The 918,020-nt window shown below is 60.6% G+C and carries 901 protein-coding genes, 11 tRNA genes and 22 pseudogenes (2 of these 934 running past the window's edge); 549 read left to right on the top strand and 385 right to left on the bottom strand.

Going from position 1 to position 918,020, the window contains the following annotated elements:
* Window positions 1-477 carry the 5' portion of a DNA-3-methyladenine glycosylase family protein gene (locus ON14_RS09220; RefSeq protein ID WP_010204679.1) on the bottom strand. It extends 459 nt beyond the left edge of the window, so 477 of the gene's 936 nt are visible here — the first part of the coding sequence; its start codon is at window positions 475-477; its stop codon lies beyond the left edge, outside the window.
* Window positions 478-519: 42 nt separating this feature from the next.
* On the opposite strand from ON14_RS09220, the gene ON14_RS09215 reads away from it, so the two are divergent.
* The 7 genes from ON14_RS09215 (at window position 520) to ON14_RS09185 (ending at window position 6,175) form a co-directional block, all read left to right on the top strand.
* The gene (locus ON14_RS09215) at window positions 520-864 is read left to right on the top strand and encodes a hypothetical protein (protein ID WP_010204677.1); all 345 of its coding nucleotides are present in this window, start codon (window positions 520-522) and stop codon (window positions 862-864) included.
* The gene (locus ON14_RS09210; RefSeq protein ID WP_010204676.1) at window positions 861-1,274 is read left to right on the top strand and encodes a hypothetical protein; all 414 of its coding nucleotides are present in this window, start codon (window positions 861-863) and stop codon (window positions 1,272-1,274) included. The genes ON14_RS09215 and ON14_RS09210 overlap by 4 nt, the downstream gene beginning before the upstream one ends.
* Window positions 1,275-1,310: 36 nt before the next feature.
* Window positions 1,311-2,198, top strand: coding sequence for an oxygen-dependent tRNA uridine(34) hydroxylase TrhO (gene trhO, locus ON14_RS09205; RefSeq protein WP_010204675.1), 888 nt, complete (start codon window positions 1,311-1,313; stop codon window positions 2,196-2,198).
* A gap of 67 nt (window positions 2,199-2,265) precedes the next feature.
* A complete protein-coding gene (locus ON14_RS09200) occupies window positions 2,266-3,291 on the top strand; it encodes a 6-phosphofructokinase (protein ID WP_010204674.1) in 1,026 nt (341 codons plus the stop codon).
* Between the two features lie 59 nt (window positions 3,292-3,350).
* On the top strand, window positions 3,351-4,679 hold the full coding sequence (locus ON14_RS09195) for a hypothetical protein (protein WP_010204673.1): 1,329 nt from the start codon (window positions 3,351-3,353) through the stop codon (window positions 4,677-4,679).
* A 67-nt stretch (window positions 4,680-4,746) separates the two neighbouring features.
* Window positions 4,747-5,736 (top strand): MDR family oxidoreductase, encoded by a 990-nt coding sequence (locus ON14_RS09190; RefSeq protein ID WP_010204671.1) that lies wholly within the window; start codon window positions 4,747-4,749, stop codon window positions 5,734-5,736.
* 31 nt (window positions 5,737-5,767) lie between these two features.
* Window positions 5,768-6,175: a DUF1304 domain-containing protein gene (locus ON14_RS09185; protein ID WP_010204670.1), complete on the top strand. Its 408-nt coding sequence runs from the start codon at window positions 5,768-5,770 to the stop codon at window positions 6,173-6,175.
* Between the two features lie 114 nt (window positions 6,176-6,289).
* On the opposite strand, the gene ON14_RS09180 is transcribed toward ON14_RS09185, so the two are convergent.
* The 11 genes from ON14_RS09180 to hemE all read right to left on the bottom strand — a co-directional run bounded on the left by ON14_RS09180 (window position 6,290) and on the right by hemE (window position 15,846).
* Window positions 6,290-7,042, bottom strand: coding sequence for a uroporphyrinogen-III synthase (locus ON14_RS09180; RefSeq protein WP_010204669.1), 753 nt, complete (start codon window positions 7,040-7,042; stop codon window positions 6,290-6,292).
* A gap of 42 nt (window positions 7,043-7,084) precedes the next feature.
* Window positions 7,085-7,312 (bottom strand): DUF3618 domain-containing protein, encoded by a 228-nt coding sequence (locus ON14_RS09175; RefSeq protein ID WP_010204668.1) that lies wholly within the window; start codon window positions 7,310-7,312, stop codon window positions 7,085-7,087.
* Window positions 7,312-7,740, bottom strand: a complete 429-nt coding sequence (locus ON14_RS09170; RefSeq protein ID WP_010204667.1) for a phage holin family protein — start codon at window positions 7,738-7,740, stop codon at window positions 7,312-7,314. Before ON14_RS09170 ends, ON14_RS09175 begins: the two co-directional genes overlap by 1 nt.
* Window positions 7,741-7,747: 7 nt before the next feature.
* Window positions 7,748-8,101: a hypothetical protein gene (locus ON14_RS09165; RefSeq protein ID WP_026037636.1), complete on the bottom strand. Its 354-nt coding sequence runs from the start codon at window positions 8,099-8,101 to the stop codon at window positions 7,748-7,750.
* A gap of 173 nt (window positions 8,102-8,274) precedes the next feature.
* Complete coding sequence (hemL, locus tag ON14_RS09160; RefSeq protein WP_010204665.1) at window positions 8,275-9,654, bottom strand: glutamate-1-semialdehyde 2,1-aminomutase; 1,380 nt, start codon at window positions 9,652-9,654, stop codon at window positions 8,275-8,277.
* A complete protein-coding gene (gene hemB / locus ON14_RS09155) occupies window positions 9,651-10,607 on the bottom strand; it encodes a porphobilinogen synthase (protein ID WP_237719724.1) in 957 nt (318 codons plus the stop codon). The genes hemL and hemB overlap by 4 nt, the downstream gene beginning before the upstream one ends.
* A gap of 35 nt (window positions 10,608-10,642) precedes the next feature.
* The gene (hemC, locus tag ON14_RS09150; RefSeq protein WP_010204662.1) at window positions 10,643-11,557 is read right to left on the bottom strand and encodes a hydroxymethylbilane synthase; all 915 of its coding nucleotides are present in this window, start codon (window positions 11,555-11,557) and stop codon (window positions 10,643-10,645) included.
* On the bottom strand, window positions 11,554-12,723 hold the full coding sequence (locus tag ON14_RS09145; RefSeq protein ID WP_010204661.1) for a ferrochelatase: 1,170 nt from the start codon (window positions 12,721-12,723) through the stop codon (window positions 11,554-11,556). Before ON14_RS09145 ends, hemC begins: the two co-directional genes overlap by 4 nt.
* The gene (gene hemQ / locus ON14_RS09140) at window positions 12,720-13,400 is read right to left on the bottom strand and encodes a hydrogen peroxide-dependent heme synthase (RefSeq protein WP_010204660.1); all 681 of its coding nucleotides are present in this window, start codon (window positions 13,398-13,400) and stop codon (window positions 12,720-12,722) included. Before hemQ ends, ON14_RS09145 begins: the two co-directional genes overlap by 4 nt.
* Window positions 13,401-13,457: 57 nt before the next feature.
* Window positions 13,458-14,783, bottom strand: a complete 1,326-nt coding sequence (locus ON14_RS09135) for a protoporphyrinogen/coproporphyrinogen oxidase (RefSeq protein WP_010204657.1) — start codon at window positions 14,781-14,783, stop codon at window positions 13,458-13,460.
* 4 nt (window positions 14,784-14,787) lie between these two features.
* A complete protein-coding gene (gene hemE / locus ON14_RS09130) occupies window positions 14,788-15,846 on the bottom strand; it encodes a uroporphyrinogen decarboxylase (RefSeq protein WP_010204656.1) in 1,059 nt (352 codons plus the stop codon).
* A 17-nt stretch (window positions 15,847-15,863) separates the two neighbouring features.
* Between hemE and ON14_RS09125 the strand changes: the two genes are divergently transcribed.
* From ON14_RS09125 to ON14_RS09100, 6 genes are all read left to right on the top strand, one after another.
* Entirely contained in the window at window positions 15,864-17,099 is a 1,236-nt protein-coding gene (locus ON14_RS09125) for a glutamyl-tRNA reductase (protein ID WP_010204654.1), read from the top strand.
* 69 nt (window positions 17,100-17,168) lie between these two features.
* A complete protein-coding gene (locus tag ON14_RS09120; protein WP_010204653.1) occupies window positions 17,169-17,780 on the top strand; it encodes a GNAT family N-acetyltransferase in 612 nt (203 codons plus the stop codon).
* A 237-nt stretch (window positions 17,781-18,017) separates the two neighbouring features.
* On the top strand, window positions 18,018-18,581 hold the full coding sequence (locus ON14_RS09115) for a GTP-binding protein (protein ID WP_010204652.1): 564 nt from the start codon (window positions 18,018-18,020) through the stop codon (window positions 18,579-18,581).
* Entirely contained in the window at window positions 18,581-19,006 is a 426-nt protein-coding gene (locus tag ON14_RS09110; RefSeq protein ID WP_010204645.1) for a roadblock/LC7 domain-containing protein, read from the top strand. The genes ON14_RS09115 and ON14_RS09110 overlap by 1 nt, the downstream gene beginning before the upstream one ends.
* A gap of 41 nt (window positions 19,007-19,047) precedes the next feature.
* Window positions 19,048-19,407 carry a hypothetical protein gene (locus ON14_RS09105; protein WP_010204643.1) on the top strand — a complete coding sequence of 120 codons (360 nt, stop codon included), beginning with the start codon at window positions 19,048-19,050 and terminating at the stop codon, window positions 19,405-19,407.
* Between the two features lie 69 nt (window positions 19,408-19,476).
* Window positions 19,477-20,442: a DUF2510 domain-containing protein gene (locus ON14_RS09100; RefSeq protein ID WP_010204641.1), complete on the top strand. Its 966-nt coding sequence runs from the start codon at window positions 19,477-19,479 to the stop codon at window positions 20,440-20,442.
* A 13-nt stretch (window positions 20,443-20,455) separates the two neighbouring features.
* Here ON14_RS09100 and ON14_RS09095 read toward each other — a convergent pair whose 3' ends face one another.
* Both ON14_RS09095 and ON14_RS09090 read right to left on the bottom strand, forming a co-directional pair.
* On the bottom strand, window positions 20,456-21,370 hold the full coding sequence (locus tag ON14_RS09095; protein WP_010204639.1) for a serine hydrolase: 915 nt from the start codon (window positions 21,368-21,370) through the stop codon (window positions 20,456-20,458).
* Window positions 21,364-23,330, bottom strand: a pseudogene (locus ON14_RS09090) (M13 family metallopeptidase). Before ON14_RS09090 ends, ON14_RS09095 begins: the two are co-directional and overlap by 7 nt.
* 145 nt (window positions 23,331-23,475) lie before the next feature.
* Here ON14_RS09090 and ON14_RS09085 point away from each other — a divergent pair.
* Window positions 23,476-24,822 carry an MFS transporter gene (locus tag ON14_RS09085; protein WP_010204637.1) on the top strand — a complete coding sequence of 449 codons (1,347 nt, stop codon included), beginning with the start codon at window positions 23,476-23,478 and terminating at the stop codon, window positions 24,820-24,822.
* Window positions 24,823-24,855: 33 nt separating this feature from the next.
* On the opposite strand, the gene ON14_RS09080 is transcribed toward ON14_RS09085, so the two are convergent.
* From ON14_RS09080 to ON14_RS09070, 3 genes are all read right to left on the bottom strand, one after another.
* Complete coding sequence (locus ON14_RS09080; protein WP_010204636.1) at window positions 24,856-25,173, bottom strand: hypothetical protein; 318 nt, start codon at window positions 25,171-25,173, stop codon at window positions 24,856-24,858.
* A 17-nt stretch (window positions 25,174-25,190) separates the two neighbouring features.
* Window positions 25,191-25,667 carry a hypothetical protein gene (locus ON14_RS09075; RefSeq protein WP_010204634.1) on the bottom strand — a complete coding sequence of 159 codons (477 nt, stop codon included), beginning with the start codon at window positions 25,665-25,667 and terminating at the stop codon, window positions 25,191-25,193.
* A 160-nt stretch (window positions 25,668-25,827) separates the two neighbouring features.
* A complete protein-coding gene (locus tag ON14_RS09070; protein ID WP_010204632.1) occupies window positions 25,828-26,556 on the bottom strand; it encodes an alpha/beta fold hydrolase in 729 nt (242 codons plus the stop codon).
* A gap of 111 nt (window positions 26,557-26,667) precedes the next feature.
* Here ON14_RS09070 and nucS point away from each other — a divergent pair, with 111 nt between their 5' ends.
* Window positions 26,668-27,363, top strand: a complete 696-nt coding sequence (gene nucS / locus ON14_RS09065; protein WP_010204631.1) for an endonuclease NucS — start codon at window positions 26,668-26,670, stop codon at window positions 27,361-27,363.
* A gap of 31 nt (window positions 27,364-27,394) precedes the next feature.
* The gene (locus ON14_RS09060) at window positions 27,395-28,057 is read left to right on the top strand and encodes an HAD hydrolase-like protein (RefSeq protein ID WP_010204630.1); all 663 of its coding nucleotides are present in this window, start codon (window positions 27,395-27,397) and stop codon (window positions 28,055-28,057) included.
* A 36-nt stretch (window positions 28,058-28,093) separates the two neighbouring features.
* Here the strand turns inward: ON14_RS09060 and ON14_RS09055 are convergent, their stop codons facing one another.
* The 9 genes from ON14_RS09055 to ON14_RS09015 all read right to left on the bottom strand — a co-directional run bounded on the left by ON14_RS09055 (window position 28,094) and on the right by ON14_RS09015 (window position 35,647).
* A complete protein-coding gene (locus tag ON14_RS09055; RefSeq protein ID WP_010204629.1) occupies window positions 28,094-28,594 on the bottom strand; it encodes a hypothetical protein in 501 nt (166 codons plus the stop codon).
* On the bottom strand, window positions 28,591-28,998 hold the full coding sequence (locus ON14_RS09050; RefSeq protein WP_141629982.1) for a hypothetical protein: 408 nt from the start codon (window positions 28,996-28,998) through the stop codon (window positions 28,591-28,593). The genes ON14_RS09055 and ON14_RS09050 overlap by 4 nt, the downstream gene beginning before the upstream one ends.
* Window positions 28,999-29,283: 285 nt before the next feature.
* Entirely contained in the window at window positions 29,284-30,498 is a 1,215-nt protein-coding gene (locus ON14_RS09045; RefSeq protein ID WP_010204625.1) for an NAD(P)/FAD-dependent oxidoreductase, read from the bottom strand.
* The gene (locus ON14_RS09040; RefSeq protein WP_010204623.1) at window positions 30,495-31,025 is read right to left on the bottom strand and encodes an isoprenylcysteine carboxyl methyltransferase family protein; all 531 of its coding nucleotides are present in this window, start codon (window positions 31,023-31,025) and stop codon (window positions 30,495-30,497) included. Before ON14_RS09040 ends, ON14_RS09045 begins: the two co-directional genes overlap by 4 nt.
* Before the next feature lie 67 nt (window positions 31,026-31,092).
* Window positions 31,093-32,151 carry a type III polyketide synthase gene (locus ON14_RS09035; RefSeq protein ID WP_010204622.1) on the bottom strand — a complete coding sequence of 353 codons (1,059 nt, stop codon included), beginning with the start codon at window positions 32,149-32,151 and terminating at the stop codon, window positions 31,093-31,095.
* A 29-nt stretch (window positions 32,152-32,180) separates the two neighbouring features.
* On the bottom strand, window positions 32,181-33,551 hold the full coding sequence (locus ON14_RS09030; RefSeq protein ID WP_010204620.1) for a type II toxin-antitoxin system HipA family toxin: 1,371 nt from the start codon (window positions 33,549-33,551) through the stop codon (window positions 32,181-32,183).
* The gene (locus ON14_RS09025) at window positions 33,551-33,871 is read right to left on the bottom strand and encodes a helix-turn-helix domain-containing protein (RefSeq protein ID WP_010204619.1); all 321 of its coding nucleotides are present in this window, start codon (window positions 33,869-33,871) and stop codon (window positions 33,551-33,553) included. The genes ON14_RS09030 and ON14_RS09025 overlap by 1 nt, the downstream gene beginning before the upstream one ends.
* 78 nt (window positions 33,872-33,949) lie before the next feature.
* Window positions 33,950-34,507 carry a DoxX family membrane protein gene (locus tag ON14_RS09020; protein ID WP_010204616.1) on the bottom strand — a complete coding sequence of 186 codons (558 nt, stop codon included), beginning with the start codon at window positions 34,505-34,507 and terminating at the stop codon, window positions 33,950-33,952.
* Window positions 34,508-34,609: 102 nt separating this feature from the next.
* Window positions 34,610-35,647, bottom strand: coding sequence for an NAD(P)-dependent alcohol dehydrogenase (locus tag ON14_RS09015; protein WP_010204614.1), 1,038 nt, complete (start codon window positions 35,645-35,647; stop codon window positions 34,610-34,612).
* Window positions 35,648-35,755: 108 nt separating this feature from the next.
* On the opposite strand from ON14_RS09015, the gene ON14_RS15215 reads away from it, so the two are divergent.
* Window positions 35,756-36,409 (top strand): TetR/AcrR family transcriptional regulator, encoded by a 654-nt coding sequence (locus tag ON14_RS15215; protein WP_010204613.1) that lies wholly within the window; start codon window positions 35,756-35,758, stop codon window positions 36,407-36,409.
* A 50-nt stretch (window positions 36,410-36,459) separates the two neighbouring features.
* Here the strand turns inward: ON14_RS15215 and ON14_RS09005 are convergent, their stop codons facing one another.
* The 9 genes from ON14_RS09005 to ON14_RS08965 form a co-directional block, all read right to left on the bottom strand.
* On the bottom strand, window positions 36,460-36,639 hold the full coding sequence (locus ON14_RS09005) for a hypothetical protein (protein ID WP_026037631.1): 180 nt from the start codon (window positions 36,637-36,639) through the stop codon (window positions 36,460-36,462).
* A 73-nt stretch (window positions 36,640-36,712) separates the two neighbouring features.
* Entirely contained in the window at window positions 36,713-37,912 is a 1,200-nt protein-coding gene (locus ON14_RS09000) for an MFS transporter (protein ID WP_010204612.1), read from the bottom strand.
* A gap of 4 nt (window positions 37,913-37,916) precedes the next feature.
* Window positions 37,917-38,561 carry a DUF624 domain-containing protein gene (locus ON14_RS15210; protein WP_026037630.1) on the bottom strand — a complete coding sequence of 215 codons (645 nt, stop codon included), beginning with the start codon at window positions 38,559-38,561 and terminating at the stop codon, window positions 37,917-37,919.
* On the bottom strand, window positions 38,558-40,621 hold the full coding sequence (locus tag ON14_RS08990) for a DUF4962 domain-containing protein (RefSeq protein ID WP_010204610.1): 2,064 nt from the start codon (window positions 40,619-40,621) through the stop codon (window positions 38,558-38,560). Before ON14_RS08990 ends, ON14_RS15210 begins: the two co-directional genes overlap by 4 nt.
* Complete coding sequence (locus ON14_RS08985) at window positions 40,618-42,402, bottom strand: heparinase II/III domain-containing protein (protein ID WP_010204608.1); 1,785 nt, start codon at window positions 42,400-42,402, stop codon at window positions 40,618-40,620. The genes ON14_RS08990 and ON14_RS08985 overlap by 4 nt, the downstream gene beginning before the upstream one ends.
* Window positions 42,399-43,163 carry an SDR family oxidoreductase gene (locus tag ON14_RS08980; protein WP_010204607.1) on the bottom strand — a complete coding sequence of 255 codons (765 nt, stop codon included), beginning with the start codon at window positions 43,161-43,163 and terminating at the stop codon, window positions 42,399-42,401. Before ON14_RS08980 ends, ON14_RS08985 begins: the two co-directional genes overlap by 4 nt.
* Window positions 43,164-43,258: 95 nt before the next feature.
* A complete protein-coding gene (locus tag ON14_RS08975; RefSeq protein WP_141629981.1) occupies window positions 43,259-44,194 on the bottom strand; it encodes a carbohydrate ABC transporter permease in 936 nt (311 codons plus the stop codon).
* A 2-nt stretch (window positions 44,195-44,196) separates the two neighbouring features.
* Window positions 44,197-45,162 (bottom strand): carbohydrate ABC transporter permease, encoded by a 966-nt coding sequence (locus ON14_RS08970; protein WP_010204603.1) that lies wholly within the window; start codon window positions 45,160-45,162, stop codon window positions 44,197-44,199.
* Window positions 45,163-45,236: 74 nt separating this feature from the next.
* Window positions 45,237-46,535: an ABC transporter substrate-binding protein gene (locus tag ON14_RS08965; protein WP_010204602.1), complete on the bottom strand. Its 1,299-nt coding sequence runs from the start codon at window positions 46,533-46,535 to the stop codon at window positions 45,237-45,239.
* A gap of 280 nt (window positions 46,536-46,815) precedes the next feature.
* On the opposite strand from ON14_RS08965, the gene ON14_RS08960 reads away from it, so the two are divergent.
* Both ON14_RS08960 and ON14_RS08955 read left to right on the top strand, forming a co-directional pair.
* Window positions 46,816-47,913, top strand: coding sequence for a LacI family DNA-binding transcriptional regulator (locus ON14_RS08960; protein ID WP_010204601.1), 1,098 nt, complete (start codon window positions 46,816-46,818; stop codon window positions 47,911-47,913).
* 109 nt (window positions 47,914-48,022) lie between these two features.
* Window positions 48,023-48,379 (top strand): DUF2834 domain-containing protein, encoded by a 357-nt coding sequence (locus ON14_RS08955; RefSeq protein WP_039742389.1) that lies wholly within the window; start codon window positions 48,023-48,025, stop codon window positions 48,377-48,379.
* A gap of 37 nt (window positions 48,380-48,416) precedes the next feature.
* Here the strand turns inward: ON14_RS08955 and ON14_RS08950 are convergent, their stop codons facing one another.
* Window positions 48,417-48,995, bottom strand: coding sequence for a hypothetical protein (locus tag ON14_RS08950; RefSeq protein WP_141629979.1), 579 nt, complete (start codon window positions 48,993-48,995; stop codon window positions 48,417-48,419).
* Window positions 48,996-49,158: 163 nt separating this feature from the next.
* Here ON14_RS08950 and pdxY point away from each other — a divergent pair, with 163 nt between their 5' ends.
* Complete coding sequence (gene pdxY / locus ON14_RS08945; RefSeq protein WP_010204598.1) at window positions 49,159-50,010, top strand: pyridoxal kinase PdxY; 852 nt, start codon at window positions 49,159-49,161, stop codon at window positions 50,008-50,010.
* Window positions 50,011-50,106: 96 nt separating this feature from the next.
* On the opposite strand, the gene ON14_RS08940 is transcribed toward pdxY, so the two are convergent.
* Window positions 50,107-50,190, bottom strand: a tRNA-Leu gene (locus ON14_RS08940).
* A gap of 211 nt (window positions 50,191-50,401) precedes the next feature.
* On the opposite strand from ON14_RS08940, the gene ON14_RS08935 reads away from it, so the two are divergent.
* The 8 genes from ON14_RS08935 (at window position 50,402) to pknB (ending at window position 60,015) form a co-directional block, all read left to right on the top strand.
* Window positions 50,402-51,118 carry a M23 family metallopeptidase gene (locus tag ON14_RS08935; protein WP_237719697.1) on the top strand — a complete coding sequence of 239 codons (717 nt, stop codon included), beginning with the start codon at window positions 50,402-50,404 and terminating at the stop codon, window positions 51,116-51,118.
* A 79-nt stretch (window positions 51,119-51,197) separates the two neighbouring features.
* A complete protein-coding gene (locus ON14_RS08930) occupies window positions 51,198-51,914 on the top strand; it encodes an FhaA domain-containing protein (protein ID WP_010204595.1) in 717 nt (238 codons plus the stop codon).
* Window positions 51,911-52,429, top strand: coding sequence for an FHA domain-containing protein FhaB/FipA (locus ON14_RS08925; RefSeq protein ID WP_010204592.1), 519 nt, complete (start codon window positions 51,911-51,913; stop codon window positions 52,427-52,429). The genes ON14_RS08930 and ON14_RS08925 overlap by 4 nt, the downstream gene beginning before the upstream one ends.
* Window positions 52,430-52,433: 4 nt before the next feature.
* The gene (locus ON14_RS08920; protein WP_010204591.1) at window positions 52,434-53,678 is read left to right on the top strand and encodes a Stp1/IreP family PP2C-type Ser/Thr phosphatase; all 1,245 of its coding nucleotides are present in this window, start codon (window positions 52,434-52,436) and stop codon (window positions 53,676-53,678) included.
* Window positions 53,662-55,107: an FtsW/RodA/SpoVE family cell cycle protein gene (locus tag ON14_RS08915; RefSeq protein WP_010204590.1), complete on the top strand. Its 1,446-nt coding sequence runs from the start codon at window positions 53,662-53,664 to the stop codon at window positions 55,105-55,107. Before ON14_RS08920 ends, ON14_RS08915 begins: the two co-directional genes overlap by 17 nt.
* On the top strand, window positions 55,104-56,558 hold the full coding sequence (locus ON14_RS08910) for a peptidoglycan D,D-transpeptidase FtsI family protein (RefSeq protein ID WP_010204589.1): 1,455 nt from the start codon (window positions 55,104-55,106) through the stop codon (window positions 56,556-56,558). Before ON14_RS08915 ends, ON14_RS08910 begins: the two co-directional genes overlap by 4 nt.
* The gene (locus tag ON14_RS08905; RefSeq protein ID WP_039741966.1) at window positions 56,555-58,222 is read left to right on the top strand and encodes a protein kinase domain-containing protein; all 1,668 of its coding nucleotides are present in this window, start codon (window positions 56,555-56,557) and stop codon (window positions 58,220-58,222) included. The genes ON14_RS08910 and ON14_RS08905 overlap by 4 nt, the downstream gene beginning before the upstream one ends.
* 68 nt (window positions 58,223-58,290) lie before the next feature.
* Complete coding sequence (pknB, locus tag ON14_RS08900; RefSeq protein ID WP_010204587.1) at window positions 58,291-60,015, top strand: Stk1 family PASTA domain-containing Ser/Thr kinase; 1,725 nt, start codon at window positions 58,291-58,293, stop codon at window positions 60,013-60,015.
* A gap of 22 nt (window positions 60,016-60,037) precedes the next feature.
* Here pknB and ON14_RS08895 read toward each other — a convergent pair whose 3' ends face one another.
* Genes ON14_RS08895 through ON14_RS16175 form a run of 4 tightly spaced genes read right to left on the bottom strand, consistent with a single transcriptional unit; the run spans window position 60,038 to window position 61,600 of the window.
* Window positions 60,038-60,673 (bottom strand): anthranilate synthase component II, encoded by a 636-nt coding sequence (locus ON14_RS08895; protein WP_010204586.1) that lies wholly within the window; start codon window positions 60,671-60,673, stop codon window positions 60,038-60,040.
* A complete protein-coding gene (locus ON14_RS15935; protein ID WP_010204584.1) occupies window positions 60,670-60,828 on the bottom strand; it encodes a hypothetical protein in 159 nt (52 codons plus the stop codon). Before ON14_RS15935 ends, ON14_RS08895 begins: the two co-directional genes overlap by 4 nt.
* The gene (locus ON14_RS16180) at window positions 60,828-61,301 is read right to left on the bottom strand and encodes a class E sortase (protein ID WP_237719722.1); all 474 of its coding nucleotides are present in this window, start codon (window positions 61,299-61,301) and stop codon (window positions 60,828-60,830) included. Before ON14_RS16180 ends, ON14_RS15935 begins: the two co-directional genes overlap by 1 nt.
* Window positions 61,250-61,600, bottom strand: a complete 351-nt coding sequence (locus ON14_RS16175) for a hypothetical protein (RefSeq protein ID WP_050993019.1) — start codon at window positions 61,598-61,600, stop codon at window positions 61,250-61,252. Before ON14_RS16175 ends, ON14_RS16180 begins: the two co-directional genes overlap by 52 nt.
* Before the next feature lie 81 nt (window positions 61,601-61,681).
* Here ON14_RS16175 and ON14_RS08880 point away from each other — a divergent pair, with 81 nt between their 5' ends.
* The gene (locus ON14_RS08880) at window positions 61,682-61,912 is read left to right on the top strand and encodes a cell division protein CrgA (protein ID WP_010204583.1); all 231 of its coding nucleotides are present in this window, start codon (window positions 61,682-61,684) and stop codon (window positions 61,910-61,912) included.
* A 59-nt stretch (window positions 61,913-61,971) separates the two neighbouring features.
* Here ON14_RS08880 and ON14_RS08875 read toward each other — a convergent pair whose 3' ends face one another.
* Window positions 61,972-62,622 carry a rhomboid family intramembrane serine protease gene (locus ON14_RS08875; protein ID WP_010204580.1) on the bottom strand — a complete coding sequence of 217 codons (651 nt, stop codon included), beginning with the start codon at window positions 62,620-62,622 and terminating at the stop codon, window positions 61,972-61,974.
* Between the two features lie 188 nt (window positions 62,623-62,810).
* On the bottom strand, window positions 62,811-63,350 hold the full coding sequence (locus ON14_RS08870) for a peptidylprolyl isomerase (RefSeq protein ID WP_010204577.1): 540 nt from the start codon (window positions 63,348-63,350) through the stop codon (window positions 62,811-62,813).
* A 133-nt stretch (window positions 63,351-63,483) separates the two neighbouring features.
* Between ON14_RS08870 and ON14_RS08865 the strand changes: the two genes are divergently transcribed.
* Entirely contained in the window at window positions 63,484-64,029 is a 546-nt protein-coding gene (locus ON14_RS08865; RefSeq protein ID WP_026037627.1) for a hypothetical protein, read from the top strand.
* Window positions 64,030-64,325: 296 nt separating this feature from the next.
* Here ON14_RS08865 and ON14_RS15845 read toward each other — a convergent pair whose 3' ends face one another.
* The 11 genes and pseudogenes from ON14_RS15845 to dnaA form a co-directional block, all read right to left on the bottom strand.
* A complete protein-coding gene (locus ON14_RS15845; protein ID WP_158000084.1) occupies window positions 64,326-64,490 on the bottom strand; it encodes a hypothetical protein in 165 nt (54 codons plus the stop codon).
* A gap of 192 nt (window positions 64,491-64,682) precedes the next feature.
* Window positions 64,683-64,755: transfer RNA gene (locus ON14_RS08855), tRNA-Ala, on the bottom strand.
* A gap of 30 nt (window positions 64,756-64,785) precedes the next feature.
* Window positions 64,786-64,859, bottom strand: a tRNA-Ile gene (locus tag ON14_RS08850).
* A 48-nt stretch (window positions 64,860-64,907) separates the two neighbouring features.
* Window positions 64,908-65,315, bottom strand: a complete 408-nt coding sequence (locus tag ON14_RS08845) for a DUF3566 domain-containing protein (protein WP_010204575.1) — start codon at window positions 65,313-65,315, stop codon at window positions 64,908-64,910.
* Window positions 65,308-67,884 (bottom strand): DNA gyrase subunit A, encoded by a 2,577-nt coding sequence (gyrA, locus tag ON14_RS08840; protein ID WP_010204574.1) that lies wholly within the window; start codon window positions 67,882-67,884, stop codon window positions 65,308-65,310. The genes ON14_RS08845 and gyrA overlap by 8 nt, the downstream gene beginning before the upstream one ends.
* A gap of 59 nt (window positions 67,885-67,943) precedes the next feature.
* Window positions 67,944-69,938 carry a DNA topoisomerase (ATP-hydrolyzing) subunit B gene (gene gyrB, locus ON14_RS08835; RefSeq protein ID WP_010204573.1) on the bottom strand — a complete coding sequence of 665 codons (1,995 nt, stop codon included), beginning with the start codon at window positions 69,936-69,938 and terminating at the stop codon, window positions 67,944-67,946.
* 165 nt (window positions 69,939-70,103) lie between these two features.
* Window positions 70,104-70,604 (bottom strand): DUF721 domain-containing protein, encoded by a 501-nt coding sequence (locus ON14_RS08830; protein ID WP_010204572.1) that lies wholly within the window; start codon window positions 70,602-70,604, stop codon window positions 70,104-70,106.
* Window positions 70,597-71,760, bottom strand: coding sequence for a DNA replication/repair protein RecF (gene recF / locus ON14_RS08825; RefSeq protein WP_010204571.1), 1,164 nt, complete (start codon window positions 71,758-71,760; stop codon window positions 70,597-70,599). The genes ON14_RS08830 and recF overlap by 8 nt, the downstream gene beginning before the upstream one ends.
* A 12-nt stretch (window positions 71,761-71,772) precedes the next feature.
* Window positions 71,773-72,657, bottom strand: coding sequence for a phosphogluconate dehydrogenase (NAD(+)-dependent, decarboxylating) (gene gnd / locus ON14_RS08820; protein ID WP_010204569.1), 885 nt, complete (start codon window positions 72,655-72,657; stop codon window positions 71,773-71,775).
* 14 nt (window positions 72,658-72,671) lie between these two features.
* Window positions 72,672-73,817 carry a DNA polymerase III subunit beta gene (gene dnaN, locus ON14_RS08815; RefSeq protein WP_010204567.1) on the bottom strand — a complete coding sequence of 382 codons (1,146 nt, stop codon included), beginning with the start codon at window positions 73,815-73,817 and terminating at the stop codon, window positions 72,672-72,674.
* Window positions 73,818-74,143: 326 nt separating this feature from the next.
* Window positions 74,144-75,558: pseudogene (gene dnaA, locus ON14_RS08810) on the bottom strand (chromosomal replication initiator protein DnaA).
* A 287-nt stretch (window positions 75,559-75,845) separates the two neighbouring features.
* Here dnaA and rpmH point away from each other — a divergent pair.
* The 8 genes and pseudogenes from rpmH (at window position 75,846) to ON14_RS08775 (ending at window position 80,743) form a co-directional block, all read left to right on the top strand.
* On the top strand, window positions 75,846-75,983 hold the full coding sequence (gene rpmH, locus ON14_RS08805) for a 50S ribosomal protein L34 (protein ID WP_010204566.1): 138 nt from the start codon (window positions 75,846-75,848) through the stop codon (window positions 75,981-75,983).
* A gap of 9 nt (window positions 75,984-75,992) precedes the next feature.
* Window positions 75,993-76,334 (top strand): ribonuclease P protein component, encoded by a 342-nt coding sequence (rnpA, locus tag ON14_RS08800; protein ID WP_010204565.1) that lies wholly within the window; start codon window positions 75,993-75,995, stop codon window positions 76,332-76,334.
* On the top strand, window positions 76,331-76,642 hold the full coding sequence (yidD, locus tag ON14_RS15460) for a membrane protein insertion efficiency factor YidD (protein WP_081503533.1): 312 nt from the start codon (window positions 76,331-76,333) through the stop codon (window positions 76,640-76,642). The genes rnpA and yidD overlap by 4 nt, the downstream gene beginning before the upstream one ends.
* A gap of 7 nt (window positions 76,643-76,649) precedes the next feature.
* Window positions 76,650-77,632, top strand: a pseudogene (yidC, locus tag ON14_RS08795) (membrane protein insertase YidC).
* Window positions 77,629-78,159 carry a Jag family protein gene (locus ON14_RS08790; protein WP_010204563.1) on the top strand — a complete coding sequence of 177 codons (531 nt, stop codon included), beginning with the start codon at window positions 77,629-77,631 and terminating at the stop codon, window positions 78,157-78,159. Before yidC ends, ON14_RS08790 begins: the two are co-directional and overlap by 4 nt.
* A 14-nt stretch (window positions 78,160-78,173) precedes the next feature.
* On the top strand, window positions 78,174-78,809 hold the full coding sequence (rsmG, locus tag ON14_RS08785) for a 16S rRNA (guanine(527)-N(7))-methyltransferase RsmG (RefSeq protein ID WP_010204562.1): 636 nt from the start codon (window positions 78,174-78,176) through the stop codon (window positions 78,807-78,809).
* Window positions 78,810-78,875: 66 nt separating this feature from the next.
* Complete coding sequence (locus tag ON14_RS08780; protein ID WP_010204561.1) at window positions 78,876-79,793, top strand: ParA family protein; 918 nt, start codon at window positions 78,876-78,878, stop codon at window positions 79,791-79,793.
* Entirely contained in the window at window positions 79,793-80,743 is a 951-nt protein-coding gene (locus tag ON14_RS08775; protein ID WP_010204560.1) for a ParB/RepB/Spo0J family partition protein, read from the top strand. Before ON14_RS08780 ends, ON14_RS08775 begins: the two co-directional genes overlap by 1 nt.
* Before the next feature lie 1,196 nt (window positions 80,744-81,939).
* Here ON14_RS08775 and ON14_RS08770 read toward each other — a convergent pair.
* Together ON14_RS08770 and ON14_RS08765 are read right to left on the bottom strand one after the other, a co-directional pair.
* Complete coding sequence (locus tag ON14_RS08770) at window positions 81,940-82,893, bottom strand: D-alanine--D-alanine ligase family protein (protein WP_010204559.1); 954 nt, start codon at window positions 82,891-82,893, stop codon at window positions 81,940-81,942.
* Window positions 82,894-82,899: 6 nt separating this feature from the next.
* Entirely contained in the window at window positions 82,900-84,204 is a 1,305-nt protein-coding gene (locus ON14_RS08765) for an aminotransferase-like domain-containing protein (protein ID WP_026037626.1), read from the bottom strand.
* A 261-nt stretch (window positions 84,205-84,465) separates the two neighbouring features.
* On the opposite strand from ON14_RS08765, the gene ON14_RS08760 reads away from it, so the two are divergent.
* A complete protein-coding gene (locus tag ON14_RS08760) occupies window positions 84,466-85,410 on the top strand; it encodes an oxidoreductase (protein ID WP_010204557.1) in 945 nt (314 codons plus the stop codon).
* A 33-nt stretch (window positions 85,411-85,443) separates the two neighbouring features.
* Here ON14_RS08760 and trxA (ON14_RS08755) read toward each other — a convergent pair whose 3' ends face one another.
* The 3 genes from trxA (ON14_RS08755) to ON14_RS16170 all read right to left on the bottom strand — a co-directional run bounded on the left by trxA (ON14_RS08755) (window position 85,444) and on the right by ON14_RS16170 (window position 90,305).
* Window positions 85,444-85,770 carry a thioredoxin gene (trxA, locus tag ON14_RS08755; protein ID WP_010204555.1) on the bottom strand — a complete coding sequence of 109 codons (327 nt, stop codon included), beginning with the start codon at window positions 85,768-85,770 and terminating at the stop codon, window positions 85,444-85,446.
* 33 nt (window positions 85,771-85,803) lie between these two features.
* Window positions 85,804-86,802, bottom strand: a complete 999-nt coding sequence (trxB, locus tag ON14_RS08750; RefSeq protein ID WP_010204554.1) for a thioredoxin-disulfide reductase — start codon at window positions 86,800-86,802, stop codon at window positions 85,804-85,806.
* A gap of 158 nt (window positions 86,803-86,960) precedes the next feature.
* Window positions 86,961-90,305, bottom strand: coding sequence for a DUF6049 family protein (locus tag ON14_RS16170; RefSeq protein ID WP_010204553.1), 3,345 nt, complete (start codon window positions 90,303-90,305; stop codon window positions 86,961-86,963).
* A 123-nt stretch (window positions 90,306-90,428) separates the two neighbouring features.
* Here ON14_RS16170 and ON14_RS08740 point away from each other — a divergent pair, with 123 nt between their 5' ends.
* The 12 genes and pseudogenes from ON14_RS08740 (at window position 90,429) to ON14_RS08685 (ending at window position 100,853) form a co-directional block, all read left to right on the top strand.
* Entirely contained in the window at window positions 90,429-91,868 is a 1,440-nt protein-coding gene (locus tag ON14_RS08740; RefSeq protein ID WP_010204551.1) for a CCA tRNA nucleotidyltransferase, read from the top strand.
* 157 nt (window positions 91,869-92,025) lie between these two features.
* Window positions 92,026-92,367: pseudogene (gene rpsF, locus ON14_RS08735) on the top strand (30S ribosomal protein S6); the annotation flags it as partial.
* A gap of 125 nt (window positions 92,368-92,492) precedes the next feature.
* On the top strand, window positions 92,493-93,011 hold the full coding sequence (locus tag ON14_RS08730) for a single-stranded DNA-binding protein (protein ID WP_010204548.1): 519 nt from the start codon (window positions 92,493-92,495) through the stop codon (window positions 93,009-93,011).
* 42 nt (window positions 93,012-93,053) lie between these two features.
* Window positions 93,054-93,317, top strand: coding sequence for a 30S ribosomal protein S18 (gene rpsR, locus ON14_RS08725; protein ID WP_009773575.1), 264 nt, complete (start codon window positions 93,054-93,056; stop codon window positions 93,315-93,317).
* Window positions 93,318-93,329: 12 nt separating this feature from the next.
* Window positions 93,330-93,782 carry a 50S ribosomal protein L9 gene (gene rplI / locus ON14_RS08720; protein ID WP_010204547.1) on the top strand — a complete coding sequence of 151 codons (453 nt, stop codon included), beginning with the start codon at window positions 93,330-93,332 and terminating at the stop codon, window positions 93,780-93,782.
* Window positions 93,783-94,179: 397 nt separating this feature from the next.
* Window positions 94,180-95,565, top strand: a complete 1,386-nt coding sequence (dnaB, locus tag ON14_RS08715; RefSeq protein WP_010204545.1) for a replicative DNA helicase — start codon at window positions 94,180-94,182, stop codon at window positions 95,563-95,565.
* Between the two features lie 140 nt (window positions 95,566-95,705).
* Window positions 95,706-96,350: a hypothetical protein gene (locus ON14_RS08710; protein WP_010204544.1), complete on the top strand. Its 645-nt coding sequence runs from the start codon at window positions 95,706-95,708 to the stop codon at window positions 96,348-96,350.
* Window positions 96,351-96,596 carry a hypothetical protein gene (locus tag ON14_RS08705; RefSeq protein ID WP_010204543.1) on the top strand — a complete coding sequence of 82 codons (246 nt, stop codon included), beginning with the start codon at window positions 96,351-96,353 and terminating at the stop codon, window positions 96,594-96,596.
* Between the two features lie 268 nt (window positions 96,597-96,864).
* Window positions 96,865-97,854, top strand: coding sequence for a siderophore ABC transporter substrate-binding protein (locus ON14_RS08700; RefSeq protein ID WP_039741953.1), 990 nt, complete (start codon window positions 96,865-96,867; stop codon window positions 97,852-97,854).
* 92 nt (window positions 97,855-97,946) lie between these two features.
* The gene (locus tag ON14_RS08695) at window positions 97,947-98,933 is read left to right on the top strand and encodes an ABC transporter permease (RefSeq protein ID WP_010204541.1); all 987 of its coding nucleotides are present in this window, start codon (window positions 97,947-97,949) and stop codon (window positions 98,931-98,933) included.
* 172 nt (window positions 98,934-99,105) lie between these two features.
* The gene (locus tag ON14_RS08690) at window positions 99,106-100,101 is read left to right on the top strand and encodes an iron chelate uptake ABC transporter family permease subunit (RefSeq protein WP_237719720.1); all 996 of its coding nucleotides are present in this window, start codon (window positions 99,106-99,108) and stop codon (window positions 100,099-100,101) included.
* Complete coding sequence (locus ON14_RS08685) at window positions 100,098-100,853, top strand: iron ABC transporter ATP-binding protein (RefSeq protein WP_010204539.1); 756 nt, start codon at window positions 100,098-100,100, stop codon at window positions 100,851-100,853. The genes ON14_RS08690 and ON14_RS08685 overlap by 4 nt, the downstream gene beginning before the upstream one ends.
* A 262-nt stretch (window positions 100,854-101,115) precedes the next feature.
* Here ON14_RS08685 and purB read toward each other — a convergent pair whose 3' ends face one another.
* Both purB and ON14_RS08675 read right to left on the bottom strand, forming a co-directional pair.
* Complete coding sequence (gene purB, locus ON14_RS08680) at window positions 101,116-102,507, bottom strand: adenylosuccinate lyase (RefSeq protein WP_010204538.1); 1,392 nt, start codon at window positions 102,505-102,507, stop codon at window positions 101,116-101,118.
* 8 nt (window positions 102,508-102,515) lie between these two features.
* On the bottom strand, window positions 102,516-103,046 hold the full coding sequence (locus tag ON14_RS08675; protein WP_010204537.1) for a low molecular weight protein-tyrosine-phosphatase: 531 nt from the start codon (window positions 103,044-103,046) through the stop codon (window positions 102,516-102,518).
* Between the two features lie 125 nt (window positions 103,047-103,171).
* Between ON14_RS08675 and ON14_RS08670 the strand changes: the two genes are divergently transcribed.
* Complete coding sequence (locus ON14_RS08670; RefSeq protein ID WP_010204536.1) at window positions 103,172-103,432, top strand: hypothetical protein; 261 nt, start codon at window positions 103,172-103,174, stop codon at window positions 103,430-103,432.
* Window positions 103,422-104,852 (top strand): hypothetical protein, encoded by a 1,431-nt coding sequence (locus tag ON14_RS08665; RefSeq protein WP_010204534.1) that lies wholly within the window; start codon window positions 103,422-103,424, stop codon window positions 104,850-104,852. The genes ON14_RS08670 and ON14_RS08665 overlap by 11 nt, the downstream gene beginning before the upstream one ends.
* Window positions 104,853-104,880: 28 nt before the next feature.
* On the opposite strand, the gene ON14_RS08660 is transcribed toward ON14_RS08665, so the two are convergent.
* Window positions 104,881-105,276, bottom strand: a complete 396-nt coding sequence (locus ON14_RS08660; RefSeq protein ID WP_010204533.1) for a phage holin family protein — start codon at window positions 105,274-105,276, stop codon at window positions 104,881-104,883.
* 137 nt (window positions 105,277-105,413) lie between these two features.
* Here ON14_RS08660 and ON14_RS08655 point away from each other — a divergent pair, with 137 nt between their 5' ends.
* The 5 genes from ON14_RS08655 to ON14_RS08635 all read left to right on the top strand — a co-directional run bounded on the left by ON14_RS08655 (window position 105,414) and on the right by ON14_RS08635 (window position 112,102).
* Entirely contained in the window at window positions 105,414-106,484 is a 1,071-nt protein-coding gene (locus ON14_RS08655; protein WP_010204531.1) for a histidinol-phosphate transaminase, read from the top strand.
* A gap of 24 nt (window positions 106,485-106,508) precedes the next feature.
* A complete protein-coding gene (locus ON14_RS08650) occupies window positions 106,509-107,624 on the top strand; it encodes a thiamine pyrophosphate-dependent dehydrogenase E1 component subunit alpha (RefSeq protein WP_010204530.1) in 1,116 nt (371 codons plus the stop codon).
* Window positions 107,624-108,601, top strand: coding sequence for an alpha-ketoacid dehydrogenase subunit beta (locus tag ON14_RS08645; protein WP_010204529.1), 978 nt, complete (start codon window positions 107,624-107,626; stop codon window positions 108,599-108,601). The genes ON14_RS08650 and ON14_RS08645 overlap by 1 nt, the downstream gene beginning before the upstream one ends.
* Before the next feature lie 14 nt (window positions 108,602-108,615).
* Window positions 108,616-110,007, top strand: coding sequence for a dihydrolipoamide acetyltransferase family protein (locus ON14_RS08640; protein WP_010204528.1), 1,392 nt, complete (start codon window positions 108,616-108,618; stop codon window positions 110,005-110,007).
* Between the two features lie 448 nt (window positions 110,008-110,455).
* The gene (locus ON14_RS08635) at window positions 110,456-112,102 is read left to right on the top strand and encodes a thiamine pyrophosphate-binding protein (protein WP_010204527.1); all 1,647 of its coding nucleotides are present in this window, start codon (window positions 110,456-110,458) and stop codon (window positions 112,100-112,102) included.
* Between the two features lie 18 nt (window positions 112,103-112,120).
* Here the strand turns inward: ON14_RS08635 and ON14_RS08630 are convergent, their stop codons facing one another.
* On the bottom strand, window positions 112,121-114,016 hold the full coding sequence (locus tag ON14_RS08630) for an FAD-dependent monooxygenase (protein WP_010204525.1): 1,896 nt from the start codon (window positions 114,014-114,016) through the stop codon (window positions 112,121-112,123).
* A gap of 218 nt (window positions 114,017-114,234) precedes the next feature.
* Window positions 114,235-114,900: a GntR family transcriptional regulator gene (locus ON14_RS15195; RefSeq protein WP_010204524.1), complete on the bottom strand. Its 666-nt coding sequence runs from the start codon at window positions 114,898-114,900 to the stop codon at window positions 114,235-114,237.
* 532 nt (window positions 114,901-115,432) lie between these two features.
* On the opposite strand from ON14_RS15195, the gene ON14_RS08615 reads away from it, so the two are divergent.
* The 18 genes and pseudogenes from ON14_RS08615 (at window position 115,433) to ON14_RS08540 (ending at window position 129,741) form a co-directional block, all read left to right on the top strand.
* Window positions 115,433-115,684 carry a hypothetical protein gene (locus ON14_RS08615; protein ID WP_141629978.1) on the top strand — a complete coding sequence of 84 codons (252 nt, stop codon included), beginning with the start codon at window positions 115,433-115,435 and terminating at the stop codon, window positions 115,682-115,684.
* The gene (locus ON14_RS08610; RefSeq protein WP_010204521.1) at window positions 115,684-116,529 is read left to right on the top strand and encodes an extradiol ring-cleavage dioxygenase class III protein subunit B; all 846 of its coding nucleotides are present in this window, start codon (window positions 115,684-115,686) and stop codon (window positions 116,527-116,529) included. The genes ON14_RS08615 and ON14_RS08610 overlap by 1 nt, the downstream gene beginning before the upstream one ends.
* A gap of 67 nt (window positions 116,530-116,596) precedes the next feature.
* Complete coding sequence (locus ON14_RS08605) at window positions 116,597-117,622, top strand: dihydrodipicolinate synthase family protein (protein ID WP_010204520.1); 1,026 nt, start codon at window positions 116,597-116,599, stop codon at window positions 117,620-117,622.
* A 32-nt stretch (window positions 117,623-117,654) separates the two neighbouring features.
* A pseudogene (locus ON14_RS16520) lies at window positions 117,655-117,990 on the top strand (Rieske 2Fe-2S domain-containing protein); the annotation flags it as partial.
* Window positions 117,991-118,121: 131 nt separating this feature from the next.
* Complete coding sequence (locus ON14_RS15185; RefSeq protein ID WP_010204518.1) at window positions 118,122-118,892, top strand: SRPBCC family protein; 771 nt, start codon at window positions 118,122-118,124, stop codon at window positions 118,890-118,892.
* Between the two features lie 79 nt (window positions 118,893-118,971).
* Window positions 118,972-119,490, top strand: a complete 519-nt coding sequence (locus ON14_RS08595; protein WP_010204516.1) for an aromatic-ring-hydroxylating dioxygenase subunit beta — start codon at window positions 118,972-118,974, stop codon at window positions 119,488-119,490.
* Window positions 119,491-119,502: 12 nt separating this feature from the next.
* Window positions 119,503-119,781, top strand: a complete 279-nt coding sequence (locus ON14_RS08590) for a hypothetical protein (protein WP_010204515.1) — start codon at window positions 119,503-119,505, stop codon at window positions 119,779-119,781.
* Window positions 119,778-120,560 (top strand): SDR family NAD(P)-dependent oxidoreductase, encoded by a 783-nt coding sequence (locus ON14_RS08585; protein WP_010204513.1) that lies wholly within the window; start codon window positions 119,778-119,780, stop codon window positions 120,558-120,560. Before ON14_RS08590 ends, ON14_RS08585 begins: the two co-directional genes overlap by 4 nt.
* A gap of 86 nt (window positions 120,561-120,646) precedes the next feature.
* Entirely contained in the window at window positions 120,647-121,231 is a 585-nt protein-coding gene (locus ON14_RS08580) for an amino acid synthesis family protein (protein ID WP_010204512.1), read from the top strand.
* The gene (locus ON14_RS08575; protein ID WP_010204511.1) at window positions 121,228-122,430 is read left to right on the top strand and encodes an amidohydrolase family protein; all 1,203 of its coding nucleotides are present in this window, start codon (window positions 121,228-121,230) and stop codon (window positions 122,428-122,430) included. Before ON14_RS08580 ends, ON14_RS08575 begins: the two co-directional genes overlap by 4 nt.
* 33 nt (window positions 122,431-122,463) lie before the next feature.
* On the top strand, window positions 122,464-122,670 hold the full coding sequence (locus tag ON14_RS08570) for a ferredoxin (protein WP_010204510.1): 207 nt from the start codon (window positions 122,464-122,466) through the stop codon (window positions 122,668-122,670).
* The gene (locus ON14_RS08565) at window positions 122,670-123,863 is read left to right on the top strand and encodes an NAD(P)/FAD-dependent oxidoreductase (RefSeq protein WP_010204509.1); all 1,194 of its coding nucleotides are present in this window, start codon (window positions 122,670-122,672) and stop codon (window positions 123,861-123,863) included. Before ON14_RS08570 ends, ON14_RS08565 begins: the two co-directional genes overlap by 1 nt.
* 40 nt (window positions 123,864-123,903) lie before the next feature.
* A complete protein-coding gene (locus tag ON14_RS08560; RefSeq protein WP_010204507.1) occupies window positions 123,904-125,040 on the top strand; it encodes an alpha/beta hydrolase family protein in 1,137 nt (378 codons plus the stop codon).
* Window positions 125,041-125,184: 144 nt separating this feature from the next.
* Window positions 125,185-126,639: an aldehyde dehydrogenase family protein gene (locus ON14_RS08555; protein WP_010204506.1), complete on the top strand. Its 1,455-nt coding sequence runs from the start codon at window positions 125,185-125,187 to the stop codon at window positions 126,637-126,639.
* A gap of 268 nt (window positions 126,640-126,907) precedes the next feature.
* On the top strand, window positions 126,908-127,684 hold the full coding sequence (gene dctP, locus ON14_RS08550) for a TRAP transporter substrate-binding protein DctP (RefSeq protein WP_050993017.1): 777 nt from the start codon (window positions 126,908-126,910) through the stop codon (window positions 127,682-127,684).
* Window positions 127,645-127,950 carry a hypothetical protein gene (locus ON14_RS15180; RefSeq protein ID WP_141629976.1) on the top strand — a complete coding sequence of 102 codons (306 nt, stop codon included), beginning with the start codon at window positions 127,645-127,647 and terminating at the stop codon, window positions 127,948-127,950. The genes dctP and ON14_RS15180 overlap by 40 nt, the downstream gene beginning before the upstream one ends.
* Window positions 127,947-128,456, top strand: coding sequence for a TRAP transporter small permease (locus tag ON14_RS08545; RefSeq protein ID WP_010204505.1), 510 nt, complete (start codon window positions 127,947-127,949; stop codon window positions 128,454-128,456). Before ON14_RS15180 ends, ON14_RS08545 begins: the two co-directional genes overlap by 4 nt.
* Window positions 128,453-129,741, top strand: a pseudogene (locus tag ON14_RS08540) (TRAP transporter large permease). Before ON14_RS08545 ends, ON14_RS08540 begins: the two are co-directional and overlap by 4 nt.
* Window positions 129,742-129,811: 70 nt before the next feature.
* Here ON14_RS08540 and ON14_RS08535 read toward each other — a convergent pair.
* On the bottom strand, window positions 129,812-130,888 hold the full coding sequence (locus ON14_RS08535; protein WP_010204501.1) for a LuxR C-terminal-related transcriptional regulator: 1,077 nt from the start codon (window positions 130,886-130,888) through the stop codon (window positions 129,812-129,814).
* A gap of 186 nt (window positions 130,889-131,074) precedes the next feature.
* On the opposite strand from ON14_RS08535, the gene ON14_RS08530 reads away from it, so the two are divergent.
* Complete coding sequence (locus tag ON14_RS08530; protein WP_010204499.1) at window positions 131,075-132,250, top strand: AI-2E family transporter; 1,176 nt, start codon at window positions 131,075-131,077, stop codon at window positions 132,248-132,250.
* A 34-nt stretch (window positions 132,251-132,284) separates the two neighbouring features.
* On the opposite strand, the gene ON14_RS08525 is transcribed toward ON14_RS08530, so the two are convergent.
* Window positions 132,285-133,535: an FAD-binding protein gene (locus ON14_RS08525; protein WP_010204497.1), complete on the bottom strand. Its 1,251-nt coding sequence runs from the start codon at window positions 133,533-133,535 to the stop codon at window positions 132,285-132,287.
* A gap of 163 nt (window positions 133,536-133,698) precedes the next feature.
* On the opposite strand from ON14_RS08525, the gene ON14_RS08520 reads away from it, so the two are divergent.
* From ON14_RS08520 to ON14_RS08470, 11 genes and pseudogenes are all read left to right on the top strand, one after another.
* Complete coding sequence (locus ON14_RS08520; protein WP_010204496.1) at window positions 133,699-134,175, top strand: hypothetical protein; 477 nt, start codon at window positions 133,699-133,701, stop codon at window positions 134,173-134,175.
* Window positions 134,176-134,373: 198 nt separating this feature from the next.
* Window positions 134,374-135,351 carry a metal ABC transporter solute-binding protein, Zn/Mn family gene (locus ON14_RS08515; RefSeq protein ID WP_010204494.1) on the top strand — a complete coding sequence of 326 codons (978 nt, stop codon included), beginning with the start codon at window positions 134,374-134,376 and terminating at the stop codon, window positions 135,349-135,351.
* A complete protein-coding gene (locus tag ON14_RS08510; protein ID WP_010204493.1) occupies window positions 135,323-136,165 on the top strand; it encodes an ATP-binding cassette domain-containing protein in 843 nt (280 codons plus the stop codon). The genes ON14_RS08515 and ON14_RS08510 overlap by 29 nt, the downstream gene beginning before the upstream one ends.
* A complete protein-coding gene (locus ON14_RS08505) occupies window positions 136,162-137,067 on the top strand; it encodes a metal ABC transporter permease (RefSeq protein ID WP_010204492.1) in 906 nt (301 codons plus the stop codon). The genes ON14_RS08510 and ON14_RS08505 overlap by 4 nt, the downstream gene beginning before the upstream one ends.
* A gap of 10 nt (window positions 137,068-137,077) precedes the next feature.
* Window positions 137,078-137,461: a Fur family transcriptional regulator gene (locus ON14_RS08500; RefSeq protein ID WP_010204491.1), complete on the top strand. Its 384-nt coding sequence runs from the start codon at window positions 137,078-137,080 to the stop codon at window positions 137,459-137,461.
* A gap of 165 nt (window positions 137,462-137,626) precedes the next feature.
* Window positions 137,627-137,863 carry a 50S ribosomal protein L28 gene (gene rpmB, locus ON14_RS08495; protein WP_010204490.1) on the top strand — a complete coding sequence of 79 codons (237 nt, stop codon included), beginning with the start codon at window positions 137,627-137,629 and terminating at the stop codon, window positions 137,861-137,863.
* Window positions 137,863-138,030 carry a 50S ribosomal protein L33 gene (gene rpmG / locus ON14_RS08490; RefSeq protein WP_009773536.1) on the top strand — a complete coding sequence of 56 codons (168 nt, stop codon included), beginning with the start codon at window positions 137,863-137,865 and terminating at the stop codon, window positions 138,028-138,030. The genes rpmB and rpmG overlap by 1 nt, the downstream gene beginning before the upstream one ends.
* Before the next feature lie 2 nt (window positions 138,031-138,032).
* Window positions 138,033-138,338, top strand: a complete 306-nt coding sequence (gene rpsN, locus ON14_RS08485) for a 30S ribosomal protein S14 (RefSeq protein ID WP_010204489.1) — start codon at window positions 138,033-138,035, stop codon at window positions 138,336-138,338.
* A 71-nt stretch (window positions 138,339-138,409) separates the two neighbouring features.
* Window positions 138,410-138,699 (top strand): annotated as a pseudogene (locus ON14_RS08480) (HU family DNA-binding protein).
* A 302-nt stretch (window positions 138,700-139,001) separates the two neighbouring features.
* Window positions 139,002-139,694 (top strand): hypothetical protein, encoded by a 693-nt coding sequence (locus ON14_RS08475; RefSeq protein WP_141629975.1) that lies wholly within the window; start codon window positions 139,002-139,004, stop codon window positions 139,692-139,694.
* A 61-nt stretch (window positions 139,695-139,755) separates the two neighbouring features.
* Window positions 139,756-141,720: a cytochrome c oxidase assembly protein gene (locus tag ON14_RS08470; RefSeq protein ID WP_010204486.1), complete on the top strand. Its 1,965-nt coding sequence runs from the start codon at window positions 139,756-139,758 to the stop codon at window positions 141,718-141,720.
* Window positions 141,721-141,737: 17 nt separating this feature from the next.
* On the opposite strand, the gene ON14_RS08465 is transcribed toward ON14_RS08470, so the two are convergent.
* Complete coding sequence (locus ON14_RS08465; RefSeq protein WP_010204485.1) at window positions 141,738-142,784, bottom strand: hypothetical protein; 1,047 nt, start codon at window positions 142,782-142,784, stop codon at window positions 141,738-141,740.
* A 95-nt stretch (window positions 142,785-142,879) separates the two neighbouring features.
* Between ON14_RS08465 and ON14_RS08460 the strand changes: the two genes are divergently transcribed.
* On the top strand, window positions 142,880-144,178 hold the full coding sequence (locus ON14_RS08460) for an ATP-dependent DNA helicase (RefSeq protein ID WP_010204484.1): 1,299 nt from the start codon (window positions 142,880-142,882) through the stop codon (window positions 144,176-144,178).
* 33 nt (window positions 144,179-144,211) lie between these two features.
* Here ON14_RS08460 and ON14_RS08455 read toward each other — a convergent pair whose 3' ends face one another.
* From ON14_RS08455 to ON14_RS08425, 7 genes are all read right to left on the bottom strand, one after another.
* Window positions 144,212-145,060, bottom strand: coding sequence for a carbohydrate ABC transporter permease (locus tag ON14_RS08455; protein ID WP_010204482.1), 849 nt, complete (start codon window positions 145,058-145,060; stop codon window positions 144,212-144,214).
* The gene (locus tag ON14_RS08450) at window positions 145,057-145,938 is read right to left on the bottom strand and encodes a carbohydrate ABC transporter permease (protein WP_010204481.1); all 882 of its coding nucleotides are present in this window, start codon (window positions 145,936-145,938) and stop codon (window positions 145,057-145,059) included. The genes ON14_RS08455 and ON14_RS08450 overlap by 4 nt, the downstream gene beginning before the upstream one ends.
* Window positions 145,939-146,027: 89 nt before the next feature.
* A complete protein-coding gene (locus tag ON14_RS08445) occupies window positions 146,028-147,296 on the bottom strand; it encodes an ABC transporter substrate-binding protein (RefSeq protein ID WP_010204479.1) in 1,269 nt (422 codons plus the stop codon).
* Between the two features lie 2 nt (window positions 147,297-147,298).
* Window positions 147,299-148,705: a protein O-GlcNAcase gene (locus ON14_RS08440; protein ID WP_010204478.1), complete on the bottom strand. Its 1,407-nt coding sequence runs from the start codon at window positions 148,703-148,705 to the stop codon at window positions 147,299-147,301.
* The gene (locus tag ON14_RS08435) at window positions 148,702-149,457 is read right to left on the bottom strand and encodes an SIS domain-containing protein (RefSeq protein WP_010204477.1); all 756 of its coding nucleotides are present in this window, start codon (window positions 149,455-149,457) and stop codon (window positions 148,702-148,704) included. The genes ON14_RS08440 and ON14_RS08435 overlap by 4 nt, the downstream gene beginning before the upstream one ends.
* Complete coding sequence (locus ON14_RS08430) at window positions 149,454-150,377, bottom strand: N-acetylglucosamine kinase (protein ID WP_010204476.1); 924 nt, start codon at window positions 150,375-150,377, stop codon at window positions 149,454-149,456. The genes ON14_RS08435 and ON14_RS08430 overlap by 4 nt, the downstream gene beginning before the upstream one ends.
* Complete coding sequence (locus ON14_RS08425) at window positions 150,377-151,135, bottom strand: GntR family transcriptional regulator (protein ID WP_141629974.1); 759 nt, start codon at window positions 151,133-151,135, stop codon at window positions 150,377-150,379. Before ON14_RS08425 ends, ON14_RS08430 begins: the two co-directional genes overlap by 1 nt.
* A gap of 192 nt (window positions 151,136-151,327) precedes the next feature.
* Here ON14_RS08425 and ON14_RS08420 point away from each other — a divergent pair, with 192 nt between their 5' ends.
* Together ON14_RS08420 and ON14_RS08415 are read left to right on the top strand one after the other, a co-directional pair.
* Entirely contained in the window at window positions 151,328-151,921 is a 594-nt protein-coding gene (locus ON14_RS08420) for a GNAT family N-acetyltransferase (RefSeq protein WP_010204474.1), read from the top strand.
* Window positions 151,918-152,931, top strand: a complete 1,014-nt coding sequence (locus tag ON14_RS08415) for a Gfo/Idh/MocA family protein (protein ID WP_010204473.1) — start codon at window positions 151,918-151,920, stop codon at window positions 152,929-152,931. The genes ON14_RS08420 and ON14_RS08415 overlap by 4 nt, the downstream gene beginning before the upstream one ends.
* Here ON14_RS08415 and ON14_RS08410 read toward each other — a convergent pair.
* Entirely contained in the window at window positions 152,928-153,575 is a 648-nt protein-coding gene (locus ON14_RS08410; RefSeq protein WP_010204472.1) for a biliverdin-producing heme oxygenase, read from the bottom strand. The genes ON14_RS08415 and ON14_RS08410 overlap by 4 nt on opposite strands.
* Window positions 153,576-153,682: 107 nt before the next feature.
* Between ON14_RS08410 and ON14_RS08405 the strand changes: the two genes are divergently transcribed.
* Window positions 153,683-155,197 (top strand): MFS transporter, encoded by a 1,515-nt coding sequence (locus ON14_RS08405; RefSeq protein WP_026037619.1) that lies wholly within the window; start codon window positions 153,683-153,685, stop codon window positions 155,195-155,197.
* An 18-nt stretch (window positions 155,198-155,215) separates the two neighbouring features.
* Here the strand turns inward: ON14_RS08405 and ON14_RS08400 are convergent, their stop codons facing one another.
* The 3 genes from ON14_RS08400 to ON14_RS08390 all read right to left on the bottom strand — a co-directional run bounded on the left by ON14_RS08400 (window position 155,216) and on the right by ON14_RS08390 (window position 156,747).
* On the bottom strand, window positions 155,216-155,803 hold the full coding sequence (locus ON14_RS08400; protein ID WP_010204469.1) for a hypothetical protein: 588 nt from the start codon (window positions 155,801-155,803) through the stop codon (window positions 155,216-155,218).
* Between the two features lie 112 nt (window positions 155,804-155,915).
* Window positions 155,916-156,323: a DUF4383 domain-containing protein gene (locus ON14_RS08395; RefSeq protein WP_010204468.1), complete on the bottom strand. Its 408-nt coding sequence runs from the start codon at window positions 156,321-156,323 to the stop codon at window positions 155,916-155,918.
* A gap of 121 nt (window positions 156,324-156,444) precedes the next feature.
* Entirely contained in the window at window positions 156,445-156,747 is a 303-nt protein-coding gene (locus tag ON14_RS08390) for a DUF2470 domain-containing protein (RefSeq protein WP_010204467.1), read from the bottom strand.
* Between the two features lie 71 nt (window positions 156,748-156,818).
* On the opposite strand from ON14_RS08390, the gene ON14_RS08385 reads away from it, so the two are divergent.
* Window positions 156,819-158,855 (top strand): heavy metal translocating P-type ATPase, encoded by a 2,037-nt coding sequence (locus ON14_RS08385; RefSeq protein WP_081503529.1) that lies wholly within the window; start codon window positions 156,819-156,821, stop codon window positions 158,853-158,855.
* Window positions 158,856-158,954: 99 nt separating this feature from the next.
* On the opposite strand, the gene ON14_RS08380 is transcribed toward ON14_RS08385, so the two are convergent.
* Window positions 158,955-159,443, bottom strand: a complete 489-nt coding sequence (locus ON14_RS08380) for a MarR family winged helix-turn-helix transcriptional regulator (protein WP_010204465.1) — start codon at window positions 159,441-159,443, stop codon at window positions 158,955-158,957.
* Window positions 159,444-159,540: 97 nt separating this feature from the next.
* Between ON14_RS08380 and ON14_RS08375 the strand changes: the two genes are divergently transcribed.
* From ON14_RS08375 to ON14_RS08365, 3 genes are all read left to right on the top strand, one after another.
* Complete coding sequence (locus ON14_RS08375) at window positions 159,541-160,374, top strand: SDR family NAD(P)-dependent oxidoreductase (RefSeq protein ID WP_010204464.1); 834 nt, start codon at window positions 159,541-159,543, stop codon at window positions 160,372-160,374.
* Between the two features lie 55 nt (window positions 160,375-160,429).
* Window positions 160,430-160,858, top strand: a complete 429-nt coding sequence (locus ON14_RS08370; RefSeq protein ID WP_010204463.1) for a nuclear transport factor 2 family protein — start codon at window positions 160,430-160,432, stop codon at window positions 160,856-160,858.
* Between the two features lie 101 nt (window positions 160,859-160,959).
* Entirely contained in the window at window positions 160,960-163,197 is a 2,238-nt protein-coding gene (locus tag ON14_RS08365; protein ID WP_010204462.1) for an LLM class flavin-dependent oxidoreductase, read from the top strand.
* 127 nt (window positions 163,198-163,324) lie between these two features.
* On the opposite strand, the gene ON14_RS08360 is transcribed toward ON14_RS08365, so the two are convergent.
* Window positions 163,325-164,116 carry an SDR family NAD(P)-dependent oxidoreductase gene (locus tag ON14_RS08360; protein ID WP_010204461.1) on the bottom strand — a complete coding sequence of 264 codons (792 nt, stop codon included), beginning with the start codon at window positions 164,114-164,116 and terminating at the stop codon, window positions 163,325-163,327.
* Between the two features lie 131 nt (window positions 164,117-164,247).
* On the opposite strand from ON14_RS08360, the gene ON14_RS08355 reads away from it, so the two are divergent.
* A complete protein-coding gene (locus ON14_RS08355) occupies window positions 164,248-164,730 on the top strand; it encodes a MarR family winged helix-turn-helix transcriptional regulator (RefSeq protein WP_010204460.1) in 483 nt (160 codons plus the stop codon).
* 90 nt (window positions 164,731-164,820) lie between these two features.
* On the opposite strand, the gene ON14_RS08350 is transcribed toward ON14_RS08355, so the two are convergent.
* Window positions 164,821-165,096: a hypothetical protein gene (locus ON14_RS08350; protein ID WP_010204459.1), complete on the bottom strand. Its 276-nt coding sequence runs from the start codon at window positions 165,094-165,096 to the stop codon at window positions 164,821-164,823.
* 142 nt (window positions 165,097-165,238) lie between these two features.
* On the opposite strand from ON14_RS08350, the gene relB reads away from it, so the two are divergent.
* On the top strand, window positions 165,239-165,457 hold the full coding sequence (gene relB, locus ON14_RS08345) for a type II toxin-antitoxin system RelB family antitoxin (protein ID WP_010204458.1): 219 nt from the start codon (window positions 165,239-165,241) through the stop codon (window positions 165,455-165,457).
* Entirely contained in the window at window positions 165,454-165,720 is a 267-nt protein-coding gene (locus ON14_RS08340) for a type II toxin-antitoxin system RelE family toxin (RefSeq protein WP_010204457.1), read from the top strand. Before relB ends, ON14_RS08340 begins: the two co-directional genes overlap by 4 nt.
* A 141-nt stretch (window positions 165,721-165,861) precedes the next feature.
* Here the strand turns inward: ON14_RS08340 and ON14_RS15450 are convergent.
* The 6 genes and pseudogenes from ON14_RS15450 to ON14_RS08315 all read right to left on the bottom strand — a co-directional run.
* A pseudogene (locus tag ON14_RS15450) lies at window positions 165,862-166,060 on the bottom strand (SDR family oxidoreductase); the annotation flags it as partial.
* Window positions 166,061-166,262: 202 nt separating this feature from the next.
* Window positions 166,263-167,078 (bottom strand): hypothetical protein, encoded by an 816-nt coding sequence (locus ON14_RS08335; RefSeq protein ID WP_010204455.1) that lies wholly within the window; start codon window positions 167,076-167,078, stop codon window positions 166,263-166,265.
* A gap of 161 nt (window positions 167,079-167,239) precedes the next feature.
* Window positions 167,240-167,572, bottom strand: a complete 333-nt coding sequence (locus ON14_RS08330; protein ID WP_141629973.1) for a hypothetical protein — start codon at window positions 167,570-167,572, stop codon at window positions 167,240-167,242.
* 715 nt (window positions 167,573-168,287) lie between these two features.
* Entirely contained in the window at window positions 168,288-169,172 is an 885-nt protein-coding gene (locus ON14_RS08325) for an Abi family protein (RefSeq protein WP_010204453.1), read from the bottom strand.
* Between the two features lie 402 nt (window positions 169,173-169,574).
* Complete coding sequence (locus ON14_RS08320; protein ID WP_010204452.1) at window positions 169,575-170,324, bottom strand: SDR family oxidoreductase; 750 nt, start codon at window positions 170,322-170,324, stop codon at window positions 169,575-169,577.
* 32 nt (window positions 170,325-170,356) lie between these two features.
* A complete protein-coding gene (locus ON14_RS08315) occupies window positions 170,357-171,379 on the bottom strand; it encodes a zinc-dependent alcohol dehydrogenase (RefSeq protein ID WP_010204451.1) in 1,023 nt (340 codons plus the stop codon).
* A 159-nt stretch (window positions 171,380-171,538) separates the two neighbouring features.
* On the opposite strand from ON14_RS08315, the gene ON14_RS08310 reads away from it, so the two are divergent.
* The 17 genes from ON14_RS08310 to ON14_RS08230 all read left to right on the top strand — a co-directional run bounded on the left by ON14_RS08310 (window position 171,539) and on the right by ON14_RS08230 (window position 188,656).
* Complete coding sequence (locus ON14_RS08310; RefSeq protein ID WP_010204449.1) at window positions 171,539-172,795, top strand: CaiB/BaiF CoA transferase family protein; 1,257 nt, start codon at window positions 171,539-171,541, stop codon at window positions 172,793-172,795.
* A complete protein-coding gene (locus ON14_RS08305) occupies window positions 172,792-173,925 on the top strand; it encodes an extracellular solute-binding protein (protein WP_010204448.1) in 1,134 nt (377 codons plus the stop codon). The genes ON14_RS08310 and ON14_RS08305 overlap by 4 nt, the downstream gene beginning before the upstream one ends.
* Complete coding sequence (locus ON14_RS08300; RefSeq protein ID WP_010204447.1) at window positions 173,910-174,380, top strand: MaoC family dehydratase; 471 nt, start codon at window positions 173,910-173,912, stop codon at window positions 174,378-174,380. The genes ON14_RS08305 and ON14_RS08300 overlap by 16 nt, the downstream gene beginning before the upstream one ends.
* Window positions 174,381-174,402: 22 nt before the next feature.
* Window positions 174,403-175,416, top strand: coding sequence for a LacI family DNA-binding transcriptional regulator (locus ON14_RS08295; protein ID WP_010204446.1), 1,014 nt, complete (start codon window positions 174,403-174,405; stop codon window positions 175,414-175,416).
* Between the two features lie 21 nt (window positions 175,417-175,437).
* Window positions 175,438-176,418: an aldo/keto reductase gene (locus tag ON14_RS08290; RefSeq protein WP_010204445.1), complete on the top strand. Its 981-nt coding sequence runs from the start codon at window positions 175,438-175,440 to the stop codon at window positions 176,416-176,418.
* Between the two features lie 101 nt (window positions 176,419-176,519).
* Complete coding sequence (locus ON14_RS08285; protein ID WP_010204444.1) at window positions 176,520-177,689, top strand: mandelate racemase/muconate lactonizing enzyme family protein; 1,170 nt, start codon at window positions 176,520-176,522, stop codon at window positions 177,687-177,689.
* A complete protein-coding gene (locus tag ON14_RS08280; RefSeq protein ID WP_010204442.1) occupies window positions 177,676-178,368 on the top strand; it encodes an RraA family protein in 693 nt (230 codons plus the stop codon). Before ON14_RS08285 ends, ON14_RS08280 begins: the two co-directional genes overlap by 14 nt.
* Before the next feature lie 27 nt (window positions 178,369-178,395).
* Window positions 178,396-179,262, top strand: a complete 867-nt coding sequence (locus ON14_RS08275; protein WP_010204441.1) for an amidohydrolase family protein — start codon at window positions 178,396-178,398, stop codon at window positions 179,260-179,262.
* Between the two features lie 173 nt (window positions 179,263-179,435).
* Entirely contained in the window at window positions 179,436-180,761 is a 1,326-nt protein-coding gene (locus ON14_RS08270) for an ABC transporter substrate-binding protein (RefSeq protein ID WP_010204440.1), read from the top strand.
* Window positions 180,762-180,853: 92 nt separating this feature from the next.
* On the top strand, window positions 180,854-181,834 hold the full coding sequence (locus tag ON14_RS08265) for a carbohydrate ABC transporter permease (RefSeq protein ID WP_010204439.1): 981 nt from the start codon (window positions 180,854-180,856) through the stop codon (window positions 181,832-181,834).
* Window positions 181,831-182,760: a carbohydrate ABC transporter permease gene (locus ON14_RS08260; RefSeq protein ID WP_010204438.1), complete on the top strand. Its 930-nt coding sequence runs from the start codon at window positions 181,831-181,833 to the stop codon at window positions 182,758-182,760. The genes ON14_RS08265 and ON14_RS08260 overlap by 4 nt, the downstream gene beginning before the upstream one ends.
* A gap of 2 nt (window positions 182,761-182,762) precedes the next feature.
* Window positions 182,763-183,086, top strand: a complete 324-nt coding sequence (locus ON14_RS08255; RefSeq protein ID WP_010204437.1) for an L-rhamnose mutarotase — start codon at window positions 182,763-182,765, stop codon at window positions 183,084-183,086.
* A 76-nt stretch (window positions 183,087-183,162) separates the two neighbouring features.
* Window positions 183,163-184,479 carry an L-fuconate dehydratase gene (locus ON14_RS08250; protein WP_010204436.1) on the top strand — a complete coding sequence of 439 codons (1,317 nt, stop codon included), beginning with the start codon at window positions 183,163-183,165 and terminating at the stop codon, window positions 184,477-184,479.
* A gap of 513 nt (window positions 184,480-184,992) precedes the next feature.
* Window positions 184,993-186,531 carry a sugar transferase gene (locus tag ON14_RS08245; protein WP_010204435.1) on the top strand — a complete coding sequence of 513 codons (1,539 nt, stop codon included), beginning with the start codon at window positions 184,993-184,995 and terminating at the stop codon, window positions 186,529-186,531.
* A gap of 412 nt (window positions 186,532-186,943) precedes the next feature.
* On the top strand, window positions 186,944-187,588 hold the full coding sequence (locus ON14_RS08240; RefSeq protein ID WP_010204434.1) for a peroxiredoxin-like family protein: 645 nt from the start codon (window positions 186,944-186,946) through the stop codon (window positions 187,586-187,588).
* Between the two features lie 107 nt (window positions 187,589-187,695).
* Window positions 187,696-187,884 (top strand): hypothetical protein, encoded by a 189-nt coding sequence (locus ON14_RS08235; RefSeq protein WP_010204433.1) that lies wholly within the window; start codon window positions 187,696-187,698, stop codon window positions 187,882-187,884.
* 7 nt (window positions 187,885-187,891) lie between these two features.
* Complete coding sequence (locus tag ON14_RS08230; RefSeq protein ID WP_010204431.1) at window positions 187,892-188,656, top strand: SGNH/GDSL hydrolase family protein; 765 nt, start codon at window positions 187,892-187,894, stop codon at window positions 188,654-188,656.
* A 50-nt stretch (window positions 188,657-188,706) separates the two neighbouring features.
* On the opposite strand, the gene ON14_RS08225 is transcribed toward ON14_RS08230, so the two are convergent.
* Both ON14_RS08225 and ON14_RS08220 read right to left on the bottom strand, forming a co-directional pair.
* Window positions 188,707-189,324 carry a bifunctional 4-hydroxy-2-oxoglutarate aldolase/2-dehydro-3-deoxy-phosphogluconate aldolase gene (locus ON14_RS08225; protein WP_010204430.1) on the bottom strand — a complete coding sequence of 206 codons (618 nt, stop codon included), beginning with the start codon at window positions 189,322-189,324 and terminating at the stop codon, window positions 188,707-188,709.
* 46 nt (window positions 189,325-189,370) lie between these two features.
* The gene (locus ON14_RS08220) at window positions 189,371-190,279 is read right to left on the bottom strand and encodes a sugar kinase (RefSeq protein WP_010204429.1); all 909 of its coding nucleotides are present in this window, start codon (window positions 190,277-190,279) and stop codon (window positions 189,371-189,373) included.
* A 51-nt stretch (window positions 190,280-190,330) separates the two neighbouring features.
* Between ON14_RS08220 and ON14_RS08215 the strand changes: the two genes are divergently transcribed.
* Window positions 190,331-191,068 carry an IclR family transcriptional regulator gene (locus ON14_RS08215; RefSeq protein WP_010204428.1) on the top strand — a complete coding sequence of 246 codons (738 nt, stop codon included), beginning with the start codon at window positions 190,331-190,333 and terminating at the stop codon, window positions 191,066-191,068.
* Here ON14_RS08215 and ON14_RS08210 read toward each other — a convergent pair.
* A complete protein-coding gene (locus ON14_RS08210; protein WP_010204426.1) occupies window positions 191,065-191,649 on the bottom strand; it encodes a helix-turn-helix domain-containing protein in 585 nt (194 codons plus the stop codon). The genes ON14_RS08215 and ON14_RS08210 overlap by 4 nt on opposite strands.
* A gap of 145 nt (window positions 191,650-191,794) precedes the next feature.
* On the opposite strand from ON14_RS08210, the gene speB (ON14_RS08205) reads away from it, so the two are divergent.
* The gene (gene speB, locus ON14_RS08205) at window positions 191,795-192,751 is read left to right on the top strand and encodes an agmatinase (RefSeq protein WP_010204425.1); all 957 of its coding nucleotides are present in this window, start codon (window positions 191,795-191,797) and stop codon (window positions 192,749-192,751) included.
* Window positions 192,752-192,834: 83 nt separating this feature from the next.
* Window positions 192,835-192,996, top strand: a complete 162-nt coding sequence (locus ON14_RS15840) for a hypothetical protein (protein WP_158000081.1) — start codon at window positions 192,835-192,837, stop codon at window positions 192,994-192,996.
* Window positions 192,997-193,030: 34 nt separating this feature from the next.
* Here ON14_RS15840 and ON14_RS08200 read toward each other — a convergent pair whose 3' ends face one another.
* Window positions 193,031-194,056, bottom strand: coding sequence for a DUF3179 domain-containing protein (locus tag ON14_RS08200; RefSeq protein ID WP_010204424.1), 1,026 nt, complete (start codon window positions 194,054-194,056; stop codon window positions 193,031-193,033).
* Between the two features lie 100 nt (window positions 194,057-194,156).
* The gene (mgrA, locus tag ON14_RS08195; protein WP_010204423.1) at window positions 194,157-195,185 is read right to left on the bottom strand and encodes an L-glyceraldehyde 3-phosphate reductase; all 1,029 of its coding nucleotides are present in this window, start codon (window positions 195,183-195,185) and stop codon (window positions 194,157-194,159) included.
* 57 nt (window positions 195,186-195,242) lie between these two features.
* Here mgrA and ON14_RS08190 point away from each other — a divergent pair, with 57 nt between their 5' ends.
* On the top strand, window positions 195,243-195,959 hold the full coding sequence (locus tag ON14_RS08190) for a TVP38/TMEM64 family protein (protein WP_010204421.1): 717 nt from the start codon (window positions 195,243-195,245) through the stop codon (window positions 195,957-195,959).
* A 109-nt stretch (window positions 195,960-196,068) separates the two neighbouring features.
* Here ON14_RS08190 and ON14_RS08185 read toward each other — a convergent pair whose 3' ends face one another.
* From ON14_RS08185 to ON14_RS16515, 5 genes and pseudogenes are all read right to left on the bottom strand, one after another.
* On the bottom strand, window positions 196,069-197,235 hold the full coding sequence (locus ON14_RS08185) for an ABC transporter ATP-binding protein (protein ID WP_010204420.1): 1,167 nt from the start codon (window positions 197,233-197,235) through the stop codon (window positions 196,069-196,071).
* Window positions 197,232-198,119: an ABC transporter permease gene (locus tag ON14_RS08180; RefSeq protein ID WP_202800920.1), complete on the bottom strand. Its 888-nt coding sequence runs from the start codon at window positions 198,117-198,119 to the stop codon at window positions 197,232-197,234. The genes ON14_RS08185 and ON14_RS08180 overlap by 4 nt, the downstream gene beginning before the upstream one ends.
* On the bottom strand, window positions 198,116-198,922 hold the full coding sequence (locus ON14_RS08175) for an ABC transporter permease (protein ID WP_010204418.1): 807 nt from the start codon (window positions 198,920-198,922) through the stop codon (window positions 198,116-198,118). Before ON14_RS08175 ends, ON14_RS08180 begins: the two co-directional genes overlap by 4 nt.
* Before the next feature lie 116 nt (window positions 198,923-199,038).
* The gene (locus ON14_RS15985; protein WP_010204417.1) at window positions 199,039-199,293 is read right to left on the bottom strand and encodes a hypothetical protein; all 255 of its coding nucleotides are present in this window, start codon (window positions 199,291-199,293) and stop codon (window positions 199,039-199,041) included.
* Between the two features lie 65 nt (window positions 199,294-199,358).
* Window positions 199,359-200,420 (bottom strand): annotated as a pseudogene (locus ON14_RS16515) (ABC transporter substrate-binding protein); the annotation flags it as partial.
* 39 nt (window positions 200,421-200,459) lie between these two features.
* On the opposite strand from ON14_RS16515, the gene ON14_RS08165 reads away from it, so the two are divergent.
* Complete coding sequence (locus ON14_RS08165) at window positions 200,460-201,185, top strand: TVP38/TMEM64 family protein (protein ID WP_010204415.1); 726 nt, start codon at window positions 200,460-200,462, stop codon at window positions 201,183-201,185.
* Window positions 201,186-201,187: 2 nt separating this feature from the next.
* Complete coding sequence (locus ON14_RS08160) at window positions 201,188-201,832, top strand: CDP-alcohol phosphatidyltransferase family protein (RefSeq protein WP_010204414.1); 645 nt, start codon at window positions 201,188-201,190, stop codon at window positions 201,830-201,832.
* A gap of 32 nt (window positions 201,833-201,864) precedes the next feature.
* On the opposite strand, the gene ON14_RS08155 is transcribed toward ON14_RS08160, so the two are convergent.
* Window positions 201,865-203,304 (bottom strand): dihydrolipoyl dehydrogenase family protein, encoded by a 1,440-nt coding sequence (locus ON14_RS08155; RefSeq protein ID WP_010204413.1) that lies wholly within the window; start codon window positions 203,302-203,304, stop codon window positions 201,865-201,867.
* 113 nt (window positions 203,305-203,417) lie between these two features.
* Here ON14_RS08155 and ON14_RS08150 point away from each other — a divergent pair, with 113 nt between their 5' ends.
* From ON14_RS08150 to ON14_RS08130, 4 genes are all read left to right on the top strand, one after another.
* Window positions 203,418-204,167, top strand: a complete 750-nt coding sequence (locus tag ON14_RS08150) for a flavodoxin family protein (protein WP_010204412.1) — start codon at window positions 203,418-203,420, stop codon at window positions 204,165-204,167.
* A gap of 9 nt (window positions 204,168-204,176) precedes the next feature.
* Entirely contained in the window at window positions 204,177-204,809 is a 633-nt protein-coding gene (locus ON14_RS08145) for a class I SAM-dependent methyltransferase (RefSeq protein WP_010204411.1), read from the top strand.
* A 7-nt stretch (window positions 204,810-204,816) separates the two neighbouring features.
* The gene (locus ON14_RS08140) at window positions 204,817-205,602 is read left to right on the top strand and encodes a Crp/Fnr family transcriptional regulator (RefSeq protein ID WP_026037612.1); all 786 of its coding nucleotides are present in this window, start codon (window positions 204,817-204,819) and stop codon (window positions 205,600-205,602) included.
* A 112-nt stretch (window positions 205,603-205,714) separates the two neighbouring features.
* Complete coding sequence (locus tag ON14_RS08130) at window positions 205,715-206,383, top strand: hypothetical protein (protein WP_141629972.1); 669 nt, start codon at window positions 205,715-205,717, stop codon at window positions 206,381-206,383.
* Between the two features lie 86 nt (window positions 206,384-206,469).
* Here the strand turns inward: ON14_RS08130 and ON14_RS16160 are convergent, their stop codons facing one another.
* Window positions 206,470-206,796 (bottom strand): hypothetical protein, encoded by a 327-nt coding sequence (locus ON14_RS16160; RefSeq protein WP_237719695.1) that lies wholly within the window; start codon window positions 206,794-206,796, stop codon window positions 206,470-206,472.
* On the opposite strand from ON14_RS16160, the gene ON14_RS08125 reads away from it, so the two are divergent.
* The 3 genes from ON14_RS08125 to ON14_RS08115 all read left to right on the top strand — a co-directional run bounded on the left by ON14_RS08125 (window position 206,731) and on the right by ON14_RS08115 (window position 209,264).
* A complete protein-coding gene (locus ON14_RS08125) occupies window positions 206,731-207,576 on the top strand; it encodes an ABC transporter substrate-binding protein (protein WP_337459757.1) in 846 nt (281 codons plus the stop codon). The genes ON14_RS16160 and ON14_RS08125 overlap by 66 nt on opposite strands.
* Window positions 207,577-207,679: 103 nt before the next feature.
* Complete coding sequence (locus ON14_RS08120) at window positions 207,680-208,480, top strand: ABC transporter ATP-binding protein (RefSeq protein WP_010204404.1); 801 nt, start codon at window positions 207,680-207,682, stop codon at window positions 208,478-208,480.
* Window positions 208,473-209,264 carry an ABC transporter permease gene (locus ON14_RS08115; RefSeq protein WP_010204402.1) on the top strand — a complete coding sequence of 264 codons (792 nt, stop codon included), beginning with the start codon at window positions 208,473-208,475 and terminating at the stop codon, window positions 209,262-209,264. The genes ON14_RS08120 and ON14_RS08115 overlap by 8 nt, the downstream gene beginning before the upstream one ends.
* On the opposite strand, the gene ON14_RS08110 is transcribed toward ON14_RS08115, so the two are convergent.
* Window positions 209,254-209,853 carry a PadR family transcriptional regulator gene (locus ON14_RS08110; RefSeq protein WP_010204400.1) on the bottom strand — a complete coding sequence of 200 codons (600 nt, stop codon included), beginning with the start codon at window positions 209,851-209,853 and terminating at the stop codon, window positions 209,254-209,256. The genes ON14_RS08115 and ON14_RS08110 overlap by 11 nt on opposite strands.
* A gap of 54 nt (window positions 209,854-209,907) precedes the next feature.
* Here ON14_RS08110 and dcd point away from each other — a divergent pair, with 54 nt between their 5' ends.
* A complete protein-coding gene (gene dcd, locus ON14_RS08105) occupies window positions 209,908-210,513 on the top strand; it encodes a dCTP deaminase (protein WP_010204399.1) in 606 nt (201 codons plus the stop codon).
* 11 nt (window positions 210,514-210,524) lie between these two features.
* On the opposite strand, the gene idi is transcribed toward dcd, so the two are convergent.
* Entirely contained in the window at window positions 210,525-211,061 is a 537-nt protein-coding gene (gene idi, locus ON14_RS08100; protein WP_010204397.1) for an isopentenyl-diphosphate Delta-isomerase, read from the bottom strand.
* A 106-nt stretch (window positions 211,062-211,167) separates the two neighbouring features.
* Here idi and ON14_RS08095 point away from each other — a divergent pair, with 106 nt between their 5' ends.
* The 5 genes from ON14_RS08095 to ON14_RS08075 are packed head-to-tail and all read left to right on the top strand — an operon-like array spanning window position 211,168 to window position 215,200.
* On the top strand, window positions 211,168-212,034 hold the full coding sequence (locus tag ON14_RS08095) for a phytoene/squalene synthase family protein (RefSeq protein ID WP_010204396.1): 867 nt from the start codon (window positions 211,168-211,170) through the stop codon (window positions 212,032-212,034).
* A complete protein-coding gene (gene crtI, locus ON14_RS08090) occupies window positions 212,031-213,614 on the top strand; it encodes a phytoene desaturase family protein (protein ID WP_010204395.1) in 1,584 nt (527 codons plus the stop codon). Before ON14_RS08095 ends, crtI begins: the two co-directional genes overlap by 4 nt.
* Entirely contained in the window at window positions 213,611-214,012 is a 402-nt protein-coding gene (locus ON14_RS08085; protein WP_010204394.1) for a lycopene cyclase domain-containing protein, read from the top strand. The genes crtI and ON14_RS08085 overlap by 4 nt, the downstream gene beginning before the upstream one ends.
* Window positions 214,009-214,350 carry a lycopene cyclase domain-containing protein gene (locus tag ON14_RS08080; protein ID WP_010204393.1) on the top strand — a complete coding sequence of 114 codons (342 nt, stop codon included), beginning with the start codon at window positions 214,009-214,011 and terminating at the stop codon, window positions 214,348-214,350. Before ON14_RS08085 ends, ON14_RS08080 begins: the two co-directional genes overlap by 4 nt.
* Window positions 214,343-215,200, top strand: a complete 858-nt coding sequence (locus ON14_RS08075; protein WP_010204392.1) for a prenyltransferase — start codon at window positions 214,343-214,345, stop codon at window positions 215,198-215,200. Before ON14_RS08080 ends, ON14_RS08075 begins: the two co-directional genes overlap by 8 nt.
* 77 nt (window positions 215,201-215,277) lie before the next feature.
* Here ON14_RS08075 and ON14_RS08070 read toward each other — a convergent pair whose 3' ends face one another.
* The 3 genes from ON14_RS08070 to ON14_RS08060 all read right to left on the bottom strand — a co-directional run bounded on the left by ON14_RS08070 (window position 215,278) and on the right by ON14_RS08060 (window position 218,157).
* Window positions 215,278-215,742 carry a hypothetical protein gene (locus ON14_RS08070; protein ID WP_010204390.1) on the bottom strand — a complete coding sequence of 155 codons (465 nt, stop codon included), beginning with the start codon at window positions 215,740-215,742 and terminating at the stop codon, window positions 215,278-215,280.
* Window positions 215,743-215,775: 33 nt separating this feature from the next.
* Window positions 215,776-216,579 carry an isocitrate lyase/PEP mutase family protein gene (locus ON14_RS08065; protein WP_039742331.1) on the bottom strand — a complete coding sequence of 268 codons (804 nt, stop codon included), beginning with the start codon at window positions 216,577-216,579 and terminating at the stop codon, window positions 215,776-215,778.
* A gap of 120 nt (window positions 216,580-216,699) precedes the next feature.
* A complete protein-coding gene (locus ON14_RS08060) occupies window positions 216,700-218,157 on the bottom strand; it encodes an MFS transporter (RefSeq protein WP_141629970.1) in 1,458 nt (485 codons plus the stop codon).
* 166 nt (window positions 218,158-218,323) lie between these two features.
* Between ON14_RS08060 and dnaK the strand changes: the two genes are divergently transcribed.
* The 18 genes from dnaK (at window position 218,324) to ON14_RS07975 (ending at window position 235,440) form a co-directional block, all read left to right on the top strand.
* Window positions 218,324-220,192: a molecular chaperone DnaK gene (dnaK, locus tag ON14_RS08055; RefSeq protein WP_010204386.1), complete on the top strand. Its 1,869-nt coding sequence runs from the start codon at window positions 218,324-218,326 to the stop codon at window positions 220,190-220,192.
* Complete coding sequence (locus ON14_RS15835; RefSeq protein WP_158000080.1) at window positions 220,193-220,348, top strand: hypothetical protein; 156 nt, start codon at window positions 220,193-220,195, stop codon at window positions 220,346-220,348.
* Between the two features lie 38 nt (window positions 220,349-220,386).
* Complete coding sequence (locus tag ON14_RS08050) at window positions 220,387-220,848, top strand: nucleotide exchange factor GrpE (RefSeq protein ID WP_010204385.1); 462 nt, start codon at window positions 220,387-220,389, stop codon at window positions 220,846-220,848.
* A 17-nt stretch (window positions 220,849-220,865) separates the two neighbouring features.
* Window positions 220,866-221,861, top strand: coding sequence for a DnaJ C-terminal domain-containing protein (locus ON14_RS08045; protein WP_010204384.1), 996 nt, complete (start codon window positions 220,866-220,868; stop codon window positions 221,859-221,861).
* Between the two features lie 5 nt (window positions 221,862-221,866).
* Window positions 221,867-222,301 carry a heat shock protein transcriptional repressor HspR gene (locus ON14_RS08040; protein WP_010204383.1) on the top strand — a complete coding sequence of 145 codons (435 nt, stop codon included), beginning with the start codon at window positions 221,867-221,869 and terminating at the stop codon, window positions 222,299-222,301.
* A 13-nt stretch (window positions 222,302-222,314) separates the two neighbouring features.
* Window positions 222,315-223,100 (top strand): YqjF family protein, encoded by a 786-nt coding sequence (locus ON14_RS08035; protein WP_010204382.1) that lies wholly within the window; start codon window positions 222,315-222,317, stop codon window positions 223,098-223,100.
* A 240-nt stretch (window positions 223,101-223,340) separates the two neighbouring features.
* The gene (locus tag ON14_RS08030) at window positions 223,341-224,186 is read left to right on the top strand and encodes a nitrilase-related carbon-nitrogen hydrolase (RefSeq protein WP_010204381.1); all 846 of its coding nucleotides are present in this window, start codon (window positions 223,341-223,343) and stop codon (window positions 224,184-224,186) included.
* 73 nt (window positions 224,187-224,259) lie between these two features.
* Window positions 224,260-225,723 (top strand): dihydropyrimidinase, encoded by a 1,464-nt coding sequence (gene hydA, locus ON14_RS08025; protein ID WP_010204380.1) that lies wholly within the window; start codon window positions 224,260-224,262, stop codon window positions 225,721-225,723.
* Between the two features lie 81 nt (window positions 225,724-225,804).
* Window positions 225,805-226,821: a TIGR03842 family LLM class F420-dependent oxidoreductase gene (locus ON14_RS08020; RefSeq protein WP_010204378.1), complete on the top strand. Its 1,017-nt coding sequence runs from the start codon at window positions 225,805-225,807 to the stop codon at window positions 226,819-226,821.
* 4 nt (window positions 226,822-226,825) lie between these two features.
* A complete protein-coding gene (locus ON14_RS08015; protein WP_010204377.1) occupies window positions 226,826-227,779 on the top strand; it encodes an ABC transporter permease in 954 nt (317 codons plus the stop codon).
* A complete protein-coding gene (locus ON14_RS08010) occupies window positions 227,776-228,672 on the top strand; it encodes an ABC transporter ATP-binding protein (protein ID WP_010204375.1) in 897 nt (298 codons plus the stop codon). Before ON14_RS08015 ends, ON14_RS08010 begins: the two co-directional genes overlap by 4 nt.
* A complete protein-coding gene (locus ON14_RS08005; protein ID WP_010204373.1) occupies window positions 228,669-229,517 on the top strand; it encodes an ABC transporter permease in 849 nt (282 codons plus the stop codon). The genes ON14_RS08010 and ON14_RS08005 overlap by 4 nt, the downstream gene beginning before the upstream one ends.
* A gap of 211 nt (window positions 229,518-229,728) precedes the next feature.
* A complete protein-coding gene (locus ON14_RS08000; protein ID WP_010204372.1) occupies window positions 229,729-230,730 on the top strand; it encodes an ABC transporter substrate-binding protein in 1,002 nt (333 codons plus the stop codon).
* A gap of 186 nt (window positions 230,731-230,916) precedes the next feature.
* Entirely contained in the window at window positions 230,917-232,242 is a 1,326-nt protein-coding gene (locus ON14_RS07995; protein WP_010204371.1) for an aspartate aminotransferase family protein, read from the top strand.
* 19 nt (window positions 232,243-232,261) lie between these two features.
* A complete protein-coding gene (locus ON14_RS07990; RefSeq protein ID WP_010204369.1) occupies window positions 232,262-232,810 on the top strand; it encodes a pyridoxine/pyridoxamine 5'-phosphate oxidase in 549 nt (182 codons plus the stop codon).
* Window positions 232,811-232,908: 98 nt separating this feature from the next.
* A complete protein-coding gene (locus ON14_RS07985) occupies window positions 232,909-233,394 on the top strand; it encodes a DUF6153 family protein (protein ID WP_010204368.1) in 486 nt (161 codons plus the stop codon).
* 89 nt (window positions 233,395-233,483) lie between these two features.
* A complete protein-coding gene (locus tag ON14_RS07980; protein WP_010204367.1) occupies window positions 233,484-234,074 on the top strand; it encodes a DUF305 domain-containing protein in 591 nt (196 codons plus the stop codon).
* Between the two features lie 82 nt (window positions 234,075-234,156).
* Complete coding sequence (locus ON14_RS07975; RefSeq protein ID WP_010204366.1) at window positions 234,157-235,440, top strand: APC family permease; 1,284 nt, start codon at window positions 234,157-234,159, stop codon at window positions 235,438-235,440.
* Between the two features lie 45 nt (window positions 235,441-235,485).
* Here the strand turns inward: ON14_RS07975 and ON14_RS07970 are convergent, their stop codons facing one another.
* From ON14_RS07970 to ON14_RS07955, 4 genes are all read right to left on the bottom strand, one after another.
* Window positions 235,486-236,298 (bottom strand): ABC transporter permease, encoded by an 813-nt coding sequence (locus ON14_RS07970; protein ID WP_010204365.1) that lies wholly within the window; start codon window positions 236,296-236,298, stop codon window positions 235,486-235,488.
* Window positions 236,299-236,305: 7 nt separating this feature from the next.
* Complete coding sequence (locus ON14_RS07965; protein WP_050993039.1) at window positions 236,306-237,133, bottom strand: ABC transporter permease; 828 nt, start codon at window positions 237,131-237,133, stop codon at window positions 236,306-236,308.
* Between the two features lie 73 nt (window positions 237,134-237,206).
* On the bottom strand, window positions 237,207-238,385 hold the full coding sequence (locus ON14_RS07960) for an extracellular solute-binding protein (RefSeq protein WP_026037608.1): 1,179 nt from the start codon (window positions 238,383-238,385) through the stop codon (window positions 237,207-237,209).
* Between the two features lie 124 nt (window positions 238,386-238,509).
* The gene (locus ON14_RS07955; protein WP_010204361.1) at window positions 238,510-239,568 is read right to left on the bottom strand and encodes an ABC transporter ATP-binding protein; all 1,059 of its coding nucleotides are present in this window, start codon (window positions 239,566-239,568) and stop codon (window positions 238,510-238,512) included.
* 131 nt (window positions 239,569-239,699) lie between these two features.
* On the opposite strand from ON14_RS07955, the gene ON14_RS07950 reads away from it, so the two are divergent.
* The 3 genes from ON14_RS07950 (at window position 239,700) to ON14_RS07940 (ending at window position 242,023) form a co-directional block, all read left to right on the top strand.
* Window positions 239,700-240,503, top strand: coding sequence for a FadR/GntR family transcriptional regulator (locus ON14_RS07950; RefSeq protein ID WP_010204359.1), 804 nt, complete (start codon window positions 239,700-239,702; stop codon window positions 240,501-240,503).
* Between the two features lie 97 nt (window positions 240,504-240,600).
* A complete protein-coding gene (locus ON14_RS07945) occupies window positions 240,601-241,305 on the top strand; it encodes a cache domain-containing protein (protein WP_010204358.1) in 705 nt (234 codons plus the stop codon).
* A gap of 70 nt (window positions 241,306-241,375) precedes the next feature.
* Window positions 241,376-242,023, top strand: coding sequence for a GNAT family N-acetyltransferase (locus ON14_RS07940; RefSeq protein ID WP_010204356.1), 648 nt, complete (start codon window positions 241,376-241,378; stop codon window positions 242,021-242,023).
* A gap of 69 nt (window positions 242,024-242,092) precedes the next feature.
* Here the strand turns inward: ON14_RS07940 and ON14_RS07935 are convergent, their stop codons facing one another.
* Window positions 242,093-242,674 (bottom strand): NADPH-dependent FMN reductase, encoded by a 582-nt coding sequence (locus ON14_RS07935; protein WP_010204355.1) that lies wholly within the window; start codon window positions 242,672-242,674, stop codon window positions 242,093-242,095.
* Between the two features lie 105 nt (window positions 242,675-242,779).
* On the opposite strand from ON14_RS07935, the gene ON14_RS07930 reads away from it, so the two are divergent.
* A complete protein-coding gene (locus ON14_RS07930; RefSeq protein WP_010204354.1) occupies window positions 242,780-243,271 on the top strand; it encodes a MarR family winged helix-turn-helix transcriptional regulator in 492 nt (163 codons plus the stop codon).
* A gap of 57 nt (window positions 243,272-243,328) precedes the next feature.
* Here ON14_RS07930 and ON14_RS07925 read toward each other — a convergent pair whose 3' ends face one another.
* From ON14_RS07925 to ON14_RS07915, 3 genes are read right to left on the bottom strand one after another with little or no spacing between them, the layout of a single operon-like run.
* Window positions 243,329-243,874 (bottom strand): GNAT family N-acetyltransferase, encoded by a 546-nt coding sequence (locus ON14_RS07925; protein WP_010204352.1) that lies wholly within the window; start codon window positions 243,872-243,874, stop codon window positions 243,329-243,331.
* Between the two features lie 51 nt (window positions 243,875-243,925).
* The gene (locus ON14_RS07920) at window positions 243,926-244,258 is read right to left on the bottom strand and encodes a hypothetical protein (protein WP_026037607.1); all 333 of its coding nucleotides are present in this window, start codon (window positions 244,256-244,258) and stop codon (window positions 243,926-243,928) included.
* Window positions 244,255-244,953: a hypothetical protein gene (locus ON14_RS07915; protein WP_026037606.1), complete on the bottom strand. Its 699-nt coding sequence runs from the start codon at window positions 244,951-244,953 to the stop codon at window positions 244,255-244,257. The genes ON14_RS07920 and ON14_RS07915 overlap by 4 nt, the downstream gene beginning before the upstream one ends.
* Window positions 244,954-245,048: 95 nt before the next feature.
* Between ON14_RS07915 and ON14_RS07910 the strand changes: the two genes are divergently transcribed.
* Window positions 245,049-245,381, top strand: coding sequence for a PadR family transcriptional regulator (locus tag ON14_RS07910; protein WP_010204350.1), 333 nt, complete (start codon window positions 245,049-245,051; stop codon window positions 245,379-245,381).
* Entirely contained in the window at window positions 245,378-245,995 is a 618-nt protein-coding gene (locus ON14_RS07905; RefSeq protein WP_010204349.1) for an HAAS signaling domain-containing protein, read from the top strand. The genes ON14_RS07910 and ON14_RS07905 overlap by 4 nt, the downstream gene beginning before the upstream one ends.
* A 14-nt stretch (window positions 245,996-246,009) precedes the next feature.
* Here ON14_RS07905 and ON14_RS15170 read toward each other — a convergent pair whose 3' ends face one another.
* The 5 genes from ON14_RS15170 to ON14_RS07880 all read right to left on the bottom strand — a co-directional run bounded on the left by ON14_RS15170 (window position 246,010) and on the right by ON14_RS07880 (window position 249,439).
* Window positions 246,010-247,110 (bottom strand): CU044_5270 family protein, encoded by a 1,101-nt coding sequence (locus ON14_RS15170; protein WP_010204348.1) that lies wholly within the window; start codon window positions 247,108-247,110, stop codon window positions 246,010-246,012.
* On the bottom strand, window positions 247,076-247,657 hold the full coding sequence (locus ON14_RS07895) for an RNA polymerase sigma factor (RefSeq protein ID WP_237719694.1): 582 nt from the start codon (window positions 247,655-247,657) through the stop codon (window positions 247,076-247,078). The genes ON14_RS15170 and ON14_RS07895 overlap by 35 nt, the downstream gene beginning before the upstream one ends.
* Before the next feature lie 523 nt (window positions 247,658-248,180).
* Window positions 248,181-248,765 (bottom strand): hypothetical protein, encoded by a 585-nt coding sequence (locus tag ON14_RS07890; protein ID WP_010204346.1) that lies wholly within the window; start codon window positions 248,763-248,765, stop codon window positions 248,181-248,183.
* Window positions 248,766-248,834: 69 nt separating this feature from the next.
* Window positions 248,835-249,017 (bottom strand): hypothetical protein, encoded by a 183-nt coding sequence (locus tag ON14_RS07885; RefSeq protein WP_010204345.1) that lies wholly within the window; start codon window positions 249,015-249,017, stop codon window positions 248,835-248,837.
* Between the two features lie 92 nt (window positions 249,018-249,109).
* Window positions 249,110-249,439 (bottom strand): YciI family protein, encoded by a 330-nt coding sequence (locus ON14_RS07880; RefSeq protein WP_026037605.1) that lies wholly within the window; start codon window positions 249,437-249,439, stop codon window positions 249,110-249,112.
* 90 nt (window positions 249,440-249,529) lie between these two features.
* Between ON14_RS07880 and ON14_RS07875 the strand changes: the two genes are divergently transcribed.
* Complete coding sequence (locus ON14_RS07875; RefSeq protein WP_010204343.1) at window positions 249,530-249,958, top strand: SRPBCC family protein; 429 nt, start codon at window positions 249,530-249,532, stop codon at window positions 249,956-249,958.
* A gap of 258 nt (window positions 249,959-250,216) precedes the next feature.
* Here ON14_RS07875 and ON14_RS07870 read toward each other — a convergent pair whose 3' ends face one another.
* The 3 genes from ON14_RS07870 to ON14_RS07860 form a co-directional block, all read right to left on the bottom strand.
* Window positions 250,217-250,702 (bottom strand): SRPBCC domain-containing protein, encoded by a 486-nt coding sequence (locus ON14_RS07870; RefSeq protein ID WP_010204341.1) that lies wholly within the window; start codon window positions 250,700-250,702, stop codon window positions 250,217-250,219.
* Entirely contained in the window at window positions 250,699-251,052 is a 354-nt protein-coding gene (locus ON14_RS07865) for an ArsR/SmtB family transcription factor (RefSeq protein ID WP_010204339.1), read from the bottom strand. Before ON14_RS07865 ends, ON14_RS07870 begins: the two co-directional genes overlap by 4 nt.
* 141 nt (window positions 251,053-251,193) lie before the next feature.
* Window positions 251,194-251,817: a TetR/AcrR family transcriptional regulator gene (locus ON14_RS07860; RefSeq protein ID WP_010204338.1), complete on the bottom strand. Its 624-nt coding sequence runs from the start codon at window positions 251,815-251,817 to the stop codon at window positions 251,194-251,196.
* A gap of 100 nt (window positions 251,818-251,917) precedes the next feature.
* Between ON14_RS07860 and ON14_RS07855 the strand changes: the two genes are divergently transcribed.
* Together ON14_RS07855 and ON14_RS07850 are read left to right on the top strand one after the other, a co-directional pair.
* Window positions 251,918-252,712: an alpha/beta fold hydrolase gene (locus ON14_RS07855; protein ID WP_010204337.1), complete on the top strand. Its 795-nt coding sequence runs from the start codon at window positions 251,918-251,920 to the stop codon at window positions 252,710-252,712.
* The gene (locus ON14_RS07850; protein WP_010204335.1) at window positions 252,709-252,990 is read left to right on the top strand and encodes a DUF1905 domain-containing protein; all 282 of its coding nucleotides are present in this window, start codon (window positions 252,709-252,711) and stop codon (window positions 252,988-252,990) included. The genes ON14_RS07855 and ON14_RS07850 overlap by 4 nt, the downstream gene beginning before the upstream one ends.
* Before the next feature lie 114 nt (window positions 252,991-253,104).
* Here the strand turns inward: ON14_RS07850 and ON14_RS07845 are convergent, their stop codons facing one another.
* From ON14_RS07845 to ON14_RS07835, 3 genes are read right to left on the bottom strand one after another with little or no spacing between them, the layout of a single operon-like run.
* Window positions 253,105-253,554, bottom strand: coding sequence for a MarR family winged helix-turn-helix transcriptional regulator (locus ON14_RS07845; protein WP_010204334.1), 450 nt, complete (start codon window positions 253,552-253,554; stop codon window positions 253,105-253,107).
* Window positions 253,551-253,958: an EVE domain-containing protein gene (locus ON14_RS07840; RefSeq protein WP_010204333.1), complete on the bottom strand. Its 408-nt coding sequence runs from the start codon at window positions 253,956-253,958 to the stop codon at window positions 253,551-253,553. The genes ON14_RS07845 and ON14_RS07840 overlap by 4 nt, the downstream gene beginning before the upstream one ends.
* Entirely contained in the window at window positions 253,955-254,377 is a 423-nt protein-coding gene (locus tag ON14_RS07835) for an SRPBCC family protein (RefSeq protein WP_081503527.1), read from the bottom strand. Before ON14_RS07835 ends, ON14_RS07840 begins: the two co-directional genes overlap by 4 nt.
* A 105-nt stretch (window positions 254,378-254,482) precedes the next feature.
* Here ON14_RS07835 and ON14_RS07830 point away from each other — a divergent pair, with 105 nt between their 5' ends.
* Window positions 254,483-255,295 carry a shikimate 5-dehydrogenase gene (locus ON14_RS07830; RefSeq protein WP_010204331.1) on the top strand — a complete coding sequence of 271 codons (813 nt, stop codon included), beginning with the start codon at window positions 254,483-254,485 and terminating at the stop codon, window positions 255,293-255,295.
* A 46-nt stretch (window positions 255,296-255,341) separates the two neighbouring features.
* On the opposite strand, the gene ON14_RS07825 is transcribed toward ON14_RS07830, so the two are convergent.
* Window positions 255,342-255,908 (bottom strand): GrpB family protein, encoded by a 567-nt coding sequence (locus ON14_RS07825; protein WP_026037604.1) that lies wholly within the window; start codon window positions 255,906-255,908, stop codon window positions 255,342-255,344.
* A gap of 259 nt (window positions 255,909-256,167) precedes the next feature.
* Here ON14_RS07825 and ON14_RS07820 point away from each other — a divergent pair, with 259 nt between their 5' ends.
* The 5 genes and pseudogenes from ON14_RS07820 (at window position 256,168) to ON14_RS07800 (ending at window position 262,871) form a co-directional block, all read left to right on the top strand.
* Window positions 256,168-257,151 (top strand): ABC transporter permease, encoded by a 984-nt coding sequence (locus tag ON14_RS07820; protein WP_010204329.1) that lies wholly within the window; start codon window positions 256,168-256,170, stop codon window positions 257,149-257,151.
* A gap of 1 nt (window position 257,152) precedes the next feature.
* Window positions 257,153-258,073, top strand: a complete 921-nt coding sequence (locus ON14_RS07815; RefSeq protein WP_026037603.1) for an ABC transporter permease — start codon at window positions 257,153-257,155, stop codon at window positions 258,071-258,073.
* Window positions 258,070-260,129 (top strand): annotated as a pseudogene (locus ON14_RS07810) (ABC transporter ATP-binding protein). Before ON14_RS07815 ends, ON14_RS07810 begins: the two are co-directional and overlap by 4 nt.
* Before the next feature lie 54 nt (window positions 260,130-260,183).
* The gene (locus ON14_RS07805; RefSeq protein WP_010204322.1) at window positions 260,184-261,887 is read left to right on the top strand and encodes an ABC transporter family substrate-binding protein; all 1,704 of its coding nucleotides are present in this window, start codon (window positions 260,184-260,186) and stop codon (window positions 261,885-261,887) included.
* 147 nt (window positions 261,888-262,034) lie between these two features.
* Entirely contained in the window at window positions 262,035-262,871 is an 837-nt protein-coding gene (locus ON14_RS07800) for an alpha/beta fold hydrolase (RefSeq protein WP_010204320.1), read from the top strand.
* Between the two features lie 51 nt (window positions 262,872-262,922).
* Here ON14_RS07800 and ON14_RS07795 read toward each other — a convergent pair whose 3' ends face one another.
* Together ON14_RS07795 and ON14_RS07790 are read right to left on the bottom strand one after the other, a co-directional pair.
* A complete protein-coding gene (locus tag ON14_RS07795; RefSeq protein ID WP_050993013.1) occupies window positions 262,923-264,143 on the bottom strand; it encodes a Fic family protein in 1,221 nt (406 codons plus the stop codon).
* A 132-nt stretch (window positions 264,144-264,275) separates the two neighbouring features.
* Window positions 264,276-265,127 carry a hypothetical protein gene (locus ON14_RS07790; protein ID WP_010204317.1) on the bottom strand — a complete coding sequence of 284 codons (852 nt, stop codon included), beginning with the start codon at window positions 265,125-265,127 and terminating at the stop codon, window positions 264,276-264,278.
* Between the two features lie 124 nt (window positions 265,128-265,251).
* Between ON14_RS07790 and ON14_RS07785 the strand changes: the two genes are divergently transcribed.
* Entirely contained in the window at window positions 265,252-265,614 is a 363-nt protein-coding gene (locus ON14_RS07785; protein ID WP_010204316.1) for a hypothetical protein, read from the top strand.
* A 530-nt stretch (window positions 265,615-266,144) separates the two neighbouring features.
* Here ON14_RS07785 and ON14_RS07775 read toward each other — a convergent pair.
* On the bottom strand, window positions 266,145-266,480 hold the full coding sequence (locus ON14_RS07775; RefSeq protein ID WP_010204313.1) for a CPBP family intramembrane glutamic endopeptidase: 336 nt from the start codon (window positions 266,478-266,480) through the stop codon (window positions 266,145-266,147).
* The gene (locus tag ON14_RS07770) at window positions 266,477-266,935 is read right to left on the bottom strand and encodes a hypothetical protein (RefSeq protein WP_010204311.1); all 459 of its coding nucleotides are present in this window, start codon (window positions 266,933-266,935) and stop codon (window positions 266,477-266,479) included. Before ON14_RS07770 ends, ON14_RS07775 begins: the two co-directional genes overlap by 4 nt.
* A gap of 91 nt (window positions 266,936-267,026) precedes the next feature.
* Here ON14_RS07770 and ON14_RS07765 point away from each other — a divergent pair, with 91 nt between their 5' ends.
* Window positions 267,027-267,776, top strand: coding sequence for a hypothetical protein (locus ON14_RS07765; RefSeq protein ID WP_010204310.1), 750 nt, complete (start codon window positions 267,027-267,029; stop codon window positions 267,774-267,776).
* A gap of 59 nt (window positions 267,777-267,835) precedes the next feature.
* On the opposite strand, the gene ON14_RS07760 is transcribed toward ON14_RS07765, so the two are convergent.
* Both ON14_RS07760 and ON14_RS07755 read right to left on the bottom strand, forming a co-directional pair.
* Window positions 267,836-268,447, bottom strand: a complete 612-nt coding sequence (locus ON14_RS07760) for a class I SAM-dependent methyltransferase (protein ID WP_010204309.1) — start codon at window positions 268,445-268,447, stop codon at window positions 267,836-267,838.
* A gap of 57 nt (window positions 268,448-268,504) precedes the next feature.
* Complete coding sequence (locus tag ON14_RS07755) at window positions 268,505-268,792, bottom strand: nuclear transport factor 2 family protein (RefSeq protein WP_010204307.1); 288 nt, start codon at window positions 268,790-268,792, stop codon at window positions 268,505-268,507.
* Window positions 268,793-269,341: 549 nt separating this feature from the next.
* Between ON14_RS07755 and ON14_RS07745 the strand changes: the two genes are divergently transcribed.
* Both ON14_RS07745 and ON14_RS07740 read left to right on the top strand, forming a co-directional pair.
* Window positions 269,342-269,923, top strand: coding sequence for a hypothetical protein (locus ON14_RS07745; protein ID WP_141629969.1), 582 nt, complete (start codon window positions 269,342-269,344; stop codon window positions 269,921-269,923).
* Window positions 269,920-270,273, top strand: coding sequence for a GntR family transcriptional regulator (locus tag ON14_RS07740; protein WP_010204303.1), 354 nt, complete (start codon window positions 269,920-269,922; stop codon window positions 270,271-270,273). Before ON14_RS07745 ends, ON14_RS07740 begins: the two co-directional genes overlap by 4 nt.
* A gap of 13 nt (window positions 270,274-270,286) precedes the next feature.
* On the opposite strand, the gene ON14_RS07735 is transcribed toward ON14_RS07740, so the two are convergent.
* From ON14_RS07735 to gabT, 3 genes are all read right to left on the bottom strand, one after another.
* Window positions 270,287-271,423, bottom strand: a complete 1,137-nt coding sequence (locus ON14_RS07735) for a class I SAM-dependent methyltransferase (RefSeq protein ID WP_010204301.1) — start codon at window positions 271,421-271,423, stop codon at window positions 270,287-270,289.
* A gap of 220 nt (window positions 271,424-271,643) precedes the next feature.
* Window positions 271,644-273,110, bottom strand: a complete 1,467-nt coding sequence (locus ON14_RS07730) for an NAD-dependent succinate-semialdehyde dehydrogenase (RefSeq protein WP_010204300.1) — start codon at window positions 273,108-273,110, stop codon at window positions 271,644-271,646.
* Between the two features lie 128 nt (window positions 273,111-273,238).
* Window positions 273,239-274,600, bottom strand: coding sequence for a 4-aminobutyrate--2-oxoglutarate transaminase (gabT, locus tag ON14_RS07725; RefSeq protein ID WP_010204299.1), 1,362 nt, complete (start codon window positions 274,598-274,600; stop codon window positions 273,239-273,241).
* A gap of 125 nt (window positions 274,601-274,725) precedes the next feature.
* Between gabT and ON14_RS07720 the strand changes: the two genes are divergently transcribed.
* Together ON14_RS07720 and ON14_RS07715 are read left to right on the top strand one after the other, a co-directional pair.
* A complete protein-coding gene (locus ON14_RS07720) occupies window positions 274,726-276,234 on the top strand; it encodes a helix-turn-helix domain-containing protein (protein WP_010204298.1) in 1,509 nt (502 codons plus the stop codon).
* Window positions 276,235-276,354: 120 nt separating this feature from the next.
* Window positions 276,355-277,719, top strand: coding sequence for an NAD-dependent succinate-semialdehyde dehydrogenase (locus ON14_RS07715; RefSeq protein ID WP_010204297.1), 1,365 nt, complete (start codon window positions 276,355-276,357; stop codon window positions 277,717-277,719).
* A gap of 74 nt (window positions 277,720-277,793) precedes the next feature.
* On the opposite strand, the gene ON14_RS07710 is transcribed toward ON14_RS07715, so the two are convergent.
* The 5 genes from ON14_RS07710 to ON14_RS07690 form a co-directional block, all read right to left on the bottom strand.
* Window positions 277,794-279,455 carry a hypothetical protein gene (locus tag ON14_RS07710; RefSeq protein WP_010204296.1) on the bottom strand — a complete coding sequence of 554 codons (1,662 nt, stop codon included), beginning with the start codon at window positions 279,453-279,455 and terminating at the stop codon, window positions 277,794-277,796.
* 120 nt (window positions 279,456-279,575) lie between these two features.
* Entirely contained in the window at window positions 279,576-282,389 is a 2,814-nt protein-coding gene (locus ON14_RS07705) for a hypothetical protein (protein ID WP_010204295.1), read from the bottom strand.
* On the bottom strand, window positions 282,386-284,260 hold the full coding sequence (locus ON14_RS07700) for an HSP90 family protein (protein WP_081503526.1): 1,875 nt from the start codon (window positions 284,258-284,260) through the stop codon (window positions 282,386-282,388). Before ON14_RS07700 ends, ON14_RS07705 begins: the two co-directional genes overlap by 4 nt.
* Complete coding sequence (locus tag ON14_RS07695; protein WP_010204293.1) at window positions 284,257-284,586, bottom strand: transcriptional regulator; 330 nt, start codon at window positions 284,584-284,586, stop codon at window positions 284,257-284,259. The genes ON14_RS07700 and ON14_RS07695 overlap by 4 nt, the downstream gene beginning before the upstream one ends.
* Window positions 284,576-285,043: a hypothetical protein gene (locus ON14_RS07690; protein ID WP_010204291.1), complete on the bottom strand. Its 468-nt coding sequence runs from the start codon at window positions 285,041-285,043 to the stop codon at window positions 284,576-284,578. Before ON14_RS07690 ends, ON14_RS07695 begins: the two co-directional genes overlap by 11 nt.
* A 147-nt stretch (window positions 285,044-285,190) precedes the next feature.
* Here ON14_RS07690 and ON14_RS07685 point away from each other — a divergent pair, with 147 nt between their 5' ends.
* Entirely contained in the window at window positions 285,191-287,353 is a 2,163-nt protein-coding gene (locus ON14_RS07685) for an ATP-dependent Clp protease ATP-binding subunit (RefSeq protein WP_010204290.1), read from the top strand.
* Between the two features lie 85 nt (window positions 287,354-287,438).
* Here ON14_RS07685 and ON14_RS07680 read toward each other — a convergent pair whose 3' ends face one another.
* On the bottom strand, window positions 287,439-288,275 hold the full coding sequence (locus ON14_RS07680) for an exodeoxyribonuclease III (protein ID WP_010204288.1): 837 nt from the start codon (window positions 288,273-288,275) through the stop codon (window positions 287,439-287,441).
* 73 nt (window positions 288,276-288,348) lie between these two features.
* Here ON14_RS07680 and ON14_RS15830 point away from each other — a divergent pair, with 73 nt between their 5' ends.
* The 3 genes from ON14_RS15830 to ON14_RS07670 are packed head-to-tail and all read left to right on the top strand — an operon-like array spanning window position 288,349 to window position 290,378.
* The gene (locus tag ON14_RS15830; protein WP_158000079.1) at window positions 288,349-288,504 is read left to right on the top strand and encodes a hypothetical protein; all 156 of its coding nucleotides are present in this window, start codon (window positions 288,349-288,351) and stop codon (window positions 288,502-288,504) included.
* Between the two features lie 30 nt (window positions 288,505-288,534).
* Window positions 288,535-289,086, top strand: coding sequence for an orotate phosphoribosyltransferase (gene pyrE / locus ON14_RS07675; protein ID WP_010204286.1), 552 nt, complete (start codon window positions 288,535-288,537; stop codon window positions 289,084-289,086).
* Window positions 289,083-290,378: a septum formation family protein gene (locus tag ON14_RS07670; protein ID WP_010204284.1), complete on the top strand. Its 1,296-nt coding sequence runs from the start codon at window positions 289,083-289,085 to the stop codon at window positions 290,376-290,378. The genes pyrE and ON14_RS07670 overlap by 4 nt, the downstream gene beginning before the upstream one ends.
* A gap of 44 nt (window positions 290,379-290,422) precedes the next feature.
* On the opposite strand, the gene ON14_RS07665 is transcribed toward ON14_RS07670, so the two are convergent.
* Both ON14_RS07665 and ON14_RS07660 read right to left on the bottom strand, forming a co-directional pair.
* A complete protein-coding gene (locus ON14_RS07665) occupies window positions 290,423-291,199 on the bottom strand; it encodes an HAD-IIA family hydrolase (RefSeq protein ID WP_010204283.1) in 777 nt (258 codons plus the stop codon).
* A complete protein-coding gene (locus tag ON14_RS07660; RefSeq protein WP_010204281.1) occupies window positions 291,196-292,056 on the bottom strand; it encodes a DNA-methyltransferase in 861 nt (286 codons plus the stop codon). The genes ON14_RS07665 and ON14_RS07660 overlap by 4 nt, the downstream gene beginning before the upstream one ends.
* A gap of 231 nt (window positions 292,057-292,287) precedes the next feature.
* On the opposite strand from ON14_RS07660, the gene ON14_RS07655 reads away from it, so the two are divergent.
* The 4 genes from ON14_RS07655 (at window position 292,288) to ON14_RS07640 (ending at window position 311,706) form a co-directional block, all read left to right on the top strand.
* Window positions 292,288-295,506 carry a beta strand repeat-containing protein gene (locus ON14_RS07655; RefSeq protein WP_010204280.1) on the top strand — a complete coding sequence of 1,073 codons (3,219 nt, stop codon included), beginning with the start codon at window positions 292,288-292,290 and terminating at the stop codon, window positions 295,504-295,506.
* Between the two features lie 32 nt (window positions 295,507-295,538).
* The gene (locus ON14_RS07650; RefSeq protein ID WP_010204279.1) at window positions 295,539-310,514 is read left to right on the top strand and encodes a beta strand repeat-containing protein; all 14,976 of its coding nucleotides are present in this window, start codon (window positions 295,539-295,541) and stop codon (window positions 310,512-310,514) included.
* Window positions 310,511-310,963 (top strand): hypothetical protein, encoded by a 453-nt coding sequence (locus tag ON14_RS07645; RefSeq protein ID WP_010204278.1) that lies wholly within the window; start codon window positions 310,511-310,513, stop codon window positions 310,961-310,963. The genes ON14_RS07650 and ON14_RS07645 overlap by 4 nt, the downstream gene beginning before the upstream one ends.
* 107 nt (window positions 310,964-311,070) lie before the next feature.
* A complete protein-coding gene (locus ON14_RS07640; protein WP_010204277.1) occupies window positions 311,071-311,706 on the top strand; it encodes a TrmH family RNA methyltransferase in 636 nt (211 codons plus the stop codon).
* An 81-nt stretch (window positions 311,707-311,787) separates the two neighbouring features.
* Here ON14_RS07640 and ON14_RS07635 read toward each other — a convergent pair whose 3' ends face one another.
* Window positions 311,788-314,121, bottom strand: a complete 2,334-nt coding sequence (locus tag ON14_RS07635; RefSeq protein ID WP_010204275.1) for a beta-glucosidase family protein — start codon at window positions 314,119-314,121, stop codon at window positions 311,788-311,790.
* Window positions 314,118-315,152, bottom strand: a complete 1,035-nt coding sequence (locus tag ON14_RS07630) for a LacI family DNA-binding transcriptional regulator (protein WP_010204274.1) — start codon at window positions 315,150-315,152, stop codon at window positions 314,118-314,120. The genes ON14_RS07635 and ON14_RS07630 overlap by 4 nt, the downstream gene beginning before the upstream one ends.
* 222 nt (window positions 315,153-315,374) lie before the next feature.
* On the opposite strand from ON14_RS07630, the gene ON14_RS07625 reads away from it, so the two are divergent.
* The 12 genes and pseudogenes from ON14_RS07625 to ON14_RS07570 all read left to right on the top strand — a co-directional run bounded on the left by ON14_RS07625 (window position 315,375) and on the right by ON14_RS07570 (window position 327,284).
* Complete coding sequence (locus ON14_RS07625) at window positions 315,375-316,643, top strand: extracellular solute-binding protein (protein WP_010204273.1); 1,269 nt, start codon at window positions 315,375-315,377, stop codon at window positions 316,641-316,643.
* Entirely contained in the window at window positions 316,640-317,581 is a 942-nt protein-coding gene (locus ON14_RS07620; RefSeq protein ID WP_010204272.1) for an ABC transporter permease subunit, read from the top strand. Before ON14_RS07625 ends, ON14_RS07620 begins: the two co-directional genes overlap by 4 nt.
* Window positions 317,581-318,498 (top strand): carbohydrate ABC transporter permease, encoded by a 918-nt coding sequence (locus ON14_RS07615; RefSeq protein ID WP_010204271.1) that lies wholly within the window; start codon window positions 317,581-317,583, stop codon window positions 318,496-318,498. The genes ON14_RS07620 and ON14_RS07615 overlap by 1 nt, the downstream gene beginning before the upstream one ends.
* A complete protein-coding gene (locus ON14_RS07610) occupies window positions 318,495-319,463 on the top strand; it encodes a sugar phosphate isomerase/epimerase family protein (protein WP_010204270.1) in 969 nt (322 codons plus the stop codon). The genes ON14_RS07615 and ON14_RS07610 overlap by 4 nt, the downstream gene beginning before the upstream one ends.
* Before the next feature lie 2 nt (window positions 319,464-319,465).
* Complete coding sequence (locus ON14_RS07605) at window positions 319,466-320,350, top strand: NAD(P)-dependent oxidoreductase (protein WP_010204268.1); 885 nt, start codon at window positions 319,466-319,468, stop codon at window positions 320,348-320,350.
* Window positions 320,347-322,062 (top strand): dihydroxyacetone kinase family protein, encoded by a 1,716-nt coding sequence (locus ON14_RS07600; protein ID WP_010204267.1) that lies wholly within the window; start codon window positions 320,347-320,349, stop codon window positions 322,060-322,062. The genes ON14_RS07605 and ON14_RS07600 overlap by 4 nt, the downstream gene beginning before the upstream one ends.
* Window positions 322,059-322,537 (top strand): annotated as a pseudogene (locus ON14_RS07595) (ribose-5-phosphate isomerase). Before ON14_RS07600 ends, ON14_RS07595 begins: the two are co-directional and overlap by 4 nt.
* Before the next feature lie 128 nt (window positions 322,538-322,665).
* On the top strand, window positions 322,666-323,691 hold the full coding sequence (locus ON14_RS07590) for a D-2-hydroxyacid dehydrogenase (RefSeq protein WP_010204265.1): 1,026 nt from the start codon (window positions 322,666-322,668) through the stop codon (window positions 323,689-323,691).
* 89 nt (window positions 323,692-323,780) lie between these two features.
* On the top strand, window positions 323,781-325,028 hold the full coding sequence (locus ON14_RS07585) for an NAD(P)/FAD-dependent oxidoreductase (protein WP_010204263.1): 1,248 nt from the start codon (window positions 323,781-323,783) through the stop codon (window positions 325,026-325,028).
* A gap of 173 nt (window positions 325,029-325,201) precedes the next feature.
* Window positions 325,202-325,780: a hypothetical protein gene (locus ON14_RS07580; RefSeq protein WP_010204261.1), complete on the top strand. Its 579-nt coding sequence runs from the start codon at window positions 325,202-325,204 to the stop codon at window positions 325,778-325,780.
* Window positions 325,780-326,388 (top strand): signal peptidase I, encoded by a 609-nt coding sequence (locus ON14_RS07575; protein ID WP_010204260.1) that lies wholly within the window; start codon window positions 325,780-325,782, stop codon window positions 326,386-326,388. Before ON14_RS07580 ends, ON14_RS07575 begins: the two co-directional genes overlap by 1 nt.
* Complete coding sequence (locus ON14_RS07570) at window positions 326,388-327,284, top strand: hypothetical protein (protein ID WP_010204259.1); 897 nt, start codon at window positions 326,388-326,390, stop codon at window positions 327,282-327,284. Before ON14_RS07575 ends, ON14_RS07570 begins: the two co-directional genes overlap by 1 nt.
* A gap of 30 nt (window positions 327,285-327,314) precedes the next feature.
* Here the strand turns inward: ON14_RS07570 and ON14_RS07565 are convergent, their stop codons facing one another.
* Complete coding sequence (locus tag ON14_RS07565; RefSeq protein ID WP_010204257.1) at window positions 327,315-328,013, bottom strand: helix-turn-helix transcriptional regulator; 699 nt, start codon at window positions 328,011-328,013, stop codon at window positions 327,315-327,317.
* Window positions 328,014-328,086: 73 nt separating this feature from the next.
* Here ON14_RS07565 and ON14_RS07560 point away from each other — a divergent pair, with 73 nt between their 5' ends.
* Entirely contained in the window at window positions 328,087-328,818 is a 732-nt protein-coding gene (locus ON14_RS07560) for an alpha/beta fold hydrolase (protein ID WP_010204256.1), read from the top strand.
* 45 nt (window positions 328,819-328,863) lie between these two features.
* Here ON14_RS07560 and ON14_RS07555 read toward each other — a convergent pair whose 3' ends face one another.
* Window positions 328,864-329,247, bottom strand: coding sequence for a protealysin inhibitor emfourin (locus tag ON14_RS07555; protein WP_192812263.1), 384 nt, complete (start codon window positions 329,245-329,247; stop codon window positions 328,864-328,866).
* A gap of 83 nt (window positions 329,248-329,330) precedes the next feature.
* Entirely contained in the window at window positions 329,331-330,437 is a 1,107-nt protein-coding gene (locus ON14_RS07550; protein ID WP_010204253.1) for a M4 family metallopeptidase, read from the bottom strand.
* Between the two features lie 183 nt (window positions 330,438-330,620).
* On the opposite strand from ON14_RS07550, the gene ON14_RS07545 reads away from it, so the two are divergent.
* The 5 genes from ON14_RS07545 (at window position 330,621) to ON14_RS07525 (ending at window position 335,235) form a co-directional block, all read left to right on the top strand.
* The gene (locus ON14_RS07545; RefSeq protein WP_010204252.1) at window positions 330,621-331,907 is read left to right on the top strand and encodes an adenylosuccinate synthase; all 1,287 of its coding nucleotides are present in this window, start codon (window positions 330,621-330,623) and stop codon (window positions 331,905-331,907) included.
* Window positions 331,908-332,104: 197 nt separating this feature from the next.
* Window positions 332,105-332,485 (top strand): hypothetical protein, encoded by a 381-nt coding sequence (locus ON14_RS07540; RefSeq protein WP_010204250.1) that lies wholly within the window; start codon window positions 332,105-332,107, stop codon window positions 332,483-332,485.
* A 95-nt stretch (window positions 332,486-332,580) separates the two neighbouring features.
* Window positions 332,581-333,297 (top strand): GNAT family N-acetyltransferase, encoded by a 717-nt coding sequence (locus ON14_RS07535; RefSeq protein WP_010204249.1) that lies wholly within the window; start codon window positions 332,581-332,583, stop codon window positions 333,295-333,297.
* Window positions 333,294-334,259, top strand: coding sequence for a DMT family transporter (locus ON14_RS07530; RefSeq protein WP_010204248.1), 966 nt, complete (start codon window positions 333,294-333,296; stop codon window positions 334,257-334,259). The genes ON14_RS07535 and ON14_RS07530 overlap by 4 nt, the downstream gene beginning before the upstream one ends.
* 73 nt (window positions 334,260-334,332) lie before the next feature.
* Complete coding sequence (locus ON14_RS07525; RefSeq protein WP_010204247.1) at window positions 334,333-335,235, top strand: amidase domain-containing protein; 903 nt, start codon at window positions 334,333-334,335, stop codon at window positions 335,233-335,235.
* A 78-nt stretch (window positions 335,236-335,313) separates the two neighbouring features.
* On the opposite strand, the gene pgm is transcribed toward ON14_RS07525, so the two are convergent.
* A complete protein-coding gene (gene pgm, locus ON14_RS07520) occupies window positions 335,314-336,948 on the bottom strand; it encodes a phosphoglucomutase (alpha-D-glucose-1,6-bisphosphate-dependent) (protein WP_010204246.1) in 1,635 nt (544 codons plus the stop codon).
* Between the two features lie 82 nt (window positions 336,949-337,030).
* On the opposite strand from pgm, the gene ON14_RS07515 reads away from it, so the two are divergent.
* Window positions 337,031-337,375, top strand: a complete 345-nt coding sequence (locus ON14_RS07515) for a chorismate mutase (protein WP_010204245.1) — start codon at window positions 337,031-337,033, stop codon at window positions 337,373-337,375.
* Window positions 337,376-337,389: 14 nt separating this feature from the next.
* On the opposite strand, the gene ON14_RS07510 is transcribed toward ON14_RS07515, so the two are convergent.
* From ON14_RS07510 to ON14_RS07485, 6 genes are read right to left on the bottom strand one after another with little or no spacing between them, the layout of a single operon-like run.
* The gene (locus ON14_RS07510) at window positions 337,390-338,250 is read right to left on the bottom strand and encodes a MurR/RpiR family transcriptional regulator (RefSeq protein ID WP_010204244.1); all 861 of its coding nucleotides are present in this window, start codon (window positions 338,248-338,250) and stop codon (window positions 337,390-337,392) included.
* A complete protein-coding gene (phnE, locus tag ON14_RS07505; protein ID WP_010204242.1) occupies window positions 338,247-339,044 on the bottom strand; it encodes a phosphonate ABC transporter, permease protein PhnE in 798 nt (265 codons plus the stop codon). Before phnE (ON14_RS07505) ends, ON14_RS07510 begins: the two co-directional genes overlap by 4 nt.
* Window positions 339,041-339,889, bottom strand: coding sequence for a phosphonate ABC transporter, permease protein PhnE (gene phnE / locus ON14_RS07500; protein ID WP_010204241.1), 849 nt, complete (start codon window positions 339,887-339,889; stop codon window positions 339,041-339,043). Before phnE (ON14_RS07500) ends, phnE (ON14_RS07505) begins: the two co-directional genes overlap by 4 nt.
* Window positions 339,886-340,710, bottom strand: a complete 825-nt coding sequence (gene phnC / locus ON14_RS07495) for a phosphonate ABC transporter ATP-binding protein (protein ID WP_010204240.1) — start codon at window positions 340,708-340,710, stop codon at window positions 339,886-339,888. The genes phnE (ON14_RS07500) and phnC overlap by 4 nt, the downstream gene beginning before the upstream one ends.
* Window positions 340,711-341,700, bottom strand: a complete 990-nt coding sequence (locus ON14_RS07490) for a phosphate/phosphite/phosphonate ABC transporter substrate-binding protein (RefSeq protein ID WP_010204238.1) — start codon at window positions 341,698-341,700, stop codon at window positions 340,711-340,713.
* A 55-nt stretch (window positions 341,701-341,755) separates the two neighbouring features.
* Window positions 341,756-342,466: an HAD family hydrolase gene (locus ON14_RS07485; protein WP_010204237.1), complete on the bottom strand. Its 711-nt coding sequence runs from the start codon at window positions 342,464-342,466 to the stop codon at window positions 341,756-341,758.
* Between the two features lie 101 nt (window positions 342,467-342,567).
* Here ON14_RS07485 and ON14_RS07480 point away from each other — a divergent pair, with 101 nt between their 5' ends.
* Window positions 342,568-343,347, top strand: a complete 780-nt coding sequence (locus ON14_RS07480) for a hypothetical protein (RefSeq protein ID WP_010204236.1) — start codon at window positions 342,568-342,570, stop codon at window positions 343,345-343,347.
* 18 nt (window positions 343,348-343,365) lie between these two features.
* Here ON14_RS07480 and ON14_RS07475 read toward each other — a convergent pair whose 3' ends face one another.
* The 3 genes from ON14_RS07475 to ON14_RS07465 are packed head-to-tail and all read right to left on the bottom strand — an operon-like array spanning window position 343,366 to window position 346,159.
* A complete protein-coding gene (locus ON14_RS07475; RefSeq protein WP_010204235.1) occupies window positions 343,366-344,151 on the bottom strand; it encodes a glucosamine-6-phosphate deaminase in 786 nt (261 codons plus the stop codon).
* 54 nt (window positions 344,152-344,205) lie between these two features.
* Entirely contained in the window at window positions 344,206-345,021 is an 816-nt protein-coding gene (locus ON14_RS07470; protein ID WP_010204234.1) for an SDR family NAD(P)-dependent oxidoreductase, read from the bottom strand.
* Entirely contained in the window at window positions 344,972-346,159 is a 1,188-nt protein-coding gene (locus tag ON14_RS07465) for an ROK family transcriptional regulator (protein ID WP_010204233.1), read from the bottom strand. The genes ON14_RS07470 and ON14_RS07465 overlap by 50 nt, the downstream gene beginning before the upstream one ends.
* 176 nt (window positions 346,160-346,335) lie before the next feature.
* On the opposite strand from ON14_RS07465, the gene ON14_RS07460 reads away from it, so the two are divergent.
* The 8 genes from ON14_RS07460 to ON14_RS07425 are packed head-to-tail and all read left to right on the top strand — an operon-like array spanning window position 346,336 to window position 353,446.
* Window positions 346,336-347,109 carry an amino acid ABC transporter ATP-binding protein gene (locus tag ON14_RS07460; RefSeq protein WP_026037596.1) on the top strand — a complete coding sequence of 258 codons (774 nt, stop codon included), beginning with the start codon at window positions 346,336-346,338 and terminating at the stop codon, window positions 347,107-347,109.
* 58 nt (window positions 347,110-347,167) lie between these two features.
* Complete coding sequence (locus ON14_RS07455) at window positions 347,168-348,121, top strand: glutamate ABC transporter substrate-binding protein (RefSeq protein ID WP_010204230.1); 954 nt, start codon at window positions 347,168-347,170, stop codon at window positions 348,119-348,121.
* Window positions 348,122-348,151: 30 nt separating this feature from the next.
* Window positions 348,152-348,796: an amino acid ABC transporter permease gene (locus tag ON14_RS07450; protein ID WP_010204229.1), complete on the top strand. Its 645-nt coding sequence runs from the start codon at window positions 348,152-348,154 to the stop codon at window positions 348,794-348,796.
* Window positions 348,793-349,689, top strand: coding sequence for an amino acid ABC transporter permease (locus ON14_RS07445; RefSeq protein WP_010204228.1), 897 nt, complete (start codon window positions 348,793-348,795; stop codon window positions 349,687-349,689). Before ON14_RS07450 ends, ON14_RS07445 begins: the two co-directional genes overlap by 4 nt.
* A complete protein-coding gene (locus ON14_RS07440; RefSeq protein ID WP_010204227.1) occupies window positions 349,682-350,674 on the top strand; it encodes an asparaginase in 993 nt (330 codons plus the stop codon). Before ON14_RS07445 ends, ON14_RS07440 begins: the two co-directional genes overlap by 8 nt.
* Before the next feature lies 1 nt (window position 350,675).
* Window positions 350,676-351,419: a copper homeostasis protein CutC gene (locus tag ON14_RS07435; RefSeq protein WP_010204225.1), complete on the top strand. Its 744-nt coding sequence runs from the start codon at window positions 350,676-350,678 to the stop codon at window positions 351,417-351,419.
* On the top strand, window positions 351,416-352,387 hold the full coding sequence (locus ON14_RS07430; protein ID WP_010204224.1) for an ROK family protein: 972 nt from the start codon (window positions 351,416-351,418) through the stop codon (window positions 352,385-352,387). Before ON14_RS07435 ends, ON14_RS07430 begins: the two co-directional genes overlap by 4 nt.
* 21 nt (window positions 352,388-352,408) lie before the next feature.
* Window positions 352,409-353,446: a Gfo/Idh/MocA family protein gene (locus tag ON14_RS07425; RefSeq protein WP_010204223.1), complete on the top strand. Its 1,038-nt coding sequence runs from the start codon at window positions 352,409-352,411 to the stop codon at window positions 353,444-353,446.
* Between the two features lie 55 nt (window positions 353,447-353,501).
* Here ON14_RS07425 and ON14_RS07420 read toward each other — a convergent pair whose 3' ends face one another.
* The 5 genes from ON14_RS07420 to ON14_RS07395 all read right to left on the bottom strand — a co-directional run bounded on the left by ON14_RS07420 (window position 353,502) and on the right by ON14_RS07395 (window position 358,357).
* Window positions 353,502-354,215, bottom strand: coding sequence for an alpha/beta hydrolase (locus tag ON14_RS07420; protein WP_010204222.1), 714 nt, complete (start codon window positions 354,213-354,215; stop codon window positions 353,502-353,504).
* Between the two features lie 802 nt (window positions 354,216-355,017).
* Window positions 355,018-355,854, bottom strand: a complete 837-nt coding sequence (locus tag ON14_RS07410; RefSeq protein WP_010204216.1) for a redoxin domain-containing protein — start codon at window positions 355,852-355,854, stop codon at window positions 355,018-355,020.
* 49 nt (window positions 355,855-355,903) lie between these two features.
* The gene (locus tag ON14_RS07405; RefSeq protein ID WP_010204215.1) at window positions 355,904-356,371 is read right to left on the bottom strand and encodes a DUF3237 domain-containing protein; all 468 of its coding nucleotides are present in this window, start codon (window positions 356,369-356,371) and stop codon (window positions 355,904-355,906) included.
* 49 nt (window positions 356,372-356,420) lie between these two features.
* Window positions 356,421-357,674, bottom strand: a complete 1,254-nt coding sequence (locus ON14_RS07400) for a flavin-dependent oxidoreductase (RefSeq protein ID WP_010204214.1) — start codon at window positions 357,672-357,674, stop codon at window positions 356,421-356,423.
* Window positions 357,671-358,357 carry a TetR/AcrR family transcriptional regulator gene (locus ON14_RS07395; protein ID WP_010204213.1) on the bottom strand — a complete coding sequence of 229 codons (687 nt, stop codon included), beginning with the start codon at window positions 358,355-358,357 and terminating at the stop codon, window positions 357,671-357,673. Before ON14_RS07395 ends, ON14_RS07400 begins: the two co-directional genes overlap by 4 nt.
* Before the next feature lie 96 nt (window positions 358,358-358,453).
* On the opposite strand from ON14_RS07395, the gene ON14_RS07390 reads away from it, so the two are divergent.
* From ON14_RS07390 to ON14_RS07370, 6 genes are read left to right on the top strand one after another with little or no spacing between them, the layout of a single operon-like run.
* Window positions 358,454-360,115 (top strand): amidohydrolase, encoded by a 1,662-nt coding sequence (locus tag ON14_RS07390; RefSeq protein WP_026037595.1) that lies wholly within the window; start codon window positions 358,454-358,456, stop codon window positions 360,113-360,115.
* A 28-nt stretch (window positions 360,116-360,143) separates the two neighbouring features.
* Window positions 360,144-361,781, top strand: a complete 1,638-nt coding sequence (locus ON14_RS07385; RefSeq protein WP_010204211.1) for an ABC transporter substrate-binding protein — start codon at window positions 360,144-360,146, stop codon at window positions 361,779-361,781.
* Window position 361,782: 1 nt separating this feature from the next.
* Window positions 361,783-362,736: an ABC transporter permease gene (locus tag ON14_RS07380; RefSeq protein ID WP_010204210.1), complete on the top strand. Its 954-nt coding sequence runs from the start codon at window positions 361,783-361,785 to the stop codon at window positions 362,734-362,736.
* Window positions 362,733-363,197, top strand: a complete 465-nt coding sequence (locus tag ON14_RS16155) for an ABC transporter permease (protein WP_237719693.1) — start codon at window positions 362,733-362,735, stop codon at window positions 363,195-363,197. Before ON14_RS07380 ends, ON14_RS16155 begins: the two co-directional genes overlap by 4 nt.
* Complete coding sequence (locus ON14_RS16150) at window positions 363,194-363,598, top strand: ABC transporter permease subunit (protein WP_237719692.1); 405 nt, start codon at window positions 363,194-363,196, stop codon at window positions 363,596-363,598. The genes ON14_RS16155 and ON14_RS16150 overlap by 4 nt, the downstream gene beginning before the upstream one ends.
* Complete coding sequence (locus ON14_RS07370; protein ID WP_010204209.1) at window positions 363,595-365,205, top strand: dipeptide ABC transporter ATP-binding protein; 1,611 nt, start codon at window positions 363,595-363,597, stop codon at window positions 365,203-365,205. The genes ON14_RS16150 and ON14_RS07370 overlap by 4 nt, the downstream gene beginning before the upstream one ends.
* A 21-nt stretch (window positions 365,206-365,226) precedes the next feature.
* On the opposite strand, the pseudogene purL reads toward ON14_RS07370, so the two are convergent.
* A pseudogene (purL, locus tag ON14_RS07365) lies at window positions 365,227-367,535 on the bottom strand (phosphoribosylformylglycinamidine synthase subunit PurL).
* Between the two features lie 267 nt (window positions 367,536-367,802).
* Here purL and ON14_RS07360 point away from each other — a divergent pair.
* Window positions 367,803-368,564 carry a MerR family transcriptional regulator gene (locus tag ON14_RS07360; protein WP_010204205.1) on the top strand — a complete coding sequence of 254 codons (762 nt, stop codon included), beginning with the start codon at window positions 367,803-367,805 and terminating at the stop codon, window positions 368,562-368,564.
* A 180-nt stretch (window positions 368,565-368,744) separates the two neighbouring features.
* Here the strand turns inward: ON14_RS07360 and ON14_RS07355 are convergent, their stop codons facing one another.
* The 7 genes from ON14_RS07355 to ON14_RS07325 form a co-directional block, all read right to left on the bottom strand.
* Entirely contained in the window at window positions 368,745-369,050 is a 306-nt protein-coding gene (locus tag ON14_RS07355) for a hypothetical protein (RefSeq protein ID WP_010204204.1), read from the bottom strand.
* A 179-nt stretch (window positions 369,051-369,229) separates the two neighbouring features.
* On the bottom strand, window positions 369,230-370,120 hold the full coding sequence (locus ON14_RS07350; protein ID WP_010204203.1) for an NAD(+)/NADH kinase: 891 nt from the start codon (window positions 370,118-370,120) through the stop codon (window positions 369,230-369,232).
* 2 nt (window positions 370,121-370,122) lie between these two features.
* Window positions 370,123-371,094: an SPFH domain-containing protein gene (locus tag ON14_RS07345; RefSeq protein WP_010204201.1), complete on the bottom strand. Its 972-nt coding sequence runs from the start codon at window positions 371,092-371,094 to the stop codon at window positions 370,123-370,125.
* 69 nt (window positions 371,095-371,163) lie between these two features.
* On the bottom strand, window positions 371,164-371,835 hold the full coding sequence (locus ON14_RS07340) for a DUF6226 family protein (RefSeq protein ID WP_010204200.1): 672 nt from the start codon (window positions 371,833-371,835) through the stop codon (window positions 371,164-371,166).
* A gap of 142 nt (window positions 371,836-371,977) precedes the next feature.
* On the bottom strand, window positions 371,978-372,499 hold the full coding sequence (locus ON14_RS07335) for a GNAT family N-acetyltransferase (RefSeq protein ID WP_010204199.1): 522 nt from the start codon (window positions 372,497-372,499) through the stop codon (window positions 371,978-371,980).
* A gap of 120 nt (window positions 372,500-372,619) precedes the next feature.
* On the bottom strand, window positions 372,620-373,234 hold the full coding sequence (locus ON14_RS07330) for a LysE family translocator (protein ID WP_010204198.1): 615 nt from the start codon (window positions 373,232-373,234) through the stop codon (window positions 372,620-372,622).
* Window positions 373,231-374,013 (bottom strand): metallophosphoesterase family protein, encoded by a 783-nt coding sequence (locus tag ON14_RS07325; RefSeq protein WP_010204197.1) that lies wholly within the window; start codon window positions 374,011-374,013, stop codon window positions 373,231-373,233. Before ON14_RS07325 ends, ON14_RS07330 begins: the two co-directional genes overlap by 4 nt.
* Before the next feature lie 120 nt (window positions 374,014-374,133).
* Between ON14_RS07325 and ON14_RS07320 the strand changes: the two genes are divergently transcribed.
* The 4 genes from ON14_RS07320 (at window position 374,134) to ON14_RS07305 (ending at window position 377,739) form a co-directional block, all read left to right on the top strand.
* Window positions 374,134-374,490: a GntR family transcriptional regulator gene (locus ON14_RS07320; RefSeq protein ID WP_010204196.1), complete on the top strand. Its 357-nt coding sequence runs from the start codon at window positions 374,134-374,136 to the stop codon at window positions 374,488-374,490.
* Window positions 374,487-375,497 carry a hypothetical protein gene (locus ON14_RS07315; RefSeq protein ID WP_010204195.1) on the top strand — a complete coding sequence of 337 codons (1,011 nt, stop codon included), beginning with the start codon at window positions 374,487-374,489 and terminating at the stop codon, window positions 375,495-375,497. Before ON14_RS07320 ends, ON14_RS07315 begins: the two co-directional genes overlap by 4 nt.
* A gap of 1 nt (window position 375,498) precedes the next feature.
* Window positions 375,499-376,332 (top strand): phosphotransferase family protein, encoded by an 834-nt coding sequence (locus tag ON14_RS07310; RefSeq protein WP_010204193.1) that lies wholly within the window; start codon window positions 375,499-375,501, stop codon window positions 376,330-376,332.
* Between the two features lie 213 nt (window positions 376,333-376,545).
* Window positions 376,546-377,739 (top strand): Fic family protein, encoded by a 1,194-nt coding sequence (locus ON14_RS07305; protein WP_010204191.1) that lies wholly within the window; start codon window positions 376,546-376,548, stop codon window positions 377,737-377,739.
* Between the two features lie 29 nt (window positions 377,740-377,768).
* Here the strand turns inward: ON14_RS07305 and ON14_RS07300 are convergent, their stop codons facing one another.
* The 6 genes from ON14_RS07300 to ON14_RS07275 all read right to left on the bottom strand — a co-directional run bounded on the left by ON14_RS07300 (window position 377,769) and on the right by ON14_RS07275 (window position 380,862).
* Window positions 377,769-378,074, bottom strand: coding sequence for a transcriptional regulator (locus tag ON14_RS07300; protein WP_010204190.1), 306 nt, complete (start codon window positions 378,072-378,074; stop codon window positions 377,769-377,771).
* Window positions 378,064-378,531 (bottom strand): hypothetical protein, encoded by a 468-nt coding sequence (locus ON14_RS07295; protein ID WP_010204189.1) that lies wholly within the window; start codon window positions 378,529-378,531, stop codon window positions 378,064-378,066. Before ON14_RS07295 ends, ON14_RS07300 begins: the two co-directional genes overlap by 11 nt.
* A 99-nt stretch (window positions 378,532-378,630) precedes the next feature.
* On the bottom strand, window positions 378,631-379,521 hold the full coding sequence (locus ON14_RS07290; RefSeq protein ID WP_010204188.1) for an ABC transporter ATP-binding protein: 891 nt from the start codon (window positions 379,519-379,521) through the stop codon (window positions 378,631-378,633).
* The gene (locus ON14_RS07285; protein WP_010204187.1) at window positions 379,518-380,189 is read right to left on the bottom strand and encodes a FadR/GntR family transcriptional regulator; all 672 of its coding nucleotides are present in this window, start codon (window positions 380,187-380,189) and stop codon (window positions 379,518-379,520) included. The genes ON14_RS07290 and ON14_RS07285 overlap by 4 nt, the downstream gene beginning before the upstream one ends.
* A 110-nt stretch (window positions 380,190-380,299) precedes the next feature.
* Window positions 380,300-380,620, bottom strand: a complete 321-nt coding sequence (locus ON14_RS07280; protein ID WP_026037593.1) for a type II toxin-antitoxin system RelE/ParE family toxin — start codon at window positions 380,618-380,620, stop codon at window positions 380,300-380,302.
* On the bottom strand, window positions 380,617-380,862 hold the full coding sequence (locus ON14_RS07275; RefSeq protein WP_026037592.1) for a type II toxin-antitoxin system ParD family antitoxin: 246 nt from the start codon (window positions 380,860-380,862) through the stop codon (window positions 380,617-380,619). The genes ON14_RS07280 and ON14_RS07275 overlap by 4 nt, the downstream gene beginning before the upstream one ends.
* Window positions 380,863-381,511: 649 nt before the next feature.
* Here ON14_RS07275 and ON14_RS15165 point away from each other — a divergent pair.
* From ON14_RS15165 to ON14_RS07250, 5 genes are all read left to right on the top strand, one after another.
* Window positions 381,512-382,552: a hypothetical protein gene (locus ON14_RS15165; protein ID WP_010204181.1), complete on the top strand. Its 1,041-nt coding sequence runs from the start codon at window positions 381,512-381,514 to the stop codon at window positions 382,550-382,552.
* A 68-nt stretch (window positions 382,553-382,620) separates the two neighbouring features.
* A complete protein-coding gene (locus tag ON14_RS07265) occupies window positions 382,621-383,154 on the top strand; it encodes a hypothetical protein (RefSeq protein ID WP_039741893.1) in 534 nt (177 codons plus the stop codon).
* A 9-nt stretch (window positions 383,155-383,163) separates the two neighbouring features.
* Window positions 383,164-385,239: a DNA repair protein RecN gene (locus ON14_RS07260; protein WP_010204179.1), complete on the top strand. Its 2,076-nt coding sequence runs from the start codon at window positions 383,164-383,166 to the stop codon at window positions 385,237-385,239.
* 447 nt (window positions 385,240-385,686) lie between these two features.
* Complete coding sequence (locus ON14_RS07255; protein WP_026037591.1) at window positions 385,687-386,136, top strand: Fur family transcriptional regulator; 450 nt, start codon at window positions 385,687-385,689, stop codon at window positions 386,134-386,136.
* Window positions 386,137-386,213: 77 nt separating this feature from the next.
* Window positions 386,214-387,713, top strand: a complete 1,500-nt coding sequence (locus ON14_RS07250; RefSeq protein ID WP_010204175.1) for a catalase — start codon at window positions 386,214-386,216, stop codon at window positions 387,711-387,713.
* A 144-nt stretch (window positions 387,714-387,857) separates the two neighbouring features.
* On the opposite strand, the gene ON14_RS07245 is transcribed toward ON14_RS07250, so the two are convergent.
* The 3 genes from ON14_RS07245 to ON14_RS16320 all read right to left on the bottom strand — a co-directional run bounded on the left by ON14_RS07245 (window position 387,858) and on the right by ON14_RS16320 (window position 390,161).
* A complete protein-coding gene (locus ON14_RS07245; RefSeq protein WP_010204173.1) occupies window positions 387,858-388,598 on the bottom strand; it encodes a sulfite exporter TauE/SafE family protein in 741 nt (246 codons plus the stop codon).
* A 74-nt stretch (window positions 388,599-388,672) separates the two neighbouring features.
* Complete coding sequence (locus ON14_RS07240; RefSeq protein ID WP_010204172.1) at window positions 388,673-389,137, bottom strand: GNAT family N-acetyltransferase; 465 nt, start codon at window positions 389,135-389,137, stop codon at window positions 388,673-388,675.
* 64 nt (window positions 389,138-389,201) lie between these two features.
* A complete protein-coding gene (locus tag ON14_RS16320; protein ID WP_081503524.1) occupies window positions 389,202-390,161 on the bottom strand; it encodes a tail fiber protein in 960 nt (319 codons plus the stop codon).
* Between the two features lie 115 nt (window positions 390,162-390,276).
* Between ON14_RS16320 and ON14_RS07230 the strand changes: the two genes are divergently transcribed.
* A complete protein-coding gene (locus tag ON14_RS07230) occupies window positions 390,277-392,505 on the top strand; it encodes a beta-glucosidase family protein (RefSeq protein ID WP_010204170.1) in 2,229 nt (742 codons plus the stop codon).
* A gap of 55 nt (window positions 392,506-392,560) precedes the next feature.
* On the opposite strand, the gene ON14_RS07225 is transcribed toward ON14_RS07230, so the two are convergent.
* Both ON14_RS07225 and ON14_RS07220 read right to left on the bottom strand, forming a co-directional pair.
* Window positions 392,561-394,003: an MGDG synthase family glycosyltransferase gene (locus tag ON14_RS07225; protein WP_010204169.1), complete on the bottom strand. Its 1,443-nt coding sequence runs from the start codon at window positions 394,001-394,003 to the stop codon at window positions 392,561-392,563.
* Window positions 394,004-394,071: 68 nt separating this feature from the next.
* Complete coding sequence (locus ON14_RS07220) at window positions 394,072-395,454, bottom strand: DUF2254 domain-containing protein (protein ID WP_010204168.1); 1,383 nt, start codon at window positions 395,452-395,454, stop codon at window positions 394,072-394,074.
* Window positions 395,455-395,550: 96 nt separating this feature from the next.
* Here ON14_RS07220 and ON14_RS07215 point away from each other — a divergent pair, with 96 nt between their 5' ends.
* Window positions 395,551-396,786 (top strand): mechanosensitive ion channel family protein, encoded by a 1,236-nt coding sequence (locus ON14_RS07215; RefSeq protein ID WP_010204167.1) that lies wholly within the window; start codon window positions 395,551-395,553, stop codon window positions 396,784-396,786.
* Window positions 396,787-396,797: 11 nt separating this feature from the next.
* Window positions 396,798-397,640 (top strand): CPBP family glutamic-type intramembrane protease, encoded by an 843-nt coding sequence (locus ON14_RS07210; RefSeq protein ID WP_010204166.1) that lies wholly within the window; start codon window positions 396,798-396,800, stop codon window positions 397,638-397,640.
* A 45-nt stretch (window positions 397,641-397,685) separates the two neighbouring features.
* On the opposite strand, the gene ON14_RS07205 is transcribed toward ON14_RS07210, so the two are convergent.
* From ON14_RS07205 to purS, 3 genes are read right to left on the bottom strand one after another with little or no spacing between them, the layout of a single operon-like run.
* A complete protein-coding gene (locus ON14_RS07205) occupies window positions 397,686-398,150 on the bottom strand; it encodes a DUF3817 domain-containing protein (RefSeq protein ID WP_010204165.1) in 465 nt (154 codons plus the stop codon).
* A gap of 18 nt (window positions 398,151-398,168) precedes the next feature.
* Window positions 398,169-398,867 (bottom strand): phosphoribosylformylglycinamidine synthase subunit PurQ, encoded by a 699-nt coding sequence (gene purQ / locus ON14_RS07200; RefSeq protein ID WP_010204163.1) that lies wholly within the window; start codon window positions 398,865-398,867, stop codon window positions 398,169-398,171.
* Complete coding sequence (gene purS / locus ON14_RS07195) at window positions 398,867-399,139, bottom strand: phosphoribosylformylglycinamidine synthase subunit PurS (protein ID WP_010204162.1); 273 nt, start codon at window positions 399,137-399,139, stop codon at window positions 398,867-398,869. Before purS ends, purQ begins: the two co-directional genes overlap by 1 nt.
* Window positions 399,140-399,214: 75 nt before the next feature.
* Between purS and ON14_RS07190 the strand changes: the two genes are divergently transcribed.
* On the top strand, window positions 399,215-400,465 hold the full coding sequence (locus ON14_RS07190; RefSeq protein WP_202800918.1) for an MFS transporter: 1,251 nt from the start codon (window positions 399,215-399,217) through the stop codon (window positions 400,463-400,465).
* Between the two features lie 58 nt (window positions 400,466-400,523).
* Here the strand turns inward: ON14_RS07190 and ON14_RS07185 are convergent, their stop codons facing one another.
* Window positions 400,524-401,081 carry a YceI family protein gene (locus ON14_RS07185; RefSeq protein ID WP_026037590.1) on the bottom strand — a complete coding sequence of 186 codons (558 nt, stop codon included), beginning with the start codon at window positions 401,079-401,081 and terminating at the stop codon, window positions 400,524-400,526.
* Between the two features lie 137 nt (window positions 401,082-401,218).
* Here ON14_RS07185 and ON14_RS07180 point away from each other — a divergent pair, with 137 nt between their 5' ends.
* Entirely contained in the window at window positions 401,219-402,229 is a 1,011-nt protein-coding gene (locus tag ON14_RS07180; protein ID WP_010204157.1) for a serine hydrolase domain-containing protein, read from the top strand.
* On the opposite strand, the gene ON14_RS07175 is transcribed toward ON14_RS07180, so the two are convergent.
* The 5 genes from ON14_RS07175 to ON14_RS07155 all read right to left on the bottom strand — a co-directional run bounded on the left by ON14_RS07175 (window position 402,226) and on the right by ON14_RS07155 (window position 407,045).
* Window positions 402,226-402,576, bottom strand: coding sequence for a hypothetical protein (locus ON14_RS07175; protein WP_010204156.1), 351 nt, complete (start codon window positions 402,574-402,576; stop codon window positions 402,226-402,228). The two genes, ON14_RS07180 and ON14_RS07175, sit on opposite strands and share 4 nt — an antisense overlap.
* A 63-nt stretch (window positions 402,577-402,639) precedes the next feature.
* Window positions 402,640-403,503, bottom strand: coding sequence for a VOC family protein (locus ON14_RS07170; protein ID WP_010204155.1), 864 nt, complete (start codon window positions 403,501-403,503; stop codon window positions 402,640-402,642).
* A 61-nt stretch (window positions 403,504-403,564) separates the two neighbouring features.
* Window positions 403,565-404,533, bottom strand: a complete 969-nt coding sequence (locus tag ON14_RS07165; protein ID WP_010204154.1) for a PDR/VanB family oxidoreductase — start codon at window positions 404,531-404,533, stop codon at window positions 403,565-403,567.
* Entirely contained in the window at window positions 404,530-406,284 is a 1,755-nt protein-coding gene (locus ON14_RS07160) for an HAL/PAL/TAL family ammonia-lyase (protein WP_010204153.1), read from the bottom strand. The genes ON14_RS07165 and ON14_RS07160 overlap by 4 nt, the downstream gene beginning before the upstream one ends.
* Window positions 406,281-407,045 carry an IclR family transcriptional regulator gene (locus ON14_RS07155; RefSeq protein ID WP_010204152.1) on the bottom strand — a complete coding sequence of 255 codons (765 nt, stop codon included), beginning with the start codon at window positions 407,043-407,045 and terminating at the stop codon, window positions 406,281-406,283. The genes ON14_RS07160 and ON14_RS07155 overlap by 4 nt, the downstream gene beginning before the upstream one ends.
* A 150-nt stretch (window positions 407,046-407,195) precedes the next feature.
* Between ON14_RS07155 and ON14_RS07150 the strand changes: the two genes are divergently transcribed.
* On the top strand, window positions 407,196-408,386 hold the full coding sequence (locus tag ON14_RS07150) for a cytochrome P450 (protein ID WP_010204149.1): 1,191 nt from the start codon (window positions 407,196-407,198) through the stop codon (window positions 408,384-408,386).
* Between the two features lie 105 nt (window positions 408,387-408,491).
* Window positions 408,492-409,475, top strand: a complete 984-nt coding sequence (locus ON14_RS07145) for an oxidoreductase (RefSeq protein ID WP_010204147.1) — start codon at window positions 408,492-408,494, stop codon at window positions 409,473-409,475.
* Between the two features lie 9 nt (window positions 409,476-409,484).
* On the opposite strand, the gene ON14_RS07140 is transcribed toward ON14_RS07145, so the two are convergent.
* The 3 genes from ON14_RS07140 to ON14_RS07130 form a co-directional block, all read right to left on the bottom strand.
* A complete protein-coding gene (locus ON14_RS07140; RefSeq protein WP_141629966.1) occupies window positions 409,485-409,850 on the bottom strand; it encodes a GntR family transcriptional regulator in 366 nt (121 codons plus the stop codon).
* The gene (locus tag ON14_RS07135; RefSeq protein ID WP_010204144.1) at window positions 409,847-410,773 is read right to left on the bottom strand and encodes a hypothetical protein; all 927 of its coding nucleotides are present in this window, start codon (window positions 410,771-410,773) and stop codon (window positions 409,847-409,849) included. Before ON14_RS07135 ends, ON14_RS07140 begins: the two co-directional genes overlap by 4 nt.
* A 135-nt stretch (window positions 410,774-410,908) precedes the next feature.
* On the bottom strand, window positions 410,909-411,985 hold the full coding sequence (locus ON14_RS07130) for an alkene reductase (protein ID WP_026037588.1): 1,077 nt from the start codon (window positions 411,983-411,985) through the stop codon (window positions 410,909-410,911).
* A gap of 155 nt (window positions 411,986-412,140) precedes the next feature.
* Here ON14_RS07130 and ON14_RS07125 point away from each other — a divergent pair, with 155 nt between their 5' ends.
* A complete protein-coding gene (locus ON14_RS07125; protein ID WP_010204139.1) occupies window positions 412,141-413,136 on the top strand; it encodes a hypothetical protein in 996 nt (331 codons plus the stop codon).
* 41 nt (window positions 413,137-413,177) lie between these two features.
* Here the strand turns inward: ON14_RS07125 and ON14_RS16145 are convergent, their stop codons facing one another.
* From ON14_RS16145 to ON14_RS07100, 4 genes are read right to left on the bottom strand one after another with little or no spacing between them, the layout of a single operon-like run.
* Window positions 413,178-414,224: a tetratricopeptide repeat protein gene (locus ON14_RS16145; protein WP_010204138.1), complete on the bottom strand. Its 1,047-nt coding sequence runs from the start codon at window positions 414,222-414,224 to the stop codon at window positions 413,178-413,180.
* Window positions 414,221-414,664 (bottom strand): cytidine deaminase family protein, encoded by a 444-nt coding sequence (locus ON14_RS07110; protein WP_010204136.1) that lies wholly within the window; start codon window positions 414,662-414,664, stop codon window positions 414,221-414,223. The genes ON14_RS16145 and ON14_RS07110 overlap by 4 nt, the downstream gene beginning before the upstream one ends.
* Window positions 414,665-414,684: 20 nt before the next feature.
* Entirely contained in the window at window positions 414,685-415,146 is a 462-nt protein-coding gene (locus tag ON14_RS07105; protein WP_010204135.1) for a Clp protease N-terminal domain-containing protein, read from the bottom strand.
* Complete coding sequence (locus ON14_RS07100; RefSeq protein WP_010204134.1) at window positions 415,139-415,357, bottom strand: helix-turn-helix domain-containing protein; 219 nt, start codon at window positions 415,355-415,357, stop codon at window positions 415,139-415,141. The genes ON14_RS07105 and ON14_RS07100 overlap by 8 nt, the downstream gene beginning before the upstream one ends.
* 215 nt (window positions 415,358-415,572) lie before the next feature.
* Between ON14_RS07100 and ON14_RS07095 the strand changes: the two genes are divergently transcribed.
* Entirely contained in the window at window positions 415,573-417,225 is a 1,653-nt protein-coding gene (locus ON14_RS07095) for a molybdopterin-dependent oxidoreductase (protein WP_010204132.1), read from the top strand.
* Between the two features lie 109 nt (window positions 417,226-417,334).
* Here the strand turns inward: ON14_RS07095 and ON14_RS07090 are convergent, their stop codons facing one another.
* From ON14_RS07090 to ON14_RS07080, 3 genes are all read right to left on the bottom strand, one after another.
* Window positions 417,335-417,550 (bottom strand): hypothetical protein, encoded by a 216-nt coding sequence (locus tag ON14_RS07090; protein ID WP_010204129.1) that lies wholly within the window; start codon window positions 417,548-417,550, stop codon window positions 417,335-417,337.
* Window positions 417,547-417,846: a hypothetical protein gene (locus tag ON14_RS07085; protein ID WP_010204127.1), complete on the bottom strand. Its 300-nt coding sequence runs from the start codon at window positions 417,844-417,846 to the stop codon at window positions 417,547-417,549. Before ON14_RS07085 ends, ON14_RS07090 begins: the two co-directional genes overlap by 4 nt.
* Before the next feature lie 120 nt (window positions 417,847-417,966).
* Window positions 417,967-418,335 (bottom strand): VOC family protein, encoded by a 369-nt coding sequence (locus tag ON14_RS07080; protein WP_010204126.1) that lies wholly within the window; start codon window positions 418,333-418,335, stop codon window positions 417,967-417,969.
* A gap of 60 nt (window positions 418,336-418,395) precedes the next feature.
* On the opposite strand from ON14_RS07080, the gene ON14_RS07075 reads away from it, so the two are divergent.
* The 3 genes from ON14_RS07075 (at window position 418,396) to ON14_RS07065 (ending at window position 419,876) form a co-directional block, all read left to right on the top strand.
* Complete coding sequence (locus ON14_RS07075; protein WP_010204125.1) at window positions 418,396-418,884, top strand: MarR family winged helix-turn-helix transcriptional regulator; 489 nt, start codon at window positions 418,396-418,398, stop codon at window positions 418,882-418,884.
* A complete protein-coding gene (locus ON14_RS07070) occupies window positions 418,815-419,462 on the top strand; it encodes a DUF4166 domain-containing protein (RefSeq protein WP_202800917.1) in 648 nt (215 codons plus the stop codon). The genes ON14_RS07075 and ON14_RS07070 overlap by 70 nt, the downstream gene beginning before the upstream one ends.
* A gap of 66 nt (window positions 419,463-419,528) precedes the next feature.
* Window positions 419,529-419,876, top strand: coding sequence for a hypothetical protein (locus ON14_RS07065; RefSeq protein ID WP_141629965.1), 348 nt, complete (start codon window positions 419,529-419,531; stop codon window positions 419,874-419,876).
* Here ON14_RS07065 and ON14_RS07060 read toward each other — a convergent pair.
* Together ON14_RS07060 and ON14_RS07055 are read right to left on the bottom strand one after the other, a co-directional pair.
* Entirely contained in the window at window positions 419,873-420,532 is a 660-nt protein-coding gene (locus ON14_RS07060) for a response regulator transcription factor (RefSeq protein ID WP_010204120.1), read from the bottom strand. The genes ON14_RS07065 and ON14_RS07060 overlap by 4 nt on opposite strands.
* On the bottom strand, window positions 420,529-421,734 hold the full coding sequence (locus ON14_RS07055; RefSeq protein ID WP_010204114.1) for a sensor histidine kinase: 1,206 nt from the start codon (window positions 421,732-421,734) through the stop codon (window positions 420,529-420,531). Before ON14_RS07055 ends, ON14_RS07060 begins: the two co-directional genes overlap by 4 nt.
* 177 nt (window positions 421,735-421,911) lie before the next feature.
* On the opposite strand from ON14_RS07055, the gene ON14_RS07050 reads away from it, so the two are divergent.
* Entirely contained in the window at window positions 421,912-422,385 is a 474-nt protein-coding gene (locus ON14_RS07050; protein WP_010204113.1) for a small multi-drug export protein, read from the top strand.
* Between the two features lie 45 nt (window positions 422,386-422,430).
* On the opposite strand, the gene ON14_RS07045 is transcribed toward ON14_RS07050, so the two are convergent.
* Entirely contained in the window at window positions 422,431-422,901 is a 471-nt protein-coding gene (locus tag ON14_RS07045; RefSeq protein WP_010204112.1) for a GNAT family N-acetyltransferase, read from the bottom strand.
* Between the two features lie 149 nt (window positions 422,902-423,050).
* Between ON14_RS07045 and ON14_RS07040 the strand changes: the two genes are divergently transcribed.
* Window positions 423,051-423,533: a GNAT family N-acetyltransferase gene (locus ON14_RS07040; RefSeq protein WP_026037582.1), complete on the top strand. Its 483-nt coding sequence runs from the start codon at window positions 423,051-423,053 to the stop codon at window positions 423,531-423,533.
* A gap of 228 nt (window positions 423,534-423,761) precedes the next feature.
* Here ON14_RS07040 and ON14_RS07035 read toward each other — a convergent pair whose 3' ends face one another.
* From ON14_RS07035 to purD, 3 genes are all read right to left on the bottom strand, one after another.
* On the bottom strand, window positions 423,762-424,307 hold the full coding sequence (locus ON14_RS07035; RefSeq protein ID WP_010204110.1) for a pyridoxamine 5'-phosphate oxidase family protein: 546 nt from the start codon (window positions 424,305-424,307) through the stop codon (window positions 423,762-423,764).
* A gap of 29 nt (window positions 424,308-424,336) precedes the next feature.
* Complete coding sequence (locus ON14_RS07030; RefSeq protein WP_026037581.1) at window positions 424,337-425,212, bottom strand: phosphoribosylaminoimidazolesuccinocarboxamide synthase; 876 nt, start codon at window positions 425,210-425,212, stop codon at window positions 424,337-424,339.
* 62 nt (window positions 425,213-425,274) lie between these two features.
* Window positions 425,275-426,525 carry a phosphoribosylamine--glycine ligase gene (purD, locus tag ON14_RS07025; RefSeq protein WP_026037580.1) on the bottom strand — a complete coding sequence of 417 codons (1,251 nt, stop codon included), beginning with the start codon at window positions 426,523-426,525 and terminating at the stop codon, window positions 425,275-425,277.
* A gap of 47 nt (window positions 426,526-426,572) precedes the next feature.
* Here purD and ON14_RS07020 point away from each other — a divergent pair, with 47 nt between their 5' ends.
* Together ON14_RS07020 and ON14_RS07015 are read left to right on the top strand one after the other, a co-directional pair.
* Window positions 426,573-426,944: a sterol carrier family protein gene (locus ON14_RS07020; RefSeq protein WP_010204107.1), complete on the top strand. Its 372-nt coding sequence runs from the start codon at window positions 426,573-426,575 to the stop codon at window positions 426,942-426,944.
* On the top strand, window positions 426,941-427,378 hold the full coding sequence (locus ON14_RS07015) for a hypothetical protein (protein ID WP_010204106.1): 438 nt from the start codon (window positions 426,941-426,943) through the stop codon (window positions 427,376-427,378). Before ON14_RS07020 ends, ON14_RS07015 begins: the two co-directional genes overlap by 4 nt.
* Before the next feature lie 43 nt (window positions 427,379-427,421).
* Here ON14_RS07015 and purF read toward each other — a convergent pair whose 3' ends face one another.
* A complete protein-coding gene (gene purF, locus ON14_RS07010; RefSeq protein ID WP_010204105.1) occupies window positions 427,422-428,879 on the bottom strand; it encodes an amidophosphoribosyltransferase in 1,458 nt (485 codons plus the stop codon).
* 119 nt (window positions 428,880-428,998) lie between these two features.
* On the opposite strand from purF, the gene purM reads away from it, so the two are divergent.
* The 4 genes from purM (at window position 428,999) to ON14_RS15155 (ending at window position 432,584) form a co-directional block, all read left to right on the top strand.
* A complete protein-coding gene (gene purM / locus ON14_RS07005; RefSeq protein ID WP_010204103.1) occupies window positions 428,999-430,105 on the top strand; it encodes a phosphoribosylformylglycinamidine cyclo-ligase in 1,107 nt (368 codons plus the stop codon).
* Between the two features lie 70 nt (window positions 430,106-430,175).
* Window positions 430,176-431,123, top strand: coding sequence for an EamA family transporter (locus ON14_RS07000; RefSeq protein ID WP_010204102.1), 948 nt, complete (start codon window positions 430,176-430,178; stop codon window positions 431,121-431,123).
* A gap of 70 nt (window positions 431,124-431,193) precedes the next feature.
* Window positions 431,194-432,213 carry an aminotransferase class V-fold PLP-dependent enzyme gene (locus tag ON14_RS06995; RefSeq protein WP_050993009.1) on the top strand — a complete coding sequence of 340 codons (1,020 nt, stop codon included), beginning with the start codon at window positions 431,194-431,196 and terminating at the stop codon, window positions 432,211-432,213.
* Entirely contained in the window at window positions 432,201-432,584 is a 384-nt protein-coding gene (locus tag ON14_RS15155; RefSeq protein ID WP_050993008.1) for a hypothetical protein, read from the top strand. The genes ON14_RS06995 and ON14_RS15155 overlap by 13 nt, the downstream gene beginning before the upstream one ends.
* A gap of 146 nt (window positions 432,585-432,730) precedes the next feature.
* Here ON14_RS15155 and ON14_RS06990 read toward each other — a convergent pair whose 3' ends face one another.
* Window positions 432,731-432,964 (bottom strand): DUF3073 domain-containing protein, encoded by a 234-nt coding sequence (locus ON14_RS06990; protein ID WP_010204101.1) that lies wholly within the window; start codon window positions 432,962-432,964, stop codon window positions 432,731-432,733.
* 155 nt (window positions 432,965-433,119) lie between these two features.
* Between ON14_RS06990 and ON14_RS06985 the strand changes: the two genes are divergently transcribed.
* The gene (locus ON14_RS06985) at window positions 433,120-434,241 is read left to right on the top strand and encodes an NAD(P)-binding domain-containing protein (RefSeq protein WP_010204100.1); all 1,122 of its coding nucleotides are present in this window, start codon (window positions 433,120-433,122) and stop codon (window positions 434,239-434,241) included.
* A 37-nt stretch (window positions 434,242-434,278) separates the two neighbouring features.
* Complete coding sequence (locus ON14_RS06980) at window positions 434,279-434,896, top strand: phosphoribosylanthranilate isomerase (protein WP_010204099.1); 618 nt, start codon at window positions 434,279-434,281, stop codon at window positions 434,894-434,896.
* 71 nt (window positions 434,897-434,967) lie between these two features.
* On the opposite strand, the gene ON14_RS06975 is transcribed toward ON14_RS06980, so the two are convergent.
* Window positions 434,968-435,345 (bottom strand): fluoride efflux transporter FluC, encoded by a 378-nt coding sequence (locus ON14_RS06975; protein WP_010204097.1) that lies wholly within the window; start codon window positions 435,343-435,345, stop codon window positions 434,968-434,970.
* Window positions 435,342-435,737: a fluoride efflux transporter FluC gene (locus ON14_RS06970; protein ID WP_010204095.1), complete on the bottom strand. Its 396-nt coding sequence runs from the start codon at window positions 435,735-435,737 to the stop codon at window positions 435,342-435,344. Before ON14_RS06970 ends, ON14_RS06975 begins: the two co-directional genes overlap by 4 nt.
* 110 nt (window positions 435,738-435,847) lie before the next feature.
* Here ON14_RS06970 and ON14_RS06965 point away from each other — a divergent pair, with 110 nt between their 5' ends.
* Window positions 435,848-436,489, top strand: coding sequence for a hypothetical protein (locus tag ON14_RS06965; protein ID WP_010204094.1), 642 nt, complete (start codon window positions 435,848-435,850; stop codon window positions 436,487-436,489).
* Between the two features lie 2 nt (window positions 436,490-436,491).
* Here ON14_RS06965 and yczE read toward each other — a convergent pair whose 3' ends face one another.
* Window positions 436,492-437,127: a membrane protein YczE gene (yczE, locus tag ON14_RS06960; RefSeq protein ID WP_010204092.1), complete on the bottom strand. Its 636-nt coding sequence runs from the start codon at window positions 437,125-437,127 to the stop codon at window positions 436,492-436,494.
* 61 nt (window positions 437,128-437,188) lie between these two features.
* Between yczE and yczR the strand changes: the two genes are divergently transcribed.
* Both yczR and ON14_RS06950 read left to right on the top strand, forming a co-directional pair.
* Entirely contained in the window at window positions 437,189-438,610 is a 1,422-nt protein-coding gene (gene yczR / locus ON14_RS06955) for a MocR-like transcription factor YczR (protein ID WP_010204091.1), read from the top strand.
* 114 nt (window positions 438,611-438,724) lie between these two features.
* Window positions 438,725-441,880 carry an efflux RND transporter permease subunit gene (locus tag ON14_RS06950; protein ID WP_010204090.1) on the top strand — a complete coding sequence of 1,052 codons (3,156 nt, stop codon included), beginning with the start codon at window positions 438,725-438,727 and terminating at the stop codon, window positions 441,878-441,880.
* Window positions 441,881-441,922: 42 nt separating this feature from the next.
* On the opposite strand, the gene ON14_RS06945 is transcribed toward ON14_RS06950, so the two are convergent.
* Window positions 441,923-442,396 (bottom strand): ASCH domain-containing protein, encoded by a 474-nt coding sequence (locus tag ON14_RS06945; protein WP_010204089.1) that lies wholly within the window; start codon window positions 442,394-442,396, stop codon window positions 441,923-441,925.
* An 84-nt stretch (window positions 442,397-442,480) separates the two neighbouring features.
* Between ON14_RS06945 and ON14_RS06940 the strand changes: the two genes are divergently transcribed.
* The 5 genes from ON14_RS06940 to ON14_RS06920 all read left to right on the top strand — a co-directional run bounded on the left by ON14_RS06940 (window position 442,481) and on the right by ON14_RS06920 (window position 447,469).
* Window positions 442,481-443,629: a hypothetical protein gene (locus ON14_RS06940; RefSeq protein WP_010204088.1), complete on the top strand. Its 1,149-nt coding sequence runs from the start codon at window positions 442,481-442,483 to the stop codon at window positions 443,627-443,629.
* Between the two features lie 13 nt (window positions 443,630-443,642).
* Window positions 443,643-443,852, top strand: coding sequence for a hypothetical protein (locus ON14_RS06935; RefSeq protein WP_010204087.1), 210 nt, complete (start codon window positions 443,643-443,645; stop codon window positions 443,850-443,852).
* A 343-nt stretch (window positions 443,853-444,195) separates the two neighbouring features.
* Window positions 444,196-446,547, top strand: a complete 2,352-nt coding sequence (locus tag ON14_RS06930) for a DEAD/DEAH box helicase (protein WP_010204086.1) — start codon at window positions 444,196-444,198, stop codon at window positions 446,545-446,547.
* Window positions 446,548-446,713: 166 nt separating this feature from the next.
* Window positions 446,714-447,046: a type II toxin-antitoxin system HicB family antitoxin gene (locus ON14_RS06925; RefSeq protein WP_010204084.1), complete on the top strand. Its 333-nt coding sequence runs from the start codon at window positions 446,714-446,716 to the stop codon at window positions 447,044-447,046.
* Between the two features lie 27 nt (window positions 447,047-447,073).
* Entirely contained in the window at window positions 447,074-447,469 is a 396-nt protein-coding gene (locus ON14_RS06920) for a PGPGW domain-containing protein (RefSeq protein ID WP_010204082.1), read from the top strand.
* On the opposite strand, the gene ON14_RS15440 is transcribed toward ON14_RS06920, so the two are convergent.
* Both ON14_RS15440 and ON14_RS06905 read right to left on the bottom strand, forming a co-directional pair.
* The gene (locus tag ON14_RS15440; RefSeq protein ID WP_010204081.1) at window positions 447,441-448,133 is read right to left on the bottom strand and encodes a M24 family metallopeptidase; all 693 of its coding nucleotides are present in this window, start codon (window positions 448,131-448,133) and stop codon (window positions 447,441-447,443) included. The two genes, ON14_RS06920 and ON14_RS15440, sit on opposite strands and share 29 nt — an antisense overlap.
* Window positions 448,126-448,719 carry an NUDIX hydrolase gene (locus ON14_RS06905; protein WP_010204079.1) on the bottom strand — a complete coding sequence of 198 codons (594 nt, stop codon included), beginning with the start codon at window positions 448,717-448,719 and terminating at the stop codon, window positions 448,126-448,128. Before ON14_RS06905 ends, ON14_RS15440 begins: the two co-directional genes overlap by 8 nt.
* Before the next feature lie 121 nt (window positions 448,720-448,840).
* On the opposite strand from ON14_RS06905, the gene ON14_RS06900 reads away from it, so the two are divergent.
* The 10 genes from ON14_RS06900 (at window position 448,841) to cysE (ending at window position 460,566) form a co-directional block, all read left to right on the top strand.
* Window positions 448,841-449,065: a hypothetical protein gene (locus ON14_RS06900; protein ID WP_010204078.1), complete on the top strand. Its 225-nt coding sequence runs from the start codon at window positions 448,841-448,843 to the stop codon at window positions 449,063-449,065.
* Between the two features lie 136 nt (window positions 449,066-449,201).
* A complete protein-coding gene (gene kynA / locus ON14_RS06895; RefSeq protein WP_010204077.1) occupies window positions 449,202-450,059 on the top strand; it encodes a tryptophan 2,3-dioxygenase in 858 nt (285 codons plus the stop codon).
* Entirely contained in the window at window positions 450,056-451,225 is a 1,170-nt protein-coding gene (locus tag ON14_RS06890) for an amidohydrolase family protein (RefSeq protein WP_010204076.1), read from the top strand. The genes kynA and ON14_RS06890 overlap by 4 nt, the downstream gene beginning before the upstream one ends.
* Window positions 451,222-452,439 (top strand): kynureninase, encoded by a 1,218-nt coding sequence (locus tag ON14_RS06885; protein ID WP_010204074.1) that lies wholly within the window; start codon window positions 451,222-451,224, stop codon window positions 452,437-452,439. The genes ON14_RS06890 and ON14_RS06885 overlap by 4 nt, the downstream gene beginning before the upstream one ends.
* A gap of 6 nt (window positions 452,440-452,445) precedes the next feature.
* On the top strand, window positions 452,446-453,264 hold the full coding sequence (locus ON14_RS06880; RefSeq protein WP_010204073.1) for a PaaX family transcriptional regulator: 819 nt from the start codon (window positions 452,446-452,448) through the stop codon (window positions 453,262-453,264).
* A 165-nt stretch (window positions 453,265-453,429) separates the two neighbouring features.
* Entirely contained in the window at window positions 453,430-455,676 is a 2,247-nt protein-coding gene (locus ON14_RS16140) for an ExeM/NucH family extracellular endonuclease (RefSeq protein ID WP_010204072.1), read from the top strand.
* On the top strand, window positions 455,673-457,697 hold the full coding sequence (locus tag ON14_RS16135) for a 5'-nucleotidase C-terminal domain-containing protein (protein WP_010204071.1): 2,025 nt from the start codon (window positions 455,673-455,675) through the stop codon (window positions 457,695-457,697). The genes ON14_RS16140 and ON14_RS16135 overlap by 4 nt, the downstream gene beginning before the upstream one ends.
* A 234-nt stretch (window positions 457,698-457,931) precedes the next feature.
* Window positions 457,932-458,795, top strand: coding sequence for an oxygenase MpaB family protein (locus tag ON14_RS06870; protein WP_026037578.1), 864 nt, complete (start codon window positions 457,932-457,934; stop codon window positions 458,793-458,795).
* A gap of 172 nt (window positions 458,796-458,967) precedes the next feature.
* Window positions 458,968-459,906 carry a cysteine synthase A gene (cysK, locus tag ON14_RS06865; protein ID WP_010204069.1) on the top strand — a complete coding sequence of 313 codons (939 nt, stop codon included), beginning with the start codon at window positions 458,968-458,970 and terminating at the stop codon, window positions 459,904-459,906.
* Window positions 459,907-459,996: 90 nt separating this feature from the next.
* Complete coding sequence (cysE, locus tag ON14_RS06860) at window positions 459,997-460,566, top strand: serine O-acetyltransferase (RefSeq protein WP_010204068.1); 570 nt, start codon at window positions 459,997-459,999, stop codon at window positions 460,564-460,566.
* An 11-nt stretch (window positions 460,567-460,577) separates the two neighbouring features.
* Here cysE and ON14_RS06855 read toward each other — a convergent pair whose 3' ends face one another.
* Entirely contained in the window at window positions 460,578-461,291 is a 714-nt protein-coding gene (locus tag ON14_RS06855) for a DUF981 domain-containing protein (protein ID WP_039741883.1), read from the bottom strand.
* A gap of 264 nt (window positions 461,292-461,555) precedes the next feature.
* On the opposite strand from ON14_RS06855, the gene ON14_RS06850 reads away from it, so the two are divergent.
* The 10 genes from ON14_RS06850 (at window position 461,556) to ON14_RS06805 (ending at window position 473,063) form a co-directional block, all read left to right on the top strand.
* A complete protein-coding gene (locus ON14_RS06850) occupies window positions 461,556-462,884 on the top strand; it encodes an ABC transporter substrate-binding protein (RefSeq protein ID WP_010204064.1) in 1,329 nt (442 codons plus the stop codon).
* A gap of 147 nt (window positions 462,885-463,031) precedes the next feature.
* Window positions 463,032-464,165 (top strand): carbohydrate ABC transporter permease, encoded by a 1,134-nt coding sequence (locus ON14_RS06845; protein WP_010204063.1) that lies wholly within the window; start codon window positions 463,032-463,034, stop codon window positions 464,163-464,165.
* Entirely contained in the window at window positions 464,162-465,130 is a 969-nt protein-coding gene (locus tag ON14_RS06840; protein WP_010204062.1) for a carbohydrate ABC transporter permease, read from the top strand. Before ON14_RS06845 ends, ON14_RS06840 begins: the two co-directional genes overlap by 4 nt.
* A gap of 71 nt (window positions 465,131-465,201) precedes the next feature.
* On the top strand, window positions 465,202-467,277 hold the full coding sequence (recQ, locus tag ON14_RS06835; RefSeq protein WP_010204061.1) for a DNA helicase RecQ: 2,076 nt from the start codon (window positions 465,202-465,204) through the stop codon (window positions 467,275-467,277).
* Window positions 467,278-467,419: 142 nt separating this feature from the next.
* Entirely contained in the window at window positions 467,420-467,959 is a 540-nt protein-coding gene (locus ON14_RS06830; protein WP_010204060.1) for a helix-turn-helix domain-containing protein, read from the top strand.
* 64 nt (window positions 467,960-468,023) lie between these two features.
* Entirely contained in the window at window positions 468,024-468,977 is a 954-nt protein-coding gene (locus tag ON14_RS06825; protein WP_010204059.1) for a siderophore-interacting protein, read from the top strand.
* Window positions 468,978-468,998: 21 nt separating this feature from the next.
* Window positions 468,999-470,036 carry a FecCD family ABC transporter permease gene (locus ON14_RS06820; protein ID WP_010204058.1) on the top strand — a complete coding sequence of 346 codons (1,038 nt, stop codon included), beginning with the start codon at window positions 468,999-469,001 and terminating at the stop codon, window positions 470,034-470,036.
* Window positions 470,033-471,094 (top strand): FecCD family ABC transporter permease, encoded by a 1,062-nt coding sequence (locus ON14_RS06815; RefSeq protein WP_010204057.1) that lies wholly within the window; start codon window positions 470,033-470,035, stop codon window positions 471,092-471,094. Before ON14_RS06820 ends, ON14_RS06815 begins: the two co-directional genes overlap by 4 nt.
* Complete coding sequence (locus ON14_RS06810) at window positions 471,091-471,921, top strand: ABC transporter ATP-binding protein (protein ID WP_010204056.1); 831 nt, start codon at window positions 471,091-471,093, stop codon at window positions 471,919-471,921. The genes ON14_RS06815 and ON14_RS06810 overlap by 4 nt, the downstream gene beginning before the upstream one ends.
* Before the next feature lie 131 nt (window positions 471,922-472,052).
* The gene (locus ON14_RS06805) at window positions 472,053-473,063 is read left to right on the top strand and encodes an iron-siderophore ABC transporter substrate-binding protein (protein WP_010204055.1); all 1,011 of its coding nucleotides are present in this window, start codon (window positions 472,053-472,055) and stop codon (window positions 473,061-473,063) included.
* A gap of 112 nt (window positions 473,064-473,175) precedes the next feature.
* On the opposite strand, the gene trxA (ON14_RS06800) is transcribed toward ON14_RS06805, so the two are convergent.
* Window positions 473,176-473,577: a thioredoxin gene (gene trxA / locus ON14_RS06800; protein ID WP_010204054.1), complete on the bottom strand. Its 402-nt coding sequence runs from the start codon at window positions 473,575-473,577 to the stop codon at window positions 473,176-473,178.
* A 230-nt stretch (window positions 473,578-473,807) separates the two neighbouring features.
* Here trxA (ON14_RS06800) and ON14_RS06795 point away from each other — a divergent pair, with 230 nt between their 5' ends.
* Window positions 473,808-475,934: an acyl-CoA dehydrogenase family protein gene (locus tag ON14_RS06795; RefSeq protein ID WP_010204053.1), complete on the top strand. Its 2,127-nt coding sequence runs from the start codon at window positions 473,808-473,810 to the stop codon at window positions 475,932-475,934.
* Between the two features lie 126 nt (window positions 475,935-476,060).
* On the opposite strand, the gene ON14_RS06790 is transcribed toward ON14_RS06795, so the two are convergent.
* The 3 genes from ON14_RS06790 to ON14_RS16315 all read right to left on the bottom strand — a co-directional run bounded on the left by ON14_RS06790 (window position 476,061) and on the right by ON14_RS16315 (window position 478,729).
* On the bottom strand, window positions 476,061-477,689 hold the full coding sequence (locus ON14_RS06790; protein ID WP_010204052.1) for an MFS transporter: 1,629 nt from the start codon (window positions 477,687-477,689) through the stop codon (window positions 476,061-476,063).
* Window positions 477,689-478,483, bottom strand: a complete 795-nt coding sequence (locus tag ON14_RS06785; RefSeq protein WP_010204051.1) for a tryptophan-rich sensory protein — start codon at window positions 478,481-478,483, stop codon at window positions 477,689-477,691. Before ON14_RS06785 ends, ON14_RS06790 begins: the two co-directional genes overlap by 1 nt.
* Window positions 478,484-478,594: 111 nt before the next feature.
* Window positions 478,595-478,729, bottom strand: a complete 135-nt coding sequence (locus tag ON14_RS16315; protein WP_272943379.1) for a hypothetical protein — start codon at window positions 478,727-478,729, stop codon at window positions 478,595-478,597.
* 62 nt (window positions 478,730-478,791) lie between these two features.
* Between ON14_RS16315 and ypfJ the strand changes: the two genes are divergently transcribed.
* On the top strand, window positions 478,792-479,673 hold the full coding sequence (ypfJ, locus tag ON14_RS06780) for a KPN_02809 family neutral zinc metallopeptidase (RefSeq protein ID WP_010204050.1): 882 nt from the start codon (window positions 478,792-478,794) through the stop codon (window positions 479,671-479,673).
* Window positions 479,674-480,013: 340 nt separating this feature from the next.
* On the opposite strand, the gene ON14_RS06775 is transcribed toward ypfJ, so the two are convergent.
* The 3 genes from ON14_RS06775 to ON14_RS06765 form a co-directional block, all read right to left on the bottom strand.
* Window positions 480,014-480,086, bottom strand: a tRNA-Phe gene (locus tag ON14_RS06775).
* A gap of 78 nt (window positions 480,087-480,164) precedes the next feature.
* Window positions 480,165-480,238 (bottom strand) — tRNA-Asp (locus ON14_RS06770).
* A gap of 25 nt (window positions 480,239-480,263) precedes the next feature.
* A tRNA-Glu gene (locus ON14_RS06765) sits at window positions 480,264-480,339 on the bottom strand.
* A gap of 189 nt (window positions 480,340-480,528) precedes the next feature.
* Between ON14_RS06765 and ON14_RS06760 the strand changes: the two genes are divergently transcribed.
* Entirely contained in the window at window positions 480,529-481,803 is a 1,275-nt protein-coding gene (locus ON14_RS06760; RefSeq protein WP_010204049.1) for a M23 family metallopeptidase, read from the top strand.
* A gap of 264 nt (window positions 481,804-482,067) precedes the next feature.
* Window positions 482,068-483,438, top strand: a complete 1,371-nt coding sequence (locus tag ON14_RS06755) for a peptidoglycan DD-metalloendopeptidase family protein (protein ID WP_010204047.1) — start codon at window positions 482,068-482,070, stop codon at window positions 483,436-483,438.
* 118 nt (window positions 483,439-483,556) lie between these two features.
* Here the strand turns inward: ON14_RS06755 and ON14_RS06750 are convergent, their stop codons facing one another.
* On the bottom strand, window positions 483,557-484,048 hold the full coding sequence (locus ON14_RS06750) for an inorganic diphosphatase (protein ID WP_010204044.1): 492 nt from the start codon (window positions 484,046-484,048) through the stop codon (window positions 483,557-483,559).
* A 48-nt stretch (window positions 484,049-484,096) separates the two neighbouring features.
* On the opposite strand from ON14_RS06750, the gene tilS reads away from it, so the two are divergent.
* From tilS to panC, 13 genes are all read left to right on the top strand, one after another.
* The gene (gene tilS, locus ON14_RS06745) at window positions 484,097-485,164 is read left to right on the top strand and encodes a tRNA lysidine(34) synthetase TilS (protein ID WP_026037574.1); all 1,068 of its coding nucleotides are present in this window, start codon (window positions 484,097-484,099) and stop codon (window positions 485,162-485,164) included.
* Entirely contained in the window at window positions 485,154-485,705 is a 552-nt protein-coding gene (hpt, locus tag ON14_RS06740; protein ID WP_010204041.1) for a hypoxanthine phosphoribosyltransferase, read from the top strand. The genes tilS and hpt overlap by 11 nt, the downstream gene beginning before the upstream one ends.
* Window positions 485,706-485,716: 11 nt before the next feature.
* Window positions 485,717-487,150 (top strand): serine hydrolase domain-containing protein, encoded by a 1,434-nt coding sequence (locus ON14_RS06735; protein ID WP_010204038.1) that lies wholly within the window; start codon window positions 485,717-485,719, stop codon window positions 487,148-487,150.
* 173 nt (window positions 487,151-487,323) lie between these two features.
* Window positions 487,324-489,324 (top strand): ATP-dependent zinc metalloprotease FtsH, encoded by a 2,001-nt coding sequence (gene ftsH / locus ON14_RS06730; RefSeq protein ID WP_010204036.1) that lies wholly within the window; start codon window positions 487,324-487,326, stop codon window positions 489,322-489,324.
* 8 nt (window positions 489,325-489,332) lie between these two features.
* Window positions 489,333-489,917: a GTP cyclohydrolase I FolE gene (gene folE / locus ON14_RS06725; protein WP_010204035.1), complete on the top strand. Its 585-nt coding sequence runs from the start codon at window positions 489,333-489,335 to the stop codon at window positions 489,915-489,917.
* A complete protein-coding gene (gene folP / locus ON14_RS06720) occupies window positions 489,910-490,737 on the top strand; it encodes a dihydropteroate synthase (RefSeq protein WP_050993007.1) in 828 nt (275 codons plus the stop codon). The genes folE and folP overlap by 8 nt, the downstream gene beginning before the upstream one ends.
* Window positions 490,734-491,153 (top strand): dihydroneopterin aldolase, encoded by a 420-nt coding sequence (folB, locus tag ON14_RS06715; RefSeq protein WP_010204033.1) that lies wholly within the window; start codon window positions 490,734-490,736, stop codon window positions 491,151-491,153. Before folP ends, folB begins: the two co-directional genes overlap by 4 nt.
* The gene (gene folK / locus ON14_RS06710; RefSeq protein ID WP_010204032.1) at window positions 491,150-491,680 is read left to right on the top strand and encodes a 2-amino-4-hydroxy-6-hydroxymethyldihydropteridine diphosphokinase; all 531 of its coding nucleotides are present in this window, start codon (window positions 491,150-491,152) and stop codon (window positions 491,678-491,680) included. Before folB ends, folK begins: the two co-directional genes overlap by 4 nt.
* A complete protein-coding gene (locus ON14_RS06705; RefSeq protein WP_010204031.1) occupies window positions 491,674-492,162 on the top strand; it encodes a DUF3180 domain-containing protein in 489 nt (162 codons plus the stop codon). Before folK ends, ON14_RS06705 begins: the two co-directional genes overlap by 7 nt.
* Window positions 492,159-492,644, top strand: coding sequence for a PH domain-containing protein (locus tag ON14_RS06700; RefSeq protein WP_010204030.1), 486 nt, complete (start codon window positions 492,159-492,161; stop codon window positions 492,642-492,644). The genes ON14_RS06705 and ON14_RS06700 overlap by 4 nt, the downstream gene beginning before the upstream one ends.
* Entirely contained in the window at window positions 492,641-494,416 is a 1,776-nt protein-coding gene (locus ON14_RS06695) for a PH domain-containing protein (RefSeq protein ID WP_010204025.1), read from the top strand. Before ON14_RS06700 ends, ON14_RS06695 begins: the two co-directional genes overlap by 4 nt.
* A complete protein-coding gene (locus tag ON14_RS06690; protein ID WP_010204024.1) occupies window positions 494,416-495,165 on the top strand; it encodes a Rossmann-like and DUF2520 domain-containing protein in 750 nt (249 codons plus the stop codon). The genes ON14_RS06695 and ON14_RS06690 overlap by 1 nt, the downstream gene beginning before the upstream one ends.
* Window positions 495,162-496,025, top strand: a complete 864-nt coding sequence (gene panC, locus ON14_RS06685; protein ID WP_010204023.1) for a pantoate--beta-alanine ligase — start codon at window positions 495,162-495,164, stop codon at window positions 496,023-496,025. Before ON14_RS06690 ends, panC begins: the two co-directional genes overlap by 4 nt.
* An 80-nt stretch (window positions 496,026-496,105) precedes the next feature.
* Here panC and ON14_RS15825 read toward each other — a convergent pair whose 3' ends face one another.
* Window positions 496,106-496,339, bottom strand: coding sequence for a hypothetical protein (locus ON14_RS15825; protein WP_050993006.1), 234 nt, complete (start codon window positions 496,337-496,339; stop codon window positions 496,106-496,108).
* A 110-nt stretch (window positions 496,340-496,449) separates the two neighbouring features.
* Here ON14_RS15825 and lysS point away from each other — a divergent pair, with 110 nt between their 5' ends.
* The 3 genes from lysS to ON14_RS06665 all read left to right on the top strand — a co-directional run bounded on the left by lysS (window position 496,450) and on the right by ON14_RS06665 (window position 498,427).
* Window positions 496,450-497,949: a lysine--tRNA ligase gene (gene lysS / locus ON14_RS06675; protein ID WP_026037573.1), complete on the top strand. Its 1,500-nt coding sequence runs from the start codon at window positions 496,450-496,452 to the stop codon at window positions 497,947-497,949.
* A 5-nt stretch (window positions 497,950-497,954) separates the two neighbouring features.
* Window positions 497,955-498,140 (top strand): hypothetical protein, encoded by a 186-nt coding sequence (locus tag ON14_RS06670; protein WP_010204020.1) that lies wholly within the window; start codon window positions 497,955-497,957, stop codon window positions 498,138-498,140.
* 98 nt (window positions 498,141-498,238) lie between these two features.
* Window positions 498,239-498,427: a hypothetical protein gene (locus tag ON14_RS06665; RefSeq protein WP_010204019.1), complete on the top strand. Its 189-nt coding sequence runs from the start codon at window positions 498,239-498,241 to the stop codon at window positions 498,425-498,427.
* Here ON14_RS06665 and ON14_RS06660 read toward each other — a convergent pair.
* The gene (locus tag ON14_RS06660) at window positions 498,424-499,446 is read right to left on the bottom strand and encodes a LacI family DNA-binding transcriptional regulator (RefSeq protein WP_010204018.1); all 1,023 of its coding nucleotides are present in this window, start codon (window positions 499,444-499,446) and stop codon (window positions 498,424-498,426) included. The genes ON14_RS06665 and ON14_RS06660 overlap by 4 nt on opposite strands.
* 235 nt (window positions 499,447-499,681) lie before the next feature.
* On the opposite strand from ON14_RS06660, the gene ON14_RS06655 reads away from it, so the two are divergent.
* From ON14_RS06655 to ON14_RS06635, 5 genes and pseudogenes are all read left to right on the top strand, one after another.
* Window positions 499,682-501,721, top strand: coding sequence for a beta-galactosidase (locus ON14_RS06655; protein ID WP_010204017.1), 2,040 nt, complete (start codon window positions 499,682-499,684; stop codon window positions 501,719-501,721).
* Window positions 501,718-502,650 (top strand): carbohydrate ABC transporter permease, encoded by a 933-nt coding sequence (locus ON14_RS06650; RefSeq protein ID WP_010204016.1) that lies wholly within the window; start codon window positions 501,718-501,720, stop codon window positions 502,648-502,650. The genes ON14_RS06655 and ON14_RS06650 overlap by 4 nt, the downstream gene beginning before the upstream one ends.
* Window positions 502,650-503,530, top strand: a pseudogene (locus ON14_RS06645) (carbohydrate ABC transporter permease). The gene ON14_RS06650 and the pseudogene ON14_RS06645 overlap by 1 nt, the downstream one beginning before the upstream one ends.
* A gap of 98 nt (window positions 503,531-503,628) precedes the next feature.
* On the top strand, window positions 503,629-504,960 hold the full coding sequence (locus ON14_RS06640; protein ID WP_026037572.1) for an ABC transporter substrate-binding protein: 1,332 nt from the start codon (window positions 503,629-503,631) through the stop codon (window positions 504,958-504,960).
* A complete protein-coding gene (locus tag ON14_RS06635) occupies window positions 504,944-507,184 on the top strand; it encodes an alpha-galactosidase (RefSeq protein ID WP_010204012.1) in 2,241 nt (746 codons plus the stop codon). Before ON14_RS06640 ends, ON14_RS06635 begins: the two co-directional genes overlap by 17 nt.
* Before the next feature lie 19 nt (window positions 507,185-507,203).
* On the opposite strand, the gene ON14_RS06630 is transcribed toward ON14_RS06635, so the two are convergent.
* Genes ON14_RS06630 through ON14_RS06595 form a run of 8 tightly spaced genes read right to left on the bottom strand, consistent with a single transcriptional unit; the run spans window position 507,204 to window position 516,459 of the window.
* Window positions 507,204-508,160 carry a pirin family protein gene (locus tag ON14_RS06630; RefSeq protein ID WP_010204011.1) on the bottom strand — a complete coding sequence of 319 codons (957 nt, stop codon included), beginning with the start codon at window positions 508,158-508,160 and terminating at the stop codon, window positions 507,204-507,206.
* Between the two features lie 24 nt (window positions 508,161-508,184).
* On the bottom strand, window positions 508,185-509,306 hold the full coding sequence (locus ON14_RS06625) for a peptidase C39 family protein (protein ID WP_010204009.1): 1,122 nt from the start codon (window positions 509,304-509,306) through the stop codon (window positions 508,185-508,187).
* 41 nt (window positions 509,307-509,347) lie between these two features.
* Complete coding sequence (locus ON14_RS06620) at window positions 509,348-510,973, bottom strand: ATP-binding cassette domain-containing protein (protein WP_010204008.1); 1,626 nt, start codon at window positions 510,971-510,973, stop codon at window positions 509,348-509,350.
* Window positions 510,970-511,827: an ABC transporter permease gene (locus ON14_RS06615; protein ID WP_010204007.1), complete on the bottom strand. Its 858-nt coding sequence runs from the start codon at window positions 511,825-511,827 to the stop codon at window positions 510,970-510,972. The genes ON14_RS06620 and ON14_RS06615 overlap by 4 nt, the downstream gene beginning before the upstream one ends.
* Complete coding sequence (locus ON14_RS06610) at window positions 511,824-512,813, bottom strand: ABC transporter permease (RefSeq protein ID WP_010204005.1); 990 nt, start codon at window positions 512,811-512,813, stop codon at window positions 511,824-511,826. Before ON14_RS06610 ends, ON14_RS06615 begins: the two co-directional genes overlap by 4 nt.
* Before the next feature lie 3 nt (window positions 512,814-512,816).
* Window positions 512,817-515,489, bottom strand: a complete 2,673-nt coding sequence (locus ON14_RS06605) for an ABC transporter substrate-binding protein (RefSeq protein WP_010204003.1) — start codon at window positions 515,487-515,489, stop codon at window positions 512,817-512,819.
* A 47-nt stretch (window positions 515,490-515,536) separates the two neighbouring features.
* Window positions 515,537-515,800: a helix-turn-helix domain-containing protein gene (locus ON14_RS06600; RefSeq protein ID WP_010204002.1), complete on the bottom strand. Its 264-nt coding sequence runs from the start codon at window positions 515,798-515,800 to the stop codon at window positions 515,537-515,539.
* Window positions 515,800-516,459, bottom strand: coding sequence for a hypothetical protein (locus tag ON14_RS06595; protein ID WP_010204001.1), 660 nt, complete (start codon window positions 516,457-516,459; stop codon window positions 515,800-515,802). The genes ON14_RS06600 and ON14_RS06595 overlap by 1 nt, the downstream gene beginning before the upstream one ends.
* A 148-nt stretch (window positions 516,460-516,607) precedes the next feature.
* Here ON14_RS06595 and ON14_RS06590 point away from each other — a divergent pair, with 148 nt between their 5' ends.
* From ON14_RS06590 to ON14_RS06580, 3 genes are all read left to right on the top strand, one after another.
* Window positions 516,608-517,690, top strand: coding sequence for a hypothetical protein (locus ON14_RS06590; protein ID WP_010204000.1), 1,083 nt, complete (start codon window positions 516,608-516,610; stop codon window positions 517,688-517,690).
* Between the two features lie 63 nt (window positions 517,691-517,753).
* A complete protein-coding gene (locus ON14_RS06585; protein WP_010203999.1) occupies window positions 517,754-518,830 on the top strand; it encodes a hypothetical protein in 1,077 nt (358 codons plus the stop codon).
* A gap of 106 nt (window positions 518,831-518,936) precedes the next feature.
* Window positions 518,937-521,414: an ATP-dependent Clp protease ATP-binding subunit gene (locus tag ON14_RS06580; RefSeq protein ID WP_010203998.1), complete on the top strand. Its 2,478-nt coding sequence runs from the start codon at window positions 518,937-518,939 to the stop codon at window positions 521,412-521,414.
* A 74-nt stretch (window positions 521,415-521,488) separates the two neighbouring features.
* Here ON14_RS06580 and ON14_RS06575 read toward each other — a convergent pair whose 3' ends face one another.
* A complete protein-coding gene (locus tag ON14_RS06575; RefSeq protein WP_010203997.1) occupies window positions 521,489-522,526 on the bottom strand; it encodes a LacI family DNA-binding transcriptional regulator in 1,038 nt (345 codons plus the stop codon).
* Between the two features lie 302 nt (window positions 522,527-522,828).
* On the opposite strand from ON14_RS06575, the gene ON14_RS06570 reads away from it, so the two are divergent.
* The 10 genes from ON14_RS06570 (at window position 522,829) to ON14_RS06525 (ending at window position 532,494) form a co-directional block, all read left to right on the top strand.
* Window positions 522,829-524,088: an ABC transporter substrate-binding protein gene (locus tag ON14_RS06570; RefSeq protein ID WP_158000078.1), complete on the top strand. Its 1,260-nt coding sequence runs from the start codon at window positions 522,829-522,831 to the stop codon at window positions 524,086-524,088.
* 4 nt (window positions 524,089-524,092) lie between these two features.
* The gene (locus tag ON14_RS06565; RefSeq protein WP_010203995.1) at window positions 524,093-525,073 is read left to right on the top strand and encodes a carbohydrate ABC transporter permease; all 981 of its coding nucleotides are present in this window, start codon (window positions 524,093-524,095) and stop codon (window positions 525,071-525,073) included.
* On the top strand, window positions 525,070-525,921 hold the full coding sequence (locus ON14_RS06560; protein ID WP_010203994.1) for a carbohydrate ABC transporter permease: 852 nt from the start codon (window positions 525,070-525,072) through the stop codon (window positions 525,919-525,921). The genes ON14_RS06565 and ON14_RS06560 overlap by 4 nt, the downstream gene beginning before the upstream one ends.
* Window positions 525,922-525,923: 2 nt before the next feature.
* Window positions 525,924-527,813 (top strand): hypothetical protein, encoded by a 1,890-nt coding sequence (locus ON14_RS06555; protein WP_010203993.1) that lies wholly within the window; start codon window positions 525,924-525,926, stop codon window positions 527,811-527,813.
* Window positions 527,810-528,817 (top strand): hydroxyacid dehydrogenase, encoded by a 1,008-nt coding sequence (locus ON14_RS06550; RefSeq protein ID WP_010203992.1) that lies wholly within the window; start codon window positions 527,810-527,812, stop codon window positions 528,815-528,817. Before ON14_RS06555 ends, ON14_RS06550 begins: the two co-directional genes overlap by 4 nt.
* A 41-nt stretch (window positions 528,818-528,858) precedes the next feature.
* Complete coding sequence (locus tag ON14_RS06545; protein ID WP_010203990.1) at window positions 528,859-529,581, top strand: sugar phosphate isomerase/epimerase family protein; 723 nt, start codon at window positions 528,859-528,861, stop codon at window positions 529,579-529,581.
* A 9-nt stretch (window positions 529,582-529,590) separates the two neighbouring features.
* A complete protein-coding gene (locus tag ON14_RS06540; protein ID WP_010203989.1) occupies window positions 529,591-530,094 on the top strand; it encodes an amino-acid N-acetyltransferase in 504 nt (167 codons plus the stop codon).
* Between the two features lie 26 nt (window positions 530,095-530,120).
* The gene (locus ON14_RS06535) at window positions 530,121-530,735 is read left to right on the top strand and encodes a hypothetical protein (RefSeq protein ID WP_026037567.1); all 615 of its coding nucleotides are present in this window, start codon (window positions 530,121-530,123) and stop codon (window positions 530,733-530,735) included.
* Window positions 530,736-530,747: 12 nt separating this feature from the next.
* Window positions 530,748-531,185, top strand: a complete 438-nt coding sequence (locus ON14_RS06530; RefSeq protein ID WP_010203987.1) for an SseB family protein — start codon at window positions 530,748-530,750, stop codon at window positions 531,183-531,185.
* 208 nt (window positions 531,186-531,393) lie between these two features.
* A complete protein-coding gene (locus tag ON14_RS06525) occupies window positions 531,394-532,494 on the top strand; it encodes a DUF2510 domain-containing protein (protein WP_010203986.1) in 1,101 nt (366 codons plus the stop codon).
* A 131-nt stretch (window positions 532,495-532,625) separates the two neighbouring features.
* Here ON14_RS06525 and radA read toward each other — a convergent pair whose 3' ends face one another.
* From radA to ON14_RS06500, 5 genes are all read right to left on the bottom strand, one after another.
* Window positions 532,626-533,975: a DNA repair protein RadA gene (gene radA, locus ON14_RS06520; RefSeq protein ID WP_010203984.1), complete on the bottom strand. Its 1,350-nt coding sequence runs from the start codon at window positions 533,973-533,975 to the stop codon at window positions 532,626-532,628.
* Window positions 533,976-534,071: 96 nt separating this feature from the next.
* Window positions 534,072-534,425, bottom strand: coding sequence for a metal-sensing transcriptional repressor (locus ON14_RS06515; RefSeq protein ID WP_010203983.1), 354 nt, complete (start codon window positions 534,423-534,425; stop codon window positions 534,072-534,074).
* Window positions 534,422-534,739: a rhodanese-like domain-containing protein gene (locus ON14_RS06510; protein WP_010203982.1), complete on the bottom strand. Its 318-nt coding sequence runs from the start codon at window positions 534,737-534,739 to the stop codon at window positions 534,422-534,424. The genes ON14_RS06515 and ON14_RS06510 overlap by 4 nt, the downstream gene beginning before the upstream one ends.
* A 2-nt stretch (window positions 534,740-534,741) precedes the next feature.
* The gene (locus ON14_RS06505) at window positions 534,742-535,044 is read right to left on the bottom strand and encodes a rhodanese-like domain-containing protein (protein ID WP_010203981.1); all 303 of its coding nucleotides are present in this window, start codon (window positions 535,042-535,044) and stop codon (window positions 534,742-534,744) included.
* Between the two features lie 55 nt (window positions 535,045-535,099).
* Window positions 535,100-536,755 carry an FAD-dependent oxidoreductase gene (locus ON14_RS06500; protein WP_010203980.1) on the bottom strand — a complete coding sequence of 552 codons (1,656 nt, stop codon included), beginning with the start codon at window positions 536,753-536,755 and terminating at the stop codon, window positions 535,100-535,102.
* A 185-nt stretch (window positions 536,756-536,940) separates the two neighbouring features.
* Here ON14_RS06500 and ON14_RS06495 point away from each other — a divergent pair, with 185 nt between their 5' ends.
* Together ON14_RS06495 and ON14_RS06490 are read left to right on the top strand one after the other, a co-directional pair.
* Window positions 536,941-537,606, top strand: coding sequence for a hypothetical protein (locus ON14_RS06495; RefSeq protein ID WP_010203979.1), 666 nt, complete (start codon window positions 536,941-536,943; stop codon window positions 537,604-537,606).
* Between the two features lie 36 nt (window positions 537,607-537,642).
* Window positions 537,643-537,732 (top strand) — tRNA-Ser (locus ON14_RS06490).
* A 35-nt stretch (window positions 537,733-537,767) separates the two neighbouring features.
* Here the strand turns inward: ON14_RS06490 and ON14_RS06485 are convergent.
* Both ON14_RS06485 and ON14_RS06480 read right to left on the bottom strand, forming a co-directional pair.
* Window positions 537,768-538,958, bottom strand: a complete 1,191-nt coding sequence (locus ON14_RS06485; protein ID WP_010202060.1) for an IS481 family transposase — start codon at window positions 538,956-538,958, stop codon at window positions 537,768-537,770.
* Window positions 538,959-539,190: 232 nt separating this feature from the next.
* Window positions 539,191-540,669 (bottom strand): four-carbon acid sugar kinase family protein, encoded by a 1,479-nt coding sequence (locus tag ON14_RS06480; RefSeq protein ID WP_010203978.1) that lies wholly within the window; start codon window positions 540,667-540,669, stop codon window positions 539,191-539,193.
* Between the two features lie 476 nt (window positions 540,670-541,145).
* Between ON14_RS06480 and ON14_RS06475 the strand changes: the two genes are divergently transcribed.
* From ON14_RS06475 to ON14_RS06455, 5 genes are all read left to right on the top strand, one after another.
* Window positions 541,146-542,150, top strand: a complete 1,005-nt coding sequence (locus ON14_RS06475; protein WP_010203977.1) for a 4-hydroxythreonine-4-phosphate dehydrogenase PdxA — start codon at window positions 541,146-541,148, stop codon at window positions 542,148-542,150.
* Between the two features lie 72 nt (window positions 542,151-542,222).
* Window positions 542,223-543,197, top strand: coding sequence for a tripartite tricarboxylate transporter substrate binding protein (locus ON14_RS06470; RefSeq protein WP_010203976.1), 975 nt, complete (start codon window positions 542,223-542,225; stop codon window positions 543,195-543,197).
* A 1-nt stretch (window position 543,198) separates the two neighbouring features.
* A complete protein-coding gene (locus tag ON14_RS06465; protein ID WP_010203975.1) occupies window positions 543,199-543,723 on the top strand; it encodes a tripartite tricarboxylate transporter TctB family protein in 525 nt (174 codons plus the stop codon).
* Complete coding sequence (locus tag ON14_RS06460; RefSeq protein ID WP_010203974.1) at window positions 543,723-545,291, top strand: tripartite tricarboxylate transporter permease; 1,569 nt, start codon at window positions 543,723-543,725, stop codon at window positions 545,289-545,291. Before ON14_RS06465 ends, ON14_RS06460 begins: the two co-directional genes overlap by 1 nt.
* A gap of 50 nt (window positions 545,292-545,341) precedes the next feature.
* Window positions 545,342-546,031, top strand: a complete 690-nt coding sequence (locus tag ON14_RS06455; RefSeq protein WP_010203972.1) for a GntR family transcriptional regulator — start codon at window positions 545,342-545,344, stop codon at window positions 546,029-546,031.
* Window positions 546,032-546,294: 263 nt separating this feature from the next.
* On the opposite strand, the gene ON14_RS06445 is transcribed toward ON14_RS06455, so the two are convergent.
* Both ON14_RS06445 and ON14_RS06440 read right to left on the bottom strand, forming a co-directional pair.
* On the bottom strand, window positions 546,295-547,722 hold the full coding sequence (locus ON14_RS06445) for a sodium:solute symporter family protein (protein ID WP_010203971.1): 1,428 nt from the start codon (window positions 547,720-547,722) through the stop codon (window positions 546,295-546,297).
* 118 nt (window positions 547,723-547,840) lie between these two features.
* The gene (locus ON14_RS06440) at window positions 547,841-548,689 is read right to left on the bottom strand and encodes a MurR/RpiR family transcriptional regulator (RefSeq protein ID WP_010203970.1); all 849 of its coding nucleotides are present in this window, start codon (window positions 548,687-548,689) and stop codon (window positions 547,841-547,843) included.
* 105 nt (window positions 548,690-548,794) lie between these two features.
* On the opposite strand from ON14_RS06440, the gene ON14_RS06435 reads away from it, so the two are divergent.
* The 5 genes from ON14_RS06435 to ON14_RS06420 all read left to right on the top strand — a co-directional run bounded on the left by ON14_RS06435 (window position 548,795) and on the right by ON14_RS06420 (window position 554,119).
* Window positions 548,795-550,033: a metal-dependent hydrolase family protein gene (locus ON14_RS06435; protein WP_010203968.1), complete on the top strand. Its 1,239-nt coding sequence runs from the start codon at window positions 548,795-548,797 to the stop codon at window positions 550,031-550,033.
* Between the two features lie 345 nt (window positions 550,034-550,378).
* The gene (locus ON14_RS15820; RefSeq protein WP_158000077.1) at window positions 550,379-550,549 is read left to right on the top strand and encodes a hypothetical protein; all 171 of its coding nucleotides are present in this window, start codon (window positions 550,379-550,381) and stop codon (window positions 550,547-550,549) included.
* Complete coding sequence (locus ON14_RS06430; RefSeq protein ID WP_010203967.1) at window positions 550,546-552,027, top strand: purine-cytosine permease family protein; 1,482 nt, start codon at window positions 550,546-550,548, stop codon at window positions 552,025-552,027. Before ON14_RS15820 ends, ON14_RS06430 begins: the two co-directional genes overlap by 4 nt.
* Window positions 552,024-553,145, top strand: coding sequence for an alcohol dehydrogenase catalytic domain-containing protein (locus tag ON14_RS06425; RefSeq protein ID WP_010203966.1), 1,122 nt, complete (start codon window positions 552,024-552,026; stop codon window positions 553,143-553,145). The genes ON14_RS06430 and ON14_RS06425 overlap by 4 nt, the downstream gene beginning before the upstream one ends.
* A 116-nt stretch (window positions 553,146-553,261) precedes the next feature.
* Entirely contained in the window at window positions 553,262-554,119 is an 858-nt protein-coding gene (locus ON14_RS06420) for a nitrilase-related carbon-nitrogen hydrolase (protein ID WP_026037563.1), read from the top strand.
* A gap of 54 nt (window positions 554,120-554,173) precedes the next feature.
* Here the strand turns inward: ON14_RS06420 and ON14_RS06415 are convergent, their stop codons facing one another.
* Complete coding sequence (locus tag ON14_RS06415; protein ID WP_010203964.1) at window positions 554,174-554,824, bottom strand: TetR/AcrR family transcriptional regulator; 651 nt, start codon at window positions 554,822-554,824, stop codon at window positions 554,174-554,176.
* Window positions 554,825-554,878: 54 nt separating this feature from the next.
* On the opposite strand from ON14_RS06415, the gene ON14_RS06410 reads away from it, so the two are divergent.
* Genes ON14_RS06410 through ON14_RS06400 form a run of 3 tightly spaced genes read left to right on the top strand, consistent with a single transcriptional unit; the run spans window position 554,879 to window position 559,073 of the window.
* Window positions 554,879-556,240 carry a flavin monoamine oxidase family protein gene (locus ON14_RS06410; RefSeq protein WP_010203963.1) on the top strand — a complete coding sequence of 454 codons (1,362 nt, stop codon included), beginning with the start codon at window positions 554,879-554,881 and terminating at the stop codon, window positions 556,238-556,240.
* A 2-nt stretch (window positions 556,241-556,242) separates the two neighbouring features.
* Window positions 556,243-557,322: an agmatine deiminase family protein gene (locus ON14_RS06405; RefSeq protein WP_026037562.1), complete on the top strand. Its 1,080-nt coding sequence runs from the start codon at window positions 556,243-556,245 to the stop codon at window positions 557,320-557,322.
* Window positions 557,319-559,073, top strand: a complete 1,755-nt coding sequence (locus tag ON14_RS06400; RefSeq protein ID WP_010203955.1) for an amidase — start codon at window positions 557,319-557,321, stop codon at window positions 559,071-559,073. The genes ON14_RS06405 and ON14_RS06400 overlap by 4 nt, the downstream gene beginning before the upstream one ends.
* Window positions 559,074-559,156: 83 nt before the next feature.
* Here ON14_RS06400 and ON14_RS06395 read toward each other — a convergent pair whose 3' ends face one another.
* The 3 genes from ON14_RS06395 to ON14_RS06385 are packed head-to-tail and all read right to left on the bottom strand — an operon-like array spanning window position 559,157 to window position 561,765.
* The gene (locus tag ON14_RS06395; protein WP_010203954.1) at window positions 559,157-559,666 is read right to left on the bottom strand and encodes a GNAT family N-acetyltransferase; all 510 of its coding nucleotides are present in this window, start codon (window positions 559,664-559,666) and stop codon (window positions 559,157-559,159) included.
* A gap of 53 nt (window positions 559,667-559,719) precedes the next feature.
* Window positions 559,720-560,772: a 1-aminocyclopropane-1-carboxylate deaminase/D-cysteine desulfhydrase gene (locus ON14_RS06390; protein WP_010203953.1), complete on the bottom strand. Its 1,053-nt coding sequence runs from the start codon at window positions 560,770-560,772 to the stop codon at window positions 559,720-559,722.
* 21 nt (window positions 560,773-560,793) lie between these two features.
* Complete coding sequence (locus ON14_RS06385; protein ID WP_010203952.1) at window positions 560,794-561,765, bottom strand: ornithine cyclodeaminase family protein; 972 nt, start codon at window positions 561,763-561,765, stop codon at window positions 560,794-560,796.
* Window positions 561,766-561,843: 78 nt separating this feature from the next.
* Between ON14_RS06385 and ON14_RS06380 the strand changes: the two genes are divergently transcribed.
* Together ON14_RS06380 and ON14_RS06375 are read left to right on the top strand one after the other, a co-directional pair.
* Entirely contained in the window at window positions 561,844-562,437 is a 594-nt protein-coding gene (locus ON14_RS06380; RefSeq protein ID WP_010203951.1) for a helix-turn-helix domain-containing protein, read from the top strand.
* 48 nt (window positions 562,438-562,485) lie between these two features.
* Window positions 562,486-562,968 (top strand): MogA/MoaB family molybdenum cofactor biosynthesis protein, encoded by a 483-nt coding sequence (locus ON14_RS06375; RefSeq protein WP_010203950.1) that lies wholly within the window; start codon window positions 562,486-562,488, stop codon window positions 562,966-562,968.
* Between the two features lie 68 nt (window positions 562,969-563,036).
* Here ON14_RS06375 and moaC read toward each other — a convergent pair whose 3' ends face one another.
* Together moaC and ON14_RS06365 are read right to left on the bottom strand one after the other, a co-directional pair.
* Window positions 563,037-563,516, bottom strand: a complete 480-nt coding sequence (gene moaC / locus ON14_RS06370) for a cyclic pyranopterin monophosphate synthase MoaC (RefSeq protein ID WP_010203948.1) — start codon at window positions 563,514-563,516, stop codon at window positions 563,037-563,039.
* Window positions 563,513-564,832, bottom strand: a complete 1,320-nt coding sequence (locus ON14_RS06365; protein WP_010203947.1) for a molybdopterin molybdotransferase MoeA — start codon at window positions 564,830-564,832, stop codon at window positions 563,513-563,515. Before ON14_RS06365 ends, moaC begins: the two co-directional genes overlap by 4 nt.
* 95 nt (window positions 564,833-564,927) lie before the next feature.
* On the opposite strand from ON14_RS06365, the gene ON14_RS06360 reads away from it, so the two are divergent.
* Genes ON14_RS06360 through ON14_RS06330 form a run of 7 tightly spaced genes read left to right on the top strand, consistent with a single transcriptional unit; the run spans window position 564,928 to window position 570,332 of the window.
* A complete protein-coding gene (locus ON14_RS06360) occupies window positions 564,928-565,341 on the top strand; it encodes a TOBE domain-containing protein (protein ID WP_010203945.1) in 414 nt (137 codons plus the stop codon).
* 38 nt (window positions 565,342-565,379) lie between these two features.
* Window positions 565,380-566,204 carry a molybdate ABC transporter substrate-binding protein gene (gene modA, locus ON14_RS06355; RefSeq protein WP_237719691.1) on the top strand — a complete coding sequence of 275 codons (825 nt, stop codon included), beginning with the start codon at window positions 565,380-565,382 and terminating at the stop codon, window positions 566,202-566,204.
* Window positions 566,201-567,025 carry an ABC transporter permease gene (locus ON14_RS06350; protein ID WP_010203940.1) on the top strand — a complete coding sequence of 275 codons (825 nt, stop codon included), beginning with the start codon at window positions 566,201-566,203 and terminating at the stop codon, window positions 567,023-567,025. Before modA ends, ON14_RS06350 begins: the two co-directional genes overlap by 4 nt.
* 3 nt (window positions 567,026-567,028) lie before the next feature.
* Window positions 567,029-568,156, top strand: coding sequence for an ABC transporter ATP-binding protein (locus tag ON14_RS06345; RefSeq protein WP_010203939.1), 1,128 nt, complete (start codon window positions 567,029-567,031; stop codon window positions 568,154-568,156).
* Window positions 568,157-568,183: 27 nt separating this feature from the next.
* The gene (locus ON14_RS15665) at window positions 568,184-569,011 is read left to right on the top strand and encodes an MOSC domain-containing protein (RefSeq protein WP_010203938.1); all 828 of its coding nucleotides are present in this window, start codon (window positions 568,184-568,186) and stop codon (window positions 569,009-569,011) included.
* Window positions 569,012-569,020: 9 nt separating this feature from the next.
* The gene (moaA, locus tag ON14_RS15660; RefSeq protein ID WP_010203937.1) at window positions 569,021-570,085 is read left to right on the top strand and encodes a GTP 3',8-cyclase MoaA; all 1,065 of its coding nucleotides are present in this window, start codon (window positions 569,021-569,023) and stop codon (window positions 570,083-570,085) included.
* A gap of 1 nt (window position 570,086) precedes the next feature.
* Entirely contained in the window at window positions 570,087-570,332 is a 246-nt protein-coding gene (locus tag ON14_RS06330; RefSeq protein ID WP_237719689.1) for a MoaD/ThiS family protein, read from the top strand.
* Between the two features lie 35 nt (window positions 570,333-570,367).
* On the opposite strand, the gene ON14_RS06325 is transcribed toward ON14_RS06330, so the two are convergent.
* From ON14_RS06325 to mobA, 4 genes are read right to left on the bottom strand one after another with little or no spacing between them, the layout of a single operon-like run.
* Complete coding sequence (locus ON14_RS06325; protein WP_010203935.1) at window positions 570,368-570,793, bottom strand: molybdenum cofactor biosynthesis protein MoaE; 426 nt, start codon at window positions 570,791-570,793, stop codon at window positions 570,368-570,370.
* Window positions 570,794-570,795: 2 nt separating this feature from the next.
* Window positions 570,796-571,998, bottom strand: coding sequence for a ThiF family adenylyltransferase (locus ON14_RS06320; protein WP_010203933.1), 1,203 nt, complete (start codon window positions 571,996-571,998; stop codon window positions 570,796-570,798).
* A gap of 34 nt (window positions 571,999-572,032) precedes the next feature.
* Window positions 572,033-572,392 carry a DUF6457 domain-containing protein gene (locus tag ON14_RS15925; RefSeq protein WP_010203932.1) on the bottom strand — a complete coding sequence of 120 codons (360 nt, stop codon included), beginning with the start codon at window positions 572,390-572,392 and terminating at the stop codon, window positions 572,033-572,035.
* Window positions 572,389-573,108: a molybdenum cofactor guanylyltransferase gene (gene mobA / locus ON14_RS06310; protein WP_010203931.1), complete on the bottom strand. Its 720-nt coding sequence runs from the start codon at window positions 573,106-573,108 to the stop codon at window positions 572,389-572,391. Before mobA ends, ON14_RS15925 begins: the two co-directional genes overlap by 4 nt.
* A 150-nt stretch (window positions 573,109-573,258) precedes the next feature.
* On the opposite strand from mobA, the gene ON14_RS06305 reads away from it, so the two are divergent.
* Window positions 573,259-573,870 carry a GyrI-like domain-containing protein gene (locus ON14_RS06305; RefSeq protein ID WP_010203930.1) on the top strand — a complete coding sequence of 204 codons (612 nt, stop codon included), beginning with the start codon at window positions 573,259-573,261 and terminating at the stop codon, window positions 573,868-573,870.
* A 23-nt stretch (window positions 573,871-573,893) separates the two neighbouring features.
* On the opposite strand, the gene ON14_RS06300 is transcribed toward ON14_RS06305, so the two are convergent.
* A complete protein-coding gene (locus tag ON14_RS06300; protein WP_237719688.1) occupies window positions 573,894-574,859 on the bottom strand; it encodes a VOC family protein in 966 nt (321 codons plus the stop codon).
* A 160-nt stretch (window positions 574,860-575,019) separates the two neighbouring features.
* On the opposite strand from ON14_RS06300, the gene ON14_RS06295 reads away from it, so the two are divergent.
* From ON14_RS06295 to ON14_RS06285, 3 genes are read left to right on the top strand one after another with little or no spacing between them, the layout of a single operon-like run.
* On the top strand, window positions 575,020-576,192 hold the full coding sequence (locus ON14_RS06295; RefSeq protein ID WP_010203928.1) for a CaiB/BaiF CoA transferase family protein: 1,173 nt from the start codon (window positions 575,020-575,022) through the stop codon (window positions 576,190-576,192).
* The gene (locus ON14_RS06290; protein ID WP_010203927.1) at window positions 576,189-577,358 is read left to right on the top strand and encodes an acyl-CoA dehydrogenase family protein; all 1,170 of its coding nucleotides are present in this window, start codon (window positions 576,189-576,191) and stop codon (window positions 577,356-577,358) included. Before ON14_RS06295 ends, ON14_RS06290 begins: the two co-directional genes overlap by 4 nt.
* A gap of 39 nt (window positions 577,359-577,397) precedes the next feature.
* A complete protein-coding gene (locus tag ON14_RS06285; RefSeq protein WP_010203926.1) occupies window positions 577,398-578,414 on the top strand; it encodes a YihY/virulence factor BrkB family protein in 1,017 nt (338 codons plus the stop codon).
* Between the two features lie 77 nt (window positions 578,415-578,491).
* Here the strand turns inward: ON14_RS06285 and ON14_RS06280 are convergent, their stop codons facing one another.
* From ON14_RS06280 to ON14_RS06250, 7 genes are all read right to left on the bottom strand, one after another.
* Entirely contained in the window at window positions 578,492-580,780 is a 2,289-nt protein-coding gene (locus tag ON14_RS06280; RefSeq protein WP_010203925.1) for a heavy metal translocating P-type ATPase, read from the bottom strand.
* Window positions 580,780-581,004, bottom strand: a complete 225-nt coding sequence (locus tag ON14_RS06275; protein WP_010203923.1) for a heavy-metal-associated domain-containing protein — start codon at window positions 581,002-581,004, stop codon at window positions 580,780-580,782. The genes ON14_RS06280 and ON14_RS06275 overlap by 1 nt, the downstream gene beginning before the upstream one ends.
* Window positions 581,005-581,079: 75 nt before the next feature.
* Entirely contained in the window at window positions 581,080-581,361 is a 282-nt protein-coding gene (locus tag ON14_RS06270; protein ID WP_010203922.1) for a metal-sensitive transcriptional regulator, read from the bottom strand.
* Window positions 581,362-581,528: 167 nt separating this feature from the next.
* Window positions 581,529-582,233: a hypothetical protein gene (locus ON14_RS06265; RefSeq protein ID WP_010203921.1), complete on the bottom strand. Its 705-nt coding sequence runs from the start codon at window positions 582,231-582,233 to the stop codon at window positions 581,529-581,531.
* Between the two features lie 51 nt (window positions 582,234-582,284).
* Window positions 582,285-582,851 (bottom strand): hypothetical protein, encoded by a 567-nt coding sequence (locus ON14_RS06260; protein WP_010203920.1) that lies wholly within the window; start codon window positions 582,849-582,851, stop codon window positions 582,285-582,287.
* 188 nt (window positions 582,852-583,039) lie between these two features.
* Window positions 583,040-583,750, bottom strand: coding sequence for a hypothetical protein (locus ON14_RS06255; RefSeq protein ID WP_010203919.1), 711 nt, complete (start codon window positions 583,748-583,750; stop codon window positions 583,040-583,042).
* Window positions 583,751-583,866: 116 nt separating this feature from the next.
* Window positions 583,867-586,080 (bottom strand): RecQ family ATP-dependent DNA helicase, encoded by a 2,214-nt coding sequence (locus tag ON14_RS06250; protein ID WP_010203917.1) that lies wholly within the window; start codon window positions 586,078-586,080, stop codon window positions 583,867-583,869.
* Between the two features lie 240 nt (window positions 586,081-586,320).
* Here ON14_RS06250 and ON14_RS06245 point away from each other — a divergent pair, with 240 nt between their 5' ends.
* The 3 genes from ON14_RS06245 to ON14_RS15650 all read left to right on the top strand — a co-directional run bounded on the left by ON14_RS06245 (window position 586,321) and on the right by ON14_RS15650 (window position 591,292).
* Window positions 586,321-587,697, top strand: a complete 1,377-nt coding sequence (locus ON14_RS06245) for a DNA cytosine methyltransferase (RefSeq protein WP_010203915.1) — start codon at window positions 586,321-586,323, stop codon at window positions 587,695-587,697.
* A 483-nt stretch (window positions 587,698-588,180) separates the two neighbouring features.
* Entirely contained in the window at window positions 588,181-588,954 is a 774-nt protein-coding gene (locus ON14_RS06240; protein WP_141629959.1) for an MvaI/BcnI family restriction endonuclease, read from the top strand.
* A 1,063-nt stretch (window positions 588,955-590,017) separates the two neighbouring features.
* Entirely contained in the window at window positions 590,018-591,292 is a 1,275-nt protein-coding gene (locus ON14_RS15650; RefSeq protein WP_141629958.1) for a hypothetical protein, read from the top strand.
* Between the two features lie 593 nt (window positions 591,293-591,885).
* Here the strand turns inward: ON14_RS15650 and ON14_RS06230 are convergent.
* The 6 genes from ON14_RS06230 to ON14_RS06205 all read right to left on the bottom strand — a co-directional run bounded on the left by ON14_RS06230 (window position 591,886) and on the right by ON14_RS06205 (window position 600,329).
* Entirely contained in the window at window positions 591,886-592,284 is a 399-nt protein-coding gene (locus ON14_RS06230; protein ID WP_010203911.1) for a (deoxy)nucleoside triphosphate pyrophosphohydrolase, read from the bottom strand.
* The gene (locus ON14_RS06225; protein ID WP_010203910.1) at window positions 592,281-592,946 is read right to left on the bottom strand and encodes a hypothetical protein; all 666 of its coding nucleotides are present in this window, start codon (window positions 592,944-592,946) and stop codon (window positions 592,281-592,283) included. Before ON14_RS06225 ends, ON14_RS06230 begins: the two co-directional genes overlap by 4 nt.
* Window positions 592,947-593,078: 132 nt before the next feature.
* A complete protein-coding gene (locus ON14_RS06220; protein ID WP_010203909.1) occupies window positions 593,079-593,921 on the bottom strand; it encodes a DNA-formamidopyrimidine glycosylase family protein in 843 nt (280 codons plus the stop codon).
* A complete protein-coding gene (locus tag ON14_RS06215; protein WP_010203907.1) occupies window positions 593,914-598,689 on the bottom strand; it encodes an ATP-dependent helicase in 4,776 nt (1,591 codons plus the stop codon). Before ON14_RS06215 ends, ON14_RS06220 begins: the two co-directional genes overlap by 8 nt.
* A 107-nt stretch (window positions 598,690-598,796) precedes the next feature.
* Window positions 598,797-599,420, bottom strand: coding sequence for an alpha/beta hydrolase (locus tag ON14_RS06210; protein WP_010203906.1), 624 nt, complete (start codon window positions 599,418-599,420; stop codon window positions 598,797-598,799).
* Window positions 599,421-599,444: 24 nt separating this feature from the next.
* Window positions 599,445-600,329 (bottom strand): hypothetical protein, encoded by an 885-nt coding sequence (locus tag ON14_RS06205; protein ID WP_010203905.1) that lies wholly within the window; start codon window positions 600,327-600,329, stop codon window positions 599,445-599,447.
* A gap of 205 nt (window positions 600,330-600,534) precedes the next feature.
* Here ON14_RS06205 and ON14_RS06200 point away from each other — a divergent pair, with 205 nt between their 5' ends.
* Window positions 600,535-601,074 (top strand): NUDIX hydrolase family protein, encoded by a 540-nt coding sequence (locus ON14_RS06200; RefSeq protein WP_010203901.1) that lies wholly within the window; start codon window positions 600,535-600,537, stop codon window positions 601,072-601,074.
* A gap of 708 nt (window positions 601,075-601,782) precedes the next feature.
* Here ON14_RS06200 and ON14_RS06195 read toward each other — a convergent pair.
* From ON14_RS06195 to ON14_RS06180, 4 genes are all read right to left on the bottom strand, one after another.
* Window positions 601,783-603,450 (bottom strand): DEAD/DEAH box helicase, encoded by a 1,668-nt coding sequence (locus ON14_RS06195; RefSeq protein WP_010203898.1) that lies wholly within the window; start codon window positions 603,448-603,450, stop codon window positions 601,783-601,785.
* 283 nt (window positions 603,451-603,733) lie between these two features.
* Window positions 603,734-604,351, bottom strand: coding sequence for a DUF1684 domain-containing protein (locus tag ON14_RS06190; protein ID WP_010203897.1), 618 nt, complete (start codon window positions 604,349-604,351; stop codon window positions 603,734-603,736).
* A gap of 164 nt (window positions 604,352-604,515) precedes the next feature.
* Window positions 604,516-605,490 carry a DNA topoisomerase IB gene (locus tag ON14_RS06185; protein ID WP_010203896.1) on the bottom strand — a complete coding sequence of 325 codons (975 nt, stop codon included), beginning with the start codon at window positions 605,488-605,490 and terminating at the stop codon, window positions 604,516-604,518.
* A gap of 62 nt (window positions 605,491-605,552) precedes the next feature.
* Complete coding sequence (locus tag ON14_RS06180; RefSeq protein ID WP_010203895.1) at window positions 605,553-606,053, bottom strand: hypothetical protein; 501 nt, start codon at window positions 606,051-606,053, stop codon at window positions 605,553-605,555.
* A 122-nt stretch (window positions 606,054-606,175) separates the two neighbouring features.
* On the opposite strand from ON14_RS06180, the gene ON14_RS06175 reads away from it, so the two are divergent.
* The 3 genes from ON14_RS06175 (at window position 606,176) to ON14_RS06165 (ending at window position 608,248) form a co-directional block, all read left to right on the top strand.
* Window positions 606,176-607,255: an NAD(P)-dependent alcohol dehydrogenase gene (locus tag ON14_RS06175; protein WP_010203894.1), complete on the top strand. Its 1,080-nt coding sequence runs from the start codon at window positions 606,176-606,178 to the stop codon at window positions 607,253-607,255.
* Between the two features lie 102 nt (window positions 607,256-607,357).
* Window positions 607,358-607,879 carry a 2-phosphosulfolactate phosphatase gene (locus tag ON14_RS06170; protein WP_010203892.1) on the top strand — a complete coding sequence of 174 codons (522 nt, stop codon included), beginning with the start codon at window positions 607,358-607,360 and terminating at the stop codon, window positions 607,877-607,879.
* A gap of 66 nt (window positions 607,880-607,945) precedes the next feature.
* Window positions 607,946-608,248, top strand: coding sequence for a DUF427 domain-containing protein (locus ON14_RS06165; protein WP_010203891.1), 303 nt, complete (start codon window positions 607,946-607,948; stop codon window positions 608,246-608,248).
* Between the two features lie 21 nt (window positions 608,249-608,269).
* Here the strand turns inward: ON14_RS06165 and ON14_RS06160 are convergent, their stop codons facing one another.
* The 8 genes from ON14_RS06160 to ON14_RS06125 all read right to left on the bottom strand — a co-directional run bounded on the left by ON14_RS06160 (window position 608,270) and on the right by ON14_RS06125 (window position 614,481).
* Complete coding sequence (locus ON14_RS06160) at window positions 608,270-608,944, bottom strand: CGNR zinc finger domain-containing protein (protein ID WP_010203890.1); 675 nt, start codon at window positions 608,942-608,944, stop codon at window positions 608,270-608,272.
* A gap of 98 nt (window positions 608,945-609,042) precedes the next feature.
* Window positions 609,043-609,510 (bottom strand): SprT-like domain-containing protein, encoded by a 468-nt coding sequence (locus tag ON14_RS06155; protein ID WP_010203889.1) that lies wholly within the window; start codon window positions 609,508-609,510, stop codon window positions 609,043-609,045.
* Window positions 609,511-609,534: 24 nt separating this feature from the next.
* On the bottom strand, window positions 609,535-610,227 hold the full coding sequence (locus tag ON14_RS06150; protein WP_010203888.1) for a signal peptidase I: 693 nt from the start codon (window positions 610,225-610,227) through the stop codon (window positions 609,535-609,537).
* Window positions 610,220-611,071, bottom strand: a complete 852-nt coding sequence (locus ON14_RS06145) for a hypothetical protein (RefSeq protein ID WP_010203887.1) — start codon at window positions 611,069-611,071, stop codon at window positions 610,220-610,222. The genes ON14_RS06150 and ON14_RS06145 overlap by 8 nt, the downstream gene beginning before the upstream one ends.
* Window positions 611,071-611,976, bottom strand: coding sequence for a fibronectin type III domain-containing protein (locus tag ON14_RS06140; RefSeq protein WP_141629957.1), 906 nt, complete (start codon window positions 611,974-611,976; stop codon window positions 611,071-611,073). Before ON14_RS06140 ends, ON14_RS06145 begins: the two co-directional genes overlap by 1 nt.
* 41 nt (window positions 611,977-612,017) lie before the next feature.
* Complete coding sequence (locus tag ON14_RS06135) at window positions 612,018-612,596, bottom strand: TasA family protein (protein WP_010203884.1); 579 nt, start codon at window positions 612,594-612,596, stop codon at window positions 612,018-612,020.
* Window positions 612,597-612,682: 86 nt separating this feature from the next.
* Window positions 612,683-613,261 carry an alternate-type signal peptide domain-containing protein gene (locus ON14_RS06130; RefSeq protein WP_010203883.1) on the bottom strand — a complete coding sequence of 193 codons (579 nt, stop codon included), beginning with the start codon at window positions 613,259-613,261 and terminating at the stop codon, window positions 612,683-612,685.
* Between the two features lie 353 nt (window positions 613,262-613,614).
* Window positions 613,615-614,481, bottom strand: coding sequence for a spermidine synthase (locus ON14_RS06125; protein ID WP_010203882.1), 867 nt, complete (start codon window positions 614,479-614,481; stop codon window positions 613,615-613,617).
* Window positions 614,482-614,559: 78 nt separating this feature from the next.
* On the opposite strand from ON14_RS06125, the gene speB (ON14_RS06120) reads away from it, so the two are divergent.
* From speB (ON14_RS06120) to ON14_RS06110, 3 genes are all read left to right on the top strand, one after another.
* Window positions 614,560-615,573 (top strand): agmatinase, encoded by a 1,014-nt coding sequence (gene speB / locus ON14_RS06120; protein ID WP_010203881.1) that lies wholly within the window; start codon window positions 614,560-614,562, stop codon window positions 615,571-615,573.
* Between the two features lie 211 nt (window positions 615,574-615,784).
* Window positions 615,785-619,309, top strand: a complete 3,525-nt coding sequence (gene rpoB, locus ON14_RS06115) for a DNA-directed RNA polymerase subunit beta (RefSeq protein WP_010203879.1) — start codon at window positions 615,785-615,787, stop codon at window positions 619,307-619,309.
* Between the two features lie 44 nt (window positions 619,310-619,353).
* Window positions 619,354-623,235 (top strand): DNA-directed RNA polymerase subunit beta', encoded by a 3,882-nt coding sequence (locus tag ON14_RS06110; RefSeq protein ID WP_010203878.1) that lies wholly within the window; start codon window positions 619,354-619,356, stop codon window positions 623,233-623,235.
* 46 nt (window positions 623,236-623,281) lie between these two features.
* Here the strand turns inward: ON14_RS06110 and ON14_RS06105 are convergent, their stop codons facing one another.
* The 4 genes from ON14_RS06105 to ON14_RS15815 all read right to left on the bottom strand — a co-directional run bounded on the left by ON14_RS06105 (window position 623,282) and on the right by ON14_RS15815 (window position 626,580).
* On the bottom strand, window positions 623,282-624,301 hold the full coding sequence (locus ON14_RS06105) for a hypothetical protein (RefSeq protein WP_010203875.1): 1,020 nt from the start codon (window positions 624,299-624,301) through the stop codon (window positions 623,282-623,284).
* Window positions 624,298-625,476 (bottom strand): sensor histidine kinase, encoded by a 1,179-nt coding sequence (locus ON14_RS06100; protein ID WP_010203872.1) that lies wholly within the window; start codon window positions 625,474-625,476, stop codon window positions 624,298-624,300. Before ON14_RS06100 ends, ON14_RS06105 begins: the two co-directional genes overlap by 4 nt.
* Before the next feature lie 17 nt (window positions 625,477-625,493).
* The gene (locus tag ON14_RS06095; RefSeq protein WP_010203871.1) at window positions 625,494-626,156 is read right to left on the bottom strand and encodes a response regulator transcription factor; all 663 of its coding nucleotides are present in this window, start codon (window positions 626,154-626,156) and stop codon (window positions 625,494-625,496) included.
* A 247-nt stretch (window positions 626,157-626,403) separates the two neighbouring features.
* Complete coding sequence (locus tag ON14_RS15815) at window positions 626,404-626,580, bottom strand: hypothetical protein (protein WP_158000076.1); 177 nt, start codon at window positions 626,578-626,580, stop codon at window positions 626,404-626,406.
* A gap of 299 nt (window positions 626,581-626,879) precedes the next feature.
* Here ON14_RS15815 and ON14_RS06085 point away from each other — a divergent pair, with 299 nt between their 5' ends.
* From ON14_RS06085 to tuf, 17 genes and pseudogenes are all read left to right on the top strand, one after another.
* The gene (locus ON14_RS06085) at window positions 626,880-628,550 is read left to right on the top strand and encodes a GspE/PulE family protein (RefSeq protein ID WP_010203869.1); all 1,671 of its coding nucleotides are present in this window, start codon (window positions 626,880-626,882) and stop codon (window positions 628,548-628,550) included.
* Between the two features lie 19 nt (window positions 628,551-628,569).
* Window positions 628,570-630,624: a type IV pilus twitching motility protein PilT gene (locus tag ON14_RS16310; RefSeq protein WP_272943378.1), complete on the top strand. Its 2,055-nt coding sequence runs from the start codon at window positions 628,570-628,572 to the stop codon at window positions 630,622-630,624.
* Entirely contained in the window at window positions 630,624-631,865 is a 1,242-nt protein-coding gene (locus ON14_RS06075; RefSeq protein WP_010203866.1) for a type II secretion system F family protein, read from the top strand. Before ON14_RS16310 ends, ON14_RS06075 begins: the two co-directional genes overlap by 1 nt.
* 276 nt (window positions 631,866-632,141) lie before the next feature.
* Window positions 632,142-632,396, top strand: a complete 255-nt coding sequence (locus ON14_RS16305) for a prepilin-type N-terminal cleavage/methylation domain-containing protein (protein ID WP_010203865.1) — start codon at window positions 632,142-632,144, stop codon at window positions 632,394-632,396.
* A 312-nt stretch (window positions 632,397-632,708) separates the two neighbouring features.
* Window positions 632,709-634,088 (top strand): type IV pilus modification PilV family protein, encoded by a 1,380-nt coding sequence (locus ON14_RS06065; protein WP_010203864.1) that lies wholly within the window; start codon window positions 632,709-632,711, stop codon window positions 634,086-634,088.
* Window positions 634,088-634,801, top strand: a complete 714-nt coding sequence (locus ON14_RS06060; RefSeq protein ID WP_010203863.1) for a pilus assembly FimT family protein — start codon at window positions 634,088-634,090, stop codon at window positions 634,799-634,801. The genes ON14_RS06065 and ON14_RS06060 overlap by 1 nt, the downstream gene beginning before the upstream one ends.
* Entirely contained in the window at window positions 634,798-636,564 is a 1,767-nt protein-coding gene (locus ON14_RS06055) for a hypothetical protein (RefSeq protein WP_010203858.1), read from the top strand. The genes ON14_RS06060 and ON14_RS06055 overlap by 4 nt, the downstream gene beginning before the upstream one ends.
* Complete coding sequence (locus ON14_RS06050; protein WP_010203856.1) at window positions 636,561-637,364, top strand: prepilin peptidase; 804 nt, start codon at window positions 636,561-636,563, stop codon at window positions 637,362-637,364. Before ON14_RS06055 ends, ON14_RS06050 begins: the two co-directional genes overlap by 4 nt.
* Window positions 637,365-637,385: 21 nt before the next feature.
* Window positions 637,386-638,426 carry a type IV pilus assembly protein PilM gene (gene pilM / locus ON14_RS06045; protein WP_039741847.1) on the top strand — a complete coding sequence of 347 codons (1,041 nt, stop codon included), beginning with the start codon at window positions 637,386-637,388 and terminating at the stop codon, window positions 638,424-638,426.
* Complete coding sequence (locus ON14_RS15810; RefSeq protein ID WP_158000075.1) at window positions 638,423-638,563, top strand: hypothetical protein; 141 nt, start codon at window positions 638,423-638,425, stop codon at window positions 638,561-638,563. The genes pilM and ON14_RS15810 overlap by 4 nt, the downstream gene beginning before the upstream one ends.
* 5 nt (window positions 638,564-638,568) lie before the next feature.
* Window positions 638,569-639,177 carry a hypothetical protein gene (locus ON14_RS06040; protein ID WP_010203854.1) on the top strand — a complete coding sequence of 203 codons (609 nt, stop codon included), beginning with the start codon at window positions 638,569-638,571 and terminating at the stop codon, window positions 639,175-639,177.
* A complete protein-coding gene (locus ON14_RS06035; protein WP_010203853.1) occupies window positions 639,174-639,878 on the top strand; it encodes a hypothetical protein in 705 nt (234 codons plus the stop codon). The genes ON14_RS06040 and ON14_RS06035 overlap by 4 nt, the downstream gene beginning before the upstream one ends.
* Before the next feature lie 128 nt (window positions 639,879-640,006).
* Entirely contained in the window at window positions 640,007-640,888 is an 882-nt protein-coding gene (locus ON14_RS06030) for a hypothetical protein (protein WP_010203850.1), read from the top strand.
* 331 nt (window positions 640,889-641,219) lie between these two features.
* Window positions 641,220-641,593 (top strand): annotated as a pseudogene (gene rpsL, locus ON14_RS06020) (30S ribosomal protein S12).
* A complete protein-coding gene (gene rpsG, locus ON14_RS06015) occupies window positions 641,593-642,063 on the top strand; it encodes a 30S ribosomal protein S7 (protein ID WP_010203848.1) in 471 nt (156 codons plus the stop codon). Before rpsL ends, rpsG begins: the two are co-directional and overlap by 1 nt.
* Before the next feature lie 89 nt (window positions 642,064-642,152).
* Window positions 642,153-644,267, top strand: coding sequence for an elongation factor G (gene fusA / locus ON14_RS06010; protein WP_010203847.1), 2,115 nt, complete (start codon window positions 642,153-642,155; stop codon window positions 644,265-644,267).
* Between the two features lie 109 nt (window positions 644,268-644,376).
* Complete coding sequence (gene tuf / locus ON14_RS06005) at window positions 644,377-645,570, top strand: elongation factor Tu (protein ID WP_010203846.1); 1,194 nt, start codon at window positions 644,377-644,379, stop codon at window positions 645,568-645,570.
* A 93-nt stretch (window positions 645,571-645,663) separates the two neighbouring features.
* On the opposite strand, the gene ON14_RS06000 is transcribed toward tuf, so the two are convergent.
* Window positions 645,664-646,431 carry an IclR family transcriptional regulator gene (locus tag ON14_RS06000; RefSeq protein ID WP_010203845.1) on the bottom strand — a complete coding sequence of 256 codons (768 nt, stop codon included), beginning with the start codon at window positions 646,429-646,431 and terminating at the stop codon, window positions 645,664-645,666.
* A gap of 79 nt (window positions 646,432-646,510) precedes the next feature.
* On the opposite strand from ON14_RS06000, the gene hutH reads away from it, so the two are divergent.
* The 26 genes and pseudogenes from hutH to ON14_RS05870 all read left to right on the top strand — a co-directional run bounded on the left by hutH (window position 646,511) and on the right by ON14_RS05870 (window position 664,020).
* Window positions 646,511-648,055, top strand: coding sequence for a histidine ammonia-lyase (hutH, locus tag ON14_RS05995; RefSeq protein WP_010203844.1), 1,545 nt, complete (start codon window positions 646,511-646,513; stop codon window positions 648,053-648,055).
* Between the two features lie 59 nt (window positions 648,056-648,114).
* Complete coding sequence (gene hutU / locus ON14_RS05990) at window positions 648,115-649,764, top strand: urocanate hydratase (protein WP_010203843.1); 1,650 nt, start codon at window positions 648,115-648,117, stop codon at window positions 649,762-649,764.
* The gene (locus ON14_RS05985) at window positions 649,751-650,608 is read left to right on the top strand and encodes an arginase family protein (RefSeq protein ID WP_010203841.1); all 858 of its coding nucleotides are present in this window, start codon (window positions 649,751-649,753) and stop codon (window positions 650,606-650,608) included. Before hutU ends, ON14_RS05985 begins: the two co-directional genes overlap by 14 nt.
* Window positions 650,605-651,789, top strand: a complete 1,185-nt coding sequence (gene hutI, locus ON14_RS05980; protein WP_010203838.1) for an imidazolonepropionase — start codon at window positions 650,605-650,607, stop codon at window positions 651,787-651,789. The genes ON14_RS05985 and hutI overlap by 4 nt, the downstream gene beginning before the upstream one ends.
* A gap of 450 nt (window positions 651,790-652,239) precedes the next feature.
* On the top strand, window positions 652,240-652,548 hold the full coding sequence (rpsJ, locus tag ON14_RS05975) for a 30S ribosomal protein S10 (protein ID WP_009773132.1): 309 nt from the start codon (window positions 652,240-652,242) through the stop codon (window positions 652,546-652,548).
* Between the two features lie 40 nt (window positions 652,549-652,588).
* The gene (gene rplC, locus ON14_RS05970) at window positions 652,589-653,239 is read left to right on the top strand and encodes a 50S ribosomal protein L3 (RefSeq protein WP_010203835.1); all 651 of its coding nucleotides are present in this window, start codon (window positions 652,589-652,591) and stop codon (window positions 653,237-653,239) included.
* Window positions 653,240-653,244: 5 nt separating this feature from the next.
* Window positions 653,245-653,904, top strand: coding sequence for a 50S ribosomal protein L4 (rplD, locus tag ON14_RS05965; RefSeq protein WP_010203834.1), 660 nt, complete (start codon window positions 653,245-653,247; stop codon window positions 653,902-653,904).
* Window positions 653,901-654,200, top strand: a complete 300-nt coding sequence (gene rplW / locus ON14_RS05960; protein WP_010203832.1) for a 50S ribosomal protein L23 — start codon at window positions 653,901-653,903, stop codon at window positions 654,198-654,200. The genes rplD and rplW overlap by 4 nt, the downstream gene beginning before the upstream one ends.
* A gap of 17 nt (window positions 654,201-654,217) precedes the next feature.
* A complete protein-coding gene (gene rplB / locus ON14_RS05955; protein ID WP_009773128.1) occupies window positions 654,218-655,057 on the top strand; it encodes a 50S ribosomal protein L2 in 840 nt (279 codons plus the stop codon).
* A 15-nt stretch (window positions 655,058-655,072) separates the two neighbouring features.
* Window positions 655,073-655,354 (top strand): 30S ribosomal protein S19, encoded by a 282-nt coding sequence (rpsS, locus tag ON14_RS05950; protein ID WP_009773127.1) that lies wholly within the window; start codon window positions 655,073-655,075, stop codon window positions 655,352-655,354.
* A 24-nt stretch (window positions 655,355-655,378) separates the two neighbouring features.
* Window positions 655,379-655,771, top strand: a complete 393-nt coding sequence (rplV, locus tag ON14_RS05945) for a 50S ribosomal protein L22 (protein WP_010203830.1) — start codon at window positions 655,379-655,381, stop codon at window positions 655,769-655,771.
* Window positions 655,771-656,616, top strand: a complete 846-nt coding sequence (gene rpsC, locus ON14_RS05940; RefSeq protein WP_010203829.1) for a 30S ribosomal protein S3 — start codon at window positions 655,771-655,773, stop codon at window positions 656,614-656,616. The genes rplV and rpsC overlap by 1 nt, the downstream gene beginning before the upstream one ends.
* A gap of 2 nt (window positions 656,617-656,618) precedes the next feature.
* Window positions 656,619-657,038 (top strand): 50S ribosomal protein L16, encoded by a 420-nt coding sequence (gene rplP / locus ON14_RS05935; protein WP_010203827.1) that lies wholly within the window; start codon window positions 656,619-656,621, stop codon window positions 657,036-657,038.
* Window positions 657,038-657,370 (top strand): 50S ribosomal protein L29, encoded by a 333-nt coding sequence (rpmC, locus tag ON14_RS16300; RefSeq protein WP_010203826.1) that lies wholly within the window; start codon window positions 657,038-657,040, stop codon window positions 657,368-657,370. The genes rplP and rpmC overlap by 1 nt, the downstream gene beginning before the upstream one ends.
* Window positions 657,371-657,372: 2 nt before the next feature.
* A complete protein-coding gene (rpsQ, locus tag ON14_RS05925; protein ID WP_010203825.1) occupies window positions 657,373-657,669 on the top strand; it encodes a 30S ribosomal protein S17 in 297 nt (98 codons plus the stop codon).
* The gene (gene rplN / locus ON14_RS05920; RefSeq protein WP_010203824.1) at window positions 657,669-658,040 is read left to right on the top strand and encodes a 50S ribosomal protein L14; all 372 of its coding nucleotides are present in this window, start codon (window positions 657,669-657,671) and stop codon (window positions 658,038-658,040) included. The genes rpsQ and rplN overlap by 1 nt, the downstream gene beginning before the upstream one ends.
* 2 nt (window positions 658,041-658,042) lie before the next feature.
* Window positions 658,043-658,378: pseudogene (gene rplX, locus ON14_RS05915) on the top strand (50S ribosomal protein L24); the annotation flags it as partial.
* 95 nt (window positions 658,379-658,473) lie between these two features.
* Window positions 658,474-659,064 (top strand): 50S ribosomal protein L5, encoded by a 591-nt coding sequence (gene rplE / locus ON14_RS05910; protein ID WP_010203818.1) that lies wholly within the window; start codon window positions 658,474-658,476, stop codon window positions 659,062-659,064.
* A gap of 73 nt (window positions 659,065-659,137) precedes the next feature.
* Complete coding sequence (gene rpsH / locus ON14_RS05905) at window positions 659,138-659,536, top strand: 30S ribosomal protein S8 (protein ID WP_010203816.1); 399 nt, start codon at window positions 659,138-659,140, stop codon at window positions 659,534-659,536.
* A gap of 6 nt (window positions 659,537-659,542) precedes the next feature.
* Window positions 659,543-660,079, top strand: a complete 537-nt coding sequence (gene rplF, locus ON14_RS05900) for a 50S ribosomal protein L6 (RefSeq protein ID WP_010203814.1) — start codon at window positions 659,543-659,545, stop codon at window positions 660,077-660,079.
* A 2-nt stretch (window positions 660,080-660,081) separates the two neighbouring features.
* The gene (rplR, locus tag ON14_RS05895) at window positions 660,082-660,453 is read left to right on the top strand and encodes a 50S ribosomal protein L18 (protein WP_010203813.1); all 372 of its coding nucleotides are present in this window, start codon (window positions 660,082-660,084) and stop codon (window positions 660,451-660,453) included.
* Entirely contained in the window at window positions 660,450-661,175 is a 726-nt protein-coding gene (gene rpsE / locus ON14_RS05890; protein ID WP_010203812.1) for a 30S ribosomal protein S5, read from the top strand. Before rplR ends, rpsE begins: the two co-directional genes overlap by 4 nt.
* Window positions 661,175-661,366 carry a 50S ribosomal protein L30 gene (gene rpmD / locus ON14_RS05885; protein WP_010203811.1) on the top strand — a complete coding sequence of 64 codons (192 nt, stop codon included), beginning with the start codon at window positions 661,175-661,177 and terminating at the stop codon, window positions 661,364-661,366. Before rpsE ends, rpmD begins: the two co-directional genes overlap by 1 nt.
* Window positions 661,359-661,976, top strand: a complete 618-nt coding sequence (gene rplO, locus ON14_RS05880; protein ID WP_010203810.1) for a 50S ribosomal protein L15 — start codon at window positions 661,359-661,361, stop codon at window positions 661,974-661,976. The genes rpmD and rplO overlap by 8 nt, the downstream gene beginning before the upstream one ends.
* Before the next feature lie 125 nt (window positions 661,977-662,101).
* Window positions 662,102-663,424, top strand: a complete 1,323-nt coding sequence (secY, locus tag ON14_RS05875) for a preprotein translocase subunit SecY (RefSeq protein WP_010203805.1) — start codon at window positions 662,102-662,104, stop codon at window positions 663,422-663,424.
* The gene (locus ON14_RS05870) at window positions 663,421-664,020 is read left to right on the top strand and encodes an adenylate kinase (protein WP_010203803.1); all 600 of its coding nucleotides are present in this window, start codon (window positions 663,421-663,423) and stop codon (window positions 664,018-664,020) included. The genes secY and ON14_RS05870 overlap by 4 nt, the downstream gene beginning before the upstream one ends.
* Here ON14_RS05870 and ON14_RS05865 read toward each other — a convergent pair.
* Window positions 664,017-665,924: a BglG family transcription antiterminator gene (locus tag ON14_RS05865; RefSeq protein ID WP_141629954.1), complete on the bottom strand. Its 1,908-nt coding sequence runs from the start codon at window positions 665,922-665,924 to the stop codon at window positions 664,017-664,019. The two genes, ON14_RS05870 and ON14_RS05865, sit on opposite strands and share 4 nt — an antisense overlap.
* Window positions 665,925-666,031: 107 nt before the next feature.
* Between ON14_RS05865 and ON14_RS05860 the strand changes: the two genes are divergently transcribed.
* The 15 genes from ON14_RS05860 (at window position 666,032) to glmM (ending at window position 676,669) form a co-directional block, all read left to right on the top strand.
* The gene (locus tag ON14_RS05860; RefSeq protein WP_010203801.1) at window positions 666,032-666,364 is read left to right on the top strand and encodes a PTS sugar transporter subunit IIB; all 333 of its coding nucleotides are present in this window, start codon (window positions 666,032-666,034) and stop codon (window positions 666,362-666,364) included.
* Window positions 666,357-666,623, top strand: a complete 267-nt coding sequence (locus ON14_RS05855) for an HPr family phosphocarrier protein (protein ID WP_010203800.1) — start codon at window positions 666,357-666,359, stop codon at window positions 666,621-666,623. Before ON14_RS05860 ends, ON14_RS05855 begins: the two co-directional genes overlap by 8 nt.
* A gap of 57 nt (window positions 666,624-666,680) precedes the next feature.
* Window positions 666,681-668,228, top strand: a complete 1,548-nt coding sequence (locus ON14_RS05850; protein WP_010203798.1) for a PTS mannitol transporter subunit IICB — start codon at window positions 666,681-666,683, stop codon at window positions 668,226-668,228.
* Between the two features lie 11 nt (window positions 668,229-668,239).
* Window positions 668,240-668,677, top strand: a complete 438-nt coding sequence (locus tag ON14_RS05845) for a PTS sugar transporter subunit IIA (protein WP_010203797.1) — start codon at window positions 668,240-668,242, stop codon at window positions 668,675-668,677.
* Entirely contained in the window at window positions 668,674-669,807 is a 1,134-nt protein-coding gene (locus ON14_RS05840) for a mannitol-1-phosphate 5-dehydrogenase (protein ID WP_010203796.1), read from the top strand. The genes ON14_RS05845 and ON14_RS05840 overlap by 4 nt, the downstream gene beginning before the upstream one ends.
* Window positions 669,808-669,951: 144 nt before the next feature.
* On the top strand, window positions 669,952-670,173 hold the full coding sequence (gene infA, locus ON14_RS05835) for a translation initiation factor IF-1 (RefSeq protein ID WP_010203795.1): 222 nt from the start codon (window positions 669,952-669,954) through the stop codon (window positions 670,171-670,173).
* A 76-nt stretch (window positions 670,174-670,249) separates the two neighbouring features.
* Window positions 670,250-670,366: a 50S ribosomal protein L36 gene (rpmJ, locus tag ON14_RS15420; RefSeq protein ID WP_010203794.1), complete on the top strand. Its 117-nt coding sequence runs from the start codon at window positions 670,250-670,252 to the stop codon at window positions 670,364-670,366.
* Between the two features lie 196 nt (window positions 670,367-670,562).
* Window positions 670,563-670,937 carry a 30S ribosomal protein S13 gene (rpsM, locus tag ON14_RS05830; RefSeq protein ID WP_009773101.1) on the top strand — a complete coding sequence of 125 codons (375 nt, stop codon included), beginning with the start codon at window positions 670,563-670,565 and terminating at the stop codon, window positions 670,935-670,937.
* Between the two features lie 51 nt (window positions 670,938-670,988).
* On the top strand, window positions 670,989-671,387 hold the full coding sequence (gene rpsK, locus ON14_RS05825; RefSeq protein WP_009773100.1) for a 30S ribosomal protein S11: 399 nt from the start codon (window positions 670,989-670,991) through the stop codon (window positions 671,385-671,387).
* Window positions 671,388-671,551: 164 nt separating this feature from the next.
* Complete coding sequence (locus ON14_RS05820) at window positions 671,552-672,547, top strand: DNA-directed RNA polymerase subunit alpha (RefSeq protein ID WP_010203789.1); 996 nt, start codon at window positions 671,552-671,554, stop codon at window positions 672,545-672,547.
* A 38-nt stretch (window positions 672,548-672,585) separates the two neighbouring features.
* Window positions 672,586-673,110 carry a 50S ribosomal protein L17 gene (rplQ, locus tag ON14_RS05815; RefSeq protein WP_026037551.1) on the top strand — a complete coding sequence of 175 codons (525 nt, stop codon included), beginning with the start codon at window positions 672,586-672,588 and terminating at the stop codon, window positions 673,108-673,110.
* 72 nt (window positions 673,111-673,182) lie between these two features.
* Window positions 673,183-674,130, top strand: a complete 948-nt coding sequence (locus ON14_RS05810) for a tRNA pseudouridine synthase A (RefSeq protein ID WP_010203786.1) — start codon at window positions 673,183-673,185, stop codon at window positions 674,128-674,130.
* A gap of 174 nt (window positions 674,131-674,304) precedes the next feature.
* Entirely contained in the window at window positions 674,305-674,751 is a 447-nt protein-coding gene (gene rplM, locus ON14_RS05805; protein WP_010203785.1) for a 50S ribosomal protein L13, read from the top strand.
* Between the two features lie 41 nt (window positions 674,752-674,792).
* Entirely contained in the window at window positions 674,793-675,281 is a 489-nt protein-coding gene (rpsI, locus tag ON14_RS05800; protein WP_010203784.1) for a 30S ribosomal protein S9, read from the top strand.
* A 26-nt stretch (window positions 675,282-675,307) separates the two neighbouring features.
* Complete coding sequence (glmM, locus tag ON14_RS05795; RefSeq protein WP_010203783.1) at window positions 675,308-676,669, top strand: phosphoglucosamine mutase; 1,362 nt, start codon at window positions 675,308-675,310, stop codon at window positions 676,667-676,669.
* Here glmM and coaA read toward each other — a convergent pair.
* Window positions 676,666-677,625, bottom strand: coding sequence for a type I pantothenate kinase (coaA, locus tag ON14_RS05790; RefSeq protein ID WP_010203782.1), 960 nt, complete (start codon window positions 677,623-677,625; stop codon window positions 676,666-676,668). The genes glmM and coaA overlap by 4 nt on opposite strands.
* Window positions 677,626-677,669: 44 nt before the next feature.
* Between coaA and glmS the strand changes: the two genes are divergently transcribed.
* The 8 genes from glmS (at window position 677,670) to ON14_RS05750 (ending at window position 684,190) form a co-directional block, all read left to right on the top strand.
* A complete protein-coding gene (gene glmS / locus ON14_RS05785) occupies window positions 677,670-679,520 on the top strand; it encodes a glutamine--fructose-6-phosphate transaminase (isomerizing) (RefSeq protein WP_010203781.1) in 1,851 nt (616 codons plus the stop codon).
* A gap of 8 nt (window positions 679,521-679,528) precedes the next feature.
* Window positions 679,529-679,903, top strand: coding sequence for a holo-ACP synthase (locus tag ON14_RS05780; protein ID WP_010203780.1), 375 nt, complete (start codon window positions 679,529-679,531; stop codon window positions 679,901-679,903).
* On the top strand, window positions 679,896-681,023 hold the full coding sequence (alr, locus tag ON14_RS05775) for an alanine racemase (protein ID WP_010203779.1): 1,128 nt from the start codon (window positions 679,896-679,898) through the stop codon (window positions 681,021-681,023). The genes ON14_RS05780 and alr overlap by 8 nt, the downstream gene beginning before the upstream one ends.
* Window positions 681,020-681,625: a tRNA (adenosine(37)-N6)-threonylcarbamoyltransferase complex ATPase subunit type 1 TsaE gene (gene tsaE, locus ON14_RS05770; protein ID WP_010203778.1), complete on the top strand. Its 606-nt coding sequence runs from the start codon at window positions 681,020-681,022 to the stop codon at window positions 681,623-681,625. The genes alr and tsaE overlap by 4 nt, the downstream gene beginning before the upstream one ends.
* The gene (gene tsaB / locus ON14_RS05765) at window positions 681,609-682,229 is read left to right on the top strand and encodes a tRNA (adenosine(37)-N6)-threonylcarbamoyltransferase complex dimerization subunit type 1 TsaB (protein ID WP_010203776.1); all 621 of its coding nucleotides are present in this window, start codon (window positions 681,609-681,611) and stop codon (window positions 682,227-682,229) included. The genes tsaE and tsaB overlap by 17 nt, the downstream gene beginning before the upstream one ends.
* Window positions 682,226-682,717 carry a ribosomal protein S18-alanine N-acetyltransferase gene (rimI, locus tag ON14_RS05760; RefSeq protein WP_010203774.1) on the top strand — a complete coding sequence of 164 codons (492 nt, stop codon included), beginning with the start codon at window positions 682,226-682,228 and terminating at the stop codon, window positions 682,715-682,717. The genes tsaB and rimI overlap by 4 nt, the downstream gene beginning before the upstream one ends.
* A gap of 55 nt (window positions 682,718-682,772) precedes the next feature.
* Window positions 682,773-683,804, top strand: a complete 1,032-nt coding sequence (tsaD, locus tag ON14_RS05755; RefSeq protein WP_010203773.1) for a tRNA (adenosine(37)-N6)-threonylcarbamoyltransferase complex transferase subunit TsaD — start codon at window positions 682,773-682,775, stop codon at window positions 683,802-683,804.
* 101 nt (window positions 683,805-683,905) lie between these two features.
* On the top strand, window positions 683,906-684,190 hold the full coding sequence (locus ON14_RS05750) for a DUF4190 domain-containing protein (RefSeq protein ID WP_010203772.1): 285 nt from the start codon (window positions 683,906-683,908) through the stop codon (window positions 684,188-684,190).
* A gap of 138 nt (window positions 684,191-684,328) precedes the next feature.
* Here the strand turns inward: ON14_RS05750 and ON14_RS05745 are convergent, their stop codons facing one another.
* The gene (locus tag ON14_RS05745; RefSeq protein WP_010203771.1) at window positions 684,329-684,718 is read right to left on the bottom strand and encodes a hypothetical protein; all 390 of its coding nucleotides are present in this window, start codon (window positions 684,716-684,718) and stop codon (window positions 684,329-684,331) included.
* A gap of 13 nt (window positions 684,719-684,731) precedes the next feature.
* Here ON14_RS05745 and ON14_RS05740 point away from each other — a divergent pair, with 13 nt between their 5' ends.
* Window positions 684,732-685,136, top strand: a complete 405-nt coding sequence (locus ON14_RS05740) for a DUF4190 domain-containing protein (RefSeq protein WP_010203770.1) — start codon at window positions 684,732-684,734, stop codon at window positions 685,134-685,136.
* Here ON14_RS05740 and ON14_RS05735 read toward each other — a convergent pair.
* The gene (locus tag ON14_RS05735) at window positions 685,133-686,335 is read right to left on the bottom strand and encodes a class I SAM-dependent methyltransferase (RefSeq protein WP_010203769.1); all 1,203 of its coding nucleotides are present in this window, start codon (window positions 686,333-686,335) and stop codon (window positions 685,133-685,135) included. The genes ON14_RS05740 and ON14_RS05735 overlap by 4 nt on opposite strands.
* Before the next feature lie 135 nt (window positions 686,336-686,470).
* On the opposite strand from ON14_RS05735, the gene groES reads away from it, so the two are divergent.
* The 5 genes from groES (at window position 686,471) to ON14_RS05710 (ending at window position 692,010) form a co-directional block, all read left to right on the top strand.
* On the top strand, window positions 686,471-686,767 hold the full coding sequence (gene groES, locus ON14_RS05730; protein ID WP_021809375.1) for a co-chaperone GroES: 297 nt from the start codon (window positions 686,471-686,473) through the stop codon (window positions 686,765-686,767).
* A 118-nt stretch (window positions 686,768-686,885) separates the two neighbouring features.
* Window positions 686,886-687,833: an EamA family transporter RarD gene (rarD, locus tag ON14_RS05725; protein WP_010203768.1), complete on the top strand. Its 948-nt coding sequence runs from the start codon at window positions 686,886-686,888 to the stop codon at window positions 687,831-687,833.
* A gap of 57 nt (window positions 687,834-687,890) precedes the next feature.
* Window positions 687,891-689,174 (top strand): ABC transporter substrate-binding protein, encoded by a 1,284-nt coding sequence (locus ON14_RS05720; RefSeq protein ID WP_010203766.1) that lies wholly within the window; start codon window positions 687,891-687,893, stop codon window positions 689,172-689,174.
* 130 nt (window positions 689,175-689,304) lie between these two features.
* Window positions 689,305-690,561 (top strand): ABC transporter substrate-binding protein, encoded by a 1,257-nt coding sequence (locus tag ON14_RS05715; RefSeq protein ID WP_010203765.1) that lies wholly within the window; start codon window positions 689,305-689,307, stop codon window positions 690,559-690,561.
* Between the two features lie 171 nt (window positions 690,562-690,732).
* Complete coding sequence (locus tag ON14_RS05710) at window positions 690,733-692,010, top strand: ABC transporter substrate-binding protein (RefSeq protein ID WP_010203764.1); 1,278 nt, start codon at window positions 690,733-690,735, stop codon at window positions 692,008-692,010.
* A 413-nt stretch (window positions 692,011-692,423) separates the two neighbouring features.
* Here the strand turns inward: ON14_RS05710 and ON14_RS05705 are convergent, their stop codons facing one another.
* Genes ON14_RS05705 through ON14_RS05690 form a run of 4 tightly spaced genes read right to left on the bottom strand, consistent with a single transcriptional unit; the run spans window position 692,424 to window position 696,392 of the window.
* Entirely contained in the window at window positions 692,424-693,161 is a 738-nt protein-coding gene (locus tag ON14_RS05705; RefSeq protein ID WP_010203762.1) for an ABC transporter ATP-binding protein, read from the bottom strand.
* On the bottom strand, window positions 693,158-694,132 hold the full coding sequence (locus tag ON14_RS05700; protein WP_010203761.1) for an ATP-binding cassette domain-containing protein: 975 nt from the start codon (window positions 694,130-694,132) through the stop codon (window positions 693,158-693,160). Before ON14_RS05700 ends, ON14_RS05705 begins: the two co-directional genes overlap by 4 nt.
* Window positions 694,122-695,102, bottom strand: a complete 981-nt coding sequence (locus tag ON14_RS05695) for a branched-chain amino acid ABC transporter permease (protein WP_010203760.1) — start codon at window positions 695,100-695,102, stop codon at window positions 694,122-694,124. The genes ON14_RS05700 and ON14_RS05695 overlap by 11 nt, the downstream gene beginning before the upstream one ends.
* A gap of 9 nt (window positions 695,103-695,111) precedes the next feature.
* Entirely contained in the window at window positions 695,112-696,392 is a 1,281-nt protein-coding gene (locus ON14_RS05690; RefSeq protein ID WP_010203759.1) for a branched-chain amino acid ABC transporter permease, read from the bottom strand.
* A 279-nt stretch (window positions 696,393-696,671) separates the two neighbouring features.
* Between ON14_RS05690 and guaB the strand changes: the two genes are divergently transcribed.
* Window positions 696,672-698,174: an IMP dehydrogenase gene (gene guaB / locus ON14_RS05685; protein WP_010203758.1), complete on the top strand. Its 1,503-nt coding sequence runs from the start codon at window positions 696,672-696,674 to the stop codon at window positions 698,172-698,174.
* 91 nt (window positions 698,175-698,265) lie between these two features.
* On the opposite strand, the gene ON14_RS05680 is transcribed toward guaB, so the two are convergent.
* From ON14_RS05680 to ON14_RS15135, 3 genes are read right to left on the bottom strand one after another with little or no spacing between them, the layout of a single operon-like run.
* Window positions 698,266-699,084: an ABC transporter permease subunit gene (locus ON14_RS05680; protein WP_010203757.1), complete on the bottom strand. Its 819-nt coding sequence runs from the start codon at window positions 699,082-699,084 to the stop codon at window positions 698,266-698,268.
* Window positions 699,081-699,995: an ABC transporter ATP-binding protein gene (locus tag ON14_RS05675; RefSeq protein WP_010203756.1), complete on the bottom strand. Its 915-nt coding sequence runs from the start codon at window positions 699,993-699,995 to the stop codon at window positions 699,081-699,083. Before ON14_RS05675 ends, ON14_RS05680 begins: the two co-directional genes overlap by 4 nt.
* On the bottom strand, window positions 699,979-700,623 hold the full coding sequence (locus tag ON14_RS15135; RefSeq protein WP_010203755.1) for a TetR family transcriptional regulator: 645 nt from the start codon (window positions 700,621-700,623) through the stop codon (window positions 699,979-699,981). Before ON14_RS15135 ends, ON14_RS05675 begins: the two co-directional genes overlap by 17 nt.
* Before the next feature lie 123 nt (window positions 700,624-700,746).
* Between ON14_RS15135 and ON14_RS05665 the strand changes: the two genes are divergently transcribed.
* The 5 genes from ON14_RS05665 (at window position 700,747) to guaA (ending at window position 706,550) form a co-directional block, all read left to right on the top strand.
* Window positions 700,747-701,868: a GuaB3 family IMP dehydrogenase-related protein gene (locus ON14_RS05665; protein WP_010203754.1), complete on the top strand. Its 1,122-nt coding sequence runs from the start codon at window positions 700,747-700,749 to the stop codon at window positions 701,866-701,868.
* A gap of 72 nt (window positions 701,869-701,940) precedes the next feature.
* Entirely contained in the window at window positions 701,941-703,686 is a 1,746-nt protein-coding gene (locus ON14_RS05660; RefSeq protein ID WP_010203753.1) for a glycerol-3-phosphate dehydrogenase/oxidase, read from the top strand.
* Window positions 703,683-704,495: an SURF1 family protein gene (locus tag ON14_RS05655; RefSeq protein ID WP_202800915.1), complete on the top strand. Its 813-nt coding sequence runs from the start codon at window positions 703,683-703,685 to the stop codon at window positions 704,493-704,495. The genes ON14_RS05660 and ON14_RS05655 overlap by 4 nt, the downstream gene beginning before the upstream one ends.
* A gap of 4 nt (window positions 704,496-704,499) precedes the next feature.
* Window positions 704,500-704,958, top strand: coding sequence for a DUF3817 domain-containing protein (locus ON14_RS05650; RefSeq protein WP_010203749.1), 459 nt, complete (start codon window positions 704,500-704,502; stop codon window positions 704,956-704,958).
* Window positions 704,955-706,550 carry a glutamine-hydrolyzing GMP synthase gene (gene guaA / locus ON14_RS05645; RefSeq protein WP_010203747.1) on the top strand — a complete coding sequence of 532 codons (1,596 nt, stop codon included), beginning with the start codon at window positions 704,955-704,957 and terminating at the stop codon, window positions 706,548-706,550. Before ON14_RS05650 ends, guaA begins: the two co-directional genes overlap by 4 nt.
* A gap of 78 nt (window positions 706,551-706,628) precedes the next feature.
* Here guaA and ON14_RS05640 read toward each other — a convergent pair.
* The 3 genes and pseudogenes from ON14_RS05640 to ON14_RS05630 all read right to left on the bottom strand — a co-directional run bounded on the left by ON14_RS05640 (window position 706,629) and on the right by ON14_RS05630 (window position 708,224).
* Window positions 706,629-707,431: pseudogene (locus tag ON14_RS05640) on the bottom strand (Bax inhibitor-1/YccA family protein).
* A gap of 48 nt (window positions 707,432-707,479) precedes the next feature.
* A complete protein-coding gene (locus ON14_RS05635; protein ID WP_010203745.1) occupies window positions 707,480-708,019 on the bottom strand; it encodes a hypothetical protein in 540 nt (179 codons plus the stop codon).
* The gene (locus ON14_RS05630) at window positions 708,009-708,224 is read right to left on the bottom strand and encodes a DUF4190 domain-containing protein (RefSeq protein WP_010203744.1); all 216 of its coding nucleotides are present in this window, start codon (window positions 708,222-708,224) and stop codon (window positions 708,009-708,011) included. Before ON14_RS05630 ends, ON14_RS05635 begins: the two co-directional genes overlap by 11 nt.
* 150 nt (window positions 708,225-708,374) lie before the next feature.
* On the opposite strand from ON14_RS05630, the gene ON14_RS05625 reads away from it, so the two are divergent.
* Genes ON14_RS05625 through ON14_RS05615 form a run of 3 tightly spaced genes read left to right on the top strand, consistent with a single transcriptional unit; the run spans window position 708,375 to window position 713,256 of the window.
* Window positions 708,375-709,376, top strand: a complete 1,002-nt coding sequence (locus ON14_RS05625) for a glycerophosphodiester phosphodiesterase family protein (RefSeq protein WP_010203743.1) — start codon at window positions 708,375-708,377, stop codon at window positions 709,374-709,376.
* A 12-nt stretch (window positions 709,377-709,388) separates the two neighbouring features.
* Window positions 709,389-711,791, top strand: a complete 2,403-nt coding sequence (locus tag ON14_RS05620; protein ID WP_010203742.1) for an ATP-dependent helicase — start codon at window positions 709,389-709,391, stop codon at window positions 711,789-711,791.
* A 28-nt stretch (window positions 711,792-711,819) separates the two neighbouring features.
* On the top strand, window positions 711,820-713,256 hold the full coding sequence (locus ON14_RS05615) for an RNB domain-containing ribonuclease (protein ID WP_010203741.1): 1,437 nt from the start codon (window positions 711,820-711,822) through the stop codon (window positions 713,254-713,256).
* Between the two features lie 6 nt (window positions 713,257-713,262).
* On the opposite strand, the gene ON14_RS05610 is transcribed toward ON14_RS05615, so the two are convergent.
* The 7 genes from ON14_RS05610 to ON14_RS05580 form a co-directional block, all read right to left on the bottom strand.
* The gene (locus tag ON14_RS05610) at window positions 713,263-714,027 is read right to left on the bottom strand and encodes a nuclear transport factor 2 family protein (protein WP_010203740.1); all 765 of its coding nucleotides are present in this window, start codon (window positions 714,025-714,027) and stop codon (window positions 713,263-713,265) included.
* A gap of 201 nt (window positions 714,028-714,228) precedes the next feature.
* Window positions 714,229-715,095 carry a helix-turn-helix domain-containing protein gene (locus ON14_RS05605; RefSeq protein WP_010203738.1) on the bottom strand — a complete coding sequence of 289 codons (867 nt, stop codon included), beginning with the start codon at window positions 715,093-715,095 and terminating at the stop codon, window positions 714,229-714,231.
* Between the two features lie 42 nt (window positions 715,096-715,137).
* Window positions 715,138-715,932 (bottom strand): oxygenase MpaB family protein, encoded by a 795-nt coding sequence (locus tag ON14_RS05600; protein ID WP_010203736.1) that lies wholly within the window; start codon window positions 715,930-715,932, stop codon window positions 715,138-715,140.
* Between the two features lie 58 nt (window positions 715,933-715,990).
* A complete protein-coding gene (locus ON14_RS05595; RefSeq protein WP_010203735.1) occupies window positions 715,991-717,001 on the bottom strand; it encodes a LacI family DNA-binding transcriptional regulator in 1,011 nt (336 codons plus the stop codon).
* Window positions 716,998-720,171, bottom strand: a complete 3,174-nt coding sequence (locus ON14_RS05590; RefSeq protein WP_010203734.1) for a glycoside hydrolase family 38 C-terminal domain-containing protein — start codon at window positions 720,169-720,171, stop codon at window positions 716,998-717,000. The genes ON14_RS05595 and ON14_RS05590 overlap by 4 nt, the downstream gene beginning before the upstream one ends.
* 6 nt (window positions 720,172-720,177) lie before the next feature.
* Window positions 720,178-721,221 carry a class I mannose-6-phosphate isomerase gene (locus tag ON14_RS05585; RefSeq protein WP_010203733.1) on the bottom strand — a complete coding sequence of 348 codons (1,044 nt, stop codon included), beginning with the start codon at window positions 721,219-721,221 and terminating at the stop codon, window positions 720,178-720,180.
* 1 nt (window position 721,222) lies between these two features.
* Complete coding sequence (locus ON14_RS05580; RefSeq protein WP_010203731.1) at window positions 721,223-722,284, bottom strand: carbohydrate kinase family protein; 1,062 nt, start codon at window positions 722,282-722,284, stop codon at window positions 721,223-721,225.
* Window positions 722,285-722,434: 150 nt separating this feature from the next.
* Here ON14_RS05580 and ON14_RS05575 point away from each other — a divergent pair, with 150 nt between their 5' ends.
* The 9 genes and pseudogenes from ON14_RS05575 to sucD all read left to right on the top strand — a co-directional run bounded on the left by ON14_RS05575 (window position 722,435) and on the right by sucD (window position 734,591).
* Window positions 722,435-723,277, top strand: coding sequence for a class I fructose-bisphosphate aldolase (locus ON14_RS05575; RefSeq protein WP_010203730.1), 843 nt, complete (start codon window positions 722,435-722,437; stop codon window positions 723,275-723,277).
* Entirely contained in the window at window positions 723,274-724,425 is a 1,152-nt protein-coding gene (locus tag ON14_RS05570) for a Gfo/Idh/MocA family protein (RefSeq protein WP_010203729.1), read from the top strand. Before ON14_RS05575 ends, ON14_RS05570 begins: the two co-directional genes overlap by 4 nt.
* 92 nt (window positions 724,426-724,517) lie before the next feature.
* Window positions 724,518-725,771 carry an ROK family transcriptional regulator gene (locus ON14_RS05565; RefSeq protein WP_026037546.1) on the top strand — a complete coding sequence of 418 codons (1,254 nt, stop codon included), beginning with the start codon at window positions 724,518-724,520 and terminating at the stop codon, window positions 725,769-725,771.
* A 186-nt stretch (window positions 725,772-725,957) separates the two neighbouring features.
* Window positions 725,958-727,322 carry an extracellular solute-binding protein gene (locus ON14_RS05560; RefSeq protein WP_010203727.1) on the top strand — a complete coding sequence of 455 codons (1,365 nt, stop codon included), beginning with the start codon at window positions 725,958-725,960 and terminating at the stop codon, window positions 727,320-727,322.
* 55 nt (window positions 727,323-727,377) lie between these two features.
* Window positions 727,378-728,334, top strand: coding sequence for a carbohydrate ABC transporter permease (locus ON14_RS05555; protein WP_010203726.1), 957 nt, complete (start codon window positions 727,378-727,380; stop codon window positions 728,332-728,334).
* A gap of 4 nt (window positions 728,335-728,338) precedes the next feature.
* Entirely contained in the window at window positions 728,339-729,223 is an 885-nt protein-coding gene (locus ON14_RS05550) for an ABC transporter permease subunit (RefSeq protein ID WP_010203725.1), read from the top strand.
* A gap of 60 nt (window positions 729,224-729,283) precedes the next feature.
* Window positions 729,284-732,294 (top strand): annotated as a pseudogene (locus ON14_RS05545) (alpha-mannosidase).
* Between the two features lie 229 nt (window positions 732,295-732,523).
* Complete coding sequence (gene sucC / locus ON14_RS05540; protein WP_010203723.1) at window positions 732,524-733,693, top strand: ADP-forming succinate--CoA ligase subunit beta; 1,170 nt, start codon at window positions 732,524-732,526, stop codon at window positions 733,691-733,693.
* 10 nt (window positions 733,694-733,703) lie between these two features.
* Window positions 733,704-734,591 (top strand): succinate--CoA ligase subunit alpha, encoded by an 888-nt coding sequence (gene sucD, locus ON14_RS05535; protein WP_010203722.1) that lies wholly within the window; start codon window positions 733,704-733,706, stop codon window positions 734,589-734,591.
* 105 nt (window positions 734,592-734,696) lie between these two features.
* Here sucD and ON14_RS05530 read toward each other — a convergent pair whose 3' ends face one another.
* The 5 genes from ON14_RS05530 to ON14_RS05515 all read right to left on the bottom strand — a co-directional run bounded on the left by ON14_RS05530 (window position 734,697) and on the right by ON14_RS05515 (window position 737,524).
* On the bottom strand, window positions 734,697-735,584 hold the full coding sequence (locus tag ON14_RS05530; protein ID WP_010203721.1) for an EamA family transporter: 888 nt from the start codon (window positions 735,582-735,584) through the stop codon (window positions 734,697-734,699).
* On the bottom strand, window positions 735,577-735,828 hold the full coding sequence (locus ON14_RS16395) for a cupin domain-containing protein (RefSeq protein ID WP_010203720.1): 252 nt from the start codon (window positions 735,826-735,828) through the stop codon (window positions 735,577-735,579). Before ON14_RS16395 ends, ON14_RS05530 begins: the two co-directional genes overlap by 8 nt.
* Before the next feature lie 20 nt (window positions 735,829-735,848).
* Complete coding sequence (locus ON14_RS16390; RefSeq protein WP_337459753.1) at window positions 735,849-736,181, bottom strand: helix-turn-helix domain-containing protein; 333 nt, start codon at window positions 736,179-736,181, stop codon at window positions 735,849-735,851.
* A 78-nt stretch (window positions 736,182-736,259) separates the two neighbouring features.
* On the bottom strand, window positions 736,260-736,934 hold the full coding sequence (locus tag ON14_RS05520) for a DUF4166 domain-containing protein (protein ID WP_010203717.1): 675 nt from the start codon (window positions 736,932-736,934) through the stop codon (window positions 736,260-736,262).
* On the bottom strand, window positions 736,931-737,524 hold the full coding sequence (locus ON14_RS05515) for an SRPBCC family protein (RefSeq protein ID WP_039742165.1): 594 nt from the start codon (window positions 737,522-737,524) through the stop codon (window positions 736,931-736,933). The genes ON14_RS05520 and ON14_RS05515 overlap by 4 nt, the downstream gene beginning before the upstream one ends.
* Window positions 737,525-737,806: 282 nt before the next feature.
* Between ON14_RS05515 and ON14_RS05510 the strand changes: the two genes are divergently transcribed.
* The 13 genes and pseudogenes from ON14_RS05510 (at window position 737,807) to ON14_RS05450 (ending at window position 756,577) form a co-directional block, all read left to right on the top strand.
* The gene (locus ON14_RS05510; protein WP_237719687.1) at window positions 737,807-741,406 is read left to right on the top strand and encodes a S8 family serine peptidase; all 3,600 of its coding nucleotides are present in this window, start codon (window positions 737,807-737,809) and stop codon (window positions 741,404-741,406) included.
* Between the two features lie 246 nt (window positions 741,407-741,652).
* The gene (locus ON14_RS05505; protein WP_010203713.1) at window positions 741,653-742,867 is read left to right on the top strand and encodes a cell division protein PerM; all 1,215 of its coding nucleotides are present in this window, start codon (window positions 741,653-741,655) and stop codon (window positions 742,865-742,867) included.
* Window positions 742,868-742,876: 9 nt separating this feature from the next.
* On the top strand, window positions 742,877-743,461 hold the full coding sequence (gene purN, locus ON14_RS05500) for a phosphoribosylglycinamide formyltransferase (RefSeq protein WP_010203712.1): 585 nt from the start codon (window positions 742,877-742,879) through the stop codon (window positions 743,459-743,461).
* Window positions 743,462-743,466: 5 nt separating this feature from the next.
* Window positions 743,467-745,068 carry a bifunctional phosphoribosylaminoimidazolecarboxamide formyltransferase/IMP cyclohydrolase gene (purH, locus tag ON14_RS05495; protein WP_010203711.1) on the top strand — a complete coding sequence of 534 codons (1,602 nt, stop codon included), beginning with the start codon at window positions 743,467-743,469 and terminating at the stop codon, window positions 745,066-745,068.
* Window positions 745,069-745,131: 63 nt separating this feature from the next.
* A complete protein-coding gene (ddaH, locus tag ON14_RS05490) occupies window positions 745,132-746,331 on the top strand; it encodes a dimethylargininase (protein ID WP_010203710.1) in 1,200 nt (399 codons plus the stop codon).
* A 270-nt stretch (window positions 746,332-746,601) separates the two neighbouring features.
* Window positions 746,602-748,307: pseudogene (locus tag ON14_RS05485) on the top strand (ABC transporter ATP-binding protein).
* Window positions 748,304-750,109 carry an ABC transporter ATP-binding protein gene (locus ON14_RS05480; RefSeq protein WP_010203706.1) on the top strand — a complete coding sequence of 602 codons (1,806 nt, stop codon included), beginning with the start codon at window positions 748,304-748,306 and terminating at the stop codon, window positions 750,107-750,109. Before ON14_RS05485 ends, ON14_RS05480 begins: the two are co-directional and overlap by 4 nt.
* 181 nt (window positions 750,110-750,290) lie before the next feature.
* The gene (locus ON14_RS05475; protein ID WP_202800913.1) at window positions 750,291-750,953 is read left to right on the top strand and encodes a GntR family transcriptional regulator; all 663 of its coding nucleotides are present in this window, start codon (window positions 750,291-750,293) and stop codon (window positions 750,951-750,953) included.
* A gap of 42 nt (window positions 750,954-750,995) precedes the next feature.
* Window positions 750,996-751,958 carry a tripartite tricarboxylate transporter substrate binding protein gene (locus ON14_RS05470; protein ID WP_010203703.1) on the top strand — a complete coding sequence of 321 codons (963 nt, stop codon included), beginning with the start codon at window positions 750,996-750,998 and terminating at the stop codon, window positions 751,956-751,958.
* Between the two features lie 4 nt (window positions 751,959-751,962).
* Window positions 751,963-752,463 (top strand): tripartite tricarboxylate transporter TctB family protein, encoded by a 501-nt coding sequence (locus tag ON14_RS05465; protein WP_010203702.1) that lies wholly within the window; start codon window positions 751,963-751,965, stop codon window positions 752,461-752,463.
* Window positions 752,460-753,995: a tripartite tricarboxylate transporter permease gene (locus ON14_RS05460; protein WP_010203701.1), complete on the top strand. Its 1,536-nt coding sequence runs from the start codon at window positions 752,460-752,462 to the stop codon at window positions 753,993-753,995. Before ON14_RS05465 ends, ON14_RS05460 begins: the two co-directional genes overlap by 4 nt.
* 8 nt (window positions 753,996-754,003) lie before the next feature.
* Window positions 754,004-754,885 (top strand): dihydrodipicolinate synthase family protein, encoded by an 882-nt coding sequence (locus tag ON14_RS05455; RefSeq protein ID WP_010203700.1) that lies wholly within the window; start codon window positions 754,004-754,006, stop codon window positions 754,883-754,885.
* Window positions 754,886-754,888: 3 nt separating this feature from the next.
* Window positions 754,889-756,577 (top strand): dihydroxyacetone kinase family protein, encoded by a 1,689-nt coding sequence (locus ON14_RS05450; protein ID WP_010203698.1) that lies wholly within the window; start codon window positions 754,889-754,891, stop codon window positions 756,575-756,577.
* Window positions 756,578-756,589: 12 nt separating this feature from the next.
* Here ON14_RS05450 and ON14_RS05445 read toward each other — a convergent pair whose 3' ends face one another.
* Window positions 756,590-756,907, bottom strand: coding sequence for an MGMT family protein (locus ON14_RS05445; protein WP_010203697.1), 318 nt, complete (start codon window positions 756,905-756,907; stop codon window positions 756,590-756,592).
* 69 nt (window positions 756,908-756,976) lie between these two features.
* The gene (locus ON14_RS05440) at window positions 756,977-757,429 is read right to left on the bottom strand and encodes a GNAT family N-acetyltransferase (protein WP_010203696.1); all 453 of its coding nucleotides are present in this window, start codon (window positions 757,427-757,429) and stop codon (window positions 756,977-756,979) included.
* A 105-nt stretch (window positions 757,430-757,534) separates the two neighbouring features.
* On the opposite strand from ON14_RS05440, the gene ON14_RS05435 reads away from it, so the two are divergent.
* The 6 genes from ON14_RS05435 to ON14_RS05410 all read left to right on the top strand — a co-directional run bounded on the left by ON14_RS05435 (window position 757,535) and on the right by ON14_RS05410 (window position 763,198).
* Window positions 757,535-758,749, top strand: a complete 1,215-nt coding sequence (locus tag ON14_RS05435) for an NADP-dependent isocitrate dehydrogenase (RefSeq protein ID WP_010203695.1) — start codon at window positions 757,535-757,537, stop codon at window positions 758,747-758,749.
* Window positions 758,750-758,956: 207 nt separating this feature from the next.
* Window positions 758,957-759,808, top strand: coding sequence for an NAD-dependent epimerase/dehydratase family protein (locus ON14_RS05430; protein WP_010203694.1), 852 nt, complete (start codon window positions 758,957-758,959; stop codon window positions 759,806-759,808).
* A 92-nt stretch (window positions 759,809-759,900) separates the two neighbouring features.
* Complete coding sequence (locus ON14_RS05425) at window positions 759,901-761,178, top strand: serine/threonine-protein kinase (protein WP_010203693.1); 1,278 nt, start codon at window positions 759,901-759,903, stop codon at window positions 761,176-761,178.
* A complete protein-coding gene (locus ON14_RS05420) occupies window positions 761,175-761,624 on the top strand; it encodes a hypothetical protein (protein ID WP_010203692.1) in 450 nt (149 codons plus the stop codon). The genes ON14_RS05425 and ON14_RS05420 overlap by 4 nt, the downstream gene beginning before the upstream one ends.
* A 149-nt stretch (window positions 761,625-761,773) precedes the next feature.
* A complete protein-coding gene (locus ON14_RS05415) occupies window positions 761,774-762,268 on the top strand; it encodes a pyridoxamine 5'-phosphate oxidase family protein (protein ID WP_010203691.1) in 495 nt (164 codons plus the stop codon).
* A 51-nt stretch (window positions 762,269-762,319) separates the two neighbouring features.
* Window positions 762,320-763,198 carry a Rieske 2Fe-2S domain-containing protein gene (locus ON14_RS05410; protein ID WP_010203690.1) on the top strand — a complete coding sequence of 293 codons (879 nt, stop codon included), beginning with the start codon at window positions 762,320-762,322 and terminating at the stop codon, window positions 763,196-763,198.
* 24 nt (window positions 763,199-763,222) lie between these two features.
* Here the strand turns inward: ON14_RS05410 and ON14_RS05405 are convergent, their stop codons facing one another.
* The 6 genes from ON14_RS05405 to ON14_RS05380 form a co-directional block, all read right to left on the bottom strand.
* Entirely contained in the window at window positions 763,223-764,026 is an 804-nt protein-coding gene (locus ON14_RS05405) for a potassium channel family protein (RefSeq protein ID WP_010203689.1), read from the bottom strand.
* A gap of 129 nt (window positions 764,027-764,155) precedes the next feature.
* Window positions 764,156-765,502, bottom strand: a complete 1,347-nt coding sequence (locus ON14_RS05400; protein ID WP_010203688.1) for an ABC transporter permease — start codon at window positions 765,500-765,502, stop codon at window positions 764,156-764,158.
* Window positions 765,499-766,215 (bottom strand): ABC transporter ATP-binding protein, encoded by a 717-nt coding sequence (locus ON14_RS05395; RefSeq protein WP_010203687.1) that lies wholly within the window; start codon window positions 766,213-766,215, stop codon window positions 765,499-765,501. The genes ON14_RS05400 and ON14_RS05395 overlap by 4 nt, the downstream gene beginning before the upstream one ends.
* Window positions 766,212-767,756 (bottom strand): hypothetical protein, encoded by a 1,545-nt coding sequence (locus tag ON14_RS05390; RefSeq protein WP_010203686.1) that lies wholly within the window; start codon window positions 767,754-767,756, stop codon window positions 766,212-766,214. Before ON14_RS05390 ends, ON14_RS05395 begins: the two co-directional genes overlap by 4 nt.
* Window positions 767,757-768,080 (bottom strand): hypothetical protein, encoded by a 324-nt coding sequence (locus tag ON14_RS05385; RefSeq protein WP_141629952.1) that lies wholly within the window; start codon window positions 768,078-768,080, stop codon window positions 767,757-767,759.
* 35 nt (window positions 768,081-768,115) lie between these two features.
* Complete coding sequence (locus ON14_RS05380) at window positions 768,116-768,715, bottom strand: hypothetical protein (RefSeq protein WP_026037540.1); 600 nt, start codon at window positions 768,713-768,715, stop codon at window positions 768,116-768,118.
* A 170-nt stretch (window positions 768,716-768,885) separates the two neighbouring features.
* On the opposite strand from ON14_RS05380, the gene ON14_RS05375 reads away from it, so the two are divergent.
* On the top strand, window positions 768,886-770,727 hold the full coding sequence (locus tag ON14_RS05375; protein ID WP_010203684.1) for a heavy metal translocating P-type ATPase: 1,842 nt from the start codon (window positions 768,886-768,888) through the stop codon (window positions 770,725-770,727).
* Window positions 770,728-770,737: 10 nt separating this feature from the next.
* On the opposite strand, the gene ON14_RS05370 is transcribed toward ON14_RS05375, so the two are convergent.
* From ON14_RS05370 to ON14_RS05360, 3 genes are read right to left on the bottom strand one after another with little or no spacing between them, the layout of a single operon-like run.
* On the bottom strand, window positions 770,738-772,246 hold the full coding sequence (locus ON14_RS05370) for an FAD-dependent oxidoreductase (protein ID WP_010203683.1): 1,509 nt from the start codon (window positions 772,244-772,246) through the stop codon (window positions 770,738-770,740).
* 13 nt (window positions 772,247-772,259) lie between these two features.
* The gene (locus ON14_RS05365) at window positions 772,260-773,057 is read right to left on the bottom strand and encodes an FAD:protein FMN transferase (RefSeq protein ID WP_237719711.1); all 798 of its coding nucleotides are present in this window, start codon (window positions 773,055-773,057) and stop codon (window positions 772,260-772,262) included.
* Between the two features lie 43 nt (window positions 773,058-773,100).
* Window positions 773,101-773,550 (bottom strand): FMN-binding protein, encoded by a 450-nt coding sequence (locus ON14_RS05360; protein ID WP_010203681.1) that lies wholly within the window; start codon window positions 773,548-773,550, stop codon window positions 773,101-773,103.
* Window positions 773,551-773,714: 164 nt separating this feature from the next.
* Here ON14_RS05360 and ON14_RS05355 point away from each other — a divergent pair, with 164 nt between their 5' ends.
* The 8 genes and pseudogenes from ON14_RS05355 to ON14_RS05325 all read left to right on the top strand — a co-directional run bounded on the left by ON14_RS05355 (window position 773,715) and on the right by ON14_RS05325 (window position 780,426).
* Window positions 773,715-774,848 carry an ROK family transcriptional regulator gene (locus ON14_RS05355; RefSeq protein WP_010203680.1) on the top strand — a complete coding sequence of 378 codons (1,134 nt, stop codon included), beginning with the start codon at window positions 773,715-773,717 and terminating at the stop codon, window positions 774,846-774,848.
* Window positions 774,849-774,915: 67 nt separating this feature from the next.
* Window positions 774,916-775,170 (top strand): annotated as a pseudogene (locus ON14_RS16385) (extracellular solute-binding protein); the annotation flags it as partial.
* Window positions 775,171-775,265: 95 nt separating this feature from the next.
* Window positions 775,266-776,180: an extracellular solute-binding protein gene (locus tag ON14_RS05350; RefSeq protein ID WP_237719710.1), complete on the top strand. Its 915-nt coding sequence runs from the start codon at window positions 775,266-775,268 to the stop codon at window positions 776,178-776,180.
* Between the two features lie 139 nt (window positions 776,181-776,319).
* Entirely contained in the window at window positions 776,320-777,306 is a 987-nt protein-coding gene (locus ON14_RS05345) for a carbohydrate ABC transporter permease (RefSeq protein WP_010203679.1), read from the top strand.
* Window positions 777,303-778,130, top strand: coding sequence for a carbohydrate ABC transporter permease (locus tag ON14_RS05340; RefSeq protein WP_010203678.1), 828 nt, complete (start codon window positions 777,303-777,305; stop codon window positions 778,128-778,130). Before ON14_RS05345 ends, ON14_RS05340 begins: the two co-directional genes overlap by 4 nt.
* The gene (locus ON14_RS05335) at window positions 778,127-779,044 is read left to right on the top strand and encodes an ROK family protein (RefSeq protein ID WP_010203677.1); all 918 of its coding nucleotides are present in this window, start codon (window positions 778,127-778,129) and stop codon (window positions 779,042-779,044) included. Before ON14_RS05340 ends, ON14_RS05335 begins: the two co-directional genes overlap by 4 nt.
* A 1-nt stretch (window position 779,045) precedes the next feature.
* Window positions 779,046-779,819, top strand: coding sequence for a glucosamine-6-phosphate deaminase (locus ON14_RS05330; protein ID WP_010203675.1), 774 nt, complete (start codon window positions 779,046-779,048; stop codon window positions 779,817-779,819).
* A gap of 61 nt (window positions 779,820-779,880) precedes the next feature.
* On the top strand, window positions 779,881-780,426 hold the full coding sequence (locus tag ON14_RS05325) for a DUF1697 domain-containing protein (protein ID WP_010203674.1): 546 nt from the start codon (window positions 779,881-779,883) through the stop codon (window positions 780,424-780,426).
* Window positions 780,427-780,972: 546 nt separating this feature from the next.
* On the opposite strand, the gene purU is transcribed toward ON14_RS05325, so the two are convergent.
* Window positions 780,973-781,827, bottom strand: coding sequence for a formyltetrahydrofolate deformylase (purU, locus tag ON14_RS05320; protein ID WP_010203673.1), 855 nt, complete (start codon window positions 781,825-781,827; stop codon window positions 780,973-780,975).
* A gap of 40 nt (window positions 781,828-781,867) precedes the next feature.
* Here purU and ON14_RS05315 point away from each other — a divergent pair, with 40 nt between their 5' ends.
* On the top strand, window positions 781,868-783,124 hold the full coding sequence (locus ON14_RS05315) for an MFS transporter (protein WP_010203672.1): 1,257 nt from the start codon (window positions 781,868-781,870) through the stop codon (window positions 783,122-783,124).
* Here ON14_RS05315 and nagA read toward each other — a convergent pair.
* Window positions 783,060-784,232: an N-acetylglucosamine-6-phosphate deacetylase gene (gene nagA, locus ON14_RS05310; RefSeq protein WP_010203671.1), complete on the bottom strand. Its 1,173-nt coding sequence runs from the start codon at window positions 784,230-784,232 to the stop codon at window positions 783,060-783,062. The two genes, ON14_RS05315 and nagA, sit on opposite strands and share 65 nt — an antisense overlap.
* Entirely contained in the window at window positions 784,229-785,755 is a 1,527-nt protein-coding gene (locus tag ON14_RS05305) for a beta-N-acetylhexosaminidase (RefSeq protein ID WP_010203670.1), read from the bottom strand. Before ON14_RS05305 ends, nagA begins: the two co-directional genes overlap by 4 nt.
* A 128-nt stretch (window positions 785,756-785,883) precedes the next feature.
* Here ON14_RS05305 and glyA point away from each other — a divergent pair, with 128 nt between their 5' ends.
* Window positions 785,884-787,167 (top strand): serine hydroxymethyltransferase, encoded by a 1,284-nt coding sequence (glyA, locus tag ON14_RS05300; RefSeq protein WP_010203669.1) that lies wholly within the window; start codon window positions 785,884-785,886, stop codon window positions 787,165-787,167.
* Window positions 787,168-787,245: 78 nt separating this feature from the next.
* Here the strand turns inward: glyA and ON14_RS05295 are convergent, their stop codons facing one another.
* Window positions 787,246-788,052 carry a DeoR/GlpR family DNA-binding transcription regulator gene (locus tag ON14_RS05295; protein ID WP_010203667.1) on the bottom strand — a complete coding sequence of 269 codons (807 nt, stop codon included), beginning with the start codon at window positions 788,050-788,052 and terminating at the stop codon, window positions 787,246-787,248.
* 101 nt (window positions 788,053-788,153) lie between these two features.
* On the opposite strand from ON14_RS05295, the gene ON14_RS05290 reads away from it, so the two are divergent.
* From ON14_RS05290 to ON14_RS05285, 3 genes are read left to right on the top strand one after another with little or no spacing between them, the layout of a single operon-like run.
* Window positions 788,154-789,101, top strand: coding sequence for a family 4 glycosyl hydrolase (locus tag ON14_RS05290; RefSeq protein WP_010203666.1), 948 nt, complete (start codon window positions 788,154-788,156; stop codon window positions 789,099-789,101).
* Entirely contained in the window at window positions 789,098-789,469 is a 372-nt protein-coding gene (locus ON14_RS16295; protein WP_010203665.1) for an alpha-galactosidase, read from the top strand. The genes ON14_RS05290 and ON14_RS16295 overlap by 4 nt, the downstream gene beginning before the upstream one ends.
* A complete protein-coding gene (locus ON14_RS05285; protein WP_010203664.1) occupies window positions 789,466-790,305 on the top strand; it encodes a class II fructose-bisphosphate aldolase in 840 nt (279 codons plus the stop codon). Before ON14_RS16295 ends, ON14_RS05285 begins: the two co-directional genes overlap by 4 nt.
* Before the next feature lie 101 nt (window positions 790,306-790,406).
* Here the strand turns inward: ON14_RS05285 and ON14_RS05280 are convergent, their stop codons facing one another.
* Window positions 790,407-791,474 (bottom strand): amidohydrolase family protein, encoded by a 1,068-nt coding sequence (locus tag ON14_RS05280; protein ID WP_010203663.1) that lies wholly within the window; start codon window positions 791,472-791,474, stop codon window positions 790,407-790,409.
* A 142-nt stretch (window positions 791,475-791,616) separates the two neighbouring features.
* On the opposite strand from ON14_RS05280, the gene ON14_RS05275 reads away from it, so the two are divergent.
* The 8 genes from ON14_RS05275 (at window position 791,617) to ON14_RS15805 (ending at window position 798,686) form a co-directional block, all read left to right on the top strand.
* The gene (locus ON14_RS05275; RefSeq protein ID WP_010203662.1) at window positions 791,617-792,495 is read left to right on the top strand and encodes an SIS domain-containing protein; all 879 of its coding nucleotides are present in this window, start codon (window positions 791,617-791,619) and stop codon (window positions 792,493-792,495) included.
* Window positions 792,496-792,556: 61 nt separating this feature from the next.
* Window positions 792,557-793,867 (top strand): ABC transporter substrate-binding protein, encoded by a 1,311-nt coding sequence (locus ON14_RS05270; RefSeq protein WP_010203660.1) that lies wholly within the window; start codon window positions 792,557-792,559, stop codon window positions 793,865-793,867.
* Window positions 793,868-793,888: 21 nt separating this feature from the next.
* Window positions 793,889-794,830 (top strand): carbohydrate ABC transporter permease, encoded by a 942-nt coding sequence (locus tag ON14_RS05265; RefSeq protein ID WP_010203659.1) that lies wholly within the window; start codon window positions 793,889-793,891, stop codon window positions 794,828-794,830.
* Window positions 794,830-795,726: a carbohydrate ABC transporter permease gene (locus ON14_RS05260; RefSeq protein WP_010203658.1), complete on the top strand. Its 897-nt coding sequence runs from the start codon at window positions 794,830-794,832 to the stop codon at window positions 795,724-795,726. Before ON14_RS05265 ends, ON14_RS05260 begins: the two co-directional genes overlap by 1 nt.
* Complete coding sequence (locus ON14_RS05255) at window positions 795,723-796,625, top strand: carbohydrate kinase family protein (protein ID WP_010203656.1); 903 nt, start codon at window positions 795,723-795,725, stop codon at window positions 796,623-796,625. The genes ON14_RS05260 and ON14_RS05255 overlap by 4 nt, the downstream gene beginning before the upstream one ends.
* Window positions 796,622-797,533 carry a 1-phosphofructokinase family hexose kinase gene (locus ON14_RS15130; RefSeq protein ID WP_010203653.1) on the top strand — a complete coding sequence of 304 codons (912 nt, stop codon included), beginning with the start codon at window positions 796,622-796,624 and terminating at the stop codon, window positions 797,531-797,533. The genes ON14_RS05255 and ON14_RS15130 overlap by 4 nt, the downstream gene beginning before the upstream one ends.
* A 116-nt stretch (window positions 797,534-797,649) precedes the next feature.
* A complete protein-coding gene (locus ON14_RS05245; RefSeq protein WP_010203651.1) occupies window positions 797,650-798,525 on the top strand; it encodes a bifunctional methylenetetrahydrofolate dehydrogenase/methenyltetrahydrofolate cyclohydrolase in 876 nt (291 codons plus the stop codon).
* Window positions 798,526-798,527: 2 nt separating this feature from the next.
* Window positions 798,528-798,686: a hypothetical protein gene (locus tag ON14_RS15805; RefSeq protein ID WP_158000074.1), complete on the top strand. Its 159-nt coding sequence runs from the start codon at window positions 798,528-798,530 to the stop codon at window positions 798,684-798,686.
* A 20-nt stretch (window positions 798,687-798,706) separates the two neighbouring features.
* Here ON14_RS15805 and ON14_RS05240 read toward each other — a convergent pair whose 3' ends face one another.
* Window positions 798,707-799,726 carry a galactokinase gene (locus ON14_RS05240; RefSeq protein WP_026037537.1) on the bottom strand — a complete coding sequence of 340 codons (1,020 nt, stop codon included), beginning with the start codon at window positions 799,724-799,726 and terminating at the stop codon, window positions 798,707-798,709.
* A gap of 163 nt (window positions 799,727-799,889) precedes the next feature.
* A complete protein-coding gene (locus ON14_RS16380) occupies window positions 799,890-800,045 on the bottom strand; it encodes a hypothetical protein (protein ID WP_337459752.1) in 156 nt (51 codons plus the stop codon).
* Between the two features lie 29 nt (window positions 800,046-800,074).
* On the opposite strand from ON14_RS16380, the gene ON14_RS05235 reads away from it, so the two are divergent.
* The 3 genes from ON14_RS05235 to ON14_RS05225 are packed head-to-tail and all read left to right on the top strand — an operon-like array spanning window position 800,075 to window position 802,344.
* Complete coding sequence (locus ON14_RS05235) at window positions 800,075-800,689, top strand: aldose epimerase family protein (RefSeq protein ID WP_237719709.1); 615 nt, start codon at window positions 800,075-800,077, stop codon at window positions 800,687-800,689.
* Complete coding sequence (locus ON14_RS05230; protein ID WP_010203646.1) at window positions 800,686-801,744, top strand: VIT1/CCC1 transporter family protein; 1,059 nt, start codon at window positions 800,686-800,688, stop codon at window positions 801,742-801,744. Before ON14_RS05235 ends, ON14_RS05230 begins: the two co-directional genes overlap by 4 nt.
* A gap of 33 nt (window positions 801,745-801,777) precedes the next feature.
* On the top strand, window positions 801,778-802,344 hold the full coding sequence (locus ON14_RS05225; RefSeq protein ID WP_010203644.1) for a cysteine hydrolase family protein: 567 nt from the start codon (window positions 801,778-801,780) through the stop codon (window positions 802,342-802,344).
* 54 nt (window positions 802,345-802,398) lie between these two features.
* Here ON14_RS05225 and ON14_RS05220 read toward each other — a convergent pair whose 3' ends face one another.
* Window positions 802,399-802,599, bottom strand: coding sequence for a PLDc N-terminal domain-containing protein (locus ON14_RS05220; RefSeq protein WP_010203642.1), 201 nt, complete (start codon window positions 802,597-802,599; stop codon window positions 802,399-802,401).
* Window positions 802,600-802,840: 241 nt separating this feature from the next.
* Here ON14_RS05220 and ON14_RS05215 point away from each other — a divergent pair, with 241 nt between their 5' ends.
* Window positions 802,841-804,403: a stealth family protein gene (locus ON14_RS05215; RefSeq protein ID WP_010203641.1), complete on the top strand. Its 1,563-nt coding sequence runs from the start codon at window positions 802,841-802,843 to the stop codon at window positions 804,401-804,403.
* Window positions 804,404-804,442: 39 nt separating this feature from the next.
* On the opposite strand, the gene ON14_RS05210 is transcribed toward ON14_RS05215, so the two are convergent.
* On the bottom strand, window positions 804,443-805,420 hold the full coding sequence (locus ON14_RS05210; protein ID WP_010203640.1) for a phosphodiesterase: 978 nt from the start codon (window positions 805,418-805,420) through the stop codon (window positions 804,443-804,445).
* Window positions 805,421-805,618: 198 nt separating this feature from the next.
* On the opposite strand from ON14_RS05210, the gene ON14_RS05205 reads away from it, so the two are divergent.
* Window positions 805,619-806,503: a nuclease-related domain-containing protein gene (locus ON14_RS05205; protein ID WP_202800911.1), complete on the top strand. Its 885-nt coding sequence runs from the start codon at window positions 805,619-805,621 to the stop codon at window positions 806,501-806,503.
* On the opposite strand, the gene ON14_RS05200 is transcribed toward ON14_RS05205, so the two are convergent.
* The 4 genes from ON14_RS05200 to ON14_RS05185 form a co-directional block, all read right to left on the bottom strand.
* Window positions 806,500-807,354: an NAD-dependent epimerase/dehydratase family protein gene (locus ON14_RS05200; protein ID WP_010203633.1), complete on the bottom strand. Its 855-nt coding sequence runs from the start codon at window positions 807,352-807,354 to the stop codon at window positions 806,500-806,502. The two genes, ON14_RS05205 and ON14_RS05200, sit on opposite strands and share 4 nt — an antisense overlap.
* Before the next feature lie 80 nt (window positions 807,355-807,434).
* Entirely contained in the window at window positions 807,435-811,001 is a 3,567-nt protein-coding gene (locus tag ON14_RS05195) for a DUF4132 domain-containing protein (protein ID WP_010203631.1), read from the bottom strand.
* Between the two features lie 143 nt (window positions 811,002-811,144).
* Window positions 811,145-811,621: a WapI family immunity protein gene (locus tag ON14_RS15125; RefSeq protein ID WP_010203630.1), complete on the bottom strand. Its 477-nt coding sequence runs from the start codon at window positions 811,619-811,621 to the stop codon at window positions 811,145-811,147.
* Between the two features lie 78 nt (window positions 811,622-811,699).
* Window positions 811,700-811,772, bottom strand: a tRNA-Lys gene (locus ON14_RS05185).
* Between the two features lie 25 nt (window positions 811,773-811,797).
* On the opposite strand from ON14_RS05185, the gene ON14_RS05180 reads away from it, so the two are divergent.
* On the top strand, window positions 811,798-812,427 hold the full coding sequence (locus ON14_RS05180) for a hypothetical protein (RefSeq protein WP_010203628.1): 630 nt from the start codon (window positions 811,798-811,800) through the stop codon (window positions 812,425-812,427).
* A gap of 7 nt (window positions 812,428-812,434) precedes the next feature.
* Here ON14_RS05180 and ON14_RS05175 read toward each other — a convergent pair whose 3' ends face one another.
* Genes ON14_RS05175 through ON14_RS05160 form a run of 4 tightly spaced genes read right to left on the bottom strand, consistent with a single transcriptional unit; the run spans window position 812,435 to window position 816,550 of the window.
* A complete protein-coding gene (locus ON14_RS05175; RefSeq protein ID WP_010203626.1) occupies window positions 812,435-813,241 on the bottom strand; it encodes an ABC transporter permease in 807 nt (268 codons plus the stop codon).
* A complete protein-coding gene (locus ON14_RS05170; RefSeq protein ID WP_010203625.1) occupies window positions 813,238-814,155 on the bottom strand; it encodes an ABC transporter permease in 918 nt (305 codons plus the stop codon). The genes ON14_RS05175 and ON14_RS05170 overlap by 4 nt, the downstream gene beginning before the upstream one ends.
* 2 nt (window positions 814,156-814,157) lie before the next feature.
* A complete protein-coding gene (locus ON14_RS05165) occupies window positions 814,158-815,339 on the bottom strand; it encodes an ABC transporter ATP-binding protein (protein WP_010203624.1) in 1,182 nt (393 codons plus the stop codon).
* Window positions 815,339-816,550, bottom strand: coding sequence for an ABC transporter substrate-binding protein (locus ON14_RS05160; protein WP_010203623.1), 1,212 nt, complete (start codon window positions 816,548-816,550; stop codon window positions 815,339-815,341). The genes ON14_RS05165 and ON14_RS05160 overlap by 1 nt, the downstream gene beginning before the upstream one ends.
* A gap of 622 nt (window positions 816,551-817,172) precedes the next feature.
* Between ON14_RS05160 and ON14_RS05155 the strand changes: the two genes are divergently transcribed.
* Window positions 817,173-817,781 (top strand): sigma-70 family RNA polymerase sigma factor, encoded by a 609-nt coding sequence (locus ON14_RS05155; protein ID WP_010203622.1) that lies wholly within the window; start codon window positions 817,173-817,175, stop codon window positions 817,779-817,781.
* Window positions 817,778-818,686, top strand: a complete 909-nt coding sequence (locus tag ON14_RS05150; protein ID WP_010203621.1) for an anti-sigma factor — start codon at window positions 817,778-817,780, stop codon at window positions 818,684-818,686. The genes ON14_RS05155 and ON14_RS05150 overlap by 4 nt, the downstream gene beginning before the upstream one ends.
* 155 nt (window positions 818,687-818,841) lie before the next feature.
* On the opposite strand, the gene pstB is transcribed toward ON14_RS05150, so the two are convergent.
* The 9 genes from pstB to ON14_RS05105 all read right to left on the bottom strand — a co-directional run bounded on the left by pstB (window position 818,842) and on the right by ON14_RS05105 (window position 829,319).
* On the bottom strand, window positions 818,842-819,621 hold the full coding sequence (gene pstB / locus ON14_RS05145) for a phosphate ABC transporter ATP-binding protein PstB (protein WP_010203619.1): 780 nt from the start codon (window positions 819,619-819,621) through the stop codon (window positions 818,842-818,844).
* 17 nt (window positions 819,622-819,638) lie between these two features.
* Window positions 819,639-820,721, bottom strand: a complete 1,083-nt coding sequence (gene pstA / locus ON14_RS05140; RefSeq protein ID WP_010203618.1) for a phosphate ABC transporter permease PstA — start codon at window positions 820,719-820,721, stop codon at window positions 819,639-819,641.
* Window positions 820,721-821,665, bottom strand: a complete 945-nt coding sequence (gene pstC / locus ON14_RS05135; protein ID WP_010203617.1) for a phosphate ABC transporter permease subunit PstC — start codon at window positions 821,663-821,665, stop codon at window positions 820,721-820,723. The genes pstA and pstC overlap by 1 nt, the downstream gene beginning before the upstream one ends.
* Window positions 821,666-821,821: 156 nt before the next feature.
* On the bottom strand, window positions 821,822-822,919 hold the full coding sequence (locus tag ON14_RS05130; RefSeq protein WP_010203615.1) for a phosphate ABC transporter substrate-binding protein PstS: 1,098 nt from the start codon (window positions 822,917-822,919) through the stop codon (window positions 821,822-821,824).
* A gap of 174 nt (window positions 822,920-823,093) precedes the next feature.
* Window positions 823,094-824,173, bottom strand: a complete 1,080-nt coding sequence (locus tag ON14_RS05125; RefSeq protein WP_010203614.1) for a phosphate ABC transporter substrate-binding protein PstS — start codon at window positions 824,171-824,173, stop codon at window positions 823,094-823,096.
* 55 nt (window positions 824,174-824,228) lie between these two features.
* Complete coding sequence (locus tag ON14_RS05120; RefSeq protein ID WP_010203613.1) at window positions 824,229-825,254, bottom strand: NAD-dependent epimerase/dehydratase family protein; 1,026 nt, start codon at window positions 825,252-825,254, stop codon at window positions 824,229-824,231.
* Between the two features lie 44 nt (window positions 825,255-825,298).
* Window positions 825,299-826,237 (bottom strand): NUDIX hydrolase, encoded by a 939-nt coding sequence (locus ON14_RS16290; RefSeq protein WP_010203612.1) that lies wholly within the window; start codon window positions 826,235-826,237, stop codon window positions 825,299-825,301.
* Entirely contained in the window at window positions 826,234-828,414 is a 2,181-nt protein-coding gene (locus ON14_RS05110; RefSeq protein ID WP_010203611.1) for an RNA degradosome polyphosphate kinase, read from the bottom strand. The genes ON14_RS16290 and ON14_RS05110 overlap by 4 nt, the downstream gene beginning before the upstream one ends.
* 98 nt (window positions 828,415-828,512) lie before the next feature.
* On the bottom strand, window positions 828,513-829,319 hold the full coding sequence (locus tag ON14_RS05105) for a winged helix-turn-helix domain-containing protein (protein ID WP_010203609.1): 807 nt from the start codon (window positions 829,317-829,319) through the stop codon (window positions 828,513-828,515).
* Between the two features lie 92 nt (window positions 829,320-829,411).
* Between ON14_RS05105 and ON14_RS05100 the strand changes: the two genes are divergently transcribed.
* From ON14_RS05100 to ON14_RS05080, 4 genes are all read left to right on the top strand, one after another.
* Entirely contained in the window at window positions 829,412-829,666 is a 255-nt protein-coding gene (locus ON14_RS05100; RefSeq protein WP_010203606.1) for a hypothetical protein, read from the top strand.
* A 155-nt stretch (window positions 829,667-829,821) separates the two neighbouring features.
* Window positions 829,822-830,418, top strand: a complete 597-nt coding sequence (locus ON14_RS05090; RefSeq protein ID WP_010203604.1) for an FABP family protein — start codon at window positions 829,822-829,824, stop codon at window positions 830,416-830,418.
* Window positions 830,387-831,475, top strand: a complete 1,089-nt coding sequence (ygfZ, locus tag ON14_RS05085; protein ID WP_010203603.1) for a CAF17-like 4Fe-4S cluster assembly/insertion protein YgfZ — start codon at window positions 830,387-830,389, stop codon at window positions 831,473-831,475. The genes ON14_RS05090 and ygfZ overlap by 32 nt, the downstream gene beginning before the upstream one ends.
* Window positions 831,476-831,520: 45 nt before the next feature.
* The gene (locus tag ON14_RS05080; RefSeq protein ID WP_010203601.1) at window positions 831,521-832,264 is read left to right on the top strand and encodes a phosphoglyceromutase; all 744 of its coding nucleotides are present in this window, start codon (window positions 831,521-831,523) and stop codon (window positions 832,262-832,264) included.
* 130 nt (window positions 832,265-832,394) lie between these two features.
* Here ON14_RS05080 and phoU read toward each other — a convergent pair whose 3' ends face one another.
* Window positions 832,395-833,048: a phosphate signaling complex protein PhoU gene (gene phoU, locus ON14_RS05075; protein WP_010203600.1), complete on the bottom strand. Its 654-nt coding sequence runs from the start codon at window positions 833,046-833,048 to the stop codon at window positions 832,395-832,397.
* A gap of 167 nt (window positions 833,049-833,215) precedes the next feature.
* Here phoU and ON14_RS05070 point away from each other — a divergent pair, with 167 nt between their 5' ends.
* Both ON14_RS05070 and ON14_RS05065 read left to right on the top strand, forming a co-directional pair.
* Window positions 833,216-834,367, top strand: a complete 1,152-nt coding sequence (locus ON14_RS05070; RefSeq protein ID WP_010203599.1) for a sensor histidine kinase — start codon at window positions 833,216-833,218, stop codon at window positions 834,365-834,367.
* Window positions 834,367-835,046: pseudogene (locus ON14_RS05065) on the top strand (response regulator). Before ON14_RS05070 ends, ON14_RS05065 begins: the two are co-directional and overlap by 1 nt.
* A gap of 56 nt (window positions 835,047-835,102) precedes the next feature.
* On the opposite strand, the gene ON14_RS15800 reads toward ON14_RS05065, so the two are convergent.
* Together ON14_RS15800 and ON14_RS05060 are read right to left on the bottom strand one after the other, a co-directional pair.
* On the bottom strand, window positions 835,103-835,255 hold the full coding sequence (locus tag ON14_RS15800) for a hypothetical protein (RefSeq protein WP_158000073.1): 153 nt from the start codon (window positions 835,253-835,255) through the stop codon (window positions 835,103-835,105).
* A 68-nt stretch (window positions 835,256-835,323) separates the two neighbouring features.
* Complete coding sequence (locus tag ON14_RS05060) at window positions 835,324-835,611, bottom strand: hypothetical protein (protein WP_010203597.1); 288 nt, start codon at window positions 835,609-835,611, stop codon at window positions 835,324-835,326.
* 101 nt (window positions 835,612-835,712) lie between these two features.
* Between ON14_RS05060 and ON14_RS05055 the strand changes: the two are divergent.
* Together ON14_RS05055 and ispD are read left to right on the top strand one after the other, a co-directional pair.
* Window positions 835,713-836,194 (top strand): annotated as a pseudogene (locus ON14_RS05055) (CarD family transcriptional regulator).
* 95 nt (window positions 836,195-836,289) lie between these two features.
* Complete coding sequence (gene ispD, locus ON14_RS05050; RefSeq protein ID WP_010203596.1) at window positions 836,290-837,474, top strand: 2-C-methyl-D-erythritol 4-phosphate cytidylyltransferase; 1,185 nt, start codon at window positions 836,290-836,292, stop codon at window positions 837,472-837,474.
* A gap of 47 nt (window positions 837,475-837,521) precedes the next feature.
* Here ispD and ON14_RS05045 read toward each other — a convergent pair whose 3' ends face one another.
* From ON14_RS05045 to ON14_RS05035, 3 genes are read right to left on the bottom strand one after another with little or no spacing between them, the layout of a single operon-like run.
* Entirely contained in the window at window positions 837,522-838,430 is a 909-nt protein-coding gene (locus ON14_RS05045; protein ID WP_010203595.1) for a carbohydrate ABC transporter permease, read from the bottom strand.
* On the bottom strand, window positions 838,427-839,332 hold the full coding sequence (locus ON14_RS05040) for a carbohydrate ABC transporter permease (RefSeq protein WP_010203594.1): 906 nt from the start codon (window positions 839,330-839,332) through the stop codon (window positions 838,427-838,429). Before ON14_RS05040 ends, ON14_RS05045 begins: the two co-directional genes overlap by 4 nt.
* Window positions 839,333-839,363: 31 nt before the next feature.
* On the bottom strand, window positions 839,364-840,650 hold the full coding sequence (locus ON14_RS05035; protein WP_010203593.1) for an ABC transporter substrate-binding protein: 1,287 nt from the start codon (window positions 840,648-840,650) through the stop codon (window positions 839,364-839,366).
* Window positions 840,651-840,875: 225 nt separating this feature from the next.
* Between ON14_RS05035 and ON14_RS05030 the strand changes: the two genes are divergently transcribed.
* The 6 genes from ON14_RS05030 to rlmB all read left to right on the top strand — a co-directional run bounded on the left by ON14_RS05030 (window position 840,876) and on the right by rlmB (window position 846,590).
* Window positions 840,876-841,637, top strand: a complete 762-nt coding sequence (locus tag ON14_RS05030) for an SDR family NAD(P)-dependent oxidoreductase (RefSeq protein ID WP_010203592.1) — start codon at window positions 840,876-840,878, stop codon at window positions 841,635-841,637.
* Between the two features lie 3 nt (window positions 841,638-841,640).
* The gene (locus ON14_RS05025; protein ID WP_026037535.1) at window positions 841,641-842,072 is read left to right on the top strand and encodes an RbsD/FucU domain-containing protein; all 432 of its coding nucleotides are present in this window, start codon (window positions 841,641-841,643) and stop codon (window positions 842,070-842,072) included.
* A gap of 54 nt (window positions 842,073-842,126) precedes the next feature.
* Window positions 842,127-842,903 (top strand): IclR family transcriptional regulator, encoded by a 777-nt coding sequence (locus tag ON14_RS05020; RefSeq protein ID WP_010203590.1) that lies wholly within the window; start codon window positions 842,127-842,129, stop codon window positions 842,901-842,903.
* Between the two features lie 190 nt (window positions 842,904-843,093).
* A complete protein-coding gene (locus ON14_RS05015; protein WP_010203589.1) occupies window positions 843,094-843,954 on the top strand; it encodes a 3-hydroxyacyl-CoA dehydrogenase in 861 nt (286 codons plus the stop codon).
* 139 nt (window positions 843,955-844,093) lie between these two features.
* Window positions 844,094-845,524, top strand: a complete 1,431-nt coding sequence (gene cysS, locus ON14_RS05010; protein ID WP_010203588.1) for a cysteine--tRNA ligase — start codon at window positions 844,094-844,096, stop codon at window positions 845,522-845,524.
* A gap of 31 nt (window positions 845,525-845,555) precedes the next feature.
* Complete coding sequence (gene rlmB, locus ON14_RS05005) at window positions 845,556-846,590, top strand: 23S rRNA (guanosine(2251)-2'-O)-methyltransferase RlmB (protein ID WP_010203585.1); 1,035 nt, start codon at window positions 845,556-845,558, stop codon at window positions 846,588-846,590.
* Window positions 846,591-846,686: 96 nt separating this feature from the next.
* Here the strand turns inward: rlmB and ON14_RS05000 are convergent, their stop codons facing one another.
* Window positions 846,687-847,871: a trans-sulfuration enzyme family protein gene (locus ON14_RS05000; RefSeq protein ID WP_010203584.1), complete on the bottom strand. Its 1,185-nt coding sequence runs from the start codon at window positions 847,869-847,871 to the stop codon at window positions 846,687-846,689.
* 98 nt (window positions 847,872-847,969) lie between these two features.
* On the opposite strand from ON14_RS05000, the gene ON14_RS04995 reads away from it, so the two are divergent.
* Window positions 847,970-848,452: an Lrp/AsnC family transcriptional regulator gene (locus ON14_RS04995; RefSeq protein ID WP_010203583.1), complete on the top strand. Its 483-nt coding sequence runs from the start codon at window positions 847,970-847,972 to the stop codon at window positions 848,450-848,452.
* Between the two features lie 56 nt (window positions 848,453-848,508).
* Here the strand turns inward: ON14_RS04995 and ON14_RS04990 are convergent, their stop codons facing one another.
* Window positions 848,509-849,771 (bottom strand): DUF4032 domain-containing protein, encoded by a 1,263-nt coding sequence (locus ON14_RS04990; RefSeq protein ID WP_010203582.1) that lies wholly within the window; start codon window positions 849,769-849,771, stop codon window positions 848,509-848,511.
* 82 nt (window positions 849,772-849,853) lie between these two features.
* Window positions 849,854-850,954 carry an ABC transporter ATP-binding protein gene (locus tag ON14_RS04985; RefSeq protein ID WP_010203581.1) on the bottom strand — a complete coding sequence of 367 codons (1,101 nt, stop codon included), beginning with the start codon at window positions 850,952-850,954 and terminating at the stop codon, window positions 849,854-849,856.
* Window positions 850,955-851,160: 206 nt separating this feature from the next.
* Between ON14_RS04985 and ON14_RS04980 the strand changes: the two genes are divergently transcribed.
* The 4 genes from ON14_RS04980 (at window position 851,161) to ON14_RS04960 (ending at window position 854,744) form a co-directional block, all read left to right on the top strand.
* Window positions 851,161-852,120, top strand: coding sequence for a DsbA family protein (locus ON14_RS04980; protein ID WP_010203580.1), 960 nt, complete (start codon window positions 851,161-851,163; stop codon window positions 852,118-852,120).
* Between the two features lie 750 nt (window positions 852,121-852,870).
* Window positions 852,871-853,125, top strand: a complete 255-nt coding sequence (locus ON14_RS04970) for a DUF1761 domain-containing protein (protein WP_010203578.1) — start codon at window positions 852,871-852,873, stop codon at window positions 853,123-853,125.
* A 10-nt stretch (window positions 853,126-853,135) separates the two neighbouring features.
* Window positions 853,136-853,483: a YciI family protein gene (locus tag ON14_RS04965; protein WP_010203577.1), complete on the top strand. Its 348-nt coding sequence runs from the start codon at window positions 853,136-853,138 to the stop codon at window positions 853,481-853,483.
* 1 nt (window position 853,484) lies between these two features.
* Complete coding sequence (locus ON14_RS04960) at window positions 853,485-854,744, top strand: sigma-70 family RNA polymerase sigma factor (protein WP_010203576.1); 1,260 nt, start codon at window positions 853,485-853,487, stop codon at window positions 854,742-854,744.
* A gap of 28 nt (window positions 854,745-854,772) precedes the next feature.
* On the opposite strand, the gene ON14_RS04955 is transcribed toward ON14_RS04960, so the two are convergent.
* Window positions 854,773-855,372 (bottom strand): YdeI/OmpD-associated family protein, encoded by a 600-nt coding sequence (locus ON14_RS04955; protein WP_010203575.1) that lies wholly within the window; start codon window positions 855,370-855,372, stop codon window positions 854,773-854,775.
* 158 nt (window positions 855,373-855,530) lie between these two features.
* On the opposite strand from ON14_RS04955, the gene ON14_RS04950 reads away from it, so the two are divergent.
* The 8 genes from ON14_RS04950 to ON14_RS04915 all read left to right on the top strand — a co-directional run bounded on the left by ON14_RS04950 (window position 855,531) and on the right by ON14_RS04915 (window position 863,706).
* On the top strand, window positions 855,531-855,965 hold the full coding sequence (locus ON14_RS04950) for a DUF1761 domain-containing protein (RefSeq protein ID WP_010203574.1): 435 nt from the start codon (window positions 855,531-855,533) through the stop codon (window positions 855,963-855,965).
* Between the two features lie 81 nt (window positions 855,966-856,046).
* Entirely contained in the window at window positions 856,047-856,475 is a 429-nt protein-coding gene (locus tag ON14_RS04945) for a MarR family winged helix-turn-helix transcriptional regulator (protein ID WP_010203573.1), read from the top strand.
* Between the two features lie 210 nt (window positions 856,476-856,685).
* Window positions 856,686-857,675, top strand: a complete 990-nt coding sequence (locus tag ON14_RS04940; protein ID WP_010203571.1) for a LacI family DNA-binding transcriptional regulator — start codon at window positions 856,686-856,688, stop codon at window positions 857,673-857,675.
* Window positions 857,672-859,024: an ABC transporter substrate-binding protein gene (locus ON14_RS04935; RefSeq protein ID WP_237719684.1), complete on the top strand. Its 1,353-nt coding sequence runs from the start codon at window positions 857,672-857,674 to the stop codon at window positions 859,022-859,024. The genes ON14_RS04940 and ON14_RS04935 overlap by 4 nt, the downstream gene beginning before the upstream one ends.
* Before the next feature lie 63 nt (window positions 859,025-859,087).
* A complete protein-coding gene (locus tag ON14_RS04930) occupies window positions 859,088-860,113 on the top strand; it encodes a carbohydrate ABC transporter permease (protein ID WP_010203568.1) in 1,026 nt (341 codons plus the stop codon).
* The gene (locus tag ON14_RS04925) at window positions 860,097-860,999 is read left to right on the top strand and encodes a carbohydrate ABC transporter permease (RefSeq protein ID WP_010203566.1); all 903 of its coding nucleotides are present in this window, start codon (window positions 860,097-860,099) and stop codon (window positions 860,997-860,999) included. The genes ON14_RS04930 and ON14_RS04925 overlap by 17 nt, the downstream gene beginning before the upstream one ends.
* Window positions 860,996-862,573 (top strand): alpha-amylase family glycosyl hydrolase, encoded by a 1,578-nt coding sequence (locus tag ON14_RS04920; protein ID WP_010203565.1) that lies wholly within the window; start codon window positions 860,996-860,998, stop codon window positions 862,571-862,573. The genes ON14_RS04925 and ON14_RS04920 overlap by 4 nt, the downstream gene beginning before the upstream one ends.
* A 92-nt stretch (window positions 862,574-862,665) precedes the next feature.
* Window positions 862,666-863,706: a zinc-binding dehydrogenase gene (locus tag ON14_RS04915; protein ID WP_010203564.1), complete on the top strand. Its 1,041-nt coding sequence runs from the start codon at window positions 862,666-862,668 to the stop codon at window positions 863,704-863,706.
* Between the two features lie 84 nt (window positions 863,707-863,790).
* Here the strand turns inward: ON14_RS04915 and ON14_RS04910 are convergent.
* Window positions 863,791-863,864: transfer RNA gene (locus ON14_RS04910), tRNA-Thr, on the bottom strand.
* 36 nt (window positions 863,865-863,900) lie between these two features.
* On the opposite strand from ON14_RS04910, the gene ON14_RS04905 reads away from it, so the two are divergent.
* Entirely contained in the window at window positions 863,901-864,872 is a 972-nt protein-coding gene (locus ON14_RS04905) for a DMT family transporter (protein ID WP_010203563.1), read from the top strand.
* Here ON14_RS04905 and msrB read toward each other — a convergent pair.
* Window positions 864,869-865,267 carry a peptide-methionine (R)-S-oxide reductase MsrB gene (msrB, locus tag ON14_RS04900; RefSeq protein ID WP_010203562.1) on the bottom strand — a complete coding sequence of 133 codons (399 nt, stop codon included), beginning with the start codon at window positions 865,265-865,267 and terminating at the stop codon, window positions 864,869-864,871. The genes ON14_RS04905 and msrB overlap by 4 nt on opposite strands.
* 54 nt (window positions 865,268-865,321) lie before the next feature.
* On the opposite strand from msrB, the gene ON14_RS04895 reads away from it, so the two are divergent.
* Complete coding sequence (locus tag ON14_RS04895; RefSeq protein WP_202800909.1) at window positions 865,322-865,780, top strand: GNAT family N-acetyltransferase; 459 nt, start codon at window positions 865,322-865,324, stop codon at window positions 865,778-865,780.
* Window positions 865,780-866,580 carry an HtaA domain-containing protein gene (locus ON14_RS04890; protein WP_010203559.1) on the top strand — a complete coding sequence of 267 codons (801 nt, stop codon included), beginning with the start codon at window positions 865,780-865,782 and terminating at the stop codon, window positions 866,578-866,580. The genes ON14_RS04895 and ON14_RS04890 overlap by 1 nt, the downstream gene beginning before the upstream one ends.
* On the opposite strand, the gene ON14_RS04885 is transcribed toward ON14_RS04890, so the two are convergent.
* Complete coding sequence (locus tag ON14_RS04885; RefSeq protein WP_010203554.1) at window positions 866,577-867,683, bottom strand: heme/hemin ABC transporter substrate-binding protein; 1,107 nt, start codon at window positions 867,681-867,683, stop codon at window positions 866,577-866,579. The genes ON14_RS04890 and ON14_RS04885 overlap by 4 nt on opposite strands.
* Window positions 867,684-867,817: 134 nt before the next feature.
* Between ON14_RS04885 and ON14_RS04880 the strand changes: the two genes are divergently transcribed.
* The 3 genes from ON14_RS04880 (at window position 867,818) to groL (ending at window position 870,581) form a co-directional block, all read left to right on the top strand.
* Window positions 867,818-868,120, top strand: coding sequence for a DUF3263 domain-containing protein (locus ON14_RS04880; RefSeq protein WP_010203553.1), 303 nt, complete (start codon window positions 867,818-867,820; stop codon window positions 868,118-868,120).
* A gap of 3 nt (window positions 868,121-868,123) precedes the next feature.
* Window positions 868,124-868,696, top strand: a complete 573-nt coding sequence (locus ON14_RS04875; protein ID WP_010203552.1) for a LytR C-terminal domain-containing protein — start codon at window positions 868,124-868,126, stop codon at window positions 868,694-868,696.
* 256 nt (window positions 868,697-868,952) lie between these two features.
* Entirely contained in the window at window positions 868,953-870,581 is a 1,629-nt protein-coding gene (gene groL / locus ON14_RS04870) for a chaperonin GroEL (RefSeq protein WP_010203551.1), read from the top strand.
* Window positions 870,582-870,678: 97 nt separating this feature from the next.
* Here the strand turns inward: groL and ON14_RS04865 are convergent, their stop codons facing one another.
* From ON14_RS04865 to ON14_RS04855, 3 genes are all read right to left on the bottom strand, one after another.
* Window positions 870,679-870,969, bottom strand: a complete 291-nt coding sequence (locus ON14_RS04865; RefSeq protein ID WP_010203550.1) for a WXG100 family type VII secretion target — start codon at window positions 870,967-870,969, stop codon at window positions 870,679-870,681.
* A gap of 39 nt (window positions 870,970-871,008) precedes the next feature.
* Window positions 871,009-872,718, bottom strand: coding sequence for a sensor histidine kinase (locus ON14_RS04860; RefSeq protein WP_010203549.1), 1,710 nt, complete (start codon window positions 872,716-872,718; stop codon window positions 871,009-871,011).
* Between the two features lie 92 nt (window positions 872,719-872,810).
* Window positions 872,811-873,413, bottom strand: a complete 603-nt coding sequence (locus ON14_RS04855; protein WP_010203548.1) for a response regulator transcription factor — start codon at window positions 873,411-873,413, stop codon at window positions 872,811-872,813.
* A 233-nt stretch (window positions 873,414-873,646) separates the two neighbouring features.
* Here ON14_RS04855 and ON14_RS04850 point away from each other — a divergent pair, with 233 nt between their 5' ends.
* A complete protein-coding gene (locus tag ON14_RS04850; RefSeq protein WP_010203546.1) occupies window positions 873,647-873,901 on the top strand; it encodes a hypothetical protein in 255 nt (84 codons plus the stop codon).
* Between the two features lie 35 nt (window positions 873,902-873,936).
* Here ON14_RS04850 and ON14_RS04845 read toward each other — a convergent pair whose 3' ends face one another.
* The 9 genes from ON14_RS04845 to ON14_RS04800 form a co-directional block, all read right to left on the bottom strand.
* Window positions 873,937-874,362, bottom strand: coding sequence for a hypothetical protein (locus tag ON14_RS04845; RefSeq protein WP_010203544.1), 426 nt, complete (start codon window positions 874,360-874,362; stop codon window positions 873,937-873,939).
* A gap of 604 nt (window positions 874,363-874,966) precedes the next feature.
* Window positions 874,967-875,902 carry an NAD-dependent epimerase/dehydratase family protein gene (locus ON14_RS04835; protein WP_010203543.1) on the bottom strand — a complete coding sequence of 312 codons (936 nt, stop codon included), beginning with the start codon at window positions 875,900-875,902 and terminating at the stop codon, window positions 874,967-874,969.
* On the bottom strand, window positions 875,899-877,518 hold the full coding sequence (locus tag ON14_RS04830; RefSeq protein ID WP_010203540.1) for a class I adenylate-forming enzyme family protein: 1,620 nt from the start codon (window positions 877,516-877,518) through the stop codon (window positions 875,899-875,901). The genes ON14_RS04835 and ON14_RS04830 overlap by 4 nt, the downstream gene beginning before the upstream one ends.
* Window positions 877,515-878,726, bottom strand: coding sequence for a cytochrome P450 (locus tag ON14_RS04825; RefSeq protein WP_010203539.1), 1,212 nt, complete (start codon window positions 878,724-878,726; stop codon window positions 877,515-877,517). Before ON14_RS04825 ends, ON14_RS04830 begins: the two co-directional genes overlap by 4 nt.
* Complete coding sequence (locus ON14_RS04820; RefSeq protein ID WP_010203538.1) at window positions 878,723-879,505, bottom strand: glycosyltransferase family A protein; 783 nt, start codon at window positions 879,503-879,505, stop codon at window positions 878,723-878,725. Before ON14_RS04820 ends, ON14_RS04825 begins: the two co-directional genes overlap by 4 nt.
* On the bottom strand, window positions 879,502-880,524 hold the full coding sequence (locus ON14_RS04815; RefSeq protein WP_010203537.1) for a 3-oxoacyl-ACP synthase III family protein: 1,023 nt from the start codon (window positions 880,522-880,524) through the stop codon (window positions 879,502-879,504). The genes ON14_RS04820 and ON14_RS04815 overlap by 4 nt, the downstream gene beginning before the upstream one ends.
* Before the next feature lie 88 nt (window positions 880,525-880,612).
* Window positions 880,613-882,259, bottom strand: a complete 1,647-nt coding sequence (locus ON14_RS04810; protein WP_010203535.1) for a DNA repair helicase XPB — start codon at window positions 882,257-882,259, stop codon at window positions 880,613-880,615.
* Window positions 882,260-882,283: 24 nt separating this feature from the next.
* The gene (locus tag ON14_RS04805) at window positions 882,284-884,140 is read right to left on the bottom strand and encodes a helicase-associated domain-containing protein (protein ID WP_010203534.1); all 1,857 of its coding nucleotides are present in this window, start codon (window positions 884,138-884,140) and stop codon (window positions 882,284-882,286) included.
* Window positions 884,127-884,393, bottom strand: a complete 267-nt coding sequence (locus ON14_RS04800) for a hypothetical protein (RefSeq protein ID WP_237719683.1) — start codon at window positions 884,391-884,393, stop codon at window positions 884,127-884,129. Before ON14_RS04800 ends, ON14_RS04805 begins: the two co-directional genes overlap by 14 nt.
* Before the next feature lie 64 nt (window positions 884,394-884,457).
* Here ON14_RS04800 and ON14_RS04795 point away from each other — a divergent pair, with 64 nt between their 5' ends.
* Window positions 884,458-884,841, top strand: a complete 384-nt coding sequence (locus tag ON14_RS04795; RefSeq protein ID WP_010203532.1) for a cold-shock protein — start codon at window positions 884,458-884,460, stop codon at window positions 884,839-884,841.
* The gene (locus ON14_RS04790) at window positions 884,834-885,469 is read left to right on the top strand and encodes a DUF3027 domain-containing protein (RefSeq protein WP_010203530.1); all 636 of its coding nucleotides are present in this window, start codon (window positions 884,834-884,836) and stop codon (window positions 885,467-885,469) included. The genes ON14_RS04795 and ON14_RS04790 overlap by 8 nt, the downstream gene beginning before the upstream one ends.
* Window positions 885,470-885,601: 132 nt before the next feature.
* Here the strand turns inward: ON14_RS04790 and ON14_RS04785 are convergent, their stop codons facing one another.
* On the bottom strand, window positions 885,602-885,847 hold the full coding sequence (locus ON14_RS04785) for a DUF2530 domain-containing protein (protein ID WP_010203529.1): 246 nt from the start codon (window positions 885,845-885,847) through the stop codon (window positions 885,602-885,604).
* A 9-nt stretch (window positions 885,848-885,856) separates the two neighbouring features.
* Complete coding sequence (gene serC / locus ON14_RS04780; protein ID WP_010203527.1) at window positions 885,857-886,969, bottom strand: phosphoserine transaminase; 1,113 nt, start codon at window positions 886,967-886,969, stop codon at window positions 885,857-885,859.
* A 40-nt stretch (window positions 886,970-887,009) separates the two neighbouring features.
* On the opposite strand from serC, the gene ON14_RS04775 reads away from it, so the two are divergent.
* The 8 genes from ON14_RS04775 to ON14_RS04740 all read left to right on the top strand — a co-directional run bounded on the left by ON14_RS04775 (window position 887,010) and on the right by ON14_RS04740 (window position 894,102).
* Window positions 887,010-887,711: a metal-dependent transcriptional regulator gene (locus ON14_RS04775; protein WP_010203526.1), complete on the top strand. Its 702-nt coding sequence runs from the start codon at window positions 887,010-887,012 to the stop codon at window positions 887,709-887,711.
* Between the two features lie 335 nt (window positions 887,712-888,046).
* The gene (locus tag ON14_RS04770) at window positions 888,047-888,544 is read left to right on the top strand and encodes an HNH endonuclease (RefSeq protein ID WP_010203525.1); all 498 of its coding nucleotides are present in this window, start codon (window positions 888,047-888,049) and stop codon (window positions 888,542-888,544) included.
* 82 nt (window positions 888,545-888,626) lie between these two features.
* Complete coding sequence (locus ON14_RS04765; protein ID WP_010203524.1) at window positions 888,627-889,700, top strand: CHAP domain-containing protein; 1,074 nt, start codon at window positions 888,627-888,629, stop codon at window positions 889,698-889,700.
* Between the two features lie 133 nt (window positions 889,701-889,833).
* A tRNA-Arg gene (locus tag ON14_RS04760) sits at window positions 889,834-889,905 on the top strand.
* A gap of 727 nt (window positions 889,906-890,632) precedes the next feature.
* Window positions 890,633-892,069 carry an excalibur calcium-binding domain-containing protein gene (locus ON14_RS15635; RefSeq protein WP_141629948.1) on the top strand — a complete coding sequence of 479 codons (1,437 nt, stop codon included), beginning with the start codon at window positions 890,633-890,635 and terminating at the stop codon, window positions 892,067-892,069.
* 314 nt (window positions 892,070-892,383) lie between these two features.
* Entirely contained in the window at window positions 892,384-892,851 is a 468-nt protein-coding gene (locus ON14_RS04750; protein ID WP_010203520.1) for a cupredoxin domain-containing protein, read from the top strand.
* Between the two features lie 66 nt (window positions 892,852-892,917).
* On the top strand, window positions 892,918-893,589 hold the full coding sequence (locus ON14_RS04745) for a hypothetical protein (protein WP_010203519.1): 672 nt from the start codon (window positions 892,918-892,920) through the stop codon (window positions 893,587-893,589).
* A 93-nt stretch (window positions 893,590-893,682) separates the two neighbouring features.
* Window positions 893,683-894,102, top strand: a complete 420-nt coding sequence (locus ON14_RS04740; RefSeq protein WP_010203518.1) for a hypothetical protein — start codon at window positions 893,683-893,685, stop codon at window positions 894,100-894,102.
* On the opposite strand, the gene ON14_RS16100 is transcribed toward ON14_RS04740, so the two are convergent.
* The 3 genes and pseudogenes from ON14_RS16100 to ON14_RS04730 all read right to left on the bottom strand — a co-directional run bounded on the left by ON14_RS16100 (window position 894,065) and on the right by ON14_RS04730 (window position 896,068).
* Entirely contained in the window at window positions 894,065-894,499 is a 435-nt protein-coding gene (locus tag ON14_RS16100) for an ABC transporter permease (RefSeq protein WP_237719682.1), read from the bottom strand. The two genes, ON14_RS04740 and ON14_RS16100, sit on opposite strands and share 38 nt — an antisense overlap.
* On the bottom strand, window positions 894,496-895,374 hold the full coding sequence (locus ON14_RS04735; RefSeq protein WP_237719681.1) for an ABC transporter permease: 879 nt from the start codon (window positions 895,372-895,374) through the stop codon (window positions 894,496-894,498). Before ON14_RS04735 ends, ON14_RS16100 begins: the two co-directional genes overlap by 4 nt.
* Window positions 895,371-896,068, bottom strand: a pseudogene (locus ON14_RS04730) (ABC transporter ATP-binding protein). The gene ON14_RS04735 and the pseudogene ON14_RS04730 overlap by 4 nt, the downstream one beginning before the upstream one ends.
* A gap of 132 nt (window positions 896,069-896,200) precedes the next feature.
* Between ON14_RS04730 and ON14_RS04725 the strand changes: the two are divergent.
* Both ON14_RS04725 and ON14_RS04720 read left to right on the top strand, forming a co-directional pair.
* A complete protein-coding gene (locus tag ON14_RS04725) occupies window positions 896,201-897,439 on the top strand; it encodes a histidine kinase (protein ID WP_010203517.1) in 1,239 nt (412 codons plus the stop codon).
* Entirely contained in the window at window positions 897,436-898,113 is a 678-nt protein-coding gene (locus ON14_RS04720; protein ID WP_010203516.1) for a response regulator transcription factor, read from the top strand. The genes ON14_RS04725 and ON14_RS04720 overlap by 4 nt, the downstream gene beginning before the upstream one ends.
* Window positions 898,114-898,191: 78 nt before the next feature.
* Here ON14_RS04720 and ON14_RS04715 read toward each other — a convergent pair whose 3' ends face one another.
* Window positions 898,192-898,494, bottom strand: a complete 303-nt coding sequence (locus ON14_RS04715; protein WP_010203515.1) for a hypothetical protein — start codon at window positions 898,492-898,494, stop codon at window positions 898,192-898,194.
* Between the two features lie 134 nt (window positions 898,495-898,628).
* Here ON14_RS04715 and ON14_RS04710 point away from each other — a divergent pair, with 134 nt between their 5' ends.
* Window positions 898,629-899,525, top strand: a complete 897-nt coding sequence (locus tag ON14_RS04710) for an SDR family oxidoreductase (RefSeq protein ID WP_010203514.1) — start codon at window positions 898,629-898,631, stop codon at window positions 899,523-899,525.
* Window positions 899,526-899,750: 225 nt separating this feature from the next.
* Window positions 899,751-900,968 carry an ammonium transporter gene (locus ON14_RS04705; protein WP_010203513.1) on the top strand — a complete coding sequence of 406 codons (1,218 nt, stop codon included), beginning with the start codon at window positions 899,751-899,753 and terminating at the stop codon, window positions 900,966-900,968.
* 118 nt (window positions 900,969-901,086) lie between these two features.
* Here the strand turns inward: ON14_RS04705 and pdxH are convergent, their stop codons facing one another.
* Window positions 901,087-901,728: a pyridoxamine 5'-phosphate oxidase gene (pdxH, locus tag ON14_RS04700; RefSeq protein WP_010203512.1), complete on the bottom strand. Its 642-nt coding sequence runs from the start codon at window positions 901,726-901,728 to the stop codon at window positions 901,087-901,089.
* Window positions 901,729-901,764: 36 nt separating this feature from the next.
* Window positions 901,765-903,099: a Na+/H+ antiporter NhaA gene (gene nhaA / locus ON14_RS04695; protein WP_010203510.1), complete on the bottom strand. Its 1,335-nt coding sequence runs from the start codon at window positions 903,097-903,099 to the stop codon at window positions 901,765-901,767.
* A 187-nt stretch (window positions 903,100-903,286) separates the two neighbouring features.
* On the opposite strand from nhaA, the gene ON14_RS04690 reads away from it, so the two are divergent.
* Window positions 903,287-903,568 (top strand): (Fe-S)-cluster assembly protein, encoded by a 282-nt coding sequence (locus tag ON14_RS04690; RefSeq protein ID WP_010203508.1) that lies wholly within the window; start codon window positions 903,287-903,289, stop codon window positions 903,566-903,568.
* 65 nt (window positions 903,569-903,633) lie between these two features.
* Here the strand turns inward: ON14_RS04690 and ON14_RS04685 are convergent, their stop codons facing one another.
* Complete coding sequence (locus ON14_RS04685) at window positions 903,634-904,932, bottom strand: hypothetical protein (RefSeq protein ID WP_010203507.1); 1,299 nt, start codon at window positions 904,930-904,932, stop codon at window positions 903,634-903,636.
* A 115-nt stretch (window positions 904,933-905,047) separates the two neighbouring features.
* On the opposite strand from ON14_RS04685, the gene ON14_RS04680 reads away from it, so the two are divergent.
* Window positions 905,048-908,845, top strand: a complete 3,798-nt coding sequence (locus ON14_RS04680; RefSeq protein ID WP_010203506.1) for a DEAD/DEAH box helicase — start codon at window positions 905,048-905,050, stop codon at window positions 908,843-908,845.
* Window positions 908,846-909,121: 276 nt separating this feature from the next.
* Here ON14_RS04680 and mscL read toward each other — a convergent pair whose 3' ends face one another.
* From mscL to ON14_RS04670, 3 genes are read right to left on the bottom strand one after another with little or no spacing between them, the layout of a single operon-like run.
* On the bottom strand, window positions 909,122-909,532 hold the full coding sequence (mscL, locus tag ON14_RS04675; RefSeq protein WP_010203503.1) for a large conductance mechanosensitive channel protein MscL: 411 nt from the start codon (window positions 909,530-909,532) through the stop codon (window positions 909,122-909,124).
* 31 nt (window positions 909,533-909,563) lie between these two features.
* On the bottom strand, window positions 909,564-909,977 hold the full coding sequence (locus ON14_RS15410) for an FmdB family zinc ribbon protein (protein WP_010203502.1): 414 nt from the start codon (window positions 909,975-909,977) through the stop codon (window positions 909,564-909,566).
* A gap of 7 nt (window positions 909,978-909,984) precedes the next feature.
* On the bottom strand, window positions 909,985-910,575 hold the full coding sequence (locus ON14_RS04670; RefSeq protein ID WP_010203501.1) for a 5-formyltetrahydrofolate cyclo-ligase: 591 nt from the start codon (window positions 910,573-910,575) through the stop codon (window positions 909,985-909,987).
* A gap of 39 nt (window positions 910,576-910,614) precedes the next feature.
* Here ON14_RS04670 and galU point away from each other — a divergent pair, with 39 nt between their 5' ends.
* The 5 genes from galU (at window position 910,615) to ON14_RS04650 (ending at window position 913,368) form a co-directional block, all read left to right on the top strand.
* Window positions 910,615-911,505 (top strand): UTP--glucose-1-phosphate uridylyltransferase GalU, encoded by an 891-nt coding sequence (gene galU, locus ON14_RS04665; RefSeq protein ID WP_026037531.1) that lies wholly within the window; start codon window positions 910,615-910,617, stop codon window positions 911,503-911,505.
* Between the two features lie 3 nt (window positions 911,506-911,508).
* The gene (locus tag ON14_RS04660; protein WP_010203499.1) at window positions 911,509-912,168 is read left to right on the top strand and encodes a GNAT family N-acetyltransferase; all 660 of its coding nucleotides are present in this window, start codon (window positions 911,509-911,511) and stop codon (window positions 912,166-912,168) included.
* Between the two features lie 110 nt (window positions 912,169-912,278).
* Window positions 912,279-912,833, top strand: a complete 555-nt coding sequence (locus tag ON14_RS15120; protein ID WP_050993001.1) for a hypothetical protein — start codon at window positions 912,279-912,281, stop codon at window positions 912,831-912,833.
* Entirely contained in the window at window positions 912,833-913,216 is a 384-nt protein-coding gene (locus ON14_RS15115) for a hypothetical protein (RefSeq protein WP_050993000.1), read from the top strand. Before ON14_RS15120 ends, ON14_RS15115 begins: the two co-directional genes overlap by 1 nt.
* 77 nt (window positions 913,217-913,293) lie before the next feature.
* Window positions 913,294-913,368 (top strand) — tRNA-Ala (locus ON14_RS04650).
* A gap of 75 nt (window positions 913,369-913,443) precedes the next feature.
* Here the strand turns inward: ON14_RS04650 and ON14_RS04645 are convergent.
* Both ON14_RS04645 and ON14_RS04640 read right to left on the bottom strand, forming a co-directional pair.
* The gene (locus ON14_RS04645) at window positions 913,444-915,198 is read right to left on the bottom strand and encodes an acetyl/propionyl/methylcrotonyl-CoA carboxylase subunit alpha (protein WP_010203498.1); all 1,755 of its coding nucleotides are present in this window, start codon (window positions 915,196-915,198) and stop codon (window positions 913,444-913,446) included.
* 78 nt (window positions 915,199-915,276) lie between these two features.
* Window positions 915,277-915,921 (bottom strand): Maf family protein, encoded by a 645-nt coding sequence (locus tag ON14_RS04640; RefSeq protein ID WP_010203496.1) that lies wholly within the window; start codon window positions 915,919-915,921, stop codon window positions 915,277-915,279.
* 20 nt (window positions 915,922-915,941) lie between these two features.
* Between ON14_RS04640 and ON14_RS04635 the strand changes: the two genes are divergently transcribed.
* From ON14_RS04635 to ON14_RS04625, 3 genes are all read left to right on the top strand, one after another.
* On the top strand, window positions 915,942-917,174 hold the full coding sequence (locus ON14_RS04635; RefSeq protein ID WP_010203494.1) for a class I SAM-dependent RNA methyltransferase: 1,233 nt from the start codon (window positions 915,942-915,944) through the stop codon (window positions 917,172-917,174).
* An 80-nt stretch (window positions 917,175-917,254) separates the two neighbouring features.
* Window positions 917,255-917,965: a response regulator transcription factor gene (locus tag ON14_RS04630; protein ID WP_010203493.1), complete on the top strand. Its 711-nt coding sequence runs from the start codon at window positions 917,255-917,257 to the stop codon at window positions 917,963-917,965.
* Window positions 917,955-918,020 carry the beginning of a sensor histidine kinase gene (locus ON14_RS04625; protein ID WP_010203491.1) on the top strand. It continues 1,206 nt past the right edge of the window, so 66 of the gene's 1,272 nt are visible here — the first part of the coding sequence; it begins with the start codon at window positions 917,955-917,957; its stop codon lies beyond the right edge, outside the window. Before ON14_RS04630 ends, ON14_RS04625 begins: the two co-directional genes overlap by 11 nt.

The following is a 918,020-nucleotide window of genomic DNA, read 5'->3' as shown; positions in this document are numbered from 1 at the left end:
TGGCCCGGGTGCTGGCGAACCAAACTTGGTGACGAGGATGCGCCACCCCCGCTTCGCCTCGATGCCGGTGACTTTCTGCTCCAGAATCGCCATCACGAGTGCCTCGAAAACGAGTCGAGTGCGAGTCAACCGCAGACCGGGGTTCTGCCGCTGCGCCTCAGCGGCAAACGGAAGCGCTGAAACATCGAAGTCGCTCCAGTCGTCGCCCTCCCCCAGCAACTCGGGAACGCTGTCAATCGCCCACTCGGCTCCGGCGCCCCACGCGGTGCACTCCACATGCGACTGGTGCTGAACGAGAAGCAAAGTGGCGGGGCCCGCAGGCGTGAGCATCGTGCGCCAGGTGCCCGTGGCATCCACCTGCATGGTCGGATCACCGGCACCACGCTTCAACGGCTGCAGGGTGGCGCGCACATCGACCGGGCGCCCGGGCGCGAAACGCAGGCGCACAGGCTCGGCGGCGGCGAGCGCGAAAGTCATACAGGGTAGATTACGCGGCACCCCTGACGTAGAGTTTGTCTCATGATGTGGTTGGTTATTGCGGCGGTGATCGGATTGATCACGGGGGTGCTGTCGTGCGAAGCACGCACTCCGACCTACAAACCGCTTCCCAACGTCGTCATTCTCATGGTGGGCATGGGCGCGGTAATCGTCATCATCGCAACAACAGGAGGCCACGGGATGATGGGCTACGCCTTTCTCGGCGGCCTGATCATTACCCAAGTTGCTTACGCCCCGCGGATCTGGTTGCGGATCTTCCCCGAAGCCGGCTTCAGCTACTGGCAGCTCGTCGCGCAACAATTCACCAATCCCCGCGACCTGCGCAAGGAGTACGCGGCGATGCTCGGCGAGCGCAGCAACGCATGATGTGGATCGTGACGATGGCGCTGAGCGGCGCTGGCCTAGGCCTTTACCAAGCACTCGCAACCGTTCCGCGGATTCGAGCGCTTCCGACGATTGGCGGCGCAGTAGTGCTCGTCTTTCTCGTAGTGTGGCCCAGCTTTCAGCTCAGCCCAGATGTTACGCCGTGGTGGCTCAGCACCGTGGCTTCGTTCACATTCCTCCTGACCTTTATCGCCGCTAGCAGCCTGTACTCCGCTTCGTTGTGGTTAGAACGATTTCCTGAAGCAGAACTCACGTATAGAGAGATGCTTTCCCGAGAACTCGTAAACCCCAAATACCTGCGTCAGCAGTACGCGGCGATGCTTGTGGATCGCGAAAAACAGCGTGCGTTCTGGAACAGCGACTCCGGCACCACCTCCGACGCCGTGGACTAGCGAGCCACCCCCAGCCAACAGCCGTAAACTTGCCCTGTGGCTGTTCCTAAGATCCTTCTCTTCTACGTGTTCACGCCGCTGGCCGATCCGGAGGCTGTGCGGTTGTGGCAGCGCGACCTCTGCGAGTTCCTCGGGCTCGGCGGTCGCATCATCCTCTCCAAAGACGGCATGAATGGCACCGTCGGCGGCGAGCTCAAAGACATTAAGCGGTATGTGCGCAAAACGCGCGAGTATCCGGCGTTCAAGCACATCGACTTCAAGTGGAGCGAAGGCCAGGGCAACGACTTCCCGAAGCTCAGCGTGAAGGTGCGCGACGAGATCGTCAGCTTCGGCGCTCCCGGTGAGCTTCAGGTTGACGAAAACGGTGTGGTCGGCGGCGGCACAAAGCTGAGCCCCGAAGAGCTGCATGAACTCGTGGCCCGCAAAGACGTGACCTTCTTTGACGGCCGCAACCCCATCGAGGCTGCGATCGGCAAGTTCACCGATGCGATTGTTCCGGATGTCGACACCACTCGTGACTTCGTCGCCGAACTCGACAGCGGCAAGTACGACCACCTCAAGAACATTCCCGTCGTCACCTACTGCACGGGCGGCATCCGCTGCGAAGTGCTCTCCTCTCTTATGCGCAGCCGCGGATTCGGCGAGGTCTACCAACTCGACGGCGGCATCGTTCGCTACGGCGAAAAGTACGGCGACTCCGGCCTGTGGAACGGTTCGCTCTACGTCTTCGACAAGCGCATGGCCATCGACTTCACGGCAGACACGAAAGCGATCGGCGAGTGCTACCAGTGCGGCGCGGCAACCAAGCGCATCGAGAACTGCCACAACCCGGCCTGCCGCGAACAGTTCGTCGTGTGCGATGAGCACGCAGCCACCACGGCCTGCTCCGCGCATCCGATCGCTACCCTCTCGGCTATTAAATAACGGCCGAAGTTAACATTTTCTGGTTTTCATGGCTTTCGGGCCTAAAGCTATGCACCATGATGGATTCATGAAGATCGGAATCCTGACCAGCGGTGGCGACTGCCCCGGGCTGAACGCAGTTATTCGCGGCATCGTGCTCAAAGGCACCCAGGTTTACAACAAAGAGTTTGTCGGCTTCCGTGATGGTTGGCGTGGAGTCGTTGAAGGCGACGCCATGCCCCTCGAGCGCAAAGACATCCAGGGCATCTCCAAGCAGGGTGGCACCATTCTGGGCACCTCGCGCACCAACCCCTTCGAGGGAACCGACGGCGCAGACACCGTGCGCGAAAACATGGAACGCCTAGGCGTCGACTCCCTCATCGCCATCGGTGGCGAGGGAACCCTTGCTGCTGCCAAGCGGCTGACGGATGCCGGTATCAAGATCGTCGGAGTCCCCAAGACGGTAGACAACGACCTTTCGGCCACCGACTACACGTTCGGCTTCGACACCGCCACGCAGATCGCCACCGACGCCATGGACCGCCTGCGTACCACCGGCGACTCGCACGGCCGCTGCATGGTCGCCGAAGTCATGGGCCGCCACGTGGGCTGGATTGCCCTCCACTCGGGCATGGCTGCTGGCGCCCACGCCATCCTCATCCCCGAGCAGAAGACGTCAATGGCGCAGATCGTGGAGTGGGTAAATTCTGCTCGCGACCGCGGCCGTGCGCCCCTCGTTGTTGTTGCCGAAGGCTTCACCCTCGACACCATGGATGACGCCCACTCCGAGCGCGGCCTCGATGCTTTCGGCCGCCCCCGCCTCGGCGGAATTGGCGACATGCTTGCCCCCGAGATTGAGGCCCTCACCGGTCTCGAAACTCGCTCGACCACGCTCGGTCACATCCAGCGCGGGGGAACGCCAAGCGCCTACGACCGCGTACTCGCCACTCGCTACGGCCTCGCCGCCGTCGACGCCGTCATTCACGGTCGCTGGGGTCGCATGGTGTCGCTGCAGGGAACCGAGATCACCAACGTTGCTTTCGAGGATGCTCTCGGTAAGCTCAACACGGTGCCGCAGTCACGCTACGACGAAGCCGCTATTCTCTTCGGCTAGCCGCAGCATCCCGCACCACCTGTAACCCACTGACCGCAGCGCTGCAGCAGAGAGAAACTATGGCCGAGGCACCGGATGAACGCGGCGAGCAGCTCGAACCGCCCAAGCTAAGCGAACGCGTCGAACACCTCGCTCCGCCAGCGTCGCCGCAGCCGCAGCCGCAGCCGCAGCCGCCAACTTTTGGCGAGCGCATCGAGCACTACGCACCGCCCGCGTACGGTCAACCGTTCGCACCGGTCCCGCCGCCAACCTTCACACCAGCACCTGCCAAGAGGAGCCATGCCAAGCTGTTCCTCGGGGCAGGAGCGTTGTTGGCAGTGATCTTGGTTGGCGCGCTCGTGCACGCTACCGCCAGCACTTCCTACGACGTCGCGCTCGAGGACTTTCAGGTGGCCACCCAGATCTCGGCCGAAGCCCACGATGTGCTGCGGATCACCGCGGCTACCGCCACAGACGCTGGGCTGAACGCCGACTCGATCGCTGCTGCGTCCACCCCTGAACTTGTGGATCCTGTTGCGCTCACCGAGTTCACGAGTGCCGCAGACGAGCTCGCCGAGTTGGTCGTTGTCGCAGACAAGATCGACAGTGATCGTTCTACTTTCGAGGTTGCGCGCAAGCCGACATTCGCTTGGGATGTGTGGCGAGAAGCCTCCGATCTGCGAGCACACATCCTCACGCATACCTCCGAAACCGCCGACGCCGATGCTGCGCAGACACTCGTGCAGCAGTCCCAGGGCGTGCTCACCGAGAAAGCTGTCGTGCTGTTCAAGTCGGCTGTCGCGGCCGGACCCGCCTTCGAGGCCGCGCACCTTTCTGCTCGCAATGACCAAGTGATTGCGTTCCGGGTCGCTCGTGAAGATCTGGACGTTTTCGCGAACGGCGTTGATTCCGCGTCGGTCGACAAGATGGAGATCCTGGCCGCTGCAGCAATTGCCGTCACCGTGTCAGAGCAGGCAGAGCTCGCCGAAAAAGCCGGGCCTCTTGAGGCTCAGCGATTCGCCGCCGAAGCTTTCGCACGATCTCTCGCCGGAGGAGTGCTCCTCGAGTTCGATTGGTCGCCCATCGTGAACGGCTACGGGCAAGGCGACTCTCTCGGTGGGCTCACCACGTGGTGGTCGCAAGGCGACAATAGGGCCGTGATCGAACTTTCGGATTCAACTGCGCGCCTCTGGCCGTCGGATCGATCCCAAGCACTCGTGGCTCACGAGGTGGGGCACGCCATCAGCAGCAAATGCCCCACGATGCTCGATATCTCTAGCCAAGATTCCATCGAGCAGTTTGCCACGGCGTGGGCACTCAGCCACGGCCATACCGCGGGCGGCAACGGAGTATCGATTTACGGTTATCCACCGCAGTCGGTCATCGACCTTGCCGCAACCTGCCGCTAAACCTCCGCGATGGGCACGACTCACCCGGCGACGGCGACAACTCAGCCTCGCACCCTAGGCTTGCCCCATGTGGCGTGGAATTGAAGTAACCAAGAACGAGACTGACCCCAAAGCTCCGGCACACGTCGAGCTTTCTGAGCAACTGGATGACAGCATCCTGATGCCGGGAGATGTCACCATCGATGTCGAGTTCTCAAGCCTGAACTACAAAGATGGCATCGCACTCACAGGCAGGCCGGGCATCGTTCGCGAGCCGCACCTGATCGCTGGGATCGACCTTGTCGGGGTCGTAGCGGCATCCGATGATTCACGTTTTAGTGCCGGTCAGCGGGTTCTGGTGAATGGGTGCGGCCTTAGTGAAACCCACCATGGTGGTTTCGCCGAGCGTGCGAGAGTTCCCGGCGACTGGGTCGTGCCAGTGCCCGCCGGAATCACCAACAAGCAGGCCGCCGCCATTGGCACGGCAGGCTTCACGGCAATGCTTTCCGTGCTCGCGCTCGAACGCGGTGGCGTCACGGGCGACGTTCTCGTCACCGGTGCGGCGGGTGGTGTTGGATCGATCGCGATCGCACTGCTCAGTCGGCTCGGTTTCACGGTCTCCGCCTCCACGGGGCGCGAAAGCGAACACGATTACCTGCGCGAGCTCGGTGCGACAACGATTATCGATCGCGCTGAATTGAGCGCAGAACCTCGCGCCCTCATGAAGCAGCGGTGGAACGGGGCCATCGATGCCGTCGGCGGCACCACCCTCGCGTCAGCAATTGCCTCAACCCAGTACGGCGGAACCGTCACCGCCTGCGGCAACGCCCAATCCAGTGATCTCCACACCAGTGTGATGCCGTTCATCTTGCGCGGCGTGAGCCTAGTGGGCATCAACTCTGTCTTCACGCCCCGAGAACGGCGAGTGGAGGCGTGGGATCGTCTCGAACGCGATCTCGACCTCAGCATCCTGGAGGGCACAACCTCCATGATCGGGCTCAGCGAGACCATCGCTGCCGGCGAAGACATCATCGCCGGCAGAACTCGTGGTCGCACCGTGGTTGACGTGCACGCCTAACCACCGCCAACGCTGTGCCAGACTTTCGAGTATGAACAGTCTCTTTGCCGTCCTCGGATCGGCGTTCGTTTTTCTCGCCGCCCTCATCCACATCATGATCTTCTTCATGGAGAGTGTTCTCTGGAACAAAGCCCGCGTGCAGAAAACTTTTGGCGTGAGAACTGCTGAAGAAGCGGCGATCGTCAAGCCGTGGGCCTACAACCAGGGTTTCTACAACGCTTTTCTCGCTCTCGGCGCTGGCACCGGACTCGTCATGATGGGGTCACTTAACCTGTGGCCGGCGGGCGTCGCCTTGGCAATGTTCGCGGCACTCAGCATGCTCCTCGCCGCCATCGTTCTTATTACCTCGCAGCCGAAGATGGCACGCGCTGCCATTATTCAGGGAGCTCCCCCGCTGCTGGGCATCATCTTCTTGGTACTTGCCCTCAACGTGGGCTAGATCGCAGAACAGCACACCCCGGGTTACAGGTCCTGCCCCGGGAGTGCCAGACAGCTATCCCCGCCCGAAGGTCAAGAGCGTAAGGCAGGTAGGCCCGGGCGGGTAAGACGAGTGCTAGCGGCTGAGGTACTCGCCGAGCGTTTCGACAAGCGAGACGCTTGAGCGATCTTCGGCAATGACGTGCACGGTGAGCCCGGCAGCGCGTGCATCGAATGCAGTGCGTGGACCGATGCAGGCAACGATCGTGGTTTCGGGAAGAGGTGCGAGTTGCTCGGCTACTTGCCGCGCGACCGATCCTGAGCTCACAAGAACAGCGCCGATACGACCGGATGCAACGTCGTCGCGCACTCCGTCGGCCACCGGCATTCCGATGGTTGTGTAAGCAGAAACGCTAACAACCTCGATACCGAGCTCCCCAAGACCATCGGGCAGTGTGGTGTCGGCAAGATTGGATTGCGGCGTCAGCACGCGAAGCCCGGGCGTGCGATCGGGCCATTCTTTGACCAGACCGCGGCCGGAGTTGTCGAACTCGGGCACAAAATCAACGCGATGACCCGCGAGAGTGAGGGCAGCGGCCGTAGTCTCGCCGACGGCGGCAATCTTGGTATTTTCGGGGATGATGACCCCGCTTGCCGTGAGCACGTCGACCGTTGTCGCACTCGTCACAGCAAGCCAATCGAATTGGCCATCATTGAGTTCATGGAACGCGTTAGCGAGTGCCGGAACGTTTTCCGAGGGTGCGAAATTGATAAGTGGTGCGATTACCGGCACTGCGGAATAACTTCTCAAAAGTGCTGCGACGCCGTCGCCCCAATTGCCTCCGCGTGGTACCAGCACGCGCAAACCATCGAGTGCTTTTCTAACCATGTTCCTATACTCCCCCTGTTGGGGAGTCAGACGCTAATCGAGCTAGTCGTCGTCGCTAAGAATTGCCCACGCAACGACGGCAACAACCGACACTGCTGCTGCCGCTGCACCAATAATCCAGGGCAGCGGGTTGCTCTCATAGGAGCTGCGCACCCGGGTCGCTACTTCGTCGACGCGCTTGCCGACGTTGAACCTATCTTCGATCGCGTCGAGGGTGCGCTCAAGTTCTGCGCGAGCCTGCTCGATCTTGTCTTCGTTGTTGTCAGACATTATGACCTCCGCTTTCGGGTGCCTTTGATGGCACGAACATCACTCTTAATACTTTCGATCGTTTCGGTGGGAGCCGGTGGTGTTCCCTTTTTGACCAGACTCACGCCGATCAGCACAAGGATGGCCGTGATTACCAGCAGGATGCCGGCCACAATTAGGGCGGCGGCCCACGCAGGCACAACCTCAGCGAAGCCAAGCACGGCGGCAGCGATGAGCACCATGAGGGCAAAGAGCGCGAAGAACGCTGCTCCCACAAAAAGGCCTACGCCGATTCCGGCATGCTTGAGCTTCGCCACCATCTCGCTCTTGAGCGATTCGATTTCTCCGCGAACGAGCTCGCCAAGAAGGCGAGGCACGTCGGCGATGAGTGCAGCTAGCGAACGTTTCGGTTCGCGTTGGGGGTCTGTCTTCGGTGATTCACCGTACATGGCAGCCCTACTTTGCGTTGGTGGACTTCGTCGAGGATGCCGTTGACGAAGACTTCTTGGCGGCAGGCTTCTTTTTGGCGGCAGTAGTCGTGGTCGCCGAATCGCTCGACGATGACTTGTTGCCCTTGCTGCTGGCTACCTGCTTGACGACCTTCTTGGCGCCGTCGGCGAGGAATTCCGCGACATCCGGAGCCTTGTCTTTCACAAAATCTTCAGCGTTGTGACGCTGTTCCGCAATGCGGGGATCGTTCCACAGCTTGCCTGCTGTGGCTTTGATCTTCTCGTACTTTTCGCGGCCAGCGCGGGTTCCGAGCACGTAGCCGATGCCGAGTCCTACTACTAGGAGGATCTTGCCCTTCATGGTGAACTCCATTTCGTTGCCGGTTGGTTCTTCCAACATACTCGCGTTAGCTGCAGCCCGTGGTCAGGGTTTTCTGGTAACGCAGATAGCCATTCTGGAGCATATTCTCAGATTGGCATAGGGCAGCCCAGCGAACTCACACAGAGTTTTCAGTTGGGTGGCTCTTCGCTGACCTACTGCGGGGCGGATGCCGCGGCGGCAGCCTTCGCGGCGGCCGGCAGTGCTTCGACAATCTTCGAGACCACGCCATCGTCGTGGGCTGCCGAAACGAACCACGCCTCAAACACACTCGGAGGCAGCGAAACCCCCGACTCCAACATGGAGTGGAAGAAGGGCGCGTAGCGGTAGCCCTGCTGGGCCTTCACGTCGGCAAAGTTCATGGGTTCGGTCGGGGTGAACGCGAACGAGAACAGGTTGCCCGCGTGCTGCACAACGTGCTCAACACCCTCAGCGGAGAGCGCGGCCGACGTCTCTGTCGAGAGCGTTTCGGCAACCTGGTTGAGCCGCGAATACACGGCGTCGGCGGCGAGCCGAAGCGTCGCGAGGCCCGCCGCGACGGCGACCGGGTTTCCGCTCAGGGTGCCTGCTTGGTAGACCGGGCCGAGGGGCGCCAGCAACTCCATGATGCGAGCCGAACCACCCAAAGCGGCCAACGGCATCCCGCCACCGATGACCTTGCCGAAGGTGAAGAGGTCGGGAACCCAGCGTGCGTCGGGAGTCTCGGGGGTGGCGGCCGCGGCGGCACGCGCATCCAAGCCCCAGTAGCCAGCGGGATCAACGCGGAAGCCCGTGAGAACTTCGTCGCTGATCGCGAGGGCGCCGTGTTCGTGGGCGATGCGCACGATGGCTTCGTTGAAGCCGGGCTGCGGGGCGAGAACACCCATGTTCGCGGCGGCGGCCTCGAAAATGACACCGGCGATGTCGTGACCGTGCTCCGCGAAGACCTGCTCGAGGGCGGCAACGTTGTTGTACTCGATCACGAGAGTCTGCGCGGCAGTCTCGGCGGTGACGCCAGCGGAACCGGGCATCGACAGCGTGGCGAGACCAGAGCCAGCTTCAGCCAACAGCCCGTCGGAGTGGCCGTGGTAGTGACCGGCGAACTTCACGAGCAGGCGGCGACCGGTGGCACCGCGAGCAAGGCGGATGGCCGTCATGGTGGCTTCGGTTCCAGTGGAGACGAGGCGCAAGCGTTCGATCGGGCTGACTCCCCCGACGCTAATGCGCGCACGCACGAGTTCGGCGAGCTCGGTCTCGGCGGGAGTGGACGCTCCAAAGCCGAGGCCGCGCGACGCAGCCTGCTGTACGGCGTCGATCACTTCGGGATGAGCGTGGCCGAGGATGGCGGGGCCCCAGGAGTTGACGAGGTCGATGTACGACCGGCCCTCGACATCCGTCACGTACGAGCCGGAGGCCTTCACGTAAAAGCGGGGCGTTCCGCCGACGGAACCGAAGGCGCGCACGGGCGAGTTGACACCGCCCGGCAGCACGCCGCGAGCGCGGTCGAACGACTCTTGGTTGGTAGCGGGGGCGGTGGTCGGGGTGCTGTTGCTCATCGGCGTAGCCATTCTGCAAGTTCGGTTGCGTAGTAGGTGAGCACCGCTTCGGCACCGGCCCTCTGGATGCTGAGTACTGATTCTTCGATCGCCCGGCGGCGGTCGATCCAGCCGTGGGCTGCGGCGGCCTCGATCATCGCGTATTCGCCGGAGACTTGGTACGCCCACACGGGCACGCTACTGATGGCACTGGCGTCGGCCAGCACGTCGAGGAAGCTCATGGCGGGCTTGACCATCACCACGTCTGCACCTTCGTCGATGTCGAGTTCGACTTCACGGATGCCTTCGCGGCGGTTGGCGGGATTCTGTTGGTAGGCACGGCGGTCGCCCTCGAGCGAGGACTGCACTGCTTCGCGGAACGGGCCGTAGAACGCCGACGCGTACTTGGCGGCGTAACCGAGCAAGGGGGTGTCAGCGTGGCCGGCGGTGTCGAGGGCGTCGCGCACGGCGGCAACCTGGCCGTCCATCATGCCGCTGAGGCCGAGCAGTTGCGAGCCAGCCTCGGCCTGGGCGACGCCCATCTCGCGGTAGCGCTCGAGCGAGGCGTCGTTGTCGACGACAAGTTCGATCATGCCGGTCACGGGATGCGTGCGCTCGCGCAGCACCCCACAATGTCCGTGGTCGGTGAATTCGTCGAGGCAGAGATCGGTTTGCACCACGAGGGCGTCACCGGCCTCGGCGACAGCGGCGCGCGTAGCGACGTTGAGGATTCCGTTGGGGTCGATCGCTCCCGAGCCTTCGGCATCCTTGTTCTCCGGAACGCCGAACAGCATGACACCACCGATGCCCAGCTCGGCGGCTCTGGCGATCGCCCGACGCATCGAGTCGAGCGAATGCTGCTGCACGCCCGGCATCGAACTAATCGGCACCGGTTCGCTCAGGCCTTCGCGCACGAACATGGGCAAAATCAGCTGGTTGGGGTGAGTGCGGTTTTCGGCGACGAGGCGACGCATCGCCGGGCTTGACCGCAAACGGCGGGGGCGGATGATCACGCCTGAGCCCCCGTGAGTTGCCCAGCGCCCTTCGACAACAGCTCGTCGGCGACCCGCTGTGCAGCCTCGCGCGCCGGATCTTCAAGGTCGTTGACGTAGAGCGCGTGAGAGCTGGTGAGGAACCGCGAACCGTCGAGGGCATAGACCCGGGCATCCAAGAAGAGGAGACCGTCGTCGATGACGGCGTGCGCTCCGAGAGGAGCCGAGCATCCGGCATCAAGGAAGGCGAGAACGTGGCGCTCGGCATCCGTCTTGGTGCGGGTGGGTTTGTGGTCGAGCATCGAGGCGAGCTTCTCTTCGCCGGTGCGAGTTTCAATCGCTAGGGCACCCTGACCCGGTGCGGTCGGCCAGCCTGCGATTCCGAGATATTCGGTGATGGCAGCGGCACGGCCAGCACGCGCCAGGCCCGCAGCAGCAAGAACGACGGCATCGAGGTGTCCGTCGGCGACTTTGTCGAGTCGCGAGTCGATATTGCCGCGCAGATCGACAACCTCAAGATCGGGGTAGAGCGACCGTAGCTGAGCTTGACGACGCGGCGAACCGGTGCCGACGCGCGAACCAGCAGGAAGAGTCGCGAGAGTGAGCTCATCGCGGGCACACAGCACGTCGCGCTCGTCGGCACGCTTGGGCACGGCCGCGATCGTGAGACCGGGTACCGCGCCCGTCGGGAGATCTTTCAGCGAGTGAACGACAACATCGCATTCACCAGCAAGCAGGGCGTCACGAAGAGCGTTCGCGAAAACCCCCTGACCGCCAATGGTGGAGAGCGACTCGGTTGAGCGGTCCCCCTGAGTCGAAATCGGAATGATCTCCGTCTCGACGCCGGTTTTACTTTCGAGCGCGCGAGCCACCGTGGTGGTTTGCGCCATCGCGAGCGTGCTGCCGCGCGTGCCGATACGAATTACGGTCATGGTGTTACCCCCGCGGCTGCCGGCTTAAAGCCCAACCGCACATTTTCACAACACCCGGGACGACACACGTCATACCAGGGGCCGAGTTTGGTTAGTGCGGGGCGGTCTGCCACCGGCACTCCGTCGCGGCGCTCCAACACAAGGTCAACGAGACCTGTGACGAACGCCGGATGTACGCCAGGCGTAGGAACGCGAACGGCAACCATGTTGTGGCCTCCCGCAGTTTCCAGCGCCTCGGTGTCAAGATCCCACTTCACTTCCATGTGGTCAGAAATGAATCCGACCGGCACGATGACCACTGCTTCGATACCGTCAGCGGCGAGCGCATCAATCGCATCGTTGATGTCTGGCTCGAGCCACGGCATCGAGGGCGGGCCACTGCGCGACTGGTAAACGAGGCTGTGGGCGGGTTGCGGTGCGTCGGGCGCATCGACGGCCTGCGCGGCCATCACCACTTCTGCCACGGCGAGGTGCTGCGCCGCGTAGGCGCCACCCTCACCAAAACCGCGCGATTCTGGGCCACTCTTGGCCGCATCCGTCGACGGAATCGAGTGGGTCGTGAAGAGCACGTGCGTTTTCTCGGGCGCAATGCCCTTGGCCGCGATCTGAGCGAGACCGTCACGAACGCCGTCGATAAACGGCTGCACGAAGCCGGGGTGGTCGAAGAACTGACGCACTTTGTCGATCTGAATCGTGCCGAGCAGGCCCGTTTCTTCGAGCGCAATTGCGTAATCTTCGCGGTACTGGCGGCAGCTCGAATACGAACTGTACGCGCTCGTGCCCACGGCGATCAGTTTCGTATAGCCGCGCTCGTTAGCTTCGTTCAGAGCATCGCGCAGGTAGGGATTCCAGTTGCGGTTTCCCCACAGCACGGGCAGGTCGATGCCGCGGCGGGCAAGCTCAGCTTCGAGGGCTGCCTTCAGCTCGCGGTTCTGGTCGTTGATCGGACTAATGCCGCCGAACGCCCGATAGTGGTGCGCAACCTCTTCGAGGCGTTCTTCGGGGATACCGCGACCACGCGTGACATTCCGCAGGAACGGGATGACATCGTCTTGGCCCTCCGGTCCGCCAAAACTGGCGAGCAGAATGGCGTCGTAGGCCACAGCCTCTTCGACATGTTCGGGGCCGGATGCCGCGGCATCCGTTGCTGCAAGAATGCGGGTCATGCCAGCACCTCAGCAATCTCCTCAAGCGAAATACGACGGCCCGTGTAGAAAGGAACCTCTTCGCGCACGTGCAGGCGGGCATCCGTCTGGCGCAGGTGACGCATGAGGTCAACCAGGTCAACGAGTTCGGGAGCTTCGAGCGCGAGCATCCACTCGTAGTCTCCGAGCGCGAAACTGGCGACAGTGTTGGCAAGAACCTGGGGCATCTCGGAGCCCTTCATGCCGTGGTCGCGCAACATCTTGCTGCGTTCAGCGTCGGGCAACAGGTACCACTCGTAGCTGCGCACAAACGGGTAGACGGTGAGCCACGCTTCGGGCTCCTTGCCACGCATGAACGCCGGCATGTGGCTCTTGGAGAACTCCGCATCGCGGTGAACACCCATCGCGTTCCACGTGGGCAAAAGGGTCGCGAGCGGTTCGCTGCGACGAAGTTCACGAAGGGCCCACTGAATGTCTTCGGGGTTGCTGCCGTGCAGCCAGATCATGATGTCGGCATCGGCCCGCATGCCCGAGACATCATAGAAACCACGGATGGTGACACCGCGGGACTCAACAGCGGCAACCGCGGGTGAAAGATCGCCAGCGGTTGCAGGACGGTGCGGGTCGCGACGGAGAACCGCCCACAATGTGTAACCCAAAACTTCGGTGGCGTTGTCGACGTCAGTCATGTTTTCCATTCTCTCCCCTGCCTTCTGGGCACGCGGGGAAACTACCTGTGAGTTAGGTGAACCTAACTATTCTAGCTTCGTGGGCGCTGGGGATTCGGTGGATGCCGGGGCGGCATTGTCGGCGTCAGCAGCCGAGACAGCGTCGGCGGCGGTCGCGGCAAGCACCAGCATTCGATCGACCATCGCGTTGGCGTGCGTGATGATGCCGGCCAGCCCGGTGCCGCCGACGGTCTCGCCAACAACGACCACGCCATCCGTGCGTTCTGCTGGTGCGAGCGCTGCGGGGCGAATCCACTGTTGGCGGGCAAAGTCCACGACTGATTCTGGCGCGAGCGTTACGCCCAGCAAAACTTCAGCATCGTGGCGAGCAACCTCGGCCAGGTCGTCGGGTTCGTCGTTGTACGACAGGCGCACAATGTGACGACCCTCAGCTTGTTCTTTCAGCCACTGCCATTTTGCCGTGGCATGCGTCAGCGCGCGAGCGGAAACCTTGGTGCAGCCGGGGGCGACGAGCACCCCTGAACCGCGAGGTTCGGCGTCCAATTCTGGCGCGTCAAGCACGAGAGTGGCGAGCGTCACGGTTCGACCACGAACCGGCGCGAGGATGCCGGGGGCGGCCACGATCACGGTGCCGTCGAGGTCGGCGAGCGCCTCAGCACCCCCAATGCGGCGCTCGAATTCGACAATGACGCCATAGGTCGTGAGGTCAGCCGCTAGTTCGGTAACGAGGCGATTGACGCCGCCCCGGATGCCCTGAACCGCAGTTCCGGCGGGCATCGCGTGGCGCATCGAGCGCACCGCTGCCGCCAGCGAACCATGCAGCGCGAGACGCTCGGTAAGGGTTGCGACCCGGTCGAGCGGGAGGTCGTTGGGGTGCAGCGAGTACACGCCGTGCACGACGGGCGCAACAAGTTTCTCGACGACAGCCTTGCCCATGCGGCGACGCACGAGTGCACCCAGCGAAACATCGGTGCGTTTGCCGAACCACGGAATCAGCGAATCGAGTTGAGCCCGAAGGGCACCGCCCAGGCCAAGAACCGCAATCGTCTGCGCATCGAGCGGCGTTGCCGGTATGCCCAAAATTCCTGTGCTGGGCAGCGGAAGGGCCGCGCCATCCACGGGCTGCAGCCAGGCGCCCTCGTCGCCGGGCGAAACAATTTCGGCGCCGAGGCCGAGTTCGCGAGCGAGATCGGCAACAGTATTGCCGCGGGTGGCGAAACTTTCGGCTCCGGCATCCAAATTGATGCCGCCGACGCGGTGGGATGCCACGGTGCCGCCCAGATGATCGCTTGCCTCGATGAGGCGCACTGTTCGGCCAGCCATCGCGAGCCTGCGCGCCGTGACAAGTCCGGCGATGCCGCCACCGACAACGGTGAATTCTGTCGTGCTCACAGCATTAGCCTTCCTGGTGAACGAGCTCCACAATTTTGGTGAGCACATCCGGGTCGGTCTCTGGGCCGACGCCGTGACCGAGGTTCACGACGTGGGCTGGGGCTACGCGGCCACGGTTCAGGACATCGCGCACGTGTGCTTCGAGAACGTGCCAGGGAGCACCGAGCAGAGCAGGATCAATGTTGCCTTGCAGCGGAATGCCACCGCCGAGGCGACGGTCAGCCTCATCGAGCGGGATGCGCCAGTCAACGCCCATCACGTCGGCGCCGATGCCGTGCATGGCCTGAAGCACTTCGCCACTGCCGACACCGAAGTGAACCTTCGGAACGTCATAACCGCGCAAGTGCGAAAGAACACGCTTGGAGTGCGGAGCAACCCGGCGAACGTACTGCTGCTCCGAGAGCGAACCGACCCAGGAGTCAAAGAGTTGAACGGCAGACGCACCAGCCTCGACCTGAGCGATCAAGAATTCGCCGGCAACATCGGCGCACCAGTTGAGCAGGTTTGCCCAGGTCTGGGGATCCGAATACATGAGTGTGCGGGCACGCTGCTGGTCTTTGCTCGGGCCACCCTCGACCATGTACGACGCGAGAGTGAATGGTGCTCCCGCGAAACCGATCAGCGGGGTGGTTCCCAACTGAGCAACGGTTTGCGCGACAGCCTCGCGGATCGGCGCAAACGCAGCCGGGTCGATGGGGGTCAGCTTGGCGACATCCGCTGCCGTACGAATCGGGTTCGCAAACACCGGGCCACGACCGGGAACGATTTCGACCTCAACACCGGCAAGCTTGGCGGGAATAACAATGTCGCTAAAGAAAATGGCGGCGTCGACGTTGTGGCGACGCACGGGCTGCATCGTGATTTCGCTCGCGAGGTCGGGTGTGAGGCACGCCTCCAACATTTCGTTGCCTTCGCGCAGCTTGCGGTACTCCGGAAGGGAGCGGCCGGCCTGGCGCATAAACCAGACGGGAGTGGTTTCGGGGCGATCACCGCGATAGGCCCGGATGATAGGCGAGTTAGCTGTACGGCCGTCGAGAAGAGGATGGTCAGAATTCAAGGTCACAGGGTTAACATTAGGTTGTGCTCCTGTGTCTTAGCTCGAATCATCGCAACGCGAGCTTAGACGTACTCGAAAGTCTGTCTGAGGTCGCCCCCGCCGCCACTCTCGACCTTGTTTCGACCAACGATTTCGTTGCCGGCGCCGTTCTGGTCGCCACCTGCAATCGTTTCGAGGCGTACCTCGACGTTGAAGAGCCGCTCACTGCGGGTTCGGCCATCACAGTCTGTTCCCTGCTCGAATCGCTGAGCGAACGCACCGGCCTGAGTGTTGACACTTTGCGCGCCTCCATTGCCGTTCATGAGGGGGCGGATGCCGCAGCTCATCTCTTCGCGGTGACCTCGGGTCTTGAATCCGTCGTTGTGGGTGAAGCCGAAATCTCGGGGCAGGTCAGCCGCGCTCTCGATAAGGCACGAGCAGACGGCACAACCACCCGCGACTTGGAGCGCCTCTTTCAGCGCGCAACTCACACGAGCCGCGGCATCAAGAACAACACCGCAATCGGCGGATCAGGCAAGTCGCTCGTGCGGCTCTCCCTTGAGCTTGCGTCGAGCCGCATCGCCGACTGGTCGACCACCCGCGTTCTTGTCGTGGGCACCGGCCGTTACGCCGTCACTACCGTCAACGCTCTGCGCGACAAGGGTGCTCTCGACCTACGCGTCTTCTCCCCGTCGGGCCGCGACGCCGCTTTCGCTCTCAAGCACGGTCTCACCCAGAGCGAAGACTTCGATGTCGACGTCATCGTCACGTGTACCGTAAGCGCGCTCCTCGGCCCCGAACGTTTCTCGGCGACCAGCAAGTGCCTCGTGCTCGACCTCGGGCTGCCCCGCAACGTTGACCCCGCGGTTGGCCAACTCGACGGCATCGATCTGCTCGACCTCGAGACCATCAGCCTGCACGCTCCCCTCGAAGAACTTAACGCGCATGCGGATGCTCGCGACCTAGTTCGCACGGCCGCCCACGAGTTTGCTGCCGAAAGCCAGGCCGAGCCCGCCATCGTTGCCCTCCGCAAGCACCACTTCGCTCTGCTGGATGCCGAAATCGCTCGCGCCAAGGCCCGCGGAGCCGGCGAAGAAACAATTTCCGCGCTGCGTCATCTCGGCGGCGTCTTGCTGCATGGGCCATCAGTGCGAGCCCGCGAGTTTGCGGCTGACGGTCGCGTCGCAGAATTTGATGCGGCCCTCACCGCGCTCTACAACATCCCCGTCGAACGTTCATCTCGGGCCACCGACGCGAGCGCCCGCCCGCACACCGCCTAGCACCGCAGAGCCACCCGCACTACAGAACTATCCGCAACGCAACATCGCCCACAAAGAAGAGGGTCACAGATGAAACCGTTTGAGTTCAGCGCCCCTATTGTGACGGAGCGCCTTGTGCTTCGCCGTCTCACTCTCAGCGATAACGACGTCGACGATCTTCATGCCCAACAGTCGAATGCCGCGCTGACGGCCTACATGCTCTATGAGCCTCGCGATCGCGCAGCGGTGATGGAGAAGATCGCTGAATGGACAGCAGAGGAAGTGCTCGCAGAGAGTGGCGACTACCTCCAGTTGGCCATCGAGTTGGCGGATGCTGTTCCTCCGTTAGCCGAAAATACCGATCGTCGCCCTGTCGTCATCGGCACCCTCTATTTCAAGCTCGAGAGTGCTGATGATTCTCATGCGGAGATTGGCTGGGCTCTCCACCCCAACTTTCAGCGCAAAGGCTACGCCCGCGAGGCGGCATCCGCGATGCTTGACCTTGCTTTTGACGAGCTGAAGCTGCACCGAGTATTCGCTAACCTTGATCCTCGCAACGATGACTCGGTGCGCCTATGCCTCGCCCTCGGGATGCGCCACGAAGCACATCATGTCGAAGATATGTGGTTCAAGGGTGCTTGGGCCGACACCGGAATCTACGCGATTCTTGATCGCGAGTGGGCAGAACACCGCACCAAATAGGGCGCTTTACCGCGAAATTGCGAGCAATAATTATACCCACTTACGGGGACAGACAGAACGTTCTGGTGCAGTATTCCGCGGATTTCTGTGACCTGTCCCCCGAGTGGGGACTCGTGAATTTTTACCGATCCCCGGAGTCTATTAATACCGCTCCCGATGCTCGTTCGCGTGGCGGCTTTTTTGCGCCCATCTGAAAGCGCGCTGGCTCCGAATAACCACCTGAGACGAAAGAGAACTATGGCTGAGCACGTCGTATTATTTGCCGGGCCCATGGGCTCTGGCAAGACGACTGCCATTCGTAGTCTGAGTGAGATCGAAGTTGTCTCGACCGAGGCCGCAAACACCGATCGTGCAACCGCTGATAAAGAGACCACAACGGTGGCCCTCGACTATGGCGAGATCACCATCGACGATGTCACCAAAGTTCGCCTCTATGGCGTTCCTGGTCAAAAGCGTTTCGACTTCATGTGGTCGATTTTGGCCGGCCGTGCCCGTGGGCTGCTTCTGCTCATCAACAATGACGCCCCGGAATCCATCGCCCTGCTCCTGCAGTACCTCGCCGACTTTCACGAGCTTCATGCCAGAGGCGCCGTCGTTATCGGCGTAACCAAATCTGATGTGCGCGAATCACCCACTGTGGCCGACTACTCGGCCGCCCTCACAGCCAAATTTCCCGAACAGCTCATTCCCGTTTTTACCGTCGACCCCCGCAATGCCGAAGAGATGCGCACGCTATTGCTCACCCTGGTCGCCAGCGTCGAAATGCGTGAATTACTTGCTCCCGCACCAGAAAAGATCTGATGAACCTGCTTCCCGGGCCAGCAGCGCCTGCCACTCTTCCCTCTCACCTCAACCCGGCCCACATCGACGCCGGCAATCGCACGTTGGCCGAAATGCAGGAGCTCGCGACCTCGCTCACCTTCGCCGCGATGCTCACCGATGACGGATTCGAGATCGTTCACCTCAACGGTGCGACGACGGATGGCGGACGATTCGCCAGCATGTCGAGCTCGGTGCAAGCACTCAGCGATGCTGTCGCTCACGAACTGAAAATTGGCACGAACGAATACGTGATCATCGCGTCTGAGCTCGGCCACGTAATCCAGTTGCGCGTTCAGGGGCACCCCATCGTGCTCGCCGCACTGTTCGACACTCATGAAACTTTGGGCAAGGGCCTGTCGATTGCGCGGATCGCCGCACGTCGCATGGCCCAGCTCATGGCATAACCCCCACACATCATAAAAACCCATTCAACGAAAGAAGCACAATGTCTAACATCACTGAAACCCTCGCAACTCTGCTCGAGACCGATGGCGCTATGGCTGCCGCCGTTGTCGACAGCGGCTCGGGAATGCTCCTCGGCAGCGCCGGAACCGGCATCGACCTCGACGCAGCAGCAGCCGGCAACACCGAGGTTGTGCGCGCCAAGCTCAAGACCATGAAGGCTCTCGGCCTCAAGGACTCCATCGACGACATCCTCATCACGCTCACGAGCCAGTACCACATCATTCGCCCGCTGGCTTCGAACCCCGAGGTCTTCATCTACCTCGTACTCGACAAAGCGAAGTCGAACCTGGCCCTTGCTCGCATCAACGTAAAGTCCGCTGACTCAAGCCTCGGACTCTAACGAGAACAGTCGCTGTGGCGGTCGAATTTTGACCGTCACAGCGAGCTTCATCACTCAGAGAGAATCATCATGACCCACGGCACCGAAGTTCCCGCAGGGTGGTACCGTGACCCGCTTGGCGCCCCACAGTTGCGCTGGTGGAATGCCGCCGCCTGGACAGAACACGTCGCAGAACTCGACAGCGCGCCACGGCAACCCGGTTTTATGGCAGCCCAGACTGAGTACGAAACGCTCGCTCCTCTCATCATGGATGAGCAAGATCCGCTCATCATCCACTCGGCCACGCGCGTACGAGCAACCAGCCATGCCGCGGCCACCACCCGTTCGCGGTCAGGAACCACCCTCGTGCCCGACGCCGAGCCGGATTCGGAACCTCAGTTGAAGCGGGCAGCGATGTCTACTCCTGAGGTCCGCGCCGCTCCCCAGGCTGAAGTATCACTCACCGTCACTACGTGGAATGCCCTCAACCGCGCGATCACCGAGGCTGTACATTCGTCGTCAGAACCACTCGTTGAACTTCGATTCGCCAACGCTCCCACCCTCGTGATTGATCCTCGCGGTCGTCTCTATTGGTGGGCAGATTCGATCGAAAACTTGCCGGCAGCGTCGTCTAATGGCGAGGTGGAGACTGTGCCGCGCCCGCTGGGGATCCACCACAATGAGGCGGGCCGTGACTGGGAGCCTCTCGTATGGCTCGTCGGAACTCAAGCCGAACCGGCATCGTTCGATCCTTTGAGCCTCACCGGAGCACGCTTCAAACTGCGTCGTTGGCCCAACCTAACGACGCTCAAGCACACGACCGACCAGATGAGCATGACGGCCATGCTTGGCGCCGCCTATCTCACCGTCACAGAACTAGCCACTCTGGCCCAGGTTGACCCCGACGACGCTCGACGTCTCGTTTCTACCTTCGAACTCATGGGATTGCTCACGCACACGGTTGATTCGACGGCAGACGTCATCCACATTCCTGAGACAACTGAACGCGCCAGAGAAGGCATCTTCTCGCGATTGAAAGCCCGCTTCAGTCGCTAACGAGACAGCACTGTTAGTGCACGTATTCCAGTAGGTCGTAGCCGAAGACGCGCAGCGCTTCAATGACGCGCATGCGAGCCTGCAAGCTGCTGTCATCAAATTGGATGGATGCCGCATAGGCAACAGCACGCTTGTTGCCTCTCAGTGCGCCTGCTTCCGCTCGCACGCCCCGATCGATGCCGGTCTTGTTGACCAGCAGGGTGTTGTGGTCGGCCCCCCGGTGAGCCAGGGGGTCGAGCCCGAACGCGCTGGCCACTAGGGACAGGTCGGTGTTGAGCGAGAGCCAGCCGAGCACTCGTTGGCTCGCAATTGAGCTGACGATTTCGCCGCGCGCGAGGGCACCGAACAGCCAACTGAGCTCGATCGTGGATCCGACCGAAACTTGCGGTGCATCATCGGGCCCTCGAGTATCTCGTACGAGGTCGAGGAGGGCTGTTTTCGTGAGGCCGAGGGATTCGGTGCGGGCTCGCACGGCATCCAAACCGATGAGTCGTAGCAGGATGTTGGTGGCGAGGTTGTCGCTCGTGGCGCCGACCAGTGCGGCGAGGTCAGCGACGGGCAGCGACGGTGCTTGCAGGTGTTGCCACAGTCCGGCCGCCCCTACGGAGGCTCCTGGCGCTTTGTCGAGAATTCCGTAGGGCGCAAATTCGCGCTGGTCGAAGCGTGCAGACACTTCGATGAGCAACAGAATCTTGCCGATGCTGGCGGTGGGCAGCTCGACTCTGTCGTCGATACTGAGCACCGTTTTGCCGGTGTTGATGTCGACGGCACTGGCCGAAACACGAATGCCAGAGTCACCGAGCCTCAACTTTCCGAGCGCGGCAAAGGTACTAGTGAAGTTGGGTTCTTCACCAGTTCCGGCATGCTTCGCTACGCGGGGCGCGCGAATACGATTCCGGCGTTCTCGGGTTTTCTCAATCTCTACCAAATAGTGACGCGATCTTTCGGGGATAGCCACAGCGAATCGGATTCAGTGACGTTAAATGTCTCATAGAACGCATCGATGTTGCGAACAATTTGATTACATCTGAATTCATTCGGTGAATGAGGGTCAATCGCCAGCAAACGAATCACCTCTTCGTCCCGGCCTTTTTGCTGCCAGGCCTGCGCCCACGACATGAAGAATCGTTGGGCACCAGTGAGACCGTCAATGATGCGCGGTTCTGCTCCACCCAGGGAGATCAGGTAGGCCTTCCACGCGATGGCGAGCCCGCCGAGGTCACCAATGTTCTCGCCGATCGTGAGAGAACCATTCACGTGATGTTCGGGCACCTGCGCCGGAGCGAGAGCGTTGTACTGATCGATGAGCGACTTCGTGCGCTCCTCGAACGCGGCCTTATCTTCGGCCGTCCACCAGTCAATGAGTCGACCATCGCCATCGTATTTGGCGCCCTGATCGTCGAAGCCGTGACCAATTTCGTGCCCGATAACGGCACCGATTGCGGCATAGTTGGCGGCGTCATCCCGGCCCTCGTCAAAGAACGGGTACTGCAAGATAGCGGCAGGGAACACAATTTCGTTGAAGCCAGGGTTGTAATACGCGTTGATGGTTTGCGGGGTCATGAACCACTCGTCGCGGTCGAGGGGCTTGCCGATCTTGCCGAGCTCACGCTGAAATTCGAACTCGTGGCGGCACGCATGTTGCCGGCAAGGTCATCCACGCTGATCTCGAGGGTCGAATAGTCACGCCACTTTTCGGGAAAACCGATCTTGGGGGTGAACTTGTCGAGCTTGTTGAGAGCACGCTCGCGGGTGGCGGCGCTCATCCATTCAAGGTGGGTTATCGACTGACGGTAGGCCTCAACGAGGTTGGCGACGAGCACATCCATGGCCGTCTTTGCCGTCGGAGGAAAGTGACGCTCGACATAAATCTTTCCGACAGCCTCGCCGAGCACACCCTCAACGAGCGAAACCCCACGCTTCCAGCGGGCACGAAGTTGCGGTGTTCCCGAAAGGGTGCGGCCATAGAAATCGAAGTTGGCTTCAACGAAGTCGCCCGAAAGGTACGCCGCGTTGTTGCGGATGACCTGCCACGACAACCAGTCCCGCCAGGCCTGCAAGTGGTCGTCGCTCAGTACCGCCTCGAGCCCTTCCACGAAGCTCGGTTGGCGCACAACGACCTCGTCGAGAGCGTGGGCCGGAACATCAATGGCGTCGAGCCACACGGTCAAGTCGACGGCACCGGTGAGATCGTTGGCTGCCTGCCAGGTCATCGGGTTGTACGTCTTTTCACTGTCGCGGTTGGCGACGTTATCCCAGTGCTTTGACGCGATCTGAGTTTCGAGGGCCACGATGCGGGCGGCACGCTCGGCGGGAGCGTCGAGGCCGGCGAGCGTCAGCATCCGCTCAATGAAGGTTTCGTACTTCGCGAGAATCTCGGCGAACTTCTCTTCGCGGTAGTACGACTCGTCGGGAAGGCCAAGCCCACCCTGCTCGATGAAGACGAGGTAGCGCTCGGGGTTGCCAGGGTCGTTGTCGACGAAGAGCTGGAAGAAGCCACTGGTGCCGCCACGTTCGAGGCGGCCTAGGGTGCTGAGAAGGGTGGGGATGGAGTCGACAGCCGCAACCTCGGCAAGCTGTGGGGCGATAGGGTCGGCCCCTAACTCATCGGCACGGGCCTCGTCGAGAAAGCTGGCGTAGAGGTCGCCAACCTTGCGGGCTTCGGTACCAGGCTCGGCGGACTGTGACTCGATGATGATGTCGCGAACGGCCACTTCAGACTCTTCCGCCAACACCATGAAAGAGCCATAGCGAGCCTTGTCTGCCGGAATCTCGGTGCGGTCAATCCACGCACCATTCACATGACGAAAGAGATCGTCTTGAGGGCGAACTTTCGGATCGAGATCGTGAACAGCAATTCCAGAAGGCAAGGTCGATTCGGCAGTCATGCACACAGCCTAGGGCCTACTCCTTATGCACACACTGCGAATCCGACACCGATGGTGAGCCTTACAATTGACTGATGACAGCCTCTGACTCGGCCGCCACACCACCATCTCTTCCCCACGGCCTCACCACCCGCCAAGTGCTCTCGTGGCGCAATGCGATCGCGACGCTTTTCGCACTCGCTGGCTTTTCGTTTGCCAGTTGGTCGGCCGCATCCCGACGGTGCGTGACACGTTTGATGCCAGCCACTCCGAGATCGGCATCCTGCTGTTTGGGCTCGCCATCGGGTCTCTTCTTGGGCTGCTCGTTGCCGGCAAACTTGTCGAACGGTTCGGCGCTCGAATCGTGGTGCGGGTGTGCGTGCTGCTGTTCGTGGGTTCGCTCGCAGCCACCGCGATCATCATTGGTGTGCTCGGCAGCTTCCTCGGTGCCGTGATCTCCCTCGCCGTATTCGGCTTGGCTTTCAGTACTTACGATGTCGCGATCAACCTGTCGGGCACCGCCAACGAACGACTGCTCGGTCGCTCAAGCATGCCGACCCTGCACGGTTTCTACAGCCTCGGAACGATGGCGGGGGCTGGATTCGGGGCGGCGGCAGAAGCACTCCACGTTCCTCTCGCTACTCACCTGATCGTGGTTTCGGCGATCGTGCTGATCACCGCGCTGCTCGTTTCGGCGTTCATCCTTCCGGAGAGACTCGCCGATCCCCCGCCGAACACTGTCGAGATGAAGATCGCCGCGGGAGAGCTGACCGCGCCCAAGCTGAGGAGCGTCTGGCTCGAACCCCGCACCATCCTGATCGGCATCATTGTGCTGGGGATGGCCTTCGCTGAAGGCTCGGCGATCGATTGGCTCGCTCTCGCCATGGTCGACGGCTATGAGATCTCCAACGCCTTCGGCACGCTGATCTTTGGCGTCTTCGTGACCGCCATGACCGCTACCCGCTTCTTCGGGGTTCGCGCCCTCGACCGCTTCGGTCGTGTACCCGTACTGCGAGCATCCGCTGGTCTCGCAGCCGCCGGCTTGTTGCTCGTCATCTTCTCGCCAGTCGTTCTGCTTGCCGTCATCGGCACCGCCCTTTGGGGTGCAGGCGCTGCGCTCGGCTTCCCCGTCGGCATCTCGGCCGCCGCCGACGACCCCAAGCGTGCCACCGCCAGAGTCACCGCGGTAGCGACCATCGCCTACGCCTCAACGCTCATCGGACCACCCATGATCGGGGTACTCAGCGACCAGGTCGGCGTGCTGCACGCACTGCTGCTGATCGTCGTTCTCGCCATCATTTCCGGGCTACTTTCGCCCTACGCCCGCGAGTTGGCAGGCCGCCACGCTTTCCCGTACGTCGACTTCTCGTCGCCGGGTACGACATCCATTGCCATCACAATGGCGACCACCGAAATGCACTTCGTCATCACCCCCGAGCAGATCGAAGAAGCTCAGCGCGAGAACGAGCGTCGCGGCTTGGGCAAGTTCAAGCGCAAGCGCCCCGGCAAGTAGCACCGCGCAGCTTCCTCGATGATTCTCGGGTGTCTACTTCGTTTGATTCGGGTGCGCCGTGTGAACAGCGACTAGGTTCACAGTTTTGCCCTCAACATAAAACCAAATGCGCGCGCCATTTTTGAGTTCGTACTGCCATTGGTCGTGGCTTTTACCTTCACGCACCACTACCGCAAGGTCGCCCTTGAGCGGATGACAAGTGCCGTCGATGCTCTGCGGATCGCGCGTCAGGCGGTCCCACGCGTCGACAACCGCATTGAGTTGGGTCGCCCGAACATCACGCCAGCCCTTTTCGGCGGAGGTGGTCGCACAAACGATCGCGAACTCAGCTCTCTTGATCGGTCGCGGCACCGATGGATTCTTGGGGCTCAAGACGCGCGCGGGTCGGCGACTTCAGCCGCGACATCGAGCCAGTCGTTGGTCGTGTTTCGCAGCCCAGCCGCGTAGGCCTCGGCAGTGCCACGCCAGCCGTTCAGCGTGCCGAGGAAAAGGTTGTGCTGTTTGAGCGAGAAACACGCTCGCGCCGATGCAACAAGCTCGTCCGCGAAGAGTGAACGCTCGTTCTCTGAAAGCGCTGCTGCCCACGGAAAAGCGTCAGTCAGCCGTTGAGCAAAAACCTCGGGATCGACCATGACGGCTACCCCAATAAGTGAAGCAGCGGCCGACAGAACCTGATCGGTCTCGTCCGCCGCGGCTTTAGAGGTGAGGACCAAAGGTTCAGCGTCACGCCGCGTCACCAAGACGGGGCCGCGCTCGGCAGCGTGAAAGACCTCGGCGGAGTTGCGCGACAGCTCTGAGGACTTCACTTGAGAGGTGACCGCAGGACGCGGTGTGGCGATTGACATAACTCCATTATTCCGAACACGTTCTGAATTGGCAACAGCGTGGCTCGCATTCTCAGGATGAGAACACAAGCCAGACACAGAGAAACGGCTTCGCGCCCGTCAGTCACGACGGGCCCCGATCGATGGAATACGCTGCGGCCGCGCTCTTGAGACTCGTCAGTCAGGCCTGAGCGAGCCACTCCCGCACGCGGTCGCTGAACCAGTCCGGGCGTTGCAGCGGGATGCCGTGCCCGCAGTCTTCGACGAGCGTGAGGGTGCTGGCTGGTTGAGCTTCGTGAATCGCGGCGGCCGACTCATGCATCACCCGACGTTCTTTCGTTCCCGCCATCACCAATACGCGACCGTCGAAGGTCGACCACTCCGCCGGGAGTTCGAATCTCATGTTTTCACCGACGGCCGCCAGCAAGCTTTCTTTCGTGACGCCGGCACTTGTCGCGATGTAGTCCTCTATCTGGTGAGGAGGAACGAACAATTCGCGAGCTTGAAGCTTGGCGAACCAGCGCTGGCGGGCGAGAGGCGCGCTGACCCCTAGAGCGGCAAGCGTGAGACCCGTGAAGGGCATAGCTTTTGCTTGCGCGCTCACGATCACGGCATTCGTGACGAGTTGGGGGTGGTGCGACGCGAGCAGAATCGAAAGCTGCGCGCCCAGCGAGAACCCGATCACGGTGACCGGGGTCGTGATGAGACTCGCCAGCGCTGCGACCGTCGCGGCGTGCGAAACATAGGGTTCGTCGGCAGAGCGCCCGTGGCCGGGGAGGTCGGGAACAATCACCCGGTAATCGGTCTCCAACCGCTCTCGCAGTGAATCCCACATCCAGCCCGCAACACCGCCACCGTGGAGAAGCAGTACGGGCGGCGCATCGTCTGGTCCGGAGGTGGCGACATACATGGTCACCATCCTGACAGGTGCTCGAACGCGGACGGCCGCCGTCGTCGCGGCCAGACGATGAATCTCGCCCAGGATGATTCACCACGGACCTTCTCCGAGTACCGTAGGACGGTGCGACTTGTCATAGCCAAATGCTCCGTTGATTACGCCGGACGCCTCAGTGCCCACCTGCCCCTCGCCACACGACTGCTGTTGCTGAAGTCGGATGGCTCGGTGCTCGTGCACTCCGATGCGCTCTCCTACAAGCCTCTCAACTGGATGAGCCCACCCTGCGTGCTCTCCACGATCGAGCCCGAAACTGAGCAGTCGGATGCCGGAGTCACCGAGATCTGGAAAGTCGCCCACACCAAGTCGGCCGACATGCTCATCGTCTCGATTCACGAAATCCTGCACGACTCGAACCACGAACTAGGCGTCGACCCCGGACTGCAAAAGGATGGCGTCGAGGCTCACCTGCAGAAGCTGCTGGCCGAGCACATCGACATTCTCGGCGAGGGCTACCGTCTCGTGCGCCGCGAATACATGACCGCCATCGGGCCGGTCGACATTCTGGCGACCGACGAGAAGGGTGCGAGCGTTGCCGTAGAACTCAAGCGTCGCGGCGACATTGACGGCGTCGAGCAGCTGACGCGCTACCTCGAACTGATGAACCGCGACCCGCTGCTAGCTCCGGTGACGGGTATTTTTGCCGCCCAGGAAATCAAGCCACAGGCACGCACTCTGGCGAAGGACCGCGGCATCCGCTGTGTGCTGTTGGACTATGACGAGATGCGCGGACTCGACGACCCCAACATGCGGTTGTTCTAGTATTCAGGCTTGCCGCTTAGGCTTGATGCAAATGGCTAATAACTGGACCTGCATTCTTGTCGACCTCGATGGCACAATCGCTGACTCGGCGCCCGGAATCACGACATCCCTCGCATTCATGTTTGAGGAGATGGGCTACCCCGTTCCGTCACAGGAAGAACTGCGGGCCTACGTTGGTCCGCCGATTCTCGACTCATTCCGCGACCGCGCCGGATTCACCGCCGTCGAATCTGCACAGGCACTGGCCGTGTACCGCCGCCACTACATGGAGGGCAACAACGCCCACGGCAGCGACATCTTTCCTGGCATGGCCAAGGTCCTGAAGAAGCTGCACAAGAGCGGAATTCCGCTATCGCTGGCAACCTCGAAACCCGAGTTTCCGGCATCCGTCATTCTGGATCACGCGAACCTCACGCAGTACTTCCGGGTGATGGCTGGGGCCTCAATCGATGAGATTCGCAGCGCGAAAAAGGACGTCATCGCCGAAGCCCTCACGCGCCTCAAGATGATCGGTGCTGACGTGAGCAACCCGGTCATGATCGGTGATCGCGACTATGACATCGAAGGCGCCCACGAACACGGCATCCCCACCATCTATGTCGAGTGGGGTTACGGCAACGCCGGCGAATCCGAAGGGTCGCTCGCTGTCGTGTCAAAAGCAGAAGAACTGCTGCCGCTGCTGCTTCCGAGCTAGCGCTTGCCGCAGTTCTACTAGCAGCGCCCGAGAGCGCTAACGCACTCTCGGGTCGAGCGGAAACATTCTCTGACAGGTGTAATTTGCTATGTCATATTTTTCGTCTGGCTCCTGGTCGAAGATGACGATCTGTACCTCACGATCAAGAAGGTCAACGAGCTCCTCGTGCGTGACTTCGACCCCCTCGTGCAGCGACACCGCGCCTCCGTCTTCGAACGTTACTGACATCGAGGAATCATTTGCGTCCTCGACACCCTGACTCGCGAGACATTTGGCCATGAAGTGCGGCAACTCGACAGCGGTGACAAACCGAATCACCGGCACCTCAGGCAACTCCACCTGCGGATACAAGGCTTCTAAATAGAGGCGGGCAGTCTGATCATCCTGCCGCGCGAGGGCAGCAGATTCTGCCGGAGACACCGTTAACAGAGCCGTCGTATTTGCACCAGAAAAGGTGCACCCCGTCAGTAGACCAACGGCAATCGTGACGATACTGACTGCTGCTCCGTGATGCAAAAATCGGCTTGTAACGGTCATTGCTGGTTCTCACCCGCAGGCTTCAGTTCGACCGTTTTCGGGAACTCATCGTTGAAGGTTTGTTCGATCACGAGCGGATCCCGGTCAACGCCGTCAGGGATCTCGAGCACGTGGAGCGTGTACTCAATGTTGTTCATGCTCGGCAGTAGCGATGGTGGTTGACGAAACTCAACGTGCATCACGCCGTCGTCAGCCGCATACGCTTTCGTTGGCGTCCACTGCCGACCGCTACTTCCTCCCGTGCGGATGCCCACCTTATCGTCGTCAATGAGGCATGCGATGAGGTCACCAGAATCATCATTTGTTATGACGTCGGCACCATCGCAGTCGCCGTCATCCTTGAACGCGATGCTCGGACCAACGCACGCGGTGAGCGAGAACCCGCATACGAGAAGGAGAGCCACGAGCCCACTCTTGCGAGAAATTGCGTGGGAATGATGTTCAGCGTCAATTCTCATCGACTTCACCCTTCGTGCCGAACGTGAGGCCGGTGTGGCCTGCGCGGTCTGCGCTGTCTGTGCTGTCTGCGCTGTCTACTGAAAACCTAAGTGAAACTCACCCTAATCTGAGAGTTGCCTCCTGAGAGAAACGTTGATCGAATCGATATCTAGCCTCACAGCAGTCGACGAGCACGTTCGACGAAAGTCGAAGTTCATCAAGGGGGAAGTGTTCATCGTGCACGTACTGCGTCAGCGCGCCAGGCTCTCGACGATGCGACCGTAAAGTCGCGGCAGCCGCACGGCGAGCGGCACGATTGCTCGGCGCAGCGGTGAGTTCGCGGCAGCAACAAGCCCGGTCGTGAGCATCCGAAAGTCGCGGGTCACTCGCCGCCACTCGCGTTCGTAGCGTTCGGGTGCGCCGGCGACGATGCACTCGATCGCGGCGCGCGCTTCTGCCAGCCCTAAGCGGATGCCCTCCCCCGTGATCGCATCAACGTAGCCAGCAGCGTCGCCCACGAGCAGCACTCGGCCCGCACGCTGCCCGGTCGTGTTCTGCAATAGCGGGCCAGCACCCCGCACTGTCGACGTCGGCGTCGCTCCGCGCAGCCGTTCGGCGAGCGCTGGCACACTCGCCAACGCGTCCTCGAATGACGTTCCGCGCGGGCCGAGCACCGCGACACCCACCTCGGTATCGCTCACCGGCGTGACATACAACTCCGCGGTCGGCGCCCAATGCACCTCCACGAGATCAGTCCACGGAGCAACCTCAAAGTGCTGCCGGATGCCGAACCGCCGAGAATCACGTCGCCTCACGCGGCGAGGGTGCGCGGCCAGGCCAACCAGCTCACGCACCGTGGAGTGCAGGCCATCGCAGCCGAGCATCCACCGCCCCTCGATGGTGCGACCGTCGGCGAGGTGCGCGGATACCGCGCCGCCGTGCTCCTGCGCCTGCGCGTTTGTGTCGCCACGCCCGTTTAACTCATTGCGTGAGCCGCCGCCTCGGCGACTAGTCGACGCGCCGTCGTTATGCTGCTCAATCGCCTCGACCTTGCCGGTCTCGAACGTGACGCCGAGTTCGAACGCACGCTCGGCGAGCGCCCGGTGCAGCTCGGTGCGCCGAACGCCGAGCGCGGCATCCGAGGCGAAGCGGTGGTCGGCCGTGCGGGTCCCGTCTTGATAGCTGATGCCGACGATCCTCCGCCCGTGCGGGTGAACCCCGAGGGCGGCGAGTTCGGTGACGGCGCCGGGCATGACTCCTTCGCCGCAAGCTTTGTCGATCGCGCCGGTGCGGGGCTCGATCACGAGGGCGGTGAGACCGTGCATCCGTGCATTGATAGCAGTGGCGAGACCGATCGGTCCGCCACCGACGACAATCACGTCAATGACGCGGGATGCGTTCGAGCCCGCCCCGCTTGCAGCAGCAGCCGCGTCGTCCGCACCTACACCCGCACCGACGCCACTCATGGCGTCAGTTCGCGCAGGGCCCGGTTTTCGGTCGGGATGCGGAACGCCAGCAGCAGCACCGCATTCAGCGCGGTGAAGACAATCGCGGTGACCCAGGCGGTGTGCACGAGCGGCAACGCGATGCCCTCGATCGCGACAACCAAGTAGTTGGGATGCGGTAGCCACGTCAGGCGGTACGGCCCACGGTTCTGCACGCGTCCGGCTCCGGGCACCACGATGACGCGGGTGTTCCACTGGGCGCCGAGCGAGTTGATGATCCAGTAGCGTGCCGCTTGGCTCAGGAGCGTGATCACGAGCATGGGAATTCCGAGCCACAACAGGAAGGGGCGATCGGCCACGATCACTTCCACGACGCAGGCGATCAGTAGCCCGGTATGCAGGGCCACCATCCACGGAAAATGCTTCTGCCCATACTCACGGCCGCCGCGCTCGAACGCTGCCGCGGCATTGCGCTTCGAGATGCGCAGCTCATAGAGGCGTTCCATGCCGGTGCCGAGCACGAGCGCGATGTAGGCAATGACGGTCATGCGCGGGGCGCCTTCAGCTCGATCACGCTGGCGGCGCGACGGTCACAAAGCTCGTCAGCCTCACGCATCACGACCACTCCAACAGAACGAATTCGGCGCTCACGCCAGGCCCGAGAGCGAAGGCGAGGGCGTGACTGCCGGGATTGGGCGCCGGGTCGGCGTGCAGAGCATCCGCCAATACATGCAGCACTGCGGCCGATGACAGGTTGCCGACGCGGGCGAGGCAATCCCAACTGCTCTGCAGGTCGCTTCGCTCAAGCCCAAGCGAACTCTCGAACGCTTCAAGAACACGAGGGCCACCTGGATGCGCGAGCCACGTGTCGATATTCGCAATCGTCAGACCATTGCGGCCCAGAAACTCGCTGACCTCGGCCGGGAAGCTGTTCTGAATCACATCGGCAACGCCGGCCGTGAGCACGATCTCGAAGCCGGTTCCTCCCACGTTCCAGCCGATCACATCGTGGCTGTCGACGATGAACGTACTGCGGGTGTCGACAATGCGCGGCCCAGACTCGCTGCGATTCTCCCCCACCATGACGACGGCCGCAGCCCCGTCACCGAAGAGACCGGTGGCCACAAAATTGCCCATGGTTTGATCGTCACGCTGCAGGGTGAGCGAACACAGTTCGACGCTCAACAGAACGCCGACCTCATCCGGATGCCCGACTAAATAGTCATGCACGCGGGCCAAGCCCGCGGCTCCCGCGACACAACCCAAGCCGAACGAGGGAACCCGTTTTACGTCGGGCCGCAGCCCCAGCCGCGGAACGAGCAGCGCATCAACCGAGGGTGCCGACACCCCCGTGACGGAGGTGAAGAAGACGAAGTCGACATCGCTCGGCGTGAGCCCGGCATCCGCGAGCGCGGTCGTCAGCGCACGCTCGAGGAGGTCGGTGGCGACGCGAATGAACTCGTTGTTGCTCTCGCGAAAGCTGCCAAGGGCGCGGTAGCGCTCGAGCGGAAGGGCAGTGTGCCGACGCTGGATGCCGCTGGCTCCGTGCATCCGCTCAATGACGGCTTGATGCGACGGTGTGGCCGACAGTAGCGGCCCCAGCTCGGCAGTGATCTCGGCCTGTGTATAGCTGTAGTCCGGCACGACCGGAGCGACTGCCGCAACTCTGCTCATTCAGCGACTCCGCTCATTCAGTGAAACTATCACGCGTCGAGGTCATTGGCGTCGGTGTTATTTTTCGTTCGTGCCCACTGCCCAGAGTTACCGGGAATGCCAAGTTCTCCCCGTCGTTTCTGCGCGGAGCCTTGTGTTTTCGCAAGCCCAATCGCGGCAGGCGGGTTCGCGGTCATTGCCAACGCCCTGTCACGGTTCGGCCCATCTATCGCACGTCTCGATGCCTCTGCAGCTTCGAGTGAGATTCCGTAGCCTAGGGCGATCTGTATCCAGTCGCTCGTGCGCTCCGCAACATCCCGCACGATCGCTGATGCCTCGTCGCGACTGAGCCGGAACGCATCGTGGGCGTCACGCAATTCGCGGATATCTCGGCCATACCGTTCACCGCCGTCCACGATGGGCGTTGCTTCGACCTGCTCTGGGCGGCGGTTGGGCTCGAGGTCGAATACTGGCGACAACTTCCAGCCGTTGTAGTCGCGGAGAAACCCATGGTTGCGAAAATGATCGTCGACATTGCCGATGAGCAGACTCAGCGCGATCCGACGGAATAGTTCCGCTTGGTCGTCCCGTGGTGCTGGACTGTATTGGGCAAGCGTGTCAGAAATGTCACTGTAGGACAGCGTCTGATTGTCGCCCTTAGTTGTCAACGAATGTGCACTGATGTAGCCGATTCGTCGACCGTTGTCGCGATCAAACCGGCGACTGAGCAGTATCGACTGCGATTCCGAAAGCCGCACAAGATCGAACTCTGGGGTGTCGATACCGGCCGCTTTGGCGAAAGCGAGCGCCGTAGCCTCCCCTGCCATTGGATCGAAAAACTCGGTCTCTCGAGCGAACTTCGCCATCCACAAGTCGCCGCCATTCTTTACGGTTGCTTTGGGGCGCGCACCGCCAGCGCTGGTGCCGGCTTCGACAAGGATCTGAAGTTCGGCGTCCGTTTCTGCGCCTTCTTCAAAGGCACGGGCGGCAGCAACAATCCTGTCTAGGTCGTGCACGTCGGCAACAGGATGATTACGAGCTCCCAGGTACGCGCCACGCGCATCACGCAATCGGAGCGCCCCCTGCCGGGTAGCGTCGTTGACGTGTGTGAGAAAGTCGAAAGTCGTGCGGGCGGGCGTTCCCGCACGGATGATTCGTTTGCCCCACGCGTCTGGCATGGAATCGCCAAGTGCGCCGAGAGTTTCGCGGCCGGACCACGTTCGAATAGGTCCACCCGTGCGCGGCATATCTGGGGAGAGATCGTAACCACGCGAATCGGTTAGGTAGCCGTCGGCGTACCGAAAAACGAGCGAGGTAGCAGCAGAGCCAATTGCTCCTTCGCTGGAGACAGTGCCCGCGAGAACCTCATCGCCGTCGGGGAGAACAACATGAACCTCAGCAGCGGTGAGCTGGTCAGTCATTACTCCTCGATCCGCTTGGATGAGCGGGGAATCCGCACGCGTTCTACGCTGGCGCGCGCAAGGTTGCGGGAGCCGAAGTCGCTGGCAATCGGGTCAGAGGCATCAACCACTGCGGCAAGGATGCCGACAGCACGCATGACAGCAAGCAAATTCTCGGATGATGTAGAGCGGCCGGTTTCGATCGCGCGGAGAGTGTCCCGGGATACACCAGCACGTTCCGCTGTGATGTGCGCTGTGAGGCCAGAGATTTTGCGCCACGACCTAATGTTGCGGCCGAGACGTTCCATCTCCCGCGCAAGAGTCGCGCTCTGTGACGCCATTTCATCTCCCTATTTAGTGCCGCAATATTCAGCCATTATAGCCTTTTATGGCTGATTTGTGCGGCACTAAACCGTTCCTCACTGTCGATCGAATGCATTCTCGTTGCGGCGGTAGGCACGCCACGCGCGCCAGGCCCCCGTCGACCAGAGTGCCCAAAGCACGAGCACCGGCTGGAACGGCATTCGAATCCAGCGCTTAAGGTCAGTGTCGAGGCCAAGTGAATCGACCTGATTCACGAGCTGGGAGATGTTGCCGGGGTAGATCGCGATAAAGAACGCGGCGGCAACCCAGCCAACCGCCGGGCGGTACTTTTTGGCGAAGATGAGCGCACTACCGAGGGCAATCTCTACGACACCGGATGCAACGACCACAAAGTCTTGGTCGAACGGTTGCCAGTCGGGCACCTGCGCTTGAAAGTCTTGGCGCGCGAAAGTGAGGTGGCTGATGCCGGCGAAGACAAGGGAGGCACCGAGGGCGATGCGCCCGACTCGGCGGCCGATCCGGCTGGCGCGGGAGACTTCGTCGGGAGCCGTTGAGCCCCTGACTGAGGCAACCTCGATGCGCTCGTTCGGTGTGCCGGTCTCGTTCGGCGTGCTGGCCTCGTTCGAATCGTTAGCCGCAGGTGTCTTGTGCATTTCACCATTCTGCGGGGGCGGGCTTAGCGTCAGCCGAGTAACGAACCGCGGCCCCCACCGGGTGTGGTGAGGGCCGCGGGTCGTCGCAGTGCGCGTTAGCCGTTACGGAATGAGTACCGCGCGGCCGGTAATGCGCCCAGCTTCGAGGTCATCGAATGCTGTCTGGAAGTCAGCCAGCGGGTATTGCGTCACCTCAACGCCGAGCTTGCCCTGCTGGGCGAGTGCGATCACCTGGAGTTGATCGGCACGCGTTCCGCCATACGAAAGCTGAACGTCGGTTCCCCACGGGAGGGCCTGGCCGACACCAACGAGGTAGTCGAACTGTCCGCCACCGAGGCCCACAAAGCGGAGCATTCCGCCGGGAGCGATGACCGCTGTCGCGAGGTCGACGGTGGGCTGGACGCCGACGAAGTCGAAGACGGCATCCGCACCGTACTGGTTGGTTTCGTCGAGGATGCGCTGGGCTGCAGCGCCGTCGCTCTTGAGCACGAGATCTGCGCCGAGCTTGCGGGCAAGCTCGAGACGTTCGTTATCGGTGTCGAGGGCGATGATGCGGGCGCCAGTCGTGGCCTTCAGAATCTGGAGTCCAAGGTGACCGAGGCCGCCAATACCGATCACGACGACGGTCGAGCCGGGAGTGAGGCGCGAACGTGCACTGTTGATGGCGTGCATGGGGGTGACGCCGGCATCCGCGAGCGGTGCTGCCTGGATCGGGTCGAGGTCACCAATCTTGTCGAGGTGGCGGGCCTTCACGACCATGTACTCGGCCATGGCGCCGTCTGGGCCGAGGCCCGGGGTGGTGGGGAATTGCATGCGGCTGCCGTTGACTTCACACTCGTTGTCGCGACCTTCAATGCACGCGCGGCAGTGGCCGCAGGCCCACACCACGCTCACGAGAACGGCGTCGCCCTTGGTGTACCCCTCCAGTGCGGAGCCCACTTTTTCGACCCAGCCGGCACCTTCGTGGCCGACGGTTCCGCCGAAGAAGGGCCACTCTTCGCCCATGTGCAGAACGTGGAGGTCGGAGTGGCACAGTCCTGCGCCCGCAACCTTGACCAAAATCTCATCGGGGCCGATCTCTGGCACCGGAATGTCTTGAAGTTCCATCTTGCCTGGACTTACGAGCTTCACTGCTTGCATATTCTGAATCCTCTCTAGGGGCGAGGCTGAGGTTTGTAGCCTCACCTCCACCCTATCGGTGTTATCTGACAGGTGTCAGATAGTGGTCTATTCCGCTACAGTTCGGTTATGGATGTTCGCACTCGCCGCTCTCGCGACGCCCTCGTCGCGGCGGCCTACTCTCTAGCGGAGCAGCGCGACATTGCCACCATCTCCGTCACTGACATCACGAACGCCTCCGGCATCAGCCGCGACACTTTCTACCGCCACGCCTGCGACCCCGTTGACCTCATCGCTACTGCTCTGCACGCCGAGCTGGCTGACGCCATCGAGCAATTCGGGGATCTACTCGACGCGGCGGATGCTGCTGCGTTCTCCCACGCCGCCAAGCCTGCCCCAGACGCGAACGCATCAGCCACGACCTTCTCGACGACGAACCATGTTTTCGCCGGCCCCACTCGCGTCTTCCTTAGCCACGTACGCACCCACGCAACGCTCTATCGGATGGCGGCCAGCGGCAGCCTAAGCGGCCGGCTGCGATCGGTGCTCATCGAGCCTGCGCGACAGATTCTCGCGGATCATCTGCGGCGGCATCCAGAAATCGTGCCTGCCGCACTCGCCCCGCTTTCCGAAACGACGTTCGCGATGGCTGTCGCCTACGCCGCCGGCGGCACGGTTGCTGCGGCCGAAGCGTGGCTCCTCACCGGCGACCTCGACGACCTCGACGGAGCCGTGCATGCGGTGCTCGCCGCGAGCCCGCAGTGGTGGGGCGACCGGCGCTAGTCGCGGCCTAATGCCGGCCGAATCGCTTCCTGCCGACCCACGGGCGGGAGCTATTTTTTCTTGCCATTGCCAATACCGCTGCCGTTGTCGATGTCGATGACACGTGGCGGACCCTCGGGGTTAGGGGCTCCGCCTTCATTCACCCAGTCGTCGATCTCGTCAGCGTCTTCTCTAGGGATCGGTCGTGAACGCCCAAACATCGACCGAACCTTGTCTGTGAACTTACCCATGTACCGCATTGTAGCCATCGGAACCTAAAACTGCCGGTGAGAGTAGGTTTCAGCGTGAAGTCGTCTTTCTCTTTTAGACGGCCCGACCTCTCGAATCTGACGCCCGCCGCGGCCCAAACGCCACAAACATCACCGCAACGACGATCGCCCACGCGGGGTACGTCAGCCAGACCCAGGATGCTCCGGGTTCGCCCGAGCCGGCGAGCGCATAGATCACACCCGCCGAGCTGCTTCCCACGACGCCACCGATCGCGTTGGCGAGGCCCTGCACTCCGAAGTAGCTAGCGACGGAGCCTTCGGGGGCGAAGCGTGAAACGGTGGCATTGAGCACGGGCTGCGCGAGCATTTGGCCGACGATGAACACGGCAACGCCCACGAGCATCCCGAGCAGATTCGTGGAGAGACCCATGATGCCGACGCCGACACCCAGACACGTTGTCGCGCCGGCGAGGGTGACGCGGTCGGGCAGAAAACGGTTGGCGGCACCCGTAAGCGGCAGCATCGTGAGCACCATCACGATCGCGGCGCCCGAGTAAATGAAGCCGAGATCGGACGGGCCCGACGTGAACTCGGCGGCCCGAAACGGGATGACGAGATAGAACTGAGCGATGAGCACCGCGGTGCCCGCCACGAGCGCGCAGTACCGCAGGAATGCGGCATCCGCGAAGGCCACCCTCAAGCGCGGTGGGGTGCGGGCCCGTTCTTCATCGCTCGGGTGCGGCAAACCGAATGCGCTGATGATGAACGCGATCACGAACATCCCGGCCGCCGACAAACTCACGAACGCAAAGTCGGCGCCGGCAAGGAACCCGCCGATGATGGGACCCACGATGAAACCGACATTGCTCACGACTTCGCGAGTCGAATACACCCGCACCCGGTCGGCGCCGGTCGTGAGGGCGGCATAGGCCGAATAGCTAGCGGGGTGAAACAGCGCACCGCCCAGGCCGGTAAAGATCGACGCGACCACGAGCAGCGGAATCGACTCGACGGTGCCGAGCATCGCAAAGCCCAGCGCCCGAACCAATACCCCGATCAGGATGGCGCGGCGAAAGTTGATGCGATCAGCGACCCACCCGGCGATCGGCATCATCCCGTTTTGGGCTGCCGTGCGCAGCGCCGTTAGGGCAGCGACAACCGCAATCGTGAGGGCCAGATCTTGCAAGAAGTGATACGCCAGCAACGGCACGAGCATGTAAAAACCGACGGCCATCGTGAAGGTATCGCCATAGAGAACCTTCAGCGCAAACGAGATCGGCGGGCGTTTGGCCACTCCCCTAATCCTGTTCGTCGTTGACGGGAGGCTTCGGGCCCCAGGCCCGCACGCCCACGTAGACCGGCAGGGCGATTGAAGCGAAGGGCGCGATGGTCGGCAGCAGAATCGACACCACGAGAGTCACTGCAACCGTGAACGAGACGAAGAGCGCGCGACGCGGATGCTGCAACATCAATACAAATCCCTCACGAACCCAGGTGCGAGCATCCGCTTCAGTGCTGAGGGTCGCGGCAGCGGTCGTGGCGATGAAGAGCACGCACACGCCGGCGGCCACCGGGATGACGGCCGCGCTCAACATCAGCGCAATCGAACCGCCGCCCTGAGCAAGCTGATAAGCCAAGAAAACTCCGTCGCCGACTATGACGGCGAGGACCACGGTCGCGATGACGCCGAGGCCGAGGGTTCTGCGCCAGGTGTCGCGAAACTCTCGAAAGGTGTTGGTGAATACCCTGTCGTCGTTCTCGACAATCCAGCGCGCGAAGGCTCGAGCGAGAGCGATCGCGGCCGGGAGCACCGTGATGACGCCGAGCGAGAGAACCAGCACTGCAAGCGAACCCAGAAAAATGTTGCCCGGGTAGGTGAGCGCGGTCAGCATGCTGCGCTCCCACCGCGGCGTGCGGCGCTTGGTTCTCTTCGGTGATGTCATCGTTGCGTACTCGTGCTCCCCTGGAATCCTTCGCCCACGACGGCCGTTGCGCCCAGCGTGGGAGCGTCGCCATCGAAGCCCAACGATACGGTTTCGGTCACGCCGTCGCGCTCGATCTCCACACGAACTCCGCCGGCAGCGACGTCGTAACGGATGCTCGCCGGGGCAGTGTCATCCCAGCGACGCGACTCGAGCACCGTCACGAAGCGTGCACTCGTCGTCGGCTCACTCACGCGCTTGAGCGTGTGCTGCTTCTTGCTAATCGCCAGGCTGGGCGTGGATGACGTGGGGTTAGCGTGCACGGCCGTTTCGACAATCTGACTGGCGGCATTGTCGTCGAGCGCAGCGATCGGCATGACACCGTGACCGGCATCCGCTCGCCACCGCTTGTCGCCGAGGGCAACGGGCGCGTTGTCGGTTTGCAGCAGCCACGTCCAGGTGCGGGGCTGATCGGCGGCGAGGTCGTCGGCGATCACGAGGGTTCCGCCGGGCGTAAGCACGAGGTGACGGCGAACCCGCGTGACGCCAAGGTCGCGGTCGTACATCGCGGAAGACTCGCTGACCGCATGCGTCCAGCCATCCTTGATCGTTGTCGTCAGAATCTCGGCCGTGAACTCCTCGGCCAGTTCTTCGAACACGTGGTACCGGTCTTCATTCACGAAGCCGTTGCCGTCGATCAGAATCGAGTTGTGGTGCTCAGTGAGTTTGCGCGACGAATAGCCTTCGTCGATCGCCAAATACGAGCCGTTCCCAAGGAACACGAACGCGCCCGAGTCGGGGTGGTGGTGTCCCGCGTTGAGCGTGACCCAGCCGTTCTCCTTGCGCTGGCGGTGCGACTGATCCCACGCTTTGTGGCCGCCACCCGGTGATGCTTTGAACGAGACGAGGCTCGCTTGTTCATCCCACGAGCTGCGCCCGACGACGAGTCCGAGATCTTCGAAGTACTTGCTCGGCGGGAGAGTTTCCGGGCCGGCCGGCTCAACCGTCGGGTCGAGCCAGAGCAGTTCTTGGTACGCCTCGGGGCGAACGCCGGGGCGCACTCCACTCTCGTACGCTTCGCGCCAGTAGAACTCGGTCGATACCTTGTTGGCCAACCACTGCGCCTGCGGAATGCGGTATTCGGCGGCGAGCTTGTAATAGAGGGCGAGCGGATGCCCGCTGCGGCGGTCGTGGCAGTCGCCATGGTCAACGATGCGTTCCAGATCGGGAGCCGCTTGGTAGAGGCGGTACCAGAAGGTTTCCTTCAAATAGGTGCCGCGGTTGAACCAGTCGATGCCTTCTTGGTCCCGCAGCACGTCAAGGTAGCTCGCGATCCACGGCACCCCGTAGCGCCAGTAGACGACACCCTCGTTGTTGGAACCGTCGTCGGGAAGCGAGTCGAGAACGAGGGCAAAGTTCTCTTTAGCGCGCTCAGTCCAAGCCTTCGCTTCGGGGTACTTCTCTTGCAGGGCGTAGCCGGCGGTCGCGAGGCCCGCGTAGCAAATCCAGTTGTGGTTCTGCCAGTACGACGACGACCACCATCCGCCCTCTTTCTCCACAGCGAACTCGTACATGCGCTGGCCCTGCAGCAAAAGCTTGTCTTCGAGGGCCTGCTTCTCTTCGGGGTGCAGCGCGTCGCCAGCCCACGAATACGCGAGCGACAGCCCGTGCAGAATCCAGCCGGCATCGAGGTCGTGGTCGGGCAGATTCGCCTTGCCCCAGTGCGGGAACGACAGCGGCGGCGCCAACCACCGACGCAACTCTTCGAGGTACGCCTCCTGACCGGTCAGACGATACGCGAGGGCGAGGTTTGCCGAGCCCGGCCCGAAATAGGTGATGGATGCCAGCGGGTGTTCCTGCGGAAGTTCCATCCCCTTCGCGCGCTCACACTCCTCGAGCAGCCGCCGAAACTGCGCGCTCCTGCTGCTATCAAGTTCGCCGCGCAACTGCTGCTCGCGATCGCCGATGAGCATCGCGCGGCCCGTCGCTGACGAGGCTGGCGTCCAGGCTGATGCTGTCGTGGGCATTGGCGTCGCCGCGTGTTCCGCGGTGGGGGTCGTGGTGTCAGTGGTGTTGGTCACAGTCCTACCTCTATTAGTGATGGGTCGGGGGCTGCAGTGGGGATCGTGATCCGCACTGCGGCGTCAGAGAAGTCGGCTTCGACAGTGTCGAGGCTGAGCTCGGGGTCGAAGGAGTACACGCTCACGAAGGTGGCGGTGCTGGCCGTGCTCGACCAGTTGCCGACGTGCTGCAGTCGACTCGGGTCATCCGAGGGTCCGCGGCCCGCGGCCAGTTCGAGTGTGGCGTCGCCGGATGCGCGATGCCAGCCGGTCAGCGCAGCGCCCCAGGTCGAACGCCACGAGTCACCCGCCACCACAACGCTGAAGTCGAGCGCCGGGCGGAGGCCGAGGGAAATGTCGTGCGGTTCGCCGTCGTCGCAGCGAACGGTCACGACATCCACAAGGAAGCCATCGCCGAGCTGCACCGTGCGTCGCAGTTGCACGCCGCGGATCGCAGTGGTCGTCAACGCCGAAACCCGGGAGGCCGCAGCATCCCACTCGGTGATGTCGGCACTTGCTTCGACTTGATCAACACCATCAACGCGAACGGTCGGATGCGCGATCGTGCGCGCGTAGTACGCATGACGAAGCGCGTGCCCATACGGTGGCACGGCCGGAGCCGGCTGCCACTTCGGGCCATCGCCATAAAGGTAGAGCGCGAGCTTGTCGAAGTGACCGTGGGCTCCGCCGTGCGGTCCAGCATCGAGGATGCCGACCATGCGGTTGCGTGAATCACGCAACACGACATACCCGGCATCCTCGAATGCTCGCGAACCGACCACCACCGGTGCGCGGTCAAGCGGTGCTCCCACAAACCAGCCATCGAGCATCCACTCGAGACCATCGTGGTCAGCACCAAGTCGTTCAACGACCCACGACTGCACCGTCGCCAGGCCGGTATCGCTGAAGAGCTGCGCTCCCAGCGTGCAAATTTCGAGCACTTCGCGGTGCATCGCGACCCGGTCGTAGGGGCCGTCGTGCAGCGCGGGCAAGAAACCGTCGGGCGCCGCGATCGAGACCAGCACGTCGACCATGCGACGCAGCGTGTCGACGGCGTCGGCCGGCAGCTCCGCGAGCTCGATTCCGCGCAGACCCAGAAGATAGGCGCGCAGAACGAACACGTGATAGTAAGTGGATGCCTCCCACTCCCAGCCATCGGAACGTACCGCGAGCTGCATATGGTCGAAGACCACCGCCGCACACTGCGGTGCGACCGCCGGCCCGCCCAGCGTGTGCAAGGCCAGCGCTACCAACCGGGCTGCGGCATCCAGCCACGCGGTGTAGTTGCTGCGCTGATCGTCGCGATCTTCCACGAGGATGCGGCGAGACTCGGCGAGCGTTTCGGCCAGCCCGTTGAGCGTGCGGTTGAGGTCGGTCGACCCGCGAAGTTCGGGAAGCGGCCCCAGCGTGATGATCGCATCCGCGAACCCGACGGCCCACTGTGCCTCGGAGAGAGCCTGAGCAAAAAGCTTGCCCTGCAGCATCCATGATTCGCTCTTGTCGCTCCAGCCGCCGGCTGAGATCTGCACGTAGAGAGCGGAGTAGTCGAGAACGAGTTCGACGGCCCGTTCACGATCGGCGGCCTCGCCGTGCAGCGCGTACCTTCGCGCAGCAACCCGGGCGGCCCGAGCCAGGGCTTGATGTTCAAGCGCGAGCCAGGCCGCTTCGACCTTGCCACCCGTGAGGCGACAGCCGTAGCTGCACAGAAACTCGTTACCCTCACGGGCACCCAACTCGATGCCGTGGGTGGGGCAGACATAGTCATGCCACCACCCGCCCGGCTGCTGCGGAACAGAATTCATCGGAAGTTGAGGCCTCCGTTGATGTCGACGACCTGGCCCGTGACATACGACGAGAGGTCGGATGCCAAGAACAGAGCAACGTCAGCAACGTCGCCAGCGGTGCCAGCACGACCGAGCGGAATGCCCGCCACAATGTTCTTCTGAGCCTCGCCGGGGGTGAAGGTTTCGTGGAAGGCAGTCTCGCCAATGAAGCCAGGAGCTACCGCGTTCACCGTGATTTTCTTCGACGCGACTTCCTTGGCCAACGCGCGAGTGAAACCAACAACGGCCGCCTTCGAGGTGGCGTAGACAACCGATCCAGCACCGCCACCGTTCTCGGCAGCGAGCGAAGCCATCGTGATGATGCGGCCGTGCTCCGACTCCGCGAGCGCGGGGAGAGCCTGGCGAGTCGTGAAGAAGGTGCTCGCGATGTTCACATCCATGACCTCGTTCCAGCGCTCATCCGTGGTCTCGGTGATCGTGGCGCGGCCCACCAAGTGCCCGGCATTGTTGACGAGGATGTCGAGGCCACCAAGAAACTCGACAGCGGCATCCACCAACTTCGTTGCCTGCGCCGAGTCGGTGAGGTCGGCCTGCACGGCGAGCGCACGATGCCCGCCCGCTTCGATCTCTTCCTTTACCGCGGTGGCTCCCGCTTCACTGTGGGCGTAGTGCACCACAACGTCAGCGCCCGCCGCCGCCAGTGCTTTCGCGATGGCCGCGCCGATTCCTGCTCCTGCGCCTGTTACGAGTGCGCGTCGTCCGGTGAGGTCAATGCTCATGTCTATCTACCGTGCCTATCTATTGGTTGGGTGTTGGTTTGTCGAAGGTTCGTGCGGTGCCGCCAGTTGTTCGGGGTGGCTACCGTGCGTTGCCGTTACTTGATGCCGGCGTTGGTGAAACCCTGAATGAAGTACTTCTGGGCAAAGATGAACAGAATCACCATGGGCACTGTCGCCATCGTGGTTCCGGCCATCAGGTACTGCCACTGCGTGTTGTCGAGCTGCTGGAAGACCGCAAGCCCCACTTGAATCACGCGCAGGTCGCTACTGGTCGTAACGAGCAGTGGCCAGAGGAAGTTGTTCCAGCTCTCTTGGAACGTCAGCAGCCCAACGGTCGCGATCGCCGGCTTGATGAGCGGCGTATAAATCTGCGAGAAGATCCTGAACTCGCCCAGGCCGTCAATCCGTGCCGCCTCTTCCAGGTCCTTCGGCAGCGACAAATAGAACTGACGGAACAGGAAGATGGCGGATGCGCTCAGCCCACCAGGAATGATGAGTGCCCACCACGTGTCCAACCAACCGCTGCCGCCCTGGCCGAGGATATCGTTGCCACCGAACAGGGGCATGAACTTCACGAGCAAGAACTGCGGAACGATCTTCGTGTAGGTGGGGATCATCAGCATCGCGATGAAAGCGAGGAAGATCGCCTCCCGCCCCTTGAAGTAAATACGGGCCAGCGCATACCCCGCCATCGAACCCAACACGACAGTGATGAGGGTGTGAGTGGTGGCGATGACAAAGCTGTTGCGAAAGTAGAGGCCGAATGGCGCAGCATCCAGAGTCGCCGCGTAGTTGCTGAACATCCACTCTTGCGGAAAGAACGTCGGCGGAAACTGGGCCAGCTCGGCCGGTGATTTGAGACTCGTGAGCACCATCCACAGAAACGGCACCAGCATGGTGATCGAGCCGAGAGTGAGCGCCACATTGATGAGTGCCGCTTGGCGACCCTTCGCGTGGTGAAACCAGCGCTTGCGCGGCACGACGGTGACTTGTTCGCTGATCGCGAGGGCCTTAATAGTAGGGAGAGTCATCACTAGTCCTCTTCTTTAGTAACGCGACGGCTAATGAGAGTGACGAAAAGAAGGAAAGCGAAGAGCACTACCGACTGAGCGGATGCCATTCCCATCCGGAATTCTTGGAATGCCGAGCGGTAGACCTCGTAGGTCATCATCGTCGTGGCGTTTGCCGGGCCACCGTCAGTGAGCACGTAAATCTGGTCGAACACTTGGAAGGCGCCGATGATCGAGATGATGAAGACGAAGAACGTGGCCGGCTTGAGCATCGGAACGGTGATGCTGAAAAACTTGCGAATCGAGGATGCTCCGTCGAGCGATGCCGCCTCATAGAGCGATTCGTCAATGTTCTGCAGGGCCGCGATGTAGATGAGCATCTTGATACCGATGCCCTGCCACGCACCGACCAAAATCACTGCCGGCAGCGCCCACTTGGGGTCAACGAGCCACGCCTGGCCGGGGAGCCCGATCGTTTCGAGCATCGCGTTGAGGAGGCCGTACTGCGGGTTGAAAATCCACAGCCACACCATCGCGATTGCGACGGTGGCGGTGACCTGCGGAAGGAAGAACGCTGTGCGGTAGAACTTTTGCAGCTTGAGGCCCTGGTTCAGCAGCACTGCCACGACGACAGCTACTGCCATCGATACCGGCACTGTCCAGAACGTGTACCAAATAGTGTTGCCGATGGACTGCATGAAGACGGCATCGTTGAACATTTCGACGTAGTTGTCGAACCAGATCCACTTCGGAGCCGCGAAGATTCCGTAGTCAGTGAACGAAAGATAGAAGGTCGCAATGACCGGGATAAGCGTCCACAACCCTACATGAATGACGGATGGCGTAATCATCAGCCAGCCCGCGCGACGCCGCTTTTTCTCGGCAGCACTGATCCGCTTGCGTTTCTTCGGTGCGGTGGATGGGGAAGCCTGCTTCGCTGCCGCTGCCGCTTCCGCGCCGCGAATGGGGTGTCGCTCTGTAGTGGTCATCACGCCCTCGTGTGGTTGAAGTCTGGGGAGGTAGTGCCCGGGCGGGTTGGACGCCCGGGCACTCAGGGGAGGAACTAGCGGTCTATTGCTGTCTGCACGAGAGCAGCAAGATCGTCGAGCGCCTCTTGGGGAGTTTTCTGGCCGAGAAGCGCGCCCTGAACTGCCGGGGCGAAGTCGCCGCGCACCTCAAGCCACTGCGACGGGCCACCTTCACGCTGCGCGACATCCAAGTTCTCCATGGCGAACTGCACGAAACGGTTCGACTGCACGTAGTCAGAGTCGAGCAGTTCGGTCAGGGCCGGCACGTTACCGCGCTGTTCGTTGGCGGCAAGCGCCGCATCCGGGCTGGAAAGGAACTCGAGGAGTGCACGCGCCGCCTGCGGGTTCTTGGAGTTGTTGGCAACGGTCGCCAACGTTCCCCCGAAGAACATTCCGGATGCCTCACCCTCGATCACAAACGGTTCAAGGTTGTCGAGAACGGTGGAGTCGGCTTCCATCGCCTGAGTCCACAGGTTGTTGTGAGCGATTCCCATTGCGGCTCGGCCGTTAATGAGCGGATTCACGATGTCGTCCGTCGACGTGAAGCCAATGTCTTCGACCTTGTACTTGTTCACCATGTCAGCCATGAGGCCAAGCGCGGCAACGCCTTCGTCGCTATTGAACGCGGGTGCGGTGGCATCCTCATTGAAGAGTTCACCGCCGGCGGAGAAGAGAATCGTCTCGAAGGCTTGACGGGCATCCAGCGACATCATGTCGAAGCCAGCGCGTTCAAGCGAGCCGTTGCCAGACCGCACCGTTGTTGCTTCGGCGATTTCGATGAGCTCATCCCACGATGACGGCGGGCTGTCGTAGCCAGCTTCTTTGAGGATGTCCATGCGAGCGACTCCGAAGCGGGTGTCGAGCATGATCGGCACAGCGTAGACGTTGCCGTCCCACATGCCGGCTTCAACGATCTCGTCGGTGTAGCTCTCCTTGAGGTCAGCTTCGCTGAGGCCGAGTTCGCCGAGATCGGCGAGCACGCCTTTGTCGGCGAAGGCTTCAATCCAGCCGACGCCCATGAGCATTACGTCAGGAACGAGTCCCGAGACCACGGCCGTGGTGAGCTTCTCGTTGAGGTTGCCGTACGTCGTGTAGTCGACGTTGACCTTCACGTTCGGATACTCCTCGTAGAACTGCGGGAGCAGCTCGTCTTCGAGGAGGTCTTGCCCGGGGCTTCCTTCAAAAATGGGGGTGAGCAAGCTGATCTCGCCCGAAACCTCGTCGGGGTTAAGATCAGCGTCCGCTTCTCCGGCTGAACAGGCGACGAGACCGAAACCCAACAGGGCAACCATCGCGACCGATGCTGTGCGGCGCATTCGTGACTTCACTTCCATGTGCATGTCCTCTCACTGTGAGATTGAGCGACGGCTCCAGTGCCTTCGTTCCGCGACGTCGTCGTCGGCTCATTTGATTGCTGACCGATTTCCTAGGGGGGTGGGTGAAATCGGTGTAACGATGCACTGACCATAGACGAGTCTGTCTCGTGGAGTCAATAGATTTTATTTGAATAGGTCAGACTTGCTTCGGGTGGTTCAGTAAACATTTGCCGAAAGCTAATAAATCGTTACACTGAAACAGCGATCATCAGGATCGTCAACTACCGAAGGAGGTCACGTGGCTCGAGTAACCATCCAGCATGTGGCTCAGGCCGCAGGGGTGTCCCCCAGCACCGTCTCCAACTTCCTCAACGACCGACAGGGTCGAATGGTCGCTGCAACGCGAGTGCGTATCGAGTCGGCGATTTCAGAACTTGGCTACCGCCCCAACCGTGCGGCGCGCCAGCTACGCAACGGCAAGACACAAACCGTTGGCCTCGTTGTGCCCTCGGTCGGTAACCCGTTTTGGGGAGCATTCGCTCACGAAGTAGAGATCGCCGCACTGGCATTGGGGTGCAGCGTTTTGCTCTGCAACAGCGAGCGCGATCCCGAGCGCGAGCGTCGCTATGTCGAAGAGTTGTGGGAAGACGGCGTGCGCAGCATCATCCTGTGCACCTCACTGCCCTCTCTCCAGCACGTCAGTCACGTCATCGCTGAAGGCTTGCGTCTAGTGACCTTCGACCGACCAGCGCAACCGAACGACCCCGATTCAGTCGTGAGCATCAGCATCGACAACAATGTGGGCGGTCAAGTTGCCACAGCGCACCTGCTCGAACTCGGCCACACGCGAATCGCTTTTGTTTCGGGGTCGATTCGCTCGGTCAACCGCTCCGCACGCTATCGGGGGTACTGCGACGCCATTGAAGCTGCCGGCTTGTCCGTCGCCGACATGCCGCACTGGACCGGCCTCGACGCCGACCTCTTCGGTGATGTTGAAGCGGCCGAGGTAGGACGTGCCGCCGCAAAGGATCTGTTCGCCGACCCCGCAACAGCCCCTACGGCTGTGGTTGCGATCAACGACATGACCGCGCTCGGATTCTGTCGCGGTCTTCGTGACCTCGGACTCAAAGTTGGGCAGGATGTTTCCGTGATCGGCTTCGACGACATCATCCTCGCTGACCTGTACGACCCTCCGCTCACCAGCGTTCGCCAGCCCATTACGCGGATGGCGCAGCTTGCCGTCGCTGAGGCAGTCGAGCGGGGCTCCAACGAGTCAACCGACCCCGGTAGCTCGGTGCTACTGCGTGCAGAGCTCATTGTGCGAGAGTCGACGGCTCGGCTCGCCGGAAGCGACGCGACCTCTGCCACTACCGCGGGAGCTGCAGCCTCGCGCTAGTTCGCCTTTCACCATGCCGGTTTGTGCCGGTTTGTGCCGGTTTGTGCTGTTTGTGCTGGTTCATGCTGTCGCTGCGCGTTCCAGCGGTGCGCGGGTGCACACTGGTGTCATGAAGCAGCCACCTGCTCGAATCCTTCGCCACTGGAATTCACGCGCGATCACATTCGCGATCCTCTCGCTGATCGGCCTAGTCGGCACGTGGATCTTCAACGCTCTAGCAATCGTGCAGATGCGCGATTATCTTGGCGATTGGTTCGGTAGCGGCCCGGCCGTCAACTCTCTCGGCGTCGACCTTCTCGTGGTGGCTGTCGCGGGCAGCATCCTAATCATCATCGAAGCGCGCCGCCTCGGGATGAAGCGCGCTTGGCTCTATATCGTGCTCTCCGGCATCACGGCCTTCGCGTTCACCTTCCCGCTGTTCTTGGCAATGCGCGAACGCAAGCTCGTGGAGCTCGGGCGCCGCTAGCTCGCCTGCCCGTTCCAGCATCCGCCAGCGACGAGGTTTACTCCAAAGCGTCGGGGAGCACGTACGTGTCGAACTCTTCTCCTGAAGCTGAATCGATGTAGGTCACGACGACACGTCGATCATCTATAGAAACGCCATCGAACAACTGGTAAAACATCGCCCGGGTTCCCAAGGTGATCGGAACGAACCCAGCGGAAAACGACTCCTCGAATGCCGCGCGGTTAACGGTCATGGCGAACGCGGAATACTCGCCGTCGTGCGTAATCTCTTCGATAGGCGCTTCCCTGATCAGCGTGTCGGCGATACTCTCGTCTATGCCACTGGCCATCTCAGCAATCAGTTCCGCGTGCACCGATTTGGGGATGGTGTACTCGACCGAACCGTCGTCGTTGACGACCGCTTTGTAGCCGGATCCTTCCGCGCGGGCGTGGATTTCCTCTTCAGATGTGTCCTCGAAGAGGTTTGCGGGCAGCGTTACCACCACATTGAGGATCTTCTCCTCGACTCCAATCCCGCCCTCGGCCGACGATGAGGATTCCGGATCGCTGCTCGCTCCAGAAGACGCGCAGCCAGTCATCAATGTGCACGCCACAATCGCGGTTGCGATAACGCTCACGGTCTTAGTTCTTGCAATCACAATATCCCCAAAATCTTTTCAATAAGCTAAATTCGAGGTTATCTTACGTTCCTCACCAAGCGCTCCCCCACGTTGTGGTGACGCCCCGGGGTTCGCCTCCAAGAGAACACCATCCGCCAGTAGAAAGTGGGAGAATCGAGGGATGAAAATCCTCTCGATTCAGTCCGCAGTCGCGTTCGGCCATGTCGGCAACTCTGCCGCGGTGTTCCCGCTGCAGCGCATCGGCGTTGAAGTTGTGCCGGTGTATACGGTCAACTTCTCGAATCACACCGGCTATGGCGCGTGGCGCGGACCAATGATCGACCCCAGCGACGTTTCAGAGGTCATTGCGGGCGTCGAGGACCGTGGAATCTTCCCTCAGCTCGATGTCATCCTCTCGGGCTACCAGGGCGGCGACGGCATCGGCGATGTCATCATCGACACCGTTGCCCGCGTGAAGGCAGCGAACCCGAACGCGATCTACGCGTGCGACCCCGTGATGGGCAATGCGAAATCCGGATGCTTCGTGGCTCCCGCCATTCCGATCCTGCTGCGCGAGCGCGTGGTTCCGGTCGCCGACATCATCACGCCCAACCAGTTCGAGCTCGGCTTCCTCACCGAGACCGAGCCTGACACGATCGAATCGACGCTGTCATCCGCAGATCTCGCCCGGGCGATGGGCCCGAGCACGGTTCTCGTGACGAGCGTCGAGCGCCCCGACCGCGAGCCCGACACCATCGAAATGATGGTCGTGACGGATGCCGGAGCCTGGATCGTACAGACCCCACAGCTGCCAATGAAGGCCAACGGTTCCGGTGACGTCACCGCAGCCCTCTTCACCGCCCACTTCGCACGCACCGGCGATGCCGCGGATGCCTTGGCTCGCACCGCATCCAGCGTCTTCGACCTGCTCACCAGAACCCTCGAGTCTGGCGAGCGTGAATTGCAGCTCGTGGAGTCACAAGAGTTCTACGCGCACCCGCAGATGCAGTTCACTGCGCGCCAGGTTCGGTGAACTAAACCAACAAACACCGATCAAAAAACCGACCAACAAGAAAAGACCCACCATCTGGTGGGTCTTTTCTTCTACCTCTGCTGTGCACCTGCACTGTGCGCGAGGGGGGACTTGAACCCCCACGTCCTTTCGAACACACGGACCTGAACCGTGCGCGTCTACCAATTCCGCCACTCACGCGTGGGTTGAGTTAAACACTCAACTGAGTGAGATTATCACAGCGCTAAGACTGTCCGCGACTCGGGCTCACGCATCAATTCACTAACGATTCACAGTTTTCTCCTATAGGGTCGATAGCTGCCCGTGTATCTAAAATGCTGGGTTCAACCAGACATGATCCAAAACTGCTGATATTGGGCAGTGCAAAGACCACACCCCTGGGGGTTACCGCGTGAAACGATTGCTGACACTCAGCGCAATCATGGCAGTTGTCGTGAGCGTGACTGTTCCAGCCGCAGCACACTTGGAGCCGTCTTCTCGCGACCTTCCGTCCACTGCTTCCGCAGCTTCGGCATCCGTAGTCATGCAGCAAGCTTCGTCCATTGCTGCCACCGAAGCCACGCCTTCGGTTCCCAGCCAAACGTTCGCGTCGTCGGTCGATACCGAGATCAGCGCCGCAACTCGCGACGCCATTCAGGTCGAGAAGCTCGTTGTAGAGCCCGTCGTTCCCGTCTACGTTCCGTCCGCCCCTTCTGGCTCATTCGCTGGGTCGTATGGCGGCCAGTTCGCTGGATTCCTTGCCATGTGGCCAGCAAGCGCCCCCGTCAATGACGGATTCGGTTACCGCGGCGCCGGAGAATTCCACGGCGGCATCGACATCATGACGGGCAGCGGAGCAACTATCGTTTCGGCATCCCCCGGTGTAGTCACCCAGGTTACGTATGGCGGAGGTTGGGGCCAGTACGTAAAGATCGATCATGGCAGCGGCGTTTCAACCCTCTACTCGCACATGATTCAGGGCTCGCAGATGGTAGCTCCCGGCCAAACAGTGGCTGCAGGAACCCCCATCGGCTTGAGCGGAAGCACCGGCTATGTCACCGTCGCCCACCTCCACTTTGAGACCTACGTCAACGGAACTCGCGTTGACCCGATGGGCCTACTGCCCTAACAGCTCGACGTCGGTAACGGGTTAGTCTCCCTTAACAGCTAACATCGACGTACCACAACGAGCGATCACGAGGAGAGCTTTGGGTCTTCTGGACAACTTTGAGCGAGGTCTCGAGCGTGCCGTCAACGGCGCATTCGCTAAGACCTTCAAAAGTGGTCTGCAACCCGTCGAGATTACGAGCGCTTTGCGCCGCGAACTCGACACGCAGGCTGCCGTTGTGTCGCGCGACCGCATTCTCGTGCCCAACAATTTCACCGTGCGCCTCAGCCAAACCGACTATCAGCGGATGGCCGGCCTCGGGTCAACACTCATTTCAGAGCTCACCGAGCTTGTACAACGTCACGCCACCGCCCAGCATTACTCGTTTTCGGGGGGCATCGGCATCACTCTTGCTCCCGATGATTCCCTCAGCCAGGGAATGATTGAAGTAGATTCCGTGAGCGTCAAAGGCACCGTCGCTTGGACACCGGTGCTCGAAATAAATGGTGTCCGGCATCCCCTGGTGCATTCGCGAACCATCATCGGCCGGGGTAGCGAAGCTGACATTACTGTCGATGACAACGGTATTTCTCGCAAGCATGTCGAAATTTTGTGGGATGGCACGCGGGCCGAAGTTAACGATCTCAGCTCCACAAATGGCTCGAAATTGAACGGATCGCCAGTTTCTCGCGCGCCACTCGCGCCGGAATCCGTGATTGATATCGGTCGAACCCGTATCGTGTTCCGTGTGCTTGCCCAATCCTCCGATGTTGACCAGAACGCTGATCGACGCAATGACCGGGGGTTCACCCTATGAGTGAACTCACCCTCCTCTTGTTGCGCATCGCGTTCCTCGCCATCATGTGGGGTTTCATTTTTGCGATCGTCTACGCTCTGCGCTCTGATCTCTTCGGAGAAAAGGTGCGCCGGATGCCCGTGCAGAGTGCCGCTCAGACGCAAGCGCCCTCAACCCCTTCTGCCCCACCCGCCGCGCAGCCCACTCGACCAGTTGCTCCGGTGCCGGCCACGGGCGGCTCGCTCGATGCGACGCGACTGGTTATCGTCTCTGGTTCCAAAGAGGGTCTCGAGATTTCGTTGCCGGATGAGCAGCTCACGATTGGTCGGTCTAGCGAGTCTGGTTTGGTGATTCGTGACGACTACACGTCAACTCATCACGCCCGTTTGTTGCGTTGGGCTGATAGCTGGGTTGTTCAGGATCTTGATTCGACTAATGGCACGTTCCTTGCTGGCCAACGTGTGAGTGTTCCGACGCCAATTCCGTTGAATACGCCGATCAAAATCGGCACGACCAGCTTCGAACTGCGACGGTAATTGAATGGCGACTTCGGGCAACAGTGCTGCCGCATCCCATGTGGGTCGGGTCCGCGCCAACAACCAGGACTCTGCTTACGCTGGCACACATCTCTTTATTGTCGCGGATGGCATGGGCGGTCACGCTGGTGGCGATGTCGCTTCGGCGATCACTATCAAGCATGTCGTAGAGGCGGATCATCCGTTTGAGTCCGCTGAGGAAGCGGCTCAGGTTCTGCACGACACTCTAATCTCGGCCAATCACATCCTGTCTGACACGGTTATTGAGCACAATGAGCTCACCGGTATGGGCACGACGGTGAGCGGCATGGTTCGTGTCGGTAACAAAATGGCGATGGCCCATATCGGTGACTCTCGCATCTACTTGTTGCGCGATGGCAAGATGTCGCAGATCACTCACGATCACACGTTCGTGCAGCGTTTGGTGGAGAGCGGTCGCATCACACTTGAGGAAGCAGCCGTGCATCCGCGTCGTTCGGTGTTGATGCGTGTGTTGGGTGATGTTGATGCTTCTCCCGAGATCGATACTGAAGTTCTTGATACTCAGCCGGGTGATCGTTGGTTGCTCTGCTCCGATGGTTTGAGCAGTTTTGTTACGGATGACAAGATCGCTGCAACTCTGCGTCGCGTTACCGATGCCGCTGCTGCGACTGAACGTCTTGTTCAGGCCAGCCTCGATCAGGGCGCTCCCGACAATGTGACAGTGGTACTGGTCGATATCGGCGATGACGATACGTCTGCCAGCACACCCCCGATTACGGTGGGTTCAGCCGCGTCGCCGTTGTCATTCGAGCCGACGATCGCCAAGAAGCCGGTTCGACTGCCGAACCTTCTCCTTCACCCGCTTAAGGCCAACCAACCAGACGATAGTCACTTTGAGCCTGAGTCTGATGAGTACTATCAGGCGATTATTCGGGAGGATCGCCGCCGAGTTCGCCGACGTCGCATCTCGTGGATCGCCTTCATTACGGTCACGATCGCTGCCATTACTGGCGGTCTCGTCGTCGGTTACCAGTACACCCAGCAGCAGTTCTATGTCGGTGCTGATGATGGCCAGGTGGCGATTTATCAGGGTGTGCAGCAAGACATTGGGCCGATTTCTTTGTCTCACGTGTACCAAATCACGGATGTCCGTGTTGTCGACCTGCCGCTGTATCGCCGTGCGAGCGTGGAGAGCACGATCAATGCGCACGACCTTGAGGATGCCCGCCGAATCGTAGGACTGTTGTCTGATGCCCGGATACCTTAACGATGCCGCTCGCGCCTCGGCTGCTGCCGGCCCGCGAGCGATTACGGAGAACATCCGGTTGAAGCTTCGGGTGCCCGCTCGGCTGCGCAATCTTGAACTGCTGCTGGTAATCATCGCGGTCGCCATCAATCTGGGATCGATCGCGTTGGTTCAGTTGGGCGCTATTGGGCACCTGGGCTTCACCGTCTTGGGGCTTTCGGGCATTCTCGGTGTGCTCGTGTTCGCGATGCACATCACGTTGCGGGTTACAGCTCGGGATGCCGATCCGCTGATTTTGCCGATCATCACTGTGCTCAATGGGCTCGGCATCGCCATGATCTACCGCCTCGATTTGGCTGATGAATTGAACGGTTGGAGTAGCGGCGGCATCCGTCAGATTGTCTGGACGGCGATCGCGATCATCATCGCTATGGCGGTTCTTCTCATCATCAAAAATCACCGTGTACTCCAGCGTTACCGCTACATTGCGATGTTTAGCGGTATTGCTTTGCTCTTACTCCCTCTCGCGCCCATCATTGGTGACACCCGCTTCGGTGCCCGTCTTTGGGTTCAGATCGGCGCTTTCTCATTCCAGCCAGGTGAGCTCGCCAAAATTGCGTTGGCAATTTTCTTTGCCGGTTACCTAGTCTCGGCGCGTGATTCGCTCTCGATGGTTGGTCGCAAAGTGTTGGGTTTGACGTTCCCGCGCGCCCGCGATCTCGGCCCGATCATTGTGGTCTTCGTTGCCTCGATGCTGGTCTTGATCTTCCAGCGCGATATGGGAACGGCGCTGCTCTACTTCGGCCTCTTCCTCGTGATGATCTATGTCGCTACCGGCCGATCGAGTTGGATTCTGCTGGGTATGGCGATGTTCCTGGGCGGCGCTTTCGTCGCTAGCCGCTACCTCACCTACATCTCGGGTCGCATTGACGCCTGGCTCGATCCTTTCAACCCGGATGTTTACGAGGCGACCGGAGGCAGCTATCAGCTTGTGCAGGGCTTGTTTGGCCTCGCGGACGGCGGGCTCATCGGCACGGGCCTTGGACGCGGTAGCCCTAATATCACCCCGCTGGCGGAGAGCGACTACATCATTTCTGCGCTCGGCGAAGAGTTGGGCCTTATCGGCATCTTCGCAATCTTGGCGCTGTACCTTCTGTTTGTGTCTCGTGGATTCCGCATCGGCTTTGCCGGTCAAGATGATTTCGGCCGCCTCCTCGGCGTCGGTCTCGCTTTCGTGATCGCGCTGCAAGTCTTTGTGGTTATCGGCGGCGTCACGCGCGTGATCCCGTTGACCGGGCTCACGACTCCATTCATGGCTGCTGGTGGTTCGTCGCTCGTTGCTAACTGGATCATTGCGGCACTGCTATTGCGGCTGTCAGATACCGTGCGTCACCAACCGCAACTGGTTATTGAGCCGTCCATCGAAAACCGATTGGTGGTGGGGCAGTGAACCGCGAACTCAAACGGGTAAGCACCGTTGTATTGCTGATGTTCGTGAGCTTGTTCATCTCGAGCTCAGTAATTCAGGTCGTGACCGCCGACAGCCTGCAGGCGGATGGTCGCAACGTGCGCACTCTGTACGCGAGCTACTCGGCTGAGCGGGGTCCAATTCTCGTCGACGGCGAGCCGATCGCTCTTTCCGAGGCCGTTGACGACGAATTCAAATTTTTGCGCGTCTACCCGCAGGGTGAGTTGTACGCGCCCATTACCGGTTACCTCACCCTGAATCAGGGCAACACTGGCCTGGAGAGTTCACTCAACGACTACTTGAGTGGGTCATCTAACGATCAGTTCTTCGATCAGGTGAATGCAGTCTTGACGGGCCAAAACCCCACCGGTGCCGCTGTTGAGCTCACGATCGACCCGGTCGTCCAACAGGCTGCTTGGGATGCTCTCGGCGACTACAAGGGTGCGGTCATCGCGATCAACCCCAAGACTGGCGAAATCCTGGCGATGGTGTCGAAGCCGACTTTCGATCCGAACGAACTTGCCGTCCACAACACCACACAGGTCATTGACGCTTACAACCGACTGCTCGATGACCCTGACGACCCCTTCTACAACCGCACTCTGGCGGGCCCTTTGAACCCTCCGGGGTCGACCTTCAAACTTGTGGTCGCCGCTGCCGCGCTCGAATCCGGTGATTACACGGCCGCTAGCGACTTCCCTAACCCGGCTGAATTGCAGTTGCCAGAGTCCACGTTCAAAATCAGCAACGCCGACAGTGGCACGTGCGGCTCCGGCAGCACGGCAACTATTGCTACCGCAATCCAGTTGTCGTGCAACATTCCGTTCGCGCAGCTCGGCGATGCTCTTGGCGCAACCGCCATTCGTGATCAAGCTAATAAATTCGGATTCAACGAAAGCGTTTCGGTTCCCTTGGACTCAACCGAGAGTGTTTATCCTCGTGCTCTCGACCGCCCACAGACGATGTTGTCGGCGTTTGGGCAGTCAAGTGTTCGGGCCTCGCCACTGCAGATGGCGATGGTCTCGATGGCAATCGCTAATAGCGGCACCTTGATGCAACCCAATCTTGTTGAGAGCATCATGGCGTCAGACCTCACAACTATTCAGGCTTTCGAACCAACGTTGTTTGGGCAGGCAATCAGCCCGCAAACCGCGGCCGCGCTCACCCAAATGATGGTGGCTGGGGTCGACAACGGTGCGGCGCGCAGTGCCAAAATTGACGGTGTCGAAGTTGCCGGAAAAACCGGCACAGCAGAGAACGGGGCAGGTGAACCCTACACACTGTGGTTCACTGGATTCGCGCCGGCAAATGATCCAGAAGTCGTAGTCGCGGTAGTAGTCGAAGATGGTGGTGGGCTTGGACAGTCCGGCACCTCCAGCGGCATCTCCGCACCAATTGGGCGTCAAGTACTAGAGGCGGTGCTAAACAGATGAGACCGACCAGTGGACTCACTTTCGGAGGCAGATATCAGCTAACCAGTCGCGTTGCGATTGGTGGCATGGGCGAGGTGTGGGAAGCCACAGATCTCGTTATCGGTCGAACGGTTGCGATCAAGATCCTCAAAGATGAATACCTGGGCGACCCGGGCTTCTTAGAGCGATTCCGTGCTGAAGCGCGTCACGCGGCGCTCGTCAACCACGAAGGCATCGCTAACGTTTTCGACTACGGCGAGGAAGAGGGCAGCGCCTACCTCGTAATGGAACTCGTTCCCGGTGAAGCACTGAGTGCGATCATCGAACGCGAGCGTGTACTCGACCCCGACCGGGTTCTCGACATGGTGGCCCAAACCGCTGCCGCACTCCAGGCCGCTCACGCCGCCGGCCTCGTGCACCGTGACATCAAGCCTGGAAACCTCCTCATTACTCCCGAGGGCCGAGTAAAGATCACCGACTTCGGTATCGCTCGCATTGCCGACCAGGTGCCACTCACGGCGACCGGCCAGGTCATGGGAACAGTGCAATACCTGTCTCCTGAGCAAGCCAGTGGTCACCCCGCATCCCCAACAACAGACATTTACTCGCTCGGAATTGTCGCGTACGAAGCGCTTGCCGGTCGTCGTCCTTTCACGGGAGAATCGCAAGTTGCCATCGCGATGGCGCAGATCAATGAGACTCCACCTGAGCTGCCCATGACTGTGCCCGAACCGGTACGCAACCTCGTTTACGCTTGCTTGGCGAAATCACCCGGCGACCGCCCGGCATCCGCCTCGCACCTCTCTCGCGCCGCACAGTCTTTGCGTCGCGGGGATGTCGCGGCCGCTGCTGCCGCGGTTCCCGGAATTCTCGGGGACAACTCTCACGCCGCAACCGTCGGCCTCAACTACGGCAACGCCACCCAGGCAACCCGCATCCTCAACACCGCAGATGCTACCGGGGTAACGCCAACCCCAACGTACGAAGAGCCCCAGAAACGCAACCCGTGGACGTGGCCGATCATCGCGCTCATTTCATTGCTTGCTGTCGTGCTGATCGGTGCAATCATCGCGTTGCTGGCGAACCCTCAAGAGTCCACTCCGGTAGTGACCCCGACCGAAACACAGACCTCGAGTGCCCCAACGCCGTCGGCAACTCCGACAAGCACCAAGGTAGAGCTCACGGAAGACGAGTTGCTCGGACGCAAACAAGACGCGGTCCAGTCAGTGCTCGACGCGAAGGGATTAGTACTCGACGCTCAGATTGGCAGCGCTGCAGATTCTCTTGAGCAGGTTGGTCTTTCGTATTCGGCCACTCCGCTGGGCAACGTCGAAAAGGGCGAAACCATCTTGGTCTACTTCTACGGTGAAGTCCCGGTCACTCCGGCTCCAACACAACCCTCTGCGGTAACGCTCGATCCGCTGAATGCAGTCGCTGGCTCAGAGGTGACCGTCAAGTGGACTGACTACCAAGGATGCCCCACAGGACACCCTCGATCGGGTTTCAACTTCAGCGTTGAAGGCGCGACGATCAAGGAAGGAAACGCAGTCCGCGGCCCGAACGAGACCTCCTTCAAAATCACGGTCCCCGCTACCGCTGGCGATGAGTACAAGATCTCTTACACGGTCTTATGCACTGACCTAGAATCACCGCAGGCTGATCAGGTCACCGCAGCAGCTCAGTAGCCCGAGGTCCCGACTAGCAGCACATAGACTAGACCGGTACTTTCCCGGATTAACCAAGGAGTGAACTAGTGAGTGAAGGCGTTGCACAAGGCGTACGTCAGCTCGCTGGCCGGTACCAGATTGGCGAGCTTCTCGGCCATGGCGGTATGGCCGATGTTCACCTCGGGTTAGATTCGCGGTTGGGGCGTCGGGTTGCGATCAAGCTACTCAAACCATCGCTTGCTAATGACCCTGCGTTCCGCACCCGTTTTCGGCGCGAAGCGCACGACGCCGCAAAGATGGCTCACCCCACCATTGTGCGTATTTTTGATGCGGGAGAAGAGTCGGTCATCGACCCGTCTGGGCACGAGACGCTCATCCCGTTCATCATCATGGAATACGTCGATGGTCGCCTCCTGAAAGATATTGTTGCCGAGGGACCACTGGCCCCGGCCGAAGCGACACGCATTGTCGCTCAGGTGCTCACCGCGCTCGAATATTCTCACCGTGCCGGCGTTGTGCACCGCGATATCAAGCCGGGCAACATTATGGTCACTACCGGTGGCCAGGTGAAGGTCATGGATTTTGGCATCGCCCGCGCGGTTTCTGACTCGGCCGCAACGATTGCCGAGTCAAGTGCAATCGTAGGCACCGCACAATACTTCTCACCGGAGCAAGCTCGCGGTGAAGGTGTGGATGCCCGATCCGACCTGTACTCCACTGGCGTCGTCCTTTTTGAGCTCCTCACCGGGCAACCGCCCTTCACCGGAGATAACCCGGTTGCGGTGGCGTACCAGCACGTCAACTCAGAGGCGATTCCGCCGAGCACCTCGATCGCTGCGGTATCGCCCGCGCTCGATGCGGTGGTGTTGCGTTCCCTCGCCAAAGACCGTTTCGATCGTTACCAGAGTGCGGCCGAGTTCCGCACTGATGTTGAGTCAGCCGCGGCCGGCGCAGTTCCTGAGCGCAAACAGTTAGCATCGACTGATTTCAACGCAACACTTTTTGGGGTGAACCCGCACGCCACCGCCGGCAGTGACGCTACTTTCCGTCAACTTGCCGTCGATGAGAACGATCGCACCCCCCGCACGCAGAACCGCCCTCCCGTGGCCTGGATCTGGGGTGGAATCGCTCTCATGGCTGTCGTAATCATTGCCGTCGTGGTGTGGGCATTCAGCCTGACGCCCACCCAGCTCGGTGGTACTACGGCCGTCAAAGTTCCTGATATTGCCTCGATGACTTACGACCAGGGTGAAGCCCTTCTTCTTGAGGCAGAACTCGTGCCGAAACGCGTCGATCAACCCAGTGAAACCATCGAAGAGGGTGTCATCATTCGCACCGATCCCGGGCCGGGACAGTCGGTGCCCCCCGGGCTCCAAGTTGAAGTTGTTGTATCGCTCGGGCGCGCTCCAGTGACGGTGCCCAACGTGAGCAACATGCTGGAACCGGCTGCGATTTCTTTGCTTGAATCTGCCGGCCTGGTTTATGGCACGAGCTCTCAGACGTATTCACCCAACCTCGCTAAGGGAACTGTCATTAGTTCTGACCCGCGCGGAGACGCCGAGCGCACCTCCGACGGCACCGTGATCCGTGAAGGTGAAACGGTCAATCTCGTAGTCTCGAATGGTTTGGTGCAGGTTCCCGACATCACCGGCAAAGACATCGGTGAAGCTAATACTGCACTTACGGATCTTCAGTTGAGCGTCAAGCTGAAAGCAGACTTCGGATGCTCGGGCAACACTGTGAGCTATCAGTCGATTATCGGCGATCAACCACAAAAGTCTGCGATTACGTTGCAGTACTGCGCCGGATAAACAGCGTCGACTGCATGCTCGCTCAGTTGTGAACGAGAGGCGTCAGTGTTTTAGCCAAGGCTGGAGCATTGGTCATCCCGACCCGCGACAGCCAGTTGCCGAGCATGAGGTAGCCGCCCTCGGTAAGAACCGACTCGGGGTGGAATTGCACACCGTAGATCGGCTGGCTTTCATGCTGAACGCCCATGATCACGCCACCAGGGGTGCGTGCTGTGACCTGAAGCTCGTCAGGAACGGTTCCGTCAACGATGGCCAATGAGTGATAGCGAGTGGCTGTAAACGGTTGCGGCATATCTCGGAAAACGAGACTGTTATCGTGCTCAATCTGCGAAGTCTTGCCGTGCATCAACTCGTCAGCATGGGTGACAGTTGCGCCGAGGGCCTCGGCAATCGCTTGGTGGCCTAGACACACTCCGAAGAGTGGTTGCCCCGAGGCGAGAGCCGCGTGCACGATCGGAATGCTCACGCCGGCGTTGGCCGGGGTTCCGGGGCCCGGCGAGAGCAGCACTGCGTCGTACTCTGCGATGGCAGCGGCTGCATCATCCGCGGCAAACGCGTCGTTGCGCATTACTTCGGTAGTGGCGCCCAGTTCGAGCAGATAGCCGTTGAGAGTGTAAACGAAACTATCGTAGTTGTCGATGACAAGGATGCGGGTCACTGTTGCACCGTCGCATCCAGTGGAGTCACTAGCGGCAGCGCCCACGGGAACACCCATACGAAGAGGGCAGCGACGATCGCCGCGGCCACCACGAGGAGAATAAAGACCCGCACAATTGCCGGTCCAGGAATTACACGCCAGAGTGCTGCATACATTAGCCAGCTCCTTCACTGCTTTGGGCGATCGCCGCAATTTCACTTGGCGCACCTTCAGCACGCGGGTACCAGGTGTCGTACACGGCGTAAGCGATGATGCGTTCGTTTGCGGTGTGGATGGGGTTGCAACTGGTGAGGGTCATGAGACGGTCGCTTGCTACTGCACCGTCGAATTGCGGCACCGGATTGAGCACTCCGACTCCGGATGCCTCCACGTATTCGAGCGAGCGGAACACGTAGCGGTACCAGCCGGCTTCGGTTTCGACGTAAACGCTGTCACCCAGCTGAAGTTTGTTGATGTCGAAGAAGGGATCGCCCCACCCGGTGCGATGGGCGGCCACGGCAAAGTTTCCGACCTCGCCAGGCATCTGCGTACCGACGTAGTGCCCGACACCTTGAGTGTTGAGCACGTCGCGCAGGTTCACGCTCTCGGCAATCGGGCGCGCATAGTCAACGCCGAATCGGGGAACGATAAGCGTTCCGACGCGACCGCGTGAGCCGGCGCATCCGCAACGACAGGAACACCGGGGTCGGCGCGTTCGTCTGGCGCGAGCCGCACAGCCTCGCCCTTGTTCCACTCTTGACTCAGCTCGGTAGCATCGTCGCGCTGCGCGCTGCTCACAAAGATGTTGTTGACCCAGGTCTGCCACACGAGAAACAGGAGCACGATTATGCCGGCAGTGATGAACAATTCGCCGAGGATTCCAATGAAGGAGACAGGTCGAGGCGCCGCAGTACTGCGGCGAGCTCGCCGACTGTCTTTTCGAACCATGGCCACAATTCTACGTGCAGACGTTGACTGGTTTCCGCGCGCTTGTTCAGCACTCAGGGCGTTCGCGCTAGAATTTCACGTATGGCCCGTAATTCTGCAGAAAAATCACCCTCGCGTCCCGCTGAAGATGCACCCAATGCGGTCTGGTTCAAGCCCGTTATGTTCGGCTTCATGCTGATCGGACTCGCTTGGATCATCATGTTCTACGTCAGCAACCAGCAGCTTCCGATTGCATCTCTCGGCAGTTGGAACATTTTGGTCGGTTTCGGCATCCTCTTTGTCGGATTCCTGATGACTACGCGGTGGCGCTAGAAATTACACGCGTGTAGTTATACCCAGTGTTAATAAACCTGTGGATAACTTTTCGTCACTTATAGAACGAAGATTCGAATCAGAGTCAGGCTGATAAGTGCAGCCACAGTAAGCGCCACTAAGGCGATCTCAGAATTAGCCGATTTTGTGCTGCGCTGACGCAGGAAGATGAGCGCAAGCAACGCTCCAGTTACCAGACCACCGACGTGGGCTTCCCAAGAGATGTTGAACCCGGGGATGAAGCCGACGACGAGGTTTATGCCCAGAACTATGAGCAGTACGCGGTTATTGATGCCCATTCGGCGCTGAATAACGAAGAACGCCGCAACTATGCCGAAGATCGCTCCGGATGCTCCGAGCACAACGGCGCCGGGCGAGATTAGTAGTACGGCAACCGAACCACCAAGGGCACTGATCAGGTAGAGAGAGATGAATCGCGCTCGACCTAGTGGGATTTCTAGTAGCCGCCCAAAGATAAAGAGCGTGAACATGTTGAAACCAACATGGAAAAGCGAACTGGGCGAGTGCAAAAACGCCGAGGTGATCATTCGCCACGGCTCGGATGCCGTGAGCGGAGGGTAATAGACCAGTGCCTGGGTAACCGGGCTGCCTGGAATTAACTGAAGCAAGAAGATGGCGACTGTCAACGCGATCAGCGTATAAGTGACGACCGGCTTGCCGTGCGACGCTCGTGCCGCACGAATCAGCACAGGTTTGCGCTTGGGCCCGTTAGCGCGAGCCTCTTTGATACATTCGGGGCAATGTACGCCCACAGCTGCCTGCGTTTGGCAGCTGGGGCATACGGTGCGCCCGCATCGCTGGCAGAGAGTAAAACTCTGCCGGTCAGGATGCCGATAGCAATAGTTGCCGCTAGCATCCGGCGATGAGGTCACGAAGGTTAGACCTCGTCGATCGTGACGCTCTCGATGACAACATCGGTAAGCGGCTTGTCGCTGCCGTCAGTGTCAACGGCTTCAATTGCGTCAACGACCTTCTTCGACTCGTCGTCGGCAACTTCACCGAAAACGGTGTGCTTGCCCTGCAGCCAAGGAGTAGCAACGGTCGTGATGAAAAACTGTGAACCGTTTGTGCCCTTGCCGGCACGCGTTCCTGCGTTCGCCATCGCAAGGATGTACGGTGCGGAGAACCCGAGCTCGGGGTGGATTTCGTCATCAAAGTTGTAACCGGGGCCGCCGATTCCCTTGCCTAGGGGGTCGCCACCCTGAAGCATGAACTGCTTGATGATGCGGTGGAAGATGACGCCATCGTAAAGAGGCGCGGTGGTCTTCTGGCCGGTGGCCGGATGAGTCCACTCGATCTCGCCCTTAGCGAGACCTACGAAGTTGGCAACAGTCTTCGGCGCGTGGTTGCCGAAAAGGTTGAGACGGATTTCTCCGAGATTTGTCTTGATAGTGGCAACTGCGGTGTGTTGAGACATAAGGTCAATTCTTACATAGCCAACCTGTGCCTCGGGTCCGGGTTACTCAGGGTGCTCACAGCCAAAGCAGTGCGCACTCGGAACCCACCGTGGCAGTATGGAAGAACTGTTCGACCATCTTTGGAGGTTTCCCGTGGCACTAACTCGCAAACGCCGGAAAGAACTCAAGCGCTTGAAAGGTCAAGCTGAAGACCTGTGGACCGATCAGCGGGAGTTGCTTGAGCACGCTTCCGCTGTCGTACGTGAGGCGAGCCATCAGGCCGCCAACTACGCGCGCGAAGAAGTCAGCCCTAAGATTCACAACACCATCGACTCTCGGGTAAAGCCCGTGGTGTCGTCATCAGTCGCTGGTGCTCGCTCAGTGGCCGAAACCACTCGCAGCAAGGTGAAGGGCGACATCATGCCCGCCGTGACCTCTGCGCTTGGCACAGCCCTTGCCGCGATTGAAGTGGCCAAGAATCAGCAAGTCCGGGATGCGTTCGCTCGCGTTTCAGGATTAGCGGCCACCGCTGGCGAGAAAACAGGCCTCGTGAAGCCTCAGCCCAAATCGGCAGGCTTCGGTCGTTACGTGCTGATCGGCATCGGCGTAGTCGCCGCTGTCGGAGTTGCTTATGCCGCCTGGCAGACGCTGCGCGCCGACGATGACCTCTGGATTGATGACGAAGCAGAGGCTGCTTAGCTTCTCGTTGACTGTCGGCATAGCCTGCTAATGCCGGCTACCGCACACGGTCTAGCCCCACCTCTTTATCAGTTCAGGCCCGGTTCTTATCGAACCGGGCCTGAACTCGTTAATCATGACGTTCGCGGCCATGACGTTCGCATCTGATGAGCGCACCGCCGACCACCACGAGCAGAGGCCACGCTCACGTCCGCGAGGATCGTCGAGATCGCGCTCTCCCACATGAGTGCAGACGCTGAGTGGTCGGGGTTGTGTTCCGGCCTCAGAACGAGCGCAAGAGCTACTCCGGTGTTCGTTCACATCACGAGCTGGTCAGCAACCAGTGGGACGATGCGTAATCGTCCGTCTGCTGCCAAACGATCGAGAACATCACGCGACAAACGCAGAGCCTCGGCTGTAGACGTCGCAGCGCCAACCGCAGTCGAGCCGAAAGGTAGCCGATAGGCGCTCTGATTCGCCACCCCAAAGTCAGTATGGCTATCCACCCCTGCCGCAGGTCTGGCAGAGGGACGGTGGATATCACGGTCGCACGCTTCACCGCGAGGTAAAGATCCCTATCGTGGTTGAGAGCATCGACCACGATAGACGCACGAAAAAACCCCGGCCAGATAACTGACCGGGGTTTTCGTTCCCACTGTGGGGAGTTCTTGCTGTGGAGCCTAGGGGAATCGAACCCCTGACCTCCTGCTTGCAAAGCAGGCGCTCTACCAATTGAGCTAAGGCCCCAATTTAAGGAATCTCTTGTGAAGATTCCAGTGGGGGTACGTGGACTTGAACCACGGACCTCTTCGTTATCAGCGAAGCGCTCTAACCGCCTGAGCTATACCCCCGTTGGGCAGATACGAGAGTATCGCATTCTGACCGTTTGGCGTAATCGACTAGTTGTTAGTGAAACCCACGAGGATTCCACCGGTCAGTCGCACGCTGAAGTTATAAAGCATACTCGCAATTGCACCGAGCGCTGTACCGACCAAAACATTGAGAATTGCGACAACAATCGAGAATCCAGCAACCTGCGCCAGCGAGAAACTGGTCGCAACGCTGAAGGTCTCATCGCTGAGGATGTCACGGAAGATTTCATCAACCTTGCCGAAGATTCCGGTCGAGTTCAAAACGATCCAGATCAGCAAAGATGCGACCACAAGAACAATTCCCAGCGAGATCGCTACTAGGAACGAGAACTTTACCGCCGACCAAAAGTCGATGTACACCAGCTTGAGGCGAACCTGTTTTACCGATGTTTGGCGCTGCGACTTGCGCTGCAGCTTCTCCGCGACACTACTCATCTACCGACTCGTCCTTCCCAGCAGGGGCATCTTCGCTCACAACGCTATCGTCTTGAGCTTCAAGTTCTTTGTTTTCTAGATTTCGTTCGCTGTTTCGTGCGATTGCAAGGATCTTGTCGTCCGCTGCAAATCGAGCGAAAACGACGCCCATAGTGTCACGGCCCTTCGCCGGAACCTCAGCGACAGAAGAGCGTACCACCTTGCCACTGGCAAGAACCACAAGAACTTCGTCGTGATCGCCGACCATCAGGGCACCAGCGAGATCGCCTCGCGCACCATCAAGTTTGGCAACCTTAATGCCCAAACCACCACGGCCCTGAACTCGGTACTGGTCTGCAGCAGTCCGTTTAGCGAATCCGCCCTCGGTAACCACAAAGACGAATCCGCTCTCAGGAACGACGCTCGCACTCAGCAGGCGGTCATCCTCACGGAAGCTCATCCCCATCACACCCGAAGTTGATCGGCCCATCGGGCGCAGGGCCTCATCGGATGCGGTGAAGCGAATCGACATTCCTTTACGAGATACCAACAACACATCGTCGCTGCTCTCAACGAGCATCGCCGAGACGAGCTCATCGCCCTCGCGCAGGTTCACGGCGATAATTCCGCCGCTACGGTTGGTGTCATATTCGGCCAGCGCGGTTTTCTTGACCAGACCATTATGCGTAGCCAGAACAAGGTAGGTGGCTGCTTGATAGTCACGAATATCGAGAATCTGGGCGATCTCTTCGCCAGGTTGCAGCGCTAAGAAGTTTGCGACGTGCTGACCCTTGGCGTCACGTCCGCCCTCCTGCAACTCGTAGGCCTTAGCTCGATAGACGCGACCAGTGTTCGTGAAGAACAACAACCAGTGGTGCGTTGTCGTGACAAACAGGTGATCGACGATGTCATCCGCCCGAAGCTGGGCACCCTTGACGCCCTTACCGCCGCGGTGCTGGCTGCGGTAGTTGTCACTACGAGTTCGCTTCACGTAACCACCGCGAGTAACAGTAACCACCATCTCCTCTTCGGGGATGAGGTCTTCCATGCTCATGTCGCCGTCGAAACCCATCATGATCTCGGTGCGGCGATCGTCACCATATTTCGCGAGCAGATCAGTGAGTTCTTCACTAACGATGTTGCGCTGGCGCTGTTCGCTGCCAATGATTGCCTTGAACTCGACAATTTCGAGTTCAAGAGCATCATGCTCATCGGTAATCTTTTGACGCTCAAGCGCGGCTAGGCGACGCAGCTGCATGTCAAGAATCGCGCGAGCCTGAATCTCGTCAATCTCAAGCAACTTGATGAGTCCCTCGCGGGCATCTTCCACCGTTGCAGAGCGACGGATGAGAGCGATGACCTCATCTAGTGCATCCAGAGCCTTCAAATAGCCACGCAAGATGTGCGCACGCTCTTCAGCCTTGCGGAGGCGGAACGCGGTGCGGCGAACAATCACTTCGATCTGGTGAGTAGCCCACGCAGTGATGAAGCCATCGATCGAGAGGGTGCGCGGAATACCATCCACGATCGCCAGCATGTTCGCGCCAAAGTTTTCCTGAAGCTGCGTGTGCTTGTAGAGGTTGTTCAGAACAACCTTCGCGACGGCGTCACGCTTGAGAACGATTACCAGACGCTGGCCTGTGCGACCCGAGGTCTCATCGCGGATGTCGGCGATGCCGGCGAGCTTGCCGTCTTTGACCAGGTCAGCAATCTTGAGTGCCAAGTTGTCGGGGTTTACTTGGTACGGAAGTTCAGTGACAACGAGGCAAGTGCGACCCTGCAGCTCTTCGACATTCACCACAGCACGCATCGTGACCGAGCCACGCCCCGTGCGGTATGCATCCTGAATCCCCTTGATTCCAAGGATCTGCGCTCCGGTGGGGAAGTCAGGGCCCTTGATTCGTTGAATCAGCGCCTCAATGAGTTCTTCCTTAGAGGCATCCGGATTGGCCAGGTGCCAAAGCGCACCCTCGCCGACCTCGCGGAGGTTGTGGGGCGGAATATTCGTGGCCATACCGACAGCGATACCCACGGAACCATTAACGAGCAGGTTCGGGAAGCGGCTCGGGAGCACGGTGGGCTCCTGAGTGCGCCCGTCGTAGTTGGGTTGGAAGTCGACAGTGTCTTCTTCAATGTCCCGCACCATTTCCATAGCGAGCGGGGCCATTTTGGTCTCGGTGTAACGGTGGGCAGCAGCACCATCGTTACCGGGAGATCCGAAGTTTCCTTGGCCGAGAGCCAACGGGTAGCGAAGGCTCCATGGCTGGACCAAACGAACAAGGGCGTCGTAAACCGACGAGTCACCGTGCGGGTGGAATTGCCCCATGACATCGCCGATGACGCGGGTGCACTTAGAGAAACCCTTGTCTGGCCGGTAACCACCGTCGTACATCGCGTAGATGACGCGACGGTGCACGGGCTTCAAACCATCGCGCACTTCAGGAAGCGCACGACCCACGATGACGCTCATCGCGTAGTCGAGGTAGGAGCGCTGCATCTCTACTTGCAAATCGACCTGACTAATTTTGTCGTGACGGTCGTCTACGGGTGCATCGTCGAAGGTCTTCTTCGGAGTTTCTTCGTCAGCCATTAAATTTCAATTCCAGTCTTGATCAGTCGCGAGTGCGGGCGCCGGGTGCTCTGTTCGAGCTAGATATCTAAGAAACGGACGTCTGCGGCGTTGCGCTGGATGAAGTTTCGGCGAGACTCAACGTCTTCGCCCATGAGGGTTGAGAATGTTTCGTCAGCTGCTGCTGCGTCATCCAAGGTGACTTGAAGCAGAGTGCGAGTAGCGGGGTCCATCGTGGTTTCCCACAGTTCCTTGTAGTCCATCTCACCAAGACCCTTGTAGCGCTGGATGCCGTTGTCCTTGGGCATGCGCTTACCTTCTGAGAGCCCCAGTTCGGTTAGCGCATCGCGCTCAGCGTCACTGTAGACGTACTGGTGCTGCGCGTTGCTCCACTTCAGGCGGTACAGCGGCGGCTGTGCAAGATACACATAACCCAGATCGATGAGCGGACGCATGTAACGGAACAGCAATGTCAACAGCAGCGTCGTAATGTGCTGACCGTCGACGTCAGCATCGGCCATCAAAACAATCTTGTGGTACCGAGCCTTAGTGGGATCGAAGTCTTCACCAACGCCTGCACCGAAGGCGGTAATCATTGCTTGGACTTCAGCGTTGCCGAGGGCACGATCGAGCCGCGCCTTCTCAACGTTGAGAATCTTGCCTCGCAGAGGGAGGATCGCCTGGAATTCGGGGTTACGGCCTTGAACGGCGGAGCCGCCGGCCGAGTCACCCTCGACCATAAAGATTTCAGAGAGCGACGGATCTTTACTCGAGCAGTCGCGCAGCTTTCCGGGCATACCGCTCGACTCGAGGAGTCCCTTACGACGGGTCTGCTCGCGAGCTTTGCGGGCAGCAAGTCGTGCTTGCGACGCCTGAATCGCCTTGCGAATAACATCGCGAGCCTGCGTGGGGTTGCGATCGAACCAGTCACCGAGCTGCTGGCCGGCGATGCGTTGAACGAATGCCTTTGCTTCCGTGTTACCCAGCTTGGTTTTGGTCTGGCCTTCGAACTGTGGCTCGCCCAGCTTGATCGAGATGACCGCAGTCAATCCCTCGCGCACGTCATCGCCGGAAAGGTTTTCATCCTTTTCTTTGATGATGTTCTTCTCGCGGGCATACCGGTTGACAAGGGTGGTCAGAGCAGCGCGGAAACCCTCTTCGTGAGTTCCACCCTCATGAGTGTTGATCGTGTTGGCATAGGTGTGAACGCTTTCGGAATAGCCAGCGGTCCACTGCATTGCGACCTCGAGTGAGATCTTCTTCTCGGTATCTTCCGACTCAAAGGCGATGACATCCGGATGAATGAGTTCGTTCTTCTTTGCTTTATTCAAGTACTCGACATAGTCGACGAGACCACGCTCGTACATGTAACTTTCGACAACTTCTTCTTCGGGACGCTCATCCGTGATGGTGATACGCAATCCCTTGTTAAGGAAGGCCATCTGCTGAAAACGCGCACGAAGAGTTTCGAAGTCGAACTCTACGGTCTCAAAAGTCTCTTTGCTCGGCCAGAACGTTTGCTGCGTTCCTGTCTCGTCAGTGGTCTCACCCTGAGCTAGTGGAGCCACGGGAACACCGTTGGCAAAACTCATTCGCCAGACATAACCCTGACGGCGAATTTCAGTGTCAATCTCAGCCGACAGCGCGTTGACTACAGAAATACCCACACCGTGAAGTCCACCGGATACGGCATAACCACCGCCGCCGAACTTGCCACCAGCGTGCAGCATCGTCATCACGACCTCTACGGTCGACTTTTGTTCTTGCTGATTGAGATCGACGGGAATCCCACGACCGTTATCGCGCACACGAATGGAGCCATCTTTGCGAATCCAGATGTTGATGGTGTCGCAGTAGCCAGCGAGGGCCTCGTCAACAGAGTTATCCACAACTTCATACACAAGGTGGTGTAGCCCCCGCGGGCCAGTGGAGCCGATGTACATTCCGGGGCGCTTGCGAACAGCTTCGAGACCCTCAAGGATCTGGATTTGATCGGCACCGTAGCTATCGGCGGCAACATGACCGTTGGAAATTATCTGGCTCTCGGGCACGTCGTTATCGGGCGTCGATGTCATCTGAAGTTAGGCTCCTGCCGCTAGTTCACACTCGCCATTCAGAGCTGGTACTCCACAAGGAGGTGCGTCTGACGGCTCCCGATATTCTACCAAATTCCGCGAGCCCACGACGGCTAAATTGCGTTCTACGGGAGTTTCTTTGGTCGCGTGACCTAATTTGCCTCGCTAACCGTAAGTATCGCGCGGGCCCCGGCCTGGAATTGATCTGGGGCCTCTTTTCCATGATGGGGCGTTGGGGCCCTCAAAGCGGACCGAATCGACACCGGCGTCTGGATATTGCTGAGCGATCGTCGTCGAGATGCGCGATCGCATCAACCTCAACTGTGTCGCCCATGCTGTGGAATCACATCGAACCGTCAGAACACCTTCCTCGATACCGATCGGTTCAGAATGTTCCGCTGTCTCATCGCCGACAATCTCCGGCCATCCGAGTAACAATTCCGAGCGAGCAAGAGGTGAACTCCACCCCATGCTGTTGGTGAGGCTGTCCATCACATCGCCCAGCCCATGCGGATCGCGGCCGGGAGCAAAGGGGACGCTTGTTCCTGGCTGCTTGCGGTCGCGCTTTCGCGCCATGTACGAACGCTTTGTTGCGTCCCCGAATACCTCGCGGAATCTCAAATAGACAGCAACGTGTTCATCGACGGCCGGATCGCGATCATTCATCAGTGACGACCAATCCTGCACGGATCTGAACAACATTCGCTGCTAGCTGTTCCGGAACATCCCCAAAAACCGCAGCGGTAATGAGAACTTGCTCGAACCCCGAAATTGAATCAGCCAATCTTTCCCGGCGAGATTTGTCGAGCTCGGCGAAAACATCATCCAGAATAAGCACCGGATCACCTGCCGAGGAATCACGCCGCAATAACTCTGCCGAAGCCAACTTGAGAGCTAGTGCAAAAGACCAGGATTCTCCGTGGCTCGCATATCCCCGCGCCGGCAGCCCGTTGAGGCCGAAAATAAGATCGTCTCGATGGGGCCCAACCAGCGTAATCGCCCGATCTCGCTCAGCTCGTCGAACTGATTCGAGGGCTGCAACGAATGCCGTGGTCGCGTCAGCGACCGAAATTATCTCGCCAACCGCGTTTGTTGCCACCGAATTATCCGGATCATCCTGGCGAGAAATTACGCTGAGCGAATTAGCCAACGAAGCACCATGATCAGCGCCAACGATTCGCTCGTACGCGCTAGATACTTCTGGGCTGAGATCAGCAAGAAGGGCACTTCGCGCGTTAATAATCTGTGCTCCAAATTCCACTAAACGCTCGTCCCACACATCAAGAGTGCTCAAGTGGGTGTCGCGCACACCAGAAGCCCGGGCTGATTTCAGGAGAGAATTTCGCTGTTTGACCACGCGCTCGTAATCAGAAATAACACCGCTGAACCGTGGCGAGCGCAGCACAAGCAGGTCGTCAATAAATCTTCGACGACCTGAAGGTTCGCCGCGAACGAGAGCAAGGTCTTCGGGGGCAAAGAGCACACTTGAAAAATAACGCGGCAACTCTCGAGTCCGAATTGCCGAGCGATTGATCTGGGCCCGGTTAGCACCGCTGCGATTGATCTGTACTTCAGCTAAAAATTTTCGATCATTGTGTTCGAGTCGCACCCGGATGATGGCCGCATCCGTATTTTGGCGAACCATCGCGTGATCTGTCGAAACACGATGAGAACCGAGTGTGCTGAGAAATCCTAATGCTTCAACAAGGTTTGTCTTGCCCTGCCCGTTTGAACCAACAATTAACGTCGGGCCGCTACCGAGCTCTAGCGCAAGAGACTCGTAATTACGAAAATCTTTGAGCTCAACATGAGTAACAAGCATCGCGGTGAAGGCTTAGCTCTTGCGGACGCTATGCCCGCCGAACTGGTTACGGAGAGCTGCGACCGCCTTCATCGAGGGCGAATCTTCTTGGCGAGACACAAAGCGAGCAAAAATTGCGGCACTGATTGTTGGCACGGCGACAGCTTGGTTGAGTGCTTCATGAACAGTCCAACGGCCCTCCCCCGAATCTTCGACATAACCGGCGATATCCGCGAAATCAGGGTCTTCTTCAAGGGCTTTAACGAGGAGCTCAAGCAACCAAGAGCGCACTACTGTTCCGCGCTGCCACGCCTTGAATGACCCAGGAACATCCTTCACAAGATCTTTTCGGCTGTCGAGAAGCTCAAATCCCTCGGCCCACGCTTGCATCAGCGCGTATTCGATTCCGTTGTGGACCATCTTCACGTAGTGGCCAGCGCCGACCGGACCAGCATGAACAAATCCCTCATCACGCGGACCTTCTGGACGAAGGGCGTCGAAAATCGGCATAGCCCGTTGGATGTCGGATGATTCTCCGCCGGCCATTAGTCCATAACCGTTCTCGAGACCCCAAATTCCTCCAGAGACGCCGACGTCTACGAAAGCAATGTCACGTCCTGCAAGCTGCTGGCGGTGAAGCTCATCATCCGTGAATCGTGTGTTACCGCCATCAATGACCAAGTCGCCAGGCTCGAGCAAAACTTCAATTTCGGTAATTACAGAATCCGTCACCGAACCGGAAGGCACCATGACCCAAATAATGCGCGGCGTTGGCAGAGCATCTACAAGATCAGACAGCGTGGCAACGTCGCTGACCTCGGCATTTGGGTCATAACCAGTGACGGTGAGTCCCTTGGCACGCATGCGCTCACGCATGTTTCCGCCCATTTTTCCCAGGCCAATGAGTCCTACCTGCATGGTGTCGACCATGATTACCTCAACAACAGGTTGGGCTGCAGCAAGTACTTGTAGTTGTCACTACCAGGTTGGTCCTTGGACGACTGGCTCGTGATCAACACGGGACCTGGCTTGTTGGGATTCTCCGTCTTTGTGAAAGAAATTCGCACGAATTCAGAATGAACTGAGCTCAGCCCATCGATCAGGAACTGAGGCTTGAGCGAAACAACAGTGTCATCCCCGGTCAAGAAAGCATCGATAGTTTCGGATGCTTGGGCTTGCTCGGATCCGATGGCCTCGAGCGTGACACCTTCGGTGGTGAAAGTGAACCGAAGTGCAGCTTCTCGCTCGAGCACGAGGGATACGCGTCGCACCGCTTCAATGAGCTCAGCGGTATTCATAACCGCAAAGTTATCCACAGTCTCGGGGAAAAGTCGTCGTACCGGGGGAAAATTGCCCTTAATGAGCAACGAGGTCACAGTTTTTCTATCTGCCTGAAAAGCGATGAGCTCACGTTCATCGGTGCTCGTGATTGCAATCGAAATTTCGCCACTGTTACCGAAGGTCTTACCGACCTCGACCAAAGTCTTCGCTGGCACCAGGGCGGTGGCAGATTCGACACCGGAATCCCCGGCGTCCCATTCGATGTCGCGGACTGCAACTCGATAGCGATCGGTAGCCACGAGCGAAATATTGTTCTGCGAAACCTCGAGCTGTACTCCGGTGATAACGGGAGTCACGTCGTCCCGTGACGCAGCAACAGCGACTTGGGCAATTGCGGCAGAAAAAAGATCTGCTTTTAGCGTGCCCACACGGTCAGAAATCTGAGGAAGGGTCGGATATTCTTCGACTGGCATGCTCGACAGCGTGAAATGACCAGTGCCACAAGCGACCGTAATTTTATTATCTTCGGTGCTAAATCTCACGGGAGCATTGGGAAGTCGGCTCGCAATCTCAGCTAAAAGCTTTCCCGAAACGAGTACGCGACCAGGTTCTTCAACTTCGGCGATGATCTGCGTTCGAGCGGATACTTCGTAGTCAAACGATGACAGCGTGAGCCCCTCTTCGGTGGCTTCGATCAGCACACCGCTCAAAATGGGCAGCGTTGTGCGCTGCGGCAGCAGTTTGACTGCAAACGAAACTGCCTCGCTGAAGACATCACGATTAACCTGAAACTTCATGAACCACCCCTAACCGGATCAAGCTCTGGCCGTTAATACTGGCACAGCCAATCCCGTTGCGAACCACAGGTTATTTGGGATTCAAATTTCATTCTTTAAAGGTCACACTCTTAACCGTTGTGGAAACTGTGAATAACCCGGCTGATTTCTTGTAACTACGGGAAACTACAACCGTGTGAGTTGTTGACGAGCGGTGGAGAAATGTTCACTCTCGACGGGAAACTCGAATGACAAGAATTTGTAATTCCACAGAATGATTCTGGTGATCAACAATCTTTCCGGCGAGTTGGGAAGGTTATCCCCAAGTTATCCCCAAGTGGGAAAACCTATTTTTGGCTGAATCGTTGGTTCTGTTTAATCCGACTCGTGAGCTCTGTGACTTGGTTATAGATCGAGCGACGTTCTTTCATGAGCTCGGTGATCTTCTTATTCGCGTACATCACCGTGGTGTGATCGCGGTTACCAAAGAGCTGGCCGATTTTCGGCAGCGACAGGTTTGTCAGTTCCCGGCAGAGATACATAGCAATCTGGCGTGCTGTAGCTATGGCCTGGGATCGAGACGAGCCATAGAGGTCGTCGACCGTGAGCTTGAAGTAGTCAGCGGTGTGATTGATGATGTCGACCGGTGCGATGACGTTGTCTTCGTCAAGAGTGATGAGGTCCTTCAGCACCGTTTGGACCAATGCCATATCGACCTCGGTGCGATTGAGACTCGCGAAGGCAGTCACTCGGATGAGGGTTCCTTCGAGCTCGCGGATATTCGACGAGACCTTCGAAGCCATGAATTCGAGGATGTCGTTACCGACCTGCATTTTCTCGCTCTGAGCCTTCTTGCGCAAAATAGCGATGCGCGTTTCGAGATCTGGCGCCTGCACGTCGGTAATCAGGCCCCATTCGAAGCGCGAGCGCATCCGATCCTCAAACCCGGTGAGGTGTTTTGGAGGCAAATCCTGGTGATCACAACCTGCTTGTTGTGATCGTGCAGGGTGTTGAAGGTGTGGAAGAACGCTTCTTGTGTGGAATCTTTGCCCTGAAGGAATTGGATATCGTCGATGAGCAGAATGTCTATTTCGCGGTATCGCGACTGGAAGACTGAGGCGCGGTTGTTCGCGATCGAGTTGATGAAGTCGTTCGTGAATTCTTCCGAGCTAACGTAACGAACCCGGATTCCGGGGTAGAGGCTCTCGGCGTAGTGGCCGATCGCGTGCAAAAGGTGAGTCTTGCCGAGACCGGATCCACCGTAAATAAAGAGTGGGTTGTAGGCCTTCGCCGGCGCTTCGGCGACGGCGACCGCTGCAGCGTGAGCGAATCTGTTGGATCCACCAATAACGAAATTATCGAAACTGTATTTCGGATTGAGCCGTGAATCACTGCGTCGCGAGGGCGACTGGTCTGCTGCCTTGGGTGGAGTCGGCTCAATATATGGCTGCTCGGTTCGAGGAACTTCTTGAGAAAGTGCATCTTGCTGGATATCGGGGTTCACGACCGTGGCGAAGTTATTGATCCCGTGGTCACTGCTCAATTGGCCGATGGCATCGAGGAGTGGCTGGCGGAGTCGCTGTTCCAGCATTCCGCGCGTTAATTCGTTAGGCACCTCAAGATAGAGCGTGCCAGCCATGACTCCTTTTGGCTCAACCAGGCTCATAAAACCTTGGAGTTGCGGCGTAATGCGCTCGTCTCCAGTGAGATGTGCCAGAACCTCGTGCCACAGTTCGTTAGTCGGGTCGGGTGTTTCCGACATTCTTTTACCATCCCTTGACGCTATTTACTCACAGGCTTATCCACTGTTGAGAACAGCTATTCTCGCTGATTTACTGGACTTCTGACGCCGTTATGCACTGACTCTCACCTTAGTTGTCCACAGCATGTCGTTACCAATAACGATGTACTCTTTGTGGATAATGCGCCGTTGCAGAAAGTGCGGTTTGACCGCACCCGTTTAACGCCGTAGTTTTAATCAGTTGACTTCTGGCCCTTGGGCCTACCAATTCTTCCCGGCCGCCAGAGCTGGGCCTTGGAGATATAGCTATGAGCAAGAGAACTTTTCAGCCAAACAACCGTCGCCGCGCGAAGGTTCATGGTTTCCGTTTGCGTATGCGCACCCGTGCAGGCCGCGCGATCCTCGGCGCTCGTCGTCGCAAGGGACGCACCGAACTCTCCGCGTAATCTCGTCCGGTGCTGTCTAAGGCGAACCGCGTAACTCATCCGAGCGACTTTCGTTTGGCTGTTCGTCGGGGACGTCGTTATTCAGCACCGCACTGCGTTGTTCACATTGTGAGCAACGAGCGATCGAGTGGCGTACGTTTTGGATTCATTGTTTCTAAAGCGGTGGGCAACGCAGTAGTACGTAACAAGGTTCGTCGTCGGCTTCGCGCCGTTGCCGCGCAACTTCTTCCCAATGTTTCCGTTAATTCGGACATTGTGATTCGTGCGCTGGCAGGTTCGGCGCAGGCTGAATCGACTACGCTACTCGCGGAGATCGCTGAAGGGATTGATCGCATCGTGGTGAAGGTATGAAACCTCTCGTTACGTTCGTGATGCTTCTTCCACGCAATCTTTGTGTATTGATCCTTCGTGTTTATCGCGCAGTGATGTCACCGCTCTACGGTGACGTCTGTCGGTATTACCCATCGTGTTCTTACTACACGCTTCAAGCTATTCAGCAGCACGGAGTAATTCGTGGTGTGTGGCTTGGATCTCGACGTCTAGTTCGCTGCCACCCGTGGGCAGAGGGCGGCATCGATGACATTCCGGCTCGCCGGCACGACCGCTACCAGATCACCAGGTTTGGCTTTGTTATAGCCGCAAGCCACGAAAGGGGCTAACCACCACATGGATCTTTTTGCTTTCTTTGGCACGCTGTTGTGGCCAATCAAGTGGGTGATCGAAGCAATTCTCGTTGCGTTCCATTCGCTGCTGAGTTTTGTTGGCATGGACGGTGATGCTGGTCTCACTTGGGTGCTGTCGATCGTGGGCCTTGTCCTCGTGGTTCGTGCAGCACTAATCCCCGTCTTTGTTCGTCAGATCAAGAGCCAGCGACGCATGATGGAAGTCGCTCCGCAGCTCAAGAAGATTCAAGACAAGTACAAAGGCAAGAAGGACCAGTTCTCTCGTGAGGCCATGTCTCGCGAGACAATGGCGATGTATAAGAACGCGGGAACTAATCCGTTTAGTTCTTGTCTCCCCCTCCTTCTTCAGATGCCGATTTTCTTCGGCCTGTTTTCAGTACTTCGCGAAGCACAGCTCGAGGATCATGCAGCGGGAGTAGGACTGCTCAGTGCAGATTTATCCGAGTCCTTCGGCACCTCGTCGCTCTTCGATATCGCTCCCCTGCACTTAGCTATCAGCACCGCAGACGGCAATGTTCCCGTGATCGTAACAGCGGTCATCATGGTCATTCTTATGACCGGGTCAAGTTCATCACTCAACTTCAGATCATGTCGAAGAACCAGTCGGCTGAGATGAAGGCAAGCCCGATGTATCGCCAACAGCGGATCATGCTTTATATGCTCCCGCTTGTGTTCGCTTTCTCGGGGTTCACCTTCCCCCTGGGCGTGATGTTCTATTGGCTCGTATCGAACTTCTGGACCATGGGTCAGCAGTTCCTCGTCATTCGAAACATGCCTACGCCCGGCAGTGAAGCGGCGCTGGCTCGCGAGGCTCGTCTTGCAAAGCGCAACCAACGCAAGGGAATCATTGAGGAGGCGCCCGAGTCGGACTCGGGAACCATCGTCATTGAAGAGCCTAAGAATCCGCAGCGCGATCAACCCGTAAGCAAGAACCGTGCAAAGAAGAAGCAGGGAAAGAAGAAATGACGAACGTTTCTGACACAGACACCGCAGCAGTTGAGACCACTCCTGTTGACGATCGCGAAGACCGCACTTCTGCTCAGTTGGAAGAAGAAGGCGATATCGCAGCGGACTATATCGAGGAGCTGCTCGATATCGCTGATCTTGACGGCGATATTGAAATTGATGCCCGTGCGGGTCGCGCCTACGTCTCAGTGACGTCGAGTGAAGACACGAACCTTCGGTTGTTGTCTCGCCCCGATACTGTTACCGCTCTTCAGGAGCTCACCCGCATCGCGATCCAGAACAAGACTGGTGCTTTCTCCCGTCTTATCCTCGATATTGGTGGATCGCGTGAAGCTCGTGCGGCGGAACTCTCGAAGCTGGTTGACACAGCCGTCGAGCGGATTGAAGCCGGTGCCGATTCTGCATCACTCCCCCCCATGTCCTCTTACGAGCGCAAGCTTGTTCATGACGTTGTGGCTGAGCGTGGTTTCGTATCTCAGTCAAGTGGCGAGGGCCGCGACCGTCACACCGTCATCACGCGCGCATAGTTTCACGTGAAACATTGACCGAAGAGTTGGGGCTCGAGTCCGAGCCTGAGATCGCCGCGGTGCTTTTCGGCGACCGCATCGATCTCGCGCGGCAGTACACAAATAGCCTTGCACTTCGTGGAGAAGAGTTGGGACTTATTGGTCCTCTCGAGGTTCCGCGACTGTGGTCACGCCATATTGTGAACTGTGTGCTCGTCGCTCCCCTGCTTAGGCCCGGACTAGTCGGCGATATTGGCAGTGGTGCGGGATTACCGGGAATTGTCTTGGCAATCGCGCGCCCCGATGTGAACTTCGTACTCATTGAACCCATGGAACGTCGCGTTGACTGGCTGCAAGCTGAGGCCGCCAGACTTGGTTTAACGAACGTTGTCGTTGATAGATCCCGGTCTCAGGATGCACCGTACGCGGAAGCCTTGACGCAGATGACAGCGCGAGCGGTAACTGCTCTCTCAAAGCTGATCCCCACCACCGAACATTTATTGGCTCCTGGTGGAGAGATGGTGTTCATGAAGGGTGCTCGCATCGACGAAGAGATCGAAGCTGCATCTAAAGCGATTCGCAAGGCGGGGCTCCGTGATGTTGAGTCGCTAGTTCTAGGTGAAGGAATAACCCCAGAGATCACTAGGGTGTTTCGGGCTAGAGTGTACTGATTCGGCCACGAGTTCGACCGTCACTCTACTTGCCCCTTTTTTGCGCCACCAGAAAGAAAGTTTCACGTGAAACATCCCGAACGCGAAGTCACCGAACAGTCAAAATCGTTCGACCAGACCACGCCGCTTGCGCGGGAGATCGCAGAACTGACGCGCCGGCGCAAGGCTGTGGCCTCAGCCACGCTCCCCCTCCCCGATCGAACACGTGTCTTCACGGTTGCAAACCAAAAGGGTGGTGTCGGAAAGACTACTTCTACGGTGAATCTCGCAGCGGCTCTAGCTCGAACGGGAGCTCGTGTTCTCGTCATTGACCTAGATCCTCAAGGAAACGCGTCGACTGCGCTCGGTGTGGAGCATCGTTCTGAAACACCAAGCGTCTATGACGTCATTATTAATGATGTCCCGATGGCAGATGTAATACAGAAGAGCCCGGAATTTGAGGCACTGTACTGCGTACCAGCGACGATCCACCTTGCCGGCGCCGAGATCGAGCTTGTCTCGTTGGTCGCGCGCGAGCAACGGTTACGTTCTTCTCTTGATCAGTTTCTTCAGGATTCCCCTGACGCCTATCACTATGTCTTCATCGACTGCCCGCCGTCCCTCGGTCTTCTTACGATTAACGCTTTCGTCGCCGCGCAAGAAGTTTTGATCCCTATTCAATGTGAGTATTACGCTCTTGAAGGTTTGAGCCAGTTGCTTAACAACATCAAACTCATTGAGCGCCACCTCAACCCAAAGCTTCGAGTCTCGACCATCCTTATGACGATGTACGACTCTCGAACCAATCTTGCTAATCAAGTGGTCGACGATGTGCGCGAACACTTTCCCAAGCAGGTTTTGACCACGGTGATTCCTCGTTCTGTACGGATTTCTGAGGCCCCCAGCTACGGGCAGACTGTTATCAGCTATGACCAGAATTCTCCGGGCTCGCTTTCCTATCTGGAAGCGGCCGCGGAAATCGCACACCGAGGAGCACCCCAATAATGGCAGCACCAAAACGCACCGGACTTGGCCGCGGCATCGGCGCGCTTATCCCGGCGTCGGACGAAAACGCCGAGCGTCCCGTCGACGTGTTTTTCCCTGGTGGAGAGATCTCGACTGACAAACTGCGTTCGGTTCCAGGCGCGCGACTCGCAAGCCTCTCCCCCCTCGACATCGTGCCGAACTCGCGTCAACCTCGAACCGAGTTTCGCGAAGAAGAGCTCTCAGAGCTCATAGTCTCTATTCGCGAGATCGGTGTTCTCCAGCCCATCGTTGTTCGGCCTCTAGCGGGTGCTGCTGATGGTGAGCCGCAGTATGAGCTCATTATGGGTGAGCGTCGGTTGCGTGCGAGTAAGCACTTAGGGCTCGCAACGATCCCCGCGGTGATCAAGAGCACTGCTGATGAGGACATGCTGCGTGATGCTCTTTTGGAGAACCTTCACCGCGCGAACCTCAACCCGCTCGAGGAAGCGTCGGCCTATCAGCAGCTTCTGGCTGACTTTGGAATCACCCAAGAGCAGCTTGCGGAGCGAATCGGGCGTTCTCGACCCCAAATTACGAACACATTGCGCCTTTTGCGCCTTCCAGAAAGCGTTCAGCGCCGCGTAGCGGCTGGAGTTCTGACCGCTGGGCACGCTCGAGCGCTCCTATCGCTTCCTGACGCCGAAGGAATGGAGCGTTTGGCTGACAAAATCGTCAATGAGGAGCTTTCTGTACGCTCGGCTGAGGCTGCAGCCGGCTCCCTCTCGACGAAACCGGCGAGGGTAAAACCTTCGCGTGGCAAGAAGCAGGGGCCTCTCGACGAAATCGCCGAGCGTTTGGCTGATCGTCTCAACACCCGCGTCAAGGTGTCGCTCGGCGCAAGCAAGGGTCAGGTTATTATCGACTTCGCGACTGTTGCCGATTTGAATCGTATTCTCGAAGAGCTCGGCGACACAGGCTTCAATCGCTAGCCTCGAATCTGTACGCGCACGCCGCTCCGAAGCGCCAGCGTCAAATGCTGGGACCCATGTTTCACGTGAAACTAGTCCGCTGGCTTGAGAAGGGTCGACGGGACGAACAATCTCCTCTCTGCCGTTTCACGTGAAACATCAGCTAGATTTTTCTGAGTTCTGAGTTCTGAGTTCTGAGAGCCGTGAGCCGTGAGCCGTGAGTAGGAACTCACTCACAGTCGGCTTGAGGTTCAATCCGACTATCGCTAGCGTTGCGCGCGCTCCGACACTCCCCGTTCCAAGACGTTCCCAATATTCTCATTGGGTGGCGGTGTCCCCAATGAAGAAGAGCTTCTGAGGTGCGAGCGAGCACACTTGAAGACTGTGAGCCGACTCATCGAGTGCGGCGCTGCCGTCTGAAAACGACGAGTAGCACGAAGTTAGTCCCGATCTACACTCCGGATATTCCGAGGTAGGAGCCTCAATCCGGGGATCCGGAATAAGCTATCCCCTAGCAAGGCGTTCTCACTAGGGCAATCTGAGCCAAGATTCCGTAAGCTGGGGTTACGCGGCGCGCGTTGTCGCTGTCGGTTGTGCGCGGGCACCTTTTTCAGCGGATTCCGGTTCCTGTCTCGCGCACTGCACGTAGCTCTTGCGCGAATGTAGTTTCACGTGAAACATCGAGGTCCGAACAGGCGAGGATTGCGACGACGGCATCGCGGCGGTCCGTAGGTTTCACGTGAAACGCTGAGGCTGCCATGTGATGTTGGCGAATCTCTGACCCGCGCGGTATGACATGTTTCACGTGAAACAGCAGCGGTCGAGCATGGATGGCGAAAAGCGACTCGAATATGTGCCGGCACCGAGGTGCGCGGAAGCCGCCACTCCCCCTCGCAAGCGCGATGCTGCACCGCGCCGATAAGCATGGATCAGTCGTCTAGCAGCGGTGTCCAGAGCGAGCGGACACTTTCATTCTCGGGTTTTTCGACAGCCGAGTGAAGAAATGGGCTAAAACTGGCGTTTTCCATGGAAAAGGTGCCGTCAACGGCTCTCGTTTTAACGGCAGCCATCCGAGGCTCCTGTTGTTGGGAAGAGCCTGTGGATGGCCCAGTATCGCTGGTCATCTCGGAGCGACGAAGAGACGAGATTGTTCTCGCAGGGGTGTCGACCAGGAGGCCAAAGCCGGCCACTCCAACCCGTGAAATGTCGTCGGAGAGTTACGGGCCTTCGATCGCGGATTCGGCGAGAGCGGCATAGACCCAACCCAAATCGTGGCCGGCGGCAACAAGCGCCTGAGGCAAGATTGATGTTTCGGTGAGTCCGGGAAGCACATTTGCTTCGAGGAACCATGGCGTTCCCGCGCCATCCACGATCATATCTACGCGGGAAAGGTGGCGCAGCCCGAGCTGGGAATGAGCAGCCAACGCGGCCTCTGCTGCACGTTCTGCTTCTTTCGCGGCGATGCGGGCCGGAGTGTAAAAGAGGGTCTGACCAGCATTATAACGAGCCTCAAAAGTGTAAGCACCGGCCACAGGCGCGATCTCCACTGCGGGCAACGCGACAGGGCCCATGCCGCTATCGAGTATGCCGATCGCAATTTCAACACCGGTAATGCGCTGTTCGATAAGTGCAACATCGCAATAGTTGTACGCGTTCACCATCGCACTGGGGAGGTCTGAACGGTCGGTGACAATCGAGACACCTTGGGCCGATCCGCCCTGAGCTGGCTTGACGACCAGCTCCCCCGATAGCTCATCAGCAAGTTCATCCAGAATGCTGTGGGCTCCCAGTTCGCGGAACGAATCCCGCGACAACGCGATTGAGAGCGGCGTGTGCACACCAACCCGAGACACAAGAGCTTTGGCGGTCGGCTTATCCCACGCCAGGCGTGCTGCGTTGGCACGCGATCCAACGTAGGGAATCCCAATGAGGTCGAGCAGGCCGCGCAAAGCACCATCTTCGCCACTTGCGCCATGCAGTGCAGGCCACACCACGTCTGGCTTACTGTCGCGCAAATACGGAAGCAAGCTTGCATCCGGATCCCGAAGTTCGACATGTTTGCCTTGAGCGCGCAAACCATCGGCCACGCGTCGCCCTGAACGGAGCGAAACGTCACGCTCGTGGGAGATTCCGCCGGCGAGAACAAGTACGCGAGTGGGTGAAGCGTTCATGGTGTCCTAGCTGAGATTGGCGGGAGGGTTGATCATCGACGACGCGGGAGGCGCAATCGTTAGCGGTGCCGTCTGCGAGAAAGTATTGAGCAATTCGAGCTCGCCATTAATCACGGTAGACAATCGACGGATGCCTTCGCGGATGAAATCAGGGGTCGGATAGCAGAACGACAGCCGCATGTTGCTACGCCCGTTTCCGTCGGCGAAGAAGGCAGTTCCGGGCGTGTAGGCGACCAATTCCTTGACCGCGCGGGGCAGCATTGCCTTGGAATCGAGGTTTGGTGGCAACGTGACCCAGATATAGAAGCCGCCATTGGGCACTGTCCATTCCAGGTCAGGCAGGTAGTCATCGAGCGCATCGAGCATGGCATCGCGACGCTCGCGATAGACACCGCGGAAGGTGTCGATCTGACCCTTCCAGTCGGCGACATTCATGTACTCACTAATGATGTTCTGCGTAAACGAACTTGGCGACAGCACCGCAGCCTCGTTCGCCAAAATGAGTTTCTCTCGGATGGCGTGAGGCGCAAGCACCCAACCAACCCGAAATCCTGGAGCGAGCGTCTTTGAGAACGTGCCGAGATAGATGACACCCTCCTCTTCGACCGAGCGCATCGCATGCGGTGGAGGCCCATCGAAGTACAACAGCCCGTATGGGTTGTCTTCAAGGACCAAAATGCCGTTCTCCCGGGCAATTTCGAGCACCTCGAGCCGACGTTCCCAGCTGAGTGTCACTCCCGCAGGATTACTGAAGGTCGGAACGGTGTACAGAAATTTAATCGTTTTGCCGGCAGCGCGAAGTGAGGCGATATGGGCCCGGAGAGAGTCAGGAACTAGCCCGAATTCATCCATCTCAACGTGGGAAATCTCAGCCTGAAAAGACTTGAAGACCACCATTGCGGTGACGTAGCTCGGACCTTCAGCGATGACGACATCGCCGGGGTTGATAAACAGCTTCGTTACGAGCTCAAGAGCATGCTGCGAGCCGGTGGTGACAACGACGTCATCCACGCTGGCACGAATGCCCTCAAGGGCCATGACCTCGAGGATCTGCTCGCGAAGGGCAGGCAACCCCTGGCCCGACCCGTACTGCAGGGCCGCGGGACCGCGATCACGCATCACGCGGTCAATTGACTCGGTGATGAGATCTTGGGGTAGTGCTGAGACATACGGCATGCCGCCAGCCAGGGAAACAACTTCGGGGCGTGAAGCCACGGCGAACAACGCTCGAACTTCGGAGGCCGCAAGCCCAGAGGCCCGGTCTGCGTAGTGGTTGAACCACTGGTCAAGGTTGTTTGGCTGTGTTGTCATGGGCAATCCCGTTCGGTTGACTTTAAACAATAGGCGTTCCGTGGTTGCGACCCGAAACTGAGCGATCATCGCGAAATGACGCGGGCAATCCGTGCGGGAGGTGGCTCCGAACTGCTTCAAATGTGATCCATAGCAATTCATGCTGGAATGTAAGTACTCGCAGTGCCCTAGCGACCTCAGAAAAGCGCGAAAGTTCCCCTCCCGAAAAAGGTGCGGACGCTCCACAACTGCCGCTACCCCGACCCGAAAAGAAGGACTCTTATGAACGCTCGCAGCGACTGGTCTGAATCCGACATCGGAGACCTCACCGGCACAGTAGCGATCGTTACCGGGGCAAACTCCGGATTGGGCTTCGAGACGAGCCGCGCGCTGCTCAAAGCTGGCGCCCACGTAGTGATGACAATGCGCTCGGCAGCCAAAGCCGAGACGGCGGCGACCCGACTTCTGGGCGAACTTGGCGAGGTTTCACTCGAAACGATGCTCCTCGATCTGGCCGATCTCGAATCGATCCGTCGATTCAGTGACGAATTTCACAGCAAACACTCTCGACTCGATCTGCTGATCAACAATGCCGGAATCATGATGACGGATGCGCAGCTCACGATCGACGGTTTCGAATCCCAGCTCGGCACCAACCACCTCGGACACTTTGCTCTCACCGGACGCCTCCTCGACGTCATTGCTGCCACTCCAGGCGCCCGCGTCGTGAGCCTCTCGAGCGTGGCACACCGCTGGGGATTCATGGAGTTTGGCAATCTGATGTTTCAGAACGGCTCATACACACCCCGCGCTGCCTACGGCCGCTCAAAGCTTGCCAACTTGCTGTTTACCTACGAGCTGCAACGCCGTTTCGAGGCTGCAGGAGTAGACGCAATGGCGGTAGCCGCGCATCCGGGAACCGCAGGCACTGGACTTGCCGACCACATGTTCGACCGCTGGTACCTGCGTCCGCTAAAGAAACTAGTCTTTCTGGGCATCCAAACCCCCAAGCAGGGCGCTCAGCCGTCGCTGCGTGCCGCGACAGACCCGAACGTCACCGGCGGCGACTACTTTGGCCCCTCTGGGCGCAAGGAGTACCGTGGCGCCCCTGTGTTGGTCGAATCGAACCCCGCCTCGCACTCTGAGATTGACGCTGCCAAATTGTGGACCGAATCAGAGCGCCTCACCGGCGTTAACTACGAAAGCCTCCGCACACCCACCAAATAGTGGATGCCGGAGGCTTTCGAGCGCAAAGTGGCTTTAGGCCAGGAACTCTGCGAGGTCAGACTCAAGCGCGGGCTTCGGCTTTGCACCGATGACGGTCTTGACGACCTCGCCACCGCGGAAGACCTTCATGGCCGGGATCGAGGTGATCTGGTACTTCATCGCCATCTGGGGGTTGTCGTCAACGTTGAGCTTGACGATCTTGATCTTGTCGGCATTCTCGCTGGCGATCTGATCAAGGATCGGACCAACCTGGCGACACGGGCCACACCATTCAGCCCAGAAGTCGACCATGATGGTGTCCTTTGAGTTGATGACGAGTTCTTCGAAGTTTGCGTCTGTTACTTCTGTTGCTGCAGACATTCTGTGTTCCTTTGTTCGGTGGAAATATAGGGGTTAGGCGGCTTCTTCGTTGGGCTTTTCTTCTACTTCTTCGACCCGTGCCGGTTGGACGGCCCCAGCGACAAGTTCGCGGGGAAGTGACGCCAGGTAGTGCTCGGCGTCGAGAGCGGCAACGGTGCCGGAACCGGCGGCCGTTACGGCTTGGCGGTAGGTGGGATCGATGACGTCGCCGGCGGCAAATACGCCAGTGATGTTGGTGCGTGAGGAACGACCATCCACGACAACCGTTCCGTCTGGGTTGATGTCGAGCTGACCGTGCACGAGGTGGGTGCGGGGGTCGGCGCCGATCGCAATGAAGAGACCGCTCACGTCGAGGTGAGAAGTGGCACCAGTGACTGTGTCGGTGAGGTCGATGCCGTCGACAAGCTCGGAACCGGTGATGCCGGTTACAGCAGAGTTCCACACGAATTCGATCTTAGGATCGCTGAAAGCGCGCTCCTGCATGGCCTTCGAGGCACGCAACTCATCCTTGCGGTGAATAACGTAAACCTTGTCGGCAAACTTCGTAAGGAAGGTCGCCTCTTCCATGGCGGAATCGCCGCCACCAACGACTGCGATCGTCTTCTTGCGGAAGAAGAAACCGTCACAGGTTGCGCACCACGAGACTCCATAACCGCTGAGGCGTTCCTCATCGGGAAGGCCAAGTTTGCGGTAGGCAGAACCTGTCGCGAAAACGATCGAGAGAGCTTCGTGCACATCACCGTTGCCTAGCGTGACCTTTTTCATCTGCCCATCGAGCTGAAGATCGGTAACGTCATCGAGCACAACCTCGGTGCCAAACCGCTCGGCCTGCTTTTGCATTTCGAGCATGAGGTCTGGGCCCTGAATACCCGCGGCAAACCCGGGGTAGTTCTCGATCTCGGTGGTCTTCATGAGCTCGCCACCAGCCTCGACAGAGCTAGCGATCACCAACGGCGCGAGGTTTGCGCGCGCTGCATAGATCGCGGCGGTGTAACCGGCGGGGCCGGATCCGATGATGATGACTTGACGCACTGTTTCGTGTCTCCTTGGGATCGTTATTACCCGGTTCAACACATCCTAGCGACGGAGTATTCCGACCGGCCGGGGCGTGCGGGGCTAGCTACATAATGTTCGTAGCCCTACGACTTTGGTTCGCCTGAAAGTGAACAAGGGGTGAACTTTAGGTGAGACTAGCGCCGGCGGAGACGCGACAGAATCGGCCGCACGAAGGCGAAGAACTCGTCGTTCTTAGTGAGCGCCAGCGTTGCGGCATAAACGATGAGCATTCCAGTGCCCGCTAGCGCGATGGAAACGAAAGCACCGAGGAAGCCAGAGACGACGAAGGAGCTCTCCCCAAATCCGCCCAGCAGTGTGAGGATGCCAAAGCCCGCCGCAGCGGCAGGAATCATTGCCGCCAAGAACCACAGCGCGCGGAGCACGAGGGGAAGAAGGCGGAACCCGGGAACCCGCTTGCGCACAACGATCAGCGCGATAATCGTTTGAATGGTGCCCGCGATGCTGATCATTGCCGCTAGACCCATCGCAATGCGGTCAAGAGGGAATGTTGAGACGAAAAGCGCTCCAGCAACATAAAGAACCACTTGAATGGTCTGCAGGATAAACGGCGTACGTGTGTCCTCGAACGCGTAAAACACTCTCTGCAAGACGTACATGATGCTGAACGGCACGAGGCCGACAAGATAAAGCACAAGCACTATCGCTAGAGAGTTCAGTTCGTCGTAGGTGGTCGCAAAGAGTGCGCTGAACGGAAAAGCGATGACCATCAGTCCAACGGCGGCGAACATCAGCAACATCAGGATGGACCGCAAGGCAGCCGAGACATCGTCGCGCATCGCGGTGAGGTTTCCATCACGAGCATGGCCGCTCATCCGTGTGAAGTAGGCCATTCCGATCGACACAGAGATGACCGAATGCGGGAGCATGAAAATCAACCACGCCGTGGTGATTACGAAGACCGAGGCGGCAACATTCGAGGCAAGGCTCGCAATCTGAGTGCCGATAGCGCCACCGACCTGTGTGACGAGAATCATGCCGAACGTCCAGGCGGCAGCCTTACCTGCGGTGCCAAGACCGACACCGCGCCAGCGGAACTCAGGACGATACCGGAGCCCGGCCCGATGCCAGAAAAAAGCCAAAAGTGCTGCCTGAACGGCGACGCCAAGCGTGGCGCCACCCGCCAGAACGGCGACCATCTGCCCGGTCCAATCCTCCGAGGCGAAACGAGTGACATCGCCAAAGAGAAGCTGGAACACGAGGAGCCCGGTCAGCATCACCACGTTGTTAGCGACAGGAGCCCACGTGAATGGCCCGAACTTACCCCGAGCATTGAGCACTTCGCCGAGCAATGAATACAGGGCATAAAAAAGAATCTGCGGGAGGCACCAGTAGGCAAAAGCCGTAGCTAGCGCGAACTCCGCAGGCCCGAAATTCTCGCTCGCTCGTGCGTAAACCTGAACCAGGAGCGGCGCGCTGAACGTTGCCGCGACGGTGATGATGAGAAAGATGACGATGCCAAGCGTCACCAAGCGGTTGATGAACTTCTGCCCACCATCTTTGTGGAGAGCGGCCCGCACGATCTGCGGAACGATCACGGCGCTCAGAATTCCCCCGGCCACGATGGCGTAAACCGCTTTAGGGAGTTGGTTGGCAATGGCGTAAGTATCGCCAGTTCCGACTAGCCCAAGAGTGCGGGCGAGGACCATCGCACTGATGAAGCCCAAAATGCGAGAAACGAAGGTTCCTGATGCCAGTAGTGCGCTCGCGCGACCGATAGTTGAGGTCTTCTGGGTGGGGAGGGTGGCCGCCGCGGGGCTGCCGCTGGGTTGGGGACCCACCTCAGGGCCAGCCTGATTAGTCATTGACGGGCTTTCGACGTCGCAAATGCTGCGGACGAAACCAACGCTGAAGATCACCACAACGAGAGCACCCAACCCGAGAACGATGGGGGTCTCCCAGCCGGCTTGAACATTGACTTCGCTCAGGGTGCTTGCCCCGATGGCGAGACCGGTGGTGCTGGTGAGGCTGATCTCGACATCCACCATTCCGTTAGAGAGCGCTTGCACGGGGATGTTGCCCTTAGCTTGAGAGTTCGCTGCAATCTGCAGCTCGACTCGACTGTCTCCTACTGCGAGAAGCGCCGTGCGTGGTTTGACCGTGATGAAGACCGTCACCGCTTGATTGAGGTTGTTGTTTACCGAGATCGGCAAGAAGCTCTTGTCGGCCAAAAAGAGAAAGTTGCTCGATTCAACAACGACGACCGACGACGTGAAATCTCGTGAGTCAACTAGAAAGCCATTGACCGCACTAAGCCAGTCCACGGGGTCTTCCGTCGCAATAGCTCCTAAGGCATCGAGCAGAGCCAACCGACGCTGGGCGATGAGCAATTCAGGATCGGTAGCGATCGTGAAAAAACTGCGTTCTTCTTGGGCGGCAAGCAGAAGACGCTCGACTTCGGCAAGACGGGAGGCATCCTGGGGCATATCGGCGATGGTGGCGGTCGCCGCTGGTGCCGCAGCCAGAGTAGTGAGGGGAACAAGCGTGATCGAAGGACTTGCAGCGAGGCTCGCGAGAGCAGAATCCAGCCGCGCGGCACTGAGCTCAAGCGAATGATCGATCATGATGAGAACGGATGCCGTTTCCGCTGATTGAGCGGAGCCGGCCGAGAGTACGGCAGACGACAGTGCCGTTTCTGAGTCAGAAATATCGCGACCCACTGTGGAACCCAGCGCTTCATCCATGGCCGCGGAGGCTGACGCATCCGAAATCAGCGCCGTCATTCCATCGATTGTCGCAACTGAACCGGCGCCAGCATCCCGTGAAACATTCGTCGACGACAGCACCATAGTGCTGAACCCGCTCTCGAGAAACACTGCGGGATCCGTAGAGACAACGCTGTTCACGCGGGGACGCACAAACCCCTCGATCGTGTAGTCCCACGCGAGCAAATCTTCAGTCGTCGGGAACGCCGGAACAGCGTCGGCCCCGACATCAATGGGATCAGCAGTCGGGCTCGAGCTCGGTTCACCCGCTACCGCGAAATTCGCCGAATTGAGGGCAAAATCGAAGCTAATCGGAGCAAGGACGGTTGCCTGCGACGACTGGGAAACCAATGTCGGATCGGAATTCGCGTACGGGAGAGGAACAATTTCGTTACTGATGAGCGAAAGTCGCTCTAACCAGGTGCGCGCAGACTCCGGCGCACTCGTGCCGAGCACGCGAATGGAGGCCAGAATCATCGGATCTATCGCCACCGTGACGGACTTGCCGGCTACGGCATCCAGTTGACGAGTGAGCAATCCTGAAGAGTCGGTGTACTCGCTGAGCATCTCGGCGTTGATGAGCCCGCCGCTACCTGTCGGCACGGTGAGGGGCGCGATTACGGAAACTTGAGTGGCTGCCGAGGCTGTGGTGAGTGCGGGAGTGACATCGTTGAACGGCGCGGCACTGGCTCCGCTGGCGGCGAGGGCCAAGCCAATACCGAGCGCGACAGCGGCGCTGAAGACTCTTATAGGCAAGGTTCACCCCCGTCCTCTCGCTTGGCCAGCATGATGTGAGTTTATTCGTCCTTGCCTGAATGATGGGCGCCTGAGGATAATTCGCGCAAATTGCTCTCGGTGTCGTGAGAAACTAGTCGCACTATGGAGAGTGTCGCCGACGCAATTGAGAGCCTTGCAAAGCTTGCCGACTCTAAACCAGTAGCCACCCTAGCCGCACGATTCGCCGCCGATGGTTTCGAACTCGCACTTGTCGGTGGTCCCGTGCGCGATGCGTTTCTGGGGCGCGCAGTTTCAGATCTAGATTTTGCGACCAACGCCACCCCCGATGACATCATGCGTTTGGTTAAGCCGATTTCTGATGCTCAGTGGGATATCGGGCGCGACTTCGGAACCATTGCGGCGCGAATCGACGGTGAAACGGTAGAGATCACGACGTACCGCGCCGACAGCTACGACGGCGCTACGCGAAAGCCCATCGTGGCGTTCGGCGATTCCTTAGAAAAAGATCTTGAACGGCGGGACTTCAGCGTTAATGCGATGGCGTTGCGTTTGCCCGAGCGTGTTCTGGTAGATCCGTGGAACGGTGTCGAGCACCTGCTCAGCAAAACCCTCACTACGCCCGGTTCGCCAGAGGTGTCGTTTGGTGATGACCCCTTGCGGATGATGCGGGCCGCACGATTTACCTCGCAGCTAGGTTTCACGGTCTCCCCCGAGACCGTTCGCGCAATGGCTGAGCTAGCACCCCGAATCGACATCGTGAGTGTTGAGCGCGTGAGCGATGAGCTCACGAAGCTATTGAAGACGGATGACCCGGTGCCGGGCATCCGCCTACTGGTCGAAACGGGGCTTGCCGAGCACGTTTTGCCCGAGATTCCGGCGTTGAAGCTTGAAGTGGATGAGCACGCTCACCATAAAGATGTGTACGAGCATTCGCTCACAGTCTTGCGGCAGGCGATCGACTTGGAGAAAAGCCGCCCCGGTATTGAGGGCCCTGACCTCATTTTGCGTCTAGCGGCGCTGCTCCATGACATTGGCAAGCCGTCGACGCGCAAGATTGAACGCGGCGGCGTCGTCACTTTCCATCACCACGATGTTGTGGGCGCGAAACTTGCAACTAAGAGGCTGCGCGCATTGCGCTTTGACAAAGAGACCATCACGTCGGTGGCGCGCCTTGTTGAACTGCACTTGCGTTTCTTCGGGTACACCGAGGGCTCCTGGACAGATTCGGCAGTGCGTCGTTATGTTCGGGATGCGGGTGATCAGCTCGAGCGGCTGCACATCATTACCCGGGCAGATGTTACGACCCGTAACGTTCGCAAGGCCGACCGCTTGGCGTTCGCCTACGACGATCTTGAGGATCGAATCGCTGCGATTGCCGAGGCTGAGGGAATTGCGGCTGTGCGTCCTGACCTCGATGGTGAGCAAATTATGGCGATTTTGGGGCTGAAGCCCAGCCGCGATGTGGGTGAGGCCTACTCTTTCTTGCTTGAACTGCGTCTCGATGAAGGTCCGCTCGGCGAGCAGGAAGCCGAAAAACGACTGCGAGCATGGTGGACCGAGCGCGAGAACGCCGCTCACTGAAGTTCGCCTTGAGTATTGACCCGTCTTCGAACTACACTAGGCAGGTTGTCTAACTACCTTTAGGTGGTGAGATGAACGTCAACACCCTCCTGTTACAGACCGTCTGTAACCGTTTAAGTCCGAAGGAGGTGGGTTTGTGACGCATCAGTACGAACTCATGGTCATCCTCGATCCAGAGATCGACGAACGCACCGTGGCTCCCAGTCTCGACAAGTTCCTCAATGTCATCCGCAATGACGGTGGCACCATCGATAACATCGATATTTGGGGTCGCCGTCGTTTGGCCTACGAGATCAACAAGAAGACCGAAGGCATCTACGCCGTCGTTAACTTCACCGCAGAGAGCAAGTCGACAGACGAGCTCGACCGCCAACTCTCACTCAGCGAAGCTGTCATGCGCACCAAGGTGCTGCGTGCAGAAGCTGGGTTCGCGCAGGTAGCTGCCGCCAAGAAGATTGCTGAAGAGAAGGCTGCCCGCAAGGCTGCCGCTCCAGCAAAGACTCCTGCTGCAACCAAAACCCCTGCCCCTGCAACTAAGGCCCCGGCCGAAGAAGCGAAGGCTCCTGCTGCTGCAACCGAGGCTCCTGTCGAAGCAGCCAAGGCTGAAGCGGAAGCAGAGTAGTCGTGGCCGGCGAGACAGTCATAACGGTCGTGGGTAACCTCACGGCAGATCCAGAACTGCGGTACACGCAGGGTGGACTTGCCGTGGCTAACTTCACCATTGCCTCAACGCCGCGCACCTTCGATCGAGCATCGAACGAGTGGAAAGACGGAGAAGCCCTGTTTCTCCGCGCTTCGTGCTGGCGTGAATTCGCCGAGCACGTGGCGGGAACACTGACAAAGGGCAGCCGCGTTATTGCGCAGGGCCGCCTCCGTCAGCGCTCCTACGAAACCAAAGAGGGCGAAAAGCGCACGAGCATGGAACTTGAGGTCGATGAAGTCGGCCCCAGCCTCCGCTATGCAACCGCGCAGATCACCCGTGCACCCCGTGACAGCTCAGCTCCTCGTGCAGCTCAGCAAAACGGTGGCGGACAGCAAGGCGGCGGGCAGTCGAAAGACGAGCCCTGGGCCGCAAGCGCTCCCGCAGCATCTGGCGACGTATGGAACACTCCCGGCAATTACTCCGACGAGACGCCCTTCTAGGCACTCGACGCTCAGCCTTAATTACAGAAAGAAGTAACACTCATGGCAGGAAAGAGCAGCGGCGACCGCCGCAAGCCCATCCGCAAAGGCAAGGACGGCAAGAACGCCGCACCAGCTAAGTCGATCCGCGTAGGCGTCATCGACTACAAGGATGTCGCTACGCTTCGTAAATTCATCTCCGAGCGTGGAAAGATCCGCGCCCGTCGCATCACCGGTGTTTCCGTTCAGGAGCAGCGTCTCATCGCCACGGCCGTCAAGAACGCCCGTGAGATGGCATTGCTGCCCTACGCCGGCGCAGGCCGTTAAGGAGCCACCGAAATGTCAAAGCTCATTCTCACTCACGAAGTGACCGGTCTCGGTACTCCCGGTGACGTCGTCGACGTAAAGAACGGCTTCGCTCGCAACTACCTCATCCCCCAGGGCTTTGCCGTGGCGTGGACTCGCGGTGGCGAAAAGCAGGTCGAGTCAATCAAGGCAGCACGCGTTTCACGTGAGCACGCCACTCTCGAAGAAGCGCAGGACCTCAAGGCTCGCCTCCAGGCGACCAAGGTCAAGCTCACCGTGACCGCTGGTCAGGGTGGACGACTGTTCGGTTCGGTCAAGCCTTCACACGTGGCAGAAGCTGTCATTGCGGCTGGTCTTGGCGACATCGACAAGCGCAAGATCGAGATCACTAGCCCCATCAAGGTTGTTGGTGACCACGAAGCTACGATTCGTCTGCGTGACGACATCGTTGCGACGATCACGCTCCAGGTTGTTGCTAGCAAGTAACTGAGTTACTGCAAGGACGACGAGCCAATTGGCTCGTCGTCCTTGTGTTTTAAGCCCCGTTGTCAAGAGTTTTGTGCACAGCATTTAGGAAAAATGCGGAACCCTCAAGCCAGACTTTAGACATGTTTCTACACACTGTGTGTGGATTTAGAAAATGCAGGTCAGAGTACCTTTAGCTAAAATACCGGGGTCAGTTTCCACAGTTGTTTCCACAGGTTGCTCACAATACTTGCGGCGTTTCGCCGGAGTTGTGCACAGGCCTATCCACAACCCCAGTTGTGGGTTGTTGACCGCGCTTCGTATTGTGAAGCAGCCTTGAAGCAGGTCCCGGTGTGGAGCCTGCCCGAGTGTCGGGGGTTACCCGTATAACTAGGGCTGCCCCACTAGGAGGAAACGTATGTCCATAGCGCACTTGGGTCTGGCCGGTGACGAACGTCAATCCGGCGAATCGCGCGGCTCACGCGGCGACCGCGTACCCCCGCACGATCTTCTCGCGGAACAGAGCGCGATCGGTGGCATGCTGCTCAGCAAAGATGCCGTAGCTGACGTCATCGAAACCGTTCGTGGCGGTGACTTCTACGTTCCCAAGCACGAAACGATCTTCAACGCCGTGCTCACTCTCTACTCGCACGGTGAACCCACCGACGTGATTGCGGTTACTGACGAACTCACCAAGACTGGTGAATTGTCACGAGCTGGCGGCATCGAATACCTGCACACGCTCACCGGCATCGTTCCGACCGCAGCGAATGCTGGCTTCTACGCCAACATCGTCACAGAAAAGGCGGTGCTGCGTCGCCTCGTCGAAGCCGGAACCCGCATTGTGCAGATGGGCTACGCCAGCGAGGGAGAAGTTCTTGACCTCGTCAACAATGCCCAGGCGGAGATCTACTCCGTAACAGGCGGCGTTGAAACCGAAGACTACGTGCCGCTCACTACGGCCGTTGAAAGTGCCATCGACGAAATCGAAGCGGCCCGCGGCCGCGACGGGCAGATGATCGGTGTTCCCACCGGATTCGCTGAGCTCGATGAACTCACCAACGGGCTACACCCCGGTCAGCTGATCATTTTGGCCGCGCGACCCGCTATTGGTAAGTCGACGCTGGGTTTGGACTTCGCTCGCGCAGCATCCATTCACCATGATCTGCCGTCGATTGTGTTCTCGCTTGAAATGGGTCGAAGCGAAATCGCCATGCGACTGCTGTCGGCAGAAGCCAGCGTTCCGCTGCAGCACATGCGTAAGGGTTCGGTGCACGCCAACGACTGGACCACGATCGCTCAGACGCGTGGCCGTATCAATGATGCTCCGCTGTATATCGATGACAGCCCCAACATGACCTTGGTCGAGATTCGCGCCAAGTGCCGCCGGCTCAAGCAGAAGGTCGGCCTACGCATGGTCATCATCGACTACCTGCAGCTCATGACGAGCGGTAAGAAAGTTGAATCGCGGCAGCAAGAGGTCAGTGAGTTCTCGCGAGCGCTCAAGCTGCTCGCCAAAGAGCTTGAAGTTCCCGTCATTGCCATCTCTCAGCTGAACCGTGGACCTGAACAGCGTGCAGACAAGAAACCGGCCCTCTCCGACCTTCGTGAATCGGGATCGCTCGAGCAAGACGCCGACATGGTGATTCTGCTTCACCGCGAAAGCGCGTACGAAGCAGACAGCCCCCGCGCTGGTGAGGCCGACCTGATCATTGCCAAGCACCGTAACGGACCGACTCGCACCGTCACCGTGGGCTTCCACGGTCACTTCTCGCGCTTCGTCGACCTGCCGCCGGGGTCTTAGCGTTTCGATTCGGCGAGCGGGGCGCGTTTGGATGCGTTGCCGGTGCCGATAGCGGCAGCGAATCACGGTCATCACGAACTTCCTTGGAGGCGGGCGGCTTACACTAGAGGTAACCGCTCGTTCAGAAAGAAGGCGATCGCTTGACTAGTGCTCACGCTGAGCCGCTGCCGGCATCCACTGCGTGGTACGTGCCGCTCGCCCGCGCTATTCCGGCCATTGCTGTGGCCATCGCCGTGACGTTCTCGGCCGACCATTCCGCACGGCTCGGCCTTGTCACGCTGGCAAGCTTCGCGCTCGTTTCCGGGTCCGTGCTTCTCACCTCGAGTCTGTTGTCGCCGCAGCGCGGCATTGCGCGCACGATGACGATCACCCAGGGCGCGGTCACTCTCGCAACTGCCGTCGCCGCGTTCGTGGCGAGCAGTGGTGGGCAGGCATACTTTGTTTTCCTGCTCACCGCCTTTGCCGCAATCACGGGCTTCATTGAGCTTTATCTTGGGCTACGCAGCCGCGGTCGAGACGCCTCTTCGCGAGACTGGGTATTCGTCGGATCGCTGACCGCATTACTCGCCCTAGTCGTGTTGCTCGTGCCGCCAGGATTCAGCCAGCCGTACACCGGCCCGGACGGAATAGATCGAGAATTGACGGCGTCCATTGTGGTGGTCGGGCTTCTTGGGGCCTATTGGGCCATTCTTGGCGTGTATTTGGTGATCGCTGCACTCTCACTTAAGTGGAGCAACAAAGATCAGGTCGTGGCTGCCGCAGCCATGCAACAGAAAGAGGATTAGGTGGATTCCCCCAATAAGCGTGATCGCACGCGCCCAGCCGAGATTCTCGGCCTCTCTGCAATCTTTGGCGCGTTCGCCGGTCTGGTCGTCTTCATGTCGACCCGGGACCTCATGATCGGCCTCATTTTTGCGGGAGTGGCCTTTATCGTCTCGCTCGTTGTCATTGCGATGCTCGTGCTCGCTACACGACCCGACAAAGACGAACTGCTCGATATGGATGAACAGGATCGCGACGCCGCTCACTAGGCTCGCGTGAGAATCTCCTCGAGTTCGCTATTCTGCGCGGGCGAGGGGTTCGTCGCTGATTTCTTTCTCGCATTAGCGCGCCCAAAAACAGTACGAGAACCGTTGAGTGGTTCCTGGTCGCGGGGACATCAACGGCTTTGTGACCGGTGACGACTCATTGACCTCTGTCGGGAATTAAGGGTAGCCTTACCTAAGCAACATCCGCTGCAGCGGATGTTGCATTTTTCTGCCTGACCGCACTTGGTCGCCCGGACTAACAAAGGACATCATGAATCACTCACGTACACGCTACGGAGCGCTTATTGGCATGCTGGCACTAGCCCTCACTGCCTGCAGCACCGCCGCACCCGAAGCTGCAGACTCAGAAGCTGGCGGAGCGACCGCTACTGTGCAGTTCGAGGACAACAACGGCACGCACACCATCACCACCCCACTGACATCGGTTGTCGCCACCGACAACCGCACCTTTGAAACGTTGGCGTCGTGGGATATTGAACTGAGCGCCGCCGCCGTGGCACTGATGCCCAGCACGATTTCTTACACTCAGGACGACTCAATCATCGACTTGGGAAACCACAGCGAACCTGATCTTGAGTCTGTCGTCGCCGTTCAGCCCGATGTCATTATTAATGGTCAGCGCTTTACGCAGTACTACGACGATTTCGCCAAGCTTGTTCCCGACGCCGTAATTGTCTCGCTCGACCCTCGCGAGGGCGAGCCCTTTGATGACGAACTCAAGCGCCAGACCACGATTCTCGGTGAGATCTTCGGCAAGCAGGCTGAAGCCGAACAGATCAACGCTGACTTCGATGCTGCAATTGAGCGCGTGAACGCTGCCTACAACGGAGACGACTCGGTCATGGCCGTCATCACGTCGGGTGGCGAGATCGGTTACTCCGCTCCCAGCGTCGGTCGCACACTCGGCCCGGTATTCGACATCTTTGACTTCACAGCCGCACTCGATGTTGCCGAGAGCAGCGAAGACCACCAGGGTGACGACATCTCGGTAGAGGCAATCGCTGACTCCAACCCCGACTGGATTCTCGTTATGGACCGCGACGCCGCGATTCTCGCCGACGACCCCACCTACGTGCAGGGCAGCGAAGTTCTTGAGAACTCCGAAGCACTCTCGGGCGTCACTGCGGTGAAGGAAAGCAACCTCGTATACATGCCGGCTGACACGTACACGAACGAAGGCATCCAGACGTACACCGAGTTCTTCAACGCACTCGCTGACGCGCTAGAAGCCAAGAACTAGCGTTACTCACGCCGTTCGGTGCTGAAGCGTGCCCCCGGGCGAACTTCAGCACCGAACGGTTCTGGCCTTCAATCAGAAACCCTCACTCACGGATGACGTCAACACTGGCCCGACGGCGGCCCGCCAACACGACCACCCTCTTCGACTGGAAACTCCTGCTCGCGACGGTGAGTGTTGTTCTGCTGCTGATCGCCTCCCTCTTCACCGGTGTCTACGACATTTTTGGGGCGGATGACGGCCAAAGAATGTTCGGCATCACGCGCGTTCCGCGAACGATCGCCCTGGTGCTCGCGGGCGCCGCGATGGCCATGAGCGGCTTGGTCATGCAGCTGCTAACGCAAAACCGTTTCGTGGAACCGACCACGACGGGCACCACCGAGTGGGCAGGTCTCGGGCTGCTGACCGTCATGATCCTCTTCCCGGGAGCCAGCATCCTCGCCCGCATGGGCGGTGCGGTTGTGGCCGCCTTCATCGGCACCGGGGTGTTCTTTCTCTTCTTGCGCCGCGTCACGCTGCGTTCCTCGCTGATTGTGCCAATTGTCGGCATCATGCTCGGCTCGGTGGTCGGCGCCATCTCCACCTACATTGCCCTCTCGACCGACATGCTTCAGAGTCTCTCTGTGTGGTTCGCCGGGAGCTTCACCTCGGTGATGCGCGGGCAGTACGAGCCACTCTGGATCGTCGTGCTCGTCGTAATCGCGATTTTCATCTTCGCCGATCGGCTCACGGTCGCCGGACTGGGCCAAGATGTAGCGACGAATATCGGCGTGAACTACAACCAGATCCTGCTGATCGGCACCGCGCTCATCGCAATCGCGACCGGAGTCGTGACCGTTGTCGTGGGCAATCTGCCGTTCCTGGGACTGATCGTTCCCAACATCGTGTCGATGTTCCGTGGCGACGATCTGCGCAGCAACCTGCCCTGGGTCTGCCTGCTGGGCATCGCGATCGTGACGGTGTGCGACATCGTCGGCCGCACGATCATCATGCCGTTCGAAGTTCCCGTCTCGCTCATCTTGGGCGTCGTGGGCGCGATCGTCTTCATTGCCCTCCTGTTGAAGCAGCGCCGTCGTGCATAGCCCCGTGGATGCGCAGGAGACGCCTGTCGCCGCGGTCGGGTCGGCGGCAAACTCGGAGACTAGTCTTCAGAGCCCGAAGAAACCCAAGTTCGTAAAGCTGTCGAAGCTCTCGAAGGCGCCTAAAAAGCCGAAGCCCGCGAAAGCCGCAAAGACGGCGTCTGGCTCCCCCGGCGTGACGGGGCCCTTCCCCACAGCACGGGCGCGTCGCCGCTACTGGACGCTCCTCAGCATCCTGAGCGTGCTTGCTGTGGCGATAGGCTTCGGCTTGCTTGCCTGGAACAACCCGATGCCGGTGGGCACCGAAGGGTTCTGGCTCATCGCTGAGCTGCGCGCCACCAACGTGATCGTGATTGCGGTCGTGGCCTTCTGTCAGGCGATTGCGACCGTGAGTTTTCAGACGGTGACGAACAACCGGATTCTCACGCCATCCATCATGGGCTTCGAGTCGCTGTATGTGGCGGTGCAGACCTCTGCGGTGTACTTCTTGGGCATCAGCGGCATCGTCGCGCTACAGGGTCTCCCCCAGTTCTTGCTTCAGATCGCGCTGATGGTGGGGCTTTCGCTGCTGCTGTACGGCTGGTTGCTTTCGGGAAAGTACGGCAACCTGCAGATCATGCTGCTCGTGGGCATCGTCATCGGGGGCGGTCTTGGAGCGGTGTCGACGTTCATGCAGCGCCTGCTCACGCCCAGTGAGTTCGACATTCTGACGGCCCGCCTGTTCGGTTCCATCTCCAATGCGGATGCCAGCTACCTGCCGATCTCGCTCGTGCTCTGCCTGGTGGCCGGCACCGTGCTGCTCTCGCAAGGCCGGCGCCTCAACATCATTGCGCTGGGTTCGGACACCGCCACCAACCTAGGAATCAGCTACCGGTTCGAGATCATGCGCGTGCTGTTCTTCGTCTCGATTCTCATGGCCGTTTCTACTTCGCTTGTCGGCCCGATGACCTTCTTTGGATTCTTGGTCGCCACGCTCGCCTACCAATTCGCGGACACCTACGACCATCGCCACATCTTCCCGATCGCGGTGTTGGCCGGATTCGTGGTCTTAGGCGGCGCGTACTTCGTGATGAAGAACCTGTTCTACGCGCAAGGAGTGGTGTCGATCATCGTTGAACTTGTCGGAGGAACCGTCTTCCTCATCGTCATTCTGAGAAAGGGGCGACTGTGATCACCCTGAACAACGTGGGCAAAAGCTATGGCCACGAAATCACTATTGGGCCGGTCGACCTCACGATCCCCGAGGGCGGCATCACCGCGCTGGTGGGTCCGAACGGTGCGGGAAAATCCACCCTGCTGACCATGATCGGCCGCCTGCTCGGGATCGACTCGGGCCACATCGAAGTCGCGGGCTACGACGTCGCGAAGACCAAGTCGAAAGACCTCGCCAAGATCATCGCGATCCTGCGGCAAGAGAACCATTTCATCGCCCGCCTCACGGTGCGTCAGCTCGTGGGGTTCAGCCGCTTCCCGTATTCGCACGGCCGACTGACCGAAGCGGATGAGGTGGCGATCAACAACTCCATCACCTTTCTGAACCTTGAAGGCCTGCAAGACCGCTACCTCGACGAGCTCTCAGGCGGACAGCGCCAACGCGCCTACGTTGCCATGGTGCTCGCGCAAGACACCGAATACGTGCTGCTCGATGAGCCCCTCAACAACCTCGACATGAAGCACTCGGTGCAGATGATGCGCCACCTGAAGCGCGCTGCCCAAGAGCTCGGCCGCACCATCATCATCGTGCTTCACGACATCAACTTTGCGGGGCACTACGCCGACCACATTTGCGCCGTCAAGGACGGCCAGGTCACCGAATTCGGCACGCCCGCTGAGATCTTGACCGACACTGTGCTCACTCGGATCTTCGATACTCCGGTGCAGGTCATCGACGGGCCCAACGGTGCCCTCGCTGTGTACTACTAGCGCCGAGACGGCGAGCGGTCGGGGCTCGGCGCGTCGATTCGGCTGGTCTCACGGAAATTCAGGAGATTCACCAGCGCTGGGGCGACGAGGCGCGAAAACGGTACGAGTTGTCAGGGTCGCGGCGATTGCGGCAGCGAGATCTCCTGAATTTCCGTGAAGGCACGGCGCCGCGCGGCACGGCACGGCGCGAAACACAAAGGGCCGGCCTCCGTGAGGAGACCGACCCTGTGTTTAGCGTGAGTTGCTCGCCGTAGAGCGCGAACTACTTGGTGTCACCGAGGTAGTCGACGAGCGAGCTCGCAAGGCCGACATAGGTGGCCGGAGTGAGCGCCTGCAAACGTGCCTTGGCATCCGCACCAATGTCGAGGCCCGAGATGAACTCGGTGAGGTCGACGGAGTTGATGCGCTTGCCGCGCGTGAGTTCCTTGAGGATCGCGTAGGGGTCGCTGATGGTGCTGCGGCCCGCGGTAACCTCGGCACGGATGACCGTCTGGATGGCCTCGCCGAGGATCTCCCAGTTGCTGTCGAGATCAGCGTCGAGAGCCACCGGGTCAAGGGCGATCTCCTTGAGGCCGCGCTCGATGTTGTCGAGAGCGAGCAGCGAGTGACCGTAGGCGACACCCACGTTGCGCTGCGTCGTGGAGTCGGTGAGGTCGCGCTGGAGTCGTGAGGTCACGAGAGTCTGAGCGAGCGACTCCAGAAGAGCGCTCGAGAGCTCGAGGTTGGCCTCAGCGTTTTCGAAGCGGATCGGGTTGATCTTGTGCGGCATTGTCGACGAACCGGTTGCGCCCGCCTGCGGAATCTGGCGGAAGTAGCCCATCGAAATGTACGACCACACGTCGGTGCAGAGGTTGTGCAGCACGCGGTTGGCGTGACTTGTGGCTTGGTACAGCTCCACTTGCCAGTCGTGCGATTCAATTTGCGTGGTCAGCGGGTTCCAGTCGAGCCCGAGGGATTCCACGAACTCCTTCGAAAGGGCTGGCCAGTTCTGCTCGGGGTCTGCAGCGAGGTGGGCGGCAAACGTGCCGGTGGCTCCGCTGAACTTGCCGAGGTAGCTGATGCCTTCGATGCGAGTCAGGATGCGGTCGAGCCGGTACACGAAGACCGCAAACTCCTTGCCCATGGTGGTCGGCGTCGCCGGCTGACCGTGGGTGTGAGCGAGCATCGCGTTATCGCGCATGAGCTCAGACTGCGTGCGAAGCGCAGCGAGCACAGTACGGAACTTGGGCAGCCAGACTTCGCGTACGGCATCCGAGATGGTGAGCGCGTAAGAGAGGTTGTTTATGTCTTCGCTCGTGGCCGCGAAGTGAGTGAGTTCAGCGATCGCGGTGAGGCCCAGCTCGTCGAGCTTGGCGCGCACCAGGTACTCGACTGCTTTGACGTCGTGGCGGGTGGTGGCTTCGAGGCGAGCGAGTTCATCGATCTGCTCTTGGCCGAAATCGGTAGCGAAGGCACGCAACGCAGCGACCTGATCAACGCTCATCGGGCTCGAGCCGAAGAGGCTCTTGCCCGTGAGGAAGATCAGCCATTCGACTTCAACGTGCACGCGGGCCCGGTTGAGGCCTGCCTCGGAGAGGTGCTCCCCCAGCGCCGACACGGCGGGGCGGTAGCGGCCATCGAGGGGGCTCAGTGGTTGAACGGGCAACGGGCTCATGGGGCTCCCTAGTTGTTGACGGTTGGTGCCGTAATTCCTGGCGTGATCTGGCGAAATAACGAACCGCAGGCCTTCTCGATCATGCCGAGGACATGATCGAAGAGTGCGGCATCCGAATAATAGGGGTCAGGCACATCGACGAGAGGAGCGAGTTCGCTGTCAAAGCTCAACATGGGCTGCACTTTCGATCTGTCTTGATCGTTGGGCGCCCATGTGCGCAGAATTCGTTCCTGTCCTCGATCAAACGCGACGATGAGGTCGAGTCTGCTGAACCATTCGGGGTCGAACTGGCGGGCGCGATGCCCAGACCCATTGTAGCCGCGTGCTGCGAGGGCAGTGATGGTGCGGTTGTCAGCCGCCTCGCCGACGTGCCAGTCGCCGGTGCCAGCGGAGGTGACTGAGATGCGGTTGTCGAGACCGGCTTGAGCAACGAGGTCGGTGAAGACGGCTTCTGCCATCGGAGAGCGGCAAATGTTGCCGGTGCAGACGAAACAGATTTTGAACGTAGTCGAGTCGAAGAATGCACGCTCGAAGGTCATGCTTCATTGTGTCGCAGTTTCGACTCCTCAACAGAGGTGGTCCACGGATTTGCTTCCCCGATACCTGCCGGTCACCCGTGAGCGTGCTGCTGTTTGGCCAGAGTTGTGATGTCGAAAGGCGACCAGTGATCACACCCCTCGATGCGACAGCCCAGCTCGCACTCCAATTTCAAGCGCAACAACTCCGAATAATTAATGAACGGCTGCGTTATGTGCGGGCCCTGCTGCCGATTGAGCGCATCGACTGGCGTGGCCCGGCTCACGAGCGATTCACCGAGGGGGTACTTGAACTGCACCGCGATCTTGCGCGAGCACGCGCACTCATCGACAGCATCGAGAGCCGAACGACGAACGCCGCCAACCAGATGAGTGCCCATGTCGGATGAACTCATCGTCTCAGGCGGCGGCAGCTCTTCGATTGCCACAGACGAAATTCTCAGTAGCGCAAGCGAATTGCAGCGGGCCGCCGACATGACTCGAGAAATTGCTGGCTCCATTCGAATGGTGGATGACCGGCTCACCGTTCAGCAAATGGAGTCGTGGGGCATCCCCTCCGGTGCTGCTCTCGTCGAGGTCGATCTCGATTGCGCTTACGTCGACCTCCAGACAATTGCCCAGAGGGCGGAGGAGTTGAGCGGGCTCGTTCGTTATGCGGCGCAAACATATGGCTGGATGGAAGCCTTGACCGAAGCGGCCATGAGCAAGCTCTCGGCGAACGCCGCAGCGCTGCTGGGTTTTCTCTTCCCCGCTTGGGCGGCAGCGTTCGTGCTCACCACGGGGCCGGCGCTTCCTCTCTTGGCCGGTATTGGCCTTGCGGCTTACCTCCTCGGCGGTCAGAACAAACCTGCTCCCACTACCGAGCAGCTATCAGCAGCGTTGAACAAGCTCATGAGTGACCCAGCCTTCGTGTTGGCACTGCGGCACGGGGTCATGTCAGCCGACGAGTTTTTCGCCGGCGTCGTGGGGCTCCCCCCGAACGTCGTGTCAGCGCTGAGCGACGCCGGATTGATTGGGTTGGGCACCTCGGCCGGGTTCCTTCAGCGAGCGGCCAGCCTCGGGGGAGTTCTAACCGAAACGCCGGTAACGCAGGTGAGTAAGACAGCGCCAGTGGCGGTGACTGCACCACAGTCCAATAGCGAACGTGTCAGCCGAATCCCGCAGCCGACCGCAGAGCACCCCGAACAGATTCGAATAGAGAAATACATACTTCCGGGAGGCGAGGAACATTTTGAGGTCTACGTTGCGGGAACCCAAGACTTTGCCTTCTCGGGTAGCGAGGAACCGTGGGACTTCACGAGCAACGTTTCAAATGCGGCGGGGTCCGACGGGGGTTCGGTGGCCGCCGTTGAGGCAGCGATGCGCGACGCCGGAGTCACTAGTGAAAGTTCAGTCGGTTTCACCGGGTACTCCCAAGGTGCGGCCACGGCAGCGCGGCTCGCGGGTTCCGGTGAGTACAACACCACCGGGGTCTTCACGATTGGAGGCCCTATCGGACAAATTCCTCTCCCCCCGAATGTGCCGGTGATAGTTATTGAGCACACCGACGATCTAGTCCCGGCATCGGGAGGGCTGCAAAACAACAGGGACGCGCTCACGGTGGAGAGGCGCGCCTTCGAAGGGCGAAGCTTGCCCGAGAACCAGCCCGTGCCGGCACATCAACTCGGTGAGTACGCCGAGACCGCGCGCCTCATGGATGAATCAGACAGCGAAGAAATCCAGAGCGCGACGAGACGCCTGGGAGAACGGAGCAACGGTGCAACAGCGGCAACTGTTACCTCATACGAATACAAGCGAGTGCTGCCGTAAGAAAGCGCAGCCCCAACTGAGGGTTGGGCTAATTCTTCTTGCCCACAATGGGGCGAACCAGAATGCCGATGAACCAGCTGATGAGACCCAGCACGAGAGCACCGAGCACTCCCCACCAGAAACCATTGACGACGAGACCAAACCCGAACAGGCTCGAGATCCAACTGACCAACAGCAGAAGCAAACCGTTCACGACCAGAGCAAGAAGGCCAAGAGTGAGGACATAAAGCGGGAACGCAACAATACGAATCAGGTTTCCGAGAACACCGTTCACAATTCCGAAGACGGCAGCGACGATGAGGAAGGTCAAGACAATCTCAAGAGTTCCGCCCGGAGAGAAGGGAACCAGCTGCACACCGGCAACAATCACCGTAGTAAGCCACAGGGCAAGGGCGTTGATCAGCAAGCGCACGATGATTCTCATGGTTCAACTATGCACCCCAGATTTGTCGGCCCGCAATGCTCAGCGACAATGGTTGTCCAGAATGCTGCGCCAGCCCCCAACGAAATTCGTCAATCGAACGAAGCACTGTCGCGGCCAGTCGGCTCTAGGCTGGGTCAGTGACCACCAACCGCGTACAACTTCGCCCCGAAATTGCTGCCATCGCGCCCTACCGGCAGGGCGCGCCAGCTTCTGCTGATGAGTTCAAACTGTCGTCGAATGAGAATCCCTTTGAACCGTTGCCCTCGGTGTTGGCAAAACTCTCCACCGACAGCATCAATCGTTACCCGGATGCCTCCGCTCACGAGCTGCGCACTCAGCTCGCCGCACGCTTTGGCGTGACCGTTGACGGCGTGCAAGTTGGTGCCGGATCTGTAGCGGTGCTTGCCCAACTCATCAGTGCGGCCGCAGCCCGCAGTGACGAAGTTGTCTATGCCTGGCGCAGCTTCGAGGCGTACCCGCTGCTGGTCTCGTCGGCTGGCGCCACGAGTGTGCCGGTCGCGAATTTGGCCGACCACCGTCACGATCTTGCCGCCATCCTCGCCGCCATCACGGCGTCCACCCGAGTGGTCATTGTCTGCAGCCCGAACAACCCCACCAGCACCGTGGTCACGGACGACGAATTCCGCGACTTCATGGCGGAAGTTCCCGAAAACGTGCTTGTCGTTCTCGACGAGGCCTATCGCGAATTTGTGACCGACCCCGATGCGGTGCGCGGAGAAGCCCTCATCGGCAAATACCCCAACCTCGTACTGCTGCGAACTTTCTCTAAGGCCTACGGGCTCGCCGGCCTGCGCATTGGGTACGCAATCGGCCCCGAATATGTGATGGATGCGGCCCGAGCGGTAGCAATCCCGCTCTCGGTGACAGAACTCGCTCAGAAAGCTGCCCTCGCATCCCTCGAACATGAAGATGAATTGTTGCAGCGTGTCAGACGAATAACGGGAGTTCGTGACCGCATCGTCGCGGGGCTCACAAACCAAGGGTGGGAAGTGCCGGCGCCAAGCGGAAACTTCGTGTGGTTGCCCACTGGGTCAGCAACCAATTGGGCTGCAGACGTTTTTCGCACCAACGGGATCGTTGTTCGCGCTCTCGGCGACGGCCTCCGTGTGAGTGTTGGCGAAGAGGAATCTGTGGAGAAACTCCTAAGGGCAGCGCAAGAGGTTGTCGCTTCAGGGGAAACGAACTAACGCTGGCCGCGTTAGATTAGTCGAATGTCTTATACCGCCGCGACGGTTCAGCTGCTGTCTCCCGAGGGCACGCTCGTTCATAGCGATGCCAGCGAACAGTACCTCCCGTATGTAGACAAGCTCAGTGACGACGCTCTTCAGGAATTTCACCGCCACATGGTGGTGATGCGCCGCTTCGACATTGAGGCAGCGAACCTGCAGCGTCAAGGCCAGCTTGCTCTCTGGGTTCCGAGCCACGGCCAAGAGGCTGCCCAGGTGGGTTCGGCCCGAGCGGCTAAGCCTCAGGACCACCTCTTTCCTTCTTATCGTGAGCACGTCATTGCTCTCATGCGTGGGGTCGACCCCATCACGATCCTCTCGATGTTCCGTGGCCTCAGCCACGGTGGTTGGGATCCGAAAGAGCACGACAACTTTCACCTCTACACCCTGGTGATCGGGTCGCAGACGCTGCACGGAACCGGATACGCCATGGGCCTCAACCTCGACGGACTTTCCGGCACCGGTGATCCCGAAAAGGATGCCGCCGTCATGGTCTACTTCGGCGATGGCTCGACAAGTCAGGGCGATGTGAGCGAAGCGATGGTTTTCGCCGCCAGCTACCAGACCCCGCAGGTATTCTTCTTGCAGAACAACCACTGGGCTATTTCAGTGCCCGTGTCGCGTCAATCGCGGACACCGCTCTATTTGCGCGGCGAAGGCTTCGGCATCCCGAGCGTACAAATCGATGGCAACGATGTTCTCGCGAGCTTCGCGGTGACCCAAGCTAATTTGGATGCCGCCCGCTCCGGTGCAGGCCCTCGCTTCATAGAGGCCCTCACGTATCGCATGGGTGCCCACACGACGAGCGATGACCCCTCGAAGTACCGCGACAACAGCGAGCTCGAATTTTGGGCGCAACGCGACCCCATCACCCGCTTCGACACCTACCTACGGGCGCGCGGTGCGAGCCAAGCGTTCTTCGACGAAATCGCGGTCGAGGGTGACGACCTCGCTGCCGACATCCGCAAGCGCATCACTGAGTTGCCGGTGCCGGCCACCTCCACGCTCTTCGACCACGTCTATTCCGACCCGCACCCGGTAATGGATGAGCAGCGTCAAGCGCTCGCCGACTTTGAAGCATCGTTTGAAGAGGGCAACTAATGACTGAGACGATGACGATGGCCAAGGCCCTCAATGAGGGTCTGCGCGCCGCGATGCGCAGTAACAGTCGTGTTCTCCTCATGGGAGAAGACATCGGGCCGCTCGGCGGAGTCTTTCGCGTGACCGAGGGACTTCAGGCCGAATTCGGTGACAAGCGAGTGCTCGACACTCCCCTTGCTGAATCAGGGATTGTCGGCACTGCGATCGGTCTTGCTATGGGTGGGTTTCGCCCGGTGTGCGAGATCCAGTTCGACGGCTTCATTTTTCCCGGATTCGACCAGATCACTTCTCAACTGGCCAAGCTGACGGCACGCCACGAGGGAACGCTGACGATGCCCGTGGTGATTCGCGTTCCTTATGGCGGCCACATCGGTGCGGTCGAGCACCACCAGGAAAGCCCGGAGGCGTATTTCGCGCACTCTGCCGGACTTCGTCTACTGAGCCCCGCAACCCCGCACGATGCCTATTGGATGATTCAAGAAGCCATCGCCAGCAATGACCCGGTAATGTTCTTCGAACCTAAATCGCGTTACTGGCAGAAGGGTGAGGTCGACCGCGAGTCGGCAGGCATCGCCACTCACTCCAGCCGCGTGGTGCGCGAGGGCACCGAAGTGACCCTCGTTGGTCACGGCGCGATTGTGTCGATGCTGTTGCAAGCCGCAGAGCTCGCCGCCGAGGAAGGCACGAGCATTGAGGTCGTTGACCTGCGATCGCTCTCCCCCATCGACTATGACCCGATTGTGGCATCCGCCCAAAAAACTGGTCGAGTTGTCGTTGTTCAAGAGGCACCAGGGAATGTCAGCGTGGGCTCGGAGGTTGCCGCTACGGTAGCCGAGCGTGCGTTCTACTCGCTCGAAGCACCTGTGCTGCGAGTGAGTGGTTATGACACCCCGTTCCCTCCTGCCAAGCTGGAATCCGTGTACTTGCCCAGTGTTGACCGCATTTTGGATGCTGTTGACCGGGCATTGGCCTACTGACGAAGGAGGCCCTCGTGGCCGTATCTGAATTTCCTCTCCCCGATGTGGGCGAGGGGCTAACTGAAGCCGAGATCGTCTCCTGGAAAGTTGCGCCCGGCGACGAAATCGTCGTGAACCAGGTTCTGGTGGAGATCGAGACCGCTAAGTCGCTCGTTGAACTGCCATCACCCTTTGCGGGCACCGTTCAGAAGCTGCTGGTCGCGGAGGGTTCGACTGTTGAGGTTGGGACCCCGATCATCAGTGTGCAGTCTGTTGGTGGCTCGGTTGAGTTGACAGCCCCGGGCTCTGGTGAAGATGAAAGCCACGGGATGATGTCCGATGTTGGTGCAGAAAGCAGTGCTGCGGATGACGCTGCTGCTGCTGTAGCCGACACGGCATCCACCATTGCCAACGACGATGACAAGCCTGGCGCCGTGCTCGTGGGCTACGGCACGGGCGGGCACGTGAGCTCGCGTCGTCGCAAGGGTGCGCAGCCGGCGAAGAGTGACGCGGCCGTAACGGCTCCATCGAAGCCGCGCCCGGCATCCGTGCCCGCAGCCTTCGCAAGCCCCATCATTGCCAAGCCACCGATCCGCAAGCTTGCAAAAGATTTGGGCGTCGAGCTTGCTGAAGTTGTCGCCACAGGTTTGGCGGGAGAGACCACTCGGGAAGATGTGATCCGCCACGCTTCGCAGGCGAGTGTTTTCCGCAATATCGAAACCCCCGAATGGGGAGACGAGCGGGAAGAGCGCATCCCCGTTAAGGGTGTTCGTAAGGCGATCGCCAAGGCGATGGTTCACAGCGCGTTTACGGCGCCGCACGTGAGCGTCTTCACCGATGTGGATGCCACGCGAACCATGGAGTTCGTGAAGCGTTTGAAAAACTCCACCGACTTTGCCGGTGTGCGCGTGAGCCCGCTGTTGATCATGGCGAAGGCCGTGAGCTGGGCGGTGCGCCGCAACCCGACCGTGAACTCAAGCTGGGCCGATAAAGAGATTGTCGTTCACCACTACGTGAACTTGGGGATCGCGGCAGCAACGCCGCGCGGACTCATCGTGCCGAACGTCAAGGACGTTCAAGAGTTGAGCCTCCTCGAGCTTGCGAAATCTCTCGAACAGCTCACCCTCACGGCCCGTGATGGCAAGACGCAGCCCGCCGAAATGTCGAACGGCACGATCACAATTACCAACATCGGTTCGTATGGCATGGACACCGGAACGCCCATCATCAACCCGGGTGAGGCCGCAATTGTGGCTTTGGGGTCAATCAAGCTGAAGCCGTGGGTTGTCGATGGCGAAGTTCGGGCGCGCTACGTCACGACGGTGAGCGCGAGCTTCGACCACCGCATCGTTGATGGGGATGTCGCGAGCCGGTTCGTTGCCGACCTTGCGAGTGTGCTCGAAGAGCCAGCACTGCTGCTGGACTAACATCGCAGCTTTGCTCGAGAGCGTTACCCGACGGCGTTACGCAGCATGCTCTGTTGGTGTTGTATGCGCCCGTGAACGATCAGGCTGAGTGCGATATTGCGGACCGAAATAGCTCAAGTGGGTGACACGAGATTTTCGCCCTTCTCGTAAAATTAGGCGTGACTCGTTAGTTCGATGTCAGTTATTTCTTTAGAGGCAATGCGGCGATTTGTGTCGTGCAACGACACTTGCGGCCGCAGCGCCTTCGAAGCTGTCGCGGAAAATTTGTGAGGATCGCGAGCTGTGTTTAGGCCGCGCTCCGAGCACGTTTGCCGCTGCGGGCAAGGGTGCCCGGTTGTGTTGACCAATGCCGTGACGCCTTGCGCTTGACAAGAACAGGGGCGCTTATGCACGCGTTTTCGGTGAATCGCAGCTTGGCGCGTTTGGCTGCACGATGAGGAGAAATTTCATGTCGGACATTGTGACAGTGGCAACCGTGATCGGCAGTGTCCTCCGGGCGCAAGGTGTCGGTACCGTGTTCGGGGTTGTTGGCAGCGGAAACTATTTGCCGACGGCAGCGCTTAAGTCGGTCGGCGCCCGCTTCGTACCGGCCCGTCATGAAAGTGCCGCTGTATCCATGGCGGATGCGCTCTGGCGTACGACCGGCGAAATTGCGGCCGCGAGCGTTCATCAGGGGCCGGGGTTGTCGAATACGGTAACGGCTTTGGGTGAAGCAGTGAAGTCGCGCGTTCCGCTGGTCGTGATTTCTGGGGCGACGTCGGCGAGTACCCGTCGCTCGAATTTTCTCATCGATCAACAAGCTCTCGTTGAGTCAGTAGGTGCCGGCTACGAGACCATTAGGTCTCCCGAGACGGCAGTCGAGGATGTGGCCGCAGTGCTGCAACGTGCGAAGGATGAACGTCGCCCGATCGTTCTGGCGGTACCTATCGACGTGCAAGAGACGATGGTTGAATTCGACTCATCGTTGATCCCGCCCCTGCGGGATCGTCCCCGTGTGGTTCCACCGGCTGCGGCTTTGGCGTCAATCGCCGCACAACTTTCGAGAGCAGAACGCCCCGTGATTCTTGCCGGCCGCGGTGCATTACTTTCTGGGGCAGAAGCTGTATTGGCAGATCTTGCCGAAATTTTGGATGCCAAACTGTGCACGTCAGCGATGGCTCACGGTCTCTTTACGGGAAATGATCGACTTCTGGGGATCTGTGGGGGGTTCTCCGCGGACGCGACTGTGGCGCAGGTGCACGCCGCCGACGTGGTTCTCGTGGTGGGAGCATCGTTGACCACCTGGACAACACGGGCCGGAACGTTGTTTGATAACAAACCAACGGTGATTCAGGTCGACTCAGAGTTGCCCGGCCTTCACGCCAGTGCCTACGCCGACGTCGCGGTGTTGGGCGATGCGCGGGAAACAGTCGCCGCGCTTCTGGAACTCTTGCCCACACAACGTCGTGAGGGGGCTGGTCTCTCGCAATCGGAACAACGAAATCTCGCGGCTGACGCTCCTGCTTACGCCACTGCAGCCGGACGCCCACTTCATCCGGGCGAAGTTACAGCCCGCCTCGAGACACTGTTGCCTCGCGAACGGACGCTGGTCGTCGACGGTGGTCATTTCATTGGCTGGCCCGTTCGCGGACTCAGCATTCCTGATTCTGCAGGTTTCGTCTTCTCAAGCGCAGGTTTTCAGTCGATCGGACTTGGGATGGGATCCGCCGTTGGCGCCGCAATTGGGCGGCCTGATCGCACAGTCGTGTTGGCGTCTGGCGATGGCGGCTTCCTCATGGGAATCTCAGAACTCGAGACGATTGTTCGACTCAACCTGCCGATCGTGATCGTGATTTACAACGATGGAGCCTATGGGGCCGAAGTTCATCATTTCGGCGCCGATGATCCTCACGTCGACCTTGTGCGATTCGCAGACACGGATATCGGGGCGCTCACCTCTGGCTCGGGCGCACGAGTAGTGACCGTGCACACGCTCGACGAGCTCGATGTCATCAAGGACTGGGATGGGCACCGCGATGGTCCGCTCCTGCTGGACGTCGTGATCGATCCCACCATTGTTGGCGAGTGGGCGGCGCAAGACTTCGTAGGCCACTAGAAATCGGCCTCGCGCACCTCAGGTGGCCAGGAGTGGTCGAAAGAATGCTGTGAGCTGATCGGCTGCGTCAGCAAGTGGGGCTATCAGTGACACGTACTGGTCAGGCCGAACGACAACAACAACGCCGGCGCGCGAAATTCCGCGCTGCTCAAAAATATTTTCGGCGGCGTTGAGTGCATAGATGTTTTCATAATTGATCAGAGAGAACGGGCCAACCAGGGGTCTGAACACCGCCGGAACCGCACTGACGTCGACTGCGCGGTGCGAGGCCGGGTAGATCACGTTGACGTGGAACCGTGCCCCTGTACCGGGGCCATCCGGGGGTGCAGACAACGGCGAATCTGCCGAATCTGCCAACCAGCGCGCAAAGTTATCGACCGCAAAGGAACCCACCGACGGGGCACCGTCGAGGGCTACTGCTGGCGCGGCGTCGGCAAAGACATAAATGCGCCAACGCCCATCGGCGGTTGCTTGATGGCCAAGGTGAAGGGGATTTCCGTCACAGACACGCGTGACCATGGCTGATTTGAAGCGCTTACCAAGTGCAAATCCTGACGCCAATTCTTGATGATCTGCGTTATCGGTAAGAAGTGACTCCGTGTACTGAGTCAGGAATCCTGCGGGAAATTCACCCGTCCGAACGTAGAAGTCTTCTAGTTCCGAGGTGCTCTCGAACTCTTCAGGCTTTTTAGCGAGCATTGTTGACCATGTACGGTCAAAGTCGATCAGGTCGTGGGCGACCTGATGGCGTTCAACGGAGTATGTCGCCAACAAGCTCTGCGGGCTGCGCCCTTCCAGCACATGACCGAGCTTCCAGGCGTTATTCCAGCCATCCTGCATCGATACGTTCATCCCCTGTCCTGCCTTTGCGCTGTGGGTGTGGCAGGCGTCACCGGCGATGAAGACGCGTGGCGCGCGGGTGCCGACTTCAGCTAAGGGAACGTCGTCGAAACGATCCGTTACTCGATGGCCAACCTCATAGACGCTGTGCCAAGCAACTTCTTTCACGTCGAGAACATAGGGGTGAAGGATCTCATTTGCTTTCGCGACGATCTGGTTCGCTGTCGTGCGGCGCACCGCACCGTCGTTGTCATTAGCTACCGCTCCGAGGTCGACGTACATGCGAAATAGATACCCACCTTCACGCGGGATGAGCAGAATATTGCCGGCATCTGATTGGATGGTGCACTTCGAACGGATGTCGGGGAAATCGGTAACGGCCAAGGCATCGATCACACCCCACGCGTGGTTCGCTCGCTCGCCCGAGGAGACGCAGCCGATTGCTGCCCGCACCTTGCTGCGTGCACCGTCAGCACCGAGGACATACTTTGCGTGGATGACGCGCTCCTCGCCTGCGACGGTTCTGAGGGTGACGGCAACGGGGTAGACACCTTCGCTCGCGATCTCTAAGTCGATGAACTCGGTTCCGCAGTCTGGAGCGACGCGGGTCGGTGAGTTGGCGGCCACCTCGGCAAAATAGTCGAGCACACGTGCTTGATTGACGGTGAGGCGCGGAAATTCGCTGATGGATTTATCGTCATCGGGGGTGACTGCAGCGCGAGTGATCCGCGTAGGATCGGCGGGGTCTGGCTTCCAGAAACACGTTTCAGATCGCTGGTACGCCTCTTGGATTATCTGTTGCGCGAACCCGAAGGCATGAAATGTCTCAACGCTGCGTGGCTGGATTCCGTCAGCTTGCCCGATTTCGAGCCTCCCGGCTCGTTGCTCCACGATTCTCGTGGTGACGTTTGGAAACTGGGAGAGCTGCGCGGCGGCGATCATTCCTGCCGGGCCTGTACCGACGATGAGGACATCGACGTTGTCCGGAATTTCGTGCGGACGTTCGTCTCCGATTGTGGACGCAACGTGGATACGCGGGTCGCCTGAAACGTAGCCGTCTTGATGAAACTGCATCAGATCTCCTCTCGCCACTAGGATCACTCGATGATGGGCGGTGCCGAAGCGATCGTGCGAAAATCCCACGAAGGGAAGCCCTAATGCCAGGGCTTCCCAGATGGAATCGGTGCGATAATCACGTCACCTCTGAATCCTACGAACTCGCGGGGCGGTGCCGCGTCACCCGGTTGGGGCATCTGTGGCCTGTCAGGCGTCGACCGAAACTTGGGCTGAATTTAGAGCGTTCGGGCCATGGCCGGCAGGGTCGCGGCAGCGGAGGCTTTGACGTGATCGATGCAGGCGTTCCGAGCGTCGGTGGGGTCACCGGCGAGTACCGCGTTGACGATCTTTTGGAGAGCGTCGATTGTGGGCTTGGCCTGCGACTCAACGGAGAGCGAGACGCGACGGATCTGGTTGATGCGCACGTGCAGTTGTTCGATGATCTCGTGTAGCTCTGCGTTGCGGGCACCACGCAGGAGATGCCCGTAGTAAATGTCACTTGCGATGAGCGCGCTCGTGATGTCGGATGCCTCGATGGCGTTCCGCACGGGTTCCAGAGATTCAGCAAATTGCATTTTCTCTTCTGCTGAGCCCCGCACAGCAAAGAGCTCACCGGCCAGTCCCTCGAGTACGCCGCGTACTTGGTACATATCGATGGCCTCGGCGTAGCTCAACTCGCTCACCCGGGCACCACGATTTTCGGTGAGTTCAATGATGCCTTGGGCGGCGAGGTGGCGGATGGCGTCTCGAACGCCGGTGCGGCCGATGCCGTAACGCTGGGTGAGCTCTCGCTCAACGAGCTTGACTCCTGGCGCGTATTCGCCGTTTGCGATGGCCTGTTTGAGGGCGTCGCGAATATCAATGACTGAGTCAGTGGTGACCGTGAACTCGTCTGGCGGCATGGGGTTCTCCGGAGTCGGCGTGGATCGTGCGAGAGGTGTGGATGCTCGGAGTCGAGCATATCGAGAGGCGGCTGTCGAGGAGGAGACATCCGAGTCAATCGAAGACAGTGAATGTCGACAAAATATGCGAAGAACCCTGCAGGGGTGACGGTTGTCGCGATTTGGCGCCGGGTCGCGCGAGTAGAAATTCGGACGTTTCGGTCCCAAAATACAGTAAATATAGGGGGACCTCTACGGATGAGTGCGCTGAGTGGGCGCCGGGGTCGAATAGCGGTTTTTAAAAATACTGGTGTTGTTTTGTCGACAATCTGTGTAGTGTGACTTCACAACAGGAACCCGCAACCATTTATTGGCTACGGAAACTGCGCAAGTGAGAACAACCGAAAACTCTTCCCAATCGCCACAGATGCCCCAGACGGGTGACGCGAAGAAGGACAGGGTCTTCGTAGGATTCAGGTGATCCGGAGTCGTATCCGAGGTCATCTCCATTGAGGCAAAGAAGCCATGACGGGTGATCGAGAGAGGCAAGCAAATGTACAGTCTGCACAAATTGCTGTGGGAGATCCGTAAGGATCCCGATCTTGCAAAGCGCTTCCGCTCCACTCCGTCATTAGTACTCGATGAATACAGCCTCGAGGGCGATGCACGCGAAGCGATGCTGACTCTCGACTTCAAGAAGCTCCACGAGATCGGGGCTAACCCCTATCTGATTTATTTCTGCGCCCTGCAACTGCAGGTGAGCCGCGAGAGCTATTACGAGCAGATCCGTGAGGGGAAGAACTGATGGGTAAAATTGTCGGGGCGTTCACAGCATCCCACTCTCCAGGAGTGACTGGATGGCCAGAGCGTGCAGAGCCACGAAAGCGCGAGGCGATTGAGAACGCTTTCGCCGAGGCTCGACGTCGGATCGATGCGCTGAAGCCAGACGCGATCGTTGCGATCTCAGTGGAGCACTTCACCAACTTCAACTTCAGTAACCTGCCCGCATTCGCGATCGCGACGGCAGATTCCTACCTGGGCCCGGTTACGGCCGAGATGTCTCAGTTCCTCAACGTTCCGCAACACGACTATCCCGGCAACGGAAAGCTCGGGCGGCACATCTACGAGTTCGCGCTCACCAACGAGTTCGATCCCGCGCTCGTCGAGGGTGGTCTCGCGTTCGACGAAAACTTCTGCGTACCGCTCAAGCACCTGGATCCAGAGTCCAAGTACCCCCTCGTTCCGATCATCGTCAATGGCGTAAACCCGCCATGGCCGACGGCTAAACGCTGTTACGACTTTGGCGTCATGGTCCGCCACGCAATCGAGGCCCAAAACGAGGTTGAGCGCGTCGTCGTCATCGGAACGGGCGGGCTCTCCCACTGGGTCGGACTTCCTGAATCCGGCACCGTGAATGAAGAGTTCGACCGTGACTTCATCGCCCGTATCGAAAGTGGCGACCCGGAGCAGCTCAAGAATTATTCCCCGCAAGAGATCGATGCTGCCGGGAATGGCGCTCACGAAGTGCGCACCTGGATCGCTGCGGCGGGCGCGATCGGCGCTCCGTTCGAAGTGCTCGCCTACGAACCAGTTCCCGAGTGGTTGACAGGAACGGCCGTAGCGGCCGCGACTCCCGGCCTTCACCTGTAATCAGTTCCACCCAGTTACCGCCAGTCGCGTCTGTTCGCGGCTGGCTTCTACGAAAAGAGAAAACAGTATGAGCAAGCTTCCTAAAGTTACAGGTCGCGACATGCGAGGCGTCATGTCCTATCCTCCTACCCCGGCTCTTCCTGGTGCTGAGCTAGTAGAAGCACAGGACACCGTAGACCTCGTTGAGACCGAGCGCATGATCAAGGCGCTCATCACAGACGGCGTAGACGCGATTGCGCTCAACGGAACCCTCGGCGAGATGGCAACGCTGACACTCGACGAGTGGAAGGCATTCGCGGAGTGTGCCGTACAGACCGCCCACTCGATTAACCCTGACTTTCCGATTTTCGTCGGCGCAACCACGCTGAGCACTCGCGAGACAATCGCGCGCACGCGCTTCCTCTCTGAGCTTGGTGCTACCGGCACCCTTCTTGGCCGTCCAATGTGGGGCGAAATGGTTGCCCCTGTTATGGAGAAGTTCTACCGCGATGTAGCCGAGGCTGTGCCTGAGATGGCAATGGTTGTTTACGACAACACAGCAGCTTTCGGCGGAATCATTCCTCGCTCCGTCTACCGCACCCTCATCGAACTGCCGCAGGTAGTTGCCGTGAAGTACGCCGGTGGCGCATCAGTTGGCTTCCGGTACCACAACGACATGGCTCACACCGGAACCCGCTTCCCGCTTATGCCGATCGAGACTGACTGGTTCCCCGCTTGGGAAATGTATGGCGAAGACCTCGTCGGTATGGCCTGGTCGTCAACGACCGCGATGGGTCCGGACCCCGTTCTGCACCTGCGTGACGCTTTGCAGCAGGGCCGTGTGGACGATGCACGCTGGCTCACCGAGCGTCTGCGCTGGGCCCATGAGCCCTTCATCGTTGGGCAGGACTTCTTCGAGTTCGCCAAGTACAACATCCCCCTCGAAAAGATTCGCGTCAACGAAGCCGGCTACATCCACGTTGGTAAGAGCCGCGTTCCTTACACCGAAGACCTCGTTCCGCAGAAGCACTGGGACAGCACCTTCGAGCACGTCGAGCGTTACAAGCAGATCATCACCGAAATCGAAGCGCGTATGGGCGCCCGCAACAAGTAGCGAATAACCACCACAAAATCAGTTAGGTCATCATGACAACGCAGTCAGAGAATCCGGACATGAAAGCTCGCCTACGCGACATCCGAGACGGTATCGAGCAGGGTCGCTTTCCCGCGTATGTGTTCAACGATCAGGAGATATTCGATCTTGAGCAAGAGAAACTCTTCGGCCAAGCCTGGACGTTTCTTGCTCACGAGTCGGAGATTCCGAAGCCGGGTGACTATGTCACTCGCTACATCGGGAACAACAATCTGATTGTCGCGCGTGATGAACAGGGCGAGATCCACGCGAATCTCAACATGTGCCGTCACCGCGGAAACATGATGTGCAAATCGGAGATGGGCAACGCCTCGCACTTCCGATGCTCCTATCACGGATGGGTTTACAAGAACTCTGGTGAGCTCATCGGAGTGCCCTACCTAGCTGAAGGTTACGAAGGCAAGTTAAAGAGGAAGGACTGGGGCCTCATTAAGGCACGTGTCGAAACCTATGAGGATTGGTGTTCGGCACATTCAACGAGGACGCTTCGTCGCTCGACGAATACCTTGGTGGGTTCCAGTTCTACCTCGACCTCTATCTCAAGCAGGGCCCGAACGGCAGCGAAGTTCACGGCCCACCAGACCACTGGATCACCGAGACTGACTGGAAAATCGCAGCCGAGAACTTTGCGGGCGACGGCTACCACACGCCGGTGGCCCATCAGTTTGGGTTCAACCTTGGCTACTTCCCCTCCTCCGGCGCGACGCACAGCCAAGGCTGGGCGGCGAGCATCACGGGCAAGGGACACGGAATCGGACTCGGCCACACTCCCGGGTTTACGCCATTTGCTGGTTTTCCGGATGACCTCACCGAGGAAATCAAGAAAAGCCTGACGCCCGACCAGGTCGAAGTATTTAGCAACGCCCGAACTGCCGTGGGAACAGTGTTCCCCAACCTCTCATTCCTAATGCAGCCGTTTAGCCTGATCCCGGGCGAGACCGGTGTGCGTTTCGTCACCATGCGGCTTTACCACCCCATCGGCCCAGGCAAGTGCGAGATGTACTCGTGGTGTCTTGTGCCGAAGGATGCGTCTGATGAATATAAGGAAGCGGCGTACCAGGCGTACACGCTGACTTTCGCGCAAGCAGGAACCTTCGAGCAGGACGACTTGGAGAACTGGCTCGAGTCACTCGCATGGCAAAGTCATCGGCCGCAAAGGACATCGAGTTCCCGTACCTCATGGGAATGGAAACTCAGCGCGACGAAGACTTCCGCGGCCCCGGCCACGTAGTCAAGCCGTACGTCAACGACTCCAACTTCCGAAACCTTTGGGGCCGCTGGGCTGACTACCTCCTCGGGGAGGCTTGATCATGACTGCTCTGAGCACCGTCGATCGCTCGATTCAAGAGGACATTAAAGAATTCATCTCTCGCGAAGCATTAGCGGTCGACGAACGTCGGTTTCGCGATTGGCTCGACTTTCTCGCTGAAGACATTACCTATGACGTGCCGTTGCGTGTCGTGCGTGAAGGACTTGCCGAATGGGAGCTTTCTCCCACCGGTCGGATCTTTCAGGACAACAAGCAGACCCTAGAGGTTCGCGTTCGGCGTCTAGAAACTGACTTCGCGTGGGCAGAACAACCACCGTCACGAACACGTCACTACGTGACGAATGTTCTTATCGACGACAGCGAAAAAGCTGGTGAGTACGAGGTCACCTCCTACTGCCTGATCTACCGCAGTCGCGGCGACAGCATCGAGCCGAACTTTGTGTCGGTTTTCCGGAAGGACCTTGTGCGCCGTGTTGGCGACAGCTATCAGATTGCCCGCCGTTGGGCAGCAATCGACCAAGCAATCATCAACGCGCACAACCTGTCCATCTTCATCTGATCGGAGCACATCATGACTGAATCGAATCCTCGGCCTCAGGCGGAGAACCCCGACGAGGGCGAAGTTTTCGAGTTTCCCCAGGACGGCGGAAACGTCGGACCCATCGTCATCGCGAACGAGTTTGCAGATGTTGTCGTGCGCAAGATTTCGACCCGCAATGGTATGCGCCTCGAGTTGTGGTCTCCGCGCCGCGGAACCAGCGTGCGTTTCGACGCAGTGGCTCTCGACGTTCTCAGCTATCAAGAGCCTGAGTTCATCACTGAACTCTTGGCTCGGACCCCTGGCGCATGAGCGACTCCCTTGCCGGGATGCATATTCTCGTCACCGGTGGCGGGTCAGGTATCGCCCGTGCCGCCGCCGAACGATATGACCGTGAGGGTGCGATCGTCACGGTGCTTAACCGTTCAGCAGCCGGCGCGGACGCGGTCCGCGAAGCCTCGGGCGGCCGAATCCGCACCATCGTGGGCGACGCCACTGATCCGGCCGTGCTCACCGGTGCGGTCGAAGCTGCAGTGGATGAGAACGGCAAGTTGCACAACCTCACCTGCGGAGTAGGCGCCTTCGATAACTACTCTCGCGTAAGCGACCTCTCACCAGCAGAACTAATTGATGCTGCTGACGAGATTTGGCGCATTAATGTTCGCGCAACGCTCCTTGCCGCAAACATTGCGGTTCCGGCTCTTCGGGAAGCGTGCGGCTCGATCACACTGACGCTCTCGGAATCCGCCTTTAACGCGATCGGCGGCGGAGTTCTCTACGGCAGCTCGAAATGGGCTCTGCGCGGAATCGTCGACCACCTTGCAGCAGAACTCGCTCCCGTCATCCGAGTCAATGGGGTTGCGCCGGGAGGAACCGGTGGCACCAAGTTTGGTGGCCTCTCCTCTCTCGGGCAGACCATGACCGCCGACAAAGTTGACGGCCGAGATGAACGGATTGCCGCTGGCACATTGTTGGGTATCACTGCGATGCCGGAAGACCACAGCGGGGCCTACCGCTTTCTCGCCGATCCTGTCGATGCTCGCGTTGTCACCGGCGTCGTGATCCGCACTGACGGCGGTCGACGCCTTTAGTTCGTGCCGCTCTCGCCCGCACCAGAAACCCGCAACCTATTCGGGGGCCCGGTCCCCAAAGTTCTAACCAGAAATTGAGGAATGAAATGACTGAGAATCTGATCCAGATCCGTAAGGTGTTTTCGCAAATCGAGGAGACTCGTTCTTCTGCGGGTAACACTGATGCGGGTGGCCCGGTGCGCAAGGTCGCTGTGTGCGCCGTAATTAAGAACCCGTTTGCCGGTCAGGGATACGTTGAAGACCTCTCGGCTCTGGTCGAGGCATCAACGGAGATCGGAACGATGCTCGGGGAGCAGGCACTGCAGCTGCTCGGGGCTCCCGTCGAAAGCTACGGCAAAGCTGGCCTCGTGGGAACCTCTGGGGAGCAAGAGCACGTCAATGCCGCGCTTACCTCGATTTTCGGCAATGCCTTCCGCGAAGCAATCGGTGGAGGTGCTGCGTGGATCACTTCAGTAACGAAGCCTGCGGTCGCCGGTACCGTCATCGACGTGCCCACGGCGTACAAAGACGACGTGTGGGTTCGCTCGCACTACGACTCGATGGAAGTTCGAGTACCGGATGCTCCCCATGCCGACGAGCTCGTGGTGATTGCTGCTGTGACTAACCGTGGCCGGATTAATGCCCGTGTTGGTGGCATGTCGATCGCTGAAGCTCAGGAGAAGCACCGATGAACGGGTCGCTAGCCGTAATCGGTGCCGGAACGATTCTCTCTGGTGACTGGCGTGCGCCGATTATTGCGGATGCTGACACCATCGTTGTTCGCGATGGCAAGATTACGGCCGTCGGAATGCAGGCCAACTTGCAGGCCGAAGTCGACGCATCGAAGTACGTTGTCGACGCGGTGGGAACGACGGTTGCTCCCGGCCTAATTGATTCGCATTGCCATGTTGTTCTTGGCGATTACACGCCGCGCCAAAAGACGGTCGACTTTCTTGCGAGCTACGTTCACGGTGGAATCACCAGCGTTGTATCGCCAGGCGAGATTCACGCACCAGGTCGCCCAAGTACGGCCTCCGGGGTGAAGGCCCTCGCGATCGCCGCTAAGGAATGTTTCGACAATTTCCATCCCAACGGCATGACTGTTCATGCGGGAGCTGTGGTGTTGGAACCGACATTGCAGGAGAAGGACTTCGCTGAGCTGCAGGAGGCTGGCGTACATCTCGCAAAGTTCGGCTTCGGTCGCTACAGCGATCCGGCCGATGGCTTGGCGCAAGTGACCTGGGCTAAGCAGTACGGCATTACTGTAATGAGCCACTCGGGCGGCGCCAGCATTCCGGGCAGCAAGCCGATTACGCCAGAGCACCTGATGCTTCTTGCCCCACATGTTTGCGGCCACATTAATGGTGGACCAACTTCGCTCGCAGAAGACGGCGTTGACCGGATCATGGATGAGACGGATATGGCACTGCAGCTTGTGCAAGCGGGCAACATTCGCGCAGCCGTTCGCGTGATCAATCGGGCCGTTGAGAAAAACGTGTTTGATCGTGTGGTTATCGGTTCGGATACTCCGACGGGTACTGGCGTCATGCCGCTTGGCGTGATGAAGACGGTCGCCGAACTCTCATCACTGTCGGATGTCGATCCGGGCATGGTCTGGGCCGCAGCGACGGGCAATAACGCGAATGTGTGGGATCTCCCGGCTGGCTTCATCGCCGTGGGCCGGGCCGCCGACATCGTGGTGCTCGACGCCCCCTGGGGTTCGACCAGAGACGATGCCCTCGGGGCATTATCTGTGGGCGATATTCCCGGAATCTCTGCCGTCATCACTGGCGGTATCGTGCGCACGCTGCGCAGCCGAAACACACCTCAGGCTGCTCGCGCAGCAGAGGTCACGCCGCCGATTGAGCACCTCGAATCCCCGGGGCACTAACCGCACCGCTACCCGCACGAAAGGATGAAGTCAATGGCGTTTAAAGTTACGGTCGATCTAGACCTTTGCCAAGGCTATGCCAACTGCCTCATCGAAGCACCGGCACTTTTCGACATTGATGATGACACTAATAAGGCCATCATTCTTGGAGGAGACGAGCACGATGAAGCACTCCGAAATCAAGCTGATGCGTCAGTGCGCGGGTGTCCGGCGCGAGCCATCGTGGTCGAGGATCTCTAATGGATCGCATCGTGGTCGTCGGGGGGTCTTTGGCGGGAGTAAATGCCGCTGAGGCTCTCCGCGAGCACGGCTTCAACGGGGAGCTGACACTGGTCTCTGCTGAAGAAAGCTTGCCATATGACCGGCCACCGCTATCGAAGCAAATGCTCCTCGAGGACATGGCTCCCGAGAAACTTCTGCTGAAGCCGACTGATTGGTACGAGCAGAACGGAGTCACTGTTGCACTCGCAAATCCGGCTCGTCGTCTCGACTCGGCTACGCAACGCGTTGTTCTAGCTGACGACTCAGAGCTTGAGTACGACGGCCTGGTTCTTGCGACTGGTTCGTCGGTGCGTGAATTGTCTGTTGCGCACGGCGACCCCCGACTGCATGTACTTCATTCCATGGAGGACGCCGTCAGGTTAAGGGCAGAGTTTGCGCCGGGAAAGCACTTGGTGCTTGTCGGTGGTGGGTTTATTGGCCTCGAAGTCGCTGCCGCCGCCCGCGCGCAGGGACTCGATGTCACGGTGATTGCGCGCGGTCCGGCACCGCTCTCGCGAGTTTTCGTCGGTGACGTTGGGCAGTGGTATCAAGGTTTACACGAACGCAATGGCGTGGACGTGAGGTGCGGTAGCGCGCTCGAAGCAATTGAGTGGGGCGTCGACGGCGCTGTGGTTACCCTAAAAAATGGAAACGTAATCAAGGCAGACATCGTGGTTGCTGGTGTCGGTTCAACCCCAGCGGTGGAGTGGTTGGCCAACAGCGGGATCGAGCTTTCGAACGGTGTTGCCTGCACCCCAGATTTGAAGACGTCCCTGCCAAACGTTGTCGCGGCGGGAGACATCGTCAATTGGCGAAACCCAATTTTCGGCGAGCAGATGCGCGTTGAGCATTGGACGAACGCTGTTGATCAAGGTCGCCATGCGGCATCCACCCTTTTGGGTAACCGTGATCCTTTCGCGTCGGTTCCTTACTTTTGGACTGATCAGTTCGATACCAAGATGCGTTTCGTTGGTCGCACCACTGGGGCGGACCAGACCAACATCGAGACGATGACCGATGACAAGCTCGTCGCGACCTTTGGGCGCGATGGGGTGCTTATCGGTGCTGTCTGCATTGGTTCTCCCCGCCAGCTCGCGAAGTACAAGGTCGCGATTCAGAACCGTACACCGTGGGATGAAGCTGTCGAGGCTTCGCTCACGGCGGCACGTTAGATCACCATGAACTGCAAGAAAACACTGAAGGAGATTGAGAATGTCTACTAGCAACAACGGCGATGCACTGTCGCTAATCGAGTTGTTCCCCCAGGACGAGGATTGGTCGCTGCAGACTATGCGGTTACTCTCGCAGGTTGCGGTCGGCGGGGCGGACCTCTTTGAGTGTGCGCGCACCGCAGGCCGGATCGGCACGGAGACTACTGATCCAGAGGTCTGGCAGCGTGAATGGACTCGCACGGCGACCGACGCCGCCGCGGAGGGCGCTGCAGCACTGGAGCGTGGCGAAAACACGACTGCCCGTCGTGCATTCCACCGGTCGATGAGCTACTGGCGTCACTCGGAATTCTTCCTCGACTCGTTCGATCCTCGCCGCACGGTGGCCTACACCGAGGGTAAGAAAAACTTCCAAAAGGCAGCAGAGCTCTCGGGCGGACTGATCGAACCTATCGCCGTTCCTTTCGAGGGTCAGGAGATGGAGGGCTACATCGTGCGCCCGGATAACTCCGGCGAAGCCCGTCCAACGGTACTTTTCCTCGGCGGAGCCGACTCGTGGGCCGAAGAGCTTTACTCTCTCGGTGGAACGGAGTTCCCCGCGCGTGGCATGAACGTCGTAATGGTGGATACCCCTGGTCGCGGAAGCTCCTTGCGTTTCAAGGAAATGTACAGCCGCCCCGATTACGAGGTACCGGTTGCGGCAATCCTCGACTTCCTTGAGAAGCGTAGCGATGTCGACGCAGATCGTTTCGGTCTCGCGGGAGTGAGCTTCGGTGGATACTACGCGCCGCGAGCTGCGGCCTTCGAGCCACGCATCAAGGCTGTCGCCGCGTGGTGCGGTACGTGGAGCATTCTGACTGACTTCTACGAGTTCTACCCGCCGCTTCAGAAGCAGTTGCAGTGGTTGACGGGTTCGAAAGATGACGCTGAGGCACGCACTAAGCTCGCCGAGTTCACTCTCGACGGCATCGCCGACAAGTTGAAGATCCCTGTCTACGTGATGCACGGCACCGCCGACATCATCATGGATATCAAGGGAGCGGAACGCTTTGTTGCGGCGCTGACCTCCGACGATGTCACAGTAGATATCTATGACGGAGCTGGCTCATTGCACTGCAGCTACGACTACATGTCGGTAGCAGGAGCACGACTAGGCGACTGGTTCCTCCACCGCATCTAGAAAATGCGACCGAGGCTGTGGCGGGTACGATTGCCCGTCCCAGCCTCGCCCCGTCTGGCTGCAGGGCCAATTAAGCAGGGCTGATCTCAGTAGCGCTGGTGATTGAATCCGCAGAACTCGCTCACCCACGAAAGGTAGTTCTTGATGGATCTCACCAAGCTCACGAAACAGTACATCGGCGGCGAATGGCGTGACGGCGCCACCGGCAAGCAATTGGTCGTGACTAACCCGTTCAACAATGACGAAATCGGATCGTTCAGCATCGCCTCGAAGCAAGACATCGATGAGGCGTATGAGGCAGCTCAGGCCGCACAACCGGCGTGGGAGAAAATGACGGCCCACGCTCGCCGCGGTGTCTTCGAGAAGGCTGCTGAAATAGTGACGCGGCGTCATGACGAGATCGCGGACCTGATTATTCAGGAGGTGGGCGGCACTGCGCTGAAAGCAGCCTTCGAGATCGGATTGGTTGTAGAAGCCATCAAGGATGCGGCGACTACCGCGTTCAAGATTCATGGCAGCATCATTCCGTCACCAGTGCCAGACACGGAGAATTTCGTTTACCGCAAGGCGCTCGGTGTTGTGGGAATCATTAGTCCTTTCAACTTCCCATTCTTTCTGGGCCTCAAGCCCGTTGTAGCGGCGCTGTCGACGGGTAATGGTGTGGTCTTGAAGCCGCACGAAGAGACCCCGATAACTGGCGGAACCATCATGGCCGACATCTTTGAGGAAGCGGGTCTCCCGCCGGGTCTTTTCAACGTCACCGTCACTGAGATCCCGGAGATTGGTGATTATTTCCTAGAGCACCCGGTACCCCGTGCACACGTATTCACGGGGTCTGCTCCGGTGGGACGCCACGTTGCCGAGGTGTGCGCTCGCAATTTCAAGAAGGTCATTCTTGAACTTGGTGGTAACAACGTCTTCATCGTGCGCGAGGATGCAGACATTGACTATGCGGTGGAATCGGCTGTCTTTAGTCGTTTCACCCATCAAGGTCAGATTTGCATGTCGGCGAATAAGGTTCTCGTGCACTCAGCGGTCGCTCGAGAGTTTCGAGAGAAGTTTGTGAAAAAAGTGTCGACGCTGAAGACTGGAGATCCGGCGGATCCCGCCACGATTATCGGGCCGCTCATCAACCAGCGCGAGGTGCAGAACCTGCAGACCCGCATTGACGCCGCGCTTGCTAACGGAGCCACCGCGCTATTTCGGGGGGAAACCGTCGGTAACGTCTTGGGCCCGGTCGTGCTCGACAGCGTAACCATGACCGACGATGTGGCTCAAGAGGAACTCTTCGGCCCCGTCATTGTGTTTATGGAGTTCGAATCGGATGATCAGGCCATCGAGATCGCTAACAGCACGAACTACGGTCTCAGTGGCGCGCTTCACACCCGCGATCTTGCTCTGGGCATGAGCATCGCAAAACGCATCAACACCGGAATGATTCACATTAACGACTCGACCATTGCGGATGAGCCACTAGTGCCTTTCGGGGGTGAAAGGCACTCCGGTATGGGGCGACTGAGTGGTCAAGCAACTATCGACGAATTGACAACGCAACAGTGGATCTCGGTCAACCACGGCCAGGCTCGCTACCCCTACTAGGGGTAGCGAATAAACGATTCTACCCACTCGGGTGACGCGAGCGGCTAGTGCTCACCAATAGCCTGATTGACGAACGAACTCGATATTTGGTTGTCAATGAAGACGAACATTAGAGGTGAGAATTACCCCTCACTCAGCGTGATCGTTTTCAAAAAACCAAGCACTTCTCGAATATCGACAGCCAAGCGCCGAAAAAATTCGCTCGAACTGAGTGGACTAAGCGGCTACTCCTTCACAGACATATAGATCTCAACGATGAGGAAAACTTATGCTCAAAAATAGCTATCGATTCACGGGCCTCGCTGCTCTAGTAGCGGGCGCTCTTGTGCTCACGGGATGCACGGCAGAAGCCGGAGAGGCCTCGGGCGACGAGCCGATCACCCTCAGCTACGCATTCTTTGCGCCGGCTGCGTCGTTCCCCGCAGTGCAGATGCAAGAGTGGGCAGACCAGATCAGCGAGCGCACTGATGGGCAGGTTGAGGTCGAGCTGTTCGTCGGAGGAACCCTCCTCAGCTCTGGCGACATTTTCGACGGGGTGACCGAGGGCGTCGTGGACATCGGGTTGGACTCACCGGCCTATGACACCGGGCGCTTCCCGTTCTCCTCAGTCATGAACGTACCGATCGGGATGGACAGCGCAGAGACTTCATCGCGGACCTTCCTGCAGCTCCTCGATGAGTATGAGCCAGAAGAATTCGATGGTTATGAGGTAATAACCGCATTCACGACAGAGGCCTCGTATTTGCAGACCAAGACGGCCATCGTGTCCGAGGATGACCTCTCTGGTGTCTCCTTACGTGCTGCTGGCGCCAACGTCCCTGTGTTGGAAGAACTCGGAGCGGCACCAATCGGAATGTCGATGGCAGAAGTTTCGGAGGCGTTGAACACCGGCGTAGTCCAGGGCTACATGTCGTCACGGGAGGTCATGAAAGACTTCGGTCTCGCCGAGTCAATCGGCTATGTCTCTGACTACCCGTTTGGACCTCGAACAGCTTTGTCGCGGTCATGGATAAAGACCGCTTTGATGCTCTCCCTGAGAACGTGAAAACCGTCATCGGTGAGCTGCGCGAAGAAATGATGCTCTTCGCCTCGCAGGGCCACGACGACTCCATTCAGGCAGCGATCGACTTTGCCAAGGATGAGCATGGTGTGGAGATCGTTGACGTTGACGACGCCACACGCGCCGAATGGGATCAAATCCTCGAGGGTCAGGCTGATCAGTGGGTGAAGAAGAACGCTGACTCGTACTTCGACTCTGAAGGCGTGCTCGCTCGCATGCGTGAGCTTGCGGCTGAAAACGCCGCGCGATGAGGGATTTCCTCCCTCGCGTAATCCCGGCGATCGCGCGGACTTCCGCTGCGGTCGCCGGGGTCGCGCTCCTTATAGTTGTTGTGCTGCTGGTCAGCGCCATCATTTTGCGGCTCATGGGAACCCCGATCGCCGTAACGTACGAATTGATGGGGCTGCTTAGCGTTGCCGTTCTCGGGCTGAGCTTCGGCGATGGCCAGATCGCGAAAGCACACGTCTCAATTGACCTTCTTACTTCACGCTTCAACAAGCCGACTCAACGAGTAGTCGAAGCCGTAATAACGCTGCTTTCGATCGTCGTCTTTCTTGTCGTCATGTACGCACTGTGGGGTTACGGGTTGGCGCAGACCAAGACCGGTTCGACTACGGAGCTTCTCAAAGCTCCGACCTGGCCCTGGGTTTTCGTTCTTATGTTTGGTTTCGGTGTCGTTGTGCTCGCGCTTATCCGTGATTTCGTGCGGATTATTCAGGCGTGGATCGCCTCAACACGTCAGGAAGAGAAACGATGACCCCGATCGCCTTGGCAGTGCTCAGCATTGTTGTCCTCCTCGTCCTAATTTTTTTGCGGATGCCCATCTCGTTCTCGCTTTTGGCCGTCGGCTTGGGCGGAATGTTCCTCTTCGCTGGCCCAAACGCGGCAATGCAGCTCATCGCGTCTGACGTCTACCGACAGACGGCGTCGTACAGCATGGTGGTCATCCCCCTGTTTATTTTTATGGGCCAAGTGATCTTCAACTCCGGGATGAGCACGAACTCTTTAACTCTGCCTATAAATGGCTGGGTCACCTGCCGGGCGGGGTTGCGGCAACAACGGTTGCCGCCAGCGCAGCGTTCTCTGCGGTCTCTGGTTCTAACTCCGCAGCGACTGCCACCATGGGCGCGATCGCCATCCCGGAAATGAAACGCTACGGCTACGACAAGAAGTATGCCGGCGGTACCGTTGCCATCGGTGGAACGCTCGGCATCCTAATTCCGCCGTCGACGGCGTTGATCATCATTGCCGTGCAGTCGGAGCAGTCGATCACCACCCTCTTTCGGGCCGCGCTGTTCCCCGGTGTGCTTATCGGGGTCCTGCTGGTGCTGACCGCCCTCTTTATTGCGTGGCGAAAGCCGGAACTTGGTCCTGCTGGTCCGAAGGCGACCTGGGGCGAAAGGTTCCGATCGCTTGGCGGCGCAGTGGAGATCGTCGTGATCTTCCTGTTCGCGGTGGTGGGAATGTTCATCGGGTGGTTTACGCCGACCGAGGCCGCCGGTGTTGGAGCGGCAGGAGCGGTGCTGATCGCCGTAGCGACACGCTCTCTCACCTGGGCAGCCTTCCGACGCTCTATTACGGAGACTCTGCGGATTAGTTCGTTCGTAGTGCTGCTCGTGATTGGGGCCGTCGTATTCGGCCGCTTCCTGACGCTGACACGCATGCCGTTCGAGCTCGCGGACTCGGTTCAAGCGCTGCCTGTTGCACCCGTAGTGGTGCTTTTGATTGTCATTGTGATCTACCTTCTTGGTGGAGCGCTCATGGACGGTCTGGGATTCTTAGTCATTAGCATCCCGTTGTTTTTCCCGCTGCTATCGGCCCTCGGGTACGACCTGGTGTGGTCGACAATTATTGTGACGCTTGTGACGACGCTGGGGGCCGTTACCCCGCCCATTGGGGTGAATGCGTTCATTGTGACGGGGATCGATCCAGACATTTCGATCATCGACACGTTCCGCGGCGTTGCACCATACTTCGTCACTTACGCAGCGGCAATCACCGCGTTTATCGTGTGGCCTGATCTGATTCTGTTTGCTGCGTGACGGTGGCCCGGGCTCTCATCGGCCCGGGCTCCGCTAGCGGCACGAGACCTCCCACGGGGTCTCGAACTGCTCAGGCTCGGGGGTCAGCGTGACCTGAGGTCCAGATGAGTTGAATGAGTTCAGCGCGTGAACTTACGCCAGTCTTGACGAAGATGCGCTTCAGATGTTGCTTAGTCGTGTTCTCGCTGATGAACGCGCGAACGGAAATTTGCTTGGTGGTGAGACCCTCGCTGACGAGTTGGGCGATCTCTTGCTCGCGGCGCGTGAGTACGTCCCACACCGGAAGCTGTCTGGCCGCTGGGCCGTCAGCGTAGGGAAAGATTAGCGAGACCGCGGTGTCTTCGCTGTCAGCGAGCCGGTAGGACTTCATGACGGCACGCCGGTTCAGCGTTTTGTCTTCCAAATCGCGCACGGATACTCGTTTTCCCAATCCACGAAATTCGCTCATCGCTGTAAAAATCGCGTCGGCGGTGGCGCCGGGAAGGGGCGAACCCTCGATATCTACTTCGACGCCCCAATCGTGGCGTGCTGTGCGGTTTTGGTAGAGCACCTGGCCTTCGAGATTTGTCACGATTACTGCTTGACCCAATCGGTCAAGCGTTCGCTCCAAGGTCGACACTCGACGACCGGTTGTCTCGTGGCGCAGCGCTCGTTCCAAGGCGATTGCCAGCTGTTCACTGACGAGGCTCGCTGTCTGGAGTTCGGCGGAAGAAAATGCGGGGAATTCTTCCGGGCGGGCAAGGTTAATCGTTCCGAAGAAAACGCCAGAAACGACGACCGGCGCTTCTAAGGAGTGGGCAAGGCCGCGAAAGCGGAGGGCCTTGCGAGCACCGGATGATTCCCACTCGTCATTGGCGTCGAGACGAGACGAGTCAACAGGGCGGCCCTGCTTCAGCACGAACTGCAGAACGGGATCATCTTGCCGCCCGAACTCTTCGTATCGATCGAGCCAGTCACCGCGCAGATTTGATCGGGAGCTGATCACCGAATGGCTCGCGGTGTCTAGCTCATAAACGCCGTGTGCCGCCGCAGGAATCACGTTGCCTACCGTCTTGAGGTAGGCAGTAATAACCTCATCGGTAGTCACGGCAGAATGAAGCGCGTCAGAGTACTGTCTGTATCGGGTATCCACGATTTCGTGAGTCATGATGCCAGTTACCTGAGCCCTTCATCCACTGCTTCGTGGCGTTGGGTGGGGCTTCGTTGAGCACCCCAGCGTGACCCAAGACACTACCAGCTAGGCGCTAGGCCGACCCTACCAATCGGCGACACGACACGTCTTGTTTTGCAAAGTTAACACAAGGAAGACGGCGGCCAGGGTTAGTCTGGCCAGATGAGTGCGTCGACTAATTCGCCTGTTTCTGGTTCCTCTTCTTCTCCGTCGACTGAACGTGTCGGCCTGCGTGAGATTTGGACCGATCGCTTGGGCACGTGGTCGACGCGCGCCCTTCAAGTGCTGCTTCTGTTGACGCTGGCCTCAGTGACGATTTTCGGTCTCACTCAGCTCAAACTTGTAGTGATCCCTGTTCTCATTGCGTTGATTCTCGCTGCCGCCGCTAGTCCCTTAGTTATGTGGGTGCGACGGCGCGGGGCGGGCCGGATGCTTGCCGCCTGGAGCACACTGCTCGGTGGCATTGTCGTGTTTGGTGGCCTCGTAACGGCAATTGTTTTCGCTGTGCGCGGGCAGTGGTCAGAGCTCGCGACATCAGCGACCGACGGCTTCGATCAGCTCAAGAATTTCGCGCTCGATGGGCCATTCCCGATCGATCAGGACGCGCTTGACGAGGCGTGGAACGCAGCTCTCGACTTCTTTACCAGCGCGTCGTTCGGACTGGGGGCGATTCAAGGAGTTTCCGCCGCGGCACAAATTGTTACCGGTTTGCTTCTTGGCGTTGTCATTCTGTTCTTCTTCCTCAAAGACGGCGATCAGATTTGGGAGTTCTTCTTGCGTCCTCTGCACGGCATTCGCCGTGCGCGCGGCCACCGAATCGGACTAACGGCGGTGCGCACCCTCGGTGGCTATGTGCGGGGAACGGCGATTGTTGCCGCGGTCGACGCCATCGGTATCGGTGGTGGTTTGCTGATTCTTCAGGTTCCGCTCGCCCTACCGCTAGCCGTCATCGTGTTCTTGGGCGCGTTTATCCCGCTCGTTGGGGCGACAGTCGCGGGAATTCTGGCTGCTCTTGTCGCGCTCGTAACAAATGGCTGGGTTGTTGCCCTGATCGTTTTGGGCATTGTGGTGCTCGTCAACCAGCTGGAGGGCAACCTTCTTCAGCCCGTAGTGATGGCGCAATCGTTGAGCATTCACCCGCTCGTTATTTTGGTGGCTTTGACGGTGGGAACAGTGCTGGGCGGAATCGTGGGTGCGGTTCTCTCGGTGCCGATCGCGGCGGTGGGCTGGGCGATCATGAAAACATGGAACGAAAAAGGTGATGTGCCCGACGTAATTGCCGATGATGCAGCCGAGGTTGGCGAGCCGGAGAAGGCCGACCAACCAATCTCGGAGTGACCGGACGGAGCATCCAACTCAGGCCGATGACTCATTAGCGCCCGAGGCTGCGTTCTAGGAACGGATTCCAGAACTTACCCGTCGGGTCGTAGTCACTCTGCAGTGTGAGAAAGTCGCCGCTGCGGGAGAAGCGTTCGCGGATCACATCGGCGCCATAGTGAAAGAGTTTTCCCCAGTGCTGCCGTGCTGCGAATGGGGCGAGAGCCTTCTCGATCACCGGCAGTAGTGCCGCAACCTCGACCGGATGTTTCGCCCACGTGAAGCCGATGCAGAGCACATCGCGTTCGTAGGCGGGGCTCATCCAGAGCGAGTCAGCAGCAGCGGTGCGGATCTCCGAGATCAGCAGGTGGGGTGAGATTTGGGCGCCGAGAGTTCTCAGCACTTCCACGGCAGCGACTCCGTCTTCGCGTGCGACGTAGTACTCGCTTTGCAACTCGTCGCCGCCGTTAGAGGGCTGACCGTCAAGCCGAAAGTGCGGCATCCGCTCTGACCACGGGCCGGGCACGCTCGCGCGTTGATTCACATTTTCGGGGGCGAGCTCATCAGAGTCGTCGTACCAGACACCGCCGAACAGGGTGGGGGCAAGGTCGACATCATCGCCGTTGTCGAGTCGAGTCTTCAGCCAAATCTGCAGGACGGTGGGACTCGCGAAGTCGGCGAGAAGGCTGACGCTGTAGGCGCTGGCCATGACCTCATCTAGTTGCTCAAGCACGGTCTCCCACGGCGCGAAACGGTAGACATCTTGGCGCACGCGGTACGTCGGTTCGATATCGAGGGTGACGCGCGAGATTATTCCGAACGCGCCGAGACCAACGGCAATAGCGGGGAGGTGATCGCTGGTGCGGTCAATCGTGACGAGTGTGCCGTCTGCCGTCACGAGTTCCACGGCAGCGATGGCGGTCGAGAGGATGCCGTTGCCATCGCCGGAGCCATGTGTGCCTGTTGCGGTCGCGCCAGCCACCGAGATGTGCGGCAGCGACCCGGTGTTCTGGAGGGCGAAGCCGTGTTTTTCGAGTTCATTGATCAGGATGCCGAAGCTGGTGCCGCCGGTAACGCTGACGGCCATTGCTGCGGGGTCAATCCTGATCTCCGGAGCAATGTTCGCGAGCGAGATGAGGGCGCCGGGGGTGTCGACGATGTCGGTAAAGGAGTGCCGGGTGCCGAGCGCTCGCACACGGGGCCAGCGCGCGACGAGGTCTTGAAGCTCGTGGACATCCTTCGGCTGCAGTATCGCCTCGGCGCTGTAGGTCAGGTTGCCGGCCCAGTTCTCACGATGTGTCGACATGACTCTCCCTATATGGCGAAACCTTCATGATTGAACGGTGCCGCGCGATACTTGTTGCGCTCAATCGTAATGAGGAGCCGGCTGTGCTGGCGGAGAGCGGATGTTCTCAAGCCTGCACTCCGAGAAACACTGGCATATCCTCAAAATGAAATAAGGTCAGTATATGAAAATCCAGAAACTCGCGGCTTCAGCAGTCTCAGCAGCCCTCCTCGTACTCCTGTCGGGCTGCACAAGCTGGATTCCGTATCCAGAACCAACCGTGCTGGAGACTTCTCCGCCCCGGGTAACGGCCCTGTCTGTAACTTCGGCTGAGTACATCGCTAAGAATTTCCGCTGGGACGAGCTTTCCGTCACGAATCCAGAAGACCTGACAGCAACATACTGCGGAGGTAATTTCTTCGTCGGAGACTGCAAGCAGTTTTACAGCTCAGACGAGGTGGTAATCATCACCTATGAGACTCCGGCCGACAACGCGACATTGCTGGCAGAAATCGAAGCGAGCGATCTGACGCTCGAGGAACAGGGCTATCACTTTTCCCCTGATGGGGCCATCGTGCTCTCGACGGGCGGGCGTGGGCTATCAACGGAGCTCCAGGCTAAATACGCGGAGTCTCTTGAGCGTCTGATCGCCCAGTTCTAACGGCACGCGCTCGAATGTCGAAAATCTAGACCGGAGTGGCTTTCACGCCCGGTCTGGATTTTCGTGGGTAGCGGTCATGACTACCGTTCCAGCGGTTATTGGTTGTGGGTTTTGTCGGGGAGTCCGGGAGTGTTCCTGTATGCTGTTGATAACGAATCTCATTACCACTACCGGCTTCGGCCTTAGAAGGACATTTAGATGTCTCGCTTTACCCGCACCAACACCCACTCGCGCACTCTCACGACGGGAGCTTTGCTCGCCGTTTCTGCGCTCACTCTCGCTGGTTGCTCAGCACCCACGACGGTCGAAGATGACGGAACGATCAACGTCGTCGCCTCAACAAGCGTGTACGGCGATCTTGTCTCGATCCTTGGTGGCGACGCCGTGACCGTCACCAGCCTGATCGACAATGCTGCCCAAGACCCCCACAGCTACGAAAGCTCAGCGCGCGATCAACTCGCGGTCTCGCGCGCCGATCTCGTCGTCCTCAACGGCGGCGGTTATGACCCGTTCGCTGAAGCGCTCTACGAATCGTCCGGTGCATCCGCCGTTCTCGTTACGGCGGTCGATGCTTCAGGACTGCTCGACGACGACGCCGAACATGATCATGATGATGATCACACCACCGACGACGGCCACGATCACATCGAAGGCTTCAACGAACACGTCTGGTACAGCTTTCACGCGATGGAGCACATCGCTGAGCACCTCTCCGACGAACTAACCGACCTCGAGCCATCGCTGAGTGACGAATTCGATGCGAATCTCTCCGCCTTCTTGGGCGACCTCGACGGCCTAGAAACTCAAGCAACTCAAATTTCTGAACTCGCAGCTGATCGCGGCGCCGCTGTCACGGAACCCGTTGCCGTTTACCTGCTTGAGGCTGTCGGCCTGAACAACATCACCCCCACCGACTTCACTGAGGCCATTGAAGAGGGCAGTGATGTTCCGCCGACAGCACTCCGAGACGTTCTCGAACTGATCGAATCGGGCAAGGCCGCGCTGCTGGCCTACAACGAACAGACAGCGAGCCCCGAAACTGAGCGGGTGCGCCTGACTGCCGCTGAACAGGGTGTGCCTGTGGTGTCATTTACCGAGACGTTGCCCGAAGGGTCGCACTACGTCGAATGGATGTCGACAAACCTAGATGCTCTCGCAGCCGCTCTTGCCGAATGAATCGGGTAACGGCGTGACCGCCGCACCAGTGCTGAGCATCCGCGACGGCGCTCTCGGTTTTGGCAATCGCACGCTGTGGTCTGGCCTGAATCTTGATGTTGCACCCGGCGAGTTTGTGGCCGTGCTTGGCTCGAATGGTTCGGGCAAGTCGAGTCTGCTGAAAGCGATCTTGGGCCAGCAGAAGCTGGATTCCGGCACACTCGCGGTGGCCGGGCATCCGGTTCGTCGGGGAGATCGGTGCATCGGGTACATCCCGCAGCAGAAGATTGCGGCGCCAGGCACTCCCCTGCGTGGCCGCGACCTAGTGACGCTCGGGGTAAACGGGCACCGTTTTGGTGTGCCGACTCTCCCCCACAGCGTCAGGGTGCGGGTCGACGCGTTGATCGCTGATGTTGGTGCGAGCGACTATGCCAGCCAGCCCCTCGGGTCACTTTCGGGCGGTGAGCAACAGCGTTTGCGGGTTGCTCAGTCGTTGGCGGATGACCCGGTGCTGTTGCTCTGCGACGAACCTCTACTGAGCCTCGATTTGCAGCACCAGCGCGGGGTTTCTGAGCTGATCGATCGGCGCCGACGCGAGCACAATACTGCGGTGGTATTTGTGACTCACGATGTGAACCCGGTGCTGGGCATGGTCGACCGCATCCTGTATTTGGCTGGCGGAAAGTTCATGATCGGCACGCCGGATGAGGTGCTGCGCAGCGATGTGCTCACCGCGCTCTATGGCACCCCGGTCGAGGTTGTGCGTGTCGGCGGCCGCGTAATTGTTGCGGGCACCCCGCACGGCGATCACCACCATGACGAGGAGATCGCATGACTTTCGACGATTTCTGGAGCCAGATCGCAGGGTTCAATGACTACGGCGAATTATTGACCCTTGTGCGCTTCTCGCTCATTGCTGCCGCAGTGCTGGGCATTGCTGGGGGTCTCATTGGTGTGTTTGTGATGCAGCGCGACATGGCATTTGCGGTGCACGGCATCAGTGAGTTGTCGTTTGCTGGCGCTGCGGCTGCGCTGTTGTTTGGTGTCAACGTGGTGGCGGGTTCCATCGCCGGCTCCCTCATTGCCGCCATATTGATCGGGATGCTCGGGGCTAAGGCTCGCGACCGGAACTCGATTATTGGCGTGCTCATGCCGTTCGGTATGGGGTTGGGCATCCTGTTTTTGGCGCTCTACCCGGGACGCAGCGGTAACAAGTTCGGGCTCCTCACCGGTCAAATTATTTCGGTGGATGGTGAACAGCTCGGCCTGTTGATCGGCATCAGCGTTGTCGTGCTGGTTGCGTTGTTTTTTGTGTGGCGTCCGCTCACGTTCGACAGTCTCGACCCTGAGGTCGCTGCGGCACGCGGTGTGCCCTCGCGATTGCTTTCGCTCGGCTTCATGGTGTTGCTCGGGCTTATGGTCGCGGTTGCGGTGCAAATTATTGGTGCGCTGCTCGTGATGGCGCTGCTCGTGACTCCGGCGGCGGCTGCGATGCGCGTCTCGTCATCGCCCAGAATGGTTCCCGTACTCAGCATGATCTTTGGCTTTGTGGCGGCGACGGGCGGAGTCTTGCTCGCCCTCGGTGGCTCCTTGCCGATTAGTCCTTACATCACCACGATTTCGTTCGTGATCTACCTGGTGTGCCGGGTTATTGGTGCGCGGCGGGGCCGTGGCCGTTCCGGAGGCCGAGCATCCGCGGCGCCGTTGACGGCTGTCAGCACGGTTGGCAAAAGTTAGAATGGCAACTATGAAACGCAACACATGGCAGCGCGAAGCGGTGCGGGATGCTCTGACTGAGTCAGAGGGTTTCGTGAGCGCCCAAGCACTGCATGGTGCGTTGCGCGATGCCGGTAGTTCTATTGGCTTGGCGACGGTCTATCGCGCCCTGGCCGACCTGGCCGGCGCCGGTGATGCCGACTCGCTACAGCAAGACGGCGAAAGCCTGTTTCGGGCCTGCACGCCCGACTCGCACCATCATCATCTGATCTGCCGTGAGTGCGGCACCACCGTTGAAATCAAGGCGGATGCCGTAGAACAGTGGGCCAAAAGTGTGGCCGCCGAGCATGGTTTTACTCAGCCGCACCACATCGTGGATGTTTTCGGGTTGTGCCCGACGTGCTCTAGCACGTAACATATACCGTTGATCGAGTGGTTTCTTCCACTCTCGCACTCACATCCCACACTGATTGAGGCAGCGGTTTCACAATCGCAGCTCTGAGAAGAATGCAGTGTGTGTGCCGACAAGTGATCTTGGGTAAGGCTTAGTCCTTACGGTAACTAGAACAGGAGTATGACCATGGCAGCAACCTGCCAAGTGACCGGCGCCATTCCCGGCTTCGGACACGCTATCTCGCACTCGCACCGTCGCACGAAGCGTCGTTTCGATCCAAACATCCAGAAGAAGACGTACTACGTACCGTCGCTTCGCCGCAAGGTAACCCTTCAGTTGTCCGCAAAGGGCATCAAGGTAATTGACGCCCGTGGCATCGAATCCGTTGTCAAGGACCTCCTTGCACGTGGGGAGAAAATCTAATGGCAAAGGCACAGGACGTACGTCCGATCATCAAGCTTCGTTCAACTGCTGGAACGGGCTACACCTATGTGACACGCAAGAACCGTCGCAACAACCCCGACCGCCTCGTACTGAAGAAGTACGACCCAGTGGTTCGCAAGCACGTTGAATTCCGCGAGGAGCGCTAAACATGGCTAAGAAGAGCAAGATTGCAAAGAACGAACAGCGCAAGGTCATCGTTGCGCGTTACGCCACACGTCGTCTCGAGCTGAAGAAGGCTCTCGTCGACCCAGCAGGAACTGACGAGTCACGCGAGGCTGCACGCCTCGGACTTCAGAAGCTTCCCCGCGATGCTTCGCCGATCCGCGTACGCGGTCGCGACGCCATCGATGGACGTCCCCGTGGATACCTCAGCCAGTTTGGTGTTTCCCGTGTTCGCTTCCGTGAAATGGCTCACCGGGGCGAGTTGCCCGGAATTACCAAGTCAAGCTGGTAGATTCCAAGCGGTTCCGACGTTTTCTAACGTTCGGGAACAACTAACTGCACAACGTCCCGAGGAGGACCACTATGGCTGACAAGTCGCTAAACCGTACTGAATTCGTAGCGGCGGTTGCCGCACAGTCTGGCCAAAGCCAGGCTGCCGTATCCGGCGTCGTAGACGCTTTCTTCGCCGTGCTGTCCGAATCGGTCGGCAACGGAGTTAAGGTTTCGATCCCAGGTTGGATGGCTGCAGAGCAGACATTCCGCGAGGCTCGTACCGGCCGCAACCCGCAGACGGGTGAAGCAATCCAGTCAAGGCCAGCAATGGCGTAAAGCTCAGCGCAGGCAGCAAGCTCAAGGCAGCAGCCAAGGGCTAAGCAGTAACTTTAAAAAGGGCGACATCCTTCGGGATGTCGCCCTTTTTTGTTGTGCCCGTACTCGACCTTGTTTGAACATTCGTGCCGGTTGCTGGCCGTGTTGGGCCGAGCACAAGAAGGGCCTCGTCAGCGGTCCGCTTTTATTCGACGAATGCACAAATTCTGGGCATAAGGCGAAGTGGGTCGTGGCGAGCAAGACTTTTTGGTTTAGGCGCACGCAACGGCTCCGGGCTCGGGTTACAGATCCACAGCTCGATCGATCTGATGCTTATGAGCGGGCTAGACCCACAACTGTGCAGCTCATGCTGCTGCTTCCTTTTCTCGTTCTCCTGCCGGCTCTCGTTGCACTCTTTGCGTTCGCGTCGTTCTCGCCGCTGTACCGGCTGGTGATGCTGTTGCTCACGGTAGGGCTGCTGTGTGTGATCCCGTTCCTTGTGAGCTTGTGGACGAATGCTGTTCCCAACAAGATTCGGATAGCAACATCGACACCTCTTCGTTTCGTTTCGAAGGCTCGTACCTGGATTTTTCCCATCCTGGGAACGCTCCTGATCGCTCTTTCCGGTGCGGTGATTGTGTGGGCGCAATATGCCCGAAACGTTGAACCGATCTCGCTAGCCATCGGCGGGCGGGTAGGAGGCTGGACCTTGTTGGTAGGCGGTGGGGCAGCTCTCGTCTATCTGCTCAGAAAGTTTCGTATTCCGCGAGGTCTTGGACTGAGCCAAGAGGGGCTGCGCTGGTGGCGAGGCGCAGAAGAGATCTTTCTGCCCTGGGGTCAGTTGGTCGAGGTGCGGTTCGGTGCCGGGGCCGCCGGTACTGCGAAGATCGCTCAGATCGTCGAACGAGACGAGAACCTGCACGATGTCGCGCCGCTCCTCGTCGGCTCCGACCCGAGCGTCGTCGCGGAAGTCATCCACTTCTTTCTCACGAACCCGAATCGTCGTGAAGCGTTGACCGAGCCACAAACCGCGCTCGCTCTCGTCGCCGAACCCTGTTAAGTACCGTTTCAAGAAAGCTAAGGTGGGTGTCCTCCCATTTAGCGGCGACTACTCTGGGAGGGTGCTTCGATTCAGCCGGATAGCCGGACCCGCCCTGCTGCTGGTTGTCGCCTTCGTCGTCGTCGTTGTGGGGCTCCGGTTCGGCGGCGGAGCAGAAGCGCCCATTCTGCTAGACCCGGGGGCAGTGGTTCGCTGGGGTCTTCCGATCTCGAAACTTTTTGTGAACCTCGGGTTGGCGGCCACCATTGGCGGGCTTATGCTCGCGATTTTTGCGATGTCGCCGAAGCGTGAGGAGTTCTCGCTCACGCTCGACTTTGCTGCAGCTGGTGCCGGACTGTGGGCAGTGGCATCCGCTTTTACCGGGTTTTTCACTTTTTTGGCGGTGCGCAACCAGCCCATTGACTTCTCAAGCGCCTTTGGCGACGTTCTGGCGAGCTTTCTGACCGTTACCGAACTTGGTCAAGCGTGGTTGGCGACGGTGCTCATAGGGGCGGCGGTGACGGTGCTGTGTTTTGCCGTGCGCAACCCCACGGGGCTCGCGTTCGTTCTCATCCTCGCAATTGCGGGCCTCGTCCCCATGGCCCTTCAGGGGCACAGCGGTGGAACCGAAGACCATGACGCCGCAACAAGCGCGATCTTCTTGCACCTGCTTTTTGCCGCCCTCTGGTTGGGCGGATTGCTCGCGATCGCGATCGCTCAGTCCACGCTCACCAAGAACCGGTTGACTCTGGTGCTGCGCCGCTACTCGACTGTGGCCCTCATCAGCTTCATCGTGGTGGCAGTCTCTGGTTACGTGAGTGCCGAAATTCGGGTCGAGAACCTCGGAAACCTGCTCTCGCCGTACGGGCTCCTTGTGTTGGTCAAAGTGTTCGCGCTCATCATGTTGGGCCTCTTCGGTGCCATCTACCGCAACTATGCGATCGGTCGACTGGAATCGAACCAGAACAAGAGTCGCGGATGGTTCTGGTGGATCGTCTCCGCTGAGCTCGCGTTCATGGGGCTTGCGTCCGGCGCCGCCGCCGCCCTCGCGGCGACCCCCACTCCGGTACCCGAGACCGTGGCCGCCGACATCCCGGATTCTTCCCCCGCCGCGTACCTCACCGGCTCCCCCTTGCCGCCGCCAGTGTCAGCCAGCAGCCTCTTTAGCCTCTGGAGCTTCGACCTCATCTGGGTGTTGATTTGCGGCTTCGCCATCTTCTTCTACCTCGCCGGCGTGTGGCGCCTGCATAAGCGCGGTGACAGTTGGCCCATCCACCGCACCGTTTTCTGGATTGCCGGCATGTTGCTGCTGTTCTACATCACCAACGGTGGCGTGAATGTCTACGAGGGCTACCTGTTCTCGATGCACATGCTCGGGCACATGACTTTGGGAATGATGATCCCGGTGCTGCTCGTGCCCGGCGCTCCCATTACCTTGGCATTGCGTGCGGTCGCGAAGCGCACCGATGGCAGTCGCGGCGCGCGCGAGTGGATTCTGCTCATCGTTCACTCCCGGTACATGGCGATCATCGGGCATCCGCTGGTTGCTGCCGGAATCTTCGTGTTCTCGCTGTGGGTGTTCTACTACACGCCGCTGTTCCGCTGGGCGACGACCGATCATGTCGGGCACGAGTGGATGATCGTCCACTTCTTAGGTGCTGGCTACCTGTTTGTGCAATCGCTGATCGGTATCGACCCCTCGCCCCACCGACCAGCCTTTCCCATCCGGTTGCTGATTCTCTTGGGCACCATGGCATTCCACGCCTTCTTCGGTCTTGGTCTGATGACCGGAACAGGATTGCTGCTCGCCGACTGGTATGGCGCGATGGGCTGGGACACCGGAGTGAGCGCTCTCCAAGACCAACGCATCGGTGGCGGAATTGCCTGGAGCGTCGGCGAGATCCCCACGATTGCCCTAGCGATTGCCGTGGCCATCATGTGGCGCCGGAGCGATGGGCGTGACTCTGTGCGCTACGACCGCAAAGCGGAACGTGACGGGGATGCCGAACTCGACGCCTACAACGAGATGCTCGCTCAGCGTCGTTAGTGAGGGTTGCGCGGCGACTAGTTGGGGTACTGCTCGGTGATCAGCAGCTTGTCGTTGGGCAAGATCTTCACGAGGTAGCTCGCGCTGAAGGCAACATCCTCGTCGAAGGTCGAAACGGAGCCATCGAAGATCGAGCGCACGTCGACAAGCAAATGGGCTGCCGCATCCGTCGGAGGCATCAACCAGGTCGATGGCTCCGAGCCGGGCTGCAGCGCCACGGGCGGGTATGCAGCAATACTCCACTCAGGAGTTGTCACGATGCGATTGGCCATGGGCTGACCGAAGGGGCATCCGGTGGGGAGCAAAACTACTTGAGTGGCGCACTCATCGAGGGAAACGCCGATTTCACGCTGCACCTGGGCGGTCATGTGCTTGTTGGGCACGATATCGAGACGCGCGCGCACTGTGGCACCGGGTTCAGTCGCCGAGACGACGATCGGTTCTGCTTCTAGAAAAGTGGATGAGTGGGCGATATCAAAGCTGCTGGGCGTCAGCACCACATACGGCGCCGGCGTATTTTGCACCGGAGTCACAAAATCGGAGCCGTTCGCGGTGAACTCAGGAGAATTGAGCACCGTGAGGCGAACGATGGAGAGGGGAGCTGTAACAAAATCCCAGTCAGCGAACACGCCGAAGTTGGTTCCCGCGCGAGTAACGGTGAACGCTGATTGTGCAGAGCGGCCATCCAGCTCGAAATCGAACGTGACGGTCTCGGAGCCGTCCGCGTTCTTCACACGGTCGACAACGGCGATGTCTTCGATCGTGCTGAGAGCAGACGGTCGCAGCAGATCGTGCGAACCAGCCAGCAGCATCGAACCGGCACCCGTCGTATCGATCGGGGTTGCGCCGGCGCCATCATCGGAGGAGGCGCCGGATTCTGCTGGCACATGGATGTCGGCAATTTTTAGTGCAGAATCGAGGTCGTGGCGAGCGAGAGCGCCCAGATAGCTGCGTGTAAAACCGGTCGCGCTATAGATTGTCGAATTGAGCACGACCACGGTTGTCGCGAAGGCGGCAATGATCAGCCCGAGCACGATAGACCAGGTAACAAGCTCGCGACGCATTCACACATCCTAAACCGCTGACGTGAAAGATATCTCACGGCACGAAACTGGGGAAGTAGACCGAGAGCTGCCCTCAGCCGCATTAGGGTGATTGCGTGTCAAAAATCACCCTGTCGCCGGAGCAAGCAGCAGTCTTCGCTGCGATCGAGACGACGAGCGACAACCTCTTTGTTACGGGGCGCGCTGGCACCGGAAAATCTACGCTGCTTAATCACCTTTCGCAGAACACCTCAAAGCAGATAGTCATTTGTGCTCCAACGGGCGTTGCGGCTCTCAATGTTGGCGGCCAGACCATCCATTCCCTGTTCCGCCTTCCCATCGGGGTCATCGCCGACCACGAGCTTGAACAGAACCCTCCCCTGCGCAAACTGCTCAACACCATCGAAACTCTCGTGATCGACGAAGTATCGATGGTCAACGCTGACCTGCTTGATGCCATTGACCGCAGCTTGCGCCAAGCACGCCAACGCAAGAACGAACCCTTTGGCGGCGTTCAAGTGGTGCTCTTCGGGGATCCGTACCAGTTGGCTCCCGTGCCCGGTGATCCGGATGAGCGGGCCTACTTTGAAGACCGCTACCGTTCGATGTGGTTCTTTGACGCTCTAGTGTGGGAGCAGACTGACCTGACGATTTATGAACTGACGAGCATCCACCGCCAGCATGAGGGTGAATTCAAGTACATGTTGAACGCCGTGCGCCACAACGGCGTGACGGCAGAGATTGCTGAACGGCTCAATGCGGTCGGTGCTCGGCCGGCACCGAACGACGGAACGATCACGCTCGCCACCACAAACAGTGCCGTCACTCGCATCAATGCCACCGAGCTTGCGCGCCTGCCCGGCAAGGTACTGACAGCGAAGGCAGAAATCTCTGGAGAATTTGGTGGGCGCTCCTACCCTGCGGATGATGCCCTCGACCTGAAGGTCGGCGCGCAAGTGATGTTTCTGCGCAATGACACTAACGAGGGCGGAACCCAACGCTGGGTCAACGGCAGCGTCGGCACTGTGACCAAGATCGCGGCAACGGTGTGGGTAGAAGTCGACGGCCGCGACTACGAAGTAAAGCCGGCGGTGTGGGAAAAGTTCAAATACTCTTACTCGGCACGCACTAAAGCGCTGCGTAAAGACGTAATCGCTGAGTTCACGCAGTTTCCGCTGAGACTGGCGTGGGCCGTCACGATTCACAAGTCGCAAGGCAAGACCTACGACAGCGCGATTGTTGACCTCGGATCGCGCTCCTTCGCTCCCGGACAAACCTATGTTGCGCTCAGCCGCATCAGCAAGCTTGAGGGCCTGTACTTGAGTCGCCCGCTTCGCCCGAGTGACATCATCGTTGACGAGAATGTTGTGCGCTTCATGTCGCGCACCCAGCCGATTCCCGCCATCGAGGCGTAGCGCGCATCGAAACTTAGCGCGGGGCTCTTAGCGTTATTTGACGCTTCCGGCGGTGATGCCATCGACGATCTGCTTGTTGAACACGATGTAGATGATGATCATCGGTAATGTCACGATCGACAGCGCGGAGAATAGTAAGCCGTAGTCGGTCACATACCGGCTCGAGAATGCGAGTAGCCCGGTCGGGATCGTCTTGAGGGCGTCATCCTGAATGTAGAGCAGGGCGAGCAAGAACTCGTTCCAGCTCGACAGGGCCGAGAAGATTGCGACGGTCGCGAGACCGGGGCGCAGCAGGGGCAAGGCGATCGACCCGAACACGCGAAGGTCGCCAGCACCATCGATGCGGGCGGCCTCGAAGAGTTCGTCGGGCACGGCATCCAGATAGACCTTGAGAAGGTACACCGCGAGCGGCAGCCCCATGGCCGTGTAAGGGATGATGAGCGCCCAGCGGGTGTCAGTGATGGCCAGTTGGGTGAACAGCGTTGACTGCGCGATGAAGTACGACTGCAACGGCAATAACAGGCCAAGAGCCAGTAACCCCATGAGAAGGTTACGGCCACGGAAGCGGTAGCGACTGAAGGCGAATGCTGCCGCAGCCCCTAAAAGTAGGATGCCGAACACGGAAGCCCCGGTCACGATCGCACTATTGAGGGCGTACTGGCCGATGTGCCCGACCTCCCACGCTTCAGCCCAGCGACCGAAGTCGATCTCGGTGGGAAGAGCGAAGGGGGTGGAGAAAATCGCCGAGTTCGATTTGAAACTGGAGAACACCATCCAGAGCATCGGAAAGAAAAACACGACAGCAATGACTACTAGTGCGAGCGTGAAGAGCAGTCCAGGAATGCGGCCTACCGTTAAGCGTTGTGCGGTGCGGGTGCTCATGCGTTCACCTTCTCGGGCTTCTCGCGATTGACCCTCGCGAAGACCAAACCCAGCGCGACGACGACTGCTGTGAGCACCATAGCCATTGCCGAACCGTAGCCAACATTCCCGAAAGTGAATACCGACTTCACGAGATAAGTGGTCGGGATCTCGGTGGCCCCATACGGTCCACCATTTGTCATCACATAGAAAAGATCGAAACCTTGAAAACCGCCCGTGATGCACAGCAGCAAGGAGACAGTAATCGCGTTGCGGATCATCGGCACCTTGATACGCCGAAATAGCTGCCATTCGCCGGCACCATCGAGGCGAGCAGCCTCGATCACCTCGGTGGGCACTTGGCTAAAGGCGGCGTAAAAGATAGTCATGTAAAAACCGGCATAGACCCAGCCCGAGACCACACTCACCGCGAGGAGTGCGGTTGCCGGGTCACCAAGCCAGACGCGTTGAAGATCTTCGAGACCAAAGTTCACGAGGGCCGCGTTGAGCAAACCAAAGTCGTTGTTGTAAACGAAAGCCCACAGCACCGCAACGACAACCATGGGCAGCATCACGGGGGTGAAGATCGCCACCCGAAACCAGAGCGAGCCGCGACGCTTCACACTAACCAGCCCCGCCAGCACCAAACCGACAGCAACCTCAAGCAGAATCGTCGCCGCGATATAGAGAACTACATGGAGGAATGAGTCGCGAAACAGCACATCATTTGCGGCCTCGATGTAGTTGTCGAGACCGACAAACTGCATCGTTCCGTAGCCATTCCACTCGGTAAAGCTATAAGCAAAGGTCATCACTACCGGAAAGAGAACCGCAAAGCCGAAGACTGCCATGGCAGGAACCAAGAACAGGTACGGGGTGACCCTGCGGTTGGGCTTCATCGGCTTGGCGCCCTCTCAAGAATGAAGCTGACCGCCCGATCTCGGGTGGACGGGCGGTCAGCGAAAGTGGCTAACTATCGGGAAAGAAGTTAGCTCAGCTTGTTATCGATACCGGCAACGGCATCCTCAGGGCTGCTCTGGCCACCGAGCACTTCGGCCAGGGCCGCATACAGTGCGTTGGCGGTCTCAAGGTCGTAACCATTGTCGGGCGGGAGAACGATCGCGGGAGCCGTCTCGAGCATGTCGAGGAGCTTGGCGCTGCGCGAGTCGACCTCTTCGCCGTCGGAGGCGGACAGAGCCATCGGGGTGAGTTCAGCACCGATGAAGGCCTGAACGTTCTCGTCGCTATTGAGCAAGGCCAGGAACTCTGCCGCAAGATCTTGATTGCTGCTCTTGGCGTTCACAACGTAGCCCGTCACAACGCCGATAACGCTGTCTTGGTTTCCCTTACCGGGCATGCTCGGAAGGTTCACGTAGTCAAAGTTGAGCCCGGGCGCCTCATCGATTGCCCAGCTCACAAGCCACGAACCGATAGCGTGCATCGCTGCTTTGCCCTGGAAGAAGAGCTGGGCGCCCTCATTGTCGTCAACAGCGTTCGCGCTCTCGTTCACACAATTGTGGTCGGCGAGTTCTTTGACATAACCGAAGGCTTCAACCCACTCCGGAGTATCGAAGTCGGTCTCGCCCGAAAGCGCTGAACTGTAAACGTCTTCGCCGACTACGCGCGAAGTCAAGTGGGCGAGCCAGTTACCGGCAGCCCAGAGGTCTTTATTGCCCGATGCGATGGGAATGATGCCTTCTGCATCGAGAGCATCGCACGTGGCAAGCAACTCATCCCACGTGGTTGGCGGGGTCAGCCCGTTCTCGGCAAAGATATCTTCGTTGTACCAGAGCACGTTCGTGACGTCGGCAGCATGAGGAACCATGACGACGGCATCATCGACCGTCAACGAACTGAAGACCTCGTCATCGAAGAGGCCAGCGATGGGGCCGGTCGTGACAGCCTCAGTGAGGTCAGCGGCAAAACCATCAGCGGCGCGCTGCTCAAGTCGAGCACCAGCCCACTCAAAATAGATGTCCGGAGCATTGCGACCATTCAGCAGATTGGGGAGGCCAATCGTTTGGTACAGGTCGTCGTTCTGGTAGTTCATCTCAACGGTGACATCGGGGTTCGCTGCCTCAAACTGGGCAGCGACGTCATCCCAGACACGAATCTGAGCCTCGCCGGGGGAACCCATCGCAACGCGTAAAACGTTGTCGTCAGAACTGCCGCCACCGGCACTGCAGCCCGTGAGAATCAGCGCGGTCGCGCTCAGGGCAGCAACGGCGCCAGTGGTTACTTTTCGCCTATCGGTCATGATCATTCCTTTGCTGTGATGGATGCGCTTAGGGGTGATGCACTAGCGGGTGTTGCGGGTGGTGAGCCCTCGGCGGCGACAAGCTCCGCCAAAGTCATATCGAGCAGATCGCCGAACACGCGGCGACGAGCATTTCGTAAGCCCTCAAGGAACGGGCGAAGAACAGTGGGGCCGTCGGTATCGAGGCGGTCCACGGTGGCCAGCGTGGCAACCTCAACGAGCGCTTGAGACCCCAAACGGAATGACTTCAGCCACGGGCGAACCTCGGCAATGAGCGCCGGGTTGCTGACCGGACCATCCAGAAGGCGATCGGCCGCCTGCACCATTGACTCGGCACGCTGCACAAGCTCGGCGGCGGCGCTCACGCGATCACCGTACTCCAGCTCAAAAGTGAAGCGCTCGAGGGCCTCAGCGAGCTCGGGAGCATCGTCGGCCGAGAGGCATGAGAATCGAACAGTGTCAGCAAACACGGTGAAGTCTGCGGCGTTTTCTGGCCCGACGACATCCATAATCGCCTGTTTCCAGCTCGCCTCGGCATCGTAACCTTCGGGATCGCGCAAATAGTCAGCGATGGTGGCGAACGGGATCTTGGATGACTCAAAAAGTTGCATGCCGTTAGCAATAATGCCCGTCGAGAAGCGGAACAGCTGCGGGTCGCGGCCCTGGTACGGGCCAATGTGGAGTTCATGGCCCATCGCCACGTCGTTCACGGGGTAGTTATCCCAATAGGTGGCCGGCCGACCGGTCGATCGAGCAAAAGCGGCGGCGTCAGCAAGATCGAGAGTGGGGGAGCAGATCGCGCGGCCCGTCCAGAACAGATCAATGCGGGGATCAAGGGCGCGGCCCAAGCGGCTGATGTATTCCTCGGTGCCGTAACCCCAATATTGCGTGGGGCAGACCGTGAGGTGCGTGTCGCTGCTGAACTGCGAGAAGACTCCACCGATGAGCGACTGATGCGCATCCACTAAATCAGAGAAGGTGGCGATGTCTTCAGGATGCTGCAATCGAGCAGGAATGTCGTCGAGGAGCAACCCGAAACTGGTGACGCCCAATTCGCCAACGGCGGCGAACTTGGCCAGCAGCATCCGTAAATCGTCGCTGCTGGAATATTTGATCGTGAGGCCGGGAGACAGGCAATACAGGAATGTCATGCCGTGTTCGGCGCAGCGGGCGATCAGTTCAGACATTCGAGCGAGTTCTGCCCCAGCGTAGGGACTGCGCCAGTCGTGGCGAACGAGGGGGTCGTCTTTGGGGGAATAGACGAAAGTGTTCATGCCCCGTTCGGCGAGAAAGCTGATGAGGTCGACTCGTTGCGCGTGACTCCACGGGGAGCCATAGAATCCCTCAATCACGCCTCGGACGGCAAAGGGTGAGGTGGAGGGAACATCGCGCTCGAAGACGGCTGTCATACAACCGCCTCCCTTGTGGTGAATTTATGATTCGTGGCATCGCCACTGCTGGTATTGCTGCTTTCGTAAACGTCGGGAATCACGCCCTCATTTACGGCCAACTGAATAGCTTCGGCCATTACTGCATTGAGAATCGCTGACCCGATTACTGTCGAGGTCGCAGACACCGGCTTGTCGATCCCGCTGATGTCTACCGCGGCATCCCCGACGCGACCACCGTTATCAATAACAACAGTGGCTAACTCATGCAGTCTAGGGAAAGCCGTAGGGCGAGCGGAAGACGACGTTGCATGATTGAGACTCGTGAGGGCAATAACCGGAACGCCGTTAGCGATGACGAGCTGCACGAGCTCCGACGTCACGGCGTTGCTTCCCGAATTCGAGGCAACGATCAGAACGTCTCCCGCAGAAATGGGGTGGTCACCGAGCAGTGCCGCGGCCAAGCCAGGCAGACGCTCCAGCGAGGTGCTGAGCGGTGCGCTCGAGTGCAGCATGAGCCCGTCGAAGAGCAACGGACGAACATTGACGAGCCCACCGGCACGGTAGAAGAGCTCTTCCGCCATCATGTGGGAGTGACCAGTGCCGAAGACGTGAACGGTGCGCTTGGCGATGAGGGTATTGGCGATGAGTCTGGCCGCCGCAACGATATTCGCTGCTTCGTCGGTGCGGAGGCGTTCAATCAGTTCGATTGCATGCGAGAGAAAGCGATCGGCAGGTGACTCCAAATCGAGGGCATTCGGGGTGGTCGTCACGATGATGGCTCTTCTTTCCAGATATGGATAAGACTGCGATAGATGCTGTTGGTCTCGCCAGCGCCCAGCAGCAGTGCACCGTCGAGAGCGGAGGCATCCGCTGGACGGAACGACAAACCCTCCGCCGCCAGAAGCTCGACGAGTCTGGCAAAGAGAACAGTGTTGTGACCGAGCAGTTTTCCGCCGAGCGCGAGCGGGGCATCTTGGCCAACCCAGTTCAGCCCAACGCGAGCAGTCTCGAACAACTCACGGGCGGCACCATCGACGATCTTGTTTGCGACGGCGTCCCCTTCGACCGCGGCGGTCAGCACATCACGGGCGAACTGCGAAACGCGATTGACAGGGCGACGCACGCTGTGAATGCGGGCGGCAAGATTGTGGAGACCGGCAAATTGATTCTCGGCACGCTCGGTGAGCATGGTGGTTTCGCCGCGACCGTCAAGCTGCTTGAGCACGGCTGACACCCCGCGGCTGCCGATCCAGAAACCACCGCCGGCGTCACCGAGGAGGTAGCCGTGGCCATCAATAACTCGTGATTCGCCGTCGGCCTTCAGGGCAAGACACCCGACGCCGGTTCCGGTGATGAGAGAGACGCCGGGCTCGCCCGAAAGTGCGCCAGCGTGCGAAGTAACAGTGTCATCCGCCACCCACACCTCGCGCGCACCAGTAGTTGCTGCAACCAGGGCGCCAAGTCTCGACGCGGCAGCGGCATCGGCGGGGGATGTCGTCAGACCCATGACGACGCGGTCGACTGGCTCGAAATGGCCATGACTCCAGGCGCTTGCGACAGCATTGAAGACGGAACGCACAGTGTCGCCCTCAAGCCGGCTGACTCCATCGACCTCGACCGTTCCCGGTTGCGCGGTGCTTTTAACCCGGATGCCGGACTGCCCGCCATCAACGCCGAGAACGGTAAGCATCAACTTTTCCTTGCTTGTTCGGGAGTAAAAGCCGCGCCAGACACTTGGGCGGTGAGTTGGTATTTGTCGCCGCGGTAGAAACAGTTGGCGATCATGATGATGTTGCCGCGCGCATCCGAGTCGACCATGCGGATGCGCAAGCACGCCTGATCAGCGGCGATCGTGAGCAGTTCGCGCACACGCTGGTCGGGCAGCACCGGTTCGATCGAGACGTTGGCGGCGCCGGGCACAATGCGGTAGCGGGAGCTGAGTAGTTCGTAGAGCGAACCACCGAGGTCACTGCCATTGATGCCGGGGACGAGCGCCTGAGGAATCCAGACAGTCTCGACCGCCATTGCTTCGCCGCCCCCTAAACGCAATCTGGTGAAACTGACGACCTGATCGCCGGGGGAGATGTGCAATTGGGTGGCGATCGCGGAATCGGCGGGCGCGACGCGGTAGGCAAGCAACCGCGCGCTGGGCTCGAGCCCACGGTCGCGCATGTCTTGCGAGAACGAGGTGAGTCCGAGCAGGCGAACGAACGGTTGGGGAGTGACATAGGTGCCGGAGCCATGGCGGCGCTCAACGAGCCCTTCGGCGACGAGAGCGTCGACTGCGCGGCGGATTGTCATTCTGGCGACGCCCCATTGGGCGCTGAGGTCTCGCTCGCTCGGCAGGCTCTTGCCCACCTCGGTTGACGCGACTAATTCTCGTAGGCGCGCTCTGAGTGTGTGTCTGGTTGATTCCACGACGACTGTCACCTTCACATTAGAGCCCATTTATGGGCACTCGGTAAAGGTCTGGTTAGACCAATAGCGGTGCTGCTTACTGAACCGTGATACCCAAAAGTGCCCCGGATATCTATGGATTCCGTGAGAAGGCGGCACTGGTAGCGAGCCGCCTTAGACCACTCTGACATCGTAGCGTGACAATGGGAAGAGACCACTTGACGGGCGCTATATGGTGAAACTATGACCCATATCCGTCTGGCTGGACCGCAAGACCTTCCCGGAACCTATCGAGTCTGTCTCCAGACCGCCGACGCCGGTGCCGATGGCAGCGCGCTTTATGCCAATCCCGATCTGCTGGGTCACATTTATGTTGGCCCCTATCTCGTGGGGCACCCTGATCTCGCCTTCGTCATCGTGGACGAACAGGGAGTAGCTGGCTATGTGCTCGGCGCTGCCGACACCCACCAGTTCGAAGAGTGGCAAGAGCGGCAGTGGTGGCCAGCGCTCCGCGAACAATATCCTCCGACCGACAGTGCAACGCTTGACGACGAGCTAATCGCCCACCTTCACTCACCCGTGCGCGCCCCGGATGCCGTGGCCGAGCGTTACCCCGCCCACCTTCACATCGATCTGCTGCCGCGCGTGCAAGGTAAAGGATTGGGGCGTGCACTGCTCGAGAAGCTATTTGATGAGCTGCGCGCTCGCGGTGTGCCGGGCATCCATTTGGGGGTCGGAGAAGACAACCACAATGCAATCGCGTTTTATCGCCACTTGGGCTTCGTTGAGCTCGCTAGCGGTACCGATTCGATCTATCTGGGAAGAGAACTATCGTGATTCTGCCTGAATCGACTGCTGCGCCCCTTCGTGGCGGGCCACTGCTGAACTGGGGGGTGCTCGCTCCGGGCGGTATCGCTACCGATTGGGTGGCAGCAATGCACGCTCACACTGACCAGCGGGTTGTGGCGGTAGCGTCTCGGTCCGCTGAGCGAGCTGCCGAATTCGCGCAGAAGAACGGCATCGAGCGAAGCTACGGAAGCTATGAGCAGCTTGCGGCAGATCCAGCAGTGGACATCATTTATATCGCTGCCCCGAACGTATTTCATCGCCCTTTGGCCTTGCTGGCGATCGCCGCGGGCAAGCATGTGCTGATCGAAAAGCCTCTCGGCATCGATGCCGCCGATGCGCAGGTGATTGTTGCCGCTGCGCGGGCGGCCGGAGTCTTTGCGATGGAGGCGATGTGGACCAGGTTCTTGCCGCAGACGACCATAATCGCTCAACTCCTCGCCGCCGGAGACCTTGGCGACCTAAAAATTGTGACCGCCGATTTCGGGGCAAATTTTGGCGATCCTGCTGGCCAGCCGGTATTCGACCCAGCGATGGGTGGCGGCTCACTTCGCGACATCGGAATCTATCCGGTGTGGTTTTCCCGGTTCGCCCTCGGTGCCCCCAATTCGCTGGCGGCGACAGGGCGGATGCTCGCGAGCGGCGTTGATGGCCAAGCAGCGATGATTCTTGGGCACGCCAGTGGCGCCCAATCGGTTTTGCACACGACAATGCTCGCCGACACCCCCACGGAGGCCCGCATCAACGGCACTCGGGCTCGCGTTGAGGTGCGCACCCCCTTTTACGCGCCCCACGGGTTCGCCGTTGTGCGTGACGAAGAGCGCACGGAGTTCACCGATGGCACCGGATTGCGTGGCCGCGAGGGGCTCGCGTTTCAGACGACGGCGATCGCACATCACATTGCGGCTGGCCGAACCGAGGCGCCGGAGCATCCACTCGATGTTTCGATCGAAATTTTGGAGACGCTCGACACCTTGCGCGCCCAGGTTGAGGCTGGTTAGGCGGCAGCCTTTGCGCGTGACAGGTCGATGAAAAGGTCGGTGTTGAACTTGTAGGCTGTCAAGACTTCGTTGATGACGCGCTCACGTTCGGCGTCATCCCACTGCACAGCATCGAGTTGATCGCGGTAGGTGCTCTTGAACTCTTTGGGCTTCGCAATCTGATCAAACAGGTAGAAACCGACGCCGTTGGTTTCAAAACCGAACTGGCGCTGCATAAGAGTGCGGATGACCTGCCCACCCGAAAGGTCGCCGAGGTAGCGAGTGTAGTGGTGGGCGATAAACCCGCCAGCCCAGTCTTGGGCGGCGATCTCGCGGACGCGGGCGGCATACGCTGCCGCGGTCGGAAGCGGGGCGATCTGGTCACGCCAGTCGGCCCCGAGAAGAAACTCGAGGTCGGCTTCGATGGCGGGCAGGCGAGTCAGCTGCGAAGTGATGAATGGCGCGGCTACGGGGTCATTCGCGAAGTGATCTGCGGCAGCTTCGATTGCTTCGTAGATGAAGTAGTGCTGGGCGACCAAAGCGATGTAGTCATCGCGGCTGCCTTTGCCCGTCATGAGATCTTTCATGAAATCGGCACCTTCGCTATCGCCGTGGCTTGACCACGTGCGCTCGCGAAGGGCCTGCGAGAAAGGAATAACAGCCACTGGATTCTCCTAGCGAAGTGAGTTAGGTGACCCTCACTCTAGTGGGAGGGCTGCTGACACTGCATCATCCAAAAGTTGGGTGTTCGGCGGGACTGTATCGTGAGCTAGTGAGTACGACTGACCAGCCCCGCGTCTTAGCGACGACCAAGCAATGGTTCGCCCTTGGCGTGCTGATGTTGCCGACACTTCTTGTCTCTATCGATAACACGGTGCTGAGCTTTGCGCTGCCGAGTATCGCCAGAGACTTGCGGCCGAGTGCGGTGGCGCAACTCTGGATTGTCGACGTTTATCCCCTGGTGCTCGCAGCGCTGCTCGTGGGCATGGGTAATCTCGGCGATCGCTTTGGCCGCCGCCGGATGCTGTTGATTGGGGCATCCGGTTTCGGAATCGTTTCCGTGCTTGCCGCTTTTGCCCCTGATGCGACCTCGCTCATCATCGCGCGGGTGTTCCTCGGAGTCTTCGGCGCCATGCTCATGCCATCGACTCTTTCGCTGCTGCGCTCGCTGTTTGGCGATCGTCGGCAGCGCCGCCTCGCTATCGCTATTTGGGCCGCGGGCTTTTCGGCCGGTTCTGCAATCGGTCCCCTCGTCGGTGGTGTGCTTCTTGAGCACTTCTGGTGGGGATCGGTGTTTCTCGTTGCTGTGCCCTTCCTGCTTCCGCTGCTGATCTTCGCGCCCCTGCTCATCGCCGAATCGAAAGATCCAGCCCCCGGACCATTCGACTTCGGCAGCATCGTGCTGTCGATCTTCACCCTTGGGCCTGCGGTCTATGCGATCAAAGTTATCGCCACAGAGGGCATCGGCGTGCTCCCCATAGTGCTGCTCATCGTTGCCGCTCTCGCGGGGGTGTACTTCGTGCGTCGACTGCTCGCCCAACCCAACCCCATGCTCGACATGAACCTGTTCCGGGTTCCCTCGTTCTCCGGCGCGGTTCTGGTGAACCTGGTCAGCGTCTTCTCGCTCTTGGGACTTCTGTTCTTTCTCACCCAACACCTGCAGCTTGTCGTGGGGCTCAGTCCCTTCGACGCAGCAGTTGCCCTCACCCCGGGCATCGTGGTGATCATCCTCGCCGGTCTCGGGGTTGTACCGCTCGTACGGTATGTGCGCCCCGGCTATCTCATGGCCGGCGGCCTGTTTCTCTCGCTACTCGCCTACGCTTCGATCGCGCTGATCGGAAGCGACGCGACAGTGCTGAGCTACATCGTGGCGTTCTGTGTGCTCGGTGCCGGAATCGGCTCCGCCGAAACCCTGTCGAACGATCTCATCATCTCGAGCGTTCCCCCCGACAAAGCTGGGGCGGCATCCGGCGTCTCTGAAACAGCCTACGAATTGGGCGCCGTGCTGGGAACTGCCGTACTCGGCAGCATCCTCACCGCCTCGTACCGGTCGTCTATCGTTATCCCGGACGGGTTGACCGAAGCGGATGCGACGGCAGCGCGCGAGACTCTGGGCGGTGCCGTCGAGGTGGCGTCCACCCTGCCGAATGGGCTCGGTGGGCAACTCTTAGACACCGCGCGTCACGCCTTTGACACAGGAGTCGTCACGACGTCCTGGGTCGCCGTCGGCCTCATGGCAGTGGCCATCACAATCACGCTAGTGACCTTGCGTTCGGTGCGCAGCTAGGCGAAGCGATCACGTGACCTAGTGACCGGTGTGGCTCGGAACGTCGAACACGACTTCGGGAACGTCACCGGCTGGCGAGTCCCTTTGAGGAGTGAATGAACCATCGTGTTCGCCATGGGGCTGAGCGTAAATGCCGGCCTCGGTGGCGGCGAGAGCAGGAGTTGTCAGGGCAGAAACCGCGAGAGCGCCAAGCATGAGGGCCGTCAGGTAGCGAGCCGCACCGGGCGCCGTGCTTGCCCGTTGTCGCCCCTCGCGGATGCGACGCGCCTGTAGCGAGATCGACGTGGCGACGAATAGTTGGAAGATTGCGGCAATGCCCCAGGGCACGACATCCATTAATGAGGCAAGAGCGGGGATCTGAAGACTGGATGCCGCGCCGACCAGCAGGCCCCAGGCAACGAGTGGAGCCACCGCAACGACAATAGCGGCACGCGGCGTTGGCAACTGCTCGCGAGTGAACGCAAAGACACCCCAGCCAAATTCGACTATGCCGAGAAGGCCGAGCGGTATCGCCAGCGCGAGAGGGGAACCAATTACTAGCGCAACATGAATCAGGCCGGCGCCTACTGCGGCAAACGCGATCCAAGTTCGGGTGATAGCGGACATGTTGGTTCTCCTCTCGGTGCTGAAGATGGGGCTGCTGAGCTGCCCAGGGGTGTGGCGCGGGGAGGCGCGGTGGCGGCTGGCGAACCGGTAATCGGATGTCAGCCGCGGCGGGTTAGGCGCTAACGCCGGTTGCGCGCTTGTCGGCGCCGAGGCCAACGGCGAGCAGAACAACAGCGCTGGCAAAGTGCAGCACGTTGTCGGCGGCGTTGAGGGCCAGGATGTTGAGCGAGGTGCCCACGAGCAGCAAGCCGGCAAAGCCGAGGGCGAGGTAGGCGAAGCCGACGGTGGAGTTGGCGGTGCGTGCGGCGCGCTTGTTGGAAATTCCTGCCAGCAGCAGTGCTGCACCGATGAGGAGGTGGGCAACGTTATGGAAGATGTTCACTTCGAATAGCCCGAGCAGGAGTCCACCCTCGGTTGCAAAGAAGCCAACGCCGTTGGTGACGGTGAAGCCGAGCAACCCGACAAGAATGTAGACCGCGCCGAAGATAACTCCCAGCAGGCGGTTAGGTGATGTAGTCATTGAAGTGCCTCCTCCGCGCGAACACGATGCTCGCGCTGTTGACTCTTATTCGTACTCCTCACCCAGATGGTTTGGCTAGGGGCACAAAGAGGTGAACTTGTGGACGAGGATTACCGCATCGTTAGCTGTGCGGGCGAGCTTCGACACCCAACTTTTCGCACGCAGCATCGTAGAGCTTCACGATTTCGTGGCGGATCTCCGCACGCTCGCTGATCGGAGTGCTCCACGGCACGGTCACATGGTGTTCGATGCCGTCGTCATCCGAATACTGCCACGTGCCCTCGGTGCCGTCGAGCGACACCATGGCCGCTGAGATAGCGGCGGATTCCGCAAACGCACGCACGATGAGCAGATTGTCATCGTTGTGGTCGCTATTCATGTGGGCGAGGACGGCGGACACGATTTCTGCGCTGAAAGTAGTCACGGGTCTACGGTAGCTGGGAGTTGGAGATCGTGGGTTGAATATATACCCCATAGGGGTATAACGTGGCGCTCATGGATGGAATGACCGAGCACAACACGCAAACCTCTCCCCAGCAGCACTCTGGCCACTCTGGTCATGCAGACCACGTCGCACAATTCCGCCGGCTGTTCTGGATCATGCTCGTCCTGGCGATCCCGGTTGCCGGCTTCAGCATGATGTTCGCCCAGATTCTCGGCTACACCCTGCCCGAGAACGTGTTCGTGCAGTGGATCTCCCCGGTGCTCGGCACCGTCATGTTCGTCTGGGGAGGCAAGCCCTTCCTCACGGGGGGTGCTTCCGAGCTGAAAGCCCGCAAGCCGGGAATGATGCTGCTGATCTCTATGGCCATCACGGTCGCGTTTGTCGCCTCCTGGGCATCCACCCTGGGGCTTATTGCTCACGAACTCGACTTCTGGTGGGAGCTCGCGCTACTGCTCGTCGTCATGTTGCTCGGCCACTGGGTCGAGATGCGTTCGCTCGCCCAAACTTCGAGTGCTCTCGATTCTCTGGCGGCGTTGCTTCCGGATGAAGCGGAGAAAGTTGAGGGCGACAACTTCGTCTCGGTGCACCCGGCTGACCTCGTTGTTGGAGACGTCGTGATCGTTCGCCCCGGTGGGCGAGTACCCGCCGACGGCGAAGTGATTGACGGTTCGGCGGAGTTGGATGAGTCGATGATCACCGGAGAGTCGCAGCCGGTTGAGCGGGCCGTGGGAGACCGCGTCGTTGCGGGAACCGTTGCGACCGATAACTCGATCCGGGTGAAGGTCACCGCGATCGGTGAAGACACGGCGCTCGCCGGCATCACCAGGCTCGTAGAAACGGCTCAAAACTCGTCGTCGCCCGCCCAGCGTATTGCCGATACCGCCGCGGGATGGCTGTTCTGGTTCGCGCTCGGTGCTGCCGCGATCACGGCCACCGTCTGGACGCTCGTAGGTAGCCCTGATGATGCAATCGTGCGCACGATCACCGTGCTTGTGATCGCGTGCCCGCATGCTTTGGGTCTTGCGATTCCGCTTGTCGTCTCGATTTCTACCGAGCGTGCTGCTCGCGCCGGGGTGCTCATCAAGGATCGTCTCGCTCTTGAAACCATGCGCAAGGTTGACACTGTGTTGTTCGACAAGACTGGCACCCTCACCAAGGGCGAGCCCGCTGTCACGCACGTTGTGGCTGTCGGCGATGCGAGTGACGATGAGGTGATTCGGCTCGCTGCCGCCGCAGAGTTCGACAGCGAGCATCCGCTGGCCAAGGCCATTGTGACGGCAGCGAAAGATCGCAAACTCGACCGGGCGACAGCCTCACAATTCAGCTCGTCGAGCGGCGTGGGGGTCGAAGCGACTGTCGACGGTTCCACGATCAGCGTTGGTGGGCCAAGCATGCTCCGCCAGCACGACCAAACCGCGGTCGAGGTGACCACGACGTGGGCGGCTGAGGGCGCAATCATTCTGCACGTGCTCGCGGACGGGCACGTGATTGGTGCGATCGGTCTCGCGGATGAAGTGCGCGAAGACTCCCGCCAGGCTGTCGATGCACTCCACGATCGCGGCATCACCGTGGTGATGATCACCGGAGACGCGGATGCTGTGGCACAGTCGGTGGCCGCCGAACTCGGCATCGACCGGGTGTTCTCGGGCGTGCATCCAGAAGACAAAGCGAGCAAGGTCGCCGAACTGCAGAAGGCAGGCGGCACCGTTGCCATGGTCGGTGACGGCGTGAACGATGCGCCAGCGCTTGCCCAGGCGGATGTCGGAATCGCGATCGGCGCCGGAACTGACGTAGCGATTGCTTCCGCTGGCGTCGTGCTCGCCAGTGACGACCCGCGCTCAGTGCTTGCCGTGATCGAACTCTCGCGCCGCAGCTACGGCAAGATGCGCCAAAACCTGTGGTGGGCTGCCGGCTACAACCTCCTCGCTGTGCCGCTCGCCGCTGGCGTGCTCGCCCCCATCGGCTTCGTGCTGCCCATCTCGGTTGGCGCGCTACTGATGTCGGCCTCGACCGTGGTCGTTGCCGCCAACGCTCAGCTGCTGCGCCGGCTCGACCTGCGGCCCGAAGCGGTTATCGCCAAGGACTGACCAGCAGCCGAGCTCTCACAGTGCGCGCGCTTCGGCGTCGGTAGCGCTTCGGCGTCGACGTCGCTGTGGCGTCACCGTGATGTCGTCGCCAGGGTGGTTTCAGGATTGGGGAGGGCAGTCCGCGGAATCGAAATCGTCGGGTTCTGCGCCGATGCTGTTCAGTGCCTTTGTGAGGACCGCGAGTTCGTTCGCGTCGAGACGGTCGAGCACGCGCCGACGGGCGCTGTCGCGGTGGCTGGGCCAGGCCGCTTTGAGGCGTTTCAGGCCGACGTCGGTGAGTACGACATCCGCGCCCCGACCGTCGCTAGCGGAGCGCTCTCGGGCGACAAACTCGAGGGCTTCGAGGCGGTTCACGGTGCGAGTCGCACCGCTGATGGTCATCGATAGCCGGGTGGCGACTTCGTTGATGCGCAGGCGCTGGCCTTCTGCCTCAGAGAGGTAGGTGAGGGCGAAGTAGTCGGTGAGAGGCAACTGCTGGTCGCGCTGAAGGTCGGCGTCGAGCACGCGCGGAACGACGCTAATCGCCCGCGAGAGTGCCTGCATTAGAGCCTTTTCGTCGCGGGTCATGCCGTTGTTGTGGTGAGCCATAACGCAATTGTACTTGATCAAGCAAGTAAGTGTTATAGTTGCCCAGTCAAGTAAATTCTCACCGAGCGACAGGCTCGAGATCGGTAAAGGCGAGACCATGAACGAACACGAAAGCGCGACCGCGGTAGTAACGGGCGCGGCGAGCGGGCTCGGCAAAGACATTGCCGAGGAGCTCGCAGCGAAGGGCTACACCGTGTACGGAACGACGCTCAGCAGTGAGCCGGCAAGCGGCAACCCGCGCATTGTTCTCTCCCGCGTTGACATCACGAACCCTGATGTCGTGCGTACCTGGGCCGAGAACGTCGCGGCCAAGTCCGGGGGAAAGGTCAACCTGCTTATCAACAACGCGGGCATCCTGACCCCAGGCCCGCTTGAGCTTGTGCCTCTTGACGCGATTCGCCAAGAATTCGAAGTCAACACCTTCGCGCCGCTCACTGTCGTCAACGCGTTCCTGCCGCAGCTGCGTGCAGCTCAGGGACGAATTGTTCAGATCAGCACCATTTCGGCCGCATTCCCGATGGCGTTCAACGCGCCATCCGCTGCCTCCAAGATCGCCGTTGAAGCGCTGATGAAGGCCTACCGCACCGAACTTCACCGCTTCGGGGTTGAAGTCACGATTATTCAGCCCGGCAGCATGCTCACGGGAGGCCCCGCCAAATCGGCCGCTCTCCTCGGCGAACTCACGAACTCTCTCACCGATGCCCAGCGCGAGCTCTACGGCGAAGCTCTTGCCCGTTTTGCGGCTGGGTTCAACGACGACCAAGCGAAGGGCCTCACTTCGGCGGCCGCCGCAGTCGAAGTTGTTGACATCGCCGAACGCACCCCTGCCCCCAGCACCGCCACGATCGGTGACGACGCTGCGCAGCTCGTGCAGTTTCTTCGAACCTCTACGGCCGAAGAGCAAGACGCCCTGCGTCTCACTCTTGCGTAACCCACCTAACCCATCCCATCCCAACTCACCCCACCAATAGAAAAGGAAACAGATCATGATTGAAGCAGTAGACCTCACTGACGAGCGTGCCGTTCGTAACAAGAACAACCTCATCGACTTCTATGAGCAAGCCATCAACCAGAAGAACTCGGTTGAGGCGGCAAACAACCTCGTCGCCGACGAGTACATTCAGCACAACCCGCTGCTGCCGGATGGCGCTGCCGGACTCGGTGCCACCTTCGCCGCGCTGACGGCTCAGCGTCAGAACGCGCGCGTCGTCATCCACCGCATCATTGCTTCTGGCGACTGGGTGTGGGCCCACGTCAACTTCCTCAACCTGTACAACGATGACGCTGACGACCTGGGCGTGGCCGGCGTCGACATTTGGAAGATGGATGCCGACGGCGTTGCCCTCGAGCACTGGGATGTTCTGCAGCCCATCACGGCCGCGATCAGCCCCGTCAACGGTCACGGAATGTTCTAACCGAACCCTGTTGCGGCAGTGCGCCGCGGATGTTGGCCTCGGTCGAACACCCGGCGTACTGCCTCTCTGCCTAAAATCTTTACCTCAGAATTGGAGCCCTCATGGACTACGGTCATCCGTTGAAATTCGGCGCATTTGTGACACCCGCGAATGCATCGCCGCAAGCACCCGTCGAAACGGCGCAGCTCGTGGAGTCTTTGGGCTTCGATCTCGTCACCTTTCAGGACCACCCTTACCAACCCTCGTTCCTCGATACCTGGACCTTGATCTCGTATGTTGCGGCGAGAACTGACCGCATTCACATTGCGCCGAACGTCATGAATGTTCCGTTGCGTAATCCCGCTGTCGCGGCGCGAGCGGCGAGCAGCCTCGACCTTCTGTCGGGCGGGCGCATCGACATGGCGTTGGGGGCGGGAGCGTTCTGGGATGCTGTGGTCGCCATGGGCGTTCCGCGGCTCACTCCCGGAGAATCGATCACCGCACTCGAAGAGGCGATCGACATTATGCGGGGAATCTGGGATGCCGGAAATCGGCAACTTTTGCGCTTGGATGGCTCCGTGCACAGCGTTCGCGGTGCCCAACGCGGACCGCTCGCAGCCCACGATATTCCGATCTGGATTGGCGCTCTCAAACCGCGCGGCCTGCGCCTCATTGGTCGCAAAGCCAATGGCTGGCTGCCGTCGCTGGGGTATCTCCAGCCCGGAGATTTCGCGCGTGGCAACGCCACCATCGACAAGGCGGCAGTGTCGGCCGGCCGCGATCCTCGCGAAATTCGCCGGCTCGCCAACATCACCGTTCCTCAGACTGGTCTGGATGGCTGGGCTGAGCAGCTTGCAACGCTGGCGTTAGAAGACGGCGCGAGCACGTTCATTCTCGCTAACGACAGCGCAATGGTCTTGCAACTCTTCGCCGAAGAAGTGATGCCTGCGGTACGCGAATTGGTCGCGTCGGAGCGCGCCCGCTCGGGCCTTGCGCCGGCCGAAGTTAAGAGCGCCGCAGCGGTGGCAGCGCGGCGAAGCGGGATTGATTATGACGCCGCGCCTGAGGGTGTGCGCGCCATTGAACCCGGTGATTACAACTTTTCCAGTGTGAAATCCACCTACATGCGCGGCGGTTCCCCGGGGCTGGTGTTGCAGCCCAGCACTGTGGAGGAGGTTGTCGAGAGCGTCGAGTTCGCTCGCACTCATCGCCATCTTGAGCTTGCTGTGCGTAGCGGAGGCCACGGTATCAGCGGCCGAAGCACCAACGATGGCGGACTGGTCATCGATCTCAAAGAACTGAACTCGATCGAGATTCTCGACCGCGAAGCGAAGACCGTACGCATCGGGCCGGGTGCCCGGTGGTCTGACGTCGCGACCGTCTTGGGCGACGAAGGCTGGGCTTTGAGTTCTGGCGACTACGGCGGGGTAGGGGTGGGCGGGCTCGCGACGGCGGGCGGCGTCGGCTGGCTCGCACGCCAGCAGGGGCTCACGATCGACCACCTCATCGCCGCCGACATCGTGTTGGCCGATGGCTCGCTCGTGCACACCAGCGCGGGAGAGAACCCGGATCTGTTCTGGGCCATCCGCGGTGCCGGCGCCAACATGGGAATCGTTGTCAGCTTCGACTTTGTGGTGGAAGAAGTCGCCGACATCGGATTCGCCCAGCTGGGTTTCGACCCCGGAAACATGCCGGAGCTGCTCGAACGGTGGGGTGCTGCGATGGAGAAAGCTCCCCGCGACCTCACCACCGAGCTTGCGATTGTGCGCCAAAACTCCGCACCGTACGTAGGCGTCAACGTCTTGGGTGCTGTGGCGTCAGACGAGCCCGACACCATCCTGAACCGCCTGCAGCCGCTCGCCGAAATTGCACCCCTCACCAGCCAATCCGTTCAGCTTCTGCCGTACAGCGCGCTGATGGGCAATGCCAGCCCGGCACCACATTCCGGGCGGGGCGAACCCGTTTCTGCATCCGGCCTGATCGAGCACCTCACGCCTGACGTTGCCGAGGCGTTGGCGCGCTTCGTCGAAAGCGGGGCCAGCACGTTCATCCAGATTCGCTGCGTCGGCGGTGCTGTCTCAGATGTTGCGGCGGATGCCACGGCCTACGCCCATCGGTCAGCAAACTTCGCGATCAGTGCGGGCAGCTCCAACGCCGAACGCCTCGCCAAAGAGTGGGCCAAGGTGAAGCCGTTCCTCAGCGGAACCTACTTGAGCTTCGAAACATCGCTCGACCCCGAACGAATCCACGATGCCTTCCCGCCGCCGACACTCTCGCGTCTTCGCGACATCAAAGCGCGTGTTGACCCGCAGGGGCTGTTCCGCGACAACTTCTCGGTGATTCCGGCGGCGCAGGCATAACGCCGGCGGCTGACGCGGTCACGCGAGTGGCGTGAAGCTCGGGGCTGCGTGCGAAATCACACTGCCACTCGCCTGGTGCCGGATAATCCTCGACCGGCGACAGGGGGCCCAGCTTTACGAGGCCCTGTTAGATCAGTGTGGTGAGAACTCCACCATCTGCGCGAACGGCCGCCCCGTTTGTTGCTGAAGACCGGGGGCTGGCTAGGTAAAGAGCAAGGTTGGCAATCTCAGTGGGGTCGATGAACCTCTGGAGAAGAGAGGTTGTGTTGCCGCCGATTATTGCCGCTTTCATGTCGTCTGCAGAGATCGCCTGTGCGGCAGCGATCTCGTTGACGGCGTTTGCCACCCCGTCGGAATAGGTTGGTCCTCCGAGGATCGTGTTGACCGTCACGTTTGTGCCGCGTGTGAGCTTCGAGAGTCCGTTGCTCAGGGCGAGGTTTGCCGCCTTAGTGAGACCGTAGTGGACCATGTCCGCCGGGATGTTCACTCCCGACTCGCTGCCGATAAATATGATCCGACCCCAGTTTTTTGCGATCATGCCGCCCAGTGCGTGCCGCGAGAGCCGCACGCCACTCATGACGTTCACCTCGAAATAGTGTTGCCACTCTGAGTCGGGAATGTCGTGGAAGGGCGACAGCTCAAAGAGCCCGACATTGTTCACCAGAATGTCGATGTCGCCTAGCTGCTCGGGTAGGTTCTCGGTCGCAGTGGCGTCACTGAGGTCGGCGACGATTCCGGAGACGGTTCCACCCGGCTCGGATGCTCGGAGCTGGGCAACTGCTTCGTGAAGCTTGGCTTCGCTCCGCCCATTAATCGTCACGTCAACACCCTCAGCGAGCATCGCCTGGGCAATCGCGTAGCCGATTCCTTGAGTCGATCCGCTAATGAACGCCTTCTTGCCGCTGAGTTGCATATCCATAATTTCTCCTGCTCTCTAGGGGTAACGACGAGCCCGTTTAACTTTCCCAAGCAAGTAAAGCTGATCCTGATTGACTTTCTCAGTAAAGTCAAATTAGGGCGATTGCCCCCAATTTCAGCTAATCTTTAGCCATGACAGATCTCAGCCCCGCGCCAGCTTTCGACGATGAAAAGCTCGAGACCTGGGCGGCGTTGGCGACGCTTCTCGAGTGGCTGCCAGCAGCCCTCGATTCCCAGATGCAGCGCGACTCCGATCTCACGCACTTCGAATACGGCATCATGTTCGCGCTCTCGGACGCCGCTGACTGCACCCTCCGGATGAGCACGCTCGCTACCTATTCGAACAGCTCGCTGTCGCGCCTTTCGCGGGCGGTTGCGCGGCTAGAGACCAAAAACTGGGTATGCCGTGTTCCCGACCCCAGCGATGGCAGATACACGCTTGCAAGCTTGACGGATGGCGGCAGAGAGAAGGTCGAACAGGCAACCCCCGGCCACGTTGACCTCGTGAGCCGCCTCGTCTTCGACACCCTGACGCCGACGCAAACCCGGCAGCTGCACAACATCAGCCTACGAATCACCTCAGCTATCCGCGCCGAGGGTGGCTGGCAGCCATGATGAGCCGCCCCCGCTCAGGTGCTTGTTGGCTGGAGGTCTGCTCTTTCTGATGTTGAGTCGACAGAGCAGCCGGACATCGATGTCGCAGTCTTATCCGTCGTTCTGCTCCGCATTGGCCGGTGTGTGGGTCGGGAAGTCTGTCTCTCCGATGCCGCCGGGTCCGTAGAAAGCTTCAATAAACCCACGCGCTTCAGCGACCAGTTCGCTTGCGGTGATCTGAGCAGAAGATCGAGCCACAGTGAAACCGTACGTTCCTCCGGCTGGACCGTTGAGCCAATTTAAGTCGTAACTCATTGCTCCGCCCGGTTGAATTCGCTCGCTGATTCGGAACAACTCACCCCGAATCTCGACTTCGAATGAATCCATTACGCGATTCTAGGCTCGATAAGCGCGAGCTCGACCCGGCAGCCAAGCGAACGCCGTTGCGATTAACGGCCGGTGACCTGCTGAAGCGGTACTCATTGCACTAGATAATGCTATATTTGTATAGCATCCAGAGGAGGATTCCATGCCGCAAATCAATCTTCGCGTTGACGATGAGACGGAGCATCGCCTGCAGAACTTGTCTGCGCGCACTGGCCGGTCGAAAACTTTCTATGCGACCGAGGCATTGACGCAATATCTGGACGAGAACGAAGATTACCTCCTGGCAAAAGATGCACTCGAGGAATTCACTCAGTCCAATGACGATGCGATCGACCTTGCTGACGTGGTCTGGCCTGCGTGAGCTACGCGATCAGATTCACCCCGAAGGCAGCGAAGCAGGTTACAAAAGTCGACCCCACAGCAGCGAAGCGCATCCGTGGCTTTCTTGAACAAAAACTTGCGCGCCTCGACAACCCGCGGTTGCTCGGCAAAAAGCTCGTGAACGAGGAGTTCTGGCGTTATCGAGTCGGTGACTACCGCATCCTCACAACTATCGACGACGATCAGATTCTCATCCTCATCGTTGAGGTTGCACACCGTCGTGAGGTCTATAACAAGCTCTGAACACAGAAGCACTCTTCGAAGACGCCAAGACAAACAGTTCGGTCGCGCGAGGGGTGCATCACGGCACGTTCTCGGCATCTCCAGAAACAACTGTTGGCACCCACCGACGAGGATGGATGCCAACAGTCTGCTGGGGGAGAACTAGCGGCCGAGCCAGCCGCCGTCCACGTTGAGGATGGCGCCCGAGACGTAGTCGGAGGAGCGCGAGGCGAGGAACACGGTGGCACCCGCGAGGTCGCTACCGACGCCCCAACGGCCGGCCGGGATGCGGTCGAGGATCGCCTTGCAATGCCTGGGTGTTGCCGGTCGCGATATAGCCGGGGACTGCGCCTCTTACGCTCTCCGTAGCGCTAGGTGCCAAATCGGCACCCCGAGTCTGATTGCCCGCTGGAGAGAGCGACGATAGCTATCTCACAAAACGATCCTTTTGCTACCGAGGCCTCACCTCGACGTCCGGAACCCGCCTGAGCAGTATTAAAAATTCTGAACGACTGTCCTCCCGAACTGTCGATAAGGGGGGACCTTGGTTGCCAGTTGATTCGTCAAACTCTGTTCCGTTGGTCATACAGACCCAAAAGAGCTTCAAGCATTTTTAGTGCTGAGTCATAGTAGAAGGCAACCATTCCAAAGCTAGATGAAACTCGGTACGCGTTAGGGCTTCCGTCAGGAAGCTCGATTTTCTCCTTCTCGAGTACAGCAGTCATCATGTAAGTGTTGTTGTGAGCAATACCACTAGCTTTCTGCCAGAGGATCAGAGGTGGGACTTTCAACTCTGGAACCAAGTCGGCGATTTCGCGAAGTCGGATCGTAACGCTGCTCAATTTCTTGACTGATGGGTTAGCGAGCGAGGGTAACGAATCCAGCTGGCGCTGGAGAGTGGCTTCCACGCGTTCGAAACCAGGATCGGATTTCCCAGACTCATATTGCATGTTTTGAAGTTGAAGGCGGTTAGAGCGAAGCAGCTGTCTTGAACGCAGCAGTCGCTGATCGCTCGATTCTGGTTGCAAGATCCACAACCCAGTCCCTAGCGCCTCGTAGGCGCTTCGAATTAACGTGAACGAGGACATTGCAAGCAGCTTCCCTCCGCTCTCCGCTACGCTCACCTGCAGGGCGTGTAGGTGATCAAGGGCATTATTGAGCGCGTTCTGAACCATATCGGGGACAGCGTTATATGGAGCGGTGTCACGGTCTGCAGCAAGAGCGGAACCAAACGTAACGGTTAGAGCATCGACACGATCTTCTAGGGCTTCCCGCGTTCGGAAGCCGCGCTGTAGAAGCTGCAAACCGGCTTGTGCCTCCGTAGGCAATTCCGGTGCCGGCCAAACTTTTGCACTGGTGCTCGGGACGTCTGCTTCCACCGATCGCTCTCCTATAAAACTGCTGCTGCACCAGATGGCGTTCAATAGCCCAACGTCACCGACCGATCCGGTCCGCTCCACCGCGAGTTGACGAGGGTTCTTTTGAATTAACTACATTCTCGATGCCTGAAGGCCAGCGTCATGCAGGCTTTTCTCATCGTTCAAATGCTCTTGGGGGTGAAAAAGTCTGCTCCAATTGTGAGCAGAATGCTGAGAACTCCGACAAGCGCAGTTGCGCACGAAATGGAACCCGAACTGTTCAGCAACATCCCAAAAATTATGGCTACTACCGCTAACGAGCCTCGTATCGAATTTCGCTGGTTCTGGGGCGCCGATGCGAAAAGCACCATAAGCAACGTCGAACTAACCGAGACGAATATGAAAAGCAAAGCGACCAAATTGGCGATGTCATCGTATCTCTCTTCAATGCTGCCATCCCCAGAGAAGAGGTTCGGCCCGAGACTCACAAGAATGGCGAGAACTGAGATCGTCACCAGGGTGAAAAAACTCTTCCACCGCTGGGCAGCTCTCGTGCGGAGCATGCTGGCCCTCGCTGCTTGGCTTTGTTCAGTGAGAAGGGAGTTTCTTCCCTGTCGTCGTAGCTGTTCCGCAAGATCGTCAGGCACCTCACTTAGGTGTCTAACGACGCAAAGTTTTCTTAGCGCGGTATATATGTACCCAAAGTGGCTCATAGCCAAATAGTGACACAAAGAATTGCTCAGTTCTCCATAACCGCGATAATTTCTGTCGCTCTGTTCGATAACCGCTTCGTATGAGTGGGGCGAGCCTCACTCACAAACAGAGAGCTTGACATCGTTCGTGCGGGTTGGGCTTGTCTGTGACAGCCGGCTGGGCTCGCCGGTTTCGGCGCGCTTGGCGATTTTTCGCTGACGGCAGCTCCGTTTAATCTGACGAGAAATCGATGTAGAAGTACAAGAGACGTGACCTGCATGACGCAAGAGGGCACACACTCTATGAGATGAGGAGGTGACAAATAAGTAGTGTCGAAGCCAGACGCCGACGAAAACACCATCTCATCGATCCAGTGGAAGACCTGCAGCGCGATAGCTACCTGCGGGCAGCAGCCTGGCGGCGGAGCCCCAACCCCCAGCACGGTGTGATTTCCCGCTGAAGGGCTGCCACTATGACGTTCAGTCTGATGGCGACAAACTGAAAGCTCATTCACGGTGTCTGGCGGTCTGCATGCTCCTATGTCGCGTTTGGGCTCACTAGTCCGTCCCAATAAGCGCCCGAGCGTGGGACGAGGGAATCAATCTTTTGTTTGAAAGTGTTATCGCCGCGTACGGCTGCGACCATATGATTCAAGACGGCGATGAACCCCCATGCGGTTTCGGTGTAGTTGTACGCCACTAAACCTTGCTCATGGAGACCAGAAAAAGCAGTAGGTGCGACTTCAGTGAACTGGCGGTTCCAAAGTCGACCGTGGTGGGCGCAAAGGTTGCGGAAGACTACAGTCGCCCGCATATTCGAAGCGAAGTTTCTAGTGATGCCGCCGTCATATTTGAATCTGCCCGCAATCGCATCCGCGCGATTCTTGCTTGCTAGCAGACTGTGAATTCGCGAAACGGCGCCGAAAGACAATGCCTCCGTTGCCACCCAAAGTGGCACATCAGTTGGGCCCTGCCGGTAATGAACGACGTGAGGTTCTTTTGACCGCTTAATATCCTTGTCGATGTCGCTTAGGAGGATAGCCCGAAGGTCATCGCCCTTTTTGTTGAACCTGTGCTCGTATGTGCTTTCAACGAGATACTCATTGCCTGGCTTGCCCGGTTGGCAGAGCACCGTAGTGAGCACAGACCTGAGCGCCACTTCCACTTCGGCCAAACCTTCGAGTAGTAAGTTGCGAAGCTTGGCGTCCATCTTGTAGATCTCGTAAATTTCGGAGAAGTCGGCGCCATGCGCGAATCCGTTCCTCCCTTTCTTCGGATCGATTTGAAAGTAGCGGAAGTATCCCGAAAGTCGGAAGTATCCGTGGTCGTAGAGCGCGTGTTCCAGTGAACCGTTCGAATCGAGAAGTCCCAATTCCAAGAGCTGCTCACGTTGGCCCGCAATGGAAAGAGATACTTTGCTCACGTTCCGGACTTTACTCCAAAAAAAAGGCCCCTCGACCGGTCGCGCAGATTTTTGAACCTGAATGACCCCCGAGGGGAACTATTAGTAGGACCATAACACGTCCGACTGAGCATTGACCAGCTTCGCTCTTCGTGAATTCCAGATGCTGCGCTGTCTCCGTTGGAGGATCCACAAACGGGATTACTCTAGCTGCTCTCGAGAGATCTGTAGGCCCGATTAACGCGCTTTGGGGATCTCGTAAAGCTTGTCCGGATCGAAGCCTCGAAAGTGTTCCTCAAACGATCCCACAAAGCAGCACAAGTAATTGCTGGCTCAGGTGCCGCCGCACGTTTTGGGCGTACGCAAAAACAACTGTTGGCACCCATCGACGAGGATGGATGCCAACAGTCTGCTGGGGGAGAACTAGCGGCCGAGCCAGCCGCCATCCACATTGAGGATCGCGCCCGAGACGTAGTCGGAGGAGCGCGACGCGAGGAACACGGTGGCACCCGCGAGGTCGCTACCGACGCCCCAACGACCGGCGGGGATGCGGTCGAGGATCGCCTTCGAGCGGTCGGGGTCGTCTTGCAGCGCCTGGGTGTTGTCGGTCGCGATGTAGCCGGGGGCGATCGCGTTCACGGTGATGCCCTTGCCCGCCCACTCATTCGAGAGTGCCTTCGTGAGCCCGGCGATGCCCGACTTTGCTGCCGTGTAGCCGGGAACGTTGATGCCGCCCTGGAAGCTGAGTAGCGATGCCGTGAAGATGATCTTGCCGCGACCGCGCTCAATCATCGAGCGGGCGATGGCCTGCGTGAGCGTGAACTGGCTCGACAGGTTCACCTGGATGACCCGATCCCACAGCTCGGTGGGGTGGTCGACGGCGGGGGCGCGCTCGATGGTTCCGGCGTTGTTGACGAGGATGTCGACGTTGCGGGTCGATAGGGTCTCGCCCAACGCGGCGACGGCATCCGGGTCGGCGAAGTCGCACGCGATGCCCTCGAAAGTACGGCCATACGAGGTGACCGCCTTCTCGATGTCGCTACCCGAAGCTTCGATCGTGGCGCTGATGCCGATGATGTTCGCGCCGGCGGCGGCGAGTGCCTCGGCCATGGCGAAGCCGATTCCGCGACGGGCGCCGGTGACGACCGCGGTGGTTCCGGTGAGGTCAAACATGCCGTTCAAGGGGTTACCTTTCTCTGTCGTGCTCACTTTTGGCCCGCGACATCCACGAGAATTTTCATCGCTTTGCCCGCGGCAAGGTCAGCGAAAGCTTCGCTGGTTTGCGAGAGCGGCACAATGCGCGTGATCAACAGATCAGCCGGGATGACGCCGCCATCCAGCAGTTCGATGGCCTTTTCGAAGTCGGTGCGCTGGTAGACGCGCGCTCCCATAATCGTGAGTTCGCGCCAGAAGACGCGCTGCAGGTTGATCTCGCGAGGCGTGGGGTGGATGGCGACAACCACGAGGGTTCCGCGCACCTTCGCGAGGTCGGTCGCGCCGAGCACGGCAGCCGCAGCACCCGAAACTTCGAAGACCACGTCGGCACCGGCATCCGCGGTCCACTCGTTGACCCAGGCCACCTGGTCAACTTCGAGGGGGCTGAGGGTCGTGAAGCCGAGGGCGTCGATTTGGGCACGGCGGGCAGCATCGATTTCGATGACGGCAACTTCGGCGCCAAACTCGCGAGCGACTGAAGCAATGAGAACACCGATGGGGCCGCCACCGATAATCACGGCCTTATCGCCGGGCTTCAGCCCCGAACGGCGCACATCGTGCACGGCAACAGCGGTGGGCTCGACGAGCGCGGCGTGATCGAGGCGCAGCTCGGGCGGCAACGCAACGAGCGTTTCGGCGGGAACATTCCACTTGCCCTGCAAGGCGCCGGGGGAGTCAATGCCGATGAAGTCGAGGTTCTGGCAGATGTGCTGGTTGCCGGCGAGGCAGGCGGGGCAGGTGTTGTCCCACCAGAGCGGCATGACCGTGACGTGGTCTCCGACGTTCCAGCCGTCAACGCCATTGCCGAGAGCGGAAATGGTGCCGCTCATCTCGTGACCAAAGGTCAAAGGCATTTGCACGCGGGCGTCCATGTTGCCGTGCAGGATGTGCATATCGGTGCCGCACAACCCGTTGTAGGCGACCGCAATTTGAACTTCGCCGGCGGCCGGAGGCTTCGGTTCGTACTCTTTGACCTCAAGGCGTTGCTCGCCTACATAATTCACGCTCAGCACTGGTGTGCTCCTTTGCGATTAGTGGTGCGCGCGGGTCGAGTGTGAGCCGGATGCCGGAATGCGGCCCGTCTGAAGCACTGTTTCCCTTGCGCCTATTTCTGCGTCATACTAGCATGATCAAACGATTGTTCACGAGTATCTACAGAAGGCTGAACAGCAATGACTGACCACCACGGCGCACCAACGGAGTCTGCGCCACTGGACCGCCCCCTCGAGGGAATCCTCGTTCTGGACTTCAGCCAATTCTTGGCCGGACCGGTTGCCGCCATGCGTCTCGCCGACCTCGGAGCCCGCGTCATCAAGATCGAACGCCCCGGCACGGGAGACATCGGTCGCACCCTCGCGTTCGCCGGTCGCGAGTTCGACGGCGACACTGTTTCGTTCCACGCGATGAACCGCAACAAGGAGTCGATCACCGCTGACCTCAAGGTCGCCGACGACCTCGCCTACGTGAAAGAGCTCGTCGAACGTGCCGACGTGATCATCCAGAACTTCCGCCCCGGCGTAATGGAGCGCATCGGGCTCGACTTTGAATCCGTGCGCGCCATCAACCCCGGAATCGTCTACGCCAGCGCGACCGGCTACGGCGAAGAGGGCCCGTGGAAGGATCGCCCGGGGCAAGACCTGCTCGCTCAGTCGATGTCGGGCATCCCGTGGCTCAACGGCTCGAAGACCGACGGCCCCGTGCCGGTAGGGCTCTCGATCGCCGACCACCTGATGAGCTGCCACATCGCCCAGGGAGTCACCGCGCTTCTCGTGCGCAAGTTCCGCACCGGCAAGGGCGGCCTCGTGCAGACCAGCCTGCTCGAAGCGATGCTCGACCTGCAGTTCGAGCTGCTCAGCACCAAGCTCAACGACGACAGCATCACGGTGCAGCGCCACGGAGAACACTCGGCGCACGCCTTCTTGGCGGCGCCCTACGGCACGTATCCCACCACTGATGGTTACATCGCGATGGCCATGAATCCGCTGCCGAAATTGGGCGACCTGCTCGGCATTGCAGAACTCAGCGCCATGCTCGACCCGCAGCTCGCCTGGGATCGCCAAGAGTATGTCGAAGAGATTCTCGCCGCGCACTTCGCGACCGGCACCACCCAGCAGTGGCTCGACATTCTCGATGCCGGCGACGTGTGGTGCGCTCCCGTGCTCACGCTCGACGAACTGCTGGCCTCGGGTGGGTTCGAAGCGATTCGGATGACGCAGCCCGTCAGCCGCGGAGGCAACGACCTGTTGACCACCCGCAGCCCCATCCGCGTCGACGGCCAGATTCTCACGAGCACTAAAGCGGCCCCGACTCTCGGAGAAGACAACGACAGCGTGCGGGCCGAGTTCCCGTCGCGCGCTGCCGCTGCTGCTGCCGGCGGTGCTGCCGGCACCGCTCCCGCCGCAACCGCAACCCAGGAGGCCTCAGCATGAGCCCGACCATCATCCGAGGAATGACCTGGGAGCACGAGCGCGGCTACGGCAGCGTCGTGAAGGCCGCCGAAGCGTATCGCTCGGTGGCTCCCGATGTTGAGGTGCAGTGGGAGTACCGCTCACTGCAGGCTTTTGCCGACCAAGATCTGGAGAGTCTGGTTGAGCAGTACGACCTGCTCGTGATCGATCATCCACACATTCCGGTTGCGGCAGAAGACAAGCTCTTCACGCCGCTGAACGGGCGCGGCTTTGACGCCGAGTTGGCCACGCTGGCAACGCAGTCGGTGGGCCGTTCGCACGAGTCGTACCAACACCTTGGCCAGCAGTGGGGCCTCGCGCTCGATGCTGCCGCGCAGGTTGCCGCGTACCGTCCCGACCTTCTTGAGGCACCGCCCCGCACCTGGCCCGAGGTGATCGCGCTCGCCGAAGAAGGCCGGGTACTCTGGCCGTTCAAGCCGGTTGACGCGTACTCGAGCCTCATCACGATCGCCGCGGGACTGGGCGAAGACCCGATGGCGACGCCCGGCGTCTTCCTCTCCGAAGACGTGCTGACGCGTTCGATGGAGTTGCTCACGCGCCTGGCCCGCTTGGTGCCCGCTGACAACGCCGGCTTCAACCCGATCCAGGTCGCTGATGTGCTCGCCGAGAGCGACACCTTCGCGTACTCTCCATTGCTCTTTGGCTACACGAACTATTCGCGTGCCGGCTACCGGTCGAACCGGGTGCAGTACATCGACATCCCGAGCTCGACGCGCGGCCTTGCCGGTTCGCTGCTCGGTGGGGCCGGAATCGCGGTCTCGTCGCGCAGCCAGGTCATGGATGCCGCGATCGCGCACGCCTTCTGGCTCGCCTCGGGCGACGTGCAAGAGAGCTCGTATTACGACGGTGGCGGCCAGCCCGGCAATGCGATCGCGTGGGAAAGCGCTCGCACCAACGCCGACAGCCTCGACTTCTTCACCGGCACGCGCGCAACGCTCGAAGGCGCCTACATGCGCCCCCGCTTCGCGACCTACATCGAACTACAGAATGCGGTCTCCCCGCTCGTGACCTCAGCCCTTCTGGGCGAAATCACAATCGCTGAACTACGCGAACGCCTCGATGCGGGCGTCGCAGAATGGCTGGTGCGCTGATGCTCACGAAAGACCGCTGGTACGAAGACCACGAAGTAGGGGAGCGCCGCGAAACCGTCGGCCGCACCATCACCGAAGCCGACATCGTGCTGCACGCCGGCCAGACCGGCGACTTCTTTCCGCACCACATGGATGCCGAATGGATGGCAACACAGCCCGCCGGTCAGCGCATCGCCCACGGCACGCTCATCCTCTCCGTCGCGGTGGGAATGACAGCGGGCGACATCAACCCGCAGGCCATGAGTTATGGGTACGACCGCATCCGTTTCATCCGCCCTGTTTTCATCGGCGACACGATTCGGGTGACGGCAGAGATCAACGAGATGTCGTTGCACGCGAAGCGACCGAAGGAGGCGGGCTACCTGCACGAGCTGGTGACGGTAACCAACCAACACGGTGACACTGTGATGGTTCTTACTCACCTTTATCTGGTCAATCGACGTACCAGCGAGTAATTGCCCGAATACACTGGCAACCATGGCTACCTTGAGTGATGTTGCAACCCGCGCCGGAGTCTCGGTGTCGGCGGTCTCGCGAGTGCTGAGCGAAAAGCCGGGCGTGCGGGTGAGCGTGGCAACCCGGCAGCGCATTCACGATGCCGCGAAAGAGCTCAACTACCGGCCCAACTTCACGGCGCGGGCGCTCAAGTCATCGCGCACGCACGCGGTTGGCCTTGTCGTGCCCGGCGTCACGAACGCCATCTTCGCCGAGCTCATGCGCGGTGTCGAAGAGGAAGCCAGAACCAAGGATTACATGGTGCTGATCGCGAGCACCGAACGGTTGCCTGAGGGCGAAGAGTCCATCCCGCGCCTCATGGGCGAGGGGCGGGTCGATGGTGTTCTTGTGCAGTTCGGCGACCACCTGAGCGGTGACGATCTGCGCACGGTGACCGACAGCGGCTTGCCCGTGATCTCGATCAACACGATCAACCCGGGCAAGGGTGGTTCCGTTCGCGTTGAAGATGAGGCCGGGATGCGCCTGGCGACCGAGCACCTCATTGAACTGGGCCACACCCGCATCGGCTATGCCGGTGGTGTGCCGACATCGGAGTCGGGCCAGCGTCGTCTCGCCGGCTTCCTCGAAGCGATGGCGGCGGCGAAGCTCACCGTTGAACCCGAACTCGTCACCGACTTTGGCTACTACCCCAAGCAAGGCGCTCAGGCTCTGGATGCCATGGCCGAGCTGTCGACCCCGCCCACTGCGGTCGTCGTCGCGAACATCAACGCAGCGCACGGTGTGCTCTCTGAGGCACGACGGTTGGGCATCCGCGTTCCTGAAGACATGTCGATCGTCGCGATGCACGACACCTGGACGGCTGAAATTGCGTGGCCGCCACTCACCTGCGTTCGCCTGCCGCTTTATGAACTGGGCCGCGCCGCCATGGCCAGCCTGTGGGAAATCATCAACTCGGGCACAGCCGAAGACCGTGTCATTGCCGATCCAGCACCCGAGCTGATCGTGCGCGAATCAACTGCGCCACCCGCGCGCTAAAACTCCCTGGAGAAACCAACAGTGAAGACCAGATCAACTCAGCGCGGACTTGAACTGACAGAGATCGGCCTCGGTGCTGCCCAGCTGGGCAATCTCTATCGTGAGACTACGGACGCCGAAGTCGACGAGGGCATGGCCGCGGCCTGGGATGCCGGAGTGCGCTACTTCGACACCGCACCACACTACGGTCTCGGCCTCTCCGAGCGTCGCCTGGGCGAACAACTGCGCACTCACCCGCGCGACGAGTACGTGATCTCGAGCAAGGTCGGCAAGCTCATTGTGCCCAATCCTGGCGGAGAAGATCGGATGGATGACGAAGGTTTCGCCGTTCCCGCCGTCACCAAACGCCAATGGGATTTCAGTCGCGACGGAATCCTTCGGTCGGTCGAAGAATCTCTCGCCCGTACCGGGCTCGACCACTTCGATGTGCTGTACCTGCACGACCCCGATGACCACTTTGAGCAGGCGTCCACTGAGGGAATTGGTGCGCTCATTGAGTTGCGCGAGCAGGGTCTTGTGAAGGCGGTCGGTGCGGGGATGAAAGCGTCGGCGCCCCTTGCAGAGCTGATTCGCCGCGCGGACATCGACCTCGTGATGTGCGCCGGACGCTTCACCCTCATCGACGGCGAAGCGCTCACCGACCTGATGCCGCTCGCTCTCGAACGCAACGTCGGCATCGTCGTTGCTGGCGTCTACAACTCCGGGCTACTCGGTCGAAATCGTCCGAGCCCTGACGCAACCTTCGACTACGGGCCTGTTCCTCCCGCAATTCTCGAGCAGGCCAATCGTGTGGCCGACGCGTGTGAAGCCCACGGCGTCACGCTGCCGGAGGCTGCTATCGCATACGTGCTGCGGCATCCGGCGGTCGTCTCCGTTGTGGTCGGCGCTCGCGGTGGCGATCAGGTTCAGTCAAACATTGAGCGTTACGAAACGGCGATGCCCGAGGGGCTCTGGGCCGACCTCGAAGCTGCCGCGCGAATCTCCAGCGCGCCCGCGGGCTGACAGTGCGCTTGCACGGATGCGGTCTAACGCGCTTGTGATCAAACGATTGATCAGATACCGTAACCACTATCGCTCGCTAGTAGAAACGAGGCGCCCTTCACATGGGACTCAAGGACACAGCCCTAACCATTACCGCCGTGCGCGCAGTGTTGCTTTCGCACCGGTATCAGCCCGGGGAAGAACTGACGTGGGTAGGTGGCACCATTTGGTCGTGGGATGCCGCCCTCGTCGAAGTAACCCTCTCTGATGGAACCACCGGAATCGGGGAAGCGGGAGCGGGCATCATGGCCGCCGCCGCCGTGCCCGGAATCGTGGATGCCTTCCGCCCCTACGTTCTCGACCACGAGTTCGCTCACCCCCTCGACGTCGCTGACCACCTCCGCGCATACACCGCCTTCTGGGCGCGGGGCGGAATGCTTAACGGTGTTGCCGGAGCAATCGAAACCGCGGCCGTGGATGCCGTCGGCAAGCGCCTCGGCGTTCCCGCCTACGAGGTGCTCGGTGGCCTCAAGCGCGACTGGATCGAGTCGTACGCCAGTGGCGGCCTCGGTACCACGTTTGGCGAGGTTTCCGATTGGGCCGCGGCTCAGATCGAAGCCGGATTTGGCACCGTAAAGTTCCGCGCCATGACCGATCCAGACACCACCATCAAGCTGCTCGATCACGTGACCGCACTGCTGCCCGAGGGCGTGCAGTTCGTCATCGACGCCGTGCAGGCCTGCGCCTCTGACCCGTGGCCCGTCGACGAAGCAATTCGTGTCGGCCACAAGGCTGCCGAACTCGGAGCCCGCTGGTACGAAGAACCCTGCCAGGCGGATGACGTGGCTGGCTACGCCGCCGTGCGTGCCGCCGTGAACGTGCCGATCTCCGGTGTCGAATCCAACGGAACCGTGCGGGATTTCGCGCAACTGCTCGACGCCAACGCGCTCGACGTTGCTCAGCCCGACGTCACTTTCGTGGGAGGCCCGAAGGCTTTCGCCCAGGTCGCCGAGCTCGCTCATGCCACCGGCGTGAAGACCGTGCCCCACGTGTGGGGCAGCGGCGTTACGTTCGCCGCCAACCTGCACACCGTGCTCGCGAACCCATACGTGGAACTCTTCGAGTACTGCACCCTGCCCAACCCGTTGCGCGAAGCAATGCGGGTGGAAGAGGTTGAATTCAAGGACGGCGGAATTGTGGCTCCGACGGCTCCCGGCCTCGGCATCCAGCTGACTCCCGAAATCGAAGCGCAGTTCCCCTTCAGCCCCGGAGGTGGCCATGTCATCCGCTAACGCCGCCGGTGCCGCAGCCAACGACTCAGGCTTCACGCCGCTGCCCGGCGATGAGCGCCTCACGACCGCGATTCTCAGCGACTCGTGTGACGAATCGGGCCTGCGCAATCAAGTGTTGACGCAACGATTGGCACCCATCACGCCGGGATCGCGCGCTTTCGGTCGCGCCCGCACTGTGCGTTTTGCTCCCGCTCTCGAGTCAGATCTCGATGACCCCTACAGGGAGTCGATCGACTTCATTGATGGCATCGGCGCTGGCCAAATGATTGTGATCGCCACGGACAACAGCAACGATTCTGGCTTCTGGGGAGAACTTTTCAGCGCTGCGGCGCTGGGCGCGAAGGCCTCCGGAGTCATCACCGACGGTAACCTGCGCGACACCGACAAGATCGCCGAACTCGGCTTTCCGTCGTTCTCACGCTCGCGTCGCCCCATCGACTTCCGAGCCCGGATGCGCGTGATTGCATCCGACGTCGTCGTCGAACTTGGCGGCGTTCGCATTGCCCCCGGTGACTTGGTGATGGCCGATGATGACGGAGCCGTCGTAATTCCGCAGGCGCACGAAGAGGAAGTGCTCACGAGGGCCCGTACCCGGGCATCCAATGAATCGACGGTTCTCGCAGAATTGCTCTCCGGAGATTCTTTGCGCACCGTGTGGGAACGGCACGGCATTCTCTAAACTGGCCACCTGCGAGAGGAACATACTGTGGCTTTTCCCATCATCGACGCCCACCAGCACATTTGGGATCCCAACCGGGCTCACTATGACTGGCTCGACGAGTCGCTCGCCCCCATCAATCGAGTGATGACACTCGATCACCTCATGCCCGAGCTGCGGGATGCTGGCATCGACTACACGGTGCAGGTGCAGTCTGCCGACAACTTCGATGACACCCGCTTGATGATGGAGTCGGCGGCCGCCAATCACGAAGTGGCCGCGATCGTCGGGTACGCGCCGATCGATCGGCCGGAGCAGGCAGCGCGCACGATCGAATCCTGGCAGGGAGACACCCGCATGGTTGGGGTGCGCACTCTGATCCACAATCAGGAAGATCCGGAGTGGTTGCTGCGGCCCAACGTTGATGAGGGGCTTACGGTGCTGGAGCGCGCTGGTCTCACTTTCGATGTGGTCGCGGTGCTTCCGGAGCACCTTGCGCTGATTCCGGAACTGTCGAAGCGACATCCGGAACTTCGCATGGTTATTGATCATTTGGGCAAGCCGCCGATTGGTCGCGCCGATCATGAACCCTGGTGGTCGGCGATTGCCGAGGCAGCCCAGAACCCCAATGTGTACGCGAAGATCAGCGGGCTCTATGCGGCGGAGGGCGACCCGCAGCAGTGGACCACCGAATATGTGCGGCCGTTCTTTGATCGGGCGCTCGAAGTCTTCGGGCCGAAGAGGCTGATGTATGGCGGCGACTGGCCTATTTCGGTGTTGGCCGGCGGCTATACGCGGGTCTGGAATGGCTTGGCACCTCTCTTTGAGAGTGTGGATGCCGCGGCCCGCGAGCAGCTTCTTGGCCGTACCGCCGCAGAGTTTTATGGCATTGATCCCGCCCGCATTGGCCGGTAGCCCCACTCAGCCACGCCCCGTGGGTGCCGCAATGTCACAGTTGAAAAACCTTTGATCAAACGTTTGCACAACTTCCGAGGTTGGTATAACGTTTGAGCACCGGAGAAACCGAGCCGTTCCAGCGCCTCGCGTCTCTCCACTACGACGCAGTAGTAACTCACCAAGGAGTGTCAATGAAGACCAAGAGGTTCCTTTCCGCCAGTGCAGGAGTGGCGATAATTTCCGCCGCTGCACTCGTTCTATCCGGTTGCTCTGCAGGCGGTGGCGACACCGCCGCCGAGCAGACTGACTCGGGTGGAAAAATCACGGTGTGGGTCGACCCGCCCCGCGTTCCCGCCGCAGAAGCTTTCCAAGAAGCCCACCCCGAGATCGAGATCGACGTCGTACAAATCGACGGCACGGTCGGCGGCCAGACGGTCAAGCAGGCTTTCGCTAACTTCGACTCCGCCGGTTCGGGATGGCCCGACGCCATCTTCTTCCCCTCCAACGACGACATCGCGTGGGCGACTGGCGCTGCCAGCAACTACGCGGCAGACCTCACCGAGCTGCTCCCCGACGTCATCGATGGCTACGACCCCGCAGTGCTCTCGTTCTGTGACATTGATGGCCAGATTCGTTGCCTCCGCAACGATGCTGCTCCCGACGTGTTCTGGTACAACAAGGCATTCTTCGACGAGAACGGCTACACGCTGCCCACCACGTGGGAAGGCTATGGCGAGCTCGCCGTACAGATCGCTGCAGAGCACCCCGACAAGATCAGCGGATTCCTCGGCGACGCGTATGCCGTGAACCGCTACCTTCAGGCTGCGGACTGCCCCACGAACGATCGCCTCTCCGAGTCGGAAGTTCACATCAACCTCGATGACCCGAACTGTGTTCGTGCCAACGAACTGCTCACGCAGATGTATGACGGTGGCGCCCTCACCACTCAGGGCATCTTCGATGGTGACGCCGCAGCAGCTGGAGTCAACCTCGTGATGAGCCCCGGTGCAGTCTGGTGGGGTAACTACCTCTTCCGCGACACCTGGAAGATCCCGGCCGAGCAGATGAGTGCAAGCGCACCGTTGACATGGGAAGGCGAATCAAGCCCGACCGCCGGTAACGAAGGTGGCGGCCTCTGGGGCGTTTCCTCACACATCACGGGAAAGCAGCTTGAGAACACGCTGACCTTCGCAACCTTCGTCGCGACTGACCCGGCCTGGCAGGTTGACCTGTCAACCGGTCTTCCCGGCTATGGCCCGATCCAGGATGCTTGGCTCGACAAGCTTGCTGAAGATGGCTACTTCGCCGACGTTGAATCCGTTCAGCAAGCATTCAAGGATGCGGCCGCAGCAGTAGCGCCGTACTCCTACATGCTCTACGACACCGGTGCAGCCTGGACCGAAACAGTCAGCCCCACGCTGATCGCTAACGGCTCGATGAGTGATGCCCTCGGTACCTTCGGAGAAGAGCTCGTGAACCGGGCCAACTCGGTCGGCTACACGGTCACCGCCGAATAAAAGTAACCAGCTAGGCACAGTAGGTGTGGGGGTTTCAGAACCTTGAGGCCCCCACACTCTGTTCCGCTCCCCAACTCATAGGCGAGGAACACATGAGCAGCTCAACGCTAGCCACGAAAGGCACGGAGCCACCGGCTACCGGTCCCCGTGCATCCGCTACCCCGCGGCGTCACCGCACACGCCACGCAGAAGCCCGTGGCGCCTGGATTCTGCTTTCCCCCTACCTCGCGCTGCTTCTCGTTGCCGCCGCCATCCCCATCGGCTATGCCTTCTGGATCGCCCTGCAAAAAGCTCCAACACTCGTCGACCCCACCAGCGGATTCGGCGGCTTTGACTCGTTCATCACGGTAATTACCGACTATCGGTTCTCCGGAACGTTCATCAACATCTTCTCCGTCATGATCGTGTGGTTGCCGCTCATGATGGTCGGAATCGTCGGCTTGGCGTTACTGGTTCATGCCAGCCCCGGCCGTTTCGGCGACACCATGCGCTTCTTCTACTTCATTCCGGGAGCGTTGAGCGGAATCGCCAACTTCGTGCTCTGGGTTTACCTCCTTCACCCCACCCAGTCACCGCTCGCTCCCCTCTGGCAAGAAGTCGGATTCGGGTCGCTGAAAGAGATCGTCACCGACGGCAACATGCCGATGATCCTCACCGGGATGTTGTTCTTCCAAGGTGTCGGAACCTGGATCATCGTCGTCAACGGTGGGCTCAACGGCATCCCCGACGAAATCTTTGAAGCTGCCAAGATCGACGGCGCGAGCGCGTGGGACCTGGCCTGGCACATCAAGCTTCCGCTCATCCGCCCCTGGATCGGCTATGCCGCCCTCATGAACCTCGCCTACGGTTTCCAGCTCTTCCTCGAGCCCTACCTGCTGCGCCAGATTTCCTCCGGTGCGATAGCCGGCGAGTGGGCCCCAACCCAGCTGGGTTACGCCTTCGCGTTCACTAACCGAAACTTCCCCGCCGCAGCAGCACTCTCCATCATTCTGCTCGTAATCACCCTCAGCATTGGAGTCGTCATCGTGATGAAGAGCGGACTCTTCGGCGACGAAAAGGAGAAGAAGCGATGAGCAACAACGCTCCCGGCGTCGTCGGCGCCAAACACTGGACCGTAGGTCGTATCGCCCGTATCACCGTCATGGTGATCGTTGCTGCCGCCTTCATCCTGCCCATCATTGGGTTCATCGCGATGGCCTTCCGCAGTCAAGAAGGTGTGCTCGCAGGAACCGATGGTTTTCTGGGCCTCGGCGGAGTCTCCTGGGATAACGTCGTGTTCAGTTGGAGCCAGATCAATGGCTTCGGGCCCGGCGATGGTGGGCTCTTCACCCGCTGGGTAGGAAACTCCCTCGTGATCGCCGTCGTGGGCGGAGTGCTCGCCCTCGTTGCAGCGCTGCCGGCAGGGTACGCACTATCGCGACTGCGATTCCGCGGCCGCAAGGTGCTGCTCTTCGCCACCCTGCTTGCCATGGTGATGCCGAACACCGTTCTCGTTATCCCGCTGTTCCTCGAAGTGAACGCTATCGGCGCCGTCGGCCAGCTCTGGCCGGTCGCCGTCATCATGGGCTTCTTCCCCTTCGGCACCTACCTCGTCTATATCCACTTCATGACGACCATGCCGCAAGAGCTAGTAGAAGCAGCCCGCATCGATGGCCTCAGCGAGATATCCACCTTCTTCTACGTGGCACTGCCCATCTCGAAGCAAGTCATCGCCCTCGTCGCGTTCTTCTCGTTCGTGGCCAACTGGACAAACTTCTTCCTCCCCTTGGCGCTGCTGACCTCCAACCAAGAGAACAAAACCATCTCGATCGGCATCCAAGAGCTCATCGGAGCCAGCCCACTGTTCAACGCAACAGTGGCCGCCGGCCTCGACGTGAAGCTCTACATGCCCCAACTCGCGCTCGCTACGTTCATCTCCATGATCCCGCTGCTGATCGTGTTCCTCACGGCCCAGCGGTTCTTGATGCGGGGACAAACCGTTGGCGCGGTGAAGGGATAACCATGAAACGAGTAGCCCAAGTTATCGGCCTCCCACCCGAGAACCGCGACGAGTACGAGCGATACCACGCCGCCGTCTGGCCGACGATCCTTGAACGTCTCGCGGCAAGCAACATCCACAACTATTCGATCTATCGCCACGGTGACCTGCTGTTCTCGTACTTCGAATACACGGGTGACGACTACGAAGCCGATCAGGCAGCCATCGCTGCTGACCCCGAGACCCAGCGCTGGTGGGCCCTGCAAGAGCCACTGCAGCAGCCTCTGGATGATCGAGCCGAAGGCGAATGGTGGAAAGAGCTACCCGAGGTCTTCCACGTTGACTAACTAGAGCGAGCATCGACAGCGCATCACCAGCGCCTCATTTCTACATTTCAGTTCTGAGCAAGGAGAACTCTTCAGCATGACTACTATCACCAGCATTGACGTCTACGACGTGCGCTTTCCGACGTCGCTCACCGCCGACGGCTCAGACGCCATGAACAAGGATGGCGACTACTCGGCCGCCTATGTTGTACTCCGCACTGACGAAGAGGGCGTCGCGGGCTACGGCTTCACTTTCACGATTGGTCGAGGGAATGACATCTGTGCGCTCACTGCTGAACAGCGGGCGGCGCCTCTTGTTGGTCGGGATGTCGATGAGATTGTCGGCGACCTCGGTGGCATTTACCGCGAGCTGAAGTCTGATTCGCAGTTGCGCTGGCTTGGACCAGAAAAGGGCGTCGAGCACTTGGCGATGGCCGCCGTGATGAATGCCGTGTGGGACCTCGCTGCGCGTCGCGCCAACAAGCCCCTGTGGCGTCTCCTCACGGACATGACGCCCGAAGAACTTGTTGACACCGCTGACTTTCAGTACCTCACTGATGCCATCACTAAAGAGGAAGCCGTCGCAATGCTGCGCGAGCTTGCTCCCACGAAAGAACAGCGCATCGCCGAGCTCACCGAGACCGGCTACCCCTGCTACACGACGAGTGCTGGTTGGTTGGGTTACTCCGACGAGAAGCTGCGCAGGCTCTGCCAGGAGGCGGTGGATGCCGGCTACCGCCACATCAAACTGAAGGTCGGCGCGAATCTTGAGGAAGACATCCGCCGCTGCCGCATCGCTCGCGAAGTTATCGGTGACGATGCGAAGCTCATGATCGACGCCAATCAGGTGTGGGACGTCAACGAGGCCATCGATTGGGTGAAGGCGCTCGCCGAGTTTGACCCGCTGTGGATTGAAGAGCCGACGAGCCCGGATGACGTGCTTGGCCACGCTGCGATCCGCAAGGCGGTTGCCCCGATCGGTGTCGCAACGGGGGAGCACGGAATGAATCGTGTGCTCTTCAAGCAGATGTTCCAAGCCGAAGCGATCGACTTCTGCCAACTCGATTCAGCTCGACTTGCTGGGCCCAACGAAATCATCGCCGTGTATTTGATGGCCAAAAAGTTTGGCGTTCCGGTCTGCCCGCACGCTGGTGGTGTTGGGCTGTGCGAGCTTGTGCAGCATCTGTCGATCTTTGACTACGTTGCCGTGTCGGGAACTCTCGAGAACAGAGTCACGGAATTTGTAGACCACTTGCATGAACACTTCGTGGATCCGTGCATTGTTGAGAACGGCGCGTATCGCGTTCCGATGGCGCCGGGGTACTCGGCTCAGATGCACGAGTCATCGCTTGCTGAGTTCTCGTTTCCCGAAGGAAGCTATTGGCTGACGGCGGCGCGCACAGCTTCGGCATAAGGATTCACAGTGCCCGCAGATCCCCGTAATTCCGGGGCAGAACGGGGTGATTGCCGGGATAACGCCGGGTGAGTGATCGTCGCGTCAGTCTCCATTCGGGCGGCGATGACGACGGTCTCAATGGACACGACGCTAGATATTTCGGGGTGCTGGTTTCGGTCTACACCTACTCAAGATGCCCGTGTTGCGTCAATGCGACACGCCGCATGACCCCCTAACGGGGGGTGTACCGCACAAGGGTTGTGGGGGTAACTTCACTGACTACCCCCTCATTGGGGGCCAGCAACAAACAGAGCAAGCACCATCACCCGCCCCGCCAGTGCGTGCATACCCGCCCGCCTCCCCCTGCGCCCGCCCCCGCCGTGCGCCCCGAAGAGATCTATAGCAAGGCCGACACCCGAAATGTCGTGATCCCGATGCACGTGTTTTTCGATATCTCCGAAACAACTTTGCGACCAACCATCCTGAGATTTACCCCCTCAGATCGCCCGTGTTTCTCTCGAAAGTCGAGCGATGAGTGAACTGCGAAAGTTGCCTTCGCTGCGCCAACCCGCTCGCGAGCGCAATCACCTGCGGTTAGTGGGTGCCACTGAATTCCAGCAACGCTCCACAGCCGCCCGGCACCCTGAGTCCGGTCTAGTTTGGGCACGCGCCTACGAGAAAAAGTTGCTCATCACCGACGCGTGGATCATCGCACTCACCATGATCGTTGCGCTTCTCACCAGGGCCGACGTGAACCGCATCCCGCAGTTTCTTCTCGCCATCAGTCCTCTGATGTGGCTTGGCGTGATCGGTATCGCAGCGATCTGGCTTGTACTCCTGCAGATCTTTCACACGCGGGATCGCCGGGTCATCGGTACGGGGGCCGATGAGTACAAGCTGCTTATTACGGCGAGCATGGTCACGTTTGGACTGCTATCCGTCACGCTCTTGATCGTCGAAGCAGGCTACCCGGGCAAATGGGCGGTGCTCACGATTGCGGGCGGCGTGATCGTGCTTCTAGTCAGTCGCTGGTTGTGGCGGCGCTGGCTCACTCGACAACGTCGACTCGGGCGAGCACTGTCGCGTGCGGTGATTGTGGGAACGAGAACCGAAGTCGACTACGTAGTGTCAAAAATCAAAGGAAACCTGATTGCGGCATTCGCCGTTGTGGGGGTGCTGGCAGAACCCGACGCGGAAGGCTCCGCCAAGCCCGGTTCGTCAGCACGCTACGAGTTTGGTGCCCGTCAAGTGGCAGAGACCGCTGCCGAGCTCGGCGCCGACGCTGTTATCGTCGCTGGCGACCACGGTTGTGGCAATGATTTCATCCGCAATTTAGCTTGGGAGCTTGAGGGCACGGCCGCAGAGTTGATTCTTGCCTCGCGGCTCGCCAATGTCGCCGGGCCGCGCATCCACTTTCGGCCGGTGGAGGGCCTCCCTCTTATCCATGTTGAGATTCCCCAGTTTGACGGGGGAAAGCACGTGGTCAAGCGTGGCCTCGATATCGTTGTTTCCGCGATCGCACTCATCGTGCTCTCGCCACTCTTTCTCTTTCTCGCGTTAGCTGTTCGATTGGACAGCCCAGGAGAATCCTTCTTTAGTCAGGTTCGGGTCGGACGAAACTTGGAAACGTTCCGAATGTTCAAGTTTCGTTCGATGGTCTCGGATGCCTCGATAAAGCTTGCAGGACTCGTCGAACAAAACGAAGGATCCGGGGTGCTTTTCAAGCTCAAAAATGATCCACGGGTTACCCCTTTTGGGCGCTTCATCCGAAAGTATTCACTCGATGAGCTGCCACAAATCTGGAACGTGCTGAAAGGCGAGATGAGTTTGGTCGGTCCCCGCCCACCGCTACCAAGCGAAGTGAGCGCCTATGAGGGTGCCGTAAACCGAAGGATGTACATCAAACCGGGTTTGACGGGAATGTGGCAGATCAACGGCCGTTCCGATCTGAACTGGGAAGACAGCATGCGTCTCGATCTCTACTACGTTGAAAACTGGTCAGTAGTCGGGGATCTGGTCATCATGTGGCGCACTTTCAAGGTTCTCGTTCGCCCCGTTGGCGCCTATTAGCCATGCCAAACCGTACGAAACGTCGCGCTGCCTCCGACCGTCTCCAGACCACAATCGTCCTTACAACTACCGTCGGGACAGTTGTGAGGGCAAACCCGTCGCTGATGTGCGTCATGAGAGGTGGAACTCTCGTGCAGGCGTAAGTGCTCAGTAGAGAAGTCGGATCGTGAACGGGGCCGGTGGCAATCTCGGGACACCCCGGCAACCAGCGATTCCCTCTCGACGGCAACGAACGCTAAGTCCGACAGCTCGCGCGAATCGGACTGCGCCATTAGCGGCGGGCGCCCAGCTACCGTCAACCCGCTCGGAATAGTGTGAAGTGGTCACTGGTTTGCTTGTAGTGCGGCCGCGGAGAAGTGATCCGCGGAGTAGTGAATGCTCGAACCAGGAATCCTCGACGATCAGGAGCGCCTTGAATCTCACCCAGCAACTCAAAGAACGAGCCGACAACAGCGCGGCAACAAAGTCTGCCGAAGACAGTGCGACCCTCACGAACTCGGTGACTGAAGTCGAGAAGGCGGGCATCGTCAACAACGCGTTGAAAGTCGGCGACACTGCTCCCGACTTCGCACTGCCCGATGCAGCAGGCAATACCGTGCGACTCAGCGAACTGCTGGAAAACGGCCCCGTTGCTATCGCGTTCTACCGCGGCTCGTGGTGCCCCTACTGCAACATCGAGCTCAAGGCTTTGCAAGAGATGCTGCCCGAGTTCCGTGCCGCTGGGGCAACCCTCGTGGCGATCTCGCCGCAAACCCCCGACGAATCACTCTCTCTCGAAGAGAAGCACAATCTAGAATTCCCGGTGCTGTCGGATGGCGAGCTTGAGGCCATTAACGGCTTCGGCCTGCTTCACCCGGTAGACGACCGCACTAAAGAGTTTTACGAGAAATCAGGTTACGACCTCGTCAAGTCCAACGGCGCGACCGGATGGCAGCTGCCACTGCCCGCAACCTATGTGATTAAGCAAGACGGCACGATCGCCTTTGCTTTCGTCAAGGCCGACTACAAGCTTCGGGCCGAACCGTCCGATGTTGTTGATGCAGTGAAGGCGCTTTAGCAACACAACCTCGCAGCGGCGTGCTCTTGTCGAGACTGCGCCGGCCAGCCCGGGGCTACACTCCAGCGCGTGGTCGGCGCTCCACGTCTCGGGCGTAGGCTGGCAGGGTGATCGACGCTCAAGTATTCTTCGTGGCCTTCTGGGGCTGGATTTCTCTCGCGATAGTGACCGCCGGGCTGGCGGAAATGAAACGGCGCGGGCGCTGGACCTGGTTTCTGCTCGCGCTCATCTTCGGCCCCATCGCCACCGCGCTCGTTGTTATCTGGCGCCGCCCCGATTCTCCATTCGGAAAGTAGAAACCGCATGACTCACCAGTTCGCCAGCTATGTCGCTATCGGTGACAGTTTCACCGAGGGTGTCGGAGATGAATTGCCGGATGGTCGTGTGCGCGGTTGGGCAGATCAGGTGGCCCTGGGGCTCGCCCTTGCGTCGCCAACCCCTGTCACTTACGCGAACCTCGCGATTCGCGGGCGTCTGCTCGCGCCCATCGCTGGAGGCCAGCTAGCCGCAGCGGTGGCCCTCCGGCCTGAGCTGATGAGCATTAACGGTGGCGGAAACGACATCATGCGCCCCAAAGTGTCGCTGGAATCGATCACCGACCAGCTACTCGCCGCAGTCGACACGGCGACGGCCAGCGGCATCCACGTTCTGTTGCTCAGCGGTGGCAACCCGAGCAGGCACTTGCCGTTTGGTGCGCTCATGTCGACCCGGGGTGATCGTTTGGCGCAAGAAGTGATGTCGCGCGCGTCGAAAGACAACGTGACGTTCGTGAATAACTGGGCCGATCGTGAGCTTGCCGAGCTGCGCTATTGGTCGATCGACAAACTGCACCTCAATGCACGCGGCCATGCCCGGGTTGCCAGCAATGTGTTGTCGGCGCTCGAAATTCCGGTGCCTGACTTTGCTGCTGACCATGGACCAGCGGATGACGCCCGCCCCCGCAACGCGGCGTACTGGCGTGAATACGTGCTCCCGTGGATCGGCCGTCGCCTCACGGGGCGATCCTCGGGCGACAACCGCGAGCCGAAAAGCGCGACCCTGCAACCCGTGGAGATCGCGGGGCGCTAGTCGCTAGGCGCCGGGCCATATGCGGGGAGTGTCGCTGAGTGCCCGGCTGCTTAGCCGCGCGCGGCGAGCAGTTCGGCGAGTCGCGGCAGCTGGGTTTCGTCGGCGAGGGCCGAACCGACCGCAACGACCTTTGCGCCAGCGTTGAGGTATTCGCCGGCGTTGCCGGCATCCATTCCTCCGGTGGCAACAAAGCGCATCGCGGGGAACGGCCCAGCCAGGGCACCGAACCAGCTCGTGCCCAAGAGGGATGCCGGGAACGCCTTCACCCAGGTGAGGCCTGCGCTCTGCGCCGTCTGCACTTCAGTCGCGGTGGCGACTCCGGGCAGTGGGGGCATGCCCGCTTCGAGGGAGGCTCGAACGACGTCGAGGTCGAAGCCGGGGCTGACGGTGAACGCCGCTCCCGCATCCGCAGCTTGGCGCACGTGATCGAGAGTGACGACGGTTCCGGCGCCGACGGACTTGCCGAGATCTTTGCCCGCTGCGACAACGGCGCGCAGAGCCTCAACGTCTACGTCGGACTGGATCGGTACCTCTACAGAGTCGATGCCGAGCTCCCACGCTGTGCGCGCGAGCGCAACGCTGCGTTCAACGCCGAAGCCGCGAAGGATCGCCATGAGGGGCTGACCGTCGAAGAGCTGGTCGAGGGATTCGTTGGAGATCTGAGCCATGAGGAGAGCCTTTCAGGAGCGTACGAGTGAGCGGTGAGGGGAGGAACTAGAGCGTCGGAAGGTCGGTCGTGGATGTCAGCACGAGGGCCGCGCGGTCATGGCCGAGGCTGAGGCGTTGCTCGGCAGTGCGCCCGGTGAGGTAGCCACTGAGGTAGCCGGCGGCGAAAGCATCTCCGGCGCCGACAGCTTCCACGACATTAACTTTGTGGGCGGGCACGAAGACGTGGCCTTCTGCGGTGAATTCGGTGGCCCCGACGTCGCCGTCTTTGATGACCAAGAACTCCGGGCTGCCGAGCAGGGCCCGAACTTCGTCTGGCGTCGTTGTGCCCCAGAGCACTTCGGCCTCATCGAGACCGACGAGCACGATGTTGGCGCGTTGGGCTAGGGCGAGCAGTATCGGTGCCGCTTCGGCGACGGGCCAGAGGGCCGCGCGGTAGTTAACGTCGAAGCTCACTGTTGTTTTGCTATTTTCGGCACGGTCGAGCACGGCCTCGATGAGGGCGTTGCAGGTTGTCGAAAGCGAGGGGGTAATTCCGGAGATGTGCGTAATGGTCGCCTGTTCGAAGGGAACATCCGCAAGATCATCAGGGGTCATTGCTGATGCGGCAGACCCGGCACGATAGTAAATGACGCCGTTGCCGGGGTCTTTGAAGTAGAAGCCGGTGGGGGCATCCTCGCTGAATTTCACGAGGCTCGTATCGACGCCGCGCTCTCGTAATTGGCGTTCGACGCGACGCCCGAACGCGTCCGTGCCCAGGCGGCTCGCCCACGCCGCATGGTGACCCAGGGCGGAGAGGTGCACGGCGACGTTCGATTCAGCGCCGCCCGTTTCAAGGCGGAACAGTTCGGCGGTCTCGAGCGGCTCGGCGACCGTGGGCGTGATGAGCACCATCGTCTCGCCGATTGTGATGATCTCAGGCTGTTTTTTGGACTGCACCTCCCCACTATCGACCATGTGCGCAATCTGTGCAACACTGTTGCATATAGTGCAACAGTGGGAGGCTCAATGTCGCAGAGTGTTCGGCGCGCAGCGCGCATTATCGATTCAGTAGCCCGACGCCCGGCCAGCGTGAGTGAGCTTGCCGAAGAGTTCGACGTTCACCGCTCTACGATGTTTCGCGAAGTGCAATCGCTCGAAGATGTGGGGTACCTGCGCAAACGCAAGAGCGGCCAGTATGTTCTCGGCTTGCACTTGATGGCGCTGTCTCATCTGGCGGCCGAGAGCCTAGACCTGAAAGAGATCGCGCACGATCGTCTTGTTCAGCTTCATCGCACTGTCGGCAACACCATCCATCTTGCCGCCATTGTCGATCACAGCATCGTCTATGTCGACAAGGTCGAAGACACGAGCGGGGTGCGCATGTACTCGCGCATCGGCAGCGCCGTTCGCCCGTATTGCAGTGGGGTCGGCAAGGCGATCTTGGCTGAACTGCCCTCTAACGAGAGGGATGCGGTGCTGAACGGTGCCGTGTGGGAGAAATTCACCGGCAACACGCTAGCGACACGGGCTGAGCTCGACGTTGAGCTGACGCTGGTTAGCGCCCGGGGCTGGGCGGTTGATGACGGCGAGTTCGAAGACTTTGTGAACTGCATTGCTGTGCCGATTCTTAGTGCGGGCGGGGTCGTCGGGGCAATTTCGATCACCGCTATCCGCATGGCGGCCGACCTCACTGTCTTGAAGTCACACTTAGCTCTGCTTCAGAGTGTTGCGAACGAGATTTCAGCTGAATTGGGCGCAGCCTAAACTGCGCCGCTCCAGGCTGCGGGCACGAGAGTCCACAGCACTTCGGCATCCACGGTTCCGGCGTTTTTCCAGTTGTGAAGCTCACGGCCAGGAAAGGTGATGGTGTCGCCGGCGGCGAGCGCGACAGTGCGGTCGGTGAACTGGATTTCGAAATTTCCGCTGATGACGTGCACCACCTCGACGTCGCAGTTGACGGTGTAGAGCTTGTCTCCGCCGTCGGCCCCAGGCTGCAGCGTTGACCGCAGCATCTGAATCTTTGGTTGACCGCGTGGCGTGACCATGCGTTCGATTGCGCCCCGGCCGCCCATGTTGATCAGCGGGGCATCGGCGAGGGCAACGAATTCCGTTTCGGCGGCTTCAAATAGTGCACCGATGGGCAGGGACAACACCTCGCAGATGGTGAGCAGGGTTGCGACGCTCGGGGAGGTTTCGTCGCGTTCCACCCGGCTGATAAACCCTTTAGTTAGGTTGGTTGCCGCTGCCAGCTGTTCGATGGTGAGCCCTTGGGTACGGCGGCTTGAACGCAGGCGTGCACCGACTCGAACGCGGTTCTCGGATGGCGTGGGATGCACGGGACGCATGAAGTTCCTTAGGTGGAGGTGAATTCTTCTCTATCTTGACAGGCGCGGTGGATGCGGGCAGACTCGGTCACAACTTTGTTGCCTAATATGCACTTTATGTTTCGCATCAGTATCTCATTCGGACCAACGCAGGGAAGCGGCCTCCATGACTGAACGCACCGAACCAATCGGCCCCGCCGACGCCAGCATTGCACCGCGCTACGCCGGCATCGCGACATTTGCCCGCTTGCCGCGAATCGAAGACGTACCGCGTGCCGATATCGCGGTCGTCGGAATCCCCTTCGACAGCGGCGTCAGCTACCGACCAGGCGCCCGCTTCGGACCAGCGCACGTACGCGAAGCCTCACGCCTGCTTCGCCCCTATAATCCTGCGCAAGATGTCACCCCGTTCAGCACCCAACAGGTCGTGGATGCTGGCGATATTTCTGCCAACCCCTTTGACCTCAGCGAGGCTGTCGCCCAGATTCAGCAAGCCGCAACCGAACTCAGCGCCGATGGCAAGCGCCTCGTCACTATCGGTGGAGACCACACCATCGCACTGCCCCTGTTGCGGGTGGTTGCTGAGAAGCACGGGCCCATCGCGGTGCTGCACTTTGATGCGCACCTCGACACCTGGGACACCTACTTTGGTGCCCCGATAACGCACGGTACCCCGTTCCGTCGCGCCTCAGAAGAAGGCCTCATCGACATGCACGCGAGCATGCACGTGGGCATCCGCGGTCCGCTATATTCGCGCGATGACCTTCGTGATGACGAACGCCTCGGCTTTGCAATCATCTCTAGCGCTGAGCTTGAGACCGAAGGGTTGCAGAGTGCAATTGAGCGGACGCTCGCCCGCCTCGGTGATCGCCCCGTCTACGTTTCGGTCGACATCGATGTGCTCGACCCCGCCCACGCGCCCGGCACCGGAACTCCCGAGGCCGGCGGAATGACCAGCCGCGAACTGCTCGCGATGCTGCGTGCACTACGCAACGTCAACATCGTCGGAGCCGACGTTGTCGAAGTCGCCCCCGCTTACGACCATGCCCAGATCACCGCCGTGGCCGCATCCCATGTCGCCTACGAAATCATCTCGGCGATGACCCCGGCCACTGACGACTAGACATTAGAGGGCGCGAAGGGCCGCGCGCTGACGTGCTACGCGACGAATGGATTCTTCCTCGGTTATGCGTCTAGGCTGGCAGCATGTCCAAGCTCACGGTGTTCCTCTATCGCCTCGGCGCTACGGCGGCAAATGTTGCGCAGAGCTTCTTGCAAGCGTCTGGCGGGGGCAACGGCGATCCTCAGGTCTTCGACGAGACCGCGAAGGACGAGCGGGACTCGAAGCGCGCGAACGATTCGAGCTAAGCGAGCGACCTGCGAACGCTGTCGCTTGCCGGAACTACCGCGTGGGATCGAACACCTGACCGCCGTCGTTCTGCACGGCCCAGCTGAACCACATTTCGAAGTAGAACGGGATCTCCGCCCCATCCGGCCCGGCTATGTGCAGTTCGCCGTCGGTTTGCTCTAGGGAGACCGTCTCGTCAGCAATCGTCGCGTCGTAGCTCTCACCGTCTTCGAGCTTCAACCACGGGGCCGCTACGGCGATGTCACCCACGGTGAAGGCTACGAAGATCTCTTTAGCGGGGTAGCGGTCATCTACCCGGCTCGGCACGAAGTAGAAGCTTTCGCTGTCGTCATACCCGGCGTAAGGGTTGTTGGCGTAGTCGCGCGTGTGCCCAGTGGCTTCGCTGAGCACCAGGGCTTGCGGATAGCGGTCCTTGATCTCTCCGAGACTGAGCAGTTGGAAACTGCGCAATTCGAGTTCGCTGGGGTAGTGCTCTCCAGCCAACGCCTTGCCGGTGCTCTGCTGCCAGAGTGTCTCGGTTTCGCGATCGAACATGATCATGTTGCTCTCGAGAAGTCCGCCGCTGACCCCAAACGTAGTAACGGTGCCCTTAGGCAGCACGCTGTCATAGACGGCGGCGCTGCCGCAGAGCGGGCAGAAACTAACGGCGATTGGTGAACCGTCGATTGTGTCGTTCACGATTTCGTGCCAGACCAAGATGTTGTAGGGGTACGCCTTGGTCTCAGTGTCGCCCTGAACCAGAATGGCGAGCACGTCATCCGGATGCTCGAAGTTGGCGACTGGCTCAAAGCGGGGCTCATCGATCGCCGGGATTCCATCTTTTGGCGGGCCGCCGCTGAGTGCTTGGCTGATCGCAGGGTCTGCCTGCGACCAGTCAGTGGAAGCAAAGCCCTGTTCAAGGAAGAGCGGAATGTTGGCGGTGTTCGGTGAAGAGTCTGTCGTTTCGGATGAACTGCTCGGCGCGCTGGTGTTGCTTGCGCTCAGAGCGATGCCAGCGATGATGGCGCCGATTCCCACCACAGCGCTGGTGATCATGATTGCTGTTGTTTGCTTCTTCATGAGCTGACTCCCGGCCCTGGCGTGGTGTTCGCCAAGGGTAGAAGGATCCAGCTATCGGTGTCTGTGAAGTGGCACACAGAACCGTCGACCGCTGTGCCGCTTAGGAAACCGCGCTCGATGCCGCCCACAGGTTGATGTCGGCATCTTTGGCGTGTTCGTCGATCGCTGCCAACTCGGCGGGCTCGAATTCGAGGTTCTGAACCGCAGCGAGGTTCTGCTCAAGCTGGCTTACACTCGAAGCGCCGATGAGAGCAGAGGTGACGCGCTCATTGCGCAGCGCCCACGAGATGGCGAGTTGCGCGAGGGACTGCCCGCGACCGGCAGCGATGTCGTTGAGGGCCTTCACGCGACCGAGAGTTTCATTGTTGATCATTCCCGACTTGAGCGAGCCACCCTTAGCGGCGCGGGAGTCGGCAGGAATCTCGCCAAGGTAGCGGTCAGTCAGCAGACCCTGGGCGAGTGGGGAGAAAGCGATAACGCCCAAGCCGAGTTCGTCGACGGTGTCGAGCAATCCGTCTTCGACCCAGCGATTGAACATGGAGTAGGAGGGCTGGTGAATAACCAAGGGTGTTCCGAGATCGTTCATGATGCGCACCGCTTCGCGCGTGAGCTCTGGCGAATAGCTTGAGATACCCGCATAGAGTGCGCGACCCGACGTCACTGCGGTATGCAGGGCGCCCATCGTCTCCTCGAGAGGAGTGTCGGGGTCGGCGCGGTGGGAGTAAAAGATATCGACATAGTCGAGGCCAAGTCGGTTCAGCGACTGGTCAAGGCTCGCGAGCAAGTATTTGCGCGAACCCATCACACCGTAGGGGCCCGGCCACATGTCGTAGCCGGCCTTGCTGGAGATGATCATCTCGTCGCGGTACGGCAAGAAATCTTCGCGCAGAATCTGGCCAAAGTTCGACTCAGCAGAACCGGCGGGCGGGCCGTAGTTATTTGCGAGGTCAAAGTGGGTGACGCCGAGATCGAAGGCCCGGCGAAGAATGGCACGCTGGTTGGCGATCGGCTTGTCGTCGCCAAAGTTTTGCCACAGCCCGAGCGAGACTGCTGGCAGTTTCAGGCCACTGCGACCTACTCGGCGGTACGGCATCGGTTCGTAGCGGGATTCATTAGCGGCATAGACCATCTGGTTATGCTGACACATCACACTGCGAGAAGCCGTGGGAGACGTAACATTGGCCTAATGACAAAGACCCGCACCTCTACTCTGTGGCGCGCTGGCGTGCTTGGCATTATTCTCGTGACGATCGTGATTCTGGCGTTTACTGTGCAGATTCCTTCGGCGGATGAGATCCACGAGCTAACCCAGAGTGCAGGAACTCTCGGGATTGCCATCTTCGTGATCGGCTATGCGCTGCTCACTCTGACTCCGGTTCCGAAGGGCGTGCTGAGCGTCGCTGGCGGGGTTGCCTGGGGAATGTGGATCGGCACTCTTATCGTGTTGATCAGTGCACTAATTGGTGCGGCTCTCTCGTTCTGGCTTGGCAGAATCCTGGGCCGGGATGCGGTCGAACATTTCACCGGTGGGCGAGTGCGCGCTGTCGACGACATGTTGCAGCGCCGCGGTCTGCTCTCCGTGATTGCGTTGCGACTGATTCCGGTGCTCCCCTTCACGCTCATTAACTACGCGGCAGGGCTGACCGCGGTGCGCATCCGGGACTACGCGCTCGGTACTGTCATCGGAATTATCCCGGGAACCCTCGCCTACGTTGCCGTCGGGGCGTACGGGGCAGACCTCGACAGCGGGCTCTACATCGCACTTGGTGCACTCGGCGTTCTCACGATTGGTGGGGTCCTCATTGCGCACCGCCTCCGCAAAGATGGTCACGACGACGATGCCGCAAGCGACGCCCCAACCGCGCCACCTGCTGCAGCGCAGGTTGCGCCAGAGCAGGCCTAGCCGTGATGGATGCGCGGCGGCGCGGCATTTAGCGCTTGCCCGGCCTCAGCGCTTGCGACGTCTCCGCGATTGTTCCGCTCTGCGATTGTTCTGCCCCGCGATTGCTCGGCTACGCGGGCACAGCCCAGAGCGCTTCACACGGCAGGCTCACCGTGACGAGATCGCCGACCGCGAGCGGATGCCCGGGGGCTGCCTCGCCGTGCACGTCAGCATCTGCGACCCGCACGATTACTTCGCGGCGCGGGCCCCGCTGAACGATGGCCGTGACGACACCGTGCAGCGCCCGCGGGCCGGAACGTTGGCAGGCAGCGGCGTCGGCATGACGCGTGGCGAGAGCCACAGCATCCGCCCCGCTGGTGAGTTGGCGCAGTGTTGCGGTGACAGCTTCGTGGCGGAAGACGAGCGTGGCGGGGCCGGAGACAACGTCTCCATCGAGCGCGACAGCGCCCAACGCGGAATGGTGCACGTCGTTCTCGATCGTGCCGGCAAAGGCGTTCTTACCGCCGAGTAGCCGGGCGACCGCGAGGGAGGCGGGGCGATGAAAGACGTGATCGACGGTGTCGTGTTGCAGCAGCTGGCCGTTCTCGAGCACGACGATGCGTTCGGCCATGGCGCTGGCCTCATCCCGGTCATGCGTGACGAAGAGGATGGTTGGATTCACGGCCTGGCGAATCTCGGCGATCATCGCGTGCATATCGTCTTTGAGGCCAAGGTCGAGGGCGCTGAACGGTTCGTCGAGCAGCAGCACCGATGGCTTGGCGGCGAGAGCGCGGGCGACGGCCACGCGTTGCTGCTGGCCTCCCGAGAGCGAGTGCGGTGAGCGCCCGCCGAACTCCGCCATGTGCACGAGTTCAAGGTGTTCGCGCGCCCGTTCGCGGGCGTGAGCGCGGCTGAGACCCGCGGCACGATCGGCGAAGGCGACGTTGTCGAGCACCGTCAAATGGGGGAAGAGCAGCGGGCGTTGAAAGACCATCGCAATGCCGCGCTCTTCGGGCAGCAATGCTGTGACATCCCGACCGGCCAAGCGCACGCGACCGCCATTGGCATCCTCAAGGCCCGCAATGATGCGCAGAATCGTGCTCTTGCCCGAGCCGCTCGGCCCGACGATGGCGGTGCTTGTGCCGGGCAGAATATCGAGGTTCACGCCCTGCAGTGCGGCCGGCGATGCGGCCGAGTACGTCTTCGTGACGGCCGTGAGGGTAATCGCCGAGGTCGTCGATTCAGGAGCCGCCGATGCAGCGGTCATCGAATCTGTGGCTGCCGATGTGGGGATCATGACTTTTTCCCTGGGTTGAGGTTGCGGGCACGCGACACGAACGCGAGAAGGATGAGCGGTGGAATCACCGCGGAGAGTGACAACACAGCCACGCTCGATTCGTTACCGATTCCGGATGCGCTGGACGCAATGATCAGCGGCAAGGTGATGAGCTGCCCGCCACCCACCACGAGGGTGACGAGGTAATCGCTCCACCCCACCAAGAACGCCAAAAACGCGGAGCGGGCCAGCGCGGGAGCAATAAGGGGAAGGTGAATGCGCCACAGCGCGAACCGGGAGGTGGCGCCGAGCGTGCGGGCTGCTTCGTCAAAGCCGTCGTCGTAGGCGGCATACGCGACCCGCATCGAGAACGTCGTGTACGGGATTGCGACGACCACGAGCACGAGAATCACGCCAAGCTCGGGCGGCACCCACGCGCGCAACAGCACCACGTTGATGCCGAGAACCGCGGCGAATGGCGGCAGCAGAACGGGCGAGAAGAGCAACACGCTCACGAGTCGACCGAACGGCAGGGTGCGGCGGGAGAGCGCACGGGCGGCCATCGCTCCGACCGGAGTCGCGATGGCTGCGACGATGAGCGAGAGCAGCAGCGATTCACCAAAGGCAGCGACAGCACCGTTCGCGAGGGCGGCAGTGAGACCATCCGTGCCCAACTGCATCGGCAGCAGGTCGGGAGCCGACCACGAGTTCGCAAACGACCACAGCACGAGCGGCAAAAACGGCAGCGCGAACCATAGCGACATGAGCACGGTCGAGAGGATGCGTGCCGTGCGCATCACTCCGCGCGATTGCGAGAGAGGGCGGCCGGCGTCGCCCGGCATCCGGCGTTCGAGCTGGTCGCGGTGCGCGCGCTCGACGTCAACGTTGCTAGTGGAAAGAGTCATCGCCACGCCCGCATTCGACGCAGACCGAGCATCGCGGCGGCCACAACGACGGCCGTGAGTACGACAGTGATGACGCCGATGGCGGCGGCCTCCGGGCGGGCGGTCAAGCTGGCGGAATTGAAGAGGCGCAGCGCCATGACCGAGAGCGGTTCGGGATAAGTCTTGCCGAGCATCCACGCCACTTCATAGGAGCCGAGCGTATAAGCGAAGGCGATAGCGGATGCCACCAGCAGTGACGGCGCCGCCAGCGGAAAAAGTACGAGTCGCAATCGCGCCGGCCGCCGCGCACCGAGCACCGCGGCGGTTTCGTCGTACGACGTGATGCGAGTCGCGAGGGTGCCGACGATGATGAGCGCGATGAACGCTGATTCTTTCCAAGCATATTCGGCAACGACGGCGAACCAGGTTGGGCCGGCGACAAGCGCGGGCCAGGCTTCGGGCGACACCCCGAGCAGTCGAGCAAGGACGCCGGAATCGGAGAGCAGCAGCCCCACGGTCGCTGCCCCGACGAGATGCGGAACTGTCACCGCTGCAGCGCCGAGAACGCCGACGATGCGACCGCCCCAGTTGCCCGAAATGATCAGTACCGCTGTGAAGAAACCGACGACGGCGGCGATTGCCGTGGAGACCACCGCGATCGACAGCGAGAGCAGGGCCGAGGTGAGCAGCTCGTCGGTGTCGTCGAACGCTGCGGTGCTGAGCTCGGCGGCGCCAACAAGAGGCATCAGGCCGAGGCTCTGAAGCAGCGTCGTTCCCACTCCACCGATCACCACGAAGGCGACGGGGATGACCGCGGGCAGCACGAGCAGTCCCGCGCGCAGTTGACGTCGGCGCGGTCGAACCGGCCGTCCCTGCCGCGCGGGTCTCGCCGACTCGGAGACAGACCCCTGCCTCGGTGGCGTGACCGACGGCGCTGCTGTCATTGACCCGCGGCGATCCGGGTGCGCCAGGCCTCGTCGAGGGCGGGAACCCACTCGGCCGAAAGCTCCGGGTTGGCATTGCGTGACAGCATGTCAAAACTCGGCACCACCGGTGATTGTGGCAGTGCATCGAAGAGGGCACGATCAGCGGCGGAGAGAGCATCCAAATCAAGAACCGTGAACTGGCCCCACACGGCAGGGTCAGCCTTGGCGACTTGCTGTTTAACCGAGAGCGCTTCGTTGGCGACGACCATGGCGCCGGCGATGTTGCCGGAGTTCTCGGGATGCCAAAGAAGCTGGCGTTGCCGAGCGTTCCGTCGTCGACGGTCAGCACTCGCGTCGTCTCGGGCAGGGTGCCGTTCTCGACGAGGGCGGTGAGAGTGGCTGGCCCGTAGGTCATCATCATGTCGATCTCGCCGTCGGCAAACAGCTTCGTGAGCTGTTCGGATGTCGCGGGGTACGTGCTGCCTTCACGCCAGAGTGAAGGAGCGAGGGCTTTGAGACGGTCGAACAGGGCCGGAGACAGTTCGTCGAAGGCCTCATCGCTGTAGACCGAGGGCACGTTTTCGTGGCTACCGGACTCGCTGTAAAGAACAGACCGCAAGAAAGCGGAGCCGGTGAAATCGGGGGCCGCCGGGTAAGTGAAGCGACCGGGGTTGGCTTCGGCCCAGTCGAGGATGCCCTCGACTGTGGTCGGTGGGTTTGGCACCGTGGCCGAGTTGTAGACAAAGGAGAATTGCGCTTTGTGCCAGGGGGCTTCGCAGCCCTCAACGGGGGTTCCGAAGTCTTCCGTGAGCAGCGGGTCGGTGTCGGAGACAAAGTTCATGTTGGGGAGGAGTCCGGTCCAGTCGCAGAACCACGCATCCGCCTGCTTACCGGTGCGGAAGTTGTCGCCATTAATCCAGACGAGGTCGACAGCGCCATCCGCATTGCGGCCCGCCTGCAGCTCGGTGAAGACCCGGTTCAGGGCATCCTTCGTGTCGGCAATGGGTACTCGTTCGAGTGTGACTCCCTGCGCTGCCGCGGCCGGAGCCAACACGTCGTCGACGTAGGCATTGCCCTGATCGTCGCCGCCCCACATCCATAGCTTCACGGTCTGGCCGTCAGCCGCGACCTGCACGTCAGACCAATCGAAGAACTCAGGGCCGCGAGGAGTGTTCGTCGGCGCTGAGCACGCGCTCAAGGCCAACGCAGTAAGTGCAGCGGTAGCCAGCACCGGAAGGAGGCGGCGATGAGCGGTCGTGGAGCGTTGAGGGCGAAACGGATGGCGAATCGGCACGCACGTGCTCCTTGACAGTCGAGGAAAGAGGAAGCGCCACGCACCCAGCGCAGCGAACTCTAAGACTAAGTGCGAACGACTTCGTCGCTCAGTAAGCCACATCACAGACGGACTTCATAGCTCCGACATAGCATTGGCCAAATGAAAAAGAACCGCGCCACAGCGCTCTGGAAAGCGGGCGCGTTCGTCGTCTTTCTCGTAGCAATCGTCGTTGTGGCGTTCACGGTTGAGATTCCCAGCGTTGAAGAAATCCAAGGGTGGGCCGAGGGGGCGGGACTGCTTGGTGCTGTGATCTTCATCGTTGCCTACGCCGTGCTAACTCTGACTCCAGCGCCTAAAGCCGTGATCAGTATTGCGGCTGGGCTCGCGTGGGGATTGTGGATCGGCACCCTGCTGGTGCTCGTAGGTGCCGTTATCGGGGCAGCTCTCTCCTTCTGGATTGGCCGCCTGCTGGGGCGCGACGCTGTTGAGCAGTACACCGGCGGCAAGGTTCGCGCCGTCGACGAGATGCTCCGAAAGCGTGGCTTGCTCTCCATGATCGCCCTGCGCCTCATCCCCCTCATCCCCTTCACCGTCATCAACTACGCCGCAGGCCTCACAGCGGTGCGCGTTCGCGACTACATGATCGGCACCGCCGTCGGCATCATCCCCGGCACGATGGCCTTCGTCGCCGTCGGCGCTTACGGGGCTGAGCTCAACAGTGGCTTCTTCATCGCCCTCGGCGCCCTCGGCGTGCTCACCATCGGCGGCGGCATCGTTGCTGGTCGACTGCGTAAGAAAGATGCTGCAGCTGCTGCAGCTGCTGCCGGAGAGAGTCCGGTACTCGCGACGCCCGCCGAGGTTAACGTCACCGTAGAGAAAAACTAGCGATGCTGGATGTCCAGCTGCGTCGAGCGGTCAGCAAACCTCTCAACGCGATGGCCTCCGTTGTCGACGTGCCCTGGATCACCCCTGACCGTCTTACTATCGCCGGACTCGTCCTCGGGTTGGCTAGTGCGGCGCTCGCCGCAACCCAGCTCTGGGCTTGGGCTCTGGTGGCCTGGTTGCTCTCGCGAGTGCTCGACGGTCTTGACGGAACGCTGGCTCGTCGCCGGCTTGATGCGGCATCCGCCCCTCGTGCCGCCACGGCGAGCGAAGCGGGCGGCTTTCTCGACATCACTGCTGACTTTGTGGTCTACGGCGCCACAGTTGTGGGGCTCGCCATCGGCGCGACGACGGCCTTCGATGCTCCGTGGTGGCCGTTCCTGTTAGTCATGTTTGCCTATTACATCAACGGTGCCGCGTTCTTGGCGTTCTCGTCGATCGCCGAGCGCACCGGACGCACCCTGTCAGACGGCGACAACCGCTCGCTGTTCTTTCTCGGTCGGATCGCCGAGGGCGGCGAGACCGTCTTCGTGCACACCCTCTGGCTCGCGCTACCCTTTTTCGCTTGGCAGATCGCGCTCGGGTGGAGCCTCGTGGTTCTCGTCAGCGCTGCCCAGCGCATGATCGTCGGCTACCGCTTGCTGCGTTAGCGCGACGACGCTGGACGCGGGGCTTGCCAGCGCTAGTCGCGCGGCGTGCCCAACAGCGCCCGCCGAATTCGAACGAGAATTTGGATGCCCGACTTCACGACACCGCTCTTCAGTCGGTACTGCACGTCCGCAATTGCGGCATTCCACAGCGCATCGGTGAACGTCGGGTAGGCGTGAGTGGCGCTCGCCAGGGTGCTCGTGGAGAGCTTCGCGCTCACGGCAACCGTCAGTTCGCCGAGGCTTTCTCCGGCGCGCGGGCCGACGATGGTGCCGCCGAGAACGCGTCCGCGCGAGTCGACAACGATTTGGGCGAAGCCGTCATCGTCGCCTTCGGTGATGGCGCGGTCGGTTGCGCCGTGTTCGCCGGTGAAGACGCGGTGTTTGCCTTCCACAGCATCCGCTGCGGTGAGGCCAGCGGCGGCGATCTCGGGCGAGGTGAACGTCACTCGCGGCACGACCTGCTCGTTGAACTTGCGGCGCAATCCGAGGATGGCGTTGGTGCCGACAACGCTTCCGCTCACGCCAGCAACGTGGCTGAACTTTGGCAGCCCGGCGACGTCCCCCGCCGACCAAATGTGCTTATTGGTGGTGCGCAGTGAGGCATCCACGTCAATGTAGCCCTGATCGGAGACGGCAACGCCGGCCGTTTCGGGAGAGAGGGTGTCGAGGTTGGGGGTGCGACCGATAGCGGCGAGCAGGCGATCGAAGGGCACGCGGGTGCCATCATCAAGAACGAGTTCGCCACTGAGGCCATCGCTGGACACGACCTCAACGGCACTGCGGTTGTGCAGCAGGGTGAGGCCGTCGCGGTCGAACGCGGCCTGAAGTAGTTTGCTCGCGCGCTCCTCTTCATCGGGAAGAATGCGGCTGCTGCGGTTCACGATCGTTACGTCAGATCCAAGGCGGCCCATCGCTTGACCAAGCTCACTGCTGATCGCGCCGCCACCGAGAACAACGAGCCGCCTGGGCAGTTCGTCGAGCTCCCAAATGCTGTCGCTCGTGAGCATCTGGATGCTCTCGGTGCCGGGGAAGGTCGGGATGCGCGGCACCGTGCCCGTCGCGATAACGGCCTGCACGAAGGTGTGCGGTGTGCCGTCGATCTCCAGCGAGTGGCGACCGGTGAAGCGAGCATCCCCGTGGGCAACTTCGATGCCGAACTCAGCAAAAGCTTCGGCCGAATCGTGGGGTTCGATCGTGGCGATAGCGTCCTGAACGTGGCCCATGGCGCGAGCGAAATCGACGGTCACGTTCTCGGCGGTGACGCCGAAGTGTTCCGAGGTGCGCGAGACGTGGGCGGCATGAGCGGCGGCAATAAGTGACTTGGAGGGCACGCAGCCGGTCCACAAGCAGTCCCCACCGAGGCGGTGTCGTTCGACAAGCAGCACGCGCGCTCCAAAACGGGCGGCGGTCTTGCTGGCGACAATTCCGGCGCTGCCGGAGCCGATGACGATGAGATCCCACTGAGCGGGCATGCGTGTTCCTTTCGAGAGGGCGTTTGCGCCCAGTCATGTTTAGCAGGGCCAGGTTCAGCGAACCGTACGCTAGGTCACAGTTCGCAGGCAGGGCTCGCCCGTAACATCGGGTCATGGCTACCGAAACTATCGAGAATTCTGTTCCCGCCGACGCTCCCCGTTACGACGGGCTCAAGGCCGTCTTCATCAACTGCACGCTCAAGAAGAGCCCGGAGATGAGCCACACTCAGGGCCTCATGGATTCGAGCATCCGGCTGATGCGCAGTGCCGGAGTGCAGGTCGACAACGTGCGCTTCGTTGACCACGACATCGCCATCGGCGTCTACCCGGACATGCGCGAGCACGGCTGGGAGAAGGACGCTTGGATGGACGAAGTCTGGCCCCTCATTGAAGCGGCAGACATCCTCGTCATCGGCGGACCGATCTGGCTCGGCGACAACTCCTCCGTCACCCGGATGCTCATCGAGCGTCTCTACGCGATGAGCGGCGAGTTCAACGACAAGGGCCAGTACGTCTTCTATGGCAAGGTCGGCGGCGCGCTCTTCACCGGCAATGAGGATGGCGTGAAGCACTCCGCCATGTCCGTTCTCTACAGCCTTCAGCACATTGGTTACGTCATCCCTCCTGCAGCGGATGCTGGCTGGCTTGGCGAAATCGGTCCAGGCCCCAGCTACCTCGACGAGGGCTCCGGCGGTCTCGAGAACGACTTCACTAACCGCAACACGACCTTCATGTCGTGGAACCTCATGCACCTGGCATCCATTCTCAAGAACGCCGGCGGTATCCCCGCCTACGGAAACACGCGCAAGGCGTGGAACGACGGCGAGCACTTCGGCTTCGAAGCCAACCCCGAATACCGCTAGGAAGTCGACATGGCCTGGAAGAAGTACCGCTTCGGCACGCAGTTTTACGATGCGATGTCGGGCGAATGGGCGGTCTATCGTTCAGGTCGTGTTGCCGGTATCGAACTCATGGGTTTGCGCCCGGGAGACACCGTTGTGGACCTCGGCTGCGGCACGGGCCTCAGTTTCGAGCTGCTCGTCACCGCGGTTGGTCCGACGGGCCAAGTGATCGGTATCGACGCGAGCGCCCAAATGCTTCAGGTCGCCGCCAAGCGTGCGGCACGCAAAGGCTGGTCGAACGTGCGCGTGCTGCAGGCGGATGCCACGAAAATGTCGGCCGCGGACCTCGCCGTTGATGGTGCGGTGCCGACGATCGATGCGGTGTTCTCCGCCTACGCCCTTAGCGTGATGGGCAGCCACCCCGAGGTGCTGGCAGAAGCAGAGCGGCTACTCGCTCCCGGCGGCCGCGTCGGGATCGTCGATATGCAGCGACCAGTAGGGGCAGCACGAATCTTCACCCCGCTCGCGCGCCTCGCGTGCCGCATGGGCGGTGCCGATATTGAGGCGCACCCGTGGAAGTGGCTTACTCAACGTGCGGACAATGTGAGGCAGGCAAGTCGTCGCGGTGGGCACATTCAGGCGGTCACGGGAACTCTCAAGTGACCATGTCATGATGGATTCGTGCGGCAATCAGGTCGCCTCAGCCCCGCTGGCGAGCGATCGCCCGTGGTCGCCGCAGCGAAGGGATCCTGAACCACTGATGCCGATTGACAACGGTTCGTTTAGTTGCCTGAGCGAGGTCGACCTTTTTGCGGATCTCTCGCCTGCCGAGATCGCGCAAATGGATCAGATGGCGCCCTCTCGTTCGTACTCGCTCGGCGAGTTGGTCTTTAGCCAAAGCCAGCCCGTCACCGCGCTCTTCATCCTGAAAAAGGGCCGCATCCGCATTTTCCGCGTCACCGAAGATGGCAAAGCGCTCACGATGGCCATTCTCGAACCCGGCGCGGTGTTCGGCGAAATGATGATGGTCGGCCAGCGCATGTACGACAACTACGCCGAAGCCATCGACAACGTCGAAATCTGTCTCCTCAACACCGCGGATGTCGAACGGTACCTACTCGCCGACCCGCGCATCGCCATCCGCATTTCGCGCCACCTCGGCCAACAAGTAGTTCGCCTTGAGGAACGCCTCACCGATCTCGCCCTGCGACCGCTGCAATCGCGCGTCTGCAGCACCCTTCTTCGATTGGCGGAGGCATCGCGCACACCGCGCTTTGCTAATCCCACGATCCGCCTCAGCCACGACCAACTCGCGGGCCTTCTCGGAGCGACGCGAGAATCCACCAGCAAAGCAATGTCAGATCTAGCCAGCCGGGGCATCATTCGTCAGGGGCGCGCTCGCGTCATCATTCAAGACATGGATGCTCTCGGCCAGCTTGCGCGCCAGTCGGCGTAGTCCCACCCGCGGGTACTAGTGACTCGGGTTGATCGGGTAGGTCTCCGGCGCGGTTCGCCGGAGTAAGAAATACTCTCTTCCGCAGTGCACGTAGCGCGGCTACTCTTCACCTATGGGGAGTAAACGCTGCGAGAACTTGGGGATCGCTCGTCGGCAGCATGTGCGTTCGGCGGTGGCCGCGGCATCCGCGATGGTCACTGTGTTGGCGCTTGCGGGCTGTGTTCCGTCGAGCACTGTGAGCTCATCGCCGAGTCCTTCTAGCACCCTGACTGTTTCGGCGTCACCGACGTCTACTCCGGTGCCCACGCCAGATCCCCTCATCATTCCGGGGTGTGACACGATGCTGCCTTTGGCCACCGCGAAGAGTTTGTTCTCCACGGAAACTCAGGCGCTCGGAGACGCTAACGCAGTGCCGCTGTCGGGTTACGAGTTGCCCGAAATTGCGGCGGCAGCAACCAACGCGTCAATTGCTAAGAATTGCGTGTGGGGGATTCCTAATTCTGACGGAGGCTTTAGCCTTGCCGTAACCGACATTTCGGCAACGGATGCCGCGAATCTCAAGGCTGCGCTTCTCGCCGCGGGTTTCTTGGGCGTTACTACCGGCGGTCTCACCACACTCGAACTAGAAGCTGAAACTGAGCTTGGTTCTAAAGCCGATACTCACTATCTCACTGGTGATTTGTGGATTCATTCCTCCGGAACAAGCCTTCAGCTCAGTGTCAATGTCGCCAATGACGCGCTCGATTCTGTGCGTCTCGCAAACCCTACGCGCACGTACTAATCCCGTTTCTGGCGCCCAGACGAGACCTCGACTCACGGCATAATGGGGTTATTGGTGTGCCCCAAGCGCAGACAAGGAAGTTGGATCTACGTGATCACCCCTCTTACTCCCCTGAAGCGGCGGGGTTTCGGTATCGCAGCACTGGTGGTGGCAACGCTCACCGTTTCCGCCTGCGCGGCACCAGCACCAGAATCCACGCCTGATGCAGGTGACCTCCTGATTCTCAGGAAGCCTGCGATCGCAATGCCGCTGCCGGAACCATCACCTATATCTCTGGCTACGGCTTCTCGGCCAGCGCCGGCCAGCTCGACGTCTTCCTCGCCGATGAACTCGGCTACTTTGACGATCTGTGCCTCGACGTCGAGATCAACGCTTCGGGAGCAAATGGGCAACAGCTCGTCTCCTCGGGCCAAGCGGAGTTCACCGCTCTCGGTTCCGCCTCCGATGTGATGCTGGCCGCAGCAAACAGCAAGAACTTGACCGCCGTGGCCACCTACGGCAACACCCCGCCGTTCTCGATCTTCGCCAACGAGAAGATTAAGAGCCTCAAGGATCTCGAAGGCGGTTCGCTCGGTTACTTCATCAACCTGACCCCGATCGCCTCCGCCATGTTGGATGCCGCTGACGTCGATGTCAGCAAGGTCGAACTAATCAAGATGACCAACTACGACCCCACTGTGGTCACGCGCGGACAGGTCGACGCCATCGTTGGTTATGCCTCGAACCAGCCCGAGAGCCTTCGCGCCCAGGGGTTACCGTTCACCGAGTTCTTTCCCTCTGACGTTGGTGTTGAGGGCACCTATAACGTCATGGAGGTCAACTCTGAGTTTCTCGCCGATAACCGTGAAGTGGCGGCGGATTTCATGCGTGCGTCGTTGCACGCCTTGCAGTTCTGTCTCGATAGCGCTGATGAGTGCCTCGACGTCCTCGCGCAGCTCGCCGACGATAACGGTCAAGGTTCCGTCTTTTCGAGGGATCAGCTTGAGCGCACGTGGAACGTTGAATCGCAGTGGGTGAAAGACAGCAACAGTGGGCTCCCGGGAACCCAAACGGTGGCCGATTGGAAGGCAGAATACGAACTCGTCAAGCAGTTCGGCAACGTTGACAACTTGCCGGCCATCACCGACATGATGGATGAAACACTCGTCGCTGATCTCTACGCCGATGGTGAACTGATCTGGCCGGGCCCCTAACCCAACGCCCCTAACCCAACGCCCTAACCCAACGCCCCTACTCGATTCGGATGCCGCCCCTCTCCACCCGGCGCAGCATCCGGTACCACCACAAGGAGAAACTGTGGATACCGCACAGCTACACGCTGGGGTTCATCTTGAGAACATCTCCAAGAGCTTTGGGCCGGAGGGGGCGCGCACGCTGGTGCTCGACAAATTGAGTTTGTCGATCAAGATGGGCGAGTTTGTCTCGGTGATCGGCCCGAGTGGTTGCGGAAAGTCGACGCTGCTGAAGGCTGTTGCGGGTCTGCTTCCGATAGATGGGGGCACCGTGATGATTGACGGGATGACCGTGGAAGCTGCCACGAAACAGAAGAAGATCGGTCTTGTTCCTCAGTCTCCGGCGCTGCTGCCGTGGCGCACGGTGCTCGACAATGTGCGCTTACCGATGAGGGTGAATCCGAAGGCGAATGCGAATCGCAACCTGCGCGACCCTCAAGAAGTTTTGGAGTCGTTCGGGTTGGGTGCGGCGCTCGACAAATATCCGGGGCAGCTGTCAGGAGGCATGCAGCAGCGGGTGGCGATCGCTCGGGCGTTTGTTTTTGATCCCAGCGTGCTGCTCATGGATGAGCCCTTCTCAGCGCTCGATGAGCTGACTCGTGATGCGCAGCGAATGGGTCTGCTCGACTTTTGGCAGTCCAACCGTAAGGCGGTCATGTTTGTGACCCACTCGGTTCCCGAGGCGATCATGCTTTCTGACCGCATCGTTGTTATGGGGGCGCATCCGGGACATTTCGCCGAGATCATTAATGTTCCGCTGCCCCGACCGCGGACTACTGAGCTGTACGCCACTGATGAATTCCGCGACCTTGAGGGTCACGTGCGGGAAACGTTGCGCGAAGTGATGGGACATAAGAGTGCCTAAGTCACGCAATCTCCGCTGGTCGAGCTGGGCTCCCGCGGTCGTCACGTTTGGCATTGCTGCGGTGCTCTGGCAGGTCACGGCGATGGCGAACCCTTACGTGATCCCCACGCTCGATCAGGTGGGGCTAAGTCTCATCACGGATGCCGACGTGTACTGGGCGAACATGCTCGTTACGGGGCTCGAGGTCGTCGTGGGGGCTACCGCGGGCATTGTGGCGGGGTTTGTTTTGGCGATCATCATGGCCGAGTTTCAGATCATGGAGCGCGCCATCATGCCGCTGGTCGTCGTCGTCATGGTCACTCCGATTGTCGCAATCGCCCCGGCGCTGGTGGTGGCATTCGGCTTCGGCATGATGCCCAAATTCATTGTTACGGCCCTTGTCGTTTTCTTCCCGATGCTCGTCAACTCGCTTGCCGGGCTTCGTGATGTGGATGATCGTGCTCTCGATGTACTGAAGACACTGCATGCCAGCCGCTGGGAGATCTTTCGCGACCTTCGCTTCATGGGGTCGATGCCGTACGTTTTCGCGGGCCTTCGCATTGCTCTTCCGCTCGCGATCGTTGGTGCGGCTGTCGCCGAGTTTGTCGCGGCCGGCCAGCAGGCTGGTCTCGGATCTCTCGTGACTATTGCTGCAGCGCAGGCCAATCTGCCGGTGACGTGGGCCAGCATCACGCTGCTGTGTTTCATGGGGGTCGTGCTTATCTCGCTTCTCGCCGTCGTTCGAAACCGCGTGCTGTGGTGGAGCAACAGCGCCACGGCGCACAGACAGAGACCTAGCCGGTAGTGATGCGAGCGGGGTTGTGGTTTTCTTCACCGGCAAAGACGTAGGAGCCGGAGCGAATGCGTTCGCTGACTTCGCGGGCCCATTGTTGTTCTGCGCGCAGGCGCGCGGTCGCGAGTTCGAAAATTTCGCGGACGTAGCTGGGCGTTGAGGTCGAGTTTGCGACATCGGCGATGCGGTAGGTATTGCTGGCAACGCGAGTGTCGATTTCGGTGATGCGGTGTTCGAGCCCGGCAAGCACTTCTTCTCGAGTCAGTGCGTACATAAATGACGTGAGCACCATCACTGGTTTGGTGTCAAAAACGTGAACGGTCCAGAGGGAGTCGCGCAGCATCCGGAGCAGTTCGCCTTTGCCGGCTTCAGTAATGCGATAGGTCGTGCGCTCGGGGCGGTTTCCGGCGGTTTCCGTACCGTTCTCGGCCAGGTAGCCATCGTTTTTGAGTGAACGGAGGGCGTTATAGATCGAGCCGGGCTGAATATTGGCCCATTCGTCGATGTGCCAGGTCATCAGTTCACGGCGGAGGAAGTAGCCGTGAACTGGCTGGAACTGGTTGACAGCGCCTAGCACGACCAAACGAGTTGTAGTCGACATGCCCCAATCGTAGGGCAAGGCTCTTTTGAGCACGGATTTAGCTAGTCTTAGGCCATGCTTCTCAGTGATCGCGACATCCGGGCCGAACTTGCCACTGGCCGTATTGGCCTCGACCCGCTCGATCTCGACATGGTGCAACCGTCGAGTGTTGATGTGCGGCTCGACCGCTTCTTTCGCCTCTTCGACAACCACAAGTACCCGTTCATTGACCCGGCAGTTGACCAGCCAGATCTCACTCACCTGATGGAAGTGGATGCCGACCAGCCGTTCATTCTTCACCCCGGTGAATTTGTGCTCGGTTCCACTTTCGAGCTCGTGACTTTGCCCGATGACGTCGCCGCCCGCCTTGAGGGCAAAAGCTCGCTCGGGCGACTTGGCCTGCTCACTCACTCCACCGCAGGTTTCGTTGATCCCGGATTCTCGGGTCACGTCACTCTCGAACTCAGCAACGTGGCAACGCTGCCGATCAAGCTGTGGCCCGGTATGAAAATTGGGCAGCTCTGCTTCATCAAGACCACCTCACCGGTGGAATCGCCCTATGGCTCTGGGCAGTACGGTTCGCGCTATCAAGGCCAGCGTGGCCCCACGGCAAGTCGCAGTTTTCAAAACTTTCACCGCACCGACGTGCGCGCGAATGATGCGGGTTCGCTCGGGGGTTAGTGTTTGTGCGGCTAGGCCTGAGCGTCGGGCTGCTTTAGCTGCTCCAACTGCCAGCCGAGCCACGGGCTAAACGCGAACGGTGTTGCGGCCACGGCGGTGTGCAGCGATTGAGGGTCAACCCACTCGAATTCGGCGACCTCGGCGGGGTTCGGGGCTGCGGCATCCGTCGTCACTGCACGGTAGACGGGGCAGATCTCGTTCTCGACGATGCCGGAGGAGTCGACGGCGCGGTAGCGAAAGTCGGGCAAGACGAGTTGAACGTCGCGGATGGTGATGCCGAGTTCGTAGCGAGCACGGCGGATGATCGCGTCGGCCATGTCTTCGCCGGGAGCGGGATGTCCGCAGAACGAGTTGGTCCAGACGCCGGGCCAGGTGAGCTTTGAGAGGGCCCGGCGCGTGACGAGCACGGCGCCGTCTGCGTTGTAGACGTGGCAGGAAAATGCGAGGTGCAACGCAGTGTCGGTGGTGTGCACGAGTGCTTTATCCGCGACGCCAATGTGTTCTCCGGTATCAGAGAGAAGTACGACCTGCTCAGGGGTTTCAGTCATGTTCGCGATAGTCTGCCTAGGTGGAACGAATCGAAATGCCGCACCTCTTGTGTCGGCCTACCGCCAGCCTAACTAATGAGTCTGTGGCGACGGAAAGTGTGCGCGCGTGAGTTCCCGCTTGAAGCTTTACGATCGTGTGGCTGAGGATGCCGCCAGCATCGTTATTCGCAGCTATTCCACGTCGTTTTCTGCCGCCTCCCGACTCTTGGGGGTAGAGGTTCGCCAGCACGTTGAGAACATTTATGCCCTCGTGCGCATTGCCGATGAAATCGTCGATGGCGGTGCAGAGGAGGCGGGGCTTGACCTGATTGCCACCACGCGCCAGCTCAATGAACTCGAGCGCGAGACTGAGAATGCCATGGAGCACGGTTTCAGTTCGAATCTCGTCGTGCACGCTTTCGCCTTGACCGCCCGCGAAGTGTCATTCGGTGCTGAGTTGACGGCCCCCTTTTTTGAGTCGATGCGCATGGATCTCAGCCAAAAGGTGCACGATCAGGCCAGCTTTGAGCGTTACGTTTATGGCTCAGCCGAAGTCGTTGGTCTCATGTGTTTGTGCGCGTTTTTGCACGGCCATGATGTCGGCGATGAGCAGCGCGCCAAGCTCGAGCACGGCGCACGCGCTCTGGGCGCCGCCTTCCAGAAGGTCAACTTTTTGCGTGACCTTGCCGATGATTTTGAAACTCTCGGCCGAAGCTACTTCCCGGGCATCGACGTGGCCACTTTCACGGAAGAAGAGAAAGTGCGCCTGCTCGATGATCTCGATGCCGATCTGCGGGATGCCGCGATTGGCTCAGAGCTGCCGGCGAGCAGCAAGAAGGCCGTTGCGCTCGCGCATGCCCTTTTTGCTCAGCTCTCGAAGCGCATCCGGGCGACTCCGGCGAGTGAATTGGTGCGCACTCGGGTGCGCGTTCCTAATGTTGTGAAGCTGAGGTTGGCTGCGGCCGCCGCGATTGGGGTGGGTCCTCGCGAATGAGTGACGTTGTTGTTATTGGTGGCGGTATTGCGGGGCTCGCGAGTGCCTCTTTGCTGGCTAAAGAGGGTCACACGGTCACGCTCCTTGAGGGCTTGCCTGCCGTGGGCGGTCGTGCCGGGTCTTGGGAGCATGATGGTTTTCGTTTCGACACCGGGCCGTCGTGGTATCTCATGCCGGAGGTCTTCGACCACTTCTACAAGCTCATGGGCACGAGTGCTGAAGAGCAGCTCTCTCTCGTAACCCTCGATCCCGGTTACCGGGTGTATTTCGAGGGCGAGACTGACCCGATCGATATTTCGACAGATCTGGGCGAGAATCTTGCCCTGTTCGAAAGCATCGAGCCTGGCTCGGCCGTTCGCATGAGAAAGTACCTCAAGTCTGCCGAAGAAACCTATGAACTCGCGAAGCGGTTCTTTTTGTACACGACCTTTGCCGATCTGCGCACGAGCGCGACGAAAGAGGTTCTCGCTAAGGCTGCCCGCTTCATCCGGTTGCTCATTGAACCGCTCTCGCGCCTGGTTGCGCGCACGGTGAAAGATGACCGCCTGCGCAAGGTTTTGGGTTATCCAGCAGTGTTTCTCGGGTCGTCGCCGTACTTGACGCCGAGCATGTACCACCTCATGAGCCACCTCGATTTGGCTGATGGTGTGCTGTATCCCATGGGCGGATTTACGCGAGTGATTGAGAGCATCGCCGATATTGCTGCGGATGCTGGCGTCACGATTCGTACCAACGCCAAGGTCACCCGCATTGTCACGGTCGATGGGGTTGCCACCGGAGTTGAGTACGTCGATGCCAGCGGTGCGCTTCACTTTGTTGGCGCAGACACGGTGGTTTCGGCCGCCGATTTGCATCACACCGAGACCCAGCTGCTGGAGGCTGCCGAGCAGACGTACCCGGCGTCGTATTGGCAACAAAAGACACCGGGGCCGAGTGCTCTGCTGTTGTATTTGGGCGTCAAGGGCGAGCTTCCTGAACTTGAGCACCACACGCTGTTGTTCATGAAGGATTGGCAAGAGGGCTTCGAGGCCATCTTTGGTGATTCGCCACGTGTGCCCGAGCCGGCATCGCTCTACATTTGCAAGCCGAGTGGTGTTGACCCGAATGTCGCTCCGGAGGGATTCGAAAACGTCTTCGTGTTGGTTCCGATTCCTGCCGACCCCTCAATCGGTCGCGGCGATGTTGACGGCGACGGCGATACCCGCATTGAAACTCTCGCCGATAAGGTGATTGCGCAGATCGGCGAGTGGACAGGCATCCCCGATTTTGCGGAGCGAGTGACGGTGCGCCGCACTGTCGGCCCCGGCAACTTTGCCGATGATCTGAACGCCTGGCGCGGTACCGCCCTTGGCCCGGCACACACTCTCAAACAGAGTGCCTTTTTCCGCGCTGGCAACGTGAGCAAAAAAGTCGAGGGGCTCTATTACGTGGGTGGGTCGACCATCCCGGGCATTGGTTTGCCGATGTGCCTCATCAGCGCGGAAGTGTTGGTCAAACGACTGCGGGGCGATACCTCTCCCGGCCCATTGCCCGAGCCACTCACCCCGCTGGTGATACCTGAACCGCGGCCGTGGCCATGATCATTCTTTACCTTCTCGCGCTGCTGATTTCGCTGACCGGCATGGTGGTGCTTGATCGTCGTTTCTCTCTGTTTTTCTGGCGGGATGCTCGACGGGCCGCGATCGTGTTGGCGGCTGGCGTAGTTTTCTTCCTCGTGTGGGATCTCTTCGGTGTGGGCTTGGGAATCTTTTTTCGGGGAGAAACCGACTTCATGACCGGATTGCTTATCGCGCCAGAGGTTCCTGTCGAAGAAGTCTTCTTTCTGACGCTGCTCTGTTATCTCACGATGAACGTCTACGGTGCGCTTACTCGCTCCAGCCTGCGGGCGTCAGCGTCAGCGTCAGCGTCGGCGTCGGCGTCGGCGTCGGCGGGCACGGCGGCTCGACATCGCGCTAACTCCGACGGGAGTCACGCATGACGTATTGGTTGTTGAATGCCGTCTTCTTGGCGATCGTTGCACTGCTCGCGGTCGCTGCTGTGGCTACGCACCGTGCACCGCGCTGGCGAGCCATCGCCATCACGACGGGCATTCTGTTGGTTATGACCGCCGTCTTCGACAACGTGATGATCTCGGTGGGCCTTGTTGGCTACAGCCCGGATGCGATCAGCGGTGCCTTCATCGGTGTTGCCCCGCTTGAAGACTTCGCGTACGCGGTCGCGGCTGTCGTTGCGCTGCCCTGCCTGTGGACGCTGCTGGGCAAACGTACTTCTGCCAGCCCCGACATCCGCCCCGCTTCGGAGGATAACCGTGCTTAAGGATCTCTTTCTCTCGTCGCGTCCCCTGAGCTGGGTCAACACGGCCTTTCCCTTCGCGGCGGCGTACTATCTGACCGCTGGAGCGATCGACCTCACGTTCGTGCTCGGCACGATCTTCTTTCTGGTGCCCTACAACCTGGCGATGTACGGCATCAACGACGTGTTCGACTACGAGTCCGACCTGCGCAACCCGCGCAAGGGTGGTGTTGAGGGCGCGCTTCTTGACCCGCGGATGCACCGGCCAACGCTCATCGCGGCCGCCGTCACGACTATTCCGTTCCTGATCTATCTCGTGATCGTCGGCAACCCTCTCTCGTGGCTCGTGCTCGCCATCAGCATGTTTGCCGTCGTCGCTTACTCGGTGAAAGGCCTGCGCTTCAAAGAGCGCCCGTTTCTCGACTCGCTCACCTCAAGCACCCACTTTGTGTCGCCCGCAATCTACGCGCTCGTTCTTGCAGGCGCTGTATTCACGCCGCAGCTCTGGGCGGTGCTTGGTGCTTTCTTCCTCTGGGGCATCGCCTCGCACGCCTTTGGTGCCGTGCAAGATGTACTCGCCGACCGCGCGGCTGACATCTCTTCGATTGGCACCGTTATTGGCGCTCGGGCGACAACGCGGTTTGCGGTGCTCGCCTACCTAGCCGGCGGCGTGCTCTTACTCTTCTCGGCGTGGCCGGGGCCGCTCGCAGCGATACTGGTGCTGCCCTATGTGGCGATGTGCGCGCCATTCTGGAACATTACGGATGTCGCTGCTGAGTCCGCCAATCGCGGCTGGCGAAACTTCCTCGCCCTCAATTTCGTCACCGGGTTCTTCGTGACGATGCTGCTCATCTGGTGGGCGCTGATTCGCTAGGCGTGCGTGCGTGCGTGCGTGCGTCGCGTGTTCGCCGGGCCGGCATTGTCGAGCCTGAACTATCGAACGCCGCTGGTTCAGCTACTGGCTCCGCCAGCGGCCCGAGCGCTAAGGTTGCGCGCCATCGTTTCGAGCACGCTGACGGTGGTCTCGTATTGCTCGGAGGTCACGCCAGCGGTTGCTTTTTCGCGCTCGTTGGCGATCACGGCGGTGAGGCGTTCGACTACGGTGCGACCGCGAGCGGTGAGGTTGTAGAGAGCGCCATCGGTGGTGAGCCAGTCACTCTCAACGAGTTCAGTGAGAGATTCAAGCGAGGTTGTGTGCAAACCCTGCGTCGGCGGCAGTGTGCTGTTGGCGCGGTCAAGAAACGGTGCAATTTCAATGTCGAGAAGTTCGACACCGGCGGCACCTTTCGACAGCACATTGAGCAGTTGCCATTGTCGTCGGGTGATTCCGTGCTCTTCAAGGGTGGTGGCGAAGAGGTCGTCAATGGTTCGGTCGACGAGCTTCACCCAGTAACTGATGGGCTGTTGCGTGTCCATGACCTGACATTACTCCTCTTCGCCAGAACTAGTTCAGTACACGAAGCCGAGTTCTTCGGGGTAGTCGCCGAGTGCGGTGAGTTGGGTGGCGGCTGCCTGCAGGTGCGAGAGGGTGAGCCCTAGCGTGCGCGGCCCGAAGCTGATGCGGGCGACCCCTACTTCTGCGAGCGTTTTCAGCGGAACGTAACCTGCGCCACCAATTACGGAGATCGGCCCATTGATCTGGGCGATCGCTTGCGCGACCATCTGCTCATTGGCGAGCCCGAGAACGAAGATGCAATCGGCACCCGCAGCGAGGTAAGAGTTGGCGCGCGCGATCATGTCATCCCATTCGCCGCCACCGGCCAGTACGTCGACGCGGGCGTTAATGGCGATCGGTACTCCCGTAGCGTTGCCGGCCGCACGCACTGCGGCAACGCGAGCAGTCGCTTGGCTGATGTCGAAGAGGGGAGCTTTGGCTGGGCCCGCGCTGTCTTCGATGTTCAGCCCCGCTGCTCCGGCCGCGATCAAACGTTCGACGTTTGCTTGCACGCCCGCGGCATCCGCGGCGTAGCCCTTTTCGAAGTCGACCGAGACGGGGATCTCGACGGCGTTGCAGATGACGGATGCCGCCTCCAATGCCTGATCCACGGTAAGGCCTTCGCCGTCGGAGACTCCGTGCGCGAAGCTGATGGCATGGCTGGCGGTAGCGAGGGCGCGCACTCCTGGTGCTTCGGCAACGATCCGGGCGGTGATCGCATCCCACACGTTAGAAACAATGAGGGGATTTCCGGGCACGTGGAGGGAGCGGAGCAGTTCGGCACGGGCGGTCGGGAGAGTGGGGTTGATTTCTGTCATGAGCCAAGCATCCACTGCCCTGCTCACACGCACCAGTGGTTTTCGGGCCCCACCGACAAACTCTAAGTTAACGCCCGCTGGCGCGTCAGAGCTTTCATCGCCTTCAGCGGTGATCCCGACCTAGTCGATCACTGACTGCCTTGCCTTAACCGGCAGCATCAGTACAAGCCCCGCGAGCAGCACGATCACAATTCCGATGATGCCGAAGCGGGTGTCGCCCGTGAGCGTCACGAAGAGGGTGAATAGGCCGGGGGCCAAGAAGCTCACGGCGCGACCGGTTGTGGCATAGAGGCCGAAGATTTCTCCCTCGCGACCGACAGGGGTGATGCGGGCAAGGAAGCTGCGGCTTGCTGCCTGCACCGGCCCGACGAAGAGTGTCAGGAAGAGGCCTGCGATCCAGAACCCGGTCTGAGCATCGCCGACGAAGAGCACTGCGAGGCCCGCGAGGACGAGACCGATCAGTGAGCCGATGATCACGTTCTTGGCGCCGAGCTTGTCGTCGAGCCATCCGCCAATAAAGGTTCCAATGCCGGCAACAAGGTTCGCCGCCACGGCGAAATAGATGACCTCGCTGGGGCTGAACCCGAAGACCTGAGCTGCGATGATGGCACCGAACGTGAACACGGCGGCGAGACCGTCACGGAAGACAGCGCTCGCGAGCAAGAACATGAGCACTTGGGGGCTCTTCTTGGCCAGAGTTTTGATGGTGCCGAAGAGCTTGGCGTAGCTGGCAAAGAAGCTAACTCGGTTTTCGCGGGCGCCAGCGGGAATCTCGGGCACGGCGATCAGCACAGGGATCGCAAAAATCGCGAACCATGCGGCTGACGCGAGAATGGCGAAGCGCACATCGAGGGCGCCACCATCAGCACCAAACGGCACGTTCAGGAGACCGTTGCCTGTTTCGCTACCGAAATTCTGAATAAACAGCACGAGCAGGATGATCAGCAGCACGATGCCACCGATGTAGCCCATTCCCCAGCCGAAGCCCGAGACTCTACCCACGGTCTTGGGCGTCGAGACCTGTACGAGCATCGCGTTGTAGTTGACGCTCGCGAATTCGAAGAAGATGTTGCCGGCGGCAAGGAGGGCGGCCCCGAGGTAAATGTACGAGGGCACCGGTACGACGAAGAACATCGCAGCCATAGCGAGCACGACTAGCCCGGTATTGATGGCGAGCCACAGTTTGCGGCGACCAGAGCCATCCGATCGCTGTCCCAATATGGGTGCAAGAACAGCGACAAGCACCCCAGCGATGGTGAGCGCGCCCGAGATCACTGTCGTATTACTCGCCTTCGCGAGAACCAGCGCCGGGTTCTTGGTGTCGTCTCCAGCGGCAGCGAGAATTTCAGGATCGATGAATAATCCACTGGCGAGGTAGGTGCTGAAGACGAAGGTGGTGACGACGGCGTTGAACGCGGCCGAGCCCCAGTCCCACAGCGCCCAGGCACGAACCCGACTCTTGGGGATAGTCGTCTCCGCTATCAGTCCTTGCCCTACCGTGCCGATCGCCCGCGTATTCGCAACGCGAGGAACAGCAGGCTTCATGGGCACATCGTTGTCGGGTGTCTTGTCCGTCATGCGAACAGAGTAGCGGTGCGCGGGAAACAATCGCAGCAAAGGAAATAGTTGAGTCACTCCCACTCAACTTTCAGCTACGTAACTTGACTCTGGGCGATCACAAGCGCAAACTTGATACAACGCGACTCAAGTTCGCACACCCAAACGCTTAAAGGAGTAAGAGCACATGGCTCGAGCAGTAGGTATTGACCTCGGAACCACTAACTCAGTTGTTTCCGTTCTCGAAGGTGGAGAACCCACCGTCATCGCAAACGCCGAGGGAATGCGCACCACGCCCTCCGTCGTCGCATTCACCAAGGATGGCGAAGTCCTCGTTGGTGAAACCGCAAAGCGCCAGGCCGTCACCAACGTTGACCGCACCATCGCATCCGTCAAGCGCCACATTGGTACTGACTGGACCGTCGCCATCGACGACAAGAAGTACACCCCGCAGGAAATCTCCGCTCGCACGCTTGCCAAGCTCAAGCGCGACGCCGAACAGTACCTGGGTGAAGACGTCACTGACGCAGTAATCACCGTTCCCGCCTACTTCAACGACGCTGAGCGTCAAGCAACGAAGGAAGCCGGTGAGATCGCGGGCCTCAACGTTCTGCGCATCATCAACGAGCCCACCGCTGCAGCACTCGCATACGGCCTCGACAAGGGTAAAGAAGACGAACTCATTCTGGTCTTCGACCTCGGTGGCGGAACGTTCGACGTCTCGCTGCTCGAAGTAGGCAAAGACGACGACTTCTCCACCATTCAGGTCAAGTCGACCTCGGGTGACAACCGCCTCGGTGGTGACGACTGGGATGCCCGTGTCGTTGACTACCTGATCCAGCGCTTCAAGGACTCGACCGGTGTCGACGTCTCGGGAGACAAGATCGCTAAGCAGCGCCTCAAGGAAGCTGCCGAGCAGGCTAAGAAAGAACTCTCGTCGCAGATGTCGACGAGCATCCAGCTCCCGTACCTGTCGCTCACCGAGAACGGCCCTGCCAACCTCGACGAGAGCCTCTCGCGCGCCAAGTTCGAAGAACTGACCGCCGATCTGCTTCAGCGCGTAGCGAAGCCCTTCAACGACGTCATCAAGGAGGCAGGCGTGAAGCTTTCCGACGTGTCGCACGTTGTACTCGTGGGTGGATCGACTCGTATGCCCGCCGTTGTTGAGCTCGTCAAGAAGCTCACCGGTGGCAAGGAGCCCAACAAGGGCGTCAACCCTGATGAGGTCGTAGCCGTTGGCGCTGCACTCCAGGCTGGCGTGTTGAAGGGCGAGCGCAAGGACGTTCTGCTCATCGACGTCACCCCGTTGAGCCTCGGTATCGAGACCAAGGGCGGAATGATGACCAAGCTCATCGACCGCAACACGGCCATCCCCACCAAGCGAAGCGAGACCTTCACCACGGCGGATGACAACCAGCCTTCCGTGTCGATTCAGGTCTTCCAGGGTGAGCGTGAGTTCACTCGCGACAACAAGAACCTTGGAACGTTCGAGCTCACCGGTATCGCGCCGGCGCCTCGTGGCATCCCGCAGGTAGAAGTCACCTTCGACATCGACGCCAACGGCATCGTGCACGTGTCCGCCAAGGACAAGGGCACTGGCAAGGAGCAGTCGATGGTTATCACGGGCGGTTCAAGCCTCTCGAAGGACGACATCGAGCGCATGGTCCGCGAGGGCGAAGAGCACGCTGCAGAAGACAAGGCCCGCCGTGAGGCAGCTGAAGTTCGCAACAACGCCGAGCAGCTCGCGTACTCCACCGGAAAGCTCATCACCGACAACGCTGAGAAGCTGCCAGAAGACGTCAAGACCGAGGTCCAGGCCGACGTTGACGCGCTCAACTCGGCACTGGCCAGCGATGACGAAGAAGCGGTCAAGACTGCCTTCGACAAGCTGAGCGAAAGCCAGCAGAAGCTCGGCGAAGCAATCTACAAGCACCAGGAAGAAAACCCTGAGGCCGCTGCAGAAGGCGCCGAAGCTCCCGCCGGCGAGAACTCAGATGAAGACATCGTTGACGCCGAAGTCGTTGACGAAGACGAAGCTGACACGGACAAGAAGTAGATGGCTGACAAAAACAAGAACCGCGACGAAATCACGGCGAACCAGATGCTGGCGACGCCGGTGCTGCCGACTCGGCTGCTGCAGAGAACTCTGCGGCAGCCGAGGGGCAACCCGCTGACGGCACGGAAGCTGTCGACGAAACGGTCGACGCCCTGATCGATGACGAAGCGAGTGACGATGGTGAGGAGTCGGCGTTGAGCCCGGAAGATCAGAAGCTTCTCGATGACGCCAGCCGCGACCTCGTTGCCGAGATGCGCGATCAGATGTTGCGAGCTCAGGCTGAGCTGGTGAACTTCCGCACGCGCGTTGAGCGTGATCGGGTTGCCAACCGTGAAGCTGTCATCGCTGATGTGGTGCGCTCAATGCTGCCGGCCCTCGATGACCTCGATCGTGCTGACAAGCACGGCGATCTCGTCGAAGGAACGCCATTGGCTTTGGTGTCTCAGAAGATTAAGTCGAGTTTCGAGCGATTCGGTATGCGCAAGATTGGTGAGAAGGGTGAGCGTTTTGATCCTGCTTTCCACGAAGCCGTTGTGCACCTGAACGATCCGGAGGCAACCGAGAACACGATTGCTGACGTGATCGAGCCTGGCTACATTCTTGGTGAGCGCGTTGTGCGTGCCGCGAAGGTTGCTGTCTCTGGCCCCACTGAATAAGCCGGGGGTGGCGTGTAGTGGCTAGCCAAGATTGGTTCGATAAGGACTTCTACAAGGTGCTCGGGGTATCGAAAGATATCTCGGCCCCTGAACTAAAAAAGACCTATCGTAAACTCGCGCGCCAGTTTCATCCGGACTCCAATCCGGATAATCCGAAAGCCGAGTCGCGCTTCAAAGAAATTAGTGAAGCGCACTCGGTGCTTTCCGATCCTGAACAGCGTAAAGAATACGATCAGGTTCGAGCTATGGGTTCCGGTGCTCGCTTTCAAGCGGGCGGCCAAGGCGGTCAAGCTGGCGGCTTCGAGGATGTCTTCGGTGGCATGTTCGGTGGCGGAGCTGGCGGCGGTGCTGGTCAGCGCTACGGCGGCGGGCAGCAGGGTGCCAGCTTTGAGGACCTCCTCGGTGGCATGTTCGGTGGCCAGGCTGGTCCTGGCGGCGGTCCCGGTTTTCGTGGGGGCCCCGCGAAGGGCCGCGACTTAGCCGCGAACACCACGCTTGATTTCGTTACCGCGATCAATGGCGAAACGATCAAACTGCAGCCGGCCGGCGGTCGTCCGATGAACGTCAAGATTCCTGCAGGAGTCAGCGACGGGCAAAAGATCCGTCTCAAGGCTAAAGGGGAGCCGAGTCCGAACGGCGGGGAAGCCGGAGATCTGGTTTTGACGGTAACGGTTCGCAAGCATCCGGTATTTGAGCGTGACGGCATTAACTTGCGCGTTCTTGTTCCGGTGACCTTTGCCGAGGCTGTACTCGGCGCCACTATTGAGGTTCCCACCTTAAATGGTGCGCCGGTGAAGCTGAAGGTTGCCGCCGGAACTCCCAGCGGGCGCGTGTTGCGCGTCAAAGGCCGCGGCGTTGCCACGACAAAAGCGACCGGAGATCTGCTCGCCGAAGTTCAAGTGGCAGTGCCGAGCCATATCCCTGACTCCGCCCGTGAGCACCTTGAAGCGTTTACGTCAGCAATGCCCGCGGAAAACCCGCGGGATGACCTGATGGCTAAAGCCAGGAGGTAGCACCAATGGATGAGTCCACGCCCGCTTTTGCTATTGCCGTCGCGGCAGAGCTGGCGGGCATGCATCCGCAGACGCTGCGACAGTACGACCGTCTGGGTCTCGTGTCTCCCACGAGAACCAGCGGTCGGTCGCGGCGCTATTCCATGCGCGATGTGATGCAGTTGCGAGAGATTGCCGCGCTCGGCGCTGAAGGCCTCAACCTTGAAGGCATCAAACGCATTCTCGATCTTGAAAATCGGGTGGCCGAGTTGAGTTCGCGAGTGCATGAGCTAGAGGCTGCGCTGGCGGATGAACTGCTCGCCAAGCCCGGCCGACGGGTATTTGCGGCCGGTGCCGCCGGCGAAGTTATCTCGCTGAGAGCCGGAACTAGAGGCGAACGCACCGACCAGGTCGTGTTGTGGCGCCCCTTCACTAAACGCGACAACCAACTGCCCCGCTGATGTCACTAGTGCGATGATTCCCGCTGAAGCGCCTCCCCTGACCAGCTCCGCCGTTCTGCGGCAGCGCTGGAGCGAAGTCACGTTTCTGCACTGGAAAGTCGATCCCGCTATCGTCGCTCCGCACCTGCCTGCCGGGTGCCGTCCTGACACGATCGACGGCAGCACGTGGGTCGGACTCATCGCGTTTCAGATGTCGCAAAGTTCCTTTTTTGGTGGGCCAAGCATCCCGTGGCTCGGTGATTTTCCCGAGGTCAACGTGCGGCTGTATTCGATCGATGCTGACGGTCGCCGAGGTGTGGTTTTTCTCTCGCTCGAGGCCTCGCACTTGATTCCGGTGCTCACCGCGCGCGCCGCGTTTGGCTTGCCCTACCAGTGGGCATCGATGAAGATCGGGCAGCGTGACGGGCAGATCGCTTATAAAACTCGACGGTACGGTCGACCGGATGCCGCGTCCCACATCATTGTGCGACCGATCGACGATCGGGCCGCCAGTGTTGCGCTCGCGGCTGACCCTCTTGCGCGGTTTTTGACGGCGCGCTGGGGTTTTCACGAGACTCACGGTGGACGCACGATCTACTGTCGCAATCTCCACGAGCCGTGGCCGCTGCAGCCTGCTGAAGTGGTCCACCTACAGGATGGGCTGCTCGCGGCGGCCGGTTTTGAGGGGCTGGCGGATCGTGCGCCGGACTCGGTGATGTACGCGAGCGCGGTGACTACGGTGTTTGCGGCGGCACAGCAGCCACTGCGCGTTCGTTCGTTTCAGGCACGCCCGGTCTGGACTTCAGAGGGTTCGTCCTAATCATTTGGCGAATTATTGTGCAATTGCATAAACAATTTTGGCCAATATGGTCTCATCAGCACAAATGAGCATTGCCTCTTCGTGCAGACAGGGACATGATGAGTAACCACAACGTCATCTATGCAACACACGATGGAAACGATGGGGTTGGAGAATGAACGAACGGGGATAGTTCCCGTTCGCGCGTCATTCTCTCAGCTCATCGCTGAAGGCAACGACGCCGATAACGCAGGAGGCACCATGACGACAGTTCGCGCAGCAATCACTCAGACCACTTGGACAGGCGACAAGGAGTCGATGATTCAGAAGCACGAGCAGTTCGCTCGTGATGCTAAGGATCAAGGCGCCCAGATCATCTGCTTCCAGGAGCTTTTTTACGGCCCTTACTTCGGAATCACTCAAGACAAGAAGTATTACCGCTACGCCGAGCCCGTTGATGGCCCGATCGTTAAGCGTTTTCAGGCGCTCGCTAAAGAGCTCGACATGGTCATGATTCTGCCGATCTACGAAGAAGCAATGACGGGTGTTTACTACAACACCGCCGTCGTTGTCGATTCGGATGGCACGAACCTCGGTTCATACCGCAAGCATCACATTCCTCACCTCGACAAGTTCTGGGAGAAGTTCTACTTCACCCCCGGCAACCTCGGGTTCCCGATGTTCAACACCGCCGTCGGCAAGGTTGGCGTTCACATTTGTTACGACCGCCACTTCCCTGAGGGATGGCGCGAGCTCGGCCTCAACGGTGCAGAAATTGTCTTCAACCCCAACGCTACGAAGCCCGGGCTCTCCAACCGCCTGTGGGAGGTTGAAGGCCCCGCAGCAGCAGTGGCCAATGGCTACTTCGTGCTTCAGCCCAACCGTGTCGGCCTCGAAGACAACGAGTACGGCGACGAAGCCGTTGACTTCTACGGCACCAGCCAGGTCATCGACCCCCGCGGAAACTTCGTCGGCGAGCGTGGCTCGGGCACCGACGAAGAGATCATGATTCGCGACCTCGACATGGACCTCGTGCAGGAGATGCGCGACGACTGGCAGTTCTACCGCGACCGTCGCCCCGACGCCTACCTGTCGATCCCTAAGTAAGCAACAACGTCAGCCCCAGGCTGTCTTGGCGCCTGGGGAACAGTAGGCACACGACATCGCAGAGGAGCGAATCATGGCCACCACTCTCATTTCCGGCGGAACAGTTGTCAGCTCAACGGGGCGCGCCCCCGCTGACGTACTGATCGACGGCGAAGTAATCAAGGCTGTGCTGTCACCCGGCAGCACGCTTTTTGGAACCGACATTGCGGCATCCGTCGACAAGGTCATTGATGCCACGGGAAAGTACGTCATTCCTGGTGGCATCGACGCCCACACGCACATGGAGCTGCCCTTCGGCGGCACCGCGGCAATCGACACCTTCGAGACGGGCACTCGCGCTGCGGCGTGGGGCGGCACGACCTCGATCATCGACTTCGCAGTGCAGACTTTTGGCGAGCGCATCCAAGATTCACTCGCTGCATGGCACGGCAAAGCCTCGGGCAACTGCGCGATCGACTACGGCTTTCACCAGATTGTTGGCGACGTCACTCCGGAGTCGCTGAAGGCGATGGAGAAGCTGCCAGACGAGGGCATCACAAGCTTCAAGATGTTCATGGCGTATCCGGGCGTTTTCTACTCGGATGACGCACAGATCCTCAAGGCAATGCAGGTCTCTCGCGACACCGGCTTGATGACGATGATGCACGCCGAGAACGGCCCGGTCATCGACGTCCTTGCCGAGCAGCTCGTGGAGCAGGGCAAGACCGACCCGTACTATCACGGTGTTGCTCGTGCCTGGGAGATGGAAGAGGAAGCCACTCACCGAGCAATCATGCTCGCGAAGCTCACCGGCGCCCCGCTCTACATCGTTCACGTCAGTGCGAAGCAAGCGGTCGAACAGATCGCCACCGCTCGTGACCGTGGTCAGAATGTCTTCGCTGAGACGTGCCCGCAGTACCTCTACTTGAGCCTCGAAGAACAGCTCGGCGCGCAGAGTGAGCAGTACGGTCACTTCGAAGGCGCCAAGTGGGTGTGCTCGACTCCGCTTCGTTCGCGCGAAGAGGGTCATCAGGATGCCATGTGGCAGTCGCTGCGCACCAACGATGTGCAGATGGTCTCCACCGACCACTGCCCGTTCTGCATGAAGGACCAAAAAGAGTTGGGCCTTGCGGACTTCCGCAAGATCCCCAACGGCATGGGAACCGTCGAACACCGCATGGACCTCATGTATCAAGGTGTTGTCACCGGCGAGCTCACGCTCGAGCGATGGGTTGAACTGACGAGCACCACCCCCGCTCGTATGTTCGGTATCTACGGACGCAAGGGTGTCATCCAGCCCGGAGCCGACGCCGACATCGTCATCTACGACCCGCAGGGCCACACGTCGATCGGTATGCCGATTGACGATAACGGCAACCCCACCGGCAAGAAGCACCACATGAACATGGACCACGCTGCCTGGGAAGGCTTCGAGATCGACGGTCATGTTGACACCGTCATCTCGCGCGGCAAGGTCATTGTCGATGGCGATCAATATCTCGGAACGAAGGGCGATGGCCGCTTCATGAAGCGCGGCCTCACTCAGTACCTGACCTAACCGGTTCCGCTGCGGCATCCGCTGGCTAACCTCCAGCGGACGCCGCACTTTCCCGACCTTCCACCACGAATGAGGAGCCCCATGGACTTCGGAGCAGTACTTCAGACCAACCCGCCGTCAGCACGAACCGTTCAACTCGCGAAGCTCGCGGAGGCGCACGGCTTCACCTACGTCTGGACCTTCGATTCGCACATCCTGTGGCAAGAGCCCTATGTGATCTACAGCCAGATCTTGGCCGAGACCCGCAAGGTAATCGTCGGACCGATGGTGACCAACCCGGCCACCCGTGATTGGACGGTCACGGCCTCCACGTACGCCACCCTCAACGAGATGTACGGCAACCGCACCGTTTGTGGCATTGGCCGCGGCGACTCGGCGGTGCGCGTGACTAACGGCAAGCCCACGACGTTGAAGGATCTGCGGGAGTCGATTCACGTCATCCGCGAACTCGCGAACTCGCGTTCGGTCGAATATGGCGGAGCACAGTTGCAGTTGCCGTGGAGCAAAGGCTCAGAGCTTGAGATGTGGGTTGCGGCCTACGGCCCGCTGGCCCTCAAGCTCACCGGTGAAGTCGGAGATGGCTTCATCCTGCAGCTCGCTGACCTCGACATTGCTGCCTGGATGATCAAGAAGGTGCGCGACGCTGCTGAGGCTGTCGGGCGAGACCCGATGTCGATCAAGTTCTGTGTCGCAGCGCCGATGTACATCGGTGACGACATCGAGCACATGCGCGACCAGTGCCGCTGGTTCGGCGGAATGGTGGGAAACCACGTCGCCGACATCGTCAAGAAGTACGGCTCTGATGGAGACGTACCGAAGGCCCTCACCGACTACATCGAGAAGCGCGAAGGCTACGACTACAACCAGCACGGCCAAGCGGGCAACACGCACGCGGCCTTTGTGCCCGACGAGATCGTCGACCGGTTCTGCATCATGGGAACCGCTGAGCAGCACATCGAGAAGCTCGAAAAACTGCGCGAGCTTGGTGTCGATCAGTTCGCCGGCTACCTGCAGCACGACAACAAAGAAGAGACCATGCGGGTCTACGGCGAGACGGTAATCCCGGCTCTCACCGAAACCGTGACGGCGAAGGCCTAAGCACATGACGGCAACCCGAAACGATAAGCGTGGGGAGGTTGCCGTCCGCCTCGAGAAACCGTCGGGCGCGGTCGCCAACCCGGCTCGCTCTCGGCTACTGGCCGGTTTCCTCTGGGGAATCGCCGGGGTCGTTTCGATCGCGCTGCTCTGGGAGGGCTACAAGTTCTTCGGTCCAGACAACGGCGTGCTCATCGGCGAACTTCGAGTACTTCCGCGAACCACCGACCTGGCCATGCCTCACCTGTGGGACATGATGGTGCGACTTGCCGAGCCCGTAACGCGAGCCGACGGTGCGCTTCCACTCTGGGCTGTCGTAGCCCTTGCGGCACTCCTCACTCTCGGCATCGCCGCGGCAGGGTGGGCCGTTGGAGTCGTCGTTGGAGTCGGCTTTGCTCTGCTCATGCAGCGCTGGCGACTGGCCGAATTCGGCCTGCTGCCGTGGATCGTGATCAGCCAAACCGTTCCCCTCATTGCCTTTGCGCCTGTCGTGAAGAGTTGGGGATCACGCGTCGAGATCGGCAGCTTTGAATGGCAAGACTGGATGTCGGTCGCGCTCATCGCGAGCTACCTCGCGTTCTTCCCGATCACCGTTGGTGCGCTCAAAGGGTTGCAGTCTCCTGACCGCATCCACGTGGAACTCTTCGAGACCTATGCCTCCGGCTATTGGTCGACGCTCAAAAAACTGCGCTTTCCCGCTGCGGTGCCGTACCTCTTGCCGGCCCTGCGACTCGGAGCCGCGAATGCGGTCATCGGCGCGGTTGTTGCTGAAGTATCGACCGGGCTTCAAGGTGGCATCGGTCGCCTGCTCATCCAATTTGCCGGCCAAGCATCCGGTGACCCTGAGAAAGCGTGGGGACCCATCTTCGGCGCCATCATTCTCGGACTGGTCGCGGCCGGTTCGGTGGCATTGCTCGGCATCATTCTCAAGGACTACCGACGAACAGAGGAGGCCGCATGAGCGACCAGATCCTAAACAGCGCAGCACTAACTGAGGCGCAACGGACAGCAGGCGATATGGATGCTGCGGCAGTGTCGGTGCGCGGAGTCAACAAGCAGTTTCAGACCGCGACCGGTGTGGTCCACGCCCTCGAAGCAATCGATCTCACGGTCTCGGCTGGGGAATTCGTCTCCCTGATCGGCCCATCGGGCTGTGGCAAGTCAACACTCATGAGACTCATCGCTGACCTCGATGACCCGACTTCTGGCGAGCTAACCGTGTTCGGCAAGACCACAACCCAGGCGCGACTCGACCAGGATTACGGCATCGCGTTCCAACAGGCCGGTTTGCTGCCGTGGCGAACGGTGGCGGCGAACGTTGCGCTTCCGCTCGAATTGCACGGTGTGGCATCCGCAGCTCGTCGCGCTCGCGTCGCCGACCTGCTCGACATGGTTGGTCTCACAGAATTCGCCGACCGGTTTCCCGACCAGCTCTCGGGCGGAATGCAGCAGCGGGTAGCCATTGCGCGATCGTTGGCCGAACAGCCGCGACTGTTGCTGATGGATGAGCCGTTCGGTGCGCTCGACGAAATGACTCGCGAGAAGATGCAAACCGATCTCGTGCGCATTGCCGCCGACACCGGAGCTGCTGTTGTGTTCGTGACGCACTCGATTCCCGAAGCCGTGTTCCTCTCCGACCGCGTCGTCGTCATGTCGCCTCGCCCTGGCCGAATTAGCCAGATCGTGCCCATGCGACTGAATGCAGTTGCTGGTCGCGAGGACCGCTCCGATAACTTGCGTGAAGAGTCATCCTTCTTCGAAATGGTCACAGAAGTACGCGAAGCGCTGCACGGCGGAGCAGCGGATGGCACCGCAGACGAACCGCGCGGGGCGCGGGGAGTGGACACCCGATGACAGCCACATCAGCAAACGCCATCGTCAACGGCCGGTCAGGAACGGGGGCACGTCGGAGCAAAGGGTGGAGTCCCAGAACAGAATCGACGCTGCGCATTGTGGCACCGATCTCGTTCGGGCTGCTCGTTCTCGGCATCTGGCAACTGCTCGTCACCGTTGGCGGGGTCGATGATTACCTGCTGCCAAGCCCCACCTCCATCGTGGCCGAACTTGTCGAGTTCTGGCCTGCGGTCGTCTCGGCGACAGTGCTCACCGGAACCAACAGCCTGCTCGGGCTGCTCGTCGGTTCGCTGGTCGGCATCGTGCTCGCAGCGATTGCAGCCCGGTGGCGAATCGCCGATCAGATGAGTGCCCCCATCGTTGCAGCCCTCGCCGTTGTGCCCATCGTTGCTCTCGCTCCCGTGCTCAACTCGATGTTCGGGGCCGACAGCCAGTTCGGTCGTCAAGCCATTGCCGCGATCGCCTCGTTCGTGCCGATCTTCATCAACACGCTGCGCGGCTTTCGCCAAACTAAGCCGGTGCACCGTGACCTCATGAAGGCCTATGCGGCGAACTCGGGGCAGATGTTGCGCTCGCTCACACTGCCAACCGCGCGCCCGTTCATCCTGACCGGCATTCGCATCGCCTCATCGCTTGCCGTAATTTCGGCCCTTGTTGCCGAATACTTCGGCGGACCGCGCGGAGGTCTCGGTAGCTTGATCGCGACCTCGGCCGCTTCGAGTGCCTACTCCCGAGCCTGGGCCTATGTGGGGGCATCCATTGCTCTCGGCCTGCTCTTCTATCTTGCGACGCTCGCACTAGAACGACTCGTGCTGCGGCGTGTTCCGACGGGAGGTTCTCGATAACAACAAGCTCCACCAGCTCTACCAGCAGTATCCACTTGCACCGTGAATCTGGAAGGTCTGACATGAAGTTCACCAAACGCCGCACCCTTGCGGCCGGAGCGTTTGCCGTAACGGCAGCGGTTCTCCTCGCAGCATGCTCCACGGGCGATGGGGGTGACAGCGGTTCCTCGGAATCCGCTGACGGCCTCACCGAAGTGAAGCTCCAGCTCCAATGCTCCCACAGGGACAGTTCGCCGGTTACTTTGCCGCAGCCGATCAGGGCTTCTTTGAAGAAGAGGGCCTTGACGTAGAGATCATCCCGTCGGGCGGCGACATCGTTCCGCAAGACGCTCTCGCCAACGGCGACGTCGACTATGCCGTTGCCTGGGTTCCGAAGGTTCTCGGCTCGATTGAGCAGGGCGCTAACCTCACCAACATCGCGCAGATTTTCCAAACGTCGGGCACGCTTCAGGTCTCGTGGGCCGACTCGGGGATTGACTCGGTCGCCGACTTCGAGGGCAAGAAGATCGGTTCCTGGGGCTTCGGAAACGAGTGGGAAATCTTCGCGGCCATGGCTGCTGAAGGACTCGACTCGTCGACTGTGCAGATCATCACGCAGGACTTCAACATGAACGCCTTCTTGCAGGGCGACATCGATGCAGCTCAGGCGATGACCTACAACGAGTACGCTCAGCTACTTGAGTCGACCGATCCAGACACTGGTGAGCTGTACCAGCCTGAAGACTTTAACGTCATCAGCTACGAAGACACGGTTGGCGCGATGCTCCAGGACGCAATCTGGGCCGACACTGAGCGTCTTGACAGCGACGAGGATTACCAGGACACCACGGTTGCCTTCCTCAAGGCTGTCGTCAAGGGCTGGATCTACTCGGCTGAGAACCCCGAGTCTGCTGCCGAGGGTACTGTTGCTGCCGGTTCCGGTTGGGGCCCCAGCCACGAACTGTGGATGGTCAACGAAACCAACAAGCTGATCTGGCCGGCCGACAACGGCATCGGTGTTATCGACGAAGCCGCCTGGGACCGCACGGTTGAGGGTGCCATCAGCGCTGTCAACGAAACAGGCGCGAGCCCCATCACCGAGGCACCGCCGGCAGCCGCCTGGTCGAACGACTGGATCATGAAGGCACTCGAAGAACTCGAGGCAGACGGTGTCGACACCACCGGTGCCGACTTTAGCCCGATCGACGTCACCCTCCTTGAGGGCGGCAACTAGTCGCACTGAATAATCGTTAGTCGGATGCCGCCCTTACGCTCGTGAGGGCGGCATTCGTTTTCTTGCGCCACGAGTTTCACTCGCAGCACGCGTTTCACGTCGGCACCGCGTCACGTGCAGCACCACTTTCGCTCGCAGTACCCGTTTCACATCAGCACCGCGTATTCACTCTGAAGGGCCAGCGTCATGACCGAGCACGATTCCCGAGACCTCGACGCCTACGCGCTCGAACTAGATCAGGCCCACATCTTTCATTCGTGGTCGGCGCAGACTCCCGCGCATGCTGCCGCCGTGAGCATCAAGAGTGGGCTCGGCACCCGCGTCTGGGATCACGCCGGAAATGAATATCTCGACTTCTCTAGCCAGCACGTCAACGTGAATCTGGGGCACCAGCATCCGGCCCTGCTCGAAGCTATCCGGGTGCAGTCTCAGCTGCTCGCGACGATCTCACCGCCGACGGCCAACGTGACCCGTGGTGAGGCAGCCAAACGTCTGGCAGCGATTGCACCCGAGGGCTTCAATCGCGTGTTCTTTACGAACGGCGGCTCAGACGCCAACGAGAATGCGATGCGGATGGCGCGGCTCTACACCGGGCGCGACAAGATTCTTTCGGCATACCGGTCGTATCACGGCAACACCGGCAGCAGCATCGTGGCCACGGGTGATCCGCGCCGCATCCCGAACGAGTTCGCGCGCGGGCACGTGCACTTCTTCGGGCCGTATCTGTATCGCTCCGAGTTCTGGGCGACGACGCCCGAGCAAGAGAGCGAACGGGCGCTGCAGCATTTGCGGCGAGTGATTGAAGCGGAGGGCGCCGAGTCGATTGCGGCGGTGCTGCTCGAACCGGTGCCGGGAACTCCGGGCATCCTGTTGCCACCGGCCGGCTACCTCGCCGGGGTTCGCCAACTGTGTGATCAGCACGGCATCCTGCTGATCTTCGACGAAGTGATGTGTGGCTTTGGGCGCACCGGTGAGTGGTTTGCGTTCGACGCCTTCGACGTGCGGCCCGACCTCATCACCTTCGCCAAGGGCGTGAACTCGGGCTATGTTCCCGTCGGCGGTGTGATTATCGACGACCCGATTGCAGCCTTCTTCAACGACCGGGTGTTCCCGGGTGGATTGACGTATTCGGGGCATCCGCTCGCTGCCGCCACCATTGTGGCCTCGCTCGACACCATTGCCTCCGAAGGCATTCTTGAGCACGTGCGTGATATCTCGGAGAACCACCTCGGGCCAGCACTGCACGCGCTCGCCGAGCGTCATCCGTCGATCGGCGAGGTGCGCGGTCGCGGAGTGTTCTGGGCCCTGGAACTCGTCACTGACCGGGGCACGCGCGAACCCGTTGCGGCCGCGACGATGGGGCGCATTCGTGCTGGCCTGGTGGAGCGCGGGCTGCTGCCCTTTGTGTCAGAAAACCGCATCCACGTATTGCCACCGTGCGTTGTCACGCCCGCCGAAATCGCTGAGGCGATGGAGATTTACGACGCGGTGCTGACAGCAGAATTGGCGTGAAACGTGGCATTCTAATGTTATGACGAGCGACACGGCCGCAAAGCTGCGGGCGATCCCCACACTCTCGGGCACAAGTCCCGCCCTTGACCGAGCGGCGCTGCCCGCAGACCCGGCGACTCTCTTTTATGAGTGGCTCGACGGCGCGCTCGAAGCCTCGGTGGAGGAACCATTGGCGATGACTCTCGCTACCGTGGATGCTGAGGGCACTCCCGATGCGAGAACCCTCATCCTCAAGGATGTGGATGATCGGGGCTGGGCATTCGCTGGCCCCCGAGCCAGCGCTAAAGGGATCCAACTTGCCGCGCATCCTGCCGCAGCGCTCAACTTCTGGTGGCAACCGCTTGTGCGCGCCATACGGGTGAGAGGACCGGTAGTAGAAGCAAGCCGAGCCGATAGCGACGCTGACTTTGCATTGCGAGATGCGGCAGCGCGGGAGAATGCTGACCCAGACGGCTGGGTTCTGTGGCGACTGAAGGCTGAGCACGTCGAGTTCTGGCAAGGATCATCGGACCGAAAACACCACCGGATCGTCTATCGTCTAGTGGACGGAATATGGTTGCGTGGGTGACTGTCCCGCGTCGATAATGTCTCGGTAGTCGCACAGGCAGATGGACAAGGATCGGTAGAGGGTAGCCGGAAGCCCGCACCTTCAGAAGAATAAGAGCAATGACAGCAATCAGCGTGGAACGCGATAGTCGTCGCGTCGAGACTGCGCCGCCACGACGCGCAGACTCCGTTGTTCCGCGCCTTCTGCGAGTGGCGTGGCAGCTTGTCGCTATGGCGTGCCTCGCGCTGGCACTCATTACCGGCATCGTGGCAATGCATTCGCTGGTCTCGCCCACGTCGCATTCCGACATGGGGATGTCGGCGGCGATGTCGACCGGCAGTAGCACCGCTGAGCATTCGACCATGATCGCCTCCGTCGTCTCGAGCCCAGATTGTGTGGGCTGTGGCGACGACGCATCAATGGTTCTTATGTGGTGTGTGCTTGCGCTTCTCACTGTCTCGCTTCTCCTCGCAGCGCCCAGGCTGGTGCGCGGTTGGGGCCAATACGTTGAGCAGCGGTTGATGGTTGCTGTGCCGTTCCCGCGATGGGCGCGGGTGGTACCGCCACGTCCTAATCTCATAACTCTCTGCATTAGTCGCACTTAAGAGGCGCACTGTCGGCTCAGCTTAGACGCGCCTTACGCGGGCCGCTCTGGTCACGCGCTTATTAGTGATTAATTTGGAGAACTTTAGAGATGAAAATTCGTTTCGCGGCGACCGCCGCAATTGCCCTGACTGCACTGCTGACGCTCTCGGGGTGTGCAAACGCTGAGACAGAATCTGGTCAAAGCCCCGACCCGTCGCCCACCGATTCGGTATCGATCGCTGATGCGAACAACGCGGATGTCATGTTCACCGCAATGATGATTCCCCACCACGAGCAAGCAGTGGAGATGGCTGACATGGTGCTTGAGAAGGACGGTATCGACGAGCGTGTCATCACACTCGCTCAAGAGATCAAGGCAGCCCAAGGCCCTGAAATCGAGCTCATGAACGCGTGGCTTGAGGACTGGGGTCTCGATATGGCAGACGATATGGGTGGCATGGACCACGGTGACGGAATGATGAGTGGCTCCGACATGTCTGAGCTTGACGCTGCCAACGGCGATGACGCCTCCCGCTTGTTCCTCGAGCAAATGATCGTCCACCACGAAGGCGCGATCGAGATGGCTGAGACGGAAATCGATGAGGGGCAAAATGCAGATGCTGTAGCGCTTGCTCAAAAGATTATCGATGCTCAAGCCGCCGAGATCACCATCATGCAGGACATCATTAGCTCTCTGTAATGGCATGGGGTCCGCCGTCTGTGGGCGGCGGACCCTTGCCGTCGTGTATTGCTTATTAGGGTTGGGAGCGGAAGGAAATCGCATGGCTCCACGTACAGACAAAATTTCGCTCATGGGCTCAGTGTCGTTGGGCACGGGAGTGATGATCGGCGCGGGAATCTTTGCTCTCGTCGGTCAGGTCGCAGAATTCGCCGGAGACTTCTTCCCGCTCGCCTTCTTACTTGGCGCAATCGTTGCCGCCATCAGCTCGTACTCCTACGTTCGCTACTCCAGCGTGAATCCCTCCTCGGGCGGGATCGCGATGTTACTGAAGGACGCTTACGGGCCTGGAGTCGCCGCCGGCTCGTTCTCGCTATTCATGTACGTCTCGATGGTGGTGGCAGAGAGCCTGTTGGCGCGCACCTTCGGCACCTACCTGCTGCGGCCTTTCGGGCTGCAAGATTCTGTGATTCTGGTTCCTATCTTGGGCGTTGCCGCAATCGTCACTGCCGCGATTGTGAACTTCATTGGCAACACCATGGTCGAACGCTCGGCGACAATCACCGCAGTCGCCAAGATCATCGGGATCGCCGTGCTCGCTATTGCGGGCCTGATTGGCGTCGCGGCGGCCGGTGACGGCTTTTCGGCGAAATCTTCTGGTGACCCAATCAATATTGTTGGGGTCCTAGCGGGCACTACGTTGTGCGTTCTCGCCTATAAGGGCTTCACCACCATCACTAATCAGGGTGACGACATTCGTGACCCGAAAAGAAACATCGCCCGGTCCATCCTCATTTCGTTGGCGATCTGCACCTTCTTGTACTTGCTGATCACGGTGTCCGTGAGTTCGAGCATCGGTGCGAGCGGAGCTGTGGATGCTCGCAACTACGCTTTGGCACAAGCGGCGGAGCCCTTCTTCGGCGCGTGGGGTGTCGGCATTACCGTCGCGATCGCTGTGGTGGCGACGCTCTCGGGGCTGCTCGCGAGTTTGTACTCAGTGTCGCGGCTCTACGGGATGCTGCAGGAGATGAAGCAGGCTCCATCGTTGCCGAAGTCGGTTCCGCATCAGCCCATGGTCATCACTGCGGGCCTCGCCATTCTCGTCACCGTGTTTCTCGATCTCAGCCAGATCGCGTCGATGGGCGTCTTCCTCTACTTGACGATGGATATGGCAGTGCAGTGGGGTGTCATCCGCCGACTGCGGGCCAAGATTGAGGCGCGAATCTGGCTTCCGGTGCTGACCATCGTGCTGGATCTCGCCATCCTGATCCCGTTTGCGGTTCTCAAGATTCAGAGCGACCTCTTTACGGTGACCGTGGCTGCGGTGGTCGCGGCTGCCATCGTTGCAGCGCAGGTCGTGACGGTGCGCACGCGCTCGCAGAGCTGACCGGCAGGCTCGCGCCGCGCCGCGCCCGCCCGCGCCCGACCTCCGCTATTCGCGTTCGTCGGCTCCGCGGGCCAAGCGCTGCGAGACCCACACGGGAATGAACGAGGCGAGAATCACGACGGTCGCGACGACGTTGACGAGGGATGCCTCGTTGGGTCGTGCCATTTGGTTCATGATCCAGAGCGGCAGGGTGTCGACACCGGGCGGGGCCGTGAAGATCGTGACAACAACCTCGTCGAAGCTCAGCGCGAACGCGAGAATCGCACCGGCAACGAAGGCGCTGCGGAACTGCGGGAACGTCACGAGCCGGAACGTCTGCAGCGGGGTTGCTCCGAGGTCGCGGGAGGCTTCCTCGATGCTGGGGTTGATGCGGCGCAAACGGGCGAGCACATTGTTGAAGACCATGACGATGCAGAAGGTGCCGTGGGCGATGATCATGCCGAAGTATCCGACCTCGATGCCGATCGGTTCAAGCACCTGGTTGTAGGTGTTGTTGAGGGCAACACCGGTCACGATGCCGGGCAGGGCGATCGGCAGCACGACGAGCAGGTTCACGGTCTGCTTGCCGAAGAAGGTATAGCGCTGCAGGGCGAAGGCCACGAGCGTGCCCAAGATGAGCGCAATCACCGTCGCGCCGAGGCCGACGATCACCGAGTTGAGCAGAGCAGCCCGGATGGGTTCGCTCACGAATGCCTTCTCCCACCAGATTGTGGAGAACTCGGTAATCGGCCAGCTCGACAGGCGCGCGGCGCTGAAGGAGTTGATGACCACCAAAAACAGGGGGATGTACATGAACGCGAGGGAGATCGCGACGATAGTGCCGAGGGTGAACTTGGCGCCGAGGGAAAGTCTCAACATGGCGGTATCACATCCGTTCCAGTGCGCCAGTGCGCTGGATACTGACGAGGTAGATGACAACAAACGCGATCGGCACAAGCGAGAACGCGGCGGCGATCGGAGGGTTGAGGTTGATGTTTGAGGCGATGATGCTTCCGATCATTTGAGTCGATCCACCCACGAACTTGGCGGCGATGTAGTCACCGAGGCTGAGCGAGAACGTGAAGATGGAGCCGGCAATGATCGCGGGCTTAATGAGAGGGAGAACGACGGTGCGGATCGTGAATCCGGCACCTGCGCCTAGGTCAGACGAAGCGTCGAACAGGTTGGGCGGCAGCTGGCGGATCGCGGTGTAGACCGGCACTGCCATGTACGGCAGCCACAGATAGGTGAGCGTCAGCACGACGGTGACGATGCTGAAGCCGGGGCCGCTGATGCCGAGCGGGCCGAGCATCGAGTTGAAGAAGCCTTCTTCGGTGAAGGTGATGCGCATGGCCAGAATCTTTACGAGGTAGCCAGCCCAGAGCGGGAGGGTGATCGCGACGGCCAGAATGGCGCGCAGCTTGGGCGAGGCAACTTTGGCCATGAAGATGCCGAGCGGAACCGAGATCAGGATGCTCAACACGGTCACCGCGAGGGCGATCCCGAGAGTGCGAATCGACGTCGAGGCGTAGGCGGGGTTCGCGATGATCTGCTCAAAGTTGCGGAGGGTGAAGCCCGGCTTCACCTTGGAGGTGAACGGGTCGGTCACCCAGAACGCCGTCACGAGAAGCATGACGAGCGAGAAGATGTAGATGCCGATGAGCCACAGCATAGGCAGCGCCAGCAGTGCCGAGAGTTGCGCGCGGCGATTCATGGGAGTCCGATCGATGGGTGCTGAAGAAGAGAGGATGAGGGGTGGGTTGGTGAGGCCCACCCCTTTTAGCTAGCTAGCCTTTTACGGAGAGCCAGGCATCCGTCCACTGCTGGAAGTTCGTGCAGGTGACGTCAGTGCGACCATCGATGCACTGCTCGATGGGGGTGGTCCAGAACCAGACGTTGCTGAAGTACTCTTCGTCGGTGGCGTTGAAGTACTCGCAGTGTGCTGCGGCTTCGTCGCTCGTCTCGCAGAAGGCAGCGTTGGCAGGAGCCATACCGAAGTTGGTAGCGATAGCGCCGTTGACCTCAGCGGCGCTGGTGTAGTCGACCCAGGCGTAGGCGCAGTTCGGCGACTGCGACTCGGCGGCGATCATCCAGGCATCCGACCAACCGGTCGAACCCTCTTCAGGAAGAACGCTCTTGAACTTGTCATCATCGGTGAGCTTGCGCAGAATCTCCCACGAGGTGCCGAGCGCAGTGGTGCCGCCGGCGAACGAAGTGATCTGAGCGGCAGGATCTGCCCAGTACTCGGAGACGATCTTGTTCTGCTGCTGGAGCAGATCGATCGCAGCATCAAGCTGAGTCTGGTCGAGTGCGTACGGGTTGGTGATGCCAAGGTCAGGCTCGTGAGCCATCAGATATACAGCGGCGTCAGCAATGTAGATCGGTGCGTCGTACGCGATAATCTGTCCCGCGTAGGGGCTGTCAGCTTCCCACGCAACATCCCAGCTCGTAGGTTCTTCGGTCACAACATCGCTGTTGTACTGCAGGATGTTGGCGCCGCGGCCAATCGGAACTCCATACGATTTGCCGTTGATGGTGTCATAGATCTGACCCTTCATGCCCTCAACGATGTCGTCACCGAAGTTGGGAACGAGGTCGAGGTTGATGGGCTGAACGTCGCCACCGGCGATGAGACGAAGGCTTGCATCGCCCGAAGCGGAGACGATGTCGTAGTCACCGGTGCGCATGAGCTGAACCATCTCGTCACTGGTGCCAGCAACGCGACGGTTGACCGTGCATCCGGTTTCTGCAGTGAACTCGTCGGACCAGGCTGGCTCAACAAAACCGCTCCACGCGACAATGTTGACTTCGCTTTCCATCTCGCCCAACTCTTCGAGCATGGGGATGTCGGGCACGTCGATGGAAAGCCCACCGGTTGCGGTGCTGTCGGTTGCCGCCGAACAGCCGGTGAGGGCGAGAGCGGCAACAGCGAGAAACGCTGCGCCGGTCATGATTTTGGATCTCATGGTGACTCCTTTAGGTGAATGGTGAGTGCGTGTGCTGCGTGTGCTGCGTGTGCTGAAGGTGTTGCTGGTGAGGATGCGGCTGGTCCGGTTGTGCCGAAAGCGCCGGTGCTGCGGGGGTGATCTGTTAGCCGATGCGCGAGGCGTGATCGGTGGTCCATTCGACGCGCACCCGGTCGCCGCGCGCGAAGGCGGATTCGGCGGAGGGGTGATGGTCGTTGGCTCGTTCGGCGATCACGCGAACACCCGATTCGGTGTCGACGAGAAAGCGTGTGGTTGGTCCGGTGTAGACGGTTTCTGACACCGTGCCGAGCAGGGAGACGGCTCCGGCGCTCGCCGCGGTGTCGGCGGTGAGCAGGCGCACACGTTCGGGGCGCACGCTCGATTGCGCGCCATCCGCAGACAGTTCGGCGGGGATGAGGTTGGAGAGTCCGAGAAACTTGGCGACGAATTCGGTGGCCGGGAATTCGTAAACTTCACGGGCGGTGCCGACCTGTTCGACGCGGCCGTTGTTGAAGACGGCGACGCGGTCGCTCAGCGTGAGGGCTTCTTCTTGGTCGTGGGTGACGAAAATGAACGTGATGCCGACTTCGCGCTGAATCTGTTTGAGCTCGATCTGCATTTCTTCGCGCAGTTGCTTGTCGAGGGCGCCGAGCGGCTCATCGAGCAGCAGCACTTGGGGGCGCAGGATGAGCGCGCGAGCCAGAGCGATGCGCTGGCGTTGGCCACCCGAGAGCTGGTGTGGCAGGCGGTCGGCCACGGCTGAGAGGCGAACTTGCTCGAGGGCTACCCCCACTTGCGTTGCGCGTTCGGCGCGGCTGACTCCGGCAACCCGCAGGCCGTAGCCCACGTTCTCGGCAATCGTCAAGTGTGGGAAGAGCGCGTAGTCCTGAAATACCGTGTTGACCTGGCGCGCATGCGGGGGAACGGCGGTCACGTCAGTTCCGCTGAGGTGGATGCTGCCGCTCGTGACGTTCTCAAAGCCTGCGATCATCCGCAGCACGGTGGTCTTGCCTGATCCGGAGGGGCCGAGCATCGAGAGGAACTCCCCCGGTTTGACGTCGAGGTTGAGGGATTCAACGGCGGTGAAGTCGCCGAATTTTTTCGAGACACCAGAGAGGGTTACGGCACCGGGCGCTGTGAGGGAGTCCGATTCGGACGGGGCTTGCTGGGCGGACGCGTGCACGAAGGACTCCTTGGAACGACATTGATCTCTGAGTGGATCTAAACCTATAGAACCAGAGTTCATATTTCAAGCGTGTGTCCAAATCGTCACAAATAGGCAATGGCTCAGGTGATCAGTGCGAGAATTGAGCAATGCACTCGACCGACTCGGCGAAAACGCCGCGAAATAGTGCGGTGGTCGGCGATGACACCGCACGCTCTCGCGATGCCGCGCGGCCCGGCAGGCTGCAGGGCGCACTCTTTCAATCCATTGGTGATGCCGGTCGAGCTGAACTCGTTGAACGTCGACTCGCGAGCGCAATCACGGGTGGCCACCTGCGTGCCGGTGAGCGTCTCCCGTCGGAATATGACCTCGCCCGCAGCTTTGGGGTAGCCCCGACGACCGTGCGCGAATCGCTCCTCGCGTTGCGCAGTCAGGGCCTCGTCGTGACACGTCGCGGGCGCAATGGCGGCAGCTTCGTCGCAGATTCTGCTGACCCGGTCGCCCACGCGCGCACCGCTTTGGCGGCAACATCCCGCGTCGCTCTTCGTGACCTGGGCGCCCACTATGCGGCCATCACCGCAGCGTGCGTTCGTCTCGCCGCGCGGCGGGCGGTGCCGTCGGAGGTACAGCAGGTGCGTTCGCGATTAGATCGCCTCGATGAGTCAGATCTTGAACAGTGGCGAAGAACCCTCGACGATGCGCAGATCGAACTTGTTGCCCTCAGCCAGTCGGCTCGGCTCACTCGCGAACAGATGCGATTGCAGGCGGAAATGTCTCCCCTGCTGCGCCTCGTTGATGCGAACGAGACATCGCGCAGCGCCCAACATGCCCTGCTGCTGAGCGTCGTAAATGCCGTCGAGGCGGGCGATGATCACGAAGCCGTTGCGGCTACCGAACGCATGGTCGATGCCGTGATCGATGCCCTCATTGATCTGCAGTCCCAATCGCGCTGAACTAGCGGTGCAGGGCATCTGGTGCATAAGATGCCACGAACAGGATCAGTCAGAGTAGGCGGCACCCGATGATAACCAGCCAGAGCGCAGCGCAACGATGACGACAGCAACGACGACGAGCACAGCAGCTCGCGCGGCAGCCATCGTCTCGCACTATTTCAGCGCCCCGATTGCCAGTCTCGAAGCCACCGCAGCCCTGCTCGGCACCGAGCTCGCGGCATCCGGAAACCTCGGCGCGCTCTCGTCTCAGCAGCTTGATGCGCTGGTTGAACCACACGCTCTCGCGACGGTGTCGCTTCCCGAGGTTCACGTCTACGGTGCCGGTTTTATTGCGGCCGTTGGACTGCTGACGGATGAGCGAAACCATCTCTCGTGGTGGCAGGGCGATGACCCCAAACGCCTGCTTTTGGCCGCGCAATCGGTGAACAAAGAGCACATCGATTACAGCGAACTCGAGTGGTTCCGCGTGCCGATGGAGACCGGTCGCGGTCACGTTGCTGGGCCCTACGTCGATTACCTTTGCAGCGACGAATACACGATCACGATCGCCGCTCCCGTGCACATTGACGGCACGTTCGTCGGCGTCGCCGGCCTCGATTTGCTCATCGATTCTGTTGAGCGCCAACTGCTGCCGAAGCTCGCCGAATTGGGCGACAAAGTTACCCTCGTGAACAGTGTCGGTCGCGTTGTGATCTCGACGGATCCGCGTCACGCTACCGGCGATGCTGTGCGTGGCGGCGCGCTCGCCGAGCTGCCGCGCACCGCTTGCGAGGGCGTCGCGCTGGAGATCATCGCGGAATAATTCAGGCGTCGGCGAGAAAGCATCGCTCCGTATCTCGAACGCGTAAGGCGAGCCGCCGTATGCTCTTCGTATGGCGACGACGGGTGTTCAGGCGAATTCGTTGGGATCCAACGAGGGGGTGTCAATGCGTCTTGCGGCGCTGGAAGATTTGTCCGGTGTCGTGGGCACTCTCGTGGAGGCGTTCGACAAGGACCCGGTGTGGTCTTGGGCGTTTCCCGATCCCCAGTTGCGTGCTGCGCAGCACGCAACTGTCTTTCGGATGACCGTCGCCCACGCCATTGCGAATAAGGCCGCCTGGCTCACCGCGGGTTGCGGAGCGGTCGTGACGGCGTTTGGCCCCGGCGTCAATGAAATGTCCGATTCGGATGCGGAACGGTTTCCGTCCGTTCTTCGTGGTTTTCTCGGAGATCACGCCGAGGCAGTAAACGGTCTCTTCGAACGCTTCGAGCACGCTCGCCCTGTCGATACTCCGCACCTCTACATTTCCATGCTCGGCGTTCAAGATCAGGCACGCGGGAACGGAATCGGGATGGCGCTGCTCGCTGGTGTCGTAGCGCAGGCAGATGCTCAAGGAATGGGAACTTATCTAGAGTCCAGCAACGGTGCCAATGACCGACGCTATGAGGCAGCGGGATTCAGGATGCACGGCAGTGTTCCTGTAGCGCCGGGGTTGCCGGCGGTTAACACAATGTGGCGGGATCCGGCGCGAGGCAAATAGCGCATCCCCCCGAACGCCGAAACGGCTCCCCGGATATTCCGGGAAGCCGTTCGAGGGGTATGCGCGTAATTAGGCTGCGGCGGTGGCCAGCTGCTCGGTGCGCACGGTTGCCAAGCCGCGCGTCCACGCGGTGAGCTGGTCGACCATGGGTGCCAGCGTGCCAGCGTTTTGCTCGGTCGGGGCGAAGACGGTGAAGTTTTCGAAGTCAGTGAACAGCGAGAACATGACGGAGCGCTGCACGTGAGCTACTTGCAGTTCGGAGAGGATTCCGCGCAGGTGCTCGACGGCGCGAACGCCGCCCATGGAGCCGTAGGAGACGAAGCCGGCTGCCTTGTTGTTGAACTCGGCGTTGAGGTACGAGAGGGCGTTCACGAGAACTGGTCCGGCGCTGTGGTTGTATTCGTGGGCAACGAAGATGAAGCCGTCGAATTCGCTAATCTTGGCTGACCACGCTTTGGTGTGGTCGTTTTGGTAGTTCTGGTACGCGGCGGGGTAGGGCTCGTCGAGCATCGGGAGGTCGAAGTCGGCGATGTTGACGATTTCGAACTCGGCGTCGTCTCGGGTCGAAACCTGGGCGAGAACCCATTCGGCGACGGACTGGTTGACGCTGCCCGGGCGGCTAGCACCCGTGATGATCGCAATCTTGGTCATGCTGTATCCCCTTAGGACGAATTTTGTTGACGTGTCACTAAAGATGTTGTCATATCAACAATAAAGTGTCAAACTAAATCTTGCGAGCGATGAAAAGAGGCTGTGATGACGAACGCACAGGAAATGGATGACCGCGAGAACGCCGTGTGGCGTGGTTTCGTGAGCGCAACACAGCAGCTGGCGTCGTCTCTCGACAGGCAGTTGGTTCAGGATGCTCAGCTCTCCGGTCCGGAGCACGTGGTGCTCACGGCGCTTGCCGAGCACGCCCAGCAGTCCGACATTCTCATTCGCGCCCGCGACTTGGGCCTCTCGCTCGGCTGGGACCGCAGCCGCCTCTCTCACCTGCTCAAGCGCATGGAGACCCGCGGCCTGCTGGAACGCAAGAGTTGCCCCTCGGATGCTCGCGGTCTCGACGTGCAGATCACCGCCGACGGTCTCGAAGCGGTGCGGCAGGCATCATCCGGTTACCTAGAGTTTGTGCGCACGCACTTCTTCGACCTGCTGACCCGCGAGGAGCAGGATGCCCTGGCTTCGGTCAGCGGCAAGATCAAGGCCACCCTCGAGCCTCAGTGCGATTCGGTGACAGCTGCTTCGTAGTCGCGCCAGCGGTATGAAGTACGGTCAATCGCGCGGTTTCTGCCCTGTGCTCACGGCTTAGGCGGGCGCTCCGATCGGGTCGAGTGACTTTGTGAGAACCTCGAACTGCAGGTCGTCACGCTGGGGGATCCCGAACCGCTCTTCGCCGTAGGGGAAGGGCTTCGTAATGCCGGTGCGCACGTACCCGCGTCGTTCATAGAAGGCGATGAGTTCCTCGCGCACATCGATCACCGTCATCTGCATCACGCTCACGCCCCACTCGCGAGCCGCGAACGCTTCGGCTTCCGCGAGCACCAGCTTGCCAACCCCGGCGCCTTGCTGATTCGGGTCGACCGAGAACATCCCGAAGTAGCCTTTCCCGTGGTCATCGGCAACGTGCGCGCAGGCGACGAGTTGGTCGCCCCGCTCGGCGAGCAGGATCCTCGACCGCGGTCGAGCGAGGTCTGCTTCCAGGGCTGCGGCATCCAAGCGTGCACCCTCGATCAGGTCAGCTTCGCTCGTCCAACCGGCCCGGCTCTCTTCGCCGCGATACGCCGAGGTGACGAGCGTCAGCAGCGCCGGGATGTCGTCGCGGGTCGCTGTGCGCAAGTTCAGGGTACTCATTCCAGCATCCTAGGCGCGGTCATCGACAGTGGGCGTTGGCTGACGTCGCCCTCACTGCTGGGCAGGTCGGACTTCCATCGTCTCGGTCTCGCCGCTGGGGATGAAGAGCTCTTGATCAGAGCAGATGGGGCCAGCAATCGTTTCCGTCGCGCCCGACGCGAACGTGGCGCGCACATCATCCGGAATACAGTCGACGCCGAGAAGGACCGTTGCGCCTTCTGCTGCGATAACGAGTTCTTCCGTGCCGGTAGTGATGATCACCTCGCTCGAGCTTTCATTGAGGATGGAGATGCCCTCGCTGCCTCCACTACTGCACGCAGTCAAGACTGCTGTCGTAGCCAGAAGCACTAGCGCGGCCGGGGCCAACCGTGTGCGGTTCCTCATGAGTCTCGTTTCGGCTGGTCCCGCGTTGCGAATTCCGCGGTGATGAAGGGAAGGTGCTGGCGGGGGAAGACCGCAGTGACAACGCCACCGCTCGGGAGGGTAGCCCCCACGGCGTAAATGAGCGGATCGGTCGCGATCTCAACGCCATCCACTATTCGTCCATCGATAACCACGGTGGTGGGTCGAGTGATTCTTCGTTCTGGCATCGGAGCGCGTCGCTCGCCGTGCTGCTCATCAAGCCCAAGCTCTTTCTGGAACTGATTCATCAGGATGTAATTGGCGTGTTGGGTGAGGAGGGCGCCGACATCAGTGAACTCCGATTCATCACGGTGCCAGTGCGTTTGCACGGCTTCCCATAGTGAGGGGTACCGCATGCTTTTGACCTGCTCGATCAGCCAGGCGGGTCGTGGCCAGGGTGGAACTTCCTCGATCGCGCGACGGGTATGTTCGTCGAGGATTTCAAGGTTCACCGGATCGGTTTTGTCCGTAGGGTTGCGCCACAGCGTCGCTGAGACGCTCACGCTCATGGCGGAAAAGCCTGCGCTGTCGGTGGCCGAGTTCACCGCGAGAGAGGTTGCCTGCACGGACGATTGTGCGACTAGGCCGATCACCGGAATTGGCATCTGCTTGACCAGCTCCTCGTGCTGCATGCGCGGGTCGGGTGCGTCTGCGGGGATGACGCCGGTGAAGTGCATGGTCTTATCGTGCGCCCCGCGGCAAGAAATGACAAGTGCTCGAAACTGGCGGCACATCCTTGATCTAGCGTGCAATGCAGGCTAGCCTGTAATGCATGACAGCGGATGTGGGCACTCAGCTTCGCAAGGGAGTGGTCGAGTTCTGTGTGCTCGGTCTGCTCGCGCGTGAGCCGATGTATGGCTGGCAGCTTTCGGAAAAGCTTGTCGCCGCTCAACTAATCGCCAGCATCGGCACGCTCTATCCCATGCTTTCGCGGCTGCGCACCCAAGGTCTCGTGACGAGCTACGACGAAGCGTCCGCTTCCGGGCCGGTTCGCAAGTACTACCGATTGACCCCGCAGGGCTCATCCCAACTCGAGACATTCCGGCTTCAGTGGGAGCCCTTCGCCGCAACCGTATTCACGTTCGTAGGAAAGGACCCCGAATGAACGACACGACTCCGCAAATTACGCGCGACTACCTCGTGCAACTCGAGGCGAGCATGTCTGGCGTGCGGCCCGATGTGCGAGCAGAGATGGTGGCGGGTATTCGGGAAGAACTCGACGGGCTGGATGCCGCAGCCGCCGCAGCGCGGATTGCCGACTTGGGCGATCCCACGTTCATTGCGGCCGAAGCGGCGGCGGCCACCGAGAGCGATCCGCGGCCGAGCGAATCACCGACAGCCGCGCCTCCGCAACCGCAGCCTGCGCCGAGTCGAGCCCTTCCCATCACCGCTGCGTTGCTAATCATCGTCGGTACCTTTGTGGTTCCGATTATCGGGCCACTTGTCGGGTTGGTGCTGATGTCGTTCTCGATGGCATGGTCGCGGCGGGAGAAGATCGTCGCCTGGCTGGCTCCGCTGGCGGTAACCCTCATCCTCGCAACTGCCAACGCGATCGTCATTGCGATGCAGTCATCTCCCGCAACCGAGGCGCGGAATGCTGTAACTCCCGGTTTGGGGTTGGGTGGGTGGCACCTCATCATCCTGATCCCCTACCTCGTGCTTCCGATCGTCGGTGTCGTGCTCTTCGTGCGGGCAAGCCGCCGAAATTGGCAGGCCTGAGGTTCGGGGAAGAGTCAGTCAGTGCGCGGCCTGTTGGGGTCACTGCACTGACCGCTGCCGAAGCCGTTCACTGGCTCGCCGCCGTTTCCGCACAGTGATCCGCCTGCTGGCGCCGCATCGACAACGGTTGTGGTGACAGCTGTCCACCCGACAACTTCTCCGGCAAAAACCAGGTCCATTTTGCTATCGAAAAGCTGGACAGTGCGCTCGCCGATGAGGAGCCCCGTTTCCGGGTCGATGATAATTTCATGAAGAAAGCCGTCTTTTTCTTCGCGCCCGAAGGCGACTCCGGTGCGGCCGTTCAAGGTCGCCGCCTCGTCGGTAATCTCGACGCCCGGGATTCCGGCTGCGGCCAGATAGAGCGCCGCACGAAGCTCGGCGGGAACCACTCCAGTACGCAGCGTTGTAGAGATAAAGTCGAACGCTTGCCCGTCCGCACTCACGCCATGACCGGCAGTAACCCGGTAAATGTAATTGAGCAGCTGCTGAGGGTCGCGCGGCAGATCATCTAGCCTCCAGTCTCGAGGTTTCGAATTATCGAAACTGCCATACGGCGCCCGACTGATTTGCTCTTCCTCAAAGCCTGCCCGGGCAGACTCCTGTGCCTCCTCTTCGAAACCCTCGCCGAAGACCTTGATCGCTGCTCGCGGTTCGGTTACGAGAACCCAATCGTCTGCGTCGTCGGCAGGAATGTACATCTGCGAGTCTTGGGTTCCGAGGTAGGCAAAGTGCTCCCACTCCGCTGTTTGTACACCTCCCGTAAAGACGGCCTCGGTATCGATCTTCAGATACTGGCCGGGGCCCACGACTGGGTCGGAATTCTCAATGGCAGCAGCCGCAGCATCGCTGAGGGCGGATGCGGCAGCAGCATCCGCGCCACCTCGCCAGCCGGCCAAGCCGAGCACGTCGGTGAACACAAGAGTCGCCACGAGTGCGCCAGCGGCGAGGGCGGTGGTGCCGCCGAAGAACGCAAAGCGCTTCTTCGAGTTGGGCTTAGCGATTGCTGGCTGTAGTCCAATGTGTTCCACGAGACCTCTGCGGCCTCGGCTGAGAGCGTCTACCGACGGATCGGCGACATTTTTACCGAACGATCGGAGCAGTTGAAGTTCGTCCACGATCCACCTCCTTCGCTGGCGCGATGCCAGCGGATAGGCGCAGCACTCGCCGCGCGCGATTGAGACGTGACCGAACAGTCCCGACGGGAATGTTCAAGGCGAGTGCGACGCCCTCATAGTCGAGGTCGCCCCACGCATACAGCAACAGTGCATCCCGGTCGCGAGCAGGCAGTTTGCGAATCGCCCCTGCCAGAGCCCGAATCGAGAGGTCGGCGTCGAGGCGATCATCGTGATTCTCGACGACCATCGCTGGAGGCCCCGAGGCGACGACCGCGCGCAAGAACCGCGCTTCCGACCCCCGCTGTTTGCGGATCAGCACTGTTGCGATCCCGAGCAGCCACGGCAGAGCACTCTCGAAGGCGCTATCAAAGCGGTTGCGCCGCTCAAAAGCGACCAAGAAAGTCTCGGCCATGATGTCATCCGCAGTGTCGACGCCCGCTCGCCGTGCCGCATACCGATAGACGGATGTCGCATGGCGGTCGTACATCTCGGCAAAGACCGCAGGGTTATCCCACGACCTCCGGATGATCTCGTTATCGCTAGTCACACTAGGTATTGCCCGATTGCTTGAATTAAGTTCACGATTGGCTTCTCACGCGAGCGTAGCGCAGCTAGCTTTTCTGCGGAACGTGCCCCCGCTAATGCCATAGAAGTATCAGTTATGCGCTCTCGCTGATACTTCTATGGCATTAGTGCGACGTCTCGTGACGCACAGCGTGAGAAGAAGTGAGTGACGCTTAGTGAACTAGTGCGCTCAGGCATCGTCATTCAGAGGCGGGTAGCTCGCCTCGGGGCAAGACCACGCGCAAGTCCAATTCCGGATTGTTCGCGACGCGGCCGGTGAAATGACGGCAAAATAGCGGGACCTAACCCTGATCTCGCCACCGCCAAACTTGCTCGTTAGTCGGAAGACGTAGCTGGGGGTTGTTCCAGGCCGAGGAACGGGTTGAGCGCGTCAGCGTACTCATCCCTCTGCCCGGTGCGCACAACCGTGGCTCCGTAGCTGAAGCTGATGCTGGCCACAGGCCAATCGAATTCCTTAGAGTCCTTCGCGGAATCGCCCGTCGGATCTAATGCGCCATCGTCGATTTTGATGAAAACCCATTGAACGCCGTCGGTCGCAGTTCCGGTCCACCGCCAGCACTCGTCACCGGTGTCGGCGCACCATTCGGGTACATCGTCGAGGATGAACTTCCCGAGGCCCGCATCCTGCGTGACTTGGCTGGCAGCGTCGAGAACCCGCTGCCACTCGCTCGGCTCAGGGGCGCTGTCTGAGGTGAAGTCGCGCAGTTGACGGTAGTGAGCATTGACTCTCCGCCGTAGCCATTGCCTGACTGCGGATACCAGTTCTTGTCGCCGAACCAGTCCGATTCGGGTTCGCTGGAAGTCATGGCGAGCCCGGAAGAGTCGACGATCGCCACTCGCAGCTGCTCGACCAGTTCACGTGCGGCGGGCTCCAGTTCGGCCTGATCCGGAAACCCGATCAGTTTTTCTCCGTCGATTCCTTCGTACGCAGGGTAGTTGACCCAGTCCACGGTGACTTCGGCGCCTGTCTCGTCGGTGTATGTGGTCGTCGGGGAGGGCTCGAAACCGAGCAAGCTGCACCCGCTGAGCAGAAGAGAAAGAGCGATCAGGAGCACGGCGTGAGTTCGCATGGCCACAGTCTCGCACGGCGGATGAAGGCGCGCGGATGCAACACTTTGGCTGCACAAAGCGACGCCCCCTCAGTCGCCCTTTCTTCTGAACAGCAACCTCAAGCCGAAGAATACGCAAGCGATAATGGCAAAGACAACGGCGGCTTTCGCCCAGAGTTGAAGGTCAAAGAGGGTCGAGACAAGGCCGATAGAAGATGCCATCAGCAGGAGCGTAAATCCGAAGTTCCAGGGACGTTGAGGGCTGGCAGTCATGCGTCAACCATAAGTTCACCGATTCAGTCAATCAATCGTGGGGCGACGGTCAGGTGGCATCGCGAACCGCTGCTTCACGAAGCAATTTCCGCTCAAAGGAACGGGCGAACCTCGATCTTTCGATTACAAGCCTGTGAACCCTCGGCGGCGAGGGCGTGCGCTGCGTCGAGATCAAGAGCCGTGACAATCCAGAAGCCAGCAACGAATTCTTTCGATGAGTGCAGCGGGCCTTCGCTCAGCACCGCCGTCTCGCCGCGGTTGTCGATGACGGCGGCGGTGGTGGCTGTGGGGAACTCCAGACCGCCGGCGAATATCCACTGACCCTCTGCGTGAAGTCGGTCATTGAAAACGTCGATTGCGGCCATTTCGGCTGCGGTGGCCAAGCTGGTTGAGTCGTGGATAACTGACAGTAGGTATTGCATCTCGCTATTGTGCAACATCCGGAGTCCATCGACAATAGATTTCGACCCTGTAATGAGGTGAAATCGCCATTCAGGAGAAGGAGAATCCTCATGAGCAATCCCGTCAGCATCACCCGCACCTTCGCCGCGACGCCAGAGCAGGTCTTTGACGCTTGGACGACACCTGCATCCTTCGCAATATGGTTCGGCACGGCCGCGCTCAGTGTCGTGGACGTTGAAATGGATGTCCGTGTCGGTGGCACATGGACGGCGACCATGCACCTTCCCGACGGCAACCTCAAGTACTGGGCGGGTGAGTACACCGAAGTAGACCGCCCCACGAGACTCGCTCTCACTCTCACCGATGAGCCTTCCGAGCCCGCTGGTGACCCCGTCACGGTAGACATTGTGGCGGTCAACGGTGGCACCGAGATGACGATGGTCCAGTCGGGCCAGGGCTTCGACGAGGAGGGTAAGGCTGCGGTCACGGCCGGCTACAACGCGTTCTTCGACGACATGGAGAAGCTGCTCGCGGGCTAGCGTTTTGGGGCTAGTCCCCAGAACTCGGAGGAAGGAGGTCTCGGTCGCCGATGACCGAGATAGTGTCGAGGCGCGGGTCGCGTGATAGCTTTCGGAAGAGATTGTCATCGGCGGCGATGATCAAGGAATCCGGGTAGAGTCGCTCGCCCCACGCGAGACGGCCTTCTTCGTCCCTGCACCGACTGCTCGATACTGTTTGCGGGATAAGTCATGTCTCACCGGCTCCAGAGTTGCGTTCGCGATCCCAAAGCTTTCAATTCACGATTGCTGCGACTCGGCACAGAGTTCTTCCCAGCGCGGACGCCACTCGACAGTTGGATCGCCCGCGAGCATCGCGTGGAGCTGGTCGATTTGTGCGTGCCATCCGGCGACGTAGGGAGTCAGATTCTCCATGGGCAACCCTTTTTCCTCGATGGTCAACCGGGTGCCTTCCCCTTCAGGCTCAAGCGTGGCTCTGACCGTTGTCATCGATGGTTCATCGTCGTGAAGCGTTAGCTCGATAAGTTGAGGGCGTTCGCACTGGGTAACGTTGATGGTGCCAGCCCATCCGGTAACCAAGGAAGCCTCGTACGTGTCCTCAGTGCCGCGGCGAGGCGAGACTTCACCGAACCAGCGTGCTAGACGGTTGGGTTCCGTGATCGCTTCCCACAGGTCGTCCGCCGACGTCGCAAAGACTGTGCTCACTTCGACGACGCCCGTGCCCTCGACAATTCGTGTCTGGCCTTGCACGGGAATGTGGATCATGATGCCTCCTTCTTGGTTTCTGCTCGTTGCGCGGGAGGCCGAGCGCGATTCCCTCTCGCAATTTCGGTTTGCAGTGCATCCAGTCGCTGCGTCCACTGTGCTCGATAGTCGTGGAGCCAGGCATCCAGAAGCTCTAGCGGCCCTGGGTCCAGATGGTAGATGCGAAACTGTGCGTCTGCGACAACGGTCACGAGTCCTGCCGAGCGCAACACTCGCAGGTGTCGAGAAACCCCGGGTCTGGCAATAGGCAACAGTTCGGCGAGTTCATTCACCGTTGCGGGGCCTTCGCGTAATCTCTCGACGATTCGTCGCCGGTTCTCGTCGGCGAGAGCGTGAAGCGTGAGATCCATAAGTTGAGCGTACCCTGCTCGGTACGTAACAACAAGGGTACATATACACATGCTGCGTGAAGGTGAAGCGCCGCCTCGCTCCTAACTCAGGAAGGGAGCCGCACGGAGCGACTGATAGATGGGCCTGCGCTCGTCGAGCCTTTAGCGGTGGGAGGCCAGGAAAACGCGGACTGCTTCCTTGGCATGACGGTGGAGTCTCTCAGGATCCGCGACTGCGTCATCACCCAACAACATGGCCTCGTTGACCGGAGCGCCCATGACGAGCCAATTGAAGGTCGCCGCCGACTGGAGTGGATCCGAAATCACGAGCAGCTTCCGCTCAGCCAGTGTCGAAAAGGTCTCCGATAGCGAGTGAATCTCGCGGAGCGGCCCGTTCTCGTAAAGTGCAGTGGCTAGAGCCGGAAAACGACCCACCTCGCCTATCACCAGTCGACGAAGCCGCAGAAGCCGAGGGGTCAAGACGATCGTGAGCTCGTCGATTGCATGACGCTCAAGATACGGCCAGACCTCGCTCGCGACCGTAGGTAGATTCTCCGGGCCTTCGATCCCGCCGCCGGCGCCGGCCGTCATTGACGTGACCAGCTCGACAAACAACGCTTCCTTGCTGCCGAAGTGTTTGTACACTGTTTGCTTTGACACACCGGAAAGCTGTGCCAGCTCATCCATGCTGGTGCCGAGATAGCCATCCCGCAAGAAGAGCTCTTCAGCAGCACGCACGATTGCGTTGCGTTTCTGCTGTGATCGGGGAAGTGGCTCGTCCTTCATTGAATTCGCCTTTCCTGCTCTTGACGGCTGGTACTGGACAGTCTAGTTTATAAATCAAGAACTAGTCAGTCCAGTCTAATGAGTTTGCTGAGGAGTCATCGTGACGGAATTCGTTGAAACAGCCGCGGGCGACCGGGTAGCGTTCGACCGTTACGGCGACGGTCCGATCGTCATCTTCGTGGCCGGAGCAGGGCCGTGGCGCGAGATTGATTTCACGACGACGGAGACGGCAGAATTGCTCGGCCACTATGGCGTGAAAGCAGTCGTCTACGATCGGCTTGGCCGAGGCGAGAGCATGGTGGCTGGCCCCCTCGGCCTCGAGCGGGAGATGCTCGCCCTCGCGGCCTTGATCGAGGCTGTCGATTCAGCCGGAGATGGCGTCGTGCTGTGCGGGCACTCTTCCGGCGGCTCACTCGCGCTCTACGCTGCCGCGAGCGGTCTGCCCGTTGCTGGGCTGGCGCTGTGGGAGACGCCGCTGGCTCCGCCAAACGGCGGCTCTCGTGAGCTTGCTGACTCTTTGCGGGGACTCATCGGGGACAACGACCTTGAGGGTGCACTGAATCTCTATATGGCAGACATGCCACCAGAAATCTTAGAAATCGTGAAGAGTATCCCGGCAATGATCGACCAAGCGGGCAGTCTCCAAGCCGATGCGGACTCGCTGGCCTGGGCGGAATCGGCTTCCCTCGCCGAACTGTTTACTCCGATCCGTGTACCGGTAATCGCACTCGTGGGCGAGCAGAGCTACGACGAGGTAATGGTTCCGGCAGCCGAGTCGATCGTCGCTGCTATCCCCGGCGCCGAATGGAAGAGAGTGCCGGGGGCCCAACATGAATGGGAGCCTGCCTCTATGGCCTCTGAACTTGCAAACTTCGTGGGCAGGATCTGGTCATGACAAACCGCGCGCTCGATCTCCATTTCGCAGGCCCACTTGTCCATCCGGCTATGCCCGCGTCATGGACGGTCGTGTTCATGCCTGACTCGAAGGCGCTTCTCGGCACAGGCAATCCGGTGAAAGTCTCCGGCACGATGGACGGCCATTCGTTCAGCGCGACCCTGATGCCCTCAGGTGAGAACGGTCACTTCCTCTCGTTGAATGCCGCGCTGAGAAAACTGGTCGGCAAGCAGATAGGTGACGTTGTTAATGTGCACCTCACAGAACGGTCGACCTAGGTTTCGCCTACCCAGCGATAAAAACCTAGGGCGCGGAACTGTGCTCGATCACGCTAACCTGTCGAAAGTAGCGCACCGCGGTGACGCCATCACTGCGAATTGCAGGGCTCACCCCTACCGGTCCGCCAGCTCGTGCAGGCTTCTCAAGAATGATGAGCGAAGCTGGGGATCGAGCGCACCGAAGTAGTCGTTGTCGGCGGCTTCGACTGCGGGGGTTGCACGGTTGGCGAGCGCCGCGCCTTCCTTGGTAACCGCGACTACCATCGCGCGGCCGTCGGAGGGGTGCGGGGATCGGGTGACGTAACCCTTTGACTCCAGATTGCGAAGGACCTGGGACGTCATCATGGGATCTGTGCCGGCCTGCTCGGCAAGAGCATGCTGGGTGACGGGGGCGGCGTTTCCAAGCCACGTAAGGGATGCCAACAGCGCGAATTGCACCTGGGTCAAGTCGTAAGGCTTTAGGGTGGCGCGTACCTGGCGCTGCCACTGGTTCGTCACTTGCCAGAGCGCCAGGCCAAGGCTGGTGGTGGGATCCGGATGCATTGTCTCGAGCGATTCGGTCATTGGATCACGCTTTCACGGATGATGTCGAGATCGTGCTCGTCGAGCGGAACGAGTCCGCGCCTGAGCTGGTATCCCCAGTTTGGCTCCGCCGTGAGATGAAGCCTGTCACGCACGTCTGTCAGTGGAACGGGGCGCAGGGAGAGGTATTTGATGCGACGCCGGAATAGCCTAAACGAGCCTTCGTCTGCCTCCCAAATTTCGTCATCGGCGATAACGCCGATGGCAGTGAACTCGCGAAGCGGAATGACGTCTCCGAGCGATTCAACAGGAGAGTAGTAGACGAGGGTATCGCCGGCCTTCATGCGAGCAAGCGGCCCGCGTTTGCCATGGCTGATTTGGGCAATTCCAAGGTGGATGCCGCGCCGCACGTGAGCGGCCGAGACAACACCAAGCCACCCGCTCATGCTTGGCGCTCCAAATGCCCGATCAGCCCGTCGACACTTGACTGTGCCGCGCCCGACATCGGCTTCTTCAGTAGGCGCGACCAGAGTTTCGCGAGCGGTCCGCGAGTTCGAATCGCCACCGTGACGACGGAACCTTTCTCCGATGCCGTGACCTTGTGTTCAAATTCGAGGCGCGCGCCCGGTAGCGCGCTCGTATTGGTGAACAGTTCGTTCGGCAGGAGGTCGGTGATGGAGAACCGGAGCGCGGGCCCGCTGGACGGCGTCAATCTGCCCCGTGCTCCCATCGCTGCGGCGGAGCCAAACTCCACGTGACGGACTTCTGGATCCCACTCGGGCCACGAGCGAGGTTCTGCCCAACGAGCAAATACCGCCCCGGGCAAGGAGGTGCACGGGCGTGAGTACTCGCTGACAAGAGGCATGGATATAGTATGCGCGCATACTAACTTCGCTGTCAATTTCGCTGTCGTGTCCAAGTTCGTCGAACGAGCAGCGCGCCCCAAAACATTGGCCACGATAATGGGTCAATGCCGATCCTGAACAAAGACATGACGCTGTGCATCTCGCTGGCCGCCCGGCCCTCCAACCTCGGTACGCGGTTTCACAACTTCCTCTACGAAGAACTCGGCCTGAACTTCATCTACAAAGCCTTCACGACGAGCAACATTGAGGATGCCATCGCCGGAGTCCGCGGCCTGGGCATCCGGGGCTGTTCCGTGTCGATGCCATTCAAAGAGGCCGTGCTTGAGCTCGTGGATGTCGTCGAGCACTCGGCCGCAGCGATCGAGTCGGTGAACACGATCGTGAACAACGATGGCGTGCTTACGGCATCCAACACCGACTATGAAGCGGTCGCCGACCTGATCGCACGCCACCAGCTCGACCCGACGCTGTCGGTGCTGGTTCGCGGATCGGGAGGCATGGCCAAAGCGGTCGTCGCCGCCTTCCACGGTGCCGGCTTTGCTGACGTCACCGTGCTCGCGCGCAACGTCGCGGCGGGCGAAGCAATCGCCACGAAGTATGGCTACCGTGCCGTGAGCGTCGACCCGCAGCCGGGCCACGCGGTGATCGTCAACGTGACCCCGCTCGGGATGGCGGGAGATTCCGCCGACGAACTCTCGTTCTCGCCCGACACCGTTCGCGCCGCGCAGACGGTGTTCGATGTGGTGGCATTCCCGGCCGAAACTCCACTGATTCGGGCTGCTCGGGATGCCGGAAAACTCGTCATCACGGGCGCCGAAGTCATCGCACTCCAAGCCGCGGCGCAGTTCGTTCGCTACACCGGCATCACGCTGACGCCCGAGCAGATTGCGCGTGCTTCGGCGTTCTCCCGGGAGTAGGGATCGGGACGTAAGCACGGCATCTGCCATGGGCTCACCGCGGGAATTAGTGACCACGCGTCGCCCGAGCTCGTCCCTTGATGGCCATAATGACGTCAGTCTTGGCATCGGCATAGTCGTTCATGTCATCCCACTGCTGGCTGAGCAAGATCCTCTTGGTGTTCTCGTAAAGGGCGCGGTCTTGGGCATCGGATCGGAGGCGATCGCGAAAGAGAAGGTAGTCGCCGACGGCAGGGTCATCGTGTTCGAAGACATGCACATGCACATCGCGTGCGGTTGTGCGCACGAGACGATGTCCTGGTTCTCGGACGCGCAGTTCATACCCGGCGTTCACGAGGGCATCCAAATAGTCCTCTTCCGCGGTGATGTCGTCGACGGTGACCACGATGTCAATGATCGGCTTCGCTGCCAGCCCGGGAACAGAAGTCGAGCCAATGTGATGGATGCTGATCTCCCCCGTCGTGCACGCCTCCACAATCAGTCGTCGGTGCTGGAGATAGAAGCTCTCCCAGCGTTGGTCATAGCGGTGGAGTTCCATAGTGAGCGCTTCGGCGCCGCCGATCAGTTCGACTGACGTGACATCAGGCCGCCGCGGCTTACGCATTCTGCTCATAAAAGCATTCTCACACTGCTCGTCGCGGTGGGTCTAGGCGAGCGGCCTCATAGCCGATGCTGATAGCCGCGGTGAAGCGGAACTTCCGTGGATCGACCTTTCGGCGAACTTTGTCAGCTCGTCCGAAGCAGGTGTGAAAAAGTTTTCCACAGATTAAAAAGACTTGTGAAAATGACGAAAGCACCGTTATAGGCTGAAGGTTGACGCAGCGTAGTGTCGGCGATCCTGACATGCGCTTTCGAACGAGAAAGACAACCTCTTGATCAGGTATTTACTTCGCCGCTTTGCCGGCTGGATGCTCATGATCGTCGTCGCCACCAATTTGACGTACTTTCTCGCCTGGGGCTTCCTTGACCCGCGCAATAACTACGTTGGCCGTCGACCACCGCTATCAGAAGCTCAGATCGTCCAGCTGCTGCAACCACGCAATCTCAGCGATACCGTGCCGCTTTTTGAGCGCTGGTGGAACTGGCTCTCTGGCATCGTCTTCCGCTGGGACTGGGGAGTAAGCCCCGTCGGCCAGTCGGTGAACGAGCAGGTGGCGTATCGCATGTGGGTGAGCGCCGAGCTCGTGCTGGGTGCCACGATTATCACCACTATCCTGGGCATTGCCCTCGGCGTCTACACCGCGTCGAGACAGTACAAGCTAGCCGACCGCATCGGTCAGGCCACCTCGATCATCACGATGAACATCAATATTGTTGTGGCGGCTCTGGGGATCGTGCTGCTGGCGATCAGCTTCAACAAAATGGTGGGAACGACGGTGTTCTTCGTCACGGGCTCGGCGAGTCCGAACGTCACGGGGTTCTTTCCCATCATCATCGATGCGCTGCAGCACCTGATCCTGCCCACTGTGGCACTCGTGATCATCGGCTACGCTGGCACCCATTTTCTTCAGCGCTCGCTGTTGCTTGACAACATCAACGCCGATTACGTTCGCACTGCGCGCGCGAAGGGACTGACCAAGGCGCAGGCAATCCGCAAGCACGCATTGCGCACCTCGCTCATTCCGGTTGCTACCCAGGTCGCCTTCACCATCCCGACCGTCTTTATGGGCGCGATCCTGACCGAATCGATCTTCGGGTGGAATGGCATGGGCCGCTACTTTCTCGAAACCATTTCAAAGAACGACATCCACGGAACCGTGGCGATCGCCGCGTTCGGGGCGGTTCTCACTGCGATCGGGGCATTGCTTGCCGACATCGCCGTCGTTGTTCTCGACCCGAGAGTGCGGGTGAGCTGACATGCCCAAAGATTCAATCCAACCCGCCGTCGGGCCAGACACCACGGCGCTCCGTTTGCCCAGAAAACGGATGTCGAAGTGGCACCTCTACTCGCGGCGTTTTCGTCGCAACCGTCCGGCCGTTGCGGGACTAGTGATCTTCGCGGTCCTCGTGCTGTTCGCGCTTATCGCGCCACTGATCGCGCGCTTCGACCATACCGAGCTCGACTTTCTTAGCCTCGGTGAGCCGCCAAACGGAGATCACTGGTTTGGCACCACGAGCGCAGGTAACGACACGTTCGCTCAAGTCTCGATCGGTCTGCAACGCTCTCTCATGATCGCCCTCGCAGTATCCGTGGGAACCACCGCGATCTCGGCGGTGGTCGGCACAGCGGCCGCGTATTTCGGTGGAATGTTCGAGCGATTCACCCTGCTGCTCATCCATTTCTTGATGGTCGTGCCAACGTTTCTGCTTCTTGCGATGTTCTCGAACGACTCGGGCGGCGACTGGCGCACTATTTCGCTCATCATGATCCTCATCGGCTGGTTCTTCCCCGCTCGTGTCATCTGGACGATGGCGCTTTCGCTGCGCGAACGCGAATATGTGCACGCTGCGCGCTACATGGGGGTCCCCGGAATGAAGATCGTGCTGCGACACATGCTGCCCAACATTGGCTCGCTTCTGGTGATCAACTTCACTCTGGGAGTGGTGGCTGCGGTGATGATCGAGACGGGGCTGTCATTTCTGGGATTCGGCGTCAAAATTCCGGATGTCTCGCTCGGTTCGCTGATCGGCTCCGGAGCGAACACCATCACTAGCGCACCGTGGTTGTTCTATTTTCCTGCTGCCGCGCTGACGTTACTGACCGTCTCGATGGCACTGATCGCTGACGGCCTGCGCGATGCACTCGACCCCACTTCGGCCGCGGGAGGGCGAGCATGACGAACCCATTACTTTCAGTCCGCGATCTGCGAGTGAGTTTTGCTTCGGAGACAGGCACCGTCGATGCGGTGCGGGGAATCTCGTTCGACCTCGAAGCGGGTCGCACCCTCGGCATTGTTGGGGAATCCGGATCCGGCAAGTCCGTTACGTCTCTGGCGATCATGGGGCTGCTCGACGAGAACGTTCGGATCTCCGGCTCGATTATCTTCGACGGCCAAGAGCTGTTGGGCAAGTCTGACAAGCAGCTCTCCGCGATCCGCGGCAACGGGCTGGTGATGATCTTTCAAGACCCGTTGTCGTCGCTCACCCCCGTGTTCAGCATTGGGGCTCAGCTTATTGAGGCACTCACTGTTCATCGCGCACTCTCGAAGCGCGAAGCATGGGCCCGGGCGGTGCAACTGCTAGAAACGGTAGGGATCCCCGATCCCGAACAGCGTATGAAATCTTTCCCGCACGAGTTTTCGGGAGGGATGCGCCAGCGGGTGGTGATCGCGATCGCGATGGCCAATAAGCCGAAACTGATCATTGCCGACGAGCCGACCACTGCTCTCGATGTGACGATCCAGGCTCAAATCCTTGACTTGATCTCCAAAGCTCAGGCGGAGACGGGGGCAGCCGTCATCATGATCACTCACGATATGGGTGTCGTGGCGAAGACGGCAGATGATGTGCTCGTGATGTATGCGGGCAAGCCTGTCGAGAAGGCTCCAGTTCATGAGCTCTTTCATCGCACGCGGATGCCGTACTCCATTGGTCTCCTCGGCGCGATCCCGCGGGTCGACAAGGCTGAGAAACAACCGCTCGTTCCGATCAAGGGAAATCCGCCGCTACTCATTAATCTTCCGAACGCCTGCCCGTTCGCGTCACGCTGCCCGATCGCGATTGAGGCCTGTCACACGAGCGAACCCGATCTCGTAGATGTCGGCAATGGTTCGGTGGGTGAACATCAGGCCGCTTGTATCCGTTCCCACGAGATCACTGACGGCGGCCTGATTGACGGGCGCCCGGTGTTCCCGCTGCCGCCCATTCCGGAGAGCGCGTTGGCGGCCATCCCGCGCGAAGACCGACCAACAACGCTCGAAGTGCGCAACTTGCTAAGACGTTCCCTCTCATGAAGGGGGCCTTCCTCAAACGCAAGGTGGGTGAGGTGCAGGCCATCCGCGGAATATCGTTTGATATCCGTGAAGGCGAGACGCTGGCGATAGTCGGTGAATCGGGGTGTGGCAAGACCACAACCCTGCTGCAGATCATGGATCTGGTGCAACAGGATGATGGCGACATCCTGATCGGCGGCACCAGTGTTGCGGATGTTCGTGGAGGGCAAGCCGAGCGCACGCTGCGCCGTGACATCCAAATCGTCTTTCAAGACCCGATGGGAGCCCTCGACCCGCGGATGACGGTGGCCGATATCATCGCCGAACCGTTGCGGGCGATCGGAACCAAGATTGTTGAGACGGACACGCGGGTCGATGAGCTGATGGACTTGGTTGGGCTCGACCCCTCGCACAGCAACCGTTTTCCGTCTGCATTCTCGGGAGGTCAACGCCAGCGCATCGGCATCGCTCGCGCCTTGGCGACCAACCCCAAAGTTGTGGTGCTGGATGAACCGGTCTCGGCGCTCGACGTCTCGATTCAGGCTGGCGTTATCAATTTGCTCGACGAGCTCAAGGCCAAGCTCGGCCTCTCGTACCTTTTCGTGGCTCACGACCTCTCTGTTGTGCGGCACATCGCCGATCGGGTGGCCGTCATGTATCTCGGCGCTTTCGTGGAGCATGGCAGCGTCGACGAAATCTTCGAAAACCCGCAGCACCCCTACACGCAGGCGTTGCTCTCGGCGATTCCCATCCCCGATCCGGACATCGAGCGCAATCGCGAACGCATCGTGCTCACGGGTGATCTGGCGAGCGCCTCCGATCAGGTCACCGGCTGTTCCTTTGCCAGCCGGTGCCAGCTCTTCACGACGCTGTCGCCTGAGAATCAAGCTCGCTGTCTCGGTGAAGTGCCGCCGTTAACCGGGCCAGAGGGCGGGCATCGCAACGCCTGTCACTTCAGGTAGAGCGAACAAACACCGCAACTTTTCCCCCATTCACCCCACAGAGTAAGGAACGGTATGTATCACCACAGAAAACTGCTCGGAATTATCGCCCTCGGCGGTGTTCTCACCCTCGGCATCAGCGGTTGCACCGCGGGAAGCGGTTCCGGCAATGATGCCGAAGAAATCATCTCGGTATCGGCCGCGGACTACAATCCGCAGCCACGCGAGAACCTGCAACAGGGTGGCGAGGTGGTGTTCCCGATCACGGAGATCACCCCGCAGATGAACCCCTTCAACGGTGACGCCAGCGCAAACACGGCTCGACTAGCGGCGTGGTACACGCCACAAATTCTGCTGATGGAGGAGGACGGCACTCCCTATAAGAATGACGCGTACCTCGACGAGTGGGAGTACGGCACCGTCGACGGCAAAACCGTTGTGAACTTCACGATCAATGACGATGCTGTCTGGAATGATGGTGCGCCCATTGACTGGACTGCGTTCGAAGCGACATGGATCGCCAACCGCTCCTACGAAGAGGGCTACAGCCCCAATGCGACCGACGGTTACAAAGAGATCGAGTCGGTAACGAAGGGCGACACAGACAAGCAGGTTGTTGTCACTTTCATGGGGGAATTTGCGTGGCCCCAGATGGTCTTCACCAGTGTGCTCAACCCCATGGTGAACACCCCGGAGATGTTCAATGAGGGCTTCATCGAGGAACCTCACGCTGATTGGGGCGCCGGACCCTACAAGATCACCACTTTTGACATCAACGGTGGAATCGTAATTCTGGAGCCGAACGAGAACTGGTGGGGCGAGACGCCGCTGCTCGACAAGGTGACCTTCCGTCAGCTGGATAGCGCAGCATCGATCAACGCTTTCAAGAATGGCGAAATCGACATGGCGAGCACCAACACCAAGGACCGCCTCGAGCAGGTGAAGGACATGGATGGCGTCGTCACCTACCGTGCTCAGCAGACGGCGAACACGCTTCTGCAGGTTGACGCCGACAAGCCCCAATTCCAGGACATCAATGTTCGCAAGGCATTCTTCATGGCGATTGATATCGACCAGCAGAAGAAGGTCGTGTGGAACGGTTTGAACTACGAAGAGGATCCTGCCGGTTCGTTCACGCTGTACGCCTTCCAACCCGATTACGTTAACGCGCTCGAGGAGGCCGGCTACAAGTTCGATCTCGACGCTGCTAAGGCACTGCTCGACGAAGCAGGCTGGGTTGAGGGTGACGACGGAATCCGCGCAAAGGATGGCGTCGACCTTGCAGTGACCTACCCGATCTTTAGCGACGACCCCGTGCAAGAGGCCAGCGCCAAGGCATTGCAGCAGCAGCTGAAGGCTGCGGGTTTCGATGTGACGATCGATACACGCTCGCCTCAGGACTTCTCGACTGACTACTCCACGAAGAACTGGGACATCTTCTCGCTACGCTTCACTGCCTCTGACCCGTTCGGCCCGGCCTGGTTCTGCCAGCTGTACTGCTCTGACAGCGGGCTTAACCTCTCGGGAACGGGAACTCCGGAGATCGACACGATGATCCACGAGCAGCTTGAATCGATCACCGACCCTAAGGCGCAAACCCTTAAGGCAATGGAGCTTGAAGCAGAGATCTTCGCTGAAACCTGGGGCATCTTTCCGATGTACAACGGCCCCGAAATCTGGACCGTCAAGGAAGGACTCGCAAACCTCACCCCCGAGCCCTACGTTGGGTTGGACCTCTTCGGAGTGCAGCCCGTTGAGAACATGGGCTGGGAGAAGTAAGGTCTGACGATCTGAATTGAAGTGATTAGGGCGGGTCGGGTGCTGCGGCATCCGGCCCGCCTTTTTCGGGGCTGAACAGAGGAACTTCAGGCGAAGTGAGATCCGCAGCATCGCCGCCGCTTCGATAGCGCCGTGTACCGTCAAGTAATGCCAAGCTATGAAGGCTCCGACGGGGCGACACTTCACTACGACGTTGTGGGCGGCGAGACGGAACCGATTATTCTCCTCGCCGGAGGAGCCGCGCGTCATCCCAGTTATCTTGGCGATCTTGCCGGACTCGGCGAGAGGCACCAACTGATCGTTCCCCACCTCAGAGGTGTGGGCCGCACGGCAATGCCCGTTGTGGAACAGCGTGGTTCGTATTGGAATCAAGCCGAGGACATCGAACGCCTGCGTATTCATCTGGGTCTCGAGCGGCTGGTCCTTGCAGCTCATTCAGCCGGGACAAGATTGGCGATCGCCTACGCTGCGCAGTTCGCGCCAACCCTTGCGCGGATGGTGCTGATCACCCCTCCGGCGACTTATCTCGTCGGCGAAGCATCCGATGCCGACGTTCTCAGCCAGAAACGACAGGGAGACCTGGTTTTCGAATCAGCTTTCGCCGCACTAGCTGCAGGTCCGCTAGTAACGGACGATGCCGGTTACAACGCGTGGCAGCAGCAAACAGCGCCCGCGGGGTATGCGAATTGGGGTGCGGAGGAACAGGCTCACGCCCTCGTCGGCGGCTGGAATCTGGCGGCGGCGAAAGCGTATTTCAGCGTTAGCCCGCCAACTAACCTTGCCCTGCGGTTGGGAGATATCGAGGCGCCCGTGCTCGTGCTCGCCGGCGCCGAGGACTGCCTCACTGGCCTCGCGCCTGTAGTCGCCCTCGCAGGCCTTTTTCCGTCTGGGGTCGCCGAAGTGATCGAGCGCAGCGGGCACTATCCGTGGGTTGAGCAACCCCTAGCGTTCAGGCGAGCGATCGATACTTTTCTGGAGGATTAGAGGGCCCGGACTGACGGGCCCGCACCTCACAATCCGGCAAGCGCACAAAGCTCAACGCCCTGCTCGTTTGCGACGGGCCCGAGCGCCAAACTCATCCAGAGCGTTCAACACTTCTGTGGCTTGCCAGTGTCTGTTGCGCCGGCCAGTGGTTGATTGCAGCAGGATGCCCGCTTCGACCAGTTTGGCAATTGAAGTGTCGGCGGCTGACTCGCTGACGCCTAGCTCGCGCGCGACTATGGCGACCGTGATTACTGGTTGGCGCAGGAGCAGGTTTTTTACTCGGTGCACCGAGGAATCACTGCGGGCCTGAATGGCGTGATCCCAGAGGGCAGCGATGTCGACGATCTGGCGTTCGAGCAGGCGGCCATAGTTGATCGCGGCGAATGCGGCTTCGCACATGGTCTCGACAATGGTTGCGATATCACCGCGGCGATACGCGCTCAACGCGCGAAAGTATCCTTCGGTGTCTCCGAGCAGTCCAGCGGAGACGGGGACGGTGATGTTGGTGGTGACGCCGCCGGCCCGAAGCATTCCTTGGATGAGGGCGCGGCCAGTTCGGCCGTTGCCGTCAGGGAACGGATGAATGGTCTCGAACTGGGCGTGAGCGATGGCAAGCTGAGCAATCACTGGAAGATCGGTGCGTCGCGAAAAGTGCATGACGTCGTCCATGAGTGCGGGCACACGATCATGGTGAGGCGGAACGAAATCTGCGTTGTGGGGAGAGAGCGAGCCGCCACCGATCCAGACTTGATCGCTTCGCCAAGATCCGACGATGTCGGGGTTCGATTTCTCGAGCAGGGCCCGGTGCATCGTGAGAATTGCCGCTGGATCGAGGTCATCTGCCAGATCGATTGCAGCCCTCATCGCCGCAACGTTGCTCACGACCAACTCGGCGTTCCCGGATGAAGAATCGCCGATTTCGGCCATAGCGACCTGCTTGGCGCTGGAGGTGAGGTTCTCCACTTCAGAGCTCGAGGCACTCTCTGAGCGCAGCAGAATCGAGGAGAACGGCGCCGCCAATATTCCGACTTGGGTGTCGAACCGGGTCAGTTCACGGCCGACGTCATCCGCTAGCGCGATCAGAGCCGACGGAAGATTTGGGGACAGTTGCGCGATGAACGCTGGCACGGCTGCGTTGTAGGGGCCGCGGGCGGCGCGGACTTGTCGGCGTGATCCGACTTCGTCATCCGAGCGTGACCACGGTCGGGACTCGTACGTGACGGCGGGCCAGGCCGGTTCAGTGTGGTTCACCTCGTGCTCGTTATGCGCCATGGAGCTATTATATCTGAGGCTAAGGCAATAGCCTTGGGTATGGATGAGACTGCTGGTAGCTTATGGCGTGCGGTGAAGCTCTAGCGGCGGTCAAGACAGGGCGGCTCATCGTCGCGCCGCGGAGCTGTCCTGTTATCGAGTTGCTAAAACCTCGTTGCCATCCCAGTAGGCGGCGATCCCCGGTGCGGCAATGCTGAGACCGGATGTGCGGAACTCGTCGAGAGTGGCACAATTCACCTGGCTCAGGTATCCCTCGCGGTCTGTCGTTGCGATCAAGCAGTAGCCAGTCGTGCTCTGCTGCGCGACCCAGATTTTGGCCCACGGAACATTTTGGGTCTCAGCGAGTCTGACCTGACTCACATCAACATCCTGCGTCACTAAGTTGCCCGGATAGGGAAACTCGTCGCTCGGCTCCGGAGGTTCTGCGAACCAAGAATTTGCGGCTGTTACATCTCCGCTGCCGGCGCCCGGAGCGGCCGGAACGCGGGGTTCGTCTGGCGTTGGTGGATCGGTCGTCACCCAACCGCCATCCCAGTGAGCTTCGAGATCATTCAGGCTCAAATCGATGCCTCGGGCGGCGAAATCCGCAAAGTTGGAACAGTTGATCGTGCCCGTTGAGTCGGCGGAATGTGCCGCAAGAAGACACAGTGTTGTGTCAGTACGGCCAACCCAGAAATCCCACCCGTTTGAGCCGCTGAGAACGAATCGCACCGCGTTCGGTTCTAGACCGTTCGACGTTAGTAGAGTCTCGAAAGGGTACGAGTCCGAGCTGGTGAATTCACTGTCGAACCAGACCGAGGCGAACGCGATCTTGCCGCCTCTCGGTGGAGTAACGGCATTCCCCTGGGTGTTTGAGGATGACGTTGCGTCGGCTCCGCCAAGGAAACTGAGCTGGCCTGTAATCGCTAGCGTCACAAGCGCGCCGACCGCTATCGCTGCGGCCACAATCATGGCAAGCCACCGAAGCCGCTTGTTTCGGATCATGTTCGCCCGCTTTCGAATGGATGAGGTCTTGCGCCCACTGGCCGGGAAAGTGATGATTACTTTACACTTTCCTTCCGTGAATGTTCGAGCGGGGGAATGCGGTGGGAAGAAGGAGTGATCAACGATGAAGTCTCAGAGTCGAAAACTGGCAGCCGTGCTGCTCACGTTTGTTGCCGTGCCACTTCTTACGGTCACGCTAGCGGGCTGCGGTGATGCTCCGCCCGCAGACGACAACAGCGAGTTCAGCCGGCAACCCACGACCGACGACTTTTGGCAGGTGGGGGTTCAGTATCCGGAGGGAGATGTCGGCGACTGCGGAGACGATGGCTCGATTGCCGACGGCATCATGAGTGCGGACGCCCCATCAAGTCGCTACGTGTGGACGCTTACCCAAGAATCAGGCGAAACCGATGCGGAACGAATCGCCGACTGTCTCAAGTCGGGGCTCACCGGTGGCACGATCACCATCTACGAGCCCGCGGAATAGCTTCGCCCAGACTCCTCCGCAACAGAAAGGTCGCAGAATGCGTTCACCCCTCGCAGTATTCACGATGGTTCTGATGAGTGTCGCGCTCGCGGGATGCGCTGGCATGGGGACGGTGTGCAGCGCCGTCGGCTACTCGAGTGTGGCGACGATAACCCTTTCGGAGCCTCGGGTGGGTGTCAGCCTTGAGCTGTGCGATGGCGAAGATTGCGAACCGGGTCTGCCGCCGCAAGGTGATGTTCAGCCCGCAGAAACGTCGCCCGTGCCTTTTGTGGATACTGGAGTCGTCAGGCTAGACGGCGACAGTGCCAGAGGGTGGAATGCCACCTTCGTTGGAGGCCAGCCGGTGGTTGAATATCGCCTGCGAGATGCAGCGGGCGAGGTTATCTCGGAGGACAGTATCGAGGTTGACTGGGTTCGAGTCGGAGGAACAGCGCGGTGTGGTGGGCCTCGAGAGGCGGTTATTGAGATTCCTAACTGAAGCAAATTTTGGCGGAACCAGGGGGCGATTCCTCTCGGTGCGTTAACGCCAGTCACGCGGGGATGACGCCCGCCACCTGCAAAGCGGGAAAAATGACGGCGGGCGAACTCGTCATCAGGTTCACTACAAAGTGCGCGATCGCGATGGGCATGAGCCGCTTCTGTTTCTGAGCGATCAGCGATGAGCCGATGCCCCACACGGTGAAGGCCACAACGTAGACGATCATGGCGTCGACGGTCGGCGCGAAGAACGCATGCTGCAATCCGAAGACTACGGAGCAGGCGGCGATCGCGAGCGACCGTGGCCAGATTCCGCTGAGCCGAGAGAGCGCGTAGCCGCGATACACGGCCTCCTCGGCGGGGGCATTGAGCGGGGCGAAGGTGATCACGGCGACGATCCCGAACACGAGTGCCCAGACGGGTGACGTGACGGATGCGGCACCGGGTTAACAAAGACGGTTTCGAAGGCGGTGAACGTGTTCGTCCCGTGCAGGATCCACATCGTGCCGATGATCGTTGCGACGAATGGGATGTAGAGCACGGCAATCCAGAGCAGCGCCCACCCGATGTCGGCGAAGAGCCCGACTCCGCGCCGAGGCGCGAACAGGCCGCGGAGTGTTTGGCCGTCCGCGTGCAGCAGGCGGATCACGAGCCACAACGAGAGCAGATTGACCGGCAGCAGCGAGAGCGAGAGCAGCATCGGTGAGGGCGGGAACTCCGCACTCGGATCGAAGCCGCGGGCGAGCATCCAGACCAGCACGGTTGCGAGGCCGACGAGCGCCAGCCTCGCGCCGAGTAGCCCGAGGGCGCGTCTCGCGCGGTTCGAAGTGGCGGATTCAACCATGCCTCGACCTTAGCAACGGAGCCCTTGAATAGGTGAAAGGTGCTCAAATTCAGATTAGGATGATGCTCCAGACTGGGAGGCGAGATTCACAGTGCGATTCCACACCCGCGGTAGCTCGCAGCTGCAGTTCGCCCTGCTTGGCATCGAAGCGATTGTCTTTGCGGCCGCACTCATCGCGAGTCACATCGGCAGCTATGCGATGTTTGCGCTCTTCGCTCTGCTGTGTTTGATCGCCGTGGTGGCATTGATCGCGGGCGTGTCCGACGAGGGCGCTCGCACCGCGCGCACGACGGGCGCGGGAATTCTCGGTGTGGGCGCAGCGCTGGGGCTTCCCCTGTGGGTGTTCGGAGTCACACTGATGGTTTACCCCGATGATGTGGAGCGGGCGTGTGCCGAATCTTTCGGCAGAGCAGGGCTTAGTCAGAGTGCGGAGATTGTGCGGAGCCTGGTGCCACCCGGCCTGTTTTGTGTGCCCGAGGGCGGCGGATCGGCTCCAATTCTCGCGAGCTCAGCATCCGATCTCTTGGTGAGTCTGGGCATTCTTTTTCTCATTATTGCGGCGTTAGCGTGCGCAGTATGTCTCAGTGCTCGTGATCTGGAGGGCAGCATGGCAAGTGCGAAGCAAACGCTCAAGAACTACCTGTCGCCATGGTGGGTGGGGGTCTGGTTCTTCGGGTCGATCGTCGTGTTGGTCGCGTACAGTGTTATCCACATTGCGGGCGGAGCCACGGGTGATTGGTGGGGACTCCTCTCTGTCATCCCGGTGTGGTCGTTCGTTTTCTATGACAACGCTCGGCGTTCGCGAAGGCGCAAACAGCAGTCTCTGCGGTCGCGGGAATAGTCTCGGAGATCGCTGCCGCTGTGATCGCGGCGTGGCGAGTTTCGCCTGCGTGGGTGCGGTCAGTGAATCTGGCGGAACCGTGCGACGAGAGCGGCTTGAGGCCGCTCGCCCGGCGACCGTCTGACCTGCGCAGTATCGACCTCGAAGCCCGCCGAACGTAGCTCCTTGCTGAGTGCATCCACTGGCCAGCGGTATGCCGGAGCTACAGCGTGCGCGAACGGTTCAACAACGGGGCCTTCGAAGAACCCGATGAGCAGTGTGCCGCCGGGGTGAAGTGCGCGGCGAAATTCTTGGAGCGGGATCTGGATGTCGGCGGGCTCGTGATGGATTACAGAGAACCAGGCGAGCACTGCATCGAGCGACTCGTCCGGCACTTCGAGTGCGTTGAGCGATCCGGTTGCGAAGTCGATTCCGGGATAGGTGCGCTGAGCGCGTTCGATGAACTCGGGCACCAAGTCGATACCGCGGGCCGAGAGCCCCAGCTCGACGAGAAAGCTCGTCCATTGGCCTGGGCCGCAACCGGCGTCAATGACGATGCCGCGGGGCGCGATACTGCGAGCCCACGTCTCGACAAATTCGCGATCTTCGGGATGCACGGCATCCATCGATCCGAACCTCTCGACGTATTCCGGCGCCCGCAGCGAATACGCATCGCCGATTTCATTGCTCATGATCTTCAGCTTAGGCCGGAGGCTTCGCCTGGTCCGGGGGAGAAAGAGTGACGGTTGTCAGAACGCTTGCAGTGCGTTTCGTGAAGCCCAGACGCCGTCGCGTCGCTCGAATTCGTCGAGATAGCGGCCGCCGTTTAACACAGAGGAGCCATCCGCGAGCGTGGTGAGGGCGGCGACGTCGTGCTCGCCAGTCGCGTGATCGCCGTCGATGTCGTAGCGGGAGTTGGAAGTCCAGTGCTGCATATTTCGGAAGGTCTCCCACTGGCGTGCAACGGCGTCCAAGATCTCTTGTCGTCCGCTGAAGATGTCGGTGCCGACATCCCAAACTGCGTCCTCGTGCCACACCGCGCTGAACTTTGGAGAAGGGATGAACGAGCTCAACGATCGCTATGACGAGCACGAAGCCGCGGTGAAACGGATGCATGTGTATTGACCACTTGACACACAGGTGGATGCCGGTGTATCAATTAAGCACTACACGAAAGGTGTTGCCGTGATCTCCCTCTCCTTCGCACTTGCGCTCTTCATCGCCGCGGTTTTCGTCGTGCCTTTAGTTGTTCGAATGATCAGTGCGGCCCGGTATCGACCGGCCGCCAAAGACGAAGTGGCGAACCCTGAACGCGATCGGTTGGCAGCGAATGTGGCGAGTCACGCTCAGCGGCGCGCGGTTGTCGCGGTCGTTTTCGCGGTCATCCTCTTTCTCGCGATAGCCTCGGCGGGAATCGCTGATCCTCAATTTCTCGGAATCCCGGTTGCGATCGCGCCCGGACTAGCAGTGAGTGGAGGACTCCTGCTTTTCGCTGCGAGTACGCCGCTCCGAATTCCTCAGCCTGCACAAAATAGCGCTGACCTTAGCAGGCGGTATCCGGGTCATTCGGCCCGCGCTGGGTGTTCGTGCTCCCGGTGGTTATTGCGGCCGCGTTCGTCGTAATGCTGGTGGGAACAGGGCTCACCGCAAGTGCTGATGAGAACGGTCTCTTGAGAGTCATCACTGTCGCCGAGGCAACGACGAGTTCCACCGCAAGCCCATACCCGGGCTGGTTCTATGGTGTTCCCTTGATTGCAGTAACCGTCGTGCTCGCGGTGTCTACCCTGCTGGCGCTGAGCCGTGTCTCGGCTACTCAATCCCTCCCGATCGAAGGCTTTGCCGAGCTTGATCGGCAGTGGCGAGCGGGGTCAACTCTGGTGATAACCAAGCTCAGCACGAGCGCCTTGCTTCTCTATTTCGGCGGCACCGCCTTCATCGCCGGTCAGGCGACGCGCAACGTGGCGACAACCTACACAGCGGCGGGCGACACATTCAGTGCTACCTTCCGTCAGCCAGAGCTCGCGATCGGTGTCAGCTTGCAGGTGCTCGGTGCTGTACTGGCGATCTCGGGGCTAGTTTTTCTTGCCGCGGCAGCTTCTACCGCGTTGACGTTGCGTCTGACGGTGCAATCCTCTGAGGGTGCCGCCCCAGCGGCGGAGCGAGCATGATCACCGTTGACGCCGAAAGCCCGGTGCCCCCGTTCGAACAGATCCGATCTCAACTTACCGACCAGATTAGAGTGGGCGAACTGGGCGCTGGTCAGCGGCTCCCCTCGATTCGTCAACTAGCCGGAGACCTGCGCGTCGCCACCGGAACCGTGGCTCGTGCCTACACAGAGCTCGAATCCGCTGGGCTCATCGAGACGAATCGCGCTACAGGCACCCGCGTTCGTGACGACCAAACAGTCAGCAGCGGGGTGCAGCGTGCCGCCACTCGATTCGTGAAGGCGGCTCGCAGCCAGTCGCTCACCCTCGACGATGCACTCAGCGCCGTGCGTTCAGAGTGGGGCGTTAGCTAGCCCACCTAAAAAGCTATTCGCGCACCGACACCGTCACCGTGAACTTGCTGTTGCATCCCGCCTGGCGGGTGGGGCCGACGGTGCGGTTCAGGTAGTCGCGGTATCCGAGGTGGGTGTTGAAGACGACCCACAGTTCGCCGCCGGGTTTGAGCACGCGGCGGGCGTCAGCCAGCATCCGCAATGCAACGCCCGCATGCACGGTGGCGCCGGTGTGAAACGGCGGATTGCACACAATCAGATCAGCACTGGCCGTCGGCCGTTCGGCGAGAGCGTCTTCGCGCGCGGCCTCAACGCGGGCCCCGACTCCGTTCGCGTCGGCCGTTTCGCGGGTCGATGCCACGGCAGCAATGGACTGGTCAACGGCAACCACGTGCAGGTCGGGGCGGGCCAGGGCGAGTGAAACGGCGAGCACTCCGGTGCCGCTGCCGAGGTCGACGGCGGTAGCAGCATCCGGCTTCATCTCGGGTAGGAACGTCATGAGAAAACGGGTACCGATGTCGAGGGTGGCCCCGGCGAAAGCGCCGCCGTGGGCGCTGACCGTCAGCTCATCGACGGGAAGCTCGGGTTCGCGCAGCACCGACGTCGTCGGATAGCGAGCCTCGGTACCGTCACGTCGCGGGCCCAACGACGTGAGCGTGCGCGACTTCTGGCGAGCACGACCGGCGTTCACATCGTCGAAGGAACGCGCCAGCACCTCATTCATAGCCAAGGTCATGTGCTTGATGCGGCCGCCCGAAATCACGACCACGTCAGGCGACGCGAAGCGGGCAATGGCCTGAGCCCACTCATCCAACTCGGCCAGGCTGCGCGGCAGTTGCATCAGCACCAGACGGGCGCCCGACAGCAATTCCGCGCCCAAGGTGTGTGACGTGTAGTGCGGGGCAAGATCGCCCGCGTTCTCAGCCAGCGCCAGCTCCGAGACCAAGGAATCCTGAAACACGCGGATGCCGCGGCAGTCGTGCAACGAAACCGCCCCGAGTGTGAGCGCCCCATAGTTGTCGCCCATCACGACGAGCTCGCCGGGCTGGATATCGGCCAACTGCGGAGCGGCCTCATCAAGAATGAGCCGATCGCTGGCATCCACCGCGAAAAGGTTAGGGGCTTCCACGTCGGGCCAACGTCGCAGAGTGGCGAACAAGTGCTCAGACATGGGGGGCTCTTTCGGTGGCGCGGCACCGCAAACAACGTGTGCGGCGGATCCTCAAGCGTAGCCGAGCGCCCTGCGGCCACCCTTAACCCAGAAAGCGAGCAGCCCCGGCACTAGTGGGGCCACTCGCTCACGGGAATCTAGTTGTAGCCGCGCGTGATGTGGGGCTCGTCAACGCACAGAGGGCATTCCTCTATCTGTGTTGACGGGATGCAATCGCACATTAGCTATTCGGCACCATCGTGTACTTAGTGGAGAGGTACTCGTGGATGCCTTCCGAGCCGCCTTCGCGACCGATACCCGACTGCTTGACGCCACCGAAGGGGGCGGCTGCGTTGGAGATGACGCCAACGTTAAGGCCCATCATGCCGGTGTCGAGGGCGTCGATCATCCGGTTTCCGCGAGCAAGGCTCTCGGTGAAGACATAGGAGATCAGGCCATATTCGGTGTCGTTAGCGATCTTCACGGCGTCGGCTTCGTCGGTGAACTCGACGATGGAGACGACCGGTCCGAAGATTTCTTCCCGCAGGATGTCGCTGCCAGCGAGAACACCGGTGACGACGGTGGGCTCATAGAAGCTTCCATCGCCATCAACGCGCTTGCCGCCGGCCACGAGAGTCGCGCCGCGCTTGACGGCATCCTGAACTAGCTCGTCTGCCTTGTCGACAGCCTTGTCATTGATGAGCGGGCCGATGTTGATGCCATCTTCTGTGCCACGACCGATCTTGAGGTCAGCGACGCGAGCCGCGATTTTCTCGGCAAATTCGGCGGCAACCGAGCTGTGCACGATGAAACGGTTGGCAGCGGTGCAGGCCTGGCCGATGTTGCGGAACTTCGCCGCCATCGCACCATCTACGGCCTTGTCGAGGTCAGCGTCGTCGAAGACAACGAACGGGGCGTTGCCGCCAAGTTCCATCGACGTGCGCAAGACATTCTCCGAGGCCTGCTTGATGAGGGTCCGGCCGACAGGAGTTGAACCGGTGAACGACAACTTGCGAAGACGCGGGTCAGCGATGATCGGTTCAGACACGGCGGACGAACTCGAAGTAGTGACGACGTTGAGCACACCAGCGGGGAGGCCGGCTTCTACGAACAGCTTCGTCAAGAACAGTGTGGTGAGCGGGGTGAGAGCAGCGGGCTTCACGACAACCGTGCAGCCGGCAGCAAGTGCTGGCGCAATCTTGCGGGTCGCCATTGCGAGAGGAAAGTTCCACGGCGTGATCAAGAAGCTGGGTCCCACCGGACGCTGCGAAACGATCATGCGGCCGGTGCCCTCTGGCGTGTTGCCGAAGCTGCCCGAAATGCGCACAGCTTCTTCACTGAACCAGCGCAAGAACTCGCCACCGTAACCAACTTCGCCCTTTGCTTCGGCGAGCGGCTTGCCCATCTCCATAGTCATCAGCAGAGCGATGTCGTCGCTGTGCTTCTGAACAAGATCGAAAGTGCGGCGCAGAATCTCGCCACGCACCCGAGCTGGTGTTGCTGCCCACGAATCCTGGGCAGCAACCGCTGCGTCGAGCGCCCGCATTCCGTCTTCAGCCGAAGCATCCGAAATGCTGCGAATGACCTTGCCAGTGGCGGGGTCAGTCACGTCGAGCGTCTTGTCGCCGGAAGCCGCGACCCACTCACCGCCGATGAAAAGCTGGTTCGGAACGGCTTCGAGAAGCTGGGTTTCGGTGGAGTTAGTCATGCGGGGTGCACCTTTCAGGTTGATGAAAACGGCGACGCTAGTCAAACAGCGGTAGCTGAACTTCGGCTTGGTGCTGCGTGGAGTTGGGCTGAGTGGAGGCTGAGCTTGAGTGAGCGGTGAGCGGTGAGTTACGCGCTGGCGAGAGCGTCGCGAACGACGTTGAGTCCGTCAGCGATGAGCTCGTCAGAGATCGAGAGCGGCGGGAGGAAGCGGATGACGTTGCCATAGGTTCCACAGGTCAGCAAGACAACGCCGGCGGCGTGCGCTGCAGCCGCAACCTTCGAGGTGAGGGCCGCGTCGGGCTCTTTCGTGGCGGGGTCGATGAGTTCCATGGCGATCATGGCGCCGCGGCCTCGTACGTCTCCGATGCGGGGGTCTCCGGCGCGGAGTCCGTTGAGGCGGCCGCGGAAGATGGTTCCAATTTCGCGGGCACGGTCGATCGCGCCTGACTCTTCGAAGGTGCGGATGGTGGCGAGTGCTGCGGCGCAGGCGATGGGGTTTCCGCCGTAGGTTCCGCCGAGTCCGCCGACGTGGGCGGCATCCATGACATCGGCGCGGCCGGTGACGGCCGAAAGCGGGAGACCGCCGGCGATGCCCTTGGCGGTGACCATGATGTCGGGAACGAGGTTCTCGTGGTTAGAAGCGAAGAGGTCTCCCGTGCGGGCGAAGCCGGTCTGCACTTCGTCAGCGATGAAGATCACGCCGTTGGCGGTTGCCCAGGCGCTGAGGGCGGGGAGGAATCCGGGAGCGGGCTCAATGAAGCCACCCTCGCCCTGGATGGGCTCGATGATGAGGGCGGCGAGGTTGTTGGCGCCGATCTGCTTTTCGATCATCAGGATGGCGCGGGCTGCTGCTTCTTCGCCGCTGATTCCACCATCGCGGAACGGGTACGACATGGGGGCGCGGTAGAGCTCTGAGGCGAAGGGTCCGAAGCCGCTCTTGTAGGGCATCGACTTGGCGGTAAGGCCCATCGTGAGGTTGGTGCGGCCGTGGTACGCGTGGTCGAAGGCCACAACGGCCTGCTTGCCGGTGAAGTAGCGGGCGATCTTGATCGCGTTCTCCACGGCTTCGGCGCCGGAGTTGAAGAGCGCGGTGCGCTTTTCGTGCGTGCCGGGGGTGATCTCGTTGAGCTTCTCGGCGACCTCGATGTAGCTTTCGTAGCCGGTGACCATGAAGCAGGTGTGCGTGAACTGGGCGACCTGTGCGGTGACGGCTTCGACAACGGCGGGTGCCGAGTTGCCTACACCGGTCACGGCGATGCCTGAGCCAAAGTCGATGAGGGTGTTGCCGTCGACGTCGCGAACGACGCCTCCCCCGGCTGCTTCGACGAAGACCGGAAGGGTGATGCCGATTGCTGCCGCGACGGACTGCTTCTTGCGCTCAAGCAGTGCCTGCGAGCGTGGTCCGGGAATTGCGGTGACGAGGTCGCGCTTTTGCGGAAGCGAGGGGCCGCCGACCGGGGCCGTAGGGGCGAGTGCGGAAGTAGTCATGGCCACCGATCCAATCTGTGAAGAATTCGTTTGGTTCAACGTAGTGCGCAACCGCCGAGAGCAATAGACGCACAATGGCATTCTGAACCTAAAGAAGTGACAGAATGGCATCAGGAGGTTTCAGTATGCCAACACCGATTTGGGACATCATCGAAACGCCGCAATTGGCGTTGCGAGCGCTCACCCCGCGAAAGACTTTCGACCGCTCGGTGAACTGGGTTCACAACTCTGACCTTGACGACCCGACCCCGTTCTTGGCTGACGGCCAGCTGCTTCTCACGACCGGCCGCCAGTTCGTCGACAACCCCGCCCCTGACTTTGTCGCGTACGTCGCGCGCCTCGCCGCCGCCGGGGTCGCGGCCCTCGGATTCGGAACCGAAGTCATCGCCCACGGAGTACCCGAAGAACTCATCAGTGCCTGCGCCGTGATCGGCCTTCCCCTGTTCGAAGTTCCGTACAGAATCCCGTTCATCGCCATTAGTCGTCTCGTCGCCGACAACGAAGCCGAACAAGCGCGAGCCGAGTTTGACCGCGCCCTCGCTGCCCAGAACGACATTGCTCGCGCCGCGGTTGGCAAAGGGCGGCTAAGCGCAGCGACCACTCGCGCCGCCGAACACCTCGAATGCCAAGCGTGGATCTTCGATGCTGATGGTGAAGTTGTGAGCAATCGCAGCGAAAGCTCCGTGCCAGAGTGCCCGCCAGACATCCGCGCTTCCGTGAACACGCTTCTGGCCCGCGCCCGACGAGCCCGGGTCGTTGACGATGTTCCCGACGAACACCGCATCGTGCAAACGCTGGGGCCAAGCGGGCAACTGTGTGGCGCCGTCGCGTGGTCGCGCGGCAGCGAATTCGGCGACCTTGATCGGTCAGTGATGACCGTGCTGGCGGCGCTCGCCGAGGTTTCGCTCGAGCAAACCGAAAATCTGCGAGTAGGCCATCGCGCGATTCTGGAGCAACTTTTTCAACTGCTCAAAGACGGCAGGGTCGACAGCGTGCGGCGGGCGGTGCGCGTCGCGGGCATTGAGCTTCCGAAAAATCGTTTTGCCGTAGCCGCCCTGAACTTGAGCGAAACCAACGCGAGTGTGCGCGATGTTCTGGAGCGGCGCGCAGCCCGAGCAGACAGCCGATTTTTTGCGGTCGCGGATGGTCGACACTTGCTAGTGCTCATCGATGCAAGTCAACTCGCTGCCGAACGTCGCTTTTTTCGGATCAACGAACTCACCGTCGGCCTCTCGTCCGAAGTTGGCTGGGCCGAATTGACGGTGGGCATCACCCAGGCCGTGCGGTCGCTCGAGGCGGCTCCCCCCGGCAGCGTCACCGAGTTCGACAGCCTCGTTGGAGAAAGCTTCTTCGGGCTTCTCGCCTCAAGTTCGGTGGCCGATATTGCGCACGCCCGCCTCGCGAGCGTCATCGATTCCGTTGAAGGTTTGGGGCTCCTGCGGTTCGCCCAAGTGTGGCTGCGACACAACGGCCAGTGGGATCCCGCGGCCCGCGAGCTGGGCATCCATCGGCACGGTCTCAAGACGCGGATGCAGCGGCTCGCCGAGCTCACAAATTTGGGCCTCGATACTTTCCAGGGGCGTGCAGAATTGTGGGCAATGTTGGCGGCAATTGACCTCAATGAAAAGTCCTAGCCGAGGTCCCAGAATTTCGGTCCAAAAAATGTTGACTTCCACATCACAGGAATTCGCATGTAGCCTACGAACGAATCTCGGCGGCGTCGCCGGTCATTTTCGAGCAGCGAGGAGCCTCTCATGAAGACCTTCCAATTGATCAATCCCTACACTGGCGAAGAGGGCACAGCGCACCCCGCTGCCAGCGACGAAGTTATTGAGCAGATTGTCGCCGCGGCGCACTCTGAGTATGCGGGCGGAATGAACCGTGATCAGGTAAAAGAGCGCGCAGCCATCGTCACCCGCATCGCCGATCTTTTGGCCGAACGTTCCGCAGAATTCGGCGAAATTATCGTTCGTGAAATGGGCAAGCCGCTCGCCCAAGCAGTCGGTGAAGTTGAGTTCTCGGCCGACATTTTTCGCTACTTCGCCGACAACGCTGAAGAGTTCCTTGCCGACGAACAAATTCCCGCCGGCGCTGGTACCGCGTGGATCCGCAAGAGCCCTATCGGTCCCATCTTGGGCATCATGCCGTGGAACTTTCCGATCTACCAGATCGCCCGTTTTGCTGGCCCCAGCATCGTGCTCGGCAACCCCGTTTTGGTGAAGCCGGCGCAGCAGTGCCCCGAGTCATCCGCCATGCTGGAAGCGCTCATTCACGAGGCCGGCCTGCCCATCGGTGGGTACCAAAATGTGCTCGCCGATAACGACCAAATCGCGAAGCTCGTCGAAGACCCGCGCATCCAAGGAATCTCCCTCACCGGCTCCGAACGTGCCGGCGCCATCGTCGGTGCCGCCGCCGGGGCAAACCTCAAGAAGAGCGTGCTCGAATTGGGCGGGTCTGACCCGTTCATCCTGATGTCGACCGACGACATGGATGCCACCGTTGAGGCGGCTGTCGCGGCCCGCGTCGACAACAACGGGCAGGCTTGCAACGGCGCCAAGCGCTTCGTCATCATCGACTCGCTCTACGAAGAATTCGCCGAAAAGTTCAGCAGCGCAATGGGCGCCATCACCGTCGGTGACCCGATGGAAGAGGGCACCGAGCTCGGCCCGCTCTGTTCAGTGGATGCCGCCAAGAACTTGGAAGAACAGGTTGCTGAGGCAGTCGCCGCCGGAGCCACGCTGCGGGTGGGAACAGGCAAGCGCGACGGAACCAAGTTTGCGCCCGCCGTGCTCGAAAACATCAGCCCCGAGAACCCGGCCTACACGGTGGAGTTCTTCGGTCCGGTCGCCCAGCTGCACCGCGTGGCTAGCGAAGAAGAAGCCATCGAGTTGGCCAATGCAACACCGTTCGGGCTCGGCTCTTACGTCTTCACTACGGATGCCGACCAAGCTGACCGCATTGCCGACGGCATCGACGCGGGCATGGTGTACATCAACGAGGTTGGCGCGGATGCTCCCGAGCTGCCCTTCGGCGGAGTCAAGAACTCCGGCACCGGTCGCGAACTCGGTGCCCACGGCATCGACGAGTTCATGAACCGCAAGCTGGTCAAGCGCCCGTAACCGGTTCGCACGCTCAGCGGCAGGCTCACTGCCGCTGAGCGCCAGAAATCCAGAGTCGAACAGGCGAGCTACGGCTATGCGTCTCCCGCGAGGGAACGTGTGCCTGTGGCTCGCCTTTTCTTTCCCACAGCGTCATAACAGTCCGCGAGTTCGCGGTTCACGCCGGCGAGCATTTCGGCGTCGCCGCGGGCGTTCTTCCCGACTGTTTTGAGCAGCTTGATGGCGTCTTTAGGGCGCCCGAGTTCAGCGAGAACCTGAGCGGCAAAACGTTCGATTCGCAGCGCACCGCTCGGGTCGTTGGCCGCGCGCAACGCGGCGGCTGCCTTCGTAGCCTGGTCGACGGCATCCTCAGCGTCACCGAGAACGTGCAGGGCGCGAGCCTTGGCAGCAAGCGTTGCCGCCGTCATCCAGGGTGCCTGATTCGCGATCGTGTCGGCCTCGACTTCGGCGAATGTGGCCAGCGCACTGCGGTCGCCCAGGCTGGCTTGAGCCGTGCCGAGGTCGTGCAGCACTCCGAGGTAAATGACCCCGTCACCCTGCGATTCACGCACGGCAGCCGCGGCGATCATCAAGGCTGCACGCGCCGACTCGTGGTCATTGCGGGCGGTGTGGATGCCGGCCACGCTGCGAGTGGCGCGGGCGGCGTCATCGAGCGCGCGAGCTTCGGTGTAGAGACTGGCGGCCATCGTCCACACTTGGATGGCGGAATCCAGTTGTTCAGTCGCGGCGAACGAGTGCGCCATGAACTCGAGGCTCTCAGCTCGAGCCGCTGCCGGTGCGCCGTTGGTGGTCTCGTGGTTGTAAATCTCCGCGAGCATGGCGATCGCTTCGGGGTGGCTGTCGGTCATCACAAGCATGTTCGCCACTGCTTTGCGTGCTTCCGTGTCGTCGATGTCGAGTTCGTGAGCCAGCTCGATGGCGTCGCGGAACCGCCCGAGAGCGATCGCTCGCTCCTGAGCATCCACCGCCATCCGACCTCCAAGAATGGTCGTGTGGTACAGCCGGTCGGGAAGATCGACGGCGTTGTAGAGTTCGATGGCTCGGGTGGCGGCACGCAAGGCTTCGTCCGGTCGGCCGACGCTCGAGAGGGCCATCGCCGAAAAACTCTGAGCTTCTGCCTCGGCGGTTCGATTGCGCGCCGCAGCGAGAAGCATGGTGCTGTACTCGAGCATCCGCTCACTATTTCCGTCGGAAACCGCGATCTGCATCAGATGACGGGCGGCGAAAAACTGGATCGAGCCGGGGTCATCGGCCGCATTCGCCTGAAGGTACGCGAGGCCTGCGGTGGAATGGATGCGCTCCTTGTCGCGCACCGGCTGGCGGCCTAATGCATCGGCGAGAGCGAGCAGGGCCAGCGAGTGAAGTCGCGGCGGGAGCTGATCAGCGTTCATCGTTTCGCGTTCGAGCGCGGCGAGGTCGTAGGGTTCTGCGCGGCCAAAGAACGCCAATCCCATGCGGGATTGGCTGGCCGCTTCGAGGGGCTTGTCCAGTTCGAGCAGCAGCGTGTGACGTTGGAGTGCCACTGATTCTGCGGTCTCCAGCTGACCCAAACGCACGCAGCACGCGGTAACGATCCCGAGCGCGGTGACGCGCACTGCTCCCGCGGTGAGGTGCACCGCGTGAAGCGCGGCGCTTAAGGCCGGGGCGAAAACGTCGGCGGTGAACAGCTCTTCAGCGCGCAGTAACCACTGTTGGCCCTCGGTGGGAGCGTCGATGTCAGAAAGAGCGAAAGCCATCTGTCAATTATCGCGACCTCTGCTCAAAGCGCACTCCCCGCCTTCGCGGGGTAGAGCAGTTCGCCGCGGCGCGGATAACGCGCCGCGGATAACGCGCCGCGGCGGAGAAACGATCAGCGGCTAGCTTGCGCCCTCGGCAATTGCGCGGGCGGCAGCAGCATCCGCCGTCCGCCCCAGCTTGTCGAGGCTGTCGGCCAGCTCGAACGCGGCCAGAGTGCGCAACTGTTCGTGACCGGCAGCCTGCTCAATGACCGACTGCAACACGGTGACGGCTTCATCGTGACGGTCTTCACCAGCCAACACATTCCCGACGAAGCGTTCGCAGTTCGCCGCCGACATCGAGTCGCCCGTTGCGCGGTATTCATCGGATGCCGTCAGCGCCAGAGCGACTGCTTCTTTGGCTCTGCCGAGGCTGGCGAGCGCTCGGGCTTTGGAATCCGAGACGTCGGCGTGCAACCAATCGGCGCCGTGCTCGGTGGCGAGCGCGAGCACTTCGTCGAGGGCGTCGAGCCCTTCGGCGTTGCCCGATTCGGTGAGGGCCCTCCCCGAGTGGTGCAGCACGCGCACGAGCAGGTTCAGGTTGTCGGGGGTGGCTCGCGCGTGCTCGACCGCGGCAGTCAGCAGTGCCGCTGCCGACTCGTGGTCGTTGTACTGCGCGTGCAGGCCAGCACTGTCGGCGAGGGTGCGAGCGGCGCTCTGGGTATCGCCGGATTCGAGATACAGCTCGACCGCCTTCTCCCACGTGCCCACGGCCGAGCTGAGTTCGTCGGCTTCGACGTAGCCGTGACCGAGCCAGTAGAGGGTTTCGCCGCGGCTGCCGGGCGCAGCATCGGCTGCGGTTTCTTCTTCATACAGTCTCGCGAGAATGTCGATGCCTTCTGGCGCTTCCTCGCCGCGCACAAGCGCCCGGCCGAGTGCGTACCGCACTCCGACCGTGTCGATCTCAAGGCGTTCGGCATACCGCACGGCGAGGCGGAAGCGGCTGGCGGCAGCCGCAAACTCTTCTGCCTCGTCGTACAGGCGGCCTGCGAGAACGGTGATGTCGTGCAGCGGGCCGGCGGCGCCGATCGTGTGCGTGAGCGCGGCCGCGGCATCCGCCTGCTGAGCGCCTTCGGTGAACTCGCCGGCGCTGCCGTGAAGGCGGGCGCGCAGGGAGTGCGCCTGGGCGAGATTGCCGCGGTTGCTCGTGATGCTTTCGAGAGTGTTGAGGTAGCTGACGGCGGTATCGGCGTCGTCAGTGCTAGCCGCGATATCAGCGAGGTAGCGTAGAGCGGCAACGCGCGCGCGGGGTGAATCGCCCGCTGTCGCATGCTCGAGAGCGCGCATGGCCAGAGCGGTTGCGGCCTCAATGTCGAGTTCCTCGCCCCGAACGAGAAGGCCAAGAAGAGAGATTTCGATGTCAGCAACCTGCGCCGGCGCGAGCTCGCCCGCCACCTGAGCGGCTACCCGCAAGGCAGTGAGATCATCGTCGCTACCCCGGCCGAACAAGGCCAACCCCAGAAGCTCTTCGAGCGACGCTTGAGCCTCGTCGCCGTCATTCCCACGCTCGCGAAGCAGCGGGACGCGTTCAGTCAGCAGCGCTTCGGCCTCCGCCAATTCTCCACTCGCGACGAGCGCCGCGATCAGCGGGCTGAGCGCCTCAGCACGCTCGGTGCCCTGGGCCAGCTGCGCGGCCATGTGCGCGGCGGACAGGCCGCCGGCGAGCCAGCCGATGGCCAACAGTTCCTTCGCCCGCTCGAGCCAGCCGGCGGCATCCGTCGGCTCGGGGTCGGTCGCGGCTGGGCGCCCCAGCGTTTCACTCGTGAGGCTTAGCGGGTAGCTCTCGTTAGCCAATTCTTTGGCCTTCTGGAGGCTGCGGGCCCGGTAGTCATTGCCTGCCCGCTGGTCGAACTGGTCACCGAGGCGGCGCGCAGCACTCCAGACGGCGGTGGCGAGTTGCTCGGCAGTCCAGGCGCCGTCGTTTTCTCCGAAGAGCCTCTGGAGTTCTCGGCTCTCGGCGCCGCGCACTGTCTGCCCGCCGAAGCCGGCAGTGGTGACGGCGTCGAGCAGCACCCCCGCGGCCACTAGGCCAGCGAATTGGCCTGAGGCGTTGAGCTGGTCGTGCACGAACCAGGAGAGGTGGCGTTCGAGCATCGAGAGCCCGCGCGCTTCGTTGCCGGTGACGGCGCAAAAGATGAGGTGGTTGGCGATGATGCTGAGGTTGTCGGCGTTGTCGCGCGCTAGGGCGTAACTACGAAAGTGGGCCGCGCGAGCATCATCGAGGCGGCCAGCGCGCAAGTACGGGAGCAGGGCGCGAGAAAGGGCATTTTCTGGTTCGTCGCCGCACTGAAAGCCACCCGCGATGAGCTCATCGACAAGATTGATGGCTTCGTCGTTTCGGCCGAGCTCGGCCAAGAAGCCGCTGCCGTCGCTGCGCACGCAGGCGTCACAGTGGCTGTAGTCGTCACGGGGAGTGATGGCGAGAGTCGCCCGCAATTGTTCTGCGCGTTCAAGATCACCGAGTGCCCACGCCGCGGAGAACTGCGAGTTGAGAACACCGCTCATGCCAAGACCGCCCGCACGATAGTGCGCTTCCATGTCGGCGAGCGCCGCATCAATGTCTGCGGTGCCGAAGATGGGCGAGCTCGCGAGCGTGCTGGCAATCCACTTGAACTGCCACATGAGGCTGGCACCGTCGTTACCAATCCCATCCGGAAAACGCACGGGATCGTCGTCGTGTTTGGCCAAGCACCAGGCAAACGATGAGAGCAAAGTCTCAGTGTCGCCGAGCATATTGGCGGATGCCGTCTGCCGAATCCGTGCCTGGTATTCGAGTTCTTCGTCACCGATGTCGATCGCTAGAGCGATTGCCTCATCAACGCGCGCGCGTTCCTCGGCGCCGAATGCCATGCCGTCGATCTCGGCGAACAGTTCATGGATGCGGGCCACACTCATAGGGAGGTTCCTTCGGGGAGGTCGTCGCCGAGTTTCACACTCATGGCGATGAGGTCTGACAGGGAATTGGTCATCATGGCGCGGTCGCGCACGCCGAGGGGGCGTTGGCTCGTGAGGAGAGCCTGCACGTAGAGCAGTTGGATGGTGCGGGAGAAAACGGCGTCGTCGCGCAGTGTTGACAGAGTGACGACGACGGGATTGTTCCAGTTGAGGCAGAGGCGCGCAAGGCTTGTACTGATGCCGTCGCTCGCGAGGCGTTCCTCGGCGAAGGCGTCGATCTTGCCGAGAACGTTCTGCCACAGGCCGGGCTTACTTACTTCGCGGGCCGAACGACGGTCGATCGAGCGCAGCACTTCGGGGTCGGCTAGGTAAAGCCCGGTCACATCGGCGCTCGGCATGCTGCGGACGATCACCGAGCAGTTTGCGTCGATGAGCACGGCGCTGGCACGGTCTTCGAGGCGAGCGACAGCGGTGCGGGCATCCAGGGGCGGCACTTCTAAGAAGTCGAGCTCGTCGAGCACACTCACGCGGTCGACGGTGAGGCCGTCAACGATCGACGGCAGCAGGCGGGCAATCTCAGTGTCGTAGACGTAGCCGCCGTTGATCACGGGGCGGTCCGCGCTCGCAATGCTGGCAATCTGGCGGAACTCATCAACCGTTTCGGCGTATCGCAGCGCCTTGTGGTCGCGAGTGAGAGTCTCGATGGTCATGCGCCCGAGCGTCGTTTCTACACTCAGCCACGGGGTGATGAACGTGGCCAGCTCTTCGTCGTGAATGACGAGTGACTTGAGCGCGAGCGAATGCAGGTTCACGAAGTCGCTGAGCTGGCCCGGATTGCGCGCGGCCAGTTGCAGCACCCACTGGCGCAGCGTCGTGCCGATCGCTGAACGGGTGTGCTCGAGAATGTCGTCGTCGACGAGCGATTCGCGGCTGGCGGTGGGGGTGAGTGCGGTGCTGTTCAGCACCACGCGCACAAAGAACGCCCAGTCGGGAAGCAGGGCGTCCACGTTTTCGCTGAGCAGCATCCGGCCCAGATAAACGCGGTTAGCTTGGCGGGCTCCCGGCGGGGGTGAACTTGGCAAGACGTAGGCAACACCGGTCGTATTCGTGCCCGGAACGCTTAGCGGGATCGCGGCAAAAGGCTCTGCACCGAGCACTTGGCGGCCATAGGCCAGCACCTCAACCGGCGACGCCGTGTGCGGATCGATGAACGGCGCCGCGTGCGTCACGGTCTCACTGCCGCCGCCGGGCAGATCAACACGCACGCCCACGGGCAAGAACTCGGCGAAGGTTGTTGCGAGCGCTAGCACCGTGGTGGTGCCGAGCAGGTCGTGCTGATCAAAGCGCGGCGTGAGCGAGACGGTGGTGCCGATAGGCAGGTCGCCCTCCAACTCGCGCACACTGAAGGTGCCGTCGCTATTGCCGATCCATTCGACCGGGGCTGAGCCGCGAGCGGAGCGTGACTGAATCACAATCTGGTCGGCCACCATGAAGCAGCTGAGCAATCCGATACCGAACTGGCCCAGGTAGTCGCTGCGCGGCAGGTCAAAGATGTCGCGCTTGGATGATCGGCCCACGGTCGACAACAGCTCGGTCATCTCGTCAGCGGTGAGCCCGATTCCGTCATCCTGAAACCGAAAGGTGTCGTTGTGTTCACTGAGCGGAGTGATGCGGATGCCGCGGCTCGCGACAGCGCCCTCGAACTCTGCTCGCGCGGCCAGGGCGTCGCGCCCGTTCTGCAGTAGCTCGCGGAATACACGCGAGGACTGGAGTAGATGTGCTTGCTCAGAAGGTCGACGACCCCCGTGAGATTCACTTGAAAGGACTGGAGATCGTCTCGGGAATCGGCGTTCACTAGTAAATTCTCTCACTTCTCCGGGAGTGGCTCCGTGCTGATACCCGCCGCCATCGCGTGCAGCGCGGCGAGATGCCCGTCGAAAGCACGGCGACCCTGCGTAGTGAGTGCGACCGTAGTCGTCTGGCGCGCGTCCGTCCGAAGCGGGGAGGCCTGCTTGCTGGTGATGATGTAGCCGATTTCGGCGAGGTTTCTCAGGGTCTTCGAAAGGTTTGCCTCACTGAGCTCGAGCGTTGCGGCGATCGCCGCGAAGTCTGCTTCGTCGAGGGGGCGCAGCATCGCACAGAGACGCAGCCGGGTTGGGGCATGGATCGCTTCGTCGAAGAGGGGCCTAACCCGCAAGACGCACCTCGGCAGCAAAGGTGCGGTCATACGCCATAACGATGAACGTGGTCATAACGCCGGCAACTGCCGCAACGGCAATGACCCATCCGGTCAGACCGAAGAGGGCGAAGATTATGCTGGTGACGAACGAGCCGGTGACGATGACTGTCAGGGCAACCAGCAACCAGATTCCGCGAGGGCCGGCGGGAAGGGTAATGCTGAGGCCGCTGCGCTGACGAAAGAGCAGCTCAACGCCGATGAAGATTCCCAGGCCTAGGATGATGGGCCACCATGCCCCTGCCAGCCCGGCCGCCGGGGCGCCGATAATGAACGCTGCGCCCAAACCTTGAGAGGGCGCAGCCCAAAACGTTTCCGCTGTCACTCGGTCGCCGATCCGGCCCCGGTCACTGCTGAGCGCTTCGAGCGCTTCGCGCGCAGCTGTTGGGCCATGCTCATTTTCTGAATGACTTTCCACGCAGCTAACAGAATCACATAACTAGTGGTTGAGCAACCTTGTGCTGATCGAGTTGCTGATCCTTGAGGAGTGAAGGGCCCTAGCCACGTGCGTCGTCGCGGGTATAAACTTGAGTCGTCTCAACTCAACTTTTGTGGAGGGTTTGCAATGGCAAACATGCAAGGTGCCCCTGGTACTGACGAAGAGCAAGAAAGTGCTCTCGAAAAGTACGGCGTTAATCTCACCGAGATCGCGCGCAGCGGCAAGCTCGACCCCGTAATCGGCCGTGATGCTGAAATTCGCCGCGTCAGCCAAGTGCTCACCCGGCGCACCAAAAACAACCCGGTGCTTATCGGTGAGCCCGGCGTCGGAAAGACGGCAGTCGTTGAAGGCCTCGCCCAGCGGATCATCGCAGGCGACGTCGCCGACTCCCTCAAAGGCAAGCAACTCATCTCGCTCGACCTCGCCGCTCTCGTTGCCGGGGCAAAATACCGCGGTGAATTCGAAGAACGCCTCAAAGCCGTGCTCAAAGAGATCAAAGAGTCTGACGGTGAAGTCATCACCTTCATCGACGAACTTCACACCCTCATGGGCGCTGGCGGTGGCGAAGGATCAGTCGCCGCCTCCAACATGCTCAAACCGATGCTGGCCCGCGGCGAGCTGCGCCTGATCGGAGCAACGACTCTCGACGAATACCGTCAGTACATTGAGAAAGATGCCGCGCTCGAACGGCGCTTTCAGCAAGTGTTCGTTGGGGAGCCATCCGTCGAAGACACTGTCGCCATTTTGCGTGGTCTCAAAGAACGTTACGAGGCTCACCACAAGGTCGCCATCGCCGACTCAGCTCTCGTCGCAGCGGCGACACTCAGCAACCGCTACATCTCCGGTCGCAAACTTCCCGACAAGGCCATTGACTTGATCGACGAGGCCGCGAGCCACCTCAAGATGGAGATTGACTCATCGCCCGTTGAAATCGACCAGCTGAAGCGTGCCGTCGATCGGCTGCGCATCGAAGAGCTCGCTCTGAAGAAAGAGAAAGACGACGCTTCGAAAGCGCGGTTAGCGAAACTGCGCGAAGACCTCGTTATTCAAGAGAAACAACTGAACGAACTCGAAGCGCGATGGAAGATTGAGAAGGCCAGCCTCACGGGCGTCGGCGACCTCAAGACGCGTCTCAACGATGCACGAATTGAACTCGACCGCGCTATGCGTGACGGGCTCTACCAGAAGGCCTCCAAACTCAACTACGAGACGATCCCCGCGATCGTGGATGCCATAGCGACGGCCGAAAGCAACGAACCGGCCGGCCCCCGAATGGTCAACGATCAGGTCACCGAGGAAGACATCGCCGCCGTCGTTGCCGCCTGGACGGGCATCCCCGTCGACCGCCTCACCGAGGGCGAAACCGAAAAACTGCTTCACCTCGAAGCGGAGCTCGGCAAGCGTCTCATTGGCCAGAAGGAAGCAGTGCAGGCCGTCTCTGAAGCTGTGCGCCGCACGCGGGCCGGAATTTCCGATCCCGACCGCCCCACCGGTTCGTTCTTGTTCCTCGGCCCCACCGGCGTCGGAAAAACTGAGCTGGCCAAGGCGCTCGCCCAGTACCTCTTCAACGACGAGAAAGCTCTTGTTCGCATCGACATGAGTGAGTACGGCGAGAAGTTCTCCGTCTCGCGTCTCGTCGGTGCCCCTCCCGGCTACATCGGTTTCGAGCAGGGAGGCCAGCTGACTGAGGCTGTGCGACGCCGGCCGTATTCGGTGATCTTGCTCGACGAGGTTGAGAAAGCTCATCCAGAAGTCTTCGACATTCTCTTGCAGGTGCTCGACGATGGGCGTCTCACCGACGGCCAGGGTCGCACCGTTGATTTCCGCAACGTGATTCTGATTCTGACGAGCAACTTGGGCAGCCAGTTCATTACCGAACAGGCGCTGCCGTGGGAGGCCCGCAAGGAAGCCGTGAATGACCTGGTGCGCAAGTCGTTCAAGCCAGAGTTCATCAACCGGCTCGACGACATCGTGGTGTTCCAGCCGTTGTCGACCGACGATCTGAGCCAAATTGTTGAGCTCGATATTGATCGTCTCGGCAAGCGCCTGACCGACCGTCGCCTCCACTTGGCGGTGACTCCGGACGCTCGCACGTGGCTTTCTGAGCGTGGCTATGACCCCATCTATGGTGCGCGTCCCCTGCGCCGGCTCATGCAGCGCGAGATCGACGACCGACTTGCTAAAGCACTCCTGGCCGGAGATATTCGCGACGGAGACACCGTGCTCGTGGCGTTGGCATCCGACGGCAATGCGCTTGTGGTGACGCGGATGCAGCCGGGAGCTGAGTAGAACAGAGCTGCAGAATTGGGTGGCGCCGGGCAACTGACGGCGCCATCCTGCCCGCCGCTATCGCCCCGCCACTATCTGTTAGCCGTTAGAGGAACATCGGCCGATCGTCATCATTCTCGGTGGCGATAGCGAGTTCGACGACAACGGGAACGTGGTCACTTGGGCCATCGCCCTTGCGCTCTTCTCGCTCGATCGATGCTTCCGTAACAAGCTCGTCGAAGGCCGGCGAACCCATGATGAAGTCGATACGCAAGCCCTCGTTGCGGGGAAACCGCAACCGCTGGTAATCCCAATAGGTGTAGCCCTCAATACCGCGACTGCGCAGCGCATCGATGAGGCCTGCAGTTTCGAAGGCGCGAAAAGCCTCGCGCTCGGGTTCGCTCACATGCGTCTTGCCCTCGAAGGCCGCGATATCCCACACGTCAATGTCTAGGGGCGCAATGTTGAAATCGCCCATGAGCGCTAGTGGTTGCTCGGGGTTCTCCTCAAGCCACTTCGTGGTCTGAGTTGCCAAATTGGCGAGCCACTCCAGTTTGTACGGGTAGTGCGGGTTATCGAGTTCGCGGCCGTTGGGTACATACAAACTCCACAGTCGGGCACCCTCAACGGTGACGCCAATAGCGCGCGCCTCGATGGGCACCGTGCCGTCATCGAGGGCCTTGCCGAACCCGGGTTGGGTATCGAAACCGATTGTCACGTCATCCATCGGCAGGCGGCTCGCAAAAGCAACACCATTCCACTGACTGAGACCGTGAAGCTCAACCTCGTAGCCAGCATCGGTGAAGGCCTCAAGCGGAAACTGTTCGGGCTTGCACTTAATCTCTTGCATTGCCAGAACGTCGATGTCTTCTCGAAGCATCCAGTCAACGACGCGACTGACGCGGGTTCGGATTGAGTTCACGTTCCAGGTGGCAATGCGCATGACTCAACGCTAATAGGTGAACCCCCCCTTACTGGGCCACGACAGCGGCTGGTGGGCGACATAAAGTCAGATCATGCGCCAGCAATCCGCCCTTCTTGATGAAGAGACGGTTGCCGCAGCAGCAGCGGATCGTTTAGACCGCAGAAACGCCGTAATTGTCTCAACGCTTGGCTTTATTGGCGTGATAATTTCGGGCGCCCTGTTGATCTTTGGCGACGCTGTCCTCTAGCGGTGAGCAGCACATGGGTATTCTGGACTCGTGACCGACGCCAAGCAGCAGCTCATTGACTACATTTCCGCCGACGCCGTATTTCACGGTGACTTCACTCTGACCAGTGGAAAGCAAGCAAGCTACTACGTCGATTTGCGTCGCGTAAGCCTTGACCACCGGGTTGCCCCGCTGATCGGCCAAGTGATGCTTGACCTGATCGCCGACATCCCGGACATCACCGCCGTTGGGGGGATGACGATGGGAGCTGACCCTGTTGCCGCCGCGATTTTGCACCAGGGTGCCGCGCGCGGCGCACACTATGACGCTTTCGTCGTGCGCAAGGAGCCCAAGGATCACGGCCGTGGCCGTCAGGTCGAGGGCCCTGAGCTTGAGGGCAAGCGCGTGATTGTGCTCGAAGATACGTCGACGACGGGCGGCTCACCACTTGCGGCCATCGAAGCGCTCGAAAAGGTTGGTGCGATCATCGCCGGGGTTGCCGTGGTGGTTGATCGTGACACGGGAGCCAAGGAGCGAATCGAGGCTGCCGGTTACCCGTATTTCTCTGCCATCGGGCTTGGTGATCTGGGCTTGACTCCGTGAGTAACGGCAACAACTCTTCTGGCTCTGACGACGAGCAGGCCGCCCGCGCGCCCGCTTTCAATTGGGGGCTGCTACCGAGCGAGGCTGCTGCTGCAGAGGCTGGGCTACTCAAGCTGCCCCCGCTCGACAGTGATCCCGCGGCCGACGAGCAACCGGACGCTGAATCCGCCCAACCCGGCGCTGAATCTGCCCAGCCCACTGAGCCGTCAGATCGTGAGTTGCCCGATCTTGTACTGCCAGATTCTGAGCCATCCATCGCTGAGCCCCCGCCGACCGAGGCGCTTTCTGCGGTCGACCTTCCCACGGGGCTGATGGATGTTGCCGATCTGCCGACGGGGTTGATGGATGTTGCCGACCTACCCACCGGGGCAATGGATGTCGCCGATCTGCCGACCGGGCTGATGGATGTTGCGGACATCCCTCCTGGCAGCGCCAGTGGTCCGCCGACCGAAGCGATGAACGCTGCCGATTTGCCGACACGACGTGAACTTCGGATGCCCGCAGCGGTAGACCCTGCGCTCGAGGGTGCGACGGAAGTTATTGCTGCGCATCCGGTCTCGGCTGCCGGACCAGAAGACGAATCTGTGGACCATGACGCTGTCGGGGCGCTCTTCGGCGACGAGCAGTTTGTGGAGTACGAGGAGGAGCCGCTGCGTGGCGCTCTTGTTCCCGCTGTCATTAGTCGACCGCGTGAGGCTCAAGCGCCGCGCGCGCCGATTCCGCGCGGTCAGCTCATTGCGATTTCCATTGCTGCCGGTCTTGTGGCGGCGCTGGCTCTGACGGCTCTCTTCTTGGGCGGCACCAAGATCGGTGAGGCCGTGACCCCTGTTGCGGTGGCTACTCCTGTTCCCACCGATACGGCGAGCTCGGCTCCGGCTGTTGGTCCGCTGCCAGTAGGAACGTATGCCTGGGATGAGCTTCTTGGCGGCGAGTGCCTCGATCCCTTCGAGTCGGCTTGGCAAGACGAATACACGGTTATTGAGTGCGCCCAGCCGCACGCCGCCCAGCTTCTTGTGCGTGGTGAGTTCGATGATGCGGTCTCTGCGCCTTTCCCGGAACTCGATGGGTTGACCGAGCGCACTTTGGCACTCTGTTCTACAGACACGGTCATCAACTTCGTTGCCGCCAAGAGCTTCGCCGACCTCGAAGTGGTGGCGAGCTTTGCTCCGAATGCCAGCAAGTGGGAAGCGGGTCAGCGTGAGTACTACTGCTTTGTGACTCGAAGTGGTGATGATGCGCTTACGGAATCAGTGGCACAACCGCAAGCTGCAGCAGAGGTCGACGGCGAATAGCCCGCGAGCAGCGCTTCGGGCCGACGCCGTCGTCACCCGCCTATCTATTTGTTGAGAAGGTCGGCGACGCTATTGAGCACTTCGTGCGGGCGGAAGGGGTAACGGTCGATCTCTTTCTGATCGCTGATACCGGTCAGCACGAGCACCGTGTGTAGTCCGGCTTCGATGCCAGCAACTATGTCGGTATCCATGCGGTCGCCGATCATTCCCGTCGTCTCGCTGTGGGCGCCTATTTTGTTGAGCGCCGAGCGGAACATCATCGGGTTGGGCTTGCCGACAATGTAGGGCTCGCGGCCCGTGGCCTTCGTGATGAGTGCCGCAACCGCACCGGTAGCCGGCATGGGGCCTTCTGCGCTGGGGCCAGTGGCGTCGGGGTTGGTGGCGATAAACCGGCTGCCATTGCCGATGAGTCGGATTGCTTTGGTAATCGACTCGAAGGAGTAGTTGCGGGTCTCCCCGATCACTACGTAATCAGGCTTGGTTTCCGTCATGATGAAGCCGGCTTCGTGCAGGGCAGTTGTGAGGCCGGCTTCACCGATCACGAAAGCGCTACCGCCCGGAATCTGTTCTTTCAAGAAATCTGCCGTCGCGAGTGCCGAAGTCCAGATTGACTCTTCAGGAACGTCAAGTCCTGACGCTTTGAGTCGTGCGCTGAGGTCGCGCGGAGTGAAAATCGAGTTGTTGGTGAGCACCAGATAGGGCTTGCCTTCGTCTCGCCACTGCTGCAAAAGCTCAGCGGCGCCAGGAACCGGGTGATTTTCGTGGACGAGTACGCCATCCATGTCGGTAAGCCAGCATTCGATTTCGCTGCGATTGATCATGCGCTCATGTTAGCGAACACCGTCTCGCTCGAAAGACGCGTAGTGATGATTTCGATAGCGGCGGGGTTCTGCTCAACCAGCACAACGCGTCGGTTCAACGATTGAGCGACTGCTCCTGTCGTGCCGCTGCCGGCAAAGAAGTCGAGCACCCAGTCGCCGGGCTGGCTTGAGGCTTGAATAATGCGACGCAGGATGCCCACGGGTTTCTGGGTGGCATAGCCCGTCTTCTCTTTGCCCGTGGGGGAAACGATCGTGTGCCACCAGACGTCCGTTGGCAGCTTGCCTCTGGCAGCTTTCTCCGGAGTGACGAGCCCGGGGGCCATATAGGGTTCGCGGTCGACTTCTTCGTTGTTGAAGTAATAGTTTTTGGGATTCTTCACGTAGACCAGAATCGTGTCGTGCTTCGATGGCCATTTTTTGGTGGCGCGGGCCCCGTAGTCGTAGGCCCAAATGATCTCGTTGAGAAAGCTGTCGCGGCCAAAGAGCGCATCGAGCGCGACCTTGGCGTAGTGCACTTCGCGATAGTCAAGGTGCAAGTAGAGGGTGCCTCGATCGTCTAGCAGTCGCCACGCCTCCTGCAGGCGAGGTTCGAGAAACTCCCAATAGTCGGCGAACCTGTCGTCGTACGAGTAGAGCGCGCCCTTGATGGTCTCGTATGTATTGCCACCGAAACCGACACGGGTTCCCTCGGTCGAGCGTTTGGTTTCTACGACTTGGCGCGACTGAGTGCGGCCGGTATTGAACGGGGGGTCGATGTAGATAAGCCGAAAGCTTTCGTCGGGTAGCGCACGGATCGCCGGGAGGTTATCGCCGTGCATTACGAGGTCGGGGCCGGTTGGCTGCCAGGGCGTGTGCATGATGTGAGATTAACAGCCTCCGAGCATTGACGTGTGGCGCTGGCGGGTTACGCGCCGCAACAGACCATTCCACCCACGGTTTGGGGTGGAGCACAGAGCACGAGTTCCTGAGGAACTCGTGCAAACATTCAACATCCAGCTTATGGTTGTAGGTGACTAGCTCACCCGAAGGGCAAATCGGCATCGATGCGTTGAACCGCAAAGTTGCCAGATAACCCGGGGGAGAAAGCTGTGTACAACGACGACGCTCAATCTGAGCGACCGCGATCGCGAGGGCGATTTTCGTTGATGCGGGCGATTGCCACCGCGGTGACTTTTGGTCTTCTCGTTACCGGGATCACCGTTCTTCCCAGTGCTCCGGCTGAAGCAGCTGTCGTGCAGTGGGGCACGAACGCCGGCACTTCGCCGAACTATCAGACCACCGTCAATGGTGACTTCGTCATGGCGGGCAACGGCGTTCTCGAGTGTTTGGGCGCGTACTTCAACGGTATTGGCAACTGTACCGATTTGCACTCCGCGTCGAACGGGAACAGCAACACGGCTAACGACAACTTCTACCTGCAGAACTCGAACACGGTTACGGGATTCACCACAAACTCGAGCTCCGCCAACATCACGATTCCCTCCGGAGCATCGGTCAAAAAGGCATTCCTGAGCTGGAGTGCTAATACCGGTACGTACACGGGCACCACCCAAAATACCTGCACGGTGCCGAACTCTAACCGTGGCACCGTAACTATGCCCGCGGGCTCCGCCACCGGTTATCGCACCCAGGCGGCGAAGATCAAGGTCGGCACAGCAGGCGCGGTTACTCCTGTAGCGCCCGCGAGTGTGCTCGAGGATCCCACCGGCACCGTCTCAGCGCTGTATTACAGCGCCAGTGCTGATGTCACGAGCGCCTTCGCTGGGGCGGCAACGGGAACACCGCTTTTGGTCTCGGCTGGTGACATTTGGACCCCACAGGGTGCAGGGTGTTACGCGGGCTGGAGCCTCACCGTTGTCTACGACTACGGCATTTACATTCCCACCAACCTCGCTTCAGCACCGCACCGGATCATTTTCTATGAGGGCCACGTGCGCCTCACGGCCGCTGAGGCTCCCCTTACGGTTGCGTTTAACGGGTTCAGTGCCGTAGAGACAGGAACCCGCGCTGGCTACACACTGTTCGAGGGCGACCGGGTCATCCAGGGTGACAAGGCCGAATACTCGCGCGGTAACGGTGCTTTCACGCAACTTCCCAATAGCGCAGGCGACACGAACAATATCGGAATCGGCAGAGGCGAGGGCTCCGTTCGCTACACGGCCCTGAGCGACACCGGGCCGTTCACTAACCAGAGCGTCGATGTCGCGTCGGTAAGCCTGCCCAACGTGCAGTCCGGCGACACTTCGGTGAATCTCCGCATGAGCACGAGTGGCGATTCGTACTTGCTCCGCAACGTCATTCTGTCGGTGCCGAGTGCGGGCATCAACGTCTCGAAAACGTATGACGGAACGCTTGACCAGCAATCGCGTACAGCATCCGAAGTGGCGACCTTCACCATCACCGTCACCAACTCCGGCGTCGGAACTTTGCAGAACATCACCATTGCGGACGACCAAACGAACTGTGCCCGCGCTCTCACCGGAGTCACTTTGGCTCCGCTGCAGTCATACACCTACACCTGTACAGCGAATGGCCCGACGACCGCTAGCTACGACTCAACAGCTACCGCCTCAGCATCGACAGTGGTCGGGGCGAACTCTGCCACAGGCAGCGACTCAACACGGGTGCTGCTCTCCTCGCTCGCTCTGACGAAGACGAGCGCGCTCGCTGGTGGCGCAACCGGTCGCGTCGGCGACATCCTCAACTACACCTTCACAGTGAAGAACAACGGCGACTCTCCTCTCACCGCCGTCACCGTCACTGACCCACTTCTGACGCCATCGAACATTGTCATGACGTGGCCAACGGGAGTTGCGCGGGCATTGGCGCCCGGTGCCTCTGCCGTCGGAACGGGCACGTATACGCTCACTCAAACTGATGTGGACTCTGGCTCTGTTCCGAACACCGCGAGTGCAACGGGCATCGATGCTGACGGTGGCGTGAAGCCCGTAGCCTCGGCAAGCAACGTGGCGACAATCCCCGTGAATGCTCTGCTCACGACCACCAAGTCGGCAACGTACGCCGGCGCCGGCGTTGGCAATGTTGGGGACACCGTGAACTACGCGTTCTCCGTAAAGAACAACGGAAACGTGACTCTCACCTCGGTTGTGCTCACTGACCCGTTGACGGGCTTGGTTGGCTTGAACGTGACGTGGCCGGGGGTCAGCGGGCGCCTCAACCCCGGCCAGACCGCGACAGCGACCGCGACCTACGTCGTCAAGCAGACCGACGTCGATGCCGGCAAGATCGTCAACCAAGCAAAGGTCACCGCCAGAACGCCCAAAAACGTTGCTGTGACGAGCCTGAGCAATGAGGTCGCTCTGGCGACAACCCCGCAATCGCCCGCTCTGGTCACCACAAAAGCAGGAACGGTGTCGGGCACTGGAGCGGTCGGCTCGACAGTCACCTACGCGTTCACGGCGAAGAACACCGGAAACGTCACCCTCAGTGGCGTTCTGATCACTGACCCTTTGCCGCTGCTCAGTGGCATCTCGCACTCGTGGCCAGGCGCCGTCGGCGTGCTCGCCCCCGGCCAAACAGTCACCGCCACGGCGACTTACACAGTTCGTCAAGCGGATGTCGACAGCGGTCGTGTGCGTAACACCGCATCCACGACAGGAACCTCGCCAAATGGAACGGTAGTTACCGCGCCATCACCGCAGGTCGATGTGGCGTTGCAGACCCGGGTGCCTTCGGTCTCGTTGACCAAGAGCGGCGCGCTCGCGGCAGGATCGTCGGTGGGCAACACGGTGAACTATTCGTTCGTGATGACCAACAACGGTAACGTCACGCTCACGGCGGCGGCGATTTCCGATCCGCTCGTGAATGCTTCGGGGATCACCTACGGAACCTGGCCGAGTGGAACAAACGGCACTCTGGCACCGGGACAGTCCGTCACCGCGACCGCGACTTACACTCTCAAGCAAAGCGATGTCGACTCCGGGGCGGTAGTCAACACGGCGACCGCCGTTGGTAAGCCGCCCACGGGTGCGAACGTGACTCGCACGGCCCCCGCGACAGTGCCAATCGCCCCCAACACGACGATGGCTGTCACCAAAGTCGGAACTGTCACTTCCGGTACGGGCGGTGTCGGATCGATCATCACGTACACCTTCACGGTCAAGAACGAGGGAAACCTGACCCTCAGTCAGGTCGCGCTCGCCGACCCACTCTCGGGACTCTCAGCGATTGTGGTCGCGTGGCCGGGAGCCAGCGGAGTGCTGACGCCGGGGCAGACCGCCACCGCAACGGCGACGTACACCGTCAAGCAGTCTGATGTGGATGCGGGATCGGTCAAGACACGGTAACCGCCACCGCGAAAACGCCTGCCGGTGCCACCGTGTCGAAGCCGTCGACCCAGTCCGTTGTTCCGACGATCGCCCAAAATCGAGCACTCGAAACTACCAAAACTGCCGCCTACGCCGGCGCCGGTACGGGAGCGGTTGGCGACGTTGTCACCTACTCCTTCCGCGTGCAGAACCTCGGCAATGTCACGCTGACAGGCGTCACGATTGCTGACCTCCACAGTGGCCTCTCCGCACTGGCCTATACCTGGCCCGGAGCAAGCGGAACTCTCGCCCCCGGTCAATCGGTAACCGCGCTGGCGACGTACACGATCAAGCAATCCGACGTCGATGCTGGATCGGTCAAGAACACTGCGACCGGTAGCGGAACGCATGCTGGCGTTTCGGTCTCCGATCCGTCCGACGAAATCACTCTTGCGACGGCAACAGCCAACCCCGTCATCACCACCCTGAAGACCGGCACGCTCGCGCCGGGTGCGACGGGGCGCGTTGGCGACACGGTGAACTTCAGCATCAAGCTCACGAACTCCGGAAACGTCACCCTCACGTCAGTGGGCGCTACTGACACGCTGATCGGTTTGTCAGGCTTGACCTACGGAACGTGGCCCTCTGGCGTGGCCCAGACGCTGAAACCGGGCGAGTCGGTTACGGCCACGGCCACGTATCCGTTGAAGCAGACCGATGTGGATGCCGGATCGGTCTCCAACGTCGCAACCGGATCAGGCACTCCGCCCACCGGCGCGGCCGTCTCCAGCGCTAACTCGGCGACCGTGCCGATCACCTCAGGCCCTGCGCTGACTGTGTCAAAGTCGGGAGCAGTCACGACCGGAAATGGTTCGGTTGGCGATACGGTCACCTTCTCCTTCGTCGTTCGCAACACCGGTAACGTCACCGTCACCGATGTAAAAATTGACGACACTCTCGTTGGCCTTTCCGCAGTGTCGTTCGGCACGTTCCCCAGCGGCACGGTGGGAACTCTCGCGCCGAACACTCAAGTCACCGCTACCGCTACGTACACAATTCGTCAGGCTGATGTGAATGCTGGTTCTGTAAAGAACACAGCAACTGCATCCGCCCTCCCGCCGACGGGGCCACGGACCTCGGCGATCTCGCCGCAAGCAATCGTGCCGACTGTCGCGGCGTCACCCGCAATCGACACCATCAAATCGGCAAGCGTTAGCGGCACCGGTGCTGTTGGCGACACGATCACCTACTCATTTATCGCGAAGAACATCGGTAACGTCACCCTCACCGGGGTGAAGATTGTTGATCTCCTCGATGGCCTCACGCCGCTCAGCTACGGCACCTGGCCCGATTCTGTGGCCGAAACGCTGCAGCCGGGAGCTCAAGTCACCGCCACCGCGACCTATCTGATCACTCAGAAAGATGTCGACGCCGGTTCGGTCAAGAACACCGCAACCTCGAGCGGCAGCTTCGGGGCCACCCAAGTCTCTGATCCTTCGCTGCAAATCACGACGCCCACAATTGCGCCGATTCGAACCATCTCCCTGACAAAGGATGGTGCCCTAGCCGCTGGTGCCACGGGCGTCGTTGGCGACGTCATCAACTACAACTTCGTCGTTCGAAACACCGGCAACGTGACCCTCACCGGGATCACCGTGACCGACCCCCTGCCGCAGCTCTCGCTCATCAGCTTTGGCACGTTCCCCAGCGGAACGGTCGGAACCCTTGCGCCGAACACTCAGGTCACGGCAACCGCGAGCTACGTTCTCAAGCAAACGGATATCGACGCGGGTTCAGTCGCTAACAACGCGACGACACGAGGCACTCCACCGACCGGTGGTGCGGTCACTGCGAGCGACCCCGAGACCATCGTGGTAGCTCCGAATGGTGCACTCGCCGTGTCGAAGGCTGGTTCGGTGACGTCGGGCACCGGCGGAGTCGGCAGCACGATCACGTTCACGTTCTCCATTACCAACCCCGGCAACGTCACCATGACCGGCGTTGTCCTTAACGACTCTTTGGTCGGGCTCAACGCGCCGGTCTACTCCTGGCCGACAGCAACAGCCGGGCGGGTGGCTCCGGGCCAGACCGCAACGGCAACCGCAACGTATACGGTCAAGCAAGCTGACGTAGATGCTGGATCTGTGTCGAACACGGCGACCGTTTCGGGCAAGACGCCGACCAATGTAACGGCGACCTCTGGCCCGTCAACCGCTGCCGTTGCCACGATCACAGCGGCACCACAACTCACGACGACAAAGTCGGCCAGTGCCACCGCCGGGGCCAAACTTGGTGACGCGATCACGTACACCATCACGATCGTGAACACGGGAAACCAGACGCTCACCGGTGTGACGCTCACCGATACTCTCGCCGGGCTGTCCGCTCCCGTGATCACCTGGCCGGGCGTTGCTCAGCGGCTGGCGCCGGGCCAAACAGCGACGGCACAAGCCAGCTACACAGTGAAGCAAGCTGATGTTGATCGCGGAAACATTCAGAACACGGCTACAGCGGATGGCATCGCACCGGGCGCTGTCGCTGTAACGGATGATTCCGACAACGTGGTTACCACTACCGTTGCTGCAGCCCCGCTACTGTCGCTGACGAAGTCTGGGGCTTTGCCTTCAGGCTCAACGGCTCGCGCCGGCGAGGTCATCACGTATACCTTCGTGCTGCGTAATACCGGCAACGTGACGATTTCTGATGCGACCATTGTGGATCCACTGGCCGATCTCTCGTCGATTTCGTTCGGCGCTTGGCCGACCGCGGTAGATAAAACTCTGACCCCGGGAACCCAAGTCACGGCAACAGCCACTTACACCGTGAAGCAAGAAGACGTTGACTCCGGCTCACGCCCGAACATCGCCACGGGTTCGGGAACCGCCGCGCGCGGCACCGTTGACGCTGTTCAGGCGATCTCGACTGTGCCTCTCGCCTCGAGCGCTGTGCTTACCGTTTCTAAGTCGGGGGCCGTCACAGCAGGCACCGGGCGCGTGGGTGACACTGTGACCTTCTCGTTCGTCGTTCGCAACACCGGCAACGTCACATTAACCGGAGTCGGCATCACCGACACATTGACCGGACTCGGCACCGTTACCTTTGGTACCTGGCCAGGCGGAGTAGCCAACACTCTGAAACCAAACACCCAGGTGACGGCGACAGCAACCTATACAATCAAGCAGTCCGACGTGAACCGCGGTTCGGTCCGCAACACCGCCACGGCATCCGGCACGCCGCCGTCGGGCGATAACGCAACCGCGCAGTCTGCTGAAGCGGTCGTTCCTACCGTTGCGGCAGCTCCGGGGCTCGCCACGGTGAAGAGTGCTGTGGTCAACGGAACCGGTGCTGTCGGTGACGTCGTCAATTACACATTCACGGCAACGAATACCGGAAACGTGACGCTCACGGGAGTGACCCTCACCGATCCACTCTTCGGTGTTGGAGTACCGAGCTACACGTGGTCTGGCGGCGTTGCTGGCCAGCTCAACCCGGGTGACACTGTTACGGGCACCGCGAATTACACCATCACGCTGGCGGATGTCGACGCTGGCTCGATCAAAAACACGGCGACAGCGTCGGGTAATCCACCGACCGGTGCTGCCGTCACTGCGGCATCGCCGCAACTCGTCACGCCGACGGTTGCAGCGAACCCCAAGATAGCGACCACCAAGTCGGGCGCCCTTGCCTCGGGGGCACGGGGCGTAGCTGGTGATATCGTCACGTGGAATCTGACTCTGACGAACACCGGAAACGTGACCCTGACTTCGGTGAGCGTGACGGACTCGCTGCCGCAGATTTCTGCCGTAAGTTATGGCACGTGGCCGGGCGCTGAGTTCACGCTTAAGCCCAACCAGAGCGTGTCCGCGACGGCGACCTATACCCTCACGCAGACTGATATTGATGCGGGAGCGGTATCGAACACCGCTACTGGGCGCGGAACGCTGCCCCGCGTATCCTCCGCATCGTCAACAGCGTCAGCGACTCTGCCGCTCGCCTCGAACGCCACTCTGACGCTCGCCAAAAGTGCCGCTGTCGTCGCGCCGGGCACTGGCGCCGTAGGCGACACCATTCGCTATACCTTCACCGCAACGAACACCGGAAACGTCACGCTCACCGGTGTCACCGTCAAGGACCCCCATGCGGGCCTAGGCACCATCACCTATGGCACGTGGACAGGCGGAACCGCTGGCCGTCTCGCGCCGGGCGAGTCCATTACTGCCACCGCTGACTACGTCATCCGGCAGTCTGATCAGAACGCTGCTGTCGTGAACAACACGGCAACGGTGTCGGGAAAGCCGCCGGTCGGCGCTGACGCCACAGCATCATCGCCTGCAGTCGCGGTTGCGACAACCCCGCGGGCGCCGGCAATTCTCACGACCAAAACGGCCAGCCTCGCAGGGGCCGGAGCCGTTGGCGATGTCATCACGTACACGATTACCGTGCGTAACACCGGCAATGTGACGCTCACCGCGGTGTCCGCCGCTGATCCGCTACTCGGCGTGCTGGCCTACGGTGCCTGGCCCGGCGGAGTAACCGGAACGCTGCAGCCCAACACTCAAGTGGTGGCGACGGGCAAGTACACGCTCAAGCAAGCCGACGTCAATGCGGGCAACGTCACCAATACCGCAAGCGCCTCGGGGACATCTCCCACGGCAGTCGTAGTCACCGACCCCTCGGACGCTGTGGTGACGCCCACTGTTGCGCCGGCGCCGCTGGCAACGATCTCCAAAACGGGAACTCTGAACGCCGGAGCTCTCGGCGTCAAGGGCGACAAGATCACCTATACGTTCACAGCAAAGAACACAGGAAATATCACCCTCAACACGGTGACAATCGGCGACACACTGCCGAACCTTGGCGCGATCAACTACTCGTGGCCCGGTGCTGATAACCAACTGCAGCCCGGCCAAACGGTTACTGCGACTGCCGAGTACACGCTCACGCAAACGGATGTCGACTCCGGCAGCGTTGCGAATACGGCGACTCTCAACGCGACTCCGGCTGCGGCTGCGGAAAGCTACGTTGCCCCGGAGAGCAGCGCAGTCGTCCCCATTGCGGCAACTCCGCGCATCACCGTGAGCAAGACAGCGGTAGTGAATGGTGACGGTACCGTTGGCGAGACCATCACCTTCACGATGATCATCCGCAACACCGGAAACCAGACCCTCACAGGAATTGTGCTGAACGACACCCTCGCGGGGCTTGGGACTGTCTCCTACGATTGGCCCGACGCTGACAATGAACTCGCCCCTGGACAATTCGCGACGGCCACCGCCGACTATGTGATTCTGCAGACTGACTTCGACCGCGGTTCTGTGAAGAACACGGCCGACGTCACCGCCCTGACGCCGGATGTCGAGCGGCAGGTTGCGGCGAGCTCGGGCGAGGTGACTGTCGCAACCAGTGCCAACCGTCCCGAACTTACTGTCTCCAAAACTGCCGTGACTGCACTCAACGCCAACGGCCTGGATGACGTCATCTCGTACACGTTCACGGTCACCAATACTGGCGACGTCACGCTCGACGGTGTCGCACTCACTGACACCATGCTCGGCACCGCGACCCCTGTCTTGCCGGTGACCACTCTGGCCCGAGACGAGACCACGTCAGTCTCGGTTGACTATGTGATTACGCAGCAAGACGTTGATGCCGGCGCGGTTCTCAACACCGTGACGGCGTCGGGTGACACTGTCGGGGATGTCGAAGTGACCAGCGCCGTAGCATCGGCTTCGGTTGCCACGGAAGCCGTCGATTCGCGCCTCTCAATTGTCAAGACCGGTTCGCCGGCCAGCGAGGCAAACGACGACATCACGTGGGGCTTCACCGCCACTAACCTCGGAAACGTGACGCTCACCGGCGTGACTTTCGCAGATTCCTTGCCGGGCATAACCCCCGTTGTTGCTGTATGGCCGAGTGGCGTTATCGGCCAACTGAATCCCAGTGATGTGGTGACCGCGACGGCCGCCGTGACGACCGTGTCGCAGAGCGATGTCGATTCTGGTTCCGTCGTGAACACGGTCACAGTTTCTGGCAACCCACCGCGGGGTGCGGTTACCCGCGCCACGACGGCCGCGACCGTGCCGCTGCTGCCCGATCCCGGAATGTCGTTCGTCAAGAGTGTGAACAGCATTCCCAGCGGGCGCAGTGTCAATGACACTGTTGAATTCACCTTCACCGTGACCAACACCGGAAACGTCACCCTGAGCGCCATCAGTATCGACGACGCGCTCGATGGAGTATCGGAGATCAGCTACGGCAGCTGGGGTAGCAACCCCGACCGCACACTCAGCCCGGCAGATTCCGTGACGGCAACAGCAACCTATGTCTTGACTCAGGACGACATTGATCGTGGCGTTGTGGACAACGATGCGACCGTCACAGCGACAACGCCGAAGGGTGTTCTCGTCAATCAAGATTCCAACACCGCGCAAGTTACGGCGGTGGCGGCTGACCCTAGCCTCACGACAACTAAAACCGCTCAGCGCAATGGCACCGGAGCAGTCGGCGACACTATCGACTACACGATTGTCGTGACGAACTCTGGCAACGTGACGGTCACCGGCACAGAAATCGAAGACAACACTCTCGTTGGTCTGAGCCCACTGGCGTACGGCGCATGGCCCTCGGGTGTTGACGGCGAGCTCGCTCCCGGCGATGCGATTACCGCGACCACGAGTTACACCATTACCCAGGCCGACGTGGATGCCGGCTCAGTCAGTAACACCGCGACCGGATCAGGACTCTCCGCCCGCGACGGCAGTGACGTCAGCGACCCATCTGACGCTGTCGTCACGACTCTCATCCTGAAAAACCCCAAGATCGCGGTGACAAAGAGCGGCGCGCTCGCGCCGGGAGCAACCGGTCAAGCTCTTGACAAGATTGTGTACTCGTTCGAGATCATCAACTCGGGCAATGTGACCTTGACGGGCGTCGCGCTCGCGGATGCCATGCCTTCGCTGTCAGACATCGTGTACACGTGGCCTGCGGGCGGAACCGCCGGGCAGCTTGCGCCCGGTCAGCGCGCTACGGCCACGGCGACGTACCAAATCAGCCAGGTTGATGTAGATACCGGCTCGGTAATGAACACGGTTGTTGCCAGCGGTGTCCCGCCACTGGGAGCTGCCTCGATCAAATCTCTTGAGGCCTCGGCGACAATCGTGGTCGAGCCCAACGCAAGCCTCAGCGCAATCAAGACCGGCACGCTGCGTTCTCCCGGCATTGGTGCGGTTGGCGACATCATCGACTACTCCGTCACGGCGACCAACTCCGGAAATGTCACGCTGCACGGCGGCGCGCTCATTGACGGCTTGGAGGATATTCAGGATCTGGCGATCGCCTGGCCCGACCCCGCAAATCCTGGGACTCTGCTCGTAGGGCAGTCGGTCACGGGCACGGCGTGGTACACCATCACTCAAGCTGACGTCGACGCGGGCTCGCGCCCTAATCAGGCGCACATTAAGGCATTCACGCCTAACAACCTCGAGGTCCTTGGCGAAACGAACGCGGTCGTCATCGATACCGTGCGCCCGGCTCCGCTGCTGACCGTAGCTAAAGCTGCGACCGTAAGCGGGGCGGGAGCTCTCGGAGACGAGATCGCGTACACCTTCACGGTCACCAACAACGGAAACGTGACGATCTCCGACGTCACTCTGAACGATCCTCTTATCAGCGGCTCAGACCTCGCTCTTGACTGGGATGTCGCGAACACCGCCCACGCTCTGTCTCCCGGCCAAAGCGTCACAGCCACCGGCCCCTCGACCTACCTCATCACCCAGACCGATCTCAACAACGGTGAGGTCGTTAACACGGCAACGGCGAGTGGCACGGCAGCGCAGGGTGCTGCGGTTAGCTACAACTCACCGGCCGTCGTTACTCCTACCGCCCCGGCAAGGTCATCGCTGGCGGCCACCAAGAGTGCGGCCCTCGCGCCGGGAGCTTCCGGAGTTGAAGGCGACACCGTCAACTACAGCTTCACCGTCACCAACAACGGGACCGTCACGCTGACCGGGGTGAACATCATCGATCAGCTTCCCGGTCTCTCTAACGTGTCGTTCGGAGACTGGCCGACGGCAACAGACGGTCTGCTCAACCCCGGTGACGTGGTTGACGCCACCGCAACGTACACACTGTTGCAGAGCGACATTGACTCTGGTTCGCTGGCTAACAGCATCAACGCGACGGGATTGCCTCCTACCGGTACCGCTGTCGTGCAGCCGGCTGCTGCAACGCTGCCGCTGGAAGCTGCCCCTAACTTCACCGTGACCAAGGTCGGTTCGCTCGGCCTGCAAGACGGTGCCGTCGGCGATGTCATCGACTACGAATTCACGATCACTAACTCGGGAAACGTGACACTCTCCGGCGTCGTGCTCGTCGACTCGCTAGCGGGTGTCAGCGCTCCAGCGATCGTGTGGCCGGGTGTCGACCGCGTGCTTACCCCGGGTGACGTCGCGACCGCAACCGCCAGCTACACCATCACTCAAACCGACGTTGACGCCGGATCTGTCACCAACGTCGCTCAAGCGCGGGGAGCGACGCCGAGCGGCGCAGAGTACTTCGAATACTCTGACCCCGCCGTCAACCCCACGACCGCTCGCACGGCATCCGTCACGATCGACAAAACCGGGGCGACGCCGGATGGCGCAACTCTGGGTGCTCTCGTGCACTACAACTTCACTCTGCAGAACACCGGAAACACCACTCTCACGGGCGTGGCGATCACGGACGCCCTCGATGGGCTTTCGGCGATCGTGTACTCCTGGCCGGGAGCCGACAAGGTTCTGGTTCCGGGTGCTATCGCAACGGCAACAGCGACGCATGCGATAACGCAAGCTGACATTGATCGTGGCTCTGTCGAAAACACTGCACGTGTCGATTCCCAATCGCCTCTCGGACCACGGAGCAAGACGGTGGGCCCGGTCGTAGTTGAGACGGTCGCTGCTGTCGAGACGCTTGCCGTTACCAAGAGTGGCGAGCTCGCGCCGGGAGATACCGGATTCACGGGCGATGTCATTAACTATTCGTTCACCGTCAAGAACACAGGAAACGTCACGCTCGCTAACGTCACGTTGACGGACCTCACTCCCACCGTGACGGACCTGGTTTACTCGTGGCCGACGGCGACTGATGGCGAACTCGCGCCCGGCCAAGTGGTGACCGCTGTGGCGAGCTACACGCTCACGCAAGCCGATGTCGACGCGGGTGTGGTCGGCAACACCGTGAAAGCTACGGGAACAACTCCCGCCGGTACGGACATTGAGAATGTGGCAACAGCATCCGTCACCATTCCGCCGACTGCGCTGCTGACGCTGCTGAAGTCCGCCAGCATCCGCGATAACGGCGTCGGAGCCGTCGGAGACGTTATCGAGTATCGCCTCGTTGTCACCAACAAGGGCAATGTGACGCTCAACAGCGGCGTGCTCGTCGACCCGCTCGATGGCCTGATTGTGCAGTCGATTACTTGGCCGGTTCCGGCAGAACAGGGCGTTATCCCCCCGGGTGAGTCGGTGTCGGGGATCGCCATTTACACCCTGACGCAGGTGGACGTCGATCGAGGATTCATCGCGAACATTGCGGATGTTTCGGCGAAAACACCTAAGGGAGTTCTGGTAGAACAGGACTCGAACGAGGTCATCGTGCCGACGGTGCTCGCCGCGCCGAACTTGACCGTCACCAAAACGGGAACACCGACAGGGACGGCCAGCGAAGCAGACTCCATCGCGTATGGGTTCGAGATTCTTAACTCGGGCAATGTCACGATCGATTCCGTCACGTTGAACGACGACCTGATTGATGCTGCTGACATCACGATTGTGTGGCCCACGCCGGCAACACCGGGTGTTCTGGCTCCGGGGCAACGTGCCACGGCAACAGCAACCTATGACATTACCCAGACTGATGTGGATGCCGGTGCGGTAGTGAATATCGCCAGCGCCGCCGGTCTCGACCCCTTCGATACTGCGGTGGCGGATGATTCTGAGCCGAGCACTGTGCCGACAGACACGATTCGTGCCGAGCTCGAGTTGACCAAGAGTGGTGTCTTGGCGGATCCTGCCCGGGCCGATATCGATGATGAGGTCAACTGGAGCTTTACGTTGACGAACACTGGCAACGTCACGCTCACCGCGGTGGAGATCACCGACGGTCTCGCGATGGTTGCGCCTTTGGTCTACGACTGGCCGGCGGCCGACGGCGTGCTCGCTCCGGGGGATGTCGTGACGGCGACGGCGACCTCGCTGCTGACGCAGGCGCAGATCGATGCTGGCGCCGTGGCAAACAGTGCCGTTGGTTCAGGAACACCGCCTCGCGGCGACCCCGTCAGTAACCCGGCGACGGCATCGGTGGTGCTGGCTTCGCAACCGGGCATGGCTGTTACCAAGAGCGGCGCTTTCCGCGCTGATGGCGCTGCTGGCGATGTCATCGATTACGCATTCTCCGTCGAGAACACGGGAAACGTGACGCTGTCGCTCGTTGATCTCGTCGATGCGTTGGCCGGGGTCAATGACCTCGCATTCGTGTGGCCAGGAACTCCCAAGGTGCTGGCGCCGGGCGATATCGTCACCGCCACCGCGAATTACACCATTACTCAGGCCGATGTAGACCGCGGCAGTGTTTCTAATGTGGCGACCGCCAGCGGTAAGCCCCCGGTCGGCGACACCATCTCGGTGAGCTCGCCGGTGACGCTCACTACAGTTGAGCTGCCTGCTCCGGGGCTTGCCGTAACTAAGACATCGAGCGCTGCCGCTCCCGCTGATGTGGGCAGCATCGTCACCTACACCTTTGCGGTGACGAACACCGGAAACGTCACGGTGGCTTCAGTCATGATTGACGATCCGCTGATCGGGCTTAGTGAACCGTTGGTTAAGTGGCCCGGCGAGAACGGCGTGCTCGCTCCCGGTGAGAGCGCCACAGCTACTGCTACCTATGCGATAACTCAAGCTGATGTGAACCTTGGCCGGGTCGACAATACGGTAACAGCCGACGGTCTTTCACCGACTGGCGTGGCCGTAGTGAGCGACGAAGCGACCCGATCGACCGCGACGGCCACCGCCGCCCCGGGCATCCTCGTCACTAAGAGTGGAGCCCTGGAACCCGGTTCGACAGGATTCGCCGACGACACGGTGAACTACAGCTTTACGCTGAAGAACACCGGAAACCAGACTCTGACCGGCGTTGATCTCGTCGACGGCGTGAGCACGGTATCCGCCCTGACATTCTCTTGGCCCACGGCCACCGCGGGCACCCTTGAGCCCGGCGAGATCGTGACGGCAACCGCAACCTACTCGCTCACTCAAACTGACATCGACACGGGTGCCGCGATCAATACGGTGCGTGGTGACGCGATAGCGCCGTCGGGGACGGCTCTCACTCAGACTGCGTCCGCAACGGTTCCGATCGCCGCACAGGGTGCGCTCGAAGCCTTCCTCTGGGGCGAACTTCGGGATGCCGCTCTCGGCCAGGTGGGAGATTGGGTCGACTACCGGCTCGAAGCCACCAACACCGGAAACGTCACGCTCACCGGCGGCATGTTGGTCGATGAGCCCGGCGGGCTGACCAACCCCGATATCGAATGGCCAATCCCCTCATCGCCGCAAACGGTGCCCGTGGGGTCGACCGTCGTCGGCGTAGCGTCGATTCAGCTCACACAGGTGGATATCGACCGCGGCTATATCGAAAGCGTCGCCTCTGTCGGTGCCTACGCGCCGGGCGCCATTTGGGTCCCGGCAACCCCTAACCGAGTTCGGATTCCCACCATTGAGGCGCAACCGAGCATGACTGTCGTGAAATCGGGCGAGGTTGCCGTTGTTGGCGACAACGCGCTGGGCGACACCGTCAACTTCTCGTTCGAGGTTCGCAACACCGGCAACGTGACGATCGGCTCGATCGCGGTCGCCGACCTGCTGCCCGGAATGACCACGCCGGACGTGCAGTGGCCGACCTCGACGGAAACTCTTGCCCCCAACGACACGGTTACCGCTACAGCGAGCTACCTCATCCGTCAGACGGATGTCGACCGCGGCTATGTAGAAAACACCGCGAGTGCCACGGCAACCCCGGTGCGCGGCGACCCCATCGCGGCGGTCTCGAACACGACGCAGGTGCCCACTGAAGCCCCGAATGTTGTGGTCTCGGTCACTAACGTTGGCGCTTTGACGAACGCCGGCCCCGCGGTTGTCGGAGACACGGTCACCTGGAACTACACCTTCACGAGCTCCAGCAACGTGACGCTGACTGGCGTTGAGTTGAGCGACTTCCTCGGTTCGCTTCCGGCTGGGGACTACAGCTGGCCGGGAACCGCGGGTGAACTCGCTCCCGGTGACATCGTCACGGCCGTTCGGGTGCAAGTACTGACTCAGACCGATATCGACACCGGTGCAGTATCGAGTGTCGTCACCGGAACGGGTACCCCTTCCGTCGGCGCCGCAGCGACAGCCACTGCTCCGGCAACCGTCGCGCTGGCTGCTGCCGGACTGCTGCAGGTCACGAAATCAAGTGAGTTGGCGGTGGCCGGCGACAACGGTCCCGGTGACACTGTCAACTACACGATTGTTGTCACCAACCTCAGCAACGTCACGCTGCGCACGGTGACGATTGCTGACAGCATCGACAACGTCTCGATCAACTCGATCGTCTGGCCGGTCAACGCCGGCGTGCTCGCCCCGGGTGAAAAGGCAACTGCCAGCGCCACCTATGCCATCGAACAGGATGACGTGGACCGCGGTTACATCGACAACACGGCATCCGCCCGCGGTGTGACGCCCGGCGGCGACGTCATCACGGCGAACTCGAGTGTTGACCGCGAAGTGACGGCAGCATCCAGTCCCAGCATCACGGCCGAGAAATCGGGCGTCATGACTTCTGGTTCGGGCGAAGTCGGCTCAAAAATCACCTACAGCTTCATCGTGAAGAACACCGGAAACGTGACCCTGCGTCTCGTCGGAGTCATTGACCAGCTGATCGATGTAGTGCCTTCCGACCTCAAGTTCCCGTCGGCGACCGGTATTCTCGGCCCGAACGAGCAAGCCATCGGTTCGGTCGTGTACACGGTCACTCAGGCCGACGTTGATAAGGGCACGGTAGAGAACACGGCAACCGCCGTCGGAACTGCGCCCAATGGCGACGAAGTTCGTGGCGTTTCGAACACGGTCAACAACCCGACCGAGTCGGCCACCCCGTCGATCGTGACCACTCACACGGCAGCGCTCGCAACGGGCGCAACCGGAGTGCTCGGCGACGGCATGAACTACAGCTTCCGAATCGCCAACAACGGAAATGTCACTCTCAACGGCGTGACGCTCGCGAATACCATTCCGGGCCTCACCGACTTTGTCTACACGTGGCCGACCCCGGCAACACCGGGCGTTCTCGCTCCCGGAGAAGTCGTTACGATCACGGCAACGCGCCTTGTTGACCAAGCGGATGTCGACGCTGGCGAAGTGCGCAACGTCGCGACCGGAGAGGGCAACTCTCCAGCCGCAACCGCCGTCGACTCAGATTCTGCGGTGACCGTGGTGCCGCTCATCCAAGCTCTATCGAGTATTGATATCGGCAAGACGGGTGCTGTTCGCGGCGGCGGCTCTGCGGTTATTGGATCGTGGATCGATTACACCTTTACGGTGCAGAACACCGGCCAAAACACGGTGACCGGAGTTGCGGTGGCAGACCCGAAGCTTGGCGAAGCAGCTGTCGTCTATGGCACTTGGCCGGCGGCATCCGGAACCTTGGCGCCGGGACAGTCCGTCACGGCGACGGGCAGCTACCAAGTGACCCAGGCAGACTTCGATGCTGGTTCGACCTCGAACACGGCCAGCGTAACCTCGAAGAACCCGGCTGGCGACAACATCCGAGACGCCTCGAACACTGTGGTCACACCAACCGCACTGGGAACACCGGTCATCGACATTACGAAGTCGCAGGTGCTGGCGGCGGGCGCCACGGGCAAGGCGGGCGACACCGTGCAGTTCAGTTTCGTGGTCACGAACAACGGTGACGTCACGCTCAACGGTGTGACTGTCTCCGACGATCAACTCCGTCTCAGCGGGATCACGATCGTGTGGCCGAAGGCGACTGGCGTTCTGGCGCCGGGCGAATCGGCAACCGCAACGGCGGCCTATGTGCTCACACAGGCCGATGTGGATGCTGGCTCGATTAGCTCCGAAGCATCGACCACGGGCACGCCGGTCGTAGGGGCTCTCGTCTCCGATGCCGCTCTCGGCTCAACACCGATTGTCGAGAACCCGTCAATGACCATCGCCAAGACAAGCTCGTTCGCGACGTTCGCCCAGCAGGGTGCCACGGTGAACTACCGTATCGAGGTCGTCAACACCGGTAACGTCACCCTCACCGCTGTAGTGATCAGCGATCTCAAAACGGGCATTTCGCCGCTGAGCTACACCTGGCCTGGTACACCGGGCGAATTGGCTCCGGGGCAGAAGGTCGTGGCAACAGCGACCTACGCGATCACTCAGGCTGATGTGGATGTCGAACAAACCACCAACGTTGCCACCGTTGACGCCAACGCGCCATCGGGCGCGATCGCGCCAGAATCGGCAACGAATGTGCTGCCAATCCCGAACGTGCCGGCAATCGCACTGACGCTCTCGGGAGCACTGGCGGCCGGCCAACAGGGCTTCCCGGGTGATGTCGTGACCTTCACGTACGTGGCCACAAACACGGGAACGTTGCCCCTCACGAATGTGTCGATCGCCGATCCTCGCATCGGGCTCTCAGCTCTGCGCTATGGCGCGTGGCCGGGCGCAGTCGGAGTGCTTGCTCCGGGGCAGTCGATCACGGCAACGGCGACCTACGTCATCCGCGAAAGCGATGCCGGAACGCTGCTGTTCGAGACCGCGACGGTCACGAGCACCGAAATCAACTCGGGTGACCCGGTCTTCGCTACCGCGCAAACGAGTTTGCAGCTACCGACCAAGGCACTCTCTTACACTGGGTCAGACCCCCGAGGAACGCTCGCAACCGGGTTGGGCACACTGCTCGCCGGCCTCGCGCTGATCCTGCTCGCACGCAGAAGACAACGACAGGAAGAATCATGAAGCTCCGCACACGACTAGTCGCCACCACTGTTCCTTTGGCGATCCTCGCGCTCACGCTGGCGGGGTGCACAAACAACGGCACCGAGGCACAGCCCGAGCCGACGGAAAGCTCCGCTGCTGCCGAACAGACTCCCGGCATCACCGATATTCAGGATGCTCCCGGAACGGGAGAGAACCTTCAGGGTGCTCTCGCCGACTCCACCGTCGACGTGTGCGAACGGGCTGGAGACGAGTGGACTGTTTCGGGCAGCGTCATCAACTCGACTGACACCGCTGTGACCTACCGCATTTACGTGTCGCTGCTCAACGGTGCCAATGACACCCGTGCCCTCACTCAAGTGGATGTTGACGTCACCGAGCCTGGCGCCTCAGCAGACTGGACCATCGCGATCCCGGTTGCTGAAGATGAACTCAGCTGCGTGCTTCGGGTCGAGCGCTACGAAAGCTAGGCGGCATAGGCACTGCGCCTAGCGGCTTCGAGGACGTGGCCGTCGCGTCAACCGGTACGACGGCGCGACGGTACTCCGGCGTGACCTGTGACGAGTATCGTGGAACGGTGACTGAACCGAACCCCAGCGTCGAACTGTCGACCAACGGCGTGGGGCCCTGGCGGGGCGAACTGCCCACCGATGCCCACTACGATCCTGCCCTGCTCGAACGCGGCGATAGCCGCAACGTCGTCGACCGGTATCGCTACTGGAACATGGAAGCGATCGTTGCCGATCTCGACGTGACACGTCATCCGTTCCACGTTGCCATCGAGAACTGGCAGCACGACATGAACATCGGTTCCATCGTGCGCAGCGCCAACGCGTTCGGTGCCGACACCGTGCACATCATTGGGCGGCGGCGCTGGAACAAACGCGGCGCCATGGTCACTGACCGCTACCAGCACGTGCTGCATCACCCGGATGTCGCGGCCTTCGTGGAGTGGACCGAAGCCAACGACCTGCCGATCATTGCGATCGATAACGTGCCCGGCAGCGTCATCATCGAGACGTTCGAGATGCCGAAGCGCTGCGTGCTGCTCTTCGGGCAAGAGGGCCCCGGGCTTTCGCCCGAAGCCATCGACGCCGCCACGGATATCGTGGAGATCAGCCAGTTCGGTTCGACCCGATCGATCAACGCATCAGCCGCGGCTGCCGTTGCGATGCACAACTGGATCACCCAGCACGTCAGCTTCACGAAGTAGGCTCGCGCCGCTCGATCTCGCCCTCAACTTAGCTGAGCTGAGCTGAGCGCGAGCGTGCCGCGAGCCCACCGCTCGATGCCGTTAGCCTCCGACGACTACGTCGACGGGGGAGATGATCATTCGGTGGTGTCCGGCGACTCGCGATTCGCCGGTGACGGCGAGCGACAGCCCGTCCATTACAGCGGCGCTTGACGTTCCCACGCTGAAAATCAGCTCGCCCGGCTCGACGATGCGCTTCAGATCGATGCCCGTGTACGCGCTGAGCTCCGGGCTAATCGTGAACGTGATGTGCGCCGATTCGTTCGGTTCAAGCGCAACGCGCGCGAAGCCGACGAGTTTCTGAACGGGGCGAGCCACGCTGGCGACGGGGTCGGAGAGATAGACCTGCACGGTCTCGGAGCCGGCGACCGCGCCAGTATTTTTCACGTCAACCGACACTGTGGTCGTGCCGTCGATGTCAACGGACTCGTCGGCGAGCACCGCCGACGAGAGGGAAAACGTGGTGTAGCTGAGCCCGTGGCCGAAGGCGAATGCCGGTGAGGTGGACTGGTTGGAGATCTTATCGATCGTGCGGGTGAGTGGTGCACCTAGGTAAAGGTGCTGCCCACCACCGGTCGTGTGCGGAATCTGTACGGGAAGCTTTCCGCCGGGGTTCACGCGCCCGCTGAGCACGCCGACGATGGCGCCAGCGCCTTCCTCGCCCGGGATGAACGACTGAACCGCAGTGCGCACGCGGTCACCGTACGTGAAGGCGTAGGGGCGTCCGCTGTTGGTGACCAGAATCACTGACGCTCCGGTGTCGAGCACCGCATTTACGAGTGCTGCCTGCGTGCCGGGGAGCGCGAGATCGACGGCGTCGCATCCCTCACCAGAGGTTCCGCGACCGAACATTCCGGGCAGGTCGCCCACGGTCAAGATGACGAGGTCGGCGTCTTTGGCCAGTTCGATAGCTCGCTCGAGGTCGCCCGTCTCCGGCCCGAGAATGCTGGCGCCAGCCTCGTGAGTGACGGTCGCCTGGGGGAACTCGGCACTCAGTGCCTCGAGGAACGACGGAACCTCGATGCCCAGTCCGAATTGCGGGTAGCGCGGCAGAACATGCACGGGGTACGAGTAGCAGCCGAGCAGCGTTCGTGGATCAGCGGCCATCGGGCCGAGTACGGCGATGCGACCCGAGAATTCGGGAGCGAGGGGCAGAACGTCGTCATCATTGCGCAATAGCACGATGGATGCTTCTGCCACAGTGCGAGCGAGCGCTCGGTTGTCAGCGGAGTCGAGATCGATGACCCGACCGCCCGTTTCGGGGTTTTCGTCGAGGAGACCCAGCTGTGCCTTCTGCAGGAGCACGCGATGAACCGCGCGATCGACAAGAGCTTCGTCCATCTTTCCTGAGCGCACCGCTTCGACGAGGGGAGGGAAGCACATACCGTTGGGGAGTTCGACATCCATGCCGGCCGCGAGCGACAACGCGCCAGCAGAAGCGGCGTCAGCGGCAACCCCGTGGGCGCTGGCGAGGAAGGCGATGGCCCAGTAGTCAGAGATGACTGTTCCGGTGAAACCCCACTCGTCGCGAAGGAGCCCGGTGAGGAGCGCCCGATCGGCGGCAATGGGAACGCCGTCGATATCGCTGTAGGAGTTCATTACTGAGCGCACGCCGCTGTCACGCACGGCGAGCTCGAACGGCACCAGCATGACATCGGCGATCTCACGCGGACCCGCCGAGACGGGGGCGTGATTACGCCCCGAGGCAGACGCCGAATATGCCACAAAGTGCTTCAATGTGGCGATGAGGCCACTGGCTTCCAAACCGCTGGTGTACGCAGAACCGACGGCGGCCACGAGAACGGGGTCCTCGCCGATCGTTTCCTCAACGCGGCCCCAGCGGTAGTCGCGCACGACATCCAGCACCGGTGAGAGGCCCTGATGTATCCCGAGAGCCCGAAGGTCGGCGCCGATCGTTTCGCCCACCTTTTTGGCGAGAGCGGGATCGAAGGTTGCTCCCCACGCGAGCGGAGCCGGGTAGACCGTCGCCCCCAATGAGTTGACTCCCGTGAGGCATTCTTCGTGGGCAATAACGGGGATGCCGAGTCGCGAAGCATCCACGACCAGTTGCTGCTTTTCCTTCAGCCGTTCTGTGACTTCGGAGACCGTTCCGGGCTCAGTGCCAATGACGCGGGTGAAGTGACCGAGCCCAAGAGGGGCAACCTGATCGAACGGCGGGCGGGTGGCACCGAGAGTGTCTTGCATCGGGGCAACGACTTCGCCAGCGCCACGCTTGTCAAACCAATAGCCGACGAGTTGCGCGACCTTTTCTTCGAGCGTCATCTCCTCCAGTGCCGCGGTTGCGCGCTGCTCGTCAGAGAGAGAGGTGTCATGCCAAGCCGCAGCGTGGGGGGAAGAAAGGGAGGAGGTCGTCAAGAGTGGTTCCTGTCTGAAGGCGGTGCCGTTGATTCACGGACGACGAGTCGGGTAGCGAGTTCGATGTGATGAGAGTCGAGATGCTCACCCGCGGAAAGCTGTTGCACGGTGCGAAGAGCCACCCTGCCGATATCCTGCAACGGCTGGTAAACACAGGTCAGCGGAGGATTCGCCCACGACGCCACATAGGTGTCGTCATAGCCAACAAGGCTCAGGTGCTCGGGCACGCGGATGTCTAGCTGGCGCGCAGCTTCCAGCACCCCCATCGCCTGCGCATCACTCGAGGCAACAATGGCAGTGGGGCGATCGGTGCGACTCAGCAGCTCGTGGGCGATGAGCTCGGCGGCATCGTGATCGAAGCTCGTGTGGGTGATGAAATCGCCGGGGATAGTCAGCCCTGCTGCATCCGCTGCGGACCGAAAGCCATCGACGCGGGCGCGGGCGCTGAGGGATTCCGCCGGGCCGCCAATGATCGCAATGTTTCTGTGGCCGAGGCCAATGAGGTGCTCCGTCGCGCTGCGGCCCCCGATCCAGTTGGTGGAGCCGACCGAAGCAACCGACGACTCGTCCATGCGCAGAGGGTCGATGAGTACGATCGGGAAAGCTGATCGAGAGATCGCTTGATGGGTAGCCTCTGACATATCGACCGTGAGGATGATGGCCCCCACGCGCCCCGATCGATTGAGGCGGCGAATCACATCCTGATCCGACTTGTGGGGGCTGGGTCGAAAACGGCCGACGACAACATCGATTCCAGCCTCTTCGGCAGCGAGGGTGACGCCGCGCAAAATCTCCATCGCGTAAGGACTGGTGAGTTTGTCGACGAGAAATTCGATCGTCGGCGCTGCGGCAGCGCCCCGAGGGCGACCGGCGCCGTAGCCGGTCGCTTCGATGGCGGCTTCGATTCGGGCACGCGTGGAAGCTGCCACGTCGCTGCGCCCGTTGAGCGCTTTCGACGCGGTAGCGATAGAGACGCCGGCATGCTGCGCGACGTCGTTCAGCGTTGGACGCTGTGCTTTCGTGCTTTCCATGGTGCTCCTAGTCTCGAGATCGAAAGACTATCCAAGAACTCGAAAACTTTCAATAATTCCTGAACATAAATTTGCTGTGCTCCGCAACATATATTTGACAGCACCCGTATTTTCGCCATAGTGTGACTCTCGAGACACCGAAAGTGCTTCGAAACATTTTCGAGAAACAACTCAACGAAGAGAATTGGGACACATATGTTGCGGGCCAAAAAACAAAGATTTATGACTGGCGTTGCGGTACTTACAGCGGGGGTTCTCGCGCTCACCGGATGCAGCGGCTCCGGTGGTGACGGCGACTCTTCGGCTGCGGTCGTCTGGGGCGTCGAGGGCGGACAGTCAGCCTCATATGAAGCCGCGGTCGATCGTTGGAACGAAACCAACCCCGACCGACAAATCGAACTTCAGATGTTCGGCAACGACGGCTACTCCGACAAGCTCCGCATTGCTCTCGGAGCGGGTCAAGGGCCCGACTTGATGTTTGGCTGGGGCGGCGGAGTGCTCGAGGGCTACGTTGACGCCGGCTACATCGATCCCATCGACGATCCCGAGATCACCGACCGTTACCTCGATGCCGTGAACGATAACGCCACCTTCGATGACGCGGTCTATGGCGCTGCCATCAACAACATCCAGCCCGTTGTCATCCTGTACAACAAGGCCGTATTCGAAGAAGTAGGAGCGACCCCTCCCGAATCATGGGACGACCTCATGGATCTCGTTCCCGTCTTCAACGACGCCGGCGTCGCGCCGATCGCGTTGGCTGGAGCGAGCAAATGGCCGCAACTGCCGTACATCTCGTACCTGGTCGATCGCATCGGTGGCCCCGAGGTCTTCGACGCGATTGTTGCCAACGAGCCTGACGCCTGGTCCGATCCCGCCATCGCGGAATCGGTCGACATGATTCAGGACCTCGTTAAGGCCGATGGATTCAACTCAGACTTTGCCGCACTCGACTACGGGAGCGGAGCTGCGGATGCTCTGCTCTACACCGGCAAGGCTGCAATGATGGTCGCTCTTTCTCAGGCTTACTCCAACATCCAGACCAAGGCCCCTGATTTCGTCGACAGTGGCGATCTGGGATACGTCACCTTCCCGACTGTTGGCTCAGGCTCGGGAGACACCACTGACCTCGTCGGTAACCCGTCGAACTACTGGTCGGTATCCTCAGCGGCGTCAGACGCGCATAAAGCGACTGTTACTGACTTCCTGGCGACCGAAGTGATGAACGACACCTACATTGGTGAGGTTCTCGAACGCTCCGCCGTTCCCGGTGTCAGCGACGCGAAAAAGCTGATTGACGAGCGCGATGACGCCGACTTCCAGTCGTTCGTTTTCGATCTGTCGGATGACGCTGCGAACTTCCAACTCTCCTGGGATCAGGCACTTTCGCCTGCTCAGGGAGCCGAGCTCACAGTGCAACTCGACCGAGTGTTCCTGCAGGAAATCGACGCCGACGAATTCATTCAGCTCATGAACGCGACAATCAAGTGACTACCGTAAAAACCACGACGGGGAGCATTCGTGCTCCCCGTCGTGGGGCGGCTCTCGCCGCCAGACAACGGGCAGGAGGGCCGTCGCTCTGGTTCCTTCTTCCCGCAGCGCTACTGTTCGGCGGCTTCGCCATCCTGCCGTTGCTGGGGGCAGTAGTTCTGTCGTTCACGCAGTGGAGCGGGCTCGGCACACCGCAGTGGCTTGGCGCCGACAACTGGCTCTGGTTCGTCACCGACCCCGTGACCTACACGACACTCGGCATCACGTTCGCCGTAATGTTCGGCAGCCTGCTCGTTCAGGGCCCGATCAGCATGCTTCTCGGAGTGTGGATCGCGCGCTCGGGAGGATTCCGATCCTTCGCTGGACTCATCTTCTTTGTCCCACTTCTGCTCTCGTCTGCGGCGGTAGCGCTCGCCTACAAGAACCTGCTCGACCCAAACTTCGGACTCTCCACGCAAGACGGCTTCGGATGGCTCGCCCATAACTGGCTCGGAGACAAGAACACGGTGCTCATCATGGTGATTCTGGTCATCGCGTGGCACTTCGTTCCTCTTCACACGCTGCTGTACCAGGGCGGTGTGCGTCAGATCCCCGCCTCGCTTTATGAGGCGGCGTCAATCGACGGCGCTGGCAGAATAATGCAGTTCTTCACGATCACCGTTCCGCAGCTGAAGTACACCATCGTGACGTCATCCACGCTGATCATGGTGGGATCGTTGACCTACTTTGACCTCATCTTCGTGATGACAGCCGGAGGACCGGGATACGCGACGCGCATTCTGCCGCTCCACATGTACCTCACCGGGTTCCGCTCAGCAGAGATGGGTAAGGCGAGTGTGATCGCCACTGTTCTCGTGCTGATTGGCCTAGCGCTCTCGCTTGCGCTCACGCGCTGGAGCGGGTTCTCGAAAATGAAGAGTCAACAGGAGGGAATGTGATGAGTACCACCACTTCAGTGGATCCCGTGCGGGTCGCTGCACCACCAACTACAGCACCGCCGGTGAAGCCTGCACCAGTGCGCCGGTGGCCATCGCTCTTCAGTAAGCACACCAACATTCCTGGCGGTCTGGGTGGCGCGCTCTGGCTGATTATCGTTGTCATCCCTCTCTATTGGGTTCTGACCACCAGTTTCCGCAGCAGCACTACTTTCTTCTCCGACGCTCCGTTGTCGCTTCCCTCCGAGCCGACGCTCGGCAACTACGCCAAGGTCTTCGACTCGGGATTCTTCGGCTACTTCACCAACTCGGTGATCGTGACGATTGCGGCCGTCATCATCGCGGTATTCGTCTCGCTCCTGGCGGCGTACACAATTGCGCGAAATACCCACGTCGTGTCGCGGACTGCATTTTCGCTGGTGTTGCTCGGCCTCGCCGTTCCGCTCCAAGCGGCAATCATCCCTATCTTCTACATGCTTTCTCAGCTGGGGCTTTACGACACTTTGCTGGCGCTGATCATTCCTTCAGCCGCCTTCGCGATTCCGATCACCGTCGTCATCCTGGTGAACTTTCTCCGGGACATCCCCGGTGAGCTGTTCGAGTCGATGCGTCTCGAAGGAGCTACAGACTGGATGATGTTGTGGAAGCTTGTGCTGCCACTGTCGCGCCCAGCTCTGATTACGGTCGGCATCTATAACGCTCTGGGCGTGTGGAACGGTTTTCTCTTTCCACTGGTGCTCACGCAAAGCCCATCCGTGCGGGTTCTTCCGCTCGCGCTCTGGAGCTTTCAGAGCGAACTTACGGTGGACGTGCCCGGGATCATGGCCGCAGTGGTCATGTCGATGATCCCGATCCTGACCTTGTACATCTTCGGGCGTCGACAGCTCGTTGCAGGCTTGACGGCGGGATTCGGAAAATGAGCGACAATTCATCAGGAGAATCGGCGTACGCCTCGAGCGCGTCGTGGCCAATCGCCGCTGCGATGCTTCCCTTCGCGGCGAGCCACGACGCTCGCCCCGAGGCGTGGTTCGATCAGCTCGCGCAGGTCGCATTCGAAGGTATCGATAGCGTCGATGTCACTGACAACTGGGTGCAGGCGGGCGATCTTTCGTCGGAACGACTCGAGGAACTGTCGGCCGTTATTGCAGAAGCTCACCTTCGACCTATTGCGATCTCAGCAATACGCCGAAGCGTGATCGACCCAGTGGCTGGCGACGACAATCTCGCCTACAGCCACCGCACCCTCGACGCGGCAGCCAGCCTCGGCATCCCGTTGGTGAGCTTCGGGCTGCACCGGCCACTCTTGCCCGGACAAAAGACTTCGCAGTGGTTCTGGACCGAACCCGGGCCGGTTGACGATCAAGACGATGCGACCTGGGATCTCGCGACCACGCGCATCCGCGAACTCGGCAAGCACGCCGCCGACCTCGGAATCGCGGTCTCGCTGGAGATGTATGAAGACACGCTGATCGGCACTGTCGATGGCGGCCTTCGACTCGTCGAGTCGGTGGGGCTTTCCAACGTCGGCCTTAACCCCGACCTTGGCAACATGTACCGGTTGCATCGCGATATCGAGGACTTTCTCGAAGCAAGCGCGCGCTGCGCACCGGTGTCTAACTACTGGCACGTCAAGAACTACTTCCGCGACGAAGATCGCGAGCGTGGCTTCGTCACAACGGTGCCGGCGCCCATGGAGTTTGGCTCGATGAACTACCGGGCCGCCATCGCTGCGGCGATCGCTGCGGGCTTCGCGGCACCGTTCTGTGTCGAGCACTACGGCGGCGATGGCTTGTCTGTCGCGGCACGCAACGCAGACTACGTGCGACGCATGATTGCGGTTGCACTCGGAGAAGCACGCACCGCCGTGCGCGGACTGGAGAGCTGAAAATGACACATGTGACGGTAATCGGCCTCGGCGCGATGGGCCTGCCGATGGCGACCCACTTGACGAAGTCTTTCGACGTGAAGGTGTACGACATCAACCCTGTTGCGCTTGAGAAAGCCGCCGCTGCCGGGGCTACGCCAGCGTCGTCACTCGAACAGGCAGCGGATGGTGCCGACGTCGTCGTGCTGATCGTTCGCGATGCTGCGCAGCTTCAGTCGGCATTATTTGGAACCGGCGGAGTCGTGGACGGGCTAGCGCCCGGATCAGTCGTGGTCATTACATCGACGGTCGGCGAAACCGCCCTGGTGCGCGCTGCAGACCTTCTAGAAGCACGGGGCATCCTCTGCGTAGACGCCGCCCTTTCCGGCGGCCCGGTTCGCGCAGAAACAGGAGACCTTCTCATCATGGTCGGCGGCTCTCCTGAGGCACGGTCGGTAACCCAGCCCGTACTCGATGCGCTCGGTTCGACCGTGTGCGTCGTGGGCGACAAAGTTGGCCAAGGCCAGCAGCTTAAGGCGGTCAATCAGCTTCTGTGCGGCATCCACACTGCCGCTGCGGCAGAAGCCCTTGCACTGGCGCATCAGCTCGGTCTTGACCTCGACATGGTTATTGACGTTCTCGGCGCTGGCGCTGCCGCGTCGTTCATGTTCGCTGACCGTGGCCCTCGCATTGCGCAGCAGTTGCGCGGAGAGACCCCGCCGTTGCGTTCGCGACTCGACGTGATCGGCAAAGACATGGGTATCGTCGGCGACGTCGCCCGCGAGCAGAAAGTCAGCGTTCCGTTGGCGAGCGCAGCGGAGCAGCTGTATCGCCTGGGCGAAGCAGCGGGACTCGCTGCAGAAGACGACTCCATCATCAGCACTCTTTTTGCTGCGAGCGACAAATGACCGTCATCTTCAACGAACCCTCAGATTTTGCCGAGGATGCCCTTGATGGCTTCGTAGAGCTCTACGCCGATCGGCTCTCCGCCGTACCCGGTGGTGTGGTTGCCCATCGCCGCGGTGAGCCCAAGGTTGCTGTTGTAATCGGAGGCGGATCGGGTCACTATCCCGCGTTCGCCGGCCTCGTCGGTCCCGGCTTCGCCACCGGTGCCGTAGTCGGCAACATCTTCACCTCCCCCTCGGCCGCACAGGTGTATTCGGTAGCCAAGGCTGCTAACGAGGGCCGCGGTGTGGTTCTCAGCTTCGGCAACTACGCCGGAGACGTGATGAACTTTGGAATCGCGGCTGAGCGGTTGCGCAGCGAAGGCATCGATACGCGCATCGTGCTTGTCACCGATGATGTGGGTTCGTCGCCCGAAGCAGATCAACGCCGGGGAATTGCCGGCGACTTTACGGTCTTCAAAGTGATGGGCGCTGCTGCCGCAGAAGGGCTCTCGCTAGACGAGGTTGAGCGTCTCGGCCGAGCCGCAAATGACTCCACTCGCTCACTCGGCGTTGCATTCTCTGGATGCACTATGCCCGGTTCCTCCGATCCGCTGTTCTCCATCCCCTCAGGTTTGGTGAGTGTCGGGCTAGGAATCCATGGCGAACCAGGGGTGCGCGACGTCGCGCGGCTCACCGCCGACGAATTGGCTCAGCTGCTTTTCGACGGTGTTCTCAGCAACCGGCCTGCCGGGGATTCGACTCGCGTCGCTGTCATCCTCAACGGGTTGGGAACGACGAAGTATGAAGAACTCTTCGTGCTGTGGAAGGCTCTTTCGCGCTTGGTCAGCGATGCTGGTCTCGCTGTAGTTGGCGTTGAGGTCGGCGAACTCGTGACGAGTCTCGACATGGGCGGCTGTTCGCTCACGCTGATGTGGCTCGACGAAGAACTCGAGCGCGCCTGGACGGCTGACGCTTACACCCCGGCCTATCGGAAGATCAGCGCTGGCCTCGAGAAGCTGACCCCGGTCGAGCCGGGAGCGGCATCGATCGCTCAGGCTTCCGCGCCAGACTCCACCGAAGCATCGCGGGCGCTAATGCCGCTGCTCGTGGCGGCGGTCTCGACCGTTCGTGCTGTCGTGCACGACAACGCTATCGAGTTGGGCGACATCGATGCGGTCGCGGGTGACGGCGATCACGGACGGGGAATGGTCAAGGGCATTGACGCTGCAGCGGGAATCGTCGACAACTCAATGTCGGGCGGCATCGCGTGGAACCTTCGCCAAGCAGGGCGCGAGTGGGCCACCCGCGCCGGCGGAACTTCCGGAGTTCTCTGGGGTGCGGGCCTTGAAGCCGCAGCGGAAGCGATTGGCGACGACCGTCACGAGTACGACGCCGCTGTCGTAACCGCCGCTGCCGAAGCGTTCCTCGGCGCGATCCAGCAGTTGGGTGGCGCTCAAGTGGGCGACAAGACTTTTGTCGACGCGCTCGTGCCGTTCATCCACACTCTCAAGCGCGAAGTGGACCGCGGTGAGGAGCTCGCTGCCGCGTGGAGCAGTGCTGCCGATGCTGCGACCCTAGCGGCAGCAGCCACAGAGAGCCTGACGCCCAAGAAGGGCCGGGCTCGACCACTCGCCGAGCGGAGCATCGGAACACCCGACGCTGGCGCAACCTCATTCGCGTTGATTGTTGGAGCACTCGCTCAACCTCGCACAGCCTGGAAGGCAGATTCATGAGCACTGAGACCCCACTGATCCGCGTCGTAATCGGTAGCGACGACGCCGGATTTGAGTACAAAGAGATCCTTAGAGCGGATCTCGAAGCAGATCCGCGAGTAGCTTCCGTCGTCGACGTCGGAGTTTCGGAAAGCGAATCGACGGCGTATCCGCACATTGCGGTGGATGCCGCTCGCCTAGTCGCCGCTGGCGAAGCAGACCGTGCGCTCCTCGTGTGTGGCACTGGTCTTGGCGTTGCCATCGCCGCGAACAAAGTGGAAGGAATCCGTGCGGTGACAGCCCACGATTCTTTCTCGGTGGAGCGAAGCGTCTTGTCGAACAACGCCCAGTGCTGTGCTTCGGTCAGCGCGTGGTGGGGCTCGAGCTTGCGCGACGCCTTGCGCGGGAGTGGCTCGGCTACACCTTCGACTCGTCGAGTGCCTCCGCAGAAAAGGTCGCCGAGATCGAACGCTACGAGTTGCGTCCACCAGCCTGATCGCCGGGTTTCCGCACGTTCGCCACCAGCCAGGTTCGAGCACATTCGCCAGACGCCTCCCGGGCTAAACGGCACAACCAGAGGAGTAGGTTCGAGTGGGAGTTGCCGGAGAGATGTTAAGAGTTGGGGTGGCGACGCCACTCAGCGAAGATCTGTGCGCGTTGATCGAATCGTTGGAACCTCGCGTTCACCTGATTCGCGATCAGTCGTTGTTGCCCCCGATGCGATTTACCGCGGACTACGCGGGCGATCCTGACTTTAGCCGCACCACTCACCGGCAGTCGCAGTTCATGAAACTGCTCAACTCTGCTGACGCCCTCTACGGAATCCCCGATCTGTCGACCCCCCTGCTGAAAGAGGTGGTGCAGCAGAATGGCGGTCTTCGTTGGGTGCAGACCATGGCGGCGGGCGGCGGAGCCCAGATTCGAGAAGCAGGCTTCACGCGGCAGGAACTCGATCGGGTTACATTCACCACCTCAGCGGGAGTGCATGGAGGGCCGCTGGCGGAGTTCGCATTGTTCGGGCTGTTGGCGGCCAACAAATCGCTCCCTCGCCTCCTTCGGCAGCGCCAGGCGCGCGAGTGGAGCGAACGGTGGCCGATGGCGCAGCTCAGCGACCAAACGATACTGCTCCTCGGACTGGGCGGAATCGGATCCGCACTGGCAGAAAAGTTGAGCGCGCTCGGTGCCCATGTGCTCGGGATGAGTCGCCGCGGCGAGAGAGTTCCCGGCGTTGCCGAGATAATCGCACCGCGCGACCTCCCGGCGGCGATCCAACGCGCAGACGGAATAGTGGTGTCTTTGCCGGGGACCCCTCACACCGAGAAACTTGTCGACACCGAATTTCTCACGATGGTCAAACCCGGGGTCACCCTGGTCAACGTGGGGCGCGGCAGCGTGATCGACGAACAGGCTTTGATCATTGCGCTTTCTGATGGTCGTGTCGGTTTTGCGGCCCTCGACGTCGTAGAAACAGAACCTTTGGTGGCGTCGAGCCCGCTCTGGGAGATGGATAACGTGCTGTTGAGCCCCCACACTGCCGCGTTGACCTACGCGCAAGAGGAACAGATCGCGCGACTCTTCGCTCGAAATGCGAGCGCTTTTCTGGATGGTCGTCCCCTGCGTAACATCGTCGACACGGTGCATTTCTACTAACGGTGCTCATGCTTGCGAGGTCATGAGTATCGTGGAGTCTGAACGCTGAGTTCACAGCTCAGCACGTCAGCTTTACGAAGTAGGGATCTATGACTCAGCCCGCGAAAGTCACCATTATTGGCGCCGGAATCGTTGGGCTGTGCACCGCCTGGTTCCTGCAGGAGCGTGGCATTGAGGTCACGGTTCTCGACCGCACGGGCGTTGCCGCCGGTGCGTCGTTGGGCAACGCCGGCTGGGTGGCTCCCGCTCTGACTCTTCCGCTGCCGGAGCCGTCGATCTTCAAGGTCGGCATCAAAGCGGTGATTGACCCGACGTCTCCTGTCTATGTTCCTTTTGCGGCGAATACGACCCTGCTGCGCTTCCTTGCCGGGTTCGCGCGCCACTCGACGCCCAAGATGTGGCGCCGCAACATGGTCACGTTTGCCGAGATCAACAAATGGAGTCTCGACTCGTTCGACCGGATGGAAGAGGGCGGAGTCTCCGCCGCGCTCAAGCACGCCGAGCCCTTCCTTGCTGCCTTCACGAACGAGGCCGACCGCCAAGTCATCACCCACGAGTTCGATGAGGTCGCGGCCGGAGGCGGTCACGTGAGCTTTGAGAAGATCACCGGTGACGAGCTGCGCGAGTTCGAGCCGAGTCTCTCGAAGCTCGTGACGCATGGGCTGCGCGTAGACGGCCAGCGCTTCATCAACCCGCCCTCGTTCATGCAGGTGCTGGCGGCATCCGTGCGCGCTCGCGGCGCCACGATCGTGGAGGGTGCGAAAGCAACCGGCATCCGCGACCTCGGTGCTGCCGGAGTTGCCGTCGACGTTGAGGGCCAGAATGCAGTGCTCAGCAACGAAGTTGTTATTGCTACCGGAACCTGGCTCGGCGACCTCGCCCGCCAGTTCGGCGTGCGTCAAGTCGTGCAGTCAGGTCGCGGCTACAGCTTCAGTGTGAAGCCGCCCGTGATTCCGACGCACCCGATCTACCTGCCCGCCCAGCGCGTAGCCTGCACACCCCTCGGCGATCGGCTGCGCGTGGGAGGCATGATGGAATTTCGGTCAGCCGATGCGCCCGCCGATTCTCGCCGCATCCAGACCATCGTCAACGCGGCTAGCCCCCTGTTCGACGGCGTCGACTGGGAGGCCCGCGAAGAAGAGTGGGTCGGCTCGCGCCCCTGCACTCCCGATGGTTTGCCGCTGGTCGGTGGCACGCGCTCGCCGCGCGTTCACGTTGCGGGCGGTCACGGCATGTGGGGAGTTACCCTCGGGCCGCTAACGGGGCGGATGCTCGCCGACTCGATCACCGGCGGCGACAAGCATCCGCTGCTGACTGCCTTCGACCCGCTGAGGTAACCCTGCCCCATTAGTGTTCGGGGAGTTCGATTCCACGGCGTGTGAGCGAGCATGTCACCCCCAGTTCGCGGCAGATGGCGCTGAGAATAGGTAGTTTTCTTGAGGCAGAAGATAACGTGGCCGGAGTGCTCACTTAGATGAATCGTGGGCGCCTGAATTTTCTGAGGAACGTCATGTCTCCGTCGCTTGAGCCGAATGCTCGAAAGGCCTCAACGATCATCCGGCTGGCGCTCGCCAGCGTGGCTCTGATCGGTATCGGTGCTGCCGCTACGAGCGCATCATGGACGGCCCAGACCACGCTCACCGCGAGCGCCAAAGCGGCATCCATCGAGTTGTATGGCGCGTTGGCGGTGAACGGAATCTGTTCGACCAGCGCAGGATCGCCCTACGTCGAAGCAGATACTGCCGGTGGTGGTGTCGTCATCACGCTGGCTTCGGGAGAGTTCGCGGCGCTGCTGCCCGATCAGAAACGAACGGTCCGCATCTGCGTTCGCAACGGCGGCGATCTGCCGCTGAATGTCTCGCTTCAGCCTCTTGCCGTCACCAGCAACAGCGTTTTCGGTGGTTCAACGCCTGCGACCCTCGAGGTTCGCACGAGTAGCGCCGCCTTCACAGCGACAGTTCTCGCTGCCAATGCGACCCTGCCGTTAGACGTTGTCGTCACGACTCCCGCCCAGTGGTCGACCTCGTCTCAGGGGCTCTCCTCGGGCGCCGTGCAGATCGTGTTCAGCGGTACTACGGACGTGCCCTAGTGCGCACCGCGAAAGTTCTCCGCGCAGCCGGCGATGGACTGTTGTGGATCATGGCCGCGATTGGTGCCGTGACCGGAATCTTGTGGATTGCGAACGCCTTCGGTGTGATTCAGCCTCTCGTAGTGGTGTCGGAATCGATGCAGCCCGCGATCCGCACGGGTGATCTGCTTATTGCTTTTCCTGTTCCTGTCGACGAGCTGCAGGTCGGCGATGTGGCGAGCCTGCCCTCCACTATTACGGGCAATCTCATCACTCACCGCATCATCGATGTGGCCGCCGACGGCGACACGGTGTCTTTCGAGATGCAGGGCGACGACAATGACGCCCCGGATGCTGAAACCTACACGTATGCGCTCGGCGACACCGTGCTGCATCCGATGATCACTCTGCCGCGAGTAGGGGCAACGCTGACCGTGCTCGGTTCGCCGCTGATCGGAATCCCGCTCGGAATCGCGATCGTCGCGTCGATTGTTCTGACGGTGTTGCCGACGAGTTCGCGCACTCTTCGTGCTGAAGATGCTGATGGCGATGGCGATGGCGATGGCGATGGCGATGGCGAGTCGGCGCAGGCTGGTCTCTCCAGCGTGGTTGAGGGAGTAGAGCAGTGATGAAAAGAGTTCTTCTCGCAGTGGTTGCAATTGTCGCGACCATTGTGATGTTTGCGACGTCAACGGCGACAGCGCCCAAGGAGACTGTTGCGGCGTGGACCGACCCCGCCGTTTTTGTTGCGGAAGCGTCAACGGGCACGTGGGCAAACGCCGCTCCGACTCCAAGTTCTCTCGTGATCGTGCCGGGCAACACCTCCACCGCGCTTGACTCAACGGTCTGGGACATCCCCGCATCTCCGACGAGTTCAAGTTTCTGCGTCGACGTGAGCGTTCGCGGAACGAGTGCAACCCCCGCTGCCTGGGAGCTGCACGCCAACATGACGTTGCCGCCCTTCAACGGTCGAACCGGCTCTGACGGGATCTACTCCCGAGGGTCGACTCAGGCTTCCTTCTCCACGACGACTCAGACGCCGAACACTCTGGTGATTACCGGTGCTGGTTCTGGAAGTTCGAATTGGAACGAGTCGTACAACAATCGCCTCATCACCGAAGTGCAGCAGCTCACCATCACGATCTGTGTGAGCAATACGCCGATCGCCGCTCCGGGAGCCACGAGTTACTACTCGGTGGAGCAGGCGCACACAACGTGGACTGACACTCGAGCCTGTGTCGCTGTCACCGCGACGGGCAAGGTCGCCGATCTGCAAGCCAACCCCTTCTTCTTCGGCTGGCAAGCAACAGTGGACCTCGCTGCGGCGAAGAACCGCATCCTAAGCGCGGGCAAGACGGTCAACTATGTCGGTTGGTCACCGTCGCCGTCATCGGGCTATCAGTACATAACGTCGCCGACGTCGTACTACCCGCCCGCCGATTCCTACGCCATCACTTCCGGCCGGGCCACCGCCATCAAGGGAACGATGACGAGCACGATCACGGCCTGCGTGCACGGGTACTAGGTGTACTGACCGAAGATAAAATCGAGGCAGTCACTCGCCTCCGTTGTGTACTGGTCTGGCGTCCTCGGGGGGTTCTCCGACTTCGTGGATGGTGTGGCCGCTGCAGGGCAGAGTGGTGACGCTGGCCCGCTCGATGCGTGACGCGGAGAACCATCGCATCGCGTCGCGCAGACGGCACCACCCGATTAGGTACCACCGGCCGCTCGTGGAAGCGAACAGCACAGGTTCGACGTCACGAATTGTCGTGGTGCCGTTTCCTGATGTGTAGCGGATGCGAACCACCCGTTGCTCCGCCATCGCCTCTTCGAGTGCTGACCTGACCGCGCGCGAGGAAGCAGGAGGCGCGTTGACCCAGATGCGTTGTGCCAGTTCGTCGGCTCGCGCTCGGGTTCTGGGGTCGAGGACCTCCATGATCTTCCGAATGCCCGCCGCAGCGAGATCCGAGTAGGGAGCATCGGGTGCCGAGGACACCGCGGCCATGAGCGCCACCGCCTGCGTCGGGGAGAGGGTGACGGGCGGTAATGACGCGCCTTTCGCCAGCCCATATCCGCCACCCGGGCCCGGGCGAGACCAGATTGGCGCGCCGCTGTTCTCCAGCGCATCGAGGTCTCGTTTGACGGTCCGCACTGATACCTCGAACTCTCGCGCCAATCGTTCAGCAGAGACGCCGCGCGCACCGCTGCGACGCAACATTTCGGACAGGGCATGAAGACGTTCGGCGCGTCTCACAATTCAGGCCTCCGCAAATTCATGACATCAATAGTGACACACTTCTGTCCATCTCTGCTGAGAGGGTAGCCCCATGACAACTACTGTGAGCAGTCCGACCATCGTTCTCATCGCCGGCCATTGGCTGGGAGCATGGGCATGGGACGAAACCCTCGAACACCTTAAGGCCCACCACGCTCGCGTAGTCCCGATGACTCTGCCTGGTCTCGACGGAGACGACACCAACCGCGCGGCGAAGACTCTTGACGACCAGGCCGTAGCGATCCGAGAAGTCATCGCGCAACAGGGCGATCAGCCTGCGATCCTCGTCGCACACAGCGGTGCGAACGCCCCCGTGAGTCTTGTCCTCGATCGGTACCCCGAGCTTGTCTCCCGAGTGGTGTGGGTCGATTCTGGCCCCGTAGCGGACGGCAGCGTGTTCGCCCCTGACTTTCCCGAAGAGCTCGAAGAGCTCCCATTACCGTCGTTCGATGCCCTCGGACAGCAGGCAAGCCTCGAAGGCCTGAGCTCCGACGACCTCGAGCGATTCCGGGCGAGGGCTGTCCCGCAACCGGCCTCGGTGATTCGTGGACCCGTCGAGCTCGTGAACAGCGCCCGCCACAGCATCCCGACGACCTTGGTGTGCTGCTCTATCTCGAGCGAGCAAGTGTTGGCACTCGTCGAGGATGGTCACCCTATGTTTGCCGAGGTCGCCAACCTCGAACATGTCGACATCATCGACCTCCCCACGGGACACTGGCCTATGTGGAGCCGACCGCGCGATCTCGCGACCGTCATTCTGTCGGCGGTCTCGCAAACCAGCTGACCTGCACTCAGAGCTGAAAGGTGCAACTAGGTGCCGTAAGCAGCTCTAATCGCACTCGATCTCGGGCTTGGGCGCTGGCATGGGCTCTTGCTGTGACGTGGGCGTGGGCTCGGGCTGTGAGGAGGGCGTGGGCTTGGGCTCGGGCGTGGGCTGCGGGCGTCGCGGGCTGGCGTCGGCCTCGCGCACGCGATCGACCAATTCGCGCCACGGTCCGACGAGCTGCTGCTCGGGAATGACCGCTTCGTGCGGCTCGCAATGAATTTCGTAGGTGTAGCGGTCGGGCATCGTGTTCTCGGTCGGATGCTCGTTCCACGGGATCTCGGCAATGAGCAGATACCACTGGTCGGGGTCCGGCTGCTCGTCGACGACGACAGTCCACTCCACGCGTCGACCGAGGAGGCCGCCGCTTCGCCACACCTGTACCTTCACAGGTGCATGTTATCCCGTTGCCGTGCGGGCGAACAGGGTAGGAGAAGGGGTCTATCCCCGCGAAAGCGTGGAACCTGCTGGTGTCAGGCCGCAGCTGGCACTACCCCGACGAGTGCCCACCCCTCCTCGACCGCACGCTGCTCCTCAGAGCCGTCACCGAAGCGCGCAACCGCAGCCGCGATGGTGGCGGCAGCGAACTCGCTGAACTCGCTGCGGGGTGTGAGTGAACCATTCGTGAGGGTATCGAACCAGATCTGCCCGGCCCGCTCCCACGCGAAACCGCCGAGGGTGTCGGCGGCGCTCCAGAAGGCGCGATTGGGGATGCCCGAGTTGAGGTGCACGCCACCGTTGTCTTCTTGCGTGACGATGAAGTCGTCCCAGTGCGCTGGCTGCGGATCTTTGCCGAGCACATCGTCGTCGTAGGCGGTGCCCGGAGCCTTGAGGGAACGAAGGGCATTGCCCTCGACCTCGTCGGTGAAGATACCTTCCCCCACCAGCCAGGATGCTTCTGCTGCGGTCTGGCCCCCGGCGTATTGCTCTACGAGGGCACCGAAGACATCAGAGACATGCTCGTTGAGGGCTCCACTCTGGCCGCGGTAAACGAGGCCAGCCGTGAACTCCGTGACCCCGTGCGCAAGTTCGTGGCCGATAACGCTCAGCGATCCAGTGAAGCCGGTAAAGATCTCACCGTCACCGTCGCCGAACACCATGCGGCTGCCATCCCAGAAGGCATTGTCGTAGAGCGCGCCAAAGTGCACGGTTGCCTCGAGCGGTGAGGAGCGGTCGTCGATCGAGTCTCGCTCGAACACCTCCCAGAAGAGGGCGAAGGTGTGGCCGAGGCCGTCATACGCTTCGGAGACGGAGGCGTCGCCCGTCTCGGGCTCGCCCTCTGACCGTACGAGCACGCCCGGCAGTGTCTCGCCGGTCTGCGCATCCGAAATCGCCCGGCTGACAGTGCCGCGCGCCACCGCCGTCTGGTCGGGGCGGAGCGATCGCGGCGGCAACGTGTGCTCGTGGCGGCCATGATCGAGATGATCGTGCCCGATATCGGTGAGCGATCGCTGCGCGGCATGGGCGGCTCGTTCGAAGCGGGGATCGTCGAGCGTCGCGATGCGCGACAGCAAGAACGGGGGCACGATCGCGCAGAGGGCGCGGGGCGATTCAGCGGGGGAAACGGGGGTGTGCGACATCCGGAACATGCTTCATGCTGACACGCACCACCGACGCTGGCGAGAGGCTACGGCGATTCTCACGGAGTCCCCAGCGAGCCCCGCCCAGCAACCCGCGCCACGCAAGAAATCGCTACGACAAGCAAAACTCTGCTCTCGGGTAGACTGAGGTGTAATCCCCCCACATTTTCGAAGGGATCCACTATGCCAGCAATCGTGATCATCGGCGCCCAATGGGGCGACGAGGGCAAGGGAAAAGCAACCGACCTCCTCGGTAGCCGCATCGACTACGTCGTGAAGTTCAATGGCGGTAACAACGCCGGGCACACCGTCGTCATCGGCAACGAAAAGTATGCGCTGCACCTCCTACCGTCAGGCATCCTCACCGAGGGTGTCACCCCGATCATCTCCAACGGTGTCGTTATCGACCCCGAGGTGCTTTTCGAGGAGCTCGACGCTCTCATCGCCCGCGGAGTCGACGTCTCCAAGCTGCTGGTGAGCGCCAACGCGCACATCATCACCAACTACCACCGCACCCTCGACAAGGTGACGGAACGCTTCCTCGGCAAGCGTCAGATCGGTACGACCGGCCGCGGAATTGGTCCGGCGTATGCCGACAAGATCAACCGCGTCGGCATCCGCGTTCAAGACCTCTTTGACGAGAACATTCTTCGCCAAAAGGTTGAGGGCGCTCTCGACCAGAAGAACCACTTGCTCGTGAAGGTCTACAACCGTCGCGCGATCGAGGTTGAAGAGATCGTCACCGAGCTGCTCAGCTATGCCGACCGTCTGCGCCCCATGGTCGCCGACACCGGTCTGCTGCTGAACCAGGCACTCGACAAGGGCGAGATCGTGCTCTTCGAGGGTGGCCAGGCCACGATGTTGGATGTTGACCACGGTACGTACCCGTTCGTCACGTCATCCAACTCCACCTCGGGTGGCGCGGCGACCGGTTCGGGCGTTGCCCCCAACCGCCTCGAGCGCATCATCGGAATCGTCAAGGCTTACACAACTCGCGTGGGTGCCGGGCCGTTCCCGACCGAACTGCACGATGAGTCGGGCGAGTTCTTGCGCTCCAACGGATTCGAATTCGGCACCACCACCGGGCGCCCGCGCCGCTGTGGTTGGTACGACGCCCCCATCGCCCGCTACACGGCGCGCGTCAACGGTGTCACCGACTTCGTTCTCACCAAGCTCGACGTGCTCACCGGCCTGGCGACGATTCCTGTCTGTGTCGCTTACGACGTTGACGGCACGCGTCACGATGAAATGCCCGTCTCGCAGTCAGACTTTCACCACGCCGTGCCGATCTACGAAGAGTTCCCCGGCTGGACCGAAGACATCACCGGTGCCCGCACCTTCGAGGACCTCCCGAAGAACGCGCAAGACTACGTGCTCGCCATCGAGAAGATGAGCGGCGCCCGCATGTCAGCAATCGGCGTTGGCCCCGGCCGCGACGAGATCATCGTTCGTCACGACCTCGTCGACTAAGCCTCGACACTCAGTTCGCACTCAGTTCGCACTCAAGCGGCACGCACCGGAGGCATTCGGAGCGTGCCGCTTCTGCGTTGGCGGCGGGGCGAGCAGCCGGGGGGATGCGTGCTGCGCCCATTCAGGATCGGCTGATACGGTCGATCACACCGCCGAGAGGAGTAATCATCAAGTATCTCCAGTATGGATCTGCCGCGATGTTGCTACTGCTCTTCCTCTCGCTCTCATGGCGGCGGGACGGCATCATTGGCGATTCGCTCGCCCTCATTCTTCTCCCGCTGGCCTTGATTGGATTTGCGGCCTTCACGCTCGCAATCGGGCTGCGCTCGATGAAGCCCAGCAAGGGTTTGGGCACGGTGACGGTGGTGGGCCTCGTGGCCGTTTTTGTCGCGCTCGCCGGCACGGTTGTTTCGTACTCGGTAATCAGCGCTGGCGGGACAGAGAGCTTCATCTACTTCGGCGTGAACATCGGTCTGGCCCTGACCGGAGTGATTCTGGTCGTCGTCGGCGCTCGTCGAGCGGAAGCGGAGCAGCGTGAGTCTGGTCGTTCGGTGGGCGGATCCTCCGAACCCCAGTAGCCAATCAGGGATTGCTGGACTGAACGTCAGCAATCGGTGGGTGAAAGTCCGAAAACCGCGGGTGGGCGGGCTCCGCGGAGTGGGAGTATTTGTAGGTGACCGTAACGCGCCCGCAGCCCCGCATCCTTCAGGGGACCTTCGTCAGTGTCGAACCTCTGACCGAAGAGCACCTCGCTGATCTCTGGCCCGCCCTCGGCGTGCCCGAAGTGTTCGCCGGCGGCTATGGTCGCGGCCCTGCTGGGTTGCCCGCTAACGAAGCATCCTTCATTGACTGGATGCGCGCCGGCTACCTCGGTTACGCCGACCGGATGCCGTTCGCCATCCGCTTGAGCTCCGGCCCCGACGCGGGGCGTCTCGTGGGCGTCAGCACCATCGGCGACCTCGACGAAGCCAACGCCAACGCGCACATCGGCTGGACCGCCTACGCACCGAACGTCTGGGGCACCGCGGTCAACCCCGAGGCAAAACTTTTGCTCCTTGGCTTCGCGTTCGACAGCGGCTACAACCGGGTGCGGCTCCAAGCGGACTCCATCAATGCCCGTTCGCGCGCCGCCATCCTCAAGCTTGGTGCCACCTTTGAGGGCATAGAGCGTAAGCATCTTCTTCGGGCCGACGGCTCGTGGCGCGACACCGCGCGGTATTCCGTGATCGACAGCGACTGGCCGGTCGTGAAGGCCGGGCTACTCGCGCGCCTTGCGCAGGCTGGGGCGCCCAGCGCTAGTGCGGCGACCGACCGGGATGCGGCAACCGATGCTGCTGCGGCGCCCGACGCGACCTCCCGTGACGCTGCCGAGCGGGAGCCCCGCGCGTGAGCGCCCCCGTTGCTGACGCTGGTCGCGTCGAGAAGCATGATTCGACATCCAATCTCGGTACGACGCTGCGCTTTGCCGCAGCCGGCCTCGTGTGGGGCTCAAGCTTTCTCTTCATCAAAATAGCGCTGGATGGAGTGAGCTTTGGGCAGGTCGCCTGGAGTCGGGCGGTGCTCGGCGCCATCGCGCTCGTCATCGTGTTCACGGTCAGTCGCCGCAAGCTGCCACGCAAGCCCATCGTCTGGGCGCACTTCACAGTGCTCGCGTTTCTCTTCGCCGTGTTCCCGTACCTGCTGTTTGCGTGGGCCGAACAGTATGTGAGCTCGGGCCTTGCCAGCATCTACAACGCAACAACCCCCATCATGACGGCCATCTTTGCGACGCTCGTATTCCGGGTCGAAAAGCTGACGCGCTCGCAGATTGCTGGAGTCACCCTCGGAATTTTCGGGGTGCTGGTCATCATCGCGCCTTGGCAGGCGGGCGACATCAGCGGCAGCCTGCTCGGGCAACTTGCCTGCCTCGGCGCAGCGCTCTGTTACGGCGCCGCGATGAGCTACCAACGCAAGTTTGTGGCGCCCTACAAAATTGCCGGCGTTACCTCCGCCACCATGAACATCGGTATCGCCGCCGTCATCTACATTCTGCTCACGCCACTCATCGCCGTAGGCCCGGTGAACCTCACACTGCCGGTCGTCGCGAGCCTGCTCGCCCTTGGAGTGCTCGGCACCGGCATGGCCTACGTCTGGAACTACCGCGTACTCGCCGAGTGGGGGCCAACCCGCACCTCAACCGTCACCTACATCACGCCCGTGATCGGGGTCATCCTCGGCTTCGTCATCCTCAAAGAGACCATGTCGTGGCATGAGCCTGTTGGTGCAGTGCTCGTGATCATCGGGGTGCTTTTGGCGCAGGGCCGACTGAAGTGGCCACGGGGCGCGGCGCGAACGCACGCTGCGCTGAAGTAACCAATTCCTATGAATTAGACCGGATGTGTTGGTTTCTGACCCATCAATCAGCGTCATCTGAGAAACTGAGACAATGCTTTCTCCATTCCTCATCCGCCGGATCGGCGTTGGTGCGGCCGCCCTCGGCGTCGTCGCGGCCATTACCGCCTTTGTGATCGTGGCCGCCCCGGTGACAGAACCCGCAGCGACGATCGACGAGAGTGTTGCAGAAGTCGAGCCGGTAACCCCCGAGGTTCAGGCTGTCAGTGCCGTGACGGGCACGCTCGTCGGCGGCGAATCCATCGAGATCAAGGGTGCGGCCCTCGATGACGTAACCGCGGTCACCTTCGGAGGCATCCCCGCCACCAACGTTGTAGTTACTGACAGCGAAACCCTGACCGCCACTGTGCCCTCAGCCCTAGATTTTCAGCCCTCAACAGTGGCCGTTGAAGTGATGGCGGATGTCGAGGTTGTGCCCGCTGTGACACCGCTCGAATACACCTATGCGGCATCCACCCCCGTAGACAGCCAGATGCAATACCTGCTCGCGCACTGGCAGGACTACAACATCGCCGAATACGGCAACCTCAACCCGGTCGGTGGCGACTGCGCCAACTTCGCCAGCCAATCGCTGCTCATGCGCGGGTGGACGATGACCTCCGACTGGTTCAACTACGACGCTGCTGCAGACTGGAGCGGCGCGTGGGGTTACGTGCCCACCATGGAGAACTGGCTGCTCTCGAACCCCGAACTCGGAGCAACCCAGTTGAGTTTCGACCAGCGCGATCAAGCCAAAGTCGGCGACCTTGTCGTCTTCGACTGGAACGACAACGACTACCTCGACCACATCCAAGTGGTGTCGTCAGTCTCGACCGTCGACGGCGTAACCACCGTTAAAATGGTCGGCCACAACCTCGACACCAACTACCGCGACCTCGACGAAACCATCACCGTGGATCACCCGGGAGCAACCGGGCACTTCTGGAGCATCCCGTAACCAGCGCGGTCGCCACACGATAGCTCGGCTGCCGGGCTGCCGGGCTGCCGGGCCGTCGTGCCGTCGTGCCTGCGAGCGTTAGCCGTTCAGCGCCGCATCCACGATTAGTTTCGCTTCAGCCTGCACCTGACGCAGGTGCTCAGCGCCCTTGAACGATTCGCCGTAGATTTTGTACACATCTTCGGTGCCACTCGGGCGTGCAGCGAACCACGCAAACTCAGTCGTCACCTTCACGCCGCCGATCGATGCGCCGTTGCCCGGTGCCTCCGAGAGCTTTGCCGTGATCGGGTCACCCGCGAGTTCGGTCGCCGCGATTGCAGCACCGCTCAGCTTGCCCAGCTTCGCTTTCTGCTCCTTCGTGGCTACGGCATCCACTCGTTCATAGGCGGGGTCGCCGAACTCTTCGACCAGCTCGGCGTAGAGAACGGATGGGGTTTTGCCGGTGACCGCCAGAATCTCACTTGCGAGAAGCGCGAGCAGGATGCCGTCTTTGTCGGTCGTCCAGGTCGAGCCGTCCTTGCGCAGAAAACTTGCTCCAGCACTTTCCTCGCCACCGAACGCGACTGAGCCATCAACGAGGCCGGGAACGAACCACTTGAAGCCAACCGGCACCTCCCACAGGTCGCGGCCCAGCGCGACAGCAACCCGGTCGATCATCGAACTGGAGACGAGCGTCTTGCCGATAGCGGCATCCGGGTTCCACCCCTCGCGGTGCGTGTAGAGGTACTGGATCGCGACAGCCAAGTAGTGGTTGGGATTCATGAGGCCACCGTCGGGGGTGACAATGCCGTGGCGATCAGCGTCGGCGTCGTTGCCGGTGAGGATGTCGAACTCGTCGCGACGAGCAACGACCGAAGCCATCGCGGATTTCGACGACGGGTCCATGCGAATCTTGCCGTCCCAATCCAGGGTCATGAACGACCACGTCGGATCAACGAGAGGATTCACCACGGTCAGATCAAGAGCGTACTTTTCGGCGATCAGCTTCCAGTAGTTAACGCTCGCACCACCAAGAGGGTCGGCGCCAATGCGGATCCCTGCCGTGCGAATCGCATCCATGTCGATGATGTTCTTGAGGTCGTCAACGTAGTGTCCGCGGAAGTCATAGCGGCCCACAGGCGTGTACTCGGCGCCGACAGTAGTGCCCCATTTCACATCGTGGCTGCTGTCGGCGATGATCGCGTTTGCTCGGTCGGCGATCCACCCGGTGGCGTCGCTATCGGCCGGACCGCCGTGCGGCGGGTTGTACTTGAAGCCGCCATCGCGGGGCGGATTGTGGCTGGGGGTGATGATGATGCCGTCGGCCAGGTCATCATGGCCAGCAGCGTTATAGGCGATGATGGCGTGACTCAGCGCCGGGGTGGGAACGTAGTCATCGAACTCATCCTTCAGCGCGTGCACCCCATTGGCGGCAAGCACCTCAAGGGCGGTGGTCTCAGCTGGCTGAGACAGCGCATGAGTGTCTCGACCGATAAACAGCGGCCCGGTGATGCCCTGCGACACCCGATATTCCACGATCGCCTGCGTGACGGCAGCGATGTGCACTTCGTTGAAGGCAGTATCGAGCGAGGAGCCACGATGGCCGCTCGTGCCGAACACAACGCGCTGCTCAGCGATCGAAACATCCGGAACCAGCGCGTAATACGCCGTTACGAGTTCGTTCACATCAATGAGGTCGGATGCCTGAGCTGTCGTGCCTGCGCGATCGTTCATGCGTTCCAGTCTTCCACCTTCACCCGGCAGTCGGAGCTTCATGTGGCAAACGCGCAGCCTCCACACGCTCTACAGTCGATGTATGGCAGCAGCAGATCAGGCCCACAATGACAACGTCGACCCCGAAGTGCGCGAGCAACTTTTGGGTGCCCGCCGCAGCATCGACAACATTGATGCCGCCCTCGTCCACATGCTCGCCGAGCGCTTCAAATACACGCAGCAGGTCGGCCGGCTGAAAGCCACCAAGGGTCTTCCCGCGTCAGACCCGAATCGTGAACGCGACCAGATCGCACGCCTCAAGCTGCTCGCTGAAGAGTCACACCTCGACCCGGCTTTTGCTGAGAAGTGGTTCAACTTTGTCGTCGCTGAGGTTATTCACCACCACGAACAGCTGGCCTCCGGCAGCGAGCCAGACGCTGGTAACTAACCGGCGCTCCGACGCTATTCGCTGAGGTTGTCGCTCAGCACATCAAGCACGAGCGCCCGTGTCTGATCGGCAGTCTCGCCCAATTCTGAGGCGACGAGCCCCACGAGCGACTCCAGCAGAATCGTGTGCGACACCCGCGAGGTGTGTTCCAGTTCGTGGCGGAACGATCCCGTCGCTGGCGCAATCACGAGCGCGTTGTCGGCGAGTTCCACTAGCGGCGACTGCGCAAACGAGGTCACCGCAATGAGGTGGGCTCCCGAGGCACGAACAGCGCGAGCGGAACGCAGCGTCGACTCGTTAGCGCCACTGCCACTGATCACCACACAGGCATCGTCGGGAGCAAGGCCGCGGGCGGCAATCTGCTGGCCGATGGCGTCCGCCACATACTCTGACGGCCGGCCAATAGCGGTGAGACGCATGGCGAGATCACTGGCTTGGGCAGAGGAGAGTCCGTTAGCGATCACGAGCAGGCGGCGAGCGGTGGCGATGCGAGTCACCGCGTCATCGACGCCGTCACTATCGAGCGCGGCTGTGATGTGGGGAAGGGCGGCGGCGAGGGCATCCACTTCGGCGCGGATGCGGCCAAGCGCACCCTTCTCGTAAGTGACCTCGCGAGCTTCGGTCTGGGCAAGCTCGCGAGTGAGGGCAACCCGCAACTGCGGGTAACCCCGGTAGCCAAGACGCTGGCAGGCGCGGATGACGGTGGACCGAGCAACACCAGCCCGGTCCGCGATTTCTTGAGCCGTGTTTTCTACCGCGGCTGCTGGATCATCGAGCAACAACTGAATGAACTTATCTTCACTGGGAACGAGCGCGTTGCGCACCGTCGCGATACGCGCGGTGGGGGAGGCGTCGGAGTTTCCGGTCCAACTCATGCCAGGCGTGCTCCTTCGGTGATGCGGCGGCGGATGCGACCAGAAATAGCATCGATGGCCATCGTGACAATCACGACGACAATCAGCAGCATCCCGACAGTCGACCATTCTCGGTACTGAGTGTAGGAGGTAAGCATGTCACCAATGCCGCCAACGCCGATCAAACCGAGCACGGCCGACGAGCGAACATTGATCTCGAAGCGGTACAGCCAGAACGACATGAACTCGGGGCTGGCCGAGGGCCACACTCCCCAGCGCACAACTTGAGACCAGGAGCCACCCGCCGCGCGCGTTGACTCAATCGGGCCACGGGGAACGCCCTCGATGGACTCGTAGCCCCACTTGCCGAGGGTGCCGATGCCGTTGATGCCGAGCGCGATGGCCCCGGTGAGGGGAGTGAGCCCCGTGACCGAGAGGATCACGATCGCGATGATGATTTCGGGCACCGCACGAATGAGGGCGAACCCGACGCGCAGCACAGCACGAACCGGGGCGGGTCCGAAGTCGCGGGCGGCCACGAAACTCAACGGGGTTGCCAAGATGATCGCAATCACGGTGCCGACCCACGCCATCGCTACCGAGCGCCACGTTTGCAGCAGTGCTTCGGGCAGCTTCGACCAGTCGGGGCTGGAAAACATCAACCAGGTGTAGCGGGCGATCTCGGCGGGAAGATCGAGAATGCGAGCCCACTGAATGTCGACAGACCAGAAGGCGGCGATCACGACCGTGGTGGTCGCCAGCCAGAGAGCGTTCCGCAGGGTGCGGCGCGGCCGCGGGGGAGCAAGGAGCGTCATACGAGCCTCTTTCGAATCGTTGACGAGATCACGTCTATGACGACGACCACCACCAGAATCTCCAGAATGATGAGGGATAGCTGGTCGTAGCGGTAGAAGGTGCGCACGGCGTCGATCAGCAGGCCAAGCCCACCGGCGCCGACGAGGCCGAGCACGGTGGAGGCTCGCACATTGAGTTCGAGAACGTAGAGGCTCTGGTTCGCAAACGCCGGCCAGACGTCGGGCAGGGCAGCGGCGCGGTTGACTTGAGCGCCGGTTCCACCAGCAGCGCGAGCGGCTTCGAGCGGGCCTGCATCGTTGCTTTCGATTGCTTCCGACACGAGCTTCACGATGATGCCGACGTTGAAGAGCACGAGGGCGATGATGCCCGGCAGGGCACCCACCCCGACCATCGCGACCAGAATCGCAGCGTAGAGAAGCTCCGGCACTGCCCGCACAATGTTCAACACTGTGCGCACGACTCCACGCAGCACCGGGTGCGGGTTCGTGAGTCGGGCTGCCCACAAACTCAACGGCAGCGAAATAATGGCGCCCATTGCGGTAGCGATCACGGCCATCTGCAGTGTCTCGATCAGCGGTGGAATGGTGCGGGGAAAGAACGACCAATCGGGCACCAAGAGTAGCGCGATCTTGCCGGCACCATTTTGCCAATTGCGGGCAATCGCCTCAAACGAGAACGCGATGCCCCACTGGGGGCTGAAGGTAATCAGCGTGATCACGAGCACCACGGCCACGGCAACCCACGGCTTCCAGCGGCCCCGCGGGCGCGGTGGAATGATCAGCGTGAGCGCTGTTGCGGGGGCGGATGTCCCGGCGGGACCGGGAGAGGGTGCTGCGGTTGTCATTCGCCTAGCACATCCTCCGGCGCAATGCTGCGCCCGTAGATGGCCTCAAAGTCGGCATCGGTGGCGCTCGCCGCGGGGCCGTCGTAGACAACCTCGCCAGCGCGGAGGCCGATCATCCGCGTCGTATAAGTGCGGGCAAGATCCATCAGGTGCACGTTCGTGATGACGGTGATGCCGAGGGTGCGGTTGATACGGCGCAGGTCGTTCATCACGGCGTGGGCCGTCGGCGGGTCGAGGCTCGCGACCGGCTCGTCGGCGAGCATCAGTTGCGGCTGTTGCGTGAGCGCCCGAGCGATGGCCACGCGTTGCTGCTGGCCACCCGAGAGGCTGGAGGCGCGATCCCAACACTTGCCCAAAATACCCACGCTCTCGAGCGCTTCGAACGCGAGCTGCTTCTCGGCGGGGCGGTGCAGGCCGAGCAGGGTACGCCAGGTCGGAGTGTGAGCGAGGCGCCCGACGAGCACGTTGTCGAGAACGCTCGCGCGCCCAGCCAGGTTGAAGCTCTGGAAGATCATGCCAATGCCGCCGCGCAGAGCGCGCAAGTCGCGGCCACGAGTCGTCGCGAGGTCGCGATTGCCGACCGTGAGCGAGCCAGACGTCACCGGAACCAACCCGTTGATGGTGCGAATCAGGCTCGACTTGCCGGAACCAGACAGCCCAACGACGGAGACCATCTCGCCGGCTGCGATATCGAGGGAGACATTCTTGAGCGCGGTCACACCGTTGCCGTAGCGCACGGTCAGATCGCGCATGCTGATTGCCCACGACGCAGCGGCCGGAGTGGTGGCTCCGGCCGCTGCGCTGGGTGCGGGAATGCTCAATTACTGAAGACCAAGCTTCTCGGCGGCCCGGGCGACAACACCGAGCGAGTCGGGATTTGCGGGGGCGAGCTTAGTGATCGAGTAGATCGACTGCAGAATTTCGGAACCCTCTTCGGTGTTCGAGTAATCCGCGAGCGCATCCGTGATCTTCTGCTGAAGCTCAGGAGACAGACTGCTCGTGAGAGCGACACCATCGTTGGGGATCTCTTCGCTCAGTGCAAAGACAACAACCTTTTGGCCGACATCCGGAACATCCTTCATGACGATGTCGCGGGCATCCCAGAAGCTGAAACCAACTTCGGCATCACCGTTGTAGACAGCGAGCACGCTGGCATCGTTTGCCGTAACCGGAACCTGGTTGATGTCGTTATCGGTGTCGATTCCCGCTTCTTGCAGAGCGAGGATCGGGTAGATGTAGCCAGCGGGTGAGCCTGGGCCGAGAACAGCAACGCTGGTTCCCTTGTCAATCTTGTTGATGCTGTCGAGGCCAGCAGGGCCGGCGAGTGCGTCAGCACCGTTGCAGAACAGCTTGCCGTCGCGCTCAACGGGCTCGTCGTCGCAGTACTTGTCGGGATTGTTCGTCATCAACTGAGCGGGGTAGGTGATGTTGCCATTGCGCTCGGTTTGCAACACAACACTCGCGTCGTACATGTCGTTGGCTTGCCACAACTGCAGCGACGGCAAGAAGCCAATCTGCGCCTGGTCGGCACCCATTGCTTCAACCGCGGCCTGGTAGTCCTTCGACACAACACCCGTGACCTCCATGCCGAGAGCCTCGGTCAGGTAGTCGGTGAGCGGCGCTGCGGTGGTAACAAGTTCTCCCTGGTCTTGCGAGGGAACCAAGGCGAGAACGAGCGACGTCGGGTCGGAGCTTTCGGTGCCTTCGCTGGACGCGGCACTCGTACTGCAAGCGGAAAGTGTGAGAGCGGTCGCGGTGAGTGCAACGCCGACAACGAGTGCGCGGCGAGAATTTTTGCTGAGGGTAATCACGGGGTTTTCCTTTCAATGAGCTGGTGGTGTCGTGCGGGTGGTGCCGTAGTGCGGTTTAGGGTCGTACGGCCTGTTCTTCGCGGTGGGTTCCGTGAAGCCAGGAGTTGAAGGCCTCGTACAGTTCGCCGAGGGTCGCGGCCGTGAAGTCGGCGTGCGGATGAGGGATGTCAGACAGGAAGGCGGTGGCAGCTCCGCGGCGAAAGGCGGGCTCTAGGTCGTTTGCCCAAATGTCTCCGATGCTGAGCAGCGGGCCGGAGGGCATCCATTCATCGAGCACTGCTTCAAGACCAGCGGGTTTGCCGAGCCCGGTGTAGACGTGGTCGAAGTACTCGCTGATGCCGAGAGTGTCGAGAGTTTCAGCGATGCGGATATCGGGGGCGTTGGTGGCGAGAATGATCGTGGCGTGCTCGCGGGCGGCCTTCAAAAAGTCGGCAAGACCCTCGGGCGCGGCGACAGGTGCTGAGTCGGTGGCAAGAAGTTGGCGGCTCGCGAGGTAGGCGGCGTTGTGAGCATCCGGTGCAAGGGGCAGCGTTTCTGACACGAGACGCACCAGTTCGTAACCGTCAGCGGCGTCTGAGAATGAATGCCCGGGCTCCCGCAAGAGCGCAATATCGACGTCGCGCAGAAACTTTTCGGACGCTCTCGGCGTGAGGTCGCTGGCGATGGCCCGGGCGTAGGCGATGATCGGCCCGTTGCCGAGGGCGACCGTGCCGTCGAAGTCGAAGACGAGGGTGCGGGTGCGGGGGTGAGTAGCTGCGGTGGACATTGCGTCCAAGATATAAGGGCCACAATGACGTTTGGGCCATTTCGGGTGAACGGCAGGTAAATCATTTCCGGGACAGCCGCAGTCGAGCCTACGATCAAGGCGTGGCCGAACAGCACCTAACCCTCGCCGAACTCGACACGAGCGCTCGCAGTATCGCCGAAGCTGCCGGAAGGCAAGAGGCTTCGCGAGCGCGCATTCACGCCATCATTTCCGGCGAATTGCCCTGGCTTAGCGACCAGGTTCGGGCCGATAGTGAAGCGAGCCGCTTCGCTGACTGGGCTCTCTCAACCGCCATCGACGAGAACACCGGCGAGCCCGTCATCTCCTGCGAACTGTTCGAGGTGCTGCACGAGCTTGCGGGGCTTGAGGCGCACTGGCCAATCGGAAACGCCGGCCTGCTGCACTGCTACGGCTACCTGCTTTCGACGGCATCCACCCCCTACGGGCTCAAACGAGATCGCTGGATCACCGCCGAGTTGGCCACCGCGTTCGGCCTCGCGCCCGACGCGTTCACGCCGTGGGCGGGCACCGAATCGCTGCTGAGTCGAGTCGCGCGCACCATCATTCCCGTACTCACTGATCCGCCAGCCGACGCACTTGCCGTGCACACCGCCATCACCGCACCGGATGCCGCGGGTGTCTCCCGCACGACGCGAACGGTTGTCGTGCAGCGGCAGGGCGTCGCGGCTGTGGTTTACGGCCTGATGGTGCAGCGCGCTGGGGTGAGGTCGGTCCGACCGGTGACGGTGTTCCCGGTCTCGGCGTCCCCCGAGTGGCTCGCGGAGCTCGCCGCCGACACCACGCGATTGCGTTTCAACGCCGTCGGCGTGGCCAACTCGGTCGGGACAGCCAGCGCGGCACTTACAGCGGACGCGGATTAGCTCCGCCGTCGGTGCACGCTAGATGTTCTGCCAGGCGGGCCGATTGGCCCACGTGTAGCGGTAGTAGTCGGCATTCTGTAGCTGGGATGCGGCAGCTTCGTCCACAATGACGGTGACGTGGGGGTGCAGCTGAATGGCGCTGCCGGGCTGGCTCGCAGTGAGGGGCCCTTCAACGGCGGCCGCGATTGCGCTGGCCTTGCCTTCGCCGAACGCGAGAAGAACTAGGTGCCGAGCGCGCATGATCGTGCCCAACCCTTGAGTGAGACAGTGACGCGGAACCTCGTCAACGCTGTCAAAGAAGCGCGCGTTGTCTTGGCGCGTGCGCTCGGTGAGGGTTTTGATGCGGGTCAGTGAGGCGAATGACGATCCGGGTTCGTTGAAGCCGATGTGGCCGGTGCTGCCGATTCCGAGAAGCTGAAGGTCGATGCCGCCGGCCTCAATGATGTCGCGCTCATAGTCACTGCCGGCGGTTTCGATGGAGGCGCTCGCATCGCCGGGTAGTCGCACCAGTTCGGGGTTCAGACCGAGAGGCTCGACTACTTCACGAGTGATGACGGCACGGTAGCTTTCTGGGTGGCCTGCGGGCAGACCGACGTACTCATCGAGGGCGAAGCCGCGCACGGCGGAAATATCGAGAGGTTCCTCGCGCAACGCGTGTGCGAGAGCCTCGTAGACGGGCAAGGGAGTTGATCCGGTGGCAAGACCGAGCACGGCATCCGGCTTGCTGCTGATCAGTGAACGGATCGCGCTCGCGGTAAGTGAACCGGCATGCTCGCGGCTTTCAACAATGACGACTTCGGCCATGGGTAACTCCTCAGAACTGGCGTGGGGTGGATGCAAAGGGGAAGGGGCGCGCGGTTAGAACAGGGTGTAGCCGCCGTCGATGGTGACAATTGAGCCCGTCATGAAACTGGAGGCGTCGCTGGCGAGCAGCACGGTCACCGGCCCCAGTTCTGAAGGCAGTCCGTAGCGTTTGAGGGCGGCAGGTTCGACGCAACTGGCCTGATACTCGGGCTGATCTACGGGGGATGCTTCGGTGAGAATGTAGCCGGGGGCAATGGCATTCACGCGGATGCCGTGAGGGGCCCACTCGGCAGCCAACGCTTTAGTGAGCTGATGCACTGCGGCCTTCGACGCTAAATAGGATGCTTGCCATCGTGGCTGGTTCACAATCTCGGCTGACATGGAACCAACGTTTACGATGGTGCCGCCACCATGGGCGGCCATGTATTTGCCTGCTGCTCGGCTGCAGTGCCAGACACCGTCGAGGTTGGTGGCAATGACGTCGCGCCAGACACTATCGGGGGTGTCGAAGGCTGCGCCGCCGATGCTGATTCCGGCGTTGTTGATGAGAATATCGAGACGACCGAGCGTGCTCGTAACGCGCTCAATGGCGGCGTCTACGGACTCAATGCTAGTGACATCGAGGGTGATGCCGAGCGCGCGGATTCCAAGTTCTTCTAGCTGGTGGGCGGCGGCATCCGCATCGCTGGGGGTTCGCGCGGTGACGGCGACTGTTGCACCTGCTTCGCCGAGGGCTTGGGCAAGGGCGCGGCCGATTCCCCGGTTTGCTCCAGTGACGAGGGCGACACGGCCGTCGAGGCTGAAGCTGTCGAGTACGCGCTCATGGTGCGACGTCTGCTGTGACGGTGTCGGCGTCGAGGATTCGGTCAAGCACGACGCGAGCTGCGCCGATGATGCCACCGCGTTCTTTGGCTTGACTGACGTCGATTTCGAGCCCGTCGGTGGCGAGCGGGAGGCACTCGGTGTAGATCGCTGACTTCACGCCGCCGACGAACGCGCCGGCTTCGCTCAAGTTGCCGCCGAGCACAATGCGTTGGGGGTTGGAGAAATTGACCACTGTTGCCAAGACGGTGCCGGTGCGGATGCCCGCTTCGCGCAGCATTTGGGTGGCGAGGGGGTGGCCGTTTCTGGCCAGTTCAAGTACTTGGGGGGTGTCGGCGACATCCACTGAGGCTGCTTGCAAATTGGCGACGATCGCTGCGCCTCCTGCAACAGCGTCGAGGCATCCGTTTCTGCCACACGAGCAGGGTGTTGCTGGGGCACCGTGCGCGGTGACGTGGCTGATGTCGCCGGCCATTCCGTGATGGCCGTGGTGCAGCTCGCCGCCAAAGATGACGCCGCCACCGATACTGGAGCCTGCCTTGATGAAAACAAAGTCGTCAACGTCTTCGCCGCGGACGATGTGCTCACCGAGGGCCATGAGGTTGGCGTCGTTGTCGACAACGGTGGGTACTCCGCTGAGTTTGCTGAGTTCGACCGAAACGTCGAGCCCATCCCAGCCGGGCATTCGCGAGGGCGAGATGAGGAAGCCCGTGGGGTGGTTGACGGGGCCAGGCAGCCCGATTCCGATTCCGATGAGCTTTTGCCCGGCTTCGGCGTGATGGCTTGCAAGGTTCTGCGCTTGCGCGGCCACCCACGGCAGGAGCACCTCCGGCCCTTCGGCGATATCAATGTCGACGTGATGTTCTGCCACGAGTTGGGCGCGCATGTCGAAGAGACCGAATGATGCGTGGCGTGCGCCGAGGTCGACGCCCACGATGAGACCACCGCTGGGGTCCACCTCGAGTTGGCGTGGTCGACGACCGCCGTGGGAGTCGCCGTTTCCGGCTTCGCGAAGGTAGCCGGCCTCGATGAGGAGCTCGACGCGGAGAGCGACTGTTGTGGGGGAGAGGCCGGTGGCGCGGGCGACTTCTGCGCGTGAGGCTGCCCGCCCGTTGCGAACGAGAGTGAGGATGCCGCCGGGGGAGCCAGCCGTGCTGGACGGTGCTGGTGTGGCGGGCTTCGGCATCGGAACCAATCAGATCGGGTTGCGTACGAGTGTACTGAGTCAGGTTAGTGCATTATTGGACTAAGTGCCACCAAAATTGCACACAACACAAAAAGTTAGTACGCTCAACACCACCCGAAGGCGGGCCCAGCTATACCCCCGAAAAAGATGCACCGGCGCATGCAAGGAGTGAACTGATGAGCGAGAGCGACAAGCCCCAGACACAGGCGGCCACGCCCGCGATGGTGAGCCTGCGAGCCGTCGACAAGCACTACGGCCCTCTGCACGTTCTGCAGAACATCAACCTTGAGGTCGCCGAGCGCGAAGTCGTTGTGGTCGTTGGTCCCTCCGGTTCTGGCAAATCCACCCTCTGCCGCACCATCAACCGACTCGAAACGATCGATTCCGGTCAGATTGCCCTCGACGGCAAGCCGCTGCCCGTCGAAGGTGCCCAACTGGCCCAGCTGCGTTCCGAAGTCGGAATGGTCTTCCAATCCTTCAACCTTTTCGCGCACCTCAGCATCCTTGAGAACATCACTCTCGCCCCGATCAACGTGCTCAAGATGACGAAGGCCGACGCCAAGCGCGAAGCTCTCGAACTGCTCGCTCGGGTCGGCATCGCAGACAAGGCCGATCAGTTCCCCGCTCAGCTCTCGGGCGGGCAGCAGCAGCGTGCGGCCATCGCCCGCGCCCTCGCCATGCACCCCAAAGTGATGCTCTTCGATGAGCCGACCTCGGCCCTCGACCCCGAAATGGTCGGCGAGGTACTTGAAGTGATGACGTCACTTGCCGCTGAAGGAATGACGATGGTCGTCGTCACCCACGAGATGGGCTTCGCTCGCAGAGCCGCCCATCGCGTCGTCTTCATGGATGCCGGTCAGATCGTCGAAGAAAACACGCCAGCCGAGTTCTTCGACCACCCCGAGTCTGAGCGAGCGCGCACATTCTTGGCGTCGATCCTCGCTCACTAACTTTTCACCCGCACAACCCGCACAGACGCACCATCAACCACGAGAGAAAAGGAATCACATGTTCACATTAGGATCCTCACGCCGACGGGTTGCCGTCTTCGGCGCTGCCGTCGCGGTGACGGCGCTGGCCCTCAGCGCTTGCTCCACAGACTCGTCCAGCAACGTTCCCGGTGGCGACGATGCCGCAGACGTGACCGACGTTCAGGCGATGCTCGCCGGTGCGCCCGTTGCTGACGACGCCCTCTTCACCGCCGGCTCGACCATGGAGAAGATCCGCGAACGCGGAACTCTCATCGTCGGCGAAGCTCTCGATGCACCCCTGCTTTCTCAGCAGGACCCCGCCAACCCGGATGACGTTGCCGGCTTCGACGCGTACCTCGCGCAGCTGCTCTCGGTTTACATCTTCGGTGAGCCCAGCGTTGAAATTGTGCCCCCGGCATCCGAGACTCGTGAAGCACTGCTGCAAAACGGCACCGTTGACGTTGTCTTCAACACCTACACGATCACTGAAGAGCGTGCCGAGCAGATCACGTTCGCTGGACCGTACTTCAGCTCGGGACTCGCCGTTGCGGTGAAGGCCGATAACGACGAGATCAAGGGCATCGACGACCTCGGCGGTAAGACCGTCATCGTTGGCGCCAACACTCCGGCCGTTCTTGCCGTTCCCGAAGAGCAGCCAACCGCAGAGCTCGTTGACTTCGCAACCGACCCGCAGGCAGTTCAGGCACTCCTCCAGGGCCGTGGCGACGCTTACGTTCAGGACTACACCCTGCTCGCCAGCAACGCTGCAGCGAACTCCGACCTCAAGGTTGTTGGCCAGCCGTTCACTGCTGAGCCGTACGGCATCGGTCTGGGCTTCGGCGACACCGAATTCAAGGACTTCATCAACAACTGGTTGCTTGAAATCCAAGACGGCGGACAGTGGGGCCAGGCTTGGACCTACAGCCTCGGAACCGTCGTCGAGTCTGAAATCCCGACGCCGCCGACCATCGGATCGGTTCCCGGCTCCTAACGAGCGCGGAGCAACGCCAGGAGATAACAGATGGAAATTTTCACGGAGAACGCAGGGCTTCTCCTCGACGCAATCGGCACAACGCTCCTTATGGTGCTCGTCGCCGGCGTTGGGTCCCTGATTCTCGGAGTGCTTGTGACGGTGGCTCGAGTGAGCCCCATCCCAATCCTCCGGCGGGCGGCATTCCTGTACGTGCAATTCTTCATCAACGTTCCGCTCTTGGCGTTGCTCCTCCTCGCCGTCTTTGCGCTTCCGGATGCGGGGCTCATCCTCCCGCTTCTGCCGACAGCGATCATCGTGCTCACCGTCTACGAGGCTGCCTATGTTGCCGAAGCGGTGCGCAGCGGGATCAACACGGTCTCGGTCGGTCAGATCGAAGCAAGCCGTGCGCTCGGTCTTACCCTGTGGCAAAGCCTGCGCTTGATCGTGATCCCGCAGTCGCTTCGTGCCGTCGTTCAACCCCTCGGCAACGTCATGATCGCGCTCGCCATGAACACCGCTCTGGCAGCGGTCGTCGGCGTCGTTGAGCTGACGTCTCGCGTCAACAAGATCAACCTTGTTTATGCGCAGCCCATTGAAATCTTCACGGGCGCCGGTCTCGCCTACATGCTGATTGCTCTCGCGATCGGCCTCGCAGCCGGCCGAATCGAACGTAAGGTGGCGATCCTCCGATGAGTACTCCTAACACCAACGTCGCCTCCTACCTCTACGAGGTTCCCGGCCCGCGCGGTCGCCGCCGCATCATCATTGGTTCGATCATCAGCGCCCTCATCATTGCGGGCGTCATTGGTGCCGGACTCTGGCAGTTCGGCAGCAGGGGCCAGCTCGACGCCGATAAGTGGACCCCCTTCCTTGACCTCGCAATCTGGAAGTATCTGGGCGTCGGCCTCCTCGGCACCCTCCAAGCCGCAGCAATTGTCGCCATTCTGGGCGCCAGTTTCGGAACTCTCCTCGCTCTTGGCCGGGTCAGCAAAGTTCGCTGGTTGAGCTGGCTCTGCGCTGGCTACATCGAGATCGCCCGCACCGTGCCGGTGCTGCTGCTGATCTACCTGATGCTTTTCGGGCTTCCCCAGTTGGGAATCAACTTTCCGGTGCTCTGGAAACTTGCTATCCCCCTCACGCTCGCCAACGCCGCAGTCTTCGCCGAAATCGTTCGGGCGGGCATCCTGAGCTTGCCGCGTGGTCAAGCCGAAGCTGCCTTCAGCCTGGGGCTCCGCAGCAGCCAGGTCATGCGACTAGTGGTTTTGCCGCAGGCTGTGCGCAACGTCACCCCGTCGCTGATCACGCAACTGGTCAGCCTCATGAAAGACACCTCGCTCGGCTTCATCGTGGCTTTCACCGAGCTTCTTTACCGCGGTCAAGTTCTGTCGAGCTTCAACCATCTACTCATTCAGACCTATCTCGTAGTGACAATCATCTATTTGCTGGTCAACGGAAGCCTTTCGGGGCTAGCCTCGCGACTGCAGAAGAAGCCTGGTCGTCGCCGCACCACTATCGCCAGCGCCACGATGGCACTGCCCCTTCCCACCCCCGGTGGGCAATCACCACAGAAAGCACCCCATGTCTGATCTCACCGCTGGCCCTCTCTCCGAACTCGCTATCATCCGGCGTTCAGGCATGATCGAGAGCCGTCATTTTGGTTCACTTCTCGCTTTCGCTGCCGACGGAAGCGTTGCCCTAGAACTTGGCGAGCCCGATGTTGAAGTGTTGCCACGGTCGACTGTTAAACCGTTGCAAGCGATGGCCTGTCTCGTTGCCGGTGCTGAACTTTCGGGGCCAGAGCTGGCGATCGCCGCCGGTAGCCACACGGGAGAAGATGCCCACGTCGCCATTGTCTCCGCCATTCTTGAGCGGGCTGGGCTCGGTGAGCATGCCCTCGGATGCCCCGTCGACCGCCCCGAAGACGAAGAAACTTTTGAGCGGATGATTCGCGAGGGCGAAGGCCGCAACCGTCTGCGGATGAACTGCTCGGGCAAGCACGCCGCAATGCTGCTCGCCTGCTCTGTCAACGGCTGGTCGACCGCCGACTACCTAGAGCCGTCGCACCCACTGCAGCAGCAAGTGCAAAAGACAATGGCCGAAATGACCGGCGTTGTCGCTACGCATACCGCCGTTGACGGATGCGGGGCTCCCCTCTTCGGAACGACCGTGCGCGGAGTCGCGGCGTCGTTCCGGGCGCTCGTACTCGCCGACCCTGAGTCGCCCGCAGGTCGGGTCGCTGCGGCAATGCGCGAGAACCCCTTCTATGTCGGAGGCAGCGGTCACGCGAACAGCGAACTCATGGTGAACATGCCCGGTGCGCTCTCGAAGGGCGGCGCTGAGGGTGTTATCGGAGTGGCTACAAGCGATGGTGCTGCAGTCTCGATGAAGATCATCGACGGCAGCCCGCGGGCCACCACCGTGATCGCACTCGCTGTTCTTGACTCGCTCGGCTACGACACCGAAGCGGCCGCCCGGTTTGCTCACGTGCCTGTGCTCGGCGGCGGAAAGCCAGTCGGCCAGATTGAAATCGGTGCCGACCTTCGTAGTGCCATCACAGCAGCGCGAGCATAACGTGACGATTCTCGAGGTGTGCCTTGACGATATTGGCGGAGCTCTCGATGCTGAAAAGGCCGGAGCTCACCGTATTGAGCTGTGCGCAGCTCTCGATACTGGCGGCATAACGCCCAGCCTCGGCACGGTGTCTTCGGTGCTCGCCTCGCTGACATCGATGACCGTGATGGTGCTGATTCGCCAACGTGGTGGGGACTTCGTGTACTCGCCGGCTGAAGTCGACGCGATGGTTGCCGATATCCATTCGATGCGGGACCTGCCTCGCGGTGAAGGTGTCACTCTAGGCTTCGTCATCGGCGCCCTCACCCCGGAGGGAACGGTGGATAGCGCAGCAACGGCAGCGCTCGTCGAAGCAGCGGACGTGCATCCGGTGACATTCCATAAAGCGTTTGACCTCGTCGTCGACCACTCGGCGGCGCTAGAAACGCTCATCGCGGTGGGCATCGCGCGAGTGCTGACCTCAGGCGGAGCGTCAAGCGTTCTCGAAGGTGCCGACGTTATGGCCGCCCTTGTGGAGCAGGCGGGCGAACGCATCACCATTCTTGCGGGCGGCGGCGTTCGGGCGCACAACGCTCAAGAGATTTTGAGCCGCACGGGCGTCACCGAACTTCACTTTCGGGCACCCGTCGAGATTGCGAGCAACGGCTATCAAGGCGGAGCATCCGCCCTGTACGACAGCGGAAGCCGCACCGTAACCTCGCCAGAACTGGTTCGCGAAATGCACGCTGCGGTGGCACCGCTATGAACATTGCGACCGAGACCGAGTTGCCGGATGTCGTTGTTGCCATTGATCTTGGTGGCACCGCACTAAAGGGTTCGCTTGTTTCGGCGACGGGGGAGACGGTAGCGACGAGAACGCAACCGACTCCCGCCGAGGGAATCATCGAAGCACTGCTGTCGGTAATCGCAGAACTGTTGGATGACGCAGTGAGCCACTCGCGCCGGGTCGTCGCCGCTGGAGTCGTCACTCCGGGCATGGTCGACGAGATTGCCGGGGTCGTCACTTATGCCTCAAATCTGAACTGGCGAAACGTGCCGCTGCTCGCTGAACTGCAAAGCAAACTCAGCATCCCTGTTGCTGTCGGGCACGATGTGCGCGCCGCAGGGCTGGCCGAAAGCCGCCTCGGTGCCGCTAAAGGCATTGAGGATTTCACCCTCATCCCGATCGGCACCGGGATGGCGGCGGCGCTAGTTTCTGCCACCGGGCCGATCCGGGGAGCGCTCGGAGCTGCCGGCGAAATCGGACACATCCCGATCGTTCAGGGTGGCGAACTGTGCACGTGTGGCCAGCGCGGCTGCCTCGAAGTGTATGTCTCTGGTGCGGGTGTTGCCCGCCGCTATGCTGCCCGCTCCGGGCGAACGCGGTCATCGCGCGACATCGTTGCTCGACTCGGAACTGACCCCGACGCAGATGCGGTGTGGGAGGACGCCACCCGAGCTTTGGCACAGGGGCTCGCGACGGTCACGCTCCTGCTCGACCCGGGAGTCATCGTTCTCGGGGGAGGATTCTCGCAGGCCGGTTCCGCGCTTCTTGAACCCGTAACCCGGCACCTGCAGGAAAACCTCGCCTGGCGCGACGCCCCAGAAGTCGTACTCTCCAGCCTTGGTGGCGATGCGGGACGAATCGGCGCTGCCCTCCTCGCGTTCGCAAAAGTGGGCCGCCTCGAAGTGGCCGACAGCTGGGTGCGCGATGCCGAACGAGTGCCGCTCTAGTCTGATTGCCGAAAGGAAACCATGACAGGGATCGCGATCGTTGGCCGTGGCGCGATGGGCTCAACCCACGCTCGCGCTCTGGAATCCCTCGGCCGGGGCGAGCAGATTCGGTATGTTGTTTCGCGCACCGCCGGGGGTGAGGCGGAAGCGGCACCGGCGGCATCCGTCATCAGCGACTTTGAGGTTGTGCTCGACGATCCCGAGATTGATGTGGTGTCGATCTGCACTCCTACCGGGACGCATCGCGAGCTGGCGGTGAGCGCATTGCGGGCCGGCAAAAACGTTCTGCTGGAGAAGCCCATTGCGTTGGCGATGGATGACGCCCGCGCTATCCGCGATGAGGCTCAGCGCAGCGGAAAAGTGTTCATGGTGGCGCAAGTAGTGCGGTTCTTTGACGGCTACCGGCAGCTTGCCGACGATGTCGCCGCCGGAAAACTCGGCCGACTATTGTCAGCGCGGGCCACTCGACTCAGCAGCAAACCCGACTGGGCAGACTGGCTGCGAGACTTTGCCGAAGCTGGCGGCATGCTTGTCGACTTCGGTATCCACGACTTCGACCAAATGAATCTGCTTCTCGGTGACCCCGTCGAAGTGTCCGCAACGGGGCCGTCTGTGCCCGGTGCACGAAACGCTTCGGGCCCGGTGGAGACGACAATCACGTACCGTGACGGCGGCATCGGCCAAGTGCTGAGCTACGCCGACCTGTCCAGCGGTGCGCCATTTCGCAGCTCTGTCGAGGTCGTCGGCACGGGAGGTTTCGCGCAATACGAGTACGCGGCCGCATCCTCGGGGTCGTCAGCAGTGTCGCGCTATTCGCTCTCGGCGGTGGCGCATGACTCTCGATTTTCTTTGGCAGCCGAGGATCCTTACGCGCGACAGCTCGAGTACTTTCTCGATTGCGTTGCCCGCGAGGTCGAGCCGGGATTCTGCCCGACTTTGTCTGCGCTAGTGGCGTTAGAAGTTGCTCTTGCCGCAACCAAGTCGTTAGAGCTCGGGGTGCCCGTTCGACTGGATTCGAACTCGAACTCGAACTCGAACTCGGCTGCCGCTGACGCCTAGTGGCAACTCCCCGGAACGACGAGTCGTAGCACTTCGGTTCACGAGACCTGCAGGCTCAGGCCTGATTCTGGGCGAGGATCACCTCGAGTTCCGCAACAACGAGGTCAGGTCGGGAGATGAACGGATGGTGCCCCGTCGGAAGCTCGACGGAGTGTGTCGCCCGGGCGGCGTGGAAGCGTTGCAGTTCGAGTGACGTGCTGCGGTCGTCGCCGCAGATCAGGTAGGTAGAGTCGATCCCTTCCCATCCTGCTTGCGATGTGGGCGTTGCGAACGCTCCGACGCCTTGGGCGGCCACGCGGCTCCACGCTTCCTCCTGAGCGGAACGCTCCGCATCCTGCAAGAATCGTTCGCCGAAGGACGAGACATCGTATCCGGCAACGCCAATCAGCCCGGCGCTGAGCTGGGCTACAGCAACTGGGTTGGGCTCCCCGCTCATGATCGAGCCCTGCGACTGCCCCACGTCCGGAAGATACGACGAGATGTACAGCAGGTTTGACACGGATGGGTGGTACCCGGCTTCAGCGATGACCGTTCCGCCGTAAGAATGACCGACCACGATTGCAGCGTCGACCCGATCGAGCTCGCGTCGAAGAGCCGCGGCGTCTGCGAGGAGTCCACCGGCAGTCTCATCCGGAGTCGTCTCGCCGCACGATGGCAAGGCCACCGCTCGACTCAAGACCCCGGTTCGCTCATGGAGGAGCTCGGCGGTCTCACGCCACCACCATGCTCCATCTCGCACCAGGGCACCGTGCACAAAAATGACGTCCATATGTTTCTCCTTACTTAACGGGTGGCCATCTTTAACGGTATACGTAGCGATCGTTACGTGAAAGGATCAGGGCATGGGACGACATCCGCAGCCGGAGATCGCGGACCAACTCCTCGATCGGTGCACCGACCACGCTCTGGCATTTGGTCTTCCTGATCGCCTTGAGCCATTCGTGCAAGCGTCGGGGGTGTCCGCGCGCATGCTGCTCTATCACTTTGGTACCAGAGACGAATTATTCGTCGCGGTACTCCGCCGGGCCAGGCAGCGTCAGCTCGCGAGCTTCGAGAAACTCTTGCGGGTGGTGCCAGGCGAGGACTACACGGAGACGCTCGGGAGGGCATGGGGGAGTATGACCGGCCCGGACGGAGAGCCGTTCCTTCGAATGTTCGGGCAGTTGCGCGAGCAGAGGGAGCGCTCTCTCTGGCCGGGCTTCCGGCGGCTGGCCACTACCGACTGGCTGGGTCCCCTCGAGGTTGGCCTGGCGTCCATCGGCCGGTCCGGGTCATCGACGATGGTCCTCTCGGTCATCCGAGGGCTGATGATGGACCTTGACGCCACCGCCGACGTCGCCCGCGTGGACCGAGCCTTTCATGAACTGCTGTGTAGCCTCAACCCGGCGGCTCCGGCGCCACCCTCGCGCGAAGCGGACAGGAGTCAACCAAACTTTCAGCAGACCCAAGCGTCAGCGCGGGACACGAGGGCCTCCTGAAATCGCGTGAGCGCGACAACCCATATCGATACCGGAGGTGTCCTCGCCCATTAACTCAAGCCACGCCGTTCACAACGTCCCTGAGAGTTGCACCTAGCGTGCGCGGATGCCGTGCTGATCGAGCACGTCAAGGAACGTTGTCGGTTCTGGCCGCACCCGATGGTTATCGGTTTGCTCGGCCCAGAGCACGGTTCCGGTGTGGTCGGTGATGATGACGGTCGGTACGACGGTGTCGCCATTGGCTTGGCCTCCGGCGCTGAACATGACCGGGGTGCCGCCGGACTGCACGAGGTCAAGTACGGCGGCAGCCGCGCCATCCGCATCGATGTAGAAGCTGACGGGGATGTCGAAGCGTTGCGACAGCTCAACAGTGTCTTCGGGCTTTTGCGGGCTGATGATCGCAACGGCGACACCGCGTCGATCGAGTTCGCGATACTGGTCGGCGATCTGGGCCACCTGGGCCATGCAGAACGGGCACCAGTTGCCGCGAATGAACATAATCACGTGTGGTTGGTGCGTGAGCAGGCTGCTGTCGACGACGTCGCCATCCACGGTGGTGAGCGGGAACAGAGGCAGCGGCTCGTCGACGCGCACCGGCTTGGTCGAGACGTGCTGCACCGAGTACCAGTAGTTGTAGCCCAGGATGACGGCGAGGCCGAGCGCGGCGACAAGCACCGCGAACGGTCCGGCTAGAACCGAAACAGCAATGCCAACGACAGCAATCGACAGCTGCACCCACGGATGCCGGCGCTGCACGATCACAAGGCGCGTCATCAACAGAGCCAAGTAGAGCGCGTAAGCAGCCCACGGCAGGGCGGCGGCAAGCCACCACGGCTGCGACTCAACGATTGCGCGAACGACGACTAACGCGATCACCAGAACGGCCAAAGCGGCAGTTGCTTCGCCGTAGATCCTTTTGATGAGTTGCATGCGTGGTGCCCGTCTTCGTTGGTGTCGCGCGGGCTAACGGAAGCTAGACCTACGTCACACGGTACGCCCGATAGCGCACCGTGTCGGCTTCCCGCACGCACGACGCGATGAAGAGCGACTGTTCAAGATGGGCAAGCTCGGGGGCCGACGTCTCGAGTGTCAACGATGTCCGAAAGTAGTAATCGGAAGGGTCGACGGCTTCGCCGCGAAGCAGTGCCTCAAGAGTTTCGGGTGCGCCGCTTCGCACCCCAGACACCGTAATGTAGATCAATCCGCCTTTCGACGTCTTGGCGGAATAGCGGCCGTCGATATCGATAGTGCCGTCTGGCCGAACGAGTTGCCAGTCGGCACCGCCGGGCAGGATCGTCGCGTCGATAGAACCCGTGATCTCGCCTCCAATGATGTCGATTACCCGACGATTTCCGGTGCGCGTGGTCCCATAGTCGGCGACCTGCCCGACACGGACCGTGACGTCGAAGGTGGCTTCAAGGCCAGGTTCGGTGGGGGTGAGTGTCACGGGGGCCTCCTGGTCGTTGGGCGCAGTAACTAGCCGTTGGGCTCAGAAACTAACGGTTGGATACGGAAAACGTGGGACGTTCGTTGAGGAGCTGGGGGTTGAACCCGGCGGCGCGCTTATATTCGTCAGCGATGGCAGCCAGTTCGGCGGCGGAGACGACATCGTGGATGTTGGTGAAGCCAGCGGGCGCCCGCTCGTACGCGAGTTGCATCACTCGTTCGGGGCCAAGGGACCTGTTGCTGAGCGTGATTCTCGTGGTGGTCGGGAGCCGGTCGTTCTCGTACGCCTGCAGCGCAGTTTCGATGGAATTGGCGGTGGCAAGGCGGTAAGCGATAGTGCGGGCGTCAATGATCGCTTGCGATGCGCCATTTGAGCCAATCGGGTACATCGCATGCGCGGCGTCGCCGAGCAATGTTTGTCGTTCGAAGGTCCAGCGGTCGACGGGGTCACGGTCTACCATCGGATATTCGAGCACCTCATCGGCGGAATCAATGAGCGCAGGAATGTCGATCCAGTCGAATTTCCACTCCCGAAAAAGGTCGACAATCTGCTGTTTATCGACTGTTCGGTTCCAGTCGTTGAGTCCCGGATTATCGTCGTCAAGACGCCTCTCGGCGATGAAGTTGATGCGCGCGAGGCCGTCAGAATCGGCTTCGGAGAGCGGATAGGCAACAAATTTCTGTCGCCCGTCTCCCGCCATAAACATCGATCGTCCATCGAGAAACGGTGTCACGCGGGCGGTGCCGCGCCAGAGCATGAGACCGTTCCACACGGGTGCGCCCTCGTCGGGATAGCGCTGCTTGCGCACGGCACTGTGGATGCCGTCTGCTGCGATCACAACATCCGCGCTTTCGACTCGCTCCTCACCGTTTCGGGTGCGAATTCGCACGGATTGCTTCTCGTCATTCGCGTTGGTTCCACTGACCGCTGAGCCGAGAACAATCGCGCCGGGCAGCCGTTCGCTGACCGCATCGCGCAGCAGCATCTGAAGCTCGCCCCGGTGTACCGAGTACTGGGGCCAGTCATAGCCGGCGGCTCGTCCGCGCGGTTCTGACCAGATGGGGTGACCAAAGCAGTTGTAGTAGCTGAGCGTGCTCGTGGGCACGCCGAGCTCGGCGAGTTTGTCGCCGAGGCCCAATTCGGTCAGCTCGCGAACGGCATGGGGCAGGAGATTGATCCCCACTCCGAGCGGACGCAACTCGGCCACGGCCTCGTAAATGGTGAGGTCGGTGATCCCGGCATCGTGTAGCGAGAGGGCGGTGGCGAGGCCGCCAATTCCTGCGCCAGCGATGATGACCTTCATGGTGAAGTGGTCTCGTTGGCGGCAGTTCGTGCAACGGAGTCCAGAATGAGGTCAACGCCGAGCGTGAAGATATCGCTGTCACGCAATTTTCGAAGTTCACTGGCGACGGCCGCAATGTGAACGTGCTTCAGGGGGTCAACCAGTAGCGGGCCGTCGAACCACGAATCCGATTGAGGCGCTGCTGCGCCGCTCACCGATCGCCCGCGGGCGATTCCGGCGACTTCGGAGAGCACGTAAGACGAGTAGAGCGCGTAATGGTGCACCAAAGCGGTGCCTTCTAGCCCCGCCTCTGAGAGTGCCGCGAGAATAAACTCGATACTCTCGATTTCTGCGGGCCCGTTCGTCGTAAGGACGGTGGCTTCTAGCGCAATGGCAGGATGCTCAAGGCCAGTTTCGAGTGTGGCCGAGGCGAGGTCGCGAAGTCTTTGGCGCCAATCCGACCCCGTGGAGACTCGGTTCAGTGTTGTCGACTGCAGCTCGTCGAGCAACGCACGCATCAGGTCGTCTTTACTTGCGAAGTGGCGATAGATCGCGGTCGGGTCTACCCCGAGCTCCGTTCCGAGCGCGCGCACGGAGACGGTGTTGGTATGAGGTCGCGCAGCGATTTCGAGCCCCGCTTTGACGAGGATGGCTCGATCGAGGCGTTTCGACTTGTCTTCTCTGGCTGATGTTGTGGTGTCCACGTTCTCATCCTATCGGCGGTCAGCCAATTTGTCATCGGTGTTGACAACGCTGTTGATTTCGCTCTAGCATCTCCACAACCGTTCGACGACCTAGGGATGTGCTCGGTGGGCAAAGCAGACGTAATTCTGACCGGTGGCCAAATTTTTACTGGCAGCGGACAGCCAGTGGTGGGAAAGGCCGTGCTGATTACGGGCGGTCGCATCGTCGACATCGTGCCTACGGACACGCTCGAGCTCTATCGGGGCGATAACACCACAACTGTGGAACTCAACGGCGGCCTCCTAGCTCCCGGATTTCAAGACGCTCACATCCACCCGGTGGGCGCCGGAGTTGAGCTGCTCCAATGCACGCTCACCGAAGCAGTCGACGCAGCCGACACCCTCGCTATGATCGCCGCGTATGCGGCCGAGAACCCCGAAGGGTGGATAACGGGCGGAGGCTGGTCAATGGACCACTTCGCCAATGGGTCTCCAGCGCGCCAGCTTCTCGACGACGTGATTGGTGAACGGCCCGTGCTGCTGAGTAGTCGTGATCACCACAGCGTGTGGGCAAGCAGCGCAGCCATTCGCGCGGCAGGACTCGACGCATCCACTCCTGATCCGGCTGACGGTCGCATTGAGCGCGAAGCCGACGGGTACCCCGCTGGCACCTTCCACGAGGGCGCCGGCAATTCGTTCATCTCGGTGGTTCCAGAAGTAGACGACGATCTCGCCTACGCGGGACTTCTTCGAGCGCAGGACGAGCTTCTGAAGCTCGGCATCACGGGGTGGCAAGACGCGATGATCGGCGACAAAGTGCCAACCCTGCCCAGCAATCTCCCCGCGTACCGTCGGGCCCTCGAAGAGGGAACACTCCTGGCCCACGTTGTTGGCGCGCAGTGGTGGGAACGAGAACGGGGCGGCGAGCAGGTTTCCGAAATGGTGGAGCGTCGCGCTGAAATAGCAGCGCTCGGAACTGATCTGCTGCAACTGGGAACCGTCAAAATCATGGTCGATGGTGTAGCGGAAAACTTCACTGCGGCCATGAATGACCCGTACCTCGATGCTCACGGGCACGACACCGCAAACTCCGGGCTCTCGTTCATTAAGCCCGAACTCCTCAACAACTACGTGACCGAACTCGACCGTGAGGGGTTCCAGGTGCACTTCCACGCGCTGGGCGATCGCGCGGTCCGGGAGGCGCTCGACGCGCTCGAAACGGCACGGGACGCCAACGGTGCGACCGACGGACGCCATCACCTTGCCCACCTTCAGGTCGTATCTGAGAGCGATACGGCTCGATTCGAAACGCTGGATGCCGTGGCCAACCTTCAACCGCTGTGGGCGTGCCACGAAACACAGCTCGACGAACTGACCCTCCCGTTCATGAAGAAGGACTTGGCGATGCGACAGTATCCGTTCGGGGATCTGCTTCGCCACAATGCAAAACTAGCGGCCGGCAGCGACTGGCCCGTGTCGAGTGCAGACCCGATTGAGGGCATCCATATGGCTGTTAATCGTGTTGTGCCGGAGTCTGACAACGAGCCCCTCGCTGGTGAGCATCAACGCCTCGACCTCGCGACGGCCTTCGCGGCCTACACGTCCGGATCGGCATACGTGAATCATCGCGAACACGACACCGGTTCCATTGCCGCCGGATACCGCGCCAATCTCGTCGTTATCGAGCCGAACCCCTTCGACGTCCCGAGCGACCAGATCTATCGCAGCAGCGTCGTATCGACGTGGATCAACGGCGTCGAGGTTTACGCCAAAAACTGACCGCAAGCACCCCATAGAGGAGCATGACATGTCACTACCCAGAACACAGCTCACCGTAATACCCACGATCGCTCTCGCCGCCGCGCTGGCGCTGACCTCGTGCTCTGCGCCAGCGGCAGACACTGGTTCAACCGGATCGGTCTCGTTCGAGCTCACGGCCCAAACTCCCGCGCCGGCTGGCGACATTGATTCCTTCACCTGGGTCTCGTACGCAGAGCCCTATTCGCTGGACTACGCCTATGCGTTTGACTACGCGGACAACCAGGTTCTCTCGAATGTCTGTGACTCGCTGCTGCGACTCAACCCAGACTTCAGTATCTCTCCTTCGCTCGCGTCCTCCTACGCGAACCCAGACCCGGTGACCTGGGTCTACTCACTCCGAGACGATGTGACCTTCCACGACGGGTCACCACTCACTGCCGACGATGCGGTCGCCTCGATGCTGCGCCACCTCAACCCCGACATCGGATCGTCCTGGTACTCGATCTATCAGAACGTCGCCGCAATCGAGGCGACTGGTCCGCTGGAGGTCACTGTTACCCTCGCTAGCCCAGATTCCCAATTCAACTACGGGATGAGTGGTGCCGCGGGTGCAATCGAGTCGGCTGCCACCCTAGACGAACTCGGGCGGGATTACGGAAACTCCACCGGACTCGTGAATTGCACCGGCCCATTTGAGCTGACGTCCTGGAAGTCGGGAGAATCAGTGACGCTCACTCGCTACGACGACTACTGGGATCAAGCCTTGCGGGCGAAAGCTGCGGAGGTCGAGATCCTATTCATGAACGATCCGAACGCCCGAGTGAATGCCCTCACTTCCGGTCAAGTAGACGGCGGATGGCTCATCCCTGCCGAGGCGTACAGCTCGCTGCAGTCGTCATCCGGTGATCTGTACTTTGGTCTCAACACCAGCGTCTCGAGTCTGATCGTCAGCGACCTCGCTGGCCCACTGGGTGATGTGAATGTTCGTAAGGCGCTCATGATGGCCCTAGATCGCCAAGGAATTGTGGATGCCGCCCAGAATGGCTACGGAACGGTTACCAACGCGCTGACGACAGAGTCCGTCTGGGGCGAGGCAAGTGCCGACACCATTGCGGAAGCATTCTCCGGGCTTGATGACTACCCGTACGACGTCGAAGCGGCGAAGAAGCTTATCGAGGACGCTGGTGTCGCTGGCGAAGAAATTGTGATTCGCACGGCCCCCATCGGTGCCGAATTCGCCATTGTTGCTCAGGCGACGGCAGCAGCAGCGCAGTCGATTGGGCTTGAGGCGACGATCGACACGGTGACCCCGGAAGCGTACTCGACGCTCTTCTTTGACCCGAGTGCTCGGGAGGGTGCAGACGTGTTCTTCACGGCCTGGTACCTCTCCACCCCTGACCCGCTTGAAATGTTCGCTGTACTGCAGACGGGACAGTTTCCCAACTACGGCAATTACTCCAACGCTGAGTATGACTCGCTAGTGGATGAGGGTGTTGCGGCGGCTGATCCAGAAGAGCGTGCAACCTATTCCGCAGAGTTGCAGAAGATTGCCAACCAAGAGTTGCCGTGGATGCCGCTCTACGAGGCTCCGATCAGCGTCTACCTCGGTGAGCGCGTAACCGGCGTCGCTCCCTCTATCGCAATGCTCTACTTCCCTTGGGCAGCAACGATCGGCGCGCGCTAGCGTGATCATCCGTCGGGTCGCGGGCAAGCTGGGGTCACTCACACTGACGCTGGTTCTTGCGTCTGCCCTGATTTTCTTCTCCCGTTTCCTGGTTCCTGGTGACCCCGTAAGTTTTCTCTTGCGGGGTCGCCAACCCTCCCCAGAAGCCATCGCTTCCATCACCGAACAGTTCGGTCTGAACCTGCCGCCGTGGGAACAGTACCTGCAATGGATCGGCGGCATTTTTCAGGGCGACTTTGGGCGATCGCTGCAGTATCGGGACGCGGTGACGTCCGTGATCGGGGACCGCTTGCCGGTAACGCTCGGGCTGGTCGCTCTGGCTGCCGTAATGATTCTTGTCACGGGGATCGTGGCCGGAACGATCGCGGCCCTGAATCGTGGGCGGCTACCCGATCGATTGATCCTTACTGTTCTCACCGCGCTCGGCGCGATCCCACCGTTTGTCGGCGCTATTGTTCTCATTGCTGTCTTCGCTGTTCAACTCAACTGGTTCCCAGCCTTCGGGTCGGGCGACGGTTTCTTCGACACCATTCACCATCTGATCTTGCCGTCCGTCGCGATGGCGATCTCGTTCATGGTGCTTATTGGCAAGATCACCCGCATGTCGATGGTTGAACAGCTCGGCCGCGAGCATGTTCAGGTCGCAACAAGCCGAGGACTTCGGCCCCTCACCGTCGTTCGGCGTCACGTGTTCCGCAACGCGCTCGGCCCCATCTTCACGGTCAGTGGCCTGCTGATCGCCGGGCTTCTGGTGTCCACCGCCATTGTCGAGTCGGCCTTTGGAATCGCTGGCGTCGGATCGCTCCTCGTGCAATCGGTGAACCGTCTCGACTTCCCCGTTGTGCAAGCGATCGTGCTGCTCGTTGTTGCAGCGTTCGTCGTCGTCAATGCCATCGTCGATCTGCTTCAACCCTTGATTGATCCGCGCGCGGCAGCAGGAGAGGCAGGGCGATGAGTAGGCCAACACCAACACTGGCGCTGAAAGTAATGAGGTCGACGCGTCGTCGCCGAGTCTCGGTGAGCTGGATGATCAGCGTTGTCGTGCTCGGTGTGTTCACGCTCGCGGCGATCTTCGCACCGCTGGTGGCACCCTATGACCCCGATCAACTCGACTTCGGCGCTATCTACGGTGACGCCACCCTCGCCCACTGGCTTGGCACCGATGCGCTCGGTCGAGACACGTTGAGTCGCATCATCTACGGTGCGCGAACGGCGTTGCTTGCGCCACTGATCGTCGTGATCGCCTCGACGATCCTCGGCATCCTCTTAGGGCTCGTGGCCGGATGGCGCGGCGGCTGGATCGACGCCGCAATCGGTCGTCTGCTCGATGTGGTGCTCTCGTTTCCTGCCCTGTTGGTGGCGATCTTGGCTGCGCGCTCTTCGGCAAGGGACTGGTGGCGCCGGTCATTGCCATGAGTATCGCTTACGCTCCGTTCGTCGCTCGACTGACCCGCTCGCTGGTGATCTCGGAACGCGCACGTCCCTATGTCTCGGCCTATCGAGTGCAAGGTTTCTCGGGTGGCTGGATCGCGCTTCGGCGCGTACTTCCGAATGTGGTGCCCACCGTCGGTGCCCAATCGACGCTGAACTTCGGCTATGTTCTCGCGGAGTTGGCCGGGCTCTCCTTTCTGGGACTTGGAGTGCAGGCGCCGACGGCGGACTGGGGCGCGATGATCAACGAATCTCAAGCCGGACTGGTGGGCGGACACTTTTTGCCGGCACTGATTCCCGCCATCGCCGTCGTCATCGTGGTGGTCGCCGTCAACGTGATCGGCGAAGAGATCTCTGAGCGAATCGGCGGGGGAACATTCGAATGACACTCTTAGAGATTTCCGGACTTACCCTCGACCTTCCCACCGGAAAACGCCTCCTCCACGGCATCGATCTCACGGTCGGCGTCGGGGAGACAGTGGCTCTCGTGGGCGAGTCTGGCTCCGGCAAGTCACTGACCGCACAGTCCGTGCTCGGACTGCTGCCGTCGCGCGCGGCGACGTCCGGAGAGGTGCTCGTCGAGGGCGCCGATGTGCTCACAATGAGGCCCAAGCAACTGCTGGCGCTTCGCCGCTCGACCGCGGCGATGGTTTTCCAGGATCCCCGGGCCGGCATCAATCCGATGCGCACGATAGGAGATCATCTCACCGAGGCTCTCCGGCTCGGTGAAGGCTGGCCTGCTGCGCGCGCTCGGGAACGCGCCATCGAGGTACTCGCCGCAGTTGACATGCCGAGACCACTGGACCATCTCCGCCAGTATCCGCACGAGCTTTCGGGCGGCATGCTGCAGCGCGTGATGATCGCTGGCGCGCTCGCCGGTTCGCCACGGCTATTGGTATGCGACGAACCGACCACAGCTCTCGACGTCACTACCCAAGCGCAAATCTTGCAAGTGCTTGCCGAGCAGCGAGACAAACGTTCAATGGGGTTGCTGTTCATCACTCACGACCTGAACCTTGCGGCATCGTTGTGCGACCGGGTTTATGTGATGAACGAGGGTCGGGTTGAAGAAGAGGGTCTCGCGCGCCACATCTTTCTCCACCCTGAGACCGCGTACGCTCGCCGTCTTGTTGCGGCGACCCCGACGATCACCGTGCAGCCCGGTGAAGCATCCGCCTCGCCCTCGACCACGTCAGGGCCAGCAGTGTTGGAGGTGCGCGACCTCACGAAAACCTATCGCGCGCGTGGCCGTGAGTCGGTGCACGCTCTGAACAATGTGACGCTCGAGATTCGTCAGGGAGATGCTCTCGGCGTTGTGGGGGAGTCAGGTTCAGGAAAGTCGACTCTGGCCCGCATGATCGTGGGGCTTGAAAGGGCAGACGCCGGAACGATTGCAATCGATGGCCATACGCTGAAGGGGCGGCCTCGTAAACGTGTCGATCGGCTAGATCGTGCGCGTCGGGTGCAGATGGTGTTCCAAGATCCGTACCTCTCACTGGATCCGCGGATGACAGCAAGCCAGGCGGTAGAGGATGCGCTACACCTGCACCATCCACGACTCCGGATGGCAGACATTCGAGACCAATCGCTGGCCTTGCTCGAGAGTGTCGGACTGGCAACGACGCAGGCCGAGGCACTGCCGCGAACGCTCTCTGGTGGTCAGCGGCAGAGGGTCGCTATTGCTCGTGCTCTCGCCATCGAGCCCAGTCTGCTGGTGATGGATGAGGCGACGAGTGCCCTGGATGTATCGGTTCAGGCCCAGGTGCTTGACGTGATTTCGGACATCCGCGAGCAGCGGGGGCTCACAATCCTGTTCATCAGTCACGACCTTGCGGTTGTTCGCAGAGTTTGTGAGCGCAGCGTCGTGATGCGGGCAGGCGAGATCGTCGAAGCGGCAGCGACAATCGATCTACTTACTCAGCCACAACACGAGTACACGCGACTACTCGTCGACTCGGTGCCGCGGGTGATGCTCGTCGGCGACAACCCTTAGCTGCCGCCGACGCCGCAAGGATTAGGCGCCGAACGCCTCCACGAGCGTTCCGCGGTGCGCCGTGAGCAGCTCTTCGAGGGTCAGCGTGAACTGGTCCTGAATTTCGAGGGCGGGTGCCGCAGCATCCGTGACTCCGATGCGCACGGCGGGGTAGTTGCGGCCTTCGCAGAGTCCGCGGAACTTCACGTCGTCTTCGCGAGGGATCGAGACGATCATGCGACCGGTCGATTCGCTGAAGAGTGCAGTGGCGGCGTCGATTCCGTCGCGTTCCAGCAGTTCGCCGAGCCACACGCGAGCGCCAACGCCGAAGCGCATGACGGATTCCGCGAGAGTCTGAGCGAGTCCGCCATCGGCGAGGTCGTGCGCGCTGGCGATGATGTTTTGCTCGTTGCCGGCCTTGATGAGGTCGGCGAGGCGGCGCTCGGCGGCGAGATCAACTGTGGGTGGCAGGCCACCGAGGTGGTCGTGGATGGTGCCGGCCCAGGCTGAACCATCCAATTCGACCTTGGTGGTGCCGAGCAGGTAAATGTTGTTGCCTTCGTCTTGCCAGCCGCTCGGGATGCGCTCAGCAACGTCACGGATCAGACCGAGCACCGCCACCACGGGGGTCGGGTGGATGGGCACATCGCCGGTCTGGTTATAGAACGAGACGTTTCCGCCGGTGACAGGGATTTCCATCTCGAGGCAACCGTCGGCGAGACCTTCAACGGCGCGGCTAAACTGCCACATCACTTCGGGGTTCTCGGGGCTACCAAAGTTGAGGCAGTCACTAACCGCAACGGGGTTGGCGCCGGTGGCGGCAACGTTGCGGAATGCTTCGGCGAGAGCAATCTGGGCTCCGGCGTAGGGATCGAGCTGGCAGAAGCGACCATTGGCGTCGGTCGCGACCGAGAAGCCGAGACCGCTCTCTTCGTCGATGCGCACCATGCCGGCGTCATCCGGGAAGCTCAAAGCGGTGTTGCCGAGCACGTAGCGGTCGTACTGGTTAGTGATCCAGCTCTTGTCGGTAAGGTTGGGGCTCGCGAGCAGCTGCAGCATTTGGTCGCGCAGCTCGATGCCGTCCTTGGGGCGAGCGAGGCTCGAGGCGCTGTCGGCCTGAAGCTTATCGATCCACTTCGGGTACGCAACGGGGCGGTCGTAGACGGGGCCATCGATGGCGACGGTGCGCGGCTCGACGTTCACGATCTCTTCGTCGTGCCAGTTGATGATGAGGCGGCCGGTGTCGGTGACTTCACCGAGCACACTGGTTTCGACATCCCACTTCTCAACAACCTTGAGGAAGCCTTCGAGCTTCTCGGGCTTCACGATCGCCATCATGCGTTCTTGGCTCTCGGACATCAGAATCTCTTCTGCCGTGAGGGTGGGGTCGCGCAGCAGAACCTTCTCGAGTTCGATGAACATGCCACCGTCACCGTTGGAGGCGAGCTCGCTTGTTGCGCAGCTGATGCCGGCAGCGCCGAGGTCTTGGATGCCTTCAACGAGGTCACCCTGGAAGAGTTCGAGGCAGCACTCGATGAGCACCTTCTCGGCGAAGGGGTCGCCGACCTGAACGGCAGGGCGCTTGGTCGGGCCGCCTTCGGAAAAGGAATCGGAGGCGAGGATGGATGCTCCGCCGATGCCATCGCCACCGGTGCGGGCACCGAACAGCACAACCTTGTTGCCCACACCGCGAGCGTTAGCCAGGTGCAGGTCTTCGTGGCGCAGCACTCCCACGGCGAGTGCGTTGACGAGCGGGTTGGCTTGGTAGACGGAGTCGAAGTAGGTTTCGCCGCCGATGTTGGGCAGGCCGAGGCAGTTGCCGTAGAAGCTGATGCCCGAGACGACACCCTTAGCAACGCGGGCGGTGTCTGGATTGTCGATGGCGCCGAAGCGGAGCGCATCCATCACAGCAACGGGGCGAGCACCCATGGAAATGATGTCGCGAACAATTCCACCGACACCGGTTGCAGCGCCTTGGAAGGGTTCGATGTAGCTGGGATGGTTGTGGCTTTCGATCTTGAAGGTCACAGCCCAGCCTTCGCCGACATCAATGACGCCAGCGTTTTCGCCCATGCCAACCATGAGGTTCTTGGTCATGTTCTCGCTGACCTTCTTGCCAAACTGGCGAAGGTAGTTCTTGGAGGACTTGTAGAGCAGTGCTCGCTCCACATGACGGAGTACATGGCGAGCTCACCACTGGTGGGGCGGCGGCCCAGAATCTCGCGGATCTTCGCGTACTCGTCAGGCTTGAGGCCGAGGGCGCCGTAAGGCTGCTCTTTCTCGGGAGTTGCGGCGGCGTTCGACACCGTGTCGGCAACATGCTGGCGGGAATTGGTTGAGACGTCAGTCACGAGGGGCTTCTCCCAGAAGATGGTGGATGCCGGGGTGCTCACGCCGGCCGCCTCCAGTCTACCTAGGCTGGGGTTGGTGTCGCGCTTGGCCAAGCGGGGCGGCAGCCCGTCACGCCAGCGTCCGCTCGCCGTCTTGCTCGTGCGAGTGCACTCGGGGGCATTCGGAGTCTGGATGCTGGTGTTGACATTGACGCAGCGTCAACATCTAACGTCTGTGGTAGCCGGAAAGACCGGCTGAGTTCAGAGTGAAGCGCAGGAGGTATCCACGTGTCTTGGTCAATTGCTGAGGTCGCTCGAATGTCCAAGGTGAGTTCGCGGACGCTTCGTCACTACGACGATATTGGCCTGTTGCCACCAGCAGGAACTGCCAGCAACGGCTACCGCTTCTACGAACAAGCGGACCTGCTTCGGCTGCAGCAGATATTGGTGCTGCGGGAACTGGACCTCGGGCTGAGCGAGATTCGAAAGATCTTGGATCGGCAGGAGAATCCGATCCGGATGCTGCAGGGCCACCATCAGCAGCTCTTGCGCGAGCAGGAGCGACTGGGGCGAGTCGCGGCCACCGTCGCCCGCACGATCGATGAACTCACCAGTGAGAAAGGACGAGAAGGAATGACGAAAATCAATCGGCCGGAGAACCTCTTCGAAGGCTTCGACTCAACTCGGTACGACGCTGAGGCCCGCGAGAATTGGCCTCAGCAGTGGGAGCAGGCCAAGCAGTTCACGGATACGCTCAGCGCCACGGACACCGAGCGGATGCAACGCGAGCAAACGGCGGCAATGATCCGAATGGCCGAGTTCATGGCCGCCGGCGTGGATGGAGGCGCTGCTGCGGTGCAAGCCGAGGTGGATGCCGCCTATCGGGCGATCTGTCGCATGTGGACCCCAACGGCGGAGGCATTCAAAAATCTGGGTCAGATGTATGTCGACGATGCACGATTCCGCAGCACCTACGAGGAGATCGCCCCTGGACTAGCGGAGTACTACCGCGACGCCATGGCCACGTACGCTGACGCCCAACTGGGGTAGCCCGCACCGCAGGCGCGGAAGAACGGTCCGGAGGCTGCAGACTTCGGACACTCACTACGCATAGGCAGTCTTCACTAACGGCCCGTCCCTGTGAACGGGTCTGACGTGAAAGAGGCGATCGCCCATTCCTGCGGATGCAGTGAGCGCCATCGACGCCGCGGGGTCGGATACTTCGCAGCCTCAGAAAGCCATAAGCGCGAATCCCGCAACGACGCTCAGAAGGCCGATTCCGGTGAGAATTGAGCCGATGAGGGTGGCGCCGTTCGTGCGGCGGGGCCGCGCGAGACTCCACCGAGAGGGATGGCACTGGTCGTAATACAGAGCGACTTGAGTGCCGACATCCATGATGGGAGCTTCAGACGGCTCGTGAAGGATGGAGTGCTGCCTGTCATCGCTATCGGACCAGCGGAAGCCCTGAAAGCCTCCGGCCTCGAAAACCTCGGCACTGGTCGCGACCCATTGCAGGCCCGCAGAGCAAAGATCCACCCGAAGAGGAGCAGCGGGATGCCGGGGACGAGGCCGACCCAGGACATCGTTTCGAGCACCACCCCTAAAGCGCCCTCAGGTCCGGTCATTGTGCAATATTATCGGCTGCTTTCTGCGGAGATCACGGAAATGACGGAGACCGCCGACGTCGCAGCCCTCACGAAGAATGCCGACGTCGGCTACGCGAGGTTGAGGGTGCGGCTGCTCGTCTTCAGGGTCAGCTTCTGTCCCCAGCCGACGGAGAGATGGTCTGCTTCGATGCCGTCACCGAAGAGAACGAGAGTGTCGGACTGAACAACGACTTCGAGGCGCTCGGTGCTGGTGAGAGTTCCGTCGGTGAGGGAGCGGCCGGTGGAGGGCGATGGCCAGGCCTCGCGGATGTACCAGCGCAAGTGGTCGGAGCCCGCCGGCGGAAGCTCGGCGGTCAAGAACCGATCCGAGGCGATGGAGGTTGACCATCCGGTGCTTCCCGTTCCGGTGGCAATGATGATGCCGGAGGAGGATTGCTCTTCGCGCGCGCCGTTGGGGAGGGTAATCGCATACCGCGCCGATTGATGGCCGCGGTTGCCGAAGTACAACTCGTTGAGTGCCACGAGCCGCTGCCCGTCGTCGAGCACACCTTCGACCATGGTGCGCTGACTGAATTGCAGGCGGCGATGGATGGTCGCTTGGATGAGCTCTACGGCATCCGAGGGGGCGAACCTTACGAGCGCGCCCGAGTTGCGTGAGGGTTCGGGGTCGATGCCGATCACTGGTTGCCCGGTGAGGTACTTGGCGACGTTCGCGACGAGCCCATCTTGCCCGATGATCACCACGATGTCTTCGGGCGAAAACGGGTAACGGTCGAGATCAGCGCGCTCGACCCGTGCTTGCCGCAGCTCGGCCGGCAGCGCGTTCGAGACCGAAGTCAGCGCCGAAGCGAGCACTTCGTGCCGCTCTCGAACCTCCTCGATGCTGCGACCGCGCGACGTGAGAAAGAACTCGGCTTGCCCTGCAGTGGAGTGCCGCTGGAGAAGTTCGGTGTATTCCGTGCGCCGATGAACAAGAACGACGCGGGGCGCGAGCGCCATCGCTAGTCCTTCTGCGTGCCTGCGATGCGGCTCAACGCTTGGGTCAGAACGTCAGGCGACAGGTTTACGGTGCCGATCTGCGGCAGGTGCTCCGCCAGAGACTTAGCAGCGAGTGCAAGCAGAACGCCAGTTTCCACCCCTTCGTACGACGCGAGTCGCGCCTTCTCTGCCTCGGCCGCCGCGGCCCCTCTGACTCGAACGCTGTCGGCGGCGCTCTCCGATTTCACCTTCTCGGATGCTGCGGATTCGGTCGCTCGCTTCAGCGCGTTCGCGCCCTCCTGGCCGACGAGAAGTTCCTCACGTTTGGCGAGCTCGATCTTGCTCTGCAACTCATTCTCGGCGATGGCGCGTTCGCGCTCGACGGCCACGGCGCGACGCTCGAAGGTCGCTTTGTCCGCATCCTGCTGTACTTGCTCGCGCACGGGCGTCTCGAGAGCAGAAGCGAGTTCGGCCTGGGGCCGGATGCTCACGACGCGAACGCCGATGACGAGAATGGATGTCTCCGCAAGACGCTTGTCTGCAGCAAGCCCGTCAGTCATCGCCTGGCGCACCGTCGGCAGCCCCGCAGCCAACAGGTCGAGGAGCTTCATCGTGGCGATGCTCTCCAACGCATACTGCTGGGCGAGCTCGGTAATGCGCGAGGCGACCTGCGCGAGCGGGTCTGAGATCCACTGACCGGTCTGGGTGTCGATGGCGAAGTCGATGCGGCGCGCAGCAAGGCTGGGATCTGCATACCGGTAGGTGATGGTGGCGCCGACTGCGACATCCTGAAAGTCGATCGTGCGCGCGTGGAAGACCAGCGGTAACTCGTTCTCGGCGGTGGGCACCTCGCTGATCGCGGCGGTCAGCGCACGAAAGTTGAACGCGAGACCGACACCCTCGTGGGCGATCTTGCCCTTCCTGAGGTGAACGATATGGGCCGTCGGCGTGCTGCTCAGGTGTCGAAATAAGCCGCGCTCGCGGATATAGGCCATGTGAATTCCCCTGTACTAAGTCGAGTGATCGTCCGTTTCATACCTTAGAGGAATCACGGCCCGCAGGGCTCAGGGTTGTGGGCCAATAGTTAAACTCTCTGCCCGAGGCCACGCGGCCCAGCCATCGGGGAGCGTGCGGAGGATGGGCGTGGCCGCCCTCACTCGCTCCAGAGGGATGCCGTCTGCGACGGTTCCGCCGCCACTGCTCTTGCCGTTGGAACAGGTGAGGGCGTAGCTGACCCACGGCCTGCTTTGTCTGCGCTCAACGCTCTCGCGGTACTGGCCGGCGACTACAGCGAACACCTGCCGTTCAAGGTCGTCGGCTTCTGCCGCCCAAGTCGAGTCGCACGCGTCACAGCCGCAGACCGGGTACGGAAAGTCGTTGAGCAATCCAGCGTGCAGGTAGACGGCAGGATACGCCGTGAGCACGAAGGTCAGAGTTGCGCACGAGGGGTCGTTCGGCCGAATTCGCACGGCTCGCACCACGTCGTTATATGGCGGATGCATGAGGTCGGCCGCTACTGCCTCGCTGTCTTCGACCACGACGTCGAAGGTGCCGCAGAGGTAGTCGATGAGCGCGTCGGCAACGGTGTGGAGTGGTGCAAACCTCTCCGGATGTGTCTCTACCGAGTAGGTATCGTCCGGTGGTCCCGCAGTCCAGCGGTTACCGTACGTGATTGCTTGCCCTTGGCCGTCGAGGAACACGTGCGCGTCGATCGGCGGTCTACGGTAGTCGCCCAAGTCTCTAGCCTTTCGCTCTTCGCAAGCAAGCTGCTGCGTCCCATAGAAGACAGTCTCTCAACTTCTTGGTTCTTAGGCCACCGGTCTCTGAGCGCGTTGAGTCTCGCGGGAGTTGAATCGCCGTTCGCTCGCAGGTTACCTTCTATGACCTACGGCTCGCGGGCTCAATGCAGTCCTTGCTCATTGCGAAGTTCGTGAGCTCAACGCCGCGTTTAACTGGATGCTGCTCTGAAGTGACGACGAATCCGAAGCGTTCGAAGAACGGCCGGGCTGTGATGCTCACGTCGGCTGTCAGTGCACGCGCTCCGGCTTTGCGCGCCAAGGCCTCTGCGTGTTCGAGGAGCCGCCGCGCAACCCCTCGTCGCAGAAAACGTGGCGCGACGAACATCATGTCGATGTATCCGGTGGCGCTCACATCGGAGAACCCTGCGACCTCGTCATCGATGGTGGCGACGAAACTGTTCCGCGCCGCCATCGCGCGGCCCCACGACTGCAGGTCCCGCGCATCGATATCCGCCCAGGCTTCCGTCTGCTTGACGGTGTAGTCAGCGGATGCCGTTTCAGTCGCCGCGGCGATGAAAATCGCCAACGTGCTGGCAGCATCCAGCTCGGTATAAGGGCGCACCGCAATCGCAGTGTGCTCACGATTCGCGGATGCACTCACGCGACTAGCATCTCACTTGGGCTCGCGACGTGGCCTGTGGTTCGGCGGTTTTTTGCCCGCGGTCGGCTAGCCCGAAGCCGACCCGATCAAGGATGCCGAATGTTGGCTTGCACGCTCGGGCTAAGCGATGGCGCCGACCACCATGAGGACTCCCAGAATCAATAACACTCCTGCCGAGACGACTAGCAGGATCCCTCGAGGGTGCGGGGAACGCCCCAGCGAAGGGACCGCTCGTATTGCACTGCTGACAGCGATCAGCCAGATCAGCAGCATTCCGATATGAATAATCGCGAAGGTCAGATAAAGCGAAAGCCCGTTTAGGCCTGAGCGGGTGAGGGCGGGAATCACCACTGCGTAAAGACTCAATGCTTTGGCGTTGGTGATCACTGCGATGAAAGACCACACCAGAAGTCTCGCGGCGGGCGGGGGTGGGCTCGCGGGCTGGCCCCAGGATCGGATAGCTCGCACGAACGCCAACACTCCAATGAGGATGAGGACTGCACCGCCGATCATCCCCACGGTTGCCACTATCGCGGGGTCACTCGTGAGGAGTGCTCCGAGGCCGCTGACGCCGAAAGCAAAGGCGATGACGGCAATACCAAGTGCTGTGCCCATCCAGACTCGGATGCCAGCGCGCTTATCGCCAGCGATTGCCGCGTTGACGGTGAGGGTGAAACTTGCGCCGGGGCTTATGACAAATGGCAGTGCTGTCAGCGCCAGCAGAACCAAGTTCACAGCGCGGAGGGACTGAGGTAATGGAAGACAGTTCGAATCGTGTCGTTATCAATAGTGTGGAGTGCGAATCCGGGCATCGCGGTTGGATCGGCGATCGGGTCGGTCTTGCTTCCCAAACGCATAGTTGACACGATTCCGGGGGCTCCCACAAGGGGAACTCCGGCAAAAGTAGTGGCCAGTGCTGCATGAACGTGCCCGGTGAAGATGCCGATGACGTGATCACTTTCTAACACGAGATCTGAGACAGTTTCGGGGTTGCGCAGGCTGTACAACTCGTCCGCGAGGTGATGTCCGATGGAGACGGGCGGATGATGCAGGGCGAGGATTACCTTGCCGGGAGCGGTGGCAATCTGGTTGCGCGCCCATTCCCGCGCTTCACCGGAGATGAGGCCATCGTCTCTCCCATCAAGATGCGAGTCGAGACTCACTAGCCGTAGGCCGCCAATATCGAGGACGCCATTGAGTGTTGCGACGTGTCCAGCCACGTCTAGCGCCGCAAGCATTGGCGCTGAAAGATCGTGATTCCCTGGCAGAACGAGAGTGGGCAGTGAGTGCGGAAGTAGGCCGAAAAACTGAGCGTACTCTTCTGCAAATCCGTGATCCGCCAGATCACCACTGACCAGCAGGGCATCCACGAAGGCTAATTCCGCGACTTGATCGAGCACGGCCCTGAGGCGGCGAGCGCGGCCCTCAGAAAGGTCAAGGTGAGGGTCGCTGAGGTGTGCGATGACGGGCAACGGATCTCCAGTGTCGGGAGTGCGAGTTTTGTTCTGGATCAATCATCTCGAATTTACTCCACCTAACCGGTGCATGACGGGCGGGCATCCTGTCAGCATCCGCCGTGCCTCGATCTGTGGCGAAAGACGCGATCGAGCACATTGTTCTATTACAATGTTCCTATGTTGTTCCGAGTCGACCGCGCATCGCCGCTGCCGTTGACTCAGCAGATTGCGCAACAGGTCCGTTCGAGCGTCGCCGCTGGCGAGTTGGCTCCCGGCGAACGCTTGCCTCCAGCGCGAGACCTCGCCAAGGCGCTTCAAGTGAACATGCACACCGTGTTGCGCGCCTATACGGAGTTGCGAAACGAAGGCCTTCTCGAGATGCGTCAGGGCAGAGGCGCCTTCATTCGAAAGGATGCCCTGACCGGTTTGTCGCGCGTCACTGAACTCGCCGAGCAGCTCATGACAGAAGCGCGCAATCTGGGAATGACCCGGGCCGAAGTCATCCACTTGATCAACCGATCGGAACCACAATGACCGAGATAACCGCTCCACGTTCAACCGCGCGCAGAGCCGCCGCTGTTGTCATTATGTTCGTTCCTCTCGCGGCTGTTCTCGGTTCGTTTGCCCTGTGGCGAAATCAGCTGCCACCCGAGCTTGCCTCTCATTGGTCGGGCACAGGCCCCGCCGATGGCGTGATGGGTGCGATGCAATTCCTCACGCTGGCAGTGGCGCTGACCGGCTCCGCGGCAGTAGCCAGCGTGGTCATTGGCGTCTGGCCCAGCCTTCTGGCCTCCACGCGGCGCTATGGTTTCTTGATCGCCGGACTCCCCGCAGGCATCGGAGCGCAAACGTGGTTGGTCTCCGCCTACCTCACGATGCAAGCCGGCGACCCGTACGAGGTGGTACAGGGACCGTGGCTGGTTCTCGGCTTCGTGTCTTACGCCTACGGCCTCCTCCCTTTCTTGGTCCTCCCCAAGTCGCGCCTCACCTCGAGCGACGTGGAGGAGCGGACAACGCTGGGCCCCGACGAGGGTGGTGCATGGTCACGCGTTGTCACCGCACGGCTCTTCTTGTGGGTCGCGGTAGCGCTGGCCGCGGCGGGAATCGTTTTCTTCTGGATCGCGGCAGCCGCCAATGACGTCGCCGACTCGGCGGTCGTGCTCGTTACAATCGCCGTCACCGCTGTGGTGCTGCTTTCGTTGAGCCGCTACCGAGTGACCGCAGATTGGCGAGGCTTGCGAGTCGTTTCCGAGCTGCTGCGGGTGCCGCTGAAACGCATCCGTCTTGACGAGATCGACACCGTTGATGCTGCCGAGATCACGCCGAAAGAGTGGGGCGGATGGGGGTACCGGGTCTTGCCCGGAAAGTCTGCGCTCATTCTCCGCACGGGTCCCGGCTTGGTCGTGACCACCATCGGCGGAAAACAGTTCGCGATCACCGTGGATGACCCCGGCGTGCCGGCCGCTCTTCTGGCAACGCTCCGCGACCAGCGCCGGGCCTCCGCGCTGTCTGCCCCCAGCTCGGAAATCGAACAGGAATAACGTGACGGTCGTGGAGTTGGATGGCGTTATCGCCGCGGTGTCAGATGCGCTGGGTCGCACGATCTCGCTCGTCCGACAGCTGGCTGGCGGACAGCACGCGACGACGCTTGTGGTCACGGACTCGACCACCGAGTATGTCGTCAGAGTGTTCCCGCCGATGGACGATGCGGTCGCGCACGAGCCGCACATCCTCGACCGGGTCGCCCCGCTAGGCGATCGCGTGCCGCGGCTCGTCGCTACGGGGCAGTTTGGTGATCGCCCGTTCCTCGTCACGTCAGTGGTCGCCGGCGGCCCGCCCTCACCCGACGTGCCGCTGCGCAGGGTTGCCGAGCAAATGGCGGCCGCGTTGGCGCAGATCCACCAACTCGACAACGTCGGCCTCCGTGCCCTGTCGTGGGAAACCCCGCACGGCGACAGTGAGATAGAGACTCGCGGGCGCACAGCGTGGCAGCAACTCGACCTGTCCGAGCACGTTCTCACTCACTACGATTTCTGGTGCGGCAATGCCCTGTGGAAGAGTGACATGCTCACCGGTGTCGTCGATTGGTCGGGCGCTCGCAGCGCTCCACGCGGCTTGGATGTGTCATGGTGCCGACTCGACCTCGTGCTCCTCGGATCCAGCGATGCCGCAGATCATTTTCTCGCTGAATACGAGCGTGAATCGGGGTACTCCCTGCCCGACATCCATTCGTGGGACCTGGTGGCTGCCGCGCGGTCGGCCTCGCGCGTTGAAACCTGGGCCCCCAACTATCTCGGTGTCGGCTACAGCGACCTCACTGAGAGCACCCTCCGCGCGCGGATGGATGACTGGACCGCACGCCTCTGCGCCGGCTGACACCGTCTTGGCGGCATCCGCGCGACGTCGCCCCAGCTGCGGCGATGAGCGAGCCCCCCGACGAGTGTGACGCCCCCATTGTCTGTGTGCCACCTAGAGGGCGGCCACGGGCTGAGGTTGGGACTATTCACGAATCCGACGCTAAAACATCTGCTAATGTCAGAAATGAATGATAAGTGTCATTGCCCAGCCCGATGGCGACAGGAGTAGCTCGTGACCGTATGGCCGAAGCACGAATACCGCACGGTCGCCTGGCACGCCACCGGCAGACGCGGTCCCCGTGAGGACCGTACCCTTTCGGAGATTACTGTGGCGTTGCCTCCACACATCGCGGCCCTTGCGGTTCCGCCGGCACCTCCACGGGAGCTCCTCCGTGCTCGATACGAGACGGAGGAGCTTGAGCGTGTCGCCGGCGATGTTCTGCAGCCGCTGGCGGGCTTCTTGATCCGTATGGAGTCCGTCGCCTCCTCTCGCATCGAGCAGGTTGAAGCCAGCACCACCGCGTTCGCGCGGGCCCTCGGTGGTGTGAAGGAGAATTCGTCCGCGGTGTCAATGGTTTCTGCTGGCCGCGCCATCACTGCACTCATCAGCGCATCTGAAACGACCATCAACCTCGACGAGATCCTTAATGCGCACAGACTGCTGATGCGGGAAGACCCCGAAGAACACAGTCACGCCGGCCGCGTGCGCGACGTGCAGAACTGGATTGGTGGATCCCACTTTTCTCCGCGTGACGCGCTCTACGTTCCGCCGCCGCCCGAATTCGTGCCGGACTATCTCGCTGACCTTGTGACCTTTGCGAACCGAGACGACATTGACCCCATTGCTCAGGCCGCGATCGTGCATGCGCAATTTGAGAGTATCCACCCCTTTACGGATGGCAACGGCCGCATCGGCCGTGCCCTCATCGGCGCCGTGCTGCGAAGGCGAGGCGTGACACCGGCCACGGTGCTGCCGGTGGCGTCGGCGCTGGCCGCCGACACCGACCACTACTTCCGTCTGCTCACCACCTACCGGACGGGAGATGCCGAAGCTATCATCACTGATGTCGCGCTGTGTGTGGAGGTCGCTGCGCGCGAGGCGCGCGGAACTGCCAGATCGTTCATTCTGTACTCCGATGCATGGCGGAAAGAGGTTGGTGTACGCACCGGGAGCGCCGCCGATAGCCTGCTCGACGTATTGGTGGGCTTGCCGGTTTTCACAGTTGAGCAGCTGATCGAGCACACGGGACTTGCGGATCGGGCGGTGTATCGGGCAATTGAGCAACTCCAGGAGTCCCGAATCATCGCTGAGGTAACGAATCGCAAGCGTGACCGCGTTTACGCCGTCACCGATGTGCTCGACGAGTTCGAGGATCTCGACCACCGGATCCGGTCTCGCATCACTCGGCTTCGCGCGGCTGCCTGAGCAGAGCACCGCCGCAACCAAACGCGTGATTAGTCCGTGTTGGCCAGCGCCGAGATCGCGGCGAGATGCCCGTCAAATGCCGTCTTGCCGGCGGGCGTGAGCTGCACTGTTGTCGTGAGTCGACTGTCGTCGCGCTGCGGCGAAGTTTGTTTGGATGTCGTGGCGTAGCCGAGCTCCACCAGGTTGCGGATTGTCTTGGAGAGACTCGCTTCGCTCATCCCCAAAATGTCGGTCAGAATGTGAAACTCGGCGGAGTCCAGGGGGCGAAGAACCGCGCACAAACGAAGTCGGGTGGACGCGTGAATTGACTCGTCAAACCGAGGTTCAGCGGCCATGACGAATTTCCTGCGCCATAGTGCGGCTGAGCATCCGGAGCCCGACGATCATGACGACCGCAGCTAGCGCTGAGTTCACGGCGATCGATCCGGAGAGCTCGGCAAACATGATGCCGACGGATGCGCCGAATAGCGCGACTTCGACCGTCACGAGCACAATCACGACCGCGAGGCTCTTGGGCCCCACGGGCTTCATGATCGAAACGCCCATCCTCTTTTCGCACTCTTTGTCGAGCGCGGTGGAGGCGCTGATGGCGAGGACGCTAATGAGAGTCACGATCCACATGCTGCCCGACAACGGCGCGGCAACGATCACCGCGGTGATCGCGGCGGAGGCGAGGGTGTGCCACCACGGATGCTGGGCCACGCGCCGGGCGAGCGCCTGCCGGTCTGCGGTTATGAGATCCAGCTGGGCTTTTGCGTCGTGGTCGTCTTTGCTGCGGGTTTCGCTTTCCATCTGGTTGAGTGTATTACTTTCCATCTAAGAAAGTAAACGACAATCGATATTCGTCACGGTGTTGGATGTTGCGGGGCTTCTTCGGGGCGGCCGTTGGGGTCACGCCGAGGCGAGATCGAGAGATCGCTTGCGGCCCGGCAGTGCGAACCAGCGGCCGTCATGTTGGCCGACGCGGATCGGATGCGCGAAGGCGGTCGTGACGTTCTCGGTGGTCAGCACCTGTTCGGCTGGCCCGGCCTGCGAGATCCGGCCGTCTGCAATTAAGGCGGCATGGGATGTCGTGGAGGGCAGCTCTTCGAGGTGATGCGTCACGAGAATCGAGGCCAGGCGCGGAAAATTGTGGGTGAGCCCATCGACGGTTTCGAGGAGTTGCTCGCGCGCCGCGACATCCAGTCCGGTGCTGGGTTCATCGAGGAGCAGCAAGTCGGGTTCGGCGATCAGTGCGCGCGCGATGAGGGCTCGGCCGCGTTCTCCTTGCGACAGGGTCGGCCAGCGGTGGGCTTCCTTGCCCGCCAGGCCCATCTGTTCAATCAGTTCTGTCGCGCGGTTCGCCTGCAGCGCGGTGGGATCCCAGCGCGCGGGAATCTCGAGGGATCCGATGAGGCCGGTGAGTACGACATCTCGAATCGTGAGGGGTGCGTGAAGCGGATGACGCGGGTTGACGTGCCCGATCGAGCGACGCAGCGCCTGCAGCTCGACCCGGCCGAGGCGTTGCCCGAGGATGTCCACGGTTCCGGAGGTGGGGTGCGTTGAGGCGCCAACGAAGCCAAGGATGGTGCTTTTGCCGGCGCCATTGGGCCCGAGCAGTGCCCAGTGTTCGCCCGCGCGCACGGTGAGATCGACCTCGTGGAGGATGGTGCGCTCGCCGCGGCGAAAGGTGACGCCGCGTAGCTCGACGACGATGGGGGTGCCGCGCTCGGAGGCATTAGGGCTCACTGGGACGCTTTCGTTCACGAGGGTGCTTTCGCTGATCAGAGTGCTGTTGTTCATGAGAGAGCTCGATGCACGCCGGTGAGGTGCGCCCGACTGCACTCGGCCGCGGCGGCCGGGTCTCGCTCGGCGATCGCTTCGACGAGAGCGGCGTGGGCGGCTTGGTCTGCTTTGTAGTCGTGGATGGGCCGCAGCTTCAGCATCTCGATCATCGCTACGCGCACTCGCGGCACGAAGCCGTCGAACAGTTCGAGCAGCACTTCATTGTGGGATGCCGCGACGACTTGCCGGTGAAGCGCCATGTCGACGTCCGCGAATTCTTCGGCCGAGTGGTGTGAGCCCGAGCGGCGGGCGAGCGCTCGGCGCATCGCTCGCAAGTCTGAGGGTGTGCGTCGATGTGCCGCGAGAGCGGCGGCTTCGGCCTCGATGGCAACCCGAGCTTCGAGGACGGATGCGACGGACACTCGGCGCAGCACGACATCCCAATCCTCGGCAATGTCGGTCGACATCACGAAGACACCGGAGCCTTGACGGCTTTCGAGCACGCCTTTGCCAGCGAGTTCACGGATGGCCTCCCGCAGCGTTGAGCGCCCGACCCCGATCTCGGCGGCCAGCGTCGTCTCGCCCGGCAGCTTGTGCCCCAGGGCCCATTCGCCAGCACGGATGCGCCCGAGTAGCGCTTCGGCTGCCTGCGCGGCGAGCCGACCGTGTTGCACTGCTGATGCCATGCAGGTGCTCCGATCGCCGTATTTGTCCGCCTCGCAACTCTACACCTCAGACAAGTTGGGTTCGTAGCGTTGGCTTGCCCCGTGCATCCGTTATCTGTGCGCGCGTCGCGTCATAGATCGGAGAGTTCAGCGGGGATATCGCGCCGAGTGTGAAGGATGCGGTGGATGCGCACCGCATCGGAGTCAGCTGTGTAAAACGCGACGTAGGGGAACTTTTGCAACGCAAGCCCTCGAAGCTCCGGCATACCTAGCTCGACGGCGAACCGCGGCGACCCGATCGACGGTTGCGACCCGAGTAGGTCGCGCGCCTTCTCCAGCGCATCAACAAACGCCAGTGCGGCGTCAGCGGCGCCCTCTGCCAAGTAGTGCTCCACAGCAGAGTCGATATCCTCACTGGCGCGTCTGGTCGTGACGACGCGGCGGGACGTCACGGGGTGTCAACGCTGTGGTTGTTGATTCGCTCACGAAGTTGGTGGAAGTACGCATCATCGAGATCGGATCCTGGCCCCGACGTCATCCCCTCCACGACGAGTGCACGCAGTTGCGTGCGAGCATGCTCATGCCGGATCAAGTTGCGCACGAACTCGCTACTCGTGCCGTACCCGTGCTCACTTACCTGTTCTTCAACGAACTGCTTCAAAGCGTCAGGGAGGGACACATTCATCGTTGCCATTCCTTCACTTTACGCTCGATGGCAAAGTTTGTCATCGCTCCTAAGTGTCTCCGGCCGTGATGAGAGCCACGAATTCACCATAAGCGGCCTCGATCCGTACACTTTTCGCTACTCACTCCTGCGCGTGTTCGACCCTTCGACGCCGACTGCCGTGATCGCCGCAGCCGAGAGTTATTTAAGGTCGCACTCGATGCGTGCGTTCGCGGACTGAACTGGAATTAGCGCGCCGAACACTTCTTTTCCCACTTGAGGGAGCCGTGGTAGCGAGCCCGATCTGTCTCGCAGGGTGCGGTAAATCTCAACCATGCCTCGAACGTGGATGTCGTCTGTCCTCGTCGCTACAACATGCGGAGCCAGCGCGCTGCTCGCAACGGGATCGGGCGATCACCTGACTTCTTCGGGGGCTAAAGCGCGCACGTGACTGTGCTGAAGTTTTCGGAACAGTCGAGGATCGCGCAGATAGATGGTCGTAGCTGGAGCCGCCATTCAGCTAACTAAACCTACTCACGCTCCGCGGCGCGCCAGTGAAACACCGTAGCTAGTTCGTGAGTACGCTGGCCGATATGAGGTCGGCTCAAGCCCTGCTGCGGGATACGCGGTAGCACGGGTCGAGGATATGCTGACCCTACGGACGGGGCTTGGAGGCCGGTTGTCAGATCAAATTTCTGTGGTGGGCACCGGTGACATCGACTTCCGATTCCTCGAAACAAGGTTCGGTGGCTCCGCTGGTGCGCGCGACGCATTCGAACGACTTGTTGCGGATATCGTCGGGATCGTCCACCCCGATGTACGAGAGGTTCAAGCGAATCCGGGCGATTGGGGTATCGATGCCTACATCGGGGACCTAGAAGCAGGCGGTAAAGTCCATATCTGGCAGTCGAAGTACTTCATCGATGGATTTGCGACGACGCAGCAGGGCGATGTTCGAAAATCGTACAATTCGGCGCAGAAGGCCGCTCGGGACAACGGCTACCAAATTGCATCCTGGACGCTCTGCATTCCTTGTGAGCTGGACGGCCCGATGCTCACATGGTGGGATGGGTGGAAAACGAGGGTGTCGAAGGCGGACACGCTCACTGTGGGCCTCGCGACCCAAGGGTGGCTGCGGCGACGACTCCAAGCACAGGCCGCCACAGATGTTCGTAACCATTACTTTTCGCCTCTTTTTCCGCTGCAGCTCACAGCCGTTGAACCCGAAGAGCCTCGCGGGCTGGAAGAGCTTCCCGAGAACAACGTGTACGACGATGCGCTCTTTGTGCGCCAGATGGACGAAGCAGGCTTGCCAGAGACCTTCGCTGCCCGGGAAGCGTTTTTCAATGCTGAGATTTTGGAGCGCGAGGTCACGGACAAGGGGATCCAGCTCGAAGTCTCGGCGCTCTCAACATGGCGTGTGCGGGTTTCATCAACCTGGTCGACAGCCTTCAATACGGCATGTCAGATGTCGACGGACCGACGCTTTCCCAAGCTTTACGGTGAGGTGCTCGGAATCATCGAGACAAGTCATGCATTGGAGGCCGCGAGCCTAAGAGCGCACGTCCTGCACGGCGTAGGTTTGCTCCATCAAACCATCGACAATGGTCGCGCGGGATGGGTTCGGGACTGGCGTGATGTCGCGAATGCCCACCACACGCAGAGCCCAAAAAGTGCTTCCGGTTCGGACAGCGAGGACCGGGTTGGGGAAAACCCATGAGCGTTGAAAGTGACCCCAATGACAACGCAGCATCGACGCTACGTGCGGAGTCAGTACCAGCCTTCCGCATGGCCCAGATCATCCTCGTTCTAGTAGGCGCTCGAGCTCAAGGACGCAAGCTGGACATGGAGCGTCTTTCGATGATCGAATTCCTATCCGCGAACCCGTTCCTAGTGTTAGACGCGGAGTCTCCTGCGTCCAGTCAGCTGCGGCTGCAAGGCTTTGGGCGCCACTCAATCAACTACGCCTCACCAGGCCAGCGCTACGTTTCTCGGCGGGAGCGAGTTGCTTCGGACATTGCCAGGCTGGTCTCTTTCGGGCTGGTGGAACTCTCTGCCAGCGAGGGGCAGCGAGTCTTTGCGGTCACGGAACTGGGGCAGCAGTCAGCGGAAAGCCTGTGTTCTGTATACGCCGATGCATACCGTCTCAGCGTTGCGACCGTTGCACCGATCGTAATGAAACTTTCTTCAACGAAGATGCGAGAGCAGCTCGAAACCTGGCTTCGGGTGGACCCGGTGCTCTTTGACCTAATCGACACCCCGAACATCGACGAGCTCGAGATTGAAGCCTCCATGCTCGCATCACGAGACATACTTTTCTAGGAACCCACGATGCCCATAACGAGATTTCCCGCGTTCAACTTACGAGCTCTCCGCTTGGTTGGCCCACAGCATTCGTACCGCGTCGATTTCGCAGATGTTATGGATGACGAGTGGGATCGGCCGCTGGCGATTATCGCCGGCGAAATTAGCACCGGAAAAACCACCGTGCTGGAGTTCGTTGATTGGTGCCTCGGAGCGAAAGAGCATCCCGAACACGATGAGGTGATGGCGAACGTACGATCCGCCCAGCTTGCTATCGACGTCACAATACCAGGCGAAGCGAGCCGGGTACGTTACGTCATCGAGAGAGCGCTAGGGGCGACGACGACGAGGGCCTACCTCTACACGGGCGACCTCGAGTCAATGTCTGGCACGCCAGTTCGGTCTTTCACTTCTGATCCTGCCGACACAGAGTCACTGTCGCACTATCTCCTGCAGCTATGTGGTCTCAGCGGACTCCGCTTGGACCAGTCGCCGTCTCAGGCAGAGTCGAAAACCAGCGTGCTGAGCTTCAGGGACCTACAGCCGCTCTGGTTCCTCACCAACAGAAGGCTCGATAACGGCGACCTTGCATATGAAAGACAGCCACACCGCTCCATCAAGCTCAACCAGGTTGTGAACATACTGTTTGGCGTCTCGGACAACGAACAGTCAATTCTGTCTCGCGCCGTGGAGGAACTTGGTTCGGAGGAAAGGGAGCTCGCGCGAGCTATTCAGACGCTTCGAGCTTTTATGACCGATGCAGGGCTCACCACTATTGAGGAGATCGAGCCCGAGTCAGACCGGCTCAGAGTCCGGGTAGCCGAACTGAACGTTCAGAAGCTTGTCATTGACAGTGATATTTCTGCCCGTGGTGACTTCACCCTCGAATTGCGCGCTAGCTATGCTCGCAGCGAAACGCAAGCACGACGTATCCAAGCTGAGTTGCGAGACCGCGACACACTTGCGCGTCGTCTTGAACCCCTCCGCGCTCAGTATGCCGATGAGATCCGACGGCTTGACTTGGTTGCGGAGTCCCTTAACCTCTTCGATTCGCTATCCGTGTTGACATGCCCGGCATGTCAGAGCGAGCTGCAATCCTCGCCCAAAATTGTAGACAACGTGTGCTCGTTGTGTAACTCCCATCTGACTTCGGATGTCTCTGATGGCGAGAGCGCTCCTGACCTCAGCGCGGAGCGACGAAATCTTGTGCGCCGTCTGAATCAACTACTCAAGTTCTTTCAGGAGGTGCGCGCAGAAGGCGACCAACTCAGGAGAGACCTGAGCGCCGCTAACGATGAGGTACGAGCGGCGCAAGCGGCGCTGGACCGGGTATCCGGCGACGTCATTTCGCCCTATTTGGCACAGCGTGATGAAATCCAGCGGGCACTCGGAGACACTCGCGTAGAGCTGAAAACGATGCTCCGAGCGCGTCAAATGCTGCTGCAGCTGCGCCAAAAAGAAGTCGAGCTCCTACAAGCGTCAGCCGCTCTTAAGGAAGCGAGGGCGCGCAAGGCGGAATATCTGAGGAGCGCCACTCCTCGCGATGCGACCATCGCTCGCATCGGGGAACGCCTCTTCCGCATTCTCAAAGACTTCGGCTATCCGAAGATCGATCTCGTGCATGTAGACAGGAACCTTGTGCCGTTCGTTCGAGGGCGCCGCTATGACAAGGTTGGTTCGTCTGGGGCCATGACGCTCATCGCACTCGCTTGGGAACTTGCACTATTCGAGTTGGCATTCGAGCAAGGCTCTGGCCATCCCGGGTTCGTTATCGTGGACAGCCCCCAAAAGAACCTCGTCCCTGGATCAGTCGCTATCCCCGCTGCACCCGATCAAGTCGCGGACGAGGAGGATGCCGAGATTGGCCGGCTAATAACCACTAGCCGTCGCAACATTGTGGAGAATATTTACCGCCACGTCGAGAGTTGGCTCGCTAAGCACCCAGGAGCGCAGGTTATTGTCGTCGATAACCAGCCACCGTCGATGGCCGACCAGCACGTCGTAGTTCGCTACTCGCAAAGCTCCGATGAGCCGCCCTACGGTCTAATTTCGAACGAAGATGGTCGTGATCCGGAGGCCCAGGATCGCCCCAGGCAAGCCTAGGAGCGTCAGATAGTGGATTGAGTCGGTCTTCAGTAGTCTGAGAGCGCTTGCCCCAAGCCGGCGCTCAGGCGTAGCCGCGTCGAGAGGCTTACGTGTTGAGCCACCCCGTCGCGCGCAAACGGCGATTAGCGGACATGTCAATTTCGGGACCCTGCCGCCTGCAGCGGGTCGCTGCAACGAATTTGGTGCGCGATTTTCGCTGCGATGCCCAGTATCCACGCTGGTCCGCGCATTATTCAATAGAAATTCCGGAAGCCAAAAGTCCTAGTCTTTTCCCTCCTTATGGTGCTGTCCAACTGCGCCGTTGGTCGACATCGTAGATGTAGCGCGTTCGGCGCCTTTTCCCATTGACACTTTCAACTTCGATGCTATGCGCGGTCGACGATGTTTAGTCACTGCACCACAAGTTGTCTTGAGTTATTCAAAACAACTGCTAGCCTCATACCCATGGAAACAGTGACGGATGCGGCGCTCGCCGACACTCTGCGAGAGGCCGGTCTGAAAGTGACCGAGCCCCGCGTCGCTGTGCTGACCGCCCTCACTGACATCCCGCACTCCGATGCCGACACGATCTTCGGGGCTGTGCTGCCGAGCGTGCCCGGCACCTCCCTCCAGGCCGTGTATGGAGTGCTGGCGGCGCTGACGACGGCGGGCTTGCTGCGCAAGATCGAACCGGCAGGGTCATCCGCTCTCTATGAACGCCGCACTGGCGACAACCATCACCACATCGTGTGCACCGAATGTGGTGCCGTGCGCGACGTGGACTGCGTTGTGGGTCACGCGCCGTGCCTCACCCCATCCGATGCCGGCGGTTTCACCGTGCAGGTCGCCGAAGTGAATTTTTGGGGTGTTTGCCCCGATTGCCAGACCGCTCTCACACAAACGAGTGCAGACTAAAGAAAACAGACAGTGCTGTCTACGCTGTCATCCGAACTTCAATTCGCCAATAATTCCACCCACACAAAGGAGACATCGTGACAGAACCCACGACAACCCAGGCCGGCGCACCAATTGCGAGCGACGAACATTCGCTCACGACAGGTCCTGATGGCGTAATTGCACTCCACGACCGTTTTCTGGTCGAGAAGCTCGCCGCGTTCAACCGCGAGCGGGTGCCGGAGCGCAACCCCCACGCCAAGGGTGGCGGAGCATTTGGTGAGTTCGTCGTCACAGAAGACGTATCGCAGTTCACGAAGGCCGCCGTCTTCCAGAAGGGTGCGACGAGCGAAACGATTCTGCGGTTCTCGTCCGTCGCCGGTGAGCAGGGTTCGCCCGACACCTGGCGCGACGTGCGCGGCTTCGCACTGCGTTTCTACACCACCGAGGGAAACCTCGACATCGTCGGAAACAACACCCCCGTCTTCTTCATTCGTGATGGCATGAAGTTCCCCGACTTCATCCACTCGCAGAAGCGCCTCGGCGACTCCGGTCTTCGTGACGGTGACATGCAGTGGGACTTCTGGACCCTCTCGCCCGAAAGCGCCCACCAGGTCACGTACCTCATGGGTGACCGCGGTCTCAGCAAGTCATGGCGTCACGTCAATGGCTACAGCTCGCACACCTACCAGTGGATCAACGCTGAAGGCGAACGCTTCTGGGTGCAGTACCACTTCAAGTCCCGCCAGGGTGTTGAACTGATGGAAGCTGCCGAAGCTGAGCGCATCGCCGGAGAAGACGCTGACTACTACCGTCGCGACCTCTTCAACGCCATCGCCGATGGCGACTACCCCACCTGGGATGTCTCCGTGCAGGTCATGCCCTACGAAGAAGCCAAGACCTACCGCTTCAACCCCTTCGACCTCACCAAGACGTGGTCACACAAGGACTACCCGCTGATTCCGGTTGGCCACTTCACGCTCAACCGCAACCCGGAGAACTTCTTCGCGCAGATCGAGCAGTCAGCGTTCTCGCCGTCGAACATGGTTCCCGGCACCGACATCAGCCCAGACAAGATGCTGATGGCGCGGGTGTTCTCCTACCCGGATGCCCAACGCAACCGCATCGGGACCAACTACAACCAGCTGCCGGTGAACCAGCCGCACGCCTCCGAAGCGCGCAACTACCAGCACGAAGGTTCCATGAACTACAAGATCGGTGACGCAGCCGCTCGCACGTACGCACCGAACTCGTTCGGTGGACCAGCAGCGCAGCCCGAGCTTGCCGGCGAAGGTGGCTGGGCAACCGACGGCGAACTGCTTCGCGCAGCCGCAACCCTGCACTCCGAAGACGACGACTTCGGCCAGGCCGGAACGCTCTACCGCGACGTCTTCACCGCAGAGTCGAAGGCTCGCTTCATTGAAACTCTCACCGGACAGGGCCGTGGCATCACGATCCCCGAGATCCTCGAGCGTTTCTACTGGTACTGGGGCAGCGTGGATGCCGAACTCGGCGCCACGCTCCGCAAGACCGTTCCCGGCGATGGCGACACTTCCAACGAAGAAGCTGACCCCGTCGGAGTTGGCCCCGCCAACTAGCGTCGCCTCGCTCACCGCAGTGAGCGCCTCGCGCTAGCGAACAGCAGAACACCGGATGCCCGGCCCCGAATGTTGGGGTCGGGCATCCGGTCGTTAACGCGTCAAGCGTTACGCGCCGACAAAGGAGCCCTTTGCGGTCGAGCGTTAGTGCGCGAGAGCGAGAGCCCCGTCAATGACAGCAACCGTGCCGCCAATGTAGGCAACGATGATTACAGCGATCCGAGCGACGCGGTGGCTCACATGCTTATTGAGCACCTCGCCGAAGACAAGCCCGACGAGCAGCGACGCCACGATGATGATCCAGCTCAGGGCATCCAACTCAGGAAGCTTGCCGCCAGAAAAGATCGTCTTAGTGATGAGTGAGGCGGTGCCGACAATAACGAAATAGGGCTGCAGGGTGGCGGCGAAGTTCACTTGCGGCCACCGCATGATGACCGCGTAGATACTGAGAGCTGGGCCACCAACGCCCGCCGCCGTGTTCATAAATCCGGATGCGGCACCCGCCACAATTGCTGTTGGCCGTGCCGGGACAATGTGTTCCGCACGCGTGATGAGCAGTGTCGCCGTGAGGGCAGAAATCACGAGCACGCCGACGCCGAGCTGCATCACTGCCCCGGGAAGCCGGGTTACCAACAGTGAGCCGGGAATGATGGCGAGAACGGCAGGAATCGCGAGCCAGGCGAGCGTACGCCACTCGATGTGTCGCCACACTCGCGACATGATGATCAGTGATGAGATAACGCCGCAAAGGTTCACCACCATCACGCCATCGAAGGGCCCGAGCAGAATTACCACCAGGGGAGACGACACGAGCGCGAAGCCCATTCCCGTTATCCGTTGAGAGAGTGCTCCGACGACAACGGAGAGAGCAACGAGAGCGAGCACTGACTAAGCCTAGAGCGCATCAGCGTCGCGCCTGCCACGCGCAGTGCGGCGACCAATCTTGCTTCTGAGCCGAGCTAGAGCGCCTTGGAGTAGCAGACGCTCAGTGGCTCGCCGGCGTAGTAACCGAAGTTCTCGACGCGGGTATAGCCCTCGCGCTCATAGAAACGCATCGCATCCGGTTGAGCGTCGCCGGTTTCGAGCGCGAGAGTCGTTGCTGATTGAGCGCGAGCCCACTCCTCGAGGCCCTTCAATACCGCGATCGCTATCCCCGTGCCGCGCTGTGCCGGCGTGACATACATGCGCTTGATCTCGAACGTCTCATCATCGACCTGACGGAGCCCGCCACAGCCCGCTGGAATGCCATCAGCGTATGCAATGAGGAACACCACTACGGAGTCAGCATTGGGCTTTACCCCAGGTTCGCTGTCTTCGGTTCCATAGCGTGCAGTGAGCTCGGCACGCTGCGCGGAACGCAGCATGACCGAGTCGGCGTGCTCAAAGGGAACGCTACGGAGTTCGAGTTCGTAAGTGTCTTCCACGTCAGAATTCTAGTCTGCGCGTCGCCCGGAGCTCGCCAAGTGTCGACGACGCTGCTAGCGGTGATTAGTCGCGACTCGGGAAGATTCCTAGGTGGCAGAGTGTCCACGTCATGTTGTTAGGCGTGACCGCGCTCATGTCGGGAATGTTGAAGGTGGTTCGGCCATTGCCGCCGTAGGTAGTCCCTAGAAGCGAGAAGAGGGCAGTGTTGTTTGTAATTAACAGTTCACGCCCATCGGCCACGATGCCGTCACCGGCGCTGCCGGTCGCTGTCAATGAAAGGGTGCCCAGAACGCAGTCGTAGGTTTTGCCATCACCCGCGCGATTAATGTTGCTTCCGAAGCTGTAGGAGAGAGCGGAATTGCCGGTTGCGCCGGTCGCCCCGGTTGCGCCGGCAGCTCCTGTTGCCCCGGTTGGGCCGGCAGCTCCCGTTTCGCCTGTTGGGCCCGCGTCACCCTGAGGCCCCTGCGGGCCGGCCGGGCCGTCAACGCCGTTGGTGCCCGTTGCGCCGGTGGGGCCTGTGGCTCCGGTGAGGCCGATGGGGCCGGTCGCTCCGGTGAGTCCTGTAGCACCGTCAGTACCATCGGTACCATCAGTGCCGTCTGCACCCGCCGCGCCAGTGGCTCCCGCCGGTCCTCTGAGCGCGGTACCTCCGTTGGCTCCGGTGAGTCCCGTTGCGCCCGTCGCGCCATTGAGCCCGTCAGCGCCATCAGCGCCGTTCTCCCCGTCTTCGCCGTCAGCGCCGTCAATGGCAGCTTCGGTTGTGAAGACTGCCTCGACGAAACCGGCACCGCACGAGTCGCCGGCGTCAATGAGCTTGATTGCCGAGGCGGTGGTGTCAACGCAGGCCTTCTGCAGTGCATCCGCAGAACTGCCCTGGCCTGTGCAGCCGGCAAGCATGACGGCAGCGACGGCCGCTCCTGCAAATAGTCGAAGTGAACGGGACGGCGTGCGGGGGGCTAAAGGCAAAGAGGAGATCCAAACATGAAAGAAGCGCAACGATGCGTCACGGGTTGATACAAACATAACGAAGTTCTCTCAGTTAACCCAATGGTCTCGGCCCCCAGTGTGGGGGTGCAGCAAGCGGTCTACCTGCCTGCCATGGTGGGTGAACACAGCTACAGGGTGCAGAATTCGAAGCATGATGAATGCGAACGGCGGTGGGCAGCGCGGTGGCGAAGAACCAAATAGCGTCGTAGCCGAACCCGTTGTATTGAGGGCTTCGACTCACGCCTTCGAGGAAGCGGTGGTTGCTGTTCGCGCCGGCACAATCGATGCGGATGAAGCCTCAGCCCGACTCAGCGGCCTGCTAACAGACAAAGAACTGCTCGGACTGCTCGACGGTGACTCTCCCCGGCGACTCCTGCCCTTCATCCCTGCGCTTCTCGGGCGGCGACCCTTCGTGGCCGGTGCGGTAGCGCGGCTCGGCATCCCCGGCATCCGGTTCAGCGACGGTGCTCGCGGCGTCGTGATCGGCGCGGCTACAGCGTTCCCCGTGACAATGGCGCGGGCAGCAACGTGGGATCCGGACCTTGAGGAGCGCGTCGGGGTGGCCATCGGTGCCGAGACTCGCGCGCGGGGCGCCAACTACTCGGCGTCGGTGTGCGTGAACCTGCTGCGGCATCCGGCCTGGGGCCGCGCGCAGGAATGCTACGGCGAAGATCCGGTACTCGTCGGTCAGATGGGCTCGGCCCTCACCCGCGGCGTTCGGGTGCACACGATGGCGTGTGTGAAGCATTTCGCGCTCAACTCCATGGAGAACGAACGCTTCGAAGTGGATGTCGCCGTCGACGATCACGCCCTGCACGAAGTGTATTTGCCCCATTTCAAAGCGACGGTCGATGCCGGAGCCGACTCGATAATGAGCGCCTACAACCGAGTGCGCGGCGAATACATGGACGTTAACCGCGCCCTGCTCACCGATGTGCTGCGAGACGAGTGGGGCTTCACCGGCTTCGTGACGAGCGACTGGGTGTTCGGCACTCACGATGCAGTCGTCAGCCTGCAGGCCGGTATGGATATCGAAATGCCGCTGCGGATGCTGCGGGCGCGCGCATTGCCGGCCGCGTTACGCAGCGGTCAGCTTGACCGCGCGACCGTGCTGGAGTCTGCCCACCGCATCCTGCGCACCAGCATTCTGCATGCGGCCACGCGCGAGCAGCAGGAGCCGGCGGCGGCTGTCGTTGCCTCTGCCCCACACCGGGCCCTTGCCTTTCAGGCCGCGACTGAGTCAATCGTGCTGCTCAAGAACGAGGCCGTTGGCGGGGCGCCGCTGCTGCCGTTGGCCCCGGGCACCCGGCGAGTCGCCGTCATTGGGCGGCTTGCTGACGAAGACAACTTGGGCGACCATGGCTCGTCGCGGGTGAGGCCACCATCCACTGTTTCACCGCTTCGCGGACTACGCGACGCGTTACCAGAGGCACAGGTCACGACCAACACCGGAGAGAACGAGAGTGCTGCTGTGGCGCTCGCCGCCGAGGCAGATATCGCCGTGGTTGTTGTGGGGCTCGACCAACACGACGAGGGAGAGTCGGTTGTCACCGGGGGAGTTGACGTGGGCATCCTCGGTCGCGCTTTCAACTCCGGACTGTCTCGCCGTCTCTTCATCGGGCTGGCGCACTTGGCAGCGCGCTTCGTGCGTGGTGGAGATCGAAACTCGCTCGAGCTTCGTCCCTCCGACGCCAGCCTCATTCGCGCCGTTACCGCGGCTAACCCGCGCACCGTTGTGGTGCTGATCGGCGGCAGCGCGATCGTGACTGACGCCTGGCAGGATCGTGTTCCCGCGCTCGTTCTCGCCTGGTACGGCGGCATGGAAGGCGGGCATGCGCTCGCGAGTGTACTCACGGGAGAGACCGAGCCCGGAGGTCGGTTGCCGTTTGTTGTTCCGCGTGACGCGGCGCATCTGCCCCCGTTCGACAGCGCAGCGAAAGCCGTTGTGTACGACGACAAATGGGGCCAGCGCTACCTCGATGGCAACGGCACGGCTCCCGCATTCCCCTTCGGATTCGGGTTGGGCTACACCACCATGTCCCACGAACTTCTTGACCATACTTTCGATGACACCGGCGGCACCGCCCGCGTTCTCGTGACCAATACGGGCGACGGTGACGGCTCCACTGTGGTGCAGCTCTACGCTGCCGATCTGTCGGCCGGGCATCCGATAGCTCAGCTAGTGGGCTTTCAGAAAGTGACGGTGAAGCGCGGGGCGAGCACGACAGTGCGGATCACCCTCGATGCGGGGCCGACGTTGCAGCGGGATCCAATCACCCGACAGTGGCACCCGCGGTCAGGCGAATGGGCGCTGCTCGCCGCTCAGCACAGTCCGTCGCACTGGGCTGGCGCAGTGCCGTTGCGCCTTACCTCTAATTAGCGGATGACGGCTGGGGCTGGGGCTGCGACTGCGCTCGCGGCGCTGGCTGCACTGGCTACGCGTGCGGAAGCGCGTCAATGCGAACACGCAGCGAATCGTCGTCGCGCAGCACGGCCCGAATCAGGCGGCGGCCCTCCCACCGAAGTGAAGCGAGCGTCTGGTCGGGTCTGAGCAGCAACTCTCCCTCAGCCGACGCGTACCGCTTCTGCAGGTCTTCCAGCTCATCTGCTTTCAGGAGTGCCACCGTGCTGTTGTCGGTGGGATCAGTCAGCCGCACCAGCGCGGAATCTCCCCGCAGATCGCTCGCCACCATTCGTTTTTCGCTGGCGGCAAGAATAGCTTTTTGAGCGTCGCGGGTCACGACGATCGGGCGGCGCGGGCCATCGAGCAGGCCGGTAAGAACGTCTGCCGCGGCATCCGGTCGCCCGATGCTCTTCGCTGCTGCTTGCATCCGTTGGAGGCGGCCGGGCTCGCGCAAAATCTGGTCCACTTTCCAGCCGAGGGTCGTGACGTTGTTGCAGCGAACAGCAGCACCCTGCTCCATCAGGTAGTCACCGTTGCGAACTTCTTGACCCGGGATGGGGTTCACCAGCACCATAGGAAGCCCCGCCGCCATGCATTCGGACGCCGTTAGTCCGCCCGGTTTGCCGACGAAAAGATCGGCATTCTGCAGTAGTGATGGCATTTCTGTTGTAAAGCCCAGCACCTGGAAGCGCTCGTCAGTGCCGACGAGCTGCTCAATGCTCGTGCGGGTCTCGTCGTTGTGCCCGCACACGACGGTCGCGGTAAATGCCGAGCGCATGTGCAGCGTCTGTCGTACTGCAGCGACGGCGTAGTCCCCGCCCGCAGCGCCGGCAGAAATCAAGATGTGGGGCACGTCATGGGTAACGCGGTCGGCTTCGGCATCCGAATATGAGCTGATCGGAATGCCGGTTGCGGCCACACGGTCAGGTGGCAGGCCGAGCGCCATCAGTTCAACCTTCCCTTCCTCTCGCGCCACGTTGAACGAGTGGAATGCGCTGGTCAACCAGAGGCCTTGAGGGTCGTAGTCGGTTGTCACAACCGCTGTTTTGGCATCGATGGCTCCGCGCATGAGGAGCGTGGACATGAGTTGGGCGGGAAGGAAGTGTGTGCTGACGATCGCGGTGGGCTGAAAGCGTTTGATCGCCCGAATCACGGGAAGAGAGTTGGCCTGCGTCCAGGGGTCGATCGGTCCTCGGCGCCAAAATGGTGCGTCGCTGACGTCGTAAGCCCAGTCGAGGAGCCACGGTAAGCCCTTCGCGAGAACAAAGTACCCCTTGCCCAACACGTCGCGGTAAAGGGCGCTGCTGACCTCCAAAACGTCGAGCACTTGCACTTCAGTGATATCGGTGCGCGCCGCACAGGCTTGGCGCACTGCTGCAGCCGCGCTGTTATGCCCCGATCCGACCCCGGCGGACAAAATCAGTACCCGCTCTGCTCCGGCAGTGCGGAGGTGTGAAGAAGAGGTCGGCGACATGGGGAAATGATAGTCGAGGCAACCACTTCACAACTTGCCGCGCCCCGCTCTTTTTCGGTGCGCGACGCTCACAGCCAACGGTGATGTTCGGTCGCGGCGCGGGCAGCCTCCGCGAACTTCTCGAAGCGTTCACGCTCGACAAAATCGTAGGCCTCCGCAGCGACGGATGCCTCCAACCGATCGATCTGCTGAAGCACCGCCTCCGATTGCTCGCTTCGTTCTGCGCGGTAACCGACCTCTTGCAGTAGCTGGAACAGGCGCTCCACTACTCCGGGGTCGCTCGCGCCATAGCGGCGCGGCTGGGTCATAGCGAGGTCGAGCAGGCTCACGAAGTCGTGGGGCTTGATGATGACCCGAACGAGATCGTCATCGTCGGTGAGCCCCATCGATTGGATGGGCAACTCAGCGAGCGAACAGAGCGTCGCCGAAATGTGACCGAGGGTGTGTACCGCGGTCGTCGGGTCGTTGACCCCTGGCGACAGCGCGCGGGCAGTAATGTCGACGAGTTGCCGGATGCCAAAACCGATATCTTGGCTGGCCGTGCGTTCATACGCAAGGTCAACCGCGCCCGCGATCGCACGGTTGATGGTGTCGCGCTCTTCGTCATCCAGATGCCGCATCGGGTCGCGAGGCCACCATCGCGCGACGGGGGTTTTGCTGACGACGTGGTGCCCGACGGTGTGTTCTTCGCGCACCACGATGTCGTGCTTGATGGCAGTCGTGAGTAGCCGCGAACGATCGGTGGACCGGATGAACCCCGACCGTGTGGCCAAGCTGAATTCGATGCGTTCGACTGGTGGCCACTCGGGAAGCTCTGTGCGGCCGACCGCCATAGTGGAGGCCACTAGGTTGATCGTGCCGCTGGTCTCCAAATAAACCTGACGCATCGTTGTTTCAATGCGCAGTTGCCGGGCCAGATGCGCCAAGAACAGTACGAGCATGACAACGCTAGCGAGAGTCAATAAGGATGCAAGAGTGACGGCCAGTCGAGGCACAACAGGATCGAAAGTGTCGGAGCCATCTTGAATCGTGCGCAGCACTGTCAAGGAGTACGCAAAAGTTCCGACGAAAACGGCGAGAGTCCAATGCACCGTTGGATCTTTGAGGAAGGTGCGGAGCACGCGCGGTGAGGCTTGGCTGCTGGCCAGTTGTAATGCAACAACGGTCAGGGAGAAGGTCAGCGAGGTTGCCGTGATCAATGATCCAGCAACGGCAGAGAGCACCGCTCGTGCAGCCTCCGGCCCGCCAGCGAAAAGAACGCGTTCAAAGCCGGGGGCAAGCGACGAATCGACGGCGCGATCGATCAGGGGCAGCGCTATCCCCAGAGCAACCGCAACGATGATGAACAGGGTTGGTAGTGGCCACAGCTCCGTGGCGATCGATTCGCGAATGGTTGCCGTCCACCGGCGCAGAGAGCTGCGTCGTGCACTGTGAGTTGCTGCCTCGCTCATTGCACCCCTCTCGAATCGCCTTAGTTAATCACGGCAGGCGCCATCAAGGAAAGTGCCCGTAGGCTGGCACAACGTCAATGAAAGGAAATCACTCGATTGTTTGAATGGGTATCGTGGCTGGGTCTTGCCGTCGCTGTAGCGATTGCGCTTGTCGCAGTCGTCATCGCTGTCGGGGTGATCTCTCTCATTGTTCGCGGTATCGCGCGGCTTCGGCCAGGGGTGTATCAAACTTTGGGACCGGTTCGTCAGCGCTTGCGCGTGCTGATGGCTCTCCTCGCGGTGTGGGCTGCGATCTCGATTACGCTCCCCGTTGAGAGTCTGCGCGACGTTATCGATGGGGTAATCCTCGTGCTCGTGATCGCCGTCAGCGGCTGGTTACTGATCGCTGTGATCAACCTGCTGCTCAATCGAACGCTCACTCGTTATCCCACAGATGTTCCCGACAACCGGGCTGCCCGCCGCATCCGCACCCAGATTCAGCTGATTCGTCGCGTCCTCGGAGCGGTCATCATCATTGTCACAATCGGTGCCATTCTGTTGACGCTCCCCGGAGCAGAAGCGCTCGGGGCGAGTGTGCTGGCGTCCGCTGGCCTCGTCAGCGTTGTCGCCGGTATCGCCGCGCAATCAGCCCTCGCTAACGTGTTCGCGGGAATGCAGCTCGCCTTCAGCGACGCCATCCGCGTGGATGACGTCGTCATTGCCGATGGTGAGTGGGGCCGCATTGAAGAAATCACCCTCACCTATATTGTCGTGAGCATCTGGGATCAGCGCCGCCTCGTGCTGCCTTCCACCTACTTCACGACTACGCCATTCCAGAACTGGACCCGCAACGCCACAGAACTGCTTGGCGAGATCAACTTCGATCTTGACTGGCACGTCAACATCGATCAGATGCGGGCGCAGCTCAAAAAGATCGTTGCCGACTCCGAACTGTGGGATGGCCGCACCGCCAACATCCAAGTCGTGGATGCCACGGGTGGCTTCGTGCGCGTCCGCGTACTGATCAGTGCGGCAGACTCTGGCGCGCAGTGGGATCTCCGCACTCTCGTTCGCGAAGAGATGGTCGGCTGGTTGCAGCAGAAGAACCCTGCGGCCCTGCCCCGCACTCGCGTGCTCATGGTGGAAAACGAAGCCCGGCCGCGCGGTCGAACCTCTATTGATCCTCAAGAGCGAGGGCTGTTCAGCGGTAGCGCTGAAGCAGAAGCGCGTCGCCAAGAGTTCACAGGAGCAATTCCGGTTCAAGAAAATGTTCCCGAGAACCTGGTTGGCCCAGAAGAAACCGATGCCGACGAAGCGCAGGCCTCCACCGCCAAGCGCACTTCCACCGACTAGGAACCACAACGATGCCCGCACTCGATAGCGCTGCACCCAAAATTCCCCTCAGCTCACGAAGTTGGGGCCTCGTTCCCGCAGCGCTATTGAGCGGGTCAGCGGTTCTTCTGTTCTCCCTGCGGATGCCGCTGCTCGGCTATGTCGTGGTGGCGCTGGCGCTCGCCGCAGCCTGGTTCACCGACAGCCGCAAACTCACTGAGGGCTTAGCGAAAGATCTGTTCCTCATTGCCACAGGCATGGTCATCGTCTCGACCATTTCGGTGGCCGCTGACATCAGCTGGGGCAACTTCTTCCTGCTCGGTTTCGTGCTGGCTGCGGCCGTGGCCGTGCCTTACGCACTGTCACGTTTTGTGTTCAAGGATCGCCTCATCCGTTTTCGCTGGCGGGGCGGTTGGCCGTGGAACCGTGTTCAGTGGGGCTACCTGTTTCTCGTGCTCTTTCTCGGCTGGCTTATCCTGCCTTTTTACTTCATCACTAGCGGTGTGTACCTCAACTGGCCCATTGTCACGACGCCCGACGAAATCGGTCGGCTATTTGTCGGAGTGAACGCTGTCGGCACGTGGGATGAATTGTTCTTCATCCTCACCGTCTTCGTGCTCTTCCGGAGACACTTTCCGGTGTGGCAGGCAAACCTGCTGCAAATGGTGATCTTCGTGTCGTTCCTGTGGGAACTCGGTTATCAATCGTGGGGGCCGCTGCTGACGATTCCGTTCGCCCTGCTGCAGGGCTGGATTTACTCGACGACCAAATCGCTCGTCTACGTTTTGAGCGTGCACCTACTGTTTGACGCCGTCGTGTTTCTCGTCATCGTGCACGCGCGTAACCCGGGAGTCATCCCGTTCTTCCTGCTGTAAAACGCGGGCACCGTTCGCGGCAGCTGGCCGCGCAAAGCTAGATCGCTACTCGCCGCCGCCGGGAGGGCCAAGCGTGATCAGCACAACGTAGAGCACGACGACAGCCGCAACGATCACGCTGGCGAGCAGGACCGGGTGATTGAGGGCCCACCGCATTGTGCGGTCAACCCAACCCGCATCACGCGGATGATCGGATGCTTCCTTGCGCCAGCCGCCCGTGAGACGACCCGAGCGGGCAAGCCACAACTCAACAGGGATCGTCGCATAGGGAACGACGGCGCTACCGATGGTGAGCACGGCGGTGCCGACGCTCCAACGCTGGTTCACCGTCAGCAACACGGCGGTGGCACCGTAGGCGAGGAACACGAAACCGTGAATGGCCCCACCGATCGACACCGCAACATCCAGCCCCGCCGTAGCGCGCAAGATGAGGCCCGTGATGAGCAGAGTCCAGGTCACCGCCTCAGCGAACGCCAAAACGCGGAACAGTGACTTGGGGGTCGCAAACATGGGGCTGAACTTTCAGTATTAGGCGTTGGCCATCAACGAGCTGATCGCGCTCGTGAAGAACGTGAGGCCGTCGGTGCCCGAACGCATTGCGGCGCGAGTGTCTGGCCCAAAGCCAGCTTCGGTCGCGTGCTCGGGATGAGGCATAAGCCCCACGACGTTGCCGCGCGCATTTGAGATGCCGGCAATGTCGTTCGCTGACCCGTTGGGGTTGACCTCAAGGTAGCGGAACACGACCTGGCCTTCACCCTCAAGACGATCGAGCGTGTCTTGGTCGGCGATGTAGCCACCCTCGCCGTTTTTCAACGGGATGATGATCTCTTCGCCCTCTTTGAAATCGTTGCTCCACGCGGTGTTGACGTTCTCGACGCGCAGCTTCTGGTCGCGGCAGACAAAGTCACCGTGATCGTTACGCACGAGACCGCCGGGCAGCAGGTGGGCTTCCACCAAGATCTGGAAACCGTTGCAGATGCCGAGAACGGGCATTCCGGCGTTGGCGGCCGTGATGACCTCGCTCATGATGGGTGAGTGCGCTGCGATCGCGCCGGCACGAAGGTAGTCGCCGTAGCTAAAACCACCGGGCAGAACGATGGCATCCACGTTCTTGAGGTCGTGGTCGCCGTGCCACAGGGCTACCGGCTCACCGCCACCCAGCTTGACCGCACGCTGAGCGTCTCGGTCGTCGAGCGAACCCGGAAAGGTGATGACTCCGACGCGCACTATGCGCCCTGAGCGTCGTCGGCGGGGCGAGCCTCGCCGACATAAATAACATCTTCGATAACCGTGTTGGCGAGAAGATCGTTGGCGATCTCGCGGGCCTCAGCCAGCAGCTCATCAGTGATCGGGCCTTCAACGGTGAGCTCAAAACGCTTACCGATGCGCACCGCGCTGAACTCGCTCTTGTCGAGACGGACGAGGGCGCCGGCTACGGCCTTACCCTGAGGATCGAGGATTTCAGCCTTAGGCATTACCTCGACGACAATAATTGGCACCGAATCACTCCATGATTTCGCGCGGGCGGATTGCCTCCAGTCTAGCGGAGGCTAGTGGTGCGCCAGACTGTACTCATGGACATCGATCGTGCAGTGCAAACCCGCATCGTCAGAACGTTGGTCGCGGGCCAAGTGCTCGCCGGTCTCGGGCTGGGAGCAACGGTTGCGGTCGGTGCGATCTTGGCCGCCGATCTGGGTGGCGAGACGCTCTCGGGAGCAGCGGCAACATCCAGCACACTCGGTGCAGCACTTGTGTCGATTCCCCTTGCTCGACTAGCGGCCCGCTGGGGTCGACGACCGGCACTGGCGCTCGGCGCCGGCATTGCCGCGGGTGGATCCCTCATCACGGTGATCGCGGTGGGCGTCGCATTCTTCCCGCTGCTCATTCTGGGTTTCGCGATGCTCGGTGTCGGCACCGCGGTCGGCCTTCAGGCGCGCTTTGCGGCGACGGATGTTGCGGCTCCCGAACATCGGGGACGTGACCTGTCCCTCGTTGTCTGGTCCACCACAATCGGTGCCGTTGCTGGCCCCAACCTCGTCGGCCCCGGCGAAGCGGTTGCCCAATGGCTGTCGCTGCCGACCAATACGGGATCGTTTGTGTTCGCGATTGCCGCCCAACTCGCGGCCATGGCTCTGTACCTTGTCGTGCTGCGACCTGATCCGCTGACGCTCGCCGCCCAACGCCCGGTTGAACCTGCTGCTGTCGCGGATGCCGGAATCGTGCGCGGTCGTGGCCCGCTCGTCTTTGCGATCGCTGCCATTGCGATCAGCCATGCGGTGATGGTCTCGATCATGGCGATGACGCCGGTGCACCTGAGCCATCAGGGAGCAAGTCTCACGATCATCGGCTTCACCATCAGCCTGCACATCGCGGGAATGTACGCGCTGTCGCCGGTCTTCGGATGGGCCAGTGACCGTTTCGGCCGCATCCCCACCATCCTCATTGGGCAGGTGTTCTTTGCGGCCGCCGTGCTTGTGGTTGCGCTGGGGCAACTGAGTAACTCGGCGGTCACCGTCGGGTTGGTCTTGCTTGGCCTCGGCTGGAGTGCATCGACCGTTGGTGGTTCTGCGCTCGTCGCTGATCTCGCGACCGGAAAAACGAAGCTGCGAATTCAGGGCCGCAGCGACACGATCATGAGCCTTGCTGGTGCGCTCGGTGGAGGATTTGCCGGACCAATTCTCGCGCAGGTCGGCTACGCGGGGCTCGCGTGGGGTGCCGGAATTTTGGTGCTCATCGTTGCAGCGGCCGCGCTTGTGGTGTGGCGGAGCGCCGCCGTTGCTGCAGCCGAGAAAATGTTGCTCGACACTGCAGCTGGCACGTCATGACAAAGGCCTCCCTGCGCAGTGCGCAGAGAGGCCTCGTCAGTGATTCGAAGGGGTGATGCTACTGCTGAAGTGCAGCCTCAATCTCGAGCGTAAGGGTCACGTTCTCGCCGAGCAGCACGCCGCCAGTCTCGAGCGCTGCGTTGTAGTTGATGCCGAAGTCGGTGCGGTTGATGACGGTGCTGACGCTCGCCGCCGCCATGGTCTGGCCGTACGGGCTGGTGGCGATGCCGCCGAATTCGCCTTTGAGGGTAACGGGCTTGGTGACGCCGCGGAGAGTGAGCTCGCCGTCGACAGTCATGTCGTCGCCGTCGATCTTGACCGAGGTAGACGTGAAGTTTGCTGTGGGGAATTCCTCTACGTTGAAGAAGTCGTTGGTGCGCAGGTGGCCGTCACGGTCAGCCTGGTTGGTGTTGATGGTTGCCATGTCGATGGAGGCGTTGACCTGGTTCTCTGCCGCGTTCTCCGACGTGACGATGGTGCCGCTGAAACCGTCGAAGGTGCCGCGGACCTTGCTAATCATGAGGTGCTTGACAGCGAAGGAGACGGTCGAGTGGGTGGGATCGATGTCCCAAGTGCCGGCGACGAAGTTGGTGTGGGTGTCTAGAGAAGTAGTCATGTATCCGTTGAACTGTCGGTAGCTGATGACTATTCCGAGAACGCGCCCTGTTCGCTGTGAGCGTGTGGAGTAACCGACTGAAACCGGCTCCGACATCCATGCTGCCTTTGGTCAGTGACAGTCGGTAGGCTCGCCCTATGGACACCACCGAGCTCAATGATTTTCTTGAGCAAAACGACTTCTCTGGCACCGTCTTAATCAAGCGCGGCAATGCCACGATTTTTGAAGCCGTCATGGGCAAGGCTAGCCATCGCTGGGATGTGATGAACACGGCAGACACCCGTTTCGATTCGAACGCGATTACGAAGCTCTTCACGAGTGTTGCCGTGTTGCAGCAGGTATCGAAGGGCGAGCTCGATCTTGAGACCTCCATTCACCATTACGTTGATTTGGCCGAGTCGGAGATTGACCCGGCCGTCACGCTCTTGCATGTGCTGACGCACACGAGCGGCATTGCGGATGATGTGGATGAAGAAGAGGGCGAAAGCTACGCCGCCCTCTGGTCCGAGTTCCCCACCTACACGATCATGGAACCGGCCGATCAATTGCCGCTGTTCATCAACAAAGAATCTCTGGCCGAGCCCGGAGTCGAGTGCGTGTACAGCAACGCCGGTTATGTTCTCGCGGGCCTAGCCCTTGAGAAAGTCACCGAAGAGAAGTACCGCCAGTTGGTCTTTGATGATGTTTTCACGCCTGCCGGCATGATCGATTCTGGTTTCTATGACCGCCGGGATGCTGCGCCACGCGTTGCGGAAGGCTGGGACTTCATTGACGGTCGCTGGGTTTCCAACATCTACAGCGCACCGCCTATCGGGCTTCCCGACAGCGGCGCCCATGTCACCGCGGCCGATCTGGTTCGCTTTATCCAGGCTCTGCGCAATGGTGAACTGCTCAACGCGGAGTTCACGGAAGAGTTTCTCACCCCACAGGTGAAGTACGACGAAGAGACTTGGTATGGCTTCGGGCTTGAGTTCGACATGAACGAAGATGGCACCGTGCGCAGCTATTTCGCTGACGGTGTTGGGCCCGGAGCATCCGGAATCGTTCGCCACTACCTTGAGGCTGATCTCGACGTTGTTGTGCTTTCCAACTCTGAAGAGTGTGCGTGGCCGATCATCCGCGAGATTGACGAACTCCTCGGCGGCTAAGGCGCGAGTTGGGCCGGGCCCAACCATCCTGACGTCGACTTTTCACGCGTGGCGTCTTTGAGTTCGACGAAAATAACGTGCGTCGGGGTCTCCCCAATGTTCTCGCCGGCATGACGCTGAGCTGCGAGCCACATGGCTTTGCCCGCGGGCAGATCGACATCACGGAAGTTGCCCTCCGCATGGAGGCGACGCTGAAAATCGCTGAGGGTGATCATCACACTGTCGGGATGCTCGTGCGGTGTCGTCTTGTCGCCGGCCGCATCGATGTACTCAAGCACTCGTACGCGGTCATTCTCGAACACCACTGAGTAGTGTTCCGGATTCGTGGTTACTGGATCGGCATCCATGCAAGATAGTGTGCGCCTCGATTCGCGCCTTGGCAAGCACTGTTTTTGGCGCTTGCTGCCGCCCTAATGTGCGGCGGTCGTCACGTGAATCGTGTTGGCCCACGGGTCTTCGAAAGTGAGGGTTCGGCCATCGTTTCGTAGCGGGATGCCGTGGTGCGTCATCCGTTCGCCAAGCGCGCCGAGATCGTCGGCGCTCGGCACCGCAATGTCGACTTGGGCGAGGCCGAGGGCGGGCAGCCGCGGACCGGCACCGCTCGAGTTCCACGTGTTCATGGCCATGTGGTGGTGGTAGCCGCCGGCGCTCACGAATACGGCGCTGCCGGGGATTTCGGTGGTGGCTTCGAAGCCGAGTTGGTTGACGTAGAACTCGCGCGCAGTCTTCACGTCGCCGACTTGCAGGTGCACGTGACCGACGCGGGCGCCACCGATGACGGGCTGCTCGACGGCTGCTTCGGTGAGGTTCTCTTGAAGGAAGCCGTTCGGGTCGAGAAAGAGGGTGGCCATTTCGACGGCGCCGTGAGTCCAGCTCCACTGGGTGCGGTCGCGATCCCAGTACAGTTCAACGCCGTTGCCCTCGGGGTCGGTGAAGTAGAAGGCCTTGCTCACGAGATGGTCGGCGCTGCCCGTGAACGTCTTCGGGTAGCGAGTGGCCACCGAGTAGACGGCTGCCGCCAGCGCTTCTTCAGTGTCGAACAGGATGGCGGTGTGAAAGAGTCCGGCATCGCGGGGGCTCGCATGCTTGAGCGCGGGCGAATGCTTGAGGATCACGACGGGCGTGGTGCCGCGACCGAGGACGACGGTGTCAGAAGACTCTCTCAGCACTGTCAGCGCCACGGCATCCCGGTAATACGCGGTGAGGGCGTCCAAGTTGGCAACGCTGAGCGTCACTGCGCCCATGGCGGTATCTGGCGCGAGCAGGTCGGTCATGAGTTGTGCAACCGTGCGACCACGGCGGGTATTCCGTCGCGGATGTCGACGCGCCACCGGATCATAGGTCGAGAACGAGGCGCTCACCGACGCTGCGGGACACGCAAATCATCATGGTTTCATTGCTCTCGCGTTCTTCGTCGCTGAGCACTTCGTCGCGATGGAGGGGCACTCCGCCGAGCACGACGGTCTCGCAGGTTCCACAAATGCCTTCTTGGCAGGAGTTGAGGGCAGGCACTCCGCAGCGCGTCATTGCCGCCAGAATCGTTTCGTCGGCGCCTACCGCGATCTCGGTGCCGTCGTTGGTTTCAACGACGAAAGCGGTGTCGGTGCTTTCGGCTCCGGTTCCGTTTCCGGTGAATCGTTCGATGTGAAGCAATTCGGCTGGGCAGCACGCAATCACGGCGTCGAGCAGTCGCTCGGGCCCGCAGGCAAAGATCTGGGGAGTGAGGAGCCCGGTGGAATCGACGGCGTTGGCCAAGTCGATTCGCCCACGATCTAGACCGGGATGCACTGTCACCCGGTCGCTGAAGGTAGCAAGTTCGTCGAGGAAACCCATCGATTCGTGGGAGCGTCCGAGGTAGAGCAAACGCCAGTTCGCCCCCGCGGCGTCGGCTGCTCGCACCATGGGCAGGATCGGGGTGATGCCAATCCCTCCCGCGATGAAGAGCAAGTCGGGTCCTGCTGCTGCTGCTGCTGCCGTTGCCGTTTCGGCGGATGCCGTCACGAAGCCGAAGTTGTCGCGCGGCCCGTCAGCGTGAACGCGCGCACCGACCTGCAGGTGTTTGTGCGCCGCTACCGACCCACCTCGTCCCTCCGGCTCATGAAGAACGGCAACCCTCCACGTGTGAGAGTCGGCCGGATTGGAGCACAGCGAATACTGTCGGATCAGGCCGCCGGGCAGCGTGAGATCGATGTGTGAACCAGGGGTCCAGGCGGGAAGCGTTCCGCCGTCGGGCCGGCCAAGGGTGAACGCGTCAACCCTGTTGGCAACGGTGTCGCGGGCGAGTACGCGAAGTTCGATGCTCATTTCGCGGCCCCGGTGTCTGACCCTGTTCTAGGCTCGGTCGTGGTCTCGGCGTCAGTCTCGGCTTCGACACCGTTGGGGGCGCTGAGGGCGGCATCCGCAGCACGGATCACGGCACCGCTGGTCACGAGTTCGGCGACGGCACGGATGCGGGGATACAGCACCGCATCCTTCGTCACGTGACCGTTGGGGCGGCCGTCGCTCGCGGGAGTGCCGCGCACGAGGGCGACGGCGGCACGGCTGGCCGTCCCCATCGTTTGGCCGGTTCCCTCTCGCTCGATTTCTCGCAGTTCGAGGGCCTGAGTGGCCATGAGAAGTTCAATGGCGACCACTTGCTGGATGTTGCTGACGATGGTTCGAGCGTGGCGGCCGGCGTTGTTGGCCATGGAGACGTGGTCTTCTTGATTCGCGCTCGTGGGGATCGAGTCGACGCTGTCGGGATGTGCGAGCGTCTTGCAATCCGAGACGAGAGCGGCGGCCAGATACTGCGGCAGCATGAAGCCGCAGTCGAGCCCAACTTTTTCGCTCGCGACGAGCATGTCCGGAAGGCCACGGTTGAGAGTCCCGTCATCGAGGCGGAACAGTCGTCGTTCGGTGATGTTGCCGATTTCAGTCACCACAATCGAGAGGAAGTCGGCGGCGAACGCGAGATATTCGGCGTGGAAGTTGCCGCCCGATACTGCCTTCAGGCTTCTGCTCGACGGCAACTCGGGAATGATGAGGGGGTTATCGGTGGCCGCGTTGATCTCGGTTTCGATGATTCCGCCCACGAAGTCGAGCGTGTCTTTCACCGGCCCGAATACTTGCGGAACGCACCGCAGCGAGTAGGCGTCTTGCGGTGGTTGGCGGTCCGGATTGCTGTCGCGATCGCCGGTGACAAAGGTGCTGTCGCTCAGCAGTTGGCGGATGCGCGAAGCGATCGCAATTTGGCCCTTCTGGCCTCGAGCGTCATGCAGTTCGGCGATGAAAGCGTCGCCGAAACCGCGCAATGCCTCAATTGACATGACGGCGGTAATCGTGGCGGTGTCCAGCAGCACTTGCGCATCCCAGAGGGCCAAGGCTGCCTGCGCTGCCGAGAATGAGGTGCCGTTCAAGAGCGCCAAACCATCCTTGGCAGATATCGGGATGCGCGGGATGCCTGCGTGCGCCATCGCTTCAACGCCACTCACGATGCGGCCGTCGATAAACGCTTCGCCGGAGTCGAGCGGGTCGTCGTCGACGGGTTTGCCGTCAATGTTCGGTGGCGCGGTGAGCACGATCGCGATGTGGGCGAGGGGGATGAGATCACCGCTGGCGCCCAAGGATCCGTACTCCGGAACTGCCGGGAAAACGTCCTTATTGAGCATGTCGATGAGGCCCTGCACGATGGCGAACTGCACTCCGGAGTATCCCCGGGTCAAGCTCACGATGCGAATGAAGATGGTGGCGCGCACGACCTCTTCGTCGACGTTGCGACCCACGCCCGCGGCATCCGCCAGTATCAGACGGCGACTCAGTTCAGCGGCATCCGCGGGGTCTTCGAAAGCTTGGCGACCGGCCAGGGAGCCGAAGCCGGTGTTGATGCTGTAGATCGGTGGGGTGTCTTTGCCGGCCTCCATGCCGCCAATGATGCCTTCGATCCAGTCGCGGCTGGGTGCCATGCGCTCGGCCACCTCAGGGGCGAAGGCAACGCGTCGGCGGTCGCGTGCCACGTCGATCAGATCAGTGAGGGTGGCGGCCCCGTCGCCGATTAACAGAACTGGTTTCGCGGTCATGAGGTCCCTTTCTTCGAGGAGGATGTTGTCCAATTTTCGAGAGCGTCGGTGAGGTCAGCGGCCGCTGCTTGCAGCACGGAGAGAGCTCGAGGCACCCAGCCTTTGTCGCCGCAGCGGGATTCGGGGCCGGCGACATCGAGCGAGCACACGGCCTCGCCGTGAAACATCACCGGCACGGCGACCGAGACGGATCCGGCTTCGTATTCTCCACGAGAGACAGCCCAGCCGGTCTGCCGCACACTTTGGATGGTGTGGTGCAGTTGCGCCGTAGTGAGGGTGTTATCGGTGTAGTGCTCACGCTCGCTCGCCAGAACCCGCTCGATCACGGTTTCGGGGGCCCACGCCAAGAGGACTCGCTGGCCGGCGCCGGCGTGCAGCGGCAGCAGTTGGTTTACGGCGAAGGTGTATTTGAGGGCTTTGTCTGGTTCGGACTTTCGCAGACACAGTGCTTGCGTGCCGACCCGCACGATCATTACAGCGGTCTCGCCGAGGGTGTCGACGATGCTGCTCAGCACTGCCGGGCCGACTTCGGCGAGGGCGGACTGCGCACTGTGGCGGCCGGTGAGGGCCAGCAGTTCGCGCCCTGGTTCGTAGCGGCCTTGGGCTTCTCGCACGTAGCCGGTGTCGCGGAGCGTGCGGAGATATCGGTAGGTGGTGCTCGTGGGGAGCCCGACCGAGGCAGCGAGGGTGTGCGCGGTGTGGTCTCCTGACGCCGCGATCTCACTCAGCAGCGCGAGCCCGCGCTCGAGGGACGAATCCATGACAGTGTTTCTCCCTTCGAGCGTCGACTCATCATTGCGCCGACGTTCCCTGCCCTACAAACAGCTGTCTCACTGTGTGAGAACTACAGTGGCAGTGATTTGCACTGAACGATACCGTCAAATTCTTCGTAGTGAGCCAGAGGAGCCTCGATGTCTGCCATTTCTTCATTCAGCGACGACCCGTACTCGGATGAGAACCTCGCTAACCCGTATTCACTCTTTGAGCGGATGCGCGCGGCTGGCCCTGCCGTCTGGCTGGAGCGGTACGACGTGCTCGCGTTCACCCGGCACACTGAAGTTCGCGACATCCTCGTCGATCACGAAACCTTCATCAACGGTGCTGGTGTTGGCCCCAAGAACCTGCATAAGGAACCCGCGTGGCGACCGCAGGGCATCCTCGAATCTGATCCGCCGATTCATGGGCCGATGCGGGCGGCGATGGTCGATGTCATTTCGCCGCGGGGTGTGCGATCCCTGCGCGCTGGGTTCCAAGAGTTTGCCGACGAATTGCTTGATGGGCTTATCGCCCAGGGCGAGTTCGATGCGATCACCGACGTCGCCGAAGTCTTTCCCATTCGCGCTTTCGGGGATGCTGTCGGCATCCCGCGCGAGGGCCGCATGGAGAACCTGCTGCCGCACGGTGCAATGAACTTTAGCGCTTTCGGGCCAGAGGATGATCGCTATCGCGAGTACTTCGCGAAGGGCGATGGCACCCGCGACTGGGTGATGGCGAACTGTGCGCGCGAAAATCTGAGCACCGATGGTCTCGGCTCAAAAATCTGGGAGCATGCGGATGCCGGAGCGATCACCAGCGACCAGGCGGCCCTGCTGGTGCGGGCCTTGCTTTCGGCTGGTCTAGACACGACGGCGCTCGCGATCGGAAATACGCTTCGCTGCCTCAGCGGGAGCGCAGGGGCGTGGCAGGCCGTGCACGAGAAGCCGTCGCTCATGAAGTTCGCAATCGATGAAGCGCTGCGCTTCGAGTCACCGTTCCAGTCGTTCTATCGAACTACGTCGCGAGCGACCGAATTTCACGGCCTTGAGCTCGACGAAGGCCAGAAAGTGCTCGTTTTTCCGGGGGCAGCGAATCGCGATCCTGCTCAGTGGGGCGAGGATGCGCACGAGTATCAGATGACGCGTCAGGCTGGCGGTCACTTGGCGTTCGGTATGGGCATCCATCAGTGTGTTGGGCAACCCATCTCGCGTCTCGAAATGGACGTGTTGCTCACGACTTTTGCGACGCGGGTGAAGAGGATCGAACGTGGTGGCGAGCCAGTTCCGTATCTCCACAACACTCTCAAAGGGCTATCGTCACTGCCGCTGAAGGTGGTTGCGGCGTAAGCAGGAACGCCTTTTCGGTCTGCACGCTAGCTCGGGCATCTGCGTGGCTGTGAGTCTCCCGAGCAGCTTGACCTAGAGTGCACTCCAACTCTTAGAGTCCTAACCATGATCTCCCTCGAAGAAATGACCGCCCGCCAGCAGCCCCTCGAATCGAACTTCGGCTACCGCAGCACGGCATCCGAAGTGATTGCCGGCTTCGATCTCGCCCGCAAGACCGCTGTCGTCACCGGTGGTTACTCGGGGCTTGGCTACGAAACCGTGAAGGCGCTAGCCGAAGCCGGGATGACCGTGATCGTTCCTGCCCGTCGCCCTGAGAAGGCCGCCGAAGTGCTCGCCGGTGTTGCTGGCGTTCAGATCGAAGCGATGGACCTTAGCGACCTCGACTCTGTCGCCGCGTTCACCGCCGGGATGCGCGACGCCGGCACCCCCGTCGACCTCGTGATCAACGCCGCCGCCGTCATGGCGACCCCCGAAACGCGCACCGCTCAGGGCTGGGACATGCAATTCGGCACCAACCTCCTCGGACACTTCGCGCTCGTCGCCGGTCTCGAAACCCTGCTGCAGGATGGCGCGCGAATCGTGTCGTACTCGTCCGTTGGCCACTGGCGTTCGCCCGTGAACTTCGACGACATCAACTTTGACTCCACCGACTACGAGCCCTGGGTTGCCTATGGCCAGTCGAAGACAGCGGATGCCCTGTTCGCTGTTGCTCTGGATGCTCGCCTGGCCGGCCGCGGCATCCACGCGTACTCGGTGCACCCGGGTGGCATCATGACTGACCTGCAGCGCAACATGCCGCGCGAAGAACTTCTTGCTCGCCAGTGGATCGACGAAGACGGCAACCCGAACCCGCTCTTCAAGACGCCGGCCGAGGGCGCATCGACGGGGCTCTGGGCGGCAACGGCTCCCGAACTCGTCGACCGTGGTGGCGCGTACTGCGAAGACTGCTCCATCAAGGGCATCGTCGCGGATGACCACGCCGATATGACGACCGGTGGTGCCAAGCAGTGGGCGGTTGACCCTGCTGCGGCCGAGAAGCTTTGGGCCGTCGCGGTGCAGGCGACCGGGTTGGATCCGTTCAGCAGCTAGCGGACGAACCTAGTTGTCTTTTCGCTGCGAGGCCCAGATCGCACGCAGGACCCGCGTGGTTTCTTCGAGGTCAACACCGCTACGAAGGCTGGTATCGGCGAGGATGCGGGCGGCTTCGACAACGGCGAGGGGTGTGGCCGACGCCGTTGCGCTGACGCGGGTTCCTCCTCCGGTGTGGGTACGAAGGTGTCCTTCAGATTCGAGGGCTTTGTAGGCTTTCGCGACCGTTCCGGGGGCAACACCGAGGTCTTTTGCGAGCTGTCGAACCGAGGGGATTCTCTCGCCCGCTGCCAGGGTTCCGGCAGCAATAAGGCCGCGTATTTGATCGCTTATCTGGTCGGCGGCGGGGGCTGATCCCGCCAGACTAATCATCATGATTGATCGGTGTCTGCGCGTGCACGGCGTGTGAGTGCAGCGGAAAGCAGCACGCCGAACCACAGTGCATAACCGAGGGCCGCTATGGCTAGGCCGACATAGAGAAGAGCTGGCTGCATCGCGGCGAAGGGGGTCGTCCACGAGCCCCAGCCACTTTCGCCAATATCCGCTCCGCCCCGCAGCAGCGCTGTATTTGATAGGGATGTGAATATCGAGCCGAGGTGAATCAGGAGAGCTCCGCTCGCGATTGCGAGGATATTCCGGGTTCTGAGGTGACGTATCCGCACGTCATCGTCGTGGTTGGTGCTGAGCGAAGGTCGGGCGATGAGCCAGAGTGCGACGATTATGACCGCGATAAGAGCGGCGAGAAGTATCAACGCAGGCACCGAGTAGTACCAGCCGTAGATGCGGGTTCCGAACGAGATTGAGCTCCCGGCATCGACGGTGTAATTCCGCCAGAGGCCCTCTTCGTCTGGTTCGGATGCCGCGCCGGCCAGTGCAGAAACGGTGACGATAGTGCCGACAATTGTCGTGATGCCAGCGAACCACCGCCGGCGCCCGAAGCTGAACGGTGTTCGCCGGGTGAGGCTTGCGTGACCGCGCGGGGTGTGGGCTCCGATAGGGATGGCGAGGAGTGCGACGGCGAGGATTCCAATCGCGAGAGCCCAGAGGATGCGCATCTCGAATACCCACAGCGGAAGATGCTCCGACAGCGGGGGTCGGAGGACAGAGAATCCAATGGCCGCATTCAAATAGAGGATGCTGGCCAGGGCCAGTGAAGTCGCAGTCATCGTGACTGCAGCGGTCAGTCCGGCGGGCAGCCGGCTTTTGCGTCCTCGTGCCAGCCACCACACAACTGCTAGTGCCAGACCGATGATGATGGAGCGGAAACTGAACCAGATGAGTGCGACGAGATCGGGCATTGTGGCGGCTCCGTAAAGAATAAATGTACTAGTGGTGAAGTACATTCAATGTAGCACGCACTTGGTACATTTGAGCGGCCAGGTGACATCAAGACGCCAGAAACGTCATTCGCAGCTGGCCGCTCTAGTGACGCGCTAGCTCGGCTCGAAGGTCGGGTAGTCCGTGTAGCCCTCGGGGCCGGCGCCGTAGAAGGTGCTGGCATCGGGGCTGTTCAACGGCAGGTCTTCTTGCCAGCGGTAGGCCAGGTCAGGGTTTGCGATGGCCGGGCGGCCCACGACGACACCCTCGGCGTGACCGTCGCGTACCAGGCTGAGGGCCTCATCCCGAGTCGTCATCTGTTGGAAGCCGCTGTTGAGCAGCACCGGTCCGCCGAAGCGGGCGCGCAGCTCTTGCACGAAGGCACCGGTGGGGTCGGCGTTCAGCACGCTGAGGTACGCAAGCCCTAGTGGGGCAAGGCCGTCGACCAGCGCGCCGTAGGTCGCGAGGGCATCGGCATCGTCTGTTTCTAGGGCGTCTTGGATGTTGTGTTGCGGCGAAATGCGCAGGCCAACGCGGCCGGCACCGATCGCCTCGGCGACCGCGGTGGCGACTTCGATCACGAAGCGAGCGCGGTTTTCGGGCGAGCCGCCGTACTGGCCCTCGCGCTGGTTGGAGGCCGGAGAAAGAAACTCGTGCAACAGGTAGCCGTTGGCGGAGTGAAGCTCTACGCCGTCGAAGCCTGCCGCGACGGCCTTACGCGAGGCAGTCACGAACTCGTCGATTACGCCGGTGAGCTCGTCATCGGTGAGCGCATGAGGAACCGGGTACGGCTGCTTGCCATCGTAGGTACGAGTTTCGCCGTTGATCGCAATCGCGCTCGGGGCGACCACAGTGTGTCCGCCGTTGGTGGCTTCGTGGGTTACTCGCCCGGCGTGCATCACTTGCGCGACGATCTGGCCGCCCGCCGCGTGCACCGCGTCGGTGACGTGAGTCCAGCCCTCGAGCTGCTCAGGCTCGACCAGTCCGGGCTGACCGGGGAAGCCCTGCCCGGCATGGCTTGGGTAGGTGCCTTCGGACACAATCAGACCGAGCGAGGCGCGTTGGGCGTAGTGCTCGACGACCATCGGGCCGGGAACGCCGGCTTGTCCCGAGCGGGTGCGAGTGAGCGGTGCCATCACCAATCGGTTGGTGAGGTTCAGCTCGCCGAGGGTCGTGGGGGAAAACAAGTTCACAGCAGATCTCTTTCTGTCGGTCGTATCAACGTCAACATCGACCGGCACGCACTATTCCTCCCTGTGAATGTGCCGCGTTGGCCACCCTGCGCTGTGTCGAAGATTTCTCACCGGTGCCCTTCCGTCTTGCGGTACACGTTCATAGACTGACCGTTGTGGACGACAATGCGAGCGAAATCCCGGCCGAGCAGCCAGACACAATGACGAGGGCTGCGGAGGTGGATCGTTCTGCGGCGACGGCGGGTGAGTCATCCGCTAGTCGTCGATTGACTGTGTGGATGAGCGCCCTCCTCGGTGTGGGCGCGGCTCTTGTCGGCCTGCTGCCGTGGCTGCTTCAGGGCTTGCGTCTACCGCTCCAAAACTTGTGGGCGCTCGAGACAGCGCCTGATGAAATGCCGTTCGTGTTGCTGCCGTTCAGCCAATATGCGTTGACCACCGAGATTGGGCTGATGGTGGTTGGGGCTGCGGTCGCCGGGCTTCTCGCACGCCTGTTGCGATCCCGGATGCCGCGGCGCGGTGTTCTGGTGATGTTCCTCTCGCTCATCGTGGTGCAACTTGGCGCGATCGTGCAAACCTATGTTGTCGTGCAGGGCGGGCTGCAAGATCGTAGTGCGGCAACGTTCTACCTCGCGGCGGTTACCGGGGTTGCGGTACTCGCGATGCTGGTGGGGATTGCCGTGTTTTGGTTGATCGCTCGGGCTCCCCATGCGGGCGCGCTGATCGGCTACGCGATGGCCGCGGTCGCGTTGGCGCCGTGGTTGGGTGAGCTCGCGCATCCGCTCACCAACCAGCAGTTTGGGGCGGTAGGAGACTTTCGGCGCTGGGCGGCGAGTGTACTGCGGTGGGTTCCGGCCATCCTGGTCGGGCTTGCGGTGGGATGGTGCGGCATCCGCTCGGTGGGGCGCGTAATCGCTGTGCTCGTCAGCTTCGGATTGCTCTGGATCGTGCCGGCCCTAACAACGGCCATCAGCCATGCCGCCGGGAGTCGGGTGTATGCAAACGACCTCCCAGAGATGGCCAGCGCCGGGCTCGGGGTACTTCGGCAAGCAGCGACGATGCCAGAAATTGTCGTGCCGCCGCTCATGGTCGCGGCAGCAGTCGCTGTGCTGGTTAGTGTGCTCATGCAACGCCGATCGGCAACTGTGCGCTAGGCGGTCGCTGTGAAAGCGACCAGGTCGGGCGGGTTCGTATATTACGACCGAAGGGTCTTGCGCATCTGCTGCGTGGTGACGGAGTAGCCCGAAGACCCATACAGCGAGACTGCCGGGGTGTTGTGCCCGAACACGTTCAGCTCGAGTGCTGGCACCCCAGCATCCAACACAGCAGCTTCGACCGCAGCCAGAAGCGCGCGACCAAAGCCCGCTCCGCGGCGCTCTTCCACCACTTGGATGTCGAACAGATAGGCCAAGTCGGGTGACCCTTGCGGGTGGTCGAGGCTGACCCACGCGTGCCCCACCGTTGCGCCGTCGGCATCCGTTCCCTGCAGGAACAGCATGCGCGGAGTGCTGATGCCGTGCGGCAGGAGTGAGGCGTTGTCTGCGATCGCCCGCTCGACCGAACCTTCGAGCGGCCAGCGCCCGATTGCGACTTGCTCGGCGGCGAACTCTGCCGTTGTTGCGTGCTGCCACGCGTCGAACTCGCTCGTGGTCATGGGGCGGACGGTCACTTGCGTCGCGGGAAGGTCGGGGCGACCGCGGACAGCGTGTGTTTCAGTCTCGTCGAGTGAGGCCAAATATTCGGCGTTGCCGCGAATTGCTGGCTTGTAGCGTTCGATTTCATCGCTGTGAAGATGTTCTGCGAGGAGGGAGAGGGCGCTCGCCAATGCTGCGCTCGGACGCCCGGCAGCATGAAATGTCAGCGCTTCGAAAACGCCAAGCGATACCGACTGCGGAAACTCTTGCCGGGCGCGCGCAAACACGGCAACCGACTCGTCGATTCGTTCGAGGTTGCGCAGGGTGCTGCCATATTGCAGGTAACAACGGCGGCGGATGTCCCCGTCGAGACCAGCCGCCATGGCTCGCTCATAGAGGTCAACGGCTGCAGTCTCGTCGCCCGCCGTGTCGTAAGCGCCTGCAAGCTCGTACAGCACTCGCGGGTTATGGGGGTGTTGTTCGCGCAGCGGAAGCAATGCGCTGATTGTCGGTGCCATGTCGTCGCGGTCGCGTGCGGCAAAAATGCGGTCGAGCTCGGCATCCACACCGCCAGAGTTTTTGGCGACATTGTTGTGGTCGGTGCTCATGAGCTCTGCTCCGCTGTGTAGTCGAAGCTCAGTGGCAGCAGCTCTGCCGCCAGCACGCTCATGACCCCTTGCGGCGTGGGCACAATCACGCGCACGTCGCTGTAGTGGTCGGCGAGAATTTGTCGGTCGCGGCCGCACGGGCTTTTGACGCCACGGCCATGATTGCCGACGGCCACAATGTGCGTCACCCTGGTCGCCCCGCCAGCGCGAGCGGCGCCCAGTGCGACGAGTTCGGCACAGGGGCCGCCGGTGAAGTGGAACAGGTTCACTCCCGTGAAAGTGCGGCCATCAGATGCTCGCACCGCCGCGCCCATCGTGTGGATTCCGTCTTCGCCTGGCCCGGCATCCGTGGTCGCGTCGATGGTCTGGCGCGCAAGTTCGACAAGGGAATTCTCGACCTCATCGAGCGGCCGAGCGGAAGGAGGGAGAGGAGAGACCATCCCGCCATCGTAGGCCGATGCTAACCGAGAGTGCTCAGTCGGTCGCGTGTAGCTTGGCGGTCAACTGCCAGCGCGGTGAGCAGGGCAGCCGCCGAGTCAGGCTCGCGGCGGTCGAGCAGCGCGAGCAAGATGTGGCGCGACGTCACTGTTCGCGCCTTTTCGGCGGCGGCGCGGACGAGAGTCTCTTGAAGAACGGCTTTAGCGCCGGCGGTCAGGGGGACTCGTTTCGACGCGGCGGCGTGTGCCGTCGGGCGGAACGTGCCGAGGTCGAGCCCGATCGCCGTCAGGGCCTCTCGGTCAAGCTCATTCGCGGCTTCCGCGGCGCTCGCAGCGTCGACTCCAACGGCTCGAGCGAGCTCCTCTTCGTGCAGCAGAGCCAGCAGAAGGTGGTCGGTGCCGAGGCGCCGGTCGCCCCGCCGCGCTGCCTCGTGCCGGGCATCCTCGACGGTGGTTCTCGCAGATTGTGCCAACTTCTCAAACATTGTGTCCCTGCTTTCCGTATTTGAGGTGGACGGACTGTCGCGTGACGCCGAGTGCATCGCCAATTTGCTCCCACGACCAGCCGTCGCGGCGGGCCTGCGCAACATGGGTCGCTTCGACGTGTTCCGCGAGGCGGTGAAGAGCCCCGACGGCACGCAGTCCGGTCGCGGAGCTAGCGGTGCGGAGTTGTTCGCCCAGATTCACTGATTCCATGGTGTCAGTTTCACTTGACGCTGGGCTGTTGTCAAGTAAAACTGACACATCTTACGTGTTTGACTCATTTCGAACCGCACCGCCGTGCGCACAGGCGCCGCGTCTACTCTGGGTTAGACCTCCCGTTTCCGCGGTTCTGGAAATGGAGGGGTGAACTCCAGCCCGGCGTCTAGACCTACGGTCTCTCGTCTTACTAAGGAAGAAGCGATTCGCCTGTGACCTCCGCGACGAAGACTGCACCGCCCGCCGCCCTCAGCGTCAAACGCATCCGCAACTGGTCGGCTCTTCTGGGCGTGCTCAGCGCCGCCGTCGTGCTCGCCGTTGCCGAGTTCTTCGCCGTATTCATCTCGCCCGCCAGCAGCCCAGTGCTTGCCGTCGGCTCGCTCGTGATCGACCTCGCACCGGCGTGGCTGAAAGACCTCACGATCGCGCTCTTCGGCACCAACGACAAGATCGTGCTGTTGCTCTGCGTGGGGCTCTTGGTGCTCATTCTTGCTGTGGCAGTTGGCCTCGTGGAGTATGCGCGGCCCAGCTGGGGTGTCATCCTGCTCGTCTTCATCGGCGTCGTCGCGACGATCGCGGTCACGACCCGCGCCCAAGCGTCCGCAAGCTGGCCAATGCCCACCGTTCTCGGAGTGGTTGCTGGTGTACTCGTGTTGCGCATCACGATGATTCGGTTGCGCCGCTGGGTGATTTCTGCCCCGGTCGCACCGGCCACGACGCCCGCCGGAACAGCAGCGGCCGCGCGCGCTGCTAGCGCCCAACGGTCATCCGCCACTCCCACTCGTGTGCCGGCCGCCTCGCGACGTGACTTTCTGCGCATCGTCGGCGTCGCCTCCGCTGGTGCGGTGCTCGTGGGAGTCGGCGCCCGCGTCGTCAACGCCAGCGCTTCCGTCGTCGACGCAGTTCGCACAGCGCTGAAGTTGCCCGCGCCCGCGGTTGCCGCCCCACCCATTCCGGCCGGCGCGAGTCTCGATGTGCCCGGTATCTCATCCGTCATCACTCCGAACTCCAACTTCTACCGCATCGATACCGCCCTCGTCGTTCCTAACGTCGATGCGGAGGAGTGGCGACTGCGCATCACCGGAATGGTCGAGAACGAGATCGAAATTTCGTTCGCCGAACTGCTCGAACTTCCCCTCGTCGAGACCGCCGCAACGCTCTCGTGCGTATCGAACGTGGTCGGCGGCAACCTCGTGGGCAACGCGATGTGGCTCGGCTACCCCATCCGGGATCTGCTGGCGAAGGCGAAGCCGCTGGCCGGCGCCGACATGGTGCTTTCGCGCAGCATCGATGGCTTCACCGCGAGCACGCCGCTCGAAGCGCTGCAAGACGAGAATCGCGAGAGCATTCTGGCGGTCGGGATGAACGGCGAACCGCTTCCGCAACAGCACGGCTTTCCGGTGCGGATGGTCGTTCCCGGTCTCTATGGCTACGTGTCGGCGACCAAATGGGTTGTTGAAATGCAAGTCACACGTTTCGCCGACGCCACCGCCTACTGGACTGACCGTGGTTGGTCGGCCAAGGGCCCCGTCAAGACTCAGTCACGCATCGACGTGCCGAGCTCAAGTGCCACGGTCACGGCAGGCAGCGTCGCTGTCGCGGGTGTCGCCTGGGCTCCGCACACGGGAATCACCGGCGTCGAAGTTCGCATCGACGGCGGCGAGTGGCAGGCTGCCGAGCTGGCGACCGCAATCTCCGCCGACACGTGGGTGCAGTGGGTGTACCCGTGGGAAGCCACCAGTGGCAGCCACATCATCGAATCACGCGCGACGGATGCAGGCGGCACTACCCAATCGGGAGACCCCGTGCCCGTCGTACCCGACGGTGCCGAGGGCTGGCACCGTGTTGGGGTGCAGGTCTCGTAGCTGCTCGCTCCTAGTGCCAGTCGATCCGACGCTGTAGCAATAACTGCGCCCAGCAACGGGGAAGCGCGCGTGTGCATATTCGCCCGGGCGAGTAGCTATAGCGAGAAACTCAGTTGCAGTTATCCGTATCGATCGGCTCGGTGCCGTAAGACTCAAGAAACCAGTGCAGCGCATGCCGTAGCCGTGAGGGCACGGCAGGGCGCAGGTCGTCTGGTGCGGCCTCAAGGATCGCGGAGAGCTCACTGTGCAATCCAACGAGATCCCAGTGGGAAGCCACCGCCTGAAACTCTTCATACGGGCCATGGCCCATGGGTTCGCCCTTCACTGGGGATAACTTCGAGCAACCCTGCGATTGTGCAAAGGGATCATGATGAGGCCCGGAAGAAACAGGAGGACCACGAGGGCGGAAATCCAATAGCCGCCCGGCGATATCGTGATGACGACCCCGAAGATGATCAACCCGACGCCCAGGCTGCGCGTGATGAGCGAGCCTCGAGGGATCACTTCTGGACGTGTCCAGTAGGGGATGCGCGTGGTGCTATTTGAGCGGACAGTTGCAGCGATCGACCAGAGGAGCAGTGCGGCGCCCACGATCGCTAAGGCCCAGCCAAGGAGATACATGCTTACGATTGAATCACGCCGGAATTTGATAAGCAAGGGTCGCTCAGTTTCAGAGCGTCGGTGAATTCGTTGGGGAGGGGAGGGGGGGCGGAGCTCGGTGTTCTGCCGCGCCCCTGCCCGCTAGGCGCGGTCGTGCAGCGTGATGTTGTAGCCGTCGAGGTCGGCGAACGTGAAGGTGCGACCGAACGGGCCGTCGACGGGAGGCGAGGTGATCGTGACACCGTCGGCAGCGAGGGTGTCGTGGATGCCTTGGGCGTCGGCAGCGTGCATCCAGATGCCGACACCCAGCCCGAGCTGCGTGACGGAGTCGAGGTCAACGCCGGGGGCGGCAGAACGCACGGCGAATGCGGCCGGGGTGGTGCCGAAAACGATCGCATGGGGCGGGCCTAGCTGGCGGGTCAGACCGAGATACTTTTCGTAGAAGGCGCCGGCGGCGTCAAGATCGCGAACCTGAAGTGAGATGAAGCCGGGGCCGAATGCGGTGGTCATTGTTCTCCTTGGGTGCATGTCAATTAGTTGACACCGCACACTCTATGTCAGAATATTGACATGACGCAACAGTCGGCCGGAATCGATCTCGAAACCTCGCTGGGGTACCTCCTCAAGGAGGCCTCCAGCGCTCTGCGGTCTGCGATGGAAGCGGTGCTGCGTCCGCTCGGGATGAACATCACGCACTACTCCTGCCTCGAACTGTTGGCCCAACGCCCCGGCCTCTCAAACTCTGAACTTGCCCGCGGGGCCTTCGTTACGCGCCAAGCGATGAACGTGCTGCTGCAAGCTCTCGAGCGCGACGGTTTCGTCACCCGCCCCGAACGGCCTGTCGCTGGTCGGGTGCTCCCGGTTGAGCTCACCGCCAGTGGTCGACGTCAGCTGGCCGCCGCCAGCGCGGCAGTCAAAGAAGTGGAAGACCGGATGAAGCTAACCCTCAACGCAGGCGAGCAAGCGATGCTGGGGGATCTCCTCTCGCGGTGCGTAAGTTCGTTGCGCGAGCAACCGGAATCCGCCGCCCGCCCGGCCGGATCGCCGGCGAAATCGTGAGCGCCTCGGTCTACCGGCGCGTGCTCGGCGCCGAACTCGACGAGCTAGCACCGGAGCTTCGCCCCTACTTCGACGGCGGTCAGCGCGTCGGCGTCGGCAGCGGGTTGTTCGAGATTGCCGGCTCGCCGCTGCGCATCCTGAAACCCGTGCTGGCGTTTATGGCGTGGCAACGCATCCTATTTCCGGAATATGCCCGCGATGTGCCCTTTGACGTCGTCAATACGCCTACTGCGGATGGTGCCCTTGGCGCCGTGCGCACCTTCCACTTCGCTGGTCGTGACCGTGTTCTCCAGGATGAGATGCGCGTCGTCGACGGTCACCTGCACGACTTTCTTGGTCGGCAAGGTGGGTTCGAAGTGCGCATGGTGCTCACCGTCACAGATGGCCGCATGCAGTTGCGTTCCGGCCGCCAGTGGCTTCACCTCGCTGGCCTGCGCCTCCGCATCCCCGCACTCGCCACCGTCACGGTCGCCGAATCGTGGGCCGATAGCCGTCAGCACGTGGATGTCCGGCTCACCACCCCGCTGCTCGGTGATTGGTTCCGCTACGCCGGGCACTTCACTTACGGCTACAGATAGCTCTACCTCTGAGTTCCCTCGCTGACCCCGTTTACAAAGGCGCACTTCAGGCGCACTATGGGACTCATGAGCCCACAGCGCGAGTCGCTTCAGATCGAGATCGAGGAAGTAGAGATCTCCGGCTTGGCACGTATGCTCACCACGCTCAGCACCGGTGTCCCGAACCAAACGCTGCGCTTTATCGGTCGCGTCGGCGGCGAAACCCGCTATACGAGTGGCTCGTTCTCGTCGAATCACATGTTCGATCCGATGAACCCGGATGCCGCTTACGCGCCCCGCATGGCGGAGACCTTGGCGAAGCTTCGCCACGAGATCGAAGCGGATGGCTGGGTCGAGACCGCCCAGGGCGAGCAGTCCTGGGCGCTCACGTTCTCGCGTTCAGAGGTCGCCCCTGCCGCCGAGGAACCCCGCTAAATCCACCCCTGCTGCCAGGCCTTGTCGGCGGCGTCGTGCCGTGACTGCGCGTCGAGCTTCGTCATCGCCGAGGACAGATAGTTGCGCACAGTCCCGGGTGCGAGGTGCAGTGCGTCGGCGATCTCTTGCACGCTCATCGTGGAGCGGCTGAACCGCAGAGCGTCTAGTTCGCGGTCGGTGAGGGGGCAGCGTTCGGCGGTGAGGGCTGTCGCCGCTATTTCGGCATCGATGTAGCGTTTGCCGGCCACGACATCCCGAATCACGGTGGCCAAATCTTCGGCAGGCGTCGACTTGGGAACGAAGCCTGAGACGCGCGCGGCGAGAGCGCGACGCAGCACACCGGGGCGCGCGTGACGGGTCACGATAACCACCTTCGTCGCGACGGTCGAGAGGATGCGCGTGGCCGCCTCAATCCCGTCGGCCTGGGGCATTTCGAGATCGAGCAGGCAGACATCCGGTTGCAGCTCAAGGGCTTGCTCGGCCGCGGCCACACCGTTGTCGACGCTCGCGACGACCTCGATGTCGGGCTCAAGATTCAGCAGCGCGCTGAGGGCGCCGCGAATGAGATGCTCGTCGTCGGCGATCAGGAGGCGGATGACGCGGGCCGGGGCTGGGGTTTCAGTCACGCCAATTTCGCTCATGCCAGCCTCGCTCATGCCTCTGCTCCCGCACGGGCCGGAATCCGCACGCTCAACTCGAAGCGTTCTCCGCTGGGGTCAACCGCGGCCACAAGTTCGCCCTCAAGCGCGGCAACCCGATCCCGCAAGCCGGCGAGCCCGCTGCCGGGAGTACCGCTCGACGAGACACCGCTCTGCACTGCGTCGTTGCTGATCGCGAGAGTGCTTTCTGTGTCAGTGGCGTCGAGGTGAATCGACACCTGAGTCGCTTCGCTGTGACGCAGGATGTTCGTGGTTGCTTCTCGCACGACCAACCCGAGCACGCGGCGCGCATCGGCGTGCGCTGGCAGCTCGCCGACGCGGAGCTCGCACGCGGCGCCTGCTGCGGTCAGTACTTCGCGCGCGTTCTCCAACTCGTTGCCGAGCTCGACTTCTCGATACCCGGCCACGAGTGAGCGAGTCTCTTCCATGGCCTGCTTGGCGATCATCCGCGTCTCATGAATGTGTTCGCGGGCGGCTTCAGGGTCGATGGCGAGCATCCGTTCGGCCAACTCAGACTTGAGCGCAATTACCTGCAAATGATGCCCCTGAATGTCGTGCAGGTCAGAGGCGAAACGTAGTCGTTCCTCGGCGACCGCAAGGGCGGCGGCACTCGTGCGCAGGCGGTCGAGGGTGACAACGACATCCCACCACCAGAGGCCAGACAGCACCATGAGTGGCAGGAGTAGCCCGTAGAAAAGCACGAGCCAGGCATCGGCAGTCGATTCGGCGCTGACGGGGTTGCCAAAAATGGCGGCCGCGAGCACGGGGTGGGCGATCGATACTGCGAGCCCGCCCGCCAAGAGGCTCCAGCGTTGGCGTCGAGGAAAGAGAGGCGCGATCACGCAGGCGGCCATCCAGAGCGGAACTGCTGCCAAGAACCCGACCTCAGGCCGGAAAAGCCCTATCGCCCACACTGCAGCGGCGGGCGCCACCAACGTAATCAGCCAGACAGCGTTCGGGATGCCCTCTCCGCGACCCGTGCGCAGGAACCAGCATCCGCGTATCTGGGCCGCAGCCGCAACCAGAGTGAGCGCGATAAGAAGCGCGTCGACCGGTGAGCGGTTGAGCGCGAGAACCGCCAACAGATTTAGCACCACGACCGCGTTCAAGACGACGTAGAAGAACACAATAGAGCCGAGCGTGTAGTTCCAAGTGGCGCGCACTCCGCGAACAGGCGCAAGGGCAGTCGAGGCAGGCATGGCCTCCAGCGTAGAGCAGTGACATTTGTCATGGTCGCGGGTGCGAAAGTGCTGCGGATGCCGTGACACGGCGACACTGCCGGGCCGCGTCAGCCGCAGCGAAGATTGAATCATCCCCGGCACCCCAGCCGATGACGAGCCGGGCGATTCACGTCATCACCTCACGAAAGGCACCTCATGTACGACGCTTTCACCTCTTTCACTTCTGGACTCCCCGAACTGCTGCAGTGGGTGGGCGTGATGTTGATCGCGGCGATCCCGTACGTGGAGTCGTATGGCGGCTCGGTGATCGGGATTGTCGCCGGCGTGAATCCGGTCGTGGCGATCATCGCTGCGATCGTCGGAAACGTGATCTCGATGCTGATCTTCGTGTTCGTCGCCCACCGGGTTCGCGCCAAGGTGGCGGCGGGTCGTGAGCCCAAGCCGGAAACGCCGCGTCGCCAGAAACTGCGCGAGCGTTTCGACCGCTACGGGGTTGTCGGAGTCAGCCTTCTCGGCCAAACCCTGCTGCCCAGCCAGATCACCTCGGCGGCGATGGTTTCATTCGGTGCTTCGCGCAACGCCGTGATCCAGTGGCAAATCATCTCGATCATCATCTGGGGCGTCGCCTTCGGTGTGCTCGCCACCTTCGGGATCACCGCTCTGCGCTAATGCCGAAGCGTCACGGGCCGCCTTTAAGATCGGATGCCCGTGACGCTAGCGCACCGTCCGAACGCCGATGAACAGGGGCGTCGCAGGGTCGATGTCTTCAGCTCCATTGAGCTCGAAGCCATTGCAGCGGTAAAAGGCTTCAGCGCGAGGATTGTTCTTGGCTACCCAGAGTGATGCGGGAGAGTGGCCCAAGGTCGCGTCGAGCAAGGCCTGGCCCACGCCGCTGCCATGGTGTGCTTCCAAGACATAGATCGCGTTAAATTCGGTATCGTCCGATGACCCGGTTTGTTTGGTCGAGGTGGTGCGCTGAACGCAGGCGAATCCGATGATCGAGCCAGCGTGCTCAGCGAGCTGGATGCTCAACTCCTCGCTCGGACTATTGAGAATGTGATCCCACATCTTCTGTCGCTTGGCCAGAAACTCGGCGGTGAAGAAGTCCTCCGGCAGCAGGTGCGAATACGCTTCCCGCCAGCTCGCGACATGCAATTGAGCGAGAGCGCCGGCGTCGGCAGGCACTGGGTCGCGAAGGACGGTCGTCGTGTGAGTACTGTGGCACGACCCTCGGCACAAGCGCATCAAGTCGCCAACGTCAACCTAAGTAAAAAGCTGTGCTTTCTCGGGTCCTCGTCGTGGCAAGCCGAGTGTCAGCGTCCTACACTGGGCGAATGCCGACCCGCCTCCTGACTGAAGCTGACCGACCGCTTCTGAGAGAGGCAACGCTGGCCAACATGAACTGGTGTGGGCCGCGTTTCAGCTTCGACGACCTCGACCAGTCAGCAGAACTCGCGCACTACTATTCTGGCTTCCCGAGCGGAACCGACTTCGGGATGCTGGATGAAGCTGACGGTGTCACCCGCGCCGTCGCCTGGCTGGTCTTCTTTTCCGCAGAGCACCCCGGCTACGGTTTCGTCGATGCGGCCATCCCCGAGCTGAGCATCACGACGTTCGAGGGATTTCGCGGCCAAGGCGTCGGCTCGGGGCTTCTCGAGCAACTCCTCGCGGAAGCCACAGCGAGAGGCGTGGCCGGCATCAGCCTGAGCGTGGAAGATGGCAACCACGCCCGCTCGTTGTATTCGCGACTCGGGTTTCAGGTGGTCGGTCGCTCCGGTGACTCCGACACGATGCTGCTGCGATTGCCTGCGCTCTAAGGCTCGCGCGGGGTAGCCGCGCGGACTAGCATCGAGTCACAACCACCCGGATGCTCCGGCTACCGGGCGCGGCCCCTGAGGGATCAGGGGCCTGCTTCATTTCACGGCTAGATCAGCGCCTTCCGCATAATCCGCCGTTCCGCCTCGCGATGATCGTGGCGAACTCCGATCACGCCAGCGGGGCCTGTCGACACCTAACGCCGTGGGCGCGAACGCCTACGAGAGCACCTACGAGGCGAGCCCCGGAAGCCCATCGATGCTCAGAGTGTTTTTCTCAGCACGATAATCAGCCAGTCCCGCCGGCCCCTTTTTCTCTGCTTGCAGTCGGAGAAGATCGCGTTCGCCGGTCATCTGCATGAGGGGCACTCCCCATCCGCAGGAGTCGCTAATTCTCGTGACGTCGACGGTGATTACGGCACGGGTGCTGGGGTGTTCCGGATGTCGCGCCACGACATCGTCGAAGGTTGCATCACCGGGAAGATGGACGCTCCCGGTGCCGTGAAACCGCACGATGCGGGGCCGCTCCTCGAATGACAGGAACATGACGCAGACGCGGCCGTTTTCTCGCAGGTGCGCAATAGTCTCGACTCCACTGCCCGTGTAGTCGACCCACCCCACAGAATTGGGGCCCAGCACCGAAAACGAATCGTGGCCCCGCGGTGACATGTTGACGTGGCCGTCAGTCGAGAGCGGGGCAGTGGAAACGAACCACAATGGTTGCGCTTCAACCCACGTTTTCAGGCTGTCGTCAATGCTGTCGAAGAGTTTGCCCATGGCCCGACTTTATCGTCAGTATCGCTCAACTACGCCGTAAGCCGCTCAATCAACTCGCGATAGCGCGCAGCTGTCTGCTCGACGATCTCGGCCGGCAGCTCGGGCGGAACGCCCTGCTTGTCCCAGTTCTCGATAAGCCAGTTGCGCACGATTTGCTTGTCGAAACTTGCCAGCCGGCTAGGGCCGCCGGCGGCATAGAGTTCGGCATCCCAGTAACGACTCGAGTCGCTCGTCAGAACCTCGTCGGCCAGCACAAGAGCACCGGTCTCGGGGTCAGCGCCGAACTCGAACTTGGTGTCAGCGAGAATCACGCCACGAGTTTCTGCAATGGCGGAGGCCCTGGCGAAGATGTCGAGCGAAGCATCCCGAAGCGCAGTTGCAACCTCAGCACCGACGAGTTCGACGGTGCGCTCAAAGCTGATGTTCTCGTCGTGCTCACCCATTGGCGCTTTCCACGCCGGCGTGTAAATGGGATCGGGCAGGCGGTCGCCATCGCTCAAACCTGCGGGCAGCGCGATTCCGCACACGCTCTGCGATTCCTGATACTCCAGCCAGCCACTGCCCGACAGGTAGCCGCGAACGACGCACTCCACCGGATACATCTCTAGCCGCTTCACAATCATCGACCGGTCTGCGAGTTCCGCGGGGGCCTCTACGTCGAGATTCACGCCGCCAGCGGCATCCGCCAAATGATTGGGCATGTCCGACAACTGCGCGAACCACCACTTGCTCAACTGCGTCAGTAAAGCACCCTTGCCGGGGATGCCCGGCTCAAGCACATGGTCAAACGCGCTGACCCGATCACTGGCAACCATGAGTACAAGCTGTGGCTCGTCGGCCCGGACATACAGATCGCGGACTTTTCCGGAATACGTCAACGTCCAGGCGCTCGCGGCATCGTTCACAGCAGCATCCGCAGCCGCACCCGACCCAGCATCCGCACCAGCAGCGTCGTTCACGGTGTCACTCACTGGGCAACACGAAGTGCGATATCGGTGCGGTAATGGCCGCCCTCAAGCGTGATGTGGCCGAGTGCTTCATAGGCGCGTTCGCGGGCGATGGCGAAAGTTGCGCCGGTGGCGACAACGCTGAGCACGCGTCCGCCAGTAGCGACAAACTCATCCCCCTTTTTGGCGGTGGCCGCATGGGCGATAGTGATTCCGGGAACGGCGAGTGCCGCATCCAAACCAGTAATGGGGCGACCAATCTTTGGGTTCTCGGGGTAGCCCTCGCTGGCCAGCACAACCGTCACTGCAACATCGTCGGTGAAGACGGGCGTTGCATGGTCGGGCAGACCGCCGGTAGCGGCCGCATAGAGCAGCGAGCTCAGCGGCGTCACGAGGCGAGGCAAGACAACCTGAGTCTCGGGGTCACCGAAACGGGCGTTGAACTCGATAACGCGGATGCCGTCCTTCGTGACAATGAGCCCGCAGTAGAGGAGGCCGATAAAAGGGGTTTGTTCCGCAGCGAGCTGACGGATCGTGGGGATCGCGATGGTGTCGATCACTTCATCAACAAAGTTGTCTGGCAGCCAATTGAGCGGGGAGTAGGCACCCATTCCGCCAGTGTTGGGGCCGTTGTCGCCGTCATAGGCAAGCTTGTAATCCTGCGCCGGTGAGAGCGGAACAACGTTGTGGCCATCGCTGAGCAAGAAGAGAGAAACCTCTTCACCCGCGAGGTATTCTTCGATAAGCACGCTGCCCTGGCCCAGCCAATACTTCGCGTGGTCGACGGCCGCATTGCGGTCGCCCGTCACGAGAACGCCCTTACCTGCCGCCAGACCATCGGCCTTCACGACATAAGGGGCACCGAACTCGTCGAGAGCCTCGAGGGCCTCTTCCATCGAGCCCGCCCGGTGGGCACGACCCGTCGGCACGTTGGCGGCATCCATGATGCGCTTCGCAAACGTCTTGCTGCCCTCAAGTGCAGCGGCAGCCTTGCCCGGGCCGAACACGGCAATGCCGCGGCGGCGCAGATCATCAGCAACCCCAGCAACGAGCGGAGCCTCTGGCCCGATGATGACCAACTCAATGTCGTTGTCGAGGGCGTACTCGGTCACAACGCTTCCGCGTGTGGGGTCGAGCGCCACCGTCTCAACGACTGACGCAATGCCGGCGTTGCCGGGCGCAGCCGTTATTTCGTGCGCCTCCTCCTCGCTGAGAAGAGACGTAACGATGGCGTGCTCGCGGGCACCGGATCCAAGAACAAGAATTCGCACAAGCACAGCCTAACCAAGCGTTCAGTGTTCCTTGCTAGCGTTTAGGTATGGCGCAGCTGAAGATTGCCGCAATTGCTGGCGAAGCAAGCATCCGAATGGTTAACGATGGTCGAGCCGATCGCGATGCGACGGCCACCGCAGTTCGCTACCTCTTGCAGGTATTGGGGCGCGATGCCGAAGGCAACTCCGTCGAGGTGCGGGTTCCGCCCTACGGCGCCGTTCAAGCTATCGAAGGGCCCAACCACACCCGCGGCACCCCGCCCAATGTTGTTGAGATGGATGCCGCCACCTGGATTGCGCTGGCCACCGGAACGCGAGAGTGGGCCGAGGCCCTCGACTCCGGAGATATCAGCGCCTCGGGGTCGCGTGCCGACCTCAGCGAATACTTGCCGCTGACGTGGGAGAGAATAGTCCCGTGAGTATTACGCCAGAACACGAGCCAGCGGCATCCGAACCGCAGCAGCCTGAGCAGCAGATTTCGCAGGCCGAGCAGGCTGAGCATGCCGCGCAGCCCCAGGCCGCCCAGCTTCGCTCACCCGCGCTCATTAGCTCGGTGGAGTCTGGCGACGTAAGAATTCGCCGCGCCCCCAAGTTCGGGCCGTTCCTGATCATCGGTGGTGGCGTTGGGGCGATCGTGACGTTCATTCTCACGATGTCATTCCCGGTCGACCCCGTTGTCGGGTTCGGGGCACTCTTCGGCTACTTCAGTCTTTTTGGCGTTCCCGCTGGTGTCGCGCTGGGGGCACTCGTCGTGCTCATCCTTGACCGTGTCTCAATTCGTCGCGCACGTGCGGCAACGGTCGAACACGAAACTGTCGAGCCAGAAGCCTACGAAGGCACCCTCGAGAACTAGCTCGGTCGGCGGCTATGTCACCGCGGCCCGAGCCGCAGCGGTGCTAGCTCAGTTGGCTTTTTTCGAGCCAGTCGAGGTATTCGGGCGTGATGTTGCCGGAGATGTATTCGCCGGTGAAGCAGCTCATTTCGAGCGCTGTCACGTTTGATCCCTCGACGATCGCGGCTTGCATGTCGGCGACCTCTTGGTAGATGAGGGCGTCAGCACCCATTTCCATGGCGATCTCGGGAATCTTGCGACCGTGGGCAACGAGCTCGGCACGGCTCGGCATGTTGATGCCGTACACGTGGGGGTAGCGCACTGGTGGGGCGGCCGACGTGAAGGTGACCTTGTTGGCACCGGCTTCGCGCGCCATCTGCACGATCTCTTTCGAGGTGGTGCCCCGCACGATGGAGTCATCCACAATCAGGATGTTCTTGCCCTTGAACTCGGTGCCCATCGCGTTCAGCTTCTGCTTCACGCTCTTCTTGCGCTCGGCCTGGCCGGGCATGATGAAGGTGCGACCGACGTAGCGGTTCTTGTAGAAACCTTCGCGGTATTCAACGCCGAGCTTCTGCGCAACCTGCATGGCGGCGGGGCGTGACGAATCCGGGATGGGCATCACTACGTCGATGTCGCCCATGGGGGTGTACTTGGCGATCGTGTCGGCGAGCTTGTTGCCCAAACGCAGACGAGCTTCGTAAACGGAGATGCCGTTCATGATCGAGTCGGGGCGAGCCAGGTAGACGTATTCGAACGAGCACGGAATCAGCACCGGTGCTTTGGCGCACTGCTTGGAGAACATTTCGCCATCGGGCGTAATGAAGATCGCTTCGCCGGGCTCAACATCCCGCACCAGTTCGTAGCCGGCACTTTCGAGCACGAGAGATTCGGATGCCACGATCCACTCGTTACCGACCAAGCCAGTCTGGCGGCGGCCCAATACGAGCGGGCGGATGCCGTAGGGGTCGCGAAAGGCGAGCAAGCCGTGCCCGGCGATCAGTGCGATCGCGGCGTAGGAGCCCTCGACGCGGTCGTGCACGCGCGAGATGGCGGTGAAAACTTGCTCGGGGTCGAGGTCGTTTCCCGAGACCTGCTCTTGAAGTTCGTTGGCGAGAACATTCACGAGCAGTTCGGTGTCACTCGTGGTGTTGAGGTGACGGCGGTCGATGCGGAACAGTTCGTCGGTGAGCTGCTGCGTGTTCGTGAGGTTGCCGTTGTGAACGAGGATGATGCCGTAGGGCGCGTTCACATAGAACGGCTGCGCTTCATTCTCATTGAAGGCATTGCCCTTGGTGGCGTAACGCACGTGGCCGAGGCCCGAGGTTCCGACGAGGTTGCGCATATCGCGAGTGCGGTACGCCTCACGAACTTGGCCATTGGCCTTCTGCAAGTGCAGAGTGCTGCCGTCGGAAGTGGCGATACCCGTGGAGTCTTGACCGCGGTGCTGCAGAAGCAGCAGAGCGTCATAAACTTGCTGGTTGACGGGTTGAGAAGAGACGATACCGACAATGCCGCACATGCTTTCGCGTGGCTCCCTGAGGTCGTAGAGCGCGTACCCGGTGTGAGTACGGTCTAGCTTCTCACATCCGGCCGTTCTGCTGCTGCGTGCGGCAACCCGCAGACCGGTACGCTGGAGCCGTGACCGAGAACTCTTCTTCCAGCTATGCCGCAGCCGGTGTTGACACCGCCGCTGGCGACCGTGCCGTCGAACTCATGAAGGCGGCCGTCAGTGCCACTCATGGGCCCAACGTTGTGGGAGGGTTCGGCGGCTTCGCAGGCCTCTATGACGCCTCGTTCCTCAAGGACTACACGCACCCGCTGATGGCCACGTCGACGGATGGCGTGGGCACGAAGGTTGCGATCGCTCAGGCTCTCGACAAGCACGACACGATCGGCCAAGACCTCGTCGGCATGGTGGTTGACGACATCATCGTGGTCGGCGCCAAGCCCCTCTTCATGACGGACTACATTGCGTGCGGCAAGGTCGTTCCCTCGCGCATCGCTGACATCGTTGCGGGCATTGCTCGTGGATGCTCGGCTACCGGCACCGCGCTGGTCGGCGGCGAAACGGCAGAACACCCCGGTCTTCTCGGGCCAGACGATTACGACGTAGCCGGTGCGGCAACTGGTGTGGTCGAAGCCGGATCGCAGCTGGGCCCGCACCTCGTGGCCGATGGCGATGTGGTGATCGCGATGGAGTCCTCGGGCATCCACTCGAACGGTTTCTCGCTTGTTCGCCACATTCTGGCCAACAACAAGGTCGGCTACAGCGACCACCTCAACGAACTCGGTGGAGTTGTCGGCGAAGTGCTCCTCGAGCCGACCCGCCTCTACACAATGCCGCTGCTCAACCTGCTCGACGCCCAGCCCGGTGCTGTGCACTCGCTCAGCCACGTCACCGGTGGTGGCATCGCCGCTAACCTCGCGCGCGTGCTGCCTGTCGGCTCGTGGGTTGAAGTTGAGCGCTCGACCTGGTCGCCGCCCACCGTGTTCCGCGTGCTGTCTGACCTGGCTGGTTCCAGCCTCGAAAGTGCCGAAGGAACCTGGAACCTCGGGATCGGCATGATCGCGATCGTGGCCGCGGATGCTGCCGACGCCACCATCGCCGCCCTCACCGCCGACGGCATCCCCTCGTGGGAAGTCGGTCGAGTCTCCATGGCCGCTCGCGATTTCACCGGCTTCGAACAGGGTGCCAAGGGCGTCAACGGTGGCGCTGTTCGTCTGAGCGGTTCGTACGCGAACTAGCGCTGCTCTCGGTGGGTGCCCGCAGTGCCCACCACCCATGATCCTGACGTTGTTCTGAGGCGTTGACACTATGCCCCTTCGTTCCATCCTCGCCGCAGTGCTCGTCGCCGTCATTTGGGGCCTCAATTTCGTCGTGATCGACGTTGGCCTCGAAGGCATGCCTCCGACGCTGTTTCTGGCGCTGCGCTTCATGGTGGTGATCGTTCCCGCGATCTTCTTCGTACCGCGGCCCAAGTCACGGTTTCGCGACGTAGTACTCATTGGGTCATTCATGAGCCTCGGGCAGTTCGGCCTGCTGTACACGGCACTCGCAATCGGGATGCCGCCCGGCCTTGCCTCGCTCGTGTTGCAAGCGCAGGTGGTTCTGACGGTGGTATTCGCCGCCCTCGCGCTGCGCGAAACTCCCACTCGCAGTCAACTGGTCGGAGTCGCGCTCGGCGCCGCAGGACTGGTCGTCGTCGGAAGCGGGCGCGGGGTAGAAACGCCCGTTCTCGCTTTCTTCGTGACGCTCGCCGCCGCCGCGTCCTGGGCGATCGGCAACGTGATCGCACGCCGCGTCGGGCGCATCGGCTCCACGTTCTCACCTTTGGCCGGGCTGTCGCTCACGGTCTGGTCGGCTCTGGTCGTGCCCATCCCGATGTTGGGCCTCGCCTTCGTGATCAATGGGGCGGATGCTGTCGGCTTCGCCCTCACGCACCTCACCGTGCCGCAGCTCCTCTCAACTCTCTACACCGCGTGGCTCGCCAGCCTGGTCGGGTACGGCATCTGGAACACGTTGCTCGCCCGGCACGCAGCCTCCGCCGTCGTTCCCTTCACGATGCTCGTTCCCCCGGTCGGCATGACGACCGCCTGGTTGGCACTCGGCGAGGTGCCGACGACCATCGAAATCGTTGGGGGTGTGATGCTGCTCCTCGGTGTCGCGATCACGACCGGTGTTCTTGGTCGCAGGCGGCGCCAGCGCCACACCCCGTCTGGTGAGGTCGCCGCCTCTGCGGACCCTGTTGAGAATCCCCTCTAGAGCGAGCAGATTTCCTCGCGACAGGGCGCCAAACGGCTTAATGGTGGTGGCGTGCGCTTGAATGGGCGCTATGGCAACTAAGAAGCCCGATCTTTCGGTAGACGTCAACCACGACGAGCAGTCCCCACAACCTGATGAGCACAACGATTCAGACACAGACGCCAGCAATGCCGGGGCTGAGCAGAGGGAGGCAGCCGAACAACACGGTGATCGCGAGGACTCCGAGCAGCCGGACCTCGAACACCCGGACTCCGAGCAGCCGGCCCGCCCGGAGCCGCTGGAAGCGCGCGACGGCTCGCCCGCGGCGGCACTCTGGAGTCTCAACTCTCGCTGGCGCCACATCAACCACGGCTCCTACGGTGCGGTTCCCGTTTTCGCCCAACTTCGTCGCATGGCCTACCTGCAAGAAGCCGAAGGTGCCCCGCAACGCTGGTTCATGGCTGCCCCAGCGCGTGTCGCACAAGCTCGCACCGAGCTTGCCGAATTCATCGGGGTAGATGCCGACAGTTTCGGTTTCGTTCCCAACGCCAGCGCCGGAATGACCGCCTCCATCCGTGCACTCGGTCTCGGCGCCGGAGATGAAATTATCGTCACCGACCATGCCTACGGTGCGGTGTCATTCTCTGCCAAGCGCGAAGCCCGCCAGCACGGCGCCAAAGTGCGCACTGTGCCCGTGGAACTCGATGCCACCTCAGACGAGGTGCTGGCCGTTCTGGGCAAAGCGCTCGCAAAGAAACCGGCGGGGCTAGTGATTGACTCCACAAGTTCTGTCACCGCCCGGAACTTTCCGGTCGCGGCGCTCGCCGAACTCGCCCAGAAGCACGGGGTGCCGTTGCTGGTGGATGCAGCCCACGCTCCCGGAGTGCAGGCTCGCCCGGCAGAAGGGGGTGCGGCGTCCGCCTGGGTCGGAAACTTGCATAAGTGGGCGTGCGGATTTCGCGGCACGGCCGTGCTGGTCGCCGAGAAGAAGTTCGCCAAGAACCTCTATCCGCTGATCGACTCCTGGGGAATGGATGAGCCATTTCCTGGCCGCTTCGATGACCAAGGCACGATGGATTACACGCCCTATTTGCCACTGTGGATGCCGTAACAGGGCTCGAGGAGCGCATCGGCTGGCACGCGATCCGCGCCTACATCTCGTCACTTCTCGACTACTCCACCGAGATCGTTGCGGATGCCCTCGATGCTGCCTCTGGCGAAGAATCACGGGTCGATGTTGGAATGACTGCTCCGGGAATGCGTCTGTTGCGCCTCCCCGGCACGCTCGGCGCCACGGCGACGGCGGCCGGCGAGCTTCGCGACAGAATCGGCGATGAGCTCGGCTTTGTAACGCAGATCACTAGCTGGCGCAACACCGGCTACGTGCGCCTTGCCGCTCACGCCTACAACACGGCAGACGACTACGAACGATTCGCTGAAGACGCTGTGCCATCGCTCATCCAGTGGAGTCGCGAAAGCTAATACCAACAATGTGCGCTGCAGCGCTACGCAACGCGACGAAGCGCAACGCAAAAAAGCCGAACGCCCGGCCCCGAAGAGGGCTGGGCGTTCGACTGTGGTGCAGAAACTGTATTGCTGCGAAGCAACGTGGGCGGTGAAGGCGGCTGTTAAGCGCTGCGAGTTTCCTCGTCGTCTTCTTCGTCATCGTCGACATCGTACTGGTGGCTAGCGGTACTCTCAGCGGAGTACTCAGGCCACTTCTCACTATCTTCGGAGACAGGAGCTGCGCTCTCTGACCCACTCAATTCTCGAGCAAGCGCACCGTAATTGGTGTCTGGGCTGAAGTACTTCAAATCCCGAGCAACCTTGGTGTGCTTTGCCTTCTGACGGCCGCGTCCCATGCGAGACCCCCTCATACTTCTGTCCCGGTGCACTGACGGTGGCCAGCGAACGAGCGAACAGGGATGGATGAAAACTAACCCACAGTTTAGCACGACGGTTACTTATGTTTTCTTGGGGCATGCACAGGTTGGCTGTTCACGGGTAACGTTAGCCCGTGACATCCACCACCGACACCGACACCTCTGTTGTCGTTATTGGCGCTGGCCAAGCGGGCCTCTCTGTTGCCTTCTATTTGCGGCGCCTCGGGCTCGATCCGGGCAACGACTTCGTTTTGCTTGATCGGGGCCCCAACACGGGTGGTGCGTGGCAATTTCGGTGGGAGGCGCTGCGCATCGGTTCGGCCCATCGCATCAACGATCTTCCGGGCCTCGATGAGCTGGGCTTGAGTTTTGAAACCGCTGACAAGCACATGCCCGCCAAAAAAGTTGTCGCCGACTATTACCGCGAATACGAAAACCATTACGGTTTTCAAGTGGTGCGCAACGCTGACGTCATTGCGGTCGAAAACGAGGGCGAACACCTCAGGGTGACGTTCACTCTCGATGGCGAAGAAACGAAATCGGTCACCACCACCACGGTCGTCAACGCGACAGGCACGTGGGGTGCACCCTTTATTCCTTGGTACCCGGGCCTCAAATCGTTCGAGGGTCGACACCTTCACACGAGCGAATATAAGAGCGCTCGCGAATTCATCGACCAGAGCGTTGTCGTGGTCGGCGGCGGAACCTCGGCAATCGGGTTCTTGCTTGAACTCGAAAATCTTGCCAGCAACCTCACCTGGGTTAGCCGACGCCCCATCGATTTTCTCGAAGACGGCGGGCTCAACCTCGAAGCGCGCAAAGAAGCGGTGCAGATGCAGGATGAGGCCGCGCGGGCGGGGCGAGCGCTTCCCAGCATTGTCAGCGGCACCGGCGTTCCTCGCACCCGCCGCATCCAGGCCGGTATCGAACGTGGTGTGCTGACGCCGCGGCCCATGTTCTCCAGCATCGAGCCAGACGGCGTGCGCTGGAAAGACGGCGCCTTCCAGCCCGCGGATTCCATCATTTGGTCGACCGGGTTCCGCCCAGAACTTCGCCACCTTGCTCCCCTCAAGCTGCGCGAAAAAGAGGGCGGGATTTCGGTTGGGCAGGGCATCGCCTGGAAGGATCCCCGCGTCTTCTTCGCGGGCTATGGCCCTCAAGCATCCACCATCGGTGCAAATCGAGCGGGGCGGATGATCGCCCGCCAGGTCATCGCCACCCTGAGCAAGATTCAGGCGATGAAAAACGGGCGATAGTGATCGTGGCCGTGGTCCCGTTCGTTAGTGAGACACAGTGAATCGACTTTTCGTAAAGATCTGCGGCATCAGTACGCCGGATGCCGCTGCGGCGGTAGCCGATGCAGGTGCTGACGCGGTCGGGTTCGTTTTCGCTCCCTGCAGCCCGCGATTCGTCACTCCCGACCGAGCGCGTGCGCTCGCGCAGGCGCTGCCGCCGCAGATTGAGACCGTGGGAGTCTTTCGCAACCAGCCCCTCGACGAGGTGCTCGACACTGCTCGCCGGGCCGGCGTCGCCACCGTGCAACTTCACGGGGACGAAGGTGATGCGGATTTCGATCGGCTTCGCGCCGAGGGCTTCGGCACGATTCGGGCGATCTCTGTCGAGGACTATCGCCGCCGCAGTCGTGCCGGAAAACTGCGAGCGGATGATCGGCTTCTCATCGACGCCGTCGAGCCCGGTGCGGGGGCAACGTTCGATCCCGCACTCCTCGAGGGCACAGCTCTGCCCGAGTCCTGGATCCTCGCCGGCGGGCTCACCCCGGTCAACGTTGCCGAGCTCGTGCGCGAGCTTCAGCCTGGCGGGGTGGATGTGTCGAGCGGCGTTGAAGCGAGTCGCGGCGTGAAAGATGTGGCGCGCATCCGCGAGTTTATTGCTGCCGCCCGCTCGGTCTAAGAGCTCAAGGCCATGGTGCCTCAACGCTCGGGCCGCGCCGCTTCAGCGAATCAGCGCGCACGCAGCGCCCTTTAGGACGCGAGCTCGATCAGCCCGAAATACGTTGCGGCTGCGATGCCGATGCCGATCGCGAGGTTGGCGAGCACGCTAAGGACAGCAACGCGCATCCGCTTCACGGTGACGTTCTGCATTGTCTCGACGCTCAGGGTGCTGAAGGTGGTGAGGCCGCCGCACAGCCCGGTCAACAGGATGATCTCAAGATTCGCATCGATCGTGCCGAGGTGAGCGAGTCCGGCAAGGGTTCCGCCGAGCGCGGAGCCGATGGCGTTGACGACGAGCACAGCCCACGGAAAACCCGGACGCGACGCAAACGCCCGCGAAGTCAAATACCGCAGCACTGCTCCCGCGGCACCGGCACCGAGGATCGCGAAAACGACGCCGGCCGTCATTCGTTCACCAGGTCAGGACGGCTCTGCCGAGCGCGCCCTAGATAGAGCCCGAAGGCGGCAGCCGCAAGACCGAGCACCAGAGTCGCGGTGACATAGATGAGCGCGGGGACCCACTGGTCTGCCCCGATGAGATGAACAGCGGCGACCGCGAGGGCGGAGAACGTCGTGAACGAGCCGAGCAGTCCGGCGCCCAGTCCCGCGCGAGCCCACGTGGGCGATGGTGCCCATAGCTCGGCGACCACAAGCGCGAGAACGAAGCTGCCCAGAATGTTGGCGATCAGGGTGGAGACCGGAAAGAGTCCATCAGCCGTGGCGAACGCAAGGTCGAGCGAGAAACGTAGTCCGGTGCCGACGGCGCCCCCGACCGCTACGGCAGCGAGTTCACGAATCATCTGCTGCCTTTCGTGTGCCAATGCTCAAGCGGGTGCTGCGTACACGATCACCCTAGGGCAATGGGTGGATGCTCCGCGTCATCCGACCCGCGCAGTCCTAGACTGAAGCCATGACCCGAACTGCTGCGCGCCGCCGTCGTTGGCCGTGGATTGTGCTCATCGTTGTGGTGGTTCTGCTCGTGCCGATCGCCATCATTATCGTGCCGATCCTCAGTCACGAGAGCGCCGGGCAGTCGAGCCAGCAACTTGTCGACGGAGAATGGCCGCAGTCCGTCACCGCTGAGGGGGATGACGGCCGAACCCGCACCCTCAGTGTCTCTGGCGAAAACGGCGAACCCATCGACACCGAGGCGCTCGTTCGCGATGAGCGAGTAGTCGTGACGGGAACCGGCTATGACGGAACGCAAGGTGTTTACGTTGCCGTGTGCGTCATCCCGCAGTCCCCCGCCGACAAGCCGGGGCCGTGCGTCGGTGGCGTGCCCAGCCAGCAGCAAGAAAATGTTGCCGAGGGCACCGTGCAGTGGGCCCCGAGTAACTGGGTCAATGCCGACTGGGCGTGGCGGCTTTTTGGCGCTCGCAGTTATGACGACACCGCCACCGGCACCTTCACCGCCTATCTCGAGTTGGGTGACCCGCTCGGCGAAGACGCTGACTGTATCAATAACAAGTGCGGCATCTTCACCCGCAACGACCACACTGCGCTCAACGACCGAGTACAGGATGTCTACGTTCCGGTGCAGTTCGCCGAATAGTTTTAGCCCGCCGCTACGGTCGCGCTTTCGGCGGTGGGGGTGAGCGCTGCCGGAACCATCAGCCGCGGAATCGTGAAGTGCACAATCGGGCCGATCAGTAGCGCGAACGCCAGCGTGCCCCAGCCCAAGTTTCCGCCGAGAACTGCGCCGATAGTCAGCACCACAAGTTCAATGGTGCTGCGAACGACCCAGATCTTGCCGCCATATTTGCGGTGGATGCCGGTCATCAGGCCATCGCGTGGTCCCGGGCCGAAGCGGGCACCGAGGTAGAGGCCGGTGGCCACGCCGAGCAGGAGTAGACCCGCGACGAAGAGCAGGATGCGGGGCAGCAGGCCTTCGATTTCCGGCAGCAGCCAGAGCCCGAGCTGCGCGCTCGGGCCGACGACAGCGACGTTGAAGACGGTGCCAATTCCCGGTTTCTGGCGGATCGGGATCCACAAGAGCAGAACAACCAGTCCAACAATGTTGGTGACGAGGCCAAAGGGGAGGCCAGTCGTCAGGGAGACGCCCTGACCGAGCACATCCCAGGGGGCGACTCCGATTTCGGCGCGAATCATGAGCGCTATGGCGAAGCCGTAAAGAAGAAGGCCAGCAGCGAGCTGGGCTACACGGCGAGCCATGATGATGCGGGGAGTCATAAAGATATCCAATTACGTAATTGGACTCTGAACAAGAGGCCAATCCGGGTATTCTGGCCTCATGAATAGCCTTTCTGCACGCGCACTGGTTGTCATGATGGGGGAATGGCGGCCCGCTGCGGCATCGTCGGCCTATGTTGCTGTGGCCGAGCGCATCCGGCTCCTTATTATGGATGGCCGCATCCTGACCTCAACGCGCTTGCCGGCCGAGCGCGAATTGGCTCTTGCTCTGGGGGTGAGCCGCACCACCGTGACGGCGGCATACTCGTCGCTGCGCGATGGTGGCTACGTTGAGAGCACGCGCGGGTCGGGCAGTGTGGCGCAGTTGCCGCACCGCTCCACCCTGATCCCGGACTCTGCGGCGCCGCAGATGCTCGACTTCAGCAAGTCAACAATGTCGGCAGCACCCGAAGTGATCGCAGCGTCTCGCCTCGCGGCCGAGCAGCTTCCGGCTTATCTGGGGGAGTCAGGCTTCGACCCGGTCGGAATCCCGGTGCTGCGTGAAGCTATCGCCCAGCGTTATGCCGATCGGGGCTTGCCGACGAGTCCTGACCAGATCATGGTCACGCTTGGTGCCCAGCACGCAATCGCTCTTATCTCCCGCACCCTCATGTCTCGCGGTGACCGTGCGCTCATGGAGAACCCGAGCTACCCGCACGCCCTCGATGCTCTGCGGGCTGCCGGGGCTCGACTCGTGCCGGTCGGTGTTTCGACCGAAACGGGCTGGGATGCGCTCGCCGTCGAGCAGGCCATCCAACGCACGAGCCCGTCGCTGGCGTACCTTATGCCCGACTTTCACAACCCCACTGGCCAGTCGATGCCCGATGAACTGCGCGGAAAGTTGCTCGAACTTGCTGCCAGCCACGGCACGGCAGTGATCGCCGACGAAACCATGGCCGAACTTAATCTCGATGGCACCGGCAACCGCCTTCCCTTCGCCGCTCATGGCAATGCCATCTCGGTGGGGTCGGTGGGAAAAACAGTGTGGGGCGGGCTGCGCACCGGTTGGATCCGCGCCGACCACGCCACCATCCGTCAACTGGTTCGTGCCCGCTCGGCTGGCGACCTCGGCACCCCGCTGCTCGAACAGCTCGTCGTCACCAACGTGCTCAAAGACTTCCCGTCGATTCTGGAGGACCGGCGCACGTCACTGCGCGCCGGCCGCGAGCACCTCTCCTCTCTGCTCGCTGAGAAACTGCCCAGTTGGCACATGCCGCACACTCCCGGCGGAATGACCGCGTGGGTTGGCCTCGGTCAACCCGTCAGCTCGCAACTCGTTTTGGCCGCCCGTAACGAAGGGGTCGTCATTGCGGCCGGTCCGCGCTTCGGCATGGACGGGGCGTTTGAGCGATTCCTGCGCATTCCCTTCAGCGGAAATGCTGCCGAATTGGAACAGGGGGTCTCGGCGCTCGCCGCCGCCTGGTCGACCGTGATGCGGCATCCGTTCTCGCCAGCAAGCAGTGAACTCGCCAACGTCGTTTAGCGCACAAATAATCTCGCGAGAGTACGCACACCTTGGTGCATCCTGCGAGAATTAGCTCAACCAGTATGTGGATTTTTCACTGCACCCACTTTTCACAGCAACGAAAGTTACCTCGTGCACCTGCTCTCCGTCTTCTCTCTGCGCAACCGAGCCCTCATTGCGCTCGTCACGATCGTCATCGGAATTTTTGGTGGAGTGGCGCTGACGTCGCTCAAGCAAGAGCTCATCCCTTCGCTCTCGCTGCCACAAATTTTCATTGTCTCGACCTACCCGGGGGCATCGCCGGCGGTTGTTGATAAGGATGTTTCTGCGCCGATCGAAGCGGCCATCCAGGGTGTACCCGGTCTCGAGTCAACAACGGCAACCTCCAACTCGAACTTCTCCAACATCTCGGCGTCATTCGACTACGGCACCAACATTGCGACTGCTGAGCAGAAGATTCAGCTCGCCATCAACCGCATCTCGGGTCAGCTGCCCGAATCCGCTGACACTCAAGTTTTCACTTTCAACTTCACCGATCTGCCCGTCGTGCAGATTGCGGTCTCGAGTGATCTCGACGCTCTCGAACTGTCGCGCAAGCTCGAAGCATCCACTCTCGTTGACCTCAAGAAGGTGGATGGCGTTAGTGACGCCAGCCTGCTGGGCACGTCAACTCAGCGTGTGGTCATCACTCCTGATCCTGAGAAACTCTTTGCCAACGGGCTGAGCAACCAAGAAATCCGCGCGGCGCTCGATGACAACGGTGTGCTGCTGCCCGCCGGTGAAATCACCGAAGACGGCCAAACTCTCACGGTGCAGGCGGGCAACCGCATCACGTCTGTCGACGCGATTAACGCCTTGCCGCTGATCGGGGGAACGAACACTGAAGTCGTCACCCTCAGCGATGTCGCTACCGTTGAAGTGATTTCTGATCCGGAGACAGGCATATCGCGCGTTGATGGCCAAAATGCTCTCACGATCGCAATCACCAAGAGTCCTGCCGGCAACACGGTTTCGGTGTCACAGGCCGTCAATGATCTGATTCCCGAGCTCGAGAGTGCGCTCGGTAGCAACACGAAGTTCACCGTCGTCTTCGATCAGGCGCCCTTCATTCAGGAATCGATCAACAGCCTCACGACCGAGGGCCTGCTTGGACTCGTCTTTGCCGTCATCGTGATCCTGGTGTTCCTGCTGTCGATTCGCTCGACGCTGGTTACCGCGATCTCAATCCCCGCCTCCGTGCTCATCACTTTCATCGGGATGCAGGTTTCGGGCTACACGCTCAACATCATCACCCTCGGCGCGCTCACGATTTCTATTGGTCGAGTGGTGGATGACTCCATCGTCGTCATTGAGAACATCAAGAGACACGTGACGATGGGTGAGCCGAAGCTGCAGGCCATCCAGACCGCGGTTAAAGAGGTCGCCGGCGCAATTACGGCATCCACGGTCACGACGATTGCGGTGTTCTTGCCGCTCGCGCTGGTTGGCGATGTCACCGGTGAACTGTTCCGGCCGTTCGCGCTCACGACCGCGATTGCCCTCGCCGCCTCGCTGTTCGTTTCGCTGACAATCGTGCCGGTGCTGGCGTACTGGTTTTTGGGCAACAAGGCGGTGCCGCGTCACACCGAAGACGCCGTCGAGCACGCTCACGCTGTTGGCCTTCCTCAAGAAGAGAAAATCACTGCGCTGCAACGCGGCTACCTGCCGGTAATCAAATGGACGCTCAAGCGCCCCGTAGCCACCCTTCTCACCGCGGTACTTCTGCTCGGCGGAACTGTTGCGCTCGTTCCTTTCATGAAGACCAACTTCATTGGTGACAGCGGCCAAAATACCCTTACCGTTAGCCAAACGTTGCCCCTCGGCGCAAGCCTCGAAGCTCGCGATGAAGCGGCCAAGAAGGTCGAAGAAGTGCTCATAGACCTCGACGGTGTCGACACGGTGCAGCTGTCTATCGGTTCCAGTGGCGGTTCATTGCGCGCCGCATTCTCGGGCGGAGGAGCTAGCACCTTCTCGCTCACCACCGACCCCGAGGTCGACCAGGTCAAGCTGCAAGAGGCCGTGCGTGACGCTGTCGCCACTATTGACGATGCTGGCGAAGTCACTCTCGCTTCGGCATCCAGTGGTTTTGCATCGAGTGACATCGAGATCAACATCACCGCAACAAGCGATTCCGAACTGCGCGAAGCATCGGATGCCCTGCTCGAGCAGGTGCGCGACCTCGATGTGGTTGCCGAAGCCACAAGCAACCTCTCGGAGCAGCAGCCGTTCATCTCGATCACGGTTGATCGAGACAAAGCCGCCGCCCTCGGTCTCAGTGAAATCGCTGTCGGAGGAATTGTGGCCGGGGCGATGAACCCCAGCGCTGTTGGCAGCGCAGTCATTGATGAAGCGACTCTGTCGATCTACATCCTGAACGAGATCGCGCCGGTCACGATTCAAGAGTTGCGCGACTTCCAAATTCCGAGCGCCGCCGGTCTTGTTCCTCTCACGGATGTTGCCACCGTCGACGTCGAAGATGGACCAGCGAGCATCACCTCGGTGAAGGGAGTGCGCAGTGCGACTCTCAGCGTGACGCCGAGCAGCGACGACGTGGGTACGGCATCCGCTCTGGTTGCTGCCGCTGTTGATGAAGCTGATCTGCCGGCTGGTGCATCAGCATCGTTGGGTGGCGTGGCAACAGAGCAGTCGGATGCGTTCCAGCAACTCGGACTTGCCCTACTGATCGCGATTCTGATCGTTTACGTTGTGATGGTTGCGACCTTCAAGAGCCTGCGCCAACCGCTGCTCTTGCTCGTTTCGGTGCCGTTTGCGGCAACCGGTGCGATCGCGCTCCAGGTCATTTCGGGCATCCCCCTCGGCGTCGCTTCGTTGATTGGTGTGCTCATGCTGATCGGTATCGTCGTGACGAACGCGATCGTGCTTGTCGACCTCATCAACCAGTACCGGGTGAAAGGCATGCGTGCTCGCGAAGCCATCATTGAGGGCTCGTCGCGTCGACTTCGCCCGATCCTGATGACGGCGGCGGCGACAATCTTCGCGCTGCTTCCGCTCGGCATTGGCCTCACGGGCGAGGGTGGTTTCATTTCGCAGCCCCTCGCAATCATCGTGATTGGTGGCCTTGTTTCATCGACCCTGCTGACCCTTGTGGTGCTCCCCGTTCTCTACTACCTCGTAGAGGGTGCCAAGGAACGTCGCGAAGATCGCAAAGCAGCGGGCACCGACCGCAAGAGTCGTCGCGCAGCGAAAGAAGCTGGCCGCGAGGTGCGGCCGGTAGCAACCGCGGAGTAGCGATTTCTGATTGGCTCGGTTCGAGCGCTCCGAGCATCCTCTCTACTCTGAGCGCGATCCACTGTGCAAGAGGCGCAGCCGTTCACAGACGACGGGCATGTCAGGCTCAAAACCCTTTGGGCCCTCGGAGTGCTCACGCCAGTATCGCTCGTGAACTTCACGCCAATGCGAAAGGCTTCGATCGCCTTCGCCCTCGGCGAACGCGTGGGACTCGGTAACCTCATCGAACGGGACGAGGTCGATCGCGGTCGTCTCCAACAGCGCACGGGGAACTCCGCTCCCGTCGAGGATGATGTTCAGCCAACCGACCTCGGGGACGGGGTCGCCTGCGTGCTCATAATCCCAGAGAGATGAAGCGGTTGCGGTCTTCGTGCCAGCAAGTACCAGATCGAGAAGGCCATCTGCGTGAGCGGGTGTTGCGCCGAACGCCCACGCTTCAGGGATCGCCTCGGGCAATCCCTGGATTGTGGAACGGCATTCGTGCCAGAATTCTTCGATCGTCAGGGGTGCGCTCATTTACTCATCCTAAGTCGACTCCAATTTTGACCGCCCGGTCCCTCGGATGCCCTAGGCTGGCCCGGGGGAAATGGAGCTTCTGTCATGAATACTGCTGGGGAAAACGACACAATCGGGCGGTCGATTCCACTGCCGAGTGTTCGCGCCGAACAGTTCGCGTGGGCGCAGAAGCGGTGGGCTGACCACGCGACGGTCTGGCCGAAAATGCCGCCCACACTCGCACCCCTTACGGTCATAACTCACGTGCTGTTTGCGCTGTTTCTCGTTGTTGCCGTCGGCGGCATCGCGCTCTACCTTGGCGAGTACCTCGCTGCTCCCGCAACCCAATTGGGTAAACAACTGATTCTCGGTGTCATCACCGCCGACCTCGTCATTGTGCTGATCGCCGTCACTTTGGCTCGGCTGAATACTGCAGTCTCCGTTGCGGGGTTCGTGTTCCTTTTCTTTGCCGTTAGCGCGATTCTTGGGCTGGCTGCCGGAGGTGTAGTTGTCTTCCTGAATCCGGATCTGGCATCCGAATTCACGACCATTCCGCAGTGGGGCAACCTGAACCTGCTCATTGCTGGAGTGGTGTTTGTGGTCCTCGCGATTGTGGTGTGGACGAAAGTGAACACGCAGGTCAGCAGTTTTGCGCACTGGCGCGCAAATGTTGTGACCGCGAGCCAGACGGTATTCCCCAACGGGCAGCGCGAGCGCTATTTTGCGGGCGAACCCGTTGTGCTTAACGAGAATTCGGGTGAGCTCGAGCGTCGCCTCGCCGTTGCCGAACGCCTCAGTGCACCCCTGCTGGAACAGCTTCTTCTTATGCCGGGCGTCACGATCGTTCACGGCATCTCGATCCCGGGTTCGCGCACTGCGCACATCGGTCACGCGGTTGTCGCCGGCAATCATGTCGCGCTCATTGACTCCCTGCTGTGGGCACCAGGCCAGTATGTGTTGGATGCGTGGGGCCGGGTTGTGCGCGACGGCAAGATTGATGAACTCATCAATGTGACCACTGCGATTGCCGCGCAGCGTCACGCAGCCGATCGTCCCCAGTTGGCGATTCGTTCGTGGGCTGTTGTGCACCGACTTGCGGATGCTCCGCTCACGATCACGACCGATCCCCAGAACGCGGTGCGGTTGGTGACACCAGAAGAGATGCTCCGCGAAGTGGGCGAGTGGCTTGCCCCAGTCGGAGATCAGATCGATACGTTTGCGCTGCAGTTCGCAGTGAATTCACGCCTCAAATAGAAACGGAGAGCTTATGCTCGGCAATTCCCCGTACTTTTTCCTCTCGATCGCAATGCTCTTGGTGGCGATCCTGGTCGGTGCGTACCTCGCTTACTGGCTCATTCGGGCTGCTGTCGCCGCTGGATTACGCGACCACCACAAGTGGTTGGGGCGTCGTGATGAAAAGACGCTTCCTCCCGAGCCGGGGCCGGATCGCAACCTTCCCTACGACCACAACGTCTAGAGACAGGGCTGCGGCATCCGTCGATCCTCGCTATTGCAGCCTCGATCGGGTATCGTAGATAGGTCGGCTCAAGACAGCGCGAAATCTCGCGTATGGGTTTGTAAGTCTTGCGGGCCGGTTTGCCAGCCAATCCAGCTGGTGACAATCACACGAATGTATGTGACGGCCTCGGTCAAAGACTGCCCGGGTTCAGAAGTGCAGCGCACGAACGCTCAAGCTAATTAGAAGACACCTAGTAGGTATCTAGCTAATCGGTTTCTCGCTAATTAAATGGTGAGCGTTGGCGTGCGCGCGTGCTCCACGCACTAGATGTGTTCCATCTACGAATAACCCGGAAAGTACAATGCCTAATTTCAATAAACCTGCCACGGGCCGTGGCGGAAAAAACTTCAAGTCTGCCCCTAAAGGTGGCAGCGGAGCACGCAGCGAAGGTCACCGCGGATTCCGCCCCGACCAGGGCGAAGCGCCCAAGCGTCGCTGGAGTGCCGATGACCGTGCCGCACGCACCGGCGACCGCAACACTGGTGGAGCTCGTGGCGGACGCGACGAGCGTCGCCCCGACTGGACTCCTCGCGAAAAGCCTGCCCGTGGCGGACGCCCCGAAAACGGCGACCGCAACGATCGTCCCGCCTACGGCGACCGCCCGCAGCGCAACGAACGCGGTGCTTATGGCGACCGCCCCCAGCGCAGCAGCGAGCGTCCCTCCTACGGTGACCGCCCTGAGCGTGGAGGCCGTCCGTCGAGCAACGACCGCAACGACCGCCCGCAGCGCGACTCGCGCCCCGAGCGCGGTGGCTACGGCGATCGTCCCCAGCGCGATTCACGTCCCGAGCGCGGCGGTTACGCCGGCCGTTCAGAGCGTCCTTCGTATGGTGACCGTCCTGACCGTGGGGGTAACGCTGGTCGCAGCGAACGCCCTTCGTACAGCGACCGTAACTCCGGTGGCCGTTCAGAGCGTCCCTCGTACAACGATCGCAACGCAGGCGGCCGTACCGAGCGTCCCTCCTACAACGATCACAATTCGAGCGGTCGCACCGAGCGCCCTTCGTACAATGACCGCAATGCCGGTGGCCGTTCAGAGCGTCCTTCGTATGGTGACCGTCCCGACCGTGGCGGCAACGCTGGCCGCAGCGAACGCCCCTCGTACAGCGACCGCAACTCCGGTGGCCGTTCAGAGCGTCCCTCGTACAACGACCGTGGTGCATCCGCTGGTCGAACGGAGCGTCCGGCCTACAACGACCGTGCCCAGCGCACTGAGCGTCCGGCCTACAACGACCGCCCGCAGCGCACCGAGCGTCCCGCCTACAACGATCGCGCTCAGCGCACCGAGCGAACCGAGCGTCCCTCGTACAGCGACCGCAATGCCGGTGGCCGTTCAGAGCGCCCGTCGTACAACGACCGCGCGCAGCGTTCCGAGCCGCGCGAGAGCGCGTACTACCCGGCCCGTGACGGTAAGTCGTCGCACTCGCAACAGGAAGACGTTGTTCTTGAGCGTCTCGTAGCGAAGGCCGTTACCGCCAGCGACGTTGAAGGCAAGTCCTTCATCGACCTCGGCATCGGTTCAAACATTTCGCGTCAGCTCGCATCCATGGGTGCAGAGTCGCCGTTCCCCATCCAGGCAGCAACCATCCCCGACGTTCTCGCCGGCAAGGATGTTCTTGGCCGCGGAAAGACCGGATCGGGCAAGACCATTGCTTTCGGTGCGCCCCTCGTTGAGCGCCTCATGGAAAACAATGGTGGCAAGGACCGTCAGATGGGCCGCAAGCCGCGCGCCCTCATCCTGGCTCCGACCCGCGAGCTTGCTCAGCAGATCGATCGCACCATTCAGCCCATCGCTCGCAGCGTTGGTCTGTTCACCACGACCATCGTGGGTGGCGTTCCTCAGTACAAGCAGGTTGCAGCCCTCACCCGTGGCGTCGATGTCATCATCGCCACCCCGGGTCGCATTGAAGACCTCATCGAGCAGGGTCGCCTCGACCTCAGCCAGGTGAAGGTTACTGTTCTCGACGAAGCAGACCACATGTGCGACCTCGGGTTCCTTGAGCCCGTTCAACGCATCCTGCGTGAAACCAGCGAAGGCGGCCAGAAGTTGCTGTTCTCGGCAACCCTCGACAAGGGTGTTGCCACTCTCGTCAAGGAGTTCCTGGTTGACCCGGCCGTACACGAGGTTGCTGGTGAAGACCAGGCTTCTTCGACGATCGACCACAAGGTTCTCCTCATCGAACAGCGCGACAAGCGCGCCATCATCAAGCAGCTCTCTGCAGGCACGGGCAAGACTCTCGTCTTCACCCGCACGCGTGCATTCGCTGAAGAGATGGCTGAATTCTTGAGCATGGGCGGCACTCCGGCCACGAGCCTTCACGGTGACCTCAACCAGTCACGTCGTACCCGCAATCTGCAGATGCTCACGAGCGGCAAGGTCAACGTGCTCGTCGCGACCGACGTTGCAGCCCGCGGCATCCACGTGGATGACATCAGTCTCGTTATTCAGGCTGACGCTCCCGAGGAATACAAGACGTACCTGCACCGTTCTGGCCGCACCGGTCGCGCCGGCAAGGCGGGAACCGTTGTCACGCTCATCCCGCGCAACCGTCGTCGCAAGATGGACGAACTGCTTGGTCGCGCCGAGATCGACGCAGAGTCGGTCGACGTAGCGCCTGGTGACACGTTCATCGACAAGCTGGCTGCGCTGTAACTAGCGCGCAGCTCACTCGAGCATAAGAAAGCCTCGGTCGCCCCACTCACGTGGTCGGCAGCTGGGGCTTTCTGCGTTCATTGGGTGTGGAAAAGTTTCGGCGTGTGTAGTATCAATAGTGATACTAAAAATTGGCGGCGATTGCGAAATTGGAGGGAGAAGAGCTGTGAATACTTCGAGTGCGGAGCACTACACCTACCGCGTGCGATGGTCTCCAGAAGATGAAGCATTCGTGGGAACGGTGGCAGAAATGCCATCTCTATCCTGGCTCGATCACCTTTCAGATGGCGCCTTTGCCGGCATTAGAAACTTGGCGAAAAGCGTACTCGAGGACATGCTCGAAACGGGTGAGACCCCACCACGAGCAATCGCGGACCGAACCTACTCGGGAAAATTCATGGTGCGCGTGACTCCTGAATCGCACCGTCGGCTCGTGATCGAGGCCGCCGAACAGAACGTCTCACTCAATCGCCTCGCCGCGAGCCGCCTCGTTTCGTGAGCGACCGCTCTCTCGTAGAATCGCAGCATGAACGAGAAACCATCACTCGCCGCACGCGCGGGTTCAGCGCTGGGGCACGCCACTAGCTCCGCAGCGCACGGAACGCGTGACGCGATCCGCAAGAACCCCACGGCGAACCGTGTTTATCGCACCACCGTTGGTGTCGTGGGCGGAACGACCGTTGCACTCGGTGTGGTGCTGATCCCGCTGCCTGGGCCCGGCTCTCTCGTCGCTATTGGTGGGTTGGCCCTTCTCGGTACCGAATTTGAACCAGCGACGAAAGCTAGCGCCAAAGCGAATGCCCTCGCCCGCAAGGCTCTTGCGGCTGCAAATGAGAAGCGCAAGCGACGAGCGACTCGGCGAGCCGATGCCGATGCCGAAGCCGACAGCGACGCTACAGCTCCACTAGCCGGTCGTTCGTGAAGTAGTAAATATTTTCGTGCTTGAAACCGTCGAGACCTCCGGGGCGACGGATGTGAGGCTCGAACGTGAAGAGAGCTGTGTCACCAATCCGTGCGGCGTTGCCCTTCTCTAGGTAGATGCGATCGGCGCTCCGGCGTTGGATGGAGTGGCCGACGTTGCCGAGAAAGTCGAGATTCTCGAATCCCAACTCGCGAATGCGCGAGTTCATCTCGCCGTGAAGTTCTTCGAAAGTCATGGAAGGTCTTGCGACTTCGATCAGGTCGCTATGCAGCTGGGCTTCGGCGAGCACTCCTTCGCGCCATTCCTCGCGAGTCGCAAGCCGCGCATCCTCGATAGCCGAACCGTTCTCCACGATGATCGTGCGTGCGAAGTCGCCCCAGAAACCACCGCGCTGTGGACTCAGGTCGATCGTGATGATCTCTTCGTCTCGGATGACACGGTCGGCTGTGGTGTATTCGCGCCCGGACACCGAGCTGATGGTGTCTTCCCCGCACAACACAAGGGCTCCGATTCCCCAGTACCAAAAGGAGTCGGCGCCTAACTCCCGCAGGGTGTCTTCGCAGAGTTGTCGCACTGATGCGAGGGTGTGGCCGGCGCGGATATTCTGGCGCGCGATGTCCATGGTCTGTCGCGCGATCGACTGCATGGCTCGGTTGTTAATCATCGGTTGATTTCGCTTTCTGATGCCGAGGCCACATGTTTTCCGTCTCAGCTTGTTGCGTGGCACGCAACGTCGTCAGGGTAGCGGCAAGGCGCTCCGCGAAGCCGTCGGGCACCTCGGCAGGCAGCGCATTGGTGGGAAACCAGCGGACGGCTTCGCTTTCGTCGCTGACCGCAACCTCGACATCCGGGGCGGCGAAAGCGAGGAAACCGACATCCCAGTGGGCGGCGCACGCGAAGCCGCCGTGCAACTCGTGGCGGTCGAGATCGACGATGGCGTCCGAGCGCAGGGTGAGGTCGGTGATGCCGGACTCCTCGCGTGCTTCGCGCAGGGCGGCATCCGCGACTGACGCATCCTGGGGTTCGAGGTGGCCACCGAACTGCACCCAGAACTGCCCCTTGCGGTGAAAGCACAACAGCACGTTCTCATAGTCGGGGGAGAACACGAAGCAGGAGGCGGTGACGTGTTCGGGACCGCCGTCTCGCTTGAGGGCATCCGCTCCTCCGGCAGCGACGAAAGCGAGGTAGCGCTCGCGGGCGGGAGTCGCAGGAAGGGCGGCCAAGTCGGTCAGAAAGTCATCGGCGATCACTCAGCCATTATCCGTGGTTGCCGCGCTCGGTCTGCAACAACCGGGCGCAAGTGCTGTCGACGTCACTTTTTTGGGGATTCTGTCGCGGAGCTTTGTCAGGGACCGGTCGTAATGTTCGATCATGACTTCTCATGATGAAACTCAAGACCAGCCGATGATGGATGGTGCTACCGAAGCTTCCGCGAGCGAAAAGCAGCAGGGTAAGAGAGACCAGGTGGAGGCTGACGCCGCGCGCGACAGTGCAGTCGAAGGCGGCGCTCTCGAAGACGCCGCGCTTGAAGACAGCGTTCGCAGTGTTCGTGCGGTCGGCGAAGATCGGACTGCAGAAAGCGCAGATGCTGAGTAGAGCCCGCGTATAGAGGTCGGGTGCGCGTTGCTCAAGTGGCCGTTCGCGCATGCTCGTGTGCGCGAGAGCCACGCCAGTGCGTCCCGAATCGAACAGAAGTGTGGCGGTCGTCGCAATAGTGCAATAGGGTATCGGCATGTCGGATACTCACAACGAACGTGCCATTGAAGATGAGATCGTCACCGACTTCAGTAAGCGGATGTCGTACGGCGCGTACCTAGAACTCGACACCCTGTTGAGCGCCCAGACTCCGCAAAGCACACCTGAGCATCACGACGAGATGCTGTTCATTATCCAGCATCAGACCACCGAGCTGTGGCTCAAACTCGTGATTCACGAACTGACCTCGGCCCGCGATTTGATGGCGAGCGACAACCTCTCTATTGCGCTCAAGCGCATTGCCCGCGTCAAGCACATCCAGCGCACCCTCACCGAACAGTGGTCGGTGCTCGCGACGCTGACCCCGAGTGAGTACTCGCAGTTCCGCGACTATCTGGGTAGCTCATCCGGGTTCCAGTCATATCAATACCGAGCGGTCGAGTTTCTGCTCGGCAACAAGAACGCGGGCATGCTCAAAGTCTTCGAATCGCACCCCGAAGCTCACGCCCTGCTCAGTAAGTTGCTGGCCGAGCCGAGCGTCTATGACGAGTTCTTGCGCTACCTCAGCCGCCACGGTTACAAGATTCCGGATGCGGTACTCAACCGTGATGTCACACGCGGCTACGAGCAAAATGACGAGCTCATCGAGACTTTCCGCCACATTTACGACAACGAGAGCGAACACTGGCTCGCCTACGAAGCCTGCGAAGAGTTCGTTGATCTCGAAGACAACTTTCAACTGTGGCGCTTCCGGCACATGAAAACAGTCATGCGCATCATCGGCATGAAGCGCGGCACCGGCGGATCCAGCGGTGTCGGCTTTCTCCAGAAAGCCCTCGACCTCACTTTCTTTCCTGAACTCTTCGCCGTGCGCACCGAGATCGGCCGCTCGTGAGCGAACCCGAGACCCCAGCAGCCGCTAGCGCCGCCGCGTCAAACCCTGAGGCCGCCCCCACTCACGACTACCGGGTCGATGCCTATTGGATGCGCGAATGGCACGGTCCGGCAACCGTGCGCGTCAGCATCCACGGCATTCGAGCGATTGCGGATGACGCTGCGCTGACCGCCCGCCGTCTTCCGGGAGTGCTACTTCCGGGCTTTCGCGACTCGCACGTGCATCTCGGGCTGATCGAGCCGCGCGCTCTTGTCGCTGGTGGTCTTGCTGCGGTTGACGATTTGGGCGGTGACCCGGGGCGTTTGGCGGAGTGGGGCGCCGATGACGCTGTTGCTGCCCTAAATTTCGCGGGAGCATTTATTGCGGCTCCCGGTGGCTATCCGGTGAACCGTGCGTGGGCCGTGAATCTTGCGGTGTGCGAGGTGTCGACGGACGAGCAGGCGATGGCGGCGGTCGCTGAGCAAATTCAGGCCGGCGCCAGCATGATCAAAGTTGCGCTGAACGCTGATGATGGCCCAGTGATTGATGACGAAACATTGAGTGCACTGGTGGAATACGCGCACAGTCGGGGGCGCGAAGTTGTTGCCCACGTGCAGGGGGCTGGGCAAACGCAGCGCGCCTTCGCCGCTGGCGTCGATCGTTTGGCGCACACGCCGTGGACTGAGCGGCTCGATGATTCCCTGATCGAGAAGATGGCGCAGCCAAACTCTCGTTTTTTGGCGGGACGCCACTCGTGGATCAGTACCCTCGACATCCATGGTTATGGTCAGCGCGGCCACGACTTTGAGATCGCCAGTGATAACCTGCGCCGCTTTCACTGCGCCGGGGGAACTGTGCGTTACGGCACCGATATGGGTAATGGCGATCTGCCTCTCGGGCTAAATGGGCGCGAGCTGTCAGCCCTTCAGGATGCGGGAGTGCGAAACGATTCGCTATTGAGGGCGCTCTGCCTGCCTAGCTTTGGTAGCACCGTGAGTTATCTGCCGACAGTTCCGCGAGTCGATACCGACCTCGCCACGTGGCTGATGAGCGCAACAGTCGTGACCGCGCGCGAACTGTTGAATCCCCAATTTGCTGACTCGGTAACCCAGAACACTGAGGTGACTGATGTCGGCGTTTCGCTTGAAACCACCCCGATCCCGATTCAGTGGAGAGATATCTCATGACCGATACCAGCGTTAATGCCGCAGAGTCCCTCGATGGCGCCGACTCGCTCGCTGCCTTCCCTGCCAAGTTTGTGCGTTCGCCAGAAGTGCGGGCGTATCTCGATGGCAACTCGCTCGGTCGTCCGACCATCGCGAGTGCGGCTCGCCTCGCCGAATTCGTCGACGAACAGTGGGGCGGGCGCCTCATCCGTGGTTGGGATGAGTCCTGGTACGACCTGCCTCTCACTCTCGGTGACCGTCTCGGTGCCGCCACTCTCGGTGCTGCGCCCGGCCAAACCTTTATCGGAGATTCCACCACGGTGGTCCTTTACAAACTCATTCGGGCCGCACTCACCGCCCGCCCCGACCGCAGCGAAATCGTCATCGACACCGGCAACTTTCCTACCGATCGCTACATCGTTGAAGGCATCGCCGCCGAACTAGGCAAGACCCTGCGCTGGATCGACCCACCCATCGAGGGGGGAGTCACCGCCAACGCAGTACAAGCCGCCCTTACCGAAAACACCGCCCTCGTCGTGATCAGCCACGTCGCCTACCGTTCCGGCTACCTCGCCGATATGCCCGGTATCACGGCCATCGCCCACGACGCCGGGGCCCTCGTGCTGTGGGACCTGTGCCACTCCGCCGGAGTCGTCGACACCCAACTCGACGAGTGGGGCGTTGACCTCGCCGCTGGCTGCACCTACAAATACCTCAACGGCGGGCCCGGCTCTCCAGCCTTCGGGTATGTGCGCTCAGAACACATCGAGAGCATGACCCAACCAATACAGGGGTGGATGGGCAGCAGCAGTCCCTTTGAAATGGGGCCAGGGTACGCGCCGCATCACGGCATCCGGCGCTTCATCAGTGGCACGCCGTCGATCGTGGGATCGCTCGCGATGCAAGACATGCTCGGCCTCATTGAGCAGGCGGGCATTCCAGCAATTCGGGCCAAGTCTGTCGCGATGACCGAATATGCGCTCGAGCTTGTCGACGAACTGCTGACTCCGCTTGGTGTCACGGTGAGCTCGCCGCGCAATGCTGACGAACGGGGCAGCCACGTCACGATCGACCACGAAAGCTTCGCAGAAGTGAATGCGGCGCTATGGAAGCAGGGGATCATTCCTGATTTTCGGAGGCCCAACGGCATCCGTCTCGGGCTGTCGCCGCTCAGCACCACGTACGCTGAAGTCCAGCTGGGCATTGAGGCCATTCACGCTCAACTTGTGAAGTAGCCGACTGTGATTCTGGATGACTTCGACTCTCGCCCCGGCAGTGCCACGTCACTGCTGCGCACCTTTGTCGGTTCGCAGCTGCGTCAGTTGGGGGGTTGGATCTCGTCGGCGCATCTCGTGCGCATCATGGAGGCGCTGGGAGTTCCTGCTAATGGCGCTCGCAGCGCGATAGCTCGGGTCAAGTCAAAGGGTCTGCTGATCCCTGAGGCGGTCGATGGGCATCACGGCTATCGCGTCAATGAAGAAGCGGTGCCGATGCTTGAGAGTGGTGACCGCCGTATTTTCAACTTTCGGCAGCAGCGTGAAGATGACCAGTGGTGTCTGATTTCGTTTTCCATCCCGGAGTCGCGCCGGGATGCCCGCCACCAGTTGCGTCGTCGGCTGGGCTGGATCGGGTGCGGCACGGTCGCGACCGGGCTCTGGATTTGTCCTGCAGTGCTCAAGGATGAGGTGCTCGTCATTCTCGATGATCTTGATTTGCGGGACTGCGCCACTCTCTTTATCGCGGGTCGCCCTGAGGCGAATCGTCCCTTGGTGGATGCCGTGTCCCAGTGGTGGGATCTGGATCGTCTGCGTAATCTGCATGATCGTTTTCTTGATCAGCACTCTGCCCAGGTTGGCCCGGCTGCGACCGACTCTGAGGCGTTTGCCCGGTACATTCTTGCTCTGGATCAGTGGCGGGTTATTCCGTACCTCGATCCGGGTTTGCCGAATTCGGCGTTGCCGGCTGACTGGCCGGGACAGGCCAGTCTGGAACTTTTTGGCCGCCTGTCGCGTTCTTTGGCGGCCCGCGCGCATGCTTTTGCGCGGTCGGCCGCTCACTGAGCCAGCACGCACCAGCCGGAAAATGCGCACAATAACAATGGGTTACGCGCAGATGAGCAATTGATTTAAACCCTTGGAATGGGCTGTGAGCAGGGCTATCGTCTCAGATACCCCTGTTAAGGGGGTAGACCGCAGATTTCACAATTCTCGAGGGGACTGCCCGCTATGCATAATCACCGCAGCAGGTCGACGCGATTCTCAGTAGGGGCTATTGCCACCTCCTGTGCCATCGCGCTGGCTACGCTTACCGCTCCGGCCGCATTCGCAGCCGATGTAACGGCGACCATCGCCGAAGTTCAAGGCACAACAGCATCGAGCCCAATGGCGGGCTCGACTGTAACCGTAGAAGGTGTCGTTACCGCTGACTACCGTGGGGCCTCTGGCTACCGCGGCATTGTCATCCAGACTCCCGGATCGGGTGGGGCTAACGACGCTACCCCCGGCGCTTCCGATGGAATCTTCCTCTACCTCAACAACGAGAACCCACCCGTTGCTCTCGGTGACAAAGTCACGGCAACAGGTCCTGTCGATGAGCGCTTCGGCCAAACCCAGCTCGGTGCAGGCGCAACGCCAGCCACGGTTGAACTTGTCACCGCAGCGGCGAACCTCGACCCGGCTGATCTGGTTCAGGCATCCGCTCTCGATGCGAGCGTTGTCGGCAACGACCGCGAATCCCTCGAGTCGATGCTCGTCGCCCCCACCGGTGACTACCTCGTCAGCTCGAGCCACCAGCTCTACAACTTCGGCACCCTCTGGCTCAGCCCGAGTGAGCTAGCAGTCAAGAGCACCGAAACCACGGATGCCGGAGACGCCGCTAATGCGATCGCCGCCGCCAACCGTGCCAGCCGCATCTTCCTCGATGATGGCTATAGCATCCAAATTTCCAACGGGTCGCACCCGGGTGAGCAGCCGTATTTCTCGGCTGACACTGTTGTTCGCAACGGCGACACCGTTGATTTCCCGGCGAACCCTTACATTCTGAGCTACGGCTTTGATGACTGGCGTTTGCAACCGACGATCGCGATAAACGACTCGAGCCCGGCAGAGTATCGTCCAACGTTCGCGCCGACGAACCCGCGCGAAGAGTCGGCTCCTGTCGTCGGTGGAGACTTCAAGGTTTCGGCCTTCAACGTCTACAACTACTTCACAACACTGACGAGTGAAGATCCGGATGCTCGCGGTGCTGACACCTCTGAAGAATTCGCTATCCAGCAGTCGAAAATCGTCGCAGCAATCAACTCGCTCGACGCGGATGTTGTTGGTCTCATGGAGATCGAGAACTCGGTCAAACTGCGCGGAGAACTCGACGAAGCGCTCATGGATCTCGTCGGTGCGCTCAACGCGGCTGCCGGTGCGGGAACGTGGGACTACGTTCGCACGCCAGCAGACCTGAACGATGCAGTCATCACCGACTTCATCACAAACGCGATCATCTTCAAGCCGGCTGCAGCTACTCCGGTAGGCGATAGCTTCACGCAGGTTGATGAGACGGTGTGGGACATCGCGCGCGAGCCGATCGCTCAAACTTTTGAGTCGAACGGCGAACTGATTACGGTGGTCGCTAACCACTTCAAGTCGAAGGGCGGATCCGGCACCGAACCAACTGATGGTCAAGGTTTTTTCAACACCGAGCGTGTTGAGCAGGCCAACGCCGTCAAGGCTCTCGTTGACTCGATCTCAGCCGATCCCGCCAAGAGTGACCAGGTTGTGCTCGTCGGTGACTTTAATGCCTACTCTGAAGAAGATCCGGTTCAGGTCTTCACTTCGGCGGGCTACGTTGACACCCTCGCAGCGCTGACCGGTGACCAGTACACCTACACGTTTGATGGTGAATTGGGCTCGCTCGACCACATCATTGTTTCGCCGTCGCTTGCCGACAACGTCACTAATGCCGCTGTCTGGAACATCAATTCGCCTGAGTGGGGCGATCGTGGCTATGCCTTCGGGGCAACCGAAGCGGGCACCGTGTTCCGTTCGAGCGACCACGACCCGATCAGCATTGGCCTCAGCACCGAAGCGGTGCCGGTTGAGATCGAAATTCTCACGACGAACGACTTCCACGGTCGAATCGAAGCAGGCGGCGGAGTTCCCGGCGCAGCTCAGCTCGGCGGAATGGTGAACTACTGGGAAGCACTGAACCCCAACACCACGTTTGTTGGTGCTGGCGACTTTGTTGGTGCAACTACCTTCACCTCGTTCATCCAGAACGACCAGCCCACGATCGACGTGCTCAACGAAATCGGGCTCGACACGAGCTCATCGGTAACCACGAATTCGATCAGGGTCGTGCCGATGTTGACGACCGCATCCTGGATGCCGCCGACTGGCCGTACCTTGCAGCGAACCTCTACGACCGGGACACCAACGCTCCAGCCTACGACGAGTACTTCCTGCAGGAGTTCGATGGCGTGACCGTCGGCTTCATCGGTGCTGTTACCGAAGACCTCAACGAGTTGGTCAGCCCCGCTGGCATCGCCTCGCTGGAAATTCGCAGCATCGTGACCGAGGTTGACCGCGTTGCGGACTACCTCACCGACGGTAATGACGCCAACGGCGAAGCAGATGTTCTCGTTCTGCTCGTTCACGAAGGTGCGGCATCCGTCGATATTTCGGCATCGACCGACGACTCGGCCTTTGGCCAGATCGTCACGGGCCTGAGCCCGAAGGTTGAAGCGATTGTCTCGGGTCACACTCACCTCGCCTACGACCACGAAGTCACGGTGCCCGGTATGGACCGCCCTCGTTTGGTCGTTTCAGCTGGACAATACGGCGCCAACTACGGTCACTTCGACCTCACGGTCGACCCGGCAACGCAGGAGATTATCTCCTTCAGCGCCGAGGTTCTACCGATTGTCGGCTTCGAGCCAGATCTCGCGGTGCAGGCCATCGTTGATGCCGCTACTGCGGCGGCAGCCGAGCTTGGTAACGCCAAGGTCGGAGAGATCTCCGACAGCATGTTCCGTGCAGTGCAGACTCCGGTCGACGGAACTCCATTCCCTGAGAACCGCGGTGGAGAGTCGACCCTCGGCAACTTTGTTGCTGATGTTCAGCTCTGGGCAGCATCAGATTCGGGTGCAGAGATCGCCTTCATGAACCCCGGCGGTTTGCGCACGGACCTCGTCTACGAGTCGTCGAGTGCGAGCGACCCTGACGGAAACGTCACGTACCGCGAGGCTGCGAACGTGCAGCCCTTCGGCAACACGCTCACGACGATGTCGTTGACGGGTGCGCAAATCAAGTCGGTGCTCGAAGAGCAGTGGCAGCCGGCTGGTGCACAGCGTCCGTTCCTCAAGCTCGGCATTTCGGAAGGGTTGACGTACTCCTACGACCCCACCGCAGCCCAGGGCGAGCGAGTGACCGCGATGTACCTCAACGGTGTTGCCGTGGATGTCGCAGCCACCTACAAGGTGGTCGCTAACTCCTTCCTCGCAGCCGGTGGCGACAACTTCGCCACTCTTGCTGAGGGAACCAACCGCGCCGACAGCGGCCGCGTCGACCTGCAGTCAATGGTCGAGTGGTTCGAAGCGAACACGGTCGCTGACCCGCCGCTCGAGCAGCGCGCCATTGGTGCTGTTGTTTCGGCTCCGGATGCAGACGGCTACAACCCCGGAGATGACGTCACGCTCGACCTGTCGTCGCTTACCTTCAGCCGTGGCGGCTCAGACGCCACCACGGTCGAGGTTTCGGCTGACGGAACGGTGCTCGGTTCAGCAACGATCGACCGCACCATTGTCGACACCACGGATGAGCAGGGTCGCGCATCAGTGACCGTCACGATTCCGGCCGGTACGGCTGCGGGCACGCTCGCGTTGACCGTCACGGTTCCGGGAACGGACACCGCGATTGTCGTACCGATTGAGGTCGTCACCACGGCTGAGGCCATCGAGAACACGAAGGCTCCGGGCATCCGAGGCAACGTGCAGGTTGGCAAGACGGTCAAGGCAACGCATGGCAACTGGAGCGTGAAGTCACCTGACTACAGCTACCAGTGGCTGCGCGATGGTGAGCCGATCGCTGATGCGACTGACAGCCGCTACCGCATCACGACCGAGGACATCGGCACCGAGCTGAGCGTGCAAGTCACGGCCAGCAAGGATGGCTACTCCGATGGCGTGGCTGAGTCTGACGCACAAACCGTAGAGAAGATCTCCTCGAGTGTTCGCTCGAGCCTCTCCTCCTGGTTCGTGTGGGGCAACCGATCGATCACGGTCGACTCGAAAGTCACCGTTGGCAAGGATGGCACTACGGCGGGTGACGTGACTGTGTTCGACGGTCGCACCGCTGTGGCGACATCCGCAGTGGATAACAAGGGCAAGGCATCGGTGCAGCTGCCGAAACTGAGCCGCGGCATCCACTTCATCACGGTGCAGTATTCGGGTAACGACCAAGTCGAGTCGAGCTCAAGCTGGCCGAGATTGGTGTTCGTCTTCTAAAGACACCGCCGGGCAGTTCAGAAACTTCTCGGGTTGGGGCGGCGTGTTCGCACGCCGCCCCAACGTGTGCCCGCGGGAAACTGGCGGAAGTGTTCGGTCCAGTCTGCCTAAAGTGTTCGGAGCGACTGCTGCGCGTTGCCCCTCGCTGCGATGCGGAGAACATAAGGTGGGCTCAGGATCCGGTAAACGATGACCCGAACGCCACTAACCAATGACCCAAAGGGCAAATTTTCAATGACGAACGCAGACGCCAAGCCCAGCCCCAAAGACACGCCTCGGGCTGATGACGGTTACTTTGGGCCAGAGAGCATCAGTTGGAAGCTGTTCGCTGATCCTTCCTCGAAGCTTGGCGGTGTTGCCGCAATTCTGCTGCAGTCGTTGAACCCGAACATGATGCGGCTGTTCGATGCGGTGAGTGGCAACGCAGCGGACCCGGTTGGGCGTGCCGAGCGCACCGGTCGATACATCGACACCACCATCTTTGGAGACCGTGCCCACGCGGATGCCGCAGGAGCTTCGGTGCGCCAGATGCACGCTCATGCCAAATGGACCGATCCGGCTACCGGCGAAACGATTTCGGCGGAGAACGAATCGTGGCTCATTTGGACGCACAATACGATCGTGTGGGGTGTGCTCCGTGGTGCCGACGCATTCGGTCCAGAGCTCACTAAAGCTGAGCAGGACACCTTCGTACTTGAACAGCATGCGGCAGCACGCCTCGTCGGAATTGACCCAGAAAAGATTGCTTCAACGCGGGCTGAGCTTGACTCGTACATCGACGAACAAAAGAGCTGGATGGCGCTCACGCTGCCCGCTGCGGAACTTACTCAGAGCATGCGCAAGCCCAACCTACGCGGCAACCCGCTTAAAGTCTGGACAGGAATCGTCGTTCAAGACGCGATTCTCTCGCTCCTGCCTGACTGGGGGCTGCTGCTGCTCGGCATCGCTGGTCGCCCCATGAATCTCCGCGGAGCGGCGCGGACCGGACGCACAATGATCGCGGCGGCACGCAAAAACTCGTCGTACGAAGATGTGATCACCGGCTTCACTACCAAGGTCGATACCCACCCGTACCGAAGGGTGCGCACGCGCTCCTAGTTTTCTCTAGGGGGCACCAAGAATTGCACCGAGAGGGGCGGGGGCCGCATGGCCCCTCGCCCCTTTTTCGTTTATTACCCAGCTTGATGAAATAAATTTGGTGTGCTGAGTGCTACTAACTATGGTGAGCAAGCTCCCATCGATCTCCAACCTGCGAAGGAACCCCTGAACCATGGCTAGTCGTATCTATAAGAACATCACCGAACTCGTCGGTAACACTCCGCTGGTTCAGCTCAACTCCGTCACAGACGGTGCTGGCGCTACGGTGCTCGCGAAGCTCGAATTCCAGAACCCCTCCGCCAGTGTGAAGGACCGTATCGGTGTCGCGATTATCGATGCTGCCGAGAAAGCTGGCGTGTTGAAGCCCGGCGGAACCATCGTTGAAGGCACCAGTGGAAACACTGGCATCGCCCTCGCCATGGTCGGTGCAGCCCGCGGCTACCGCGTTGTGCTCACCATGCCCGAGAGCATGAGCAAGGAACGCCGCATGTTGCTTCGCGCGTTCGGCGCAGAGCTCGTCTTGACTCCTGCCGGGGAAGGCATGCGCGGCGCCGTCGAGAAGGCCGACGAAATCGTCGCAAACACTGAGGGTGCTGTTGCGGCTCGGCAGTTCGCCAACGCAGCAAACCCCGCCATCCACCGTGCAACTACGGGCCCCGAGATCTGGGCCGACACCGACGGTGCCGTCGACATCTTCGTTGCCGGAATCGGAACCGGCGGAACGATCACCGGTGCTGGTTCTTTCCTCAAGGAGCAAAACCCTGAGATCAAGGTTGTTGCGGTTGAGCCCGAAGAGTCCGCCATCCTCAACGGCGGAGCTCCCGGCCCCCACAAGATTCAGGGAATCGGCGCCAACTTCGTGCCCGAGATTCTTGACCGCGATGTGTACGACGAGGTTCTCGACGTCAACATCACGCAGTCCGTCACGATGGCTCGCCGCCTCGCTGCAGAAGAGGGCATCCTTGCGGGGATCTCCTCGGGAGCAACCGTGCACGCCGCCCTCGAGTTGGCTAAGCGTCCCGAGAACGCTGGCAAGACCATCGTTGTTATCATCGCAAGCTTCGGCGAGCGTTACCTGTCGACTCTTCTTTACGAAGACCTCGTCGACTAAGACGCCTCGCTTGTGACGTGTTGCCCCCATCGCGCGCAGCACGTCACAATTCTTCGAAAACTGCCACCCCTGAACTGACGGATAGCCCTATTGTTTCCTCGAACCCGTGAAGATATCGCCGCTGTACGTCAGCGCGACCCCGCAGCACGAGGAGCATTCGAGATTTGGCTGACGTATTCGGGAATGCACGCCGTCTGGGGCTACCGCTTCACTCACTGGTTGTGGGGCGTGCGAGCGTTCTTCCTCGCTCGCGTGGTTTCTCAGTTTGTTCGCTTTCTGACCGGCGTCGAGATTCATCCCGCCGCCCAGCTCGGCCATCGCGTGATTATCGACCACGGCTCAGGCGTCGTCATCGGCGAAACGGCCATTGTTGGCGATGACGTGTTGATTTACCACGGAGTCACTCTCGGTGGCACGAGCGCTCAGGGTGGCAAGCGCCACCCCACTCTCGGCAACGACATTGTCGTGGGCGCTGGGGCGGCAATCCTTGGCAACATCACCGTTGGATCAGGCTCTGTTGTCGGCGCTGGCGCCGTGGTGGTGGCGGATGCACCGGCCGATTCTTTGCTCGTCGGAGCACCCGCCGTGGCGCGACCCAAGCGTGGAAGTAAAGTCTCGAAAGAGAACTTCAACTACACGGACCCTGCCATCTACATCTAACCAGTGGAGTGTTAGCCCATCGTGTTGACGATGAGGCCGATGTGGGTGAAGAAGTTGAGGGCGCCGAAGAGCAAGAACGCGATTCCACCAAGAGCGAGCGCGACGCCGGTGACCCACTGAACCTTCGTGGGGGTGCTGCGAACGGCAAAGTTGCGAGTGGCGAACGGGAAGAGCAGTGCGCCAAGCCCGACCAGGGCAAAAAGCCCAGACATGAAGATGATCTCAACAAAGGGCCACTTCGAGAAGTAGCCCGAAATGGGCTCCTCTGGTGGCGCAACGAAGAGCTGGAAGATTACGCCAGCGAAGGCAATTGCTACGAGGGCGAGGCCGAGACCAAAGATGAGCACGCCGAGTGGCTCAGCGGTGCGGGCTACGGCGCGAGCAGCATCCTTTGACTCTTCGAGTGCGGGAGCGCGGTTCCACAACACGAAACAGGCGGCGAGCAAGAGAACCCCGAATGCGAGGCTCGGCTCTCCGAAGATGATGTTGTCGAACGGAAAGTAGGCAGCGAAGGGCCACGTCAGGGTCATGTGTGCGCCGGTGGCTGTGAGGATCACACCGAGCACTCCGAAGTTGACCGCATACCCGCGGAACTCCACCTCACCGCCTGCCATAAGGCGTCGGGCGAACAAGACCAGGCTGAGAAGGCCGGCTCCCGCGGCCACCGCCATGATCGTGTTGTAGGTGGGCATTTGAGTCCAGTCGATGATTAATCCTTGTTCCATAATCCCAGTGAACACGTCGAAAGTGGATCAATCAAATTTGCCTAAAACGTTCGCAGGTGCAACAAGATCATGCGCGCTTGGTCTCATTCGGGTTTCGGTAGACAGATCTGTAGCGCAAGCGCTTGCACAAATATCTCACGGTGGCCTAGCGTGAGTTATGAACACGCTCTCCTGAACTGCAATCAGGGAGCGGGTTCATGAGCTGCAGTTGTTCCCCCGCATGCTGCTCGGCCTGCGGGCAAAACCTCGACGAGGAGGATTTGTATGATTTCCCACCACTTTCGACGGGCGCTTCTGCCCATCGCTACCCTTGGCGTCGCAACCATGGTTCTGAGCGGTTGCGCGTCAGGATCCGGTGCCGAAGGCCCCGGTGACGCTGGCGACGCTGATGGTGTAGTAACGATCTACGGCACCATCGCCGACACCGAAGCTGAACTGCTCGAAGAGTCCTGGGCCGACTGGGAAGAGGCCAATGGCATCGATATCCAGTACGAATCGAGCAAGGAGTTCGAAGCTCAAATCAGCATCCGGGCGCAGGGCGGCAACGCTCCTGATATCGCAATCTTCCCGCAGCCTGGCCTGATCGCAGACCTCGCATCCCGCGACTACATTCAGGCAGCTCCCGAGGGTGTGCAAGCAAACGTAGACGAGTTCTGGTCAGAAGACTGGGCCGGCTACGGCACCACCGACGGCGTTCTCTACGGCGCACCTCTTATGGCCAGCCTGAAGGGTTTCGTTTGGTATTCACCCGCACAATTTACTGAGTGGGGTGTTGAAGTGCCTGAGACCTGGGACGAAATGCTCACGCTCACGCAGACAATCGCCGACACCACCGGAACCGCGCCGTGGTGTGCCGGATTCGGTTCGGATGCAGCAACAGGTTGGCCCGGAACGGACTGGGTCGAAGACCTCGTGCTTCGCGAAGCCGGACCAGAAGTTTACGACCAGTGGGTGTCCCACGAGATTCCGTTCAGCGACCCCGCGATCGTCGCGGCCTTCGATTCAGTCGGTGACATCCTCCTCAACCCGGAGTTTGTCAACGCCGGGTTCGGTGACGTGAAGTCAATCAACAGCACCCCCTTTGGCGATGCGGCTCGCGCCCTCGGTGACGGAAGTTGTGCGCTCCACCACCAGGCATCATTCTTCGACGGGTTCATCCAAGACCCCAAGAACGGTAACGCCACGGTCGGCCCAGACGCTGACATTTGGGCCTTCGTAACTCCATCCACCGAAGCCGGCGGAAACGCTGTCACCGGTGGCGGCGAAATCGTTGGTGCCTTCTCGAACGACGAAGACACCATCGCCGTGCAGGAGTATCTGTCGAGCGCCGAATGGGCAAATACCCGAGTGAAGTTGGGCGGCGTGCTGAGCGCCAACAGCGGTCTTGACCCCGCAAACGCGAGCAGCCCCATCCTGCAGGAAGCCATCACGATTCTGCAGGACCCAGACACGACGTTCCGCTTTGACGCCTCCGACCTCATGCCGGGTGTTGTTGGTGCTGGATCGTTCTGGACCGGCATGGTCGACTGGATCAACGGCAAGTCAACAGAAGACGTGCTCTCAACCATCGACGCCTCTTGGCCGTCTGAGTAACACTGTTCAACGGTGAGCGTGGGCTGGACGCTTTTGCCTCCAGCCCATGCTTTCTTTTCTCCCGCTCGTGCCGACTCCTCGGTAGAGTCGAATCAGCAGAAATGCCAGTGAAGTGAAGAGTCCAGTGATGCACTCGAAAGGTCGCTAATGTCAGCTTTTCTCGCGTGGATTTCCACGCTTCCCGCGCTTGCGCAAATCCCGCTCGTGCTTCTGGCATTCTTTGCCGTGATTGCCCTGCTGATCTTCTTCATCGAGATCGCTCCCCGCAGCGGCCGCAAGTACACGATCATCCGCGCCGCCGCGTGCGTGCTTATTCCGGGTCTCATTTTCTTAGCGCTTGGTTCGGTGTACTGGGCAGCAGGGGCGGCGGCCGTTTTCGGTGGGCTCTTCTTCCTCCTCGACTACCGATCGAAGCAGGGCGCTGGCTATCTCTTCCAGCTCATCGGGTTTATGAGTCCCGCGATTTTCCTCCTCGCCGTTGGCCTCATCTACCCGACCATCCAGACCACCATCCAAGCGTTCATGAATAGCCGCGGCACACGATTCGTTGGTCTCGAAAACTTCATCTGGATCTTCACTCAAGACACGGGCATCCGCACCGTTCTCAACACGGTGGTCTGGGTCTTGATTGTTCCCACGGTCTCTACCATTTTCGGTCTCGCCTATGCCGTCTTCATCGATAAGTCGCGCGGCGAGAAAGTCTTCAAAGTGCTCGTCTTCATGCCGATGGCCATCTCCTTCGTCGGCGCGAGCATCATCTGGCGGTTCGTTTACGCCGTGCGCCCAGCCGACCAAGAACAAATCGGGTTGCTCAATCAGGTCGTGGTGTGGATGGGCGGCCAACCGGTCGACTGGATCTCGAACTCGCCATGGAACACCTTCTTTCTGATCGTTGTGCTCATCTGGATTCAAACCGGTTTTGCCATGGTGATTCTGTCGGCAGCGATCAAGGGCGTCCCGGCCGAACAGCTCGAGGCTGCGGAACTCGACGGAACCAACGCCTGGCAGCGCTTTACCAATGTCACCGTGCCGGGCATCCGCAGCTCACTCGTTGTTGTGTTGACGACGATCTCCATCGCTTCGCTCAAGGTGTTCGACATCGTTCGCACGATGACCGCCGGCGCAAACGAGACGAGCGTGATCGCCAACGAAATGTACTCACAATGGCAAGGCTTCGAGGTCGGTAGGTCTGCCGCATTCGCGGTAGTGCTGTTCGTGATGGTGCTGCCCATTGTTGTGTACAACGCGAGACAGATCGCTAAGCAGAGGGAGATCCGATGACCGCGACAGTGCCCGCCAAAATGCCCATCGACAAGAACACTAAGAAGCAATTGGCTCGCGGTGAAAAGAACGGCGCAGCCAAGCGCACCAAGAAGCGCCTCACGAGTCGCGGAGCAACCATCGCGGCGCTCGTCATTGCCGTGCTGTGGACGACGCCAACCTTCGGGCTGTTTGTGTCATCCCTTCGCCCGCCGGAGGAGATCCTGCGCAACGGCTGGTGGACGATCTTCCAGAACCCCGGCTTCACCCTCAATAACTACACCGAGGTATTGGCGGCGGGAAACAGCACGCTCAACCTTGCGGGGGCGTTCATCAACTCGATCGCCATCACGCTGCCAGCCACGATCTTCCCCCTCGTGATCGCGAGCCTTGCCGCTTACGCTTTCGCGTGGATCAAGTTCCCGGGGCGCAACTGGATCTTTATCGGAGTGTTCGCGCTGCAGATCGTTCCGCTGCAGATGGCGCTCGTTCCATTGCTGAGCCTGTTCTCTCGTGGACTTTCCATTGGTGACATCGAGCTCTTCTCCAGCCTGAATGCCTCAAATTCCTACTCGCAAGTATGGATTGCGCACACGATTTTCGCGCTTCCGCTCGCGATTTTCCTGCTGCACAACTTCGTCTCCGAGATCCCTTCCGAGCTGATCGAAGCAGCACGGGTGGATGGCGCGGGTCACGGTCAAGTGTTCTTTCGCATCGTGCTTCCGCTCACGATGCCGGCGATTGCATCCTTCGCGATCTTCCAATTTTTGTGGGTGTGGAACGACCTGCTCGTGGCGCTGGTGTTTGCCGACGGACGAGTCGCGCCCATGACAAAACTGTTGGCAGAGATCACCGGTAGCCGTGGTCAAGACTGGAACCTGCTCACCGCCGGCGCCTTCATTTCGATCCTCGTACCGCTGCTTGTGTTCTTCGCTCTCCAGCGCTACTTCGTGCGCGGTCTGCTCGCGGGTTCCACAAAGGGGTAATGCTCTCGGGGTGTCCACAGAAGACAGCCTCTCGCGGCTGAATGAGAGTGGCTGCGCCTAGACTTCTCGGCATGGTGTCTGCCCAGTCTGTTCTTGAGTCCACGTTCGGTTACGACTCGTTCCGGGGGCAGCAAGGCGAGATTATCGACACGATCGTTCGCGGTGGCGACGCACTTGTGCTCATGCCCACCGGTGGAGGCAAGTCGCTGTGTTACCAGATCCCCGCGCTTGTTCGCGAGGGCACCGGCGTTGTGATTTCTCCGCTAATCGCTTTGATGCAAGACCAAGTGGATGCCCTGGCCGCCGTCGGCGCGCGTGCCGAGTTTCTCAACTCCACCCAGTCTGCCGATGAGCGCACTCGCGTCGAAAACGCGTACCGGGCTGGTGAGCTGGATCTTCTCTACCTCGCGCCCGAGCGCCTCCGCGTCTCGTCCACCGTGTCGCTGCTCAAGCAGGGCCAGATCGGGCTCTTCGCGATCGACGAAGCGCACTGTGTAGCGCAGTGGGGTCACGACTTTCGCCCCGACTATCTGCAGCTCGATGTACTGCATGACCTGTGGCCGAGCGTCCCGCGCATTGCGCTCACGGCCACCGCGACCGAAGCCACTCGCAAAGAGATCGCCCAGCGACTGAAGCTCACTGACGCAACGCAGTATGTTTCTAGTTTTGACCGGCCCAACATCCAATATCGCATTGAAGCGAAGGCGCAGCCGCTGCAGCAACTGCTTACGCTGCTGAACACCGAGCACTCGGGCGATGCTGGAATCGTGTACTGCCTCTCGCGGGCCTCGGTCGAGAAGACCGCGCAGTTCTTGGTCGAAAACGGTATTCCCGCGCTGCCGTATCACGCGGGGCTCGACTCGCGGGTGCGGGCCAGCAACCAGAGCCGCTTCTTGCGCGAAGAGGGCATGGTGATGGTCGCAACGATCGCCTTCGGCATGGGCATCGATAAGCCCGACGTGCGCTTCGTGGCGCACCTCGATCTGCCCAAGAGCGTCGAGGGTTATTACCAAGAAACGGGTCGTGCCGGTCGTGACGGTCTGCCTGCGACCGCGTGGTTGGCCTACGGCCTGCAGGATGTCATGCAGCAGCGCCGCATGATCGATCAGTCGGGTGGCGACCTGGCTCACCGTCGCAACCTGAGCGCTCACCTCGATGCGATGCTCGCGCTCTGCGAAACCGTGGAGTGTCGTCGCGTGCAGTTGCTCGGTTACTTCGGCCAAGAATCGACCGCGTGCGGCAACTGCGACACTTGCCTGTCTCCTCCCGAGTCGTGGGATGGCACGGTCGCGGCCCAGAAACTGATGTCCACCATTGTGCGATTGGAGCGCGAGCGCAACCAGAAGTTTGGCGCTGGGCACCTGGTCGACATCCTCATCGGCAAGACCACGCCGCGGGTGACGCAGCAACGTCACGACGATCTCGCCACGTTCGGAATTGGTTCGGATGTCTCGGAGCAAGACTGGCGCTCGGTCGTGCGGCAACTACTCGCGCAATCGCTACTCACGGTGCAGGGGGAGTACGGCACGCTCGCGATCACACCCGAAAGCGCGTCGGTGTTGAGTGGCGACCGCACCGTGAAGCTGCGCAAGGAAGCGCCGCGCAAGGCCCGCGGTTCGGGTGCCAGCGGCGGTGCCGCTAAGCGCAAGGTCATGACCGACCTGCCCGCCTCGGCGACCGATCTGTTCGAGAACTTGCGCACGTGGCGTTCGGAGATTGCGCGCGAGAACGGCGTTCCCGCCTACGTCGTGTTCGCGGATGCCACTCTGCGCGGCATTGCCGTCACCAAGCCCGAGTCGTTGGCTGAGCTCTCAGAGATCAGCGGTGTTGGCGAGAAAAAGCTCGAGACGTATGGTGCCGCTGTGCTTACTGTCGTTGCGGGGGAGCCCGTTGAGGCGCCGAGTGTTGCGGCGACGGATGACGCGACTCCAGCGTTCGCTGCGGCGCCTGCCGTTGCGTCCGCGAAGGTCGCACCCGCGCGCCAATCGCGGCCCGCCGCTTCGCGAGCTGCTTCGTCACGACCCGCTGCTTCGCGGCCTGCCGCTCGCCCTTCGGCAGCCGCAGCAGCGTCGGTTCCTGGCGACGACAACGACATCCCGTTTTACTCGGATGACGACGCTCCGTACGACGGGCCGCCTGAGTTTTAGAAGTCTTCGGTGTCGACGAGTTGTTGTCGGGCCATTGGTGGCAACGTGTCGTGTGGCTGGCGTGCTGCTGGCGGATGGGTGGCGCGAGACTGGCGGGAGAGTGGCGTAGCCAGCATCCATCAGGTCAAGGAGTATTGGTCACATGAATGAAACGCGCATAGTCGCCCTCCGCAGAGAGCGCGGCTGGACCCAAGAGAAACTCGCCGACGAGTGTGGCGTTGGGATTCGAACCATCCAGCGGCTTGAGGCAGGAAGCGACGCGAGCCTTGAAACTCTGTCGCTTGTCGCGGACGCATTAGGGGTGCCAGTTCGGGATCTTTTCGCGACGATTGAGAGCGATGAGCTCAACGGCCGCGTTGACTCTTTTGAATCGAGGGTTCAGGATCAGCAGACTGCGCGCGACAGGATCCGTAGTGGCTGGCTGTTCCTCTTCATCGGCGTTGGTGTGGTGGTTACGCTACTCGGCGCAACGGGCGGTCAGCTGGGCTCGGCGATCATCCCGGCCTATTGGGCTGGTGGAGTACTCATCCTTATTGCACTCCAACGGCTGTATCTCGATCCGCACCTTGACGCTAAGTTTCCGCTCTCGCGTAGCAAGCGCGATCGACGCCGGCAGAAGCGTCGCGAAGCTACGCTGGCCGCTGGGCCGCAGCGAGCGGCAGAAGCATCAACAAGTCCGTAGCGGGGCGAGAAATTCTAGAAAACCGCCCCTTTTCGCTTCAGGTTAGGTATGCCATACTTAGGCAATGCTTACCTTAGAGCGCGAGATCGTGAAGGACGCCCGCCCGGGCTATCGACCATTCGCAGCACGGGTAGAAAGCATCCGCGAACTTTCGCCTCACTTTAGGCGCGTCACCTTCACGGGCACCGAGTTTGAGGCCTTCGGCACCGATGGTTTCGACCAGCGAATCAAGATCGTTTTTCCGCTGCCGGGCATTGGACTGAGCGACATCGGCGCGAACGATCCGCAGACCATCGCCGAGGGCACCTGGTACGCCCGCTGGCGCGCGCTGCCCGACGAGGCGCGCAACCCGTTCCGCACTTACACGATTCGTGCCGTGCGTCCCGAGCTCCGCGAGATCGACGTCGACATGGTCTTCCATGGCGCCAATGGCCCTGCAGGGCAGTGGCTCGCGAACGCAGCGGCCGGTGACGGCGTCATCATCGTCGGTCCCGATGCGGCGAGTATCCAATCCGGCATCGGCATTGACTGGCATCCCGGTCCCGCGCGCACCGTGCTGCTTGCCGGTGACGAAACATCCGCGCCTGCCATCTGCAGCATCCTCGAGCGCCTTGACCCCAGCGTTCAAGCTCATGCCTTCGTCGAGATTCCGGATGCCGCAGACCAGCCGCCGCTGAACCTCTCGAGCAATTGCCACGTCACGTGGCTCCCGCGCGGCGAGCAGCCCGCAGGCTCTGTGCTCGACCCCGCCGTGCGGGCGTGGACGCAAGCCAACGCGTCACTCGTGTTGCCCGCGCTCGCGCCGACCGCACAACCGCTCGGCGACATCGACGTCGATACGGAGCTCCTCTGGGATTCGCCAGGTGAAGCATCCGGAACCCACTTCTACGCCTGGCTTGCCGCCGAGGCGTGCGTGATCAAACTGCTTCGCCGTTTTCTTGTGAGCGAGACCGGTGTTGACCGTAAGCAGGTTGCGTTCATGGGGTACTGGCGTCTTGGCAAGTCCGAAGCGCAATAGGCCCCACTGCCGCACCCGCCCATGACCCAGACTGCTCCGGTTTCGCGCACGACGCTGAGCCTCCGTACCCAGCGTTGGATCACCCTCGGTGCAGCCTTCGTGTTACTCGCGATTGTGCTCGTGCTGAGTCTCGCGCTCGGTGCTCGCGGCGTTGAGTTTTCGCAAATCTGGCAAGCACTCTTTGATCCCGAGGCGGGCAACAACGACCAACTCGTGATCCGTGAACTGCGATTGCCGCGCACGATCGTCGGCCTGCTCGCCGGGCTGTCTCTCGGCGTCGCTGGAGCCGTCATGCAGGGCGTCACCCGCAACCCGCTTGCCGACCCCGGGCTCCTCGGCGTTAACGCCGGCGCCTCACTCGCGGTTGTCTTCGCGATCAGTGTGCTCTCGATCACGAATCCCACCGGCTACATCTGGTTCGCCTTCGCAGGAGCTGCGGCGGCCGCGAGCATCGTCTACGCGATCGGCTCCCTGGGCCGCGAAGGGGCCACCCCGGTCAAGCTTGTACTCGCCGGAACCGCCGTCACCGCCGGCATCACCTCCGTGATCTCTCTGGTTTTGATCTCCGACACCGACACCCTCAACACCTTCCGCTTCTGGTCGGTCGGGTCCCTCGCGAGCCGCGATCTCGAAGCCGCGCGCCTCACAATTGGTTTCGTCGTCGCGGGCGCGATCCTCGCCATCATTTCGGGGCGGATGCTCAACCTCGTCGCCCTCGGAGATGACCTCGCTCGTGGCCTCGGTCAGCGGGTGTACGTTGCTCGGGCGGTCGCCGCCGGAGCCGTCGTGCTGCTCTGTGGATCGGCCACTGCGCTCGCTGGCCCGATCGTCTTTGTCGGCCTCGTGGTCCCACACATCGTGCGCCCCTTTACCGGCCCGGACTACCGCTGGATCATCGCGGTCTCTGCGATCGTCGGCCCGAGCCTCTTGCTCATCGCCGACATTGTTGGCCGCCTCGTCGTCTCACCCTCGGAACTCGAAGCAGGGCTCGTCGTGGCCATCATCGGTGCCCCCGTCATGATCGCCCTTGTGCGCCGAGTGAAGTTGGCCGGGCTGTGAGCGCGCTGCGGGGTCGAACCGCGAGAGCTGGCGAGCGCGACGGCCGAGCCTCCCGAAACCCACTGCCGGCTCGTACTCTGCGCATCATTATCGGGCTCGTTGTCCTCGCTGTGGCTCTCGCGCTCGTCAGTATTGCGGTTGGGGCATATACGCTTACGCTGCCCGATCTGCTCGCGACGCTGTTCGGTGGCGGCACGTCGTCTGATCAGTTCATCGTCTTCAAGTTGCGGCTTCCGCGCGTGCTGCTCGCGGTGCTCGTCGCCGTGGCGTTCGGGCTCTCGGGCGCGCTCTTCCAAAGTCTCCTGCGCAATGCGCTCGCGAGCCCCGACATCATCGGCATCAGCGGCGGTGCCAGTGTGGCTGCCGTGCTGAGCCTGCTCGTGTTCGGCGCAACAGGTGTCATCGTCTCCCTCTCCGCACTCATGGGTGCGCTCGTTGTCGCGTTCACGATCTATCTGCTGTCGTGGCGCTCGGGCATGAACGGCATGCGCTTCGTACTCATCGGCGTCGGCATCGCTTTCATGGCGCAATCCGTGATCGGTTACCTCATCACTCGGGGTGACGTGCGCGATGCGCAGCAAGCCCTCGTCTGGATGGTCGGTGGGCTTGGCGGTGCCAGCTGGGGCGACATCCTCATCATTGCCGTCTCTCTCGCCGTGCTGCTTCCTGCCGTTTTCTTGCTTGCCTCCAAGCTCCGGATGCTGCAGCTCGGCGATGATCTTGCCGCCGGTCTCGGCGTCTCAGTTCAGCGCTCGCGGCTAGCCCTCATCGTGGTCGCGGTTGCTCTCGTGGCCATCGCGACAGCCCTCGTCGGACCGCTCGCCTTTGTCGCGTTCGTCTCCGCACCGATCGCTCGGCGCCTGATGCGCGGGGGAGGCCTCGCGCTGGTGCCGAGCGCTCTCGTCGCGATTGTTCTCGTACTTGGCGCTGACTTCGTCGCGCAGCACCTCCTCACCACCGGAACCCAAGTGCCCACCGGCATTGTCACCGGAATCGTGGGCGCACCCTACCTGCTGTGGCTCATCTCCACCACCAACCGCGAAGGACGTGCATCGTGAAGCAGCGCCCCGATCAGCCGTCCGCCATCACACCAGCCCGGCCCGCGCACGAGCTGCGCGCCGACAATGTGACACTCAACTACGGCGGCCGCGACATTGTGTCGAACGTGAGCTTGGCGATTCCGGACGGCAAGATCACCGTGATTGTCGGGGCCAATGCCTGCGGCAAGTCGACACTGCTGCGTGGACTGTCGCGGTTGCTGCGACCAGCCTCTGGTCATGTGATGCTCGATGGGCGAGACATCCATTCGGTGGCGTCGAAAGAGGTGGCGAAGGTTGTCGGTATCTTGCCGCAGTCGCCGATAGCCCCAGAGGGCATCACCGTTCGCGATTTGGTCGCCCGCGGGCGCTACCCGCATCAGGGCTGGTTTCAGCAGTGGTCGCCGGCGGATGACGCGGCGGTCGAGCTGGCGCTGGCCGCGACGGACACGGCCCAGTTGGCATCGCGGCGCATCGAGGAGCTCTCGGGAGGGCAGCGGCAACGGGTATGGATTGCGATGGCGTTAAGCCAGGATCCAGACATTCTGCTGCTCGACGAGCCGACCACGTTCTTGGATGTGCGTCACCAACTCGATGCTCTTGATGTGTTGGCCGACCTCAACCGCGAGCGTGGAACCACCATCGTCATGGTGTTGCACGAATTGAATTTGGCTGCGCGCTATGCCGATCACATGGTGTTGATGGGGGAGGGGAAGATTCTCGCCGAGGGTGCGCCCGCCCAGGTCGTCACCGCCGAGCGGATGCGCGAAGCCTTCGGACTCGAGGCGCAGATCATCGCCGACCCGGTGTCGCATTCGCCCATGGTCATCCCTATTGGGCGCGCCTAGCTCCCCTCCGTGGATCCGAGGCTCATACGCAGGTATTAGGCTTGCGCAATTGAGTAAGGTAAGCCTATCCTTACTATGCACCGGAAACGGCTGCACGAGTGTTTTCATTTCGCGTTCTGTCTAGGAGATCAATGTCACGCCGTCCCCGCCTTGCCGTCTTCGCTGCGGCCACTGCTGCCCTCATTGCGCTGAGCGGTTGCGCCACCTCGAGCTCTGAAGGCGATGCCGGTGCCACCGCAGCGTCCGACGCTTTCCCAGTCACCATCGAGCACGCCTTTGGTGAGACCGTTATCGAGTCCGAGCCGCAACGCGTTCTCACCTTGGGATGGGGCAGCGGCGATGCCGTTCTGGCTCTCGGGGTCGTGCCCGTCGGCATGGAGGCTCAGAACTATGGTGGCGACGAGAACGGCGTTCTGCCGTGGGCTGCGGATGCTCTCACCGAGCTCGGTGGCGATGACCCGATAATCTTCCCTGCCACTACGGATGCTCCGGCCTACGAGCAGATCGCAGAAGCTGCCCCTGACCTGATCCTCGCGACGTACTCGGGAATCACCGAAGAACAGTACGACCTGCTCAGCGAGATTGCGCCGGTCGTCGCCTACCCCGAGCTGCCGTGGAGCACGCCCTGGCGCGACGTCATCAGCACCACAGGTGCAGCGCTCGGTAAGGCGGATGCTGCGGATGAGGTGCTCGCCAACATTGACGCTCTCGTTGCCGAAAAGGCAGCCGAGCACCCCGAGTTCGAAGGCAAGACCATTGCTGCGACCTTCGATGTCGGCGGAACCTTCTACGTCTACAAGCCCGCCGACCCCCGAGTGGAGTTCCTCCTCGACCTCGGCCTCGAGAACGCTCCCGCGGTCGATGCTCTCGCGAACGGCGACTCCACCTTCTTCTACACACTGAGCTACGAGAAGCTCGATGAGCTCGACAGCGATCTACTGATTGCCTACGCCGAGACTCAAGAAGTGGGCGACACTTTCGCCACGCAGCCCTACGCTCAGAGCATCCCCGCTGTGGCTAATGGCGGACTGGTCGCCGTCAACGGTGCATCACTCGTCGCTTCGGTCTCGCCACCCACGGCGCTCTCGCTGCCGTGGGGAATCGACGACTTTGTCGATGCGATTGCTCGTGCGCTGAACTAGCCGCAACAGAGCGCGAATCGCATCGCGTCACGCAACACAGAAAAAGGCCCCGCCGACGAAAACGTCGGCGGGGCCTTTTGTGGTCTGCGGGAGTTGCGTGCCAGCTAACTAACTAGTTGGCGGGTTCTGCTGGCACTTCGCCAGCTTCTGCTGCAGCCTGCTGTTCAGCAACCTGCTTGTGAACCTCAACCATGTCGAGGTTCTTGACGCCCTCGATGACCTGCTCAAGAGCGGGTGCCGGGAGTGCTCCGGGCTGGGAGAACACGAGCACGCCGTCACGGAATGCCATGAGGGTGGGGATAGACGTGATACCTGCGGCGCCAGCAAGTTCTTGCTGAGCTTCGGTGTCTACTTTTCCGAACGTGATGTCGGGGTGGGTTTCGCTGGCGGTTTCAAAGATGGGCCCGAACTGCTTACAGGGGCCGCACCATTCGGCCCAAAAGTCTACGAGCGTGATTCCTTCTTTGGTGACCGTCTGGCCAAAGTCTTCTGAGGTGAGAGTGATAGTCGACATAGTTACATCCTTTCACGGAGGCCAACAACGTCTCCTGAACAAAGATTCCCTCCTCCCATTCCACGCCCGAGCACAGTACATCCCACAACGCTACGGCGGCTGTTTTGCGGTTTCTTACAAAGGGACGCTGCGGGTGGGCATCCACTTGGTTGACGGTGCACGACCCACTTGGCCCCCGCGCGCACCGGTCGTAGCGTGTGATTACCGAACTTTGACGAATCGAGATAGCCATGACCCAGGTTCACGACCACACGGCGACCGAGTCGGCGCCGGAGTCATCCACCCCCGCCAACAAGGCCGCAAGTTCCGCCCCTGCTGCGACAACAGCGGTTGCCCCCGAAACCCCCGCCATCGATGTCGAATGGTTGGGCGAGTACCTTTTGGGCAAGTGGGCGAAGGAGCGCAAAGAGTCCCGCACGCTGATGTCGAACCCCGAGTTCCACCGCGTTGATGGACTCTCGATGGAAGACCACCGCGAGCGAGTTCTGCACCAGCTCTCACTGCTGGTCGACAACAACGCGGTTCACCGGGCATTCCCGGTTGACCTCGGCGGCGACGACAATCACGGCGGAAACATTGCCGCGTTCGAAGAGACCGTGCTCGCTGACCCGTCGCTGCAGATCAAGTCGGGCGTGCAATGGGGCCTCTTCGGTTCCGCCGTGGTGCACCTCGGTACCAAGGAGCACCACGACAAGTGGCTGCCCGACATCATGAGCCTCAAGACTCCCGGCGCGTTCGCGATGACCGAGATCGGACACGGATCGGATGTCGCGAGCATCGCCACGACGGCGACCTACGACCCCGACACCGATGAGTTCGTCATCAACACCCCGTTCCGCGCGGCGTGGAAGGAATACCTCGGCAACGCCGCGCTCCACGGCAAGGCGGCAACTGTTTTTGCGCAGCTGATCACGAAAGATGTCAACCACGGCGTTCACGCGTTCTACGTTCCGCTGCGCGACGACAACGGAACACTTCCCGGAATCTCGACCGAAGATGACGGCCTCAAGGGTGGTCTGAACGGTATCGACAACGGTCGCCTTCACTTCGACCACGTTCGCGTTCCTCGCACCAACCTCCTCAACCGCTACGGCAACGTTGACGAGAACGGTGACTACGCTTCCGACATCGACAGCCCCGGTCGTCGCTTCTTCACGATGCTCGGCACGCTCGTTCAGGGGCGTGTTTCGCTTGATGGTGCCGCAGTGCTCGCGAGCAAGCTGGCCCTCAACATCGCGATCAAGTACGGCGCGGAGCGTCGCCAGTTCACGGCGGCCAGCAACACGAACGAAGAAGTGATTCTGGACTACCAGCGTCACCAGCGTCGACTGCTGCCGCGCCTGGCTCAGACCTACGCGATGTCGTTCGCGCACGAGGAGTTCCTCGACAAGTTCGACGGCGTTTTCTCGGGCCGCACCGACACCGATGCTGACCGTCAAGACCTCGAAACGATCGCGGCGGCGCTCAAGCCGCTCAGCACCTGGGCTGCGCTCGACATTCTGCAGGAGTCTCGCGAGGCCTGTGGTGGTTCTGGCTTTATGGCCGAGAACCGTCTCACGCAGATGCGCGCCGACCTGGACGTGTACGTCACCTTCGAGGGCGACAACAACGTGCTCCTCCAACTGGTGGCAAAACGCTTGCTCACCGACTACTCGCGCAAGTTTGCGGGGGCGGATGTTGGCGCCATGGCTCACTACGTTGCCGATCAGGTTAGCGAGGCTGCCGTCAACCGCACGGGTCTTCGCCGCTTCGCGCAGAACGTCGTGGACTTCGGTTCCACCGCCCGCTCGATTGGCTACGTTCGCGACACCGACTCGCAGCGCCAGTTGCTCACTGATCGTGTTGAAACGATGGTGGCGGATGTCGCGAGCAAGTTGCGTCCGGCGAGCAAGCTTCCGCAGGCTGAGGCTGCCGCTCTCTTCAATAGTCACCAGAACCAGCTCATCCTGACTGCGTACGCGCACGGTGAGCTGCTGCAGTGGGAGGCGTTCACTCGCGCTATCGAGAAGATCGAAGATAAGGACACTGCTCAGGTCATGACCTGGTTGCGTGACCTCTTCGGCTTCTCGCTCATCGAGAAGAACCTCGCCTGGTACCTCATGCACGGTCGGATCTCCACCAACCGCGCGCAGGCCATCACCGACTACATCGATGACCGTCTGCTGCCGCGCTTGCGTCCGCAGGCTCTGGATCTCGTAGCCGCGTTCGGTCTGACCGACGAGCTGGTGCGGGCACCGATTGCCTCCGGCATTGAAGCGAAGCGCCAGAACGAAGCACGCGACTACTACGCCGCGCGCCGTGCTTCGGGCGAAGAGCCCGTGCACGAGAAGGACTTGAAAAAGACGAAGCGCCGCTAACAGCGCTGATCTACAGAACAGGCTGCCGCCCCGCACAGTGTGGGGCGGCAGCCTGTTCTGTTTGTGAGCTGTCGTCGACTGCTGACCGCGCGAATGCTCGCACCATCCCCGCTTCGTCAGTTAGGTCTAGTCGGCTGGTTTCCCCGATAACGCGTCCGATTGGTTGCCGCCAGCGTCCTCCGTGTCGTCGTCACCACGGCGTGAGCCGTCTAGACGGAGGCTGGCGATAAATCCGATCGCTAGGAACCCGGCGGCCGCGAAGGCGGAATACCGCGTCGAGTTGGTGAAGGCTTGACGGGCGTCGGCTGCGGCGTCCGGGTACTTGGTGTCGAGGGTGCTGATGCCGGTGCCTGCCGAGTCAACGACGAGGTGAACGATCGCGGTGCGCGCAGAATCGGGGATTTCGGTGCGGGTCTCGAGTTTCGCGTTGAGGCCGCTGCCGAGGCTCGCGAAGAGTACGGTTCCCAGGATGGCGATGCCGAGGGCTGAGCCGACTTGGCGAGCAGTGCTCTGAGTTCCCGAGCCCTGACCGGACTGGCTGAGCGGCACATCCCTCAGCACAACGCTCGTGAGTTGAGCCGTCGCGAGCCCGACGCCGAAGCCGTAGACGAAGAGCCCCGGGGCGATGTTCCACCACGCGGCATCCGGGCTCAAGTTGAACGCGACGATCAGTACGCCGACAATCTCGGCACCGATACCGAATCGCACGATCGTGACCGGGGTGACCTTGTTGCCAAAGGCTCCCGCGAATCCACTCGCCACGAATGAACCAATAGCTAGCGCAAGGATGACGAAACCCGTCTGCAGGGCGTCGTAGCCGAGCACGTTCTGCAGCCACAACGGCAGTGACAGGATGATGCCGAACTCACCAAGCGAGACAATCATTGCGGCGATATTGCCGTTGCGGAATGACGCAATGCGCAGCAGCCCAAAGGCGAGCATCGTCGACTTGCCTGCGCGTTCGCGAGCGAAACCCCACCGCACAAAGAGGATTCCCGTCAAGATCGCGAGAGCGAACACGAACGGGATGGGCGAGACATTCCAGGTCCAGAAGGCGGGCGGGAGGTCGCTGAAGAACCAGCCATAACTGCGGCCCTCGATGAGGGCGAAAACGAGCGACGCGAACAGCACGACCGAGAGGGCGGCGCCGACAACATCCACTCGTCGCTGAGCTGAAGGCTCCTTCGATTCGATCGTGAAGATCAGGATGCCGATGACGATGATTACGCCGAGGGGAACGTTGATGCCGAAAGCCCAACGCCAGGAGTAGTAGGTGGTGAGCCAGCCGCCAAGCAGGGGACCGACGGCAGCCATCCCGCCGATCGTTGAACCCCAGACAGCGAAGGCGATAGCGCGTTCACGCCCGCGGAAGGTGGCATTGATCGTAGAGAGTGAGGCGGGCAAGATCATCGCCCCGCCGATGCCCTGCACCAGCCGCGAGGCGATCAGTAATTCGCCGGTCGCCGCCGTCGCGGCGAGGATCGACGAGAGCGCGAAGATCGCGACACCGATGAGGAGCACTCGTCGGCGGCCATAGCGGTCAGCGAGAGTACCGAAGACAAGAAGCAGCGAGGCGAAGACGAGCGTGTAGCTCTCTTGTACCCACTGAACCTGAGTCGAATTGAGATCAAGTTCTTCGACAACGGAGGGGATCGCGACGTTGACAATGGTGGAGTCAACGATGATGAGCGCGACGGCAATGCTGATGAAGAGAAGGCCCAACCAGCGCTTGCGTGAGGCGCGGGCGACGTTCACTAGGCGGTCTGTTCGGCGCGAAGTCGTGCAATAGCGAAGACGGCGGCACTCACAAGGATCGCGGCAACCGCAATGAGTGCGGCAACAGCGGTGGGCTGGGAAATTAGATCACCGCTGAGGCGCGCAACGGCAACCCACGCCAGCCCCCAGCTCAGCGAGAGCGACGGGGCGAAGTGCGTGCGTCCGCGTGCGGCGAGGGCAATTCCGACGGCACCGGCGACGAAAACAACGGCAACGCCCCACACATCTTGAGAGATGCCGAACCCGTCGAACTCAATGGCATTAAGCCACGCCGCAATGTTGGCGGCGGTCGCGACGCAGACCCAACCTAGGTAGAGACCGACGGTGCCATCGGTGATGATTGCGTCGATCGCTCCGGCGGCAGGCAGTCGCACCGTAATCAGATAGGCCCGAATGAGCACGATGAGCAGCAGGATGATCACGGGAACGCTAAGGGCAAGCATGTCGAATTGGATGGAGAGAATCCAGGCGGCATTGAGCACGAGGGATGCCGCAACCCAGTAGCCAACGCGGCGATGCAGTTCGGTGCTGGTCTGTTTCGGCAACATCTGCCACACGGCGTACGCCACGAGGCCGAAGTAGATGATGCTCCAGATGGTGAATGCGGAACCGGCCGGGGCGATGACGGTGGCGTCGGCGCTGAGGGCGCCTCCCGCAACATCTTGCACCGGGGTGCCGCCGTAGGCGCCCGACCCTACGAATGCTCCGATCAGAGCGAACGTCGCGCTCGCAGCGACAGTAATTTGCCTAACAACATCTCTGGATTCCCGCATCACGATCTCCCTCGGTTGGCTGTAAGCCTAGAACTCCTGAGACGGAGTTGACCGAAGAATCGCTGAAAATTGTGTGCCGCTCAGGAATGCTGAGCGCGCAGCGGAGCTTTTTTAGCTAGTGAAGCCGGAGAGCAGGCTCGGCACGACAAGGTTCAGCAACAGAGCGAGACCGGTGAGAGCAACAACCACGCCCGTTGTGATGAGTGCGAGCTTGCCGAGAAAGGTGACAACAGAGATGGCGTTCATTCCCTAAGGATACCGGAGCGTCTGGCCGCGTGGGGCGCGGATGCCAGTAGTAAATTCTCACTATGACGTTCAACGACAACGCTCGAATCAATCCAAACAAGGTCTCGCGTCGAGGCCGCAATACTGGCATCGCTGTTGGCGGCGGCGGAAGCTTGCTGGTCATTGGCCTCATCATCGTCTCCCAAATTCTCGGAGTCGATCTGACGGGGTTCGTTGACGGTGGTGCCACGGGCGGTGGCGAGCAGCAGCAGGGAGAGCCGCTGTCGGGGTGTGACACGGGCGAGGCCGCCAACAGCAGCATCGATTGCCGGATTGCGGCCGCAGCTGACTCTCTCGATACGTATTGGGAGAGCGAGCTTCCAGCACTCGGTCAGGTCTACCGCACCACTAACGTTGTGCTCTTTACCGGTCAGGTGGGCACCGGATGCGGCGGCGCTAGCAGTGCTACCGGACCGTTCTACTGCCCAGCCGATGAGCTCATCTACGTCGACACTGCTTTTTATGATGACCTCCGCAGCCGATTCGGCTCGACGGGTGGACCACTCGCCGAGATGTATGTCGTCGCCCACGAGTGGGGTCACCACATCCAAAATTCGACAGGGATCATGGAAGGTCTCGACCGGCAGTCCACTGGTCCGTCGTCAGACTCAGTGCGTTTAGAGCTGCAGGCAGACTGCTTCGCCGGCGCATGGGTGGGGGCGGCATCCACCATCACTAACGATGACGGTGTTGTCTTCCTGGATCCCGTGACGGAGGCGCAAATTCAGGATGCACTGAGTGCGGCATCTGCGGTCGGCGACGACCGTATTCAGGAGGCCACTCAGGGGCAGGTCACGCCGGAGTCATGGACGCATGGGTCGAGCGAGAAGCGTCAAGAGTGGTTCATGACGGGGCTCAATGGTGGCCCGAATGTGTGCAACACCTTCGAGGTCGCGACTCCGTAGCCGTTGCCCTAGCCGGTGCGGAGTCACTTCGTGCCGGCAAGCTCCCTGCAACCCTCGGAAACTCAGGAGATTCTCGCCTCAGCGCTGCGCGATCCCCATGAACTGGGACGTCACAACTCCACGGCGCTCAAATCTCCTGAATTTCCCAGAAGACGAGCCGCGAGCCGCGAGCCGCGAGTTATGCGCCATGAGGGAGGATTTGCGAGGCGGGCGTGCCGGGCGTGCTGGGCGAGGCGGGCGTGCCGGGCGAGGCGGGTGTGCCGGGGCCCGCTGGAGAAGATACGCAGCCAGAGGGCAAAAAAATGACCCTCGCCCGGTAGAAGCCCGGGAAAGGGTCAAGTGGCTCCGACGGGCGTCGATCCCGTGACCTCACAATTTTCAGTCGTGCGCTCTACCAACTGAGCTACAGAGCCGTAAGAGTTTCCTCTTACTCGCAAAGGTTTCCCCTTGCTACAGAAAAAGCCCCTCCTTGCGAAGAGGCTTTCTGTTTGCGACCCTGACCGGACTTGAACCGGCGACCTCCGCCGTGACAGGGCGGCGCGCTAACCAACTGCGCTACAGGGCCTAGCTATTTAATTCTGTGGTGTGTCTGGTGACCCCAACGGGATTCGAACCCGTGCTGCCGCCGTGAAAGGGCGGTGTCCTAGGCCACTAAACGATGGGGCCTCGAAGTCACAGAACTTCTTAGCTACCGAGGGAAAAGCATACGGTGCGTTTCGTGATTTACCAAACTGAGAAGCAAACTGCTTGATATTTCTCGAACCGCTTTTTCCAACAGGCTTAAATGTACCCGACTTTCGAGGTGTCTGATACTACGTTCAGTAAGTGGTTGAGACTTTAATGCCAAGGGGAACAATGAAGGTCATGCATGCGAGTCGCAGAACCACGGCAACCCGAGCGTTGCGCTCCCTCGTTTTCCGCGTAATTGGTTTCGCCGCCTTGCTCAGTCTCGTTGTCGGCGTCAGCGTGGTTGGGGGCACGAGCCAGGCTGCATTCGCCGATGACTACCCCACGTGGAGCGACGTCACCGAAGCCCGCAACAATGAGGCTGCGACCAAACTGGTGATAGAGCGCATCACGGCGGCACTTGTTCAGCTTGAGGCTGACGCCGCGGCCGCCCAGAAAGAGGCCGAAGAGAAAGGCAACCTGTGGCAAGAAGCTGATACGAAGTACCAAGCTAAGGCCACTCAGACCGCCACCCTGCAGGAGCAAGCGGATGCCGCAAGCGCCGAAGCCGATGAAGCGGAAAAGCGCATTAGCGAGCTTGCCGCGCGGCTCGTGCGCGCCGGTGGCGGCGACGTGACCACCAACCTTTTGGCTAACTCCCAAGACGCAGACTCATTGCTCTACAACTTGGGGATGTCGTCGAAGATTTCTCAGCAGACATCCGCTCTGTTCGATCGTGCCGTTCAGGCTCGCAACACGGCGCAGTCGCTGAGTGATGCCGCTGAGGTTGCCCGGGCTGAACTTGAGGTTCTCAAAATTGCCGCTGAAGATGCTTTCGCCGTAGCTCAGGCTGCAGCCCAGGCCGCAGAAGAAGCTCTCGCGGAGCAACAGGAGCGCAAGATCGAGTTCGACGAACAGCTCGCTGCGTTGACTTCTGCGCGTGAGGCAACCGAAGCAAGTTATTTGGCTGGGGTGCGCGAACGTGAAGCGGCCCGCGCGGCTGCGGCTGCGGCAGCCCAGGTGCCAAACTTGGACGCAGGGGAAATTAGTCTGAGTGGCTGGGCTCGCCCGGCCGGTGGGTATATCACTTCGGTATACGGCTACAGCTCTAACTACGGTTCCAGCTTCCACAAGGGAACTGATCTCGGCGCTGGTTGTGGGGCTGGCATCTACGCGGCGTCGAGTGGAACCGTGGTCTATGCCGGCTATGGCTGGAATGGGGGCTACGGAAACTACATCATCATCGAGCACGCTGGTGGAGTGCGTACCGCATATGGGCACATCGTCGACGGCGGAATTCAGGTTTCCTCTGGCCAAGGTGTCTCGGTCGGGACCAAGATTGCCAGCGTGGGCTCGACGGGCAATTCCACCGGTTGCCATCTTCACTTTGAAGTGCGCCCCAACGGTTGGGACACGACGAACCCGGTGCCGTTCATGGCGGGCCAAGGTATTCAACTCGGCTAAGGCCTCAGGCCTAAGCGGAACCCCTGGGGGATCGCTGCGGCCGAGGAAATCCTCGCGAATCAGACCCACGTTCTTATCTGGCGCTCGGGTACCCCGCGTCTGGCTGGGGAGATCCGCATCACTCTGCGGTGAACCGACCGAAAAACGCATTCAATGCAAGGTTGAGACTTTTGGGCCGCATGTTGTTAGTGTGGTCAATGTTATTCGTGTGACTAGTGGCCATTAGTCGGCGCTCAACAATGTTTAGGGGAACAATTGAAGGTCATGCATGCGAGTCGGGGGACCGCAGCACAGCACAAGCGTCGCTCACTATATTTCCGGGCAGTCGGTTTCGTCGCGGCACTCAGCCTTGTGGTCGGTGTCAGCGTTGTTGCGGGAACCAGCCAGGCGGCGTTCGCCGATGAGTACCCCACCTGGGCCGAAGTAACTCAAGCGCGCAACAACGAGGCGGCGACCCAGAAGGTAGTTGAGCGCATCAGGGCCGCGTTGATTCAACTCGAAGCTCAGGCCGTCGCCACTCAAAAGGATGCCGAAGAAAAAGGCAACCTGTGGCAAGAAGTCGATACCAAGTACCAAGCGAAGTCCGCGCAGACCCAAACTCTGCAAGAGCAAGCGGATGTTGCAAGCACCGAAGCGGACGACGCTGAAAAGCGAATCGCTGAACTAGCGTCGCGTCTCGTGCGTGCCGGTGGCGGAGACGTCACCACAAGCCTCCTCGCCAATTCCCAAGATGCCGACGCCCTGCTCTACAACTTGGGCATGTCGTCGAAGATCTCCCAGCAGACTTCGGCCCTCTTCGATCGCGCAGTACAGGCGCGAAACACCGCTCAGTCGCTGTCGGATGCCGCAGAAGTGGCCCGGGCAGAGTTGGAAGTTTTGAAGATCGCGGCCGAGAAAGCGTTTGAGGAAGCTCAGGCAGCGGCGGCGGCGGCGGAGAACGCGGTGGCCGAGCAGCAGGAGCGCAAAGCCGAGTTCGATGCACAGCTCGCTGCCCTCACCGCCGAGCGCGTCATCACCGAAGCTGACTACCGAGCTGGGGTCGTGCAGCGTGAAGCGGAACGTGCTGCTGCCGCAGCAGCTGCCGCTGCCGCGGAACGTGCTGCAGCTGCCGCCGCTGCCGCTGCCGCAGCTCAAAACGGTGGGTCCAATGGCGGGTCGGGCTCCTCGACCGCCAATGGCTGGACGAAGCCGGCTTATGGCTACATCACCTCGGTTTACGGGTACAGCTCGAATTACGGCTCAAGCTTCCATAAGGGAACCGACATCGGCGCTGGCTGTGGATCGCCGATCTACGCGGCCTCAAGCGGAACCGTCGTGTACGCCGGCTATGGCTGGAATGGCGGCTACGGCAACTACATCATCATCGAACACGCTGGTGGAGTGCGCACCGCCTACGGTCACATCATTGACGGCGGTATCAACGTCTCGTACGGTCAGAGTGTGGGTGTCGGGACCAGAATTGCCAGTGTCGGCTCGACGGGAAACTCCAGCGGATGCCACCTCCACTTCGAGGTCGCCCCAACGGTTGGGACACCACGAACCCGGTGTCGTTCATGTCGGGCAAGGGCGTCGGCCTCGGCTAACTCCGACCTATCTCGAATCTGCCCGATCGGGGCGGGCGCGATTCACTCTTAAACGCCAATGGCGGATGCTCTGGAGCATCCGCCATTGAACGTAAACGGGCCGCGCACGCTCAGCGTTGCGCGACCCGTTGCACCACCGAAGCGGTTGAGAAACCTGAGGGTTTCGGAGCCTAGTGGCCTTCGGCCTTGAGCTTCTCGAAGCCAGCGATAACGATCGCTTCGGCTTCTGCGGCGTCGCCCCAGCCGTCGATCTTGACCCACTTGCCGGGCTCGAGGTCTTTGTAGTGCTCGAAAAAGTGCTCGATTTCTTTGCGCGTGAACTCAGGAACGTCGCCCAGGTCTTGGATGTGCGACCAGCGCGGGTCCTTGGCCTGAACACAGATGACCTTCGAGTCGATGCCGCCGTCGTCGCTCATGTTGAGCACGGCAACGGGGCGAACCGAGATGCCAACACCGGGGAAGGTGGGGGCGTCGAGCAGAATGAGTGCGTCTACCGGGTCACCGTCGAGGCCGAGAGTGTTCTCGAAGAAGCCGTAATCGGTGGGGTAAGCGAACGTCGTGAAAAGATAACGGTCGAGAAAAACGCGACCAGTTTCGTGGTCAACTTCGTACTTGTTCCGGCTTCCGCGCGGAATCTCAACGACAACGTCGTATGCGGCCATGGAGCTGCTCCTAAGAAAAATGTGGGGTTGCTGCAATAACGTTACTGGATGCACTCCGACAGACGGCCCCGTCTTACTCCCGCAATTGCTGATGTGCGGCGTGCTGTGCGCACTGCGCTTGCCTCTCTGCCCGCTAGACGGGTGGTTGGCGCCGCAAATGGTGGTGCAGCATCCGACTCAGGAACAAGCGTGGAACCGGTCATACTTGTCGCTCTCAGCGGCGGCCCTGACTCTCTCGCGCTGGCGGCGGCAACCGCCTTCGAGGCGTCCAAGGCAGGCATGCGAGCTGGCGCCGTGATCGTCAATCACAACATTCAAGACGGGTCAGCGGATGTCGCAGCCGCCGCAGCCCAGCAGGCTCGCGACCTAGGCCTCGACCCCGTCGACATTCGCTCGGTTCTCGTCGGTGACGCTGGAGGCCCCGAGTCTGCGGCCCGTGACGCGCGCTACGCGGCACTCGCAGCTGCTGCGGCCGAGCACGGTGCGATCCGCGTGCTGCTCGGGCACACCCTCGACGATCAGGCCGAAACGGTGCTGCTGGGCCTCGCTCGCGGCAGTGGCGCTGGCAGCCTCAAGGGCATGGCGTCAGACACTGGCCAGTACTTACGGCCGCTGCTGACGGTGCCGCGAAACTCCACCGTGCAGTTCTGCACAGACTCCGGAATCGTGGCGTGGAATGACCCGCACAACCTCGATACCTCGTATGCGCGAGTGCGGGTTCGGCAGACCGTATTGCCGTTGCTCGAAAAGGAACTCGGCCCCGGCATCCGCGATGCTTTGGTGCGAACCGCCGATCAGGCTCGGGAAGATGCCGAAGCGCTTGACCACTTTGCGGAAGAAATGGCGGAAGATTTGGCCGATATTTCTGAAGCCGGAATCTCGTTGCCGGTGGGCGCGCTCGCCGCGAATCCTGCCGCTCTTCGCCAGCGTTTGATTAGGTTGGCGGTGGCCAGCGAGTTCCATGTCTCGCTCAGTCGTACCCACACGTTGGAGATCGCAAGGCTCGTGACGGACTGGAGGGGGCAGGGACCGATCCACGTTCCCGGCGTTAGGGTTGAACGACGAGAGAACCTTCTCCACTTTTCGGCCCACAGTGAGGAACGCGATGCAGTTTAGCGATGTCGAAGGAGACCTCAGCGAGGTCCTTCTGACCCAGGAAGAGATCCACGAGAGGATCGCCGTCATGGCGCGTCAGATCGAGATCGACTACGCCGGCGAGAAAGTGCTGCTCGTCGGAGTGCTGCGCGGTGCCGTCATGGTGATGGCTGATCTGGCACGCGAACTGACCCTGCCTCTCGAGATGGACTGGATGGCCGTCTCCTCGTATGGCGCTGGCACGCAGTCCTCCGGTGTTGTTCGCATTCTGAAAGACCTCGACACTGACCTTCAGGGCCGCAGGGTTCTGATCGTGGAAGACATTATCGACTCGGGTCTTACGCTCTCGTGGTTGCAGGGCAACTTGCGCAGCCGCGGTGCCGAATCTGTCGAAATTTGCACCCTGCTGCGCAAGCCGGATGCCGCCAAGGTCGAGGTTGACGTGCGTTATGTCGGTTTCGACATCCCCAACGCCTTCGTTGTCGGTTACGGACTCGACTATGCCGAGAAGTACCGCAACCTGCGCGGCGTTGCTGTGCTCGCCCCTCACGTCTACTCCTAGGGTTGGCGGCAGTGAGGGCACAAGCAGCGATTGATCAGGCGACTGACGAGATTGTTGGTCTGTTTGAGAATCGGGTAGCCGAGCAGAAGACTCCGGGAACATTTTTCGCGGTGTTTGGCCCGGATGGCATTGTCTTGGAGCGCGGTTTTGGCGAGAAGGTTCTTGGCGACGAGACTGCTCCCGACCGTGACACGGTGTTCCGCATCGCCTCGTGCACCAAGAGTTTTACGTGCACCATGCTGCTGATGTTGCGCGATCGTGGGCAGCTCAACCTCGATGCGCCGATCACTGACTTTGTGCCGGCGTTTAAGCCTCTTGCTCCCGAGGCCGCTCCCGTTACGCCGAGCGTGCGTCAGCTCATGACAATGTCGGCGGGGTTCCCCACCGACAACCCGTGGGGCGACCGCATGGAGGAGATGACCCGCGCCGAGCTCGACGAGTTCGTGGCCACGGGAATCCGATATTCGACAACGCCGGGCACCCGTTTCGAATACTCGAACCTTGGTTATGCGTTGCTCAATGAAGTGATCGCCGAAGTCACTGGTCGCAGCTATCTCGAAGCAATGACCGCCGAGATTCTCGAACCGCTTGGCCTCACCTCGACGCGATTTGATGAAGATCCGGATGCCGATATCGCTCTCGGTTACCGGCTCGCGAATGGCGAGTGGCAGGTTCAGCCCTTCACTCTGCCCGGAGTTTTTTCGGCCATGGGTGGCCTATTTTCAACCGCGACCGACCTGGTGCGCTGGTCGCTGTGGCTCGCTGGTGCCCTCGACCCGGAGGACACCTCAGACGGACCTTTGTCTTCCGCCAGCCGTCGTGAACTGCAGCAGATTCAGCGTGTGGTGCCAGAGGGCACGTCGAAGGTTGCCGAGTTCTCGGAGCCAACCGTTCACGGTTATGGCTATGGCCTGTTCGTGGATGAGGGCACGACGAAGATCGTGTCGCACTCGGGCGGCTACCCCGGATACAGCGCCCACATGCGGTGGCACGCCCCCACGGGGCTCGGCATTGTGGCGTTCGAGAATGGCACCTTCGCGGCATCCTCGATCCCCGCGACTCAGGCTTTGCAGGCCGCACTCAACGCCTACGGCGAGTTGACCACTCCGGCGCCGGCGTGGCCCGAAACTTTGGCTGCGCGTGACGTGTTCGACGGTCTCATCCGCAACTGGGATACCTCAACGGCTGAGGCCAGCGCGGCAGTGAATCTTGCGCTTGATGTTCCCTATGAGGAGCGCATTGCGGGGATTGCGAAAGCGATTGCCGATGTTGGCCCGCTGACGGGTGCGCCGCTCACAGAGATTCCGCGCACGCTCAGCGATACCCCTGCGGTCACCAACTGGACAATCGATGGCGAACGGGGGCGCATCAAATGCCACATCTTGATGAGCCCGGAGCTACCACCGCGCGTGCAAACCTTCGCGGTGACCACCGAAAACGACTAACACTTCACGGGCTCGCGCTCGCAGCATCCGCAGGGCGGCAGACGGCGACGGCAATGCACCCCTCGAACGCATTACGCCGAGGGAAAACACGCAGTCCTCTTGCAGCGCGATAACGGTAACCTTGCATCACGTTTCTTCAGAGAGAGGTACTGAGCCGCACGGCTCGGAACATCATGGATTTTAAGCGCATTTTTCGCGGCCCGATTCCGTACATAATCATCGGAATCGCCGCAGTATCGATTGCCGCGAGCCTATTGCTGGGCGAGGGCTTCAAAGAGGTCACTACTCAAGAGGGTCTCGACCTTCTTCAGGGATCGACGGTGACGTCAGCCACGATCATTGACGGCGAACAGCGCGTTGACCTCGAGCTCTCGAAGGCCAGCGGTGACAACGGCACGAAGGTGCAGTTCTACTACGTTGCCCCGCGCGGCACTGAGATCGTTTCGGCGATCAATGGTGCCGACGTCAAGGAGTTCAACGACAAGGTCCCACAGGAGAACTTCTTCGTCTCGTTCCTCTCGATCATGCTGCCGTTCCTCATCATCGGTGTCATCTTCTTCTTCATCTTCAGCCGGATGCAGGGTGGCGGCGGCAAGGTCATGCAGTTTGGCAAGTCGAAGGCGAAGCTCGTGGGTAAAGACTCCCCCCAGGCCACCTTTGCGGATGTTGCTGGTGCCGACGAGGCCATTGAAGAGCTTGAAGAAATCAAAGACTTCCTGAAGGAGCCGGCCAAGTTCTTGGCTGTTGGTGCTCGCATCCCGAAGGGCGTGCTGCTGTACGGACCTCCCGGAACTGGTAAGACCCTGTTGGCCAAGGCCACCGCGGGTGAAGCTGGCGTACCGTTCTACACAATCTCTGGTTCTGACTTCGTAGAGATGTTCGTCGGTGTCGGTGCAAGCCGCGTTCGCGACCTCTTCGAGCAGGCCAAGCAAAATGCTCCCGCGATCATCTTCATTGACGAGATCGATGCTGTTGGTCGTCACCGTGGTGCCGGAATCGGTGGCGGTAATGATGAGCGCGAGCAAACTCTTAACCAGTTGCTGGTCGAGATGGACGGCTTCGATGTGAACGCCAACGTCATCCTGATCGCTGCTACTAACCGTCCGGACGTTCTTGACCCTGCGCTTCTTCGCCCCGGTCGTTTCGACCGCCAGATCGGTGTTGATGCTCCTGACATGCAGGGTCGTAAGCAGATCCTCGAAGTTCACGGCAAGGGCAAGCCCATGGCCGAAAGCGTTGACCTTGAAGTGCTTGCTCGCAAGACTCCTGGTTTCACTGGTGCAGACCTCGCCAACGTTCTCAACGAAGCAGCATTGTTGACGGCGCGCTCTAACGCGCAGCTCATCGACAACCGTGCCCTCGACGAGGCCGTCGACCGTGTGATGGCCGGCCCGCAGCGTCGCTCGCGTCTGATGAACGACAAAGAGAAGCTGATCACGGCGTACCACGAGGGCGGTCACGCGGTGGCTGCTGCCTCGATGCGCAACACTGACCCCGTCACGAAGATCACCATACTTCCTCGCGGTCGTGCCCTCGGTTACACGATGGTCATGCCGCTCGAAGACAAGTACTCCGTGACGCGCAACGAGTTGCTTGATCAGCTTGCTTACGCCATGGGTGGCCGCGTTGCGGAAGAGATCGTGTTCCACGATCCAACCACTGGTGCCTCGAACGACATCGAAAAGGCAACCTCCATTGCTCGCCGCATGGTGACCGAATATGGCATGAGCGCCCGAATCGGTTCCGTCAAGCTCGGCACCGGCTCGGGAGAGCCCTTCATGGGCCGCGATATGGGCGCAACGCGCGAATACTCTGACGAGCTCGCCAAGATCATCGACGAAGAAGTTCGCGTTCTGATCGACCAAGCTCACGATGAGGCGTGGCAGGTGCTGAACGAAAACCGCAAGGTGCTCGACAAGCTGGCACTCGAACTGCTCGAAAAAGAGACTCTCGATCACAATGAGCTTGAGACGATCTTTAAGGGCATCACCAAATTGCCTGAGCGCCCCCAGTGGCTCTCGAGCGACGCGCGCCCCGTCTCGCAGCTACCTCCCGTGAAGGTGCCCAAGAAGCGCGCCGTCGCGACCGAAGCAACCGACAGCGATGACGGAACACCGCCAAAGCCGGCACGCGCGCCACGGCCACGCAAGTCGCCAGGCGTCGCGACGGCCTAGGCGCTCCAGTGTCGATCGACGTCGCTCGCATTGAAGCTGCGGTAGCCGAAATTTTGGATGCCGTCGGCGAAGACCCGGCACGGGCTGGCCTCACCGCCACCCCTCGCCGGGTCGCCGAGGCGTACTCCGAGTTCTTCGCCGGCAACAACGTGGACGCGATCGACCACTTGGCCGACAGTATCGAATTCACTGCCAATGCCGACCAAACCGGCGAGCTGGTGCTGTTGCGCGACATCGAATTTCGTTCGATGTGTGAACACCACTTGTTGCCGTTTCTTGGGGTGGCCCATGTGGCTTATGTGCCCGATGAACGCATCATCGGGCTCGGTAACTTGGCCAGAGTCGTCGAAACGATTGCGGCACGCGCTCAACTGCAAGAGCGGCTCACCGAAGAGATTGCCGACGCCATCGACGAAGGGCTTTCGCCTCGCGGAGTGCTCGTCGTTATTGACGCGGTGCACGGTTGCGTGTCCGCACGCGGACCACGTCAAACCTCCAGCTCAACAGTCACTCTCGCTTCGCGCGGAGTACTGAGCAACCCCGTTGAGCGCGCCGAAGTGATGGCGCTCATTGGTCGAGGCGGCAATGCGTAGAAGGCCCCAAGTTCCGGTTCCCCGGGTGATGGGTATTCTCAACGTAACCCCCGATTCCTTTAGCGACGGCGGCCAGTTTGAGCACGTCGATCGGGCGATTGCCCACGGCATCACGCTTCGCAATCAGGGTGCCGATGTGGTGGATGTTGGCGGCGAATCAACTCGCCCCGGCGCCGTGCGCGTTCCGCCAGCTCAGGAGCAAGAGCGCGTAATTCCTGTCATTGCCGCGCTGGTCTCAGAAGGCGTTAGCGTGAGCATCGACACGATGAACGCCGGCACGGCTCTCGCCGCGGCGCAGGCCGGAGCATCCATCATCAATGACGTCTCTGGAGGCCTTGCCGACCCTCAGATGTACCGCGTTGTTGCTGAGACTGACCTGCACTATATTGCGATGCATTGGCGCGGGCACAGCACCGAGATGGCCAATTTGGCGACGTACGACGACGTTGTCGCGGATGTGCGTGCCGAGCTTCGAGACCGTCTCGCCGAGATGATGGTGTGGGGCATTAATCCCGACCGAATTGTGCTCGACCCTGGACTAGGTTTCGCCAAGAGCGCTCGCCACAATTGGTCGCTACTTGCCCGGCTCGAGGAGCTGTCAACTCTCGGCTATCCCCTTCTCATCGGGGCATCACGCAAACGCTTCCTCGGCAAACTTGGGCCGGCAGATGCGCCAACCAGCGAACGTGATCTGGCCACCGCAATCATCAGCACCATCGCCGCCCAACAGGGCGTGTGGGGCGTTCGAGTGCACGATGTGCCCTCAACTCAGGTAGCACTTTCTCTGTACACAGAGATGCAAAAGGGGAAGAAACGATGAACCCAGCGCTAGACGAATTGACCCTCACCGGGTTGCGCGCCACCGCATTCCACGGTGTCTTCGATCATGAACGTCGCGACGGCCAGGTCTTCGTCATCGATGCGACGGTTTACCTCGACCTGGCAGACGCCGCGCGCACCGACGAACTGGGCCGCACCATTCACTACGGCGAGCTCGCTGAAGAGATCGTTTCCGCCGTTGAATCGAACCCGGTCGACCTCATTGAGACAGTCGCGGAACGCATCGCTGCGGTTGTGCTTGCCCACGAAGCCGCCGTCAGTACCAAGATCACCCTTCACAAGCCGTCAGCCCCGATCACTGTTCCCTTCGATGACGTGTCGGTCACGATCACCCGTCACCGCACCGCCCCCAACCACACGGCTGGCTTCAGCGTCGAACCGCAACGACTCTCATGACTCGCCACCAACGACTACGCGTCGAATTGCCGGTCGTGCTCGCGCTCGGCAGCAACCTTGGCGATCGGGAATCGACACTGCGCAAAGCGGTGCACGCTATTTCGCTCATCGAAGGAGTGACGGTGGAGGCGGCATCCAGCCTCGTACAAACACCAGCGTTGAAGCTCGCCGGAATCGATCACTCGGCACCGTCATACCTCAACGCCGTGGTGCTAGCACGCAGCGCGCTCGAGCCCCACGCCCTGCTTGCGCAACTGCAGCGCATCGAAACCGAGCATGGCCGGGTGCGCGAAGAGCGCTGGGGTGACCGCACTCTCGACATCGACATTGTGACGTTTGCCCACCTGCTGGTGGATGACGACCTGTTGTCGATTCCGCACCCGCGTGCGGCAGAACGAGCCTTTGTTCTGGTGCCGTGGCTGCAACTCGACCCCGGCGCCACCGTGCCAGGAGTCGGCAGCGCGGCCGAGCTGCTCGCCGGCATCGCGAATGACGCCACCGAGTTCGAAGCGGAGCCGCTGTGGTGAGCCGCACCTCGCCGCTGCACCTGATCGCGCTCGCGGTCGGCGGCGCGGCGACGGGCTGGCTGCTCGAAGTTATCTTGACAGCATCCGGTCGCCCTATTGTGATCCCCTCCGTCTTTCTCGCGATCTCGCTGTTCGTAATCGCCGTCGTTGTTGTGGTGCTTGCCGTGCCCATCTACCGCTACTCGCATGGGCTGAGGCGCGCCCGCGTCAACCCGTTCTATGCGCTGCGCGTTGTGGCGCTAGCGAAGGCGTCCAGTTTCTCGGGGGCGCTCCTTGGCGGTGGTGCTCTCGCCATCGCGTTCTATCTGCTGAGTCGCACGGTCTCGCCGGGGGCAGGCTCGATTACGACTGCTTTTCTCGTTTCGGGTGGCGCGATAGGGTTGCTGATCGCGGGACTCATTGCCGAACATTTGTGTACGGTTCCGCCCGATGATGACAATTCGTCGTCGCAGAATTCGATGGATCCCCAAGGAGCAGCGTGACCGAGCGACTGGACCTACCTGACACTGAGTGGCGTGGAGTTTCCCGCAAGTACGTCGTCGTCGAGGTCGTTGGCCTCATTATTTTTGGGCTCATAACGACGGCAGCAACCTCGATTCCCACCTTCGTGACCAGCATTTCGTGGCTAGCAGCGATCCCCATTTCGCTCGCCATCATCTTTCTCATCAATATTCTGCTCACCCCACGACGGGTGCGCGCCATCGGCTACATGTTGCGCGCCGATGACCTCGTGTTTCGACGCGGACTGATGTTCCGTCGCGTAGTTGCTGTGCCCTATGGCCGTATGCAACTCGTTGACATCAACCGCGGCCCCCTTGACCGTGCTGTCGGCTTGAGCGAACTCAAATTTGTGACAGCTGCGGCATCCACCGGTGTCGTCATTCCTGGCTTGCCCGAGCAGGACGCCGAGGAGTTGAGAGACACACTCGTTGCGCTGGCCGAGAGCCGTAGGGCTGGGCTGTGAGCGAGCTCAACAACGACGAGCAGGCCGATAACGAACCGACTGTGGCGCCCGAGATTGTGGCGGGCGGTGCTGCGGCGCCGAGTGTTGCGGCGTTGCCGACGGCGACCCTTCGTCTTGCCGACGGTGAGTGGCACCGACTGCACCCCGCGACCCCGTTGCTGCGGGGAGGCATCGCGCTCATAGCGATCATCGGTGTGATTCTCGTGAACGCCCGCGACTTCTTTATCGACAACCTTTTCAATGCACGCAATGAGTTCGATCCGTTCACTCGTTTGGCAGAATCCGGGTTCCTTATTCCGGCAGTGCTCATCGTGGTCGCCGTGCTCGTTCTCAGCGTCTTGGGGTTCTACTTTTCGTGGCGGATGCACACCTTCCGCATTACGGATGAACTTGTTGAGGTTCGCAGCGGCATCCTGTTCCGCACCAACCGTCGTGGCCGCCTCGATCGCATCCAGGGCATCAATATTTCGCGCCCTGTTATCGCTCGCCTCTTTGGGGCAGCGAAACTCGAAGTGAATGTCGCGGGCCAAGACGCCAACGTCGAGCTGTCGTATCTGGGCTCTCGCGGTGCCGACGACCTGCGACTCGCCATTCTTCAACTTGCCTCAGGAACCCGTGCCGCCGAAGCGGCAGCGGTCGCCGAAGCCAACGGTGGGGGCGTGCGCGAAGGCGAACACGTCGGGCTCGTTGAGTCGCGCGTTAACGAGTTTCTCGCCCCAGAACTTGACCCGAATGCGGCACCGCCCGAGTCGATTGTGCGCATCCGTTTGCCGCGACTAATCGGATCGATTGTGTTGAGCGAAGCCACCATAATCGCCGTTCTGGCCGCAATTGGTATCATCGTCACGATCGCTATCACTGGCCAATTTGGCTGGTTGCTCGCATTCTTGCCCGGAGTGCTCGGTCTTGGCGGTTATCTGCTCTCTCGACTGACCAAATCGCTGCGTTACTCGATCGCGTCAACCAGCGACGGTATTCGGGTGGGGTACGGACTGCTGTCGACCACGAATGAGACGTTGCCTCCCGGGCGCATCCACGCTGTAGAGGTATCGCAACCGCTGTTGTGGCGCCCCGCCGGTTGGTGGGAAATCAAGATCAACACCGCATCGCAGGCCTCAAGCTCAAGCAGCGAGACAGCGAAAACAACGCTATTGCCGGTTGGCGATATGAACGATGTGCACCGGGTGCTGCAACTGATTCTGCCGAGCCTCGCTGATGCCGAATCACAAGAGTTGCTCGAAGCCGGCCTTGCCGCCGGTGCCCACGATGACGCCTATGTGACGTCGCCTAAGCGGGCCAGAGCGCTGCGCTGGTTCTCGTGGCGCCGCAACGGCTTCGTCATGATTTCGGATGCTGTAGCGCTGCGTAAGGGCGCGATCTGGCGTTCGCTCGTGCTGGTGCCTCAAGCGCGCATGCAGGGTGTCAGCATGAATGAAGGTCCGCTGCTGCGCCGCATGGGGCTCGCGGAATTGCGCGTGCACACCGTCGCCGGCCCCATCTCGGCGACAATCGGCGCCATGGAACGCAGCGACGTCATCGATTTCTTCAACGAAGTTTCCCGTACCGCAGTGCAGTCCGCCAGCGTCGACACCAGTCACCGGTGGCGGAGTGCGAGTGCCAGTGCCAGTGCCAGTGCCAGTGCGAGTGCCAGTGCGAGTGTCAGTGTCGCTGGCGGAGCGAGCACTGCGAGCACGCGCGAGACCTCGATCGACTCGGCCGATTCCGACTCCGCCGATTCCGATTCCGAGTCCTCCTCAGAGGAAACCCGCTAGTGGCGCAGGCTGCGGGTCGGCTGGGGATCGGCATTATTGGCGCCGGCAAAGTGGGGCCTATTCTGGGGGCTGCCCTCGCCGGTGCCGGTCACGCGATCGTCGGCATTGCGGCCACATCCGAGCGAAATTTGGAGCGCGCGAGCGCAATTTTGCCTGACGTTCCCGTGCTCGACATCCCGACCTTGGTGGAGCGAAGCGAGTTGGTGATTTTGGCGGTTCCGGAGGCGGAGATCGAATCATTTGCCAAGGGCCTTGCCGCTGCCGGCGTGTGGCAACCGGGGCAACTCGTGCTGCATACGGCACCGGGGCTTGGCTATAGTGCGCTCGCTCCAGCGTTGGCTGCTGGCGCGATTCCGTTGGCTGTTCATCCGGCCATGGTGTTCACGGGCACGAGTCTCGATCTCATCCGCCTGCATGAGGCGTATTGCGCCGTCAGCGCGCCGACACCGGTGTTGCCGATCGCTCAGGCTCTTGTCGTGGAGATGGGTGCTGAGCCAGTGGTGATCGCCGAAAGTGAGCGCGCGGCTTGGGCCGAAGCGGTCAGCACGGCAACAAGTTTTTCCACAGCGATCGTGGGGCAATCCCTGGGCTTGCTCGAGAGCGTTGGCGTGGAAAATCCCGCCCGTATCTTGGGCCCGCTGCTGCGTTCCTCTGTCGAAAGTGCGCTCGCGGGCGCAACTGCGACTACGATCGACCTTTCCTCGTTCGACCCCGATTCGAGTCCCCATTCACAGGAGGATCCCTCGTGAGCTCACACCCCCGCCCGCAAGTAATTGAGACGGTCGCCGGTATGCGCGATGTCGTCGCCCACGAGCGTGGCGCTGGTCGCTCCATTGCGCTCATCCCGACGTTGGGCGCTTTGCACGCGGGGCACGCAGCTCATGTTGAGCGTGCCGCTGAGCTTGCTGATGTGCGCATTGTGTCGATTTTTGTGAACCCCACCCAGTTCGGTGTGAACGAAGATCTCGACAAGTATCCGCGCACCATGGATGAAGACCTCGACATGCTCGGCGAACTCGGGGTGCCCTACGTCTTCGCTCCGAGTGTTGAGGAGATGTACCCGACGGGGGCATCCGCCACCACGATCTCGGCCGGCCACATCGGCACCACCTTCGAGGGCAAATCCCGTGCCGGCCACTTCGACGGTGTACTCACGGTTGTCGCAAAACTGCTCGCGATCACCACCCCACAGTTCGTCACTTTCGGTCAAAAGGATGCCCAGCAGCTGTTCCTCGTTCGTCGCATGATCACCGACCTCAACATCCCGGTGCGCATGGAAATCATCGAAACTGTTCGCGAGGAAGACGGCCTGGCCCTTTCGAGCCGCAATCAGTTCTTGGATGCCAGCCAGCGTGAAGCAGCCACCATCCTGTCTACCGCTCTGAAAGCGGCAACCTCGGCCGCCGATAGTGGCCTCGATGCTGTCATCGCGGCAGCGCAGGGGGCTCTCATGGGGGAGTCCCGGGCCGAGCTCGACTACTTCTCGGTCGTCGACACCGAGACCTTCACGCCGGTTCCCGATGGCTTCCGTGGCCCTGCCACAGCAATCGTTGCGGCCCGCGTCGGTGACACGCGCCTGATCGACAATTCATCGCTCTACGTCGGGTAACTGCAGTCGACAGTGTGCTGCGCTGAAACTATTGCGCAGTTTCGCCCGTGCCGCTGGAGGCGGTCAGCGCAACCACTTCGCTAACACGCGAACGTCGGCGTCTTCGTACCCCAACCGCGGTGGCCGTCGTGTCCTGTCATGACTGTTCCGAGCAACGTTTGGTGGTCGAACCCGCCGAGAATCGTCGATGTCGGCCCCTCGAGGGCGCGCTGTAAGTCGTCCGAGGGAGAGTTCCATGGTCTCGTTAGGCCAGCAGATTCCCACAGGGCGGCCGCTGCCGTGAAATCAGTAGATACGAGACTCCGGATGATCATGGCTCAATTCTGCCGGACACAAAGGGCTGGTGGAGACAGAGTTGCGTGCCCGAAGTGGCGAAGCGATCCCCGGCCAACAGGGTGACAGCATCCCGGCTACGATTGAGGGCGTGAATGACGCCGCTAACGCTCCTGAGCCCACCGAAGCCGAAGTTTCTGAACAGAAAGCTGTTCGGCTTGAGAAGCGTCAGCGACTCATCGATTCGGGTGCTGAGGCTTACCCCGTCGGTGTCGCAATTACGACGAGCATTCCTGCGGTGCGAGCCAAGTATCCCGAGCTTGAAGCAGACTCGACTACCGGCGATGTTGTTGGTCTCGCCGGTCGCATTGTGCACCTTCGCAACACGGGCAAGCTGTGCTTCGCTTCGCTTCAGGCTGGCGATGGCGCACGCATCCAAGTCATGGTTTCTCTCGGCGAAGTCGGCGAAGACGCCCTCGCGCAGTGGAAAGAGCTCGTTGACCTCGGTGACCACCTCTTTGTCAGTGGTGAAGTAATTTCAAGCCGCCGTGGCGAGCTTTCGGTCATGGTCAAGGAATGGAAGATCGCCGCAAAGGCCGTCTTGCCGCTGCCCAACTTGCACTCAGATTTGAGCGACGAACAGCGCGTTCGTAGCCGCTACCTCGACCTCATCGTTCGCGAGCAGGCACGCTTTACCGTGCGGGCCCGCGCCAAGGTCAACGCCAGCCTGCGCGCAACCTTTGCCGCGCACGAATACCTTGAAGTTGAAACGCCGATGCTGCAGACGATGCACGGTGGGGCATCCGCTCGTCCCTTCGTCACACACTCCAACGCGTTCGATACCGAACTGTATCTGCGCATTGCGCCCGAACTGTTCTTGAAGCGCGCCGTTGTCGGTGGCATCGAGCGCGTATTCGAAATTAACCGCAACTTTCGCAACGAGGGCGCTGACTCAACGCATTCGCCCGAGTTTGCCATGGTCGAGGCCTACCAGGCTTATGGCGACTACAACCAGATGGCCGACCTCACTCAAGAACTAGTGCAGAATTCGGCGATTGCGGTCACCGGTTCCACCCTCGTCACGCTGTCTGACGGCACCGAGTATGACCTCGGCGGTGACTGGGCACGCATTTCGATGTACGACTCGCTCAATGAGGCGGCCGGGCTCAGTATCACCCCGCAGACCTCTGCCGATGAATTGAAGACGCTGGCGGATGCGGTCGACATCAGTGTCACGCAGCCGACCCACGGTAAGTATGTTGAAGAGCTCTGGGAGCACTACGTCAAGCCAGGCCTCGACCGTCCGACCTTCGTCATGGACTTTCCGGTCGACACGAGTCCGCTCGTGCGCGACCACCGCACCATCGAGGGTGTTGTGGAGAAGTGGGATCTCTACATCCGTGGGTTCGAGCTGGCCACCGGCTATTCCGAGCTCGTTGACCCGGTCATCCAGCGCGAACGTTTTGTTGAGCAAGCACTCTTGGCCAGCCAGGGCGATGTTGAAGCAATGCGCCTCGACGAAGACTTCATTCGCGCCCTTGAGCACGGCATGCCGCCAAGCGGTGGAATCGGTGTCGGCGTTGACCGTCTGCTGATGGCGATCACCGGGCTCGGAATTCGCGAAACGATTCTGTTTCCGCTGGTGAAGTAGCAACCATGACTGAACCTGAGACGCCAGACGTGCCTGAGACGCCAGACGTGCCCGAGTCGGCCGACGCGCACAGCGCACGCCCGAAGTCGACAATCACGCCCATGCGCATCGCACTCTGGGTGCTGGTAGCCGGTGCTGGACTGTTCATGGTGATTACGGGCCTTGTTGGCGTTCTCGTGAAGGCACAGTAGTGGACCGCAAATCATCTCGACTCATCATGACTGTGACTCTCGTGGGACTTGTCATCCTCATCGCTATAGTCACCTTCGCTAACGGTTAGGCTGAAGACGTGCCTCAAGAATTCTGGTCGAACGCGATCTTCTCCGTCGTGCCCACAGTCGCTGTTGGGCTCATTTTCTGGTTCGTGATGGCCGCGATCATGCGTTCTGACCGCACCGAGCGAAACAGCTACGCGAAGATCGAAGCTGAAGAGCGCGCCAAGGTCGCCCCTCGCGTCGACTCGACGATCCAGTCTTAGGCTGAACCGCGTAGCTTGATCTCGGTGGGCAAGATGCGGCCGGGCGTTTCTGGGGTCACACCGTTGACCAGTTCAAGAACCATGGATGCCGCCTCACGCCCCAGTAGGTCGGCTGGCTGACGCACCGTCGAGAGTTGGGGCTGGCAACGAAGAGCCCAGTCGCTATCGTCGAAGCCAACAATGCCGACGTCGCCCGGCACTGAGCGGCCGCTCTGCCGCAGCACATCCATAGCGCCAGCGGCCACGGCGTCGGATGCGGCAAAGATTCCATCGATGTCGCCAGCGCGCTCGAGAAGGGTTTTCATTCCCTCGACGCCGCTGTTGCGAGAGTAGAGCGGAAAATCGACGACAAGGTTCTCGTCGAAATCGTCACCCATGGCATCCCGAAATCCGGCGAGACGTTCGCTACCAGAGTCGCGATCGAGGGCCGCGGCAATCATGCCAACGCGCTTGCGACCGGTCGCGAGTAGTGCGCGAGTGATATCGCGGGCAGCACTGCGGTTATCGATGCCGACGTAGTGCATGTCGGGCGCGCTCTCGGGGTGCCCGACGAAGACGGCGGGGAGCCCGATGTGGGCGATGGCGTCAGCGATGGGGTCGTGTTCGCGTGCGGAGACGATGACGGCTCCGTCAACGAAACCGCCGCGGAGATAGTCGGCGATGCGGGCGCTATCGCGGTCGGAGCCGATGATGAGGCAGACGAGCTGGTAGTCGGCTTCAGAGAGGCGCTCGTTGGTGCCGAGCAGAATGGCGCCGATGTTGGGGTCTTCGAGAAACACCGAGTGGGGTTCGTGAACGATGAGGGCGATGGCTTTTGATCGCTGCGTTGCCAGGTTGCGGGCGGCCATATTGCGCACGTAGCCGACTTTGGCGATGGCTTTTTCGATAGCGTCACGGGCAGAGTCCGAAACGTAGGGTTCGCCATTGAGCATTCGCGAGACGGTGCCCCGTGAGACGTTCGCCTCAGCGGCAACATCAAAGATTGTTGCGCGGCGCGGTCGGGTGCCTTGTCTTGCCATGACCCCATGCTATCGGTAGCGGGGGTGACCGGTCGGCCCGACTTTCCGGGACTGTTCACGTTCACAGACACGCCGAGAGGTTGACACTTCAATCGATCTTCGCTTAGTCTGTGCACGCTCCCAGAAAATCACATCGATTCTTTTGGGTCGCCTTCTGTGCACGTTCACAGAAAGTGTTTGCAGAATAAATGACTCCGCGCACGAGCGACAGAGTCTGAGGCCAAAGGAGGCACGAGTGACCACACCCCGCGCAGATCGCGTCGCGAGCTGGTCACCCGAATCCCTCGTTCTCGGGTGTGACTACAACCCCGAGCAGTGGTCAGAAGAAGTCTGGCAGCAGGATGTTGCCCTCATGCAAGAGGCCGGGGTCACTCTCGTCGCGATCAACATCTTCGGTTGGGCCGAGATCGAGCCTCGCGCCGGCGAGTACGCCTTCGATCGCCTCGACGCGATCATGGATCTACTGCACTCTGCGGGCATCCGCGTAAACCTCGGAACAGGCACCTCGTCGCCGCCCGCCTGGCTCACCACCGCCCACCCAGACATTTTGCCCACTGCCGCCGACGGCACCCGCCGCTGGCAGGGTGGTCGCCAAGGCTGGTGCCCGAGTTCACCGGAGTTCCGCTCCGCAGCTCTCGGTCTCGTGGAGAAAGTTGCCGAGCGCTACAGCAGCCACCCGGCCCTCGCGATGTGGCACGTTTCGAATGAACTCGGATGCCACAATGCGCACTGCTACTGCGACACCTCCGCTGCCGCGTTCCGAATCTGGCTTCGTGCCCGGTATTCCACAATCGACGCGCTCAACGAAGCGTGGGGCACCGCATTCTGGAGCCAGCGCTACAGCGACTGGAACGAAATTCTTCCACCGCGCACCGTTCTCTCCTCGGCGAACCCCGCCCAGCGAATCGACTTCTCACGGTTTAGCTCCGACGAGCTGCTCGACTACTACCGCGGCGAAGCAGCACTGCTCCGCTCGGTAAGCAGCATCCCAGTCACCACAAACTTCATGGTCACCGCTCATATCCGCAGCCAAAATTACTGGCAGTGGGCGAGCGAGATGGATGTCATCGCCAACGATCACTACCTTGATCACCGGCTGCCGCATCCGGTCAGCGAGCTGTCCTTTGCCGCAGACCTCACTCGCGGTCTGGCACAGGGCGAGCCCTGGATTCTCATGGAGCAGGCCAGCAGTGCAGTGAGCTGGCAACCGTACAACCTTGCCAAGCAACCGGGCGAAATGCTGCGCAATACGTTGACTCACGTTGCTCGGGGTGCAGATACTGTCTGCTTCTTCCAGTGGCGTGCGTCACGACACGGTGCCGAGAAATTCCACTCGGCGCTTCTTCCTCACGCCGGCACTGACACTTCCCTTTGGCGTGAGACCCTCGACCTGGGTGCGAAACTCCACGCGCTCGAGTCTCTCGCGGGCACTCGGGTCGAGGCTTCCGTCGCACTCGTGTTCAGCTGGGAAGCATGGTGGGCAGCTGAGGGCGACTCGCTGCCATCGTCTGACGTTCGTTACCTGTCCCAAGTACATGCCGCCTATGAGGCGTTGCGCGCCAACGGTGTCACCGTCGACGTCGTCGCCCCCGGAGCACCACTCGACGACTACAAACTTGTCGTTGTGCCGAGCCTGTACCTCGTCGACGATCACAGCGTCGACGTCATCACCCAATTCGTTGCGGGCGGCGGCGTAGCTGTTGTTACGTTCTTCTCGGGCATCGTTGACGAGACTGACGGCATCCGCATGGACTCGACCGGCGAGACACCTCCCGGAGCCTTCCACGAACTACTCGGCGCGTGGACAGAACAATTCTTCCCGGTCATGCCTGAGACAAAACTTGTGCTCAATGACGGCGGATTCGCAACAACGTGGGCCGAACATGTTCGACCGACCACCGCGGATGTCGTTGCCGAGTTCGCGAGTGGCCCCATGATTGGTGGGCCGGCGATCACGCGCAACACCTTCGGTTCGGGGGCTGCCTGGTATGTGGCTACCGCGCTCGACGAACCAAGTTTTGCGGACCTGATGGGTCGCGCTCTCGACGAGGCCGGTGTCGAACAGCTCGATCTCCCGGCTGGCGTTGAGGTGGTCACGCGTTCTGATGACTCAACTCGTTTTCGTTTTGTGATCAACCACAGCGCGAACGAAATTACTTTCCCCGCTGACGGCGCAGAATTGTTGACGGAAACTACGGTCACCGGTTCGGTGACTGTTCCTGCCGGTGGCGTTCGAGTCATCCGCTTGACTGTTGAAGAAGGAGCCACGCGATGACTACAGACATTGCCACGCCCGCCGCGCCAGCCAAGGCGGTGATCCAGAAGCCGCGCCTCAAGAAAAAGGCCACGAAGAACCGTGCAGCCGTGCTTTTCTTCATCGCCCCATTCTCGGTGCTGTTCGGGCTGTTCTACATTGTGCCGATCATTGTGGCGATCTATCAGTCGCTGTTGACGGTCGAACGTGACGGCACCTTTGGCAAACCGACGGAAGTCTTTGGCGGGTTCGTGCAGTACGCCCGGGTGTTCCAAGATGATGCGTTCTGGGCATCCATTCTTCGCGTTCTTGGCTTCGGCGTTGTTCAAGTCCCGGTCATGCTCGGACTCGCGCTGCTGCTCGCCTTGCTCCTGGACTCACCTCTCGTGCGAGGCAAACGCTTCTTCCGGCTTGCATTCTTCGCGCCGTACGCTGTGCCCGGTGTAATCGCGGCAGTCATGTGGGGCTTCCTGTACTCACCCAACCTGTCGCCGTTTACCGCGATCACGAAAGAGATCAACTTCTTGGGCGCCGACCTCGTGCTCTGGTCAATTGCCAACGTAGTGACCTGGGTGTTCGTGGGCTACAACATGATCATCATCTATTCGGCGCTGCTGGCGATCCCGAGCGAGATCTATGAAGCGGCTCGCCTCGATGGTGCGTCGCAGGCCCGAATCGCGTGGTCGATCAAGATCCCGCTGATCACTCCCGCTATCACTCTCACGGCGATCTTCTCGATCATCGGAACGCTGCAACTGCTCGCCGAACCTCAAGTTTTCAAGAGTTTCACTTCGGCCGTCACCAGCACCTTCACCCCGAACTTACTCATCTACTCGACAGCGTCAGTGCCGAACGTGAACCTGGCTGCAGCATTCTCTGTGGTGCTCGCGCTCTTCACCTTTGCGCTCTCGTTCACCGTGCTCAAGTTCACCCAGCGAAAGGCTGACTGATGAGTGCCCCCACAACTTCGGCGACGAAGAAGCACCAAGGACCTCGCGAAAGCCTCTTCTCGCGCTCGGGCGCCATGCTCGTCATGGCAATCTGCACCTTCTACTTCCTCGTTCCGATCTGGTGGTTGTTTGTGGCGGCGACGAAAGACCGCGGCGATTTCACGTCATCAGCTCCACTGTGGTTCGCAGACTTCAACCTCATTGAGAACATCGTCAATCTGGCGAACTACCGTGACGGACTCTTCTTCCAGTGGATGCTCAACAGCATCCTTTACGCCGGTGCTGGTGCCGCGGTCGCGACGCTTTTCGCCACGATGATGGGCTACGCGCTCGCTAAGTACTCGTTCCCTGGCCGCGAAACGCTCTTCAACGTTGTGCTGGGTGGTGTGCTAGTTCCCGCAACAGCGCTCGCGCTTCCGCTGTTCTTGGTCTTCAGCCAGGTTGGGGCAACCAACACATTCTGGTCGGTGTTTTTGCCGAGCATTGTTAGCCCGTTCGGTGTTTACCTCGCTCGCATCTACGCGACCTCAAGTGTTCCGGATGAACTTGTTGAAGCGGCCCGCATCGATGGTTCCGGAGAGATTCGCACGTTCTTCACGGTCGCGACTCGGCTTATGACCCCGGCAATGGTCACGATCTTCCTGTTCCAATTCGTCACAATCTGGAACAACTTCTTTCTGCCGCTCATCATGCTGCGCGACGAAAAACTGTTCCCGGTGACTCTTGGTCTCTACATCTGGAACAGCCAGGTCAACCAGATCCCCGAGATCCGGGCCTACGTGTCATCGGCGCACTGTTGTCGATCATCCCGCTCATCATCGCTTTCCTCAGCCTGCAGCGCTTCTGGCGCAGTGGGCTAGGAACGGGCGCGCTCAAGTAATAGCGCCCAAGATCTCTCGGCTTACTCCGAGCGAACACCCGCACCACGAACAATCACTACGAAGAATCACCACGAAGAATCACTAGGAAGGTAATCGCATGGCTAATCGCATAGCTCGCGCCGGAGGAGCACTGATGCTCGTCTCCGTGCTCGCACTCTCTGCATGCTCATCCGGCACCGGCACAGATGGTGGCACTGACGCCGCCGGCTGTACTCCGTCTGACGGCCCCGTAACACTCGACTTCACGACCTGGTTGCCCGGCATGGAAGACGCTGCCGCAATCTGGAACGAAAAGAACCCCGACATCCAGGTCAAGGTTCAGACCGGTCCCAATGGTCTTGGTGGCACGTACAAGAACTTCTTCAACCAGATCGAAGCTGGCAACGCGCCCGACCTCGGTCAGATTGAGTACGACGCCCTGCCCAACTTCCGCGTACAAGACGGTGTAGTGAACATCGCCGAATGTGCTGGAGTTATGGATGCTCAGGACGACTTCATCGACTGGACCTGGAGCCAGGTCACGTTCGGTGAAGACGACGCTGTCTATGCAATCCCGCAGGACACCGGTCCCGAGGCGCTGTTCTACCGCGCTGACCTTTTCGAGCAGGCTGGCATCGCCATCCCGACTACGTGGGACGAATACGCTGAGGCAGCGAAGACGATCCGTGCAGAGGGTGGCTACATCACCAACTTCTCGCAGAGTGACATCAACGCTTTCGCCGGTCTCGTCTGGCAAGCTGACGGCCAATGGTTCAAGAACGACGGTGAAGCGTGGGACGTAACCCTCGACTCGCCCGAGTCGACCATGGTCGCCGACTACTGGCAGGGACTGCTTGACGACGACCTCGTCGCTACGCTCCCGGCCTGGACCGACGAATGGAACAACGGCTACAACTCCGGTGAAGTCTGGAGCTGGGTTTCCGCAGTGTGGGGTGCAAACTCCATCACGAGTGGTGCACCTGACACCGCCGGCAACTGGGCTGTCGCTCCGATGCCGCAGTGGACCGAAGGCGACTCTGCTGCCGGCAACTGGGGCGGATCGAGCACCGCAGTTCTCAAGGGAAGCGAACACCCCTACGAGGCCGCACAGTTCGCTCTCTGGTTGAACACTGACCCTGAGGCCCTCGCTAGCATGAACGCAACGGCGAACATCTACCCCGCAACGAAGACCGGTGGCGACCTGCCGGCCTTCTCCGAAGGTCTCGACTTCTTCGGCGGACAGAACATCTATGACGTCTTCGCCGCTGCTGGCGCAGAAGTCAACCCTGACTTCACGTGGGGCCCGACGATGACGCAGGTATACACCGACGTTGCCGACGGATTCTCTGGCGCGATCTCTGGTTCAAGCACCCTCACGGATGCTCTGAAGACAGGTCAGCAGAAGACAATCGACGCCATGAAGGCTGCCGCGATTGCTGTCAACGAATAACACGAACGACATCGTTCACCTCCGTGCCGCGGGCACCAGCTTCGTGCTGGATGCTCGCGGCACGGGCGTGCCGTCGATCACGCACTGGGGTGCAGACCTCGGAGAACTCTCCGCCACACAACTAGCGGCGCTGGCAGATTCACGCGAGCGTGCCCTCGGGCCGAGTTCCATCGACGAACCCTTCCGGCTGAGCATTGTTCCGTTGCTCGCCGAAGGCTGGAGTGGCCTTCCCGGGCTTGAGGGCCGCCATGATCGCTCCTCTGCTGAACGGGGCAACGACGCGCGCGGCGCGCGAGTGCGCCGGCCGGCGCTGCGAATAGAGGGCATCGAGCATCCGGAGCCTCGCCGTGTTTCGATCACGCTGATCGATGCGGATGCGGATGCGGATGCGGATGCGGATGCGGGTGCGGACGCGGTGGGCGCGACTGTCGCGACGTTGCGCCTGACGATCGACTTCGAGCTGACTGCTGCCGGAGTGCTGCGCAGCCGCTCGCAGCTCACGAACACTGCCACCGAGACCTTCGAGCTCTCGTCGCTGGCCACCATTCTTCCGCTCGCGCCCGTAGCGCGCGAGCGACTCGACTTCAGCGGAATCTGGGCGGCCGAACGCCAACCCCAGCGCTCCGCCATCGACTACGGCACGTGGCTGCGCGAATCGCGTCACGGCCGCCGCGGTCACGATGACTCTTATCTCACGGTGGCGGGCACACCCGGCTTTGGTTTCCGCCACGGTGAGGTCTGGGCTCTGCACCTCGGTACCAGTGGCGATACGAGAGTGTGGATCGATCGCACCGCACTTGGCTTCACCACGATGGGCGCCGCCGAACTGCTCGCGCCCGGCGAAGTGCGGCTCGCAACAGGCGACAGCTACGAAACGCCGTGGACGTACGCTGCCTGGTCGGATGCCGGCCTCGATGGAGTGAGCGATCGTTTTCATTCGTGGTTCCGTGATCTGCCCGCGCATCCGTCGACCCCGCGTCCTCTCACCCTGAACACGTGGGAGGCCGTCTATTTCGACCACAACTTCGAGCAGTTGGCGGCACTCGCCGACGCTGCCGCGGAGGTGGGCGTCGAACGTTTCGTGCTCGATGACGGCTGGATGACCAACCGCACCGATGACAAGCGCGCGCTCGGTGACTGGACCGTCGATGCGGCCTCCTGGCCTGAGGGTCTAGCTCCTCTCGTAGACCGGGTTACCGCCAGTGGGATGCAATTCGGGTTGTGGGTGGAGCCCGAGATGCTGTCTCTCGACTCCGCTCTGGCGCGAGAGCATCCGGAGTGGATTCTGCGGGACGATGACCGGCCGCTACCGAAGTCGTGGCGCAACCAATACGTGCTCGACCTCGACAACCCAGCCGCCCGGGAATATGTGCGCGAGGCAATCGCCGCATTGCTTGACGAGTACGCCATCAGCTATCTCAAGTGGGACATGAACCGTGACTTGCTCGGCGGTTCAGTGCACCGCCACGTGCGAGCCACCTACCTGCTCATGGATGAGCTTCGCGACCGCTACCCGCACGTTGAGATCGAGTCGTGCGCCTCGGGCGGTGCCCGAGTGGATGCCGGAGTTCTGGAGCGCGTTCAGCGGGTGTGGCCCTCCGACACTAATGACGCGCACGACCGTTTCTCGATCATGCGCTGGACAAACCTACTCGTGCCCTTTGAATATCTGGGGTCGCATGTTGGCTCCTCGCCGGCCCATACTTCAGGACGTTCGCTCTCGTTGAGTTTTCGGCTCGCAACGGCGCTCATGGGGCACTCCGGTATCGAGTGGGATCTCACAAATACCACCGACGAGGAGAAGGATGCGCTGCGCGCGTGGGCGGACGTCTACCGTTCGCTTCGCGGGCTGATCCACTCGGGACGGGTTGTTCGCAGCGAGATCGGCACCGACCCGCTCGTCACAGGAATCGTCTCCGCTAATGCGGACGACGCCGTGTTCTGGGTGACCAACCTCACTACCCCTACCGATTCTGTACCGACCGCCCGGCGTTTGCCGGGACTTGACCCGCACCGCCTGTACTGCATCAGCCCCGTAGATGTAGGCGCGGTAGCGGCAACCTATCCGGGCACTGCGCCAGCTTGGTGGCACGACGGCGAGCTCGCGCTGTCGGGCGCAGTGCTTGGATCGGTGGGGCTTCAGCTGCCGATTCTGCACCCTGATGAGGCTCTCGTGTTGAGGGCCACTGCGGTTGACGATCTCGATTCGTGCGGCGCACTCTAGACCGCAAAGGTCGTTGCAACTAGTCGCGCGGCTTCAGCCGAACCGTCGGCAGTTCTGGTGCAGGAAGCGGAGCCTTGTCGCTGCCGGGTACCGTGCCGAAACGGCCGTTCGGGTCATTGCCCTCAATGACCTCGCGCTGCCATTGGGCTCGAAACTCCACGATCTCTTCGTGACTGCGCCCAATGAAGTTCCACCACATGACGATGGACTCGCCAAGCGGTTCGCCACCGAGCAGCAAAAGGCGAGCATCCGTTGTCGCCATAATCACAAGTTCAGTTGCGCCGGGAGAGAGGTACGCCAGGTGATTGGGCGGGGTCGTGACGTGCTCGACGGTGATCTCGCCAGCATCCACGAGAACACCATGTTCGAACGTGGGATTGATGGGCACCGTAAGGGTGGTGCCAGCGGGCACATCAATTTGAGCGCCGAGGAGCGGGGAGAAGACTCGGGCGGGCGAGCTCACCCCGGTAAGTTCACCGATGAAAACGCTCACGGTTGCGCCCTGGAGGGTGAAGGGCGTTGGCGCGTAGCTTTCGAAACCGGGTTCGGTGTTGCGGGCCGAATCTGGCAACGCCACCCAGAGTTGGGCACCATGCAATCGCGTTGGCGTGCTGGGGGAGATCTCTGAATGGGAGATGCCGCGCCCGGCGGTCATCAAGTTCAGCTCACCGGGCCGCACGGTGGCGACACTGCCGACACTATCGCGGTGCTCGATGTCGCCAGCGAAGAGCCAGCTGACGGTCTGCAATCCCGTGTGCGGATGCGGCGGAACGACCATGCGCGTTGTGTCTGGACCGTAGTGATCAACGAAACACCACCCGCCAATAAGTGATCGCGAGCGCTGGGGAAGAGTGCGGCGCACGGTCATCGCCCGTGGCCCTCCCAACGGAACGTCACGAGGGCCAAGCAACTGCACGCCCGTACCGGCTTGGGTCTCGCACAGCACTTCAGCGGGGTTCTCTTCAGGGTTGCTCACGACCGCTCCTCACGTTATTGAGAGCTAGCGTGCCACAAAAATCACGCCACGATAAGCGGGGTCGCCGAAGGCAGACATTTGATCGAGCACCGCGATCGAAACAGGCAGATCGTGAGAGTCGACCCAGGTCTCGCCCTGCTCAGCAGTGATCCACGGATCGTTGAGCAGCACAGTGTCGCCCTGCACCGCGTGAGCGACAACCCAGTGTGGTGTCGAGGCGTCGTGCATGGGTTCTTCTTCGATCAACAGAATCGCAAGCTCGCCCTCAGAAACACGCTGCACGATCTGTTTAATTGACAGCGGGGCAGTGTGCTGTTGGATGCCGCGGCTCGCCGCTTCGGCCCGCGACTGCGCCTGCAGCTGCTCCCGAAACACACGCTCTTCACCCTCGTAGGTTTCGAGGAGTGTCGGTTCGGTGGTGTCGAGGTGGAGTTCGAGACGCACGGGCAGAGTGCCGGGCATGGCACCGTCGACGGGCGCTGAAGGAGACGTAACGGCTGAGGCAACCGCGTCGTGCACGGCAACGGCAAGGCCGATCGGTTCGCAGGCGGGAAAGTTCGTCGCGGCACGCCAGAAAGCGAGTTCGCGCTCACGGGCATCCGCGTCAGCACTTGAATCGAAGGGATCGAGCCCGAGCTGAGTGAGCGCCGTCATCGCCGCCACCGCACCACACGTGAACAGGGTGGTTTGCCCGTAATAGCGCAGTTGAGGGTGCGGCCATTCAGCGTGCCATAAGACGAAACCGTGCACATCGCGAGTGCCATCGGCCGAGGAGATGGGCTCGCGCATTTCACTGAAGCCGAGCGCGCGAGCGAAGCCGGGCAGTTGAGCCTCCGTCGCGAGCTGCCATTTCACGCAGGCGTCACCGCGACGCTGGGACGCGGCAACGATCTCGTCCACCAGTAGTTCTGCTGCGCTACCAGTGTCAGACCAGAGGTCGACGAGCTTCGTGTAGCGCGTGTTCGGGCGGCCTGAGGTGAGGGCGGCGGCAGTGCCGTGCGGGGAGAGGAGCATCCAAATTTGGGGAATGTACGGTTCGCGATCGACCTGCCAGAATTCGGCGCGCTCGTTGCCGAGGGCACTAAGAAGTGAAGCGGGAGCGTCTGCCGGGGCGAACTGCTCGACGGTGTGAGTGGAAGTCTCCACGGGGTCCTTTCTGACGATCTTGGGGGCTTGTGGCGCCCAGATCAGTGCGGAGCTGCTTCGTGAATTGAGGCCGCGACGAGGGATTGGGTATACGGATGTTGGGGAGAGGTCAGCACATCGTGGCACTGGCCCGATTCCACAACGTTGCCATTGCGCAGCACATACACGCGGTCGGCGAGCTGACGCACAACGGCAAGGTCATGGGAGATGAACAGGATCGAGAGCCCAAGATCAACCCGCAGTTTTGCGAGCAGATCGAGGATCTGCTTCTGCACCGAAACGTCGAGAGCAGATACCGATTCGTCACAAATGAGAAGCTGCGGCTGAACGGCCAACGCGCGTGCGATGGCGATGCGTTGCCGCTGCCCGCCCGAGAGCTCGGCTGGACGCTTGCTCGCGAAATCGGCGGGCAACTCGACCAATTGCAGAAGACCATTCAAGTCGGAGGCCGGACGCCCCGCCACCCGCAGCGCGAGCTTCAGTGATCGACCAACACTGATCATCGGGTTCAACGACGAGTACGGGTCCTGGAACACGATCTGCATTTGCTTCGGCGTTCGTGATGCACGACCGGGCGCCAAGGCGACCCCCTCGAACTCGATGACGCCGCTGGACTCGCGTTCGAGGCCCGCGATACAGCGGGCGATCGTGGTCTTGCCCGATCCACTCTCGCCGACTACCCCCACGGTTTCACCGCGGCCGACCGTGATGCTCACACCGTGCAGCACCGTCTTATCGCCGAAACTCTTCGTGACGGCGGTCGCGACGACGAGGTCGGCGGTCGCGTCGACGCTCACAGTCGTGCTGTCCGCAGTAGTGCCGGTCGCCTTCGCCTCGGCTGAACCGGAAACGCCAGCACCGGATGCCCCCCGCACGACCCGAGCCGAACGATCGGTGAGCGAGGGGTCGGCGTCGATCAGCGCCCGAGTGTAGGGGTGGCTTGGGGCGTTGAGCACGGAGCTCGTCACCCCGCGTTCCACGATCTCGCCGTGGCGCATCACGAGCACGTGCTCCGCTCGCCCGCGCACCATGCCGAGGTCGTGCGAGATGAGTAGGGCAGCCATGCCGCGCTTCTCTTGGAGCCCGCGAAGCAGGTCGAGAATCTCGCCCTGGTTGCTCGCATCGAGAGCCGTAGTTGGCTCGTCAGCAATGAGCAGTTCGGGGTCGGTGGCGAGGGCCGCCGCGATCGCAACCCGTTGACGCATTCCGCCGGAGAGTTCGTGCGGGTAGGCGCGCGCGACATCCGCGGGCAGGTTCACTTCGGCGAGGCTTCGCGTGATGCGGGCGGTGCGTTCGTCGCGGCTGAGGCGGGTCGCGCTCGCGGCATCGATCGTCATCCCGATTTGGGTGCCGCAGCGGTGTACGGGGCTCAGGCTCGTGAACGGATCTTGCAGCAGCAGCGAGATGCGGCGACCTCGGGTCGCACGCCACACGGCATCCGTTGACGGCAGTTCGATGGTGGCACTCGACAGCGCGATGGTGCCCCGCGCGGTGAAGCCAGCGGGTAGGAGCCCCGCGATGGCTTTGGCGGAGAGAGTCTTGCCCGAGCCCGATTCGCCGATGAGGGCAAGGGTTTCACCTGGCGCTATCGAGAAGTCGAAGGGAGCGACAACGACGCCAGCTGGCCCGTCGATCGTGAGCGCGGTGACGGATACTTGGGCGGTCATGAGCGTCCCGTCCGGGTCAATCGTTGGCCGAGCCAGTCGCCGACGAGGTTGGCCGCCGAGGCGACACCGATGATGAGCAGTGCCGGCACAAGAACAGCAGCAGGGTTGTCGATCATGATCGCGCGACCGTCGGTAAGTTGGCGGCCCCAGTCGGCGGTGCCGGGAGCGACGCCGACGCCCAAAAACGACAGCGACGAGAAGGCGACGAGCGCGAAGGCCACATTGAGCATCGAGTTGGTGATGATGAGCGACCACACGTTCGGGAGCACCTGCGTGAACATGATGCGCGCCTTGGAGAGCGACAGCATTTGCGCTGCCTCCACGAACGGTCGCGCGGCCTGCTCCATGACCCCAGCGCGCACAATGCGGATGTCCGAGGGCGAGAACAGCAGAATCAACAGCAGCACGGTCATCCAGTAGCCAGCACCGAAGACGCCCGCGACCACGATCGCGGCCAGCAGCAGCGGCAGCGAGAACAGCAGGTCGGTCCAGCGGCCAATGATGAAGTCGATTGGGCCGCGAAGGTAACCAGACACGGTGCCGAGCAGAATGCCGAGAACCATCGACCCGAGCGCAACACACACCGGACCAACGAGGGCGGATGCCGCTCCCGCGATCGTCAGAGCAAGCACGTCACGACCGAGTTCGTCGGTGCCGAGAAGGTGACCAGGGCTGCCCGGCGGCAGGAGTGAATCGAGGATCGACTGGGCTGTGGCATCCGGAGCAATCAGGTTTCCGAAGAGCACCAAGAAGGTGACGACGCCGAGCAAGGCGAGCGACAACCAGACGGCCAGCGGATGCCGGCGGCGCGACCGTGGAAGTTTCGCTAAGACGATAGCTTCGGTGCTGCTCACTGAGCACTCTCCTTGGCGCGGATGCGGGGGTCGAGGAAGATATACGCGAGGTCGGCGAGCAAGGCGATTGTCGCAATCGTCACGGCCACCAAGAGGGTCAGCGCTTGAACGACGGCGATGTCCTTGAACAGCACGGAGCCTTGCAACAGTGTGCCGAGTCCGGGCAACGCGAACGTGGTTTCAGCGAGAACGGTGCCGCCGACCAGAAAGGTCAGCACGAGGCTCGCGCCGGTGACGATCGGGATGGCGGCGTTGCGCAAAGCGATCAGGTGCACTTGGCGGTCGGGTAGGCCGCGCGCGCGACCAAAGGTCACGTAGTCGGTCTCGAGTTCGCGCAGCATCGCCGTGCGGGTGAGTTTGAGGATGATCGCGCCGAGCCCGAGCGCCAGAGTAACGGCGGGCAGCACGAGATGCCAGAGGGTGTCGAGGCCGCCATCGCCCGCTCCGTAGACCGGAAAGATCGGCACATAGAACGCGAAGACGTAGAGCAGGAGGAGGCCGACGGCGAAGGTGGGCGCACTGAGGCCGACGATGCCGAAGCCGGTAGCGAAGCGGTCGATCCAGCTTCCCGAACGAACGGCGCTCTGAACGCCGAGGGGAACGGCCACGACGAGCGCGAGCAGAAACGCGAGTCCACTGAGCGCGGCAGTGATTCCGAGGCGCGAGCCGATCACGTTCGAGACCGAATCTTGCAGGCGGATTGACTGCCCGAAGTCACCGGTGAGGGCGTTGCCCAACCAGATCAAGTACTGCATATACAGCGGCTGATCGAGGTTGTATTGCGCGCGGATGGCGGCAATCGCTTCGGGCGAGGACGCTCGGTTACCGAGCAGGTTCTTGACGATGTCGCCGGGGGCGAGATGCAGCATCGAGAACACGATGATGGAGAGCACCAACAGAATTGCGAGGGTGCCGAGCACGCGCACCACAAGCATGCGGCCCAGGGACCGAGCTTGTGATGCGCGTGCAATCGGGGTGGTTGTCACAGATTATCCAGCGGGGGTGAGCAGGGTCGGCCACGCGGAGATGAACGCGAATGAGCTGTAGCTCGCCATGTCGATGTCCTTCGAGAACGCGGTGGCGGATTGTCCCCACCAGAGCGGAACGCTGATGACGTCTTCTGCCTGAAGCGTTTCGGCCTCGATGAGGAGGTCGATGCGGGCACTCGGGTCCGTCTCGGCGCCCACACGCTCGAACAGCGAGAGCACTTCGGGGTTCTCGTAGTTCGAGATGTTGTAGTCACCGAGCATGTAGGTCGATACCTCTGCCGGGTCGCCCAGGGTGGAGAAGTACCACATGAGGCCAACGCCGTAGCTGCTGTCTTGCTCGAGGCTCGCGAGCCATTCCTCGATGGGCACTTCACGCACGTTCAGCGTGACGCCGATCTTGGAAAGGTTCTCGGCGAGTGACTGAGCGGCGGTTCCGAGCTGCGGCCCAGTGGAAGGGAACAGGATGTCGGTCTCGAAACCATCCGGGTGATCGGAGGCCGCAAGGGCTGCCGCTGCGGCGTCAAGGTCGAAGTCGTACTGCGGGATGCTCGCGAGCAGGTCACGAGCATCATCGGCGCTGTAGACGCTTCCGAGCGACTCGGGAGTGGCGATGGCAGTGGCTACTTCGCCGTGGCCGCGCAGCAGCTTGTCGACAATCGTGGTGCGGTCAACGCTATGGGCGAAGGCTTCACGCACCTTCGGGTCGTTGAACGGCTCGAGGGCGGTGTTGAAGTACATGCCGACATAGGAGAGGTCGTTCACGTAATCGACGCGCATGTTGTCGAGGTCTTCCCACTGGGTCGACTGCGCGAGCGGCACGTTGAAGGCCACGTCGATGTCGCCAGACTGGGCGGCAAGAAGACGAGTGCCCTCATCCGGAATGAACTTCACGTTGATGTTCTTCACCTCGGGAAGGTCGCCCCACCAGGTGTCGACGCGTTCGAAGTTCACATGGGAGTCGGGAACGAACTCGGTGACCTTGTAGGGGCCTGAGCCGAGCAGCAGGGCGCTGCTGGTGCCCACTTCGCCGTTGTTTTCTTCCCAGAACTTCTTCGAAGTGATGAAGGCGGCGCCACCGGTGCTCATGTTGGCGGCGAAGGCTGCGTCGGGGGCAGAGAGCGTGACGGTGACCTCAAGGTCGCCGGTCTTCTCGACGGTGTCGACGCCACCCAGGTAGTACGAGAGGCCGGGCGAGCTGGTTTCGTCGCGCGCCTGCTCGAGGCTGAACACGACGTCGTCGGCGGTCACCGGGGTGCCGTCTTGGAACTGAGCATCGTCGCGCAGTTCGTAAACGTAGGTCACGTCATCCGGCTGGTCCCACGACTCGGCGAGGCCGGGCTGCAGGGCGCCGTCAGCATCGATCGAGACGAGGCCTTCTTGAGTGATGGAGGCGATGTAGTAGTTCAGGATGCCGCTCTCGGCGCCCACATAGAGGCTCGAGAGTGATCCGGGCAGAGCAACCGTGATGGTGTCGATGTTGCCGTCACCGGTGTTCGCGGTGGGGCCGGCACAGCCGGCGAGCAATAGGGCTGAGGCGGCAACGGCAACCGTCGACGCTTTGGCCCCCTTCGCCAGGGTGGGATTGATGGTTCTCATGCGAAGTTCATGCCTTTCGGTGAGCGTTACAGGAGGGGTAAAGGGAGAGGATGCAAATTTCGCGCGTTGGAGGTGCGAGTGCTGTGACAGTGCCGCGCGGTCACTGCTGGTTTTCCGGGCCACCTCGCGCATGGCGAGCAACCGGAGGGCTACGGCGATGCTGGGGGTGTCGGCGGAGTCGTCGAGCGTTGTCGCATAGATGCGTCGACGAAGTTTGGGCTGCAGCTCGAGGGCGACAACGCCGTCGGGCAGGGTGGTGGTGGCAATGGCGAGTTCTGACAGGAACGTCACGCCGATTCCGGATGCCACGAGCGCGAGTGCTGCGCCGGTGGTCGTCACGTCGTGCCGCAAGGTGGGCTTCTCGCCGAGGGCAGTCGCGACGCTGACGAGTTGCGTGGTGCACGTCGCCGGGCCCCCGACCCAGGTGAAAGGGAGCAGCGCTACGACGCTCGCGGTGGTGCCAAGCTTGTCGGCAACCGAGCGCGGAACTATCGCGAGCACATTCTCTGACAGTAGGAAGCGCGAGCGTAGTCCCTCCGGGCTTGTGTGCGAGCTAGAGGTGATCGTGTGGTCGCTGGCGTAGCGATAGTCGAGGGCGATGTCGGCGCTGCCGTCGGCAACGGCGCCGAGGGCGGCATCCGGTTCGGCTTCGCTGAATTCAACGTGGATGCCCGGAAACTCGCGATCGAGTCGCGACAGCAGCGGCGCAATGATGCTGGCGACGGCGGCGGGGAAGGCCGCGAGGCGAACAGCTCCGCGGTCGAGGCCGAGGTGGGCGGTGAGGTCGCTGGCGGCGGCGGTAATGGCGGCGTCGATGCGAGGAGTGTGCCGGGCGAGCAGTGCGCCAGCCTCAGTGAGTTCCATGCCGCGTGCAGTGCGGGCGACGAGAGCAATGTTCAGGCGGGCTTCGCTGCGCTTGAGCTGCTGAGTGATGGCGGGTTGGCTGAAGCCGAGCTTGCGAGCAGCAGCCGAAACGCTGCCGGTGTCGTGGATAGCGACCAAAATGCGCAACATATGAAGGTCGAGCGCGCGCGTGATTTCGTCGAGAGTGGCGGAGTCGTCTGGTGCGTCGTGCATAACGACACCTTATGGCCAAAGTGCGCATGTATAACGTTACAGAATTATTAACTTTCGCTTGGGGTGGTTGCTGACTCCGGCGACTCCACTGTGACGAGCAGCTCTCCGACCTCGCATTCGAGCGCGGCACACACCGCATAGAGCGTCGAGAATCGGATGGCACGGGCTCGGTCGTTCTTCAGGATCGACAGATTCACGACGCTCACGCCGACGATTTCGCTCAACCGTGTGAGCGTCATCCCGCGTTTCGTGAGCAGTTCATCGAGCCGACAGCGGATGCCAGTTGTCTCGTTCTCGTCCGCTGGCGCCATTAGATAAGCCCGTCGGTGTCGCGCTGCAGGCGCTCGCCGAATTCGAATGCGGCGGCAACGACGCCGAGGGCGAGGCCCCAGGCGAGGGGAGAGAAGTCGATGAGTACGCCAAAGATAAGCAAGCCTTCTTCGCCGATACCGCTGTCGCCATTTGCGAGCACGGTATCTCCCAGAAACTGGATGATTTCAGCGTTCGTGATGCCGTGAAGCATGGGCAACAACATTCCGATTGCCATCACGAGCACGCTCGCTGCAAGGGCTGACCACGTCGCGGAGCGGGCAAAGGGCCGCTTCTTGAGGAGCTTTGTGCCGAGCACGAACACAATGAGAGAGAGCCCAATGCCGAGCATCGCGCCTGCGGTCTCCTGTGACACCAAGAGCACGCGGATTCCGGCTGGGAGGCCTTCGATGACCAGCGACACGGACTCGTACTCAGCTTTGCTGATGGCGGCAATTCCGTCGGCGAATTCTGGGGAGCGGGAGTTTGCGATCTCTAGTCCGTCGACAGTAATTTCCTTCGCGGTGAGCAAGTGCACCGATCGAGCTATGAGCAGGATGAAGCTCACTGCTCCGATGAAGAGCGCGCCGAAAGTGATTGCGCGGAGTCCTCGTCCATCAAGAACTTCGAGACGCTTGGCCGCGTGCGGCGATTTCTTCATGTCGAGCATCCTAACGTTTATCGATAATAACGATTATCGTTAACATAATGCTTATCGATGGGGTGCGCAAGGGCGTCCGCGCTGCGTGGTGTTGAGAATGCTCGCTCAACGACTCTCCCCGTGGGTCAACAAGACGTACGCTTGAATTATGAATTTTGGTCAACGAATCTTCGTTGCAGTGGCGAGCGCTGCCGTACTGACCCTCACTCTGAGCGCCTGCACCCTCTTCGACGGCACCTCAAGCAACGCGGGTGTCAGTCAGCTCAACCCCGTGCAACAGCGGGCGTTCAATGACACGGCGAATGCCGTCAGGTTGATTGCCGGAGTTGAATCTGTATCGTCGAGCGCCACCGAAAGCGACGGATGGGGAGACGAAATCTCTCTCGACGTGACAGTGAGCCCCGTAGTGTCAGATGCCAGCATGAGGGTAATTGCCGCGACGCTGCGAAGCAGCTTCGATCGCAGCGAACTAGCAACGGTGCCGGTGATTCTCACGCTGCGTACCGACGGTGCCCCCAATGGAACCTTCGAGCAGAGAAATTTCAACCTCTCGGATGACGCTGTCGTGAGCGATTTTTCGTACTGGCAAGAGGTCCAAGCGGCAATTGGCACAGAGCTGCGGATGGAGCTGTCGCTGAGCCCTCAAGGTGACGATCGTTATCTGCGGTTCCTTTCCTCGCCCCTCGAGGTTGCCGCCGTCGACACGATGGATCGCTTCGTTGAGAACTTTGACGCGCTCGCCGCGGTCCCCGATGTCAACGTCGACAAGTCGTACACAATTTGGGCGGTAGACGGATTCCAGTCCACTCACACGCTCCCGCCGGTCGACGTCGTTACCCTTGTCGACGACATCCGCACGATCATTCCGCTGAACGGAAATTCAGCGGAGGGGCTACTCTCCGCGGCAGGTGGCGAGTCGCTTGAGGGCGTTGTGGTGTATTGGCAACCGCCCGACGGAGTGCTGCCGGCCACAGAAGTCAGCATCAACCGCGCCAAGTTCCGCGAGCCTGACTGGCGTGCTGCCATCGACGTTGCCATCAGGGCAAGCGAAGAATCGGATGTCAGCGTTCAGTACATCGCTGGCAATAGCCAGTTTCGCCTTCTCACGTCTGCCTGCGCGGGGAACGTCGCTACAACGAGTGATGATGAGAAGTTCTTTGACGCAGTGCGCGACGCGGGCGCTCCACTCGCGCCGGATGCTGCGCCCGGACTCTGTCTCCAGAAGTTCTAATTCACGCGAGTGCACCCTGCATGGGGGAGCGCGACCGGGAGCTGTCAGAAGTAAGTTCGAATCATGAAACTCTCCCAGCGGCTCGCTTCTGTCGTTGCATCCGTCTCGCTGCTCACCGTCGCGCTCGGCGGCTGTTCCTTCGTCGGCGACGCAGGCCAGGCTTGGGGAATTGTTGCCTCCGATGCCGAGAAGACACGAAAACTCGCCAGCGTGGTTTCCGCGCTCGAAGGCGTTGATGGGGTCGAGTCAGCGTCATCTGACTTCTCCGCTGATGGCCCAGCAGGGGATGAAGTTCAACTCCAGGTGACCGTGAGCGAATCGTTCGACAAGGAGCATGCGTGGTCAATCGCGACGATAACCTCTGAGGCGCTCGACAGCGTGGAGTTGGTTGAGGCCGTGCCATTGCTCACTCTTCGTATCGAGGGCAACGCGCACAGTGTGCTCACTCGCAGCTTCTTCCGCTATTCCGACGAACAGTTCGCTGAGGACTTCGCGTACTGGCGGGCGAGCGAAAAAGCTGTCGGCACCGAGCTCGCGATGTCGTTGACCGAGGGATCGATCACCGGTTCGTATACGCGCACGTTCACGGCACCGGATGACGTGGACGCTGTTGCCGCCGCCGAACACATCATCGAAAACTTTGCGGCGCTTGCGGCGGTACCGGATGAGACCAACAACCCGACGATCTGGCAGTTTGCGGGAATGCGGTCGTATCCCTCGCTTCCGTCTGCCGAGACTATTGACCTGCTCGACGACATCCGCGACACCATCGCCCTAGTGGACTATTCGCAACTACCGGAGAACCCCGGCCCTGATTACGAGTACCCCGAAGGCGTCTTGCTGAGCTGGAACACACCCTTTTATGACGCACCAACGAGTGTCGAAGTTGCGATCCTCCAGCGCGAGTACCGCACGGCGGATTGGGATGCCGCTCTGGTCGTCGCGGCGCTCGCCGCAGGGGTGCCCAATCTCACGGTCAGATACGTTGCAGGCGAGCAGCAATTTCAGGTTCACACTTCGGTGTGTGCTGGCGAGATTCACGAGTCGAGTGATGATCAAGCGTTTTACGATGCTGCGCTCAGTGGCGGCGCAGAATTTCTGCCGGGCGCAGGCCCCGGTGCCTGCATCCCTGAGCAGTAGCCCAGCACAGTCACGCCTAGGGCGAACAGCGGACTATTTCGCGATTTCTCTGGTTAGTCTCTTTACATCGGTACCGAATTCGTAGCGGTATCAAAGGAGTGAAGAGATGTTTGAGAGATTTACCGACCGCGCCCGTCGTGTAGTCGTCTTGGCCCAAGAAGAGGCCAAGATGCTCAACCACAACTACATCGGCACAGAGCACATTTTGCTTGGCCTCATCCATGAGGGTGAAGGTGTTGCCGCAAAGGCGCTTGAGTCTTTGGGTATTTCACTCGACTCTGTGCGCGAGCAAGTGCAAGACATTATTGGCCAGGGTCAGCAGCAGCCGACCGGTCACATCCCCTTTACGCCGCGTGCCAAGAAGGTACTTGAGCTGAGCCTGCGCGAAGCGCTGCAGCTTGGTCACAACTACATCGGCACCGAGCACATCCTGTTGGGTCTCATCCGTGAAGGTGAAGGCGTTGCCGCTCAGGTTCTCGTGAAGCTCGGCGCTGACCTCAACAAGGTTCGCCAGCAGGTCATCCAGCTCCTCGGAAGCTTCCAGGGCAAAGAGGCTGTCGCTGTTGGTGGCAACGATGCGACTCCCGATAAGGGTTCGCAGGTTCTCGACCAGTTCGGCCGCAACCTCACTCAGGCGGCTCGCGACGGCAAGCTCGACCCCGTAATCGGCCGCGAGAAGGAGATGGAACGCGTTATGCAGATCCTCTCCCGTCGCAGCAAGAACAACCCCGTACTCATCGGTGAACCTGGCGTGGGTAAGACCGCTGTTGTCGAGGGACTCGCTATCGCCATCGTGAATGGTGACGTGCCCGAGACTCTGAAAGACAAGCAGCTCTACTCGCTCGACCTCGGTTCACTCATCGCCGGTAGCCGCTACCGCGGTGACTTCGAAGAGCGCCTCAAGAAGGTCACCAAGGAGATCCGCACTCGCGGCGACATCATCGTCTTCATTGACGAAATCCACACCCTCGTTGGTGCTGGTGCCGCTGAGGGCGCAATCGACGCTGCCTCTATCCTCAAGCCGCTGCTTGCTCGTGGTGAGCTCCAGACCATCGGTGCCACGACTCTCGACGAGTACCGCAAGCACTTCGAGAAGGATGCCGCGCTTGAGCGTCGCTTCCAGTCGGTTCAGGTTCACGAACCTAACCTTCCGCACACCATCAACATCCTGAAGGGGCTCCGCGACCGCTACGAGTCCTTCCACAAGGTGTCGATCACTGACGGCGCGATCGTTGCTGCGGCCAATCTTGCTGACCGCTATGTTGCCGACCGGTTCCTGCCAGACAAGGCCATTGACCTTCTGGATGAAGCGGGCGCACGTTTGCGACTCTCCATCCTTTCGGCACCCCCCGAGCTGCGTGAATTCGACGACAAGATCGCCGAAGTCCGTGGCCAAAAAGAGGGCGCCATCGAAGACCAAGACTTCGAGAAGGCTGCAAGCCTCCGCGACGAAGAGAAGAAGCTGCTCGGAGAGCGCCTTCGTCTCGAGAAGCAGTGGAAGTCTGGCGACGTCGGCGCGAGCGGAATCGTGGATGAAGGTCTGATTGCCGAAGTTCTGGCAGCAGCCACCGGCATCCCCGTGTTCAAGCTCACCGAAGAAGAGTCCAGCCGCCTTATCTTCATGGAGAAGGCACTTCACATGCGCGTCATTGGTCAAGAGGAAGCCGTTTCGGTTCTCTCCAAGACCATCCGTCGTACCCGTGCTGGTCTTAAAGACCCCAACCGTCCCAGTGGTTCGTTTATCTTCGCCGGTCCGACCGGTGTGGGTAAGACCGAGCTTGCTAAGGCGCTCGCGGAGTTCCTCTTCGACGACGAGAACGCGCTGATCTCGCTCGACATGAGCGAGTACGGCGAGAAGCACACCGTTTCGCGCCTGTTCGGTGCCCCTCCCGGATTCGTAGGATTCGAAGAGGGCGGCCAGCTCACCGAAAAGGTGCGTCGCAAGCCGTTCAGCGTTGTGCTCTTCGATGAGATCGAGAAGGCTCACCCCGACATCTTCAACTCGCTCTTGCAGATCCTCGAAGAGGGTCGCTTGACCGACGGTCAGGGTCGCGTAATCGACTTCAAGAACACCGTCATCATCATGACCACGAACTTGGGAACGAAAGACATCACCGCTGGCCCCATGGGCTTCCAGGTGGAAGGCGACTCGGCAACAAGCTACGACCGCATGCGCGGCAAGGTTGTTGAAGAGCTCAAGAAGCACTTCAAGCCTGAGTTCCTCAACCGTGTTGACGAGACCATCGTGTTCCCGCAGCTCAACAAGCCTGAATTGCTGCAGATCGTTGACCTCTTTATCAAGCGTCTCTCGGAGCGCATGATGGATCGCGACCTCACCGTCGAGATCACTGTTCCTGCCAAGGAGCGTCTCATTGATGTCGGGTTTGACCCCGCCCTCGGTGCCCGACCGCTTCGTCGCGCAGTGCAGCACGAAGTGGAAGATGCCCTGAGCGAGAAGATTCTGCACGGCGAACTCAACGCCGGCGACCACGTGCACGTTGACTTCATTGACAACAAGTTCGTGTTCACCACCAGCCGCCAGCCTGGACTCCCCGAAAAGGAACCAGCTGAGGTCGAGGCCTAAACCTCACGCCTAACGACAAGTGGCTGAGCCGCACCGAAAGGTGTCGGCTCAGCCACTTCGTCGTTAACGCGGTATTAGACCTTTTGGGGCGGAGCCACCGAATCGCGGATCACTACGTGAGTGGCCAAAACGATGTGTTCATCGGGCTTATTGCCCTCGAGGGCTGTGCGAACAGCGAGGCGCCCGAGTTCTTCATAAGGCACATGCACGGTGGTCAACCGTGGGCGTAAATCGCTAGCAAGGGCAATGTCATCAAAGCCGACCACCGAAATGTCGCCAGGTACGTCGAGGCCGGCATCCGCTAGCGCTGACATTGCGCCAGCGGCAACCACATCGCTGGCGGCAAAAATTGCGGTGAAATCGATGCCGCGCGCGATTCGCGCCTCGGTGCGTTCGTAGCCATACGAACGAGCGAAGCTACCGTTCTCGAGCAGGGTGCTGTCGATCTCCCCACCAAAGTCGACGAGAGCGCGCTGGTAGCCCTTGACTCGTGCTGCTGTCGTTGTGTGGTGTTCACTTGCGGCCAACATCAGCACTCGGCGGTGGCCTTGAGCGAGAAGGTAGCTGGTAATCGCGTAAGCGCCGCCCTCATTGTCTGATTCCACGACAATGACCGGGGTGTCCGGACCCAGCGGAGGGCGCCCGCAGAGCACCAATTGTGCGCCCCGAGCATTCATCCCCGAAGCGACTGCGGTCATTTTGGTGCGGTATTCCTCGGTGTCTGTCACCCCGCCGATCACAATCACGGCTTCGGCTTGTTGCTCCCTCATGAGCTGGAGCATTTCGAGCTCGCGGGCAGGATCGGCCTGGGTGCTCCCCACGATGCAGAGCCTGCCGAGACGGGCAGCTTCTTGCTCAACACCATGCGCGGCATCGCCGAAGGCAGCACCACGCACATTGTCGAGGATGAAGGCCACGGTCTTTTTGCCTGACCCCGCGAGCGCACGGGCGTGCGTGTTGGCGACGTAGTTGAGTTCATCGATTGCTTTGAGCACCCGGCGGCGAGTTTCGGCGGCAACGGGGTAATTATTCGCCAGCACGCGGGAGACAGTCGCCACAGAGACGTCGGCGAGACGGGCAACGTCGCGAATGGTGCTGCTATGCACTTCCATAGGTTCACTGTAACCGATAACTATGAACAATGGTCGCCATTGCTCAAGCAAATGGCGGGTTGACAACAATGAACTCGGCCACAATAATCGGAATCGTAGATAACGGTTACTATGGTTGTTTACTAGCGTTCGGAGCCCAATTGATGGGCACGGTTGACCAGACTGCGAGCGCATCTGATCTAGCTTCGCGCAACAGATCCGTTGTGAAGTATCGGGAATCATTCAAAGAAGAGGCGATTCACATGAACTCATTGAACACAGTCACCGACCTATCGCTGTCTCGGAGGACAGTGTTAGGCGGGATGTTTGCAGTCGCAGCGGTTCCGCTGTTGGCAAGTTGCACTACATCTGGTGAGGGATCAGGAACCACGGAGCTAAGAGTCGGTTGGTGGGGCGATGACACCCGGCACGAGGCCACACAGGCGGCCCTCGATCTGTTCACGAAGAAGAATCCGGATGTCACCATCGGAGCCGAATATGGCGGCTACGAAAACTACTTCGAGAAACTATCCACCCAGCTTGCTGGCCGAAAAGCGCCTGACCTTGTGCAAATGAGCGTTGACGGTTACCCCGCTCTCGCTGACAAAGGCGTGTTGCTCGACCTCAACGAACTCGTCGACTCGGGAGTGCTCGATCTCTCGAGCTTTGACGCTGAAGTACTCAAGCAGGGTGAGCGTGACGGCAAACAAGTGACGCTTCCGATGGGGCTCAGCGCGCCAATCGTCCTCACCGACAACACCAAGCTGAACGAACTCGGCATTGAATTCGACAGCACTGATGGCTTCGATGGTTATGCGAAAACGGCGCTCGCGATCTCCGAGGCAACCCCTGACGGCTACTGGGGTTCGGCAGACGGAGGTGGCTACCGTGGGTTCCTCGAAACTTGGGTGCGTCAAGATGGCGGCCTGTTCTTTACTGAAGGTGGCGAACTAGGGTTCACGAAAAAGCAACTTTCTGACCACTTTGGCTACTGGGGAGATCTCCGGAGCAAGGGAGCTGCAGTCTCAGCCGGAGAGCAAGCGGTATTTCAAGAAAATCTAGACGGGCTACCCCTCATTCGCGGCATCGCGGCATTAGACGCGAGTTTCGTGACCATTTTTGCCGGGCTGAGCGGAATGGTCACCAACGAACTTGGTTTCGGGGCCATGCCCTACGACGACCCGAGCAACTCGGGGCAAGCGCCGACATTTGGGGTTTCGTTCAGCATCATCGCAACGACTGACCACAAAGAAGCCACCGGCAAGCTCTTGGATTTCTTGATCAATGACGAAGCCGCAGTCACCGCGCTGGGTTTCACGCGGGGAGTCACCCCATCGCCTGCATTCAATGCCATCGCAGCGGCAGGGCTCAGCGACGAGGAGCTGATGGCGAAAGGAATCACCTACATCGATTCGCTCGCTGAATTCGCCGCTCCAGCCCCAGCCCCGCTTCCGCCGCGCGCCGGAGAAATCCAGCAAGCGTTGTTGCGCCGAATCAACGAGGAGATCTCGTTCGGGCGACTGACAATCAGCGAGGGTGTAGATAATTTCTTCTCCGAAGCGAACTCCATTCTGGAGAAGTAACGCTGTGTCGAAAAAGCTAATTGCCGAAGCGAATCCGTTGGCTGCCCTCTCCCCGAGGGCGGCCAACGCCGGCAGCGCCAAGAAACCACGGCAAGGGCAGGGTTACTCCGCTCGACGAGGCCGCATTGGGCTGCTCTTTCTTGCGCCCTGGTTTGTTGGCATCCTGCTTCTGGTTATTGCGCCGCTGATCGCCTCGGCGTACTTTTCGCTGACCGACTACGACCTGATAACCCGCCCGAATTTCATTGGTTTTGACAACTACGAGCGCATGGCAACCGACGACCGATTCTGGCAGTCGATGAAAGTTACGGGCACCTATGTGCTCTTCTCGGTACCATTCACGTTAATCGCCTCGTTGGCGGTTGCGATGTTGCTTAAGGGCGGTTTGAAAGCGCTGAGCTTTTTCCGCCTAGTGTTCTATCTGCCCTCGCTCTTAGGGGCGAGCGTCGCGATTGCCGTTGTCTGGCGTCAGATGTTCTCCGGCGATGGCCTAATCAATGGGCTGCTCGCGCTGGTCGGAATTGACGGCCCGGCCTGGGTGTCCAACCCCGACTACTCCTTAGGCACAGTCATCCTGCTCGCCATCTGGCAGTTCGGAAGCCCGATGGTGATCTTCCTTGCCGGGCTCAAGCAGATCCCCGAGAGCCTCTACGATGCGGCAGCTCTTGATGGTGCGAGTCGGATTCAGGTGTTCCGCAACGTGACCCTTCCGCTGCTCTCACCGGTCATCTTCTTCAACCTTGTACTGGGATTCATTAACGCTTTTCAAGCGTTCACGCCCGCCTTCATCATCAGCGGTGGCAGTGGCGGCCCAGCAGACTCCAATCTATTCATCACGCTGTACCTGTTCCAACAAGGATTCGGGGCGTTAGACATGGGCTATGCCGCAGCACTCGCATGGGTCCTAGTCATCGTCGTCGGACTGGTCACAGCCGTCAATTTCGCACTCCAGAAGTATTGGGTGTTCTACGAGGACCGCACATGACCCGCACGCTGCGCGCACGACGCGCGAAACCCAGAGTCTTCACCTACGTGATGATGGTGGTGCTCACCATCATCACCATTTATCCGGTCGTGTGGATGCTCGGCGGCAGTATCAAGCCAGCCGATGAGATCTTCTCCAATCCGAGCCCGTTCACGGCCTCACCGACGTTGCAAAACTACGTCGACGGTTGGGCTGGCGCGGGAGTGCCATTCAGCGTCTTCTTGATCAACTCCGGAATCGTCGCGGGATTAGCGGTGGTCGGTAACGTCATCGCCTGCACGCTCACGGCATACGGATTCGCACGGTTCGACTTTCGCGGTAAGAACGTCCTGTTCGCTCTCGTGCTGTTGACCGTCATGCTCCCCAAGCACGTGCGGCTAATTTCGGAGTACATCGGTTTTGCCAACATCGGCCTCATCGATACCTTCGTTCCCTTGATCCTTCCGCACTTCCTCGCGATTGACGGATTCTTTATCTTCCTACTGGTGCAGTTCATCAGGGGGCTACCACCGGAGCTGGAAGAAGCAGCGCGAGTTGACGGCTGCACGGAGTTCGGAGTGTTCTGGCGCGTGGTGGTACCTCTGCTCACGCCTGCACTCGTCACAACGGCAATTCTCACGTTCGTGCAGGTTTATCAGGACTTCTTCTCGCAGCTCATCTATCTCAATTCGCCGGAGAACTACACGGTTCCACTCGGACTCCGACAGTTCATTGACTCGACGTCGTCCTCTGCGTGGGGTCCGGTGCTCGCGATGTCTAGCGTCGCGCTGGTTCCGGTTGTCGTTCTCTTCCTCATCTTTCAACGTCGGATTATCGACGGCATCGCCACTACAGGACTTAAGGGATAGCCATGAATGAACTAACACCACACTCCACCGTGACGAATGCAGACCACCAACTGACGGTGCGGGTCGACGGTTTAACCGGCGAAGAAGTCGTTGTCGTGACGATCAGAAGCGACCGCAACCAGCGAGTCACGCGAGATTCTGACGTGTCGCCACTGACACCGCAATCACAGCGCGGTGTTGAGAAAGCCAACTTTTCGTTGGTGTGGGCCGAGGCGGCATCAACGCAGACCCGTGACCTGTTCTACCCGGCAATCGACCTTGACCTTGGTGCGTGCTCGACTAAACCAGTCGCCCTCATCCGCACACCTGGAGCGCACCTTCATACCGTGAATTCATGGCGCACTACCGGCTTCATTGAGGCCGACAGCTCAGGATTGAGCAGAGTGCCTGCATCGGAATTAGAACACTGGGAGAACTGGGTGCTCGCGATTGGCGCCCAGGAAAGCGAGTTCGGCGATCAAGAATTTGCGCTCGAATTCCGCCCGGCAATCGACGATGGTCAGGTCACCCTGACGGTGCCGTGGCTCGGCAAGGCGTGGGCCGGCAGCATCGAGGTATCGGTTCGCGAACCGCTCGAAGGTCGGATCGTCTTGGAAAGCAAACACGGGATCAGCGCTGTCAATGCGCGCGGCCCCTACCCTCAGGCATTGGCAACCGATATCGGTGCGGTCCAACGCAAAATTAGTAACGAGCCCTCTGAACTTGAGACTGACCTTGCTCTGTGCCTCGACTTCATCGAGGCGTCTGAGAACACGTCGCCAGACTCGCGCTTCAGCGGCGGGCTGTTCCTCTTTTACGATCTTGACGGTCGGATGTGGCGCACCCCCAACTGGACGTGGACATGGTCGCCAGCGATCAAGGTGCTTCTTGAGGCTCCCGATGTTGCACCAAGTTTGCGGGGTGCGCGCGAACGCTACGCCGCCCTCGCCAACCGTTTAGGTGAACTTACTCTCGACATTTTCATCGACGGCGAGGAACATCCGGCGGCGGACACCGCGATCGCACGGTGGGATCCATTGCCTCACACGAACCGCGGGTCAGAGAAGTTCGCGTCGCTCGCCGATGCACTCTTCCTCGGTGGTTGGGGCTGGTCGTCGCTTCACGACGCGACGGGGGATCCTCGGTACGCGGAAGCACTCGCTCGTCTCGCGCGCGCAGCAACCCGGCAGATCGAGACCTACGGTGTGGTCCAGCAGGACTGGCTCTTCGAGCGCGAGCGTTGGCTCGAGCGCATCCTCGACGAGGCGGGATTCGGAACCGAAGGACTCGCTGAGCACTATCGGATCACCGGGGATCCCCAGGTTCTTGACCTCATTCGTGGCTACATGGACCCGCTCATTGAACGACTAGGCCGCGACGACGGCCTGTGGGATCGCTTCTTCTATGTCGACGCTGATGCTGTCACCGAGTCAGAGAGTATGACCCGGGGGCTCGGCTGGGCAATGGAAGGGCTCTTGGCCTGTCATCGAGCTACCCGTGACGAGCGCTATCTCGACTTGGCAAAGAAGATGGCCGAGCACATGATGAAGTGGCAACGAGAAGACGGCGCCTGGACCTTCCAGTTCGATCGTGATCTAGCTGATGTGGGCTTTAGTGACAAGGGCACTCCGCTCTGGTCAGTGCTCATGTACCGTCTCCACTCTGAAACTGGCGAGGACCGCCATCTCGAATCTGCCCGCGCGGCGGCAGCATGGTCGAGGTCGCGTCTGCGTCGGGACGAAAAAGATGAGGCTATGGGTGGCATCGTAGGTATTGGCCCGCAGTCCGGAATTGCTTATCGCCACTGGTTCCGTCAGGCCTGCACCTACTCATCAGCCTTCACTGCGCAAGCAATTATTTACGAACTCTCTCTTCAGCAGAACATTCCGATCAAACCAGAGGTGCGCGCATGAAACGACTGAAGGCAGTTCTTGCGATGAGCGAAGACATGCCGCAGCGCCTGTTCGCCCCTGCGGATCTCGCGCGTGCGCACGAAATCGTCGACCTCGATGACGCCGTTGTACTCAGCGAGTTCACCTCCGCAGCAGCCAAGATCGCACTTCGCGATGCGGACCTGCTGATCACGAGCTGGGGTTGTCCTGTCGTCGATGCCAGCGTGCTTGAGTCAGCTCCTCAGCTTCGTGCCGTAATCCACGCTGCAGGATCAGTGAAGGGCCACATCACTGAAGCGTGCTGGTCGCGGGGAATTCTCGTGTCGAGTGCGGTAACAGCGAATGCTGTGCCCGTCGCCGAATACACCCTCGCGATGATTCTGCTTTCCGGTAAAAAGGTCATTGATTTGACCAGGGAATACCGGTTGCGTCGAAGCGCGATTGACTGGGAATCTGAATATTTGGATATCGGCAACAACGGCAGGGTTGTCGGCATCATGGGCGCCTCTAGGATCGGTCGTCGCGTCATCGAGCTCCTCAAGCCCTTCGATTTTCACGTATTGGTTGCCGATCCTTACCTGAGCTCTCACGATGCAGAAAGCATTGGCGCTGAGTTGGTGAGCTTGGATGATCTGCTCGAGCGATCAGACATCCTGAGCCTGCACGCCCCGCTAACAGAAGAGACACGAGGCACCATCGATGCGCGACGTCTTGCCCTGCTCCGCGACGGCGCAACAGTAATCAACACCTCACGTGGTGCCATCGTCGATCAGGATGCGTTCGAAAGAGAGCTGATTCAGGGTCGAATCAATGCGGTGATTGATACCACCGTTCCGTGGATTCCGGCCCCGGAGTCATGCCTCTACGACCTGCCCAATGTTGTTCTCACACCGCATTTGGCCGGAGCCTTAGGTAACGAAGTCAGTCGACTTGGTGCCCTCGCTGTTTCGGAACTTGAGCGTCATGTGCACGGCGAACCCTTCGCCCACTCAGTGCGCGTCGAAGAAATAGCGAGGCTGGCATGAGTGCAGAAAAATGGGGATTCTCGACTTTAGGTTGCCCAGAGATGCCTCTTTCTGAGGTCGCTGATCTCGCCCGCACGTTTGGCGCTTCGGTTGAGCTTCGAGTTGCTGCTGACGAACCTGTTACGCCAACAAGTTCTGCCCGGGAGCTCGCCGAAATAGCGGATGTTCTGGCGGGCGTCACCATCAGCGGGCTTGCAACCTATGTGAAGCTCGGAGCGCACAGTGCGGTCGATGACATCCAGCGGAGCGCAGAAATCGCGGGCGCACTTGGAGCGCCGGCGCTCCGTATCTTTGCTGGCGCTCCGCGCTCGCAGGATGCGGTGCTGGCCGCCAGGCTCGCGAGCGCCGCCGACGCCATCAGTGACACCCCCATCAGCATCCTGCTCGAAACGCACGATGAACATTCGTCTGGTGAAGCGGTTGGCCGCGTACTGACCGAGGCGTTTGGCGCCAGCCATGTGCGGCACGGAGCAATTTGGGATCTCCTTCACCCGCTGCGCGCCGGGGAAACTTTGGACGAGACGGCAGAACACTTGAATGGCTGGATCCGAGAGGCTCAACTCAAAGATGTCGCCTCGCTCGAAGATCTGACACCGGTGTTGCCGGGCACGGGTTCTTTGCCGCTCCCTGAATTTGTTCACAAACTGCGCGCGATCGGTTTCGCGGGGCCATGGATTCTCGAGTACGAACGGCGCTGGTATCCGCAGACCGACATCCTCGATGACTCCCTGAAGGTGATGGATCGGTTGTTCACGGAGCGGTAGCGTTAGCGCGTGACCACATTCACTATCCGGCCGGCAACGACATCCGACGTTCGGGTCATTCAAGGGCTCGTGGAGCCGCTCGTCAACCAGCGCATCCTGCTCGGAAAAGACCTCGTCGTCTTCTACGAAGCGGTGCAAGAGTTTCGCGTTGCCGTGACGCCTGAAGGCCAGGTCATCGGATGCGGTGCCCTGCACGTTATGTGGCAAGACCTTGCCGAAGTGCGAACGTTGGCCGTGGCATCCGATTGGTTAGGGAAAGGCGTCGGCCACGCCTTACTCGACCAGATCGAGCACGACGCCCACACGCTCGGCCTTGAGCGACTCTTTTGCCTCACTTTTGAGACCGCATTTTTCACTCGTCACGGTTTTGAACCGGTGAGCGACGAGCTTGTCGACCCCGCTGTCTTCGCTCAGCTATCGCTGTCTCCCGACGAAGGAGTGGCCGAATTCCTCGATCTTTCCCGTGTGAAACCCAATACCCTCGGCAACACGCGCATGCTGAAGCGCCTTTAGCGGCCCGCGGCGCTTAGCCTTACCGTATGTCGACGTTTCGGAATCCAGTCGGCCCGCAGTCAAGCAGCGTCTACTGGCGCCGACGCTTGATCCTCGGGCTGGGGTTGCTTGCCGTGATCGTGATCATCTTGTTGATCGTTTTCGGGCCCAAGGCCTCAAATGAGCCCACCGCCACTGCGCCGTCGGAGACGACGGACACCGAGTCGAGTGCTCCGGTGGCCACCGACGCTAGCGGATCAGTTGTTTGCGATCCGGCCAAGCTCACGCTCGAAGCTATTACCGATGCGACCAGCTACGCCGAGGGTCAGCGACCGCAATTGTCGTTCTCGCTGAAGAGCACCATGACAGAACCGTGTGTTGTAGATGCCGGCAGCGACATCCAAAAGTTTGTGGTCACTAGCGGTAGTGACGAAATTTGGAACTCAACGCATTGCCAGACCGATGGCGAAGCTCGTTCGGTAGTTTTGCAGCCGGGAGTGCCCGTGCAGTCAAGCTCAATCGAATGGGATCGCACCCGATCAGCGGCAGACACCTGCGAGTCTGATCGCCCCGTTGTGTCGGCAGGTGGCGCTAGTTACCACCTCGAAGTCTCCGTCGGAGACATCGAGTCAGATAGCACCAAGCAGTTCTTGTTGAACTAGCCAGGATCAGTCATGGAATCTTCATCCTCAGCGGCGCAGAGCGCCGACTTTAGCTCGCCGATGCTCGCGCAAGCATTGGAAACCGGTGACCCGGTTGCCGTGGCTTTAGCGCTGCGCAATGACCGCGTCATTGTGCCCATGCTGAGCGGTGACGCTGCAGACGTGGCGGAGGGCAGCAACGACGGCGGGGGCAGCGAAGCGCAAGTGCGCGTGTTCCGCCGGGGCGAGGCCGACAAATACATGCTGTTGCTGTTTTCGTCGGTGGACACCTACGTTGCGATGTTGCCGGACGAGACAGATCATCAGGTGGTTGCCTACCAGGCCGACGACCTTCGTGGCTTCCTCGAGACGAATCGTGGCGTTTTGGAATCAGTGTGGTTCGACGTTGCTGGGCCGCACACAATGCAGGCCTCGCCCGATGACATTCTGGATGCTCTTACACTTTCGTGAGAATTCGATCGTTTTTGTCACAACCGCGCGAATTTTTTCTCGATCTGCCCGACTGTGGTAGACGTCCCAGTTCAGGGGACAAAGGGCCCCAAAAGGTCCAATATTGCCCAGATTCGGCACTCTTTAGGGTTACATCCAGCTAAGTGCAGACATCAATGTTATAAACAGGGCTTTCTATCCCGCGTGTGCGACGGTTACTCTGTTCAACGTGGAAGACAACAGTTTCGGAGTGCCAGCGGGATGGTACCCAGACCCACTGGGCTTGCCCCAGTTGCGATGGTGGGATGCCCAAGCTTGGACTGAGCACACCTCAGATGCCCGTGCCCCCATCGTCGTGCAACCGAATACGAAGTTGGCTTTTGCCGATGACGACTATGACGACGACATGGACGAGCTTCCGACGCGTCGCGATCAGCGAGATCGCGAGCGTGGCGACAGCGGCGACTACGCATTCGCTGAGACTCGCCCCGAGCCAGAGCCCGACACTGCGGCCGTCCACGACGAACTGAGTGCACAGCCGCTGCTAGCGATGACGCTGCGCGAGCTCGAAGCCCCCGTCGAAACTACTCAAGAGGCCAATGAGCCTCAGCTTCTTCCTAAATCGGCGGCAGGGCACGCTAATTCGATGCCCGGTGCATCGACGCTGAGCGCTTACGCCGAAGAAGAAGAAGCCCCCAAGCGCGAAATTCGCCAGCACCGTACTTATAACCCGGCTGTGTGGCTCATCGCCGTTCTTCCTCTCGTCCAATTGCTGACGAGTATGTTCTTGATCGCATATGCGGGCTTGGGCAATAACTTGCCACTGCTGCTCGTGGTGTGGCTCGCACCCTACGTTGTTGTTCTTGGCCTCGCCGCGTACGACAACCTACTTCTGCAGGTGTGGGGCCACGAACGCCCCGCGAATGCAGCGTGGGCCTTTCTCACCGCACCGGTCTACCTGGTTATTCGTGGCATCCGCACAATGCGTGAGACCGGGAAGGGAATCGCTCCGATCGCTACGTGGGCGGGTGCTGTGGTTTCGCTGGTCATCGGCATGCTGGTGCTCCCGGGTCTCGTTATCTCGCTGATTCCGCAAACCTTTAGTACTCAGATTGAGCAGTCGGTGCAGGCACAGGCCGCAACGCTTGGTGCTGACATCGTTCTTGAATGCCCGGCGACGCCGCCAGTGCTCATCGGTGAAAACTTCACCTGCCGTGCAGTGAAGCCGTCTAACGGTCAGCGCGACTCCATCTTGGTCAGCCTGCAACGCGAAAACGGCTGGATCAGTTGGCGTGTAGAAGACTGGGGCCTCTGGACCCTGTTCGGCTAACACCAGCCCAACAACAAGTTTGTCGCAACGGCGGCTCGTCTCTAGACGGGCCGCCGTTGCTGTGTGCTCGGCCGCGTTTTGGCATAACTGGGCATCGCTGGGCGTGGGGCCAGCTGTGTGCGCCCCGACGGCTAGAACTCAGGGATCTCGATGCGTTCGTCGATGGCGCCAGCAAACGCCAACCGCAATGCCTCACGAATGTGGGATGCTTCGGAATCGATCACGGTGCCAAAGCCAAGTCGTGCCGCCTCGGCAAGTCGTTGCTTCGACGACGAGGCTGGCCGGATCTCTCCGGCAAGACTGATCTCGCCCACGACGGCCATCGCTGCCGGATAAGCCTTGTCTTTGTAGGCGCTGGCAATAGCCAACGCGATGGCGAGGTCGGCGCCAGGTTCAGTGACCCGGATGCCGCCAACGGTAGAAACATAAACGTCGAAGCCCGAGAGCGGGATTCCGGCTCGCCGCTCCAGCACCGCGAGCAGCATGGCAACTCGTGACGCGTCGACGCCGTTGACGACGCGACGTGGCTGCGGGGCTTGCGACTTGACGATGAGGGCTTGTACTTCCACCGGGAGTGCGCGCCGGCCTTCGAGGGCGATGGTGACGCAGGTGCCGCTGACGGGGCGGCGGGCGTGGGAGAGAAAGAGGCCGCTGGGGTCGGAAACTTCGGCAATACCTTCGCCGGTCATTTCGAAACACCCGACCTCGTCGGTGGAGCCGAAACGGTTCTTGTGTGCGCGAACGAAGCGCAGGGCTGTCTGGCGGTCGCCTTCGAACTGCAGCACGACATCCACGAGGTGTTCGAGCAGTCGGGGGCCAGCGATGGTGCCGTCTTTGGTGACATGGCCGACGAGAAGCACGGGAAGGTTGCGATCTTTGCTGACACGAATCAGGGTGGAGGCAACTTCGCGTACTTGCGAGGGGCCACCGGCGATGCCTTCCGTTGCTGCGGACGCTACGGTCTGCACGGAGTCAACGATCACCAGTTGGGGTTTGACGTGATCGATTTGCCCGAGGATGGTGCCGAGATCGGTTTCGGCGGCGAGAAAGAGTGAGGGGTGCAGGGCGTTGGTGCGTTCAGCTCGCAAGCGCACTTGGCTGACGGATTCTTCAGCGGTAACGTACAGCACCCGCTGACCGGATGCCGCAGCGCGTGAAGCCACTTCGAGCAGCAGGGTGGATTTGCCGACACCGGGTTCGCCGCTCAACAGAATGGCGGCACCGGGAACAACGCCCCCGCCAAGCACCCGGTCGAACTCGTTGATGCCGCTGGGCCAGTGGGCCACAGATTCGGCACCGATCTCGGTGATGGAACGCGCGCCACTATTGCCTGACACCGCAACGGTAGCGACACGTTTGGTGATGCCGGTGGCTGCGTCGGTTACGGTGCCCCACTGTTGGCATTCGCCGCAGCGACCAACCCATTTGATGCTTGTCCAGCCGCACTCAGTGCAGCGAAAATTACTTACGGGTCGGGCCATGCTTCAACCCTAAGTGCGGCGACTGACACTCTGGGGCGACGACGAGGGTTCGTTACTAGTGCGGCCTTCCGTTGACGTTCGCGGAGCAGTGCCCTTCTAGGCGAGGCTCAGAAAGAGTTTCTCGATGTCGTCGGCCGACATGCCGTCATGGTTGCCTTCGCCATCCGCATCATCGACCGCGCAGGACTGCATAGCGTTGGCGATGATTAGGTAGCCAGCGCGGTCAAGTGCTTTGCTGACGGCGGCGAGCTGCGTAACGACATCCTTGCAGTTGGAGTCCGGGCCGATGGATTCGGTGAGGGCACGCAGTTGGCCCTCTGCCCGCTTGAGACGATTCATGACCTTGCGCATGGATTCGGGGTTGTGGCCGTGGCCTGTCCCTGTGACGACACCAGCCTCAGCGTTGGCATCAGTGTCGGTCTGTGCGGTTGTTCCTGTGTTGGTACTCATGAGCGGTCCCAGGCAATCGTTCCGCCGCGAACATTCGCGACGCGGTATCCCAATCCCATGAGGGTTCGGGCGGCGCTGGCGGAGCGCATTCCGGTGTGGCAAATAATGACAACTTCGGTATCAGCGTTAAGACGTGAAACGTTCGCCTCGAGGGTGTCGAGGGGAATGTTGCGCGCTCCCGTGGCGTGGCCGCGGGAAAACTCTGCTTTGGTTCGCACATCAATGAAGTTCGCTCCGGAGGCGATGCGGGCGCGAGCCACGGCTGGCGATACGGTGTCGAACTTCTTACCGAAGATGCTGGATAAGAAAGCCAAGGCTAGTTCTCTTTCGTGATGGGCAGGCCGGAATTGCGCCAACCTGAAGTGCCGCCTTCGACGTTGACGGCGTCGAAGCCTTGCGTGCTCAGCCATTCGACGGCCTGGCTGCTGCGACCGCCACTCTCGCAGATGACATAGACGGTGTTATCGCGATCGAGTTCTTCAACCCGGGCAACAAGTTCTCCGAGGGGAATGCTGTCGGCGGTTGGCGCATGCCCCGAAACGTATTCGAAGGGTTCGCGTACGTCGATGATGATGGGGTTGGTCAGTGCGGAAAGTGCGTGAGCGTCGATGGTGTTCATTGTGTGATCCTTTTGCGTTGTGCTGGTGGGGAGGCCGGATGAGGTTTTTGCTGGGTTAGGCGGTTGCCGCTACCCACGTGCGGTAGCCGCCGTCTAGGTTGACGGCGTCGTAGCCATGTTGGGTGAGGATGCGCACGGCGGTATGACCGCGCTGGCCGACTTGGCAGTGCACGATGACGCGGCGGTCGCCGATTTCGGTCAGGCGGCTGCGAAGGTCGTCGAGGGGAATGTTGACAGCGTGGGGGATGGCGCCGCGCCCGAATTCGGCGGCGGTTCGAACATCCACCAGCAGGGTTCCTGCCGCGAGTTCCGCATCAATCTCGTGCCACTGAATCGAGGCGCTCAGGCCGTCGCGCAGGTTTTTGGCAACATACCCGAGGTGATTGATGGGATCTTTGGCTGACCCGTACTGCGGTGCGTAGGCGAGCTCGAGATCCGCAAGGGCGCTAGCGGTAAGGCCGGCGCTCACTGCTGTGGCGAGAACATCCATCCGCTTATCGACACCGTCACGGCCAACGGCCTGGGCGCCAAGAATGAGATCGGTGTCGGCGTCGACGATGAGCTTGAGCGAGAGCGACTCGGCACCGGGGTAGTAGCCCGCGTGCGAGACGGGGTGAGTGTGGATGACGCGGATAGCGCGACCAGCAGCCCGCAGCGCACGCTCGGTTGAGCCGAGGCTGGCGACGGTGAGCTCAAAGACCCCGACAATGGCGGTGCCGAGAGCAGGCTTGGAGTGCACCTGATCGCCGGCGAGAGTGTCGGCAAGGTAGCGTCCGTCACGGTTGGCGGGACCAGCGAGCGCAACGAGCTCGTGCTCGCCACTGATCGCGCCGAGCTTCTCAGCCACATCGCCGACCGCATAGATATGGGGCTCGCTGGTCTGGTAGCCAGCAGTGACGCGGATGCCGCCAGCGGCGCCCACAGCGAGACCCGCGTGGACTGCGAGCCCATTGTCGGGTCGCACCCCAACAGCCGCAACAACGACATCAGCGGCCACGCTTGAGCCATCGCTGAGCTTCACGCTGGAGTCACTAACGGCAACAGCTTCGGTACCCACGCGCAGGTCGACGCCATGCTCGCGCAGGTGCGCTTCGATGGGGGTGACCATTTCGGAGTCGAGGGTGCTGAGAACGTGGGCTGGGCGCTGCACGAGGGTGACCTTGAGGCCGCGCTTGGCGAGGTTCTCGGCCATCTCCACGCCGATGTACCCGGCACCCAACACGACTACGTTCGCGGTCGTGGTGTCGAGGTCGCCAAGGGAAGTGTGGAGGGCATCGACGTCTTCGATGTTGCGGAGCACGAGCATCCGCTCACTGCCGGGGATCGCCGGAAGCGTGGCGCTGGCACCAGTGGCAATGACGAGTTCGTCGAAACGTTCAGTGTTTGTGGTGTCGTCGACGCTGTTGTGCACGGTGATGGTGCGCTCGCCGGGGTTGATGGCGGTGACGTTGTGGTTGACACGAACATCGAGGCCGAAGCGGCTGCCGAGGCTGGCCGGGGTTTGGAGGAGCAGTTCGTCGCGGTCAGTGATAACGCCACCGAGGTAGTACGCGAGGCCGCAGTTGGCGAAAGAAACGTGCCCGCTGCGTTCGAAGATGATGATTTCGGCGTGCTCGTCGCGGCGGCGCATGCGGGTGGCGAAGGACATTCCGGCGGCGACTCCACCGATTACGAGGATGCGGCGGGGGTAGTTTGTGGTGGTAGTGCTCATCTCGACACTATACCCGTGGGGGTATGGTGCACGCGAACTGACGTTAGCGGCATTGGCGTCATAGTCGACAGGTCACCACCTTGCTTAGATCATCTCAGGCTAGCCTGACCGTAAGCGTTTTGTGAGGAATGCGCGATTTTTGTGGGCCGAGTCCCTACGATGGAAAGTCGAACAAGGGAGCAAAAGTGGCAACTGGCAGCAAAAACATTGACCCCCGGTTTGATCCGGCCTTTCAGCGCGGCTATACCGAAGGTCAACAGGGCGCCCACTCCGATGCCGTTCGAGCGGCCAATACCGTAGACGCCCTTCGCGATGACGTTGCAGGTTCTCAATACTCTCGTCCGCAACAGCAACCTCGCCAGGGTTCTGTTCCTGCCCCCAGTCCCGCTCCCGGGGTTAGCGCCAGTGTTGGTGCCCCAGCCCCAGCCCCGGCCCCGGCGACGCGAACCGCGGATGCTGGTTTCGCCCCTACGACGCAGTCCAATGGTGGCCAGGAATCCCCAACCGACACTCACGTCATGGGGCAGAACGGATTAGCGCCGCAGTCTCACTATGTGGATGACGCTGGCTCCTTGGCCGAGATTGTTCCGGATGCCCGCGTCAAGAGCTTCGTTCGCAACCCCTGGATCTGGGTGCTCTGGATCGTGGGGGTGCTCGGGCTGGTATTCGGTGCCGGAATCCAGGTGTGGACGTATGCGGTCTACTATCGTTCGAATTCTCCTTCGCTCGGAAACTTCGACTGGGTGCAGGCGCTGCAGGCGGTTTCCCCGTACCTCACTCAACTCGGGGCCATGTCTGTCGGTTTTGCGCTGCTCGTTCATGCCCTCAACTGGATGCGCAAGAACCCGTGAACGCACTGCCTCTAGATCTGTACTAAACTCTGTCCCGGTACCGTGTCCGAGCGGCCGAAGGTGCAACTCTCGAAAAGTTGTGTGTGTGAAAGCGCACCGTGGGTTCAAATCCCACCGGTACCGCCATGTGATCTCGCAAGACATAGGAAACTCTCGAACCCTCAGGGGTTCGGGAGTTTTCTTTGTTTCTGGGGTTGGTAGTCGCGTTCGGGGTTGATGGTGAGCTCGCGGAGAAGTTCCCCTGTGGTGGCGTTGACGATTCTGACTTCGTGGTCCTGGATGAGCAGGATTACGTGGGTTCGGGCGTGGGTTCGTCCGATGCCGATGTGGTGCATTCTGGAGTTGATGCGCAGGGTGACGACGCCGGAGTCGTCGATCCGGTCGTGTCGTATTCGGTTGTGGGTGTCGTTGTCGCGGCTTCCGGATGGTTGGGCTTTTGGCATGCTCGAGTAAAGGGTGGCCGGGGTTGCTTGGTGAGGTAGCGAGCGGTGGGGTCGCCGGTGGTTGTATTCGTCGGTGAACTCGTCGAGCAGGGTTTGCAGTTCGGCGATAGTGGTGGGCTGGGGTGATCGTGCGCGAAGCCATTTCTTTAGTGTTTGTTGGAAGCGTTCGACTTTGCCCTGGGTCGTGGGGTGGTTGGGTCTGCCATTTTTCTGGGTGATGTGGAGGCGGCGGAGTTCTGTTTCGAAGGCATTGCGGCCGCCTTGGCGGCCGAGGCCGGAGAGGCGGGTGGTGAAGACCATGCCGTTATCGGTGAGCGTGGAGGCCGGGATTCCGTGGGTTGTGGTGGCTTGTCGGAACTCGGCCAGCACGATCGAGGTAGTGACGCGGGTGTGGGCGGTGATGCGGATCGCATAGCGGGTGCAGTCATCAATCCAGGGCAGGATCTCGGTGTCGTGTCCGTTTGCGAGGCGGTAGTGGGTGAAGTCGGATTGCCACGTTTCGTTGGGCATCGCGGCTTCGAAACGAATGTAAGAGGAGCGGGGTTTCTTCTTCGGCTCGGGGGTCACCAGGCCCGCACGGGTGAGGTGGCGACTGATTGTTGCTGAGGAGACGGTGACGTTGTGGTGGTGGTGAAGGTGCCAGCGAATGGTGTCTGGGCCGGCGTCGAGTCCTGCGGCTGCGAGGGTTTTGCGCAGGGTCGTGATCAGCTCAATGGTTGTTGTGGGAGTTTGGTTCGGGTTGCTGTGTGGTCGTCTGGAGCGGGGCTCGAACGCGGCCTCGCCCTCGGCGCGGTAGCGGGCGACGAGTTTGGACACCCAACCTTTTGAGACGCCGTAGGTTCGGGCCACTTCGGCTTGGGTTCGACCCTCGAGGGTGACGGCAGTGATGACGAGCTTGGCTTTGGACACACTCTGATCGTGGCTGAGAAGTTTCCCATGTCCCGAGAGATGCGTTTCCTATGTCCTGAACGAACACACCACCGGTACCGCCATGTGATGTCGCAAGACATCGGAATAACCCGAACCCACGGATTGTTGGGTTCGGGTTATTTTTTTGCTAATCGGTTACTAGTCGCAAGTTGGTCTTCGTCATTGTTCGCGCGCAGTTGGGCAGAGAGCAGCTCGGAGGAAATTCACGTTCTCATGATCCCGGCGCGAATGCGCTGAGAGTGCGCACGGCTAAGAGCAGTGAGTAGTCGTCGCCTACGTTGCCGGCGAAGACAACGTAGGGGATTCCCATTGCGGGGCCCCCGACGGGCTCCCAGACTGACACGATCCCAGGCAGCAGCGGCCCGCGAACGATGGCGTGACGAATTGCGAGACCGTGGGTCGCTACGTCTGACGAGGTAATACCGCCCTTGGCGATGACGAACCTCGGCCGGGCGCGAGCCAAGATGCGTTGGACGACGTCGACGACCGCCGCAGAGACAGTGCGAGCGATTTCCAAGCTTCGCGTCGGGTCGTTGGTCCTCACGACCGTGCGGCTGGTGTGCAGAATGACGTCGGCATCGGTCAGGGCGTTTACGATCTGATCAACAACTAAGTCGAGGTAGCCGCTGGCTTCCGCTGGAGATTGAGTCGACAGCAACTTTTCAACATTCAGTTCCACCACGAAGGCGGACGCATGGTTTTCTTTGAGGTGCGACAGTTGTCGAGTCGTGGTGCTGACGTGTGAACCCACGACGATGAGGCCGCCACCATGCACCACGTCTTTTTTCCCAAACACCTCAGCACTAGTCAGGGGGGCGCGCACCGCTTGTCCGATGCGGGCGCGCACAAAGGGCGGTCCGGCCCGATAAACGAAGTTCTTTCCGCGACGCTCGGACTCGGCGAGACCGAGAGCGAGCATTCGTAAGTCATTCTCGGTGACGGCGTCAACAGCAACGTGGGCACCCTCTGTCGCCGCCTCCAGTGCGTCCGCGATCGCGAGTGACCCCGCGCGCACGACGGCAAGGTTGATTTCGATCACTGAAGTTGCTGGAACGCGTCCCGCGCTTTTCTCGTCGACATAGTCGGCTATCCGGGAGTGAGAAAAGCCGAAGGTCGCATCACGAGCGAACTCGGTGTCGGCTACGGGGGTGAGTTCGTCGCTCAACGAGCGCATGTAGTGCACGCCGTCGATAGTTAACCTGCCAGCTTCGGGAAAAGCTAGCACGATGACGATGCCGTCGACTTTGACCGCATTCAGTCGCTGTGAAGTTTGAGCAATAACATCAGTTTCTAGCGGAAAATGCCCCCGCAGGGTTGAGTCTCCGCGGCTCACGAAGGCTAGAGGGGTGCCTTTTGAGGCTTTCGTCGCGTTGGTAACAACTTGTCTATTGCGCTCAGCGGCTTCGTCCGCCGATAGACCGCGAGTGTTGGTGAGGACGTAGATCGCCGGAACTCGCAAGTCGAATGCCCAGCGAAAATCCTGAGGCTGCCACTGCGTCAACACCGGCAGGTCTGCGACAGACTGGGTCCCGGTGGGATCGTCATCGAGGACGATGAGAACCCGACCGTTGGCGGCGTTCGCTACCGTCGCGGGGCTCACCTGAACCTCTGGCGGAAATGCAGCCAACACTCTCTCGGCGAGTTGAGGGCGCGAGGCAGTTGATGAGGGAACGAGCGCGTCGGGGCTCATGAGGCTCGCGGCTCGGTATGAAAGTTGATGGGGGAGCTCAGGGCAAAATTTGCGGTGCGTTGAGGGCGTCCGATTGCCAGAGAGAAGGCGGGCCGCGACAGTATGTCGGTGTTGCTTGGCTCAAAGCATGTGAAATTCATGGTGGTTCCTCGTTATCGCGATAGGGGACATCTGCGTCGAATCGTGTGAGGCGGTCAATGGCAATCAGGTGTCAAAAGCATGCCGCCGCTGAGCCAGGTGGTGGCAGGCGGGGTCGACTCAGGATAATCCTATAGGAAACACGATTCATTGGCCATACGTGCTGCCCGTCGACGAACTAATTGCTCTAGGCGGCGCGAAAGCCGATGATCTCGCCGCGCGGAGCTCGCTTGACAGCGGAATAGCAATCGTAGATGCTATAGGAAGTATGAAAGGGTCATAGCTTGGTTCCCGATCATGCTTCCGCCCGTAACGTTCGATCGAAGGAGATCTCCCTCATGGCTGCTCACACAAAACGCCCCAGGTTGGCGCTCACTTTGGGAGATCCGGCGGGCGTTGGGCCGGAACTGGGCGCCATGCTCTTAGCTGTAGAGGCCAACCTTCACAAGGCTGAGGTCTACATCTTGGCCTCTGCGTCGGAACTCGAGGCGGCGTGCAACGACGCTGGAGTTGCGGTTGCTTTAAGCGATGTGCCCAAGCCTGGTTTTGCCACGCTGCTCGATGATCACACCGAGTCCACGGAGCCTATCCTCAAGGGGGTCGTTTCCGAGGCTGCAGGCAGTCGCGCTATGCACCAGCTGCGCAGGGCGGTGGCGCTTGCTAACGCGGGAGAAGTCGAGGCCATTGTTTTCACTCCGCTGAATAAGACCAGCCTGCATTTGGGCGGGATGGACCAAGAAGATGAGTTGCGTTGGTTTGCTCAACAGCTGAGTTACGAGGGAACCACCTCCGAACTAAACGTTCTTGACCGTCTTTGGACCGCCCGGGTCACTTCCCACGTCTCGCTGAAAGAGGTCGCGGAACGCGTGAATGCTCGCGCAGTAACTGCGGCTATCCAGCTCCTCCATGATGTTCTGCGCGACTCAGGAGTCGCCGCTCCTCGAATTGGTGTTGCTGCGCTAAACCCGCACAACGGCGAGAACGGACTGTTTGGCCGAGAAGAGATCGACGAAATCGCCCCGGGGGTAGCAACTGCCCGAGAACTCGGTCTTGACGCTAGCGGTCCCTTCCCGTCCGACACTATTTTTCTAGCACGCCACAAGTTCGATGGCATCGTCACCCAGTACCACGACCAAGGTCAGATCGCGATGAAGCTTCTCGGGTTTGAGGGCGGCGTGACGGTTCAGGGCGGGCTGCCTGTCGTGATCGCAACGCCTGCTCACGGTACAGCTTTCGACATTGTTGGAACAGGCACCGTGAACCTAGCGTCCACGCAGAACGCCTTCGACGTGGCGGTAGCCGTGGCCGGACGCAGGATGGCCTCGCTCGAAGCGCAGCGGTGATGCAGTCCCCGGCCTGACTAGGGCCTCACTAGCGAACTAGCACCAATCAAATGAACAATGAAAGGTACGACAATGAAGTCAGTATTTCGATTAGCAGCAATCACCATCACCTCGGGCTTGGTGCTCGCCGGTTGCAGCGCTGGGGGCGCTGACAGCGAATCTGATGAGTACTCGGCCAGCGGGGTCAATCGCATCGTTGTTGCAATGGCAGCCGGCGGCGGAAGCGACCGCTCCGGTCGGATCATTTCGCAGATTCTGAACGATAACGAGGCTGGGTATTCCACCGTGGTTGAGAACCGTGAAGGCGGCGGCGGTGCGGTGGGTTGGTCATACTTCTCTGCTCTTACGGGTCAGCCGGATAACCTGCTCGTGGCCGAGACCGCTCTGCATACTCTTCCTCTTCAAGAGGGCGTAGATGTGCCATTCACTTACAAAGATTTCACCCCGATCGCATTGTTCGCGGAAGACTCCCGCATGGTAGTAGCTCCCATCGGATCGCCGTACAACACGTGTTCCGAGCTCATCGACGCCGGTGCTTCCGTCAGCCTGCTTTCGGGCATCAGCGGCACGTTCGGGCCTGACGGCATGGTGCTCTCGTCCATGGAAGATGCCGGGCTTGTGGCAGACCGAGTGCCGTATGGATCGACTGGGGAAGTCGTGACGGGTTTGCTTGGAGGACAGATTGATTTTGCGCCAGCCAGTGCGGCCGCGGTTAAGCCATACATTGAGAGCGGCGACTTCAAGGGGCTCTGCACTTTCTCCGCCGAGCGCTACGAATCTGATCCGTTGCTTGCCGATATTGAAACTGCTCAGGAGCAAGGAATCGATGCAACCGTCGTCTTATGGCGTGGCGTGCTCGCTCCCGCGGGAATCACCGATGGTGAGCGTGACTTCTGGATTGACCAGCTCAAGGAAGCGTTCACTGATCCGGCCTACGCGGCCTATCTTGAGTCCGACCTGCTAATCCCGAAGCAGATCTACGGTGACGAATTTGCGACATACCTTGACGAGTATGACGCCACCATCCAGACATACTTCACTTCCTAGAATGACCAGCTCGCTGACCAGCGCTGAGCCAAAGCCTCGCGCACGTATCGAGGTTCTCGTTGCCTATTCAGTGCTCGCGCTGGTCGGCGCAGCGTTCTTCGCTTTCTCTTTCCAGTTCGATTTTACGAACTCCCGTGGGCTCGTCGGGCCGGGGCTCCTGCCTCGTGTCAGCGGGCTGATTTTGGTGATTCTCTCTGTACTCCTGATCCTGCAGGAGGCGCTGCGGGGTTCGCTTCTCGTCGGCGACTCTGGCGTAGCTGCGGATTCCGCCAAACCGAGCCGTAAGACGGTGCGCAAGCTTGCCACCGTCTTCGGTCTGATTACGGTAACGCTGCTCGTGGTTCCGTTCCTAGGGCTGATCGTGTCTCTCACGATTCTGGTGTTCGTCTTGACGATGTTCGTGGAGCGAATGCCCCGCATTCCTTCAATCATCATCACGGTTTCTGCCGGAGTGGTTGCCTATCTTCTCTTTGTCGTCGCTCTCCAATTCCGCCTACCCATGGGCATTCTCGAGGGGATCCTCTAATGATCGACAATTTGATTATCGGGTTCCAAGCCGCCCTTTCGGTCGAGAACCTCATCTGGTGTTTCGTCGGGGTCCTGCTGGGAACCGTCATCGGCATTTTGCCAGGGCTGGGGTCCGCGACTGGAGTGGCAATCCTGCTCCCCTTGACTCTCGCTTTTGATCCGCTGACCGGACTCATCATGCTTGCCGGGATCTATCACGGTTCGCAGTATGGAGCCACGATTACCGCAATTTTGATTGCGACCCCCGGAGAGGCATCCTCGGTCGTCTCGACCTTGGACGGCTATCAGATGGCCCGCAACGGACGGGCAGGTCCTGCTCTTGCGATATCCGCCGTGTCCTCATTCGCGAGCGCTATCGTCTCGGTACTCCTGCTGTTTTCTCTCTCTCAAGTCTTTGCCGATATTGCATTGGGATTTGGCCCCATCGAAATCCTCGCCATTATGGTGTTTGGGTTCGCGACCATCTCAGTCTTTGCTGCTGGTAATGTGCTTCTCGGGCTAGCGATGAGTACCGTCGGCGTGCTCTTGGCATGTGTCGGGATCGACATGGGCACAGGAGTAGCTCGATACACGTTCGGCAGTGTCGACTTGTTCTCTGGGATTCCGTTTGTCGAAGTTATGATCGGACTGTTTGCTCTCGGGGAACTGCTCAGCCAGTTGGATAAGGGGGCTCCAGCCCCGATCCGTGCCCGGTTCAAAGACATGTTGCTGACCAAAGAAGACATTCGACGCGCGACGCCCGCAACGTTCCGTGGCATGGTTATCGGTTTTGCCGTAGGGATCTTGCCCGGAGCCGGTTCGACACTGGCATCATTTCTGGCCTACGGGAGCGAGAAGCGTTTTTCTAAACACCGCAGTGAGATGGGTAGTGGAGCAATCGAAGGCGTTGCCGCACCGGACGCGGCCACCAGCGCGGCCACAAATGGTGCGTTCGTTCCCACGCTCACCCTCGGGGTGCCAGGTGGTGCCACCACGGCCGTGTTGCTGGGGGCCTTCCTGCTGTACGGCATCACGCCAGGACCGTTGCTATTTGAACAGCAACCGGTGCTGGTGTGGGGATTGCTAGTCTCGTTCCTTATCGGCCAGTTCTTTCTTCTGGTGCTGAATTTGCCCATGGCCCCAGTGTTCGCCCAGCTGTTGCGTTTGCGCTACGGCTACTTGTATCCGCTGATCATCTTTACGTCATTCATCGGCGCCTACGCTATCTCCAACAACTCATTCAGCCTTTGGGTCGTGCTCGTATTTGGCGTCATCGGCTATTTGATGAAGCGACTGAATTTTCCGATTGCTCCACTCGTGCTCGGACTAGTTATCGGCCCGCTGTTCGAGAAAGCGCTGGTGCAGACATCCGCTCTCACAAGCGGCGATTCATCGGTAATTTTGCAGAGTCCGACCGCCGTCGTGATCCTGACAGCAGCTCTGCTGCTTTTGGTTGGGCCCAAGATCGTCGCTCTGATCCGTGGCAAGAAAGGGGCCTCGGGACTGGGTATCGAGAACCCAGAAACGTCGCTAGCGGAAAAGTTCGCTGGACGCGATAGTGGCGATACTGATCATCGCGAGAAGTAGCCCGAAATGCTGCCCTTTAGCGAGCAACGTTCAACCTATAGAATGCGAATATGCCTGACAACTTGACGCCGAAGTCAAAAACACTTGTCCGGGAGGTGCTCGCCGATCACGTGTATGAGGCCATCCTGCAGACCTTGCTCAACGGTGAGCGTGAGGCCGGAGCGAGCATAAGCATCGACGGAGTCGCGCGCGAACTCGGGGTATCTCCGACTCCGGTTCGAGAAGCATTGACGAGACTCGAGGCCACCTCAATGGTGCACAGGGTCGCGCTAAAGGGCTACCGGGTAGCACCGCTGTTTACGCCCGTTGAGTTAGCCGAATGGATGGATGCGCGGCTGGTAATCGAATCAGTGATCACGCAAGAGGCGTGTCAGAGGGGCACCGCAGAGCTGACTACCGCTCTCGAGAAATCGATAGACGGCCTGCGCGCTACTCCGCTGGGTGGTTCATATGCGGAGTTGCGAGCCTACTGGGAGGCCGACGAGCTGTTTCATCAATTGATTGCCGAAAACGGCGGCAACCAGTTTCTCCTAGCTGCGTTTAACTCGCTCGGTGGCCAAGTTCAGCGGCTTCGGTTTTTCAATTGGCAGGATGGAAGCGACGCAGCTAAGACAATCGCTGAGCACACCAGCATATTGGAAGCGTTTAGAACCGGAGACGCGGTAGCGGCACGCGCAGCGATGACAGTGCACCTAGAGTCTGTTAAATCTAGAGCCTTGAGCGGGGCCTCTACCGAGTAGGCCGTGCTCGATCAGGCGATCAGGCGATCCGGCCGCGCGCCACCATACCGTCGTCGACGGCTGCCGAATGCGCTGCCTTTGCGCATGCGCTTGAGGATTCAGCTGGCCAGTTGATTTGAGAACCTTCCGGTACAAAAATGCCTCTTACTCCCTTTTAATTGCAAGGGAGTAAGAGGCATTTTGTATTCCAGCATGCTCGCCGCGATGTTGCCTATTCAGCTCGATCTTGTCTGTTGTGACGCTAGTAGGAGTTGACTCTCGGCTTAGGCCGACGTGCTGACGGTGGGTGCCGGCTCCGCTTCGGTGTCAGCCTTCGGATTCTTGGTTACCAAACTCACTCCGATGAGCGCGACGAGAGCCACTGGTAGCGACACTACGACGGCGTTAATTTCCTCTGACATGCTACTGAGCTGCCAAATCACTGTCATTAGGCCACCGGCGATCATTCCGGAGATGGCGCCAGCGGGAGTTGCCCGCTTCCAGAAGAGAGCTGCTAAGACCACGGGCGTGATCGAGACCCCGTACATCGTGTAGGCGTACATTTGGAGGGCGAGCACGCTGGGGAAGAACTGCACCATCACATAGGCGAGTACTGCGACGCCGAGAACGGACCAGCGACCGAGTACGAGTGCTCGCCTCTTGTCGACCTTGACGTGTTTGAACTGAAACACGAGATCGTGCACGATGTTGCCGGAGCACGAGAGTAGATACGATGACCCGGTCGTGATGATGAGTGCGAATGCTCCTGCCAGCAACATGCCACCGATGCCCGCCGGCGTGTAACCGTTGGCACCGAGAGAGATCACGGCCATGTCTGCGGTGACATCAGGCTGCAGGAATGACGATGCAGACGCGAGCAAAATAATGGGGCCGATAATGAGTATCGCCCCGAAGAAGAAGCCGATCGTTGCCGTGCGGGCGGCGCGCTCAGACTTAGCCGCCGCCAGACGCTGATGCATATTTTGGTCGCCCAAAATAAGCAAGAAGAGCGGCAAGAAGAATCCCAGCATCTGAATCGATGTCAGGCCGCCGGTAATGGATCGCAGGGCGGGGTCGAGCTGATTGACGTAGCTACCCCAGCCGCCAACGTCGTTGATGAAGACGAAAAAGACAGACGCGATAAGCGCGATCGCCACAACGAAAGCGGAGAAGAAGTCCGTCCATGCGACGGACTTAAGCCCGCCACCCATCGCAAGGAAGGTGATCAGGAGGGCTGCCACGATGGTTCCTTGCACCGGTGATAGCGGTGTAATCAAGCTGAAAATATAGCCAGCACCGGTAAATTGGTAGGCCGTGATGCCGATATAGGCGACTAATACGATCACTGTCCCCAATACCCGAACACGCTTTCCAAACCGCGCCTCCAGTAGCTGGGGGATCGTGTAATGGGACATTCGTCGAACCTTTGTCGCTAAGAAATACAGGCAGATAATGCCGAGGAACGTGCCCCCAAAGAAAACAAAGCCGGCAAGTGGGCCGTGACTGTAGACGAAGTTGGCACCGCCGATGATTGAGCCGGAGCCTACAAACGTGGCAAGTAGCGTTCCAGTGAGCACTGGTGCGGGCAGGCTGCGACCGGCCAGGACGAAGTCGTCGCCATCGCTAACTGCCTTAGAGCGGGAGAACCAGATCCCGATCGCGATCATGAGGGCGATGTAGACCACCAAGATGACGACGTGTGTCGTTTGCATGTATATCTCTCTTCGTCAGCCCTGGAAGCGTGCGTAGGGGTTTCAACATTCTGACGAGAGAATCTACATTTTGCAATATTTTTTGCAAAATAGTTTCGGCTCGTAACATGCAAGAAATCTATACAGGTTCGACCAAATCTAGAGCGGCCCACAATGCTTCGACCTCGCGAAGAGAAGCTGTGGTCTGCTGGGGGTTTATCGTTGCCAGCTCGGCGAGAATCGCCTGCACGACCGAGATGGCGCCCACGATCGAGGGCACAAAACTTACCCCCTCGCTGGGCACCAAGAAGGCTTCTTCAGCCAGATCGGAGAGCGACGAACGCCGATCCGCCAACACAACGATGTGTGCACCACGACTCTTCGCGATCTCTGCGACACTGTGGACGAACTTGCTTGATCTCCAAAGATTGCAGGTCAGTAGACAGTCGCCTTCGCCCAATAACTTGATGCGATTTACCAAACTTGTGCCGGAGGATGTGAGCAGTTCGATGTCGTAGCCCATCATCTGTCCCATGTGACTGAGCTGGATTCCCGGGGCTGCATAGCTGCCAGTAGCAACAACTGCGGTACGTCGGGCATTGGCAAGGATGCCGGCGACACGTTTCACCTGGTCTTCATCGATTGAGCGCGCAATGACATTCAAGTTGCGCAAGTCGGCAGCCATGGCGGCCTGGGTGAGGCTCGTAGTTGACGTGGAATGTTCGGCGAGTAGCCCCTCACTTGTCATCGTTGCGAGGTAGCGGTGGCGAAGTTCTGACTTCATCGAAGGCCAGCCTGAAAATCCCAAGAATTGGGCAGCCCTCACTACGGTTGCAACGTTGACTGATGCTTGATCGGCCAGTTTCTGCGCCGAAAGGTAAGACGCTGCACCCGGATCAGCTTTGATCGCGGCCACCACGAAACGTGTGCCCGAACTGACCTTGCGATCAAGGGTGAGCGACTCTAACCAATCGTTGAGCTGGTGCATGGCACTTCACAATCCTGCAAAAAACTTTGCATTTCGGTCGCACTCTGTGATGATTTACCTCAAGATACTTCTCACTGACTCATTCTCGATCATGGAAGCCGCGGTATGTCGCACATGAACTCACTTCGCATTATTAATGCATCCGTCCTCGATATAGCGACGGGCACGATCCTTCCCGGGCGCACAATCGCCATCCGTGACGGGCTAATCGCTGAGGTTAGCGATTCGGCCGTCACGGGAGAGCTGTTTCCGGGCGAAGAGCTCCTCGACGTTGCGGGCAAGATTGTGATGCCGGGGCTCATCGATGGCCACGTGCATGTCATGGCGGGCACTGCAGATCTCGGCGGATTGTCCTCGTGGTCGCCAAACTATGCCGCCGCACAATCCGCGCGCCTCATGAAAGACATGCTGCACCGCGGATTCACGACCGTGCGCGACGTCGCCGGTGCAGATTATGGTCTGGCACAAGCCGTAGAGGAAGGGCTCTTTGTCGGGCCACGTGTCGTCTTTGGGGGCAAAGCGCTCTCTCAGACCGGCGGTCATGGCGATATGCGCGGGCCAGGCTCGTCGTTCCAGGACGACCACCAATGCTGTCCATCAATCAGCATCATCTGCGATGGTGCCGACGCTGTTCGCAAGGGTGCCCGAGATCAACTGCGAACGGGAGCCAACCACGTAAAGATCATGTTGTCTGGGGGAGTGGCCTCACCGACCGACCGGGTGGATTCGACCCAGTTCTCAGACGAAGAAATCGTTGCCGTTGTAGAGGAAGCGCGTGCGGTGAACCGCTACGTAACCGGGCACGCATACACGGCTCGGGCCGTAAACCGTGGTCTCAAGCTAGGGGTCAGGTGCATCGAACATGGCAATCTCATCGACGACGAGAGTGTCGCCTTATTCGTCGAGAACAATGCCTACTTGGTTCCGACGCTCATTACCTATCAGCGCCTCAAGATCGACGGCGTAAAGAACGGTCTCTCTGAGTCAAGCCACGAGAAGGTGGACCTTGTGCTCAACGCTGGGTTAGAAGCGCTGGCGCGCGCGACCCGGGGCGGGGTCAACGTCGTCTTTGGCACAGATTTGCTCGGGGATATGCAGCAACACCAGAGTGAGGAATTCAGTGTGCGGGCTCAAGTGCAGAGTTCCTGGGAAATCTTGCGTTCAGCCACTCTGACGGCGGCGGAGCTGATGGGCATGGAGGGTCAAGTCGGGGTCATCGCGCCGGGTGCCTTCGCGGACCTGCTGGTGCTGAACAAGAACCCATTGGACGACGTGACGGTGCTGTCGGAACCAGAGACTTCTATCGATCTGATTCTCAAGGCTGGTCACGTTGTAGATCGTTAGGGCGCAGCAGTGGAAGATCTTCGCTAGTTTTCCCCCACACAAGGCGAGTACCCGCGCTATCCAGTGACATCACTGGCCGCGACAGGCACTCGCCTTTTGTGATTCCGTTTGAGCAAATTTCGCTGTTGGGCAGAAAAGTCCGTCTAGATCTGCCGCCCTCTCGCAGTTTTGACACGGCGAGACAAAGACTTGTAGTCTTGCCGAAAGTTTTCCTAAGAACATAAAAGGTTTACAAATAGGCAACACCGCCTAAAACCCGAATAAGCGTACGGTCAGGCGAGTTTTCGCTGGCCCTCTCTCTAGCGCTCACCCAATTTTCGCAATGCAAGGAAGCAGGACGAACTCATGACCACCGACCCAAACCGCGACGAGCTCGAACGTCGTCTCCAGGAAATCGAAAAGAACGAGGCCGGTGACGCGGTGCACGCGCCACTCAGCGCGCGAACCCTAACGGTGTTCCTCGCCATTGCGGCTACAGTCGTCATTCTTCCTCTCGCGCTCACGGTGCTGCTATGAGCGCGTCGGAGCCGGACACCCAGACACGGTCGCAGAAGGTTGCCGCGTCGGTAGCTGACGAAGCGACCTACAGTTCTATGCCGCTGCTCAAGTCTGAGCGGGTCTGGAAAGCGACCGATTTCACGTGGGTGAACGTGAGCCTCGCGATCGCGACGTGGGCGTTCCTCATTGGTGGTTCCACCGTGCTTCTCGTCGGCTTTATGGACGGAATCGCTGCGATGCTTATCGGCAACAGCATCGGATTGTCGGTGATGGCCCTCGGCAGTGTTGTGCTGAGCCAACGCCTCGGTGTTGAACAGTACCGAACCCTCCGCTCCGTCTTCGGCGGAATCGGCGTCGTCATCGTCGTCTTCACCATCGTTCTTCTCGTTGAAGCCGGGTGGACCTCCCTTCTCGGTGTGATGTTCGGTCGAGCGATCGCCCAGATCTCGAATCAGGCCTTCGGCACCGATTTTGCTGCTGGCGGCCCGATCGTGATTGCCTTCGCACTTCTCGCTTTGGCGGCCGGCTGGTACCTGCTCTCCCGTGGGCCCGTCACCATTAGCAAGCTCAACAGGTTCGTCGCCCCCGGGCTGATCGTTGTCGTCGTCATCATGATGGCGCTGCTCATGAGCCAGCACTCTTTCCAAGAGTTGCTTGAGGCCCCACCGATTGCGCCCTTCGATGACGACCAGCTGAACTTCGCTATTGCTATCGAGTTCAATATTGGTGCCGGACTCTCCTGGTGGCCGGTGATGGGCACGCTCGCGCGCCTCACCCGCAGCCCCAAGAGTGCGCTCTGGCCCACCTACTTGGGAATCTTGCTCGGCACCGTCGTGGCCCAGATTGTTGGAATGGCAGCGGCGCTGCTCATCGGTGAGTCCGACCCCACCGCGTGGATGGTTCCCGTGGCAGGCCCGATTCTTGGCGTGCTCACACTGTTGTTCGTCGGCTTTGCCAACGTAACCAGCATGGCGGCCATCGCCTACTCGACAGTGCTCGCCCTGAAGCAGTCGAGCGGACGCGTTCTCGAGCGCTTTAGCTGGCCGGTTCTGTGCGCACTATTCTTAGCCCTCCCGGCAGTCTTGGTCTTCTTCCCCGATTTCCTCTACGGCCAATTCCAGACCTTCGTGATTATCAGTGGTGCTTTCGTCGCGGCGATCTGTGGCGTCATCATTGCTGACTACTTCCTCTTGAGGCGTCAGCGGATCCAGCTGCGGGCACTGTACGCGTCCGGAACGGGAGCCCCTTTCCGGTTCCACGGCGGCCTAAACATTGCGGCCATGATCGCTATCGCGGCATCCGCCACGTTCTATTTCTGGGTCTACAACCCGATCACTTTAGAAACTCAGCCGATGTTTAGCTGGACGACCGCAACGGTTCCCGCTGTGGTTCTGGCGATGCTCGTCTACCTGCTCATGAGTTGGGTGCTCAACATCCGCGGAAATCGTGGCGGATACACCGCCCAAGACACTTTCGAGAATGCAGGAACCAAATGAGCAAACGATCAGTGCGTGCCGCCGTCTATCGCGGCGTAGAAAAACACGTTGCCGTCGAAACCTTGCAGCTGGATGATCCGAAAGCCTCCGAGGTGCGCATTCAGGTGCGCGCAGCGGGAGTATGTGGCTCGGACCGTCACGTTGTAGACGGTGAGTGGAATGTGCCGATGCCCGCCATCATGGGGCACGAGGCGGCCGGGGTAGTCGAGTCGGTTGGTGCCGAAGTTCGCAACATCGCAGAGGGCGATCATGTTGTGGTGGCGTGGCACCAGGCCTGCCAGCGCTGTGCAGAATGCACCAGCGGGGCTCCCTGGGCCTGCCGTTTCGTTCGGTCCAACGACTCGATGCTCCCGGATGGAACCACGCGGTGGCACGACTCTGATGGCGTTGAGATGCACCCGTATCTCGCCGTGGGTGCCATGAGCGAGTACATCGTCGTGCCGGAATTTGCGGCGATCCCGATTCCGCATGATGTTCCTTTTGCGGTCGCCAGTCTCATCGGATGCTCGGTCGGCACTGGGTATGGAGCCGTCGTCAATAACGCCAAAGTCACTGCCGGTGAGAGCGCCGTCGTCATCGGTGTCGGTGGCGTTGGACTCTCGATCGTGGCCGCCCTGCGGCTTGCCGGGGCCAGCCCCGTGATTGCGGTCGACGTCTCAGAAGAGAAGCTCGCTCAGGCCGCCCTGATGGGAGCGACTCATGGTTTCTTGAGCGATGAGCATCTCGTTGAGAAGATTAACGCGCTGACCAATGGTGGAGCCAATGTGGCTTTCGAAGCGATCGGTCGAATTGCGACGATGGAACTGCTTCCTGACCTCATCCGTCCTGGTGGGCGTGCAGTTTATGTCGGGTTGCCTCCGGAGAATACGCGAGTGGAGCTCGACGCACTTCAGTTGGCATACGACGGCAAGACGATCATTGGGTCGAACTATGGTGGCCTTGTGCCGGCGCGAGACTTCCCGCGCATCGCTAAGGCTTACCTCGATGGGCAGTTGCCCATAGAGAGCATGATCGGTGCCAACATTGCTTTAGACGATGTGGATGATGCGTTCCGTGCGTTGCGCGATGGGGACAACGGTCGACGCGTTATTGTCTTCGACGACGAGACCACGCCGTAACCGGAGGTCGAGAGCTGAATCGCTGAATCGCCGCAGCCCCAGAGCGGTAGCCACAGAACAGTAGCCCCAGAGCAATAGCCGAGTAGCACCAGCCAAGTACCCGTAGCGGAGGTCACATGAGGATCGCACTTCTTCAAAGTGTGAGCAGCGCGTTGAACCCTGACACGAATTTTGACGCGTTGATGGTCGCCGCCGAACGCGCCGCCGCTGCGGGGGCTCAGGTGCTCATCACGCCAGAGCTGTTCGCCACGGGGTACGTTCCCGAGCAATTGGGCGCTTGGCTCGCCCGCGAGAAGATTGCCGGTTTTGCGGAGCGTTTCGCGGCGATCGCTCGGGCGTCGGGCATCGCTATCGTCGGCAGCTACCCGGCAGCGCGCGCGGTCACCCGCTCGACTACTAGTGCAGCCGGTGACGACTCAGAAACTGACTACGAGATCCGTGCCGGTCTGTGGGATGACGCGGGCAAGAAGCTTGTGGAGTACGCCAAAGTGCACCTCTGGTCGGCATCCGAGCACGCCGTGTTTCAGCCCGCGAATGCACTCTCAGAGATCGTGGTCCTTCACGGGCGACGAGTGGCCCTCCAGATTTGTTACGACATCGAGTTCGCGGAACCAGCGCGTGCTCTGGCCAGTCGCGGCGCGGAAATACTCTTCGTGCCCACCGCCATCGATGCGGGAGGGCGCTATGTCGCCGAAACTATCGTGCCGGCTCGCGCCGCCGAAAACGGAATCTACGTCGCCTACGTAAACCATGCGTCGTTGACCGGCGATGTCAGCGACTTTCTGGGTGGCAGCGTCGCGGTTGGCCCGGAAGGCGTTCGCCTTGCGCAGGCTGCGGCAGCTCCCGAGATGCTCATCGTTGACGTTCCCGAATCTGGTCGGGTTGCCGACTCAGCAGATTACCTGGGCGATCGCCGCCCCGAGGTTTATGCGGCTTGGGAAGCCGACTCTCGCGCCGCTCAAGAGGGCCGCTAAAGAAGGCTCCAATAAGGAGGGGTTCCTTAGCGGCCGCTCAGTAAGAACCGTTGATCAGGTCGTGCTGCTGGCATCGGGCCTGATCGGCCCGACATTGGCTATGGGCTGCAGCGAGACTTTGAGAATGTCTTCGAGCGTTTCGCGCACGAGCGATTCACGCTCGAGGCGGCTCCGATAGCTCACCAGTTGGTACGAAGCGGTGGCATCGACCAGCGCAAAGAGCACAAGGGCGGCGCGTTCTGGTCTCGCCGGCGCGAATTGTCCCCGCTCTTGCCCGGCTTGGATGATGCCGGTGGCGAGCGCGATCCACGAGTCCATGGCGTCGCGAGCCGCTGCCGCGAGGGCGTCGTTTCTGCGCCCCACGCTCCAGGCGTCGCACCACACTTCGCCGACGTTGTCGCGGCTGGGGTCGGCGAGGGCGTCGAGAAGTGCCCGAAACTGCTCGAGCGGTTCGGTTGGTGTGTGGGCGTGACGCGTAACTTCGGAGATTTCTTGCTCGGCGATAGCCGAGAACGTGTTGGCGACGAGAGCATCCATGGTGGGCACGTAGTGGGCGATGAGCGGGGAAGTTACGCCGCAGTGGGCGGCGAGGTTGCGGAGCGAGATCGCGGCTAAGCCTCGAGTGAGCGCGATCGTTTTGGCGGCGTCTCGAACTTCGAGCGCGCGTTCAGCGGGGTCGCGTCGTCGTGCGGTGCGTGCTCCCATGCCAAAAGTCTAGCCGGTATTGACTCTTATTGAGTAGGTGGTAAATTAGAGCTTATGAGAACAATCAACCGCGACGTCGTAATTGTCGGGGCCGGCGCCACCGGCCTCACCGCAGCCAAAGAACTCGCGAACGCGGGCAAGAGTGTTGTCGTGCTCGAAGCGCGCGATCGCATCGGCGGGCGACTCTGGACGAACTCTATCGAGGGCCAGATGTTCGAGCTGGGCGGCCAGTGGGTCTCGCCCGACCAAACCGCACTCCTCGAGACCCTCGACGAATTAGGCCTCGAAACGTATTCGCGCTACCGCGAAGGCGACAACGTTTACGTTTCTCGCGACGGACAGCTTCGTCGCTTCACCGGTGACATTTTCCCGGTGGGTAAAGAGACAGAAGCCGAAATCACTCGACTGATCAATGTTCTCGACGCTCTCGTCGCCGAGATCGATCTCCAAGCTCCGTGGGCTCATCCGCGGGCAGCTGAGTTCGACAGCGTGACCTACCTGGCGTGGCTCGAAAGCCAGAGCGCCGATGCCGAAGCTGTCGACAACATCGCGCTGTACGTCGCCGATGCGATGCTGACCAAACCCGCTCACGCTTTCTCGTTGCTACAAGCTCTGTTAATGGCGGCAAGCGCCGGTAGCTTCAGCAACCTTGTCGATGCCGACTTCATTCTCGACAAGCGCGTTGTCGGCGGTCTGCAGCAGGTTCCCCTTTTGCTGGCACAGGCACTCGGCGATGATGTCGTTCAGCTTTCCCAACCGGTGCGCGAAATCCGTTGGGATGGGGCGGCGGCCACTGTCTCGACCGACGAACTCACGGTCACCGCGCAGCACGTCATTGTGGCGGTACCCCCGAACCTGTACGACCGCATCGACTACGTTCCGGCGCTGCCACACCTGCGCCAGCAGATGCAGCAGCACTCGTCGCTCGGTCTGGTCATCAAGGTTCACGCCACCTACGAGACGCCGTTCTGGCGAGAAGCGGGGCTCTCGGGCACTGCTTTCAGCCCGTACCAGCTGGTGCACGAGGCCTACGACAACACGAACTATGAAGAGGATCGGGGCACCCTCGTAGGATTTGTCGCGAGCGAAAAGGCCGACGAACTTCTCGCGCTTTCTCCCGAAGACCGCAAGCGCCGCATCCTCGAATCGTTCGCCGTGTTTTATGGCGATGCAGCGCTCGCGCCGGTCGTCTATTACGAAAGCGATTGGGCCTCGGAAGAGTGGACTCGCGGCGCCTACGCTGCCAGCTTCGACCTCGGTGGGCTTAGCCGCTACGGCGCACTTCAACTTGAACCCGTTGGCCCGATTCAGTTTGGCTCCAGCGACCTTGCGGCGGAAGGCTACCAGCACGTTGACGGCGCCATTCGCGTGGGCAAACGACTGGCATCCACCATTATTGACGCGTCGAAGGGCTAACTATGCGCTGGAGAATGCCATCGGAAACGGCCGCCCACGAGCGCACCTGGATGGCATTCCCGCGCATCGGCGAGACGCTCGGTGCGACTGACGCTGAACGCGAGCTCGGCTATGCCGCCTGGGCTGATGTCGCGAATGTCGTCGCCGAGTTCGAGCCGGTGTCGATGGTTGTTGACCCCACCGAGATGATTCGTGCCCGGCGGATGCTCGCCAGCAGCATCGAGCTGCTTGAAGCACCGCTCGATGAGTTTTGGATGCGCGACATCGGTCCCACGTTCGTGCTCGACGATCACCGCCCCGGCGTGCTCGGCGCAGTCGACTGGATCTTCAATGGCTGGGGTGCTCCCGAGTGGGCCGAGTGGGAACAGTCGGCCAAGATTGCGCGGGTAGTGGCTGAGGCCACCGGCGCCGAGCTCGTGAGTTCCCTTCTCGTTGCCGAGGGCGGCGGGCTTCACGTCGATGGCGAGGGCACCGTGCTGCTCACTGACACCGTGCAGCTCGACCCGCGCCGTAATCCGCTCGCCGACCGGGCTCGCGTCGAAAGCGAAATGCTGCGCACGATCGGCGCGACTCACGCGGTGTGGCTGCCGCGCGGTCTCACGCGCGACTACGACGACTTCGGCACGAACGGCCACGTCGATATTGTGGCGACGATCGCCTCGCCGGGGCGCGTGTTGCTGCACGCCCAACCCAACCCCGAGCATCCAGACCACCAGGTCATGGCCGAGATTCGGGCCAGCCTTGAGAGCCAGCGGGATGCCGCCGGTCGTGCCTTTGAGATCGTCGAGCTGCCAGCGCCCGCCGTGCTGCGCGACGACCACGGCTTCGTCGACTACAGCTACGTTAACCACCTCGTCGTCAACGGGGGAGTAATTGGTTGCGGCTTCGGAGACAGCGCTGCGGATGCTCGTGCCGCCGAGATTCTGGGCGACGCCTATCCCGACCGCGATGTTCGTATGGTCGACTCGCGCGAGATCTTTGCGCGCGGGGGAGGCATTCACTGCATCACCCAACAACAACCGCTGCTGCCCGGCCTCGGCGACGATGCTGCTGCCGCGCTCGAACCCGGAGCGATCGTATGAGCACCTTCGACGTCGTAGAAGCGTCCATCGCCGAATTGCAAGAAGCGCTCGCCGCGGGCACCCTCACGAGTGAAGCGCTTGTTGCTGCGTACCTCGAGCGGATTGATCGCTATGACCGCAGCGGGCCGCTACTCAACGCCGTCGTGGTGCCCAACGCCGAGGCGCTCGCCGAAGCGCGCGAATCGGATGCACGCCGGGCCGCCGGCCAGCTGCGCGGGCCGCTCGACGGCATCCCGTACACGGCCAAAGACAGCTACCTGCATCGCGGACTTACCGCTGCGGCAGGAAGCCCGGCCTTCGCCGACCTGATGGCGATGCGGGATGCCGCCACGATTGGTGCCCTGCGCGATGCCGGAGCGATCTGCCTCGGCCTCACCAACATGCCCCCGATGGCCAATGGCGGAATGCAGCCCGGCGTCTACGGCCGCGCCGAGAGCCCGTACAACGCTGAGTACCTGACCGCCGCCTATGGCTCGGGGTCGTCGAACGGATCGGGCACCGCAACGGCCGCGAGTTTCGCCGCCTTCGGCCTCGGCGAAGAGACCTGGTCGAGCGGCCGGGCCCCGGCATCCAACAACGCATTGTGCGCTTACACGCCCTCGCGCGGAGTCATCTCGGTTCGGGGAAACTGGCCGCTCGTGCCGACGATGGATGTCGTCGTGCCGCACACCCGCACCATGGCCGACCTGCTCGCCGTGCTCGACGTGATCGTGTTCGACGATGCGGATACTCGGGGCGACTTTTGGCGCTCGCAGCCGTGGGTCGAGATTCCGGCGGCGTCGAGTGGGAGACCAGAGACGTATTTGTCGCTTATTGCGGATGCGGCGGCTGCAGCGGATGCCGCGGCTGACCCCGCTGATGCTGCGGCCGCGCTGCCGTTGGCGGGAAAGCGCTTCGGCGTTCCCCGGATGTACATCAACCGCGACACCGAGGCGGGCTCGGGCACGCGCGGAGTCGGCGGTCCGACAGGAACCGCGATTGACACCCGCCCGAGCATCCTGACTCTGTTCGACCAAGCGCGTCGCGATCTCGAAGCCGCCGGCGCCACCGTGGTCGAGGTCGACTTTCCGGCCGTTTCGAATTACGAAGCCGACCGCGCCGGCGCCCCCACGATCGCCACCCGCGGTCTCGTGAGCCCCGAGTTCTTGAAGCGCGAAATCGTCGACCTGTCGGCGTGGGCGTGGGAAGACTTTTTGCAGGCCAACGGCGACCCGAACTTCTCCACGATCGTCGGTGTCGACGGCAGCACGATCTTCCCTGTGACACCGGGCACTCCGCACGATCACTACGACGGGTTCGAAGACGACATTGCGGTGTATCCGACGCAGGTGCGCGACCACCCGTACGCGTCATTCACCGACATCCCCGAACTCGAAAGCGGCGTGCGCGGTCTCGAAGAAACCCGCCGCGTCGACCTTGAAGAGTGGATGCGGGAGCTCCAGCTCGACGCCGTAGCTTTCCCCGCGGTCGCCGATGTGGGCGCTGCAGATATGGGCACCAACCCCGCCACGGCAGCGGCCGGCTGGCGAAACGGTGTCTGGGTCGCGAACGGCAATCTCGCGATTCGGCACCTGGGCATTCCGACCGTGACTGTTCCCATGGGGCTCATGGACGACATCCGGATGCCCGTGGGAATCACCTTCGCCGGTGCCGCGTACTCCGACCTCGACCTGCTGCGCATCGGCGTCGCGTATGAAGCGGTGTCGCAGCGTCGGGTGGCGCCGCCGCGCACGCCGCCGCTGAGTGACTAGGCGGTTGGGGCGCGCTGGCGAGCATTGACACTCGCCTCGCACCCGCCGGAGCGGCACGGCCGAATCCGCTGCCACGCTGCGAGCTAGAGCTGCTTGATCATCTCGAGTTCGCGCCGGGACTTGTCGAGTATGTAAGGGACCGAGTGCCGCGTGAGCGCGTAGCCACGACGCTCATAGGCAGCGCGCGCCCGCGCGTTATCTTCGTGCACGCCGAGCGTGAGGGTGCTGCCGTAGGTGGCGGCCCACTCCTCGATAGTCGTGAGCAGGGCATCCGTCACGCCAGCCTTGCGGCCGCGGAAGTCGGGCGTGACATACACACCAACCAGGAGTGGGCCCGTGGTGGCGTCAGGGACGTAGCCTCCCATCGTGCCAATCCAACGCCCGTCGGTCGTGATCGCCGCAATCGCGATGCCGCGCGGATTCTGACCGCGAACCGCTCGAAAACGCCAGTCTGCTTCCGTGGCGTTGCGGGCGCTATCGAGGCGCTCGGCAAAGCCGATCGGGGTGTCCGCGAGCATCTCGAGCCGCAGTGTGCGCACCTCGCGCCAGTCGTCGGCGGTAGTTCGACGGATCGTAAATTCTGGCGCGCGCATGTCTCGGAGTCTAGTTCTGTCAGCAGGGACGGCGAGTGCGGTTACGTCGGCGGCTACGGCTGCTGGAACACCGGCATCCCGAACTGGTTGCCGTAGGCGTGGATCGCGGGAGTGCCGCCGAGGTGCATGAGGAGCACTTTCGCATCGGCGGCAAACCGACCATCGACGATCAGCTTCTGCAGTCCACGAAGCGCCTTTCCTTCGTAGACGGGGTCGGCGACGATGCCTTCGGTTCGCGCGAGCTGACGAATGATCTCCAAGGTTTCGGGCTCGGCCTTGCCGTAGAGGCTCTGGTCGGCAGAAATGATCTCGACGTCGGTGGGGCTGACTCGGGCTTCGGAGCCGACGAGCGCGAGGGCCTCATTGGCGAGGGTGAGCACGCGCTCTCGTTTGATGTCGGTCTCGTCGTCGTCCGCAACACCGATCACGGAGTAGCGCTCGCCGAGGTGGGCGAAGCCCGCCAGCAGGCCAGCCTGGGTGCTACTGCTTCCGGTGCAGTGCACGATGTGATCGAAGCGCTCACCGATTGCCTCACTCTGTTCGACGATTTCGGCGGCCGCGTTCATGTAGCCGAGGCTGCCGAGCGGGTGCTCGGAAGCTCCGCCCGGAATCAGGTACGGCTTGTGACCTTGGCTGCGCAATTTCTCCACGAAGTCGACGAGCGGGCTTTGGTCTTCGATCGGCCGAACCGTTTCATCGAGGTAGAGGTCGGCCCCCATCAGGCTGCTGAGCAGGATGTTGCCCGTCTGGCGGTAAATGGGGCCGGCATCCTCGGTCCAGCCGAAGTGCAAAAGGGCGCATTTGAGATTGTGGCGGGCGGCGGCAGCGGCAGTTTGGCGGGTGTGGTTCGACTGAATGGCGCCGACGGTCACGAGCATGTCTGCGCCGGAGGCAATGGCGTCGCCGACCAGATACTCAAGCTTGCGGGTCTTGTTACCTCCGCCTTCCAGACCGGTGAGATCGTCCCGCTTGATCCACAGCTCGGGGCCGTCGAGCGCGCGAGCGAAATTGTCGAGACGGTGGATCGGCGTGGGCAGTAGCGCGAGCGGTGCTCGAGCCTGCTCGCCGAGGGCGGCGCGGAGGGTGGCGATTGCGGTCGTAGTCATGATGGATGTCGTTTCTGTGGGTCAGCGAAGCAGGCTGGCGATGGCGAGGTCTTCGATTCCGAGACCCGTAGAGCGGAAGAAGCGGGTGCGCGAGGTATCGGGGGAGTGCCCGCCGATGAGTTCGCTGAGATCGGCGACGATGGCATCGGCGCTCCACCCGTTTTCGGCGGCGAGGATCATTTCGCCTGCCGTCACCGTGGCGGTCGCGCGGTAGTCGCAGTACACGTCGAGCTCGGCCAGGGCACTCGGGTCGATCTCGTGCGCGTTCTTCGAGTTGGTGCTGATCGAGGTGATGAGTGCACCGGGGGTGATGTCAGCAAGGTCGATGACGGGCTGGCCGGATGACGTGCACAGCAGTACGACGTCCGCGCCGGCAACGGCTTCGGCGGCCGACTTCGCGACGGTGGCGTGGGGTGCGATGGCGGTGATGGTGGCCAGTCGAGCCGCAGTGTCGGCGGTCGAATCTTCGGCGCTCGGATCCTGCGCGGCACTCACGAGCGAGGGGCTGTAGATGGTGATGGCATCCCAGTCGCGGTCGGCTGTCAGGTGCCGGAGGTGCTCGAGTGCAACGGAGCCCGAACCGATGAGGGCGAGGCGGCGGGCATCCGGTGCGGCAAGATGGTCAACGGCGAGGGCGGTCGTGGCAGCGGTGCGCGCGGTTGTGAGGGCGAGCGAGTCGACGAGCAGCACGGGTTCTCCGGTGCTGGCAGAAAGAAGGAGGGTGTAGGCGGTGACGGGTGAGTCTCCGGCGGCGGCCTTTTGCGCGATATAGGGCGATAGCTTTACGCCGACGAGGTCGAGGTCGTGGAGTACTCCGGGATAGAAGATGCAGTCACCACGATCATCCGGGAATACGGTCACAGTTTGAGCGGGCTGTACAGTGCTGCCCGTCGCGAGCCCGGCGAACGCCGACCGCAATGCGCTCTTGGCGTCGGCGAGATTGAGGGCGTTGAGGGCTTCTCGTTCGCTCAGTGTTCGGACGTGCAATGTCATACTGGCTCCCTGATCAGCGATACTGGATGGTATGCGCAATATATTACCCATCACGGGTGCGGGGCACAAGGGAGCACAGTGACGAACGACGAGAGCGCAGCAGTTCCGGCCTGGGTCGCCGCCGTCGGCACGCGCATACGCGAACTGCGGCAGCGCACGGGCTGGACAGTGCAACAACTTGCCGACAACGCGGGAGTAAGCCGGCGGATGCTCACCCTCATCGAGCTCGGCCAGGCCAACCCCAGCCTCACCACCGTCGACCGCATCGCGACCGCCCTCGGCACCGACTTTCCAGGGCTGGCGCTCGCCGTCACTCCCGTCGACGGGTCTCCTGGCGATGGTTCCGCCGCTGAGCTCACCCAACCCGCTCGCGTCTGGCAAGACGATGCCGGCAGCGCGGCAGAACTGCTGGGCGCGTCGAGCACCCGCCCTCGTTCAGAGCTCTGGCGCTGGACGCTTACGGCGGGTCACGGTTACGAATCGGCGCCGGATGCGGATGCCACTGAAGCTGTTATTCATGTGCTGTCGGGCACCCTCTCTGTGAGCGACTCGGCCAGCGCGATCGATGTGCCCTCGGGCGCTACGACAGTTTTTCGTGCGCTCGGGGCATACTCCTATCGCAATGAGGGTGATGCCGAGGTTCAGTTCGTGAGGCTGTTCCGTTCCCTTTAGGGGCAATGGTTCGGGTGGGCGCCCGCAGCCTGCCGTACGGTTGCGAGTATGGATCACGCTCTCATCCCCGCCGCCGTCATCACCGTGTCCGACCGCAGCGCTCGCGGCGAGCGGGCCGACACCTCGGGCCCGCGCGCAGTCGAGCTGCTCACGGCGCAGGGCTATGCGGTGTCGTTGACAGTGATTCCGGATGGCGCGGAATCAGTCACTGCCGGCATCCGGGCCGCGCTCGCCGCCGGTGCCCGCATTGTCATCACGAGTGGCGGAACCGGAGTGGCGCCCCGGGATCTCACGCCCGAAGGAACCCGGCCCGTGCTCACTCGAGAGATTCCCGGCATCGCGGAAGAACTGCGGCGGGAGGGAGCTCGCCATACGAAAATGGCGGTGCTGAGCCGTGGGCTCGTCGGCATCGCGGGTAATGCTCTCGTCGTGAATTTGCCGGGCTCAATGAAGGCGGTCGAAGAGGGACTGTCGGTGGTCGCGCCGCTGATCGGTCACATTCTGGAGCAGCTCGACGGTGGAGATCACTAGCTCGAGACTTTCGCATCGCGCCGAGTGGTGCGAGTACCGAGTGCGAGCGCGCGCGTGCTCGCAGCCACCTACTCCGGGCGACGCCAATCGCCAGAACGCCCGCCGGATTTCGCGAGCAACCGCACGTTCTCAATCTGCACGGTCTTGTCCATGCCCTTGACCATGTCGACGATTGCGAGAGCCGCAACGGACACCGCGGTCATGGCTTCCATTTCGACGCCCGTGCGGTCGGCGGTGCGCACGGTCGCGGTGACGGCGACTCCGTCATCCGTCACTTCAAGATCGACGGTCGCGCCGTGCACCCCGATGATGTGCGCGAGCGGCAAGAGTTCGGCGGTGCGCTTCGCGGCTTGGATGCCAGCGATGCGTGCGACCGCCAGAACGTCGCCCTTGGGAGCGTTGCCCGAGCGCAGCGCCTCGATGATCACGGGGGAGCAGCGAACGAAACCCTCCGCCGTTGCTTCACGCACGGTCGGGGTCTTGGCGGTGACATCCACCATCCGGGCTTGGCCAGCGGAATTGAGGTGCGTGAAAGGCTGATCGCTCATGACACCAGTGTGACAGCCAGCAGGTCTCCTTCGCGCACGTCCGTCACGTCTTCCGGCACGAAGGCCAGCGCGTTGGCATTAGCGAGGCTTGCGACGAGGTAGGAGCCAGCCCCGCCAGCACTGGCAGGGCGAACGGATGCGGCCCCCGCCTCGTCGAGCTCCACGATCGCGGGCATGTACTGGGCGCGGCCAGCGGGGCTTCGCCAGCCCATCGCAACGGTCGCGGTCTGGGTCGGTCGCGCAACGACTGATCGCCCGGCCAGGGTCAGCAGAGCGGGGCGTACGAAGGTTTCGAAGGAGACAAAGACGCTCACCGGGTTGCCGGGTAAAGCAAAAATTGCGGGGCCGCTGCCGTCGGTGACAGGTAAGCGGCCGAACCCTTGGGGCTTGCCGGGCTGCATCCGCACCGGCCCGAACCAGACGCCGAGCGGTGCCAACACGGCTTTCACGACGTCGTAGGCGCCGACGCTCACCCCTCCCGACGTAACGAAAGCATCCACGACGTGAGCGTGCTTTTCGAGCATCGAGCGCAGGGCGTTGTCGTCGTCGGGCACCGAACCCAGCTGCACGGGGATGCCCCCGCATTCGGTAATCATCGCGGCCAGCAACAGCGAATTTGAGTCATGGATCTGTCCGCGGGCTAAGGGTTCACCGGGGGCGCGAAGTTCTGTGCCGGTCGAGAGCACGCCGACGCGCGGTGCCCGATGAACCGACAGCCTGCTGATTCCGGATGCTGCAGCGGCCGCCAGATCGCGGGCGCCGAGAACCCGCCCCGCCGTCAGCACAGGGTCACCGGTGCGAACATCAGTGGCCGTTCGGCGGATGTGGGCGGCAGCGGTAGGGGCCCGAAAGATGTTCACGGTATCGACACCCTCATCGGTATCTTCGATGGGCGCGACGCAATCAGCGTCATCCGGTAGCGGGGCACCGGTCATGATTCGGGCGGTCTCGCCGGGCTTCAACGGAGGGTTGTCTGCTGATCCTGCCGGAAGGTCGGCGACCACCGTCAGGGTCACCGGCGTCTCGGCGGTCGCGGTGGCGGCATCGGTCTGGCGGAGGGCGTAACCGTCCATGGCGGAGTTGTCGAAATTCGGAACATCCACCGCGGCGTGCACATCGTGGGCAAGGGTGAGGTTCAGCGCCTCGGCGACCGGCACCGAGATTGGTGGCAGCGCAGTCACGCTGGCGAGAACGCGAGTCAGATGTTGCTCAATGCTGATCGCGGCCGGTGTCGGGAGCGAGGCCGGTGTCGGGAGTGGCGCCGGTGTTGGGAGTGGCGCTGGTGTTGCGGACTCTGCGGGTGTTTCGTGTGCCATGTTCTCAGCCTAGCGAAAGGCCATCTCTATCCTCGGGCGGATAATCGGCGCAAAATCTCTCGATCATCCGTATCTGCGGTGATAAACTGCGAACCATGGCGCAATATCGGATCAGTGAGGCGGCGAGTCTTCTGGGGGTCAGCGATGACACTCTGCGACGCTGGATCGCCTCCGACGGCCTTCCCGTCTCGCTGGATGACGCCGGGCGCCAAGTAGTCGAGGGCGCCGACCTCGCGCAGCGTGCCCAAGAGCGGGCGCAACAAGCCCAACAGCGGGCAGCGGCATCCGAGTCGGCGAGCAGCGCCCGCAACCGGATGGTGGGGTTGGTCACCAGCATCCTCAGCGACACCGTCATGTCGCAGGTCGAGCTGCAGTGTGGGCCGCACCGCATCGTGTCACTCATGTCGACCGAAGCCGTGCGCGATCTGAAGCTCGAAATCGGGTCGCTCGCGGTCGCCGTCGTCAAGGCGACGATGGTCATTGTTGAGGCGCCGAAAGACAACTCCTAGTGTTGAGGCGTGCTCGGCACGATCGCGGCAGGCTTCGCGTGACGACGGCGACCACCACGACGACCGCGACCGCGATCAGAACCCCGTTCAGGACCACAATCGCGATTCTGGCAGTGGCGGCCGTGCTGGGGGTGACCGGATGCTCGACAACGGCGCCGGCGCCAGCATCCGTTGCTTCAGCCGGAACACTTCAGGGTGAGCTCACCATTTTCGCGGCAGCGTCACTCGCCGGAGCGTTTACGGAATTGGCCGACGCGTTTAGCACCGAGAACCCTGGCGTCACTATTGCCCCGATTTCCTTCGACGGATCCTCCACTCTCGCCACTCAAATCAGCGAGGGGGCACCGGCCGATGTTTTCGCCTCAGCGGATGAGGCGACGATGCGGCAGCTCAGTGACGAACTGTTGGGCTCGCCAACGCTCTTCGCCAGCAACGAGCTGCAGATTGCAGTGCAGCCGGGCAACCCACTCGACATTGCGGCGCTCGCAGACCTAGAGAAACCGGGTGTGCAACTCGCGCTCTGTGCGCCAGTGGTGCCGTGCGGTGCGGCATCCCGCATCCTTCTCGATCATGACGGCATTGAGGTCGTTCCTGTCACGGAGGAACAGAACGTGAAGGCTGTTCTCACGAAGGTGCAGTTGGGGGAAGTGGATGCGGGGCTCGTCTATGTGACCGATGTGCTGACCGCGGCGGGAGCTGTCGGCGGCGTCGCCATTGACGGTGCTGAACTCGCCCGTAACACGTACCCGATTGCGGTTCTTGAGGAGTCGCGCCAACCGGAGATTGCCGCAGCGTTCGTGAACTTTGTGCTTTCCGAACGAGGCCAGAGCATTCTCGCGAGCTACGGATTCTCGCAACCATGAGTGTCGTCAGACGCACCGCTGTCGCGCCGGGGGCGGGGATTCCGCGACTGCTGTACCTGCCCGCTGCCGTCGGGTTTGCGCTGCTGATCTTGCCGATCATTGGTCTTTTTCTGCGAGCCGACTGGCCGAGTGTTCCCGCGGCAATTGTCTCTGAGGAGGCGTTGTCGGCGCTGCGGCTGTCGATGCAGACTGCGCTTGCGGCCACGGTGCTGTGCCTCGTTGTTGGTATTCCCCTTGCGCTCGTGATTGCCCGGTCGGGGAGTCGGTTAGCGGGGCTGCTTCGGGCGCTCACGACTCTGCCCCTGGTGATGCCGCCGCTGGTTGGCGGCATCGCCCTGCTCTACCTTCTTGGTCGAAACGGGCTGATCGGCAGCGTGCTCGAACTTTCGTTTGGCATCCGTATTCCGTTCACGACCGCTGCCGTCGTCATTGCGCAGTCGTTCGTGGCGTTGCCGTTTTTAGTTATCTCGGTTGAAGGTGCGCTGCGAACGGCGGGCACGCGTTTTGAGTCGGTCGCGGCGACCCTCGGGGCTGATCGGTGGACGGTATTTCGCCGGGTCACGCTGCCGCTGATCATGCCTGGCGTTGTCGCGGGAACGGTGCTCTGCTTCGCGCGTGCCCTCGGTGAATTCGGGGCAACCGCTCTCTTCGCGGGTAATGCGGCGGGCACCACCCGCACGATGCCTCTCGCGATCTACACCGCGTTCAACGGCGCCGGAGTGAGTCAAGATTCTGCCATCGCTCTCTCGCTGCTGCTGGTGGTCGTTGGCATCGTCATCCTTCTCCTGCTGCGCAGTTGGCGCACGACTCCGGAGCTCTGACCCATGACGTTGGATGCCAACATTCTGTTGAGCCGAGGCTCATTCAATCTTGATGCGAGTGTCACGGTCGCTGCCGGAGAAACTCTTGCGGTGCTTGGCCCGAATGGCTCAGGAAAATCGACGATGCTTTCCGTGATCGCCGGACTTTTGGTGCCCGATGGCGGCATTATTGCGGTCAACGGACGGGTACTCACTGAGGTGCCCAAATCTGGTGCTGGTCGGATGACCGTGGTGCCGGCACATCGTCGCCGCATCGGGCTTCTTGGCCAAGATCCGTTGCTGTTCCCGCACCTCACCGCGCTCGACAATGTTGCTTTTGGGCTTCGAGCGCAGGGCCTGAATGCTGCCGAAGCGCGCGGCCGTGCTGCGGAATGGATCGCTGCGGTCGGGATGAGTTCGTTCGCCGATCGCCGCCCCACCGCACTATCGGGAGGTCAACAGCAGCGCGTCGCTATTGCCCGTGTGTTGGCGACCGAGCCCGACGTGCTTCTCTTCGATGAGCCGATGGCGGCCCTCGATGTGCAGAATGCTTCTCTCATTCGCACGCTGTTGCGGGAGTGTCTCACCGCCCGCGTTTCCGCCGGGAGCGACCGTCAGAGTGCCGCGCTACCGGCGACGATTGTGGTCACTCATGACGTCGTGGATGCGATGGTCTTAGCCGACCGCGTCGCGATCGTAGAGCACGGGCGAATCATCGATGTCGGTGAGGTCAGCCGGGTGCTCGGTCAGCCGGCGAACCTGTTTGCGGCAACGCTGGTTGGCCTCAATCTTTTGCACGGCATCGTGGAAACACCGCAGCTGGTGCGGATGCCCGATGGCAGCGGTGTCGTCTCCGCCAACCTAGTGCCTCCCGTGGGTTCTGAGGTTTCTGTCGCGTTCCCACCATCCGCCGTGACGGTACGTCGCGTGGGCCACGACCCCGCAGCGAACTCGTGGCCCGCGACAGTCGGACTCCTCGAGCCCGGGGTCAGAGGCATCCGCGTGACGTTCCGTGGCGACACCGTCGTTGCCGAAGCGACGGCAGCTGAATTATTGGAACACGACATTTCTCCCGACGATCGGGTTACGGCATCCGTCGATCCGGCCTTCGTCACCGTGTATCCACGGCGGGTGGAATCAGCCGTTTCGTGACGCTGCTGCGGTTGCTAGAATTCGCGCATGCGCGTGACACGACTCAGAGTGTATCCAGTGAAATCCTTTGCCGGCGAAGACGTCGATTCGGCTGTCGTACACCCGTGGGGGCTCGATCAGGATCGTCGTTGGGGGCTCGTTGATAGTGACGGAAAGAAACTGACCGCCCGGAAGCATAACCACTTGCTTGGTTTGACCGCCCGCGCTCTGAGCGAGACTGCCGTGCGGCTTTCCGATGGCGACGGCGCCAGCGTTACCGCGGACATGCGAGATGGCGGTGACACCATTGCGGTCGACCACAGCGGGCAGGGCACCGCGCTTGCTGCTCGCGGCGACGTGAATCGTTGGCTCAGCGAGCGGGTCGGCCTCGACGTGAGACTCGTGTGGCAACCCGACCCCACCGTGCGGGCGATCGATCCCGACGATGGTGGCGAGCCCGGTGAGGTGATGTCGCTGGCGGATGGCGGCCCCCTGCTCCTGGCCACAGAATCGTCACTGCGGCAGCTCGACGAATGGACTGATCCCGAAACCCCGCCACTAGACATGGTCAGGTTTCGCCCCAACGTCATCATCGATGGCGCGGAACCCTTCGGCGAAGAAAGCTGGACCCACGTGACCATCGGCGACGTTCGATTTCGGGTCACCATGATCTGCGACCGCTGCGTCATGACCACCATCGAGCCTTCGACTCTGGAACGCGGCAAAGAACCGATTCGAACCTTGGCGGTGCACCGCCAGCGAGATCACAAGACGTGGTTCGGCATCCGGCTCAGCCCGCTTGATCGTGGGAGCATCCACGTGGGCGATCAGGTCGAAGCGGCGACCGTGGAGCTTTCGGGGTCGGCTGCGGGATAGTGTGACGCTATGAGTTCCTCCGCGATTGTGCCCCACGTTGTGGACACGCGCGGCCGGCCGCTGCATGACATTCGCTTCTCGGTCACTGATCGCTGCAACTTTCGCTGCGTGTACTGCATGCCCAAAGAAGTCTTCGGGCGTGACTACGCGTTCATGCCGCGCGAAGAATTGTTGAGCTTTGAAGAAATCACCCGGCTCGCCGCGATCGCCGCCACTCATGGCGTAGAAAAGATTCGGCTCACAGGCGGCGAACCGCTGCTGCGCAAGGGACTTCCCGAGCTGATCGCGATGCTTTCTGAACTACGGACTCCCGCCGGCACCGCCCTCGATTTGGCGATCACCACTAACGGTTCAGCCCTAGCGCGCCTCGCCCCTGCGCTCAAAGACGCTGGCTTGAAACGAGTAACGGTGTCGCTCGATTCGCTCGACGATGAGACCTTCCAAGCCATGAATGACGTCAAGTTTCCGGTGCAAAAAATCTTGGATGGGCTGGATGCCGCTCACGCAGCCGGGCTCGGCCCCATCAAAATAAATATGGTCGTCAAGAAGGGGCACAACGACAAAGACATCGTCGCGATGGCCCGCCACTTCAAAGACACCCCGTTCACCCTGCGCTTCATTGAATACATGGATGTCGGCACCACCAACGGCTGGCAACTCGGCGAAGTTGTGCCGTCGGCCGAGGTCGTTGCCCGTATCAACGCCGAAATGCCGTTAGAGGAAATCGAACCCAACTACAGCGGCGAGACCTCACAGCGGTGGCGTTACCGTGATGGTGGCGGCGAGATCGGCGTGATCTCCAGCGTCACGCAATCGTTCTGCCACACCTGCTCCCGGGCGCGAATCTCGGTCGACGGCAAGTTGTACACGTGTCTTTTCGCCAGCTCCGGTCACGATCTGCGGGCCCTGATGCGAGACGGATGCTCCGACGATGAACTGTCGGCTGCCATGGCGCAGATCTGGCGCGATCGCACCGATCGTTATTCAGAGTTGCGTTCCCTCAACACCCAGCGACCAACCACGGGCCCATCAACGGGCGCTAAAAGAATCGAAATGTCGTACATTGGTGGCTGACATGACCCTTCACATCCGTTACTTCGCTGCCGCCGCCGATGCTGCTGGGCGAGACGAAGAGCACCTCCAGATTGAGAACGATGCCACTCTGGGCACGCTCAAGAATCTGCTCGTGGAACAGTATGGATCCCTCATGCAGCGCGTCGTCGAATCTGGCTCGTTCCTCATCGACGGTGTCGTTCGGCGTGATCCTGCGCAAGTTGTTGGCTCACGCGTCGACGTCTTGCCGCCCTTCGCTGGCGGTTAGGTCGCGGCTGACGGCTCGCGGCTGAAGAACTGCGGTTACAGCCCGACCCATTCGGTCGCGCCGCCCGCAAGCTTCTGACGTTTCCAAATGGGCACCGTCAACTTGATGCGTTCGACGAGCAATTCGCAGGCATCGAACGCTTCTCGGCGGTGTGCCGCGGATACTGCCGCCGACAGGGCGACATCCCCAATCTCCAGTAGCCCCACCCGATGGGCCGCCGCGATCGCTAGCCCCGTTTCGGCCGCCACCTCGGCACAGCACTGGGCAAAAAGGGCCTGGGCTTCGGGGTGGGCCTGATACTCCAGCGACCACACCTCCTGGCCAGCGTCGTGATTGCGCACCACGCCAGAAAATACGACAACGGCGCCCGACGCGGGGGACTCCACAGCACGTCGAATCGCCGATTCATCGATCACGGCATCCGTAATTATTGCCAGGCTGACGCGCCCGTTAGTGTCCACGATCAATACCTCGTCAGTGCAGGGTCACTGACCTGCGCGTAGTCGTCGATGCCGCCAAGGAGATGGCGAATGTTGCTGAAACCAGCGCTCTGAAGCACGCGAAGGGCGCGCTCGCTGCGCATGCCGTGGTGGCAATACAGCACCACCGGAACATCGGTGCGGATGTCGCCGAGATGGCCTTCCAGTCCGCGCAGGGGAATCAGTTCTGCCGAGTCAATCGTGACGATGGCGCGCTCAAACGGCTCGCGCACGTCAATCAGCTGCACGGGAGAGCCTGAGTGGAGAAGCGCCGCGAGCTCACGGGAATCGATGGTGTCGGTGTCGGTGTCGTTTGCGGCGTCGCCCTCGGTGGCGGCGTGCGAAGAGTTCTGGGCGGGGCGCAGACCGCAGAACGCTTCGTAGTCAACGAGCTCCGTGATGGGAGCCACGTCATCGCTTGCCGCATATTCGAGTTCGCGGAATCGGCCCGACAGTGCGTCGTAGGTGGTAACTCTGCCGACGAGAGGTTCGCCGATCCCGGTGATCAGCTTTATCGTTTCGGAACCCATGATGGCGCCGATCATGGCGCACACGGTGGGCAAAACTCCGCCTTCGGCACAGGACGGCACGGTGCCGGGGGCTGGGGGAACGGGGAACAGGTCGCGATAGGTGGGGCCATGACCGGCCCACGCCACACCCGCTTGGCCGCCGTATGCCAGAATCGCTCCCCACACCAGAGGAATGTCCGACAGGGCAGCGGCGTCATTCACTAAGTACCGCGTGACAAAGTTGTCGCTGCCATCGAGCACGAGGTCGTAGTTGCTAAACAGCTCGAGAGCATTGTGGGAATCGAGCCAGACGTTGTGGCGAATGACCCCAATCTCGGGGTCGATACGGGCCACTGTTTCGGCAACAGAATCGAGTTTGCTTCGCCCGATGTCGGCCACGCCGTGGGCTTGCTGGCGGTGCAGATTCGACAGCTCAACGTCATCCGTATCGATCACGCCGATGGTGCCGACACCCATCGCGGCCAATGCCGGAATGGTCGCGCTGCCTAACCCGCCAGCACCCACGACAAGCACCCTGGCCTGCGCGAGTCGACGCTGGGCGATCTCACCAAAATTCGGATTAGCGATTTGCCGAGAATAGCGAATGAGTCGTGACGGGCTAAGTGGTTCGCCCGGCTCCACTAGCGGTTGGCGGTCGGGCCGAACTGTCGATGTCACAGGAATAATCCTTACCAGGCCGGGAGCGGCACCGTTACGATTCTACCGTTCCGGAGGCTGGGGAACCCGGCTGTTTGGGCTCGGCAGCATTACCGGAGTGGCTCGGCGTGACGGGCTGGTTCTCGGCGGCCAGGGCCGTTCGCGAAACCTCGTCGGCACTGTGGATCGCCGCCGCCGGAGAAGTACCCGCCGCTGCAGCCATCCCCGCGGCATACCCGGCGAGAAATGTCGTGACCGGGGCTGCTGGCCGAATCACGGTGTGGGCCGCAACTCCGGCGAGATCCAAAATGTTGTCGATGTTCAGTGCAGCACGAAACTCGTCGCTGTCGATTGCGAGGTCAACGCTCAGCTGAGTGGCCCACGCGCTCAGGCGTTCGTATTCTTCTGAAGTCATGGTGTGTCTTCCGTCGTTTCTGGCTTTTCTGTCATGTCTGTCGTTGAGGCGGTGGCGCCAAGCCGAGCCGCATCGTGCCACGTATCAACATCATCGGTGGCCCCGAGCGCTGCCGCAACCGGCTCCAGGGCGAGCGGTTCGACGAGTCGTTTCATCGACAGCCCGTTCAGCTCGGCAGCAGTGAAGCGGGAGACTGCGCTGACCAGTGCGCGGGAGCGGTACAGGCCGGCCAGAGGCTGGCGGTAGCCAGACTCATCAACAGAAATGACGCCATCCACATCAGTCGGTGCAGCAGCAAGGGCAGCCACCAGTAGCGCTACCTGAGCGCCGATAGCGGGCATGTCGCACGCGAGCACCAGGATCGCCTCGCTCTCGATCGTGCCCGTGCCCGTGCCCGTGCCCGTGCCCGTGCCCGTGCCCGTGCCTGTGCCCGTGCCCGTGCCGGTGCTTGCCTCGCGTGTCGAGAGTTCGCGAACACCGGCAGCCAGCGCGGCAGCCGGGCCAGAAAACGGCGGATCCTCTCGCGCCCTCAGCACCGTGACGTCGCGAAGCGCTACATCATCGGGACCAACAACGACGCACGAACGCGAAACGCTCAACGCTGCCGAAACGGTGTGCTCCAGCAGGGTCTGACCGTTCACCAGAAGCGAGGCCTTCGCGACATAGCCCAATCGAGAGGAGCGACCGCCAGCAAGTACCGCAGCGTCGATCAGCATGCAGCCACTCTAGGCGACTGACCATTCCCCGAACCCACTGCTGTGGGAGGCTACCTCTAACGTATTGCGTGCAGAGACCGACAACACGAAACAACGCTGGCGACACGAAACAGCGCCGACATCACGAAACAACCATGAAGGGATGAAGCAATGAAGATTGACGTTAAGAAAACTCTCGATTGCTATGTAGCGAGCCACGACACCTTCAGAATTCTGGATGTTGCACCCCAGCAATACCTCATGATTGATGGCCACGGGGCGCCCGGAGCAGACAGCGAATACAGCGCCGCGATTGCCGCTCTCTACCCTGTTGCCTACACGCTCAAATTCGCGAGCAAGGCCCTCGACAAAGACTATGTAGTGCCGCCCCTCGAAGCGTTGTGGTGGGCCCAAGATATGGCGGCGTTCACCACCGGTCGCGATAAATCACAGTGGGACTGGACAGCGATGATCCTCGCCCCCGACTGGATCACCGATCAGATGTTCGCCGACGCTGTCGCCGCCGTTGCCGCGAAAAGCAACCCCGCTGGTCTCGACAAAGTTCGCTTCGAAACCCTGAATGAAGGGTTGTGCGTGCAGACCCTCCACATCGGCCCGTACGACTACGAAGCCGACACTCTCGCGACAATGCACAACGAGTTCATCCCGGAGCATGGACTGCGCATGACGGGCAAGCACCACGAGATCTACTTCAACGACTTTCGCAAAGTCGCTGCATCCAAGCTCCGCACAATTCTGCGGCAACCCGTGGAGAAGATTTAGCCCAGCGCCCAGTCGCCGGGCTGCTAGAACTTGTCGATCTCGATCTTCTTCATCTCCATCAATTTTTCGTAGCCCCCCGGTCGCTTCATTAGCTGCGCAATATTCACCGGAGTGATCTGCCAACTGACACCGAACTTGTCTTTGCACCAACCACACTGTTCGGCCGCGGGAACCGCAGACAGCGCAGCCCAGAACCGGTCGAGCTCCGACTGGTCGGCGCACGGCACCACAAAAGAGACCGCCTCGGAGAAAGTGACCTCTTGCGTGCTGCCCGCATCCATTGCCACAAACCACTGATCGCGCAACTGGAAATCAGAAAACATCACCGAGCCCGGGCTGGCGGGGCCGGTCTGCTCGGTATAGCGAAAATCGGTTGCCAATCGAGAGTCATCAAACGTTGCCGCGTAATACTCCGCAGCCTCCCGAGCACGATTCTGGGCAGGACCGCCAAACATCAGCGCCGGGACGATCATTGGGCGAGGCTCGCCTTCAGGATCCGTCAAAATCAGCTGCCAGTGCATGCCGAAGCGGTCACGAACCCAGCCGTAGCGTTTGCTGAACCCATACTCGCCAAGCGGCATCAGGGCACTGCCGCCGTCGATGAGCTTCTCCCACAACGCATCGAGACTCTGTCGCGCATTCGGATTGTCAGAGGGATCGAAATTGACCATAAACGAGATTGATTCATTGAAGGTGAAATTGTCGCCAGCATTCAACGCCAACAAACGCTGCCCCGCGATCTCAAAGTCGATCGTCAGCACTTTGCCGGCAAGGTGCTGCTGAAAATCAGCCAGACCCTCGGTGGGGTAGCAACTAGTGGCGTGCACAACCACGTCGGGGAACGCTGCAGCGTAAAAAGCAACCGCTTCCTCAGCAACAGTGTCGAACCATAAACAGGGAGTAATCGAGCCCATGGTGTTCCTCCTCGAACCCCGATCGTCGCGGCATGCGGCGGCTAATGCCCAGAGTATAAACCCAACGTTCAGCATTCACGAGAACCTGTTTACGATCTCGTCACGGCGCGGCAAGCCGGGATCGCTGCGGGCGCTCTCGCCGCTATTCTGGCAATTGCGCTGTGGCTTCTAGTGCCAGCGTTGGCAAAAAAATACTTGACTCACGCGCAACACAACTGAGAGAGCGGCGAAAGCTGTGACACAAGAGAATCTCGCTACTGACCTCGCTGCCCCATTGACGGGAGTGCGCGTCGCCGATTTCTCCCGGGTGCTTGCAGGGCCGTATGCGTCAATGATGCTCGCCGACTTAGGCGCCGATGTCATTAAGATCGAGTCGCCAGCGGGCGATGACACCCGGGCGTGGACACCGCCGGTTGATGCCTCGGGCCGCGGCACCTACTTTGAGAGCGTTAACCGCAACAAGCGGTCGGTGGTGTGTGATCTGCGTCAGCCAGACGGCATCGCTGAGGCCCGCCGACTCGCGCTCAGTGCCGATGTGGTCATCGAGAACTTTCGTCCAGGAACAATGGAACGCTTCGGGCTGGGCTACGCCGAACTTGCTGCCGAGAATCCGTCACTCGTTTACTGTTCGGTGACCGGATTCGGTGCTGGCGATGGGGCGCACCTGCCCGGCTACGACCTGCTCGTGCAGGCGGTCGGCGGTCTGATGAGCATTACGGGCGACCCGGATGCTGAACCCACCAAAGTAGGAGTAGCGCTCGTTGATGTGCTCACTGGGCAAAACGCGGTCGTCGGTATTCAAGCGGCGCTGCGCGTGCGAGATCGCACCGGAGTAGGTCAGCGCGTCGAAGTGAATCTTCTCTCGACACTGCTCTCTGCCCTGGTCAATCAATCATCGGCGGCGCTGAACACGGGAGTGTCACCGCAGCGAATGGGCAACGCGCATCCGAGTATCTCGCCCTACGAAACGTTCAACGCTCACGATGGTCCCTTTGTCATCGCGGTCGGCAACGACGGCCAGTTCGTCAAGCTGTGCGAGATTCTCGGATTGCCTGAACTGGCCGACGATCCTCGCTTTGCTCGAAACGAGCAACGGGTCGCGAATCGCCTGCCGTTGCGCGCCATCCTCCAGGAGCGCTTAACCACTGAGGTTGTTGCGCACTGGGTTGACGCCATGACCGCTGTCGGAATCCCGGCGGGCCCCGTGAATGATGTCGGCCAAGCGATTGAGTTCGCCACCAGTCTCGGTCTCGGGACGGTCACCGAAATCGCGGGAACTGATCGCACGAGCAAGCAGATCAGCAACCCCATCACTCTGTCTCGCACTCCCACGCACTACCGACTGGTACCGCCAGATCTCGGGCAACATCAGGGCGCCGACTGGCTGTCCACCAAAGGAACACAATGATCTCGAATTCCGTTTCAGAAAACCTGCTCGGTCTCGACGCGCTACTCACTGAAGAGGAGCGCGGGTGGCAAGCGAAAGCCAGAACATTCGCTGCCGAGCGCGTGAGCCCGACAATCGAAAAAGACTTTGAAGATGCCGTGTTCCGTCGAGAATTTGTGGCAGAACTTGGCGCACTGGGGATGCTCGGCATGCACCTCACCGGCTATGGAACGGCGGGCGCTAACGCCACCAGCTATGGCCTCGTTTGCTACGAACTCGAAGCGGCCGACACTGCATGGCGCACTTTCGTCTCGGTGCAGGGCTCGCTGGCGATGAGCGCGCTGGCCTATTTCGGTTCCGAAGAACAGAAGCAGCAGTGGCTGCCCGCGTTGGCCGCCGGCACCTCGACCGGATGCTTTGGCCTCACCGAGCCGACCGGCGGTAGCGATCCCGCCGGCATGCTGACTCGCGCCACGAAATCGGGCGACGACTGGGTGCTGACCGGATCGAAGCGGTGGATCGGGCTGGGCAGCGTTGCCGATGTGGCCATCATCTGGGCTCAGACCGATGACGGTGTGCGCGGCTTCGTGGTGCCGACAGACACCCCTGGCTTTCGCGCCGAGAACATTGAGAGCAAGCATTCTCTGCGAGCATCCATCCAGTGTGATTTGTTCTTCGACGACGTGCGTCTTCCGGCGTCGGCGCAGTTGCCTGGCGCCAGCGGGTTGTCTGCTCCGTTCCGCTGTTTGAACGATGCCCGCTACGGAATTGTGTGGGGTGTCATGGGGGCCGCCCGGGATTGTCTCGATGTGGCTATCGAGCGTTCGAAGACACGGTTGGCCTTTGGCAAGCCGATCGGTGCCATGCAGCTCACGCAGTTGAAACTTGCCGACTCCTTTGTGGAATACGAGAAAGGGATGCTTCTGTCCTTGCACTTGGCGAAACTCAAAGATGCCGGGGCGCTCACGCCAGAACAGATCAGCGTCGGCAAGCTCAATAACGTGCGTGAGGCGATCCGCATCGCCTCCACGTCGCGCAGCATCCTCGCGGGAGACGGAATCACCGGCGATTTCTCGGTCATGCGGCATATGAACAACTTGGAATCTGTGCGCACCTACGAAGGCACCGACGAGATCCACACGCTAGTGCTGGGGCGGGCCCTTACCGACACCGCGGCGTTCCGCTAAAGCTGCGGGCGGTTGTGCTGCTCCGCCTACGATATGGGTATGGCAGCTGACACCGTGCGTTCCGATGATGAGCACGCGCGCACTTTTGTTCGTCCTCGGCCGGAATGGCGTTATGCCTTTCGGCGCGCGTACCACGGCTTCATGCTGCATCGCGGAATTGACTCTGCGGCAACCTTGGGTTTCTTCGCCGCGCTGACGATTCTTCCCGCCTCGCTGAGCGTCGTTTCGGCAATCGCAATCGCTCAGGGAAAAGAGCAAGCCGCCGACACTGTGCTTGATCTTGCGCGCGAGGTTTTGAAGCCCGATACCGCCGATTTGCTCAATGAGCCTCTAACGCAGCTCTTCTCGATCGACAATCCGGGCATCGCCCTCGCGCTGGGTCTTGCCTTCAGTGTGTGGTCGATGTCGAGCTATGCCACCGCCTTTGGCCGCGCCGCAAATAGCGTTTATGAGGTTCAAGAGGGTCGCCGTTTTGTGAAGTTCCGGGGACTCATGCTGATTCTCTCCGCTTTCTTGCTCGTCGCCTTTGCCGCCGTGGTGGTGCTGTTGCTCACCACCACCAACGTGGCGACAGCTATCGGTGAAGCGGTGAATATCGGTGAACCCTGGGTGGCGGTGTGGTCGTTCGGCCGCTGGCCGGTGCTCGCCGCCATCCTCACCATGATCATTGCGGTGCTCTACTACTACACCCCTAACGTTCGACACGAGCGGATGCGGTGGGTCAGCACGGGTGCCCTGTTCGCGATTGTAACGTGGGGTCTCGCGACCGCGGCTTTCGGTTTCTATGTCTCAACGATTGCGAATTACGATCGGGCGTATGGCTGGCTCGGGGGAGCGCTCGCCCTTCTCATTTGGTTGTACATCAGCAATTTGGCCTTGGTGGCGGGGATCGAAGTCGATGCGGAGTTCACTCGACTGCGTCAGCTTCTCGCCGGGGTTGAAGCGGAGAATACGGTGCAGTTGCCGTTGCGCGATACAGCGCGCAATCTAATTCTGGCTCGGCGTCAGGCTTCGGATGAGGCCGGTGCGATTGAGATTCGTCAGCGCCCGAAGTAGGCGATCGCTTTAGCCGGGTTTGCCCTCACCGTCGGTGTTGTTCGTCAGTATCCACAGACTGCCGGTGCTACCGGTAGTCAGCTCAGGGTGCGCGTGCTGCCCTTAAAACTGCGCAACCGCAGGCTGTTGGTCACGACGAACACCGACGAGAACGCCATTGCTGCGCCCGCAATGAGCGGGTTGAGCAGGCCGAGCATGGCGATCGGCAGGGCAGCGACGTTGTAGGCGAAGGCCCAAAAGAGGTTGCCGCGAATCGTGCCCAGGGTGCGCTTGGCAAGCCGAACGGCGTCGGCCACGACCAGCAGGTCACCGCTCACGACGGTGATGTCGCTGGCGGCAATGGCCGCATCCGTTCCGCCACCCATGGCAATGCCGAGGTCGGCTGCGGCAAGCGCGGCCGAGTCGTTCACTCCGTCACCGACCATCGCAACAACGCGACCTTCAGCTTGCAAGCTGCGGATGACGTCGAGCTTTCCCTGTGGCGTGATGCCCGAGTGCACGTCGGTGATGCCCACAACGGAGGCGACGGATGCCGCAGCGCCGGCATTGTCGCCGGTGAGGAGCACGGGGCGCAGGCCGAGCCGCACGAACTCGGCGATGGCGTCCGCACTGCTCGCCTTGACGGTGTCGCCGACAACCAGCACGCCGCGCGCCTGACCTTGCCATGCGATGACCATCGCGGTGGATCCGGCGGCTTCAGCGTTCTCGACTAACGCGAGCGCAGCATCCGACACTGTCTGGTTGTGGTCGGCGGTGAGCCAGGCAGGCTTACCGACGAGCACGACGGTGCCATCGATGGTGGCCTGAACTCCGCTGCCAGCGTGGGCAGCGAATTCGGTGACGGCGGGCAGATCGAGGGTGCGTTGTTCTGCTGCGGAAACAACGGCACGGCCGACTGGATGCTCCGAGCCGGCCTCAACGGCGGCGGCCCGAGCTAGTACGAGCTCTTCGTTTTCGCCCGCAAGCACCTCGATGCTGCTGAGGCGCATTTCGCCGGTCGTGACGGTGCCGGTCTTGTCGAGCACGATCGTGTCAACGGAGCGGGTGCGTTCGAGCACCTGAGGGCCGCTGATGAGAATGCCGAGCTGCGAGCCTCGACCCGTTCCCACGAGAAGCGCAGTGGGGGTGGCGAGTCCGAGCGCACAGGGGCACGCGATGACGAGGGTGGTGACGGCGGCCGTGAACGCGAGTTCGATGGGGCCACCGGCGATCAGCCAACCGACAAATGCGACCACGGCGAGAACGAGCACAACGGGAACGAAGATCGCCGAAACGCGATCGGCGAGACGTTGGATGTCGGCTTTGCCGGTTTGCGCTTCTTCGACGAGGCGACCGAGGCGTGCCAGTTCGGTGTCGCTGCCAATGCGGGTGACTTCGACGACGAGTCGTCCGCCGACGTTGAGAGTGGCGCCAGTGACGCGGCTGTCTGGTCCAACTTCCACGGGCACTGATTCGCCCGTGAGCATGCTTTCGTCGACGGCCGAATTGCCTTCAATAACAAGTCCGTCGCTGGCAATTTTTTCGCCGGGACGCACGACAACACGATCGCCAACGATGAGGGACGAGACAGCGATGCGCTGTTCAGAGGTTCCGCGCAGAACGGTGGCATCCTTCGCGCCGAGCTCGAGCAGGGCGCGAAGTGCGGCACCTGACTCGCGGCTGGCGCGCGCTTCGATGTACTTACCGAGCAGGATAAAGACGGTCACGGCGGCAGCGACCTCGAGATAGATTTCGCCCGAGCCGCCATCCGGATTGCCGAACAACGTCATGGTCATGTGCATCCCCGCTTCGCCAGCGGTGCCGAAGAACAGCGCGTAAAGCGACCAACCGAAGGCGGCCGTGACGCCCAAGCTGATGAGGGTGTCCATCGTGGCAGCACCATGGCGCGCGTTCGTAGCGGCGGCACGGTGGAACGGCCACGCACCCCACACCACGACGGGAGCCGTGAGGGTGAGAGCAAGCCACTGCCAGTTCGTGAACTGCAGCACCGGGATCATCGACATCAACACAACGGGCACGGCCAGCGCTGTCGAGATCAGCAGGCGGCGCAACAATTGCGAAGCCCAATCACCATCGCCGCTCTTGGGGCTCGCGTCGTCGTTCTCGTCACGTTCGCGAATTGGGGTTGGGATGACAGCGCTATACCCGGCAGCCTTCACCGCCTGCAAGAACTGCTCAGGGTCGGCACCCTCGGGGGCGCGAACACGAGCCTTCTCGGTGGCGTAATTGACCGTTGCCTCGACGCCGGGAAGTTTGTTGAGCTTGCGCTCGATGCGGCCAGCGCACGACGCGCAGGTCATTCCGGTGATGTCGAGTTCGACATCCAGGAGGTTGATGTTGCCGGATGCGAGGGGTTCGGCGGTCATCAGAGGCTCTTGACGAGCGTGTAGCCGGCCTCCTCGATTGCGGCGTCAACGGTGGCGTCGTCGAGGGGAGCATCGGAGGTCACAGAGACGATCGATGGCAGGCCAGAGGTGAGGTCGACGGAGACGGCGGTGACGCCATCCACTTCACTGAGTTCTTCGGTGACGCTGCTGACACAGTGGCTGCAGGTCATGCCCTCGACTAGGTATTCGGCGGTGGTTGACATTAGTTTCTCCTTCGATTGCGGCGGGCGACGGGCATTTGGTGCGTGGCGCGGGCCGCGGGTAGTGCGGGGTGTGAGCTAGGAACGAACGAGGCGCGCGATCGCGGCACTCGCTTCGCGAAGCTTTTCGTCGGCGACAGGGCCACCTTCGCGGCTCGCTTCGGCGACACAGTGGCTGAGGTGGTCATCGAGCAGGGCCAGGGCAACGGACTCCAAGGCCTTCGTCGCGGCAGACACCTGAGTGAGCACATCGATGCAGTAGGTGTCTTCTTCGATCATGCGGTGGATGCCGCGAACTTGCCCTTCGGCGCGACGCAGGCGCTTGAGCAGCACTTCTTTGTTGTCGACGTAACCGACCATAGTATTCCCTCCAACCGGATACCCCTGAGGGGTATTCCCATTAGACGCTTCTGGAGCGCACAAGTCAAACGCCGGGCGGTCATTTCCCAGCAACGGCACTAATAGCGCGGCGTCGGGGCTGTGCTCGGGCGGCGCGATTGACCTAGGCGTTTGAGGTGTCGTTACTTTCAGAAAGGTTTCTTCGGCTCTTGGTCGTTGAGAGGTTTGCCGTTGAGCAAGATTCCGGAGGAGGATGCGTTGATGGTGGCCGGAGGGGCGGCAGGCGGCGTGTGATCGGGAGCAGCAACATCCAGAGCCGTTGCGTCGCGGGGCACTCGATTGTGGGGCTCTGCGTTGTGGGGCTCTGCCTGGTGAACCGCTGCGCCGCGATGGGCTGCCCCGAAACCTCGTGTTTCTTGGGATGCAGTTCGTGCTTCGATCGCTAGTCTCGAGTATTTGATGAGCAGGATGATGGTCATGAACGCAGCGATCGCGGCGGGAGCTATGAGGTCGACGGGGTGTTCGGTGAGGCGGTAGGTGACTCGTCCGGCGAATACGCTTCCGAAGAATCCGCCGTCGCCGCCGACCGCGGTAAAGGCGTGGTACACGGCGGAGAGGAAGCCGGCGATGACGGCCAGAACGGCGGCGATGGTGCCGATGAGGAGGGCGAAGGCGAAGCCTGCGCCGCGAACTACAGCGCGGTGCGATCCGGAAGCGAAGAGTGCGAACGCGACCATCAGTCCGATACCGCCGCCTGCGCCAGCAAAGTCCCACCCGAACTGACCGATTATGACGGCAATCGCAATGGTGATGGGGATCGCGAGCACTGAGGCGAGTGCTCCGAGCACAAAGTTGTAGGGCTTTGTTGGCGGGGCGACGGGCTGATCGGGCATGTCGGAGACGTTCGTTGGTGGTGCTGGCGGGTCAGTCTTTGACGGCACTCATCACGGTGTGGTGGTGCTGGCTAAGGCTGCTCGTGCTTTTCGGAACAGGATAACCGCGGCAATCACTGACACCACGGTGATGGGGATGATGATCTGGCCGGAGTCCTCGCTGAGCCGGGTTGTCAGGTAGGTGGCGAATGCGGGGCTCAGGATGCTTCCGGCACGCTCTTCGTAGATGAAGGAGAGGTAGAGGCTGTAGGGGTAGCTGATAAGGATGCCCACGATCATGGTGATGAGGCCGATTCCGCTGGGTACCAGAAAGTTGCGCCCCACGACGGGGGAGCGGCCGGAGCCGTAGGCAAAAAGGCTGAAGGCTATGGCGATGGCGAAAGGTGTTGTTGCGACGCCGGCGGCGGGAGAATTGAGCCCGAATGCTGCAACGAGGATGGCGGCGATCGGCACGGTCAGGAGTGAGAACAGTACTCCGCGGGTGTAGTTGTAGGGCCGTATTGGTCGGGGCAGGATGTTGCCGCCAATTTGTGCGCTGGTGGCTTTGGCTTGAGCTTCGGCCTCAAACATGCGCCCTTTTGCGGTCGCGTAGTTTCCGGGGCCGGGGTTTGTGTACATCTCTGACACGGTAATCACCTCTGCGGGTGCGGCGGGAATCTCTCACCGAGCACCTTTTCAATACTTCCCCAGAATAGCTAAGTATTTCTCCAAAGTCAGGTTGGGGTGAGAACTGCTGCTGACGGCAGGGTTCTTGCGCTTGAGCCAGCGTGTTGTGTTGTGTTGTGTTGGGCCGCGCGGTGCGGTGCCTAACCCCGGATGGCTTTGTAGATCATGTCGCGCAAGTCGTGCCATAGATGTTTCTTGGGCTGGCCTTGTTCGCCCAGTGGTGTGCCGTTGAGCAGGATGCCCGGTGACGAGGTGTTGATCGTCATGACGTGGTTGGCGAACCGGTTGGCGGAGTTCGCTGAATTCTTGGCGGATGATGTCAGTGCGGTTCGCGAAGTTTCTAGGTGGGTGGTGGCTGATGTTGCAACAGTGTTGGCTTTGGCCATGATGTTGTCGCGGTGAACAGCGAGAGCTTTGGCCGCATTCATGACGACGGCGAGTATGGCGAGGACGGCGGTGATGGTGAGGGGAACCGCAACCTCTTCTGGGCGAGTGGGGTAGGGGAGCTCGACGCGTCCGGCGAGTATGTTCTCGAGGATGCCGCTGGTGCCGCCGCCGGCAACGAAGGAACTGTAGGCGTCGGTGAGCAGTCCCGCGAGTGCTCCGAGGACTGTCGCGATGGCTCCAACGACGAGGGCGAACAGAAAGTCGCGGCCTCGACTGACGGGGCCACGTGAGCCTAGGGCGAAGAGTTGAAATGCGGCAAACATGCCAATCGCGGCGACGGCGGCCGCGACCCCAGTTCCCAGCAGGCCGATGATCGCTGCTGCGGCGATCGCGAGGGGTATTGCTAGCACTGAGAGGAACGCGCCGAGGGCGAAGTTGTGGGGTTTCACGGAGAAATCTGACACTGTGGCGACCTCCGATCGCACTAATTCCGCAGAGTTGCAACCACTTCAAGGATAGCGAATGTTGGCTCGCCAGCACGATTATTTATGTGCCGCGTTAGCCGGGAGCCCAGGCGGCGCTAGCCGCGGAGTGCTAGCGCGAACGGGAGTACGGCATCCGCCCCGGCTTCGCGGAGTGCTTTCGCGGCGATCGTAAGTGTCCAGCGCGAGTCGACGAGGTCATCGACGAGCAGGATGGGCCCGTTGGGTAGCTCGTTGCCGGATTCACCGCCGCCAGCCCATTCGAACTGTTGCCACACGCTGGCCAACCGGTAGGCACTATTGCCGCCGGGCTCACCCTGTGGTCCATCACCGGTGAGTGAGAGCGACCCGAGGTAGGGCAGCTTGCCGGCGCTGGAGAGCGCTTCGGCGACGGATGCCACGAGTTGTGGTCGGCGGCGTGACGGCATCGAGATGACGGCGACGGGTCGCTCATCCCAGCCCCAGTCGGCAAGTACGCGCACGCAGGCGGCAACGAGCGCGGGACTTGCTGGTGCGTCGGGGGTGCCGGGGGCGAAGAGGGTGCGCAGGGTGCCGCCCCAGCCGAGGTCGGTGAGGCGGGCGAGGGCACGGCCTTCGAGGGAGCGTTGGTCGGGGTTGATGCGTCCGCGCACGGGCACGCCGACTTTGTCGGCTCCGGTGGGCCATTGGGCGCGGGGTTCGATGGGGACGCCGACTTTGTCGAGGGTGGCGGTGGCGCGGCTGGTGGCATCCGTGGTGATGTCGGTGGGGTACCAGATGCCGGCGCAGTTGTCGCAGCGGCCGCAGGGGGTGGCGGTGTTGTCGTCGAGGGCGCGTTGCAGAAATTCCATGCGGCAGCCTTCGGTGCCGGCGGGGAGTTGTTCGTAGTCGAGCATGTTTTGTTGTTCGGCGCGGCGGGCGGCGGTGACTCCGGCGTAGCGTTCGGCGTCGTAGCTCCAGGGCTGGCCGGTGGCGGTCCAGCCGCCTTGCACGCGGGCGACGGCACCGTCGACATCCAACACTTTGAGCAGCAGTTCGAGGGGACTGCGGCGCAGGTTCACGCGCGCTTCGAGCGCGGGCGTGGAGACGGGCCCGGCGCCTGAGTCGGCGGCGGCAGTGAGCTCGGAGATCACGAGTTCGGCGTTGGCTTGGTCGGGCATGGATGAGGTGGCGAAGTATTCCCAGATGTCGCGGTCTTCGGGCCCGGGCATGAGCAGCACGTCGGCGTTGTCGGTGGCACGCCCGGCACGCCCGACCTGTTGGTAGTACGCGACGGGAGAAGAAGGAGCTCCGAGGTGGATGACGAAGCCGAGGTCGGGCTTGTCGAATCCCATGCCGAGGGCGCTGGTGGCAACGAGCGCTTTGACGGTGTTGTTCTTGAGCGCCTGTTCGGATTCTTCGCGTTCTTGCGGGTCGGTTTTGCCGGTGTAGGCGCGCACATCCATGCCGCTGTCGCGCAGCAGTCGCGCGGTGTCTTCGGCGGCCGAGACGGTGAGCGTGTAGATGATGCCGCTGCCGGGCAGTTCGGCGAGGTGGCTTAGCAGCCAGCCGAGGCGGGCGCGGGCATCCGGCAATTTCAGTACGCCCAGGCGCAGGGATGCTCGCGCGAGGGGTCCGCGGATGGTGACGACTTCGATGCCTGCCGTGGCGGTTGTGTCGGTGGCGCTCGCGGCGCTTACGGAGCTTTCGACGCCAGCGGTGCCGTCGGTACCGCCGCCTGCCCCGCCTTCGAGCTGCGCGGCGATGTCGGCGACGACTCGAGAGTTGGCGGTGGCGGTGGTGGCGAGCACGGGCACGCCGGTGGGCATGGTGGCGATGAGTTCGCGCAGGCGGCGGTAGTCAGGGCGAAAGTCGTGGCCCCAGTCGCTGATGCAGTGCGCTTCGTCGACGACGAGCATCCCGATGCGGTTGATCAGCGCGGGCAGTTGGTTGTCGCGAAAGCTGGGGTTGTTGAGGCGTTCGGGCGAGACGAGCAGCACATCAACTTCGTCGTTGGCGAGCTGCTGCTGAACCTCAGCCCACTCGTGGGGGTTGGTGGAGTTGATGGCGACGGCCCGAACTCCGGCGCGGGATGCCGCGGCAATCTGATCACGCATCAGCGCGAGCAGTGGCGACACGAGCACGGTAGGGCCCGCACCTCGCCGGCGCATGAGCAGGGTGGAAACGAAGTAGACGGCGGACTTTCCCCACCCGGTGCGCTGCACCACGAGCGCACGGCGGCGCCCATCGACGAGCGTCTCAATCGCCTCAGACTGCCCCTCATGAAAATCGGCAGTCTCATTGCCGACAAGTGTGCGAAGAACGGTCAAGGCCTCAGTGCGGGTATCTGTCACGTGGCTAGTGTGTCAGGGGGTGCTGACTTTTCATTGGTCGGTCGCTGCCGAGCAAGATTTTTTATCGGATACGTGCTCGTCAGACAGAACAAGGGACTGACGGTGGCTCCGGGTAACTTGTCCCTCACAGCGCGAATTCTGCAGCGACTTTGAGCCCCACCTGGACTCCTCGCGAGAGAACATATACTCTCGAAGCAGGGCCGGCACCAAAGATCCCCCACCAAACTTTTAAGAGGACCCTTGTACAACTATGTAGATCTCTTTTCCGGATGCGGCGGCCTTTCACTGGGCATCGAACGCTCCGGAGGAGAACTCCAACTTGCGGTCGAAAAATCCGACATGGCGGCTTACACCTTCTATGCGAACTTCATCGACGAATCGATTGAGGACGATTCTTGGAAGGCATACGTTAAGTCGTCGATCGAAAATCAAGTTCAGAACCGAGTCGCAGTTTCAGCGCTTCGCGACGTGCTCGACAACGAAGTTGCCATGGCCGGGCTCGCAAGCTCAGGAATTGACGTCGTCGTCGGTGGGCCGCCTTGCCAAGGATTCTCTCTGGCCGGACGCCGCAATCCAGACGATGTCCGGAATACGCTGCCGTGGGAGTACCTCGAGTTTGTAAAGCGCACAGCTCCCAAAATGGTGGTGATCGAAAATGTGGTCGGTATGAGCCACAAGTTCTCGCCTGATGAAGAAGCGCCTTTCGTTCAATTGCAGCAGGCTTTGCGTGAGACTGAGCCGGGTTACGAAGTTCAAGGCGTAGCCGTCAATGCTGTTCACTACGGCGCACCACAAAACCGTCCCCGGTTGATGATCATTGGAATGCGCTCAGATGTCGCACAGCAGCGGGGAATCAAGGCCACGGGGCGCCTCTGGAAGTCGGCATTTACCGACGACGAGAAGTTTGAGCCCGCGCCGGCTCTCGCGCCCAACCCGACTGTCTCGTCGAAAGAGTCGCCCACAATCGCAGATGCAATCGGTGATTTGCAGGACGTGCTTCCTGCGCCCAAGAGCCGTCGGTCCACGGCGTTCCACAAATCCACTTCTACGCGAACGCTCTGGGGCCTCCCCAAGTCGAAAGTTCGACGCGAGCATTTGCCTAACCAGTCGCCGCGCAAGCACAGCGAATCCACGACTCAACGATTCCGCCTTTACCAGTGGCTTCGAGACAATGGACTCCAACCGCGATTGCTGTCCCAGCTCTCCAGCGGGCCGGCGGAAGCCGCTTCGCATGTCAGATTGCAGTTAGCGGACGCAAAGTATCCAGCTATCGCCCCTGACGGCGCGCTTCTTGCAGACTCGGCAGAGTCGATGTTCGACCTGATGGTTGAGCTTAAGACGAAGAAGCATTCGCAGAAGGCACTGGACTGGTCCCAGCCCGCGCGCACCGTTGTCACTTTGCCGGACGATTACGTGCACCCTAGCGAGCCACGCATTTTCACTGTGCGTGAAATGGCACGTTTTCAAGGCTTCCCTGATGATTTCGAATTCCGCGGAAAAGAAACTACCGGATCACTCCGTCGTCGATTCGAAGTTCCGCAGTACTCGCAGGTGGGAAATGCTGTGTCGCCATTTCTCTCACTAGCGGTTGGAATGATGATCGCGGACGTGCTCTAGCGGGAAACGCGAGTTTTGCTCTTCTGTGCTCGTGCGCGGTAGGTTTCGTAGCAACCGATATATCGTCGCATGGAGAGGCAAAATAATGCGTGAGCTAACTCCTGAGGAACTAGATAATGCTGCATACCTCACTTCGTACGACGTTCCCTATGCTCTTGTCGAAATCACTGGCACCCAGCTAACGAAGTCATTTTGGACGCGACTGACTTGTTCCGCGAGTTCGTTGCTTCCTCTGGCATTCACGATTACGCCGCTCAGGCTTGGGGCATCGATAAGCGCATCATTTCGACGAGTCTCATCGGAGATCAGGGACGCCGCCTGGGCTCGAAAACTAGTCTGTACCGTGCAAATGGCAGAGGAGATCCTCGACTGTGGATCACTTCGCTGGCGTCCGTCGCGGCTCACGACCAGATCATCGCCGTGATTTGGTCCCGCGCTCAGTTTTGGGTGGTTAATCTTTCGTTGGGTCGATTGGCGGAACGCATGCTGGCAGAGCCCGCGCTAGCGGATGTGCTCGGAGACTTCGTATCGGAGAAGACTTCGAATGTACGGGAGCTGCTCTCCCTGTTGCGTGTGATTTCAGCGAAGGGCTTCATTCGAGCTCCAGTCGACGGTTCGACGGCTATTGGTCGACTCCTCGAATCTGAGCTCGGAATCGAGATGAATTCGCGTTCCCAACCGGACTTCAAAGGTATCGAGATCAAGTCTTCGCGTGCATCTAGGAACAGGACGAGTCTATTTGCAAAGACGCCCGCGTGGCCCGAGTCAAACTTCCATAGTTCGCGTGAGCTGCTCGATGCGTTCGGCTACGAGAGAGGGGATCGTAGAAAGCTCTACTGCCAGATCGACGGACATAAATCTAACTCGCAGGGGCTTCGGCTTGTCGTCCACGAAACGAAAGACTCGCTCTCTGTAGCCCACGAGCCATCTGTTGATGGGAACGTAGTCGTGTGGGATCTGGAAACGCTCCGCTACAAGCTATCTGAAAAACACGATGAGACTTTTTGGGTTGAGGCTAGTTCGAAAAAGATTGATGGCTGGGAGTACCTTCACTTCAAAACTGTTCAACACACGCGCAAACCGATCATCGCGCAGCTGGCGCCTTCGCTATCAAACGGCACCATTTCGCTTGATTTCACAATCTCGTCCAAAGGCTCGAAGGTTCATGACAAGGGCTATTTGTTCAAGCTGTTGCCGAAAAACCGTGACTTACTCTTCCCGCCCGCGGATAGTTATGACCTAACTGCAGGCGATTGACGTTCTGGCTGTCACGCTCGAAATAATGATGGGGCTAAGGGGCTCGCGTATTTGGAAAAGTTCCTAATCTGGACGAACAGAATTCTAGCTCCGTCGCCGAAACGGTGCCTAGATAATCCGAATCGCTTGTGCATGGGAGCTAGCCGCTTTCGCGCCGAAGGCGCTAGGGGCCGATGGAATATCGGAGTGGGGGAGAAACCGTCGGTGCCCCATAACTGGGGTTGTTTCTACGTTCATATGCGGCCGTAGGCTGGAGTCTTCATTAGAAATGAGCTGAAATCAAATGAATACACCGAGCGAATCCCTGCCCGCTGAGTCTCTTGACGGAGAAGGTGCTTTTAGTCAGACGCCGCACGGGTATATGAGCAGCGCGATTGCGGATCAGCGACCTCGCAGCAGAGAGGCAGCTGCTTTGCAGCTGACCGAGGCATTCGGAATAGAGGCGTTCGATGCTGCCACGATCGCTTCTGCGGCTGCCGATCTCGGCCAAATTCGAGAAGCCATACGAAGAGTCAGAACGCGCAGGTACGGGGCTATCGCCGTCAAATTCATCGAGCTGGATGTGGTCACTTGGCACATTCTGCCATCGCCCGAGAATGTTCGGTTTGAAGAGACTCGAGTTCGTGCTAATAATCCTGCGCCGCGGTACCAATCGATCGCGACGGAGATGCCAGTGTTGTTGTTAGATGTCGAGTCTGAAACTGAGTTTGTGACGCGCCTCGATTCAGAGGTAGAGGCGGTCTGGATCACAAATGACCACGCTAAGTCGATCCCATCTCGAGGTATAGAAAACCCGGGCCTTCTGTCCGTCGCCCGAATCGAAAGTCCTGAACACGGCACCGTCGGTTTCTTGGACGCAACTGACGGCTTTGGAAGGACAGTAGGGGCACACAAAGCTCTGGGCATAAGCTCCCGGGACGTGCTTTGGAAGTATTCTGACCCTGCGAAGGACCAGTCGCTACGCCAAGAGTTAGTCAAATTGCGCGTCAACCCGCACGACCCGAACGATCAAATTGGTTTGCACCTTTCGGACGAAGACCGGGCTCGCTTGCGAGGATCCGTAATGCTCAGAGCTCAAATCATTGTTGGGTTTTCTGATTTTCAGGAACAGACTGAGGCGGCGAACCTGACGTTCGATCAAGTTCGCAGAAAACTAGTTGGGCACATCCACATCGAACCGGCCAAGCCGTTTTCTTTGGGAACCCAATATGCGCTCAAGGCGACGGCGGCTATCGATGCTCTCGCAGCGTCTGACGACCTGCCTCCAATTCCTGAGTTTTCAGCAACTGAGGTAGCGACTGCTTTCGGGCTTAATTCAACGTTTGTCGCTTCATCCGAAACGACTTTGCAGGATGGACGCGCTGCGATCAGGCCGGATGAGGTCTTCCTGCTGGGGTTAGCCGCGCTGAGGTCGAGTACGGGGCGCAATGATCGTCGCGTCCGAATCACCAATGCGGCCGTGCGAGACTTGACCGGCCAGACACCCTCTCGTTCCGACCGCACGATGCTGGCGGCAGATCTCGCATTAAGACTAGGCGAGTTAGCATCAGGTACCCAGGCCGACGACCCATCCTTCGATTCTCGAAGGAGTGCGCTTGACAGAGCGATTCGACCCCGGTTCCTCGATAGCGTCCAACTCTCTAGAGAGCCGATCCAAGATCTATTGGCTCTGGCGCACCTAGAGCTGAGCGAGTCGAGGGACAGCCTTTCAGAGCAGAAGCCGCGACCTTTCGCGGCGGAGTTGTCCGCGTTGGCGCTATTCCATCTCTTAGGGACGCCCGGCCGGCGCTTACTTGAGCGCGCAACGAAGAAGGAAGCGGGAGGAGCCGGATATATCAGCGAGCCGAATGTGATCGTAGAGGCGCTAATTTCCTCTGAAGCAGGATTGACGCAGCTCGCTCAGGTAATTCTCGACGGCCGGGGCGCACGCCTACCTCAGAATGTGAAGGGCGCCTCCGACCCGGTGGACGCCGTGATCCAATCAGGTGAGTTGTTGGATGCCGCGGGGCTTCGGGCGGTAGCCGGAGACTCAAGCGACCCGGGGCCACTTCCCGAGAGCCCTCAATCCAGACTAAATTCGCAGATTTCAGTCTTTCGACAAGAGGTTAATAATCTGGTGGAGAGAGTCGACGTAATAGGGCAGATTTCGGTGACCAACGATGAGGGCTCGCCAGCGCTGATCGTGTCGCAAGGTGCGCCGCTAGCAGCCGAAGCTGGAGAACTTCAGAAGGTTGTTTACCGTGTCCAAGGTTGGGCGCAGTCTTTGGAAGATCAGATCACTCGAGCTCGCAAATTGGCGCTCGCATCCGACAACGAAGCGCTAGACGATCCGTTGTAGAGATGGTCTATAAATTCTCGCCGGAGCACTATTTCGCGGCGCATCGTGAAGGCGGTGAATGGGTTAGGAGCTACATCGAAGACCTAGTGCCCCCGCAATCCATAATTGCTGGAGAAAAGTGGGCCGGCGTAGATTCCGCTGTTTACATTGCGATCGACATTCGTCGAACGGTTTCGTACGTTGGCTCAGTTTGCCGAGTGGACCAACAAGGTCTCCGCGGTCGAATGCGGGAACACTTAACGACACCGCGGGGTCGTAGTTGGGTGCTTATTTCGATTATTCCTCTACGCCACGGGACCCCGTCATCTCAAGTCCGAATTATCGAAGGTCTCGTCGCCCGCATTCTCAACCCTCATTCATTGCTCAGGATGCCAGCAACGTAGCTTCTTGAGTCGTAGATTCCGATCGCTTCGTTGAGGCGGGGTGGCGTCGTGCGTAATAAGCAACTAGCTTCAGATCAAGGGTCGAAAATATCCCATCTAACCGAGACGCTACACGACGCCCGGTCTGCTTTCGAAGTCGGATGGAGCTGTCAACGTAGCCGAAGTTGGCATCTCGGCCGAAGGGTTCGCGTTCGCGAAGGTCTGTTGCCTCTAGGCGCTCGCCGCCTTCTCAATGAGTTTGGCCGCAGGGATATCAGCAGGCGCCCAGTCGAGCGAACTTAGTTCGGCGGGTGCGAGCCACCGCACCTCCGCGTGCTCGGTCAGCACCGGCGTTCCGGAGAGCAGCCCGCAGTAGAACGTGGTCAGCGCGACGATTCCGAAGTCGTATTCGTGAGTGGTCGTGGTGATCAGCTCGCCCACCGACACCTCACACTCAAGCTCTTCGGTGATCTCTCGCGCGAGCGCATCGCGAGGAGTCTCGCCGGCCTCGATCTTGCCGCCGGGAAACTCCCACATGCCGGGCAAAGCGCCACCCGGCCCACGTTGCGCGCACAGGATCAGACCATCGCCCACGATGACCGCGCCGACGACGTTGATCTGTTTCTTCACTGCTGATCCTTCTTGGCGGCTGATCGATTCCAGAGGCTCTTCTTCTCTGGCTGAGTCGCGAGCGGCTCGCCATTCAGCAGAATACCGGGGCTGCTGCGCGGAGTGGCGGAGGCGGGAGCGTTTGCCGGAGCGGCGGCGTCAGCATCCGGAACACCCGACCCATCCACAGTGTCAGCGGTGTGAACGTCGGCAGCTTCGCGACGAGCGGCCAGGGCACTGCGGCCCGCGCTCACCACCAGGATGATTGAGAACACGATCACGAGGAGCGCCGGGATTAGCGCCTCGAGAATGCTATTGCTGAGCTGGAGTTCGACCCGGCGGGCGAAGACGCTGCCGAACACACCGCCCTTGTCGCCGGCCGAAATGAAGGAGCGGTAGACGGCGGCGAGGTATCCGCTAATGAACCCGAGCGTCACAGCGATAGCGCCGATCAGAGTGCTCAGGGCGAAGCCGGCGCCGCTGATGGCTTTGCGGCGGGAACCGAACGTGAAGAGCGCGAAGACGGCGAGCATCCCGACCGCGGCGAAAGCTGAAGCGAATCCGAAGCCCAGCGACGCCAGCACCGTCGTCACTGCTACCGCCAGCGGGATCGCGAGCAACGCGAACGCGACTCCGCGACCAAAACTGTAGGGACGCGGGGCGGGGTCAAGAACCTCAGTCACAGCTGGGCCTCCATCGGTGTTCACTCGAGCCGGTGTGCGGCAGCGGTTATCGGGCAGTCATCGCAGCGCGTGCCTGGGCAGGGGCGTTCCCCGCGATCATCACCGAGACTACTGTTCGCGTGCAGTCACCAGCTACTTCTGGCAGCTCGGGCACCACCACATGTAGCGGGTGTCGGTGGGGCCTGTGCCGAGCTGATCCGACTCGATGCGGGTGCCGCAGCGCAGGCACGCTTCGCCGCGCCGCCCGTGCACCCAGTAGCGGGGTTTGCCGCGCGGCAGGCCCGTGAGATTGCGGATCGGGCGGTCCTTGTTCACCATGATCGCCTTGTAGCCGAGAGCGACGAGGCGTTTCGGGTCGGCGATCTCGCCGATGGGAGTGTGCGGGCGCACACCGCGCAGGAAGCTCAACTCGTTCGCGAACACGTTGCCGAGGCCGGCCAGATTCCGCTGATCGAGCAGTGCGAGGGCAACCGGCCGCTCGGGGTCTGAGAGCAGATTCGCTAACGCGAGGTCCGCATCCCAATCGGGGCCGAGCAGGTCGGGCCCCAGGTGCCCCACAATGCTGTCTTCGGATGCCGTGGGTACCACTTCAAGTAGGCCCAGTTCAAAACCTACCGCGGTCTTCGATGCCGTACTCAGCACCCCGCGAGCCAGGTAGGAGGGTTTGCGCCACCGCTCGCCGGCGCCGTAAATCTGCCAGACGCCCTCCATCTTGAGGTGGCTGTGGATGGTGAGGCCGGCGCTCGGTTCGACTGCGGAGCCTGTGCCCGCGGCTGCCGAATCCGCGGCGTCGGCAGCTGGCGCAACCCGGATCAGCAGGTGCTTGCCGCGCGGCACGACGCTCGTGACGGTCTGGCCGCTGAGGTCGAGGGTCGCGAAGGCGGGCACCCGAAAGTCGGTGCGCGTAAGAACCTGGCCGTCGAGAGCCGCCCGCAATTTGGCGGCCGCCTTATAGACGGAGTCACCCTCAGGCACGGAGCCTCAACCCCTGCGGTGTCGCGACGAATCCTGCCTCCACGAGCGCTTTGCCCACCGGGGTGCCGACGGCGAAGTCGCCGTTGACCTTCTCGATGCGCAGCTTCGGCAGCGTTCCGCGCAGGGTGCTCGTGAGCGAACGCGTCGCGGCATCCACGACGGCAGGCTCAAGATCGAAGGCGAGGAGAGACTTGCCGCCGCGCTCCAAGTAGAGGGCCAGATGGCCATCGACCATCACGACGACGGCGCCGGCCTTGCGGCCAGGGCGGTGCTTCTTGGGGGTGTCAGCGGCGGACTTCGCGGATGCACTCGCGGATGCCGAGGTTGCAGCCCACGCATCCGAGCCTTCGTCGCCAGCCAGCCCAGCGCCAGAACCGGCCTTGCCCGCGCTGCCAGCAGCAACATCCTCGCTGCTCTCAGCCCCAGCATCCTCGCCGCCAACCACCGGCCACCCCAGCGCCGCCCCGTAGGGGTTCGCCGGGTCAGTCGCGGCGAGAGTGATCGCGCGAAGCTCGGGCGCAGCATCCGGATCCCGCGTGAATCCGCGCAGGCGGTCCACGGTCGCGCCGGTCGCGAACTGGGCCGCACCGAGGCCGTCGATGAAGTAGCCGCGGCGTGCCCGGCCGGTTTCTTCGAAGCCGCTCAGCACGCGGTACGTCAGGGCGAAGCCACCGCGGATGCCCTCGCTCACGACAGCACCGCGCGTCACGACCGCGTGCCGTTCGAGCATCAACTCGGCGGTCGACTTGGCGCGCACGGTCGTGTCACCTTCGGCGGTTTCAAGGAGCGCCCAGCGCCCGGACGCACTCGGCGGTCCGGCTTGCGCCACGGTCGACACGCGCCCGCGATAGGCCCGAGCCCGCGCTGGACGAGGAGCCCGCGTTGCCCGCTGCGTCCCTCCGAGATGCGCACGCAAGGGCGCAAAACTGTCATTGGTGATGAGCGAACGCCACACCAAATCCCACAGCTCCTTCAACAGCAGCTTGTCATCGGTGCTGCCGACCTGGTTCGACAGCTGCCTAAAGAAGAACGCGCCACCACCGGCCAGAGCCTCGAGAATGCTCTGCTGCAGCTCGCTTAGTCCGTCGCGGTCAGGTGCCGGAAGCGTCAGCGCGGCCGTCGCGGCGGGGTGCAAACTGATCCAGCCATCACTGCCCGCCAGCGCGCCCTGCCCGGCCCAGACCACTTCGCCCGAGGTCGTCAGCTCGTCGAGCCAGGCGGGCGAATAGTCGCGTACGCGCGCACTCAAAATAAGGTTTTCCCACGCGGATGCCGGGGCTGAGTAGCCAGCAAGTTGGTCGATGGTCTGCGCCAGGCCGTCGATCCCGCGCAGTGAGTCACCGGCAGCGGACACGTGTTGCCACGCGGGCAGGAACCGACCCAGCGTCGCGTGCGACACCGGTTCGACCTCCTGGCGGAGCGCCGCGAGGGAGCGGCTGCGCAGGCGTCGCAGCACATCCACGGAACACCACTCGGTGCCGCTCGCTCCGGGACGAAACTCGCCATCAACAACACGGCGGTCGGCCGCGAGACGGCGCAGGGTGTCCTGCACGACCGCGGTTCCGAGACCGAAGCGGGCAGCGGCATCCGCGAGTGTGAAGGGGCCGTGGGTGCGGGCGTAGCGACTCACGAGGTCACCGACGGGATCGTCAACGGGCTCGATGAAGGCGGCCGGAACACCGATCGGCAGCGGCACCCCGAGGGCATCGCGCAGGCGAGCGGAATCCTCGATGACAGCCCAACGGCGTTCGCCCGCGATGGTCACTTCGAGCACGCGGTTCGCTTTCGCGAGTCCGGTGAGGTCGGTCGCGAGAGCGGCGCCGGTCACGAGCGAGCGCGCCTCAATCTCGGCGACGGACTGCGGGCCGAGCACGCGCAACAGATCCACGAGCCCTTCCGCATTCCGGGCATGACGCTCTGGCACCAGTCGCTGCAGCTCATTCTCGGTCTGGGCGATCACGTCGGGGTCGAGCAGTTCGCGCAGCTCAGCACGCCCCAACAGCTCGGCGAGCAGCGCCGGGTCAAGCGACAACGCAGCAGCGCGACGCTCGGCCAGCGGCGAATCGCCCTCGTATACGAACGCGGCCATGTAACCGAACAGGAGGCTGCGCGCGAACGGCGACGGCACATCCGTTTCGGTCTCTATGACGCGGATACCGCGGCTGGCGATGCGCTTCGTCAGCGCCGTGAGCGCCGGCAGGTCGTACACGTCTTGCAGCACTTCGCGCACGGTCTCGAGCACGATCGGAAAGCTCGGGTACTTGCGCGCGACATCCAACAACTGCGAGGCACGCTGGCGTTGTTGCCACAGCGGCGAACGCTTGCCGGGGTCGCGGCGCGGCAGCAGCAGCGCGCGGGCAGCACACTCTCTGAAGCGCGCGGCAAAGAGGGCCGAGCCGCCCACTTCTTCGGTCACAATCTGTTCGAGCTCGTCAGCGTCGAACACAAAGAGGTCGGCACCGGGCGGGGCGGCATCGGTGTCGGGGATGCGCACGACGATGCCATCGTCACCGGCCATGGCCGCGCCATCCACCCCCAGCTGTTCGCGGATGCGCGCCGTAATCGCCAACGCCCACGGCGCGTGCACGGGCATGCCGTACGGGGAGTGCAAGATCACGCGCCAGTCGCCGAGCTCGTCGCGGAACCGCTCCACCACGAGAGTCGTGTCGCTCGGAACGTGCCCCGTCGCCGCCTTCTGCTCGGTGACGAGCGCGAGCAGGTTGCTCACGGCATGCTCGTCGAGCCCGATCGATTCGGCCCGAGTGCGCGCGTCGTCAGCGGATGCCGTAGCGATTTCTTTAGTGAAGGCCCCGATGGCTTCGCCCAGCTCCGACGGCCGACCGAGGCCATCGCCCTTCCAGAACGGCACGCGGCCAGGCTGCCCGAAGGCGGGGGAGACGAGCACTTGATCGTGGGTGATGTCTTCGATGCGCCAGCTGGTGGTACCGAGGGCGAAGACGTCGCCGACGCGCGATTCGTAGACCATCTCTTCGTCGAGCTCGCCGACGCGACGGCCGGGAGCTCCCGCTTCGCCGCCGATCATGAACACGCCGAAGAGGCCGCGGTCGGGGATGGTGCCGCCCGAGGTGACGGCCAAGCGTTGCGAGCCGGGGCGGCCGCTGATGGTGCCGGCAACCCGATCCCACACCACGCGCGGGCGCAGCTCCGAGAATTCGTCGCTCGGGTATAGCCCGCTCAGCAGGTCGAGGGTCGCGTCGAAGGCGCTGCGCGGCAGGGTCGAGAATGGCGCGCTGCGGCGCACGGTGTCGAACCAGTCCTCGATGTCGATCTCGTCAAGAGCAACCGCGGCGACGGTCTGTTGCGCGAGCACATCGAGCGGGTTCGTCGGCACCGAGAGCGCTTCGATCTGCCCGCTGCGCATCCGCTCAACAGCAACAGAGGTGTGGATGAGGTCGGTGCGGTGCTTCGGAAACAGCATGCCTTTGGAGATTTCGCCGACCTGATGCCCGGCTCGCCCAATGCGCTGCAGCCCGCTTGCGACCGACGGCGGCGACTCGACCTGAATGACCAGGTCGACGGCACCCATGTCGATGCCGAGTTCGAGCGAGCTGGTCGCAACAACACAGCGCAGCACGCCGGTCTTGAGATCGTCTTCGATGATCGCGCGCTGGTCTTTGCTGACCGAACCGTGGTGCGCGCGAGCCAGCAGCGGGGCTGCGCCCATCGTGGATCCGCCCTGCGCCATCATCTCGGCGGGTGGCTTCCACGGTTGTTGCGGGGCGGCGTAGGCCGTGGCATCCGCACTGGCTTGGCTGCGGGCGCGAGCTTCGTCGCCGTCGACGCTGCCGTCGTTCATCCGCTCGTCATAAATCTCGTTGAGGCGTGCCGTCAGGCGCTCGGCGAGGCGCCGAGAGTTCGCAAACACGATGGTGGAGCGGTGCTCGAGAATCGCATCCACAATGCGCTCTTCAACGTGCGGCCACAGGGATGCCGCTGACTCGGGCGTTGCCTCCTCGTCACTGCCATCGCCACCGCTGGCTTTGCCGCGCGCCGACGCCACGGTGCCGGGAATCGTCATGTCGGGCACCGGAACGACAACGCTCAACTCGAACGTCTTGGTCGACGGCGGATGCACGATCGTCACGGGGGCGCGGCCGCCCAAGAATCGCGCAACTTCTTCGATCGGTCGCACGGTTGCCGAGAGCCCGATGCGCTGCACGGGTTTCGCGAGCAGAGCATCCAACCGTTCCAGCGACAGCGCCAGGTGCGCGCCACGCTTGGTCGCGGCGACGGCGTGCACCTCATCGATGATCACGGTGTCGACGTTCTTGAGAGTCTCGCGGGCCGCCGAGGTGAGCATCAGATAGAGCGACTCGGGAGTCGTGATCAGGATGTCAGGAGGGAGCCGGGCGAGCAGACGCCGGTCTTGCTGGGTGGTGTCTCCCGATCGCACGCCCACGGTGATGTCGGTCTCGCCGAGCCCGAGCCGGCGTGCAGTTTGGGTAACGCCGACGAGGGGAGCTCGCAAGTTGCGCTCGACGTCGACGCCGAGCGCCTTGAGCGGGGAAATGTAGAGCACGCGCGTGCGCTGCTTGGGGTTCGCGGGCGGCGGACTCGATGCCAGCTGGTCGATCGCCCACAGGAAAGCGGCGAGCGTCTTGCCCGAACCGGTGGGGGCAACGACGAGCGCATGCGACCCGGTAGAGATTGCATCCCATGCCCCGAGCTGGGCCGGGGTGGCAGCATCGAACGCGCCCTCGAACCACTCTCGGGTGGCGGGCGAAAATTTGCCGAGCACATCGCTCATGTCTCTATCTTCGTCGCAACCACTGACAGTGCACTGCGGATTTCGCCGAAGGCGTGCCGCCGGGGCGCTGACCCGCCACGGTGCTGACCGGCCGCGGCACTGACCCGCTACGAGTGCGTGTTCAGAAAGCTCACCAGGTCATTCAGCTCATCGGTCGAGATCGAATGCGCGAGGCCTTCATAAATGTGCGACTCAGCACGCGTGTGGTCCACAAGCCATTCTTCGGTGCGCGCAATGTTCACGGCGGGGATAACCGCATCGTCGGTACCTCGACCCCAAAACACGGGCGGGCGGATGCTCGTGAGCGCCGCATCGCCGGAGTGCTCGGCACTCACCACAAAGCCGGAGAGGGCCACGGCGCAGGTGAAACGCTCCGGGGCGAGCCGCAAAAGTTGAAGTGCCATGGCGGCACCCTGCGAGAAGCCGAGGAGGCTGACACTGGTGAACTGCTGGTCATCGAGCCAAGCAAGCACGGCTCGGGCTGCGTCATCCACGAGTTCAACATTGTGGCGACCGTCACCGCTGAGGTTGATCGGGAACCACGAAAAGCCGCCGTTTTCAGGAATCGGTGCCCGCAGCGAAGCAATCACCGGATCAAGCGGGAGTCCCGGCGCCATCGCAAACAGATCGCCCTCGTGGGAACCATAGCCATGCAACAACACGAGCAGCGGTCGCCCGGCCCTTTCACGTTCGGGAGCCGACCAGAGCACTGCGGTGGAATCAATCTGCATAAGACAAAGCCTACGGGGCACGCCCTAACGATTTGCTGTTATCGCCAATGAGTCGGAGAAGACGCTATAACGCGACGTGAAGGTGTCGTAGACACCGGTATCGCACGTGAGGGCGGCCACTAATGCGCTCTCAGAATTCGGCATCGACCGTGCCACAATTTCTACCGTCTCGTGCACGCCGGCCGGGCTGGTGCGGGTAATAGTCGCGGCGGCAAATTCGAGCGTTGACCCACTTCCGACAGCGCCAATGGGAATGTCAGTAGAGCTGACGTCGAGAATCGTCGATTCCGCATCGTCGACAGTGAAGTCGACGATTTGATCCAAAAGAAGATCGTCAGAGGGCCAAAAATCGCCAGTAGACCCGTGGTCTGCGAGGGCCAGATTCTGCGATGTGACGAGCTGGCAACGTGTCTTCTCATCGCGAAACACGTTGATGCCCTGTTGATCAAAACTATGCACACGCCATGAGGGGCCGAGCTCAATTGACCAAGCGGGCTGACCATCGAACGCTGCATGCCCGTCGAGCGTGACACGGGAAGTCGTCGTGAATTCGTCAACCGGGGATGTGGCCTCAGACGGAGATTTTTCAGCAGCCGGAGCCGGCGCCGACCTGCCTCTCTCGCCACACGGCGTGGCACCATCACATCCCGTTGACTGAGACGTCGTAACTGCCAGCCCGATCGTAACTAGCAAGGCCCCCACCGCCATGAGGAGCAACAGAGGAATCCCAACGATGAGTGCCCAAGCCCACCCCGGCAATCTGCGGCGCACAGCCGGCGCTGTCACAGGGCCTTCGCTAACGGCTAGTTCTGGGGCATCCGGGATCTCAGTCGGCGCAGACTCGCCGCTCGCAGACTCGTGGCTCGCAGAATCGGCCGCGTCAGCAGCACTGGATGTGGGCTCGCTCATGGTTTCCTTTCACACGGTGGGCGCGTGCCCACCGCAGGAACGTTAGTTACTCGTCGGGAACCTGCGGCAGTGGACAGTGAGGACTGTGCAGAGAGGGCGCGATAGTGACTCTGTGGATGACTAGGTGACACCCACAGATCCTTAAGTTGGCATCCCGTACCCCGCTGCGCGCACGAGAAACCCGCACCATGGGTGACAATGGAACATGAGCTCCGTCGGCACACCAGACCCCAACTCGTCTTGGCTATCAGAGGAAGAACTCGCGGAGACCCGGCGGCGACTGCCGCTGCTCTATGTTGAAGCCGTTCCGGTGCGCGTGGATGGCCTAGGTCGCGTCACCGAGGTCGGCACCCTGGTGCGTGGCAATGACGGCGAAATCACTCGCACCCTCGTCTCTGGCCGGGTCATGTTTGGCGAGAGCCTGCGCGACGCCCTCTTCCGCCACCTCGAAAAAGATCTCGGCCCGATGGCCTTCCCCTTGCTGCCCGCGAACCCGACGCCGTTCACGGTTGCCGAATATTTCCCCTGGCCAAGCGATAGCCAGTACACGGATGTTCGTCAGCACGCCGTCTCGATGGCCTACGTCGTCCCGGTCACGGGAACGTGCGAACCGCGCCAAGACGCTCTCGAATTGACCTGGTTAAGCCCAGCCGAGGCTGCATCCGAAGCGGTCACCGCCGACATGGAGGGTGGCCGCGGATCACTGCTGCGCGCAGCCCTCGCCTCCGTCGGCGTGCTGCCGTAAGTCCTCGCCTCCGTCGGCGTGCTGCCGTAAGTCCTCGCTGGCACCAGCGGGCTTTCGCCGTCGACAAGTTCGCCGTCGACCAGTTTGCGCGCGGGCAGCTCGCGCTGCGGCCGTTTCCTGACGTGTCTCCCTGGTGAGTACTTCTGGCGCGCCCTCGTTCGTGCAGATCGTGGAAATTCAGGAAAAACCGTTCGCACGATGGTGACCCGTATTCGGAACCCGCGGAAATCCGGGGCCCAGCGGTGATCAACCGGTCTGTGACACCGAATCTCCTGAATTTCCGTGATGTGGCGACGCTGGGCTCGGGATCGGAATGCCGCTGGACGCTGCCGCAACTCGCCTCCGGAAACTCGCCTCCGGCAAATCGACTGCCGCAACTCGCCTCCGGAAACTCAGGAGATTTGGTTTACCCGCTCGCGCTGCCCAGCGCGGATACCCAGAAATTCGGCAGCGCTGTGGCGGGCGGGCGCGTATCGAAACGGAATCTCCTGAATTTTCAGAATGCCATGGTCCGAGAGCACGAGAGCACGAGAGCACGAGAGCACGTGAGCACGCGAGCACGTGAGCACGTGAGCTCGAGCCGCCTGTGCCGCGAAAGCCCCGCGAGCAACCGCCGATACCGGTTAAACACCTCAGGGCGACGAATCCCGCCCAGCATTGCTGGGTGAAATTCGCCGCCCTGAGACGGTAAAGCTGTGGTGCTAAGGCTTAGCGTCCGCTGCTTGATGCACGACGGTTAGGTCGTACGACCTGGCCGACACGAACGGGTCCGCCACCGGCCTGGGCGCGGCCTTTGCCACCGCGCGGACGCGTGGGGGCATCTGACTGCTGCTGGCGTGGCTGGTGGGTTGAGCGCTGTTCGCCAGCACCGGCACCGGCTACGACTGCGCCGCGGCCTGAACCTTGACGATCGTTGCGCTGCTGTCCGCCACGGCCGCCGTTGCCAGCATTGCCGCCGCGCGACTGTCCGTCACGGGCCTGGCCATCGCGGCCCTGCCCGTCACGCGACTGGCCGTCACGCGACTGTCCGCCACGAGCGCCACCGCGGGCTCCTTCGCGAGCACCCTCACGGCCACCATCGCGGCCGCCGCCGTTGTCGTCACGACGAACACGCTTGCGCTGGGCGTTTGCGCCCTGCGAGCGACCACCCTGCGACTGGCCACGAACGGGTGCTGCTGCGCGGGGAGCGGGGGTTACGTATTCGGCAACTTCGCCAACAAGCGCTATAACGGCATCCGACTTCGCGTTGACGTGCTGCGGGGTCACCGTGATGGCGGCCTTACGCAGCAGTGTTGCTGTGTCTTTGCGCTGGGTCGGAAGAACGATCGTTACGACGTCGCCCTCTTCTCCGGCGCGAGCGGTACGGCCACTGCGGTGCAGGTATGCCTTGTGCTCTGCTGGCGGGTCAACGTGGATGACCAGCTCAATGTTGTCTACGTGCACGCCGCGCGCTGCAACGTCGGTGGCGACAAGCACCTTGACGTCGCCGGCGGAGAATGCGGCGAGGTTGCGGTCACGGGCAACCTGCGAGAGGTTTCCGTGAAGGTCAACGGCGGGGATTCCGGCGTCGATGAGCTGGCGGGCAAGCTTCTTGGCGTGGTGCTTGGTGCGCATGAAGAGGATGCGGCGGCCAGTACCCGAAGCAAGCTTCTCTACGAGAACACGCTTGGATTCGACACTCTCGGTCTCGAAAACGTGGTGGGTCATGGCGGAGACGTGCGAGTTCGCTTCATCGACCGAATGAAGTACTTCGTTGTGAAGGAAGCGGCGAACCAGCTTGTCTACACCGTTGTCGAGCGTTGCACTGAACAGCAGGCGCTGTCCGTTGCTTGGCGTCTTGTCGAGGATGCGGGTCACAACCGGCAGGAAGCCAAGGTCGGCCATGTGGTCGGCCTCGTCAAGCACGGTGATCTCGATGGCGTCCAAGTTCACGAAGCCTTGCTTCATGAGGTCTTCGAGACGACCGGGGCAGGCTACGACGATGTCGACGCCAGCCTTGAGGGCCGCAACTTGGCGGTTTTGGCTGACGCCACCGAAGATCGTGGTGGTGTTGAGGCCGTAGGCCGCAGCGAGGGGCTCGATGACAGCAGAGATCTGTGTCGCGAGTTCACGGGTTGGTGCAAGGACGAGTCCGAGCGGGCGACCCGGGCGGCGCTTGCCACCAGCGAGCTTGCCGCCGAGACGAGCAACCATGGGAAGAGCGAAGGCAAGGGTCTTGCCCGAGCCAGTCTTTCCGCGGCCGAGCACGTCGCGACCACCGAGGGTGTCGGGAAGCGTGTCAACTTGGATGGGGAAGGGCGACGTCTTACCGTCGGCTTCGAGTGCTGCAACAAGCGCGGCGGGTACGCCGAGCGAGCTAAAAGTGTGGTCAGTCAAAGTAATGGTGCCTTTCAGGCATAAGTAACAGATGGGCGTTACACCAGAGGCGCACAGAAACAAGTCTGTGCTGATCTACACCGACCCAATCAGGCGTTTCGCACGGATGCGGCACACAGGTCAGATCTCGAACTTACGTTCGGCGCGGATTACTCCAGTCCGCCGGAGAAAGTTTTCTACGAGCCACACGTTTCTGATTGACGTGGACGAGAAGAGGGAAGCGTTCTACGACGCAGGGAAACATATTTGTTTCGCAAGTAACCCCAGCGTAGCAGTGATGTGCCTAGTAGCGCTCGCCTACCGGCACTTGCCCAGCCAGAGTGTTGCCCGCTTGCGCGAGCGGGCACGCCCACGCCGGGTCGTAGGCGCAGGACGGGTTGTAGGCAAAGTTGAAGTCGAGCACGAGTGACTCGGGGGTGCTGCCCGGTCCGAGATCGGCGCCCTTGACGGTGTCGAGAAGGTAGCGGCCACCACCGTAGGTTCCGCCCTTCACGCGAGAGAGGGCATCCTTCACGGGAATGAAAATTCCGCCGCCATAGGACGCCAAGCGCCACACTTCGAGAGAGCCAATCTGGTCGATCTCGACCGTGCCCAGCAGATCAAACGGCACCACGCCATCCGTTCCGGTCTCCACATTCATGCGGCGGGCTTCGCCAGAAACACCAGCATCAGGAACAATGGATGCCTCGAAACGCCAGTCGGGATCGTACGTCTCAAACGGCAGCCCCTTAAACCCACGCAGGTCCTCAGGCAAGAGCGGCGAAGCTGGATGCGTGGCAAACATCTCATCTCGTCCCGCTCGCCATTCGGTGTGGGCGCTCGCGGCATCCGGATTCTCGCGAACAGCGGCATAGAGTGCAAAGTTGCGGCGGCGCCAGTCGGCTACTTGAAGAGCGGTCATAGGCTCAGGCTAACTCGCGCACCCGACAGCGAGCTTTGCGGTACGCAGGTGAACCGCAGCCCGACCGTTGGCAAACGCGCGGCGAAGGCGTGGCCCAACGCGCAGCCCATGCTGCCGCCTGACCGCCAGCGAGACCGCGAGCGAGCGCGCCATCCCGATCCACCCTACGGATCGCGCGAGAGCAGCTGTCGCACTTCAGTCTCGGCCGACGCCAGCCGGCGGGGGTCGATCGTTTCACCAGCGGTATAGAGATCGACGATGCGGGGATCAACGTAGCTTTTCTTCGCGATTGCGGGGGTGTTCCCGAGCATTTCTGCCGCGCTTTCCATTGCTTCGCGGATGGCTCGGGAGCGTGCACGTTGTGCAGTTTCGGGGCCGTTGATGGCGAGGCTTGCTGCGGCCGCCACAGTGCCGCGAAGCGTGCGGAAGTCCTTCGCCGTGAACTCGCCACCGGTGCGTTCGCGAACGTAGTCGTTGATATCGACGGCCGTTAGCGCACGCCATTCGCGTCCGTCGGGCCATGACAGCACTGAGGAATCTGGTGCGCTGCGCAGCCGGCGCCGCATGAAGGCCGCGAGGTCAGCATCCACAATCTCGCTTTCCCACTGTTGGCCGCTTTTCGCCGGAAAGCACAGCCGAACCCGGTCGCCGATCACGGTGACGTGGTCGCAGAGTAGCGTCGAGAGACCGTGGCTGCCGTGGGTGTCGGCATAGCGTTCGCTCCCGACGCGCAATGAGCCTGTGTCGAGCATCCGAAATGCTGCCGCAAGAGTGCGCAAGCGGGGGTCGTCGCTGCTGCGCAGAGTGCGAGTGACGGTGGCACGCGCGGCGGGGAGCGCTGCCGCAAGTTCGAGGGCACGCTCGAACTTCACTCGGTCTTGTCGTTCGCGCCAACCGGGATGGTAGATGTACTGTCGGCGGCCCGCATCATCGATCCCTGTGGCCTGCACATGCCCGTTGGGGTACGGGCAGATCCAGACGTCGGTCCACGCCGGCGGGATGCCCAGGGAGCTGAACCTCGATTTCACTTCACCGTCGGTCACGGTGCTGCCCGAGGGATCTCGGAAGCTAAATCCGCGCCCAGATGTGACCCGGGTAAAGCCGCGCCCGGTTGTAACGCTTCGCCGCAGTCGAGGCACCGCGGGCTCCTTTCGTGCACGCCATCCGACATAAACACCGGGGCGGCACACTCTTCGTCGCCCTAGAGGCTCAGATTAGTTCGCGTTGTTGTGACTCCGCCCCACGTTGGAGCCAGACGTATTAGAGCCGCGGCGCGCCACTGCCAGAAAGCCCAGTAGAGGGGCCACATCAGCGGAGTGAGCAGTCCGGCGCTGAAGATGAGCTGGTCGCGATAGAGAGTTTTGCCTCCGGGTGCTTCGCTGATCGCCATGGAATGTTCCCACTGTTCGATGAGAGCGAGGGGGCCGCTGAGTCCGCGGCCGTCGTCGCGCATGATGCGCACCCCATCCGGTTTCTCGGAATAGGACACGTCGATTATCTGCTGGCCCACCGCAAAGCGCCCGAGCGCGGCCATGCTCACCGGATGTTCGCCGGGTGACCACAAGTCGGGAAAGCCTTCGACCTCGAGCGACGTGAACTGGCTGAGGGGGGCAGACACATCCTGAAATACCTGCGGGCTGCGGATGGCGTGCCACGCATCGTCAGGGGTGCAATCTAGTACAAGCTTCAGGAGTACTCGCATGATGCCAGTCTGGACCTTTCCCTGTCCGTTATCCAGAGCAAAAAACTACTCTGTCGCCGGATCTTGAGCCTCCCGACGAAATCTGGTCTCCCGTACGCTGGAGGCAACCTCAGGAGGCAACAATGTCAGTTTCCCCACCAGAGAGCCCGGCGACCGGCAGCGGCCGCAATGGGGGTTCGGTTCCTGCACGAATGACCGCGGTCACCGCGCGTGCCTACGGCAACGTGGATGTGTTGGCTATCGAGTCGCTTCCGACACCGGATGTCACACCGGGCAAGCTTCTCGTGCGGGTGATGGCATCCTCGGCCAATGCTTTGGACTGGCGTTTGCTGAGTGGCACTCCGCTGATGGTGCGCCTCATCATGGGGTTGCGGACCCCTAAGCGGTTGATCCCGGGGGCGGATGTCGCGGGGATTGTGGAAGCAGTCGGTGCTGGGGTGAGCGGCTTCGCCGTAGGGGATGCGATTTTCGGGGAATCTGCTGGCGGTGCTTTCGCCGACTATGTCGTCATTGACGCGGCGATTGTTGCCCTGTTGCCGGCCGGCGTTGATTTTGTTGCTGCTGGAGCGACGCCGGTCGCCGGGCTGACGGCCCTTCAGGCGCTGAGAACGCACGCCGCCATTAAAGTGGGCGACCGCGTTCTGATTAACGGTGCGGCGGGAGGAGTGGGCACTTTCGCCATTCAGATTGCACGGGCGTTGGGGGCGGGGGAAATCACCGCCGTCTGCAGCGCGGAGAACGCTGAACAGTCACGCAGGCTGGGAGCCACTCGCGTGATCGACTACCGCGGCGAGGATTTTATCGCCGCGGGTGGGCAGTATGACGTAGCGCTGGATATAAGAGGCAACCGAACGGCAGCGCAGATTCGCAGCATTCTCGCGCCGGGTGCGCGGTATGTAGCCGTAAGCGGACCGATGACGAACCGCCTGCTTGGGCCCTTGCCGCACCTTCTCAGAATGAAACTGGGGCTCGCGCGGGCTGATGCGAGCTTCCACCAGTTCACTGCGGCTGCTACCCCCGAAGACCTCGCTTACCTCGCCGCGCTGTTGGTGTCGGGCGAACTTGTTCCCGCCATTGATCGCGTTGTCGGCCTCGAAGATGCTGCTGGCGCAATCGCTCAGATCGCGTCTGGCCATGGCGCGGGCAAGGTTGCCGTGGTGCCGGGTGATCGCCCCCAGCAGCCGCCCGACGCCGCTGCTTAGCGCCGCTGCCCGGCGCCGCCTAGCGCCAGCCGCCCCGAGCCTCAAACGTCACATTCGGTAACCGAAAGCCGGCAATGGCGCGGTTCGATTTAGCCTCTGAGGGTGAACGATCCCCGCAACCAACCCCAGTACCAAGTACGATTCGGCTTTGGCCGTGCGCAGGCGCTCGCATTGAGCCCCGGTTCCGACGTGGTGGTGTGGGCGGATGCCCTCGCCGACGCCTCGACGCCCGCCCCTGAGCTGCACGGAGACTTCTCGCTTCTCACCGCCGGAACCGGAGCTGCCACCGCTGTCGCCGAGTGGGTCATCACGCAACAGGAACTCAAAGGGGACAGGTTTACCGTGGCCGTCATCGCGGCAGGTGACGCGGAGGGCGGCTTCGCCGTCGATGATCTGCTCTCCGCCGGCGCGATCATTGACGCGCTCGCGGATGCTGGCATTGACTACATTTCACCGGAAGCGGCATCCGCTGTGGCTGCGTTCACTAGCCTCAAGCCCGCGCACAATCACCTTCTTTCCGCAAGCACTGCGGGCCAGCAGCTTCTCACTGGCGCCAACAGAGAAGCCCTTGATGCGGCGATTGCCAGCAATGGTGCAGCCAGTTTTGAGATCGTTCGGGAATGACGCTTGCTGCTCAAGCGTTGGGCTGAGTGATCGGCATGAACCAACATCGACTTATTGGAGGACAGTATGAAGGCAGTAATCGGCGACACCGTCATCGCAGAAGCACCCAAGGAAGATCTCCTCAAGATCGAGGGCAACTGGTACTTCCCGCCGGCCAGCGTGAACCACGAACTGCTCGAGAAGAGCCCCACCCCGTACCACTGCCCGTGGAAGGGTGACTGCCAGTACTTCGTCGTCAGCGCTAATGGCCAGCAGTACCAAGACCGTGCGTTCAGCTACCCGAACATCCTCCCGGGTGCAGCAGAGCGCGTCGGCAAGGACTTCTCCAACTACGTCACTTTCTGGAAAGAGGTTCAGTTCGTCGACTAGTCGACAACTGATTGTGCGCAGTTAGCGTGCCGCATTGCGGGCACGGTGGCTGCGCACTTTTGCGCGGTTTCCGCAGCGCTGCATCGAGCACCAGCGGCGGTTGTTCGAGCGTGACTCGTCGTAGAAGACGAGAGCGCAATCGTCGGCCGCGCACTCGCGAATCCGCTCGTGCTGCTCGTCACCAAAAAGAAAAACAGCTTCACGCGCCATCGTCGCGAGGGCTTGACCGGTGCGAACGCGAGTGCGACCGGCCTGCAAGCTTCCTCCGGCCAACCGCGGTGGAACATCCGGTGTCGCAGCAAAGAGGTTGATGATGTCGATCTGTTTCGGATCGCCAAAGTCGTTCACGCTGAGGGCAGAGGCGATTGACGCTATTGCTTCGCGCAGTCCCTTCGCATCGGTGAGATCGCGATCTGTCACTGTGCCATCGCAGGCTTCGAAGCGGCCCTCGAGCCACGTCGCCAGATCGGCGGGAGTAGTCAACCGCTCCCACGCGGGATTGTTGCCCATCGCGCCCGTGTACGCGAAGTCGAGAGCGCGCGCTCCCGAATCGAACCACCACTGACGCGATGTTCGGGAGGTGAACCATTGGCCAGTGCTGCCGCCGGCGTTAGCGCTTGCGGGCGCATTTGCCGTCGTAACCGCCGATGTAGTTACGGGCGTGCCAATAGGGGAAGCGGTTTCGGGATGATGCACCTAACCATTATCGCCGGTTACGGGGCACCCTGGTGACCGCTAGGGTTCGCTGCTTACCGCGAGGGCGGTAGCGGGCGCGCTCGTGTTCGTGTTCGCCGCTACCCTCGGGGGCGCGAGACGGTGCGATGCACCCAGTCGATTCGATTTGCCGCGCTGAACTTGCGCGAGCACAGGCCGCAGGCGAGCACGCGGGTGGGTTTGCGGTAGCGGTAGTGCTTGTGGTCGGCGGGGCAGGTTCCTACCCAGGGGGCAAACTCGTCGGCGATTGCCCCGCTGTGCAGGCGCTTGCCTTCATAGCCGAGCTCTTTGGCGACGATTTTCCATCGGGCACCATGGCCGGCGCCTGACCCTGCCATGGCGTGCGCGATTTCGTGCAGTAGCACCTGGTGGATTTCGTCATCCTCATAGCGTGCCGCTAAATATTTGGAGACCGAGATGCGTTTGTGGGTGTAGTTGCAGAGCCCCGCCCGCGTTTTGGCGTTGTCGAAGGTGAACTGCCAACTGTCGTCTAGGTGCAGTCGGATGAGCGCGTCAGCCCACACGCGCACTCGAGGAAGATCGGCCACCTCTTAAGGCTAATCGAATGTTGGTCAGCCGAGGCGCACGCGGTTGTCGACCGGGTCGACGGCATCCGCGGCAGTGACGGCATCGATGGATGCTTCGCGCTCCGCTTGGCGTTCGGCGCGTGCCCGTGCCCGCTTGCGTTTGCGAGCGCCAGTGATGACTCCGCTCATGATCATGAAGCCGGCGTAGATGAAGAGGCCGATGGCAAGGACGGGAACGAGCCACGATTTGCTGTCGCCGTTCACAAAATTGCTGACATAGCCGATCCACGGAACGCTGTACCAAAGTTTGCCCTGTACTTGCACGGGCAACACTTGAAGGTCATCGGCGACATCGTTGTTGTCGCCCTTCAGCGTGAAGGTGCGCGTGCCGTCGCTCGAGATTGTGATGGCTGTCACGCGGTGAGTGATGACGCCTGGCTTGCCCGACTCGATTTGGTAGGTGATGACATCACCGCGGGCGATGTCGTTGGTCTCGATCGGCTTGACGACGATGAGGGTTCCCGGGGGCAACCCTGGTTCCATTGAACTCGTCAGTACAGTCAAGGGCATCGCGCCGGCGATTGCGGGAATCACGATAACTAGAGCGCCGATAAGCAAGACGAGGGCAAAAAGGCCGCCGCTGATGCCCATTCCGAGGTAATAGAGCACACCTTTCGACTTCTCATCGTCAGAGCGCTGGGTCTTGCGGGCGTTGGCCCGCGCTGCCATCTCAACCATTTTCCGCATCCCTTCGTGAGCGTCGGCCGATCAGCCAAGAAATCCCGGCCCCAATCATTGCTGCGAGCACCAGAATGAGTACAAGGTACTCCTGGTAGAGACGCCACGTGTTCGGGTCGAGGCTGAAGGTCGAGGGCAGTGCCGGTATTAGTCCGGAACCTGCTGCTTCCGGTGATGTGGAGGTCGCGGTGCGGCTGGATTCCGCTGTGGGAGCGTTGCCATAGCCGAGAGGGGATCCTCCGGAAACAGTGGTGCTCAGTGGTGACCCGCCGGCGGTTCCAGAGCTCGGAGGGTTCGCTGGAACAGTGGTTCCTGCAGTCCCGCATTCTGTGGGTAGCAGAGCGCCGGGGGTCGTGTCAGAGAGGGTGAAGCGCAGCGCAAGATCGGCTGTGGCGCCCTGTCCTTCCAGACCGTTCAGGTTGCTCAAAGCCAGCGTCGCGACAACGGGCACTGTCTGTCCTGGTGCGATTACTGTGCCTTCGTGAGTCACCAGACAAGGGCTTGCGGAACTAATTGCCGTGGCGCTGCCCGCGTTCGCCGGTGTGCTGGTCGTCACGCTCAGGGCATTGCCGTAGTTCGCGTCTGAATAGTAAACGTCGCGAAGTGTGATGCGTAGATATCCCGCCACGGACCCAGTGTTGCGCACGTAGATGGTTTCACTCTGGCTGTCACCAGGCACGATGTTGGCGATGTCGTCGAAAATAGATCCGGGATAGTTGGCCGAGAAGCTCACACCATCGTCGCTGAGCTCAATCTTCCCAACACTGTTAGCGGCGCTCGCCGGTAGTCCGAACAGAAGGGTGCTCAGTGCAATTATGGCGGCCACGGCGCCTGCTCGATTCACTAGCCTTCGCATGAGATTCCATTTCCATGACCGGATTGCCGGATCTGAATGATGGATGAATCTACTGACTCAGTACCGTTGGCTGCTACCGCGCGGATAGTCACGTCGATCGAGAGCCATTTTCCCTCGACGGTAGTGCTGGTGTTTGAGGTGTTGCTGTCTAATGTTCCATCGAAGTAGATGTTGTATCCGCCGTTGGGAGTCGCAAACCCGCCAGGAGCTTGCCACGTAATCACAACTTGGTTTTTGGATACGTCAGAGCAGCTGATGGCCATCGGCGCGTTGGGAACCGTGGACTGAGCGATCGATTGGGTAAACGTTCGATTCGACACTGTCGCAGCGTCATTGGCGACCCAGCTCGTGCCGGCAAGGGTGCGAACTACGAAGGTTGATGAAAGTGACGTGCCGGCCTGAGTTGTCAAACTTTCGGTAAAAGTAGTCGATGCGCAGATAGTCGATGATCCGGCTACGGGAACGACCATGTTGAGACCCGCCAGCGATACCGTGCCGTCACTGAGGCTGGTGGTGACGGCGAAGGCTGAGGTCGACGGGGCCGCGGCGCAGGTGCTACCGGTTGCGGCCCAAAATTTCACAGCGACGAAAGCGCCCGAGAGCGAGCCTGTGGTTTCGATGCTTACGTTGCGGACGGATGCTGCAACGCTTCCTGTGTTGCGTACGGTGATCGGCCGAGATGTTGAGGAATTCGTCGAGTTGTAAGTGAAAGGACCGAGACTAGCGACGCTTGCTGTTCCCCCGGACGTCACGGTAGTCATCGCGACGGTGCCGGCAGTTGCTGTCGCCGTTTTACTCGAGGATGCGGTCCATGACGCATAACTGATGCTCGATACCAAAGACAAAAAGATCACGGCACCTGCGGTGATCGATACCAAAGTGGAGCGTTTCATTGTGCGCGGCGCTCGCGAATACTCGCGTTGCTGCTGGGCGCTCACGGTTGGACTCCAGAAATAGTTGCCGTTATCCCGGCGCTCACAGACTGAGCGTTCGGTAGCGCGTTCGTGGGAAGGGTAACCGTGAGACACGCGCTAGTGGTTGCCCCAGCAGCAAGAGTGCTGTTTAGGGTTCCCGAAGGGACACCCGACGCAGGGCACACGCCGTTGGCTACCGTGATGGTGAACGGGTTAGCGGCGGCGGCTGGAGTCATGGTTGCTGCGACTGTCGCAGAAAGGGTGAGGGGAACGTCACCCGTATTAGTAATTGTGAAGGTTCCGGTAACGGCACTTCCTGGTGCGAGGTTTGACCAGCTGAGCGATTGGGAACCAACAGACAGCGCGGCGGTGCCGGCGGTGAGAGTGAGCCCGGGGGTTACTTGAGCTGATGAATTCAGGAAGGCATAGGTGCCGCCGGTGCCGATCAATCCGAGCGAAACGGCGATGAGCGAAATGGCTAATACCTTGACCGCTTTCATTGCGCCGCCGGTAGCGACGGCCGCTGGCGAGGTGGAATCTTCGTCGTGGCCGTTAACCATGTCAAGGCGTTGCACTTTGCGAACTGTTGAAGAGTTCATGGTGCACCGCCTTTCGATGAGAAGTTTCTAACAAAGAGTATTGCCGGGTGTGCGTCCCCCCAGGGCGCACACCCGGCCGGGTAAAACTAGTTCTGAGTGAGCGTGACGGCGAAAGCGCCGAGGTTCACTGCGCCGAGCTTCGAGTCATTTCCAACGGTTACTGCACCCTTCGGGTACGTGAGCGTTACGGTGACCACAATCTTCTTGGTGTTGGTGTTTGCGGTCACTGTCGGCGAAGCGCTTCCGTCAACGGTGAAGGCGAAGCTCGCGTTGTTGGTGAGCGTAGTGGCTAGCGCAGTGTCCTGAGCAAGCGGTCCACCAGTAGCTGCGGCAGATGCGGCCGTGATGGCTCCGGTGCCGAGAGCGGCGGTTGCGGTGAGGTTGTTGCCGACTGCTGCAACGTCGAAAGTCTTGGTGAACGTAAGTACGTCGCCAGGAACGATCTTGAAGGTGGAGATGTTGATGCCCGTGCCGGGGGTGCCAACCTTCCAGCCATCGGTGCTCACACCGCTTGTTGGGGTGATCTCCAACGTTCCTGCGGTGATTCCTGTTGCGGCTGAAGTAACAGCTGCGGAAGAGTTCCACGTAGCGAGGGTTCCTGCGCCACCGAGAAGAAGTGCGATTCCTGCTGCGCCTGCGATGGAGCCTTTAACGAGCTTGTTCATGATTTCCTTTCGCGGCGCAGCACAAACTGGCCGGGATGATTGTGGTTCGGGTTATCGGGATTCAAGAAGCTGGGTGCTGGTTTCGGGTTCCTGCATCTGTGTGGTGCTCGCAAGCTTCGGGGCTCGCGTTCAACTTCTAAAATGAATCTACCTGTCCTCACTATGGAGGACAGTCCCCAGTAATGGGGGGCAACCTGAGTCCGCACGATGGGGGACTAGACAATTCAGTTTGGGGTACGAAATACCCCGGTTTTATGCGGAAAGTGCCGGAAAATGGCAATTGGGGGGACAGGTTTGTACCCCATTCACGTCGTCAAAATCGGGGTACAAGTGGCTCTGGGAGATAGAACGGTCTATCTACGGCCGGGTTTGACCTGAAAAATACTTTTCGCTGGAGGGGGTGATTTGACCGCAGTTTGGTCCGTTACGACCGGTGAGCTACCAATAAAGTCGAGCAGCTCGACGCCCGCAATCACCTTCGAGGGGTGCGGGCCGCCGGCCAAGAGCCGCGGCATCCAATGCAGGGGCAATGCTGACGGTGACCCCATCAGCACGATATTGCCGAAACGGCGCCCCTTAAGGATCTGAGTCTCGGCGAGCGCGGCAACGTGCCCGACCGTGTGCTTGAGGGTTGCCGCTTGGCTGCGAGCGAACGCCAGCCCCGGGCCGTCAGCGACATTCACGACAATGACGCCCTCTGGCGAGAGAAGCGTCATCGCTTCGGTGTAGAACTCCAGGCTCGTGACATGGGCGGGGGTGCGGGCCCCGCTAAAGATGTCAACCACGAGCAAATCGACGGCACCGCGCAGGCCGGGAGGAAACTTGCCGAGCACTTCACGAGCATCACCGTGGCGAACGCGGATGGATGCCTGCTTCGACCACGGAAGCTCGGTGCGAACAAAGTCCACCAGATCCGATTCCAGCTCAACCACTTGTTGGCGCGAGCCGGGGCGGGTGGCCTCGACATAGCGGGGGAGCGTTAGTGCGCCGCCGCCGAGGTGCACGGCAGTGATGGGGGCTCCCGATTCGGTGAGCTGGTCAATAACGTGTCCCATGCGCTGCACATATTCAAAGAACAGTTGGCTGGGGTCATCCATGTTCACGTGTGATTGCGGCGTGCCATCCACAGTAAGAGTGTAGGAGCCGTCGATCCAGCGGTCGGGGGCGATCTCGGCAAGGTGGCCGCTGAGTTTCAAGGTGATTGTTGGATGCTCGGCCATGTCATTGACTTTGCCACAATCTCGTGGCGGCTGGTGTCGCCTCCGCTGTGGGCGAGACGGTGAGCGATACGGTGAAGCATGGTCGATAAGAACCGTGAGCTTCCTCCTCACTTGCAGGCACAGTTGAATGCCCAGTCCTATGTTGGTCCCGCAACTTTCGGGATGCGCCCGATGCTGAGTGAGCCAGAAGAGCTCGATGCGTGGATGCCCGATGTTGCCGTTGTGGGTGCACCGTGGGATGACAGCACGACCAACCGCCCAGGCGCACGCTTCGGTCCTCGCGCCCTGCGAGCTAGTGCCTATGACCCCGGCACTTACCACCTCGATCTCGGTGTCGAGATCTTCGATCACCTCGACGTCATTGACTATGGGGATGCGATTACAAGTCACGGCATGTGGGAGCTTTCGAAGGCAGCTATTCACGAGCGCGTCTCCCAAGTAGCTAGTCGAGGCATTGTGCCCTTCATCATCGGCGGCGACCACTCGATCACGTGGCCGGCAGCAACGGCGGTGGCCGAGCATCACGGTTTCGGCAATGTGGTGATGATCCATTTCGATGCGCATGCCGACACGGCGAACATCCTCGAGGGCAACCTCGCCAGTCACGGAACCCCTATGCGTCGCCTCATAGAATCAGGCGCGATTCCCGGCCCCAACTTTTTGCAGGTCGGTCTGCGCGGTTACTGGCCAGGCGAAGAAGATCAGAAGTGGATGCGCGACAACGGTCTCAAGCACTTCATGATGCAAGAATTTTGGGAACGTGGCGTCAAGGAGATGATCCCGGAGATCATTGCAGCGGCGAAGGCCCGAGCATCCAAGGTCTACATCTCGATCGACATCGATGTACTCGATCCCGGCTTCGCACCGGCGACCGGAACGCCAGAGCCCGGCGGCTTCGCGCCCATTGATTTGCTGCGCATCATCCGCCAGATTGTGCTCGAAACGGATGTCGTGGGTTTCGACATTATGGAGGTCGCGCCGGCCTATGACCACGCCGATATCACGGTGAATAATGCCCACCGTTTGATCTGGGAAGCCTTCGGAGCGCTAGCCGCCAAGAACCGCAATTCAGGACTCACAGCAAACCCCTAGTCGAAATCGCCAATTTGGTCAAGATTCGGGTGGACACGGCGCGGCAAACCGGCTTATAGTAGATCCTTGCGCTCCCAGACAAATTAAGCAGTCATATTGCGGACAGCTGGGTGCCCCGAGTATAGCGGCGGGGCGTTTCTGGTGAGCATTTCATTACCGACCGTCAATTATCTTGACAGACGAACCCGACGGGGTTCACGGAGGTTGTTCCTTGGCTGCTGCGCGCGATGCGTCCACCAATAAGTCCCCGAAAAACGGCCGCTCAGCATCGCGGCTTTCTTTCGCAAAAATCACTGACACGCTAACTGTTCCCGATCTGCTCGCATTGCAGACCGAGAGCTTTGATTGGCTCGTCGGAAACGACATCTGGAAGAACCGTGTAACTGACGGTGTTGCCGCTGGTCGTACCGATCTGCCAACTCGTAGTGGTCTCGACGAAATCTTTGAAGAGATTTCGCCGATCGAAGACCTCGGCGAGACTATGCAGTTGTCGTTTACGGAGCCTGAGCTCGAAGAGCCCAAGTACTCCATCGATGAGTGCAAGGAGCGCGGCAAGACTTTTGCTGCTCCCCTGTATGTCAATGCCGAGTTCATGAACCACCTCACCGGTGAGATCAAGACTCAGACCGTGTTCATGGGCGACTTCCCGCTTATGACCGCTCGCGGTACCTTCATCATCAACGGAACCGAGCGCGTAGTTGTTTCGCAGCTCGTCCGTTCGCCTGGTGTGTACTTCGACCGCCAGCCCGAGAAGCTGTCTGACAAGGACATCTACTCGGCTCGCATCATCCCAAGCCGTGGTGCTTGGCTTGAATTCGAGATCGACAAGCGCGACCAGGTCGGCGTTCGCATCGACCGCAAGCGCAAGCAGTCGGTCACGGTCTTCCTGAAGGCCCTCGGCCTTTCGAGCGAAGAAATCCTTGAAGAATTCAAGGGCTTCCCGTCGATCGAAGCCACCTTGGAGAAAGACAACATCCTCACCAAGGAAGAAGCGCTCAAGGACATCTACCGCAAGCTTCGCCCCGGCGAGCAGGTTGCTGCTGAAGCCGCACGTGCGCTTCTTGACAACTTCTACTTCAACTCCAAGCGCTACGACCTCGCGAAGGTTGGTCGTTACAAGATCAACCGCAAGCTCGGTCTCGACACCGACATTAAAGAGTCGGTGCTCACCGTTGAAGACATCATCGCGACCATCAAGTACATGGTTTCGCTTCACGACAACTCGGCACCAAGCGTTTCTGTCAGCGACAGTGGCGTAGCCAGTGTCAAGGGCGTTCGCGATGGCAAGAAGGTCAACGTTCGTCTCGACATTGACGACATCGACCACTTCGGCAACCGTCGTATCCGTGCTGTTGGTGAGCTCATCCAGAACCAGGTTCGTACCGGCCTCAGCCGTATGGAACGTGTTGTTCGCGAGCGCATGACCACGCAGGACATCGAAGCGATCACCCCGCAGACTCTGATCAACGTGCGCCCCGTCGTCGCCGCGATCAAGGAGTTCTTCGGTACTTCACAGCTCTCGCAGTTCATGGACCAAAACAACCCGCTCGCGGGACTGACCCACAAGCGTCGCCTTTCGGCGCTGGGCCCGGGTGGTTTGAGCCGTGAGCGCGCTGGTGTTGAAGTTCGAGACGTTCACCCCTCTCACTACGGCCGTATGTGCCCGATTGAGACTCCTGAAGGCCCCAACATTGGTCTGATTGGTTCGCTCGCATCGTTCGCCCGTATTAACGCTTTCGGTTTCATCGAGACCCCGTACCGTCGCCTCATTGACGGCACCGTTTCGACCACGATCGATTACCTCACTGCCAGTGATGAAGATGACTACATCGTCGCGCAGGCAAACGCACCCCTCACGAAGGACATGAAGTTCGCTGAACCTCGCGTTCTTGCTCGTAAGAAGGGTGGCGAGGTTGACCTCGTTCCCGTTGAAGACATTGCTTACATGGATGTCTCGCCGCGCCAGATGGTGTCGGTAGCGACCTCGATCATTCCGTTCCTCGAGCACGACGATGCAAACCGCGCACTCATGGGTGCCAACATGCAGCGTCAGGCTGTCCCGCTGCTTCGCAGTGAAAGCCCGCTTGTCGGAACCGGTATGGAGACCTTCGCCGCAATTGACTCCGGTGACGTTGTCACTGCTCTCAAGGCTGGTGTTGTCTCTGAGGTTTCTGCAGACATCGTTGTTGTTCAGCTTGATGAGGGTGGAACGCAGGACTACTTCCTGCGCAAGTTCAACCGCTCTAACCAGGGCACGAGCTACAACCACCGCGTTATTGTCAGTGCCGGTGAGCGCGTCGAGGTCGGCCAGGTCATCGCTGATGGTCCTGCTACCGAAAACGGCGAGCTTGCTCTCGGAAAGAACCTCCTCGTGGCATTCATGCCGTGGGAGGGTCACAACTTCGAGGACGCCATCATCCTGAGCCAGAATCTGGTCAAGGATGACGTACTGTCGTCGATCCACATCGAAGAATATGAAGTGGATGCTCGCGACACCAAGCTCGGTAAAGAAGAGATCACGCGCGACCTGCCGAACGTTAGCCCAGAACTCTTGGCTGACCTCGACGAGCGTGGAATCATCCGTATCGGTGCAGAGGTTCGCCCCGGCGACATCCTCGTTGGCAAGGTCACACCTAAGGGTGAGACTGAGCTTTCGGCTGAAGAGCGTTTGCTCCGTGCCATCTTCAACGAGAAGAGCCGCGAAGTTCGCGACACCTCGCTGAAGGTTCCCCACGGTGAGCAGGGCACAATCATCGCTGTCAAGGAGTTCTCCGCAGACAACGATGACGAGCTTGGCTCGGGCGTCAACCAGCGTGTTGTTGTGTACATCGCCCAGAAGCGCAAGATCACCGAAGGTGACAAGCTCGCTGGTCGTCACGGCAACAAGGGTGTTATCTCCAAGATTCTGCCTGTCGAAGACATGCCGTTCTTGGCCGATGGAACCCCGGTCGACATCATCCTGAACCCGCTCGGTATCCCCGGTCGAATGAACTTCGGTCAGGTACTGGAAACTCACCTCGGTTGGGTTGCGAAGCAGGGTTGGGAAGTTGAAGGTAACCCGGAGTGGGCTAAGAACCTGCCAGCCGAGGCCTACAAAGCTGAGCCAGGCACCAAGGTTGCTACCCCAGTATTCGACGGCGCGTACGAAGAGGAAATCGCGGGTCTTCTTGACTCCACGACTCCTACTCGTGACGGCGTTCGCCTCATCGACTCTTCGGGTAAGACCCCGTTGTTCGATGGTCGTTCGGGTGAGCCGTTCCCGGCTCCCGTATCTGTCGGCTACATGTACATCCTCAAGCTGCACCACCTCGTTGACGACAAGATCCACGCTCGTTCAACCGGTCCGTACTCCATGATTACTCAGCAGCCACTTGGTGGTAAGGCTCAGTTCGGTGGACAGCGCTTCGGTGAGATGGAAGTTTGGGCGCTCGAGGCCTACGGTGCCGCTTACGCTCTGCAGGAGCTTCTGACGATCAAGTCGGATGACATCCTCGGTCGCGTCAAGGTATACGAAGCCATCGTTAAGGGCGAAAACATCCAGGAGCCCGGTATCCCCGAGAGCTTCAAGGTGCTTATCAAGGAAATGCAGTCGCTGTGCCTCAACGTCGAAGTTCTTTCGGCCGACGGTTCAACGGTCAACCTCCGCGACACGGATGACGAAGCCTTCCGTGCCGCAGAAGAGTTGGGCATCAATATTTCAGCCCGGTTCGAGTCCTCGTCTGTTGACGAGATTTAACCAGACCGAAACCGACTGCAGAACTTTCGAAGAGAGAAGATAAATTGCTCGACGTTCACGCGTTTGATGAAATCAAAATCGGTCTCGCTACCGCCGACGACATTCGTCGCTGGTCGCATGGTGAGGTTAAGAAGCCAGAGACCATTAACTACCGCACACTTAAGCCGGAGAAGGATGGTCTGTTCGGTGAACAGATCTTCGGTCCTTCGCGCGACTGGGAGTGCTCCTGTGGCAAGTACAAGCGTGTCCGCTTTAAGGGCATCGTTTGTGAGCGCTGTGGTGTTGAAGTAACCAAGTCAGCTGTGCGCCGTGAGCGCATGGGTCACATCGAGCTTGCTGCTCCGGTTACTCACATCTGGTACTTCAAGGGTGTTCCGAGCCGTCTCGGTTACCTGCTTGACATGGCACCGAAGGACCTCGAAAAGGTCATCTACTTCGCGGCCTACATGATCATTTCGGTTGACGAAGAAGGCCGTCACGCTGACATGCCTGCGCTTGAGAACGAGATCCGTCTCGAAATCAAGACGCTTGAAGGCCAGCGCGATTCCCGCATTGCCGACCGCTTGACCAAGTTCGAGGAAGACCTTGCCGCTCTAGAAGAAGAGGGCGCCAAGGCCGACCAGAAGCGTCGCGTCAAGGATGCTGCTGAGAAAGAAATGTCTCAGCTGCGCAAGTCCATTGACGAGCAGATCTCGCAGCTCGAGCGCGTCTGGGACGATTTCCGCAGCCTCAAGATTGGTGACCTCAAGCCTGAGGATTCCGTCTTCCAGGAACTGCAGGACCGTTTCGGAAGCTACTTCGAAGCATTCATGGGTGCCGAGGCAATCAAGAAGCGCCTCCAGGCCTTCGACCTCGCACTCGAGAGTGTTGAACTGCACGACCAGATCGCTAACGGTAAGGGTCAGAAGAAGATCCGCGCCATCAAGCGCCTGCGCGTAGTCAACTCCTTCTTGCAGACCGGCAACTCGCCGGCCGCAATGGTGCTCGACGTTGTTCCGGTTATTCCTCCGGAGCTGCGCCCGATGGTTCAGTTGGATGGTGGCCGCTTCGCGACCTCCGACCTCAACGACCTCTACCGTCGTGTGATCAACCGCAACAACCGTTTGCGTCGACTCCTTGACCTCGGTGCTCCCGAGATCATCGTCAACAACGAGAAGCGCATGCTTCAGGAAGCCGTTGACGCACTGTTCGACAACGGTCGTCGTGGTCGTCCCGTTACCGGTACTGGCAACCGTGCCCTCAAGTCCCTGAGCGACATGCTCAAGGGTAAGCAGGGTCGTTTCCGCCAGAACCTGCTCGGAAAGCGCGTTGACTATTCCGGTCGTTCGGTGATCATCGTTGGACCGCAGCTCAAGCTGCACCAGTGTGGTCTCCCGAAGCAGATGGCTCTTGAGCTGTTCAAGCCGTTTGTTATCAAGCGCCTGATCGACTTGAGCCACGCCCAGAACATCAAGAGCGCCAAGCGCATGGTTGAGCGTGCACGTCCGCAGGTTTGGGACGTACTCGAAGAGATCATTCGCGAGCGCCCCGTGCTGCTGAACCGTGCACCTACCCTGCACCGTTTGGGCATCCAGGCATTCGAACCTCAGCTCGTTGAGGGTAAGGCTATTCAGCTTCACCCCCTCGTCTGTGCTGCATTCAACGCTGACTTCGACGGTGACCAGATGGCTGTTCACCTTCCGTTGTCGGTCGAAGCGCAAGCTGAAGCTCGCATCCTGATGCTCGCAAGCAACAACATCCTCAAGCCGTCTGACGGTCGCCCGGTGACACTTCCTACTCAGGACATGATCATTGGTCTGCACCACTTGACGACGCTGAAGGAAGACGTTGCTGGCGAAGGCCGTGCGTTCTCGTCGGTTGCTGAAGCGATCTTCGCGTTCGACCAGCACTCGCTTGACCTCAACGCCAAGGTGCGTCTGCGTCTCGACAACGTGTACCTCTCTGAAGAAGATGCCCCTGAGGGCTTCGTTCAGGGCCAGTCCAAGCTCATGGAGACGACCCTCGGTCGTGCCCTCTTCAACGAGGCTCTCCCGGCTGACTACCCGTACATTGAGGCACTCGCTGACAAGGGCCAGATTTCGGCTATCGTCAACGACCTTGCTGAGCGGTACGTGAAGGTAGATGTTGCTGCAGCTCTTGACGCGATCAAGGATGCTGGTTTCCACTGGGCTACTCGCTCCGGTGTAACCGTTGCGCTGTCTGACATCGTCACCCCGCCGACCAAGCCGGAAATCATCGGCCGCTACGAGAAGATCGCAGCGAAGGTTCAGGGCCAGTACGAGAAGGGACTCACGACCGACGCCGAGCGTCGTCAGGAGCTCATCGAGATCTGGAACAAGGCAACCGCAGAAGTAGCGACCGCCATGCAGTCCAACTTCCGCACTGACAACAACATCAACCGCATGGTGTCGTCTGGTGCTCGTGGTAACTGGATGCAGGTTCGTCAGATCGCCGGTATGCGTGGACTGGTATCGAACCCGAAGGGTGAGATCATTCCTCGCCCGATCGTCCACTCCTATAAAGAGGGCCTGACTGTAGCCGAGTACTTCATCTCGACTCACGGTGCTCGTAAGGGACTGGCTGACACCGCACTGCGTACTGCAGACTCCGGATACCTCACGCGTCGACTCGTTGACGTGTCGCAGGATGTCATCATTCGTGAAGACAACTGTGGCACCGGCAAGGGACTCGACATGCCGATCGCTGTGCAGAATGCAGACGGCAAGTGGATTCTTGACGACAACGTTGAGAACTCGGTTTATGCACGTAGCCTCGCGGCTGACGCCACCGACGACAAGGGAACAGTCGTTGCTTCGGCTGGTGCCGACGTCGGAGACGTTCTGCTCGAGAAGCTGGTGACTGCTGGAGTTCACAGCATCAAGGTTCGTTCGGTACTCACGTGTGAGTCCGCTGTTGGTGTGTGTGCCGTCTGCTACGGCCGCTCACTCGCAACGGGTCTCCTCGTCGACATCGGAGAGGCTGTCGGAATTATCGCCGCACAGTCGATCGGTGAGCCCGGTACCCAGCTGACCATGCGTACCTTCCACACTGGTGGTGTTGCTTCGGCAGACGACATTACGCAGGGTCTTCCCCGCGTTACGGAACTCTTCGAAGCTCGTACCCCTAAGGGTGCAAGCCCCATCGCAGAAGCCGCTGGTCGCGTCACGATCGAAGACACTGACCGCAGTCGCAAGCTGATCCTCACGCCAGACAATGGCGACGAGCCCATCGCGTACCCGATCCTGCGTCGCGCAACCCTCCTCATCGAGGATGGCGAGCACGTAGAACTCGGCAAGCAGCTGCACGTCGGAAACGTTGACCCGAAGGAAGTTCTTCGAGTCCGCGGTGTCCGTGCCGTTCAGCAGCACCTCGTTGATGGTGTCCAGGGCGTTTACCGCTCACAGGGTGTACCGATTCACGATAAGCACATTGAGGTCATCGTTCGTCAGATGCTCCGCAAGGTGACTGTTGTTGACCACGGTGACACCGGTCTGCTTCCTGGTGAGCTGGTTGATCGTTCGAAGTACAACGACCTCAACCGTTCAGTGCTCACCGAGGGTAAGGCAACGGCATCGGCTCGTCAGGAAATCTTGGGTATCACCAAGGCTTCGCTGGCTACCGAGTCGTGGCTGTCGGCCGCGTCGTTCCAGGAGACCACCCGCGTTCTTACGCAGGCGGCCATGGAAGGCAAGTCTGACCCGCTCATGGGACTCAAGGAGAACGTCATCATCGGTAAGCTCATCCCGGCTGGTACGGGTTTGCCGCGCTACCGCGATGTATCGGTCGAGGCAACGGAAGAGGCGAAAGCCGAACGTTACCCCAACCGCATCTTCGCTGATGACGCAAGCCTCAGTGAGAGCGACTTGAGCTTTGTCGACTTCGACAGCTTCAGCTCGAATGACTCCACACCGGGAACCTACAACTAAGTAGCCTCGGAGTCACCCTCGGGTGATACCACCGAAGGGCCCCTCGTCATTGTGACGAGGGGCCCTTCGTCGTTGAGTCGAGTTCTACACGGGTATACCCGTCGCCGTCTGCGACCAGCGTCGCGAGAAGCTGGCGGCCAGCAGGGAGTAGTCGAATGGTGACCGTGCCAGAGTGGGCAGCATCGAGCATCCGAACAGAGGCGTCAATCACGCTAGAGAGCGCGCCCGAAGGCAGGGCGAGGGGATAACGGTCGTCGAGCAGCAATACGACGACGCCACGTCGCCGAGCACGCTGAACGGCAGCCACAACTTCAGGCAGGTCAAGTTGGCGCGCACGCAGGCTGTCGCGCAGGCGGGCTTCGGCGATAAGTAGTTCATCGCGGTCCTCTTCGCTCAGTTCTTCGCCGTCGGCAATACGCTGCAGGTTAGCTCCGACAGCGGCATCGAGCGAGGCTAGGCGACGAGATCGTTCCGCCGTGCGCGCCAGAGCGGCAGCTTCAGCGGCGACCCGAATGGTGTCTGCTTCATGAACGTGCTCCAGTTTTCGGCTTGTACGTTTCATGCCGAAGGAGAACAGCGACCCCACTAAGACGATCGGTGCTTGCCGGGCGACCAACACGAAGGCTTCGACAAGGCGGTCTTCGGTCGTCAGCCCCCACGCAATCGTTGCTAACCCAATGGCCGCAAAGCCGACCCAGGCCAGCAGGTCGCGACCGCGCAAGCCGAGATAGAACATAGCTAAGGCGCCAGCACCTACATACCACTGCGAGAAACCCCCGGTGATCGCGTTCCACGACGATAAAAGGGTGGTGAGCACGCTCGCCGCGATCACGAACAGACTCACGCGAACGCTGACGCGCTCATTGGTGTCGCGAGTGAGGGCCAACCAGATCGCGCCAAAGATCAGGATCGAGAGGTACACAATCGCGGGAACGTAGACATCGTCGAGCGCCAACAGAGCTAACCCTGACATCGTGACGAAGTAGATCCAGATGAGCAGGTGAGCGCCGCGACTCGTGATCTCGGGGAGTTGTAGTCTCTGTGGGCTGCGGGAGTCTCTTGTCATTCCTGCCACCCCACGCGCACGCGCGTGCCCTCTCCTGGCTGAGACCACACTGTTGCTTGAGCTCCGGGCAGCGAATTGATGCGGCCCAAGATGCTCACGACGATGCCCAGCCGGTGGGTGGGCACGTTTGCGGGATCGAAGCCGCGGCCATCGTCAGTGATCGTAATGTCAATACGCTCCGGGCTGAGGCGAAGATCAACGAGCCGTTCAACCGGTGTCGAGTCGATCGAGGCATGAACAACACTGTTTCTCAGTGCTTCCACAGTGGCTTCGATGAGCGCGCTGGCGATAGTCGAGGGGACGGGGGCGTGTCGCGCGCCGGTGACGACGAACTTCGCGGCATCCGTAGTCTCGTTGATCGACGTAGCCAACCCTTGGATGAGGTAGTCGGAATGGATGAGTTCAGGCACACTCGCAGTGGCTTCGTGAAGCTCCCGAAGACGTTCGATCGTGCGTGCGGCTTGCGCTCGCGTGGACTCGGAGTTGCTGCGCCCCGCGCCGGCTGCCGCAAAAATTGTGGCAATCACTTCGTCGTGAACGAGCGCATCGAGATGGGCCTGTTCCTCGGCACGGGCAGTCAACGCGGCAGCGCGCATCGACGAACTTTGGGCTGCAGCCGTCGCGACATCCACTTCTCTGCCGGCATTCATCGCGACCATCACGACAGCAGTGAAAACCGCGCAGACGGTGATACTGAAGAAGGCAAACTGCAGCGCGAGCGAAACGTCAGCCCCGCCGTCGGCAATGATTCGAATCGGAGCAACGCCGAGGGAGCTAAGGATGAGAAACGCCCACGCCACGGGCGGCCGCCACGCGACGGCGGCTGAGGCGGTGCTCAACCCGACGATGCCTACCGTCCATGGGGCAACGTCTGCCGGCATCGGCCCGTTGATAAAGGCAGGAATCCAACTCACCACCACTGCGGTAAAGATAATTGCGTAGCCACCGTGCATGATGCGAATCGCCCGCAGCGAACTCCACCGGGCCGCTGCCGCCACCACTAAGGGCAGCCCAAAGATAGCGATCGCTGCAACTGTCTGCCAATGCGCAATCACATAGCGAGAATGGTCAGCCAGCGAACTGACCGTTAGGACAAAAAAGAACAGCGTAGATGCTGCCAGCACGGCGCTGACTACTCGAACGACGCTGAGTTCGGCGCTGGCAGTCGAGGGCACTCGGGGCGGGTAGCTAGTCACGAATGCGGAGGAGGGAGAATCCCGTCTTCGACGGCCCTCTTATACAGATCGACTTTGGTGTGGGCGGGGCGACCCACCATGGCGTATTTGTAGCGGATGCGTCGAACGTACTCCGCGACGGTGCTCGTCGACAATCCTGCACGGTACGCCACCGCGATCGATTTGTCGCCGGAGGCATAGTGAGCCAGTACTTCTTGCTCCTTCGGGCTGAGGCTGGCGGCCGCAAGCTCGGGGTCTGAATCGAGAGCTGCTGCCCAGTCGGTTGTCACAACGGGATTGCCCAGTGCTGCTTCACGGACGGCGTCGATGATGACGTCGCGCGATTCGGATTTGCGTACGATCCCCAATACACCTGCTCGTGATGCTGCACGCACTTCGCTGGCATTATCTGCTGCCGTGAAAACGAGCACATTGACTCCTTGTTCGCGCAACCAGGCGACGTTCTGCCCGACAGTCGTGCCGTCGGAGAGCCGCACGTCAAGAACAACAACGTCGAGGGTATCCGCCACATCGCCTAAATCGCGGACGCTTGCAACAGAGGTGACCAGCGTGAGGTCATCGCACAAAGCCAGCAACGAACCGAAGCCCAGTTGCACTGTTTCGTGGTCGTCAACATGACCAACGCGGAAGGTGCGCGGACCTGTTTCGTGCGTGGTCAATAGAGCCCCGTTCGGATCAGGGTGAATTCAGTCACGAGAGAGAATCCCACCCGCCTACGACAACCGTACCGGAACAAATCGTCTGTCCCCCAAACGGGTGTCATTGATAGTAACGACTGGTGCAGGCTCTGTCGTGCTGCGAATATCGGGGACGTTGCAACAATTAGGGGAGGGCTGAGGGCTTGTGAATCGTCACGCTGTTAACGACCTCATCGATTGTTCTCTCCTACGGTGGTACCGCCGGGTGTCAGAATGGCGCAGCCCAGTCGGTGCGACAGCAACCGGCTGTGTCGCTTGCCGGGCATCCGACTTCGCCGTCTTTGACCGTCGTGGACATTGGCCTCACGATCTTCTGCACGGGCTTGTCGAGACTCTCGACCTGGTTTCCCTGCAACTCGCCATTGAGGTTCACGAAGAACGACACTGTGCGAACGAGTACGGGCGATCAACAGCGCCGTGTGAGCCCTGTTTGCGTGCCGCGCGGTCAACCGTCGCCGCGTGTGCGCATCGCCACGCGCAAGACATCACCGACGTCGTCGACGAATGTGCAATGCCCCGATTCGCTGCTTACGTCGAAATGAACACTAATTTGGCACTCAATGCTGCGACTCGCGGCGAATGGGCTTCCTGAAACGACTTGACTACCCCTCACAAGTGGGGCTGGTGGTGGTGATGTGTCTCGATTAGCGTGGGAATTCGCTAAGACCTTGGGGGGAGGCACGCGTGACAACACTTGCTGAAGTACTGATTCTTCGCGGAATGATGCCTATTGAGAGCATTGATTCCGTGGGAACGTCACACTCTGACGAAGAAGCACTGGTCAGAAATCTACTAGACAGTGGCACCATATCGCCGGCACAACTCGCGTCAGCTCGTGCGGCGCAGGCTGGCGTGCCGTTTGTTGAACTCGTTGACTTTGCTGTCGACCACCAAGCTGTAGCCCTCGCCCCCGCGGCAATTTGCCGCCGCCACGAGGTTCTGCCCATCGCCTTCTCCGAGGGATACCTCGTTCTGGCCATGGTTGACCCCGGTAACATCTTTGCTCTCGATGACATTCGCTCAGCCACCGGACGCCAGATTCGCGTTGTTGTTGCTGAGCGCAGCGACCTTCAGACAGCACTTGATCGCTTCCACCGTGCCGACGGCGAACTCTCCAGCCTCAGCAGTGAGCTTGAGCAAGAAGCAACATCCACCGATGTCGCCATTGCCTCGAGCAATGAGCCAACCGAAGACGACGCACCCATCGTTCGTTTTGTGAACCTGCTGATTAGCCAGGGCATCCAAGACAAAGCATCCGATATTCACATCGAGCCTGGCGAGCACGACCTTGGCGTTCGCTACCGCATCGATGGCGTGCTGCACGAAATGCAGCGCGCACCTCGCCAGATTCAGAACGGCGTGATTTCACGCCTCAAGATCATGGCCGAGATGGACATCGCCGAGCGTCGCAAGCCTCAGGATGGCCGTATTTCGGTCATCCACGGTCAAAAGAAAATTGACCTTCGTGTCGCGACGTTGCCGACCGTCTACGGCGAAAAAGTTGTTATGCGTATTCTCGACAACTCCAACACGACTCTTGATCTGAGCCAGTTGTACCTGCTCGAGCACAATGCCGCGATTTACAAAGAGGCGTACTCCAAGCCCTACGGCATGATTCTCGTGACTGGCCCTACCGGTTCGGGTAAGTCGACCACTCTGTACACAACCTTGAACGCCGTTGCTCGCCCGGAGATCAACGTCATCACCGTTGAAGACCCGGTCGAGTACCGCATGGCGGGCATCAACCAGGTGCAGGTAAACCCGAAGGCGGGCCTCACGTTCGCTAGTGCGCTGCGCTCGATTCTGCGATCTGACCCGGATGTTGTGCTCATCGGTGAGATCCGAGACCAAGAGACGGCGCAGATTGCGATCGAAGCGGCGCTCACCGGTCACCTCGTGTTGAGCACCCTGCACACTAACGGCGCACCTGCGGCTATCACGCGATTGATCGAGATGGACATTGAGCCATTCTTGGTCGGTTCGGCAATCGACTGTGTCGTGGCTCAGCGACTCGCGCGCCGCTTGTGTGACCGTTGCAAGCAACCAGCGGCTCACAACCCGCAAGACCTCGTGAATTTGAAAGTCGGCTTCAACCCAGAAGGTCCGATGCCGACTTTGTACGCACCCGTTGGCTGCACCGTGTGTTCCAAGACGGGATACCGCGGTCGAATCGCACTGCACGAAGTGATGGCAGTGACCGAAGAGATTGAACGTCTCGCTGTTGCGCGCTCCTCGAGTGCGGAGATCAGCCGGGTCGCGATCGAGCAGGGAATGCGCACGCTGCGCATGGATGGTTGGGCTAAAGCTCAACTGGGCTTGACGTCGATCGAAGAGATTTTGCGCGTCGTCGCATAGAAGAATTACTGGGGGAATTATGGCTAAGCGAATTTACGACATCCCGTCGCAATCGGTAAACGAGAGTTTGTTCACACCGAAGGGGCAAAGCGTGCCGACGAATGCGCCGCCGCCCGCAGCGGGTTCGAGTGTGCCGGGGCCGAGCAACCCGCAGGCATCATCGACGCCGTTCCCCGAGTGGGCGCAGACCGGCGCGGCACCTTCGGCTTCGGCTGCGACCGTGCCGGCGTCACCGCTGCCTACGATTCCACCGCCCTCGGGCTCGATCAAGAGCAATGACAACGGCGGTGTTTCCGCGCCCGCTGCACCGGCGGCACCGCCAGCAGCACCGCCGGCTGCCCCGGCGGCATTCACTGCTCCCACCGCACCTACCGAGTCCGCACCGACCGCGGATCCCGCAGCCGATGGCGGCCGACGTGCGCGTCGCATGGCTACCGAGCCGGTGACCTCGATCGACTCGCTCGATGAGTTGTTCCGTCAGGCGGCCGCGGGCGCAATGTCTCAAACTTCTGCAGCAACGACTGCGGCTGGTGCATCGATGCCGGCAGCACCGGCTCCAGCTCCGGCGCCTGCTCCGGCGCCTGCTCCATCGCCGAGCGCCGCCGAGGTTCCCTATTTCTCCGACGCCACAGATTCAGAGGCCGAGGCAACGGCATCCGCCACCGCGTTCAGCCTCGACGATTCGAGCGCGCCGGCGACTCCGGCTGCGCCAGCTGCACCTGCCCCGTCGGCAGCATCCGGTGCTCAAGCAGACGCTCCCGAAGACGTGAAGACCCGTCTTTTCGATGTTCCTGATGGTGACGCTCCCACCGAGGATTTCACTAGCTTTCCGCCTCCGGGCGTCACCGAGGGGCTTTTGACTTTCACTAGCGGGTTCGGGGCCGAACAAGCTACGGCACCACGCGAATCTCAGCTTCTTTCAGTCCCTAAGCTCGTTGAGCAAGAGGCTGAAGCACGTCCCGAGATGGAGTTGACCGCGAAGGAAGGCTCGAGTCCAGAGCTTCTGAGTGCTCTAAAAGAGGTCGTCTATACGGGAGCATCTGACCTCCACATTTCGTCCGGCGCCGTGCCGATGATTCGTGTTGACGGTGGTCTTCAGCCCCTGCAGGGGGCAGCAGAGTGGGATAAGGAACGCACTCGCAACGCACTTTTCAGCATCCTCGATGCGAAGCAGGAAGCTCAGTTCCTTGAGGTTCTCGAACTTGACTTTGCTTTCGAACTTTCTGAAGCCGCTCGTTTTCGAGTGAACTTCTACATGGACCGTGGCAATATGGGCGCGGCCTTCCGAATCATTCCGACCGAGATCAAGCAGCTGAAGGACCTGGGCATCCAGGAGTCAGTTTCGCAGTTTGCAACTCTGCCTCGCGGGCTCGTCCTCGTGACGGGGCCAACGGGTTCCGGCAAGTCCACGACGCTCGCCGCTCTTATCGACCTTGTCAACCGCACGCGTGCAGACCATATCGTTACTGTCGAAGACCCGATTGAGTTTTTGCACGGCAACCAGAAGTCGCTGGTTAACCAGCGCGAGGTTGGCCGTGACACCCACTCGTTTACGGCAGCCCTCAAACACGTTCTTCGTCAAGACCCCGACGTGATCCTGATTGGTGAGCTTCGAGACCTTGAAACGATCTCGATTGCGCTTACCGCGGCGGAGACCGGCCACCTCGTGTTTGCGACTCTGCACACTCAGGATGCTGCGCAAACCGTTGACCGCATCATCGACGTCTTCCCGCCGCACCAGCAGGGCCAGGTTCGTACCCAGCTCGCTGCTGTGCTGCAGGGCATCATCTGTCAGACTCTTGTGCGTCGCGCCAGCGGCAAGGGGCGTGTGGTTGCCACTGAGGTACTCACCATGACTCCGGCTATCGGAAACCTCATTCGTGAGGGCAAGATCTACCAGATCCCCTCAGCGATGCAGGCGGGTCGCAGCGGCGGAATGCACACCATGGACCAGCACCTCGCTGGCCTGGCCAAGTCTGGTGCGATCACTGAAGAGGCGGCGATGGCGAAGGCGCACGACCCGGAAGGCATGCACCGTTTGATGGGCGATAACTCAACGGCAGGAGCGCGCTAATGGCGGCTGCAACATCCGCTACGAAGGCCTTTGAGTACAAAGCTCGCAATCAGGCAGGCAAGGTCGTCAAGGGACGCATCGATGCTTTGAGCGAGAATCAAGTGTTAGGGCGCCTACGTGCTATGGGCATCAGCCCGATTTCGGTGACTGAAGCTGGTTCTGGCACGGGGCTCAACAAAGAGATCAATATTTCCTTTCTCCAGAAGGGCGTTGGTCTCGATGATCTCGCGGTGATGAGCCGTCAGATGTCGACGATGATTGCGGCAGGCCTGTCGCTGATCCGGGCGCTCGTCATTCTGTCGGAACAAACGGAGAATACGACGCTGGCGAAGGCGCTAGGGGATATTCGCCAAGATGTTGAGACCGGCGGAACGTTGTCTGACGCGTTCGCTAAGCATGCAACAGTTTTTCCGCCGATCATGATCCATCTAGTTCGTGCGGGCGAGACGGGTGGGTTCCTCGATAACGCCCTCGAATCGATCGCCAATAACTTCGAGAGCGAAGTAAAACTTCGTGGAACGATCAAGTCTGCGCTGACCTATCCGGTGGTCGTTCTGATCATGGCGATTGCGGCTGTGGTGGGAATGCTTATCTTCATCGTGCCTGTCTTCCAGCAGATGTTTGAAGATCTAGGGGGTCAGCTGCCATTGCTCACTCAGATGCTGGTCTGGGCGTCGGATGGCATGAAGTTTGCGGCCCCCATTCTCATCGTGGCGGGTGTCGTCTTTTCCGTGTGGTGGAAGAAGAACAAGCACACAGTGCGTGTTCGCAAAGCAGTAGATCCTTTCAAGCTCAGGATGCCGGTGTTTGGACCTTTATTCCGTAAAGTTTCGATTTCACGGTTCACCCGCAACTTCGGCACCATGTTGGGGGCCGGTGTGCCTATCCTTCAAGCTCTCTCGATCGTGGGGGAGACCTCGGGCAACTATGTGATCGAGGAAGCTCTGCGTCGCGTCGCTGACTCCGTGCGGTCGGGGCAATCTGTCTCGGCTCCTCTGGCTCGCGAGAGCGTGTTTCCGTCGATGGTGACTCAGATGGTGGCTGTTGGTGAGGATGCCGGCTCGATGGAAGTCATGCTCGCGAAGATTGCTGATTTTTACGATGACGAAGTTCTCAAGACTACTGAGCAGCTCACGGCGCTCATCGAACCGCTCATGATCGGTGTAATTGGCTCGATCGTGGGCGTGATGGTCATCGCGTTGTACATGCCGATCTTCGCGATCTTTGACCAGATTAAGTAACGCCTAGCAGCCCGAAACGGGGACGCCGCGACCCGAGTCGCTGCGTCCCCGTTTGGCCGTTAAAGTCCGTGTTCATGCCATTGGCACGCGGAATCTGCCAGAACGGGTAGGTTGCGCGCGTGGCGCCCCTCACACTGGGGTCGTAATTCGGGCGGTTTACCCCCGTTCGCGGGATTCTCAGCTGCCGTACATGTTGAGAGTATTTCTGTGGGGGGCTGAGAAGCTCATTTTTCTGGGGGCCCCTGTCCAAGATCCGAACCACAGACAGGAAAACCAATGATTACTCGCATGCACGAAGCACTGCGCACGAAGCGCAACGACCTCGGAAACGACCAGAAGGGCTTCACTCTCGTTGAGCTCCTCGTAGTCGTTCTGATCATCGGCATCCTTGCCGCGATCGCGATCCCGTTCTTCTCAACCAGCGCCAGGGCGCTTGGGAATCGCAGGTCAAGTCCGACATCGCCAACGCGGTTATTGCGGCTGAGACTTACGCGATTGGTGCGAACGGTTCATACGCGGCTCTTAGTATGACCGGGCTCACAGACAATGGCTACAAGAACACTTCTTCCGTGGTCCTGTTGGTGGAAAACACCAGCGTGTCGGGCTATGAATTCTCCGTCACTCATAACGAATACACCGCTCAAACCTGGACATATAAGAGCGTCGATGGTAAGACCACGGGACCAGTTGCCGACTAGCTAATAGCCGTACGTATGTCTGCAAACGGGGTGTCGCCAAGCGGCGGCGCCCCGTTTTCACCCCTGAAGAATGATCGCTCCGCCGAGAGAATCCGAATCTCACGCAACACCATAAACCCTGACTACCCGAACGAAAGGGCTCATCATGCACAAGGTTCTACAGCGACTGCGTAGCTCCGACGCAGGAATGAGCCTTCTTGAGGTAGTCGTGGCGATGATGATCTTCGCGATTGTCTCGCTCGCCGTGCTTCAGTCACTGACAACCGTATTGACGGTCACACGAGACAACCGTGCGCGGGTCGTCGCGGCAAACCTCGCGTCTCAAGAAATTGACTTGGCTCGCAGCGCCGAAGATGTCTTCCAGCTGTTCGACGCCACCTATGTCAAAACTCTCAATGGCGATGATTTCACCGTCACGCGCTCTACCGGCTGGGTCGCCGCCGGCAACGAAACCGTAGCGTGCAGCGCAGGCGGTGGCGCGTTGCGGTACAAACGCATCAACGTCGAAGTAACCTGGCCCAACATGCGGCCGGGTACAGAACCTGTGCGCTTCGACACTCTTCTCGCACCGAACAACCGCATCAACGACCCAGCCCTCGGAACCATTCTGGTATCGGTGACGGGCGGTGGCGGAGATGGCATCTCCGGCGTAGCCGTGACCGCTAAACCATCGACGCCTGCAGCAGGCGCCACGACGCCTACAACCACGATTGATAATACAAATGTGCAAGGCTGCACCTTTATTCTCAAAGTGGTTCCGGGAAATTACGACGTAACGGTCGCCCGTTCAGGCTTTATTACCGACGATGGTCAGGTTACTGCGCCAAGCAAGCTTGCAAAAGTCGCCGCTGGTAAATCTGTATCTCTGTCGTTCAATTACGACGAAGCGGCGCATTACCGTCTCAACTACATCGCAGCCACGGCGCCGGAAAAAGTGCAGATTCCCACAAATATGTCAACGACGATGCTCAGCTCGTACGGCACCTTCGTTAGCCCCGTGCCGAACACAAACGCGAACCTAACCCGAAATGTTGATCTCTTTCCGTGGCGTTCCGGATACGAAACGATCGCTGGCACCTACGTGGTGAAGCCGCAGGATCCAGCAAGTCCAGCGAAATATTGTCTGTCGCCGAATCCAGCGTTGTGGCCGGAGGTCACCGTTGGGGTTGTGAAATACAGTTCACCACCCAACGTGTTTACTGCTGCTGTTCCTGGAGGAAATGCCGACGCAGTGGTACCGATGGGCCTCGTAGATGTTTCCGCGTTGGCGGGCTCAACCATTCGAGCGGTTTCTATCGATGCCGTGGCGGGGACCGGAGATCCTGGCTGCGACAAGGGCGATACGTTGGCGTTCAAAAAACTTACTTCGAGCACTACCCACATCGCACTCCCTTACGGAACTTGGAAGATCGAGAAGCAGAGCGGCAGCAGCTGGGGGGCCATCGTCAGCATCCTGTCGCCAATCCTCGGCGGGACCTCGTCGGCTCCGGGAACTGTTCTAGTGGATCCGAGGGTGGCTCCCTAATGAAGAAAATTCGTGCTGCCCTATTTGTTCGCGTTCGTGGCATTCAAGGCGATGAACGCGGTGTGACGCTCGCTGAACTCATCGTCACGATCACTCTGCTGTCGATGATGCTCGCAATGGTGATGACCATCTTTGTTAGCTTCACTAGATCGTTCACGAGTGACCGTTCCGCGTCTACGAACTCGTCATCAGCGACTGTCGCGATGAATGAACTTACACGAGTCATCCGTTCTGGCACTCAGCTCAAGTTGCCGAGCGGCGCACTGAGCCCTGTATTTAGTGAAGCGAAGCCAGAAAAAGTAGTTCTCACGGCATTCTTGGACACGCAGGCGGCGAACCCTAAGCCAGTGAAGGTGATGTTCGAAATTACTGCCGACCGCACCCTGGTAGAAAAGCGTTGGGAAGTTACGGCAGAAAACAAAGGTGTGTATACGTTTAAGTCCGGAACTCCGAGCTCCGAACGCACAATAGTTCGCCAAATCGCCGGTAGCGGAACCCCTGTTTTTGCCTACCTCAAGAGTGTGGACGTGCGCACTCCCGGTGCTCCGACTGAGATTTTGTGGACCGAGGCCGATCCGTTCTCAAAGATCATTGCTGTCACCGTCTCGATGACGGTGCAAACTGACCCCTCGGGCGCTGCGCAAACCGCGACCCTCCAGAACACTGTCGGCATACCCAACCTCGATGTTCCCAGAATTGGATTCAAACCATGATCCGTTTATTGCGTTCCCGACTTGCGGGTGACCGCGGTGTAGCTCTTCCGATGGTTATCGGGATTACTGTCGTTCTTGGACTGCTCGTCACAACTGCGGTGACCTATGCTACAGGCGGGTTCCGCCAGTCGGCGTCGACCGAGGAGTGGTCGGCATCGCTAGCAGCGGCCTATGCGGGAGTCGAGGATTACCAAAGCAGGCTCTCGGAAGATACCTCATATATGCAGTACGGTAACCCTGCCGCTGCCTTCAGCGTTTCGACCGGGAGCAGTGTAAAACTCCCGGCTGTGGCACAAAAGAACGATGCCTTCAACGTGCAGGTCAATGAGGCCTGGCAGCCAGTGCCAGAAGGCAAGGGAGATTCGTTCTTCCGCTATGAGGTGGACAACTCAAAATATGCCGGGAGTGGTAACGTGCGTATTCGTTCCACTGGCAAGGTCGGGGGCGAAACACGTTCGATAGTGGCGGATTTGCACCAGGACGGTTTCATCGATTTTCTCTACTTCACTGATTATGAGATGCAGGATCCTTCGTACACGGGCGTTGCGGCTAGTTGTGTGAAGCACTGGTGGGCAGGCCGCGACAAGATTAGCGGAAATTGCGGCGAGATCGCTTTCGGCGGCGACGACGTGATCAACGGCCCAGCGCACTCCAACGACACGATTCGTATCTGCAACGCAACGTTCATGGACACATTGACTACGTCGTACACGCCGGTAGCGCCTAAAACGCTTCGCTACACGCCTGAGCAGTCATACGGTGCCAGCTGCACCGGTCAAAAATTCGGCGACAACACTGGCCCTATTTTCAAGGAATACATTGGGATGCCAGCCACGAACTCCGAACATCTCCGAGAGACCCGTACTGATCTGAAGTCGGATGGTGTCCCCCTGCCGGGATGCTTGTACACGGGGCCGACCCAGATTATTTTGCAGTCTGATGGGAAGATTTCGGTGAAGTCCCCGTGGACTAAGAAGACGCGGATCAAGGGTTCACCCGCCTCCGGGTATGAGAATAACTCTGAATGCGGTACCGCGTCTCAGCTGGCGACAGGATCGCCGTTTACATTGCCAGCGAAGAATGTTATCTACGTGCAAAACGTTCCTACGGTAAAGACCGATCCCAACTATTGGGCATCCGATAAAACCCCGACTGGGCTGTCCTGCGTTGGCCAAGATGGCGGAAAGGGTAACGGTCTCGGATACCCTCTGAAAGATGAGTACGGGGCTTCAAGCTCTTACGGTTGCCGTGATGGTGACCTCTTCGTGAAGGGCACGCTCAAGGGTCAGACGACATTGTCCGCAGAGCACTATGTCTACGTCATTGGTGACATCAAATACAACGACCCTGAAGCCGACATGCTCGGCTTGGTCGGTAACGACGCGGTTTGGGTGTGGAATCCCGTGAAGTACTCCTACTCGTCCTGGTATGGCTGGAGGCTGGGCCCCATCAACGACAGCAGCGGCGACAAAGAGCGTCGAATCGATGCCGCGATTCTGTCTGTCTCCCACACTTTCCTTGTGCAGAATCCTGCACACGCTCCGGCGAATGCGGTTCTTACCGTGAATGGCGCAATTGCGCAGAAGTTCCGTGGGATTGTGTCGAGCAACGGTGGCGGGTATTCGAAGAACTATGTTTATGACGCGCGACTCAAGTACACCGCACCGCCCAAGTTCTTGTCGCCAGTGACGACGACCTATGGAGTTGACGTGTGGATTGAAGTGGAACCGGCCTACAACGCTGCTGGTGCCCCGACGTCATGACGGCAACTACTCTTGCGATCGTCTTTGCGGGCCTTCTTGGCTTAGCAGTGGGATCCTTCCTCAACGTTGTCGTGTGGCGCCTGCCGCTCGGGGGAAAACTCTCTTCACCTCCGAGCGCATGCCCTCGCTGTGACCATGCGATCCGTGCCTACGACAATATTCCCGTCATCAGCTGGCTTATCTTGCGGGGCAAATGCCGTGACTGCGGAGAGCCAATTTCAGCGCGCTATCCTCTCGTGGAAGCAGCAACGGCGCTGGCGTTCAGCGGTATCGCTGCCGCAGTGGGCGCTGAGACGTCCATGGTGTGGGCGCTTCCTGCCTTCCTTTATTTCGCAGCAATTTCGATCGCTCTGACGTTGATTGACCTCGACACCCAGACATTGCCGAATAAGATCGTGCTTCCTTCGCTGGTTGTTGGCCTCGTCTTGCTAGCTATCGCGAGTGCGGGAACGGGAAATTGGGCGGCGTTGTTTGGTGCAGTACTCGGAGCGCTCGCGTTATTCGCGTTCTATTTCATCGTCGCGATTGTGTCGCCACGGGGGATGGGGATGGGCGATGTGAAACTCTCGGCGGTCGTCGGGCTTTATCTCGGTTGGCTGGGCTGGGGAACGCTCGCAGTCGGAGCCTTTGCAGCGTTTTTGCTTGGAGGGGTTTTTGCAATTGCACTCTTGGTTGTGAAAAAGGCAGGTCGCCGCTCGGCGATTCCTTTCGGACCGTGGATGATCGCCGGTGCCTGGTTGGGCATAGCGTTAGGCGCACAAATTTGGAACGGATATCTGGTGGCTGTCGGTCTTAGTTGATCGTCGTCTGGGGGGGGAAATATGGGAAAAAAACTAATAGGGCTGGACATCGGCTCCACAGCGATACGTGCTGTGGAAGTGGATGGTCCAAACCAACAACGTCCAACGATTCTTCGATTTGGAGAAGTTCCGTTGCCGGAGGGGGCAGTTCGTGCCGGGGAAGTCATCGACTCCGCAACTGTTACCGCCGCAATCCGCAAGCTCTGGTCAGCGACCGGATTCAAGACGCGGGACGTAGTTCTAGGCGTCGGCAACTCAAAAGTGCTCGCGCGCGACATCACAGTTCCGCGGCTTCCTCTCAATCAGGTGCGCGAGTCGCTTCCTTTTCAGGTCCAAGACCTCTTGCCTGTCCCAGCGACGGATGCCCTGCTCGATTTCTATCCGGCGAGCGAAGTTGACGGCGAGATGGGGGCTATGCTCCAGGGAATGCTTGTCGCCGCGATCAAGGCGCCACTTCTCGTTAACGTGAACGCAACGTCTGCGGCATCCGTTCAGCCAGTCAACGTTGACCTTTCTGCCTTCGCCCTAACGCGTTTGTTCGCGGGGCCGGTGTCGGCTGGGGAAACAACTCTGTTGGTTCACATCGGTGCCGCAACCACCACGCTCGTTGCACTCGAGGGTCACGTTCCGCACTTCATTCGATTTTTGCCGAATGGGGGGGCTGACATTACCAAGGGAATCTCTCAGCGACTCGATATTTCGGCACGAGACGCGGAAGCGATTAAGCGTTCGGTTGGCGTCGTTGCAGCCCGCGCCACCCCCGAGCAACGCCCAGCTCTCGAAGTGTCGTTTGAACTTGTCAACGAAACGTTGTTGGCAATCCGAGCGACGATTCAGTATTTCCAGAACGCTCGCAATAACCGCGCGATCGATCGCATCGTGATGAGCGGGGGCGGTTCGCGTCTTCTTGGGCTGGTTGAGACTGTTGGCGAGTTTACCAAGGTGCCAACGACACAACCCGATCCATTCTCGCTCGCAACGGTGGCTCGCGGTTTGCGAGGCACGGGAGAAGCTCAAGACATGTCCGTGGCGCTTGGTTTGGTAACGGGGGTATCCGTATGAGTGACAAGAAGCCTGCAGCTCGGCGCGAGATAAGGGTGGCGGTCGCGTACCTGCCGATCGTGAACTTGCTGCCGCCCGAATTGGCCAGCGAAAAGCTGCTGCCCGTGCACGAACACGAGCAATTTTCGTTGCACTGATAGCGATGGGGGTGGCTATCCTCGTGGCCGTAGGAGCGAATATTTATTCCTTGCAACGTGAGGCCGCACTCGACGACGCGCGCGCACGAACGCTGTCGTTGACCGCCGATCAGGGCGAATACAACGACGTGCGCTCGGCAAATCAACTCTTGATCTCGACCGAAGCCGCCAGAGTGTTTGCTTATTCGACCGAAGTATCGGTCAAGGGCTTGATCGATGGCCTCAACTCAAAGCTCAGCAGCGGTATGTCGATAACTGACTACAGTTTCGATACGGCGAACCCACTTCAGGTATTCGCGCCGTCGGTCTCTTCGCTCGACGCGGAGTCGATAGCGTCATTCTCTCTCGAAGTAATAGCTGGTTCAGTCGCTGAGATAGATGCTTGGGTGCGCGAGCTGCCCAGCGTTGACGGCGTAGTACAAGCAACTCTCATATCGACCAAGAGCGATGACGGAAGTTCTTTTAGCGGAACGGTCATCGTTCGCGTTGGTGAGACGGCACTACTTCACCGTTTTGACGGCGTAGTTGAGGAGGCCGAACCGGCGGACGAATCAGCGCCCACTAACTCTCCGGAGCCTACCTCCGGCACCGATGATGAGGAGAACGGCTCATGACAATGACACGTCTGTGGAATGTAATCGGTGTGGTCGGCGTGGTGCTCATCCTGCTGTTGGGGTACGCCGTTGGTGTATCGCCGGCGCTCGCCTCCGCTTCCACATCGGATGACGACCTCATGTCGGTTGAAGCGCAAAATCAGGTGAAAGAGGCTGAGCTTGCCGTGTTGAAGGCTCTTGCGGAAGATTCGGATCAGCTTTTCGCGGATCTCGCGAAGGCTCAGCTCGCGATACCGGGAACGCAAGAGTCTTCGGAATTTGCCAGCCAAATCAGCAGCTTGGCCGCATCTGCCGGGGTTGAGCTAACTGAGCTGACCTATTCGGAAGTTGCTGAGGCTCTGGCGCCGGAATTTGAAGGCGCGGCAGCTCCCGCGACAGAAGGCGAAACCGAGGAATCTGCCGCGTCTGACGAACCCGCAGCGCCGGTGGAAACGCCGACGAGCTCCACGCAAGTGCAGACGGTGCCTGGGCTGGTGTCGGTCGGGGTGTCCATTAAAGTTAAGGGATCCTTGGCTGAAGTCATCGAGTTCATTAACAATGTCCAACTGCATCAGCGAGCGTTCTCGGTTAGCTCCGCGGCAGTACGGCTCGGCGGGGATACGGGAGAGTATGAGCTTGGCATTGAGGGCGCTGTCTACGCCCTCGCCTCAAGCGGTGCCCCAATCGCGTCATCAGGTGAATCGAGCGGAGTCGCTAACTAGATTCGCCATGCTGCGCCCTGAGTGCGCGAAGAACGCCACGATGCATGCTGTCGTGGCGTTCTTCTCATTTCTGGGAACTGCCTCAGTAGACTAGGCTCATCAGTCGCTGGCATTAGGAGGCATCAGTCATGACCGATCCATCTGTAGAGCGTGGTTCTTTCGATCAGAACCACGACAACATTGAGGATGCTGTAGTCGTCGACGAGACGGCCACCGACGACGGCGCTGCTCCTGCAGCCGCGCCTCTCGTAGAGCCCGTGGCGGGCTCCTCGCCGCCTCTGCCCCCGGCTGACAGCGATTCCGTCGCGGCCGACCAGGCCCCCAGCGAGCCGGTCTATGACGACGCAACGATCGAGGCTGAAGCGGAACCGCTTGCTGAGCCAGTGGTCGAATACGAGCCGGAGATCGTCACAGAGTCAGAAGCTACCGCTACCGGTGCGACCAGCGCTTCGGCATCCGGTGAGCCTCGCGTGGTTTATGTCACAGCGCCTACGCCGCCAAAGGCCGCCGGCAACCGAGGCTTCGGTATCTTTTTTGCGTTGCTGTCGACGTTGATCTTTGCGGTCCTCTTCGCTGTCGCGGTGCTCATCATCAACGCTGTGCAGTCCGGCCGCACAGATTTCTCGTTCATTCAGGCGCCGGCGTTCTACGTGCCCGTCGCTTTCTTCGCTCTTGGCGCTATTGTTATCGCGCTCATTGTGAACCGAGCAGGCTGGGCAGCACACGTCTTTTCGAGCATCATCGTCGGGCTAGTGGTGTATTTCGGTACTGTCGGTGTGCTCCTTTTGGCCAACGGCATCGTCGAAAATACGCCCGAGCAGGCCCAAGGTTTGTTCGCTTTCGCACTGATTGACCCGCGCGTTATTGCCGCAGCTCTTATCGCTCGTGAGGTGGCACTGTGGAGCGGCGCGCCTGTAGCAAAGCGCGGCCGAAAGGTCATCGAACGCAACCGCGAATCCCGCACACAGTGGGAAGCCGAGCTCGCTGAGAAATCTGCAGCTCAGCACTAGTCACGATTACGCCGCCACCAGTGAGTTTCGCTTGCTGCGTGTGCGCTGTGACCATTTGACCCCGGCCGGTCCGGGGGCTATTCTTTCTGAGGTGTGCGCTTTGTCGTGCGCTTGAACCGTGCCATCGGCCAAACCGCTACTGCGGGGTTCTTGCGTGAGTCACTTCACACCACAGGGTTCAGTCTTCTGGCTGACCCCCACGGCATATCCGCAAACCAACCGATCAGTTCGGTTAGGGCGTGGGTCCAGATGAACTCGAAATTCTGCGAAGAGCTTCGAATGCTAACCATCATGACGCTGTCACCGTGCAGCAAAATCAAGGAGTAATTTAGTGCCCACCATTCAGCAGTTGGTGCGTAAGGGACGCTCGCCGAAGGTCGTCAAGACCAAGGCTCCCGCCCTTAAGTCCAACCCGCAGCAGCGCGGCGTTTGCACGCGTGTCTACACAACGACTCCGAAGAAGCCGAACTCGGCTCTTCGCAAGGTTGCTCGTGTCAAGCTTTCCAACGGTACCGAGGTCACGGCCTACATTCCCGAGAAGGTCACAACCTTCAAGAGCACTCGATGGTGCTCATCCGTGGTGGTCGTGTAAAGGACCTCCCCGGTGTTCGCTACAAGATCGTTCGTGGAGCGCTCGACACCCAGGCCGTAAAGAACCGTAAGCAGGCTCGTAGCCTCTACGGCGCGAAGAAGGATAAGAAGTAATGCCTCGTAAAGGACCAGCACCAAAGCGTCCCGTAGTCGCGGATCCCGTTTACGGCGCCCCCATTGTCAGCCAGCTTGTCAACAAGATCCTTCTTGATGGCAAGAAGGGCCTTGCTGAGCGCATCGTTTACGGCGCACTCGCAGGCGTAACCGAGAAGACCGGCCAAGACGCCGTTGTCACTCTCAAGAAGGCACTCGACAACGTGCGCCCGACCCTTGAGGTCAAGTCGCGTCGTGTCGGTGGCTCGACCTACCAGGTTCCTGTTGAGGTCAAGTCGCACCGTGCAAACACTCTCGCATTGCGTTGGCTCACGAGCTACGCAAAGGGTCGTCGTGAAAAGACGATGACTGAGCGTCTCACCAACGAGATTTTGGATGCATCAAATGGACTTGGCGCCGCTGTAAAGCGTCGTGAAGACACCCACAAGATGGCCGAATCTAACAAGGCATTCGCTCACTACCGCTGGTAGTAGCTGCTCGTAGTGAAGCGAGTCAGGCTCTGTCTGACTCGCTTCACTATTGAGTTCCATTCTTTTCAACCAAACTTTCGGAGGAACCTGTGGCACAGGACGTGCTCACCGACCTGACTAAGGTCCGCAACATTGGCATCATGGCTCACATCGATGCTGGCAAGACCACAACGACTGAGCGCATCCTTTACTACACGGGTGTAAACCACAAAATTGGTGAAACTCACGACGGTGCGTCGACTACTGACTGGATGGAGCAGGAGCAAGAGCGTGGCATCACGATCACGTCTGCTGCTGTCACCTGTTTCTGGAACAAAAACCAGATCAACATCATCGACACCCCCGGCCACGTTGACTTCACAGTTGAGGTGGAGCGTTCGCTCCGCGTACTCGACGGTGCTGTCGCTGTGTTCGACGGTAAAGAGGGTGTGGAGCCACAGTCGGAGACTGTTTGGCGCCAGGCCGACAAGTACGACGTTCCCCGCATCTGCTTCGTCAACAAGATGGACAAGATGGGCGCGGACTTCTACTACACGGTAGACACCATCGTGAAGCGCCTCGGCGCTCGCCCCCTCGTTCTGCAGCTCCCGATCGGACTTGAGTCCGCCTTCGAGGGTGTAGTTGACTTGGTAGAGATGCGCGCACTCACGTGGCGCGGAGACTCAAAGGGTGACGTCGAGATGGGCTCCAAGTACGCCATCGAAGAGATCCCCGAAGACCTCAAAGAGAAGGCTGCGGAATACCGCACCGCTCTGCTTGAAGTTGTTGCTGAGACTGATGACGCCATCATGGAGCGCTACTTCGCCGGCGAAGAGATCAGCGTTGCTGAGATCAAAGCTGCGATTCGTAAGCTCACGGTAAACAGCGAGATCTACCCCGTTCTCTGTGGTTCTGCATTCAAGAACCGTGGCGTTCAGCCGATGCTCGATGCTGTTATCGATTACCTCCCGTCGCCGCTTGACGTGCCTCCCATGGAAGCAACTGACCCGCGCGATGAAGAGAAGATCATCATCCGCAAGCCTGATGCGTCAGAGCCGTTCGCTGCTCTCGCGTTCAAGGTTGCGGTTCACCCCTTCTTTGGTCGCCTTACCTACATTCGCGTGTACTCGGGTCGACTCGATTCCGGTGGGGCCGTAGCTAACTCCACTAAGGGCAAGAAGGAGCGCATCGGCAAGATCTTCCAGATGGCTGCCAACAAGGAAATCCCTGTCGACAGCGTTACCGCCGGTCACATCTACGCGGTAATCGGTCTCAAGGACACCACGACGGGTGACACTCTGTGTGATCTGAACAACCAGGTTGTTCTTGAGTCGATGACGTTCCCTGAGCCCGTTATTGAGGTAGCGATCGAGCCGAAGACGAAGGCTGACCAAGAAAAGCTTGGTCTTGCTATTCAGAAGCTCGCTGAAGAAGACCCCACGTTCCGTACCGAACAGAACCAGGAAACTGGCCAGACGGTTATCAAGGGAATGGGTGAACTTCACCTCGACATCCTCGTGGACCGCATGAAGCGCGAATTCAACGTTGAAGCCAACGTTGGTAAGCCGCAGGTTGCGTACCGCGAAACGATCCGTCGCATTGTGGACAAGCACGACTACACCCACAAGAAGCAGACAGGTGGATCGGGTCAGTTCGCAAAGGTCCAGATCTCGCTCGAGCCGATGGAAGTTACTGGCGACAAGGTTTACGAATTCGTGAACAAGGTCACCGGTGGCCGTATTCCTCGTGAATACATCGGATCGATCGACCAGGGCTTCCAGGCGTCAATGGGTGTCGGAGTCCTCGCAGGATTCCCGATGGTCGGCGTCAAGGGAATCATCCTCGATGGTGCTGCTCACGATGTTGACTCGTCAGAAATGGCGTTCAAGATTGCTGGCACGATGGCATTCAAAGAGGCAGCGCGCAAGGCTGACCCAGTTCTCCTCGAGCCGCTCATGGCGGTCGAGGTTCGTACTCCCGAGGAGTACATGGGAGACGTCATCGGTGACCTAAACAGTCGCCGCGGACAGATCCAGTCCATGGAGGACGCGACCGGCGTAAAGGTTGTTCGCGCCCACGTACCGCTGTCGGAAATGTTTGGTTATGTCGGTGACTTGAGGTCCAAGACTTCAGGTCGCGCGGTGTACTCGATGACGTTCGACAGTTACTCTGAGGTTCCCCGTGCGGTAGCTGACGAGATTATTCAAAAGAACAAGGGCGAGTAATCGCCGCACTACCAGCGCGCAACTAACATAGATACACACCAACTTGCGAAACATTCGGCCGTGAAAAGTCGTCGGATGCGAAGCAACCGAGTCCTGAGGAGGACCTACAGTGGCTAAGGCCAAGTTCGAGCGGACCAAGCCGCACGTAAACATCGGAACCATCGGTCACGTTGACCACGGAAAGACCACACTCACCGCAGCGATCTCGAAGGTTCTTGCAGACAAGTTCCCTTCGGCAACTAACGTTCAGCGTGACTTTGCGACAATTGACTCTGCTCCGGAAGAACGCCAGCGCGGAATTACGATCAACATCTCGCACGTTGAGTACGAGACCCCGAAGCGTCACTACGCACACGTAGACGCCCCGGGCCACGCTGACTACATCAAGAACATGATCACTGGTGCAGCTCAGATGGACGGTGCAATCCTCGTGGTTGCAGCGACCGACGGTCCCATGGCTCAGACGCGCGAGCACGTGCTTCTGGCCAAGCAGGTTGGCGTGCCGTACCTGATGGTTGCACTCAACAAGTCCGACATGGTTGATGACGAAGAGATCCTTGAGCTCGTTGAGCTCGAGGTTCGCGAACTTCTCTCCAGCCAGGGATTCGATGGCGACAACGTTCCTGTTGTTCGCGTATCGGGCCTCAAGGCGCTTGAGGGCGACGAGAAGTGGACCCAGTCCATCCTCGACCTCATGGATGCTGTTGACGAGAACGTTCCTGACCCCATCCGCGACAAGGACAAGCCGTTCTTGATGCCGGTTGAAGACGTCTTCACGATCACTGGTCGTGGAACCGTTGTTACGGGCCGCGCCGAGCGTGGAACTCTCGCCATCAACTCTGACGTTGAGATTGTTGGAATCCGTCCGACCCAGAAGACCACGGTCACTGGTATCGAGATGTTCCACAAGCAGCTCGACGAAGCATGGGCCGGCGAGAACTGTGGTCTGCTTCTTCGTGGAACCAAGCGTGAAGATGTTGAGCGTGGACAGGTTGTTGTTAAGCCTGGTTCCGTTACTCCTCACACGAACTTCGAGGGAACCGCATACATCCTGTCAAAGGATGAGGGTGGGCGTCACAACCCGTTCTACGCGAACTACCGCCCGCAGTTCTACTTCCGCACCACCGACGTCACCGGCGTCATCACGTTGCCTGAGGGCACCGAGATGGTTATGCCTGGCGACACCACTGACATGACCGTTGAGCTTATTCAGCCCATCGCCATGGAAGAGGGCCTCGGCTTCGCCATCCGTGAGGGTGGACGTACCGTAGGTGCCGGTAAGGTAACCAAGGTTCTGGCGTAACTCCAGCACTAGTTAGTACAGCAGGGCCGCACCTTCGGGTGCGGCCCTGCTGTCGTTGTGGCCGGGAAGTAGCTGTTTCCCGAGTCGAACAAATTACACAGCACGGCCCGTAAGGCGAGAGGTGAGCGCGCGCGCAGCGGCCACGGTTGCTGCACCGAGTTCCTCCCAGTGCTCGCCGACGGCATCCGTTCTGAAGGTCAGCCCGATGGCTGCCGAGGGGTAGCCGTTGCGGTCGAAGGATGCGGCCCCGACGGACGCATAGTCTGCCGTGACGTCGCCAATCTCGATTGCCCAGCCACGCTCGCGCGTGGTGGTGAGAAGCTGAGTGAGTTCGGTGAGAGTCTGCGGGCCGGCGGTTTGGCGACGAGTGAGTGCGTTGCGTGACGGATAGATCGCCCGCACTTGTGGAGCAGTGAGTTGCGCCAACATCGCACGCCCGGTTGCCGTGAGGTGGGCGGGCAACCGAACGCCGACCGCTGACACCGTCGTGGGGGCTCGGCTGCCTTGTACTCGCCCCGCATAACTGACTTCTGCCCCGCTGAGTACGGCGAGGTGTGCCACGACCGGGATTGGTGCTTCACCGGCCAGGCTGTGCATGAGGGATGTTGCGAGTTGCGAAAGTCGTTCACTGCGGAGTGCTGAGGAGCCGATTTCGGCCACGAGGGCGCTGAGCCCGTAGGTTTGGTCTTCGGGGTAGTGCACCACAAAGCCTTCCTCGATCATGACGGCCAGCAATTGATAGACGGATGATCGAGGCAGCTCAAGTTCGCGTGCGAGGCTCGATGCGCGAACGGGCCCGGGGCGCGATGCGAGGTGCTTGAGCACTGCCATGGTGTTGCGAGCGGCCGGAATCTCAGGCACGGGGCTCCTGTCTGGTATTTCAGACACCATATCCCGAAAGGCTCTCGCGTCGGAAGCCCAATACGCGTTCACTGGGAGCATGAATCTTGCCCCCGTCACGGCCGTCACAATCGGCGTTGGTCCGTTGAGCATCGCAAACGTTGTCGCGGTTGCGCGCCACAGTGCACCCGTGAAACTTGACCCCGGAGCCCTTGAGGCGATTGCCACATCGCGAGCCGTGATCGACGCGCTCGCCCACGATGTGCGGCCTCACTACGGAGTGTCGACTGGCTTCGGTGCCCTGGCAACGAAGCACATTGCGCCCGAACAGCGGGTGCAGCTTCAGCGGTCGCTCGTGCGCAGCCATGCCGCCAGCTCCGGCGCCGAGATTGATGCAGAAGTCGTTCGGGCCACCATGCTGCTGCGCCTGTCAACGATGGCCACCGGCCGCACCGGCGTGCGCCCAATCGTCGCCGAAACCTATGCAGCGTTGCTGAACGCCGGCATCACCCCCATCGTGGGCGAATACGGCAGCCTCGGGTGCTCCGGCGATCTCGCACCGCTCGCCCATTGCGCGCTAGCGGCCATGGGCGAAGGCGACGTTCGCGTCGCCGGAGAATTGCTGCCAGCATCCGCAGCGCTTCGAGCAGCAGGGATTGCGCCGGTCGTTCTTCACGAGAAGGAGGGCCTCGCTCTGATCAATGGCACCGATGGGATGCTCGGCATGCTGTCGCTGGCGATCACTGATCTTCGGGCACTTCTGACTACCGCCGATCTTGCTGCAGCCCTCAGCGTTGAAGGGCTTGCTGGCACTGACCGGGTTTTCGCGGACGACCTGCAGCAGCTTCGGCCCCATCCCGGTCAGTCCCGCTCTGCCGCGAACATGCGCGCCGTCCTCGCAGGTTCTGGCACCATTGCGGCGCACGCCAGCAACGGCTTCACCCGGGTGCAGGACGCCTACTCCCTTCGCTGTGCACCTCAAGTGCACGGTGCCGCCCGCGACACTGTTGAGCACACCACGATGGTCGCTCAGCGCGAACTCGCCAGTGCGATCGACAATCCCGTCGTTACGCTCGATGGCCGTCTTGAGTCCAACGGAAACTTCCACGGTGCGCCCGTTGGGTACGCGCTCGATTTTCTCGCAATTGTGAGCGCGGATGTCGCCAGCATGAGTGAACGCCGCACCGACCGCTTTCTCGACAGCAACCGAAACGGTGGGCTCAACGCTTTTCTCGCCGGCGACCCCGGAGTCGACTCCGGCCACATGATCGCCCAGTACACGCAGGCGGGAATTGTCAGTGAGCTTAAGCGGCTGGCGGCCCCAGCATCCGTCGATTCGATTCCGACGAGCGCGATGCAGGAGGATCACGTGTCGATGGGGTGGAGCGCGGGGCTCAAACTCCGGCGCAGCATCGATGGGCTCTCCCGGGTGCTGGCAATCGAACTTCTGACGGCAGCGCGGGGGATCGAAATGCGAGGAGAATCACCGTCGCCAGTATCCGCTGCTGTGATCAATTCCCTCCGCGAGCGGGTACCCGGCGCAGGGCCCGACCGCTACCTAGCACCCGACATTGCCGCGAGTGTCGACCTTGTTCAGTCTGGCGCTCTGCTTGCCGCAGCTCGCTCCGTCACTGACCTGACTTAGGGACTGACCTGCGTTAGCAACTGACCGTCACCGACCATCATTTTTCACTAGGAGCACTGATGATTACCGCACACAGGGGAAGCACCCTCAACACTCTGGGCTGGCAGCAGGAGGGTGCGCTGCGCATGTTGCAAAATAATCTCGATCCTGAGGTTGCCGAGCATCCAGAAGATCTCGTTGTTTATGGTGGCACGGGCAAAGCCGCCCGCGACTGGCCGAGCTACCACGCCATTGTTCGCTCGCTCACCACGCTCAAGGGCGATGAGACCCTGCTGGTTCAGTCGGGCAAGCCAGTCGGCGTCATGCAGACCCACGAGTGGGCACCTCGAGTGTTGCTCGCCAACTCGAACCTGGTCGGAGATTGGGCTAACTGGGATGAGTTCCGTCGCCTCGAGCAGCTCGGCCTCACCATGTATGGCCAGATGACGGCCGGGTCATGGATCTACATCGGCACTCAGGGCATCCTGCAGGGCACTTACGAAACTTTTGCTGCCGTCGCGGCGAAGCGTTTCGGGGGAACCTTGGCCGGCACCATTACCCTCACGGCTGGCCTCGGAGGCATGGGAGGCGCCCAACCGCTCGCCGTAACCATGAACGACGGTGTTGCAATTTGTGTCGATGTGGATCAGAGTCGCATCACGCGTCGTATCGATCACGGCTATTTGGATGTCGAGGCGAAGAATCTGGGTCACGCCGTTGAGCTCGCGGTGGCGGCGCGCGAAGCAAAGAAGGCCCTCTCGATTGGCGTCCTGGGCAATGCTGCCGCGGCAATCCCTGAGTTGCTCGCGATGGGGGCACCCATCGATATCGTCACGGACCAGACAAGTGCCCATGACCCACTGGCGTACCTTCCGCTTGGAGTCGATTTCGATGATTGGGAGTCGGCTCGTCGTGATCCGGGTTTCGCTCAGCGCTCGCGCGAATCTATGGCGATCCACGTTGAGGGCATGGTCGGGTTCCAGCGGCAGGGTGCCGAGGTGTTCGACTACGGCAACAACTTGCGCACTGAGGCGCTCGCGGCAGGCTATGCAGATGCGTTTGCGTTCCCGGGGTTCGTGCCGGCGTACATCCGCCCGCTGTTTGCCGAGGGCAAGGGGCCGTTCCGCTGGGCCGCTCTCAGCGGCGATCCGAACGATATCCACAAGACTGACAAGGCAATTCTTAACCTCTTTCCCGAGAACGAGTCGCTGGCCCGCTGGATCAAGCTTGCTGGCGAACGGGTGCACTTTCAAGGGCTACCGGCGCGCATTTGCTGGCTCGGTTACGGTGAGCGCGACAAAGCTGGTCTCCTCTTTAACGAGATGGTGGCGTCGGGGGAGCTGGCGGCACCGCTGGCGATCGGCCGCGACCACCTTGATAGTGGTTCGGTCGCGTCGCCGTATCGCGAAACTGAGGCTATGAAAGATGGGTCGGACGCGATTGCTGACTGGCCGCTGTTGAACGCTCTGGTTAATACGTCCTCAGGGGCGACGTGGGTGTCGATCCATCACGGCGGGGGTGTCGGCATCGGGCGTTCGATTCATGCCGGTCAGGTCACGGTTGCTGATGGTACTGAGCTGGCGGCGCAGAAGCTTGAGCGGGTGTTGACGAATGATCCGGGGATGGGCGTGATTCGCCACGTCGATGCTGGTTACGATGAGGCCATTGCGGTCGCCGAGAACTTGGGTGTGCGCATCCCGATGACGGAAGGTGACAATGCTCAACTCTGATCCTCTCTGGCCGCGTGCGGGGGACTGGCCTGCTCCGGTCGGCGATGAGTGGGCGGATGTCGCGCTGATTGGTATGCCGACGTCGCGCACGTCTCTGTCGCCAACGCAAGCCCACACGACGCCGAATGCGGTGCGGGAGATGTTGCGGCGCTATGCCGCGCTGACTGACTTGCGCATTGTGGACGCTGGCAACGTTCGTGAACCTGATTTACACGAGCACAGCGCGATCGAGGCGGTTGCGGCGTTGCGCGCTGATCTGGTGGTGGCGTTGGGCGGTGACAACGCTGCGACGGTGCCGACGGCGTTGGGTCGTTGGGGTGACGCGGTGGGTTCGGCAGGGTTGATTACGCTGGATGCGCACTATGACTTGCGCGATGGCGTCACTAATGGTTCTCCCGTTCGACGGCTTCTCGAGGCTGGTCTCGATGGGCGTCGTGTGGTGCAGATTGGCATCGAGCCTTTGGCCAATTCGTTGGCGTATGCGCAGCGTGCGCGTGATGCTGGCATTACGGTCATCACGCGAGACGACTTGCGCACGCGGCCGATGGACGACGTCATGGCGCAAGCGTTAGAGATTGCGGGTTCCGGGGGCGGCCCTATCCATGTCGATCTTGATGTGGATGTCTGCGACCGCTCGGTGACCCCGGCGTGCCCGGCGTCAGTTCCTGGCGGTATTTCGGCCTTCGAGCTTCGCGTTGCCGCGCGTCTTGCTGGAGCGCATTCTTCGGTGTCGTCAATTGATCTGGTTGAGGTGGATGCCGCGTCTGATTCTGCGGATGAACGTACTGTTCGTTTGGTGGCGCTGTGCGTTCTCGAGGCGATTTCGGGAGCTGCGCTGCGATGAAGAGCGCGGCTCAGGCAAGCACGGTGATCGACAACATCGGCCTCTTGCTGACGCATGACGTTGAGCGCCCAGAGTTGAGCGATGCCGCGATCGTTTTTGAGGGCGGTCGTGTTGTCTGGTGGGGTTCGTCTGCCGATGCGCCGACTGCCGATACGCGAGTGGATGCCCAGGGCCGTTGTGTGCTTCCTGGTTTCGTTGATAGCCACAGTCATGTGGTGTTCGCGGGCGATCGGTCTGATGAGTTTGAGGCGCGGATGGCAGGCGAGAGTTACGAGGCTGGCGGAATTCGTCGCACTGTTGCGCTTTCGCGCGCGGCGAGCGACGAACAGCTCCTAGACAATGCGACTGCGCTGGTTGCCGAGATGCGGCGGCAGGGTACAACAACGGTCGAGATCAAGAGCGGTTATGGCTTGACGGCTCACGATGAGGCACGGATGCTGCGTTTGGCGTCGACGTTGACGGCAGAGACTACGTTCTTGGGCGCTCACGTTGTCCCGGCGGAGTTTGTTGATGACCGTGCGGCGTACGTTCGCCTTGTCATGGGGGAGATGCTTGACGCGTGTGCTCCTTATTCACGCTGGATCGATGTCTTTTGCGATAACGGTGCCTTCACAGTGGAGGAGTCGAGGGCGATCATCACTGCGGGGCAGGCTCGTGGGCTTGGCGCCCGTCTTCACGGCGCGCAGTTGGCGGAGTCTGGGGCCGTGCAGCTTGCGGTTGACCTTGGCGCTGCGAGTGTCGACCATTGCACGTATCTCAGCGATGCCGATGTGGACGCGCTCGCCGGCAGTAGCACGGTGGCTGGTGTGCTGCCAGGGGTCGAGTTTTCTACGAAACATCCGTTCGTGGATGGACGGCGCCTGCTCGACGCTGGCGTGACGGTCGCTCTGGCCAGCGATTGCAATCCCGGCTCTAGTTTCACGTCGTCTCTCCCGTTTTGCATCGCTCTGGCGGTGCGAGAGATGGGGATGACAACTCTTGAGGCCGTGACGGCGGCGACCTGGGGTGGGGCCCGATCTTTGCGCCTCGATGACGTGGGACATTTGCGGGTTGGCGCTCGAGCAAATGCTCAAATTATTGATGCCCCGAACTACCGCCATTTGGCCTATCGGCCGGGTGTTCCCTTAGTGGAAAGCGTATTCGTGGATGGCGTGCGAGACGTTGTGAAGCACTCTCACTAAACACCCTCAAAATTCCGACACGCCCGGGTTGCAGCAAATGCCCGAATGTGACAGACTCTTCTAGTTCAACACTTCGCCGCCACGTGCGTGCGAATCACTCCCAGGCAGTGCATAGTTCCACAACGTGTGTTTCACGCAGAGCGTGTTTCTCACATCGTGTAGTAGCTAGGCCGCGGGGAGCAGAACCAAGCTTAACCAACTCCCCACAACTTCTTGAAAAAGAACATTTCCTTGAAAGAGGCAATGGTGCGGGGAGAGTTTGTGCCGGCTCGCCGGCACATTCCCCTCGCGGTTTCGCGAGTTGGTATCACAAGCAGTGACAGCAAGAACTTGACAGATAAATAGTGGTGCGAAAGCAGAAGTGCTGAGCTTCTTCGGGTGGCAACATCCGGCGTCGAACAGCCCAGTTGCCCGCAGTGCAGCCAAAGTACTAAGGGAAGAGAGCCAGTCATGGCGGGACAAAAAATCCGCATTCGACTTAAGTCGTACGACCACGAGGTCATCGACTCGTCGGCACGCAAAATTGTTGACACGGTTACCCGCGCGGGTGCCACGGTAGTAGGCCCAGTGCCGCTGCCCACCGAGAAGAACGTGATTGCGGTTATCCGCTCTCCCCACAAGTACAAGGACAGCCGCGAGCACTTCGAGAAGCGCACCCACAAGCGGCTCATCGACATCATCGACCCGACGCCTAAGGCTGTGGATTCGCTTATGCGTCTCGACCTGCCGGCTGACGTCAACATCGAGATCAAGCTTTAGCTCGCGCAGTTATTGAGCGACAGAGCCGATAAGGAAAATAATGTCTATAACTAAGACGACTAAGGGTCTGCTGGGCAAGAAGCTCGGTATGACTCAGGTTTGGGACGAGAACAACAAGCTCGTTCCCGTGACTGTTGTCGAAATCACCCCGAACGTTGTTACGCAGCTGCGTAGCCTCGAGGTTGATGGATACAGCGCAGTCCAGATCGCGTACGGCCAGATTGACCCTCGTAAGGTCAACAAGCCGCTTACGGGTCACTTCGACAAGGCAGGCGTTACGCCTCGCCGTCACATCACCGAGATTCGCACTCCTGACGCCGCGGAATACACCGTTGGCCAAGAGCTTGCAGTCGACATCTTCACCCCAGGCTCGAAGGTCGACGTTGTCGGCACGAGCAAGGGTAAGGGTTTCGCCGGTGTTATGAAGCGACACAACTTCAAGGGTGTTTCTGCGAGCCACGGTTCGCACCGCAACCACCGCAAGCCTGGTTCCATTGGTGCCTCGTCGACCCCCAGCCGTGTCTTCAAGGGCATGCGCATGGCCGGTCGTATGGGTGGTGACCGGGTAACGGTCATGAACCTCGCCGTCCACGCGATCGACCTTGAGAAGGGACTCGTGCTCATCAAGGGCGCCGTTCCCGGAGCTCGCGGTCGCATCGTCTTCGTCCGCAACGCAGTGAAGGGGGCGTAGTACACATGGCTACCTCCATCGACGTCATCGACGCCAAGGGCAAGAAGGTTGATTCTGTTGAGCTTCCCGCCGAGATCTTCGACGTGCAGACCAACGTTCCCCTCATCCACCAAGTTGTTGTCGCTCAGCGCGCAGCAGCACGTCAGGGTACGCACAACACCCTGCGTCGCGGTGAAGTTTCGGGTTCGGGTCGCAAGCCGTTCAAGCAGAAGGGAACCGGTCGCGCTCGTCAGGGCTCGATCCGTGCTCCTCAGATGAAGGGTGGTGGAATCGTTCACGGTCCACACCCGCGTGACTACTCACAGCGCACCCCCAAGAAGATGATTGCTGCAGCACTTCGCGGCACTCTGTCTGACCGGGCCCGCGGTGAGCGCATTCACGTCATCGACGCTCTCGCTGTAGAAGGCAAGCCTTCGACGAAGACTGTCTTGGCGTTGCTCACGAGCATCGCGCCGAGCAAGAACGTTCTCGTTGTTCTTCAGCGCGATGATGCAACCAGCCTCAAGAGCATTCGCAACCTCGACGCGGTTCACGTGTTGACGTTCGACCAGCTCAACGCCTACGACGTCGTCGTCAGCGACGACATCGTGTTCACCAAGGGCGCGTTCGACGCATTCGTTGCGTTCAACACCAAGTCTTCGAACAAGGAAGAGGTCAGCGCATGACCGTCACGTACAAGGACCCACGCGACATCATCATCGCTCCCGTGGTTTCCGAGAAGAGCTACAACCTGATCGACATGGGAAAGTACACCTTCGAGGTTGACCCCCGTGCGAACAAGACCGAGATCAAGCTCGCTATCGAGAAGATCTTCAGTGTCAAGGTTGATTCGGTTAACACGTTGAACCGCACGGGCAAGACTCGCCGCACTCGGTTCGGTATGGGAAAGCGCAAAGACACCAAGCGCGCCATCGTCACGCTCAAGTCCGGTTCTATCGACATCTTCACCGCTGTCGGCTAAGGACCAAGGAGAAACTAATGGCTATTCGCAAGTACAAGCCCACGACGCCTGGTCGCCGTGGATCCTCGGTTGCAGACTTTGCTGAGATCACCCGTTCGACCCCAGAGAAGTCGCTTCTGCGCCCTCTGCCGAAGACTGGTGGCCGCAACAACGCAGGTCGCATCACGAGCCGTCACGTTGGTGGTGGCCACAAGCGCCAGTACCGCGTCATCGACTTCAAGCGCAACGACAAAGACGGCGTAAACGCCCGCGTTGCCGAGATCGAGTACGACCCCAACCGCACTGCACGTATCGCACTGCTTCACTTTGTTGATGGCAGCAAGCGTTACATCATTGCGCCAAACAAGCTCAAGCAGGGCGACATCATCGAGTCGGGTGCTGGTGCTGACATCAAGCCAGGCAACAACCTGCCGATGAAGAACATCCCCGTGGGTACGGTCATTCACATGATCGAGCTTCGCCCCGGTGGTGGCGCCAAGATGGCCCGCTCCGCAGGCGCATCTGTTCGACTCGTTGCAAAAGAAGGCCCCTACGCGCAGCTGCGTTTGCCTTCCGGAGAAATCCGCAACGTTGACGTTCGTTGCCGTGCAACGATCGGCGAGGTCGGCAACGCCGAGCAGTCGAACATCAACTGGGGTAAGGCCGGCCGCATGCGCTGGAAGGGCGTTCGCCCGACCGTCCGTGGTGTTGCCATGAACCCCGTCGACCACCCCCACGGTGGTGGTGAGGGTAAGACGTCCGGTGGACGTCACCCCGTTTCCCCTTGGGGCCAGGCAGAGGGGCGCACTCGTAAGCGCAAACTGCCCAGTGACAAGCTCATCGTTCGCCGCCGCAATGTCGGCAAGAAGCGCAAGTAGTAGGAGAGTCAGAAGATGCCACGCAGTCTGAAGAAGGGCCCCTTCGTCGACGACCACCTCCTACAAAAGGTTGTCAAGGCGAACGAAGCCAAGAGCAAGAACGTAATCAAGACCTGGTCGCGCCGCTCAATGATCGTTCCAGCAATGCTGGGTCACACGATCGCGGTTCACGATGGTCGCAAGCACATTCCGGTATTCATCACGGAAACCATGGTTGGTCACAAGCTCGGCGAGTTCTCGCCGACACGTACCTTCCGCGGACACGTGAAGGACGACAAGAAGGGTCGTCGCCGCTAACGCGGTGGCGTAGGAGGTAGAGAAATGGTGGAGTCGATCGCACGTGTGCGTCACATCCGCGTGACCCCTATGAAGGCTCGTCGCGTTGTCAACATGATCCGCGGCAAGCAAGCACAGGAAGCGCTAGCAATTTTGAAGTTCGCCCCCCAGGGCGCGAGCGAGCCCGTGTACAAGCTGGTTGCTTCGGCAATCGCTAACGCACGAGTCAAGGCAGATGCGTCGAACAGCTTCTTGGACGAACAAGATCTGATCATCTCGAAGGCGTTTGTCGATGATGGAGCCACGTTGAAGCGTTTCCAGCCGCGTGCCCAGGGCCGTGCGTTCCAGATTCTGAAGCGCACCAGCCACATCACGATTGTTCTGGCCACGCCAGACCACGTCGTTGAAGCCAAGGCCGACAAGGCAGGGAAGAAGTAATGGGACAGAAGGTAAACCCCTACGGTTTCCGTCTGGGAATCACCACCGACCACGTGTCGCGTTGGTTCTCTGACAGCACCAAGGTGGGTCAGCGTTACAGCGATTACGTTGCAGAAGACGTAAAGATCCGTAACCTGCTCAAGTCGAACCTCGACCGCGCAGGTGTCGCTCGCATTGAAATCGAGCGCACCCGTGACCGTGTTCGTGTTGACATTCACACCGCCCGTCCGGGCATCGTGATCGGTCGCCGCGGCGCCGAAGCAGAGCGTATTCGTGGAGAGCTCGAAAAGCTCTCCGGTAAGCAGATTCAGCTCAACATCCTCGAGGTCAAGAACCCCGAGGCTGAAGCTCAGCTCGTTGCACAGGGAATCGCCGAGCAGCTTGCTGCTCGTGTGGCTTTCCGCCGTGCGATGCGTAAGGGTCTTCAGGGTGCTCAGCGCGTAGGTTCCGTCAAGGGTGTTCGCATCCAGGTATCGGGTCGTTTGGGTGGCGCAGAAATGAGCCGTTCAGAGTACTACCGTGAAGGTCGCGTACCGCTGCACACGCTTCGCGCAAACATCGACTACGGCTTCTATGAAGCCAAGACGACTTTCGGTCGCATCGGTGTCAAGGTATGGGTCTACAAGGGCGATATCACCAACAAGGAGCTCGCTCGCGAGCAGGCTAACCAGAAGTCGTCACGCCCAGAGCGTCGCGATGGTGGCGACCGTGGTGGTCGTCGTACCGGTGGCCCTTCGTCCGCACCAAAGGCTGAAGCCCCCAAGGCTGAGGCCCCTAAGGCAGAAGCACCGAAGGCAGAAGCTCCTAAGGCTGACGCAACGGTTGCAGCAGGAGTTGAGGCATAACAATGTTGATTCCGCGTAAGGTCAGGTACCGCAAGCAGCACCACCCCTCCCGTAGCGGCCACGCTACTGGTGGAACCACGGTGTCGTTTGGCGAGTATGGAATTCAAGCTTTGACGCCGGCATACGTTACGAACCGCCAGATTGAGGCAGCTCGTATCGCTATGACGCGTCACATCAAGCGTGGTGGAAAGGTGTGGATCAACATCTACCCCGACCGCCCGCTAACCAAGAAGCCTGCTGAAACCCGCATGGGTTCCGGTAAGGGTTCGCCCGAGTGGTGGGTCGCCAACGTCAAGCCAGGTCGCGTGCTCTTCGAGCTCAGCGGCGTGGACGAGACAACTGCGCGCGAAGCACTCACTCGTGCAATTCACAAGCTGCCCCTCAAGGCACGCATCATCAAGCGCGAGGAGGGCGACGCATAATGGCGATCGGATCCAAGGAGCTAGCCCCAGTCGAGCTAGACACTTTTGAAGACGAAAGACTCATTGACGAACTGAAGAAGGCGAAGGAAGAACTTTTCAACCTTCGTTTCCAGGCCGCAACGGGTCAACTGGAAAGCCACGGACGTATTCGCGCTGTCAAGCGCGACATCGCTCGCATCTACACGGTCATCCGTGAGCGCGAGCTGGGTATCCGTGCAACTCCTGCTGCTATTGAGGCTCCTGCCAAGGAAACCAAGAAGCGCAGCACCAAGAAGGCTGACGCCGCGGCTGAACCCGCAGCAGACGCCACCGACGAGACGAAGGAGGCGTAGTCATGGCCAAGGTTGAAGACAACAAGACCGCGGAGACCGCCGAGGTCGCTCGTGGGTACCGTAAGACCCGTCGCGGAATCGTAACGAGCGACAAGATGGACAAAACCATCGTTGTCATCGTTGAAGACCGCGTAAAGCACCCGTTGTACGGCAAGGTCATCCGCCGTAACTCCAAGGTGAAGGTCCACGATGAGGCCAACACGGCCGGCATCGGTGACTCCGTACTTATCAGCGAGACCCGTCCGCTCAGCGCCACGAAGCGCTGGCGTCTGGTCGAGATCCTCGAAAAGGCTAAGTAATGCTTCAGCAGGAATCCCGAGTAAAGGTTGCCGATAACACCGGCGCCAAGGAGCTCCTCACGATTCGCGTTCTCGGTGGCTCAGGCCGTCGTTACGCAGGTCTCGGCGATGTCATTGTGGCAACCGTAAAAGACGCGATCCCTGGCGGAAACGTCAAGAAGGGTGAGGTCGTCAAGGCCGTCATCGTTCGCGTCATCAAGCAGACTCGTCGTTCAGACGGTTCTTACATCAAGTTTGATGAGAACGCTGCCGTAATCCTTAAGTCCGATGGTGGGGACCCCCGTGGTACCCGCATCTTCGGACCGGTCGGCCGTGAGCTTCGTGACAAGAAGTTCATGAAGATCATCTCTCTCGCACCGGAGGTGCTGTAGTTATGGCAAAGATTCGCAAGGGTGACCTCGTACAGGTCATCAGCGGCCCGACCCAAGAGCGCGGCGGAAGCCGCGGCAAGCAGGGTCGCGTTATCAGTGTGATCGCTGGAAAAGATCGCGTTGTCGTGGAGGGTGTCAACTTTGTCACCAAGCACGTCAAGGTTGGTCAGACTCAGCGTGGCACCAAGACCGGTGGCATCGAGACGATGGAGGCACCAATTCACGTGTCGAACATCGCCCTCGTTGACCCCGAGACCAAGCTCCCGGCTCGCGTTGGCTTCACTGTCGGCACCGATGACCGTGGAAAGACCACGCGCGAGCGCTTCTTCAAGAAGTCGCGCCGCGTAGAGACCAAGAAGTCGAAGGCAGCTAAGGCTGAGCCCAAGGCCTCGACGAAGGATGCCGAAACGGCAACCGAGAAGGACGCAGACTAATGACGACGACTGCACCTGCTGCTGGCAAAATCCAGCCGCGCCTCAAGCAGAAGTACCGCACTGAACTTGCGGAACAGCTCAAGAAGGATCTTGGCCTGACCAACGTTCACCAGATTCCGGGGATCGTCAAGGTCGTCGTGAACACTGGTGTTGGTGAAGCAGCTCGCGACGGAAAGATCATCGATGGGGCCGTCAAGGACCTCACCGCGATCACCGGTCAGAAGCCCTACGTAACGAGCGCTCGCAAGTCGATTGCTCAGTTCAAGCTTCGTGAAGGACAGCCCATTGGCGCACACGTCACCCTCCGTGGTGACCGCGCTTGGGAATTCCTTGACCGCCTGATCTCGCTCGCGCTTCCTCGTATCCGCGACTTCCGTGGCCTTTCGGACAAGCAGTTCGACGGCAACGGTAACTACACGTTCGGCCTCACGGAGCAGTCAATGTTCCACGAGATCGATCAGGACAAGATTGACCGCGTTCGCGGTTTCGATATCACTATCGTTACCACTGCAAAGAACAACGAAGAGGGTCGCGCGCTGTTGAAGGCACTCGGCTTCCCGTTCCGTTCAGCAGAGAACGCAACTAACTAACCAAGTAACACCGATCGACCAGGTCGGCATTCGTGTAACGGATGCCGAAACCAGTTGAGACAGGAAACACATAATGACAATGACAGATCCGGTCGCTGACATGCTGACCAGACTGCGCAACGCCAATTCGGCGCACCACGACAGCGTTTCAATGCCTAACAGCAAGCTGAAGTCGCGCCTGGCCGAAATGCTCAAGGCCGAGGGATACATCCTCAGCTGGAGCACCGAGGACGCTCGCGTGGGCCAGACCCTCACGATCGAACTCAAGTACGGCCCCACTCGCGAGCGTTCCATCAAGGGAATCAAGCGCGTTTCGAAGCCCGGCCTTCGTGTATACGCTCGCTCAACCGAAATCCCCAAGGTTCTTGGCGGACTCGGTGTGGCCATTTTGTCCACCTCCTCTGGTCTATTGACCGACAAAGAGGCGACTAAGAAGGGCGTAGGTGGGGAAGTCCTCGCTTACGTGTGGTAACTCAAAATGTCACGTATCGGAAGACTTCCTATTGACGTCCCCGCTGGTGTCACAATCACCATCGACGGACAAAACGTTGCGGTAAAGGGCCCGAAGGGTGAGCTTGCTCTCACCGTCAAGGCTCCTATCGCGGTTGCGCTCGAAGAGGGACAGGTTCTTGTAACCCGTCCGAACGACGAGCGCGAATCGCGTTCGCTTCACGGCCTGACTCGTACGCTCATCGCTAACCAGATCGTCGGTGTCACCGACGGTTACACCAAGGGCCTCGAGGTCGTTGGTACTGGTTACCGCGTTACAGCAAAGGGCAGCTCAGTTGAGTTTGCTCTCGGGTACTCACACTCGATCACCGTTGACCCGCCCGCAGGCATCAGCTTTGCGGTCGAGGGAAACAACAAACTAGTTGTCAGCGGCATCGACAAGCAGGCGGTTGGCGAAGTAGCAGCCAACATTCGTAAATTGCGCAAGCCAGAGCCTTACAAGGGCAAGGGTGTGCGCTACGCCGGCGAAATCGTTCGTCGCAAGGCCGGAAAGAGTGGTAAGTAGACATGGCTCTCGGAACCAGAGGTAAGAGCAAGTCGGCAGCCAAGGGTCGCCGGCACGCACGTCTCCGCAAGAAGGTTGTGGGCACTGAGGTGCGCCCCCGTCTCGTGGTCACGCGTTCAGCGCGTCACGTATTCGTCCAGGTTGTCGATGACTCCAAGGGCATCACTGTCGCTTCGGCGTCGACCATGGAATCTGACATGCGTACGTTCGATGGCGACAAGACCGCCAAGGCACGCAAGATCGGTGAAATGGTTGCAGAACGCGCCAAGCTCGCCGGTGTTGAAGCCGTCGTATTTGATCGTGGTGGAAGCCGCTACGCAGGTCGCGTTGCAGCTATCGCCGACGGAGCGCGAGAGGGTGGATTGAACCTGTGAGCGACAACGTGGACAACAAGACAACTAACAAGGAGCAGGCCGTGGCCGCTGAGGCGACTAGCGCCATCTCCGTACCTGAGGTCGTCGTAGACGCCCCAGCAACCGACGTCACAAGCGAGCCTCGCGAGGCTCGTCGTGGCGGCCGTGAGCGTGGCCCTGACCGTGGTGGCCGTGGCGGAAACAACAGCCGCGACAACGACAAGAACCAGTTCCTGGAGCGCGTCGTCACCATCAACCGTGTATCGAAGGTCGTCAAGGGTGGTCGTCGCTTTAGCTTCACCGCTCTCGTCGTCGTCGGTGACGGTAACGGTATGGTCGGTGTCGGTTACGGCAAGGCTCGCGAAGTTCCTCTCGCGATCTCAAAGGGCGTTGAAGAGGCGAAGAAGAACTTCTTCCGCGTTCCTCGCGTCGCCGCATCGATTCCCCACTCCGTTCAGGGTGAGGCTGCTGCAGGCGTAGTTCTGCTGCGTCCCGCATCTGCCGGTACTGGTGTTATCGCTGGTGGACCCGTTCGTGCCGTACTCGAGTGCGCTGGAATTCACGACGTTCTCAGCAAGTCACTCGGTTCCTCGAACACGATCAACATCGTTCACGCAACGGTCGCAGCACTCAAGCAGCTCGAAGAGCCTCGCTCGGTTGCCGCTCGTCGTGGTCTCGATGCAGAACACGTTATCCCGGCACGCTTGTTGCGCGCCGAGGCTGAAGCTAAGGCAGGTGTCTGATGGCTGGTCGCTTGAAGGTAACCCAAATCAAGTCCAAAATTAGTGAGAAGCAGAATCAACGCGACACTTTGCGCAGCCTCGGGCTGAAGCGCATCGGTGCTGTTGTTATTCGCGAGGACAACTCGCAGAACCGTGGTTACGTCAACACGGTTGCTCACCTTGTCAAGGTCGAGGAGATTGATAATGGCTGACGAGAAAGAAACTCCAAAGAAGGCACCTGCTGCCAAGAAGGCTGCTCCTGCAAAGGCTGCAGCTGACAAGGCACCCGCGGCTAAGGCACCCGCCACGAAGGCTCCTGCAAAGTCGACCGCTGCTAAGGCGTCGACCACGAAGAAGTCCTCGAGTGACGCTGTCGAAAGCCGCCCGCAGGTCCTGAAGATGCACCACCTCCGTCCGGCTGCAGGCGCAAAGAAAGACCGTATGCGCGTCGGCCGTGGTGAAGGCTCGAAGGGTAAGACCGCGGGTCGTGGAACCAAGGGAACCAAGGCGCGTTACAACATGCGTCTCGGCTTCGAAGCAGGAAATATCAACTTCGTAATGCGTGCACCTAAGTTGCGCGGATTCAAGAACCCTTTCCGCGTGGAGTACCAGGTTGTAAACCTAGAAAAACTCGCGGAACTGTACCCCAAGGGTGGCGATGTAACCATCGCTGATCTCGTGTCGAAGGGCGCCGTTCGTAAGAACGAAAAGGTCAAGGTTCTTGGTCAGGGTGATATTGCGGTTAAGCTGAACGTAGTAGTTGACAAGGTCTCCGGCTCAGCAGAGCAGAAGATCGTTGCGGCCGGCGGCTCGGTTCAGTAACTGTCACTGCGCAAAACGTTAGTTTCGCGCTGGTCACACCGGTGACCAAAGCAGACAGGATGGGTGGGGGATCCCGTAAAGGGGTTCCCCATTCGCCCGCAGTACATAGATAAATCGGAGGCCTTGTGTTCAAAGCTGTCGCGCGGATAGTCCGCACGCCTGATCTTCGCCGGAAGATCGGGTTCACACTAGGCATCATCGCGCTGTTTAGGCTCGGATCCTTCATCCCAGCGCCGTTCGTCGACTTCGGCAACGTTCAGCTGTGTCTCGCGGCTAACTCGTCCAGTGGCGGACTCTACGACCTCATCAACCTGTTCAGCGGTGGGGCGCTCCTTCAACTTTCCGTATTTGCGCTCGGAATCATGCCGTACATCACGGCATCGATCATCGTGCAACTACTTCGCGTGGTCATCCCGCACTTCGAAACTCTTCACAAAGAGGGCCAATCAGGCCAGTCAACTCTGACGCAGTACACGCGTTACCTCACGATCGCCTTGGCAATTCTGCAGTCGACGACGTTGATCACGGTTGCTCGCAGTGGCGCCCTGTTCCAGTCCGCCGGTGTTGCCGAATGTAGCCAGCTCATCACGAACGATGCGTGGTACGCGATTCTTCTTATGGTCATCACGATGACCGCCGGTACCGGCCTCATCATGTGGATGGGTGAGCTCGTAACCGAGCGCGGAATCGGCAACGGAATGTCGCTGCTGATCTTCACCTCGATCGCCGCAACATTCCCCAGCGCGCTCTGGGGCATCTACGTCAGCAGCGGAATCGAAATCTTCGTTCTTGTGTTGCTGATGGGAATCCTCATCATGGGCGCGGTTGTGTTCGTGGAGCAGTCTCAGCGACGCATCCCTGTTCAGTACGCCAAGCGGATGGTCGGCCGACGCACTTACGGCGGCAACAACACCTACATCCCGATCAAGGTCAACATGGCCGGCGTGATCCCCGTGATCTTTGCATCGTCGCTGTTGTACCTGCCCGCCTTGATCGCAAACTTCAACCAGCCACAAGCTGGTGAGACCCCTTCAGCGTGGGTCGTCTGGATTCAGAACAACCTCGTCTCCGGCGATAGCCCGATCTACATGATCGGATATTTCCTGCTGATCGTTGGCTTCACGTACTTCTACGTTGCAATTACTTTCAACCCCGAAGAAGTTGCCGACAACATGAAGAAGTACGGCGGATTCATTCCCGGTATTCGTGCAGGTCGTCCGACCGCTGAGTACTTGGACTACGTTCTGACTCGTGTAACTTTGCCAGGCTCGCTTTATCTCGGCCTTGTGGCAATGATTCCGTTGATCGCGTTTGTGGTCATCGGAGCCAACCAGAATTTCCCATTCGGCGGAGCAAGCATCCTGATTATCGTTGGTGTCGGTCTTGAGACCGTCAAGCAGATCGATTCGCAGTTGCAGCAGCGCCATTACGAAGGTTTGTTGCGTTGACTCGACTCCTATTGATAGGCCCACCCGGTGCAGGCAAGGGCACTCAAGCAGCGCGCCTCGCAGAGATCTACGGCATACCAGCCATCTCTACCGGAGACATCTTTCGCAGCAATGTGAAGAATGGAACCGAACTGGGCACGAAAGCCAAAGCCTTCATGGACGCTGGTGACAACGTCCCGGATTCTTTGACGAATGAGCTCATCCGCGATCGCCTTGAGGATGCTGACGCTCAAGATGGTTTCTTGCTTGACGGGTACCCCAGAACAACTGATCAGGTCCGGGAGCTCGACTCCTTTCTTGCGAGCCATGGTGCAGCACTAGACGCGGTTGTCGAGCTCGAAGCAGACCCTGAAGTAGTGGTCGCACGCTTGCGAAAGCGCGCGCTCGAGCAGGGCCGCAGCGACGACACCGAAGCGGTTGTCCGTCACCGGCTTGAGGTCTACAGCGAGCAGACGGCCCCGCTCGTCAAGATTTACGCATCTCGCGATGTTCTCGTAACCATCGATGCGCTTGGCGAAATCGATGCTGTGACGGAGCGAATCACCGAGGCGCTCGTTGAGCGTGGCATTGCTGCGGCAGACACAACTTCTCGCTAGTTTTCGATCCCTCGCACTAGCTCGTCGATGAAGGTCGGAAAGTCGACCGCCTTTCGAACAAGTTGTTGCACATAGTCACGGTCAGAAAACACCGTCACGAATTGGTCGAATACCGTTTGGAACGTGGTTCTGCCTGCCTCGCTAAAAGCGATGAGGGCGATGACGTTTACGCGGTTCTCACCCCACTGCATTGGAATCTCGTTAATGACGATACTGATCGCAGTGCGGTGGGCGTTCATCGTCATTGCATGGGGGACTGCCAGCGAGTCGGTAAAGGCAGTCGACGACATCCGCTCTCGTTCGATGGCGCCAACGATGTAGCCCTGGTCAATGACACCGGCATCGATCATCCGCACGCCCAAGGCTTCGATCATTGCTTCTTCGCTTGGAGCGGTGAAGTTGCGAAGGAATAGGGCGGGATCGAAGAATCGCAGAAGTTCGTCGGTGAGCGCACGGCGACGACGTTGCCGACGCACACGCCCAATCGTCTTGCGGATGTTCTCGATGTCGTTCTCGGTGAGAAACGGCTGAATCAACACGACGTTGTCAGCGAATGACCGCAGATCGATCGTCGTTAGGACCAGATCGGTCGTGAGTTCAGCTAGGTCAACATCGGTGCGCGTGATGACTATGCGGAGTTGAAGCTCGGTGCCCAAAACGGCCTCGATGCGTTCTCGCAGAATGACGTGTAGATCGTGATAGTTCGGGCACACAAGGGCTGCCGTAAGGCGAACTTCGCGTTTTGACTGGCGTTCCAAGTGTGAACCAACGTGGAGAGCGATGTACGAGATCTCGTCATCGTGAATCGAGATGCCTTCGCTGCGTTGCACTTCGGCGGCGATGAAAACGGCCAGTTCGTAGATCATCGGGTAGGTCGTTTTAATAGAGCGCGTCATTGGGTTTCGCGAGTACGACAAGTCCTGAGCGCGTGCGATCAGATTTCTGACATGCAGCGACAGGCGCATGATGAAGTCGTCGTCATCGAGATCAATGAGATATTCCTCACCGACGTGACGAACGGTTTGACGTACTCGAGCTATCAGCTGATCGAGGTCCACATCGGGAGCGTCATCGGAGTCGGAAGCCTTGGTGATGACGCGGGTGGTGAGCAGAATCTCGATCTCATTGAGTTCTTCGCGCGCCAAATGCACAGAAAAGTGGTTCGCGATCAGGGCCGCAAGTTCATTGGTGAACTGTGGCGCAGCGTCAGCGAGGCGCGGGCTGGTCGGCAGCGTCCTGTCGGCGGCGATTGCGACGTGCAACAGCACATGGTTGATTCCGTATTCATTGACGAAATAGCCGTGCGAGTCGAGAAGGTCGAGTAAAGACGTTTTGAAGCCACGCAGGTCGGATGCCTCGAACTCTCGTTGGATACTCTCAAGCTCCAAGAATCCTTGAGTCTCTTCATGGCGGAACATCTTGCTGAGCAGCCTCCGCAAGTTGGGCTCGGTGCCGGCCAGGATCACTAGCGACCCGCGTCGCGTGAGTGTGAGTCCGGACTCGGCAATAACCGCCTTGATCTTTCGCAGGTCGGCTTCAATCGTCGACTCGCTGACGAAGAAGCTCTCGGCGAGCGCGAAGATATCGACGCCCTCCGGAGAGTCCCCGAGCCGGCGCACGAGATGGTACTGCCGATCTCTGGGGCGTTCAGAGTCTCGATTGGATGCACCGCGCAGAAACTCTGCGTAGTTCTCTCGATGAAGCCGATACCCCGCTGTGGAGGATTCGATTACTTCCAAGGGGAGTGCGGAGGATTTAACCGCCGTGACATAACTGCGAACACTCCTGGTCGTGACACCGAGCTTGTCGGCGAGTTCGGCAGCGGTAACCCACGCCTCGGCTTGGGCGAGGTGTTCGATCAATCGCGCATGGTTATCGAGCATCAGATTTCTATTGTCCCGCATGAATGCTTCCGCGGGGGCGGAATGTTGTCTATTGGAAGTCATCGGCCCACTCGCGTCACGATAGAGATCGGAACAAGTTCGAGTGGTGCTCGCGAGGAGGCGACGACATGTCATCAGTGCTGGTTGTTTGTGGTGCAGGCGCGTCGAGCACCTTTCTTGCGCAGGCACTTCGCCGCCAAGCGGCTGTGCGTGGCATCGAGCACACCTTCACACCCGCCAGTGTTTCTGCCCTAACGATGCCGCTGGCTTCGGTGGATTTCGTACTGATGAGTTCCCATGTCGCTGGTTTCTTTGACCAAGCAAAAACGGCGGCCGAACTCATTGGCGCAATTGCGCTGCAATTGCCCGCTGTGGGCTTCACTCCCGCAGGCGCGGATGTTGCGCTCGATCTTCTTGGTTCTGTCCCTCAGGAAACAACAGAAAGTGGCAATCATGGCTGAACACACTCTTAACGTCGCATCCTCGCACGGGCTTCACGCCCGGCCAGCGTCGCTCTTCACGCAGGCTGCCGCAGCATCCGGTCTCGCGGTCACCATCTCGAAGGGGGACAAGTCGGTCAACGCGGCAAGCATTCTGAGCGTGATTTCTCTCGGTGTCGGCCACGGCGATGAAGTCACCATCGCTGCAGAAGGCGAAGGCGCCGATGCCGTCATTGCTGAGCTCACCGAAATTCTTAGTACCGATCACGATGAAAGCTAATCGTGTTCGTTCGCTTCCCTCGCAGTATCCCAACATCACAGATATCGGAGTAAAACCATGACAACGTCGTCAACTACTGCCAAGTCGGGCGGTGCACGCGTAGGCGTGCAAAAATTCGGCACATTCGTCAGCGGAATGGTGATGCCAAATATTGCGGCCTTCATCGCGTGGGGCTTCATTACCGCTTTGTTCATTCAGACCGGATGGTTGCCGTTGCTCGGCATTGATGCGACTTGGGTGCAGCAACTCGGCGGTTGGAGCTCCGATCCAGACGTGGTCAACGTTGGGCTTGTCGGCCCGATGATCACGTACCTGCTTCCGCTGCTCATTGCGAACACGGCCGGACGTATGGTCTACGGAACGCGCGGTGGCGTTGTTGCCACGATCGCTACCGTTGGCGTCATCGTCGGTGCCGGTATTCCGATGTTCCTCGGTGCGATGCTGGTTGGTCCTAGCTCCGCGTGGGTTATGAAGAAGATTGATGCACTGTGGGCGGGCAAGATTCGCCCAGGCTTCGAGATGCTTGTTGATAACTTCTCCGCCGGAATCGTGGCCATGTTGATGGCAATTGCATCCTTCTTTGTGATTGCACCGATTGTTACTGCGATCAGCAACGGTCTCGAGTCGATCATTGGCTTCCTCGTCGATAATCAGCTGCTTCCGCTCGCTAGCGTGTTCGTGGAGCCCGGCAAGATTCTCTTCCTCAACAACGCGATCAACCACGGTGTCTTCACACCGCTGGGAACCTCTGAGTCGCTGGAAAAGGGACAGTCGATTCTCTTCCTGATCGAAGCGAACCCTGGCCCCGGACTCGGAATCCTGTTGGCGTTCTTGGTATTCGGTGTTGGACTGATGCGCGCAAGTGCTCCCGGTGCGATTCTGATTCAGTTCGTCGGTGGTATTCACGAGATCTACTTCCCCTACGTTCTTGCGAAGCCGCTTCTGGTGGTTGCAGCAATCGCTGGTGGAGCAACTGGAGTTCTCACGAACGTCATCTTCCAGTCGGGACTCCGCGCTCCGGCCTCACCGGGATCGATCATCGCGGTTCTGGCGCAAACTCCTCCCGGAAGTTTTGTCGGCGTAATTCTGTCGGTAATTTTCTCGGCTGGTGTCTCGTTCGCCGTCGCTGCTGTCATCATCCGCTCCGGCCGTAAGCGTGACCTTGAGGCTATGGCTGCGGGAGACGACGCACTTGCTGCTGCTGTTGCCAAAAACGAGGCAAACAAGGGTCGCGGAAGCTCAGTAGGAGACCTGCTCAACACTGGTGCTGCCGGTACCGCTGGCGCTGCTACTGGTGCTGCTGCCGCTACTACCTCGACCGCAACGAAGATCCAGAATGTTGTGTTCGCTTGCGACGCTGGCATGGGATCAAGCGCGATGGGAGCCACGGTTCTGCGCAACAAGTTCAAGAAGGCCGGCATCGAAGGTGTCAATGTCACCAACAAGGCGATTGCCAACCTCGATGGTTCGGAAGATCTCATCATCACCCAGAACCAGCTGACGGAACGCGCCAGCGAGAAGGTTCCCGGCGCAATCCATGTTTCAGTTGATAACTTCATGAACAGTCCGAAATACGATGAAGTCGTCGACATGGTGAGCAAGTAACAGGAGAAATCATGAGCAAGGTACTCGAGCTAAACCAGATCAAAGCGGCTGGCACCGCCCGCAACAAAGAGGAAGCAATCGCTGAGGCGGCTGAAATCCTCATTGCTGCTGGCGCGGTAACGCCCGAGTACCTTGGCTTTATGAAGGCCCGTGAAGAGATGACCTCTACCTTCATGGGTAACTTCTTGGCCATCCCGCACGGCACGAACGAGGGCAAAGACACGATCTTGTCGTCTGCGCTCTCGTTCGTGCGGTACGCGGATCCCCTCGATTGGGACGGCAATGAGGTCCGTTTCGTCGTCGGCATCGCCGGCAAAGACGGTGGCCACATGGACACCCTCGCAGCCGTTGCCACAATCTTTAGCGACAATGACGAAGTTCAGAAGCTCATCGATGCTTCTGGCGAAGACGAACTTCTCGCTCTTCTCGCTGAATTGAACAACGCATGAAGGCCGTGCACTTCGGAGCCGGCAACATTGGCCGTGGTTTCGTCGGGTTGATCCTGCACAAGGCTGGTTACGAGATTGTTTTCGCGGATGTCGCGGCAGAGCTCATTGATAGCCTCGCCGCCGCCGACAGCTATCAGGTGCACGAAGTGGGGGCTGAACCTCACACGTGGACCGTCGACAACTTTCGCGCCCTGAACAGCGCAACCCATGAGGCGGCAGTGGTTGCCGAGATCGCTACGGCCGAGATGGTTACGACCGCTGTCGGCCCTAACATCCTCAAGTTTGTTGCTCCACTTATTGCTCAAGCCATCAAGGCACGCTCTGGAGACCTCGCACCGTTGCAGGTTTTGGCGTGTGAGAATGCCCTTTATGCCACGAACAATCTGAGATCAGAGATCGCGGTGGCGGTGGATGACGAAACTCTTGCCACCAAAGCAATTTTCGCTAACACCGCTGTCGATCGCATCGTTCCGGCTCAAGACCCGGCTGCGGGCCTCGACGTCACCGTTGAAGACTTCTTTGAGTGGGCGGTCGAGAGCGGTCCCTTCGGAGATAGCATCCCCGAGATCGCTGATGTGCATTTTGTGGCCGATCTTGAACCATTCATCGAGCGCAAGCTCTTTACCGTGAACACTGGCCACGCGACGCTCGCGTATCACGGTCGCGTTCACGGGGCGCAGACATTGTCAGAGGCGATAGCGATCGCCGAGGTTGCCGGCGAAGTTGACGCGGTGCTCGCTGAGACCAGCTCAATGTTGATCGCAAAACACGGCTTCGATGCTGCCGATCACGCAACTTACGTAAGCAAGTGCATCCGTCGCTTCAGCAACCCTCACTTGCCCGACACACCCGAGCGCGTCGGTCGCAGTCCCTTGCGCAAGCTATCGCGCAACGAACGCTTTATTAGCCCTGCAGAAGAATTGGCATCGACAGGGGCAACGCCGAGTGCGCTTCTGCGTGCGATCGGTGCTGCCTTGCAGTTTGATGTGGCTGAGGACCCCGAAAGTGTGCGGATGATGGAACTGCGCTCTTCGCTTTCGGCTGAAGATTTTGTGGCCCAGGTGATGGGATTGCACGACGGCGATTCGCTCTACGCGGATGCCGTCGAAACTGTGAAGGCGCAATCTTAGCCCCAACTTGGCGAAACGCCCGGGATTAGCGTAGGCTTGATCCTTGGTGTTTAGGGCCGATTTTTTCGTGCCTTGGTTTTCTCGAAAGCCACTCGCCACAATCCACGCAGACCAGCGAACTCCACTTATAGCGACGAAGAGGCTATGGCCAAAAAAGACGGTGTCATTGAGATTGAAGGAGCAGTAGTCGAAGCTCTGCCCAACGCGATGTTTCGTGTTGAGTTGACCAACGGCCACGTAGTGCTCGCTCATATCTCCGGCAAAATGCGACAGAACTACATTCGAATCCTTCCGGAAGACCGTGTGGTTGTCGAGTTGAGCCCATATGACCTGACTCGCGGCCGCATCACCTACCGCTACAAATAGAGATCGCCGGAAAGTAACGTCTGCTTTTCCTTTGCAGGATTAGTGGAACGAAGACAGCGATTCACAAGGAAAAATAATGAAGGTTAACCCCAGCGTTAAGCCCATGTGCGACCATTGCCGCGTAATTCGCCGCAACGGACGCGTCATGATCATCTGCAAGTCGAACCCGCGCCACAAGCAACGCCAGGGCTAAAGCTTCTGCGAGCAGATCGCACAGCTGCAGGGGTGGGGCGAGCGATCGCCACACACCACAGCAAAAATAACTGAATATAGCTAAATAGCAACACCAGATCCGCCACTTGCGTAAGTGAGAAACGGGGACACCACCGGTTGGAGGCCGGTGCACAGGTGCTGCTACAGACCTCCACTCATTAACAGGAGAAGCCACTATGGCACGTCTAGCCGGCGTCGACATCCCACGCGACAAGCGTGTAGAGGTCGCACTGACTTACATTTACGGTGTTGGCCGCACGAGGGCACTCAAAACCCTCGCCGACACACAAATCAGCGGAGAAATTCGCGTTCACGATTTGACTGATGACCAGCTCATCGCTCTTCGTGACTACATCGAAGGAAACTTCCAAGTAGAAGGTGACCTCCGTCGTGAGGTCGCAGCAGACATTCGCCGCAAGGTTGAAATCGGCAGCTACCAGGGTATCCGTCACCGCAAGGGACTGCCCGTTCACGGACAGCGCACGAAGACCAACGCTCGTACCCGCAAGGGCCCGAAGCGCACCGTAGCCGGCAAGAAGAAGGCCCGATAGACCCTGGGTTAAACCCCAGCGTCGTCGCCATCAAAGTTTTAGGAGAAAACAATGGCAGCACCAAAATCGGCCGCTCGTAAGCCGCGTCGTAAAGAGAAGAAGAACGTTGCAGTGGGCCAGGCTCACATCAAGTCAACGTTCAACAACACCATCGTGACCATCACTGACCCCACCGGCGCAGTTCTTGCCTGGTCGTCGTCAGGTGTTGTCGGTTTCAAGGGTTCGCGCAAGTCGACCCCTTATGCCGCACAGATGTCTGCTGAGTCGGCTGCACGCCAGGCTCAGGAGCACGGTGTCAAGAAGGTTGACGTTTTCGTCAAGGGACCGGGTTCGGGTCGCGAAACTGCGATTCGCTCGCTGCAGGCTGCCGGCCTCGAAGTGGGTTCGATCAACGACGTAACACCGCAGACGCACAATGGTTGCCGTCCGCCGAAGCGTCGTCGCGTTTAGTTTCACGCCGTACTAGCGAGGCAACTCGTTAGTGCTGGCGTCGTAGCGAGGGCCGCTCGCGGCCCTCGCTCACAGCTCCAGCGCACAACTCAATAAAACGTCGGGCCAGCCACCCGTCGCCCACAAGTGTCATATAGCGGACACTTTGCCGAAAGGAATCACCAGTGCTCATTGCACAGCGTCCCACCCTTGCTGAGGAGAACATCTCCGAATTCCGTTCACGGTTCGTCATTGAGCCGCTCGAACCTGGTTTCGGTTACACCCTCGGAAACTCCATCCGCCGTACCCTTCTTTCGTCGATCCCCGGAGCCGCTGTTACCAGCATCCGTATCGATGGAGTTCTTCACGAGTTCAGCACCGTAGCCGGTGTAAAAGAAGATGTCACTGAGGTCATTCTCAACATCAAGAACCTCGTTGTATCGAGCGAGCACGACGAGCCAATCACCGCTTACCTGCGCAAGCAGGGTGCTGGCGAAGTTACCGCCGCTGACATCTCCGCACCTGCTGGTGTCGAGATTCACAACCCGGAGCTCGTTATCGCAACGCTCAATGAGAAGGCCAAGTTTGAACTTGAGCTGACCATCGAGCGTGGCCGTGGTTACGTCACCGCAACTCAGAACCGCAGCGAATTCAGCGAAGCCGGCCAAATTCCGGTCGACTCGATTTACTCGCCCGTACTCAAGGTCACTTACCGTGTCGAGGCAACTCGTGCCGGTGAGCGCACTGACTTTGACCGCCTGGTGGTGGATGTCGAAACTAAGTCGGCAATCACTCCTCGTGACGCCATCGCTTCAGCCGGTCGCACGCTGACCGAGCTGTTCGGACTCGCTCGCGAACTCAACACCGCCGCTGAGGGCATTGAGATTGGTCCTGCTCCGGTTGACGCCGTGCTTTCGACCGAGCTCAGCATGCCGATCGAAGATCTTGATCTTTCGGTGCGCAGCTACAACTGCCTCAAGCGCGAAGGCATCAACACCGTCAGTGAACTGGTTGCTCTTTCCGAGACCCAGCTCATGAACATCCGTAACTTCGGTCAGAAGTCGGTTGATGAAGTACGCGACAAGCTCGTTGAGATGGGACTGTCGTTGAAAGACAGCGTTCCCGGATTCGACAGCGCGCACTTCTACGGCGGATACGCCGACGACGAGACCAACGCTTGAGCCACTGGCTCGAACCTTTGACACTGGAGAATTAGAAAATGCCTACACCTACTAAGGGCCCGCGTCTCGGCGGTGGACCGGCGCACGAGCGCCACATGCTCGCCAACTTGGCCGCAGCCCTGTTTACACACAAGAGCATCAAGACAACGGAAATGCGTGCCAAGCGCCTGCGTCCCGTTGCTGAGCGTCTGATCACGTTCGCGAAGAAGGGTGACCTGCACAACCGTCGCCGCGCGCTCGGAATCATTGGCGACAAGACCGTCATCCACGAACTCTTCACGGTCATCGCACCGCAGGTTGAGAACCGCGATGGTGGCTACACCCGCATCACGAAGCTTGGTTTCCGCAAGGGAGACAACGCTTCAATGGTTCAGATGGAGCTCGTACTCGAGCCCGTTACACCTAAGAAGAAGTCGCCTAAGGCCGCTGCTAAGGCAGAACCGAAGGCCGCTGCAGAAGAGCCCGCCGTCGAGGAAGCTCCCGTTGAAGAAGTAGCAACTGAAGACGTAGCCGTAGAGGCTCCTGCTGAGGATGCTGCTGCAGAGACTGCAGAAGAGAAGTAACTTTCTTCGTAAGAGAAAACCCCGGTTCCGCTTCGTGCGGACCGGGGTTTTTTCGTGAAATAGGATTGAATAATGGATCAGCTGACACCCGCCGATTCGGCCACCGAGCCAATCGTTGACCCCGAACTCAGCGATTTTCTTGATCCTTCGAAGACTCGGCTTCGGCTGGACATCTCGTACGATGGCACAAATTTTTTTGGCTGGGGAAAACAGCCGGTGCTCCGCACGGTTCAGGGCACAATCGAAGACGCGCTTAGAGTCATATTTCGCCGTTTCGGTGTGATCCCCACTCTCGTCGTGGCGGGCCGAACGGATGCTGGCGTGCACGCGAGTGGCCAGGTCGCTCATCTCGATCTCACAGAAGCGCAGCTGCACAGCCTCGACCGCCCGCGCCGCGGGAATATGGGCGGAAAGCGGTACGATGGCCCGGCATCTTTGGCTCGACGAATCAACGGCATCGCGGGGTTGGAAGCAGACATTCACGTGTCTAGTTCAGAGATCGCTGCTGCTGGTTTTGATGCGCGTTTTTCACCACTGTGGCGCCGTTACGAGTATCGGATCGCTGACAACGAGTCGCCGCGGGATCCGCGTTATCGCAACCATACGGTCTGGTATCCAGCGACGCTCGATGTCGAAGCAATGAACGTCGCGGCCAATGAGCTGCTCGGTCTCCATGATTGGGCGGCGTACTGCAAACCGCGTGAAGGGGCATCGACGGTGCGCTGGCTTGAGCATTTCAGTTGGCGCCGAAACGAAGAGGGCATCATCGTCGCCGAAGTTCGGGCGGATGCTTTTTGCCACAGCATGGTTCGCTCTTTGGTCGGCGCTGGCGTTTTCGTCGGTCAGGGCAAGCTTGAGATCGCGCGCCCTGTCGAAATTCGAGATGAGCGATCTAAGGGGAGTGAGTACAAGGTCATGCCGGCCAAAGGGCTCACTCTTGTTGAGGTGGGCTATCCGCCAGACGAAGGTCTGGCCGCGCGGGCAGAACTCACGCGATCGCATCGCGCTCCAATGGATTAGCGAAAGTCGGCCGTTTGCCGCGTCGGCAAAGTTCGGCTAGAGTTGACCCTTGGTGTCTGCGCTATAAGAGCGCGGCATCCGATCATGAGCCCTCCACCGGCATTGTTTCGTTTGAAATAACCATCGGAGCGGGATTCACGAACACCTCACTCGATCAATGAAAGCAGCACTATTGTGACGCGTACATATTCGCCCAAGCCCGAAGACGTCAAGCGGGAATGGGTCATCATCGACGCCGCCGACATCGTTCTCGGCCGTCTCGCCAGCCACGCAGCCATCTTGCTCCGTGGAAAGCACAAGGCCACCTTTGCTCCTCACATGGACATGGGTGACTTCGTCATCATCATCAACGCTGAGAAGGTTGCCCTCACCGGTTCCAAGCTCGCGAAGAAGAAGGCTTACCGCCACTCCGGTTACCCGGGTGGGCTCACGGCCACCACGTACTCCGAGATGTTGGAAAAGCACCCCACTCGTGCGGTTGAAAAAGCCGTCCGCGGAATGCTCCCCAAGAACTCACTCGGTCGCGCTCAGCTCTCCAAGCTGAAGGTCTACGCCGGCACTGAGCACCCTCACGCTGCTCAGCAGCCAACTCCGTACACCCTCACCCAGGTCGCTCAGTAGCGCCCGCGCTTTACTAAGCAAAGATAAAAGGACTTATTACAGTGGCTAAGATCGAAGATTCAATCACCGAGGGTGCACCCGAGTCGTACACGACCGAGTCGGCAGCAGTTGAGGCGCCCAGCGCACCTCGCCCCGTTCTCACCGTTCCCGGCGCAGCCGTCGGACGTCGCAAGCAGGCAATCGCCCGCGTGCGTCTCGTTCCCGGTTCGGGAACGATAACGGTCAACGGCCGTGAGCTCGCCGAGTACTTCCCCAACAAGCTTCACCAGCAGCTCATCAACGACCCGTTCAAGGTTCTTGACCTGCTCGGCGGTTACGACGTAATCGCACGCATCACCGGTGGTGGCCCCTCGGGCCAGGCCGGCGCACTGCGTCTCGGTATTTCTCGTTCGCTCAACCAGATTGACGAAGAGAACAACCGTGCGATCCTCAAGAAGGCTGGCTTCCTTACCCGTGACGCTCGCGTCAAGGAGCGTAAGAAGGCTGGACTCAAGAAGGCCCGTAAGGCTCCGCAGTTCTCGAAGCGCTAACCCGCTTTCCCTGCTAGCGGCAACGCATGGCGCGTCTTTTTGGTACAGATGGTGTTCGTGGACTCGCGAACAGTGATCTTACTGTCGAGCTTGCGCTCGGCCTGGCTCAGGCGGCAGCAGTCGTACTGGGCCAAGGTCGGGTTGCTGACGGTCGGCGCGCTTCAGGCCGCCGACCCGTCGCAGTTGTTGCACGCGACCCCCGCGTATCCGGCGAATTTATTTCCGCCGCAGTATCCGCGGGGCTCGCGAGCTCGGGCGTCGATGTCTTCGACGCCGGAGTAATCCCCACCCCGGCAGCAGCATTCCTCGTTGCCGATTTTAAAGCCGACCTCGGAGTCATGATCTCCGCGTCGCACAATCCCGCCCCCGACAACGGAATCAAATTCTTTGGTCAGGGCGGCACCAAACTTCCCGATGAGGTCGAAGACCGCATCGAAGCAGCTCTTGCCGCGCCGAGCCTGGCTCCCACTGGCGTTGAGGTTGGTCGCATCCGCCGTTTTGCTGATGCTGAAGACCGTTACGTCGTGCACCTATTGTCGACTCTGCCGAACCAGCTCGGTGGTCTACACGTCGTGCTCGACTGCGCTCACGGCGCAGCATCCGGCGTCTCGCCACAGGTGTTCACGGATGCCGGAGCCAAGGTGACCGTGATTGGTGCTGACCCTGACGGGATCAACATCAATGAGGGTGTGGGGTCGACGCACCTCGACAATCTTGCCGCTGCAGTTCTCGCGCACGGCGCCGATATCGGTATCGCCCATGACGGTGACGCCGATCGTTGTCTCGCCGTGGACAAAGACGGCAAGGTCGTCGATGGCGATCAAATCATGGCAATTCTCGCTGTGTCTATGGCGGAACGCGGCGTCCTTCAGGACCGCACCTTGGTTGCCACAGTGATGAGCAACCTGGGGCTTCGTCGCGCAATGGCTGAGCACAACATTAAGATGCTCGAGACCAAGGTTGGCGACCGCTACGTGCTTGAAGCACTCGGTGAGCACAGTCTTTCGCTCGGTGGCGAGCAGTCTGGTCATGTCATCATGACCAAATTTGCTACCACCGGTGACGGCATTCTCACAGGGCTCCATTTGGTAGCGGAGATGGAACGCACGGGAAAGACTCTTGCTGAGTTGGCTTCGGTAATGACGGTCTATCCCCAAGTTCTTGAGAATGTTCGTGGCGTTGACCACCACTCGCTAGGCTCCGACACCGTGATTGCTGACGCGGTCGCGGCAGTCGAGACTGAACTTGGTGACTCAGGGCGCGTACTCCTGCGCGCATCCGGCACTGAACCTATGGTTCGGGTGATGGTTGAGGCAGAGCACCACGAGATCGCGCAACAGATGGCGGAACGCCTCGCTGCCGTAGTTCGTGCTCAGCTCGGACGCTAGGTCCTACGCAGCAACACTTTCGACACAGCATGGTTGGTGTCTTTGCGCAGGATCAGCGACGCTCGTGGCCGCGTTGGCCGAACGTTCTGGATGAGGTTGGGCTCGTTAGTCCGCTTCCACACTTCTTGAGCGCGTGCCCGTGCCGCAGCCTCGTCGAGGTCAGCAAAGCGGTGAAAGTATGATCGCGGATTGCTGAACGCGCCGCGTTGCAGCCGGAGGAAACGTTCCTCGTACCACCGCGCGATGTCGCTGGTGCGAGCATCCACATAGATGGTGAAGTCAAAGAGATCGCTCACGGCGAGGCTTTTGCCGGTGGTGGGTGGCTGTAAAACGTTGAGGCCCTCGACGATGAGCACGTCGGGTTTGCGCACCGTGACGGCGGCATCGGGAACGATGTCATACGCCAGATGGGAATAGAACGGAGCTCGTACCTCCCGCTCACCCGCCTTGATTTTGCTGACAAATCGCAAGAGCGCTCGGCGGTCGTAGCTTTCGGGGAATCCTTTTCTTTCGAGGATGCCGCGACGCTCAAGCTCGGCGTTGGGATGCAAGAAACCGTCTGTGGTGATGAGCTCAACCCGAGGAGTGCCTTCCCAGCGGGAAAGGAGCTCACGCAGGAGGCGCGCGATGGTGGACTTGCCGACCGCCACAGAACCGGCGACTCCGATTACGAAAGGCGTGCTGGTGGTCGTCGCGCCCAAGAATTTGGTGGACGCGGCATGCAGCCTTTGCGCGTTTTCGGCATAAAGGTTGAGCAGGCGGCTGAGGGGGAGATAGACCTCAGCAACTTCGGTGAGATCGAGTTCATCGCCGAGCCCGCGCAGCTCTATGAGCTCCGCTTGGGTGAGAGGAACTTCCATTTTTGGCGCAAGGTCAGCCCAATCGCTCCGATCGATTTCGAGAAAGGGAGAGATATGACCGTGTGCGGAGCCGTTTTCATGCATCGTGTTCATCATATCTGCGCACGGTTACCCAGCTTGGGCAACTAAGCTCGTATTTCATGTGTGGAATTGTTGGTTACGTCGGTAACAACCAAAGCCTTGAGGTTCTCCTCGGCGGTCTTAAGCGTCTCGAATACCGGGGTTATGACTCCGCTGGTGTCGCTATCATTGACGACGCCGGAAAGTTGGGAACTCGCAAGCGTGCTGGCAAGTTGAAGATGCTGCTCGATGATCTCGATGAAAACCCCGTGCGTAACGGGGCGACGGGAATCGGCCACACTCGGTGGGCAACACACGGTGGCCCGACGGATGTGAATGCTCACCCACATCTGAGTAACGACCGCAAGCTTGCGCTCATTCACAACGGCATTATCGAGAACTTCTCTGAGCTGAAAAACGAGTTGCTTCTCGATGGCGAAACGTTCACGAGCGAAACTGACACTGAGGTTGCTGCAGTTCTCGTTGGCCGCGAATACAACAAGACCGGTGACCTCACTGCGGCAATGCGCGGCGTGGTCGCCCGTCTCGAGGGAGCTTTTACGCTTCTTGCCGTGCACGAAGACCAGCCCGGTGTTGTCGTCGGCGCTCGCCGCAACTCACCGCTGGTGATCGGTTTGGGCGATGGTGAAAACTTCTTGGGCTCCGACGTTGCTGCGTTTGTTGAGTTCACTCGCCGCGCTGTTGCTGTCGGCCAGGATCAAATTGTCACGATCCGCCCCGACACGGTTGTCATCACCGACTTTGATGGTAATGCCGTCGAGTTCGAAGAATTCGACATCGCTTGGGATGCTTCGGCCTCCGAAAAGGGTGGCTGGTCGAGCTTTATGGCTAAAGAGATCAGCGAAGAGCCGGATGCCGTAGCCAACACCATTCTTGGGCGCGTTCAGGATGGGCTGGTCAAGCTCACCGAATTCGAGCCTCTCGGTGACGAAATAATCGCAAACATCGACCGCATTGTTGTTATTGCGTGTGGAACTGCTGCGTATGCGGGAATGCTCGGCAAGTACGCCATCGAAGCGTGGGCGCGTGTCCCAGTCGACGTGGAGCTCGCTCACGAGTTCCGCTATCGCAACCCGATTTTGACCGACCGCACGCTCGTGATCTCGATAAGCCAGTCCGGCGAGACTATGGACACGCTCATGGCAGTCAAGTTCGCAATGGAGTCCGGCGCGAAGGTTGTCTCGGTGTGCAACACGCACGGCGCCACGATTCCGCGCGAGTCGCACGCTGTCGTGTACACGCATGCTGGCCCTGAGGTTGCTGTGGCATCCACGAAGGCCTTCGTCGCTCAGGTCACTGCGCTCTACCTCATCGGCCTTCACATTGCTGGCGTGCGTGGCACGCTCAGCGAGGACGAAATCCGCCATAACGTTGCTGAGCTACAGGCTGTGCCCGACAAGATCTCTGAGGTTCTCGTTACCTCGCAGTCGATCAAGCAGCTGGCGCATTGGATGACGGACACCCAGTCGGTGCTCTTCCTCGGTCGCCACGTTGGCTATCCCATCGCCCTCGAGGGTGCCCTCAAGCTCAAGGAGCTCGCGTACATTCACGCTGAGGGCTTTGCCGCTGGAGAGTTGAAGCACGGCCCGATCGCGCTCATTGAACCTGGTCAGGTTGTCTTCGTGATCGTTCCTAGCCCTCGTGACCCCAACTCTTTGCACAAAAAGGTTGTCTCTAATATTCAAGAGATCCGTGCTCGTGGTGCTCGCGTTATTGCGATTGCCGAAAAGGGCGATGCTGCAGTCTTGCCATTTGCGGATGAGGTAATCCCGATTCCTTTGGCTGGTTCGTTCTTCGAACCGCTGCTCGCTGTCATTCCGCTGCACATTTTCGGTATGGAGCTTTCGGCAGCGAAGGGACTCGACGTCGACCAGCCTCGCAACCTCGCGAAGTCTGTCACCGTCGAATAGGTTTCAGCGTGATTGTGGGGATCGGTGTGGATGTCGTTGATATCGCCCGCTTCGAGCGCGCGTTGCAGCGCACTCCGACCCTCACCTCCCGCCTGTTCTCTGAGAGCGAACAGCTAAAGGATGGCGCGCCACGGCCACTCCGTTCACTGGCAGGCAGGTTCGCGGCAAAAGAGGCGCTCATCAAGGCACTGGGGGACTCCAGCGGTGTTACTTGGCACGACATACGCGTCATCGCTGATGCGCTCGGCAACCCCTCGTTCGAACTGCTCAATTCGACGAAGGTCATCGCCGACCGCCGCGGAATTACCTCCGTTCATTTGTCGATGAGCCACGACGCGGGTATCGCGATTGCGTACGTCGTTGCGGAAGGGCATCGTGACTGACCTTCGACTTGCCACGATCAGCACCGGTGCCATCAGCCACAACGTTGAAACACTGCGCGCCCTAGTAGCCCCCGCCCAGGTGATGGCGGTTGTGAAGGCGAACGGCTACGGCCACGGAGCCATCGAAAGCGCACAAGCGGCGCTCGCGGGAGGTGCGCACTGGCTGGGTGTCGCCGACCTCAGCGAGGCCTTTGCGTTGCGAGATGCCGGCATCGACGCCCCGCTCTTGGCGTGGCTTCATCAACCAGGGGCAGCATTCAGCGAGGCCGTGCGGGCGAAAGTGGATCTCGGAATCAGCAGCATCGCACAACTCAGCGAAGTCGCCGCGGCGTCCGGGACCGCGCGGGTGCACCTCAAAGTCGACACGGGTTTGCACCGCAACGGAGCCGTGTTGAGCGATTGGCAGCGATTCTTCGAAGCTGCGGTGGCGCACGAACTCGCAGGCCGCATCCGCGTTCGCGGCATCTGGAGTCACTTGGCCAATGCGGGCGCCGAGCACGACGCCCAGCAAATTGACCAGTTCTCTGCAGCCTTGGCGATGGCCGAAGCGGTGGGATTGCGCCCAGAATTTCGTCATCTAGCGGCCTCAGAAGGGGCGATCAAATACGCCTCTGCACGTTTCGACTTGGTGCGACTCGGCATCAGTACCTTTGGGCTTGCACCCGCAGACGACGTGGATGCCGCAGCCCTCGGTTTGGTTCCGGCAATGACGCTCAGTGCCCCGGTGGTATCGGTAAAGCGTGCACTTGCGGGCGTTGGTGTTTCGTACGGTTTCGATTTCTATTGCGAGTCCGACACAACGCTGGCTCTTGTCCCTTTGGGCTACGGCGATGGTGTTCCGCGTCACGCCTCCAACCGCGGCCCGGTGACCATCAATGGGGCTCGAGGCCAGATTGCGGGCAGGGTGGCGATGGATCAGATCGTGGTCAACATGGGAGATGCTCCAGTGGCGATTGGCGATCGCGCGGTGCTCTTCGGCAACGTGGCCGGCTCCGCAGCTGATTCAGGAACAGCGAGCACAGTCCCGAGCGTTGACGAGTGGGCCGCCGCCGCAGAAACCATCAACTACGAGATCGTGACGCGTATCGGCAGCCGCGTAATTCGCAGGTACGAATCGTGACCACTTTCGTGATCGATTCCCCCGAAGAGATGGCTGAGCTCGGAACTATCGTTGCTCGACAGCTCGAAGCAGGAGACCTCGTACTTCTCAATGGGGAACTAGGCGCCGGTAAAACCACTCTTACGCGGGCGATCGGTGAGGCTCTCGGCATTCGCGGCACAGTCACGAGCCCGACCTTTGTTCTCGCTCGCACCCATCCGAGACTTGCCGCGTCCGCATCCGCATCCGCGTCCTTCCCTGGGGATGGGTCAACTCACCCGCACTTAAGCGCACCCAGCAACGCCCCGCGCGAGGAACCTATTGCTGAGTTGGCACCGCTCGTTCACATCGATGCTTACCGCCTGAGTACCGCCGTCGAGCTCGATGATCTTGACATCGATTTCGCAACCTCGATCGTTGTGGTCGAGTGGGGTGCCGGTTTGCTCGACGGGGTGAGTCCGTCATGGCTAAACGTTGACATTGTGCGGCCAACGGGCGCGGGCAATGCTGACGTGGCTGAGGATGATTTCGCCGAAGAGGCAATCGAACCGCGCACCGTGACGGTAACCGGATTCGGCCCCAAGTGGGCAGACATGGGGTGGCTTGATGTTCTTAGCGATTGATACCTCGGCGGGAACGAGCGTCGCGATCGTAGACGTGCAGGGAGTGGTGCGCGCCGAATGCGACTCTGCGGACACCCGCAAGCACGCTGAAGTGATCGGAGACTTCATCTACGGTTGCCTGACTGACGCAGGAATCACGGTAACCGACCTCACCGGTGTCGTCGCGGGGATGGGTCCAGGCCCGTTCACTGGTCTTCGCGTCGGCATCGTTGCTGCGCGTACCTTCGCTTTCGGCGCCGGGCTTCCGATCTATCCCGTGGTTACTCATGACGCCATCGCTTTCGGGGAAATTGAACCGGTGTTGATTGCTACAGATGCTCGCCGCGCAGAGTTCTATTGGTCGACCTATAGCGGCATGGACGACGTAGGTTTGCCGCTTCGTGCCGCGGGCCCCGCGTTGACAACAGCCGCCGAACTCGCCGCCCACGTACCAAACTTCGAGCACTACGTGCTGCGAGAAACTCCGACCGTGCGAGCTGCGAAACTGGCCGCTCTGGCCCAGCTCATGAAAACCCACAATCGGGATTTCGCCGGTGAAGAAGCCCTCTACCTGCGCTCGCCAGACATCAGTGTCTCTGCCGGACCGAAACGAGTAACCGCATGAGCTGGCAACTTCGCCGCGCCACCGTTAACGACCTCGATGCCATCATGGTGATTGAGTCGAGCGAGTTCGCCAATGATGCTTGGTCTGAAGACATGATGAGTGCTGAACTCGTCGATAACCATGGCTACTACTTGATCGCCCACCCGGTGGGGGAGCCTGGAAAAGTGACGGCATATGCCGGGTTGCGTGCACCGTTTCGTTCGGGTCAGGCCGACATCCAGACGATTGCTGTCGCACCGGATGCTCGACGCCACGGGATTGGGCGTGCACTGATGCACGCGCTCATGGTTGAAGCTCGGGATCGCGGCGCTGGAGAGCTCTTCTTGGAGGTTCGCGACGACAACCCGTCAGCGCAGCGGTTGTACGACTCGCTGGGTTTTGAGCGCATTGCTGTGCGCCCGAATTACTATCAGCCCGATGGAATCGACGCGATCGTCATGCGACTCACTATTCCGGAGCCGAAGCTTTCTCCGGCGGTGGGCGCATGAGTGCGCTCGCCTCAGTAAATCGGAGTCTGCCGAAAAACACGGCAGCCCCGCTAGTTTGGGAATCGAAACAAGTTGTGACGAAACCGGCATCGGTATTGTTCGCGGTAATCACTTGCTCGCCAATGTAATTTCGTCGTCGATGGATGAGCACGCTCGCTATGGCGGGGTTGTTCCTGAGGTCGCGGCTCGCGCCCATCTCGAGGCTATGCAGCCTGCACTGGAGCAGGCGCTCGCCGAAGCGGGAGTGGCGATAGGCGACATTGATGCGATTGCGGTCACGAGCGGGCCTGGGCTTGCGGGTGCGCTGATGGTCGGCGTTGCGGCAGCGAAGGCGCTCGCGGTTGCCACGGATAAACCGCTCTATGCAGTCAACCATCTCGTCGGACACGTTGGTGCTGACGTGTTGCGTGACGACGGAACTGAGATCGAGTTACCGACTATTGCGCTGCTCGTTTCTGGTGGTCATACTTCGCTGCTTCACGTGCGGAATCTGGTCTCCGATGTTGAATTGCTCGGCGAAACGATCGATGATGCGGCTGGCGAAGCGTTCGACAAGGTAGCCCGGCTGCTCGGGCTGCCGTATCCCGGCGGGCCGCAGATCGACCGGGTAGCAACCGGGGGAGACCCGCGAGCTATTCGTTTTCCCCGAGGGCTCAGTCGTGCAAAGGACATGGAGCACCACCGCTACGACTTCTCTTTTTCCGGTCTCAAGACGGCTGTGGCGCGCTGGGTCGAACGTGAGCAAGACGCTGGTGCAGACTTTTCGATCGCGGATGTCGCGGCGAGTTTTCGTGAAGCAGTAGTCGACGTTCTGTTAACAAAAGCGGTCGCAGCCTGCGTTGATCGCGGAGTACCTCGCCTGCTCTTGGGGGGAGGCGTCGTAGCGAATGCACGCGTACGAGAGCTTGCTCAGCAGCGATGCGATGAGGCGGGCATTCAGTTGAGGATTCCACCGCTGTCGCTATGTACGGATAACGGGGCAATGATCGCCGCGTTGGGCGCCCAATTGGTGATGGCAGGCAAGCCGCCGTCGACGCTCGACTTCAGCGCGGACTCGACTCTTCCTGTGACCCAAATACAGGCATGAAATCACGTTAGGCTCGAGTCGCGCCGCATTGACAGCGTTCTCTCAGCCTGAGAATATTGTCGCGCCGCTGTCAGTTTCACCAATATAAGGAGCACTTCGCCATGTCAGAACCCACGCCTTACGCCTCGACGCCTGTAGGCGCGCCGGTTGCCAAGTGGAACGTACTCTCCATCGTGTCGCTCGCGACGTCGGTCTTCTTTTTGCACATCGTGGGAATCATCACTGGGCACATCGCGCTGAGCCAGATCAAGAAGACCGGCGAACAGGGAAAGGTACTCGCCATTGTCGGTCTCGTTCTCGGTTACCTCGGCTTTGTTGCCGTTGCAATTTCCGTTCTGGCCGTCTTTGGCTTCGCTGCCGCGGGCATTTCTTCAACCTCGTACTAACTCTCGACTTCGTGAAGGGGCCCGCACGGTTGTGCGGGTCCCTTCATTGAGGTGCAGTTGCTAAAGTATGCGCATGGCTACCAACAACGCAGACGACGCAATCCCGTCGACCTCCACTCCCGCGACTCCGGCGGCTTCTCAATTGCCCAAGGCAAAAGCGACCCCGTCGGCGAAGAAGCCTGCGGCCAAGAAGCCTGCGGCCAAGAAGCCAGCGACTAAAAAGCCCGCTGCCAACATTCCGGCAGCCGCCCAGCCCGCGACCTCAACAACTTCTCCCGCGAAAACAGCGGCGCCAGCGGCCTCCGCTGCAGCGCCTGTTGCCGCGAAGACGTCGACAGCTAAGACCACGGCGACGAAGGCAACTGCGGCTAAGACCACCGCCGCTAAGCCAGCGGTCGCCGAGTCGACTCCATCAGTAAACTTGACCAAGTCGAGGGGCTCTGCCTCGGTTGCTGCGGCTCCTTCTAGCGCGGCCCCAACGCCACCGGTCGCCCCTGCTTCGTCTTCTGAAAATGCAGCTGCTAGCACGCCGAAAGCGCCGTTGTCCGCTCCGGCCGCTCCAGCAGAATATCGCGATCCGTACGCTGCTGCCAGCGGTACGCCGGTGGCCGGTTATGCCAGCGGAGCGACACCTGGTCAGGCGCCGTTCACGCCCGTTCCCGCTGGCCCGGCCCAGGGGCTCTCGATCGGCGCGATGGTCACCGGAATTTCGAGCGTGCTTTTGTCATTCATGCTTTTGGGCTTCTTGCCGGGCGTTGCTGCGGTTATTCTGGGCCATATCGCTCAGAAAAAGCAGCCGTATGCGCGCCCATTTTGGCTTACCGGCCTGATTACCGGCTACATCAGCGTTGCGATCGGATTGCTTTCCATCATCGCGGTGATAGTTGGAGTCGCCCTGTTTTGGGCAGGCGTCAGTCAACTAGATAACAGCAACTTCCGCTATTAGCTAGCCGCGTTTGCTAGCGCGGTGTTCACGCGCTGGGCGAGCAGCGCGCGACGTTTTCCCGCAACGCGGGTAAGTATTAATGTTGCGCTGTTCTCGCCTTTGAGCGAGAGCGACGTTCGAAAAGTTGCGGGGTCGATATCGACTCCGCGTTTTTTGATCTCGAGATTTCCTATCTTTCGCGTCGCCAATTCTTTCTTCAGCGAACGCTTGTCGAGAGCAAAGTCCGCCACAATTTCGAAGCAGGACGCGAATGGTGATGGCGTTGCCTCATCCGCGCTGAAGTAGGCGATGGAGGTGTCGAGCATCCGGCCATTTAGTTGGCGAGCGAGATCGCCAATGAGTCGGGCTCGGATGACCGCGCCGTCGGGTTCGAACAGAAATCGCCCGAGTTCTCCGGCAGCTTCGTCTTCGCTGTCGGCGGCTGCGGTGAGTTCAGCGGTGCCATGCTCTCCGATAACCAAGGCCGCACGTCGGATGCCGGGGCGTGCTACAGCACCAAACCACAGTCCTAATTCCACGACTTCGCGCCCCACAGAAATCCACTGGGCTTCGGCATTGTTGGGGATGAGATCGCGATCGATTCCGGGGCCGAGTTTGATGCCCGTGGGATACCGTTCGGCGAGACCGAAAGCGAAGTCAAGAGACGGGGTCCAGTCGGCGGGGTTGGTCAGCCGCACGCGGGCATCGCGGCGGGCCGGGTCGAGATAGATTCCGTCGATTCCGGTGAGGTCTGCTGACTCCGCGTCACCGTGGACTACTTGGGCATTGCTCCACGGGGCGAGGTTGAAGCTGGCAATGGCGGCGGTTGTTTCGTCGCGCTCAACGGCAGTGACGGAGAGGTCGAGCCCCGCCATCGCGAGAGCATCTGCTCCGATTCCGCAACCGAGGTCGGCTACCCATTTGACTCCTGCTTTCGAGAATCGACCGGCGTGCTGGGCGGCGACGGAGAGTCGCGTGGCTTGTTCGAGGCCGGCCTCGGTGAAGAGCATTCGCTCAGCGAAAGGGCCGAACTTGCTCACTGCCTTGGCGCGGAGTTTTGATTGACTGAGCACAGCAGCGACTAGACCCGCGCTGTGTCCCGCTTTTCGCAGTTCGGCGACGGTACGCACGATCTCGTCGTTGGAGTGCCATGTCGGCAGGGAGTCGAGAAGGCGAAGTCCCTCGGCCGAAAGCAGCTCGCGCAGTTCGCTCTGATTCATTCTCTAACCGTATCCGTATCCGTATCTGTCTTCGTATTGGCACTCACGTTGATCGAGTGCCAACCAAGCCGTATAGTTGATCTGGCACTCCTACAGGGAGTGTGCCAACCCAAGAACTTGAGAAAGAGGTCACACGTGTCGGTGTCCATTAAGCCGCTCGAAGATCGCATTGTTATCAAGCAGGTCGATGCAGAACAGACCACCGCGTCTGGGCTCGTCATTCCTGACACTGCGAAAGAGAAGCCCCAGGAGGGCGAAGTAGTCGCCGTAGGTCCCGGTCGCATCGATGACAACGGAAACCGCGTGCCGCTCGACATCGCCGTTGGCGATAAGGTTATCTATTCCAAATACGGCGGAACTGAAGTGAAGTACGGCGGAGACGACCTGCTCGTTTTGTCGGCTCGCGATGTGCTTGCTGTAGTAGTTCGCTAACGCGAATACGTAACTTCGCTGAACTTCACCGTTCGGCAGCGAAAAGCCCAGGGCCTCGGCCGTGGGCTTTTTTGCTGTTCGGATGTCGTTTGAGAAGGATTCACAGCCCTAAACTTTAGTGGTGTCTACGACTTCTCACTTGACCGACCGCGTATCTCCCAGCGGCCTCGGCTTTGCCGTATCGGCCTACGTCTTGTGGGGCGCGATGCCGATCGTGTTTTTCTCTCTTAAAGAGTCGGGCGCGATTGAAATAGTGGCCTGGCGCATCGTGCTGTCGCTCGTTTTTTGTGCCGCTCTTCTTCTAGTGACACGCGGCTACGGGCGGGTTCTGGCGATCATCCGTGACCGTAAAACATTCTGGAGCCTCGGACTCGGTGGCGCTCTCGTGGTCGTCAACTGGCTCATCTATGTCTATGCGAGCCTCAATGGTCACATCGTTGAGGCGTCACTGGGCTATTTCACGAATCCGATCGTCACCGTATTGCTTGGTGTGCTCATTCTTCGTGAGCGTCTGCGACCGCTGCAGTGGATTGCCCTCGGTATTAGTGCCGTTGCTGTGCTCGTTCTCGCGATGGGCTATGGCAGTTTCCCGTGGATTGCGCTGGGATTGGCGTTCAGTTTTGGGCTATACGGGTTGGTAAAAAAGAACGTCGGCCCCAAGGCGGATGCGCTCGGCGGCCTAGCAGTCGAGACCGCGTTCTTGGCGCCGATCGCGGTAATTGTGCTGCTGGTGTTGAGCGCGAATGGCACGCTCACCGTGGGGACCGTAACTACTGGCCACACTGTGCTGACCTTGTGTTTGGGCGCGATCACCGCGATTCCTTTGATCCTGTTTGCGGCGGCAGCGCGGCGGCTGCCCCTCACCTACATGGGGCTCGCACAATATTTGGCGCCGATCCTGCAGCTGATCGTCGGAGTCTTCATTTTTCACGAGGCGATGCCTCCGGAGCGGTGGTTGGGCTTCGCCATCGTGTGGGTTGCCTTGGCGATCCTTACGTTCGATCTCTTCCGGCACTCTTCTCGTACTCGGCTCGGTTCGGCTGCTGAAGCTCCGGGCGCCCCGTAGTATTCCTGTGAAGGTTCGTGGTCGCCCGAAGACTCACGCTCCGAGAGAGGCAGTTCAATGACGAGGTTTCGTGCGACTCTACGTCTGGTTGTTGCGGCATCGGTTGTCGTAACCTTGGCGGCGTGCACTTCGCCCGCACCGACAGCAGCGCCCGTTGTGGCGTCTGCTACTCCCACGCCTACCCCGGTGATCACTCCTTCGGGTGACGGCGTATTGCGCGTTGGTGCAATTTTTCCCACGAGCGGCACTTTTTCATTCCTCGCGGCGGCGCAAGCGGCGGGTGTCGCGACAGCAGTTAAAGAGATCAATGCGCTCGGGGGTGTGAACGGCCAACCGGTTGAGGTTGTTGCCGCAGACTCTGGTGAGGCGTCCGCTACCACGCTAGAGACCTCGTTCGCGACTCTCGTCTCCAAAGAGGTGGATGTCGTCGTAGGGCCGTCGTCTTCGGCCCTGGCGCAGCGCACTATCTCCTTGGCGATCGATGCAAAAATTCCCGTCATTTCTCCGGCGGCGACATTCTCAACGCTTACTGACGTGTTCGATGATGGCTATTTCTATCGCACGATTCCTGCCTACGACCAGCAAGGCTACGCGCTCGCAGAGGCGCTGGCGGGTGGAGAAACTCGGCAGCGCATCGCGTTCGTCTATATCGCTGACGCTCAGGGCTCGGCACTTCACGACACTTTCGTCACTGCGCTTGCCGACTATGATCGCGAACTTGTGGCCGACGAAGTCTTCACTGCATCGACGACCAGCTTCGATGCGATTGTCGCCAAGCTCAAGGCAGCTAAGCCTGATGTCGTCGTTGTTGGGGCGAACTATGACTCGGCAAAGGCATCGAACGCGGCCATTGCTGCCCTCGTGGCTGGAGGTTATGGGGCTGCCCACTTGTGGCTCACCTCGCTCAACACCGGTGACTACTCGCAGGCGTTTCCCAACGGCACGCTCAGCGGTGTTCGCGGCGTAATAGAGGGCGCGCAGCCCTCCGCCGAATTCATTGCGGCTCTCAAAACGGCTGACGCGAGTTTGTCGAGCTATCGCTATGCCATGGAAGCGTATGACGCGACAATGCTGGCGGCACTAGCCGCGCTCGTAGCGAAGGATGATGACAGTGAAGCGGTTGCCGGTTCGCTGTATGACGTCTCCAAGGGCGGAGTTAAGTGCTTGAGTTTCGCTGAGTGTTTAGAAGTGCTGAAAACTAACAACGACATTGATTACGACGGTGTCTCTGGCCCGGTTAATTTCACTCCCGACGGCGATATTGAGCCCGGATACTGGGGTTTCTACACCTACGACGGAGAAAACAAGTTCGTCTTTAACAGCGGTTCAATCGTCGGCTAGAACGGGTGCCGCCCGGATTGGGGGCGATATTTTGTCCCCCATTTGTGGTCGTTGAGTTCGTGTTTTGTGGTTTGAGCACTACCGTAACAATGCCGCTTTCTGTTTTGGGTGGCAGATAGGAACGACTGTGATGACATCCATACCCGTTGTATCACGTGTGTCGCTGCGAGCCCGGCGTGGGTTCTCGGCGGTCGCTGGCGTGCTCGCTGCGGTTCTTGTGTTGAGCGGCTGCTCGGCAGAAGAAGCTCCAGTTGAGGTCCCCGCCCCCAAAAATTTGACCCTCACCATTGGTGCCCTAGTGCCTCAGTCTGGTGCTCTTGAGCAGTTCGGGCCCGCAGTTTCTGCAGCCATCGCTCTTGCCGCTCAAGATGTGAACGACGCCAAAGTGAAGCTCACTGTGAACGTGGAGACGCGTGACTCGGGAGATTCCTCTGGCACTACGCCAGAAGATGCTGCGGATGAATTACTTGCGGCCAGCGCAACCGTAATCATCGGTGGACTCTCGAACGGTATCTCCAAGAAAGTGATCGACAAGATCACTGACGCTGGCGTGGTGCAAATTTCGCCGGCAAACGACTCTCCCGATTTCACCAATTACGACGACAGTAAGTTGTACTGGCGTACATCGCCCTCCTGTGCCTTAGAGGGCTCAGCGTTGGGAGCCGAGATGGCTGAACGCATCGACGGCTCGATTGCGATTCTTTCGGAAGACGTTCTTTGCGGTCCACTGCTGCCGCGTGCGGTAGGCGAAACGTTCCAGCGTGGTGGTGGCGAAGTCATTGTCGAGGAAGCCATCGACGCGGCCGCTACTGGCCTGGACGATCAGATCGCCGCGGCTATTGCTGCTGAACCGGATGCTGTCGCCATTCTCGGATCGACGCAGGCGGAGAAAATTGCCACGGCCTTCATCGCTGCTGGCTATACCGGGGATCAGCTTTTCTTTAGCGGGCTGTCATTGGGAGAACGTGGTGCAGGCTTTGCCGCAGGGAGTCTGACCGGATCGGTCGTCACGCAGCCCGGCCTCGACGTTTCGACGATCTCCGATTTCACCAATCGGCTATTAGAAATCAATCCGGATCTCAAAGATTTCAGCTACGCAGCTGAGAGCTACGACGCCGTGATTCTGGCAAGCCTCGCTGCATTGGCGGCTCAGAAGACTTCGGGCAAAGGAATCTCAAGCAAGTTGCAAGAAGTCTCTGGTGGCAGTGGCGATGGCGAAATCGCCACCACATTCGCGGATGCTGCCGAGATTATTCTTGCCGGCGGCGCCGTAGATTACGACGGTGTTTCGGGCCCGATAACCCTTAGTGACAATGGCGATCCTCAGGACGCCAACATCGGGATCTACCAGTACGGTAGCGACAACGTGTACACCCGAATTAACTGAGTAACATCTACGTTTCTGAAGAGTCTACGTACGGTAACGATTCTCAAGAGTGTTACAAGGCTGTAGTACAGACGTATTGTGCAGACGTCGCGAGTGGGCATAGCTTGACAGTGTGGTGACAACGCAGTGCCACATTTGATTCCTGAACACATTCGAAACGCAAGGAGCAACATGAGCGTATTCGCCAAGGCTACGGCCTCCCCATCACGGTCCAAGCGGACCTTGTTGAGCGGTCTCGCAATTGTCGGTGCAAGTGCACTGGTACTGGCTGGCTGTGCAACGTCCGAAGGAGACACCTCCACTGGTTCCGACGGTGGTGAGCTTTCTCTGAAGCTCGGAACGGCCCTCCCCGTAACCGGTAACCTCGCATTCCTCGGCCCGCCCGAGATCGCAGGAACTGAGTATGCAGCTGCTCAGGTGAACGAGGCAGACGCCGGCATCCAGATCGACCTGATTCAGGGCGACTCCGGTGACACCGACAACAAGGCATACGAGACTGAAATCCCTCGCCTGCTCGGTGAAGACGTTTCCGCAATTCTTGGTGCAGCATCCTCGGGTGTTTCACTTCAGTTCATTGACCAGGTTGTTGGCGCTGGCGTAATCCAGTTCTCGCCGGCAAACACCTCGGCCGCATTCACGACGTACGACGACAAGGGCCTGTACTTCCGTACCGCTCCTTCCGACGTGCTTCAGGGTGAGGTTCTCGGTAACCTGATCGCTGCTGACGGTCACGAGACTCTCGGCATGATCGTTCTCAACGACTCCTACGGAACCGGCCTTGCCAAGTTCACGCAGGAAGCATTCGAAGCAGCCGGTGGCGAAGTAGTTTCACAGCCCACCTACAACACCGGTGACACCACGTTCGATGCTCAGATTTCAGAAGTTCTTGCTGCTGACCCTGATGCCATCGCACTGATCACCTTCGAAGAAGTTTCGACCATGCTTCCGAGCATTGTCAGCAGCTTCCCGGCAGCGAACCTCTACTTCGTAGACGGTAACCTCGCCAACTTCGGTGACGAACTGGCTCCTGGAACCCTCACGGGCGCCAAGGGCACCCTGCCCGGCCTGAGCGTCGACACGATTGCTGACTTCACGTCGGCGGTCAACGACTTCTGGGTCGAGTCGGGACAGCCTGAGCTCGGTGAGTTCAGCTATGCAGCAGAGTCCTACGACTCGGTCATCTTGCTCGCTCTCGCATCGCTCGCAGCCGGTTCAACGGACCCTGCAGCAATCGCCGAGAAGCTTCAAGAAGTATCGGGTGGTTCAGGTAACGGCGAGAAGTGCACCACATTCGCTGACTGCGCAAAGATCATCAACGATGGCGGAACTGCTGACTACGATGGCATCTCTGGTCCGATCTCGTTCGACGAACTCGGTGACCCCACCGAGGCCAAGGTCGGAATCTACCAGTACGGTGAAGACAACACGTACAGCGCTTACAACGGCTAATAACCGCCAGTAACTGCTCAGTGAAAGACCCCAACCCGCTCGGGTTGGGGTCTTTTTCGCGCGCACTAGCTGCTTAGTTGCTAGAGCGATGCTTTCTGTGGCGATGCGCCTCATGGGCTCGGCACGGCCCTCCCGGCGCCGTGCCGAGGGTGCTAGTGCCGGAGTGCTTGCATCCTGAATCAGATTCAGCGATCACCGGAGGCGCCTAATGAATCTGAAACGGCGTCAGATTGCTCTGTAAGCGCGCCAAGGTGTGTTATCCGTAAAAGTGGATGGTTCGGTTCACAACGATCGCTCAGATCGCCGCCTAACCCCGCGCAGCGGTCTTGAGAGCCATGAGCACGACCCTGAAAACACAAACGGGCCCCGCTCAGACGAATCTGAGCGGGGCCCGTTGGGTAAAGCGAGTAGAGCTAGGTGCCGAGAGTACCGAGGTACAGCCCGATGACCTTAGGGTCATTCAGCAGCTCACGCCCGGTTCCCTCGTAGGCGTCGTGGCCCTGGTCGAGCACATAACCACGGTCACAGATCTGCAGGCAGCGACGTGCGTTCTGCTCAACCATGATCGTGGTGACGCCGGCCTTGTTGATCTCCGAGACACGGATGAACGCTTCGTCTTGCTTCACCGGGGATAAACCAGCGGATGGCTCGTCGAGAAGCAGCACGTGCGGATCCATCATGAGTGCCCGAGACATTGCTACCATCTGACGCTCTCCACCGGAGAGCGAACCCGCGCGCTGCTTCAGGCGCGACTTCAGCTCACCGAAGATGCTCGTCACGAACTCGAGGCGGTCGTCGTAGATCTTCGGGTTTTGGTACAACCCCATCTGCAGGTTTTCTTCAATGGTCAAGCTGGGGAACACGTTGTTGTTTTGTGGCACGAAGCCAACGCCGCGTGCCACGAGCTTGTTTGCCTTGAGCCCGGTGATGTCATCGCCATTGAGCGTGATCGAGCCGCCGCGCACCTGCACCTGACCAAAAATGGCCTTGAGCAGAGTCGACTTGCCCGCGCCGTTTGGCCCGATGATTCCAATGAGCTCACCCGGGTTAGCGACCAGATTGCAGTCGTTGAGGATGTCTACTCCGGGAAGGTAGCCCGCGGTGAGGTCCTTGACATGGACTACCGCATTCTCGGTGGGGATTGCGTTCACTTGCGGGGCTCCTTGCGCTTGGCGATCTTGGAGTCGAGGTCTTCTACTTCTGCCGCCAGATCGATCGCGGCCGTGTTGAGCTCACCTTCGATGCGGCCGGTAACAACACCGAGGTCCACATCTTGGTGCGAGCCCAGGTAGGCGTCGATGACGGCTTGATTCTTCATGACCTCCTCGGGTGGGCCTTCGGCCACTACCTGGCCTTCAGCCATCACGATCACCCAGTCGGCAATGTGGCGGACCATGTGCATGTCGTGCTCAACGAAGAGCACAGTCATGCCCTCATCCTTCAAGTCGAGGATGTGGTCAAGCAGAGACTGCGTCAGCGCCGGGTTGACACCAGCCATCGGCTCATCAAGCATGACCAAGGTTGGCTCGCTCATGAGGGCGCGAGCCATTTCGAGCAGCTTGCGCTGACCACCGGAGAGGCTGGCCGCGAAGTCAGACGACTTAGCGTCGAGCTTGAACTTCTTGAGCAGAACAATTGCACGCTCTTCGATCTCGGCTTCTTGCTTGCGCCAGAGGCTCGGGATCATGCCGCGGAAGATGTTCTCCCCGATCTGATCCTTTGCGCCCAGTTTCATGTTCTCGAGAACCGTCAAAAGCCCGAGAGCTTTTGTTAGCTGGAACGTGCGAACCTGACCGAGGCGAGCCACTTTGTGGGCACCCATCCCTGCGAGGGCGTGACCGTTGAACGTCCACTTGCCTTCGTCTGGCTTGTCGAACCCTGTCAGCAAATTGAAGAGCGTTGTCTTGCCGGCACCGTTAGGGCCGATCAACGCCGTGATCGCATTGCGGGGGATCTCCACGTGGTCAACGTTGACCGCGGTGAGGCCGCCGAAAGTTCGACGAATACCATCAGCGACGATGATCGGGTCGACCTTGGCAACTCCGGGAACAATGTCGCCCTTGTGGAGTCCTGTCGTTTTAGCGCGTTGCACCGGCGCAGCCGGGGTGTCGTTATTTGACAAAGGTCAGCTCCTTCTTATTGCCGAGGATGCCCTGCGGTCGATAGATCACGAGCAACATCAGCGCCACACCTACAAGGATGAAACGCACCGTCTGCGACTGCGTTGTGGTCATGAACGGCAGTAGACCGATGTTGACCATGGCAGGAAGCAGGTTGCTCAGCAGGGTTTGAACGCCCCAGAAGATCACGGACCCAATGATCGGTCCGAAGATCGTCGCGGCTCCACCGAGCAGCAGTGCGGTGTAAACGAAGAATGTCAGCGACGTCACATAGACACCGGGGTTCACCGACGCAGGGAGGGCGTAAATAATTCCTCCCATCGCACCGAATACACCACCGAGCATGAGCGACTGCAGCTTGTACGAGAACACATTCTTTCCGAGGGCGCGCACGGCATCCTCATCTTCACGGATTCCCTTAATGACGCGGCCCCACGGGCTGCGCATGACGGCCCAGAGAATGAGCGCTGCCAGAGCAAGGATCACAATTCCAAAAATGCGAACCCACCAGCCGTTGGCGTTGTAGACCCACGGGCCGAAGCCATAGGTGCCATCGGGGATCGGATTGAACGCACGGAAGCTCGCGTGATAACCACTGAGTCCATCGGCAGAACCGGTGTACTTGTCGAACGTTGTGGTCAGGAACAACAGACGCACAACTTCAGCGGCCGCAATCGTCACGATCGCCAGGTAGTCACCGCGTAAGCGCAGGGTAGGGATACCGAGGATAAGCGCGAAGATCAGCGAACCTCCAACACCGACGAGCATGCCGCCCCACCAGGGGAAACCGAAGGTGAGGATAGAGATCGCGTAGCCATAAGCACCGATCGCCATGAAAGCGGCCATACCCATGTTGAGCAAACCGGTGAAGCCGAAGTGCATAGCAAGACCGAGCGCCGCGAGAGCGTATCCGATCGTTGCGGGTGCAATCAGCGATGATCCGGTGTTGGAGAGAATTTGTATCAAATCCATGAGCGGCCCCTAACCTATTCTCTCAGAGCGACCGAGGATGCCCTGCGGTCTGAACAACAAGATGACAATGAGCACAACAAGCGCGCCCACATACTTCAGGTCGGATGGAATGAAGAGGCTAGACGTCTCTACGAGAATTCCGACGATGATCGAACCGACCAAGGCGCCGAAGGCTGTGCCCAAGCCACCCAAGGTGACGGCGGCGAACACGAGAAGCAGAATCTGTGCTCCCATATCCCAGCGAATACCGGGGCGGAAGTAAGCCCACAAGACGCCGGCCAGACCGGCCATCGCTGCAGCGAGAATCCAGACAACCCGAACAACTTGGTCGACGTCGATACCGGATGCTGCAGCCAACGACGGGTTGTCGGAGACTGCACGAGTCGCCTTACCAATCTTGGTTTTCACAAGCCACCAGGCGAAGATCACGATGACGACGATGCTCACGACCATGCTGATCATGTTGGTTTGGCTCAGCGACACCGATCCGAAGAGAGGGATGTCGGGGGAGTCGGAGCCGGGCAGTTGCTCGGTTCCGCCACCGCGGAAGTACTGGAAGGTATAGCGAAGCGCCAGCGACAGACCGATCGAGACGATCATGAGCTGAACGATTCCCACCCCCTTCTTGCGCAGGGGTCTCCAGAGGGCGGCGTCGAGTGACCAGCCGAAGCCGGCGCTGAGGAGTACGGCAATCGGGATCGCAATCCAGACCGGCCAACCAAGGTCGACCGACACAATCAGGGCCATCACCGCACCAAAGGTAACCATCTCGGCGTGCGCGAAGTTGGAGAGTCCCGTTGTTCCGTAGACGAGCGAGATGCCGATGGCAGCGAGTCCGAGCATGAGCCCGAAGTTGACGCCGTTGACGAGACGCTCGACGAGTTGGTCGAAGAAGCTGGTGACATTTCGTTCACCGCGACCGATGAAAAAGTTCATCACCGTTGAGCCACTTGGCCCGATCATCGCTTCTTTGACGTTAGGAGTGTCGTCTGCGCCGGTCTCGTCGATCACTGCGATGCCGTCGGGCAGCGTCGACTCGTCTAGTGTGACGCTGAACTCGTCACCGTCGGGAACTCCGACCTTCCATTGACCTTCAGCATCCGTTTCAACTTCAACGTCGTAGCCGCCACCAGAGATGGTGAGGAGTACGCCCTCGAGAGGCACGCTCTCGAGCTTGACGTTTCCGATGATGCTGTTGTCGTACTTGTCGACGTTCACTTCGTCGGCCATGGCAGGCATGGACATGAGAGAGAACGCGGCGGAAAGAGTGACGATGAGTGCTACAAGCACTCCTCGTCTATTTTTCCGTCGCGTGCGGCGATATTCCGCTGTGTTCACAGGACCTCCAGAAAGGGACCCAGCGGGAATCGAGAATCCCGCGGGTTCTGATGTGTCGACGGCATTGACGACACCGGCCGATTGGCTCCGACATACAACTGCTAGTCGGGTACAAAGCGGTGAAGCTATTATGCGGGGGAATGTTCTGGCATGAAACCCGTTAATATTGATTGGCCGCGGATTTAACACAAGATCGCCGGTTTCACGCTCCTGGTGCAAGGAAGATTTAACATGGAACAGCCTGACCCATTCGGCTTCGTCGGACTCACGTACGACGATGTGATGCTTTTGCCCGGTCATACTGATGTGATTCCGAGCGATGCTGACACCAGTTCACGTCTAACCCGCAGAATTCGGCTATCTTCGCCCCTCATTTCGTCGGCAATGGACACTGTCACCGAGGCCCGTATGGCGATCGCGATGGCCCGAAATGGCGGTCTTGGGGTGCTTCACCGCAACCTTTCGATCGACGATCAGGCGGCCTATGTTGACAAGGTCAAACGCAGCGAATCCGGCATGATTACCAATCCGGTAACAACTACGCAACAGACCACTTTGGCCGAGGTCGATGCCCTGTGCGCCCAATTCCGAATCTCCGGTGTTCCGGTCATTGACGACGACGGAACGCTCGTCGGAATCGTCACCAACCGCGATATGCGGTTCGTCGAGCCAGAAGAGATGGACTCGATCCTCGTGCGGGACGTCATGACGGCTATGCCTCTGATCACCGGGCACGTAGGAATCGATAGAGAGGGAGCAATCGCCCTTCTTGACAAGCACAAAATCGAAAAGCTGCCGCTTGTCGATGACCGCGGAGTTCTCACCGGGCTCATCACCGTCAAAGACTTCGAAAAGACCGATCAGTATCCGAACGCCACGAAGGACGACGAAGGTCGTCTGCGCGTTGGTGCGGCCATCGGATTCTTTGGCGATGCGTGGGAGCGCGCAGAACGCTTGCGTGACGCCGGCGTCGACGTCATTGTCGTTGACACCGCAAACGGTGACTCTGCTGGCGTGATTGACATCATCCGTCGTATGAAGTCCGATCCCTCGTTTGACGCAATCGACATCATCGGCGGAAACGTTGCGACCCGCTCCGGTGCACAAGCGCTCATCGACGCGGGGGTAGACGCCGTCAAGGTCGGCGTCGGGCCTGGATCGATCTGCACCACCCGCGTCGTAGCCGGCGTCGGAGTGCCTCAGGTCACCGCCGTCTATGAAGCATCGCTTGCTGCTCGCGAAGCCGGCATCCCCGTGATCGCTGATGGCGGGCTCCAGTTTTCGGGTGACATCGCGAAGGCGTTGGTTGCCGGCGCAGAGACCGTCATGCTCGGCTCGCTGCTTGCCGGAACAGACGAAAGCCCCGGCGATCTCATCTTCCTCAACGGCAAGCAGTTCAAGACCTACCGGGGAATGGGCTCTCTTGGTGCGATGCAAACTCGCGGCAAGAAGACCTCATACTCGCGTGACCGCTACTTCCAGGCCGATGTTCCCTCGGATGACCAATTGATCCCCGAAGGTATCGAAGGCCAGGTTCCCTACCGCGGACCCGTTTCCACAGTGATGTACCAGTTGCTCGGTGGCCTGCGTCAATCGATGTTCTACACCGGCGCACGCACCATTCAGGAGCTGCAGCAGAAGGGCAAGTTTGTGCGGATCACCGCCGCAGGCTTGAAGGAATCGCATCCCCACGACATCCAGATGGTCGTTGAGGCACCGAACTACCGTCGCTAGAAAACAAGCGAGCTAAAACACAGAAGGCCTGCTGGAGCAATTGCTTCCCGCAGGCCTTCTGCGTTGGGGCGCGGGTGCCGTGCGTGTTCCGCTAGGCGGACACGTCGCGACGGTTGAAGACGAATCCTCCGAGCACGAGCACGACGGCAGAAATTCCGAAGATGAGCCCGAGGGAACCCCAGTCGGCGCCCTCACTCAACGGAGAATTGCCGAACGCCCAGTAGTAGGGCGAGAGGTTGTGGAGCCAGTCAACATCGGCACTCTGGTTGCCGAGCGAGTTGAGGATGTACCCGAGCAAGGAGATTCCGGCTGCGGCGGCAGAGGCAAAACTGCGACGACCGGTGATGGCACCGATCGCGAGCCCGAAGCTGGCCGCGAGCACTCCCAAACCGAAGAGCGCCACGCATCCGCCAATTACATGGGCAGGCTCAAGGTCGATCCCGGAGGAATCGTTGAGCGCGAGAATCAACAGCGCCGAAACGACGCTCAACCACAGCAGGCGCAGGACTACTCCGAAGCTTCGCTCCGCCATGATCTGCACGCGGGAAACCCCGTGGGCGAGCGTCAGTTCGAGCGAACCAGACTCTTCATCGCCCGCGATCGCCGCCGAGCTCCACAGGGTGGCCGCAATAGTGAAGAGCACGAACCCGATCAGGCCAAGGTACGTGGCCTGCACGTAGCCAGCGCCGCTGGCGAGATCTTGGAAGCCAAGAGTGCTGGCAAGTCCATCCGGCAGTGAGCCAATGATGTCTTCGAAGCCGGCGTTGTCGCCCGAGAAGGAGGAATACAGGGGGACGTAGAGAAGAATCGCTCCCGCGACGCCGGCAGTCCAGCCGAGTAGCCCTCGCCACGAGTCGGCGAGGTTACGACGCGTGAGCGGCAAAATACTGCGGGTCATTGTCTGGCTCATTTGTTTGCCTCATTCGAGTAGAGGTCGATAACCGACGATTCGAGATCTTGCTCTTCAACGCGAAGGTCGACCACGTGGAAGGGGGCAATCGCCTTGACGAGGGCATCGATGTGTCCCTCGACCGTGCCGGTGACCTGAATCACCTCGCCATCAGCGACGGTGAGGTTGTCGAGTTGCGGTAGCGCAAGCAAGGCGGTGCGGATGTCGTCGGCTGCGGCATCCGTGAAGTCAATAACGACTCGGCGAACGGCGCTCGCGCGCAGGCTGGCGACGTCACCGACTTTCACTACGGTGCCGTTACGCAGCACCGCAACCTGATCGGCAGCGTTCTGGATTTCGCTCAAGACGTGAGAGCTGAGGAACACCGTCTGGCCATTGTGTTGAGCTTCGCGCACCATCGAGAGGAACTCTTGCTGCACGAGAGGATCGAGACCGCTCGTCGGTTCGTCGAGCACGAGCAGCTTGGGCTCATGCATGAACGCCTGCACGAGGCCGAGCTTCTGTTTGTTGCCTTTGGAAAGGGTGCGCACGTGGCGGGTGAGGTCGAGTCCCAACCGCTCAGCGAGCGCGTCGATGCGGCCGGGCGCTACAGGGCCGCTGATTTCGGCGTAGTGCTTGAGCAGCGAGCGGCCAGTGACGCGGCCCTCGAGGAGTAGTTCGCCCGGCAGGAATCCGATGTCCCGGCGCAGTGCAGCACCGCCGGTGATGGGGGACTGGCCGAGCACGGTGGCACTGCCCGAGGTGGGGCGAATGATGTCGAGCAGTAGCCGCATCGCGGTCGTCTTGCCGGCACCATTAGGGCCGATCATGCCGAACACGCTGCCGGTTTCCACGACGAGATCCACGCCGTCGAGGGCAGTGTTTTTGCCGTAACGCTTGGTCAGCGCCTGAGTTTCAATGGCGTAAGTCATGGGTGGGGCCGGAGCCTGGTCCTTCCTGGGAGGGAATCGTTGAGGGGGTGTAGATGCCGTGGGAATAGAGCTCGAGGGCGGCATTGCCCATGCGGCTGAGGCTGTCGAGGCTGAGTTGGTTGCTGCCGAGACTGCGGGCGATGTGGCTTTGCAGAGTGAGGGTCGACAGGCTGTGGGCAACGAGGAGCACGGCGCGCGCGTGCTCGTCGGCGCTGGGCGTGATGGCTCCGCTCGCCACTCCGTCAGCGAGCATGGTGTGGGACATGGCGACGAGGCGGTCGAACAGGTCTGCCCCGGCAACTGAGTCGTCGGTGAAGAGGCGGCCAAGGTAGATAAGCCAGGGCTCGAAGGTGGGCAGATCGGCGTACCACTCGCTCACTGCCGCGCTCACGTCGCCTTCGCCCATCCCGACTTTGCGGTGGGTGACCTCGGTGATGATGAAATCGTCACACGCGACCTTGAGCTCGCGCATGCTTCCAAAGTGGTGGATGACAAGGCCAGCACTCACTCCGGCTTCGGTCGCGACACCACGGGCGCTCGTCGCGGCAAACCCGTTCCGCCCGATGAGCCGAATTGCGGCGTCGCGGATGCGAGCTTTGGTGGTGGAGTCATCCGATCTTGAACGCATGTTTAATAAACTAAACGGTTGTTCAATACCTGTCAATAGAGTCGACTGCAGTTCAGCGAGGCGAAAGTGGCCACCCGCGCACGGCACGGGCACGGCTAATCTCTGGCCGGGTAGTCTTGACGGGTGAATGATTTCGAGATTGGCCGCGCCAAGCGCGCTCGCCGCGTCTACTCCTTTGATGACATCGCTATTGTGCCGTCGCGCCGTACGCGTGACCCTCGTAATGTGTCGGTGAATTGGACGATCGACGCCTACACCTTCGACATCCCCGTAATTGCCGCCCCCATGGACTCCGTGGTGTCACCGGCAACGGCCATCGCGATGGGCAAGCTCGGCGGCCTCGGTGTGCTTGACCTTGAAGGTCTCTGGACACGGTATGAGCACCCTGAACCTGTACTCGCCGAAATTCGCTCGCTGCCCGCCGACCAGGCGACCGCACGGATGCAGCAACTGTACGCGGAGCCCATCAAACCCGAGCTCGTTACTCAGCGCCTCGCCGAGATCCGCGAAGCTGGAGTGCCTGTTGCTGGTGCCCTGAGCCCGCAGCGTACTCAAGAGCTGTACCAAACAGTGGTGGATGCCGGAGTCGACCTGTTCGTCATCCGTGGCACAACCGTGAGTGCTGAGCACGTCTCCAAGACGAGCGAACCCCTCAACCTCAAGGAGTTCATCTACGAACTCGACGTTCCCGTGATCGTGGGAGGCGCCGCCACCTACACGGCAGCGCTGCACCTCATGCGCACCGGCGCGGCCGGCGTGCTCGTCGGCTTCGGCGGCGGAGCGTCAAGTACCACTCGCACTGCCCTCGGCATCCACGCTCCGATGGCAACAGCAGTTGCCGACGTTGCTGGCGCTCGCCGTGATTATATGGACGAGTCGGGTGGCCGCTACGTGCACGTTATCGCCGATGGCGGTCTCGGCACGAGCGGTGACATTGTCAAGGCCATCGCGGTCGGTGCCGACGCGGTAATGCTGGGCAGCGCTCTCGCGCGCGCCACCGAAGCTCCCGGTGGCGGCTACCACTGGGGTCAAGAGGCGCACCACTTGGAGCTTCCTCGCGGAAACCGTGTTGAGGTTGGCCAGCTTGCTCCGCTCGCTGAGATTCTCAACGGGCCATCGTCGCACCCCAACGGCCAGTCGAACCTCATTGGTGCGCTCCGTCGCTCAATGGCAACGACCGGTTACTCCGACTTGAAAGAGTTCCAACGCGTCGACGTTGTCGTCGCTCCCTACAACACGCTGTAGCTGACGCACAGGGCAGCTCTCCGGTGAAGTAACTCACAGGGAGAGATCAGCGGCACGCTGGAGGATTTGTTCATGGCAAAGTCTCAATCGAAACCGCAAGCCCCATCACTGTCTCAGGCAGCAGCGTTGAGCGCTGAACAACGCAGCGCAGCGATTGCGGCGCTGCGAGAAACGGAGCTCGACATTCTCGTCATTGGTGGCGGCATTGTCGGCACCGGTAGCGCATTGGATGCCGTTACCCGTGGCCTCACCGTGGGAATGGTTGAGGCGCGGGACTGGGCCTCTGGCACCTCGAGCCGGTCGTCCAAGTTGGTGCATGGCGGCATCCGCTATCTCGAACAACTCGATTTTCGGTTGGTTCGGGAAGCTCTCAAGGAGCGCGGTCTGCTGTTGCAGCGCCTCGCACCTCATCTCGTGCGGCCGGTGCGGTTCCTTTATCCCGTAACGAAACCGATTGTTGAACGCCTATATATCGGTGCGGGAATGTTGCTCTATGACCTCCTCAGTTACACGGGAGGTCGCCCTCCGGGAGTGCCGCATCACCGACATTTGACCCGTGGCCAAATGTTGCGTGCCGCCCCAAGCTTGCGTGCCGACGCCTTCCGCGGAGGGCTTACCTACTATGACGCTCAAGTGGATGACGCGCGGTATGTCTCGACGTTGGCGCGCACGGCGAGCTTCTATGGCGCCCATGTGGCAAGCCGAGTTCGAGTAGAAGATTTCGTGAAGGTCGGTGAGCGTGTTGTCGGAGTGATGGCTCACGATCTCGAGACCGGCGAGCGGTTCGAGATTCGCGCGAAACAAGTCGTCAATGCAACGGGCGTCTGGACCGACGATACGCAGGCGATGGTGGGGGAGCGCGGTCAATTCAAGGTGCGGGCGTCTAAGGGCGTGCATCTCGTTGTTCCGCGCGATCGTTTTCAATCGAAACTAGGGCTTCTGCTCCGCACCGAAAAAAGTGTTCTGTTCGTCATCCCGTGGGGCCGCCACTGGCTGATTGGCACTACGGATACGGATTGGGATCTCGATAAAGCTCACCCGGCTGCTACGGCCGCCGACATCGACTATCTCCTCAAACATGTCAATAAAGTGCTGGCCGTGCCACTGACTCGCGACGATGTTGAAGGCGTTTACGCTGGCCTGCGGCCGCTGCTTGCCGGCGAGTCCGACCTCACCTCTAAGCTCAGCCGCGAACACATCGTCACCCATAGCGTTCCGGGCCTTGTGGTCGTTGCGGGAGGCAAATGGACGACTTATCGCATCATGGCAAAGGACGCGGTGGATGCCGCGGTCGATGCTCTCGACGGCAAGATTCCCGCGAGCATTACCGAAGAGGTAGCGCTCCTCGGCGCCGAAGGCTACCGTGCAGCGTGGAACAAACGAACCGTCCTCGCTCGCACCTACGGAGTGCACAAATCGCGAGTCGAACACCTCTTGAACCGCTACGGAGTCCTGGCGTCAGAAGTCCTCGAACTGGTGCGCCACAATCCTGCCCTCGCCGAGGCTCTGCCCGGCGCGGACGACTACATTGCGGCCGAAATTGTCTACGCCACGAGTCATGAGGGTGCCATGCACCTCGATGATGTACTGGCACGTCGCACTCGTATATCGATAGAGGCATGGGATCGTGGCGTCTCTGCGGCTCCCGTTGCTGCGGCGCTCATGGCTGGTGTTCTCGGGTGGGATGACGTTCGCGCCGCCACCGAGGTTGAGCGCTATTTGCAACGAGTTGACGCTGAGATCTCCAGCCAACTGCAGCCCGATGATGAGTCCGCTGACAGGGTGCGGCTCGAAGCACCAGATATCGTTAGCGGGTGAGTAAGCCCGTTTCCCTGCCCCCGGCACCTGCCGATTCCGCTCCTTCTCCCGCAACGATGTGGGAAATCGCGCGCCGGCCGCGCTGGATCGGCGCCCTCATTCTGTCTCTCACCATCGCCGCGAGCTTTGCGGCTCTGGGTCAGTGGCAGTTGAGTCGGAGCCTAGAGGGCGGTGAGATCACCGAACAGCAGAGCGAGACGATTGTTCAGCTTGACTCGGTTGCGAGCGCTCAAGAGCCTCTCGCGTCGGCGACAACCGGCCAATCGGTGCGGTTTGAGGCTGAGTTGATTTCGGACGACTACGTTGTGCTTTCCGATCGAAGGAACACCGGCGGCATGGGCTACTGGGTCGTCGGTCACGGCGTTGAGCCGAGCGGTGCAAGCATCGCCATTGCTCTCGGGTGGGCCTCGTCAATGGATGCTGCAGCATCCGCAATAGCCGAACTCGAAGCCTCGCCAGCGACGTTGACCTTCACCGGTCGGCTACTGCCGACGGAATCACCGCAACAGTCAGACTTCGAGATGGGATCGCGGAGTGCTCTGGCAGTATCCGAGCTCATCAATATCTGGCAGGACGTGCCCGCCGGAACCTACGGTGGCTACGTCGTGAGCTTTGAGGCGCCGGCCGGACTCGACGCGATCGACTCTCCACCGCCATCAACTGAGGTTTCGCTCAATCTGCTCAATGTCTTTTACGCCGTCGAGTGGGTTGTGTTCGCTGGCTTCGCCGTCTTCCTCTGGTATCGCTTGGTGCGAGACGTGTGGGAAGAGGATCGCGAAGAGCGCGAGCCCGACGCGGCCGTAGACTAGAGCTATGGCTCTCGGACCCCGGCTTTCTGATTTTCCGCGCATTCGTCGCACCCTGTCGTTCTACAAGGTGTCGTCGATCATCACCGGCGGTTTTCTGCTCGTGCTCTGCCTCATGATGGTGTTCCGTTATGGACTCGGTGGCGACATTGAGCTGAATGGCCCGGCAGGGTTCGTCACGTTGACGCCGAAAGAGCTCGTGCAGGGCATCAACGTGTCGACGATCATCCTTATCGTGCACGGCTGGCTCTACGTGTTCTACGTGGCAGCCGACTTCGTGCTCTGGCGCCTAGCGCGCTTCTCGTTCTTGCGGTTCTTGTACATCGCCCTCGGTGGTGTCATCCCGTTGCTGTCGTTCTTCCTTGAGCGTCAGGTCCCTCGTTTCGTCAACGCGAAACTTGACCGTATTGAATCCGCTGCAGCTGCGAAAGCGGCCGGCGCTGACTCCGCAAAGGCTTCCGTATGACCGACTCTTCGGCCACATCCGCAGACACCAACGCTCGCCCCGTTCTCGTCGTCGACTTTGGCGCCCAGTACGCGCAACTGATCGCGCGCCGCGTTCGCGAAGCTAACGTGTACAGCGAGATTGTTCCGCACACCATCACCGCAGCAGAAATCGCGGCGAAGAACCCGGCCGGTATCGTGCTGAGTGGTGGCCCCTCGAGCGTCTACGAGCCTGGCTCGCCCGACCTTGACCCCGGCATCCTCAAGCTCGGCGTTCCCGTCTTGGGCATTTGTTACGGCTTCCAGGTGATGGCCCGCCAGCTCGGCGGCACCGTTGCTAAAACGGGACTGCGCGAGTATGGCGCCACCGACATGACCGTTCAGGGCGATGGCGGTTCGCTGCTTGGCGAACAGCCAAACAAGCAGACGGTGTGGATGAGCCACGGCGACGCCGTAACCGAAGCCCCCGAAGGCTTTGACGTTTTGGCCAGCAGCGAGGCAACTCCGGTTGCCGCGTTCGCCAGCAAGGAACGCGGTCTCTACGGCGTGCAATGGCACCCCGAAGTGAAGCACACCGAGTTCGGCCAGACGGTTCTCGAGAACTTCTTGCACGATGCTGCTGGTATTCCTGCCGACTGGAACAGTGGCAACGTCATCACCGAACAGGTTGCCCGCATTCGCGAGCAGGTCGGATCCGCTCGCGTGATCTGTGGTCTCTCTGGTGGAGTCGACTCCGCTGTAGCGGCCGCTATCGTTCACAAGGCCGTCGGCGATCAGCTTGTCTGCATCTTCGTTGACCACGGTCTGCTGCGTCAGGATGAGCGTCGCCAGGTCGAAGAAGACTATGTTGCCTCGACCGGTGTGCGTCTCGTCACCGTCGATGCTGTCGATCAGTTCATGGATGCTCTCGCCGGAGTCACCGACCCCGAGACCAAGCGCAAGATCATTGGCCGCGAATTCATCCGTAGCTTCGAAAATGCCGCCGAAGCTCTCGTGCTCGAGACGCAGGGCAGCGAAGACACCGTCAAGTTCCTCGTTCAAGGAACGCTGTACCCGGATGTCGTCGAAAGTGGCGGAGGAACCGGCACCGCGAACATCAAGAGTCACCACAACGTCGGTGGGCTTCCCGAAGACTTGCAGTTCGCTCTCGTTGAGCCGCTGCGCACTCTGTTCAAGGACGAAGTGCGCGCGATCGGTCGCGAGCTGGGACTGCCGGAGGTCATTGTTGGCCGCCAGCCGTTCCCTGGCCCCGGCCTCGGCATCCGCATCATCGGTGAAGTCACTCACGATCGTCTCGAACTGCTGCGCAAGGCGGATGCGATTGCTCGCGCCGAACTCACCGCAGCAGGCCTCGACGACACCATCTGGCAGTGCCCCGTCGTACTTCTCGCCGATGTGCGTTCAGTCGGCGTTCAGGGCGATGGCCGCACTTACGGTCACCCGATCGTGTTGCGCCCTGTGTCATCCGAGGATGCCATGACGGCCGACTGGACACGCCTGCCGTACGACGTGCTCGCAAAGATCTCTAACCGCATCACCAACGAGGTGGATGGGGTAAACCGCGTAGTTCTCGACGTTACGTCGAAGCCACCGGGAACGATTGAGTGGGAATAACCCGCTAACGAGAAAGCCCCCGCCGCTCGGCAATTGCCGGAGTGACGGGGGCTTTCTGCATGGGCAGAACGGGGCTAGCTAGTCGCGCAAGATTGCGAAGAAGCGCAGCATTTCGAGGTACAGCCACACGACGGTGACCATGATGCCGAAGGTGCCTTTCCAACCGAATACACGGGGTGCACCGTTGGCGACACCCTTCTGGATGAAGTCGAAGTCGAGCACTAGTGAGTACGCCGCCATGATGATGACGAGCACACCGAGAACAGCCCCGAACGGAATTCCGAGGAACGGAATCTCAGCACTGCGGAGGCCAAACGCATCGTCGGTCGCACCGGTGAGCATCATGACCATGTTCACGAGGGCGAAGACCATATAGCCGACCATGGCGATCAAAAAGACCTTGGTGGCCTTTTTCGAGGCGCGAATCTTGCCGCTCGCGAAGAGGGCGAGCGTGACGCCGACAACAACGAGGGTCGCAATGACGGCCTGAGTGACGACTCCGCCGTAGGCGTTCTCGTAGAAACGCGAGATGCCACCGACGAAGACACCTTCGACTGCCGAGTAAGCGAGGACGAGGGCGCCAGAAGGCTGCTTCTGAAGATGTTGACGAGGGCGAGAACAAAGCCAACGAGCCCGGCACCGATCCACAAGAGCGGCATGTCGGCGATCCAGCCAATTGCGGCGCCAACGAGCAGCAGGGCGAACGCGCCAACAGTCTTGGCAATCGTGTCTTCGACGGTCATTACGTCATTGGAGGCGGGAGCCGACTCCTGGTTGTACATGTCGTTGAGCTGCTGGTTGGAGACCTGGTTCGCTACGGCGATTCCGCCGCGCGAGCTGAAAGCAGCGTCGCGGGAGAAAGCGGGGTTATTGAGTGCCATGATTCCTCTGGTTGGTGTGGCGTCGGGATGTAGAGACGTGAGACAAAACTACCGGAGTTCGCTGGGAAATGCCGCGATTGAGCGTCGCGAAACTGCGCTGTGAGCGATCGCTCGTGCGAGCCAGGCGGCGGCAATCACCACAACGGCTGAGATGGCGAGAGCTTGGGGCATCGACGAATACTCCTGGAAGAATCGAGGAAGGATGATGCCGTTGGCAATAGGCAATGCGAGTGCGACATAGGAGATGAGCGGTCGGTGCCGCACAATCAGCCAACACAGCAAGGGAACGGTGAGCGTCCACATCGACATGGGGCCGGTGAGCATGATCCAGATCTGGCTAATGGTTGGCAGCACCACGATCATCCGTCGCCAACCCCGGGCCGGCATGATGGACCAGCCCACGGCCGTTGACGTTGTGCCAATGAGCAGGATGATCAACGTGTAGTTATTGGCACCCTGAAGGTGCATGGCGCCCGCGATTATCAAGACGAGACCGACGAAGTATCGATCGTTGTAGCGCCCCCACTTGAGAGGCAGGCGTCGCGTTGGCTCCCAGAGCCGTGCGGACGCTGAGGTGCTACTGGCCATTAGTGAGCAGCGAGTACAACACGATGCCCCACACGACGAGCCAGATATAGCCGAGCACCGTAGAGATGCGAGCGATCAGCAGCCCCCGCTCGCCGGTCTCCTTGATCTGCCGCATCGCGACGTGGCCAAAGATAAGCGCCGGAGCCCCACCGATCGCCGCCAAGATGAGCGCGAGGATGGCTACCGGATTCGTTCGCGGCGTCACTAACGGGGCAGGGCGCGATGCATCAGCCGAGGTGGGTTCACCGCAATAGACGCAGAATTTCCACTTCGGCTGCACTGGTGCAGAGCACGACGCGCATTCGGGCATAACTAAATATTAGTCGCAGCCGCACTTCGGCATATTCTTGACTCAATGAGCACCACCATTCGCCCGCTTGTGATCGGGCACCGCGGAGCCAGTGGCTACCGCCCAGAGCACACCAGAGCCGCCTACGACCTCGCTTTTACCCTGGGGGCGGATGCCGTGGAACCCGACATCGTTGCCACGCGAGATGGGGTATTGGTGTTGCGCCACGAGAACGAAATCTCGGGCACAACTAACGTTGCCGATCATCCGGAGTTTGCCAACCGCCGAACATCGAAGACGATCGACGGCACCGCAATGACGGGGTGGTTCACCGAAGACTTCACCTGGGCTGAGCTGGCAACACTGCGCGCCCGCGAACGATTGCCAGAGGTGCGCAGCGCCAATGTCGCCTTCAATGATGCTGAACCGATATTGAGACTGCGCGATCTGCTCGCCATAGTGGACGAGCATCCGGAGGCGCAGCGGCGCTCCCTGCGAATCGTCGCGGAGATCAAGCACGCGAGCTACTTTGAGTCGATCGGTTTGCCGCTCGACGAACTCTTTGCTCGAGAGATGAGCGGCTGGGCGACAGCAGACAACCTGATCATCGAATCCTTTGAACAGAGTGTTTTGCACCGCATCCGGGATCGAGGCATTCCTGGCAAGTTGGTGTTCTTGCTCGAAAGTAGCGGAACACCATCAGACTTGGTTGCCCGTTTTGGGGCGCGCGCTCGAAGCTATGCGGAACATTTGACCGCCGACGGGCTCGCTCAGCTTGCGCGCGAAGTAGACGGAATCAGCGTCGACAAGAAAATGCTGATGTCGAAAGATCTCGCCGGCAACCTCACCGGAACGAATGACCTGGTCGCCCGGGCGCACGCGGCCGGGCTGCTCGTGTTTTGCTGGACGCTGCGCGCCGAGAACCGTTTCTTGCCGAAAAACTTGCGGTCGAGTAAGCAACCCGCACAGTTCGGCGACTGGTTGGGCGAATTTCGCACGATCATGGATTCCGGCCTCGACGGAGTATTTGCCGACCAACCCGACCTCGCCGTCAGCGCGCGCGGGTAGAGTCGAGGGGCCATGACGACAGTTTTTGACCCCTCTGACCCCGGCCGTTCTGCCAACGGCGATTCCGTTCGTGATCCCCTGCTCGACGGGCTGAACCCTCGCCAGCGTGAGGCCGTGGAATACCGCGGCCCGTCGCTGCTAATTGTGGCCGGTGCTGGCTCGGGAAAGACGAGCGTGCTCACTCGTCGAATCGCGGGGCTCCTGCGATCCCGCGAGGCGTGGCCGAGCGAGATTCTCGCCATCACCTTTACGAATAAAGCCGCCGCTGAAATGCGTGAACGTGTAGCGGCCATCGTGGGCAACACCGCTGAGGGTATGTGGATCTCGACGTTCCACTCGGCGTGTGTGCGCATTCTTCGTCGCGAAGCCGAAGCGTTTGGGTTCTCCAAAAACTTCACCATCTATGACTCTGCCGACAGCAAGGCCCTGCTCAAGCGGATCCTCAAAGAGCTCGATGCCGACATGTACGGGCTGACCGTCAGCAAAGTAGCTAACCGCATCTCAGGGCTCAAGAATGAGCTAACCGACGTTGACGGTTTTGCGCGGGATGCCAACCTGAGCGACCCCGCCGAGAAGAAGTTTCTTGAAATCTTCCGCCGCTACACGCGCGGACTCAGCGACGCCAACGCCTTCGACTTCGACGACCTCATTGGCCAGACGGTGTACCTGTTTAGGGCCTTCCCGCAGATCGCCGCCACCTATCAGCGCCGCTTCAAGCACATCCTGGTTGACGAATATCAAGACACCAACCACGCCCAGTATTCGCTGATCCGGGAATTGACCCGGCCGCCAGCTCCCGAGCAATTCACTTCTTCGCAGGGCATGCTCGTGCAAGACAATAGCTCCATCGCAGACGCCGCGTCGCTGACGGTCGTTGGTGACAGCGACCAGTCGATTTATGCGTTCCGCGGGGCCGACATCCGCAATATTGTCGAATTCGAGCGAGACTTTCCGCGGTCGACAGTGATCCTGCTCGAACAGAATTACCGTTCGACACAGACCATTTTGGATGCCGCTAACGCGGTGATCTCCAATAACTTCGACCGCAAAGATAAGAAGCTCTTCACGACAATCGGTGAGGGCGACAAGATCGTCGGCTTCACTGGCTATTCGGGCCACGACGAAGCCCAATTTATTGCGGATGAGATTCAGAAGCTTCACGACGAAGGCGTTGCGTACAAAGACGTCGCAGTTTTCTATCGCACCAACTCGCAGACGCGTGCGCTTGAAGAGATTTTCATTCGCGCGGCCCTGCCTTACCGGGTGCTCGGTGGCACCAAGTTCTACGAGCGCGCGGAAATCAAAGATGCGTTCGGTTACCTGATTGCGGTGGCCAACCCGGCGGATCCGCTGGCTCTTCGACGCATCATGAACACCCCCAAGCGCGGAATTGGCCCGGCAACCGAGTCAGCCCTGCAGGCGTGGGCGGATGACCGTGGTCTGACCCTGCGCGATGCGATGCGCAGCGCGGGCGAACTGGGGCTTGGCCCGAAGGTCACGAAGGCGATTATTGACTTGGCACGGTTGCTTGACGACGTCATGGCGAAGGTCGAAACGGCCAAGCCCGCCGACATTCTCACCGAACTGCTCGATGGGTCTGGGTATGTGCGGGCGTTGCGGGCCTCGCTCGATCCGCAGGATGAAGCTCGTGCCGAAAACGTTGACGAACTCATTGCGGTGACCAAGGAATTCGGCAAGAACAATCCCGAAGGCACACTGCTCGACTTCCTCACCGAGGTCTCGCTGGTCGCAGCAGCCGACGATCTGGACGATTCGAGCGGAACTGTCTCGCTCATGACGCTCCACACCGCCAAGGGCCTCGAATATGACGCCGTGTTCTTGACCGGTGTTGAAGAGGACCTGTTGCCGCACCGCATGTCGGCCAACGAACCTGGCGGTCCCGCTGAGGAACGTCGACTGTTCTACGTGGGAATTACCCGTGCGCGCAAACGCCTATTCCTCTCGCTCGCGATGACCCGTGCCCAGTTCGGCGAAGTCAATGTGGCGATGCCGAGCCGCTTTCTGCAAGAGATCCCTGCCGATCTGATCGAGTGGAAGCAGTCGCCGGGCATGTCGAATTCGCGGGATAGCTCACAGTCTCGATCGCTCAATTCGCGTCGTGGCGCCGGTGGCGGAGGCTCCTGGGCTGGCTCGCTGCGCTCCGCTGCTGCCGGGGGTTCGCCGCCAGCACTACCGCGCGCGAAAACCGAATGGGCCAGTCCCATCACGGCCACAGTTCGGGACAATGGTGATTTGACTCTGGCGGCGGGCGACCGCATCCGTCACACTGATTTTGGTGATGGCACAGTGAATCAAGTGACAGGCATTGGGCCGAAGAGTATCGCCGACGTTCAATTCGATACCGCCGGGCGCAAGCGTCTGCTGATCAAGATTGCTCCTATTGAGAAACTTTGATTCTGAAAGCCACGACCAATCAGACACTATGGCGCGCGGAGAAGTGCGACTCGTAGTTCCGCGCCTTCGCCCGCTCGATACCGACGATGAGCTTGCTGCGGCGCTCGTGCAAGTGCGCCTCGACCTCAAGCTGCGCACAGATTTTAGTGCCGAGGTCGAGGAAGCGGCGGAGGCTGCCGTTGCGGCATTCGAACCGCCCGAGCTCGACCTCACCAACATCCCGTTCTCCACAATTGACCCGGAGGGGGCGACCGACCTCGACCAGGCCCTCTATCTGGAGCGCACCGGCGAAACTCTTCGGGTGATGTATGCCATCGCCGAAGTTCCCGCTTTTGTGTGGCCGGGTTCCGCCGTCGACGCCGAGGCTCGCAAGCGCGGGCAAACGCTGTATGCGCCCGATGAGCGGGTTCCGCTGCACCCCACTGTAATCAGCGAAGATGCCGCTTCGTTGCTCGCGGGTGCCACCCGCCCGGCTTTCGTGTGGACCTTCGATTTGGATTCCGCTGGCGCGGTAACGTCGACAACTCTGGTGCGAGCCCAAGTGCGTAACCGCCGCCAATATGACTACGTCGAGGTGCAAGATCTGCTCGACAATGACCTTGCAGACGAATCACTGTCGCTGCTGCCAGAGTTTGGCCGCCTACGAGCTGAGCTAGAACGCCAACGCGGCGGAGCGAGCCTCAATCGGCCAGACGAAGAAGTGGTGCTCACCGACGGCACCTATATTCTGGAGCGCCGAAGCCCGCTGCCGGTAGAAGAGTACAACGCCCACGTCTCACTCATGACGGGAATGGAAGCGGCGCGCATCATGCTCGAGGGCAAGGTTGGCATTTTGCGCACCATGCCAGCCCCCGACGAACAGACCCTGGCCGACTTCCGCCGCCAAGTTGCGAGCCTCGGATGCCCGTGGCCTGAGGATCAGAACTATGGCGAATATCTGCGCGCCCTCGACCACAGCGACCCGCGCGCTCTCGCTGCGATTCACGCCGCCACGTCACTGTTTCGAGGAGCCGGATACACGGTCTTCGACGGCGAACTTCCTGAGGACACTCTTCAAGCCGCCGTCGCGGCGCCTTACGCTCATGCCACCGCACCGCTGCGACGCCTCGTCGATCGTTTCGTTCTTGTCGCGTGCGAGGCAATCGTTTCGGGTCGTGGGGTTCCGAAGTGGGTTCGCGAGGCACTGCCCGAACTGCCCAAAATCATGGCGCGCACGAGTTCCTTTGCCTCCCAGCTGGAGCGGGCATCCGTCAATGCGATTGAGGCAGCAGTCTTGAGTTCGCGAGTGGGAGACGAGTTCGACGCCACAGTAGTTTCTGAGCGTGCTGATGGCGGCATCATCCAGATCGCTGATCCGGTGATCACCGCCCGTATCGCCGGCGGGGTCACGGCCGGCTCGACGGTGCGAGCGCGGCTCGTTACCGCGGAGATTGCTAGCGGAACCGTGGAGTTCGTGCTGGCGTAAAGCTGTTTAGAACTTGCCGCTGTTCACCCAGGTTGCTTCTGGGGTAATTTCTTCGGAGACAGCCCAGTGTTCAACAATGAGCCCGTTCTCGACACGGTAAAGGTCGATCACGGCAATCGCTACGCCGTCGAGTTCGCTCGCGGCCAATACGGCAACAAAGTTGCCGGAGCCGATCGTGTTGTGAACTTCGGTGTACCACAATGAATGGGCGCGGGCGTAATCAGCGAACGAGTCTCTTCCGTCAGCGATGCGCGCGTCATGCTGCGCGAGGTCTGCGTGGAGATACTCCGCGGCTTGGGCGTGGTCGCCGCCGACGAGCACGTTTGTTGCGAAGTCGAACACGAGACGCTTGTTGATTTCTGTCTTGTCGAGATCGGTGACGTCGGTCCGGCCATCGAACGGTGTGCGACCGCTGACGCTCGTCGGCTCAACTTCGGCAATCATGTCCCAGTGTTCGATCAGTTTCGCGTCGTCATCAGTATCGAAGATGTCCGCGGTGACGTAGGTGAATTCGCCGTTGTTGAGTTTTTGCAGGGCCTGTATAAAAACATAATGTCCGTCTTCGAAGCCGCGCAGGATCTGGATGTCGCGAATCGGGTTGCGAGTGGTGAAGTCTTCGAAGAACGCGATGAAACCCTCGCGGCCGTCGCGAACGGGGGTGGAGTGTTGGGTGTAACGCTGACCAGCGTAGGAATTGATGGCGTCGACGAAGTTTCCGTCGCGGATGCCCTCGAGGTAAATGGCCTTAGCGTTGTCGAGTCGTTGTCCCATGGGGTGCTCCTTGTGGTGAGAGTCTGTCGCGCGGATTGTGCCGTGCTGCTCGGAAATGAGGTGAATTTGTCTGGCAGCCGGTGCTGCCAAATGGCGTACGTCAAGACTGCCGGAGGACGGGGCGCCGGGACAGGTGGGAGCAGGACGCTCGATGGTGCAAAGTGGACACAGTGGACACATTGGGCAAATGCGGTTGTAGTTTCAGTGCTCGCCGCGGTAGAGGTTATCTCGTAGGCTCTGTCGAAAGTTTGTCGGCGTCTGCCCAGTGACCCGCTCGAAAAATTTGGAGAAGTTGGTTGGTTCGCTGAATCCGACCATGGTGGAAATGTTGGCGAGCGTGTGGTCGCTGTGCGCGAGAAGTCGTTTCGCCTCGAGCATGAGCCGCTCATCCAGCACAGCCTTGGCGGTGAGGCCGGTCACACTCTGGCAAGCGCGACTGATGGTGCGTTCGGAGTAACCGAGACCAGCCGCAAAATCACGCACGTTTCTGCTGCGGGTAAGGTCACTCTCAATCGCGCCCCGAAACGCGACATAGGCCGGCGGAAGTGCGCCGCGGCCGGGCCCCGTGCTGGCTTGGTGGAAGAGCGCGACTAGTGAAGCAAAGAGGGCGGTGATGAGCTTGATCGTATGCTCATCGGCGGTGAAACGCTGCTGTTCGCGTTCAAGCGCCGCAACTAGAGCGTGCGCGGTGGTCTGAGAATCCTTGCCGAGGTCGGCAGACGGAGCATCGCCGGGGAGCCAACTGACGGCGCTGGATGCAGCGGGGGAGGCCACCACAACAACGGCATCAACAGTGTTCTCAATGTGCCACTGCTGAACTTGACCCGGGCGTATGAAGAGCGCACGGCCGGGGTGAAGCGCGTGGCGTTGAAAATCGATGGTGTGGGTTCCGGTGCCGGCGCGAACGAAGATCATCAGCTCGAAAGACGGGCGCTGGGCGTGCGCAAAATAGTCGGACCCCATGCGCTCGACTAGCTCGGTATAGTCGAGCACCTCTACCGGTAGAGCAACGCTGTGCTCGCTTGCGAAATCGACGGGCTGCACCGGCGGCTCATCAATAGTGGTCACCTGCTGATGCTAGCGCTGATGTTGCGGAACCTGGAGAGCTGGCTACTGCCCGGACCACGTCTGCTCAGGCTGTTTCGTCTGCTGCTGACGAAACGCTGCCAGATATCGACGCTGCGCCGCGAATCGCACCCAGCGGGGTAGCCGTGGGTAAACCACACGAACGAACCGCATGATCCGATCAAACCGCTCTTGTTTGTGCGGCAGGGCAAAAGCAATGCGCAGTTCTTCACTAAGCAAGCCTGCGGTCAACACCCGCACGAGGGGCATCGCTGGTCGCAACCACCACGGGCCGCCGGTCGGATGCAGCAGCTGCTTCGCGACCCGTCGGCTGGCATCAGTGACCTGCAACGCGGCCACGCTCTCATTCCAGTAGGCGGTGAACGCCGCTCCGTCGGCGGGCCACTGCGCGCGAGGAACGCCAAGCGCGGTCGCGATCACGGCGTAGTCGGCGAGCAGCGTTTCGGCATCCGCCTCGCGCAGTGGGCCAAAGACAAGCTCGCGCACCCGCATCGCGGTGTCATAGAGCGTGGCTGCGACCCACAATTGGAGCTGAGGGTCACGAGCGTCATAGCTGGCGGAACGCACCGGGCGATGGGCCGCTCCCACACGGCGCGCGACTTCTGCAGCCTCGGCGGGAGTGCCATACACCGTGACATAGAGATAGGTGAGGGTGCCGTTGAGGCGATCCAACGGGCGCCGCGCAAAGTCACTGTGCTCGGCAACTGCCTGCCCAACTGCGGGGTGTGCGATCTGCAACAGAATGGCCGCACCGCCGCCAGCCAGCAGAGCGACGTCGGCCGAGACATCCGCGATTCTGAGGGGGCTGGTATCGGTCACAGGCTCAGTTTAGGAGCGTCGAGCATGGCGGAGCTGAGCGGATGACCGCATCGCCCGTCTACTGGGCAACGGACCAGCCGCCACGGCTCACTAGTTGGGAGGGGAGCAAAGTTCTGTTCGTCGCGCTGGTGTCGCCCTCAATCCGAGCGATCAGTCGTTGAGCTGCGGCAGTGCCGAGCGCGATGGTGTCGTTGCTGACCGTAGCAACGGGGCGAGGCAGCAGCCGCGACATTTCGAAATCATCGAATCCGGCTACCTCGATCTCGGCACCCCGTCGCCAGATCTCTTCAACGGTTCCTACCGTGCTTCTGTTGTTCCCGCACAACACGGCGGTGGGCGGCTCCTCGAGCTCAAGCATCGCTGCAATCGCGACCGCGGCATCTTCTGGTGCGTGAATGTTCGTCGCCACGAGAGCATCATCAAAGTCGAGGTTCGCTTGCGCTAGAGCAGTACGGGCCCCGGCAAGTCGTTCCGCCATTGTGTAGATCTCAAGGGAGTCGAAAAGAAAACCTATGCGGCGATGGCCACCCTTGATGAGATGGGCGATCGCGAGTTCTGCTCCGCCGCGATTGTCGGCGAGAATCTCGTCTGCGTTGATATCGACCCCCGGACGGTCGAGGAACACTACCGGAGTGCCCAACTCAACTTCTTCCCGCAGATAGTCGTGGCGTGCATTCGTCGGAACAATGACGAGCCCGCGAACTCGGCGCTGACACAGATCGAGAGCGAGGGCGCGCTCGCGGGCGGGATCCTCTTCGGAGCTTGCCATGACGACCTGATAACCATGAGCGCTCGCTTCCCGCACAATGGCGCTCGACAGTGTCGTATAGAAGGAGTTGGAAAGATCGGCGGTGATCACCCCGATTGTCTTCGACACATCACCCGCCCGCAGATTCGCGGCCAAGCTGTTGTGCCGGTAGCCCAGCTGGGCGATTGACGCCCGAACTTTCGAAACAAGCTCGGGGTCAACGGTCGCGATCTCGTTGACGACCCGAGATACCGTTTTCAGGCTAACGCCCGCGTGCGCGGCAACATCGTTCATTGTCGGTCGGCGAGCGTGAATGCTCATTGAGTCGTCTCCTGAAGTCGTGCCACACGCAGCGTCACTATCTCGAATCCGCGCAACGCTAACGCTAGCTGACCGTTCTCGTCCGAATGAAGGCTGCTCAGGGGAGCCCCATGCAAATCGCAGAGGGAAACGCTGCCCAGTATTTCGAGCCCACCGACGACGACTTCTGACGGCTCACCGGTTGGCTCATAAAGTCGCAAGAGAACGTCGGATTTATCGAACTGAAGGCCAGCGATAGCGGCGCTACCGGACACGATTCGTGGTCGCCGGGGCGCGGCGTGCGCGTCTAACTTCGCGTTGGCCGTCACCACGATCGGCGTGTTCAGCGCGGTAGCCATCGAGACGACGCTTGCGTGCTTCCACGAGCCGTTGTGGGCAGCGACTCGAAGACGCGTGACCTCAACCCCTACTGGTTCGCCCTGCGGATCAGGATCGTAAGCACTGCGAACAAGAGGGATGCGCAGTCGGGGTCCCAGAGCATCCACACCATGTTTGGAATCGTTAGCAATCGCGATGCCACCCGCGGCTGAACCGAGGTCGGCCCAGCGCAACATCGAGCCCAGATAACCGTCTGGTGCGCGCAGCACGGCGGCGAAAGGTGTCTCGACCCAGAGCTCGGGGGAGGGCAATCGCGAGCCAAAGGAGACGGCAAGGCCAGGAACTCCTTGGGACGCACCGCCGAGTTCGTGCCAATCGACCGCGATCTCATAATCGATCCAAGGCAGGTCGGCGTAGAAAATCGTGCGGACCGATGCCGTCGACGATTCCCAGTGGTGCACGGTCGACAGCACAGTGCGCACGGCCCCGTGCTCGCTAACCGCTGTGGTCGTGCCACCGAGCAGAGTGCGTTCGGAGTCGAGTTCGTCGATAACCCACGAGGTCATTGGATGAGGTTGTTCGTGAGTGAGTACGAGGGCACCGAAGCCAAGATCTGGCCTCAATTGACGCATGCTCTCGGGACTGTTGGGGCCGCGGCCAACCACCAAGGTATTCATTGCCTTATCGAACAGCGTCGTGATGATTCCGCTGTCGTCACGCACTTGAGCGCGGTAGAACGGAGAGTCGATGTCGAGCATGCCCGTGACATCCGAACGACTGACCTGAACTGATTTGGTGGCCTCGGCGGTCGCTTCGGCGGCGGTCTGGGTGGTGCTGTCGGTCAATCGGAACGTCGTCGATTCGAAGGCACCAAGTTCGGCGATGAACACGAGCTCACCATCGTTAGTGAGCTGAACAGGCAGGGCGATACCGCCCGCTGACTCGACTCCAGTGTGCCCACCAGCGATCGCGTGCGGAACGGTGACGATGTCGCGGCGGTCTACTCCCGTGGAGTTTGTCGCCACAAAGTGGTCGGTGTCAGCAGGAGAAGTCAGCACAGCGAACGCTTGCGAGCGGATGTCGCTGGCGCAGTCTGCCGCTAGTGCCGCATCCCGATATTGGTCGGCATACGCTGCGGCAACGGCTGAACCTCCAAGAATGTCGTGGAATTGGTGATGGAGAACTCCGCGCCAAGCTTCGGAGATTTTCTCTCGAGCTTCGATCCCCGCGAGGGCCCCGAGCGTTTCCGCTTCGACCAGCGCGTTCTCACTCGAACGGTTCATGCGTTTTGAGTCGACTCTGGTGACATAGGTGCCTTCGAACACGCGGTCAGATTCTCCCCGAAAAACGGGAAGATCTGGCTCGGTTGCGAGAAGAGCAGTGACGTAGTCCATGACGGTTGAGCACTGCACAGCGGGGAAAGCTTCTGCCGTACCTAGTGAGCGAATCGTATCGAGATCGGCGCGAGTGGGGCCGCCCCCGTGGTCCCCGACTCCGTAGAAATAGCAAATCTCGGTCAGGTTGTTTCGCACGCCGAGAGTGATGAGATCGCGGGCGAGCCGCGATGCGGTGACGGGTCCCAAATAGATGGCGGTGCCAACAGCAAGGAGTCGAGTGCCGTCGTCGCCCTCCCACCAATACGCCTGCCAGTGGCTGCCGGTATCGGCAAAGCCGGGGTTGGCGCGGTGGTGATAATACACTTCAGCGCCGGAGGCACGCGCCAGTTGCGGAAGGTTTCCGTTCTGACCGAAGGTGTCGGGAGCCAGCAAAACGGTCGGGGAGACGCCGAGCTTGCTGCGTGAGTATTCAACTCCTTCGGTGAGTTGCTTCGACTGTGCGATTCCGCTCGGGATGTTGATGTCTGACTCAACCCACTGCACCGTTGCTGGCTCGAGGCGGCCTTGACCAATGAGCTCGGTTAGTTGCGCAAAGAGTTCGGGGTGGGAGGCCTCAACCTCGGCGTAGGCTCGCGCTTGCGAATGCGTGAACCGAAACTCGGGGTAGTCGGCAAACAGGTCGACAACGCTACGCATGTCCCGGAAGATCACTTCGCGGGTGTCGTCATAGGTCCAGAGCCAGGCGAGGTCGATGTGCGAATGGCCAACGCAGTGGATGCGAAACTTCGCCAGTGCAGCATCGAGCCAGCCCAGCTGTTCCCTCAGCTCTGGTGTCGCGAAGCTACGAGTGAGGTCAGAGGTCGCCGCGTCTGAGAAATCGTGGGGGATTGAGCGAGCAAGAGAGAGCACGGATGCCCGCTCGGTATCAGTTTGCGCAAATTCGCGCGCTAGCTCCAATCTGGCCAGTGCGAGATCGAGCGAGTGCCAGCGTTCCCGAAGAGCTGGCGTGGTGAACTGGACAGTGACGCCAGTGCGACCCCAGTCCCCATCAAGCGGAACAGGGCTCGGCAATACTCGCAGCAGCATCCGCCCGTTGTGGCCAGTTTTCACGCTCGGCACGACATCGATGAGGGCCGGCCCTGACGCCACTACGGGAACGGCGTCGCCAAATACTCGAACATCATCGACGAAAATGTCGATTGGTCGTAACGAGTTGATGGTCAGCTGCAGGGGCTCTCCGATGAGGGAGACGCCGCCAATGCTCTCGGGCAGGTCAAGATCAACCTCGAGCTCAATTCCGCGGTCTGCTTCCACAGAGAATGACTCGAACACCCCGACCTGACGCAAATGGTAGGTTTCGATGTTCATGGCGACCGGATGCTCATCCCCGTCGTGCGATCGCGAAATCCACCGCTGCGCCAACCAGCCACCCTCAGTGGCCAGCACTGCGGCTTCTAGTCGCCCGATCGCATCCTGAACTTCGGCCTCATATTTCGTCATGGTGTGCTCGCTCATTGAGGTCTATTCTTTCGAAAACGTGGTTGGGTAGTGTGCCGTAGCCGGGGGCCGCGCGATGAGAATGTCTGCCTGTCCGGTAAGTCGAAGCGGGCCGGCACCGTGGGGAACGACGATTGTCGTGCCCGCTGAGAGTGATGACGTGTGTCCGTGCGCACTCTGCAGTGCGGCTTGGCCATCGATGGCCACGACGACAGCAAATCCGGGATTGAGCTCTGCCATTCCGTCCACTATGGTGCGACCGAGATGAAAGAACTCGTCTGCGCTGTGCACGAATAGCGAATTGCCGACGTAGCCGCGCGTGAGGAACGAGCTGATTGCTGCAAGGGAGCTTCCGCGAAGATCGACGGCATCAAGCGCGATATCGAATCCGAGCCCGAGGTGCCCGTCATTCTCGCCGTCGAGATCGAAATCTCGCCATTCCAGCAGGATCGAGAGGTCTTCCGGTTCTTGAAGCTCCACGAGAAAGACACCTTCTCCAATCGCGTGCAGGGTGCCGGCGGGCACGAAAACGGTGTCGCCGGGGGCGACCTCGATTTCGTGAAGAAGGGGGAGCAATTCGTCGACCGCTTGAGTGGTGACGAGTCGCTCTAGGGTGGAGCGGCTGAGATCCTCTTTCAAGCCGAGATGGATGACTCCGCCCTGCAGGATGTACCAGGCCTCCGCCTTGCCGTGAGATCGCCCCAGATGTTGGTGAGCAAAGGCCGCGTTGGGATGGATGTGCACGGGAAGCCGCTGACCAGCATCCAAAAGTTTGACCAACAGTTTGGGGTCTGAGCCGAAAGCAGCGACATGATCTGGCCCGAGCCAGCCCAGAGGGTCGCTCTGGATGGCGTCGGTGAGTGTGCGCCCATCGGGTAATACCGTGAGCCCGAGACGGGGATCACCCGCGAGGCAGGTTGTAGAAGCGACCCAGTCTTCGGGAGTGTGGAGGCGCGCGGCAGGAACCTCCGCCACCCCAGTGCTATCTCGGAACGCAGCGATTTTCTCTCCGCCCCGGTAAAAACGGGCGGGAGGCTGATTCGCGGTAAGCGTCAACGGGAGGAGCATCTCAAGGGCCTTCGTGGAGTCGGTTCGGGGAAGCGGCAGGGTAAGTTTCGAGCATTCTGGCGAGGGCATCTGTGGTGGCTGCTCCACCTTGCATTCGGATGGCGGCGCTCGCTGCCGCGGTTCTGGCGGACTCCGGAAGGCTGAGGCCTGACCAGAGTGAGTAAAGAAAACCCGCAGTGAGAGCATCACCGGCGCCGTTCGTTGACGACCAGTTCTTGAGGGGCAGTGGTGGCTGCCAGAGTTCTGAGTTGCCCCAGTCGTCAGCGAGTTCAGCAAGCAGGCGTCCACCGCGGCGCAATCGTTCGGGCGGCGCAGTTTTTACGAACACGCCGTGGGCGCCTGCGGAGAGGGCGACTACGGCAACGCCCTGCTCAATGAGCGACGTGGCGAGTCGTTCCACAAGCTCGTTTGAGAAGGGCTCGTCGATGCCGAGTGCCGACGTGAGGTCATCAAGGCTGGGGCTGGCGATGTCGACGGACGGCAGGATGTTGGCGAAAATCCGGGTCCAATCGAGGGCGGCAACGCTGGAGCTGGGGTCGACCACGGCCAGATCAATCGAGGTGGTGGCGCCCGCTGCATGTGCTCGCTTTAGCAGGTCGCGGATGGGCTGGCCGGAATTCTCGAGCATTCCTGCCATCAATGAGGGATACCCGAAGTGGACGATGCTTGCGTCGGTTACGGTGACCGCGGCCGGATCAAAGAACGCGTTAGCGCCCGGGTAGTGCAGGAAGCTGCGGTCGGTGCCTGCGGAGTGAAGCACGATGCTGTAGGAGGTGCCAGCGGCGGTTGAGGTTTGAAGATCGTTGTCGTGGATACCTTTGGCTTCGAGGCTGCTGCGGGCGGTGCGGCCGAGTTCGTCATCCGAAATGGCGCCAGCAATGCGAATGGGCACTCCGAGCTCTCGCAAGGTTCCGCCGGTGTTGGCAATCGTGCCCCCAACCGACCAGCCTGCTCGCCCAACTTCGACTAGGGCGCCGGGGCGGATGCTCGCAAAGTCGGTCAGATCGGTCGCGATGTCTATGCAGATGTGTCCGGCGAGCACTATCGCACGCGGCTCAGGCATCCTGAAGCTCGCTCTTGGTCATCGTTACTGCTCCATCGTTCGACTCTGGACAACGTTGTCTCAGTAACGATAGCCTGACCGATACGGACAATCCAGTGCGAGTTTCCTCGCACGGGTCCACCGTCCGCCGTGTAAGGGAGTTGCACCACAGTGTCTGAATACCGTCTCAACCGATTGTTCAATGCCGACTCTGGACGGCTTCTCGACGTCGCCGTCGACCATGGCTTCTTCGGCGAAGCAAGTTTTCTCAACGGGATCGAGAACATGGATCACGTGATCTCAACACTCGTCGACGCTGGACCTGACGCCATCCAACTGACTCTGGGGCAGGCTCGACTGCTGCAATCGGTGAAAGGTAAATCAAAGCCCGCGCTTGTTCTGCGTGCCGACATTGCCAACATTTATGGCAACCCACTCGATACCCACTTGTTCAGCCACCACGTGCCGAACGCGATCGAAGAGGCGGTGAGGCTGGATGCCGCTGCCGTCTGTGCCAATCTCATCCAGCTTCCTGGACGGCCCGAAATTCGCGAAGCCTGCGTCAAATCGATCATGGCGCTGCGAGCAGAAGCCACGAAGTACGGAATGCCGCTCATGGTCGAGCCGCTCGTGATGCAAGACAACGCCGTTGCCGGGGGATACATGGTTGACGGCGACACCGACAAGATTCGCACGCTGGTTCGTCAAGCGCGCGAACTGGGTGCCGACCTGATCAAGGCAGACCCGACAGACAACGTCGAGGACTATCACCGCGTCGTCGAAGTAGCGGGAGATATTCCCGTACTCGTACGCGGCGGTGGCCGAGTAGACGACAAGACCCTGCTCGAAAGAACAGTGGCAGTGCTCGAGCAAGGAGCATCGGGAATCGTTTATGGCCGCAACGTCGTGCAACACCGGAACCCAACGGGGATTACCCGAGCGCTCATGGCGGTGCTTCACGACAGCGTCAGCGCCGAAGATGCCCTCGAGCTCGTAGGTGGTGACGAAAAATGACCCAGAAGATTGTCAACGTCGCCATCATCGGCGGCGGACTGATGGGGCGCGAGATTGCGGCAGCGATTCAGCGCTGGCCGGCTCTGATCGATCACCCGGTTCGCCCTCGACTCACCGCAGTCTGCGATATCAATCCGGCGGCGCTCGAATGGTTCGACGCGATTGACAGTGTCTCGAGCAAGGTCACCGACTATCACGACCTTCTGAAGGATGAGTCGATCGATGTGCTGTACATCGCCGTGCGCCACGACCTCCACGAACAGCTCTACATCGATGCCATCAACGCAGGCAAGAGCGTGCTGGCCGAGAAGCCTTTCGGAATTGACCGTGCAGCGGCTGATGCCATCGTCGCCGCGATCGATGCGAACCCCACGAGTTTCGTGCGTTGCTCGAGTGAGATGGCGTTCTATCCGGGAGCACAGCTGGCGATCAACTACATTGCCTCAGGCGCGCTCGGGCGCATTATCGAAGCGCGCAATGCCTTCCTCCACTCCAGCGATATCGACACAACGAAGCCGCTGAACTGGAAGCGACAGAATCAGTTCTGTGGCGCAGCTGGCGTGATGAACGACTTAGGGCTGCATGCACTCCACGTTCCCCTGCGCCTGGGGTGGCAACCGGAGCGGCTCTTCGGCGTGCTGCAAAACATCGTGACCCAACGTCCGAGCGCGACCACGGGCGAGCTTGAGGATTGCGACACCTGGGACAACGCGGTCATCCACGCCTGGGCGCGCCATGATGACGTCGAATTTCCGCTGACACTGGAGATGAAGCGGATTGATCCGGGCCAGAAAAATACGTGGGAGTTCGAAGCGGTCGGAATGGACGGCGGGGTGCGTTTCTCCACCAGCAACCCGAAGGCCGTTCAGATCTTCACGCGATCTGCCGTGCCCGGAATCGGCACGGAGCAAATCTGGCAAACGGTTGAAGCGGGCAGTCAATCAGTGTGGCCGACCGTGACGGGCGCGAACTTTGAATCAGGGTTCTCGGATTCGATTCTGCAGATGTGGGCCGCATATTTGGCTGACCGGGAGGGGCTACTCGCAGACCGGTTCGGGTGTGCGCTACCGTCAGAAGCGGCAATGACTCATCGCATTTACGACGCTGCGATCCGTTCCCACGAGTCGGGCTCGCTGCAGGTTCCCTAGCCTGTTCTGCACTCGCCGGGGCTCGAGCGACATAGTCAGTCACCCTGTCTGCCGACTATTGTTCTCGGGAAGAGCGAAAGCTGAAGGGTGCCATGACGGAGCAAGCGAGTTCGGTGTCGCGGCGGGGAACGAATTTGCCCGCGATGGGCGATTTCAATCAGTCGGTGATTTTGGATGCGATTCGGCGTGCACCGAAGGGGCTCAGTCGCGTTCAGCTCGTACCGGCGACAGGACTATCGGCTCAGACGATTTCCAATATTTGTCGGCGTCTCATTGATGCCGGTTTCATTCTCGAAGCGGGCAAGGAGAGCACCGGTCCGGGAAAACCGCGCACGATGCTCGTGGTGAACCCGGAGGGCCGCTACGCGCTCGGAGTGCACCTCGACCCCACCGTCATGACTTTTGTGATGCTTGATTTGACCGGTGCTGTCGTGATGCGCGTGCGCAAGCCGACTCCGACCGAAACCGATCCGGCGAAGATCATCAACAAGATCGTTCGCGAAGTTTCCAAACTTATTACGTCTTCTGGGGTGGAAAAGAGTCGGATTGCCGGGGTCGGAATCGCCGCACCGGGCCCCATTGATAGCGTGCGGGGCACCGTAGTGGACCCGCCGCACCTCACTGGCTGGCACCGGGTTCCGTTGAGGGATGCGATGGCCGACGCTACGGGGCTGCCGGCAATTCTGGATAAGGATGTCACGGCGGCCGCTATCGCCGAGATGTGGGCTGGTGGTTCTAACGGCACCGGCAGCTTTTGCTTCTTCTACCTTGGCACCGGAATCGGTGTCGGGCTCGTCGTCGACGACTTAGTGGTTCGGGGGAGTTCGGGAAACGCGGGGGAGATTGGCCATATCGTGACTGACCCGAACGGTCCGCCCTGTTTCTGTGGATTGCGGGGGTGCATCGAGGTGACGTGCATGCCGCAAGCCCTCGTGCAGGAGGCTGAGGAGCTAGGCGTTCTCGATGACTCGCGGGTGGGTAATGACACCACGTCAGTCGATGCACGGTTCACGCAGCTGTGTGACGCGGCCAACGCCGGAAACGTGATTGCGGTCGAGATAATCGAGCGGTCAGCCGTGCGGCTTTCGCGCGCGGTTGCCGTGGTGACGAACGTGTTAGACGTCGATCGAGTTGTCTTTGGCGGGCCATTCTGGGCCCGGCTCTCGGAGTATTACCTGCGCAAGATTCCGGAGTTGCTTGAAGAGCTCCGAGCCGCACGCCGTATTCATCGCGTCACTCTCAGCGGGTCTGTTGTTGGCGACGATGTCGCGGCTGTCGGTGCGGCCTGCCTGGTGCTTGACCGCGCGCTCGCGCCGAATCCGAAGGCGTTGTTAATCGCTCACTAGCGGTTCTCGCGCGATCTGATGGGCGGCTTTATCGGGTCTTTTGGCGTGCAAAAAAGTATTCGTCACCTCCTTGACATCTATATATCTATTCGATGTACTATTAGCGCAAGGTGCCAAGGGTGGTCTGAATGCCGTTGGTCCTCGGGTAGCCAAGAACTCAACAGCTATATGGAGCAAAGGAGCACCATGAAGAAGAGAGCAGCAGTCGCGATTTCGGTGATCGCCGTAGGATCCCTCCTCGGTATTGCCGGATGCACGTCCACTCCGTCGGATTCGTCCGAGAAGACCATCAAGGTTTCGTACATCAAGACCGACGCCTTTACCGCCCTTGATGATCTGTTCACCAAGGTGAAGCCTGAGTTTGAGGCAGCGAACCCTGGCGTCACCGTCGAGCTCGACCCGATCGCTGCAACCGACGATGACTACAAGACCAAGTTGGCTCTGTCGCACCGTTCGGCTGAGACCGCGCCAGACGTCTTCTACGAAGACCAGGGCAACGTTCGATCGGATGCTGAGGCTGGCTACTTGCTCGCTCTCGATGACTACGTCGCCGAGTGGGAAGACTGGTCCGAATTCACTGACGCCGCGAAGCAAGCTGGCGCCGGGGATGACGGCAAGATTTACTCGGTCTCCCTCGGAACCGACACTCGTGCCATCTGGTACAACAAGACAGTCATGACCAATGCCGGTATCGATGTGCCGTGGGAGCCTCAGAGCTGGGATGACATTCTGGTCGCCGCTCGCAAGATCAAGGCCTCAGATCCCAGCGTTGTTCCCTTCAACCTGTACGCCGGTACCGGTACCGGCGAAGGCTCGAACATGCAGGGCTTTTACGAGTTGCTGTACGGCACGGACCTCGGTGGGGATGCACTGTACGACTCCGAGAGTAACAAGTGGGTTGTCGGTTCCGACGGCTTCACAGAGTCGCTCGAGTTCCTGAAGACAATCTATGACGAAGGATTGGCGCTCACGCCAGCCCAGGCGCTTGACCCCAACATTTGGAAGTCAGTCTTCGGAGAAATGTTCCCCGACGCCAAGCTTGGTGGCACCGTTGAAGGTTCGTACACCCCGTCATTCTGGGTCGAAGGTGGATCATTCGAATGGCCCGAATACGCCACAGAGATGGGCGCAACCGCGTTCCCGACTAAAGATGGTCAAGCACCGGGCGGAGTGAGCATGTCCGGTGGTTGGACTCTGGCGGTTGGATCGAAGAGCGAGAACCCGCAGCTGGCGTTCGACTTCATGGCTCAGGCGCTGAGCTTTGAGAATGCCCTCGAGTACGACAACGTCAACGCTCAGATTGCCGTTCGCAAAGATGTCGCAGCAGATGACAGCTACCTCGGAGCGAACCCGTTCGTTGGGGCAGTAACTGATCTCGTTGAGGTCACGCACTTCCGCCCATCAACGAGTATCTACAACCAAATTTCGGTTGAAGTTCAGAAAGCATCCGAAGCGGTTATTACCGGCAAGATGTCGCCGGCTGAAGCTGCTGCGTCATATGACGCCGCCGTGACGAGTATCGCTGGCGATGACATGGTGATCGAAAAGTAATCCCCCACCCGCACCCCAGAATCGAACCGAGACCACGGAACAGGAAACCCGAGAAGTGACTGCAGAAGTGATCTCGACGGCTCAAGGTGCACAATCCGAACGGCGGCCCGGACCCCAGCGTTCAGGCCGCCGTTCGGCCCTCAAAAAGATCTCACGATTCGTGCGGATGATTCCGCTCGTTCCCGCGATCATCATCATGGTGGTGTTCCTGGCCGGGCCCATCATCTGGTCCTTTTATGGTTCGCTCACCAACGCAGCCCTTTCCGGAGCGAACGCAGCGAACAGCTCCTTCATTGGCTTCGACAATTACGTCAAGCTTTTCAATGACCCGGTCTTTCCGCAGTCGTTGTGGATCACGATTGTTTTCACGCTCGCCTCCGCAGTCATTTCCCAGAACGTGCTCGGGCTGGGGATTGCCCTCGTTGTCACGCGGGCCAACAAGAAGCTGGCAACCATCGTCAGCTCGACGGTCGTTGGGGCATGGATCCTGCCGGAGATCGTTGCCGCATTCGTCTGTTACGCGTACTTCAGTCAAGACGGAACGCTCAATCAGATTTTGGCGCTCGTAGGGCTGACAGGCCCCAATTGGCTTTACACTTTCCCGCTGTTGGCGGTCATCTTGGCGAACCTTTGGCGTGGTACTGCCTTCTCCTTGTTGGTGTACCAAGCAGCCCTCAACGATGTTCCCCCAGAAATTTCAGAAGCGGCGATGATCGACGGAGCGGGTGGCGCTAAGAGGCTCTTTTTCGTCACCGTTCCCATGATCAAAAACACCATAACGACGAACCTGATGCTGATCACGCTGCAGACGCTGTCGGTGTTCACCCTTATCTACGTGATGACCTCCGGTGGACCGGGTAACGACAGCACGACGTTGCCGATCCTCGCGTACAAAGAGGCATTCCGATTCGGCAACATCGGCTACGGAACCGCTATTGCGACGATCCTCTTGGTCATCGGGGCCATTTTCTCCATCATCTACATTCGGGCAGCTCGCCCCTCGAAGGACTAGGACCATGACAACGACTACTGGTCCCCGGCCGGCGAAGCGCAAGCCGAGGGCGCTTTCGCTCGCGTCTCCTCAGCGACGGATGTCCGCTATTCTCGCGAACTCGGCGCTCGTCGTGGTGGGTGTGAGCTTCCTTCTTCCTCTCGTGTGGCTCGTCCTTGCCGCTTTCGACCCGAATGCCACGTACCAAACTCAGATTCCGCAGACGGTGACGCTCGACAACTTTGCCGCCGTACTTACACCGGAACTGACGTTTATCCCGATGCTGAACAGCCTCATCATTTCGGTCGGTACAGCCACCGTGACGATTGTCGCCGCTCTCTTGGCGGCGTATCCGCTATCGCGGTATCAGTCACGCTTCAACAAACCATTCATGTACACGGTGCTCTTCGGAACGAGCCTTCCGATCACGGCAATCATGGTGCCGGTGTACCTCTTGTTTGTGCAGATGAACCTGCTCGACTCGGTGCCGGGCACGATTCTCTTCATGGCCGCCTCAGCGTTGCCCATCGCGATTTTCATGACGAAGAACTTCATGGACTCTGTGCCGATCAGTCTCGAAGAAGCGGCCTGGATGGACGGCGCTTCAGCGATGCGAGCGCTCGGCTCCATCGTGGTGCCCCTTATGCGCCCCGGTATCGCGGTAGTCGCCATCTTCGTGTTCTTCCAGGCTTGGGGAAACTTCTTCGTCCCTTTCATCCTCTTGCTTTCGCCGAGTAAGCAGCCGGCCGCAATCAGCATTTATACCTTTTTCGGACAGTACGGTTCCATCGCCTACGGGGAACTCGCGGCGTTCTCGCTCATCTACGCAGTGCCCGTCATGGTGCTCTACGTGGTGGTTTCCCGCGGCATTGGCGGATCGTTTGCCTTAGCCGGGGCTGTCAAAGGATGACGCAGAAAATTGGCCGCGCGGCGATCGTGCCGTGTTCGAGTTTGGGGCTAGGGAGCCAACATGCATGAGAACCGAGCGCTGAGTGAAGCGCGGATTGATCGCTTCTTTAACGAACGACTTCTACCGAGCGTGTACCGCGAAACGGCGCCGCTATCGATAGCGACCTGGGTCGTGCCGGGGGAGCCCGTCGGGTTCGCCGAAGCGCGACAGGCGCAATACGCGCCCTTCGCCGAGGGAAGCATGTGGGGGCGTCCGTGGGGAACCGTCTGGTTCCATGTGACAGGGAGCGTTCCCGCGCACTGGCGCTCCGCAGATGCCGCAGTCGAGATTGTGGTCGATCTTGGTTTCAGCGCGGGGCTGCCGGGTTTTCAGGCGGAAGGTCTCGCCTATGCGCCTGACGGCCGCATCCTGAAAGCGATCGAGCCCTACAACGACTATCTCCCCGTTGACGCGGCTGAGGGTGCTGTCGATGTCTATCTTGAGGCAGCATCGAACCCCAACGTCGCTGCCGGCTTTGCCTTCACGCCGACGGCGCTTGGCGATCTGGCGACGGCCGGCGACGAATTGCAGTACCAGCTCAAGCGTTTAGACCTTGCATGGATGGATTCCTCCGTGTGGGAACTCGTGCAAGATGTGCGGGTCCTTCGCGGGCTCATGGCCGAACTTCCCGACACTCTTCCGCGGCGTCACGACATTTTGCGTGCGCTCGGAAACATGGTGGATGCCATGGACCCAACCGACATCTCTGGCACTGCGGCTGCTGGTCGGGCAGCCCTCGCCGAGGTACTTGCGAGTCCGGCGTATGCAAGCGCCCATCGTCTCGCCGCCATCGGCAACGCCCACATCGATAGTGCGTGGTTGTGGCCGGCACGGGAGACTGTCCGCAAAGTTGCGCGAACATTCTCGAACGTTCTCGCGCTCATGGATGCCGACCCGGACTTTACTTTTGTCGCGTCATCCGCCCAGCAGTTTGAGTGGTTGAAAGCGTCGCAGCCTGAGCTTTTCGAACGGGTCAGGGCACAGGTTGCCGCCGGCCGGTTTATCCCCGTTGGCGGAATGTGGGTGGAGTCAGACACCAATATGCCCGGTGGCGAAGCGCTCGCTCGTCAATTCATTGCCGGCAAGCGATTCTTTATCGAAGAGTTCGGTGTCGAACCGGTCGAGGCGTGGCTCCCGGATTCATTCGGTTATTCGGCAGCGCTCCCGCAAATCGTGTCAGCTGCCGCCTCGAAGTGGTTCCTCACCCAGAAGATTTCTTGGAACGAAACAAACACAATGCCGCATCACACTTTCTGGTGGGAGGGCATCGATGGCACTCGCGTCTTCACTCACTTTCCTCCGGTAGATACGTATGCTTCTGAAGTTTCTGCGAAAGAACTCGCTCGTGCCGAACGGCAGTATGCAGAAAAGGGGCAGGGCACGACGTCGCTGCTTCCCTTTGGATGGGGCGACGGCGGTGGGGGGCCGACTCGCGAGATGTTGGCGGCAGTCACCAGAACCGGCGACCTCGAAGGTTCGCCGCGCACCCAGCACGCCACACCGGCGCAGTTCTTTAGTGAAGCTCACGCCGAATATCCGGATGCACCAGTCTGGTCGGGCGAGCTCTATCTCGAGCTGCACCGCGGAACCCTCACTTCGCAGGCCAAGACCAAACGCGGCAATCGCCGAAGTGAACACTTATTGCGCGAGGCCGAACTCTGGGCGACCGCGGCGGCTGTTCTTCGCGGAGCGGAGTACCCCTACGACGCCGTGGAAGCGGCGTGGAAGATGGTGCTGCTGCAGCAATTCCACGACATTCTTCCCGGTTCTTCGATCGCTTGGGTGCACCAAGAGGCTGAAGCGAATTATGCGCGGGTCGAAGCAGAACTCACCGACGTCACGATGAACGCTCTGGCAGAGCTTGCCGGAGAAGGAGACGATGAACTCGTCTTCAACTCTGGGCCTTTCGCGCGCAACGGTGTCGATGGCATCTCTGGTGCCGCTCGAAAATCGGCGCCGGCGATCGCTGCTCCGGTGGTGAGCGGTGACGGTTTCGTTCTCGACGATGCACGTACACGAGTGACCGTGGATGCTCGGGGACTCATCATTTCGATGGTCGATCTGGTTGCCGGCCGCGAACTAATCCCTCGTGACCAGCCCGGAAACCTGTTGCAATTGTTCCGCGATACCCCCAACCAGTGGGACGCGTGGGACATTGACGAGAGTTACAAACGCGACCTGAAAAACCTCACCAGTGTCGACTCGATCGCTCTCACAGGCGACGGCGCTGGTGTTCGCATTGAGCATCGTTCGGTGAATCGCAAGTGACCCAAGAGCTGAGGCTCAATCCAGAAACCGGTGCCCTCGACATCGCGGTTAGTGTCGATTGGCACGAAACTCAGAAGCTCTTGAAGCTCGCCTTTCCGCTCGACATCCATGCGGAACGCGCAGCCTCCGAAATCCAGTTTGGTCACATTTTCCGACCGACTCACACCAATACGTCGTGGGATGCTGCACGCTTCGAGACTGTGGCGCACCGGTGGGTTCATGTTGGCGAGCCAGGCTACGGGGTCGCGATCGCAAATGACGCGAGCTATGGCTACGACATCCGGCGCGGGGGAGCAGACGGGAGCGCCACCTCCACAGTTGTGCGGGCCTCGTTGTTGCGCGCACCGCTCTTTCCTGACCCAGAATCTGATCAGGGAACGCATGAGTTCTCGTTCTCGCTCACGGCGGGTGCAGAAATTGCGGATGCGATCTCTGAGGGCTACCGACTCAACGTCGTCGAGCGCGTGGTTCGGGGGTCAAACGAAGTGCCTGCGTTACTCACCTGCAGCAATAGCGCTGTCGTTATCGAGACCATCAAGCTTGCCGAAGATCGTTCGGGAGACGTGGTTATTCGTCTGTACGAATCACTCGGGTCTCGGGTACGCGCGACGATCACTCCAGAATTCGGATGGCGGTCGGTGGTGCAAACTGATCTGCTCGAGCGAGCCATTGCCCCGACAGCGATTGACGGCGATGAGGAAGGCGACGTGTCGGTGACCCTTCGCCCATTCCAGATCGTTACGCTGCGGTTCTCGCGCAGCTAGCAGCCCGAGACAGCCACCAGAGGGCACGGATGCGGCGAGAAACCGTATCCAGAAGTTCGAGTCTCGCAAGATTTGCTGATCTTTCGCCCTGCACAGCCCGCTATCGGAAAACGCACAACCTTAGGCACGGTAGGCTTTCCCCTTGGCGCGCGTCTCTTGGAGCCGACCAATTTGGCACCGTTTCGCCGCCGTCCCCACTCACCATTACGCGCGGATTGGAATGAGCAGCGTGGATCTATTTGAGTACCAGGCCAGAGACGTATTTGAGTCGTATGGCGTACCAGTACTTGCCGGCCTGATTGCCGACACCCCAGAAGAAGCCAAAGCAGCAGCCGAGAAAATCGGTGGAACCGTTGTAGTCAAGGCTCAGGTCAAGACCGGCGGTCGCGGCAAGGCGGGTGGTGTCAAGGTTGTTCACAACGCCGACGACGCTTTCGCCGCAGCCGAGCAGATTCTTGGTCTCGACATCAACGGCCACACGGTCAAGCGAGTAATGATTGCTGCCGGTGCTCGCATCGCGCAGGAGTTCTACTTCTCCGTGCTGCTCGACCGAGCAAACCGCTCCTACCTTTCGCTGTGCAGCGTTGAAGGTGGAGTGGAAATTGAGGTGCTTGCTGTTGAGCGCCCCGAAGCTCTCGCCAAGATCGAGGTCAACCCGCTCACGGGTATCGACCTCGCCAAGGCCACCGAAATCGCGACCGCTGCGGGATTCTCCGCAGAGCTCGTCGAAAAGGTTGCCCCTGTCTTCGTGAAGCTCTACGACGTGTACAAGGGTGAAGACGCCACTCTTGTTGAGGTCAACCCTCTCGTCATCACCGAAGACGGCGACATCGTTGCCCTCGACGGCAAGGTCTCGATCGACGAGAACGCAGACTTCCGTCACCCCTCGCACGCTGAGCTCGAAGATGCTGACGCTGCTGACCCCCTCGAGGCGAAGGCTAAGGCCAACGGCCTCAACTACGTCAAGCTCGACGGTGAAGTAGGTGTCATCGGTAACGGTGCCGGCCTCGTCATGTCGACGCTGGATGTCGTTGCTTACGCTGGCGAAAACCACGGCAACGTGAAGCCCGCCAACTTCCTCGACATTGGTGGCGGAGCATCCGCTGCTGTCATGGCCGCGGGCCTCGACGTCATTCTCAACGACCCTCAGGTCAAGAGCGTGTTCGTCAACGTCTTTGGTGGAATCACCGCGTGTGACGCTGTTGCTCACGGAATCGTGGGCGCGCTCGCCGAGCTCGGTGACTCCGCCAACAAGCCTCTCGTTGTTCGTCTCGACGGCAACAAGGTCGAGGAGGGTCGCGCGATTCTTGCTGAAGCGAACCACCCCCTCGTGACGCTAGCCGCCTCTATGGACGAGGGCGCCGACAAGGCTGCCGAACTCGCCAACGCCGCGAAGTAAGGAACCGAGCATGTCAATTTTCCTCAACAAGCACTCCAAGGTCATCGTTCAGGGCATCACCGGCGGTGAGGGCACCAAGCACACCGCTCTCATGCTCGCTGCCGGTACCCAGGTCGTTGGCGGTGTCAACGCCCGCAAGGCTGGCACCACTGTCACCCACGGCGACGTTGAGTTGCCCGTATTCGGCACCGTTGCTGAAGCCATGGAAAAGACGGGGGCGGATGTTTCGATCGCTTTCGTTCCTCCGGCCTTCACCAAGGATGCCGTTATCGAAGCTATCGACGCTGAGATGCCGCTGCTCGTCATCATCACCGAGGGTGTTCCCGTCGGTGACTCTGCCGAGTTCTGGGCTTACGCCCAGGAGAAGGGCAACAAGACCCGCATCATCGGTCCGAACTGCCCCGGCATCATCACCCCCGGTGAAGCACTCGTCGGCATCACGCCCGCGAACATCACCGGCAAGGGCCCGATCGGTCTCGTCTCCAAGTCGGGAACGCTCACCTACCAAATGATGTACGAACTCCGTGACCTCGGATTCTCGACCGCCATCGGTATCGGTGGAGACCCCATCATCGGCACGACGCACATCGACGCTCTTGCCGCGTTCGAGGCGGACCCCGAGACCAAGGCAATCGTCATGATTGGTGAGATCGGTGGAGACGCTGAAGAGCGTGCCGCTGACTACATCAAGGCTCACGTCACGAAGCCCGTTGTGGGTTACGTTGCTGGCTTCACAGCTCCCGAGGGTAAGACCATGGGTCACGCCGGCGCGATCGTTTCTGGCTCGGCCGGAACCGCTCAGGCCAAGAAGGAAGCTCTCGAAGCTGCTGGTGTGAAGGTCGGCAAGACGCCGTCTGAAGCCGCCAAGCTCATGCGCGAAATTCTCGAAACTCTGTAGCACCAGCTTTTAGCTGCGTACAAACGCCGCTCGTCCTCGTGACGAGCGGCGTTTGTCGTTTAAGTGATCGTGCGCAGTCGAGTGCGGGTGATCGCACACCGCGCGCTAGGCGTGCGGTGCGGGATCGAGCTCGGGGGCGGCATCGGCCGGCGCGCGAGTGCCGCTGCGTTGAGCCGCAGCTCCGGCGAGCACGACGAGGCCGATTCCGATCCACTGCACGAAGGATGGAATCTGGTGCAGCACAATCAGGCCGATGAGTACTCCGAAGGCTGGTTCGAGGGACATGAGCGTTCCGAACGCGGTGTGGGTCATCCGGCGTAGCGCGAGCAGTTCAAGCACGAAAGGCACGACGGGGGAGAGCAGGGCTAGGCCGAGGGCGATGGGCAGCACGCGCCAGTCGAAGTCGGGGATGACCTGGGGCGCTCCCACGAAGGTGGTGATGAGGGCGGCGATGGGGATCGTCATCGCGAGCGAGCTGATTCCTGTGAAACGATCGCCGACTTTTTGGGTGAGCAGAATGTAGGTTCCCCAGCCGACTCCGGCGAGCAGCGCGAAACCGACGCCGATGAGATTCGTTTCGCCCTCCCACGGTTCGGTGAGCAGCACAACGCCGACCAGCGCCAAGGCGGGCCAGGCGAGCATCCGGGAACTGCCGCTTCGAATGGCGGCGACCGCAAGCGGCCCCAAGAACTCGATGGCCACGGCGGTGCCGAGCGGGATGTGTTCGAGCGCTGACAGAAAACCGACTGACATGACCGCGCTGGCGACACCCAACCCGAGAAGGGGCCCGACATCCTGACGACGGATGCGACGCACCTGCGGGCGGGCAATGATCAAGAAGATGAGGCCGCCGAGTGTCAGCCGCAACCACGCGGTTCCGCTGGCGCCGACTTGCTCGATGAGCCCCACCGAAAAGGCGGAGCTCAGTTGGATCATCATCATGGCGGCCACCGCCATCGACCACGCGGGGAGCGGCTCGCGCGCGCTACGCATGGGAGTGATCCGCTCGGGATGACGCGCCGATACCCGGTTCGAGCACGGACAAAACGAAGCGGGCGGGCGTGCTGCTCGTGTTTTCGTAGGCGTGGTCTTCGTCGCCGGCGAATGCCATCGAATCACCCGTGCCGAGCACGAACGTCTCGGCGGCCACGGTCATCGTGATTTCACCCTCGAGCAGGTGCAGCAGTTCTTGAGTGCCCGCACTGTGCGGTTCGCTCGAATGCGATTCGCCAGGCATGAAGGTCCACTCCCACAGTTCTAGGGCTTCGGGGATGTGCTAGAGGCCAGCAGGATGCCGCGGCCACCGTTCTCTCCCGTCCAGAGGGCTGCGCCAGCACCGGCGCGCGTAACCTTCGCCTTCTGGGCCGTGGGCGGCTCCACGAGGGCGGGCAGACTCACGCCGAGGGCTTCGCTGAGGCGGAGCAGGGTGCCGACGCTGGGGTTCGCTGCGCCCTGCTCAACGTTGACCAGCATCCGGCGGCTTACTCCCGCCTTCTCGGCGAGTTGGTCGAGTGTCAGCGTGCGCGCGTGGCGCTCGTTCTTGACGCGGGCGCCGATGGTTCGCGCAAGAAGCTCGGTGGGTTCATCCATGAGTGCAGCATAGTGCACTGATGGTGCATTGAAGCAAGAGCGTGGGTCCGTCGAGTTGTGTGGCCAAGCGCCCTGCTGTTATTCGCGCCGCTCGTGTCGCACGGGCTTGAGCCGCTCGGGGGCGTCGGTCGCTGCGGGGAACTCGCACATGAAGCGGCCTGCATAACCGAAAAGGAAGCCGAAGGTGCGGTTGTGGATTTTGAGGGCGATCACGAACTCGTCGGTCTCGTCATCGAAGGATTCCGTGAGATCGGCGCGGCCGCTGAAGAGCATCGGAAAGCGGAACGCGATCGGGCCCTCGTAGAAGCGTTGGGCATCCGACTTCAAATTCAGGGAACCATCGTCGGTCACTGTGAGGTCGAGATCTACCGCGAGGTGCTGGTGGGTTCCTAGGTAGTCGATGATTCGGTCGCCGGCCGTGTTCAGGGTCATCGTCGCGTCGAATCGTGTCGGCTTCGCTCGCACCGTGTACTCGCGCACGAAGGTCACGGTCTCCCGGCCGAAGGGGTCGCGGTAGGGGTAGTTTTCGATGCGAAAGGGCACATTGTTGCCAACATCCGGCGTCAGGATGTTGCGAAACCATCCGATCCACAAAAATGGAACCGTCCACCACGGGCCACGGCGGATGCGCGACATCATGCCGGTGCCGACCGCTGCGTAGCCGCTCTCCAGGCTCACGCCAAAGCGTTTCTGCAGCATGGGGTGCAAGCGAGTGAAATCATCGCCGAGAACGGTCTCAAACATCGAGGTCATGGCGCCTCCAGGGCGGAGAGAGTGGCTGGTGCATCGTCCATTGCCCGGCCGCGGCGCGGGAGGCGAAGGCAGTTGCGCGCACGGGGCCTGCCCGGCTTCCAGAAGGCCAGTGCTGAGTGCGGCTCGATGTCGCTTTCGGCCCAGAGTCGCAGGCTGTCGAAACTCCACGCAGTCATCCAGCCCACAAACGGGCGGATGAGAATGCGATCAAGAACAGCACCCCAGGCCGGCTCGTAGTCATAGCCGGTGATGAAGCGCGTTCCACCCGGTATCGGAACGTATCGCCAGTACCCGCGGCCATCTCCTAGCGGAGAGAGGCGGTCTTTGGTCGTGAACTTGAGTGCCGACGTTCGCGTGCCATCGGGGCGGATAATCTCGCCGCGACTGGTGCCGGTCCCCGTGATGGTGTGGAAAGGAATTCGGCGTTCATAGCGAAAGCGATAGCCATCAGCATCAAGGGTGTCGGTGGGAAAGATATGGCTGAAGCGAAGATCCCAGCGAACGTGGGCGTCGGTGTCTTGAGTGAGTCGCCAGACAGTGTCGATATCCGCGGCGATATCGATTTCGACGTAGATCGCAGCGGTCCTCATTGTTCCAGTATGAGCGAGCAACGACGGCTCTCGTGAGGTTTCGTCGTACAAATTAGGCGTTTCTTATGACGATCGGAAGAGCGCCGCAATCCACGTCCCCCAAAGAGCGGACAATGTGTCACGTTACGGTAACGATGGGTAATGGGGGACCCCCTGTAAAGGGGTAGAACGCGCTTATAGTGGCTCTTGGTGAGTGCCCGACCACCAGCTTTACCAGCACGCCGATAGCGACGTGTGCACTACCTAAAAGCAAGTCCCATTCAACGAAGAATAGGAACATTCGTGAGCATTCGAAGAGTCATATCGGTGGTGGCTGCGACAACACTTGTCGCCACTTCCCTGGTTACCGGCGCCGCACTCGGCGCCACAGCTGCACCAGCATCCATTGGTGGCGGCGGCCAAACTGAATTCACCCCCGGACGTTACATCGTCACCATGGTGGACCAGGCTGCAGCAACCTACGACGGTGGAGTTCGCGGCTTTGACGCGACGACACCACCAGACGGCGAACAACTCAACCCCCGCCGACAAGTAGTGCAGAACTACACCGAATACTTGACCGAGAAGCAGGAGGATGCCGCGGCATCCGTCGGTGCTGACATCGAGTACTCGTATACGCTCGCGACCAACGGCTTCGCAGCCGATCTGACCGCAGCCCAAGCGGCCGAGCTTTCGGCCAACAAGCTAGTGGCATCCATCGTTCCCGATGAGCTGAAGAAAATTACGGCGGCCCAGCGGTCAACAGAGTTCCTCGGTCTGGAAGGCGCAGAGGGACTTTGGGCATCCATCGGTGGCGCTGAGACGGCGGGCGAGGGAATCGTTGTCGGCGTGCTCGACACCGGCTTTGCCCCCGAAAACCCCGCTTTTGCCGGCGACCCGCTCGGCACCTCGCCAGGGGCAGCGCCCTACCGCGATGGAGACGCTACCGTGTTTGCGAAGGCCGACGGCCAAACATTCACCGGAGCGTGCATCGAGGGCGAACAATTCACCGCCGACGACTGCACGACGAAAGTCATCAGTGCCCGTTACTTCGTTGACGGCTTTGGTGCCGGCAACCTCGGTGACGCCAGCGTCGGAGAATACGTTTCCCCGCGAGACGGCGACGGCCACGGATCGCACACCGCGAGCACGGCAGCCGGAAACCTCGAAGTTGACGCCACCGTTGGCGGAAACCCGCTCGGATTCTTCTCTGGAGTAGCCCCCGCCGCCAAAATTGCCGCCTACAAAGTTTGCTGGAGCGGACCTGACCCGGTTGCAACGACTGACGACGGTTGTGCATCCACTGACCTGCTAGCCGCAATCGACCAGGCTGTTGCCGATGGCGTTGACGTGATCAACTACTCGATTGGTGGTGGCGCTGCCAGCAGCACCGTATCCCCGACCGACCAGGCATTCTTGGGTGCCGCAGCTGCTGGTGTCTTTGTTGCTGCCTCGGCTGGTAACGACGGCCCCGGCGCGACAACACTCGACAACGCTGCCCCCTGGATCACCACGGTTGCTGCAAGCACCATCCCCAACTACGAAGCCACCGTCACGCTCGGCGATGGCCAAGAATTTGCGGGTGCCTCCATCACTGTCGACCTCGATTCTGCAACGGAACCGTTGACGGGCGAACTCGTCAATGCGACCGCAGTCGCTCTTGCCGGAGCAGTCGACCCCAACCTCTGCATGCCAGACACTCTTGACCCCGCCCTTGTCACCGGCAAGATCGTGGTCTGTGAGCGTGGTGTTATCGCCCGCGTCGATAAGTCAGCGGAGGTTGCTCGTGCCGGTGGCATTGGTGTTGTTTTGGTGAACGTCACGCCGAGCTCGACAGACCTCGACACCCACGTGATCCCCACCGTGCACTTGGATGCTCGCTACCACGATCAAGTGATCGCTTATGCGGCAACTGAGGGTGCAACGGCAACGTTCACACCGGGCAATGAGACGGCCTACCAGCCGCCGACACCGCAGGTCGCCGGCTTCTCGTCGCGCGGTCCGGTAGAGGCTGACGGTAGCGACATCGTCAAACCAGACATCTCGGCTCCCGGTGTAGGAATCCTCGCCGCCGGAGCAAACGCTGAAGGTGCAGAACCGACCTTCCAGCTTCTGTCCGGAACCTCGATGTCCTCACCTCACGTTGCTGGACTCGCCGCGCTCTATCTTGGCGAACGCCCCAACGCGACACCGGCCGAAATTAAGTCGGCGTTCATGACCACCGCCTACGACACGGTTGATGGTGACGGCAACCCCGTTACCGATCCGTTTACTCAGGGCGCTGGACACATTGATCCGACCAAGTTCTTTGAACCTGGCCTGCTCTACCTGAACGGTATCGGCGATTGGCTGTCTTACATTGAGGGCGCTGGTTACGATGTGCTCGACCCTGCGGTCGTCGCCATTGATCCCAGCAACCTCAACTTGGCATCCATCGGCATCGGTTCGCTGACGGCACCCGAGACGATTACTCGTACCGTGACCTCCACTCAGGCGGGCACCTTCGAGGCGTCAATCTCCGTACCGGGAATCGACGCATCCATCTCACCATCAACACTGACCTTCGGTGCTGCCGGTGAGACTCAGAGCTACGAAGTGACCTTCAGTCGATCGGATGCTCCGCTCGACCAGTTCACGACCGGCTCACTCACGTGGACCAGCGGCGACACAGTCGCGCACAGCCCCATCGCAGTGCGCCCCGTCACTATTGAGGCACCGGCCACCGCCAGCGGAACCGGAACTTACGGCGCCGTTGATGTCACTGTCACTCCTGGTGGAACCGGCGACATCCCGCTGAGTTCAACCGGTCTGACGGCGGGAGTCTTCCATGAAGACCCCACGGGCGTCGAAGCCGATCACTCGGGTTCGGGTTCCAGCGGTGACGAGTTCGAGTACGCAATGACCGTGCCAGAGGGCACGACATATGCGCGATTCGATCTTGACTCGATCGATGACACGGCCGACCTTGACCTGATCGTGTACCTGCTCGATGATGCGGGAACACCTATTGCCGGCTGGCAGTCAGCCACCGGTGATGCCGATGAGCGCGTCAACCTTGCGGACCCGACTCCCGGTTCCTACTTGGTTATCGCATCGGTCTATGCGGCCAACCCCTCCACCGCGTTCGACGTACGAACCTTCGCGGTAGTTCCTGGGGCCGGTGCACCACTCGGATTGACCCCGGCAGTGCTCTCGGGCGTGCAGGGCGAACCGGCGACGTACACGGCATCGTGGGAGGCGCTCGCGCCCTTCACTAGTTACCTCGGCCTCATCAGCTACGGCGACACGGGTGCAGTGACAGCGCTAGAGGTTGTCACTCAAGAGGATGTTGTGCCGGGTACTCCGGTGAACACCGTGCTGCCGTCGATCACCGGCAAGCCCATCGTTGGCAAGAAGCTCACCGCAAATCCGGGGGAGTGGGATGTTGACGGGCTGAAGTTCAGCTACCAGTGGCAGGCAGACGGTGTCGCGATTGCTGGCGCTGACAAGCGCAAGTACACGGTCACTTCGGCTGATGAGGGCAAGGCGATCTCGGTCGTCGTCACCGCCAGCAAGAAGGATCTGCCGAGTGCCAGCGCGACCTCCGAGTCGGTGATGATCAACTACAGCTCGAGTGTGAGTCTGTCGGTGAGCCGTCACATTGCGTTCTCGTGGAACACCGTCAGTGCGAGCATCCGGGTAGCCACCGGTGAGGATGCTGCTCCGACCGGAACGGTGATAGTGAAGGTTGACGGCAAGAAGGTCGACACCGTTACTCTCACAGAAGCCGACAACGGAAAGGTGACGGCGAAGTTGCCGAAGCTCGACCGTGGTCTCCATCAGGTGACGGCGGAATTCACTCCCGCCGGTGACAACGTAACGGGCTCGACGAGTCATAACGACTGGGTGTGGATCGTCTTCTAGACGCTCTCGCCTTCCGCACTACAACAACGGCTGGTCGCCCCCACAGGCGGCTGGCCGTTGTTGGTGTTAGGGAAACCGTGATGGTCGACGACAGCTCGGCGTTCCGCAATTGATCAAAATCACTGGATGAGTTGGCTTTCGCGAACTCGAGCGCTAGTCGCCACAACCAGTGATCTCTGTCAGACCACTCTTTTGCGGTAAGCCGCAGCCGCAGCCGCCGCGAGTGCGGGTACGCTCGCGTTCGATATGAATCGCCAGCTCACTCTTCTCTTTGCCTCCCTCGAGGCGCTCTTGGTCGTTGCGATCGGTATCGCGATACCGCTGGTTCCGCTCACGCTTTTGTGGGGCATCCATTACGGTCTGGCGATTGACTGGACGGTGTTTTGGCGAGCCGCAGTTGATATCTGGTTGGTCGGCCATGGCGTCGATATCACGGTGGTTCTTGACCCAACTGTTTCGGCGTCGGTGGGGTTGGCTGAGGCAAGCACGCCGGTGACGATCACCCTGGCGTTGCTCGGATTTTCTCTGCTCACGGTGTTGCTCGGGGTGCGGGCTGGCCGCCGCGTGGCGGAGACCTCGCACGCGATGCTGGGCACGCTCGCTTCGCTGCTTACGTTCAGTCTTGCTTCTCTTGTTGTGACGCTGTCGACGTTGCATCCGATTGCGCGCCCGTCTTTGTGGCAGGGCGTTCTGTTGCCGACACTCGTTTTCGCGGTTGGCCTTCTTATTGGCAGCCAAGTAGTCACCGCGAGGAGTCGTGCCATTGGTCCGCTTCGGCGATGGGTTCTCGGATGGCCAGCTCACGTGCGCACAATTCTTGCCACGTCGCTGCGGGGCGGTGCGCTCGCGGCCGCCGGTTTGCTCACGCTCGCGTCGATCGTCACGACCTTCGCGATTGTCACGTCGTACGCGGAAATCATCAGTCTGTACGAGGCCCTTCATACCGAGGTGCTTGGCGGTGTTGCGGTAACTCTGGGGCAGCTTGCTCTGCTGCCGAACATGATTTTGTGGGCCGCATCGTGGCTGGTTGGCCCGGGGTTCGCGATTGGTGCCGGCTCGACAGTGTCACCATTGGCGACATCGCTCGGTCCGATTCCGGCAATCCCGGTGTTGGGCGCTTTACCCAATAGCGATTTCGCTTTTGGGTACGTCGGACTACTTGCCCCCGTAATTGTGGGCTTTTTGGTTGCTGCCGTGTTGGGTCCCCGCATTGCTGGTGAGCTGCGTCGTCGGGAGCTCGCCATCGTGGCGCTCGGTATCGGTGCAACGGCCGCCACAATCATCGGCTTGCTCGTGTGGGCTTCGGCCGGTTCTGCTGGACCGGGACGGCTTGTGGATGTTGGCCCGCAGCCGTGGATAGTCACTGCGTGGGCGTTCGTTGAGTTTTCCGTGGCCGCCGGTCTTGGTTTGTTGACTTCTGCACGCCCAGAGCGGGCGGATGACGGGTTCACTGAGCGCTAGGCTGGGTTCGTGCTCACACTCGTTGTCTTGATTTCCGGGGGCGGGTCTAACCTCGCAGCCCTGCTCGAAGCGGCCGAAAGCGCCGACTTTCCCGCTCGCGTCATCGCGGTCGGCGCCGACCGTGCTGCTGATGGTTTAGATCATGCCGAGCACTACGGCATCCCCACTTTCACCGTGCCCCTGTCTAGTTTTGCCAATCGTGACGAGTGGGGTGACGAACTTCTTCAGCAGATTCAGTTGTGGAACGCCGACCTTGTGGTCCTGAGTGGTTTCATGAAGTTGCTGCCGCCGCGGGTAGTTGAGACGTTGTCTCCGAACATCATCAATACTCATCCCGCCTATCTCCCGGAGTTTCCGGGCGCGCATGCGGTGCGGGATGCTCTCGTCGCCGGTGCAACCGAGACGGGTGCCAGCGTTATCAAGGTCGACAACGGTGTCGATAGCGGTCCGATCATCGTGCAGGAGCGCGTCGCGATCGAGCCCGGAGACACCGAAGAACATTTGCACGCCCGCATCAAACCAGTTGAGCGGCGCCTGCTTATTCGCACGATCGAAGACATCGCCACCAACCGCATCAACCTAAAGGAACTCTGAATCTCATGAGCGGCCCAAGCCACAACCCTGCAGACTTTCGCGAACGCGACGTTGTTCCTATTCACCGCGCCCTCATTTCGGTGAGTGACAAGTCGCGGCTTCGTGAACTTGCTGGCGCGCTCGCGGCAGCTGGTGTCGAGCTAGTGTCGACCGGTTCGACTGCGAAGACGATCGCCGCCGCTGGCCACGCTGTCACCGAAGTGTCTACAGTGACGGGGTTTCCTGAATCCCTCGATGGCCGCGTCAAAACCCTGCACCCCGCCGTACATGCCGGAATCCTCGCCGACCTTCGCCTCGAATCCCATGAAGCGCAGCTGGCCGAACTCGGCATCGAAGCATTCGACCTCGTTGTCGTCAACCTCTACCCCTTCGTAGAGACCGTCGCTTCCGGAGCCGCACCTGCCGACATCGTTGAGCAGATCGACATCGGTGGCCCCGCTATGGTGCGCGCGTCAGCCAAGAACCACGCCAACGTTGCGATCGTCACTAGCCCAGACAGCTATGACGAAATCATCGCCGCCGCCACAGGAGACGGCACAAGCTTCGCGCAGCGTTACGCTCTCGCCGCACAAGCTTTCGCCCACACCGCCGCCTACGACACTGCGGTTTCCCAGTGGTTCATGACCGGTGCACTGCTCGGTGAGACGGATGCCGCGACATCCGCCCCCGCCTTCCCGCCGCACATCGAGGTCGCCGCCGACCAGCTTGCCGTTCTGCGCTACGGCGAGAACTCGCACCAGCAGGCAGGCCTCTATGGGGTTGCCCGCTCAAGCGGAATCGCCCAGGCCACCCAGCTCGGCGGTAAAGAGATGTCGTATAACAACTACGTGGATGCCGACGCCGCCCTGCGCGCCGCCTACGACCATGAGACTCCCGCCGTTGCGGTCATCAAGCACGCTAACCCGTGCGGAATTGCCACCGCGGCGACCATCGCAGAAGCTCACGTTTTGGCGCACGCCTGCGACCCGATCTCGGCCTACGGTGGAGTGATCGCGGCGAACGGCATCATCACGAAGGCGGCCGCTGAGTCGATTTCGCCCATCTTCACCGAGGTTGTTGTTGCCCCGGGCTTTGAGCCAGAAGCACTAGAGATCTTGCAAGCGAAGAAGAACCTTCGCTTGCTTCAGTTACCTGAGGGGTACGCCCGCGAGGGCAGTGAGATTCGCCAGATTTCGGGCGGGATGCTTGTGCAAGAGCTCGATAACCACTTCGCTGCGCCTTCCACGTGGACGCTGGCGGCAGGCGACCCCGCTGATGCGGCGACCATTGCTGATCTCGAGTTTGCGTGGCGTTCGGTGCGTGCAGTGAAGTCAAACGCAATTTTGCTTGCCGATGGCGGAGCATCCGTTGGTGTTGGTATGGGGCAGGTCAACCGGGTTGATTCGTGCCAGTTGGCGATTTCGCGTGCCGGCGATCGTGCTGCGGGTTCGGTTGCGGCCAGTGATGCTTTCTTCCCGTTCGCTGATGGGCTGCAGCTGTTGCTCGATGCGGGCGTGCGCGCGGTTGTTCAGCCCGGCGGTTCGATCCGTGATGAAGAAGTGATTGCGGCAGCGATTGAAGCTGGCGTCACGATGTACTTCACGGGCGAGCGTCACTTCTTCCACTAATAGTGGCCAGCGCCGTTTCGGCGCACGGCAAATGCATATATTTCGACGGATAGGTTTGTGGGCATGATTAGTGTGGGTCGGCGTTTAGCCGCAGCGTTTATTTCCGGAATTGCCGTCGCCGGCACCGTCTACCTCGCAACAGGTTTGGCGTTCTTCACGGCGAACGGGGCGGCAGCCGAAAACCTGCCGGCGATCGCCGAGTACTTCTTGCCAATGGCAGCAGTGCTCTTCGTGGTGTATTCGCTGCTCGCGGCGTTGGAGATTCACCGCTACTGGTTTACGGCGGCCGTTGTTGGGCTTGTGGCCGGAATTGTTTCCGCGGTGGCTGGCACAGCGCTCGGAATCATCGCGACCGGCGCCGAGTTGAATGCCGAGGCCTTTGCCTTCATCCTGGCGACACTCTTGGGGACAAACCTGATCTTTGTGGTTGTCACCATCGTGGCGGCGCTGACTGTTGGCCGTCGAGTTTGGGATGCAATCGTCGATGGTGCCGTTCAGCCGACTCGCCTGATTGCTCTGGTTCGCGCACCGTCATCGCGATTGGCTGAGGGCGAGCTCACGCACCTCGATCGTGTTCCTGTTGATGCTGATCTCGCAGATACCCAGTGGGAGGCCTACGTTGAGGCCTTGCGCGCTAACGGGTTTGAGACCGTAGAGGTTGCTGCTGCCGATGAGCTTGCTGATTCTGTCTTCATCGAAGACACCGTCGTGGTGTTCGGTGAGGTCGCTGTACTGACGAGCCCTGGTGCCGAGAGCCGTCGGGGCGAGATCGACGCTGTGCGTGAGAGTGTTTCATCGCTCGCGCTCGAAGTTCACGAGATCATCGAACCCGGAACGCTCGATGGCGGCGATGTACTGAAGGTCGGTTCTACCGTGTACGTCGGTCGTGGTGGGCGCACCAACGCTGAAGGTATTCGCCAGCTTCGAGCAATTGTTTCTCCGCTCGGTTATTCGGTAATTGCTGTTCCGGTAGAGAAGGTGCTGCACCTCAAGAGCGGCGTCACGGCGCTCCCCGATGGCACCGTTATTGGCTACGCAGATCTGGTCGACAACGTTGACCTCTACGACCGCTTCTTGGCTGTGCCAGAGGCCGAGGGTGCCGCTGTCGTTGTGCTGTCGGATGATGCGGTGCTCATGTCGTCGTCGGCGCCAAAGACCGCGGCGCTCATCGAAAACCTTGGGTACCGCGTTGTCACTGTTGACGTGTCTGAGTTCGAGAAAATGGAAGGTTGCGTTACGTGCCTTTCGGTGCGCCTCCGCTGAATTGAGTCAATTTCAAAAAATCGTGGTTTAGCAATTGTGAATACGCTGCGACAGGCATATCCTAAAAAGCTGTCTGCTCAGCGTCCCCCGACGATTGCGGCAGCTCACGGTCGCGACTGAAGTGACCCGCAGAACATTCGATCACCTTTGGTGGTGATCCCTTCTCGTCAAGGAACCACGGTGTCACAACAGTCTGTCCCGCCCGAGCGCGTAAAAGCGGTCGGCACTTTTGCGGCAATTCGCCGACTTTATCCCTATGCAAAACCGGCAATGCCGCACATCTATTTGGGCATGGCGGCGGCTCTCGCTGCGGGTGTCGTTGCGCTGCTAATTCCGCAAGTGCTGCGATCCTCGTTGACGGTCCGCTGCAATCGGGCGACTCTTCCGAAATCTGGCCGGCGTTCTTCATCGTGCTGGGGCTCGGTGTTGTCGAAGCGATCATGATTGCGCTTCGTCGATTCTTTGTGCTCACGCCGGGAACGCATGTTGAGGCGCGAATGCGCAACACGCTCTACATGACGCTGCAGCATTTGCCCGTGAGCTTTCACGACCGGTGGCCAAGCGGTCAACTGTTGTCTCGTGCCGTCAGCGACCTCAACCTCATTCGACGGTGGTTGTCGTTTGGCCTGGTACTTCTCGTCGTTAACGTGCTCACGATCGTTGTTGGCCTCATCTTTCTCGTCAACATCTCGTGGGTGCTTGGCGTCATCTTTATCGTGACCTCGATTCCGCTCTGGATCTATGGCTACGTTTTCGAAAAGAAATACTCGATTGTGGCTCGTCGCAGCCAGGACCAAACGGGCGACCTCGCAACCGCGGTCGAAGAATCGGTTCACGGCATCCGCGTCTTGAAGGCGTTTGGTCGGGGCAATCATGCCTTGACCGGATTCTCGGCACAGGCCGAGAGCCTGCGCGGTACCGAGATTGAGAAAGCTCGCGCTATTGCCGGCATCTGGCTGTGGCTGCTTCTGGTGCCCGATGTGATGTTTGCGCTGGGACTCCTTGGCGGTGTCTGGCTTGTCGTGCAGGGAAACATTTCCGCTGGCGATCTGGTCGCGTTCTTTGCCACCGCCACAGTTTTGCGATTCCCGGTGGAGTCAATTGGCTTCCTGCTGTCGATGACGTTCGATGCCCGAACGGCTGCCGACCGCTTTTTTGAAGTGATGGACTCCGAAAACGCCATCACTGATCCCGAAAACCCTGAAACAATTACGGATAGCGAGGGTCACCTTGAGTTCACCAATGTGCACTTCCGCTACCCCGATTCACCCGCAAATGTGCCCGACCTCATCAACGGCATCAACCTGAGCGTGAAGCCGGGGGAGACGATGGCGCTCGTGGGGCTCACCGGTTCGGGCAAGTCGACGATCACCGCTCTCACTACCCGGCTGTATGACGTCACCGAGGGGTCAATCAGCATCGACGGTGTCGATGTGCGCAACCTGTCGCTCGTTGAGCTGCGACGGCATCTGGCGATGGCGTTTGAGGATGCCACCCTGTTTTCCTCGAGCGTGCGAGAGAACGTGCTCATGGGCCGCCCAGATTCAACCGAGGAGGAACTGCGCGAAGCCCTCAGCATCGCTCAGGCCGACTTTGTTTACGACTTACCGGCGGGGCTCGACACTCTCGTTGGTGAAGAGGGGCTCAGCCTCTCGGGTGGTCAGCGTCAGCGTCTCGCTCTTGCCCGCGCGGTCGCCGCGAAACCTGCCGTTCTCGTTCTCGATGATCCGCTTTCGGCCCTCGACGTCGACACCGAAGCCCTCGTCGAAGCCGCACTGCGCAAGGTGCTCAGTTCGACCACGGCGCTCATCGTGGCGCACCGACCGTCGACGGTGATGCTCGCCGATCGCGTCGCATTGCTCGAAGACGGCAAGGTCACCGCGGTCGGAAAGCACTCCGACTTGTTGGCGACAAGCAGTCACTACCGTTACGTCATATCCAGCCTTGAAGAGGAAGAGCAGGAGGCCACCTCATGAGCGTGACGGGAACTTCTGGCGAAGAACGCAACGACTACACGAAAGACGAGAGCCGCCAAATTCGGCAGCGTTCTCTTCACCTGCTCGGCTCGCTAATCGTTCCGCTGCGTGCCCGCGTTATTCTCACGATGGTCGTGGTCGTCGTGAGTACCGCAGCGCAAGTTGCTGGCCCCGCGTTGATCGCATTCGGCATTGACCGGGCGCTTCCTGCCCTCATCGATGGCAATAGCTTGCCGCTCGTTCTCACCGTCGCCGCCTACCTCATTACGGGCATCGCCGGGGCAACAATGATCGCCTGGTACACCGTGCTGAGCGCACGAGTGAGCCAAGCGATTCTCTTCGACCTGCGCAAACGCGTATTTCTGCACACCCAGCGGTTGAGCCTCGAGTTTCACGAGAGCTATACCTCTGGGCGCATCATTGCGCGTCAAACCAGCGATCTCGATGCGATCCGTGAGCTGCTCGACTCGGGCATCAACCAGCTTGTTCAGGGCGCCCTCTACATGGTGTTCATTGCCATTGCGATGTTCTCGCTCGACTGGGTGAGCGGCCTCGTGCTGTTTTGTGCCCTCATCCCGTTGGCGTTCCTTACGCGATGGTTCCAGTTGCGTTCGCAATTGCACTTCCGTGAAACGCGCACGGCTTCAGCCAAGCTGATCGTGCAGTTTGTGGAGACGATGACGGGCATCCGTGCGGTCAAAGCTTTCCGCAAAGAAGAGCGCAACCGTGAAGAGTTCGGCGGGCTCGTCGAGAACTATCGCGATGCCAACGCTCGCGTCATCCAGCTGTTCGGAATCTTTGATCCCGGATTGGTATTCATCGGAAACGTTGCTTTGGCAATGATTCTGCTGATTGGTGGGCTGCGGGTATCGACCGGGGACCTCGCAATCGGTGCCCTCCTCGGCGCCCTGTTGTATGCGCGTCAATTCTTTGCTCCGGCTCAAGAAATGGCGATGTTCTATAACTCGTACCAATCGGCTGCCGCTGCGCTCGAAAAGATCTCGGGTGTGCTCGAAGAACGCCCAAGCGTGGCTGACCCCACGACGCCGATCGACCTGCGCAAAGCCAAAGGAACCGTGAAGTTCGACGGTGTCGAGTTTGCGTACAACGCCGATAAGGTCATTCTGCCCAAGTTCGACCTCGAGATGCCGGCCGGACAAACCATCGCCATGGTGGGAACGACCGGCGCCGGAAAATCGACGCTCGCCAAGCTCATCTCGCGTTTCTACGATCCCAGCCAGGGAGTTGTTTCGCTTGACGGAGTCGACCTACGCAAACTGCATCCGAAAGACCTTCGCCGAGCAATCGTGATGGTCACCCAGGAGGCGTACCTCTTCTCGGGAAACGTCGCAGACAATATCGCGCTCGGCAAGCCCGACGCGACCCGCGACGAGATCATCAAGGCCGCGAAAGCGGTGGGAGCGCACGAGTTCATCGAGGCACTGCCCAATGGTTACGACACCGATGTGAACAAGCGCGGAGGGCGAGTGAGCGCTGGGCAACGACAGCTGCTGTCGTTTGCTCGTGCCTTCATCGCTGACCCGGTAGTGCTGATTTTGGATGAAGCTACCGCGTCATTGGATATTCCGAGTGAGCGTCTCGTGCAGGCCGGCCTTCAAACGCTGCTCTCCGATCGCACCGCCATCATCATTGCGCACCGCCTCTCGACGGTCGCGATTGCCGATCGCGTTCTCGTGATGGAACACGGCCGCGTCATCGAAGATGGCACTCCGCAAGATCTCATTTCGGGCAGCGGAAAGTTTGCTCAACTGCATGCTGCGTGGCGAGACTCGCTCGTTTAGTCGCTCATTTGGCGCGTTTGCGTTGCCGCCCCGATGCTCAGGTATCGGGGCGGTTTTTGCGTTAACGCGTGAGTTATGGGCAGCAGATATCGCGCGTCTGACTGCGGACTTGACGCGGCTGATCGATCTGGATACTGTGTGTTTACCGTTTACTGTTTACTGTAAACAGAGTGAGGAACCAATGATGCAGCCTCTGCTTCCACAACGCCCGATCGGGCTCGGCGACCAAGTCGCTGATGAGCTCCGTCGGCAAATAGTGACGCAAGTGCGACCGAATGGTTCGCTGCTTCTGGAAGAGAAATTAGCTACCGACTTTCAGGTAAGCCGTGGCCCCGTTCGCGAAGCCATCCGCACGCTTACTCAAGAAGGACTCGTAGCGAGCGGAAAGCGAAGCGCAACAGTCATCGGGCTCACCGCCGCCGACATCGACGAGCTATTCTCCCTACGCGCATCCTTAGAACTGTTGGCATTGCGTGAGGCGGTCGTGCAGCATTCCGACGACCTCAACGCATCGCTCGACGCCGTCATCGTCGACATGAAGGCCGCCGTTGCCGCCGTCGACGCCGCCGCTTTCACCCTCGCCGACCTGCACTTCCACGGGGCCTTTTACGCCGCGTCTCAGCACCGACGCCTTTCTGATGTTTGGGCTCAGTATCGCCCAACCATCGAATTACTTCTTCTCGTCGCCAACGTTGGCCACGCCGATCTCGAACCCGCGCTGCACAGTCATCTCGTGCTCGCGCAACTCATCCGTGAAAAGGAGCTCGACGCAGCATGCGACGAACTCGAGAAACACCTAGACCACTCACGCGCTCGAGTGCGCCGTGAGTATGCGGGCGGCTAACCACCCTCTCGCACCACCCACAACGATGTGAAAAGGAAAACAGTGAAAAACAAGCTCATCACCATTGCCGCAGGAGCTGCGGCACTTCTCCTCTTGACTGGCTGCGCGAATAGAGACGCTGCCGTTGTCGATGACGAGGACTACCCGAGTAAGGCGATCACCCTTGTGGTTCCTTACGCCGCTGGTGGTGCATCCGACCTGTCGGCTCGCACTCTCGCCGCGGCGATGGAAGAGTCCCTCGGGCAGTCCATCATCGTCGAGAACCGCACGGGTGGTGCCGGTTCAGTCGGGCTCTCCTACCTCTCCGGTCGCCCAGCCGATGGATACTCGATTGGGTACCTCCCCGTTGAATCAGTAATGCTGCAGTATCAGGGTTACGACCTTGACCCTGCCGCCTACGATGTACTCGGTCAAATCGTTTCGGTACCGGCAACGATTGCCGTACCGGCAGACAGCCCCTATGAAACGTTGCAGGATCTCGTCGATGCTGCAGAAGCTAACCCGGATTCCATCACCGTTTCCAACTCTGGTGCAGGATCGATCTGGCAGGCAGCGACAACGGCGCTTAACGAAGTGGCCGGCGTCTCGTTGAAGCCCGTTCCGTTCGACGGTGGAGCTCCAGCAGTTACCGCAGCGATCGGTAGTCAGGTCGATGCTGTTATTGCCGGTATCTCTGAAACTGCTCCAGCGGCAGCGGATGGTCGCCTGCGCGTGCTTGCCATTTTCGATGACGAAGCTTCCGATGCATTGCCTGGAGTCGAGACCGCTAAGTCTCTCGGATTCGATGTATCCATCGGTGGTTGGGGCGCAATCGGTGCTCCCGCTGGATTGCCCGATTCTGTGCGCGATGCACTGTCAGAGGCCGTAAAGGCGGGCGTCGAATCTGAAGAATTCACTTCCGTTATTAACAAGTCCGGCAACCTTCCGGTCTACAAGAACTCGAGCGACTTTACGACGTTCTTCAACGCGGAGTCGGAGCGATTCGGCGCGCTCTTCGCAGAGTAGAACAATGACTGCTCCTGTTCTTTCGGAGCAGGCCCCCACGGCCGGCGGTGACGAATCTCGTTTCCGCCGGCTGGTCGGCCCGCTCGCAGGCCCGGCAATTGGACTCATCTTCGGACTCGCGGTCGTTGTAATGTCGCAGTCCATCGTTGAGCCCAACATTGCGACAAGTTTCAGCCCGCGATGGTGGCCGCAGTCGCTCGGCGCTCTCATCGCGATCTTGAGCGCCGGTGTGCTCATCAAGGACATCGTGCGTCCTGGTGCTCCCGATGAAATGGAGCCCGCCACGCGAACTGGCTACGGCCGCGTACTTGCCGTCTTCGGTGCAATCGCTGCGTACGCGGTGGTCTGGTATTTCGTAACCTTCCCGATCGCAACCGCGCTGCTCTTTGTGGCACTCGTTCTCATCTTGGGCGCGCGCGGGTGGAAAGCGATCGTTATTTTCCCCCTCGTGTGTACCGGCGTGCTGTACACCCTGTTCGGACTGCTATTGAAGGTGCCGCTATGAACCCCGTGACAGTTGGTCTCGAACAACTCGCCGACCCCTTTGTCTTGCTGTGTATTTTGATCGGTGCTCTTGTAGGCATGCTCGTCGGGGCCTTTCCCGGCGTTACGGCCACAATGGCCGTCGCTCTGGCCAGCAGTTTTACTTTGACCATGGACCCGGTTCCGGGGCTGGCGGTGCTCCTAACGATCTACGTCTCCGCCAACTTTGGCGATCGCGTTCCGGCGATCCTGGTGAATACTCCCGGAACTCCGGCGTCAATCGCGACGACTTTCGACGGCTATCCGATGGCGAAGAAGGGACTGGCCGGAGTAGCACTCACGACATCCGCGTTCGCCTCAGCAATCGGCACGTTTGCCGGGCTGTTGTTGCTCGTCTTCGCTGCGATCCCACTCTCAAAGATTGCGCTTCAGTTTGGCCCGGCCGAGATGTTTGCCCTCGTTGTTTTCGGGCTCACCATGATGGTTGGCGTCTCTGGCGGCAAGATTGGCAAGGGGCTGATTGCCGGAGCCATTGGATTGGCACTGGCCGTCATTGGCCGCGACCCCATTACCGGAACGGAACGCTTCACCTTCGGGATCCTGGAGCTCAGCGATGGCATCCCCTTCATCGCCGCAATTATTGGGCTTTTCGGTGTTGCCGATGTGCTCGACCAGATGTTGAGCCATCGGGCGGAAAAATATACTCCGATCACCCAATTCGGGCGTTGGTGGCCCAACCGCGCAGAGCTGCGCCAGATGGTCAGGCCACTCTTCGTGGGATCCGGAGTTGGTGCTGTCGTCGGTGCTGTTCCTGCCGCGGGTGGTGATATTGCCGGAATCATGTCGTGGGCAGCAGCGAAGAAGGCATCGAAGCATCCCGAAGAGTTTGGAAAAGGCTCGATCGAAGGCCTGACTGCTACAGACACTGCTTCGAACGCAACACTCGGTCCCTCCGTCACCACAACGCTGGCGCTCGGTATTCCCGGAGACTCAGTGATGGCAGTGCTCATTGGATCGCTCATCATCTGGGGTATTCAACCCGGGCCGGCGCTCTTTACCAATCGCCCAGATCTTGTTTACACGATCGCAGGAATCATGGTGGTCGCCACGGTTCTCACGTTGGTACTCAGCCTCGTGCGGCTGCGTGGCGTGACCAAACTTCTCGAACTCAAGCCAGCCTTCCTGTGGACCGTCATCATCGTGTTCTGCATGGTGGGAACCTTCGCCGTGAACAACAGCGTCTTCGATGTGGGAGTCATGCTGCTGTTCGGTCTCGTCGGGTTGGTTCTGAGGCGCACGGGATTCCCTGCGGGACCCGTTGTGCTCGGGCTGATCTTGGGCAAACTCGCCGAAGGCAACCTACGGCGAGCGCTAGAAATTGGCGGTATCGAGAACATTTTGACCAGCCCGATCGCCGTGACGACACTGATCATCAGTGCCGCAGCGATCACCCTCCCTGCACTGTTCGCGCGCGTCAAGCGCCGAAAGCTCGCCCGACTCAATACGGCGCAGCAAGCTACGACATCGTTACCAACCGACTCTCTCCGAAAGTGATCAGAACCATGACTATTCCCCTGACCCCCCTCGTCATCACCGCCACACCGACCCTCTTCAACGCGGACGAAACTCTGAACCTTGAGGGCATTCGTTCACACGTTGAGTGGTTACGCGCCCACGGTGTCGACGCACTATTCCCCGCCGGAACTTCGGGCGAGTTCCCGTCGCTGACCGATGACGAACGTCTCGAAATCCTCTCTATCTGTCTCGACGTTTTTCCAGCGGATAGCGTGTACTTTCACGTCGGTGCCGCCACCGCGCGACAGGCCGAGAACCTCGTACGCCGTGCGGTGGCCGTCGGAGCGACTCGCATGGCAGCGATCACCCCGTTCTTCCAGCCAGCACCCGAAGACCAGGTCGTCGACTACTACCGTCGTCTCGTGAACGCGGCCGACGGTGCTGAAATTTTCGCGTATCTCTTCGAAGCCCGCACCTCCAGCCACTCACTGCCCAGCGTCCTTTCGCGACTCGTCGAGGTCGGTGTTGCGGGGGTCAAGCTCAGTGGGGAACCCGACGAACGTGTCGAGCAGTTCATCGCCGCAGCGCCGGAAGGGTTCGCGGTCTTTTCCGGCAACGACGTGTCCTTCGGCTGGCTCATTCAATCCGGTGGTCACGGCATCATCTCGGGAGTATCGTCGGCGTACCCCGAACCATTCGTGAAGCTCCGCGATGCTCTCATCGCCAACGACGCCGATGCTATCGCTCACTGGCAAGCAAAAGTTGAGCAAGCCGTAATCGCGGTACGTGCAGGCAGTTTGACTCACCTCAAAGCAGGAATCGCTGCCCGTGATTTTGCCGCGAGCCCGGTACGTTCAGCAATCGCACCCGTTAGTGACACTGATCTCCTCACGATTCAGTCACTCGCCACCGAATACAACGAGAACTAGACCATGCGCAAGATTATTAACGAGCCAGACGCCTTCGTTGACGAAGTAATGGAGGGCATTTTTGCTGCCCACGCCAGCCAAGTTCGGCCGGCGACGACCGACAATCGCACCCTCGTTCGCGTAGATTCACCGAAGACGGGGCGGGTGGGCATCGTCACCGGTGGCGGCTCTGGTCACTTGCCCTTTTTTCTCGGGTACGTCGGTCAAGGTCTCTGCTCAGCCGTGGCAATTGGCAACGTGTTCTCGTCTCCATCGTCGGCCCAAATCTATGCCGCATCGCAGGCGGTTAGTTCCGACGCCGGGCTGCTCTACCTCTACGGCAACTATGGGGGAGACGTCTACAATTTCGACATTGCCGCCGAGATGTGCCGCACTAATGGCATCCAGATCAACACGGTCCTCGGAACGGATGACCTTCTCTCCGCCCCGCCGGAAAGAGCCAATGATCGCCGCGGCGTGGCTGGGCTCTTCTTGGTCTACAAAGTGGCCGGCGCTGCTGCCGACCAGCTGCTGAATCTTGATGAAGTTACGCGCATCGCCAACGCTGCCGTGCAGAACACGCGCACGATGGGGGTCGGCCTGTCGCCAACGATTCTGCCGGCAGCGGGAGAAGCAACATTCCACCTCGCTGACGGCGAGATGGAGATCGGGGTCGGCATCCATGGAGAACAAGGTACCCATCGCGGTCCGCTGGAGTCTGCCGATCAGATCACCGATCGCTTTCTCGAAGGGATTGCTGGCGAACTAAATTTGACGGACGGTGCACGCGTTGCTGTGCTCGTTAATGGCTTGGGCGCGACACCGCTAGAAGAGCTCTACGTCATGTATCGCCGGGTGAACAGCGTGCTCGCAGCGCGCGGGGTGACTATCGCGCATCGCTTCGTTGGCGAATATGTCACGAGCCTCGAAATGGCCGGAGCATCGCTCTCGATCATGATCCTTGACGATGAACTTGAGGCGCTCATTGCCGCTCCGGCAGCGTCGCCGTTCTTCCAACAGGGAACCACCGAAACGATCTCGGCGGCGGATGCTCCGGCCTTGGTCGATGCGTCAGTATCGGCGTTTGCCCCTGCCCCGGTTACGACCGGCACGCGAAGCGTCGCACGAGAGCTGTTGATTGAGCGCCTGCCTGCGATGTCCGCCCATGGTGAAGAGCTTCGTGAACTCGATGCAGCGCTCGGCGACGGAGACCTCGGAATCACGGTGACCAAAGGAAGTGTAGCCGTTGCCGCTGCTCTCCGTGAGCTGCCCGAAGACTCTGACGCGGCGACACTGCTCCGTGCCGCTGCTAGCGCTTTCGCGGCAGCGAACCCGTCGACGTTTGCCGCGTTGGTTGGCTCAGGACTCTTTGCCGCAGCCGATGCCATGCCAGCTCGAAGTGAACTCGGCCTCGATGAACTCGTGGTCGCGCTTCAGGCAGTTTTCGATCGCGTGAGCGAGAAGGGTGGAGCACGTCTCGGAGATAAAACCTTCCTCGATGTTTTGCACCCTGTCATTCAGGCGCTTGCCGGGTCTAAAGGATCAGGCGCGGGGACGATCGCGACGGCCGCAGCTAGAGACGCGGTCGATGCTTCCGCTCAGCTGCAGTCAGCACGGGGGCGAGCAGCGTGGCAACAGGAACGAACCATTGGTCACCGCGATCCCGGTGCGGTTGCTGTGCTGCGGTTTGTGGAAGTGCTTTCGGGCGAATGAGGGCTTGGCGCGCTACGCAGAGGGGCGAAAGCGCGCAAGCTTCAGATCGACCCGATAGCTGCCGTCGGGCATCCATCTCAGTGGCGTTGATTCGGCCTCGTAGTGTTCGAGCGCCTGATCTTCGTGACAGACCGGTGGATGCCCGCCCGCACGAATCACGCGCCACCACGTGACGTCAGAGCCATAACGCGCCATGACGGTGCCGACGGCTCGCGCGGCTCGGGAACCAATCGTCGCGGCCACGTCGCCATAGGTCATCACGTGCCCGGCGGGAATCGCGTCAACCACAGCCAGCACGCGGGTGACGAAGTCGTCATTAATGGCGTTCACGGGATCAGACGTTGACTGTGAGATCTGCTGGGAGCGGATCGTTGAAGTCGTGGCAGCGCGCTGGGCGCTCTAGAGGGTGTACTCGCCGAGCTTCTCGCCGTATTGGGTCTCGCCAATAACGCTGAAGCCGACTTTGAGGAAGAATTGTTCTGGGCCGTCATCGCCCTCTTCCCAAATCGCGGTGATTCGGTCGAAGCCGCGACTGCGGGCCTCTTCGCACAGCGCTTTGACAGCGAACCGACCAACGCCGGCGCCTTGAGCATCACCAGAGACGCTCACGCGCCAAATGCAGCTGCGGAATTCTTCTTGCGAAGCTTCGGGGTCAAAGTTGCCCCGAATGAAGCCAACAACCGTGTCGCCGTCGAGGACCACGCGGGGCCACGACGTGAGGGGATCGATGAACGCATCGGCGATCGCATAGGAGGGCGGCGTGACGAACTGCTCTTGGCCGCGTCGAAGCGTGAGGTTGTTGGCGGCAACGATGGTGCTTGCCGATAATTCTTCAAGTCGTAAGTCACCCATAGATACAGGCTAACCCGCGGTAGACAGATGCGCCAAGGTATCTCGATGTCGAGATACTTAAGAAAAAGAGTAAGCTGGTGGAGGCCACTAACTAAGGAGCAAAGCTTGTCCAAGATCAAGGTAGAAGGCACCGTCGTCGAACTCGACGGCGACGAAATGACGCGTATTATTTGGCACCGGATCAAGGAAACCCTGATCCACCCCTACGTTGACGTCAACCTCGAGTACTACGACCTCGGCATTGAAAGCCGCGACGCAACCGACGACCAGATCACCATTGATGCGGCTCACGCCATCCAAAAGCACGGTGTTGGCGTCAAGTGCGCAACCATTACCCCCGACGAAGCCCGTGTTGAAGAATTCGGCCTCAAGAAGATGTGGCGCAGCCCTAACGGCACCATCCGCAACATCCTTGGCGGCGTTATTTTCCGCGAGCCCATCATCATCTCGAACATCCCGCGTCTCGTTCCGGGCTGGAACAAGCCGATCATCATCGGCCGTCACGCCTTCGGCGACCAGTACCGCGCCACCGACTTCCGGTTCAAGGGCAAGGGGAAGCTGACCGTTGAGTTCGCCCCCGAAGACGGCTCCGAGCCCATGAAGTTTGAGGTCTATGACTCCCCGGGCGATGGAATCGCTCAGGTTCAGTACAACCTCGACGACTCGATCGTTGACTTCGCTCGTGCCAGCCTCAACTACGGCCTCACGCGCAACTACCCCGTGTACCTCTCGACGAAGAACACGATCCTCAAGGCCTACGACGGTCGCTTCAAGGACATCTTTGAAGAGATCTTCCAGACCGAGTTCAAAGAGAAGTTCGAAGCTGCCGGCCTCACCTACGAGCACCGCCTCATCGATGACATGGTCGCTTCGGCCATGAAGTGGGAGGGCGGTTACGTCTGGGCCTGCAAGAACTATGACGGCGACGTTCAGTCCGACACCGTAGCTCAGGGCTTCGGCTCGCTCGGTCTCATGACCTCCGTTCTGGCCACGCCAGACGGAAAGGTTGTTGAAGCAGAGGCAGCTCACGGCACCGTGACTCGTCACTACCGTCAGCACCAGCAGGGCAAGCCCACCTCCACGAACCCGATCGCTTCGATCTACGCGTGGACCCGTGGACTCGCTCACCGTGGTGTGCTTGACAACAACCAGGAGCTCATCGAGTTCGCTTCGACCCTGGAAGACGTTGTCATCAAGTCGGTAGAGGGCGGTCACATGACCAAGGACCTCGCACTGCTCGTCGGACCGGACCAGAAGTGGGAAACCACCGAAGAGTTCCTCGACACACTCGACAAGAACCTCGCTGCCCGCCTCGCATAATTTGCGTCTCGCGCGGTAACTGACTGGTTCACGCCACGAGGTTTCAGGAAGGGCCCGAAAGCTTCGGCTTTCGGGCCCTTCCGCGTCTGCGCGCCCGCCGGAAAACACCCAGCTGTCTCTCGCTACTCTTGAGCGGCGGGTGCTGTGAAGTGTTTGCTCGTGCAGAACGCGACAGCGTGCCAAGCGGTGCGCCGTGAGGAGGTAGCAGTGACCATCGTCATAGCCGGATGTGGTGACCTGGGCATAGAAGCGGGGCTCCGCTTTGCGGCGCTGGGGCATCCTGTACTGGGCCTGCGGCGTTCAGTCGAGAAGCTGCCGTCCGAGATTGCGGGGCAAGCGGTCGACTTGTCTGCGCACGTTCCCACGCTTCCCTCAGACACCAGCGTCGTAATGATTGCCGTCAGCCCCGATGAGCGCACGCGCGAGGGCTATCTCGCGACCTACGTCGAAAGCGTGCGGAACATCGCCGCCGCTATTGAGCGAGACTGCGCTGCTGCGCCGAAGGTCATCTATATCTCGTCCACCGCGGTCTATGGTGTCAGCGATGGCTCGTGGGTCGATGAATCTACGCCGGCGAAACCCGCCTCGGCGACGGCAACTGTCTTGCGAGAAGCCGAAGTGTTGCTGCTCGAAAGCGTCGCTAACTCGACAATTCTGCGATTGGCGGGAATCTACGGGCCGGGCCGCACACGTCAGATCGACCGCATTCGTGCGGGGAACGAAACGTTAGCGCTCACCCCTTATTTCACCAATCTGATCCATCGTGATGACGCTGCGGCGGCTATCGTGCACCTCGCGACAATGGCCACATCGCCCGCCAGTATCTACCTCGGAGTAGACGATGAGCCGGCCGATCAACGCGAGGTCGTCAGCTTTCTCGCCCGCAGTATCGACCGACCAGTGCCGCCGACAAGCGCAGACGGAGCCAACGATGGCAGAGGTCGCGGCAAGCGTTGTCGCAATGACCTGCTGAAAGGCACGGGCTTCTCGTTCGTTTATCCGAGCTACCGCGAAGGGTATGCGGCAGTGATCAGGGGAGAGGGAACCCTTCATCGCTAACGTCTCCTGCTCATTCGATGAGGACCGGAAAAGCGAGCTCAGCCCCCGGAGAATTCATCTAAACTCTCCTCACCAGATCTAAGGGGGTTCGCGTGGCAACAACCAATCGCTCACGGTCATCCTCTCGCTCGGATGATGAGCTCATCGACACGGTAATTGGTGGTCGGTATCGCATCACAGGCCTGATCGGCCGCGGCGGAATGGCCTCCGTCTACCGAGCCCGTGATGAGTCGCTTCCGCGAGAAGTCGCACTCAAATTGATGCTGCCGGGCATGGCAAATCCTGATGAAATCCGCAGACAGCGCAACGAGGTGGAGACTCTCGCCTCGCTCAACCATCACGCGTTGGTCACTCTCTTTGATGCGGCATCCGAGACGGCTGAAGCCACAGACCGCGTCTTTATCGTCATGGAGTTCGTGGATGGACCGAACTTGCGCGAAGCGATGACAGCTCCCTTGTCGTCGTCGCTGGTCGCGCACCTCGGTGCCGATATCGCAGAAGCACTCCATTACATGCATAGTCGGGGCGTCGTGCATCGGGACATTAAGCCAGCAAATATCTTGTTGGCGACTTCGGACCTTCCCGACCGCCAATTTCATTCAAAGCTTGCAGACTTCGGGATTGCGCGTCTTGTCGATGGCGCGAAAATGACCTCGACGGGAACCATTATCGGCAGCGCAAGCTACCTCAGTCCCGAGCAAGCACGCGGCAGCGAAGCGCGTGGTCCATCCGATGTCTATTCGCTCGGACTCGTCTTGCTCGAAGCCCTTACCGGTCAGACGGCCTTTCCTGGGAGCGCAGTCGAGACAATCGGTGCGCGACTCAACACGTCTCCCCGCGTGCCGACCGGCCTTAGCGAAGCGTGGCGAAAGCTGTTGGCCACCATGACGGCACTGGATGCAGAAAACCGGCCGCTTCCGATGGACATCGCTGTCACTTTGCGGGCGCTCGCTTACTCCTCTGAGGGGGTGGACGCCTTCGAAGGTGACCCCACGCGTTCGCTCGTTCCGCCTGAGGGTAGCGTGAATGAGTCAACTGTTCTCGAACCCACGAAGGCGTATGCCCAGGTGGAGACGCAAGCAACAGAAGCATGGGCTGTGCCAGAGGCATCGCCCACAGTGGCATCATCCACAGCGGCACCATTCGCCGCGGCAGCGCCGAAAAGAGACGTCAAGCTAAGTCGTCACAGCGTCAAGCGCATCGGTATCGTGGCGGCTGCCGTTCTCGTGCTGACCGTTGGTGGAGTCGCGTGGTCAACTGCTCAGAATCAGTCGGTAACACCTTCAGCTCCGGCGTCGCCCAGCTACCCGGCCGTTCCTGGACAGCTGGGAACACACCTTGAGCAGCTTCAAGAAAGCGTGGAGCCATGAACCTCAGAAATCTCAGTCTCCCGCACAGCATCGTTGCGGGCGGGGCCGCCTTTGTGCTCGCTGTGTGGTTGAGTGCGTGCGCGCCAACCTCGCCCGACTTCGATTCTGATGCGGCATCGCTGCTGCAATCATCGGTTGCAATAGTGACTGACGCCGCTGCGGTGGGTGACCCCGTGGCAGCGCTAGCGGCCCTCGACGTTCTCCAGGCACAGTTGAACGAGAACACCTCGACTGGCGCCATAGGGGCTGAGCGGAGCGCCCGAATTCAAGCTTCTCTCGACCTCGTACGCGCCGACCTCACGGCGGCGTTGCCTGCCCCGTCTCCAACAACCGCTCCAGCCGATGAATCGTCGAACGACAACGACAACGGCAACGGCAACGGCAAAGGTGATGACAAGAAGGACGAGAAAGACGACAAGGACGACAAGGGCAACAAGAAGGATTAGGTACACCCTGTCGATCTCGATTCTCTGGACGCCGAATCGCACCGTCACTCTCACTCAACGCTCGGCTAGCACTCGGCCAGCATTGAGGGTTGCTGCCTAGCGTCGAAAGCGCAGCACAACTGCGCAGCCGTCGACGAATTGGAGAGACCATGTCAACTCACGAGCACGCAACAGTGGACCAGCTCGACACCATCCGTTCCATCATGAAAAGTACGCGCATTGCGATGCTGACCACGGTCAAAGCTGGCGGTGCTCTCCATAGCCACCCCATGACGGTTCAGGAAGCTGACTTCGACGGAGACTGCTGGTTTCTTGCCTCGGAGAGCGCGGATGCCGTTCAGCAGCTTCAGGCTCACCCGCACGTGAACGTGTCCTATTCCGGCTCCGGGCAGTGGCTGTCGCTTGCCGGCACGGCCGAGATCGTGCGCGATCAGGCGAAGAAGTCGGAACTCTGGAGCACGTTTACCGACGTGTGGTTCGAGGGCGGCGAGACGGATCCCTCGGTCGTGCTCATTCACGTCAAGGCTGATTCGGCGCAGTACTGGGAGAGCCCCGGCAAGGTCGCGACTCTGGTCGGTGTGGTTGCCGCGAAGATCACTGGGGAGGAGCCTCAGACTGGTTCTTCCGAGTCGGTCACCGTCTAGTCCTCTCAAAAAGCACACGACGAACCACAGGCTGAGAGGAACAAGGCTCTGATGAAACGACTGCCCGTACTGCGAAACGTTGACCGCCTAGAGGAGGCGACCGCGCTCGATCCCGCTGTCGAGAAGACGCGCGGCGTCGTAGACACCGTTCTTCGCCCTCGGTGGTTGCGGGATTTACTGCACGGCGTGCCGTTGGGGCACCCCGTGCATCCGCTCGGCGTGCACGTTCCGCTCGGAGCGTGGATCTCGGCCGGTGTGCTCGACATTCTGCCGGGTACCGAGCAAGCGTCGCGTGCACTGGTCGGAGTAGGCGTGCTGGGAGCAAGTGGAACGGCGGTTGCAGGCTTTGCGGACTGGTCGAAGCTTGACGAGAAGCAACAGCGAGTCGGCATCGTGCACGCCGCGGTCAATATTGTGGCGACGGGCTTCTTCGCGGCATCCTTCATTCAGCGCTCCCGCGGCAGGCACACGAGTGGCAAAGTTCTGAGCTACGCGGGACTGGCCATCGCGTCGGGCGGCGGCTATCTCGGTGGGCACATGACCTACCGCCAAGCAGCGGGCGTCAGCCACGCGCCGGATGTCGAAGCCAACTTCCCCAGCGGCTGGCAGCAGCTAGCGCCGCTCACTGAGCTTGCGGATGGCTCACTCGAGAAGCGCGTTGTCGCCGATACCGAGGTAGTGGTCTTCCGTCGCGGAGACCGCGTCTCGGTGCTCTCGAACACGTGCAGCCACTTGGGAGCCGAACTTCACGACGGCTACGTCGTCGGTGACGATTCCACCCCGGGAGGCGCGTGCGTGGAGTGCCCGTGGCACCAGAGTGCGTTCTCGCTCGACACGGGTGAAGTCATCCACGGGCCAGCGACGAGTCCGCAACCCCGCTTCGAGAGCCGAGTCGTGGATGGCACGGTAGAGATTCGGTTGCCGCGGTAGCTTCCTCCGTTTCACGCCGCCTATTTAGAGAGGCGAACGGGCACGGTCGGATGCTTCCGTCGGCGGTGTGGGCGTCGGCGGCGATGTGGGTGCTGGAGTCCCTGACGACGCGGCCATGTGCGTCGCATGCTCGAGGAGTACGTGCTTGAGCTCAGCCACCTGCTTCGTGAGATCCGTGACTTCGCGACGCGTTGCGACATGCGAGAGCTCGTCCTGGGCCGCAACTCGTTCCACGATCCACGAGGCGAGGGTTGCCGTAACAACACCAAGGAGGGCGATTCCGGCCATCATCACGCCAGCGGCAATCACTCGACCGAGCGTCGTAGCGGGATAGATGTCGCCGTAGCCGACGGTCGTGATCGTGACGAAGGCCCACCAGATACCATCGCCGAGATTGGTGATCTGAGTGCTGTCGGCGTTGCGTTCGGTATCCAAAATGGCGAGCCCGGCCACGAACACGAGCAACAGGGACGACCCGACGGCGTACGTCAGCACCCCGCCTCGCACGGCCGTTCCCGCGCGTCTTTGGAGCACGTTCAGCAGTGTCACCAGGCGCAGCAGGCGCAGCGGACGCAACATCGGCAGCACGACGACGAGCAGATCGAATAGGTGTTTCCTGAACCAGAACCAGCGCCGCTCGGCCAGGATGAGGTTAACGAGGTAGTCGATAACAAACACGACCCAGGTAATCGCAATCACGACCTCGGCAACGAGCATCGCTGTGCCAGAAAGGTTGGCGATTACTTCCCACGCGTAGGCGATCAGAAAAATGATGGCCGCAATCGTCAGCGGTATGTCCATGATCTGTTGCCAGCGCCGTTGAGTCATGGTTTCGAGCCTACCGACCCCGCTTCGGCTCGACGTGCTGCCGGTGACCGCAATGGTGGCGAAGGCGGCAGCCGTCGAGTGCCCTGCACGCGGGCCCTACGAGGCGAGAATTTCAGAAAAATATTGCGGTTAGGTCCCTCCGCGTAGGGCGGTAATCGGCTCAATATTGGAAGCCCGATTTGCTGGATACGCTCCGGCGACAAGCCCGACTACCGCACCAAGAAGGGCGGCACCGAGCGCGACCCAGATGTCGAGTACCGGCGACCACCCCTGGGTCAACGAGACAATCACCACCGCAAATACGCCTAGTGCCGAGCCGATTAACCCGCCAAGGAGGCCGATGACGACAGACTCGACAATAAATTGCGACGCAATGTTGCGCTTCGTTGCCCCGAGCGCGCGCCGAAGTCCTATCTCGCCGACACGCTCCATGACCGACAGCAGCGTGACATTGGCGATGCCCAGCCCGCCGGCGAGCAGCGCGATCGCGCCCAGAATAAGAAAAACGATGTTGATGTCGGCCTGCACGCTCTCCTGAAGTTCTGACTTTGTCGCCGGCGCTTGCACCGTGAAGTTCTCTGGCGCGTTGGGATCCAGCGCTATTGGTGCCTGCCTGGCGACGAGATCGCCTGCACCAGTTTGGATCTGAATCTGAAGTTCATCTGGGGAGGGGAGACCGAAGTCTGCTCGTGCAGTTCCGAGCGGAAGAATGACTGAATCGAGCAGATCGCTGCGGCGTTCAACCCCCGTGATAATTCCGATCACGGTGTATGAGCGATCGCCGATGAAAATCGAGGGTTGGCTATCGACGCGGTTGATGCCGATCTTTTCGGCGGCATTTGCTCCGAGCACAACAACCCGATCTCCCCGAGTGTCGTGACCGCTGTCGAAATACCGGCCGGTGACCACCCGACCGCGTACGGCTTCGAGGAGCGATGCTGAGGTCGCTAGTAGCGGTGGGCTGAGAGTCTCTGCCGCGGAGGGGTCGTTGACCGGGACTGCCGTGATCGCGACGTCTCCGAGCGGGACCGCCGCTATAAGCCCTGCTCGTTCGACCCCTGCTAACCTCTCGACGCGCTCGCCCGAGTCCCAGGGCAGCCGTGCGGTGGACTGCGATTTACCTCTCGCATCGCGACTGCTGCCGGGTTCGATCACTACTTGGGTTGCGGCGACCGCATCGAATTGGCTCGCGATCTGACCGGCGGTGGTTTGTGCAAAACCAATGGTGACGACAAGTGACGCAATTCCGAGCACTGTGCCGAGAGTGGTCATGATGAGCCGTGACGGGCGTGCTCCAATGCCAAACGACGCCTCGATTATGAGATCCTGCACCAGGAAGCGATCGCTGTGTTTTACCGCTGGCGCTACCGCAACGTTCTCGAGCGCGGCTTTTGGCGTGGCTTCCGCAGCCTTGCCTGGGGCGCGTGCAAATCTGAGCCGTGTCGGAAGGTGAGCTAACCAACGCTGCAGCTTCACGCGAGCTCGCTCAGCTGGCCGTCAGCGATACGCACACGACGCTGGGCGCGTTCGGCAACTGCCACGTCGTGCGTGATGATGACAAGCGTGAGCCCGTCAGCATGTAGTTCTTCGAAGAGGTTCATGACTTCGCCAGATGTCGTCGCATCGAGATTCCCAGTCGGTTCGTCGGCGAGTAACAATCGCGGCGAGCTGACTACAGCACGTGCAACGGCGACTCGCTGGCGTTCGCCGCCGGAGAGTGTTCCTGGCAAAAAATTTAGTCGGTGGTTCAGCCCTACTCGGTCGAGAGCCGCGCGCGCGCGATGTTCACGCTCGGCGCGGGGCACCCCGTTGTAGAGGGTTGCGAGGAGCACGTTATCAAGCACCGAACGGTGTGGCAGCAGATGAAAAGCTTGAAAAACGAAGCCGATGCTTCCCCCACGTACTGCGGCGCGATCATCTTCGCTCAGCAAACTCGTCAGCTGGCCGTCGAGGTGGTACTCGCCAACACTTGGCCTGTCGAGCAGTCCGAGCACGTTGAGCATTGTCGATTTTCCCGATCCGCTCGGTCCGACGATCGAGAGGTAATCACCCGCATCGATGCGCAGATTCACGGCTCTCAACGCTTGCACCTCTGGCGGACCGGGAAAGGACCGGGTCACATTGATAAGTTCGACAACGGGAGCTGTCTCGACGCTGGAACTTAGCCCGATTGCACCGGGACTTATCATCGGCCAACCACAACTAGGGCGCCAGCATCGAGCCGGCCTTCGACCGGGATAATCTCCACATAACCTTCTGCGGCGAGACCCGTCGTGACCTCGATGAGCCGCGTCTTTCCGTCTTCTTCACTTACCTCTATTCGAGATTCGCCGCCCGCACCCGCCGTGAGCGCGGCAAGAGGAACGGCGAGCACTTTCCCCTCGGTGGAGCTGACGGGAATCTGCACGCGCACGTTGTTGCCTTGAAGGATCTGCAACTGTTCGGGAGTGAGGGCGTCTGGGGTAAGCACTACGTCGTACCGCACGCCTTCTTGCGCCTTTCCGTCGTCTCGCGGCTCGACCTTTGTTACTGTCGCCTCTATTTCGCTGTCGTCAGGCATCGAGATGACAGCGCGAGCGCCGACCGCGAGCAGTTTGGCGTCACTCTCTGCTGCTGACGCGGCAATGACGAGGCTTGAACCGGACACCCGCATTATGGACGCCCCGACGGCGGAGCCACGAGTAACCATGACCTCATCCACACGTCTCGGTAATCCGCTGAGATAGAGCACTTCGCTCGACGGAAGATAGCTGAGAGTGCCGCTTCGGGTTTCCGTGAGCAGTGCTCGCGCCGAGGCGGCTCCTGCTCGGGCGGCGTTCAGTGCCGCTACAGCGGCTCCAGCGTCAGGGATGGCGAGTGCTTCCGCCCGTGCAGCCACGGCTATGTCATAGTCCGCTGCGCGGTCAGCGACCTCTGCCGGGTCGAGAGGGACTGCATTCTGCGCGGCCTTGAGCGCGACATCCGCTTGGCGAACTAAGTTGTTTTGGGCTAGGCGCACCGATTCGGGCGCTCCGCTCGATGTCGCGGAAAGCTCGCGCTGCGCAGCAGCTACTTGTTCATCGGCCGAGCGTACGCTGTCTTCGGCGGAGCGCACAGACTCCGCAGTTCCTTCCGGGGAGTCAGGTGCGGGGTAGCCGACCGCGTTGTAGAGCGCGGCAATACCGGCCGCCGTTGCCGAGTCGAACACGTTGGACTCTGGGTTTCCTCCGTCGATGCCGACGGCTCGCAGTGCTTGCTTAAGTTGCACGACATCTGGCCCGGCAACGCCGATGCGCAGGGTGCGGTACACCGGAAGGTCCCCGGGCAGCACAATAACGGGACGACCAGCAACCTCAAGGGCTACGGCGAGCGCGTCCAAGTTTGCGCCTGCTGTGGGCACTTGTCCCGTGACGACGGCGGGACCGCCAATATCGCCTGTTTCTAGAGCAACCTCAACTGAGTCGGCGAAGTTAGCATCGCCACGAAGTGTGACGTCGTTGGCAAGCTCACGGTTCTCAACGGGCACAGTGATCAGGCCAGCATCAGGCGCTGTCGCGTTCTGGGCAGCCTGGCTAGGAGAGACAATGAACCTGCTCAACAAGACGCCGGCCAGTAGAGAGACTATGGCGACCGCGGCCATAACCCAGATGACGCGGTTGCTGTTGAGTAGTCGCTTCCACCCGCTGGTGCGCGACATAGCGGGCGGGTCATTCTCGCTCTCGAGAGAGACCGGCGAAAGTTCAGTTGACATCTACTTGGACTGGGTGGCGGCGGCGAGCATCTCGTCGAGTTCTGCCTTGTTCTCAGCGACGAACTGTTCTTCGAGCTTGAACTGGGCGGCGAGCGTCTTCTGTTCGAAATCGAGATCTTCGCTGCAGTGGAAATCGGCGAGCGCAAGATCGATTTCTACGTCACGTAGCTCAGCTCGTTTTTCTTTACTGAGTTCCTCAACACCCTCGGCCCACGCTTCTTCGCCTTGGGCATTCATGAAGTCGTACACGGCATCTTTCGATGCGAGGTCGGGATGTCCGGCGTCCGCCATGCAGGAGGACCACTCTGCGTTGAATTTCTTCATCTCGGGAGACTCTTGCTGTTCCTCCCACAGTTTGCTCATTGACTCGATGAGCTTTTTGTATTTGGGGTCTGAAGACACTTGGCCGGCGCGAACCTCGGAATTGGCCGTGCCATAACAACCGAGCGGTTCGTGCTGAAGTCGGGGTCGTTCATTTCTTCTTCGGTGGGCTGTGGCCCGTGCAGCACTTCGTAGTAAGCGAGCTGTTCACTCTCGGAGAGCGTCATTACGTAGTCTTGGTTGGGGTCGACGTAGCTTTCTGCTTCTTCGTTCTGCGCAGCCTGCTGTTCATCGGTGAGGTTGTAGCCGTAACCATTAGCGGCTACCCATTCCTCAGTGTTTCGCTCGGCAAAATCACCGTCGTCAAAGCTGTAATTGGCGGTCTGATCCACCGGTAAATAGGTAAAACCCTCATCGGCCATGCACACTGCGATGAGTTCCTCAGCAGCGTTTGCCTCTGCAATGTACTCGTCGTTCTCTTTGTCTCCGCCGTAGAGTGCGGAGGAATAGACGTACAGCGGGCTGTCCTCATAGGTGAGCTCGCCATTACTCTCGCCAGTTGACGAGCATCCCGCGAGCAACAGGGACGCGAAGGCGATTGGTGCGACACCGAGGGTGACGAGATGTGGTCGGGGCATAGTGCACTCCTCAAGTATTGAGAACAGGCGTTTCTCAACGCATCTGGTTACTGGATGAGGCAATGCTATAACTTTGAGGATTGATCGAACATCATTCTTGAGGATGAGTTTGAAATAAGGAGAGCCTGCACTCGCTGGCCGGATGCCGTGAATGCGAGTAGAACGAGAACATGACTACTCTCGCGGCGGCAGTACGCCGCTATCCGCTTGTCGCGCTGACAGTGGTTGTGGGAGCGGTTGGTTTGGCCCTGTACTGGACGCCAGCATCCGCCGTCGGGCCGTGGCTTCTTTCGCTCTATGCCCTTGCGGTTGCTGCGCGTGAGGCAGTCTCGATGGTGCGGAAGCTGCTGCGCCGCGAGTTTGGGCTTGACGTGTTGGCGGTGACCGCGATCATCGCGACCGTGGTCGTCGGAGAATACTGGGCAAGTATCGTGATCGTGCTGATGCTCACGGGTGGTGAAGCCCTCGAAGATTTTGCGGCGGGCCGGGCAAAGCGCGAGTTGAACGCGCTGCTTAGCCGCGTGCCCCAGACGGCCCATCAGGTGACGGATGCTGGTGACCTGATCGATGTTCCCGCGACGGAGATTGCGGTGGGAGATCGACTTGTCGTGCGCCCCTCAGAGATCGTGCCCGTCGATGCGGTTCTGATATCGGCGGCAACGGCGGTGGATGAGTCGTCGTTGACCGGTGAGAGCATGCCCGTAGAAAAAGTGACCGGCGATGTGCTGTTGAGCGGATCGGTGAACGGGCCTGAAGCGGTCACGGTGCAAGCGAACGCGCGGGCAGCCGACAGCCAGTACCAGCGCATTGTGCAACTGGTGACGGAAGCGGCGGGGAGCAAGGCGCCCATCGTGCGGTTGGCCGATCGCTACGCTGTACCCTTCACTTTCGTCTCGATCGCGCTCGCCGCCATTGCCTGGTTGGTGTCTGGCGATCCGGTGCGATTTGCCGAAGTGCTCGTCGTCGCGACCCCGTGCCCGCTGCTTATCGCGGCCCCAGTAGCGTTCATGGCGGGAATGTCGAGCGCCTCTACCTACGGCGTTGTCGTCAAAAATGCCGGCACGCTTGAGGTGCTGGCTCGTGCCAAAACTGTGGTGTTCGACAAGACGGGTACGCTCACGAGCGGTCGCCCCGTCGTCGTCGACGTTCGCCCCGAAGGTTCGTTGAGCAAAGACGAGTTGCTGGCGTTGGTCGCCGCGGCAGAGCAGTACTCCTCACACGTACTTGCGGCATCCCTCGTTGACGCAGCGAAGCAACGTGAGCTCGTGTTGCCCGAAGTGCAGGATGCCCGCGAAGTTGCCACGCACGGCGTGCAAGCACGGATCGGTACTCAACTCGTGACCGTCGGCAAACCGGCGTTCGTGGCGCAGAAGGCGCCAGCACTCACTCGCCTTGAGCTCGCTAGTGGCGAGGCTGCGGTGTACGTCTCGGTGGATGACCGCTACGCCGGCGCGATTGTGCTGCGCGATGCTGTGCGGGCCGAAGCGGCGCGCACTCTGACCGAACTGAAGGCGTTGGGCATCCAGAACACCCTGATGCTCACGGGCGATGTCGAAGAAACCGCGCGCAAGGTTGCTGACGAATTGCGCATCAGCGAGGTGCACGCGGAGTGCCTGCCCGAAGACAAGGTACGTCTCGTACACGCGACGAGTCCGCACCCGGTGGTGATGGTTGGCGACGGCGTGAACGATGCGCCCGTGCTCGGCGCCGCTGACGTCGGCATCGCGATGGGTGCCAAGGGATCGACCGCAGCGAGCGAATCGGCCGACGTCGTAATTTTGGTCGATGACCTCTATCGGGTCGTGTCGGCCGTGCAAGTCAGCCAGCGCACCGTGCAGATAGCGCTGCAGAGCATCTGGATTGGCATCGCCATCAGTGTGGGCCTCATGCTGTTCGCCATGACGGGGGCACTTCCGGCGGTAGTGGGCGCCGGCCTGCAAGAAGTCGTTGACCTCGTCACGATTCTCAACGCGCTGCGGGCGCTGAACCTCAAGCGTCGCGTTCGGGCCTAATCGCCGCGCCTTAGTAGCCGGAAAAGTAATCGCTGCGGATGCGGCGAGCACCGTTCTCGCGCAGGGTTGATTTGAGATCGTTTACGAGCCCGGGCGGGCCGGAAAGATAAACGTGGCGGTCGGCTAGGTCGGGCACGTGACCCGAGAGCGCAGCCCCGGTGACTCGACCGTCGCCGCCATGCTCCCAGCCGGTAGGCAGCGGCATGCTCGACTGCGGGCCGAACACAACGACGCGCACGCCCGCCTCAGTGAGGAGGGCGGCGAACGGCAACGGTCCGATCTGGGATGAGGCGTAGACGACAACGATGTCGCGATCCTCACTTTGGCGATGAGCGTGCGCGATTTGGCTAGCGAAGGGCGTTACTCCAATTCCCCCGGCGACCAGGAGGAGCGGTGTGGCGGTGTTGCGGGGCAAGACGAAGTCGCCCCAAATTCCGGTGGCGTTGACCTGCGAACCCCGCGGGAGGGCGAGAAGCGCAGCCTTGAAACTGCTCGAGTTTTCTGGAGCGGTGAAGGTCACCGAGAGGGTAGCTCCGGCATCCGGAGCCGAGGAAATGGTGAAGTAGCGGCGCACCCCGCGAAAATCTGGAGAACTGTGGGGCAGCGAAAGCTCAATGTACTGGCCAGCCCGGAACATGATGGGGCGGTGCGGGGCAAACGTGATTTGCCACGTTCCGGGGGCGATCTCAGTTGTTTCGACGCGCGTCATTCGGATGGTGCGGCGTTGAGTGAAGACGAACGCCACGAGGTTGCCGATGAGCAGGGCAAGAAGCGGGTCGCTGTAGACAGGTCCGATTGAGAAAGGGATCGCGAACAGCAGCGCAACGAGAACGGCAAGACTCAACCGTTGCCAGCGCCGTGGCGGCAGGGTGAGGGGTTCGCTCAGCATGAACCCGACAAAGAAAATCAGTGGCGACGACGCGAAGGTGAAACTCAGTGCCTCGACGAGAGTGCCGCCGCCGGTAATGGTGAGAACGATCCGGATGCTGGCGGCGACGACAACGAAGATCAGACCGAGATCGAGGCGCTGGGTGCGATACAAAATTAGCAACCCGGCAATCACAATCAGCGGCTGAAGCAGGGGAGTTCCCACCCACCAACTCGGAAAACCGAGCGGAGCAAAGATGAAGACGTACGCCCCGAGAGCAGCAGGGTTGAAAATATGGCGCCCGCGGAATGCGATGAGAAATTTGGATGCCGCAGCGATTGTTGACGCCAGAGCAATGCCCAACAACGCCTCCAGCTCAAGACCAGGGGCCATGATGAAGAACACCAGTAACCCGGTTATGAGCGAAGACTCACGGTGGGCGCGCTGACGCACGATACGAGCGCCGAGCCAGCTGGCACCATAACTGAACACGACGGCGACGGGCAGGCTGGCGAGTAGCGCCATCGGGTCAGGGGAGATGAGATCGAAGAACGACAGTGCGATTGCGGCAACGGCGATTACGAGCAGCCACAAGAGTACGAGCTTGTGCATCGCGATTGCGCCGAGTCTGCGGTCTAGCCATCGCTTCATGCGCTTGACCTTTCTAGAAATAGTTCCCCATTGAGGTCGGGCGAATAGTCGACGCGTCCCGTCGAAAACATCCGCACCCACTGGAAGCTGAATTCGAGAGCCAGCGTCGCTGGCTCGGCAAAGAAGAGTGCGGTAGCAAGCCCATCAGCCTCAAGCGCTGTCGCGGCGATTGCCACGTCGCAATAATGCGGTCGGTGGGCAGTCCGGTGCGCGCATCGAGAATGTGGTGCAACCCGGCCCACGCCCGGCGGTTAGGCGCTGAGGCGCAAATCGCCTGGTTGTGCACCGAGACGACGCCGATGGCTTTGGTGGTGTCGAGTGGATGTTCCAACGCAACCCGCAGCGGCGTTTCGCCCCGGTGCAGCAGATCTCCGCTCGCATCCACTGTTGTGGTGGTGACTCCGTGGGCGGCGAGCACTTCGGTCACAAGGTCCACGAGGTAGCCCTTGCCGGCGGCTCCCACGTCGAGCACGGCGGGGGTGAGGGTGGTGAGTTCAGTGCCGTTCCAGCTGATTGCTTCGTGCCATTCGGGCACGCGGGTGCGGGTGTTGCTCGGACGCAGCGAGTAGGTGCGGTCGTAGCCGAGTTCTTCGAGGGCGCGGCCGACGAGTGGGCTTACTGCTCCCTCGGTGGCGTCGTAGAGCCGGCGGTATAGCTCGAACAGTGGCGGAGCATCCGCGGGAAAAGGGTAGCTGCCGGGGGTGCGCGCTATTGCGGTGACGAGGGAGTCTTCGCGAAAGCGCGAGTATGTTCGGTCGAACTGTTCGATTCGTTCGGCGACGGCAGCGTCAGCGTCGGCACTGAGGGGCAGTGCCGTGTCGATTTGCCAGGGCGCACCTATAGCGTCGAACGTGTTAGTTGGCGAGAGCGTCTGCCTTAATGACAGCGACGGCTTTATTGAAGCCGCCGCTGGTGAGCGACGAGCCAGCTACTTTATCGACGGAGAGCTCGTCGATGTTTTTGCCGACGACTTCAGCAGCGATTCCGTCGATGAATTCGCCTTGGAACTGCTTGGAGTTGGGGCTCTCGCCGAACCCTACAACGGTGACGTCGGTAATGACGTTGCTCGCGAGGGTGAGGGTGACTTCTACTTGCTCGGCACCGTTGGGCGAGATGTAGTCACCGGTTTCGGTGTAGCTGCCGTCGGCGTAGTCGCCGCCGGTTGCGGTCGCAGCATCGTCGGCGCGGTCAGTGACGGGAGCGTCGGTGCCGGTGGCGGGGGAGGAGCAGGCCGAGAGCGCGCCAACGAGGGTTACTCCGGCAAAGATGGCGACGGCGGTCTTGTTGTCGGTGAGGCTGCGCATGAGGCTCCTGGGTTTTCGTGAATGTTTAGTATGCCCGAGTCACCCTGACGAACGGCTGGTGTTGTTCTGAGAAATGGACTGTGCGAGACGGAACTTGGTTGGTAACAATTCCGTCGCAAGGGTTGCGAATCTTTAGTTCGTAAAGTTTACTAACAAACATGACAATGGGGTTCACCAACGGAAAAGCACTACGGCCAACGGCAAAAGTACTGCCCGAGCACGCGCGCAATCACAACAGATCACTCGTGATTCAAACGCTCTACCGCCAGGGCGAACTGAGCCGCGCCGACATCGCTCGCGAAACCGGCCTCACCCGTGTCACGATCTCCGACCTCGTTGCCGAGCTCATCGTTGACGGGCTGGTAGTTGAGACCGGGCAGCGCGAAGGCAGCCGCCCCGGCAAGCCCGCCACCATGCTCGAACTCAACGCTGAAGCCTTCGATCTCGTCGGCGTCGACCTCAGCGACTACAGCACTTTTCGGGGTGCCGTCATGGACCTCCACGGAGCCATCCGCTACCGCCACGAAATTGCCCTCGCCGACAGTAGCGGTGCGGATGCCACGGCCAAAGTCATCGCCCTCGTTGAGGCCCTTCTCGCCAACGTCACCCGCCCCGTGCTCGGCGTCGGTATCGGTTCCCCCGGTGTCGTCGATCTCGCCGGTGTCGTCTTGAGCGCCCCCAATCTCGGCTGGACCGATGTGCCTCTGCAAAGCATGCTCACCGAACGCTTCGAGCTTCCTGTTGTTGTCGCCAATGACGCCAACGTAGCGGCGCTGGCCGAACACAGTTTTGGCAGTGCCGCCAGCGACATGATGCTCATTAAAGTGGGTCACGGTGTCGGTGCCGGGCTCCTCTTGGGCGGCATCCCCCTCTTCGGCAGCTCCTTCGCGGCGGGCGAAATCGGCCACGTCGTTGTCGGTACCGACGGCGGTTTGGAATGTGCCTGCGGCAAAACCGGGTGCTTGGAAACCTGGTTGGCGACACCGCGGCTCGATGCGGCCATCGCTGCGGCATCCGATGACGATGCACGAAACACAGTCTTGACAGAAGCAGGGCAACGCCTCGGCATTGCTCTTGCCCCTGTTGTCGGTGCACTCAATCTTTCAGAGATTGTACTGAGCGGCCCGACCTCACTGCTTGAGGGTGCGCTTAAGCACGCCACCATCGAGACACTCCGCGCACGAACGATGGCCAAGTTCCACGGCGATCTGACGGTGCGGATGACAGCGCTCGGAGAAGACATTGTCATGCGCGGCGCAGCCGTGATGGTGCTCTCCGCGCAACTGGGAGTCTCATAGTCGAGCTCCCTGCACCACGAGGTGTCCAGTTTTCCGCTGGCACCATCGCCCTAGGAAAGGAAACACAGTGAGGAAACTCAGCATCGCGGCGCTTGGCGTCGTGGCAGCGCTAGCTCTGGCAAGTTGTTCAGCAGGAGACAGCGGCAGCGGCGAAGACGCCACCGCCGACCTGCGCGTGTGGCTGGTCGGAACGGATACTCCGCAAGAGGCCCGTGACTACCTGATCGACACTTTCGAGTCAGAAAACCCCGGATCGACAATCACCATCGAAGAGCAGGCGTGGGGTGGTCTCGTTGACCTTCTCACCACCAACCTCTCCGGCAGCGACAGCCCCGACCTCGTTGAGGTCGGCAACACCCAAGCAGCAGCGTTCACGTCGGCGGCGCATTCCTCGACCTCACTGCTGACTACGACGCTCTGGGTGGCGACGACCTTCTTCCCGGATTCGTGGAGGCAGGATCGTACGACGATAAGTTCTATGCCGCGCCGCTTTATTCGGGCTCACGACTGGTCTTCTACAAGAAAGATGCCCTCGCTGCGGCAGGGCTGAGCGTTCCGACTACCCTCGACGAGTACATCAGTAATGGCGTCGCGCTCGCGGATGCCAACCCGGGCGCATCCGGAATCTGGTGGCCAGGACAGGACTGGTACAACGCGCTTCCTTTCATTTGGGAAAACGGTGGCGAAGTTGCCACCTTCGAGGGCGGCGAATGGAAGTCGCAGTTCTCGTCCGCTGAATCGATTGCCGGCATTGAGCAAGTGCAAGAGGTGATGACGGATGCCTCGCGGGCTCCGAAGGATGCCAACGAAACCAACCCTCAGGTCGGGTACTGCGAGGGAACAACCCTGCAACTGTCTGCCCCCAGCTGGGTGAAGTGGTCGATTCTGGCTCCGCTCGACGCCGAAACTCCCGGTTGCCCCGATGAAGAAGCTAACCTCGGCGTCTACGCCATGCCCGGTAAAGACGGTGGCGCAGCCCAGGTGTTCGCTGGTGGATCAAACATTGCGGTCTCGGCAAAGTCCGCTCAACCCGAACTCGCCAAGAAGGCACTTGCGATCATCCTGAGCGACGAGTTCCAGTCGATCTACGGTGCTAACGGCCTAGTGCCGGCCAAGTTGTCGCTTGCCGACACGCTCGGAACGGATGAGGTTGCTGTGGCAATCTCTGAAGCTGCCGGTGCTGCACGGCTGACCCCGGCATCCCCCAAGTGGGCTGACGTTGAAGCATCGGGCGCGCTGACCGACTTCTTCGTTCAGGTGGCTCAGGGAGGCGACGTGACTTCGCTAGCGAAGGATCTCGACGCAAAGATCGACAGCATTCTCAACGGTTAGCCGCCGGTGCCGGAGACGGTACCTGTAATAGCAAAAGGGTGCTCGGCTCGGTCGCGCATGACTGAACCGAGCACCCATTTCGTTGCCATCGCCCTAGGAAAAGGTTCGAGGCACAGTCCAATATTAACCGGGAGCTCATATGTCACCGAATCCCTCCCTCGATATTGCTCCCCGCGATGTCGATGGTGACCGCCGGATTGCGTCTTCGCAGCCTGGCCGTCAGCGTGCGGTAAAGAAGCCGCGCGCGCAATTCACCCCTTATTCTTTGCTGATTCCGGCAAGCGCAGTGCTCGCCGCCGTGATCGGTTGGCCGCTCGTCCAACTCGTGATCATGTCGTTTCAGGAGTTTGGCCGCGCGCAAGTGTTTGGCGCACCATCACCTTTTATCGGCTTCGATAACTACGTTGAAGTTCTTACCGATCAGTCGTTTTGGCTGGTCATGTTCCGCAGTTTCGCGTTCGCCGCAGTGTGCGTCACGAGCACCATGGTGTTGGGCACCCTGATTGCACTGCTGATGAGTGAGCTTGGCAAGGTCATGCGGCTCATCCTTTCGATCGGGCTTTTGCTGGCCTGGGCGATGCCAGCGCTGACCGCCACAATCGTGTGGGGGTGGATGTTCGACACCAGCTATGGCGTCGTGAACTACGTGCTTACGCGGTGGTTTGGGCTCGACTACATCGGACACTCGTGGCTGATTGAGCCGCTCAGTTTCTTCTTTGTCGCAGCCCTCATCGTTATCTGGGGAGCGATTCCTTTTGTGGCTTTCACGGTCTATGCGGGGCTCACTCAAGTGCCTGATGAGGTTCTGGAAGCGGCGCAGTTGGATGGCGCGGGCGCCGTGCAGCGCTTCCGGCTCATCATTTTCCCGTACCTGCGTTCCATTTTCTTGGTGGTTTTCATTCTGCAAATCATTTGGGATCTGCGCGTCTTCACCCAGATTTTTGCGCTGCAGGGAATTGGCGGGATCAAAGATCAGACCTCGACGCTTGGCGTCTACATTTACCAAAACTCGCTCGGAACCGGGGAGTACGGCACCGGTGGTGCCATCGCGGTGATTACCGTGATTGTGATTACCGCGATCTCGTTCTACTACGTTCGCCAAAGCGTTAAGGAGGAAGAGCTGTGAAGAAGTTCATTCTGGGTGCGCTCGCGCTCGTGGTTACGGCATTCTCGATCTTCCCTGTCTATTGGATGGTGCAAACCTCGTTTCAGCCGAACAACGAGATCATCGGGTCAGAGGTCAACTTTTGGCCGCAAAACTTCACGCTGCGCAACTATGAGACGGTGTTGTTCGACACGACCCGATCGCAGTTCATGCCAGCGCTCGGCAACTCGGTGGTCGTAACAGTGTCGACGGTGGTCATTGCGCTCGTCTTCGCCTTCCTGGCGTCGCTTGCCGTCACTCGTTTTCGCTTCAAGAGCCGCAAGGGTTTCATCTTGACAATCCTGATCGTGCAGATGATTCCGGCCGAAGCGATGATCGTTTCCACCTATCGGGTTCTTGATAGCTGGTCGCTGCTGAACACGATCATGGGGCTCACGATTGTGTACGTCGCGACGGTGTTGCCGTTCACCATTTGGACCCTCCGCGGCTTCGTCAACGGTGTGCCCGTCGAGCTTGAAGAGGCGGCGATGATCGATGGACTGTCGCGGTCGGGAGCTTTCTGGCGCATCACCCTGCCGCTACTCGCGCCGGGGCTCGTTGCCACCGGCGTCTTCGGCTTCATTCAGGCGTGGAATGAGTTCTTGCTCGCCCTCGTGGTGAACTCGCGACCCGAAATGATGACTCTTCCCGTGTGGCTGCGCACCTTTCAGATCGCCAATGGCACCACCAACTGGTCGGCAATCATGGCCGGCTCAACGCTGATGGCGATCCCGGTGATCATCTTCTTCCTTATCGTTCAGGGGCGCATGACGAGCGGTCTCGTTTCGGGGGCGGTGAAGGGGTGACTGGGCTCTATAAGGTCGGCGTCGATATTGGCGGGACCAAAACGGATGCCGTTGCCATCGACGAGCAGGGCGCGATCGCGGGGCAGATTCGGGTTCGTTCTGGCATTGGGCCAGACGCGCTCGTGGCATCCACGGTTCAGGCGCTCGAGGAGTTGGCTGGCGTAGTCGGGGTTTACACGATTGATTTCACGAGCATCGGGATTGGTATCCCCGGCACGGTCGTGGGTGGTCGCGTCTCGCACGCGCTCAACCTTGCCATTGATGGTCTCGACCTCGGGGGAGAGCTCGACGCGCGTCTCGGACGCAGCGTCAGCATCGACAACGATGTGAATGCGGCAGCGCTGGGAGCTTTTCATCTCTTAGAGACCGACCCGAGCCATTCGATGGCCTTTCTCAATCTGGGTACTGGACTCGCCGCGGGGCTCGTGCTCGGCGGTCAGCTCTGGCGCGGCTCGCGAGGGGCTGCGGGTGAGATCGGGCATGTGCCGATCGATCCGCAGGGGCTGGAATGTCCGTGCGGTCAGCGGGGTTGCCTCGAGACCGTGGCTTCGGGTTCGGGCGTCGCGCGCATGTGGCCCACAGACTCCGATCAGCCGACGACCGCCCTCTTTGAGGCGGCGGCATCCGGAGATCCGGCGGCGATCGCTGTTCGCGCTCGTCTGGTCGAGAACGTCGCGTCGGCGGTGCGGCTGTTGGTGCTGACCGTCGATGTGGACTCTGTGGTGCTCGGCGGGGGAGTGAGCACACTCAGTGACCTGATCGATGACGTGCGTGCTGTCCTAGCGCGCTGGGAGACCACTTCGGCATTTTTGGCGTCAATCGGGTTGAGTAGTCGTGTGCATGGTCTGCCGGCAGATTTTCCTGCTGCGGCGGTGGGCGCTGCCATGGTGAGCGGCGAAGCGAGAGGACAGTGACGTGGCTGAGGTGGTGATTGTTGACTCGAAAGAGGCCGCTGGCGAGGTGGCCGCCGACCTCATCGAAGCGCTCGTGCGCCGAACTCCGGATGCCGTCCTCGGCCTAGCAACCGGGTCGACGCCCTTAACGGCGTGGGCTGCGCTCGCGGCTCGCGACCTCGATCTTTCTGCTGTACGGGGTTTTGCCCTCGATGAATATGTCGGATTGCCTGCCGGGCATCCCGAAAGCTACCGCTCGGTCATCACGCGGGAAGTCGTTGAACCCCTCGGGTTGACGCCCGAGCTGGTGCAGGTGCCGGCGGAGTGCGGCCCGGTCGAGACGGCGGGTGACGATTATGAGCGTGCGATTGTTGCCGCTGGCGGTGTTGATTTGCAGATTCTCGGAATCGGTTCAACCGGGCATATCGGGTTCAACGAACCGGGGTCATCGTTCGCCTCGCTCACGCGCGTGAAGACGCTCACCCAACAGACGCGGCTCGATAATGCGCGCTTCTTCGATTCGGCTGATGACGTTCCGACCCACTGCATCACGCAGGGGTTAGGCACGATTCAGCGGGCACGGCACTTGGTGCTGTTGGCGTTCGGCGAGAATAAGGCGGCGGCGCTCGCGGGAGCAGTCGAAGGTCCGGTAACGGCGAGCTTGCCGGGGTCGGCAATTCAGTTGCACTCGACCGTCACGGTGATTGTGGATGAGGCTGCGGCATCCGAGCTGAGGTTTGCGGAATACTACCGCTACTCCTGGGAGAACCGCCTCGACTGGGAGCGACTGCTCTAAAGCTCCGGGCTTCACCCGCGAGGCGATGACTCGTGACGGTACTCCGTGCCATCGTTGGCTCATGACGAACTATGTAGCGCTGCTTCGCGGCATCAATGTGGGCGGCTCGAACGTGATCAGCATGGGGGCGCTTAAGGAGTGCTTTACCGATGCCGGCTTCGCGGACGTGCGCACCTACATTCAGAGCGGCAACGTCGTGTTCGCCTCAGACGCGTCGGGCAGCGGCGAGCTTGAAGTCGAAATTGAGCGGATGCTGCGCGAGCGCTTGGGCGCAGACATCCTCGCTGTCGTGCGCTCCCGCGACGAGTTCGCGGCGACCGTTGCGGCGGCCCCAAGCAATCACGGTTCCGCGGAGCTGCTGAGCGATGTGCTGTTTCTCAAACGCCCTCTCACCGCAGCGGAAGCACTCATCCTCGTGCCCGAACTCAACGAACAGGTTGACTCTGTCTCAGTAGGCCCCGACGCGCTCTACTTCTCACGCACCGTCGTCGACTCGGCGAAATCGCGCATCGACCGCCTGCGCGCTAATCGCCTCTCGAAGCGGATGACGGTGCGCAATTGGCGCACGACGCTGAAGCTGCGCGACTTGCTTGAGCAGGAACGCTGACTCGAAATGGGGACTGCTCCAATTGGTGAGAATTAGTTAACCTGTGAACGAGGCCGCGTGGTCAGTTTGAGCAGAAAGAGCGCAATCGTGAAGAGAACCGCCGGGATTGTGATCTCGTTGGTCGCCGTGATCGCTTTGGTGGGGTGCAGCCCTCAGGGCATTGATATCAGTCCAGAGGACAGGGCTTTGCAGCCCTGTGTGGGTATCGACAGCGTGACGGTCGAGGAACTCGCTGCGCTTGCCCCGGCGGACTGTGATTGGAGCGAGGTGACCGTGGTGTACCCCGACGGGTTCACCAAGGTTGCGCCATCAATCGGCGTGACGTCCGGATCCAGCTCTGGGGATATCGATCTTGACGAGTCGGTCACTTACTCGATGTGGAACTTGGGGCTCGATGGGGTGATTGCGGCCCGTACTGCGCCACGAGGGGTCACTACGGAATGGTGGGGCAGTGCGCGAGGATCGAACGTGTTCAGGAGGTCGAAGGCGTCGACATCCCGCCGATCGTTCAGTAGAAACGGGCGATTCAATACACTGCGATCCGACCTAGCGGAAGATGATCGTGCGGGCCCCATCGAGCAGCACGCGGTCTTCGGCGAACCACTTCACGGCCTGCGTGAGGGTGCGGCTCTCTTCATCTTGACCGATTGAGACGAGTTCGCTTGACGTGCTGGCGTGGTCGACGCGCACCACGTTTTGCTCGATGATCGGGCCCTCGTCGAGGTCGCTCGTCACAAAATGAGCGGTGGCGCCGATGAGCTTCACACCGCGAGCGTGCGCCTGCTTATAGGGGTTCGCGCCCTTGAAGCCGGGAAGGAAAGAGTGGTGGATGTTGATGATCTTGCCGCTCAACTGTTCGCACAGTTCGGGGGAGAGGATCTGCATATAGCGCGCCAGCACGACGAGTTCGATGTCGTGCTGCTCAACAACTTCGAGAATGCGGTCCTCGAAGGCTAACTTCTGGCCGGGCGTCGTTACCGCGTGCGACTCAAATGGCACCTTATAGAACTCGGCAAGAGAACCCAGATCGGGGTGGTTGCTCATAATGAGCGGCATCTCGATCGCCAGTTGCCCCGCGTGCTGACGGTACAGAAGGTCGTTGACGCAGTGTCCAGCCTTGGATGCCAGAACCAGGGTGCGCAGGGGGCGCCCCACAATGTCGAGTTGCCATTCCATCGCGTACCGCTCGGTCACGGGGGCGAGAGCTTGCTCGAAAGCGGTGCGCGAAGCATCCGACTCCACTTGGAGTCTCATGAAGAACCGACCGGTGTCGTCGCTTGAGAACTGTTGAGACTCGGTGATGTTGCCGCCGGCCTCAACAATGGCCCCACTGATGGAGTGAACGATGCCGGGCTTGTCGTCACAAGTGAGAGTTACGATCCAGTGCGTTGAGGTGGTCACAGAATTAGCGTACCGGTGCCAGCGATAGACTCAGTCGAACATGAGCACGCCACGCACTTCACCAGCATCTTTGTCGTCCCCAGCGTTTCCGTGGGCGGGTCTCTTTACCCTCTCAGCGCTGATCTTCACCTCGGTAACGAGCGAATGGTTGCCAACCGGTCTGTTGCCGGAGATTTCTGCGGAACTCGCGGTGACTGAGTCGCAAGTGGGGTTGCTCATCACAATCTTTGCGGCCACTGTCGTGATCTCCACGGCACCGCTCGCTGCTCTCACCCGCAATCAGCCCCGCAAGAAGCTTGTGATCATCGTGCTGCTGGTGTTCGTCGTCGGAAACCTTTTGGCTGCTGCCGCACCGAATTACGCCGTTCTCGTTATCGCGAGAATTATCGGCGGACTCTCGCATGGACTTTTCTGGGCTGTCGTTGGTGCCTACTCGGCACACCTCGTTCCCCCGCATCAGGTGGGCCGCGCTGTTGCTGTCACGAGCGCTGGCGCCACCGCAGCGTTCGTGCTCGGTGTGCCCGTCGGTACCGCTCTCGGTCACGCCCTCGGTTGGAGGCTCGCCTTCGTCGTAATCGCGATCATCATTTTGGCGCTCACGATCATGGTGGTGCGGATATTGCCCCCGGTCGATCACCAGCAGCCTCTCGCCACTGGCGAAATTTCGATCCCCTTACGCAAAGACCGCTCGGTCCCTGGCGTGATCTACGTGTGCATTTTGGTTGCCCTCGTGATGCTCGGCCACAACCTCTTCTACACCTACATCGTTCCCTACTTGATCGGGCCGGCAGGAATCGAAGGTGGCGCTGTCGCCGGCGTGCTGCTCATCTTCGGAGCCGCCGGGGCTGTCGGCCTCGCACTCGCCGGACTGCTCGTCGATCGCTTCCCGCGCAGCATCATCCCCGTCACCGTCGCGCTTGTCGCGATCTGCTCGGCACTGCTCGGCATGTTCCCCGCAGAGCCCGTCATCATGTTCATCGTCATCGCTGTCTGGGGCATGGCCTTCGGCGGCGTCCCCGCCATGATGCAGACACGACTCCTGCAACTAGCCTCACCTCGCATGCGCGACGTCGGCTCGGCCTACCTCACCACCTCGTTCAACATCGGCATCGGTGGCGGCGCACTCCTCGGCGGCATTCTGCTCGATCAGTACGGCGTAATCTCGCTGCCCTACGTCGACGCCGGCATCCTCGGCGTTGCCGTGGTGTTCGCGATCGTCGGAGGAGAACTGCTTAGGCGTCGGAGTGCTCGAGTTGCGGCAGTGCGTGACCAGCAGCCCACACCCCCAGCACCCTAAGGTCGGCATCGAGCAGCACGGCGTCGGCGGCATATCCGGGAGCAAGAGAGCCCAGATCGCCGGAGCGCCCAATAGCTCTAGCAGGCACAGCGGAAGCCGCGGCAGCAGCCTGCGGCAGGGTGAGCCCCACTTCGGTGACCGCTCGACGCACCGCGGCATCCATTGTCAGTGTCGATCCCGCGATGGAGCCGCCATTGCTGAGTCGAGCGACGCCATCGGTGACGGTGACGTCGAGCGACCCCAGTCGGTAGTGCCCGTCATGGGAGCACGCGGCAGCCATGGCGTCGGTGACGAGCGCGACGCGCCCCGGTGCCGACGCGAACAACATTTTGACGACCTCCGGATGCACGTGCACGCCGTCATTGATGACCTCAAGAATCATGGCTTCTCGACTGATCGCTGCCGTAATAGGGCCGGGCTCGCGGTGGTGGATGCCGTGCATGGCATTGAAAGTGTGGGTGAGCAGTCGTGCCCCGGCATCGATCGCGGCGAGCGTCTGGTCGTAGTCGGCTGAGGTGTGGCCGATCGCGACGGTTACTCCGGCGGCGCTCAGTTGGGCGATCGCCTCGCTTGCCCCGTCAAGTTCTGGAGCAAGGGTAATTTGCCGCAGCGTGCCATTGGCGGCAGCAAGCAGCTCATCAATCTCGCGGGCCGTGGGGTTGCGCAGCGCGTCGGGGCTGTGGGCTCCCTTGAATGAGTGGTGGAGGAAGGGGCCTTCCAGATGACTGCCCAGCACCAGAGGGTCGTTGGCGGCGAGTTCGGCGATTGTCGCCAAGCTGCGAACGAGGCTCGCGTGGTCTCCGCTGACGAGGGAGATTACGGAGCGGGTTGTGCCTGTGGCCCGGTGCGCCCGAAGAGCGGTGCGAATCGCGTCTGGGCCATCATCAAACGCTGCACCATTGGCGCCGTGACAGTGAATGTCAACGAAACCGGCAGTGAGAAAGTTGCCGGCGGCATCCGTGACTGTTGTCTCGTTTGTCGTGTGGGCTCGCCATTCATCGCCAGCGCCAGTAGCGACTATCGTGTCGTTCTGCCAGGCCACCCAGCCATCGTCGACGATCTCGCTGCCGGTAACCAGTTGCGCCGAATGGATGACGTGGTTGTTCACGATGTGCTGCTCATTCCGGGCCGGCTCACTTCAGGCCAGCTCACTTCTTTGACACGGTTGTAGGTGATCTCTGCGGCATCGAGCCGCGGCGACCAGTCTGCCAGACGGCGAGTGAAATCGGCCCAGTCGTGGGCGGTGCGAGGCGACCACGCAATTTCGGCGGCGGCGATGATGCGCGGAAACACCATATATTCCAGATCGCGCACATTGTCGATTGTCTCGGTCCAGAGCGGTGCTTCGATGCCGAGGATGTGCTCGTCGCTGACTCCGCTGACGATCGCGGCTGGGTCCCAGTTGTAGGCGTCGTTGAGAGTGGTCGGCCCATCCGCCCACTCCAAGCCCAGTTTTTCGTCACCCGCATATTTCATATCGAGGTAGATCGCGTCGGCGGGAGACATGATCATCTGGCCGCCCTGCTCGATGAAGGAGGCTACCCGTGTGTCGGCATCGTCGCGAGGGGTGACATAGCTCCAGTACTGGCCAATGGTGCCGGCGGGCAAATCGCGACTGCGCCCCATCTCGTGCCAGCCGATCAAGGTCTTGCCGTGGCTCGCCGCAATTGCCGTCGCGCGTCGGATGAACTCGAGGTAATCCTCGTCGCTGGTCGCGAGCGATTCGTCACCGCCGAGGTGAAGGTACGGGCCCGGGGTGAGCTCGCTGATTTCACGAAACACGTCATCCAGAAATTGATAGGTCAGTTCTTTGGAGATGCAGAGCGAACTGAATCCCACTTCGATGCCCGTGTACGGCGCGGGCGCACTGTCATCGCAATTGAGTTCCGGGTAAGCGGCAAGCGCCGCATTGGTGTGGCCGGGAACATCAATTTCGGGCACGACAGTGATGGAGCGGGATGCCGCATATTCCACAATCTCGGTGTAGTCGGCCTTGGTGTAGAAGCCGCCGGCCCCGCCACCGACGGCCGTGGTTGCGCCGAGGGCTGTCAGATTCGGCCACGAGTCGATGTGGATGCGCCAGCCCTGGTCATCGGTCAGATGCAGGTGCAGCACGTTGAGCTTGAGCAGTGCCATCTGGTCGAGGTAGCGCTTGACGGTGGTCGCATCGAAGAAATGTCGAGCCACATCGAGCATGGCGCCGCGATAGGAGAAGCGAGGGTAGTCACTGATGTCGACGCAGGGAACGAGCCAGTCGACATCCTGCACCGTGTGGTGTTCGATCGCGTGCGGAAGCAACTGGCGCAGCGACTGAACTCCGGCGAAAAGCTGAGCGGCGTCATCCGCTCGCAATTCGATTCGCGTTTCGGTGACGCTGAGGAGGTAGCCCGGTGTCGGCTGCGCGGTGTCGCCGATGGTGAGCTCGATGGTCGGGGAGCCTGGGGTCGCTGGAGTGTCTGCGGCGGCAACGGGCAGCGGGAATCCTGTTGCCGGGCGAAGCAGTTCGGCCAAGTATTCGGCGACGGGCTGTGCACTGCCGGTGGCCTGAATGACCGTGGTGTCAGTGAGGGCGTAGTGGCCTGTTCCGGCGCTGAAGTGCACGGGGGCGGGCATCACAGGGGCAGTCGTCATTGATTTCCGATCGGCGAAGGGTTTGTCAGGGATCCTAACTAACTAGGACTAATTCTTGCAGGTTCTCGCGACGTTGACCAGCACCGGGTAGATTTGACCTATCCACCCATGTCGCAAGGAGCTCATCTGTGTCAACATTCCTTTCGCCTCTCTCTGAGGTAGACCCCGAGATCGCTGCAGTGCTCGCTCAAGAGCTCGGTCGCCAGCGCAATACTCTCGAGATGATCGCGAGCGAGAACTTCGTTCCTCGCGCCGTTCTCGAGGCACAGGGCTCGGTTCTCACCAACAAATATGCAGAGGGCTATCCGGGGCGCCGCTACTACGGCGGTTGCGAATTTGTGGATATCGCCGAAAAACTCGCCATCGACCGCGCCAAGAGCCTGTTCGGTTCTGCGTTCGCGAACGTTCAGCCGCACTCGGGGGCATCAGCTAACGCTGCAGTGCTCTCGGCGATCGCTAAGCCCGGCGACCGCATCCTGGGCCTCTCGCTCGACCACGGTGGGCACCTCACGCACGGTATGCGCCTCAACTTCTCGGGCAAGCTCTACGAAGCTCACGCTTATGGTGTGAACGAAGAGACCGGCGTTCTCGACATGGCCGATGTTCGTGCCAAGGCCATCGAGGTTCAGCCGCACGTCATCATCGCCGGTTGGTCGGCATACTCGCGTCAGCTCGACTTCGCCGAATTCCGTTCGATCGCGGATGAGGTTGGTGCCGTTCTCTGGGTAGACATGGCTCACTTCGCTGGTCTCGTTGCCGCCGGACTGCACCCCAACCCGGTGCCTTTTGCGGATGTCGTCTCGTCGACAGTGCACAAGACAATCGGTGGACCACGTTCGGGCTTCATCCTCACCAACAACGTTGATATCGCCAAGAAGATCAACTCCAACGTGTTCCCCGGTCAGCAGGGTGGGCCCCTCATGCACGTGATTGCCGCCAAGGCGACCGCATTCATGCTTGCGGCAACTCCTGAGTTCAAGGACCGCCAGGAGCGCACCCTTCGCGGAGCCCGTCTCCTTGCTGAGCGCCTAGTTCGCGACGACATGACGGACCTCGGCATCGACGTGCTCACGGGAGGCACCGACGTGCACCTCGTGCTCGTTGACCTGCGCAAGTCAGAACTCAACGGCCAAGAAGCCGAAGACCTGCTGCATTCCGTCGACATCACGGTCAACCGCAACGCCGTTCCGGCCGACCCGCGCCCGCCGATGGTGACCTCGGGTCTCCGCATCGGAACGCCAGCTCTCGCCACCCGCGGATTCGGTGACGCCGAATTCACCGAGGTAGCCGACATCATCGCCGAAACCCTCAAGCCCGGTGCAGATCTCGCCGCGTTGCAGGTTCGCGCCCGCGCGCTCGCCGATGCCTTCCCGCTTTATGAAGGTCTCGAAAGCCCCGGTAGCTGGGCCTAAAGAACCCCCGACCGGGCTGAAACAGCGTAAAGCCAAAGACCTCGTCACCGTGTCACCACGGTGGCGGGGGTTTTGTCGTTAAATGATGTGCACCTCGACACCGGCCGCCCGGATGCGGTCCAATTCCTCGGGGTCGGCAGTGGCGTCGGTGATGAGGGTGTGCACACTCGAGATCTCGGCGACGCGCGCTAGGGCGAGGCGGCCGATCTTTGAACCGTCGGCCACCACCACGGTGCGCTGGGCGTGCGTCACCATGGCGTTGTTCGTGCGCGCTTCGGTCTCATCGTGAGTGGTGACACCGCCTTCAGCGGAGATGCCGTCGGTGCCGAGGATGGCGGTGCCGACGTTAATAGCGTTGAACGTGTTCTCTGCGAGAACCCCGACAAGCTCGAGGGACTGCGGGCGAAGAAGCCCACCGGTCATCACGACTTTGAGCTGCGGATACGACGTGACGAGCCCAGCGATCGTGAGCGAGTTGGTCACGATCGTGAGTTCAGGGTGGGTGGAGAGAGCGCGCGCGACGTAGGCCGTAGTTGACCCGCCGCTTAACGCGACCGCGTGCCGCCCGGTGGGAACCAGGGCCGCCATGCGAGTGGCGATCGCTTTCTTGGCATCCTGCGACTGGGAATCGCGAAAGGTGACGGGGAGCTCGTGCCGGGCCTCGATGACGGTTGCGCCGCCATGGGTGCGCACCAAGAGCTGTTGGTATTCGAGCTCGGCAAGGTCGCGCCGCACGGTGGCCGGTGAGATCGAGAGTGTCTCTGCGAACTCACTCAGCGACACTGACCCACGCTCTGAGAGCAGATCGAGGATGGCGATCATGCGCGTAGAGCGCTTAGTGGATGCGGCGTGACGTGTCGTGTTGTCGATGACCATGCCACCCATTATCCATCCTGTAGTCGAATTCGCTCACCCATAATGATCGTTTTGCGGTCATTACGCTCATTATCTTGCGCGATTCACTCAGTGTACGTAAAGATCGATCCATGACCCACATTGTCTTTATCGGTGCCGGAAGCGTCGTATTTTCCCGCCAGCTCATTGCGGACCTCTTGCGCTTCGACGACCTTCCTCAGCTCACTCTCGTGCTGCACGACATTGACGCAGAACGCCTGCGCGTTGCTGCCGAAACGGCCTCGAAGCTCTCGACGCAACTTGCCCGTGCGGTCACCGTGGTGTCCACCCTCGATCGCCGCGAAGCGCTCACCGGAGCAGACTTCGTCATCAACATGGTGCAGGTCGGCGGTATCGACTCCACCCGCACCGACCTCGAAATCCCGGCCAAGCACGGACTCCGTCAAACGATCGGTGACACGACCGGTATTGGCGGCGTCTTCCGCGCGCTGCGGACGTTCCCGCTGCTCTCCGCCATCGCCGCAGACATGCTCGAGCTCTGCCCGGATGCGTGGTTCCTGAACTACACGAACCCGATGGCGATGAACGTATGGTGGCTGAGTGTTGTTGCCCCCGACCTCAAGGTTGCCGGACTTTGCCACAGCGTCTACTGGACCGTCAGCGACCTCTGCGACCTCATCGGTGTGAAGCTCGATGACACTCACTACCGCGCTGCTGGGGTGAATCACCAAGCGTGGCTGTACGAGTGGTCGCTCGACGGTGAGGACCTGTACCCACGCCTGCGTGCCGCGATTGACGCTGACCCTGAACTGCTTAATCGGGTGCGCGTGGAGATGTTCCGCCGCATAGGTTATTACCCCACGGAAACGAGCGAGCACTCGTCCGAGTACCTCTCGTGGTTCTTGCGCTCCGACGAACAAATGCGCAGTTCCGGCTGCAGCCGCTTGAGTACCTCGGCATCAGTGAAGAGAACGTCGCAGACTTTGCACGAGCTCAGAAGGCGCTCGCCGCGGGCGACGATCTGGAACTCGAAGAGGGGGCCGCTGAATATGCGCCCCAAATCATCCATTCGATCGTGACGGGTGCCGAGCGAATTGTGCACGTGAACGTGGTCAATCGCGGATTGATTTCCAACCTCCCCGAGGGAGCGATCGTCGAGGTGCCGGCAACTGTCGACAGTTCGGGAATCACACCCCATGTTGTCGGAGCGATTCCGACCCAGGGTGCGGCGCTCAACCGCAGTTACCTCTCGGTCGCCGAGCTCACGATTGAAGCGGCACTCACGGGCAATTCTGATCGAGTTCGCCAAGCACTGCTCGCCGACCCGAACGCGATCTCGACGCTCACCCCCGAGCAAATCTGGGCTCTCTGCGACGAGATGACCGAAGCACACGCGGCCGTTTTGCCGGTGTCGCTTGGCGGGCAGACGGAGCTGATTCTGCCATGACTCTGTCTTCTGCCGGCGAACTCGTCGCGGCGGCCGTCGAGGGCAAACTCGCCGTGCCAGCGTTTAACGTCATCACCCTAGAACAGGCCGAGGCGATCGTTGCGGGCGCTGAGAACGCGGGCATTGGGGTGCTGCTGCAAATCAGCGAGAACGCGGTGCACTTTCATCGACAGATGGAGCCGTTGCTCGCCGCCTGCCGCGAGATTGCCGATGCGTCTTCGGTGCCGATCGGCATCCACCTCGACCATTTCGAGAGCGCCGAACTCATCGAGCATGCGCTAGAGGTGGGCTCCGGCTTGGGCGTGCGATCTCTCATGGTGGATGCCTCGAAGCTTGAGTATTCAGCGAACGTCGCGTTCACGGCATCCGTCGCGGACCACGCCCATGCTCTGGGGTGGTGGGTTGAGGCTGAACTCGGTGAGATTGGTGGCAAGGATGGCGCCCACGCGCCGGGAGTGCGCACTGACGCCCTCGAGGCGCAGGAGTTCGTCGCAGCGACCAACGTCGACGGTCTGGCCGTCGCGGTAGGCAGCTCCCACGCCATGACGGAGCGCACGGCGGCGCTCGACATCGACCTCATTCGCACGATCGCCGGATTGCTTCCGGTTCCGCTCGTGCTTCACGGGTCATCAGGGGTGGCCGATGACGAGCTGCGGCGAGCGGTCGAGGCGGGCATCCGCAAGGTCAATATCGGCACGGTGCTCAACCTCACGGCCACCGCAGCGTTGCGCGCGGAGCTTGCTCGAATGCCGGATGCTGTCGATCCCCGAAAATTTACGGCGCTCGGCAGCACGCAAGTAACGAATCTCGTCGCGCACTTGTGCTCTGTCGTCTGAAACTGACAAGCACGAAACGAGACGGGGAGGCCGGGGGGCGCGCCCGAGGACTACCCCCTGCCGCCTGCTCTGGTGTTAGCGACCGGGCTGCGCCGCCTAGCTCATAGGCCGAGCACGCGGCGTGCGTTGTCGCGATACACAGCCTGCAGGATGTCCCCGCCGAGCGCGAGCGCCGACACCGTCCATCGTCCCTGGGGTGGTACCGGATCGCCCGGCGCGTACTCGAAGGCCTCGTCAGCTGTCTCGAGAAAGCGGAAGTGCAACCGATACTGCTCGACCGTGATCGGGTAGATGTCGGTGCCGAACAAGACGCGATCGGGGTGTCGGGCGAGCAATGCGGCGAAGCGCCGTGGCTGTCTCCCGAGCTCTGCCATTCGTCCGCCAATATCGATCGTGTAGTTCGAACACGCATCCAATAGGCGTTCGACACGATCGAGATCCTCGGCGGCGCAGCCGGCGTGAGCGCCGATGAAGGTCGTGCTGGGGCAGCCGCTCACCAGCGTGGCATGGGCGTCAAGCAACCGATCGAAGGTGGGGTGCACAGCGGTGTCTCCGAACCACCAATCCTCGGCTTCGAGCAATTCGTCGAGTCGCTCGTTGTGGGCGTCGAGTGGCTCGAAGAAGGCTCGGGGGTCCGCGGTGTGAATAAGCACCGGCAGGGCCAGCTCGCCGGCGTGCGTAACAACGTCGATCACTCGGGGGTCGTCGGGCAGGATGAGGCTCCCGTCAGCGTCATGAATGGTGAGCCCTAGGTCTTTCCAGATCTTGAGCCCACGAGCGCCTCGCCGTGCGCTGTCATCAAGTGAGGCGCGTAAGCGGTCGACGCCGTCAGGTTCTGCGAGCAGAGCCCATTCGAGTTGGCAGAAGGTGAGAAAGCGGCCCGGGTAGGCGTTGTCGTATCGCTCGACGTTGGCGGTTACTTCATCGGCCCAAAGCCCGTCGAGATTCACGATGGTCTGCACGTTAGTGCTGTCCATGAGGGAGACCAGAGCGGCGACATCCGGGATCATCCACTCGCCATCGCTCAGCCAGCGGCCCAAGTGATTGTGCACGTCTATGGCGGGTAAGGCGGCCTGATCGACGGTCGTGGTGGGGGCCGAAAGTTGGGTTCGCGGATGCCAATCTGCGAGAGGAAGGCGGCGAAGTTGATCTCGAAGATGGGCGGACATTGGAGCTCCTTTGGTAAAACGATCAGTGAAAGTGATCATGTTGGGCAGTTTTCTTGTCAAACGATCACTTTGAGGCCACTATTGCACCACACCTTGCGACCAGGGGGAATCCCGCAGCAAGTTAAAAAAACGGAGAAAGCGAATGTCGATCACTGCGACTGAAATCACTACCCAGCCGTCAATGTGGCGCACGGCTCTCACACAGGCCGATACTGCCCGAGAATTTCTTGCCGCTCCTGGTGAGCGAGTGCTCGTGATCGGGTGCGGAACATCCGCCTTCGTCGCTGAGTCTTTTGCCTGGCTGCGCGAGAGCGCCGCCCTCGGTGAGACTGACGCCAACTATGCCTCCGAACTGCGGGTCTGGCGCGACTACGACCGCGTAATCGCCATCACTCGGTCGGGTACTACCAGCGAAGTGATCGACGCTCTGGGCGCTGTTCCTGAGGGAGTGCGCACCGTCGTCATTACCGGCGTCGCTGATTCTCCGGCTGCGCTGCTGGCTGACGACGTTCTTCTGCTCGACTACGCGGATGAAGAATCTGTCGTACAAACACGATTCCCGACCACTTTGCTCTTTCTCGCCCGCGCCGCGTTCGGCCTCGACGTTGACGATCTCAGCGACAAGCTCGATGCAGCGCTCGCCGAACCTCTTCCCGTCAACGCGAGCGACTTCGATCACTTCGTCTACCTCGGCACCGATTGGAGCTACGGGCTCGCCCAAGAGGCGGCACTGAAGATTCGCGAAGCAGCGCAAGCGTGGTCAGAGTCGTACCCGCTTCTCGACTACCGGCACGGCCCGTTGGCTGTGGCCCACGAAGGGTCGCTTGTGTGGATGTTTGGGGCAGCAGATGAGGCACTCGCCCAGCAGATTCGGGCAACAGGCGCGACAGTGCTTCTCGGCTCTCACGACCCTCTGGTCGAACTCGTTCAAGCGCAGCGCCTTGCTGTGGAGCTTGCCGAAGCGCGGGGCCTGAACCCCGACACCCCACGTCATCTCACGCGCTCGATCATCCTCAGCTAGCTAGCCCCTGAGGCTGCTTCACGCCACCATCCCACCCGCACAATTGATCCAGGAGTAAACAATGAGACAACCCTCTTCTTCAGCATCGCGGCGCTTAGCGAGTATCGCGGTCACTGCCACGGCCGCCCTTGTGCTTGCGGGGTGTGGCGCTAGTCAAGGCGCGACAACCCTTGACCCCGAAGCAGATGTCACTCTGACGTGGTGGACTGGCCAAACGGATGATGCCCAAAAGACCCTCGAGGCCCTCGCGGCCGAGTTCGAAGCAGATCACCCCAATGTGACGATCGACGTCTCTCCCGGATCCTCGTCGACTGAGGAACTGCTGCAGAAGCTTTCTGCCGGTTTTGCCGGCAACAGTTACCCCGACATTTCCTACTCATTTGGGGCGTGGGCTAGCCAACTTGAAAGCTCCGGGCGCACTCTTGACATCACCGAACAAGTGGCGGATCCCGACGTCAAGTGGGACGAGTTTTCGGAGTCAGCGCGCCAAACAACGCAGCCAACCGGGGATAAAACAATTGGGTTCCCGGCGATCGTCGATCACCTCTCTCTCATCTATAACAAGACCGTCTTCGATGCCGCTGGCGTTGCCTACCCGACAGACGACTGGTCGTGGGACGACTTCCGTGACGCTGCAGCCCAAATGACAGACCCGGCGACCGACACCTACGGCTACGCCTACTCGGTGTCAGGCTCAGAAGAAACCACTTGGCAGTTCTGGCCACACCTGTGGCAAGAGGGCGGAGACATCCTTGACGATGATGGACTTGCTGCTTTCGATTCCGACGCGGGCGTTCGGGCCCTCACTCTGTTGCGTGACATGGCCATCGACGACAAGAGCATCTACCTCGACCAAACTGACACCAAGTTCGCGCAACTCTTTGCAAGTGACCGCATCGGAATGATGACCTCGGGTCCGTGGCAGCTGTACGACCTCACGGTGGCAGGAACCGACTACGGCGTAGTTCAGCTCCCCGGTCGAGATGGTGATCACCAGACAGTGTCCGGGCCGGATATCTGGGCGTTGTTCGACCATGATGACAAGAACCGTGAGTACTGGACATTCGAATTCACTAACTGGCTGACCTCAGCGGAGCAGGATGAACGCTGGAACGTCGCCCTCGGTAACCTGCCGATTCGTTCGTCAGAGATTGAGTCCGAAGCATTTGCCGAGCAGGTCGCAGCGTACCCCGGTCTCGATGTGATGGCCGCGAACAATGACAACGCGCGTCAAGCTCGCCCGACAATCGCCGGTTACGTCGGATTGTCCGAGTCGATCGGCAACGCCATTTCCGAAGTCCTTCAGGGTAAGGGCGAGCCGAAGACTGCGCTTGAAGAAGCGGCAGCCGAAGCTAACGATTCACTTCAGTAGTCAGCCGGGGTAAGGGAAATCATGACGACGAGATCGTTGCAGAAGCCGCCCATCCGATCGCACGGTGTGCAGCGCGCGCAACGGTCTCGTCGTCGTGTCGGCGACAACCTGAGCGGTTGGCTGTTCGTCGCACCGGCGTCGGTTTTAATACTGGGGCTATCGTTCTTTCCCGCTGTCTGGTCATTCATCCTGTCACTTCAGGACTGGAACGGCTTCAGCGAACCCGAATATGTCGGTGTCGATAATTATTCGGCCCTTCTCACAGACGAGGACTTCGCGGCAGCTGTGATGCACACCGGCGTCTACACAGCACTGTTCGTGCCGATGTCAGTATTGGCCGGCCTCTTCCTTGCGGTAGCGCTCAACCGTAAAATTCGCTTCATCGGGTTGTATCGAACGGCCATTTTCGTTCCGTTCGTCGCCTCAGCGGCAGCGACCGGAATTCTCTCTACCTACCTTTTCAACCCCCAATTTGGTTTGGTCAACAATGTGCTGCGTGTTCTGGGGCTTCCTGCTCAGGGGTGGCTCGAAGACCAGACCCAAGCGATGTTCGTCATCGCGCTCATGTCGCTGTGGGGCCAAGCAGCGTTTACGACTGTGATCTATCTCGCCGCGCTGCAAGACGTATCTGGCGAACTTCTGGAAGCCTCTCGGCTCGATGGAGCCAACCCGTGGCAATCCTTTTGGAACGTGGTGTGGCCCTCGCTGCGTCCCGTCACGATTTTTGTCACCATCTGGCAGACCATCGGGGCGATCCAGCTTTTCGACCTCGTGTACACGACCACGCGAGGCGGCCCGCTGGACGCCACCAAGACGATCGTTTACTACCTCTGGGAGCAAGCGTTCCGCCGTCTCGACTTTGGCTACGGCTCGGCTGTGGCCTACGCCCTCTTCGCCCTCACTCTCGTTATCACCATCGGAGTCGTGTTGTATTCGCGTCGCCGAGGACAGGATGCATTCTGATGACCACAGTTGACTCGCCCCCCTCCGTGAACGTGGCTGAGCAGAAAACCATCACCCCCGTCACTCGTTCTCGAGCCCCGCGCCGACGCCGGATGAGTGGCTGGCATTTTGTGCTCGCGCCAATCGCGCTGCTCTTTCTCTTGCCTTTCATCCAGATGTTTATGGCATCCGTATCTCCGGCCAAGGAGCTGGTGAGCTACCCGCCGCCCTTTATCCCCTCCCGGATCGACTTCACCGGGTTTATCGCGCTCTTTCAGAACACCGACATCATGCTCTGGTTGCTCAACAGCACTATCGTCTCGGTCACGGCGATCGCGTCTCACCTCGTATTTTGTTCATTGGCCGGCTACGGTTTTGCGCGACTGACCTTCCGGGGCAGAAATTTCGGAATCTTCGCCATTCTGGGCACCATCATGATTCCCACCCAACTGCTCATGATCCCTACCTACGTGCTGTTCTCGCGCTTAGGTCTCGTCGACGGGCTTGGAGCCGCCATTGTGCCGTGGCTTGCTACCGCGTTCGGGGTGTTTTTGATGCGCCAGTTCTTCATGTCGCTTCCTCGCGAGCTTGAAGAAGCGGGTCGGATCGATGGCGCTACGCGCTGGCAAATATTCATTCGCATTATTCTTCCCCTCGCTAAGCCGGCGCTCGCGACGCTCGCCATTTTCACTCTGCTCGGATCGTGGAACGACCTGGTGTGGCCGCTCATTGCGATCAACAATGACAACGCATTCACTCTCCAGCTGGGCATTGCCAACTTCCAAGGGACGCGCCGCACCCAGTGGAGTCTGCTGATGGCGGCGAACGTCGTCGCGACGATGCCGCTCATCTTGTTCTTCTTGTTCGCTCAGAAACAGTTCATTCAAACTATGACCATGACAGGATTGCGCGGATGATCGCTCAGTACCCGGTGCTCGTCGTCGGCGACGCCAACGTTGATCTCGTCGTGCGCGGCGATGTCGTGCCACGATTTGGGCAGGTCGAGCAGCTGCTGGAGCACGCCAACCTCGTGCTCGGGGGAAGTGCCTGCATCATGGCGTCCGGCCTCGCGCGGCTCGGGGTGCCCACCGCGGTCGTCGCTGTGATTGGAGACGATGAATTCGGTCGGGTGATGCGCGATGCGCTCGTCGCGGCCAAAGTCGATGTCTCCGCACTGCAGGTCGACCCGCAGGTTCCGACCGGCATCTCGGTGATCCTGTCGACAGCGGATGACCGTGCCATCCTCACTCTTCCCGGAACGGTACCGCTGCTCACGAGTGAACAGGTGCTAGCCGCCGTTGAGTCTTCTCAGGCGCGCTGGGTTCATTTCGCCTCGCCCTTTCTCATGCCGGAATTCACGGCGGGACTCCCCACGTTGTTGGCGAAGTTAAAAGGGCGGGGGATTCGCACCAGTCTTGACACGAATTGGGATCCGGCCAACGAGTGGGCGGGATTGGGCGAAGTGCTTCCCCTGATTGATGTGCTGCTGCCGAACCGGGCCGAACTCGATGCCATCACCGCGGCAGTGGGGGAGATTCCCTGCCGCGTCGTGGTCAAGGATGGCGCTGCTGGCGGTTGGTCGCGCTCACCCGACGGTACGACGGTGCGGGCTCCGGGCATCCACCTCGATGTGGTGGACACTACCGGCGCCGGAGACAGTTTCGATGCTGGCTATCTCGCCGCCGTCGCACACGGCGTAACAGACGAAGCCACCCGCGTTCGCTGGGCTGCAGTCGCGGGCTCGCTGTCAACGAGGGCATCAGGCGGCACTGGGGCGCAAGCAACCCGAGAGCTGCTGACGGAATACCTCGAATGATCACGGTAGTGCTCCTGAGTCCGGCCCTCGACGTCACCTATCTGGTCGATGAGGTGAGGGTCGGAGCAATACATCGCCCGAGCACCGTTCTGCGCTCCGCCGGCGGTAAAGGGCTCAACGTGGCCCGGGCCGCTCGACGCCTGAGAACGGATGCCCATGTCGTGATGCCGGTGGGCGGCCAGACCGGTGCCCTCGTGGCTGAGCTCGCAACGGCCGAAGGTGTGACGGTCAGCACTGTGGCAGTACACGGACTCACTCGCAGTTGCGTGACGGCCATTGACGGGGTAGGGCTCACCGAGTTTTATGAGCCGGCCCCCGTGCTGACGGCCGACGAACAGGAGCGGATCTTTACAACACTCGCCGCGGTGCCAGCGGGGGGCTGGACTGTCCTCTCGGGAAGTATCCCTGCGGGCATCGACACCACGCACCTTCGCGAAGCTCTTGCCCAGCGATCAGCCCGGGGCGACGCTATCGCTATCGACACCCATGGGCCGATGTTGGGAATACTCGCGGATGAACTGCGCCCAGCTCTAGTGAAAGTGAATCGCCACGAGGTCGCCGAACTGCTCGGCCGTGATGACAGCGCTGGGGTTCTCGCCGCCGGATTGCGAGCACGAACGGGCGGTACCGTCATCGTGACCGACGGTGCCGCTGGCTCTTTCGGTATCGACGAGACGGGAATATGGAGGGCTCAACTCGATGCTGCGCCCGGCCTCTTCCCCGTGGGCAGTGGTGACAGCTACCTCGCGGGAGTGCTCGTAGCGTTGACACAGGGCCAGTCGCTGGCGACCGCGCTCGCCGTGGCCTCGGGGGCGGCATCCGCCAATGCTGCTGTTCCGGGAGCGGCCACGTTCGATGCTGAACTCGCCCGTCAGCTCGCTGCCCGCACTGTCGTTACCGCGCTCTAGCATTCGGAGCGCTTGATTCGAGCTGCGTGAACACAGCGGCGGGCTCTTTAGCGTTTAATAGACAGGGCAGTTGTAGCTGGCCAAGTAGCGCCCTGGCCCGATCGGAACGGAAAACGATGACCGCAGTGAAACTTGATGGTGTTGCCACGGCAACCGCGGTGAAGAACGAACTGCGTCTTCGCGTCGACGCACTCAGGGCTCGCGGCATCACGCCTGGCCTTGGCACCCTGTTGGTCGGCGACGACCCCGGATCCCGTTCCTACGTTGCGGGCAAGCACCGCGACTGTGCCGAAGTGGGCATCGAATCTATTCGCGTCGATCTTCCGGCTACCGCATCCTCCGATGAAGTTCGGGAAGCCATCATTGCCCTGAACGAAAACCCTGCCGTCACCGGCTACATCATTCAGTTGCCGCTGCCGGCCGGACTCGACGAGAACGCGATGCTCGAACTCATGGACCCGGCCAAAGACGCCGATGGACTGCACCCCACCAACCTCGGTCGCCTCGTGCTCGGCGTCGGCACGCAGCTCGATTCGCCGCTGCCGTGCACCCCGGCCGGAATCGTCGAAATGCTCGAGCGCTACAACGTTCCGATCTCCGGCAAGCATGTTGTGGTTGTTGGCCGTGGGCTCACCGTCGGGCGGCCCCTTGGGCTAGTGCTCACGCGTAAAGGGCTGGATGCCACAGTCACCCTCACTCACTCGCGTACGACCCAGCTCGAAAACCACGTTCGCCAAGGCGACATCGTGATTGCTGCTGTCGGCTCGGCCGGGCTCATTCGCCCCGAGTGGATCAAGCCGGGCGCCGCAGTGCTCGACGTCGGAATCACCCGCGTCATCAACGAAGAAACAGGCAAGGGCCGACTCGTAGGCGATGTCGACCCCGGCGTTGCCGAAGTGGCCGGATTCCTCTCGCCGATGCCCGGTGGTGTTGGCCCGATGACCCGCGCGATGCTCGTCAAGAACGTCGTCGACGCGGCCGAACGGCTGTAGCGATGACCGAAGAGCGGCCGCCGAGGCCACCGCAGCCGCAACGCGTCACCCCGCGTACCCCGCGCAAGCGTCGCTTTCCGTGGGCCCAAGTGTGGGTCTGGGCTGGCACGGTAGTTGCGATCGCGCTGGCAATCGCCGTAGTGCTAAAAATCAACAGCTAGTGAGCTGGCGAGCTGGCGAGCTAGCGATCGCGCAAGGCACCCTGGGAGGGCGAGAACGCCTCCACGGTGGGTTGCCCCATCGCGTGCTCGGCGAAAGCTCCATCGAGCGCTACCCGCACCCGGGATGATGTGTCGGTGTCAACGAGGGCGACAGCAACTCCGCTGAACGGTCGGCCGAGCATCCGCGCCCCCAAAGCGCCGGCGCTCATTGCCGTCTCTACCGCAAGGTCGATTTCTGTCGTAGAGATGCCGTACTCGTCGCGCAGGCTGGCGTGTGACGCATCGAGCAGAGCGCCAAGAAGGCGCGGAGTTTCGTCGCGAATGGCGAGCGCTGCGTCACGAACCCGCTGATTTTCGGTAATAGTGTGCAGCGTGCGGCGCACTTCGTCATCCGCAATTGCCGTCTCGAGGGCGTCGGCGGTCGGGGCATCCGTATCGATGACAAGCAGTTCGAGCCCGGCAGTCTGCCAGTCAAGAGGGAGCGGCTCGGGGCGGCTCTCGCCCTCTAAGCGCACCAGAGCATGGTCATCGAGGGCGAAGACGCACGCGGCAACATCGGGGTGTTCGGGCAACAGGGCGATGTGATCCCCCAGGCTCCACAGATCGGTCAAAGCCAAAGCTAAGGCGGCTTCGAGCGCCGATGACGAACCCAGCCCGGCGCCGACCGGCACCGTCGTGTCAATGAACACTTCGAACCCACTGAGTTCGTTCTGATTAGCGGATGTCGCCATCACTTCTTGCACAATGTTGAGCGCAATACGGCTCCACCCGGTTGCGCTCGTGGCGGTGGCAAGCTCATCAAGCTCTACCGTGACGAGCTCGTCAACGAGAGCACTAGCAATGCGCACGCTGCGATCGGGGCGGGGGCCAGCGGCAAGAACGGTGCGGCGGTTGATCGCAATCGCGAGTTCGGCATCCGTGTCAGGGCTCTTTGCGGTGCCCAGAAGGGTGAGGCGGCCGGGGGCAGACCAGACGCCGGCAGCAGGGTGACCGAACACGGCCTCGAAGTCGGTGAGTACATCATCGCGAATGTCTGACATGGCTGCTTCTTTCTTCAGTGCTCTGCGCCGGTAAGCTATTGCGGTGAGCGTGCCTACCGGAACCCAGTACATCATTACTCGAGCCACCGAACAGGGCGAGGCTCGGGCAACGATCACCGAGCTCGCTGCTTCATTGCGGGAATTCAGCATTGGTGGCGTTGATCTAGTCGAATCGTACGCCGAATCGGCGATGCCACCCTTTGCCGACGGCATCGTGTTGGTGCCGTGGCCCAACCGCATCGAAGACGGCATCTGGATGCTCGAAGGTGAACCGCAACACCTCGACATCACCGAACGCGATCGCAACAACGCCATCCACGGTTTGCTCGCAACACGGGCTACTCGCTCATCGAACGGACCGAAAGCTCGGTCACGCTCGGCGCGACGGTTTTCCCGCAGCATGGCTACCCGTTTCACCTGCACACCACGGTGCGCTACGAACTCGTCGAGGGCGGCCTGCGCGTCAGCCACACCGCCACCAATCTTTCGGATGCCGCAGCCCCCTACGCGCTCGGAGCGCACCCTTTCTTCAAGATCGGCGACACTCCCATTGCGGAGCTGACTCTCACGATGACCGCCGCCACCCGCTTCGAATCGAATGAGCGCAACATCCCGACCAATGAGGTCGCTGTTTCCGGCACCGGGTTCGATCTCAGTGGTGGTCGCCTCGTCGGAGAGCTCGATCTCGACACGGCGTTCGGCGGTATTGAGGTTGTCGACGGTGTTGCTGCCCGCCTCACCGCGTCAGACGGTCGCGAAATTCGCGTCACTATGGATGACAAGTTCGACTTCGTTCAGCTGTTCACGCCCCGCAACTTTCCGACCCTCACCGGCATCGGTCAGGTTGTCGCCATCGAACCGATGACGGCAGCACCCAACGCGTTCAACACCGGCCGCGGCCTGCTCTGGCTCGAGCCGGGTATCGAATTCTCGGCATCGTGGGGAGTCGAGTTCTCCGCGTGACGACAAGCCCCGATGCCCGTGAGATTCGACGGTGGCGACGCTATCTCGCAGCCGAACGTGCTGAAGCCGCCGTCTATCGTGATCTGGCCTCCCGCCGCACAGGCGAGGAGCGCGAGATCCTTTTGGCTCTCGCCACGGCAGAGAAGCGCCACGAGGATCACTGGCTAACACTGCTCGGCGAGCACGCTGGCCGCCCGTTAGCCACCGACCCCCGCACCCGGCTGCTCGGCTTCCTGGCCCGCCGCTTTGGTTCCGTCTTTGTGCTCGCCCTCGCCCAACGGGCTGAGTCTCGTTCGCCGTATCTGGATGACGCCGACGCGACCGACACGATGGCCGCCGACGAAGCGGTGCATGAGGAAGTGGTGCGCGCCCTCGCTACGCGCGGCCGTCAACGACTCTCGGGAACGTTCCGCGCCGCCGTATTCGGAGCCAACGATGGGCTCGTCTCCAACCTTGCCCTCGTGCTCGGAATGAGCGCAGCAGGCCTGCCCAACGCCGTTGTCTTGCTTTCTGGGGTTGCCGGACTCCTCGCGGGTGCCCTCTCGATGGCTGCCGGCGAATACGTGTCTGTGCGCTCCCAGCTTGAACTTGAGAATGCTGCAGCGCACGGCCCTATCGCGACCGACTCGGTTACTCACCTTGACGTCAACGAAAATGAATTGGCCCTCGTCTACCGCGCTCGCGGAATGAGCAGCGAAGATGCCGAGCTACAAGCCGCCGAAGTGTTGTCGGGGCGCGACGCGCAACCACAGGCCGCCACCATTGCCCATAACCCCATCGGCTCAGCGGTCGGAGCATCCGCCTCAAGTTTCATGTTCTTCGCCTCTGGCGCAGTGATTCCCGTGCTGCCTTACCTGTTTGGTGCTGAAGGCCTCACTGCGGTGTTCATTGCGTCAGCCCTCGTGGGCGTTGCCCTACTGATTACGGGAGCCATCGTGGGTCTGCTCTCTGGTGCCTCACCACTGAAGCGGGCGCTGCGGCAACTCGCCATCGGTTATGGCGCCGCTGCCGCGACTTACCTCCTCGGGCTACTATTCGGGGTAAGCGTCGGCTAGTTCGGTAGCGACGGCAACGGCAAGGAGGCCGTCATGACAACAGCACTGATCGTGGTGGATGTTCAACAAGGCTTCGACGATTCCGAGTATTGGGGCGCCCGCAACAACCCCGCCTGCGAATCCAACATCGGGATGCTGGTTGGCCACTGGCGACGCGAAGGCTGGCCCATCGTCTATGTGCGGCACGATTCCGTAGACCCAGCATCGCCGCTATATCCGAGCGCTGACGGCAATCAATTCAAAGATGTGCTGTCTGGCACTCCGGAGCTATTGGTGTCGAAATCCGTGAACTCGAGCTTTCATGGCAGCCCTGATCTCGATACGTGGCTTCGAGCGTCCGCAATCAATTCGATCGTAATCTGTGGCATCACCACCAACCACTGCTGCGAAACCACGGCACGAGTAGGCGGCAATCTCGGCTACGACGTGAAATTTGTGCTGGATGCCACCCACACCTTCGATCGCGTCGGGCCGTACGGCGAAGAGGTGACCGCCGACGAGCTTTCCCGTATCACCGGCGTGAACTTGCACGGTGAGTTTGCCCACATCGTGTCGACGCGCGACCTATTGGGCTCTGCGCCCGAAGGGTTCATCGTTTAGATCAGGGCCCAGAGGGGCTCTTGGGCTGGGCCCAGAGGGGACCTTGGGCTGGGCCTAGAGTAGCGCCGAGTTTCTCCCGACGGCGAACCAAATTAGGGACCCTATAAATGGCGCGACCAGAATCACGATCAGCCAGAGCAGCTTGGAATTGGTCGGCATTGTGGAATTGAAGACCTGCGTGAGCGCTACCGCGATCAGGGCGACGTAGGCGGCGAACGCGAGAATTCCGATGATCCACCACGGAAAATCAAACATGGGAGCCTCCAATTGCTTGCATCTAGCCTACCGAGCATCGCTCAACGAGCAAGATGGAGATCGGCGTAGGGTTGGCGCAAGCTAGCGCCTGTCTGGGTGTACGAACTCGGCAGCATGTATCGGGGCCCACCTTGCTGTACCCGACCGATTCTCAGTGGGTCAGGGTATTCTCAGAGTAGCTAACGCCTCGCCGATTTTTGGTCGCTGGGCAGCTCATTCACGCTTTAACGACGGGGCCCCCATGATTGACCATGTTTCTTCTCCTGCGGTTGTGAACCGCGATGATGTTGTCTTGCACAACGGGCTCCTGGCGCTTAGTAATGACACTCTCACTCCGCGCGAGGCAGTGCGTGACGACTTGCTCTTCCTGCGCGGTGTGCTCGACGATGCGGGCATCCAATTTCTTCTGGTTCGGGGGGACGGCGAAACTCCTGTGCTGGCGGTCGACGCCAAGGATCGCAAAGCGCTCGGTTTTGCGCTTGTTGCTGCCTGCCAAAACGAGCCCTTCTATGTGAAGCCTGCGCGCATCAAGGAGAACGGCAAGCCGTTTGCTTCGGATGTTCGGGACAGCCCGGTGCTCGTTGCCGATGGTGTTCTGACGTCTGCGATCAAGGCAAAAGCGATGATGCTGTTTCGCCCGCGTGTTGAGCCTGCCGGCCGCCTCCGTTTCGATGCGCCCTTCGGTGTGCGCCTCGAGCTGTGGGAGTACGTGCGCGACGAGGTCGTTGCCCCTAACCCCAATGCGTTGATGCGTCGCTGGGTTCCTCGCACTGAAGCGATAGCTGACACCGTCGAGTTCTATGGCCAGTCGTGGCCAACGTTGCAGGGCATGTTTGAACCACTGGCTAGCGATATCAATTTTGATATCGACATTGTGTTCTCGTGGGTTGATGGTGCTGAACTTGAATGGCAGAAGGCGCGCGCTGCGCGCATGGCCAACTTTATTGTTGGAGAGGGTGACGACTCCGAGGCCCGCTTCCGGCAGTTGGATGAGCTCAAGTACGCATTGCGCTCGGTTCACCTGTTCGCCCCCTGGATTCGCAACATCTACATCGCTACTGACTCGCCCCGCCCGGCATGGCTGGCCGATCATCCGCGGGTCACGTTGATGCGCAGCGAAGACTTCTTCGCAAACCACGATGACCTGCCGACCCACAACTCGCACGCCGTCGAGAGCCAGTTGCACAACATCCCGGGTCTCAGCGAACACTTCTTATACTCCAATGACGACATGTTCTTCGGTCGCTCAGTGAGCCCAGCAGCGTTCTTCACTCCGGGCGGAGTGTCGAAATTTATTGAGGCACGCACCCGCATTGGGTTGGGTGAGAGCAGTATTGAGCGCTCCGGCTTTGAAAATGCGGCCCGCGTGAACCGTCGGCTCTTGCAAGAGAAGTTTGGGGCAACGATCACTCGCCATCTCGAGCACGCGGCGACTCCGCTGCGAGTTTCGGTCATGAGGGAACTCGAACAAGAGTTTCCCGAAGACTTTGCGCGCACCAGCGCGAGTGCATTCCGTCAGGCAACCGACATCTCTGTCACCAATTCGCTGTACCACTACTACGCGCTGCTCAGCGGCAAGGCGATGGTGCAGGCGGATGCCAAGGTCAAGTACGTCGACACAACCTCATTAGAGGGGCTACGCAAAATGCGCTCGCTACTGCGCAAGCGCTCGAGTGATTTCTTCTGCCTCAACGACGGCAGCTTTCCTGAACTCTCGGCAGAAGATCGGGCAGCGGCCGTGCGGTCGTTCCTCGACGAGTACTACCCGATCGCCGCGCCGTGGGAGCTCCCCGAAACTGAGTAGTGCGGCACCAGAAGGCGCGGTGCCAGAGGCTGCAGTGGCCTAGGCGGCGATGGTGCTGACGCTGGCAGCGCTGGCGGTGACGCTGTGGACAACGTCGGCGCTCGCGGCATCCTCGCTCGCAATGATGTGCGGGTTCGTAGCGGCAGCGATCGTGATGCCCTCGGCCGCCAGAATCTCGGCCGTTTCTTCGGGGGTCACATACGCAAGGCTGCCATAGTCGCCGAGCGGAACGACGGAGTGCAGAACGGTTTCGTCATAGACATGCACCAGGTTGAATGACTGGGCGCCATCGCGGCCGCGGGTGCCGCCGACGGGAACGTTGAGGTCTTGTGTGTAGCAGGTCGCAGAGGCCACCGATACGGGAATCCCGGCGAAGGTTGCCGCTGTGGAGTAGTGCAAGTGACCGGCGATGATGCTGCGGATGTCGCTGCCGCGAATTACTGCTGCGAGATCTTTCTGGCCCCGTAGTTCGACGGTCACGGCAAGGTCGAGCACGGCAGGCACTGGCGGGTGGTGCATCGCGAGGATGGTGCCGTGGGGTGCTGGGGTGGCGAGAACATTCTGCAACCACAGCAGTTGGGCATCCGTCACCTGACCGTGGTGGTGACCGATCACGGTGGAATCAAGGGAGATGATGCGCAGCCCATTGATGTCGATCACGCGGTCGATGGGAGCTTCGGAGGCTGGTTCATCGAGCAGGTGTCTGCTGAAACTGGCGCGATTATCGTGGTTTCCCATGACCCAGACGACACGGGCGCCAAGGCGTTCTGCGGCTGGCTCAACGATGGCGCGAAGCTCACGGTAGGCAGCTTCATCGCCCTTGTCGGCAACATCTCCGGTGAAGATAATCGCTTCGGGCCGGGAGCCGGATGCTTCGAGTTCGGCAAACAATTGCCGCAATTTCTCTTCGCTATCGAGCGAGTCGTAGAGTCGCCCTCCTCCCGCCAAAAAATGTGTGTCACTGAGATGCAACACAAAATGGTCGGGCCGTGGATACTGCGACGCGTAGCCGGTCATGGGTCTAGTCCAACACTTCTGTATGGATGCGGGGTGAACATCCTGCGGCAAGTTGCGGTCGGGGCCCCGAGATTCCGCGGGTTTTTGCGAATCTTGTGGCCCGATTTGGGGGCGAAACAGGGGGGAGCGCCCCAAGTGGTCTCGAAGTGGCCCGTTTGGGGGCTGGGAGCGTGCACAGACACGAGTTAGTCTCGTCTTATGCATTTTCGGGGAGTAGCTGGCAAAGGACGCTTGATCCACAGTGTCGAGAGTGCAGATGTTCTCGCGTCGCAGCCAGAAGCTCTCGCCGCCCGCCCCGCTGCGTACTCGGTCATTGCCGAATTGTTCCGGGTGCAGGCCGATGTGGTGCCCCGAACTGCGCTCAGGCAGATCTTTGGTGTTAGCCCCCTGCATGCGGATTCCGAAAGTTGGTTTTCTGGGGCACACGGCGAGCTAAAAGTGGGGGAGTTGCTTTCGCACCTCGGCCCAGAATGGTTGGTACTGCATGCGGTTCCGGTCGGTGCTGGCGAGAGCGATATCGACCACGTAGTCGTGGGCCCCGGTGGAGTGTTCACGGTCAATACCAAGCGTCATCGCAATAAGAAAATCTGGGTTGGCGAACGCATGCTTCTGGTGAACGGGCAAAAGACCGACCACCTGCGCAACTCCCGCCATGAAGCGAAACGTGCCTCCAAGCTGTTGTCGGTCGCGGCGGGTTGCGCTCTCGAAGCTCATCCAGTTATTGCGATTGTCGATGCGGCATCGTTCACCTTCAAGCAACGGCCGAAAGATGTCAGCATCATGGATGCGCGTCGACTGCCTCGCTGGCTCAAAAACCGCCCGCCGGTGCTCTCGGCCAAGACCGTGAGGTGTATCTCTACGGCGGCCGTCACCCCGCGCACCTGGCACCCCTCCGCGGATCTCGCAATCGACCCCACCTACCTCGATCGCTTTCGTGCGCTCAGCAATGAGGTGCGCGCCGCAAGGACAGTGCGGCTGCTCTGGGCTGCAGCCCTGACCGTCGGAATCGCCGTTGCTGCCTTCGTCTATGTCATCCCGGCAGTGACCGCCCTCATTGTCGCGGCCATTAGCGGCGCGAGCTAGTCCCGCCAGCTGTGCTGCGGCACCCAGCCGAGCAGCCGCTCGGCCTTGTCGATCGACGTCAACGACGTGTTGATGCCGAGCTCGCCGCGAATCTCCACAGCGGGGAACAGCTCGGCGACGAGTTCTGCATTCGGCCGTGACATTACGGTATCGGCGGCAAAGATGTTGAAGACGTCATAGCCGGGGCGGGAGGTTTCCAGTGCCAAACGAATGGCGTTGGCGCCGTCGCGGGCATCGATGTAGCCCCACAGATTCCACGACCGCTGCCGTGCATCCGCATCGAAGCTCGGAAACTCGGCATAATCGGCCGGGTCCATCACGTTCGAGAAGCGCAGCGCGGTGATGCTGAGCGACGGGTCCCAGCGCACAAACTTCTGCGCCATCTCCTCCTCAAGATGTTTCACCATGGAGTACGTCGACTCGGGGCGCGTTTCGTACTCCTCGTCGAGGGGAATGTAGGGCGGGGGAGTCTCGAACGGTAGCCCGAGCACAGTCTCGCTCGAGGCATACGCAATGGTCGTGATGCCGAGTCGCTTGCACGCTTGAAACACGTTGAAGGTGGCGTTCATGTTGTTGTGGAACGTGGCGGCATCTGACCAAAGCCCTGGCGCGGGAATGGCGCCGAGGTGGGCTACGGCATCCAAACCTTCGTGACGGTCATTGACGCCGGCGAGAGCATCCACTACCTGGCCATAGTCGGTGAGGTCAACATAGGTGAACTGGGTGCGATCGGGGCCAGCCATATCGAGCACCGTCACCGTGTGACCAGCCGCACGCAAGCCTGCGACGGTCGCCCGCCCGAGCTTGCCGTTTCCACCGGTGACGGCGATACGAAGGGGAGAGGATGTCATGGCTAGCTCCTTTGCTTGGCACGATAGTGAATCGTTCTAGATGACCGGGAGCAATGCTAGCTCTGTGCATGCTGACGCGCCTACGCCGCACCAAAAAACTCGTAGTCGGCAACGAGCTCGGCCAGCAGTGCGGGTGGCAGCTCCGAGAATTGTGCTGCGCCACCGCTGCCGCGCGGAGTGATCCGGCGGATGGTGAGCGCCCCCAGCTCGATCGGAATGCTCACTTCAGGCAGGCTGCTTCCGGAGAACGACAGCACTCCTTCCAACCCGACGGTATCGAACCGCTTCACGTATTCGAAGAAGCTCACGTCGTCGCCGGTCTCGCCGCGATCCCATTCTCGGGCTTTCGCGCGCGACCGCAACCGGAACGATTCGCTTTCGGTGCCGGCGAGGGTGGCTCGTCGCGACTCCGATCCGTTCACGGCAACCGGGGTTGCGCCGAATTGATCAAAGCCAAGCCCGACCGGCGCGGCCATCGCGCGCCACGCAGCAATCGTGGTGGCATCGAGCGTCGTTGAATGCGCAACACTCACCCGCGCATCCGAGGTCACTTCGACACTCTCACCATCGACTGTTCGCACAATTCCGTCAAAATCAGGCCGCACCGTGAGGTCACCGAGGTGCCAGACAAGCCCCGAGAGCAGAACGCCCATGATCGGATGCTCGAGCAGTCGCTCGCGCCACTCAGCGCCGCGCCACTCACGCCGTAAACACATTGCGTCATACAGTCTCCGACGTTGAGTCGTGACGACGGCGGCGAACTCCTTCTTGTTTGCTGCCCACTGGGCTTTCGCCGCGCCCGCGAGCTCGTCGTCCTTTCGCGGCGCCGGAAGCGCTGTGATCACCTCACCCTCGGCGGTGTTAAGGGTCAGGTTGAGGGCTGCGTTACAGTGCGCCACAAAGGAGCGCGGGCCATAGTCGAGCACGAACGATCGTGAGCTATTGAGGCCGGCCGTGGGGATCATCCGGTCGGCAAGTTCGTCGGCGGACCAGCCGTGACGTTGGGCAATGTCATCAACAAGCTCACTGGCCCGTTTTTGGATGCCAGCGGTGCGATACCGCCGCGCCGTTGCGACGAGCAGCTGGGCAGGTTCTGGGTCGTCCGAGAGCGATAAGACGACGAGCAGAGCTTCAATTTGAGCCCGCTTGAGATGCTTGCGCCGCATGAACTGACGAACGATTTCTGCAAGCTCAGCGCCCGGCACCTGGCCGGCGAGCGAGAGAATGCCGCGGTGCGCCGTAGCGGTCGGTGATTTTTGTGACTCTCGCCAACGATGCCAATCGAAATAGTCGATTTCAGCGCTGCCCGCTGCAGGAAGCGCGGGGGTGGACGCTTCTTTAATGACGTCGAAGAACGTGGAAGTCTCGCGGTCGATCTGAGGGTCATTCAGCCTGAGCGAGCGCACGATTCTCGAATAGCGGCTGGCGGCCGTGAAGGCCCGCTCCATGGACTCGGCGTCATCTTTGGTCGCGTCGCGAGCGAGCCACGCGGTGAGAACGAAGCGGCCAAGTTCAGCGGCGCTCGCCGGAGTAAGAGTGCGCACATACAGCGGTAGTAGCCCTGCTCCTGCCGGATCTTTTGTCGTGAAGCCCAGAATCACCCACCAGCGCAGCACGGTGGCCGGAACTTCGGTGCCATCGATAAAGGATGCGGTCGGCAGTTCTGCAAAGGGAAACCACTGCAGCTGTTTGGGCACTGCCTTTGCGAGCCCCTGTGTGGCCTCGGCGGTGAGTACCGCAGGGTCAAGTTTGACGCTGACGTCGCCGCCGAGTTGTTCGAGGGCGGCAACGATCGTTGCTCGAACAGGCGCAGCCTTCTCCCGTTCGAGCTGCTGAGTGAGCGTATCGACAGCCCAAGTGCCACCGAGAGATTCGATCCAGAGCACCGCGGCTGAGCGAGCATCGGCGTTTCCCGCCCGAAGCGATTCTTCGGCAATGCGTTCTGCGAGACCATGCTTGTCGAGCACTCGCTGAGCGGCGGCGCGATTGGACTTGGCTGCACCGATCGCAAGCTCCGTCACGACCGGCAGATAGCGGGCGGCCAACCGGGGTGACGCTTCGAGGATCGGGAGCACATCAGCGCGCAGGTCGTTAGAGCCCCAGTGCTGTTCGATCTCACCGAACTGGATCCCCAGAATCACATCGAACTGGTGAGGATTTTCGGCCATGAAGCCGACGAGCTGCGCGGGCCGCAGGGTAGGACCGGTATCGAGATTGGTCAGAGCCGCCCGAAAGACCGCCTCGTGAGCTTCGCTGGCGGTGTAGCCGACGCGCATCATCATGTCTGCGATAGATCGCGCATCGACTTCGTGATCGCTGGCTCTGGCTCCCCGCCCCCAATGCTCGACGCCTGACTGGCGCACCCAGTTGACGGGCGCGAAGCCCACGATCTGGTGGCTTACCGCGCTCAGCGGGGCGAGCAGTCGCCGTTCAGAAAGATCCCCGCGGCCCGACAAGTAGTCGACAATTTCGGGAAGCGATGCGAGCGTCTCATCTGCCTCGGCAACAAATTTTTCGAACAGCTGAACCGTGCCCGGATAGGGATTACCGGGATACTTCGTGAGGAACTTGTCGCGCTTCTTTATTTCGGACTCAATCTCGCGGCTCTGCTGAGCGCGATACTCGGTGAGCGCCGAACGAATTGATTCAACGGCGTCGCTGTCAAGCGGATGCGCGGTCAGAGACACCATCGCGGGTACTTCGATGTGCTCCGGTGTTCCAGACAATTCGTAAATCGCGAGGCGCTGAATCGCCCGATCAATCTCTTCAGAGCCCTTCGTACTCCGCGCTAGGGCGCGTTCAAGAACTCCGATAGCTGCCGGAATGTCGGGCACGAATTCGATTGCAGAAATAACTTTCTCGCGGTGGGGGGAGCTCGACGATTCGAGGAGCGGTTCGAGAACGGCGAGCTGCTGGGAGGCGGGTAACCCTCGCAGAACGGCGAGCGCCGGCATCCGCACCTTGGCGTAGCCGTGAGTCGCGACAGTGGCTATCAGCTCTGCACGCTGGTGCGCGAGTGGGGGATGGGTGGACGCCAGCCTGATCACCTCGAAGATAGCGCCGTACCGAAAATCCGGCAGCAGCTCGTCGAGAGCGAGAGGGTTGTCAACCAGATACTCGGCCATCCCGGGAATTGCGCCATGTCTCGAGGGCTGATAGTCAATGCTGAAGTCGATGGTGCCGATGAGAGTCGCGATGATGGCTCGAGGGATCTCGCTGTCGCTCAGCGATTCGTATCTCATGAGGGCGGCGATTCGCTCGATGGTGATCGTCGTTAGCGGAATCGAATCGCGGCGCGCTCCGTGATGGAAGCCGAAAGCCAGAAGGGCATCATGCAGCAATGCCCACACCGAACGGGGCATGATCTCTGGCACATAAAACGGTTCGCTCGGCGCCACAGCAAGGAGCCGTCCCCAGCGCACCAAGACCTCGTCGTCAGCTCGATCGATAGCCTCAAGGCTTTCGTAGAAAACGCTGCGTTTCAGTGGCGCCGTACGTGAGAAAGCGGCGCGATCCTTCTCTCGAAGTCGTTGCGGAAAACGCTTGTCAGCACCGACAAAAACGTAGTCGAGGATGTCGTTACGCAGTACGGCATCCAGATCTGCGAGACCGTTTGCGAGCAGCGATCGGGGGTCGGCTGATGTCATCTGGATCCTCACCGGGCACGAACATGGGGTGAGTCGACCTCACCATGACAGGTTACGTGGGCGGCTGACGTGGCGCTGTCCCCACATCGGGGTGCGGTTGAGTGCGACGCGCCCAGCGCCTCGCACCACCGACGGTGAGTGATCTAGCCGCGCGCGGGGAACTCCGTGAGCTCCGACTCCCACGTGGCGACTGCCAGCCGCAGGTCGCTCGGGGAGAGTGTGAGATCCATGAAGAATTCCCGCTCGCTCGTCACGCTCGGCGGCTGTGACTCAAGCCAGAGGAACGTGCGGAGCACGACGGCGGCAGGCGCAAAACTTACGACCCCAAATCCAAAGTTCGGTTCGAGAAAATCCTGCGTAGGCTGCAATTCGCTGTGGCCGCTCAGCTCCATCGGCTCGATAAGCCCGCGAGCAGCACGCGTCAACCACGTGCCCAGGCTGCGTGCCTCATCCACGAGCAAGCAGGGCTCGAGAAAGTTCCACTCCTCGGTGCCCCATCGTGCGCGCCCATCGATCAGGAGCCAGTTCGCGTCGTAGGAATCAACGCGCACATCGTCAAACTCATAAGCCATGGGCTCGATGCTGAGATAGTTCGTTCCCTCGAGATCCCATAACTCCATGCTCAGGAGCCTAATCGCGGCACGCTCCGCACAGCGGAGAAGAATCGCAACAAGCTACCGTGAACGCGAAGAAAAATGTGGGCCCGCCGGGACTCGAACCCGGGACCCGCGGATTAAAAGTCCGATGCTCTACCAACTGAGCTACAGGCCCTACATGTTAAGCGTACCGTGATCTCATGGCAGAAAATTTCCACAAGCCCACGCAGTACTCGACAGATAAGTTTGACACATTTGAGGGCGGTCAAGATCCCGCCCAAATTATGCGCGCAGCCCACGATACAGCCCACGCGCTCGTAGATGGTGCACGCGACACGGATGATCCTGCCGTGCTCGAAAGAATCGTCGCCTATACCGACGAGCATGGCATTGATGCCATCGCCGAGTTGTGGTCGCGATCGAGCGCCGGTAGCCTCCCCGGAGCGCTCTGGCGCATCTATTTGCTGCGGGCCGTTATCCAACAGGATGCTGTGGGTACAAGCCTTCTCTTTCAGCGTGGCATTGAGACCCTCCGCACGATTGATGCTGCCGTCACCGGCGCCATCAACCCCACGGGGCCCGACGAAATCAGAGAGTTGGCTGACCAAATTTTGCGTGGCCTCTTCCGCGGCGACTTTGGGGTCGCCCTCGACAGGGCAGCATCGTTTAGTCGCATCCTCGCCTCGGGGGCAGGAAGCATTGCCGACGACCAAGAGCTACTCGACCCGACACGGGCGAGCGAGCTCACGACTCGTGCCGACCGTTACTCGCGTACCGCAGACGAGTTCGCCACCTGCGCCAAGCTGTATCGGGCGGGCGCACTCGACTAGCGGGGGCCTAGTTCATCTTGGCGAGACGTTTGGCGCGGGCGGCGCCAGACACCTGAACTGTCACCACAATGACTAACGCCAGAATGAACACGGCTGACGCCACGACATTTGCCTCTGCGGGAATACCTCGTGCCGCTGAGACCCAGATGTACTTCGGGAACGTTGACACGTTGCCAGAGTTGAAGTTCGTGATGATGAAGTCGTCGAACGACAACGCGAATGACAACAGTGCTGCCGCGAGAATTCCGGGAAGCAACAGCGGGAACGTGATGCGCATAAAGACTTGAAGCGCTGACCCGTAGAGGTCGCGACCAGCTTCCTCAAGAGCCGGATCCAGGGTTGCGACGCGAGCCTTCACCGCAACGACCACAAAGCTGATGCTGAACATCGTGTGCGCCAGAATAATCGTCGTCATATCTTTGGGCACGCCGACCGACAAGAACTGCGCTGCGAGTCCGGCACCGAGCACAACCTCGGGAGTCGCCATCGGGAGAAAGAGGAACAGGCTCAGCTGCGAGCGGAACTTGAATCGGTAACGCACCATCGCGATGGCGATCATCGTGCCGAGCGTGGTCGCCACTATCGTCGACACCACCGCGATGAAGATGCTGTTGCCGAAGGCCTCACAGACGGCACCATTCTGCACGTTGCAAACATTGAGCCACTTGTCGAAAGTGAAACCACGCCACGTGATGTTCGATTTCAGCGAGTCATTAAAGCTGTAGACGAAGGTGTAGCCGATCGGAATCATCAAGATCAGCAGCGCAAGCGCGGTGTAAACGGGCAGTACCCACTTGCCAATGGAGAGTTTCACAGAAGCTCCTCCGTTCCTGATTTCTTCACATAGATGCTCACGATTACGAGGATTGCTGTCATCAGAATGATGGAGAGAGCTGCTCCCGCCGGATAGTTCTGCAACACCAGAAAGTTCGCCTCGATCACGTTTCCGATCATCTGGGTGCCGGTGCCACCGAGAAACTCGCGACTTGCGTTGATGTAGTCGCCGGCTGCGGGGATGAACGTCAGCAGGGTTCCCGCCACGATGCCGGGCATGGAGAGTGGGATCGTGACCTTACGGAACACGTGAAATTGGCTGGCGTAAAGGTCACTACCCGCTTCGAGGTAACGCACATCGAGCCGCTCGAGCGTCGTATAGAGCGGCAACGTCATGAAGGGGATGAAGTTGTAGGTGAGGCCGAAAATAACGGAGAACGCCGTTCCCGTGACGTGCGCATCTGGAGCAAGCACAGATATCGCTTTGAGCGACGTCACAAGGAATGATTCGTCGGAGAACAACTGCTTCCACGCCAAAGTGCGCAGCAGAAAACTGATGAAAAACGGCGCGATAATCAACACCAGAGCAAGACTCTGCAGCAGCGGCCAACGCCGAGCTTTGACACCAATAAAGTACGCCAGCGGGTAACTGATGATCAGAGCAAAGAATGTTGCGGTAATCGCATAGCCGAACGAACGCATGATGTGCGGCCAATAAGCGGTGACAACGTCAACATAGTTTTCCCAGCGGAACGCGTAACTGAATTCACCAAAGTCGCCAAACTCTGACGGCGCTTTGAGCGAAGTCAGCAAGAGCGATATCAGCGGCGTCAGAAAGAAGAGAACTAGATAGAGGATGCCGGGGAGCAGCAGAAGCAGCGCAACCGGACTCTTCTTGCGTGAAGTATCAGCTGCAGCGGGGGCAGTCGATGACGAGAATGCGGCGAACGCCATCGCTATGCCCCTTCTAGTCGATGCTGCGCTGCGATCGTGCGAGTGTCCAGATCGGGTGAGAATCGCGGTGCATCAGCCGGTTCGTCATCGAGACCGAAACCGTGGCCGATGGTCCAGCTGACCCACACCTTGTCGTCTTCGCGAACATCCGAACCGAATGTCATGTTCTGTGCGAAAACAATGAGGTTGCCGGCGCCAGGAACATCTACCAAATATTGCGTGCTCACACCGCTAAACGAGACGTCGATAACACGACCAGGGCCCATGACGTTGACATCAGGATTGTGGGCCGGTTCCGTGCTGTGCAGAGTCAGCTTCTCGGGGCGAACGCCAACCGTGATCTCGCCGGTCGTGCGATGTGCACGGTCGATCGGGACGGTGATTTTCTGCCCAGAAATGTCGACCGAGATGCTAGTGCTTGTTGTGCCGACGACGGGTCCGGTGAACAAATTCGACTGGCCAAGAAAGTTTGCGACGAACGACGTTCTTGGCAATTCGTAGAGCTCCTGCGGGGCGCCCATTTGCTCAATGCGACCCTTGTTCATCACCGCGATCGTGTCGGCCATTGTCATGGCTTCCTCTTGGTCGTGAGTGACGTGCAGGAAGGTGAGGCCGACATCCTCTTGAATAGTTTTGAGTTCGAGTTGCATCTGGCGACGCAGTTTGAGGTCGAGTGCCCCCAGCGGTTCATCGAGAAGCAGCAACGCCGGACGGTTGACGATGGCGCGAGCCAGAGCGACCCGCTGCTGTTGACCGCCGGAAAGCTGCTGGGGGCGGCGGCTCGCGAGATGGTCAAGCTCCACGAGGCTCAACACCTCATGTGCCTTGTCCAATGGGTCAGCCATCTTGCGGCGACGCAACCCAAAAGCGACGTTCTCCAGCACGGTCATGTGCGGAAACAGGGCATAACTCTGAAAGACAGTGTTGACCGGGCGCTGGAACGACTTCTGGTCAGTCACATCCTTACCACCGATCAGGATCCGGCCAGCAGTCGGAGCCTCAAGACCGGCCACGAGCCGCAACGTTGTTGTCTTGCCGCAACCCGACGGTCCGAGCAAGGCAAAGAACGACCCGGCAGGGATAGTTAGGTTGAGGTCTTCAATAGCGGTAAAGCCAGGGAAACGTTTATGAATCCCCACCAATTCAAGATCTGCTCCGCTCTCAGCGAAAGTATCAATCCCCATCAGACTGAGCCGAGAAGCACGCTCTGGAAAGCGGCGTTGTACTTCTGCTCTTCAGAGTTATCTAGCCCACGGAACACGTAAGCGTTAGACAGCGTTTCTTCATCGGGAAAAATGAGGTTGTTGTTAGCGAGTTCGGGGTCGATGGCTGCGGCAGCTTCCTTGGCTCCGACAACGGGGGTGATGTAGTTCACGTAGGCGGCAACCTCGGCAGCGACAGCCGGGTCGTAGTAGTAGTTGATCATCTCTTCGACGTTCGACTTCGCGCCGCTACCGATCGGCACCATGAAATTGTCGTTCCAGAGAGTTCCACCAGCTTCGGGAACGATGAAGTCCCACTTGTCGCCGTTCTCGGCATTCAACTGAACGATGTCGCCAGACCACACGATCGCAGCGAGGGTGTCTTCGTTGACGAGGTCCTCTTTGTAGGCGTTGCCCTTGATGTTGCGAATCTGGCCGTCAGAGACCTGCTTCGTGAATTCATCAATCGCGGCGTTGAACTCATCGTCGCCCCACTTGCCCTCGATATCGACACCCTGATCGAGCATGATCAGACCCATCGTGTCGCGCATTTCGGAAAGCACGCCAACGCGGCCCTTGAGTTCCGGGCTCCAGAGATCCTTAACAGATTTGATCCCATTGGGCAGTTGTTCCTTGTTCCACGCAATGCCGGCGAAACCGCCCTGCCAGGGCACGCTGTGTTCGCGGCCGGGATCGAAATCGACATCCTGCAGCGACGGGATGAGGTTGGCCACATTCGGCATATTCGCGTGGTCGAGCTTCTGGGTGTACCCAAAGCGAATAAGGCGAGCGACCATCCAGTCAGTGAGGCAGACGGCATCTGCCCCGATGTCCTTGCCGAGCGAGAGCTGATCCTTCACCTTGGCGTAATAGGTGTTGTTGTCGTCGACAGCTTCGGTGTACTCGACGCTAATTCCGGTCTGAGCTTCGAAAGCTTCGATAGTGGGATAGCCGCCAGCGTCATCGATGTCGACATAGAGCGCCCAGTTATCCCAACGAATTTTCTTGTTGGTGTCACTGGTGTCTGGCGCTGCGGTGAGTTCGTCGGGTCCAGTCGAGCACGCTGCGAGAGCGAGGCCGGTCGCTCCAACGGCGGCTCCAGAAAGTAAGGTACGTCGATTCATCGTGGAGTTCTGCGCGCGGCGGATCAGCTCACGAATCATAGGATCAGCGGGTAGCGGCTTGGACTTCATTAGAGGTACTCCTAGCATTTTCGACACTCACACGGTCGGCCCCACGACGCTGCGGGGTTGACTGATAATTGCACAAATGGGCCGTAAAATCACTAAAAAATGCTGAAAACGTTGGTATTGCAATCTATTCGTCACGGAATCCGCACAAACTGGAAACAAGAGACGGCTCAGCGCAGGGCCACAGGGTCACTCTGGGCTGCGGGAGGTCGGCAGCGAGCATTGCAGTGAGGGCGTAGGCGAAAGGTCATCGCACGACGTGGCGGAAAGCTTGGCTCATGGTGAACGTCTGGCGCGGGCTGAGAGCGCACACAGGAAGCGGTTTGCTAAACTTTTCTACGCCGGGCCACAGTAACCCCGGGCTCCAATATTAGCCGCTCCGAGCGGCCTCGCGCCGAGAGGCGTTTCTGTGGCCCGGTATTTTTGTGCCCAAAAACAAGCGCACGATCGAGAGTTCTGCCCTGCGCGCGCTACTTTTCGCAACCAACCAAACCAATTGGTGGGCGGTGCCGAATTACTCACCAGTGAAAGCAATTGATGAAAACCATCATCAGTTCCGCATCCACTGCCTGAAATTTCGCTGCTGAACCTATCGAACTGCGATGAAGGAGCATAGGAACCTGTCATGCTGGTAGTTATGTCTCGTGAAGCTGATGTCAGCGCGTTTCCTGAAGAACCGGGAGCGTCTGCCTCGACCCCGCAAGACCTGCTCGAGCGTGTCGCCACTGGTGACCAAGCCGCATTTAGCGAGCTCTACGACCAGCTGGCCCCCCGAGTCTTTGGGCTCGTCAAGAGGCTCCTGCGTGACCATTCGCAGTCTGAAGAAGTGACGCAAGAAATCTTCTTAGAGATCTGGCAGACCGCAACCCGTTTCGACTCGAACCGGGGCGCCGCGGTCAGCTGGATTCTCACCATGGCTCACCGCCGCACCGTTGACCGTGTGCGTGCATCTCAGTCGTCCCGCGACCGCGATGTTCGCATCGGCATCCGTGATCACAACCCGGACTACGATCACGTCTCAGAAACCATAGAAGTCCGACTCGAACACGAAAGGGTAGAGAAGGCCATGTCCCGACTGACTGAACTCCAGCGCCAAGCTGTATCCCTTGCGTATTACGGCGGCTATAGCCACAGTGAGGTGGCGACCATGCTCAAGGTTCCTGTCGGCACTGTCAAAACCCGACTACGTGATGGAATGATCCGCTTACGCGACGAAATGGGGGTGGCATCATGAGCGATCGCAACGACGATCTCGCCGCCCAGTCTGGCGCCTACGCCCTCAACGCGTTGAGCCCAGAAGAGCGCGAAGCGTTCGAGAAGCACCTGGCATCGTCCAGCGAAACTCGCACCGAAACTACCGAGCTCTCTGACACTGCGGTAGCGCTGGGAATGGCCATTGACCCGGTCAGCCCGCCGCCTGCCCTCAAAGCCAATCTCATGGCCATGATTGCGCAGACGCCGCAGCTGCCTCGAGAGGTCGACGCTCAGCCGCTAGCCGACGAAGCACCCGGTGTGGATGTCGCAGCTGCCCCGATCGCCCCCGTGACGCCTCTAGGCGCATCGGTTTCGCTCGCTGACGAAGTATCTACCGAGCAGTCACGCTCAGCGCAGTCAGCTTCAGCGGCTGTTCCGTCTCGCGCCGAGACGAAAGCTCAGGCGCGCTGGTTCACCCGCCCCGCTACCGCTCTTGCTGCAGTCGCGGCAGCAGTTGCTCTGATTGTTACCGGCGGCGTTGTCGCCGATTCGATCGGTCGCGCTTCTCTCGATCAAACAAGCTTCGCTTCGCAACAGGCCGACCAGCTTGCCGCTATCAACGCGGCCAGTGATTCGCAGCGTCTGGTTTCGACGGTCGCTGGCGGGGCTACGGCCACCTTTGTGTGGTCGGCAGAGCTCGCGTCATCCGTTGTCATCGTTGATGGTCTTGAGGCGCTCTCTGCCGATCAGGTCTACGAACTCTGGTACATCGATGAGTCTGGTGCGCGACCGGCTGGCCTCATGGATGCCGCTGAAGATGGCCCTACGTGGCGAGTTTTGGATGGCGACATGGCTGTTGGCGATGTTATCGGTGTGACGATCGAACCTAAGGGCGGATCTGATGCGCCCACTACGGACCCGATCGTCGTCTTCGAAACTGCGTAGCAGCCTTCGTACTAGTTGGCCGTCCGCGCTCAATAGATTCGGGCGCCAAGTAGAGCCCAGTGCCAATAAGAGCACGGCCCAACAACATCACGGCACCAACAGTAAAGCCCCCGGCCAATTGGCGCGGGGGCTTTTCTGTGTCATCGGGCGGCTCGTTAGCCGAACTTGCCCGAGACGTAGTCTTCGGTTGCTTGCACGCTGGGGTTCGAGAAGATGGTGTTGGTGTCGTCGTATTCGATGAGCTTGCCTGGGTGGCCGGTTCCCGCGATGTTGAAGAAGGCGGTGCGGTCTGAGACACGAGCGGCTTGCTGCATGTTGTGGGTCACGATGACGATCGTGTAGTCCTGCTTGAGTTCCTCGATGAGGTCCTCGATAGCGAGGGTCGAGATGGGGTCAAGGGCCGAGCACGGCTCGTCCATCAGAACGACATCGGGCTTCACGGCGATGGCGCGCGCGATGCAGAGTCGTTGCTGTTGTCCACCAGAGAGGCCAGAGCCGGGCTTATCGAGGCGCTCTTTGACTTCTTGCCACAGGTTCGCGCCGATGAGGGATTGCTCAACGAGGTCGTCGGCGTCGCTCTTGCTCATGCGCGAGTTGTTGAGCTTCACGCCAGCAATGACGTTATCGCGAATCGACATGGTGGGGAACGGGTTTGGCCGCTGAAAGACCATGCCAACCTGGCGGCGCACGCTCACGGGGTCAACGCCGGGCGCATAAAGGTTGTTGCCGTCGATGAGCACTTCACCTTCAACGTACGCACCGGGGATGACCTCGTGCATGCGGTTCAGGGTGCGCAGGAAGGTTGACTTGCCGCAACCAGACGGACCAATAAAGGCGGTAACGGTGCGGGGCTCGATGGTGAGCGACACACCTTCTACGGCGCGAAATTTGCTGTAGTAGACGTTGAGGTCATTGACTTCGATGCGCTTAGACACGAATAGGGTTCCTTCGGTTATCGACCGGTCTTGGGGGCGAAGATCTTGGCGATGATGCGTGCCAAGAGATTGAGTGCCATGACGATCAGGATGAGGGTGAGTGCTCCGGCCCAGGCCCGATCGATGTACGCCTGGGCGTCGGTGCCCTGGGAAATGTAGGAGCTGTAGACGAAGACGGGCAGGCTCTGCATGCGGTCGCTGAATAGCGAATAGTTGAAGTTGTTGGTGAAGCCGGCGGCGACCAGCAGCGGCGCGGTCTCACCGATCACACGGGCGATCGAGAGCATCACACCGGTGGTGATTCCGGCGATGGATGTCGGCAGCACAACTTTGGTGACGGTCAGCCACTTGGGCACTCCGAGGGCAAACGCGGCCTCGCGCAGTTCGTTGGGTACCAGTCGCAGCATCTCTTCGCTGGAGCGCACAACCACCGGAATCATGAGCACGGAAAGTGCAACGGCTCCGGCGATTCCGACGCGTACGCCAGGGCCGAAGAACATCACGATGAGGGAGTAGGCGAAGAGGCCCGCAACGATCGAGGGAATGCCGGTCATAACATCCACGAAGAAGGTGATTGCTTGAGCGAGACGACCGCGACCGTACTCGACCAGGTAGATCGAGGTCATCAATCCGATGGGCACTGAGATGAGTGTTGCTGCGAGGGTCATCTCGAGGGTTCCGATGATGGCGTGGAGCGCACCGCCGCCTTCGCCGACGACGTTGCGTAGGGAGAGCGTGAAGAAGTCAATGTCGAAGCGGGCCGCACCGTTGATGACAACCGTGTACAGCAGCGACACGAGTGGCAGCAGCGCGATGACAAAGGCGAGGGCAACGAGGGTCGTTACGAGCCGGTCTGTGGCGCGACGGTGCCCTTCAACGAGCCGTGAGACGGTCGTGAGCACAACGGCGTAGAGCACGACTCCGAAGAGCACGGCTCCGACAATGTTGAATTCGCTTGCCGGTCGACCTGCCTGAACGAACAGGAAGATGATGACGAAGGTGGCGAGGCTGCTGATGAGCATCACTAAGGGTGCCCACCGCGGCAGTTGACCTGCGGCGTAGGCGTTCTCGATGGGGCGCGCTGGTGTTGTCGTAGTCATCAGTTCGCTCCCGAGAATTCCTTGCGGCGGTTGACGATGTAGCGCGCGATCGTATTGACGACCAGCGTGATGGCGAAGAGTATGAGGCCCGTTGCGATAAGAACGTTGACGTTGAGGCCGTAAGCCTCAGGGAAGCTCAGCGCGATGTTCGCGGCAATCGTGGACGGGTTTGTCGAGCTGATCACGTTGAAGGTGATCACGTTTGATGCGGAGAGCACCATCGCAACAGCCATGGTCTCGCCGAGCGCGCGGCCGAGTCCGAGCATCGCACCGGAGACGATGCCAGCGCGGCCAAACGGCAGCACCGCAATTTTGATCATTTCCCAGCGGGTGGCACCGAGAGCGAGGGCGGCTTCTTCGTGAAGCACTGGCGTCTGTAAGAAGACTTCGCGGCAGATGGCGGTGATAATCGGCAACACCATGACGGCGAGCACGATTGATGCGGTGAGGATGGTGCGGCCGGTGCCTGAGGCGGGGCCAGCGAAGAAGGGAATCCAGCTGAAGTTTTCGGCGAGCCAAGCGTAGAACGGCTGAACTCCAACGGCGAGTACGTTGCCGCCCCAGAGGCCGAAGACCACCGAGGGCACTGCCGCGAGCAAGTCGATGATGTAGCCGAGTGTTGCGGCAAGCGGGCGGGGCGCATAGTGCGAGATAAAGAGAGCAATGCCGATGGCGATGGGAACAGCCATGAGCAGCGCGAGTGCTGCCGACCAGAGGGTACCGAAGACGAGCGGGCCAACGTAGGCCCAGAAGTTGGTTCCCTCAAGGAGGGTTGTCTTTTCGGGATCAGCAGCGATTCCCGGTATTCCTTGAATAACGAGGAAGGCAGCGACGGCGGCGAGGATTGCGAGGATGAGCGCGCCAGCGGCGAGGGCTGTCCCCGAGAAGAGGCGGTCTCCGGGGCGCTGCTTCGCGCGGATACGGCGGGCCGCGGTCGAGGTCATGTTTCGAGTATCCCTTATCCCTGGCTTGGCTTAGTGCGTGGTGACTGGATCGTGCGGATTAGTGCGGGTTCTTCGGGAAGCGGATTATCGCGACCCAGAGGAAAGTCTGCCCGACCCCGCTGCTGGTAGCAACGGGGTCGAAGCAGACTCAGAGTGTTACTTGATTGCGTCTACCGCAGCCTGTGCCTTCTCGAAAAGCTTCGAGGAGATGGGGGCTGAGCCTGCAGCGTCTGCTGCAGTGCTCTGGCCCTCGGGGCTGATGATGTAGGAGAGGTAACCCTTGACCAAGTCAACGTTCTCGCTTGAGGCGTATTCGTTGCAGGCGATCAGGTAGCTGATGAGAACTACCGGGTAGACGCCAGACTCGTCGGATGCGCGGTCGAGCTCGAGAGCGAAGTCGGTCTCGCCGCGACCTTCTGCGAAGGGCGAAGCGTCAACGATTGCTGCTGCGGCTTCGGGGGAGTACGGAACGTACTCGTCGCCAACCTTGACAGCGACGACACCGAGGTCGCCGGCGCGAGATGCGTCAGCGTAACCGATGGTTCCGGTTCCGTTGGTTACTGCGTCAACGAGACCTGAGGTCTGAGGAGCACCTTCGCCACCGAACTCGGTTGGCCAGGTCTCGATCGAACCGACGGTCCAGACCGAGGGAGCTGCGGCCGACAGGTAGTCGGTGAAGTTCGCGGTCGTTCCCGAGTCATCTGCGCGGTGGACGGCAGTGATGCCGAGGTCGGGCAGTTCTACGCCATCGTTCTGCGAAACGATTGCTGCATCGTTCCAGTTCGTGATGGTGCCGTTGAAGATTCCGGCGATCGTGTCAGCGTCGAGGTTGAGCGAGTCAATTCCGTCGATGTTGAAGATGATCGCGATGGGGGAGATGTAGGCCGGGATCTCGAGGATGCCGGTGCCAGGAACACAGGAAGCGAAGTTGTCTTCGTCAATCTCTTCGCTCTTGAATGCACGGTCTGAGCCAGCGAACTGGCTACCGCCACCGATGAACGTGTCGCGTCCACCACCGGAACCGATGGGGTCGTACTCAACAGTGACGTTCTCGTTGGCTGTCTGGAATCCAGCAACCCAGGCCTCTTGGGCTGACTGCTGCGACGATGCGCCGGCGCCAACAAGGGTGCCGGTGAGGTCTGAACCAGATGCTTCGCCGTCGCCTTCGGTGCCGCTCGCTGCTGCGCACGAGGAGAGGAGGATGGTGCCTGCGATAGCAATGGCACCGATGGTGCCAAGACGCTTGAAGTTCACAGTTTTCCCTTCGGAATGTTGATTTCAGGTTGTGGGCCGGTGCGACCCAAATAGAAAACCTAAGCAGCGTAAGTGACCACCATTACCTTGTTAGGTAAACGGCAGGTAAACGCGGTATCAACATGAAACTGAAGACCTCGAAAGTTGCTGACTCGTCAGCAGTGAGAGCGGTATTTACTTAATTGCCGCGACTGCGGCGTTAGCTTTCTCGAAGAGTCGTTGCGAGATGGGGGCGGAGCCTGCGCCGTCGGCGGCAGCTTGTTGGCCTTCGGGGCTGATCACGTAATCGAGGTAGCCCCGGATGACATCTACCTTGTCGCTGGAGACGTATTCGTTGCAGGCGATGAGGTAGCTGATGAGCACAACGGGATAGACACCGGATGCGGTTGAGGCCCGGTCGATTTCTACTGCGAAGTCGGTCGCGCCTCGATCGTCGCCAAAGGGTGAGACATCGACGATGGCGGCGGCAGCTTCTGGAGAATATGCGACGTACTCGTCACCGACCTTCACTGCCACTGTGCCGAGATCGCCTGCGCGAGAGGCATCGGCGTAACCGATCGTGCCGGTTCCGTTCGTTACCGCGTCAACGACACCGGATGTCTGTGGTGCGGCTTCTCCGCCGTATTCAAGGGGCCATTTCTCAATGGATCCGACATCCCAAGCATCGGGCGCTGCTTCGGCGAGGTAGCTCGTGAAGTTTGCGGTGGTACCGGAGTCGTCTGCACGATGCACGGCAGTGATGCGCTGGTCTGGCAGCTCAACGTTGGGGTTCTGCTCGGCAATTGCAGTGTCGTCCCAGCGGTTAATGTCGCGCGTAAAGATTGCGGCGATGGTGTCGGCGTCGAGGTCGAGGGAATCAACGCCGTCGACGTTGAAGATGATTGCTATGGGGGAGATGTAGGCGGGGATCTCGAGGATGCCCGTGCCGGGAACGCACGAAACGAACTCGCTTTCGGCAATTTCTTCAACCGTGAATGCACGGTCTGACGCTGCAAACACGGCGCCGCCACCCACGAAGGTGTCACGTCCGCCGCCAGAACCGATGGGGTCGTATTCCACCGTCGCGTGCACGTTGGCAAGCTGAAAACCGCGAACCCATGACTCTTGCGCTGACTGCTGTGAAGAAGCGCCAGCGCCGATAATGGTGCCAGAAAGCTCCGACGGGTCGATAGGTGCAGCGGGAACGCACGCCGAAAGCGTGAGTGCTGTGGTCATCGCGATGATGCTGACGGTGCCGAGGCGGGTGAACTTCACTTGGTCCCTTCGAGAAACTGACGTACACGTCATTCTCTCGCGAATTCACCGGGAATTAACCGGTGCGGTGGGATTCGACCCAAGTATCTTCTGCCTCATAATCGAAAGCAGCTTCACCGTTTGCGCGCACAAACGTCGGAAACGCGGTCGCCACGTCGCCGCGTGCGAGCTCGTCAACAAGCTGGTCCACGATGATCGGTACGGTGTCGGCGTAGCTTGCGACCGGACGATAGCCAAGTTCAGCTTCTGCATGAGCCGTGCTGGCCACAATCGGCTTGGGCACCGACCAGGGCGTATCGCCGAGCTCCGATGCTCCCGGAATCATGAACTCAAGCGGGTGGTGATCGAGATAGGCGTTGGTGATGTCGGCGATTTCTGCAGTCGTGAGCGCGCGTTCGTCGACAGCGTGGAGTGCGCGTCGACCGGGGCGGCTGGCGGCGAGACGAACAAGCTCGGCGATGTTGAGGGTATTACTCCGATGAAACTGGCTGTGGCCACCCCAATTCAGTAATTGCACCGGACGTTTATCGAGAGCGCGCTTGATAAACCACAGCTCTCGAGGATGAACGCTCCCCGGCCCATAAATGGCACCCGGCCGAAGAACGCTTACCGGAACCCGAACGTCGTCGTTGAGAAGCACGTCCTCCATGGCGACTTTGCGGCTTGAGTAGGTCGTCGGTCCCGCAGGAGTTCTCCTTTGGCTTTCTACGATCGGGAGAGGCAATTGCGGAAAGCTGTCCTCGTCAGAAGCTTCATCGAGAGTGCGTCCCTGAGCATCCGCATAGACGGAGATGCTCGAGATGACGACGGCAGAGCCGATTCGGTCGGCTGAATTCACGATCTGACGGGCGTGAGCTGCGGTGTAGGCCACGCAGTCGACGAGAACATCCACGCCCTGACCAAGAGCAGCACGAAAGGATTCGTCGATCTCGCGATCGACGAGCACGCCTTCCACGGAGTCTGGCCAGTCGTGCGCTGAGCGTGAGCCCGCTCGGACCGTCCACCCGTCCCGGAGCAAGGCAGGGATGGCTGCTGCGCCGATCTGACCGGATGTCCCAAGCACGAACGCAGTTTTGCTCATGACCAACTATCACCAAATTGGGCCACACTTTCGCCCGATTTCGCTCAGGGCTGGTGGGTTTCTACCGCCACGAGGCGAGGTTTTTTGGTGTCTCGGGCGAAGTGCAGCACCGAGAAGTCGCCGGTGCTCAACAGGGCGGCAGCGCGCAGCTGAGCATCCGGTTTCGTCTGGGAGGCGTCGGCAAGCGCGCTGACAATCTGAGGCAATACCGGGCCGTGGCTGCAGAGAACGGTAGTTTTCTGCTTCTTGAGGCGCTTCTCAACTAGGGCAATAACAGCTTTGCCGTTGCCAGCGTAAGCATCCTGGCTGAGGTCGTCGGTGGATTTAATCTCGAGCGCTGTGCGCTCGGCCAGCGGGGCGATGGTCGAAAGACAGCGGGCTGCGGTGCTGCTGAGGATGCGTTCGGGTGCGAACGCCGCGATGCCGCCGGCGATGATGGCGGCCTGATCAATACCGCGGTGCATCAGTGGCCGAGTGGCGTCGGGGCCGTCCCAGGTTTCTCCCGGAACCGCTTTACCGTGACGCACCGCAATCATCGCGAACGTGCGCGCATTTCCGGCTTCGTAGAGGGCAGCGAAGCGGTCGAGGATCTCGATGTCGTGCTGGTAGCTGACCTTTTTGCGTGCTTTCGACAGCGGCAACCATTCGAGCGAGGAAATTTCGTCGTTGGGAGTGAACTTAGCGCGCTCAAGGTCGTGGTCATTTACTTCAGCCGACCAGTAGTGCACGTACTTGTCGCGACCGTTGGCCAAGACGTAGTGAACCTTGCCAAGCGGTGCTCCGAGATCAACGCGCAGTCCGGTCTCTTCCCATATCTCTCGCACGGCAGTCTCGGGCAGCGTTTCGCCAGGATCTACCTTGCCTTTCGGCAGCGAGACATCTTTGTGCACGGTGCGGTGCACAAGCAGAACTCGGGGCTTGTCGTCGACTACTCGCCAGCAGACAATGCCCGCGGCCAGCACTGGGGTCGTCGCCGCGGTCACCGGCGCACGCCGCCTCGTTTGCGTTGCGTGATTCGCTTCATAAGAACATTCTGTAGGTCGTTGAGAGGTTCCCCTGACTCCGAACGGCCGTGGCGCACCCAATTACCTTCAGAATCGAGCCACCACGACGAGGTGGTCTCGTCGACGGCAAGGTCGAAGATGTATTCAAGTTCGGCGATGTGTTCAGGCTCGACGATGCGTACGAGAGCTTCGACGCGGCGTTCAAGATTGCGGTGCATCATGTCGGAACTGCCGATGTAAACCTGCGGGTCACCTTGATTGTGGAACAAGAAAACGCGGGAATGTTCGAGGTAGCGCCCCAGCACCGACCGCACCCGAATGTTCTCGCTGAGGCCTTCAACGCCGGGGCGCAACGAGCAAATGCCGCGCACCACAATGTCGATCGGAACACCATCATTGCTTGCCCGGTAGAGGGCATCAATGATCGCCTCATCCACCATGGAATTCAGTTTGATTCGGATGCCCGATGGCAACCCCGCGCGAGCGCTCGCCGCTTCGGCTTCGATTTGCTTGATGAGGCCCTTGCGGAGATGGCGCGGCGCAACCAGCAGTCGTTTGAACTTCTTTTCGATTGCATAGCCGGAAAGTTCGTTGAACAGTCGTGTCAGGTCTTTACCGACCTGATCGTCGGCGGTCAGCAGCCCGAGATCTTCATAGAGCCGGCTGGTTTTGGGGTTGTAGTTTCCGGTGCCGATGTGGGCGTAGTGGCGCAGTTTGCCCTCTTCTTGGCGCACAACCAGCGCGAGCTTGCAGTGCGTCTTGAGACCGACGAGGCCGTAGACGACGTGCACCCCCGCTTTCTCGAGTTTGCGAGCCCAGGAGATGTTGGCGGTCTCATCAAAGCGTGCCTTGATCTCTACGAGAGCGAGCACTGCCTTGCCGGCCTCGGCCGCGTCGATGAGCGCCTCGACGATTGGGCTATCACCGCTAGTGCGATACAGGGTCTGTTTGATGGCCAATACGTCAGGGTCGGCTGCGGCCTGCTCGAGAAATGACTGAACGCTCGTAGAGAACGACTCATAAGGGTGGTGCAACAGAATGTCTTTGCGCGCGATCGCGCGAAAAATATCGGCGCGTTCGTTGCCCTCGGTCGGCATGAGGCTGGGGCTCGTGATCGGCACGTGGCGCGGATACTTGAGCGCCGGGCGATCGATGCGGGTGAGCTGAAATAGCCCACTCAGGTTGAGTGGTGCCGGTAGGCGATACACCTCTTGCTCGGTGATCTTCAGTTCGCGTACGAGCAGGCCCAGCGTGACGTCATCCATGTCATCGGTGATCTCCAGCCGGATAGGCGGACCGAAGCGACGGTTCAGAATCTGCTTCTCGAGCGACTTGATGAGGTTTTCTGACTCGTCTTCGTCGACGTTGACATCTTCGTTGCGCGTGACGCGAAACTCGTGGTGCGCCAAGATCTCCATGCCGGGAAACAGGGCTCCGAGATGGTTAGAGATCAAATCTTCGAGCGGGATATAACGCAACTGGTCTGTGCCGTCGTCGGGCAGCTGAATGAAGCGCGGTAGAACGCTCGGTACCTTGAGGCGCGCGAATTCTTCTTTCTTCGTTTTGGGATTGCGTACTCGAATAGAAAGATTAAGCGAGAGCCCCGAGATGTACGGGAACGGATGTGCGGGGTCGACCGCCAGCGGCATGAGCACAGGAAAAATCTGGTTGGAGAAAATCTCGTAAACGCGCTCGCGGTCTTCGGGGCCAAGGTCGGCCCACGTTTCAATGTGAATGCCCTCCGCATCCATCGCCGGCTTTACGCTGTTGCGAAATTCTGCAGCGTGACGTTCCTGAAGTGCGTGAGCGGCAGCACTGAGTTCGTCGAGAACGTCGGTGGGCGCACGGCCAGTGTTGGTGGGCACAGCGAGCCCGGTCACGATTCGGCGCTTGAGGCCGGCGACCCGCACCATGAAGAACTCGTCGAGGTTGCTGGCGAAAATGGCTAAGAAGTTAGCGCGCTCCAGCAGCGGCAATGACTGGTCTTCTGCCAATTCGAGCACTCGCTGGTTGAAGGCAAGCCAGCTCAGTTCGCGATCGAGGTATCGGTCGGCGATCAACGTGCCATCGTCAACACTTGATGATTCATCGATGTCGTATTCGTCGAGCGAATCTGTTGCGGAGCTGGGATCGGCTATCGCACTGTCGTTGTCCATTAGATCATCCTGCCACTCGGTGATGAACAACTGATTAACTCGCCCGGTAATGGTGCTGTTTAGCAAAAAACCGCGGGACTGTTGAGGGTTGGCGTGCGCTAGCCCGCGAGCGAGTGCTGCACGGCATCGACGGCGTCAGCGGTGTCCGTGGCCGTACCCGCTGCGCTCGCGGAGTCATTGGCGTCGGGAGTGGCCGAGATGGCAGCTGTCGCCGTGTTCTGAGTCAAAATTGTTGACGGCTTCTCTACTTCTTCGGCAATGTTGAAGCAGTAGCCGACGTTGCGCACGGTTCCAATGAGCGATTCCAGATCGCCGAGTTTGGCGCGCAAGCGACGGACATGCACGTCAACGGTGCGGGTTCCGCCGAAGTAGTCGTAGCCCCACACTTCGCTGAGTAGCTGCTCGCGAGTGAATACGTGGGTGGGGTGCGAGGCCAAAAAGCGCAATAGCTCAAACTCTTTAAAAGTGAGGTCGAGCGAGCGGTCTTTCGCCTTTGCCGAGTAGCTAGCTTCGTCAATAACGATTCCGGATGCGCGGATCTTCGATGACGAACTCTCACCTTCGCGGCGAGCCAGGGCCAGACGAATGCGGGCATCCACTTCGGCGGGGCCAGCGGCCGCAACGAGGAGGTCGTCGAGGTGCCATTGGTCGTTGATCGCAGCGAATCCGCCATCGTTCACGACCACGAAGAGTGGGCAAGATATGCCGCTCGTGTAGAGCACATTGCAGAGACCTTTGGCCGCGGCAAGGTTTGTCGTGGCGTCAACAATAATGAGGTCGGTTGTTGGTGATGCAACGAGAGTTGCGGGCGCAGCAACGACCACTTCGACCATATGACTGAGCAAGCCCAGGGCGGGCAATGGATCAGCATTGGGCGCAGAGCTAAGCATCAAGATGTGTGCCATTTGGCCTCCCCACTGCGTGAAAAGTATTCTACCCATCGATTCGAGAGCCCGTGAACGCGTGCTGCGTCGCTTGAGCTAGCTACGATGGTGGTATGACTTGGCAAAAATGGAGCGTTGTTCCCGTGTGGTTGTTGAGTCTTGCGGGCGCAATAATTATCGGCATATTGGCGACTGCTGACATGCGCGTAACGTGGCTCGCGATTACTCTCGCCGGTGCCGTCGTGTTGACGTTTGTCATTCAGATCCTCATTCATCGCAAAGAACGCTTCGTGGCGCGGGCGACAGCCAGCATCGTGGGGTCGCTCGCTGTCGTGGCTGCGGCGACAGCAATTTTCGCTTTCATTTAGTGCGCTTGGGCCGCACAAGATAGGATCAGTACATGCTTCTCGCTCTTGAGCTTTTCTTCGTCGGCCTTCTGGGTCTCGCGACGCTGTCGATCGGCTACGTGTCGGTTGTTGTGGTCTATAACCTGTTCCGCGGTCAGCGCTAACCGCGCCGAGTTGTGATCGAACTAGACACCTCCGGCCCCGCCGAACTCGCCCCACTCTCTTGGCTCATTGGCCTGTGGGAGGGCACTGGTGTTGTTGATTACACCATTGGTGAAGAGTCGCGCAGCATCGAATTCGGTCAGCGCATCAGTTTTACGCATGACGGTCTTCCTCACCTCAACTACAGCTCCTATACGTGGTTGCTTGACGAGAACCAGACCCCTCATGTGACAGAGACGGGTTATTGGAGTCTGCGTCGGCCCGCGACCGATGGCGATCCAGGCCCCGGCCTACTACCTTCGGTAGGTGCGCCGCCGTATACGACGGCCGAGGAGGTTGAAACCTTGCGCTCGCCCTCTGGCGGGTTCGAGATCGAAGTGTCGATCGTGCATCCGGGTGGCATCAGCGAAATCTATCTCGGTGAGGTCGCTGGCCCCCGCATCGATCTCGCAACTGACGCCGTGATGCGCACCGAAAGCGCTAAGGAGTACACGGCAGCAACACGGCTCTACGGACTGGTAGATGCTCACCTGCTATGGGCGTGGGATATCGCCGCCTTTGGCCAAGACCTTCGAAACCATGCGTCAGGACGGCTTGCTCGTGTCGAATAGCACTTTTACTTCTCGACCGGGTGCAGTTGGCGAGCCTCCCGAGCACTACGGCAACCCTTTCGGCGAGCAGCGTTTGCTGGCTGAGGGGCAATCCGTCGTCGAACTCGCTGATCGTGCCGTAATCACGATCACCGGTCCCGATAGGCTCACGTGGCTTGACTCGCTGACATCACAAGCGTTGAGCGGACTGCAGCCGGGGGAGAGCGCAGAGACGCTCCTTCTGAGCCCGAATGGGCGAATCGAGCACGCGATGCGAGTAATCGATGACTCCGAAACGCTGTGGCTGCTCGTTGATGGTTCTCAGCGGCAAGCTCTCGCCGCATGGCTCGACCGCATGCGATTCATGCTTCGCGTAGAAATCGCTGATCGCAGCGACGATTTTCTCACTATCGGCAGCTTTGGCGATTTGGCCATCCCGGTAGCTGAGTCTCATGGTTTTCCGCTCGTGTGGAGTGACTCGTGGGCCGCTGTCACGCGCGGTGGCCACCAGTATTCGAGCGCCGAGAACCACCCCGGTGCCTCCTGGAATTACCGCGAATCGCTCGTCGCGATCGATGCCGACCTGAGCGGTCATGCCGCCTCCGGTTCGCTCGCATTCGAAGCACTACGCATTGCCGCCTGGCGACCCCACTTCAGTAGCGAAGTCGATGACCGCAGCATTCCGCACGAACTTGACTGGATGCGCTCAGCAGTGCATCTCAACAAGGGCTGCTACCGCGGCCAAGAGACTGTCGCCAAAGTGCACAATCTCGGTCATCCGCCACGTCGACTCGTCATGCTGCACCTCGACGGTTCAGAGGGTGCGCTGCCGGCGCCGGGCGCAGAGGTGTCGCTCGGCGAAAAAGTTGTGGGAACTGTCACCGCATCGGCCCGCCACTTTGAACTCGGCCCGATCGCCCTCGCCATCGTTAAACGCGGAGTAGATGCCGCCGAAACGCTGGCAGTCGCCTCCGACGTGGGGGAAATTGCGGCTGCGCAAGAAGTGATCGTGCCCCCAGATGCTGGAGCCGAAGCCAACGTGCCGCGCCTTCCTCGACTCGGTGCCGTCAAGCGTTAACGTCACGCGCACGCGATCGCCGCGTGTTCTCGGTACGCTTGAGGTATGACTCACACCCTGATTTTGTTGCGCCACGGCAACTCCGAATGGAACCAGAAAAACCTTTTCACAGGATGGGTGGATGTTGGGCTCACCGATCAAGGCCGCGCTGAAGCAACGCGGGCCGGCGAACTTATCGCCGCGTTCGAGAAGCAGCCCGATGTTCAGTACACTTCGCTGCTGAAGCGTGCCATCCACACCGCAAACATTGCGCTGCAGGTCGCTGACCTCGACTGGTTGCCCGTGAAGCGCTCCTGGCGACTCAACGAGCGTCACTACGGTGCGCTCCAGGGCAAAGACAAGGCCCAGACTCTCGAAGAGTTTGGCGAAGAGAAGTTCATGACCTGGCGCCGCAGCTTCGACGTTCCGCCGCCCGAGCTTGCCGACGACGCTGAATATAGCCAGGCCCACGAGCGTCGCTACGTTGGTATCGACGGCGAAGTGCCTCGCACTGAAAGCCTCAAGATCGTCATCGACCGCATGTTGCCCTACTGGGAATCCGACATCACGAAGGATCTCGCTGAAGGTAAGACTGTGCTCGTCACCGCTCACGGCAACTCGCTGCGCGCGCTCGTGAAGCACCTTGATGGCATTTCGGATGACGCTATCGCGAGCCTCAACATCCCGACCGGAATTCCCCTGGTCTACGAGCTCGACGACAACTTCATGCCGATCAAGCCTGCGTACTACCTCGACCCCGAGGCGGCAGAAGCCGGTGCGGCTGCTGTGGCATCACAGGGCAAGAAGTAACGCACTAGTTCACGAGCGTCAGCTCACACGCAAGAAGCCCCGCTGAGAGAAATCTCGTCGGGGCTTCTTGTGTGGTGGCTGCTGAGCGCCACCTCAACTCGCCGCGGTGAGACGGTGAGTTGTGAGGTGCTTAGTCGTCGGTCGGAACCCAGTCACCAGTAGCCAAGTACTGAACCTTCTTGGCGATGGAGACTGCGTGATCGGCAAAACGCTCGTGGTAGCGCGACGCCAGAGTGGCATCCACGGTATCGACCGCTGCACCCTTCCAGGTCTCACCGAGCACCTTGTCGAACACGCTCAAGTGCAGCGCGTCGATCTTGTCGTCGTCATTGCGAATCTCTTCGGCAATGCGCACGTCTTCATGCTTGAGCAGCTCGACGAGCTTTTTGGCGACCGCTACATCGAGCGCACCGAGTTCGGCGAATGTGCCCCGCAAAGACTTGGGCACCACCTTGTCGGGGAACCGGTAACGAGCCAACTGAGCGATGTGCTCAGCCATGTCACCCATGCGCTCGAGAGAAGCGCTGATGCGCAGAGCGCTCACCACAATTCTCAAGTCGCGGGCGACTGGTTGTTGACGAGCGAGGATGTTGATCGCCAGTTCGTCGAGTTCGGCAGCCGCGACATCAATTTCATCGTCATCTGCGATCACCGTTTCGGCGAGCGACACATCTGATTCATTGAATGCTTGAGTGGCGTTCTCAATTGAGACCGCCACAAGGCTGGCAATTTCGACGAGGCGGTCTTGAACCTCGCGTAGTTCTTGTTGAAATACTTCGCGCACGCTATCTACGTCCCTTCGATACGGGCATGACGAAGCCCGCACGGCTTAGGCCACCCTGCCCGCGTTAGGTTAACAACAGGTGTTGGCGGCCTGAACTTTATCTGAAGTGAGCACTCGTCGCGAACCGGCGGCAAGCGGACGCCTCAGATGTTACTAATCTAGTCGCTATGGACTCTGCTTGGCTCGTGCCAGCCGCCCTCGCCTTTGGCGTAATTCTCGGTGGCGGTATGTCCCTCATCATTTATGCGGCCGCTCGACGCGGTCAGCGGGCGGCTCACGTGGTCGCCTCCGCTGTTCCCGACGGCGTAGATCAGGTCATCGATGCCTTGGAATCTGCGGGAATCGTGCTCGACCCTTCGAACAACATCATGAAGGCCTCGCACGCCGCCCTCACCTACGGCCTCGTGTGGAATCATGCGCTCGTGCATCCAGAACTGGTCGAGTTCGTCGACCAAGTCAGACGAACCGGCGAGCCAATAGCTCAAGAAGTGCACCTGTCGCGCGGCCCTTTTGGTGACGCCAACATTTATCTTTTTGTTCGTGTGGCCCGCCTCGGCACACGATATGTTCTCTTGTTGGCCGAAGATCGCACGGAGTCCTATCGCCTGGAAAGTGTTCGCCGTGACTTCGTGGCGAATATTAGTCACGAGCTCAAAACGCCGATCGGTGCCGTCGGGTTGCTTGCCGAAGCGCTCGTGAGCGCCTCTGACGAGCCTGAACAGGTCACCCGCTTCGCCAAGAGGCTCACAAAGGAGTCTCAGCGGCTTGCGCGCATCACCCAAGAGATCATTGAGCTCTCGCGATTGCAGTCCGCTGACGGGCTAGCAGAGGCGGAACCCGTTGACATTGACCACGTGCTCACGGTCGCCGTCGATCAGAACCGTGTCGTCGCCGACCTCAGTCGCGTCAGTCTGGTGCGCGGCGGCGAAAGCGGTGTCGAAGTCTTCGGCGACGAAACACTGCTCGTGCTCGCCCTCGACAATCTCATCTCGAACGCTGTGCAGTACTCACCCGAAAACACCCGGGTAGGCATCGGGGTCCGTCGAAAGGCGGGGGCCATCGAGATCTCCGTCACCGATCAAGGACTCGGGATTCCCGAAGACGAACTCGACCGCGTCTTCGAACGCTTCTACCGCAGCGATCCCGCGCGCAGCAGGCACACCGGCGGCAGCGGACTCGGTTTGAGCATCGCCAAGCACGTTGTGCAAAACCACGGTGGCGACATTCGCGTGTGGTCGCAGCTCGGCCAGGGTTCAACATTCACGATTCGACTGCCCGAAATTGACACCAACGCCACCAATGCAATTGGAGATAAGTAATGACCCGAATTCTTATTGTCGAAGATGAGCCATCGCTCAGCGAACCTCTCGCATTCTTGCTGGAGCGTGAAGGCTACGAAACGACAATTGCTGAAGACGGGCTCGCGGCGCTTGCTGAGTTCGACCGCAACGGCGCAGACGTAATTCTTCTTGACCTCATGCTGCCCGCGCTCTCAGGCACTGAGGTGTGCCGAGAAATTCGCACCCGCTCCAACGTTCCCATCATCATGCTTACAGCCAAAGACAGCGAAGTGGACATCGTGGTCGGTCTTGAGCTGGGAGCGGATGACTATGTCACGAAGCCATATTCCACTCGTGAACTTTTGGCTCGCATCCGCGCGGTTCTTCGTCGCCGCACTGAAGACGTTGACGAACACGAATCAGTTCTGGAAGCCGGAAGCGTGCGCATGGATGTGGAGCGTCACACGGTCACCGTTGATGGCGCCGATGTGAGCATGCCGCTCAAGAGTTCGAACTTCTCGAGCTGTTGTTGCGCAATGGTGGCCGGGTGCTCACGCGGGGCCAGCTCATCGATCGAGTATGGGGCGCTGACTACTTCGGGGATACCAAGACGCTGGATGTGCACATCAAGCGCATCCGTTCGAAGATTGAGAAGACACCGTCACAGCCCACAATGCTCGTTACAGTGCGCGGACTTGGCTACCGCTTCGAAGACTAAGCGGCCGAGCGACTGGCGACTGAGCGACGGCCGACGTGCACGGCCGGGAGCTAGCGTTACTCGCTGAGTGCGCTAGCTGGCGCTAGGTCGGCGTAGATCTTGTTGTCGCCAGAGATGACCGGAACCAACAGCTCTTTGCCGCTCTCGTCGCCGTACTGAACGTACAGCGGGAACAGCTGGCCTGCAGCGACGCCGGCGTCAGTGATCACGATTGTGGACGCCTCGACAGTGTTGCCGTAGCTCTTGACCTCGTTGGCCGAGAGGGGCTTCGAGATGTCTACGCGTTCGCCGTCGACAGATTCGTACTGAAGATTGAGGCTTCCGCTAGACGAGCTCGTGTTGACGATCGGATCACGAGGCTCACGGCCGAATTGTCTTCGCTGCTGACGGCAAGAACGTTGCGCACCTTCAGCTCACCAACGGAGGTGCTGATGCCATCGCTCGGGTCGTACTTGTTGAGCGTGGCGATCGGCGTGAGGAAAGAACAACCAGCGGTGCCCACAAGGAGAGCGCCGGCGATGAGGGCGGAGGTTGCGGCGCGTGCTGCGCGGTTGCGTACTGTCACAGAGCCATACTATCGATAGCCACGCCGGAGGGTTTAGTTAGGCAACCCTTACCATGCCCTATCTGTGGTAAACTGGGTTTTCTTCGAGAGGACCACTATTCATGTTGTTTGAGGTCGGCGAGACTGTCGTTTATCCCCACCACGGTGCCGCAACTATCACCGAGGTGAAGAAGCGCACCATTAAGGGCGAAGAGAAGGTTTATCTCAAGCTCAACGTCACGCAGGGCGATCTGACGATCGAAGTTCCTGCCGAGAACGTTGACCTTGTTGGTGTGCGCGACGTTATCGGTCGCGAAGGTCTCGACGCAGTGTTCGAGGTGCTTCGTGCACCTTTCACTGAAGAACCAACCAACTGGTCGCGTCGATACAAGGCCAACCTCGAGAAGCTTGCCTCTGGCGATGTCATCAAGGTGTTGAAGTTGTTCGCGACCTGTGGCGTCGTGACCAAGACCGCGGTCTCTCTGCTGGAGAAAAGCGCATGCTTGCCAAGGCTCGCCAAATTCTGATCTCCGAGCTCGCGCTCGCAGAAAAGACTGACGAAGACAAGGCATCTCTCGTTCTTGACGAGGTTCTTGCTTCTTAGCCGCCAACTCGGCCTTCTCTTAGCCGCTAAATCGGCTGGGGTTGTTTGGCGACGAGGTTTCTCTTCGCCCTTCATTGGGGAGCAACTCGCTGCATATGAGCACCAACAAGAAACCCTGCGTCGCTGTCATTGTCGTGGCAGCCGGCAGCGGAACTAGGCTCGGTCACCGCGAGCCGAAAGCATTCGTGACCGTAGCCGGGCGGGCGATCTTGAGTTGGGCCCTCGAGCCTGTTCTTGCCATGTCCGAACCAGTTCAGCTGATTGTGACAGCACCGGAGGGCTACGTCGACGCTGCGCGGCAATTGATGGTCGAGTCCGTTGGCGCTGTAGCGAGCGATATCGATGTCACCGTCGGCGGTTCGACCCGTCAAGAGTCGGTTGCTGCAGCCCTACTGTTGCTGAAGCCTTCCGTGGATGTCGTGCTCGTGCACGATGCCGCGCGACCCTTTACCCCCACCGCCATTTTCGATTCAGTAGTGGCTCACGTTCGCGCCTCCGGCTCCGGCGCACTTCCCGGGCTTGCCGTGACCGACACCATCAAGCGCACCGATCCTGACGGCCAGATCTTGGATACCGTCGATCGCTCTGCCCTCAGCGCAGTGCAGACGCCTCAAGGCTTTCCGCGCGCCCAACTTGTCGCGGCCCACGAGAGCACTTCTGAGGAGTTCACCGACGATGCCGCCGCCGTCACTGCAGCCGGGCATCCGGTTACCGTGATTACTGGCGATGCGCGAGGTTTCAAAATTACGACCGAGTGGGACCTGCGCCGAGCGGAGCAATTGATTATGACCTCGACCGAATTCGACATCCGAGTGGGCAGCGGCACTGACGTGCATGCCTACGACGAGACCAAGCCACTGTGGCTCGCTGGGTTGTACTGGCCAGAAGAAGTCGGTCTGCGCGGCCACAGCGACGGAGACGTCGTATCGCATGCGATCTGCGACGCGCTGCTCTCGGCAGCGAACCTGGGCGATCTGGGCAGCGTCTTTGGTACGAGCGATCCCCAATTCGCTGAGGCCCACGGTGACGTGTTCCTGCGTGAGGCAGTTCGTCTGGTTCACCAGGCCGGCTTCCAGGTGGGCAACGTGACGGTTCAGATTGTGGGCAATCATCCCATCGTTTCTCGCCGTCGCGCTGAAGCCGAGACCTTCTTGAGCGGAATTCTTGGTGCTCCCGTGAGTGTCGCAGGCACGACGACCGATGCTCTCGGTTTCACCGGGCGTGGCGAAGGCGTAGCCCGATGGCCACCGCACTCGTGCGGGCCAACAACTAGCTATTAACGAGAAAGGGCCGCACCGGTGAGGTGCGGCCCTTTTCGTTAGTGGGATTACTTCATGCCGCTGAGCGCGACGCCCTTCACGAGGAAGCGCTGGAGCGTGACGAAGAGGATGATCGTGGGGATCATGCTGATCATTGTCGCGGCGTTGATCAAGTTCCACTGATTGAACTCAGAGCCAGCAAAGTTCACTAGGCCGACAGTCACGGTATACATCGCTTCGTCCTGAGCCACGAGCAGCGGCCACAGGAATGTGTTCCACGTGAACATGAACTTGATGATCACAAATACTACGATCGCCGGAGCAACCATTGGGGTGATGACCCGCGCAAGGATCCGAAGCTCGCTGGCTCCATCAACACGCGCTGCCTCGACGTAGCTGTAGGGGATTCCCTCCATGAACTGTCGCAGCAAGTAGACGCCAAGGACGGTAAAGAGGTCAGGAAGTGCCATGCCGATGTAGGTGTTGGTCAGGCCAGCTTCCGAGACCATGAGGAACATCGGAATCACGAGTGCCTCTTGCGGAACCATGAACAACGCGAGCACCAGGAGAAAAATGGGCTCTTTGAAGGGGAATTGATAGTACGCGAAGGCGTAGGCGGCCAGAAGGGCGATCACCAAGCTAGTGACGATGCCGATGCCGGTCACGATAAACGAGTTCGCGATGTACTGACCGAAGTTGTATTGCGCGAAAAGCTCGACGTAGTTGTCGAAGTTGAAGAAGTTGTCTGGCAGCCATCGCACCGGAACTTCAAGAATCTCCGACGGCTCCTTAAGCGACGATAGGGCCACCCAAAGGAGAGGCAGTGTCATCACGATGCCGCCGAGCGCAAGGGCGATAAAGATCCCTGCTTGCTTCAGATTGTGAACCGAGCGCCAGGAACCCTTTCGTCGTCGGGGCGCAGCAGGCTTGAGTGTCGTTGTGGTCGCTGGGCGATCCTTGACCGATGTGGTGCTCATTCTGATATATCCCTTGTGAAGATTTTGCGAATAATGGCAGTAATCGCAACCAAGAAGACGAAGAAGATGACCACATACACGGCGGCTTCCCCCCAGCGGTCAAGGCGGAAGGCCAGCTCATAGATTTCCATCACCATCGATCGACTCGACCCGACGGGCCCACCTTTTGTCGCGACGAACGGGAGTTCGAAGAGCTTGAACGCGTTCATCACTTCGACGCTGATGACGAGCACTAGCTGCTTGTTGAGCAGGGGCAGAGTGATCGACCACAGCATCCGAAACGGCCCGGCGCCATCGAGCCGGGCCGCTTCGTAATAGGAACGATCAATGCCATTGAGCCCTGCCACCAGGATGATCACGTTGAATCCGAGGCGAGCCCAGATGTACATGATCGCCAAGGATGGGATTACTTGGCCGTCGCTCGTGAGCCAGTCCTGCCCGGGAATTCCGAAGAATCCGAGGATGCTGTTTGCCAGCCCATAAGCGGGGTTGAAGATCCACAACCAGACGAACGCTACCGCGGTGAGCGAGGCGACCACAGGCGCGAAGTACAAGGCCCGAATCAGTCCTGATCCGCGTTTCCAAAGCAAGGCGTTGAAGCCGAGCGCGACGATCAGCGCAAGTATGACGCCAGCAGGAACACCGAGCACTGTGAAGTACAGGGTGTTGCCTGCGGCGTTCATGAAGCGCTCGCTCGTCACAACGGAAACGTAGTTTTCTATTCCGATGAACTCGCGTCGTCCGATTACTGACCAGTCGAAGAAGCTGATCACAATGTTGTATCCCAGGGGAATGATAAACAACAAGACGACGAAGAACAGTGCGGGGGCGAGAAAGAGGAACGCTCGAATAGTGGTGCGCCGAGAGTAGCTCTTCTGCTTGCCAAGAGTGGGGACTGTCATGGTGTGAAGCCTTTCGAACTAGGTGCGGTACCTAGTTGCCTCGCTCGAGCAGTTCATTGACTTCGGTCACGGCCCCTTCGAGGGACTCTCGAACGTCGGCGCCTTGGAGTGCGCGTTCGATCGCTGCGCCAACTGCGGTGGCGATTTGATTGGTGTACGGCGCGTTGTAGACCGGGCCTGCGCCTTCATCGAGCTGCTTCTGAACGGCAATATAGTCAGTGCGGTCGACAACGTAGGGGTCGTCGAAGTTCTGTGCCCACACCGGCATATAGCCTTCAAGTTTGGCGAGTTCGAGGTCGAGCTTCGGATCGGAGATTGCTCGCATCCAGTCCCAAGCGAGATCCTTGTTTGCGCTGTTGTCGTTGACCATCCAGCCCCAGTTGAAGAGCAGGCTTACCTTGGGATATCCGGCGTCGCCGGTGGGGTAAGGAACAACTCCGAAGTTAACTTCGGGAGCGTTTTGCTTGAGCCAGCCTTCGTACCAACCCTCACGGAAGGTCATCGACGAGAGCCCTTGGGCGAAGGTGTCATCGGGCGTTCCGAGTTGCAAGCTAGAAACTCCGCCAGTCACCATGTCTTGCATGTATTGAACGCCAGCGATGGTCTCGTCGCTGTTGAGATAACCGTCAGCCGTTGAATTATCTTCGGCGTACAGGCGTCCACCAAATGCGTGGATATAGGGCAGTGCCTTGTCAACGATGCCGGTCGGGTTTCCGGAGTAGCGAAGCGCCATCCCGTTGCGAGTCACGGCGCCGGCGGAGTCTTGAGTAGCCAGGAGGTCGGCATACTCGCGGAGCTCCTCGAAGGTCTCCGGCGGGCTTTCTGGGTCGAGCCCGACTTCAACGAACTGGTCGATGTTGTAGAACAATTCCATGCCTAGGTCGGAGCTAACTGGATAGCCGCTCCACTCGCCATCAATTTTGAAGTTACCGGCGGTGAGCGGGGTGAGATTCTCTTCCCACAGCTTCTGCAGATCATCTGGAGCTTGTCCGGCAACACCGAGCGCACCACCGTAGTAGGAAACCTGACCCATGAAGATGTCCGGAGCATCGCTCTTGCTAGCGAAGCCAGCGGTGTAGCGAGCCTCGTACTGGCCGTAGGGAATGTCGACGTACTTAATGGTGACGTTGGGGTGCTGTTCTTCGAACTCCGCGATCTTGTCTTTGTAGAAATCTGTGGTTTGACGCCAGTTGTCTTGCGGGTTCCAAATCGTCAGCGTCGTCTCTCGGTCGGGGTCTGTTGATGCCGCTGAACATGATGACAAACTGACCGCGGCGACTATGGCGAGTGCCAGGGTGCGTTTAATGCTGTGTTTCATTCGGTCCTCCTTGACTGATGAGCATATTCGCGCTTATGTCTGTGCAACATACGCACGCATTGTGCATCTTATGTGCGCCCCGCGAGGGGTGTCAAGCCAAAATCGGGTTCCCCTCAATACCCAATTCTGTGCGTAGAATGCACAGTGTGTGCACTCAGGGTTACCTTATCGAACTCGCGGGGCACTGTTCGTTAGCAATCCGATGAAAAAGAAAGAGAGCACACAATGGCAACGATCTTGCAGGGGGCAACGGCTTTAGTAACCGGAGGCGGCGTGGGGATTGGTCGCGCAATTGCTGTCGGACTAGCAGCGGAGGGAGCACGTGTCGCCTTAAGCTACCGCTCCCACAAGCCGGAGGACAGTTTTCTGCACGAATTGGAAAGCGCCTCGGGGTATGCCCCGCTGGCTATTCGACTTGATGCGACCAATGAGGCAGATGTCGAATCTGCAATTGCCCAAGTCGGTGCCGAATTCGGCGCGATCAACATTCTCGTCAATAACGTTGGCGGGCTCGTAGAGCGGGCGCCCATTGCAGAGATGACTCACTCTCTCTGGAACCAGGTCATTGCCGTAAACCTCGACAGCCTCTTTCTGGTCACTAGACACGCTCTGGCGATCATGCACGCGGATGGCGGGCGAATCATCAATATTGCCTCGCTAGCCGGTCGCAACGGTGGTCATGCCGGAGCAACGGCCTATGCAACTACCAAAGCGGGCATCTTCGGATTTACCAGAGGGCTAGCGAAAGAACTCGGTGCCAGCGGCGCGACAGTGAATGCGATTGCTCCGGGATTCATCGAAGCAACACCATTCCACGACCGTTTCACCTCAGCGGCCTCAAAGGCTGCCACTATCGCGACAATTCCCGTTGGCCGTGCCGGAACTCCCGAAGACGTCGCCTCGGCCGCTACGTGGTTGGCCAGCCCGTCTGCAAGCTTCGTCAGTGGCATCGTTCTCGATGTCAACGGCGCGCAGTACTTCGGATAGCGCGTGATTAGCGCACCAATTATCCATCCGCCTATTCTGGGCGCGCTCGCAGCAGCCGGGCATAAGTCGACGATCATGATCGCAGACGCTCACTTTGCGGCGGCCACGATCGCTGGCAAGCGTGCCACGGTTGCCTACCTCAACTTCACAGCGGGTACCCCGCTCACTACCGACGTGCTCGCGGTGCTGACGCAGATGGTGCCGTTCGAGCGCTACACAAGCATGCTCACGCCAGAGTCGATTGCCAGCCCGGTCAGCGCCGAAGTAAAGACGATTCTCGGTGGTGACGTGCCCCATGACTTACTGGAGCGAGACGATTTTTACGATCTTGTACGCAGCGACAACCTAGTGTTGTGCATCGTTACGGGGGATACTCGGCGATTCGCCAACATTCTTGTCACCGTTGGGGTGAATACTCAAACGACGGTATCGTGACAGAGACAACTAACTGAATGCACAGGGTGTGCGAATGATGCAATGGGGTGAACGATGTCACAGACCGTGAGTAGGGCGATCGACATCCTCGAATACTGCAGCGAGCATCCTCGGGAGCTTCGCGAAATTGCGGCAGAGCTTGGTGTGCACCGAACGACAGCTCTCAGGATTCTGCAAACGATGTCTGCCGCTGGCTTTGTTCGCAAGGATGACTTTGGCCGCTACGGCGTCGGATTCCGCCTTGCCGGGCTCGCCCAGTCGGCTATTAATCAGTTCGATCTTCGGACCGTCGTGCACCCCTATATAGTTCGGCTCTCGGAGGCGACAAAGCATACGATTCAGTTTGCTGTTCCCCAAGAGGGGCATATCGTCTACGTCGACAAAATTGAGCCGGTTCAGAGCATCAGCCTTAACACCACAATCGGCGGGTTCGTGGTGCTGCATACTGCCGGCGTCAGCAAAGCGATTCTGGCCAACCTCGATATTCCCAGTCGGGATCGCATCTTGGCGAATGCGACGTTCACCGGGTACACACCGAACACCATCACTACCAAAAGCGAGTTTCTCAAGCGACTCGACGTGGTTAAGGAACGCGGCTGGGCGACGGACGAGGGCGAATTCGACATCGTTTCCAATTGCATCGCTGCTCCGGTCTGGGATCACAACGAGCGGGTTACTGGCGCCATCTCGATAACGTCGTTTCGTGAAAAAGCCGATATTGACGAGCTCGTGAAGAACATCGATGATCTCCTCAGTACGACGACCGCGATTTCTCGCGAACTCGGCTGGCGCCCCCGTGAAGAAGAGCCGTCTGCCGCTCAGGAGGACTAGCTTCCGCCCGATTTCTTTCGGTTCACTTTCGTTCGGCGAGACAACGTTTGCGGTCATCCCCGCCAACGAGGCGGCACCGAGCAAACGTGAAGAACGGAGGCGTACGCTCGCAGCTATCGGGAGTTGTTATAGCAGCTGCCGATGCGAGCCTGATTGCTTCAGACCCGAAAATCGAAAGTAAAAGGACACAATGACAAGCATTAAGCGCGTGACAGTTCTCGGCACAGGCGTGCTCGGATCACAGATCGCTTTCCAGACAGCATTCAGCGGCTTTGACGTCGTGGCCTACGACATCAATGACGAGGCTCTCGACAAGGCGCGTACGCGCTTTGCCGGACTCGCGGAAACCTATGTCGCAGATAGTGTCGCTGGTGCGGAAAATGGCAAGGCCCAAGAATCCCTCGGGCGTGTGCGTTTCTCGCGCGATCTCGCGGACGCGGTCAAGGACGCCGACCTGGTCATCGAAGCCATTCCCGAAATTCTGGATCTCAAGAAGTCCACCTACGCGGAGCTGGGAAAGCTCGCACCGGAACACACGATTTTCGCGACCAACTCGTCAACTCTGCTGCCGAGTGACATCAAGGATTCCACAGGCCGGGCAGACAAGTTCCTTGCGCTGCACTTCGCCAACCAAATCTGGAAGTTCAACACGGCCGAAGTCATGGGAACGAGCGACACTGACCCTGCTGTCTTCGACACAGTGGTCGAATTCGCGTCAGAGATTGGCATGGTGCCTGTTCCGATCCACAAGGAGAAGGCTGGCTACGTTCTTAACTCGTTGCTTGTGCCATTCCTGAACGCAGCAGCCGAGCTTGCGGCCGATGGTTACGCAGAGCCTGCTGACGTAGACAACACCTGGCGGATCGCCACTGGTGCACCGATGGGGCCTTTCCAGATCTTCGACGTCATTGGGTTGACCACTCCGTACAACGTCATGTCTCACGGAGACGAAAAGACGAAGAAATTTGCCGAGTGGCTAAAGACCGAATACATCGACAAGGGTTACCTGGGCGTCGCCTCAGGGCGAGGCTTCTACGACTACTCCTCCTAGTAAGTCACCTCCGCACGGCCGCTGACAGCGGGGCTCTTTTCACTGTCAGCGCCGGCGGAACGGCCCCGGTTTCTTCACCACGCGTGAGGGCCAGCGCCGCGGCCACGTAATAGACAGGTGGTGTCGCTAAACTTGGTCAGTGACTATTCGCCTGTATGACACTCGGAGTGCCAGCCTCGTTGACCTCGACCCCCGCGAGCCGGGAAAAGTAGGGATCTACGTGTGCGGCCCCACCGTGCAGTCAGCGCCTCACATCGGTCACCTACGTTCTGCCCTTGTGTACGACATTTGGCGCCGCTGGCTCACCTACCGCGGTCTCGACGTGACGTTGGTACGCAACGTCACCGACATTGACGACAAGATCCTGAGCAAAACAGTGGATGCCGCAGCGGAGGGCTCCACCGAACAGTGGTGGGCCCTGGCATACCGCATCGAACTCGAATTCACTGCGGGCTACAACGAACTCGGTATTCTGCCACCAACTTACGAACCACGAGCGACCGCCAACATATCTGAGATGCGTGACCTCATTGGCAAGCTCATTGAACGCGGCCACGCCTACGCGGCAGCGGATGACTCGGGCGACGTCTACTTCGACACCAAGTCTTGGCCAAGCTATGGCGAACTGACGCGTCAAAAGCTCGACGACATGGTTGCCGCCGCCGATGCCGATCCCCGCTCCAAGCGAGACCCTCGCGACTTTGCCCTCTGGAAGGGCAGTAAACCAGCCGAGCCAGAGTCGGCCTCGTGGTCATCGCCTTGGGGCAATGGACGCCCGGGTTGGCACATTGAGTGCTCTGCCATGTCTCGCCGGTACTTGGGAGGGGCGTTCGACATCCATGGTGGCGGCCTAGATTTGCGATTCCCGCATCACGAAAACGAGCTCGCGCAGTCGACAGCGGCCGGCGACGACTTTGCCAAGCACTGGGTGCACAACGGCATGGTCAATGTGAATGGCCAAAAGATGTCAAAGTCGCTCGGCAACTCGGTATTTGCGCGTGACCTGTTAGATGCCGCTCGCCCGATTGTGGTGCGCTACCTTCTTGGCGCCGCTCACTACCGCTCCACCATCGATTACACAGATGGTTCACTCGACGAGGCCGAGGCAGCGTTTGAGCGACTTGAAGTATTCATCGAAAGAGCAGCACGCCGACTGCGGGACACTCGCTTCGATGTGGCGAACACCAACGAAGTTCCCGAAGAATTCGGCGAAGCAATGGATGACGATCTTGCTGTGCCGCAAGCATTGGCCGTTGTTCACGATACAATTCGAGCAGGCAATGCCGCGCTCGACGACGGAGATCTCGCGGCAGTCGCCACCGCGCGATCGCAAGTGGTCGCTATGGCACAAGTCTTGGGTATCAACCCACAAGATCCACGATGGGGTTCTGAACGTTCAGAACCGGCTGTTGCTGCACTTTCAGCACTGGTCGAGAAGCTCATCGAGGATCGCAATACGGCCCGGTCAGCAAGAGATTTTGCTGTTGCCGACCGAATCCGTGATGAACTATCAGCGGCGGGCATCACTGTAGAGGATGACTCGACCGAATCGCATTGGAGCTTGCCGTGAACATTCGGCGCTTCCGACAGGAGCAACACTCGTGAAAAACCCAGGTAACAAACCCCGCGCAGGAGCTGTACGCAAGGGCAGCAAGGGCCCTCAGGTTGGCTCGGGAGGCCAGGGACGTCAAGCTCTCGAAGGTCGCAAGCCCACCCCCAAAGCGGAAGATCGCCCGTATCACCCCGCTGGCAAGCGCAAGGCTGCCGCGGAGCGTTACGAAGCTGCCGGCGGGACTCGCCGCAACAGTGGCAAGCCATCTGAGGGTGGCAAACGGCCGAGTCAACCGAGCCGGTCGCGGGTAGCAAAGTCTGCCGACGAGTCAGAGATGGTCACAGGCCGCAATTCAGTACTTGAGGCACTGCGTGCCAAGATCCCCGCTCAGACTCTCTACATGGCTGCTCGCATCGAATACGATGACCGCGTTAAAGAGATCCTGAAGCTGGCTACGGCCCGCAACCTTGCTGTTCTCGAAGTGATGCGTCCAGAACTCGACCGCCTCGCCGGTTTCGACTCTGTGCACCAGGGCTTCGCGCTAAAGGTGCCGCCCTACGAGTATGCGCACCCCATGGAATTGCTTGACAAGGTTGAGGCGCGCGGCCAAGTTCCGCTGCTCGTGGCCCTGGATGGCATTACTGACCCCCGCAACCTCGGTGCCATTGTGCGCTCGGTTGCCGCGTTCGGCGGCCAAGGTGTAATCGTTCCGCAGCGTCGCTCGGTGGGCATGACGGCATCCGCGTGGAAGACTTCGGCTGGTGCTGCGGCACGCACGCCCGTTGCTATGGCCAACAACCTCACGCAAATGATCAAGGAATACAAGAAGCGCGGCGTTTTCGTGCTCGGCCTCGATGGTGACGGCGATGTTTCGCTTCCCTCGTTACCGTTGGCAAAAGAGCCCGTTCTGATCGTGGTCGGCAGCGAGGGCAAGGGTCTCTCGCGGCTCGTCACCGAGAACTGCGACGCAATCGTCTCGATCCCCATTAGTGCCTCGACTGAGTCGCTCAACGCTGGTATCGCCGCGAGCGTCACACTCTATGAAATCTCGAAGTTGCGAGCAGCAGCGCGCAAAAAGAAGTAGCTGAGTCTGGGCTTAAGCCCGAACGATAGGCAACAAAGAGCCGCTGTTCCCTCGGGAACAGCGGCTCTTTGTGTTGCGCCAAACGTAATGCTTCGGCTACTTAGCCGTCACAGCATCGAGCGCGGCAGTGATGTCGTTCATGAGATCTTCGACGTGCTCGAGGCCGATCGAGATGCGCACTACCCCTGCTCCCGGCTTTGCCTCTGAAGCCACTGGGCGGTGGGTGAGTGATGCCGGATGCTGCACGAGCGTGTCGATGCCGCCGAGGGAGACCGCATGGGTGATCAGCTTCACTGATTCGGTGAACTTTGCCGCGGCGTCGTAGCCGCCAGCGAGGTCGAGCGCGATCAGCGAACCGGCTCCGGCAGACTGCGTTCCGATGAGCCCCGCTGGGTCCTGGCCCGGAAGGCCGGGGTAGAGCACGCGAGCGAGAGCCGGATGCCCGTCAAGCCGACGGGCAAGTTCGCCAGCGGTCTCCTGCTGGGCCCGCACGCGCAGGGGCAGGGTGCGCAGCCCGCGGTGGAGAAGGTAGGCCGCGAAGGGGTGGAGTACTCCACCGGTGAGAGCGCGAACGTTGCGCAGGCTCTTGGCGTGCGCCTCGCTGGTGGCGATAACGCCGCCCATGACGTCGCCGTGTCCGCCGAGGTACTTGGTGGCGCTGTGAAGGACCATGGCTGCGCCGAGTTCGATCGGGCGTTGCAGCACGGGAGTCGCAAAAGTGTTGTCGACAAGCACAGGCACATCGCCTGCTGCTGCGACGATCTTCTTGATGTCGACGAGCTCGAGCGTGGGGTTGGCGGGGGACTCGATGACCACGAGCCCAGTGTCGGGCTGAATGGCCTCCGCTACTGAATCGGCGTCAGCCCAGGTGACAGTCGTGCCGAGTAGGCCGTTGTCGAGCACATGGTCGGTTCCGCCGTACAGCGGGCGCACACCGACAACGTGGGGGCGACCGGCGGATGCGATGGAGATCAGCACTGCAGCAAGCGCGGCCATTCCGCTGGCATAGGCAACGGCGGCTTCGGCGCCCTCGAGCGCAGCGAGACTGTCTTCGAAGCGGGCAACGCCCGGCTGCCAGAGACGTTGGTAGACCGCGGAGTGGCCATCGACGATGGGGTTTCCGCCAGCGAGGTTCTCGTAGGAGTCTCCGCCCTCCTCAACGTTGGGCAGGGGGTTCGTTGTCGAGAGATCGATGGAGGGAACGTGTTGGCCACTTTCGTGAACGCCCTCCAGTCCCGCGTGAACAGCAAGGGTTTCGAGGCGAATATCAGGAGGCAGCATCCTCTGATATCAGCAGAAACTTCGCGACAAATCAACTCTGATGCAGAATCTTCACGAAATGTGACGCATTTCGCATAAACTGCGGCCAGGAGGCCACCGTGACTGAACCAAGAACCGTGCCGATTGACTCGATCGATCGAGCGATCCTCGCGAGCCTGGCCACGAACGCGCGCATGTCGGGCTCGGCGCTGGCAGCGGCGGCGGGCGTGGCAGAGTCGACAGTTTCGCAGCGGCTACGACGGTTGCACGACGAAGGCTATCTACGCGGGTTCCATGCCGACATCGATGTCGCGAAACTCGGCATGAGCGTGCAGGCGCTCATCTCCATCAAACTCGTGAAGCATGTGCGAGAAGATGTTGATGCCTTTCGCAGTGCTGCACCGTATTGGCCCGGCGTGCTGGCGTTCTTTCACACCGGGGGCGGAGACGACTACCTCTTGCACGTCGCGGCTCATAGTGCGGCCGAGTTGCGTGATTTCATGCTCACCTATTTGGCGAGCCACCCTGCCGTTTCGCATACCGAAACGAACCTCGTGTTCGAGCACGTGACCGGTCGCGGGCTCGAACAGCTGCTCTCTTAGCGTGAGCTAAACGTTCAGGCGCCAGTCGTTGCTATCGTCATCGTCATCATCGTGGCTCACGACACCACCATCAGGAATCGTGATGGGCGCCGTGAAAGCGCCGTCGGTGGGTTGATCATGGTGGCTTCGTCACGACGGAACCTCAAAACGTTCTCGACGTAACTGCCGACTGCTTCAGCGAGCGGGATGTCATGGCCCGAGTCTTGAGCAAGCTGGCGTCGGTGGTCGAGCAGCTGGTGGAAGATTTCGGCTGGCTCAAGTTTTCCGCGCAACTCCTTCGGAATCGCACGGATCACGGGCTCAAAGACGCGCGCGGCCCACTCATGGGCAAGCATTTCTTCGTCCATGTCTTGCTTGCCGAAGGCTGCACGGTATGAATCCATGTCGTTCAGAAGGCGACGAGCCTGATTCTCTTGAGCGTCAAGACCGGTGAGGCGCAGCAGGCGACGTGAGTGGTGTCCGGCATCCACTACCTTGGGCTGGATGCGAACCCGAGTTCCCGAATCTTCGGTTTTGATCGCGAGTTCTTCAATGTCGAATCCGAGCGCGTTGAGTCGTTCAACGCGCTGGTTGATGCGCCAGCGCTCGGAGTGGTCGAAGCGTTCGGAACCGGTGAGTTCCTGCCATAGTGTTCGGTATTGAGCAAGGATTCCGTTGCTGATCTCGATCGGGTCGATGTCCTCTGAGAGACGACCGCCGGCCTGAAGATCGAAGAGCTCACCAGCGATGTTTACGCGCCCGATTTCGAGATCGTTCTCTCGCTGCCCGTTAGACAGTCGATCATAGAGCTGACCTGTTTCAGCATCCACCAAGTAGGCGGCGAAAGCTCCGGCATCCCGGCGGAAGAGAGTGTTGGAGAGCGAGACATCGCCCCAAAAGAAGCCGACAATGTGCAATCGCACGAGCAATACAGCGAGAGCATCAACGAGACGGCGAGCGGTTTCGGGGCGCAAGCTCTGCGAGTAGACAGCCCGGTAGGGCAGCGAGAAGCGCAAATGCCGAGTAACGAGTACTGACTTGAGCTCTTCGCCGTCGGCAGCGGTGCGGTTAGTGATGATGGCGAGCGGGTCAACACACGGAACGTCAAGCTTTTGCAGAGTGCGCAACATGTCATACTCGCGCTTGGCTAGCTCACTCGAGGTCTCTTTGATAGCAACGATGTAGCCGCTGAGGTTCGCAAACCTCACCAGGTGCCGGGAGATTCCCTTGGGCAAGGTGGCGATCGCGTCGTCGGGCCACAGCTCGAGTGGCAACTCCCACGGAAGATCTAGTAGGGCGGGGTCGGCGGTGGCCGAAGTGATGTTGACAGAACCAGACATTCACGTTTCCTTAAGCTGAAACGAGCCCGCCAACGCATCCGAACATTGTTCGACGTTGACGGGCTCGATTGTAAAGCGGGAACTAGCTCGCGACGACAGGCTTCTTGGTCAGGCGCAGGCCAGTGACGGTGTCGAAGACGTGAACGTGGTGAGGCTCAGGGGTCAAGAAGACCTCGTCGCCAGCGTTCGGGTGTGAGCGGCCATCGACGCGAACGACGATATCGACACGTTCGCCCTTGATCTCGGCGTGACCGAAGAGGTACCCGTCAGCGCCGAGCTCTTCGACGAGGTCGACCTCAACCCGAAGTCCGTTACCAGTCGTCGAGATGATCACGTCCTCGGGGCGAACACCGATAGTGACGGTTTTCGCGTCAGTCTCGCCAAGGGTCTCGCTGTCAACGTGTACAACAGTGTCGCCGAACTGAAGGCCACCGTCGACGATGTCGACGCTGAACAGGTTCATCGCGGGGCTGCCAATGAAGCCAGCGACGAAAATGTTCTGCGGTGCTTCGTACAGGTCGCGAGGAGTACCAACCTGCTGGAGGAGGCCATCCTTGAGAACTGCGATGCGGTCACCCATGGTGAGCGCTTCGGTCTGGTCGTGAGTCACGTACACCGTGGTGACTCCGAGGCGACGCTGAAGGCTAGCGATCTGCGTACGAGTCTGAACGCGCAACTTGGCGTCCAAGTTCGAGAGCGGCTCATCCATGAGGAACACCTGAGGCTGGCGAACGATAGCGCGACCCATGGCAACGCGCTGACGCTGACCGCCCGAGAGGGCCTTGGGCTTGCGGCTGAGGTAAGGCTCGAGGTCGAGAAGCTTTGCTGCTTCAAGTACGCGAGCTGCGCGCTCTTCCTTGTTGATGCCGGCGATCTTGAGCGCGAAGCCCATGTTCTCGGCAACAGTCATGTGCGGGTAGAGGGCGTAGTTCTGGAAGACCATGGCGATGTCGCGGTCCTTCGGAGGAACGTCAGTGACGTCGCGATCTCCGATGAGGATGCTGCCATCGTTGACCTCTTCGAGGCCAGCAAGCATGCGAAGGCTAGTTGACTTGCCGCAACCCGAGGGGCCGACCAGTACGAGGAATTCGCCGTCTTCTACGTGAAGATTCAGCTTGTCTACAGCCGGGATCGTTGATCCGGGGTAGAGGCGGGTTGCATTGTCAAAAGTTACAGACGCCATTGTTCTTGTATTTCTCCTTCACCGGCAGGTACGTGCCGGACGATCCGAGTGATGGACAGCGATCGAAACCGCGTTGGGTCATTATTGCACCTTTTTGGGGGCCACATGACCGAGTGGTTCAGTCCGCTGCCGGACTCGTTTCACACGGTGGTTGGGCATTTCCCAGAGATTTCTCCTAGAATTCGACGAGTGCGCCGCGTTTACTGGTGCCCAACACAGTGATTTATACGGCAGATGAGGTTCGATTGAGCAACGGCAATTCCGGCGACAGCCGACTCAGCAAGAACGAGCGACGCGAAGCGGCACGTGAAAAGGCCCGTGTTCAGCGCGATGAGCAAAAGAAGAAAGACCGCCGCACCAAGGTGATTCTTCAGGGCAGCGTTGGCCTCGCGCTCGTTGCAATCGTTGCTGTTATTGCTCTTGTTCTGGTCAACTCGAACCAGCCGGCGGGCCCCGGACCGCAAAACTTCGCCAGCAACGGCATCCAGTTGAAGCAGGGCTTCATTGCGACGCCTACCGATGCTCTGGCATCAGATGCTGACCCCATCGCGAGCGTTCCGGATGAAGATTCTGGTGTTCTCGACATCCAGATGTATGTCGACTACCTGTGCCCGATTTGTGGCGCATTTGAGCAGACGAACTCCGATTACATCGAGAGCCTCGTTGACAACGGCGCAGCAACGCTTGAGATTCACCCGATCTCCATTCTTGATCGCTACTCGCAGGGTCAGCGCTATTCGTCCCGTGCGGTGAACGCTGTGGCTTGCGTCGCTGATTCTTCGCCTAACGATTTTTACAAATACCACAACTTGCTGTTGTCGGCCGAGGTCCAACCTGAAGAAAACACGGGCGGATTGAGCAATGATGAACTCGTTGCACTGCTCGACACCGCTGGGGTCGAAAATGTGCCAACAATCACCGAGTGCATCCAGGACGAGACGTTCAAGTCGTGGGTAAAGAACTCCACGGCACTCGCTCTCTCGGGGCCGATTCCGAACTCCGAAATCGCCCAGGTCCTCGGTACCCCCACCATTCTGGTCAACGGACTCAAATATGAGGGATCAGTGGAAGACCTCACCGCCTTCCAGGCTTTTGTCACCCAAGCAGCCGGTGACAACTTCATCGAGAGTTCAACCCCGACTCCGGAGGCGACACCGGTTCCATAGATATCGTTTAGACACGAAATAGGGCCTCGATCCATACGGATCGGGGCCCTATCTCGTTACATGAGGTTCCTCCGCAGAACTGTGTGTGTCATTCGGGACTTTGGACGGCTGCACTCAGTTCAGAACCGTTCGCCGCAATGGGTATTCTGGGGCGAATCCTTATTGGTCTGCGGGGGTGAGATGCGGCGAGATCAGCCGCTCTCGCCTGAAGCGCCGGCTAAAGCGTGCGCCTCCGATGGAGCCGGAGGTCGCGATAGTCAAAGCGAGGATAGCAACCCCGAGGTAACGCCACTCTGATGCGGGGGAGTACTCGAAAGTATCTGCCCAATTAAGCCCGAGTCTGACGACGATGGCACCGACGAGCCAACTCACGAATGAGCCGCAGATCGCTACTAGGACAGACGCGGCAGTAGCGCGCGAACGAGGTTTTTTGCGCGGTCGTTCAGCCATCGTTTGCCCTTCTCCTGTCTGAAGAGACTGTCTCCAAAGAGATCACGAAGAATCGTTCCTCGTTTACGCGCGAAAGCATCTCAAGGAAACGCTAACAATCTTTTACACCCATCCGCGCCTAGCGCGGGTCCCCGTTTTTGTGCCCGGATAGTTGCGAGCTAGAGGGTTTCGGATGGTCGGATGCACGGGGGTCGCGGAGGCCCCGAAGGGTGCAGAAAGTTTTTTGCAGCGCACATGTCGATCCGGCACGTGCGCTGCGTCATGTCAGTGAAGGGCAGGAGATTCCGGCCCCGAAAGGACATGATGACGCTGAATGTGCTGGCGCTTGCAGCAGCGATCGCCCACGACCAGTTTGGCGGCTCGTTTCTGGCGGTCACGTTGGCTGTGTCATCCATTGGGTGGCTCGGTTTTACCGCGTCGCGAAACGCTGTCGAGTATCTTTTTGAGAAGAAGTCCCCGACGCTGTTTGTGATCGATATGGGTCATCAGCTCGCAGTTCTCATCGTCATGTCCGTTGTTATTGGCCTCTTCGGCCACATTTCACAAATCGGTTAGGGAGAAAAACATGCAGTACATGATCCTGATTCACTCTGAACCCATGGACGGCCCAAACCCGGGAGAGCCCGGATTCGACGAGATGATGGCGCCTTGGATGGCCTACAACCAGAAGTTGGTTGATGGCGGCCACTATGTGGCGGCAGACCAGCTGCAGGGCGTTGAGACGGCGACCACGATTCGTCGGGCCTATGGCGCCGGTGACACCATCGTTGATGGCCCCTTCGCGGAAACTAAAGAGCACCTCGGCGGCTTCTACATTGTGGAAGCCAAAGATCTGGATGAGGCGCTCGCGCTCGCCGCGGCTGTTCCGATTCCGGCCGGCTCGCTCGAGGTTCGCCCGGTGGTGCCCTCGTAGCGTGCTCGACGACTCAGAGGCGGTCACTCGCCTGGCGCGTGAGGAGAGTGGGCATGTGCTCGCTCTTCTCACGCACCGCTTCGGCCTCGAGGTTGCCGATGATGCGGTGCAGGATGCGCTTGTCGAGGCTCTGAACTGGGCCGTAGTGCCTGACAACCCCGCCGCGTGGCTCTACACGGTGGCGCGCAATCGCGCGGTCGACCGCGTGCGGCGAGACGCTGCGGCCGCGCGTCGTCTCGCACGCTCAGCCCCTGATCTTCTGTCGGCCGCCGAGCACAACAATGGTGACGACGGCCCCGGCGGCAACGACGAGGAGGTGCCCGACATGATTGACGATGCTCACTATTCGGGCGACGAACACCTGCGGTTGCTGCTGCTCTGTTGTCACCCGGCACTGAGCCGAGACACTCAAGTGGCATTGACCCTCCGGCTTGTCGGCGGCCTCACCACAGTCGAGATCGCCGCCGCATTTTTGCTGCCCGAACAGACCCTCGCGCAGCGGATCGTGCGGGCGAAGCGCAAGATTCGTGACGCGGGCATCCCGCTCAGCATCCCCGAAGACGTCACGTCGAGAGTCGATGCTCTGCTCACCGTTGTGTATCTCATTTTCAACGAGGGCTATCTCTCCCGGGGGAGTGCGGCAGGCGCCCGCATCGACCTCGTGGAAGAAGCGATTCGTCTCACGATCACCGCGCGCGAACTGCTCCCAGGTAATCCCGAAGTCGAAGGCCTATTGGCGCTGGAGCTCTACGCTCGCGCCCGCCACGACACTCGTTTTCACGGCGACGAATTGATTCTCCTTGAGCAGCAGGATCGCACCCGCTGGGATGGCGAACTCATCGAGCAAGCCAACCGGCTGCTGCGTAGTGCCTTGGCGCAACTGCAGCCAGGGCCATTCCAGACCCAAGCGGTGATTGCGCGCCACCATGCCACCGCCCGCACTGCCGCCGACACCGACTGGCCGGCAATCGCATCCGCCTACGCTGTGCTGCTGGCCATGACGGGTGGATCGCCGGTAGTGGCACTCAATCGTGCCGTCGCGGTGTCAATGGCCGACGGCCCCGATGCGGGGCTGCGCTTGCTCGCCGAGATCACCGGCCTTGAGAACTATCACCTGTATTGGGCTACTCGTGCCGAGCTATTGTTGCGTGCCGGCGATGCGGATGCCGCGGCCAAAGCCTTCGCCCGAGCGCGCGAACTGGCTACGAATGCCGCCGAGCAGCAGCATCTCGATCGCCGTATCGCGCAGCTGCCTAAGTAATTCCGCCGGAGTCCCGCTCGCCCCGCAGTTAGGGCCGCTTCGGCGCGGGCGCAGGCTGCGCGTAGTGATGTTCGCCGTTCGCCCCTTTCTCCACGACATCTCGGATGCGGGCTGCGCGCACGGCTGGCGTCTTGATGCCGGTAAGGCGCGCATAGATCTGGAAGCGCTCACTCCGGGTGAGGCTAGCGTGGAACTCCGACGAGGCCGGGTTTGCGTCGAGGGCAGCCTGCAAGTCTGGGGGAGTCGTCATGTTCTTCTGGCTGTAGGCAGCATCCCAACGACCGTCTGCCTTGGCGCGCTCGACTTCGGTGAGGCCGCGTGGCCGCATCTGGCCCTCCTCGATGAGCCGGGCAACATGGTCGCGATTTACTTGAGACCAGGGACTGTTCTTGCGTCGCGGGGTGAACGCTTGCAGCGTGTAGTCGTCGTCGAGGCGTGCCATCTGGCCGTCGATCCACCCGAAACACAGAGCGACGTCGAGTGCTTCGCTCCAGGTGATGCCGGGGGCCTTCGATAGTTTCTTGCGGAGTTTCAGGCGCACTCCCTCGAGCGACGGCTCGTTCTCGAGGTAGTCCGTCCACTCGGCGATGGTGACGTTGAGGATGGGTTTGTCGGCGAAACTGGCCACGAGTGGAGCCTTCTTTCGAGGGAAATGAAGTGAGCGCGAGAGGAGAGCGGAGATGGTGCCGACGACCGCATCGGGTTGTCGGCGGCTGCTTCTAGAGTCTATCAAGAAGCAGGAACCTGTTTCTTTTCACTCACTCACTCACTCACTCTAGGAGCATCATGTTTGCTGTACTCACTGAAATCAACTGGCTCGCGGTTATCGCGTCCACGATCGTGTTCACCGTTCTTGGAGGTCTGTGGTTCGCGGTCATTGTGGCTAAGCCGTACGCCGCGGCTCTGGGAGACCCGAGCAGCACGTCGCCCGCAGGCGGCAAAGCGGCAGCGATGCCACCGTTGTTCATCGTTGGCCCGCTCATCGCGAACCTCGCCGTTGTTGTCACGAGCGCCGTTCTGCTGCGGGCGCTCGCGGTCGAGTCCCTTGCCGATGGAATCGCCTTCGGCCTCATCGTTGGAGTGGGCTACCTCATTGCTCACACCTTTAACATCGCGATCAACCCCAACATCCCGCGTCCGTTGCTGTACGGCCTCGTAAACGCTCCGTACTTCGTTATCTGCAGCGTGGTGGCAAGCATCATTCTCACGCTCTGGAGTTAGACAGACGGGGGCCGCGTCGTACGCTTGTCGTGGCGAGGCTCGGCCTCCGCCGTCCCGCCGCAGCAGAGAGGTACGTTTCGGATGAAGATCGAGCAGTCCGAGATTGATGCGGCCGTCACGTGGACGCTCTCGCGCGCCGCCCGGGCGATCGAGCACACGATGACTGAGATCATCCAGAGCTCTGGGCTGTCAGCAGTGCAGTTCGGCGTGCTCGTTCAGCTCTCCAGTAACGGCCCCATGACCCGGGCGGAACTCGCCCGCGCCACGATGGTGCGCCCCCAGAGCATGGCGGGTGTCATCGACGGCATGGTCGAGGCGGGGATGCTCGAGCTCAGCGGTGCCGGAGGGCGCGGTCGCGCTAACCCTCTCATCCTCACCACCAAGGGTGCAACGATTATCGACGCTGTCTGGCCGCAATTTGTGGAGGCGAACGCCGCCGAGAACCTCGGCCTCACCGAGGAAGAGGCGACCACCCTCAACGCGATCCTGCACCGCCTGCGCACGCTGTAGCGCTCGCACGACTGCGGGTTTGAGGGCTGCTGGTCTTGCGCGCTGAGTTCACTCGTGCCGAGCGTCAGCAGCGCTTTCCCATCGTTTTGGGCTCCCGCGCTCGTGTTTAGTAAACGTTTGCGTAACCTAGAAGGCCTTCCCTAATCTCGTCAGCGTAGGTAACGCAAACGATTACGTACCGCGCTGAGTACGCACCCAAAGGAGGGGCAAATGACGACTATCAGAGACGTCGCTCGCGTCGCTGGCGTGTCTCCAGCGACGGTATCGCGCGTAGTCAACGGCCTTGTCGGCTACTCAACCGAAACGCAGCAGCGAGTAGAAGCGGCGATCGCCACGCTCAACTACGAGCCAGACACCCTCGCTCGCGGACTCAAAACCAAGCAGACCGCCGTTATCGGCGTATTGGCGCCCGTAGTTTCGGATGCGCTCGCCTCCGAAATCATGAGCGGTGTTGAAGCCGCGGCACGACTCCACGGCTACTCAGTGATGCTCGGCCGCACCGGCCCGAGTTCAACCTATGCGTCGAGCTATCTCCGCACCCTGCGCACCTACCGTGCTGCGGGAGTTATTTTGATCTCCGCGGCAGTCACGCCAGAAATGCGGCGAGTGCTCGGGTCGAACGTGCCGTTGATGTCAGTCGCGATCCGCGACGGTCATCGGTTTCCGAGTCTTGCCATCGACGATGAGGCTGCGGCCTATGACGGCACGCGCCACCTTATTGCGCAGGGGCACCGCCGCATCGGCCTGCTGGCGGGAGACCCGGCATCCGTTCTCGTGAACACCGTTCGAACCCGCGGCTATGTGCGCGCGATGGCCGAGGCGAAGCTCACGCCGCTGGTCGAATCAGGCAACTCTCTTTACGATTCTGCGCCTCCAGCTCTCGGGCGGCTTCTCGCTCGGGATGCCGAGCTCACCGCCGTTTTCGCGCTCAGTGACGAGATGGGGGCAGCGGTCGTGAACGAGCTACAGCGGATGGGGCGGCGGGTTCCCGACGATATTTCCGTTCTCGGCTTCGACAACACGCGCACTTCGCTGCACGTGTACCCCGCGTTGAGCACTATCGCGCAGCCGCTCGAACGGATGGGGGAACTCGCGGTCGAGCGACTGCTCGCATCCGAGAGCCTGTCGGGTGGCCCTGTTCCGCGCATCCTGCCGCACCGACTTATTGAACGCGGAAGCACCGCACGCTTTATCGAATGACAGCGCACAACCCCACCACCAAGAAAAAGGAGCAAGTCATGATGCAACGACGCCGTGATCGACGGGTTCTCGTCGGCTTAGCAGTCGCCGCGACCGCAGCACTGGGTCTCACCGCCTGTGCTGGTGAAACAGCAGAACCCGCCCCCGCCGCGGAGGCTGAGTTTGAGGGCCGTGGGCCTATTCAGTACGTTTCGAGCCCGGATGCTTCTGGAGCCGCTCAAGAAACGATCGATGCGTGGAACGCGGAGCATCCTGACGAGCAGGTGACCTGGGTCGAGCTGCCTCTCGACGCCGACCAGCAGCGTCAGCAAATGGTGCAGAACGCGCAAGTGGAAGGCTCGAGCTATTCGGTGTTGAACCTCGACGTCGTGTGGACGAGTGAGTTTGCGGCGAACCGATGGATCGCGCCGCTGCCCGAAGACGCGCTTCCTCTCGACGAAGAGATTCCCGCCACCGTTGAGGCTGCGAGTTACCGCGACGTTGTGTATGCCGCCCCGTACTACACCGATGGCGCAATGCTGTACTCGCGCAGCGATCTGCTGACCGCAGCCGGTGTTGACGCGGCTCCCGAGACCTGGGCCGAAATGGAAGCGGCCTGTGATGCTGTGCTCGCGCTGCCCGAAGCTGAGGGCATGTCGTGCTACGCCGGCCAGTTCGATAAAAACGAGGGTCTCACTGTGAACTTCAGTGAGGCAGTGAACTCCGCTGGGGGCTCACTCTTCGATGCGGAGGGCACCCCCACTGTCGATACTCCGGAAGCTCTCACCGCCTTGGAATTTCTCGTTGATGGTTTTGACTCGGGAATGATTCCGCGTGAAGCGATCACCTTCCAAGAAGAGCAGGGTCGTCAGGCGTTCCAGGAGGGCAAGCTCGTCTTCCTTCGCAACTGGCCCTACATCTTCAAGTCGCTTTCGGCTACGGATGGTTCTTCTGCCGTCAACGGCAAGTTCGAGGTCAGTGCGATTCCGGGCGAGCAAGGACTGGGTGTTTCCACCCTTGGCGGTCGCAACATTGCGATTTCCAGCTTCGCTGAGAACAAAGCCACGGCGCTCGACTTCGTGACGTTCTTCACGAGTCGCGAACAGCAGGAAGCGCGCTTGACCCTCAGTTCGCGTGCTCCGGTGTTCCCCGAGTTCTTCGCTGACGATGCCGTCACGGCTCAGTACCCGTACCTCCCGACGTTGCTTGAATCGCTGGAAAACGGACAGCCGCGACCCAAGGTCGTGCAGTACGGCGCGACTACGGCCGCAATCCAGGACGAGATCTATGCAGCCTTGAACGGCGACAAGTCGGCTCAGGATGCCCTCAGCGACCTTCAAGAGAAGCTCGCCTCGATCACCGCAGGTTAGTAACACCCTCGGGGTGGCCCGCACTACGGCCACCCCGAACCCCATCCCAGAGAGAGTTTCGTTATGACCTCATCGACGACAACCCCGTCGACCGTCACCCGCTCACGGCCGCCGCTGCGAAAGCGTGGCAGTGTGGAGCGCGAAGGCCGAATGGCTTCGCTCCTGCTGTCACCCACGTTTATCGTGCTGCTACTGGTGATCATGTATCCGCTGCTATCGGCGGTATACCAGTCGCTCTTCAGCGCCCAATCCGGCCTCGACGCCAACGGATTCGTGGTGGAAGGCGAGACTTTCGTCGGGTTGGGTAACTATGCCGAGATCTTCGCCGGTGCTGAATCGGGTCGCTTCTACAACGCTCTGTGGAACACCACTTTCTTCACCTTCGTCACCGTCTCGCTAGAAACTCTCATCGGTGTTGGTTTCGCCGTCGCGATGAACCGTGCGTTTGCAGGCCGAGCGTTTCTGCGCGCCGCCATTCTGATTCCGTGGGCGATTCCCACCGCAGTTTCGGGTTTGCTGTGGCGCTGGATCTTCCAATCCAACGGAATCGCTAACGAACTGCTAGACACTCAGATTCTGTGGACGGCTGAGGGCTTCGCTGCCCAGGCTGCAGTCATGATCGCCGAAGTCTGGAAGACAGCACCCTTCATCGGGCTTCTCGTGCTCGCCGGAATGCAGCTCATTCCCGAAGAGGTATACGAAGCAGCAAAGCTCGACGGCGCTAACGCGTGGAAGCAGTTCTTTTCGATCACTCTGCCTCTCGTGCGCCCCGCTTTGCTTGTCGCTGTGCTGTTCCGGATGCTCGACTCGCTTCGCATGTTCGACCTTCCGTTCGTGCTCATCGGGCCACGAAAGAGCTCGGTCGAGACGCTGTCGATCCTCGCGTGGGACCAATCGAACCAACTGCAATACGGCTCGGCATCCGCCTTCGCCATCATTCTGCTGGTGTACGTCGCGCTGATCGCCTATGTCTTTATTCGTCTGCTCGGCGCCGATCTGGTCGGTGATGCCGATAAGCAGGCAGAGAAAAAATCTCGTAAACGTATCGCGCAGCACACAAGGAGACGAGATAGTGACCACCATCTCTGAACAACACGTCATCGCAGCGGCAGGAGCGCGTTCGCGTCCGGGCGCGCGTCGCAAGCGCGCAACGGGCCTGGGCTCTGCCGTCACTCGCTGGGTCGGAATCGCGATTGTCGCGATCTACTGCCTCGCTCCGTTTTATTGGATGGTGGTGTCGAGCTTCCGCACCACCAATGACCTCTTCGACACGACCCTCTTGCCCACCACGTGGTCGCTCGAGAGCTACGCCCAAGTCTTCGATTCGTCGAACGACTTTGGCCGCTCTTTGCTCAATAGCCTTATCGTGGCCGGGATCACCACGGTGCTCGCGCTCATCCTCGGCATCTTCGCTGCCTACGCTATTGCGCGACTCAAGTTCCGGTTCAAGTCAGGCATTTTGGCCGTCATCATCGCCACATCAATGTTCCCTGGCATCGCCGTGGTGGTGCCGCTGCTGCGCCTCTTCACCGATATCGGCTGGATCAATACTTACCAAGCGATGATCGTGCCAAGTCTGTCCTTCGCGATCCCGTTAGCGGTCTGGAACCTCACGACCTTTATGAAGCAGCTTCCACAGGATCTGGAACAAGCGGCGATGATCGATGGCTGCACCAAATGGCAAGCGTTCACCAAGATTCTTCTGCCCCTTGCGGCACCGGGGGTCTTTACCACTGCCATCCTGACGTTCATCCATAGCTGGAACGAGTTCATCATCGCGTTGTCGATGGCGAACGATCCCGCCATCCAAACCGCCACTGTCGCGATCTCCAAGTTCACAGGGGCGAGTGATTTTCAAGCCCCCTTCGGAGCTCAAATGGCAGCAGGCGTAATCGTGACGATTCCGCTCATGATCATGGTGCTCATTTTCCAACGTCGCATCGTCGAGGGACTGACTTCGGGGGCCACTAAGTGAGTGACTGGTGGAACAGCGCCGTCATCTACGAGGTTTATCCGCGGTCATTCTCTGATGCCGATGGCGACGGTATCGGAGACCTTCGCGGAATCATCGAGCGGATGCCCTACTTGGAGTCACTCGGGATAGATGGCATCTGGCTTACGCCGTTTCAGCGCTCACCTCAGGTAGATCAGGGCTACGACATTAGCGACTATTGCGATGTCGATCCGCTCTTCGGTTCCCTTGCTGACTTTGATGAGCTTCTCGCTGCAGCTCACAGCCATGGAATTCGCGTGTTGGTGGACATTGTTCCCAACCACACGTCGATAGAGAATCCTCTGTTCGAAGCCGCGGTCGCGGCCGCACCAGGCTCGATCGAGCGTGACATGTTCCATTTCTCTGAGGGACGCGGCCTGAACTCGGAGTCGCCGCCGAACAACTGGGTGAGTGTGTTTGGTGGCCCAGCCTGGCACCGAGTGTTCCCCGAATCGACGGTCGACACCCAGTGGTACCTCCACTTGTTCTCTCCGGGGCAACCCGACTGGAATTGGGAGAACCCGGCCGTTGCCGCGTACTTCGAGGCGGTCATCCGCTTCTGGTTTGACCGCGGGGTCGACGGAATTCGGGTCGATGTGGCGCACGGTCTCTATAAAGCGGCAGGGATGCCTGATTCGCCGACTGTGCCGGCAGTGATCGACGGTTTGCGGTCGAATCCGCTCGCGATGGACCAAGAGCCCGTTCACGAGGTGTACCGCTCGTGGCGAAGGATCGCCGAGGAGTATTCTCCGGCACGGTTGCTGGTCGGTGAAGTCAATCTCGAACCGGAGCGTTCGGCGCGCTACACCCGCGCAGATGAACTGCACCAAACGTTCGCGTTCGCGTTCGCGAAACTGGGCTGGGATGGCAAACAATGGTCGGCGGTGGGGCAACAGCTCGAAGCGGTGCGTCGCACGGTTGGTTCGGCGCCGAGCTGGGCCCTGGAGAACCACGACATTGTGCGCACTGTCACACGATTCGGCGGTGGTGCGCTCGGGCAGCAGCGAGCCCGAGCCGCAGTGGTTGCGCTCTTGGGCCTTCCGGGAACGGTGTACATCTATCAGGGTCAAGAACTTGGGCTACCCGAGGTCGACGTTCCGGTCGCTCGTCGTGCTGATCCGATGTGGTTCAACGGTGGAGTGAGCCGCGACGGGGCTCGTGTTCCCTTGCCGTGGGATGCCGCATCCGCGGGTTCGCATGGCTTTTCACCGGTCCCGGGTGCCGAGCCGTGGCTGCCGGTACCGCCAGCCTGGGGAGACTTTTCGATCGAACGGCAAGAGCTCGACGAGACCTCGGCCTTGGCTCTTTTCCGTCAGGCAAGTGCCCTTCGCGCGCAGTTCGAAGTGTCGTCATCCTCCTCGGCATCTCTGGCGCTCGACTGGAGCATCGATGGCAACGGTCGAGTAATCGCTCGGCGCAGCGACGGCCTCCGCGTGGTCATCGCGATGGGGGAGTCAGCGGTTGAGTTGCCGGCGGGAGCCGTAGTGCTGAGCTCAGAAGCTCTCGTTGATGGCAAGCTGCCCGCGAACGCTGCGGCGTGGGTGGCCGCCGAGTAAGCCTGAACCGGCGCCGCCGGAACTGTGCTACTCCTGCTCGCTGAACAAAGACTGATTCGTTGCACGGAGCGAAACAGGCGTTGAATAGAGCTATGCGAGCTACTTACATTTACGGCGCCGGCGATGTCCGCGTCATCACCGCCCCTGACCCCCAGCTCATCGAGAGCACTGACGCGGTCGTTCGCATCACCCGCGCGTGCGTGTGTGGCAGCGATTTGCACCCGTTCCATTCGATGCCGGCGGATGCGGATGCTCGCCCCATCGGACACGAATTCATCGGCGTGGTCGAAGAACTCGGGGCAGACGTTGCGACTCTCGCGGTCGGCGACTTCGTCATCGCTCCCTTCGCCTACTCCGACGGAACCTGCGAGTTCTGCCTCGAAGGGCTCCAGACCTCGTGCATCCACGGCGGCTATTGGGGAAACGGCGGCATCACGGGCGGCCAGGCCGAAGCCGTGCGCGTGCCCTACGCCGACGGAACTCTCGTGAAGGTTCCCGGCACCGTCGACGAGTCGCAGTACGCCGGGCTTCTCTCACTCTCTGACGTCTACGCCACCGGTTGGCACGCCGCTTACAAGGCTCGCGTCGCTCCCGGCCAGACCGTTACCGTCATCGGCGATGGCGCTGTCGGCCTGCTCGCGGTCCTCTCGGCCAAGCAGATGGGCGCCGAGCGCATCATCCTCATGGGGCGCCACAAGGCACGTACCGACCTTGGCATCCAATTCGGAGCCACGGATGTCGTAGCCGAGCGAGGCGAAGAAGGAATCGCCCAGGTGCGCGAACTTACCGGCGGCGCCGGCAGCCACGCGGTCCTCGAAGCCGTTGGTTTCATGCCTGCTTACGAGCAGGCCCTCGGCGTTGTGCGCGCCGGGGGAGTGATCAGCCGTGTCGGTGTTCCCCAGTACGAGGATGCCCCGGTTGGACGCCGCAGCCTCTTCGGGAAGAACGTCACCCTCACCGGTGGTGTGGCCCCGGCTCGCGCCTACATCGAGCAGCTGCTGCCCGGAGTGCTCGACGGAACCGTGAACCCGGGCCTCGTCTTCGACCAGACCGTAAAGCTCGAGCAGACCCCCGACGGCTACACCGCGATGGATGAGCGCACCGCCCTCAAGGTGATGGTCGACCCGACGTAGTAGCAGCGCATCCGCCGGTTAAACAGCAATGTCGAAGGCCGCTAGGGTTTAAACAACCCCGACGGCCTTCGACATTCTTTGCTGGGCCTCCTGTCGGATTCGAACCGACGACCCCCGCTTTACAAGAGCGGTGCTCTAGCCAGCTGAGCTAAGGAGGCTTGGGCCAACGCCCTATTTTAGACATGACTTTGCCTATGCTCCGAACCAATCGTCAAAATCGCCGTCGAACACTCGCAGGAATTTTTGCTGCGGTGATCGCTGGTGCCTCCATCGCGACCCAATCACGCATCAATGGTGAGCTTGCAGTTGAGCTTCAGGACTCGACTCTTGCCGCCCTTATTTCGTTCGGAATTGGGCTGGGCATTCTCACCCTCATCGTGCCATTTGTGCCCAGTGCCCGGGCAGGATTCCGTACCCTCCGCACTGAAGTAACCAGCAAAAGGTTGCCATGGTGGTATCTCACCGGTGGCGCATTCGGCGCATTCTTTGTGCTCTCACAGGGGCTGGCGGCATCAGCGCTCGGCGTCGCGCTGTTCACTGTTGCCGCAGTCGCGAGCCAAACAATCAGTTCCGCCGTGATCGACAGGGTGGGTCTCGGCAGTCTGCAAAAGCGGCCTGTCACGGTGCTCCGTGTCGTGGCATCCGTGGTGGCAGTGGGGGCTGTGCTGTTCTCGGGGCTCGCCGATCTGCATGTCGACGGATCATTTGTGCTGGTGTTCTTGCCGCTAATCGCCGGATTCGGCATTGGCTGGCAACAAGCGATTAACGGACACGTGCGTCAAGTGACGCGCTCGCCGCTGACCGCAACCTACGTCAACTTCGTGGTCGGCACTACGGTGCTCTCGATCGCCACCATCGCCTACGGACTCGTCAGAGGTTGGGGACACCAATTTCCCACCGACCCTGTGCTCTACATGGGGGGAGCCGTCGGCATCGTCGTGATCGTTGTCGCCGCCGTGCTGGTGCCAATCACCGGCGTCCTGTTTTTCGTTCTCGGATCAGTTGCCGGACAGGTATTAGGAGCGCTCGCGCTCGAACTTTTCTTGCCGACCGACAGCGATGGGGTGGCCGCAACGACCGTGATTGGTGCAGTACTTACGTTGCTTGCGGTAGCGATCGCGTCATTCGCGAGTCAGCGACCACCCAAGAATCTGCTGTCGAACTAGTCGTTTTCGTCGAACTCCAACGAGCTCGAGTTCAAGCAGAAACGGTCACCGGTCGGAGTCTGGTGGGCGTCGTCAAAAAGGTGGCCGAGGTGTGAGCCACACGTTGCGCAAAGAACTTCAGTTCGCACCATGCCGAGCGAGCGGTCTTCGCGCAGTTCAACAGCGTCCGGGTTGATTGCTTCGTAAAAGCTCGGCCATCCCGAACCAGAATCGAACTTCGTTCCGCTCTTGAAGAGTTCTGCGCTGCACGCGCCGCAACGGTAGGTACCTTCGCGCTTTTCATCGAGAAGAGCGCCAGACCAGGGGCGATCTGTGCCAGCTTCGCGCAACACCGAGTACTTGAGCCCGAGCTCGTCGCGCCACTGTTCTTCTGTCTTATTCACCTTGTACGTCATAGTGGTCTCCTTAGATCGTCAGCTTTCGCTGCCCAGTACATTAAACTCGTGGTTGTGCCTAATGATTCCGTGATCGCCAAGTCTTGGGGCGAATTAACAACAACCGAGCTCTACTCGATCATGAAACTACGCACCGACGTATTTTTCGTTGAGCAAAAAGTCGACGAAGAAGAACTCGACAACCGCGATCAAGAAGACGCCACGGGCCATTACTGGATCGCTGACGAGCACGGCGTTGCCGCCTACATCCGCGTTCTCTACAACGAGACAGCCGAATACTTGGATGGCCATCGAGTCATTGGTCGGGTAGTCGTACGCGAAGATCGCCGCGGTGAAGGCCTCGCGCAGATCATCATGAAACGCATCATCGACGACTTTTCCAACGAAGCGATGCTTCTGCACGCGCAGGACTACATCGTGCCGCTCTATGCCAAATTTGGATTCGAGTCATTCGGCGACCTCTACGAAGAGGCCACCATCATGCATCAGTCCATGTATCGCGCGGCTCGCTAATGCGTCGCCTCAATGTGTGCGTACTCGGGCCGGCGGCACTCATCGTCACGGCACTAGCCATCGCGCTCACCCCGATGACGAGCAACGCCGCTGTGCCGACAGATGCTGTGCCGAACGCCGTCGTACCGAACGCTGCTGAAGGAACGACCTGCCAAGTGACGGATGCCGCCATCACGTGGGGCGTCAAAGAGTCGCTTCGGTCGTACATCAGTGGCACGATCGCCAACGGCGAATGGGCGGTGAGCGACGGCGCCATCTATGAGACCCCCAACTTTAGTTGGAGCGAAGGCGCCGGTGAACTCGTCGACGGTAGTGGTGCTCTCGCCTTTGACGGCAGTATTCGCTTTATGGGTCATGACGGAATTCTCGACACCACCCTCAGCGGACTCGAATTACGCTTCAACGGCAGCACAACCGCCCAACTGGTATTCGACGTTTCGGGAACAACTCAAGACGGAACCCCCGTCGACGAAAACGCCGTCGATTTCGCCACCATCGACACCTCCGGTATTGCCGTCGCCGCTGGCAAAGCAACACTTACCGCCGCGCCGGTAAGCCTCACCGAAGCCGGCTCTGATGCCTTCGGCACCTACCCCGCTGGCGAAGAATTTGACCCCATCACCGTGACATTCAGTGCCACCAACGATTGCTTGCCCGCACCAACCGCGGCGGTGACAACGCTTGAACGCAACACTGTTGTCGTCATCGCCGTCGGCGCGGTCACTGCGGCAGCCGGCCTCATCTTCTTCGTTACTCGCTGGCGCGGAACCAAACGCATTCCTCGGAAGCCAGCACGCTAAGACCCAGAACCGGGCGCATAGATGGCCCGTGCGAGCGCATCAAGCACCGTTACCGTACGCGGCCCAAAGCTCAGAATCTCACCGTCATCCATCTCGACAAAGCGCTGATTCTTGCCTGCCTCCGTAAGAGCGACCGCAGGGCGAGCTTCGAGCAGTCCGCTCACACCACCAACGCTCTCGAGACCGCCTGTCATCACCAAAATCAGGTCAGGATTCGCGGCGACCATCGCCTCATCCGTCATCGGGCGCATGCCTTCGAGACCAATTTCGGCCGCGACATCCACCCCGCCAAGCGCGCCAATCAGCACGTCAGAACCCGACTCTTGGCCAAACAAGTAATAAACCCCCGACGTGCCCCGCAAATAGAGAAACATCATTCGCAGACGATCACCACGCGGAACAATGCCCGCAATTTCAGCGATCTTCGCCTCAATCTCGGCACTCAACTGCTGGCCAAGAACCTCGCCAGCAGCGGCAACACCCAAGGCCTCAGCAGTCTGATGAGCCAGTTCAGCAACACCATCAATTGACGGTTCCGTCTGCACAAACACCACAGCGATACCGGCATCGCGCAACTGCAACACCACATCAATTGGACCGATTGAGCCATCCGTCAGAATGAGATCTGGCCGCATCGCCAGAATCGCTTCATTGTTTACCGTGTGTGCGCTCGACGTGATAACCGGTAAATCAGCGGCCTCATCGAAGGTCGTCGAAATATCGCGCGCTACCAAAGAATCAAGCAACCCCAGGCCAGCAACTGTCGCTGCAATTGACCCCGAAATATCCATCGCGATCACGCGATCAGTCGAATCGATCGTCACAGAAGTGTCTCCGCTGAGATCATGCGACAACACCGTCGTCGGCAACGACTGCACCGGTGCCGCCAAAGGAGCCGAAATCCCGGATGACGGCAAAGCAGCACGGACAAGGCCGCTGTAATCCTTGGCAGTAGTCAACGTCGTTAATTCAGCCAACGGACTATCTAGATCAGCCGTCACCGTGACTGTCGGAGCCTGCGCAATACTCGCCGCAGTGCAACCGGTAGTCACCAACAGAACACCAGACAACACCACGGCAGTGGCAAAAAGTCGGAAGCGCATGAAAGCCAATCGGAAACATCGGGTACTAAGGCAATCCTAACCTCGACTCTCGAGATTTGGGCCCCTGAGCCGCGTGGCTCGGCAAGCACAGAGCAACCACACCCTAGAATTGCGTTCATATTGGAGGTCTTGACGTGTCGGAAACTGAGCCAACAGCGCGCCCCCAGACGAGCCTGCCCGAACGCTCAATCCAGATCCTCGACTTCGAACGCGAATGGGTCCGTCACGTCGGATCCAAAGAAGAAGCCATCAGCTCACAGTTTCATGTCTCAAGCGCGCGCTACTATCAGATGCTTAACGCCGTAATCGACGCACCCGACGCTGTAAAATTCGATCCAATGTTGGTCTCGCGACTGCGCCGCAACCGAGATAACCGGATGCGCAACCGCACGGTTCGCACAGCCAACCACGACCACCACGAAGAATTGACAGACTAAGCAATGGCGAGTTACCCGAAAGACCGATTCGACGAAGCGCCCGACGACATCGAACGCATCGGTGCGCACCGCGGACCGAAACGACGCGGTCGCGGCTGGATCGGATTTGCTTGGGCGCTTCTCGCCACCGGTGTACTCGTGTTCGGTGGGCTCTTCGCTCTGAGCCAATACCTCGGCGACGACCTCGGAATCCCCATCTTCGCAACCCCCGAAGAACCCGTCGAAGCCCCAGCGCCGGTAGAAACTGTCGCCCCCGTCACTGACCCCGCTGCCATCGACCCGGCGCGCGCCCTTACCGTCGACGTACTCAACGGAACCCCCGAAACGGGAGCGCAAACCAGCGTATTCGACGAACTCACCGCCGCCGGTTGGCCGATGGGAAGCGCCGCACCCGCCTCGGCCCGCGATATCGAAGACACCTACATCTACTACAGCAACGTCGCCGACGAAGACGTAGCCTCCGGGCTCGCCGCCGCCCTCGGCATCGGAGAAATCCGCCTCGTCGAACCCGACGTATTCCCCGCAGCCCAACTCACCATCGTGATCGGCTCCGACTACCTCGCCAGCGGCCAATAGCCAGCCTCCAAGCGCGCACGCCGCGTTAACACCAGCCGCAACCGTCGAAGCCGACGACACTCAAGCGCACGCCACGGCACTGACGTGCGACAGCGCCACCACCAGCGCGCCCAGTTGACGAAACTTCAGCCCCGCAGAGTGCGCGGCGCTGTCTTGCACTCACCCCTGTCGAGTGCTAATTTTGACCTTGGCACTCGCACAGTTCGAGTGCCAACTTATTCGCTTGTACGACGTCCGGGAGGGACGAGAAACACACATGGCAAAGATCATTGCTTTTAACGAAGAGGCCCGTCGCGGCCTTGAGCGCGGCCTGAACATTCTCGCTGACGCCGTAAAGGTCACGCTCGGCCCACGCGGTCGCAACGTTGTTCTCGAGAAGAAGTGGGGCGCTCCCACCATCACGAACGACGGTGTATCCATCGCCAAGGAGATCGAGCTTGACGACCCGTTCGAAAAGATCGGTGCCGAGCTTGTCAAAGAGGTAGCAAAGAAGACGGATGATGTTGCCGGAGACGGTACGACGACTTCTGTTGTTCTCGCTCAGGCTCTCGTTCGCGAAGGCCTCCGCAACGTTGCTGCGGGTGCAGACCCCATCAGCCTCAAGCGCGGAATCGAAAAGGCCACCAACTCGGTCATCGAGGCACTCATTGCGAGTTCCAAAGAGATCGAGACCAAGGAAGAGATCGCGGCTACTGCATCTATTTCTGCTGGTGACCCTGAGATCGGTGCACTTATCGCTGAGGCGATCGACAAGGTCGGCAAGGAAGGTGTTGTCACCGTTGAGGAGTCGAACACGTTCGGCACCGAGCTTGAGCTCACTGAAGGTATGCGCTTCGACAAGGGATTCCTTTCGGCATACTTCGTGACCGACCAAGAGCGTCAAGAAGCGGTCTTCGAAGACCCTTACGTTCTTATCGTCAATGGCAAGATCTCGAACATCAAGGATCTTCTCCCCATCGTCGACAAGGTAATTCAGAGCGGCAAGCAGCTGCTCATCATTGCTGAAGACGTTGACGGAGAAGCACTCGCAACTCTCGTTGTGAACAAGATCCGTGGCATCTTCAAGTCGGTTGCCGTCAAGGCTCCTGGCTTCGGTGACCGTCGCAAGGCTCAGCTCGCTGACATCGCGATCCTCACTGGTGGACAGGTCATCTCAGAAGAGGTCGGCCTCAAGCTGGAGAACGCAACTCTCGAACTCCTCGGTCGCGCCCGCAAGGTCGTTATCACCAAGGACGAGACCACGATCATCGAAGGTGCTGGTGAAGAAGAGGCGATCGCAGGTCGCGTCAAGCAGATCCGTGCCGAGATCGACAACACTGACAGCGATTACGACCGTGAGAAGCTCCAGGAGCGTCTCGCTAAGCTCGCCGGTGGTGTTGCAGTCATCAAGGCAGGTGCCGCAACTGAGGTTGAACTCAAGGAGCGCAAGCACCGCATTGAGGACGCAGTCCGTAACGCCAAGGCCGCTGTTGAAGAGGGAATCGTCGCCGGTGGTGGCGTTGCCTTGATTCAGGCTGGCAAGATCGCGTTCGACAGCCAGGCAATGGCTGACTTGGTCGGCGACGAAGCAACCGGAGCGAACATCGTTCGCGTTGCTATCGATGCACCGCTCAAGCAGATCGCGCTCAACGCAGGCATGGAGCCTGGTGTTGTTGCTGACAAGGTCCGCAACCTGCCCATTGGTCACGGCCTCAACGCAGCAACCGGCGAATACGTCGACATGCTCGCTGCTGGCATCAACGACCCGGTAAAAGTAACTCGCTCAGCGCTGCTTAACGCATCGTCGATCGCGGGACTCTTCCTCACGACCGAAGCCGTTGTTGCTGACAAGCCTGAGAAGAACGCTGCTCCGATGGGCGACCCGTCAGGCGGCATGGACTTCTAAGTCCTCTCGCTTTACAGAGCTTCACCGCAGTACACAGAATGGGCGTCTCCTTCGGGAGGCGCCCATTCTGGCGTTAACAGCGCCTGTTGCGCCGCCGCTAGCGCACGAAGAGGCGCGCGTTCGCGGCCTCGATCTCTGCATACTGCTGGCCCGCCTGAGTGAGCGCGTGATTGATCGCGGCAAGGTTTTCTTCTACCCGCTGCTGGGTTGCTTTCCAGTCGGTGACAACTGTTGAGAAGGCGGTTGCTGCCTGCCCGGTCCACGACCCCTGAAGGTTAGTGAGTTGGCCATGCAACCCTGAAACCTCGGCTTGGATTCTACTGATGGAGTTCTGTACCGCTCCAGTGGCACTGAGAACGGCGTCGCTATCTACTTGGTATCGAGTCATAGCTCGACGGTAGGCCGCAGCAAGAGCGCCCGCGGAGGGCTAGTCGTTCTCAGTGCCCTCTGTGGCGTCGGGCGAGCTGGGGAGGAGGGGAAGTTCGACTCGGAACGTCGCGCCGCCTCCTGGCGTCTCAAGTGCCTGAACGGTGCCCTTGTGGGCGTGCACGATTGCCGCCACGATGGCGAGGCCGAGACCGCTGCCGCCGGTATCGCGGTTACGTGAGCTATCGGCACGCCAGAATCGTTCGAAAACTTTGTCGCGAATTTGAGCCGGGATGCCCTCGCCGTGGTCAATAACGGAGAGCACAGCAACTTGGCGTTCGCGGTCAACGCCAACACCGATCTCTACGGGAGTGTCGGGGGAGGCGAAGCGGAGCGCATTCGTCACGAGGTTGGTGAGCACTTGGCGAATCTTGTTTTCCTCGGCCATTACCACGGCGTGCAGATCACTCGGCGGGGCGACGACCTGCGTGATTCGTGCCGCCGCTTTGGCAACCGCGACTGATTTCTTGCGCGACGCCAACCGTGACAGCCGTGCACCAGCGGCCGCGATCGGTCCCGTGGCGAGCGCAGCGACACCGCGAGCGGGGGTGCCCGGGCCTGGGTCAGAGCTCTCAGGTAGGTCGATCACGGTGGTGTCGGTGCTGGGTTCGACCGCCACTGTGGGGTGAGCATCAATCGTGGGGTGGGTGTTGATGACGTTCACGGTACGACCGGCCGATGCCCGAGCATCCATTGCGGCATCATTCGCGAGCGGCAATAGGTCAACTTCGGTGAGTTGGAGGGGCTTTGTCTCATCAATTCGGGCCAACTCGAGCAAGTCTTCAACAAGACCGCCCATGCGAATGGCTTCTTTTTCGATGCGTTCCATAGCCTGAGCCACATCGTCTGGCTTAGTGATGGCACCCATGCGGTAGAGCTCGGCATACCCGCGCACCGTGACCAGTGGGGTGCGTAGTTCGTGACTCGCGTCGCCAACGAAGCGGCGCATCTGATCGATGGTTCGCGCGCGGTCGGCGAAGGCGCGGTCAATTCGGCCAAGCATCGAGTTGAGCGAGCGATTGAGGCGCCCAACCTCGGTGTTGGGGGTTGCCCCAGAGAGTCGCTGATCGAAATCGCCATCAGCGAAACGGGCAGCGGTAGCTTCAACTTCACGCAGGGGCGCGAAGGTCGACGTGACGAGTAATCGGGTCAGAGCACCGCCGACGATTACTACAGTGAGGCCGAAGAATAAAAAGATGGCGGCGTAGCGAGCAACGATGGCGTTGGAATCGATCAGGTCGCGGGCAATAACGATCGTGACAAAGTCTGTGCCGATCGTGCTTGCTGCGGGGTTGGCGATGACCCGCCACTGGCCTCCGAGGGTGGTGCTGGGCAGGGTGAACGCGCCGGAACGCGTGCCGGCCTCGGCGATCGTGATGCCTTCGAGAATGGGGCGTGCGGCATCCTCTTCACGGCTATTGCATCGCATGGTGCCGTCGTGGTTGAGAACCGCAAAATACAGGTCATTGGGCAGTCGAGAGACGCTGCACTGCGGGTCTCTGGTTGTTCCCGAATATTGGATGCGGCCGTCGAGGCCATCGGCGGCCGCGGTGATCTTGTCGTCAGTCTGTTGCAGTAGATAGTCGCGCAACACGGCGGCGGTGCCGACGCCCGCGACGAGGAGGCCCATGGTGAGCAGCAACACGGTAACGCCAGTGACTTTCGTGCGCAGCGAGATGCGGCTCCACGCGTCTGGGATCTTCTCCTGCATGATAGTGAACGGTACCTTGCGTCGCTGGGAATCGGGAAACAGTTATGGCCAGCGAAACCGCTTAAAGCGGTGACGCTGGCCACACGGTTTAGTTAGACCTTTGCTGCTTTCAGCATGTAACCGAAACCACGTTTCGTCTGAATGAGCGGCTCTTCGGTGTGAATGTCGAGCTTGCGACGCAGGTAGGAGATGTAACTCTCCACGATGCCGGCGTCACCGTTGAAGTCGTATTCCCAGACGTGGTCGAGAATTTGAGCTTTCGAGAGCACGCGGTTGGGGTTGAGCATGAGGTAGCGCAGCAGTTTGAACTCGGTGGGGCTGAGTTCGATCTGTTCGCTGCCGATGCTCACCTCGTGGGTGTCTTGGTCCATGGTGAGTTCACCGGCGCGGATGATCGTTTCTTCGTCATCGGCCATCGTGCGGCGAAGGATCGCCTTGATGCGGGCCACGATTTCGTCGAGGCTAAAGGGCTTCGTGACATAGTCGTCGCCACCGACGGTGAGACCCATGATCTTGTCTTCGGTGTCATCTTTTGCCGTGAGGAAGAGGATGGGGGAGGTGTAGCCGGATGCGCGCAAGCGCTTGGTCACCCCGAAGCCATTCATATCGGGCAACATCACGTCGAGGATGATGAGGTCGGGTTCTTCTTCAAGAACTGCCGAGATCGTCTGTGCCCCGCTTCCTACCGCACGCACCGCGAATCCTGCGAAGCGCAGGCTCGTGGTGAGGAGGTCGCGAATGTTGGGTTCGTCGTCAAAATCAGAATCTTGGGTCCGTCAGCCATTTACCCAGTATCTGCGTGTTTCCTGAACGCTGGCTGATGGTCGTGCGCGTGTCGGCTTCTTGGGCCACACGAGTGAGCTTGAGAAGTTATCAACTTTAAGCGTACGCTGAAAGGACGAATCGGCAGCGGAGGGGCACGCGACGCATGAAACGAACATTCTTGGGAACACTATTCGCCTTCGGACTAGGCGCACTCGCATTCGGCGCGATCGCGGTGATGTCACACATCGGTCGCTCGGATGGAGCCATCTGGGGGAGCGCAGACGGCCTCATCCCCATGTGGCCCCTTTCCGTGGGGTTCGGTTCACTAGGTCTGATGGCGCTGAGCGTCACACTTCTCGTTGTACTCGCGGTAATTGGTCTGATTCGCGATGTCCGTGCCAAGCACGAACTCGCCTAGAGGGCTAGACGCTCGCTGGCAGCAGTATTGCCGGGTCAGGCGCCTTGCAGCTGCAGCGAAGAATCGTTCAGTTGAAAGAGGTACGCGAACGCCGGCTTTGTGTATGCCACGCCTCGATCAGAACTGCGGATCAAGGCGGCGTCGGCGGTTTCCGGTTTCTTCGGGATGAGATAGCTCGCGCGGTCGTCGCGGTCGATCCGGTAGCGCCCGGCCCGCTGGTGGATCGCGCCGACGAGCGTCACGCGCGGGTCCAGGGCTGCGAGGCTGGCATCCCCATGGCTGCTATTGGCGAGGAACAGGCCGCCGGGTTTAAGATAACGCGCGCAGTGATCCCACGCTGGCCCGGTGTAGAGCGCAATGAGCAGGTCGAACGAACTATCGAGCCGCCCGACGATCAGTTTCGACGTAGGTGACAGAAGGGATTCCTGTCGAAGACGACAGATCAAGGTAGCTGCCGACATTGAGCGCCGAAGCCACTGGCCAAGTCGCTACCAGCGCTTGGAATAGCCCGGAGCGGTCGCCGATCGACTTCTTGTAGGTGTTCCACGACGGTGCGCTCGGTTGACGTTTTTCAGTTGCAGCATTCGGTGTCATGAATAGGGCCTCTGTACCAGATGAGGATCGGGGAGGCCAACGTTATCAATCCAACGCGACCGACACCGTATTGGCGTCGCCTGCGTTGCGAAAACCGAAATGAAGAACCTCGACTGTGTGGCGCGCACGGCGCACACTAGAGAGGTGGACGATGCACAGGATGGCGCAGCGGGCCGAGGAGGCAGCGACGGCGGAGACGGTCGAGCTCCGCGCCGTATCAGCGAGGATGCTCATGGCGACGCCGCGTGCTGGCTACCGCGAGTCTGCACCGAGTGTGGAGCCTTGGTCGAAAGTGCGTTGCCGGCGGACTGTTGGCGTTGCGGTGCCGAGGTCGGCCGCGAGAACCATGACTAGAGCGGGTACCGGATGCGCGGGGAATCCGTGTCTCTTTCCTACCGCCTTAGCGGGGGTGCGGAGTTCGTAGTGCGGACAGAGGGGAGCGAGATTGGGGCGCGACCCGCGGCGCAGTAATTACCAGTCTTCGCAACCCTCGAGTGTGGTCGCGCGGGGGGAATAACCGAGCTCCCGGCGTGCGGCGCTGAGATCGAGGGTGCGCTCGCGGCCGAGTTGGCTCACGGCATAGCGAGTGAGCCGTGGTCCGCGTCTGGAGCCAGGACCTCGCCCGGTCGCCGAGTACAGGCGCTCGATTGTGGCGGCGGCAGCCCACGCGACGGAGTACGGGATGCTTGCGAGCGCGACATCCGCCCGGCCCTGCTTAGCGAGCAGTTCGGTGAGTATCTCTGAGAGCAACACGTCGCCGTCATCGCCAATGTTGTAAATGCCAGGCGAGCCGGTGAGCGACAGTTCGGCTGCGTCAACGAGATTGTCGATGTGGGTGAGCGTGTGGAGCATCGCGGCGCCCGCGGGCAGTATGAGTCGTCGCCCGCGAAAGCCGGCGAGGATGCGAGGAAGAAGGGTGGTGTCGCCTGGCCCATAAACCGCGTGAGGGCGCAGGATGACGGCAGCGGACCCGACCTCGAGCTCTGCTGCAGCCTTCGACTCGGAATAAGTGCTGAGCCAAGTGGTCGGGGGCGCCGCATCTTCGGTGGCGTGCACCGTTGGGGTGAAGGCGTCGTACACGCTCGACGAAGAAATATGGATGATGCGTGCATCCGGAAAGCTCTCCACGACGGTGCGGGTGCCGCTGACGTTGACGCGAAATGCCTGTTCGCGGCTGGCCCAATCGTCCGCGAGGGCGGCGCAGTGGATGACGGCGTCAGCCTGCCAGTTAGGGTTTGCGGTCGCCTCGGGTGCACGCACCCCGGAGGTCAGATCCCAGCGTTCGTAGCGACCGCTCCACCCGTTGGTGCTTCGCCCAAAGCCGAGGACGTCGTGCCCACGGGCGGTGAGAGCGGTGGCGATAGCGCCGCCGACGAATCCGCTCGCTCCGGTGACGGCAACTTTCATGACGGTGTCGTTGCGCGGCGAGAAGTCTCGGGAGATTTCAGAGCGTCCACCACAATTTTCGTCAACGCGGCACGGTTGAGCTTGCTGTTTCGGCCGCTCGTGGGGAGGGCCTCAAGCACGTGGATGTGGTCGGGCAGCACCGCGGCATCGATGAGCCCGGGCAGCGCACGCCGCAGCGCTTCTTCGTCGAAACCGGGGCCGGGCACGATTGCGAGCACAATCGCATCATCGCCAACCTCGTCGGGAACGCCAACCATCGCCGCTTGTTCAACCCCCGGGATACTAGCGATAACGGGCTCGTAGAGGCCAGGGTAGACATTGGTCGTTCCCCGAATAAACATGTCTTTGCTGCGGCCGCTCAGAATGAGCCTGTTGCCTTCAACGCGCGCAAGATCGCCGGTGCGCAGTTCCGTGAGCGGTGGTTGTCCGAGGTAGGCAAGCGCGATGCCGGGGCCAGACACGATGAGTTCCCCCGCATCAATGCGCACGGTTACCGAGCCCATCAGTTCGCCCACGAAATCGCCGGGTTCAGTCCACGCCAGCTTCTCGTCAGCATCCGCGATAGCCACGGGCAAGACTTCGGTCATGCCGTAAATCGCCGAAATAGAGGTGCCCGGAAGTTGAGCGCGAGCACGGTTGAGCAGAGGCCGAAGCACCGGAGCACCGCCCACCAGGAGTGCTCGCAAATTTGGTGTTTGCGCGGGGCGAGTCTCCAACATCCGGAGAATTGAATCGAGCGCTGCTGGCACGGCGAAGAGCACATCGGCTCGCGGCAACAGGCGCAGGTAGGCACGCGGCTTTGCTCCGGGATCTGCGCCAGCGGGCGGCAACTCCCAGTGCGCCCCCGAGATGAGCGCCGGGATGCCGACCATGAGCTGGTCGGTGAGCAGGCGTTCGCCGGCGATGAATCCGACCCGGCGCGCAAATCCGTCAAGGCCAGCGCCAAGGGAGCGACGTGAATGCACGACTGCTTTGGGGTTGCCGGTGGTGCCACTCGTGAAAATGACGAGTGCTTCGGCGGCAGCGTCCCCGGCAAGCTGCGAGTGCGAGTGCGAGTGCGAGTCCGCAGGCGTCGATGCGTTTGCTGCCTCTGTTCTCGTCCGAAGCAGCCGTCGCGTAGAGATAGCGCCGCGGGGAACGCCGGGCAACCACGGTCCAGCGAAAATGTGCCGGGCATCGGGTACGACCGACGCGTAGTCGGGGAGTTGAAGGCCCCGCGACCGCGCAATACGTGACAGCGGTCCAGCGGATGCCGCATAGAGCAACGCTTCGGCGGCAACCCACTTGGGGGCGGCGAGGCCTGCGCGTGCTCGGAACATTGTTTCGCCAGCGCCAGGATCGGCGAACACGATTGTGCCGCCGGCGGCAATGACTCCGAGCGCTAAACAGATTCCATCGAGACCAGGCCGTACCGAGAACAGCACGCGATCGCCGGGAACGAAGCCCTCGTCGGTCAGGGAACGTGCGACGCCGAGAATGCGATCACGGAGGTCACGGTAGGAGAGAGTGCGGCGGCCGAGGGTCATGGCGGGTGCGTCTGGCGTGCGGTCGCAGGCGCTGAGCAGTGCCGCCAAAATGTCCGGAGAGGCGGGGGAATCTGGCGTCATTTCAGTCATGATGCGCTCACGGTGAGAGAGGAATATGACGGGATGAGCACGCGGTGCGACGGTGTTCGTGATTGAACGATGAGGCTTCCGTTCTCGCCGACTCCGTCAAGCACCGCCTCGAGGACGACCCGAATCTGCGCCATGGCAAGAGGAGCTCCAAGGCAGAAGTGACTGCCGGCACCAAACCACAGCTGTTTGAGTGCAGCAGAGGGGTTCGCCCCGGGATCAAAGGCCCCGAGGGCACGATTGGCGGCAAATGTGGCCAGAATGATGCGGTCTCCCATTCGCACTTTTACACTGCCAATGGTGGAGTCCGCGGCGGCGCTGCGGACCATGACGGGAGACGGCGTCGTCACCCGAAGGCCCTCGGCGATTGCCGGCTCCATGAGGCTGCGGTCGGCAGCGATTCGAGCCAGCCACCCAGAATCCGCAAGCAGTGCCACCAGGCGGGGAATGTACGAGACCAAAGTTTCGGTGCCCGTGAGCACAAACGCAGCAACGGCACCCATTGCTTCATCTTCTGAGAGCCCTAGAGCGCGCATCCGCCCGGGCACCATCGACTCGTCTCCGCTGGCATAGGCAGCACGCGCATTCGCTGTCAACTCGCCGACAACACCGCGCGCGAAGGCAATCTGTGGCTCTGTGAGACTCGGGCGAGAGAGCCGAACGAAACCGGTTATCGACGAAACCCGGTCGAATATGTCGGTCTCGACATCCGATACTGGCGTCGACGACTCGGTACGAGGGGGGAGCCCGACAAGTTGGGAAATCATTGTGCTGGCACACGATCGCGCGATGGTCACCATGTCTACTGCGTCACCAGACCGGAGGCGTGCGGTGAGTTCTGCGGCGGACGTATCAAGGGACGCTGCGACGAGCGAATCGACGTAGGAGGGGGCGAAGATCGGCGCAAGTTTGCGACGAAGCGTGAGATGAGCTTCTCCCTCCATATTGAGCAGCAGGGACGGTCCGAGGATGGGTGTCCACAGATCGCTGGAGCTTCCCGGGCCCGTCTTCGTAAACGTCGCCGTATTCATGAGCACCGACCGCAGTAGCGTCGCGTCAGTAACGAGAACTCCGATACCGGGCAGGCGACGCACTGGGGCTCGCACCGAGCGAAGCAGGCGATATGTTACGGGATGGGCCGCGCGCATGACGCGCTCTTCCCACTTCGCGGCGAGCGGGTGTGACGCGGTAGCGGCAGTGTGGGTCGTCATCGGATGTCCACGTGGTCGGGGCGGTAAGCATGATCTTTGTACCAGAGCAACGTGTTTTTGAGACCCCACGCCTGCACTCGGCGAGACGAGCCGAACACGACAACGTCACGCCGCCGGGCATACGAGGCCGTGATGCGACGAACCGCGTTGACGAGCGCGCGGTCTTCGTGCAGGTCTTCAATTGCGGTACGCGGAAACCCGCCAGCAGCTTCGTAGGTCTTGGCAGAAATTCCGACATTACAGCCAGCGGCCATCATGTACGGCCCCAAATAGTCGTCGTTGTGGTTACTGGGGCGAACACGGCCAAAGGCTTCAGCTAATTCAACGGCGCCGCGCAGCAGCACCCGTTTTGCCAGTGACAACCCCTCGTCGTGTCGAGGCACAAGTTCGCCGCCGACCAGCTCGAGGCCGAGACCACCCTCGCTCTGTGGCGTCAAAGCGCGGCGAAGGGAAGCGGTCCAATCTTTCCGGGGGAGGCAGTCGGCATCGGTGCGACCGAGGATCGTTGCGCCGCCCGCGATCGCGGTGCGCATTCCGGTATCTGCTGCCGCGCCCGTTCCCTTAACGGGCTCGTCGACAACGCGCCAGCGGTCGAGGTTGTGCGTTGCGGCGAAGACGCGGATGACGTCGGCTGAGTCATCCGTCGACGTATTGTCCACGAACACCACATCGAAGTCGGTATCGCTCTGAGCCTGAAGCGCCACGAGCGTTGGCCCAATCGTTTTGGCTTCGTTGAAGACCGGTACGACCACGGCAAGGGCAGAGCGAGGGGCGGTCACAGTCGCACCAACATTAGTCCGAGGCTGATGCCTCCAGCTAGGCCGATCATGAGCACAAGACTCCCAGGTTTCACTTGGCCGGTCGCGCGCGCGACCTCTAGTTGTAGGGGCAGGGTTACCGAGGCGAGATTGCCGTGATCGGCGACGGTGATCACCGTTTTATCTTCGACAACGCCGAGCCGTTCAAATACGGCGGGAAGGTAGGGCAACGCCACCTGGTGAATGGCGACTAGGTCAATGTCATCCCACGTGAGTCCGTTGCGATCGAGGATGTCGTGCACCGGTTGCGGACCCAGATCGAGAAACGCTTGTTGAAGGGCAGCGCCATCGATATCGAAATAGCTGAGCTCGGCATTTCGCGGGTTCATCGAGCCCCCGATCGAGAGCGTTCCCACCGACCAATTCTTCGACGCGGCGACGAACAACGAATCGAGGATGCCTGCAGGGGCGTCATCGGCCGGATCGAGTTCGACAGCCTCCAGGATCACCGCAGCGCCACCATCGCTCATCGTGTAACCCGGAAACGAGCGGATGAATTGTTGATGACTGTCGAGATCCCAGCGCACCCCAAGCGAGGGCGTCTCACCGCTCGCAATGAGAACGCGCCGGTACTGGCCGGTTGCGATCAGTGCCGCACCCACCTGCATGCCATTCAGCACGCTGTTGCAAGCGTTCTTGACATCCATTACTGGGCAATCAATCTCAAGTTTCGCAGCCACGATGTGGCTAGTGGCCGGCTCGATGAGATCCTGGCTCGCGCTCGAAAAAATGATGAGATCAATGGGGCCGGGTGAATGTTCGAGCGCCGTGCGGGCAGCAGCGACCGCCAAGTCAGAAGTCTGCCAGCCATCAGGCCGCAGATGAACGCTCTCAACGCCGGTGAGGCGGTGGATGAGCCCGGTCGCGAGCTTCACCGTGGGATTCTGGCTTCGCAGTTGTTTTTCAGTCTCCGCGGTAGTGCGGATCCGCTCAGGGAGATAGGTGCCGGTGGAAGCGATCCGGGCAGTAACGTGATTCACTCTCAAATCCTAGTGGCCACAAGCTCCGCGCGACAGCGACCATCCACCCCAATTGAGAGGGCAACGGCAAGGTGGAAAGTAATCCCCGTTACGTCAGGTCTGCGGCATCCAGAATCGTGTAGCTGTAGCCCTGTTCGGCAAGGAACCGTTGACGGTTTTGCGCGAAGTCTTGGTCAACAGTGTCGCGGGCAACGAGCGTGTAGAAGTTGGCGGGAAGGCCGCTCTCTTTGGGGCGCAACAGGCGGCCCAGGCGCTGAGCTTCTTCTTGGCGTGAGCCAAACGATCCGCTGACCTGGATGGCGACAGTTGCCTCAGGCAGGTCGACCGAGAAGTTGGCGACCTTGGAGACCACCAATATCTTGGTGATCCCCTCGCGGAACTCTTGATAGAGCCGCTCGCGCTCAGCGACCGGCGTCGCACCGGTCAGCTTCGGAGCATTCAGTTTCTCGGCAAGGTCATCGATTTGGTCGAGGTATTGCCCGATAACAAGGATGCGTTCGCCCTCGTGCTTCTTGACGAGCGCGCGCACAATCTCTATTTTTGCCGGTGCGGTAGCGGCAAGCCGGTACCGTTCGTCGTCGGCAGACGCCGCATATTCGAGTCGCTGGTTTTCGGGGAGATCGACACGAACCTCGTAGCAACTGGCGGGAGAAATGAACCCTTGGGCCTCAATCTCTTTCCACGGTGCATCGAAACGTTTGGGGCCGATGAGGGAAAAGACATCGCCCTCGCGTCCATCTTCACGAACGAGGGTTGCCGTGAGCCCGAGACGACGGCGTGCTTGCAGGTCGGCGGTGAGCTTGAAGACGGGAGCTGGCAGCAAGTGCACCTCGTCATAAATGACAAGGCCCCAGTCGAGAGCATCCAGCAGCGACAAGTGAGCGTATTCGCCTTTTCGCTTGGCCGTAAGAATTTGGTAGGTCGCGATCGTGACCGGCAAGATCTCTTTTGTCTGCCCCGAATACTCTCCGACTTCTTCTTCGGTCAGGGTGGTGCGCTTCAAAATCTCGGCACGCCACTGACGGGCAGAGACCGTATTCGTCACCAAAATCAGGGTTGTGGTCTTGCTTTGAGCCATCGCGCCCAAACCGACGAGGGTCTTGCCTGCACCACAGGGCAGCACGACAACGCCAGAACCGTGGTGGAAGAAATTGTCGATGGCGTGCTGCTGGTACTCGCGAAGGCCCCAGCCCGAAGCATCCAACTCCATCTCATGCGGCGTGCCCGGGGTGTAACCAGCATTATCTTCGGCCGGCCAACCGAGCTTCAACAACTCTTGCTTGAGTTGTCCACGAGCCCACGCCTGCACCACAAACGTGTGCTCGCCGCGACGCTCAAAAAGCAGACTTGCCACCTTCTTGCCGCGCGTGATCTCTCGCAACACTGCCGGATCTGTGGCAGTGAGAGTCAGCGCGCCATCAGCATCACGATTGATAACCAGTCGACCGTAGCGGCCAACAGTTTCTGCGATATCAACGCTGACGCTCTGCGGAATCGGAAACTTCGAATACTTCTCGAGCGTTTCAAGCATCGCAGCAGCGTCGTGTCCGGCCGCGCGAGCATTCCACAGCCCCAACCGAGTGATGCGGTACGTGTGGATGTGCTCGGGGGCGCGTTCCAGCTCAGCGAACACGGCCAAGTCATGGCGCGCGTCTTCGGCAAGGGGGTGCGCGACCTCTAACAGAACCGTGCGGTCAGACTGCACGATCAGAGGTCCGTCGGGAGCTGCGTTCATCCGACCTAGCCTACGCCCGGATGCTTAGCGTTCAGTCGTTGCCTCGACCCCGATGATGCTCTTTAGCGGCAGAGTGCGTTCGATGTCGGCCGCACGGTCAAGGCCGCGCATCCGGCCAGCAGCCACTGTCGACGGTTCAAGGGTGTAAATGACCTCGCGACCATCAGGCATTTTCACCGTCACTTTCAGCAACAGTTTGTTGCGAATAGCGACCTCGATTTGTCGTGAAAGCCACGCCTGATCTTCATCGCCGGTGGCCCCGCCCTGACCGGCGCGAAGCTTCGCCAGCAATTGCTCAGGCTGAGCATCCTCTGGCTCATACGGGTGGGCCTCGCTCACCTGGTCGCGACGCAGGGACAAGATTTTGCCGTCTCGATCTTCGGCCGCAACAGGGTACCGGGCATCGCTGAGCGCCCAAAATAGTTGCTCAACACCAAACCGAGAAACCAAACGATCGGCCTCATGACGCAGCCCAAACGGACCAAAGTTGGGGTCGACGGCGATCGACTGCAACAGAAGAGAGTCGGGTGACGTGATGTAGCTGCCAACCGCGCCGTGCAAACCAACTCGCACCAACCCGTGCCGCGATGCTGCCTCAGCCAACAAATATTGAACCGGCTGCGGAACCCCGGTCAGCGAAATCTCGGTCAAAAACTCGCGCATACCCTCGAGGGTTTCCCCGAGCGTCATCGCATGATGAAGACTCGACGGCGAGATGCGATAGGTGGATGCCAGAGCTCGCGTTTCAACATCGGCAATAACCCGCAGGCGAGCATCCAATTGAGGTGCCAAGGGTCCGGGCGAAATGATTGTCAGATCGGGCTGCACATAAACGTGGTGCACTTCCCGGGGAAACTGCGAAGCCATCGCCGCGGCCGCTTCCGCCGGAGTGCTAGTGAGAAGTGCAATCCCTGCACTGCTCGGCAGCCGTTCAGCGGTCACTCCAAGCAATTGCGCATCGCGACTATAGCGACGCAACTTTTCGAGCATCCAGTCAACGCCCGCCGGAAACAGCCAACGAACATAGTCTTCAACCCCGTCACCCCAAAAGCTGTGAGTGCGGTCAGACAAGATGGTGCGGATGTCGTCAGGGACGCCGTCATGCCAGGCCACAGCAAGGTGCAACCAGCGTTCGTCTGCGGAGCGCGCCATCCACTCTGTGGCGTCAGCCGTGGGCATCCATTGGGCATCCGTCGTGGCCACGAGACCTGCACGCTCAGCAATATCGACGAGACCGGCGATTTTCTCGAGCGGAACCGTCATCGACACGGCCAGCCGCTTAGAGTCAGGCAGTGAAACTCCGCCCCGCGCAAGATCGCGAACCGGGGAGATGCGCAGTTGGTTGAGAAGCTCAGTAACCTCATTGGTTGTCGAAAACGCATTCTCGGCGGCAATGCGGTCGAGAGATTCACGCTCTGAAGGCTCAACCGAGGTGAGCGTCGATGGTGGAGGCGTGTCGAGCAGCTCACCGGTGCTGGGAAGGCCATCGAACGGCCACCCCGCCAAATGGTCCGTCACGCCGTCAGGAGCGCTGTAGCGGTCATCGCGGAAGATCAGCAGTGCGTAGCCAACAAGCACGTCAAGGCGCGACTTTACCGCAACAACATCCGTTCCAAAGCGCCCAAGCGCGGCAACAATTTCGTCTGCTGTAAGCGAATTTGTATCCGCAACGACCGCCAGAGTCGCGAGCGTAGGGCGGTCAAGGGTACGAAAAACGCGCTCAAGTGATGTCGTCTGCTGCAGGGCATCCGCAAGGTCAAAAAAGTCGCTGACAGAGTTGCTGCGCACCACACGAGCACGCAACAACTGAAGGAGTTGACTATCGTCTAGTGCGCGCAGTTGAGCTGCGAGCAGAAGAGCAGCGTCACTAATTGTGGCCATTCCTGTATTCACGTTGGCGGCGGCGCCCGTTCAGCACCAGAAGAGTGATGATGAAAGCTACACCCAACGGGAGAGCAAAGTAGGGCATAGTGATGACTGCGGGCCACGCACCTGTGTCGAAATCGCTGAGACCGGCTGCCGTGGCAACAACTACGGTGACAAAGCTGATCACGGCAAGTGCGATCGAAATGGCGACGAGGTAGGCGAGCACACGCTCGATACGAAGGTCGCGTTCGGTTGAATGATTTGTCACGTAGACAAGGATACCCGCCCACAAACGTTCTAAGCTTGAGTCACGATTACAAAGGAGCATGCCCATGCCTACCGGCAAGGTTAAATTTTACGATGACGAGAAGGGTTTTGGCTTCATCATGAGTGATGAAGGCCAAGAGGTCTTCTTGCATGCCTCTGCGCTGCCTGCTGGCACGACAGGGATAAAGGCGGGTACCCGCCTAGAGTTCGGTATTGCTGACGGCAAAAAGGGCGCTCAAGCTCTTTCGGTTCGAGTCATGGATGCTCCGGCAAGCATGAGCAAACTCAACCGCAAGCCAGCCGATGACATGGCCGTGATCATTGAAGATCTGGTGAAGCTCATGGATGGCATTGGTTCCGGTCTCAAGCGAGGTCGCTACCCCGACAAGGCGCACGGCGCCAAAATTGCCTCAATGCTGCGAAAGGTAGCGGACGAACTAGATGCCTAATAGCCAGTACGACAAGCTCGCTCGGGGAGCACTCCTCGAGATCACTGACGACGCTTCGATTGGTGCGCTCGTTGGTGAGCAGGTCGAAAGCGATGGCACCGTCTCGGTGATCTTCGCTTCGGCCATGCGTGGCTACCCTGGCTGGAATTGGACTGTCAGCATCGCGCACATTGAGGGCGCTGAACCGACGGTTCTTGAAGCGGAACTTATGCCGGCCGAGGGCGCACTGCTTTCGCCGGACTGGGTGCCGTGGTCTGAACGCCTTGCTGACTACAAAGCTGCCCAGGCAGTTGCTGAAGCCGCGGATGCTGAGAAGTCGAACCCAGAAGACGCGGTCAGCGATGACGACTCAGACGATGACCTCGACGATGACGACCTCTTCGACTCTCCTGTGCTGCACGGGGGAGATCTCGACGGTGTAGACATCGATGACGACAGCGACGACGACGATTACGATTCTGGGGCGTTCCGCGCCGCAGACCACGAAGGCGTAAGCGTCGACGACCTCGACGACTCTGACGATGACGACGATGCTGACGACGACGACGAAGAGTCTGACGACGACGACGACGATGATGATGACGACAGCGATGACGACGACAGCGACGACGACGACGAGGACGAATAGCGCGTAGCTCGCGACGAACCGCAGACGTTCAGCGTCGAGCTGCTCGGCGAGTCGGTTATGTCAAGGGATTGCCTGTCTGGGAAATCAATCGCCTGGATGATCGGCCGACCTGGCGTTCAACCGTTTCCGCGATTAGCGCGAGCTTTTCTTGCGCCGCACGTGCGTATAAAGCAGCCCGATTAGTCCGAGCGCGAGACCGGCGATCGCTGCCCACAGCCACCACAGGTTGCCGGCAGCGTCAAGCGGCTCGATAAAGATCAGCAATACGGCAAGGGCGACGACCCACACGACAATGCCCACGAGCATCGCTTTGCGGTCATCGGTCTCGACTGGCTCAGGATCGGGCCGTCGCTCCGAGTCTTTCAGCCAGATACGCATGGCCTCAGGTTAGTTGCTGTTGGCGATCACATAGTCGATCGATGAGACCAACTTGCGTACGTCATCCGGCTCGATGGCAACGAAAGTAGCTACGCGCAGCTGGTTGCGACCGAGCTTGCGGTAGGGGTCGGTGTCGACGATTCCGTTCGCGCGGAGGGTTTTGGAGATTGCCGCGGCGTCGATCGCATCGTCAAAGTCGATTGTCGCGATGACCTGCGAGCGGTGCTCCGGATTGGTGACGAATGGGGTGGCGATGTCGCTGGCAGCAGCCCAGTCATAGAGCACCGACGACGATTCGCGGGTGCGGGCATCCGCCCAGGCGAGTCCACCGTTGCCGTTGATCCAGTCGATCTGGTTCTCGAGCAGCAGCAGCGTGCTGAGCGCCGGGGTGTTGAGGGTCTGATTGAGACGCGAATTGTCGATCGCATTCTTGAGCGACAAGAACTCGGGGATGTAACGCCCGCTCGCCGCGATGCGCTCGACGCGTTCGATCGCAGCGGGGGAGAAGAGGGCGATCCAGAGGCCGCCATCCGAAGCAAAGTTTTTTTGTGGTGCGAAGTAGTAGACGTCGGCCTGGTTGGCATCGAACTGGATGCCGCCGGCTGCACTTGTGGCATCAACGACGGTGAGTACGTTTTTGTCGTCGAAGCGGCGCACGGGCGCCATCACTCCTGTGGAGGTCTCGTTTTGAGGGTAAGCAAATACGTCAGCGCCATTAATGTCGTCGAGTTCAGCGAGCGACCCGCCCGGGGCGTTGACAACGTGAGGCGATTCGAGGTGGGGTGCTGCGGCGGCTTTTGCGAACTTGGAGCCGAACTCTCCGAAGGCGAGGTGGGCGCTGCGGCGTTCTATGAGGGCGAAGGCTGCGGCATCCCAGAAGGCAGTCGAGCCTCCATTGCCGAGTACTACTTCGTAGCCCTCGGGAACCTGGAAGAGGTCTCCGAGGCCAGCACGTACGCGGCCTACAAGGTCACGCACGGGAGCCTGACGGTGGGAGGTGCCGAGGATTGTGCGTGCGGCTGAGACGAGGTGCTCGATCTGTTCCGGTCGAACTTTGGAAGGGCCAGCTCCGAATCGTCCATCGGAGGGAAGGAGGTCAGTGGGAATCGTCAGGCTTGCCATACGTACGATTCTATTGGCCCATTCGGGCTAGTCTTATTTCATGACCGATCTCGTTGACACCACCGAGATGTACCTGCGCACGATTCTCGACCTTGAGGAAGAGAACATCGTCCCGTTGCGGGCTCGCATCTCTGAACGGCTCGGCCACTCTGGGCCAACCGTTTCGCAAACTATCGGCCGCATGGAACGTGACGGCCTTGTCGTTGTTGAAGGCGACCGTCACCTCGAATTTACTGAAGAGGGCCGCCGCCGCGCTACGCATGTAATGCGCAAGCACCGCCTCGCTGAGCGACTGCTCGCCGACGTCATCGGCCTCGACTGGGCGCTTGTTCACGATGAAGCCTGTCGCTGGGAGCACGTGATGAGCGAGCAGGTTGAGCGCAAGCTCATCGAAATGCTTGATCACCCCACTGAGTCGCCCTACGGCAACCCGATTCCTGGTTTAGAAGAGTTGGGTGGCACCGCTGCTCCCTCTTTCAGCGCGGGGATGGTCAATATTGTCGAGTTGGTGGCTCAGACGACCGCGCCAGTTGACGGCCGCATTCGTCGACTGGGTGAACCTGTGCAGTTCGAACCTGAACTTTTGCAGCAGCTGTTCAACGCCGGTGTGATGCCCGGCAAGATGGCAACTTTTTCTGCCGCTGATTCTTATGTCGCCGTCACCGTTGAGGGATTCGGCGAAGGCCTTGAGTTGCCCAACGAGGTAGCGGTTCACATTTTTGTCGAAAAGCCCGTCGTCTAGTTCGCTGAAACTGCTGTTCATCGGGGCGTTACCGTCTTGTCATTCTCTGCGGCGCGCCCGCGTGCGAAATGCGTGAAAAATTGGGTTAGCCTATAGCCCTTGGAGTTCACGAATGAACCGGAGAATCGCATGTTAGGTAGGCGCAGCATCCAAACCGTGGATGCGCGTGCCCACTTCTACATACGACACAGCAGTCTTGTGCGCGGCAGTTTTCGCGCACTGAATCACTAGGCATCGTCTTACGACGGTGCCTTTTTGTTTTCTGCCTCCCATTTATTGAGCCTCAAGGAAGTCGATTGCCTGCAAGCCGTGCAGGCTCTTTCGAGAGGATGAGAATGCGCACTTTGGTATTGAACGCCGGCTACGAGCCGCTCGCGGTCGTGTCTTTCAAGCGAGCGATTGTGCTCGTACTGAATCAGAAGGCAACGATTATTGCTGCCGATTCAGAGCATCCTGTGTGGGGCTCAAGTGGATCGTGGGATCGCCCGTCGGTGATTATTCTGCGAAATTACGTTCGCATTCCTTCTACACGCAGATTGCCGGTCTCACGCCGGGGAGTCTTGCGGCGTGATGGTCACCGTTGTGGCTATTGCGGCGGTGCAGCGAACACGATCGACCATGTCTTGCCGCGGTCGCGCGGGGGAGAGGCGTCGTGGGAAAACTTGGTGGCGTGCTGCCTGCGCTGCAACAACGTGAAGAGCAATCGCACTCCGGCAGAGATGCAGTGGCGTTTGCGGATCAAGCCGCGCCCGCCGCACACCAGCGCGTGGTTGGTAAGGGGAATTGAAAGGGCACTCCCAGATTGGGAAGAATATTTGGCGCCAGCGGCATAGCTGTTATGCTGTTGTGATTATTCCCGTTGCTCGAGGTTTGCCCTAGCGAGTCCTCGATTGCGCTCCACTGTTAGGTTCCCGTTTGTCTCGCTCGCCTTCTGATAGCTCGGATGCCGCTGGCGTCCCCGCGGGCGAAGCCACCAGTGATGCACCAGTCTTTCTCTCTCGCCGCGAAGCTCGTGCAGCTCGCGAAGCTGCAGAGGCTAAGCACGTCGTCGCTAAGGCTGTTGCGGCACCACAGCAGCAGGTTGCGGCAGTTGTACCTGCTGCAGTAGTGGCACCAGCGGTGGCAAAGTCGACAGTCACGCCATCCGCAGCAGTGGCGGTGCCCGAGATTCCGATTGCTCCGGCCGCGGTCTTGCGTTCAGATGTTGCTCTTGCGCACCCCATAGCGAAGGCTGTGAATGTTTCTGTCGCCGCGCCCCGCGTCTTTGCGGCACCGAAGCGGGTGCGTCGCAATCCGATGCGCGCTATGGCGTCTATGGCCGTTATCGGCGGACTTTTTGCTGTTGCTGGCTTACCGGCTTATGGGCAGAGTGGTTTTCTTTCTGAAGAGGTTTCTGCTGTGGCCTCAACATCGGTCGCCGATGTAGTGCCGGCTAGCGCGCAGTCGATCACCGTTAGCGCAGATCTCGCACTTCCTGAAGTCGAGCGCGAGCATTTTGAGGCGACATCGCCCGAAGACTTGGCTCTGATTCGCCAGCAGACGGCAATTGCCTCAGCAAACGCGACTTATGCGGCATCGGGTGCTCGTGTGCTTGGCGACGACTACCCGTGGGCGACCGCAGGCTATAACCTGTCGCCCCTCAACTATTACTACCGCCAATGCACCGACTTCGTCGCGTGGCGCTTGAACCGCGATGCTGGATCGTTCTCAGCTCCTTTCCGTTGGGCTTGGTCTGACCTCACCCCTAACGGTGGAAACGCTTCGCAGTGGAAATCTGCGTGGGATGCCCACGGGTGGACCGTTAGTGCAACACCCGTTGTGGGTTCTGTTGCCTGGTTCGGCTGGGACAACCACGTTGCCTATGTCAAAGCAATTAACGCCGATGGCACTGTTTTGCTTGAAGAGTACAACTACGTGAACCGTGTTTACAGCCAGCGCGTGCTTGCTGCTACGGCCGTCGAGGCGTTCCTCTACCCACCCGGGCAGTAGCTCAAGCCCGACCTGAAATCGCTCTGCACGTCACGGTCCCGCCGTTCGTCGGCGCAGCCGTCGCCATGCGCCGTAACGTCGAACCGAATGTCTCCGGCCTCTAGGTCGCGACTCGACTACACTCGTATCGCCAGCCTCTGTAGCTCAACGGAAGAGCAACTCCGTCCTAAGGAGCAGGTTGGGGGTTCGAATCCCTCCAGGGGCACAATTGTCCAGTGTCGCGTTTCCCGAGGAAACGCCGGGGTTCTGGCTATCAGACTGATCCTCAAGCGCATCGGCTGCGATCGACAACCGTTTCGTGTCGTTGAACGCCGCGGCTGTAGACGCACCTTCCATTTGTGAAAACGGACGAACCCCGGTGGGCGTGGCTTATCCTCCGCCGGAAGCACGGGGGCCGTCGTGAGGATCTCGACCTCCGACTCGCGCAGGCGGATCCTTTTTCGAGCTCGTCGCAACTCGGCGCTTTCTGCTGTTGTGACCGTGGACCGGTACCCCCTGATTCACTTGATCTTGACGGATCCAGTTATGTCCACACGAATGCCTTATCCCGATCTCAGTTGCGGTTGTGGTGACAGATTTGCCACTGCCTAACTGTCTACCTGCCCGCCTGCTTCACAGCGCCACCGCGCGGGCTCGGAGCTCAGAATAGAACGCTCTTGGAGCGCCTCGCAGTCTTCCAGCGCGACTCGAAACTCCACATCGTCAAGGTGACTAGCTCGTAGGGCAGGACAAAAGAGTCAACTAGGCTGCCCTCGATCGACGCCAAACACGCGAAACACGCTGAGCTCGAATCAGCGGTAAAAGCGGCCGCTTCCCAAGTGGAAAGCTAGGGACACGATTCCCAGAGCAATTCAGAGAGGGGCGGGTGGCGTACCTGGACGGTTTCTCGCTGCCTACTGTGTGACGATGTTGTTTTAGGGCATACTTCGAGAATGGCGTTGCGAAACTTCAATAAAGCAGGGTTGGATGCGCTGCTGTCTATGGCCGCCTTGCAAGGGGTGCGATTCCGTCGCGGGAAGCTTTTCATCCCGGTTGTCGTGATGGTGCCAGTACTCGCACTTTCCGGCGCCTTGGGCGGCTATGCGACTTGGGACTCGACGCGTGTCAATATCCCTGACCTCGTCGGAGCCTCGTGGCCCGGGAGTATTGCGGCGCTTGAGAGTCTTGGGCTCGGCGTAGACGAAGGCAAAGCGCCAGACGAGACGATCAGCCAGAGCTGTTATGTGGTTTCCGCGCAGAAAGTTCCCGCCGGAACGCGTGTTGTTCCGGACGACACCGTCATCGCTTTGACGGTCGAGCCCGACAAGCGACTGGTTCCTGATGTGGTCGGTATGTCGGTCGCAGAAGCACGGGAGTTGCTTGAGAGTAGTTGCTTCCATGACGAAACACTTTCGACGTGGTGTGTGCCGAAGGATTTCTCCGGCGGCGAAGCGGCATTGATTTCGGACCAACTCACGAAGGAAACAGGATTTACCTACGACGTCACTGCCGGTGTCCTTACAGATGCAAAGAGGACACCCGGCGATGATTGGGTCGTCTGCAATCAAAACCAAAGGGCATTGGCGATGTATGGGTCGTCATCGATAGTTGGCCTGGCGATCACAGTGCCGCTAACCACAGTGCCCACCCCGATCGGAAGCGAGCTTGGTCAGGCGCTGAGTGCATTCGAACAGACAGCTGACGGCTGTAGACTGGGCCACCGCGTGACCGCGACGTTCACGCCGGATCCTGCGCTGATCTCAGGAAAGGCATTGCCCTCGGCTCTGGAGACCAGAGCTTGGCAAGTGCGAAGCCTGGTACCGGCTGTCGGACACCCAACGCTCTGCGGCTCGACTGTGAGTTTAGATGTGGAATGGCCCAGTACCCCGATGCCGAATCTCATCGGCCTGCATCACGTCCCAGGAGCATCTTCGACCGGGACCGCGACCGCGACGCCGGCGACGGCTGGCCTCGAAGGGGCACGTCTGAAATCAGATTGCAGCGGAAGCGGAACCGTCACGCGCCAAGTTCCCGGCGCAGGCGCTCCTGTACCGCTCGGAACCGCAATTACGTGCGTCGCAGAACTCCTAGTGCCCAACATCGTCGGTCTGGACCAGGCGACAGCGAACGCAGTGCTTACCGAAGCGGGCATTGCTGGGTCAGGGTCGGGATATGGCGTGGTTGTCTCACAGTCGATACCCGCAGGCACCATTGCGACGTCGACGCAGAGCGTGTCGCACTATTCTGAACAGCCACGCGTGTACGCGCCTAGCGCCTACTACAAGAATTGCACCGCCGCGCGGGCGGCCGGCGCGGCCCCTGTGTACCGAGGGGACCCCGGCTACGGCACCCATTTGGATCGTGACAGGGATGGGATTGGCTGCGAGTAGTCAAATCGAGCGATTCCATCGTGTCCCGGAGTCTTGTTCGGTAGAAGCAACCTGGCCACGGAGCGAACTCTCCCGCGTCTAATAGCGCGAATGTGGCGTGGAGGCCGAGCGCCGCAGGAGTCGGCGTGTCGATGCCGTTGAAGATCGGGATATTGACACTGGGCGCGACGCGTCGTCGGCTAGCCCGCGCGGCAAATTCGTCCAGCGGTGTGTGCCTGAGCGGGGTTCTGCCTTCGAGCCCCCTCTCGTGGTCCGTTTTTTCGTGCTCAGAAATTGATACCAAACCAATTTGCCCTGGGTACCGAATCATCTACATGTCACTCACCAGAACATTTCGGGCACCGAAAGCCACCCTCGCAGGTGCGCTCATCTTGCCAGCACTTCTCATTGCGCTTTCGGGATGCGCAGGTTCTCAACCGTCTGCAACGACGCCGTCTGAGACGAGCGGGACCGAACAATCTGTCGAAGCCGGCGAAAACGTTGTTACGACGATCGGCCTGAAGTTCATGCCGAAGGACCTCACCGTCAAGGTCGGCACGACGGTTACGTGGCAAAACGGCGAGACCATCGGCCACACCGTGACCTCCGGAGCCTGGGGTGACGTCAACGAGTCAACGGGTCTCCGCGGTACGCAAACACCCGACGGCCTCTTTGACCACGACCTAGCTCCCAAGGGCCAAGAGGGCGACACGTTCTCTTACACCTTCGACGAACCCGGCGAGTACTCGTACTACTGCCAACCGCACTTGACCATGAACGCAACCGTCACGGTCGAACCGTAAGAACCAGCACGACACAACTCACAACACGACGCACCACCAACAAAACATCAACAAGGAGAAGAAACAATGCGTAAACTCACAGCAATCACCGGTCTCGGACTCGCAGCGGCACTCACACTTACGGGCTGCTCAGCAGCTACAGAGGCTCCGGCCGCCACTGACGAGAGCAGCTCTTCGATGGTCGTGGACACCGTAAACAGCGACGGCTCCGCATTGCGTGCATCGCTAACCGCCCTGCTCGCTGACCACGTCTACCTCGCCGGTGCAGCAATTGACCAGGCGCTCGCCGATGGTGGCGACCTTACGACGGCAGATGTTGCCGGAGCAGTCGAGACACTCGACAGCAACTCGGTCGAGATCGCAGCCCTCGTGGGCTCGGCCTACCCCGACGCTGAGCAGCCTTTCCTCGACTCATGGCGTTCACACATCCCGTTCTTCGTGAACTACGCGGTCGCTAAGGCAACCGGTGACGAGGCTGGCATCGAACAGGCAATGTCAGACTTGGGTGGCTACGCAGTGTCGTTCGGCCAGCTGATCAACTCTGTTGTTCCTGAACTGCCAGCTGAGGCAGTGCAGGCTGAGCTCGAGATGCACGCCACTTCGCTCGTCGCGGCAATTGACGCCAACATCGCCGGTGACCCTGCCTACTTCGCACTGCTGAAGGAAGCTGCTGGACACATGCCGATGACGGCAACAGCTCTCGCTGGCGGAATTGCAGCCAACAAGGGTATTCAGTAAAACCACAGCACGAATGAACCGGCGGGGAGCGAACGAATCGCTCCCCGCCGGTTTCAGCGTTTCCGGGAAGTTGTTGAGGGAAAGGGCAAGTACATGAAGATTTTCAGTATTGCGGCGCGGATTTGGATTGCACTCGCGTTGCTGGTTAACGCCTACGTGCACTTCGTTCTAGCGACTCCGTTCGATGCCATTGTCGGCTCGCTCGTTAGCCAGGGTGCACTATTCCGCATCCAGGGCGTGGTGAATATCCTCGCGGCCGTCCTGATCCTGGCGGTGTACCGCTGGTGGACCGGGTTAGTGGTTGCGGTGATCGCGGCGGGCGGCCTCGCACTCTTGGTGGCATCGGTTTATGTTCCTTTGGACTTGAGCGCAATCGGGTTTCCCGTCATCTACGAACCTGTCTGGTACTCCGACAAGGTAATCGCCGTCGTTGCTCAGGGCTTCGCACTAATCGGCGGCCTCGCGGTGGCGCTCCTTACTCGTAGCGCAAAGACTCCACAGGGTCGGCCTTAGCGGCGCGGGCCGCGGGCAGGGTGCCAGCTAAGAACGCGATGCCCATGACGACCAGGATGATTACGCTGATCGAGAGCGGGTCGAACGCGATCAGGGTCAATCCGGGGAGGTCCGCGAGCACCGCTCCGGAGAGCACCGAACTGATGGCGGTTCCCGCGAGCATTCCGATTCCGGCGCCGATTGCGCTTCCGAGGAACCCGATGAACACGGCTTCGAGGCTGAAGAGTCCGAAGATCTTTCCGCTGCCCATTCCCATCGCCTTCATGAGACCGATTTCACGGGTGCGTTCCTGCACCGACATGAACAGGGTGTTCACGATTCCGAAGCTGGCGGCGAGCAGAGCGATGATGGCGAAGGCGTTCAGCACGAGAACGATGGCATCAATGACCGTCTTCACCGTGCCAGCTGGTCGGCAACCGTCGTACCGGTGTAACCGGCATCCGCAAGATCGTCTTTCAACGCGGTCACGTCAGCATCGGTGGCGGCGGGATCGAAGCGGATGCTCGCCTCGGCGTAGCGCTCCAGCTGGTCATCCGGCAGGCCGATGTTTTGGGTGTCGTAGAGGCTGTCGGTGAGGGCAGCGTTCACGACGAGACCGCCAGCGCCCGGAGCGGCGACACTTTCTTCAGCGACACCCACGATGGTGGCAGCCACGAGGTGCTGGGTGCGCTCGGCATCGGTGATGGCGATCGTGAGGGTTTCGCCAACGGCCGCATCAGCATCCGCGAAGCCCAAAGGCTCGACGAAGGAGATAGGGAGGTCGAGCTCGAACGCGTCGGAGGCAGCATCCGGTTCTGCACCGGCAGCAAGCTGTACGCTCTGGCCGGTAACGAGTCCACCGACGGAGGTGACGTACTGGGTGCCGCCGCCGTACTGGATCCAGTCGGGCGTGATCGACTTGGTCGCCTCCACGCTCAGCACACCGTCGACTTCGGCGATCGCGTCGAGATCGTCGGGGGTCAGCGCAACAACGGTTCCGCCCTCGTTGGGGCCGAATCCGCCGCTGGAGACCGCATCAGGGTCGTATTCGGTGGGCCCTGAGGCGGGGCCGAAGCCGCTGTCGGCATCCGGCGTCACGGAGACGGTCATGACATCTTCGGCGCCGATCGAGGTGACGGTGTCGTCGATGTACTGGTTGATTCCGGTACCTAAACCGTTGGTGATGGTGAGCGTAAATGCTCCCACGAAGATCGCCAGAATGGTCAGGATCGTTCGAGTTTTGGAGCGGAAAGTATTTGCTACCGCGGTAGTGAAGAGGTCGAGGGTTTTCATGCGGCCACCTCCGTGGTGTCGTTAACGAGCAGGCCATCGCGAATATAGAGGCGGCGGTCGCAGCGAGCAGCCAACTCTTCATCGTGGGTGACAACGATGAGGGTGATGCCGTGTTCGCGGTTCAAGTTGAAGAGGATGTCTTCGACAACAGCGCCCGTGACGGTGTCGAGGTTTCCCGTGGGCTCATCAGCGAAGATGATGCGCGGGTTGTTGACGAGAGCGCGAGCAATCACCGAGCGCTGCTTCTGGCCACCGGACAGGTTCACTGCCTTGTTACCGGCTTTGTCAGCCATTTCCAATTGTCAAGGGCAGCGAGGGCGCGCTGCTTGCGTTCGCTGCGCTTCACGCCAGAAATCTTCATCGGCAACATCACGTTCTCCAGTACCGAGGAGCTAGCGGTGAGGAAGAACTGCTGGAACACGAACCCGAACGTCTTATTGCGCGCCTGGTTGAGGCTCTTGCCGTGGAGGGTGCTCGTCTCGACGCCTTCAAGCTCAATGCTTCCGGATGTCGGAGCATCGAGCAGTGCGAGGACGTGCATGAGGGTCGACTTGCCAGAACCACTCTTGCCGATGATGGCAATGCTTTCGCCTTCGTTGATGTCGAAGGAGACGCCCTTGAGGGCATCGAAACGGTTGGGGCCGCGGCCGTAGGACTTGTGGACATCCTTGACTCGGATGATGGGCGTTTTCATAACCACAAGCATCCTCGTCCGAGCGAACCGGCGAATCAGCCTGCGGTAGACACCTGACTACCGCAATCGCAGTACGCGTGACTGCTGCTGTCGGGGGATGCCGTAGCCGGGCAGAACCGCAACAATAGGGGAATGACCACAGCAATCGAACGACGCGCTGAAGTTCAGCAGGTGCGGCCGCGTATTCCGGCGTGGGTCATCAACAGCATTCTCGGCGCACTCATTATCCTGGCGGCGTTCATCCCGTTCTCCGAGACGGGCTTTCGTTCCACAAACCTGTTCACGCTTGTCGTCACCCTGCTGCCTGCCGCAATCTTGCCGCTGCGGCATCGGTGGCCCCTCCCCGTTCTTGCAGGTTTCATCGTCTTTTACGGAGTCGGGGCGCTCGCCGGCACTCTTGCTCCCGGTCTCGTGCTCGCCATCGCAGTAGCAATGTTCAGCCTCGCGAACCAGACCACCCGGCGAACGACCGTTATCGCCGGTCTCGCTGCAATGCTTGCCATGGGTATTCTCAGTCTCTTGGCTGCGCTGGGCGATGTCTTCGATCCGCGGGTCGTGCAGTTCCTTTTCACGATTGCTTTCGCGGCGGCAGCCGGCGACGGCGCCCGCTCTCGTCGCGAATTCATTGCCGCGATCACGGATCGCGCGGTGCGAGCCGAGGAATCGAAAGAGGCTGAAGCCAAGCGTCGCGTCACCGAAGAACGACTGCGCATCGCCCGCGATCTCCACGATGTCGTCGCCCATCAAATTGCGGTGATCAGCTTGAGCGCCGGAGTCGCGTCGGCATCCCTTGAATCGCGGCCGGAGAAAGCGAAACAATCGCTTGGCACTATTCGCAGTGCCGCTCGTGTCGTGCTCGGCGAGATCGGCGACCTGATGGACATGCTTCGTTCCGATTCGGATGACCCTGCCGACGCCTCACTCCCACAGCCGGGCCTTGACGGGCTCGCAGAACTCGTCGAAACCTTCGAAGCCAGCGGACTCGACGTGCACTTGCGAATCGAAGGCGAGCCATCCGTCGTCTCGGGCGCTACCGCACTCGTCGCGTACCGTGTCATTCAAGAAGCCCTCACTAACGCTCACAAGTATGGAGTGGAAGGTCGTGCACACGTGCTGGTTGAAGTGGATGATGCCACCGTGCGTATAGTGGTCACGAATCCGAGCCGAGTGACCGATCTCAACGAGAACGACGCAGCCTCAGCGGCGGTGGGCGGTGGGGTTCCCACCGACGCCACTACCGGCACTGGTCTCGGACTAGTCGGTCTTCGCGAACGGGTCACTTCGGTGCGCGGAACCGTAGAAACCGGATTCGTTGGGAGCAGCTATCGTGTTGCCGCAGCATTGCCCATAGCCCAAGGAGAAGCCCGATGACCACCGTTCTCGTGGTTGACGACCAAGCTCTCATTCGCCAGGCGGTCTCCGATATTCTTGCTGCCGCCGATGACGTCGAGGTGATTGGCGACGCAGTGAATGGTCGGTATGCGGTCGAACAGTCTCTCGCGCTGAAGCCCGACGTGGTGATCATGGACATTCGGATGCCCGAGCTCGACGGCATCGCGGCCACAGCGGCAATTTGCGCCTACCCGGCTCTGGCCTCGACGAAAGTGCTTATTCTCACGACGTTCGAAGAGGATGAGAACCTCGTTGCCGCGCTTCGCGCGGGAGCAAGCGGCTTCATCGGCAAGGGCTCGGAGCCCGAGGAAATCGTTCGCGCCGTGCGGGCAATCCACGACGGGGAGTCTTTGCTTTCTCCGGCGGCGACTCGCAGCCTCATCCAGAAGTACGTTTTGCCGCCGTTAGTCACCGCAGGAGCAGCCGTGCCTGTTCCACCAAAATTGATGCAGTTGACTGAGCGCGAGCGTGAAGTATTGCTTCTCGTTGCGCGTGGTCATTCGAACCAAGAGATCGCCGACGACCTCTTTATCTCACCGCACACGGCGAAAACGCACGTGAATCGAATCATGACAAAGCTCGCTGTCCACGATCGCGCGCAGCTCGTGATTCTCGCCTATGAAAGCGGCCTTCTGGCCCCCGGGGTGCGCTGACCCTTATACGGCGCACTGCTCAGCGGGGCGCACTGCTCTGCCAGCCGCACAGCTCAGCGGGTCGACCCCGCCCAGTGACTAGCTTCGGTTCTTGAGCTCAGCTTGCCGTTTCTGCTCAGCGGCACGCTCTAGCCGTTCGATGCGCAGGAGGTCGAGTAGCAGCAGCGCGATGGGAATGACGGAGACGATGCCCCACCACTCTTGAGTCCCACCGGTCGTGACGTACACGATGTTGAACACCACGGCCCAGGCCAATCCACCAATGAGCCAGACGAGACGCCACCACGGCGTTGTTAGCTGCCGGACGCGCACCGCGAAAATCGAAGGCTTAACGGGCGGCGTCGCCTTCGTTGGTGTTGTGGCGGGGGCAGTGTCATCCATAGGCCAACTCTACGTTCTCTCCGCGCGCGCTGTGAAAAGCATGACGGTTCCGTGAATTCGGCCTGATTAGCCTCGGCAGTTTTTTAGGGTGGATGAGGCGCGACCGCGATACGACTGAGGAGAAAAGAGCGACCATGAATCACGATCAGTACACCTTTGTAGATCCCACTACTCGCTTTGACAAGGTTGCTCCGCCGAAGCAACATCAGCCGGAACCCGGCCTTGATTCGGAGCTGATGCCTCTCGCCGACCTCGGCGAAGACAGCTACCGCGGTAGCGGTCGTCTCTCAGGGCGCAAGGCGCTCATCACAGGCGCAGATTCCGGAATCGGTGGGGCCGTTGCTATTGCATTTGCCCGAGAAGGCGCTGACGTCGCACTCTCCTATCTGCCGAGTGAACAAAGCGATGCTGAGCGCATTGCCGCGCTCGTCCGCGACGCTGGCCAACAAGCTCACCTATTGCCCGGCGACATCTCCACGGCGGAGGCGAGCCGTACCTTGGTCGCTGAGGCGGCCGAGAAGCTCGGGGGTCTGGATACGCTCGTGAACAACGCTGGTAAGCAGGTCTTTTGCGAGAAGCTCGAAGATCTCACTGACGAGGCCTTCGACCAGACCATGAAGACAAACGTGTATGCGATGTTCTGGATAACCAAGGCTGCGCTCGAACATCTCCCTGCCGGATCGAGCATCATTAACACGACCTCGGTCCAGGCCTATAAACCGTCGCCAGTCTTGGTGGATTACGCGACGACGAAAGCCGCGATTAACACCTTCACCAAAGCGACCGCCGCTCAATTGGCCGAACGTGGCATCCGAGTGAACGCTGTCGCTCCTGGGCCGGTGTGGACGCCGCTGCAGGTAACAGATGGTCAACCGCAAGAAAAGATCAGCAGCTTTGGCCACGACACGCCTCTTGGTCGTGCGGGGCAACCTGCTGAAATGGCGCCGGCCTATGTCTTCTTGGCTTCAGCGGAATCCAGCTATGTGGTGGGAGAGACACTCAACGCTAATGGCGGCATTCCCACGCCCTAGGCAAGCCTGACAGCTTGTTCCCCGAATACCTCTGGGTCCGCGAAACGTTTCTGTAACACCCACGGGTGACGTTTAACGCCCCCGAAACATTACTGAGGGCCCACCGAAACGCTAAGACGGAATGCTTTGTCGTGCGGGTCGGTGGGAGTGGAATAACCCGACACTCACTGAAATCCGCCAAAAGAGTTACGTGTGCACAGGGCGCACAAAGCGAAAGAGGTTGAGATGGATACAGTGGTATGGGTACTCATTAGCACTGCACTAGTGCTGCTTATGACCCCCGGTTTGGCATTCTTTTACGGTGGACTCGTCAAAGAGAAGTCAGTAGTCAGCATGATGATGATGAGCTTCGGAGCTCTCGGCCTTGTTGCCGTTCTCTGGATCCTCATCGGCGCGAACATGAGCTCGATCGATGGTTCGGTCTGGTCGTTCTCGGGCAACCCGTTCAGCAACTTCGGTCAAGAAGGTGTCGCGGGTAGCGACCTGCTCTTCGTGGCCTTCGGCGGAACTTTCGCGATCATCACCACTGCGCTCATCTCGGGTGCCATCGCTGACCGTGCACGCTTCGGCCCGTGGATGATCTACACCGGTGTCTGGGCAACGCTCGTCTACTTCCCCGTTGCTGCTTGGGTATGGGGCGGAGGGTGGATCCAGAACCTCGGAGACATTCTCGGCGGCCTCCCGGCAGTGATTGACTACGCCGGCGGTACCGCAGTTCACATCAACGCTGGTGCCGCTGCTCTTGCTCTCGCCCTGGTCCTTGGCAAGCGTGTTGGCTTCAACAAGAGCATCACGCAGCCTCACAATGTTCCCCTGGTTCTGATTGGTGCGGCACTGCTCTGGTTCGGCTGGTTCGGATTCAACGCCGGTGCCGCTAGCGATCCTGATGAGGCTGGCCTGATTGTGTTCAACACGCTCGCCGCTCCCGCCGCCGGTATCCTCGGCTGGATCGTCGTGGAGAAACTGCGCACGGGTAAGGCCACCGCCGTCGGTGCTGTCTCCGGTGTTGTCGCCGGCTTGGTTGCGATCACCCCGGCCTGTGCCAACCTGACTCCGGGCTGGACCTTGGTTTTGGGCGTCATCGCTGGTGCTGTGTGTGCCCTCGCTATCGAACTGAAGTACAACCTCGGCTTCGATGACTCGCTCGATGTTGTGGGGCTCCACCTCGTCGCTGGTGTCATCGGAACGCTGTACCTCGGCTTCTTCGCCACCGACACCGGACTTCTCGTTGGTGGAGATGCTGGGCAGCTTGTTGTCCAGTCGATCAGCGTTTTGGCTGTAGCAGTCTTCTCGTTCGGAATGTCGTGGATCATCGCGACCGTCATCCAGAAGACCATCGGATTCCGCGTTACTTCTGAAGAAGAAATCGCCGGCATCGACCTCGCCGTCCACGGCGAGTCGGGTTATGCAATGCAGGCACGGGGAACCGTACCGGCCGAGTAGAGCCCACAACCTCGGGAGGGGCATGACTGTTATCGCAGTCGTGTCCCTCTTTTGGCGTTAACGAATTGCACGCTGGCCGGATGCTGCCGAGCCGAGCCGAGCCGAGCCGAGCCTTCCGTTACGGCTGCAGGCGCATCCGCTCCCAGCTGTCTGACGCAGAGCGCACAAAACGCACGCGGTCGTGCAGCCGGGAGCTGCGGCCTTGCCAGAATTCGATCGTGGAGGGCTCAACGACGAAGCCACCCCAGTCAGCCGGTCGAGGCACATCATGGCCCTCAAACTCGCTTTCGCACTCTCTCACGCGCTCTTCGAGCAGCATTCGGGATGCAATGGGTTGCGATTGTTCGCTGGCGTGTGCCGCGATTTGACTGCCTCGCGGGCGCGTGGCGAAGTACTGGTCTGACAGGGCTGCGGCGACGGGCCGGGCGATTCCTTGCACAAGTACCTGCCGGTGGATGGAGTACCACGGGAACACGAGCGCTGCCGCAGGGTTCGAGATGAGTTCGCGGCCCTTGATGGAGCTGTAGTTGGTGAAAAATTCGAAGCCGGCGTCGTCGATGGCGCGCAAGAGTACGGTGCGACTACTGGGGGAGCTGTTGGCAGCCACAGTAGAAAGCACCATCGCGTTGGGTTCGTAGACGTTTGCTTCGCTGGCGTTCGATAACCACAGCCGAAACTGTTCGATAGGGTCGGAGAGCACGTCTGAATCATTGAGCGGCAGTTGGCCGTAGTCGGTGTGTTGGCTCAATGGGTCAGACACGGTGCATCCTTTCGACAGCGTGCAGCAGCCCGCTGGTTAGTCTTCGTCTTCGATGAGTGCTTTGTTCTTGTCGGGGATGCCGTCTTCGTTCATGTCACGCTTGCGGGCGAGTCGGGAATCCCAACGCAGGCTGATTGCGGCGAGAATCGCGGCGATGGCGGTGCCAATGAGAATCGCCAGTTTGGCGCCGGTGGTGTGCTCGCTGTCGGGGAACGACAGCTCGGAGATGAGCAAAGACACGGTGAAGCCGATTCCGGTCAAGAATCCAATTGGCAACAGGTCGCGTAGTCCGATCGAGTCGGCGAGGCGGAATTTGGTCACCTTGGTGATCAGCGCTGTTGTGCCGAGCACTCCGATTATCTTTCCGACTACCAGTCCGATGATGATGGCGGCGACGACGGGCTGCACCAGTACGTCGCTGACGCTCTCGTCGCCACCGAGCGAAACTCCGGCGGCGAAGAACGCGAAGATTGGCAAGGCGATTCCGGATGATGTTGGGCGAACCGCATCATCGAAGGCGTGGGTTCGGGTGTCTTTCTCTCCGTGGACGAGTTTGGCCGGAACGGTGAATCCGAGCACCACGCCGGCAATCGTGGCGTGCACGCCAGAGTCATGCATGAATGCCCAAGCGATGAGCGCGAGCGGCACCAGTAGCCACCAGCGCGGCTTGCGTGAACGAACGACAACGGCGAAGAGCACGATCGCGATGAACGAGAACAGCAGCGAAAGCAGGTCGATGCTCTCGGTATAGAAGAGCGCAATGATGACGATCGCAAGGAGGTCATCGACGACGGCCATCGTGAGCAAGAAGGTGCGCAGCGCGCGGGGGAGGCCGCGACCGAAGATCGCGAGAATCGCTAAGGCGAAAGCTATGTCGGTTGCGGTGGGGATTGCCCAACCGCCGAGCGCGGAAGTGTCGCCCATCGTGACAACCACAAGAACGAACAGTAATGCGGGAAACAGCATCCCGCCGATTGCGGCGAAGACTGGCACGGCTGCTTCACGGGGTTTGCGCAGGCTGCCGGCCACGAGCTCTTGCTTGAGCTCGACGCCGACGACGAAGAAGAAGATCGCGAGCAGACCATCGGCGGCCCAGGTGGCAAGAGATAGGTCGAGGTGAAGGGCGGCGGGGCCAACAACAGTCTCGGCGAGCGCTGCGTACCCTTCACGCCACGGAGAATTCGCCCAAATGAGCGCGATCGCGGCAGCTACCATCAGCAGGATTCCACTGGTGGTCTCCATGGTGACCCACCGGCGTACACGCTTGCGGGGGCTCAGTTTCTTAGTGGATGTGGTCACAAAATTCCAGACGTTGAGGTTTGTCGGCAGGGTCGCCGACACAATCGCCGACCAGACTTCCCGGCACTCCACGAGCAATTCTACCGGGTCTCGTTTGGAGGTGGGTACGCGAATTGCGGGCCGATGGTGAGTGAATCGACGCTGGCTGCTCCCTCCATGGCGTATGAGAGTTGTCTCACAATCAGCGCTGTGGGTTGCCGACCACTCCGCACTAAGGGAGTGTGGGTTGTTCACTCGCTGAACTTGGAAGGACCAAATTATGCTCACACTCACCGATACAGCAACCACCGTTGTCAAGACGATTGTCGAACAAGATCCCAACACCGAAGCCACTGGTCTCCGTATCAATGGAGAACCTGGTGCCCCTAACCTCACGGTCGCCGTCGTTGCTGCCCCCGAGGCAGGAGACGCCGTAATTGAGGCTGAGGGCGCGCGCGTCTTTCTCGAAGAAAACGCTGCCATCGCTTTGAGCGATAAGACTCTGGATGCCGAAGTTGGCGAGAACGGCGCAGTGAACTTTGCTGTTGTCGACAAGGCCTAACTAGCAACCATCTGGTATTTCGCTAGATCGGGATTTGGCAGCGCACGGCTGCGCGGATCCTGCGTCTAGTAGCGGGCGAGAGCGTCAGCATCTCGAGCATGGGTTACCGACCGGCGGATGGCGTCTAACGCTTCCACTGGGTCAGTCTCAGCTTCGGCGATCATTAGCTGGCGCTCCGCCTCCGCTAGTCGGGTGCGCGCATTGGCGCTCACTCCACCACGCCCGACCAGTTCCCGCACTACGCCGATTTGGCTGCGGGCGGCGATCAGTGTTCCCCGGTACGCGGCGCGCGCATGATCGAAGCGCTGCTGCTGGTTGCGTGCCGTCGCTAGGGCACTATCTAATTCCGCACCGGCATCAGCCAGTTGCGTGAGTTGTCGAAACGGGTCACGCTGACTGTTGGGATCGACAGCCGTCGCCGCGAGTGCTGTTTCCCCGGCAGCTATCGCCGCCAGTATCTGCGCGCCCGTTGTGGGGTCGGGGGCTCGATCCACCGCGATCCGAGCTTCACGAAGATCACTCTCGCTCGTAGCTCGCAGTCGGCGCACAGCCACTTCGGCATCGCCCAACTCGGTCAATGCGATCGCGGATGTCGCTAGCAGCTGGTCTGCCCGGTGCAGCTGCGAGGCTGCCGCCTGCAAACGCTCGGCGACGGCGTTGACGCCGGTAGGGCTGATCTCGGGGGAGGCGTCATTCACGCCGTGCTCTGCTGAGGCAAGAAAGGTCTCTGCCTGAGTGAGCTGTTTCGTCACGACCGTGAGAACCGCCTCACCGTAGCGTTTCGTCGCCTCCTCCCGCTGCAGGAGCACCGCCGAGAGTTGATCGCGAAGCACCCCGAGTCGTGTGTGCAGTGCGCTGGCCGTGTGCCCAGCATCCACTTCGGTTCGTCGCCGTTCGGCAAATTCGCTATCGAACCGGTCAAGACTCGCCAATGCTTGGTTGCACAGTGCGACCATCTGCAGGGTGTTTCTTCGCCGCAGTTGTTCGGCATCGCTCGCCGCGGTGTCACGTTGCTGGCCTAGGCGAAACGCTTCTGTCAGTTTCAGCCGTGCCGTAGTGAGTGCGTCGCCAAAATCGCGCGCGCTCGCGACCCCAAATTGCGCGACCGCAAACCCCACCTCGTGCTCGGCTTCACGGAGCCGGTCATCTAATTTCACGAGCAACGCGGCCGCCGTGCTCTCGAGGGTCGCTTGCGAGGGTGTGCCACGGCTGGCACGATCACCCCCACGGCGAAAGAGGACAACGAACGCGGCAACGCCAAGCACAAGCACAAGAACAAGCAACGCGACGATGGCGATCGTCGTGCCGCGGGCTACGTCTACGGCAGCAGTGGCGACTACGAGGGGAAGATCGAAGGGCACCATGAGTCGTATTCTAGGGCCGTGTGCCGCAACAACTGGGGGTACGGCCAGCCATTGAGTCTGACGAAACTCGTGGTGGTTGCACCATTTTTTGCAGTTAGACGCTTAAGGTGGCGGTGTGTGGCGTGCAGATAAAGTTTCAGATGACTTCTCGGTTGACCCAGATTCGGTTGACGAGAACGTCGACGACGGTGAAAACGAGCACTCCCATCCCCATATTCAGGTAACAGCGCCTCACACGCTGAGTTTTGGTGAGCCGAACATCATGGCCGGAAACGTTGCAGAGCCCACGTGGACGCTGTGGCGTTCGCAATTGTCCGCACTGGGTGGCCAGTCGCCACTGTTGCATTTCGTAGATTCGCCGCGAACACGCGTCGAACTCTCTACGACGCATCCCGGCGGCCTCGCCCAGTTCATTACCGGCAAGCGCACCTTGCTCTCCAGCCTCATCCGTGACGATGTTGCGTTGCGATCGGCAAAGGTCGCCGCCGGCGCCGTCGCGGCGAAGGGGCTCGAGCTGTCAACGGCTCGCGGAATCGATTCGGTGCACTTGGGTATCGGCATTGCGCGGTGGAACCACGAGGACGTCGAATACTGCGCCCCGGTGTTATTGCGCCCCCTCGCCATCCGTCGTCATGGTCGTGACTTTGAGCTCAAGCTGCGCGGTGCTGCCTACCTCAATCCAGAACTCGCTCGTGCTCTCGACGAACAATTCCATTTGCGTCTTGATTCCCAATCGTTTGTTGCTCTCGCGGATGCCGATGGCACGTTCAAGCCGAACCCGGTCATTGATCGCCTGCGCGGCCTCACCTCGCACCTCTCGAACTTTGCGGTAAGTCCTCGCTTGGTGGTGTCGTCGTTTGCTGATGTCGCTCCGGGTATGACTGACGACGCTGCTGAGCTGAAGAACCCGATCTTGGATGCGCTGGCGGGTAACACCGCGGCAGCGTGGACCATCAAGGAGGGTTACTCTCCCGTTCCGGCACTCTCGGCCGATCAACGCTCGCCGCAAACCGATAACCTGCTGCTCGATGCAGATGCCGAGCAAGAAAACGTTATCGCCCAGATTGGGGCCGGCAACTCGCTGGTGGTGCGCACCCTGCCGGGTACTGGCGGAACGCAAACCATCGTTAACGCGGTCGGTGCTCTGGTTGCGCAGAACAAGCGCGTTCTTATCGTGACTCCACGTCGTGCGTCACTGCATTCGATCGCTGACCGCTTCGGCGATATTGGGCTTCCCGGTCTCGCGGTCGCCCCGCGCACTCTGCGTCGCGACATCATTCGCTCAATTTCTCGCAGCGAGAAGGCCACGCATCCTCAGATCGAAGACGTGGATGACGCCCTGCTGCGTCTGCGCAAGATCATGCTCGACTACCGCGGGTCGATGTCGGTTGCCGATGATGTTCTCGGTGTCTCGGTTCTCGATTGTGTTTCCGAGCTCAGCCGTTTGGCGTTGTTGCCGACCCCGCCATCGACGACTGCTCGCCTGTCGCGCGAGGCTGTAGAGAAGCTCGCGAAGGATCGTAGCTCTGCTACCGGCGTGATCATTGCTGCTGCCAAGCTTGGCGAGTTCAAGTACGGTCCCGGCGATTCACCTTGGTACGGCGCGCAGTTTGCCAATGGCGGCGAAGCGCTTAAGGCACACGAGATCGCGAAGCGCGTCAACGGTCAGCTCTCTGAGCTGTTGGATGTCGCGAACCGTCTGGTGTCAAACACTCGGATGCGTCCCTTCCAGAGCATTGAAGAGTTGGGCGTGTATTTGCGCCTGCTCGTTGATCTTCGGGAGACTCTCGACCGTTTCGTTCCGACGGTGTTCGATCGGGCGATCACGGAACTCATTGCGGCAACAGCACCGCGTCGTGATTTTCCCGATATGACGAATTCCAATCGTCGTCGGCTCAAGAAGCTTGCGCTCGAGTACGTGCGTCCTGGTGTGCGCGTCAATGACATGCATGCCGCGCTCATGCGCATCCAAAAGCAGCGTGTGCTGTGGCACCGTTTTGTGGCTGAGGGCGCTAGCCCGGCCGTGCCGGTCGGAATTGGCGAAGTTCAGCGTTCGTACCAGCAGGTGTCAGAAGATCTCGGTGCTCTCGACATTCCGTTGGGGATCGCCGACACCCACGTCAAGCTCTCCGCCTTGCCGATTCCCTTCTTGATTGACAAAGTTTCGGCGCTCGCCGCCGAGTCTGATGTGCTCAATAACCTGCAAGAGCGCACGGCGCTCATGGGCAGCCTGCGCGATCTCAAACTCAATCCTCTGATCGATGATCTGGCGAAGCGCCATGTTCCTGAAGATCAGGTAGCGGCGGAGCTCGAGCTTTCGTGGTGGAAGTCAGCGCTCGATTCCATGCTCGAGCTGGATCGCGCTCTGCTCAATGCCAACACTTCGGTTGTTGACCGGCTAGAAGCAGACTTCCGCCTCGTTGATGAAGCGCATGCCTCTGCCAACGCCAAGCAGTTGTCATGGCAGATCGCGGAAAACTGGAAGATCGGGCTTGTCGATTGGCCAGACGAAGCGAGCGCCCTCAAGCGCGCGCTCTCCAAAGAGCGCCTTACCTCGTTCGACGTGCAAACCTCAGCGCCCCACCTCTCGCGCACGATCGCGCCCGTCTGGCTTGCCTCGCCCTATGAGATCGATACCGTCGTCGACACCATGCCGTTCGACACGGTGTTTCTGGTGGATGCCGGCGCGATGACCATCGCAGAAGTGGCCGGAGCAATCCGCCGCTCGAAGCAAGTCGTTGTTGTCGGTGACCCTGTCATCCAGTCGCCGACCCCGTTCGAGATCGCGGTGCGCGATGCGACTGTGGATGCGCCGCCGCCGATCGATGATGAGGTGCGCGAGGCTCTCGTTGAAGATTCGGCCTTTGCTCGTCTCAGTGCCCTGCTGCCGACTCTCACGTTGACGCGAAGCTACCGCCCCGGCGGCGAAGAACTTGCTGAGCTCGTCAACCGCCGTTTCTACGACGGTCAGATTGAGTCATTGCCGTGGGCGGGAAGCTTCCTCGGCCACGGCAGTCTCGCCGTCAGCTACGTCAAAGACGGCGTCGGTATGCCCGACCCTGACTCTGGTGCGGTCGAAAGCCCTGACGCTGAGGTCTCTCGCGTCGTCGAACTCGTTCTGGACCATGCCACTAAGCGCCCGCAAGAGTCGCTCATGGTGATTACGGCAAGCCCGCTGCACTCGGTGCGGGTTATGCAGTCAGTGTTGGATGCTGTGAGCCGCCGTCGCCCCGAATTGCTCGATGTCATCATCGGCGATCGTGCCGAACCGTTCACGGTTACTACGATCGATCAGGCTGTGGCCCAAAGCCGTGACCGGGTCATTTTCTCTATTGGATACGGCCGCACGCCGCACGGTCGCGTGCTCTCTGACTTCGGTTCCTTGGGTGAGCCCGGGGGAGAACGACTGCTCGCTGTCGCTATGACGCGTGCTCGTCGCTCGCTCGAGATTGTGACGTCGTTCCGTTCAGAAGACCTCGACGATGGTCGCATGAAGCACGGTGCTGTTGCCCTGGCCGAGGTGCTCGACGAAGTGGATGCCCGCTACGCCGAAGTTCCGGTGCCCGACGATAGCGATCCGATGCTCGTGGATTTGGCGCGTCGCCTAGAAAAGCGCGGTCTACGGGTTGCTCTCGGTCACCGCGGCAAGCTGGGGCTCGTTGCCTCCCGCGGCGGTCGTTGCGGAACCATCGAAACCGATGCCATGGTGCACGAGTCAAGCTTGCGTGAATCGTTGCGCCTGCGCCCAGAGTTGTTGCGTCGCCTCGGCTGGCACTACTTGCGTGTGCATGCTTTCGAACTCTTCAGCGACCCCGATCAGGTTGCCGATAAGGTGGCCCGGATGCTCGGAGCAGAGCCTGCACCCACTACTGAGCCGATTACGATCATCCCCACCACTCGTCCCGAGCAGTAACTCGTGAGTGGCCCTGACGGCTCTCCGCGGAGTGAGCAGAATAACGAGCACGTTGCCGATGCGGCTAACGAGCCGCTGACGAAACCACACGCTCGCAAACGCCGCCGGGTATCAACCGAGCCACCTCAGGGCTCTGACCCTCATCCCACCGGCGAGCCGGAACGTTATCTCGTTGACGAAAACGACGAGCGGCTTAAGGGCGACAAACCTCCGCATTGGGGGTAGTGCCTTGGCCGCCCGTCGACAGTTCGGGGGCTACGGGGTAGCGGCGAGTAACTAGCTCTTTTGTACCGCGAGAAGGTCGCGGATCTGAACAAGCAACTCGGCTTCAGTTGGTCCGGCTTCTGGCTCGACGACGACAGGCTTGCGAGCGTTGGCAAGCTTGTTCGCGTAGTTCATCGGCGCGACGATTGCGAAGTACACGACGACAGCGATGAGCAAGAACTGGATGATGGCCGCGATTACGGCGCCGAAGTAGATGACGGCATCCTCACCGCCAGCGTTGGGAATGGCTACCGGCAGTGCTTTGGCAAGGTTCTCGGCATTGAAGAGTGCTCCGATGAGGGGGTTGAAGACTGCCTCGACGATCGTGTTGACGACTGCGGTGAATGCAGCGCCAATGACCACCGCGACGGCAAGGTCAATGACGTTGCCGCGCAAAATAAAGGCCTTAAATCCGCTTAACATTTGGTGCTCCTTCTCGTGGGGGATGCGTCAACTATGACGCTTTTGCCGCCGAAGAAGAAGAGGCTGGCGAGGAAGACGACGAAGTTGAGCCAGAGGAAGACCCGGAGGAAGACCCAGAGGACGACCCGGATGAGCCGGAGCCTGAAGCCCCCGAACTTGATGATCCCGACTCCGACGAACTGCTTCCGGAGGAGCTCGATGACGAGTCTGAAGACCCCTTGCTTGGCGACGATTTACCCGACGAACTCGAGTCGCTTGAGCTTGTCGTGGCGCGGGAATCGTTGCGGTAGAAGCCGGAGCCGTTGAAGGTCACACCGACTGCCGAGAACACCTTGCGGAGTTTTCCTTGGCAAGTTGGGCACACCGTAAGCGAGTCATCGGTGAATGACTGCTGAATATCGAAAGCGTTGTCGCATTCGGTGCAGCGGTAAGAGTAAGTAGGCACTAGATCCTTAGTTGTGCTCGGTAATGGTCACAATTCCCGAGGGAGTGACTATGCCATTGACAGGTTGGTCATGAATTTCTGTAGGAACAGCATCCACGAATTCGCTTTCAAAGATCACGGCGTAGATGGGGGGCTTGGTCTCCATGGAGCCGAGCGTCTTATCGAAGTAGCCGCGGCCCCAGCCCATGCGCATGCCGGTGCGGTCTACAGATGCCGCGGGCACAATGATCAGGTCGACGTCGTTGATGGCGATTGGGCCGAGAACTTCACTCGTGGGAGCTGGCATTCCAATGAGGTCGTTGTCTTCTTCTTCGCCGTCATAGGGTGCCCAGTCGAGCAAGCCATCGGCGCGGGAGATGGGGAGCAGAACACTGATGTCGTGTTCGCAAGCCCAACGGAGAAAACCGCGAGTTTGGGGTTCGTCAGTGGTTGAGAGGTAAGCGGCGACCGATTTCGATTCAAGCCGGGTAGCGAGTTCGATAAGGTTCGCGGTCACCCCCGCTTCAGATTCTTCCCGCTCTTTGGCGGTACAGATGCGGCGGCGTTCGCGTAATTCGGCCCTAAGTGCACGTTTATCGTGACTGACGTCGTCGGTCATATTCACCATTCTACGAGACTGGCCGACTACCCTGTACCCATGGCTACGAAGATTACTAAAGCGGTTATTCCTGCTGCAGGTCTGGGCACACGATTTCTTCCGGCAACGAAAGCTATGCCGAAGGAGATGTTGCCGGTTGTTGATAAACCGGCGATCCAATATGTCGTTGAGGAGGCGGTTGCCGCTGGCCTCACTGATGTGTTGATGATTACGGGGCGGAATAAGAACGCTCTCGAGAATCACTTCGATCGAATGACCGAATTGGAGTCAACTCTTCAGCGAAAGGGCGACACTGATCGCCTGCACAAAGTCGAGTTCTCGAACGACCTCGCTGACATGCACTACGTGCGCCAAGGAGATCCTCGCGGACTCGGTCACGCTATCCTTCGCGCAAAAATGCACGTCGGGCGAGAGCCTTTCGCCGTTCTGCTCGGTGACGACCTCATCGATGAGCGTGACGTATTGCTCTCTCGTATGTTGGAAGAGCAGTCCGGGCGCAATGCCACAGTGATTGCGCTCATGGAGGTTGATCCTGCCCTGAGCCACATGTACGGCATCGCTACGGTCGAACCCACCGACGATGACGACGTTGTGCGTATTACAGGATTAGTTGAGAAGCCGGCTCAGGGCACGGCCCTGTCGAATCTGGCCATCATCGGTCGCTATGTTTTGCGTCCCGAGATCTTTGACATTCTTGAGCGCACCGATCCTGGTAAGGGCGGCGAAATCCAGCTAACGGATGCACTGCAAGAGATGGCAGAGAACGATATTGCTGGCGGTGTCTATGGTGTCGTGTTCCGCGGCCGCCGCTATGACACCGGTGACCGCCTCGACTACATCAAGGCAATTGTGCAGCTCGCGGTTGAGCGTGAAGATTTGGGCCCAGACTTGCGCCCGTGGCTCAAACAGTTCAGCGCACAACTGGACTAGCGGGTGGCGTTTGGCATTCCGACGCTCAGCGACGGAGACACAACTATTCGCCCCATTCGGGTGCGAGACGCACGAGCGTTAGAGCACGAACTTCGCGATAACCGCGGTTGGCTACGCCAGTGGGAGGCCACGAGCCCGATTGGGCCGTCGTCTTTTGATGTGAAGTCGAGCATCCGGGGTTTGCTGCAGCAGTCTCGGGTCGGAGCAGGTCTACCATTCGTGATCGAGCACGCCGGTGAGATCGCCGGACAGCTCAACGTGTCATCGATCACTTATGGCTCGCTTGCCTCCGCCACGATCGGCTACTGGGTTTCTGAGCGTTTCGCTGGCAAAGGACTTACGCCGACCGCTGTCGCGCTGGCTACTGATTTCTGCTTCTTTCAGCTCGGATTGCACCGCATGGAGATCTGCATCCGTCCCGAGAACGGTCCAAGCTTGCGCGTCGTTGAGAAGCTGGGGTTCCGGTATGAAGGGCTGAGGCGTCGCTTCATCCACATCGATGGCGATTGGCGCGACCATTTTTGTTTCGCTCTCACGGTAGAAGAGTTGCCTCAGGGAGTCTTGCGTCGCTGGCGCGCGGGTGACGTTCCCGAAGAGGACGCCCATATTCCGACAGCGGATCGCACGCGGGCAGCAAATCCGCTGATCCTGCGTCGCCGTTAGCGTTCACTTTCGCGAGCCGCCGAGATAGGCTCGGGCAATTCTCAGCATCTTTTGATTTCACTGCCGCGTGCCGACAGCGTGTCTTGCGCGGATGCTCGTACCGTATAGCCATGGAATTCACCAGTATCGGCGGCGGCGTGATGATCGCGCTCGCCGCTGGGCTTTGGCTGGTATACCTCGTTCCCAACTGGTTTAAGAACCGCGAATACTTGGCGACGGAACGCAATGCCGTTCGATTGCAGCAGACCATTCGTGTTCTGGCGCAAACGTCAGAGCTGCCAGAGGAGGTGCGCGCCGAAGCTGTTGCTCGTCGTGCCGCCGAGCTCACGAAGGCGCGAGCGCTGCAAGGCCCCGTCGCTGTCGGTCGCGCGGTTGTTCCTCCTACCCGCGAGCAGGTGCTTGCACTCTCGGCTCGCCGCCTTCGCCGCACCCGCGCTTTCACGGCGCTGGTGCTCGTCGCGAGCATCGCCGTTGTCGGCGTTCAGCTCTCACTAATTGTTGCGGCCGGTGCCGCCATCGCGTCCGGCGCCTGGGTAGTTCTCACAACAGCAACGATCGCGGGAATCAGCGCAAGCGCATGCTCTCGCGGCTCGCAGAGCGCTCGCGCGCTCGACGGGACGATATTGCTCCCGCAACGCGCACGGCGGCTCCACAGCGGCGCATAGTGCTCTCCTCGGACGCTCCCGTCGAGAATGTCACCGCTAAGGTCAGCTGGACCCCGGTTCCTGTTCCCAAACCTATGTACTTGACGCGCAGCAACGCTCCAGCAGCAGCACTCGCTGCGGCACGTCACGCGGGCGAAATCGATACCGAGCTACGCCAGGCCGCCGAAGTCGCCGAGCAGGCGCTGCGCGCTAACGCCGCGGCGATGGCCTCGGCAACGCGAGAAGCAGAGCTGGCCCGCGAAGCCAAGCTCGCTCCGGCCAAACCTGTTGAGGCTCCAGCTCCTGTCGTCCCCAACCGTTTTGCGGGAATGGGTATCATCGACGTTGACGACCGAGCACCAGACCTCAACGCCGCGCTCGCTCGTCGTCGACGCGCCAGCTAGCCCTCGCGCTCAGAAGTGAATCCGCGCTATTCGATTTTCGCGGCTCGCACTGAGTGTTATTGTTGGTTCTGCAGTACGGGCCCTTGGCGCAGTTGGTAGCGCGCCTCGTTCGCATCGAGGAGTCAGGAGTTCAAATCTCCTAGGGTCCACCACTATAAAGGCCGCACCGCTCATCGTTTCGACGAGGTGTGCGGCCTTATGAGCTTCTCAGGATGCGCGTAGGCGACCTAGTCGGCGATATTGAGAAGCAAATGCCCCGATGACACCGTGAGACCGACGCTCGCGTTCATCGTCGCGATTACTCCGTCTTTGTGGGCGACGAGTGGCTGCTCCATCTTCATTGCTTCGAGCACGAGGATGAGGTCGCCCTTGACGACCTTGTCGCCCTCGGCAACCGCGACCTTCACGATCGTCGCCTGCATCGGGGCCTTCACCGAGTCACCGGTGATGGTGTTGACGCTGGATGCGGCGCGACGCTTGGGAGCGGCCGACAACGTTGCGCCGGTAGAGGTACTCGGTACGAGCTTCGATGGCAGGTTCACTTCGACGCGCTTGCCGCCAACCTCGACGACAACGTTGTGGCGGGCGACGGCGGGAGTCTCGTCCGCCAACGATCCGGTCCAGGGCTCGATGTCGTTGTCGAAGTCCGTTTCGATCCAGCGAGTGTAAATCGTGAATGGTTCGCTCGTGAAGGCAGGATCGCGCACGATCTTGCGGTGGAACGGAAGCACAGTGGGAAGTCCAGCAACCTCGAACTCGTCAAGGGCGCGCCGTGAACGCTCTAGGGCATCCTCGCGGCTCGAGCCGGTAACGATGAGCTTGGCTAGCAGCGAATCGAAGGCACCGCTGATCTCGTCACCAGTGGTAACACCACTGTCGACCCGAATGCCGGGGCCGCCTGGCATGCGAAGAACGTGCACGGGGCCGGGGGAGGGCATGAAGTTGAGCCCGGCATCCTCACCGTTGATGCGGAACTCGAAGGAGTGACCGCGCGGGATGGGGTCGTCGTAATCGAGCACTCCACCCTCAGCGATTCGGAATTGCTCGCGAACGAGGTCGATGCCGGTGACTTCTTCAGACACGGGGTGCTCAACCTGCAGGCGGGTGTTTACTTCGAGGAACGAAATCGTGCCGTCTTTGGCAACCAAGAACTCGCACGTGCCAGCACCGAGGTAACCCACCTCGCGCAGAATCGCCTTCGACGACTCGTAGAGCGCTTTGTTCTGCTCGTCGCTCAGGAACGGCGCTGGCGCCTCTTCGACGAGCTTCTGGTGGCGGCGCTGCAGCGAGCAATCGCGGGTCGAAATCACCACAACGTTGCCATGGGCATCCGCGAGGCACTGGGTTTCAACGTGACGGGGCTGGTCAAGGTACTTCTCTACGAAGCACTCGCCGCGACCGAACGCGGCAACAGCCTCACGCGTTGCGGAATCAAATAGCTCAGGAATCTCTTCGCGAGTGCGGGCAACCTTCAGGCCACGGCCGCCGCCGCCAAACGCTGCCTTGATAGCAACCGGGAGGCCATGGATGTCGACAAAGTCGAGCACTTCCTCGGCGCCCGAGACAGGGTTCAGCGTGCCAGGGGCTAGAGGGGCGCCCACCTTCTCGGCGATGTGGCGCGCAGAAACCTTATCGCCCAACTTCTCGATGGCTTCAGGCGAAGGGCCAATCCAGATGATGCCAGCGTCAATGACGGCGCGAGCAAACTCAGCATTCTCTGCCAAGAAGCCATAGCCGGGGTGAATTGCGTCAGCACCAGACCGGCGAGCGATCGACAAAATTTTGTCGATGACCAGATAAGTCTCCGCACTTGTCGAGCCGTCGAGGGCATAAGCCTCGTCAGCGAGCTTCACGTGTCGAGCATCCCGATCCTGATCGGCGTACACCGCCACAGAACCAATGCCACTGTCTTTAGCTGCGCGGATAACGCGGACGGCGATCTCACCGCGGTTGGCGATGAGCACCTTAGTAATTCGAGCCATAGTGACCTAGCTTATGGGGATAAGGGCCGAAGCCTTGGGGCGAAGCGCACAAAAATATGCGCCAAGCACTGTGAATGCCTACAGAGAGGGGCGATCAATGTTCCAGAGATCAGTCCACTCGGCACCTAAGTCGCGCATGAGCTGACGAACGAGCGAAACAGAAAGCCCGACTACGGCGTGCGGATCTCCGTCAATGCGCTCGATGAATGCAGCGCCGAGGCTGTCGATGGTAAATGAACCGGCAACCTTCAATGGCTCACCCGTCGCAACATAGGCGTCAACTTCGGCATCCGAAATGTTGGAGGCGAACGTCACACTCGCGCTCGACACGGCACCCGTCGCGCCACGGAGCTCGCCGCCCCGGTAATCGATAAGCCAATGCCCCGAGTGCAAAACTCCGGTACGGCCACGTTGCGCGTGCCAACGCTGCCGCGCAATTTCCGGCTCGTGAGGTTTTCCGAATAATTCGCCATCCAATTCGAAAGCCGAATCTCCCCCCAGGATGAACCCGTCAATGGGCTGCCCGTTGACTGGTGAATCAACCACCGCTTCCGCCTTCGCTCGCGCTAACAACTCAACAAGGGCGGGGCCATCAAGGGGTCCAGGGGCTGCCGCTGCCACCGCATCTTCGTCGACACCAGAGGCCAAAAGGATCGGGTCAACACCGGCAGCACGAAGCGTTGCGAGGCGTGCTGGGGAGGTGGACGCAAGATAAAGGCGCACAAGGCTCCTATGCTCAAGGGATGGGTGAATGGCTTGGCAAAATGATCGAAGTAGACGTTACCAACATTGCGCACGGGGGTGTCAGTGTTGCACGTCACGATGGTCGTGTCGTTTTCGTCTCTGACGCGATCCCCGGTGAGCGAGTGCTTGCGCGTGTAACCGACGACAAAAAGAAATCCTTCTGGCGCGCAGAAACGGTGAAAGTAATCACCGCGAGTGAGCACCGCCGAGACCACGTGTGGTCAGCGGCGAGCATCGACCGTGATCCCGATAATCGCGCGGGCGGTGCCGAATTTGGTCACATCGAACTCGGTCAGCAGCGGGCCCTCAAAGCTCAGATTCTCAGTGAATCACTCGAACGAATGGCTGGCCTCACACTCGCGCCCCTCGTAGAAGCCGTTCCCGGCGACGACGACCGCAATGGACTCGGATGGCGCACCCGCGTCAGCCTCCACGTCGACGAACACGGCAACGTTGGCCCATTCGCGGCTCGCTCTCACCACGTCGTCTCCGTTGCCGACCTACCGTTGGCAACCCCAGAACTTTCGGCCGGAGCCCCGCTCAGTCAAAACTTTGACGGCTTCGATCGCGTAGACGTTCTCAACCCCAGCAGTGGGGGAGTTCGCCTCATCATGGGCAAGCAAAAGCCACAAGTGATCACCGAAATTGTGGGAGAGCGCGAGTTTTCGCTGCTCGACTCCGGGTTCTGGCAAGTGCATCATGGCGCCGCCCAAGTATTGACGACGGCCGTGCAAGAGGCCATCAACCCAGAATTGTTTGACCCTGCAGCATCCAACTTGGATCTCTACGGTGGTGTCGGTCTCTTCGCCGCAGCGGTGGGAGACAAGTTCGGTGCCGCAACCAAGATCACGACGGTTGAAGCCGAGTCCTCCGCTACCGATCACGCCGCCAAGAACCTCTCAGAGTGGTTGGGAGCCCATGCGGAGACAGGACGCGTCGACCGCTGGCTACGTCAACTCGTCACCAATGCGACCGCCACCGAGCGCGCCCGTCTCGAACGTGCCACGATCATTCTCGATCCGCCACGCTCAGGTGCGGGACGTGAAGTCGTCGAACTGGTCGGGGTCGCCAAGCCAGCCCAAGTGATCTATGTGGCGTGCGACCCGGTGGCATTCGCTCGGGATGTCGCATTCTTTGGCGAGCAGGGCTACACCTTGAGCGCGGTTCGAGCCTTCGATCTCTTTCCGCACACCCACCACGTAGAGGCAGTGGGAACGTTCACGCGCAACTAAGCGCGCGTGTTCGCCTGATTCGAGCGTGATTTTGCCTTAATCACACTACGATGGGGGACAGAAACTCAGGAGGACGCCACATGGCCCAGACAGAACCATCCGGGACAGCAGCGCCCAGTGAAAGCGCCAATGGCGGGATCGCCGTTGCTGTAGTCGATGACCACGAATCCGTTCGATTAGGCCTCAAAGCCGCGTTTATCGATGAAGGCTACGACTTCGTTCTCGCCGCCGCTACGGTCAAAGAGCTCGTTGAGGGTCTCAATGGTCGCGAAGTAGATGTTGTTGTTCTTGACCTTTCGCTCGGCGACGGCTCGACGGTCACCGACAACGTGAAGAACGTTCAAGCTACAGGATCAGCCGTTCTGGTTCACAGTATTGCCGACCGCGTCGCGAGTGTTCGTGAAGCCCTCGCCGCCGGCGCCGCTGGTGTTATCCCCAAGTCTTCCGCTACCAAAACTGTTCTTGCTGCGGCAGCGACGGTTGCGCGCGGCGATGTTCTCAACAACCTCGAATGGGCTACCGCGATCGACGCCGACCGCGACTTCTCCAAAGCACAACTGGGTCGTCGTGAACGTGAGATTCTTCACCTCTATGCTTCGGGCTTGCCGCTCAAACTTGCGGCGCAGCAACTCGGTATTGGTTACTCGACTGCTCGGGAATACCTTGACCGCATCCGCGTGAAGTATGTCGAAGTTGGGCGCCCCGCCCCGACCAAGGTTGATCTTTTGCGTCGCGCCGTTGAAGACGGAATTCTTCCGGGACTGGATTCGGAAGGCGGCGATGGCCACTAGCCTCGTCGCATCGCGTCAACCGCCATCGGCAAAGCAGCCGCGCAATCCGATCAGC

It is taken from the genome of Salinibacterium sp. PAMC 21357 (genome assembly GCF_000247645.1).
Lineage (GTDB): Bacteria > Actinomycetota > Actinomycetes > Actinomycetales > Microbacteriaceae > Rhodoglobus.
This window is presented reverse-complemented; position numbering and strand designations above follow the sequence as displayed.

Coding starts and splice junctions, on each gene's coding strand:
- ON14_RS08145 (WP_010204411.1), top strand. CDS start 204,177: ATGGCCTGGAAGAAGTACCGCTTCGGCACGCAGTTTTACGATGCGATG.
- ON14_RS04745 (WP_010203519.1), top strand. CDS start 892,918: ATGCGTAAACTCACAGCAATCACCGGTCTCGGACTCGCAGCGGCACTC.
- rplB (WP_009773128.1), top strand. CDS start 654,218: ATGGCTATTCGCAAGTACAAGCCCACGACGCCTGGTCGCCGTGGATCC.
- ON14_RS08360 (WP_010204461.1), bottom strand. CDS start 164,116: ATGGATATGCAACTCAGCGGCAAGAAGGCGTTCATTAGCGGATCGACT.
- ON14_RS08925 (WP_010204592.1), top strand. CDS start 51,911: ATGAGTGAACTCACCCTCCTCTTGTTGCGCATCGCGTTCCTCGCCATC.
- rpsH (WP_010203816.1), top strand. CDS start 659,138: ATGACAATGACAGATCCGGTCGCTGACATGCTGACCAGACTGCGCAAC.
- ON14_RS06505 (WP_010203981.1), bottom strand. CDS start 535,044: ATGAACACCATCGACGCTCACGCACTTTCCGCACTGACCAACCCCATC.
- ON14_RS08775 (WP_010204560.1), top strand. CDS start 79,793: ATGGCAGCACCAAAACGCACCGGACTTGGCCGCGGCATCGGCGCGCTT.
- hutH (WP_010203844.1), top strand. CDS start 646,511: ATGAATCTTGCCCCCGTCACGGCCGTCACAATCGGCGTTGGTCCGTTG.
- dnaK (WP_010204386.1), top strand. CDS start 218,324: ATGGCTCGAGCAGTAGGTATTGACCTCGGAACCACTAACTCAGTTGTT.
- ON14_RS06440 (WP_010203970.1), bottom strand. CDS start 548,689: ATGCACCAGCTCAACGATTGGTTAGAGTCGCTCACCCTTGATCGCAAG.
- ON14_RS07230 (WP_010204170.1), top strand. CDS start 390,277: ATGATGAATGCGAACGGCGGTGGGCAGCGCGGTGGCGAAGAACCAAAT.
- ON14_RS05245 (WP_010203651.1), top strand. CDS start 797,650: ATGACCGCAGTGAAACTTGATGGTGTTGCCACGGCAACCGCGGTGAAG.
- ON14_RS08375 (WP_010204464.1), top strand. CDS start 159,541: ATGAACGAACACGAAAGCGCGACCGCGGTAGTAACGGGCGCGGCGAGC.
- ON14_RS07540 (WP_010204250.1), top strand. CDS start 332,105: ATGTTGCTACTGCTCTTCCTCTCGCTCTCATGGCGGCGGGACGGCATC.
- ON14_RS05020 (WP_010203590.1), top strand. CDS start 842,127: ATGTCACAGACCGTGAGTAGGGCGATCGACATCCTCGAATACTGCAGC.
- ON14_RS05505 (WP_010203713.1), top strand. CDS start 741,653: ATGAATCGCCAGCTCACTCTTCTCTTTGCCTCCCTCGAGGCGCTCTTG.
- ON14_RS08255 (WP_010204437.1), top strand. CDS start 182,763: ATGAAACGAGTAGCCCAAGTTATCGGCCTCCCACCCGAGAACCGCGAC.
- ON14_RS04905 (WP_010203563.1), top strand. CDS start 863,901: ATGCTCCGAACCAATCGTCAAAATCGCCGTCGAACACTCGCAGGAATT.
- ON14_RS05265 (WP_010203659.1), top strand. CDS start 793,889: ATGACGACGAGATCGTTGCAGAAGCCGCCCATCCGATCGCACGGTGTG.
- ON14_RS05015 (WP_010203589.1), top strand. CDS start 843,094: ATGACAAGCATTAAGCGCGTGACAGTTCTCGGCACAGGCGTGCTCGGA.
- ON14_RS09045 (WP_010204625.1), bottom strand. CDS start 30,498: ATGAGTGGCGTCGGTGCGGGTGTAGGTGCGGACGACGCGGCTGCTGCT.
- ON14_RS07255 (WP_026037591.1), top strand. CDS start 385,687: ATGGAAACAGTGACGGATGCGGCGCTCGCCGACACTCTGCGAGAGGCC.
- ON14_RS05855 (WP_010203800.1), top strand. CDS start 666,357: ATGGCTGAACACACTCTTAACGTCGCATCCTCGCACGGGCTTCACGCC.
- sucD (WP_010203722.1), top strand. CDS start 733,704: ATGTCAATTTTCCTCAACAAGCACTCCAAGGTCATCGTTCAGGGCATC.
- ON14_RS09075 (WP_010204634.1), bottom strand. CDS start 25,667: ATGTCAATCGCCACACCGCGTCCTGCGGTCACCTCTCAAGTGAAGTCC.
- speB (WP_010204425.1), top strand. CDS start 191,795: ATGACTGAACGCACCGAACCAATCGGCCCCGCCGACGCCAGCATTGCA.
- ON14_RS05615 (WP_010203741.1), top strand. CDS start 711,820: ATGGCGCGCGGAGAAGTGCGACTCGTAGTTCCGCGCCTTCGCCCGCTC.
- ON14_RS06150 (WP_010203888.1), bottom strand. CDS start 610,227: ATGGTTGAGATGGCAGCGCGGGCCAACGCCCGCAAGACCCAGCGCTCT.
- ON14_RS04930 (WP_010203568.1), top strand. CDS start 859,088: ATGACCTCATCGACGACAACCCCGTCGACCGTCACCCGCTCACGGCCG.
- ON14_RS06515 (WP_010203983.1), bottom strand. CDS start 534,425: ATGAGTACCAACACAGGAACAACCGCACAGACCGACACTGATGCCAAC.
- ON14_RS04705 (WP_010203513.1), top strand. CDS start 899,751: ATGGATACAGTGGTATGGGTACTCATTAGCACTGCACTAGTGCTGCTT.
- ON14_RS08870 (WP_010204577.1), bottom strand. CDS start 63,350: ATGTCTCAACACACCGCAGTTGCCACTATCAAGACAAATCTCGGAGAA.
- ON14_RS06060 (WP_010203863.1), top strand. CDS start 634,088: ATGAAGAAAATTCGTGCTGCCCTATTTGTTCGCGTTCGTGGCATTCAA.
- ON14_RS08020 (WP_010204378.1), top strand. CDS start 225,805: ATGGACTTCGGAGCAGTACTTCAGACCAACCCGCCGTCAGCACGAACC.
- ON14_RS07485 (WP_010204237.1), bottom strand. CDS start 342,466: ATGTCCACCGCAGCTACTCACCCCCGCACCCGCACCCTCGTCTTCGAC.
- ON14_RS08635 (WP_010204527.1), top strand. CDS start 110,456: ATGTCGGACATTGTGACAGTGGCAACCGTGATCGGCAGTGTCCTCCGG.
- ON14_RS07665 (WP_010204283.1), bottom strand. CDS start 291,199: ATGATCAATCGCAGCGAAATCGAATGCTGGCTTACCGACATGGATGGC.
- ON14_RS09105 (WP_010204643.1), top strand. CDS start 19,048: ATGTCTAACATCACTGAAACCCTCGCAACTCTGCTCGAGACCGATGGC.
- ON14_RS09115 (WP_010204652.1), top strand. CDS start 18,018: ATGGCTGAGCACGTCGTATTATTTGCCGGGCCCATGGGCTCTGGCAAG.
- ON14_RS05195 (WP_010203631.1), bottom strand. CDS start 811,001: ATGACATCAGCCGACCCCCGATCGCTGCTCGCAAACGGTCTCGCAGAT.
- msrB (WP_010203562.1), bottom strand. CDS start 865,267: ATGACGTACAAGGTGAATAAGACAGAAGAACAGTGGCGCGACGAGCTC.
- ON14_RS08575 (WP_010204511.1), top strand. CDS start 121,228: ATGAACGGGTCGCTAGCCGTAATCGGTGCCGGAACGATTCTCTCTGGT.
- groL (WP_010203551.1), top strand. CDS start 868,953: ATGGCAAAGATCATTGCTTTTAACGAAGAGGCCCGTCGCGGCCTTGAG.
- ON14_RS09215 (WP_010204677.1), top strand. CDS start 520: ATGATGTGGTTGGTTATTGCGGCGGTGATCGGATTGATCACGGGGGTG.
- ON14_RS05580 (WP_010203731.1), bottom strand. CDS start 722,284: ATGCCTGAGCCGCGTGCGATAGTGCTCGCCGGACACATCTGCATAGAC.
- ON14_RS07660 (WP_010204281.1), bottom strand. CDS start 292,056: ATGCACACGCCCTGGCAGCCAACCGGCCCCGACCTCGTAATGCACGGC.
- ON14_RS08270 (WP_010204440.1), top strand. CDS start 179,436: ATGAAGACCAAGAGGTTCCTTTCCGCCAGTGCAGGAGTGGCGATAATT.
- ON14_RS07320 (WP_010204196.1), top strand. CDS start 374,134: ATGTTGTTCCGAGTCGACCGCGCATCGCCGCTGCCGTTGACTCAGCAG.
- ON14_RS07420 (WP_010204222.1), bottom strand. CDS start 354,215: ATGGACGTCATTTTTGTGCACGGTGCCCTGGTGCGAGATGGAGCATGG.
- gyrB (WP_010204573.1), bottom strand. CDS start 69,938: ATGACATCGACGCCCGATAACGACGTGCCCGAGAGCCAGATAATTTCC.
- ON14_RS06285 (WP_010203926.1), top strand. CDS start 577,398: ATGGCAGCTGACACCGTGCGTTCCGATGATGAGCACGCGCGCACTTTT.
- ON14_RS06755 (WP_010204047.1), top strand. CDS start 482,068: ATGCATGCGAGTCGGGGGACCGCAGCACAGCACAAGCGTCGCTCACTA.
- ON14_RS06305 (WP_010203930.1), top strand. CDS start 573,259: ATGAAGATTGACGTTAAGAAAACTCTCGATTGCTATGTAGCGAGCCAC.
- ON14_RS15805 (WP_158000074.1), top strand. CDS start 798,528: ATGACCGAAGAGCGGCCGCCGAGGCCACCGCAGCCGCAACGCGTCACC.
- ON14_RS05215 (WP_010203641.1), top strand. CDS start 802,841: ATGATTGACCATGTTTCTTCTCCTGCGGTTGTGAACCGCGATGATGTT.
- pilM (WP_039741847.1), top strand. CDS start 637,386: ATGGGAAAAAAACTAATAGGGCTGGACATCGGCTCCACAGCGATACGT.
- purH (WP_010203711.1), top strand. CDS start 743,467: ATGAGCGGCCCAAGCCACAACCCTGCAGACTTTCGCGAACGCGACGTT.
- ON14_RS07570 (WP_010204259.1), top strand. CDS start 326,388: ATGAAAAGAGTTCTTCTCGCAGTGGTTGCAATTGTCGCGACCATTGTG.
- ON14_RS04805 (WP_010203534.1), bottom strand. CDS start 884,140: ATGGCCACAATTAGTGACGCTGCTCTTCTGCTCGCAGCTCAACTGCGC.
- ON14_RS08160 (WP_010204414.1), top strand. CDS start 201,188: ATGCTGGATGTCCAGCTGCGTCGAGCGGTCAGCAAACCTCTCAACGCG.
- ON14_RS05660 (WP_010203753.1), top strand. CDS start 701,941: ATGGCAAAGTCTCAATCGAAACCGCAAGCCCCATCACTGTCTCAGGCA.
- ON14_RS08320 (WP_010204452.1), bottom strand. CDS start 170,324: ATGTTTGACCTCACCGGAACCACCGCGGTCGTCACCGGCGCCCGTCGC.
- ON14_RS07945 (WP_010204358.1), top strand. CDS start 240,601: ATGACGACAGCAACGACGACGAGCACAGCAGCTCGCGCGGCAGCCATC.
- ON14_RS08155 (WP_010204413.1), bottom strand. CDS start 203,304: ATGCCCGCTCAGTGGGATCTCATCGTCATCGGCTCCGGCAGCGCCGGA.
- ON14_RS08030 (WP_010204381.1), top strand. CDS start 223,341: ATGACGACAGTTCGCGCAGCAATCACTCAGACCACTTGGACAGGCGAC.
- ON14_RS07935 (WP_010204355.1), bottom strand. CDS start 242,674: ATGACCAAGATTGCGATCATCACGGGTGCTAGCCGCCCGGGCAGCGTC.
- ON14_RS07315 (WP_010204195.1), top strand. CDS start 374,487: ATGACCGAGATAACCGCTCCACGTTCAACCGCGCGCAGAGCCGCCGCT.
- ON14_RS06855 (WP_039741883.1), bottom strand. CDS start 461,291: ATGGAACAAGGATTAATCATCGACTGGACTCAAATGCCCACCTACAAC.
- ON14_RS07605 (WP_010204268.1), top strand. CDS start 319,466: ATGACACATGTGACGGTAATCGGCCTCGGCGCGATGGGCCTGCCGATG.
- ON14_RS08610 (WP_010204521.1), top strand. CDS start 115,684: ATGGGTAAAATTGTCGGGGCGTTCACAGCATCCCACTCTCCAGGAGTG.
- ON14_RS06430 (WP_010203967.1), top strand. CDS start 550,546: ATGAGCGCGTCGGAGCCGGACACCCAGACACGGTCGCAGAAGGTTGCC.
- ON14_RS07545 (WP_010204252.1), top strand. CDS start 330,621: ATGCCAGCAATCGTGATCATCGGCGCCCAATGGGGCGACGAGGGCAAG.
- ON14_RS06165 (WP_010203891.1), top strand. CDS start 607,946: ATGAAGGCAGTAATCGGCGACACCGTCATCGCAGAAGCACCCAAGGAA.
- ON14_RS04725 (WP_010203517.1), top strand. CDS start 896,201: ATGACCACAGCAATCGAACGACGCGCTGAAGTTCAGCAGGTGCGGCCG.
- infA (WP_010203795.1), top strand. CDS start 669,952: ATGGCCAAAAAAGACGGTGTCATTGAGATTGAAGGAGCAGTAGTCGAA.
- ON14_RS08200 (WP_010204424.1), bottom strand. CDS start 194,056: ATGAAGAAGCAAACAACAGCAATCATGATCACCAGCGCTGTGGTGGGA.
- ON14_RS05165 (WP_010203624.1), bottom strand. CDS start 815,339: ATGGGGATTGATACTTTCGCTGAGAGCGGAGCAGATCTTGAATTGGTG.
- ON14_RS04850 (WP_010203546.1), top strand. CDS start 873,647: ATGAAACGAACATTCTTGGGAACACTATTCGCCTTCGGACTAGGCGCA.
- relB (WP_010204458.1), top strand. CDS start 165,239: ATGCCGCAAATCAATCTTCGCGTTGACGATGAGACGGAGCATCGCCTG.
- ddaH (WP_010203710.1), top strand. CDS start 745,132: ATGATTAGTGTGGGTCGGCGTTTAGCCGCAGCGTTTATTTCCGGAATT.
- ON14_RS07425 (WP_010204223.1), top strand. CDS start 352,409: ATGACAGGGATCGCGATCGTTGGCCGTGGCGCGATGGGCTCAACCCAC.
- ON14_RS08285 (WP_010204444.1), top strand. CDS start 176,520: ATGGGACTCAAGGACACAGCCCTAACCATTACCGCCGTGCGCGCAGTG.
- ON14_RS05515 (WP_039742165.1), bottom strand. CDS start 737,524: ATGAGGACCGCTGCGATCTACGTCGAAATCGATATCGCCGCGGATATC.
- hemB (WP_237719724.1), bottom strand. CDS start 10,607: ATGCGTCGCCTCGTCGCCGAAAACCGCACTCACCCCAACCAGCTGATT.
- rpsJ (WP_009773132.1), top strand. CDS start 652,240: ATGGCGGGACAAAAAATCCGCATTCGACTTAAGTCGTACGACCACGAG.
- ON14_RS09040 (WP_010204623.1), bottom strand. CDS start 31,025: ATGACCGTCATTGCCTACATCGCGCTCGTGCTCGGCACCGGCATGGAA.
- ON14_RS07680 (WP_010204288.1), bottom strand. CDS start 288,275: ATGCGCATTGCCACCTGGAACGTGAACTCAATCCGAACCCGCGTCAGT.
- ON14_RS16140 (WP_010204072.1), top strand. CDS start 453,430: ATGCATAATCACCGCAGCAGGTCGACGCGATTCTCAGTAGGGGCTATT.
- glmM (WP_010203783.1), top strand. CDS start 675,308: ATGGCGCGTCTTTTTGGTACAGATGGTGTTCGTGGACTCGCGAACAGT.
- ON14_RS05710 (WP_010203764.1), top strand. CDS start 690,733: ATGAGCGTATTCGCCAAGGCTACGGCCTCCCCATCACGGTCCAAGCGG.
- ON14_RS07345 (WP_010204201.1), bottom strand. CDS start 371,094: ATGGCCTATATCCGCGAGCGCGGCTTATTTCGACACCTGAGCAGCACG.
- ON14_RS04790 (WP_010203530.1), top strand. CDS start 884,834: ATGCCTAATAGCCAGTACGACAAGCTCGCTCGGGGAGCACTCCTCGAG.
- ON14_RS08190 (WP_010204421.1), top strand. CDS start 195,243: ATGACAAAGACCCGCACCTCTACTCTGTGGCGCGCTGGCGTGCTTGGC.
- rpsS (WP_009773127.1), top strand. CDS start 655,073: ATGCCACGCAGTCTGAAGAAGGGCCCCTTCGTCGACGACCACCTCCTA.
- ON14_RS07990 (WP_010204369.1), top strand. CDS start 232,262: ATGACGAGCGACACGGCCGCAAAGCTGCGGGCGATCCCCACACTCTCG.
- ON14_RS05380 (WP_026037540.1), bottom strand. CDS start 768,715: ATGCCCCGACCACATCTCGTCACCCTCGGTGTCGCACCAATCGCCTTC.
- ON14_RS07430 (WP_010204224.1), top strand. CDS start 351,416: ATGAACATTGCGACCGAGACCGAGTTGCCGGATGTCGTTGTTGCCATT.
- ON14_RS04890 (WP_010203559.1), top strand. CDS start 865,780: ATGCGTCGCCTCAATGTGTGCGTACTCGGGCCGGCGGCACTCATCGTC.
- ON14_RS07905 (WP_010204349.1), top strand. CDS start 245,378: ATGAACGACACGACTCCGCAAATTACGCGCGACTACCTCGTGCAACTC.
- ON14_RS05720 (WP_010203766.1), top strand. CDS start 687,891: ATGACGAGGTTTCGTGCGACTCTACGTCTGGTTGTTGCGGCATCGGTT.
- ON14_RS07910 (WP_010204350.1), top strand. CDS start 245,049: ATGACAGCGGATGTGGGCACTCAGCTTCGCAAGGGAGTGGTCGAGTTC.
- ON14_RS09030 (WP_010204620.1), bottom strand. CDS start 33,551: ATGACTGACCAGCTCACCGCTGCTGAGGTTCATGTTGTTCTCCCCGAC.
- ON14_RS07185 (WP_026037590.1), bottom strand. CDS start 401,081: ATGACTACTTCTCTAGACACCCACACCAACTTCGTCGCCGGCACTTGG.
- ON14_RS08395 (WP_010204468.1), bottom strand. CDS start 156,323: ATGACTACATCACCTAACCGCCTGCTGGGAGTTATCTTCGGCGCGGTC.
- ON14_RS05260 (WP_010203658.1), top strand. CDS start 794,830: ATGACCACAGTTGACTCGCCCCCCTCCGTGAACGTGGCTGAGCAGAAA.
- ON14_RS05750 (WP_010203772.1), top strand. CDS start 683,906: ATGTCAGAACCCACGCCTTACGCCTCGACGCCTGTAGGCGCGCCGGTT.
- ON14_RS06970 (WP_010204095.1), bottom strand. CDS start 435,737: ATGATTCGTGAACTCGCTGCCGTAGCGGTCGGGGGCGCCGTCGGCACC.
- ON14_RS08400 (WP_010204469.1), bottom strand. CDS start 155,803: ATGTCCGCTATCACCCGAACTTGGATCGCGTTTGCCGCAGTAGGCGCC.
- hutU (WP_010203843.1), top strand. CDS start 648,115: ATGATTACCGCACACAGGGGAAGCACCCTCAACACTCTGGGCTGGCAG.
- ON14_RS04875 (WP_010203552.1), top strand. CDS start 868,124: ATGGCGAGTTACCCGAAAGACCGATTCGACGAAGCGCCCGACGACATC.
- ON14_RS08555 (WP_010204506.1), top strand. CDS start 125,185: ATGGATCTCACCAAGCTCACGAAACAGTACATCGGCGGCGAATGGCGT.
- ON14_RS08040 (WP_010204383.1), top strand. CDS start 221,867: ATGGATGAGTCCACGCCCGCTTTTGCTATTGCCGTCGCGGCAGAGCTG.
- ON14_RS08570 (WP_010204510.1), top strand. CDS start 122,464: ATGGCGTTTAAAGTTACGGTCGATCTAGACCTTTGCCAAGGCTATGCC.
- ON14_RS06125 (WP_010203882.1), bottom strand. CDS start 614,481: ATGGCCGAGCATCCAACAATCACCTTGAAACTCAGCGGCCACCTTGCC.
- ON14_RS06825 (WP_010204059.1), top strand. CDS start 468,024: ATGCTTACCTTAGAGCGCGAGATCGTGAAGGACGCCCGCCCGGGCTAT.
- ON14_RS08770 (WP_010204559.1), bottom strand. CDS start 82,893: ATGAACGCTTCACCCACTCGCGTACTTGTTCTCGCCGGCGGAATCTCC.
- ON14_RS07040 (WP_026037582.1), top strand. CDS start 423,051: ATGCCGACCCGCCTCCTGACTGAAGCTGACCGACCGCTTCTGAGAGAG.
- ON14_RS05170 (WP_010203625.1), bottom strand. CDS start 814,155: ATGGCGTTCGCCGCATTCTCGTCATCGACTGCCCCCGCTGCAGCTGAT.
- ON14_RS04710 (WP_010203514.1), top strand. CDS start 898,629: ATGAATCACGATCAGTACACCTTTGTAGATCCCACTACTCGCTTTGAC.
- ON14_RS05345 (WP_010203679.1), top strand. CDS start 776,320: ATGTCACCGAATCCCTCCCTCGATATTGCTCCCCGCGATGTCGATGGT.
- ON14_RS08445 (WP_010204479.1), bottom strand. CDS start 147,296: ATGACCGATAGGCGAAAAGTAACCACTGGCGCCGTTGCTGCCCTGAGC.
- ON14_RS06420 (WP_026037563.1), top strand. CDS start 553,262: ATGAGGATCGCACTTCTTCAAAGTGTGAGCAGCGCGTTGAACCCTGAC.
- ON14_RS06210 (WP_010203906.1), bottom strand. CDS start 599,420: ATGCAGATTGATTCCACCGCAGTGCTCTGGTCGGCTCCCGAACGTGAA.
- ON14_RS05405 (WP_010203689.1), bottom strand. CDS start 764,026: ATGACTCAACGGCGCTGGCAACAGATCATGGACATACCGCTGACGATT.
- ON14_RS06455 (WP_010203972.1), top strand. CDS start 545,342: ATGCCTGACAACTTGACGCCGAAGTCAAAAACACTTGTCCGGGAGGTG.
- ON14_RS06830 (WP_010204060.1), top strand. CDS start 467,420: ATGAATGAAACGCGCATAGTCGCCCTCCGCAGAGAGCGCGGCTGGACC.
- ON14_RS06425 (WP_010203966.1), top strand. CDS start 552,024: ATGAGCAAACGATCAGTGCGTGCCGCCGTCTATCGCGGCGTAGAAAAA.
- ON14_RS05275 (WP_010203662.1), top strand. CDS start 791,617: ATGTCGATCACTGCGACTGAAATCACTACCCAGCCGTCAATGTGGCGC.
- ON14_RS07550 (WP_010204253.1), bottom strand. CDS start 330,437: ATGTCGCACACCCCCGTTTCCCCCGCTGAATCGCCCCGCGCCCTCTGC.
- ON14_RS15635 (WP_141629948.1), top strand. CDS start 890,633: ATGGCGTTGCGAAACTTCAATAAAGCAGGGTTGGATGCGCTGCTGTCT.
- ON14_RS05675 (WP_010203756.1), bottom strand. CDS start 699,995: ATGACTTACGCCATTGAAACTCAGGCGCTGACCAAGCGTTACGGCAAA.
- ON14_RS04670 (WP_010203501.1), bottom strand. CDS start 910,575: ATGACCGACGACGTCAGTCACGATAAACGTGCACTTAGGGCCGAATTA.
- ON14_RS15135 (WP_010203755.1), bottom strand. CDS start 700,623: ATGCGTTCAAGATCGGATGACTCCACCACCAAAGCTCGCATCCGCGAC.
- ON14_RS09195 (WP_010204673.1), top strand. CDS start 3,351: ATGGCCGAGGCACCGGATGAACGCGGCGAGCAGCTCGAACCGCCCAAG.
- ON14_RS05695 (WP_010203760.1), bottom strand. CDS start 695,102: ATGGATTTGATACAAATTCTCTCCAACACCGGATCATCGCTGATTGCA.
- ON14_RS04775 (WP_010203526.1), top strand. CDS start 887,010: ATGACCGATCTCGTTGACACCACCGAGATGTACCTGCGCACGATTCTC.
- ON14_RS07065 (WP_141629965.1), top strand. CDS start 419,529: ATGAGCCCACAGCGCGAGTCGCTTCAGATCGAGATCGAGGAAGTAGAG.
- ON14_RS09100 (WP_010204641.1), top strand. CDS start 19,477: ATGACCCACGGCACCGAAGTTCCCGCAGGGTGGTACCGTGACCCGCTT.
- ON14_RS08355 (WP_010204460.1), top strand. CDS start 164,248: ATGACAGATCTCAGCCCCGCGCCAGCTTTCGACGATGAAAAGCTCGAG.
- ON14_RS15650 (WP_141629958.1), top strand. CDS start 590,018: ATGCTCAGAGCTCAAATCATTGTTGGGTTTTCTGATTTTCAGGAACAG.
- ON14_RS09020 (WP_010204616.1), bottom strand. CDS start 34,507: ATGCACAAGACACCTGCGGCTAACGATTCGAACGAGGCCAGCACGCCG.
- ON14_RS06140 (WP_141629957.1), bottom strand. CDS start 611,976: ATGAAACGCTCCACTTTGGTATCGATCACCGCAGGTGCCGTGATCTTT.
- crtI (WP_010204395.1), top strand. CDS start 212,031: ATGAGTGACGTTGTTGTTATTGGTGGCGGTATTGCGGGGCTCGCGAGT.
- hemC (WP_010204662.1), bottom strand. CDS start 11,557: ATGACCGTAATTCGTATCGGCACGCGCGGCAGCACGCTCGCGATGGCG.
- ON14_RS07890 (WP_010204346.1), bottom strand. CDS start 248,765: ATGCGAACTCACGCCGTGCTCCTGATCGCTCTTTCTCTTCTGCTCAGC.
- ON14_RS07920 (WP_026037607.1), bottom strand. CDS start 244,258: ATGAGGAACCGCACACGGTTGGCCCCGGCCGCGCTAGTGCTTCTGGCT.
- hemL (WP_010204665.1), bottom strand. CDS start 9,654: ATGAGCAACAGCACCCCGACCACCGCCCCCGCTACCAACCAAGAGTCG.
- ON14_RS05220 (WP_010203642.1), bottom strand. CDS start 802,599: ATGTTTGATTTTCCGTGGTGGATCATCGGAATTCTCGCGTTCGCCGCC.
- ON14_RS06555 (WP_010203993.1), top strand. CDS start 525,924: ATGAATGAACTAACACCACACTCCACCGTGACGAATGCAGACCACCAA.
- rpsK (WP_009773100.1), top strand. CDS start 670,989: ATGGCAGCACCAAAATCGGCCGCTCGTAAGCCGCGTCGTAAAGAGAAG.
- ON14_RS07610 (WP_010204270.1), top strand. CDS start 318,495: ATGAGCGACAATTCATCAGGAGAATCGGCGTACGCCTCGAGCGCGTCG.
- ON14_RS05200 (WP_010203633.1), bottom strand. CDS start 807,354: ATGACATCCTCTCCCCTTCGTATCGCCGTCACCGGTGGAAACGGCAAG.
- ON14_RS04935 (WP_237719684.1), top strand. CDS start 857,672: ATGACAGCGCACAACCCCACCACCAAGAAAAAGGAGCAAGTCATGATG.
- ON14_RS07525 (WP_010204247.1), top strand. CDS start 334,333: ATGCTTTCTCCATTCCTCATCCGCCGGATCGGCGTTGGTGCGGCCGCC.
- rpsC (WP_010203829.1), top strand. CDS start 655,771: ATGGGACAGAAGGTAAACCCCTACGGTTTCCGTCTGGGAATCACCACC.
- ON14_RS04645 (WP_010203498.1), bottom strand. CDS start 915,198: ATGGCTCGAATTACTAAGGTGCTCATCGCCAACCGCGGTGAGATCGCC.
- ON14_RS06845 (WP_010204063.1), top strand. CDS start 463,032: ATGTCAGCTTTTCTCGCGTGGATTTCCACGCTTCCCGCGCTTGCGCAA.
- idi (WP_010204397.1), bottom strand. CDS start 211,061: ATGACTGAAACCCCTGAGCAGGTCGTACTTCTCTCTGATACCGGAGAA.
- rplO (WP_010203810.1), top strand. CDS start 661,359: ATGGCTGACGAGAAAGAAACTCCAAAGAAGGCACCTGCTGCCAAGAAG.
- ON14_RS08565 (WP_010204509.1), top strand. CDS start 122,670: ATGGATCGCATCGTGGTCGTCGGGGGGTCTTTGGCGGGAGTAAATGCC.
- ON14_RS07175 (WP_010204156.1), bottom strand. CDS start 402,576: ATGGATGCCGATCCAGTAACCACGAATCCGGAACACTACTCAGTGGTG.
- ON14_RS07510 (WP_010204244.1), bottom strand. CDS start 338,250: ATGAGTTGGACCGGAAACTCCGACGCCTCCCCCACCGCGCGTATCGCG.
- ON14_RS06820 (WP_010204058.1), top strand. CDS start 468,999: ATGACCCAGACTGCTCCGGTTTCGCGCACGACGCTGAGCCTCCGTACC.
- gyrA (WP_010204574.1), bottom strand. CDS start 67,884: ATGGCTGACGAAGAAACTCCGAAGAAGACCTTCGACGATGCACCCGTA.
- ON14_RS05210 (WP_010203640.1), bottom strand. CDS start 805,420: ATGACCGGCTACGCGTCGCAGTATCCACGGCCCGACCATTTTGTGTTG.
- ON14_RS07265 (WP_039741893.1), top strand. CDS start 382,621: ATGGCCCAGATCATCCTCGTTCTAGTAGGCGCTCGAGCTCAAGGACGC.
- ON14_RS05225 (WP_010203644.1), top strand. CDS start 801,778: ATGACAACAGCACTGATCGTGGTGGATGTTCAACAAGGCTTCGACGAT.
- ON14_RS06395 (WP_010203954.1), bottom strand. CDS start 559,666: ATGCGCGCGCCAGAATTTACGATCCGTCGAACTACCGCCGACGACTGG.
- ON14_RS07960 (WP_026037608.1), bottom strand. CDS start 238,385: ATGAGATCCAAAATCATGACCGGCGCAGCGTTTCTCGCTGTTGCCGCT.
- ON14_RS05280 (WP_010203663.1), bottom strand. CDS start 791,474: ATGTCCGCCCATCTTCGAGATCAACTTCGCCGCCTTCCTCTCGCAGAT.
- ON14_RS09120 (WP_010204653.1), top strand. CDS start 17,169: ATGAAACCGTTTGAGTTCAGCGCCCCTATTGTGACGGAGCGCCTTGTG.
- ON14_RS15840 (WP_158000081.1), top strand. CDS start 192,835: ATGTCCAAGCTCACGGTGTTCCTCTATCGCCTCGGCGCTACGGCGGCA.
- ON14_RS09060 (WP_010204630.1), top strand. CDS start 27,395: ATGGCTAATAACTGGACCTGCATTCTTGTCGACCTCGATGGCACAATC.
- ON14_RS08015 (WP_010204377.1), top strand. CDS start 226,826: ATGACGGCAACCCGAAACGATAAGCGTGGGGAGGTTGCCGTCCGCCTC.
- ON14_RS06360 (WP_010203945.1), top strand. CDS start 564,928: ATGGCGCAATATCGGATCAGTGAGGCGGCGAGTCTTCTGGGGGTCAGC.
- ON14_RS06785 (WP_010204051.1), bottom strand. CDS start 478,483: ATGCGGGAATCCAGAGATGTTGTTAGGCAAATTACTGTCGCTGCGAGC.
- ON14_RS06465 (WP_010203975.1), top strand. CDS start 543,199: ATGACCAGCTCGCTGACCAGCGCTGAGCCAAAGCCTCGCGCACGTATC.
- ON14_RS08955 (WP_039742389.1), top strand. CDS start 48,023: ATGAAGCAGCCACCTGCTCGAATCCTTCGCCACTGGAATTCACGCGCG.
- ON14_RS06375 (WP_010203950.1), top strand. CDS start 562,486: ATGGATCACGCTCTCATCCCCGCCGCCGTCATCACCGTGTCCGACCGC.
- ON14_RS06605 (WP_010204003.1), bottom strand. CDS start 515,489: ATGCACGACGCACCAGACGACTCCGCCACTCTCGACGAAATCACGCGC.
- ON14_RS06560 (WP_010203994.1), top strand. CDS start 525,070: ATGACCCGCACGCTGCGCGCACGACGCGCGAAACCCAGAGTCTTCACC.
- ON14_RS07860 (WP_010204338.1), bottom strand. CDS start 251,817: ATGAAGGACGAGCCACTTCCCCGATCACAGCAGAAACGCAACGCAATC.
- ON14_RS07290 (WP_010204188.1), bottom strand. CDS start 379,521: ATGAACAACAGCACTCTGATCAGCGAAAGCACCCTCGTGAACGAAAGC.
- ON14_RS05290 (WP_010203666.1), top strand. CDS start 788,154: ATGACCCACATTGTCTTTATCGGTGCCGGAAGCGTCGTATTTTCCCGC.
- ON14_RS04720 (WP_010203516.1), top strand. CDS start 897,436: ATGACCACCGTTCTCGTGGTTGACGACCAAGCTCTCATTCGCCAGGCG.
- ON14_RS05460 (WP_010203701.1), top strand. CDS start 752,460: ATGAACCCCGTGACAGTTGGTCTCGAACAACTCGCCGACCCCTTTGTC.
- ON14_RS08140 (WP_026037612.1), top strand. CDS start 204,817: ATGATGGATTCGTGCGGCAATCAGGTCGCCTCAGCCCCGCTGGCGAGC.
- ON14_RS06385 (WP_010203952.1), bottom strand. CDS start 561,765: ATGACATTGCACGTCCGAACACTGAGCGAACGAGAAGCCCTCAACGCC.
- ON14_RS06620 (WP_010204008.1), bottom strand. CDS start 510,973: ATGACCGCCCAAGTATCCGTCACCGCGCTCACGATCGACGGGCCAGCT.
- ON14_RS09170 (WP_010204667.1), bottom strand. CDS start 7,740: ATGTACGGTGAATCACCGAAGACAGACCCCCAACGCGAACCGAAACGT.
- ON14_RS06105 (WP_010203875.1), bottom strand. CDS start 624,301: ATGACAAGAGACTCCCGCAGCCCACAGAGACTACAACTCCCCGAGATC.
- ON14_RS08225 (WP_010204430.1), bottom strand. CDS start 189,324: ATGGCTCAGATCTCCAACGAATCCCTCGACCAGCTCTTCGACGGTCAG.
- ON14_RS06275 (WP_010203923.1), bottom strand. CDS start 581,004: ATGTCAACCACCGCCGAATACCTAGTCGAGGGCATGACCTGCAGCCAC.
- ON14_RS15215 (WP_010204613.1), top strand. CDS start 35,756: ATGGATGTTCGCACTCGCCGCTCTCGCGACGCCCTCGTCGCGGCGGCC.
- rplQ (WP_026037551.1), top strand. CDS start 672,586: ATGCCTACACCTACTAAGGGCCCGCGTCTCGGCGGTGGACCGGCGCAC.
- ON14_RS09145 (WP_010204661.1), bottom strand. CDS start 12,723: ATGACCCGCATTCTTGCAGCAACGGATGCCGCGGCATCCGGCCCCGAA.
- ON14_RS05865 (WP_141629954.1), bottom strand. CDS start 665,924: ATGCGGGACAATAGAAATCTGATGCTCGATAACCATGCGCGATTGATC.
- ON14_RS15125 (WP_010203630.1), bottom strand. CDS start 811,621: ATGGAGTTATGGGATCTCGAGGGAACGAACTATCTCAGCATCGAGCCC.
- ON14_RS08585 (WP_010204513.1), top strand. CDS start 119,778: ATGAGCGACTCCCTTGCCGGGATGCATATTCTCGTCACCGGTGGCGGG.
- coaA (WP_010203782.1), bottom strand. CDS start 677,625: ATGATGAACACGATGCATGAAAACGGCTCCGCACACGGTCATATCTCT.
- ON14_RS05295 (WP_010203667.1), bottom strand. CDS start 788,052: ATGGGTGGCATGGTCATCGACAACACGACACGTCACGCCGCATCCACT.
- ON14_RS06975 (WP_010204097.1), bottom strand. CDS start 435,345: ATGACGGCCGGCGTCGTTTTCGCGATCCTCGGTGCCGGTGCCGCGGGA.
- rpmD (WP_010203811.1), top strand. CDS start 661,175: ATGGCTGGTCGCTTGAAGGTAACCCAAATCAAGTCCAAAATTAGTGAG.
- ON14_RS09190 (WP_010204671.1), top strand. CDS start 4,747: ATGTGGCGTGGAATTGAAGTAACCAAGAACGAGACTGACCCCAAAGCT.
- gnd (WP_010204569.1), bottom strand. CDS start 72,657: ATGCAGGTAGGACTCATTGGCCTGGGAAAAATGGGCGGAAACATGCGT.
- ON14_RS15440 (WP_010204081.1), bottom strand. CDS start 448,133: ATGATTAACAACCGAGCCATGCAGTCGATCGCGCGACAGACCATGGAC.
- pstC (WP_010203617.1), bottom strand. CDS start 821,665: ATGACCTCGACCGCGGCCCGCCGTATCCGCGCGAAGCAGCGCCCCGGA.
- ON14_RS05735 (WP_010203769.1), bottom strand. CDS start 686,335: ATGAATCAGAGCGAACTGCGCGAGCTGCTTTCGGCCGAGGGACTTCGC.
- ON14_RS16310 (WP_272943378.1), top strand. CDS start 628,570: ATGGCTAAGCGAATTTACGACATCCCGTCGCAATCGGTAAACGAGAGT.
- ON14_RS06445 (WP_010203971.1), bottom strand. CDS start 547,722: ATGCAAACGACACACGTCGTCATCTTGGTGGTCTACATCGCCCTCATG.
- ON14_RS05475 (WP_202800913.1), top strand. CDS start 750,291: ATGATGCAGCCTCTGCTTCCACAACGCCCGATCGGGCTCGGCGACCAA.
- ON14_RS04685 (WP_010203507.1), bottom strand. CDS start 904,932: ATGGTGCCCTTCGATCTTCCCCTCGTAGTCGCCACTGCTGCCGTAGAC.
- ispD (WP_010203596.1), top strand. CDS start 836,290: ATGAGCACCAACAAGAAACCCTGCGTCGCTGTCATTGTCGTGGCAGCC.
- ON14_RS04630 (WP_010203493.1), top strand. CDS start 917,255: ATGGCCCAGACAGAACCATCCGGGACAGCAGCGCCCAGTGAAAGCGCC.
- ftsH (WP_010204036.1), top strand. CDS start 487,324: ATGGATTTTAAGCGCATTTTTCGCGGCCCGATTCCGTACATAATCATC.
- ON14_RS09035 (WP_010204622.1), bottom strand. CDS start 32,151: ATGAGCAGAGTTGCGGCAGTCGCTCCGGTCGTGCCGGACTACAGCTAT.
- rplN (WP_010203824.1), top strand. CDS start 657,669: ATGCTTCAGCAGGAATCCCGAGTAAAGGTTGCCGATAACACCGGCGCC.
- ON14_RS08980 (WP_010204607.1), bottom strand. CDS start 43,163: ATGAGCATTGACCTCACCGGACGACGCGCACTCGTAACAGGCGCAGGA.
- ON14_RS06030 (WP_010203850.1), top strand. CDS start 640,007: ATGACCGATCCATCTGTAGAGCGTGGTTCTTTCGATCAGAACCACGAC.
- ON14_RS06585 (WP_010203999.1), top strand. CDS start 517,754: ATGAAACTCTCCCAGCGGCTCGCTTCTGTCGTTGCATCCGTCTCGCTG.
- ON14_RS06870 (WP_026037578.1), top strand. CDS start 457,932: ATGACGAACGCAGACGCCAAGCCCAGCCCCAAAGACACGCCTCGGGCT.
- ON14_RS08280 (WP_010204442.1), top strand. CDS start 177,676: ATGTCATCCGCTAACGCCGCCGGTGCCGCAGCCAACGACTCAGGCTTC.
- ON14_RS09005 (WP_026037631.1), bottom strand. CDS start 36,639: ATGGGTAAGTTCACAGACAAGGTTCGGTCGATGTTTGGGCGTTCACGA.
- ON14_RS07515 (WP_010204245.1), top strand. CDS start 337,031: ATGGCAGCAGCAGATCAGGCCCACAATGACAACGTCGACCCCGAAGTG.
- ON14_RS08510 (WP_010204493.1), top strand. CDS start 135,323: ATGCTCTCGCAGCCGCTCTTGCCGAATGAATCGGGTAACGGCGTGACC.
- ON14_RS07915 (WP_026037606.1), bottom strand. CDS start 244,953: ATGCACTTCACCGGCGTCATCCCCGCAGACGCACCCGACCCGCGCATG.
- ON14_RS06280 (WP_010203925.1), bottom strand. CDS start 580,780: ATGACCGCCGAACCCCTCGCATCCGGCAACATCAACCTCCTGGATGTC.
- ON14_RS06995 (WP_050993009.1), top strand. CDS start 431,194: ATGGCAACTAAGAAGCCCGATCTTTCGGTAGACGTCAACCACGACGAG.
- ON14_RS08535 (WP_010204501.1), bottom strand. CDS start 130,888: ATGACTCACGAAATCGTGGATACCCGATACAGACAGTACTCTGACGCG.
- ON14_RS08245 (WP_010204435.1), top strand. CDS start 184,993: ATGAGTGAACTGCGAAAGTTGCCTTCGCTGCGCCAACCCGCTCGCGAG.
- ON14_RS08060 (WP_141629970.1), bottom strand. CDS start 218,157: ATGACGGACAAGACACCCGACAACGATGTGCCCATGAAGCCTGCTGTT.
- hutI (WP_010203838.1), top strand. CDS start 650,605: ATGAAGAGCGCGGCTCAGGCAAGCACGGTGATCGACAACATCGGCCTC.
- ON14_RS08035 (WP_010204382.1), top strand. CDS start 222,315: ATGATTCCCGCTGAAGCGCCTCCCCTGACCAGCTCCGCCGTTCTGCGG.
- ON14_RS08500 (WP_010204491.1), top strand. CDS start 137,078: ATGAAACGCAACACATGGCAGCGCGAAGCGGTGCGGGATGCTCTGACT.
- ON14_RS08765 (WP_026037626.1), bottom strand. CDS start 84,204: ATGACAACACAGCCAAACAACCTTGACCAGTGGTTCAACCACTACGCA.
- ON14_RS05985 (WP_010203841.1), top strand. CDS start 649,751: ATGCTCAACTCTGATCCTCTCTGGCCGCGTGCGGGGGACTGGCCTGCT.
- rpmG (WP_009773536.1), top strand. CDS start 137,863: ATGGCAAAGGCACAGGACGTACGTCCGATCATCAAGCTTCGTTCAACT.
- ON14_RS07150 (WP_010204149.1), top strand. CDS start 407,196: ATGTCTGCCATTTCTTCATTCAGCGACGACCCGTACTCGGATGAGAAC.
- purB (WP_010204538.1), bottom strand. CDS start 102,507: ATGAGCCCGTTGCCCGTTCAACCACTGAGCCCCCTCGATGGCCGCTAC.
- ON14_RS07760 (WP_010204309.1), bottom strand. CDS start 268,447: ATGAGCAATGAAATCGGCGATGCGTATTCGCTGCGGGCGCCGGAATAC.
- ON14_RS05035 (WP_010203593.1), bottom strand. CDS start 840,650: ATGAAACACAGCATTAAACGCACCCTGGCACTCGCCATAGTCGCCGCG.
- ON14_RS05680 (WP_010203757.1), bottom strand. CDS start 699,084: ATGAGCCAGACAATGACCCGCAGTATTTTGCCGCTCACGCGTCGTAAC.
- ON14_RS04965 (WP_010203577.1), top strand. CDS start 853,136: ATGCAGTACATGATCCTGATTCACTCTGAACCCATGGACGGCCCAAAC.
- ON14_RS06545 (WP_010203990.1), top strand. CDS start 528,859: ATGCCTCTTTCTGAGGTCGCTGATCTCGCCCGCACGTTTGGCGCTTCG.
- phnE (WP_010204241.1), bottom strand. CDS start 339,889: ATGACAACCGCAGCACCCTCTCCCGGTCCCGCCGGGACATCCGCCCCC.
- ON14_RS05150 (WP_010203621.1), top strand. CDS start 817,778: ATGAGCGATCGCAACGACGATCTCGCCGCCCAGTCTGGCGCCTACGCC.
- ON14_RS07975 (WP_010204366.1), top strand. CDS start 234,157: ATGGCTCCACGTACAGACAAAATTTCGCTCATGGGCTCAGTGTCGTTG.
- ON14_RS08070 (WP_010204390.1), bottom strand. CDS start 215,742: ATGGACACGCAACAGCCCATCAGTTACTGGGTGAAGCTCGTCGACCGA.
- ON14_RS16315 (WP_272943379.1), bottom strand. CDS start 478,729: ATGAACGCCATCTCTGTTGTCACCTTTCTCGGCAAGCTCGCACTCATC.
- ON14_RS05105 (WP_010203609.1), bottom strand. CDS start 829,319: ATGGCACACATCTTGATGCTTAGCTCTGCGCCCAATGCTGATCCATTG.
- pstA (WP_010203618.1), bottom strand. CDS start 820,721: ATGACTACGACAACACCAGCGCGCCCCATCGAGAACGCCTACGCCGCA.
- ON14_RS07465 (WP_010204233.1), bottom strand. CDS start 346,159: ATGCCGAAGCCCGCCACACCAGCACCGTCCAGCACGGCTGGCTCCCCC.
- recF (WP_010204571.1), bottom strand. CDS start 71,760: ATGCTTGTTACTCATGTTGAGCTCAAAGATTTTCGTAATTACGAGTCT.
- ON14_RS09025 (WP_010204619.1), bottom strand. CDS start 33,871: ATGGCGTCACAGAGCGCGACTCTTGCGCGGGAGATGGAACGTCTCGGC.
- phnE (WP_010204242.1), bottom strand. CDS start 339,044: ATGACGCTCCTTGCTCCCCCGCGGCCGCGCCGCACCCTGCGGAACGCT.
- ON14_RS07720 (WP_010204298.1), top strand. CDS start 274,726: ATGCCAACACCGATTTGGGACATCATCGAAACGCCGCAATTGGCGTTG.
- ON14_RS07260 (WP_010204179.1), top strand. CDS start 383,164: ATGCCCATAACGAGATTTCCCGCGTTCAACTTACGAGCTCTCCGCTTG.
- ON14_RS07080 (WP_010204126.1), bottom strand. CDS start 418,335: ATGACCACCGCATTCGGCCCCGGCTTCATCTCACTTCAGGTTCGCGAT.
- ON14_RS05455 (WP_010203700.1), top strand. CDS start 754,004: ATGACTATTCCCCTGACCCCCCTCGTCATCACCGCCACACCGACCCTC.
- ON14_RS06570 (WP_158000078.1), top strand. CDS start 522,829: ATGTTTGCAGTCGCAGCGGTTCCGCTGTTGGCAAGTTGCACTACATCT.
- ON14_RS08905 (WP_039741966.1), top strand. CDS start 56,555: ATGAGACCGACCAGTGGACTCACTTTCGGAGGCAGATATCAGCTAACC.
- ON14_RS04885 (WP_010203554.1), bottom strand. CDS start 867,683: ATGCGCTTCCGACTTTTTGCCACTGCCGTGGTGTTGTCTGGTGTTCTG.
- folB (WP_010204033.1), top strand. CDS start 490,734: ATGAACCCAGCGCTAGACGAATTGACCCTCACCGGGTTGCGCGCCACC.
- ON14_RS06410 (WP_010203963.1), top strand. CDS start 554,879: ATGAGAACAATCAACCGCGACGTCGTAATTGTCGGGGCCGGCGCCACC.
- ON14_RS06760 (WP_010204049.1), top strand. CDS start 480,529: ATGAAGGTCATGCATGCGAGTCGCAGAACCACGGCAACCCGAGCGTTG.
- ON14_RS15985 (WP_010204417.1), bottom strand. CDS start 199,293: ATGGTCGTCGCCAACGAAGCGCTCTCGGTTAAACAGCAAGTCGCCAAG.
- ON14_RS08595 (WP_010204516.1), top strand. CDS start 118,972: ATGACTGCTCTGAGCACCGTCGATCGCTCGATTCAAGAGGACATTAAA.
- ON14_RS07295 (WP_010204189.1), bottom strand. CDS start 378,531: ATGGAAAGCGAAACCCGCAGCAAAGACGACCACGACGCAAAAGCCCAG.
- ON14_RS15120 (WP_050993001.1), top strand. CDS start 912,279: ATGGAATTCACCAGTATCGGCGGCGGCGTGATGATCGCGCTCGCCGCT.
- ON14_RS07210 (WP_010204166.1), top strand. CDS start 396,798: ATGCCCGCACTCGATAGCGCTGCACCCAAAATTCCCCTCAGCTCACGA.
- ON14_RS05395 (WP_010203687.1), bottom strand. CDS start 766,215: ATGATAAGTCCCGGTGCAATCGGGCTAAGTTCCAGCGTCGAGACAGCT.
- ON14_RS15195 (WP_010204524.1), bottom strand. CDS start 114,900: ATGCCGCCAGACGAGTTCACGGTCACCACTGACTCAGTCATTGATATT.
- ON14_RS07710 (WP_010204296.1), bottom strand. CDS start 279,455: ATGGCTTTCGCTCTTTCTGACATCGACGCTCCCACCGAGGGCCAACAG.
- ON14_RS08130 (WP_141629972.1), top strand. CDS start 205,715: ATGGGGAGTAAACGCTGCGAGAACTTGGGGATCGCTCGTCGGCAGCAT.
- ON14_RS08560 (WP_010204507.1), top strand. CDS start 123,904: ATGTCTACTAGCAACAACGGCGATGCACTGTCGCTAATCGAGTTGTTC.
- ON14_RS06400 (WP_010203955.1), top strand. CDS start 557,319: ATGAGCACCTTCGACGTCGTAGAAGCGTCCATCGCCGAATTGCAAGAA.
- ON14_RS07155 (WP_010204152.1), bottom strand. CDS start 407,045: ATGGATTCGTCCCTCGAGCGCGGGCTCGCGCTGCTGAGTGAGATCGCG.
- ON14_RS06940 (WP_010204088.1), top strand. CDS start 442,481: ATGAATACTGCTGGGGAAAACGACACAATCGGGCGGTCGATTCCACTG.
- pdxY (WP_010204598.1), top strand. CDS start 49,159: ATGAAAATCCTCTCGATTCAGTCCGCAGTCGCGTTCGGCCATGTCGGC.
- guaA (WP_010203747.1), top strand. CDS start 704,955: ATGACCGACTCTTCGGCCACATCCGCAGACACCAACGCTCGCCCCGTT.
- ON14_RS07300 (WP_010204190.1), bottom strand. CDS start 378,074: ATGGCCGCTGAACCTCGGTTTGACGAGTCAATTCACGCGTCCACCCGA.
- ON14_RS07850 (WP_010204335.1), top strand. CDS start 252,709: ATGACAAACCGCGCGCTCGATCTCCATTTCGCAGGCCCACTTGTCCAT.
- rpmC (WP_010203826.1), top strand. CDS start 657,038: ATGGCGATCGGATCCAAGGAGCTAGCCCCAGTCGAGCTAGACACTTTT.
- ON14_RS04940 (WP_010203571.1), top strand. CDS start 856,686: ATGACGACTATCAGAGACGTCGCTCGCGTCGCTGGCGTGTCTCCAGCG.
- ON14_RS07970 (WP_010204365.1), bottom strand. CDS start 236,298: ATGTTGAGACTTTCCCTCGGCGCCAAGTTCACCCTCGGCACTATCGTC.
- ON14_RS05625 (WP_010203743.1), top strand. CDS start 708,375: ATGAGCACCACCATTCGCCCGCTTGTGATCGGGCACCGCGGAGCCAGT.
- ON14_RS07930 (WP_010204354.1), top strand. CDS start 242,780: ATGACGAACGCACAGGAAATGGATGACCGCGAGAACGCCGTGTGGCGT.
- ON14_RS05045 (WP_010203595.1), bottom strand. CDS start 838,430: ATGAGCACCACATCGGTCAAGGATCGCCCAGCGACCACAACGACACTC.
- ON14_RS07145 (WP_010204147.1), top strand. CDS start 408,492: ATGATCTCCCTCGAAGAAATGACCGCCCGCCAGCAGCCCCTCGAATCG.
- ON14_RS06460 (WP_010203974.1), top strand. CDS start 543,723: ATGATCGACAATTTGATTATCGGGTTCCAAGCCGCCCTTTCGGTCGAG.
- ON14_RS04970 (WP_010203578.1), top strand. CDS start 852,871: ATGATGACGCTGAATGTGCTGGCGCTTGCAGCAGCGATCGCCCACGAC.
- ON14_RS06580 (WP_010203998.1), top strand. CDS start 518,937: ATGTTTGAGAGATTTACCGACCGCGCCCGTCGTGTAGTCGTCTTGGCC.
- ON14_RS07580 (WP_010204261.1), top strand. CDS start 325,202: ATGTCTCCGTCGCTTGAGCCGAATGCTCGAAAGGCCTCAACGATCATC.
- ON14_RS08505 (WP_010204492.1), top strand. CDS start 136,162: ATGACTTTCGACGATTTCTGGAGCCAGATCGCAGGGTTCAATGACTAC.
- ON14_RS06350 (WP_010203940.1), top strand. CDS start 566,201: ATGAGTGTCGTCAGACGCACCGCTGTCGCGCCGGGGGCGGGGATTCCG.
- gabT (WP_010204299.1), bottom strand. CDS start 274,600: ATGACTACTTCCGCACTCGCCCCTACGGCCCCGGTCGGCGGCCCCTCG.
- yidD (WP_081503533.1), top strand. CDS start 76,331: ATGAAACCTCTCGTTACGTTCGTGATGCTTCTTCCACGCAATCTTTGT.
- ON14_RS05325 (WP_010203674.1), top strand. CDS start 779,881: ATGACGAACTATGTAGCGCTGCTTCGCGGCATCAATGTGGGCGGCTCG.
- hpt (WP_010204041.1), top strand. CDS start 485,154: ATGCAGTTTAGCGATGTCGAAGGAGACCTCAGCGAGGTCCTTCTGACC.
- ON14_RS15665 (WP_010203938.1), top strand. CDS start 568,184: ATGCGCGTGACACGACTCAGAGTGTATCCAGTGAAATCCTTTGCCGGC.
- ON14_RS07805 (WP_010204322.1), top strand. CDS start 260,184: ATGTATCACCACAGAAAACTGCTCGGAATTATCGCCCTCGGCGGTGTT.
- ON14_RS15210 (WP_026037630.1), bottom strand. CDS start 38,561: ATGACATCACCGAAGAGAACCAAGCGCCGCACGCCGCGGTGGGAGCGC.
- ON14_RS05255 (WP_010203656.1), top strand. CDS start 795,723: ATGATCGCTCAGTACCCGGTGCTCGTCGTCGGCGACGCCAACGTTGAT.
- ON14_RS08660 (WP_010204533.1), bottom strand. CDS start 105,276: ATGAGAATCATCGTGCGCTTGCTGATCAACGCCCTTGCCCTGTGGCTT.
- ON14_RS15130 (WP_010203653.1), top strand. CDS start 796,622: ATGATCACGGTAGTGCTCCTGAGTCCGGCCCTCGACGTCACCTATCTG.
- ON14_RS06065 (WP_010203864.1), top strand. CDS start 632,709: ATGCACAAGGTTCTACAGCGACTGCGTAGCTCCGACGCAGGAATGAGC.
- ON14_RS08440 (WP_010204478.1), bottom strand. CDS start 148,705: ATGACAGCCGTCTTCGAGCGCGATGTTCCCTCCACCTCACCCTTTGCC.
- ON14_RS07865 (WP_010204339.1), bottom strand. CDS start 251,052: ATGGATCTCACGCTTCACGCTCTCGCCGACGAGAACCGGCGACGAATC.
- ON14_RS05070 (WP_010203599.1), top strand. CDS start 833,216: ATGGACTCTGCTTGGCTCGTGCCAGCCGCCCTCGCCTTTGGCGTAATT.
- ON14_RS08370 (WP_010204463.1), top strand. CDS start 160,430: ATGATTGAAGCAGTAGACCTCACTGACGAGCGTGCCGTTCGTAACAAG.
- ON14_RS05450 (WP_010203698.1), top strand. CDS start 754,889: ATGCGCAAGATTATTAACGAGCCAGACGCCTTCGTTGACGAAGTAATG.
- ON14_RS09070 (WP_010204632.1), bottom strand. CDS start 26,556: ATGTATGTCGCCACCTCCGGACCAGACGATGCGCCGCCCGTACTGCTT.
- ON14_RS07965 (WP_050993039.1), bottom strand. CDS start 237,133: ATGAATCGCCGCGCGCAACTCTCGGCACTGCTGGCGCTGCCTATGCTG.
- ON14_RS07740 (WP_010204303.1), top strand. CDS start 269,920: ATGATCACCGTTGACGCCGAAAGCCCGGTGCCCCCGTTCGAACAGATC.
- ON14_RS04830 (WP_010203540.1), bottom strand. CDS start 877,518: ATGACTGAAATGACGCCAGATTCCCCCGCCTCTCCGGACATTTTGGCG.
- recQ (WP_010204061.1), top strand. CDS start 465,202: ATGGTGTCTGCCCAGTCTGTTCTTGAGTCCACGTTCGGTTACGACTCG.
- ON14_RS08695 (WP_010204541.1), top strand. CDS start 97,947: ATGACGTCAACACTGGCCCGACGGCGGCCCGCCAACACGACCACCCTC.
- tsaB (WP_010203776.1), top strand. CDS start 681,609: ATGTTCTTAGCGATTGATACCTCGGCGGGAACGAGCGTCGCGATCGTA.
- ON14_RS06075 (WP_010203866.1), top strand. CDS start 630,624: ATGGCGGCTGCAACATCCGCTACGAAGGCCTTTGAGTACAAAGCTCGC.
- ON14_RS05040 (WP_010203594.1), bottom strand. CDS start 839,332: ATGACAGTCCCCACTCTTGGCAAGCAGAAGAGCTACTCTCGGCGCACC.
- ON14_RS05120 (WP_010203613.1), bottom strand. CDS start 825,254: ATGAGCAAAACTGCGTTCGTGCTTGGGACATCCGGTCAGATCGGCGCA.
- ON14_RS04770 (WP_010203525.1), top strand. CDS start 888,047: ATGCGCACTTTGGTATTGAACGCCGGCTACGAGCCGCTCGCGGTCGTG.
- ON14_RS07830 (WP_010204331.1), top strand. CDS start 254,483: ATGCCGATCCTGAACAAAGACATGACGCTGTGCATCTCGCTGGCCGCC.
- ON14_RS05030 (WP_010203592.1), top strand. CDS start 840,876: ATGGCAACGATCTTGCAGGGGGCAACGGCTTTAGTAACCGGAGGCGGC.
- rplP (WP_010203827.1), top strand. CDS start 656,619: ATGTTGATTCCGCGTAAGGTCAGGTACCGCAAGCAGCACCACCCCTCC.
- ON14_RS07585 (WP_010204263.1), top strand. CDS start 323,781: ATGACTCAGCCCGCGAAAGTCACCATTATTGGCGCCGGAATCGTTGGG.
- ON14_RS06390 (WP_010203953.1), bottom strand. CDS start 560,772: ATGACTACGACCGCAATCGCCACCCTCCGCGCCGCCCTCGGCGAGCAG.
- ON14_RS06805 (WP_010204055.1), top strand. CDS start 472,053: ATGTCACGCCGTCCCCGCCTTGCCGTCTTCGCTGCGGCCACTGCTGCC.
- ON14_RS06795 (WP_010204053.1), top strand. CDS start 473,808: ATGACCCAGGTTCACGACCACACGGCGACCGAGTCGGCGCCGGAGTCA.
- ON14_RS08790 (WP_010204563.1), top strand. CDS start 77,629: ATGACGAACGTTTCTGACACAGACACCGCAGCAGTTGAGACCACTCCT.
- ON14_RS09175 (WP_010204668.1), bottom strand. CDS start 7,312: ATGTCTGACAACAACGAAGACAAGATCGAGCAGGCTCGCGCAGAACTT.
- ON14_RS07190 (WP_202800918.1), top strand. CDS start 399,215: ATGGACATCGATCGTGCAGTGCAAACCCGCATCGTCAGAACGTTGGTC.
- ON14_RS15835 (WP_158000080.1), top strand. CDS start 220,193: ATGGCTGACAAAAACAAGAACCGCGACGAAATCACGGCGAACCAGATG.
- ON14_RS05595 (WP_010203735.1), bottom strand. CDS start 717,001: ATGAGCATTCACGCTCGCCGACCGACAATGAACGATGTTGCCGCGCAC.
- ON14_RS08880 (WP_010204583.1), top strand. CDS start 61,682: ATGGCCCGTAATTCTGCAGAAAAATCACCCTCGCGTCCCGCTGAAGAT.
- galU (WP_026037531.1), top strand. CDS start 910,615: ATGGCTACGAAGATTACTAAAGCGGTTATTCCTGCTGCAGGTCTGGGC.
- ON14_RS07925 (WP_010204352.1), bottom strand. CDS start 243,874: ATGAGTACCCTGAACTTGCGCACAGCGACCCGCGACGACATCCCGGCG.
- ON14_RS08525 (WP_010204497.1), bottom strand. CDS start 133,535: ATGTCGACACATCGTGAGAACTGGGCCGGCAACCTGACCTACAGCGCC.
- ON14_RS07110 (WP_010204136.1), bottom strand. CDS start 414,664: ATGGTCTCTCCTCTCCCTCCTTCCGCTCGGCCGCTCGATGAGGTCGAG.
- yczR (WP_010204091.1), top strand. CDS start 437,189: ATGAATAGCCTTTCTGCACGCGCACTGGTTGTCATGATGGGGGAATGG.
- ON14_RS07785 (WP_010204316.1), top strand. CDS start 265,252: ATGAAGTCTCAGAGTCGAAAACTGGCAGCCGTGCTGCTCACGTTTGTT.
- ON14_RS08380 (WP_010204465.1), bottom strand. CDS start 159,443: ATGGCTCACCACAACAACGGCATGACCCGCGACGAAAAGGCTCTAATG.
- ON14_RS08110 (WP_010204400.1), bottom strand. CDS start 209,853: ATGTCGACTACAACTCGTTTGGTCGTGCTAGGCGCTGTCAACCAGTTC.
- rpmH (WP_010204566.1), top strand. CDS start 75,846: ATGAGCAAGAGAACTTTTCAGCCAAACAACCGTCGCCGCGCGAAGGTT.
- ON14_RS07825 (WP_026037604.1), bottom strand. CDS start 255,908: ATGAGCAGAATGCGTAAGCCGCGGCGGCCTGATGTCACGTCAGTCGAA.
- rplC (WP_010203835.1), top strand. CDS start 652,589: ATGTCTATAACTAAGACGACTAAGGGTCTGCTGGGCAAGAAGCTCGGT.
- ON14_RS06920 (WP_010204082.1), top strand. CDS start 447,074: ATGAACGAGAAACCATCACTCGCCGCACGCGCGGGTTCAGCGCTGGGG.
- ON14_RS08250 (WP_010204436.1), top strand. CDS start 183,163: ATGACTACTATCACCAGCATTGACGTCTACGACGTGCGCTTTCCGACG.
- ON14_RS05565 (WP_026037546.1), top strand. CDS start 724,518: ATGACGGAGCAAGCGAGTTCGGTGTCGCGGCGGGGAACGAATTTGCCC.
- ON14_RS07885 (WP_010204345.1), bottom strand. CDS start 249,017: ATGACTGCCAGCCCTCAACGTCCCTGGAACTTCGGATTTACGCTCCTG.
- ON14_RS08520 (WP_010204496.1), top strand. CDS start 133,699: ATGAAAATCCAGAAACTCGCGGCTTCAGCAGTCTCAGCAGCCCTCCTC.
- ON14_RS16175 (WP_050993019.1), bottom strand. CDS start 61,600: ATGGTTCGAAAAGACAGTCGGCGAGCTCGCCGCAGTACTGCGGCGCCT.
- ON14_RS06040 (WP_010203854.1), top strand. CDS start 638,569: ATGGGGGTGGCTATCCTCGTGGCCGTAGGAGCGAATATTTATTCCTTG.
- ON14_RS15925 (WP_010203932.1), bottom strand. CDS start 572,392: ATGACTTCAGAAGAATACGAACGCCTGAGCGCGTGGGCCACTCAGCTG.
- ON14_RS07205 (WP_010204165.1), bottom strand. CDS start 398,150: ATGTTTGCGACCCCCAAGTCACTGTTCCGCGTTTTGGCGTTCGCTGAG.
- ON14_RS05570 (WP_010203729.1), top strand. CDS start 723,274: ATGACCCAGAAGATTGTCAACGTCGCCATCATCGGCGGCGGACTGATG.
- ON14_RS08265 (WP_010204439.1), top strand. CDS start 180,854: ATGAGCAGCTCAACGCTAGCCACGAAAGGCACGGAGCCACCGGCTACC.
- ON14_RS06550 (WP_010203992.1), top strand. CDS start 527,810: ATGAAACGACTGAAGGCAGTTCTTGCGATGAGCGAAGACATGCCGCAG.
- ON14_RS08365 (WP_010204462.1), top strand. CDS start 160,960: ATGGACTACGGTCATCCGTTGAAATTCGGCGCATTTGTGACACCCGCG.
- ON14_RS08425 (WP_141629974.1), bottom strand. CDS start 151,135: ATGGGCTCTAATGTGAAGGTGACAGTCGTCGTGGAATCAACCAGACAC.
- ON14_RS05080 (WP_010203601.1), top strand. CDS start 831,521: ATGACTCACACCCTGATTTTGTTGCGCCACGGCAACTCCGAATGGAAC.
- ON14_RS06475 (WP_010203977.1), top strand. CDS start 541,146: ATGGCTGCTCACACAAAACGCCCCAGGTTGGCGCTCACTTTGGGAGAT.
- ON14_RS07790 (WP_010204317.1), bottom strand. CDS start 265,127: ATGATCCGAAACAAGCGGCTTCGGTGGCTTGCCATGATTGTGGCCGCA.
- ON14_RS07350 (WP_010204203.1), bottom strand. CDS start 370,120: ATGGCGCTCGCGCCCCGCGTCGTTCTTGTTCATCGGCGCACGGAATAC.
- ON14_RS16155 (WP_237719693.1), top strand. CDS start 362,733: ATGAGTAGGCCAACACCAACACTGGCGCTGAAAGTAATGAGGTCGACG.
- hemQ (WP_010204660.1), bottom strand. CDS start 13,400: ATGGAAAACATGACTGACGTCGACAACGCCACCGAAGTTTTGGGTTAC.
- ON14_RS08645 (WP_010204529.1), top strand. CDS start 107,624: ATGACTGAGACGATGACGATGGCCAAGGCCCTCAATGAGGGTCTGCGC.
- ON14_RS06930 (WP_010204086.1), top strand. CDS start 444,196: ATGCCTAATTTCAATAAACCTGCCACGGGCCGTGGCGGAAAAAACTTC.
- ON14_RS06990 (WP_010204101.1), bottom strand. CDS start 432,964: ATGGGACGCGGCCGTCAGAAGGCAAAGCACACCAAGGTTGCTCGGGAT.
- ON14_RS06640 (WP_026037572.1), top strand. CDS start 503,629: ATGGCTAATCGCATAGCTCGCGCCGGAGGAGCACTGATGCTCGTCTCC.
- mobA (WP_010203931.1), bottom strand. CDS start 573,108: ATGCTGATCGACGCTGCGGTACTTGCTGGCGGTCGCTCCTCTCGATTG.
- ON14_RS16395 (WP_010203720.1), bottom strand. CDS start 735,828: ATGCCTGGCGAATCGCATTCGAGCGAACCGCACAGTGCGGGCACTCAA.
- rplE (WP_010203818.1), top strand. CDS start 658,474: ATGACGACGACTGCACCTGCTGCTGGCAAAATCCAGCCGCGCCTCAAG.
- ON14_RS07410 (WP_010204216.1), bottom strand. CDS start 355,854: ATGCAACTCATCAAAAGGATCTACGGCGAAGCAACTGCCGCTTTGGCC.
- ON14_RS16305 (WP_010203865.1), top strand. CDS start 632,142: ATGATTACTCGCATGCACGAAGCACTGCGCACGAAGCGCAACGACCTC.
- hydA (WP_010204380.1), top strand. CDS start 224,260: ATGGCCACCACTCTCATTTCCGGCGGAACAGTTGTCAGCTCAACGGGG.
- ON14_RS08650 (WP_010204530.1), top strand. CDS start 106,509: ATGTCTTATACCGCCGCGACGGTTCAGCTGCTGTCTCCCGAGGGCACG.
- ON14_RS09015 (WP_010204614.1), bottom strand. CDS start 35,647: ATGCAAGCAGTGAAGCTCGTAAGTCCAGGCAAGATGGAACTTCAAGAC.
- ON14_RS08845 (WP_010204575.1), bottom strand. CDS start 65,315: ATGAGTAGTGTCGCGGAGAAGCTGCAGCGCAAGTCGCAGCGCCAAACA.
- ON14_RS07940 (WP_010204356.1), top strand. CDS start 241,376: ATGGCGACGACGGGTGTTCAGGCGAATTCGTTGGGATCCAACGAGGGG.
- ON14_RS08000 (WP_010204372.1), top strand. CDS start 229,729: ATGCTCCCACAGGGACAGTTCGCCGGTTACTTTGCCGCAGCCGATCAG.
- ON14_RS05860 (WP_010203801.1), top strand. CDS start 666,032: ATGTCATCAGTGCTGGTTGTTTGTGGTGCAGGCGCGTCGAGCACCTTT.
- ON14_RS06500 (WP_010203980.1), bottom strand. CDS start 536,755: ATGAGCACTACCACCACAAACTACCCCCGCCGCATCCTCGTAATCGGT.
- ON14_RS05370 (WP_010203683.1), bottom strand. CDS start 772,246: ATGAAGCGATGGCTAGACCGCAGACTCGGCGCAATCGCGATGCACAAG.
- ON14_RS07055 (WP_010204114.1), bottom strand. CDS start 421,734: ATGCCTGCCTCGACTGCCCTTGCGCCTGTTCGCGGAGTGCGCGCCACT.
- ON14_RS05420 (WP_010203692.1), top strand. CDS start 761,175: ATGAACCTCAGAAATCTCAGTCTCCCGCACAGCATCGTTGCGGGCGGG.
- ON14_RS06135 (WP_010203884.1), bottom strand. CDS start 612,596: ATGAACTCTTCAACAGTTCGCAAAGTGCAACGCCTTGACATGGTTAAC.
- ON14_RS07875 (WP_010204343.1), top strand. CDS start 249,530: ATGAGCAATCCCGTCAGCATCACCCGCACCTTCGCCGCGACGCCAGAG.
- ON14_RS08920 (WP_010204591.1), top strand. CDS start 52,434: ATGGCGACTTCGGGCAACAGTGCTGCCGCATCCCATGTGGGTCGGGTC.
- trxA (WP_010204054.1), bottom strand. CDS start 473,577: ATGTCGACTATCACTCTCACCTCAGAAGACTTTGGCCAGACGGTCACC.
- ON14_RS08260 (WP_010204438.1), top strand. CDS start 181,831: ATGAGCAACAACGCTCCCGGCGTCGTCGGCGCCAAACACTGGACCGTA.
- ON14_RS04915 (WP_010203564.1), top strand. CDS start 862,666: ATGCGAGCTACTTACATTTACGGCGCCGGCGATGTCCGCGTCATCACC.
- ON14_RS07225 (WP_010204169.1), bottom strand. CDS start 394,003: ATGTCGCCGACCTCTTCTTCACACCTCCGCACTGCCGGAGCAGAGCGG.
- ON14_RS07615 (WP_010204271.1), top strand. CDS start 317,581: ATGAGTACCACCACTTCAGTGGATCCCGTGCGGGTCGCTGCACCACCA.
- ON14_RS08295 (WP_010204446.1), top strand. CDS start 174,403: ATGGCTACCTTGAGTGATGTTGCAACCCGCGCCGGAGTCTCGGTGTCG.
- ON14_RS08080 (WP_010204393.1), top strand. CDS start 214,009: ATGACGTATTGGTTGTTGAATGCCGTCTTCTTGGCGATCGTTGCACTG.
- ON14_RS08180 (WP_202800920.1), bottom strand. CDS start 198,119: ATGACTCTTTCCACTAGCAACGTTGACGTCGAGCGCGCGCACCGCGAC.
- yczE (WP_010204092.1), bottom strand. CDS start 437,127: ATGACTCCCCGCATCATCATGGCTCGCCGTGTAGCCCAGCTCGCTGCT.
- ON14_RS07685 (WP_010204290.1), top strand. CDS start 285,191: ATGGCAAACATGCAAGGTGCCCCTGGTACTGACGAAGAGCAAGAAAGT.
- ON14_RS08005 (WP_010204373.1), top strand. CDS start 228,669: ATGACAGCCACATCAGCAAACGCCATCGTCAACGGCCGGTCAGGAACG.
- purF (WP_010204105.1), bottom strand. CDS start 428,879: ATGTGCGGCATTGTCGGTATCGTCTCTTCTCAACCCGTCAACCAGCAA.
- ON14_RS06290 (WP_010203927.1), top strand. CDS start 576,189: ATGATCTCGAATTCCGTTTCAGAAAACCTGCTCGGTCTCGACGCGCTA.
- ON14_RS07275 (WP_026037592.1), bottom strand. CDS start 380,862: ATGGCAACGATGAATGTGTCCCTCCCTGACGCTTTGAAGCAGTTCGTT.
- ON14_RS07035 (WP_010204110.1), bottom strand. CDS start 424,307: ATGGGCAAACTCTTCGACAGCATTGACGACAGCCTGAAAACGTGGGTT.
- ON14_RS05410 (WP_010203690.1), top strand. CDS start 762,320: ATGAAACGACTGCCCGTACTGCGAAACGTTGACCGCCTAGAGGAGGCG.
- ON14_RS07475 (WP_010204235.1), bottom strand. CDS start 344,151: ATGGCCGAAGTCGTCATTGTTGAAAGCCGCGAGCATGCCGGTTCACTT.
- speB (WP_010203881.1), top strand. CDS start 614,560: ATGGTCGATAAGAACCGTGAGCTTCCTCCTCACTTGCAGGCACAGTTG.
- ON14_RS05590 (WP_010203734.1), bottom strand. CDS start 720,171: ATGAGCGAGCACACCATGACGAAATATGAGGCCGAAGTTCAGGATGCG.
- ON14_RS06300 (WP_237719688.1), bottom strand. CDS start 574,859: ATGCTGAACGTTGGGTTTATACTCTGGGCATTAGCCGCCGCATGCCGC.
- ON14_RS06885 (WP_010204074.1), top strand. CDS start 451,222: ATGACCGATACCAGCGTTAATGCCGCAGAGTCCCTCGATGGCGCCGAC.
- rplV (WP_010203830.1), top strand. CDS start 655,379: ATGGTGGAGTCGATCGCACGTGTGCGTCACATCCGCGTGACCCCTATG.
- ON14_RS05550 (WP_010203725.1), top strand. CDS start 728,339: ATGACAACGACTACTGGTCCCCGGCCGGCGAAGCGCAAGCCGAGGGCG.
- ON14_RS07870 (WP_010204341.1), bottom strand. CDS start 250,702: ATGATCCACATTCCCGTGCAAGGCCAGACACGAATTGTCGAGGGCACG.
- ON14_RS07440 (WP_010204227.1), top strand. CDS start 349,682: ATGTCTGATCTCACCGCTGGCCCTCTCTCCGAACTCGCTATCATCCGG.
- ON14_RS08450 (WP_010204481.1), bottom strand. CDS start 145,938: ATGAAGCCCAACCGCAGGGTCACCCCGTACCTGTTCTTGGTTCCTGCC.
- ON14_RS04740 (WP_010203518.1), top strand. CDS start 893,683: ATGAAGATTTTCAGTATTGCGGCGCGGATTTGGATTGCACTCGCGTTG.
- ON14_RS08150 (WP_010204412.1), top strand. CDS start 203,418: ATGGCTACCGAAACTATCGAGAATTCTGTTCCCGCCGACGCTCCCCGT.
- mgrA (WP_010204423.1), bottom strand. CDS start 195,185: ATGGTCTATGCCGCTAATGAATCCCGCTACGAACCGATGCCGTACCGC.
- ON14_RS08965 (WP_010204602.1), bottom strand. CDS start 46,535: ATGGAAGTGAAGTCACGAATGCGCCGCACAGCATCGGTCGCGATGGTT.
- mscL (WP_010203503.1), bottom strand. CDS start 909,532: ATGTTAAGCGGATTTAAGGCCTTTATTTTGCGCGGCAACGTCATTGAC.
- ON14_RS07285 (WP_010204187.1), bottom strand. CDS start 380,189: ATGGCATCAGCAGTGCAACACGGTCGGCTCGCCGCGCAGGCAGCCGAA.
- ON14_RS06660 (WP_010204018.1), bottom strand. CDS start 499,446: ATGGCAAGACAAGGCACCCGACCGCGCCGCGCAACAATCTTTGATGTT.
- tilS (WP_026037574.1), top strand. CDS start 484,097: ATGCACTCCGACAGACGGCCCCGTCTTACTCCCGCAATTGCTGATGTG.
- ON14_RS05155 (WP_010203622.1), top strand. CDS start 817,173: ATGCTGGTAGTTATGTCTCGTGAAGCTGATGTCAGCGCGTTTCCTGAA.
- ON14_RS06240 (WP_141629959.1), top strand. CDS start 588,181: ATGCTGGCAGAGCCCGCGCTAGCGGATGTGCTCGGAGACTTCGTATCG.
- ON14_RS15810 (WP_158000075.1), top strand. CDS start 638,423: ATGAGTGACAAGAAGCCTGCAGCTCGGCGCGAGATAAGGGTGGCGGTC.
- ON14_RS08975 (WP_141629981.1), bottom strand. CDS start 44,194: ATGACTCTCCCTACTATTAAGGCCCTCGCGATCAGCGAACAAGTCACC.
- ON14_RS05285 (WP_010203664.1), top strand. CDS start 789,466: ATGACTCTGTCTTCTGCCGGCGAACTCGTCGCGGCGGCCGTCGAGGGC.
- ON14_RS06205 (WP_010203905.1), bottom strand. CDS start 600,329: ATGAGCGAGCCCACATCCAGTGCTGCTGACGCGGCCGATTCTGCGAGC.
- ON14_RS08605 (WP_010204520.1), top strand. CDS start 116,597: ATGAGCAAGCTTCCTAAAGTTACAGGTCGCGACATGCGAGGCGTCATG.
- ON14_RS05715 (WP_010203765.1), top strand. CDS start 689,305: ATGACATCCATACCCGTTGTATCACGTGTGTCGCTGCGAGCCCGGCGT.
- trxA (WP_010204555.1), bottom strand. CDS start 85,770: ATGTCTGCAGCAACAGAAGTAACAGACGCAAACTTCGAAGAACTCGTC.
- ON14_RS05810 (WP_010203786.1), top strand. CDS start 673,183: ATGGATCAGCTGACACCCGCCGATTCGGCCACCGAGCCAATCGTTGAC.
- ON14_RS06405 (WP_026037562.1), top strand. CDS start 556,243: ATGCGCTGGAGAATGCCATCGGAAACGGCCGCCCACGAGCGCACCTGG.
- ON14_RS04990 (WP_010203582.1), bottom strand. CDS start 849,771: ATGTCTGGTTCTGTCAACATCACTTCGGCCACCGCCGACCCCGCCCTA.
- ON14_RS07020 (WP_010204107.1), top strand. CDS start 426,573: ATGGCGCAGCTGAAGATTGCCGCAATTGCTGGCGAAGCAAGCATCCGA.
- ON14_RS04635 (WP_010203494.1), top strand. CDS start 915,942: ATGGGTGAATGGCTTGGCAAAATGATCGAAGTAGACGTTACCAACATT.
- ON14_RS06600 (WP_010204002.1), bottom strand. CDS start 515,800: ATGGCGCCAGCGGACGAGAACGAGACAACTGGCATCCGCTGTCGGCTC.
- ON14_RS08085 (WP_010204394.1), top strand. CDS start 213,611: ATGATCATTCTTTACCTTCTCGCGCTGCTGATTTCGCTGACCGGCATG.
- ON14_RS08615 (WP_141629978.1), top strand. CDS start 115,433: ATGTACAGTCTGCACAAATTGCTGTGGGAGATCCGTAAGGATCCCGAT.
- ON14_RS09165 (WP_026037636.1), bottom strand. CDS start 8,101: ATGAAGGGCAAGATCCTCCTAGTAGTAGGACTCGGCATCGGCTACGTG.
- ON14_RS08185 (WP_010204420.1), bottom strand. CDS start 197,235: ATGATCCCCACATCGGCAGCCACAGATTCGATGACCGCTGCATCGGCG.
- ON14_RS06190 (WP_010203897.1), bottom strand. CDS start 604,351: ATGACCGCTCTTCAAGTAGCCGACTGGCGCCGCCGCAACTTTGCACTC.
- ON14_RS08210 (WP_010204426.1), bottom strand. CDS start 191,649: ATGCGTCCCGTGCATCCCACGCCATCCGAGAACCGCGTTCGAGTCGGT.
- ON14_RS15825 (WP_050993006.1), bottom strand. CDS start 496,339: ATGATCATCCGGAGTCTCGTATCTACTGATTTCACGGCAGCGGCCGCC.
- ON14_RS06480 (WP_010203978.1), bottom strand. CDS start 540,669: ATGAGCCCCGACGCGCTCGTTCCCTCATCAACTGCCTCGCGCCCTCAA.
- ON14_RS05845 (WP_010203797.1), top strand. CDS start 668,240: ATGAGCAAGGTACTCGAGCTAAACCAGATCAAAGCGGCTGGCACCGCC.
- ON14_RS07795 (WP_050993013.1), bottom strand. CDS start 264,143: ATGGCGCATAACGAGCACGAGGTGAACCACACTGAACCGGCCTGGCCC.
- ON14_RS07220 (WP_010204168.1), bottom strand. CDS start 395,454: ATGAGCGAGGCAGCAACTCACAGTGCACGACGCAGCTCTCTGCGCCGG.
- ON14_RS07400 (WP_010204214.1), bottom strand. CDS start 357,674: ATGAAGGTCATCATCGCTGGCGCAGGAATTGGCGGCCTCGCCACCGCC.
- ON14_RS08310 (WP_010204449.1), top strand. CDS start 171,539: ATGACTGACCACCACGGCGCACCAACGGAGTCTGCGCCACTGGACCGC.
- ON14_RS06130 (WP_010203883.1), bottom strand. CDS start 613,261: ATGAACAAGCTCGTTAAAGGCTCCATCGCAGGCGCAGCAGGAATCGCA.
- ON14_RS05530 (WP_010203721.1), bottom strand. CDS start 735,584: ATGCGTAGCGCGCGCGAGCCGCTCCCCGCGTGGTCGATGGCGGTGGCC.
- ON14_RS05355 (WP_010203680.1), top strand. CDS start 773,715: ATGGGGTTCACCAACGGAAAAGCACTACGGCCAACGGCAAAAGTACTG.
- ON14_RS06650 (WP_010204016.1), top strand. CDS start 501,718: ATGACTACAGACATTGCCACGCCCGCCGCGCCAGCCAAGGCGGTGATC.
- ON14_RS07390 (WP_026037595.1), top strand. CDS start 358,454: ATGTGCTCGGTGGGCAAAGCAGACGTAATTCTGACCGGTGGCCAAATT.
- ON14_RS08420 (WP_010204474.1), top strand. CDS start 151,328: ATGACCCATATCCGTCTGGCTGGACCGCAAGACCTTCCCGGAACCTAT.
- ygfZ (WP_010203603.1), top strand. CDS start 830,387: ATGCGTCAGGACGGCTTGCTCGTGTCGAATAGCACTTTTACTTCTCGA.
- ON14_RS05305 (WP_010203670.1), bottom strand. CDS start 785,755: ATGACGACTGCCCCTGTGATGCCCGCCCCCGTGCACTTCAGCGCCGGA.
- ON14_RS05850 (WP_010203798.1), top strand. CDS start 666,681: ATGACAACGTCGTCAACTACTGCCAAGTCGGGCGGTGCACGCGTAGGC.
- ON14_RS06345 (WP_010203939.1), top strand. CDS start 567,029: ATGACGTTGGATGCCAACATTCTGTTGAGCCGAGGCTCATTCAATCTT.
- ON14_RS08515 (WP_010204494.1), top strand. CDS start 134,374: ATGTCTCGCTTTACCCGCACCAACACCCACTCGCGCACTCTCACGACG.
- ON14_RS05100 (WP_010203606.1), top strand. CDS start 829,412: ATGACTTGGCAAAAATGGAGCGTTGTTCCCGTGTGGTTGTTGAGTCTT.
- ON14_RS06530 (WP_010203987.1), top strand. CDS start 530,748: ATGGAATCTTCATCCTCAGCGGCGCAGAGCGCCGACTTTAGCTCGCCG.
- serC (WP_010203527.1), bottom strand. CDS start 886,969: ATGGCAAGCCTGACGATTCCCACTGACCTCCTTCCCTCCGATGGACGA.
- ON14_RS15935 (WP_010204584.1), bottom strand. CDS start 60,828: ATGTATGCAGCACTCTGGCGTGTAATTCCTGGACCGGCAATTGTGCGG.
- ON14_RS08675 (WP_010204537.1), bottom strand. CDS start 103,046: ATGACCTTCGAGCGTGCATTCTTCGACTCGACTACGTTCAAAATCTGT.
- ON14_RS07180 (WP_010204157.1), top strand. CDS start 401,219: ATGGACACCACCGAGCTCAATGATTTTCTTGAGCAAAACGACTTCTCT.
- ON14_RS08590 (WP_010204515.1), top strand. CDS start 119,503: ATGACTGAATCGAATCCTCGGCCTCAGGCGGAGAACCCCGACGAGGGC.
- ON14_RS04750 (WP_010203520.1), top strand. CDS start 892,384: ATGTCACTCACCAGAACATTTCGGGCACCGAAAGCCACCCTCGCAGGT.
- rplW (WP_010203832.1), top strand. CDS start 653,901: ATGACCGTCACGTACAAGGACCCACGCGACATCATCATCGCTCCCGTG.
- ON14_RS06270 (WP_010203922.1), bottom strand. CDS start 581,361: ATGGTCGGTTACGTCGACAACAAAGAAGTGCTGCTCAAGCGCCTGCGT.
- ON14_RS06260 (WP_010203920.1), bottom strand. CDS start 582,851: ATGTACACAAACCCCGGCCCCGGAAACTACGCGACCGCAAAAGGGCGC.
- dnaN (WP_010204567.1), bottom strand. CDS start 73,817: ATGAAGTTTCAGGTTAATCGTGATGTCTTCAGCGAGGCAGTTTCGTTT.
- folP (WP_050993007.1), top strand. CDS start 489,910: ATGCGTAGAAGGCCCCAAGTTCCGGTTCCCCGGGTGATGGGTATTCTC.
- rplR (WP_010203813.1), top strand. CDS start 660,082: ATGGCTCTCGGAACCAGAGGTAAGAGCAAGTCGGCAGCCAAGGGTCGC.
- guaB (WP_010203758.1), top strand. CDS start 696,672: ATGGAACAGCCTGACCCATTCGGCTTCGTCGGACTCACGTACGACGAT.
- ON14_RS08455 (WP_010204482.1), bottom strand. CDS start 145,060: ATGAGCACCCGCACCGCACAACGCTTAACGGTAGGCCGCATTCCTGGA.
- ON14_RS09185 (WP_010204670.1), top strand. CDS start 5,768: ATGAACAGTCTCTTTGCCGTCCTCGGATCGGCGTTCGTTTTTCTCGCC.
- ON14_RS05385 (WP_141629952.1), bottom strand. CDS start 768,080: ATGAAGAAATTCAACGCAGAGTGGTCCTCCTGCATGGCGGACGCCGGA.
- ON14_RS06055 (WP_010203858.1), top strand. CDS start 634,798: ATGATCCGTTTATTGCGTTCCCGACTTGCGGGTGACCGCGGTGTAGCT.
- ON14_RS08065 (WP_039742331.1), bottom strand. CDS start 216,579: ATGACAGAAATCAACCCCACTCTCCCGACCGCCCGTGCCGAACTGCTC.
- ON14_RS07600 (WP_010204267.1), top strand. CDS start 320,347: ATGACCGTCATCTTCAACGAACCCTCAGATTTTGCCGAGGATGCCCTT.
- ON14_RS05110 (WP_010203611.1), bottom strand. CDS start 828,414: ATGGACAACGACAGTGCGATAGCCGATCCCAGCTCCGCAACAGATTCG.
- moaA (WP_010203937.1), top strand. CDS start 569,021: ATGAGTTCCTCCGCGATTGTGCCCCACGTTGTGGACACGCGCGGCCGG.
- ON14_RS07980 (WP_010204367.1), top strand. CDS start 233,484: ATGAAAATTCGTTTCGCGGCGACCGCCGCAATTGCCCTGACTGCACTG.
- ON14_RS06180 (WP_010203895.1), bottom strand. CDS start 606,053: ATGCGAGTACTCCTGAAGCTTGTACTAGATTGCACCCCTGACGATGCG.
- ON14_RS08530 (WP_010204499.1), top strand. CDS start 131,075: ATGAGTGCGTCGACTAATTCGCCTGTTTCTGGTTCCTCTTCTTCTCCG.
- rplD (WP_010203834.1), top strand. CDS start 653,245: ATGGCTACCTCCATCGACGTCATCGACGCCAAGGGCAAGAAGGTTGAT.
- ON14_RS06900 (WP_010204078.1), top strand. CDS start 448,841: ATGACTTCTCATGATGAAACTCAAGACCAGCCGATGATGGATGGTGCT.
- rpsM (WP_009773101.1), top strand. CDS start 670,563: ATGGCACGTCTAGCCGGCGTCGACATCCCACGCGACAAGCGTGTAGAG.
- rpmB (WP_010204490.1), top strand. CDS start 137,627: ATGGCAGCAACCTGCCAAGTGACCGGCGCCATTCCCGGCTTCGGACAC.
- ON14_RS08475 (WP_141629975.1), top strand. CDS start 139,002: ATGCTGCTGCTTCCTTTTCTCGTTCTCCTGCCGGCTCTCGTTGCACTC.
- ON14_RS06590 (WP_010204000.1), top strand. CDS start 516,608: ATGAATTTTGGTCAACGAATCTTCGTTGCAGTGGCGAGCGCTGCCGTA.
- ON14_RS06330 (WP_237719689.1), top strand. CDS start 570,087: ATGACCCTTCACATCCGTTACTTCGCTGCCGCCGCCGATGCTGCTGGG.
- ON14_RS04860 (WP_010203549.1), bottom strand. CDS start 872,718: ATGCAGGAGAAGATCCCAGACGCGTGGAGCCGCATCTCGCTGCGCACG.
- ON14_RS05375 (WP_010203684.1), top strand. CDS start 768,886: ATGACTACTCTCGCGGCGGCAGTACGCCGCTATCCGCTTGTCGCGCTG.
- rplI (WP_010204547.1), top strand. CDS start 93,330: ATGTCAAAGCTCATTCTCACTCACGAAGTGACCGGTCTCGGTACTCCC.
- ON14_RS15180 (WP_141629976.1), top strand. CDS start 127,645: ATGGATAAAGACCGCTTTGATGCTCTCCCTGAGAACGTGAAAACCGTC.
- ON14_RS04865 (WP_010203550.1), bottom strand. CDS start 870,969: ATGACTCGATACCAAGTAGATAGCGACGCCGTTCTCAGTGCCACTGGA.
- ON14_RS05205 (WP_202800911.1), top strand. CDS start 805,619: ATGCATTTTCGGGGAGTAGCTGGCAAAGGACGCTTGATCCACAGTGTC.
- ON14_RS05650 (WP_010203749.1), top strand. CDS start 704,500: ATGGCTCTCGGACCCCGGCTTTCTGATTTTCCGCGCATTCGTCGCACC.
- ON14_RS05560 (WP_010203727.1), top strand. CDS start 725,958: ATGAAGAAGAGAGCAGCAGTCGCGATTTCGGTGATCGCCGTAGGATCC.
- ON14_RS08385 (WP_081503529.1), top strand. CDS start 156,819: ATGGATGGAATGACCGAGCACAACACGCAAACCTCTCCCCAGCAGCAC.
- ON14_RS08545 (WP_010204505.1), top strand. CDS start 127,947: ATGAGGGATTTCCTCCCTCGCGTAATCCCGGCGATCGCGCGGACTTCC.
- ON14_RS16145 (WP_010204138.1), bottom strand. CDS start 414,224: ATGAGCACCGACCACAACAATGTCGCCAAAAACTCTGGCGGTGTGGAT.
- ON14_RS07995 (WP_010204371.1), top strand. CDS start 230,917: ATGACCGAGCACGATTCCCGAGACCTCGACGCCTACGCGCTCGAACTA.
- ON14_RS06595 (WP_010204001.1), bottom strand. CDS start 516,459: ATGAAGAAATCGCCGCACGCGGCCAAGCGTCTCGAAGTTCTTGATGGA.
- ON14_RS08970 (WP_010204603.1), bottom strand. CDS start 45,162: ATGACCACTACAGAGCGACACCCCATTCGCGGCGCGGAAGCGGCAGCG.
- ON14_RS08580 (WP_010204512.1), top strand. CDS start 120,647: ATGACTGAGAATCTGATCCAGATCCGTAAGGTGTTTTCGCAAATCGAG.
- dnaB (WP_010204545.1), top strand. CDS start 94,180: ATGTCCATAGCGCACTTGGGTCTGGCCGGTGACGAACGTCAATCCGGC.
- ON14_RS08465 (WP_010204485.1), bottom strand. CDS start 142,784: ATGCGTCGCGAGCTTGTTACCTGGTCTATCGTGCTCGGGCTGATCATT.
- ON14_RS06470 (WP_010203976.1), top strand. CDS start 542,223: ATGAAGTCAGTATTTCGATTAGCAGCAATCACCATCACCTCGGGCTTG.
- ON14_RS07730 (WP_010204300.1), bottom strand. CDS start 273,110: ATGACTAACTCCACCGAAACCCAGCTTCTCGAAGCCGTTCCGAACCAG.
- ON14_RS08430 (WP_010204476.1), bottom strand. CDS start 150,377: ATGCTTACCGTTCTCGGCGTTGATGGCGGGCAGTCCGGCATCCGGGTT.
- ON14_RS05000 (WP_010203584.1), bottom strand. CDS start 847,871: ATGCTGCCTCCTGATATTCGCCTCGAAACCCTTGCTGTTCACGCGGGA.
- ON14_RS08830 (WP_010204572.1), bottom strand. CDS start 70,604: ATGAATGATCGCGATCCGGCCGTCGATGAACACGTTGCTGTCTATTTG.
- radA (WP_010203984.1), bottom strand. CDS start 533,975: ATGGCCCGACCCGTAAGTAATTTTCGCTGCACTGAGTGCGGCTGGACA.
- ON14_RS07000 (WP_010204102.1), top strand. CDS start 430,176: ATGCCCCTTCGTTCCATCCTCGCCGCAGTGCTCGTCGCCGTCATTTGG.
- ON14_RS06050 (WP_010203856.1), top strand. CDS start 636,561: ATGACGGCAACTACTCTTGCGATCGTCTTTGCGGGCCTTCTTGGCTTA.
- rpsQ (WP_010203825.1), top strand. CDS start 657,373: ATGGCCAAGGTTGAAGACAACAAGACCGCGGAGACCGCCGAGGTCGCT.
- ON14_RS08630 (WP_010204525.1), bottom strand. CDS start 114,016: ATGCAGTTTCATCAAGACGGCTACGTTTCAGGCGACCCGCGTATCCAC.
- ON14_RS05240 (WP_026037537.1), bottom strand. CDS start 799,726: ATGTCAGACATTCGCGATGATGTACTCACCGACTTCGAGGCCGTGTTC.
- ON14_RS07460 (WP_026037596.1), top strand. CDS start 346,336: ATGAGCGAGAGCGACAAGCCCCAGACACAGGCGGCCACGCCCGCGATG.
- ON14_RS05840 (WP_010203796.1), top strand. CDS start 668,674: ATGAAGGCCGTGCACTTCGGAGCCGGCAACATTGGCCGTGGTTTCGTC.
- ON14_RS05465 (WP_010203702.1), top strand. CDS start 751,963: ATGACTGCTCCTGTTCTTTCGGAGCAGGCCCCCACGGCCGGCGGTGAC.
- ON14_RS07160 (WP_010204153.1), bottom strand. CDS start 406,284: ATGACCGCGAAACCAGTTCTGTTAATCGGCGACGGGGCCGCCACCCTC.
- ON14_RS07770 (WP_010204311.1), bottom strand. CDS start 266,935: ATGGTTGAATCCGCCACTTCGAACCGCGCGAGACGCGCCCTCGGGCTA.
- ON14_RS08305 (WP_010204448.1), top strand. CDS start 172,792: ATGAGCCCGACCATCATCCGAGGAATGACCTGGGAGCACGAGCGCGGC.
- ON14_RS09200 (WP_010204674.1), top strand. CDS start 2,266: ATGAAGATCGGAATCCTGACCAGCGGTGGCGACTGCCCCGGGCTGAAC.
- ON14_RS08740 (WP_010204551.1), top strand. CDS start 90,429: ATGGAGAGTGTCGCCGACGCAATTGAGAGCCTTGCAAAGCTTGCCGAC.
- ON14_RS08010 (WP_010204375.1), top strand. CDS start 227,776: ATGAGCGACCAGATCCTAAACAGCGCAGCACTAACTGAGGCGCAACGG.
- ON14_RS06435 (WP_010203968.1), top strand. CDS start 548,795: ATGTCGCACATGAACTCACTTCGCATTATTAATGCATCCGTCCTCGAT.
- rpsR (WP_009773575.1), top strand. CDS start 93,054: ATGGCAGGAAAGAGCAGCGGCGACCGCCGCAAGCCCATCCGCAAAGGC.
- ON14_RS09180 (WP_010204669.1), bottom strand. CDS start 7,042: ATGGTTAGAAAAGCACTCGATGGTTTGCGCGTGCTGGTACCACGCGGA.
- ON14_RS06945 (WP_010204089.1), bottom strand. CDS start 442,396: ATGAGCGCACCCCTGACGATCGAAGAATTCTGGCACGAATGCCGTTCC.
- ON14_RS06935 (WP_010204087.1), top strand. CDS start 443,643: ATGCTCGGCAATTCCCCGTACTTTTTCCTCTCGATCGCAATGCTCTTG.
- ON14_RS05315 (WP_010203672.1), top strand. CDS start 781,868: ATGAGCACGCCACGCACTTCACCAGCATCTTTGTCGTCCCCAGCGTTT.
- ON14_RS07815 (WP_026037603.1), top strand. CDS start 257,153: ATGCCCAAAGATTCAATCCAACCCGCCGTCGGGCCAGACACCACGGCG.
- ypfJ (WP_010204050.1), top strand. CDS start 478,792: ATGACGTTCAACGACAACGCTCGAATCAATCCAAACAAGGTCTCGCGT.
- ON14_RS06670 (WP_010204020.1), top strand. CDS start 497,955: ATGACTGAACCTGAGACGCCAGACGTGCCTGAGACGCCAGACGTGCCC.
- ON14_RS06575 (WP_010203997.1), bottom strand. CDS start 522,526: ATGGAAGTGCATAGCAGCACCATTCGCGACGTTGCCCGTCTCGCCGAC.
- ON14_RS06415 (WP_010203964.1), bottom strand. CDS start 554,824: ATGGGAGCACGCACCGCACGACGACGCGACCCCGCTGAACGCGCGCTC.
- ON14_RS05520 (WP_010203717.1), bottom strand. CDS start 736,934: ATGACCTCGATGTTTGAGACCGTTCTCGGCGATGATTTCACTCGCTTG.
- dctP (WP_050993017.1), top strand. CDS start 126,908: ATGCTCAAAAATAGCTATCGATTCACGGGCCTCGCTGCTCTAGTAGCG.
- ON14_RS07705 (WP_010204295.1), bottom strand. CDS start 282,389: ATGAGTGTGGCCCGCATCCATGAACTGTTCGCCGAGATCGACGGCATG.
- folK (WP_010204032.1), top strand. CDS start 491,150: ATGACTCGCCACCAACGACTACGCGTCGAATTGCCGGTCGTGCTCGCG.
- ON14_RS08230 (WP_010204431.1), top strand. CDS start 187,892: ATGACTCACCAGTTCGCCAGCTATGTCGCTATCGGTGACAGTTTCACC.
- ON14_RS04785 (WP_010203529.1), bottom strand. CDS start 885,847: ATGCGTATCTGGCTGAAAGACTCGGAGCGACGGCCCGATCCTGAGCCA.
- ON14_RS08215 (WP_010204428.1), top strand. CDS start 190,331: ATGTCGCAGAGTGTTCGGCGCGCAGCGCGCATTATCGATTCAGTAGCC.
- pgm (WP_010204246.1), bottom strand. CDS start 336,948: ATGAACGATCGCGCAGGCACGACAGCTCAGGCATCCGACCTCATTGAT.
- ON14_RS07560 (WP_010204256.1), top strand. CDS start 328,087: ATGACAACTACTGTGAGCAGTCCGACCATCGTTCTCATCGCCGGCCAT.
- ON14_RS05635 (WP_010203745.1), bottom strand. CDS start 708,019: ATGGCCAGTAGCACCTCAGCGTCCGCACGGCTCTGGGAGCCAACGCGA.
- ON14_RS05360 (WP_010203681.1), bottom strand. CDS start 773,550: ATGCGCAGCCTCACCGACAACAAGACCGCCGTCGCCATCTTTGCCGGA.
- ON14_RS06840 (WP_010204062.1), top strand. CDS start 464,162: ATGACCGCGACAGTGCCCGCCAAAATGCCCATCGACAAGAACACTAAG.
- ON14_RS06175 (WP_010203894.1), top strand. CDS start 606,176: ATGTCAGTTTCCCCACCAGAGAGCCCGGCGACCGGCAGCGGCCGCAAT.
- ON14_RS07165 (WP_010204154.1), bottom strand. CDS start 404,533: ATGAGCATCGAACTTCGCGTACTCGCCCGCGACACCGTTGCCAACAGG.
- ON14_RS06215 (WP_010203907.1), bottom strand. CDS start 598,689: ATGAGCGATGTGCTCGGCAAATTTTCGCCCGCCACCCGAGAGTGGTTC.
- ON14_RS07800 (WP_010204320.1), top strand. CDS start 262,035: ATGCCAAGCTATGAAGGCTCCGACGGGGCGACACTTCACTACGACGTT.
- ON14_RS06365 (WP_010203947.1), bottom strand. CDS start 564,832: ATGGCACACGAAACACCCGCAGAGTCCGCAACACCAGCGCCACTCCCA.
- ON14_RS07630 (WP_010204274.1), bottom strand. CDS start 315,152: ATGGAAAGCACGAAAGCACAGCGTCCAACGCTGAACGACGTCGCGCAG.
- rpmJ (WP_010203794.1), top strand. CDS start 670,250: ATGAAGGTTAACCCCAGCGTTAAGCCCATGTGCGACCATTGCCGCGTA.
- ON14_RS07140 (WP_141629966.1), bottom strand. CDS start 409,850: ATGATGATTAGTCTGGCGGGATCAGCCCCCGCCGCCGACCAGATAAGC.
- ON14_RS07385 (WP_010204211.1), top strand. CDS start 360,144: ATGTCACTACCCAGAACACAGCTCACCGTAATACCCACGATCGCTCTC.
- ON14_RS05180 (WP_010203628.1), top strand. CDS start 811,798: ATGGCAGAAAATTTCCACAAGCCCACGCAGTACTCGACAGATAAGTTT.
- rpsN (WP_010204489.1), top strand. CDS start 138,033: ATGGCTAAGAAGAGCAAGATTGCAAAGAACGAACAGCGCAAGGTCATC.
- ON14_RS04950 (WP_010203574.1), top strand. CDS start 855,531: ATGTTTGCTGTACTCACTGAAATCAACTGGCTCGCGGTTATCGCGTCC.
- ON14_RS09110 (WP_010204645.1), top strand. CDS start 18,581: ATGAACCTGCTTCCCGGGCCAGCAGCGCCTGCCACTCTTCCCTCTCAC.
- ON14_RS04945 (WP_010203573.1), top strand. CDS start 856,047: ATGAAGATCGAGCAGTCCGAGATTGATGCGGCCGTCACGTGGACGCTC.
- ON14_RS05480 (WP_010203706.1), top strand. CDS start 748,304: ATGAGCGTGACGGGAACTTCTGGCGAAGAACGCAACGACTACACGAAA.
- ON14_RS07085 (WP_010204127.1), bottom strand. CDS start 417,846: ATGTATCTCCTTGGCTGGGCCTTAGCGATCGTGGGCGCCGCACTGCTC.
- ON14_RS06035 (WP_010203853.1), top strand. CDS start 639,174: ATGACAATGACACGTCTGTGGAATGTAATCGGTGTGGTCGGCGTGGTG.
- ON14_RS07455 (WP_010204230.1), top strand. CDS start 347,168: ATGTTCACATTAGGATCCTCACGCCGACGGGTTGCCGTCTTCGGCGCT.
- ON14_RS04825 (WP_010203539.1), bottom strand. CDS start 878,726: ATGACGACCCACACTGCCGCTACCGCGTCACACCCGCTCGCCGCGAAG.
- ON14_RS07840 (WP_010204333.1), bottom strand. CDS start 253,958: ATGAGCGGGTGGCTTGGTGTTGTCTCGGCCGCTCACGTGCGGCGCGGC.
- ON14_RS07450 (WP_010204229.1), top strand. CDS start 348,152: ATGGAAATTTTCACGGAGAACGCAGGGCTTCTCCTCGACGCAATCGGC.
- ON14_RS08165 (WP_010204415.1), top strand. CDS start 200,460: ATGAAAAAGAACCGCGCCACAGCGCTCTGGAAAGCGGGCGCGTTCGTC.
- ON14_RS08300 (WP_010204447.1), top strand. CDS start 173,910: ATGGCTGGTGCGCTGATGCTCACGAAAGACCGCTGGTACGAAGACCAC.
- ON14_RS08760 (WP_010204557.1), top strand. CDS start 84,466: ATGAACGCTCGCAGCGACTGGTCTGAATCCGACATCGGAGACCTCACC.
- ON14_RS08985 (WP_010204608.1), bottom strand. CDS start 42,402: ATGAATTCTGTTCCGCAGCAGCCGGGCGGGTGGTGGCATGACTATGTC.
- ON14_RS07835 (WP_081503527.1), bottom strand. CDS start 254,377: ATGCCTCTTGTCAGCGAGTACTCACGCCCGTGCACCTCCTTGCCCGGG.
- ON14_RS07075 (WP_010204125.1), top strand. CDS start 418,396: ATGACGCAACAGTCGGCCGGAATCGATCTCGAAACCTCGCTGGGGTAC.
- ON14_RS07370 (WP_010204209.1), top strand. CDS start 363,595: ATGACACTCTTAGAGATTTCCGGACTTACCCTCGACCTTCCCACCGGA.
- ON14_RS16150 (WP_237719692.1), top strand. CDS start 363,194: ATGAGTATCGCTTACGCTCCGTTCGTCGCTCGACTGACCCGCTCGCTG.
- ON14_RS07050 (WP_010204113.1), top strand. CDS start 421,912: ATGTACGACGCTTTCACCTCTTTCACTTCTGGACTCCCCGAACTGCTG.
- ON14_RS06535 (WP_026037567.1), top strand. CDS start 530,121: ATGTCGACGTTTCGGAATCCAGTCGGCCCGCAGTCAAGCAGCGTCTAC.
- ON14_RS04795 (WP_010203532.1), top strand. CDS start 884,458: ATGCCTACCGGCAAGGTTAAATTTTACGATGACGAGAAGGGTTTTGGC.
- ON14_RS05620 (WP_010203742.1), top strand. CDS start 709,389: ATGACGACAGTTTTTGACCCCTCTGACCCCGGCCGTTCTGCCAACGGC.
- moaC (WP_010203948.1), bottom strand. CDS start 563,516: ATGAGCGATCAGCCTTTCACGCACCTCAATTCCGCTGGCCAAGCCCGG.
- ON14_RS04810 (WP_010203535.1), bottom strand. CDS start 882,259: ATGAACGCAGCTCCCGACGGACCTCTGATCGTGCAGTCTGACCGCACG.
- rpsG (WP_010203848.1), top strand. CDS start 641,593: ATGCCTCGTAAAGGACCAGCACCAAAGCGTCCCGTAGTCGCGGATCCC.
- ON14_RS07880 (WP_026037605.1), bottom strand. CDS start 249,439: ATGCAATACCTACTGTCAGTTATCCACGACTCAACCAGCTTGGCCACC.
- ON14_RS05160 (WP_010203623.1), bottom strand. CDS start 816,550: ATGAAGTCCAAGCCGCTACCCGCTGATCCTATGATTCGTGAGCTGATC.
- ON14_RS08700 (WP_039741953.1), top strand. CDS start 96,865: ATGAATCACTCACGTACACGCTACGGAGCGCTTATTGGCATGCTGGCA.
- ON14_RS04985 (WP_010203581.1), bottom strand. CDS start 850,954: ATGGCGTCTGTAACTTTTGACAATGCAACCCGCCTCTACCCCGGATCA.
- ON14_RS06750 (WP_010204044.1), bottom strand. CDS start 484,048: ATGGCCGCATACGACGTTGTCGTTGAGATTCCGCGCGGAAGCCGGAAC.
- ON14_RS15830 (WP_158000079.1), top strand. CDS start 288,349: ATGCGCCAGCAATCCGCCCTTCTTGATGAAGAGACGGTTGCCGCAGCA.
- ON14_RS04735 (WP_237719681.1), bottom strand. CDS start 895,374: ATGAAAACCCTCGACCTCTTCACTACCGCGGTAGCAAATACTTTCCGC.
- ON14_RS07845 (WP_010204334.1), bottom strand. CDS start 253,554: ATGACCGAATCGCTCGAGACAATGCATCCGGATCCCACCACCAGCCTT.
- ON14_RS08665 (WP_010204534.1), top strand. CDS start 103,422: ATGTCGGATGAACTCATCGTCTCAGGCGGCGGCAGCTCTTCGATTGCC.
- ON14_RS05610 (WP_010203740.1), bottom strand. CDS start 714,027: ATGGGACAACGACTCGACAACGCTAAGGCCATTTACCTCGAGGGCATC.
- ON14_RS07445 (WP_010204228.1), top strand. CDS start 348,793: ATGAGTACTCCTAACACCAACGTCGCCTCCTACCTCTACGAGGTTCCC.
- kynA (WP_010204077.1), top strand. CDS start 449,202: ATGTCGGATACTCACAACGAACGTGCCATTGAAGATGAGATCGTCACC.
- ON14_RS06965 (WP_010204094.1), top strand. CDS start 435,848: ATGACCCGAACTGCTGCGCGCCGCCGTCGTTGGCCGTGGATTGTGCTC.
- ON14_RS09210 (WP_010204676.1), top strand. CDS start 861: ATGATGTGGATCGTGACGATGGCGCTGAGCGGCGCTGGCCTAGGCCTT.
- ON14_RS07170 (WP_010204155.1), bottom strand. CDS start 403,503: ATGACCGACCTGCTCGCGCCAGATACCGCCATGGGCGCAGTGACGCTC.
- rplF (WP_010203814.1), top strand. CDS start 659,543: ATGTCACGTATCGGAAGACTTCCTATTGACGTCCCCGCTGGTGTCACA.
- rimI (WP_010203774.1), top strand. CDS start 682,226: ATGAGCTGGCAACTTCGCCGCGCCACCGTTAACGACCTCGATGCCATC.
- ON14_RS16320 (WP_081503524.1), bottom strand. CDS start 390,161: ATGTTTGTATCAACCCGTGACGCATCGTTGCGCTTCTTTCATGTTTGG.
- ON14_RS07985 (WP_010204368.1), top strand. CDS start 232,909: ATGACAGCAATCAGCGTGGAACGCGATAGTCGTCGCGTCGAGACTGCG.
- ON14_RS05415 (WP_010203691.1), top strand. CDS start 761,774: ATGTCAACTCACGAGCACGCAACAGTGGACCAGCTCGACACCATCCGT.
- ON14_RS15820 (WP_158000077.1), top strand. CDS start 550,379: ATGACCACCGACCCAAACCGCGACGAGCTCGAACGTCGTCTCCAGGAA.
- ON14_RS07735 (WP_010204301.1), bottom strand. CDS start 271,423: ATGTCTGAGCACTTGTTCGCCACTCTGCGACGTTGGCCCGACGTGGAA.
- ON14_RS06850 (WP_010204064.1), top strand. CDS start 461,556: ATGATTTCCCACCACTTTCGACGGGCGCTTCTGCCCATCGCTACCCTT.
- ON14_RS04845 (WP_010203544.1), bottom strand. CDS start 874,362: ATGTCGGCAGCTACCTTGATCTGTCGTCTTCGACAGGAATCCCTTCTG.
- ON14_RS04715 (WP_010203515.1), bottom strand. CDS start 898,494: ATGGATGACACTGCCCCCGCCACAACACCAACGAAGGCGACGCCGCCC.
- ON14_RS09055 (WP_010204629.1), bottom strand. CDS start 28,594: ATGACCGTTACAAGCCGATTTTTGCATCACGGAGCAGCAGTCAGTATC.
- ON14_RS07105 (WP_010204135.1), bottom strand. CDS start 415,146: ATGTTTGAGAAGTTGGCACAATCTGCGAGAACCACCGTCGAGGATGCC.
- ON14_RS07645 (WP_010204278.1), top strand. CDS start 310,511: ATGAAGCTCCGCACACGACTAGTCGCCACCACTGTTCCTTTGGCGATC.
- ON14_RS05585 (WP_010203733.1), bottom strand. CDS start 721,221: ATGCTCCTCCCGTTGACGCTTACCGCGAATCAGCCTCCCGCCCGTTTT.
- ON14_RS07100 (WP_010204134.1), bottom strand. CDS start 415,357: ATGGAATCAGTGAATCTGGGCGAACAACTCCGCACCGCTAGCTCCGCG.
- ON14_RS07715 (WP_010204297.1), top strand. CDS start 276,355: ATGAAGACCTTCCAATTGATCAATCCCTACACTGGCGAAGAGGGCACA.
- ON14_RS07135 (WP_010204144.1), bottom strand. CDS start 410,773: ATGCCCGATCTCGTCGCACTCATCTGGTTCAGTTTCCGCTCCATCATC.
- ON14_RS07950 (WP_010204359.1), top strand. CDS start 239,700: ATGCACTCGACCGACTCGGCGAAAACGCCGCGAAATAGTGCGGTGGTC.
- ON14_RS08350 (WP_010204459.1), bottom strand. CDS start 165,096: ATGGATTCATTCGAAGTCGAGATTCGGGGTGAGTTGTTCCGAATCAGC.
- ON14_RS05440 (WP_010203696.1), bottom strand. CDS start 757,429: ATGGGTGACTTACGACTTGAAGAATTATCGGCAAGCACCATCGTTGCC.
- ON14_RS07060 (WP_010204120.1), bottom strand. CDS start 420,532: ATGAGCGAGGCTGGCATGAGCGAAATTGGCGTGACTGAAACCCCAGCC.
- ON14_RS08220 (WP_010204429.1), bottom strand. CDS start 190,279: ATGGTCGATAGTGGGGAGGTGCAGTCCAAAAAACAGCCTGAGATCATC.
- ON14_RS16390 (WP_337459753.1), bottom strand. CDS start 736,181: ATGGATGAACCCACCGAGCTTCTTGCGCGAACCATCGGCGCCCGCGTC.
- ON14_RS06265 (WP_010203921.1), bottom strand. CDS start 582,233: ATGCCCGATCAGCCCGTCGCCCCGCCAACAAAGCCCTACAACTTTGTG.
- ON14_RS05270 (WP_010203660.1), top strand. CDS start 792,557: ATGAGACAACCCTCTTCTTCAGCATCGCGGCGCTTAGCGAGTATCGCG.
- glmS (WP_010203781.1), top strand. CDS start 677,670: ATGTGTGGAATTGTTGGTTACGTCGGTAACAACCAAAGCCTTGAGGTT.
- ON14_RS06200 (WP_010203901.1), top strand. CDS start 600,535: ATGAGCTCCGTCGGCACACCAGACCCCAACTCGTCTTGGCTATCAGAG.
- ON14_RS04690 (WP_010203508.1), top strand. CDS start 903,287: ATGCTCACACTCACCGATACAGCAACCACCGTTGTCAAGACGATTGTC.
- ON14_RS05390 (WP_010203686.1), bottom strand. CDS start 767,756: ATGTCAACTGAACTTTCGCCGGTCTCTCTCGAGAGCGAGAATGACCCG.
- ON14_RS07625 (WP_010204273.1), top strand. CDS start 315,375: ATGACTGGCGTTGCGGTACTTACAGCGGGGGTTCTCGCGCTCACCGGA.
- cysK (WP_010204069.1), top strand. CDS start 458,968: ATGGCTAGTCGTATCTATAAGAACATCACCGAACTCGTCGGTAACACT.
- ON14_RS08915 (WP_010204590.1), top strand. CDS start 53,662: ATGCCCGGATACCTTAACGATGCCGCTCGCGCCTCGGCTGCTGCCGGC.
- ON14_RS04835 (WP_010203543.1), bottom strand. CDS start 875,902: ATGAAAGTTGCCGTCACCGGAGCGAGCGGATTCGTCGGCGGCGCTATC.
- dcd (WP_010204399.1), top strand. CDS start 209,908: ATGCTTCTCAGTGATCGCGACATCCGGGCCGAACTTGCCACTGGCCGT.